General features: G+C 61.4%; 872 protein-coding genes, 7 tRNA genes, 3 pseudogenes and 3 riboswitches (1 of these 885 cut by a window edge). Of the genes and pseudogenes, 483 read left to right on the forward strand and 399 right to left on the reverse strand.

Annotation, left to right across the window (positions count from 1 at the left end):
- Positions 1-1633: the 3' portion of a hypothetical protein gene (locus tag KUV51_RS00350; RefSeq protein ID WP_222519650.1), read on the forward strand. It extends 311 nt beyond the left edge of the window; 1633 of the gene's 1944 nt are visible here — the last part of the coding sequence; its start codon lies beyond the left edge, outside the window; the stop codon is at positions 1631-1633.
- A gap of 31 nt (positions 1634-1664) precedes the next feature.
- On the opposite strand, the gene KUV51_RS00355 is transcribed toward KUV51_RS00350, so the two are convergent.
- Both KUV51_RS00355 and KUV51_RS00360 read right to left on the reverse strand, forming a co-directional pair.
- Positions 1665-2879 carry a hypothetical protein gene (locus KUV51_RS00355; RefSeq protein WP_222519651.1) on the reverse strand — a complete coding sequence of 405 codons (1215 nt, stop codon included), beginning with the start codon at positions 2877-2879 and terminating at the stop codon, positions 1665-1667.
- A 305-nt stretch (positions 2880-3184) separates the two neighbouring features.
- Positions 3185-4123 carry a DMT family transporter gene (locus KUV51_RS00360; protein ID WP_222519652.1) on the reverse strand — a complete coding sequence of 313 codons (939 nt, stop codon included), beginning with the start codon at positions 4121-4123 and terminating at the stop codon, positions 3185-3187.
- A 140-nt stretch (positions 4124-4263) separates the two neighbouring features.
- Between KUV51_RS00360 and KUV51_RS00365 the strand changes: the two genes are divergently transcribed.
- Positions 4264-5253: a helix-turn-helix domain-containing GNAT family N-acetyltransferase gene (locus KUV51_RS00365; RefSeq protein ID WP_261385578.1), complete on the forward strand. Its 990-nt coding sequence runs from the start codon at positions 4264-4266 to the stop codon at positions 5251-5253.
- A 48-nt stretch (positions 5254-5301) separates the two neighbouring features.
- Here the strand turns inward: KUV51_RS00365 and KUV51_RS00370 are convergent, their stop codons facing one another.
- Positions 5302-5946: a cation transporter gene (locus KUV51_RS00370; RefSeq protein ID WP_222519653.1), complete on the reverse strand. Its 645-nt coding sequence runs from the start codon at positions 5944-5946 to the stop codon at positions 5302-5304.
- Between the two features lie 75 nt (positions 5947-6021).
- Here KUV51_RS00370 and KUV51_RS00375 point away from each other — a divergent pair, with 75 nt between their 5' ends.
- Positions 6022-6438 carry a MerR family transcriptional regulator gene (locus KUV51_RS00375; RefSeq protein ID WP_222519654.1) on the forward strand — a complete coding sequence of 139 codons (417 nt, stop codon included), beginning with the start codon at positions 6022-6024 and terminating at the stop codon, positions 6436-6438.
- Positions 6439-6639: 201 nt separating this feature from the next.
- On the opposite strand, the pseudogene KUV51_RS22085 reads toward KUV51_RS00375, so the two are convergent.
- Positions 6640-6782: pseudogene (locus KUV51_RS22085) on the reverse strand (transposase); the annotation flags it as partial.
- Positions 6783-7099: 317 nt separating this feature from the next.
- On the opposite strand from KUV51_RS22085, the gene KUV51_RS00380 reads away from it, so the two are divergent.
- From KUV51_RS00380 to KUV51_RS00395, 4 genes are all read left to right on the forward strand, one after another.
- Complete coding sequence (locus tag KUV51_RS00380; RefSeq protein WP_222519655.1) at positions 7100-7600, forward strand: hypothetical protein; 501 nt, start codon at positions 7100-7102, stop codon at positions 7598-7600.
- 884 nt (positions 7601-8484) lie between these two features.
- Positions 8485-8700 (forward strand): hypothetical protein, encoded by a 216-nt coding sequence (locus tag KUV51_RS00385; protein WP_222519656.1) that lies wholly within the window; start codon positions 8485-8487, stop codon positions 8698-8700.
- A 53-nt stretch (positions 8701-8753) separates the two neighbouring features.
- Positions 8754-13112 (forward strand): PA14 domain-containing protein, encoded by a 4359-nt coding sequence (locus KUV51_RS00390; RefSeq protein ID WP_222519657.1) that lies wholly within the window; start codon positions 8754-8756, stop codon positions 13110-13112.
- Positions 13113-13405: 293 nt separating this feature from the next.
- Positions 13406-14308: a hypothetical protein gene (locus KUV51_RS00395; protein ID WP_222519658.1), complete on the forward strand. Its 903-nt coding sequence runs from the start codon at positions 13406-13408 to the stop codon at positions 14306-14308.
- A gap of 298 nt (positions 14309-14606) precedes the next feature.
- On the opposite strand, the gene KUV51_RS00400 is transcribed toward KUV51_RS00395, so the two are convergent.
- Both KUV51_RS00400 and KUV51_RS00405 read right to left on the reverse strand, forming a co-directional pair.
- Positions 14607-15452: a LytTR family DNA-binding domain-containing protein gene (locus KUV51_RS00400; protein WP_222519659.1), complete on the reverse strand. Its 846-nt coding sequence runs from the start codon at positions 15450-15452 to the stop codon at positions 14607-14609.
- Positions 15453-15506: 54 nt separating this feature from the next.
- Positions 15507-15707 (reverse strand): hypothetical protein, encoded by a 201-nt coding sequence (locus KUV51_RS00405; RefSeq protein WP_222519660.1) that lies wholly within the window; start codon positions 15705-15707, stop codon positions 15507-15509.
- Between the two features lie 25 nt (positions 15708-15732).
- On the opposite strand from KUV51_RS00405, the gene KUV51_RS00410 reads away from it, so the two are divergent.
- Both KUV51_RS00410 and KUV51_RS00415 read left to right on the forward strand, forming a co-directional pair.
- Complete coding sequence (locus KUV51_RS00410) at positions 15733-16488, forward strand: MipA/OmpV family protein (RefSeq protein WP_222519661.1); 756 nt, start codon at positions 15733-15735, stop codon at positions 16486-16488.
- Entirely contained in the window at positions 16445-17806 is a 1362-nt protein-coding gene (locus tag KUV51_RS00415; RefSeq protein ID WP_261385580.1) for a fumarylacetoacetate hydrolase family protein, read from the forward strand. Before KUV51_RS00410 ends, KUV51_RS00415 begins: the two co-directional genes overlap by 44 nt.
- 374 nt (positions 17807-18180) lie before the next feature.
- Here KUV51_RS00415 and KUV51_RS00420 read toward each other — a convergent pair whose 3' ends face one another.
- The 9 genes from KUV51_RS00420 to KUV51_RS00460 form a co-directional block, all read right to left on the reverse strand.
- A complete protein-coding gene (locus tag KUV51_RS00420) occupies positions 18181-18642 on the reverse strand; it encodes a GNAT family N-acetyltransferase (RefSeq protein WP_410001064.1) in 462 nt (153 codons plus the stop codon).
- 167 nt (positions 18643-18809) lie between these two features.
- On the reverse strand, positions 18810-19133 hold the full coding sequence (locus KUV51_RS00425; protein WP_222519663.1) for a hypothetical protein: 324 nt from the start codon (positions 19131-19133) through the stop codon (positions 18810-18812).
- 129 nt (positions 19134-19262) lie between these two features.
- A complete protein-coding gene (locus KUV51_RS00430) occupies positions 19263-20174 on the reverse strand; it encodes a serine hydrolase domain-containing protein (protein WP_261385582.1) in 912 nt (303 codons plus the stop codon).
- Positions 20171-21322, reverse strand: coding sequence for a zinc-binding dehydrogenase (locus KUV51_RS00435; RefSeq protein WP_222519664.1), 1152 nt, complete (start codon positions 21320-21322; stop codon positions 20171-20173). Before KUV51_RS00435 ends, KUV51_RS00430 begins: the two co-directional genes overlap by 4 nt.
- A gap of 65 nt (positions 21323-21387) precedes the next feature.
- On the reverse strand, positions 21388-22275 hold the full coding sequence (locus KUV51_RS00440) for a LysR family transcriptional regulator (RefSeq protein WP_222519665.1): 888 nt from the start codon (positions 22273-22275) through the stop codon (positions 21388-21390).
- A gap of 222 nt (positions 22276-22497) precedes the next feature.
- On the reverse strand, positions 22498-22866 hold the full coding sequence (locus KUV51_RS00445; RefSeq protein WP_222519666.1) for a VOC family protein: 369 nt from the start codon (positions 22864-22866) through the stop codon (positions 22498-22500).
- 435 nt (positions 22867-23301) lie between these two features.
- Positions 23302-24873 (reverse strand): sulfatase, encoded by a 1572-nt coding sequence (locus KUV51_RS00450; RefSeq protein WP_222519667.1) that lies wholly within the window; start codon positions 24871-24873, stop codon positions 23302-23304.
- Entirely contained in the window at positions 24870-26795 is a 1926-nt protein-coding gene (locus tag KUV51_RS00455) for a TRAP transporter permease (RefSeq protein WP_222519668.1), read from the reverse strand. Before KUV51_RS00455 ends, KUV51_RS00450 begins: the two co-directional genes overlap by 4 nt.
- Positions 26796-26864: 69 nt before the next feature.
- Positions 26865-27872: a TAXI family TRAP transporter solute-binding subunit gene (locus tag KUV51_RS00460; protein ID WP_222519669.1), complete on the reverse strand. Its 1008-nt coding sequence runs from the start codon at positions 27870-27872 to the stop codon at positions 26865-26867.
- Positions 27873-27961: 89 nt separating this feature from the next.
- On the opposite strand from KUV51_RS00460, the gene KUV51_RS00465 reads away from it, so the two are divergent.
- The 4 genes from KUV51_RS00465 (at position 27962) to KUV51_RS00480 (ending at position 32620) form a co-directional block, all read left to right on the forward strand.
- Entirely contained in the window at positions 27962-28846 is an 885-nt protein-coding gene (locus tag KUV51_RS00465; RefSeq protein WP_222519670.1) for a LysR family transcriptional regulator, read from the forward strand.
- Positions 28847-29292: 446 nt separating this feature from the next.
- The gene (locus KUV51_RS00470; RefSeq protein WP_222519671.1) at positions 29293-30327 is read left to right on the forward strand and encodes an amino acid ABC transporter substrate-binding protein; all 1035 of its coding nucleotides are present in this window, start codon (positions 29293-29295) and stop codon (positions 30325-30327) included.
- A 63-nt stretch (positions 30328-30390) separates the two neighbouring features.
- A complete protein-coding gene (locus KUV51_RS00475; RefSeq protein ID WP_222519672.1) occupies positions 30391-31527 on the forward strand; it encodes an ABC transporter permease subunit in 1137 nt (378 codons plus the stop codon).
- A gap of 1 nt (position 31528) precedes the next feature.
- Positions 31529-32620, forward strand: a complete 1092-nt coding sequence (locus KUV51_RS00480; protein ID WP_222519673.1) for an amino acid ABC transporter permease — start codon at positions 31529-31531, stop codon at positions 32618-32620.
- A 52-nt stretch (positions 32621-32672) separates the two neighbouring features.
- On the opposite strand, the pseudogene KUV51_RS00485 reads toward KUV51_RS00480, so the two are convergent.
- From KUV51_RS00485 to metC, 3 genes and pseudogenes are all read right to left on the reverse strand, one after another.
- Positions 32673-33512, reverse strand: a pseudogene (locus KUV51_RS00485) (MBL fold metallo-hydrolase); the annotation flags it as partial.
- 63 nt (positions 33513-33575) lie between these two features.
- Positions 33576-34214 carry a VOC family protein gene (locus KUV51_RS00495; protein ID WP_222519674.1) on the reverse strand — a complete coding sequence of 213 codons (639 nt, stop codon included), beginning with the start codon at positions 34212-34214 and terminating at the stop codon, positions 33576-33578.
- A 17-nt stretch (positions 34215-34231) separates the two neighbouring features.
- Positions 34232-35407 carry a cystathionine beta-lyase gene (gene metC / locus KUV51_RS00500; protein WP_222519675.1) on the reverse strand — a complete coding sequence of 392 codons (1176 nt, stop codon included), beginning with the start codon at positions 35405-35407 and terminating at the stop codon, positions 34232-34234.
- An 86-nt stretch (positions 35408-35493) separates the two neighbouring features.
- On the opposite strand from metC, the gene KUV51_RS00505 reads away from it, so the two are divergent.
- Together KUV51_RS00505 and KUV51_RS00510 are read left to right on the forward strand one after the other, a co-directional pair.
- Positions 35494-37821: a molybdopterin-dependent oxidoreductase gene (locus KUV51_RS00505; protein WP_222519676.1), complete on the forward strand. Its 2328-nt coding sequence runs from the start codon at positions 35494-35496 to the stop codon at positions 37819-37821.
- Between the two features lie 37 nt (positions 37822-37858).
- Positions 37859-38614 (forward strand): IclR family transcriptional regulator, encoded by a 756-nt coding sequence (locus tag KUV51_RS00510; protein WP_222519677.1) that lies wholly within the window; start codon positions 37859-37861, stop codon positions 38612-38614.
- On the opposite strand, the gene KUV51_RS00515 is transcribed toward KUV51_RS00510, so the two are convergent.
- Positions 38615-39016, reverse strand: a complete 402-nt coding sequence (locus KUV51_RS00515) for a rhodanese-like domain-containing protein (protein WP_222519678.1) — start codon at positions 39014-39016, stop codon at positions 38615-38617. It abuts the gene before it with no gap.
- Positions 39017-39123: 107 nt separating this feature from the next.
- On the opposite strand from KUV51_RS00515, the gene KUV51_RS00520 reads away from it, so the two are divergent.
- Genes KUV51_RS00520 through KUV51_RS00550 form a run of 7 tightly spaced genes read left to right on the forward strand, consistent with a single transcriptional unit; the run spans position 39124 to position 47884 of the window.
- Complete coding sequence (locus KUV51_RS00520) at positions 39124-40398, forward strand: NAD(P)/FAD-dependent oxidoreductase (RefSeq protein ID WP_261385583.1); 1275 nt, start codon at positions 39124-39126, stop codon at positions 40396-40398.
- A 4-nt stretch (positions 40399-40402) separates the two neighbouring features.
- Positions 40403-42490 (forward strand): hydantoinase/oxoprolinase family protein, encoded by a 2088-nt coding sequence (locus KUV51_RS00525; RefSeq protein ID WP_222519679.1) that lies wholly within the window; start codon positions 40403-40405, stop codon positions 42488-42490.
- Positions 42487-44136 carry a hydantoinase B/oxoprolinase family protein gene (locus tag KUV51_RS00530; protein WP_222519680.1) on the forward strand — a complete coding sequence of 550 codons (1650 nt, stop codon included), beginning with the start codon at positions 42487-42489 and terminating at the stop codon, positions 44134-44136. The genes KUV51_RS00525 and KUV51_RS00530 overlap by 4 nt, the downstream gene beginning before the upstream one ends.
- A 1-nt stretch (position 44137) precedes the next feature.
- Positions 44138-44884 carry an SDR family NAD(P)-dependent oxidoreductase gene (locus KUV51_RS00535; protein ID WP_222519681.1) on the forward strand — a complete coding sequence of 249 codons (747 nt, stop codon included), beginning with the start codon at positions 44138-44140 and terminating at the stop codon, positions 44882-44884.
- The gene (locus KUV51_RS00540; protein WP_222519682.1) at positions 44881-46782 is read left to right on the forward strand and encodes a propionyl-CoA synthetase; all 1902 of its coding nucleotides are present in this window, start codon (positions 44881-44883) and stop codon (positions 46780-46782) included. Before KUV51_RS00535 ends, KUV51_RS00540 begins: the two co-directional genes overlap by 4 nt.
- Positions 46783-46785: 3 nt before the next feature.
- Complete coding sequence (locus tag KUV51_RS00545) at positions 46786-47130, forward strand: RidA family protein (RefSeq protein ID WP_222519683.1); 345 nt, start codon at positions 46786-46788, stop codon at positions 47128-47130.
- 16 nt (positions 47131-47146) lie between these two features.
- A complete protein-coding gene (locus KUV51_RS00550) occupies positions 47147-47884 on the forward strand; it encodes an amino acid ABC transporter ATP-binding protein (protein WP_222519684.1) in 738 nt (245 codons plus the stop codon).
- A gap of 376 nt (positions 47885-48260) precedes the next feature.
- On the opposite strand, the gene KUV51_RS00555 is transcribed toward KUV51_RS00550, so the two are convergent.
- Both KUV51_RS00555 and KUV51_RS00560 read right to left on the reverse strand, forming a co-directional pair.
- Positions 48261-50150 (reverse strand): SLC13 family permease, encoded by a 1890-nt coding sequence (locus tag KUV51_RS00555; RefSeq protein ID WP_222519685.1) that lies wholly within the window; start codon positions 50148-50150, stop codon positions 48261-48263.
- 478 nt (positions 50151-50628) lie between these two features.
- A complete protein-coding gene (locus KUV51_RS00560) occupies positions 50629-51534 on the reverse strand; it encodes a LysR family transcriptional regulator (RefSeq protein ID WP_222519686.1) in 906 nt (301 codons plus the stop codon).
- Positions 51535-51662: 128 nt separating this feature from the next.
- Here KUV51_RS00560 and KUV51_RS00565 point away from each other — a divergent pair, with 128 nt between their 5' ends.
- From KUV51_RS00565 to KUV51_RS00580, 4 genes are read left to right on the forward strand one after another with little or no spacing between them, the layout of a single operon-like run.
- Positions 51663-52625: a tripartite tricarboxylate transporter substrate binding protein gene (locus KUV51_RS00565; protein WP_222519687.1), complete on the forward strand. Its 963-nt coding sequence runs from the start codon at positions 51663-51665 to the stop codon at positions 52623-52625.
- A gap of 35 nt (positions 52626-52660) precedes the next feature.
- Positions 52661-53095 (forward strand): tripartite tricarboxylate transporter TctB family protein, encoded by a 435-nt coding sequence (locus KUV51_RS00570; RefSeq protein ID WP_315898805.1) that lies wholly within the window; start codon positions 52661-52663, stop codon positions 53093-53095.
- A gap of 7 nt (positions 53096-53102) precedes the next feature.
- Positions 53103-54608, forward strand: a complete 1506-nt coding sequence (locus KUV51_RS00575; protein ID WP_222519689.1) for a tripartite tricarboxylate transporter permease — start codon at positions 53103-53105, stop codon at positions 54606-54608.
- A complete protein-coding gene (locus KUV51_RS00580) occupies positions 54605-55807 on the forward strand; it encodes a CaiB/BaiF CoA transferase family protein (protein ID WP_261385585.1) in 1203 nt (400 codons plus the stop codon). Before KUV51_RS00575 ends, KUV51_RS00580 begins: the two co-directional genes overlap by 4 nt.
- 302 nt (positions 55808-56109) lie before the next feature.
- On the opposite strand, the gene KUV51_RS00585 is transcribed toward KUV51_RS00580, so the two are convergent.
- The gene (locus KUV51_RS00585; RefSeq protein WP_222519690.1) at positions 56110-59151 is read right to left on the reverse strand and encodes an efflux RND transporter permease subunit; all 3042 of its coding nucleotides are present in this window, start codon (positions 59149-59151) and stop codon (positions 56110-56112) included.
- 4 nt (positions 59152-59155) lie between these two features.
- Complete coding sequence (locus tag KUV51_RS00590; protein ID WP_222519691.1) at positions 59156-60403, reverse strand: efflux RND transporter periplasmic adaptor subunit; 1248 nt, start codon at positions 60401-60403, stop codon at positions 59156-59158.
- Between the two features lie 73 nt (positions 60404-60476).
- Here KUV51_RS00590 and KUV51_RS00595 point away from each other — a divergent pair, with 73 nt between their 5' ends.
- From KUV51_RS00595 to KUV51_RS00625, 7 genes and pseudogenes are all read left to right on the forward strand, one after another.
- The gene (locus KUV51_RS00595; RefSeq protein ID WP_222521301.1) at positions 60477-60800 is read left to right on the forward strand and encodes a hypothetical protein; all 324 of its coding nucleotides are present in this window, start codon (positions 60477-60479) and stop codon (positions 60798-60800) included.
- On the forward strand, positions 60718-60930 hold the full coding sequence (locus KUV51_RS22320) for an ion channel (RefSeq protein ID WP_410001065.1): 213 nt from the start codon (positions 60718-60720) through the stop codon (positions 60928-60930). The genes KUV51_RS00595 and KUV51_RS22320 overlap by 83 nt, the downstream gene beginning before the upstream one ends.
- A gap of 142 nt (positions 60931-61072) precedes the next feature.
- A pseudogene (locus KUV51_RS00605) lies at positions 61073-61409 on the forward strand (transposase); the annotation flags it as partial.
- A gap of 295 nt (positions 61410-61704) precedes the next feature.
- Positions 61705-63510, forward strand: coding sequence for an ATP-binding protein (locus KUV51_RS00610; protein ID WP_222519693.1), 1806 nt, complete (start codon positions 61705-61707; stop codon positions 63508-63510).
- On the forward strand, positions 63510-64841 hold the full coding sequence (locus KUV51_RS00615) for a sigma-54-dependent transcriptional regulator (protein ID WP_222519694.1): 1332 nt from the start codon (positions 63510-63512) through the stop codon (positions 64839-64841). Before KUV51_RS00610 ends, KUV51_RS00615 begins: the two co-directional genes overlap by 1 nt.
- A 169-nt stretch (positions 64842-65010) precedes the next feature.
- Entirely contained in the window at positions 65011-66006 is a 996-nt protein-coding gene (locus KUV51_RS00620) for a TAXI family TRAP transporter solute-binding subunit (protein WP_222519695.1), read from the forward strand.
- Between the two features lie 93 nt (positions 66007-66099).
- Complete coding sequence (locus tag KUV51_RS00625) at positions 66100-68352, forward strand: TRAP transporter permease (protein WP_222519696.1); 2253 nt, start codon at positions 66100-66102, stop codon at positions 68350-68352.
- 388 nt (positions 68353-68740) lie between these two features.
- Here the strand turns inward: KUV51_RS00625 and KUV51_RS00630 are convergent, their stop codons facing one another.
- The gene (locus tag KUV51_RS00630) at positions 68741-69673 is read right to left on the reverse strand and encodes an alpha/beta fold hydrolase (protein WP_222519697.1); all 933 of its coding nucleotides are present in this window, start codon (positions 69671-69673) and stop codon (positions 68741-68743) included.
- Between the two features lie 69 nt (positions 69674-69742).
- Entirely contained in the window at positions 69743-70510 is a 768-nt protein-coding gene (locus tag KUV51_RS00635) for an SDR family NAD(P)-dependent oxidoreductase (protein ID WP_222519698.1), read from the reverse strand.
- 119 nt (positions 70511-70629) lie between these two features.
- On the opposite strand from KUV51_RS00635, the gene KUV51_RS00640 reads away from it, so the two are divergent.
- The 4 genes from KUV51_RS00640 to KUV51_RS00655 all read left to right on the forward strand — a co-directional run bounded on the left by KUV51_RS00640 (position 70630) and on the right by KUV51_RS00655 (position 74066).
- A complete protein-coding gene (locus KUV51_RS00640) occupies positions 70630-71136 on the forward strand; it encodes a TetR/AcrR family transcriptional regulator (protein ID WP_222519699.1) in 507 nt (168 codons plus the stop codon).
- A gap of 283 nt (positions 71137-71419) precedes the next feature.
- Positions 71420-72430, forward strand: a complete 1011-nt coding sequence (locus KUV51_RS00645; RefSeq protein WP_222519700.1) for a serine hydrolase domain-containing protein — start codon at positions 71420-71422, stop codon at positions 72428-72430.
- Between the two features lie 77 nt (positions 72431-72507).
- Positions 72508-73725: a helix-turn-helix domain-containing protein gene (locus tag KUV51_RS00650; protein WP_222519701.1), complete on the forward strand. Its 1218-nt coding sequence runs from the start codon at positions 72508-72510 to the stop codon at positions 73723-73725.
- A 158-nt stretch (positions 73726-73883) separates the two neighbouring features.
- Complete coding sequence (locus tag KUV51_RS00655; protein WP_222519702.1) at positions 73884-74066, forward strand: hypothetical protein; 183 nt, start codon at positions 73884-73886, stop codon at positions 74064-74066.
- 283 nt (positions 74067-74349) lie between these two features.
- Here KUV51_RS00655 and KUV51_RS00660 read toward each other — a convergent pair whose 3' ends face one another.
- Positions 74350-75735: a hypothetical protein gene (locus KUV51_RS00660; RefSeq protein ID WP_222519703.1), complete on the reverse strand. Its 1386-nt coding sequence runs from the start codon at positions 75733-75735 to the stop codon at positions 74350-74352.
- Between the two features lie 2 nt (positions 75736-75737).
- Complete coding sequence (locus KUV51_RS00665; RefSeq protein WP_222519704.1) at positions 75738-77036, reverse strand: M16 family metallopeptidase; 1299 nt, start codon at positions 77034-77036, stop codon at positions 75738-75740.
- A gap of 584 nt (positions 77037-77620) precedes the next feature.
- Between KUV51_RS00665 and KUV51_RS00670 the strand changes: the two genes are divergently transcribed.
- The 4 genes from KUV51_RS00670 (at position 77621) to KUV51_RS00685 (ending at position 82167) form a co-directional block, all read left to right on the forward strand.
- Positions 77621-78484: a hypothetical protein gene (locus tag KUV51_RS00670; RefSeq protein WP_222519705.1), complete on the forward strand. Its 864-nt coding sequence runs from the start codon at positions 77621-77623 to the stop codon at positions 78482-78484.
- A 473-nt stretch (positions 78485-78957) separates the two neighbouring features.
- The gene (locus KUV51_RS00675) at positions 78958-81072 is read left to right on the forward strand and encodes a type VI secretion system Vgr family protein (RefSeq protein ID WP_222519706.1); all 2115 of its coding nucleotides are present in this window, start codon (positions 78958-78960) and stop codon (positions 81070-81072) included.
- A 128-nt stretch (positions 81073-81200) separates the two neighbouring features.
- Complete coding sequence (locus KUV51_RS00680) at positions 81201-81971, forward strand: hypothetical protein (protein WP_222519707.1); 771 nt, start codon at positions 81201-81203, stop codon at positions 81969-81971.
- Between the two features lie 7 nt (positions 81972-81978).
- Positions 81979-82167 (forward strand): hypothetical protein, encoded by a 189-nt coding sequence (locus KUV51_RS00685; RefSeq protein WP_222519708.1) that lies wholly within the window; start codon positions 81979-81981, stop codon positions 82165-82167.
- 356 nt (positions 82168-82523) lie between these two features.
- On the opposite strand, the gene KUV51_RS00690 is transcribed toward KUV51_RS00685, so the two are convergent.
- Together KUV51_RS00690 and KUV51_RS00695 are read right to left on the reverse strand one after the other, a co-directional pair.
- On the reverse strand, positions 82524-82811 hold the full coding sequence (locus KUV51_RS00690; RefSeq protein WP_222519709.1) for a DUF1330 domain-containing protein: 288 nt from the start codon (positions 82809-82811) through the stop codon (positions 82524-82526).
- A complete protein-coding gene (locus KUV51_RS00695) occupies positions 82812-83429 on the reverse strand; it encodes a GntR family transcriptional regulator (protein WP_261385587.1) in 618 nt (205 codons plus the stop codon).
- Between the two features lie 174 nt (positions 83430-83603).
- Between KUV51_RS00695 and KUV51_RS00700 the strand changes: the two genes are divergently transcribed.
- Genes KUV51_RS00700 through KUV51_RS00720 form a run of 5 tightly spaced genes read left to right on the forward strand, consistent with a single transcriptional unit; the run spans position 83604 to position 88428 of the window.
- On the forward strand, positions 83604-84206 hold the full coding sequence (locus KUV51_RS00700; RefSeq protein ID WP_222519711.1) for an amino acid synthesis family protein: 603 nt from the start codon (positions 83604-83606) through the stop codon (positions 84204-84206).
- Positions 84178-84990 (forward strand): alpha/beta fold hydrolase, encoded by an 813-nt coding sequence (locus tag KUV51_RS00705; RefSeq protein ID WP_222519712.1) that lies wholly within the window; start codon positions 84178-84180, stop codon positions 84988-84990. The genes KUV51_RS00700 and KUV51_RS00705 overlap by 29 nt, the downstream gene beginning before the upstream one ends.
- On the forward strand, positions 84987-85898 hold the full coding sequence (locus KUV51_RS00710) for a flavin reductase (protein WP_222519713.1): 912 nt from the start codon (positions 84987-84989) through the stop codon (positions 85896-85898). The genes KUV51_RS00705 and KUV51_RS00710 overlap by 4 nt, the downstream gene beginning before the upstream one ends.
- A 16-nt stretch (positions 85899-85914) precedes the next feature.
- On the forward strand, positions 85915-86952 hold the full coding sequence (locus KUV51_RS00715; protein ID WP_222519714.1) for an LLM class flavin-dependent oxidoreductase: 1038 nt from the start codon (positions 85915-85917) through the stop codon (positions 86950-86952).
- Positions 86953-86961: 9 nt separating this feature from the next.
- Complete coding sequence (locus KUV51_RS00720) at positions 86962-88428, forward strand: aldehyde dehydrogenase (protein WP_222519715.1); 1467 nt, start codon at positions 86962-86964, stop codon at positions 88426-88428.
- Positions 88429-88530: 102 nt separating this feature from the next.
- Here KUV51_RS00720 and KUV51_RS00725 read toward each other — a convergent pair whose 3' ends face one another.
- From KUV51_RS00725 to KUV51_RS00745, 5 genes are all read right to left on the reverse strand, one after another.
- Entirely contained in the window at positions 88531-89523 is a 993-nt protein-coding gene (locus tag KUV51_RS00725; RefSeq protein WP_222519716.1) for an ABC transporter ATP-binding protein, read from the reverse strand.
- A complete protein-coding gene (locus tag KUV51_RS00730; RefSeq protein WP_222519717.1) occupies positions 89523-90470 on the reverse strand; it encodes an ABC transporter ATP-binding protein in 948 nt (315 codons plus the stop codon). Before KUV51_RS00730 ends, KUV51_RS00725 begins: the two co-directional genes overlap by 1 nt.
- Positions 90471-90503: 33 nt before the next feature.
- Positions 90504-91442, reverse strand: a complete 939-nt coding sequence (locus KUV51_RS00735) for an ABC transporter permease (protein WP_261385588.1) — start codon at positions 91440-91442, stop codon at positions 90504-90506.
- A complete protein-coding gene (locus KUV51_RS00740; protein ID WP_222519718.1) occupies positions 91439-92371 on the reverse strand; it encodes an ABC transporter permease subunit in 933 nt (310 codons plus the stop codon). Before KUV51_RS00740 ends, KUV51_RS00735 begins: the two co-directional genes overlap by 4 nt.
- Positions 92372-92505: 134 nt before the next feature.
- The gene (locus tag KUV51_RS00745; protein ID WP_410001054.1) at positions 92506-94122 is read right to left on the reverse strand and encodes a peptide ABC transporter substrate-binding protein; all 1617 of its coding nucleotides are present in this window, start codon (positions 94120-94122) and stop codon (positions 92506-92508) included.
- A gap of 572 nt (positions 94123-94694) precedes the next feature.
- Here KUV51_RS00745 and KUV51_RS00750 point away from each other — a divergent pair.
- On the forward strand, positions 94695-98714 hold the full coding sequence (locus KUV51_RS00750; RefSeq protein ID WP_222519720.1) for a calcium-binding protein: 4020 nt from the start codon (positions 94695-94697) through the stop codon (positions 98712-98714).
- Positions 98715-98837: 123 nt separating this feature from the next.
- On the opposite strand, the gene KUV51_RS00755 is transcribed toward KUV51_RS00750, so the two are convergent.
- Positions 98838-99752 carry a DMT family transporter gene (locus tag KUV51_RS00755; RefSeq protein ID WP_222519721.1) on the reverse strand — a complete coding sequence of 305 codons (915 nt, stop codon included), beginning with the start codon at positions 99750-99752 and terminating at the stop codon, positions 98838-98840.
- Between the two features lie 95 nt (positions 99753-99847).
- Between KUV51_RS00755 and KUV51_RS00760 the strand changes: the two genes are divergently transcribed.
- Positions 99848-100753 (forward strand): LysR substrate-binding domain-containing protein, encoded by a 906-nt coding sequence (locus KUV51_RS00760; RefSeq protein ID WP_222519722.1) that lies wholly within the window; start codon positions 99848-99850, stop codon positions 100751-100753.
- Between the two features lie 25 nt (positions 100754-100778).
- On the opposite strand, the gene KUV51_RS00765 is transcribed toward KUV51_RS00760, so the two are convergent.
- A complete protein-coding gene (locus KUV51_RS00765) occupies positions 100779-101660 on the reverse strand; it encodes a LysR family transcriptional regulator (protein WP_222519723.1) in 882 nt (293 codons plus the stop codon).
- Positions 101661-101784: 124 nt separating this feature from the next.
- Here KUV51_RS00765 and KUV51_RS00770 point away from each other — a divergent pair, with 124 nt between their 5' ends.
- Positions 101785-102783, forward strand: a complete 999-nt coding sequence (locus tag KUV51_RS00770) for a hypothetical protein (RefSeq protein WP_222519724.1) — start codon at positions 101785-101787, stop codon at positions 102781-102783.
- 32 nt (positions 102784-102815) lie between these two features.
- On the opposite strand, the gene cysG is transcribed toward KUV51_RS00770, so the two are convergent.
- The 9 genes from cysG to KUV51_RS00815 form a co-directional block, all read right to left on the reverse strand.
- Positions 102816-104213, reverse strand: coding sequence for a siroheme synthase CysG (gene cysG, locus KUV51_RS00775; RefSeq protein ID WP_222519725.1), 1398 nt, complete (start codon positions 104211-104213; stop codon positions 102816-102818).
- A gap of 10 nt (positions 104214-104223) precedes the next feature.
- On the reverse strand, positions 104224-106827 hold the full coding sequence (locus KUV51_RS00780) for a nitrate reductase (RefSeq protein ID WP_222519726.1): 2604 nt from the start codon (positions 106825-106827) through the stop codon (positions 104224-104226).
- Positions 106824-107159, reverse strand: coding sequence for a nitrite reductase small subunit NirD (nirD, locus tag KUV51_RS00785; RefSeq protein ID WP_222519727.1), 336 nt, complete (start codon positions 107157-107159; stop codon positions 106824-106826). The genes KUV51_RS00780 and nirD overlap by 4 nt, the downstream gene beginning before the upstream one ends.
- Complete coding sequence (nirB, locus tag KUV51_RS00790) at positions 107156-109588, reverse strand: nitrite reductase large subunit NirB (RefSeq protein WP_222519728.1); 2433 nt, start codon at positions 109586-109588, stop codon at positions 107156-107158. Before nirB ends, nirD begins: the two co-directional genes overlap by 4 nt.
- Positions 109589-109593: 5 nt before the next feature.
- Complete coding sequence (locus tag KUV51_RS00795; RefSeq protein WP_222519729.1) at positions 109594-111270, reverse strand: ABC transporter ATP-binding protein; 1677 nt, start codon at positions 111268-111270, stop codon at positions 109594-109596.
- Between the two features lie 5 nt (positions 111271-111275).
- A complete protein-coding gene (locus tag KUV51_RS00800) occupies positions 111276-112355 on the reverse strand; it encodes an ABC transporter permease (protein WP_147112774.1) in 1080 nt (359 codons plus the stop codon).
- Positions 112356-112600: 245 nt separating this feature from the next.
- The gene (locus KUV51_RS00805) at positions 112601-113971 is read right to left on the reverse strand and encodes a CmpA/NrtA family ABC transporter substrate-binding protein (RefSeq protein WP_222519730.1); all 1371 of its coding nucleotides are present in this window, start codon (positions 113969-113971) and stop codon (positions 112601-112603) included.
- Positions 113972-114205: 234 nt separating this feature from the next.
- Complete coding sequence (locus tag KUV51_RS00810; protein WP_222519731.1) at positions 114206-115384, reverse strand: CmpA/NrtA family ABC transporter substrate-binding protein; 1179 nt, start codon at positions 115382-115384, stop codon at positions 114206-114208.
- Complete coding sequence (locus tag KUV51_RS00815) at positions 115381-115965, reverse strand: ANTAR domain-containing response regulator (RefSeq protein ID WP_222521192.1); 585 nt, start codon at positions 115963-115965, stop codon at positions 115381-115383. Before KUV51_RS00815 ends, KUV51_RS00810 begins: the two co-directional genes overlap by 4 nt.
- A gap of 201 nt (positions 115966-116166) precedes the next feature.
- Here KUV51_RS00815 and KUV51_RS00820 point away from each other — a divergent pair, with 201 nt between their 5' ends.
- From KUV51_RS00820 to KUV51_RS00840, 5 genes are all read left to right on the forward strand, one after another.
- Positions 116167-117375: an FAD-binding oxidoreductase gene (locus KUV51_RS00820; protein WP_315898776.1), complete on the forward strand. Its 1209-nt coding sequence runs from the start codon at positions 116167-116169 to the stop codon at positions 117373-117375.
- A 10-nt stretch (positions 117376-117385) separates the two neighbouring features.
- Positions 117386-118225 (forward strand): NAD-dependent epimerase/dehydratase family protein, encoded by an 840-nt coding sequence (locus KUV51_RS00825; protein WP_222519732.1) that lies wholly within the window; start codon positions 117386-117388, stop codon positions 118223-118225.
- Positions 118226-118228: 3 nt separating this feature from the next.
- Complete coding sequence (locus KUV51_RS00830) at positions 118229-119203, forward strand: membrane dipeptidase (protein ID WP_222519733.1); 975 nt, start codon at positions 118229-118231, stop codon at positions 119201-119203.
- A gap of 62 nt (positions 119204-119265) precedes the next feature.
- Complete coding sequence (locus KUV51_RS00835; protein WP_222519734.1) at positions 119266-120210, forward strand: NAD(P)-dependent oxidoreductase; 945 nt, start codon at positions 119266-119268, stop codon at positions 120208-120210.
- Between the two features lie 41 nt (positions 120211-120251).
- A complete protein-coding gene (locus KUV51_RS00840) occupies positions 120252-120752 on the forward strand; it encodes a hypothetical protein (protein ID WP_222519735.1) in 501 nt (166 codons plus the stop codon).
- On the opposite strand, the gene KUV51_RS00845 is transcribed toward KUV51_RS00840, so the two are convergent.
- From KUV51_RS00845 to KUV51_RS00855, 3 genes are read right to left on the reverse strand one after another with little or no spacing between them, the layout of a single operon-like run.
- Entirely contained in the window at positions 120749-121300 is a 552-nt protein-coding gene (locus tag KUV51_RS00845) for a TadE/TadG family type IV pilus assembly protein (RefSeq protein ID WP_222519736.1), read from the reverse strand. The genes KUV51_RS00840 and KUV51_RS00845 overlap by 4 nt on opposite strands.
- Complete coding sequence (locus tag KUV51_RS00850) at positions 121300-121836, reverse strand: TadE/TadG family type IV pilus assembly protein (protein ID WP_222519737.1); 537 nt, start codon at positions 121834-121836, stop codon at positions 121300-121302. Before KUV51_RS00850 ends, KUV51_RS00845 begins: the two co-directional genes overlap by 1 nt.
- Positions 121833-123161 (reverse strand): pilus assembly protein TadG-related protein, encoded by a 1329-nt coding sequence (locus KUV51_RS00855; RefSeq protein ID WP_261385590.1) that lies wholly within the window; start codon positions 123159-123161, stop codon positions 121833-121835. Before KUV51_RS00855 ends, KUV51_RS00850 begins: the two co-directional genes overlap by 4 nt.
- A gap of 385 nt (positions 123162-123546) precedes the next feature.
- Between KUV51_RS00855 and KUV51_RS00860 the strand changes: the two genes are divergently transcribed.
- The 15 genes from KUV51_RS00860 to ribD all read left to right on the forward strand — a co-directional run bounded on the left by KUV51_RS00860 (position 123547) and on the right by ribD (position 138786).
- On the forward strand, positions 123547-124977 hold the full coding sequence (locus KUV51_RS00860; protein WP_222519739.1) for a Glu/Leu/Phe/Val family dehydrogenase: 1431 nt from the start codon (positions 123547-123549) through the stop codon (positions 124975-124977).
- A 195-nt stretch (positions 124978-125172) separates the two neighbouring features.
- Positions 125173-126426, forward strand: a complete 1254-nt coding sequence (locus KUV51_RS00865; RefSeq protein WP_222519740.1) for a sarcosine oxidase subunit beta family protein — start codon at positions 125173-125175, stop codon at positions 126424-126426.
- 85 nt (positions 126427-126511) lie between these two features.
- Positions 126512-126775 carry a sarcosine oxidase subunit delta gene (locus KUV51_RS00870; RefSeq protein WP_222519741.1) on the forward strand — a complete coding sequence of 88 codons (264 nt, stop codon included), beginning with the start codon at positions 126512-126514 and terminating at the stop codon, positions 126773-126775.
- A complete protein-coding gene (locus KUV51_RS00875; protein WP_222519742.1) occupies positions 126772-129705 on the forward strand; it encodes a sarcosine oxidase subunit alpha family protein in 2934 nt (977 codons plus the stop codon). The genes KUV51_RS00870 and KUV51_RS00875 overlap by 4 nt, the downstream gene beginning before the upstream one ends.
- Positions 129698-130237: a sarcosine oxidase subunit gamma gene (locus tag KUV51_RS00880; protein ID WP_222519743.1), complete on the forward strand. Its 540-nt coding sequence runs from the start codon at positions 129698-129700 to the stop codon at positions 130235-130237. Before KUV51_RS00875 ends, KUV51_RS00880 begins: the two co-directional genes overlap by 8 nt.
- A 38-nt stretch (positions 130238-130275) precedes the next feature.
- Positions 130276-130578, forward strand: coding sequence for a hypothetical protein (locus tag KUV51_RS00885; RefSeq protein WP_222519744.1), 303 nt, complete (start codon positions 130276-130278; stop codon positions 130576-130578).
- Between the two features lie 36 nt (positions 130579-130614).
- Entirely contained in the window at positions 130615-132573 is a 1959-nt protein-coding gene (gene dnaG / locus KUV51_RS00890; protein WP_222519745.1) for a DNA primase, read from the forward strand.
- Between the two features lie 128 nt (positions 132574-132701).
- Positions 132702-134687 carry an RNA polymerase sigma factor RpoD gene (rpoD, locus tag KUV51_RS00895; RefSeq protein ID WP_222519746.1) on the forward strand — a complete coding sequence of 662 codons (1986 nt, stop codon included), beginning with the start codon at positions 132702-132704 and terminating at the stop codon, positions 134685-134687.
- Between the two features lie 81 nt (positions 134688-134768).
- Positions 134769-135038, forward strand: coding sequence for an HlyU family transcriptional regulator (locus tag KUV51_RS00900; RefSeq protein ID WP_222519747.1), 270 nt, complete (start codon positions 134769-134771; stop codon positions 135036-135038).
- A 92-nt stretch (positions 135039-135130) separates the two neighbouring features.
- Positions 135131-135586: a thiol-disulfide oxidoreductase DCC family protein gene (locus tag KUV51_RS00905; protein WP_222519748.1), complete on the forward strand. Its 456-nt coding sequence runs from the start codon at positions 135131-135133 to the stop codon at positions 135584-135586.
- Positions 135583-136176 (forward strand): DUF4166 domain-containing protein, encoded by a 594-nt coding sequence (locus tag KUV51_RS00910; protein ID WP_222519749.1) that lies wholly within the window; start codon positions 135583-135585, stop codon positions 136174-136176. Before KUV51_RS00905 ends, KUV51_RS00910 begins: the two co-directional genes overlap by 4 nt.
- Positions 136160-136567, forward strand: coding sequence for a secondary thiamine-phosphate synthase enzyme YjbQ (locus tag KUV51_RS00915; RefSeq protein ID WP_222519750.1), 408 nt, complete (start codon positions 136160-136162; stop codon positions 136565-136567). Before KUV51_RS00910 ends, KUV51_RS00915 begins: the two co-directional genes overlap by 17 nt.
- A gap of 105 nt (positions 136568-136672) precedes the next feature.
- Complete coding sequence (locus KUV51_RS00920) at positions 136673-137101, forward strand: hypothetical protein (protein WP_222519751.1); 429 nt, start codon at positions 136673-136675, stop codon at positions 137099-137101.
- Positions 137102-137224: 123 nt separating this feature from the next.
- Positions 137225-137692 carry a transcriptional regulator NrdR gene (gene nrdR, locus KUV51_RS00925; RefSeq protein ID WP_039688325.1) on the forward strand — a complete coding sequence of 156 codons (468 nt, stop codon included), beginning with the start codon at positions 137225-137227 and terminating at the stop codon, positions 137690-137692.
- A 23-nt stretch (positions 137693-137715) separates the two neighbouring features.
- On the forward strand, positions 137716-138786 hold the full coding sequence (ribD, locus tag KUV51_RS00930; protein ID WP_222521194.1) for a bifunctional diaminohydroxyphosphoribosylaminopyrimidine deaminase/5-amino-6-(5-phosphoribosylamino)uracil reductase RibD: 1071 nt from the start codon (positions 137716-137718) through the stop codon (positions 138784-138786).
- On the opposite strand, the gene KUV51_RS00935 is transcribed toward ribD, so the two are convergent.
- The 3 genes from KUV51_RS00935 to KUV51_RS00945 form a co-directional block, all read right to left on the reverse strand.
- The gene (locus tag KUV51_RS00935) at positions 138783-140795 is read right to left on the reverse strand and encodes a capsular polysaccharide biosynthesis protein (RefSeq protein WP_315898777.1); all 2013 of its coding nucleotides are present in this window, start codon (positions 140793-140795) and stop codon (positions 138783-138785) included. The two genes, ribD and KUV51_RS00935, sit on opposite strands and share 4 nt — an antisense overlap.
- Before the next feature lie 5 nt (positions 140796-140800).
- Positions 140801-141937, reverse strand: a complete 1137-nt coding sequence (locus tag KUV51_RS00940) for a polysaccharide biosynthesis/export family protein (protein ID WP_222519752.1) — start codon at positions 141935-141937, stop codon at positions 140801-140803.
- Between the two features lie 151 nt (positions 141938-142088).
- Positions 142089-143381 (reverse strand): capsule biosynthesis protein, encoded by a 1293-nt coding sequence (locus tag KUV51_RS00945; RefSeq protein ID WP_222519753.1) that lies wholly within the window; start codon positions 143379-143381, stop codon positions 142089-142091.
- 153 nt (positions 143382-143534) lie between these two features.
- Here KUV51_RS00945 and KUV51_RS00950 point away from each other — a divergent pair, with 153 nt between their 5' ends.
- The 7 genes from KUV51_RS00950 (at position 143535) to KUV51_RS00980 (ending at position 148399) form a co-directional block, all read left to right on the forward strand.
- Complete coding sequence (locus KUV51_RS00950) at positions 143535-144122, forward strand: riboflavin synthase (RefSeq protein ID WP_222519754.1); 588 nt, start codon at positions 143535-143537, stop codon at positions 144120-144122.
- A gap of 208 nt (positions 144123-144330) precedes the next feature.
- On the forward strand, positions 144331-145449 hold the full coding sequence (ribB, locus tag KUV51_RS00955) for a 3,4-dihydroxy-2-butanone-4-phosphate synthase (protein ID WP_222519755.1): 1119 nt from the start codon (positions 144331-144333) through the stop codon (positions 145447-145449).
- A gap of 2 nt (positions 145450-145451) precedes the next feature.
- A complete protein-coding gene (locus KUV51_RS00960; protein WP_222519756.1) occupies positions 145452-145994 on the forward strand; it encodes a 6,7-dimethyl-8-ribityllumazine synthase in 543 nt (180 codons plus the stop codon).
- Positions 145991-146458 (forward strand): transcription antitermination factor NusB, encoded by a 468-nt coding sequence (gene nusB, locus KUV51_RS00965; RefSeq protein ID WP_222519757.1) that lies wholly within the window; start codon positions 145991-145993, stop codon positions 146456-146458. Before KUV51_RS00960 ends, nusB begins: the two co-directional genes overlap by 4 nt.
- Before the next feature lie 152 nt (positions 146459-146610).
- Complete coding sequence (locus KUV51_RS00970) at positions 146611-147069, forward strand: hypothetical protein (protein WP_222519758.1); 459 nt, start codon at positions 146611-146613, stop codon at positions 147067-147069.
- 103 nt (positions 147070-147172) lie between these two features.
- Positions 147173-147418: a hypothetical protein gene (locus tag KUV51_RS00975; protein WP_222519759.1), complete on the forward strand. Its 246-nt coding sequence runs from the start codon at positions 147173-147175 to the stop codon at positions 147416-147418.
- A 15-nt stretch (positions 147419-147433) separates the two neighbouring features.
- Positions 147434-148399: an NADPH:quinone oxidoreductase family protein gene (locus tag KUV51_RS00980; RefSeq protein ID WP_222519760.1), complete on the forward strand. Its 966-nt coding sequence runs from the start codon at positions 147434-147436 to the stop codon at positions 148397-148399.
- A gap of 245 nt (positions 148400-148644) precedes the next feature.
- Here the strand turns inward: KUV51_RS00980 and KUV51_RS00985 are convergent, their stop codons facing one another.
- On the reverse strand, positions 148645-149601 hold the full coding sequence (locus KUV51_RS00985) for a DMT family transporter (protein WP_222519761.1): 957 nt from the start codon (positions 149599-149601) through the stop codon (positions 148645-148647).
- 103 nt (positions 149602-149704) lie between these two features.
- Here KUV51_RS00985 and KUV51_RS00990 point away from each other — a divergent pair, with 103 nt between their 5' ends.
- From KUV51_RS00990 to KUV51_RS01040, 11 genes are all read left to right on the forward strand, one after another.
- Positions 149705-150223 carry a CoxG family protein gene (locus KUV51_RS00990; protein ID WP_222519762.1) on the forward strand — a complete coding sequence of 173 codons (519 nt, stop codon included), beginning with the start codon at positions 149705-149707 and terminating at the stop codon, positions 150221-150223.
- 90 nt (positions 150224-150313) lie between these two features.
- On the forward strand, positions 150314-151249 hold the full coding sequence (locus KUV51_RS00995; RefSeq protein WP_222519763.1) for an ABC transporter ATP-binding protein: 936 nt from the start codon (positions 150314-150316) through the stop codon (positions 151247-151249).
- Complete coding sequence (locus tag KUV51_RS01000; RefSeq protein ID WP_222519764.1) at positions 151246-152007, forward strand: ABC transporter permease; 762 nt, start codon at positions 151246-151248, stop codon at positions 152005-152007. The genes KUV51_RS00995 and KUV51_RS01000 overlap by 4 nt, the downstream gene beginning before the upstream one ends.
- A gap of 69 nt (positions 152008-152076) precedes the next feature.
- Positions 152077-152874, forward strand: coding sequence for a S49 family peptidase (locus KUV51_RS01005; protein ID WP_222519765.1), 798 nt, complete (start codon positions 152077-152079; stop codon positions 152872-152874).
- 3 nt (positions 152875-152877) lie between these two features.
- Positions 152878-153042, forward strand: coding sequence for a hypothetical protein (locus tag KUV51_RS01010; RefSeq protein WP_222519766.1), 165 nt, complete (start codon positions 152878-152880; stop codon positions 153040-153042).
- Positions 153043-153053: 11 nt separating this feature from the next.
- The gene (locus KUV51_RS01015; RefSeq protein WP_222521196.1) at positions 153054-154004 is read left to right on the forward strand and encodes a calcium/sodium antiporter; all 951 of its coding nucleotides are present in this window, start codon (positions 153054-153056) and stop codon (positions 154002-154004) included.
- A gap of 20 nt (positions 154005-154024) precedes the next feature.
- Complete coding sequence (locus KUV51_RS01020) at positions 154025-154804, forward strand: SDR family oxidoreductase (protein ID WP_222519767.1); 780 nt, start codon at positions 154025-154027, stop codon at positions 154802-154804.
- A 289-nt stretch (positions 154805-155093) separates the two neighbouring features.
- The gene (gene uvrC, locus KUV51_RS01025) at positions 155094-156980 is read left to right on the forward strand and encodes an excinuclease ABC subunit UvrC (protein ID WP_222519768.1); all 1887 of its coding nucleotides are present in this window, start codon (positions 155094-155096) and stop codon (positions 156978-156980) included.
- 57 nt (positions 156981-157037) lie between these two features.
- Positions 157038-157697, forward strand: a complete 660-nt coding sequence (gene pgsA / locus KUV51_RS01030; protein ID WP_222519769.1) for a CDP-diacylglycerol--glycerol-3-phosphate 3-phosphatidyltransferase — start codon at positions 157038-157040, stop codon at positions 157695-157697.
- A 5-nt stretch (positions 157698-157702) separates the two neighbouring features.
- Complete coding sequence (gene moaD / locus KUV51_RS01035; RefSeq protein ID WP_039688292.1) at positions 157703-157948, forward strand: molybdopterin converting factor subunit 1; 246 nt, start codon at positions 157703-157705, stop codon at positions 157946-157948.
- A 4-nt stretch (positions 157949-157952) separates the two neighbouring features.
- Positions 157953-158393: a molybdenum cofactor biosynthesis protein MoaE gene (locus KUV51_RS01040; protein ID WP_222519770.1), complete on the forward strand. Its 441-nt coding sequence runs from the start codon at positions 157953-157955 to the stop codon at positions 158391-158393.
- A gap of 361 nt (positions 158394-158754) precedes the next feature.
- On the opposite strand, the gene KUV51_RS01045 is transcribed toward KUV51_RS01040, so the two are convergent.
- The 3 genes from KUV51_RS01045 to ubiA form a co-directional block, all read right to left on the reverse strand.
- Complete coding sequence (locus tag KUV51_RS01045) at positions 158755-159081, reverse strand: hypothetical protein (RefSeq protein WP_039688288.1); 327 nt, start codon at positions 159079-159081, stop codon at positions 158755-158757.
- Positions 159068-160984: an OmpA family protein gene (locus KUV51_RS01050; protein WP_222521197.1), complete on the reverse strand. Its 1917-nt coding sequence runs from the start codon at positions 160982-160984 to the stop codon at positions 159068-159070. Before KUV51_RS01050 ends, KUV51_RS01045 begins: the two co-directional genes overlap by 14 nt.
- A gap of 67 nt (positions 160985-161051) precedes the next feature.
- A complete protein-coding gene (gene ubiA / locus KUV51_RS01055) occupies positions 161052-162014 on the reverse strand; it encodes a 4-hydroxybenzoate octaprenyltransferase (RefSeq protein ID WP_222519771.1) in 963 nt (320 codons plus the stop codon).
- 12 nt (positions 162015-162026) lie between these two features.
- Here ubiA and KUV51_RS01060 point away from each other — a divergent pair, with 12 nt between their 5' ends.
- The 4 genes from KUV51_RS01060 (at position 162027) to KUV51_RS01075 (ending at position 165726) form a co-directional block, all read left to right on the forward strand.
- On the forward strand, positions 162027-162752 hold the full coding sequence (locus KUV51_RS01060; protein ID WP_222519772.1) for a 16S rRNA (uracil(1498)-N(3))-methyltransferase: 726 nt from the start codon (positions 162027-162029) through the stop codon (positions 162750-162752).
- 42 nt (positions 162753-162794) lie between these two features.
- Positions 162795-163694 (forward strand): HNH endonuclease, encoded by a 900-nt coding sequence (locus KUV51_RS01065; protein ID WP_222519773.1) that lies wholly within the window; start codon positions 162795-162797, stop codon positions 163692-163694.
- A gap of 16 nt (positions 163695-163710) precedes the next feature.
- Positions 163711-164247, forward strand: a complete 537-nt coding sequence (locus KUV51_RS01070; protein ID WP_222519774.1) for a hypothetical protein — start codon at positions 163711-163713, stop codon at positions 164245-164247.
- Positions 164248-164355: 108 nt separating this feature from the next.
- Complete coding sequence (locus KUV51_RS01075; protein WP_222519775.1) at positions 164356-165726, forward strand: glutamate--cysteine ligase; 1371 nt, start codon at positions 164356-164358, stop codon at positions 165724-165726.
- A 78-nt stretch (positions 165727-165804) separates the two neighbouring features.
- Here KUV51_RS01075 and KUV51_RS01080 read toward each other — a convergent pair whose 3' ends face one another.
- From KUV51_RS01080 to KUV51_RS01095, 4 genes are all read right to left on the reverse strand, one after another.
- Entirely contained in the window at positions 165805-166140 is a 336-nt protein-coding gene (locus tag KUV51_RS01080) for a hypothetical protein (protein ID WP_222519776.1), read from the reverse strand.
- A 14-nt stretch (positions 166141-166154) separates the two neighbouring features.
- Positions 166155-166613, reverse strand: coding sequence for a hypothetical protein (locus KUV51_RS01085; protein WP_222519777.1), 459 nt, complete (start codon positions 166611-166613; stop codon positions 166155-166157).
- A gap of 26 nt (positions 166614-166639) precedes the next feature.
- Positions 166640-167158: a GbsR/MarR family transcriptional regulator gene (locus KUV51_RS01090; RefSeq protein ID WP_222519778.1), complete on the reverse strand. Its 519-nt coding sequence runs from the start codon at positions 167156-167158 to the stop codon at positions 166640-166642.
- Between the two features lie 120 nt (positions 167159-167278).
- On the reverse strand, positions 167279-168169 hold the full coding sequence (locus KUV51_RS01095; protein ID WP_222519779.1) for a LysR family transcriptional regulator: 891 nt from the start codon (positions 168167-168169) through the stop codon (positions 167279-167281).
- 99 nt (positions 168170-168268) lie between these two features.
- Between KUV51_RS01095 and KUV51_RS01100 the strand changes: the two genes are divergently transcribed.
- Together KUV51_RS01100 and KUV51_RS01105 are read left to right on the forward strand one after the other, a co-directional pair.
- Positions 168269-168655, forward strand: a complete 387-nt coding sequence (locus tag KUV51_RS01100; protein WP_222519780.1) for a YybH family protein — start codon at positions 168269-168271, stop codon at positions 168653-168655.
- A 66-nt stretch (positions 168656-168721) separates the two neighbouring features.
- Positions 168722-169255, forward strand: coding sequence for a YybH family protein (locus tag KUV51_RS01105; protein WP_222519781.1), 534 nt, complete (start codon positions 168722-168724; stop codon positions 169253-169255).
- A 209-nt stretch (positions 169256-169464) separates the two neighbouring features.
- On the opposite strand, the gene KUV51_RS01110 is transcribed toward KUV51_RS01105, so the two are convergent.
- The 8 genes from KUV51_RS01110 to KUV51_RS01145 form a co-directional block, all read right to left on the reverse strand.
- Positions 169465-169698 (reverse strand): hypothetical protein, encoded by a 234-nt coding sequence (locus KUV51_RS01110; RefSeq protein WP_222519782.1) that lies wholly within the window; start codon positions 169696-169698, stop codon positions 169465-169467.
- Positions 169699-169932: 234 nt separating this feature from the next.
- Positions 169933-170763: a class I SAM-dependent methyltransferase gene (locus KUV51_RS01115; protein ID WP_222519783.1), complete on the reverse strand. Its 831-nt coding sequence runs from the start codon at positions 170761-170763 to the stop codon at positions 169933-169935.
- A 388-nt stretch (positions 170764-171151) separates the two neighbouring features.
- Positions 171152-171421, reverse strand: a complete 270-nt coding sequence (locus KUV51_RS01120; protein WP_222519784.1) for a hypothetical protein — start codon at positions 171419-171421, stop codon at positions 171152-171154.
- 42 nt (positions 171422-171463) lie between these two features.
- The gene (gene plsY / locus KUV51_RS01125) at positions 171464-172078 is read right to left on the reverse strand and encodes a glycerol-3-phosphate 1-O-acyltransferase PlsY (protein ID WP_222519785.1); all 615 of its coding nucleotides are present in this window, start codon (positions 172076-172078) and stop codon (positions 171464-171466) included.
- Positions 172079-173359, reverse strand: a complete 1281-nt coding sequence (gene pyrC / locus KUV51_RS01130) for a dihydroorotase (protein ID WP_222519786.1) — start codon at positions 173357-173359, stop codon at positions 172079-172081.
- Positions 173356-173874: a hypothetical protein gene (locus KUV51_RS01135; RefSeq protein ID WP_222519787.1), complete on the reverse strand. Its 519-nt coding sequence runs from the start codon at positions 173872-173874 to the stop codon at positions 173356-173358. Before KUV51_RS01135 ends, pyrC (KUV51_RS01130) begins: the two co-directional genes overlap by 4 nt.
- Entirely contained in the window at positions 173871-174413 is a 543-nt protein-coding gene (locus KUV51_RS01140; RefSeq protein WP_222519788.1) for a hypothetical protein, read from the reverse strand. Before KUV51_RS01140 ends, KUV51_RS01135 begins: the two co-directional genes overlap by 4 nt.
- Positions 174410-175354, reverse strand: a complete 945-nt coding sequence (locus KUV51_RS01145) for an aspartate carbamoyltransferase catalytic subunit (RefSeq protein ID WP_222519789.1) — start codon at positions 175352-175354, stop codon at positions 174410-174412. The genes KUV51_RS01140 and KUV51_RS01145 overlap by 4 nt, the downstream gene beginning before the upstream one ends.
- A 141-nt stretch (positions 175355-175495) precedes the next feature.
- On the opposite strand from KUV51_RS01145, the gene KUV51_RS01150 reads away from it, so the two are divergent.
- The 5 genes from KUV51_RS01150 to KUV51_RS01170 all read left to right on the forward strand — a co-directional run bounded on the left by KUV51_RS01150 (position 175496) and on the right by KUV51_RS01170 (position 182596).
- A complete protein-coding gene (locus KUV51_RS01150; RefSeq protein WP_222519790.1) occupies positions 175496-176260 on the forward strand; it encodes a uracil-DNA glycosylase family protein in 765 nt (254 codons plus the stop codon).
- Complete coding sequence (locus tag KUV51_RS01155; RefSeq protein ID WP_222519791.1) at positions 176257-176877, forward strand: LysE family translocator; 621 nt, start codon at positions 176257-176259, stop codon at positions 176875-176877. Before KUV51_RS01150 ends, KUV51_RS01155 begins: the two co-directional genes overlap by 4 nt.
- The gene (gene moaB / locus KUV51_RS01160) at positions 176874-177416 is read left to right on the forward strand and encodes a molybdenum cofactor biosynthesis protein B (RefSeq protein ID WP_222519792.1); all 543 of its coding nucleotides are present in this window, start codon (positions 176874-176876) and stop codon (positions 177414-177416) included. The genes KUV51_RS01155 and moaB overlap by 4 nt, the downstream gene beginning before the upstream one ends.
- A gap of 95 nt (positions 177417-177511) precedes the next feature.
- On the forward strand, positions 177512-178978 hold the full coding sequence (locus tag KUV51_RS01165) for an efflux RND transporter periplasmic adaptor subunit (protein WP_222519793.1): 1467 nt from the start codon (positions 177512-177514) through the stop codon (positions 178976-178978).
- Entirely contained in the window at positions 178979-182596 is a 3618-nt protein-coding gene (locus KUV51_RS01170; protein ID WP_222519794.1) for an efflux RND transporter permease subunit, read from the forward strand.
- Here KUV51_RS01170 and KUV51_RS01175 read toward each other — a convergent pair.
- Complete coding sequence (locus KUV51_RS01175) at positions 182593-183405, reverse strand: protein-disulfide reductase DsbD domain-containing protein (RefSeq protein ID WP_222519795.1); 813 nt, start codon at positions 183403-183405, stop codon at positions 182593-182595. The genes KUV51_RS01170 and KUV51_RS01175 overlap by 4 nt on opposite strands.
- Positions 183406-183544: 139 nt before the next feature.
- Here KUV51_RS01175 and KUV51_RS01180 point away from each other — a divergent pair, with 139 nt between their 5' ends.
- Positions 183545-184132 (forward strand): YqgE/AlgH family protein, encoded by a 588-nt coding sequence (locus KUV51_RS01180; RefSeq protein WP_261385593.1) that lies wholly within the window; start codon positions 183545-183547, stop codon positions 184130-184132.
- Here the strand turns inward: KUV51_RS01180 and KUV51_RS01185 are convergent.
- Positions 184129-185064: an L-threonylcarbamoyladenylate synthase gene (locus tag KUV51_RS01185; RefSeq protein ID WP_222519796.1), complete on the reverse strand. Its 936-nt coding sequence runs from the start codon at positions 185062-185064 to the stop codon at positions 184129-184131. The genes KUV51_RS01180 and KUV51_RS01185 overlap by 4 nt on opposite strands.
- Before the next feature lie 136 nt (positions 185065-185200).
- On the opposite strand from KUV51_RS01185, the gene KUV51_RS01190 reads away from it, so the two are divergent.
- From KUV51_RS01190 to KUV51_RS01210, 5 genes are all read left to right on the forward strand, one after another.
- The gene (locus tag KUV51_RS01190) at positions 185201-186907 is read left to right on the forward strand and encodes an acyl-CoA dehydrogenase (protein WP_222519797.1); all 1707 of its coding nucleotides are present in this window, start codon (positions 185201-185203) and stop codon (positions 186905-186907) included.
- Positions 186907-187953 carry an MBL fold metallo-hydrolase gene (locus KUV51_RS01195; RefSeq protein ID WP_222519798.1) on the forward strand — a complete coding sequence of 349 codons (1047 nt, stop codon included), beginning with the start codon at positions 186907-186909 and terminating at the stop codon, positions 187951-187953. The genes KUV51_RS01190 and KUV51_RS01195 overlap by 1 nt, the downstream gene beginning before the upstream one ends.
- Before the next feature lie 25 nt (positions 187954-187978).
- Complete coding sequence (locus tag KUV51_RS01200) at positions 187979-188449, forward strand: DUF6173 family protein (RefSeq protein WP_261385594.1); 471 nt, start codon at positions 187979-187981, stop codon at positions 188447-188449.
- An 81-nt stretch (positions 188450-188530) separates the two neighbouring features.
- The gene (locus tag KUV51_RS01205) at positions 188531-188665 is read left to right on the forward strand and encodes an aa3-type cytochrome c oxidase subunit IV (protein ID WP_222519799.1); all 135 of its coding nucleotides are present in this window, start codon (positions 188531-188533) and stop codon (positions 188663-188665) included.
- A 56-nt stretch (positions 188666-188721) separates the two neighbouring features.
- Entirely contained in the window at positions 188722-189327 is a 606-nt protein-coding gene (locus KUV51_RS01210) for a hypothetical protein (protein ID WP_222519800.1), read from the forward strand.
- A 51-nt stretch (positions 189328-189378) separates the two neighbouring features.
- Here KUV51_RS01210 and KUV51_RS01215 read toward each other — a convergent pair whose 3' ends face one another.
- Positions 189379-189699: an AzlD domain-containing protein gene (locus tag KUV51_RS01215; protein ID WP_222519801.1), complete on the reverse strand. Its 321-nt coding sequence runs from the start codon at positions 189697-189699 to the stop codon at positions 189379-189381.
- On the reverse strand, positions 189696-190406 hold the full coding sequence (locus KUV51_RS01220) for an AzlC family ABC transporter permease (protein WP_222519802.1): 711 nt from the start codon (positions 190404-190406) through the stop codon (positions 189696-189698). Before KUV51_RS01220 ends, KUV51_RS01215 begins: the two co-directional genes overlap by 4 nt.
- A gap of 49 nt (positions 190407-190455) precedes the next feature.
- Between KUV51_RS01220 and KUV51_RS01225 the strand changes: the two genes are divergently transcribed.
- Genes KUV51_RS01225 through KUV51_RS01245 form a run of 6 tightly spaced genes read left to right on the forward strand, consistent with a single transcriptional unit; the run spans position 190456 to position 195166 of the window.
- A complete protein-coding gene (locus tag KUV51_RS01225; protein ID WP_222519803.1) occupies positions 190456-191343 on the forward strand; it encodes a formate dehydrogenase accessory sulfurtransferase FdhD in 888 nt (295 codons plus the stop codon).
- Positions 191340-191942: a molybdenum cofactor guanylyltransferase MobA gene (gene mobA / locus KUV51_RS01230; RefSeq protein ID WP_222519804.1), complete on the forward strand. Its 603-nt coding sequence runs from the start codon at positions 191340-191342 to the stop codon at positions 191940-191942. Before KUV51_RS01225 ends, mobA begins: the two co-directional genes overlap by 4 nt.
- The gene (gene mobB, locus KUV51_RS01235) at positions 191939-192430 is read left to right on the forward strand and encodes a molybdopterin-guanine dinucleotide biosynthesis protein B (RefSeq protein ID WP_222519805.1); all 492 of its coding nucleotides are present in this window, start codon (positions 191939-191941) and stop codon (positions 192428-192430) included. The genes mobA and mobB overlap by 4 nt, the downstream gene beginning before the upstream one ends.
- 20 nt (positions 192431-192450) lie before the next feature.
- On the forward strand, positions 192451-193302 hold the full coding sequence (locus tag KUV51_RS22225; RefSeq protein ID WP_315898778.1) for a molybdopterin guanine dinucleotide synthesis: 852 nt from the start codon (positions 192451-192453) through the stop codon (positions 193300-193302).
- A gap of 43 nt (positions 193303-193345) precedes the next feature.
- On the forward strand, positions 193346-194533 hold the full coding sequence (gene glp / locus KUV51_RS22230; RefSeq protein WP_315898779.1) for a gephyrin-like molybdotransferase Glp: 1188 nt from the start codon (positions 193346-193348) through the stop codon (positions 194531-194533).
- Between the two features lie 39 nt (positions 194534-194572).
- Entirely contained in the window at positions 194573-195166 is a 594-nt protein-coding gene (locus KUV51_RS01245; protein ID WP_222519806.1) for a chemotaxis protein CheB, read from the forward strand.
- On the opposite strand, the gene KUV51_RS01250 is transcribed toward KUV51_RS01245, so the two are convergent.
- On the reverse strand, positions 195163-196173 hold the full coding sequence (locus KUV51_RS01250; RefSeq protein WP_222519807.1) for a hypothetical protein: 1011 nt from the start codon (positions 196171-196173) through the stop codon (positions 195163-195165). The genes KUV51_RS01245 and KUV51_RS01250 overlap by 4 nt on opposite strands.
- Positions 196174-196177: 4 nt before the next feature.
- Entirely contained in the window at positions 196178-196648 is a 471-nt protein-coding gene (gene greA, locus KUV51_RS01255; RefSeq protein ID WP_222519808.1) for a transcription elongation factor GreA, read from the reverse strand.
- A gap of 351 nt (positions 196649-196999) precedes the next feature.
- Here greA and KUV51_RS01260 point away from each other — a divergent pair, with 351 nt between their 5' ends.
- Entirely contained in the window at positions 197000-197305 is a 306-nt protein-coding gene (locus KUV51_RS01260; protein ID WP_222519809.1) for a hypothetical protein, read from the forward strand.
- Here the strand turns inward: KUV51_RS01260 and KUV51_RS01265 are convergent, their stop codons facing one another.
- Entirely contained in the window at positions 197306-198289 is a 984-nt protein-coding gene (locus KUV51_RS01265; protein WP_222519810.1) for a hypothetical protein, read from the reverse strand.
- Positions 198290-198440: 151 nt separating this feature from the next.
- A complete protein-coding gene (locus tag KUV51_RS01270) occupies positions 198441-198821 on the reverse strand; it encodes a VOC family protein (RefSeq protein ID WP_222519811.1) in 381 nt (126 codons plus the stop codon).
- 92 nt (positions 198822-198913) lie between these two features.
- On the opposite strand from KUV51_RS01270, the gene soxR reads away from it, so the two are divergent.
- From soxR to KUV51_RS01290, 4 genes are all read left to right on the forward strand, one after another.
- Positions 198914-199378, forward strand: coding sequence for a redox-sensitive transcriptional activator SoxR (gene soxR / locus KUV51_RS01275; protein WP_222519812.1), 465 nt, complete (start codon positions 198914-198916; stop codon positions 199376-199378).
- Positions 199379-199526: 148 nt separating this feature from the next.
- On the forward strand, positions 199527-201176 hold the full coding sequence (locus KUV51_RS01280) for an electron transfer flavoprotein-ubiquinone oxidoreductase (protein WP_222519813.1): 1650 nt from the start codon (positions 199527-199529) through the stop codon (positions 201174-201176).
- Positions 201177-201280: 104 nt separating this feature from the next.
- Positions 201281-203044 carry a tetratricopeptide repeat protein gene (locus tag KUV51_RS01285; protein WP_222519814.1) on the forward strand — a complete coding sequence of 588 codons (1764 nt, stop codon included), beginning with the start codon at positions 201281-201283 and terminating at the stop codon, positions 203042-203044.
- Positions 203034-203837: a 4-(cytidine 5'-diphospho)-2-C-methyl-D-erythritol kinase gene (locus KUV51_RS01290; RefSeq protein ID WP_222519815.1), complete on the forward strand. Its 804-nt coding sequence runs from the start codon at positions 203034-203036 to the stop codon at positions 203835-203837. The genes KUV51_RS01285 and KUV51_RS01290 overlap by 11 nt, the downstream gene beginning before the upstream one ends.
- 169 nt (positions 203838-204006) lie before the next feature.
- Here the strand turns inward: KUV51_RS01290 and KUV51_RS01295 are convergent, their stop codons facing one another.
- Positions 204007-205005 carry a polyprenyl synthetase family protein gene (locus tag KUV51_RS01295; RefSeq protein ID WP_222519816.1) on the reverse strand — a complete coding sequence of 333 codons (999 nt, stop codon included), beginning with the start codon at positions 205003-205005 and terminating at the stop codon, positions 204007-204009.
- 56 nt (positions 205006-205061) lie between these two features.
- Between KUV51_RS01295 and KUV51_RS01300 the strand changes: the two genes are divergently transcribed.
- The 3 genes from KUV51_RS01300 (at position 205062) to KUV51_RS01310 (ending at position 206276) form a co-directional block, all read left to right on the forward strand.
- Complete coding sequence (locus KUV51_RS01300; protein ID WP_147109149.1) at positions 205062-205277, forward strand: DUF2007 domain-containing protein; 216 nt, start codon at positions 205062-205064, stop codon at positions 205275-205277.
- On the forward strand, positions 205255-205998 hold the full coding sequence (locus KUV51_RS01305) for a tRNA1(Val) (adenine(37)-N6)-methyltransferase (protein WP_222519817.1): 744 nt from the start codon (positions 205255-205257) through the stop codon (positions 205996-205998). Before KUV51_RS01300 ends, KUV51_RS01305 begins: the two co-directional genes overlap by 23 nt.
- A gap of 113 nt (positions 205999-206111) precedes the next feature.
- On the forward strand, positions 206112-206276 hold the full coding sequence (locus KUV51_RS01310; protein WP_222519818.1) for a YdcH family protein: 165 nt from the start codon (positions 206112-206114) through the stop codon (positions 206274-206276).
- On the opposite strand, the gene KUV51_RS01315 is transcribed toward KUV51_RS01310, so the two are convergent.
- From KUV51_RS01315 to KUV51_RS01335, 5 genes are all read right to left on the reverse strand, one after another.
- The gene (locus KUV51_RS01315) at positions 206257-207141 is read right to left on the reverse strand and encodes a DMT family transporter (protein WP_222519819.1); all 885 of its coding nucleotides are present in this window, start codon (positions 207139-207141) and stop codon (positions 206257-206259) included. The two genes, KUV51_RS01310 and KUV51_RS01315, sit on opposite strands and share 20 nt — an antisense overlap.
- Complete coding sequence (locus tag KUV51_RS01320) at positions 207138-208088, reverse strand: transcriptional regulator GcvA (RefSeq protein WP_222519820.1); 951 nt, start codon at positions 208086-208088, stop codon at positions 207138-207140. The genes KUV51_RS01315 and KUV51_RS01320 overlap by 4 nt, the downstream gene beginning before the upstream one ends.
- A 353-nt stretch (positions 208089-208441) precedes the next feature.
- Positions 208442-209164: an acetoacetyl-CoA reductase gene (gene phbB / locus KUV51_RS01325; RefSeq protein ID WP_222519821.1), complete on the reverse strand. Its 723-nt coding sequence runs from the start codon at positions 209162-209164 to the stop codon at positions 208442-208444.
- Between the two features lie 163 nt (positions 209165-209327).
- Positions 209328-210503 (reverse strand): acetyl-CoA C-acetyltransferase, encoded by a 1176-nt coding sequence (locus KUV51_RS01330; RefSeq protein ID WP_222519822.1) that lies wholly within the window; start codon positions 210501-210503, stop codon positions 209328-209330.
- 149 nt (positions 210504-210652) lie between these two features.
- Positions 210653-211501: an EAL domain-containing protein gene (locus KUV51_RS01335; RefSeq protein WP_222519823.1), complete on the reverse strand. Its 849-nt coding sequence runs from the start codon at positions 211499-211501 to the stop codon at positions 210653-210655.
- 121 nt (positions 211502-211622) lie between these two features.
- Here KUV51_RS01335 and KUV51_RS01340 point away from each other — a divergent pair, with 121 nt between their 5' ends.
- Positions 211623-212195, forward strand: a complete 573-nt coding sequence (locus KUV51_RS01340; protein ID WP_222519824.1) for a DNA-3-methyladenine glycosylase I — start codon at positions 211623-211625, stop codon at positions 212193-212195.
- A 143-nt stretch (positions 212196-212338) separates the two neighbouring features.
- The gene (gene rpsD / locus KUV51_RS01345) at positions 212339-212959 is read left to right on the forward strand and encodes a 30S ribosomal protein S4 (RefSeq protein WP_039684158.1); all 621 of its coding nucleotides are present in this window, start codon (positions 212339-212341) and stop codon (positions 212957-212959) included.
- A 66-nt stretch (positions 212960-213025) separates the two neighbouring features.
- Here the strand turns inward: rpsD and KUV51_RS01350 are convergent, their stop codons facing one another.
- Complete coding sequence (locus KUV51_RS01350; RefSeq protein ID WP_222519825.1) at positions 213026-213484, reverse strand: phage tail protein; 459 nt, start codon at positions 213482-213484, stop codon at positions 213026-213028.
- Positions 213485-213615: 131 nt separating this feature from the next.
- On the opposite strand from KUV51_RS01350, the gene KUV51_RS01355 reads away from it, so the two are divergent.
- The gene (locus KUV51_RS01355; protein ID WP_222519826.1) at positions 213616-214098 is read left to right on the forward strand and encodes a DUF2867 domain-containing protein; all 483 of its coding nucleotides are present in this window, start codon (positions 213616-213618) and stop codon (positions 214096-214098) included.
- Here KUV51_RS01355 and KUV51_RS01360 read toward each other — a convergent pair whose 3' ends face one another.
- Positions 214099-215193 (reverse strand): Hint domain-containing protein, encoded by a 1095-nt coding sequence (locus KUV51_RS01360; protein WP_222519827.1) that lies wholly within the window; start codon positions 215191-215193, stop codon positions 214099-214101.
- A 168-nt stretch (positions 215194-215361) separates the two neighbouring features.
- Positions 215362-216123 carry a helix-turn-helix domain-containing protein gene (locus tag KUV51_RS01365; RefSeq protein ID WP_222519828.1) on the reverse strand — a complete coding sequence of 254 codons (762 nt, stop codon included), beginning with the start codon at positions 216121-216123 and terminating at the stop codon, positions 215362-215364.
- 105 nt (positions 216124-216228) lie between these two features.
- Here KUV51_RS01365 and KUV51_RS01370 point away from each other — a divergent pair, with 105 nt between their 5' ends.
- The 5 genes from KUV51_RS01370 to KUV51_RS01390 all read left to right on the forward strand — a co-directional run bounded on the left by KUV51_RS01370 (position 216229) and on the right by KUV51_RS01390 (position 220773).
- The gene (locus KUV51_RS01370) at positions 216229-216660 is read left to right on the forward strand and encodes a hypothetical protein (RefSeq protein ID WP_222519829.1); all 432 of its coding nucleotides are present in this window, start codon (positions 216229-216231) and stop codon (positions 216658-216660) included.
- 70 nt (positions 216661-216730) lie between these two features.
- Positions 216731-217768 (forward strand): endonuclease/exonuclease/phosphatase family protein, encoded by a 1038-nt coding sequence (locus KUV51_RS01375; protein ID WP_222519830.1) that lies wholly within the window; start codon positions 216731-216733, stop codon positions 217766-217768.
- Positions 217769-218012: 244 nt separating this feature from the next.
- A complete protein-coding gene (gene hisC / locus KUV51_RS01380) occupies positions 218013-219095 on the forward strand; it encodes a histidinol-phosphate transaminase (RefSeq protein WP_222519831.1) in 1083 nt (360 codons plus the stop codon).
- Positions 219077-220009, forward strand: coding sequence for a prephenate/arogenate dehydrogenase family protein (locus tag KUV51_RS01385; RefSeq protein ID WP_261385596.1), 933 nt, complete (start codon positions 219077-219079; stop codon positions 220007-220009). Before hisC ends, KUV51_RS01385 begins: the two co-directional genes overlap by 19 nt.
- A complete protein-coding gene (locus KUV51_RS01390) occupies positions 220006-220773 on the forward strand; it encodes an extensin family protein (RefSeq protein WP_222519832.1) in 768 nt (255 codons plus the stop codon). The genes KUV51_RS01385 and KUV51_RS01390 overlap by 4 nt, the downstream gene beginning before the upstream one ends.
- Positions 220774-220855: 82 nt before the next feature.
- Here the strand turns inward: KUV51_RS01390 and KUV51_RS01395 are convergent, their stop codons facing one another.
- Positions 220856-221854, reverse strand: a complete 999-nt coding sequence (locus KUV51_RS01395; RefSeq protein ID WP_222519833.1) for a DUF2125 domain-containing protein — start codon at positions 221852-221854, stop codon at positions 220856-220858.
- A gap of 67 nt (positions 221855-221921) precedes the next feature.
- Here KUV51_RS01395 and KUV51_RS01400 point away from each other — a divergent pair, with 67 nt between their 5' ends.
- The 3 genes from KUV51_RS01400 to KUV51_RS01410 all read left to right on the forward strand — a co-directional run bounded on the left by KUV51_RS01400 (position 221922) and on the right by KUV51_RS01410 (position 226218).
- Positions 221922-222452: a gamma-glutamylcyclotransferase gene (locus KUV51_RS01400; protein ID WP_222519834.1), complete on the forward strand. Its 531-nt coding sequence runs from the start codon at positions 221922-221924 to the stop codon at positions 222450-222452.
- A gap of 74 nt (positions 222453-222526) precedes the next feature.
- Positions 222527-223732, forward strand: coding sequence for a biopolymer transporter ExbB (locus KUV51_RS01405; RefSeq protein WP_222519835.1), 1206 nt, complete (start codon positions 222527-222529; stop codon positions 223730-223732).
- A gap of 2 nt (positions 223733-223734) precedes the next feature.
- Positions 223735-226218 carry a peptidoglycan -binding protein gene (locus KUV51_RS01410; protein WP_222519836.1) on the forward strand — a complete coding sequence of 828 codons (2484 nt, stop codon included), beginning with the start codon at positions 223735-223737 and terminating at the stop codon, positions 226216-226218.
- A 26-nt stretch (positions 226219-226244) separates the two neighbouring features.
- On the opposite strand, the gene KUV51_RS01415 is transcribed toward KUV51_RS01410, so the two are convergent.
- From KUV51_RS01415 to gloB, 3 genes are all read right to left on the reverse strand, one after another.
- A complete protein-coding gene (locus tag KUV51_RS01415; protein ID WP_222519837.1) occupies positions 226245-227213 on the reverse strand; it encodes a M23 family metallopeptidase in 969 nt (322 codons plus the stop codon).
- Positions 227213-229534 carry an ATP-dependent Clp protease ATP-binding subunit ClpA gene (gene clpA, locus KUV51_RS01420; RefSeq protein ID WP_222519838.1) on the reverse strand — a complete coding sequence of 774 codons (2322 nt, stop codon included), beginning with the start codon at positions 229532-229534 and terminating at the stop codon, positions 227213-227215. The genes KUV51_RS01415 and clpA overlap by 1 nt, the downstream gene beginning before the upstream one ends.
- Before the next feature lie 195 nt (positions 229535-229729).
- The gene (gloB, locus tag KUV51_RS01425; RefSeq protein WP_222519839.1) at positions 229730-230497 is read right to left on the reverse strand and encodes a hydroxyacylglutathione hydrolase; all 768 of its coding nucleotides are present in this window, start codon (positions 230495-230497) and stop codon (positions 229730-229732) included.
- 72 nt (positions 230498-230569) lie between these two features.
- On the opposite strand from gloB, the gene KUV51_RS01430 reads away from it, so the two are divergent.
- On the forward strand, positions 230570-231313 hold the full coding sequence (locus KUV51_RS01430; protein ID WP_222519840.1) for a class I SAM-dependent methyltransferase: 744 nt from the start codon (positions 230570-230572) through the stop codon (positions 231311-231313).
- Between the two features lie 19 nt (positions 231314-231332).
- Here KUV51_RS01430 and KUV51_RS01435 read toward each other — a convergent pair whose 3' ends face one another.
- Positions 231333-232814, reverse strand: coding sequence for a calcium-binding protein (locus tag KUV51_RS01435; RefSeq protein WP_222519841.1), 1482 nt, complete (start codon positions 232812-232814; stop codon positions 231333-231335).
- A gap of 426 nt (positions 232815-233240) precedes the next feature.
- Here KUV51_RS01435 and KUV51_RS01440 point away from each other — a divergent pair, with 426 nt between their 5' ends.
- The 7 genes from KUV51_RS01440 to KUV51_RS01470 all read left to right on the forward strand — a co-directional run bounded on the left by KUV51_RS01440 (position 233241) and on the right by KUV51_RS01470 (position 239696).
- A complete protein-coding gene (locus KUV51_RS01440; RefSeq protein WP_222519842.1) occupies positions 233241-233801 on the forward strand; it encodes a F0F1 ATP synthase subunit delta in 561 nt (186 codons plus the stop codon).
- Positions 233802-235343 carry a F0F1 ATP synthase subunit alpha gene (atpA, locus tag KUV51_RS01445; protein ID WP_222519843.1) on the forward strand — a complete coding sequence of 514 codons (1542 nt, stop codon included), beginning with the start codon at positions 233802-233804 and terminating at the stop codon, positions 235341-235343. It begins immediately after the preceding gene.
- Positions 235344-235355: 12 nt separating this feature from the next.
- Positions 235356-236228, forward strand: coding sequence for a F0F1 ATP synthase subunit gamma (locus KUV51_RS01450; protein ID WP_222519844.1), 873 nt, complete (start codon positions 235356-235358; stop codon positions 236226-236228).
- Between the two features lie 20 nt (positions 236229-236248).
- The gene (gene atpD, locus KUV51_RS01455) at positions 236249-237673 is read left to right on the forward strand and encodes a F0F1 ATP synthase subunit beta (protein ID WP_222519845.1); all 1425 of its coding nucleotides are present in this window, start codon (positions 236249-236251) and stop codon (positions 237671-237673) included.
- Between the two features lie 86 nt (positions 237674-237759).
- Positions 237760-238185 carry a F0F1 ATP synthase subunit epsilon gene (locus KUV51_RS01460; RefSeq protein WP_222519846.1) on the forward strand — a complete coding sequence of 142 codons (426 nt, stop codon included), beginning with the start codon at positions 237760-237762 and terminating at the stop codon, positions 238183-238185.
- 115 nt (positions 238186-238300) lie between these two features.
- Complete coding sequence (locus KUV51_RS01465; RefSeq protein ID WP_222519847.1) at positions 238301-238651, forward strand: H-type lectin domain-containing protein; 351 nt, start codon at positions 238301-238303, stop codon at positions 238649-238651.
- 151 nt (positions 238652-238802) lie between these two features.
- Positions 238803-239696 (forward strand): ornithine carbamoyltransferase, encoded by an 894-nt coding sequence (locus KUV51_RS01470; RefSeq protein WP_222519848.1) that lies wholly within the window; start codon positions 238803-238805, stop codon positions 239694-239696.
- A 67-nt stretch (positions 239697-239763) separates the two neighbouring features.
- On the opposite strand, the gene KUV51_RS01475 is transcribed toward KUV51_RS01470, so the two are convergent.
- The 5 genes from KUV51_RS01475 to KUV51_RS01495 all read right to left on the reverse strand — a co-directional run bounded on the left by KUV51_RS01475 (position 239764) and on the right by KUV51_RS01495 (position 243795).
- On the reverse strand, positions 239764-240492 hold the full coding sequence (locus tag KUV51_RS01475; RefSeq protein ID WP_222519849.1) for an amino acid ABC transporter ATP-binding protein: 729 nt from the start codon (positions 240490-240492) through the stop codon (positions 239764-239766).
- Positions 240479-241288: an amino acid ABC transporter permease gene (locus tag KUV51_RS01480; protein ID WP_222519850.1), complete on the reverse strand. Its 810-nt coding sequence runs from the start codon at positions 241286-241288 to the stop codon at positions 240479-240481. The genes KUV51_RS01475 and KUV51_RS01480 overlap by 14 nt, the downstream gene beginning before the upstream one ends.
- Positions 241285-242100 (reverse strand): ABC transporter substrate-binding protein, encoded by an 816-nt coding sequence (locus tag KUV51_RS01485; RefSeq protein WP_222519851.1) that lies wholly within the window; start codon positions 242098-242100, stop codon positions 241285-241287. Before KUV51_RS01485 ends, KUV51_RS01480 begins: the two co-directional genes overlap by 4 nt.
- A gap of 115 nt (positions 242101-242215) precedes the next feature.
- Positions 242216-242779 carry a hypothetical protein gene (locus KUV51_RS01490; protein ID WP_222519852.1) on the reverse strand — a complete coding sequence of 188 codons (564 nt, stop codon included), beginning with the start codon at positions 242777-242779 and terminating at the stop codon, positions 242216-242218.
- Positions 242776-243795, reverse strand: a complete 1020-nt coding sequence (locus KUV51_RS01495) for a ribose-phosphate pyrophosphokinase (protein ID WP_222519853.1) — start codon at positions 243793-243795, stop codon at positions 242776-242778. The genes KUV51_RS01490 and KUV51_RS01495 overlap by 4 nt, the downstream gene beginning before the upstream one ends.
- Positions 243796-243900: 105 nt before the next feature.
- On the opposite strand from KUV51_RS01495, the gene KUV51_RS01500 reads away from it, so the two are divergent.
- Both KUV51_RS01500 and KUV51_RS01505 read left to right on the forward strand, forming a co-directional pair.
- A complete protein-coding gene (locus KUV51_RS01500; RefSeq protein WP_222519854.1) occupies positions 243901-244500 on the forward strand; it encodes a 2-hydroxychromene-2-carboxylate isomerase in 600 nt (199 codons plus the stop codon).
- Complete coding sequence (locus tag KUV51_RS01505; protein WP_222519855.1) at positions 244497-245321, forward strand: alpha/beta fold hydrolase; 825 nt, start codon at positions 244497-244499, stop codon at positions 245319-245321. Before KUV51_RS01500 ends, KUV51_RS01505 begins: the two co-directional genes overlap by 4 nt.
- Before the next feature lie 212 nt (positions 245322-245533).
- Here the strand turns inward: KUV51_RS01505 and KUV51_RS01510 are convergent, their stop codons facing one another.
- From KUV51_RS01510 to KUV51_RS01535, 6 genes are all read right to left on the reverse strand, one after another.
- Positions 245534-246004 (reverse strand): YcgN family cysteine cluster protein, encoded by a 471-nt coding sequence (locus KUV51_RS01510; protein WP_222519856.1) that lies wholly within the window; start codon positions 246002-246004, stop codon positions 245534-245536.
- Positions 246001-246933: a bifunctional riboflavin kinase/FAD synthetase gene (locus KUV51_RS01515; RefSeq protein ID WP_222519857.1), complete on the reverse strand. Its 933-nt coding sequence runs from the start codon at positions 246931-246933 to the stop codon at positions 246001-246003. The genes KUV51_RS01510 and KUV51_RS01515 overlap by 4 nt, the downstream gene beginning before the upstream one ends.
- Before the next feature lie 123 nt (positions 246934-247056).
- Positions 247057-247500, reverse strand: coding sequence for a MaoC family dehydratase (locus KUV51_RS01520; protein WP_222519858.1), 444 nt, complete (start codon positions 247498-247500; stop codon positions 247057-247059).
- An 89-nt stretch (positions 247501-247589) separates the two neighbouring features.
- A complete protein-coding gene (locus KUV51_RS01525) occupies positions 247590-248462 on the reverse strand; it encodes a TIGR01459 family HAD-type hydrolase (RefSeq protein WP_222519859.1) in 873 nt (290 codons plus the stop codon).
- A 61-nt stretch (positions 248463-248523) separates the two neighbouring features.
- A complete protein-coding gene (locus KUV51_RS01530) occupies positions 248524-249378 on the reverse strand; it encodes a crotonase/enoyl-CoA hydratase family protein (RefSeq protein WP_222521201.1) in 855 nt (284 codons plus the stop codon).
- A gap of 115 nt (positions 249379-249493) precedes the next feature.
- Positions 249494-250414, reverse strand: a complete 921-nt coding sequence (locus KUV51_RS01535) for a manganese-dependent inorganic pyrophosphatase (protein ID WP_222519860.1) — start codon at positions 250412-250414, stop codon at positions 249494-249496.
- Between the two features lie 306 nt (positions 250415-250720).
- On the opposite strand from KUV51_RS01535, the gene KUV51_RS01540 reads away from it, so the two are divergent.
- Together KUV51_RS01540 and KUV51_RS01545 are read left to right on the forward strand one after the other, a co-directional pair.
- Positions 250721-250888 (forward strand): hypothetical protein, encoded by a 168-nt coding sequence (locus KUV51_RS01540; protein WP_222519861.1) that lies wholly within the window; start codon positions 250721-250723, stop codon positions 250886-250888.
- 59 nt (positions 250889-250947) lie between these two features.
- The gene (locus KUV51_RS01545) at positions 250948-251622 is read left to right on the forward strand and encodes a DUF2161 domain-containing phosphodiesterase (RefSeq protein WP_222519862.1); all 675 of its coding nucleotides are present in this window, start codon (positions 250948-250950) and stop codon (positions 251620-251622) included.
- A 108-nt stretch (positions 251623-251730) separates the two neighbouring features.
- Here the strand turns inward: KUV51_RS01545 and KUV51_RS01550 are convergent, their stop codons facing one another.
- Positions 251731-252732 carry a TraB/GumN family protein gene (locus KUV51_RS01550; protein ID WP_222519863.1) on the reverse strand — a complete coding sequence of 334 codons (1002 nt, stop codon included), beginning with the start codon at positions 252730-252732 and terminating at the stop codon, positions 251731-251733.
- A 209-nt stretch (positions 252733-252941) separates the two neighbouring features.
- Here KUV51_RS01550 and KUV51_RS01555 point away from each other — a divergent pair, with 209 nt between their 5' ends.
- The 4 genes from KUV51_RS01555 (at position 252942) to KUV51_RS01570 (ending at position 257828) form a co-directional block, all read left to right on the forward strand.
- Complete coding sequence (locus tag KUV51_RS01555; RefSeq protein ID WP_147109029.1) at positions 252942-253229, forward strand: co-chaperone GroES; 288 nt, start codon at positions 252942-252944, stop codon at positions 253227-253229.
- A gap of 51 nt (positions 253230-253280) precedes the next feature.
- Positions 253281-254921 (forward strand): chaperonin GroEL, encoded by a 1641-nt coding sequence (gene groL / locus KUV51_RS01560; protein WP_222519864.1) that lies wholly within the window; start codon positions 253281-253283, stop codon positions 254919-254921.
- A 411-nt stretch (positions 254922-255332) separates the two neighbouring features.
- Positions 255333-257090 (forward strand): ABC transporter ATP-binding protein, encoded by a 1758-nt coding sequence (locus KUV51_RS01565; RefSeq protein ID WP_222519865.1) that lies wholly within the window; start codon positions 255333-255335, stop codon positions 257088-257090.
- A gap of 192 nt (positions 257091-257282) precedes the next feature.
- Positions 257283-257828 carry an AAA family ATPase gene (locus KUV51_RS01570; protein WP_222519866.1) on the forward strand — a complete coding sequence of 182 codons (546 nt, stop codon included), beginning with the start codon at positions 257283-257285 and terminating at the stop codon, positions 257826-257828.
- 3 nt (positions 257829-257831) lie between these two features.
- On the opposite strand, the gene KUV51_RS01575 is transcribed toward KUV51_RS01570, so the two are convergent.
- Positions 257832-258266, reverse strand: a complete 435-nt coding sequence (locus KUV51_RS01575) for a MarR family winged helix-turn-helix transcriptional regulator (protein ID WP_222519867.1) — start codon at positions 258264-258266, stop codon at positions 257832-257834.
- The gene (locus KUV51_RS01580) at positions 258266-258559 is read right to left on the reverse strand and encodes a putative quinol monooxygenase (RefSeq protein ID WP_222519868.1); all 294 of its coding nucleotides are present in this window, start codon (positions 258557-258559) and stop codon (positions 258266-258268) included. Before KUV51_RS01580 ends, KUV51_RS01575 begins: the two co-directional genes overlap by 1 nt.
- 100 nt (positions 258560-258659) lie before the next feature.
- Between KUV51_RS01580 and KUV51_RS01585 the strand changes: the two genes are divergently transcribed.
- Entirely contained in the window at positions 258660-259508 is an 849-nt protein-coding gene (locus KUV51_RS01585) for a DMT family transporter (RefSeq protein ID WP_222519869.1), read from the forward strand.
- Here KUV51_RS01585 and KUV51_RS01590 read toward each other — a convergent pair.
- Entirely contained in the window at positions 259474-259926 is a 453-nt protein-coding gene (locus tag KUV51_RS01590; protein ID WP_222519870.1) for an NUDIX domain-containing protein, read from the reverse strand. The genes KUV51_RS01585 and KUV51_RS01590 overlap by 35 nt on opposite strands.
- Before the next feature lie 70 nt (positions 259927-259996).
- Between KUV51_RS01590 and KUV51_RS01595 the strand changes: the two genes are divergently transcribed.
- The gene (locus tag KUV51_RS01595) at positions 259997-260767 is read left to right on the forward strand and encodes an alpha/beta fold hydrolase (protein ID WP_222519871.1); all 771 of its coding nucleotides are present in this window, start codon (positions 259997-259999) and stop codon (positions 260765-260767) included.
- Positions 260748-261899, forward strand: a complete 1152-nt coding sequence (locus tag KUV51_RS01600) for an alpha-D-ribose 1-methylphosphonate 5-triphosphate diphosphatase (protein ID WP_222519872.1) — start codon at positions 260748-260750, stop codon at positions 261897-261899. Before KUV51_RS01595 ends, KUV51_RS01600 begins: the two co-directional genes overlap by 20 nt.
- Here the strand turns inward: KUV51_RS01600 and KUV51_RS01605 are convergent.
- On the reverse strand, positions 261896-262963 hold the full coding sequence (locus KUV51_RS01605) for a 5-(carboxyamino)imidazole ribonucleotide synthase (protein WP_222519873.1): 1068 nt from the start codon (positions 262961-262963) through the stop codon (positions 261896-261898). The genes KUV51_RS01600 and KUV51_RS01605 overlap by 4 nt on opposite strands.
- Complete coding sequence (gene purE / locus KUV51_RS01610) at positions 262956-263450, reverse strand: 5-(carboxyamino)imidazole ribonucleotide mutase (RefSeq protein ID WP_222519874.1); 495 nt, start codon at positions 263448-263450, stop codon at positions 262956-262958. Before purE ends, KUV51_RS01605 begins: the two co-directional genes overlap by 8 nt.
- 137 nt (positions 263451-263587) lie before the next feature.
- Here purE and KUV51_RS01615 point away from each other — a divergent pair, with 137 nt between their 5' ends.
- Positions 263588-263947 carry a hypothetical protein gene (locus KUV51_RS01615; protein WP_222519875.1) on the forward strand — a complete coding sequence of 120 codons (360 nt, stop codon included), beginning with the start codon at positions 263588-263590 and terminating at the stop codon, positions 263945-263947.
- On the opposite strand, the gene KUV51_RS01620 is transcribed toward KUV51_RS01615, so the two are convergent.
- Entirely contained in the window at positions 263948-264172 is a 225-nt protein-coding gene (locus KUV51_RS01620) for a YdcH family protein (protein ID WP_189369469.1), read from the reverse strand. It lies immediately after the preceding gene.
- A 156-nt stretch (positions 264173-264328) separates the two neighbouring features.
- Here KUV51_RS01620 and KUV51_RS01625 point away from each other — a divergent pair, with 156 nt between their 5' ends.
- From KUV51_RS01625 to KUV51_RS01635, 3 genes are all read left to right on the forward strand, one after another.
- Positions 264329-264739: an Hsp20 family protein gene (locus tag KUV51_RS01625; RefSeq protein WP_222519876.1), complete on the forward strand. Its 411-nt coding sequence runs from the start codon at positions 264329-264331 to the stop codon at positions 264737-264739.
- Positions 264740-264742: 3 nt separating this feature from the next.
- The gene (locus KUV51_RS01630; protein WP_222519877.1) at positions 264743-264967 is read left to right on the forward strand and encodes a DUF1150 family protein; all 225 of its coding nucleotides are present in this window, start codon (positions 264743-264745) and stop codon (positions 264965-264967) included.
- 142 nt (positions 264968-265109) lie between these two features.
- Complete coding sequence (locus KUV51_RS01635) at positions 265110-265979, forward strand: PhzF family phenazine biosynthesis protein (RefSeq protein WP_222519878.1); 870 nt, start codon at positions 265110-265112, stop codon at positions 265977-265979.
- Between the two features lie 49 nt (positions 265980-266028).
- Here the strand turns inward: KUV51_RS01635 and KUV51_RS01640 are convergent, their stop codons facing one another.
- From KUV51_RS01640 to trxB, 3 genes are all read right to left on the reverse strand, one after another.
- A complete protein-coding gene (locus tag KUV51_RS01640) occupies positions 266029-268104 on the reverse strand; it encodes a bifunctional sulfate adenylyltransferase/adenylylsulfate kinase (RefSeq protein ID WP_222519879.1) in 2076 nt (691 codons plus the stop codon).
- Positions 268105-268235: 131 nt separating this feature from the next.
- Positions 268236-269933: an adenylate/guanylate cyclase domain-containing protein gene (locus KUV51_RS01645; protein WP_222519880.1), complete on the reverse strand. Its 1698-nt coding sequence runs from the start codon at positions 269931-269933 to the stop codon at positions 268236-268238.
- 133 nt (positions 269934-270066) lie between these two features.
- The gene (gene trxB / locus KUV51_RS01650) at positions 270067-271062 is read right to left on the reverse strand and encodes a thioredoxin-disulfide reductase (RefSeq protein WP_222519881.1); all 996 of its coding nucleotides are present in this window, start codon (positions 271060-271062) and stop codon (positions 270067-270069) included.
- A gap of 189 nt (positions 271063-271251) precedes the next feature.
- Between trxB and KUV51_RS01655 the strand changes: the two genes are divergently transcribed.
- On the forward strand, positions 271252-271752 hold the full coding sequence (locus tag KUV51_RS01655; RefSeq protein WP_039684255.1) for an Lrp/AsnC family transcriptional regulator: 501 nt from the start codon (positions 271252-271254) through the stop codon (positions 271750-271752).
- A 10-nt stretch (positions 271753-271762) separates the two neighbouring features.
- On the opposite strand, the gene KUV51_RS01660 is transcribed toward KUV51_RS01655, so the two are convergent.
- The 5 genes from KUV51_RS01660 to lgt all read right to left on the reverse strand — a co-directional run bounded on the left by KUV51_RS01660 (position 271763) and on the right by lgt (position 275811).
- Entirely contained in the window at positions 271763-272449 is a 687-nt protein-coding gene (locus KUV51_RS01660; protein WP_222519882.1) for a Hint domain-containing protein, read from the reverse strand.
- A gap of 278 nt (positions 272450-272727) precedes the next feature.
- Entirely contained in the window at positions 272728-272868 is a 141-nt protein-coding gene (locus KUV51_RS01665) for a hypothetical protein (protein WP_222519883.1), read from the reverse strand.
- A gap of 236 nt (positions 272869-273104) precedes the next feature.
- Positions 273105-273860 (reverse strand): peptidoglycan editing factor PgeF, encoded by a 756-nt coding sequence (gene pgeF, locus KUV51_RS01670; RefSeq protein ID WP_222519884.1) that lies wholly within the window; start codon positions 273858-273860, stop codon positions 273105-273107.
- The gene (locus KUV51_RS01675) at positions 273857-274918 is read right to left on the reverse strand and encodes a class I SAM-dependent methyltransferase (RefSeq protein ID WP_222519885.1); all 1062 of its coding nucleotides are present in this window, start codon (positions 274916-274918) and stop codon (positions 273857-273859) included. Before KUV51_RS01675 ends, pgeF begins: the two co-directional genes overlap by 4 nt.
- Positions 274915-275811, reverse strand: a complete 897-nt coding sequence (lgt, locus tag KUV51_RS01680; protein ID WP_222519886.1) for a prolipoprotein diacylglyceryl transferase — start codon at positions 275809-275811, stop codon at positions 274915-274917. Before lgt ends, KUV51_RS01675 begins: the two co-directional genes overlap by 4 nt.
- A gap of 96 nt (positions 275812-275907) precedes the next feature.
- Here lgt and KUV51_RS01685 point away from each other — a divergent pair, with 96 nt between their 5' ends.
- The 9 genes from KUV51_RS01685 to KUV51_RS01725 all read left to right on the forward strand — a co-directional run bounded on the left by KUV51_RS01685 (position 275908) and on the right by KUV51_RS01725 (position 281855).
- The gene (locus KUV51_RS01685; protein ID WP_039684264.1) at positions 275908-276147 is read left to right on the forward strand and encodes an accessory factor UbiK family protein; all 240 of its coding nucleotides are present in this window, start codon (positions 275908-275910) and stop codon (positions 276145-276147) included.
- A 282-nt stretch (positions 276148-276429) separates the two neighbouring features.
- Positions 276430-277038 (forward strand): TetR/AcrR family transcriptional regulator, encoded by a 609-nt coding sequence (locus KUV51_RS01690; RefSeq protein WP_222519887.1) that lies wholly within the window; start codon positions 276430-276432, stop codon positions 277036-277038.
- A gap of 3 nt (positions 277039-277041) precedes the next feature.
- Positions 277042-277371 (forward strand): DMT family transporter, encoded by a 330-nt coding sequence (locus KUV51_RS01695; RefSeq protein WP_222519888.1) that lies wholly within the window; start codon positions 277042-277044, stop codon positions 277369-277371.
- Positions 277372-277390: 19 nt separating this feature from the next.
- The gene (locus KUV51_RS01700) at positions 277391-277732 is read left to right on the forward strand and encodes a ClpX C4-type zinc finger protein (RefSeq protein WP_222519889.1); all 342 of its coding nucleotides are present in this window, start codon (positions 277391-277393) and stop codon (positions 277730-277732) included.
- The gene (locus KUV51_RS01705) at positions 277729-278958 is read left to right on the forward strand and encodes a M28 family peptidase (RefSeq protein WP_222519890.1); all 1230 of its coding nucleotides are present in this window, start codon (positions 277729-277731) and stop codon (positions 278956-278958) included. The genes KUV51_RS01700 and KUV51_RS01705 overlap by 4 nt, the downstream gene beginning before the upstream one ends.
- A gap of 272 nt (positions 278959-279230) precedes the next feature.
- Positions 279231-279731, forward strand: coding sequence for a YbjN domain-containing protein (locus tag KUV51_RS01710; protein WP_222519891.1), 501 nt, complete (start codon positions 279231-279233; stop codon positions 279729-279731).
- Positions 279732-279761: 30 nt separating this feature from the next.
- Positions 279762-280574, forward strand: a complete 813-nt coding sequence (gene proC, locus KUV51_RS01715; RefSeq protein WP_222519892.1) for a pyrroline-5-carboxylate reductase — start codon at positions 279762-279764, stop codon at positions 280572-280574.
- Positions 280567-280905, forward strand: a complete 339-nt coding sequence (locus KUV51_RS01720; protein WP_222519893.1) for a tRNA-binding protein — start codon at positions 280567-280569, stop codon at positions 280903-280905. Before proC ends, KUV51_RS01720 begins: the two co-directional genes overlap by 8 nt.
- On the forward strand, positions 280905-281855 hold the full coding sequence (locus KUV51_RS01725) for a 2-hydroxyacid dehydrogenase (RefSeq protein ID WP_222519894.1): 951 nt from the start codon (positions 280905-280907) through the stop codon (positions 281853-281855). Before KUV51_RS01720 ends, KUV51_RS01725 begins: the two co-directional genes overlap by 1 nt.
- A gap of 212 nt (positions 281856-282067) precedes the next feature.
- On the opposite strand, the gene KUV51_RS01730 is transcribed toward KUV51_RS01725, so the two are convergent.
- From KUV51_RS01730 to KUV51_RS01740, 3 genes are all read right to left on the reverse strand, one after another.
- Positions 282068-283453, reverse strand: a complete 1386-nt coding sequence (locus tag KUV51_RS01730; protein WP_222519895.1) for a PepSY-associated TM helix domain-containing protein — start codon at positions 283451-283453, stop codon at positions 282068-282070.
- 71 nt (positions 283454-283524) lie between these two features.
- On the reverse strand, positions 283525-283893 hold the full coding sequence (locus KUV51_RS01735) for a hypothetical protein (RefSeq protein WP_222519896.1): 369 nt from the start codon (positions 283891-283893) through the stop codon (positions 283525-283527).
- 65 nt (positions 283894-283958) lie between these two features.
- Positions 283959-284576 carry a response regulator gene (locus tag KUV51_RS01740; protein WP_222519897.1) on the reverse strand — a complete coding sequence of 206 codons (618 nt, stop codon included), beginning with the start codon at positions 284574-284576 and terminating at the stop codon, positions 283959-283961.
- A gap of 151 nt (positions 284577-284727) precedes the next feature.
- Here KUV51_RS01740 and KUV51_RS01745 point away from each other — a divergent pair, with 151 nt between their 5' ends.
- The 7 genes from KUV51_RS01745 to KUV51_RS01775 all read left to right on the forward strand — a co-directional run bounded on the left by KUV51_RS01745 (position 284728) and on the right by KUV51_RS01775 (position 295410).
- A complete protein-coding gene (locus KUV51_RS01745) occupies positions 284728-285216 on the forward strand; it encodes a molybdopterin-dependent oxidoreductase (protein ID WP_222519898.1) in 489 nt (162 codons plus the stop codon).
- 42 nt (positions 285217-285258) lie between these two features.
- Positions 285259-287799 (forward strand): ATP-binding protein, encoded by a 2541-nt coding sequence (locus tag KUV51_RS01750; protein WP_222519899.1) that lies wholly within the window; start codon positions 285259-285261, stop codon positions 287797-287799.
- Positions 287800-287948: 149 nt separating this feature from the next.
- On the forward strand, positions 287949-289166 hold the full coding sequence (locus tag KUV51_RS01755; RefSeq protein WP_222519900.1) for an NAD-dependent epimerase/dehydratase family protein: 1218 nt from the start codon (positions 287949-287951) through the stop codon (positions 289164-289166).
- An 83-nt stretch (positions 289167-289249) separates the two neighbouring features.
- Complete coding sequence (locus tag KUV51_RS01760; RefSeq protein WP_222519901.1) at positions 289250-290785, forward strand: hypothetical protein; 1536 nt, start codon at positions 289250-289252, stop codon at positions 290783-290785.
- Positions 290782-292617 carry a glycosyltransferase gene (locus KUV51_RS01765; RefSeq protein ID WP_222519902.1) on the forward strand — a complete coding sequence of 612 codons (1836 nt, stop codon included), beginning with the start codon at positions 290782-290784 and terminating at the stop codon, positions 292615-292617. The genes KUV51_RS01760 and KUV51_RS01765 overlap by 4 nt, the downstream gene beginning before the upstream one ends.
- Positions 292618-292709: 92 nt before the next feature.
- Positions 292710-294299 (forward strand): calcium-binding protein, encoded by a 1590-nt coding sequence (locus KUV51_RS01770; RefSeq protein ID WP_222519903.1) that lies wholly within the window; start codon positions 292710-292712, stop codon positions 294297-294299.
- A 67-nt stretch (positions 294300-294366) separates the two neighbouring features.
- Positions 294367-295410: a hypothetical protein gene (locus tag KUV51_RS01775; protein ID WP_222519904.1), complete on the forward strand. Its 1044-nt coding sequence runs from the start codon at positions 294367-294369 to the stop codon at positions 295408-295410.
- Between the two features lie 30 nt (positions 295411-295440).
- Here the strand turns inward: KUV51_RS01775 and KUV51_RS01780 are convergent, their stop codons facing one another.
- The 3 genes from KUV51_RS01780 to KUV51_RS01790 form a co-directional block, all read right to left on the reverse strand.
- Positions 295441-295866 (reverse strand): universal stress protein, encoded by a 426-nt coding sequence (locus KUV51_RS01780; protein WP_222519905.1) that lies wholly within the window; start codon positions 295864-295866, stop codon positions 295441-295443.
- Between the two features lie 12 nt (positions 295867-295878).
- Positions 295879-298506 (reverse strand): TRAP transporter permease, encoded by a 2628-nt coding sequence (locus tag KUV51_RS01785; protein WP_222519906.1) that lies wholly within the window; start codon positions 298504-298506, stop codon positions 295879-295881.
- 113 nt (positions 298507-298619) lie between these two features.
- Positions 298620-299588 (reverse strand): TAXI family TRAP transporter solute-binding subunit, encoded by a 969-nt coding sequence (locus KUV51_RS01790; RefSeq protein WP_222519907.1) that lies wholly within the window; start codon positions 299586-299588, stop codon positions 298620-298622.
- 327 nt (positions 299589-299915) lie between these two features.
- Between KUV51_RS01790 and KUV51_RS01795 the strand changes: the two genes are divergently transcribed.
- On the forward strand, positions 299916-301235 hold the full coding sequence (locus KUV51_RS01795) for an aspartate aminotransferase family protein (protein WP_222519908.1): 1320 nt from the start codon (positions 299916-299918) through the stop codon (positions 301233-301235).
- A gap of 6 nt (positions 301236-301241) precedes the next feature.
- Here KUV51_RS01795 and KUV51_RS01800 read toward each other — a convergent pair whose 3' ends face one another.
- A complete protein-coding gene (locus KUV51_RS01800; protein WP_222519909.1) occupies positions 301242-301823 on the reverse strand; it encodes a thymidine kinase in 582 nt (193 codons plus the stop codon).
- Between the two features lie 428 nt (positions 301824-302251).
- Here KUV51_RS01800 and KUV51_RS01805 point away from each other — a divergent pair, with 428 nt between their 5' ends.
- On the forward strand, positions 302252-302707 hold the full coding sequence (locus tag KUV51_RS01805; RefSeq protein WP_222519910.1) for a hypothetical protein: 456 nt from the start codon (positions 302252-302254) through the stop codon (positions 302705-302707).
- Complete coding sequence (gene arsH / locus KUV51_RS01810) at positions 302700-303413, forward strand: arsenical resistance protein ArsH (RefSeq protein ID WP_315898780.1); 714 nt, start codon at positions 302700-302702, stop codon at positions 303411-303413. Before KUV51_RS01805 ends, arsH begins: the two co-directional genes overlap by 8 nt.
- Before the next feature lie 5 nt (positions 303414-303418).
- Here arsH and KUV51_RS01815 read toward each other — a convergent pair whose 3' ends face one another.
- The 3 genes from KUV51_RS01815 to KUV51_RS01825 all read right to left on the reverse strand — a co-directional run bounded on the left by KUV51_RS01815 (position 303419) and on the right by KUV51_RS01825 (position 305584).
- Positions 303419-303958, reverse strand: coding sequence for a GNAT family N-acetyltransferase (locus KUV51_RS01815; protein WP_222519911.1), 540 nt, complete (start codon positions 303956-303958; stop codon positions 303419-303421).
- A 25-nt stretch (positions 303959-303983) separates the two neighbouring features.
- A complete protein-coding gene (locus tag KUV51_RS01820; RefSeq protein ID WP_222519912.1) occupies positions 303984-304241 on the reverse strand; it encodes a YjhX family toxin in 258 nt (85 codons plus the stop codon).
- Positions 304242-304456: 215 nt separating this feature from the next.
- On the reverse strand, positions 304457-305584 hold the full coding sequence (locus tag KUV51_RS01825) for a beta-ketoacyl-ACP synthase III (protein ID WP_222519913.1): 1128 nt from the start codon (positions 305582-305584) through the stop codon (positions 304457-304459).
- 206 nt (positions 305585-305790) lie between these two features.
- Here KUV51_RS01825 and otnK point away from each other — a divergent pair, with 206 nt between their 5' ends.
- Together otnK and KUV51_RS01835 are read left to right on the forward strand one after the other, a co-directional pair.
- Positions 305791-307023, forward strand: coding sequence for a 3-oxo-tetronate kinase (otnK, locus tag KUV51_RS01830; protein WP_222519914.1), 1233 nt, complete (start codon positions 305791-305793; stop codon positions 307021-307023).
- Positions 307020-307670 (forward strand): aldolase, encoded by a 651-nt coding sequence (locus tag KUV51_RS01835; RefSeq protein ID WP_222519915.1) that lies wholly within the window; start codon positions 307020-307022, stop codon positions 307668-307670. The genes otnK and KUV51_RS01835 overlap by 4 nt, the downstream gene beginning before the upstream one ends.
- A gap of 18 nt (positions 307671-307688) precedes the next feature.
- On the opposite strand, the gene KUV51_RS01840 is transcribed toward KUV51_RS01835, so the two are convergent.
- The 5 genes from KUV51_RS01840 to KUV51_RS01860 form a co-directional block, all read right to left on the reverse strand.
- Positions 307689-308741: an ABC transporter ATP-binding protein gene (locus tag KUV51_RS01840; RefSeq protein ID WP_222519916.1), complete on the reverse strand. Its 1053-nt coding sequence runs from the start codon at positions 308739-308741 to the stop codon at positions 307689-307691.
- A gap of 4 nt (positions 308742-308745) precedes the next feature.
- Positions 308746-310011: an MGH1-like glycoside hydrolase domain-containing protein gene (locus tag KUV51_RS01845; RefSeq protein WP_261385606.1), complete on the reverse strand. Its 1266-nt coding sequence runs from the start codon at positions 310009-310011 to the stop codon at positions 308746-308748.
- Entirely contained in the window at positions 310008-311222 is a 1215-nt protein-coding gene (locus KUV51_RS01850; RefSeq protein ID WP_222519917.1) for a carbohydrate ABC transporter permease, read from the reverse strand. Before KUV51_RS01850 ends, KUV51_RS01845 begins: the two co-directional genes overlap by 4 nt.
- A gap of 124 nt (positions 311223-311346) precedes the next feature.
- Positions 311347-312579, reverse strand: coding sequence for a carbohydrate ABC transporter permease (locus KUV51_RS01855; protein WP_222519918.1), 1233 nt, complete (start codon positions 312577-312579; stop codon positions 311347-311349).
- Positions 312580-312645: 66 nt separating this feature from the next.
- Positions 312646-313992, reverse strand: a complete 1347-nt coding sequence (locus KUV51_RS01860; RefSeq protein WP_222519919.1) for an ABC transporter substrate-binding protein — start codon at positions 313990-313992, stop codon at positions 312646-312648.
- 274 nt (positions 313993-314266) lie between these two features.
- Here KUV51_RS01860 and KUV51_RS01865 point away from each other — a divergent pair, with 274 nt between their 5' ends.
- Positions 314267-315280, forward strand: coding sequence for a LacI family transcriptional regulator (locus KUV51_RS01865; protein WP_222519920.1), 1014 nt, complete (start codon positions 314267-314269; stop codon positions 315278-315280).
- On the opposite strand, the gene KUV51_RS01870 is transcribed toward KUV51_RS01865, so the two are convergent.
- Positions 315277-316872 (reverse strand): GMC family oxidoreductase, encoded by a 1596-nt coding sequence (locus KUV51_RS01870; RefSeq protein WP_222519921.1) that lies wholly within the window; start codon positions 316870-316872, stop codon positions 315277-315279. The two genes, KUV51_RS01865 and KUV51_RS01870, sit on opposite strands and share 4 nt — an antisense overlap.
- 109 nt (positions 316873-316981) lie before the next feature.
- Here KUV51_RS01870 and KUV51_RS01875 point away from each other — a divergent pair, with 109 nt between their 5' ends.
- The 4 genes from KUV51_RS01875 to KUV51_RS01890 all read left to right on the forward strand — a co-directional run bounded on the left by KUV51_RS01875 (position 316982) and on the right by KUV51_RS01890 (position 321179).
- Positions 316982-318214 carry a TRAP transporter substrate-binding protein gene (locus KUV51_RS01875; protein ID WP_222519922.1) on the forward strand — a complete coding sequence of 411 codons (1233 nt, stop codon included), beginning with the start codon at positions 316982-316984 and terminating at the stop codon, positions 318212-318214.
- Positions 318215-318360: 146 nt separating this feature from the next.
- On the forward strand, positions 318361-319032 hold the full coding sequence (locus KUV51_RS01880; protein WP_222519923.1) for a TRAP transporter small permease: 672 nt from the start codon (positions 318361-318363) through the stop codon (positions 319030-319032).
- Positions 319029-320387, forward strand: coding sequence for a TRAP transporter large permease (locus KUV51_RS01885; protein ID WP_222519924.1), 1359 nt, complete (start codon positions 319029-319031; stop codon positions 320385-320387). Before KUV51_RS01880 ends, KUV51_RS01885 begins: the two co-directional genes overlap by 4 nt.
- A 12-nt stretch (positions 320388-320399) precedes the next feature.
- Positions 320400-321179 carry an IclR family transcriptional regulator gene (locus KUV51_RS01890; RefSeq protein WP_222519925.1) on the forward strand — a complete coding sequence of 260 codons (780 nt, stop codon included), beginning with the start codon at positions 320400-320402 and terminating at the stop codon, positions 321177-321179.
- On the opposite strand, the gene KUV51_RS01895 is transcribed toward KUV51_RS01890, so the two are convergent.
- From KUV51_RS01895 to KUV51_RS01905, 3 genes are read right to left on the reverse strand one after another with little or no spacing between them, the layout of a single operon-like run.
- Positions 321176-321838, reverse strand: coding sequence for a GntR family transcriptional regulator (locus tag KUV51_RS01895; RefSeq protein ID WP_222519926.1), 663 nt, complete (start codon positions 321836-321838; stop codon positions 321176-321178). The genes KUV51_RS01890 and KUV51_RS01895 overlap by 4 nt on opposite strands.
- Positions 321838-322851 (reverse strand): Gfo/Idh/MocA family protein, encoded by a 1014-nt coding sequence (locus KUV51_RS01900; protein ID WP_222519927.1) that lies wholly within the window; start codon positions 322849-322851, stop codon positions 321838-321840. The genes KUV51_RS01895 and KUV51_RS01900 overlap by 1 nt, the downstream gene beginning before the upstream one ends.
- Positions 322848-323924, reverse strand: coding sequence for an isocitrate/isopropylmalate dehydrogenase family protein (locus tag KUV51_RS01905; protein WP_222519928.1), 1077 nt, complete (start codon positions 323922-323924; stop codon positions 322848-322850). The genes KUV51_RS01900 and KUV51_RS01905 overlap by 4 nt, the downstream gene beginning before the upstream one ends.
- 132 nt (positions 323925-324056) lie before the next feature.
- Between KUV51_RS01905 and KUV51_RS01910 the strand changes: the two genes are divergently transcribed.
- From KUV51_RS01910 to KUV51_RS01925, 4 genes are all read left to right on the forward strand, one after another.
- Positions 324057-324350 (forward strand): putative quinol monooxygenase, encoded by a 294-nt coding sequence (locus KUV51_RS01910; protein ID WP_222519929.1) that lies wholly within the window; start codon positions 324057-324059, stop codon positions 324348-324350.
- Positions 324347-325141 (forward strand): N-acyl homoserine lactonase family protein, encoded by a 795-nt coding sequence (locus tag KUV51_RS01915; protein WP_222519930.1) that lies wholly within the window; start codon positions 324347-324349, stop codon positions 325139-325141. The genes KUV51_RS01910 and KUV51_RS01915 overlap by 4 nt, the downstream gene beginning before the upstream one ends.
- Before the next feature lie 156 nt (positions 325142-325297).
- Complete coding sequence (locus KUV51_RS01920) at positions 325298-326392, forward strand: patatin-like phospholipase family protein (RefSeq protein WP_222519931.1); 1095 nt, start codon at positions 325298-325300, stop codon at positions 326390-326392.
- Between the two features lie 129 nt (positions 326393-326521).
- A complete protein-coding gene (locus KUV51_RS01925; protein ID WP_222519932.1) occupies positions 326522-327736 on the forward strand; it encodes an MFS transporter in 1215 nt (404 codons plus the stop codon).
- A 129-nt stretch (positions 327737-327865) separates the two neighbouring features.
- Here KUV51_RS01925 and KUV51_RS01930 read toward each other — a convergent pair whose 3' ends face one another.
- Positions 327866-329575: an ABC transporter ATP-binding protein gene (locus KUV51_RS01930; RefSeq protein ID WP_222519933.1), complete on the reverse strand. Its 1710-nt coding sequence runs from the start codon at positions 329573-329575 to the stop codon at positions 327866-327868.
- A 170-nt stretch (positions 329576-329745) separates the two neighbouring features.
- On the opposite strand from KUV51_RS01930, the gene KUV51_RS01935 reads away from it, so the two are divergent.
- Both KUV51_RS01935 and KUV51_RS01940 read left to right on the forward strand, forming a co-directional pair.
- Positions 329746-329961: a hypothetical protein gene (locus KUV51_RS01935; protein WP_222519934.1), complete on the forward strand. Its 216-nt coding sequence runs from the start codon at positions 329746-329748 to the stop codon at positions 329959-329961.
- Between the two features lie 16 nt (positions 329962-329977).
- Positions 329978-330172 carry a hypothetical protein gene (locus tag KUV51_RS01940; RefSeq protein WP_222519935.1) on the forward strand — a complete coding sequence of 65 codons (195 nt, stop codon included), beginning with the start codon at positions 329978-329980 and terminating at the stop codon, positions 330170-330172.
- Here the strand turns inward: KUV51_RS01940 and KUV51_RS01945 are convergent.
- Both KUV51_RS01945 and KUV51_RS01950 read right to left on the reverse strand, forming a co-directional pair.
- A complete protein-coding gene (locus KUV51_RS01945; protein ID WP_222519936.1) occupies positions 330165-331118 on the reverse strand; it encodes an ABC transporter permease in 954 nt (317 codons plus the stop codon). The genes KUV51_RS01940 and KUV51_RS01945 overlap by 8 nt on opposite strands.
- A gap of 1 nt (position 331119) precedes the next feature.
- A complete protein-coding gene (locus KUV51_RS01950) occupies positions 331120-332100 on the reverse strand; it encodes an ABC transporter permease (RefSeq protein WP_222521204.1) in 981 nt (326 codons plus the stop codon).
- Positions 332101-332245: 145 nt separating this feature from the next.
- On the opposite strand from KUV51_RS01950, the gene KUV51_RS01955 reads away from it, so the two are divergent.
- Entirely contained in the window at positions 332246-334027 is a 1782-nt protein-coding gene (locus KUV51_RS01955; protein ID WP_261385607.1) for an OmpA family protein, read from the forward strand.
- 39 nt (positions 334028-334066) lie between these two features.
- On the opposite strand, the gene KUV51_RS01960 is transcribed toward KUV51_RS01955, so the two are convergent.
- Complete coding sequence (locus KUV51_RS01960; protein WP_222519937.1) at positions 334067-335629, reverse strand: ABC transporter substrate-binding protein; 1563 nt, start codon at positions 335627-335629, stop codon at positions 334067-334069.
- A gap of 455 nt (positions 335630-336084) precedes the next feature.
- On the opposite strand from KUV51_RS01960, the gene KUV51_RS01965 reads away from it, so the two are divergent.
- On the forward strand, positions 336085-337443 hold the full coding sequence (locus tag KUV51_RS01965) for a hypothetical protein (protein WP_222519938.1): 1359 nt from the start codon (positions 336085-336087) through the stop codon (positions 337441-337443).
- A 143-nt stretch (positions 337444-337586) separates the two neighbouring features.
- On the opposite strand, the gene KUV51_RS01970 is transcribed toward KUV51_RS01965, so the two are convergent.
- From KUV51_RS01970 to KUV51_RS01980, 3 genes are all read right to left on the reverse strand, one after another.
- Positions 337587-339164, reverse strand: coding sequence for an ABC transporter substrate-binding protein (locus KUV51_RS01970; RefSeq protein ID WP_222519939.1), 1578 nt, complete (start codon positions 339162-339164; stop codon positions 337587-337589).
- A gap of 123 nt (positions 339165-339287) precedes the next feature.
- Positions 339288-342431, reverse strand: a complete 3144-nt coding sequence (locus KUV51_RS01975) for an efflux RND transporter permease subunit (protein ID WP_222519940.1) — start codon at positions 342429-342431, stop codon at positions 339288-339290.
- Positions 342431-343597: an efflux RND transporter periplasmic adaptor subunit gene (locus tag KUV51_RS01980; protein ID WP_222519941.1), complete on the reverse strand. Its 1167-nt coding sequence runs from the start codon at positions 343595-343597 to the stop codon at positions 342431-342433. Before KUV51_RS01980 ends, KUV51_RS01975 begins: the two co-directional genes overlap by 1 nt.
- Positions 343598-343693: 96 nt before the next feature.
- Here KUV51_RS01980 and KUV51_RS01985 point away from each other — a divergent pair, with 96 nt between their 5' ends.
- Positions 343694-344305 (forward strand): TetR/AcrR family transcriptional regulator, encoded by a 612-nt coding sequence (locus KUV51_RS01985; RefSeq protein WP_222519942.1) that lies wholly within the window; start codon positions 343694-343696, stop codon positions 344303-344305.
- Here the strand turns inward: KUV51_RS01985 and KUV51_RS01990 are convergent.
- The 5 genes from KUV51_RS01990 to KUV51_RS02010 form a co-directional block, all read right to left on the reverse strand.
- The gene (locus KUV51_RS01990; protein ID WP_222519943.1) at positions 344302-345315 is read right to left on the reverse strand and encodes an AbrB family transcriptional regulator; all 1014 of its coding nucleotides are present in this window, start codon (positions 345313-345315) and stop codon (positions 344302-344304) included. The genes KUV51_RS01985 and KUV51_RS01990 overlap by 4 nt on opposite strands.
- Complete coding sequence (locus KUV51_RS01995) at positions 345312-345947, reverse strand: GntR family transcriptional regulator (protein WP_222519944.1); 636 nt, start codon at positions 345945-345947, stop codon at positions 345312-345314. The genes KUV51_RS01990 and KUV51_RS01995 overlap by 4 nt, the downstream gene beginning before the upstream one ends.
- Positions 345948-346008: 61 nt before the next feature.
- Positions 346009-349899 carry a translocation/assembly module TamB domain-containing protein gene (locus KUV51_RS02000; protein ID WP_222519945.1) on the reverse strand — a complete coding sequence of 1297 codons (3891 nt, stop codon included), beginning with the start codon at positions 349897-349899 and terminating at the stop codon, positions 346009-346011.
- Between the two features lie 41 nt (positions 349900-349940).
- Positions 349941-351725 carry an autotransporter assembly complex protein TamA gene (locus tag KUV51_RS02005; protein WP_222519946.1) on the reverse strand — a complete coding sequence of 595 codons (1785 nt, stop codon included), beginning with the start codon at positions 351723-351725 and terminating at the stop codon, positions 349941-349943.
- Positions 351726-351828: 103 nt separating this feature from the next.
- The gene (locus tag KUV51_RS02010) at positions 351829-354753 is read right to left on the reverse strand and encodes an ABC transporter transmembrane domain-containing protein (protein ID WP_222521206.1); all 2925 of its coding nucleotides are present in this window, start codon (positions 354751-354753) and stop codon (positions 351829-351831) included.
- Positions 354754-354990: 237 nt separating this feature from the next.
- Between KUV51_RS02010 and KUV51_RS02015 the strand changes: the two genes are divergently transcribed.
- The 4 genes from KUV51_RS02015 (at position 354991) to KUV51_RS02030 (ending at position 359712) form a co-directional block, all read left to right on the forward strand.
- Positions 354991-355374, forward strand: coding sequence for a DUF3307 domain-containing protein (locus tag KUV51_RS02015; RefSeq protein WP_222519947.1), 384 nt, complete (start codon positions 354991-354993; stop codon positions 355372-355374).
- Between the two features lie 181 nt (positions 355375-355555).
- The gene (locus KUV51_RS02020) at positions 355556-356668 is read left to right on the forward strand and encodes an S-(hydroxymethyl)glutathione dehydrogenase/class III alcohol dehydrogenase (protein WP_222521207.1); all 1113 of its coding nucleotides are present in this window, start codon (positions 355556-355558) and stop codon (positions 356666-356668) included.
- Positions 356669-357013: 345 nt separating this feature from the next.
- A complete protein-coding gene (locus KUV51_RS02025) occupies positions 357014-357472 on the forward strand; it encodes a (2Fe-2S)-binding protein (RefSeq protein ID WP_222519948.1) in 459 nt (152 codons plus the stop codon).
- Between the two features lie 2 nt (positions 357473-357474).
- Complete coding sequence (locus tag KUV51_RS02030; protein WP_222519949.1) at positions 357475-359712, forward strand: xanthine dehydrogenase family protein molybdopterin-binding subunit; 2238 nt, start codon at positions 357475-357477, stop codon at positions 359710-359712.
- Between the two features lie 42 nt (positions 359713-359754).
- Here KUV51_RS02030 and ureG read toward each other — a convergent pair whose 3' ends face one another.
- From ureG to cbiE, 20 genes are all read right to left on the reverse strand, one after another.
- Entirely contained in the window at positions 359755-360381 is a 627-nt protein-coding gene (gene ureG, locus KUV51_RS02035) for an urease accessory protein UreG (protein WP_222519950.1), read from the reverse strand.
- On the reverse strand, positions 360378-361007 hold the full coding sequence (locus KUV51_RS02040; RefSeq protein ID WP_222519951.1) for an urease accessory protein UreF: 630 nt from the start codon (positions 361005-361007) through the stop codon (positions 360378-360380). The genes ureG and KUV51_RS02040 overlap by 4 nt, the downstream gene beginning before the upstream one ends.
- The gene (locus KUV51_RS02045) at positions 361004-361459 is read right to left on the reverse strand and encodes an urease accessory protein UreE (RefSeq protein WP_222519952.1); all 456 of its coding nucleotides are present in this window, start codon (positions 361457-361459) and stop codon (positions 361004-361006) included. The genes KUV51_RS02040 and KUV51_RS02045 overlap by 4 nt, the downstream gene beginning before the upstream one ends.
- 16 nt (positions 361460-361475) lie before the next feature.
- A complete protein-coding gene (locus KUV51_RS02050) occupies positions 361476-361646 on the reverse strand; it encodes a hypothetical protein (RefSeq protein ID WP_222519953.1) in 171 nt (56 codons plus the stop codon).
- A 177-nt stretch (positions 361647-361823) separates the two neighbouring features.
- The gene (locus KUV51_RS02055) at positions 361824-362420 is read right to left on the reverse strand and encodes a hypothetical protein (RefSeq protein ID WP_222519954.1); all 597 of its coding nucleotides are present in this window, start codon (positions 362418-362420) and stop codon (positions 361824-361826) included.
- Positions 362421-362428: 8 nt separating this feature from the next.
- Positions 362429-364189: an urease subunit alpha gene (gene ureC / locus KUV51_RS02060; protein WP_222519955.1), complete on the reverse strand. Its 1761-nt coding sequence runs from the start codon at positions 364187-364189 to the stop codon at positions 362429-362431.
- A 3-nt stretch (positions 364190-364192) separates the two neighbouring features.
- A complete protein-coding gene (locus tag KUV51_RS02065) occupies positions 364193-364546 on the reverse strand; it encodes an antifreeze protein (protein ID WP_222519956.1) in 354 nt (117 codons plus the stop codon).
- A gap of 37 nt (positions 364547-364583) precedes the next feature.
- A complete protein-coding gene (locus KUV51_RS02070; protein WP_222519957.1) occupies positions 364584-364979 on the reverse strand; it encodes a carboxymuconolactone decarboxylase family protein in 396 nt (131 codons plus the stop codon).
- Entirely contained in the window at positions 364979-365797 is an 819-nt protein-coding gene (locus tag KUV51_RS02075; RefSeq protein WP_222519958.1) for a cyclase family protein, read from the reverse strand. The genes KUV51_RS02070 and KUV51_RS02075 overlap by 1 nt, the downstream gene beginning before the upstream one ends.
- Before the next feature lie 30 nt (positions 365798-365827).
- Positions 365828-366133 (reverse strand): urease subunit beta, encoded by a 306-nt coding sequence (locus tag KUV51_RS02080; protein ID WP_222519959.1) that lies wholly within the window; start codon positions 366131-366133, stop codon positions 365828-365830.
- Positions 366130-366294, reverse strand: a complete 165-nt coding sequence (locus tag KUV51_RS02085; protein ID WP_222519960.1) for an LPXTG cell wall anchor domain-containing protein — start codon at positions 366292-366294, stop codon at positions 366130-366132. The genes KUV51_RS02080 and KUV51_RS02085 overlap by 4 nt, the downstream gene beginning before the upstream one ends.
- Positions 366295-366323: 29 nt before the next feature.
- Positions 366324-366626, reverse strand: a complete 303-nt coding sequence (locus tag KUV51_RS02090; protein ID WP_076628231.1) for an urease subunit gamma — start codon at positions 366624-366626, stop codon at positions 366324-366326.
- 3 nt (positions 366627-366629) lie between these two features.
- Positions 366630-367460 (reverse strand): urease accessory protein UreD, encoded by an 831-nt coding sequence (locus KUV51_RS02095; protein WP_222519961.1) that lies wholly within the window; start codon positions 367458-367460, stop codon positions 366630-366632.
- A 97-nt stretch (positions 367461-367557) separates the two neighbouring features.
- Positions 367558-368301 carry a precorrin-6A synthase (deacetylating) gene (cobF, locus tag KUV51_RS02100; protein WP_222519962.1) on the reverse strand — a complete coding sequence of 248 codons (744 nt, stop codon included), beginning with the start codon at positions 368299-368301 and terminating at the stop codon, positions 367558-367560.
- Between the two features lie 54 nt (positions 368302-368355).
- Positions 368356-369033, reverse strand: coding sequence for an energy-coupling factor ABC transporter permease (locus KUV51_RS02105; RefSeq protein WP_222519963.1), 678 nt, complete (start codon positions 369031-369033; stop codon positions 368356-368358).
- Positions 369034-369083: 50 nt separating this feature from the next.
- A riboswitch (cobalamin riboswitch) is annotated at positions 369084-369271 on the reverse strand.
- A 91-nt stretch (positions 369272-369362) separates the two neighbouring features.
- The gene (gene cobA / locus KUV51_RS02110) at positions 369363-370082 is read right to left on the reverse strand and encodes a uroporphyrinogen-III C-methyltransferase (protein WP_222519964.1); all 720 of its coding nucleotides are present in this window, start codon (positions 370080-370082) and stop codon (positions 369363-369365) included.
- Positions 370079-371392, reverse strand: coding sequence for a cobyrinate a,c-diamide synthase (locus tag KUV51_RS02115; protein WP_222519965.1), 1314 nt, complete (start codon positions 371390-371392; stop codon positions 370079-370081). The genes cobA and KUV51_RS02115 overlap by 4 nt, the downstream gene beginning before the upstream one ends.
- Positions 371379-372173, reverse strand: a complete 795-nt coding sequence (cobM, locus tag KUV51_RS02120; RefSeq protein WP_222519966.1) for a precorrin-4 C(11)-methyltransferase — start codon at positions 372171-372173, stop codon at positions 371379-371381. The genes KUV51_RS02115 and cobM overlap by 14 nt, the downstream gene beginning before the upstream one ends.
- Positions 372170-372526, reverse strand: coding sequence for a cobalamin biosynthesis protein (locus tag KUV51_RS02125; RefSeq protein WP_222519967.1), 357 nt, complete (start codon positions 372524-372526; stop codon positions 372170-372172). The genes cobM and KUV51_RS02125 overlap by 4 nt, the downstream gene beginning before the upstream one ends.
- Positions 372523-373734, reverse strand: a complete 1212-nt coding sequence (gene cbiE, locus KUV51_RS02130; protein ID WP_222519968.1) for a precorrin-6y C5,15-methyltransferase (decarboxylating) subunit CbiE — start codon at positions 373732-373734, stop codon at positions 372523-372525. The genes KUV51_RS02125 and cbiE overlap by 4 nt, the downstream gene beginning before the upstream one ends.
- Here cbiE and KUV51_RS02135 point away from each other — a divergent pair.
- Positions 373733-374488 (forward strand): cobalt-precorrin-6A reductase, encoded by a 756-nt coding sequence (locus KUV51_RS02135; RefSeq protein ID WP_222519969.1) that lies wholly within the window; start codon positions 373733-373735, stop codon positions 374486-374488. The two genes, cbiE and KUV51_RS02135, sit on opposite strands and share 2 nt — an antisense overlap.
- Here KUV51_RS02135 and cobJ read toward each other — a convergent pair.
- From cobJ to KUV51_RS02170, 7 genes are read right to left on the reverse strand one after another with little or no spacing between them, the layout of a single operon-like run.
- Positions 374461-375213 carry a precorrin-3B C(17)-methyltransferase gene (gene cobJ, locus KUV51_RS02140; protein ID WP_222519970.1) on the reverse strand — a complete coding sequence of 251 codons (753 nt, stop codon included), beginning with the start codon at positions 375211-375213 and terminating at the stop codon, positions 374461-374463. The two genes, KUV51_RS02135 and cobJ, sit on opposite strands and share 28 nt — an antisense overlap.
- Positions 375210-375944 (reverse strand): precorrin-2 C(20)-methyltransferase, encoded by a 735-nt coding sequence (gene cobI, locus KUV51_RS02145; RefSeq protein ID WP_222519971.1) that lies wholly within the window; start codon positions 375942-375944, stop codon positions 375210-375212. The genes cobJ and cobI overlap by 4 nt, the downstream gene beginning before the upstream one ends.
- On the reverse strand, positions 375944-376573 hold the full coding sequence (locus KUV51_RS02150; RefSeq protein WP_222519972.1) for a precorrin-8X methylmutase: 630 nt from the start codon (positions 376571-376573) through the stop codon (positions 375944-375946). The genes cobI and KUV51_RS02150 overlap by 1 nt, the downstream gene beginning before the upstream one ends.
- 1 nt (position 376574) lies before the next feature.
- Positions 376575-377669 (reverse strand): cobalamin biosynthesis protein CobG, encoded by a 1095-nt coding sequence (locus KUV51_RS02155; RefSeq protein ID WP_261385608.1) that lies wholly within the window; start codon positions 377667-377669, stop codon positions 376575-376577.
- Complete coding sequence (cobN, locus tag KUV51_RS02160; protein ID WP_222519973.1) at positions 377666-380935, reverse strand: cobaltochelatase subunit CobN; 3270 nt, start codon at positions 380933-380935, stop codon at positions 377666-377668. The genes KUV51_RS02155 and cobN overlap by 4 nt, the downstream gene beginning before the upstream one ends.
- Before the next feature lie 12 nt (positions 380936-380947).
- Complete coding sequence (gene cobW / locus KUV51_RS02165) at positions 380948-382003, reverse strand: cobalamin biosynthesis protein CobW (protein ID WP_222519974.1); 1056 nt, start codon at positions 382001-382003, stop codon at positions 380948-380950.
- Position 382004: 1 nt separating this feature from the next.
- A complete protein-coding gene (locus KUV51_RS02170) occupies positions 382005-382379 on the reverse strand; it encodes a DUF1636 family protein (protein ID WP_222519975.1) in 375 nt (124 codons plus the stop codon).
- A gap of 84 nt (positions 382380-382463) precedes the next feature.
- Positions 382464-382675: riboswitch (cobalamin riboswitch) on the reverse strand.
- An 81-nt stretch (positions 382676-382756) separates the two neighbouring features.
- Here KUV51_RS02170 and KUV51_RS02175 point away from each other — a divergent pair.
- From KUV51_RS02175 to KUV51_RS02195, 5 genes are all read left to right on the forward strand, one after another.
- Positions 382757-383365, forward strand: coding sequence for an HAD family hydrolase (locus KUV51_RS02175; RefSeq protein ID WP_222519976.1), 609 nt, complete (start codon positions 382757-382759; stop codon positions 383363-383365).
- Between the two features lie 68 nt (positions 383366-383433).
- Positions 383434-384045, forward strand: a complete 612-nt coding sequence (gene cobO / locus KUV51_RS02180; protein ID WP_222519977.1) for a cob(I)yrinic acid a,c-diamide adenosyltransferase — start codon at positions 383434-383436, stop codon at positions 384043-384045.
- A gap of 39 nt (positions 384046-384084) precedes the next feature.
- Positions 384085-384558 carry a metal-dependent hydrolase gene (locus KUV51_RS02185; RefSeq protein WP_222519978.1) on the forward strand — a complete coding sequence of 158 codons (474 nt, stop codon included), beginning with the start codon at positions 384085-384087 and terminating at the stop codon, positions 384556-384558.
- Positions 384555-386000: a cobyric acid synthase gene (locus tag KUV51_RS02190; RefSeq protein ID WP_222519979.1), complete on the forward strand. Its 1446-nt coding sequence runs from the start codon at positions 384555-384557 to the stop codon at positions 385998-386000. The genes KUV51_RS02185 and KUV51_RS02190 overlap by 4 nt, the downstream gene beginning before the upstream one ends.
- A 22-nt stretch (positions 386001-386022) precedes the next feature.
- Complete coding sequence (locus KUV51_RS02195) at positions 386023-386415, forward strand: 5-carboxymethyl-2-hydroxymuconate Delta-isomerase (RefSeq protein WP_222519980.1); 393 nt, start codon at positions 386023-386025, stop codon at positions 386413-386415.
- 91 nt (positions 386416-386506) lie between these two features.
- On the opposite strand, the gene KUV51_RS02200 is transcribed toward KUV51_RS02195, so the two are convergent.
- The 4 genes from KUV51_RS02200 to KUV51_RS02215 are packed head-to-tail and all read right to left on the reverse strand — an operon-like array spanning position 386507 to position 390458.
- Positions 386507-387241 (reverse strand): proteasome-type protease, encoded by a 735-nt coding sequence (locus tag KUV51_RS02200; protein ID WP_222519981.1) that lies wholly within the window; start codon positions 387239-387241, stop codon positions 386507-386509.
- 38 nt (positions 387242-387279) lie between these two features.
- Positions 387280-388080 (reverse strand): transglutaminase domain-containing protein, encoded by an 801-nt coding sequence (locus KUV51_RS02205; RefSeq protein ID WP_222519982.1) that lies wholly within the window; start codon positions 388078-388080, stop codon positions 387280-387282.
- Between the two features lie 4 nt (positions 388081-388084).
- Positions 388085-389026, reverse strand: a complete 942-nt coding sequence (locus KUV51_RS02210) for an alpha-E domain-containing protein (protein WP_222519983.1) — start codon at positions 389024-389026, stop codon at positions 388085-388087.
- Positions 389027-389030: 4 nt separating this feature from the next.
- Positions 389031-390458 carry a circularly permuted type 2 ATP-grasp protein gene (locus tag KUV51_RS02215; RefSeq protein ID WP_222519984.1) on the reverse strand — a complete coding sequence of 476 codons (1428 nt, stop codon included), beginning with the start codon at positions 390456-390458 and terminating at the stop codon, positions 389031-389033.
- Positions 390459-390712: 254 nt separating this feature from the next.
- On the opposite strand from KUV51_RS02215, the gene KUV51_RS02220 reads away from it, so the two are divergent.
- The 4 genes from KUV51_RS02220 (at position 390713) to KUV51_RS02235 (ending at position 395151) form a co-directional block, all read left to right on the forward strand.
- Positions 390713-391543 carry a 3-keto-5-aminohexanoate cleavage protein gene (locus KUV51_RS02220; protein ID WP_222519985.1) on the forward strand — a complete coding sequence of 277 codons (831 nt, stop codon included), beginning with the start codon at positions 390713-390715 and terminating at the stop codon, positions 391541-391543.
- Between the two features lie 86 nt (positions 391544-391629).
- Complete coding sequence (locus KUV51_RS02225; RefSeq protein WP_222519986.1) at positions 391630-392865, forward strand: acyl-CoA dehydrogenase family protein; 1236 nt, start codon at positions 391630-391632, stop codon at positions 392863-392865.
- 118 nt (positions 392866-392983) lie between these two features.
- On the forward strand, positions 392984-394654 hold the full coding sequence (locus KUV51_RS02230; protein WP_315898781.1) for a hypothetical protein: 1671 nt from the start codon (positions 392984-392986) through the stop codon (positions 394652-394654).
- A 2-nt stretch (positions 394655-394656) separates the two neighbouring features.
- Positions 394657-395151 (forward strand): hypothetical protein, encoded by a 495-nt coding sequence (locus KUV51_RS02235; RefSeq protein ID WP_222519987.1) that lies wholly within the window; start codon positions 394657-394659, stop codon positions 395149-395151.
- On the opposite strand, the gene truA is transcribed toward KUV51_RS02235, so the two are convergent.
- Complete coding sequence (gene truA, locus KUV51_RS02240) at positions 395143-395919, reverse strand: tRNA pseudouridine(38-40) synthase TruA (RefSeq protein ID WP_222519988.1); 777 nt, start codon at positions 395917-395919, stop codon at positions 395143-395145. The genes KUV51_RS02235 and truA overlap by 9 nt on opposite strands.
- Before the next feature lie 175 nt (positions 395920-396094).
- Here truA and KUV51_RS02245 point away from each other — a divergent pair, with 175 nt between their 5' ends.
- The 7 genes from KUV51_RS02245 (at position 396095) to KUV51_RS02275 (ending at position 406937) form a co-directional block, all read left to right on the forward strand.
- On the forward strand, positions 396095-397507 hold the full coding sequence (locus tag KUV51_RS02245) for a YcjX family protein (protein WP_222519989.1): 1413 nt from the start codon (positions 396095-396097) through the stop codon (positions 397505-397507).
- Complete coding sequence (locus tag KUV51_RS02250) at positions 397504-397947, forward strand: GNAT family N-acetyltransferase (RefSeq protein WP_222519990.1); 444 nt, start codon at positions 397504-397506, stop codon at positions 397945-397947. Before KUV51_RS02245 ends, KUV51_RS02250 begins: the two co-directional genes overlap by 4 nt.
- A complete protein-coding gene (locus tag KUV51_RS02255) occupies positions 397947-398960 on the forward strand; it encodes a YcjF family protein (protein ID WP_222519991.1) in 1014 nt (337 codons plus the stop codon). The genes KUV51_RS02250 and KUV51_RS02255 overlap by 1 nt, the downstream gene beginning before the upstream one ends.
- Before the next feature lie 3 nt (positions 398961-398963).
- Positions 398964-400583, forward strand: a complete 1620-nt coding sequence (locus KUV51_RS02260; protein WP_222519992.1) for an FAD-dependent oxidoreductase — start codon at positions 398964-398966, stop codon at positions 400581-400583.
- Between the two features lie 113 nt (positions 400584-400696).
- A complete protein-coding gene (locus KUV51_RS02265; RefSeq protein WP_222519993.1) occupies positions 400697-403426 on the forward strand; it encodes a DUF2339 domain-containing protein in 2730 nt (909 codons plus the stop codon).
- A gap of 274 nt (positions 403427-403700) precedes the next feature.
- Complete coding sequence (gene ileS / locus KUV51_RS02270; protein WP_222519994.1) at positions 403701-406661, forward strand: isoleucine--tRNA ligase; 2961 nt, start codon at positions 403701-403703, stop codon at positions 406659-406661.
- A gap of 33 nt (positions 406662-406694) precedes the next feature.
- Positions 406695-406937 (forward strand): DUF3253 domain-containing protein, encoded by a 243-nt coding sequence (locus tag KUV51_RS02275; protein WP_222519995.1) that lies wholly within the window; start codon positions 406695-406697, stop codon positions 406935-406937.
- 10 nt (positions 406938-406947) lie between these two features.
- Here KUV51_RS02275 and KUV51_RS02280 read toward each other — a convergent pair whose 3' ends face one another.
- On the reverse strand, positions 406948-409140 hold the full coding sequence (locus tag KUV51_RS02280) for a primosomal protein N' (RefSeq protein WP_222519996.1): 2193 nt from the start codon (positions 409138-409140) through the stop codon (positions 406948-406950).
- A gap of 90 nt (positions 409141-409230) precedes the next feature.
- Here KUV51_RS02280 and fsa point away from each other — a divergent pair, with 90 nt between their 5' ends.
- From fsa to KUV51_RS02300, 4 genes are all read left to right on the forward strand, one after another.
- Positions 409231-409884, forward strand: coding sequence for a fructose-6-phosphate aldolase (gene fsa, locus KUV51_RS02285; RefSeq protein WP_222519997.1), 654 nt, complete (start codon positions 409231-409233; stop codon positions 409882-409884).
- A 283-nt stretch (positions 409885-410167) separates the two neighbouring features.
- On the forward strand, positions 410168-410875 hold the full coding sequence (locus tag KUV51_RS02290) for a DUF484 family protein (protein ID WP_222519998.1): 708 nt from the start codon (positions 410168-410170) through the stop codon (positions 410873-410875).
- A complete protein-coding gene (locus tag KUV51_RS02295; protein ID WP_222519999.1) occupies positions 410872-411792 on the forward strand; it encodes a tyrosine recombinase XerC in 921 nt (306 codons plus the stop codon). Before KUV51_RS02290 ends, KUV51_RS02295 begins: the two co-directional genes overlap by 4 nt.
- Before the next feature lie 50 nt (positions 411793-411842).
- Positions 411843-412532, forward strand: a complete 690-nt coding sequence (locus tag KUV51_RS02300) for a CDP-alcohol phosphatidyltransferase family protein (protein WP_222520000.1) — start codon at positions 411843-411845, stop codon at positions 412530-412532.
- Positions 412533-412548: 16 nt separating this feature from the next.
- On the opposite strand, the gene KUV51_RS02305 is transcribed toward KUV51_RS02300, so the two are convergent.
- Positions 412549-412998: a methylated-DNA--[protein]-cysteine S-methyltransferase gene (locus KUV51_RS02305; protein WP_222521210.1), complete on the reverse strand. Its 450-nt coding sequence runs from the start codon at positions 412996-412998 to the stop codon at positions 412549-412551.
- 215 nt (positions 412999-413213) lie between these two features.
- Between KUV51_RS02305 and KUV51_RS02310 the strand changes: the two genes are divergently transcribed.
- From KUV51_RS02310 to KUV51_RS02320, 3 genes are all read left to right on the forward strand, one after another.
- A complete protein-coding gene (locus tag KUV51_RS02310; RefSeq protein WP_222520001.1) occupies positions 413214-414446 on the forward strand; it encodes an MFS transporter in 1233 nt (410 codons plus the stop codon).
- 60 nt (positions 414447-414506) lie between these two features.
- Positions 414507-415373 carry a 50S ribosomal protein L11 methyltransferase gene (locus tag KUV51_RS02315; protein WP_222520002.1) on the forward strand — a complete coding sequence of 289 codons (867 nt, stop codon included), beginning with the start codon at positions 414507-414509 and terminating at the stop codon, positions 415371-415373.
- A gap of 176 nt (positions 415374-415549) precedes the next feature.
- Entirely contained in the window at positions 415550-415834 is a 285-nt protein-coding gene (locus KUV51_RS02320; RefSeq protein WP_261385609.1) for a hypothetical protein, read from the forward strand.
- A gap of 99 nt (positions 415835-415933) precedes the next feature.
- Here the strand turns inward: KUV51_RS02320 and KUV51_RS02325 are convergent, their stop codons facing one another.
- Positions 415934-416143, reverse strand: coding sequence for a DUF1127 domain-containing protein (locus KUV51_RS02325; protein ID WP_222520004.1), 210 nt, complete (start codon positions 416141-416143; stop codon positions 415934-415936).
- A 347-nt stretch (positions 416144-416490) separates the two neighbouring features.
- Here KUV51_RS02325 and ruvC point away from each other — a divergent pair, with 347 nt between their 5' ends.
- From ruvC to KUV51_RS02350, 5 genes are all read left to right on the forward strand, one after another.
- Positions 416491-416994: a crossover junction endodeoxyribonuclease RuvC gene (gene ruvC / locus KUV51_RS02330; protein ID WP_222520005.1), complete on the forward strand. Its 504-nt coding sequence runs from the start codon at positions 416491-416493 to the stop codon at positions 416992-416994.
- Positions 416991-417644, forward strand: coding sequence for a Holliday junction branch migration protein RuvA (ruvA, locus tag KUV51_RS02335; RefSeq protein WP_222520006.1), 654 nt, complete (start codon positions 416991-416993; stop codon positions 417642-417644). The genes ruvC and ruvA overlap by 4 nt, the downstream gene beginning before the upstream one ends.
- 42 nt (positions 417645-417686) lie before the next feature.
- Complete coding sequence (gene ruvB, locus KUV51_RS02340; RefSeq protein WP_222520007.1) at positions 417687-418721, forward strand: Holliday junction branch migration DNA helicase RuvB; 1035 nt, start codon at positions 417687-417689, stop codon at positions 418719-418721.
- A gap of 33 nt (positions 418722-418754) precedes the next feature.
- Positions 418755-419378 carry a hypothetical protein gene (locus KUV51_RS02345; RefSeq protein ID WP_222520008.1) on the forward strand — a complete coding sequence of 208 codons (624 nt, stop codon included), beginning with the start codon at positions 418755-418757 and terminating at the stop codon, positions 419376-419378.
- 186 nt (positions 419379-419564) lie between these two features.
- Complete coding sequence (locus tag KUV51_RS02350; RefSeq protein WP_222520009.1) at positions 419565-419840, forward strand: hypothetical protein; 276 nt, start codon at positions 419565-419567, stop codon at positions 419838-419840.
- A 167-nt stretch (positions 419841-420007) separates the two neighbouring features.
- Here the strand turns inward: KUV51_RS02350 and KUV51_RS02355 are convergent, their stop codons facing one another.
- Positions 420008-421135 carry a lytic murein transglycosylase gene (locus tag KUV51_RS02355; RefSeq protein WP_222520010.1) on the reverse strand — a complete coding sequence of 376 codons (1128 nt, stop codon included), beginning with the start codon at positions 421133-421135 and terminating at the stop codon, positions 420008-420010.
- Between the two features lie 153 nt (positions 421136-421288).
- Positions 421289-422167 (reverse strand): hypothetical protein, encoded by an 879-nt coding sequence (locus KUV51_RS02360; RefSeq protein ID WP_222520011.1) that lies wholly within the window; start codon positions 422165-422167, stop codon positions 421289-421291.
- Between the two features lie 137 nt (positions 422168-422304).
- Here KUV51_RS02360 and KUV51_RS02365 point away from each other — a divergent pair, with 137 nt between their 5' ends.
- Positions 422305-422826, forward strand: a complete 522-nt coding sequence (locus KUV51_RS02365; protein WP_222520012.1) for a winged helix DNA-binding protein — start codon at positions 422305-422307, stop codon at positions 422824-422826.
- Here KUV51_RS02365 and KUV51_RS02370 read toward each other — a convergent pair.
- From KUV51_RS02370 to KUV51_RS02380, 3 genes are all read right to left on the reverse strand, one after another.
- Positions 422823-424124 carry a TRAP transporter large permease gene (locus KUV51_RS02370; protein WP_222520013.1) on the reverse strand — a complete coding sequence of 434 codons (1302 nt, stop codon included), beginning with the start codon at positions 424122-424124 and terminating at the stop codon, positions 422823-422825. The two genes, KUV51_RS02365 and KUV51_RS02370, sit on opposite strands and share 4 nt — an antisense overlap.
- Before the next feature lie 3 nt (positions 424125-424127).
- Entirely contained in the window at positions 424128-424652 is a 525-nt protein-coding gene (locus KUV51_RS02375) for a TRAP transporter small permease (RefSeq protein ID WP_261385610.1), read from the reverse strand.
- Between the two features lie 68 nt (positions 424653-424720).
- Positions 424721-425680 carry a TRAP transporter substrate-binding protein gene (locus tag KUV51_RS02380; protein WP_222520014.1) on the reverse strand — a complete coding sequence of 320 codons (960 nt, stop codon included), beginning with the start codon at positions 425678-425680 and terminating at the stop codon, positions 424721-424723.
- Between the two features lie 114 nt (positions 425681-425794).
- On the opposite strand from KUV51_RS02380, the gene KUV51_RS02385 reads away from it, so the two are divergent.
- The 14 genes from KUV51_RS02385 to folD all read left to right on the forward strand — a co-directional run bounded on the left by KUV51_RS02385 (position 425795) and on the right by folD (position 442415).
- Positions 425795-429397 (forward strand): hydantoinase B/oxoprolinase family protein, encoded by a 3603-nt coding sequence (locus KUV51_RS02385; protein WP_222520015.1) that lies wholly within the window; start codon positions 425795-425797, stop codon positions 429395-429397.
- A 120-nt stretch (positions 429398-429517) separates the two neighbouring features.
- The gene (locus tag KUV51_RS02390; RefSeq protein WP_261385611.1) at positions 429518-429943 is read left to right on the forward strand and encodes a YbgC/FadM family acyl-CoA thioesterase; all 426 of its coding nucleotides are present in this window, start codon (positions 429518-429520) and stop codon (positions 429941-429943) included.
- Between the two features lie 103 nt (positions 429944-430046).
- On the forward strand, positions 430047-430742 hold the full coding sequence (tolQ, locus tag KUV51_RS02395; protein ID WP_222520016.1) for a protein TolQ: 696 nt from the start codon (positions 430047-430049) through the stop codon (positions 430740-430742).
- A gap of 3 nt (positions 430743-430745) precedes the next feature.
- A complete protein-coding gene (gene tolR, locus KUV51_RS02400; protein WP_222520017.1) occupies positions 430746-431219 on the forward strand; it encodes a protein TolR in 474 nt (157 codons plus the stop codon).
- Between the two features lie 4 nt (positions 431220-431223).
- Positions 431224-432324 (forward strand): energy transducer TonB, encoded by a 1101-nt coding sequence (locus KUV51_RS02405; protein WP_222520018.1) that lies wholly within the window; start codon positions 431224-431226, stop codon positions 432322-432324.
- On the forward strand, positions 432321-433637 hold the full coding sequence (gene tolB / locus KUV51_RS02410) for a Tol-Pal system beta propeller repeat protein TolB (RefSeq protein ID WP_410001055.1): 1317 nt from the start codon (positions 432321-432323) through the stop codon (positions 433635-433637). The genes KUV51_RS02405 and tolB overlap by 4 nt, the downstream gene beginning before the upstream one ends.
- An 88-nt stretch (positions 433638-433725) precedes the next feature.
- On the forward strand, positions 433726-434247 hold the full coding sequence (pal, locus tag KUV51_RS02415; protein WP_222520019.1) for a peptidoglycan-associated lipoprotein Pal: 522 nt from the start codon (positions 433726-433728) through the stop codon (positions 434245-434247).
- Between the two features lie 18 nt (positions 434248-434265).
- Positions 434266-435093: a tetratricopeptide repeat protein gene (locus tag KUV51_RS02420; protein WP_222520020.1), complete on the forward strand. Its 828-nt coding sequence runs from the start codon at positions 434266-434268 to the stop codon at positions 435091-435093.
- A gap of 3 nt (positions 435094-435096) precedes the next feature.
- A complete protein-coding gene (tilS, locus tag KUV51_RS02425) occupies positions 435097-436344 on the forward strand; it encodes a tRNA lysidine(34) synthetase TilS (RefSeq protein WP_222520021.1) in 1248 nt (415 codons plus the stop codon).
- A 77-nt stretch (positions 436345-436421) separates the two neighbouring features.
- Complete coding sequence (ftsH, locus tag KUV51_RS02430; protein WP_222520022.1) at positions 436422-438338, forward strand: ATP-dependent zinc metalloprotease FtsH; 1917 nt, start codon at positions 436422-436424, stop codon at positions 438336-438338.
- 99 nt (positions 438339-438437) lie between these two features.
- A complete protein-coding gene (locus KUV51_RS02435) occupies positions 438438-439037 on the forward strand; it encodes an MOSC domain-containing protein (RefSeq protein ID WP_222520023.1) in 600 nt (199 codons plus the stop codon).
- A 197-nt stretch (positions 439038-439234) separates the two neighbouring features.
- Positions 439235-440911: a formate--tetrahydrofolate ligase gene (locus KUV51_RS02440; protein ID WP_222520024.1), complete on the forward strand. Its 1677-nt coding sequence runs from the start codon at positions 439235-439237 to the stop codon at positions 440909-440911.
- Positions 440912-441019: 108 nt separating this feature from the next.
- The gene (locus KUV51_RS02445; protein WP_222520025.1) at positions 441020-441493 is read left to right on the forward strand and encodes a hypothetical protein; all 474 of its coding nucleotides are present in this window, start codon (positions 441020-441022) and stop codon (positions 441491-441493) included.
- 19 nt (positions 441494-441512) lie between these two features.
- Complete coding sequence (gene folD, locus KUV51_RS02450) at positions 441513-442415, forward strand: bifunctional methylenetetrahydrofolate dehydrogenase/methenyltetrahydrofolate cyclohydrolase FolD (protein WP_222520026.1); 903 nt, start codon at positions 441513-441515, stop codon at positions 442413-442415.
- 105 nt (positions 442416-442520) lie between these two features.
- On the opposite strand, the gene pdeM is transcribed toward folD, so the two are convergent.
- The 16 genes from pdeM to KUV51_RS02530 all read right to left on the reverse strand — a co-directional run bounded on the left by pdeM (position 442521) and on the right by KUV51_RS02530 (position 459071).
- Entirely contained in the window at positions 442521-443192 is a 672-nt protein-coding gene (gene pdeM, locus KUV51_RS02455; RefSeq protein WP_222520027.1) for a ligase-associated DNA damage response endonuclease PdeM, read from the reverse strand.
- Positions 443193-443291: 99 nt separating this feature from the next.
- Positions 443292-445730 (reverse strand): ligase-associated DNA damage response DEXH box helicase, encoded by a 2439-nt coding sequence (locus KUV51_RS02460; RefSeq protein ID WP_222520028.1) that lies wholly within the window; start codon positions 445728-445730, stop codon positions 443292-443294.
- A gap of 288 nt (positions 445731-446018) precedes the next feature.
- Positions 446019-446810 (reverse strand): NAD(P)-dependent oxidoreductase, encoded by a 792-nt coding sequence (locus tag KUV51_RS02465; protein WP_222520029.1) that lies wholly within the window; start codon positions 446808-446810, stop codon positions 446019-446021.
- Positions 446807-448114, reverse strand: coding sequence for an ATPase (locus KUV51_RS02470; protein ID WP_222520030.1), 1308 nt, complete (start codon positions 448112-448114; stop codon positions 446807-446809). Before KUV51_RS02470 ends, KUV51_RS02465 begins: the two co-directional genes overlap by 4 nt.
- A gap of 78 nt (positions 448115-448192) precedes the next feature.
- On the reverse strand, positions 448193-448690 hold the full coding sequence (locus KUV51_RS02475; protein ID WP_222520031.1) for a prepilin peptidase: 498 nt from the start codon (positions 448688-448690) through the stop codon (positions 448193-448195).
- Positions 448691-448696: 6 nt separating this feature from the next.
- The gene (locus tag KUV51_RS02480; RefSeq protein ID WP_222520032.1) at positions 448697-449560 is read right to left on the reverse strand and encodes a tetratricopeptide repeat protein; all 864 of its coding nucleotides are present in this window, start codon (positions 449558-449560) and stop codon (positions 448697-448699) included.
- A gap of 109 nt (positions 449561-449669) precedes the next feature.
- On the reverse strand, positions 449670-450239 hold the full coding sequence (locus tag KUV51_RS02485; protein WP_222521214.1) for a tetratricopeptide repeat protein: 570 nt from the start codon (positions 450237-450239) through the stop codon (positions 449670-449672).
- A 93-nt stretch (positions 450240-450332) separates the two neighbouring features.
- Positions 450333-451313, reverse strand: a complete 981-nt coding sequence (locus KUV51_RS02490; RefSeq protein WP_222520033.1) for a type II secretion system F family protein — start codon at positions 451311-451313, stop codon at positions 450333-450335.
- A 12-nt stretch (positions 451314-451325) separates the two neighbouring features.
- Positions 451326-452291, reverse strand: a complete 966-nt coding sequence (locus KUV51_RS02495) for a type II secretion system F family protein (protein ID WP_222520034.1) — start codon at positions 452289-452291, stop codon at positions 451326-451328.
- A gap of 12 nt (positions 452292-452303) precedes the next feature.
- Complete coding sequence (locus KUV51_RS02500; RefSeq protein WP_222520035.1) at positions 452304-453737, reverse strand: CpaF family protein; 1434 nt, start codon at positions 453735-453737, stop codon at positions 452304-452306.
- 23 nt (positions 453738-453760) lie between these two features.
- Positions 453761-454999 (reverse strand): CpaE family protein, encoded by a 1239-nt coding sequence (locus KUV51_RS02505; RefSeq protein ID WP_222520036.1) that lies wholly within the window; start codon positions 454997-454999, stop codon positions 453761-453763.
- A 237-nt stretch (positions 455000-455236) separates the two neighbouring features.
- Positions 455237-455902, reverse strand: coding sequence for an OmpA family protein (locus KUV51_RS02510; RefSeq protein ID WP_222520037.1), 666 nt, complete (start codon positions 455900-455902; stop codon positions 455237-455239).
- Between the two features lie 10 nt (positions 455903-455912).
- A complete protein-coding gene (locus KUV51_RS02515) occupies positions 455913-457340 on the reverse strand; it encodes a type II and III secretion system protein family protein (RefSeq protein WP_222520038.1) in 1428 nt (475 codons plus the stop codon).
- 197 nt (positions 457341-457537) lie between these two features.
- On the reverse strand, positions 457538-458395 hold the full coding sequence (gene cpaB / locus KUV51_RS02520) for a Flp pilus assembly protein CpaB (protein WP_222520039.1): 858 nt from the start codon (positions 458393-458395) through the stop codon (positions 457538-457540).
- A 189-nt stretch (positions 458396-458584) separates the two neighbouring features.
- Positions 458585-458767 carry a hypothetical protein gene (locus tag KUV51_RS02525; protein WP_222520040.1) on the reverse strand — a complete coding sequence of 61 codons (183 nt, stop codon included), beginning with the start codon at positions 458765-458767 and terminating at the stop codon, positions 458585-458587.
- A gap of 100 nt (positions 458768-458867) precedes the next feature.
- Positions 458868-459071: a Flp family type IVb pilin gene (locus KUV51_RS02530; protein WP_222520041.1), complete on the reverse strand. Its 204-nt coding sequence runs from the start codon at positions 459069-459071 to the stop codon at positions 458868-458870.
- Between the two features lie 369 nt (positions 459072-459440).
- On the opposite strand from KUV51_RS02530, the gene KUV51_RS02535 reads away from it, so the two are divergent.
- Entirely contained in the window at positions 459441-460250 is an 810-nt protein-coding gene (locus KUV51_RS02535) for a lytic transglycosylase domain-containing protein (protein ID WP_222520042.1), read from the forward strand.
- A gap of 59 nt (positions 460251-460309) precedes the next feature.
- Here KUV51_RS02535 and KUV51_RS02540 read toward each other — a convergent pair whose 3' ends face one another.
- The 5 genes from KUV51_RS02540 to KUV51_RS02560 form a co-directional block, all read right to left on the reverse strand.
- The gene (locus tag KUV51_RS02540; protein WP_222520043.1) at positions 460310-460600 is read right to left on the reverse strand and encodes a GNAT family N-acetyltransferase; all 291 of its coding nucleotides are present in this window, start codon (positions 460598-460600) and stop codon (positions 460310-460312) included.
- On the reverse strand, positions 460593-461219 hold the full coding sequence (locus KUV51_RS02545) for a 3-oxoacid CoA-transferase subunit B (RefSeq protein ID WP_222520044.1): 627 nt from the start codon (positions 461217-461219) through the stop codon (positions 460593-460595). Before KUV51_RS02545 ends, KUV51_RS02540 begins: the two co-directional genes overlap by 8 nt.
- A 9-nt stretch (positions 461220-461228) precedes the next feature.
- Entirely contained in the window at positions 461229-462257 is a 1029-nt protein-coding gene (locus KUV51_RS02550; protein ID WP_222520045.1) for a PAS domain-containing protein, read from the reverse strand.
- Positions 462258-462268: 11 nt separating this feature from the next.
- Entirely contained in the window at positions 462269-462964 is a 696-nt protein-coding gene (locus KUV51_RS02555) for a CoA transferase subunit A (RefSeq protein WP_222520046.1), read from the reverse strand.
- A gap of 223 nt (positions 462965-463187) precedes the next feature.
- Complete coding sequence (locus KUV51_RS02560; protein WP_222520047.1) at positions 463188-463460, reverse strand: hypothetical protein; 273 nt, start codon at positions 463458-463460, stop codon at positions 463188-463190.
- On the opposite strand from KUV51_RS02560, the gene KUV51_RS02565 reads away from it, so the two are divergent.
- Positions 463459-463905 carry a MarR family winged helix-turn-helix transcriptional regulator gene (locus KUV51_RS02565; RefSeq protein ID WP_222520048.1) on the forward strand — a complete coding sequence of 149 codons (447 nt, stop codon included), beginning with the start codon at positions 463459-463461 and terminating at the stop codon, positions 463903-463905. The genes KUV51_RS02560 and KUV51_RS02565 overlap by 2 nt on opposite strands.
- Before the next feature lie 2 nt (positions 463906-463907).
- On the opposite strand, the gene topA is transcribed toward KUV51_RS02565, so the two are convergent.
- The 3 genes from topA to tldD all read right to left on the reverse strand — a co-directional run bounded on the left by topA (position 463908) and on the right by tldD (position 469399).
- A complete protein-coding gene (gene topA, locus KUV51_RS02570; RefSeq protein ID WP_222520049.1) occupies positions 463908-466493 on the reverse strand; it encodes a type I DNA topoisomerase in 2586 nt (861 codons plus the stop codon).
- 97 nt (positions 466494-466590) lie between these two features.
- Entirely contained in the window at positions 466591-467742 is a 1152-nt protein-coding gene (gene dprA / locus KUV51_RS02575) for a DNA-processing protein DprA (protein WP_222520050.1), read from the reverse strand.
- A 235-nt stretch (positions 467743-467977) separates the two neighbouring features.
- The gene (gene tldD, locus KUV51_RS02580; protein WP_222520051.1) at positions 467978-469399 is read right to left on the reverse strand and encodes a metalloprotease TldD; all 1422 of its coding nucleotides are present in this window, start codon (positions 469397-469399) and stop codon (positions 467978-467980) included.
- 186 nt (positions 469400-469585) lie between these two features.
- On the opposite strand from tldD, the gene coxB reads away from it, so the two are divergent.
- The 12 genes from coxB (at position 469586) to KUV51_RS02640 (ending at position 480230) form a co-directional block, all read left to right on the forward strand.
- A complete protein-coding gene (coxB, locus tag KUV51_RS02585) occupies positions 469586-470485 on the forward strand; it encodes a cytochrome c oxidase subunit II (RefSeq protein ID WP_222520052.1) in 900 nt (299 codons plus the stop codon).
- A 60-nt stretch (positions 470486-470545) separates the two neighbouring features.
- Positions 470546-471484 carry a heme o synthase gene (gene cyoE, locus KUV51_RS02590; protein ID WP_222520053.1) on the forward strand — a complete coding sequence of 313 codons (939 nt, stop codon included), beginning with the start codon at positions 470546-470548 and terminating at the stop codon, positions 471482-471484.
- Positions 471481-471642 (forward strand): cytochrome C oxidase assembly protein, encoded by a 162-nt coding sequence (locus tag KUV51_RS02595; protein WP_222520054.1) that lies wholly within the window; start codon positions 471481-471483, stop codon positions 471640-471642. The genes cyoE and KUV51_RS02595 overlap by 4 nt, the downstream gene beginning before the upstream one ends.
- A complete protein-coding gene (locus KUV51_RS02600; protein WP_222520055.1) occupies positions 471642-472217 on the forward strand; it encodes a cytochrome c oxidase assembly protein in 576 nt (191 codons plus the stop codon). The genes KUV51_RS02595 and KUV51_RS02600 overlap by 1 nt, the downstream gene beginning before the upstream one ends.
- Before the next feature lie 10 nt (positions 472218-472227).
- Entirely contained in the window at positions 472228-473085 is an 858-nt protein-coding gene (locus tag KUV51_RS02605) for a cytochrome c oxidase subunit 3 (RefSeq protein ID WP_222520056.1), read from the forward strand.
- A gap of 75 nt (positions 473086-473160) precedes the next feature.
- Positions 473161-473835 (forward strand): SURF1 family protein, encoded by a 675-nt coding sequence (locus KUV51_RS02610; RefSeq protein WP_222520057.1) that lies wholly within the window; start codon positions 473161-473163, stop codon positions 473833-473835.
- A 12-nt stretch (positions 473836-473847) separates the two neighbouring features.
- Positions 473848-475236 carry a threonine synthase gene (gene thrC, locus KUV51_RS02615; RefSeq protein WP_222520058.1) on the forward strand — a complete coding sequence of 463 codons (1389 nt, stop codon included), beginning with the start codon at positions 473848-473850 and terminating at the stop codon, positions 475234-475236.
- A gap of 21 nt (positions 475237-475257) precedes the next feature.
- Positions 475258-476520 carry a M16 family metallopeptidase gene (locus KUV51_RS02620; protein WP_222520059.1) on the forward strand — a complete coding sequence of 421 codons (1263 nt, stop codon included), beginning with the start codon at positions 475258-475260 and terminating at the stop codon, positions 476518-476520.
- A complete protein-coding gene (locus KUV51_RS02625; RefSeq protein ID WP_039683320.1) occupies positions 476520-477104 on the forward strand; it encodes a GNAT family N-acetyltransferase in 585 nt (194 codons plus the stop codon). The genes KUV51_RS02620 and KUV51_RS02625 overlap by 1 nt, the downstream gene beginning before the upstream one ends.
- 74 nt (positions 477105-477178) lie before the next feature.
- Positions 477179-478003, forward strand: coding sequence for an MBL fold metallo-hydrolase (locus tag KUV51_RS02630; protein WP_261385708.1), 825 nt, complete (start codon positions 477179-477181; stop codon positions 478001-478003).
- Between the two features lie 60 nt (positions 478004-478063).
- Positions 478064-479485 carry an FAD-binding oxidoreductase gene (locus tag KUV51_RS02635; protein ID WP_222520061.1) on the forward strand — a complete coding sequence of 474 codons (1422 nt, stop codon included), beginning with the start codon at positions 478064-478066 and terminating at the stop codon, positions 479483-479485.
- A 13-nt stretch (positions 479486-479498) separates the two neighbouring features.
- Entirely contained in the window at positions 479499-480230 is a 732-nt protein-coding gene (locus tag KUV51_RS02640) for an SGNH/GDSL hydrolase family protein (protein ID WP_222520062.1), read from the forward strand.
- A 49-nt stretch (positions 480231-480279) separates the two neighbouring features.
- Here KUV51_RS02640 and KUV51_RS02645 read toward each other — a convergent pair whose 3' ends face one another.
- The 5 genes from KUV51_RS02645 to KUV51_RS02665 form a co-directional block, all read right to left on the reverse strand.
- Positions 480280-481035, reverse strand: a complete 756-nt coding sequence (locus KUV51_RS02645) for an SDR family NAD(P)-dependent oxidoreductase (RefSeq protein ID WP_222520063.1) — start codon at positions 481033-481035, stop codon at positions 480280-480282.
- Between the two features lie 112 nt (positions 481036-481147).
- Positions 481148-481678 (reverse strand): adenine phosphoribosyltransferase, encoded by a 531-nt coding sequence (locus tag KUV51_RS02650; RefSeq protein WP_222520064.1) that lies wholly within the window; start codon positions 481676-481678, stop codon positions 481148-481150.
- Positions 481675-482307 carry a LysE family translocator gene (locus tag KUV51_RS02655; RefSeq protein ID WP_222520065.1) on the reverse strand — a complete coding sequence of 211 codons (633 nt, stop codon included), beginning with the start codon at positions 482305-482307 and terminating at the stop codon, positions 481675-481677. Before KUV51_RS02655 ends, KUV51_RS02650 begins: the two co-directional genes overlap by 4 nt.
- Before the next feature lie 21 nt (positions 482308-482328).
- On the reverse strand, positions 482329-483201 hold the full coding sequence (locus KUV51_RS02660) for an S-methyl-5'-thioadenosine phosphorylase (protein ID WP_222520066.1): 873 nt from the start codon (positions 483199-483201) through the stop codon (positions 482329-482331).
- A gap of 476 nt (positions 483202-483677) precedes the next feature.
- Positions 483678-484904, reverse strand: a complete 1227-nt coding sequence (locus tag KUV51_RS02665) for an EAL domain-containing protein (protein ID WP_222520067.1) — start codon at positions 484902-484904, stop codon at positions 483678-483680.
- Between the two features lie 346 nt (positions 484905-485250).
- Here KUV51_RS02665 and KUV51_RS02670 point away from each other — a divergent pair, with 346 nt between their 5' ends.
- Positions 485251-486876, forward strand: a complete 1626-nt coding sequence (locus KUV51_RS02670; RefSeq protein ID WP_222520068.1) for a SulP family inorganic anion transporter — start codon at positions 485251-485253, stop codon at positions 486874-486876.
- 125 nt (positions 486877-487001) lie between these two features.
- Here KUV51_RS02670 and KUV51_RS02675 read toward each other — a convergent pair whose 3' ends face one another.
- The 3 genes from KUV51_RS02675 to KUV51_RS02685 form a co-directional block, all read right to left on the reverse strand.
- Positions 487002-487187, reverse strand: a complete 186-nt coding sequence (locus tag KUV51_RS02675) for a hypothetical protein (RefSeq protein ID WP_222520069.1) — start codon at positions 487185-487187, stop codon at positions 487002-487004.
- Between the two features lie 214 nt (positions 487188-487401).
- Positions 487402-488034, reverse strand: coding sequence for a CatB-related O-acetyltransferase (locus KUV51_RS02680; RefSeq protein ID WP_222520070.1), 633 nt, complete (start codon positions 488032-488034; stop codon positions 487402-487404).
- Complete coding sequence (locus tag KUV51_RS02685) at positions 488031-488636, reverse strand: flavin reductase family protein (protein ID WP_222520071.1); 606 nt, start codon at positions 488634-488636, stop codon at positions 488031-488033. The genes KUV51_RS02680 and KUV51_RS02685 overlap by 4 nt, the downstream gene beginning before the upstream one ends.
- A gap of 88 nt (positions 488637-488724) precedes the next feature.
- Here KUV51_RS02685 and KUV51_RS02690 point away from each other — a divergent pair, with 88 nt between their 5' ends.
- On the forward strand, positions 488725-489210 hold the full coding sequence (locus KUV51_RS02690) for a GNAT family N-acetyltransferase (RefSeq protein WP_222520072.1): 486 nt from the start codon (positions 488725-488727) through the stop codon (positions 489208-489210).
- A gap of 31 nt (positions 489211-489241) precedes the next feature.
- Positions 489242-490000 carry an EcsC family protein gene (locus tag KUV51_RS02695; protein WP_222521215.1) on the forward strand — a complete coding sequence of 253 codons (759 nt, stop codon included), beginning with the start codon at positions 489242-489244 and terminating at the stop codon, positions 489998-490000.
- Here KUV51_RS02695 and modC read toward each other — a convergent pair.
- Genes modC through modA form a run of 3 tightly spaced genes read right to left on the reverse strand, consistent with a single transcriptional unit; the run spans position 489993 to position 492477 of the window.
- Positions 489993-491060 carry a molybdenum ABC transporter ATP-binding protein gene (gene modC / locus KUV51_RS02700; protein ID WP_222520073.1) on the reverse strand — a complete coding sequence of 356 codons (1068 nt, stop codon included), beginning with the start codon at positions 491058-491060 and terminating at the stop codon, positions 489993-489995. The two genes, KUV51_RS02695 and modC, sit on opposite strands and share 8 nt — an antisense overlap.
- On the reverse strand, positions 491057-491749 hold the full coding sequence (gene modB / locus KUV51_RS02705) for a molybdate ABC transporter permease subunit (RefSeq protein WP_222520074.1): 693 nt from the start codon (positions 491747-491749) through the stop codon (positions 491057-491059). Before modB ends, modC begins: the two co-directional genes overlap by 4 nt.
- Complete coding sequence (modA, locus tag KUV51_RS02710; RefSeq protein WP_261385615.1) at positions 491746-492477, reverse strand: molybdate ABC transporter substrate-binding protein; 732 nt, start codon at positions 492475-492477, stop codon at positions 491746-491748. The genes modB and modA overlap by 4 nt, the downstream gene beginning before the upstream one ends.
- Positions 492478-492715: 238 nt before the next feature.
- Here modA and KUV51_RS02715 point away from each other — a divergent pair, with 238 nt between their 5' ends.
- From KUV51_RS02715 to ptsP, 6 genes are all read left to right on the forward strand, one after another.
- A complete protein-coding gene (locus KUV51_RS02715) occupies positions 492716-493129 on the forward strand; it encodes an NUDIX hydrolase (RefSeq protein ID WP_315898782.1) in 414 nt (137 codons plus the stop codon).
- A gap of 56 nt (positions 493130-493185) precedes the next feature.
- Entirely contained in the window at positions 493186-493611 is a 426-nt protein-coding gene (locus tag KUV51_RS02720) for a DUF1178 family protein (RefSeq protein WP_222520076.1), read from the forward strand.
- A gap of 8 nt (positions 493612-493619) precedes the next feature.
- Positions 493620-494261, forward strand: coding sequence for an SDR family NAD(P)-dependent oxidoreductase (locus tag KUV51_RS02725; protein WP_222520077.1), 642 nt, complete (start codon positions 493620-493622; stop codon positions 494259-494261).
- A 188-nt stretch (positions 494262-494449) separates the two neighbouring features.
- Positions 494450-495688, forward strand: coding sequence for an aspartate kinase (locus tag KUV51_RS02730; RefSeq protein WP_222520078.1), 1239 nt, complete (start codon positions 494450-494452; stop codon positions 495686-495688).
- A gap of 42 nt (positions 495689-495730) precedes the next feature.
- Complete coding sequence (locus KUV51_RS02735; RefSeq protein ID WP_222520079.1) at positions 495731-496444, forward strand: DUF4344 domain-containing metallopeptidase; 714 nt, start codon at positions 495731-495733, stop codon at positions 496442-496444.
- Positions 496445-496584: 140 nt separating this feature from the next.
- Entirely contained in the window at positions 496585-498822 is a 2238-nt protein-coding gene (ptsP, locus tag KUV51_RS02740; protein ID WP_222520080.1) for a phosphoenolpyruvate--protein phosphotransferase, read from the forward strand.
- Positions 498823-499115: 293 nt separating this feature from the next.
- On the opposite strand, the gene KUV51_RS02745 is transcribed toward ptsP, so the two are convergent.
- Both KUV51_RS02745 and KUV51_RS02750 read right to left on the reverse strand, forming a co-directional pair.
- Positions 499116-500177, reverse strand: coding sequence for an ABC transporter ATP-binding protein (locus tag KUV51_RS02745; protein ID WP_222520081.1), 1062 nt, complete (start codon positions 500175-500177; stop codon positions 499116-499118).
- Between the two features lie 12 nt (positions 500178-500189).
- Positions 500190-500978, reverse strand: a complete 789-nt coding sequence (locus KUV51_RS02750; RefSeq protein ID WP_222520082.1) for an IclR family transcriptional regulator — start codon at positions 500976-500978, stop codon at positions 500190-500192.
- Between the two features lie 201 nt (positions 500979-501179).
- On the opposite strand from KUV51_RS02750, the gene KUV51_RS02755 reads away from it, so the two are divergent.
- The 12 genes from KUV51_RS02755 to arsJ all read left to right on the forward strand — a co-directional run bounded on the left by KUV51_RS02755 (position 501180) and on the right by arsJ (position 514688).
- Positions 501180-502409 (forward strand): ABC transporter substrate-binding protein, encoded by a 1230-nt coding sequence (locus tag KUV51_RS02755; protein ID WP_222520083.1) that lies wholly within the window; start codon positions 501180-501182, stop codon positions 502407-502409.
- A 186-nt stretch (positions 502410-502595) separates the two neighbouring features.
- A complete protein-coding gene (locus KUV51_RS02760) occupies positions 502596-503597 on the forward strand; it encodes a carbohydrate ABC transporter permease (RefSeq protein WP_222520084.1) in 1002 nt (333 codons plus the stop codon).
- A 1-nt stretch (position 503598) separates the two neighbouring features.
- The gene (locus KUV51_RS02765) at positions 503599-504447 is read left to right on the forward strand and encodes a carbohydrate ABC transporter permease (RefSeq protein ID WP_222520085.1); all 849 of its coding nucleotides are present in this window, start codon (positions 503599-503601) and stop codon (positions 504445-504447) included.
- Entirely contained in the window at positions 504444-506528 is a 2085-nt protein-coding gene (locus KUV51_RS02770) for an alpha-galactosidase (RefSeq protein WP_222520086.1), read from the forward strand. The genes KUV51_RS02765 and KUV51_RS02770 overlap by 4 nt, the downstream gene beginning before the upstream one ends.
- 22 nt (positions 506529-506550) lie before the next feature.
- The gene (locus KUV51_RS02775; RefSeq protein ID WP_222520087.1) at positions 506551-507321 is read left to right on the forward strand and encodes an SDR family NAD(P)-dependent oxidoreductase; all 771 of its coding nucleotides are present in this window, start codon (positions 506551-506553) and stop codon (positions 507319-507321) included.
- Complete coding sequence (locus tag KUV51_RS02780) at positions 507321-508211, forward strand: 2-dehydro-3-deoxygalactonokinase (protein WP_222520088.1); 891 nt, start codon at positions 507321-507323, stop codon at positions 508209-508211. Before KUV51_RS02775 ends, KUV51_RS02780 begins: the two co-directional genes overlap by 1 nt.
- Complete coding sequence (locus KUV51_RS02785; protein WP_222520089.1) at positions 508208-508810, forward strand: 2-dehydro-3-deoxy-6-phosphogalactonate aldolase; 603 nt, start codon at positions 508208-508210, stop codon at positions 508808-508810. Before KUV51_RS02780 ends, KUV51_RS02785 begins: the two co-directional genes overlap by 4 nt.
- Positions 508797-509630 (forward strand): SMP-30/gluconolactonase/LRE family protein, encoded by an 834-nt coding sequence (locus KUV51_RS02790; protein WP_222520090.1) that lies wholly within the window; start codon positions 508797-508799, stop codon positions 509628-509630. The genes KUV51_RS02785 and KUV51_RS02790 overlap by 14 nt, the downstream gene beginning before the upstream one ends.
- The gene (locus tag KUV51_RS02795) at positions 509627-511543 is read left to right on the forward strand and encodes a beta-galactosidase (RefSeq protein WP_222520091.1); all 1917 of its coding nucleotides are present in this window, start codon (positions 509627-509629) and stop codon (positions 511541-511543) included. The genes KUV51_RS02790 and KUV51_RS02795 overlap by 4 nt, the downstream gene beginning before the upstream one ends.
- 65 nt (positions 511544-511608) lie before the next feature.
- A complete protein-coding gene (locus KUV51_RS02800) occupies positions 511609-512436 on the forward strand; it encodes a helix-turn-helix domain-containing protein (RefSeq protein ID WP_222520092.1) in 828 nt (275 codons plus the stop codon).
- Positions 512437-513429 carry an ArsJ-associated glyceraldehyde-3-phosphate dehydrogenase gene (locus KUV51_RS02805; RefSeq protein WP_222520093.1) on the forward strand — a complete coding sequence of 331 codons (993 nt, stop codon included), beginning with the start codon at positions 512437-512439 and terminating at the stop codon, positions 513427-513429. It begins immediately after the preceding gene.
- Entirely contained in the window at positions 513426-514688 is a 1263-nt protein-coding gene (gene arsJ, locus KUV51_RS02810; protein WP_222520094.1) for an organoarsenical effux MFS transporter ArsJ, read from the forward strand. Before KUV51_RS02805 ends, arsJ begins: the two co-directional genes overlap by 4 nt.
- Here the strand turns inward: arsJ and KUV51_RS02815 are convergent.
- From KUV51_RS02815 to KUV51_RS02835, 5 genes are all read right to left on the reverse strand, one after another.
- Positions 514657-515403, reverse strand: coding sequence for a hydroxypyruvate isomerase family protein (locus tag KUV51_RS02815; RefSeq protein WP_222520095.1), 747 nt, complete (start codon positions 515401-515403; stop codon positions 514657-514659). The genes arsJ and KUV51_RS02815 overlap by 32 nt on opposite strands.
- Positions 515400-516299 (reverse strand): L-threonate dehydrogenase, encoded by a 900-nt coding sequence (gene ltnD / locus KUV51_RS02820; protein WP_222520096.1) that lies wholly within the window; start codon positions 516297-516299, stop codon positions 515400-515402. Before ltnD ends, KUV51_RS02815 begins: the two co-directional genes overlap by 4 nt.
- A 95-nt stretch (positions 516300-516394) precedes the next feature.
- Positions 516395-518575, reverse strand: a complete 2181-nt coding sequence (locus KUV51_RS02825; protein WP_222520097.1) for a xanthine dehydrogenase family protein molybdopterin-binding subunit — start codon at positions 518573-518575, stop codon at positions 516395-516397.
- A gap of 2 nt (positions 518576-518577) precedes the next feature.
- The gene (locus KUV51_RS02830) at positions 518578-519042 is read right to left on the reverse strand and encodes a (2Fe-2S)-binding protein (RefSeq protein WP_222520098.1); all 465 of its coding nucleotides are present in this window, start codon (positions 519040-519042) and stop codon (positions 518578-518580) included.
- Between the two features lie 254 nt (positions 519043-519296).
- Positions 519297-519803: a hypothetical protein gene (locus tag KUV51_RS02835; protein ID WP_222520099.1), complete on the reverse strand. Its 507-nt coding sequence runs from the start codon at positions 519801-519803 to the stop codon at positions 519297-519299.
- Between the two features lie 124 nt (positions 519804-519927).
- On the opposite strand from KUV51_RS02835, the gene adhP reads away from it, so the two are divergent.
- Both adhP and KUV51_RS02845 read left to right on the forward strand, forming a co-directional pair.
- Positions 519928-520962: an alcohol dehydrogenase AdhP gene (gene adhP, locus KUV51_RS02840; RefSeq protein ID WP_222520100.1), complete on the forward strand. Its 1035-nt coding sequence runs from the start codon at positions 519928-519930 to the stop codon at positions 520960-520962.
- Positions 520963-521073: 111 nt separating this feature from the next.
- Positions 521074-521496 carry a c-type cytochrome gene (locus KUV51_RS02845; RefSeq protein ID WP_222520101.1) on the forward strand — a complete coding sequence of 141 codons (423 nt, stop codon included), beginning with the start codon at positions 521074-521076 and terminating at the stop codon, positions 521494-521496.
- Between the two features lie 139 nt (positions 521497-521635).
- On the opposite strand, the gene KUV51_RS02850 is transcribed toward KUV51_RS02845, so the two are convergent.
- Positions 521636-522034, reverse strand: a complete 399-nt coding sequence (locus KUV51_RS02850; RefSeq protein ID WP_222520102.1) for a hypothetical protein — start codon at positions 522032-522034, stop codon at positions 521636-521638.
- 187 nt (positions 522035-522221) lie between these two features.
- Here KUV51_RS02850 and KUV51_RS02855 point away from each other — a divergent pair, with 187 nt between their 5' ends.
- On the forward strand, positions 522222-523379 hold the full coding sequence (locus KUV51_RS02855) for a site-2 protease family protein (protein WP_222520103.1): 1158 nt from the start codon (positions 522222-522224) through the stop codon (positions 523377-523379).
- A 78-nt stretch (positions 523380-523457) separates the two neighbouring features.
- Positions 523458-524984 (forward strand): PAS domain S-box protein, encoded by a 1527-nt coding sequence (locus KUV51_RS02860; protein ID WP_315898783.1) that lies wholly within the window; start codon positions 523458-523460, stop codon positions 524982-524984.
- On the opposite strand, the gene KUV51_RS02865 is transcribed toward KUV51_RS02860, so the two are convergent.
- Positions 524969-525742, reverse strand: coding sequence for a response regulator (locus KUV51_RS02865; protein ID WP_261385617.1), 774 nt, complete (start codon positions 525740-525742; stop codon positions 524969-524971). The two genes, KUV51_RS02860 and KUV51_RS02865, sit on opposite strands and share 16 nt — an antisense overlap.
- 157 nt (positions 525743-525899) lie before the next feature.
- Here KUV51_RS02865 and KUV51_RS02870 point away from each other — a divergent pair, with 157 nt between their 5' ends.
- Positions 525900-526571, forward strand: a complete 672-nt coding sequence (locus tag KUV51_RS02870) for a helix-turn-helix domain-containing protein (RefSeq protein ID WP_222520104.1) — start codon at positions 525900-525902, stop codon at positions 526569-526571.
- A 217-nt stretch (positions 526572-526788) separates the two neighbouring features.
- On the opposite strand, the gene KUV51_RS02875 is transcribed toward KUV51_RS02870, so the two are convergent.
- From KUV51_RS02875 to tssH, 9 genes are all read right to left on the reverse strand, one after another.
- On the reverse strand, positions 526789-527784 hold the full coding sequence (locus tag KUV51_RS02875) for a hypothetical protein (protein ID WP_222520105.1): 996 nt from the start codon (positions 527782-527784) through the stop codon (positions 526789-526791).
- Positions 527785-527814: 30 nt separating this feature from the next.
- Positions 527815-528579, reverse strand: a complete 765-nt coding sequence (locus KUV51_RS02880) for a hypothetical protein (RefSeq protein WP_222520106.1) — start codon at positions 528577-528579, stop codon at positions 527815-527817.
- The gene (locus KUV51_RS02885) at positions 528576-529565 is read right to left on the reverse strand and encodes a hypothetical protein (protein WP_222520107.1); all 990 of its coding nucleotides are present in this window, start codon (positions 529563-529565) and stop codon (positions 528576-528578) included. Before KUV51_RS02885 ends, KUV51_RS02880 begins: the two co-directional genes overlap by 4 nt.
- A 59-nt stretch (positions 529566-529624) precedes the next feature.
- Positions 529625-530743 carry a DUF4150 domain-containing protein gene (locus KUV51_RS02890; RefSeq protein WP_222520108.1) on the reverse strand — a complete coding sequence of 373 codons (1119 nt, stop codon included), beginning with the start codon at positions 530741-530743 and terminating at the stop codon, positions 529625-529627.
- Positions 530740-531705 carry a DUF2169 domain-containing protein gene (locus tag KUV51_RS02895; RefSeq protein WP_222520109.1) on the reverse strand — a complete coding sequence of 322 codons (966 nt, stop codon included), beginning with the start codon at positions 531703-531705 and terminating at the stop codon, positions 530740-530742. Before KUV51_RS02895 ends, KUV51_RS02890 begins: the two co-directional genes overlap by 4 nt.
- A gap of 2 nt (positions 531706-531707) precedes the next feature.
- On the reverse strand, positions 531708-532073 hold the full coding sequence (locus KUV51_RS02900) for a hypothetical protein (RefSeq protein WP_222520110.1): 366 nt from the start codon (positions 532071-532073) through the stop codon (positions 531708-531710).
- 251 nt (positions 532074-532324) lie between these two features.
- On the reverse strand, positions 532325-533347 hold the full coding sequence (locus KUV51_RS02905) for a hypothetical protein (RefSeq protein ID WP_222520111.1): 1023 nt from the start codon (positions 533345-533347) through the stop codon (positions 532325-532327).
- A 109-nt stretch (positions 533348-533456) separates the two neighbouring features.
- A complete protein-coding gene (locus KUV51_RS02910; protein ID WP_261385618.1) occupies positions 533457-533921 on the reverse strand; it encodes an Hcp family type VI secretion system effector in 465 nt (154 codons plus the stop codon).
- A 77-nt stretch (positions 533922-533998) separates the two neighbouring features.
- Positions 533999-536587, reverse strand: coding sequence for a type VI secretion system ATPase TssH (gene tssH / locus KUV51_RS02915; RefSeq protein ID WP_222520113.1), 2589 nt, complete (start codon positions 536585-536587; stop codon positions 533999-534001).
- A gap of 160 nt (positions 536588-536747) precedes the next feature.
- Here tssH and KUV51_RS02920 point away from each other — a divergent pair, with 160 nt between their 5' ends.
- From KUV51_RS02920 to KUV51_RS02985, 14 genes are all read left to right on the forward strand, one after another.
- Positions 536748-537938 carry an ImpA family type VI secretion system protein gene (locus KUV51_RS02920; RefSeq protein ID WP_222520114.1) on the forward strand — a complete coding sequence of 397 codons (1191 nt, stop codon included), beginning with the start codon at positions 536748-536750 and terminating at the stop codon, positions 537936-537938.
- Between the two features lie 190 nt (positions 537939-538128).
- Complete coding sequence (gene tssB, locus KUV51_RS02925; protein ID WP_222520115.1) at positions 538129-538644, forward strand: type VI secretion system contractile sheath small subunit; 516 nt, start codon at positions 538129-538131, stop codon at positions 538642-538644.
- Entirely contained in the window at positions 538644-540122 is a 1479-nt protein-coding gene (gene tssC / locus KUV51_RS02930) for a type VI secretion system contractile sheath large subunit (protein ID WP_222520116.1), read from the forward strand. The genes tssB and tssC (KUV51_RS02930) overlap by 1 nt, the downstream gene beginning before the upstream one ends.
- Before the next feature lies 1 nt (position 540123).
- Positions 540124-541554: a type VI secretion system contractile sheath large subunit gene (gene tssC / locus KUV51_RS02935; RefSeq protein ID WP_222520117.1), complete on the forward strand. Its 1431-nt coding sequence runs from the start codon at positions 540124-540126 to the stop codon at positions 541552-541554.
- Positions 541551-542339 (forward strand): type VI secretion system accessory protein TagJ, encoded by a 789-nt coding sequence (locus KUV51_RS22235; protein WP_222520118.1) that lies wholly within the window; start codon positions 541551-541553, stop codon positions 542337-542339. Before tssC (KUV51_RS02935) ends, KUV51_RS22235 begins: the two co-directional genes overlap by 4 nt.
- On the forward strand, positions 542332-542862 hold the full coding sequence (gene tssE, locus KUV51_RS02945; RefSeq protein ID WP_222520119.1) for a type VI secretion system baseplate subunit TssE: 531 nt from the start codon (positions 542332-542334) through the stop codon (positions 542860-542862). Before KUV51_RS22235 ends, tssE begins: the two co-directional genes overlap by 8 nt.
- The gene (gene tssF / locus KUV51_RS02950; RefSeq protein ID WP_222520120.1) at positions 542855-544636 is read left to right on the forward strand and encodes a type VI secretion system baseplate subunit TssF; all 1782 of its coding nucleotides are present in this window, start codon (positions 542855-542857) and stop codon (positions 544634-544636) included. Before tssE ends, tssF begins: the two co-directional genes overlap by 8 nt.
- 1 nt (position 544637) lies before the next feature.
- Positions 544638-545621, forward strand: coding sequence for a type VI secretion system baseplate subunit TssG (tssG, locus tag KUV51_RS02955; RefSeq protein ID WP_222520121.1), 984 nt, complete (start codon positions 544638-544640; stop codon positions 545619-545621).
- On the forward strand, positions 545618-546955 hold the full coding sequence (locus KUV51_RS02960) for a type VI secretion system-associated FHA domain protein (RefSeq protein ID WP_222520122.1): 1338 nt from the start codon (positions 545618-545620) through the stop codon (positions 546953-546955). The genes tssG and KUV51_RS02960 overlap by 4 nt, the downstream gene beginning before the upstream one ends.
- On the forward strand, positions 546945-548276 hold the full coding sequence (gene tssK / locus KUV51_RS02965; protein ID WP_222520123.1) for a type VI secretion system baseplate subunit TssK: 1332 nt from the start codon (positions 546945-546947) through the stop codon (positions 548274-548276). Before KUV51_RS02960 ends, tssK begins: the two co-directional genes overlap by 11 nt.
- A complete protein-coding gene (icmH, locus tag KUV51_RS02970) occupies positions 548273-549772 on the forward strand; it encodes a type IVB secretion system protein IcmH/DotU (protein ID WP_222520124.1) in 1500 nt (499 codons plus the stop codon). The genes tssK and icmH overlap by 4 nt, the downstream gene beginning before the upstream one ends.
- Complete coding sequence (tssM, locus tag KUV51_RS02975; protein WP_222520125.1) at positions 549769-553263, forward strand: type VI secretion system membrane subunit TssM; 3495 nt, start codon at positions 549769-549771, stop codon at positions 553261-553263. Before icmH ends, tssM begins: the two co-directional genes overlap by 4 nt.
- A 3-nt stretch (positions 553264-553266) precedes the next feature.
- Positions 553267-554670: a type VI secretion system-associated protein TagF gene (gene tagF / locus KUV51_RS02980; protein ID WP_222520126.1), complete on the forward strand. Its 1404-nt coding sequence runs from the start codon at positions 553267-553269 to the stop codon at positions 554668-554670.
- Positions 554671-554715: 45 nt separating this feature from the next.
- On the forward strand, positions 554716-555828 hold the full coding sequence (locus KUV51_RS02985) for a polysaccharide biosynthesis/export family protein (RefSeq protein ID WP_222520127.1): 1113 nt from the start codon (positions 554716-554718) through the stop codon (positions 555826-555828).
- A gap of 777 nt (positions 555829-556605) precedes the next feature.
- Here the strand turns inward: KUV51_RS02985 and KUV51_RS02990 are convergent.
- The 9 genes from KUV51_RS02990 to KUV51_RS03030 form a co-directional block, all read right to left on the reverse strand.
- Entirely contained in the window at positions 556606-557301 is a 696-nt protein-coding gene (locus tag KUV51_RS02990) for a FadR/GntR family transcriptional regulator (protein ID WP_222520128.1), read from the reverse strand.
- Between the two features lie 64 nt (positions 557302-557365).
- Positions 557366-558112 carry a DUF1028 domain-containing protein gene (locus tag KUV51_RS02995; protein ID WP_222520129.1) on the reverse strand — a complete coding sequence of 249 codons (747 nt, stop codon included), beginning with the start codon at positions 558110-558112 and terminating at the stop codon, positions 557366-557368.
- On the reverse strand, positions 558109-559890 hold the full coding sequence (locus KUV51_RS03000) for a gamma-glutamyltransferase family protein (RefSeq protein ID WP_222520130.1): 1782 nt from the start codon (positions 559888-559890) through the stop codon (positions 558109-558111). Before KUV51_RS03000 ends, KUV51_RS02995 begins: the two co-directional genes overlap by 4 nt.
- Positions 559891-559902: 12 nt before the next feature.
- The gene (locus KUV51_RS03005; RefSeq protein ID WP_222520131.1) at positions 559903-560790 is read right to left on the reverse strand and encodes an ABC transporter permease; all 888 of its coding nucleotides are present in this window, start codon (positions 560788-560790) and stop codon (positions 559903-559905) included.
- Between the two features lies 1 nt (position 560791).
- Complete coding sequence (locus KUV51_RS03010) at positions 560792-561736, reverse strand: ABC transporter permease (protein WP_222520132.1); 945 nt, start codon at positions 561734-561736, stop codon at positions 560792-560794.
- A 63-nt stretch (positions 561737-561799) separates the two neighbouring features.
- Complete coding sequence (locus KUV51_RS03015; protein WP_261385620.1) at positions 561800-563320, reverse strand: ABC transporter substrate-binding protein; 1521 nt, start codon at positions 563318-563320, stop codon at positions 561800-561802.
- A gap of 17 nt (positions 563321-563337) precedes the next feature.
- The gene (locus KUV51_RS03020) at positions 563338-564441 is read right to left on the reverse strand and encodes a dipeptide ABC transporter ATP-binding protein (RefSeq protein ID WP_315898784.1); all 1104 of its coding nucleotides are present in this window, start codon (positions 564439-564441) and stop codon (positions 563338-563340) included.
- Positions 564438-565490, reverse strand: a complete 1053-nt coding sequence (locus KUV51_RS03025; RefSeq protein WP_315898785.1) for an ABC transporter ATP-binding protein — start codon at positions 565488-565490, stop codon at positions 564438-564440. The genes KUV51_RS03020 and KUV51_RS03025 overlap by 4 nt, the downstream gene beginning before the upstream one ends.
- 468 nt (positions 565491-565958) lie before the next feature.
- A tRNA-Cys gene (locus KUV51_RS03030) sits at positions 565959-566032 on the reverse strand.
- Positions 566033-566196: 164 nt separating this feature from the next.
- Between KUV51_RS03030 and KUV51_RS03035 the strand changes: the two genes are divergently transcribed.
- The 4 genes from KUV51_RS03035 (at position 566197) to KUV51_RS03050 (ending at position 569894) form a co-directional block, all read left to right on the forward strand.
- Positions 566197-566850, forward strand: coding sequence for a protein-L-isoaspartate O-methyltransferase family protein (locus tag KUV51_RS03035; RefSeq protein ID WP_222520134.1), 654 nt, complete (start codon positions 566197-566199; stop codon positions 566848-566850).
- 47 nt (positions 566851-566897) lie between these two features.
- Positions 566898-568331: a TolC family outer membrane protein gene (locus tag KUV51_RS03040; protein WP_222520135.1), complete on the forward strand. Its 1434-nt coding sequence runs from the start codon at positions 566898-566900 to the stop codon at positions 568329-568331.
- Between the two features lie 86 nt (positions 568332-568417).
- The gene (locus KUV51_RS03045; protein WP_261385621.1) at positions 568418-569281 is read left to right on the forward strand and encodes a hypothetical protein; all 864 of its coding nucleotides are present in this window, start codon (positions 568418-568420) and stop codon (positions 569279-569281) included.
- 34 nt (positions 569282-569315) lie between these two features.
- Positions 569316-569894 (forward strand): cobalamin biosynthesis protein CobQ, encoded by a 579-nt coding sequence (locus KUV51_RS03050; protein WP_222520137.1) that lies wholly within the window; start codon positions 569316-569318, stop codon positions 569892-569894.
- Positions 569895-569950: 56 nt separating this feature from the next.
- Here the strand turns inward: KUV51_RS03050 and KUV51_RS03055 are convergent, their stop codons facing one another.
- Positions 569951-570271, reverse strand: coding sequence for a DUF6280 family protein (locus tag KUV51_RS03055; RefSeq protein WP_039684470.1), 321 nt, complete (start codon positions 570269-570271; stop codon positions 569951-569953).
- Between the two features lie 219 nt (positions 570272-570490).
- Between KUV51_RS03055 and efp the strand changes: the two genes are divergently transcribed.
- Positions 570491-571054: an elongation factor P gene (efp, locus tag KUV51_RS03060; protein ID WP_039684472.1), complete on the forward strand. Its 564-nt coding sequence runs from the start codon at positions 570491-570493 to the stop codon at positions 571052-571054.
- A gap of 516 nt (positions 571055-571570) precedes the next feature.
- Here the strand turns inward: efp and KUV51_RS03065 are convergent.
- The gene (locus KUV51_RS03065) at positions 571571-572098 is read right to left on the reverse strand and encodes a DUF2799 domain-containing protein (protein ID WP_222520138.1); all 528 of its coding nucleotides are present in this window, start codon (positions 572096-572098) and stop codon (positions 571571-571573) included.
- Positions 572099-572305: 207 nt separating this feature from the next.
- Here KUV51_RS03065 and KUV51_RS03070 point away from each other — a divergent pair, with 207 nt between their 5' ends.
- Together KUV51_RS03070 and KUV51_RS03075 are read left to right on the forward strand one after the other, a co-directional pair.
- Complete coding sequence (locus tag KUV51_RS03070; protein ID WP_222520139.1) at positions 572306-572644, forward strand: hypothetical protein; 339 nt, start codon at positions 572306-572308, stop codon at positions 572642-572644.
- The gene (locus KUV51_RS03075; RefSeq protein ID WP_222520140.1) at positions 572641-573615 is read left to right on the forward strand and encodes a DUF4440 domain-containing protein; all 975 of its coding nucleotides are present in this window, start codon (positions 572641-572643) and stop codon (positions 573613-573615) included. The genes KUV51_RS03070 and KUV51_RS03075 overlap by 4 nt, the downstream gene beginning before the upstream one ends.
- A 226-nt stretch (positions 573616-573841) precedes the next feature.
- On the opposite strand, the gene KUV51_RS03080 is transcribed toward KUV51_RS03075, so the two are convergent.
- From KUV51_RS03080 to KUV51_RS03095, 4 genes are all read right to left on the reverse strand, one after another.
- Positions 573842-574579 carry a hypothetical protein gene (locus KUV51_RS03080; RefSeq protein WP_222520141.1) on the reverse strand — a complete coding sequence of 246 codons (738 nt, stop codon included), beginning with the start codon at positions 574577-574579 and terminating at the stop codon, positions 573842-573844.
- 177 nt (positions 574580-574756) lie between these two features.
- Positions 574757-575281: an AAA family ATPase gene (locus KUV51_RS03085; RefSeq protein ID WP_222520142.1), complete on the reverse strand. Its 525-nt coding sequence runs from the start codon at positions 575279-575281 to the stop codon at positions 574757-574759.
- 109 nt (positions 575282-575390) lie between these two features.
- Positions 575391-577265, reverse strand: a complete 1875-nt coding sequence (locus KUV51_RS03090; RefSeq protein WP_222520143.1) for a serine hydrolase — start codon at positions 577263-577265, stop codon at positions 575391-575393.
- Positions 577266-577563: 298 nt separating this feature from the next.
- A complete protein-coding gene (locus KUV51_RS03095; RefSeq protein ID WP_222520144.1) occupies positions 577564-577881 on the reverse strand; it encodes an ArsR/SmtB family transcription factor in 318 nt (105 codons plus the stop codon).
- 74 nt (positions 577882-577955) lie between these two features.
- On the opposite strand from KUV51_RS03095, the gene KUV51_RS22325 reads away from it, so the two are divergent.
- The gene (locus KUV51_RS22325; RefSeq protein WP_410001066.1) at positions 577956-578486 is read left to right on the forward strand and encodes a DUF6428 family protein; all 531 of its coding nucleotides are present in this window, start codon (positions 577956-577958) and stop codon (positions 578484-578486) included.
- A gap of 207 nt (positions 578487-578693) precedes the next feature.
- On the opposite strand, the gene KUV51_RS03105 is transcribed toward KUV51_RS22325, so the two are convergent.
- From KUV51_RS03105 to KUV51_RS03125, 5 genes are all read right to left on the reverse strand, one after another.
- Positions 578694-579905, reverse strand: a complete 1212-nt coding sequence (locus KUV51_RS03105) for a hypothetical protein (RefSeq protein ID WP_222520146.1) — start codon at positions 579903-579905, stop codon at positions 578694-578696.
- 198 nt (positions 579906-580103) lie between these two features.
- The gene (locus KUV51_RS03110; RefSeq protein WP_222520147.1) at positions 580104-581450 is read right to left on the reverse strand and encodes a hypothetical protein; all 1347 of its coding nucleotides are present in this window, start codon (positions 581448-581450) and stop codon (positions 580104-580106) included.
- A 210-nt stretch (positions 581451-581660) separates the two neighbouring features.
- Entirely contained in the window at positions 581661-583541 is a 1881-nt protein-coding gene (locus KUV51_RS03115; protein ID WP_222520148.1) for a sensor histidine kinase, read from the reverse strand.
- Entirely contained in the window at positions 583541-584188 is a 648-nt protein-coding gene (locus tag KUV51_RS03120) for a response regulator transcription factor (RefSeq protein WP_222520149.1), read from the reverse strand. Before KUV51_RS03120 ends, KUV51_RS03115 begins: the two co-directional genes overlap by 1 nt.
- Before the next feature lie 367 nt (positions 584189-584555).
- Complete coding sequence (locus KUV51_RS03125) at positions 584556-585584, reverse strand: permease (RefSeq protein WP_222520150.1); 1029 nt, start codon at positions 585582-585584, stop codon at positions 584556-584558.
- 85 nt (positions 585585-585669) lie between these two features.
- Here KUV51_RS03125 and KUV51_RS03130 point away from each other — a divergent pair, with 85 nt between their 5' ends.
- The gene (locus KUV51_RS03130; RefSeq protein ID WP_222520151.1) at positions 585670-586527 is read left to right on the forward strand and encodes a LysR substrate-binding domain-containing protein; all 858 of its coding nucleotides are present in this window, start codon (positions 585670-585672) and stop codon (positions 586525-586527) included.
- A 123-nt stretch (positions 586528-586650) separates the two neighbouring features.
- Here KUV51_RS03130 and malG read toward each other — a convergent pair whose 3' ends face one another.
- From malG to KUV51_RS03150, 4 genes are read right to left on the reverse strand one after another with little or no spacing between them, the layout of a single operon-like run.
- Positions 586651-587541, reverse strand: a complete 891-nt coding sequence (gene malG, locus KUV51_RS03135) for a maltose ABC transporter permease MalG (protein ID WP_222520152.1) — start codon at positions 587539-587541, stop codon at positions 586651-586653.
- A gap of 58 nt (positions 587542-587599) precedes the next feature.
- On the reverse strand, positions 587600-589126 hold the full coding sequence (gene malF, locus KUV51_RS03140) for a maltose ABC transporter permease MalF (protein ID WP_222520153.1): 1527 nt from the start codon (positions 589124-589126) through the stop codon (positions 587600-587602).
- Between the two features lie 36 nt (positions 589127-589162).
- Complete coding sequence (gene malE / locus KUV51_RS03145; protein WP_222520154.1) at positions 589163-590320, reverse strand: maltose/maltodextrin ABC transporter substrate-binding protein MalE; 1158 nt, start codon at positions 590318-590320, stop codon at positions 589163-589165.
- 22 nt (positions 590321-590342) lie between these two features.
- A complete protein-coding gene (locus KUV51_RS03150) occupies positions 590343-591962 on the reverse strand; it encodes an alpha-glucosidase family protein (RefSeq protein WP_222520155.1) in 1620 nt (539 codons plus the stop codon).
- 141 nt (positions 591963-592103) lie between these two features.
- Between KUV51_RS03150 and KUV51_RS03155 the strand changes: the two genes are divergently transcribed.
- The 3 genes from KUV51_RS03155 (at position 592104) to KUV51_RS03165 (ending at position 595028) form a co-directional block, all read left to right on the forward strand.
- Positions 592104-593141, forward strand: coding sequence for a LacI family DNA-binding transcriptional regulator (locus tag KUV51_RS03155; protein WP_222520156.1), 1038 nt, complete (start codon positions 592104-592106; stop codon positions 593139-593141).
- Positions 593131-594210, forward strand: a complete 1080-nt coding sequence (locus KUV51_RS03160) for an ABC transporter ATP-binding protein (RefSeq protein WP_222520157.1) — start codon at positions 593131-593133, stop codon at positions 594208-594210. The genes KUV51_RS03155 and KUV51_RS03160 overlap by 11 nt, the downstream gene beginning before the upstream one ends.
- A 431-nt stretch (positions 594211-594641) precedes the next feature.
- Positions 594642-595028 carry a GFA family protein gene (locus KUV51_RS03165; protein ID WP_261385713.1) on the forward strand — a complete coding sequence of 129 codons (387 nt, stop codon included), beginning with the start codon at positions 594642-594644 and terminating at the stop codon, positions 595026-595028.
- 267 nt (positions 595029-595295) lie between these two features.
- Here the strand turns inward: KUV51_RS03165 and KUV51_RS03170 are convergent, their stop codons facing one another.
- Entirely contained in the window at positions 595296-596033 is a 738-nt protein-coding gene (locus KUV51_RS03170; RefSeq protein ID WP_222520159.1) for a YgfZ/GcvT domain-containing protein, read from the reverse strand.
- A gap of 68 nt (positions 596034-596101) precedes the next feature.
- Here KUV51_RS03170 and KUV51_RS03175 point away from each other — a divergent pair, with 68 nt between their 5' ends.
- Positions 596102-596773 (forward strand): TIGR04283 family arsenosugar biosynthesis glycosyltransferase, encoded by a 672-nt coding sequence (locus KUV51_RS03175; protein ID WP_222520160.1) that lies wholly within the window; start codon positions 596102-596104, stop codon positions 596771-596773.
- Between the two features lie 75 nt (positions 596774-596848).
- Positions 596849-598057: a pyridoxal-phosphate-dependent aminotransferase family protein gene (locus KUV51_RS03180; RefSeq protein WP_222520161.1), complete on the forward strand. Its 1209-nt coding sequence runs from the start codon at positions 596849-596851 to the stop codon at positions 598055-598057.
- 21 nt (positions 598058-598078) lie between these two features.
- Here KUV51_RS03180 and KUV51_RS03185 read toward each other — a convergent pair whose 3' ends face one another.
- The 3 genes from KUV51_RS03185 to KUV51_RS03195 form a co-directional block, all read right to left on the reverse strand.
- The gene (locus KUV51_RS03185) at positions 598079-598816 is read right to left on the reverse strand and encodes a substrate-binding periplasmic protein (RefSeq protein WP_222520162.1); all 738 of its coding nucleotides are present in this window, start codon (positions 598814-598816) and stop codon (positions 598079-598081) included.
- 161 nt (positions 598817-598977) lie between these two features.
- Positions 598978-599196 (reverse strand): hypothetical protein, encoded by a 219-nt coding sequence (locus KUV51_RS03190; protein WP_222520163.1) that lies wholly within the window; start codon positions 599194-599196, stop codon positions 598978-598980.
- A 55-nt stretch (positions 599197-599251) separates the two neighbouring features.
- Positions 599252-600355, reverse strand: coding sequence for a pyridoxal phosphate-dependent aminotransferase (locus KUV51_RS03195; protein WP_222520164.1), 1104 nt, complete (start codon positions 600353-600355; stop codon positions 599252-599254).
- A gap of 104 nt (positions 600356-600459) precedes the next feature.
- On the opposite strand from KUV51_RS03195, the gene KUV51_RS03200 reads away from it, so the two are divergent.
- The 5 genes from KUV51_RS03200 (at position 600460) to KUV51_RS03220 (ending at position 607192) form a co-directional block, all read left to right on the forward strand.
- Entirely contained in the window at positions 600460-601254 is a 795-nt protein-coding gene (locus KUV51_RS03200; protein WP_222520165.1) for a crotonase/enoyl-CoA hydratase family protein, read from the forward strand.
- A 437-nt stretch (positions 601255-601691) separates the two neighbouring features.
- Positions 601692-601767 (forward strand) — tRNA-Gln (locus KUV51_RS03205).
- Positions 601768-602176: 409 nt separating this feature from the next.
- Positions 602177-603310: a slipin family protein gene (locus tag KUV51_RS03210; RefSeq protein WP_222520166.1), complete on the forward strand. Its 1134-nt coding sequence runs from the start codon at positions 602177-602179 to the stop codon at positions 603308-603310.
- Between the two features lie 515 nt (positions 603311-603825).
- Positions 603826-606123, forward strand: a complete 2298-nt coding sequence (locus KUV51_RS03215) for a xanthine dehydrogenase family protein molybdopterin-binding subunit (protein ID WP_222520167.1) — start codon at positions 603826-603828, stop codon at positions 606121-606123.
- Entirely contained in the window at positions 606101-607192 is a 1092-nt protein-coding gene (locus KUV51_RS03220; protein WP_222520168.1) for a DUF2235 domain-containing protein, read from the forward strand. The genes KUV51_RS03215 and KUV51_RS03220 overlap by 23 nt, the downstream gene beginning before the upstream one ends.
- Before the next feature lie 51 nt (positions 607193-607243).
- Here the strand turns inward: KUV51_RS03220 and KUV51_RS03225 are convergent, their stop codons facing one another.
- Both KUV51_RS03225 and KUV51_RS03230 read right to left on the reverse strand, forming a co-directional pair.
- On the reverse strand, positions 607244-607726 hold the full coding sequence (locus tag KUV51_RS03225; protein WP_222520169.1) for a PaaI family thioesterase: 483 nt from the start codon (positions 607724-607726) through the stop codon (positions 607244-607246).
- Between the two features lie 327 nt (positions 607727-608053).
- A complete protein-coding gene (locus tag KUV51_RS03230) occupies positions 608054-608923 on the reverse strand; it encodes a methylenetetrahydrofolate reductase (protein ID WP_222520170.1) in 870 nt (289 codons plus the stop codon).
- Positions 608924-609009: 86 nt separating this feature from the next.
- Here KUV51_RS03230 and KUV51_RS03235 point away from each other — a divergent pair, with 86 nt between their 5' ends.
- The gene (locus KUV51_RS03235; RefSeq protein ID WP_222520171.1) at positions 609010-609915 is read left to right on the forward strand and encodes a LysR family transcriptional regulator; all 906 of its coding nucleotides are present in this window, start codon (positions 609010-609012) and stop codon (positions 609913-609915) included.
- Between the two features lie 61 nt (positions 609916-609976).
- On the opposite strand, the gene KUV51_RS03240 is transcribed toward KUV51_RS03235, so the two are convergent.
- A complete protein-coding gene (locus tag KUV51_RS03240) occupies positions 609977-611014 on the reverse strand; it encodes an NADP-dependent oxidoreductase (protein WP_222520172.1) in 1038 nt (345 codons plus the stop codon).
- A gap of 110 nt (positions 611015-611124) precedes the next feature.
- Between KUV51_RS03240 and KUV51_RS03245 the strand changes: the two genes are divergently transcribed.
- Complete coding sequence (locus KUV51_RS03245) at positions 611125-611910, forward strand: inositol monophosphatase family protein (RefSeq protein ID WP_222520173.1); 786 nt, start codon at positions 611125-611127, stop codon at positions 611908-611910.
- Here KUV51_RS03245 and KUV51_RS03250 read toward each other — a convergent pair.
- The 3 genes from KUV51_RS03250 to putA all read right to left on the reverse strand — a co-directional run bounded on the left by KUV51_RS03250 (position 611907) and on the right by putA (position 616508).
- Positions 611907-612269: a GFA family protein gene (locus tag KUV51_RS03250; RefSeq protein WP_222520174.1), complete on the reverse strand. Its 363-nt coding sequence runs from the start codon at positions 612267-612269 to the stop codon at positions 611907-611909. The genes KUV51_RS03245 and KUV51_RS03250 overlap by 4 nt on opposite strands.
- Complete coding sequence (locus tag KUV51_RS03255; protein WP_222520175.1) at positions 612266-613000, reverse strand: rhomboid family intramembrane serine protease; 735 nt, start codon at positions 612998-613000, stop codon at positions 612266-612268. Before KUV51_RS03255 ends, KUV51_RS03250 begins: the two co-directional genes overlap by 4 nt.
- A 97-nt stretch (positions 613001-613097) precedes the next feature.
- Positions 613098-616508, reverse strand: a complete 3411-nt coding sequence (gene putA, locus KUV51_RS03260; protein WP_222520176.1) for a bifunctional proline dehydrogenase/L-glutamate gamma-semialdehyde dehydrogenase PutA — start codon at positions 616506-616508, stop codon at positions 613098-613100.
- 70 nt (positions 616509-616578) lie between these two features.
- Here putA and KUV51_RS03265 point away from each other — a divergent pair, with 70 nt between their 5' ends.
- From KUV51_RS03265 to KUV51_RS03280, 4 genes are all read left to right on the forward strand, one after another.
- Positions 616579-617091 (forward strand): Lrp/AsnC family transcriptional regulator, encoded by a 513-nt coding sequence (locus tag KUV51_RS03265; protein ID WP_261385623.1) that lies wholly within the window; start codon positions 616579-616581, stop codon positions 617089-617091.
- A 43-nt stretch (positions 617092-617134) separates the two neighbouring features.
- Positions 617135-617692 (forward strand): tetratricopeptide repeat protein, encoded by a 558-nt coding sequence (locus KUV51_RS03270; protein ID WP_222520177.1) that lies wholly within the window; start codon positions 617135-617137, stop codon positions 617690-617692.
- 46 nt (positions 617693-617738) lie between these two features.
- Positions 617739-617824, forward strand: a tRNA-Leu gene (locus KUV51_RS03275).
- Between the two features lie 139 nt (positions 617825-617963).
- The gene (locus tag KUV51_RS03280; RefSeq protein WP_222520178.1) at positions 617964-620540 is read left to right on the forward strand and encodes a methyl-accepting chemotaxis protein; all 2577 of its coding nucleotides are present in this window, start codon (positions 617964-617966) and stop codon (positions 620538-620540) included.
- Between the two features lie 179 nt (positions 620541-620719).
- On the opposite strand, the gene metG is transcribed toward KUV51_RS03280, so the two are convergent.
- From metG to KUV51_RS03300, 4 genes are all read right to left on the reverse strand, one after another.
- Positions 620720-622432, reverse strand: a complete 1713-nt coding sequence (gene metG, locus KUV51_RS03285; RefSeq protein WP_222520179.1) for a methionine--tRNA ligase — start codon at positions 622430-622432, stop codon at positions 620720-620722.
- Between the two features lie 60 nt (positions 622433-622492).
- Positions 622493-623716 carry an MFS transporter gene (locus KUV51_RS03290; protein ID WP_222520180.1) on the reverse strand — a complete coding sequence of 408 codons (1224 nt, stop codon included), beginning with the start codon at positions 623714-623716 and terminating at the stop codon, positions 622493-622495.
- A gap of 66 nt (positions 623717-623782) precedes the next feature.
- Positions 623783-624370, reverse strand: coding sequence for a YceI family protein (locus tag KUV51_RS03295; RefSeq protein ID WP_222520181.1), 588 nt, complete (start codon positions 624368-624370; stop codon positions 623783-623785).
- A 63-nt stretch (positions 624371-624433) separates the two neighbouring features.
- Positions 624434-625075: an ImuA family protein gene (locus tag KUV51_RS03300; RefSeq protein WP_261385624.1), complete on the reverse strand. Its 642-nt coding sequence runs from the start codon at positions 625073-625075 to the stop codon at positions 624434-624436.
- Between the two features lie 126 nt (positions 625076-625201).
- On the opposite strand from KUV51_RS03300, the gene KUV51_RS03305 reads away from it, so the two are divergent.
- Positions 625202-626245: an aldo/keto reductase gene (locus KUV51_RS03305; RefSeq protein WP_222520182.1), complete on the forward strand. Its 1044-nt coding sequence runs from the start codon at positions 625202-625204 to the stop codon at positions 626243-626245.
- Between the two features lie 136 nt (positions 626246-626381).
- Here the strand turns inward: KUV51_RS03305 and KUV51_RS03310 are convergent, their stop codons facing one another.
- Positions 626382-627323, reverse strand: a complete 942-nt coding sequence (locus KUV51_RS03310; RefSeq protein WP_222520183.1) for a GlxA family transcriptional regulator — start codon at positions 627321-627323, stop codon at positions 626382-626384.
- 71 nt (positions 627324-627394) lie between these two features.
- On the opposite strand from KUV51_RS03310, the gene KUV51_RS03315 reads away from it, so the two are divergent.
- Genes KUV51_RS03315 through KUV51_RS03325 form a run of 3 tightly spaced genes read left to right on the forward strand, consistent with a single transcriptional unit; the run spans position 627395 to position 630338 of the window.
- Positions 627395-628309 (forward strand): 3-keto-5-aminohexanoate cleavage protein, encoded by a 915-nt coding sequence (locus KUV51_RS03315; protein ID WP_222520184.1) that lies wholly within the window; start codon positions 627395-627397, stop codon positions 628307-628309.
- Positions 628310-628335: 26 nt separating this feature from the next.
- A complete protein-coding gene (locus KUV51_RS03320; protein ID WP_222520185.1) occupies positions 628336-628866 on the forward strand; it encodes a lipocalin family protein in 531 nt (176 codons plus the stop codon).
- Positions 628851-630338: a carnitine 3-dehydrogenase gene (locus tag KUV51_RS03325; RefSeq protein ID WP_222520186.1), complete on the forward strand. Its 1488-nt coding sequence runs from the start codon at positions 628851-628853 to the stop codon at positions 630336-630338. The genes KUV51_RS03320 and KUV51_RS03325 overlap by 16 nt, the downstream gene beginning before the upstream one ends.
- Before the next feature lie 60 nt (positions 630339-630398).
- Here the strand turns inward: KUV51_RS03325 and KUV51_RS03330 are convergent, their stop codons facing one another.
- Entirely contained in the window at positions 630399-631259 is an 861-nt protein-coding gene (locus tag KUV51_RS03330; protein WP_222520187.1) for a helix-turn-helix domain-containing protein, read from the reverse strand.
- A 106-nt stretch (positions 631260-631365) separates the two neighbouring features.
- Between KUV51_RS03330 and KUV51_RS03335 the strand changes: the two genes are divergently transcribed.
- Both KUV51_RS03335 and KUV51_RS03340 read left to right on the forward strand, forming a co-directional pair.
- Entirely contained in the window at positions 631366-632286 is a 921-nt protein-coding gene (locus KUV51_RS03335) for a fatty acid desaturase (protein WP_222520188.1), read from the forward strand.
- Positions 632287-632302: 16 nt separating this feature from the next.
- Positions 632303-633205, forward strand: a complete 903-nt coding sequence (locus KUV51_RS03340) for a DMT family transporter (protein WP_222520189.1) — start codon at positions 632303-632305, stop codon at positions 633203-633205.
- Here the strand turns inward: KUV51_RS03340 and KUV51_RS03345 are convergent.
- Together KUV51_RS03345 and KUV51_RS03350 are read right to left on the reverse strand one after the other, a co-directional pair.
- Positions 633202-633897 (reverse strand): NUDIX hydrolase, encoded by a 696-nt coding sequence (locus KUV51_RS03345; protein ID WP_222520190.1) that lies wholly within the window; start codon positions 633895-633897, stop codon positions 633202-633204. The genes KUV51_RS03340 and KUV51_RS03345 overlap by 4 nt on opposite strands.
- A 38-nt stretch (positions 633898-633935) precedes the next feature.
- A complete protein-coding gene (locus KUV51_RS03350) occupies positions 633936-634289 on the reverse strand; it encodes a DUF983 domain-containing protein (RefSeq protein WP_315898786.1) in 354 nt (117 codons plus the stop codon).
- Positions 634290-634537: 248 nt separating this feature from the next.
- Here KUV51_RS03350 and KUV51_RS03355 point away from each other — a divergent pair, with 248 nt between their 5' ends.
- From KUV51_RS03355 to KUV51_RS03370, 4 genes are read left to right on the forward strand one after another with little or no spacing between them, the layout of a single operon-like run.
- Positions 634538-634981, forward strand: a complete 444-nt coding sequence (locus tag KUV51_RS03355; RefSeq protein WP_222520192.1) for an EF-hand domain-containing protein — start codon at positions 634538-634540, stop codon at positions 634979-634981.
- A 57-nt stretch (positions 634982-635038) separates the two neighbouring features.
- Entirely contained in the window at positions 635039-635626 is a 588-nt protein-coding gene (locus tag KUV51_RS03360; RefSeq protein ID WP_222520193.1) for an RNA polymerase sigma factor, read from the forward strand.
- A gap of 5 nt (positions 635627-635631) precedes the next feature.
- Positions 635632-636000 carry a hypothetical protein gene (locus tag KUV51_RS03365; protein WP_222520194.1) on the forward strand — a complete coding sequence of 123 codons (369 nt, stop codon included), beginning with the start codon at positions 635632-635634 and terminating at the stop codon, positions 635998-636000.
- 2 nt (positions 636001-636002) lie between these two features.
- Entirely contained in the window at positions 636003-636488 is a 486-nt protein-coding gene (locus KUV51_RS03370; RefSeq protein WP_222520195.1) for a periplasmic heavy metal sensor, read from the forward strand.
- 9 nt (positions 636489-636497) lie between these two features.
- On the opposite strand, the gene KUV51_RS03375 is transcribed toward KUV51_RS03370, so the two are convergent.
- A complete protein-coding gene (locus KUV51_RS03375) occupies positions 636498-637895 on the reverse strand; it encodes a diguanylate cyclase (RefSeq protein ID WP_222520196.1) in 1398 nt (465 codons plus the stop codon).
- A gap of 95 nt (positions 637896-637990) precedes the next feature.
- Here KUV51_RS03375 and KUV51_RS03380 point away from each other — a divergent pair, with 95 nt between their 5' ends.
- The 5 genes from KUV51_RS03380 (at position 637991) to KUV51_RS03400 (ending at position 642388) form a co-directional block, all read left to right on the forward strand.
- Positions 637991-638275, forward strand: a complete 285-nt coding sequence (locus KUV51_RS03380; protein ID WP_222520197.1) for a DUF3572 domain-containing protein — start codon at positions 637991-637993, stop codon at positions 638273-638275.
- Complete coding sequence (locus KUV51_RS03385; RefSeq protein WP_261385626.1) at positions 638266-638988, forward strand: HAD family hydrolase; 723 nt, start codon at positions 638266-638268, stop codon at positions 638986-638988. The genes KUV51_RS03380 and KUV51_RS03385 overlap by 10 nt, the downstream gene beginning before the upstream one ends.
- A 117-nt stretch (positions 638989-639105) precedes the next feature.
- Positions 639106-640668 carry a trimethylamine methyltransferase family protein gene (locus KUV51_RS03390; RefSeq protein WP_222520198.1) on the forward strand — a complete coding sequence of 521 codons (1563 nt, stop codon included), beginning with the start codon at positions 639106-639108 and terminating at the stop codon, positions 640666-640668.
- A 98-nt stretch (positions 640669-640766) separates the two neighbouring features.
- Positions 640767-641354, forward strand: coding sequence for a heme NO-binding domain-containing protein (locus tag KUV51_RS03395; protein ID WP_222520199.1), 588 nt, complete (start codon positions 640767-640769; stop codon positions 641352-641354).
- Positions 641351-642388 carry a diguanylate cyclase domain-containing protein gene (locus KUV51_RS03400; RefSeq protein ID WP_222520200.1) on the forward strand — a complete coding sequence of 346 codons (1038 nt, stop codon included), beginning with the start codon at positions 641351-641353 and terminating at the stop codon, positions 642386-642388. The genes KUV51_RS03395 and KUV51_RS03400 overlap by 4 nt, the downstream gene beginning before the upstream one ends.
- 242 nt (positions 642389-642630) lie before the next feature.
- Here KUV51_RS03400 and KUV51_RS03405 read toward each other — a convergent pair.
- The 5 genes from KUV51_RS03405 to KUV51_RS03425 form a co-directional block, all read right to left on the reverse strand.
- Positions 642631-642705 (reverse strand) — tRNA-Glu (locus tag KUV51_RS03405).
- Between the two features lie 103 nt (positions 642706-642808).
- A complete protein-coding gene (gene recJ, locus KUV51_RS03410; RefSeq protein WP_222520201.1) occupies positions 642809-644551 on the reverse strand; it encodes a single-stranded-DNA-specific exonuclease RecJ in 1743 nt (580 codons plus the stop codon).
- A 101-nt stretch (positions 644552-644652) separates the two neighbouring features.
- Positions 644653-645621 (reverse strand): class II fructose-bisphosphatase, encoded by a 969-nt coding sequence (gene glpX / locus KUV51_RS03415; protein ID WP_222520202.1) that lies wholly within the window; start codon positions 645619-645621, stop codon positions 644653-644655.
- Positions 645622-645652: 31 nt separating this feature from the next.
- A complete protein-coding gene (locus tag KUV51_RS03420; protein WP_222520203.1) occupies positions 645653-646939 on the reverse strand; it encodes a homoserine dehydrogenase in 1287 nt (428 codons plus the stop codon).
- Between the two features lie 69 nt (positions 646940-647008).
- Positions 647009-647317 (reverse strand): hypothetical protein, encoded by a 309-nt coding sequence (locus KUV51_RS03425; RefSeq protein ID WP_261385627.1) that lies wholly within the window; start codon positions 647315-647317, stop codon positions 647009-647011.
- An 82-nt stretch (positions 647318-647399) separates the two neighbouring features.
- On the opposite strand from KUV51_RS03425, the gene KUV51_RS03430 reads away from it, so the two are divergent.
- Positions 647400-647984, forward strand: a complete 585-nt coding sequence (locus KUV51_RS03430) for a TetR/AcrR family transcriptional regulator (RefSeq protein ID WP_222520204.1) — start codon at positions 647400-647402, stop codon at positions 647982-647984.
- Between the two features lie 54 nt (positions 647985-648038).
- On the opposite strand, the gene KUV51_RS03435 is transcribed toward KUV51_RS03430, so the two are convergent.
- From KUV51_RS03435 to KUV51_RS03465, 7 genes are all read right to left on the reverse strand, one after another.
- Complete coding sequence (locus tag KUV51_RS03435) at positions 648039-648950, reverse strand: pirin family protein (RefSeq protein WP_222520205.1); 912 nt, start codon at positions 648948-648950, stop codon at positions 648039-648041.
- 672 nt (positions 648951-649622) lie between these two features.
- Positions 649623-650063 (reverse strand): hypothetical protein, encoded by a 441-nt coding sequence (locus tag KUV51_RS03440; RefSeq protein ID WP_222520206.1) that lies wholly within the window; start codon positions 650061-650063, stop codon positions 649623-649625.
- Positions 650063-650482 carry an SRPBCC family protein gene (locus KUV51_RS03445; protein ID WP_222520207.1) on the reverse strand — a complete coding sequence of 140 codons (420 nt, stop codon included), beginning with the start codon at positions 650480-650482 and terminating at the stop codon, positions 650063-650065. The genes KUV51_RS03440 and KUV51_RS03445 overlap by 1 nt, the downstream gene beginning before the upstream one ends.
- Positions 650479-650799, reverse strand: coding sequence for an ArsR/SmtB family transcription factor (locus tag KUV51_RS03450; RefSeq protein ID WP_222520208.1), 321 nt, complete (start codon positions 650797-650799; stop codon positions 650479-650481). Before KUV51_RS03450 ends, KUV51_RS03445 begins: the two co-directional genes overlap by 4 nt.
- The gene (locus KUV51_RS03455; protein WP_222520209.1) at positions 650796-651203 is read right to left on the reverse strand and encodes a DUF4437 domain-containing protein; all 408 of its coding nucleotides are present in this window, start codon (positions 651201-651203) and stop codon (positions 650796-650798) included. The genes KUV51_RS03450 and KUV51_RS03455 overlap by 4 nt, the downstream gene beginning before the upstream one ends.
- 101 nt (positions 651204-651304) lie before the next feature.
- A complete protein-coding gene (locus tag KUV51_RS03460; RefSeq protein ID WP_222520210.1) occupies positions 651305-652069 on the reverse strand; it encodes a hypothetical protein in 765 nt (254 codons plus the stop codon).
- Positions 652066-653340, reverse strand: a complete 1275-nt coding sequence (locus KUV51_RS03465; RefSeq protein ID WP_222520211.1) for a hypothetical protein — start codon at positions 653338-653340, stop codon at positions 652066-652068. The genes KUV51_RS03460 and KUV51_RS03465 overlap by 4 nt, the downstream gene beginning before the upstream one ends.
- A 108-nt stretch (positions 653341-653448) precedes the next feature.
- Here KUV51_RS03465 and KUV51_RS03470 point away from each other — a divergent pair, with 108 nt between their 5' ends.
- From KUV51_RS03470 to KUV51_RS03485, 4 genes are all read left to right on the forward strand, one after another.
- A complete protein-coding gene (locus KUV51_RS03470; RefSeq protein WP_222520212.1) occupies positions 653449-653907 on the forward strand; it encodes an MmcB family DNA repair protein in 459 nt (152 codons plus the stop codon).
- A 50-nt stretch (positions 653908-653957) separates the two neighbouring features.
- On the forward strand, positions 653958-654326 hold the full coding sequence (locus KUV51_RS03475) for a VOC family protein (protein ID WP_222520213.1): 369 nt from the start codon (positions 653958-653960) through the stop codon (positions 654324-654326).
- Positions 654326-654964, forward strand: coding sequence for a YdcF family protein (locus tag KUV51_RS03480; RefSeq protein ID WP_222520214.1), 639 nt, complete (start codon positions 654326-654328; stop codon positions 654962-654964). The genes KUV51_RS03475 and KUV51_RS03480 overlap by 1 nt, the downstream gene beginning before the upstream one ends.
- A gap of 96 nt (positions 654965-655060) precedes the next feature.
- The gene (locus KUV51_RS03485; protein WP_222520215.1) at positions 655061-655753 is read left to right on the forward strand and encodes an outer membrane protein; all 693 of its coding nucleotides are present in this window, start codon (positions 655061-655063) and stop codon (positions 655751-655753) included.
- A gap of 98 nt (positions 655754-655851) precedes the next feature.
- Here the strand turns inward: KUV51_RS03485 and KUV51_RS03490 are convergent, their stop codons facing one another.
- On the reverse strand, positions 655852-656040 hold the full coding sequence (locus tag KUV51_RS03490; protein ID WP_222520216.1) for a DUF6324 family protein: 189 nt from the start codon (positions 656038-656040) through the stop codon (positions 655852-655854).
- Positions 656041-656111: 71 nt separating this feature from the next.
- Here KUV51_RS03490 and KUV51_RS03495 point away from each other — a divergent pair, with 71 nt between their 5' ends.
- From KUV51_RS03495 to KUV51_RS03505, 3 genes are all read left to right on the forward strand, one after another.
- Complete coding sequence (locus tag KUV51_RS03495) at positions 656112-656594, forward strand: GNAT family N-acetyltransferase (protein WP_222520217.1); 483 nt, start codon at positions 656112-656114, stop codon at positions 656592-656594.
- Between the two features lie 43 nt (positions 656595-656637).
- A tRNA-His gene (locus tag KUV51_RS03500) sits at positions 656638-656714 on the forward strand.
- 234 nt (positions 656715-656948) lie between these two features.
- Entirely contained in the window at positions 656949-658463 is a 1515-nt protein-coding gene (locus tag KUV51_RS03505; RefSeq protein WP_222520218.1) for an ABC-F family ATP-binding cassette domain-containing protein, read from the forward strand.
- Here KUV51_RS03505 and KUV51_RS03510 read toward each other — a convergent pair.
- The gene (locus tag KUV51_RS03510) at positions 658460-658762 is read right to left on the reverse strand and encodes a DUF6476 family protein (RefSeq protein WP_222521225.1); all 303 of its coding nucleotides are present in this window, start codon (positions 658760-658762) and stop codon (positions 658460-658462) included. The genes KUV51_RS03505 and KUV51_RS03510 overlap by 4 nt on opposite strands.
- On the opposite strand from KUV51_RS03510, the gene KUV51_RS03515 reads away from it, so the two are divergent.
- From KUV51_RS03515 to KUV51_RS03525, 3 genes are all read left to right on the forward strand, one after another.
- On the forward strand, positions 658761-659786 hold the full coding sequence (locus KUV51_RS03515) for an RluA family pseudouridine synthase (protein ID WP_222520219.1): 1026 nt from the start codon (positions 658761-658763) through the stop codon (positions 659784-659786). The genes KUV51_RS03510 and KUV51_RS03515 overlap by 2 nt on opposite strands.
- 219 nt (positions 659787-660005) lie before the next feature.
- The gene (gene rpoH / locus KUV51_RS03520; protein ID WP_222520220.1) at positions 660006-660902 is read left to right on the forward strand and encodes an RNA polymerase sigma factor RpoH; all 897 of its coding nucleotides are present in this window, start codon (positions 660006-660008) and stop codon (positions 660900-660902) included.
- Between the two features lie 356 nt (positions 660903-661258).
- Positions 661259-661969 carry a class I SAM-dependent methyltransferase gene (locus tag KUV51_RS03525; RefSeq protein ID WP_222520221.1) on the forward strand — a complete coding sequence of 237 codons (711 nt, stop codon included), beginning with the start codon at positions 661259-661261 and terminating at the stop codon, positions 661967-661969.
- Between the two features lie 11 nt (positions 661970-661980).
- On the opposite strand, the gene KUV51_RS03530 is transcribed toward KUV51_RS03525, so the two are convergent.
- Entirely contained in the window at positions 661981-663156 is a 1176-nt protein-coding gene (locus KUV51_RS03530) for a dipeptidase (RefSeq protein WP_222520222.1), read from the reverse strand.
- A 136-nt stretch (positions 663157-663292) separates the two neighbouring features.
- On the opposite strand from KUV51_RS03530, the gene KUV51_RS03535 reads away from it, so the two are divergent.
- Complete coding sequence (locus KUV51_RS03535) at positions 663293-664291, forward strand: Gfo/Idh/MocA family protein (RefSeq protein WP_261385629.1); 999 nt, start codon at positions 663293-663295, stop codon at positions 664289-664291.
- Between the two features lie 46 nt (positions 664292-664337).
- Positions 664338-664607, forward strand: a complete 270-nt coding sequence (locus KUV51_RS03540) for a DksA/TraR family C4-type zinc finger protein (protein ID WP_222520223.1) — start codon at positions 664338-664340, stop codon at positions 664605-664607.
- 150 nt (positions 664608-664757) lie between these two features.
- Here the strand turns inward: KUV51_RS03540 and KUV51_RS03545 are convergent, their stop codons facing one another.
- The 6 genes from KUV51_RS03545 to KUV51_RS03570 form a co-directional block, all read right to left on the reverse strand.
- Positions 664758-666578: a M3 family oligoendopeptidase gene (locus KUV51_RS03545; protein ID WP_222520224.1), complete on the reverse strand. Its 1821-nt coding sequence runs from the start codon at positions 666576-666578 to the stop codon at positions 664758-664760.
- 139 nt (positions 666579-666717) lie between these two features.
- Positions 666718-667575 (reverse strand): amidohydrolase family protein, encoded by an 858-nt coding sequence (locus KUV51_RS03550; protein WP_222520225.1) that lies wholly within the window; start codon positions 667573-667575, stop codon positions 666718-666720.
- On the reverse strand, positions 667568-669160 hold the full coding sequence (locus KUV51_RS03555) for an ATP-dependent DNA ligase (protein ID WP_222520226.1): 1593 nt from the start codon (positions 669158-669160) through the stop codon (positions 667568-667570). The genes KUV51_RS03550 and KUV51_RS03555 overlap by 8 nt, the downstream gene beginning before the upstream one ends.
- Positions 669157-670158 (reverse strand): ligase-associated DNA damage response exonuclease, encoded by a 1002-nt coding sequence (locus KUV51_RS03560; protein WP_222520227.1) that lies wholly within the window; start codon positions 670156-670158, stop codon positions 669157-669159. The genes KUV51_RS03555 and KUV51_RS03560 overlap by 4 nt, the downstream gene beginning before the upstream one ends.
- 38 nt (positions 670159-670196) lie before the next feature.
- Positions 670197-671138, reverse strand: coding sequence for an alpha/beta fold hydrolase (locus KUV51_RS03565; RefSeq protein WP_222520228.1), 942 nt, complete (start codon positions 671136-671138; stop codon positions 670197-670199).
- The gene (locus KUV51_RS03570) at positions 671138-671428 is read right to left on the reverse strand and encodes an SCP2 sterol-binding domain-containing protein (protein WP_039686077.1); all 291 of its coding nucleotides are present in this window, start codon (positions 671426-671428) and stop codon (positions 671138-671140) included. The genes KUV51_RS03565 and KUV51_RS03570 overlap by 1 nt, the downstream gene beginning before the upstream one ends.
- A gap of 74 nt (positions 671429-671502) precedes the next feature.
- Here KUV51_RS03570 and KUV51_RS03575 point away from each other — a divergent pair, with 74 nt between their 5' ends.
- The 5 genes from KUV51_RS03575 (at position 671503) to KUV51_RS03595 (ending at position 676557) form a co-directional block, all read left to right on the forward strand.
- Positions 671503-672060 carry a tetratricopeptide repeat protein gene (locus KUV51_RS03575; RefSeq protein ID WP_222520229.1) on the forward strand — a complete coding sequence of 186 codons (558 nt, stop codon included), beginning with the start codon at positions 671503-671505 and terminating at the stop codon, positions 672058-672060.
- A gap of 18 nt (positions 672061-672078) precedes the next feature.
- A complete protein-coding gene (locus KUV51_RS03580) occupies positions 672079-674982 on the forward strand; it encodes a helicase-related protein (protein WP_222520230.1) in 2904 nt (967 codons plus the stop codon).
- Entirely contained in the window at positions 674983-675369 is a 387-nt protein-coding gene (locus tag KUV51_RS03585) for an RNA-binding S4 domain-containing protein (protein WP_222520231.1), read from the forward strand.
- A gap of 51 nt (positions 675370-675420) precedes the next feature.
- Positions 675421-675756 (forward strand): ferredoxin FdxA, encoded by a 336-nt coding sequence (gene fdxA, locus KUV51_RS03590; protein WP_222520232.1) that lies wholly within the window; start codon positions 675421-675423, stop codon positions 675754-675756.
- Positions 675757-676044: 288 nt separating this feature from the next.
- The gene (locus KUV51_RS03595; protein ID WP_039686086.1) at positions 676045-676557 is read left to right on the forward strand and encodes a CarD family transcriptional regulator; all 513 of its coding nucleotides are present in this window, start codon (positions 676045-676047) and stop codon (positions 676555-676557) included.
- A 66-nt stretch (positions 676558-676623) separates the two neighbouring features.
- Here the strand turns inward: KUV51_RS03595 and cobS (KUV51_RS03600) are convergent, their stop codons facing one another.
- The gene (gene cobS, locus KUV51_RS03600; protein ID WP_222520233.1) at positions 676624-677385 is read right to left on the reverse strand and encodes an adenosylcobinamide-GDP ribazoletransferase; all 762 of its coding nucleotides are present in this window, start codon (positions 677383-677385) and stop codon (positions 676624-676626) included.
- A gap of 72 nt (positions 677386-677457) precedes the next feature.
- Between cobS (KUV51_RS03600) and cobT (KUV51_RS03605) the strand changes: the two genes are divergently transcribed.
- Positions 677458-678465 (forward strand): nicotinate-nucleotide--dimethylbenzimidazole phosphoribosyltransferase, encoded by a 1008-nt coding sequence (gene cobT / locus KUV51_RS03605; protein ID WP_222520234.1) that lies wholly within the window; start codon positions 677458-677460, stop codon positions 678463-678465.
- A 61-nt stretch (positions 678466-678526) separates the two neighbouring features.
- On the opposite strand, the gene KUV51_RS03610 is transcribed toward cobT (KUV51_RS03605), so the two are convergent.
- Complete coding sequence (locus KUV51_RS03610; protein ID WP_222520235.1) at positions 678527-680410, reverse strand: monovalent cation:proton antiporter-2 (CPA2) family protein; 1884 nt, start codon at positions 680408-680410, stop codon at positions 678527-678529.
- Positions 680411-680557: 147 nt separating this feature from the next.
- Positions 680558-681013 carry an Lrp/AsnC family transcriptional regulator gene (locus KUV51_RS03615; RefSeq protein ID WP_222520236.1) on the reverse strand — a complete coding sequence of 152 codons (456 nt, stop codon included), beginning with the start codon at positions 681011-681013 and terminating at the stop codon, positions 680558-680560.
- Positions 681014-681148: 135 nt separating this feature from the next.
- Here KUV51_RS03615 and hppD point away from each other — a divergent pair, with 135 nt between their 5' ends.
- On the forward strand, positions 681149-682243 hold the full coding sequence (gene hppD / locus KUV51_RS03620) for a 4-hydroxyphenylpyruvate dioxygenase (protein WP_222520237.1): 1095 nt from the start codon (positions 681149-681151) through the stop codon (positions 682241-682243).
- A gap of 99 nt (positions 682244-682342) precedes the next feature.
- Here the strand turns inward: hppD and KUV51_RS03625 are convergent, their stop codons facing one another.
- Positions 682343-685141: an MSCRAMM family adhesin SdrC gene (locus tag KUV51_RS03625; protein ID WP_222520238.1), complete on the reverse strand. Its 2799-nt coding sequence runs from the start codon at positions 685139-685141 to the stop codon at positions 682343-682345.
- Between the two features lie 162 nt (positions 685142-685303).
- Here KUV51_RS03625 and KUV51_RS03630 point away from each other — a divergent pair, with 162 nt between their 5' ends.
- Positions 685304-685984 (forward strand): SIMPL domain-containing protein, encoded by a 681-nt coding sequence (locus KUV51_RS03630; RefSeq protein WP_222520239.1) that lies wholly within the window; start codon positions 685304-685306, stop codon positions 685982-685984.
- Between the two features lie 131 nt (positions 685985-686115).
- Here KUV51_RS03630 and KUV51_RS03635 read toward each other — a convergent pair whose 3' ends face one another.
- The 7 genes from KUV51_RS03635 to KUV51_RS03665 form a co-directional block, all read right to left on the reverse strand.
- A complete protein-coding gene (locus KUV51_RS03635; RefSeq protein ID WP_222520240.1) occupies positions 686116-687408 on the reverse strand; it encodes an O-acetylhomoserine aminocarboxypropyltransferase/cysteine synthase family protein in 1293 nt (430 codons plus the stop codon).
- A 103-nt stretch (positions 687409-687511) separates the two neighbouring features.
- Positions 687512-687928 (reverse strand): hypothetical protein, encoded by a 417-nt coding sequence (locus tag KUV51_RS03640; RefSeq protein WP_222520241.1) that lies wholly within the window; start codon positions 687926-687928, stop codon positions 687512-687514.
- 145 nt (positions 687929-688073) lie between these two features.
- Positions 688074-689084: a hypothetical protein gene (locus KUV51_RS03645; RefSeq protein WP_222520242.1), complete on the reverse strand. Its 1011-nt coding sequence runs from the start codon at positions 689082-689084 to the stop codon at positions 688074-688076.
- Positions 689085-689163: 79 nt separating this feature from the next.
- A complete protein-coding gene (locus tag KUV51_RS03650) occupies positions 689164-689427 on the reverse strand; it encodes a hypothetical protein (RefSeq protein WP_222520243.1) in 264 nt (87 codons plus the stop codon).
- Complete coding sequence (locus KUV51_RS03655) at positions 689424-690179, reverse strand: hypothetical protein (RefSeq protein WP_261385630.1); 756 nt, start codon at positions 690177-690179, stop codon at positions 689424-689426. Before KUV51_RS03655 ends, KUV51_RS03650 begins: the two co-directional genes overlap by 4 nt.
- Positions 690176-691255 carry a Rieske 2Fe-2S domain-containing protein gene (locus tag KUV51_RS03660; protein ID WP_222520244.1) on the reverse strand — a complete coding sequence of 360 codons (1080 nt, stop codon included), beginning with the start codon at positions 691253-691255 and terminating at the stop codon, positions 690176-690178. The genes KUV51_RS03655 and KUV51_RS03660 overlap by 4 nt, the downstream gene beginning before the upstream one ends.
- Positions 691252-691623 (reverse strand): hypothetical protein, encoded by a 372-nt coding sequence (locus KUV51_RS03665; protein WP_222520245.1) that lies wholly within the window; start codon positions 691621-691623, stop codon positions 691252-691254. Before KUV51_RS03665 ends, KUV51_RS03660 begins: the two co-directional genes overlap by 4 nt.
- Before the next feature lie 235 nt (positions 691624-691858).
- On the opposite strand from KUV51_RS03665, the gene KUV51_RS03670 reads away from it, so the two are divergent.
- The 4 genes from KUV51_RS03670 (at position 691859) to KUV51_RS03685 (ending at position 697852) form a co-directional block, all read left to right on the forward strand.
- Complete coding sequence (locus tag KUV51_RS03670) at positions 691859-692824, forward strand: glycine betaine ABC transporter substrate-binding protein (RefSeq protein ID WP_222520246.1); 966 nt, start codon at positions 691859-691861, stop codon at positions 692822-692824.
- A 75-nt stretch (positions 692825-692899) separates the two neighbouring features.
- Entirely contained in the window at positions 692900-693931 is a 1032-nt protein-coding gene (locus KUV51_RS03675; RefSeq protein ID WP_222520247.1) for an ABC transporter permease, read from the forward strand.
- A 1-nt stretch (position 693932) separates the two neighbouring features.
- A complete protein-coding gene (locus KUV51_RS03680; protein WP_222520248.1) occupies positions 693933-694970 on the forward strand; it encodes a glycine betaine/L-proline ABC transporter ATP-binding protein in 1038 nt (345 codons plus the stop codon).
- Between the two features lie 275 nt (positions 694971-695245).
- Positions 695246-697852 (forward strand): calcium-binding protein, encoded by a 2607-nt coding sequence (locus KUV51_RS03685; protein ID WP_222520249.1) that lies wholly within the window; start codon positions 695246-695248, stop codon positions 697850-697852.
- A 190-nt stretch (positions 697853-698042) separates the two neighbouring features.
- Here KUV51_RS03685 and cueR read toward each other — a convergent pair whose 3' ends face one another.
- Positions 698043-698426 carry a Cu(I)-responsive transcriptional regulator gene (gene cueR, locus KUV51_RS03690; protein ID WP_222520250.1) on the reverse strand — a complete coding sequence of 128 codons (384 nt, stop codon included), beginning with the start codon at positions 698424-698426 and terminating at the stop codon, positions 698043-698045.
- A gap of 96 nt (positions 698427-698522) precedes the next feature.
- Here cueR and KUV51_RS03695 point away from each other — a divergent pair, with 96 nt between their 5' ends.
- From KUV51_RS03695 to KUV51_RS03720, 6 genes are all read left to right on the forward strand, one after another.
- Entirely contained in the window at positions 698523-699272 is a 750-nt protein-coding gene (locus KUV51_RS03695) for a MauE/DoxX family redox-associated membrane protein (RefSeq protein WP_222520251.1), read from the forward strand.
- A 70-nt stretch (positions 699273-699342) separates the two neighbouring features.
- The gene (locus tag KUV51_RS03700; RefSeq protein WP_222520252.1) at positions 699343-699780 is read left to right on the forward strand and encodes a c-type cytochrome; all 438 of its coding nucleotides are present in this window, start codon (positions 699343-699345) and stop codon (positions 699778-699780) included.
- Between the two features lie 20 nt (positions 699781-699800).
- A complete protein-coding gene (locus tag KUV51_RS03705) occupies positions 699801-700142 on the forward strand; it encodes a copper resistance protein CopC (RefSeq protein WP_222520253.1) in 342 nt (113 codons plus the stop codon).
- Positions 700143-700144: 2 nt separating this feature from the next.
- A complete protein-coding gene (locus KUV51_RS03710) occupies positions 700145-700993 on the forward strand; it encodes a copper resistance D family protein (protein WP_222520254.1) in 849 nt (282 codons plus the stop codon).
- 8 nt (positions 700994-701001) lie between these two features.
- Positions 701002-702300, forward strand: a complete 1299-nt coding sequence (locus KUV51_RS03715) for a multicopper oxidase family protein (RefSeq protein WP_222520255.1) — start codon at positions 701002-701004, stop codon at positions 702298-702300.
- Positions 702297-702725, forward strand: coding sequence for a c-type cytochrome (locus KUV51_RS03720; RefSeq protein WP_222520256.1), 429 nt, complete (start codon positions 702297-702299; stop codon positions 702723-702725). Before KUV51_RS03715 ends, KUV51_RS03720 begins: the two co-directional genes overlap by 4 nt.
- A 161-nt stretch (positions 702726-702886) precedes the next feature.
- Here KUV51_RS03720 and KUV51_RS03725 read toward each other — a convergent pair.
- Positions 702887-702970, reverse strand: a tRNA-Tyr gene (locus KUV51_RS03725).
- A gap of 106 nt (positions 702971-703076) precedes the next feature.
- Between KUV51_RS03725 and rlmB the strand changes: the two genes are divergently transcribed.
- The 4 genes from rlmB (at position 703077) to KUV51_RS03745 (ending at position 705454) form a co-directional block, all read left to right on the forward strand.
- Positions 703077-703853: a 23S rRNA (guanosine(2251)-2'-O)-methyltransferase RlmB gene (rlmB, locus tag KUV51_RS03730; RefSeq protein ID WP_222520257.1), complete on the forward strand. Its 777-nt coding sequence runs from the start codon at positions 703077-703079 to the stop codon at positions 703851-703853.
- A 9-nt stretch (positions 703854-703862) separates the two neighbouring features.
- Positions 703863-704153, forward strand: a complete 291-nt coding sequence (locus tag KUV51_RS03735) for a hypothetical protein (RefSeq protein ID WP_222521228.1) — start codon at positions 703863-703865, stop codon at positions 704151-704153.
- 221 nt (positions 704154-704374) lie between these two features.
- Positions 704375-704848 (forward strand): CoA-binding protein, encoded by a 474-nt coding sequence (locus tag KUV51_RS03740; protein ID WP_222520258.1) that lies wholly within the window; start codon positions 704375-704377, stop codon positions 704846-704848.
- A gap of 99 nt (positions 704849-704947) precedes the next feature.
- A complete protein-coding gene (locus KUV51_RS03745; protein WP_222520259.1) occupies positions 704948-705454 on the forward strand; it encodes a GNAT family N-acetyltransferase in 507 nt (168 codons plus the stop codon).
- A 78-nt stretch (positions 705455-705532) separates the two neighbouring features.
- On the opposite strand, the gene KUV51_RS03750 is transcribed toward KUV51_RS03745, so the two are convergent.
- A complete protein-coding gene (locus KUV51_RS03750) occupies positions 705533-705910 on the reverse strand; it encodes a DUF2147 domain-containing protein (protein WP_222520260.1) in 378 nt (125 codons plus the stop codon).
- Positions 705911-706042: 132 nt separating this feature from the next.
- Here KUV51_RS03750 and hisA point away from each other — a divergent pair, with 132 nt between their 5' ends.
- Positions 706043-706762 (forward strand): 1-(5-phosphoribosyl)-5-[(5-phosphoribosylamino)methylideneamino]imidazole-4-carboxamide isomerase, encoded by a 720-nt coding sequence (gene hisA, locus KUV51_RS03755; protein WP_222520261.1) that lies wholly within the window; start codon positions 706043-706045, stop codon positions 706760-706762.
- Between the two features lie 3 nt (positions 706763-706765).
- Here the strand turns inward: hisA and KUV51_RS03760 are convergent, their stop codons facing one another.
- Positions 706766-707218 carry a DUF302 domain-containing protein gene (locus KUV51_RS03760; protein ID WP_222520262.1) on the reverse strand — a complete coding sequence of 151 codons (453 nt, stop codon included), beginning with the start codon at positions 707216-707218 and terminating at the stop codon, positions 706766-706768.
- Positions 707219-707410: 192 nt separating this feature from the next.
- Here KUV51_RS03760 and hisF point away from each other — a divergent pair, with 192 nt between their 5' ends.
- The gene (gene hisF / locus KUV51_RS03765; protein ID WP_222520263.1) at positions 707411-708172 is read left to right on the forward strand and encodes an imidazole glycerol phosphate synthase subunit HisF; all 762 of its coding nucleotides are present in this window, start codon (positions 707411-707413) and stop codon (positions 708170-708172) included.
- A 24-nt stretch (positions 708173-708196) separates the two neighbouring features.
- Complete coding sequence (locus KUV51_RS03770; RefSeq protein WP_222520264.1) at positions 708197-708514, forward strand: phosphoribosyl-ATP diphosphatase; 318 nt, start codon at positions 708197-708199, stop codon at positions 708512-708514.
- 259 nt (positions 708515-708773) lie between these two features.
- On the opposite strand, the gene hisH is transcribed toward KUV51_RS03770, so the two are convergent.
- On the reverse strand, positions 708774-709412 hold the full coding sequence (gene hisH / locus KUV51_RS03775; protein WP_222520265.1) for an imidazole glycerol phosphate synthase subunit HisH: 639 nt from the start codon (positions 709410-709412) through the stop codon (positions 708774-708776).
- Entirely contained in the window at positions 709409-709996 is a 588-nt protein-coding gene (hisB, locus tag KUV51_RS03780; protein ID WP_039686164.1) for an imidazoleglycerol-phosphate dehydratase HisB, read from the reverse strand. The genes hisH and hisB overlap by 4 nt, the downstream gene beginning before the upstream one ends.
- A gap of 139 nt (positions 709997-710135) precedes the next feature.
- Here hisB and KUV51_RS03785 point away from each other — a divergent pair, with 139 nt between their 5' ends.
- Positions 710136-710375 carry an Lrp/AsnC ligand binding domain-containing protein gene (locus KUV51_RS03785; RefSeq protein ID WP_222520266.1) on the forward strand — a complete coding sequence of 80 codons (240 nt, stop codon included), beginning with the start codon at positions 710136-710138 and terminating at the stop codon, positions 710373-710375.
- A gap of 163 nt (positions 710376-710538) precedes the next feature.
- On the opposite strand, the gene KUV51_RS03790 is transcribed toward KUV51_RS03785, so the two are convergent.
- A tRNA-Gly gene (locus KUV51_RS03790) sits at positions 710539-710613 on the reverse strand.
- A 120-nt stretch (positions 710614-710733) separates the two neighbouring features.
- Between KUV51_RS03790 and KUV51_RS03795 the strand changes: the two genes are divergently transcribed.
- Together KUV51_RS03795 and KUV51_RS03800 are read left to right on the forward strand one after the other, a co-directional pair.
- A complete protein-coding gene (locus tag KUV51_RS03795) occupies positions 710734-711117 on the forward strand; it encodes a hypothetical protein (protein ID WP_222520267.1) in 384 nt (127 codons plus the stop codon).
- Positions 711118-711146: 29 nt separating this feature from the next.
- Positions 711147-712040 (forward strand): YHYH protein, encoded by an 894-nt coding sequence (locus KUV51_RS03800; RefSeq protein WP_222520268.1) that lies wholly within the window; start codon positions 711147-711149, stop codon positions 712038-712040.
- Here KUV51_RS03800 and KUV51_RS03805 read toward each other — a convergent pair.
- The 4 genes from KUV51_RS03805 to KUV51_RS03820 form a co-directional block, all read right to left on the reverse strand.
- Complete coding sequence (locus KUV51_RS03805; RefSeq protein ID WP_222521229.1) at positions 712037-712417, reverse strand: VOC family protein; 381 nt, start codon at positions 712415-712417, stop codon at positions 712037-712039. The genes KUV51_RS03800 and KUV51_RS03805 overlap by 4 nt on opposite strands.
- Before the next feature lie 307 nt (positions 712418-712724).
- Entirely contained in the window at positions 712725-716171 is a 3447-nt protein-coding gene (locus tag KUV51_RS03810) for a pyruvate carboxylase (RefSeq protein WP_222520269.1), read from the reverse strand.
- A gap of 151 nt (positions 716172-716322) precedes the next feature.
- A complete protein-coding gene (locus tag KUV51_RS03815; RefSeq protein ID WP_222520270.1) occupies positions 716323-716856 on the reverse strand; it encodes a superoxide dismutase family protein in 534 nt (177 codons plus the stop codon).
- 109 nt (positions 716857-716965) lie between these two features.
- Entirely contained in the window at positions 716966-718105 is a 1140-nt protein-coding gene (locus KUV51_RS03820) for an alpha-hydroxy acid oxidase (protein ID WP_222521230.1), read from the reverse strand.
- 139 nt (positions 718106-718244) lie between these two features.
- Here KUV51_RS03820 and KUV51_RS03825 point away from each other — a divergent pair, with 139 nt between their 5' ends.
- On the forward strand, positions 718245-718727 hold the full coding sequence (locus tag KUV51_RS03825) for a hypothetical protein (protein ID WP_222520271.1): 483 nt from the start codon (positions 718245-718247) through the stop codon (positions 718725-718727).
- A gap of 75 nt (positions 718728-718802) precedes the next feature.
- Positions 718803-721232: an ATP-dependent helicase gene (locus tag KUV51_RS03830; protein ID WP_222520272.1), complete on the forward strand. Its 2430-nt coding sequence runs from the start codon at positions 718803-718805 to the stop codon at positions 721230-721232.
- A gap of 233 nt (positions 721233-721465) precedes the next feature.
- Here the strand turns inward: KUV51_RS03830 and sigJ are convergent, their stop codons facing one another.
- From sigJ to KUV51_RS03850, 4 genes are all read right to left on the reverse strand, one after another.
- On the reverse strand, positions 721466-722416 hold the full coding sequence (sigJ, locus tag KUV51_RS03835) for an RNA polymerase sigma factor SigJ (RefSeq protein ID WP_222520273.1): 951 nt from the start codon (positions 722414-722416) through the stop codon (positions 721466-721468).
- On the reverse strand, positions 722413-722961 hold the full coding sequence (locus KUV51_RS03840; protein WP_261385632.1) for a hypothetical protein: 549 nt from the start codon (positions 722959-722961) through the stop codon (positions 722413-722415). The genes sigJ and KUV51_RS03840 overlap by 4 nt, the downstream gene beginning before the upstream one ends.
- A complete protein-coding gene (locus KUV51_RS03845; RefSeq protein WP_222520274.1) occupies positions 722958-723401 on the reverse strand; it encodes a hypothetical protein in 444 nt (147 codons plus the stop codon). Before KUV51_RS03845 ends, KUV51_RS03840 begins: the two co-directional genes overlap by 4 nt.
- 334 nt (positions 723402-723735) lie before the next feature.
- Positions 723736-723966: a DUF1127 domain-containing protein gene (locus KUV51_RS03850; RefSeq protein WP_222520275.1), complete on the reverse strand. Its 231-nt coding sequence runs from the start codon at positions 723964-723966 to the stop codon at positions 723736-723738.
- A gap of 223 nt (positions 723967-724189) precedes the next feature.
- Here KUV51_RS03850 and KUV51_RS03855 point away from each other — a divergent pair, with 223 nt between their 5' ends.
- Positions 724190-725260, forward strand: coding sequence for an Mrp/NBP35 family ATP-binding protein (locus KUV51_RS03855; protein WP_222521232.1), 1071 nt, complete (start codon positions 724190-724192; stop codon positions 725258-725260).
- On the opposite strand, the gene KUV51_RS03860 is transcribed toward KUV51_RS03855, so the two are convergent.
- Positions 725257-726030 carry a hypothetical protein gene (locus KUV51_RS03860; RefSeq protein WP_222520276.1) on the reverse strand — a complete coding sequence of 258 codons (774 nt, stop codon included), beginning with the start codon at positions 726028-726030 and terminating at the stop codon, positions 725257-725259. The two genes, KUV51_RS03855 and KUV51_RS03860, sit on opposite strands and share 4 nt — an antisense overlap.
- Before the next feature lie 724 nt (positions 726031-726754).
- On the opposite strand from KUV51_RS03860, the gene mraZ reads away from it, so the two are divergent.
- The 9 genes from mraZ to murD all read left to right on the forward strand — a co-directional run bounded on the left by mraZ (position 726755) and on the right by murD (position 736526).
- Positions 726755-727246, forward strand: a complete 492-nt coding sequence (mraZ, locus tag KUV51_RS03865) for a division/cell wall cluster transcriptional repressor MraZ (RefSeq protein ID WP_222520277.1) — start codon at positions 726755-726757, stop codon at positions 727244-727246.
- Between the two features lie 3 nt (positions 727247-727249).
- Positions 727250-728212, forward strand: coding sequence for a 16S rRNA (cytosine(1402)-N(4))-methyltransferase RsmH (rsmH, locus tag KUV51_RS03870; protein ID WP_222520278.1), 963 nt, complete (start codon positions 727250-727252; stop codon positions 728210-728212).
- Positions 728212-728559: a cell division protein FtsL gene (locus tag KUV51_RS03875; protein ID WP_222520279.1), complete on the forward strand. Its 348-nt coding sequence runs from the start codon at positions 728212-728214 to the stop codon at positions 728557-728559. The genes rsmH and KUV51_RS03875 overlap by 1 nt, the downstream gene beginning before the upstream one ends.
- Positions 728556-730343, forward strand: a complete 1788-nt coding sequence (locus KUV51_RS03880) for a peptidoglycan D,D-transpeptidase FtsI family protein (RefSeq protein WP_222520280.1) — start codon at positions 728556-728558, stop codon at positions 730341-730343. Before KUV51_RS03875 ends, KUV51_RS03880 begins: the two co-directional genes overlap by 4 nt.
- A 34-nt stretch (positions 730344-730377) precedes the next feature.
- Positions 730378-731871, forward strand: a complete 1494-nt coding sequence (locus tag KUV51_RS03885) for a UDP-N-acetylmuramoyl-L-alanyl-D-glutamate--2,6-diaminopimelate ligase (protein WP_222520281.1) — start codon at positions 730378-730380, stop codon at positions 731869-731871.
- Positions 731868-733316, forward strand: coding sequence for a UDP-N-acetylmuramoyl-tripeptide--D-alanyl-D-alanine ligase (gene murF / locus KUV51_RS03890; RefSeq protein WP_222520282.1), 1449 nt, complete (start codon positions 731868-731870; stop codon positions 733314-733316). Before KUV51_RS03885 ends, murF begins: the two co-directional genes overlap by 4 nt.
- Positions 733317-733328: 12 nt before the next feature.
- Complete coding sequence (mraY, locus tag KUV51_RS03895; protein ID WP_222520283.1) at positions 733329-734411, forward strand: phospho-N-acetylmuramoyl-pentapeptide-transferase; 1083 nt, start codon at positions 733329-733331, stop codon at positions 734409-734411.
- The gene (locus tag KUV51_RS03900) at positions 734411-735067 is read left to right on the forward strand and encodes an SDR family NAD(P)-dependent oxidoreductase (RefSeq protein ID WP_222520284.1); all 657 of its coding nucleotides are present in this window, start codon (positions 734411-734413) and stop codon (positions 735065-735067) included. Before mraY ends, KUV51_RS03900 begins: the two co-directional genes overlap by 1 nt.
- Before the next feature lie 64 nt (positions 735068-735131).
- Complete coding sequence (gene murD / locus KUV51_RS03905; protein WP_222520285.1) at positions 735132-736526, forward strand: UDP-N-acetylmuramoyl-L-alanine--D-glutamate ligase; 1395 nt, start codon at positions 735132-735134, stop codon at positions 736524-736526.
- 176 nt (positions 736527-736702) lie between these two features.
- Here murD and KUV51_RS03910 read toward each other — a convergent pair whose 3' ends face one another.
- Positions 736703-737875: an NAD(P)/FAD-dependent oxidoreductase gene (locus KUV51_RS03910; RefSeq protein WP_222520286.1), complete on the reverse strand. Its 1173-nt coding sequence runs from the start codon at positions 737873-737875 to the stop codon at positions 736703-736705.
- Between the two features lie 80 nt (positions 737876-737955).
- Here KUV51_RS03910 and KUV51_RS03915 point away from each other — a divergent pair, with 80 nt between their 5' ends.
- The 17 genes from KUV51_RS03915 (at position 737956) to KUV51_RS03995 (ending at position 754847) form a co-directional block, all read left to right on the forward strand.
- Positions 737956-738513, forward strand: a complete 558-nt coding sequence (locus tag KUV51_RS03915) for a redoxin domain-containing protein (protein WP_261385634.1) — start codon at positions 737956-737958, stop codon at positions 738511-738513.
- A gap of 122 nt (positions 738514-738635) precedes the next feature.
- The gene (gene ftsW / locus KUV51_RS03920; protein WP_222520287.1) at positions 738636-739799 is read left to right on the forward strand and encodes a putative lipid II flippase FtsW; all 1164 of its coding nucleotides are present in this window, start codon (positions 738636-738638) and stop codon (positions 739797-739799) included.
- A complete protein-coding gene (locus tag KUV51_RS03925; protein ID WP_222520288.1) occupies positions 739796-740899 on the forward strand; it encodes a UDP-N-acetylglucosamine--N-acetylmuramyl-(pentapeptide) pyrophosphoryl-undecaprenol N-acetylglucosamine transferase in 1104 nt (367 codons plus the stop codon). Before ftsW ends, KUV51_RS03925 begins: the two co-directional genes overlap by 4 nt.
- Positions 740896-742302: a UDP-N-acetylmuramate--L-alanine ligase gene (gene murC, locus KUV51_RS03930; protein ID WP_222520289.1), complete on the forward strand. Its 1407-nt coding sequence runs from the start codon at positions 740896-740898 to the stop codon at positions 742300-742302. The genes KUV51_RS03925 and murC overlap by 4 nt, the downstream gene beginning before the upstream one ends.
- Positions 742299-742529: a hypothetical protein gene (locus KUV51_RS03935; protein WP_222520290.1), complete on the forward strand. Its 231-nt coding sequence runs from the start codon at positions 742299-742301 to the stop codon at positions 742527-742529. Before murC ends, KUV51_RS03935 begins: the two co-directional genes overlap by 4 nt.
- The gene (locus KUV51_RS03940; RefSeq protein ID WP_222520291.1) at positions 742526-742789 is read left to right on the forward strand and encodes a DUF2484 family protein; all 264 of its coding nucleotides are present in this window, start codon (positions 742526-742528) and stop codon (positions 742787-742789) included. Before KUV51_RS03935 ends, KUV51_RS03940 begins: the two co-directional genes overlap by 4 nt.
- Entirely contained in the window at positions 742786-743034 is a 249-nt protein-coding gene (locus tag KUV51_RS03945) for a DUF2484 family protein (RefSeq protein ID WP_222520292.1), read from the forward strand. Before KUV51_RS03940 ends, KUV51_RS03945 begins: the two co-directional genes overlap by 4 nt.
- A complete protein-coding gene (locus KUV51_RS03950) occupies positions 743031-743300 on the forward strand; it encodes a hypothetical protein (protein WP_222520293.1) in 270 nt (89 codons plus the stop codon). Before KUV51_RS03945 ends, KUV51_RS03950 begins: the two co-directional genes overlap by 4 nt.
- Before the next feature lie 34 nt (positions 743301-743334).
- Positions 743335-744255: a UDP-N-acetylmuramate dehydrogenase gene (gene murB, locus KUV51_RS03955; protein ID WP_222521234.1), complete on the forward strand. Its 921-nt coding sequence runs from the start codon at positions 743335-743337 to the stop codon at positions 744253-744255.
- A 77-nt stretch (positions 744256-744332) separates the two neighbouring features.
- Positions 744333-745253, forward strand: a complete 921-nt coding sequence (locus KUV51_RS03960; RefSeq protein WP_222520294.1) for a D-alanine--D-alanine ligase — start codon at positions 744333-744335, stop codon at positions 745251-745253.
- A 38-nt stretch (positions 745254-745291) separates the two neighbouring features.
- A complete protein-coding gene (locus KUV51_RS03965; RefSeq protein WP_222520295.1) occupies positions 745292-746113 on the forward strand; it encodes a cell division protein FtsQ/DivIB in 822 nt (273 codons plus the stop codon).
- Complete coding sequence (gene ftsA / locus KUV51_RS03970) at positions 746113-747447, forward strand: cell division protein FtsA (RefSeq protein ID WP_222520296.1); 1335 nt, start codon at positions 746113-746115, stop codon at positions 747445-747447. Before KUV51_RS03965 ends, ftsA begins: the two co-directional genes overlap by 1 nt.
- 174 nt (positions 747448-747621) lie before the next feature.
- The gene (gene ftsZ / locus KUV51_RS03975; protein WP_222520297.1) at positions 747622-749262 is read left to right on the forward strand and encodes a cell division protein FtsZ; all 1641 of its coding nucleotides are present in this window, start codon (positions 747622-747624) and stop codon (positions 749260-749262) included.
- 197 nt (positions 749263-749459) lie between these two features.
- Entirely contained in the window at positions 749460-750383 is a 924-nt protein-coding gene (gene lpxC / locus KUV51_RS03980; protein ID WP_222520298.1) for a UDP-3-O-acyl-N-acetylglucosamine deacetylase, read from the forward strand.
- Between the two features lie 107 nt (positions 750384-750490).
- Positions 750491-751360, forward strand: a complete 870-nt coding sequence (locus KUV51_RS03985) for an outer membrane protein assembly factor BamD (protein WP_222520299.1) — start codon at positions 750491-750493, stop codon at positions 751358-751360.
- A 40-nt stretch (positions 751361-751400) separates the two neighbouring features.
- The gene (gene recN, locus KUV51_RS03990; RefSeq protein WP_222520300.1) at positions 751401-753050 is read left to right on the forward strand and encodes a DNA repair protein RecN; all 1650 of its coding nucleotides are present in this window, start codon (positions 751401-751403) and stop codon (positions 753048-753050) included.
- 108 nt (positions 753051-753158) lie between these two features.
- The gene (locus KUV51_RS03995; RefSeq protein ID WP_222520301.1) at positions 753159-754847 is read left to right on the forward strand and encodes a chloride channel protein; all 1689 of its coding nucleotides are present in this window, start codon (positions 753159-753161) and stop codon (positions 754845-754847) included.
- Here KUV51_RS03995 and KUV51_RS04000 read toward each other — a convergent pair.
- From KUV51_RS04000 to cobS (KUV51_RS04020), 5 genes are all read right to left on the reverse strand, one after another.
- Positions 754844-755188, reverse strand: coding sequence for a DUF427 domain-containing protein (locus tag KUV51_RS04000; RefSeq protein WP_222520302.1), 345 nt, complete (start codon positions 755186-755188; stop codon positions 754844-754846). The genes KUV51_RS03995 and KUV51_RS04000 overlap by 4 nt on opposite strands.
- A 76-nt stretch (positions 755189-755264) precedes the next feature.
- Entirely contained in the window at positions 755265-757055 is a 1791-nt protein-coding gene (locus tag KUV51_RS04005) for an aminopeptidase P family protein (RefSeq protein WP_222520303.1), read from the reverse strand.
- 46 nt (positions 757056-757101) lie between these two features.
- Positions 757102-758979: a cobaltochelatase subunit CobT gene (cobT, locus tag KUV51_RS04010; RefSeq protein ID WP_222520304.1), complete on the reverse strand. Its 1878-nt coding sequence runs from the start codon at positions 758977-758979 to the stop codon at positions 757102-757104.
- Positions 758976-759404: a hypothetical protein gene (locus KUV51_RS04015; RefSeq protein ID WP_222520305.1), complete on the reverse strand. Its 429-nt coding sequence runs from the start codon at positions 759402-759404 to the stop codon at positions 758976-758978. The genes cobT (KUV51_RS04010) and KUV51_RS04015 overlap by 4 nt, the downstream gene beginning before the upstream one ends.
- Positions 759405-759469: 65 nt before the next feature.
- Positions 759470-760456: a cobaltochelatase subunit CobS gene (gene cobS / locus KUV51_RS04020; RefSeq protein WP_222520306.1), complete on the reverse strand. Its 987-nt coding sequence runs from the start codon at positions 760454-760456 to the stop codon at positions 759470-759472.
- A gap of 267 nt (positions 760457-760723) precedes the next feature.
- Here cobS (KUV51_RS04020) and KUV51_RS04025 point away from each other — a divergent pair, with 267 nt between their 5' ends.
- Complete coding sequence (locus KUV51_RS04025) at positions 760724-761116, forward strand: hypothetical protein (protein WP_222520307.1); 393 nt, start codon at positions 760724-760726, stop codon at positions 761114-761116.
- Here the strand turns inward: KUV51_RS04025 and KUV51_RS04030 are convergent.
- Positions 761109-761735, reverse strand: a complete 627-nt coding sequence (locus tag KUV51_RS04030) for a J domain-containing protein (RefSeq protein ID WP_222520308.1) — start codon at positions 761733-761735, stop codon at positions 761109-761111. The genes KUV51_RS04025 and KUV51_RS04030 overlap by 8 nt on opposite strands.
- Before the next feature lie 87 nt (positions 761736-761822).
- Here KUV51_RS04030 and KUV51_RS04035 point away from each other — a divergent pair, with 87 nt between their 5' ends.
- Positions 761823-762080 (forward strand): BolA family protein, encoded by a 258-nt coding sequence (locus KUV51_RS04035; RefSeq protein WP_222520309.1) that lies wholly within the window; start codon positions 761823-761825, stop codon positions 762078-762080.
- Positions 762081-762086: 6 nt separating this feature from the next.
- Here the strand turns inward: KUV51_RS04035 and KUV51_RS04040 are convergent, their stop codons facing one another.
- Together KUV51_RS04040 and KUV51_RS04045 are read right to left on the reverse strand one after the other, a co-directional pair.
- On the reverse strand, positions 762087-762572 hold the full coding sequence (locus KUV51_RS04040) for a DUF4177 domain-containing protein (protein WP_222520310.1): 486 nt from the start codon (positions 762570-762572) through the stop codon (positions 762087-762089).
- 66 nt (positions 762573-762638) lie between these two features.
- Positions 762639-763112, reverse strand: coding sequence for a thioesterase family protein (locus KUV51_RS04045; RefSeq protein WP_222520311.1), 474 nt, complete (start codon positions 763110-763112; stop codon positions 762639-762641).
- A gap of 85 nt (positions 763113-763197) precedes the next feature.
- Here KUV51_RS04045 and KUV51_RS04050 point away from each other — a divergent pair, with 85 nt between their 5' ends.
- Positions 763198-764376 carry a class I SAM-dependent methyltransferase gene (locus KUV51_RS04050; RefSeq protein WP_222520312.1) on the forward strand — a complete coding sequence of 393 codons (1179 nt, stop codon included), beginning with the start codon at positions 763198-763200 and terminating at the stop codon, positions 764374-764376.
- A 111-nt stretch (positions 764377-764487) separates the two neighbouring features.
- Here the strand turns inward: KUV51_RS04050 and gatB are convergent, their stop codons facing one another.
- Positions 764488-766002, reverse strand: coding sequence for an Asp-tRNA(Asn)/Glu-tRNA(Gln) amidotransferase subunit GatB (gene gatB / locus KUV51_RS04055; protein ID WP_222520313.1), 1515 nt, complete (start codon positions 766000-766002; stop codon positions 764488-764490).
- 75 nt (positions 766003-766077) lie between these two features.
- On the opposite strand from gatB, the gene KUV51_RS04060 reads away from it, so the two are divergent.
- The gene (locus tag KUV51_RS04060) at positions 766078-766611 is read left to right on the forward strand and encodes a DUF2867 domain-containing protein (RefSeq protein WP_222520314.1); all 534 of its coding nucleotides are present in this window, start codon (positions 766078-766080) and stop codon (positions 766609-766611) included.
- On the opposite strand, the gene KUV51_RS04065 is transcribed toward KUV51_RS04060, so the two are convergent.
- Positions 766599-767906 (reverse strand): hypothetical protein, encoded by a 1308-nt coding sequence (locus KUV51_RS04065; protein WP_261385636.1) that lies wholly within the window; start codon positions 767904-767906, stop codon positions 766599-766601. The two genes, KUV51_RS04060 and KUV51_RS04065, sit on opposite strands and share 13 nt — an antisense overlap.
- Positions 767907-768136: 230 nt before the next feature.
- On the opposite strand from KUV51_RS04065, the gene KUV51_RS04070 reads away from it, so the two are divergent.
- Entirely contained in the window at positions 768137-768805 is a 669-nt protein-coding gene (locus tag KUV51_RS04070) for a transglycosylase SLT domain-containing protein (protein WP_222520315.1), read from the forward strand.
- A gap of 108 nt (positions 768806-768913) precedes the next feature.
- On the opposite strand, the gene KUV51_RS04075 is transcribed toward KUV51_RS04070, so the two are convergent.
- The 5 genes from KUV51_RS04075 to pepN form a co-directional block, all read right to left on the reverse strand.
- A complete protein-coding gene (locus tag KUV51_RS04075; RefSeq protein ID WP_222520316.1) occupies positions 768914-769798 on the reverse strand; it encodes an alpha/beta fold hydrolase in 885 nt (294 codons plus the stop codon).
- Complete coding sequence (locus KUV51_RS04080; RefSeq protein WP_261385637.1) at positions 769795-770226, reverse strand: hypothetical protein; 432 nt, start codon at positions 770224-770226, stop codon at positions 769795-769797. Before KUV51_RS04080 ends, KUV51_RS04075 begins: the two co-directional genes overlap by 4 nt.
- A complete protein-coding gene (locus tag KUV51_RS04085) occupies positions 770223-770966 on the reverse strand; it encodes an SDR family oxidoreductase (protein ID WP_222520317.1) in 744 nt (247 codons plus the stop codon). The genes KUV51_RS04080 and KUV51_RS04085 overlap by 4 nt, the downstream gene beginning before the upstream one ends.
- A gap of 20 nt (positions 770967-770986) precedes the next feature.
- Complete coding sequence (locus KUV51_RS04090) at positions 770987-771502, reverse strand: DUF1993 family protein (RefSeq protein ID WP_222520318.1); 516 nt, start codon at positions 771500-771502, stop codon at positions 770987-770989.
- A gap of 75 nt (positions 771503-771577) precedes the next feature.
- Entirely contained in the window at positions 771578-774121 is a 2544-nt protein-coding gene (gene pepN / locus KUV51_RS04095; protein WP_222520319.1) for an aminopeptidase N, read from the reverse strand.
- 158 nt (positions 774122-774279) lie between these two features.
- On the opposite strand from pepN, the gene KUV51_RS04100 reads away from it, so the two are divergent.
- The 4 genes from KUV51_RS04100 (at position 774280) to KUV51_RS04115 (ending at position 777527) form a co-directional block, all read left to right on the forward strand.
- On the forward strand, positions 774280-774651 hold the full coding sequence (locus KUV51_RS04100) for a GFA family protein (protein WP_222520320.1): 372 nt from the start codon (positions 774280-774282) through the stop codon (positions 774649-774651).
- Positions 774652-774721: 70 nt separating this feature from the next.
- Complete coding sequence (locus tag KUV51_RS04105) at positions 774722-776251, forward strand: cryptochrome/deoxyribodipyrimidine photo-lyase family protein (protein WP_222520321.1); 1530 nt, start codon at positions 774722-774724, stop codon at positions 776249-776251.
- Positions 776251-776403: a DUF2256 domain-containing protein gene (locus KUV51_RS04110; RefSeq protein ID WP_222520322.1), complete on the forward strand. Its 153-nt coding sequence runs from the start codon at positions 776251-776253 to the stop codon at positions 776401-776403. The genes KUV51_RS04105 and KUV51_RS04110 overlap by 1 nt, the downstream gene beginning before the upstream one ends.
- Positions 776404-776729: 326 nt before the next feature.
- Positions 776730-777527: a glycosyltransferase gene (locus KUV51_RS04115; protein WP_222520323.1), complete on the forward strand. Its 798-nt coding sequence runs from the start codon at positions 776730-776732 to the stop codon at positions 777525-777527.
- Here the strand turns inward: KUV51_RS04115 and KUV51_RS04120 are convergent.
- A complete protein-coding gene (locus KUV51_RS04120) occupies positions 777524-778264 on the reverse strand; it encodes an FkbM family methyltransferase (protein WP_222520324.1) in 741 nt (246 codons plus the stop codon). The two genes, KUV51_RS04115 and KUV51_RS04120, sit on opposite strands and share 4 nt — an antisense overlap.
- 53 nt (positions 778265-778317) lie before the next feature.
- Positions 778318-781740 carry a calcium-binding protein gene (locus KUV51_RS04125; protein WP_222520325.1) on the reverse strand — a complete coding sequence of 1141 codons (3423 nt, stop codon included), beginning with the start codon at positions 781738-781740 and terminating at the stop codon, positions 778318-778320.
- 211 nt (positions 781741-781951) lie between these two features.
- Positions 781952-782165, forward strand: a riboswitch (cobalamin riboswitch).
- A gap of 121 nt (positions 782166-782286) precedes the next feature.
- On the opposite strand from KUV51_RS04125, the gene KUV51_RS04130 reads away from it, so the two are divergent.
- The 8 genes from KUV51_RS04130 to KUV51_RS04165 all read left to right on the forward strand — a co-directional run bounded on the left by KUV51_RS04130 (position 782287) and on the right by KUV51_RS04165 (position 789834).
- Positions 782287-782682: a DUF1636 family protein gene (locus tag KUV51_RS04130; protein WP_222520326.1), complete on the forward strand. Its 396-nt coding sequence runs from the start codon at positions 782287-782289 to the stop codon at positions 782680-782682.
- On the forward strand, positions 782679-783482 hold the full coding sequence (locus KUV51_RS04135; RefSeq protein ID WP_222520327.1) for an ABC transporter ATP-binding protein: 804 nt from the start codon (positions 782679-782681) through the stop codon (positions 783480-783482). Before KUV51_RS04130 ends, KUV51_RS04135 begins: the two co-directional genes overlap by 4 nt.
- Positions 783479-784414, forward strand: coding sequence for an ABC transporter substrate-binding protein (locus KUV51_RS04140; protein WP_222520328.1), 936 nt, complete (start codon positions 783479-783481; stop codon positions 784412-784414). The genes KUV51_RS04135 and KUV51_RS04140 overlap by 4 nt, the downstream gene beginning before the upstream one ends.
- 34 nt (positions 784415-784448) lie before the next feature.
- Positions 784449-785474, forward strand: a complete 1026-nt coding sequence (locus KUV51_RS04145) for a FecCD family ABC transporter permease (RefSeq protein WP_261385721.1) — start codon at positions 784449-784451, stop codon at positions 785472-785474.
- 194 nt (positions 785475-785668) lie between these two features.
- Complete coding sequence (locus KUV51_RS04150; protein ID WP_222520330.1) at positions 785669-787810, forward strand: malate synthase G; 2142 nt, start codon at positions 785669-785671, stop codon at positions 787808-787810.
- 105 nt (positions 787811-787915) lie between these two features.
- A complete protein-coding gene (locus KUV51_RS04155; RefSeq protein ID WP_222520331.1) occupies positions 787916-788341 on the forward strand; it encodes a GlcG/HbpS family heme-binding protein in 426 nt (141 codons plus the stop codon).
- 111 nt (positions 788342-788452) lie between these two features.
- A complete protein-coding gene (locus KUV51_RS04160; RefSeq protein ID WP_222520332.1) occupies positions 788453-789232 on the forward strand; it encodes a gamma-glutamyl-gamma-aminobutyrate hydrolase family protein in 780 nt (259 codons plus the stop codon).
- 35 nt (positions 789233-789267) lie between these two features.
- Positions 789268-789834: an REP-associated tyrosine transposase gene (locus KUV51_RS04165; protein ID WP_222520333.1), complete on the forward strand. Its 567-nt coding sequence runs from the start codon at positions 789268-789270 to the stop codon at positions 789832-789834.
- A 21-nt stretch (positions 789835-789855) separates the two neighbouring features.
- On the opposite strand, the gene KUV51_RS04170 is transcribed toward KUV51_RS04165, so the two are convergent.
- Positions 789856-790617: an SDR family NAD(P)-dependent oxidoreductase gene (locus KUV51_RS04170; protein WP_410001056.1), complete on the reverse strand. Its 762-nt coding sequence runs from the start codon at positions 790615-790617 to the stop codon at positions 789856-789858.
- Positions 790618-790776: 159 nt separating this feature from the next.
- Between KUV51_RS04170 and KUV51_RS04175 the strand changes: the two genes are divergently transcribed.
- The 6 genes from KUV51_RS04175 to KUV51_RS04200 all read left to right on the forward strand — a co-directional run bounded on the left by KUV51_RS04175 (position 790777) and on the right by KUV51_RS04200 (position 797942).
- A complete protein-coding gene (locus KUV51_RS04175) occupies positions 790777-791229 on the forward strand; it encodes a methyltransferase family protein (protein ID WP_222520335.1) in 453 nt (150 codons plus the stop codon).
- Between the two features lie 146 nt (positions 791230-791375).
- Positions 791376-792950: a Re/Si-specific NAD(P)(+) transhydrogenase subunit alpha gene (locus KUV51_RS04180; protein ID WP_222520336.1), complete on the forward strand. Its 1575-nt coding sequence runs from the start codon at positions 791376-791378 to the stop codon at positions 792948-792950.
- A gap of 15 nt (positions 792951-792965) precedes the next feature.
- Positions 792966-794462 carry an NAD(P)(+) transhydrogenase (Re/Si-specific) subunit beta gene (locus KUV51_RS04185; RefSeq protein WP_222520337.1) on the forward strand — a complete coding sequence of 499 codons (1497 nt, stop codon included), beginning with the start codon at positions 792966-792968 and terminating at the stop codon, positions 794460-794462.
- A gap of 114 nt (positions 794463-794576) precedes the next feature.
- Positions 794577-795500, forward strand: coding sequence for a hypothetical protein (locus KUV51_RS04190; RefSeq protein WP_222520338.1), 924 nt, complete (start codon positions 794577-794579; stop codon positions 795498-795500).
- Positions 795501-795649: 149 nt separating this feature from the next.
- Positions 795650-796933: a DUF3422 family protein gene (locus KUV51_RS04195; protein ID WP_222520339.1), complete on the forward strand. Its 1284-nt coding sequence runs from the start codon at positions 795650-795652 to the stop codon at positions 796931-796933.
- A 187-nt stretch (positions 796934-797120) separates the two neighbouring features.
- The gene (locus tag KUV51_RS04200; RefSeq protein ID WP_222520340.1) at positions 797121-797942 is read left to right on the forward strand and encodes a substrate-binding periplasmic protein; all 822 of its coding nucleotides are present in this window, start codon (positions 797121-797123) and stop codon (positions 797940-797942) included.
- 21 nt (positions 797943-797963) lie between these two features.
- Here KUV51_RS04200 and KUV51_RS04205 read toward each other — a convergent pair whose 3' ends face one another.
- The 3 genes from KUV51_RS04205 to KUV51_RS04215 form a co-directional block, all read right to left on the reverse strand.
- Positions 797964-798959, reverse strand: a complete 996-nt coding sequence (locus KUV51_RS04205; protein WP_222520341.1) for an ABC transporter permease — start codon at positions 798957-798959, stop codon at positions 797964-797966.
- A complete protein-coding gene (locus KUV51_RS04210) occupies positions 798952-799959 on the reverse strand; it encodes an ABC transporter permease (protein WP_222520342.1) in 1008 nt (335 codons plus the stop codon). Before KUV51_RS04210 ends, KUV51_RS04205 begins: the two co-directional genes overlap by 8 nt.
- A gap of 78 nt (positions 799960-800037) precedes the next feature.
- A complete protein-coding gene (locus tag KUV51_RS04215; RefSeq protein WP_222520343.1) occupies positions 800038-801735 on the reverse strand; it encodes a peptide ABC transporter substrate-binding protein in 1698 nt (565 codons plus the stop codon).
- A gap of 292 nt (positions 801736-802027) precedes the next feature.
- Between KUV51_RS04215 and KUV51_RS04220 the strand changes: the two genes are divergently transcribed.
- The gene (locus tag KUV51_RS04220; RefSeq protein ID WP_222520344.1) at positions 802028-803860 is read left to right on the forward strand and encodes an ABC transporter ATP-binding protein; all 1833 of its coding nucleotides are present in this window, start codon (positions 802028-802030) and stop codon (positions 803858-803860) included.
- On the opposite strand, the gene KUV51_RS04225 is transcribed toward KUV51_RS04220, so the two are convergent.
- Positions 803854-804303: an HIT family protein gene (locus KUV51_RS04225; RefSeq protein ID WP_222520345.1), complete on the reverse strand. Its 450-nt coding sequence runs from the start codon at positions 804301-804303 to the stop codon at positions 803854-803856. The genes KUV51_RS04220 and KUV51_RS04225 overlap by 7 nt on opposite strands.
- 87 nt (positions 804304-804390) lie before the next feature.
- Here KUV51_RS04225 and argE point away from each other — a divergent pair, with 87 nt between their 5' ends.
- The 4 genes from argE (at position 804391) to KUV51_RS04245 (ending at position 809356) form a co-directional block, all read left to right on the forward strand.
- Positions 804391-805545, forward strand: coding sequence for an acetylornithine deacetylase (gene argE / locus KUV51_RS04230; protein ID WP_222520346.1), 1155 nt, complete (start codon positions 804391-804393; stop codon positions 805543-805545).
- 102 nt (positions 805546-805647) lie between these two features.
- Positions 805648-806994: an NAD(P)/FAD-dependent oxidoreductase gene (locus tag KUV51_RS04235; RefSeq protein WP_222520347.1), complete on the forward strand. Its 1347-nt coding sequence runs from the start codon at positions 805648-805650 to the stop codon at positions 806992-806994.
- A gap of 13 nt (positions 806995-807007) precedes the next feature.
- Entirely contained in the window at positions 807008-808174 is a 1167-nt protein-coding gene (locus KUV51_RS04240; RefSeq protein WP_222520348.1) for a M20 aminoacylase family protein, read from the forward strand.
- Between the two features lie 15 nt (positions 808175-808189).
- Complete coding sequence (locus KUV51_RS04245) at positions 808190-809356, forward strand: M20 aminoacylase family protein (protein WP_222520349.1); 1167 nt, start codon at positions 808190-808192, stop codon at positions 809354-809356.
- Positions 809357-809429: 73 nt separating this feature from the next.
- Here the strand turns inward: KUV51_RS04245 and KUV51_RS04250 are convergent, their stop codons facing one another.
- The 3 genes from KUV51_RS04250 to moaA are packed head-to-tail and all read right to left on the reverse strand — an operon-like array spanning position 809430 to position 812785.
- Complete coding sequence (locus tag KUV51_RS04250) at positions 809430-810482, reverse strand: glycosyltransferase family 4 protein (RefSeq protein ID WP_222520350.1); 1053 nt, start codon at positions 810480-810482, stop codon at positions 809430-809432.
- Positions 810475-811770, reverse strand: coding sequence for a 3-deoxy-D-manno-octulosonic acid transferase (locus KUV51_RS04255; RefSeq protein ID WP_222520351.1), 1296 nt, complete (start codon positions 811768-811770; stop codon positions 810475-810477). Before KUV51_RS04255 ends, KUV51_RS04250 begins: the two co-directional genes overlap by 8 nt.
- A gap of 7 nt (positions 811771-811777) precedes the next feature.
- A complete protein-coding gene (gene moaA / locus KUV51_RS04260) occupies positions 811778-812785 on the reverse strand; it encodes a GTP 3',8-cyclase MoaA (RefSeq protein WP_222520352.1) in 1008 nt (335 codons plus the stop codon).
- 77 nt (positions 812786-812862) lie between these two features.
- Here moaA and KUV51_RS04265 point away from each other — a divergent pair, with 77 nt between their 5' ends.
- Complete coding sequence (locus tag KUV51_RS04265) at positions 812863-813309, forward strand: hypothetical protein (protein WP_222520353.1); 447 nt, start codon at positions 812863-812865, stop codon at positions 813307-813309.
- Between the two features lie 58 nt (positions 813310-813367).
- Here KUV51_RS04265 and KUV51_RS04270 read toward each other — a convergent pair whose 3' ends face one another.
- From KUV51_RS04270 to glmU, 3 genes are read right to left on the reverse strand one after another with little or no spacing between them, the layout of a single operon-like run.
- A complete protein-coding gene (locus KUV51_RS04270) occupies positions 813368-814042 on the reverse strand; it encodes a DNA alkylation repair protein (RefSeq protein WP_222520354.1) in 675 nt (224 codons plus the stop codon).
- The gene (glmS, locus tag KUV51_RS04275) at positions 814039-815859 is read right to left on the reverse strand and encodes a glutamine--fructose-6-phosphate transaminase (isomerizing) (RefSeq protein WP_222520355.1); all 1821 of its coding nucleotides are present in this window, start codon (positions 815857-815859) and stop codon (positions 814039-814041) included. Before glmS ends, KUV51_RS04270 begins: the two co-directional genes overlap by 4 nt.
- Complete coding sequence (glmU, locus tag KUV51_RS04280) at positions 815860-817215, reverse strand: bifunctional UDP-N-acetylglucosamine diphosphorylase/glucosamine-1-phosphate N-acetyltransferase GlmU (RefSeq protein WP_222520356.1); 1356 nt, start codon at positions 817213-817215, stop codon at positions 815860-815862.
- A 126-nt stretch (positions 817216-817341) separates the two neighbouring features.
- Between glmU and KUV51_RS04285 the strand changes: the two genes are divergently transcribed.
- The 6 genes from KUV51_RS04285 (at position 817342) to KUV51_RS04310 (ending at position 823142) form a co-directional block, all read left to right on the forward strand.
- Positions 817342-818007, forward strand: a complete 666-nt coding sequence (locus KUV51_RS04285; RefSeq protein ID WP_222520357.1) for an HAD-IA family hydrolase — start codon at positions 817342-817344, stop codon at positions 818005-818007.
- Positions 818008-818085: 78 nt separating this feature from the next.
- Positions 818086-819285, forward strand: a complete 1200-nt coding sequence (locus KUV51_RS04290; RefSeq protein WP_222520358.1) for a DegT/DnrJ/EryC1/StrS family aminotransferase — start codon at positions 818086-818088, stop codon at positions 819283-819285.
- A 132-nt stretch (positions 819286-819417) separates the two neighbouring features.
- On the forward strand, positions 819418-820140 hold the full coding sequence (locus KUV51_RS04295) for an EF-hand domain-containing protein (RefSeq protein ID WP_222520359.1): 723 nt from the start codon (positions 819418-819420) through the stop codon (positions 820138-820140).
- A 100-nt stretch (positions 820141-820240) separates the two neighbouring features.
- Positions 820241-821404 carry an isovaleryl-CoA dehydrogenase gene (locus tag KUV51_RS04300; RefSeq protein WP_222520360.1) on the forward strand — a complete coding sequence of 388 codons (1164 nt, stop codon included), beginning with the start codon at positions 820241-820243 and terminating at the stop codon, positions 821402-821404.
- Positions 821404-821679: a hypothetical protein gene (locus tag KUV51_RS04305; protein ID WP_222520361.1), complete on the forward strand. Its 276-nt coding sequence runs from the start codon at positions 821404-821406 to the stop codon at positions 821677-821679. The genes KUV51_RS04300 and KUV51_RS04305 overlap by 1 nt, the downstream gene beginning before the upstream one ends.
- A complete protein-coding gene (locus KUV51_RS04310; RefSeq protein WP_222520362.1) occupies positions 821676-823142 on the forward strand; it encodes an AMP-binding protein in 1467 nt (488 codons plus the stop codon). Before KUV51_RS04305 ends, KUV51_RS04310 begins: the two co-directional genes overlap by 4 nt.
- Before the next feature lie 14 nt (positions 823143-823156).
- Here the strand turns inward: KUV51_RS04310 and KUV51_RS04315 are convergent, their stop codons facing one another.
- Entirely contained in the window at positions 823157-823762 is a 606-nt protein-coding gene (locus KUV51_RS04315) for an OmpW/AlkL family protein (RefSeq protein WP_222520363.1), read from the reverse strand.
- Between the two features lie 137 nt (positions 823763-823899).
- Here KUV51_RS04315 and KUV51_RS04320 point away from each other — a divergent pair, with 137 nt between their 5' ends.
- The 6 genes from KUV51_RS04320 to KUV51_RS04345 all read left to right on the forward strand — a co-directional run bounded on the left by KUV51_RS04320 (position 823900) and on the right by KUV51_RS04345 (position 830686).
- Positions 823900-825504, forward strand: a complete 1605-nt coding sequence (locus KUV51_RS04320) for a carboxyl transferase domain-containing protein (protein WP_222520364.1) — start codon at positions 823900-823902, stop codon at positions 825502-825504.
- Positions 825505-825802: 298 nt separating this feature from the next.
- Positions 825803-827743, forward strand: coding sequence for an acetyl/propionyl/methylcrotonyl-CoA carboxylase subunit alpha (locus tag KUV51_RS04325; protein WP_222520365.1), 1941 nt, complete (start codon positions 825803-825805; stop codon positions 827741-827743).
- Positions 827740-828372 (forward strand): glutathione S-transferase family protein, encoded by a 633-nt coding sequence (locus KUV51_RS04330; RefSeq protein ID WP_222520366.1) that lies wholly within the window; start codon positions 827740-827742, stop codon positions 828370-828372. Before KUV51_RS04325 ends, KUV51_RS04330 begins: the two co-directional genes overlap by 4 nt.
- Positions 828369-829034 carry a glutathione S-transferase family protein gene (locus KUV51_RS04335; protein ID WP_222520367.1) on the forward strand — a complete coding sequence of 222 codons (666 nt, stop codon included), beginning with the start codon at positions 828369-828371 and terminating at the stop codon, positions 829032-829034. Before KUV51_RS04330 ends, KUV51_RS04335 begins: the two co-directional genes overlap by 4 nt.
- On the forward strand, positions 829035-829895 hold the full coding sequence (locus KUV51_RS04340) for a hydroxymethylglutaryl-CoA lyase (RefSeq protein WP_222520368.1): 861 nt from the start codon (positions 829035-829037) through the stop codon (positions 829893-829895). It begins immediately after the preceding gene.
- A 5-nt stretch (positions 829896-829900) separates the two neighbouring features.
- Positions 829901-830686, forward strand: a complete 786-nt coding sequence (locus KUV51_RS04345; protein WP_222520369.1) for a crotonase/enoyl-CoA hydratase family protein — start codon at positions 829901-829903, stop codon at positions 830684-830686.
- Here KUV51_RS04345 and KUV51_RS04350 read toward each other — a convergent pair.
- Positions 830683-831558: a LysR family transcriptional regulator gene (locus KUV51_RS04350; protein ID WP_222520370.1), complete on the reverse strand. Its 876-nt coding sequence runs from the start codon at positions 831556-831558 to the stop codon at positions 830683-830685. The genes KUV51_RS04345 and KUV51_RS04350 overlap by 4 nt on opposite strands.
- Positions 831559-831677: 119 nt before the next feature.
- Between KUV51_RS04350 and KUV51_RS04355 the strand changes: the two genes are divergently transcribed.
- The 32 genes from KUV51_RS04355 (at position 831678) to KUV51_RS04510 (ending at position 856833) form a co-directional block, all read left to right on the forward strand.
- Positions 831678-831959, forward strand: a complete 282-nt coding sequence (locus KUV51_RS04355; RefSeq protein WP_222520371.1) for a DUF1330 domain-containing protein — start codon at positions 831678-831680, stop codon at positions 831957-831959.
- Between the two features lie 321 nt (positions 831960-832280).
- Complete coding sequence (locus KUV51_RS04360) at positions 832281-832646, forward strand: NADH-quinone oxidoreductase subunit A (RefSeq protein ID WP_222520372.1); 366 nt, start codon at positions 832281-832283, stop codon at positions 832644-832646.
- Complete coding sequence (locus KUV51_RS04365; protein ID WP_222520373.1) at positions 832637-833182, forward strand: NuoB/complex I 20 kDa subunit family protein; 546 nt, start codon at positions 832637-832639, stop codon at positions 833180-833182. The genes KUV51_RS04360 and KUV51_RS04365 overlap by 10 nt, the downstream gene beginning before the upstream one ends.
- A gap of 9 nt (positions 833183-833191) precedes the next feature.
- Complete coding sequence (locus KUV51_RS04370; RefSeq protein WP_222520374.1) at positions 833192-833791, forward strand: NADH-quinone oxidoreductase subunit C; 600 nt, start codon at positions 833192-833194, stop codon at positions 833789-833791.
- Positions 833792-833827: 36 nt separating this feature from the next.
- Positions 833828-834709 carry a sulfotransferase gene (locus KUV51_RS04375; protein ID WP_222520375.1) on the forward strand — a complete coding sequence of 294 codons (882 nt, stop codon included), beginning with the start codon at positions 833828-833830 and terminating at the stop codon, positions 834707-834709.
- Positions 834710-834880, forward strand: coding sequence for a hypothetical protein (locus KUV51_RS04380; RefSeq protein ID WP_222520376.1), 171 nt, complete (start codon positions 834710-834712; stop codon positions 834878-834880).
- A 176-nt stretch (positions 834881-835056) separates the two neighbouring features.
- Entirely contained in the window at positions 835057-836271 is a 1215-nt protein-coding gene (locus KUV51_RS04385) for an NADH-quinone oxidoreductase subunit D (RefSeq protein WP_222521237.1), read from the forward strand.
- Positions 836272-836347: 76 nt separating this feature from the next.
- Positions 836348-837499 carry an NADH-quinone oxidoreductase subunit E gene (locus tag KUV51_RS04390; protein WP_222520377.1) on the forward strand — a complete coding sequence of 384 codons (1152 nt, stop codon included), beginning with the start codon at positions 836348-836350 and terminating at the stop codon, positions 837497-837499.
- 26 nt (positions 837500-837525) lie between these two features.
- Positions 837526-838275: an endonuclease gene (locus KUV51_RS04395; RefSeq protein ID WP_222520378.1), complete on the forward strand. Its 750-nt coding sequence runs from the start codon at positions 837526-837528 to the stop codon at positions 838273-838275.
- Positions 838276-838278: 3 nt separating this feature from the next.
- Complete coding sequence (locus KUV51_RS04400; protein WP_222520379.1) at positions 838279-838497, forward strand: DUF5337 domain-containing protein; 219 nt, start codon at positions 838279-838281, stop codon at positions 838495-838497.
- Positions 838498-838566: 69 nt separating this feature from the next.
- Complete coding sequence (nuoF, locus tag KUV51_RS04405) at positions 838567-839847, forward strand: NADH-quinone oxidoreductase subunit NuoF (protein WP_222520380.1); 1281 nt, start codon at positions 838567-838569, stop codon at positions 839845-839847.
- Positions 839847-840248, forward strand: a complete 402-nt coding sequence (locus tag KUV51_RS04410; RefSeq protein ID WP_222520381.1) for a hypothetical protein — start codon at positions 839847-839849, stop codon at positions 840246-840248. Before nuoF ends, KUV51_RS04410 begins: the two co-directional genes overlap by 1 nt.
- Positions 840249-840280: 32 nt before the next feature.
- Positions 840281-840724, forward strand: coding sequence for a DUF3291 domain-containing protein (locus tag KUV51_RS04415; RefSeq protein ID WP_222520382.1), 444 nt, complete (start codon positions 840281-840283; stop codon positions 840722-840724).
- A 29-nt stretch (positions 840725-840753) separates the two neighbouring features.
- The gene (locus KUV51_RS04420) at positions 840754-841143 is read left to right on the forward strand and encodes a hypothetical protein (protein ID WP_315898789.1); all 390 of its coding nucleotides are present in this window, start codon (positions 840754-840756) and stop codon (positions 841141-841143) included.
- 119 nt (positions 841144-841262) lie between these two features.
- Positions 841263-841664: a DUF5333 domain-containing protein gene (locus KUV51_RS04425; RefSeq protein ID WP_315898790.1), complete on the forward strand. Its 402-nt coding sequence runs from the start codon at positions 841263-841265 to the stop codon at positions 841662-841664.
- A 3-nt stretch (positions 841665-841667) separates the two neighbouring features.
- Complete coding sequence (gene nuoG / locus KUV51_RS04430; protein WP_222520383.1) at positions 841668-843686, forward strand: NADH-quinone oxidoreductase subunit NuoG; 2019 nt, start codon at positions 841668-841670, stop codon at positions 843684-843686.
- A 71-nt stretch (positions 843687-843757) separates the two neighbouring features.
- Positions 843758-844063 (forward strand): hypothetical protein, encoded by a 306-nt coding sequence (locus tag KUV51_RS04435; RefSeq protein WP_222520384.1) that lies wholly within the window; start codon positions 843758-843760, stop codon positions 844061-844063.
- Entirely contained in the window at positions 844060-844440 is a 381-nt protein-coding gene (locus KUV51_RS04440; protein ID WP_222520385.1) for a hypothetical protein, read from the forward strand. Before KUV51_RS04435 ends, KUV51_RS04440 begins: the two co-directional genes overlap by 4 nt.
- Before the next feature lie 6 nt (positions 844441-844446).
- Entirely contained in the window at positions 844447-845484 is a 1038-nt protein-coding gene (nuoH, locus tag KUV51_RS04445) for an NADH-quinone oxidoreductase subunit NuoH (protein ID WP_039686340.1), read from the forward strand.
- Position 845485: 1 nt separating this feature from the next.
- Positions 845486-845680, forward strand: coding sequence for a hypothetical protein (locus KUV51_RS04450; RefSeq protein ID WP_222520386.1), 195 nt, complete (start codon positions 845486-845488; stop codon positions 845678-845680).
- A gap of 2 nt (positions 845681-845682) precedes the next feature.
- Positions 845683-846177 (forward strand): NADH-quinone oxidoreductase subunit NuoI, encoded by a 495-nt coding sequence (gene nuoI / locus KUV51_RS04455; protein ID WP_189369895.1) that lies wholly within the window; start codon positions 845683-845685, stop codon positions 846175-846177.
- On the forward strand, positions 846174-846557 hold the full coding sequence (locus KUV51_RS04460; RefSeq protein ID WP_222520387.1) for a carboxymuconolactone decarboxylase family protein: 384 nt from the start codon (positions 846174-846176) through the stop codon (positions 846555-846557). Before nuoI ends, KUV51_RS04460 begins: the two co-directional genes overlap by 4 nt.
- A complete protein-coding gene (locus KUV51_RS04465; RefSeq protein WP_222520388.1) occupies positions 846550-846969 on the forward strand; it encodes a carboxymuconolactone decarboxylase family protein in 420 nt (139 codons plus the stop codon). Before KUV51_RS04460 ends, KUV51_RS04465 begins: the two co-directional genes overlap by 8 nt.
- Positions 846966-847568: an NADH-quinone oxidoreductase subunit J gene (locus tag KUV51_RS04470; protein WP_222520389.1), complete on the forward strand. Its 603-nt coding sequence runs from the start codon at positions 846966-846968 to the stop codon at positions 847566-847568. Before KUV51_RS04465 ends, KUV51_RS04470 begins: the two co-directional genes overlap by 4 nt.
- 3 nt (positions 847569-847571) lie before the next feature.
- Complete coding sequence (locus tag KUV51_RS04475; RefSeq protein ID WP_261385641.1) at positions 847572-848042, forward strand: hypothetical protein; 471 nt, start codon at positions 847572-847574, stop codon at positions 848040-848042.
- Between the two features lie 46 nt (positions 848043-848088).
- Positions 848089-848394: an NADH-quinone oxidoreductase subunit NuoK gene (gene nuoK / locus KUV51_RS04480; RefSeq protein WP_039686350.1), complete on the forward strand. Its 306-nt coding sequence runs from the start codon at positions 848089-848091 to the stop codon at positions 848392-848394.
- A gap of 121 nt (positions 848395-848515) precedes the next feature.
- On the forward strand, positions 848516-850582 hold the full coding sequence (nuoL, locus tag KUV51_RS04485; RefSeq protein WP_222520390.1) for an NADH-quinone oxidoreductase subunit L: 2067 nt from the start codon (positions 848516-848518) through the stop codon (positions 850580-850582).
- The gene (locus KUV51_RS04490; RefSeq protein WP_222520391.1) at positions 850582-852129 is read left to right on the forward strand and encodes an NADH-quinone oxidoreductase subunit M; all 1548 of its coding nucleotides are present in this window, start codon (positions 850582-850584) and stop codon (positions 852127-852129) included. Before nuoL ends, KUV51_RS04490 begins: the two co-directional genes overlap by 1 nt.
- Positions 852130-852133: 4 nt before the next feature.
- On the forward strand, positions 852134-853570 hold the full coding sequence (gene nuoN, locus KUV51_RS04495; protein WP_222520392.1) for an NADH-quinone oxidoreductase subunit NuoN: 1437 nt from the start codon (positions 852134-852136) through the stop codon (positions 853568-853570).
- A gap of 53 nt (positions 853571-853623) precedes the next feature.
- A complete protein-coding gene (locus KUV51_RS04500) occupies positions 853624-854373 on the forward strand; it encodes a biotin--[acetyl-CoA-carboxylase] ligase (protein ID WP_222520393.1) in 750 nt (249 codons plus the stop codon).
- Positions 854374-854384: 11 nt separating this feature from the next.
- A complete protein-coding gene (locus tag KUV51_RS04505; RefSeq protein WP_222520394.1) occupies positions 854385-855158 on the forward strand; it encodes a type III pantothenate kinase in 774 nt (257 codons plus the stop codon).
- Positions 855159-855162: 4 nt separating this feature from the next.
- Entirely contained in the window at positions 855163-856833 is a 1671-nt protein-coding gene (locus tag KUV51_RS04510; protein WP_222520395.1) for a ribonuclease J, read from the forward strand.
- Positions 856834-856928: 95 nt separating this feature from the next.
- On the opposite strand, the gene KUV51_RS04515 is transcribed toward KUV51_RS04510, so the two are convergent.
- The 4 genes from KUV51_RS04515 to KUV51_RS04530 form a co-directional block, all read right to left on the reverse strand.
- Positions 856929-858329, reverse strand: coding sequence for a DEAD/DEAH box helicase (locus KUV51_RS04515; RefSeq protein WP_222520396.1), 1401 nt, complete (start codon positions 858327-858329; stop codon positions 856929-856931).
- A 124-nt stretch (positions 858330-858453) separates the two neighbouring features.
- Positions 858454-859380, reverse strand: a complete 927-nt coding sequence (locus tag KUV51_RS04520) for a glycosyltransferase family 2 protein (RefSeq protein ID WP_222520397.1) — start codon at positions 859378-859380, stop codon at positions 858454-858456.
- A gap of 3 nt (positions 859381-859383) precedes the next feature.
- Positions 859384-860337 (reverse strand): glycosyltransferase family 2 protein, encoded by a 954-nt coding sequence (locus KUV51_RS04525; RefSeq protein ID WP_222520398.1) that lies wholly within the window; start codon positions 860335-860337, stop codon positions 859384-859386.
- Between the two features lie 4 nt (positions 860338-860341).
- Positions 860342-861952, reverse strand: a complete 1611-nt coding sequence (locus KUV51_RS04530; protein WP_222520399.1) for a peptide chain release factor 3 — start codon at positions 861950-861952, stop codon at positions 860342-860344.
- Positions 861953-862123: 171 nt separating this feature from the next.
- Here KUV51_RS04530 and KUV51_RS04535 point away from each other — a divergent pair, with 171 nt between their 5' ends.
- Positions 862124-862498 carry a BrnA antitoxin family protein gene (locus tag KUV51_RS04535; RefSeq protein WP_222520400.1) on the forward strand — a complete coding sequence of 125 codons (375 nt, stop codon included), beginning with the start codon at positions 862124-862126 and terminating at the stop codon, positions 862496-862498.
- Positions 862499-862565: 67 nt separating this feature from the next.
- The gene (locus KUV51_RS04540; RefSeq protein ID WP_222520401.1) at positions 862566-862931 is read left to right on the forward strand and encodes a nuclear transport factor 2 family protein; all 366 of its coding nucleotides are present in this window, start codon (positions 862566-862568) and stop codon (positions 862929-862931) included.
- 5 nt (positions 862932-862936) lie between these two features.
- On the opposite strand, the gene KUV51_RS04545 is transcribed toward KUV51_RS04540, so the two are convergent.
- On the reverse strand, positions 862937-863776 hold the full coding sequence (locus KUV51_RS04545; protein WP_222520402.1) for a universal stress protein: 840 nt from the start codon (positions 863774-863776) through the stop codon (positions 862937-862939).
- Between the two features lie 84 nt (positions 863777-863860).
- The gene (locus KUV51_RS04550) at positions 863861-864862 is read right to left on the reverse strand and encodes a Hint domain-containing protein (RefSeq protein WP_222520403.1); all 1002 of its coding nucleotides are present in this window, start codon (positions 864860-864862) and stop codon (positions 863861-863863) included.
- Positions 864863-864997: 135 nt separating this feature from the next.
- Here KUV51_RS04550 and KUV51_RS04555 point away from each other — a divergent pair, with 135 nt between their 5' ends.
- Both KUV51_RS04555 and KUV51_RS04560 read left to right on the forward strand, forming a co-directional pair.
- Positions 864998-865777 carry an SDR family oxidoreductase gene (locus KUV51_RS04555; protein ID WP_222520404.1) on the forward strand — a complete coding sequence of 260 codons (780 nt, stop codon included), beginning with the start codon at positions 864998-865000 and terminating at the stop codon, positions 865775-865777.
- Between the two features lie 79 nt (positions 865778-865856).
- A complete protein-coding gene (locus KUV51_RS04560) occupies positions 865857-866984 on the forward strand; it encodes a DNA alkylation repair protein (RefSeq protein ID WP_222520405.1) in 1128 nt (375 codons plus the stop codon).
- A 58-nt stretch (positions 866985-867042) separates the two neighbouring features.
- Here the strand turns inward: KUV51_RS04560 and KUV51_RS04565 are convergent, their stop codons facing one another.
- From KUV51_RS04565 to KUV51_RS04585, 5 genes are all read right to left on the reverse strand, one after another.
- Positions 867043-867384, reverse strand: a complete 342-nt coding sequence (locus KUV51_RS04565) for a Lin0512 family protein (protein WP_222520406.1) — start codon at positions 867382-867384, stop codon at positions 867043-867045.
- Complete coding sequence (locus tag KUV51_RS04570; RefSeq protein ID WP_222520407.1) at positions 867377-867724, reverse strand: Lin0512 family protein; 348 nt, start codon at positions 867722-867724, stop codon at positions 867377-867379. The genes KUV51_RS04565 and KUV51_RS04570 overlap by 8 nt, the downstream gene beginning before the upstream one ends.
- Positions 867721-868809 (reverse strand): ABC transporter ATP-binding protein, encoded by a 1089-nt coding sequence (locus KUV51_RS04575; protein ID WP_222520408.1) that lies wholly within the window; start codon positions 868807-868809, stop codon positions 867721-867723. Before KUV51_RS04575 ends, KUV51_RS04570 begins: the two co-directional genes overlap by 4 nt.
- Positions 868810-869090: 281 nt before the next feature.
- Positions 869091-869762, reverse strand: a complete 672-nt coding sequence (locus KUV51_RS04580; RefSeq protein WP_222520409.1) for a helix-turn-helix transcriptional regulator — start codon at positions 869760-869762, stop codon at positions 869091-869093.
- A gap of 1 nt (position 869763) precedes the next feature.
- Positions 869764-870066, reverse strand: a complete 303-nt coding sequence (locus KUV51_RS04585) for an antibiotic biosynthesis monooxygenase family protein (RefSeq protein ID WP_222520410.1) — start codon at positions 870064-870066, stop codon at positions 869764-869766.
- 212 nt (positions 870067-870278) lie between these two features.
- Between KUV51_RS04585 and KUV51_RS04590 the strand changes: the two genes are divergently transcribed.
- From KUV51_RS04590 to KUV51_RS04605, 4 genes are read left to right on the forward strand one after another with little or no spacing between them, the layout of a single operon-like run.
- Positions 870279-870497, forward strand: a complete 219-nt coding sequence (locus KUV51_RS04590; RefSeq protein ID WP_222520411.1) for a twin-arginine translocase TatA/TatE family subunit — start codon at positions 870279-870281, stop codon at positions 870495-870497.
- A 3-nt stretch (positions 870498-870500) separates the two neighbouring features.
- The gene (tatB, locus tag KUV51_RS04595) at positions 870501-870965 is read left to right on the forward strand and encodes a Sec-independent protein translocase protein TatB (RefSeq protein WP_222520412.1); all 465 of its coding nucleotides are present in this window, start codon (positions 870501-870503) and stop codon (positions 870963-870965) included.
- Positions 870966-871895 (forward strand): twin-arginine translocase subunit TatC, encoded by a 930-nt coding sequence (locus tag KUV51_RS04600; protein ID WP_222520413.1) that lies wholly within the window; start codon positions 870966-870968, stop codon positions 871893-871895.
- Entirely contained in the window at positions 871896-872738 is an 843-nt protein-coding gene (locus KUV51_RS04605) for an ATP-binding protein (RefSeq protein WP_222520414.1), read from the forward strand.
- Here the strand turns inward: KUV51_RS04605 and KUV51_RS04610 are convergent.
- From KUV51_RS04610 to KUV51_RS04735, 26 genes are all read right to left on the reverse strand, one after another.
- Positions 872735-873778: a Hint domain-containing protein gene (locus KUV51_RS04610; protein ID WP_222520415.1), complete on the reverse strand. Its 1044-nt coding sequence runs from the start codon at positions 873776-873778 to the stop codon at positions 872735-872737. The two genes, KUV51_RS04605 and KUV51_RS04610, sit on opposite strands and share 4 nt — an antisense overlap.
- 167 nt (positions 873779-873945) lie before the next feature.
- Complete coding sequence (locus KUV51_RS04615; RefSeq protein ID WP_222520416.1) at positions 873946-875139, reverse strand: LysM peptidoglycan-binding domain-containing M23 family metallopeptidase; 1194 nt, start codon at positions 875137-875139, stop codon at positions 873946-873948.
- A 69-nt stretch (positions 875140-875208) separates the two neighbouring features.
- Positions 875209-875856, reverse strand: a complete 648-nt coding sequence (locus KUV51_RS04620) for a protein-L-isoaspartate(D-aspartate) O-methyltransferase (RefSeq protein ID WP_222520417.1) — start codon at positions 875854-875856, stop codon at positions 875209-875211.
- Positions 875853-876635 carry a 5'/3'-nucleotidase SurE gene (gene surE / locus KUV51_RS04625; RefSeq protein WP_222520418.1) on the reverse strand — a complete coding sequence of 261 codons (783 nt, stop codon included), beginning with the start codon at positions 876633-876635 and terminating at the stop codon, positions 875853-875855. The genes KUV51_RS04620 and surE overlap by 4 nt, the downstream gene beginning before the upstream one ends.
- 125 nt (positions 876636-876760) lie before the next feature.
- A complete protein-coding gene (locus KUV51_RS04630; protein ID WP_222520419.1) occupies positions 876761-877408 on the reverse strand; it encodes a class I SAM-dependent methyltransferase in 648 nt (215 codons plus the stop codon).
- 31 nt (positions 877409-877439) lie between these two features.
- The gene (locus tag KUV51_RS04635) at positions 877440-878081 is read right to left on the reverse strand and encodes an SDR family NAD(P)-dependent oxidoreductase (protein WP_222520420.1); all 642 of its coding nucleotides are present in this window, start codon (positions 878079-878081) and stop codon (positions 877440-877442) included.
- Positions 878082-878112: 31 nt separating this feature from the next.
- Entirely contained in the window at positions 878113-878385 is a 273-nt protein-coding gene (locus KUV51_RS04640) for a pilus assembly protein PilP (protein ID WP_222520421.1), read from the reverse strand.
- A 126-nt stretch (positions 878386-878511) separates the two neighbouring features.
- Positions 878512-878922, reverse strand: coding sequence for a hypothetical protein (locus KUV51_RS04645; RefSeq protein ID WP_222520422.1), 411 nt, complete (start codon positions 878920-878922; stop codon positions 878512-878514).
- A gap of 46 nt (positions 878923-878968) precedes the next feature.
- Entirely contained in the window at positions 878969-880423 is a 1455-nt protein-coding gene (gene purF, locus KUV51_RS04650) for an amidophosphoribosyltransferase (protein ID WP_222521241.1), read from the reverse strand.
- Between the two features lie 116 nt (positions 880424-880539).
- Positions 880540-881100: a hypothetical protein gene (locus KUV51_RS04655; RefSeq protein ID WP_222520423.1), complete on the reverse strand. Its 561-nt coding sequence runs from the start codon at positions 881098-881100 to the stop codon at positions 880540-880542.
- Between the two features lie 244 nt (positions 881101-881344).
- Positions 881345-881899 carry a CvpA family protein gene (locus KUV51_RS04660; RefSeq protein WP_222520424.1) on the reverse strand — a complete coding sequence of 185 codons (555 nt, stop codon included), beginning with the start codon at positions 881897-881899 and terminating at the stop codon, positions 881345-881347.
- Positions 881900-881931: 32 nt separating this feature from the next.
- A complete protein-coding gene (gene radA / locus KUV51_RS04665; protein WP_222520425.1) occupies positions 881932-883299 on the reverse strand; it encodes a DNA repair protein RadA in 1368 nt (455 codons plus the stop codon).
- A 39-nt stretch (positions 883300-883338) separates the two neighbouring features.
- The gene (locus KUV51_RS04670) at positions 883339-884088 is read right to left on the reverse strand and encodes a DNA repair protein (protein ID WP_315898791.1); all 750 of its coding nucleotides are present in this window, start codon (positions 884086-884088) and stop codon (positions 883339-883341) included.
- A gap of 163 nt (positions 884089-884251) precedes the next feature.
- The gene (locus KUV51_RS04675) at positions 884252-885001 is read right to left on the reverse strand and encodes an ABC transporter ATP-binding protein (RefSeq protein ID WP_222520426.1); all 750 of its coding nucleotides are present in this window, start codon (positions 884999-885001) and stop codon (positions 884252-884254) included.
- Complete coding sequence (locus KUV51_RS04680) at positions 884998-885771, reverse strand: MlaE family ABC transporter permease (RefSeq protein WP_222520427.1); 774 nt, start codon at positions 885769-885771, stop codon at positions 884998-885000. The genes KUV51_RS04675 and KUV51_RS04680 overlap by 4 nt, the downstream gene beginning before the upstream one ends.
- Positions 885768-886802 (reverse strand): alanine racemase, encoded by a 1035-nt coding sequence (gene alr, locus KUV51_RS04685; RefSeq protein WP_222520428.1) that lies wholly within the window; start codon positions 886800-886802, stop codon positions 885768-885770. The genes KUV51_RS04680 and alr overlap by 4 nt, the downstream gene beginning before the upstream one ends.
- Positions 886803-886858: 56 nt before the next feature.
- On the reverse strand, positions 886859-887668 hold the full coding sequence (locus KUV51_RS04690) for a DUF1194 domain-containing protein (protein ID WP_261385643.1): 810 nt from the start codon (positions 887666-887668) through the stop codon (positions 886859-886861).
- 124 nt (positions 887669-887792) lie between these two features.
- Positions 887793-889286: a replicative DNA helicase gene (locus tag KUV51_RS04695; protein ID WP_039686422.1), complete on the reverse strand. Its 1494-nt coding sequence runs from the start codon at positions 889284-889286 to the stop codon at positions 887793-887795.
- 270 nt (positions 889287-889556) lie between these two features.
- Positions 889557-890231: an orotate phosphoribosyltransferase gene (locus tag KUV51_RS04700; RefSeq protein WP_222520429.1), complete on the reverse strand. Its 675-nt coding sequence runs from the start codon at positions 890229-890231 to the stop codon at positions 889557-889559.
- 75 nt (positions 890232-890306) lie between these two features.
- Positions 890307-891338: a dihydroorotase gene (gene pyrC / locus KUV51_RS04705; protein ID WP_222520430.1), complete on the reverse strand. Its 1032-nt coding sequence runs from the start codon at positions 891336-891338 to the stop codon at positions 890307-890309.
- A gap of 33 nt (positions 891339-891371) precedes the next feature.
- The gene (locus KUV51_RS04710) at positions 891372-892325 is read right to left on the reverse strand and encodes a phosphoadenosine phosphosulfate reductase (protein ID WP_222520431.1); all 954 of its coding nucleotides are present in this window, start codon (positions 892323-892325) and stop codon (positions 891372-891374) included.
- An 88-nt stretch (positions 892326-892413) separates the two neighbouring features.
- Positions 892414-893460, reverse strand: coding sequence for a glycosyltransferase family 2 protein (locus KUV51_RS04715; protein ID WP_222520432.1), 1047 nt, complete (start codon positions 893458-893460; stop codon positions 892414-892416).
- Positions 893457-894131 carry an FkbM family methyltransferase gene (locus tag KUV51_RS04720; protein WP_261385644.1) on the reverse strand — a complete coding sequence of 225 codons (675 nt, stop codon included), beginning with the start codon at positions 894129-894131 and terminating at the stop codon, positions 893457-893459. The genes KUV51_RS04715 and KUV51_RS04720 overlap by 4 nt, the downstream gene beginning before the upstream one ends.
- Before the next feature lie 28 nt (positions 894132-894159).
- Positions 894160-896535, reverse strand: coding sequence for a glycosyltransferase family 2 protein (locus tag KUV51_RS04725; RefSeq protein WP_222520434.1), 2376 nt, complete (start codon positions 896533-896535; stop codon positions 894160-894162).
- Positions 896535-897161, reverse strand: coding sequence for a sulfotransferase (locus KUV51_RS04730; protein ID WP_222520435.1), 627 nt, complete (start codon positions 897159-897161; stop codon positions 896535-896537). Before KUV51_RS04730 ends, KUV51_RS04725 begins: the two co-directional genes overlap by 1 nt.
- Positions 897158-898186 (reverse strand): glycosyltransferase family 2 protein, encoded by a 1029-nt coding sequence (locus KUV51_RS04735; protein ID WP_222520436.1) that lies wholly within the window; start codon positions 898184-898186, stop codon positions 897158-897160. Before KUV51_RS04735 ends, KUV51_RS04730 begins: the two co-directional genes overlap by 4 nt.
- A 196-nt stretch (positions 898187-898382) precedes the next feature.
- On the opposite strand from KUV51_RS04735, the gene KUV51_RS04740 reads away from it, so the two are divergent.
- Positions 898383-899291 (forward strand): AAA family ATPase, encoded by a 909-nt coding sequence (locus KUV51_RS04740; RefSeq protein WP_222520437.1) that lies wholly within the window; start codon positions 898383-898385, stop codon positions 899289-899291.
- A 60-nt stretch (positions 899292-899351) separates the two neighbouring features.
- A complete protein-coding gene (locus tag KUV51_RS04745) occupies positions 899352-900599 on the forward strand; it encodes a vWA domain-containing protein (RefSeq protein ID WP_222520438.1) in 1248 nt (415 codons plus the stop codon).
- Between the two features lie 224 nt (positions 900600-900823).
- On the opposite strand, the gene purL is transcribed toward KUV51_RS04745, so the two are convergent.
- A complete protein-coding gene (gene purL / locus KUV51_RS04750) occupies positions 900824-902983 on the reverse strand; it encodes a phosphoribosylformylglycinamidine synthase subunit PurL (protein ID WP_222520439.1) in 2160 nt (719 codons plus the stop codon).
- Positions 902984-903042 lie beyond the last annotated feature (59 nt).

Genomic DNA, 903042 nt, shown 5'->3' on the forward strand with positions numbered 1-903042 from the left:
ATATGAGAATTCGCCTTCCTTTCTCGAAAGCACCACGGCGATACGAGAGAGTCTCTACGGATTTATGCTATTGATCGAACATCAAGGCTATGCAGCAGTCCTCACGTCCCGCTTGAACCTCCCGTCCGTCTTCAAGACGACATATTTCTCGCCAGTGGCATCGGCGCGTGTCGAAGGTGCAATCGCTAAAGCAGATGCGGTTTTCCAGCGTATGACGATGCGCAACATGTCCATTTCGCCCTACGCGATGCGATCCAAGACCGTCGACGCGGCAGATCTTGCTAACGTTGTCGGCCCTGCCGGGAGCCGACGGTATGCGCCCCGTACATACAGCGTCGTGACAAATGGTATTCAGAGCACCGCAACACCGAGCACAGGACGCATTGGTGTTCGATCGGCGCGCACGGATCTTCCCGGTGTCATTTCCTTTGCGAAGTACGTTATTGAAGAGCTTGGTGAGGATAATGCGAACGTCTCGCCATTCATCAGGTCTTTCGCCCGGCCGCTATCGTTAACCGAAGCACTGGAATCTTCAGAGCCCCAGGCGATGGCGATTGATACTACCAAACTTGCGGACGCGGTGGACGATGTTGAGGAGGGCATCAGGCTCATCCGACTGATGGACGATGGTGCAGTCGAGCTGTCTGCAGACGAAATAACGACTCTGATGGAAAGACTCAGCAATCCCCTGAATATTGAGGGCGATGTCCGCCTGAGAGCGGCGCTTGACCCAGCCACAGGCGATCAGTGCGCATCGATCTGTCTGAACAAGAATCGCATCGCTCTGCGCTCCCTGTCATCACCGCAGCTGTCAGACGTTTATGTGGAATCAGCCGGTGAGGCTCTTGGTGAAGATGGTGAACGGCAAACGCTACGGGCGTATCTCGACAGCATGAATGCACTCATCGTTCTTTTTGAGGATGTGCGGTTGGCCTACATTGATGGTCAGGTGTTCCGAGACGAAACCCTAGTGAACGGAGGCGAGTCTTTTCTGCGGCACTTTAGCGTCTGTGAGCCTCTGTCGGCCGTCACAAGCGAGAAGGGGGAATTCACCGCCGAACATACCGCGTTCGATGGCAATTCAAGCTTCGGAGCAACTATTGATCACATTGCTGCTGCAGATCCGATTCTACTGTGCGACGACCTTGGCGATGAGTGGGCTGACTTCATAGGTATCTCTGATGACGCAGGCGCCACTCAAATCTCATTCTACCATGCAAAGCACGGCGCTCTGTCTCTCGGTGCCAGCCCCTTCCATGTGTCAGTCAGTCAGGCGGTCAAGAACTTGGGAAACATGTCGTTTCCAGAAGAACGGATCGCAGGCAAGGTAGAGCTGTGGAGTTCGACCTACAACGCGCCCAATCAGCAAACCCAAATCCACCGAACGATACGCTCGAATGTCGCTGACTTAACAGACGCGCTTCATCGCGCGAGAACGGCGCCGGATGCACGCCGCCGCGCTGTCATTGTGACTTCGTCACTCAGCCGGCAGGCGCTCGTGGAAGAACTAACCGCGATACAGGGCGGCCAAAGGCCATCTCCGTCCTTCGTCCAGCTTTACTGGCTTATGCAGTCCTTTTTCTCAGCTTGCACGGAAGTCGGCGCAACCGGCACTGTCGTCTGCCAACCATGAGGCCAACTCGGGGCTCCACCAAGTCAGGAACCTATTCGTCGACAAAGCGCAACAGGACCTCGATGCAGAGAGTTCCCGCGTTTGCAGCCTTCTTTACCCTTTCCATTAGATAGTAGTCGAAGGCCATCATGGGGGTAGTTGTCTTGCCACGCGAAGCAAGAGCCTCTGCTGCCTGTACTACGCGAAGTAGCTCGGAGATATCAAGGATATGAGGAAACCCACCAGTATTGGACATGAATTCTTCAATGAACTCCGAACCATAATCTTCACGGACCTCTATAAGGTCTAGGTCTGGCACCAGTACGATTGCGTGAGCAGGCTGGTTTCGGTTTACCGATATGACTTTTCCGCCGTAGCCAGTGATCTCAGCACCATCCTTTATCTGTCGAATGCCCCCACGTAACTGCTTAAATGCTTTGGCTAAATGAGAAGAGACGTCGCGTTGAAGTCGCGCGCGATTAGGAATTCTCTTGCGCGCCAACATCGACAGTGTTTTGGACTCAATCAACGTAGCACCGAACTCGTAACTTAAGAGAATGTCCGTTAATTCTCGCGTTTCGTTTTCTTTGTAGGGGCGCTGCGGGCTATGGTAGACCTCTTGTGGGTGAAGGTTGTCAGTGAGCCAAATCCCAATTTGCTCCTGTTGATTTCCTTCATCTTCATCAAACAAATTTATCAGGCTCGATTGAGCAGACGCCGTAATGAAGTGGTTGAGTAATGGCTTCCAATCGCGACTGCCACCGATCTCGGCTACCAGCCAATCGCCGTTGGATCCGTCCTCCAATACAAGCTGATCTAAAAGACTTGTGGCCACTTCTTTGATGGCGGAGTGATCTATTGGCCCTAGCGACGCATCCTTCGCGACGGCGGAGATTCCTTCCAATTTCTGTAACGGTGCTACGTCATTCCATGCGACGTTGACGGCAATTTCGTTGAGCAAAAAAGCTACAATCGGTTTCCCTTGGGCCAAGGCTTTGATGGCGTCCAGTTCTTCTTCGCGTTCGCAGACCGACCAGAGTATTGCCCCGTCGGCATCGTCGTCAAAAACGCGAAGCGCGTAGAGTAGCCGCCCGTCAAGAGACGCGAACGCCAATTGCATGCGCGTCCCTAGGACAATGTATTTCAGGAGCAGCGTGCTCCCCTTTATTAGCAGTGTCGGCTCCCGATCATGCTGTCCGGCGGCAAAGTCAAATCGGATCAGCTGCGGGACCGCTAGAAACTCACTGCGATTGTGGGCAGAAAGCATATGCATAGCAAATTTCCCATGCGGGATGAGCCCACAGAACACAAGCACAAGGTGTGCAACAGACTATCCGTTTGTATGTCTTGTCGCATTTGTCCGCTTCGCGGTCCATGACCATCAACCGAACAGAGCAGTTGCAGCGAACGTCCGATAGTCGGTTTGCGAATGCAGCATCCATAGCGCGTGCGCAATGTCAGGAAAGGGCCGCGAGCGGGTAGGGGAGAGCGCCAACTCCTACATGCTGCGCTGCCACCGAAGTCGGCATTGAGCCCAAACCTACCGAGTTGCTGCAAAGTGGCGAAGGTCTGCTATCTGTCGCGAGAAAGCTTCGCTCGGCCCTTGACCACACCTGATGCGGCAACCGCCCCTATCACGACCAATAGTGCGCCGATCACAGCTCCCCACGTGATTGCCGCGGCCCCGAACACAGCCAAAATCGCGATTGACCCAATCGGTGTGAGGTAAGCAATACCGGAGACCGTCGAAGAGAAGCCTGTTCGTGTCGCCTTGTCCCAGAGGACGTTTGAGAGTGTCAAAGGAGCAATGCCAATGCCAGCAATCGCAAGCCATTGGGTTACAGACAGCGATGTCGGTTCCTCGAATAAGCAATGCGCCATCAATGCCATCACCGCTAACACTCCCATTGAAGGGCCGATGACCTCACCCGAGCTCTTCGCGGACGACCTGATCGCGGCATAAATCGCAAAGGTGAGGCCGCTAAGAAACGCGAGAACGATGCCGAGGTAGTCGAAGCCTCTTTCAAAGGTTGGGCCAATTGCCAATGCTGCGCCAACAAACCCCAGTCCAATGCCGATCTTCGCCAGAAGCGTTAGCCGCTCACCCTTCGTGAGCGACAGGATTGCCACCAACATAACTGGCCAAAGATACGCGATGACGTTGGCTTCAGCAGGCCCGATGCGTGGCATGGCCACGAGGAAGAGGATATTGTTGATCAGAAGCGCGCTGGCGACAAATATCATGGTCTTCGGAGGTGTTAGTACGAATTCGCGCACGTTCGCTTGAGCTAAGGCCATCAACAGAGCGATGGCGAAACCAATCGCGGACGCCAACCCGAAGACCAGAAATGGAGGCGCCGTTCCTGCCAGCGTTGCGAGCGTTGGCCAAGTCGACCAAAACAGGACGGCCCCACCTGCAAGCGCGACGGCCCTACCCCTTGGCCCGAGAGGGTTTCCTAACGTCGACAGGATATCGAAGCGAAGAAAGGTAACGGAAACTATGGCTGTCATGATGCAACCGTAGTCCGGATGGGAACTTGTGCATAGCAGCCTTTGAGCAAACGGTTTCTTCTTATCCGCCAAACGCCGCCACATTCGCTGATGAACGACAACAGTACTGACAAAGACTACAATAGTTGTATCATACAACTATGAATCAGGAAATTTCGACCCCTCGTATCGACAGGATGCGCTCTACCGCCAGGCACATCGTGCGCGAGCTTGGCTTCATGCAAAAAGGCTTGGCTGGGACAGACCTATCGCCTTCAGCTGTACATACGATAATCGAACTTGGGTACTGCACGGTCACGACCGCGACCGATCTGGGCGAGCTGCTGCATCTGGAAAAATCCAGTGTTAGTCGTCTCGTGCAGAAACTGGTGCAGGACGGCCTGATTGAAGTTGCACCCAATCCTGACGACAAGCGCTCGCGACGGTTGGTGTTGACCGACGAGGGTCGGACAGTGTTGACCGAGGTTGAACGGTTTGGGCGGCGGCAACTCCGTTCCGCTTTCGAGCAGCTTGCAATGGAGGATGTCGAACAGATCGAAACAGGCATGGGCCTTTTTGCAAAGGCGCTTCGGATGGAAGAAAGCGCCATCTTACGTACGCCCCCAGAAATCGACTTGCAGCAGGGCTATCGATCAGGCGTCATCGCATCGGTCGCGCATCTGCACGCGACCTACTATGCAAAAAACTACGGCTTCGGCGCTGTCTTCGAACGTAAGGTCGCAACGGAAATGTCGGAGTTCATGGGGCGGATCGACAGCCCTTCGAATTCCACCTTCACTGCATATCGCGGTCCCGACTTGCTGGGGTCGATCTCGCTCGATGGCGAAGACTTGGACGAGGGCGTTTGTCACCTTCGCTGGTTCATCGTCAGCCCGGAAGCACAGGGATTGGGCATCGGCAACCTCCTTCTCGAGAAGGCCACGTCCTTCGTGGATGCCGCTGGTTTTGACCGCACCCGTCTGTGGACGTTCAAGGGGCTCGATGCCGCCCGCCACCTTTATGAAAAGCACGGCTTCGCCCTTGTCGACGAAACGCCCGGCACTCAATGGGGTACGGAAGTTATCGAGCAGGAGTTTGTCCGGCCGTCAAAAAGCGGTATCGGTCAGCCTCGTAGCCATCCTCGCAGCTAAGGTCCGGAGCGAGCCCAGACATACCCGGCGCGCTCTTCGCAGCGAACGTCAGCGTGCCCGAGCCGCTTCATGCTCATGCGCAGCATCCTCGCGCCTTTCCTCAAGTGCCTGTCGGATGATTTGGTAGGAAGATGACAAAAAGAGGCTCGCCATGATCGCCGCGACAATGAGGTCAGGCCAGCCTGTTGCGGTGCCCCAGACACCCAACGCTGCAATCATGACCGCGACGTTGCCGATGGCATCATTCCGCGAGCATAGCCAGACTGATCGCACGTTGGCGTCTCCATCCTTGTAGCTGACAAGCAAGAACACACTCGCGAGGTTTGTAGCGAGAGCCAGTGCGCCGATGATCCCCATGATCTCGGCTTCCGGAACACCAATGTAGAAAACGCGGTAAACAGTAGAGCCGAACACCCATGCGCCCATCAGGAAGAGGCTGATACCTTTTGCCAAAGCAGCATTCGTTCGAGCGCGGATAGACGCACCGATGACAGCGAGGGAAATACCGTAAGTCAGTGCGTCCCCTAGGAAGTCGAGCGCGTCGGCCTGAAGTGCCTGAGACTTTGCGTAGTGTCCGGCAGTCATTTCGACCACGAACATCGTCGCGTTCAACGCAATGACAATCCAAAGCCGACGTTTATACTCGTTCGACATCCCGTCGAACTTCACATCGTTACCGCAACATCCGGCCATCTCGAAACCTCTTCAGAATCGCTTCTGTCCTAATGTAGTGTCTCTAGTGACTAGAGGTTCAAGGGGTTTATTCGCATGTTCTCAATTGGCGAGCTTTCAAAGCGGACGAAGGTCAAAGTGCCTACCATCCGCTATTACGAAGAAATGGGTCTTCTGGCTGCACCGGAACGTACGGCAGGCAACCAGAGACGTTACACAAATGAGGGTTTGGAACGCCTGAGCTTCATCCGTCATGCGCGCGATCTTGGCTTCTCCATCGAAGCGATCTCATCACTGATCGAGTTGCAAAACCATCCGGACCGATCATGCGAAGCCGCCACCGAGATCGCCGAAGGTCAGTTGTCCGAAGTGCGAGCCAAGATCAAACGCCTCAAAGCGCTTGAGAACGAACTGAAGCGTATTGCACAAGGATGCGACGGTCGCGGCGTGGCAGAGGACTGTTATGTCTTGGCCTCGCTCGCAGACCATGACCTGTGTGGGCGAGATCACTGACCCTCGAAAGCTGACATCTATTCCGTAGTTCTGAACGGCAGATTCGTCCGCCAAGCCGACCCTGAAGGTGCTTGAGAGGACCGAAAGCTCCGACATGAAGCGCCAAATGACGGCTTTGAGCCCAGAGCGACCGATGCTGCAACGCGCATGGATGTCCGCTTACAAAAAACTAAGCATTGCCAATCGCAGCTTCGCAAAAGGCGTTCTGTGTGGACCATACTGTTTGGGGGCATCACGCCAGCTTAAACCGTTGCGATTGATGAAGTTAAAGCCGCTCAGGACGCGACGATCATCTACGCAAAGCTTGCCGTGGGATTTTACAAGGAAGGGGCAAGGCGCGCCATCTATACGTCGCTCAACCAGAATGGATCAGACATATTCACCGCCCGTTTTTCGAGACGTGAATCATGACGCCAAGCGGAAATCAATCGGTCCTGTGTCTAAGTTGAACGGTCGACCATATTTGCATGCTCCAAATTGAAGCTAGCTTGCAGCCGGGGGCGTACCTACGCTTAAGAATATTCCACACAGATGTTGTTTTATAGAGTGACAAAGTGGCTGACTGGAACCAGATCGTTCTGCCTAGGGTTGAAGACAGAAGCTGGGTGTGTTTTAGGTACGGATAATCTGCTCAAAACAGTTTCCCAGTGAGGTGGATCCGGTGAATATCCGACTAGTTGCTTTCGTTGCTATTCTTAGCGCTTTGTTTGTTTCATCGAATGTGCGTCAATTTGCGTTGGCTAAAGAAAGTTCGGCTGTGGAGCAAATGGGCGTGGTAGTGTTTTTCATGTTCCCAGACCAAGAAATAAGGCAGGCCTTATCCAGGGTCGATAGGGAAAGAATTGTGTCCACGGTTAGACCTGATAAGTTTTCGGAGTCAAGGTATGTCGTTTATATCTTGGAGGATTGGTCGTCGGCAAAAACCATACAGGGTTCTGAAGTGCTCGGTCCGGCACTTGATAAGATTTCAAAATTGCCGAGTAAAACGGTTTCGCATTTAGCAGATTTTCAAACTTCCAATGATAAGGAGTTATCGTTCCTGTTCATCAATTCAAGCGGTTTGCCGGCGTCTGTTGATTGGGATTGTTTATCGAGGTTTTTAATGTGGGTAGTTTCTGGCAAAGTTAATGACCAGCCATTTTCCTTCGAGCGATGTGGATAGCTGTAATTGAGTTCTAACCTTTAGGTGCGTGACGATGGATTTCCCGAATGTAAGCAGTGGTGCGACCACTGGTTTTAATGCTGGCATCGGTTCTGTTCGGTTTGGGCGGGATCTAGATGGAGACATATTTGCGCAGGGCTCTGTTGGGGTCTTCCGGGGTGGCTTTCAGGGATATGTCGCAGATGACACTTTCGATGTTGCGTTGACTGCCGGAGTTGGGAAAAACTTCAATCTGACTAAGAACGCTCAGGTCGAAGCGAGCGCTGAGGCAACTTTTTTTGATTTTTCATACACAGATAACGGTAATGGGACCGCGACCTACGTTTTTTCCCAGTCGGTTTCCATAGCTGGGGCGGCCTCTGCAGAACTGTTTGGTTGGGATCTTCAGATCGCTGGTGATGTCGAGCTATTAGGACAGACCCGTACGGTAAACATCAACTTGGATGATTATTCACTTGTTTCCTCTAGTCACGAGTTTACTTCGGATATTCCGGATCTTGCAGATGGTTTAGTTGAGGCCTTGAACGATCTAGGGAATACTTCATTTGATTTAGCTGGCTCAGTTATTGACCTTCAGAAGACCGATGCTGGAGTCGCTATCCGTGTTTGGGAAGCAGGCGGCGCAATCGTTGATCCTTTCAATGGTGTATTGGACTACGATCTATTGAACAGTAATCAGTCGCCCTTATTAGAGTCCACTAATTTGTTTAGCGGAACAATTTTGTTCTTTGACAACGAGGGTAATTTAGAAGGTTGGAGTGAGCCTCAACTGGATGAAAACGGGGTTCCAACGGGTGCTACGAATTACTTCGATGAGAATGGGTCTCCTACTGGAACAAGTATTCCGACAGGTGAAAGCGTTACAGCTTCAGGTGGAGGTTGGAATGGACCTGATGAGAGCACTGGCCCTGGGGGAAGTTCTTCCGACGGAGCAAATGGCTGGAGTACGCACGATGATCGACCGATTATCCTCGATCTTGATGGTGATGGTGTCGAAATATCTGTTGACCGACAGACCTTCTTCGATTGGGACAATGACGGCTTCCTGGAACAAGGCTCCTGGGCGTCTGCGCACGACGGCTTTCTCGTTCTTGACCTGAATGCGGATGGCACACGCGGCGCGGGCGACGGGCTTATTGACCAGGCGCACGAGTTGGTTTGGTCGCTGTGGGGCAATGAGGGGGATACTGACCTGCAAGCGCTGCGCCGCGCGTTTGACGACAACGACGACGGGGTCATAAATGCGGACGATCAGATCTGGCATGAGCTCCGCATTTGGCAGGATCTGAACCAGGATGGTGTGACCGACCGGGGCGAGTTGTTTGTGCTCGCTGGTGTGACTGCGACGGCGTGGTATGACGAGAATGATGATGGCATTCAGCAGGCCAGCGAGGTTCACACACTTGAGCAAGCGACTGCCACGGTTTGGAATGACCTGAACGGTGATGGCGAACGGCAGCCCAACGAGCTCACGCAAGAGGTCATCACGGAAATCAATCTGATCTACGACGATGGCTCGGACTATTCAGAAACCGACGACGACATCACCGTCTTTGGCAACACGCTGCATGGGCTTGCGTCCTTTGTAACTGCCAATGGGACCGTTGAAGGTGGCGTGGGAGATGTCTCGCTGTCGTATAGCGGCTTGGGCTACCGCGAAGTTGAAACGGATGTCGGTTACTCCATCGAGTTCGAAAGCGGCGAGAGCTACCACTACGCCGTGCTAGATGGGGGGGAACTCCAACACGTGCTTCTTGATGCGCGGGCTCTGGATGGCGCGACGGGTGATGATCGTCCTAATGCGCTGCTGGCTGCGGGCCACTCTCGATCCGTGCAAATCTCAGGCGGCGCGGGCAATGACACCGTGCGTGGTAGCGAGAATGACGACCTGCTGTCCGGTGACGCCGGGGCTGATGTTGTTGAAGGGCGGGACGGCAACGATCTGCTCTTCGTTGACAATGCCGACTTTGAGCAAGGCAGCGTGTCCGGTGGCAACGGTATCGACACGATCATTGTGACCGGCACCGAGGGTGTGGATGTCACGCTGGTCAACCACGAGCTGGAAGGCGCCTATGGCGGTGAAGGCAACGACGTTCTGTCAGGTGCTGGATCCTCGGACGATCTGCCCATCTATGGCGGGGGCGGCGATGACACGATCACCGGCGGCCATGGTGGAGACAATCTCGGTGGTGACGACGGGAACGACAGCATTGACGGCGGGATCGGAGACGATCTGATCTTTGGCGGCGCAGGCCACGATGCGCTTAACGGCGAGGATCATGACGACCGTGTGCTGGGCGGAGCAGGTGATGATGATATCACCGGTGGTGGTGGCGATGACCGCCTCTTTGGTGGCGATGGTGACGACTCTCTGTCAGGCGGGCTGCACGACGACTTCATCGATGGCGGCGCGGGTGACGACACTCTGATTGCCGGATATGGGGATGACACGCTGGATGGCGGCGCAGGCAATGACAGCCTGTACTTCTGGCACGGCGACCAGATCCTGTCCGGCGGTGAAGGCAACGACGTGTTCCATCTGGACGACCTTGGCCAACACGGGGCGCACAACCCGTATGGTTGGAGCGTTTTACAGGGCGGGACCGGGCATGATGTTCTGGTCATGGATGCGGCTGATTTTGCAGCGATCCGGCATGTGGGCGGCAATCAGTGGCAGCTGCTTGTGACATCCGCCGCCGACAGCATTCGGGCTGTTATCGACCTGATCGACGTTGAGCGGATTGAGTTCACGGATGGCAGTGTGCGCGCGATCCCGGGCAATACGACGCTCGACACCAGCGACAACTACATCCGTGAAAGCTTCAACCAAGGCGTTGGGGATACACGGATCTTCATCGACGGAAATGGCAATCAATACATACCCGAAACGCACTTCGTGTGGTCCGATGGCGTGCTGCGCGGACAGGCCGGGCATGATGTTCTGGTGGGATATCATGAACCTGAACAGGGTGACTACAGTTACCATGGAACGGGCGTGCAAGGAGAAACGCCCGAAGGAGGTGGGCAAACAAACGGCACTGGCTCTGGAAACCCAGCGCAAGGGGGCTCAGTCGCAACCAGTGGCGGTACACCACCCCCGCCGCCAACGGCGCGTCCGGACAGCATTGCCGGCAACTCAGGGAACGACTCGATCTATGGCGGTGAAGACGATGACACGCTGAGTGGTGGCAATGGCGCGGACCTGGTTGTCGGTGGTGCCGATAACGACACGATCTCCGGCGGTTCCGGCGCCGACATCCTCGCCGGTGGTGAGAGCAATGATTACATCCTCGGCCATTCCGGCGCGGATCAGATGTGGGGCGACGAAGGCGCTGATACTCTGATCGGTGGCAGTGGTCGCGACATGCTGAGCGGCGGAGACGGCAATGATGATCTGCAGGGTCAAGACGGCGACGACACGCTCTATGGCGGTGCAGGCAATGATACCGTGCTGGGTGGCCGTGGTGCGGACTACCTGTCCGGCAATGACGGGAATGACAGCCTGCACGGTCAGCAAGGCGCAGACCAGATCTATGGGGGCGACGGGGATGATACCCTGATCGGTCACGATGGGTTCGACGCCCTCTTTGGAGGTGCGGGCAATGACGTGCTGGACGGCGGGGACGATGATGACTGGCTCTCCGGCGGGGATGGCGCTGATACGCTGGAGGGAGGCATCGGTCGCGATGTCCTGAACGGCGGCGCAGGCGCAGACATCATTGATGGTGGTCAAGGCATTCTGGATACGGCCAGCTACGCAGGATCGGATGCTGCAGTCACGGTCAATCTGGCCGCTGGTACAGCCTCTGGTGGCCACGCCCAAGGGGATACAATCACGGGTATCGAGAACCTCGTCGGATCGGAGCACGACGATCACCTGACCGGCGACGGCCAGGACAACATCCTGGAAGGCGGAGCTGGCGGTGATACGCTTGTGAGCGGGGGTGGCCATGACTCCCTGGTCGGCGGATTGGGGCAGGACTCGATTGATGCAGGCGCGGGCAATGACCGGATTGTAGGTGACTTTGCATCCTCGATGCGCGGCCTACTGTACTTCGAATACTATGATCTGCCGGACGGAGCGGCACCGGATCTGACAAGCTTTGATCAAGGTGAGGCGACGGCAACCGGGTATGTCGGTGCTATCAACGCGGCTGCGCACGCGGAAGCCGAAGGTGAGACCGGCTACTTCGGCATGGCGTTCTACGGCGCGCTCGATATTGAGGCGGCTGGCGACTACACGTTCGAACTCTACTCGGATGACCATGCGGAACTCTGGATCAACGGACAACGCATCGCAACGCATGTTGCGTCGCAGCAGGGCACGGGTGACAGCGTCACCATTGCGCTTGATGAAGGCTTGCACGAGATTCACATCCGCTACTTCGATTATGCCACAACAGAAGCGCTGGACGTGTATGTCAGCGGACCGGATACAAACGACGAGCTTGTCGAGTTGATGGGCAGCGGGCTGCTCGGAACGCCCACGGATCATGCAGACGTCTCGGCCCTCTTTGCAGACACAATTGACGCCGGGGACGGCAATGACCGTGTTGAAGCCGGGTTCGGCGACGATCATGTGCTGGGCGGGATCGGTGACGATGTCCTCTCGGGTGAGGACGGAAACGACTTCCTGCATGGCCAAGGCAACAACGACACGCTCTACGGCGGCGCTGGCGATGACACCCTCGGGGGCGGCAATGGTGACGATATCCTCGATGGCGGCGCTGGAGCGGACCATCTTGTGGGCGGCGGCGGCATTGATGCGGCAAGCTACGGCACCTCAGAGGCGGGCGTGCTTGTGGATCTCCGGGAAGACAGCCTGAACACCGGAGATGCCGAAGGAGACACCTTCGACGGTGTTGAAAACCTCTCTGGGTCGAGGTTCGATGACAATCTGCGCGGTGACGAAGCGGCCAACCAGGTTGACGGCGGCAATGGCGATGATGTGATCCATGGCCGCGAAGGCGACGACACGCTTTTGGGTGGCAATGGCAACGACACCTTGCTGGGTGGCCATGGTGCAGATGTGCTGGACGGTGGCAATGGCGTTGATCGCGTCGAGTATAATGGCACGATTGGCTTCATCGCTGATTTGCAGAACGCAAGTGTCAACACCGGTGCAGCGGAAGGCGACACTTACGTTAGCATCGAAAACCTGCGCGGCGGCAATGGCGACGATATTTTGCGCGGCGACGCTGGCAACAACACGATCTGGGGCGGCAACGGCGATGATGTGATCTATGGCCGCAGTGGCAGCGACGTGTTGTCCGGCGGTGGCGGCGCGGACACGTTCCACTTCCGACCGCACTATGGTGAAGACATCATCGTGGGCTTTGAAGACAACTTGGATGCCATTGACCTGACCCGCTTCGGCTTCGCCAGCATGGCCGATGTGAACGCTCTGAGCATGCAGGTAGGGGATGACGTTGTTCTGGATCTCGGCAACGGAGATACGCTGACCGTGCGGGACATGACCTTCGCAGAGCTAAGTGATGACATTTTGATCTGATGGGTTGGGCAAGGGGCCGCGTTGTTGAGCAAACAGCGCGGTCGATCACAAAGCTGACATTGGTGCAGATGCAGCGAACGGCAGCGAAGTCCGCGATCTGTGAGTTCGAGCGGGCCAAGATTTCCGCGCTGCAGCGAAAGTCGGCTCTGACGGGCTGCATCGCAGCGTCGAAGGTTGTTGCCGGAGGTCGGCTTAGGGCCGTTTTGGACAACCTCAAATTGACATTTGGGAAAACCAGTTGAAGCTTTCGTCTTGTAGCTTGAGGACTATCCAAAGAAGGGAACGCAATCTCAATGTTCTTCCGTCATCGACCCAAGAAGCAGTTGCGAGGGCTCAGCTATGAGTTCGGCAGTCAGTCTTTTGGCAACGCGCTCATCATGATTTCAATGTACAGGTACGATGCTGGCCTTGTGAACATTATCTCTGCAATTGAAGCTTTTACGACAGATGAAACCAAGGACGATGGTAGCACTGATCAACGAACGATTTGGAAGAAACTAGAGGCGTTTGAACAAGCTCACCCATCTTTCGAAAGCGATTTTCAAAGACGTTCTGAGAGCAATACAGGGCCTAAGGCCAACTTTCACCAGGCGTATCAACTAAGAAATCGGTTGATGCACTCAGGGCATTCAGCCGCAACTAACCCAGAAGCTGCTAAGGCTATCTTGGATACTTTGCTACCCCTCGTACAGACAATTTATCGAGCCAAATTTGATGGTGAACTGTATGAACAACTGGTCGTTGAAATAGAAAGGGCTCTCAGCCTATCTCAGTACTTGAAGGCGAATTCGATCACAGATGAGGCCGGTTGGTTAGTTGCGATGCTACCAATAGTTTGGGCAGTGCAACAACACATTCGACCTAATTTTGAGCCGAGGTATTTGATAGATGAAAACGGATTTTATGTGGATCAAAGCGCTGCAATCTTTGAAGCAGTATCCCAGTTGCAGTCTACTAACGGATACGATGACGAAACACTTTTCTGCCCCGTATGTGGAGAATTGAGCGTGGCGGTGAAGTTTGATTTTACCTCAAGTGTCTCGCCATTTGGGTTGTACTTAAGCAAGGCGACTTGCGTAGCGTGTGGTCTAGAGCTCGGAGGATCGAGTACTGACGCTGAGCTTGGCAAGGCATTGTTTGATGATTTTCTAACCGAGAACGAACCTCGCTTGGCTAAAGAGTTTGGCTTAGCCTAGTGTGTTACGCGACTACACAAAATGCCTCGAGGACGGCAGTGCGCTTGTGGTATCACACACGTGCTTGTTTCACTCAGAGCCAGTGTTTCAACAGTAATTTGGGCGAACTTTTCTGTTGGCGCAGATTGACCATTCAAGGGCTCCTGATGATCTAGTAGCGGCGAAGGTCTGCTTCAAGGAAGCTGCATCGCAGCGATCGGCAGAGTCGGCAGTGTCCGGTTTGGGCCGTCGAACGTCACCACGCAGAAGTCTTCAGACATCCATCGGGTGATCGGAGGGAAGTTTGATTGCGGCCGACCTAGAGCCTTTTCTTGAGTTGGGCATGGCGGCGTCGGCTTACGGGAACCTCCGTCCCGTTTTCGAGCACACAGGCATAGGCGCTGCCGACACGCTTAACTCTTTTGATATGCCGGAACCTCACCCAGTGCGATCGGTGGCACTGCATGCCCCGAAACTCCTTGAGCGCTTCGACACAGTCCGACAACGCCAGCTTCATCGTTGCTGTCCCCTCGGTTGTCACCACCGAAACATAGTGATCTTGCGCTTCGATCCTGACTAGATCGTCGCCAAGACTATGTGGAACCGGGATCGCGCTTCGCAGCGCTGGCTCTGGTGCCAAGCGAGAAAGTATCGCGTGGCGCTGTTGCTTTGCCATCTCTGCCGCCCGATAGGCGAACACGGCCATTATGGCCGACAGGCCCAACGACGGCGGCGCTACGTTCAGCAATTCCTCAACGTAGCGCCTACTGAACCCTGCATTGATCAGGCTATCGTCCGGCTTTTCACCGAGAAGGACATCGAGAGCCATTGAGAACGGTGCAAGCAATAGAGGCAGGAAACAAATTGCAACGACCAGAGGCCACGGCATTCGAAGCCCGGACAGTGCCACCAACGTTGCCGTGCCCATCAACAGAACCGCTGCAAGAAAAAGATGTGTGACCCAGTGCAGAACCGCCGCCCAGAAAGGCATCCCGGAGGTCACGGAAGGATCGAAGCTGGTGATCACCAGTCCGCCCACAACCGCGAAGGCAAGGCAATGTTGCGCCAACTGGCGCCAGGACAGGTCACCCGAGCCAAGAACACTCAGCAGGTTTGACCTTAAACCGTCGGATGCGAAGCCGGTACGACCTTCCGGATCTTTCATTTACCCCACCTCGCGTAACGCGACTCATTCAACCGTTGGTAGGGCGCAATCCCCTCAACATAAACGTGCAATTCGCGAACGGTCATAATACGACCGCTGGCGCACCAATCGTTGCCATTCACGAATTTCTACATCGCGTTCGTGAACTGGCCCTTCAAAATCGTCGACACCCCAAGCTGTCTGTTGGCCGTCATGCGCGCCGATGAAGTTGCCGTGCATGCTGAAACAGAAAAGGGACATTCCAATGTCGTACATTCACAGAGTCTTATCAGTCTTCCCCATGGCACTTGCGGGCCAGGTGCTCTGCGCCACAGGGGCCGCCGCGCAAGATCGCGAAAGAGACTTCACCGGTATTGTTGGGGTCGGCGTCAGCTCCGGTCCCGAGTTTTCTGGTTCTGACGAGACCTCGACCCAGGCTTTTCCAATTATTGATCTCGTATGGCGCGACCGCTTCTTTCTGAACCAGCGGGGGCTGGGTGTCTTTGCCTTGCGAAACAGAGGGGCGGGCGCTCTCTCTCTTGGTTTCGCGATTGGCTATGATTTTGACGAGCGTCTTGTCGAGGATGATGAGAGGCTCAGTGGATTGCGCGATGTCGAGGCAGGTGGGCTGGTTACAGCCTTTCTGGAGTATGACGTTGGGATCGCCCATCTGGAGTTTGAGCTGAGCCAAGGCATAAGCAGCGATGGCCATGAGGGGACCCGCGCCACCTTTGGTGCTGAGTTTTCAGCACCGTTGGGCGATCGCCTTCGGGTGTCTGCCAAGCCGTTTATCGTGTGGTCTGACGGCTCCTATGCGGACGCATTCTATGGAGTAACCGCTGCCGAAGCTGCTTCGTCAAGATTTGCTGCATTCGATGCAGGCTCCGCTTTTGAACGTGCGGGGCTGGAGTTGACCGCTTCCTACAGCCTGACCGAACGCACTGGGGTCTTCCTCGGCATCGAGCACTCACGTTTGCTGGGCGACGCCAAGGACAGCCCCATCACCTTCGACGATGGGCAAACCGAGATTTCAACCGGCGTCTTCTTCCGCTTCTGAATACCGCTTTGACCCAATTGGCTTTGCTCCGGTCTGGGCGCGCAGCCCGGGTCAGGGCATCCAAACAATCGTGAGGTTCGAAATGAAAACTGCCATCTACCTTCCCGTACTGATCATCGTGATCTGCATCGGCCTGATCTTTTCTGTCCGCGATGATCCCGCCCGCACCAATCCAATCTCGGCGGAGAGTGCGCCTCTGGTGCCCGGAGTGCTCCCAAGCAGTGAGGCAATCACCCTGGCCAAGACGCACACCGGAGTTCCTTTGCTGGTGACTGGATTGGCCGATGGGCTGATCAAGGCGATTGATTTGACAAACCATGGTGCGCAGCTTGGCGCTGATCTCTTCGACGCATTTGCGGCGGTGGGCGAAACGCGCTTGGCCAAGCTTGAGATGGAAGCGACCGGCAGTTCTGGAGTAGGTCATGCGGAAAGCTATACATTCGCCCAACTTGCATCAGCCGCCGGAGACGGAGAACGACACCTTTCTTCGGGCACGAATTTTCCCGAACACGCAGAAGAGACCAATAGTCAGTCCGTCTTTGCCTTCCCGAAATTCGGCCCGCCGTCTCCTCCCGTTACCACTGTCGTCAAAAGAGAAGGCGTGCTTCTTGATTACGAAGTCGAGCTTTGCGTGCGGTTCGACAGGGACATTGCAACAGTTGAGGATTTCGACGCAGCGCGCAAAGGGTTCTTTCTGTGCGCCGATTTCACGGACCGGGCCGTACTGTCGAGAATGATCGATGTGGACAATTTCGATTCCGGCTCGGGGTTCAGCGATGCCAAGAGCGGTCCGGACTTCTTTCCTACAGGACCTTTTCTGGTGATCCCCACCGATTGGGAGCGCTTTGTTACGGCGGAGCGTATCACAACCCATCGGGGCAACTCCTTGCGGCAGGATGCACGTGGGGGCGAGATGATCCTCAACTTTCGTCAGCTCATCGAGAAAGCATTGAGTGATCTTGAGTCCGAACGCTTCGTCTTTCGCGGACAGCATTTCCACTTGCTTGATCAGAAGCGATTGGCACGCGGGCAGGCGCTAATGTCCGGCACACCTGAAGGCGTAATCTTTATGCCTCCAACTTCTTTGCAGATCACCCGGGGCGGATTGCAATACGTCCTGAGCGGTAGCTTTCTGAGGGGCCAGTCTGGCTATGACAGTGTCGTAGAGGCCTTCATTCGCGAAGAACTGAGAGCAGGCCGGTTTTTGCAGGCTGGTGAGGTGATTAGATACTCTTCATCATCAATGGGCGAGATATCCATCACCGTCGTGAGCGAGAACGAAGATGAAGTTGCCCTAAATGGCGTTGATGGGCCTTGATGAAAAAGACTTGCCCTGTGCTTCCAAAGTTTGCCGCACCGAGGTTCATCCGAGCGCACGCGTCGACGACGGCTCATCACTTTCCTTGGTTGGTACACGACATTGCTTCCTCGGCGTGTGAAACCTGAAGATATCGGCGTCCCTTTGCGGGACGGCGCAACATCAATAGCGACTTCTTCCGTTGGGGGCGGTCGCCAAATGAAACGTCCAGCAAGTCGTTGGTTCACCAACAGGCAAACCACCGATGTTTCGCCGGGCGTTTTCGTCAGAACCAGGCTTGCGGACAAAGACTGGGCTGCGAGCACAGTCGAAATCGAGCATATTTAGCGGGTTAGTGCTTGCAGGGACCCTTGCGAAGTGCGCGAACGAAGCCGTCAGCTGGTCTCAAGGTGGTACTTGAGAAAGTTGGCTCCATCGTAAGTAACCTCGCCGACGTGCCTTGCACCCAGCCTCTTAAGTGCGCCCAAATTCTTACGGGATGGCGGCATGAGAAACGTGACGTATGGGATGCGGTCATCGGCAACGGCAAATTCAATCGCCTTCTTTGCAATACGAGTACCAAGGCCAAAGGAGTCCGGTCGCAAGACCAGGCCGAAATCCCATTCATCACCTTCCTTCTGAAAACCGCCCCATCTGACGTACCGACCATCGGCGAAGAAAGCCCAGTGCCCAAGGCCATCGCGCGCCCAGGACTCTTCCTTGTTAGCAATAAATTTCTCCGCCACGCTGGCGTCCCAATCCATAGAAAGAAGGGGCATGTGTTCCGCCATACGTGGATCGGACATGTGGGCTGCTATCGTTGTTGGCTCAACTTCGTGCAACCGGGCAAATGTTATCTTACGTTGCAATCTAGTGTCTCTTGACCAGGGGATTGTTGTGTAAGCACGCGCTCCGGACCGTCGTTGCAACGTGACATGAACCAGAGCCCGAACATTTGTAGTTTTTGATTTTGACGACTTAACCAAGTCGGCACCAGGAACTCCGCTGTAACCATGATTTCTACCTAGAGTTCTGCCAACTCGTTTTTTAGAGCCTTCCGAAGCAACGGTGCTGTGTCATGCACCCACTGTGGTTCATTGTTCCTCACAATCAGCCAGAATTTCGTACCTTCTTTCCAGAAGGTGGCATCAATCAAACCCGGCTCTTTCTTGTGTCTCTTGAAGTGCCAGTGAACGGAGTTGGGGTACTTCTTGCGCGAATAACCTCCGATATGCGAGATGTATAATCCCGTTGCAATCGCGGCACGCTCCACAACTCTCAGCATCTTTTTCTTCGTCATGTCGTCTTCAATGCTGATCTCAAGATCATATGATTTCTTTTCTTTCACCACGGTTTAACCTCTCGGAAGTTTCCGGCGCGCAGCCGATTATGGCTTTGTTGGCGATTTTGGTTCGGTGAGAATGGATCTTTACTGGCGTAGAGCGGCGGCGAGGCGTGCTATTTTTACGGACATGCCTCAGACCTGCTTAGCGATTTTGACGGCCTCGAACTCCGCCACTCCTTCATCCTCCCCATCTGTGAAGCAGGCCACTGTGACGGGGTCCGGCCTGTCCGGGAAATAGTAGACCGCATTGACGCTGAACGGTCCTCCTCCTGAATGTCCGATGGCCCTCCCAATTTCGCCAACCTCGCCAGACATCAATCCAAGCGCATAGCCACACTCTGTCCATGGCCGCCCAGGAATTGTTCCACCGATGACATGGCGAGCAAGCATTTCGCGACGGGTTTCGGCACGAAGCAGCTGATCATGAAAGAGAGCATGCAAAAGATGCGCTGCGTCCGAAACAGAACCGATCAGGCAGCCATGAAAGACCCAACGTGGATCATAGCCGTCAGCAGCATCCGATTTCAGAGAAGCCGTTTGTTCGGGCGTCTCCCAATACTTCACGCTCCGCAGACCCAGGGGCTGACATAGGAGGTCCGAAATCACTCTGCCAATTGGCATACCGGTGGTCTCTTCAATCAATTCGCGAACGTACCGGTAGCCGATGTTGGAATAGGACCATCCTGCATCAGGATCGAAAAGCATGCCTTGTGCCATTGCAGTTTCCAGCAGCTTCTGGCGAGACCAAGGCTCCTCTTTTCCGGCGACCGCCGCACGATATGATTTTAGTGGCTCGTAGTCCGGAAGGCCCGAAGTGTGCCGAAGCAGTTGACGAAGAGTAAATGGCTGACCCGATACGCGGGCGTCCAGCCTCAAGTAAGAAGCCTCCACAAGCTTCAGTGCGCAGATCGAGATCGCCGTCTTTGTGAAACTCCAGTACGGGAACAACGCTCCGGAAGGGCTATCCCCGCCCTCGTGACCTTCGGCGGTTATCCAGTGGCGGTATATCGGCTGGGAGTTCATCGATTGTGGGCCAATCTTCATTTTGAGTTGGTCAGCACGACTTTGCCGACAAGGCCACCCGCTTCGAGCATTGAATGGGCCCGGGTTGCCTCGGACATGGGCACCTCTGCTGCGATGGCCGGATGTAGACGACCCGCTGCGGTCTTCTCCAGTAGGTCCGTCAGCGTATCCCTATACCAGTCGAGGTTTTTGGCCGGAAAACTCAACATGCTCGGCGACATCGGCACGCTCACACCATTTGGCCAAAGCGCCACCGTACCGGCGGTCAACAGACTGAGCGGAATGATTGCAGCGCCGGATTTGTAGATGGATGCCATTCCCAGCATGACCAACCGTCCCCCGCGCCTGAGGCATCGGCTCGATCGCCAAAGCTGGCGGGGTCCGCCAACGACATCGATCACGACATCCACCCCATCATTGGTCAAATCTTGGATACGGCGGACAAAATTTTCGGCTTTGTAGTTGATGGGGACAGCGCCATTTTCGGCAATGAAGTCACTGGATTTATCACTTCCAGTGCCGAACATTTGGAACCTAGCTAAGCTGCCAAGTTGCAGAAGCGCTGAACCAAGCCCACCAGCTGCACCATGGATCAAAAGCCGCTCGCCGGGATGCACCTTGGCTGTCTTCTCCAGCACAAGCGATGCTGTGAGGTAGTTGGTTATGATCGCGGCCGCTGTGACAGACTCAACGCCATCCGGCACTGGAACCAGTGTTTCAGCCGGGCGGATGATCATCTCGGAGTAGCCGCCGCCTTGTCCGAACGTCCAGCCAGTAACCCTTTGCCCTATTGTGAAACTGGTCACATCCGGCCCGATCGCGTCTACAATGCCAACAAAATCTTCGCCAGGCGTGTATGGCGGTTTTGTGAACCCAAAGAACCAGTGGCCGCGTATCATGAGATCGAAACCGGATACGCCAGCAGCTTCGACGCGGACGCGCACTTCTCCAGTGGCAGGCGCGCGGACTTGAACCGGCGTCCAAGAAAGGACGTCTGGCGGCCCGCGACGCTGAACAACAATGTGATGACCTTTAAAGGAATTCATTGGGTAGCCCCCCTCTCTTGTATATGCAAATGCGGTATTCGGATGATCAGAAAATTCGCCAGCGGCAGGCGCTGCGAACCCACCGGAAGTGCTCAAGGGATGCCGCAGCGCAAGAAGCTGCATCGGATTGGACTCCTCATTTTTGGAACGGTGCAAGAAGGCTCAGCGGAAAGAAGGGTGTCGCGCCACTATTGGGAAAGGCATTCTTTCAGAAGATCGAATGCCAACCGGATGCGACGACTTGTGTGTAGCTCTCGATGCGCAACCAGCCAGTTTGGTATTTTGAAGGGCTCAATGTCGGTCAGCACCGGTCCAAATTCCGGGAACCTGGCTGCGATGCGGTCTGTCATGATCGCGATGCAATGTCCTTGACGCGCGATCTCCAATTCAACGACCTGCGAACGCGAGACATACCTAAAATTCTGTCTTGTCAGCTTGAGCCCAAGTGTCTGAAAGTGAGCAAGCATGCCTTCTGCATCACCAAAGCTGACGAATTGGTGCTGCGAAAGGTCTTCGTCCAGCTTGGGCTCGCCATATGAATCTGTGTACTTGGAGACGACGAAAAAACGTGCCGGGTCTTCACAGACAAGCTTGGCGAGGAGATCCGGTTCTTCCGGCCGAGCATGTCGGATTGCAATGTCAGCCTGTCGAAGAAGCAGATCACTGACATTGTTATCCGCCACGATATCCAACTCCAGATTGGGCGCGACCAATTGCAATTGGTCGAGCATTGGTGGCAGCACATAAGCTGCGGTCATGTCCGTAGCCGATATGCGAACCAGACCCTCGATGGTTTGAGATTGACCAGACGCGGCTAGCGACATCATGTTGGCGCCGTCTGCCATGGTTCTTACGTGATCCAACAGGTTCAATCCGGTTGGCGTGAGGGACACAGATCGCCCAGAACGCTCAAACAGGATCACTTCTAAGTTCTTCTCCAGAGCTGCAATCTGTCTTGTGATCGTAGGTTGTGTGACACCCAGAACTGCTGCCGCAGCAGAAAGAGAGCGCTCTTCTGCGACCGCAAGGAATGCCCGGGCCTGGTTCCAGTCGAAAGAGATCGAGTTCCAATTCATGGGCAAACATATACACCCGGTTTTTGCATAAAAAACCGACGTGTATCCGCAGTATACCAACAAAAAACGTATAGATGCCGCTTCGATATCGAGAGATGTGTCCCTGCGTAGAGCAAACCCACCCCGAGGTGATCCCGCGCCACTTGGCAGAGTGTCCTTGGGGCAACCGGCAGGACAAAGGTATCTCGGCCCGCAGTTTTGCCTCTCAAAAAACTCCGGTTGTCAGGATGATCTGCTAATGCTGAGTTTGTTCCCGTCCGGGTCTCGAAAATCACCGCCGCAGAAGTTCCGACCGCGTCTGCCAGGAGCCCCTTCGTCAGTTGCGCCATGTTCAAGTGCGGTGGCATGGACAGTGTCGACATGACTGCTGTCGCTGGCAGCGAGCGCAATCATTGTGCCGTTGCCATGGGAAGCCGGCTGTCCGTCATAGGGGTAGGTGACTATTATCATCGGCTTGCCCGTTCCGAAACTATAGCCGATCATGTTTCCAAGGTTGTAGGCGCGGGTGCCCTTGATTGCGTCAAGCACGGCATCGAAAAAGATTGCCGAAGCAGTAAGGTCTCTAGTACCGATCACTACATAGTTGATCATGATTTCTCTATTGCGTGACGAATTTGCAGGCGATGAACGCGCCAACAATCGATTTCCGAGAAAGGGTTCAAGACGGGCCGCTCAAGCAATCATTTGGGATGGGTAGCGGCGACTGGCCCAAAGATAATGGCCCTCCTCTGCCTCGGCAGACCTTCCACCTATCACTAAAATGCTGCGTTCATAGCCCGCATGGCTGCCAGTGCTCAGTTTTGGCACGATCCGAGGCCTGGACCCGGGCAGAAAGCGAACCTTGCTGCCAGAGAATCTAACGGCTGGTTTGTCTCACGATGCGTGAGTTGTAGTGGATCAGGGTTTCGGCAGCGCAGCGAAAGTCCGGTTTGGAGGGCCGCACTGCAGCAACTATCTTTACGGGCGAACGGCAGGAATGGGCCGGAATGCAAAGCACCCAAGTTGACCCGCTAGGGCGGTTCTCGATCAAGCGCGATAGGCCGGTAGCGGGGATCGATCCTGAAGAGATATCAATCTCCGTAGCATGATCTCCGAGATGGTCCGACGCACTTCTTTCGCCGAAGCCTGATCGTACAGATTGTTTGTTTCGCCCGGATCTTCCTTCAAATCATAGAGCTCGTTCCAGTCTTCGCCTTCTCGCAGCGACATTCGGTACCGGTCTGTGACAACTGTGCGAACCCGTTGTGGGCGGTCGAAGCCGGTCATGCTGCGTTGGCTGTCTTCTTCGATAATCACGGCCTCAGGTGGTTCGCAGGAAATGAGGTTACGGCCCTGAATACCGTTGTACGGCTGGATACCAGCCCGAGCGAGGATCGTAGGCGCAATATCAATAGAAGAGGCCAACCCATGATCGATTTGATCCGGTGTCCGCGACTCGGGATCGTGCCAGATGAATGGAACTCGGATTATTCCTTGGTAATGCAACAAGAGCTTCAACATCAGCCCGTGGTCACCCATGTAGTCGCCGTGGTCAGACGTGAAGATGACCACTGTGTTGTCTGCGAGGCCGAGTTCGTCCAACCGCTGCAGCACGCGACCGACGGCATCGTCGATCATTGTAATCATACCGTAGGTCAGAGCGATTATCGATCGGGCCTCGTCTTCGGTGACAGCAAACGGGTTCTGATTGTCGCGGGGATCGGAGCCCTTCTCCATTGCCTCTTTCATGGCTTGGATAGGGGGCAGATCACCGTTCCCAAACGTGGCAGGAAGTTCAATGTCCGCCGGATCATACATATCCCAGTAGCGTCCAGGAGGTGTGAAGGGATGATGTGGGTCAGGGAAAGACATTTGCAGGAAAAACGGTGCGGCGTCGTTCGCTCGATCAGCCAGCCAGGATACACTGCGATCTGCGATCCAATTGGTTGAATACAGCTCTTCAGGAACCGCGGTGCGCCATGCCTGAGGGGCATTTATTCGGTTGTCCGGCAGAGCGTTCTCCGGCCCAACCAATTGATCGAAGTCTTTTCGCTGTTCCCGTGCCCAAAGAAGATAGTCGCCGGAGGCACGGTCGGCGTGGTCTGCCGCCACTTCGACGTGTTCGAACCCATAAAAATCGCCGTCGATTCGCTCGGCCAGCGGGCGGTTCCACGTGGGAACGACCTCCAAGTCGTAGTCCGGTGTATGGCGGTTGTTCTTGACGGCATCGCGGAGATGCAGCCTGGGCGTGTGAAGGCCCTCAGTCGGTTCGAACTGATTTGTGGCGGGAAGGCCCGTGAAACTTTGAAGGTGGGATTTGCCGATAAGGCCGGTGAGGTATCCGGCGTCGCGTAGAAGTTCCACAAAGGTGGTGTGATCTTTCGATAGTGGAATGCCGTTGTGGCGCGCGCCGTGCGCCGAAGACATCCGCCCGGTCATGATCGAGGCGCGGTTTGGCATGCAGATCGGGTTGGCGACGTAGAAGCGATCCCACATCGTGCCTTTTGCCGCGATGCTGTCGATGTTGGGGGTGCGGACAACCGTATTGCCACCGCAGCCCAGGTGATCGGCGCGGTGCTGATCGGTGATGATGAACAGGAAGTTGGGGCGTTTGGTCATGGATTGGTCTCGGCCGGTTCTATGGTGCGGGCGGCCCGGATGTCCCAGAGGATGAGGGCGATGCCGCAAGCGATGGCGGGCAAATGCACCGCCGGGTTCGGGGCGAGCATCGTGAAGGCCAGGGCGAAGCGGAGGATGATTTCGGGGAGGCTCAGCTTGCGGCGGTCGTAGCCTGAGAGGGCCGACGAGAAGAGCCAGATGCAGAAGCAGGTTCGGGCGACGATCCAGAGGAAGGGGAGGAGGCTGAATTCCTCGATGATCAGGATGGTGGGATAGTAAGCGAAGACGAAGGGGATGATGAACTTTGCCATGCCAAGACGGAACGACATGAAGGCCGTCATCAAAGGATTGGCTCCTGCTATGGGCGCTGCCGCATAAGCCGCGATTGCGACCGGCGGCGTCAGTGAAGAGGCGACGCCGTAGTAGAAGACGAACATATGCGCCGTCAGCATCGAGACGCCCAACTGCTGAATGGCGGGGCCCATCACCAGAATGATGATCAGGTAAGCAGGCAGCGTCGGCATGCCCATGCCGAGGACGAGCGCTCCAACCATGGCGACGAGAAGAGCCGAGAAGAGGCTCTCGCCGCGTACCGTGGCGATGACATTGGCAAGTTTCAGGCCCAGGCCCGTGGAATCGAGCGACCCTACCAGGATGCCGATGGCGGCGATGGCGATGAGAAGCGTTGCGCCGGATTGCGATCCCTTGAGGAACGAGCGCCAGATGCGCAAGGGATCCGACCGGACATCCGGGTTGATGACCGACAGGGCCAGTAGAACGACAACGGCATAGAAGCCTGCAGCAGAGGTTGAGAATCCGGCGACCAAACAGCCAATGATGGAGAGGATTGGCCCCAGGAACAGCACGGAATTGATCAGATCGATCCGCGTGATCCGGTCATCCACCGACATCGGCTGCACTTCGATGCCCTGGCGGCGTGCCTCAACGGTGACGGCGGCGAAGAGGCTGAAGTAGTAAAAAAGTGCGGGAAACAGTGCCGCCACAATGATATTGAGATAGCCGACGCCAGTTAGATCAGCCATCACAAGCGCCGCTGCGCCCATGATGGGCGGCATGATTTGACCACCAGACGATGCCGTCGCCTCAATCCCGGCAGCGAAGGTCGGCGAAAATCCACGCTTCTTGATCATCGGAATGGTGAATGTTCCTGTGCCGACGATGTTGGCCACGGTTGACCCGGACATTGTTCCGAACATGGACGACGCAAGAATAGCTGCATGGGCCGGGCCGCCGCGCATGCGGCGTGTGGCGAGGAAGGCGAATTTCAGAAGTGTGTCACCGGCACCGGTTCCTTCCAGAAGCACCCCGAAGACGATGAAAATGAAGACTGTCGAGAGAACGATATTCGTGATCGATCCGAATACGCCCTTGTTGGTGTTGTACCAAAGGGCTTCAGCGACCTCTTTAAGAGAGAAGCCGGTATGAGCCATGATCCCTGGCAGGTCCTGTCCGTAGAGCAGGTACAAAACACCGAAGGCTCCGACACCGAACAGCCCCCAGCCCCAAAGCCTTCGGCATAGCTCCAAAAAGACGACAAGACCGGCCAGTGCGGGCCAGGCATCGGCTTGGGTCACGTCGTACAGCGCCGTCTCCATCTGGGTCTGGACAAAGAAGAAAGACCAGATCGACCAAAGCCCAGCTACGAGCATCGCAACATCCATAGCCAAATGGATTGCAGCCTTCGCTCCCGCGACCGGGCCCTTGGCTTCTCGCCGGTTTCGAGACGCCGTGATGCCCACGACCAAGGCTAAAGCGAACCCCGCTGCACGGTGGAATTTTTGCTCCACGAGTCCAATGCCGGAACTGTAAAGAGCGAGGGCACCCAGCAAACAACAGGCAAGAGCCGAAAGCAGTGGATAAAGCTTACCAATTCCGCCGGACGGATTTGCCTCTGCGGTCATTACATCAGCCTTGGTTGATGGTGATCAAAGGGTAGGAGAACCGCCACGCGATCCTCCACCTGATCCAATTTACGGGCGAAGAGCGTCCGGGATCGCGATACCGGCCTCTTCATAGTACCGAGCCGCACCGGGATGCAGGGGCACGTTGACGGAAGAAAACGCGGTTTCCGGCGTGACCTCTTTCAGGAAGAACGCAGTTGCGTGAACTTCGTCGAGGTTTTCCCAGAACGCCTTGGTCGCGTTGTAGACAACATCTTCATCCACGCCAGTATGGGTGCCGATGAATTGGGTGAAGCCCAGAGCCGTGATCACGCCGCCGGTCAACTGACCTTTGTAGACGCCGCCGTCAAACTGGAGCATTCCTCGACCCGGACGCCCGAATAGAGCCTGCATGGCTTCTGATCCAACCACTTCTTCGGGAATGGACAGAACTCGAAACTCGCCGGACAGGCCAAACTGCTCGATCTTGGATGAGCCGATCTCAGCCGGACGGACCATCATATCGATTTTCTTGTCGGCAAGGGCCGCGTAGCCTTCGCCCCAGCTTAGGCGGACGGCTTCATAGTCTGTGCCCGCTTCATAGCCGGTAATGATCTTGATGAGCGCCTCGGACGTGGCCGAAGCCGACCCGGCGGGCGGGCCTGTGAATATGGTTTTGCCCTTCAGGTCTTCCCAGGTCTCGATGCCGGAACCTGCCAGCGTGACCGGGTGATACGCACCTGCCTTGAACCCAAGGATTGAACGTAGCTCGCCAGCCGCTGCCGGAGCGTCGTCCACGCTTTCATACATGCGCTTTTGGCCCTTCATAAGGTTGACGAGAGACGGCACGGTCGAGAAGAAGTCGATCTCCTGCCGCCCACCTTTGAGCATAGACTTTGTGAGCGTCTGGCCAGCGTTGACTTGAATCTCGACATCCGACTTGCCCGCTTGGTTTGCGAACGTCACGAACATCGTGTGAACGGGATCGCCCACGCCTGCCGTTTCGCCCTTGAATATTTGTGCTGTAGCCGCAGCAGGTGCGAATGTTGCCGTCGCCAATATCGCAGTGGCAGCAGCGATTTTCCTGAAGTTGTACACAGAGTCCTCCCTTGATTTTGACTAAGAACCTAGCAGCGAACTTACATTTAATATAATCAGACATGCGACTGATCGTATAAAGAATTGCTATGAAACTTGATCCAAAGCATCTCGCTCAACTATCGGTCATCGTCGAGACCGGATCATTCCAAGCGGCAGCAGATCGACTAGGTCTGACGCAGCCTGCTCTCAGCCGAAACATGAAAGCCCTGGAAGTCAGGCTGGGCGCGACCCTTTTTAATCGGGACGGACGGAAATCGATACCGAATGCATTGGGACTTCGTCTTTCCCGCAATGGGCAAGCCATCCGGTTGGCCGAAGAACAGGCAAGCGTTCTGGCAGATCAGTCGGCTAAGGGGGCAGTCGGAGAACTCAGGATCGGCGCACCGCCCATCGTTGCGGGCCGCTTCTTGAGCACCTCCATAGCCCGATTTATCCGTGAAAACCCGAATTGCGTCGTCGAGATGCGGACCGGGCTGGTCCATGAACTCCGCACTATGCTGGAACAGGGACAGGTGGATTTTGTCCTGGGCCCCCAAAGCTTGGCTGATCCATCTGATGGCTTGGATTTCGAACCGCTCATCGATGACAGAGTTGGGATTCTGTGCCGAACAGGGCATCCGTTGACAGCACGCAAAAATGTGATGGCTTCGGACCTTGAGGCGCAGGTATGGCTTGCACATTCCCGTGGTAGTTTGTTGCGGCAACAAACCGAAGCCGCGATGACCGCATCAGGGGTCAAGTCCATGCACATCGTTTGCGAAACCGACTCCATAAGGTCGGTCCTAGAAATCGTTGGAGATACCGACCTGATCACCACAATGCCAAGAGCAACGACGGCCTCATATCTGGAAGACAAGCTGGTCTTTCTAGACTTCGACCATCCACGATTTCACCGACCATTGGGTGTCATCAGGCAAACAAAGTCATCTTCCAATCCAATGGAGGTTAGGTTTCTGTCCACCCTTGTCTGATCGATGGCAAGACCAATGGTTCTGGCGGGGACGTCGTGCGGCTTAGGTCATTGAAAGAGCCACAAGGTTGGAACCTCAGCGAATGTCTCCTTTGGCGGGCTGCGCCGCAGCGATTGGCATGCCGGGCGAACGGCAGCATTGGGCCGTCAACATCGAAACAGAGTTTTCCTCTTTCCCCACTTGTCGCCTCACTCTCTCGAGCAACGCCAACTGGACGAAGTTTATCAGTAGCGTGTCTTTCGCTAGCGCGCGGCGCCTTGGATTGCGCCACTCTGGATGACTGTCCAAGTGCTGGGCTTTGAGTTGCGCGCATCGCCCAGCGATTCAGCACTGTGAAACTGGTTTTTCTGCAATTGCCCTGAATTTCCTTGACTCCAACAGGGTTTTCCAGAAATTCTATATAACGGCACATTTGTGCTGATATATAGAACAATAGGGAGGTCATCATGCTCACTAAATCTTCTTTTCTCGGCATAGCGGCGGCCGCACTAGCGATGCTGCCCGCCACCGCTATGGCTGAGAGCCCGACTGTCCAGCAGATCAAAGAACGCGGGACGCTGCTTTGCTCCGGACACAACGGCAGCTACTTCGGCTTTGTCGAAGTGAACGACAAGAATGAGTGGAAGGGTCTCGACATCGACCTTTGCCGCGCGCTAACCACCGCGATCCTCGGCGATCCGAATGCCAATCAGATCGTACCGCTCTCCTGGGCGCAGCGCTTCCCCGCACTACAGTCGGGCGATGTGGACGTCATAATTAAGGCGACGGGCTGGACGATGGGCCGTGACACTGAACTTGGTCTTCAGTTCAGCCTGCCTTACTTTTTCGGCGGTACTCAGTTCATGGCGCATGGAGATCTTGGCATCACAGAAGCGAAGGATCTCGAAGGCGGTACGATCTGCGTTGAGGCTGGCACAACCATCGAACGCATTTCGGCAAACTACCTGTCGACGATAGGCGTTGAGCACACGATGGTGTCCTACGAAAGCGCGGCTGAATTGCGAGCGGCCTACGTCGCCAACCGTTGCGACGCCTTTGCGGGTTGGGGACCGAACCTGGCTGTTCTGCGTGCAACCGAGATCGACAACCCGGATGCACACGTGATCCTGAGCGACCAACTTTCGTCCGAACCTATTTCTGCTGCGATGCGTCAGGGTGACGAAGAGTTTGTCGATGTGGTCAACTGGATGCTGGCCGCGATGCTGATCGCGGAGGAAGAGGGTGTCACCATGGCCAATGTCGAAGAGATGGCCGCGAACCCGCCCAACCCTAAGGTTGCGCGGCTCCTGGGCGCCGAGCCTGGCATGGGCGAACGGCTTGGCCTACGCGACACCTGGGCCCGCGAGATGATCGCGGCGGTCGGCAACTTTGGTGAGGTCTACGACCGTAACCTGGGTGCAAACAGCCCCTACAATCTGGATCGTGGTCTCAACAACCTGTGGAGCCACGGCGGCGTTCTCTACGCGCCGATCCTCGACTGAAGTCAACAGACGCAAGGGTCGGCGGTTGGGCCGGCCCTTTTCTCTTTCCGGGTAGGGGCCATCATGTCAAAGGCTGATGAGCTGCGCCGCAAGGCGAAGCAACGCAGGTTTTTTATCCAAGCAGCGCTGGTTGGGTTGTCTGGTTTTGCTGTCGCTGGTGCCTTCATGACCGCGCGAACCAATCTCGAAGCGCAGGGACTGACCAGCGGCTTCGGGTTTCTGGAGCGCAGTACCGGGTGGGACTATAGTTTCTCACTGGTCGAAAAAAGCATCATGGACCCGTATGCGCAGACGCTGTTTGTCGGGTTTCTGAACACTTTGTTTGTCGGTTTCATTGCGATCTTCCTGACCACGCTGTTCGGGTTCATCATCGGTACAGCGCGGGATGCGTCGAACATCGCGGTAAAGTCGGCGGCGACGGTGTATGTACAGGTTTTCCGGAACATTCCGCTGATCCTGCAACTTGTCTTTCTCTACGCGGTGCTCATCAACCTGCCAGGCCCCCGGCAAGCGATGTCGATGGCGGATACTTTTTTCCTATCGAACCGCGGTTTGATGATGCCGGGGCTGAGCGTCACACCGGGAGTAGCGGTGGCGCTGCTATTGGCGTCCATTGTGCTTGGAGTCGTGCTGATCTGGAACAAGCAGCCCTTGCTCAGAGGATTGTTGATCTGGATGGGTGGGTCGATTCTGCTGAGCCTGATCGTGGCGGCGATCATGCGTCCAGAAGGAGAGGCGCTCGTTTCGATCCCTTCGCTTCAGGGCTTGCGGTTCCGGGGCGGGATCACGGTGCCGATCGAGCTGTTCGGCATGATTGTTGCGATCACGCTGTATGGCAGTGCCTATATCGCCGAGGTCGTCCGTGGTGGGCTGGCGCAGGTGCCGCGCGGGCTGACCGAGGCCGGGCAGGCTTTGGGGCTATCGACGGGCCAGATCTGGTCGCGGATCAAGATGCCGATGGCGTTGCGTTCGATCATTCCGCCGTTGGGCAACCAGTGGATCTTCATGATGAAGGCAACGACCATTGGTGTGGCGATCGGGTTTAGTGACCTCTTTTACATCGTCTCGATCTCGATCACGCAGTCGGGGCAAACGCTGGAGCTTATTGCGATTTTGGCGGGCGCGTTCCTTCTCGTGAACGGAGGCTTGGCCGTGTTTACCAACTGGCTCAATGCCCGCATGGAACTGAAGGCACACTGACATGGCCGATATCTCAGCATCCGCACCCCCTAGCCCGACGACGTCCATCGGGGCGACATTGCGCAAACGGGCGTTCTCGTCACCATCCGACACGGCTTTGACAGTGATCGTCTTCGGCATCCTGTTGTGGCTGGCCTGGACCCTGTTCGATTGGGCCATCCTGCGCGCGATCTGGTCGGCGGAAAACGTCGATCAATGCGGCAAGGGTACCGGGGCAGGGGCCTGTTGGGCCGTCATCGATGCGCGGCACCGACTGATCCTGTTCGGGCTTTATCCGTTCGACCAACACTGGCGGTCAACGCTGGCCGCCGTGGCGATCATCGCGACGGTCATCCTGTCTTGCATACCTCTGATGTGGACCGCCCGCAGGATCGTCACGCTGTGGATCGTCGGTTTTGCAACTTACTACCTGTTGATGGAGGGAAGCCTCATCGGGCTGCAACAAGTCACGACAGATGGTTGGGGCGGCTTGTCGCTGACACTGTTCCTGTTCTCGTCGGTCGTGCTGCTTGGAATGCCGATGGGTCTCGGACTGGCGCTGATGCGGCGGTCGAAGATGCCGTTTGTGCGCGGTTTTGCGGTGGTACTGATCGACTTCGTGCGCTCATTGCCGCTGCTAGTGACGCTTTTTACCGCTGCCGTCGTGATCCCGATCATACTGCCAAGTTGGTTGGAAGGCGACAAAATCTGGCGGGTCATCATCGCCTTCGCCCTGTTCTTTGCCTGCTATCAGGCCGAAGTGTTCAGGGGCGGGTTTCAGGCGATCCCGAAGGGGCAGTTCGAGGCCGGGGCCGCGTTGGGACTCAGCTATTGGCAGACGCTGGGGCGCATCGTATTGCCGCAAGTATTCCGTCACGCTCTGCCGTCGACGATCAACATGGTGGTCATCACGTTCAAGGAGACAGCGCTGGTCATCATTATCGGCTTCTTCGACATCATGGCCTCGGCTAAAGCGGCCTTCGGCACAGGTGAATGGGCGCCACATTACCTGGAGGTCTATGTGTTCGTCGCACTGATCTACTGGGCGTTTATTTTCTCGCTTGGCCAGTATGGCGAGTACCTGAAAGGCCGCATGGCCATTTCTGAGCGCTAGACTTTTCCCTCCCTGAAGACTGGACGGGCTGCACAGTTGTGCAGCCCGCTTTTTAAGGTCTGTTCAAGGAAAGCTTCCGTGACATACTGCCATCGTCGTCCCTTGGGACAACTCCCATATGGATGTTCACCTGAAGTGAAGGGATGATGAGGGCGGGCATGGAGAGCTGTGCGTCACGTTCTGTACGCATGCGGATGAAGTCATCGCGGCTCGTGCCGCCGCCAACGTGGATATTCTCCTCTTTCTGCGCTCCGATCGTGGTTTCCCAGGCGATAGCACGACTGCCTGGCCCATAATCGTGGCACACGAACAGGCGCATCCCGTCTGGCAAGGAAAAGACCCGCTGAATGGAATCGTATAGCGCTCCCGCACCCCCATCGGGAAAACCCGCCTTTGCCGAACCGCCATCCGGCATGAAGAGCGTATCTCCTGCAATGGCTGCGTCGCCGACAACATGAACCATTCAGGCGGGCGTGTGGCCGGGGGTGTGCATGGCGAAACCGTCCATACCTCCGATTTGGTAGCTGTCACCATCCGCGAAGAGGGCGTCGAATGGAGAACCGTTCCGCTCGAAGTCGGTGCCTTCGTCGAAAACCTTGCCGAAAATGTCCTGGACGGTGACGATGTAATCGCTGATGCGGATCTTGCCTCCAAGACGCTTCTGAATGTAACGCGCGCCGGTCAGGTGATCTGCATGGACATGGGTTTCAATGATCTAATCTAGCTTGAGCTCGTTTGCTTCGATATGATCGATCATCGCGTCGGCGCAATCGAAACTGAGACGGCGAGCGGCGCAGTCAAAACTCATTACCGCGTCGATGACCGCACAGGCGTTGCTGTCCGGATCACGAACGATGTAGCTGATCGTGTTGGATTGAGCGTCGAAACACGCGAGCTTACTTTCGCATGAACCGTCAGGTCGGGATCGGGTGGAGCGGGCATGGAGCCTCCTGCTTCAGTCCAGTGTGACCGAGCCCGTGGGTGTGCCCAACTCAAACGAAAGCGCTTCGGGGCCTTCATGGAGCTTGGCCAGATGATCGATGGAGAGCGCTTTCAGTGTGATGGAAAGCGCTTCGGGGTCTGGGTGGTGCAGGTGAACGTTTTTTAGCGTCACGCCGAGGTTCTGCTGCCCTGTGCTGGGATGTGGACCCGGCGACCATTCGATGAATGCGGGCAACAGGCCGCCCATGGGCAAGCTGCCGTCAACGGGCACAGTCAAACGCCAGGTGCGATCGCCGCGGGCGAAGTCGACGACTTCGCCCAGGTCGACCGGACTTGCCGCGAGGACGCCGTCAAGGTCGTCGGTGTTCACGACCCAGCAGAGCGCGCGGGGGCGTTCGGCCAACCGGGCCCTTGTGGTGGGATCGTCAAGCGTGAACCAGCGGGTGCGGCTCGGGTCGGGCGCGTCCGGGTCGATAGCGATCAGTTCGAAGAAACTTTCGTTTCCCGCCTGCATAACGCAGTTATGTGTACTCATCGCGTCGTGTTTGCTGCCGCGTGGCACCTCGACACCGAGTGTGTCCGACATGGCAGCGACGCCTTTCTCTAGCGTGTCGGTTCCGATGGCGAAATGGTCGATCTTATTGGACGGCATGAGTGGCTCCGGATGGGTCAAGCGTTGAGAAGGGGTAGTGCGGCCGCGAGGTCGTCTTTGAGCGACTGAGTATCCTCAAGGCCAATGTTGAAGCGGACAAGCTGGCCCTCCTCGTCCCATGTGCCCGCGCTGCGGACGGGCTTGACGGGTAGGACGAGGCTCTCAAATCCACCCCAGCTGACGCCGATACCGAAATGGTGAAGCGCATCGACGAAGGCGCGGATCTGGTCGTCGTGGCAGGGGTGGAAGGCTACGCCGAAGAGGCCGGAGGCGCCGGAGAAATCACGCTTCCAAAACTCGTGGCCGGGGCAACTCTCAAACGCCGGGTGTAGGACGCGTTTTGTCTGCGGTTGCTTGGCAAACCAGGCCGCCATCTCGCGCCCTGCGGCGTTGGCGGATGCCATGCGGAGCTTCAACGTGCGCAGGCCGCGCAGCATCAAGAAGACCTCCTGCCCGCCGGTCTTGTCGCCCACGGCCATGACGGTTTCGCGCACGGCGGCGAAGTGCTCTTCGGTCGTGGCGATTGTGCCGAGCATACAGTCGGAGTGGCCGCTGAGGTATTTCGAGCCTGAGGCCACGGAGATGTCGACCCCGAGGTCGAGCGGGCGGCAGAAGAGCGGCGTGGCCCAAGTGTTGTCAAAGATAGTCGGCAAGCCACGCGCGCGCGCGACGCCTGTGATGGCTAAGATGTCTGGGACCTCAAAAGTGCCGGAGCCGGGGGCCTCGAACATGATGGCGCAGGTGGTGTCGCGGATCAGAGCGTCCACATCCGCGCCGATCATCGGGTCGTAGTATTCGACCTCGACGTTCATGCGGCGCAAGAAGTTTACGCAGAAGATGCGGGTGTTGCCGTAGACGTGGTCCGCAACGAGTAGGTGACTGCCCGGGCGTGCGAAAGTCATCAGCGCCAGCGTGATCGCGGCAACGCCGGACGAGGTCATGGTGATGCCGTGGGCGCCCTCGAGATCCGCCAGCATCCCCTCGAGCTGAAAAACCGCTTCGTTGCCGTAGCGCCCGTAATACATCGTTCCTGGCTCGTAGCGGGCGTCACGGGCGGCCTCGAAGGCGGCGAGCGTGTCAAAAACAATTGTCGAGCCAAGCTCGATCGGCAGATTTACATGGCGGCCGTCAATGTGGGCCGGACGGCCTCCCTGAACGAGCTGGTCAGCGACTGGTCTGGATTTTTGCGACATGGGATGCGTCCATAGAGTTGACTCGGTTGTGGCATTGCCCTTCAATTGTGTCAATATTCAGAATATGTGTTCAGCATAGTGGCACATTGAGTGAGGAACCCACCAAGGTGGTCGTAGAGACAAAGCTTACTGCAAATCACTGGGGCGTCGGTGTCGCCCGGGTGGAAGACGGGCGTATCCTGTCTGTCGAGGCGCACCCCGACGATCCGAACGGCTCGCCGATCAATGACAACATTTCCGGTGGTCTGGCGGGGTCGGCGCGCATTCTCCGCCCTGCGGTGCGGAAAAGCTGGCTCGAAGGAGAGCCGGGGCGCGTTCCGCGGGGACGGGACGCCTTTGTCGAGGTCTCTTGGGATCGCGTGCTTGACCTGATCGCAGGCGAGCTGGCGCGCGTGCGTGAAATGCACGGCAACGCGGGCATCTTTGCGGGCAGTTACGGTTGGTCGAGCGCTGGGCGATTTCACCATGCGCAAAGTCAGTTGAAACGGTTCCTGAACTGCATCGGCGGGTTTGTGCGGTCTGAGGGGAATTACAGTTACAACGCCGCGCTGGTAATGATGCCTTATATTGTTGGGCCGTTCCGTAGCCATGTCGCGCAGGCGACGAGGTGGTCGGTGATCGCAGAGCATAGCGATCTGGTCGTGATGTTCGGCGGTATGGCGCTCAGGAACACGCAGGTCAGCGACGGCGGCGTCGCGCGGCACCGGATGGCGGACAACTTAGAGGCCTGTGCGGAGGCGGGGGTGCAGTTCGTAAACATAAGCCCGCTCAGGACTGATGCCGCCGAGGCGCTCAGCGCAGATTGGATGCCCGCCAATCCCGGCTCGGATACGGCGTTGATGTTGGGGCTGGCGCACGTGTTGCACGACGAGGACCTGCACGACCCCGCGTTTCTTGATCGCTACACCGTAGGCTTCGAGAAATTCGAGGCCTATCTGACCGGCGCCAGCGACGGGGTGGCGAAGACAGCCGAATGGGCAGCCGAGAAAACGGGGCTCGACGCCGCCGAGATCCGTGCGCTGGCCCGGCGTATGGCCGGTGGGCGCTGCATGATCTCGGTCGCTGCCGGGGTTCAACGCACCGATTACGGCGAGCAACCGCTCTGGATGGCAGTGACGCTGGCCGCGATGTTGGGGCAGATCGGTCTTCCGGGCGGTGGCTATACGGTCGGCTACGGCGTGAACGCCAACGTGGGGAACATCGAGCGGCTGTTCCGCTGGGGGACGATGCCGCAGGGGCGCAATCCGGTGGCGGATTTCATACCGGTGGCGGCAATCTCCGAAATGCTGCTGAACCCTGGTGGGGCCTATACCTATTGCGGTGAGACGCGGCATTTCCCAGACGCGCGGCTGGTCTGGTGGGCAGGGGGCAATCCGTTTCACCACCACCAGCACCTGAGCCGGTTGCACGAAGCGTTTCAGACGCCCGATACTGTGATTGTAAACGACGTCAACTGGACGGCGACCACACGACACGCCGACATCGTGCTACCGGTCGCAGCGGCGCAGGAGCGGCGGGATTTCGGGGCCGGCAAGTCAGATAATGGATTGATCCCGATGCACGCGCTGACGGCCCCGCCAGGCGAGGCGCGTGTCGAATACGAGATGTATTGTGATTTGGCCGCGCGGATGGGTGTACTGGAGGCGTTTTCCGAAGGACGATCATCCGAAGAATGGCTTGAGGCGATCTGGGAGCAGACGCGCAGTGCTGCGGCTGGTCATGACCAGAACCTGCCCGACTGGAAAACGTTCATGGGGGGGGATGTCATTACTCTGCCCGATCCCTCACCAAACCAGATTTTCCTCGCCGACTTCCGCGACGAACCGGCGGAAAACGCTCTGCCGACACCGAGCGGGAAGATCGAAATCTTCTCCGAGACGCTGGCCTCTTTCGGCCTCGACGATTGCTTCGGTCACGCAGCGTGGTTCCCACCGCGCGATCTGGCGGCGGGAATCGGAGAGGTCTACTTGCTGTCAGGGCAGCCGAAGACCCGTCTCCATAGTCAGTTGGATAATGGTGCCTACAGCCTCAGCCACAAGATCGCGGGGCGGGAACCTGTGCTGATCCACCCCGACGACGCGGCTCCGCTGGGGATTGCGCATGGCGATGTCGTCGAGTTGTTCAATGCGCGTGGGCGCTGTCTGGCGGGCGCGAAAGTCACCGATGAGATTCGGCAGGGTTGCGTGTTTCTGTGGACCGGCGCCTGGTGGGACCCGGATTTCAATGCGCCGCAGATGCGCGACCGTCATGGGAACCCAAATGCGTTGACGCACGATCTGCGGACGTCGTCCCTGTCGCAGTCACCCGCGGCGCACTCTGCCAGGGTGTCGATGCGAAAGTTCGAGGGTCCATTGCCGGAGATTAGGGTCCACGCACCACCACCCCTTTCAAAAGAGGACGAAGCAGAGGCATAAATGAACAGCATTACCGGAGGAAGAGACGATTACAGAAATGAAAGAGCCAAAGGTTGACTCAACGCTCTCCAAGGGGCTGTCCATACTCGAAAGGCTGGCAGGGTCGAACAGCAGTATGGGCGTGACGGAGCTGTCCAAGTCACTCGATCTGACGAAGTCGAACACATTCCGGTTGCTGCAATCGTTGACTGCACTTGGATACGTGAAGCAGAACGCCGACAAGACATACGCGGCGACGTTGAAAACCTGGCAGGTCGGGCGGGCGCTGCTGGACAATCTGAACTTGCGCGAGTTGGCGGCGCCGGAAATGAAGCATCTGAGCCAGGAGACCGGCGAGGCTATCTATCTCGCGGTGCCGGAAAATCTGATGGTTGTCTACATTGACAAGCTGGACAGTCCTAAACCGATACGGTCGTGGAACCCCATCGGTGGGTCGGCGCCGATCCATTGTGTCGGGACCGGCAAGGCCATCCTCGCTCGGAACTATGATGTGCTGCGGCCGCAGGTGACCGGTCAGCTCAGTCGGCATACCGAACTGACGCTGACGAACATGACGCAGCTCGATGCCGACATCGATGAAACGTTGCGACGTGGTTACGCAATCGATCATGGCGAGTTTCGCGAGCGGATCCTGAGCTTCGGCGCTGCGATCACCCTGCCCTCGGGCGAGGCGATCGCCGCTCTTGGTGTGTCTTTGCCGGATGTTAACATGCCCGAGAAGGGACCGGAGTGGCTAGGCTCGCTGGTGGCCCACGCTGCCAACTCTGTAACGGCGAAGGTCGGGCGGACCTGACTACTTTTTCTCGACGGGCTCGACCGGGCCGCCCTGTTCCGCCCAGGTCGAGAAGCCTTCTTTCAGGTGCGCCGCGTCAAAACCCATGTCCTGAAGCGTGGCCACGGTAAGCGACGAGCGCCAGCCAGAGGCGCAGTGGAAGACGTACTTCTTGCCCTCCTGTGCGAAAACCTCCTTGTGATAGGGGCTATCTGGATCGACCCAGAATTCGATCATCCCGCGCGGTGCATGCACCGAGCCGGGGATCGCGCCAGTGCGCTGGCGTTCGCGGATATCGCGAATGTCGACAATTACTACATTTGGTTCACCGACCATTTTGATCAGGTCTGTGGTTTCGATTTCCTCAATGCGTGCGCGTGCCGCCTTAACCATCTCGGAGGAGGAGAGCTTGAGCTTTGTCATAGTATTTGTGCCGTTATATAGAACAAGTTTTTCATATATTGACACGACAAAGGGGTTGATGCAACCTTCCCATACTGAGGTCACTCTGACTTTCGCGGGGGTCTGCCTTGAAACGCAACGGTGCAATTTCGCTTTGGGACACCTCCGCCGCTGAGGAGGACTATACCAATCCGATGACCGAAGACGCCACGGTTGATGTTGCAATCGTGGGTGGCGGGTTTACCGGTCTGTCGACCGCGTTGCACTGTGCTGAGGTCGGGCTAAAGGCGCTGGTGCTGGAGGCGAACCACATCGGTTATGGCGGGTCCGGGCGCAATGTCGGATTGGTCAATGCGGGCGTCTGGCATCCGCCGGCCAAGGTTCGTGAAAAGTTGGGTGACACCTACGGGCCGCGCTTTGTGCAGCGGTTTGGCGAGGGACCTGAGAAGGTTTTCTCGCTGATCGAAAAGCATCAGATTCGCTGTGAGGCGACGAAAACGGGCACGCTCCACGCGGCCCACGCGCCCTCCGGCTTCGAAGATTTACGGTCGCGCTACGAAGAATGGAAGCGGCTGGATGCGCCAGTTGAGTTGCTCTCCCGCGACGAGATGGCCGAAAAGGTTGGGACCAAGGTGTTTCACGGCGGTCTGTTGGATCAGCGCGCCGGGACGATCAACCCTATGGGCTATTGCCGGGGTCTGGCGCGCGCGGCACGCGGCGCGGGCGCCGAAATTGTCACGGGCGTTCGGGCGAAGAAGCTGCGCAAGGACGGTGCCGGATGGGTCGTTGAGACGACCGCTGGAACGGTCAGCGCGAAACATGTCGTGTTGGGCACCAATGCCTACACGGACGAGCTTTGGCCGGATCTGAAACGCGTCTTTACGATGATCCACTATTTTCAACTCGCTACCGAACCGATGGGCGACCGCGTGATGCACATCCTGCCCGAGCGGCAGGGGCTGTGGGACACCGGGCAGATTATGTTCTCGCTGAGGCGCGATATGGAGGACCGTCTGATTATCGGCTCGATGGGCACGGTCGTCGGCTCGGTGGGGCAAGGGCTGTCGCATCGTTGGGCGAAGAAGCAGCTCACGCGGCTGTTCCCAGATCTCGGGCCGGTCACGTTCGAAGAGGCATGGCACGGACAGATTGCCATGACACCTGACCACCTGCCACGCATCTACAATCTCGGCGACGGGCTATACACCTCAATCGGCTATAACGGGCGCGGGATCACGACCGGGACGCTCTTTGGCGAAGCGATGGCCGAGTTGCTGTCGGGTGCCGACCCGGCGGACCTGCCGCTGCCGATCACAGATGTGACGACGGTACCGTCGGCTCCCATCATGTCGCGGCTCTACCAGACCGCGTTCACTGCAAACCAAATTCTGAGAAGTCTCTGACAAGATGTCCCAACCAGAAGTCCGCGTCGGCGTCGACATTGGCGGCACATTCACCGATGTTGCGCTTGCCCATCCCGGCGGGCTGTCGACGACGAAAGTTCTGACGAACTACAGCCAGCCGGAGCAAGCGATCCTTGACGGGATCGAGAAGGCCGCCAAACAGGCCGGGGTGCCCCTGTCGGCGATTGAGCAAGTGATCCACGGCACAACGCTGGTCACCAACGCATTGATCGAACGGCGCGGTGCGAAGCTGGCCTTCATCACGACGGAAGGTTTCCGGGACGTGATTGAGATGCGGTCGGAAAACCGCTTCGAGCAGTATGACTTGAACCTGAACCTCCCGGTCCCGCTGGTTCCGCGCAGCGACCGTCTGACGCTCAACGAGCGCATGGGGCCGGCGGGCGAGGTTCTCATGCCGCTGGACGCAGGCGAGATCGCCCAAATGGCGCAGCGCGTCGTGGACGGCGGGTACGAGGCGGTGGCGATCGGACTGATGCACGCCTATGCCAACGACGCGCACGAGGTGCAGATGGCCGAAGCGCTACGGAAGGTCGCGCCGGATCTGTCGATTTCGATCTCTTCGGTGATCTCGCCGCAGATGCGCGAGTTGCCGCGCTTCAATACCGTGATTGCAAACGCTTACGTGCAGCCGCAGGTAGCCGACTACCTGAGTCGGTTGGTATCGCGTCTGCGCGAGGCGGGCGTGGGTGCTCCGGTCTTCATGCTACACTCGGGCGGCGGGTTGATCTCTGTCGAGACGGCCGCCGAACAGCCCGTGCGGCTGTTGGAATCCGGTCCAGCCGGGGGCGCGATCTACGCCGCTGACTTCGCGCGCGCGCATGGGCTCGACAAGGTCCTGAGCTTCGACATGGGAGGGACGACAGCGAAGATTTGCCTCATCGAAGACGGCAGCCCGAAGACGGCGAACACCTTCGAGGTCGCGCGAACCTATCGCTTCAAGAAGGGCTCCGGTATGACGGTCTCGACCCCAGTGGTCGAGATGGTCGAGATCGGGGCGGGCGGCGGCTCGATTGCCTCGATTGACGCGATGGGGCGCATTCAGGTCGGGCCGAAGTCGGCCGCCTCGGAACCGGGGCCCGCATGTTATCAGCGCGGCGGCGAGGAGCCGACGGTCACGGACAGCAATCTGCTGCTCGGACGGTTGGACCCGAAGAATTTCGCGGGCGGGGCCATTCCGCTGTCGCCGGAGTTGTCGGACACCGCGGTGAAGGCGCGGTTGAGTGAAGCGACCGGGCTTTCGACCCAAGACGCCGCCTTTGGCGTGACTGAGATGGTGGATGAGAACATGGCCAATGCCGCCCGGGTTCACACGGTGGAAAACGGGCGCGACATCGAGCATTTCACGATGATCGGCTTCGGTGGCGGCGCACCGCTCCATGCCTGCCGGCTCTGTGAGAAACTCGGCATCCGCGAACTCTTGATCCCGCCAGGTGCGGGAGTCGGCTCGGCCATCGGGTTCCTGAAGGCGCCGTTCAGCTACGAGGCCACGCGGGGTCTGTTCCAGCGCCTGTCCGACTTCGATGCGGGCGCGGTCAACGAAATGCTGGCCGAGTTGGAGGAGGAAGCCACGGCCTTTGTCCGCGCGGGCGCGGCCGATGCAGAAACCAAGACGCAACTGACAGCCTTTATGCGCTACTCGGGGCAGGGTTGGGAAATTCCGGTGCCGCTGGAGCACAAGACCTTTGCAGAGGGTGACGCCGAGATGGTCCTCGCGGCCTTTGAAGAGGCGTATCGGACGCTCTTTGGCCGGATCATCGATGGGCTGGCCTGCGAGATCACGAACTGGTCGCTGATCGTGGCGACGGTTTTGCCCGAGGTCACGGCGGCGGCGCGGCATGATGGCGGGATGGCGGCGACAGCAATCCGCACCCGGCAGTTCTACGACGCCGCAAAGCGCCGCATGGTCGATGCCGAGGAAGTCGTGCGCGAGGCGCTTTCGCCCGGTGTCAGCGTGGACGGCCCGGCGGTGATCGTGGAGCAGGAAACGACCACGATTGTGACCTCGGCCTACCGGGTCACGGGGCAGGGCGACGGCAGTTTATTGTTGAGCTGTAAGGAGGGCGCAGCATGAGCGGGCCAACCAGCATCGACTTTCAGATCATGTGGAACCGGCTGATCGCGGTGGTCGAGGAACAGGCCACCACGCTGATCCGCACGGCATTTTCGACCTCGGTGCGCGAGGCGGGTGACCTCTCGGCGGGGCTGTTCGACCGGCAGGGCCGGATGATCGCGCAGGCTGTGACGGGCACGCCTGGGCATGTGAACGCCATGGCCGAAAGCGTGACGCATTTCGTACGCGAGATCGGCGTTCAGGAGATCTACGAGGGCGACGTTCTCATCACCAACGACCCCTGGATGGGCACTGGGCATCTGCACGACATCACCATCGTGTCTCCCGTGTTCCGTAAGGGCACGCACATTGGCTACTTCGCCTGTACGGCGCATGTGGTGGATATTGGCGGGCGCGGGTTTGGGCCGGATGGTAACGAGGTTTACGAAGAAGGCCTGCTGATCCCGATCATGAAGTTCGCCGAGCGCGGGCAGGTGTCGAAAGACCTCGTGCGCCTCATCCGCTCCAACGTGCGGACGCCGGACCAGACGGTGGGCGATATCTACTCGCTGGCGGCCTGTAACGAGGCGGGCGAGCGGCGGCTTCAGGCGATGCTGGACGAGTTTGACATCGATAATATCGACGGGCTCTCGGATTTCATCATCGAGACCAGCCGGAAGGCCACACATGAAGCCATTGCAAAGGTGCCGGACGGGATGTTCGAGCATACGATGCAGGTCGATGGCTACGAGGCGCCGGTGCATATGGCGGTGCGGTTGGACATCGAAGGCGACACGCTTTTGGCGGATTTCGCCGGAACCAGCGGCATGAGCCGGTTCGGCGTGAACTGCCCCGAGGTCTACACGCGGGCCTACGCCTGCTATGGGTTGAAATGCGCGATTGCGCCGCAAGTCCCGAACAACACCGGCTCACTAGAGCCGTTCCGCATCACCGCGCCCGAGGGCTGCATTCTGGCCGCCAAGCGCCCCGCGCCGGTTTCGGTGCGCCATGTGATGGGGCATCTGGTGCCGGACGTCGTCTTGGGCGCGCTCCACAAGGCGCTGCCGAACACGGTCCCGGCGGAGGGGTCGTCGGCGCTTTGGAACATTCAGATCTCGTCGCGGGCGAGCGACCCCGACAGCGGGTTGCCGAACCGCGAGGTGCTGATGTTTAACTCCGGCGGCACCGGCGCCCGGCCCTCGTTCGACGGGCTGTCGGCGACGGCGTTTCCTTCCGGCGTCTCGACGATGAGCGTCGAGGCCACCGAGCAGGTCGGCCCGATCACTGTTTGGCGCAAGGACTTGCGGGCCGGGTCCGGCGGTGCGGGCGCGCTGCGCGGCGGGCTGGGCCAGACCATCGAGATCGAGCCGCGCGCGGGCTATGACTTCTACTTCAACGCCATGTTCGACCGGGTCAAGAACCCCGCACGGGGCCGCGACGGCGGTGGCCCAGGTGGCGAGGGGCGTGTGGAACTGGCCGATGGCACACAACTTCGCTCGAAGGGGCGACAGCTTGTGAAGAACGGCCAGCGGCTTGTGCTGAGCCTGCCGGGCGGCGGCGGCTACGGCGTGCCGTCCGGGCGCGATCCGGCACTCGTTGCCGCTGATGTCGACGCGGGGCTGATTACGAAAGAACAGGCGAAGGCCGACTACGGGCAGGATATCTGACATGACCGACAAACCAATAGCACTCGTCTCCGGAGCCGCGCAGGGCATAGGCCTGGCTTGCGCAGAAGCACTCGCCGAGGATGGTTTCAGGGTCATCCTCGCTGACATTAAGGACAGCGTAGTCGAGGCCGCTGAGAAACTCGGTGGCGCGGGCTACGTCTGCGATTTCGGCGACACCAACGCGATTTTGAAGCTGTTCGACAAAATCGAGGCCGAGCACGGCACGGTTTCGGCGCTGGTGAACAACGCCGGGATCGCGATGCCGGGCGACTTTCTGAGCTATGATCTCGATGCCTTTGACACAGTCATCGGCATCAATCTGCGCGGCGTGTTTGTGGCGACGCAACGGGCGGCCAAAGCGATGGTGGACAAAGGCATCGAAGGCGCCATTGTAAACATGTCGTCAATCAATGCTCAGGTCGCGATCCCGGCGATCCCAGCCTATTGCGCCTCCAAGGGTGGTGTCATGCAGCTGACCAAGGTGGCCGCGCTGGCGCTCGCGAAGAACAACATCCGCGTCAACGCGGTCGGCCCAGGTTCCATCGACACCGAAATGATGGCCGGCGTGAACGCGAACCCCGAAGCTTTCAAGATGGCGATGTCGAGGACGCCGTTGGGCCGCGCAGGCACGGCGCGGGAGATCGGCGACGTCGTAGCCTTCCTTTGCTCGAAAAGGTCCAGCTATGTGACCGGCGAGACGATCTACGTCGATGGTGGTCGGCTTGGCCTGAACTACGTGATGTCATGACCTACGAAACTGCATATGCCGCGTGGAAGGCTGATCCAGTCGCTTTCTGGGAAGAGGCGGCGAAGGGCATCGACTGGTTCGAACCGGCCACGTCGGTATTCAACGCAGACGCGGGCGTCTATGGGCGCTGGTTCGACGGCGCGCAGTGTAATACCTGCTTCAACGCCGTGGATCGGCACGTCGAAGCTGGACATGGCGACCGTCTGGCGCTTGTTTATGACAGTCCAGTAACAGACACGGTTTCGCGGTTTACCTTTGCCGAGCTTCAGGCCGAGGTGTCGGCGCTGGCCCATGTGCTGCGCGGCCTTGGCGTCGAAAAGGGCGACCGGGTCGTGATTTATATGTCGATGGTGCCGCAGGCGGTATTCGCGATGCTGGCCTGTGCGCGACTAGGGGCGATCCATTCGGTTGTATTCGGCGGGTTTGCCGCCAACGAGTTGGCGACGCGGATCGATGACGCGGCCCCTAAGGCGATTGTCTCGACCTCCTGCGGGATCGAGCCTGGGCGTATCGTTTCCTACAAGCCGCTTCTGGACGAGGCGATCGAGATCGCGAGAGCCAAGCCGAACGCTTGCCTCATCTTGCAGCGCGAGGTGCATCCTTGCGAGCTGACCGAGGGGCGCGATCACGATTACGCCGACTTGGTCGGCGCCGCAAAAGCGGCAGGGCAGGGAACCGAATGTGTGCCCGTCGCCGCGACCGATCCGCTCTACATTCTCTATACTTCGGGCACGACGGGTCAGCCAAAGGGCGTTGTCCGCGACACCGGCGGGCACATGGTCGCGCTCAAGTGGACAATGGAGAAACACTACGGGCTCAAATCCGGCGAGGTGTTCTGGGCCGCGTCAGACGTGGGTTGGGTCGTGGGGCACTCCTACATATGCTACGGGCCACTTTTGCATGGCTGCACGACCGTGATGTATGAGGGCAAGCCCGTGGGCACGCCGGATGCGGGCGCTTTCTGGCGTGTCATTCAGGACCACAAGGTCGCGGCCCTGTTCACTGCGCCAACCGCCTTTCGCGCGATAAAGAAGGAAGACCCGAAAGGCGAATTGATCGCAAAGTACGACCTGAAAGATTTCCGCACGTTGTTCCTGGCAGGCGAACGGTCCGACCCCGCGACGATTGAATGGGCGCAGGAGAAGCTCGACCGCCTAGTAGTCGACCACTGGTGGCAGACGGAGACCGGCTGGGCGATGTCGGGCAATCCGGTGGGCCTTGGCGCATTTCCTATCAAGCTTGGAAGTCCTGGCAAGCCGATGCCTGGCTACGATATTCACGTGCTGGACGACGAGGGCAACCCAGTCGTCCCAGGCACGCTCGGCAACATCGTGTGCAAGCTGCCGCTGCCGCCGTCGGGGTTCCCGACGCTGTGGAATGCGCCGGAACGCTTCCTGTCGTCTTACATGGAAGAGTTTCCCGGCTACTACGCCACGTCTGATGCCGGGATCATTGATGACGACGGCTATGTGTTCATCATGGCGCGCACCGATGACATCATCAACGTCGCGGGTCACCGGCTTTCGACCGGCGCGATGGAAGAGGTCATCGCCGCGCATCCCGACATTGCCGAATGCGCAGTGGTCGGGAAGGTAGACGCCCTGAAGGGTCAGATGCCGCTGGGTTTCTACGTAACGAACGACGGCGCGAACCGGGCGAGTGACGAACTTGAAAAGGAATTGGTACAACTGGTGCGCAACAAAATTGGAGCGGTTGCGGCCTTCAAGACAGCTGTGCCGGTCCTCCGCTTGCCGAAGACAAGGTCGGGTAAGGTGCTACGCGGGACCATGCAGAAGATCGCCGATGGCGCGGACTACAAACAACCGGCTGCCATCGACGATCCGGCAATTTTGACCGAGATCACAGATGCGCTGAATACGCGCGACCTGATTGGATAAGACATGATTGAACGCATGCATACCTCGGACCGGATGAGCAAGATCGTGAAGCACAATGGCGTCGCCTACCTGTGCGGGCAGGTCGGGGCGGGCGAGACGGTGGCCGAACAGACCATGGACTGCCTGAACCGCGTCGACGCCCTGCTGGCTGAGGCTGGATCGGATCAAAAGCACATCTTGCAGGCGATCATCTGGCTGGCCGATATGTCGGACTTTGCCGAGATGAATGCAGTTTGGGATGCCTGGGTGCCTAAGGGCCATGCGCCTGCACGCGCCTGTGGCGAAGCCAAACTGGCCCGCGATGTTTTGAAAGTCGAAATCATAGTGACCGCCGCAGTCAAAACCTGACGTTGAGGAGACAGTTATGAAACCCGCCGTAGAAATGAAGAGCGTGAACAAGTGGTACGGTTCCTATCACGCGCTCAGGGATGTAAACTTGAACGTCTCAAAAGGGGAAGTGCTGGTCGTGTGCGGTCCTTCCGGCTCGGGCAAGTCGACGATGATCCGAACGATCAACCAGCTTGAAGAACACCAGTCGGGGCAGATCCTCATCAACGGCGACGAGATTGCCGCGGACGCGCCGAATATCGAAGAGATGCGGCGCGAGGTCGGTATGTGTTTCCAACACTTCAACCTGTTCCCGCATCTCACGATCATGGAGAACTGCACGCTCGCGCCGATGTTGGCCCGCAAGATCTCCAAAGAAGATGCCGAAAAGACCGCGATGGAGTTTCTGAATAAGGTGCAGATCGGCAACCAGGCGGAGAAGTACCCAGGGCAGCTCTCAGGCGGCCAGCAGCAACGCGTGGCTATCGCTCGGGCGCTTTGCATGAAACCAGAGATCCTTCTCTTCGATGAACCGACATCGGCGCTTGACCCTGAAATGATCGGAGAAGTGCTAGACGTCATGGTGACGCTTGCCCAAGAGGGCATGACGATGATCTGCGTGACCCACGAAATGGGCTTTGCGCGTAAGGTGGCCGACCGAGTCATCTTCATGGATGCGGGCGAGATTATCGAGGAAGACGATCCTGAGAGCTTTTTCAGTGCGCCGAAAAACGAGCGGACGAAAAACTTTCTTGACCAGGTTCTCAGCCATTGAAGTCAGAAAGTTTCGTGGGCAGGCAAACCTGGAAGCTGCCCTATTTCCGTCAGAGTTCGCCGGAGAATGTTCTGATCTTTGGCGTCATTTCTGGGCGCCGACGGTGACATCATTGCCTTCGGCTCTTACGCCGTCACGAAATCCCTTGCCAAGCCCAGCTTCTGCGCATCCACAACTTTTTGACGCTATTCACACAACATTTTTTGAGCAATTTCCATGCAGCTTTGCGTCAAGGTTAATGTCCGCTTTGCGGACTGCAGGCGCAGCATCCGGAACATGACACGGAAGGCAGTTAAGGGCCGCACTGCACTTTCTGAAGTGGGTCAAAGAGATAGAGTTCTCCGGGACCACTCAAGAGCAACATCTTGCAGCTGCCTCAGATGAAGAGTGTCAGCCCGATCATCGATACTATCAGGAACAAGATGGTCATAATTCCACCGGAACGGATAAAATCTACAACCCGGTAGCCTGCTGGCCCCATTATCAAAGCGTTGACCTGGTGAGTTGGGATCAGAAACGAGTTCGAGGTCGAAATCGCAACCGTCAAAGCGAAGACTGCCGGATCGCCTCCGGACGAAATCGCAATTGAGATGGCCAATGGTACCAGCAACACAGTCGCGCCGACGTTCGACATCACGAGGGTGAAGATCGTCGCGAGTACCGCCAAGCCGGCCTGGAGCGACCAGAGCGGCCAGCCATCCAACAGAACAAGCACTTTTTCCGCTATCCAAGCTGCCGTGCCAGTGTTTTGCACAGCAATTCCCAACGGGATCAGCGAAGCCAAAAGGAAGACAGTGCTCCAACTGACCGCGTCATAAGCTTCATCGATCGAAAGTACACGCGACAGGATCATCCCAACCGCTCCCGCCAAGAGAGCAAGTGACAGGAGCAGGTCGGTAAACAATATCAAGCAGAGCGTCATCAAAAAGAAGCCGAGTGCCCATTGGACCTTGTGTGGGCGCAGTTCTTCTTGCGGGAAATCCGACGTAACGACCACGAAGGCCTGGTCAGACTTGAGACGCGTGAGCCGTTCCCATTGGACGTGAACAACCAGAGTGTCGCCAGCTTGCAGCAAAACTTCACCGATATGGGTGGCAACGTGGTCTTCGGTTTCGACATGGCTCATCGTTTCTTCGCCACGATGTATAGCTAGGATGGACAGACCGTGCGTTTGACGCAAGCGGAGCGCGATGGGCGATTGACCGATAACCGAAGAGCCCGGCGGGATCACGACTTCGGCGACCCCGGACTCGGTTGCGGCGAAGTCATCGGCGAACACATCCAAACTGGGCAGAATTTCCAGACCATACGGCTCGGCAAATTCGTCCTGCAGCACCCGTCTGAGGCCCAGAATAGCCAAGCGCGCAGGGGCTTCGATTGTGGTATCCGCCATCGGAGCGATGACCTTGTGACCTCTGTAAGACGTACCCAGTATGTAAATATGGTGCGCGACCATGATATCGGCCAGTGTCTGCCCTATCAGGATTGATCCTTCTGGAACGCGTACCTCGAACATATCGGCGCGCAAACCATAGGTATTCTCGACATATGTCTGCATTGACCGTGCCGCGCCTGCGTCCTCGCCGCGCCCACGATGGCCGGGCAAAATCCATCGACCGAGAAGCACAAAGTACAAGACGCCAGTGAGTACCAACATCACGCCAATTGGTGTTACAGAAAAAAGACTAAACGGCTCCATCTGATGTTCGGCCGAAAGTGTTCTGTTCGACGAAATCAGCAGGTCATTCAGCAAGATCAATGGCGAGGATCCAACCATCGTGATCGTCCCGCCAAGGATAGCGCAGAAGCCCATTGGCATTGCGAGGCGGCTCATTGGAATTTCGGTCCGTGCCGATATTCGGCTGATAACTGGCAGGAACAATGCAGCTGCGCCCACATTCTGCATAAAGGAGCTGATAACCCCTACAGTGCCGGAAACGATCGGAATAATTCTTGCTTCGGTTGTGCCGCCGCGTTTCAAGATCAGCGCCGCGACCTTTGACATCAGTCCTGTTTTGTCCAGTCCGGCCCCGATAATCATGACAGCGACAATCGAGATAACGGCATTTGACGAGAAGCCGGAAAACAGATCGGCCCGGTTGGAAAGGTTTTCGAGCCCGGGCAATGTGCTTAACGCACCCAAGATCACCATGATCAGGATCGCCGCCAAATCAATGCGAACGATCTCGGACACGAACAGAAATACGGTCAGGCCCAGAAGCCCCAACACCACCATCATTTCGTACGTTAGAGCCGTCGTTTCCATCGCGTCTTCCTGCGCCGGAGCTTAGCAATGCTCTTCGATGCGGCATAGGGCCAGTCCCGCAGAGTTTCTTTGCCAGTGCCAGATTTCTTGATGTTGTTTTCTGACAAGCAGCGATTGGTGTAGTCGTGAACGGTGCTCATCTTGTCCGCGTTGCAGCAACTGGTCGAAAATCCAGGGCAGGCAATCTCCTCCGGCTTTGGTCGCTCGGTAGCCATTCTTGGTTTTCTGTTTCTAAAACATAGCGGCGGACCAATTCAGTTGTGGAGATTCACGACGACAATTTTGGAGGCCGTTGCTGCGAATGCCAACTTTCATGCTGGGAGCATGAGGATCGGTTTGGCCTGCTGAGCCGTATCCCGAATTGACCGGTTGCTGCGCACTCGGCCAATGACCACTTCGGAGAATGCTGCGCTGCGGTGCTAAGCGCGATGACCGAAGGCGGCTTTGGGCCAGTCTCCAGCAGCCCGTCTATCTGCGATCAACAATCCATCTGCTCCATACACCGTTGAGCATAGATTACCTTTAGGGCGTCAACGAATGCACGACTGACGTCTCCCTTTCCATCTGGGTTCGGGATGAAATAGCCGATGTCGATATCCATGCGCGGCTCCCAGTCGACAAGGCGTACCTCCTCTTCCAATTCTGGGTCCAGGGCGATCGGATCCGCAAACGTAAAGCCAATACCCCGCTGGACAAGCCTGTAGGCCGCCGACCCCAATGACACTTCATGCGCGACTTTTAGCGTTGTCCTCCCTGCCTCCAACTTCTGGTCCGTGATCCGTCGGATGACGGTGGTGTCGTCAAGTGCGATATAGGGAACGTCGACAACATCCTCAGGCCGCAAAACGGTGCTTCGGCTCAATGGATGATCTTTGGCGATCGCCACCTTCAGAGGAGCGGCACCTAGAAGAGTCGGTTTGGGCTGATCAACGGGTAGCGGCAGTGCGGTGATGCCGACGTCATACCTATCGTTCATCATGCGCCGCCCAAGATCGCGTCGCGGATAAATTTCAAGCTTTATGGGTTGGTCCACAAAGGTGTCGCGCAATAGCGCGATGGCAGGGATGACGAGGCCGTTAACGATCCTTGTCTGAGCGATGATGCGAAAGGGCTCTGGCGTGCCGGATTGAATTTCCTGGATGAAATGCGGCAGGCCGTCGATCTGCGAAAGGATACGCAGCGCCTCCGGATAGAAACGCTCGGCCTCGGCTGTCGGTATCAGGCGGCGATTGTCTCTGCGAAAGAGCCGAACTGCGAACTCTTCCTCCAGCAAGTGAAGCAACCGGCTTGCCGCAGATTGGCTGAGGTTCATGCTCTTGGCTGCGCGTGCAAGCGTGCCTTCTTCCATCACGAGCGCAAAGACCTTGAGGCTGCGTAGGTTCATTGTTCGAATTTCTCGATGCAATCTTCTGATAATTGCGTTTTTTCTACGTTATTGATTGCGATACGATCCCGTCAAGCAAACAGCGACGCAACGAAGAAAAAGGCGTCGTGGATCCATGGGAGGACAAAATGAAACGACGCGATTTCATAAAGACTGGTCTGTCAGCTTCCGCGCTGCTGGCCGCAGGCCCGGCGCTTGCCGAGTGGTCCCCGCAACGACCGATAAACGCTATCTTGCCGTATTCTGCAGGCGGCGGCACCGACGCGCTGGCGAGGGCGGCGGCCGCCTCTGCTGACGGGATTTTACCGGTACCACTTGTCATTGTGAACAAGCCCGGTTCTTCAGGGATCACCGGTGCGACCGAAGCAGCCGCATCCCGTCCCGACGGAAACACGGTCATGGTCACTTCTGCCGGCTCGTTCCTGCTGACGTCGATGTTGCGTGATACGGACGTGAATCCGTTCGACAGCTTTGAGATCATCGCCCAGATCGGCAATCTGACACCTGCGGTCATCGTCCCCGCAGCGAGCCCGTTCCAGTCGGTGCAAGATCTCGTCGAAGCAGCCCGTGCCAACCCCGGTAGCCTGCGGTGGGCTCACAACGGGCGCGGCGGCTTCCATCAGGTGGCGGGTCAGAGCTTCCTAAACCGCAACGATCTTGATGCGCAGGATGTGCCGTTCAAGGGCGGCGGCCCGACCCGCGCCGCCGTCATCGGCGCGCAGGTCGATTTCGCATTCGTAGGCATCCAGCAGGCTGCGGGTTTCGAGAATGAATTGCGCGTCCTTGCTCTTGTCGCGCCAGAGCGTGACCCGGTCCGGGACGACGTGCCGACCCTGGCCGAGCTTGGCTTCGACTACGTGGCCGTGTCGTCACCCATCGTTTTCTTTGCGCCGAAAGGTACTGATCCGCAAATCATCTCTGGCATGGAAGCGGCGTTGAAGAAGATCACCGGCACCCAGCAGTTTGCGGAGCTCATGCGCGCGCGCGGCAATGTCCCAGCCTTCCTGAGCGGAGCGGACACCAAGGCACGGCTGCGCCAGATGCAGGTCGAGACACAGCCCGTGATCGACGCCCTGAAGTCGCAGGGCTGACAAGCGTGACCTCGGAGTCTTCTCCCGCTCCTCGGGTGGTTGGATTGGCACTGATCCTGATCGGGATCGGTGCCACCATCACCTCACTGGGCATTTCGCTTGATCAGTACGGACGGTGGGGCGCACGGCTTTTCCCGCTGGCAGGATCCCTTGCACTCATCGTCCTTGGCATGCTCGAGTTGCGGCGCTCCGAAGGCCCGCGGCTCGACCGAAAGCATTGGCCCGCGGTTGCCGGATTGCTGTTTCTGTCGATGGCCTATGTCTGGGCAATCTCGGTAGTGGGATATCTGATCGCGACCGCGTTGGCCGCGCCGTTGGCACTCTGGATCTTCGGTGTGCGGAGCGTGATCGGTCTTTCCGCCGCGGCCGTACTCTGCCCTGGGGTCTATCATCTGGTGTTCTTCGAGCTTCTCGGTGTCTTCCCTCCGCTTGGGCGCTGGTTCGACCTCCTCGACGTCATCGCCCGGTAGTGAGCGCATGGATATCTTCCCCGCCCTTGCGAGCGTTGTTGCCGATCCCGTCCTTTTAGGCTGGGTCTTACTAGCCGCCATCGTCGGCATGATCGTCGGCGCGATCCCAGGGCTGACCGCCTCAGCGGCGATCGCGATGCTTTTGCCGCTGACATTCTACATGGAGCCATTGCCCGCACTGGCCTTCCTCTATGTGATTGGCAAATCGGGCCGCTACGGCGGGTCCGTCGCCGCCATCCTCTTCAACACACCTGGCACAGCCGCGTCCGCAGCGACCCAGATCGACGGCTACCCGCTGGCGCGGCAAGGCAAGGCCAGCAAGGCCATGAAGGTCGCTACGATCTCGTCGGTCATCGGCGATTTCACGGGGGAAATCCTGCTGATTGTCGGGGTCGCGTGGATCGCGGCTGTCGCGCTCAAGCTCGGCCCGCCCGAGCTTTTCGCGATCTATTTCGCGGCCTTCATCGTCATCGGGTCCGTGATCGGCAAGTCGGTGACGCGGGGCCTTGCATCGGCAGCCCTTGGCGTGCTGGTAGCGATGATCGGGCTGGATCCGATCAGTTCGACAGAGCGGTTCACCTACGGCAGTTTCGATCTGACCAACGGCATCGGCCTTGTGCCGCTGATGATCGGTATCTTCGTTCTTGGCGAGGTCTTTGCCCAGATCGAGGAACGGGAGAAATCGACTGAAATGGCACAAGGAAGGGAGGATCCTGCGCGTAATGTCCTGACTTGGGCCGAATATAAGCCATGCCTGTCCCATGTCGCCCGGTCGTCCTTCATCGGCGCATTCATCGGGATGCTGCCTGGTCTTGGCTCGGCCATCGCGGCTTTCGTGGCCTATGGCGAGGGCAAGCGTCGTGCGAAGGACCCAACCACCTGGGGGAAAGGAGCGCTTGAAGGTGTCGCCGCGCCAGAAGCGGCCAACAACGCCGTCAGCGGCCCTTCTATGGCCCCGTTGCTGACGCTCGGCATTCCGGGCTCCACTATCGGCGCCATACTGATCGGTGTCTTCCTGATCCATGGCATTCAGATCGGGCCGACACTGTTTCTAACCAGCCGTGATCTGGTCTTCGCCCTCTTTGCATGCGGGCTTATCGGCATCGTGATGTACGGACTGATCGGCTATTACGGCGCAGCCTTCGTCGGGCGGTTCATCACCCGTATTCCAACCCGCGTTCTCTATCCCGTCATCTTCCTGACCTCGTTCGTTGCCGCCTACACCTCCCGCGGCAATCTCTTCGATGTCTACGTCATGGTTGCCGCCGGATTCGCCGGCTGGGCAATGCGCAAGCTCGATTTCAATCCGGCGGCCTTCGTGATCTCCTTCGTTCTGGCGAGCGGAGCGGAGGAGACGTTCCGTCAGGCGCTTCTCTTGTCCGACAGCGGGTTGATGATCTTCGTCACCCGGCCCCTCGCACTCCTGTTCCTGCTGATCGGTGTTGCGGCGCTCATATTCCGGGTGCGCAGCCTCGGTAAAAGGGCCCGGGGCCAAGCGTTGGGAGACGCATGATGGTTGCTCCGCTTGATGGCATTCGTGTGGTGGACTGGACGCATGTCCTCGCCGGGCCGGCCTGTTCGTACTATCTCGGACTTCTCGGTGCAGAGGTCATCAAGGTCGAACGCCCGGGCCGCGGAGATGCCATGCGCCATCGAGGCGGCACCGACAAGGAACGGGCTGCGAATGGTATGAGCACGGCCTATCTGACGCAAAGCGCCGGAAAACAGTCGCTGGCTCTTGACCTAGAGAGTGAGGCCGGGCGGGCCGTCTTCGAGAGGCTTCTCAAAACCTCCGATGTCCTGGTCGAAAACCACCGCCCTGGCACTCTTGCGCGCCTCGACCTGGACGAAGACACGACACGCGCGATCAATCCACGCCTGATCCACTGTGCGATGACAGGTTACGGACGCGGGAATTCCTTGGCTGACACCCCCGCCTATGACGTGAATATTCAGGCGATCAGCGGCCTCATGGCGCTGACCGGCACCGAAGAGACGGGTCCTCTGCGCACCGGAGCACCGATCGTTGATTATGCATCCGGCATGGCGTCGGCCATGGCGATTTTGGCGGCCCTGATGCAGCGCGAACGAACCGGAACCGGCACTTTTGTGGATGTGTCTATGCTGGAAACCGCCTTCACCTTGATGAGCTCCACAATCACGGATTTCCGGCTGACCGGACGTGCGCCCAAACCCCAGGGAAATGCCGCCAACAGCCGCTCGCCCTCGTCAGGAATATTCACATGTGCCGAGGGCCACATCAGTCTTGGCGTGAACGAGGAAGCACAATTCCGGGCCTTGGCGCGCGCACTTGATCGGGAAGACTGGCTATCCGATCCGAGGTTCGCCGACCCTAGCGGTCGCAATCGAAACGGCGCAGATCTTGGCCAAGCTATCTGCGATGCCCTGCAATCGCGTACAGCTGATGATTGGGAAAGGACCTTGATGGCCGCTGGCGTCCCATGTGCGAGACTGCGTACGCTTCCCGAGGCACTGAAGCTTGCACCATCAAGGGAACGCGCGTTCACGAGCCGCGGCCCGGTTGGGTTCTGCGGCTTGCCATTCGCCATGCAAGGCATAACACATCAACGCGTCGCGGAACCGCCGCAAACACTTGGATCCGGAACACGTGATGTACTTATCGCGCTCGGCTATACACCTGATGAGATACAGACGCTTGCCGACCGAGGTGCCGTCAGTACTGATTGGTGATCGTGCCCGTCGCTGATGTCCGCTTTGCGAAAGCCACAGCGCGGCAACCGCCACTTAGCTCGATGTCCGGTATGGGCTGCCCGTGAAAGCGCCCGGGCGAATCTAAATTGCAATGGCTTCAGCAATAGCTAAGGCATCTTCAAGCTTAACGCCAAGATACCTAAGCGGCTGATGGTCAAATAGGTTTTCTGGATGCTCGCCGACAGCTCCGGATCGGCAAACGCAATCCGATCCGGTGGTCTGGCACATGCCGCACTGATCAGGACAGTCGCGATCAAGAGCGGCAGACGCATGGTGATCTGCTACACCTCGCTGCCTTCGACGCGGAAGAAGATGGCATAGAGCGTGGGCACGATGATCAACGTCAGGACCGTTGCAAAGCTGAGCCCGCAGATGATCACAATCGCCAGTGACTGGAAGAACGGATCCCACAACAGCGGCACGACGCCTAGAACGGTTGTCAGCACCCCCAGTGACACCGGCCTGACACGGCTGACCGCCGCGTCGACGACCGCCGCCATGCGTGCCTTGCCGTCAGCGATCTGTGTGTCCGTCTCGTCAATCAGCACGATGGCATTTTTGATCAGCATGCCGGTCAGTGACAGGATGCCGAGGATGGCCATGAACTCCAGCGGGGTCTGCGACCCGGCCAGCCCGTAAATCACGCCGATCAGCGCCAGCGGCACGACAAGCCAGATGATGATCGTCTGCCGCCATGCGTTGAACAGGAACAGGGTGACAATGAACATCGCGCCAAAGCCCACCGGCATGGTCGCGGCCAGACCGGCATTCGCTTCCTTAGAGTTGCCGTACTCGCCCTTCCATTCAAAACTGTAACCGGGTGGCAGGTTTATCGCTTCGATCGGCCCGCGCACCGCGTCGAAAAGATCGCCCGACAGCACTCCCGGCGCGTTGTCGGATTGTGCGGTGATTGTAAGCTCGCGGTCGATCCGGCGCAGGTTGCCTGCCTCGAACACGATGTCGAAACGGTCGACCACCTGCGAAATCGGGACGTAGCTGCCTGTTGCACTGCCAAAGACCTGGATGTTGCGCAGCTCGCTGATGTCGTCCCGCGCCACGTCCACCGGACGCATGACAATGTTCAAAAGCTCATCGCGTTCGCGGTAGACGCCCAGGTTGGTGCCGGTCAAATGGCCGTAGATCGCGTTCGAGATCTCGCCTTGCGTCAGCCCCAGACGGCGGGCGTTTTCAATGTCGATGATGGGGCGCACAACCTGCACCTGCTCGCGCCAATCGTCCTTGACCGCCACAGCGCCCGCATCCGACATGATCGTCTTGGCCTGCTGCGCCAGATCGCGCAGGACAACCGGATCAGGCCCATAGAACCGCGCCTCGATCTTGGATCCGCCGCCGGGGCCCAGCACGAATGTCCAGACCTTGGCATTCGATTCAGGAAAGGCCTCGTCAATATAGCCCTGCAGATGCGTGCGCAGGTCCTCGATCTGCTCGTAATCCTCAACATCCACCAGAACCTGACCATAGGCCGAATTCGCATTTTCGGCTTCATAGATCAGCATGAAGCGCTGGTGCCCGGCCCCTACGACGGTGTTGGTACCGGTCACACCTTCAAGGCCGCGCGTGTATTCGGCGATATCCAGGATGTCCGCCTCGGTCCGGCCGATGTCCGTGCCTTGCGGCAGGAAATAGTCGATTGCGAACTGGGCCCGGGTCGAAGAGGGAAAGAACCCCGGTGGCACCTGGCTGAACAGCGCGATGGCCGACACAAAAAGCGCCACAACCCCACCCACGGTAAACCAGCGCACCTTGATCGCACGCGCCAGCAACTTGCGATAACCGACAAGAATGGGGTTCTCCTTGGGTTGCTCATCCGTCTTACCCGGCTTGAGCAGCAGCACGCAGTAATACGGCGTCAGCCAGATCGCCACGAGCCACGAAAAGAGCAACGCAATCGCAATCGTCCAGAACAGAGAGCCCGCATACTCGCCGGTATTGTCCGGTGAAAACCCGATGGGAGAAAAGGCAAGGATGCCCACGACCGTACCGCCCAGAAGCGGCCACATGGTCTGTATGACAACGGCTCGCGATGCCTCAGACGCATCTTCACCGCGCTGCACACGCACCAGCGTCCCTTCGACCACCACGATGGCGTTGTCGACCAACATGCCCAGCGCAATGATCAACGCGCCCAACGAAATCCGCTGCATGTCGAGCCCATAAAGGTACATGCCGAAAAGCGTGCCCGCGACGGTCACCAGAAGGATGCCGCCCATCAGGATGCCAGACCTGAGCCCCATGAAGACCAAGAGCGTGCCCACAACAATGGCAAGCGCCAGCACCACGTTGACCACGAAGTCATCGATGGACACCTTCACGCTCGCCCCCTGATCCGAGATCGGCAGGATGTTGATGCCGATGGGCCGGTCGCTCTCCAACTCCGCAATCCGGGCGCGTACCGCGTCCGCCATGTTCACGACGTTGCCGCCCAACTGGTTTGACACCCCCAGACCGATCGCGGGCTGTCCGTCGCGGTAAAGCAGCGTGCGCGCCGGTTCCTCGACCCCGCGGGACACCTCCGCGATGTCGCCCAGACGGAACGAAGCGCCTGTTTGCGCATCCGTCATCAGCAGGTTTTCGATGGCATCAAGCGACCCCACCGCACTTTCGGGGCGCACGGTCAGGCGCGCCATGCCCGCCACGATGGACCCCGCCGGTGTGACCAGGTTCTGTCCTTCGAGCAATTGCGCAATCTGCGCAGGCGCGAGGCCCAATTCGGTCAAACGCGCAGGCGAATACTCGACATAAATCACCTCGTCCTGAACACCATTCAGCACTACCTTGGACACCCCTTCGACGGTCACCAGCTCGCGCTGCAGATCTTTGGCGTATTCGTGAAGCTCGGCCAGCGAATACCCTTCGCCGACAATTGCATAGTACTGCGCATAAACATCGCCGAAGTCGTCATAGACCTGCGTCGCCAGCGCGTTTGGCGGCAGTTGCGGCTGCGCATCCAGTATCTTAGCGCGCATCTGTTGAAATCTCTGGTTCAATAACGTGCGTGTCTTGGTGGACGCGATGGTGAATTCCACCGTGACCGTGCTGACGCCGGGCGAGGACACGGAACGCACTTCGTCAACGCCCTGCAATTGCTGCAGGGCATTTTCGATCACTTCGGTGACCTCCTCGGCCACCTCCTCGGCGGAGGCGCCGGGATAAGGCGTGATGATCTGTGCCTGCCGGATGATGAATTCCGGGTCTTCAAAGCGGGGCAGGGCCGTGTAGGCAAAGTAACCGGCAAACAGGATGAGAAGGGTCGAGACGGCCGAAATCAGCCGCTTTTCCAGAGCGAACCGTGCGAAGTCCATGTGTTCAGTTCCCGACCGATGTGATGGGACGTATGGTCATGCCCTCGATGATCTCGCTGACCCCGGCCGCAACAATCGTGTCGCCATCGGAAAGCCCTTCGGTCACGACAACACGTGCGCCGTTTGCCTCGCCCAACGTAATCGGTTGCGCCGAAACCTGGCCGCCCTCCTCGACCAGCCACACAAACGGAGCCCCGTCCGATGCCGCAGCCACGGCTGAAATCGGCGCGCGGATCTGGGCCTTTGCACCCTCGGTGGACGCGATCACGTTGGCGATCATGCCGGGCAGGATGAACGACTCTTCGGGCACCGTCACCGCAACGCGCCCTCGATAGGTTTGCGTCGCGCTGTCAGCCTGAACAGAGAATTCAACCATCTCGGCGTCGAACTCTTGCCCGGGCAAGGCGTCGAAGATTGCAATATTCGCGATCTGGTCCGGGCCATTCTGCGCCAGGTCGGATACATCAGGGCCGGGGATGTCAAAAGCAAGATGCACGACATCAAGCCCCTGAAGCAGGGCAATGGGCTGGCCCGCCTGCACATTTGTGAAATTCTCGATATCGCGCCGCGCCACGATACCGTCAAAGGGCGCGGTGAGCGTCGCATCGGCGAGCGCATCGCGCGCAATTTTTACTTGCGCATCAATCGCTTCAAGCCCGGCTTCGGCAGCAGCAATATCTTCGGGCCGGCCACCCACCTGGCCGATCCGCAGCTGCTCTTGTTGCGCCCGCAGATTGGCCTCGGCAACCCGAGCTTCCGCTTGCGCTGCTTCCACTTGCGCGCGCGTCGACACACCGCGCTCAAGCAGTTGTTCAGCACGCGACAGGGCCTCGCGCGTCTGATCCACCTGCGCTTGGGCAGACGCTACGTTCGCCTCCAGAGCGATGATTTCCTCTTCACGTGCGCCCGCACGCAGTGCTTCAAGCTGCGCCTCGGACTGGGCGCGCTGGCTTTGCAATTGTCGGATCTGATTTTCGAAATCCCGCGGATCGATCTGCGCGATGACATCACCCGCAGACACCTGCGACGCGGCGCGAATGGGAAGGTCGATCACCTGCCCGGACACTTTGAACGAAAGCTCGATCTCGCGGGACGGCAATACAGTCGCAGGGTAAGTGCGCGACACAATGTTGTCCGTCGCTTGCAAGGTCACCACCTTGGCTGGGCGTGGAACTGCGTCTTGCGCAAATGCGCCCGCGTACAATGCAGTAAAAGCAGCAGCCGCAATCCCCAAGATGTTGCGTGGTGTCATAATTGCGGCTCCCATGTGGATTTCTCGCCTGTAAATTGCGTTCGTAACGGTTTTTTGTTGTAGGAACACCTTCATGACGGCGCTCCAACAGATTTTATTTGGAACTGGCCTGCTTTTGTTCAGCGCCATGGTCCATGTCAGCGTAGTATCGCTCAGCATCCCTTATTTTGCGAAGCTGTCCAGTTTCCTGCCCAATAAGACATTGCCCCGTCTGCGCAACGTGATCTTTTTTACCAGCTGCAATCTTTGTTCCGGTATTTGCACATACTATTCAGGTCTGGTCGTGGGCGACCTTGTTCCTTCTGGTCACCGAATTGCCAGACCCATCGACCAGCTTCTATTTTGCGACCGTGACCTACACGACTCTTGGCCACGGCGACATCGTTTTAAGTACTGAGGCTCGCATCGTGGCAACCTTTTGCGCGATCACTGGCCTACTCACGTTTGGCATCAGTACGGCGTTTCTGACTGGAGTATTGTCGCGCATCCTGCCGGATATGATTGGTGAGCTAACCCGAAGCGGTTAGCAGAACGACAGCGGGTTTGCGTCTTTTTGTGTCTGGCGGAAGCCTTGAAACTAAATCCAGTATCCGCCACGTGTTCGCGGTTTGTATCGACATTCGCCTCTGGAAAAGCATTGCGTCTTCAGCATTGGGCGCTCACTTCTAGCTGAGCGATTGTATCGGTGCCTGTGCTTTGGTGAGCAGTTTGCCAAAGGTGGAACGGCTGCTAGAGGATCAAGGTTGGGACGCCGATTGGTCCCGAGAGGCGTTGAAAGACATAGGGATAAGGGCCTCGATCCCCGGTTGAAAGAAGCGCGGCATGGCTGTCCGACATGACAAGCGTCGATACAAACGACGCAATCGGATCGAGATCATGTTTGGTGGACTGAAGGACGGGCGGCGCGTTGCAACACTACACAAAAAGGTGCCCGAAGGTCTTTCTCTCTGCCATGGCACTCGCCGCGCTCGTCGTCGACTGGCTATGTGCCCCCAGCCTAGGATAAAGGAGAGCCGGAGTTTAACTGAAGAGGGTGTATAGCACCTGACCCATCAAGGGTCCCTAAATGTCATGACTTCGACTCAATTCTGCAGTGCCGGTCCAACTTGGTCGTCCAGGATCTGCGATGTGAACCTCGAACTCAGTGATGTCTATGTAGCTTGATGACCAATGGGTATATTCGATGACTTGGCGAGCTTAGAGATGCGCAGGCGTTTGATCGGACACGCATCATGTCAGTGCGTAAAATGTCCATGGATTGAAAACCGGTGGTGGTGTCCGGCCAACTGGAACAATCGCATATGACCCGCTCCTATTCAATCGGGGCCGCGCGTCGGTCCGGTATATGGATACCCTCGGCTTTCGGCCTGACCATAGCGACGCTCGTCGGACTGGCTGTTTGGCCAACGGTTGTCGACCGGCTTGTCGACGCAGAAAGACGAGCTGCTGCAGCTACACTTCGTCTGGTAGCGCAGTCACTTGAGCAAACTGTAGAGCGCTTTGATCCCATCCCGAGCTTGATTGCTGATAGGCCGGTTCTGCTTCGCCTGCTTCGCGATCCTGGAAACACAGGCCTTGGGCCCTTCGTCAATGAGACACTGAGCCAGATCGCCCGCGCTGTCGGGGCATCCGACGTGTATCTGTTGGACATGGACGGGCAGGTTGTCGCCGCGAGCGACTATCGCGGCGACAACTCATCCATTGGCCGCGACCTCGCGAGCCGACCCGACATTCGCGCTGCGGCGCGCGGCGGTGCGGCGCGCTTCCATGGGATCGACGTGGATACGGACAGGCGCGTCCTGGCCTTCGCAGGACCCGTGACTGAAGGTATCGACGTGCTGGGTGTTGTCGTAGTGCGAAATAGCGCATCTGCGTTGGAGACCGGCTGGTCAGGGTTGTCCCAATCCGTCGCTATCGTGGATGGCGACGGTGTTGTATTCCTGTCGAGCGAAGCGGACTGGGTCTACCGGACGCTGCGTCCGCTGGCTTCAAACGACAGGATACGGTTGGCCGCAGGTCGCGGTTATCCGTCGGAACGGCTTGAACCACTCCGGCTTTCGCGATTGCCCTCGCTCACCGAGCCGACGCGCGTGACGATTGATGACGCCTCCACGTTTACCGCTGAAAGCCGCCCGCTGAGCCTGCCAGGGTGGCAGGCCATTGTCCTGAGCCCTCTGCTGCCGGTCCAGCGTCAAGCTGCGCTGATGGTCGGCGTCGGTGTGCTGGCCATTTGGGCCTTGGCCCTCGGGGCCACAATTTTCCTTCAACGACGCGCCCGCTTGGCGGAGCGGGTGGCTTATGAAGCCACCTTGCGTGACGACCTCGAACGGAGGGTCCTGGAACGCACAGAAGCACTGGGCCGCGAGGTAGATGAGCGACGCGCAGCCGAGGAGAAGTTGCGGCGGACACAAGCTGAGTTGGTACATGCTGGCAAACTGGCAGCGCTTGGGCACATGTCTGCGGCTCTCAGCCACGAGATCAACCAGCCGCTCGGTGCGGTGAAATCCTACGCCGAAAATGCGGCACAGTATCTCGACCGGGGGCGGACCGACGAGGCCAGAGAGAACGTCACGCTGATCTCGCAGATGGCCGATCGCATGGCACGGATCTCGGGGTATCTGCGCGATTTCGCACGGCGGCCCGGAGACGCTCTTGGCGCGGTACCGGTGAGCGAGGTTGCAGAGCGCGCGCTTGTGCTGACCGGCCCACGTGCCCAGCGTGCCGGGGTCACCATCGCGTTTGAGCCGCCTTCGACCGAGCTTCATGCGGTGGCAGGCGCTCTGCGGCTGGAGCAAGTGATTGTGAACCTTTTGTCGAACGCACTTGATGCGGTCGCGAGCAATGAGATGCCAGAGGTTTCTATGGAGGTCGCAGCAGCAGAAGATACCGTCGAGGTTCGCGTCCTCGACAATGGCCCCGGGCTCGCGCCGGATATCGACCCGTTCGAGCCTTTCTTTACCACCAAGCCCGCCGGCGAAGGCATGGGGATCGGTCTTTCGATTTCATACAACATCGTCGAAGATTTCGGCGGCCGCATCGAAGCGTCCAACCGCCCCGGCGGCGGAGCGGTCTTCACTGTCGTCTTGAGACTTACGGAGGAAAAGTGATGACGGGACAGGTCCTTTTCGTTGACGATGAAGCGCATCTGAGACGCGCAGCAGAGCAAAGCTTTGATCTTGCTGACATGACTTTCGCAGCGTTCGAGGGTGGACCTGCAATGCTTGAGGCGCTTGATCCTGCTTTTGACGGTGTCGTGGTGACTGACATCCGCATGCCTGAAATGGATGGGATGGAAGTGTTGGACAGCGTTCTGGCCATTGATGCTCAGATCCCCGTCATCCTGCTGACTGGGCATGGAGACGTGTCCCTCGCTGTGCAGGCGATGCAGTCCGGCGCATACGACTTCCTCGAGAAGCCTTTCGATCCGGCGCGCCTGGTCGCGTCGGCGCGACGCGCAATAGAATCCCGACGCCTGGTGCTGGAGAACCGCAGCCTGCGCGACCGGGTCGCTCGCGGGGAGCCGACCATGTCCCGCCTCGTTGGACCCAGCATTGCCATGGAGGCACTGCGCGCGCGTCTCGGCTCGATCGCGGCCACCGATGCGGATGTTTTGATCGAAGGAGAGACGGGCACCGGCAAGGCGATCGCGGCGCGGCAGATCCACGACAATAGCGCGCGACGCTCCGGCCCGTATGTGGAAATCAATTGCGCGTCGCTGCCCGAGGCAATGATCGAAAGCGAGCTGTTCGGACACGAGGCAGGCGCATTTCCGGGCGCGCTGCGTGCGCGCTATGGCAAGCTGCAGCACGCGCAGCGCGGCACGCTGGTCCTTGATGAGATCGACAGCCTGCCACTGGCTTTGCAAGGCAAACTCCTGCATGTGCTCCAGGATCGAACCGTAACGCCGCTTGGATCAAATGAAGCCATCCCCCTCGACCTGAGGGTCATCGCGGTTGCGAAGGATGGCTTGGCGGCACGAGCCGAGGACGGCACGTTTCGATCCGATCTGTATTACCGCTTGGCTGTGGCCAAGGTCCGTATCTCACCTCTGTCCGAACGTCCCGAGGACGTGCCCCATCTCTTCGCGGCTATGCTTGCGGAGGCGGCGGCGCGGCACGGGCGCGATGCACCGTCGGTGCCCCCGGCGCTTTTGCAAGCGCTTGCCGGGCGCGATTGGCCCGGAAACGTTCGGCAACTGGGCAACGAAGCGGAACGCTACCTTCTGGGCCTAGAGACCGGTGCGCTGATGACTGGCGAAACCGGAACACTGGCCGAACGAATGGAAAGCTACGAACGCGGTGTCCTAGGCGCCGCCTTGGCGGCCCACGGCGGAAAATTGCGTGACGTCTACGAAGCGCTCGGCCTGTCGCGAAAAACTCTTTACGAGAAGCTCCGACGGCACGGCCTTGACCGCGAGGACTATGTCGATCGGGAATGATGTGTCGGCTGCCACCCATGTTTTGCGGCCATACATCACCGTTCTGACCCACCTCTGCATCTCCCGCGCAAGTTTCCATGCGAATTCCGCAGATCGGTCTTGCGCTGAATGCATGGTTGATACCGTGTTCCACCACCACGGGCGGATCGCCCAAACGGGAGGAACCCTTATGAATTTGAATCGCTTCACGAGCGCTGTGGTGCTCACCATGCTCGCCACGACACCCGCAATCGCCGACGGCCATCTGGATCGCACCGACTGGCCCCAGAGTTTCACTGTGGCAACTGCCTCACAGGGCGGCACCTACTTCGCCTACGGCTCTGGCTGGGCGAACCTTGTGGCCGAAGAGCTGGGTCTGACCGGCGGCGGCGAAGTGACCGGCGGCCCGATGCAGAACATGGCTCTTGTCCACACGGGCGACGCGCAGTTTGGCATGACCACGATGGGCCCGGCACGCGAGTCTCGTGAGGGCACAAATCCGATCGCACCGGGCCTGCAAATGACCAACGCATGCGCGATGTTCCCCATGTATCAGACGCCGTTTTCGGTTACGGCCCTGTCATCGTCGGGCATCACTTCCATCTCCGAGATCCCTGCGGGAGCACGAATTGGGTTTGGTCCCGCGGGCTCGACGTCTGACACTTACTTCCCGCGAATGATGGAAGAGCTTGGCGTCGAGTTCGAGCGGCGCAACGGCGGCTGGTCGGACTTGGGCGGCCAGCTTCAGGATGGACTGCTGGACGTGATCGCTTTCGCCGTTGGCGTGCCGGTTCCAGCCGTATCGCAGCTCGAAGTACAGACCGACGTCAACATCATCGAGTTTACCGAAGAGGAACAGGCAAAGATCCTCGAAGCCTTCCCGGTCTCGGAGCTTTCCATCGCCGCCGATACGTACACCACGCTAGAGGCAGACGCGCGCTCGGTCTCGATGTGGAACTTTGCGATCGCCAACTGCGACCTGCCTGACTCGCTGGTAAATGCCGTTGTCGACGTCGTGATGTCGGACAATGAGCGGATGGTTAGCATCCACCGCGCCGCAAGCTCCACCCTGCCCGAAAACTGGGACAAGAACGGAGATGTTCTGCCTTGGCACCCCGGCGCGGCGGCTTGGTTCGTGGAGAACGCAGGCGCAGAGATCCCGGCAGACCAGATCTACGGCAACTGACAAATCTGAGGGGCCCGTTTCGATCCGAGCGGGCCCTTCTTTGTGGTGAGCCGTGCGGTCGAAATGCAGCGCTCGGCGAGGGAGGGAATGATTATGGCGACCATCGATCCGGAGCACACTCCGAGTGTTTTTGAGGCCAATGCCGACGGACTGAAGGACGGTCCCGTGATCGCGGACGGCGTGGACGAGGAGCCGGTAGAAGGCAATCGCCGATTGTTCGAAGGAAGCGTCAATCTGGTCGTGGCTTGGATGGCCGGGCTTTACGCGCTCTTCCACATGGCGGCGTTGAATGGCTGGTCGATCGAAGCCATGACCGGCGTCGATATTCCATACCTGCCGACCTTCCCGATGGAGACATGGACCTTCCGCATTGTTCACGTGGCGGGGGCACTGATCCTGGGCTTCGTGCTCTATTCCGCGCGCGCATTCCCCGACGCTGATCGCGGTGGTCGCCATCCGCTCGACCTTGTCGGCTGGGCGCTCGCGCTGCCAGCTCTCTATGCATGTTGGACGGCCATCGGTTTTGCTGCTGAGATCGCAGGCGGGACCATGTGGAACGGTATGGATGCCGGAATCCGCGCCGCCGAGACGTGGCACTACGGTGCGCCGCTCCTTTTTGCTATCGCGGGCAGCATTCTCGTTGGTTGGGTCCGCCCGCGCGTACGTGATGCGATTGCTCCGGCCGACCTGACGCTGGGCATCTGTGCTGCGGCGGCGGCGATCTATCTCATCACGATCTATGGCACGACAATGCGCAACGCGACCGGGACGCCGTTTGCCCCGATTGGCATGAGCTTTGCGGCCATGGCCGGCACGGCCCTCATCATGGAACTCACCCGCCGTGTTGCGGGCCTCGCACTGATCGTGATTGCGGGCGTCTTCTTGGCCTACGTCTTCGTGGGCGACCTGTTGCCGGGCTTCCTGAACGCGCCAGAAATTCAGTGGACCCGCTTCTTCAGCATTGTCTATACCGATGCTGGCATCCTTGGGCCAACGACGGCCGTGTCGTCGACCTACATCATCCTATTCATTATCTTTGCCGCCTTCCTGCAGGCGTCGAAAGTCGGGGACTACTTCGTGAATTTCGCCTTTGCCGCCGCCGGTCGCGCGCGTGGTGGTCCGGCCAAGGTGGCGATCTTTGCCTCCGGCCTCATGGGCATGATCAACGGCACCTCGGCGGGCAACGTGGTTGCAACCGGCTCGCTGACGATCCCGTTGATGAAGCGTGTCGGCTACAAGCCGCAGACGGCAGGCGCAGTCGAGGCGGCAGCTAGCACCGGCGGACAGATCATGCCACCGATCATGGGCGCTGGCGCCTTCATAATGGCCGAAATCACGGGCATCCCTTACACTGACATCGCGGTCGCAGCGATCATTCCGGCCATCCTCTATTTCGCATCGATTTACTTCATGGTCGACTTCGAGGCAGCAAAGCTGGGCATGCGTGGCATGCGCGAGGACGAGCTGCCGAAATTCCGTGACATGGCGCGCCGGGTCTTTCTGTTCCTGCCGATCATCATTCTGATCGCGGCGCTGTTCATGGGGTATTCTGTGATCCGGGCGGGCGCCTACGCGACAGCCGCTGCGGCAGTGGTCTCCTGGCTCACACCGTACCGCATGGGGCCGCGCTCTATCGCCCGAGCGTTCGAGATCGCGGGCGTCATGTCGGTTCAGATTATCGCTGTCTGTGCATGCGCCGGCATCATCGTTGGCGTCATCAGCCTGACCGGGGTCGGCGCACGCTTTTCCTCGGTCCTGCTGGACATCGCGGCCGCGAACCAGTTTCTTGCGCTGTTCTTTGCGATGTGTATCGCGATCCTGCTGGGAATGGGAATGCCCACGACAGCGGCTTACGCGGTAGCCGCCTCGGTTGTCGCGCCGGGCCTCGTGCAGCTCGGCATCCCGATGCTCACGGCGCATTTTTTCGTGTTCTACTTCGCCGTTGTCTCGGCAATTACTCCGCCTGTAGCATTAGCAAGCTATGCGGCGGCGGGCATCTCAGGGTCCAATCCAATGGCAACCTCGGTCACGAGCTTCAAGATCGGAATCAGCGCATTCGTCGTCCCGTTCATGTTCTTCTACAACGCGGCCATCCTGATGGACGGCACCTGGTTCGAAGTGATCCGCGCAGGGCTGACGGCGGTGTTCGGCGTCTTCCTGTTGTCCTCTGGCGTGCAGGGCTGGTGGAATGGCGCGCGGGCAAACACTGCGATCCGCGTTGGGTTGATCGTGGTCGCGCTGCTGATGATCGAAGGCGGCTGGCAGTCCGATCTGATCGGACTTGGTGGAGCGGCGGTTCTGTTCATCCTCGCACGCACAATGCGGTCGCGTACCGCCGCCAGCTAAGACGTGGCCATAGCATGTGGAGTGGCCTTCCCGACAAGAGGGCCACTCCGAGCCATGTCGCACCGTTGACAATCGGGGACTAGGTTCTCGAAGACGGTACATACTACTTCAACTACTACGGCCGCCTCTGTGGGGTCGGGCAAGGTGTTCGCGAAATTTGTCGCGATCTGCGTGAGATGGAGCTCTCCGAACTCATCGGGGCACTACGTCATGTACAGCGGGCCAGCGCGATGAAGGTCAGATAGCCATCGCAGATCTGACCGGAAATGTTGCGCGGGATGTCGTGATTGCAGACGCCGGAATGGTCTCCTGGACTGCGTGACAAGGTGCGGATGCCGGATACGGACGTGATGGAGGGCCCCGCATGGGGACCCTCCATCAATGGGCGCTACTTGATGTCTCTTGCTGCGTAAAAAACGCGGATCTTGTCGGCGATAAGGGCGCCGTCCTCTTCCAGCGCGAAGTGACCGGTATCGAGAATGTTGTAGTCCACATCCTTCAAATCACGCTTAAAACCTTCTGCGCCTGGCGTGGGAAAGAAAGCATCATTTGCAGCCCAAACCACAAGCGCGGGTGGCTGATGTTCGCGCAGATACGCCTGCCATTCGGGATACTTGGCCACGTTGTTGCGGTAGTCGTAGAAAAGACCCAACTGAATATCATGCTGACCTTCGCGATTGATCAGTTGGTGGTCGAGCAACCAGTTGTCCGGGAGGATGGCTTCGGGGTTGCGTGTGCCGTGGGTGTACTGCCACTTCAGTCCTTCAAGACTGAACACCTGCGCGGCAATCTGAGCCTCGATCTCGGCATTGCGGCCCCCTTCCCACAAAGCCATGATGGGAGCCCACGTATCCGGGTTCAAACCTTCCTCGTAGACATTGCCGTTCTGTACGATCAGCGCCTGAACCCGTTCAGGGTGTTCGGTTGCAATGCGCATCCCCACCGGCGCACCGTAGTCCTGGATGAACAGCGCATATTCGTTCTGCCCGCGTTGTTCCAGGAAGCCATCGATGGTGTTGGCGAAGTTGTCAAAACTATAGGAATACGCATCAGCTGACGGAAAATCGCTCGCGCCGAAGCCGGGATAGTCTGGGGCGATCAGATGAAATTCATCGCTCAGCGTTTCGATCAGATCTCTATACTGGTGCGATGAGCTGGGAAAGCCGTGCAGTAGCACAATCGTGGGATCAGACGGATCGCCTGCCTCCCTGTAAAATATGTCGTGTCCGTCCACGTTTTCATAGCCATAGCGAGTTTCGGCTGCGGCGGCATGTGAGAGGGCAGTGATCATTGTTGCACCGATCAGTATCTGACGTTTCATGATGCATTCCTTTCTTGAATTGGGAGGGGAGAGAGACCTGCCGAAAGGGCAGGTCCAGGAGCAATGGGGTTACTGACGCCCGGCGGTGACACCACCATCGACGGAAAGCACCTGGCCGGTGATCCAGGAGGCCTGGTCGGACGCGAGGAACATCAGCGCATCCGCCACATCGCCGGGTTGGCCGTTGCGCCCAAGAGGATGAAAGCTGTTGAAGGTCGGCAATGTCTCGGCCACCTGCTCTGCCGTCAGGAACGTGCCGTACACCGGGGTCTCAACAACGGCGGGTGCAACGGCATTTACCCGGATATTGTCACCCGCAAGTTCCAGCGCGAGGTTGCGAACAAGTGCATGCACTCCGGCATTGGCAGCCGAATATGCAGCCGAGGGCGTTGCTCCAATGGCCTGCAAGGCCCACAATGATCCAGTTTGCACAATGGCACCGCCGCCACGCGCTTGCATCGCTTTCGCTGCAGCTTGCGCCATGAAAAACTTGCCTTTCAGAATGGTGTCGAGAAACCAGTCGTATTCGCCTTCATCAAGGTCGAGGAACGGCTTGGGCTGAAAGACCCCCGCGTTGTTGAACAGCACATCGACACCGCCAAAGTCCGCTGTGGCTCGTTTGACCAGTTTTTCGGCCGTTTCAGGTTTTGCGATGTCCCCTGCCTCGGTTCTGACCCGCGCGCCCGAAGGGTCAATCTCATTAGCCGCTGCAGAGAGTTTGTCCGCATTCCGACCGTTCAGAACGACGTTTCCGCCTGCCTGCACGAACCGGGACGCCACCTCTTTGCCGATCCCTGATCCGCCGCCGGTCACGATTGCCACCTTGTTTCCAAACATCTCGATCTCCTTATCTATCAATAGGTAGGTAACGAGCGACGATCTACGGATTGAGGCCGCGCCTTGCAACACCTATCTACCACGTGGTAGATAACCATTTCGTGAGACAGGAGACGCAAATGTCCGGCAAACGCGACGAAATAATGGATGTGGCCGAGCGCATGATCCGCACGCACGGGTACAACGGTTTTTCCTTCCGCGAGATTGCTGCGGAGGTCGGCGTGAAGTCGGCAAGCGTACACTATCACTTTGCAACAAAAGCGGATTTGGCCGCTGCGGTGGCGAGACGCTTTCGCGAACGGTTTGAAGCTGAACTAGCGGAGCGCAGTACCGCAGACAGCAATCCGCTTTCTGATTGGCGAGACCTTTTTCGAGGCGCGCTGGCAGATGATGGATTGATGTGTCTGTGCGGTATCTTGGCGGTCGGAGGAAACGACCTCCCACTCGAAGTCGCACAAGAAGCTCGTCAATTTATGCTGGACGGAATTGATGCGATTTCCAATTTGGATGGTTTCAGCGCAGAAGACGGAGCGCGCATCATGGCCCAGTTGGAGGGTGCAATGCTGTTGGCGCGATCTTTGGGTGATCCCACTGTCTTTGATAAGGCAACCCGACATCTGGTGTAGTCAAGGCATCGCTGAACGAGAGCAAACGTCTGATCCGTTCTTGCGCAATCAATGTCGGCTCTGAAGCACCTTGCCGTTGTTTGTGGTCAGAATTCGACGCAGCGTTGCGGCCCGTCGAATCTGTCGTTCGCAGCGGCCGCTCCTGTCCCATTTTAGCAAGCCCATTCTTGGTCGCTTTTTTGTCCGCCCCTATAGGTCCGGGCGAAACATTGAGGAACTGACGCCACGGTTGCTTCCGTCACCAAAGTGTGTGGTGACCCTTTGGGGTTGGACAACCGATACGATGAATAGACGTACATTTTCTGCTACGGGATTGGCGGCAATTTTGGCGCCTCTGCCGCGTTCGACATCTGCGGAGGCGGCCGCGCAGAAGCCTTCCGGTTATCAAGTTGCGGCAATCAATCGCGGCCTTCTGATGGCGCGCCACAGTGGCATGGCCGATGAACAAAGCGCAGTTGATGACGATACCCTGTTCCAGGTTGCGTCATGCTCAAAGACAGTGACGGCGTTGGCCGTCCTGACCATGGTCCGAGACGGGCGCATCGACTTGGATGCGCCCGTCAATCGGAGTTTACGTCGCTGGCAATTGCCGGGGCCCAGGGGAATGACGGCAACGATAGCCAACCTGATGTCTCATACAGCAGGAACGACCGTACAAGGGTTTGAAGGGTATGGCCCGAACGAGGAGCTTCCAACATTGTTGGACATTCTGGCGGGACGTCGCCCCGCAAACTCAAGCCCCGTCCGGACACGACCCAGGATATTCAACCGTTTCAGATACAGTGGAGGCGGGACGATGGTTCTGCAGTCCCTGATTGAAGACGTCACCGGCATGGATTTTGCAACGTACACAGCCAAAGAGGTTCTCGAACCCGTCGGGGCCTCTCGCGCAACGTTTGCAATAGCGCCGGCAACACCTTTCGCGCACGGCTGCTATGAGGACGGTCAATCGCTGCAAGGTGGCTTCAGGAGGCATCCGGAAAGCGCGGCAGCTGGGCTCTGGGCGACAGCATCAGACCTCGCCAAAGTCTTTCAAGCGGTTCTGCACGCATTGGGCGGCCTACGCCATGCCATCATTCCTGTGGCCTTGGCTGAACGCATGGTGACGCCTGTGAGCCAAGGATCGGGGCTGGGCGTATTTTTGTCCCCTGGCCCGACAATTTCGCACCAAGGGCGAAACCACGGGTTTGACTCGATTGTGGCTGCCAATCTCAAGACTGGTCAGATACGCGCTGCTGTCACAAACCGAAATGGTGCGATCAATAGTTACACCCAACAGCTCTTATCCGAATAGTTTGGCTCAGTTCGCCCCGTATGTCATTGCAGCTATTGCGGTCTGGTCTCTTGAGCAAGATTGAGAGAGTTTACGGCATGGATGACATCATCATCGAATTGACTGGCACCAGCACGTTCGCGATCGCGACGTTTGGTGCTGTGTTCTGTTTGATGCAATCAAGGTCCTCACCCGTCAACCGCAGCTTTGCTGCATTCCTTGTTGCTGTGGCGGTCAACAACGGTCCTGAAGCGGTCAAGCGGTTGGTTGACGCCATACCCGGCTCAATCGGACCAGTGATCGACCTCGTGACCTGGCCCAGCTCCTTCTTTCTTGCGCCGCTCTTTTGGATGTATGTGTTCACCCTCACATCCACGTCGCAACTCCCCCCGCGACGCCTCATCCGACATTTTGTGTTACCGGGTATAACCGTAGCCATGGCGCTATTGGTGCTGGTATCGCCGCCAGACACCCGACACCTCCTGATCGCAGATGAAGTAGAGATGGGCACGGCGTGGAGCTTGGCTGTTGTACTCGGCCTCAGCTTGCTTCATCTCACTATATATCCACAGATTGCGGTTTACCTTTTCCTGATCTGGCGTCGGCTGATGGAATTCCGGCTGAAGTTGCGCGATGTATATGCCAGTACAGAACAGCATGAACTGCGCTGGATCTATGTGATTTGCGGATTTGGCGGGCTGTTTTGGCTGGCGCAGACCGTGCTGCTGATCGTCGCGATCAAAGCGGCGGACGACGGCGTCCCGCCCGCCTTTGTCAACATTGCGAGCCTTACCGGCCTGGCAGTCGTCGCGGCGACAGTGCTCTGGGGGTTGCGACAACGCCCACCATTGGTTCCCGATCCTGACGAACCGAATACAACCGAGTCGCCAGTTGGTCAGACAGCGAGCAAGTACGAAAAGTCTGCCTTGAGCGCTGAGGCATCCGAGAGACTTGGCCGTAAACTTCGTGCGGCGATGGAGGTTGACCATTTGCACCGAGACCCAAACCTGTCACTTTGGGCTTTGGCTCGGCACATCGGAGCATCATCGAACTACGTCTCGCAAACGCTCAACGAAGAGATCGGGCAGAGTTTTTTTGACTTCGTGAATGGATACCGCGTGGCGGAAGCAAAAATTCTTCTCATAACAACCAACCAATCCGTTCTGACAATCACCTATGATGTGGGCTTCAATGCACGGTCCTCGTTCTACAACGCGTTCAAGCGCTTAACCGGCCAAACACCGTCATATTTCAGAAAGAACATGTCTCGGCCTGACGGTTTGGACGACACCGTAGCCCGATTGCGTGACACGTGACTCGTCACGACTGATCAGGACTACCGAACAAAACCACCACTTGCGAACACTCAACTGAAATGAGGTGAGCCACGCCATCTGTCCGGCGTGGCTCACTTCACTTGCCTTCCGCGCCATTTGAGCAAGCGCGGAGCACGAAAAATGTGAAAGGAAAGACCTTGAAACGATACCTGATACTTGCAGCACTGGCGCTCAGTGCGTGCGATTCACCGGCGGAGATTTCTGCAAGCAAGCAGCTTGATGACGCTTGTTTGGACGGCAATCTTCAAGCGTGTGCAGCTGTGCAAGAAAGGGTGAACTCTCGAAACCAGACGCTTGCAACGACGGCGGCTGGTTTCTGAGTGGAATGTTTTCCCGGGTCAGAGGATGACCTGACATGAAAGAGCAGTTCGCGGGTGCGTAGGTTCAAAATGGCTGCCAACGGCAACACTCGCGAAACCTGGCTTTTGCAAAGCTGAGCAGAGAATAGACCGATCCAGGTAACACTTGGGTCGGTTCCAGAAATCTTCATCCTGTCGTGCCCCAGCCAAAGGCCCGAGTGATGCACATTCAAGAGCGAAAGATGCGTGAGGCGTTTTTACATCCAGTGGAAAGTTTACGACCTGGTTGGCATGGCGAGCGGGTTCATGGAGTTGAGACACCGGACGGCAGGCTTTTCAGACAATGATCAATCGGCTCAAACTTTTCGAGTGAACACAGCTCATGTCTGGTCAGGTCCGCAGGCGGTGCAACACCGCCTCCCACAACGACCAACAAGAAGTCTTCGAAAGGTGGTAGGTAGTCGTTTGCATTGTCGATAATTTCATCGAAATTAACCTGTCCAAACGCATTAAAAATTGGGATTTCTATGTCGCCGGTCGCCCCCTCCGGGTGTGCCCGGAGGTATTGCTCCGCTGTCCAAACTGCGTCGAAAAACAACTTGTCTTCGTAGCTCTGCTTTAGCTGGGCATATTGTATTTCCAGCCCTTTCTGATCGACTTTCCCGTGCCGAACATCCCGATAGATGCCGCGCATGCGGCCATGGATTTCCGGCCATTCGGCAGCTTCGACAGTCGCACTCAGTACCAGAAGCGCACGCTTGTCACCCAACACGACGAAGCGCGACTCGGGATCGTATGACGCACGCAATTCTTGCCGAATGATGCGGAACATTTCTGATCCTTGGTTCGATCCGATGTAGTCCAGCAAAAGGTTAGCCCCAAGCTGCTGTGCTTCGCTTTGAAATTCCTGTGCACTTACAAGGAACAGGAGCGTTTCACTGGATGTGGGGTCAGCGAAATGAATAATGCCCCTTGGTAAGGTGAAAGCGGTCGAGTTTCTGTTGACCAACCGCTGAAGCCAGTCACCCAGTCGCGACCTTGACGCGTCTGGAGGCAGTTTCGCAAGCAAGCGCCGCGTGCGAACAGTGACTTCCGCGTCGTTTGATCGCAGAACTACTTGACTGGGCTTGCCGAAGCGAAACCTCGGGTCGATTGATTGCGCTTCTTCGTCTGTGTTTGCGTAGTTGAGGAACCGTTCCACACGGCTCAGAACATCCGAGGATTGTCTGGTTGTAGACGCGATCGGTCTACGCAGTTTACGCAGTTCTCGCGCGTACCAATCATCTGAATATGTTGCCTTGAGAAGCAGATTTTCCAGATGCACCAGAACCTCAGGGAAGACATCATCCGGCGCTGAGACGGTTAGGAGCAAATTGTCCTCAAGCGTGGACACTCGTTTGCTGACGCCCTTTTGACGCATGAAAGTGGCGATTTGAGAGGGTGTCCGCGACTCAGTCCCACCTGTCAAAACGCTGAACATGCCAGCCTGAATGGCGTCCACGTTCTGAGGCGTTTGGTCTCCCATCGGCCAGACAAAAGTGACTGACGTCAAACCGTTGCGCATCGCGACAAGCGAGGCCGACCGCGTCTCTTGGTTTGTTGCAATGAGCGTTTCGTGCTCGCTTTGTGTTTTGCCGACTGTCGGGGCAGCTAGGAAAGTGAGCAAGGCCAATGCCATGATGTACCGCATGCTCACCTCGCCCTCTGTGCCAGAACAATTGAGGTCGCCGAGGGCTCGATCACTTTTTTTGCAAAATCAATGACCTGCTCGTCGCTGGTATCAGAGATTATGCGCGCGAAAACGCTCGGGCTAATCGGAGGGAAGCCATCCGAGGCCACGTTCTGCAGGAATTGTAGAAACATGGCGGGCCGACGCGCCGCATTCTCAGCCTGCACCATTTCTGATTTTCGCACTTGAGCGAGCTCTTTGGGTTGAATGGGAGTGTCAAGCAGTGTCTCCCAGGTCGTTTCCAGTTGGTTGCGCGCAGTGTCCAGATCAATACCCGGCATTGGGTGTGCTACGATTGTCACCTCCAGATCAGCCACTTTTGATAGGAACCAATCGGAAGAGGTGTCAAAGAGCATGGTGTCTTCATAGCGGAGCGCGTTGGCAAGACGATTTTGCAGCACAGCAGTTGCCAAAAAGAAGTCTCCTTGCATATCGATGCTGGTATCCCGATCCTCAAAATCGATGAATTTCGTCATTAGCACCACATCATCGGACAGCCTGTCTGAGGACAAACGTTCTATTTTACGCAAGGTCTGATTTGGCTTTTGATCCAGCCATGGCTTTTCGGGCGCAGCGAGAGATGCGGTATCGCCGAAGTATTGCGCCACCAGTTCGGCCGCCTTTGCCGGTTTTATCTTTCCCGAAACGATCAATGTGACATTCGACGGTACATAGTGGGTTTCGTGAAACTGGTAAGCCGCTTCCAAATTGAGCCTGGAAAGATCAGCAATCGTATTGTCGGCACGGCCGTAGGATGATCCATAGAGGTTCCGCAGCGCCTTGCGTACAAGCCAGCGATAGGGCGAACGCCGTTCACGCAGATGCGTTTCACGATGCAGGATTTTGATCTCACTTTCTGCAAAGCCCGGCGGCAGATCAGGCGTTTCCAGCACGGCACGTGACAAGCGCAACAGCAATTCAATGTCTTCCGGTGGTCCGGAGTTGGTATAAACCGTTGAGACACTGCGCGTGACGGCGTTCAAATCCCGTTCACGTGCTCGACGCAAAACCGCTGCATCCGAAGAAAACGCGGCAAGATGTTCCGTCAAATGCGCTGTGCCAGACAACGCGGGATCATCATACGATCCGGATAGCACGATCAGTTGGACATCAACGCGGTTGAAATCATCGCGGGGAACAACATAGGCAGCGTGCAAGCCGCCTTTCTCCCAAAGCGGCATAACGTTTTGGGCGGCGACTGCAGTCGCAAATGTCGCTATGGCAAGCGCCAAAGCAGGAATTGATTTCCAGAAAAAGCGCATATTAACCGACAAACAAATCTACTCCATTTGCAGCATTTTGGGGAGGTGCTTTCCGACTTCTTAAAGGAATACATCTTAATACCGAAAGCACAACCAGAGCCTGCGCTATTGCGACGTGATCGCTTAGCGGATGCTTCGCCGTTGATCTTTTCATATGGCGCCGGCTCCGATTGGCCGTCTTACACAAGGTGTTCGTAGAGCACCCTGTGATTTTGGTGGTAGGGGTTCCCTTGTGGCGGCGATGGCGCGCCTTGACATAGCCGAGCAAGCACATCGGCTACGCGGCGGTGAGTTTCAGGTTGGCGGATCACTCTGGGCGTGCATAGGTTAGGACAGACCCAGCCAATCGAATATCCGCATCATTGCGGAGCTGTTTTCTCTCTGATCCAGCCGCCTCAGGCCGCTAAGCTATGAACAAGAGCAATACATATCAATGTATACGTGCAGGTGCATCGTGGCTCGTGTCGTGGTGGACGGCGTTTGTCCTGTCCGTCGTGTTTTGCATGTTTGGCATGGGGGGTACGGGTGTTCTGGCGGATACGGTCGAGACCCGGCAGATCATGCTTCAGTTTCAGAATGCACGCTTGAACAAGCTGGTCCTGCATCAGCCGCAACTGATGACATTTCTGTCCGGTGTAGGTTCTGGCGCGTTGAATGCCAATGTCACCGATAATCATGGTACGGTGACGTTCTCCAGCGGCGTGAAGCGGCGGCTGTGGCTCCGGGCGAATGGGCAGTGGGGTGAAAATGGCCTGCGCAAGAACGCTTACGGGTTTGGTTCGATGGGTGTGCATACCTACATGTCGCAAACTTTCGTCGTCGGGGGCATGATCGAGGCGGACTATCTTTCGCAAGAGGGACCCGCATCCGACAGGGAGGGGCTAGGCGCGATGGCCGGATCCTATTTTCTGGCCCGTAGCACCAATCATCCGCTGTTTTTCGAGGGGCGTCTCTTGCACGGGCGGGCTTCTGACGACGTCCAGCTTTCGGATGGTAGCAAGGGCCGGCCGGACACGCGGCGCGGTCTGGCCCAACTGAGGATGTCAGGCAACCTTCGCTACGGCGTTACAACCATATTCCCGAGTATTCTGGCATCATATGTGACGGAAAATGCGTCTTATCTCGCGCATGGGCCGCATGCGCAGCATGGTATTCGCTTGCGCCAAGTTAAGATGGGGTTGGACTTTCGGCACACGCTGCGCCGGACGAATGGCGCTCTCTTTGTCTTGAAGGGTGGCGGCGCACTTTCGAGCTCATCGCTCCGCACGTACAAAAGTGATCCTTGGACAACGCTTAACCAGCGCAGTGGCAGTGGCCGGCTGAAGCTGGGTGTGAGCTATTCGACAGGGGCTGGCGGCACGGTTGCAATTGATAGCTTTGTTGATGGTCTGGGCACGACCAGCAGCCAGAATTACGGGCTGAAAGCCGGTTTCGACATCCGGTTTTGAGAAACTGGCGATGTGTCATCCGGCCTTGTAACCGCGCGTTTGAGCTGGGCCATGACAAGCGATCTTAATGAAAGCGCCCCGCCGATTTGGCATAAAACGCTTTTGATGATGAGGCTTGATCCCTTTTTCGGCATCTTCGACGAGCAGTTATCGGACTGTCGGCTCACAGCCTTAGAAAAATCGTGACACTCTCTGTTCTGACGCCGAATGCGTGTTCCATTGTTGTTCGAGGGGCCGTTGCATCGGCAGACGGAACCCTTTGCTTGCGGCGGGTTACATACCCGATCGGCTTCGATCAGGCCGGTGTCCAGCCTGTTGAAAGTGCCGCTGAAGTGGCGGGTTGCATTGCGTGCAAGGCGCACGGGGGTCGGCGCGTTTCTGCGCATGATTGGGCTGGTTGGAGACTCTTGAATTGCTCTGTGGCATTTCAATTAGGAATAGATTTTGACGTTTCAGGCCGTGAGGTGGTTTTTGTGAACGCAGCTTCCGATTTTGTTCAGGCGGATCGTATCCTTCGCATTGACGGGCTTCTGGGTGCGGATGAGTTGTTGGCAGAGCGCCTGGAGTTTCGAGAAGCGATAAGCGAGTTGTTCGAAGGTGAGTTGCAACTGCGTTCGAAAACCGATGACCTCGTTCCGGCAGACATTATTGGCAAGACCTGCGACGTGAGCCTTGAGCTTGGTGCGGGAGTACGGCGCACCTGGAATGTTCTGATCACCAATATGGTCGTGGGCCCCAAAGTGACCCGAGGCTTGCAGAGCTACAGACTGACGTTGCGCCCGTCGATGTGGCTTCTCAGTCAGCGCTCTGACTGTCGGATTTGGCAGGACATGACCAGCGTCGAAGTATGTGAAACGCTGATGTCCGAACATGGTCTGCCGGGGCCCGAGACCACTGGCATCGCCACTTCGCCAGAGGCGCAGCACTACTCCGTACAGTGGAACGAGAGCGACCTGGCTTATCTGACGCGACGACTGGAGGAAGACGGTATCTTCTACTGGTTCGCTCATGAAGAGGGGCGTCATGTGCTGCATCTCGCCAGTCATGCGGCGGGGTACACGGGGGGCGAGGATATACGCTTTGCTCATGGTTCGACTGACCGGAACCACATCAACCGCTTTGAAACATCATTCGCCTATACACCGGGTCAACGCACGGCACGGGACTGGAATTTCCAGACACCCGGCATGGTGCCGGAGGGCGGCACGCCGAGCATTGTAAGTCTGCCGAAGAACGGCAGTTACGAGCTTTTTGAATATCCCATGGTCGGTGGATACGGGACCGGGCGTGCTTCCGATGCAATCGACAACGCGCGTGTTGAGCGACAGGCGAAGCTGAGAATGCAGGCCAGTGAGGCCGATCACCGCCGGGTCGAGGGAACTTCGACAGCGCGCACGTTGGCCGCTGGCGGCCGTTTCACACCTTACGACGTAGCCAACCCTGCCAACGTGTTCGACCAGCACGTGATCCTTGCAATCAAGCATGACGTGACTGACGCGAGCTACGAGACCGGCGGCGATCAGCCGGACTACACAAACCGCTTCCTCGCCTTGCCCGCCGATGTGCCTGCGACCCCCCACCGTGCGACTCCACGCCCGCGGATCGACGGCACGCAGGTGGCGATCGTGGCTGGTCCCGAGGGTGAAGAGATCCATCCCGATGAATACGGGCGCATCAAACTTTGGTTTCCCTGGGACAGACGGGCGGCACGGGACGGCTCAGACACTTGCTGGGTTCGCGTTATGCAGAATTGGGCGGGCTCAGGATGGGGCGGCCAGATCATCCCTCGCATCGGTATGGAAGTCATGGTCACCTATCTGGATGGCGATCCGGACAGGCCCGTTGTCACGGGCGTAGTTCCAAACAGCAGACAGAAGGTGCCATACGAGCTGCCCGAGCATAAGACCCGTTCCACCTTTCGAACTGACAGCCACAAAGCCGATGGCTTCAACGAACTCAGGTTTGAAGACAAGGCGGGCGAGGAAGAGATACGTGTCCACGCACAACAGGACATAAACACGATTGCGCGGCGTGACGTTTCCGAGGTGGTTCTGCGCAACAAGGTGGGGTTGGTCGAAGGAAACATATTGAACGAGGCGTCGGGGGGGCTCCTGACGAATGCGGGAACCGGCATGGTCTTTGCTGCGGGCATCACCGGTCTCGACGAAACCGCATCTGCGGGGATGGGATCACAGGTGAACAAGCTGAGCCAGAGCGCCAAGACACTGCGCCGCGGCAAGTTTACCCAAATGCGACAGGGCAGCATGTCGTTTCAAGCTGACGGCGATATGCATCTTGAGACACGAAAGAGCTATACTCAAACCGCGCTCGGCACCACGACCCTCTCGTCAGGCGAAAGTTATCGACTGTCAGTTGGAAGCGGAATGACGTTCGATGTCCGGCGCAACGTCATGATGTCATCGCAGAGGACGATCCACATCAACGCGGGTGATCGGATCAAACTGAATGTCGGCGCGTCCTCCCTGACCTTGGACAAGGATGGAACAATTGTCCTGAAGGGAAGGAACATCCGCATCGAAGGCAGCGCAACAATTGCACACACAGCGCCGCAGATTGATCTGAACTAGTGAGAGGCTGAGCCGTGGGTGGTATACTCGAATTCCTTTTTGGCGATGACGAAGAAGAACCCAGACAGCCAGGGTATGTCATTGACACGACGGCCTATGAAGAGAGGCAAGCCGCGCGGCAAGCGGAATTGGAAGCGGCGGGCTGGACCGACAACCATCAAAGACGATTGCAGGACTACTGCGATTTGTTCGAGGTTCCCGTAGAGTTCACGGTGGAATATCCGTTTGTTTGTCTTCAGGTTCTCGTGGCGATGTTTCTTGTTCCGAACCACGATCAGGAATCCGAACGGGACGCTGCCGGCATGGAGTTGCGTCAGATAATGGCCGAGGCATTTGGCCTGACGCGGCAATCAGCGATGAGCGGCGTGCTACCTCACCAGCGCTTTTATCAGCGTGTGAACATGATATTGATAAATATGAGGGTTTTGCCTCAGTGGTGGGATTTGCTGCGGGCGTCTCCGGAGGAACTGGTGAAACTCCACAAGAGCCTCCGGCTATCACTCTATGTTTTGAGCCGGCTGGGTGCCTCCGGCGCTGCTGCAGCCCCTGCAGCGGTAGGGATCAGCAGTGCGGTATCGGCGCGAGAGGCTTTCGGAAATGCGGAAGGGCGTCTGCGCGACCGTGCGATCGCTTCGGCGCGCGCGGCTGGATCAACCGCCGTGGACAATGTGACCGGCCGGTCCGGGCCTCTCTCGAAACTCGGACGCGGAGGACTTGTTGGCGGGGCTTTGATCGTCACTGGAATGGCGCTTTACGATCATGGTCAGAGGCGCCTCGAGATGGTCGAAGACCTTCTGGAAATTGCGTACCGAGAGGGTCGTGCGACCGAAGAACAGTACATGTCCATGTTCGAAGATCTGGATCCCGACCAAGTCAACCTTGAGAGATACTGGGAATAGTACAGCCATGCCGGACGTAGCGAAGCAAATTGTGTTCTGGGCATTGCTGCTGGTCGGCTTTGCGCTGTTTGGTACGCTTCTATTTGATTTTCTGGCACAGCTTACAGGATCAAACCTTCTTTCGTGGTTTGCGATGGCACTCGCAAGCGGTGCTTGGCTTTTGCTTTTGGTGAAGTTCTTCTTCAGCGGTGACTGATACGCGTCGCGCAGGGACCGGTTGGACGACTTGATGCCGTCGTTTTCAGTGCTGCCGAAGCAGCTCTTTCGGCAAGAGCGCAATGTAGAGTGGATCGCTGCGGCCATTCTGGAGAGCAGATATCGTTGCCGCGTTTGAAGTGTTTTATCGAAAGCCTTCCGATCGGGGCGCCCGTGAGCAACTGGACCCGCTATGTCGGAGTTCACGATGTGGATGCCGCTGCTTTTGGTCGAATGATGAAGGCGTCGCAGGGATGGCTTTCAAAGTCAGCTTGCAAAAATGTACCGTTGCCGGCGCCTTTCCTTCCGCCTTGCGGTGATGATCGAGTGGAATGTTCAAAAGGGTGTGGGCAGCAGTCAAAGGCCCTCGACTACGACAATGTTTGCTTCGCAAGCGCCACTCCGATTTGCCCGAGCCTCTTGGTATTCCGGTGAGTTGTAGCACGCCAATGCTTGTTCCTTGCTGTCGAACTCGATGACAACATGACGTTGAAACCCTTGCCCTTCCAGCTGAATTGCGTCCCCTCCCTGGACGAGAAAGCGCGCACCGTATTTTTGGAAAGCCGCGGGCGCATGTTGCCGATAACCGGCATACTTTTCGATGTCGGTAACGGTGACAAAGGCAATCCAGTACCCCTTCGCCATCTAAGTGTTCCCGTCGTTGTCCTGCAGGAAGCGTTTCGCGATCCTTGAAGCTTCACCGATATGTGCCTCTACGGCACTGCGCGCAGCGCGCGGATCTTGGCTCAGGATGGCATCATGGATGGATTGCATGTGGGAGATGCCGGAACGTTCGCGGCCCTGGGCCGAAATGGTCAACGCGCGCAGGCGACTGATCCGGCCATTCAGTCTTTGCACGACGTCCCATGCGATATCATGGCCTGCTTCCCGAAAAATCAGTTCGTAGAAATGTGTTGTGGCATGCAGCAGATCACTCCACTCGGTGTCGTCCATTTTTGCACGTAGGTCGTTCAGGGCACTGGACAGTTTTTCGCCAAAGGCAGGGCTTTGATGTGCGCTGCACTCAGCGGCGGCAGAGGCCTCGAGCTGCAGGCGGATGTTGTAGATTTGCTTGGCTTGGTCCCAGTTGAGGGTCGCTACAATAGGTCCCTTGTTCGGGATGATTTCGACAAGCCCCTCGGCTTCAAGATAGCGGATCGTTTCGCGTACGACAGTCCTGCTGACACCGAGCTGATCACACAAGGGCCGTTCGACCAAGCGCTCTCCGGGCGCAAAATGCCCGTCGATTATGGCCTCACGCATGCGTTCCTGCACCATGTCGCGCAGGGTTTGCGGTGTTTTATCTATCTTGAGCAGGGTGGATCGTTCGGCGGGCATTCCACAGTCGATAGCAGGTCAATTTGGGTTCAACAACTCATATTGACATATGGTATACCGTATGACGAGTATGCAAAAAGTGATCCGAAAAGCAAAGACATGTCAGCCGAGATTCGCAAAACACTTGTCCATGTCGAAACCACGCTCATTGAAGGTGGTAAGGCAGCTAACCCACCACTGAAGCTGATCGCGGCCATGGCAGTGATACGCAATCCATGGGCAGGGCTGGGCTTCGTAGAGGATTTGACGCCGGCGATCAAAGACTGTGCGCCGAGCCTCGGCGCTCTTTTGACGGAGATGATTTTGGACGCAAGCGGCGGCGGTGATTTCGTTGAGGGCTACGGCAAGTCTGCAATCGTCGGAATGAATGGCGAAGTTGAGCATGCCTCTGCGCTAATTCACACACTCCATTTCGGAAACCACTATCGCAATGCCGTGGGCGCAAAGTCCTACCTGTCCTTCTGCAATACGCGCGGGCCCGCCAACGCACCATTGATGATCCCGTTGATGGACAAGAACGATGGAGGGCGCCGGTCGCACTACCTGACGATCCAAACGTCCATGGCAGATGCGCCCGCGGCAGACGAGATCCTGGTTGCGCTGGGCGCATCCATTGGCGGGCGCCCGCATCATCGCATTGGTGACCGGTATCAAGATCTCAGGGAATTGGGTCATGACATCGACAACCCTGCGGCTGTCTAAGTCCGGTCTTCGTGTTTCCATGCGTGATCAGGGCGCGGGGGCGCCTGTGGTCTTGATTCACGGTGTCGGTTTGCAATCTGCCGCTTGGAGACCGCAGATTTCCGCACTGGCCGGAACTTGTCGCATCATCGCCTTGGATATGCCGGGCCATGGTGGCAGCGGGCGGCTAGCGGCTGGCAGCACCGTGGCCGACTTTGTGGCATGGCTTCACGAAGCAGTTGTGGAATTGGCGCTCGGTCCGGTCAGTATTGTCGGACATTCCATGGGAGCGCTGATCGCAGGTGGCTTCGCCATCGAGTATCCTCATCTGACCACTCAGGTTGCTCTGTTGAACGGCGTCTTCTGCAGGGATGCAAAAGCGCGTTCCGCGGTCGAGGCGCGGGCTGACGCCATTCGCGACGGGGCAATTACCCCGCACGCGCCACTGGCCCGTTGGTTTGGTGACAAGCCGCACGAACAGGCAGCGCGGGACATGGTGGCCGGGTGGTTGGCAGCGATGGATCAGGTTGGATATGCGACGGCCTACAGCGCTTTTGCCCAAGGCGACGCGGTCTATGCCGACAGGTATCCGAACATCTCTTGCCCGTTCCTCGCGATGACTGCAGCAGATGATCCCAATTCAACGCCAGAGATGTCCAGGACCATGGCGCGCACTGTGCGCGACGGGCGTGCGGTTATCATCCCGGGTCATCGCCACATGGTGAACTTGACCGCACCGGAATTGGTCACAGACCACCTTCTGAAATGGTTGAGACTGGGCGCGTTGAAGGAGGTGGCGCAATGACAGGTCTGGATTCGCGCGCTTTGCGGACAGCATTTGGTACGTTCATGACGGGTGTCACCGTGGTCACAGCACTTGATGCCGAGGGGGACCCGCTCGGGTTCACAGCGAACTCTTTTACCTCGGTGTCGCTGGATCCCCCCTTGGTGCTGGTCTGTTTGGCGAAGTCATCAAGGAACCACGACGGTTTTGTCGCGGCCGGCGGATTCGCTGTCAGTGTTCTGGCCGAAACGCAGCGGGACATTTCGAACACGTTCGCACGCCCATCCGATGATCGGTTTGCAGATGTGGACTGGCATCTTGGTCCACACGGTTCACCTATTGTCCATGGATGTTCAGCATGGTTCGATTGCGCGCTGCACAAGGCAATCGAGGCCGGGGATCATACCATATTGATTGGGCGGGTCCTTGCGTTCGACAGTACATCATCGCCGGGTCTGGGCTATGCGCGCGGCGCCTATGTTGTTCCGGATCGTGCGATGAACCTGATGGGGCATCACCTTGACCTCGTGGTTTCTGCGCTTATCGCTCGGAACGGGGAAGTTCTGCTGAAAAGTGACGAACACGGCGGTATGGCGCTTCCGGAAACCGTGGTTGGCCCGGATGAAAGTGTTTCGGCGGCTCTTGCGCGGCTTGTGGACAGCACAGGTTCAAACGCTCAGCCAGGTTTCATCTATTCGGTATTTGAGGATGCTGCCCGCAAACGTCAGCACTTGTGTTTTCTGTGCCAGACCACCGACGGTGACGGGATAGCGGGCACATTTGTCCCGTTGGAGCGATCGGCGTTGGATGACGTCTCGGATCCCGCGATCCTGACCTTGCTTGAGCGCTACGTGTCGGAGGCGCAGCTTGGCACCTTCGGCATCTACTACGGCAATCAAACCAGCGGCGATGTCCGCGCGATCGTCTGAAGGAAGGGGCTGGCAGATGCGCTTCTCACTCTTTGTTCACATGGAAAGGACATCTGCAGACGAGGACCAACAGGAACTTTACGAAAACTATGTCGCCCTTGCGCAAATGGCAGATCGGGGCGGGATGCACGCCGTATGGACTGGTGAACATCACGGCATGGACTTCACTATCGCGCCCAACCCCTTTCTGAACCTCGTCGATCTGGCGTGTCGGACCAGGAATGTGCGATTGGGCACAGGCACGATCATCGCCCCGTTCTGGCATCCGATCAAACTTGCCGGTGAGGCGGCCATGACCGACATGATGCTGGACGGTCGTCTCGATCTCGGCATCGCGCGCGGCGCTTACTCCTATGAATACGAGCGCATGGTTCCCGGCATGGATGCGTGGGATGCGGGCCAGAGAATGCGCGAACTGGTACCGGCATTGCAGGGACTGTGGAAGGGTGATTACGCTCAGGAGGGCACATACCACGCTTTTCCTGCAACAACCTCCTCCCCCAAACCTGTTCAGCCACATGGTCCTCCGATCTGGATTGCCGCGCGCGACCCAAACAGTCATGAATTCGCGGTATCAAATGGCTGCCAGGTGCAGGTCACGCCGCTTTGGCAGGGCGATGAAGAGATCACCAAGCTGATGGACACGTTCAAGGCGGCCTGTGCGAAATTCCCCGATGTTCCCAGGCCGGACATCATGCTGCTCAATCATACGTACATTGCCGAGGATGAGGCCGACATCGAACAAGCCGCACAGGAGATCAATCGCTTCTATTGCTATTTTGGCGCATGGTTTAAGAATGAACGCCGCGTCCGTCAGGGTCTGATCGAAACCTTGTCCGATCAGGAGATAGCCGCCCATCCGTTCTATTCGCCCGAAGCGATGAGGCGAGACAATGTGATCGCGACGGCGGACAAGGCAATCGAGCGGATCAAAGTGTATGAAACGCTGGGGTATGATGAATACTCGTTCTGGATCGACAGCGGCATGAGCTTCGAGCGAAAGAAAGCTTCGCTGGAGCGGTTCATCAAGGATGTCATGCCAGCCTTCGACTAGGGAAAAGCGATGCAACAGTTTCAGCATTATATCGGCGGCACGTTCTCGGACGGGGCCGCCCAGTTCGACAGCGTCGATCCTGCGACTGGCCAGGTATGGGCCAAAATGCCAGAAGCCCGACGTGCAGATGTCAACGCCGCTGTGCGCGCGGCGCGTCAGGCCTTCCTATCGCCGCAGTGGGCTGGAATGTCCGCTTCGGCACGAGGCAAGCTACTATCGGGGCTTGCTGATCTGATTGCCCAGAATGCAGCCAGACTTGCCGAACTGGAAACACGAGACACCGGCAAGATCATTCGAGAAACATCTGCGCAGATTGCATATGTTGCAGATTACTATCGCTACTACGCCGGGCTTGCCGACAAGATCGAGGGCGCGCATCTGCCGATCGACAAGCCGGACATGGAAGTATGGTTGCGCCGCGAGCCCATTGGTGTCGTGGCCGCGGTGGTCCCGTGGAACTCACAGCTGTTTCTCTCGGCGGTCAAGATCGGACCGGCGTTGGCCGCGGGATGCACGGTGGTGCTGAAAGCGTCGGAAGAGGGGCCCGCACCAATGCTGGAGTTTGCACGCATTTTCGATCAAGCGGGATTTCCTCCGGGCGTTCTCAACATCGTCACGGGGTTCGGCGCAGAGTGCGGAGCGGTGCTGACCAGTCATCCCGACGTGGACCACGTGGCATTTACCGGTGGCGCTGATACCGCCCGCCAGATTGTACGCAATTCAGCCGAAAACCTGGCCTCAACGTCCCTGGAACTGGGTGGCAAATCCCCCTTCATCGTGTTCGAAGACGCGGACTTGGATAGCGCTGTGAACGCGCAAGTGGCGGGTATCTTTGCTGCGAGCGGTCAAAGCTGTGTCGCGGGTTCGCGTCTGGTTCTGTCCGACAGGATCAAGGATGCATTTCTTGCCCGGCTCAAGCAAAAGGCCGAGGCGGCTGTGATTGGACCACCTGACGACATGGCAACAGAGGTGGGGCCGCTTTGCACAAGGGCGCAGGTGTCGAGGGCCGAGGACTTGATTGCCGCGTCGGAGACGGCCGGGGCCAGAGTTGTGACTGGCGGGCGTCCACTCGAGGGGGACGGGTACTATTTCCCGCCGACCATTCTGGATTGTTCGGGGGCGCCCGATGCACCATGTTTGACGCAGGAAGTCTTTGGTCCCGTCTTGTCTGTTGTCAGCTTTACGTCTGAGGACGAGGCTCTGCAGATTGCAAATGATACGGCGTTTGGACTGGCCTCCGGTGTCTTCACGCGGGACCTGACCAGAGCGCATCGGATGATCCGCGGCATTCGCGCCGGTATCGTTTGGGTCAATACATACCGCGCTGTCAGCCCCATCGCACCGTTCGGTGGTCACGGCCTATCCGGGCACGGCAGGGAAGGCGGTTTGCAGGCGGCGCTGGACTACACCAAAGTCAAAACCGTCTGGCTGCGCACCAGCGACGATCCCATACCCGATCCCTTTGTGATGCGCTGACGCAGTGCCTTGATCGTTTGATCAGGGCTCACACGAATACCTGCTCGACGGCCATCCGGCACCAATGTCAATTCGTGCAGGTACCCATGTCGCACATCATCATTACGCCATGCTGTCGGCTTCCATCGGCGCGTCCTCCAGCAAGAAACAAGCAGCCTGATGTTGCCCGTGGCGTATCATCGGGGGTCTGGCGGTTTTGCACTTCGCCATTGCTTTTGGACAACGAGATGCAAACAGACAGCCGGACGGCAGGTTGAGCGGGCTTGGCAGATCGCCCTCCAGCATTTGGGGAGTGATGCGCACACGCGGGTCGGGCACTGGCACGGCAGACAGCAACGCTTGCGCATAAGGGTGCTTTGGATCGCTGACGAGGTCGGCCGCAGGCGCCCGCTCCATCGGTGCGCCCATATACATCACAAGTACCTCGTCCGAGATATGGCGCACCACGCCCAGATCATGCGCAACAAACACAATGGCAAGACCCATCTCGCGCTGCAGCTCCTTGAGCAGGTTTACCACCTGTGCCTGGATCGACACGTCGAGGGCCGATACCGGTTCGTCACACAGCAGAACCTTGGGACCCGCAACCAGTGCACGCGCGATGCCGATACGCTGGCATTGCCCGCCCGAAAACTCGTGCGGAAAGCGGTTCGCTTGCGTTGATGGAATGCCCACCCGATCCAGCATCGCCAAAGCTGTATTTTGCCGTTCTTCGGCGCCCATTTCGGGTTTGAAAAAGGTCAGCGGTTCGACAACGATCTCGCGGATGGTCATGCGCGGGTTGAGCGACGCGATAGGATCCTGAAAGATCATTTGCATGGTGGCCCGCAAGCGCTGCATTGACGCGCGGTCGCGGTAGGCCACAGGTTCCCCATCCAGAGTTACGTTGCCCGACACCAAGGGGGCCAAGCCTGCAACCGCCCGGATCAACGTGGATTTGCCGCAGCCTGACTCGCCGACGATACCGAGTGTCTTGCCGGCTTCCAGCTCGAACGAGATGCCGTTGACGGCGTGCACCAACCCCGGAGGAGACCAGGGCCACTTCTTGGTTTGCGCAACGGGGAAGGTGACATGGGCGTTTTCAACAATCAGCATCAGGTCAGTTCCTCAACCGGGCGCAGGCAGGCACGCCCTTGCTGCAATATGGGCAACGTATCGCGGCAGGTATCGACAGCATCGACACAGCGCGGTGCAAAGGGGCAGGATTGCGGAAAACGGTGCTGGTTTGGTGGGCTTCCAGGGATCGCCGTCAAAGCGTCTGACGGGTCGTCGATGTTTGGAACAGCGCGCAGCAAACCGCGAGTATAGGGGTGCGCGGGTTGGTCGAACAGGGCTTCGGTCCCGGCCTCTTCCATGATCCGCCCGCCATAGAGGACGACAACCTCTTCGCAGAATCCGGCCACAACACCGAGGTCGTGCGTAATGAGCATGACGGACGTCCCAAAGTCCCGTTGCACGTCTGCCAGAAGCTGCATGATCTGCGCCTGAACGGTCACATCAAGTGCAGTTGTCGGCTCGTCCGCGAGGATCAGCTTGGGCTGGCACATCAGGGCCATGGCAATGACGATCCTCTGGCGCATACCGCCCGAGAATTCGTGCGGATAGGCACGCAGGCGCGACTTGGCGTCCGGGATACGGACCGCATCCATGACCTGCAGTGCGCGGGCACGGGCATCGCGGCGGGACAGCCCCTCGTGGTTCTCCACGATTTCCGTCAATTGCCGCTCAATGGTCATGTAAGGGTTCAGCGATGACATCGGGTCCTGGAAAATGATGCCAATCTCACGCGCCCGGATCCGGTTCATCTCGCGGTTCGACTTCGTAAGCAGGTCATCCCCGTTCCACAGGATACGGCCCTCCACTTCGGCATTCTTGGCAAGCAAACCCATGATGGCGAGTGCGATCTGCGACTTTCCCGAGCCGCTTTCACCCACGACCGCAATCTGCTGACCGGCGCTGACCTCAAAGGAAACATCATTGACCGCATGGACCAGCCCGTCGCCGGTGCGAAAGCGGATATGCAGGTTTTCGACACTCAGCATGAAATTGCTCGCAATGTTACGGAGTGGTTCAAACTATCTCTCCTTGGGGTCCAAAGCGTCCCGCAGGCCGTCGCCGATGTAGAACAACGAAACCTGCGCGATCACGAAGATTGCGGCGGGAAAGCCCAGTTGCCAAAGGGTGCCGAATGTCATTGTCGACGCCCCTTGTGACAGCAATGCGCCGATCGATGTGTTGGGTTCCTGAATGCCTACGCCAAGGAAGGACACGAGACTTTCCATCATGATCACTTCTGGGATGACGATTGATGTGTAGATCACAACCACCCACAGCACATTGGGCGCCAGGTGTCGGAAGATGATCTTGAAATCCGACATCCCCAGCATCCGCGCGGCATCCACGAACTCGCGGTTTTTCAGCATCATCACCTGACCCCGCACGATCAGCAGGCCCGCGGTCCAGTTCACCAGGATGATCACAAGGATCATCTGGCTCATCGAGCGGCCGAAAAAGGCCTGCCAGACCACGAAGAAGATGATGTAGGGGATGGCCAGCCAGATCGTGTAGGCGGCCAGCACCGTGCGGTCCAAACGCCCGCCATAGTAGCCTGCGAGCGCGCCCAGCATGGCCCCAAGCATGACGGAGACGGGCCCAGCTATGAACCCAACCAGCAACGACGTGCGCGTCCCCTGCACGACGCGGGCATACAGATCGCGGCCCAATTCATCGACGCCGAACCAGTGACCGTTCTCCAGCGATGGGCCGCCATCTTCCTTGATGCGGCCGAGGACGTTCCAGTCAATCTCTTCGAATGACCAGCGGGAAAACAGGTTACCGAAGATCGAAAACAGGATCAGGAGGCTCAGCATGCCGACCGAAAACACAGCCATGCGATTGTTCAGGAACCGGCGTCCAGCATCCGCCCAGAACGAGCGGGAGGCGATCATCTCGGGCGCGCGTTCATCGGCAAAGGCGCGGGATTGAAGGCGGCGGCGGGCCGCAGAGAGGATCATGACAAGCCCGCCCGCACCTTGGGATCAATCCAAGCGTAAAGCAGATCGACCATCAGTGTCAGCGCAAAAGTGAGAACGGCGTAGAGTATGGCGAGCCCCAGCAGGATCGCATAATCGCGGCTGTAGGCTCCGTTGATAAAGTCTTGCCCGATCCCGCCGGTGGAAAAGAACACATCCACAAACACCGATCCGGTGATCATGTAGACAAAGACAGGCCCCATGTACGTGAGCGTTGGCAGCAAAGCGGGCTTCAGTGCATGGCGTATGATGATCGTGCGTTCGGGCAGGCCCTTGGCGCGAGCGGTGCGGATATAGGGCGAGTTCAGAACTTCAAGCATTGACCCGCGCGTCAGGCGCGCGACCGAGGCCATGTAGGATGTGCCCAATGCGATGGCGGGCATGACGACGTATTCCCATTGGCCGCCATTCCAGCCCCCGCCGGGCAAAAGGCCCCATGACAGCGTGAACAACAGCACAAGCAGCGGTGCCAGCACGAAGTTTGGAAAAATCTGCGAGAAAATGGCGAGACCTGTCATCGTATAGTCCCAGAACCCGTTATGCCTCAGCGCGGCGATGATCCCCAGTGGAATGCCCAACACCAGCACAAACACCGCAGACCAGAACCCATAAGTGAGCGTCACGGGGAAGCCTTGGGCGATGACGTCATTCACCGTCCGGTCCTTTTGCGAAAAGCTGGGGCCGAAATCAAAGCAGCACAGGATGTTACTGACATAGGTCCAAAGCTGGACGTGCAGTGGCTCGTCCATACCGTAGCGTTCCAGCACGTTCGCCATCACGGCGGGGGGCAGGGGGCGTTCAGACGTGAACGGCCCACCTGGCGCAAGGCGCATCAGATAAAAGGCAAAGATCACGAGGATCAAAAGCGTCGGCAGCACCATGAGCAGGCGGCGAAGCGTGTAATTGAACATTGGGCATTCCCATCAATGGGCGCGGATGAGGTCGGCAAGGGTGCTCCACCATACCGCGCGGGGCGTGCGCTGTACCTGAGCCAGCGCACGCCCTTGAACCAGAACCCCGGCGCGCAGGCCGGGGCACGATCGCGTCAGTCGGCGACGCGGTAGAGGTCTTTGGAGTACCAGTTCTGCTCGACATTGTTCATGGGCCAGCCCTGGATGGCATCGGACAGCATCACATTGGTCGAGTAGTGATAGATCGGGATGACCGGCATCTCTGCGGCCACGATCTGCTCAACTTCTGTGTAGAGCGGTTGGGGATCGCTGGACGACTTGGCTTCGGCCATCAATTCGTCCACGCGCGCGTTCGAGAACTTGGCGTCGTTGTAGCCGGACTCGGTGGTCAGCAGGTCAAGGAAGGTCGACGCCTCGTTGTAGTCACCACACCACGCGCCCCGCGCCATGTCGTAGTTCTGCGCACTGCGGGTCTCGAGGAACACCTTCCATTCCTGGTTTTCGAGGGTCACGTCGATGCCCAGCTTCTGCTTCCACATCTGGGTCGCGACGATGGCGACCTGCTGGTGCGCCTCGTTGGTGTTGTAGAGATACTTGAAGCTCAGCGGCTCACCGCCCTCGCCATAGCCGGCTTCGGCCAGCAATTCTCTGGCTTTTTCGTCACGCTCGGCTTGCGTCATCGATGCCATCTCGATGTCCGGCATCTCGAAATCAGCGGTCGCTGCGGGGGTAAAGTTGAAGGCCGGGAACTGACCGCCCTGCAAAACGCGCTCAACGATTACCTCGCGGTCAACGGCAAGTGCGAGGGCCTGACGCACACGCACGTCCTGAAACGCCTCGGGGCCGGAGGCCAGGTTGAAGTTGAAGTAGTAGTTGCACAAGCGTGGCAGGGCAAAGGCCTCATCCGGGAACTCTTCGGCAAGTGCGGGATATTGGCCCGCGGGAATGTCGGTCATGTCGACCTCACCTGCACGCCATCGCGTCAGACCTTGCGCATCGTCACCGATGACCAGCGTCGTGACTTTTTCGAGAACCGTATTTTCGTTGTCCCAATAGTTCTCGTTGCGCACACGGACCGAGCGTTCCTTGGGAACATGTTCTTCCAGGACGAAGGCGCCGTTGCTTACCATGTTTTCGGGGCGGGTCCATTGCGCGCCATGTTCCTCGATCACCCATTTCGGGGAGGGGAACGTCGTGGCATGCGTCACCATCTTGGTGAAATAGGGCAGCGGTTTCGACAGGTTGACGACGAGTGTCCGATCATCCGGTGCCGAAACACCCAGTTCCGATGGCTCCATTTCGCCGGCGACGATGGCGGCACCGTTCTCGATCGCCATCAACTCCATGTACCATGCATAGGGCGAAGCGAGTTCGGGATCGACGGCGCGCTGCCACGCATAGACGAAGTCACCGGCGGTGACGGGCGTTCCATCGGACCAAACAGCGTTGTCACGCAGCGTGAACGTGTAGGTCAGGTTGTCCGCAGATGCCTCGTGGCTCAACGCGACACCGGGAACGATGTTGCCGTCGGCGTCCTGATTATAAAGCCCCTCGAACAGATCGCGCACGATGTCGGACCCATAGGTATCTTCGACAATCTGCGGGTCGAAGGACGAGAATTCGTCAAGAATACGGTAGGTAAACGACTGGTCCTCGGCCAAGGTGACGCCTGCTGGCACATCGGCGGCAAAGGCGGGTGTTGTCAGGAAAGTCGTGGCAAGGGCTGCGACGAAAAACGAGCGGCGTTGCAATGGTGATCTCCTCTGTTGGCTATATTTCCTTCTGTGGTTGTATTGTGCCGCATGCGCAAGCAGGGCCAAAGGTATCTGGGGCAGAATTGGCGCTACGGAATGGCCTGATCGGCGGACTTCTGCCAACGCATGCATTTTAAGCTGCAAATCAGAAACCGGCGCCGCCTGGTTCATCACCTGCCGCCTCTCACCAAACCTGGCGCGGTCGACTGCGCGATGAAGAAAGACGCGGCACCGGGACACTGACGACGTTTGCCGACAAATCCGGGATCGGCTTTGAATTGACTTGTACAGCCCTCGGCCCCTGGCGCGCTGATTGAAATCAATACGCCAACGAACACCGAAACCGAGAAAGCAGGAACTTGTCGACACCCGGACCAGTACGAACACGTCTCGAATATACCAGTCCGAGATCAGACCGGTTTGACAAATCGCATTGCACCCCGCCCCAACACGGTTAAGTTTCATCTTGATACCAAGCGCAGCGCATTTGCTGCACCAGCGATGTACGCTCATAGCTTTTCTGTTTGGTCAGCTCATTTTTCAATTTTTGTTTTTGGGGATCACTTCAAATGACAGTCCTGACTTTTGTCGGCACCACCGGCGACGATATCTTCGAGATCAACTTTTCGGGGGTCGTTTCGGCGGGCAGCTCGTTTCAGGGGTTCGACGGAACCGACCGCCTGAGCATTTTCGGTTTGGTCTCGTTCGAAGAACTGATCCTGGACGCGAGCGCCTCCGTCGAAGTCATTGAAGCACTCATCGGCATCCAGGGCACCGAAGGCGACAACCTGTTCAACCTCAGCGGTGTGACCACTTTGGTCCATTCAGGCGTGCCGTTCTACTTTGGCGCGGGGAACGACACCGTGTTTGGAACACAGGACGGGGATGTGCTGTGGGGGGAAGACGGCGACGACTACATCAATGGCGGCCTGGGCGACGATACGCTGGTGGGCAATAGGGGCGCCGACACGTTGATTGGCGGCGCCGGGGACGACGTGTTTGTGATCGACGTCTCCCTTGTCGAAGCTGGCGATGTCTTCGACGGTGGCGCCGGGCACGATGTTCTGCTGCTGCAAGGTTCTGTCCAATACGAAGGATTGGTTCTCGACGCAGCGGCATCTGTCGAAGAGCTCCGCGGACAAAGCAGACTATTGGGTACAGACGGGAATAACCTGTTCGATCTGAGCGGCGTGGAGCGTTCCGACTCCCAGATACGCATCTTTGCTGAGGGCGGAGACGACACGATTGTCGGATCGGCGCAAAACGACTCTCTGAGGGGAGGCACCGGCAACGACAGTCTGCAAGGCGGAGGCGGCGACGACTATCTTATAGGCGATGCCGGTAGTGACACGCTGGCGGGGGGCGACGGAAATGACACCCTTGTCGCCGACACGAGCGATGCTGTTCTTGACGGTGGTGACGGGAATGATCTCTTGTCCGTGCAGAACGTCCGGGGGGGGATAACGGAACTGCCCGCCTCGATCTTTGGAGGAGAAGGCGAGGATACACTCAATTTTTTTGACGGACGGCCGCGCTTCGAAGAAATCGTAATCGAAGCGGAGATGTCGATCGAAGTCCTGCGGTTTTCTATGCAGATGTTCGGGACCGACCAGGATAACCTTTTCGATCTGAGCGAAATCGAGCGACCGGCGGATAGATATGAATATCTTCTGGGTGCTGGTGATGACACGATGTTCGGCACGGGCGGCGGCGATCGTATCGAAGGCGAAGACGGCGATGATCTGCTTTACGGAATGGGCGGTCGCGACAACGTCTTCGGAGGCGCGGGGAACGACACGCTGTACGCCAATGATGGGTCGGTACCGACGTTCTTTGATCCGTCTTCCAGCCGCGAGGGGCTCTTTGGTGGCGATGGCCACGATCTGCTGGTTGGCGCTGAGCTCGGTCTAATCATGGACGGTGGTTCCGGTGACGATACGCTTTTCGGTGGCGTACGGCGCGATACCATCGTCGGTGGATCCGGAAATGACCTGATCTACGGCGACGGTGATCCGGCAAACGATCTCAGCTCGTTGATACCGCCAACCTACTCTCACGTAGGCGACAGTATCATTGGCGGAGATGGTCGGGACACGATATTTGGCGGTTTGGGTCGTGATACCCTCAGCGGGGATGGCGGCAGTGATGTCCTGTACGGCGGGGAAATCGACGATACCATGTACGGTGGAGAAGGCGATGACTTGCTCTACGGCGAAGAGGGCAATGACCGCATGTTTGGCGGCAGCGGCGATGACACCATAAACGGTGGCGATGGGGAGGACATAGCCCGATTTCTCATCAGAACCTCTGACATAATCTCAGTCACCCAGACGGTGGATGGTGTCGAAATCGTCTCTTCCGAAGGCACCGACCTTCTGATTGATGTTGAAAGGTTTGGCTTTCAAGACGCGACTGTCGATCTGGAGGGCTTGCTGAGGTTCGCAGAGATCACCGGAACGCCCGGTGATGACACACTGAACGGAACTGCGGGAGATGACACCATTTTAGGGCTGGCCGGCGATGACGTCATTTCTGGTTTTGCAGGCGATGATCTGATTGATGCTGGTGCCGGGAATGACGTGGTCCGTGGGTTCGATGGCGACGATACTATTCTGGGGGGAACAGGTGATGACACGCTTTTCGGTGAAGGCGGCGATGACGTTCTGGAAGGCGGTACAGGTAACGACGTCCTGGTTGGCGGCGCAGGCCAGGACACCTTGCTCGGCGGCGAGGGCAATGACCGGCTCATAGTCTCCATGAACGATACCCTGACAGAGCTGCCGGGTTCCATTTCAGGCGGCGCTGGTGAGGACACCCTGGAGTTACGAGGCGGGGAGATACGCTTCGAAGAACTCGTTCTTGACGATGCGATGTCGATTGAAGTGTTGGACCTGGCGTTCGACGTACTTGGTACCGAAGACGCAAATCTTTTTGACATCCGGACTGTTGAAGGAACGGCAGGTGTCGGGGAGTTCTTCTTGGCGGGCGGCAACGATACGATGTTTGGTTCGCAGGGCGATGACGTCATACAAGGCGGCGACGGAAACGACTTGATTTACGGGGTCGCGGGATCTGACGATCTGCAAGGAGGCGCCGGTAACGATACTATTTATGGCGGTGGTGCAGGCGGTGTGGGAAACGTGTCTCCGGATGACCCTGGCTCGGCTCTGCGTGGGCAAGACGGTGACGATCTCTTGATTGCTGGCCCGAATGGCAACGCTCTGCTTGGAGGCACTGGCAACGACACGATGGTCGGCAGTTTGAACGGAGATCGCGTCGAAGGCGGTTTCGGAAACGATCTGATGTTCGGCGATGGTGACCCGGCTTACGGCACGCCGCAGAACACATCGCCTGACATTTTCACCGGAAGAGATACGCTCGAAGGTGGAGCTGGCGACGACACCATGTACGGGGGCTTTGGCCGGGATTCCATGTCGGGCGATGAAGGTGACGACATGATGTACGGCCAGGAAGGGAACGACATTCTGATCGGTGGCGATGGCAATGATACCATCAACGGTGGCTCCGGCAACGACAGGCTGACCGGGGGTGATGGTGATGATGTCGTAAACGGCGGCTCTGGCGACGATCGTCTGATCAGCGATAGCGGCAATGACACGCTGAACGGCGGAGAAGGCGAGGACGGAGTTCAATTCCTGTTCGCAAAACGGGTTGTGACCTCGGTCACCCAAACCGACGAAGGGATCGTAATCGTGTCGCGTGACGGCACCGACCTGCTGGTCGATGTCGAATTCTTTGCCTTCAGTGACGGTACGCTCAACCTCCAAGAATTGCTGTCTATCAATCAGACCCTTGGAACACCCGGCGACGACAGCATCGTCGGTGCAACTGGGAGTGACACCATCTTGGGGCTGGGTGGTGACGATACGATTTTGGGCAATTCGGGTGCAGATCTGATTGATGGCGGCACAGGGAATGACAGCCTCTTGGGTGGCACTGGTCAGGATACCATTCTGGGCGGCTCTGGCGACGATACACTAAACGGTGGTTTCGGTTTCGACAGTCTGCTGGGGGGCAGTGGCGCCGATCTTCTTTTCGGGCAGGAAGGACAAGATACTCTGAACGGTGGCGCAGGAAACGACACGCTCAACGGCAATGCCGGCGCAGACAGCCTTGATGGCGGTGTCGGCAACGACGTGTTGAACGGTGGCATCAATTTCGACATCCTGAACGGCGGCGCCGGCGACGACACATTGAATGGTAACAACGGCAGTGACACGTTGAATGGCGGCGATGGAGATGACCGGCTGAACGGCAATGCGGGATCCGACGTGCTGAACGGCGGCGCTGGCAATGACGTCATGCGCGGTGGCATCGGGGCCGACACATTCGTCTTCGGCGTGGGTGACGATGTCGACCGCATTGCGGACTTCCAGAGGAACATCGACACGGTCCAGCTGGATGCCGATCTGTTTGACGAGACCAACCCGACAATGAACGACCTGCAGAACTATGCGTCAACAAATGCAAACGGACATCTTGTTCTGACATTTGCAAATGGTGACAGCCTCGTCTTCGTGGGCATAGATGAGGTCTCGGATATCCTCGGGGATGTTGTGTTTGTGTGATCCCGGACCGCAGCAGATGCATGCCACGCTGTGTCTGCTGCGACCCAACGGTCAGGTTCCATCGACAACCTGATGTGCAACGCAAAATACGCGCGGGTTTGCGACGTGCCGCCCAGTGTTTCTTTACGGCGACGTTTCCTTTCTCCTGTCCGCTGGCGGCGGATGCAGCAGTGACATCAGGCCAGCGGCAGCGATCATGGCAATGCCAAGAACCGCCAGGGCCGCAGGCCATTCACCGAAAAACAAGACACCCCAAACCAGGCTGAACAGCAAATAGCTGTAGTCGAAGGCGGCAATCATTGCCGGTGGCCCCTGTTGGTAGGCAATGGCGGCTCCGACGCTGCCAACCAGAATGACCAGCGCAAGCGCTGACATTATGGCAATCATCTCGGGCCCAACACTTTGCCAGGTTCCAAGAACAAACGACCCTTGCTGACCTGAAAAAAGGGCAAGCAGCGCACCGGCAGCGATGAAGGCAATATTGAGGGCGAGGGCCAGAACAAACGGATCGTCATTGCGACATTTCCGGGCCGTCAACACCATTGCACATGCATAGAGAAACGCAGCCAGTACCGGGAGCATCGTGGCGAATTCAAACCCTGACGTGTCCGGGCGGAGTATGAGGACAACCCCCGTAAATCCGAGAATGATCGCAAACAGCGTGCGTGAACTGGGCCACCGGTGCGACAGGCAGGCCGTCAGCACAATGATGAGGATCGGCGAGGTATAATATGCCGCTGCAGCCAGCGACAACGGCATGAGCGGCAGCGCGGAATAGTAGCTCAGCCACATAGCGACAAGCAAAGCGCTGCGTACAGCCACCCAGAGCACCGATCCGGGCCTCTTTCGACCGCGACTGCGCGCCAACCACCACAGGATCGGCACGACGATGGCCGAGCGCAGAATGTAGATCTGCCAAAGCGGTACAGAAAGGCTTGTCGCCTTGATAAGGGCATCGCCAAGGGACAGGGCTGCGACCGACGCCAGGATGGCAATTACGGCTTTTCGGGGTGATTTATGGTCAGTGGTTTGGGGCAATGTGCTACAGTATTCGAGGATTGGTTTTGTTCAAAAAATCATGTATCTCGCCTTTTGAAAAAAGAGTTTTGACGCACTATGCATGAGAAATAGTCATGGATGTCAGGAGGTATAATCTCCCGCCCCTGTCACGTCTCAGACCCTTCGAAGCGGCCGCGCGGTACGAGAGTTTCTCATTGGCTGCGGACGAGCTTGGTATGACTCAGACCGCCGTCAGCAAGCAGATTGCGCAGCTGGAGAACGAGTTGGGGACCGCCCTCTTCGAACGTCGCAATCGGGCTGTTTTTCTGACCGATGCGGGCCGAAGACTTGGGCGGGTGGTCAGCACTGCACTTGCCGACGTTGCTGCCGAAGTTGCGCATATTCGCGGCCAACGGCGATCAGGTGAGTTGGTGCTGCACTGCCAGTTGTGCGAGGCGTTCTATTGGCTCATGCCGCGCCTGTCGCGCTTTCATGAACAGTTTCCCGACGTCGAGTTGCGGGTGCTCAGCGCGCTGAATCCGTTGACCCAAAGCGCCGAAGCCTTCGACGTGGCGATACAGACCTCCAGCCGCGCTTCCGGGTCGGCGCGTCTGGCTTTTACCGCGGCTGACGAGGTTTTTCCGGTCTGCGCACCGAGCCTGGTCATGGACAGGCAACTTCCCCTGTCAGCGGCTGATCTCTTCTCGTTTCCGTTGCTCTCTCACTCTGTCATTCCGCAGGACTGGATGGAATGGCAGGACTGGTTTGAACATGTCGGCGTGCCAGTGTCGGCGCACCGGCGGATCATGGCTTTCGACAGCTACCCGGTGGCCCTTCAGGCTGCCGTTGCGGGGCAGGGAGTTGCCTTGGGGTGGCGGCGAACAACCGAAGCCATGATCGCCGAAGGTAAACTCATGAGACCCTGCCGGGAACTTGTCGCGCGCCCAAACGAGCTCTCCGTATATAGCAGCGCAGGTCGCGATCAGCATCCCGATACGGATCGCCTTGTGGAGTGGCTTTCATGCGAGCTTGCGCAATAGAACGTCATGTGTCGCTGTCGCGCCTTCATCGGGCGCCATCTTCAAATCCGCTTTGGATCCAGTCGACGATCCGCTCAAGATGGCGCTGGCCGCCATGTTCTCCTGACCAGGACACGAAAAGACAGTCATCCGTCGGGTCCGGGTGCGCCCAGATCTCCACCAACCGCTTCTGACAGATGTCACGCTCCACCATGTAGGTCGGCGCGATGGCAATCCCATGCCCTTCCATGGCTGCGTCCAGTGCAAGCGCGGCGCGGTCGAAATTCAGGACCTTGCGCGGAGCGTGCTGTCCCATGATGCCGAACAGCGCGTCCCATCTGCGATGCGCATCCTGCAACAAAGGCAAATCCACCAGCTCGTCGAGCGCCATCGGCGTGTGCGGGAGCATCAGGTCGGGGCTGCACACCGCCACGAGACGGATGTCGACCAGGCGTTGTGTGCGGTGGGTTGGGTTGCGATCAGCCGCCTTGCCGGGCCAGATCGCAATCTCGTTCCGCCCCAGGTTTCGCGACAGGATCCGGTCGTGCACCTCGGTTCTGAGGGTGATACCGGGAAACCGGTCGGAAAACGCTTTCATCCGCGGCATCAGCCACTTCGCAGCCGTGGATGGGCCAAGGTGCAAGGTGACATGATCCACACGCATTGCGCCCGAAATGTCGACGAGCGCCGTTTCAAGCGTGCCCAATGCGTTGTCAATCGCCGCCCGGCACCGTTCCCCGGCGGGCGTCAGGGACACGCCCCGTGTTTCGCGCTGTAACAGGACGACACCGAGGTCGAGCTCCAGCCGTCGGATCCGCTGTGACACGGCCCCGCGCGAGACGTTCAATTCGTCGGCCGCGTGTTGAAGGTTCCCATGACGCGCCACGACGGAGAACACACGCAGCGCATTTAGATTGAGTCGGGTCATTCGCAGCCCCAAGCCGATAGATTTTCTAAAGGCTCAGGCAAATATCCTGTTTTGTCAAATCGGTACGGGAGGGCGATACACGCTTCGACACCGCGTTTCACGTCACATGATCCAGGACATGCACATGCACCCAAGTATTCGCCAAGCCACGCCGCAAGACATTCCGGGCATTGTCGAGCTGCTGCTCACCGACGCCGCTGACCGTCAGACAGTGGATGCAGTCCTTTGGAAGATGGGCAAGGATGCGGCGGCTGACATTCATGCGGCGCTCACCTTCGCGCTGACGTCCGACAAGCAACCGTTTCAGCAGATCTGGCACGTGGCAGAACACGAAGGCGCAATCACCGGCGTCGTCCACTCCATGCTGCTGCCGGTGCCGCCGATCTATGCAGGTTCGAAAGGCGAACCTGGGTTGATCCTGCCCGACGCCTTTGTCGCGCCGGGTGCAGCGCACACCACCGCCAAGGCATTGATTGAGGCTGCGGAACAGGCTCTGCGGGATGCCGGTGCCCAGATCATTCTGACCTCGTTGGTGACCAGTGAAACCTGGCAGGACGTTTTCGATGAGCGAGGCTACGCCCCGTTGACGCTGTATCTGTCCCGTACCGGCCTGGCAGGCGCCGAGCGGCCCGCCAACATACGCTCCGCCACGCAAGCGGACATTTCCGGTATCGTTGCGCGAAGCGCAGAACACCGCCAGGTCCTGTTCGACATCGACCCGTTCTGGGAGACGCATGTCGATGCCGACACCCGATTTGCCGCATGGATGACGCGCAGCCTGTCCTTGCCAGACCGGGATATGATGGTGCTCGGCCCACCGGACTCCCTTGGGGGATACGTGATCGCCCAGCCCGCCTCCCGGCTGCACTTTCCGCCGGCCCATGACATTGGCGGCACCGGTGTCATTGATGACTATTTCCATACCGACTTCGCCGATGTCGAAACGCTCGCGCATTCAGGCGATGGGGCCATCGCGCTTCTGCACGCGGCAGAGGCGGCCTTCGTGGCGCGAGGCATCGACGCGGTCTTTGTGGTGTGCCCGGCCGCATGGCATTCAAAGATTGAACTGCTGAAGATGGCGGGCTACGAAACCGCCATGGTGTGGTCGATCAAGCGGGACTGACGCGCGTCGCGTCGCCCCTTCTGAGTTGGGTGTCAGACAGCCACGAGATGAGGAACCGGCTCAGCCATGTCGCATGTCGAGGTGTCGCGATGGGACAGGAACAGGATGGCGGGGCTTTCGATGCCGGCCTCGGTCAACTTCTCCACCATGTTCTTTGCCGCACAACGCAGAACCTTCTGATCGGCATGTTGTGCGTTGCTGACGGCTGTCAAATCGATCTGATCCAGCAATCCCGCCCGTGACAGGCAATCGGCGATCTTAGGCGCGGCCGCGACACCCATGTAGACGGCCACATTGCTGCGCTGGGTCAGATGCGTTACCCAATCGGGCACACCATTTCCGTCTGCACAACGGCCGGTGGTCAGCACCAGCGTATCACTCTTGCCCCGTTCGGTGAGAAAACCGCCGACCGCCGCCGCGGCGCCGCTGGCGGCCGTTACGCCCGGCACGATTTCATACTCAAGGTTTGCGGCCTGCAGGGCTTCCGCCTCTTCGGCACCACGGGCGAAGACGCCGGGGTCGCCGCATTTCAGGCGCACGACGCGCTGCCCGCGTTTTGCAGCACCTACGATAACGGCGTTGATCTTGTCCTGTGGCCATGCGTGACAGCCCGGTTCCTTGCCTACGAACACCCGCTCCGCATCGCGCCGGGCCAATTCCAGCACGCCGGGATCGACCAGCCGGTCATAAAAGATGATGTCGGCCTCTTGCAGCCGCTGCACACCGCGCAGGGTAATCAGGTCGCTTGACCCCGGACCAGCACCAACGAGGGCCACAGGTGCAGGGGCCGCGGCAGGCACTTTGCCTGTGCGGATCACGTCCTTGATTGCACGGGCGACAGGCGCGTCGCCTTCGCGGGCATGCTGTGCACGCAAGGGTCCGTTGAACACCCAGCGCCACAAGTCACGGCGCTGGCGTGGCCCGAGCCGATGCGCCGCATAGTCCCGCAAGCGCCCCGCAAGGGCTGCCAAATCGCCCAAACGCGGGTCGAGCATCCGCTCCAGCGCGGTCTTGACCTGACGGGCCAGGACCGGCGCCGTGCCTTCTGTTCCAATGGCAACGACCACTGGGTCCCGGTCCACGATGGCCGGAGTGATGGCGTCACACAGGTCCGGTTGGTCGACCACATTGACCAGCGCGCCCGCATCGCGGGCCACCGCGTGCAGGGCGGCATCGATGCCGGGACAGCCGGTGCCGACAAAGACCAGCGGCGCGCCTTGCAGCGCTTTTGCCGTGATCGGGCCAGTGCGGTGGGTGATCCGACCTTTGTCTGCCAGCGCCTGCAATTCCACGTCGAGGGTCGGGGCAAACACCTCGATCTCCGCTTCGGTCTTGAGCATGAGGCGGCATTTCTGCGTCGCCTGCTCCCCGCCGCCCAGGATTACAACGCGGCGATCGGTCATGGTCAGGAACATGGGAAAGGTCTTCATGGCATGTCTCCTATTCTGCGGCGACGGCTGGGGTGGGAGCGGGCAAAAGAAGGCCCTGCAGCTCGGGCTTGCAGGCACCGCAATTGGTGCCAGCGCCGGTGCAGTCGCCCAAGGCTTCGACGGTGGCTGAGCCATCCGCAATGGCCCGTTTGAGATCGTTCAGGCCAACACTCATGCACGCGCAAACCGTTGGGCCGGGATCGGCTTGAGCGCCCGCCGCCCGCCCGGCGAGGGCCGAGACTGCGGGGCGGTCTTGACCAATGGCAGAGATCGCATGTGCCCGAGAAAGCTGCACCGGTTTCGGCGACAGAAACAGAAGTGCGGTCAGCCGCCCATCCATCCGGTGCGCAATCCGCTGCGTTTCGGTCGCTGCATCCGAAAAGACACTGATGCTGCCGTTCAATGGCCCAATCAGTTTGGACAATAGGGTTTCTGCGTCGGGCCGCGACGATGCTCCGGCCAACTCTGCTTGCCAGCCCGTGTCCGTCCGGGCGACAGCACAATAGTCTCCGGACATGGAGATGTCGTTTTGCGACGCAAGAAACCCATACCAATCCGCACCGAAACGTCGTGCTGAAACGCGCCCGAATTTCAGGGCCGGTTGACCAGATACAGGATCTGTACCTGTTTGCACGACGGCATTCACCGTCCCCTTGGTTGCGCGTTGCCGGGTCCAATGCATCGGCGCAAACAGGTTGCCCCGCGCGACACGATCTGTCGGCAGGCTGCGTAAAATGGCGCTGTTGTTGCCGTCGCTGAGCACGCACAACTCGGCTGTATCGAGGTTCAACGCGGCGGCATCCGCGGGGTGAATTTCCACATATGGCTCCGCCAGATGAGTGCCCAGCCGTGGCGCTTTGCCCGTGCGTGTCATCGTGTGCCACTGGTCACGGTTGCGGCCTGTGTTCAGGTGGAACTGACCAGACGCAACCGGCGCGGGCGCGGTCAGTGGCAACATACGCGCCTTGCCATCCGCATGATAGAAGCTGCCGTCGGCGAAAAACCGGGTCTGCCCCTTGCCCTCTGCCGGAACCGGCCACTGCACAGGCGCCAGCGCGTCATAGTCTGCGTCGCTCAGCTTCGCCAACCCGCTGATGTCAAAGTCCCGCTCGAACGGACGCATTGCAGCAGAAAGCGCTGCGTGTTCCCGAAACACATCCGCAGGGCTCTTGTAGTCAAACGCCTCCGCCCAGCCCATGGCCGCCGCCACATCGCTGATGATCTTCCAATCCGGCCGCGCCTGCCCCGGCACGGGCAAAAACGCCCGCTGCCGCGAAATCCGGCGCTCGGAGTTCGTGACCGTCCCGCTCTTCTCGCCCCACCCAGCGGCAGGCAGCAGCACATCGGCCAGATCGCTGGTATCCGTCCGCGCCATGATGTCCGACACCACGGTGAACGGCACATTGGCGATCGCATCCGCCACCCCCTGCGCGTCGGGCAGGCTCACCGCCGGGTTCGTCGACATCACCCACAGCGCCTTGATCCGACCATCGGCACAGGCCTTGAACAGATCGACGGCCTTCAGTCCGGGCACGTCGCAAATCGTCGGACTTCCCCAAAACGCCCGCACCGCAGCCCGGTGCTCTGCATTCTCAATATCCAGATGGCTGGCGAGCATATTGGCCAGACCGCCCACCTCGCGGCCCCCCATGGCATTGGGCTGGCCGGTGACAGAAAACGGCCCCATCCCGGCACGCCCAATGCGGCCCGTGGCAAGGTGACAGTTCAGAATGGCGTTGACCTTGTCTGTCCCGCAAGACGACTGGTTCACGCCCTGCGAATAGACGGTCACAACCTTCTCGGTCCCCGCCCACATGGAATAGAAGATCGCCAACTCATCGGCTGACAGCCCGCTCGCCGCTGCGTCCGTTGCATAAGCGGCGGCCAAGGCAGGCTCGAACCCGTTCACATGGGCATCGACATAGTCCCGATTCACCCGGCCCGTCGTCGCCAGATGCGCCAAAAGACCGTTGAACAAAGCCACATCCCCATCCGGCGCAATGCTCAGATGCAGATCAGCAAGCTGAGACGTCGCCGTGCGCCGCGGATCGACATTCACGATCCGCATCTCGGGCCGCGCCTCCTTGGCCGCGGCAATGCGCTGATGCAGAACCGGATGGCACCATGCCAGGTTCGACCCGACCAGAACAATCAGATCGGCCCCTTCCAGATCCTCATAGGTCCCCGGCACGGTATCGGTCCCAAAGGCCCGCTTATGCCCCGCCACGGAAGACGCCATGCAAAGCCTTGAATTTGTGTCGATATTCGCCGCCCCGATAAATCCCTTCATCAGCTTGTTGGCGACATAGTAGTCTTCGGTCAGCAACTGACCCGACCCGTAGAAGGCCACAGACTCCGGCCCATAATCCCGGATCGCTTCGGAGAACTTCCGCGCGACAAGCCCGATGGCCTCGTCCCACCCTGTCTCAATCCCACCCACGGTCGGGGCTAGCAATCGGCCATCCAGATCAATCGTCTCGCCCAGAGCAGACCCTTTGGAGCACAACCGCCCGAAGTTGGCCGGGTGTTTCGCGTCGCCCTTGATCGTCCCGTCAGGCGACGCGATCACACCGCAACCTACGCCGCAGTATGGGCAGGTCGTGCAGGTGCTCATGCGGCAGACCGCGCCTGCAGGAACGTGGTATCCAGCAGGATGCGCCCGCCTTCAACCCGCGCCGGATAGGTCGCCACCTGGCCCTCGTCGTTGCCCTGTACCAACCCGGTCTCAAGCGAGATGACCCAGCTGTGCAGGGGGCACGTCACGGCAGACCCATGCACGATCCCCTCGGCCAGTGGCCCCTGCTTGTGCGGGCAGGCGTTGTCGAGGGCAAAAACCTCGTCCGCCGCCGTCCGAAACACGGCCACACACCCCGCCCGCGTTTTCACCACGCGCGCGCCGCGTTGGGGAATGTCGTCGAGGGCTGCAATATCAATCCAGTCGGTCATTCCGCAGCCTCCAGCGTCAGGTTCGCAACAGGCCGGTAAACCGCGGCCTTCTTCTGGGCGTGCTCGGCCCAGGGGTCTTTCTGATAGACGGTCTGTGACAGATCAAAGCGGGCCGCCAAAGCATCACGCTCTGACGGATCTGCAATACGCTCGCGTATCCAATCCAACCCCACCTTGTTCATCCACTTGTAGATACGGTCGAGATACTTAGCGTTCTCGCGATAAAGCTGTGTCATTGCCTTGATCACGAGGATGGTTTCTTCCTCGGTCTCGACATCAATCAGCCGCTCAACCTCGCGCACATCCATGCCCGCGGCCCCACCGATACCAACCTGAAAGCCGCTGTCTACACAGACAACACCAATGTCCTTGCACGTGGCCTCCGCACAGTTGCGCGGGCAGCCCGACACACCCAGCTTCAGCTTGTGCGGCGTCCAAGACCCCCACAAAGCCTTCTCCAGCTTGATGCCCAGACCCGTCGAGTCTTGCGTCCCGAAGCGGCAGTGATCGGTGCCCACACATGTCTTTACCGTGCGCAGCCCCTTGGAATAGGCGTGGCCCGACACCATCCCGGCATCGTTCAGATCGGCCCAGATCGCTGGCAAATCCTCGCCCTTCACCCCCAACAGGTCGATACGCTGACCGCCGGTCACTTTCACCGTCGGCACGTCGTATTTGTCGGCGGCATCGGCAATCGCGCGCAGTTCATCCGGTGTGGTGATCCCGCCCCACATGCGCGGCACGACGCTGAACGTCCCGTCCTTCTGGATATTCGCGTGCTTGCGTTCGTTGATGAAGCGCGACTGCGGGTCGTCCAGATATTCCAGCGGCCAGTCCGCAATCAGGTAGTAGTTCAGGGCGGGGCGGCACACATGGCAGCCATCCCGCGTTTTCCAGCCACATTCCTGCCAGACGGCATCCATGGACTTGAGTTCCTGAGACTTGATCATCCGCCGCACGTCTTCATGCGTCAGATCGGTACAGCCACAGATCGACTGCGCCGCTGGCATGACGAAGTCATCGCCCAGCGTGACGGCCAGAACCTGTTCCACCAGACCCGTACATGTCCCGCAAGAAGCCGACGCCTTGGTCACAGCCTTCACGGCCGTTAGGTCGGTTGCGCCGCCCTCGATCGCATCCACGATGGTGCCCTTGCAAATGCCGTTGCAGCCACAGATTTCCGCATCACGCGGTAAGGCTGCAACGGCTGCTAAAGGGTCCACGGGGGCACCCCCTTGGTAGGCAGGTCCAAAGATCACCGTATCGCGCATCTCGGCGATGTCGGTCTTGTCGCGGATCAGGCCGAAGAACCAGTTGCTGTCGGCGGTGTCGCCATACATGACGGTCCCGACAACCACGTTGTCCTCAATCACGAGCCTTCGATACACCCCGCGTCCCGGGTCTCGGAACACGATGTCCTCGCGCCCCTCACCGTCAGCAAAGTCTCCAGCGCTGAACAGGTCACAGCCCGTCACCTTCAGCTTGGTGCTTAGTTCCTTCTGAACGAATGTCGCCTCTTCGCCGAGGATCGTCTGCGCAGCGACTTTCGCCTGATCGTAAAGCGGAGCCACAAGGCCAAAGATCGCGCCGTTGTGTTCGACACATTCGCCCACGGCCAGGATGTGTTCATCTGACGTGAGCATCTGGTCATTCACATGGATGCCTTTGCCGACCGCCAGGCCCGCTTCCTGCGCCAGCGCCACGTTGGGGCGGATGCCCACCGCCATGACCAGCAGGTCACAGGGTAGCTCCGTCCCGTCATCCAAGAGCAGCGACCTGACCTTGCCGTCTTCCCCAAGGATCTCCTTGGAATTCGCCTGACACAGCACCGTAATGCCCTTGTCGACCAGCGCCTTGCGCAGCAGATAGCCTGCGGCTTCATCCAACTGGCGCTCCATCAGGTGGCCCATGATGTGTACGACAGTCACGTCTACACCGCGCGCTGCCATGCCCGCCGCGGCCTCCAGTCCAAGCAAACCACCGCCAATGACCACAACCTTGTTCTGTGGCCCCATCGACATCATGAGTTCGGTGTCTTCCAGATCACGATAGGCGATCACGCCGTCCAGATCATGGCCGGGCAGGGGGATCATGAACGGGTTGGACCCCGTGCCGAAGATCAGCTTGTCATAGGGCAGCACGTCGCCGTTTTCCGCCGTGACTGTCTTCGCCGCTCGGTCCACCGACGCGACCCGCTCACCAAAGCGGCAAGTGACGCCATTCGCCTCGTACCAATCGGCATCGTGCGTCACGATCTCTTCATAGGTCTTGTCGCCCGCCAGCACAGGCGACAGCATGATCCGGTTGTAGTTCCCGCGCGGCTCGGCATTGAACAGCGTGACCTTCACGTCCGCGCCCGCGTCAAACAGGTGCTCCAGCGCACGGCCCGAGGCCATGCCAGCACCGATGACGATGATGTTCTGTGTCATCTCTTTCACTCCGCTGCCATGGCTTTGGGTTTCGGCTTGGGCTTCGCGCCGTGCTCGTATTCCTCAAGGAAATCGAGCACGTCCTGCCGGTAGTTGTAGTAATCCGGATGCTCGAGCAGCGCCTTGCGCGTGCGCGGGCGGGGCAGATCAACATCCACGATCTTGCCAATGGTCGCCTGCGGCCCGTTGGTCATCATCACCACCCGGTCGGCCAGCAAGATGGCCTCATCCACGTCATGCGTCACGCAGATGGCCGTGACCTTGGTGCGCGACCACACCTCCATCAGCACTTCCTGCAATTCCCACCGCGTGAGCGAGTCCAGCATCCCAAACGGCTCATCCAGCAACAGCAGCTTCGGCGACAGCGCAAACGCCCGCGCAATGCCCACCCGCTGCTTCATCCCGTTCGATAGATCCGCCGCCTGCTTGTCCATCGCATCGCCGAGGCCGACACGCTCAAGGTAGTACTCCACCACATCCTGCCGCTCCTGTCGCGACGCGCGGGGATAGACCTTGTCCACCCCGATCGCCACGTTCTCCTTGGCGCTCAGCCACGGGAACAGGTTGGGGGACTGGAACACCACGGCCCGCTCAGGATCCGCACCCTCCACATGGCGACCATCCAGCTTGATGGCCCCTTTGGAGATCTCGTTCAGCCCCGCAGCCATCGTCAGCACGGTCGACTTCCCGCAGCCCGAATGCCCGATCAGTGAAATAAACTCACCCTTGTTGATCTTCAGATCGAAATCCTCGACGACGGTCAGCGGCCCCTTCGGCGTCGGATACACCTTGTGAAGCTGCGAGAAATCGAGGAACCGGTTCTCGATCATGCCCTTCTGCGCCTCGGCCACCGCCGATGGCACACCATGGATGGGGGTCACATCAGGCAGCACCTTCGTACCCTCGACCTTCGCCTCGATCCCCACATCCATCAGGTACTTGGTCACATCCGCCCGCAACCGCTTGAACTGATCGTTATGGTTCATCTCCATGCGATCACGCGGGCGGGGGATGGAAACAGAGAACTCGTTACCCAACGTACCATCGGGGTTCAGCGCAATGATGCGGTCGGCGAGGATAATGGCCTCGTCCACATCATTGGTAATCAACACACAGGTCTTCTTGTCGGCTTCCCAGATATGCTCGATCTCGTCAGCCAGATTGGCGCGGGTCAGCGCGTCCAGCGCGGACAAAGGCTCATCCAGCAGCAGAACCTCGGGGTTCATCGCCAGCGCACGGGCCACATTCACCCGCTGCCGCATCCCACCCGACAACTCGGCAGGACGGCGACCCGTGGCATGGCCCAAGCCAACCATCTTCACATAGTGGTCGACCTTCTCAGCCCGCTCCGCCTTGGACAGATTGGGAAAAATGGTGTCCACAGCCAGACCCACATTCCCATTCACCGTCAGCCAGGGCATCAGCGAATAGCTCTGAAAGATCACCCCGCGCTCCGGCCCCGGCCCGGTGATGGGCGCGCCTTTGAACGTCACCTCACCGGTCGACGGGGTATCCAGACCCGCCATCAGGTTGATCAGGGTCGTCTTGCCGGTGCCCGAAAAGCCAAGGAGGACCAGAAACTCCCCCTCTTTTACGGACAGAGAGATGTCTTTCAAAACCTCCGTCCGCTCGGTCCCTGCCTCGAAATACTTCGATACGTTTTTGAACTCGATCATGCTCATGGCGATCACCGGTTGTTCGTGAAGGTGAACATGGACTGGATGGCGTACATCAGGCGGTCCAGCAGGAAGCCGATGATGCCGATGGTGAACACGGCCACCATGATCTTGGCGAGGGATTGCGAGGACCCGTTCTGGAACTCATCCCAGACGAATTTGCCCAGGCCGGGGTTCTGAGCCAGCATCTCGGCGGCGATCAGAACCATCCAGCCAACACCCAGGGACAGGCGCAGGCCGGTAAAGATCAGGGGCAGGGCCGAGGGCAGGACCAGCTTGGTGATCTTGGTCCAGGTGTTCATTTTCAGAACCTTCGACACGCTCACCAGATCCTTGTCGATGCTGGCCACACCAAGGGCTGTGTTGATCAACGTGGGCCACAGCGAACAGAGCGTCACGGTGATGGCCGAAGTGAGGAAGGATTTGGCAAAAAAGCCGTCCGCGGCATAGGTGGCCGACACAACCATCGTCACGATGGGCAACCACGCCAGCGGTGACACCGGCTTGAAGATCTGGATCAGCGGGTTGATCGCCGCGTTCACCGTCGGGCTCAGACCGGCGGCGATGCCAAGCGGGATGGCGACAACCGACGCGATCAGGAAGCCAAAGAACACCGTCTGGATCGACGTCCAGATTTGGTCGTAGTAAGTCGGCTTGCCGGTATAGACGCGCTCTTTCACACGGTCCGCCTGACCATCTGCAATTAGCTTGGCGTTGCGCTCGTCCTGACGGACATAGAACGCCGCCTCTTTCTCTTTCTCGCGCTGCGCATCTTCGTGCAGCTTGCCCACCTGTTCCCAGACCTGTGCCGGTCCAGGGATTGCACCCAGCGATGTCTGCACCGTCGGTGCGAGCGAGGCCCATGCAACGAGGAAAAAACCGATGGCGACAAGCGGAACGCCCAGCAAGCGCCAGATTTCCTTGGTCTGCGCCTTGGGGTTATCGCCCGCGGCTGCCTTCAGCACCGGGGTCAGCCAGGCAAGGCCCAGAACCTGGAACCATTTGTCGGCGGCGTTGATGCGGGTGAACGTCCGCTGCTTGCGTTCTTCGCGCGCTGCGGCGTCCAGATCGGATGGGTCGATGGCGGTCATTTCAGGGCCTCCTCGGCGGGATCGGGCGGGGCGGTGAAAACCCCATATCTTGTGTCTGGCGGGCTATGCTGCACTGCGGCGGTGCATAGGGGGTGTACGGGGGGTGCACGCAGGGTGACACCGTGGTGTTGGGGGCTCTTGCGGCACAGCAGCGTGCCTAATTTCTAAGCAGAGGCCCCACCGTTGGGGCCGGATTGCTGCGAGGCAGCGTAGGGTGGGCATCGCTGCCCACCCCGTCATGGCTTTCAACCTTCGACCGCGTTGCCGATGATCTTCTGGTCACCCTTCAGACCGATGGGCAGGCTGTCGATGTAAGCGTTGGGCGCTTTACCGTCATAGGCGATGCCATCGATGATGTCGGCCGCGGGCGTCGGTGCCTTGAACCCATCGCTGTCCCAGGGGAAGTCGGCTTCGTTTGCCAAACCTTCGTCGACCAGCAGCCGCGCGGCTTCGAGGTAAATCTCGGGCTTGTAGACTTTGGCGGCCATGTCGAAATACCACTGGTCAGGCTTCGCTTCCGAGATCTGACCCCAGCGGCGCATCTGGGTCAGGTACCAAATGGCGTCCGAATAGAACGGGTAGGTCGCATTGTAGCGGAAGAACACGTTGAAGTCGGGGGCCGGACGGCGGTCGCCCTTCTCGAATTCAAAGAAGCCGGTCATCGAGTTGGCGATCACGTCGTAATCCGCGCCCACATATTCCGAGCGGCTCAAAATCTCGACCGCTTCCTCGCGGTTGGCGTTGTCGTTCTCGTCCAGCCAGATGGCCGCGCGGATCAGCGCCTTGGTGATGGCCTTCGTGGTGTTGGGGTATTCTTCGGCGAACTCGTTTGTGATGCCGAACACCTTTTCAGGGTTGTTCTTCCACATGTCGTAGTCGGTGATGACCGGCACGCCGATGCCTTTGAACACCGCTTGCTGGTTCCATGGCTCACCCACGGCGTAGCCATATATTGTGCCAGCTTCCATCGTTGCAGGCATCTGTGGGGGCGGGGTCACGCTGAGCAGCACGTCCGCACCGATCTGGCCGGTGATGTTGTCGGGGCTGTAATAGCCCGGCTCCAGACCACCGGCGGCCAGCCAGTAGCGGATTTCGTAGTTGTGAGTGGAGACAGGGAACACCATGCCCATGTTGAAGGGCAGGCCTTGGTCTTTGTAGTCTTCGACGACCGGCGCCAGAGCTTCCGCGCTGATCGGGTGCTGCGGACGACCATCGTCCATCAGCGGCACGTGAGGTTTCATCTCTTCCCAGATTTCGTTGGAAACGGTGATGCCGTTGCCGTTCAGGTCCATGGAGAAGGGCGTGATGATGTGTGCCTCGGTGCCGTACCCGATGGTGGCGGCAAGTGGCTGGCCTGCCAGCATGTGTGCGCCGTCGAGTTGGCCGTCGATCACGCCGTCCAGCAGCACTTTCCAGTTCGCTTGCGCTTCCAGCGTCACGAACAGGCCTTCGTCTTCGAAGTAGCCGTTTTCATACGCGATGGCGAGCGGCGCCATGTCGGTCAGCTTGATGAAGCCAAATTTCAGCTCATCCTTTTCGAGATCCAGCAGCTCGGCATGTGCTGCCGTGCCAAGCAGGGCAGCCATGGCACCTGCAAATGTAAAGAGACGGGTCATCCTGTCGGTCCTTTTTTAAACAAAAAAGCCGCCCGTTCTACGGAGCGCATGGGAGGAGGTATGCGCAGGCAGAACGAGCGGCTTTGCTCTTGATAGAGCCTCCATCGTGGAGGCCGAGGGAAGCGTCTTTGCTTCGTTGACCTCAACGTAGCGACTCACCGAGCCGCTCGCCAATTGGATTTTGGTCGTAAGCAAGAGATTTCCGCTGCAATGCAGAAACTGCCCAAAAACTAGTCACTCAGCACCGCCAAAATCGAAAATCTCGCCATCAAAAAAAGCATCCGGCCCCAGAATCATCTCCCCCCGCGTCGACGCGACGGCCATGGGGTGGGTGAGGGCGCCTTCGATTTTGGCGGAGGCGCCGGGCATGTCGACGCCGATGGGGCCAAGGTGCTGGCGGTAGCAGTCGGGGCGCATGGCGCGTTGGGCCATGGCGATAGCGTGGTCGCGGTTGATGCCTGCAAGGCGCGCGATCTCGGCCCCGATCCAGGCGGCCTGGCTGCGCCACGGGAAGTTCGCCGCTCGGTCGTGAAAGCGCAGGAAGCCCGGGACATCCACGGGCGCGGCACCAAACTGGGTGGCAAATCGGCCCATCAAGGCATGATCGAGTGCTGCGTGCGGCAGATCGAGATGCGCGCTGCGGGCGAGGATCTCTATGGCGAGCGGACGGTTCTTGGGCGTGTCGAGCCACGCCGCAGCCCGCGCAATCGCGCGCATGAGCGCGCCCACCACGCTCGGGTTCTCTTCGACCCATGCGTGCCGCGCGGCCAGAACCTTTTCCGGCGCGTGTGCCCAGATCGCCGCACCGGGCAGAATCAGCTCGCCGACGTCATTGCCGACAGCCACCGATCCCCACGGCTCGCCCACGCAGAACACGTCGATCTCGTCCGAAGCGACGGCATCGGCCATCAACGGCGGTGGCGTGGTGATGATGTGCATCTTCGACAGATCCGCCAGACCTGTGTGGCCGATCCAGTATTCAAACAGCAGCCGATGCATGGAGTAGGGGAACGGCACGCCAACGCGCAACGGTCTGTCCAGCGCGGACAGCATCGGTCCGGCCGTGTCTTGCGGAGATGCAAAGCCGCCCGGCCAACCTTTGCGCCGCATGGCCTCCGCCATCGCGTTCGACACGCCGATGACTGTTCCGTTCACCGACAAGACCATCAGTGCATCGATCCGCGCCATGGGTCCGCTCAGGCCAAGCGACATGGCGATGGGCATGGGGGCCAGCATATGGGCCGCATCCAGATGGCCAAGCGCGAGCAGGTCCCGCAGCGCGGCCCATGAGGGTTGGCGCAGCAGGTTCAGCGACAGGCCTTCGTCGGCGGCAAAGTTCAACTCCTGTGCCACGATCAATGGAGCGCTGTCGACCAGCGGCACGTAGCCGCAATTGAGACGTGCGGTACTCATGTCAGCAAGTCCGATGCAGTCAGCAAGGCCTGTGCCACTTCGATCACCTTGCGGTTCTGCGACATGGCGGTCTTGCGCAGAAGGGCATAGGCCTCTTCTTCGCCCACGCCCTTGGCCCGCATGATCATGCCCTTTGCACGGTCAACCGTCTTGCGGTCTGCAAGGGCTTGCTTGGCTGCCTCAAGCTCATTGCGCATCTGGCTCATCATCTGGAACCGGGCAATGGCGGTCTGCAGAACGGGCTTGATCCGGTCGGGCTGCAATTCACCCACGACATAGGCCGAAAGGCCCGCCGCGACGGCCGCCTGGGTCATCTCGTCATCTGAGCGGTCCACAAACATGGCCACGGGGCGGCTCTGCGCCTCGGAAGCAACACTGACCTGCTCAAGCGCATCACGGCTGGGGTTTGCCAGATCAATCAGGACGAGGTCGGGATCAAGGGCGGCCAGTTTTCGCGCCAATCCGCTCACGTCGCCCAAGACGACCACGTCGGTCCAGCCACCTTCCATCAGCGCGTCAATGATGTCGCGCGCACGATCAGGATCGGGTTCGATCACAGCAATTTTCATATCTTCAGTCACGCATGATGTGGTGCGCGACAGGGGCAGGGCGTTCCATCCACGACCTACTAGCTGCACGTTCATGTCGCATGATGCGCGGTTTATGTCCTAACGGCTGTGCATGGCGCACAAAAATTCGGCAGGTGGCAAACAAAGCGCTGGTGCGGCACGCATATCCGCAGCACAGTCGGCGCAATCGAGGGCTGCAAACCGGGGACACAGGTGGCACAGGTACCGCAACACACCCAGTACGATGTGGTGATCGTCGGCGGTGCGATCATGGGGGCGTCGACGGCTTGGTTTCTGATGGACAACCCGGACTTCAATGGTCGGGTGTTGGTGGTGGAACGCGATCCGACCTATTCACAATGCTCAACCGCACACACGAACAGCTGTATGCGGCAACAATTCTCGACCGAGCTGAATGTGCGGATCAGCCAATTCGCCGCGGACTTCGTCAAGAACATCAGGACCTACATGGGCGGCGATGAACGGGTGCCCGAGCTTGGCATTCGCAGCTTTGGCTACATGTACCTTGCCGACACCGATGCCTTTGCAGACACCCTCCGTCGGAACATCAAGGTACAACACGCGGCAGGGGCCGCAACCAAATTGATGACGCCGGATGAGATCAAGGCAGCCTATCCGTTCTATAACGTCGATGACATCGTGCTCGGGTCCATCAACACGGTAGACGAGGGGTACTGGGACGGGGCTGCCGTCTTTGACTGGTGGCGCAGGCAATCACGCGAGCGTGGGGTTGAGTATATTGAGAACGAAGTGGTTGCGATGACCCGCGATGGGTCGGGCACGCGCATTGACAGCGTGACCCTCGCCAGTGGCGAAGTCGTTGCCTGTGGGCACGTCGTCAATGCCTCGGGCCCGCGCGCCGCGCGCACCGCGCAAATGGCGGGCATCGACGTACCGGTCGAGCCGCGCAGGCGGTATTCGTGGGTGTTCAAGGCCGAACAACCGCTTGACCGTGACCTGCCGCTGACCATCGACCCATCGGGCGTACACGTGCGCGAAAATGGGGGTGGGACCTATCAGGCGGGCGCGCACTCAGACATTGATCCTGCGGTCGACTACAGCGATTTCGCGATGGATCACGGGATATGGGAAAATCACGTCTGGCCGGTCATCGCCACGCGCATCCCGCAATTCGAAGCGATCAAGGTGACCAGCGAGTGGGCGGGCCACTATGCCATGAACACCTTCGACCATAACGCGATCACAGGGCCGCATCCTGAGGTCGGGAATTTCGTCTTCCTCAACGGCTTTTCCGGCCACGGCTTGCAGCAATCTCCGGCCATGGGGCGGGGAACCGCCGAATGGCTGACCTATGGCGAATATCGCAGCCTCGACCTGACGCCTTTCGCATATGACCGGCTTGCGACAGGCCGCCCCATTCTGGAACAGGCTGTAATCTGAAGGTGCTGACATGAAAAAACTCGTTCTGACCGGTGCAGCCGGAAAGCTTGGCTCTTACCTGCGCGAGCCGTTGTCGAAACTATGCGAAACATTGGTGTCCACCGACATCGCAGATGGGATCGACACGCTCTTGCCCGACGAAAGCTATGTGCAGGCAGACCTTGCCGATTTCGACGCGATGGAGGCAGTGGTCAAAGGCGCGGACATGGTCGTGCATTTTGGCGCGTTCGTGGACGAGGGGCCGTTCGACACGCTGCTCGGCCCCAACTTCATCGGCTCCTATAACATCTGGGAATCCGCCCGGCGGCACGGGGTCCGGCGCGTGGTCTATGCCTCATCCATCCACGCCGTTGGAATGCACCCCAAGACCGACGCCATCGGGATCGATGCGCCGCATCGCCCCGACGGTTTCTATGGCCTTGCCAAATGCTTCACCGAAGACCTCGCCCGCATGTACTGGGACAAGGAAGGGATCGAGGCCGTGTGCCTGCGCATCCTGTCCTGCGCCAATGTCACGAACCCTCGGGCTGTGGGGTCGTGGCTGAGCTACGACGACATGATCCATCTGGTCGAGCGGGCCGTCGACACGCCCATCGCAGGGTTCTCCATCGTGTATGGCGTCTCCGACAATGACCGCGCCCCGGTCGACAACTCGGGCGCGCGTCACCTGGGGTATCGGCCAAAGGACAACGCCGAACAGTTCGCCAAGGAGATCTATGCCAAGGCTGGCGTGCTTGATCCGCAGGATCCGGCCAATTTCTATCATGGCGGTCCCTTTGCCAGCACGCCAATCGGCCAAGGCGCGATGATGGCCTTCAACCTGGACAAAGACGATACGGGCAAGGACTGAGCGGTGCGCATCGATAATCTTCAGTACTGCAATTGGTCGGAAAAGATCTTTCGCCAGATGCGCGAGGGGCGCGTGGACGCGGTGCATGTCACAATCGCCTACCACGAGAATTTCCGCGAAACGGTGCTGAATTTCGAGACGTGGAACCGGTGGTTCGAGCAGTATCCCGATCTGATCATCAAAGGGCTAAAGGCCAGCGACATTGATCGCGCCAAGGCGGAGGGCAAGACGGCCATCTTCTTCGGCTTCCAGAACCCCAGCCCTATCGAAGACGATATTGGCTTGGTCGAGATCGTGCACACGCTCGGCGCGCGTTTCATGCAGCTTACCTACAACAACCAGTCGCTGCTCGCGACCGGTTGCTACGAAGATGATGACACCGGCATCACGCGGATGGGCCGTCAGGTGATCAAGGAAATGAACCGGGTTGGTCTGGTGGTGGACATGAGCCATTCGGCGGATCGCTCGACCATTGAGGCGGCGGATATCTCGGAACGGCCCATCGCCATCACCCACGCCAATCCGTATGATTGGCACCCTGCGCTGCGCAACAAGCGCGATGACGTGATCCGTGCGGTCACTTCGAACGGCGGGATGCTGGGCTTTTCGCTCTATCCGCACCACCTCAAGGACGGATCGAACTGCACGCTCCAATCCTTCTGTGAAGCGGTTGCGCGGACGGCAGAGAAATACGGCACCGACAAGATCGGCATCGGCTCGGATCTTTGCCAGGATCAGCCCGACAGCGTGGTCGAGTGGATGCGCGTGGGGCGCTGGTCGAAGGAGATCGACTATGGCGAAGGCTCTGCCGCCAATCCCGGCTTCCCGCCGCAGCCCGACTGGTTTCGTGACAACCGGGACTTCGGCAACATCGAAACCGGCTTGCGTACCACCGGCATGTCCGACGAGGAAGTCGCGGGCATCATGGGCGGGAACTGGTATCGCTTTTACGCCGAAAACTTCGAACCGGCGTCGTAAACAAGCCGGACAGCGCTGGCCCCTCCCTTTCCACTGACATCGATAGAAAAGGGAGTGCGGCCATGAAAATCGGCTTTATTGGTCTGGGCAATGTGGGCGGCAAGCTGTCGGGCAGCCTGATCCGAAACGGCCATGATGTGGCAGTACACGATCTCAATGCCGATTTCGTTGCTGCCAAGGTGGCGGATGGCGCACGTGACGGACAAAGCCCGGCGGCCATGATGCAGCACTGCGATGCGGTGATCACCTGCCTGCCCAGCCCCGCGGCCTCGGCTGCCGTCATTGACGAGATGCTGCCGCATGTCGGACCCGGCAAGATCTGGATGGAGATGTCCACGACGGACGAAGCCGAGGTCAAGCGCATAGGCGCGCAGGTCATTGATGCGGGCGGCGCGGCGGTCGATTGCCCTGTCTCGGGCGGCTGTCACCGTGCGGATACAGGCAATATCAGCATCTTTGCCGGCTGCGATCGTCCTACATTCGACCGCATTCTGCCGCTGCTCACGACGATGGGGCGGCGTGTGCTGCATACGGGCGACCTGGGCAGCGCGTCGGTGCTGAAGGTGCTGACGAACTACCTTGCCACGGCCAACCTTGTGAGCTGCGCCGAAGCATTGACCGTGGCCAAGGGCGCAGGGATGGACCTTGGCGTGGCCTATGAGGCGATGGCGATCAGTTCCGGCACTTCCTTCGTGCATGAAACCGAAAGCCAGGTGATCCTGAACGGGTCGCGGGACATCTCGTTCACCATGGATCTCGTGGCCAAAGACATCGGGCTCTTTCAGGACGTCGCGGATCGGGCCGGGGTGCCGCTCGACCTCAACCCGCTCCTGATCCGGCTCTTTGACGACGCCATTGGGCGCTTTGGCCCGCGCGAGTTGTCACCGAACATCATCAAGCGGCTGGAAGAGGCGACGGGACTGGACGTCACCGCACCCGGCTTTCCCGCCGAAATGGTCGACGACGAACCCGAAGAACCCGGCGCGGAAGTCATCGTGCGGCGCTGATCGACCTTGCCCGCCTGCCATGCGCAAGCTAAGGGCGGGCCATGCAAGGACTGGATTTCAAAGAGGGCGAGGTCATCGCCACGATCAATGCGTCGCCAGGGCGTCGTATCCTGGGGGTGGGGTCACTTTGGATCCTGTCACTGATGGTGATCTATGTGGGTATCGTACGCCCGCCCGAGATCGGCTGGCAGATTTTCCTGCTTGCGCTGGGCGGCGGCTCGCTCTGGATCGCTGAAAAGATGCGCCGCGCAACGGCGCTCACGCTTGAGCTGACGCCCGAAGAGTTGCGGGACAGCTCGGGTCAGGTGGTGGCACGCACCGCAGACATCGCATCGCTTGATCGCGGCATGTTCGCGTTCAAGCCATCAAACGGTTTCCTTTTGCGCTTGACCCACTCGGGCGAACGCGCTTGGCGTCCCGGCCTCTGGTGGCGTCTGGGAAATCGCGTCGGCGTCGGCGGCATGACACCGGGTCATCAGGCAAAATTCATGGCCGAGATCCTCTCGGCCATGATTGCAGAACGGTCGTCTGATCGGTCCTAGTCGTTGGTCCACAGCACGCGCGGCGCATAGCGCGGGCGGGTGAAGACGAAGTTCTCGATTTCGCGGTCCTTCAGCCCTGTTTCGAACGGGGCGTCATACTTGGCGAAAGTTTCGACAACCATCACACGTTCATTGTGCGGCAGCACTGGAAGCAGGTGCTTCAGGCTGTTGACCTCGTTGTGTGACAGGCCCTTTTTCCATCCGCGCGCCCTGGACCAGTCACGCTTGTAGACGTCGTTCACAGCATCGTACTTCACGCTCGTGACCCGGATTGCGACGTTGCTCGTCGCATTGTTGGTCAGATAGGCAAATATCTTCTGCGTGCCATCGAGGTAGCTGTTGTCCAGCGGCGTCGTTTCCCGGGAAATGATGTCGCCGAGGGTATAGGCTGCCTTCTGGTTGATCGAGTGTTGGCGATAGGAGTCGAAGATCGCGAACATCGACAGGTAGGCCCAGAACAGGAGCGGGATAAGGATCACCGTTTCGATGGCGATACTGCCCTGATCCTCGTCGCGGAAGACCCGCAGATTGTTGATAAGGCGTTTCATCAGCTTGGCTCCTGCACAAATCCGGACATTGCGGTCATTTTGACCCGGCCCGCGCCATCCTTGGAGAACGAGGCTCCCAGTCCGGTCATCGGAAAGACGGGCTGGAACGAATAGCACGCCCGCAGCATCATCAATTCGTGCTCGCTGCCGTGCACAAAGGTGGTCGACGGAGTGACCGGCAGGGACACGTCGGCACAATCGATCGAGTTAGGGAAGCCAGCAAAGGAACGCGCCGACACCGGCATCATCTCAAGCTTCAGGGCGTTGTCGCAGTCCTCAAGAAAGCCGGAGAACTCGCAGACCATCTGCTTGATGTCGCTGTGCGAATAGTTGGCCGTGGTGTTCAGGCGGACGTTGCGCACCGCCATGTCGAGACCCCGGTCGAGGAAGCCCTGGCGCACCTGGTAGATGCCGAGTTCGACCGACGTCATGAACAGGGTGAACATCAAGGGAATGGCAAGGGCGAATTCCACCACCATCTGGCCGTCTTCCTCACGCCGGAACCGGCGCAGAAACGATTTGGGATTGAAGGTCATTGGGTCAGCCTCAGTTGGTTGATTTGCTTGGCAATTGCCTCGAAGGCTTCGGTGATTTCGACGCCTTCCACCCGGAAGAAGTGGCTGGGCGAGGAGGCGCAATTTTCCATGACCCCAGCAGAATAGTCGGTAACTTCGAAGCCCACGGACCAGACGACAATGCCTTCTTCTTTGGCGGCGTCGCAGATGTCCTCAAGCATCGCGTCGGCTTGCGCGGACGTGTATTTGGTGTAGCGCCAGTTGTTCCAGCTGTGACCAACGTAGTTGTTCAGATACCAGTGCAGCGGATACCTGCTCCAGTGCGCATAGTGCGAGGAGTTGGCGTAGTACCATGGCTGGATGCGCGTTGTGTCCACGTTCTGACCATCGGTCATCAGCACGACCGTCTTCAGCGTTTCCGGATCGCTGTAGGATGCCGGCCGATTGGCAAATGCGTCATCCACGACGTCGGTCCCTGCCTGTGCAAGATCCTGAGTGATCGGACGGAATGTCGGGTCCAGCAACGCGACACCCCATTTCATGCCCAGGTGGATCGACGTATTGGCGCGTGCGCGATAGTCGTCGATCGTGTTCTTGAGCTTGGTCGCGCTCTGGCTGAACGGAACAATCTCTTCGTAGCTCCGCTTGGGACAACCGGGGTTGCTGACCGGGTTGGAGTAGTTCCAGCCTTCGTCGAAGTGCTGCATATGCTCGTATTCATTGTCGAGATTGAGCCCGGCTTCGGAGAAGTCCGCGATCTCGAAGTCAATGCAGTACGAGTAGTTGTGCAGATGGTTCGTTTCCATGCGCGAGAAGATGTCGTAACCGGCATTCACCTGCGCGGTGTATGGGATCAGAGAGACCGAGATCAGGTCGTCATTTTCGTCTCTGATCACAGTGTCGACAAATGACTTGGCTGCAGTTTGCAGGTTCGCCATCTTGTTGTTCCAACCCATGGAACCGGAGATATCGAGCACCATCGAAATCTCGACGTTCGACACACGCTCTTCGGCCTGCGCCTTGGCCGGCACCGGCAGCGACTCGACGCCCATCAGGCGCATGAATTGCGTTGTGGTGGTCATGTTGGCGGTGGCCGTGACCGTCCGAAAGTTCAAACCCTCGTCCACAGTCACCGAGCTGAGGTAGTCGCTCATGCCCGACTTGTTAAAATAGTCGCGCACCACGTCTTCGGCATCCAGCGGCTGGTCCAGGTCGGCGGCAGCCAGCACGGCGCGGTCCACCGTGGCCTGCATGCGCGTGCGTTCCATTTCGTTGCGCATCAGGTCGACCCCGATACCGCCCACGAGGATCATCATAAAGAACATCGCGACGGCGAAGATGGTCATAGCCCCCGACTCGTCCCGTGCAAATCCGGCAACGCTGCTTTTCAGCCCCGCCTTCGTTGTCAATTTCCGTGTCCACTTCATTGGCTTCGAGCACCTTGTTGTTTTGGTCATCTCAGGCCTGAACAGCCTTTTCGTCCGATGATTGGTGTGGCCCTCGAATGTGGCTGAATTCGGGCAGAAACGGGAAAGCTGTGGGGAGATTTCAATCGCATTGTAGTCAATCCGGCAGCGTATGCTCGACTGTTTACGATTTGATGGGAATTGCGCCCGTTCGCCGCCCTGTTCCCAAATCGCACAAAAAAGTCGCACCCATTAACGGAACCGTCATAGGCTGGCTTCACAGACTCGATCCGAAGTGAGTCGTGCCGGAAAAAGGAGATCCCGGATGAGCCCCCAAAATGAACCCAGTTTCCGTGAAAGCGTTGACATCATGTTCAACCGGGCCGTTGCCCTCATGGACCTGCCGCCGGGGCTCGAGGAAAAGATACGCGTGTGCAACGCGACCTATACGGTGCGCTTCGGTGTGCGGCTGCGCGGCCAGATCCAGACCTTCACCGGCTACCGTTCCGTCCATTCCGAACATATGGAGCCGGTCAAAGGCGGCATCCGTTTTGCGCTGGGCGTGAACCAGGACGAGGTCGAGGCATTGGCTGCCCTGATGACCTACAAATGCGCGCTGGTCGAAGCGCCCTTTGGCGGGTCCAAGGGCGGGCTGCATGTCGACCCGCGCGAATATGACGAGCACGAGATGGAGCTGATCACCCGTCGCTTTGCCTATGAGCTGATCAAGCGCGACATGATCAACCCCGCCCAGAACGTGCCCGCCCCCGACATGGGCACGGGCGAGCGCGAGATGGCCTGGATCGCGGACCAGTACAAGCGCATGAACACGACCGACATCAACGGCGTGGCCTGCGTAACCGGCAAGCCGACCAATGCGGGCGGCATCCAGGGCCGTACGGAAGCGACCGGGCGGGGCGTGCAATACGCGCTGCGCGAGTTCTTCCGCGACGCCGAAGGCGTGAAGAAGGCTGGCATGTCCGGCACGCTCGACGGCAAGACGGTCGTGGTGCAGGGCCTCGGCAATGTGGGCTATCATGCCGCCAAGTTCCTGAGCGAAGAGGACGGCTGCAAGATTGTCGGCATCATCGAGCGCGATGGCGCGCTGGTCGATGATCGCGGTCTGGACGTCGAAGCCATACGCAACTGGATTGCGCGGCATGGCGGGGTGTCCGGCTACGCCGATGGCACCTTTGTCGAAGATGGGTCGTCCGTTCTGGAAAAGGAATGCGACATCCTTGTTCCCGCCGCGCTCGAAGGGGTGATCAACCTGTCCAACGCCAAGGAGGTCAAGGCACCGCTGATCATCGAGGCTGCGAACGGCCCCGTCACCGCGGGCGCCGACGCCATCCTGCGGGACAAGGGGACGGTCATCATCCCGGACATGTACGCGAACGCGGGCGGCGTGACCGTGTCCTATTTCGAGTGGGTCAAGAACCTCAGCCACATCCGCTTTGGCCGCATGCAACGCCGCCAGGAAGAGGCGCGGCACCAGCTTGTTGTCGATGAGCTCGAACGTCTCAGCCGCCATCTAGGGGACGCCTGGACCATCACGCCGGACTTCAAGGACAAGTATCTGCGCGGCGCAGACGAGTTGGAGCTTGTGCGCTCCGGTCTCGACGACACGATGCGCGCGGCCTACCAGTCCATGGCCTCGGTCTGGCACGGGCGCGAAGACGTCGATGACTTGAGGACAGCCGCCTATCTTGTGGCCATCGGCAAGGTCGCGGACAGCTACCGGGCCAAGGGGCTCTGACGACGGCGCGGCGGCTCCGATCCATATCATCTGCGGCACCCGGTTCTTACGGGTGCCGCGTGTCGGAACGGTCGCGCTGCATAATCAGTCGCTGCCAGACCAGCCCGTGTCGAAAAGTGCCGCAGGCGGTCACACACCTCTTGCTACACCAAGCGGTATGATCATGGTGGAGCCTGCACGCAGGCGGAGGGGCACATGCGCTTTTCAGGGCTGAAGGTTCTGACCGAAGGGCTGACCGGAAACAAGGGCTGGGGGCCGCATTGGCGCAATCCCGAGCCGAAGCCCGAATACGACATCGTCCTGATCGGCGGCGGCGGTCATGGTCTGGCAACGGCGCATTATCTCGCCAAGGAACACGGGCTGACCAATGTGGCCGTGCTGGAAAAGGGCTACCTCGGTGGCGGCAACGTAGGCCGCAACACCACCATCGTGCGCGCCAATTACATGCTGCCGGGCAATTCCGAATTCTACTCGCACTCGCTGAAGCTGTGGGAGGGTTTGGAAGAAGACCTGAACTACAACGTCATGCACTCCCAGCGCGGCATCATTAATCTTGTCCATTCGGACGGGCAGCGCGACGCCTTTGTGCGCCGGGCCAACTCCATGTGCGGGCAGGGCGATGATGGCGCGATGCTTGACCGGGCGGGCGTTGAAAAACTGCTGCCGTTCCTCGACTTCGAACAGACCCGCTTTCCGATCTATGGCGGGCTCTACCACAAACGCGGCGGTACCGCGCGCCACGACGCGGTGGCCTGGGGCTTTGCCCGGTCTGCCAGCGACCGTGGCGTCGACCTGATCCAGCAATGCGAGGTCACCGGCATCCACGTCGAAAATGGCGTGGTTAAGGGCGTGCAGACGACCAAGGGGCCCATCCGTGCCAAGAAAGTCGGGATGGTGGCTGCGGGCCGGTCGTCTCAGGTCGCGGCAATGGCGGGCATGCGGCTGCCCATCGAAAGTCATGTCTTGCAGGCCTTTGTCACCGAAGGGCTGAAACCCTGCATCGACCACGTCATCACCTACGGAATGGGCCACTTTTACATCAGCCAGTCCGACAAGGGCGGGCTGGTCTTTGGCGGCGATCTGGACATGTATGCCAGCTACGCTTCACGCGGGAACCTGCCGCTTGTCGAGCATGTGGCCGAGGCGGCGATGACGCTGATGCCGGCGATCGGCAAGGCTAAGGTCCTGCGCAGTTGGGGCGGAGTGATGGACATGTCGCCCGACGGCTCCTTCATCATCGACAAGACGGACATCGACGGGCTCTTTGTCAATTGCGGCTGGTGCTATGGCGGGTTCAAGGCCACGCCGGCCTCGGGGCATACCTTCGCGCATCTGTTGGCCACCGGCAATCCGCACCCCACAACCGTCCGTCATCGTCTGGATCGCTTCCGCACGGGGCGCGGGATCATGGATGAAGAGGCCACCGGGTCTCAGCACAATCTGCACTAGGGAGGGTTGAGATGACGGGAGCCTCCGGCGGGGATTTTTTTGAAACAGGGAAGGGGTGGACCTTGCGCCCACTTGGAGACGTCTGATGCGGTTGCGGTGTCCGATATGCGGTGAGCGCGACCGGCGCGAGTTCTATTATCAAGGTGCGGCAGTGATGCTGGACCGTCCGGCACCCGATGCCGGAGAGGCCGCGTGGGACAACTACCTGCACCTGCGCGAGAACCCGGCGGGCGATCTGGAGGAGGTGTGGAGCCATGATGCAGGTTGCGGCGCCTGGCTGAAGGTGACGCGCAATGTGTCCACGCACGAGATCAAGAGCGTGGAGCTTGCGCGGGAGGTCAAGCAATGAGGGTTGAAGGCAAGGGGCTGATCGACCGTAAGCAGCGGCTGTCCTTCCGCTTTGACGGCAGGACCTACCATGGCTTTGCGGGCGATACGCTGGCCTCGGCCCTGCTTGCGAACGACGTGCGCCACGTTGCCCGTTCGTTCAAGTACCATCGCCCGCGCGGGATCCTGACGGCCGGATCGGAGGAACCCAACGCCCTTGTGACCATCGGGCGCGGCCCCGCCACCGATCCGAACGTGCGCGCGACCGTGCAGGAACTCTATGACGGGCTCGAGGCGCGCAGCCAGAATGCGTGGCCTTCGCTCGGTTTCGACGTTTTGAGTATCAATGATCTCGCAGCACCCTTTCTGGGCGCTGGTTTCTACTACAAGACCTTCATGTGGCCGCGCGCGTTCTGGGAAAAGGTCTACGAACCCTTCATCCGCCGCGCCGCTGGACTTGGCGCGCTTGGCGGTGAGAAAGACGCCGATCATTACGAAAAGGCGTACGCCTTCTGCGACGTTCTTGTGATCGGCGCCGGACCTGCTGGCCTGATGGCGGCCTGGACAGCCGCGCAGGCAGGTGCGCAGGTCATCCTTGCCGACGAAGACAGCCGCATGGGCGGTCGTCTGAATGCAGAGACCCTCACAATCGACGATAAGCCCGGTGCCGACTGGGCAGCAGATATGGTGTCGAAACTGGCCGCGATGGACAACGTCCGCCTGATGCCCCGCACCACTGTGACGGGCGCTCATGATGGCGGCACCTTTGGCGCGCTCGAGCGGGTCTCGCATCACGTGAACGGCGTGCCGCCGGGCGGGGTCAAGGAAACCTTCTGGCGCATCGTCGCCAAACGCTCGATCCTGGCCGCAGGGGCCATCGAACGGCACATCGCCTTCCAGAACAACGACCGCCCAGGCATCATGGCGGCAGGTGCCGTGCGCGCCTATCTCAACCGTTTCGGTGTGAGCGCGGGCAAGGCGGTGACCGTGTTTGCCAACAATGACGATGCGCACCGCACGGCAATGGACCTGCAGGACGCAGGCGTGCACATCGCCGCCGTGATCGACAGCCGCAAGGACGCGCAAGCGCTGGGCGATTACCGCCTGATGTCGGGGGCCATTGTCACGGGTGCCGAGGGTCGCAAGGGGCTTGAAGCCATCCGCGTCACGACCGCCACGGGCACCGAAAAGATCGCAACCGATTGCCTCGCCGTGTCCGGTGGCTGGAACCCGACGGTCCACATGACATGCCACATGAACGGGCGACCCACTTGGGACGAGCGCATTGCCAGCTTCGTACCGACCCCCGGTGCGATTCCGGGCATGGAAACAGCGGGAGCCTGCAATGGCGCGTTCTCGACCGCTTCGTGCTTGTCCGAAGGCGTCGCCGCTGCCAGGTCGAGCCTTGATGCGCTAGGCATGACAGCCCCTGACATCAAGATCCCGCAGGCTGACGACAGCAACTACGCGCTGGAGCCGCTCTGGGCCGTGCCGGGCAAGGGCCGCGCCTGGCTCGACTTCCAGAACGATGTGAGCGTGAAAGACGTCAAACAGGCCGCACAGGAAAACTTCACCTCGGTCGAGCATATGAAACGCTACACCACCCAAGGGATGGCGACCGATCAGGGCAAGAACTCGAACGTCGCGGCACTGGCACTGCTGGCCGATGCCACGGGGCGCGGCATTCCCGAAACCGGCACGACCACGTTCCGTCCCCCCTACACGCCGGTGGCACTTGCCGCCCTCGGCGCCGGGGCGCAAGGCAAAGGATTTGCTCCCGAACGCAAGACCACCAGCCACGCGGCCAGCGTGGCGGCAGGTGCGCCGATGATCGAGGCTGGTCTCTGGTACCGTCCCTCCCACTTCCCGCTGCCGGATGAAAAGACGTGGCGCCAGTCCTGCGACCGCGAGGTCGGATGGGTCCGCAACGCCGTCGGCATCTGCGATGTCAGCACGCTGGGCAAGATCGACATCCAGGGGCCAGACGCGGCCAAGCTCCTCGACTTCGTCTACACCAACATGTTCTCGACCCTGAAAGAGAACCGCGTGCGCTACGGCCTCATGCTGCGTGAAGACGGGCACCTCATGGATGACGGCACCACCGCGCGGCTGGGTGAAAACCACTACGTCATGACCACGACCACGGCAGCCGCTGGGCAGGTCATGCGGCATCTGGAATTCGTCACGCAGGCGCTGCATCCCGAATGGGACGTGCGGATCATGTCCGTGACCGAGCAATGGGCGCAGTTCGCAGTGGCCGGGCCGAAGTCTCGGGAACTGCTCAATGGCCTGCTTGATGACGCAATCGACGACAGCAAATGGCCCTTCATGTCGTGCGGTCCGGTCACGGTCCAAGGGGTCAAAGGGCGGCTCTTCCGCATCTCCTTTTCTGGCGAACATGCCTACGAACTGGCTGTACCGTCGCGCTACGGCGACAGTCTCTTCCGTCTGCTCGTCGCCCGAGCTGAAAGCCTGGGCGGTGGCGCCTATGGGATGGAAGCGCTGAACGTGCTGCGCATCGAAAAGGGGTTCATCACCCACTCCGAAATCGACGGTCGCGTGACGGCGCAGGACATTGGCATGGCGCGGATGCTGTCCGAGAAGAAAGACTTCATCGGCGCCACCATGGCGCAGCGCCCGGGTCTCACAGAAGCAGGCCGCGCGCAGCTGGTGGGGCTTAAACCCGTGGGTCCGGTCAAGCAGCTGACAGCAGGCGCGCATATTTACACGGATGGGGCAGAGCCTGTGGCCGAACACGATCAGGGCTATGTCACGTCCGTGGGCTTCTCACCCACGCTCGGGCACTTCATCGGACTGGGCTTTGTCACTGACGGCCTCTCGCGCCACGGCGACGTTCTGAACATGGTCGACCATGTGCGCGGCATCCAAACCCGCGTCGAACTGTGCGACCCGGTGTTCTTTGATCCGAAGGGGGAGCGCACCCGTGGCTGACCTGATCGCAAAGACTCCGCTTGATAGCATGGAACCGGTCACCATCGGCACATGCACCGTAACCGAGGCAAACCTCGGCACGTTGACCTCCATCGCGCCCTATGCCGGGGCCAAGATCGCGGACACGTTCAAGACCGCCCACGGCATGGCTTGGCCCGCACCAAACCGCGCGACTGGCAAGGACGGCGCGCGTGCCATCTGGTTCGGGCGCGACATGGTCCTGCTCGCTGGGCCAGATCCCGACGCAGGCCTCGCCAAACACGCGGCACTGACGGATCAATCGGATGCGTGGACTGCCGTCACCCTGGGCGGAGCCGACGCCGAGGCCGTGCTCGCCCGCCTGATCCCGCTCGACCTGTCGCCGGCCAACTTCAAACGCGGTCACACTGCGCGCACCCAGATCCAGCACATGACCGGCTCGGTCACCCGCATCGGCGCCGACACATTCCTGCTCCTGGTGTTCCGCTCAATGGCGGGCACCCTGCTTCACGATCTGGAAAGGGCCATGGCAAGCGTCGCAGTGCGCGGGTAAAACAGCGCAAACCGATTCCAATCTCCCGGAGCCCGCCCATGATCCGTTTCGCAACCGCCGCCGCACTCGCTTTCGTCGCGGCCCCAGCCTTTGCACAGGAAACCAAGGAAGAAAGCTGCGCCCTGCAATCGCAAGTGGTTGCGGCTGTCCAGCAGGCTCGCCTGGACCGGGTGAAGGAGCGTGAGGTGCAGGACCACATCCTCGCCCAAAGCCCCACCTGGCCGGAAAAATACAACAACACGATCCCGCTGATTGCTCCTTGGGTCTACGAACAGCCGCGCAAGATCATCCGCAACGAAAGCCTCGCGGACGCATGGAGCGAGCTTTGCCTCCAGCAGTGACTCGACTCGGGCGCCTGCGCGCCCAATATTAAGCCCATGAGCCTGCCCCCTGGATTTCTGGATGAACTGCGCACCCGCCTGTCATTGGGACAGGTTGTCGGGCGTAAGGTCATGTGGGACGCGCGCAAGTCCAACCAGGGCAAGGGCGACCTCTGGGCGCCGTGCCCGTTCCACCACGAAAAGACGGCCAGCTTCCACGTCGATGATCGCAAGGGCTATTATTACTGCTTTGGCTGTCACGCCAAGGGCGACGCCATCAGCTTCGTGCGCGAGACCGAGAATGTGGGTTTCATGGAGGCGGTCGAAATCCTCGCCGGTGAGGCCGGGATGCCCATGCCCGAACGCGACCCGCGCGCGCAGGAAAAGGCGGACAAACGCACCCAGCTTGCCGACGTCATGGAAATGGCCGTTCAGCATTTCCGCCTGCAATTGAAAACCGGCGCCGCCGGACCTGCCCGCGATTACTTGGAACGCCGCGGGCTCAACCCCGAAGCACAGGACCGCTGGGAAATCGGTTTTGCCCCCGATGCCTGGCAGGGGCTGTGGGACGTGCTCAAGGGCAAGGGTGTCGAAGACGACTTGATCCTCGGCGCAGGCCTTGCCAAGCCCAGTCAAAAGGGTGGCAAACCCTACGACACGTTCCGTGGCCGCATCATGTTCCCGATCCGCGACGCGCGCGGGCGCTGCATCGCATTTGGCGGGCGTGCGATGGACCCGAACGACAACGCCAAATACCTGAACTCGCCCGAAACGGAACTCTTCGACAAGGGGCGCAGCCTCTACAACCACGGCCCCGCACGGACGGCGGCAGGCAAGGGGCAGCCCCTTATCGTGGCAGAAGGGTACATGGACGTCATCGCGCTTGCCGAACACGGCTTCGGTGCCTCCGTCGCCCCCCTCGGCACGGCGGTGACTGAGAACCAACTCGCCATGCTCTGGCGCATCGCCGACGAACCGATCATCGCGCTCGACGGAGATAAGGCAGGCCTGCGCGCCGCGATGCGTTTGATCGACCTGGCGCTCCCGATGCTTGAGGCAGGCAAGAGCCTGCGCTTTGCCCTCATGCCCGATGGTCAGGACCCCGACGACCTGCTCAAGGCCCAAGGGGCGGGCGCGCTGCAAAAGCTGCTCGACGACGCGATGCCCATGGTCAAACTGCTCTGGCAGCGCGAGACCGAAGGCAAGAGCTTCGACAGCCCCGAACGCAAGGCCGCGCTGGACAAGGCGCTTCGCGACAAGATCACTCTGATCAAGGATCCGTCGATCCGCCAGCACTACGGACAGGAAATCAAGGACCTGCGCTGGCAACTGTTCCGACCCCAACGCGGCGGCGGGCAGGGGGGCAAGCGCAACTGGCAACCCGGTCGTGGCTGGCAGGCGCCGCCCGTGCCGATGGCCAGCACCAAAAGCTCGGCGCTTGCCGCAGGCAATGCACAGGTCACCGATCACCTGCGCGAAACGGTCATCCTCGCGGCGCTGATCTGCACCCCCGAAGTGGCCGAAGACTTCGAAAACGGGCTCGAAAGCCTCGCCTGCAATGATCCAGACCACGCCGTATTGCGCGACCTGATTCTGCGCCATGCGTACGCGGGTTCAGAGGTGTTGCGCGAAAACATTTTCGCCGCACTTGGCCCGGAAGCCCTTGATAACCTGCTGTCTTCACGCCATGTGGCAATTGTCCCGTGTATCCGCACACCCGGCGATGCCGACATGGCCCGTATGACCGTGGCCGAAGAGCTCGCAAAACTCAGCGCGGCAAAGGGATTGAATGCCGAGATCGCGGATGCGGTGCAGGACCTGGAAGGTGTAGCGGATGAAGGCGTGACATGGCGCCTCGCTCAAGCGGCCCAAGCCGCAACCCAGGCCAGCCGCAGCGGGAAAGAAGACGATTCTGAATACGAGACGGGCGACAACGGTGCCCGAATCAGTCGCAGTGAACGGGACGCATTTGCGGCCCTGATGGACCAGATCAGCTTCTCCAAACGCCGTAACTGATGCGATTTGGTCTCAAAACATAAAGAAAATGCGCTTACACGGGTGGCCGAATCACCCAAAGCACTAAATGTTTCTGGCAGCGATTCGCGGGGACGAATCGCCAAGGAGCCCCGGTAAAGGAGCCCAGTATGGCCGCGAAAGACACGAACGAAGACGCCAAGACCGAAGATCAGGACAGCGCCCACTCGCTCGACATGAGCCAGGCCGCGGTCAAAAAGATGATCTCGGAAGCCCGGGAAAAGGGCTACATCACCTACGATCAGCTGAATACGGTGCTCCCACCCGACCAGGTGAGTTCCGAACAGATCGAAGACGTGATGTCGATGCTGTCCGAAATGGGCATCAACATCATCGAGGATGAAGAGGCCGAGGAAGAAGAGCAAAAAGGCTCGACCGAGGTCACGACAACCGAAGGCACCCGTGACCTGACGCTGGGCGCCACGGGTCAGGAAAAGCTCGACCGGACCGACGACCCCGTGCGCATGTACCTGCGCGAGATGGGCAGCGTCGAACTGCTCAGCCGCGAGGGCGAGATCGCCATCGCCAAGCGGATCGAAGCCGGCCGCAACACGATGATTGCAGGCCTCTGCGAAAGCCCGCTGACCTTCCAGGCGATCACCATCTGGCGCGACGAACTTCTGAGCGAAGAAATCCTGCTGCGCGACGTCATCGACCTCGAAGCGACATTCGGCAACCAGATGGGCGAAGACGGCGAAGAGGTTTCCGAACCCGTCGTCGACACCGCTGCCAAGACCGAAGAAAAGGCCGACACCGGCCCCGAGCTTGATGCCGACGGCAACCCGATTGCCAAGGATGATGACGACGACGAGGACGAACAGGCCAACATGTCGCTCGCTGCGATGGAGGCCGCGCTCAAGCCGCAAGTGCTCGAAGCGCTTGAGGTGATCGCCCACGACTACTCGCTGCTTTCCGAAATGCAGGACAGCCGGATTTCGGCAACCTTGAACGAGGACGGCTCGTTCTCCGACGAGAACGAAGCGACCTACCAAAAGCTGCGGGCCGAGATTGTGCTGCTGGTGAACGAACTGCACCTGCACAACAACCGGATCGAGGCGCTGATCGACCAGCTCTACGGCATCAACCGCCGGATCATGCAGATCGACAGCTCCATCGTGAAGCTGGCCGACCAGGCCCGGATCAACCGCCGCGAGTTCGTCGACGCCTATCGCGGCCGCGAGCTGGACCCGAATTGGCTGGAAGAGATGGGCGGCAAGTCCGGTCGCGGTTGGCAGATGTTCATCGAACGCTCCGCCGACAAGGTCGAAGAGCTGCGCGCCGACATGGCGCAAGTGGGCCAATATGTCGGGCTCGATATCTCGGAATTCCGCCGCATCGTGCAGCAGGTCCAGAAGGGCGAGAAAGAAGCCCGTCAGGCCAAGAAGGAGATGGTCGAAGCCAACCTGCGCCTCGTGATCTCGATCGCCAAGAAATACACCAACCGTGGCCTGCAATTCCTGGATCTGATTCAGGAGGGGAACATCGGCCTGATGAAAGCGGTCGACAAGTTCGAATACCGCCGCGGCTACAAATTCTCGACCTATGCCACCTGGTGGATCCGTCAGGCGATCACCCGGTCCATCGCGGACCAGGCGCGCACCATCCGTATCCCCGTGCACATGATCGAAACGATCAACAAACTGGTCCGTACGGGCCGGCAGATGCTGCACGAGATCGGTCGCGAACCGACGCCCGAGGAACTCGCCGAAAAGCTGCAAATGCCGCTCGAAAAGGTCCGCAAGGTGATGAAAATCGCCAAGGAACCGATTTCGCTCGAAACCCCCATCGGGGACGAGGAAGACAGTCAGCTTGGCGATTTCATCGAGGACAAGAATGCTGTGCTGCCGCTCGACAGCGCCATTCAGGAAAACCTCAAGGAAACCACGACACGGGTCCTTGCCTCGCTCACACCGCGCGAAGAACGCGTGCTGCGGATGCGCTTCGGCATCGGCATGAACACCGACCACACGCTCGAAGAGGTCGGCCAGCAGTTCAGCGTGACCCGCGAACGTATCCGCCAGATCGAGGCGAAAGCGCTGCGCAAGCTCAAGCACCCCAGCCGCAGCCGCAAGCTGCGCAGCTTCCTCGACCAGTAACGCGCTTTCAAACACAGCGGGCGGTGGCACCACGTCACCGCCCGCATCAGCTGCCGCGCATGACAGACACGGAGTTGACCCATGTCCTTCCTGAAAAAACTGTTTGGCGGCACCACCCCGGCTGAGCCTGAGGGCGAAACCTATAACGGCTTCCTCATCATCCCGACCTTGCAAAAGGAATCCGACGGCTACCGCATCTCCGCCCGGATCGAAAAGGATGTGGACGGCGAAACCAAGGTCCACAGCCTGATCCGCGCCGACACCATCGCCTCGCAGGATGACGCCACCGCCGCAACAATCGCCAAGGCCAAACAGGTGATCGACGAACAGGGCGATGCGCTGTTCCGCTAGGGTCTTCGGCATCCACTTCCCCAACAGCTTGCGTCACCAGACCACGCTGCAAACCTCCCCTATGCGCCCTACTTTTGCGCAAAGGACCACAAATGCCCCGGCCAAGCGCGCTTTCTCCCGATCTCATGCAACAGCTCAATCAGCGTGACGTCATCGTCTTTGATGGCGAATGCGTGCTCTGTTCGGGTTTCTTCAAGTTCATGCTGCGCAACGACCGCCAGCAGCAGTTCGACTTTGTGCTGGCACAATCGCCGCTTGGGGCGCAACTCTACACCGCGCTTGACCTGCCGACGGATGATTTCGAAACGAACCTCGTCATCGTGGACGGGCAAGCGCACCAGCGGCTCGATGCGTTTGCCATGGCCATGCGCAGCCTGGGCTGGCCGTGGCGGGTGCTGTCGATCTGCCGCTTTCTACCGGCGCCGATCAAGGACCCTCTGTATCACCTGATCGCGCGCAATCGCTACGCCATCTTTGGCCGGTACGACACCTGCATGATCCCCGATGCCGCGACACGGTCACGCTTTGCTGCGAACGGTTGGACGTGACCTCGGCGCTGCCGGTTGCGTTGGGCGACGGATTCCAACACTTGCCGCCCGCACTGCGCGCATTTCATGCAGGCGTTGGCGGTGCTTCGTATGGTGGCACCGTCACGGTCCAATACGGAAACAGTCTGCTGCGCCTCCTGTCACGGCTGGTCGGTTTTCCCGGTCCCATGCACAACCGCCCCATGCGCATGTCGATCGTGACACAGGGTGACCACGAACGATGGCAGCGCGACTTCGACGGGCATATTTTGGTGTCCGAACTGCGTCTCTTGCCGGGTGGTGCAGGCGTCGCCGAACGCTTCGGCCCGATCGAAGTCCGCATGCAGCCAAGGGTTGTGGAGGGCGGGCTCGACATGCCCGTAACAGGAATACGCATGTTCGGAATCCCACTGCCCCGCTGGATGATCGGACCCAGCGGCGGACAAGAGCGCGCCAGTCTGGAGGGTGGCCTCACCTTTTGCGTATTTGCCCATGCCGTCGGCATCGGTCCGGTGATCCGTTACGAAGGCGCGCTTGCACCTGTCGCGAACGCGGCGCATCCTGACATGCCAGCCGTGCAAGAGCCAACCCGACATGCAAACCTGTTTTGACATCCACACAGACGGCCAGGGCCTCTACGAATTCACCCGAAAGGTTGTTGATTGGTGCCATGGCGACGGCCTGCTCACGCTCTTTGTCCAACACACCTCCTGCTCGCTCCTGATCCAGGAAAACGCTGACCCGGAGGTGCAAACGGATCTGCAGAACTTCTTTTCCCGCCTCGTGCCGCCCACGACCGACCCGTCGATGTCGTACCTGACGCACACCTACGAGGGGCCGGACGACATGCCCGCACATATCAAGGCCGCGATGATGCCGGTCAGTTTGCAGATCCCCGTCAGCGGCGGGCGCCCACTGCTCGGGACATGGCAGGGGATTTACCTCTTCGAACACCGCACGGCACCGCATCACCGCCGCGTCATCGGGCACCTCAGCGCCTAAAATTGCGGCGCCTCACGCGCACGGCGTCGCATGTGCCCCATTCTGCTGCGGCCTGTGGTTCCAAATCGTCTTCCCGCACCTACATGACAGGCAAAGGAGCGCACGATGCTTAAACCTCTCTCCCTCGCTGTTCTGATCACATTGCCCACGCTTGGCCATGCACAGGACTTTGTCCGGCGCGAGCGTTACACGATCCCGGTCAATCTGATCGACTCAACCAGTTTCGAAGTGATCGAAGCGGATGGAGCGGGCGGCACACAGCTGTGGTGCGCGGCGGGGCTCTATACCCGCAACGTGCTCGGGCAGCGCGGAGGTGATCTCTACATCCAGACAGGGCGAGGCGATGCTGTCACGGCGCCAGGACGAAAAGGCGTTGTCTTCAGCACGCAACCGGTGGAGGGCGCATTCTCATCCTTCAGCCAGGGCGTCCGCCGCGCGGGCAAGGTCTTTTCGATGTCCCACGCCTTCTCGCTCTGTCGTGATACGCCGTTTTTGCGGGTGCAAACCTCCGACAACCGGCTCGTTCGGCGATAATCGGACACCGCTCATCTAGCGGTCGCATTTCCCCTCTACCCAAAACCTTGACAACCGCCTATAGTTTCGTGGAACGGGGGAAAACCCCCACTACAGGCGGGACAAATACGAAGGGGATGGGCGATGCGCTGTCCGTTTTGCGGGAATATCGACACTCAAGTCAAAGACAGCCGACCGGCAGAGGATCACGTTTCGATCCGCCGTCGCCGCTTCTGTCCGGCTTGCGGCGGACGCTTCACGACCTACGAGCGCGTGCAGCTGCGGGATCTGGTGGTGATCAAATCCACGGGCAAGCGCGAAGACTTCGACCGCGACAAACTCGAACGCTCCATCCGCATCTCCATGCAAAAGCGCCCGATCGACCCCGAGCGCATCGACCAGATGATCTCCGGCATCGTCCGGCGCCTCGAAAGCATGGGCGAAACCGACATCCAGTCCAAGCAGATCGGCGAGATCGTGATGGAAGCGCTGAACCGCATCGACACGGTCGCCTATGTCCGATTTGCCAGCGTTTACAAGAACTTCCAGGCAGCTGACGACTTCGACAAGTTTGTCGCCGAATTGCGGCCCGACGCGCCCGCCGACGAGTGAGCACAGCGGACGACATCCGCTTCATGTCATTGGCACTCGCGCTGGGACGGCGCGGGCAGGGGCGCACAGCCCCGAATCCCGCCGTCGGGTGCGTCATTGTCAAAAGTGGCAGGATCATCGGACGCGGCTGGACCAAGCCGGGCGGCCGACCGCACGCGGAAACCGAAGCGCTCGCACAAGCGGGCAATGAGGCACGCGGCGCCACCGCCTATGTCACCCTTGAACCCTGCGCCCACCACGGCAAGACACCGCCCTGCGCCGAAGCGCTTGTTTCTGCAGGCGTTGCGCGCGTCGTCATCGCCATGCGCGACAGTGATACGCGGGTCGACGGGCAGGGGATCGCGATCCTCGAAGCCGCAGGCATCGACGTGACCACAGGTGTCTGCGAGGCAGCGGCAGAGGCCGATCACATGGGCTTCACCCTCCGCACCGAACAGGGCCGCCCCTTCGTCACCCTCAAACTCGCCAGCAGCTTTGACGGGCGCATCGCCACGGGCTCAGGCCAAAGCCAATGGATCACCGGGCCCATGGCGCGCCGCCACGTCCACGCCATGCGCGCGCGGCACGATGCGGTGATGGTGGGCGGCGGCACGGCGCGGCATGACGACCCGTCGCTGACAGTCCGCGATATGGGCGACATTCAGCAACCGGCCCGCGTCGTGGTCTCGCGCCGGATCGACGTGCCGCTCCTGTCCAAACTCGCCACAACGGCGCGCGAGGTGCCGGTCATCCTCTGCCACGGGCGCGACGCTGAACCGATGCTGCAACGCACATGGCGCGATATGGGGGCCACGCTCCTGCCTTGCGCCACCCAAGGCACCCAACTTGATCCACAAGACATCTTGCAAAAGCTCGGCGATCACGGCCTCACCCGCGTCTTCTCCGAAGGAGGCAGCGCACTCGCTGCTTCCCTGATCGAAGCGGACCTCGTGGACGAGTTGGTAGGCTTCACCGCTGGGCTCGCCATCGGGGCCGAAGGGCTGCCCAATATCGGCGCGCTTGGCCTTGGTTCACTGGAAGCGGCGCAACGCTACCGGCTGAAGTCCGTCACGCGCATCGGGGATGACATCTGTCACATCTGGAACCGCCGCTAGCGCCACAGATGCGCCTGACTTGCGAGCAGCCCCTGCAGCTTTGAAAGCAGCCGATTGGCCAGTCCGGGTCGGGGCAGGGGGCCATTGCGCAACCGCTCGACCACGACCTCAACCGGGCAGGCTGTGCCGGTGATCGGATCAAAGTAGCGCGGGTAATCAATCAGTGTCGCATGGACCAAACCGGCCAGCGAAACATCCTCGCGTCTGCGCGGCGGCACGGCCCCCCGATCCTCGGTCAGCCCCCAGCCTGCATAGAACGGCGCGCCGGTCGTTACCACGCGCACACCGCGCAACAGCGCTTCGAACCCGGTAAGCGAGGTCATGGTCCAAAGCTCATCCACCTGATCCAGCAGCACAGCAATGTCAGCCCGGTCGGCTACCACATCCGCAATGCCCGCGGCATCAAACGCACCGTCACGCAGTCCGGCCTCCACATCTGGGTGCGGCTTGTAGATCAGAACCGCATCGGGCTGCGCCGCGCGCGCCGCCTCAAGCAGCGCACGGTTGGTCCGGATTTCCCCCGCACCCAACCGGATCGACGCATCGTCTTCGACCTGCCCCACGACGAGCACCCGCTGGCCCTTGGGCAAGTCAGGCACCTCGCCTGACAGGTTGTACTTGCTCAACCCCGCAGCCGTCAGCGCCCGCACCAGCGCGTCAGCACGCGCCACCTGATCGGGCCGCAACACCCGGCGCTCCCGGATCAGGTGTTCCAGCCGGCTGGGCCGCGACGGGTCGTAGTAGATCCCCAGATCATCCGTCACCAGCGACAGCGGCGGGATCAACTCTGCGCCCAAGCCCCGTGAGCGCAGAAACCCGTCCTCGACCCGCACAGCATCCTCATGCCCGACATCGGCCTTGCCCGCCCAGACCATCCAAGGGCGGCCCAGGGCACGGGCTCGACCCGGGTCCTCCTCGAACCGCATGGGCACATACCGCCCGAACACCTTTTGCAACGGGCGCCGCTTCCACAACCGCATCCCGCTCGCGACCCAACCGCGATGATCTGCCCGCCATGCCCGCGTCTCTGCAGCCAAAGCCTCCATCACGGTTGGCAGATCACACAGGCAATCGCGATGCGGATCGTACCACGTGGGATACAGGATCATCGCGCCAGCAAAAAGCTGGGCGCGGGTCAGCGTCCGCTGGCGGCGCTGCACCGGAAACTCATCCGCCGTCAGACCCCACCCGGCATAAAAGGGCTGGCCAAAGACACGTGGCTTGTGCCCCGCCATGATCGCCTCAAACCCCAGGCCGGAGGACACCGTGTAAACGGCAACCGCCCCCTCCATCAGCGTCCACGGGCTGACCGCATCGGTAAAGAGGCTCACCCGATCATTGCAATCGTCGTCGGTGAAATACCCTGCACGAAAGCCCTGCACCGTCTCCGGATGGGTCTTGATCAGGATGCGCGCGCCAGGATGTTCATCCTGCGCGACAAAGAGCATCTCAAGAAACCGGTTCCGATCCGCCCCGCTCGCGGTGACAGACGCATCGCCGCGTGTCTGATCAATGACCAACACATAGCCCGGCTCCGGCACCGCAGCATCGGGATCGAACCCGGTATACTTGCTCAGATGCGCCTCCTGCATCCACGCCATGGCTCCGCGCGCGGTGTTCAGAACCGCCGTATCATCCAAAGGCTCTTCCGCCAGTATCCGCTCCAGGTCAGATGGCACCGAAGGATCGAAATGCACGCCCGCGTGATCAATCAGCAAGCCAATAGGCTGGCTGCCCGACCGTCCCGGCAGGACTGAGCGTAGAAAAGCATCCTCGACCCGCACAACGCTGGCGTCACGCCGCTCTGCCACAGCTTCGCCCCGGTGCGCGGTCGGCGAGTTGCCCCACACACCCACCAACCCGTCCGGGCCGGGCAGACCGACGGCGATGTCATATCCGGCAAGCTCCACAATGCGCCGCACCCGGCCCCGCGCCAGAAACCCGCCGTTGTAAACGTAAAGCCGCCGGGCCCCATCGGGTCCGGCGGCCGTGTCCTGTCCGCTCTGCACAGGCGTTACTCTCCCGACAGACCCGTCGCCAGTGAGTTCACGCCGGTGACCGGGGTCGTGATCGAGGTAATGATCTTGGCGAATTGCGTATACGGCGCCTCGGTGACGTAGAGCGTGTCGCCATCGCGAATAACAAAGTCACGCGCCTGGAACATGCCGTTGGGCTGGGTCAAGTCGAGCACATACACCATGCGCTGCGCCCCAATCAGATCGTCACGGCCCAAGACGACATTGGCCACCTCCGCCGGCTCATTGCGGAGCACAAAAATGCCTGTGGGGTCAGACGTGTTGGTCTGCAAACCGCCCACCTGCGCCAGCGCCTCAAGCGCGCTCAGCGTCGCGGTCTCGAACGGCACGCGGGCCTGCCCGCCCGTGGCGCCAAGGGCGGTAAAGGCGCGTGTGTCGGCCTCCACCAGCACACGGTCGCCACCGCGCAGGGCGATGTCGAGATGCGGGTTTTCGTACAGGTCCTGAAAGAAGATGCGGCTGCGCATCCCGCCGCGCAACACGGTCACGCGCGCAATCTCGGGTTCGATGGTCACGCCACCGGCACGGGCCAGCATGGTGGACAGCGTGCGCGTAGGCCGCTCGATGGGATAGACGCCTTGCGCGCCAATGGCGCCGATCAGCGACACGGTCGAGCCGTCACCGGCCACGCGGCGTACCTGCACCTGCGGGTCCGGGGTCTGATCTTCGAGTTTCGTGGTGATGATGCGGCGGATCGCTTCGGGGCTGTTGCCCGCGGCACGAATGCGGCCTGCGTATGGGACAAAGATGAAGCCCGCGCCGTCCACCTGCACTTCTTCGAGGATGGTCGAGTTCTGCGCCTCGCCAGCCAACAGGCCGTCATCCACGTTTTCCCAGATGGTCAGGCCCAACACATCGCCCGGGCGAATGGTGTCGGAGCCGAGCAGGCCCGCGTTGCGGAACTCCTCGGAAAAGCCCAACGCCGGGGTCACGGCGGTGGCTTCGGTCACCCGATCACTGACCGACACGATGAATGCGTCGCCCTCCCGCTGAACCGAGCCAGCAAAAATCTGTCGTTTGTTGGGGCCGATCTGCGGCAGACCGCAGGATGCAAGAATCCCGAAAATAGCCAACGACGCGACCACGCGCGCCCAGCGGAATGACTGGAAAATCACTGCTCGGTCTCCTCGACCTGTTCTTCTCTGCCTCAAGGCGCAGCTTGATCTGCGCCCGTATTCTTGTTGTTTCGCACCGGTTTTCCGGTGCTGATTTGCTGTCAAATTACCGGAGTCCGGTCATAAAATCTAGCCATAGGGCTAGTGGTGGTCACTTGACCAACCGCAACTGTTGCCGTGGCGCCGCGGTACCCGACGCCAGCGCATCATAGGGATCATCGGGCGACAGCATCATGTCGACCACCTGTCGCAGAAGCTGGCGACGGCCACGGGCCGAGTAGAAACCTCCGGGGATCTGGCTGGTTTCCAGCAGATAGCGGCGGTAGTCCTTGTAGGCGCGATTGTCGGGTCGGGACGCTCCGGCAAAGAACTCGGGCAGCGGCTGATCGCTGACGAATTCCGGCTTGGAGAACACAGCCTTGCCAAAGACCTTGAGCGGGATGCCCCGCCACAGTACCTGCTGGGCGGCGGTGGAATTCACGGTCACAGCGCTGCGGGCATCGTTCAGAAGCTGCGCCAGCTTGCCGCCGCGCACATACTGCACACGACCCTGCAGGCCCAACTCGCGCGCAAGATCGCGAATGGTCTTGCGAATGGGCGCACGGCCATCTTCCAGCGGATGCGCCTTGATCACCAGATGGTGGTGGGCGGGGGCCCCTTCGGCAAAACCGCGGATCACGAGGTCGAGGAATTCGGGCATTGTCTCGAACGGCGAATGCTCCTGAAAGCTGCTGTCATGTTCAAGCTGCAGAAGGGCGAGGTGATAGGGGAACCCGCCATAGCGGATGCGCAGCGTGGCCTGCATCCGGTCGAGCGTCAGGAAGGGCATCAAAAGCAAGCGCTTGAGGTAAAGCTGAAACTCGCGGGCCACGGTCAGGGCGCGGTGCGGCTGGAAATTGCGATAGTCCCCGTTCCGGAACATCACGAACCAGTGGTAAAGCGCGCCGTAGAACACGTGCTGGCGCATGTCGCCCCAATGGCCGGGAGGCAGGGGGGCCTCCATATCCGACAGTGCCAGGGCCGCCTGCATGTCGGCCACCGACATCTCCATCAGACGCGAATGGCCATTGGAGCCGCCGCGTTCATAGGTCACCCAATAGGGGCGCATATACCCCTCTTCGAACACATGGACGGTCAGGCCACGGCGCTTGGCCTCGGCCACCGCCTGCGCATGTATGGGGCGCACATCGCCGTACAGAACGATGTCCGTGACACCCTTGCTCTCAACCAGCGTTTTGAATGTCTCGGGCCAGTCGTCGGCCTTGCCGTGATAAGGAATGTAGCTTGCCGGATGAAACCAGAAGGCGCGGTCGCCTGCATTGAACCCCACACGCCAGACTGTCGCCCCCGCGCGGCGCAGCATGGCGCCGAGCCGGTGGAAAAACGGTCCATGCGGGCCCTGCAAAAACAGGAAAACCCGCGAATTGGGGGCATGCAGTGTCATCTGATCCCTGATATGCGGCAAAATCTTACTCTCAGATGAACACCCGACTGGGGCGTTTTTATGGCCCATGGGGGACATTTCCGCAATGTGCCTTGCTCTTGCCGTTGCGTCCCGGCACCGCTACCTCAGGGCCAAGCGCGAAGGAGACCGCCCATGTTCACAGGCATCATCACGGATATCGGCACCATCACCGACCTCAAGCAGGAGGGCGACCTGCGCGTGCGCGTCCAGACCGGCTATGACACGGCGGGCATCGACATGGGGGCGTCGATTGCCTCCGACGGCGTGTGTCTGACGGTCGTGGACCTGGGCCCCGACTGGTATGACGTGCAGGTGAGTGCCGAGACGGTGTCGAAGACCAACCTCGGCGCATGGACCGTGGGCAAGCGCCTGAACCTCGAACGCGCGTTGCGCGTGGGCGACGAGTTGGGTGGTCACATCGTGTCGGGCCATGTGGATGGCGTGGCCGAGGTTGTGTCGGTCGTGGACGAGGGCGACAGCACCCGCGTGCAATTGCGCGCGCCGGATGATCTGGCTCGCTTCATCGCGCCCAAAGGGTCGGTGGCGCTGAACGGCACGTCCCTGACGGTGAACGAGGTGCAGGGGGCCGTCTTCGGCATCAACTTCATCCCGCACACCAAGGAGGTGACGACTTGGGGCGACGTGGCCGTGGGTGATGCGGTGAACCTGGAGATCGACACGCTCGCCCGCTACGTCGCGCGTCTGGCCGAGGTGGCGTGATCCTGCGGACAGGCCTGGCGGCCTGACGCCATGCTGGGCGCTCGTGGTGGGCGTGCTCGCATCATGCGATGTAGGGTGCGTGCGGTGGATCGGCCCTCCGGGGGGAGTTTATCTGGCAAGATGAAGCTGCACGGGATCTGTGCGCCGGGGCACTGGCATTGGGGCGCGTGATCCTCTATGTCGCGGGCAATGCTGCCACAGGTGCCCCATGAGCTTTGAGACCCCCGGTCCGGTCGAGACCGATCTTGCCGCCGCCATTTCGCCTATCGAAGAGATCATCGAGGAGGCGCGTCTGGGCCGGATGTTCATTCTGGTCGATCACGAGGATCGCGAGAATGAGGGTGATCTGGTAATCCCTGCCAACTTTGCCGATGCGGCCGCTGTGAACTTCATGGCGACCCACGGGCGCGGTTTGATCTGTGTGACACTGCCTGCCGAGCGGATCGACGATCTGGGCCTGCCGATGATGGCGATGCACAATTCCTCGCGCCACGAGACGGCGTTCACCGTGTCGGTCGAGGCGCGTGAGGGGGTGAGCACGGGGATTTCCGCAGGCGATCGGGCGTTGACGATTTCGACCCTCGTAAACCCGCAGGCAACCTCTGCCGATCTGGCGACACCGGGGCATGTCTTCCCCCTGCGCGCCCGCAAGGGCGGCGTTCTGGTCCGCGCAGGTCACACCGAGGCCGGGTGCGATGTGGCGCGTCTTGCGGGGCACTATCCGTCGAGCATGATCTGCGAGATCATGAACGAGGATGGGTCCATGGCCCGCCTGCCGGACCTCGTGGACTACGCCGCCACACACAAACTGAAGATCGGCACCATTTCCGACCTCATCGCCTATCGCCGCCGCCACGACAATCTGGTGGTCGAGACGGACCGCCGCATGGTCACCTCGCAGCATGGCGGGGAATGGGACATGCGCATCTTCACCGACCAGACCTATGGCATCGAGCATGTGACGCTCTCCAAGGGCGACCTGAGCACAGACGAGCCGGTTCTGGTCCGCACCCACGCGCTGGCTGAAGTCACGGATATTCTGGGCCTGTCCGACAAACCCGTGGGCGAGCTGCCCCGCGCCATGGAGCTGATCGCTGCCGAAGGGCGTGGCGTCGTCTGCCTCTTCCGCGAGCCGCGCAAATCGCTCTTTACCGACGAAGAGCCCGGCCCGCGCATCGTCAAGAACACCGGCCTTGGCGCGCAGATGCTGTCGAACATGGGCCTCTCCCGCCTCATCCTGCTCACCGACAGCCCGCGCACGACCTATATGGGTATCGACGCCTACGGGCTCGAAATTGTCGGCACCCGCCCCATCCTCGGAGACTGAAAATGGCATCCATCGACCACCACGTGCTGGACCGCCCCAGCTTTGACGAGCCAACCAAGCTGCTGATCGTCGTGTCGCCCTATTACAAGCAGATCGCCGACAACCTTGTGGCTGGTGCCAAAGCCGAGATCGAAGCCGCAGGTGCCACCTGGGACCTGGTCGAGATGCCCGGCGCCCTCGAAATCCCCACCGCCATCGGCATCGCCGAGCGGATGTCGAACTTCGACGGCTATGTGGCCCTGGGCTGCGTGATCCGGGGGGAGACAACGCATTACGAGACAGTCTGCAACGACTCGTCCCGCGCCATCCAGCTTCTGGGCCTTCAGGGCCTCTGCATCGGCAACGGCATCCTGACGGTCGAGAACACCGACCAGGCCGAGGTGCGCGCCGATCCCGCCAAACAGAATAAAGGCGGCGGGGCCGCGGCTGCGGCCTTGCACCTGATCGCGCTCAGCCGTAAGTGGGGCCGCTCCAGCAAGGGGGTCGGGTTCAAACCGGCCACCGAATACCAGCTGGCATCCAAGACAGGATCCACAACCGCATGACCCTTTCGGGCAACCAGAAACGCAAGATGCGCTCGGCCGCGCGGCTCTATGCCGTGCAAGCGCTGTTCCAGATGGAGCAGACGGCGCAGACCGTCGACCAGATCAAGGTCGAGTTCATGGACCACCGCTTTGGAGCGTCCTACGAGGGCGACGAGATGACCGAGGGTGATCCTGATCACTTCGCGCGGGTCATGGATGATGCGGTCAACTACCAGGCACCGATTGACCAGATGACCGACCGGGCGCTCGTGGCGAAATGGCCGATTGCGCGGATCGACCCGACGTTGCGTGCGCTCTTTCGGGCGGCAGGGGCCGAGTTTCGGGACACAGGCACGCCGCCCAAGGTGGTGATCGTGGAATATGTGGACGTGGCGCGGGCGTTTTTCCCGGAAGGGAAAGAGCCGAAGTTCGTGAACGCTGTGCTTGATCATATGGCGCGTGAGGCGCGGCCTGAGGCGTTTTAGCCAACGTTTGTGTATCAACAGTTTTAGATCGCTACGGTTCTACCTATATGCTTCGACTTTTGCACTCGCCTTTCCGCTTTGTGCATAACATAACTGCGTGAACCTCTTTCGAACTGCTGAGGCACATCTTGAGAACGGCATATCTGATTTCGTTGCTTGCCCTGCTGGCTCTACCAGCGAACGCTTTGGACATCCAAAAGTCATCTCAGATTGGAGATTGGCAGGTTATCGTTGCTCAAACGGCAAATGATGGCCTGTCCTGTCAGGCGCTCTTAAATGCGTCAAACGGCTCGCTTCTGCTTTGGGGATCGCAGGATCGCAACTCAATCACCCCTTTGGTGGGGTTGGGCAGTGGCTATCCGAAAGGATCACGCGCGGTTGTAAACATCGCTGGTCAGAACTTCGAGTTTCACCAACCGAAGGCAGCGGGCGCAAACCGTTTTAGCCCCATTGCGAAAGCTGATGACGCAAAGATTGTCAGGTCTCTCGCCAGCAATCGGAATGCGAAAGTCATCGGAAAAGGAAAGGGCGGTCAATTCACTTTGCGTACGAAGCGGATGAAACAGGTTTTGAGCTTCTTCAATTCGAATTGTGGAATTTCCTTGCGTTGACGCCAGCGCAGCGTGTTCCGGCAAATTGGCAAAACCAAGCCCAAGCGCTCTGGTAACCGGTTGTGCTGCTGGTCTCTTGCCTTGGCCATGCTACCTTCCCCTCATGCCAACCGACCAACCAAACCCCCTCCTCCGCCTGTTCCTCAACGGCACCGCCGTGGGCTTCGCCCTCTCAGCCGCCTTCGTCACCGGCATCTGGCTTCTCGACATTGCGGGCATCCACACGCGGGCCGCGCGTAGCGATGACGCCTTCCTGATCCTCTTCATTCTGTGGTTCTTTCACGGCCTTCTGTTCGGCGCTGTTCAGATCAGCTATCAGGTCTGGCAAATCGGTCGCGACGGCCACTAGACGAGGGATACCACAATGCGCGCCATGCAAGTCACCGCCCTTGGGCAGCCGCTCGAGCTGCGCGAGATCGACACGCCCACCCCCGGGCCGAACGAGGTGCTGGTGCGCGTCCACACCTGCGGGCTCAACTTCGGCGACACGCTGATCGTCAAGGGCACCTATCAGGAAAAACCGCAGCTTCCCGCGACCATCGGGATGGAGATGTGCGGCACCATCGAAGCCATGGGTGCGGACGTCACCCATCTGAAACCGGGCCAGCGCATCGCGGCCTATGCAGGCTTCGGCGGACTTGGCGAATACGCGGCCTTGCCTGCGAATATCTGCGTACCGATCCCGGACGAGATGTCCGAAGTCGACGCAGCCGCCTTCCTCGTCGCCTACGGCACCAGCCATGTGGCGCTCGACTACAAGGCGCATATGAAACCCGGCGAGCGGCTGCTCGTCCTCGGTGCTTCCGGCGGCGTGGGCCTCACAGCGGTCGAACTGGGTAAGCTGATGGGGGCCGAGGTCATCGCCTGCGCCCGCGGCGCCGACAAGCTGAAGATCGCCTCCCATGCGGGCGCGGATCACCTGCTCGACAGCGACACCTGCGATCTGCGCGCAGATGTGAAAGCACTGGGCGGGGCCGATGTCGTCTATGATCCGGTCGGAGGCGACCTCTTCGACGCAGCCCTGCGTGCCTGCAACCCCGAGGCACGGCTGCTGCCGCTGGGCTTCGCCTCCGGCACCGTCCCGCAGATCCCCGCCAACTACCTGCTGGTCAAAAACCTGCACGTGCTCGGCTTCTACTGGGGCGGCTACATGCGGGTGAACCCCAAGGTGCTGACGGACAGTTTCGAGGTTCTGTTCGGCTGGTATGCCGAGGGCAAACTCAAGCCCCATGTCAGCCACGTGCTGCCACTGGCCGATGCCAACGAAGCGCTCGATCTGCTGCGCACGCGCAAGGCCACGGGCAAGGTCGTGATCCAGGTCGACGGCTAAGGGTTACGTAAGAGTTAAATCTCTCGCGCAAACCTTAACGCTGTGGATAAGTGAAGGGATCGTTAACGCCCTGCGCTTGTCCAAAACACGCAGTTTTCCGGCCAAAATGTGCATTTTGTCCACAATGCGCCCGAAAACAGGGGTTTGCGCCTGCTCAAAACACGCAGTTTGCTCCCCAAAGTTCGCAGTTTCGCAAAATCCAGCCACCGCACGGTCCGTCAACCCCTTGGTCCCTGCGTCGGCGTCTACCCTCCGACCGGCGCCTTTTGCCGCTCGCGCAAAAACACGAACAGACCCGCGCCAAGGATCAGGACGATGCCGACCCAGACCTCCCAATCGGGCAATTCGCCAAAGACCACCCAGCCCCAGAACACCGCCAGCGGCAGACCCACATATTCAAACGGGGCCACGGTGGCCGCATCGGCGATGCGGTAGGCTTGGCTCAGGCAATATCCGACGATGGCTGAATTCAGGCCGAGGCCCAAAAATACCCATAAATCAGCGCCTTGCGGCCAAACCCACGCCCGCAGCAGAAAGATCACCGATCCGTTTGTCGCCCCTTCGGCAAAGCGTCCATCGCCCGCCACCACGAAGAAGGCCAGCGAAACGAGGATAAACATGCCCTGAATGTAGACGGCCATCGCACTGGCCTTGCTCGCAACCCCCAACTTGCGCGTAAGTATCTGATTTAACGCATAAGTCAGCGCCGCAAGCACGGGCAGGGCCAGAACAAACCGGCTGACCTCAAGGCTATCCGCATCCGCCCAGGGGCGCTGCATCACCACCACGCCGACAAAGCCAACAGCCACCGCCGTGATGCGCAGCAGACCGACGCGCTCGCCCAGAATTGGTATAGATAACAAGGTGATAAACAACGGTGCTACAAAGAACAGGGCCGTCACATCCGCCAGCGGCAGCACTGCCAGTCCAACGAAAAACGTCATGTTCGCAATGACGATCAGAATACCTCGCAGCGCGTGTTGCCACGGTGTAGACGTGCGCAAGATGCCGAACCCGCCCTCGTATTGCACGATGATCAAGCTGAACAGAATGCCGATCCCCGCCCGTGCAAAGACGATCTGATGCAGGGGATAATCGCCTGATAACTCTTTGATAAGCATGTCATTTACTGAGATGCAAACGACCCCGATCAGAATGAAAAGGATGCCCAGCCCGGCGATGTTCTGGCGTGTTGTCTCCATAAGCTCAGCCCTAACACAGCTGATCGCCTCCTGCCTTGCGAATAGCGCATAGCGCAATTGCAGGCGCTGCGGTATCACGGAGCAAATCCAAGGGAGACAGCCAATGCAAATGTCCGACACCCGCCAGATCGCCGCCCCCCCGTCCGAGGTCTACGCCGCCCTTCTGGACCCGGAGGTTCTCAAGGCTTGCGTGCCCGGCGCGACCGAGGTGACCGGCAGCCCGGAAGACGGGTTCGAGGCATCCGTGACGCAAAAGGTCGGCCCGGTGAAGGCCACCTTCAAAGGGCAGGTGACCTTGTCTGAAATGGTTGAAAATCAAAGCCTTGTCATCAACGGCGAAGGCAAGGGCGGGGCAGCGGGTTTCGCCAAGGGCGGTGCGCAGGTGCGCATGGCGGAAGTCGATGGCGGCACCGAGCTTAGCTACGATGTGGAGGCAAAAGTAGGCGGTAAACTGGCCCAACTGGGCAGCCGCATCATCGACGGATTTGCCAAGAAAATGGCCGACCAGTTCTTTGCCAATCTGCAGGAAACACTCGAAGGACCGGCTCAGGCCGAAGAGGCTCCGGAGACCGATGAGGCGCCAAAGAAGGGCTGGCTTGGCCGTCTCAAAGGCAAGGATTGATCACCTCGCACATCAGCCTGTGCGCTCGTGCGCTGGCTCTTTTTGGGCGAACGGCATACCTCTCGTTCCCGTGAACAGGCCGGAGTTTTCATGTCCACGATCCTGAGTATCCAGAACCTGCGCAAATCCTATGCGGGCGGGTTCGACGCGCTGAAAGGCGTCAACCTCGACATCGAAGAGGGCGAGATCATTGCGCTTCTCGGTCCAAATGGTGCGGGGAAAACGACCCTGATTTCAACGGTTTGCGGCATCACAATGCCCACATCCGGCACCGTCACCGTGGCTGGGTTCGACATCCTGTCCAACTACCGCGAAGCGCGCAGCCTCATCGGCCTCGTACCACAGGAAATCGCGCTTGAGCCCTTTGAAAAGGTCATCAACACCGTCCGCTTCTCCCGCGGCCTCTTCGGCAAGCAGCGCAAAGACAGCGCGGTCGAAGATATCCTGAAGCGCCTGTCTCTGTGGGACAAGCGCGACAACCAGATCCGCGAATTGTCGGGCGGCATGAAACGCCGTGTGCTCATCGCCAAAGCGCTCGCTCACGAGCCACGCGTCCTTTTCCTCGACGAACCCACCGCAGGCGTCGACGTGGAGCTGCGCAAGGACATGTGGGAAATTGTTGAACAATTACGCACAGATGGCGTGACCACCATCCTCACCACCCACTACATTGAAGAGGCCGAAGCCATCGCCGACCGGATCGGCGTCATCAGCAAGGGCGACATCCTGCTGGTCGAAGACAAGAATAAACTCATGGCGCGCATGGGTAAAAAGCAGCTCGATGTGCAGCTCACCAGTCAGATCAACGCCGTGCCTGATGCGCTCGCCGCCTATGACCTGACGCTTGGCGATGATGGCTGGACTCTGATCTATAGCTACGACGTCAATGCCGAACGGACGGGCATCACCATGCTGCTCAACGATGTTCAAAAGGCTGGGTTGCAGCTCAAGGACGTCGTGACGCGGCAATCGAGCCTCGAGGACATCTTTGTCTCCCTCGTCAATCAGCCGGAGGCCGCACAATGAACTGGACTGCCATCCGCGCTATCTATGTCTTTGAAATGGCGCGCTTCTTCCGCACGATTGCGCAATCGCTCATCTCTCCAGTGCTCTCCACCTCGCTCTACTTCGTGGTCTTCGGTGCCGCTATCGGCAGCCGGATCGACCAGGTCGAGGGGGTCAGTTACGGTGCCTTCATTGTCCCCGGCCTCATCATGCTGACGGTGATGACCCAGGGCATCTCGAACGCCTCCTTCGGCATCTACTTCCCGAAATTCATCGGCACGATTTACGAACTGCTCTCAGCCCCTGTGAGCTTTCTGGAAATCGTCATGGGCTATGTGGGTGCCGCTGCGACCAAGGCCATGTTCATCGGGATCATCATCCTGATCACATCCTTCTTCTTCGTCGACATCCAGATCCAGAACCCGGCCGCCATGGTCGCTTTCCTTGTCCTGACCTGTATCAGCTTTGCGCTCTTCGGCTTCATCATCGGCATCTGGGCGGGCAACTTCGAACAACTGCAACTCGTGCCTCTGCTCATCATCACGCCGCTCGTGTTTCTGGGCGGGTCTTTCTACTCCATCTCGATGCTGCCGCCGGTGTGGCAGACGATCTCGATGTTCAACCCGGTGGTCTACCTGATCTCCGGTTTCCGTTGGGCCTTCTTCGGTATCCAGGACGTCCCGATTGTGACGTCACTCCTCGCCATTGGTCTCTTCACCTCGCTGTGCTTGGGTGCGGTCTGGTGGATTTTCAAGACGGGTTGGCGCATTCGGCAATAACGTAACGGCCCGAAACTCCTTTGCATTGCGGCCTTGTTCTGTGCGGGGGCGCATTCTACATGGGCGTGGATGAAACGCTGGATCCCCTTCATGAAATCCGACCCCACCGTCGCTGTCGTGCGGCTGCAAGGGGTTATCGCAGGCGGCACACGTGGCGCACTCAATGATCGCGCGCTGGCCGATGCCATTGAAAAGGCGTTCAGCCGTGGCAAGCCGGATGCTGTTGCGCTCGAGGTGAACTCGCCCGGCGGCAGCGCCGTGCAATCCTCGCTCATCGGTGGCCGCATCCGTCGGCTCGCCGAAGAAAAAGAGATCCCGGTGATCGCCTTTGTCGAGGATGTCGCTGCATCGGGTGGGTATTGGCTGGCTGCGGCCGCAGATGAAATCTATGCCGATCCGTCTTCGGTCGTGGGCTCCATCGGCGTGATCTCAGCCAGTTTCGGGGCGCATGAGCTGCTGGTCCGACAAGGGGTCGAACGGCGCGTCTACACTGCGGGCAAATCGAAAAGCATGCTTGACCCGTTCCGCCCGGAAAAACCCGAGGATGTCGAGCGCCTCAAGGGGCTCTTGAACGACATCCACACCAATTTCATAGACCACGTCCAGGCGCGACGGTCCGGCAAGCTGGACGGGGAGGCCGAGTTGTTCACGGGCGAGGTTTGGCTGGCGGAGAAGGCCAAGTCGCTTGGCTTGATCGACGGCATCGGACACCTGAAACCCATGATGAAGGAGCGGTTCGGCGACAAGGTGAAGTTCCGCCGCTATGGCGTGAAGAAACCTTTCTTCTCGCGGCTGGGCGCCCAGCTTTTCGACGATGCAGTGCACAGCATCGAAGAGCGCGCAGCCTACGCGCGGTTTGGACTGTAATCCATGATGTCCAAGGTCGTCCTGCTGTTCCTCGCCTTCATTGCGGTGCTGGCTGTTTTTGGCAAACTGCACTGGATCGGCGGCAAGCGGCTGGCATCTGCCAAATGCGCCTGCGGACGCTACCGTATCGGCAAAGGCAAATGCGCCTGTGGGCGGGGTGACAGGTGATGGCGGTGGCAATGCCATGGCTGCTCAGCGGGTTGGGCCTTCTGATCCTGCTGCTGGCCGGGGATTCCCTGGTAAAGGGCGCGGTGAACCTGTCGCTGCGCCTTGGTGTCCCGGCACTGATTGTCAGCCTGACCATCGTTGCCTTTGGCACGTCCGCGCCCGAGCTGCTCATTGCCATTCAGGCGGTTCTCGAGGATGCACCGGGCATCGCCATCGGTAACGTGGTCGGGTCGAACACCGCAAATATCCTGCTGGTGCTGGGGATTCCCGCGCTTTTGGCGACCATGCACACGTCCGAGTGCGAGACGAAGAAAACCTTCAACTTCATGATCGCCGCGTCGATCCTGTTTATCGCGTTGGCCTTTCGCGGCGTGTTCGACTGGATTGCGGCGATCGTGTTGCTTGCAGCTCTCGGCCTTGTTCTGTGGGATGCCGCACGCGAGGCAAAGGGCCACCGTGCCGCTTGCGCCGATGCCACCGAAGACGAAGAAGAGATCGAGGGAGTTGACCCCGATCTGCCGGGCTGGCGCATCGCTGTTTTCCTCATCCTTGGCCTGATCGGTTTGCCTCTCGGGGCGGATCTGCTGGTCGACAATGCAACCATCATTGCAAAGATGTACGGGGTCAGCGACACGGTCATCGGCCTCACGCTTGTCGCGGTCGGTACGTCGCTGCCGGAACTGGCCACGACAGTCATGGCGGCACTGCGTCGCCAGGCCGATGTGGCACTGGGAAATGTGATCGGTTCGAACATGTTCAACCTGCTGGCCATCGTAGGTGTCGCCAGCCTTGTCGGGCCGATCCCTGTGGACCACGCATTCCTGCGCTTTGATCTGTGGGTCATGCTGGGCGCTTCGCTTCTGTTGCTGCCATTCGTGTATATGCGCCGTGATATCACCCGTACGTGGGGTGTAATCTTGACCGCCCTTTATCTGACCTATCTGGCAGTCGTACTAAGCTGAAGAACTAAGGGGAGGGTGCGATGACACGCGCACTTGTAACAGGGGCAGGGCATCGATTGGGTCAGGCTATGGCGGTGTATCTGGCCGGGCGAGGCTATGATGTGGCCGTGCACTACGCGAGCAGTGAAGCAGGCGCGCAGGAGACTTTCGCTATGGTCGAGGGCAAAGGCCAGCGCGCCGTTGCCCTGAAAGCGGACCTGACTAATGAGGACGATACCCAGGCCCTGTTCGGACGCGCGGTGGATGCTTTGGGAGGCCCCATCACCTGCCTGATCAACAATGCCTCTATCTTTGAATATGACACGGTCGAGACGGCGACGCGAGACAGCTGGGACCGGCATATGGAGAGCAACCTGCGTGCGCCCTTCGTGCTGACGCAGAATATGGCGGCGCAGGGTCTTGAAGCATCGCGCGATGAGATGGACGAGCCCGTAGCTACGGGTTTGGTCCTAAACATGGTGGACCAGCGCGTGCGTAAGCTCACGCCCGAGTTCATGACCTATACGCTGGCAAAGATGGGATTGTGGGCTTTGACGCAGACCAGTGCACGCGCCCTGACGCCTGCGATCCGGGTCAACGCCATAGGGCCGGGACCGACACTGCAGGGCGGACGCCAAAGCGCAGAGCATTTCGCGAAACAGCGTGCCGCAACGGTGCTGGGACGTGGTTCGAACCCGGCCGATATCGTGGGCGCGCTTGGCTACTTCCTTGATGCGCCCGGTGTCACAGGACAACTTCTATGCGTTGACGGTGGGCAGCATCTGGCTTGGGAAACGCCCGACGTTCTGGGTGTGGAATAAGGTGACGTAGGGAGAGTTTTGCACCGCGTTAATGTTCGTTACAATTCTGTTACCAAAACGCGTTTGTTTTCAGTAGCTTGCCTATCGGAAAAGAAAATAGCTTTGAAAAACAATACCTTGGGTGTGTGCCTAAAATTTAGGCAAACTCAGGAAGCGCCCAAAAAACAACGGAAAATTCGGTACGCCCAGAACTTACCCGCACACTTATCCACAGCTTTCGTGGATGTAAGATTGCTTGATCAGGTGGTCAAATCGGTGCAGCCAAAACAGGAAAGACGGCACGAATCGTATGGCGAAACAGGACGACATCGAACAGCCCAAGGTTGATCAGCCCGTGCCCGTCGGCCATGAGGTGATCCAGGGCTATCTCAAGACGCTGGACAGCTCTCCCGGCGTTTACCGGATGCTCGACCGCGAAAGCCGGGTGCTCTACGTGGGCAAGGCCCGCAACCTACGCGCGCGCGTGTCGAACTATGCCCGCCCGTCGGGCCACAGCCCGCGGATCGCGCGGATGATTTCGATGACCGCGTCGATGATGTTCCTGACCACAAGGACCGAGACTGAGGCGCTGCTTCTTGAACAGAATCTGATCAAGCAGCTCAAGCCCAAGTTCAACGTGCTGCTGCGTGACGACAAATCCTTTCCCAATATTCTGGTGACGGGCGATCACCCCTATCCGCAGATCAAGAAGCATCGCGGCGCCAAGAAGCAGAAGGGTGCCTATTACGGGCCGTTTGCCAGCGCGGGGGCCGTGAACCGCACGCTCAATCAACTCCAAAAAGTCTTTCTACTTCGTAACTGCACCGACTCGATGTTCGACAGCCGGACGCGGCCTTGCCTGCTGTACCAGATCAAGCGGTGCTCCGGGCCTTGTGTCGGGCTGATCTCGGAAGCTGAATATGCCCAGTCGGTGAAGGATGCGGAGCGCTTCCTTACCGGCAAGTCCACCGACATCCAGGCCAAGCTCGCGGCGCAGATGCAGCAGGCTTCCGAGGAGATGGAGTTCGAGCGCGCCGCCGCCCTGCGGGACCGTATCCGCGCGATGACGTCGGTTCAGTCCGCCCAAGGTATCAACCCGCGTAGCGTGACCGAGGCGGACATCGTGGCCCTGCATATGGAGCAGGGGCAGGCTTGCGTGCAGGTCTTCTTCATCCGGGCCAACCAGAACTGGGGCAACCGCGACTTCTACCCCCGTGTCGGTGCCGACGTGGACGCGGCAGAGGTGCTAGAGGCGTTTCTGGGGCAGTTCTACGACACCAAGGAACCGCCACGGCAGTTGATCCTGTCGAACGAGATCGAGAACCCGGATCTGATGGCGGAGGCGCTGAGCCAGAAACTGGGCCGCAAGGTCGAACTGCTGGTGCCCCAGCGCGGTGAAAAGGCGGAGCTTGTGGACAGCGCCCTGCGCAACGCCCGCGAAAGCCTTGCCCGCAAGATGGCTGAGAGTGCGACGCAGGCGAAGCTGTTGCGCGGCGTCGCCGACGCCTTTGAATTGCCAGATCCGCCAGAGCGGATCGAAGTGTACGACAACTCGCACATCCAGGGCACGAACGCGGTGGGCGCCATGATCGTCGCGGGTCCCGACGGGTTCATGAAAAACAGCTACCGCAAGTTCAACATCAAGGGCGATGACCTGACCCCCGGTGACGATTTCGGCATGATGAAAGAGGTCCTGCACCGCCGGTTCAAGCGTTTGCTGAGCGAAGATCCCGACCGCGAGAAGGGCATGTGGCCGGACCTGCTCTTGATCGACGGTGGCGCAGGGCAGGTGAGCGCGGTGGCCGAGATCATGCGCGAGCACGGGGTTGAGGATATCCCGATGGTCGGCGTGGCCAAAGGCGTGGACCGCGATGCGGGCAAGGAGGAATTTCACCGCACGGGCAAGCGCCCCTTCGCCCTGCGCCACAACGATCCGGTCCTCTATTTCGTGCAGCGCATGCGGGACGAAGCCCACCGCTTTGCGATTGGCACGCACCGGGCCAAGCGGGCAAAATCGAACATGAAAAACCCGCTCGACGACATCCCCGGGGTGGGCGCGGCCCGCAAGCGGGCGCTGCTTGCGCATTTCGGGTCGGCCAAGGCGGTGAGCCGTGCAAATCTGGCCGATCTCAAGGCGGTCGATGGCGTGTCCGAGGGGTTGGCGCAGAAGGTCTATGATTTCTTTCACGACCAGTGAGGCGCATGTGCCATACGCCCTCTTCCGGCTTGGGCTGGGACAGGCTAGAGATTGCGAATGATTTGGACGATCCCGAACATCCTGACGACCCTGCGCCTGATTGCAGCCCCGCTCGTCGCCGTCATGTTCCTCTATTTCACCCGGCCTTTCGCCGACATCCTTGCTGTCATTCTGTTTATCGGCGCAGCCATTACCGACTGGTTTGACGGCTACCTCGCCCGCGCCTGGGGCCAGCAGACGAAGCTCGGGACCATGCTCGACCCCATCGCGGACAAGGCGATGGTGGTGATCGCGCTGATGGTCATCATCGGCTTTTCCAGCTGGTCGCCATGGCTGGTTCTGCCCGCCACCATGATCCTGTTTCGAGAGGTTTTTGTCTCGGGTTTACGGGAGTTTCTGGGGGACACGGCGGGGACGTTGAAGGTGACGAACCTTGCGAAATGGAAGACGACTTTGCAGATGATCGCCATTGCCGTTCTCTTTTCGCAAGGCGTGTTCGAGCACTATTTCGGCATGTCCATCTGGGGCATGGATGAGGCGATGGTGAATGCCATTCTCAATGGCGAAGAACCTGACCACCTGGGCCTCTGGTGGAAGCTCGCGGGGGCCGACTGGTCGGGGCGTATAGGCCTTTGGTTGCTGTGGATCGCCGCCGCGCTTACCTTTATCACCGGGTGGGATTACTTCCGTAAGGCCATGCCGCACTTGAAAGGGTAACAGATATGGACGTGCTCTATTTCGCATGGGTTCGCGAACGCATCGGCATCCCGCGCGAGGCGGTTGAAACGCAGGCCGGGACGGTCATGGACCTGGTCGAAGAGCTGCGCGGCAAGGAAGAGCGTTATGCCGCCGCCTTTGCCGATATCTCCGCGCTGCGCGTGGCTGTGGACCAGCAATTGACAGACTTTGATGCGCCACTTTCCGGCGCGCGTGAAGTCGCGTTTTTTCCACCAATGACAGGGGGTTAACCCCATGCGCATCGTCGTTCAGGACGCCCCGTTCGACTTTGGCGCAGAGGCTGCCGCCTTTGCCGACGGACGCGCTGTGTCTGGTGCTGTTGTCACCTTCACGGGCATCGTGCGGGACGTGGATGGCGGGCTGCAGGCGATGGAGATCGAGCACTATCCTGGCATGACCGAAAGCGCGCTGACCGACATCGCGGCCGAAGCCATGAAGCGCTGGTCGCTTGAAGACGCGCTGGTGATCCACCGCCATGGGCGGCTGGAGGTGGGCGAGATGATCATGATGGTCGCCACCGCCGCCCGCCACCGCAAGGACGCGTTCGAGGCGGCGGAATACCTGATGGATTACCTCAAGTCCCGTGCCCCATTCTGGAAGCGTGAAGTCACTGCCGATGGCGCGGATTGGGTCGCCGCGCGGGACGAGGATGAGGACGCGCTGACGCGCTGGTGACGGGATGCACCGGGGTGCCGTAGTGCCCGGTGATTCACCCCTTGTTTATAAAGCTGAATCGCTGTTTTTGGGGGTGTCACCCCCCGTGTACCATCCGTACACCCCCTGTGCACCCCCAACGAGCGTATTGTGCCTGGTTAACGCAACGTGCGGTGGGTGCCTGGGACGGCAACACTGTGCCTTGTGGCACGTTGCATGAGGTGTCGTGTCTGTGATCCAAAGGCCGCGCAAGCGCGACGACATTGTTTGGGGGGCTCTGCCCCCGTCGCTGCCGCGACTCCCCCGGGATTTTTTGAAACAGAGAAGGGACCGGCGATGGCATGTGGTGTCGCCATGCGGTTCGGGCGCTGGGCCGTGTGGCCTAGCTGGCTTGTTGGCGGTCGATCCAGGCGCGCAGCTCTTCGGCCTCGTGCCGCGCGTCGCGCAAGCCGTCCATCGCAGCGCGCAGCTCGGCCTCGGTCTGGCTGAGCTGGTTGGTCAGTTCCGCCTCGCGTTGCTGCAGGTAGGTGATCGCCTGATCCCGGGTTTCCTCGGCCTCGTGCAGCTCCTGGCTCATCCGGTCCAGTTCGGCCACATCGCCCGAGGCGACGCGGGTGAAGCGGTGGATCAGCCAGTTCGCGAACCAGCCCAGGCAGAACGCGATGAAGAGAATGATGGCTGTCGCAATGACAAACTCAGTTCTGCTCATCGTCCCCTTGTCCTTCGGCGTTGTCCTCGGTTGCCGCTTCTGTATCGCCGTTTCCGGCGAGGGATTCCAGCGTTGTTTCGCGTTCCGGTGCGGAAGGGGTGGGTCGGATCAGCTTGAACTCGATGCGGCGGTTGGCTTCGCGGCCTTCCTCCGTGTCGTTGTCGGCGATGGGGTCAACCTCGCCATAGCCCTTGGCGGAATAGGTCGATGTGAGCACCCGGCGCGCGCGCAATTCGTTCAGCACCGACTGCGCCCGTGCCTGGCTCAGGTTCAGGTTCATCTCTTCGCGGCCCTGGCTGTCGGTGTGCCCCTGGATCTCGAGCCGGATGTCGCCGCATTGGCGCAGCACTTCGGCGATGTCGTCCATGGTTCCGAGCGCGCTTGCATCGATTGTGGCGTTGCCCGGCTCGAAGGTGATCTTCGAGGCCGACAGGATCTCTGCGATCTCGGACTCGCACTCGTCCGGGGTCGGCAGGGCGGCGACCGGGTCCAGCTTTTCCTGGTATGTGACGCGGATGTCGAACTCCTCTGCCTCGCCCAGTTTGGAGGCGAGAAGCGTCGCGATGTTCGTGCTTGCCTTGGGGTTCCCGGTGTTGCCGGACACGGTCAGCGTGTCGGGCGTGACCGTCACCGCGCCGTTGGACAGCTGCGCCAGCGATTCGAGCCCGGTCAGCACCCGCACTGGCCAGTTGGCGGGCAGGTCATCCACGATCCGCGTCGCGGTATAGACGCTGTCGGTGCCGAAGGCCGCCTGTGCATAGCTGTCGACCAGCGAGCGCAGGTTTTCGTCCGAGATGCGGCCGCGCAGTTGCACGAGGCCTTCGGGGCTGAGCGTGGCCACGAATTCCGGCGGTCCCTGGTTGGGGTCCACCGTTTCGGGCAGCTTGGCGTAGAGTGCAAAGACCGGGGGCAGGGCGTTTTCCAGTTCTCCGACGACCCGGTCGAAATCGGCCTGCGGCGTGCCTTCGGCGGCGATCAGGGTGATGTCGGCATCCGAGAAGGTGACCGCCCCTGCGCCAAGCGTGTTCAGCGCGCCGATGGCCTGTTCGACGGCCAGGCTCCATTTCGGGCTCGGGACACCCATGCCGACCGTGCAGGTGCCGGACCCGGTGAGGCCCGCCGCCATGGCGGCGCTCACGATCCGTGTGCGGGCCGCTTCGGTGTCAGCCGAGCAGGCGTCAAACCGTGTGCCTGCTGCGTCCTTTACAAGCCGCAGGGTAAAGGGAGTGATGACCGGGCGTGGTGCTGCAATGTCGAGTGCCACGCGCAAGCCCGGCGGGGCGGCCCGGTTCAATTGCGTTTCGAGATTGGTTTTCTCTTCTGCGCTGTCGGTGATGGCGCGGATCGAGACGCGGCCCGCCTCGACCGACACCTTTGCGCGCGGCAACCGCTCCATCGCGGCCAGAGAGAAGCCGAGGGCATCATTCCATCCATCCGGTGCCGGATAGTCGGCCACTTCGATCAGGTCCGTGACGGGCGTATCGCCCGCAATCGCGGTGATGCGGTCGATGACGGCGGCGCGGTCCGTGGCAGCCGGGATCAGTCCGATGATCGACAGGCCTGCATCGTTGCGGAGCAGTTCGGCTGAAAAGCGGGGCGGGGCGATTGCGGCGGCGGCTTCGACCTGCATGTCGTCGATGACACGTGCCGCGTCGACCACGCGCCCTGCTGTGGAGATGGCTGCGAAGCGCACCGCTTCGGTCGGGGCGATGCCTGCCAGTGTGACCTGCAGGCCGTCGGCCTCAACCTCGGCCCAGGTCATCCCCTCGTCATCCAGCGCGTCGCGTACACCGATTTCCGAGCTTTCTTCGATCATCTGCACGGACAGGTTTGCCGTCACCAGTGCCAGTATCGCGGCGACTGAAAACGTCGCGACGATGATCAGAAGGGACGACAATCGCATCATCAGCAGAACCTTGCTTGGATCCAGAGTGGGCCTACGGTCTACGCCGCTTGGGCGCAGGGTTCAATCATACGAGCAGTGCGGCGCAGAAAAACACCAGCGGGATCGCGCCGGTGTCGCGGTTGGCGCGGAAGAGTTGCAGGCATTTGGCGGGGTCCTCGATGTCGAGCCCGCGCAACTGCCAGGCCATGTGCCAGCCCATGGCCCAGGGGCCACCAAGGGCGATGACGAGGGCCAGCACGTTGGCGTCGTCGATGGCGGCAAAGATCACCGCGATGCCCATCAGCCCCACGGTGGCCATCAGGAAGCGGCGCAACCATTGCGGGGTTTGGGTGCCGAACAGGCGGGCGGTGGATTTGACGCCGATCAGGGCGTCGTCTTCGGTGTCCTGGTGGGCATAGATTGTGTCGTAGAACAGCGTCCATGCGATGCCTGCGAGGTAGAGTACCACGGCGGGCGCTTCGAGTTGGCCTGTGTGCGCCGTCCAGGCCAGCAGCGCGCCCCAGTTGAAGGCGAGGCCGAGGAACACTTGCGGCCACCATGTGAACCGTTTCGCGAAGGGGTAGATGGCCACGGGCAGCAGGGCGAGGATGCCCAGCAGGATCGCGGCGCTGTTGAAGGTGAGCAGGATGGCGAAGGCGATCAGCGCTTGCAGGCACATCCAGATCACGGCACCGCGCACGGTCACCTGACCCGAAGGGATGGGGCGCGAGCGGGTGCGTTCCACCTGCCCGTCGAAGTCGCGGTCGGTGATGTCGTTCCATGTGCAGCCCGCCCCGCGCATCAGCCAGGCGCCTGCGGCACAGCCGATGGCGATCCACGCATCCTCCCAACGTGGCGACTGGTCGTGCAGCATGGCGAGCGTCAGTCCCCACCAGCAGGGCAAGAGCAAAAGCCACGTGCCGATGGGCCGATCCGCGCGGCTTAGCCGAAGATACGGGCGCGTCCACTCGGGCGCCAGCGTGTCGACCCAGTTGCCGCTTACGGCATCGGCGACCTGACCCTCTGGTGATGGCTGCGAGTTGGTCATATGTGTGGGCCCATGAGTGACGCGAAGATACGGCTCTATGTAGAGCAGCCCTTGGGGCAGGGGCAATCGGTTCCGCTGTCGCGGGAGCAGGCGCATTATCTCTTTGGCGTGATGCGCTTGTCTGTGGGGGCGGCGGTGCTGCTTTTCAATGGCACGGATGGTGAATGGCGGGCCGAGGTGGTCGAGGCGGGTAAGCGGGGCGGGACGCTAACCTGCGAGGCGCAGACGCGACCGCTTCAGATGCCACCCGACCTTTGGTTGCTGTTTGCACCCATTAAGAAGGCGCGCACGGATTTCATCGTGGAGAAGGCGGCGGAGATGGGCGCGCGGCGTATTGTGCCGGTGCAGAGCGAGTTCACCAACGCGGGCCGTATTCAGCGCGACCGGTTGCAGGCCCATGCGGTTGAAGCAGCGGAACAATGTGGCGGGACCTATGTGCCCGAGGTGACCGAGATGCAGCGGCTGGATCGGGTGTTGGCTGATCTGGGTGACCGGCATCTGATGTTCTGTGACGAGGCATTGGCAGGGGCGGAGGACACCTCCGCCTTACCTGACATCTCCGGCCCCTGGGCGATCCTGATCGGGCCGGAGGGTGGTTTTTCGGAGAAAGAGCGTGCCCGGTTACACAGGATGGAGACGGCCCATGCCGTTCAGCTTGGCCCGCGTATTTTGCGCGCCGACACGGCGGCGGTGGCGGCGCTGACGGTCTGGCAGCAGCGTTTGGGAGACTGGCGGTGAAGATCCGGGGTGCAACTTCTTCGACTGGCGCGGTCACGTAAGATGGCGTTCGGCGTCTTCATGCACCGCAGCGACTCCATTTACGATGATGTTCCCGCAGTTCAGTACCAATTCCCGAAACAGTATTTGGGCCGCGCGCGCCAGTGTGAGGGAAATTGGATTGTTTATCTCGAACCCAGTAAAGTCAGAAATACGCGAGGCTATTTTGCTGTTGCGCGGGTCGCCGAAATTGTTGCCGACCCTAAGAACAGCGACATGTTCCTGGCGTTGATCGAACCGAACACGTATTTGGATTTTGGCGATCCTGTGCCGTACCGCGATTTTGACGGATATGTCGAGCAAGGTGTTTTGAATTCGCATGGGCGTCTGTCAGGGCGTGCGCAAGCGGCGGTGCGCACTTTGGATCCACGGGACTTCCACCGAATTATTCAGCGTGGTCTTGGCACCGACACACCCATTTTGCCGCGTACAGATACGTCATACGTGTCTGATGGCATGAATGATGCGGCTGCTTTGTTCGAACATCTTGGGGAAAGGCGGACCGTTGAACAGCGCTTGACCAGAGCGGTCCGGGACCGGAACTTTCGAAAAGTGGTTCTAAGCGCTTATGCGGAAACCTGCGCCATAACAGGCCTTCGGCTGATCAATGGCGGCGGTCGAGCAGAAGCTGAGGCCGCGCACATCAAACCGGTGGCTGCGAGCGGGCCGGACATCGTAACCAACGGTATTGCACTATCTGGTACAGTGCATTGGATGTTTGACAGGGGATTGATCGGTTTGTCGGGTAATCTCGACATCTTGATTTCACGGCAGGCCAACGACCAGGACGCGATTGGCAAGCTAATCAACCCGACAGGCACGCTTCTGCAGCCAAGACACAAAGCCTATGCGCCGCATCCGGCGTTCACTAGCTGGCACCGCGAACACGTTTTCAAAAAGTGATGGAGCACTTGTCCGCATGACCTTCTTCCGCCCCGAGGCCAAGGCCGCCCTTTGGCGCTGGCGCGAAGTGCTGGCCGGTATCGCCCTTGCCATCCTCGCCCTGTGGTGGCTGGCGCAGGCGCGCGGTGTGCTGGGCTACATCGCGCCGGTCATGCTGGTCGGTGCGGGTGCGCTGATCATGGTCGGTTTGCAACGCGGGCGCTTTCGTGGCGCGGGCGGGGGGCTTGGCACCGTGCAGGTGAACGAGGGCGAGGTGATCTATTTCGGGCCGTTGACCGGAGGGTCGGTGTCCATGCGTGAAGTGCAGCGCGTGATCCTCGACGGTGCGCAAAGCCCGGCACACTGGCGGCTCGACCAACCGCAGGGGCCGCCCCTGATGATCCCGGTGGATGCCGATGGGGCCGATGCGCTTTTTGACGCCTTTGCCGCGCTGCCGGGGCTCAAGACCGAACGGATGCTGGCAAAACTGAACGCGGGTGCCGACACGCCCGTCCTGATCTGGGAGCGCAGCGCGCCGACGCTTGCCCAGATGGAGCCACAGGGACGCGCATAAATGCGCACATCACCGTGACCTTGCGCACGACGCCTGCGCATTGACACCCCCGCCAATTCGCACCAAGGCTTGCATCTCTGACAGCACGGCAACAAGCGGAGCGCGCCCATGTCCATCCCCCAATCCGGCGGCGGGCCCATCGAACATCACGAGCAACTGGCGCAGTACCTCGCAGATGGCTGCAAGCCCAAGGAAGACTGGCGCATCGGCACCGAACACGAGAAGTTCGGGTATTGCCGCGACACGCTTAAACCCTTGCCCTATGAGGGCGACCGCTCGATTGAGGCTGTCCTGAGCGCCCTGCGCGATCGGCACAACTGGTCCGAGGTGCGCGAAGCCGGCAAGTTGATCGGGTTGGAGAAGGACGGCGCGAATGTCTCGCTTGAACCCGGCGGGGCGCTTGAGCTGTCGGGCGCACCGCTCGAAACGATCCACGAGACCTGCGATGAGGTGAACCAACACTTGCGCGAGGTCATGGACATCGCGGACGAGATTGGTGTGGGCTTCATCGGCCTCGGGGCCGCCCCCATCTGGACGCATGAGGAAATGCCCCTGATGCCTAAGGGGCGTTACAAGCTGATGGACGCTTATATGGGCAAGGTCGGCACCATGGGGCGGGCCATGATGCGCCGCACCTGCACCGTGCAGGTCAACCTCGACTTCGGGTCAGAGGCTGACATGGTGCAGAAGATGCGCGTTGCCATCGCGCTGCAACCTGTTGCCGTGGCGCTTTTTGCCAATTCGCCTTTCTTCGAGGGCAAGCCGAACGGCCACAAATCCTGGCGCAGCCGGGTCTGGCGGGATCTGGATCCATCGCGGACCGGCATGGTGCCGTTTGTTTTTGACGAGGGGTTCGGGTTCGAGCGCTGGGTCGAATACGCGCTTGATGTGCCCATGTACTTCGTCTACCGCGACGGCAAGTACATCGATGCGCTGGGCCAGTCCTTCCGCGACTTCCTGCAGGGCAAGCTGCCCGCGCTGCCGGGTGAGACGCCGATGCTCAGCGACTGGGCCGATCACCTGACCACGGCCTTTCCCGAAGCGCGGGTCAAGAAGTTCATCGAAATGCGGGGCGCCGATGGCGGTCCATGGCGGCGGCTGTGTGCGCTGCCGGCCTTCTGGGTGGGGCTGATGTATGATCAGACCGCGCTTGATGCGGCCTGGGACCTGGTCAAGGGGCTTGATGCCGAAACCCGCGAGGGGCTGCGCGTCGCGGCCTCGGTCGACGGGCTGCAAGCCGAAGCGAACGGGATCAGGATGCACGACCTCGCGCGCGAAGCGGTGGCGATCTCCCAGGCCGGTCTGCAGGCGCGCGCACGGCCCGGCGCAGGCGGCATGATCCCGGACGAAACCCATTTCCTCAACGCGCTGCAGGAAAGTGTCGAGACGGGCAAGACGCCCGCGGACGAACTGCTGGACCACTATCATGGGGACTGGCAGGGCGACATCAGCCGCGTGTTTGCCGAGTATTCCTACTGAAAAGGTGCGCGATGAACGCGCACCCTACGGCCTTGTTAATCGTTAGGTAGCGGGCGCATTTACTGCGCACCGCACGTGTCATGGTTGCGGGGCCGGGTCTGGCAGCAGAGCCACCCGCAGGTTGCCCATGGCATGGGTGAACCCGAGGCCAAGGCACAACGCTGCAAAGCCCAAGGCCAACATCAACGCGGCAAAGGGTTCTTTCTGAAGAATGGGCAGCACCGACCCGATCAGGATCACACCACCGGTGCCAATGGCGGCAAAGGCAGTGGCAATGGCAGTGGCGGCTGCGCCTGCGCGCGGTTTGCCGTGGGGACACTCCTGTGCCAGCACGCCGATGCGCAGGATCATTGCGGTCAGGGCAGCCACCGCCCCCAGACCAAGGTTGAAGTACAGAATGCCGATGGTCAGCATGGTTTCTCTCCTTTTCAGACTTGAGCAAAGTGGGGAAGGACGTTGCGGGATGCGTCGCTGCGTAAGCGGCTGTAAATCCAGCCAAATGCCATGCCCCACAATGGGGCCATGATCAGGCTGATGACGCCGAAACCCATCATTTCTGGAATTTCTTGCCGGTTTCCGGTGGCGTTAAAGTAGAGAGCCACCAGTGCAATCACCGTGCCTTGGCTGAGGAAGGCAAGGCCGGCAATTTCCATCGCGTCGCCGGACCGGTAGTGCAGGTAGATCAGCAGCACCGGGGTGCCAACGAGCAGGTAAATCGGTCCGCCAAAGACGATGGCGAAGACCGGAATGAAGAGCGCCCAGAACGTGCAGAGCGCCACGGCAAAGGGGGCCGTGATCAGGGCGATGAAGAAGGGCAGCGGGTCAATCGCGTAGCGTGCGCGACGCGGTGCCCTTTCGATTTCCATATTTCCGTTCTTTTCTGTCATGAGAGAAACTCCGGGGCAAAAAATTTTCAGTCGGGGGCCTTGGCCTTGGGCAGGAACCGCGCGATGCGGGCGCCCATCTTGACCAGTGCCAGTTGCACGGACCGGGGCAGACGGTTCACTTCCGCGTACCAGTCATCGAACATCTGCATCGTCTCGAGCGTTTCGGCAAAGCGTGCCTTGACGGCCTCGGGCGTGGCGTCTTGGTCCGCCTCGTCCTGCACCTTTTGCAGGGCTTTCAGGGTCGGCGCATATTCCCGCGCACGGCGGCTTTCGACGACGGTCTGGACCAGTTCGAACATGTCGCGGATCGAATGGAAGTGATCACGCCGGTCTCCCAGCTTGCGCGACGACTGCACCAGGCCGAGGCTTTGCAGCTCTTTCAAGCCGTTCGACACGTTGGAACGCGCCAGGTTCAGAAGGTCGCAGATCTCATCGGCGCTCAGCGGTTCGGGTGAAATATGCAGAAGCGCATGGATCTGCGCGACAGAGCGGTTGGTGCCCCATTTCTGGCCCATCTCACCCCAGTGCAGGATGAAGTCTTGCATGGATTGGGTCAGGTGCATGTTTCGACTCGGCTCGTAACTTCTATAATGACAGAAATAACAGGCGAGACGAATATGTCAACTCTGAACAGCCCCGGCCCGGAACGGTCAGGGCAGTGGCATTCAGACAGTCTTTGCCAGGTCCACAAATGCTCGGAGGCGGCGGGACATGTTCCGTTTGCTGCGATAGTTGACCGAGTAACGCGGAAGTTCGGCAAGATGGTGTCCCAAGACGTCGACCACATGGCCCGCCGCGATGTCGGGGGCGGCGATGTCGCGATAGACGTAAGCCAGCCCAAGGTTCCGCTTCGCGTAGTGGAGAAGTGCCCGCATGTCATTCGCCACCATGCGGGGCTTCGGCCGCATGGTAAATACGCCATCCGGGCCGCGAAACTCCCACGGCGCATAGTGTCCGCCCATGCCAAACGCATAGCAGATCGCATCGTGATCAAGGATATCCCGTGGATGCGTTGGCGTCCCGCGCCGTTCCAGATAGGCGGGGGAGGCGACAACTGTCATGGCAAGCGCGGGGCCGATTGCAACCGCATGTGTGTCCGGTCCCAGCAGCGTATTTGACCGGATGGCGGCGTCGACGCCGGATGTCAGCAAATCCACTTTCCTGTCATCATAGATTAACTCGACCCCGACTGCAGGGTACTCGACCGCAAACCGCGCAACCAGATCGTCCAGGAAAAACGGGCCAGCGCTGTACGGGGCGGTCAGCCGCAACGTCCCCGCGATGTCATCCTTTTGGTCGTCCAGTTCATTCAGGGCCGTGTCGAGCTCAAGAATGGCGGGAAGGCACTTGGCATAAAACTGTTCACCAATCGGGGTCAGCGCAACCGAACGTGTGGACCGTTCGAACAACCGGGTGCCAAGACGATCCTCAAATCTCTGGATGGCTTCACTGACCGAAGCGGGCGCTTGCTGCAGATGTTCCGCCGCTGCCCGAAAGCCGCCCCGCCGCGCGACTTCGACAAAGACGCGGATGTCGCCAAAACTGTTCCGACTCATTGTACGATTTTTCGATCACTTTGATAGGAAGGGAGTGGGTTATCCTTACGATAGCGGCGCCATAGGTTCATCGCAAGCCACTAGAAAAGGAGCAAGACGATGACGGAACGCAAAGAAATCGAGGCCATAATCGACCGGTGGAACAACGGCCTTGATGGCGGCGACATCGAACAGATGGTCAGCACCTGCCATCCGGACGTGATGACCGTAAACGAGCATCAGCCGGTAACCGTTGGCGCGCAAGCCATCCGCGACAAGTACAATCCCCGCATCGCAGCGGCAGACATCACATCCGGCTTCGACATCGAAAAGCTCGAGCTTTACGGCGATGTCGCCATCGTCGTCGGCCAGTTCTACGGCACGATGACGATGCGCGACACGGGCGAGGTGCGCAGCCCCAAGGGTCGTTTGGCGCTTGTCTACAAGCGCGATGACGCAGGCGCGTGGAAGATGATCCTCGACATGGACAACAACGGCCCTGCGTGAAACCGCCCGGGTCGCGTTGACCCTGCGCGGCCCGTCGCCCCTAAATCGATGATCAAGGATCGACCCATGCCCCAACGTATTGCCCGTCAACCGCGCGACATTGCCGACTGCGTGAACGCCTATCTCCAGGAGGGTGATCTCGACGGCATCACGTCGATGTTCCACCCCGATTGCCAGATCTTCTTTCCGCCGGATCAGCCTGCGCACAGGGGGATAGGCGGGGCACGCAAGGTTTTCGAAGAATTCATCGCCTTGAAACCCAGGATCGAAAGCAACGTCTTTTCAGAAGTCGTCAACGGTGACATCGCGCTGCTGCAAGCAAACTGGCGCGTGATCGCCCCTGACGGCACCGTGATGGCCGAGGGGCAGTCCACGGAAGTGGCCAGGAGGCTGGAAAACGGCGGTTGGGGGTATCTGATCGATTGTCCCAACGGCCCGCCCTTGCATGACGCCGATGAGGTCAAAAGCAACGGCCTCTGGTGTATATCTCCCGGAACCGTACGCGGCCAAAAGGATCAGGGGCAGGGCGATGTCAGTCACCGGGTTGGGCTCTGTTGCCCGTGTCCGGGTATGCACCGGGTCATGGCCTCGGTCGGTTGAGCATCTCGCACAGTGCCAAGGAGGATTGGGGCGCTTCGCTCGGTGTGTTCTGGCGCACTGGTCCAAATGTACCAACGCTATACGGAGCGTGCCCGGCTTTCCTGAGCGATCGGTTGATAACTGACGATATGCGTTGGCGGTTCAGCCTCACGGGCGCACAGGTTCTTGAACGGGCATCGCAATCGACGCCGCACCCGATGCAAGGCCCGTTACCCGTCGGGCCACTTCCACGCGATCGCGCCCAGATAGTTGCCGCTTTCGACCGCGTTCACCGTAATACGCTTTGGACCGTAGCCGTCAGCTTTGCGGAACTTCCGGTAGTCCCTTCGGTTTTTGGCAAGCCGAACCAGACCGGACAGGGTAAGAACCAGAAACGCGCCCTCACCCTTCAACGGGATCGTGTCCACGCTGTGCCAGCCCAAAGCCAGGGCTTCCTCTGCCATCTGGTGCGGATTTCGACGCTTTGGAAGCGAATGCTTCACCGGGTAATGTCCCTTTTTCAACGTCAAGAACATAGGTGTCCCGGTGGGCATACGCAATGCGTGGCTTGTGGTCGGGTCTACGAGAGTGCCATATCCTCAACCGGAGGTTGGTTTCTGCCTCCGGGCGACGACGTTTGGACCGCAGCAGACCCACGATTGACGAGCGTTCACGTCGGTTTTCCGCTCGACGGACAGTCAAGCCAGTTTCTCGAAAATCAGGCAGTCCTGATAGTCCGGCAGACCAGCGGCCCCGGTCCAACTGCCGCGATTGATCTGAACCAGTCGCGCGTTGTTGGCCTCGGCCATGGCTTGCCAGAACGCCAATGTATATCCGACTGCCATTTCCGGCTCCTCCAGCCGTTCGACATAGGCTTCGTCGATCTGGTGCCGGAAGCTGAAATTGCGGTTGTCGGGTATGTGTTCCGGAATGAGAAATGTCGTGAAATACGTCTTCCCGCCCACATCCAGAACCCGCATGGCCTGCTCAAAATAGGCGCGTGTCTCGGGCTCCAGCAGATGGGTGAACACGGACACCGCAATGGCCAGGTCGAAACTGTTTTCAGGATAGGGAAACCGATATGTCCGAGCGGCGATCTTACCCCATGGATTGTAAAACGGGTTGTGCACATCGGCGTGTTTGAACGTATAGCCTTCGGCCGGAGGGATCGTTTTCGTGCACCATTCGACCCCGTACTTGACGATGTCAAACCCATCATAGCGAATGCGGCTGCCCTTGCGATGAAACGCCGTCGCGAGACGTCCGATGCCGCACCCGATATCCAGAACGCGACACCCGTCGGTCAGGTCAAAGTCATCATGCAGGCGATTGATGATCTCGTCGCCCTGAGGAACATAGTCGCCCGCCGCGGAGTAGTTGATGGCACGCGGTGGTTCGCCCTGTCCGTCAAGCAGCGGCGTGTATCGCACCAACCATCCCATCATGGGTGCAGCGACACCGTATTTCAAACGCCGTTGCAGCCATGCCGCATTCCGAACAAGCCAAGACTTGTTTTTCACAATCTGCATTTCGGGATTCCTTGCTTATGCAAAAGCGTCTGTAAGCGGGAGGTCTATTGGATGTATGTTCCGGCGAAGGCTGAGAATTCTCCGCCCGGAAAGAAGCCTGAAATCACTTAAAGTCGCTCGAAATAAAGCTTCACGAGAGGCGGTCATGCCTCGATGCAAAGCACGATCGTAAATACAATCACAGGTAGTAGTTGTCCACCTTTAAGCCTGCAAAATTGCGAGCGCAAATGCCATTAAATTGGGAAATTGGGTTCTGAGAATAAAAGCCGACCTCTGCGCAGATTCTGAAAGAACCAATTCGCGCACATGGCCCTTTCTCCAAGGGCATGTTGCCGCAATCCGACCAACCGTAGAAAGGGTCCGCGCGGCGGAAACGTGCCACGCCACCTCACTCTTCGCGCACCCTGTCCACCACCAGCGCGGCAACAAATGCACGGACCTTTTTCTCCGGCATTTCGCAGGGCTTGAGCTGCCCTCCCGATCCCAGCGCATACCAATTCAAACTGATGTAATCCGTACCGCCCAGCTCCTCGGCGACCAGTTTGACCGACTTGCCACGGGCAAACAGGGTCTTGGTCACGACATAGCGCCGCCCATGTGCTGTTCCTTGAAACGTTCCTGCCGGCAGCGCTGCCAGCGCGGTTTCAAATACCGGCATGACCCGTGACGTGCGCAGTGTGCGCCCACCGTTTCAAAATGGTCACGCGGACTTCTGGCCGATTTTCGGCTCGGTACCTGCCTTGATCCGGCGTATGTTCTCGCGGTGCCGCCAGAACACCAGAAGTGTCAGAATGATGCCCAGGATCAGTGCATTCGGCGCGCCCAGTCCCATGATCAGAAAGGTCGAGGCCGCCGCCGCGACGAGTGCGCCCATGGACGATATGCGCCATAGTGCTGCGCCCACCAGCCAGGCCACGCACGCCCCGATCCCCACCGGCACGTGCAATGCGACCAGCAGTCCGAGAAAGGTCGCAACGCCTTTGCCTCCCTTGAATTTCAGCCACACCGGGTAGCAATGCCCGAGCATCGCTGCGAGGCCCGCAATCTGTGCTGCGTCTTCGTGCCCCGTGACGACACGGGCCAGAAGCAGCGCCGCTGCACCCTTGCCCGCATCCAGCAGCAGGGTCAGCGCGGCGGCGGTTTTGTTGCCCGTGCGCAGGACGTTGGTGGCGCCGATATTGCCTGACCCGATCTCGCGCAGGTTGCCCAGGTTCATGACACGCGCCAGCACCATGCCGAAGGGGATGGAGCCAAGCAGGTAGCCGACCACCGCCCACAGGGCGAGCGCGGCAAGGGTACTTTCGATCAGGGGCATCTAGTCTTTCTTGTAAACGGAGCGTCCAGCGACAAAGGTTTCCAAAACCTTACCCTGCATCCGCGCCCCGTCAAACGGGGTGTTGCGCGATTTCGAGTGGAGTGTGGCACGATCCATCACGAAAGGTGCGTGCGGGTCGAACATGACCAGGTCCGCCGGGGCGCCAACGGCCAGGCGCCCACAGTCCAGCCCCAGCCGTTTGGCCGGGTTCAGCGACATCGCCCGCCAGAGCGTCGGCAGGTCGATCAGGTTGGCGTGGAAAAGACGCATGGCTGCAGGCAGCAGCGTCTCAAGAGCGACGGCACCAGAGGCGGCGGCCTCGAAGGGCAGGCGCTTGCTCTCTTCGTCCTGCGGCGTGTGCATCGAGCTGATGATGTCGATCAGTCCCGATTGCACCGCTTCTGCAATGGCGATCCGGTCCTCTTCGTCCCGCAGCGGCGGCTTGATCTTGAAGAAGGTGCGGTAGTCGGCCACGTCCAGCGCGTTCAGCGTCAGGTGATGGATCGAAGTGCCCGCCGTGATGTCGAACCCGTTGCCCTTGGCCCGCTCCAGAGGGGGCAGGGCGCGGGCGGCAGTAAGCTGGTCGGCGTGGTAGCGCGCCCCTGTCATCTCGACCATCGCGATATCCCGGTCGAGGCCCATCCGCTCGGCCATCGGCGACACAGTCGGCAGGCCGCGAAGGGAGGCGAACTTGCCAGAGGTCGCCGCCGCGCCGTTGCTCAGGCCCGGATCCTGCGGATGCCCCAGCACAAGCGCGCCCAAGCTGCGGGCATAGGACAGCGCCCGGGCAAAAACCTTGCTGTCCGTCACCACCCGGTCGCAATCGGTGAAGGCGACCGCGCCCGCGTCCAAGAGAAAGCCGATCTCGGTCATCTCACGCCCCTGCCGCCCCTTGGTCAGAGCTGCCATGGGCAGGACGTTGACCGGTGCGGCTTCGCGCGCGCGGCGGATCACGAATTCCAGCGTTTCGGGATTGTCGATGGCGGGGTCCGTGTCGGGGCGGGTGACCATGGTGGTGACCCCGCCCGCCGCTGCGGCCAGTCCGGCCGAGCCAAAGCTCTCCTTATGCCGCTCACCGGGCTCACAGACCTTGACCCCGATGTCGACAATGCCGGGGGCGAGGTGCTTGCGGTTGCAATCGATGACCTGCGCTGCCTGGGGCAGCGGGCTATCGTCGATGACAATCGCGCTGATCCGTCCCTCTGCAACAGCCAAAGCTCCGGTTGTCACGTCACCTTCGGGGTCCACCAGCTTGGCGTTCTTAAACAAGATGTCGGTCATGCGTCGCCTCTTTGCACGGAACGGAGCAGTTGGTAGACGCCGCGCGGATCGTCGAGCCGTTCGAAGCCGATCTCTTTCTCGCGGCGATTGCTGAACATCTGTTTGCCCTCGCGCGCACTGAACCACACGGCATTCCGCCGTCCCTCTTTCAGTTGCAGGTTCGTGTCGGGTGTGATGGGAAAGCTGTCCAGCTTGCGGCCCGTAAGGCCGCGATGGCCAATGAAAGCCCGCTTGTCGGTGAGGGTGTAGAAGGTGCGGCTGCGTTGGAATGCGGCCCAGAAATGCTGGCCGATGAAGAAATAGAGCGCGATGCCGAGAAACAGCGCGGGCACACCAAGCAGCAGGCTTTGTGGAGATGCGATGACGGCAAACAAAGGGATGCCACCCCAGACCATCATGAACAGAACCTCGAACACGCTGTTGAACTCAATTTGCACACGCGTGGACGGCTGGCCCTGCCAGACAATCCGCTCGTCGGGATCAAGAAGGGTATCCCATTCCTGTGCGCCGCTCATCCGCCGATCCAGATCATCAGGTAGGTGAGCAGGCCCAGCACGATCAGGGCGATCATCGCGATGCGGCCTGACATGGCAGCGTCCGATGGTTTCTTCTTCACTGTCTCCGGCGGGGCGGAGTAGGGTTTGGCGCTGTCGGCCTCGACCTTTTCCGTCGCACTCCAATCGGTGCGTATCTCGCCATAGGTACCGATGAGTGTCAGCGAAGAGGCAGGGTTCAGCGCGGTCGCGCGATCCTCGAAGGCCAGCGAGAACACGATCAGCACCCAGCCGCCCAGTTTTTCCAACTTGGCGCGATCCGGGGTGAGTTGTTCCATCGGCACGGCGTTGCCTTCGGCAAGATATCCCACCAGCCCGATGCCTTCGAGGTCGGAGACGGGAAAGACTTCGACATGTTCCGGGTTCATATCCGTGCCGAGGGCGGCGTTCAGAGCGGCGGGGCCGTCCTTGAGCGCCTGTGCTTCCTTGCCCGTCATGGACAGGGCGAAGACGCGGATCACGCCGCGTTCGTTTGCGGGAACGGGCAGCGTGTCGGTCATGCGACACCCCGCAAGGCTGCCAGATTGCGTGCCAGGAGGTCCATCGCGGCCATGCGCACGGCCACGCCCATCTCGACCTGTTCCTGGATGACCGAGCGGTTGATGTCATCCGCCAATGTGCCGTCGATTTCGACGCCGCGGTTCATCGGGCCGGGGTGCATGACGATGGCGTCGGACTTGGCGTGGGATAACTTGTCGTCGTCAAGGCCAAAACGGTGGTAATACTCGCGTTCGCTGGGGATAAACCCGCCATCCATGCGCTCTTTCTGCAAGCGAAGCATCATCACCACATCGACGTCCTTCAGCCCGTCGGCCATGTCATCATAGACTTCGACGCCGAATTCCGAGATGCCGGAGGGCATGAGCGTCGGCGGCCCGATCAGCCGGATGCGGTTTTCCATCTTGCCCAGCAGGATGATGTTCGACCGGGCCACACGGCTGTGCGCGATGTCGCCGCAGATCGCGATGGAGAGCCGGTGCAGCCGCCCCTTGGCCCGGCGGATCGTCAGCGCATCAAGCAGCGCTTGTGTGGGGTGTTCATGTCGCCCGTCGCCTGCGTTCAGGACGGCGCAATTCACCTTTTGCGCCAGAAGGTCCACGGCCCCGGAATGCGGGTGCCGGACCACCAGCAGGTCGGGGTGCATGGCGTTCAGCGTCATCGCGGTGTCGATCAGTGTTTCGCCCTTGGAGATCGACGAGGCCTGCATCGCCATATTCATCACGTCCGCGCCCAGCCGTTTGCCCGCCAGTTCGAAGCTGGCCTGCGTGCGGGTCGAGTTCTCGAAGAACATGTTGATCTGCGTCAGCCCGGCCAGCGCATCCTTGTGCTTGTCGGGCGCGCGGTTGAGGGCCACGTAGTCCTCGGCAAGGTCCAGAAGTGTCACGATTTCTTCGGGGCGGAGGTGCTCGATGCCCAGCAGGTGGCGGTGGGTGAATGTCATGGACTCTCCGTGCGGTATTCGGCGCCGCGTTTGGGCGCTTATATGCGTCGCGCAGGCTAGGCGGCAAGCCGTCGGATTTGCATATTTGAAGAACAATGAAGGGGCATTCCTGTTCCCCCGTTTGCGGCATAGTGTGTATGCATGGAATCGGCGGAATATCACAGCGCCCTTGCGGCCCTGGCCTGGCAGATCGAACTGGGCGCGGATGAGTGCATCGCGGATGCGCCGGTGAACCGCTATGAGGTGCCTGCATCCGTACAGAAGCCGAAACCTGCGTCGCAGCCTGCCGCCGCGCCTGTCATGCAGGTCGGTGTTGATCCGGTGACTGTCGCGCAGGAGGCGGCGGGTGCTGCAGAGGATCTGGACGGTCTTCGCGCTGCCTTGGCCGCTTACGAGCATTGCGAGTTGAAGAAGGGTGCGCGCAACCTTGTGTTTTCCGACGGAGTGCCCGGGGCTCGTGTCATGATCGTGGGGGAGGCCCCCGGTCGCGATGAGGACATGCAGGGCAAGCCCTTTGTCGGTCGGGCTGGGCAGCTTCTGGACAAGATGCTCGCCGCCATCAACATGAGCCGGGACGAGTCCGTCTACATCACCAATGTGCTGCCGTGGCGTCCGCCACAGAACCGCGACCCCAAGCCCGACGAGGTCGCCATGATGCAGCCGTTTCTGCATCGTCATATCGAGCTTGCCGATCCGGATGTGCTGGTTGTTGTCGGCAACCACTCCTGTCAGGCGCTGCTGGGCAAGCGGGGCATCACCCGGCTGCGCGGGACTTGGACCGAAGCGCGCGGCAAACCTGCGCTGCCGATGTTCCACCCCGCCTATCTGCTGCGCAATCCGGCGGCCAAGCGTGACGCGTGGGCCGATTTGCTGAGCCTGCAGGCGCATTTGAGGGGCGAGGCATGATTGATCCGATTGTCTATCTCACCTTTTTGCCCGCCGCGTTCGCGCTGGTGCTGACGCCGGGGCCCGACATGTTGTTTGCCATGGCGCAAGGCTTGCGGGGCGGGAAGGGGCCTGCGGTCGCCGCCTCTGCCGGTATTGCGAGCGGGGCCTTTGTCAATGCAGGCCTCGCCGGGGTGGGCCTGGGCGCGCTGGTGTCCGCTGCCCCTTGGGTCTTTGGCGTCGTCCGCTGGGTTGGCGTCGCCTATCTGCTTTATCTGGCCATCAAGACGCTGATGTCGCCGTTGGTGGGAGAGAACACGCGGGTTGTCCGCCCGTCGCGGGCCTTTCGCGATGGGTTGATCGTGAACGTGTCGAACCCGTCGGTGATCCTGTTCATCCTCGCCTTCATTCCACAATTCGTGGATCCGACCCGGCCCATTCTGGCGCAATTCCTGATCTACGGCGGCACAATCGCCGTGCTCGGCTTCATCGTGAAGTCGGGCGTGGGCATGACGGCCGGAGGTCTGGGCCGCGCGCTGGCCCGGAACCCGGTCATTGAACGTGTGCTGCGCTGGGTGACGGCGGGGGTCTTTGGCGCCCTTGCTGCCCGCGTCGCCTTTGCCGGAGCGCGCCCATGAGCCGGATTGACGAGAGCCTTGATTTCATTGCCATTCGCATCGCCGTGCTGACCGTCAGCGACACGCGGTCACTGGACGAGGACCGGTCGGGGGAGGTACTTGTGGGCCGGTTGACCGAGGCGGGCCATGTGCTGGCCGACCGCAAGGTGCTGCCGGACGAGCGGGACCAAATTGCCGCGCAGTTGCGGGTTTGGTGTGACGATCCGGAGATCGATGTAGTGCTGTCCACCGGCGGCACTGGGCTGACCGGGCGCGATGTGACCGTTGAGGCGCACCGGGATGTCTACGAGAAGGAAATCGACGCCTTCGGCACCGTGTTCACCATGGTGTCGATGCAGAAGATCGGGACCTCTGCCGTGCAGAGCAGGGCGACCGGGGGCGTGTGCAACGGCACCTACCTGTTCGCGCTGCCAGGCAGTCCGGGGGCGTGCAAGGATGCCTGGGACGAAATCCTTGGCAAGCAGCTCGACTATCGGCATCGTCCCTGCAACTTCGTCGAAATTCTGCCCCGTCTGGATGAACATCAGCGACGGAAATAACGCAGCCTTACGTAACAGCTTTGTTGTTTGGACATTTTCGGCGCGATCCTAGATTATGATACGATGCCGTAGCGGCGACTAAAGGCGTACAACATATGAGATTTTTGAGGCAAAGCCTGATCGGCCTGGTGCTGGCGGCGCTCAGTCTGGGCCTGCTGGCCTATGCCGGGTCCATCGTGGGCGGTGCTGTGCAGGAGCGGCTGTCGGAAGAGGCGCGCACGCCGCCTGCGCGCGAGCGTGTTTTTGCCGTGCCGGTCGTGCGGGCGGAGGCGGGCACGGAAACGCCCATTCTGGAAGCCTTCGGCGAGATTGCGAGCCGTCGCACACTGGAGTTGCGCGCCGCAACGGCGGGCCGCGTGATCGAACTGGCCGAGGGGTTCGAGGATGGTGGCGATGTCACCAAGGGCCAGGTGCTTGTGCGCATTGATCCGGCCAATGCCGAAGCCGCTTTAGCCCGCGCCGAGGCCGACCTTCTGGACGCCGAGGCCGAGGTGCGCGACGCGGATCGCGCGCTGGTACTGGCCCAAGACGAGGAACAGGCGGCGCAGGTGCAGGCCAACCTGCAAGAACGCGCTTTTCGGCGGCAACAAGACCTGCAGGAACGCGGTGTTGGCACCGCTGCCGCCGTGGAAAGTGCGGAACTCGCTGCCTCCTCTGCCCGTCAGGCCGTATTGGCGCGGCGGCAGGTCGTGACCACCGCAGAGGCGCGGATTGATCAGGCCCAGACACAACTGGTTCGTGCCCGCATCGCGCTGGACGAGGCGCAGCGCACGCTGGACGACACGACCGTCACCGCCCCTTTCGACGGCAGCCTCAGTGATACCAGTGTCGTGGCTGGGCGCCTTGTGTCCGCCAATGAACAACTGGCCACGTTGATCGACCCCGGCGCGCTTGAGGTCAGGTTTCGCGTCTCGACCGCGCAGTTTTCGCGCCTTCTGGACGAAGACGGTCGGGTGATCCGGGCACCGGTGAGTGTGACGCTGGATGTCGTCGGCATTGATCTGGCTGCAACCGGCATTGTCAGCCGCGCCAGCGCGGGCGGCGGTGACATGCAAACGGGCCGTCTGGTCTTTGCCCGGCTGGATTCCGGTTTCGGGTTCAAGCCCGGGGACTTTGTGACCGTGGCGGTGGCCGAGCCGCCGCTGGACGAGGTCGTGCGCCTGCCCGCATCGGCGGTTGATGCCGCAAACACGGTTCTGGTGCTTGGCGAGGACAACCGGCTTGAACAAGCGGAGGTCACGCTCCTGCGTCGGCAGGGCGATGACGTGCTGGTCATCGGCGATGACATCGTGGGCCGTGACGTGGTCGAGGCGCGCTCGCCGCTGCTGGGTGAGGGTATTTCCGTACGCCCCCTGCGCCCGCAAACGGACGCGACATCCGAGACGCCGACCGAACCCGAGATGGTTGAACTGACCGACGAACGGCGCGCCCGGCTCGTCGCCTTTGTCGAGGCGAACCAGCGTATGCCCGCCGATGCCAAGGAGCGGGTGCTGGCGAGCCTCGCCGAAACCCATGTTCCTGCGCAGATGGTGGCCCGGCTGGAAAGCCGGATGGGGGGCTAGATGGTGCGGCAGATCCCGAAGGCGGCGGGTGGCATTCTGAGCTACTTTGTGCGCCACAGGACTGTTGCCAACCTGCTCTTGCTTGTCATGCTGGTTGCGGGCGCCGCCGCAGTGCCCAACATGCGGGCGCAATTCTTTCCCGATGTGATTATCGACAATGTTCGGGTGGACATCTCCTGGGACGGGGCGGGCGCCGAGGATGTGGATGCGGGGATCGTGCAGGTGCTGGAACCTGGGCTTCTGGCGGTCGAAGGTGTCGAAAGCACAGAGGCGCGGTCGACCGAAGGATCGGCGCGCATCACGCTTGAGTTCGAGCCGGGCTGGGACATGGGCCGGGCCGCCGACGATGTGCAGACGGCCGTCGATGCGGTCACAACCCTGCCTGAAGATGCCGACGAGCCAACCGTCCGCCGCGGCGCATGGCGCGACCGGGTGACGGATGTGGTGATCACGGGCCCCGTAGGCCCACAGCAACTGGGCTTGTTTGCCGATGAATTCGTGGTCCGCCTGTTTGCGGCGGGTGTCACCCGCACCACTATTCGCGGCGTCGCCGCTCCGCAGGTGCTGGTCGAGGTGCCGTCGCTGTCGCTGATCGCGAACGAAGTCACCATGTCCGAGATCGCAGCCGTCATCGCCGCCGAGGTTGACACCGACCCCGCCGGTGATGTGACAGGCGCCAATGCCCGTGTGCGCACGGGCACACAAAAACGCACGCCCGAGGAGATTGCGGGCATTGTCCTGCGTTCCAACCCGGACGGATCGAAGCTGCTGGTGCGCGATGTCGCCAACGTCATGCAGCTTGGGGCTGCGCGGAACCGCAGCTATTTCGTGGGCGGCGATCCGGCCGTTTCCATCCGTGTGGACCGGTCCAACAATGGCGATGCCATCGCGATGCAAGCGACGGTGACAGAGGTGGCCGCCGAGTTGCAGGCCACCTTGCCCCCGTCGGTGTCGGTCGAGTTGATCCGCACCCGGGCGGAGGCGATTTCGGCCCGACTAAACATTCTGGTCGACAATGCGATGGTGGGTCTGGGCCTCGTCATCGCGCTGCTCTTTCTGTTCTTGAACGCACGCACGGCCTTTTGGGTGGCGGCGGGGATTCCGGTGGCGCTGCTGGCGGCTATTGCGCTGATGTATCTGGGCGGGATCACGATCAACATGGTGTCCCTCTTTGGGCTGATCATCACGCTGGGGATTGTCGTCGATGATGCCATCGTCGTGGGCGAACATGCCGATCACCGTCACCGCGCTTGGGGCGAGCCGCCGCTCGTGGCCGCAGAGAATGCAGCCCGGCGCATGGCGATGCCCGTTTTTGCCGCGACCCTGACGACTGTCATTGCGTTCTTCGGTCTGGTGGCCGTGGGCGGCCGGTTCGGGGACCTGATCCGCGACATTCCCTTTACCGTGATTGCGGTGCTCGTGGCCTCACTGGTCGAATGCTTCCTGATCCTGCCGCATCATATGGGCCATGCGCTGGCGGCGTCGGACAAGCCGCGATTCAGCCGTCTGAAGCTGGCGATCGCGCTGGTGAGTGTTGCGGTGCTGTCTGCCGTTGTGTCTGGGGCGGTCGGCTATGTCATCTGGTCCGAGCGCATCGCCGCTTTTGCCGATATCTGGCCCTATCTGATCGCCGGTCCCACGATCATGGCCGCCGCATTCCTGCTGGCCCCCCGCAAGTCGAAAGCGCGCTGGGTTGCGTCCATGGGGGCCAAGGGCCTCGATACCCCGTCGGTCATCGTGAATGCCGGGTTCGAGTGGATGCGCGAGCGGCTTTTCCGCCCGATGATGGCAGGCGTGATTGCGGCGCGGTACGTGGTGCTGGCCGGTGTGTGCGTTGTGCTTGCCAGCCAGTTGGCCCTGTTCATCCAGCGCGATGTGCAATGGCGGTTCTTCAACGCGCCCGAACGTGGATCCGTGACCGGCAACTTCGCCATGCTGGAGGGCGCAAGCCGCGCCGACACTCTTGCCATGATGCAGGAGATGCAGCGCGCCACTGAAGCGCTGGGTGCGCAATATGAAGAGCGCTATGGCCGCAACCCCATTGACTATGTCATTGCCGAGATCGGCGGCAACGCGGGACGTGGTCTGAGTGGCGTTGAAGCGAAGGATGCCGATCTGTTGGGCGGCATCTCCATCGAGTTGATCGACGCCGACCTGCGCCCCTATTCCTCCTTCGCCTTTGTCGCCGAGCTGCAGGACGCAGTGGTGCGCCATCCGCTGACTGAGACGGTGAGCTTCCGCGGCTGGCGGTCGGGGCCGGGGGGCGACGCGCTGGATGTGCAGTTCTATGGCAACGACACCGACACGCTCAAAGCCGCTGCAGAAGATCTTAAGCGTGCCCTCTTGCAGTACCCCGAAGTCAGCGCGGTCGAAGACAATCTCGCCTACGACAAGGAAGAGTTGATCCTTGATCTGACCGCACAGGGCCAGGCGCTGGGCTTTACCATAGACACCTTGGGCAGCGCGCTCCGGGACCGGTTGAACGGGATCGAGGCGGCGACGTTCCCCGACGGTCCACGCAGTGCGACGATCCGGGTGGAGCTGCCAGATGGCGAGCTGACGGCCGACTTCCTCGACCGAACCCAGATGCGCACGCCAGACGGCGGCTATGTGCCTCTGGCCGACATCGTCAGCGTTGAACAACGCACGGGTTTCTCGACCGTGCGGCGCGAAAACGGCATCCGCCTGATCTCCGTCACCGGCGACATCTCCGAAGACGACCCGGCCCGCGCGACCGAGATCAACCGCGCGCTGGAGGAGGAGATCCTGCCCACCATTGCCGCCGAGCGGCAGGTGGAGTTCCGCAAGGCGGGGCTGAGCGAGCAGGAGGACGAGTTCCTCTCCGACAGCCTGACCGGCCTGATCCTGTGCCTGACCGGTATTTACCTCGTCCTCGCTTGGGTCTTTGCCAGTTGGACCCGGCCCATCGTGGTGATGGCGATCATTCCCTTCGGCCTTGTTGGCACGATCTATGGCCACCACCTGTGGGACGTACCGCTCAGCATGTTCACTGTCGTGGGCCTGCTGGGCATGACAGGGATCATCATCAACGACAGCATCGTGCTGGTCACAACCATCGACGACTATGCCAAGGACCGCGGCCTGTTCCCGTCAATCATCGACGGCGCGGCTGACCGGCTCAGGCCGGTGATGCTGACCACGTTGACCACAGTGCTGGGCATGACGCCGCTGCTTTACGAGACATCGCAGCAGGCGCAGTTCCTCAAACCGACAATCATCACGCTGGTCTACGGTCTGGGCTTTGGCATGGTGCTGGTGTTGCTGGTGGTCCCGGCCCTCGTGGCGGTACAGCACGACATCTCGCGCCAGATCAAGGCGATGCGGCGCGGGCTCGCTGCCCCGGCTGCAGCGGTGCGCTGGGGGTTCGTGGCGCTCTGGGCCGTGGTGCTGGGCTGGTTCTGTGCGACGATGGGATACGCCCTGGTGACGGGCGCGCTGCTGCCCGCGTTGGCCGAGGCGCTGCCGGCGGTTGCGGACCGCGCCGCACTCAGCGCGGCGCTGATCCTCTTTGCGGGGGGTGTTCTGATGCTGGGCCTGCTCGCCTATGTCATCGGCGCACTTGCCCTCCAGATCACGCGCTGGCGGGCGGAGGCTTAGCCGGCGGTGCAGCCGCGCACATCGACGGCATAGTTGGCGCCCAGAATGGTGATCCGTACGTCGGAGCGGTCGACGGCAAAAGCACCACCGCTGGTGTGCATCATGTCGGACACGGCGACGACGGTATTGCCGGAGCGCGAGGTGCGCGCCTCGCTCACCCACACATCCGGCACGCCCGGCTCGATCACCGCGACTTCGGTGCCGCCGGTATGGGGCAAGGCGACATGAGCCTCGATCTGCATGCCATGATCTGTAGGCCGCAGGCGGCAGGTGGCAGATTGCACCTCTGCCTCGGACGCGGAATAGGGCATGTCGGCCAGCGCCGCGACGATGGCGGGCGTGGGTGTCAGGTCGGGACTGTCCAGCATCTCGTCAATCTTGACCGTATGCGGAATGCACACGTCGGAACAGACGCCCATGGACAGCGTCGTGCGCAGGCGCATGGGCTTGCCCGGTTTGGCCGGTGTGATGTGCATCGGGATGACCACCTGATCGGTATACCCGATGGAGCGCATGCCGTTTTGCACATGCACCTCCGGCGTGGGCCAGGATAGGCTGACAGCGCCGATGTTCCGGGCGCGGGACCAGTCGAAATGTGGCGGGATGCCCGCATCGCCCGGCGCGCGCCAGTAGGTCTTCCACCCGGGTGCCAGCACCAGCCGCACGGCGGCCAGGCGTTGCCCGTTGGGCAGGTCCCATCCCTGCAGCACTTCGGTCTGCACGACGTAGTCAAAACGCCCCTGCGCAAAGGTGGGCAGGGCGGTCACAGCCGCAAGGGCAGCAGCAAGGGAAAAGGCGCATTTTTTCATTCCTTCTACATGCAGGGTCACTGGCGTGAAGCCAAGTCACGTCCCGGTCAACTTCCTGTAACGAAACGGTGCGCAAGGGCTTGCCTGCGGCACATCCTCCGGTTGCTCTGACCGGGCCGGGACGTCATGTTATGTTCAGATGGCACATGAACAGGTGATAGCGGAGGGCACGACCCTGGAATTGACCGGACAGCTTCTGGTCGCCATGCCGGGCATGGGCGATCCGCGTTTTGACCGCTCGGTCGTGTTTGTCTGTGCGCATTCGGACGATGGCGCCATGGGCCTGATCGTGAACAAGCCCGCTGTCGACATGACGCTGGGCGAGTTGCTGGATCAGCTCGAGATCAAGGGCGATGGCCCCGCCCGCAAGCATCCGGTGCATTTCGGTGGGCCTGTCGAAACCCAACGCGGGTTCGTGCTGCACGGGGCGGATTATACGTCTCGCCTGCAAACGCTCGAGGTTGGCGCTTTTGGTATGACGGCCACTCAGGATGTGCTCGAAGACATCGCCACCGGCGACGGGCCGGAACGGGCCCTAGTGATGCTGGGCTATGCCGGGTGGGGGCCCGGTCAGTTGGAGGGCGAGATCGCCCGCAATGGCTGGCTGACCGTGGCGGCCACCCCGCAGCTTGTGTTCGGCACGGGCGATACGTCGAAATGGATCAAGGCGCTGAATGCGCTGGGAATTGATCCGCTTGGCCTGTCCGGGGAAGCCGGTCGCGCCTAGCCGCGTGGCGCAGCGGCGCGACGCAAGCGGTCATTGATCGCCTGACCCAATCCACAATTCGGGATCGGTGCGACGGCGATAGGTTTGCCCATCGCGTCCAGTTTATGCAGATGGCCAAAGAGGTTCGCGGCTGCCTCGACCAGATCGCCCGCGACCGACAGGTTCAGGTCCGATTGCATGGGACCAAAGCCCAGAAGCAGCTCGCCCGGATTGGCGATATTGGCGTTCAGCCTCACGACGGCATCGGGGGCATAGTGGGACGAAAGCTGGCCCGGCGCAGTGATCGCCTCGCCCGCTTGTGCCAAAGTGCCGACAACGGCCTCGATGTCTTCCTTGGCGAGGCCACCGGGGCGCAGAAGCGCAAGCGGCGTGCCTCCCACGATGGTGGATTCAAGGCCGACGTCACATGCGCCCGCATCCACCACCGCGTCGATCCTGCCGTGCAGTCCGGCCATCACATGCGCCGCCGTCGTGGGGCTGATCCGCCCCGACGGGTTGGCCGATGGCGCGGCGACCGGGCCGTCGAACACGCGCAACACGTCCTGTGCAACGGGGTGCGACGGCACCCGGATCGCCAGGGTCTCAAGGCCCGCCGTGACCAGCGGCGACAATCCGTGCCCCTGTTTGAGCGGCGCAACCAGCGTCAGCGGGCCGGGCCAGAACCGCTTGGCGAGTGTGTCCAGCGCGCCGGAGATGTCGGCATAGCGCCGCGCCGTGTCGACATCCGGCACATGCACGATCAGCGGGTTGAAGCTGGGTCGTCCCTTGGCCTCGAAAATCCGCGCCACGGCGGTGCCGTTCCGCGCGTCACCACCCAGGCCATAGACCGTCTCTGTCGGGAACGACACGAGCCCCCCCGCGCTCAGCAGTCGCGCCGCTTCGGCAATGCCTGTGGCATCGGGCGCGAGGAGGGCTGTTTCAATATCGGTCATCACTGCAGGTCTGTCGTCCCGTGACGCGGCGTTTGAGTTGCGATATGACCAAACCAGCCGCATTTATATTTTCAAACATGCCCCTTTAAGCGCCCTCGGGCTGCTTGCCAAGACTTTGCTATTCCGGAGCTGATCCATGCCGTACCGTGCCCCTGTTGATGATTATACCTTTCTCTTTGACCATGTCGTCGGGCTGGATCAGGTGGTGGCGACCGAGCGGTTCGCGGATGCGTCCTCCGATGTCACCACGGCCATCCTGACCGAAGCAGGCAAGCTTTGCGAAGACGTGATTGCACCCCTGCAGCGCGCCGGTGATCTGCATCCTGCGCGTCTGGAAAACGGTGTCGTACGGACATCCCCCGGCTTTGCCGAAGGCTACCGCGCCATCGCCGAGGGCGGCTGGGTCGGTATCGCGGCGGATCCCGAATACGGTGGCATGGGCCTGCCCATGACCGTGACGACCGCGGTGAACGAGATGATGAGCGCCGCCTGCCTGTCGCTGCAACTCGCGCCCCTGATGACCCAGGGCCAGATCGAAGCGCTGGAACACCACGCCTCCGACGCCATCAAGGACCTGTACCTGCCCAAGCTGATCTCGGGCGAATGGGCCGGCACCATGAACCTGACCGAACCGCAGGCCGGGTCTGACGTCGGCGCGCTGTCGTCCAAGGCCGAGGACAATGGCGACGGCACCTACGCCATCACGGGGCAAAAGATCTACATCTCCTGGGGCGACAACGACATCACGGACAACGTCTGCCACCTCGTGCTGGCCCGCTTGCCGGGCGCGCCCGCGGGGACGAAGGGCATCAGCCTGTTCCTGGTCCCCCGCAACATTCCGGATGAGAATGGCAACGCGGGTGTCGCCAACAGCCTCAAAGTGGTCAGCCTCGAACACAAGATGGGCCTGCACGGCTCGCCCACCTGCGTGATGCAATATGATGGCGCAAAGGGCTGGCTTGTCGGGCCCGAAGGCGGCGGCATGGTGGCGATGTTCACCATGATGAACAATGCCCGCCTTGGCGTCGGCGGCCAGGGCGTGGGCGCGGCCGAAGGGGCCTACCAGCACGCGCTGGGCTATGCGCTCGACCGCAAGCAGGGCAAGACCGAGGGCGATACCGGCACCATCATCGACCACGCCGACGTGCGCCGGATGCTGATGACCATGCGGGCCGAAACCTACGCGGCGCGGGGTATCGCACTCATGTGTGCGGTGGCGATCGACATGACGACGGCGACAGATGAAGACACGTGGAAGGCGCGCGCCGCGCTCCTTACCCCCATCGCCAAGGCCTTCGGCACCGACATCGGCAATGAAGTGGCCGGCATGGGCATCCAGGTCCATGGCGGCATGGGCTTTGTCGAGGAAACGGGTGCTGCGCAATACGCCCGCGACGTGCGCGTGACCACGATCTACGAAGGGACCAACGGCATCCAGGCCATGGACCTCGTCGCGCGCAAGATGATGGACGGAGGCGAAGCCGCCGCCCGCATCTTTGACGAGATCGAGGCCGCTGCCGAAGCGGCCCGCGAAACCTTCCCAAAGATGGCCGAAGCCGTCTGGCAGGCCAGCGAGTCCCTGCGCGAAACCACCGAATGGATGATCGCACAGAACCACCGCGTCCGTTTTGCCGGTGCCGTGCCCTACCTGCGGGCGTTCGCACGGGTGCTGGGCGGGCACATCCACCTCGCCTCGGCGCTCAACGATCAGGGCGGCGCGCATGAAAAGGTGGCGCGCTTCTACATCCAGCGGCTTCTGCCCGAACACGACAGCCTGCTTGCGCAGGCGCAGGCGGGCGACTACGACGTCTATGCCCTGACGCCAGAAGAGTTCGCCGCCTGATGAAAGACCTCCCGCCCACCGGACTGAGATACCCGTGGGCGGAACCGCCAGAGCATGGGCAGGCCATCGAAGTGGCGCCCGGCATCCTTTGGATGCGGCTGCCGTTGCCGATGAAGCTGGACCACGTGAACGTCTATGCGCTGGATGACGGCGATGGCTGGACGGTGATCGACACAGGCTTTGCGTCGAAGAAAACCAAGGGCATCTGGCAATCACTGATGGATGGCCCGCTGGGCGGCAAGTCCATCAACCGCGTCATCGTCACGCACCACCATCCCGACCACGTTGGCCTTGCAGGTTGGTTGCAATCCGACTTTGGGGCCGAACTCATCACCACGCGCACCGCGTGGCTCTTCGCCCGGATGCTGACGCTGGATGTACAGGACACCCCGACCGAAGAATCGCTCAACTTCTACCGCAGCGCAGGCATGGACCCGGCGATGTTGGCCCAAAGGGCCAAAGAGCGGCCCTTCAACTTCGGCGACATCGTTGCCCCTATGCCGCTCGGCTACACGCGGATCAAGCAGGGCGACACGATCCACATGGGCGGTCGCACCTGGGACATCCATATCGGCAACGGCCATGCCCCCGAACACGCGACGTTCTGGAGCCGGGACGACAATATCGTCCTGTCCGGTGACCAGATCCTGCCCTCGATCAGCCCCAACATTGGCGTTTACGCCACCGAACCCATGGCCGACCCCATCGGCGACTGGCTGGAAGCCTGCGAACGGCTGCGGCTGCTGGCGCAGGACGACCACCTCGTGCTCGGCGGGCACAAGCTGCCCTTTACCGGCCTGCCCACGCGGATGCGGCAGTTGATCGACAATCACCACGGCGCTCTCAAGCGCCTGATGGATTACATCGACACGCCCAAAGCAGCGTCCGAATGCTTTGCTCCCCTGTTCAAGCGGACCATCGGCGAAGGTGAATATGGCCTTGCCCTGGTTGAAGCCGTTGCCCATCTGTCGCACCTTTACCAGGAAGGGCGGGCCACCCGCCAGAAACGGGAGGACGGGGCCTGGGTCTACCAAGCCGCCGAATAGAGCCCCCGCAGACAGGGACAACGTCATGAGCGACGACATCACCAGCCAGATCAGCACCGCAGCCGAGGCGGTCGAGGCGGCCGCCTTGCCACGTGCGCATGAGGTGCATTGTGAACCCGGCGCGCGCAATGCCGCGGACCAACCGGTGCCCAAGGGTGTGACCAAGACACCGACGGAGCAGAAAAGCCCGGCCCAATGGGCATATGAGCGGATCGTTCTCTATCTCAAGAACTTCGAGGAAAGCCTCGACAACGAACACGAGGTAGCGATGGGCTTTACCGGCGGCGATGCGGGCGTGCTGCGAATCGAAGGGATGGGGTACTTCCCGCCCGACATCGTGACCTTCTATGGAACCGATCCGGCAGGGGCCAAAACCCAAGCGATCCAGCACGTGAGCCAGCTGAACGTGATGCTGCGCGCGCTGCCCAAGGCCGTGGAACAGGCAGAACCGCGCCGCATCGGCTTTCGACTGGTGCAGGATCTGGAAGACGAATAGGGCGTGCTGCAAAGACGCAGTGACAGGGTGCGCGTGATGCGCTAAAGCGCGGCCCAAGCTGATACGGAAGGGAACCGGACTATGGCAGAACACAAAAGCGGTGAGATGGACATCGAAGTTCAGGAAAAGACTTTTGATGGTTTCATGTCTTGGGTGACGTGGTCGGTGATCGTCATCCTTGTCCTGCTGATCGGGATGGCGATCTTTATTTCCTGATCCACGCGCGTTTTTCAAGATACGTGATTTAAGGCAGTTATTGGGGAGTTTCGGGAATGCGTTGGTTTGCAGCCCTTGCGGTATGCGCCGTGCTTGCAGCATGTGCCGCGCCGCCGGAAGCTCCCTATGCGTCTGATGCGCGTGTTGCATCTGTCGCCTATCGCGAACCGGGTCCCGCAACCCTGACGGTTCTGACAATGGTGTCAAACCGGGACGGGTCGGGCGGGCACTCCGCACTGATGATCAACGGCAGCCAGCGTGTGATCTTCGATCCGGCCGGCTCTTTCGTGAACGACCGCGTGCCGGAACAGGACGACGTGCTTTATGGCGTCTCGCCTGCCGTGCTGAAAGGCTACAAAAGCGCCCATGCCCGCAGCACGTACCATGTGGTCAGCCAGACGGTCGAAGTGACCCCCGAACAGGCCGAGATGGCTCTGCGTCTGGCGCAAAGCAACGGCGCAGTGCCCCGCGCCTTCTGCACCAATGCCAACACCAACCTGCTGCGCCAGGTGCCCGGGTTCGAAAGCATCAAGACAACGTTCTTCCCCACCAACCTGATGGAGCAGATGGCCTCCTATCCCGGCGTTGTGGAAGAGAAGTATTTCGAAGATGACGAGGGCACCATCGTTGACGGCATCGAAAAGCTGGTCATTGCCGACTGACGGGGGCGGAAGCGCGTTGACTGCGTCAACGACGCCCCACCCGCCGTCCCGTCAGATCGCGTAGATCAGAATAATGAGCGTGACCGCGCCCGCGCCGATGGCCGCAAACACATTCCGCGTCCATATTCCCACGCCCAGCGTTGCCAGTGCTGCCACCACCCGAGCGATGTCTACGCTGCCGTTTTCGCCTGAATAGACGACCAGCGGTGCTGCAAGCGCGGGCAGGATCGCCACCGCCGTGTAGCGCAGATGTCTGAGCAGCCAATCGGGCAGGGGGCGGTCGCCCACAAAGCCTAGGAAGGTGAAGCGCAGAAGGAAGCTGCCCACGCCTAGGCCGATGATCACGGTCCACAAGGTCATGCCGTCGGTCATGGGGCGCGCCCCTTCAGCATCAGTTCGGCCTGTGCGCCCGCCATCATCCCTGCCGCGCCCGCGATGATCAGGCCCAGCGAGTAGGGAACGGAAACCGCGAGCAGGCCAACGATGACGGCAACAACGGCTGCAATCAGGTGCGGCAGCGTCCGCACCATCGGCGCCACCATAGACAGGAATGCGATGGGCAGCGCGAAGTCGAGTGGAATGTCCTGCGGCAGCTGTGTGCCGAGCGCGGCGCCCAGATAGCTCAATCCGAACCAGAATATCAGGACCGGCAGGCAGGTGCCAAAGTAGTAAGCCATGCGTTGCGGGACGGTCAGCTCCGGCTCGGCATCGAATTTGGCGTGGCTCAGGGCATAGCTTTGGTCGACCAGCAGATAGGCTGCAAATACTCGCTGCCAAAGTGGCGCGCGGCCCAGATAAGGGGTCAGTGCCGCCGAATACATCGCCACCCGCAGGTTCACCGCCAGCGCAGACAGGATCACGACGACCGTCGGCGCTTCGTTCTGCATGACCTGCAACGCCGTGAATTGCGCCGCCCCCGCAATCACTACCAGCGAAAAGGTCATCACCTCGAACACGTTCAGCCCGGCCTCCGTCGCCAGCACACCAAAGAGCAGGGCAAAAGGGCCAGCCACGAAGACAAACGGTGCGCCGTCGCGCACACCCGCCCAAAAAGCGGATTTGGTGGTGGTGATGGGCATGAGGGGGCCTTAATGTAACCCGGCAAGATGTATGCGCTGCCCGGGGAGGATGCAATTGGCACGTGACAGCGACACGACAGGATACCTCATCGCGCCCGACCCCCGCGCGCCGCGTCTCACCCGTGCCGTCACCGGCCACGACCACACCGGGTCTGAGACGCAAATCAGCGTGGTCGAGGAGCGGCCCCTTACCATCTACCTGAATTCACAGGAAATTGTCACGGCCATGACCATCGGGGACTACCCTGATTACCTGGCCCTCGGTTTCCTCCGTAACCAGCGGATGCTCACGGATGCCGACACCGTCACCCGCGTGGACTATGACGAGGAACTCGAAACCGTCGTCGTCCGCACCGAAACCCCCACCGACCACGAAGACAAGCTGAAGAAAAAGACGCGCACCAGCGGTTGCGCTGTCGGCACTGTCTTTGGCGACATGATGGAGGGGCTCGAGGACACCACGCTGCCGCAAGCCGAGGTCCGCACCTCCTGGCTCTACGCCCTCTCGGCCACGATCAACCGCACCCCGTCGCTCTACCTCGAAGCGGGCGCAATCCACGGCACGGTGCTCTGCCAACAGGACCAGCCGCTCGTCTACATGGAGGATGTCGGCCGCCACAACGCTGTCGACAAAGTGGCCGGATGGATGCTCCAGAACGGCGCCGACCCGGCGGACAAGATCCTCTACACCACCGGCCGCCTCACGTCCGAAATGGTCATAAAAACAGCACTCATGGGCATCCCCGTCCTCGCCTCTCGCTCAGGCTTTACCGCCTGGGGCGTGGAAATCGCGCGCGAAGTGGGCCTCACGCTCATCGGGCGTATGCGCGGCCAGCGCTTTGTCTGCCTCAGCGGGGAAGAGCGGCTGATCCGCGACACCGATCCTGCCAGCGTGCGCGACGAACCCAAGGGCGCCGGGCGCAAGGGCGCAGCATGAAACCACCTCTCGGCGTGATCCTCGCGGGCGGGCTTGCCACGCGCATGGGCGGTGGCGACAAGGGGCTGCTGCGGGCAGGCGACACGCGCCTGATCGACCACGTGATCGACCGACTGTCGCCGCAGGTCGACGGCCTCGCGCTTAATGCCAACGGCGACCCGACCCGCTTTGCCGACCTGAACCTGCCCGTAATCCCCGACAGTATCGAGGGCTTTGCCGGTCCGCTTGCGGGCGTGCTGGCGGGTCTCGACTGGGCGGCGGAACAAGGCGCTGACACCATCGTCACTGCTGCCGCCGACACGCCCTTCTTCCCCTGCGACCTCGTCCCACGCCTGCAGCTTGCGACCGAAGGGATGGACCATCCGCTGGCCCTTGCGGCCACGCCCGATCAGAAACGGGGACAGGCCCGGCACCCGACCTTCGGACTTTGGCCCGTGGCCCTGCGCGACGACCTGCGCGCGGCTTTGCAAGGCGGTCTGCGCAAGGTTGTCCTGTGGACCGACAAACATGATGGCCGCACCGCGCTCTTCCCGGACGAAGACGCTTTTTTCAACGTGAATACACCCGCCGATCTGGAGCGGGCCAAGGACATGACATGAAGATTTACGGCGTCGTCGGTTGGAAAAACGCGGGCAAGACCGGCCTCATGGAACGGCTTGTCACCGAAATCACCGGGCGCGGCATCACCGTGTCGACCGTCAAACACGCCCACCACACGTTCGACGTGGACCACCCGGGCAAGGACAGCCACCGCCACCGCGTCGCTGGCGCCTCCGAGGTGCTGCTTGCCTCGCGCAACCGCGTGGCGCTGATGCAGGAACTGCGTGATCAGGACGAACCGACGCTCGATCATCTGCTGACCCGGCTCAGCCCCGTCGATCTGGTGCTGGTCGAGGGGTACAAGCGCGACGCACATCCGAAGGTCGAGGCGCACAGGGCAGAGACTGGCAATCCGCTCATCGCTCCGGACGACCCGACGATCCGTGCCATCGCCAGCGATACGGAATTGACTATGGATCGCCCGGTTTTCGACCTGAACGACACGAAGTCCATCGCAGATTTTATACTGTCAGAGGTTGGGCTTTGACCGGGTTTGACACGATATTGGTGGCCGACTGGTCCGCAGGCAAACGTCGCCCCGCACGGCCCAGCAAGGATGCAATCTGGCTCGGGATCGCGCGGGGTGGCGTGGCAGACGCACCTATCTATTGCCGCTCCCGGCAGGATGCCGAAGCGCAGATCAGCCAGATCATCGACGCCGAAGTTGCCACAGGGCGCAGGCTGCTGCTGAGCTTCGACTTCCCCTTTGGCTATCCACGTGGGCTGGCCCGCCACATCACCGGCGATGACGATCCCTTCGCCCTTTGGGATTGGATCAGCGCCCGCATCACTGACGCGCCGGACGGCACCAACAACCGTTACGCCGTGGCCGAAGAGATGAACGCGCAATTCGAAGGCCCGGGCCCGTTCTGGGGCAAGCCCAAACAGACCGACTGGCCGGGCGTGCCCTACCGCAAAGCCGGGATCAGCTACGACACGATCCCCGAACGGCGCACCTGCGATCTGGCGGCCAAGGCCGCATCAAGCTGTTTCCAACTCGCCTTCCCGCCCACTGTTGGGGGCCAGATCCTGATGGGACTGCCCACGCTGAACCGCCTCCGCGCACGCCCCGAAGTCGCCGTCTGGCCCTTTGAGGATTGGACCGACGCGCCCGTGGTGTTGGCCGAGATCTGGCCCGGTCTTATCGAACCAGCGGTCAAGGCCACGCAATCGGACGACATCCGCGATGCAGTGCAGGTCCGCCTGCTCGCCACCGCCCTGTCACGCCTGCCCGCCGCCACGCTCCATGCATGGATGACCGACCTGCCCGACGCCGCGCGCGAAGAAGCTTGGATCCTTGGCGCAGGCCATACCGCTGAACTCGTTTCCCATGCCGAGGACACCGATGCCGCCGCTTAAGAACGATTGTTTCGCCCTGCCGCCCGGCGTCCACTGGACCCCCGTGGACCAGGCACTCGTCGACCTCCGCACCCGGCTCTCCTGCGTGGTAGACGCTGAAACAGCGCCCGTCTCCGACGCCCTCGATCGCGTCCTCGCAACCGACATCACAGCTCCGCGCGCCCATCCCCCACTGCCGAACACCGCCGTAGATGGTTACGGTTTCCTTAACGGACGCGGGGAGGGGGACCACCACATCCCGCTCGTCGCGCAACATATGCCCGCCGGAGCCACCCCCGACACAAGTGTCCCCGCGGGGACAGCCATCCGCATCCTGACCGGCGCCGCCCTTCCACCGGGCGTCGACACCGTGATCCTGCAGGAGGATGTCGAGGTCAAAGACAACGCCATCCACTTCACTGGCCCGATCAAGCAAGGCGCCAACACCCGCAAGGCGGGCGAGGATGTGAAGGTGGGTGACGCGATCGCCCAAGCGGGCCGCAAGCTGACCCCTGCCGACCTCGCCTTGCTGTCCGCCGTCGGTGTGTCTGAAGTGACCGCCCGCCGCCCGCTGCGGGTGGGTATCCTATCGACAGGTGACGAACTGGTGCAGCCGGGCGCGGATGCGGGACCGGGCCAGATCTATGATGCGAACCGGCCCATGCTGATGGGCCTGATATCCCGGCTGGGACATGAAGCTGTCGACCTCGGTCACGTCCGCGATGACCGCGATGTCTTGCGGACACGGCTTGATCATGCGGCGGGGCAGGTGGATGTCATCTTTACCAGCGGCGGCGCGTCGGCGGGGGATGCGGATCATGTCTCGGCCCTCTTGAACGAAGCGGGGGCCATGGCGCTGTGGCGCATCGCGATCAAACCGGGGCGGCCCTTGGCGCTGGGCATGTGGCAGGGCAAACCGGTTTTTGGTCTGCCCGGCAACCCGGTGGCGGCGATGGTCTGTACCCTCGTTTTCGGGGCACCGGCTTTGGCAATGCTGGCGGGTGCCGACTGGTCGGGGCCGCAGGGGTTCATGGTGCCTGCCGCCTTTTCCAAGACCAAGAAAGCCGGGCGGCGCGAGTTCTTGCGCGCGCGTATCCGCGGCGGTCGGGTCGAGGTTTTTGCCTCCGAAGGGTCGGGGCGGATCAGCGGGCTGAGCTGGGCAGAGGGGCTTGTGGAATTGCCGGACGAGGCGATGACTGTTGCCTCAGGTGACCTCGTTCGTTTCATCCCGTGGTCGGGTTTCGGAGCTTGAACGTGGCAATCTCCGCGCGGTGCCGTATGCTCTGACCGTATGAGCCAAGCAGAAAAACAAGAACACATCATCATTATCGGTGCATCGGCGGGTGGGCTGAAGCCCATGATCGAGGTTCTGAGCGTGTTGCCGCGCAATCTGAACGCACCCATCGTGGTTGCGATACATGGCGGACGTCTGAGCCAATTGACAGAGGTGCTGACCCGCAGCGCGTCATTGCCCGTGCGCAAGGCGACGGATGGTCAGGCGCTTGAGCCGGGCGTGATCGCGGTGTGTCCCGGCGGGGAACACACGCGGATCGAAGGGCGTGAGCTGCGCCTGGGGCGTTTGCCCGATGCATCCCGCTTTCAGCCTTCGGTCAACCTTCTGTTTCGCAGCGCGGCCGAGCACTACGGCGCGGGCACAGTCGCCGTGGTGCTGTCGGGCAACCTCAATGACGGCACCGAGGGCGCGCAGGACGTGCATGCGGCAGGCGGCGTGATGCTGGTGCAGTTGCCGCGTGAGGCCGACTATCCGTCCATGCCCGCGAGCATCGTGCTGCACGATCACCCAGACGCGGTGCTTCAGGCCGAAGACATCGCGGGGCGGTTGCTTGAGCTTGTGGGATCGCGGGGTCTGGTGCGGGCCAGCTAGTCGAACGTCCCTGCCACACGTCCCAGCAGCATGAAGGCGCGCGCCGTACGGGTGTCGCTGAGCGCTGAAATCTCGGCATCGGTGGCGGTTTCGGTGAAGGCCGATACCGTTTGATCGAAGCGGCGCAGGAAATGGTGCGCGGCATCGCGGAAGATCGGGTCCTGCTTCATCCGGCCAGCCGACAGCGCCAAGGATGAACGATCCCTTACACCACCGAGCGGTGCCACGGCGCGGCCACGTGCGCCCTGGGCAAACTGGCGCCACACCTCGGGGCGCGCGCGATCGGGGCGCAGGTCGTCCATATAGATGCCGTCCTGGCTGAGCAGGGTCAGGATGTCCTGCGCGGCCTGGACCAGTTGCGCGGTCGTGCGGTCGCGCATCGCCTTGCGCAATGCAGCGAAACCTTCCTCGTCTTCCGCCGTTTCGGGGAAGTTGAGGGCGCGGATGAAATCCTCGGCCGCGAGGGGCGGGGCGATGTCTTCGGCACTGGTGCCGAGCGCGAGGGCCGGTTGATCGCCCGTCACCTCGGGTTGCGCTGCCTGCTGCGGGGCAGGGGCGTGCTCGCGCCTGCTTTGGAAGGTGGCAAGCGCGCTTTCGGTCTTGCGCGTGGCAGCGGCAATCTCATCGAGCTTGCGGGCCACCGACGGCTCATCCGCCACGTTGCGGCCCTGGTTCTGGGCAATGTAGGCCTGCCGGATCGCGTCGATGGCGGTTTGCAGACGCTGGCTTTCCTCGCGCATGACCTTGCTGGAGCGCGCCGCCGTGGCGGCCACCCAGATCATTGCGACCGGCATGAAGATGGCGAGCATCGTGATCAGGAACCGCAACCCTTCGCCCGTCCCGGTGGGGTCGTCGCCCGCAAGCAGGAAATAGGCTGCCGCCCCAACGAGCCAGACGGCCGTCAGGATCAGGGCGGCGACTTCGATCCCTGTTATGCCATCCGCGCTGGGTTTGTCGTAGATCCCCAGCGGCGTCGGGCGCGCTTGTGGTTCGGGCTTTTCGGCCATGGCCTCAGCTATAGCTGATTTTCAGGACTTCATAGGACTTTTCACCGCCCGGTGTGCGCACCTCGACGCTGTCGCCCTCTTCCTTGCCGATCAATGCCCGCGCTATGGGCGATTTTATGTTCAAAAGGCCCTTTTCGATGTTGGCCTCGTATTCGCCGACAATCTGGTAGGTCTTTTCCTCGTCCGTATCCTCGTCCACCAGCGTCACTTTGGCACCGAACTTGATGGCGCCCGACAGCTTGGTGGTGTCGATGATGTCCGCGAGCGAAATCACGCCTTCGAGTTCCTTGATTCGGCCCTCGATGAAAGACTGCTTTTCCTTGGCCGAGTGGTATTCGGCGTTTTCCGACAGGTCACCATGCTCGCGCGCCTCGGCAATCGCCTTGATGATGGCGGGGCGTTCCTCGGTCTTGAGGTGCTTGAGTTCCGTTTCCAGTGCGGTTGCACCGGCGCGGGTCATCGGGATCTTTTCCATCGGCGTCGTCCTAAGAACATGCGGCGGCCCGCGATGGAGCCGCCGTGTGTTGAGATGGTAGATACCTGACCTGAACACCTGAGGGAATGCAAGGTCCAATGGCATCACCACGACCACAGGTGTCGTCTTCGATGATGCAGACAGTGTTACCGTAACACTCACGGCGTTACTTATACTGCTGTCCGGGTCCCGATAGGCAAGCGCCGAGGGAGCGGTAGCCGCCGGTCAACAGGTGGACCCGCGCCCTTGTGTGAGCAGTTTCGCGGCCTGAGAAAAACACTCTACCAGTGGCACGATCACAGGTTCGAAGATTGTGTAACGAGTACAAACATATCCCATGAGATCGTGTCGATGTCGCCTGTCACAATGATCACTTACAACGGCCAGGACGTGATTTTCGGGCACGCCGCAACCGCGCATGATACACCTGCCGATCCCGGTACCACTCACGGACTGAGCGAAACAGAGCGGTTGCGGCGTGACACTGTTGTGCCGGAAGACGGCGATGTGTCCTGGGTCCCTCTGGTTCTGGCCGACATGGCTTCATTTTGTTCCAGAGCCGAGCGTTTTGAACTGGAAGTCACACTTTTGCGGACAAAGGTTATGATCGAACACCTTATCCAGGCGCACGACCTAAGCGACGCGTCAGACCCGTAGTCAACGGCAGCAATCGGGTTGTGTAAAAAACCTGTTTGGCACGACACCGGTTGCGAGGCACACCGATTTGCTGATCAGCGGGCGTACTGCGTCGGGCAAGCGGGGGTCCGACATCTTGTAATACCCGGTGGTTGCGATCTTTTTGCGCAGGCAGGACATGGTCGTGACCGGCAGAGGTTGGATCGCGATCGTACTGGCCATTGGTCCGCGACGGTGATCCGCCGAGACGGCTGCATTGACGCCTGTCAACAATGAGTATGTTCGACGGTTGCCCGAAAAGCGCCGATTTTCGGGTTCAATAACGAAATAGGCCAGGGTCGATGGCACCGGAGCCTCGCCGTAGATGCAGAACATGCGCCCATCAAGGCACAGCACTTCGCCCTCGAATTTCACCGGGCTCAAACAGTTTTGGCTGGATGTTGGATTTTTTATGCGGCAGATTGAGCGCCAGCGGTGTCCGGTTTCGGTTTGTTCGAATTGCATGACATGCGCCATGAAGTGCCCAGGCGCAGTGAGCGACGGAAAGAAGCATTCGTAAAATCCGTCGGCAAGGCGTGGGTCGGGTCGACTGAAGGCGGCCAGTTTCGACAGGATGCCAAAAGATGCAGGCGTGCTGCGGGCGCTGTTTGCAACTGGCGTGACGCCGACTTTGAACACCGGACGCAGGCTGCCCGTGGGCAGGCATATGCGCACCGTCCCGAGTGCTGCGCCCTCGGTAGCATAGGCTGCTTCGAGCGCCTTTCGCAGCCGCCCGGCCATGACCCGCACATGCGGGTTTGAATTGGGATCAAAGCTGTCCGGCAGACCCAGGCAATCCGTCCCTACCGCATAGGCAGAGAAAGCGGTTGGATCCGACCGGAAGCTGTGGGTGACGAGATAGCGCAACAGGTCCCGCAACCGCGGCGCGTTGGCAAGCGGTGCTGCGGTTTCAAGGCGGTCCAGAGCAGACCGCGCTTCGTGTTCTGAGACCGGGTGAAGGTGCACGGGGTCCTGACATCATATGTTTGTGTGCATGAGCGGCCGGGTCCGAGCCCGGCCGTTCGTGCGGATTGAGTGGTGTGCCCATGTGACATCGGCGATACAAGTGCAACGGGCAAAAAACGACTATTTGCGGTCAGAAGCGTCGGCCGCTACGTCAGTCGTATTGCACCACTTCAAACTCGATATTGTCGTCGTCGTGGAAGTAGAAGCGGCGGCCCGGTTCGTATTCGTGGTGCTGGCCCACGCGGAACCCTTTCGTCCGCGCGCCTTTCTCGATCTGTTCAAGGTCATCGGTCACGATGGCGATGTGGTTCAACCCGCCGATCGTGGCGTAGGAGCTTTCAGTGCCTTTTGCCGCAGTTTTTTGAGTGTAGAGCGCGAGATAATGCGTGTCCGTTCCGACGTGGACGGTGCGCCCGTCCTCCATCGCGTTGCCGGCCCACCGGATGTGCCAGCCAAAAAGGTCGCACATCCAGGCGGCAGTTGTATCGGGATTCGAGACGGTCAGATTGGTGTGTTCGAGCATGGCTGGCATGGGTGGGTCCTTTCTTCATTTGCCCTTTCCTTTGCGGTTGGGTGAGGGCATCCTGCGACCTCAAGTCAACTTGAGGTCAAGGGGTTTTTTTCATGGCGCCATCCGAGGGGTTGAGCATTGGCGAGATTGCGGAGCGGACCGGTTTGGCGGTCTCGGCGATCCGGTATTACGAGGATGAGGGTTTGGTGGCCCCATGGCGCAATGCGTCCGGGCGCCGCCGGTTTCAGCGCGCCGACATAAGGCGGTTGAGCTTCATCATGGTCGCACAGCAGTTCGGGTTTTCGCTGGCGCAGATCAAGGCGGAACTGGATCTGTTGCCCCGCCACCGCGCGCCCAACAAGCGCGATTGGGCGCGCATCAGCACTGAGTTTCGGGATGGACTGAACGAGCGGATCGCGCGACTGGAAAAGCTGCGTGACACCTTGGATGGCTGCATCGGCTGCGGCTGTCTGAGCCTGGACGCCTGTGCTTTGTACAACCCTCGTGACGCAGCCGCCGAGAAGGGGCAGGGACCGCGCTATTTGCTGGGGGATCGCCCATCAGATGTCACGCCGTGACGTTATTTTGCGTAACGTGTCGTCGTTTCGTGAATTTTTGGTGGATTTTTTCACGGTGACAGTTCACCACATTGCGAAAGCCCTATCTAAAGGGTAGCGACGATGAAATTTGCGCGCCACGCGCTGGGAGTAAAAGGGGAGCCGCCGGATGGCCGAGATTGAACGCGAAGCGATGGAATATGACGTGGTGATCGTCGGGGCGGGCCCGGCCGGTCTGTCGGCTGCCATTCGCCTCAAGCAGTTGGATGCCGATCTGAACGTGGTCGTTCTGGAAAAAGGGTCCGAAGTGGGCGCCCACATCCTGTCGGGCGCTGTGCTGGATCCGGTAGGTCTGGATGCTTTGCTCCCGGACTGGAAGGAAAAGGGCGCGCCGCTGAACGTGCCGGTGAAAGACGACAATTTCTACATGCTGGGTGAGGCGGGGCAGGTTCGCATCCCCAACTTCCCGATGCCGCCGCTGATGAACAATCATGGCAACTACATCGTGTCGATGGGCAATGTGTGCCGCTGGATGGCGGAGCAGGCTGAGGAGATGGGTGTTGAAATCTTCCCCGGTATGGCGTGTTCCGAGCTGGTGTATGGCGACAATGGCGAAGTGAAGGGTGTTGTGGCTGGGGTCTTTGGCCTCGAAGAAGATGGCTCCATCGGTGAGAACACCGAGCCGGGCATGGAACTGCACGGCAAGTACGTTTTCCTGTCCGAGGGCGTGCGCGGGTCACTGTCGAAGGAGGTCATCGCCAAGTATGACCTGGCCAAGGGCAAGGAGCCGCAGAAATACGGCCTGGGCATGAAAGAGATCTGGGAGATCGACCCCGAGAAGCACAAGGAAGGGTCTGTCACCCACACGATGGGCTGGCCGCTGGAATCCAATGCGGGCGGTGGGTCGTTCATCTATCACTTAGAGAACAATCAGGTTTATGTCGGCTTTGTCGTCCACCTGAACTACAAGAACCCGCATCTGTTCCCCTACATGGAATTCCAGCGCTTCAAGCATCACCCGATGGTGGCGGACCTGCTGAAGGGCGGGAAGCGTGTGGCCTATGGCGCGCGGGCAATCTCCGAGGGTGGATACCAGTCGATGCCGAAGATGGTGGCACCAGGTGTGGCGCTGCTGGGTTGCTCGGTGGGCATGGTCAACGTGCCGCGGATCAAGGGCAACCACAACGCGATGCTGTCGGGCAAGGCGGCGGCCGAGGCCGCCTTTGACGCGATCAAGGCGGAGCGGTCCGGCGACGAGCTGACAGCCTATGAGACCGAGGTGCGTGAGGGGGCCATTGGCAAGGACCTCAAGAAGGTGCGCAATGTGAAGCCGATCTGGTCCAAGTACGGGCTGGCGGCGTCGTTGGTGCTTGGTGGGTTCGACATGTGGACCAACACGCTGGGCTTTTCGCTCTTTGGTACAGTGGGGCATGGCAAGAACGATGCCGATGCCACGGAAGAGGCCAGCAAGCACAAGCCCATCGACTATCCAAAGCCCGATGGCACGCTGTCCTTTGACCGGCTGACGAACGTGTCCTTCAGCTTTACCAACCACGAGGAAAGCCAGCCTGCGCACCTCAAACTGACGGATGCGGCGATCCCGGTGGCGCAGAACCTGCCAAAGTACGCCGGCCCATCAGCGCGGTATTGCCCGGCGGGGGTCTACGAGTTCGTGGAGGAGGAGGGCAAGGACACGCGCTTTGTCATCAACTTCCAGAACTGCGTGCACTGCAAGACCTGTGACATCAAGGATCCGGCGCAGAACATCACCTGGACCACGCCGCAGGGCGGTGATGGGCCGAACTACCCGAACATGTGATTGGTGCGCGACCAATATGCTGACCAAGAAAACGCCGGGCCCCGCAGCCCGGCGTTTTTTCTGGCGGCGATGTGCTGACCATTTCGCGAGGTCACATTGCACATATGCGCAGACGTGCTAGCCTTTGGGCTAAACAGAAAGAAGGCAGTGCTCCGTTGATCCGATCGCTTTTGTCCAGTGTCGCCTTGGCCGCCGTTGTGGCGACCACCCCGCATGTCGCGTCCGCCCAGTCGGTGGCAGGGTCTTATCTGGCGGGGCGTCAGGCTGCGATGACGAGCGACTTCGAGGCGGCGGCGCGCTACTATACTGCGGCGCTGGCGCGTGATCCCAGCAATCTGGAGTTGATGGAGGACGCCATTGTCGCGCAGATGGCGCTGGGTCGCATCGACCGCGCCCTGCCCATTGCCCAAACGATTGAAGAGAGCGATGCGCGAAGCCAAGCCGCGCATATGGTCATCATTGCCGATATGCTCGCGCGGGAAGACTATGACGGCTATCTGGCACGCGATGTGGACACCCAAGGTGTTGGGCCGCTGGTCGATGGGCTGCTGAACGCCTGGGCTCTGGTTGGCGCGGACCGCGTCGAAGAGGCGATGGCCGGTTTCGATGCCGTATCGGAACAGCGCGGCGTGCGCGGTTTTGCCATGTACCACAAGGCGATGGCGCTTGCCGGATTGGGTCAGTTCGAGGACGCGAGCGAGATTTTCGAAAGCGAAGGGTCAGGTCCCCTGCAACAGACCCGCCGTGGCGCCATGGCCCGGGCCGAGGTATTGTCGCAGCTTGGCCGGAACGAAGAAGCTGCTGCCTCGCTCAAGGCGGCCTTTGGCACCGTCACGGACCCGGAACTCGACGCCATGCATCTCGCCCTTGAGGCGGGGGAGACACTGGCCTTTACCCACATCACCTCCGCCCGCGACGGGATGGCTGAGGTGTTCTATTCGCTGGCCGGTGCGCTGCGGCAGGATGCGGGTGCAGACTACACGCTGCTGTATGGACGCATCGCACGGCACTTGCGCCCGGATCACGTGGACGCGCTGCTTTTGAATGCGGACCTTCTGGAGACATTAGAACAGTTCGATCTTGCCAATGCCACCTACAAACAGGTGCCTGCGGACCACCCGGCGTTTCATGCTGCTGAACTGGGCCGTGCGGCGGCGCTGCGGGAATCGGGCAAGCCGGATGCGGCCATCGAGGTTTTGGAACAGTTGGCCAAGCGCTTCGGCGATCTGCCGCTTGTGCATTCCACGCTGGGCGATGTGCTGCGCCAGCAAAGCCAGTTTGAAGAGGCGGTCGCCGCCTATGATCGTGCGCTGGATCTGACGGATCCGGAAGCGCGCGGCGCCTGGTTCCTGCACTACGCCCGCGCGATTTCCTATGAGCGGCTGAAAGAATGGCCGCAGGCAGAGGCGGATTTCAGGCGCGCCCTTGAGCTGAACCCGGGTCAGCCTCAGGTGTTGAACTACCTTGGCTATTCGCTGGTCGAGAAACAGATCAAGCTGGATGAAGCGTTGGAGATGATCGAGGAAGCCGTCGCGGCCAGCCCCGACAGCGGCTACATCGTGGATTCGCTGGGCTGGGTTCTGTACCGCCTTGGCCGCTATGAAGAAGCGGTTGAGCATATGGAGCGCGCCGTTGAGTTGATGCCGGTCGATCCTGTTGTGAATGACCATCTCGGCGATGTGTACTGGGCCGTCGGCCGCATACGCGAGGCGCGGTTCCAGTGGATGCGGGCGCTGAGCTTTGTCGATCCTGCCGATACTGATGGCGAGGCGGACCCTGATCGGATGCGCCGCAAGCTGGAGGTGGGGCTCGATAAGGTGCTGGCCGAGGAAGGTGCCGAGCCCCTGCAGGTGGCGAATGACAATTGAGGCCTTTGCGCCCGCCAAGATCAATCTCACCCTGCATGTGACCGGCCAGCGCGCCGATGGCTATCATCTGCTTGATTCCCTTGTGGTTTTTGCTGATGTGGGCGACCGGATCAGGTTTGTTCCCGCGCCATCCAAGCGGATTGACGTGTCGGGTCCGTTCTCGGTGGGGGTGCCAACAGATGACCGCAACCTGATCTGGCGCGCTGCTGACTTGGCCGGGGTCACGGGGCATTTCTCGCTTGAAAAGAACCTGCCGCATGGCGCCGGGATTGGCGGCGGATCATCGGACGCGGCGGCTGTTCTGCGCCTGCTCGGTGCAGAGGCACATGCGCTTGCGCTGGGAGCTGATGTTCCGGTGTGCCTGCTGGATGTGCCACAACGGATGCGCGGGATTGGCGAGGATGTGACGCCTGTGGGCGCTGTGCCCGCGCTGGACATGGTGCTGGTCAATCCCGGTGTGCATGTGCCGACGCCTGAGGTGTTCGCGCGGTTGCGACAGAAAGAGAATGCGGGGATGGACGCCCGGTTGGGCTGGCCCGATGTCGCTGCGTTCAAGGACTGGCTTGCAGCGCAGCGCAACGACCTGCAGACGCCCGCAGCTTCGGGCAATCCTGCCATTCCGGCGGCGTTGTCCGCGCTGAAAGGGGCGGAGATTGTGCGCATGTCCGGCTCTGGCGCGACCTGTTTCGGCATTTACCCGGATGCACAGACGGCAGAGGTTGCGGCAGATCGAATTGCCCAAAAACAGCCGCGCTGGTGGGTTCGAGCGGTCAGAACGGTCGGGTGGTCCTAGACCGGCACGGAATCAAGGGCGTCAGCCCGCCGTGCCAGCGGCTGCCCGCCCCACCGGGCGGCCGCTATGCCAGCCATTGCGCGTCATATGAGCGTCATAGGCAAATGACGGGTATAAATCACTTGGAACCAATGTCGGCGCGGCCCCCCGCGGGCAGCCGCCGGCACGGCTAGTTGATCCGTTCGACGACGTAGTCGGCGAGGTCAATCAGCATGTCACGCAGGTCATGTGCGGGCAGTGTGGCGAGCGAAGACTTGGCTTTGTCGGCCCATGCGATTGCGTCTGCCTTGGTTGCTTCAAGCGCGCCGTGCTTGTGCAGGAGCGACAGGGCGTGGTCGAGATCCGCGTCCTCTTGCTGGCCCTTTTCGATGGTGCGGGACCAGAAGGCGCGCTCTTCGCTGTCGCTCATCGCGACGGCTTTGATCACTGGCAGCGTGAGTTTGCGTTCGCGGAAGTCGTCGCCGACGTTCTTGCCGGTGGCAGCGGACTGGCCCTGGTAGTCCAAAAGGTCGTCCACGATCTGGAACGCGATGCCGAGCGCGTCGCCGTAGTCGAACAGGGCCTGCGTCGTGGTCGCGTCCTTGCCCGCAATCACACCGCCCACTTCCATGGCGGCCGAGAATAGCGCGGCGGTCTTGCCGCGCACGACTTGCAGGTAGATGGCCTCATTGGTGGCGAGATCTTGGGCGGCAGTCATTTGCAGCACTTCGCCCTCGGCAATGGTGGCCGCCGCATCGGACAGGATGCGCAGGACGTCAATGTTCCCCGTCTCGGTCATCAACTGGAAGCTGCGGGCAAAGAGATAGTCGCCCACGAGCACCGAAGATTTGTTGTCCCAGAGCAGGTTTGCCGTGGGCCGTCCGCGCCGCTGTGCGCTTTCATCGACCACATCATCATGCAGCAGGGTGGCGGTGTGTATGAACTCGACCGTGGCGGCGAGATGCACGTGGTAGGGGCCGGGATAGTCGCACAGATGGGCCGAGGCCAGCGTGAGCATGGGCCGCAACCGCTTGCCGCCCGCTTCGACGAGGTGCTGTGTCACTTCGGGGATGCGGGGCGCGTGTTCAGAGGCCATGCGCTCGCGGATCAGGGTATTCACGCCCTCCAGATCCTCCGCCAGATAGGCGGCCAGACGGTCATGCGGCTTTGCGATTGTGGACGCGTCCATCACTTTCCCCATAGCACCCCTCGACAGATAAGCCGGTGTGCCCCTACATCCATGATATGAAGGAACTTTTGCGCACGACTGACCCGACGATCATCGCCTTTGCCTCTGCCCTTCTTGAGGGCGAGGATATAGACTGCTTTCAGATGGACGTAAATATGAGCGTCCTTGAAGGCGGGATCGGAATTTTTCCCCGCCGCCTGATGGTGCGGACGGATGACTACGACGCGGCCCTGCGGGTCATGACCGACAATGACATCGATCTTGGACGCTGATCTCACCCACGACGCCTTTCTTGGTGGGCGGTTGCATCTCTGGCAGCCGCGTGCGGGATATCGTGCCGGTGTTGATCCGGTTCTGTTGGCGGCCTCCGTCCCCGCCAAATCCGGGCAATCGGTGCTGGATCTGGGCTGTGGTGTCGGCACTGCGGCATTGTGTCTGGGCGCGCGTGTGACCGGTCTTGAGTTGGTGGGTGTGGAGCGGCAGGCCAAGTATGCCACCCTTGCACAGCGCAATGGGTTGGACACGTTTGCGGTCGATCTGACGGATTTGCCCGACACCCTGAAAGCGCGCAGCTTCGACCACGTGCTGGCGAACCCGCCCTTCTTTGATCGTGGGGCCGGGCGCGCGGCAGCGGATCAGGGGCGCGAGGCGGCGCGCGGGGTGGAGACCCCCGTGGCGACCTGGATCGACACGGCAGCACGGCGGCTGCGGCACAAGGGCTATCTGCACATGATCCACCGGGCCGAGCGGGTGCCAGAGTTGCTGGAGGGGGCGTCGGGGCGATTGGGCAGCCCGGAGATCTGGCCGCTTTGTCCGCGGGTCGGAAAACCGGCAGAGCTGGTGATTTTCCGTGCGCGAAAGAATGGCCGCGCAGATTTTAGGCTGCATTTTCCGATCATTCTTCACGAAGGCACCCGGCATGAACGGGACGCCGAAAGCTATACGCCTGAAATCCAAGCGGTTTTGCGCGCAGGAGCGGCGCTACACCTTTAACGGGAAGTTAACCCCTCCTACATTTAGCTTATCCACATGCTGCGCCTGCGGCGTGACTTGTGCGCAAAGCTGTGCTTGGCTGTGGGTGCAACTTTATCAGCAAGGAGGACTGCATGAGCGTGACCGCCCATCTCGAAGAGTTGAAAAAGAAGCACCAGAGCCTGAGTGATCAGGTCGATATGGCCCAACGATCGCCCGGCATCGACCAAATGGAAGTGGCCACCATGAAAAAGCAGAAGCTGAAGTTGAAAGAGGAAATCACCCGACTTTCGAGTTAAGGGTCCCCTTCAGGCTGGCGCGGGCAGCCAGCAGCGCGCCACCTGTGATCAGGAGAGCCGCAAGAGCCAGCGTCCATGTCGGCGCAGCCACGCCAGCCGCCACCAGAACCACAGTTGATAGCAACGGCGCCGCGTAGGACGCGGTGCCGAGCAGTTGGATATCGCCCCGCTTGACGCCGATATCCCAGACGTAGAACGCAAGACCAACAGGCCCCAGGCCGAGCAGGACCGCGCTGCTCCACCCAAGAGCGCTGTCGGGCCAAATGGTGTCTTCCAGCAGCAGATGCAGCGGGATCGAAAGCGCAGCGCTTGCAAGGCAAAAAACGGCCACAGAAGCAGTCGGCACCGTGCCGAACCGGCGCGAGACCAACGAGTAACCTGTCCAGGTCAGCGCGCAGGCGAGGGCAAGCATATAGCCAGGAAGCGCATCCGCGTTGAAGCCGGTGGCCCCGCCCATGATGATCAAGGCAGCGCCCGAAAATCCGATAAGCGCGCCCACCACGTGCCCGGGGCGCAGAACTTCGCCCGGCAGCAGCCCCGATACGAACACGATAAGCAACGGCCACAGATACGCGATCAGCCCAGCCTCTGCCGCCGGTGCGAGGCGCAGGGCCGAGAAATAGAGCGCGTGATACCCAAAGAGCCCCAGCGTTCCAAGAAGATAGACGTGGAAGGGCACCGCGCGCAGTTGGCGCAGACCGCCGCTCGCGGCTGTCCAGACCAGTCCCAGCGCGCCCCCGATCGCAAAACAAAGCGCGTTCAGAAGAAAGGGCGGCGTCGGCGCAGACCCAACCGTCAACAGCGCCAGTACGCCCCATAGCACAACAGCCAAAAAGCCGATCAAAGTCGCGGTGTGTCGTGTCATTCGGCTTGGAAATCCGATGATGGTTTGCGGATCATGCGGTCGGTGATGTGTGTGGTTTTCTCGATTTCAGTCAGGATCCAGTCGCGGAATGCCACGATCTGCGGGCGCATCTCGGCGCCCTTGTTGCACAGAAAGCGGAAGCGCACACCGGTGTCGAGCGCATTCGGGAAGGGGGCGACGAGGCGGCCGTCATCCAGATCCTTGATCACCACCGAGCGGCGCCCCAGCGCCACGCCGACCCCGGCCAGAGCAGCGTCAACGGCGTGGTCGGCCTGGCTGAACCGGGGACCGGCCTTGGGCGCAAAGTCGATGCCCATCATGCGGAACCATGTGTCCCAGCCGGCCGGGGGCTTCAGGAAAGCGATACTGTCGTCAAAGATCAACGTCGCGTCGCGCAGGCTGTCAGGCGTGGGAAAGCGGGCGGCCATTTCGGGCGTCATGACGGGACAGACCCATTCATCGGCGGGCAGGGGATAGGAGTAGACGCCTTCGTCCGTGCCGGTGCCGAAACGGATGGCGACATCGATCCCGTCGCGGGTCAGATCCACGAGTTTCAGGGTCGCGGAAAAGCGCAACTCGATCTCGGGATGGGCTTGGGCAAACTCGTACAGACGCGGCGCCAGCCACTTGGCAGTGAAGGCCGGGCCGGCTGTCACCGTCAATGTTTCATTGTCCAAAGTGCGTTCGGCGGCGCGCCAGGCGGCGGCGAGGGTCTGGAAGCCGTCGGCCATTCCGGGGGCCATGGCGCGGCCTGCTTCGGTGAGTTCGACGGCGCGGTTGAGGCGGCGGAAGACTTGGGTGCCCAGGTGTTCCTCAAGCGACTTGATCTGGAAGCTGAGGGCGGCGGGGGTGACGTGCAGTTCCTCCGCCGCTTTGGCGAAGGACATATGGCGCGCGGCGGCGTCAAAGGCGCGCAGGGCGGTGAGCGGGGGCAGGCGGTCTGGCATAGTCAATTAAGTACAACTTAAGTGAAGGCTTGGAAAGTCTCGTTTGTCGGCTTGGCCGCAAAGGCGCATATTCGGATCAATTCAGAAACACTGATCCAAGAGGATACCGCATATGTTTGAGACATCCGCACATCCCGCCATTCGCCAGGGTTTGGAACGCGCACATGCTGAGCGTGGAGCCGCGCTCGCTGGCGCGTGGACCTGGCTATTCGGGAGCAAGACTTCCCGCTGATGGGCGCGCGCCATCTTACGGGATAAAGGAAGGGCCGGTGCAGCAACGCACCGGCCCTTTTTCGTAGAATTGCGTGTGCACCGCCCGTGCACCACGCGTGCACAGACCGTACACCGTTGTGTCACACGAAGAACTGCGCGCCGTTGGCCGAGATGGTCGAGCCATTGATAAAGCCCGAATCGTCGGAGGCCAGGAAAACCACGCAGCGCGCGATCTCTTCCGGCTCACCCAGACGGCCTGCGGGGATTTGTCCGATGATCGATTCGCGCACTTTTTCAGGCACGGCCATGACCATTTCGGTGGCGATATAGCCTGGGCAGATCGCATTTGCGGTGATGCCTGCGCGCGCGCCTTCCTGAGCCAGTGATTTGACGATGCCGAGGTCACCGGCCTTGGTCGCGGCGTAGTTCACCTGGGCAAACTGGCCCTTCTGGCCGTTGATGGACGAGATCACAATCACACGGCCAAATTTGCGCTCGCGCATGCCGGGCCAGATCGGGTGGACGGTGTTGAACACGCCGGTCAGGTTCGTGTCGATGACCTGGTGCCATTGGTCTGGCGTCATCTTGTGGAAGGGCGCGTCGCGGGTGATACCTGCGTTTGCGACGACGATGTCGATAGGGCCGAGATCTGCCTCGACCTGGGCGAGGCCCGCTTTCGATTCGTCGTAGTCGGCGACGTTCCACTTGTAGGTTTTGATGCCGGTTTCGTCGGTAAACTTTGCGGCGGCTTCGTCATTGCCCGCGTATGTGGCGGCGACGGTATAGCCTGCGTCTTTCAGGGCTTTGGAAATGGCTTCGCCGATACCGCGGCTACCGCCGGTGACGAGGGCTACACGGGACATGGGGGAGACTCCTTCTGGGGTAAGTTTCGCATTGTTTCGCTCAAATGCGGTCGGAGCGCAACATTATTACGCGCCTACTTTGGTGTTGTGTTTGGTCTGGTTGAAAAAGAATAGGCGGCGCGGGGATGCGCCGCCTTGATTTGCGTCAGCCGAAGCGGATGGATCAGTCGCGTTCGAGGCACATGGCAACGCCCATGCCGCCACCAATGCACAGCGTGGCGAGGCCTTTTTTCGCATCGCGGCGCTTCATTTCGAAGAGCAGGGTGTTGAGGATGCGTGCGCCCGATGCGCCGATGGGGTGGCCGATGGCGATGGCGCCGCCATTCACGTTCACGATCGACGGATCCCAGCCCATGTCCTTGTTCACGGCACAGGCCTGGGCAGCGAAGGCTTCGTTGGCTTCAACCAGGTCGAGGTCCTCGGGCTTCCACCCGGCCTTTTCCAGTGCCTTGCGGCTGGCGTAGATCGGGCCAACGCCCATTATCGACGGGTCGAGGCCGACGGTCGCGTAGCTGGCGATGCGCGCGAGCGGTTCGATCCCGCGCTTTTCAGCATTCTCGGCGCTCATCAGCAGGGCGGCGGCGGCACCATCGTTCAGGCCGGATGCGTTGGCAGCAGTGACCGAGCCGTCCTTGGTGAAGGCGGGGCGCAGTTTCTGCATGGCTTCCATGTTGGCGCCGTGGCGGATGTATTCATCGCTGTCGACCACGATGTCGCCCTTGCGGGTTTTCACGGTGAAGGAGGTGATTTCGTCGGCGAACTTGCCGGCTTTTTGCGCGGCTTCAGCCTTGTTCTGCGAAGCGACGGCGAACTCGTCCTGCATGTCGCGGGTGATCTGCCACTGGTCGGCAACATTCTCTGCCGTCTGGCCCATGTGGTAGCCGTTGAAGGCGTCCCACAGGCCGTCGCGGATCATCGTGTCGATGTATTTCATGTCGCCCATTTTGTGGCCGGCGCGCAGGGCGGCGGCGTGAGGCGAAAGCGTCATGTTTTCCTGGCCACCAGCGGCGACGATGTCGGCGTCACCCAGGGCGATGTGCTGGGCACCCAGGGCCACGGCGCGCAGGCCCGAACCGCAGACCTGGTTGATGGACCAGGCAGCGCTTTCTTTCGGCAGACCGGCGTTGATGTGCGCCTGGCGGGCCGGGTTCTGGCCCTGGGCCGCAGTCAGCACCTGGCCGAGAATGGTTTCGGACACGTCGGATTTGTCGACCCCTGCGCGCTCCACCACCGCTTCGAGAACGGTTGCGCCAAGGTCATGGGCGGGGGTGTTGGCGAAAGAGCCACCAAAGCTGCCGACGGCAGTCCGGGCGGCCGAAGCGATGACGATGTTGGTCATGGGGGTCGGGTCCTCTGTCAGTTACCTTGAGGACCACTCCGAGACTTCGCACGTCTTATGGCGCTTCACGCCGGTGCGGGCCTCAGAATGGTCCCGCGTCGCGTGTGCACGTACCGGATTCGCTGCCTTGCGGCAACTGACGTTATGTCTCAGGCGCGCTGGCCAGCGCGTTTTGCGGCGGGGCGTTTGCCCGTCAGCCAGTTGGGCCGTACCTGCGGTGCCTGAAAGTAGAAACCTTGCAGACAGTCGGCCCCCATCTGCGTGAGCACCTCGACATCTTCTTGCCGTTCGACACCCTCGGCCACGACCAGCATGTCGAAATGGTGCCCGATCTGGATGATGGCGCTGGTTAGCGCTTGCGTGTCCGGATCGTTCGCGATGCCATGGCAGAACTCCATGTCGATCTTAAGCACGTCAAAGAAGAAGTCCTTGAAATAGCGCAGCGCGGTGTAGCCCGCACCAAAGTCATCCAGTGCAAAGCAGATGCCCCGATTGCTGAGCCGATCCATGAAGTCGACAACCAGCTCCGGCTGGTCCATTGCCGAGCCTTCGGTGATCTCGAGGATCAGGCGCTCGCCAATGCTCGCATCCTTCTTCAGCCAGCGGTTCATGGTCTGCATCCAGCGCTGGTATCCGATGGAGCGCGCCGACATGTTTATAGACAGGCGAATGTTGGGATGTTCATGCAGCGTGCGCAGCCCCATGTTCAGGGCGACCACGTCAATCTCGCGCCCCAACTCGGCGCGTTCGACGACGGGCATGAAATCCTTGGCCGGGATGATGCGCCCGGTGTCGTCCATGACCCGGATCAGCCCCTCGTAAAAGCCGACACGACCAGGGTTGTTGGCGATGACGACCGGCTGAAAGGCAAGCAGTGTCTGCTGATGTTTCACCGCCTGTTCCACCATGGACAGCGTGCTGCGGTCGCGGGCGGATACGGCGGCGTTCAATGGATTTTCCGCACCCGCGGGTACGTTTTGGAACCGTTTATTCTTCATGGGCTGGCAGCGACCCTCGTGTTCGAAATCTATGGTCACCTTTGCGTTAAAGCCGTAAAAGCAGTCTTAATGTTTGCATTTTGTTCTAATTTTATCCGTTAACCAAAGCAGAGGATTTCGCATGGTTCACAGGTGTGGATGGGAGGGGGATGCCCCGGATTATGTCGCGTATCACGACACCGAATGGGGTGTGCCGGAATACGATCCGCGCAGCTTGTGGGAAAAGCTCATATTGGACGGGTTTCAAGCGGGTTTGAGCTGGATCACGATCCTGCGGAAGCGCGAGGCGTTCCGCGCGGCCTTTGCCGATTTTGACCCTGCAGTTGTTGCCACATGGGGCGAGCCAGAGGTGCAGCGCCTGTTGACCGACCCAGGCATCATCCGCCACCGGGGCAAGATCGAGGCGACGATCACCAATGCCCGCGCCTATCTCGAGGTTAACGAGGCCGTGGGGTTCGATAAATTCTTATGGAACTATGTGGATGGCGTTCCACTTCAGACCAATTTTTCGAGCCGAGATCAGGTGCCGCCCAAGACCGAACTGAGCGAACAGGTGTCGAAGGACCTGCGGGCGCAGGGATTCAAGTTCGTGGGTCCGACGATTGTCTATGCGTTCATGGAGGCGACGGGACTGGTCAACGATCATATCACGCCCTGTTTCCGCCATGCCGAATGTGCGGCGATGGGTCGTTGACTCTGGCGATTCCCGGCGTATAAGCGCGTTCTCATTGGTGTTGGTGGCCCGCGCAAGCGGATCCCTGTCGTCCCGCGACTTGTTTTTGGCAAATCCGGGGAGAGGACAACGCCCTTCGAAAACCTGAACGAAGGAGATCAGCCGTGACAAAACGCACGTCTGCCAAGTATAAGATTGATCGCCGCATGGGCGAAAACATTTGGGGTCGCCCCAAATCCCCCGTCAACCGTCGTGAATATGGCCCCGGCCAGCACGGTCAGCGCCGCAAGGGCAAGCTGTCCGACTTCGGTATCCAGCTGCGCGCCAAGCAGAAGCTCAAGGGCTACTACGGCGACCTGACCGAGAAGCAGTTCCGCCGCATCTATGCCGAAGCAGAGCGGGTCAAGGGCGACACCGGTGAAAACCTGATCGGTCTGCTGGAGCGCCGCCTCGACGCCGTCGTCTACCGCGCGAAATTCGTGCCGACCGTCTTTGCCGCTCGTCAGTTCGTGAACCACGGCCACGTCAAGGTGAACGGCAAAAAGGTCAACATCCCCTCCTACCGTGTGAAGGAAGGCGACGTGATCGAGGTCCGCGACCGTTCGAAGCAACTGGCTGTCCTGCTGGAAGCGACCCAACTGCCCGAGCGTGACGTGCCGGATTACATCGACGCGGACCACTCGAAAATGACCGCCACCTTCACCCGCACCCCCACGCTGGGCGATGTGCCATATCCGGTGATGATGGAACCGAACCTCGTGGTCGAATTCTACGCCAAGAACTAAAGCCGGGGGCCTTCGGGCCCGCGCACCAGACGTTACAGGGCCGCTCCGATCCGGGGCGGCCTTTTTCTATGCGTTTTCGTTGGTGATCCCTTTATGGGCCAGCTCGACAATCTCGACAGCGATCTCGTTGCCTTCGGCTTTCAGGTCGGTCCCTGTGACCTTGGTCGGAAAAGCATTCTTGAGTGTCCATCGCATCGTCTCCTCTCCGCCCGCGTCCACCAGAGCGATCGTGACATCTTCGCGTTTCATCGTGTTCATCTTGATGCCGCTGAACCAGTCCCAGAATGCCCCTTGCCTGGCGAACGTCCCATGTCTCAGCGTGACATCTCCGGATTTGATCATGCCGGGCATCTTGATGGTCGAGAACACTTTGGAATTGCCGGCGCGATATTCGATGACCTCCGTTTCGGCTTCGAGGCCGCTGACCTCCCGGAACGCAACCTCTTCGCCGGCGACCGTCACGCGGAACTCGAATGCGGGCAGAGGCCACGCGGTCTGCGATGCGGGGGAATTGTCGTCTGCCATGTCGCGGCTCCTGCACAGGTGGCTTTGGCCAAGTGTAGCAGAGTTTGGCTTTGACTTGTGATTTCATGTCACAGGGGCAGACCCGGTATCCTTCACTAGGCTGACGCCACAGAGTCCAACGAGCGTCGCCCATGTCTGCACCGCGTGTCACCGCCACCCGCCTTTCATCCGACAGCGCCTTGCATGGCCGGATGGGGCGTGGAGATTTTCTGGATTGCTACAGTGTTGCCAGCCCCGCCAGCCCCAGAAGCGCGGCCGAGATCATCACGGCCTTTCCCGGCTGGGCGCAGGTGCTGGTCAAGCTTCGCGGGTTGATAACGACCCCGTTCGGGCTGTCGCAGGACGGGCCGGAGGCCGCGGACAAGCTGGGACCGTTCCCCGTCGAAAGCGAAACGGGCACCGAATTGATCGCGGGCTTTGATGACAAGCACCTCGATTTTCGGGTGTCCGTGCGGTCAGAGAACGGGACCGTGTCGCTTGCCACGTGGGTGCATCCGCACAACTTGGGTGGCCGTCTCTACCTCGCGACCATCATGCCGTTCCATATCCTGATCGCACGTGATGCGTTGGCGCGGGTGGCCCGCGCGCCTCAACTGCCGTCGCACACGGTCTGATTACCGAGCGGTCAGAGACGTCTCGCCCTGCGCGGCCGTGGTTGCCCGCAACTCATAGCCGCGCACGCGCTGCCGTGCCCGTGGGAACGGTGCAGGGGCTGCCGGGTCGGAAAGGCTGGGGTACAGCGCCACGAGGCGCGCATGTGCAATCGGGTCCAGGCTCTGTCGCGCCACGGGACCGGGATAGAACGTTTCGGTCAACATTCCGTTGGCCCAGACCAGCGCGTGTCCGTCGACCATGAAATGAAAATACTCGATGGCCTTTCCCTCGAGCCCTTGTGTGATCCCGTCGCCATCCACACAATCGCGGGCCGCGACCAAAACCTCGGCACTGTCGAACATCATCCGAAATGCTGCGTTGCGTTGCAGCACGCAATGGCGCGGTGACAGACCGGTCGGAGCATAGGGTTTGTCCGTGCCGAATGTGTGCGGCGCGACCCACACCGGCAAATCGTCGCCCTGGGGAAACAGGATCATCCGTTGCGCGGCCCAGGTGATGCGCTGGGCGCCTTCATCGAGGGTCAGAATGCGGTCTCCGACGCCCAAGGTCTCGACCGGGACATCTCCTGCAGGCGTGCGGATCAGTGTCCCGCGTGCGAAACAGACGATCTCGCCATAAGGTGTGCCGCCGCCGTCGTTCTTGAACGAGATATCGTAAGTCGTGCCCGGCACCAGCGGTGCGGTCGACACGACAAGCGTCAGATCGCCCTGGTTCTCGCCCGGACCCGCAGCCACGAACAGCAGATCAATGGGAGCGCCACCGCCCACAGGTGTGGCCGTCAGCGTGAACTCGACCTCCAGCACCGCGCCCGCGGCGATCTGGACGGGGTTGCCCGCCGCGTCGGTCGTGTTGATGTCATCGCGCAGGATCTGGTTCAGCGGGGTGCCGTTCGGATCGTCCTGGAACCCGTCGTCGAATTCCATGTCGTCGTCAAGCACGTTGATGTCGATGGTCGACGCCCCGCCCGCAAGCGTCGCCTGCGCGTTGCCGGGCAGTGAAAACGGCCCGTTCTGGCCGGGGTTCAGCTGGCCATTGTCATTCACGAAGGTGAAGTCCTGAAACAGGAACCCTGTAATGGAACCACCATTTGGCATTTCGCCACTCCCAGTAAGGACTGCATTCTGCAGGATGAAACTTGATAATACACGCTCGGCGGGAATCCACCTATGTGTTACTCACTACAGTCTGGAAACACTCTGTTTCGCGTAGGAGAGGTCACTATACGTGCAATATGGCAGCTTTTTGCCTGCTTTGAGGGCAGTTCAAGGCGCGCGGTGTTCCGCCAATGCGCGCAGGGCCTTGTCCGTTTCGTCGTCCGACGGGAAGTAAAGCTCCACCTTCAGATCGTCCAGCGCCACATCCTCGGGAGTGCCGAACTGCGCGATGGTTGCAAAGATCGACAGGCGCAGATCGCCGCTTAAAAGGACGGTCGGAATGACCGGACCAGTGGTGTGCGTCTTGCGTCCTGGGACCCGGCCCAGGTGGTCCGCAACCTTGTCCAGCACCGCAATACCGCCCTGAGCCGCACTTTCGGTGCGCAGGCGCTGGCAGGCGTGGTGCGCTACCTCGGGCCAGTTTTCCACCACTTCGGGCAAGTGATCGGATGTCATCAGGTCAAGCAGGCTGTCGCCCTGTCCGACACCCAGCATCCCGAACAGGTGTGATGCCGGCGCGTTCAGGTCGATGACGGTCCAAACCTTGTCCAGCGCCAGCGCAGGGTAGGGCGCGTGGGCTCGCAGCATGTGCCCGACGGCGGCGCGGACCGGCGCCATGTCGGCCGAATCCCACGCGCGGGCGGGGTAGCGCGCGGCAAAGCCTGCATGGGTCAGCATGTGGTTGCGTGCATCCAGCGGCAGGGCCAGCGCATCGCTCAGCCGGCCGATCATCTCGCGGCTGGGCTGGGCGCGCCCACTTTCAAGAAACGAGATATGGCGCGCGGACACATCCGCTTCGCCCGCCAGATCAAGCTGGCTGAAGCGGCGTGCCTTGCGCCAGGTCCGCAGGGTGCCGGGGAAGTCTGTCATGCTTGCAGCCTAGCGACGGCGCGGCGGTCAATCCATTACCTGTGAGGTAATTGATCGGGCGCAGCGCACGAGGCTACCCCATCCGCGACATGGATGGAGAGAGATATGACCCAAGATTTTCAAAAGTTCTGGCTGAAGATCACGGCGCTGGTCATTGGCGGGTTTGCCCCGGTGATGCTTCTGGGCACCATGACAGCGACCTCGGCCCCGCTGCAATTCACCATGGATGTGCTTGGGATGCCCCTGGATGGGTTGCCGCTGTACGGCGACGATGCCAGCCGGTTCCTTGCCGCGATCATGGGCGGGCTCATGCTGGGATGGGGCGCGACCATCTGGTGCCTGCAGGCCTGGGTCTATGACGCAGCACCCGAGGGCGTGCGACGCACCGTTGTCACCGGTCTGTGCCTGTGGTTCGTCCTGGATGGCATCGGATCGGTGCTGGCGGGACAGGCTTCCAACGTGCTTTTCAACCTCCTGATCCTTGTGTCCGCGATTGGCCCGCTTTGGCGTCCCGCACGCGCCACCGTATTGTCGTGAAGAATTCACCTGCAAAAACTGCAACCTGTGGTAGCCTCAGTCCATTGATTGATGAGAATTGGAGACTGCCATGGGCGCCCGCGACATTTCATTTGCGAGCTTCAACCTGCTGAACCTGCAAACCCCCGGCGATGCCATTTACGGCGACACCGACGGCTGGGACCCGATCATCTACCAGCGCAAGGTCGATTACACGGCCAGCGTGATGGGACGGCTGGATGCGGACGTTGTGGGCCTGCAGGAACTGTGGGCCGCCGATGCACTGGATCAGGTGTTGGAGGAGGCGGGCATGATGGAGGAGTTCGATCCGCTGGTGCCGCCGGATCATACCGGCAACCGGATCGTCTGTGCCGCGGCCGTGCGCAAGGGGATGCTGGTGGGTGATCCGGAATGGATCGTGGATTTCCCCGAAGAATACGAGCTGAAGACCGGCGGTGACGACCCGCAACAGGACTTTCTCGAGGTGAGTTTGAGCACCTTTTCCCGGCCCATTCTGCACTTCCAGGTCCAGCCCGACGACCGCACACCCGTCATCCATGTCTTTGTCTGCCACTTCAAATCCCGCCGCCCGACGCAGATCTGGCGCGAACGCAGCTGGTACGAAAAGGAGGTCCACGGCTCCCACGCCACGGCGCTCGGTTACGCCATCTCAACCGTGCGCCGTACGGCGGAGGCAGCGGCGCTGCGGGTTATCATTACCAAGCTGATCAAGAAGACGGACACGCCGGTCGTGGTCATCGGCGACATGAACGACGGTAAGGACAGCAATACGCTCAACATCCTGTCCGAGCAGCCCACCTACCTGTCGCCGCTGTCGACGGGCGGGGGGGACAACGCGCTTTATACCGCGCAGACGATACAGGAATACCGCTCGGTGCGGGATGTTTACTACACCCATGTCTACAAGGGGCAGCGCGAGAGCCTCGACCACATCATGTTCAGCCAGGAATTCTACGACAACTCCAAGCGCCGCAAATGGGCCTTTGACGAGATGGTGGTGCAGAACGACCACCTGAATTTTGACGACCACAAGGAGAGCGGCACGAACGACCACGGGGTGATCCGGGTGGGTTTCAAATGGAAGCCTGCGCCGGATGCGACCAGCTAACCCGGACCGGACTCAAGCCGAAGGCGCCGGTCCAGCGGCGGACCGTCCCGGCGGGCTGCCGCTACATCGCCGTTTGTGTGCAACCCCAGCGTCTGAGGCAAACGATCACCATAAACCGCGCTGTTTCGGCGTTAGAGCGCCAGCCCACGGTCCGCCGCTGGACCGGCGCGACGCGCGCGCGCTTTTGCCCCTAGCCACTCCGGCCCTGCGCCCCTAAAACCTCTCTGACATACGGAGAGGATCAATGACCCGCATCACACCGCAACCCGGCATCATGGACATCGCGCTCTATCAGGGCGGGGCGTCGCATCTGGCCGGTGTGAGGGAAGTGCTGAAACTGTCCTCGAACGAGAACCCCGCAGGCCCACCGCCTGCCGCGATCGACGCGCTGACGCAAGCAGCGAGCAGTATGCACCTCTACCCGTCCACCGACCACGCCGCCTTGCGCACGGCGATTGCCGAGGTCTGGAATGTGGACGCAGACCGCGTGATCTGCGGCGTGGGCAGCGACGAGGTGCTTCAATTCGTGACGCAAGCCTTCTCCGGTCCCGGCGACGAAATCATCCACACCGCCCATGGGTTTTCCATGTATCCGATCCTCGCCAACATGGCCGGGGCCACGCCGGTTTGCGTGCCGGAGGCTGAACGTGTCGTCGACGTGGATGCAATCCTCGGCGCTGTCACCGAACGTACCCGTATCGTGCTGCTGACGAACCCGGGCAACCCTACTGGCACGCGGCTTCCGGACGAAGAAATCGTGCGCCTTGCCGACGGTCTGCCAGAGCACGTGATCCTCGTGATCGACGGGGCCTACACCGAATATGCCGAAGGGTACGATGGCGGGCTGTCACTGGCTGAAACGCGGCCCAATGTGCTGATGACACGCACCTTTTCCAAGATCTACGGTCTCGGCGGCTTGCGGGTCGGCTGGGGCTATGGGCCGAAGGACATGATCGACGTGATGACGCGCATCCGTCAGCCCTTCAACCTGTCGACCGTTGCGCTTGCGGCGGCCGAGGCGGCGGTGCGGGACACCCGTTGGGTCGAGGAGTGTGCCACGCTCAACGCCGACCAACGGGCGCGCCTGACGGGTGCTTTGCGCCAGTTGGGTCTGGCCTGCGACGACAGTGACACGAATTTCGTACTGGCCCGCGCCACTTCGGTGGCCGAAGCCGACGCGGCAGAGGCAGCGTTGAACGCGGACGGCATCCTCGTACGGCGGGTCACAGGCTACGGCTTTCCCGAAGGCATCCGCATCACCGTCGGCAATGCAGAACAGACAGGGCGTGTGATCGCCGCGCTTACAGAATGGCGGAACGCATCGTGAGCCTTATCTACGACAAGATCGCCTTTATCGGGCTGGGCCTGATTGCCGGGTCGATGGCCTGGGCCACCAAACGGGCCGGGGCGGCTACGACGATCAGCGGCTACGCACGGTCCGAGGCGACGCGCGAAACCACGCGGCGTCTTGGTTTTTGCGATGTGGTCACGGACACCGCGGCAGAGGCGGTTGCGGACGCCGACCTTGTCGTGCTGGCGGTTCCCGTCGGCGCGATGGGCGCGGTGATGGCCGAGATCAAGGGCGCGCTCAAACCCGGTGCGACGGTGATCGATGTTGGTTCGGTCAAGCAGGCCGTCTTTGATGAGGTCACGCCGCATGTGCCGGACAACGTGCATTTTGTCGGCACCCACCCGATGGCTGGCACCGAGCATAGCGGGCCCGAGGCTGGCTTTGCCGAGCTCTACGACAATCGCTGGACGCTCATCGTGACGCCAGAGGGCGCGGATGCTGGCGTTGTCGACAAGGTGGAGCAGTATTGGGCGGCCCTTGGCGCCATGACGGACCAGATGGACGTGCAACACCACGACCGCGTCTGCGCCGTGGTCAGCCACATCCCGCACCTGATCGCCTACACCATGGTGGGCGTGGCCGACGATCTGCGCCGGGTGACGGACAGCGAGGTCATCAAGTTCTCCGCTGCCGGGTTCCGGGATTTCACCCGGATTGCCGCCAGCGATCCGACCATGTGGCGCGATGTGTTCCTGACGAACAAGGACGCGACGCTCGAAATTCTCGGCCGCTTCACCGAAGAGCTCTTTGCCCTGCAACGCGCGATCCGCACCGGCGACGGTGACCATCTGTTCGACTACTTCACCCGCACCCGCGCCATCCGCCGCGGCATCATCGAGGCCGGACAGGACACCGATGCGCCTGACTTTGGCCGGGGGGCGGCACGATGAGAGCGCTGGCGCTGGGCCTCATGCTGGTGGCAGGCGTCGCCTCTGCCGCGCCCGAAACGTCCAAGCGTCCGGTGGCGCGCGCGGGCACTGATGTGCAGAGCGTGGAGGTGCCGCCTGTCATACCGGCTGCGCCTTCGATGGCATTCGTCGCGACCTTGCCGGAACCCGGCCTGTCCCTGCGCCCATTCCTGCGGCCCAAGGCTGTCATCGAACGCGCCATGGCCCGGCGCGCCGAGCGTCGGCGGGGTCAGGTCTGCGGCGATCCGGATCTGCAGGGGGACGAGGTGGGCTATGTCCCCGGCCGCATCAGCGGTTGCGGCATTCAGGAGGCCGTGCGGCTGCGCTCTGTCTCCGGCGTCACGCTCAGCCAGTCGGCGCTGATGGATTGCACCACGGCGAAGGCCTTGAAGCGCTGGACCGAGAAGGGGGCCAAGCCTGCCCTGCGCGGAACGGGCGGCGGGCTGGCGGGCTACCGCGTCGCCGCGCATTACGCCTGCCGGACGCGCAACAACCAGCCCGGTGCGCGGATTTCCGAACATGGCAAGGGGCGGGCCATCGACATCTCGGGCTTCCAGTTGAAGGACGGCACTAGCCTGACGGTCCTCAACGATTGGAACTCCCGCCACCGCCGCGCTTTGCGGCAGATGCACAAGGCGGCCTGCGGTCCGTTTGGCACCGTTTTGGGTCCGAACTCGGATCGATTCCACCGTGATCACTTCCACTTCGACACCGCGCGGTATCGCGGCGGGACGTATTGTCGGTGAGCACAGGACTGGGGCTCTGCCATAACCATTGTTTCTCGGACCAATGGCGACCCCCGGAGTTTATTTGGCAAGATGAAGGCGCTTAGCGCAGGATCAATCGCGGGGCAGGGGCCAGCGGGATGAAGCCCAGCCGGACAGCGCCATCGCGAACGGTCAGCTCCACATCCAGCGTATCCTCATTGCCTGATGCGCCAGCCAGCGCCCGGAAAACGCTTTCCACCTGACCGCGCAGCTGCATCGGCAGCGCGCCGACGTTCTGGGCCAGGTCGAGCATCGTGCGCCAGTTCTCGGCCTGGATCGCGATTGTCCCCGCGGGGACACCCTGGGCATCGACCGTCAGATCGGCGCTGAGGTTGAATTGCAGATCGCCCCAGATCGCCTCGGCCAGATGCAGATCGATAATGCGCGGTTGCGGACGGCGCTGGTCCAGCGCGCGGCGATCCCAGGGTTCGTCAAAGGTGATATCGGCGCGCATCTGCAGGCTGTCGAATGCGCCGGGAAAACTGTCGGGTAAGCGCAGGTTGCGGCGCGCGGCACTGCCGGGGGCAAAACCGTTTGCCACCGCTGTCAGGGCATAGGATGCACCCTCCGTCTGCACCATGGTCAGCGTCAGATCATTGGCCTGTGCCACGACACCCTCAGCATCTTCGACCTGCCACGCGCCCGCGGTCCACCCCAGCGCCTCAAGCTCAAGCGCCGTGCCGGGATGCAGGTTCAGGGCCATAACGCCATCGGCCATGGTCAGCATCGAGCGGCCAAAGGGGGAGGCGATCAGGATCGGCTCACTGTCCAGCGCCACTGCCACGTCGCCGGGCCAATAGGCAGGCGCGGAAATGTCCAGGGCGCGTGTGCGGATCGCAAGGCCCGCGTCCGGATCGGCCAGTGCCACGTCGCGCAGTCCCGCCTGCAAACTCAGGGGAAAGCCGCCGCCCGTCACCTCCTGCACCTCGGCTTGCCAGCCTTCGGCGGCGCGGGCATCGAACCACGCGGTAACGCCTCCGCGCAGGCCGGAGGACGCGACCCACCACCATGCGCACCAGACCAGCGCGGCCAGTGCAACGATCCACATCAGCTTGCGCATACGCGCCCCTTCCCCTTTGCGATCAAATCGGGTCTACCCCAGGCACCAACTAGAGGACCAGTAAACAATGACCATGTGGGTGTTCGGCTATGGCAGCCTGCTTTGGAACCCCGGATTTGACGTGGCGGAGTCCGTGCGCGGCACTTTGCCGGGTTGGGCGCGGTCGTTTTGCATGCGCTCCATCCATCACCGCGGGTCCGAAGCCGAGCCGGGCCTCGTGCTGGCACTCGACGCCGTTGCTCATGCTGCCTGCGATGGCGTGGCCCTGCGCGTGGCACCGGGCACCGAGGACGCGACGCTGGCCTATCTGCGCGAGCGCGAACTGATCTCTTCGGCCTATCTGGAACGGATGCTTCAGGTGGGTCTCAGCGATGGTCGGCAGGTCACGGCTGTGACCTATGTGATCGACCCGGACCACGTGCAATATTGCGGCGGCCTGCCGCTGGAAGAACAGGCGCAGATCATCGCCCAGGCCCATGGCGGGCGGGGTCCCAACAGCGAATACCTGTACAACACTGCCCAGCATCTGAGCGAACTGGGCGTGGCCGACCCGGACCTTGACTGGCTGTCGCGCCGCGTTGCAGCAATCCTGGCATAAATCCTTGGCGCTTTTGCACAAAAGCCGATAGGCTGCTGCGAAAGCAAAACAGAGCAGGGGTCAGGAGCCACAGCATGGCACGGACCACACCCGACGCGCAGCCGCATTTTTCCCAGCCCGTTCAACAGATTTTCGCGATGGTCTTTGTGCTGGGCCTGTCGCTCTTTGGCGCGATCATCGCGTTGCCGCGCGTGCTGCCCGTGTTCCAGGCGAACCCCTATCTGAACGGGTTCATCCTCGTCGTCTTTGTCATCGGCGTGATCGCCTGTTTCTGGCAGGTGTTCTCGCTGATTTCATCGGTGAAATGGATCGAGGAGTTCGCGAGCGACCGGGCGGATGCCCAGACGCAGGCGCCACAGCTTCTGGCCTCTCTCGCCTCTCTCTTGCGCTCGCGTGGGGCGCGGATGCAGCTGTCTGCCACGTCCACTCGGTCCATTCTGGACTCCGTCGCCACGCGGATTGACGAGGTGCGCGACATCACGCGCTACATCGTCAACATGCTGATTTTCCTTGGCCTTTTGGGCACATTCTATGGGCTTGCTACCACTGTGCCCGCCGTGGTCGACACGATCCGCAGCCTTGCCCCACAAGAGGGCGAAGGCGGTGTCGCCGTATTCAACCGGCTGATGACGGGGCTCGAAGCGCAGTTGGGCGGCATGGGTGTCGCCTTTGCCTCCTCCCTTCTGGGCCTTGCCGGTTCGTTGATCGTTGGCCTTCTAGAACTGTTTGCGGGCCGGGGTCAGAATCGGTTCTATCGCGAGCTGGAGGAATGGCTGAGTTCGATCACCCGCGTTGGCCTGACTGACGCCGAGGGCGGCACCGATCAGAGTGCCATGGCCGGGGTGATCGACCATCTGGCGGAGCAGATGGAAAGCCTGCAAACCATGTTCACGCAGTCCGACATCAGCCGCGCCATGGTGGATGAAAAGCTGGGCAATCTGGCCGACGCGGTGGACCGCATGACGACACGGCTTGAGGCGCAGGGGGGTGGCAACGACGCCCTGATGCGTGTGGCTGAAGGGCAGGACCGGCTGATCGAGGTGATCGAACGGCAAGGCACGGGCGACGGGATCGATGCCGAAAGCCGGATGCGTCTGCGGTCGATCGACGTGCAGATGCTGCGTATTCTCGAGGAAATCAGCGCAGGCCGCCAGGAAACCATGGCCGAGCTGCGCACCGACATCTCCGCCCTGGCGACCGCGCTCAGCCAGCCGCGCGGGCAGAACCGCAAAGCGGGTGGGGGCCGCAACCGGCAGGATCAATCCGCAGGAGATAGCTGATCATGGCGCTTTCCCGTCGCACAGGGCAACGGTTCCAGGCCTCGATATGGCCGGGCTTTGTCGACGCGATGACGGGTCTGCTGCTCGTGCTGATGTTCGTGCTCACAATCTTCATGATTGTGCAGTTCGTCCTGCGCGAGACGATCTCAGGTCAGGAAAACGAGCTGGATCAGCTTGCAGGCGAGGTCGCGGCCCTGGCCCAGGCTTTGGGGTTGGAAGAACGACGCGCGAACCAGTTGGATGCGCGGCTATCAGCGTTGAACACAACGCTCACGGACACACAGGCGCAGGTCGACCAACAGGCCGCGACCATCGCAGCGCTGACCGCCGAACGAGATGCGCAAGCGTCGGCCCTGGCCGATGCAGAGACCCGGATCACCAGTTTCGAAGCGCAAGTTGCGGCTCTGATCGCGGATCGGGATACGGCCCTCGACACTGTCGCTGGGCTCGAGGCGGAACAGACGCGCCTCTTGTCAGAACAGGAGGCGCTGAACCTCGCCCTTGCCGCCGCGCGTGAGGAGGTAGATGCGCAGGAGGAGGCCGCGCGCCTTGCCGCCGCGCGCACCGACGCTTTGCAGGCGCTGATCGCCGATCTGCGCAGCCGCAACAATGAAGGCGCCGAACAGACCGCCGCCTTACAGGCCGATCTGGATGCGGCCCGCGAAGCATTGACCGAAGAAGAGGCCGCACGTCTGGCCGAAGCAGCCGCCGCAGAAGCGCTGCGCGAACGGTTGGAAAACGCGGACGCGGAACTCACCGCAATGACCCTTGCCCTGGAAGCGCAGCGGAAAGAGGCGGAGGACACGCTGACCCTGCTGGCCGCTGCACGCGCCGCGGAAGAGGACCTGACCGACCGGCTTGCCGTGGCACTCCTTGCCGCTGAGGCGTCCAGCGGGTCGGCCGAGGCGGCGCAAACACGCGTGGACGCGCTGGAGACCGAACTGGCCTCCGCCCTTGCGGCGGTCGAGGCGGCGAAATCCGAGAACTCGGCTCTCATGTCCGAGCGCGCCAGCCTCGAGAACCAATTGGCGGCCGCCCTTCTCGATGCCGAAGGCGGGGCAGTGGCTGCCGCCGACCTGCAGGACCAACTGGCGCGCGCCCTGTCGCAACTGGATGCGGCCACCGCCAATGCCGCGACGCTTGAGGCGCGGCTGAACGCGGCCGAACAGGCGCTCGACGGGAGAACATCCACTGCGGCAACCCTGCAAACCGAATTGAACGAGGCGCGGGCCGAGGTCACAGCAGCGCAGAACCGCGCGGCCCAACTGGAAACCCAACTTGCCGATGCGCAAAGCGCGCGCGCTGCCAGTGCCGAAGATCTGGCGGCCCTTCAGGCCCGCATGACAACCATCGAGGCGCGGCTTGAAGCGTCCAACATGGATCTGACGGAGGTGCGGGATCGCCTCGCCGCCGCTGTGGCGGCACGCACGGCAGCCGAAACGCAATTGTCTGCGCAGGAAACGGATCTTGCCGATCTGCGCACGCAGCTTGCCGCCGCAATTGCCGCCCGCGACGCGGCACAGGCAGATGCACAGGCTGCGGGCAGCAACAACGCGGACGTGCGCGACCAACTCGCCGCAGCGCTGGCTGCAAAACTGGCGGCAGAGACCGAATTGCAATCGCTTGGCACCGATACGCAAGAGCTGCGGGCGGCCCTTGCCGCCGCGTTGGCCGAGAAGACGCAGGCCGAGGATGCACTGGCAACGCAAACCTCTGCCGCGGAAGAGCGGGCCGCGCTCCTCGCCGCCGCCCGCGATGCGCTGAGCACGGAAGAGGCTGCAACGCTTGAAGCGCAACGCCAGACCGAACTCCTGAACCAGCAGGTCGCCAGCTTGCGCACCCAGCTGGGCCAATTGCAGGCCTTGCTCGACGATGCGGTGGCGCGGGACGCGGCCAAGGAGGTGCAACTCAGCACGCTGGGGCGCGACCTGAACACGGCACTGGCCCGCGCCGCACTCGAAGAACGCCGCAGACGCGAGTTGGAAGAAGAAGAGCGCAAGCGGCTCGAAGCGCAGGCGCAGGATCTGGAACGCTACCGGTCCGAGTTTTTCGGCCAGCTCCGCGACGTGCTGGGTGCGCAGGAAGGCGTGCGGATTGTCGGCGATCGCTTCGTCTTCTCCTCCGAAGTGCTGTTTCCGCCGGGCGGCGCTGACCTGTCGGCAGCCGGGCAGGGCGAGATCGCCAAGATCGCAGGCATCCTGCAGGGCGTGGCCGACGACATCCCCCAAGGGATCGACTGGGTGCTGCAGGTGGATGGGCACACCGACAACGTGCCGCTGTCAGGGCAGGGCGAATTTGCCGACAACTGGGAACTCAGCCAGGCCCGCGCCCTGTCGGTCGTGCGCTACATGGTCAACTTCCTCGGATTGCCGCCGAACCGGCTGTCGGCCAACGGGTTCGGGCAATATCAGCCCATTGCGGCAGGCAATTCCCCTGATGCACGCGCCCAGAACCGCCGGATCGAGTTGAAATTCACCGAGAAATAGGGCGCAGGACACCTGCGCCTTACGATTTAGCGCACCATCGTCGTGCCTTGCACACGATCAACCTCGCGCCCGTCGCGCAGCAGGATCACCGTGCCGGTGTAACGACCTGACGGCCAGCTTGCTGTCGTCCGCTTTTTGCCGACAGCGCGGAAGAATTGCGCCTGATTGCGGCCCAATTCAACGGCCTGCTCAACCAAGACGCCTGCCGGTCCGTCGATGCGCAATTGCATTCTGTCGCCGATCCTTCCGCCGAACGCATAGCCGAACACAACAAGGGCCGGCGCATCGCTCGACATTTGTGCTGCGGCTGCATCACCAGCCTTGACCTCGTCGAATTCGGGCACTGCGTCAGCAAAACCAACATCCAAAATGCCGCCCGGGCGGTAGGGTGGCGGGGTCTGCCAAAGGTCTTCTGTGCTGGGCGCGCCGCACTGGATCTGACCATCCGGATCGAACGGGTCCACCACGTCGCCGTCCTTTCGCAGAGTCATGTGAATATGCGGAAACTGCGTGCGGCCGGACAGCCCAACCTGGCCCAGAACGGTTCCGGTGCTCACCTGGTCGCCTTGTCGCACAGCCACACTGCCACGTTTCAGATGGCAATACTGTGTGCTCCACCCATCGGCATGGTCGATGCGAACACCGTTGCCGCAGTCGCGCCCATTCAGCCGCGCGCTGTCGCCTGTCCGGTAAAGCCGGTCCTGCATCCCGTCGCGTGTGCCACCAACGATACCGGGCGCAGCAGCAAGCACGTTCACGCCCCGTCGCATCTGCTCAAGGGAGCGTAGGGCAAAGTCTGTGCCCTGGTGCGTGTTGTAGCTTAGTGTCGAACAACGAAAGTCCATCGCATCGCGAGATTTGTCGTGGTCAACATACTGCTGGATGAAGCAGTCGCGCCCCAGATCGCAGTCGATAGGGATGCCCAATGAAATATCCCTCGCCGCAGCGGGTGCGGCGAGGGTCAAAGTCAAAGCGGCAAAGGCTGCCGCCCGCATCAGTCTGCGGTCAGAAGCGGTGGCTTGTCGCCCGAGATGCGCGGGTTGTCGGGGCCCGACAGTTTCAGGTCCAGCTCACCGTTCTTGACGCCCACGCGGACAACGCCGCCTTTCATCAGCTTGCCAAAGAGCAACTCTTCGGCCAGCGGCTTCTTGATGTGCTCCTGGATCACGCGGCCCAGCGGACGCGCGCCCATCTTGTCGTCGTAACCCTTTTCGGCCAGCCATTCGGCCGCAGGTTTCGTCAACTCGATGGTCACATTGCGATCCATCAACTGAGCTTCCAGTTGCAGCACGAACTTCTCGACCACCGACAGGATCGTGTCGCGGCCCAGCGGCGCAAAGCTGATCACCGCATCCAGACGGTTGCGGAATTCCGGCGTGAACGTGCGTTCGATGGCGGCCGTATCCTCGCCCTCGCGACGGTCGCGGCCAAAGCCGACTGCGGCCTTCGCCATGTCCGAGGCACCGGCATTCGACGTCATGATCAGGATCACGTTGCGGAAATCCACGGTGCGGCCGTTATGGTCGGTCAGCTGGCCGTTATCCATGACCTGCAGCAGGATGTTGTAGACATCCGGGTGCGCCTTCTCGATCTCATCGAGCAGCAGCACGCAGTGCGGATGCTGGTCGACGCCGTCGGTCAGCAGACCACCCTGGTCAAAGCCCACATAGCCCGGAGGGGCACCGATCAGGCGCGAAACCGCGTGTTTCTCCATGTATTCCGACATGTCGAAGCGCAGCATTTCCACACCCAGCGTGTCTGCCAGTTGCTTGGCCACTTCGGTCTTGCCCACACCCGTCGGCCCAGCAAACAGGTAGTTGCCGATGGGCTTTTCGGGCTCGCGCAGACCGGCACGCGCCAGTTTTATGGCCGAGGACAGAGCCTCGATCGCCGGATCCTGACCGAACACCACGCGCTTGAGCGACACTTCGAGGTCCTTGAGGGTCTCGGCATCGTCCTTGGACACGTTTTTGGGCGGAATGCGGGCGATCTTGGCCACGACATTCTCGATCTCTTTGGTGCCGATGGTCTTGCGACGCTTCGCAGCGGCGACCAGATGTTGGGCCGCTCCCGCCTCGTCGATCACGTCGATGGCGCTGTCGGGCAGCTTGCGGTCGTTAATGTACCGGCTGGCCAATTCCACAGACGTCTTGATCGCGTCCGAGGTGTATTTGACGCCGTGGTGATCCTCGAAATAGGGCTTGAGGCCCTTGAGGATCTTCGTGGCATCTTCCACCGACGGCTCGTTCACGTCGATCTTCTGGAACCGACGCGACAGCGCGCGGTCCTTCTCGAAATGCTGGCGGAACTCCTTGTAAGTGGTCGATCCCATGGTGCGCAGCTTGCCACCCTGCAAGGCAGGTTTCAGCAGGTTGGACGCATCCATCGCGCCACCCGAAGTCGCACCAGCACCGATCACGGTGTGGATCTCGTCGATGAACAGGACGGCATCCTTGTGCTCTTCCAGCTCGGTCACGACGGCCTTCAGACGTTCCTCGAAGTCACCGCGATACCGCGTGCCAGCCAGCAGCGCGCCCATATCAAGCGAGTAGATGGTGGTGCCGGACAGAACCTCAGGCGTCTCACCGGCCACGATCTTCCGTGCAAGACCTTCCGCAATGGCGGTTTTGCCCACACCGGGATCACCCACCAGCAGCGGGTTGTTCTTGCGGCGGCGGCACAGCACCTGAATGCAGCGTTCCACCTCGTCCGAGCGGCCGATCAGCGGGTCAATATCGCCCTCGCGCGACTTCTCGTTCAGGTCCACGCAGTATTTGGCAAGCGCGCTTTCCTTCTTCTCGCCCTCGGTCACGCCCTGCGGCTCTTCCTCAGCCTCGGGTGCACCGGACACGGGGCGGCTCTCGCCAAAGGCCGGGTCCTTGGCGACACCATGGGCGATGAAGTTCACCGCGTCGTAGCGGGTCATGTCCTGCTCTTGCAGGAAGTAAGCGGCATTGGATTCGCGTTCGGCAAAGATGGCGACCAGCACATTTGCACCTGTCACTTCGGTGCGCCCGGACGACTGCACGTGAATGGCGGCGCGCTGGATCACGCGCTGGAACGCGGCAGTCGGCACTGCCTCGGACCCGTCAATGTCGGTCACAAGGTTCGACAGATCGTCGTCCACGAATTCTTCGAGCGTGCCGCGCAGCTCGTCAATGTTCACCGAGCACGCCTGCATCACGCGGCGCGCGTCCGGTTCGTCGATCAGGGACAACAGCAGGTGCTCGAGCGTTGCAAATTCGTGCCGGCGTTCGTTGGCCAGCGCGAGCGCCTGGTGAATGGCTTTTTCGAGTGTCGTCGAGAATGAAGGCACGAGCGTGCTCCTTTCGATCGGGGTCGGGTGGGGGCGCCAAGGAATATCGAGGCCCCGTACCAACCATGGCCTCATGTGTTTAAGTTTGGTTGAAGATCGCGCGGCTTCAAGGCTTTTTTCGACCTTGACCCTCACAATGTCCGTGAGTGACGTCACGATGGTGTCGTTTTGGGCGTGTTGGTGGACCTATCCGTCTCAGAAGTTGTCCTTCCGGGTACGGATTTCCGTGAACACGTCGGTGGCGTTGGCGCCTTCCATGCCCAAATGGGCCTGAATGGCGGGATCATGGGCGCGCAAAAACGGGTTTGTGGCCAATTCTTCGGACAAAAGCGATGGAACGGTCGGGGTGCCCGATGCGCGTTTCTCGGCCACCTCGCGGACCCGAGATATAAGGTCGGGATTTTCGGGATCAATGGTCAGTGCGAATTTGCCGTTGGCGGCGGTGTATTCGTGGCCGGAATAGACGACGGTGTCAGCAGGCAGGTTGGCGAGCTTCTGCAGGCTTTCGTGCATCTGCGGTTTGGTCCCCTCGAACACCCGGCCACAGCCCAGGGCCATCAGGCTGTCGGCGGTGAACACGGCCTTGGACGCCGGGAAATGAAAGGCAATGTGCCCGACCGTGTGACCCGAGACGTCGATGATCGTCGCTGTTTCTTCGCCAACAGTGATCGTGTCGCCCTCGGCCACCTTCACATCCAGCGCAGGCAATCGTTCCGCATCGGCTGCAGCGCCGATAACGCGGGCGGGGTAGGCAGCCAGAATCTCAGCCAGCCCGTCCACGTGGTCATAGTGATGGTGGGTCAGCAGCACGTCCGTCAGCCGCCAGCCGGTCTCGTCCAACACCGCCAGGATCGGCGCGGCCTCCGGTGCGTCGATCAGCGCGGTGTCACCCGTGGCCGGATCATGGGCCAGAAATGCGTAATTGTCGCTCAGGCAGGGGATCGTGCGAATGTCGAGAGGCATGGCAATTCGGCTCTTTGTGCTTACTGTTAGGGACAAGGTGGTCCCAAAGGGCCGGATGGACAAGAGAAGATCATGCATCTCGACGTGCAGGACCTGCGCAACTTCTACTACCGCAGTGCGCTGGGGCGGGCTGCGCAGGCGTCGCTCAGGCGGCGACTGGTAGAATTGTGGCCGGAAGCCAAGGGGCAGACGGTGGCGGGCTTCGGCTTTGCCGCGCCGCTCTTGCGGCCCTATCTGGCCGATGCGCGCAGGGTGATCGCCCTGATGCCGGGCCCACAGGGGGTGATGCCGTGGCCCGCGGACATGGACAACGTGTCGGTCCTGACCGAAGAAACCCTCTGGCCCATTGAAACAGGCCACGTGGACAAGCTGGTGATGCTGCACGGGCTCGAAACGTCGGAACGGGCCTACGATCTGCTGGAGGAGGCGTGGCGCGTGCTCGGGCCGGGAGGCAAGGCGCTGTTCATCGTGCCGAACCGCGCGGGGCTCTGGTCCCGGCGGGATCGCACGCCCTTTGGTTACGGGCGCCCCTACTCGGCAGGCCAGCTCGAGACTCAGTTGCGCAAGCACCAGTTCCTGCCTGAACGGCATGTGGGGGCGCTCTACCAGATGCCCTCAGGGCGGCGGGTGTGGATGAAATCGGCGGCCATGTTCGAAAAAGTGGGGCGGCTCATGCCCGGCATGTTCGCGGGCGGCGCATTCATGGTTGAGGCGTCAAAACTGGTCTACCCGCCCAAGGGCAAGGTGGCACGGTCCAAGGCCAAGCGGCAGAAGGTGCCGCAAGGGGTCACGGCACCGGTGGCGGGGCGGGTCTAGCCGCCCCGACCAGAAGCAATCAGGCGACGATCATCACTTGATCCGCTGTCATCCCGGTGGTGCCGACCAGCCGGATGACGGCAATGCCGGGGTCCTGACCAGACCGCGGCGTATACGTCACTTCGACATCCGTGAAACTGCCATCGCTTGCTTCGACGATGTCGACCTCGTCCACGGCGACGTCCTGCGTTTGAAAGACGCCAACCATCAACACATCCTCGGCCGGGTCGAAGTCGGTCACCGAAAGGTAAACATCCTCGGCCCGGCCATTCAGCGGGTTCCAGACCATGGCGCTGATCGTGTCCTCGCCGTCACCGGTGGTGACCGTCGCTGGCCCATCTTCATCACGAAACTGGTTCCAGACCGTGAACAGGTCGTCGCCTGTGCCGCCATCACCGAAGGCGCCTGAATCGAGTTGCAGCGTGTCATTCCCGGCCCCGCCAAAACCCGAGGCCGCAGCTGTATCGACGCCGACGAAATCGTCTCCATCACCGCCATGCGCTTCCGAGCCATCGCCTGACACGGACAAGCGGTCGTCACCGGCGTTGCCGAACAACGTGGCCTCGGCGTCCGTATAGCTGCGCAGGACATCCGCGCCTTCGCCGCCTTCCGCCGTGCCGCCCAGAAGGTCGATCGTGTCGTCGCCAAGACCGCCAATCACCGATCCGCTTTCGATATTGATCGAGTCGTTCCCATCGCCGCCATCGGCCGTGATGTCGGCACCGCCTTCGATCGTGTCGTCGCCTGCGCCACCATTCAGAGTGACGTCGGCGATGTTCGTGGTCAGGATGTCATCGCCACCTGCGCCGTCGATGGTGATCCCCCCGGTGGTCGCTTCGAACCAATCGGTATCGGCGGTGCCGACCGTATCTTCATCGACCTCCGTGGCGGGTACGCCGTTGCGCGTGACGACAAAGTCTTCGGGCAGAAAGGTGATCAATTCGTCGCCGTCCGTATTCGCTTCGAGGTAATACAGATCCACAGGCCGGTTCGCCGTCAGCTCGGGCAGCGGGGCGTCCATCTCACCCTGCGTCGGGAAGGTGGCGAACCCGTCCGGTTCCAGGGCAACAGTGCCCAAGAGTTCCAGACCGAACTGTTCTTCAAAGTCCGCCAACTCGTAGGAAAAGGCGCCGCCCGGGAACACGTCCAGCCCGGGCACTTCGTTTTGCGTTTCCCAAGTGGCACCTGACCAATCCACGCCCTCGGGCACCAGATAGTACCGCGCTTCGTAGGTCTCGACGAAATTGTCCGGGTCATCCTCGGTGTCTGCGTAGATGATGGTTGCAAGTGTGCCGGTCTCGTCTTCGCCGACATCAATCCGGACACCGTCCGCGCCCGCGTCAAAGGTTGCACCGGTATCCATGGGGACGGGATCTTCCACCGGATCCTGCGGCACTTCCGGATCTTCTGCCGTGGGGTCCGGGGCGTCGCCGTCGCCCTCCTGCGCAGCGGTCAACATCAACGCGCCGCCAAACAGCGCGAGCAAAGCAATTGCACTCATAATACCCCCAGGACAATAACTGAGGCACCAGGGTGTATCGGCCCCCGAATTGAGTCAACTTATCGGGCGCCTTTGCACCGGATTTGTGCACAATGACCCTTGTCCGGCGGGATTGCCCGAAATGCCTGAATGATGCGGCTCATGCCGAATGCCGCACTCTTGCGCACAGGAATCGCCCACAAACGCGCACGTTTTGTGACCGAATTCTTACAATTCCTGCGGGCCATTCGGTCGCAGTTTTGTTAACTCTTTGAAAAGTCTCAAAAAGCACCGGAAGCGGTGTTCACGAACACATGTTGCGGGGTGACAAACCCTCTGCTACATCCCCCCTGATTTTCACGCCTTGGCCAAAATCAGGGCGGTCCAACACCCCGGGCCACGCATCCCTCGTGCAGCAATCCGGGCCAAGACATCGAAAGGGTGGACGTGTCCGAACCAGCTTCGATCTCCACAGGCATCGCAGCCCGCTATGCCACAGCTGTCTACGAACTTGCCAAGGAAGGCAAAGCCGTAAAAAAACTCGAAGGCGACATTGAAACCCTGACAGCCGCAATGGCCGACAGCGGTGATTTCAATGCCCTGATCCACTCGCCCGTCTACAGCCGGGAAGAGCAGGCCGCCGCCATCACTGCCATCGCGAAAAAAGCCAAGCTGACGGACCTGACGGCCAACACGCTGGCGCTCATGGCTGAAAAGCGTCGCCTGTTCGTGCTGCCGCAACTGGTGCAGGCGCTGCGCGAAGTGATTGCCGAAGACAAGGGCGAGCTGACCGCTGACGTGACAAGTGCCAAGGCGCTGACCAAGACGCAGTCGGACAAACTCGCCAAGACGCTCAAGGCCCGCATGGGCAAGGACGTCACCATCAATGCCTCCGTCGATGAAAGCCTCATCGGCGGTTTGATCGTTAAAGTGGGCTCGAAGATGATCGACACGTCGATCCGCTCCAAGCTCGCTTCACTCCAGAATGCAATGAAAGAGGTCGGATAAATGGGTATCCAAGCAGCAGAGATTTCTGCGATCCTGAAAGACCAGATCAAGAACTTTGGTCAGGAAGCAGAAGTGGCCGAAGTGGGCCGCGTTTTGTCGGTGGGTGACGGGATTGCCCGCGTCTACGGCCTCGACAACGTGCAAGCCGGTGAGATGGTTGAATTCCCCGGCGGCATTCAGGGCATGGCGCTGAACCTCGAAAACGACAACGTCGGCGTCGTGATCTTCGGCTCCGACCGCGACATCAAAGAAGGCGACACCGTCAAGCGCACCAACTCCATCGTGGACGTGCCCGCCGGTGATGAACTGCTGGGCCGCGTTGTGGACGGTCTGGGCAACCCGCTGGACGGCAAGGGTCCGATCAACGCCTCCGAGCGTCGCGTCGCAGATGTGAAAGCGCCCGGCATCATCCCGCGTAAATCGGTGCACGAGCCGATGGCGACCGGCCTCAAGGCCGTGGACGCGATGATCCCGATTGGCCGTGGCCAGCGCGAACTGATCATTGGCGACCGTCAGACCGGCAAGACCGCCGTGGCGCTCGACGCGATCCTGAACCAGAAATCCTACAACGACGCAGCCGGCGATGATGAGAGCAAGAAGCTCTACTGCATCTACGTCGCCGTCGGCCAGAAGCGTTCGACCGTGGCGCAGCTGGTGAAGAAACTGGAAGAATCCGGTGCGATCGACTACTCGATCGTCGTGGCAGCCACCGCATCCGACCCCGCGCCCATGCAGTTCCTGGCGCCCTATGCCGCGACCGCAATGGCGGAATACTTCCGTGACAACGGCCGCCATGCGCTGATCATCTATGATGACCTGTCCAAGCAGGCCGTGTCCTACCGCCAGATGTCGCTGCTGCTGCGCCGCCCGCCGGGCCGCGAAGCCTATCCTGGCGACGTTTTCTACCTTCACTCGCGCCTGCTGGAACGTTCGGCCAAGCTGAACGAAGACAACGGCGCAGGCTCGTTGACGGCTCTGCCGATCATCGAAACCCAGGGCGGCGACGTGTCGGCCTTTATCCCGACCAACGTGATCTCGATCACCGACGGCCAGATCTTCCTTGAAACGGAACTGTTCTACCAGGGCATCCGCCCCGCCGTGAACACCGGTCTGTCCGTGAGCCGCGTGGGGTCCTCGGCGCAAACAGACGCGATGTCGTCCGTTGCCGGTCCGGTGAAACTGTCGCTGGCCCAATATCGCGAAATGGCGGCCTTCGCCCAGTTCGGCTCCGACCTGGATGCGGCAACCCAGCAGCTGCTGAACCGTGGCGCACGCCTGACCGAGCTGATGAAGCAAGCGCAATACGCGCCGCTGACCAACGCAGAGATTGTCTGCGTGATCTTTGCAGGCACCAACGGCTACCTCGACAACATCGAAGTCAGCGAAGTGGGCAAGTTCGAAGCTGGTCTGCTGGCCTTCCTGCGCTCGCAGAAAGCCGACTTCCTGAAGTGGATCGCGGACGAAGATCCCAAGTTCAAGGGCGGCGAGAATGTCGACAAGATGAAGGCGGTCCTCGACGAGTTCGCTTCGACCTTCGCATAAGGAGATCGGGCAATGCCAAATCTCAAGGACCTGAAAAACAGGATCGAAAGCGTGAAATCCACGCGGAAGATCACCAAGGCCATGCAGATGGTGGCCGCCGCAAAACTGCGGCGGGCACAGGAAGCGGCCGAGATGTCGCGCCCCTATGCCGAACGGTTCACTGCCGTCATGGCGGGGCTGGCATCGGCTGCGGCTGGCTCTGACAGCGCACCCAAGCTGTTGTCGGGCACCGGCTCGGACCAGACCCACCTCCTGGTGGTGATGACAGCCGAGCGTGGCCTGTGCGGTGGTTTCAACACCAACATCGCCAAGCTGGCCAAGGCCAAGGCGGCAGAACTGATCGCCGCAGGCAAGACCGTCAAGATCCTGACGGTCGGCAAGAAGGGCCGCGATCAGCTCAAGCGCGACTACGAGGACAACTTCGTCGGTCACGTGGACCTGACCGAGGTCAAGCGGATGTCCTACGCGGACGCCCAGGGCGTGGCCAAGGATGTGCTGGGCCGCTTCGATGCGGGCGAATTTGACGTGGCGACGATCTTCTTCTCGAAGTTCCAGAACGTCGTGACGCAGATCCCGACCGCGCAACAGATCATCCCGTTCGCAATCCCCGAGGACTACGAAGGGGCCGACACGCTCTATGATTACGAGCCGGACGAAGAGGCGATCCTCGCCGACCTTCTGCCGCGCGGCGTGGCCACGGCGATCTTCTCTGGCCTGCTCGAAAACGGCGCCTCCGAACAGGGCGCCCGGATGAGCGCCATGGACAACGCGACCCGCAACGCGGGCGAGATGATCGACAAGCTGACCATCGAATTCAACCGCTCGCGTCAGGCCGTGATCACCAACGAGCTGATTGAAATCATTTCGGGCGCGGAAGCGCTCTAAAGACACCCGGAGACGAGATAATGGCAAACGCTAAAGGTAAAGTAACACAAGTCATCGGGGCCGTCGTCGACGTGCAGTTCGATGACCACCTGCCAGAGATTCTGAACGCTCTGGAAACCGACAACAACGGCAACAAGCTGGTGCTTGAGGTTGCGCAACACCTCGGTGAAAATACTGTCCGCACCATCGCGATGGACAGCTCCGAAGGTCTGGTGCGCGGTCAGGAAGTCACCGACACCGACGGCCCGATCATGGTGCCCGTGGGTCCCAAGACGCTCGGCCGCATCCTGAACGTCGTGGGCGAGCCCGTGGACGAAGGTGGCCCCGTCGCCGCCGAGGAAAAGCGCGCGATCCACGCGCCTGCGCCTGAGTTCGCTGAACAGTCGACCGAGTCCGAAATCCTCGTGACTGGGATCAAGGTTGTGGACCTGCTGGCCCCCTATTCGAAGGGCGGCAAAATTGGCCTCTTCGGCGGTGCTGGCGTGGGCAAGACCGTTCTGATCATGGAACTGATCAACAACATCGCGAAAGTGCACTCGGGTTACTCGGTGTTCGCCGGTGTGGGTGAACGGACGCGTGAGGGCAACGACCTCTATCACGAGATGATCGAATCCAACGTGATCAAGCCCGACAACCTCGAAGAAAGCCAAGTGGCTCTGGTCTACGGCCAGATGAACGAGCCTCCCGGTGCGCGTGCCCGTGTGGCCCTGACCGGTCTGACGCTGGCGGAACAGTTCCGCGACGCATCGGGTACCGACGTTCTGTTCTTCGTGGACAACATCTTCCGCTTTACCCAAGCGGGCTCCGAGGTGTCGGCTCTGCTCGGTCGTATCCCCTCGGCGGTGGGCTACCAGCCGACGCTGGCCACCGACATGGGTGCGATGCAGGAACGGATCACCTCGACCAAGTCGGGTTCGATCACCTCGATCCAGGCTGTGTACGTGCCTGCGGACGACCTTACCGACCCCGCACCTGCAACCACCTTTGCTCACTTGGACGCGACAACCGTTCTGTCCCGTGCGATCTCCGAGCTGGGGATCTACCCCGCCGTGGACCCGCTCGACAGCTCCTCGCGCCTGATGGACCCGCAGATCGTGGGTGAAGAGCACTACAAGGTGGCCTCGGACGTGCAGCAGATCCTGCAGCGCTACAAGTCGCTTCAGGACATCATCGCCATCCTCGGGATGGACGAACTGTCGGAAGAGGACAAGCTGACCGTGGCGCGTGCCCGCAAGATCCAGCGCTTCCTGTCGCAGCCCTTCGACGTGGCGAAAGTGTTCACCGGCTCCGACGGTGTGCAGGTCCCGCTGGAAGACACGATTGCCTCGTTCAAGGCAGTTGTGGCCGGCGAATACGACCATCTGCCCGAAGGCGCCTTCTACATGGTGGGCGGCATCGACGAGGTGAAAGCCAAAGCCGAGAAGATGGCAGCCGACGCAGCCTAATCGTAAGGCGGGTTTAAACCCGCCCTACATCTCAATCTCCGGGCGTAGGGCGGGGGTCTCCCCGCCGCCCCAAATAGGAGAAGACGATGCAATTTGATTTGGTATCGCCCGAGCGCAGCCTCGCGTCCATGGATGCGACAGCCGTGCAAATTCCCGGTGCCGATGGCGACATGACCGTGATGGCCGACCACGCCCCCACGATCACGACCCTGCGCCCCGGCGTGCTCAAGGTCGAGGCGGGCAGCGAAACCCACGAATACGTGGTGACCGGCGGCTTTGCCGAGATTGGTGCTGCTGGCGTGTCGGTTCTGGCGGAACGTGCCGTGGCCAAGGGTGACATGACCCAGGACCAGATGGACGCCATGTTCGACGAAGCGCAGGACATCTACAACCGCGCCAAGGACAACTTCCAGAACGAACCGGGTCCTGTCGATGACGCAGCCAAGCTGCTCGCCGACATGGTCGCCATGGGCGGAGAGATCGGGCTCGGCACCAAGCAGCCGAACCTCTGACCCTTCGACACCGAATGGACAAGGGCCTCGCATTTCGCGGGGCCTTTTCACTTTTTTAGCCTTAAAATGCGACGGTGACGTGTTACGACATTGTGACACTCAAAAGAACGACCAGATGAAACGACTGCGCAACCACCTGATTGGGATCGATCAAGGCGATACGGTCCTGTTTTCCGACTTCGAAGACGGGGGCGAGATGTGGACCGGCCGCGGCCAACGCGAACGCCGCCGCCGCATCGCATTTTCCGAACCGTTCCGGACGGAGCCGTCGGTGCACGTCTCCATCTCCATGTGGGACGTCGACGCGGAAACGCCAGTGCGGGCTGACGTGGCCGCGGAAACGATCACGCAGGACGGGTTTGACCTGGTCTTTCGCACCTGGGGTGACACAAGGGTCGCCCGCGTGCGCCTCGCCTGGATGGCCATGGGAGAGCTGCGGCAGGCAGACGACTGGGACCTGTACTAGGACTGAGCGCGGGATTTCGCCTCCAAACCCGTCTTGACGACACGCGACAACGCCGACCTCAAGGTCCAAAGCAGGATACGTGCTTTCTGCCTTCGCACAGCCGGTCTAGTCTGCGCGTTAAAGGCAAAGCTGCGCAACGCGATGAACCCCGATGATCAACGCCCAAGATTTGCTGTCGCTTTCCGATCTCGCCGCGGAGGAGATCGAGCATTTGGCAGAACGGGCGATCCAGCTTGAATGTGATTGGGTAAACAGATGCACGCCAAGGTCTCTGAACGGTGCGCGCATCGGTTCAATTGCCGAACTGCCCGGCTGGCGCAACCCGACGGCCCTGTCGCTCGGTGTGGCAGAGATGGGCGGGACATGCGTCACGGTCACTGCCGGGCTCGAGGGCGCGGAAGAACTGCATGACCTCGCGGCCTACATGGACAACTGGTTCGATCTGCTCGCCGTCCGAACGCCCAGCCTTGAAAAACTGCGGCGTTTTGCAGACGCTCTTGCGTGTCCCGTCCTGAATCTCAGGACCAATGACAATCATCCCTGTGAGGTTCTGGGCGATCTTGCCTTTGCACTCTCGGTGAGAGGCTCCTGGGATGGCATGACCGTGGCAATGGTCGGCCCCGCAGCCAATATCGCGCAATCGTGGATCGAAGCCGCCTCTGTCTTGCCGATCAACGTCATTCAGGTAACCCCGGCAGGATTTGGGTTCTCGCCCGACACTCTTCCAGATCGCGCGCGGGTGTCGTCTGATCCGGCCGTGATCAGCGACGCTGACATGATCGTCACAGATTGCTGGCCAAGCGGCATCTCGGCGGACGCGGAATGCGAATTCCAGCGCTTCCGGATCACATCCGAAACACTGGATCGCGCAAAGTCGGATGTCCTGTTCGTGCCTTGTCCACCCGTGACACGGAACGAGGAGGTCAGCGCGGATGCAATGGAACACCCGCGCTGCGTTGCCACGCGGGCCAAGGCTTACCTGATGCACGCCCAGAATGCGTATGTGGAAGCGGCGCTGGCCGGCAAATCAAAAGGCCGTTGTTGACCGTCCATCACAGTCCCCGGCGCATGAGGTACTCGGGCACCTTCAACAGGCCCCATTTTTCGAAAACCTACCGCAACACGCTCGCCAGGAATTTCCGGGTCCGCTCCCGCTCCGGCGCAGAGAATATCGCGTCGGGCGCACCTTCCTCTGCCACGACACCCTGATCCATGAACACCACCCGGTCCGCGACTTCACGGGCAAAGGCCATCTCGTGTGTGGCCAGCACCATCGTCATCCCGTCATCCCGCAATTGGCGCAGCACATCCAGCACCTCGCCCACCAGTTCCGGGTCCAGGGCGGATGTGATCTCGTCCAGCAGCATCGTCTGGGGACGCATCGCCAGTGCCCGGATCACCGCGACCCGCTGTTGCTGACCACCGGACAACTGGTCGGGGTATTTATTGATGTGATCGGCCAACCCGAACCGGACAAACAATGCCTCGATCCGGTCCCGCGCGTCCTCTCCCAGCACGCGGCGGGGGGCGAGGGCGACGTTCTCATAGGCCGTCATATGCGGAAACAGGTTGAAGCTCTGGAACACGATGCCGATGCGCTGGCGTACGGGGGCGAGGTCGAAACCGGGCTCGGCAATGTCCACACCGTCCAGCCACACTTCGCCATCGTCGACGGGCTCCAACCCATTCATGCAGCGCAACAGCGTCGATTTGCCCGATCCGGACGCGCCGATCAGGCACACCATCTCGCCCGGTGCGATGTCCAGGTCGATGCCACGCAGCACCTGCACGTCGTCAAAGCTTTTCGTCACGCCGCGCAGGGACAGTCTAGGATCTTGCATTGCGGTCCCTGTTCAGCAGGTAGTCGGCATAGCGGGTGGCTGGCACGGTCACACACAAAAAGATGACGGCGGCGACGACATAGGGCGTGAAATTCGCCAGGAGCGATTTGAAGATCCCGGCCTGCCGCAAGATCTCGACCGGCCCGATGAAACTCAGCAGTGCCACGTCCTTCTGCAACGCCACCAGCATGTTCATGTTGGCAGGCACCACGCGGCGGATCGCTTGGGGCAGGATGACAAAGCGCATCGTGTCCCGTTCGCTCAGGCCCAGGCAGATGGCCGCATTGCGCTGGCTGGCATGGATGCTTTCGATCCCCGACCGCAGCACCTCGGCCACGTAGGCCGAATAGGTCAGCACAAGTGCCACGGTGCCCCAGATATAGGGCGAGTTCCACGGGCGCGACAGGCCAAGCCCCGGAATGCCGAAGCCGACAAGGTAGACCAGCAGGACGACGGGAATGCCGCGAAACAGATCGACATAGACCGCGCCGAAGATGCGCAAGGGAAAGAGCGCCGGGTTGGTGTTGCCGCGTGCGAGCGCAATGGCCAGACCCATGGCAAAGATCATCGGCACCGACCACGCAAAGATCGCCACATCCAGCAGGAAGGCGCGCAAGAGGTCGGGGAACACCCGCACGAACACCTCGCCATCAAAGAAGGAGGCGCGCACCGCCTCCCACCCTGGCGCCAGCGGGACAAGCACAATGACAAGGGCCAGCACGATCAAGGTGCTGACCCCCGCAATCAAGTTGGCCCGGCGCCTCTGCCGGGCTTCATACGCGCCGCGTCTGCTCACCGGATCAGCGGAACCCCGGTGGCTTCCTGCAGCCACTGCGCCTCGATCTCGGCGAGCTTGCCGCTCTCGGTCATGGCAGCCAGCGCCTCGTCCACGCACGCCTTCAGCTCGGACCCTTCGGGCATCAGCATCCCGAACTGATCCGGGTTCTCTGCCGCCGCCGGATCAAACTGCCCCAGGATCGCGCCACCCTCGACCACGACGGCCGACAGGTAAAGGGCTGTGGGCAGATCAAACAGGGCCGCATCAATCTGCCCCGCCTGAATGGCCGCGGTGACATTGGCGTTGTCGTCATAGACCAGCGGGCTGGCATCAGGCTCGATCACTTCCATGACGATGGGCAGGGCGGTCGCGGATGCGACAACACCCCATTTCAACACTTTCAGGCTCTCCATCGTGGCCGTGGCCCCGCCATCGACAATGGCCTTCGTGGTCAGAACGGCCTGCGGCGCGGTGTAGTAGGGCGACGAGAAATCGACCACCTTGTCCCGGTCCTCGGTGATGGAATATTGCTGCATGTTCAGATCGAAATTCTTGGCGCCGGGCTGGATCGCCTCGTCAAAGGACGTGCGCACCCATGTCACGTCCTCCGCCGCAAACCCCATCTCCTCGGCCAGCGCATAAGCCACCGCAGCCTCGAACCCCTCACCGGCCTCGGGCGCGTCATTCAGCACCCAAGGGTAATAGGCAGGGTTGCCCGTCGCGATGGTCAGCGTGCCGTCGGTCAGTGTCTTTCCGGCGGCACAATGGCCCGCCGCCAAAGCGCCGCTGGCAAGGGTGCTCAGCACGGCAGCGGTCAGAATGGTCTTCATGTGAAATCTCCCCATCATTTTGCCCGGATATTCAGGCAAGGGGGCAGGGCTGTCCAGTGCCGAGCGATACGCGGCGCAGGGATACCCGCCCGCGGTGCCACAAACATAGGCGCCATCAAACCGTAATGGTGCGCGACCATGCCAGCGGGATCGATCCACGATGCAGCACATGCGGGATGCCGACAAACATCAGGGGCGGCGTGCCCAGTTGCGCCATCTCCGCCATGTAGCTGCGCGCACCGGCCGACACATGCCCGAGCGTCTCAAGCCGTTCACTGGAGTAGGGAACAACGTCCGTCATGGCGACGCTGTAATCGGGCGGAGAGGTCGGCTTGGCCGTATCGGAATAAAGCCAGATGCACATGCGGTCCGCACGCGCATCAAAACGTGCCGCATCAAAGGCCAGGAAACGGTGCCCGGTCTCCGGCCAGCCCAGACCGTTTTCTAGCCGCGCCGCCCGCAAAGCCTCCGGATGGACAGGGGACAGCATCACGCAATCGGCCCAGACGCAGCCAAGTTCGGGCAATGGGCGCTGCGGCGCCCCCATGCGGTTCTGATACTTGCGCATCGCGCGCGCATGAATGTCAGGTTGCGCGGACTGCAGGTCAGACAGCGGCAACAAATCCGTCCCCCTCAGATCGGGGGGACACCAGTGGAAAAGCTGCAGCCGATCGCTCACTCGGCGGCGTACATGCCGTCATAGATGGGCGACAGCGTCTCGGCCTCGAACAGCGACGACACCGACGTGCCATGCCAGATGTTCAGGATCGCCTGCGCAAACACCGGCGCAGTCGGCACGATGCGAATGTTCGGCGCAGCTTTCACGGCCTCGGTCGGCTGAATGCTGTCGGTGATGACCAACGATTTCATCACGGACTTCGTCACCCGATCCACGGCAGGGCCCGACAGCACACCATGGGTGATGTAGGAGTGCACCTCTTTGGCCCCGTTCTCCATCAACACCTCGGCCGCCTTGCACAGCGTCCCGGCGGTGTCACAGATGTCGTCCACGATGACACAGGTCTTGCCGGTGACATCGCCAATGACGGTCATCTCGGCCACTTCGCCCGCCTTCTCGCGGCGCTTGTCGACAATCGACAACGGTGCATTGATCCGCTTGGCCAGATCACGGGCACGCGCCACACCGCCCACGTCAGGCGACACGATCATCACGTCTTCCATGCTGCCCGCAAACTGGGTCTTCAGATCCAGCGCAAACACGGGCGAGGCATAAAGGTTGTCCACCGGAATATCGAAGAACCCCTGGATCTGAGCGGCATGCAGGTCCATGGTCAGCACCCGCTCGATCCCCGCACCTACCAGCATATTGGCCACCAGCTTCGACGAAATCGGCGTCCGCGCCTTGCTGCGCCGATCCTGCCGCGCATAGCCAAAATACGGGATCACTGCGGTGATCCGCGCCGCTGACGACCGGCGCAGCGCATCACACATGATCAGCAGCTCCATCAGGTTGTCATTTGCGGGGTTCGATGTTGGCTGGATGATGAACATGTCCTCACCCCGCACATTCTCGAACACCTCGACGAAAATCTCACCGTCGTTGAAACGCTCCACGCGGGCATCCACCAGCCCCACGTTCACACCGCGATGCAGCGACATGCGCCGCGCAATTGCGTTTGCCAATGGCAGATTGGCATTGCCCGAGATCAGCTTGGGCTCTTGAATGGTCGGCATGTCGTATCCCCGCGCAGCACGATTGTGACAGATTCGTGATGTTGACTCCGCTTAACACGGGGGTACCGTCCCGCGAAACAGCAGACCCCACGACCGAGGACGAAAATGCCCCACATCGACTATTATTTTGCAACGCTGTCTCCCTACACCTACCTGGCCGGGAAACGGTTCGAGGCGCTGGCCGACAAACATGGGGCTACAGTGACCTACAAACCGCTTGATGTGATTGCACTTTTCGGACGGACCGGCGGCACCCCGCCCAAGGACCGGCACATCAACCGTGTCGAATACCGGGCACAGGAACTCGTCCGGCAGGCCAAGAAATACGACATGCCGTTCAAGCTGAAACCCGCCCACTGGCCGACCAACGCCGCGCCATCCTCCTACGCGATCATCGCGGCACAGAACGCGGGCGGGGGTGATCTGGGCACGCTAGTCCACGCCATCCTCCGCGCCGTCTGGGCGGAGGACAAGGACATCGCGCAGGACGACGTGATCAAATCCTGCCTGTCCGAAGCCGGGTTTGACCCAACACTTGCCGACAGCGGCCTCCTGTCCGGTGCCGAAACCTACGCCGCCAATCTCGAAGAAGCGGTGGACAAGGGTGTCTTCGGCGCCCCGTTCTACATCGTGGACGGCGACCAGCGGTTCTGGGGCCAGGACAAGCTCGAAGATCTCGACCTGCACCTCTCCGGCACATTGTGATCCCGCACTTTCACAGCCGGAGCTTCGGCTCCGGCCCGCGGCCCGCGCTCGCCATCCATTGCACGCTGGCCCACTCCGGCGCGTGGCGCGGCGTGGGGGCGGCGCTGGGCGACCGGCTGACGCTGCACGCCTTCGACCTGCCCAATCACGGCAAGTCGGGCGACTGGGACGGGCAGGGCATCCTGCACGACACCGCCACCGCCATGGCCTGCGCCGTGATGGACGACATCGGCCCGGACCCCATCGACATCATCGGCCACAGCTTTGGCGCAACGGTCGCGCTGCGGCTGGCGATCGAGCACCCCGAGCGTGTCCGCAGCGTCGCCATGTTCGAACCCGTCTTCTTCGCCCCCGCCATCGCGGACAATCCAGGCTTTGCCGACCGCTATGCCGCCGACACCGTCGATTTCGACGCAGCACTTGCAGCAGGTGATGACGAAAAGGCCGCGCGCGCCTTCAACCGCGCATGGGGCGACGGCCCACCCTGGGACACTATCCCGGCCCCGACGCGCCAGTACATGACCGACCGCATCCAGTTCGTCCGGCACAGCACGCCCACGGTCCTGCACGACAGCGCGGGCCTCCTCGCGCCCGGTCAGTTCGACCGCGCAACCATGCCCGCGCTCCTGATGGCGGGGGCCACGTCACCCTGGGCCGCCGAGGTGAATGGCGCCATCGCCCGCCGCTTGCCACACGTGCAGTCAGAGACATTGGACGGCGTGGGGCACATGGGGCCCATCACGCATCCGCAAACGGTGGCGAGGCTATGGTCAGCCTTCCTTGATCAGACTGTGCAACCGCGGCATATCACCGCTGATTAACCAATTTTATCAACGGCTTGTTAAGAGCTTTGGCAAAACACGCAGTTTTCACGTCAAAATGTGCAGTTTGCCAAAACGACCCCGAAAAGGGCCCGGATCGGGCGCCTAAAAACACGCAGTTTCGGCCCCAAAGTTCGCAGTTTCCAGAAAAAGGTATCGCACAGCACCGCGATCTCGCCGTCCAAATCCCAGGTTAACAGGGCGTACGGTGCTCAGGTCGGCTCATCAATGATGTGGTCTTCCCAATCGTCATCCGCCACATCAAATTCGCTCACGGTCCGCCCCTGCATAGACACGCCCGCCGCATGAACCGTCTCTGCCGTGCCGGAAATCAGCGGATGCCAGTCGAACAAGGGTTTTCCTTCATAAACAAGGCGATAGGCGCAGGTCTGCGGGATCCAGTATAGATGTTCCGCAATGTTCGACGGCTTCAAAACGATGCAATCCGGCACAAATTGATGCCGAACATCGTACTGCCCGCACCGGCACGTCTCATCATCCAGCAACCGACACGCCACCCGCGTCAGCGCAACCTCACCAGAGTCCTCATCTTCCAGCTTGTTCAAACAGCATTTTCCGCACCCGTCACACAACGCTTCCCACTCCTTGCGGGTCAGCTTGGTGATCGGTTTTTTCTCCCAAAAACGGGGGCTTAGCCCGTCGCGGTCAATCGGATCACTCATAGCGCGGCCAGGATCTCACGCGCCTGCGCACTGTCCGCATCCATCTGTGTGATCAGTGTGTCAACGCCATCAAATTTCACTTCCCCCCGCAAATGCGCCACCAGCGCAACGGACACAGGCGCGCCATATAAATCACCCGAGAAATCAAAGACATAAGTCTCAAGGTTGGGTTTGTTTTCCCCAAACATGGGCCGCACCCCCAAGGACGCGACACCGTGATAAGCGCCCTGATGCGGCCCTTCCAGCACGTCAAACAGCACCGCATACACCCCAAAGGCAGGGGGATGCAGACCATCAATCGACATGTTCGCGGTGGGGTAGCCAAGGGTCCGCCCCCGCTGCTCCCCACCGATGACAGGCCCCTCTATCCTGTGCCAGTGCCCCAGCATTTCCGCAGCATCTTGTGGCCGCCCGTTACTCAGCGCCTGCCGGATCGCGGTCGAGGACACGGTGTTTTCACCGTGCTCCAACAACGGCGCAATGGTCACGTCAAACCCCATCTCTGCCCCGTAGCGCACCAGATGCTCTGCCGTCCCGGCCCGCTTCCGCCCAAAGCAGAAATCAGCCCCCACAACCACGTGGCTCAGGCCCAAACCATCGCAGATCACATCCCGCGCAAACTCTTCAGGTTCCAACCCGGCAAGCCCGGAATGAAAAGGCAATTCAAAGAGATAGCGCAGCCCCATCTTCTCCAGCCGGCTCGCCCGCGCGGCCTGGCTCATCAGTCGAAAGGGCGGCGCGTCGGGGGCAAAGTACTCTCGTGGATGTGGCTCGAAGGTCAGCACCCCCAACGGCGCATCCGGCGCCGCACTCTGCGCCAGTTCTATGACGGACCGATGGCCCAAGTGCACACCATCGAAATTGCCGATGGCCACGCTCGCACCGCGATCGTCCGCGTCAACAAACTGATAGTCCCGGATAATCTTCATGACCCCTGCCTAGCCAAGCGACCAAACAAGGGCAAGCGCCCGTTTCTTCTGACTGAAAATACTACGGGGTGAGGCCGCAGGGCGAGGGGCAGCGCCCCTGAGCCCGTCAGCAATTACAAGGTGTTAGTCGAACTTCCGCGACGGCGCCAGCACAGTCGCCTCACCGATCAAAACCTTCTTGCCGTCCACGGCGCAGTGGCAATCCAGCTTCACCCGGCGCTTGGCAAAATCGATGTCGATCACCTTCACCTCGGCATAGACCATGTCGCCCGGACGCACGGGTGCAAGAAATTTTAACGATTGTCCCATATAGACCGTGCCGTGCCCTGGCAGCTGCTCACCAATCACGGCAGAGATCAGACCCGCAGTCAGCATCCCATGCGCGATACGACCCTGAAAGATCGTGTCTTGCGCATAGTCGTCGTCCAGATGGACCGGGTTCCGGTCGGTGGAGATCTGGGCAAACATCTCGATGTCCTCGTCCGTCACCACTTTGCGCAGGTGACGGGACATGCCCATCTCGATGTCTTCGATGCAGATCGTGCCGCGTGGCAGGTTGTCCAACATGGATCAGCTCCGGTAACTATATGACCGCTTGCCCGGCCTATACGCAATCTAATTACTTTGCGCGCGCAGAAAAGCAAGTCAAAAGTAGGTCAGCGGAGATGCCCTATGGCGAAAGTCGGCGCAGAGGTTTCCTTTTCAAGATAAGCACTTAGCGCATCCGGGTCGGGTTGGTGCGACGTTTTGGTTTCCGCGGCCGCCAAACCGCCCGAAATGAACAGGGAATCGATATCCTCGCCCATCGCACCCGCAATGTCCGTGAGGACCCCGTCTCCAATCGCCAGAATCCCGCTGTCCGGTACGTCCACGCCCAGCTCCGCCAGGCGCCGCCGCGCCAGATCGTAGATCGGCGGATGCGGCTTGCCGAAGTAGAGGCTCTCGCCCCCCATTTCGGTATAGAGCTTCGCCAGCGCCCCCGCACACCACTCGCGCACGTCGCCCCGGTCCACGACGATGTCCGGATTCGCACAAAGAAGCTTCAAGCCCAACTGCTTGGCCATCAGAAACTCGGGCCGCATCACGTCCGGGTCTGCCATCGGATCGCGTGGGCCGGTGCACACAATGCCCTCGGCGTCTTTCAGATCAACCATCTCGATCTCGACAGGGTCCTTGATCACGCCGATGGGTTGAAAGAACTTCTCTTCTCCCGGTTGCCCAATGAAATAGACCTTCGAGCCCACGATGCCTCGGAACATTGCAGCACGCGCACTGTCGCCAGACGTGGCAATCGTGTCCCATGCATCGTCCGGCACCCCGAAATGCACCAGCTGCTTCTGCACGCCGGCACGAGGGCGCGGCGAGTTGGTGACCAGCACCACCTTGCCGCCCTTGGCGCGGTAGTCCTGCAAGGCTGCAACGGCCTCGGGCAGCGCCTTGACCCCGTTGTGCACGCACCCCCACAGGTCCACGAACAGTGCGTCATAGCGATCCGAAATCTCGGACAGGGAAGTAATGATCTGGGCCATGATGCCTCCGGCGAAATTCAGTCAACCGGGGTGTGCCACAGCTATCGCAAGGGCGAAAGAGCTAGTCGGCGCGTCGGTCCGGGTCATTCAGCGGATGATCCCGCGTCCAGTCATATAGGCCCGCGTCCCGCTCTTTCACCGCCTGTTTCCAGCCGACCGTCTCGGAACGGGCTTTGAAATTCAGCCCCTCGGGTGAGTGTCGCGTGATCCCGTCGAATACGGTGGCGAGGCGCTGGGTCTGGGTGATCGTTGCTTCCAGCGTCTGGTTGATGACCATCTTGTTCATGGCAAGCTGGTTGATGGGGACAGAGGCCATGCGCGCTGCCAGCGCCTCTACCTCCGCATCAAGCGCGTCGGCAGGCACGGCTTTCAGGACAAGCCCCATATCCGCCGCTTCGGTCCCGGTGATCTTGTCACCGGTCAGCAACATCCGCTTGGCCCGTTCCGGCCCCAAGCGGTAGACCCACATGGCCGTGGTCGGGCAGCCCCATACGCGGGCGGGCATGTAGCCGATTTGTGCGGTGTCCTCCATCACCACCATGTCGCAGCAAAGCGCGATGTCCGACCCGCCCGCGACCGCATATCCATGTACCTTGGCGATCACCGGTTTCATGGCGCGAAACAGCGACATGAAGCACCGGGTATTGGCCCACATGAACTGGTAGTCCTTCATCGGATCCCAGGGCATGTCCTGCGTCAGCGCGTTGTGTGGGTCCTGTGCGTAGTGGGTCAGATCGTAGCCCGCACAGAACGCAGTTCCGGCACCGGACAGGATCATGACATGCATGTCCTGGTCTGCATCGAATGCCTCGACCGCCGCTTGCAATTCGCGCGGCAGGTCGTCGTCGATGGCGTTCATCACCTCGGGGCGGTTCAGGATGATACGGCCGATCCGGCCGTCTTTCTCTGTCTTGATTGTGCACCTGGTGCACTCTCTGCCTGGAAGGCTTGCACAAAAACGTAAGGCGGACCACTGGTCCGCCCTTGTCTCGTCTCCTGAACTGTAAGGCGGAGGTGTCCGCCGCCCCGCCTCAGACCTTGAGGTTCGGAATGATCTGCTTTTTGCGGCTCATGATACCCGGCAGGACCACGGTGTCGCCGGATACGGTCGCGTCAAAGCTCTTTTCTGCCACGCCCTTCACCCGGTCGTTGGGGATCAGCATGGTCGCCTCCTCGTTCAGGATGTCGACCACGAAGAGCAGAACCTCGTCTGCGCCGTCTTCCTTGGCGACGTCGACCATGGACGCCATCAGGCTGTCCTTGCGGTCCAGCACCAGCTTGGGCGCAGTGGTCTCCAGAACCGAAACGCGGAACTGGGTACCGTCAACGGCGTATTCCTTGCTGTCCATGCGCAGAAGTTCGGCATCGGAGAAGGCTGAAACATCCGATTTCGCCTCGAACATCTCGGAGGCGTAGGCGGTCAGGTCAACGCCCAGATCCTTCGCCAGATCATGTGCAATCGCCTTGTCCTCCTGCGTCGTGGTGGGCGAGCGGAATTCCAGTGTGTCGGACAGGATGCAGGACAGCATCGCGCCTTTCACACCCGTTGGCATCTGCGCCATGTCCTTGCCGATCATCTTCCACATGATGGTAGCTGTGCACGCCAGTGGCTCGATCCGGATGTCGATGGGACCCTTGGTTTCCAGCCCGCCCACCAGCTTGTGGTGGTCGATGATGGCAGTGATGTCTGCATCGTTGATGGCATCGGGCAGCTCGGCAGGGTTGTTAGTGTCAACGATCACCACCGTCTGATCGGCGTCCACGCCATCGATAATGCGCGGCTTGGGCAGGTCCCACTTTTCCAGAACAAAGGCGGCTTCGGTGTTGGGCTCGCCCAGCAGCACCGGCTCGGCTGCGACCCCTTTGATCTCGTTCAGGTACCAGGCCCAGATGATGGGCGATCCGGTGGAGTCGGTGTCGGGTGATTTATGGCCAAAAACAAGAGTGCTCATGAGTATGCGTCCTTCGGGGGGAGGGGATGTTTCGGCGCCCTTATAGCAACCTTTCCCATGGTGTCACGGGGGGCGGGTCAGAGTGCAATTGTCGCGCCTGCCGATCCGGTGTATGTTGGCGAGACACGAACCGAGGAGTGCTCTGAAAATGAACAACGCGGCCTGATTGCCCACATGTTCCGCGCCGAAAGAGGCGCTCGTTTTCAGAGGAGTGTTTTCCAATGGACAAGCCTGCCTGACCCGCACCCGCGGGGACCGTTCTGCGCGCCGCGCAGTCCCATCCAATTCAGACAGAAGGGGCACAGTATGCCCGTATCCAAGAAACCCGCCCGCACGCCGGGCAAAAACCTGACCACGTCCAAACCCCGTCAGCCGATCCGACCGGCTGCAAGCCGCAAGCCCGAACATATCCTGCGCACCCAGGTGCGTGGCGGGCGACCACCGCGCTTTCCGGGGCGCACCGGCGGGCGCTAGGGCTTGCCAAAGGGTCCGTGCGGGGGTTTCCTCGCACGGGCCAAACTGGACCCAGCCACGTGACGACCCGCGAAACCGACCTTTATCCGCCGATCAAGACCTTCCTCGAAGGGCAGGGGTACGTCGTGAAATCCGAGGTGGGCGCGGCCGATGTCGTGGCGGTGCGCGGCGGCGAGACACCTGTGATTGTGGAATTGAAACTGGGGTTCTCGCTCGCGCTAGTGCATCAATGTGTCGCGCGTCTGTCCGTCAGCGATGACGTCTACATGGCGGTCGAGCGTGGCAAGGGGAAACGGTTTCTCAAGGCGGCCAAGGACATGACGCGGCTGTGCCGCCGCTTGGGCCTGGGTCTGATGACGGTGCGGCTGTCGGATGGTCTTGTGCAGGTGCATTGCGATCCGGGGCCATACAGCCCCCGCAAGAATGCCAAGCGACAAGGCCGCTTGCTCAAGGAGTTTGCTGCACGGCAGGGGGATCCCAATGACGGTGGGCAAACCCGCGTCGGGCTGATCACGGCCTACCGGCAGGATGCGTTGAAACTGGCGATGTATCTGTACGAAGTGGGCGCCAGCAAAGGCGCGGATGTCGCGCGCGAAACGGGCGTAGCGCGGGCGACGACAATGATGCGTGACGATCACTATGGCTGGTTCGAGAAGGTCGAAAAAGGCGTGTATGGCCTGACGCCCCAGGGGGCGGAGGCTGTTTCGCAGTCGGGTCAGGTTCTGGGCGCGTAGCGGATTTTGATGCAAAATCCCGGTGGTTTTCCGACGCGGAAAACCAAGCGCGCTGTTGCTGGAAACTGCGCCAGTTTCCATTCGTTTCCCGCGTCGGGAAACGGTCTGTCAGAATGGTTGCCGCTCCAGCGTGAACCCGCGCAATTCGAGCTGATTGAGCAGCCCCGTCTCACCGCCCAGATGTGCAGCCCCCACCGCGATCACGATGTTTGGCTCTTCCCGCTGATCAATCCGGTCCATCCACATCATGTTCCGCTGGTCCAGCAACATTGCCATCATCTCGTCAAACAGGACCTCGAACTCTTCGGACGGCAGGCCGATCCGATCACGGGTAAAGACACGGGAAAAAGCGAGAAGCGCGCCATGCTGTTCTTCGAAATAGGCGGCCACGGTGGTGGCTGTGGCGTCATCCACCGTGTGTTCCATTTGCGCGATCAGCGGCAGGAACTGGATCTGTTCTTCGATCGGATCCGCCGCCAGCAGGTCAATCATCTCTCGATGTGTTTCGAGTGCTGCAATCGGCACGCTGGCCTGCGTGGCCTCTGCCATGATCAGCTTGTCTAGGCCGACTTTGCCCGCGTGCAGATCGGCCATGGCGCAGGGGGCGATAGCGAGGGTCAGAGACAGGAACCACGGCTGGTACTTTGCGGCCATGAAGGGCGGCACACCCCGCTTTTGCGCGGCTGTTGCCAGCGCGTCCCACACCTCGGGCGACACGCGGTCGATCAGGCTGGGCCCGTCAGTGAGAAAGGCGATTGTCGGATCGGTCGAGATGGCGTTCAGCAGGGCGGCTTCCTCTTCTGCCGTGATCTCGACCAGCAGCAGGTCGGCGGATGCCACGGTGGGGGCGAGGCGCGCGACGATCTCGCTCATGCGGGGATCGTGCAGGTGCATTGTGCCAACCAGTGTGATGGTTTGCTCCCCGCGGGTGGCGCGCCAATGATTGCCTTCGGGATAGGGCAGGGCAGCTGTGCGCTCTGCGATCTCCGCGCGGGCCTCTTCACTCAGAGATGGTCGCACATCCGTCCCCGAACAGGCCGCCTGTACGGCCGCTGGCACCAGAAGCGCCGCCGCGAAAATCATGTGTTTCAAAAGGGTCTGCATCGTCATCTCATCGCTTGTTTTCGGCAGGCTAGAAAATGACGTTGTCGGTTCCAAGGGTGTGTCGCACGCTTGTCGCAAAATTTGCGGCATCACGCGGTTGACTCACGTCGACCCCTTCCTTACCTACGCAACGTTATCACTCGCATGCGATGAGTGCTAACGGCCCCGATCACGGGGTCAAGGGAGAAAACTTTGAGCCTCAAGGAGCTGCAAAGATGGCATTGAAACCGCTTCATGACCGCGTGCTGGTACGCCGCACAGAAAGCGAAGAGAAAACCGCTGGCGGGCTGATCATCCCCGATAGCGCCAAGGAAAAGCCCAGCGAAGGCGAAATCGTCTCCGCAGGCCCCGGCGCCCGCAAGGACAGCGGTGAGCTGATCGAGATGGGTGTGAAAGCCGGCGACAAGGTGCTGTTCGGCAAATGGTCCGGCACCGAGGTCACCATCGACGGCGAAGAGCTGTTGATGATGAAAGAAAGCGACATCATGGGGATCATCGAGTAAGCGGCCCTGCTTCTCTGATTTCTGAACGGAACTCTCACAGGAGAATTGAATATGGCTAAGGACGTCAAATTCGACACAGATGCCCGCGGGCGCATGCTGACCGGCGTGAACATTCTGGCTGACGCCGTCAAAGTGACACTGGGCCCCAAAGGCCGCAACGTGGTGTTGGACAAATCCTTTGGCGCACCCCGCATCACCAAGGACGGTGTGTCGGTTGCCAAGGAAATCGAACTGGAAGACAAGTTCGAGAACATGGGCGCGCAAATGGTCAAGGAAGTGGCCCAGCGCACCAACGACGAAGCGGGTGACGGTACCACAACCGCAACCGTGCTGGCTCAAGCCATCGTCAAGGAAGGCATGAAATCGGTTGCCGCAGGCATGAACCCGATGGACCTCAAACGCGGCATCGACATGGCAACGGCCAAAGTCGTTGAAGCGATCCAGGGTGCAGCCCGCGAAGTCAAAGACTCCGACGAAGTCGCACAAGTCGGCACCATCTCAGCCAACGGCGAAGCCGAAATCGGCAAGCAGATCGCAGACGCGATGCAGAAAGTCGGCAACGAAGGCGTCATCACCGTCGAAGAAAACAAAGGTCTGGAAACAGAAACCGATGTTGTCGAAGGTATGCAATTCGACCGAGGCTACCTGTCGCCTTACTTCGTGACCAACGCGGACAAGATGACCGCCGAGCTCGAAGACTGCATGATCCTGCTGCACGAGAAGAAACTGTCGTCGCTGCAGCCGATGGTTCCGCTGCTCGAGTCGGTGATCCAGTCGCAGAAGCCCCTGCTGATCATCGCGGAAGACGTTGAAGGCGAAGCGCTGGCAACTCTGGTTGTGAACAAGCTGCGCGGCGGCCTGAAGATCGCAGCTGTCAAAGCCCCCGGCTTTGGTGACCGCCGCAAAGCCATGCTGCAGGACATCGCGATCCTGACCGGTGGCCAGGTCATCTCCGAAGACCTCGGCATGAAGCTCGAGAACGTGACCATGGACATGCTGGGCACTGCCAAGCGCATCCAGATCACCAAGGACGAGACCACCGTGATCGACGGAAATGGCGAGAAGGCGGAAATCGAAGCCCGCGTCACGCAGATCCGTCAGCAGATCGAAGAAACCACTTCCGACTACGACCGTGAGAAGCTGCAAGAGCGTGTTGCCAAACTGGCAGGCGGTGTTGCCGTGATCCGCGTTGGCGGCATGACCGAAGTCGAAGTGAAAGAGCGCAAGGACCGCGTCGATGACGCCCTGAACGCGACACGCGCTGCTGTGCAGGAAGGTGTTGTTGTGGGCGGTGGTGTTGCGCTGGTTCAGGCGGCCAAGTCGCTTGAAGGTCTGACAGGTGCCAACAACGACCAGAACGTCGGTATCTCGCTGGTGCGCCGTGCCATCGAAGCACCCCTGCGTCAGATCGCCGAGAACGCCGGTGTCGACGGTGCCGTCGTGGCGGGCAAGATCCGCGAAAGCGACGACCTGACCTTTGGCTTCAACGCGCAGACAGAAGAGTATGGCGACATGTTCGCGTTCGGTGTGATCGACCCTGCCAAAGTGGTTCGGACCGCTCTGCAAGACGCAGCTTCGGTTGCCTCGCTGCTGATCACCACCGAAGCCATGGTGGCCGACAAACCCGCCAAGGAAGGTGCCGGTGGCGCGCCCGCAATGCCCGACATGGGCGGCATGGGCGGCATGATGTAAGCCAGCCCGGACGGCATTCAGCCGATCCGCAAAAGATGACAAAGGGCTGCCCATCGGGCGGCCCTTTTTTGTTTTTGCGACACCGATGGGCAAGTACACCTGCCGCTTGTCATTCCGGGACTGCTTTACGTTTCCCGCTATGGTTGAGCGAAAATCCGCCGCCAGTAATTTGGCTCTTTTGACAGTGCTTGACTTGGTCGTGACGGCCGCCGTACGAAACGCACAGCGAAACTCACAAGCAAGGAGGGCAACGATGATTTTTGATACCAATACCCTCCTAGCAGGCGCTCACACACGAGTACCATCCTGACCTAACAAGGCCGTTTTCGCCTTTAACGTCAGTCGCTTCGTCCAACACCGGACATCCTTCTATTGCATCCGAGGCACGGGCTTTTGTCCCGTGATCATTTCATGCCCCTGTTGTCTTCCAATGGCGCCATTGTGCGCGTTCTTTCCTTCGCAATTCGTCTCTGGGGCCGGCGCCCTGGCCTTGTTGCTGCGATCCTGGCGCTTGTACTGCTGTCCACGGCGGCAGATGTCACCATTCCAGTGATCACGGGTCGCCTGGTTGCCGCGGTCTCGGAAGGGGCGTCGCCCTGGATGTCATTCGGCACACTGTTGGGCCTGGGTGTCGTGTCGATTGGCGGCAAGATCCTCAGCTACTTTTCAATCATCGCCCTGACCGTCCCGACCATGCGCACGGCGGAACAGGAGGCGTTTGCGCGCGTGCAACGGCTGCCAGCCGACTGGCATGCAAATGCCTTTGCAGGCTCGACCGTGCGGCAGATCACGCGTGGTGCTTGGGCGTTGGATGACATGGCTGACGTGCTGCTCCTGGCGCTTTTGCCGTCGACGCTCGTGTTGCTGGGTACCATCGGGACATTGGCTGCATTTCGCTGGGATATTGGTTTGGTTGCTGCCCTTGGCGCAGCCCTGTTCCTGGGCCTGTCCCTGACCCTTACACTCACTTGGGTGGCACCAGCTGCACGGCTGTCAAATGCACAGGATAGCCGTGTCTCGGGCGCGCTGGCCGATGCGATCACGTCGAATCCAGTCGTGCGCGCCCATGCAGGCGAGGCGCGCGAGGACACGCGGCTTGGTCAGGTCCTGTCGAAATGGGCGCATCGCACACGGCGCACATGGCGCCGTGGGACGTGGTCCGGCTTGGTACAGGACAGCTCGCTCTGGTGTCTTCGGGCAGCCGTGCTGGGTGGCGCGCTTCTGGCCTTTGTCCAGGGTGCGGCTGGCGCGGGCGAGATCGCCTTCGTCGTCTCCGCTCTTGGTATGATGGATGGCTACCTGCGCCAGATGGGCAACCATGTCCGCACGCTGCAAAAGTCGATCAACGATGCCGAAGAGCTGGTGGACCTGATGGCGACAACGCCGGAACAGGAGGTCGTGCACCAACCGGCGCAAGCCTTGCCCGCACGCGCCGCTGCGCTCGCCTTCGACAACGTCACCTACGGCTATGCAGGGGCGGCGACACCGCTCTTTGTGGACCTGAACGTCTCGATCCCCGCCGGGCAGAAGGTTGGGCTTGTCGGTCGGTCTGGCTCGGGCAAGACGACGTTTGTCAAGCTGATCCAGCGGATCCACGAGGTGACAGAGGGTGCCATCACGCTGGGCGACGTGAACATCGCGCGGGTGCCGCTCAACGAGCTGCGCCGCCACATCGCGCTTGTCCCGCAGGAGCCGGTGCTGTTCCACCGCTCGCTGGCCGAAAACATCGCCTATGCCCGTCCCGGCGCCACGCCGTCCGAAGTGAGGGAAGCGGCAGAACGGGCCGGTGCGGCCGGGTTTATCTCGACGCTGCCGAAAGGGTACGGCACCGAAGTGGGCGAACGGGGCGTCAAGCTGTCAGGCGGTGAGCGTCAGCGCGTCGCGATTGCAAGGGCTTTTCTGTCGGATGCGCCGGTGCTGGTGATGGACGAGGCGACCTCGTCTCTCGACTCCGAAGCCGAGGCGCGGGTGGCCGAGGCCGCCGAACGACTGATGGAGGGGCGCACGACGCTGGTCATTGCCCACCGTCTTGCCACCGTCGAGCGGATGGACCGGATCCTTGTTTTCGATCAGGGCCGGATCGTGGAGGACGGTACGCCGACTGAATTGATGGCGCGCAAAGACGGCCTCTACCGGGCGTTGCGTCAGCGACAGACGCTTGCAGCCTAAAAGCAAGATGAGCAGCGCGCCGGGATGACTTTCGGCGCGCTGCACCTGTTTCAGACCGGCATGTTTCAATGCCGCAGCAGAGAGAGATTTTAGAGTGTTCGAGCCGCACTTTGATCCAGCCGAAACCACGCACCCGTCCGCCAAGCCAATACTGCGCGCTTGGCCGTCCTGCTTTTTCCCCACGGTGCACCGATGAAGCGCGTGATGATCATCGGACAGCCCGGATCGGGCAAATCGACCCTTGCGCGGCATCTGGGCGACAAGACCTTTCTGCCGGTCGTTCATATCGATCTGATCCACTGGAAATCCGGTTGGATTGAACGCGACTCCGCCGAAAAGTCCAAGATGACGCTGGATGTCATCGCCCGCCCGACCTGGATTTTCGAAGGCGGGCACAGCCGGACATGGCCCCAGCGCCTCGACCGCGCCGACACGCTGATCTGGCTGGACATGCCGATTGGGCTGCGATTGCGCCGCGTTCTGTGGCGCACGATCAAATTCTACGGGAAGCCGCGACCGGACCTGCCCGAAGGATGCCCGGAGCAGTTCAGCGCGGAGTTTCTGTCCTATATCTGGCGGACCCGGAACACGAGCCGCGCCAAGATGCGTGCGCTCTATGATGGCGCGCCTGCGGATAAAACGAAATATCATCTCACATCGCTGGCGGACGTCCGCAGGTTCATGGACGGGCTGTCAGAGGCGGTTGCGGTAGGAAACCTGGGTATCCCACACCGCTAGGGCCTATAGATCGGCGTCATGTAAGATACTGAAATAGCCGGGCAGGACGTCTGCAAACCGCTGCTCACCTTCCGGGGTGAGAGACAATTGTTTCTGACGTCGGTCAGCGGGTTGTGAGGCGGCTGGTGCAATAAGTCCCTTGTCGGCCAGGCTGGCCAAGGCCTTGCTCAGCACAGGCTTCGAGACATCGAGGCGCGCCGCGATCTCGACCGCCGACAGGCTGCTGCGCTCCGGTTCCCGCATGATCATCATCAAGGCCAGGAACTGTGTCTGAGACAGACCATGTCCGCGCAGATAAGCCTCCACATCGCGCAACAGTACACTTGCCGCGCGCAGTTTGGTCAGCACGGACAAGACGCGCGGCGACGACACTTCGGGCACATTGACGGTCACACCTGCGATCATGTCTTCGCTCGGCAGGTCCTTGAGGAAGAACATCAGGCCGCGCGTCGCATCCGCACGATCTGGACAGGTTCGGCCAGCCATGTCTCGTAGGCGGCAAATACGTCGCGAATGTAGTCTTGCGCGTAGTGCGCCTCGAGCGCTGCATCGTCGGCCCAATGTTCGACCAGATACAGCGCGTCGTCCTCACCTGCGTCTACATTCAGTTCGAAGCGGCGGCAGCCCGGTTCGGACCGCGTGACGTCGAGAACGCTCTTGATCGCGGCAAGCGCCTCTGCACGGTACTGCGGTTTGGGGCGGATGGTGGCGAAGATACTCAGTTCCGGCATGGGGGGGCTCCATATGGTTAGCATGGTAACCATATGGCGTATCATGTCTGGGTTCAACCAGGTGCTTGGCCCTGCGCGGGTGGCGGGGTAAGGGACAGAAATGCGTCTGATCCTGCTTACCTGCCTCACCATGATAGCCTTTGCGGCCAACTCTGTTTTGAACCGTATGGCGGTGGACGGCGGCGGCATAGATCCATCGAGCTTTGCCATGATCCGGGTGCTGGCGGGGGCGGTGGCCTTGGGCATGATCCTGACGGTGCGGGGTGGCGGGCTGCCGTTGTGGCAGCGTGACAGGGTGGTGGGTGCGACCAGCCTTGCGGCCTACATGGTCGGTTTCTCGTTGGCTTATGTGACACTCGATGCCGGGCTTGGTGCGCTGATCCTGTTCGGGACCGTACAGGTTGCAATGTTCGGCTGGTCCGCGTTGCGCGGCGGACATCCGACCGCGCGCCAAATGCTTGGGGCTGCAATCGCGTTTGCAGGTCTTTTGATCGCGCTCTGGCCGGATGACAACGGCGGTGGGGACATCGCGGGCGCGGCGCTGATGGTTGTCGCGGGGCTCGGCTGGGCGGCATATACGCTGGCCGGCAAAGGGGCCAAGGATCCCCTGGCGGCAACCGCGGCCAATTTCATTTGGACGTTGCCGATCCTTGGCGTCCTGCTTTTCGGCACCGGGCTGCACGCCGCGCCGTCGGGGATTGCCTTGGCCATCCTATCGGGCGCTGTGACGTCCGGCCTCGGCTACGCGCTTTGGTACAGCATCCTGCCGCGGTTGGCAGGTCAAACGGCGGCTGTTGTGCAACTGAGCGTGCCCATCATTGCAATCGCCGGGGGCGCGCTGCTTTTGGGCGAGGCGCTGTCGCTTTCGCTCGCACTCTCTGCCGCGCTTGTCGTCGGCGGGATCGCCGTGGCCGTTACCGCATCAAAGGCTCAAGAGGGTCGTAGCTGACACCCTCCGCACCAAAGGCCACGGCACCCAGACTGTCTGGCTTGTGCGGCACGCCTGCCAACTCGTCTGCCGTCAGCCACCGACGCTCGGTCACCACCGCCTCCGCATCATGCCATACTTCGGGGCGCAAGGTGCCCGGCACAACGGTACAGCGAAAGAACACCTCGACCTGGTGAAACTGGCTGGGGGCGTCGTGGTACTCGTTCACAAGGCAGGGCGCGCCGACCTCGATGGTCAGCCCCGTTTCCTCGTAAACTTCGCGCGCAAGGTTCGCGGGCAGGCTGCTGCCCACCTCGGCCCCGCCGCCCGGGGCGCACATCAGGTCACTCTTGGCCGTATGCCAGGCGTTGACCATCAACAGGCGCTCATTTTCGACAATGACGGCGCGCACGGCGATGCGGGGGGACTTCGGGCGCATGATCACACCTTTCAGTGAAAGACGAAGCGTTACCATTCCATAGCGCCGCACGGAAAGCTATCTCAAGGGTATGAAATTGATTGCTGCCCTTGTCCTCCTGCTGATCGCCGGCATGGCCCGCGCCGATTGCGTCGTGCTGCTGCACGGGCTCGCGCGGACCGAGGCGTCGCTTCTTGTGCTGGAGCAGGCGCTTCTGACGGATGGCTACCGGGTTGTGCGGCCGGGCTACCCCTCTACGACCGAGACTGTGGAAACGCTGGCACTTGATGTGATGCCCCGCGCGATGGACGCTTGCGGAGACGATACCGTACATTTCGTGACGCACTCCATGGGCGGTATCCTTGTGCGCTACTGGTTTGCCCACACAAGGGTGCCTGACAATCTGGGGCGCACGGTGATGCTTGCGCCACCCAACCGCGGTAGCGAGGTTGTGGACGAACTGGGCGACCTCGAAGCGTTCGGCTGGTTCAATGGGCCCGCAGGCCGTCAGCTTGGCACCGGCCCTGCCAGCCTTCCGCGCAGCCTGCCGGGTGTGACGTACCCGGTCGGGATCATCGCAGGGGAGCAGTCGCTCAACCCCTATTTTTCGTCCCTGCTGCCGGGGCGGGACGACGGCAAGGTGTCGGTCGTCTCGACGCCGGTGGCAGGCATGACAGATCACCTCGTGTTGCCTGTCACGCACACCTTCATGATGAACAATCCCAACGTGATTGCACAGGTCCTGACCTTTTTGGAAAACGGGGCCTTCGACCGGGACCTGCGCTGGGTCGATGCGGTGCTTGAACAACTGGGTTGCCCCGAGGGGGACTGCCTTACGGGAAATGACGATGATCGAGATTGACCTGACCGGGGCCGAGGTCCTGCTGCCCTCCGGTCTTGAGATCACCGCGCTGTCCATTGCCGACGGGCGTGTCGCGGACGCCCCTGTCGGGCGGGCGGTCGACCTGACGGGCTACCGGATCCTGCCGGGTATCATTGACGTGCATGGTGATGGCTTCGAACGACACATGGCTCCACGCCGAGGGGCCATGAAACAGATGAACGAAGGGATTGCAGCGGCCGAAGCCGAGATTGCGGCCAACGGCATCACCACGGCTGTTCTCGCCCAATTCGTCAGCTGGGAGGGCGGGCTGCGCGACCTGCACTTTGCCGATCAGGTTTTTAGCGCGCTGATTGCCACGCGGTGCGACGTGGTGACGGACCTGCGCCCGCAATTGCGGTTCGAAACCCACATGCTCGACCTCTACGAGCTGTTGCCCGAGCGGATCGCTGACTGGGATGTCGCGTATGTGGTTTTCAACGATCACCTCCCCCATGACCGCCTTGCCGAAGGGCGCAAGCCAGCGCGGCTCACGGGCCAGGCGCTCAAGGCCGGGCGGAACCCCGACCTGCATTTCCAGATGCTGCTCGACATGCACGCGCGCAGGCACGAGGTGCCAGCGGCGCTTGACGATTTGTGCGCGCAGATGAACGCAGCAGGCGTGCAGCTTGGCAGCCACGATGACACCTCTGCCGACGAACGCGCCAAATGGCATGCACGTGGGGCACATGTGGCCGAGTTTCCGGAAACGCTTGAGGCGGCAGAAGCAGCGCATGGCGCCGGTGATCTGGTGGTTCTTGGCTCGCCCAACGTGGTGCGGGGCGGATCGCACAAGGGCAACGTGTCTGCGCTGGACCTCATCGCCATGGGCCTGTGCGACGCCATCGCGTCCGACTACCACTACCCGTCGCCGCGGCGCGCGGCGTTGATGCTGGCCAAAAGCGGGCTGATGGGCCTGGAGGATGCCTGGTCGCTTGTATCGTCCGGCCCTGCGGCTGTCCTGGGGCTGACGGATCGGGGCTCGTTGGAACCCGGCAAACGCGCCGATCTGGTGATCCTCGACGATCATGACCGGGTGGCGGCCACAATCTCGGGTGGGCGGGTCAGTTACATGGCTGGCGATATCGCGCAGCGGTTCGTGACGGCTGCCTAGCCGACAATCCGGTTCACATGGCCCATTTTGCGTCCGGGTCGCGCCTCGGCTTTGCCGTACAGATGCAGGGCCGTCGCGGGCTCTTTTGCCAGGTCCGGTACCCGGTCCATATCATCGCCGATCAGGTTCTCCATCACGACATCGGCGTGGCGTTTCCCATCACCCAGCGGCCAGCCCGCAATTGCGCGGATGTGCTGTTCGAACTGGTCCACGACACAGCCATTCTGAGTCCAATGGCCCGAGTTATGTACGCGCGGCGCAATCTCGTTCACGATCAGCCCCTGCGGCGTGACGAACAGTTCGACCCCAAGAACGCCCACATAATCCAGCGCATTCAGGATGTTGGCAGCCAGCAGCACAGCATCGGTTCGTTGGCTTGCGCTCAGGCGCGCCGGAACTGTCGTGGTGTGCAGGATACCGTCCTTGTGGACATTCTCACCCGGATCGAAGCAGGCGACAGCACCGTCCAATCCCCGGGCGGCAATGACCGACACCTCGTGGCTGAAGTCCACAAACCCTTCGAGGATCGCGGGTGCGCCCTGCATTTCGGCCAGTGCGGCCTCGGCCCCGGTCGGCTCCATGATCCGCGCCTGCCCCTTGCCGTCATAGCCGAAGCGCCGGGTTTTCAAGATCGCAGGCGTGCTGATCTGGGGCAGGGCGGTTGCGAGCGCGGCCATATCCGGCACGTCAGCAAAGGGCGCGGTCTTCAGGCCTAGCCCTTGCAGGAATTCCTTTTCGACAAGCCGGTCTTGGCTGACCCGCAACGCCTCGCGCCCGGGCCGGATCGGTGCGTGATCTTCCAGCGCATCGAGCGTCAGGGTCGGAATGTTCTCGAACTCGTAAGTCACGACGTCCACAGTGGTGGCAAAGGCAAAGAGCGCGTCACTGTCTTCGTAAGGCGCCGTTGTCACCAGATGTGCAACGTCACCCGCCGGGGGCTGCTCGGACGGATCAAAGATGTGAGTGCGAAATCCAAGGCGGCTTGCAGCGACCGACAACATCCTGCCGAGTTGTCCGCCGCCCAGAATGCCGATGGTCGCCCCAGGCGCGAGAGGTTCAGTCATCGCTCGGGACCTCCGGGATGGACGCCGACAACGCCTCCCGCCATGCCTCAAGCCGTGCGGCAAGCGCATCGTCCGAAACAGCCAGAATACCCGCCGCCATCAGACCCGCATTCGCGGCACCTGCTGCGCCAATCGCCATGGTCGCCACAGGAAATCCCCGCGGCATCTGCAGGATGGAGTACAGGCTGTCGACCCCGCTCAGCGCCTTGGTTTGCACCGGTACGCCAATCACGGGGACCCGAGTCTTTGACGCCATCATGCCCGGCAAATGTGCCGCACCGCCCGCGCCTGCGATGATCACCTTCAAACCCCGGTCCACAGCCGTCTTGCCATAGTCCCACAACCGGTCCGGTGTGCGGTGTGCCGACACGATCCGCGCCTCGTAGGGCACCTCGAGCGCATCCAGCATCTCGGCCGCTTCACGCATGGTGGGCCAGTCGGACTGGCTGCCCATGATAATGCCAACTGGGGGAGGGGTTTGGGTCATGTCTTGCGGCCCTCTAGTTCAGGAAGCGCGCACTATAGCCAGATCGGTCACCGGGGCAATGGGCGGTGCGCGGGTTTCAATTGACACCATGCTGCACTGCGGCGACGCTACCACCATTCTGCACAGGAGATTTCACGATGATGACCCCTTTCGATGTCTGGGCGCCCATGTTCCGCGCGCCCTTTTCCGGCGATGTGACCCAAGAGATCGTGCCGCGCGTCTTTTCTCCAGACATCGCAGGCGTGCCCGAGATCGAGAGCAAGATCCATGCCGAGGTGGCCAGCTACGGCACGCAACTGGGCAAAGTGCTCGAAGCGCTGCAAATCCTGTCCAAAGCGACCAAAACGCCTTTGCCCGAGATCGACGCGCTCGTCGCCGAGATCAACGAGGTCAAGGACAACAGCGCCGAGACATTGCGCGCGGATGCGGCACGCGCGCTTGAACGGCTCAAAAAAGTGGACAAGAGCGCATGGCGCGATCTGATGCGTGCCGACTGATCAGGCGATGATGTCGGGGGTCAGCCGGTCTTCGATGATGGCAATCTTGTCTTTCAGCATCAGCTTTTTCTTTTTCAACCGCTGAATGGTGAGCTGATCGCCGGTCGCCTTTTCCTGCAGGGCGTGAATTGCTTCATCGAGGTCCCGATGCTCTCGTTTGAACACCTCCAGCTCCACACGCAGCACCTCGTCCGTTTTCATCGAGATGTCCGAAGGAGCATTCATGGCGCGATTCCAAGCAATTGCAGAGCCCTTAATATAATCACAACCATCTCACCCGCCTAGACCTTGTTCCAATCAAGGTTTCTGCCCATATTTGAAACATCCGCTGCCGCATCAGGGGCGGGTACTGACTGTCGCTTGACCAAAAGGACGTGTCGCATGACGAAAATGACTCTTGCCTCCTACCCCCATATGCTGGGGTTCGAGCAACTTGAACGGCTGCTGGAACGCACGGCCAAAAGCGCCGAAGGCTATCCACCGTTCAATATCGAGCAGACCTCGGACTATTCCTACCGGATCACCCTGGCCGTCGCCGGGTTCGCCGAAGACGATCTGTCGATCACCGTGGAAGACCGCCAATTGGTCATTCGCGGCCGCCAGGGCGAAGACACGCAACAGCGCGTGTTCCTGCACCGCGGAATCGCCGCACGACAATTTCAACGGAGCTTTGTGCTCGCTGACGGCGTTGAGGTAGGAGAGGCGGTGATGGAGAACGGCTTGCTGCACGTCGATCTGACGCGGGCCAAACCCGAAACAATCGTCCAGACGATCAACATACGGAAAGGATAAGTCATGAACACACCTTGTGATTTGAACGCCGATGTGGGCCGGATGGTCTATGTCAAAGCCATCGACGTCGACGCCCTGCCACAGGAAGTGCAGGAGCAGGCCGAAGGGCTCGACCAGCTCTTTGCAGTGCACGATGCCGAAGGGCAGCAACTGGCGTTGGTCGCCGACCGCAAGCTGGCCTTTGCGCTGGCGCGGCAGCACGACTACGCGCCGCAGCCTTTGCATTGATATGTGCAAATGGGCGGCCTCCGGCATAAGCTCGGGGCGAGCTTAGCGCTGAGCGCGCCTTGACCCGGCGCATATCGACGTGCTTTGGCGCAATGAGGGCAAACACCATGCCCCAGGCACGTTAGAAGCAGGCGGCACTTGAATGAAGTTCGAGGTGGATTGGGTCGACGCCTTTACCGACCGTGCGTTTGGCGGAAATGGCTGTGCCGTGGTTCATGATGCTGCGGCACTGGATGATCTGACCTGCATGGCTTTCGTGCGCGAGACATCCCTTGTCGAATGCACCTTCACAGGCCCGTCCGACGTCGCCGACATCCGGGTGCGCTACTTCCTTGCCAGTCGCGAGATCCCGTTTGCCGGTCATCCCACCGTCGCGACGGTGGCCGCGCTTAGACATCGCGGTTTGATTGCCGATGGTCCTCTGACATTGGATACGGGCGCGGGCATCGTGTCGGTCGAAGTTTCGGGCACATCCGTTCGCATGACCCAAGTGGCGCCGACTTTCGGTGTGCGACCTGATCCGGTGCTCGTCGCGGCGGTTGGTGGGCTGAGGGTGGATGACATCATCCATCCGCCGCGCGTCACCTCCACCGGTTTGCCATTCACGATCGCCGTTCTCAGGGACAAGGCGACACTGGACCGCGCCAGCTTCGACATGGACGCCTTTCGCGCTTACCTGGATGCACTGGGCGTACACGGGACGGATGTGATGGAACCCTTCTGGTGTACACTGGATGGCGCGACCGAGGCCGGGGACACCTTCGCCCGCCTGCTCATGGCGCCGCCCAGCCCGGCGGAGGATCCATTTACCGGCTCCGCCACCGGTGCGATGGCCGCCTATCTCTGGTCCGAAGGGTTGATCGACACCCCGACCTTCGTCGCCGAGCAAGGGCACGGTCTTGGCCGTCCGGGGCAGGCGCGTGTCGAGGTGTTGGGACCGCGCGATGCTATCACCGGTGTGGTGGTCGAGGGTCAGGCGCACGTGTTGATGAGCGGCACGCTGCACCTATGAAAAAAGGCGCACCCGAAGGTGCGCCTTACGATTGGGGTATCTCTCTGGCTTATTGTGCCGCGATCAGACCCATGCTTTCCAGCTTGAGCAGAACCTGGTGGGCGCAGTTGTCCACATCCACATTCTCGGTCTCGACGCTCAGCTCGGGGTTCTCGGGGACGTCATAGGGATCGGAGATGCCTGTGAACTCCTTGATCTTGCCCTCGCGCGCCAGTTTGTAGAGACCTTTGCGGTCCCGACGCTCGCATTCCTCAATAGAGGTGGCGACGTGCACTTCGACAAAGGCACCAAAGGCTTCGATGTCCTCACGTACAGCCCGACGGGTGGTCGAATAGGGCGCGATGGGCGCGCAGATCGCGATGCCGCCGTTCTTGGTGATCTCGGACGCAACGTAACCGATGCGGCGGATGTTCAGGTCGCGGTGCTCTTTCGAAAAGCCCAGCTCGGACGACAGGTTCTTCCGCACGATGTCACCATCCAGCAGCGTCACCGGACGGCCACCCATCTCCATCAGCTTGACCATCAACGCGTTGGCGATGGTGGACTTGCCCGACCCGGAGAAGCCGGTGAAGAACACGGTAAAGCCCTGCTTGGACCGCGGCGGCTTGGTGCGGCGCAGCTCGGTCACAACCTCGGGGAACGAGAACCACTCGGGGATCTCAAGACCCTCGGCCAGACGACGGCGCAGCTCGGTGCCCGAGATGTTCAGGATGGTCACGTCATCCTTGTCCGCGATCTCGTCCGCAGGCTCGTACTGGGCGCGCTCCTGCACATAGACCATGTGCTTAAAGTCGACCATTTCGATGCCCATTTCTTCCTGATGCTCGCGGAACAATTCCTGCGCATCATAGGGGCCGTAGAAATCCTCACCGGCAGAGTTGCTGCCGGGGCCTGCGTGGTCGCGGCCCACGATGAAGTGGGTGCAGCCGTGGTTCTTGCGGATCAGGCCGTGCCAGACCGCTTCGCGCGGGCCCGCCATGCGCATGGCCAGGTTCAGCAGCGACATGGAGGTGGTGGCCTGCGGGTACTTGTCCAGAACCGCCTCATAGCAGCGCACGCGGGTGAAGTGATCGACGTCGCCCGGCTTGGTCATACCGACAACAGGGTGGATCAGCAGGTTGGCTTGCGCTTCACGGGCGGCGCGGAAGGTCAGTTCCTGGTGCGCGCGGTGCAGCGGGTTGCGGGTCTGGAAGGCCACGACCTTGCGCCAACCCATCTTGCGGAAGTAGCTGCGCAGCTCGTTCGGCGTGTCGCGGCGGGCGCGGAAATCGTAGTGCACGGGCTGCTGGATGCCGGTCACGGGGCCGCCCAGGTAAATGTCACCGGCGGTGTTGTGCAGGTAGTTCACGGCAGGGTGCGCGCTGTCATCAGCGCCAAAGACCATCTTGGCTTCGTGCGCTTTGTTCGGCGTGTAGCGGTCGGTCACGGTCATGGTGGCCAGGATTACGCCTTCCTGATCGCGCAGCGCGATGTCCTGACCAATCTCGAGCCCTTCGGCGAATTTCTCGTTCACGTCCAGCGTGATGGGCATGGGCCACAGCGCGCCGTCGGTTGTGCGCATCGTGTCCACAACACTGTTGTAATCGGCTTCGGTCAGGAACCCTTTCAGCGGGTTGAAGCCGCCGTTCATCAACAGCTCAAGGTCACAGATCTGGCGCGGGGTCAGATCCCAGCTGACCAGCTCGGCAGCTTCCATCTTAAGCTTCTGAGCGCTGTCATACGACACATAGAGCTCAGGGATCGGAGCGAGGTTGTTTTCCATCAATTTGGTCCTGTGTTTCAGGGGGTTTAACCCGGACGTGGTGCCGGTCAACTCGGCAAAGAGGGCATCATATTCCGCAAATTTGCGGGCGAGGAACTGATCGGTGAGCCGGTTCTTTTCGCCGGCCCCCCGGGTTGTGAGCGCATATGAATAGCGTTGCCGCTTGTCCGGCCCGTCCATATCCTGGACACGCACGAAACCCGCAGCCGTTGCCTGACGCAGAAGTGCGTTCAGACGGCCCAGCGATACACCGATGCCCTGTGCCATCGCCCGCTGAGACGCGCCCGGCGCCTCGTCGAGCTGGCGGAGAAGACGGAAGAGCTGGTCTTCGGCTTCCGGTTTGGGTTTGGGTGCGGCGGACATGGTCAGGCGGATACGAGATTCGATTTGCGTTCACGTGTGAACATATGTCACCAAAAGTATGTTCATGGAAGAACAAACTTTGTCGCAGGCAGGATTCCTCTGATTGTGGTAAACACATCACTACTTGGAGATCAGGCCGGGGCAGGGGCCTTTGCATCGCGCTGCCGCACATGTGTCAGGTCGCTTAACTCCTGAACCAAAAGGGCGTCCAACGGCGCTTCGCGCCCGCGCAGCGACAGGGATACCATCGCACTACCTTGCGTTGCCAAACCGGCCGCGTGCAGCGTGTCGATGGACACAAGCGCCTGCACCCCGCGCGCCTTGGTTTCACTTTCCAGCCGGGACGCGATGTTGACCGTATCGCCGATCAAGGTGCGGGGGGCTTGTCCGGCGGCGCCGATTTCGCCCAGCACGACATTGCCCAGATGCACACCTATGCCGATGGCGACTGGCGCGCTGCCCTCGCGCGCAAGCCGGGCGTTGAAACTTGCAAGGGCCGCGCCAATGCCTTCAACAGCCGTCAATGCGGCGCGGGCTGAGGCCGCTGCATTCGGCAGTTCGAACACCGCCATCAGACCATCGCCCATATACTTGTCGACGGTGCCCCCGGCCGCGTTGATCGGCGGCACGATCTCGTCAAAGAAACGGTTGAGCAGATGAACGACGTCATAGGGCAACTGCCCATCGGTGCGGGCGGTAAACCCGCGCATGTCCAGAAACAGAACGGCAAGCTGCGCCTCCTTTCCCTGGCTGGCATGGGCCCGGCTGCGCCGGCCGTCGCGATCAAATACGCGGAACACGCGCACGCTGCTGCGCGGGCGCACCTGACAGGCCAGCCGCGCATTGGGCGGCGCGCCCACGGCGGCAAGGCTGCGGGCCTCGGCCTCGGATGGGGGCGGCAGGTCTTCCAGCCCTTCCTCGATGATGACCCGGCAGGTGGTGCAGCGCCCCCGGCCGCCGCACAGGGCCGTGTGGGGCACGCCACTGCTTTGCGAGGTCTCGAGGATCGTCTGGCCACGCGGGGCGCGCACGCTGGGGCCGTCAACATAGTGGATACGAATGGGCCGGGCGATGGCGGCCACGGCGCGGCGCAGCAAAAAGGCGGCGATTGCGACGCCTAGAATGGCTAGGACGGCTACATTGGCCGCATCTGATGCCGCGGCCAGCTGCGCAAAACCGGCAGCATCAGGAAAATTCCAGGCGGCATGCGCAACGGCCTCGCCCCGGGGATTGGACAAAAGCCCGTCAATCGCCCGGGCAAATGTGACAAACCCGAGAAGTGCCAGAACCGGCAGGACAACGCCCAAGCCGATCAGCCAGGGCACGGCCTTGCGCCACCACGCTGTCAGGCGCAACCACATATGCAGTCCGATACACCCGTGAACCCACGCGATGATCAGAAGCGCGGCCTGCCCCCAGCCGTCACCGGTATCCCAGATCAGGCGCGTGACATATCCGAACATGGTGTTCACGCCCAGCATCTCATGCGCGCCGCGGGTATAGATCAGGTGATCGATCAGCAGGATCGGAATGGCCAGCCCCAATAGGACCTGCGCCCACTGCGAAAACGGCATGCGAAACGTCCGCGCCACCACAACCTTGCCCAGCGACAGGATGACATGGGCCGCCATGGCAAGGCCGATGACGGCCGTCCCGGCATTCGAGCGGATGACGGTCAGCCGCGCCGACTGCACCGCATCATAGGCTGTTGGTGAAATCAGGATCGCCGCCAGGTTCAGGATGTGCAGCACAAGGTAGATCATCAGGATCAGACCGCTGATGATCCTGACCCGCGTTGCCCAAGAGCCGCGCCATATTGCGTGCGCCATGCCTGTCCTACCCCGCTCGCGTTTCACGCAGGGTGGCGGGACGGGCGCGTGTGGTCAAGCGGGGGGAAGGGGGCCAGCCCCCGTCGCTTGCGCGACACCCCCGGGATTTTTCCAAACCAGAGAAGACCTGGACCTATTCCGCTACAGCGCCGTAGCCGAGTGGTTCGGAGACGTCCTTGCCTGCGTCGAGGTCGTGTTCCGCGAGGAACCGTTCAGCTTCGAGTGCCGCTTGGCAGCCCATGCCCGCCGATGTGATCGCCTGCCGGTATTGCCAGTCGGTGATATCACCCGCCGCAAAGACGCCCGGGATCGAGGTTTCGGTGCTGTCGGGCTTGGTCACGACGTAGCCGCCCATATGGGTTTCCAGCGTATCCTTGACCAATTCGTTCGCGGGCGCGTGGCCGATGGCGACAAAGACACCCTTGGCCGGAATGTCCGTGATCTCGCCCGTTTTGACGTTTTTCACTTTCACGCCTTCGACGCCCAGCGGGCTGTCGGTGCCGTAGACTTCTTCCAGTTGGTTGAACCACAGCGGTTCGATCTTGGGGTTCTTGAACAGCCGGTCCTGCAGGATCTTCTCCGCGCGCAACTCGTCACGACGGTGGATGAGCGTAACCTTGGAAGCGAAGTTGGTCAGAAACAGCGCCTCTTCCACGGCCGTGTTGCCACCACCGATCACCACGATTTCCTGCCCGCGGTAGAAGAACCCGTCGCAGGTCGCACAGGCCGAGACACCGAAGCCCTTGAACTTCTCTTCACTTGGAAGACCAAGCCACTTGGCCCGTGCGCCGGTGGCAAGGATGACCGCGTCGGCCACGTACTCCGTGCCGCTGTCGGATTGGGCTACGAAGGGGCGCTTGGACCAGTCGACGGAGGTGATGATATCGCCGATGATTTCGGTGCCCATCGCCTTGGCGTGCTCCTGCATCCGGATCATCAGGTCCGGGCCTTGCACTTCGGTGTCGCCGGGCCAGTTCTCGACTTCCGTTGTGGTGGTCAGCTGGCCGCCGGGCTCGATACCCTGCACAAGGATGGGGTTCAGCATTGCGCGGCTGGCATAGACGCCCGCAGTGTAACCCGCAGGGCCGGAGCCGATGATCAGAACTTTGGTGCGCTTCGTCTCAGCCATTTTCGACCCCCGTCTGGTGTATGAAAGCCCATCCGATATAGACGGGTGCGCAGGCGGTTTGAAGCAGTGATTTGGGCAACCGGGTTGCACGCTGCGCATGGGTATGATTTCGGAATGTTGCGTGCCTGTGAAACTTTATTGCGCGTCCCTGCGAGGCTGTTATAACAACTGCAAATTCAGGGGGCGCTGATGGCAAGCACGCGACTAGATCCGATTGATCGTAAGATTCTGGCAGAACTCCAGGCGGACGGTCGCATGACCAATGTCGAGCTGGCCAAGCGGGTCGGAATCTCCGCCCCGCCCTGTTTGCGCCGGGTGCGGACGCTTGAGGAAAGCGGCTACATCCGCGGCTATCACGCCGATGTGGACAGTCACGAGCTGGGCTTCGAGGTGCAGGTGTTCGCCAATGTCGGCCTCGCCAGCCAGGCGGAGGCGGACCTGAGCGCCTTTGAGGACAAGTGCCGGGCCTGGCCGCTTGTACGTGAGTGCCACATGTTGAACGGCGAGGTGGACTTCATCCTCAAATGCGTGGCGCCTGATCTGTCCAGCTTCCAAAGCTTCCTGACGGGCGAATTGCTGACCACGCCGAACGTGGCGTCGGTCAAGACATCGCTCGTGATCCGGCAGGCCAAGGATGCTCCCGGCGTGCCGTTTGACGTGTTGGAAGAGCGGCTGGCGAAGTCGGCCTAGGCCCCTATCACTAAGCCACAGTATCCGGCTCCGGCGCGCGCGGGTGCGCAAGCGGACCGAAATCGGTGATATGGGCAATGTGCGGAAACATCGACAGGAACAGGTCGCGCTGGGCGTGGGTCACCTGACGGATCGCCTGTAGACCGGGGTGGAAGGTTTCAACCTCAATACCGCCGACATCCACCGCCGCATGGCGGCTCAGGCAGATGTGGAACAGACGGATCGGGGTTGGTGGCACAACCTCGATCACATTCACACCATCGACGAATTCAGCTGCGGGCGTCAGGACCTGCACGCCGCCTGTCGCGCCGCGCAGATGCGGCGGGGTCTGCAAGAGCCGCGCTCCCGGGCCGACGGTGATGAACGACTCGGGTCTATTCAGGCCGAAACTGTCCGCCATCACGCGGATCAAGGGCATGCGGCGGCCGGTGTCGGAGGGCACGAAACTCGATGACCCGATCCACATCACCTGTGCCGGAGCGCCTGCCGACGTGTTCAACCAGTCACCGGGCTGCAGGTCCTCGATCGCGACCATACCGTCGGGGCTCGACAGCACAACACCGCGCGCAAAGGCGGAAAAGGCGGCTTCGAACAACGGCAGGGCAGGGGCCTTGAAAGTCGCGATGCTGCGTGTGCCGTCGGCGCGGAGGGCGGCGACTTCGTATGTGCGGAGAGCGGGGATATTTGGCCGTGCCATTGGGGTCGAATTTCGGTCGTAAGGTGCGCGGGGCATGCGCAAAGCGGCTGGGGACGTCATCAATGTAACCTCGTCATACTGGTCACATCTGTGTCGGCCCCCACCGACGACGACAGACGGAACATGTCCATGTGTCAAGTTAATGGACAATAATTCCCAAAATTGCCGCAAATTGTCAAAGTATCGGGGACATAAACCATAAAGGGCGCACCAATGGTGCGCCCAAGGCCCTATTGTTCAGAAACATACGGACCAGTTTGCCTTAATTTGATTCGGCGTCACGCGCTCTTGCGCATCTCCACGGCAGCCTTCCGGCGCGAGATGAACATGGCGCGGCGTTTGCCACGGGCCCAGGGCATCTGCGGCACGTCCTGTTTGGCGGTGTCGGTGACGGATTTGATGAAGCGTGCGTTTGTCATTGTCTGTCCTCTGCTCAATTGCTTGGGTCTGATCGCCCGTTAAAGAAGAGAATGACGTGGCTTTGGGGCAGGTTTTGGGCCGATGCCGGCAAATCTCAAAAAAGTTGCTGACCTTGTGTGCGCAATTGTGGCGCGGCACCTCGCCCTTGTTTTTGGGGCGATTTTCTACCCCATTGGTTCCGGACTGGAAACAATGGGGCCAAGCTACGGCGCGTGGTGCCCAAATTGCGCCCCAATCACAAAACGATTGCCGATATCAATCGCCCGTAATCGGGGTCCTTTTGATGTACGGACCGGCGGTAGGAGTAAAAGCGGTCAGGGTCAAAATAAGTGCAGTGCCGCATCCACTCGGCGGACGCGATGCCTGCACTGCGCAACCGCTCCAATCCATAGCCGGGTAGATCGAAGTGCATCCTGTCCCCGTCGCCACCTGCGAAAAAACGGGTGTTTTCGGGGTCTTCATCGAGAAATATGTCGAAGAACTCCGGTCCCACCTCGTAAGCGCGCTGGCTGATGGTCGGCCCGATCACTGCATGAATGCGCGCGCGGTCCGCGCCCAGGTCGATCATCGCGTCAATGGTTGCTTCAAGCACGCCTGCCTGCGCGCCCTTCCAACCAGCGTGGGCTGCGCCGATGATCCTTGCTTCGGTATCTGCAAACAAAACAGGCTGGCAGTCTGCAGTCAGAATGGTCAGGACGACGCCAGGCGTCGCGGTAACAATGCCGTCGGCGCTCGGCTTCGGGTCAGGCGGCGCGGTGACCGAAATGGCATCGCCCGAATGCACTTGGTTCACACCTGCCAGCATGTCCGATCCCACACCCAAGGCATCCGCAACGCGGGCACGGTTGATGGCAACGATTTCGGTCTGGTCGGAACTGCCAGTGCCACAGTTCAGGCCTGCAAAAATGCCTGATGACGCGCCGCCCTTTCGCGTGAAAAAGCCGTGCCTGATCGGAGCAAGGCTATCGGCAGTCAGGATTTCCAGTGTCATTGTTCCAGTCCGGGCGGCGGGGCAGCGTGGTCGGGGAAAAGCCCCAGCACCTTGAACAGGTTTCCCATTTCCTCGGGATGCGTCAACCGCCGATGTGCCGCGATGTGTGCTTCCAGTGCGGGACCGTCCAGTTTCTTGGCCAGCGCCTGTGCACGTGCCGTTATGCCAAGCCGTTCAAGAAAGATGCCTTGTGGTGTGACACGGCTATGCGCGATGGGGCCCGCTGCGGCGCACAGCGCTTCAAAATCAACATGCGCCGTCAGGTCTGCATTCCCCGGATCTGCAAGCGGGTTTACAGGCTGATGGTTTTGCAACGCCTGAAACGTGTCGCCCAGCGAACGCCAATCGCCGTAATCTATGATCAGGGCGGCACCACCACGGGTTTGAATGCGTGCAGCGATGGCCGAAAGGATTGGTGCGGCTGTTGGGCAAAGCTCGACCACCTGTTCATCCGAGGTATCGTCAAGCCGGTGATCCAGCAACGCCTGCGGGGCAGCAGGCGACAGACCGAAGGACAGCGCGCCATCGCGCACGCCCACACTTCGCTCGCGCCAACCCGCGCCATCGCGCTGGAACTGGCGGATCGGCAGGGCGTCGAAAAACTCGTTTGCCACCAGCCAAAGCGGCGCGTCTGGCAATGCATCCGCACCATCCACGTGTGCGATGTCATGAGCGCTCAGCGTGGCGCGCTGCGCTGCGCGCAAGGTGGGCGACGCTTCAACAAGTGTTATCTGCGCCGCGGCGTGAAACCCTGGTACACGCGCAGTGGCGCGCAGGATGTCTGCCATCAACGTCCCACGCCCAGGCCCCAATTCGGCAAGGGTAAAGGGGGTAGGCGCACCCTGATCCAGCCAGCTTTGCGCCAGTGACAGCCCCACCAATTCGCCGAACATCTGACTGATCTCGGGGGACGTGGTGAAGTCGCCATCTTCGCCAAGCGGGTCCCGCGTTGCATAATACCCGTACTCGGGATGGAGCAGCGCCTCGGCCATGAAATCGGCGATCGTGATGGGGCCTTGGGATGTGATCCGGGCGATCAGTTGGTCACGCAGACTCATGTCGCGGCAATTGCGCGCCGCTGCGCTCGGGCGATCAGCCACAGCCCCAGCAGGATCATCGGCAGCGACAGGAGCTGCCCCATCGTCAGACCGTAGCCTCCGATGTGCCACGCCAGCCCCAGCGGATTGCCGTCCGAGATGAACTGCGCATCCGGCTGCCGCACGAACTCGACCGCAAAACGGCTGGCGCCATAGCCCAACAGAAACACACCGGTCAGAAAGCCCGGCCGTTTGAAACCCTCACGCCGCCATGCGAGCCAGAGCAGAACGACCAGCAGAACAAAGCCTTCCAGAAAAGCTTCGTAAAGCTGAGAGGGATGGCGCGCACACGCGCCCACCACCTGTGGGCAGAACTGTGCCGCCTGTCCGGGAAAGACAACGCCCCAGGGCACTTCAGTCGGGCGCCCCCACAGCTCGGCATTGATGAAGTTGGCAAAGCGGCCCAACAGCAGACCAGGTGGAACACCCAACGCGACGGCGTCTGCGGTGCTGAGCAGGGGCAGCTTGTGACGCCGCGTATAGAGCCAGAACGCCAGGATCACCCCCAACATCCCGCCATGGAACGACATGCCGCCCTCCCAGATCGCGATGATCGACAGCGGATCGTCCAGATAGGCGCCGGGTTGGTAGAACAGGACATAACCGATCCGCCCGCCCAGCAGCACGCCCAGAATGATCCAGGTCAGCATATCCTCGGTCTGGCCGGGGGTCAGCGGCGGCGTGTTGCCCGGCCACAGCCGCGGCGCCTTCAGCGCCATCACCACCATGCGCCAGCCGATGATGATGCCGACGATGTAAGCCAGCGCATACCAGCGCAGCGCCAGTTCAAAGCCGAAAATCGAGATCGAAAAGATCTCGGGCGAGATGTCGGGAAAGGGAAGGGCGCCTGTCATCTGCGTCTGAATGCCTCTGCTGCCGGGGCAGGTCAACCTTGCCCCGCCTCTCTTTGGTGCCCATATAGGGGGTAGCTTTGAAAGGATCACGACATCATGCAGGCACGCGGCAAGATTTTTGACGACATCTCGCAATTGATGACCAATGCGATGGGCGTGGCCCAGGGCGCGCGGGAAGAGGCCGAGACAGCGATGAAGTCGATGATGGACCGCTGGCTGGCGGACCGTGATTTTGTCACGCGCGAGGAATTCGATGCGGTTCGGGCGATGGCGCAAAAAGCGCGGGAAGAGAACGAAGCCCTCAAGGCCCGGATCGAGGCGCTGGAAGGCAAGTAAAGTCTGCCCAATCACTGACATCACACAGGCCCGGTCGCGTCCGGGCCTTTTTTGTTGGGCGATCAGGCTTTGGGCCATCTCCAACAGGATGCCCTTGGTACGCAGCCAGCGCGGAAAATGACCGTGTTGATCTTCCTCGACCCTGTACGGAACACCGTAAAAACCGACGAATGGAGCGGCCGGTCGCACTCCGAAGTTCGGCGTAGTCAAAAATAGGTCATTGACCAAATTAGTACATTGACCTAATAACACGCGCAATCGCATCAAAAACGAGCACGAAACATGGCCACACCAGCTTCGAAAGGCACCAAGGGAGAGGCGCGGCGGTCGGAAATCATGGCCGAGGCGCGGAAGGTGCTGTTGGATGACGGCTACCAGAAGCTGTCGCTTCGACAGATCGCGGCGCGCCTGAACATTTCTGTCGGCAACCTGCAGTACTATTTCCCCAGCAAGGATGATCTTGTTGAAACGGTGCTCACCCAGGAAATCGATACGTCGCTGCAGCTGATGCACAGTGCGTGGCAGGGCGATGGCGAGGAAGACTCCCCGACACGAAACATCGTCCGCGCGCTCCTGCACCATCACGCCAGCGATGCAGGGCGCTTCTACGCCATCGCAGAGGCGCTCGCCCTGCACGATCCAAGATATGCCCGCTTGAAAGCCCGCGGATACAGCAGTGTCTTCCGCGAGGTCGAGGGTCTCGTCGGCCCCCAGGTTCCGCAGCTGAATGCCGATCAGCGCCGACGGTTGACCCGTATTCTCGTCGCCCTCATCGACGGTGCGTCGCTGCAGATCCAGTTTGGCATGGTCAGCGCCCCCACGACCGCCATCGACGCGCTGGCCGATGATGTCGCCGCTGCAATCTCGCATCTCACCGAAAACTGGAGATAGCATATGCACTGGGTCTATCTGGGCATTGCGATCGTGGCGGAGGTCTGCGGAAGCGCGGCACTCAAAGCGTCGGATGGCTTTACACGGTTCGGCCCGTCCGCTCTGGCCATCATCGGCTTCGGGCTCGCCCTCTACTTCCTGTCCTTGTCGCTGCGGACCCTGCCTCTGGGCGTCGCGTATGCGATCTGGGCCGGGGTCGGCACCGCGCTTATCGCGACGATCAGTGTCCTTGTCTTTCGGCAGTGCATCGACCCGGCCGGCGTTCTGGGCATCGCCCTGATCGTGAGCGGAGTGATCGTGATCAACCTCGTATCAAACGTCGCACAGCATTGAATCAGCAAAGGAGACCGGAATGTTGAGTTGTTCATTTTGCGGGAAGACCGCGGACCAGACGGGCGCCCTTCTGGCTGGCCCTGATGTGAATATCTGCGACGAATGCATCGCCGTCGGCGTCCGAACCATCGAGACACGCGATGCGCTGGAACTTGCGGCCGTGGACCGTGACGCTCCGACCGTGGCCAAAGACGAAGTCCTGCTGAGCCAGATGGCCGCCACCTCCGAGCTGGTGGACCGGCAATGCGAACGGCTGCACGCGCAGATCCGGGAGATTCGCGACCGTGGCATCGGTTGGCAGGCCATCGGCGCATCGCTGGGCATGGATCAACAGACGGCAGAGGAACGCTTTGGCGCATGACGACCCGTTCCGCCCGGCGCTCACGCGCGACAAGCCTGCTGCGGCGCGAGTTCATTCTCGGGGCCATTGATCAACATCTGCGCCACCTGACACAGACCATCACCGACCGCAGTGTCGGCGCGCCGGGAAATCTGGCCGCAACGGACTATGTACGCGACGCCTTCTGGAACTATGGTTGGGCGGTCGACATGCAAGAGTTCGAGGTTTTGGACTGGGTAGACGGTGACGCATGGGCCCGTCTGGACGGTGGGGTCCGTTTGACCTGTTCCGCCAGTCCATATTCGTCGGGATGCGATGTGCAGGGACCTCTCGTTGTCGCATCCAGTCTCGATGACATTCGGCAAGCCAAAACCGATGGCGCAGTGCTGCTTTTGACAGGTGACATCGCCCAAACGCCTTTCATGCCCAAGAACTTCCCGTTCTACCGGGACGACACACAGCAAAAGATCATCGCAACGCTCGAAGCGTCGGGTGCTGCGGCCATCATATGCGCGACGCCACACCCACCGATGATCGAGGATGGCGACTTTGACTTGCCAACGGTGTGCCTGACCGAGAACGCATGGCTTGACCTGAGCGCACATGAGGGCCGCGAGGTCCACGTGCAATCCAATTGCCGCAGGCGTCCATCCGTCGGCCGGAATGTCATCGCGCGCATCGGCAAGGCCGAGCGCGGGACACTCATCATCACAGCGCACATCGACGCAAAAAAGGGTGCGCCCGGTGCGCTGGACAACGCCACGGGCGTCACGATGCTGCTTGTGCTGGCGCGGGCGCTGGCTGCGTATGATGGACCTTACGCCATCGAACTTGTCGCGCTCAATGGAGAGGACCACTACGCCGTACCCGGACAGATGGCGTATCTGTCGTCACAGCCGGACCTCGGCAAATCCTGCGCATTGAACATCAACATCGACGGCATCGGCTATGTTGAGGGAAAGACGGCCTATTCATTTTTTCAGCTTCCACCGCTTTATCGCAGTGCGGCACAGCGCTTGTTGGCTTCGCACCCCAACGCATGTGAGGGGATCCAGTGGCCGCAGGGGGATCACGCGATCTTTGTGCAGGCCGGATGCCCCGCTATCGCCGTGACCTCCCAGTGGTTGCTGGACAACATGCACACACAAGCGGTGACACATTCGCCGTCAGATCAAATGGGGGTGGTCAATCCCGAACGGCTGGTGGAAAGCGTCCTGGCGTTGCAGCGATTTGTTGAGGCGATCTGACACCACCAAGCCACTCAATCTACGTCAAGCGGTTGTGTGCTTATGGCATCGCGCCTGATAGGGCGCTGGGTCAGCGACCGCCCCATCTTGCCCATCAAACCACCATATCCCCAACTTATTGAGGTTATCCCCAAATAAAGGGTTGCCAGATGGCAAACCCACCGTCACCATATCTGGTAGAGGCACGGGGGATCGCCCCGAGATCTCAGAGCAGGCACCTAGCGCTTGGGGCGCTGCCAGCCCCCCGCGCTACAGCAATAAGAGGTGGCACCATGGCACTTTCCGAGCAGTTCCTGGAAGATGAAATTCATCCCATCGACATCGTCGAACATCTGGCCGAGCACCACGAATGGGACTTCGACCGCATCGCCGACGACCAGATCGCGATGGCCGTCGAAGGACAATGGCGCACCTATTCCATCACGCTCGCCTGGTCGGGCTATGACGAAACGCTTCGCATGGTCTGCACTTTCGAAATGGAGCCGCCGGAAGAGAAACTCGGCGGTCTCTACGAGCTGTTGAACCACGTGAACGACCAGTGCTGGGCGGGCAGCTTCACCTATTGGGAAGAGCAGAAGCTGATGGTCTACCGCTATGGCCTGGTCCTGTCGGGCGGCCAGATGGCCTCGGCCGAGCAGATCGACACCATGATCGGCGCCGCCGTGATGAGTGCGGAGCGGTACTATCCCGCGCTGCAACTCCTGGTCTGGGGGGACCGGACACCCAAGGACGCCATGCAGGTCGCTATTGCGGAGGCCTATGGCCGCGCCTAACCTGCGCCCCTGAACGAACGGGGGTTTTCCATGCAAGACAGTCGTATCGCAGCCCGGGGCCTCGTGCTTCTGGGCTGTGGCAAGATGGGCTCGACGATGCTCGCCGGATGGCTCGACCGGGGCTTGCCACCAAGCTCGGTTTGGGTTCAGGACCCAGCCCCCTCGCTTTGGGTCCATGGCTCGGGCGTGCATGTGAACGCCGAACTGCCCAGTGATCCTGCCGTCATCTTAATCGCCGTGAAGCCTCAGATGATGGGCGATGCATTGCCCGACATCACGGCCTTTGGCGGCGGTGATACCGTCTTCATCTCTGTCGCCGCGGGGACGCCGCTGTCGGCCTTCGAAGCGGCGTTTGGCGCTGCATCCCCCATCGTCCGCGCCATGCCCAACACCCCCGCCGCCGTGGGGCGCGGGATCACGGCGATCTGCTCCAATGCCGCTGGTCAAGGCGCACTGGATGAGGCTGAGATGCTGCTGTCGGCCGTGGGTGAGGTGGTCCGGCTCGAGGGCGAACACCAGATGGATGCCGTCACCGGCGTCAGTGGATCGGGTCCTGCGTATGTGTTCCATCTGATCGAAACTCTGGCCGCCGGCGGCGTGGCGCAAGGTTTGCCAGAAGACCTCGCTATGCAGCTTGCCAAAGCCACGGTTGCGGGGGCGGGACATCTCGCCGTGGAGGCAGATGAAGACCCGGGCCAACTGCGCGTCAACGTGACCAGCCCCAATGGCACAACACAGGCTGCGCTTGAGGTTTTGATGGATGAAAAGTCCGGATTTCCCAGCCTGTTGCCGCGCGCAGTTAAAGCAGCAAGTGAACGGTCAAAGGAGCTGTCCCGTGGCTGAGATTTCCTTTGACGACTTCATGAAGGTCGACATCCGCGTCGGCCGTGTGATCAAGGCCGAACCCTTCCCCGAAGCGCGCAAACCCGCCATCAAGATGTGGGTCGATTTCGGCGGTGAGATCGGCGAGCGCAAGACCTCGGCCCAGGTGACGGTGCACTATGACCCTGGGACGCTGGTGGGCCGACAGGTGATGGCGGTCGTCAACTTTCCGCCCCGCCAGATCGGTCCCTTCATGTCCGAGGTTCTGGTTCTCGGGTTTCCCGATGACAAAGGCGACATCGTGTTGGCAACGCCGGACAAGGATGTGCCTGTCGGCGGGCGGATGCACTGATGAAACTCTGGATTACACGGCCCTTGCCGGACAAGGTGATCGACGCGGCGCGCGTGCTGGGCGACGTCGAGGTGCGGCAGGAGACGTTGCCTCTGACCGCCAACGAATTGCGCCGCGCGCTCACGGAATTTGACGTGGTCCTGCCGACGCTGGGCGATCTGTTTTCGGCGGAGGTTTTTGACGACTTTCCCAATCCGCGCTGCAAGCTGCTTGCCAATTTCGGCGTGGGTTACAATCACATCGACGTCGCGGCAGCCAAGGCAAGAGGCGTCGATGTTAGCAACACACCGGGTGCGGTCACGGATGCGACTGCGGACATCGGAATGATGCTGATCCTGATGTCGGCCCGCCGTGCGGCAGAGGGCGAGCGGCTGGTGCGGACGGGCGCGTGGCCGGGCTGGCATCCGACGCAGATGCTGGGGCTGCATGTCACGGACAAGCGCTTGGGCATTGTGGGTATGGGCCGCATCGGGCAGGCCATTGCGCGGCGCTGTCATTTCGGGTTCGGGATGGACGTTTCCTATTTCAGCCGTTCGGAGAAGACGCTGGATTTCCCGGCCACTCGGATGGCGTCACTGACCGCACTTGCGGGTGCGGTAGATGTGCTGGTGGTCGCTGTCCCCGGGGGGACAGACACGCGGCATTTGATTGGGGCGGAGGTGTTCGAGGCGATGCAGGATCACGCGCATCTCGTGAACATCGCGCGTGGGGATGTGGTGGATGAGGCGGCTTTGATTACCGCTTTGGAAGCGCGGAGCATTGGTGGCGCGGGGCTGGATGTTTATGAGCATGAGCCTGCGGTGCCGGAGGCTTTGCGGGCTTTGGACAACGTCACTTTGCTCCCGCATCTGGGCACTGCTGCGCTTGAGGTGCGGGAGGCGATGGGGATGATGGCGGTGGAGAATGTGGCCGCGTTTTTGGACGGAAAACCGCTGCCGAATGCGGTTTGAGTGGGTTTGTCCCCGCGGGGACACGCTGTTCGATCCGTTTGTGATTTGTTCAGCGGTTTCGAGTCCGCTTGCTGGATCAAGGGGTTGGGCGGCGTACGGTCGGTTTCAGAGATTTTAACCAGCGAAAACGCATGCTGCATCCCGGCACCGGCTGGTCCCCGTACGGGGCGAAAACATGGGCGCAGCGATTGCCGTTGCTGCGCCCGTTTTTACTACGTCAGGCTTTGGCGCAAGCCGGGCAGGCGTGACAGGATCAGCGTGTCGAGCGCCAGCACAGTCAGCAGGGCAACACCCGCCATCGGGAAGGCCATGCAGACAGCGAGACCCACCAGAACTGCGCCCTGCCAGAGCGGCAATTCACGTGGCATGGGCGGGGCGGCGAGGCGTCCGGCCTTGCTGGGCCGACGTTTCCACCACAGCACAACAGAACTGAAGCAGAGAAACAGGACCGACAGGCACACAACCGTGTTGGCCAGAACGCTCCAAAAGCCGAGCGTGCCCATGTGCAGCGCGATACCGACGGCCATGGCCTTGCCCGCGAGGGAATAGTCTTCGTACCGGACGTCGGCGAGGATCTTGCCGGTATACTGATCTACGTGGACAGTGCGGTCTGTGGTCGGGGCGGTGCTGTCAGTGCTCATCGAGTCGCGGCTCAGCGTCCAGACGCCGGTGTCACCGCTGGGCAGGTTGAGTTGGTAGCGGGCGTCGAAGCCGATGGTGCGGGCCAATGCGTCCACGCTGTCGAAGGTGACAGGGCTGGTCACACCTGTGATGCCGGTGTCGCTGCCAGAGGCGGGCATCGGCGTTTGTTCCAGCGCCCACGGCACTTCGCGCCGGTCGTGGTTCATGCTGGCGTGGATGTCGTCGGAGAGGGGCACGTTGTCCCATTTCTCTGCCGGGAACTGGCTCCACGCCTGAACGATCTTGCCGCCCCAGATCCCGGCCCAGGCGAGGCCGGAGATCAGGAAGAAGACCAGAAAGATCGACATCCAGATGCCCACGACGCCGTGCAGGGACTTCCAAAGGTTGCGACCCGTGCCGAAGCTGGGCACCAGCGCCCGACGCCAGCCTGTACCGCGCGGCCACCACATGTAGAGGCCGGTCGCCACCAGCATCAGCGTGAGCGAGGCCGCCGTTTCGAGGATGCGGTCGCCGGTGACGCCCAGCATCAGGTTGCCGTGGATGTTGTCGAAAAAGTCGTACCAACCGCTGCGGCGGGGGAAGGTTTCGATCACTTGCGCGGTGTAAGGATCGACGGCCACCATCGTGGCATCGCCGTCAGCGTCCACGCGGAAGAGGGCGGCCAGATCATCCCGGCGCGGAGCCACGTATTGCTTGAGGGTGCCGCCCGGCACGGCCGCCACGGCGGCGTCGGCCTGTATCGAGACGGCTTGCGTGGTGCCTTGAGGGACGACTGCAGTGCGCTCACCATCGCGCCCGTCAATCCAGGCGATCCAGAGCATCATCATGCCGGTGAAGGCAAGGATGATCAGGAAGGGGATCACGGCGAGACCGGCGTAGAAATGCCAGCGCCAGGCGGCGAAATAGATCTTGTTTGCGCCGCCCTCGGGCTGCGCGTCGGTGTGTGTCATGGTCATTGAACGGCTCCAAGTCTGAAGGACCGCGGCATATGCACCGCGGGCAAAGAAGGGATAAATTTTGCGCAGGTTCAGGCGTGGGGCGGGGCGCGCACAAGCCGTGCGGCGTCGAGACCATGGCGTTCGATCAGCCGTTTGGCGATGAAGCTGAAGGCAAAGATCTTGGCCAGTGTGAGAGGCCGGTCGGTGCAGTGCCCGCTTGGCCACAAGGCAGTGTCGCTGATGCGGCAAGCCTCGCATTTCTGGATATGCACCTGGCTTCCGCCGTCGAACGGGCCACAGAGATCTGCCAGTGATCCTCCCGCAGCGACATATGCCGCAAGTTCGGGTGACGGGGTTTCGGGCTGCGCGGTCTGATGTGCAAAGCCGATGGTCGCAAGGGCGACCATGACAGCACAGATCAGGCTGAGTTTGCAGAATTGGAGAGCGCGCGACACCATGCAAGCGGGATTAACAAGTTTTGCAACGCCACAACAGCGGAGGATTGCCGCACCGGGCGGGTTGGTCAGAACAGGTGGTTTTCCTTGGCCAGCAAGGCGGCTTGCGTGCGGTTGGACACGTTGAGCTTGGCAAGCAGGTTTTTGACATGCAGCTTTACCGTCACCTCCTGAACCCCGAGATTTCGCGCGATTTCCTTGTTCGATAGGCCGATGCAGAGCTGTTCGAGTGTTTGCATCTCGCGTTCGGAGAGGTCCGCGAATTGGCCGGTCGGTGTTTCTGCCTGCTTTGGTTCGGCGAAGTCGAAGGGAAAGTACCGCTCGCCTGCCAGCACGAATTTGATCGCGTTGACCATGGATTTCGCGGCGAGCCGTTTGGGGATGAAGCCATCGGCCCCCTGGGCCATTGCGGCGTTGGCGACATCCTTGTTTGCGACACCCGACATCAGCACCACTTTGGTGGCCGGATGTGTCTTGCGCGCCCGTTCCAGCCCATCGAGCCCGTTCATGCCCGGCATGTTGTAGTCGAGAATCAACATGTCGACCGCTTCCAGTCCTTTCATGTTGTCCAGCGCCGCGTCGAAGTTTGATGCTGTAAGCACCGTGAACCCTTCGGCCGTTTCGAGATAGGCGGCAATCGTGTCCCGCACGAGGTCGTGATCATCAGCGATGAGAATGCACGGCATGGCTGGTTCCCTGGTTCTATCCGTCTTGTGGCACCCAAACGTGCCCAAATCGTGGCGTTCCTATACTTTGGTATAGGTGGCTATGCCGATGCCCTCAAACATTTCCTGAAGTTCAGGTTACGACGCTCTCAAGGAAGAGAAAGGAATGACCATGGCACGGATCCACCACTCACGGACACTGGCCGGAATTTTCTGTTTTTTCCTGGCCTGGGCGCTGCCCGCGATCGCGCAGGACGCGCTCAGGCTACAGGTGACTGACGGCAACGGGGATACCGTCTCGCTCGGCTTTGACGAGTTGGACGCGTTGCCGCAGTCCGAGTTCACGACGTCTACGATCTGGACCGATGGGAAGGTGCGGTTCTCGGGTGTGCCTCTGAAGGTGCTGCTCGATTCGGTAGAGGCGGAGGGCACAGCGGTCGAAATGATCGCGCTGAACGATTACTTGGTTACATTGCCCTATGATGAACTCGAAGAGGACGTGCCCCTTGTCGCGACCCGCATGAACGGGGAGCAAATGTCGGTACGCGACAAGGGGCCGTTCTGGGTGGTCTACCCGTATGACCGGCATTGGAAGTACCGGACCGAGACGCGCTATGCGCTGAGCATCTGGCAGTTGAACCGCCTGAATGTTGTGGATTGAATGCGCGCCATGCGTCGTGTGACGTGAAGGTGGAGGGCGCGTATGACGATCGGACTTAATCGCTATCGCATTGTGATATCGGCGGGCTTCGGCCTGCTGATCCTTTTGCTTGCGGTCATGGTCGCGAACCTTGCCATGCAGATGCGAAACCTGTCGTTGGCGGCTGGAGACAACACGCAGTGGAGCATTGCGCAGCTTGATACCGAGTTTGCCAATCTCAATGCGATCCTGACCGACCAATTGGCGGACCGCAGTTTTTCCGAAGACGAGGTGCAATTGCGCATCGACATTGCGCTAAGCCGGTTGGACATCATCAATTCGGGCCGGGCGGCGGCCATTTTCGGCGACAGCGTCGAGGCTGCGGAGCTCATCGCACCCATCAATGCCTTCGCCGACGCCACCATTCCGCTGCTCGACAAGCCCGGACCGCTGAACGAGGCGGACATGCGGCAGATCCAGCAGATGGTGCGCGATGTACGCCTGGATGTGCGTGGCATTGCACTTCTGGGTGTCCGGTTGGGTGCTGAGCAGAGCCAGACACGGCGTGCCGGTTTCGCACGGCAGCTTCTGTGGACCGGTGGCGTTGCCATCGGCCTTTTGATCCTGATGGGCATTCTGCTGCAGGTCCTGGTGCGTCTGCTTGATCGGGCCGCACAGCGGGATCGCGAGTTGCTGACCTCGTCCAAGAAGCTGGCTTCGACGGTGGCGGCGTCACTTGATGCGATTGTGACGTCAGACGAGGAGGGCCGGATCATCGGCTTCAACGAAGCGGCGGAGGGCGTCTTTGGCTGGCGGCGGAAAGATATCATCGGCCAGAAGATGGACGATACCATCATCCCGCACCGCATGCGCGAGGCGCATCGTGACGGGATGGAGCGGTATCTCAAGACAAACGAGCCGCGCGTGGTCGATTCCGGGCGTTTCGAGCTGGCGGCGCTGCGCAAGAGCGGTGAGGAGTTTCCGGTCGAGCTGAACATCACTACCACGGATGTTGCGGGGCAGAAGAGTTTCATCGCCTATGTCCGGGACATCAGTGAGCGCAAGATCAACGAACAGAAGCTGATCGACGCCCGCGACCGGGCGCAGACCATGGACAAGGCCAAGACGCGATTCCTTGCCATCATGAGCCACGAGATCCGCACACCTCTTAACGGTATTCTGGGCGTGCTCGACCTGCTCAAGACGACGTCGCTGACCCAGCAACAGGAACGCTATGCCAAGATCGCCACGGCTTCGAGCGAGATCTTATTGGAATATGTAAACGAGGCACTTGATATCACCCGCATCGAAGGCGGGGCCTTGCAATTCTCGCCCCAGGACTTCGACCTCGTGAACCTGATGACAAATCTGGTCGACGTGCTGGACCCGCTGGCACGGGAAAAGCAGCTTGCCCTGTCGCTGCACGTCGCCGACGGGATGCGGATGTGTTTTCATGGCGACAACAATCGCATCCGGCAGATCCTGACCAATCTGATCGGCAACGCCATCAAGTTCACCGACAGCGGTGCGGTCAAGGTTTCGGTAACCGGCATACATGGTCCCGCAACGACATCCGTGCGGTTTGCGGTCTGCGACACGGGCGCAGGCATCGCGCCGGACGATCAGGAACATGTGTTCGAAGACTTCGTTTCGCTTGCCCAAGGCGCCGGGCGCCAGAGCCGCGGCGATGGGCTGGGTCTGTCGATTGCCCGTCGTATCGCGCGGGAAATGGGCGGCGACATCACGCTCGACAGCCAAGCCGGAGCCGGCTCGACCTTCACCCTGATCTTGCCCTTGCACAGATGCGAAAGCCAAACCGTTGAAGCTGCCGCTGTTCCCGAAGATGTGGTGCAGACCAAGGACGCCTATTCGGTGCTGATCGCGGAAGACAATGACATCAATCGCAAGGTGCTGCGCGACATGCTTGAGGGGATGGGGCTCCGTGTCGAGGAGGCGGTGAACGGGGCCGATTGCCTGGACAAGACTGCGGACGAGCGGTTCGACCTGATCTTCATGGATATCAGCATGCCCGTGATGGGTGGCGTGGAAGCGACCGAGAAGCTGCGGGCAGGCGGTGGGCCAAATGCGGATACTCAGGTTGTCGGGCTGACGGCGCATGGCAAGGAAGAATACCGCGACACCGCTGAACGCGCCGGGATGAACCGCTTTCACACGAAACCCATTCGTCTGGACGCGCTGCGCACCATATTTGCCGAACTGAACGAAGCCGCTCAGGGTGCGGACGATCAGGGGCTGGAGAATGATGCCCTGTCCGAGTTGATTGATGTTCTGGGTGCCGAAAAGGTGACGGCCACGGGCCATGTCTTTTTTGATGAATTGCGCGTGTTTCTGGAAGAGTCGCGGGATGTGCAGGATACCAAACCCTTGAAGGCTCTGGCCGCCGCCGCGCACAAGTTGGCCGGTGCGGCCGCATTGTTGGGGCAGGTTCGGCTGATGCCTGCATTGACCGCGTGCGAAGACCATGCGGGCGATGGTGAGCTTGCCGCCTTTGTCGAACGGCGTGCCGAGCTGGCCGGGATGGCGGATGCGGCCCGATCCGCGTTCGACAAGCGCCTGGTGCGCGCCGCACGGGCTACTTCTTAAGTCTGATGCACTGTTCTTTGGGATAGGTGGCGTATCCAAATGCGCCTCATACTATCCCTTCCCGCCGCCCAGCATACGGCCTGGGCTGGCTAATGTTCCTTCATCACAACCCGGGCCGCTTGGAGGGGCCCAGATGGAGGAGCTGAAAAATGGCACAAAATCAGAATATTATGATCGTTGGGGGAGATGGGTTTTGCGGTTGGCCGACGGCGCTGCACCTGTCGCAGCTTGGTCACAACATCACGATCGTCGACAACCTGTCGCGGCGCAGAATTGATGAAGAGCTTGGGGCGGACAGCCTGACCCCGATCGCATCGGTCGAACAACGCCTGGCCGCATGGAAAGAGACAACCGGCCATGTCATCGGTTTTGCCAAGATCGACGTGGCGCATGAATACGAGTCGCTGGTCGAGTTGATGTCGATGCTGCGCCCCGACACCATCATCCATTTCGGTGAACAGCGTGCCGCCCCATATTCGATGAAAAGCGTTTCGCAGAAGCGCTACACCGTCGATAACAACATCTCGGGTACGCACAACCTGCTGGCCGCGTCGGTCGAGTTGGGCCTTGATCCGCACTTTGTCCACCTGGGCACGATGGGTGTCTATGGCTACGACGATGACGGGCTCGAGATCCCCGAAGGCTACCTGCCGGTCTATGTGCCCGGCGATGACAAGCAGATCATGAAGCGGGACATCCTGTATCCGACCAACCCGGGCAGCGTGTACCACCTGACCAAGTCGATGGATCAGCTTCTGTTCCAGTTCTATGCCAAGAACGACCGGTTGCGGATCACTGATCTGCACCAGGGCATCGTCTGGGGCACCCAGACCGAAGAGACCAAGCTGGACGAACGCCTGATCAACCGCTTTGACTACGATGGCGACTACGGCACGGTACTCAACCGGTTTTTGATGCAGGCCGTGGTGGGTCATCCGTTGACCGTGCATGGCACAGGCGGGCAGACCCGTGCATTCATCCACATTCAGGACACCGTGAAGTGTCTGGCGCTCGCTGTTGCCAATCCGCCCGCACGGGACGGCAAGGTCGCGATCCTCAACCAGATGACTGAAACGCATTCGGTGCGGTCCTTGGCCCAGTTGATTGCCAAGACCTCCGGCGCGCGGGTGGCCTATGTCGACAATCCGCGCAACGAGGCGGCGGAGAATGATCTCCGTGTGTCCAACAGGACCTTCCTGTCTCTGGGTTTGAACCCGATCACGCTGGCGGAAGGGCTCTTGGACGAGACCCAGCAGGTGGCGGCGAAATATGCCCGCCGGTGCAAGCGCGACATGATCCCGTGCGTGTCCACATGGACGGACAATCAGCGCCCCGGCCTGGTGTGCCAGGCAGGTCGCGCGGCCTGAGTGAGTAGCACCGCCGCTGTCTCGCTTGGAGGTGGGGCAGCGGCGGCCCTTGTCGCGAACTTCAAACCAATTGGGTGAACGTGATGCGTATGATCGGCATTGGACTGTTGGCGTTTCTTGTGGCGGGCATGGCCCTGTTCATGTCCACGACAACCGTCGCCGAACGGGCAGGGCAGGCAGCACGCGCGCTGGCTGGAACACCTGAGCTGGTGTTCGAGACGCGCGGTGCGATGGGCGCAGATGGCGCGCATCAGGCCGTGCTTCGGGCCTCCGGGGTCGATGCGCCGGTTATCCTGTCGGGTTTGCCTGCCTATCAAGCCATCACGTTTGATCTGCCACGCGATGCGCGGATCACGTCCGGATACCTCCAAATCGATGCGACGTCTCAGGTGTTGGCGGGTGTGCAAGGGGTGCTGCGCATCTCGATCCGCAACGCCCGCCGGGCCGAGATGTTGCTGCATCCGGGCGCGGCCGCACGGTCCTTGCGCATTCCGCTTTCACCCGCGGATGTGGCGGGGGACCGGCTGGTCGTCTCGTTCTCGTTGCAGGGCACAGCCCCCAACGTGTCCTGTGGTCCAGATGACGGCGTCGCTGCCGTGGTCGAGATCGAGACGACCAGTGCTGTTTTTGCCAACCTCGACCAGCCATTGGTCACTGCGCGAGATCAGATCCGCGCTGCCGGTGGGATGGTGCCTGTTGTATGGCCCTCCAAGCGTGATGAAGCGGCGGAAGCGTTGGTGCTTGCCACGGGCCTCTCCGGCCACGGGCTGGCGCCGGTGATCGTGGAACACGGTCAAGCGTTCGCGACCTCTGAACTGCGCGGTCTCGCCCTTGGACGGTCCAGTGAGGCTGTTGCCGACGCCTGGCCGCGCACCTTGGCGGTACGCGGAGCAAATGCCGGGCTGCGTTGGTTTCATCGCGAGACCACGTGGCGGCACCGTTACGATTTGGGCTCTGGTTCCGATATGCGGGTGGCGGGTGTCCTTGATCTAAAGATGGTGCTTGGCCGTCTGGCGGGTGGGCAATCCTGGCAGCTGACCGTGATGCTGAATGACCGCCTGGCACATCAGGTGAATATCGACGGGGGCGAGACTGCGTTTTCGGCCCGCATTGAATTGCCTGCGGATTTGCAAGAGGCCGCCAACACGCTTGCGATTGTTCTGAACACGACGCGCATCTCCGAGGGGGAGTGCGACCAGGGGCCGATGTTGCTCGCAGAAATGCTGCCCGAGACGCAACTGTTGGCGGGCGCCGACACCTTCAGCGACGAGATGACAGAGATGCAAGCCGCCCTTGCTGCACGTGGCATTGTGGGCGTGGCGTTGATGTCTGATCTGAGTGCTGACGATGCGGAGCGGGCGCGCCGTTTGCTCGCGCGTATCCTGCCGGTCGACATGCAACTGAGCGCTGCTGACGGCGTTGCGCAGGTCATCGTTCTGACCGCCGATGGTCCGACACCGAACCTGAAGAATGTGGGACCGGCCTGGGCCTTTCACGAGGACGGTACATCTTCGGCGCCGACCATCATTCGGCTGGATGCGGACAGTGATCCGCGCGTGGGCGGCGTGTCCGTTCTGATCGCGCCCGAGGGTATCGGTATCGCGGCAGGTGCGTCATGACCGACACCACCGACAATCGCACCCAGATCAACTACATCTCGGTCGACAGCGCGCCCAAGCGGTTCGCTGGACCGGTATCGCCCTGGCGGGGCCCTTGGATGCTGGCGCTGTTTACCGGTCTTGCGGCGGCACAACTGTGGCTCGTGAACACCGAAGCGGCGGCGCATGTCTTTCCCAACCGCGACTACGTCTTTTCCCTGCATGAAGGACGACACGCGATTGCGATCCGGGTCTTTATGGTCTCGTTCTACGTCGCCTTCGCCGCGTTTAGTTCGGCTGGGCACAAGGGTCGCATCCTGTTCGGGCTGGACCTTGTGCTGACCTTCATGGCGGGTTGCGGGATCTTTGACCTCGCCAATGCTGCCGTACATCAGATGATCGGCACGTCTCTGTCCCTGCATTTCAGCGCGATCGCATCCGGCCTTTTTGGCTTTGCCGTCTACTCCTTCAAGCTGCTCGAACGCGGGCTGATGCCTGCGCGCATCCGGATCAAACATGTCCCGGTCCGCCAGCGCCGCGCCCTTGTGCGCCTTGGCTGCACGTTGGCGGTTGCTGCCGCCGTCTCTGTCTGGGTTGGGGGCATGGAGCTGCGGACCGTGGAACTGATGCGCCAGTGGACGCTGCTTGGCGGCATCGGGCCGGGCGTGTTCCTGTTCCTGCCGGTTCTGTTTGGACAGCTTTACTTGCTAGCCATTTACGACGTGCTGGTGGCCCGCAAGGTGCGCTTTACACCCCCGGTGTCGGTCATCGTGCCCGCGCACAACGAATCCTACATCATCAAGGCCACGATCGAAGCGATGGACCGGGCGGCCGCGCACTACGGCGGTGACGTGCACATCCTGATCATGAACAACAACTCCACCGACGATACGGAGGAGATTGCAGCCACGGCCCTTGCCGCATGTACCGCAGCGAAGGGGCGCGTGATCAATGTGCCGAAGCCGGGCAAATCCAACGCGCTCAATGCGGGGCTTGACGCCTGCGAGACCGAATTCCTGATCCGCGTCGATGCCGACACGCTGGTGGGCGAGGACAATTTCAGCCGGGCGCTGCCCTATTTCTCGGACCCTGCCGTGGGTGTTGTCGGAGGCGTGCCCGTCCCGCCGGGTGGAGCCCTGTTCGACAAAGCGCGGCACCTGGAGGTGTTGGTCAAGCACGGCTTCTATTCCGTGGCGATGGGCGCGGTGAACGGTGTTGTCGGTATTCCGGGCATGTTCGTTGTTTACCGCACGGCGCATCCGCGCGATCTGGGCGGCTTTGTCGAAGGCATGAACGGCGAAGACACCGATATCTCGCTGCGCATTGGCGAGCTGGGGTTCCACTCGGTCGTCGATCCGCGCATTCGCTACATTTCCGAGGTGCCGTCATCCTATAGCCACATGCGTGAGCAGCGGATGCGGTGGTTCCGGTCAATCTACCATATCTCTTCACGTTGCCGGGACTTGATCTATCGGCCCACGGGTACGCTGCGCGGCAAGATCATCCTGCCTTACATGCTGATCAACTCGGCGCGTCGCGCGATGCTGGTGCCGTTGATCATCTACGGCGCGCTGGAGTGGGCCACGGGTCTGAACCCCGAAAGCCCTATTGTCTGGCAGTCCATCGTGGCCGTGATGGTCGGTGCGCCAGCATTGGTGGGTGTCGTGGCTTGCGTCCTGAACGGTGTGCCGCGCGCGATCCTGGGGATGTTCGACTACCTGCTGTTCCGCATCCTGCGCGCCTATTTCACCCTCGAATCCATGCTCAGCATCCTTGTCGACACACGTGCCGAGGATCTGGAGCGCGCCATCCGGCTCGACCTTGTGCCGGACAAACCAATCCGGGTGGCCTGAATGTGTCTCTCTCAAACTCTCCAAAGGCATTCAGGCCACCGCGCCGCCACGGCGCACGAAAACATGACACGCAAATCTAGGAGGAACGCGTAATGGTACGGAAAATCTATGGAACGCCCGAAGTGGACACGATCAACGGGGGCGCTGGTCCCGATCACATCCTGGGCAAGGCGGAAGACGACCAGATCAATGGCGGGAACAGCCGCGACAAGGTCTTTGGTCAGGGTGGCGATGACGTCATTCACGGTGCGGCCGGGGGCGACACGCTGCGCGGCGGGCAAGGTGATGACACGATCCACGGTGATCCGGGTCAGGATGTGCTGTTTGGCGGGACTGGCAACGATGTGATGCATGGTGGCGATACGTCCGGCGGATCAGGCACCGGTTCCGGTGGCGGAGGCGTCGACGACCGTCTTTGGGGTGGTGCTGGCCATGACGATATGTCTGGTGGTTCGGGCAATGACCGCCTGTACGGCGGCACCGGTGAGGACACGATGGACGGTGGCCTTGGCGCGGACCGGCTGTTTGGTGCGTCCGAAAACGACCTGATGGCTGGCGGCGGTGGCAATGACACGTTGTCCGGTGGCGAAGGCGATGACAGCCTGACGGGCAGCCAGGGCACCGATCGTCTGTTCGGTGGTGCCGGGCATGATGATCTGAACGGTGGCGTCGGGGCGGATGCCCTGTTTGGCGGTGCGGGTTCGGATGCGCTGATCGGTCTGGCAGGCCATGACCGCCTGTATGGTGCGGATGATGCAGATGAACTGTCGGGTGGTGGCGGAAACGACATCCTGCATGGTGGCAAGGGCGCTGACACGTTGGATGGTGGCGCTGGCGACGACCTGATGTGGGGTGGTGACGATGACGACTCGCTTGAAGGCGGGGCCGGTGACGATCGTCTTGATGGCGGCGAAGGCCATGACGTGCTGTCTGGCGGTGCAGGGGCTGACAGCCTGTATGGGCGGTCGGAGAACGATGCACTCTATGGCGGTGGCGGAAACGACATTCTGCGCGGTGGGGTTGGTGATGACACGCTGGATGGCGGTGATGGAGCCGACCATGTCTTCGGCGGCGACGGATCGGATCAGTTGAGCGGTGGCGGCGGCAACGACCAACTCTATGGTCGGCGCGGCAATGACCTCTTGGATGGTGGCGCCGGCAGCGACGTGTTGCGCGGCGGAAATGGTGCAGACACGGTTCTGGGCGGCAGTGGCGGAGATGATCTGCACGGTGGTGCGGGGGCTGATCTGCTGCAGGGTGGCGCAGGCCGCGACATCCTTGACGGTGCTTGGGGCAATGACACGATTGAAGGTGGCGCCGGGGCCGATACGCTGACCGGCGGTGGCGGCCATGATGTTCTGGACGGTGGCCGGGGCGTCAATGTCCTGACCGGTGGTCAGGGCCATGACGTGTTTGTCTTCCATGAAGACAACAGCTTTTTCCGCGACCAGATCACGGACCTGAACATCTACGGTTCCAACGCCGATGCCATTGATCTGTCCGACTTCAACTTTTCTGATGCGATCACCGACCGCGCGGCCTGGGCAGATGCGCATATGGAACAGCTGGCCGATGGTGACGTCCTGATCCGGCTGTCGGGTGCGCAGAGTATTCTGGTCGAGGATCACGCAAATGTCGGAAGCGGGTTTGCCGATGGCGTTCTGGATGCGTTAATATTCTAGTATGACGTGTGCTGCCGCATTGATGTATGCGGCAGCAGCCCCTGGCTTTCCGGGAAAGGATGATGCGATGAAGACAGTTGTTTTTGCCGTTCTGGTTATGGTTGGTTTGGCTGTTCCTGTCCTGGCGGAAAATGCGAGGACGCAGTTCAACGACCTCAAGTACCTTGAGCAGGTGGACCCGAGCGCCGCTTATGCCGGGATGCTTGAAATGGCGCGCGGCGACTACACCCCGGCCAAGGATCGTGTCGCCTTTTACCTGCGCAACGGGCTCGGGACGGACAAGGATCTCGCCTCTGCACGCCGTTGGTATAAGCAGGCCGTGGCTGATGAGCATCCTTGGTCTTTTGCCAATCTGGCCCGGGTCGAGATCGAGCTGGGGCAGGGCGATGCCGCGCTTGCGGTGTTGCAGGCAGCGGTACAGGAGGATCGTCCCGGAACACGTCTACTGCTTGGCACGGGTCATATTGACGGGCACTTCGGGGTGGCGTCTGATCCGGAGCTTGGCAGGAACATTCTGACCGGGATGGCCGAGCAAGGCGATGCCAAGGCGGCGCATGACCTGATCGCGCGTATCAACTGGAAGCGGCTTCCGGGCCCCGCATCGGACACCGTTGTTGCACTGGTTGAGGAGACGGGTCTTGCCGGAGACGCGCGCCATGCCGAGGCCGCTTTGATCTACCTAAGCGGCCTTGAGGATCAGAGCGAGGCGACGCTTGCCCGCCGCGCGGTGCTCGCTGACGTGTCCGGGATCAGAGAACAGGTTCTGGCCCCCGAACGCATTCGACTTGCCGCGGCCATGCAACCGGCCCAATTCCCATCCCTGATGGAAGAGGTCCTTGGTGAAACTGGACCCGAAACCTACGCACGGGCAGCAAGCACCGCATTCTGGATCGATCAGAACGCTTGGGTGCGCGTGCTGCAAATGGAACTGCGGGAAAAGGGGTATTATGCCGGGCGTATCAATGGCCGCATGACCACGCGAACCATCCGCGCCCAGGCTCGGTTCTGCAGAGACGTCGGTATCTGGGATGTCTGCGCGACCGGCCCGCTGCGCGGCCCAACGGTGCGTGCCGTGGCGGATGCAATTGCGCAGCAAAAGCCGCAGAGCTGACCCGCCTGCGCTGTCCGGTCAGGGCTGACGTCAGCGGACGACAAACACCGATTGTGTCGCGTGCCGCGCGACGCGGGCAGCGTTCGGGCCCATCAGGTAGTCTTTCAATTCGGGCCGGTGTGCGCCGACGATGATCGCATCGACATCCAGCGCCTCGGCGGTGCGGATGATCTGGTCGTAGACCGTGCCCTCGGCCACGTGGACCTTGTAGGTTACATCCTCCGGCACCTTGGCCTTGGCCCAACCATCCAGTTCGGATTGTGCCGCCGCAAGTGCGTTCTTCATGCTGTCGGCAGCCATCGAGGCGCCGACGATGGCCATGCCGGTGTCCGGAACGACATTCAGCAGGTGCAGCGTGGCCCCTTCGGCGCGCGCCATGGAAAAGGCGGCTTCGGCACTGCGGGCCGCACCGTCGGGCGCGTTGACGTCAACGGCAAGGAGGAGCGTTTTGAACATGGTAGGTCTTCCCTAGAACGCAGGTTGCGTGGCGCGGCGGCGTTGGATCAGGACCAGCCCGCCCAACAGCAGGAGGGCGGGGATGAAGAACAGCTCTTTCGGCATCCGCTCGTTTTCGATCTGCACCTGCATGATCTGCACGGGGCTGTCGCCGTAGAAGTCGTATTCGTTGCCGAGGCTTTCGAAGAACGGTGTGCCGGGGAAGGGCTCGTCCATCGCAATCACATCGCCATCGGGTAGGATCGTGAGGCCCTGTGCGTCAAGCGCACCCTCGGCGTCGCCGCTGATTGCGGGCAGCGTGATGGTGGTGGGCCTGAGTTGGCCGGTGTCGAAATCCGGCCCTTCGACGATCACGCGCAGTTCCTGGTCCGTCTCAGCGCTCGCCATAAGCTCGAGAGCGGCGGGGCCGGTGGCGGATTGGTATTTTTCGCTCACTTGATCGAGCAGGTAGTCGGGCCGGAACAGCATGAAGGCAATCACCAGAAGCGCTACCGTTTCCCAGGTTTTGCTTTTGGCGATGAAGTAGCCCTGGGTCGCGGCCGCGAAGAGCAGCATGGCAATGAGCGATATGAAGAAGACGAGGATCGCTTTGCCAAAGCCCACGTCGATCAACAAAAGGTCCGTGTTGAAGATGAAGAGGAAGGGCAGGAGGGCTGTGCGGATGTCGTAGGCGAAGCCCTGGACCCCCGTCTTGATCGGATCGCCGCGGGAGATCGCTGCCGCCGCATAGGCGGCAAGGCCCACCGGTGGCGTGTCATCCGCGAGGATGCCGAAATAGAAGACAAAAAGGTGCACGGCGATGAGCGGGAAGATGTAGCCCGCTGATGCACCGACCGTCAGGATCACCGGTGCCATGAGCGAGGACACGACGATGTAGTTGGCCGTCGTGGGCAGGCCCATGCCGAGGATCAGCGACATGACAGCGACGAGGATCAGCAGGATCCAGATGTTGCCGCCTGCGATGACCTCAACCACTTGGCCAATGACCTGGTGCGCGCCGGTCAGGCTGATCGTGCCCACGATGACGCCCGCAGCACCCGTGGCGACGCCGATGCCGATCATGTTGCGTGCGCCGAGGATCAGCCCCTCGACAAAGTCGCGCCAGCCTGCGGTGGTTGCAGAGGCGAAGGCTTCGCCCCGGAACATCGCTTTGAGCGGGCGGTGGGTGAGGGCCACGATGATCATGAAGATGGTGGCCCAGAAGGCCGAGAGCGACGGCGACAGACGGTCGAGGCTGTCGGTGCGCACCATCAGGTTCCAGACGAGGATGAAGATCGGCAGTGAGAAATAGGCTCCGCCCAGCAGCGTGGGCGTGAGCCGGGGCGCTTCGAGTGGCCCATCGGGGTCGTCCATCGCCACGTCCGGGTAGCGCGAGGCAAAGTAAACGAGGACGAGGTAGAGGAGCGCCACGATGGCGACGGCGCCGTAGACGCTTTCGGTCATGAAGTTGTCGAGCACGTTGCGCAGCCCGATCATCACGAAGGTGCAGGCACCAAGGAAGATGAAGCCTGACAGGAAGAGGATCAGGATCAGGACGGGGCCGATATGGCGACCGGCCTTTTTCAGCCCCTGCATCTGCATTTTCAGCGCTTCGAGGTGCACGATATAGAGGAGCGCGATGTAGGAGATGACCGCCGGGAGGAAGGCGTGTTTGACCACGTCGATATAGGGGATGTTGACGTATTCGACCATCAGGAAGGCCGCGGCCCCCATGACCGGCGGGGTAAGCTGGCCGTTGGTGGAGGAGGCGACTTCGACCGCGCCTGCTTTCTCTGCCGGGAAGCCGATGCGCTTCATCAGCGGGATGGTGAAGGTGCCGGTGGTCACGGTGTTCGAGATTGAGGAGCCCGAGATCATGCCGGTGAGCATGGAGGACAGGACCGACGCCTTGGCTGGGCCGCCGCGCAGGGCGCCCAGAAGGGCGATGGCGACCTTGATGAACCACGATCCGCCGCCAGCGCGGTCAAGGAGTGCACCGAAAAGGACGAAGAGGAAGATCATGGAGGTGGAAACGCCGAGGGCGACGCCGAACACGCCTTCGGTCTGCATCCAATAGTGGCCGAGCGCTTTGGAGAGCGATGCGCCGCCGTAATTCGTGATCTCGCGCGCCCATTCGGAGTAGCCACCGAAGAAGGCGAAGGCCACGAAGGCGGAGGCGATGATGACAAGGGGCAGACCGAGCGAGCGATAGACGGCAATCAGCAGGACGATCATCCCGATCGAGGACATGGTGATGTCGGTCGGGCTCCACAGACCGGGGCGGTCCGCGATCTCGAACCGGAAGACGACGAGGTAGAGGCAGGAACTGACGCCGAGGACGATCAACACCCAGTCATAGAGCGGGATGCGGTCCTTGGGTGAGGACTTGAACAGGGGAAAGGCGAGCGTTGCCAGCATGATGGCAAAGGCCAGGTGCACGAAGCGGGCCTGTGCGACGATATTGGCAAAGATGCCCATGCCGGTGGCCTGGGCCACGATGCCCGGCACCTTGGACGCGATGTAGAGCTGGAACAAGGACCAGACGATGCAGGTGCCGATGATCAGCTTGGCTTGCCACGCGGCGGAGGGGTTGCGCGCGCCGGTATCGGCCTCGGCCACGAGGTCATCGGCGGATTGCGTCACTGTGTTTTGATTGGTCATGGAAATGTCCCCCGTGCGGGCAAAGCGCGGGCGTTATGCGCCCGTCTGCTGGCTATCGTTTTTGAAATGTGAAACGCCCGAAGCGGTGGCTCCGGGCGTTTCGGGACTTGAGTTTAGTTCATCAGGCCCAGTTCTTTATAGGCTTTTTCCGCACCGGGGTGCAGAGGCGCCGACAGACCGTCCTTGACCATTTCGGCTGGATCAAGGTTGGCAAAGGCCGGGTGCAGACCCTTGAAGTCGTCGATGTTCTCCATCACGGCCTTGGCCACGATATACACCGTGTCCTCTGGCACGCTGGCCGAGGTCACGAAGGTGGCACCAACGCCGAAGGTCGTGGTGTCGCCATCCGTTCCTGCGTACATGCCGCCCGGAATGGTCGCCACGCGGTAGAACGGGTTGTCCGCGACCAACTGGTCGATAGGTGCGCCGGTGACGGACACAAGGCGCGCGTCACAGGTCGTGGTCGCTTCCTTGATCGCCGCTGCGGGGTGGCCGATGGTGTAGATCATCGCGTCGATATTGCCGTCGCACAGCTGCTTGGCCATCTCGGAACCCTTGTATTCGGTCGCGAGCGCCAGATCGTCCATGCCGATACCGAAGGCGTCCATGACAACTTCCATCGTGGCGCGCTGACCGGAGCCGGGGTTGCCGACATTCACACGCTTGCCTGCCAGATCCTCGAAGCTTTCGATGCCGCTGTCACCGCGTACTATCAGCGTGAAGGGTTCGGGGTGCACCGACATCACGGCGCGGATGTCAGGGAAGGCGGCGTCGCCCTCAAACTTCGATGTGCCGTTGAACGCATGGTGCTGCCAGTCGGACTGGGCCACACCGAACTCGAGCTCGCCCGCCTTGATCGTGTTGATGTTGTAGACGGAGCCACCGGTCGATTCCACGGCGCAGCGGATGCCGTGTTCCTTGCGGGACTTGTTCACCAGACGGCAGATCGCGCCGCCCGTGGGGTAGTACACGCCGGTCACACCGCCGGTGCCGATCGAGATGAATTCCTGCGCCATGGCGACGGGCGCAGTCATCAGCGCGCCAGCGACAACGGCGGCCCCCAGTTTAAGTTTTGCAAACATTATCAATTTTCTCCCTTATGTTTGGCCGTCTTGCGCGCCGAAGCACGGCGCACGGCTGATCCCTCTACCCTGCGGATCGACGCCGTAAGGTCAACCTTTGCGATAATGAATTAGTGGGCGTGCTGAGCAGATACGGCGGCGGCGAAGCGCTGAGAACCAACGACTTGGCGCGGAATACTTCAATAAATGCTGAGGATGCCCGCATGTATGGGACTTTTCAGGCCGCATGTTTCGCGACATCCTGTGCGCATAGATTGGGCGCGGTCCACGTGACGCGCCGCCCCTGTGGGCGGGGCAGCTCTGGGCCGCAGATTCGGAGCTTTGTCGATGAGCCACGTTTTTCCCCGGAACTCCAAGGCGCCGCCGCCGATGGTGTCGCGCGGTGCGGGTGCGTATCTGTTTGATGCGGGGGGCAAATCCTACCTCAATTGCGGCGATGCGGCTGTGTCGTGCCTGGGCCATGGGGACGCCCACGTGACGGCGGCCATCAAGGCGCAGCTGGATCAGGTGGCCTTTGCCCATACCGGATACTTTACATCCGCCCCGGCCGAGCAACTGGCCGACCGTTTGGTGGCGGCGACGCCAGACGGGCTCGACCGCGTTTACTTCGTATCCGGCGGGTCCGAGGCGATGGAAGCGGCGCTGAAGCTGGCGCGTCAGTATTTCATTGAGATCGGGCAACCTGAACGGTCACATGTTATTGCCCGGCAGCAAAGCTATCACGGCAATACGCTTGGGGCCTTGGCCACGGGCGGCAATGAGGCACGGCGTGCGCCATTTGATCCGCTGTTGATGAAGGTGAGCCATGTGTCGCCCTGCTATGCCTATCGCGGGCAGGCGGACGGCGAGACCGAGGCGCAATATGTGGATCGGTTGATCGACGAGTTGGAGGCCGAGGTACAGGCCGTTGGCCCGGACAAGGTAATGGCTTTTGTCGCGGAGCCGGTCGTCGGTGCGACGTTGGGGGCGGTGCCCGCTGTCGGGGACTATTTTGCGAAGGTCCGCGCGCTGTGTGATCGCCATGGCATCCTGTTGATCTTTGACGAGGTGATGTGCGGCATGGGGCGGACCGGAACGCTCTTTGCGTGCGAGCAGCATGGGGTGTCACCCGACATCTGTGCCATCGCCAAGGGGCTGGGGGCTGGGTATCAGCCCATCGGTGCAATGCTGTGCAGTGCGCGTATCCACGACACCATCCGGGACGGGTCCGGTTTTTTCCAGCATGGGCACACCTATCTGGGCCACCCGGTCGCCTGTGCCGCGGCGTTGGCCGTGGTCGAGCGGTTGCTGGATGACGAGGTGCTGGCCCGCGTCGCGCCCCTGGGCGACGCGCTGCATCAGGCGCTGACAGAGCGGTTCGGGCAGCATCCCCATGTAGGCGATATTCGTGGCGTCGGCCTGTTTCGGGCCATTGAACTCGTTCAGTCGCGCGAAACGAAAGCGCCGTTCGATCCTGCAGACAAGGTGCATGCCCGGCTGAAGGCGGCGGCCTTCGACGAAGGATTGATCTGCTATCCGATGGGCGGGACCATGGACGGCACGCGCGGCGACCACGTGTTGCTGGCGCCGCCGTTCATTCTGCAGGAGAGCGAGGTGGAACTTCTGGCGGACCGGCTGGAGGCGGCCGTGCGCAGGGTGCTGGCCTAGGCCCGGTTACAGATCGCCCACCGCGTCCCGCCAGTGCCGTCGGCACAGCGAGACATAGGTTTCATTGCCCCCGATCTGCACCTGTGCGCCGTCTGTGATGGCGTTGCCCTCGGCATCCTGCCGGATGACCATCGTGGCCTTGCGCCCGCAGTGGCAGATGGTGCGCACTTCGCGCATCTCGTCAGCAAGGGCCAGCAGAGTGGCTGAGCCGGGAAAAAGCTTGCCGCGGAAATCGACCCGCAGGCCGTAGCACATGACGGGGATTTTCAGGTCATCCACGACGCGGGCCAGTTGCCACACTTGGTCTTCGGTCAGGAATTGCGCTTCGTCCACGAAGACGCACACGATTGCGCCCTCTGCCTGTCGGGTTGTGACCTTGACCAACAGGTCATCGCGTGACGTGAACGTGTCGGCGTCCGCGCCGATACCGATGCGCGAGGCGATGCGCCCGTGGCCCGCCCGATCGTCAAAGGACGCGGTCATCAGGTAGGGCACCATGCCCCGTTCGCGGTAGTTGTGCGCCGCCTGCAAAAGCACCGTCGATTTGCCCGCGTTCATCGTCGAATAATGGAAATAGAGCTTGGCCATGGCGCGTGCTTAGTGCGGGCCTGTGCAGGGGGCAAGGGCAGTGTGCCGGGCGGGTGCAGAGGGGTGCGCGTGGTCTTGTCGCCTGCGTCGTTATCCGTCTCTGCACCGCTTCGGCACATGATCAACAGGGACACGGCGATGGGTGCATATGCGCCCGATTTGGGGTTTCGCCTGCCCCGATACTCAAAAAACCTCCGACGGATCCGCCGCACCTGCTGCCGGTCGCCCGGCCTGTCGCCCCCACGGGACAGAGGATGCAGCGGAGCCCACCCGGACCCGGCAGTTGGGGCCGCCGGATACATGAAACGTCCCGAACACTGTTGGGACGCTTTACAAATGACATTTGCCGGGTACGTGATTAATGGGAAAAGACAGACCCGTTTCCCCGCACTCAAGGGGCGTGGGCCTGCGAAACTGGGGGTGGGTGAATGACTGTAAGCAGCTATCTGAAAAAGCATACTGAATCGCTGGTCAAGGATGTGGGGATCGAACCTGCCTGCGCGCTGACCGGCAAGTCCAAGGCGACGCTTGGCCGCTATTATTCGGACAACCCCGAACATGCCGACCGGTTCATGCCCATCGATGCCGTGATCGCGTTGGAAGAGGCGGCGAGCTATCCGCATGTGACCAGTGCGCTGGCCGAGTTGCAGGGCATCACCCTCAGCCACGATGACCGTCGTCCGAACGAAGCGCGGTCGGGCGGGGTGAATTCCGACGTCATCGCGCTCAGCCAGCGCTTTGCCATGCTCATGACCGAGTATCAGCAATCCATCGAGGACGGTGTGATCACCGTGAACGAGGCCAAGCGGTTGCTGAAAGAGACGACCTTGCTGCAACAGGTGCTCATCGACATGAAGCTGCATCTGGAGGAAGAGAGTGGCTGAGGATCTCCCCGCGCTCGTGATCGACGCGCTGCCGCAGATCGATGTGGAGGCGCTGAAGGCCCCGGACGATCCGGGCCACCCGCCGCGTATCCTGTTGCTCTATGGCTCGCTGCGCGACGTGAGCTATTCACGCCGCGCCGCAGAGGAGAGCGCGCGCATTCTGCGCCATCTGGGGTGCGAGACGCGGATGTATGACCCTTCCGGGCTGCCTCTGGTTGGCGATGCGGACGATGACCACCCCAAGGTGGCCGAGTTGCGCGAGCTGGCCACATGGTCAGAGGGCATGGTCTGGTCCAGCCCGGAACGCCACGGCGCCATGACAGGTCTCATGAAGACACAGATTGATTGGCTGCCCCTGTCGCTCAAGGGCGGCATCCGGCCCACGCAGGGCAAGACGCTGGCCGTCATGCAGGTGTCGGGCGGGTCGCAAAGTTTCAACGCCGTCAACCAGATGCGCATTCTGGGCCGCTGGATGCGGATGGTCACGATCCCGAACCAGTCGAGCATCGCCAAGGCGTGGCTGGAGTTTCAGGACGGGCGGCTGCCCGAGGGGCCATTCTACCGCCGCGTCGTGGATGTGATGGAAGAGCTGGTGAAATTCACGTGGATGGTGCGCGGGCGGAAGGACTACCTTGTCGACCGCTATTCCGAGCGCGTGGAAAGCGTCGAGGACGTGCATAAGCGCGTGTCGTTGAAGAAGGTCTAGCGACGCTACCAGTACGCCGGGTTGTTCAAGGCCTTGACGCAGTGCGATGGCCCGTGAAGCGGATCGAACGGGCTGTCTGTCAGCGATTGTCCCAACCATCCTTCCGGATGGGAGAGGGGCAGGGGTGCCTGTGCGATTTCTTCCGTGATCTGCTGGAAGCCGACCTTGGAGTAATAGTTCGGATCGCCATAGGTCAGCACCACGTCCGCTCCGGCATGTCTCAAATCATCAAGCCCATGGCGCAGCAAACGCTGCCCCACACCTTTGCCTTGGTGATCCGGGGCGACGGCAACGGGCGACAGGATGAAAACACTGCGCGGATCCTGGGGGTAGGTCACGCGGGTGAAGATGATGGCGCCGATCAAAGCTCCGTCATCCCGTACGCAGACGACGCGCATATGCGCGTCGTCCCATGTGGCGAACATGTCCGAGACAAGTTTTGCGATCATTTGCCCCTCCGCCGCGCCCTCGGACGCGGCAAAGGTCTCTGTGAAAAGCGCAATGATCTCGGCCTTATGGCCGCTGTGTCGGGTTGTGAAGTCCATGATGTGATCCTTTCAAAATGCCGCGCTATCGCTGGTTCAGCTCTGCGCGCACGGCCTTGATCCCGGCGCGGGAGGCCCGATAGGGCCGCCCACTATGCGAATGGATGAAACGCCGCTTCTTGAGACGTGTGAAAACCGCCATCGTACAGTCCGACAGGACGTGGCCGTTGCGGGTGTAGCAGGTGATGTCACGTATCTTGCCGTTCTCGCCGCGCACGTAGTGGATGGAACCACCCAGGGCGAGTTCGTGCAAAACACGTTGTTCGTGTTTCGAGATGTTCAACGGATTGCCTTTATGTCATGCAAGCAACAAAACAGGATCACTCAGCGGTCGCGTGAGTGTCCTTTTTGTGACGTGTTCCCGATGCGTGGTGCAGGGAACGGGCTAGCCCCGGGGCTCTTGCATAAAATCTCCGATGCAGCAGGCGGATGCCGTGTGCTGCATGTCATCTAAGCCGTGCACGCACGGCGAACAAGTGGTGGGTGCGCAGGTGCGGATCAGCCGTGTCTTTCGACCAACACCGACCCGACGGAATAGCCCGCACCAAAGGAACAGATGATGCCCTTGTCGCCGTCCTGCAGGTCGTCGGAGTATTTGGAAAAGGCGATGATTGACCCGGCAGAGGACGTGTTGGCATAGTCCTGCAGGATGTTGGGCTGCTCCCCCGGCTCCGGTGTGCGGCCCAGCACCTTTTTCCCGATGAAATCGTTCATGGTCTTGTTGGCCTGGTGCAGCCAGAGCCGCTTCAGGTCCGCCGCCTCCACCCCTTCGTCGCCCATGTGATCGGCGATGTGCTTGCTGACCATCGGCAGCACTTCTTTGAACACCTTGCGCCCGTTCTGCATGAACTGCATGTCCCGGCGGTCCTTCATCCCGTCGGGGCGCGAGCGGCGCAGATAGCCGTTGTTGTTGCGGATGTTGTTGGAAAAGGCGGTGCCGCAGCGGGTCGACTTGATCTCGAAATACGCGCCCTTCGCGTCTTCCACCCGTTCGATCAGGGTGGCGGTGGCCACGTCACCAAAGATGAAGTGACAGTCGCGGTCGCGCCATTCGAGGTGGGCGGAACAGATTTCCGGGTTCACGACGAGGGCCGCGCGGATGGAGCCGGAGCGGACCATGTCGGCAGCCGCCTGAATGCCGAAGGTGGCCGAGGAACAGGCCACGTTCATATCGAATGCAAAGCCGTCGATGCCGAGCAGTTCCTGAATTTCAATGGCGACCGCAGGATAGGCGCGTTCGAGGTTCGACGCCGCACAGATCACCGCATCGACATCCGCCGCCGTCTTGCCCGCCTGTTCCAGCGCTTTCTTGGCCGCGTTTACGGCCATTTCGGCCATGATCGACGGCTCTTCATCGCTGCGCTGGCGCAGAAGCGGGTGCATGACCTTGGGGTCCAGAATGCCCGACTTGTCCATGACAAAACGGCTTTCGATGCCGGAGGCTTTGACGATGAACTCTTCGGAGGAATGGTCCTTGGCGGCCACATCCCCCGACGCAATCGCATCGGCGTGTTCCGCGTTGTAGAGGTCGGCATAGGCATTGAAGGCCTCGACCAGTTCGGCGTTGGAAATGGACTGCTCTGGCGTGAACACGCCCGTGCCGGTGATCGCTGGAGTGAAGGCCAAGGCGCGCCCCTTTCAGGCTTGTCGATGTTTGCGCAAACCTACAGGGGCTGCACAGGTCTTCGCAAGGGGGTGCGCCGCAGCGGAAATGCCAAAGTTTCAAGACCGTAACAAACCGGGAAATTCCGAAATTTCGCGGGTTTGACTGCACTGCTTGCCAATCCGGGCGCGCGGATGCTTTGGTGCGCGCAAATACAGGGAGAGCCGCTTTGAAACTGGGATGTATCGGGGACGATTTTACCGGGTCGAGTGATCTGGCCAACACGCTCGCCAAGGAAGGGATGCGCGTGACGCAGTACACCGGCGTGCCTTCCGTCGATGCCGATCCGTCGGTCGAGGCGGGTGTGGTCGCGCTCAAGTCCCGGTCGATTGATCCTGGCGAGGCTGTGGCGAAGTCGCTTGAGGCGTTAGCGTGGCTCAAGGCGCAGGGGTGCACGCAGTTTTTCTTCAAATATTGTTCCACCTTCGACTCGACGCCTGAGGGTAACATTGGTCCTGTTGCGGATGCTTTGGCCGAAGCTTTAGATGCCCATCAAGTGATTGTCTGCCCGGCATTTCCGGGCACAGGGCGGTCGGTGTACCAAGGGCATTTGTTCGTGAATGACGTTCTGCTCAGCGAGAGCGGGATGCAGAACCACCCGCTGACGCCGATGACCGACCCCGACTTGCGCCGCTGGCTGGCGCCGCAGACGCGGCACGAGGTGGGCCATGTGGGTGCGGCATCGGTTTTTGCCGGGGCGGAGGCGATCCGCTCGGCCTTGCAGGCGGCGCAGGATGCAGGCAAGCGGCATATCGTCGTCGACGCGATCCGGGACGAGGATTTGCGTGCGATCGGGGCTGCGGCTGAGGACCTTTCACTGGTCACCGGCGGGTCGGGCGTCGCGCTGGGTCTGCCCGCGAATTTCGGGTGCGTAGCAGGGGCTGTGCCGTGGACGGGGCAGACGGGTCGGGCGGTGGCGCTGTCGGGCTCCTGTTCCATCGCCACGCGCGCGCAGGTGGCGCGTCATGCGGCGCAGCATCCGGCGCGCGAGGTTGTCGCGGCGGATGTGATCGAAGGGCGGTTGACGGCTGGGGAAGCTGCGACTTGGGCCTTGGCTCAGGATGGCGTGCCGTTGCTCTATTCCTCTGCCGATCCGGATGTCGTGCGGCAGGTGCAGCATCAGTTCGGGCGCGAGGCGTCGGCATCGGCGCTTGAAGGGTTCTTTGCAGATTTTGCCCGCGCCGTGCGTGATGGCGGAGCAACACGGATTATAACAGCCGGAGGCGAGACGTCGGGTGCGGTGATCGAAGGTTTGGGTCTCGATACCCTTGAGATAGGCCCAGAGATCGATCCGGGCGTACCCGCTTTGCGCGCCGGACCCGATCTGGTTGTCGCCCTAAAATCCGGGAACTTCGGGGCCGAGGACTTCTTTGAAAAGGCAAACACGGTGCTGGCGGGATGAGTGCGGAAAGCGCGCTGCGCGAACAAATCTGCCTTCTGGCCAAGTCGCTCTTTGATCGCGGGCTGACCCATGGCTCCACTGGAAATATCTCGGCCCGGACCGAGGATGGCGGGCTGCTTGTCTCGCCCACTGGCACGAGTTTTGGCCGTCTTGATCCTGGGCGGCTCAGCCGGTTCGATCCGCAAGGCAAGCATGTGGCGGGGGACAAACCGACCAAGGAAATGCCGCTGCACACAGCCTTCTACGACACGCGCAGCACGGCAGGTGCGGTGGTGCACCTGCATTCCTGCCACTCGGTCGCCCTGTCGATGTTGCCGGACACGGATGCAGACAACTTCCTGCCGCCGCTGACACCCTACGGGATCATGAAGCTTGGAAAGGTGCAGCTTCTGCCGTTCTTCCTGCCCGGCGATCGGGCCATGGGAGAGGCAGTGCGCGGTCTGGCGGGCAAGCGGTCCGCGGTGATGCTGGCCAATCATGGACCCGTGGTTGCGGGCAAGGATGTCGAGGCCGCTTGCAACGCGATTGAGGAGCTTGAGGACACCGCGCGGTTGGCGCTAATGACGCGCAGCATGGGCGCGCAGGGGCTGACGGAAGATCAGGTGCGCGCCGTGGTCACGAAGTTCGACGTGGAATGGGACGATTGAACGATACCTTGGTGCGGCTTACGCCTTTATCGTTTTCCCATCCGCATCAAAGAAATGCGTCCGTGCCGCGTCAAAGCTGAGCCCTACCACATCCCCGACCTGCAGGTCCGCATCGCCAGAAATCCGCACGTTGATTTGCCCGGCAGCACCACAGTCGAGCAGCACGAATGTGTCGGCGCCCAGATACTCGATCACGTCAACCGTCCCGTCGCACTGGCCCGCTCCGGCGGCATCCACAGTGATGTGCTCCGGTCGAATACCCATCTGCGTCGCGCCATCCGCCACCGGATACGGTCCCGTCCGGCCTCCGGGCACGGTGTAGCTGCCACCCGACGCCGAGCAGGCAAAGACATTCATCTTGGGGCTCCCGATGAACTGCGCCACGAAGACGTTGCCGGGGTGGTTGTAGAGTTCACGCGGGGTGCCCACCTGGATGATCTGCCCCGCATCCAGCACCACGATCCGGTCGGCCAGCGTCATCGCTTCCACCTGATCGTGCGTGACATAGATCATCGTGGCCGACAGCGCCTGGTGCAGTTTGGAAATCTCGTACCGCATCTCGACCCGCAGCGCGGCGTCAAGGTTCGAGAGCGGCTCGTCAAACAGGAACGCAGTCGGCTCGCGCACGATAGACCGGCCAATCGCGACCCGCTGGCGCTGGCCCCCCGACAGGTCCTTGGGCCGCCGATCCAGATACTGATCCAGCTTCAGCGTGGCGGCTGCCGCATCTACCTTCTCCGTTATCTCCGCCTTTGGCGCGCCCGCCGTTTTCAACGAGAACCCCATATTGTCGCGCACCGACATGTGCGGGTAGAGCGCGTAGGATTGAAACACCATCGACAAGCCCCGCTTGGATGGCGGCTGGTCGGTCACGTCCTGCCCGTCGATGTCCAGCGACCCGCGGCTGATGTCCTCGAGGCCACCAATCATGCGTAGCAAAGTGGATTTGCCGCAGCCGGATGGGCCAACAAACACGATGAACTCGCCATCGTTTATGGCAAGGTCCACGCCCTTGATCACCTGCACCTCGCCATACCATTTCTCGACGGCGTTCAGTGTAATCGCGCCCATCAGTTCAGGCTCCTTGACGTGAGGGAGAGGCCCAGGCCAGCCAAACAGCCGCCGTCCAGGTGAAGGTGCCACCACCGGCGGGTGATCCGTCGCGCGGGTCGAAATATTCCGCAAACCCGTGCTCTGCGATCAGGTCGCCTGTGCTGCGGCGCACGTCTTCGCCCTGCGGCAGACCCATCTCGGTCAGGCCCATCCCGATCATCATGTTCATCATGCCCCAGACCGGCCCGCGCCAGTACCGTTTGCCGTCAAAGCGGTGGTCATCCGGGCTGAGCGAGGGCACGCCATATTTGGTCAGGGCCCGCACCTCCGCCAGCCGTGTGTGCATGTCCGGCGCGTCGATACCGGCATACCAGCACAGGAAAGAGGCGTTCGAGATTGAGCCGGCCCAGCTGCCGCCCACGACATCGCGGCTGTCAAAACAGCCAAGCGCCGGGTTCCAGAGGGTCTGCGCGCCCGCTTCAAGCCGCGCCACCCATCCCTCGAGTTCGGTCACGGGTTCCCCCAACATCTGTCCGAGCATGATCAGATCACGGGTCGCGCGCAGGAGGATAAAGGTCATGGTCGGGTCAGCCACGCGAAAGGGGGTGTTTTCAAGCATCGCGGCCTCGTCCCAGCCCAGTCGCGCCCCGCGTTGGACCAGCCAGATGTAACGGTCGTAGTCGTATTTTGTGGGCCGCATGGAGCTGTCCACATGGGTGGTGTCGCGGCGGGTGTAGTCTCCCACACCGTCGGGCGTGATCGCGGCCATGGCCGCGTCCCAATCCGGGGCGTTGTCACGCCCGGCCTCCCAAGGGTGCGTGACGCACACGGCGCCGTCGTCCAGACGCCAGTCCATGAACCAACGGTGCCACGCCAACATTTTGGGGTAGAGCGCGGCCATGCGGGTGCGTCCGGCATCGGGGTCTTTGTCCAGCACCAGCCGCGCCATGGTCGCGGCCACAGGCGGTTGGCTGATGCCGGAGGACGGGATCGGTCCCGTGCCTTGCCAGACGTCATGGTTCGGGAAATACCCGTCATCTGGCACGTGGAACAGGATATGCGGCACCATGCCGTTGTCCCATTGGCCGGAAAACAGCGTCTCGATCTCTGCCCATGCGCGGTCGATGTCAAATTCGGCAAAGCCCACGGCGGCAAAGGCGCTGTCCCAATTCCACTGGTAGGGATAAAGGCCCGAGGTCGGGATCGTGTAGCCCCCCCGGTCGTTGCGCTTGAGGATCGCGCGCGCCTCTTCGTCGCGCATGTCGGTCGATGTTATGTCTCGCATCATCCCTTCACTGACCCGGCGGTCAGCCCTTTCGTCATGAACCGCTCCAGCCCCAGGAACAGGGCCATGATCGGCAAGGTCGCGATCACTGCACCCGCCATCAGGTGCTGGCGTGGAATTTCAGAAGAGTTCAGCATGGCGACGCCGCGCGTCAGCGTGAATTTTGACGGATCGTCCAGCAGCATGAAGGCCAGCAGGAACTCGTTCCAGGCGATCATGAAGACGTAGAGAGACACCGACACCATCGCGGGCAGCGACAGGGGCAGGGTGATTTTCCAGATCACCTGCAGGCGGCTGAGGCCGTCCATCAGCCCTGCTTCCTCGACCTCACCCGGCAGGCCGCGGAAATAACCTTGCAGCATGTAAAGCGCCACGGGGATGGTGGTGACCGGATAAATCATCAACAGCCCCGGAATGGTGTTGCGCAGGCCCGTCATGGAAAATGCGATGTAAATGGGCAGCGCCAGCACGATCATCGGCACCATGTAGATCAGCAGGATCGACCGTGAGAACGCGGCCCGCCCCCGAAAGCGCAGCCGGGCCACGGCGTAAGCACCGGGGACGCTGAACAGCAGCGTGATCAGCACTGTCAGCACCGAGACGTAAAAGCTCGTCCACAGATAGCTGCCGAAGTTGAATTGCCCGAACAGCTCGGCGTAGCTGCGAAACAGATCCCAGCCCCTGCTGAGTTCGATCGAGAAATCCAGCGGATTGCGCAGAAGCGCCTGCTGCGACTTCAGGCTGGTCATCACCATGACATAGAAGGGGATCAGCACGACGGCGGTGAAGACGATGTAGCCGAAACCGGTGAGGAACCGGATCACCGCGTCTTCGAACGCATGGCGGCTCATGGCACCGGGGTGCGCCTCGACCAGCATGATGTTAAGAGGCCAGATCATGAACAGGCCAAAGGACAGCGCTGCCATTACCTGCCAGAACACCGGCACGCCCTCACCGAACAGGATCGGTGAAAGTGGCGTGAACATCAGCACAACCGATAACAGGATGACACCGCCCGCAAGCATCCGAGCATCGCGCAGGTAGACAGCAGCCAAGCCACCGCCCAGCCCGAGGACCAGACACCCCAGCGACCCGGGCCGGAAGCCAAGACCGGACGCAAAGGACAATGTGACGGACACCGTGATCGCAATGATAAAGGCCCAGAACAGCCCGATCAGCCCTCCGGTCACAGCACCTTGACGCAACATGCTCATGGCCGTGCCCCTTCATTGTTCGTCAAATATGCCGGGGTGAATTGGCCGTCAGGCCAAGAGGGGCAGCGCCCCTGCACCCCGCCCGCCGCAGGCGAGACGCAAACTTGTTTTGCGGCATCCACCCTCACAGTCCTTCCTCCTGGCTGATGTATTTGAAGAAGAAAAAACTGAAGAGCAAAAGCGTGGCAAAGATCACCACCGCCACCGCAGCACCAGCGCCGATATTCGAGATGGCAAAGGCCTGTTCGTACACGTTCACGGTCAGCGTGCGCGTACCCGCATTGCCCCCGGTCAGCAGGAAAATGTCGTCGAACTTGTTGAAAGTCCAGATAAAGCGCAACAGGAACAGGACCGACAGGATGCCCAGAAGCATCGGCAGCGACAGATACCAGAATTTCTGGAACGGCGAGGCGCCGTCCATGTCGGCCGCCTCGTACATGTCCGTGTCGATGGACTGCATACGGGCCAGAATGAACAGGAAGGACAGCGGGAAATACCGCCATATCTCGAATACCGTGACCATGATCAGGGCGAGGGGCCGCTGCCCGAAGAAGTTGATGGGGCTGTCGGTCACGCCCATCTGGATCAAGAGTGCATTCAGCGAGCCTGAGAAGGGATCGAGTAGAGTCACCCAAGTAAAGGCCACGGCGATGATGGGAGACACATAGGGAAACAGATAAAGGCCCCTTAGCACACCCTTGCCGCGGAACGACTTATTGAGCAGCAGTGCCGCAAACAGCCCGACGACAAGCGCGCCAATCGTGCCAAAGACCGTGTAGAACGTCGTGGCCCAAAGCACGGACCAGAACTCGTCCCCGTCAAAGATGCGGGCGAAATTGTCGAGCGTGAACTCGGAATTCGTCAGGATGTTGTCGCCGGTGCCATAACCCGACGGCGCGCTGCCCTCGACGATCTCTTCCAGCGTGTCCGAGTCACCGTCCAACGTGACGGGGATGCGAATACGTTCGTTGAAGCCGCCTTCCACATCGCCAAAAGTACAGCGCAGCAGACCCCCGTCGACCGCGCACTCCTCAGGCAGCGCCCCTAGCGTCACACCATCATGCAGCGTGTCGGTGAACCCCATCCCGACAATCTCTTTCTGCTGGGACGAATTGCGCACCCGGTACTCGATCACCATCGCGCCCGATCGCTCGCGCAGGCTCTCGCGGACCACTGGGGCCACGGGGCGCAGATCGGCAAGGCCCACAGGCTTGAAGCTGATCCAGAAGATCGCCAGCAGCGGCAGCACAATCACCAGGCTCACGATGGCGATGGTGGGCAGCAGCAGCGACCAGGCCAGCCGTGCCTCGCGGCGTTCAAGCGCACCACGGGTGCTCGGTGGGGTAGGGTGGGTCATTGGGAACTCGGGAGCGGGGGAAGAGAGAGGGCAGGCGCAGCCGCCCTCTCGATGACCGCGCGGGCCTTAGTTGATCGCCGACAGCTCGCTGTTCATCGCGGCCACGGCACCAGCGGCATCCACCTCGCCGTCAATATACTGACGCACGATGCGGTTGATCGCCTGGCTGTTGATCATCTTCGATGCGAGCGCCAACTGTCCTTCCGCGACACCCCAGCGCTGGGCCACCTTCAGACCACCCACGATCTCGTCCAGCATCTCGGCGGAATACAGATCTTTCATCGGCGCCTTGCGATCCACACCCACGGGGATCTCCGACCATGCGGCCGAAAACTTGTCCGGCGCATCGGCGGTGCCCGTCCGAACGGGAAATTTGCCTTCGGCGGCGATGGACAGGGTCTGCATATAGCCGTCATTCATCGAAAACTCGACAAAGGCCTGCGCCACCTCGGTGTCCGCATCGGACGTGATCCCGAAATACCGCACATCTCCCCATGCGGCACCGTCCGGGTTCGATGGACCGGCAAAGTTGGTGACGATACCCGTCTTGGCCGCCAACTCCTTGGTCGTCGGATCATCGTTGATGGTGGGTGCTGCGCTGTCACGCAACCCGGCCAACTCGTCAAGAATGAAGGGCGACCAGATGATCATGGCTGCACCACCGGCGAAGTAGATCTCGCGTGACTGCTTCCAATAGAGCTCACCTGGCGGGGATGCTTCAGCAATGGCCTTATAGAAATCCAGCACCTCGGTCGTGGCTGCCACATCCAGTTCCTGGAACCCGCCGTCGCCCACTGGGCTCACGCCATTGGCAAGGAACACATGCTCAAGAACCTGAGACATGAAGTTCTCGTCCACCTTGGTCGCCGCGACAAAGCCATACATCTCCGGCGGATTATGCAGCGCCCCGATCGCGGCCAGCACATTGGCATATGTGTTCGGCGGCTCCAGTCCCTTCTCTTCGAACAGATCCGCGCGATAAACAACCATCTGCGTCCAGCCATCCACGGGGACAGAGGCAATGTCGCCATCATAGGCCGCCATAGACAGCGGCCCTTCGGCAAAGGTGTCGCGGCCAAGACCGTCCACAACTTCGGTTGCGGCCTCGGTGTCCAGAATACCTGCTTCGGCCCATGGCAGCGCATATTGCAGCGAGTGGTAGATCACGTCCGGCAGATCGCCTGCGGCAAAGGCGGCCGTGGCGCGCGTGCCCAAATCGGTTTCGCTGACCGGGATCACTTCGACAGAGTTGCCGGTCGCCTCTTCAAATTGGGCTGCCATCTCCTGCTGTTTGGCAAGCCGCTCGGGCTGTTCCTCGGTTGTCCAGAAACGGATGTCCTCGGCCATTGCGGCGCTTGCGCCCAGCACAAGGGCCATTGCCGTGCCGGTCATCAGACCTTTGGTTGCGGTCATGTGGTGTCCTCCCTTTGATCGTCTTTTGGTTCAGTCGCCTGCGCAGCATCCGAACGGAACCTGCCATAAATGGTCGCAGATAATTGCAACGATGCAATAGATTTCTCCATCACGGAAATTCCCAAAAAATATGAGAAAAATCATATTTTTGCCGCGATGCGGCATCCCATACGCCAAAAAAGTTGCAACGATGCACTTTGATTCGCGGTTGATCGAAGGACCGCAGCCTGTTCTGTTACCTCCAGTGACCAATATCCATTTTCCTAGGCAGGCCATGGCCGACCCGACCCGCAAACCACCGACGCTCAAGACAATTGCCGAGATCACCGGTCTCAGCCTGTCGACCGTGTCGCTGTCCCTGCGCGACGGGTCGCGGTTGAAAAAGGAAACGCGCGACAAGATCGCTCGCGCTGCGGCCGAAGTTGGTTATGTGCCCAATCGTGCGGGCGTACGTTTACGTACGGGTCAGACCAACGTCCTGACGCTGGTGCTGTCACCGGCCAAGAACACCATCGACTACACACGCCAGATGATCGAAGGGATCGGGGCGCACCTGTCCGGCACCAAGTATCACCTGAACGTCATCCCTGACCTGCAGGGCGCCACGCCCGAGGACTCAGTGCGCTACGTGCTGCAAAACCGCACGTCCGACGGAATCATCCTGACCCACACCAGTGCGCGTGACCCCAGGGTGCAGATGTTGATCGACGCGGATTTTCCTTTTGTCTCGCACGGGCGGACAGAGTTCTATGCTGCCCATGCCTTCCACGACTTTCATGCCGAGCGGTATGTCGAGATGGCTGTGGAACGGTTAATCGCGCGCGGGCGCAAGCGCTTCGTTCTCGTGGCCGAGGATGACGCCACCACCAACTTTGCCAAGATCACTGGCGGCTTTCACCGCGCGCTGGCAGGGCATGGCATGACCGGAGAGGTGGCGACGGAAACCGGTATCCTGATCTCAACCGATACGGCCCGCGCCTTTGGGCAGTCGCTTGCGCAACGCGGGGACCCTTTCGATGCGATCATCAGTAACAATGAGTTGGCGACCCTCGCCCTGATGGGCGGTATGGCCGACAAAGGTCAGGCGCTGGGCCGCGATTATGACCTGATCTGCCGCCAGACGACCCAGATCCTGCCCACGCTCTATCCGCAGATCGACACAGTGGCCGAGGATCTGGTGGCGACAGGCCGCGAACTGGCCCGTCTGCTGATTGATCGCGTCTCGGGCGTGCCGGTGGATCAGTTGCAAACCCTGCACGAACCCGAGCCGCTCTGGCGCAGCGGTTAAGCCACGCCGCGGATCAGGTCCGATGCCTTTTCGCCGATCATGATGGCAGGGGCATTGGTGTTGCCGCTTACGATCTCCGGCATGATTGAACAATCCGCAACCCGCAAGCCGGTTATGCCGTGCACACGTAGCTGATCATCCACCACTGCGCTCTTGTCCGACCCCATTTTGCAAGTGCCGGTCGGGTGATAGATTGATGCTGTATTGTTGCGCGCCCAGTCCAGCGTTGCCTCGTAATCGTCCATGGGCAAGTCTGCGTGGGGCCGATATTCTTCCGAGATTTTCGAGGTCAGCGGCGCATGGCGGGCGATATTCCGCGCAATATTGACCCCGTCGACCACCGTACGGCAGTCGGTTTCGGTGCTCAGGTAGTTCGCGATGATCTTCGGATAGGTGCGCCCGTCCTTGCTTTGGAGCCGAATCTCCCCCTTTGATTCGGGCCGAAGCTGGCACACCGACATGGTGAAGGCCGAAAACGGGTCAGCGCCTTTGCCGGGGTTTTCGGCAGAAAGAGGCTGGACGTGGAACTGGATATCCGGCGTCTCGAGATCCTCCCGCGTCTTCATGAACCCGGTGGCGAGGCTCGCCGCCATGGTCATCGGACCGGCCCTGAACATCATGTATTTGAGGCCGATCTTGGCCTGCCCGAACAGGCTCGACACCTCGTCGTTCAGCGTGGGTTCGTTACACTTGTAGACAAGCCGCGCCTGCAGGTGATCCTGCAGGTTCTTGCCCACGCCTGGCAGGTCGGCAACCACGTCGATCCCATGCTCCTGAAGTTGGGCAGCTTCCCCGATTCCCGACAGCATCAGAAGCTGCGGCGAGTTGATGGAACCGCCTGACAGGATCACCTCCTTGCGGGCCTTCACGGTCTGCCATGTCCCGCCCTTGTCGCGGTAGGACACACCCGTCACCTTCTTGCCATCCAGCTCGATTTTTTCGACCTGGGCATGGGTGACGATGTTCAGATTCTCGCGGCTGCGGGCCGGGTTCAGGAACGCCACGGCAGACGAACACCGCCGTCCGTTGCGGGCGGTTAATTGAAAGAAACCAACACCTTCCTGATCCGCGCCGTTGTAATCGGGGTTGAACTTGTAGCCTGCCGCCTGTGCGGCGGCGACCCACGCATCGGTGATCGGTCGCTGGATGCGCATGTTGGATACCGACAGGTTTCCCTGGTCGCCGTGAAACTCGTCCGCGCCTCGCTCGTTCTTCTCCGACCGCTTGAAAAGGGGCAGCACATCGTCCCACGCCCAGCCGCGATTGCCCATCTGCGCCCAGCGGTCATAGTCCTGCGGCTGGCCCCTGACATAGAGCAGCCCGTTCAGCGATGATGAGCCGCCGAGCACCTTGCCACGCGGCCACTCGATGGACCGTCCATTCAGGCCCGGATCGGGCTCGGTCTTGTAGCACCAGTCGACATTCGGATTGTGGATCGTCTTGAAGTACCCCACGGGAATGTGAATCCACGGATTCCAGTCCCGGCCGCCTGCTTCAAGCAAGACAACCTTGGTGTTTGGGTCCTCGCTCAGGCGATTTGCAATCACGCAACCAGAGCTTCCGGCACCCACGATGACATAATCGGCTTCCAAAACGACCCCTCCCGAACTTAAAGTCAAAAAAAGACTAGGCAGATTGTTTTCGCTGCGCTAGCCTTTTCTGAGATAAAACGTCTCAATAATGCGTATCAGGGAGGATTGCATGAAACTTGAGAAAAACCTCGCGGGCATTTCGCGCCGCGATCTGTTCCGTGTGGCTGGTCGGTATGGCCTGAGCTCCACGCTGCTTGCAGCGGGTAGCTTCGGTGGTGCGATGAGCCTTGCCAATCTGGCTGCGGCGGCAGAATCAACCTACGAAAAACGGTTCGCGAAAGAGCCCAAGCACGTGCTGAAATTTGGCGCTGCCGGCTTCAACCAGCAGAACCTGCTGATCGAGCGCGCAGGCTGCCTTGAGTTCGCCCGCGACCTTGAAGAACGCACAGACGGTGAGATTCGCATCGAGTTCATCGGCAACAACCAGATCTGCGGTCAGCTCTCTTGCGTTGAAAAAGCGCAGCAGGGGATCGTCGACCTCTACGCCGCGTCGACCCAGAACTCCGCCGGTGGTGCACCCTATCTGAACGTGCTGGACTATGCCTACATGTTCCGCAGCCGGGCCGACCAGTACTACTTCATGTACAGCCCGGACAGCCAGCGCATCCTGCGCGACCCGTTCGAGAAGCGTCACGGCCTGAAGTTCCTCTTCACCCACGCCGAACTGCGCGGGATCCAGCTGGGCCTGGCGTGGGAAGACAAGCCCACGGTCGACAACATCGATGTTCTGCGCGGCACCAAGAACCGCGTGACCGGCACGCAGCTTGGCCGTATTGCCATGAACGCGCTTGGCCTGAACCCTGTGCCCGTGGCATGGGAAGAAACCCTCGACGGTCTGAAGCAGGGCCTGATCGATGGCGCCGAAACATGGGCATCGGCCGTGGCCTACGCCAACATGTCGCCCGTCGTCAGCCAATGTGTCGACCTGCGTTTCTTCTGCGGCACAGAACACACCGCCATGAACGCGCAAAGCTTCGACAACCTGTCGGGCGAGCTGCAAGACGCGGTGATGGAATCGTCCTACCTGACACAGGTGCACGTCCAGGCCGCAAACGAAGCTGCGCTGGTCAACACCGTTGGTTTCTCGCACCCGCACCAGGGTCCGGACACCATCTTTGCCCAGAACAACGTGCGCGTCGCCGCATTGTCCGACGCAGAGATCAAGAAAGCGGAAGAGCAGTGCTCGCCCGAGTTCCAACCGCAACTGTGGGAGCAGTGGCGCGAGCGGATCAACGGTTGGGCCGACGGCATCGACACGTACCAGGAAATCTACGACGGTGTTCGCCAGAACCCGCACACCCTGGCCGAGAACGTCGAGCCCCGCCGCTGGTGGCGCGGTTAATCCGCCGACCGGATTTCTCGCAAAATCAAATGCTTGGGCATCTTTGCCCAGGCAACAATCCATGCCGGTCCACACCGGCGTGGATTTCCGTGTCCTGACACGACAAGATGTCGGAACGGCTATGCAAGGCACGAGGGAGGTGCATCATGGACATGATCGCGGGCATGGGAGAGATCATCTCAGCCCTAATGACAGCCGACTCATTCGAGATGCAAACCGCTCTGCGCGGCAATGCCGGAATGTGGCCGCTGGGTTTCATCGTCACCTTCTTGGGCGGCGTCTTGGTCGCGCTGCTTTATCGCGCGGTCCCCTTCATCGAACGCAACTTGGAACCGGCCGTGATGGTTATCGCGTACCTCGCTATCGGCTACATCATCTTTGCGGGCGTGATCCAGCGTTTCTACCTCAGCGGCCAGCCTGCCTGGTCGACGACGCTGCCACCCTTCCTGTTCCTCATTATGACCTGGGTCGGGTGCAGCTATAACGTCAAGCTGCGCACGCACCTCGCCTTTGCCGAGTTCCGCCGCGGATCACCGCGGGTCGTTCAATTCGCCCTTCTGATCCTCGATGCCATATTGTGGTTCTGCTTTGCGTGGATCGTGGTTGTCACCACATCGCAGGAAACCGTCCGTGCTGCGGCCAACTTTGCCATCATGCTCGGCACCGACAACGTGATGCAGTGGTGGTTCCTGGGCACCGTGCCCATCGCATTTATTCTGCTGACCGCTCGCGTGTTCGAAAACCTCGTGAAAGACATCAACAAATACCGCAATGGCAACGAGATGATCGAAGCCGCTGTGATCGGAGGTGACGCATGAGCGATCCAACCCTCATCACGCTGATTTCCATCGGCGTTACCCTGTTCTTCATGATGGGCGTGCCGGTGTTCCTGGTCATCGCCTACTGGGTCATCGGCATGTCCTACGTTCTGGACCTGCAACTGCTGAACATGGGCGCAGCCCTGCAGGACGTGTTTACGGACGGCTTTGCGCTTCTGGCCATGCCGCTCTTCATCCTGACAGGTGACTTGATCAACCGCTCGGGCATCGCCCGGCGACTGTCGGACTTTGCCTATGCCTGCCTCGGCTGGATCAGGGGCGGCCTCGCCATGGCCTCGCTGGGTGCTTGCGGCCTCTTCGCCGCGATCTCCGGCTCGAACTCGGCCACGACGGCCACCATCGGTTCGATGCTGCACCCCGAAATGGTCAAGGGCGGCTATGACGAACGCTTCTCTGCCGCGACAGCGGCTGCGGGCGGCACCGTCGGCATCATCATCCCGCCGTCGATCATCTTCATCGTCTACGGCTTCCTGATGAACCTGCCCATCTCGGACCTGTTCGTTGCCGGTATCATCCCCGGCTCGCTCATGGTTCTGGGCATGATGCTCGCCTGCTTCATCATCTGCTGGCGCAACGGCTGGGGCTACCTGATTGCCCTGTCGCCCTTCCGGGTGTTCAAAACCGGTCTCGGCGCCTGGCTCGGCTTCTTCGCCATCGGCCTTGTGCTCTGGGGCATCTACACCGGCAAGTTCTCTCCCACCGAAGCGGCGGGCGTGACCGTGGGCTTCGGCATCATCGCGGGCCTCGTGAGCTGGGTGATCTCCAAGACACTCAACATGGACCAGAGCAAGGATTGGTCGGAAAAATCCGCCGTCTCAATGCTGGTGGTCGAAGGGTTCACCATCCCGCAGATACCCGGCATCGTCATGCGCTCGGCCCAGATCACGGGCATCCTCGCGCCGCTGATCGCCATCTCGGTTGTGATGCAGCAGATCCTGTCGCTTCTGGGCGCGCAGGAGGTGATCGGCAACTTCGTGACGTCGATGGGCGGGTTCTACCCGGTCCTGTTCACGGCCATGGCCATCGTGTTCATCTTCGGCATGGTTCTGGAATCACTGCCTGTGACGATCATCCTCGCCCCGATCCTTGCGCCGATTGCGGCCAATATCGGCGTCGATCCGATCCACTTTGCCGTGATCTTTCTCGTGGGGGCCTCCATCGGCTTCATCACTCCGCCTTACGGCCTGAACCTATACGTTGCGTCAGGCGTGACAGGCGTTCCCTACTTCAAGCTCTTGCGCTATACGGTGCCCTATCTGTTTGCTCTGATTTCAGTGTGGATCCTGGTGTCGCTGGTCCCTGACCTAGCCCTGATCCTGCTGCCGGAAAGATAAACCGTACGCGCCATGCCCGACGATCACCGCCCCCGCAAGGAAAGCCAAATCCCCACCAATCTGCGTCTGCTGATGGTGATGGAGGAGGTCGCCAAGCGCGGGGTGGCCGTCAAACCGACAGACCTGATCGATGCATTGGGTCTGCCGAAACCCACCGTCCACCGTCTGCTACAGACGGCCGAGGCCGAGGGGTTCCTGCAACGCGACCTCGACGGTCGCAGCTACGGCCCCGGGCCCCGTCTGCGGGCCCTGGCCATCAGCACAGTGTCATCCGAGCATCTGCGCACCGCGCGCCTCACGATCCTGCGCAGCGTGGCCGAAGAGGTGGGCGAGACGTGCAACCTCGCCACTGCCGACCGCGAGGGGATGACCTATCTCGACCGTGTCGAAACCCAATGGCCGCTGCGCATCCAACTGCCCATCGGCAGCCAAGTCCCGTTCCACTGCACAGCATCGGGCAAGATGTACCTCTCGACCCTGCGCCCGCACATTCTGCGCACCGTCCTGACCGCCCGCCCGCTCGAGGCGCATACCGAGGGCACACTCACAGACATCGACGCCATCAAGGCCGAGCTGGAAACGACCCGCATGCGGGGCTATTCCACCGATAATGAAGAGTTCATGCCGGGCATGGCTGCCGTCGCCGTTCCCATCTGGGACGGGCAGGGCAAGCTGCTCGCAACGCTATCGGCCCACGCGCCCATCCAACGCCGCAGCCTCGTGGACCTGATCGACTTCCTGCCGGCCCTCCGGCGCGGGTCCGAAGAACTGACCAAGCTCCACACCTCCTAGAGCCCATGAAACTGGTGCTTCTCCAAAAGCGCCACCAACATATCCCGCGCCGCCTGCCGATGCGCGTGGTGCGTGTCATGCGCCGTCTTCGCATCCCCCCGCGCGATGGCCTGATAGACCACCCGATGATCCTCGTTCGACTGTTTCGGCTTGGGCCGCATGAATAGCGTTGTCGCCCGCGCCCGCCGCACCTGATCGCGCATCACCGACACCACCATGCTCAGCCGCGCATTGCGCCCCAGCCGCACCAACTCGCGATGAAACCGGTCATCCGCCTCGGCCCAGGCGCGCAGATCATCGCGCGCAAGCGCCCCATCCATATCCCGAATGGCCGTCGCCAGATTGGCCAAATCCGCCTTCGAATACTGCGCCTCCGCCGCCCGTGCGGCTGCCAGGCTCTCCAATTCCGTCAGGATGTCGTAAATCTCCGCCATATCCGCCGCCGACACAGGGGTGATCCGAATACCCCGGCGCGGGCGCATCTCGACCAGCCCCTGCGCCTGCAACATCAACGCCGCCTCGCGCACCGGCGTGCGCGACATGCCCAGCTTCTCGGCCAACTCCGTCTCAAGATGATCGGACCCCGGCGGCAACTCTCCGGCAAAGATCATCTGGCGCAGCGCCGACACGGCCCGTTCCACATTGCTCATGGCCCCCATCACGCCTCCTCCAGCACGATCTTCCGTCCCGCGTCAGCCGAGGCATAGATCGCATCCTTCACCGCAATCACCCGCAGATAGTCCCGCGCCTCATTCTCCAACGCCGTGCCATCCACCATCGCGCGGATCACATGCGATTGCAGCGCATGCACGCAATCCCCGCCAAACCCGTCCCACGTATCGGGACCAAGCACCGTCTCAACCACATCCGAACCAAACCCGCGCCGCGTCACCGACCCATCCCCATGCAAGGACAACTCCCCGCGCGTCCCCTCGATCAACGCCTCACCCATCGTCCGGCGCAGATTGTCCGCCACATGATCCAGATGCCGGTTCCCGTCAAAGAGCGCCCGCACCGGCCCATGATCAAAGATCACATGCCCCGCATCCTCCCCCGCAATCACAGGGTTGATCCGGCGCAAATCAGCATAAACAGCCTCCGCGGGCCCAAACAGATAGGCAAAGGTATCCACCCAATGCACCGCCGTCTCATGCACGAGAAAGCGGGGCATCTTCTGAAAATAGGGCTGCCGGTCCAGATAGGCCTCCGGCCCCTGACCATCGCCGGGGCGCAAACGAAAGGTCGCGTTCAGCACCTCGCCAATCGCCCCGGCCTCCAGTTCCGCCTTGATGGCGCGATACCACGGCTGAAACCGAAAATTCTCATGCACCACCAACCGCGCCCCGGCGGCGTACGCCTCGGCGACAATCCCGCGCGCTTCCTTCAGATCCATGCAAAACGGCTTCTGACAAATGATCCACTTCACGCCCGCCGTCAGTGCAGCCCGGATGGTCGCCGCATGGGCGGGCGGCGGCAGGATCACATCCAGCAGATCAGGCGCGGCTTCGGTGAGCATCGCCCCCAGATCGTCAAAGGCAGGCGCACCCGTCGCCGCCGCCTTCTCGCGATCCAGATCGCAGGCCCCAACAACCTCAACGCCCTCCATCCGCGCCCAACTGCCATAGTGAAACTGGCTGAAATAGCCTGCCCCGACGCAGGCAACCCGTATCATGCCAGCGCCTCCTGAATGGCGGCCACTACCTGCGCCGTGTCTGCCGAGCCGCCCAAGTCTCTGGTCAGCATATGCCCCTCGGACACCACGGAATCCACCGCATCGCGCAACCGCTTTGCATCGGCGGCCATGACAGGCACGTCATGCCGCCCGGCCAGCCACTCCAGCATCATCGCGCCAGACAGGATCATCGCCATCGGGTTCGCAACACCTTGGCCCGCAATATCCGGGGCCGACCCATGGCAAGGCTGAAACACGGCATGATCGGTCCCGATGTCCGCCGAAGGTGCAAGGCCCAAGCCCCCCATCAATCCGGCCCCCAGATCAGACAAGATGTCACCAAACATGTTCTCCGTGACCATCACGTCGAACGACCAGGGCCGCTCGACCATCCACAAGGCGGTCGCATCGACATAAGCATGATCCGCCTCGATCTCCGGATGCTTCGCAGCCTCCGCATCGAACATCTCACGAAAGAACGCGAAAGCGCGGAACACATTGGCCTTGTCCACGCAGGTCACCTTGCCCGGACCCTGACCCGACGCCTTGCGCGCCTGCGCCATGTCAAAGGCAAAGCGGAACAACGGTTCAGAAATCTCCCGCGTGATCCGCAAGGTCTCGCGCGCCTCATCCGCCTCAACCTCCCCGCAGCCTTGGGTGTAAAACAGCCCCTCCGTGCTCTCCCGGATCAGCACGAAATCCACCGGCTTGTCCGTGGCCAGCGGCGTCGGCTGACCGGGCCGGATCGTAACGGGCCGCACCCCGGCAAACAGCGTCAACGCCTTGCGCAACTCAATCTGTGGCGCAATCTCGGTCCCGTCCTCATAGCGGATGCTGGGCAGACCCATCGCCGACAGCAGGATCGCGTCCGCCGCACGCGCACCGTCCATCGACGCCGCGGGCAGGCTCTCACCGGTCTTGGCATAATGCGCAGCCCCGGCAGGCAGGTGGTTCCAGTTCAGCGCATAGCCTGAGCCGGATGCCAACTCATCCAGCAGTTTCACGGTCGGCGCCATGATCTCCGGCCCGATCCCATCCCCCTCGAACACGGCGATATCAAAGGTTTTGGTCATGGCACGGGTCCCTTTCGGCATAGTCTGATGAAAAGCGACTCGCTTCTCGTATGCATCTGTGTATACATTAACGCATGATTTATCAAATACTCTTCCGCATCCATTGCGCAAGGCCACCAGAAGGACCCCCTCATGCCCTACGCCGTCACCGTGATCTTCGACCTCAAACCGGGCACGCAGGCGGCCTTCATGCCGCTGATCCTGAACAACGCCCGCTGTTCGGCGCGGGATGAGCCGGGATGCCAACAGTTCGATGTCTGCACGGACCCCAGCCAGCCCGACACCGTCTTCCTCTACGAACTCTACGACGATCTGGCGGCGTTCGAGGCGCACCAGCAGATGCCGCACTACCTCGAAACCGGACCCAAAATCAGTGACATGATCGCAAACAAGACGCTGAAAACATACGAAAAGGTCGACAGATGACCTACGAGGTCTACGCCATCAAATATGCCGAACAGACGGCGCGGGTGCGTGGCGACAACTACATGTTCGACGACAATCACGACACGCCGGACCCGATCGACTTCTACATGTGGCTCATCCGGGGCGAGGGGCGGGTGATCCTCGTCGACACTGGCTTTGACGCCGCCGAAGGGCAGGCGCGCGGCCGCCCCATCCGCCTTGATCCGGGCGAGGCGCTGAAGCCCTTCGGCCTGCAACCCGATGACGTGACCGAGATCATTGTCACCCACCTCCACTTCGATCACGCAGGCGGTTTGCACCTCTTCCCCAACGCGCAACTGCACCTGCAAACGGCCGAGATGGCCTATGCCACCGGCCCCTGCATGTGCCACGACGCGCTGCGCTTTCCCTTCACCGTGGGCCACGTGGTTGAGGCGGTGCAGCGGCTTTATTCCGGCAAGGTCATCTTCCACGATGGCGACAGCGAGATTGCGGACGGCATCACTGTCCACCGGGTCGGCGGGCATACAAAGGGGATGCAGGCGGTGCGGGTGCGCACGCAGGCGGGTTGGCTCGTGCTGGCCTCGGATGCTGCGCATTTCTACGGCAATTTCCTGCAAGGCGTGCCGTTCCCAATCGTCGTCGACATGCAGGACATGCTGGACGGATTTGCCACGATCCAGAGGCTTGCGAGCGCACCCAAGCTGGTGGTGCCGGGCCATGATCCGCTGGTGCGCCAGCATTTCCCCGCGGGGATGGCCGAGCATGTCACGCGGCTGGACGTTGGGCCGCTGACCGACCCGACGCTGTAACAAAACCGCTCGGAAAACAGGCGAAAATGCGCAGATTGCCCCAGCGATTTGCGCGTTTTCTCACGTGATCGAGAGAACACCGTCGCAAAGTTGTTGCGCGGAACTGGCATCCTTACCTGTGGTCCAACATGGGTCCGCATGAGAGGGAACGCCATCATGTCCGCCACAAATGGCCGCGCCAAACGGCACGAGAAGTCCATCAACCTCGCCCTGCAGGGCGGAGGGTCGCACGGGGCCTTCACCTGGGGCGTGCTGGACCGAATGTTCGAAGAGGACCGGCTGTGGATCGAAGCCATTAGCGGTACCTCTGCCGGAGCCATGAACGCGGTAGTCGCGACACAAGGCATGTATGACGCGGGCGCTGCCGGCGCGCGACAGGCGCTGGAGGATTTTTGGCGCGCGGTCAGCCGCGCGGGCCAGGGCAGCCCGATCAAGCGCACGCCGCTCGACATGATGCTGGGGTCGTGGTCGCTTGATGCTTCGCCCGGCTATCTGATGATGGATATGATGAGCCGGATGGCGTCGCCCTACGATCTGAACCCGCTGGGGTTCAATCCGCTGCGCGACGTCGTGGACGATTTCATCGACTTCGACAAGGTCGCGAAATGCGATGATATGGGGCTCTATATCTCGGCGACGAATGTCGAGACGGGTCGTGCGCGCGTGTTCCACCGGCACGAGGTGACGCTGGATGTGGTCATGGCTTCGGCCTGCCTGCCCAGCATGTTCAAGGCTGTGGAGATTGACGGGGTGCCCTATTGGGATGGCGGGTTCATGGGGAACCCGGTGCTCTTTCCCTTCATCGACCACTCGCCCTCGTCTGACATCGTGATCGTGCAGATCAACCCGCTGAAGCGCCCCGGCACGCCGCGACGGGCGCGGGACATTCAGAACCGGGTGAACGAGATCACGTTCAACGCCTCGCTTCTGCGGGACTTGCGCACCATCGACCTGATCCACCGACTGATCGAGGAGGGCGCGTTGTCGGACGAGGACTACCGGGTGATGAACATGCACATGATCGACGGATGTGATGACATGCTGGCGCTGGATGCCTCGTCCAAGCTGAATTCGGAATGGGCGTTTCTGATCCATCTGCGCGACATGGGGCGAGACCATGCGGACCGCTGGCTGCGCACGCATTTCGACAAGATCGAGAAAGAAAGCACCCTGGATCTGCGCGAGATGTTTGACGACTTCGGCGCGCCGCACGGGGCCAACGTGGTCGAGCTGAAATCGTGGCGGGGATGATCTGTCCCCGCGGGGACAAACAAGTGAAATCTTGCGTTCTCAATGGCTTGCGGGGCGCGTTAACCACTATTTAACCGTGGTGGCAGGCCCGCTGTGCCGCCCCGTTTTGAGCAATTGGAAGGTCGCGTCATGGCTGTGACTGCCCGGATGACGGGGCTTGCCCCCGAGTTGGCCGAGAAAGCGCCGGAGGATCGGCGGATGGTGATCCGCCGCTCGACGATGATCGCACTTATTGCGTTTCTTACGTTGATCGATCTGTTTGGGGCGCAGGCCTTGCTGCCCACGCTGGTCGAGACCTATGGCGTGTCGCCGGCGGCGATGGGATTTGCGGTCAACGCTTCGACCATCGGGATGGCGCTGGCGTCGCTGCTTGTGGCCGTCTTTGCCCGCCGCATTGATCGGAAAAGGGGTATCTGGATCTGTCTGGCGCTGTTGAGCGTGCCCACCACGCTCTTGGCTTTTGCCGATGATCTGACGACCTTCACCCTGCTGAGGGTCGTGCAGGGCATGTTCATGTCCGCGGCCTTTACCCTGACGCTGACCTATCTGAGCGAGGAGTGTTCGCTGACCGCCGTCGGTGGTGCGATGGCGGCCTATATCACCGGCAATGTGGCGTCGAACCTGTTCGGGCGGCTGATGGCGTCGGAGATTGCGGGGACGGTTGGCCTGGCCGAAAGCTTTTATGGTTTTGCGGCGTTGAACCTGATCGGAGCGCTGATCGCCTATTTCTATATCGGGGCGCGGGACAAGCGTGATGCGGTCGCCGAAGGCGGCGCATCGGTGATCGATGCCTGGGCCGGGCATCTGAAGAATGCGCGGCTGGTGGCGATGGTGGGTGTCGGGTTCATTTTGCTTTTCGTGTTCGTTTCGACCTTTACCTACGCAAATTTCGTGCTGGCACAGGCGCCCTTTGCCCTGCCGCAGGAGATGATTGGTGTAGTATATTTCGTCTTTGCCCCGGCCATTCTGACGACGCCGTTGGCGGCGGCCTCTGTCGCGCGTTTTGGACCGCGGATGAGTTTTCACGGGGCGATGGCGGTGTCACTGCTGGGGCTCTTGCTGTTGTTGGTACCCGTGTTGGCCATCTTCCTGACCGGGTTGGCGCTGGTTGGAGCGGGGTTGTTTTTTGCCCAGTCCGTGGCAACGGGCTATGTCGGGCGGACTGCGCGCAGCGATCCGGCGGCGGCCAATGGGCTGTATCTGGCGAGCTACTATCTGGGCGGGATTGTCGGTGCTTTTGTCATCGGGCAGCTTTTCGTGGCGGAGGGCTGGGCCGCGTCTGTCCTGGTGCTTGTGGGGTTGAGCGCTTTGGCCTGGGCACTGTCGCTGAAGATGGAGCGGTGATCCAAAGGACGCCTTGCGGGTTTCTACATTGCAGGCGCGCCTACGGCGCGACGCGATCCATTTTTGCTGACGAGGGGGCTGTCTGCCCCCTCGAGCTCCCCCGATCGTATTTTTCATCAGAAGAAGGGTTTAAGCGTTTTCGAGGCCTTCGGTGGAGAGCCCTTCGAGTTTGGGCATGAGGCGCAGGAGTTCCTTGGTGTAGTCGGCCTGCGGGTTCGCGAAGAGTGTTTCGGTGTCGGTGACTTCGACCATTCTGCCCTGCCGCATGACGCCGACGCGGTCACACATCTGGCGGACGACGGGCAGGTCGTGACTGATGAACAGCGTGGTGAGGCCGAGATGTTCCTGCAAGTCCTTGAGGATGTTGAGCACCTGCGCCTGGATCGAGACGTCGAGGGCGGAGGTGGGTTCATCGCAGATCAGGAAGCGCGGTTGTGTGGCCAGCGCGCGGGCGATGGAGATGCGTTGGCGCTGGCCACCGGAAAATTCGTGGGGGTATTTGCGACCCGCTTCGGCGCCGAGGCCGACGCGGTCGAGCAGTTCGTCGACACGGTCCTGGACGGCGGTGCCTTCGAGCAGTTTGTGGTGCAGGACGGGCTCGGCCACGATGGCGTCCACGCGCATACGCGGGTTGAGCGACGAAAACGGGTCCTGAAAGATCATCTGGATCTGGCGGCGGTAGGCATCGCGTTCGGCCCGCGAGCCCAATTGCGTGATGTCGGTGCCGTCGAAGTAGATGTGCCCGCCGTCGGTTTGGTAGAGCGTGGCGATCATGCGGGCGACGGTGGATTTGCCGGAGCCGCTTTCGCCAACGAGGCCGAACACTTCACCCTCGCGGATGTCGAAACTGACCTTGTCCACGGCGGTGAACATCTTGCGCCACGCGGGGATGATGGAGCTGCGCTGGACGAACTCCTTGGTGATGCTGTCCACCTGCACCAGCGTGCCGGTTTTGGATTTGGGTGGGGTGGGCCAGTTGCGCGCGAGGTCTTCGATCGCAAAGCGGGTGGAGCGGCCGCCATAGGAGAGTTGCGGGAAGCGGTGGACCTTGAGCGTGGCGCGGGGGACAGCGGCGATGAGCGATTTGGTGTATTCGTGCGCCGGGGCGCCCATGACCTGTTCGGTGGTGCCCGACTCAACGACTTCGCCCTGGTACATGACGGTGACGCGGTCGGTGGTGTCGGCGATCACGCCCATGTCGTGGGTGATGAGGATGACGCCGACCTGGCGCTCGCGGGCAAGCTCCTTGATGAGGTCCAGGATCTGGGCCTGGATCGACACGTCGAGTGCGGTGGTGGGCTCGTCCGCGATGATAACATCCGGCTCTGAGCAGAGGGCGAGGGCGATGACCACGCGTTGCCGCATGCCGCCCGAGAACTGGTGGGGGTATTGTTTGACCCGTTCTGCCGGGTCGGGAATGCCGACGCGGTCGAGCAGGTCGACGGCGCGGGCCTTGGCCGCCTTGTCGCCGAGTTTGAGGTGCGCTTCGATGGTTTCGGTCAGTTGGTCCTCGACCGTGAGCAGCGGGTTGAGAGACGTGAGCGGGTCCTGGAAGATCATCGAGATCTTGGCGCCCCGCAGTGCGCGCATGGCCGAAGCGTCACGGCCCGAGATCGTGTCGCCCTGGAAGCTGACGGTCCCGCCCGCGATATGTCCCGGCGGGTCGATCAGGCCCATGACGGCGGCGCCTATGGTGGACTTGCCAGCGCCGGATTCGCCCACAAGCCCGTGGATTTCACCGGGGGCTACCGTGAGGTCGGCGCCGTTGACGGCGACGAAGGTGCCCTTGCGGGTCGGGTAGTGGACCGAGAGGTCGGAGATATCGAGGAGGGAGGTCATTTGTGGATGCTCTCCTTGCGGGCATTTGCCCAGGAAATGGGCGTTATTTCGCGTTCGCAGCATTTTTGCTGCGCTGCGGCATCATTTTGATAGGTCATGGACGGGCGCCGTGCCAGCGTAGGGAAAAAGGACCACAGGGAGGACAACCGCGCACAGCGAGGAGACCGCCCATGTGCCTGCCGACCGAGGCCCTTGCGGCCTTTCTGAACATCCTGGGGATGGCGTTTGTCACGGGCGACGCCCATGTGATCACGGTTCACGCCACGTCTGGGGACGTGCAGTGGCACTACGTGGTCAACGAATGGTGCACGGGTGCGCCACATGCCACGCCAGCGTCTTTCCTTGCGCAGATTGATCCCGAGTACGGCACCGAAACGGGCCGCTGAGACAGGAGTATGTGAGATGTGTTTGACAGCCCAGTCGTTCGGGTTGCTTCTGAGCCTTGTGTCCATGAACAACCTGACCGTCGAGGAGGGCCGTGTGGTGGTGCATTTGCCGGATGGTGATGTGCATTGGCTGGCCGTGGGGGCCGAGTGGTGCACGGGCGCCGGGGCGGGCGAATTCGCCTTTGATGTGGAACCGGTGCGCGTCATCTGAGCCTCGGGTTCAGTGCATCCCGCAACCAATCCCCCAGCAGGTTGACGCTGAGCGCGAGCGCCAAGAGCGTGCAGGCGGGGAAGAAGAGGATCCACCATTCGCCGGAGAAGAGGAACCCCTGGCCGATGCGGATAAGCGTGCCCAGCGACGGTTGCGTGGGTGGGGCTCCGACGCCGAGGAAGGAGAGTGTTGCTTCGGCGATGATGGCGAGGGCGAGCGAGATCGTGGCGATGACCAGCACGGGGCTCAGCACGTTGGGCAGAATGTGGCGGACCATGATGGCGGGGCCGCTGCGACCGATCAGGCGGGCGGCCTGGACGTATTCCTTGCTCTTTTCCACCAAAGTCGCACCACGGACGACGCGGGCGAATTGGACCCAGTCGGACAGGCCGATGGCGATGATCAGCACCCAGATGGCCATCTGGTCGCGGTATTCGACGGGGGTCACGCCCTTGGCGATGCCGAAGATCAGCATGGCGACGAGGATGCTGGGGAAGGTCAACTGCACGTCGGCGATGCGCATGATGATCGTCTCGGTCCAGCCGCCGACGTAACCTGCGACGAGACCCAGTGTGATGCCGAGGACCATGGCGAAAAGGACGGCGGCGACGCCGACAAAGAGCGAGATACGCATGCCGTAGAGGATGGTGGAGAAGACATCGCGCCCTTGGTCGTCGGTGCCCAGCCAGAAGGTGTCACCAGTGAAAGCGTTGGGCTCCATCGGTTTGGAAAAGCCGTTCATCAGGTTCAGCGAGGCCGGGTCGAACGGGTTGTAAGGGGCGATGAGCGGGGCGAAGACCGCGCCGAGGATCAGCAGGAGTGCGACGGCAAAGCTGATGATGGCGACGGGTGAGCGCTTGAACTGGTAGTAGAAGTCGCTGTCGGCCCAGCGTTGCAGCCGGGTGGGTGCCTTTGTTGTCGTCGGGGTTTGGGTGGCGTCGGTCATTTTAGTGTCCTCCCGCCCGGTCAACGCGCAGGCGCGGGTCGATGGCAAAGTAGAGCAGGTCCACGATCAGGTTGATGCCCACGAACATGACGGAAATCAGCATCAGATAGGCAGCCATAACAGGGATATCGACGAACTGGATCGCGTTGATAAAGAGCAGGCCCACGCCCGGCCATTGGAACACCGTTTCTGTGATGATGGCGAAGGCGATGATGCTGCCCAATTGCAGGCCGGTGACCGTGATCACCGGCACGAGGGTGTTCTTGAGCGCGTGGCGGAAGTTGATGGCGCGTTCCTTGAGCCCACGGGCGCGGGCGAAGCGGATGTAGTCTTGGCGCAAGACCTCAAGCATCTCGGAACGGACGAGCCGCATGATGAGCGTCATCTGATATAGGCCGAGCGTGATCGCGGGCAGGATCAGGGCCTTGAGCCCGCTTTCGGTGAGGAACCCGGTGGTCCAGTTCCCTATCCTCACGGTCTCGCCCCGCCCGAAACTGGGCAGCCAGCCCAACTCGACCGAGAATAGGTAGATCAGCAGGATGCCGATCAGGAAGGTGGGCAGGGACACGCCGATGAGAGAGGCGGACATGATCACGTTAGCCCATAAGCCGTTTCGTCGGATGGCCGTGAAGACGCCAAGGGCGATACCAAGGGCGATGGCGAGAAAACCTGAAACAGCGGCCAGTTCCAGGGTAGCAGGCGCGCGTTCCAGCAGGATGTCTGCCACCGGGCGGCCCTGGCGGTAGCTGACGCCGAAATTGCCCTGCACGGCCCCTTCGAGGAAGCGGTAGTATTGCACGACGAAGGGCTGATCGAGGCCAAGCTGCGCGCGGAGGCGCTCGACATCCTCGATGGTGCGTTCCTGTCCCAGCATGTTGTCGATGGGGTCGCCCACGAAGCGGAACATGGAGAAGGCGACGAGGCCTACGACCAGAAGAACGAGAAAGGATTGCGCAACGCGCTGGATGATGAAGGAGAGCATCAAGGACCCTGAGTTCGGATGATCCATCGGTTATCCGTGCAGGCATGAGCGGGGTCAAGCCGATAGCAGTGGCGCCCGCGTGCAGCGTATGGAACCCGCTTGCGGGGCACCGGGTTGATTGGGCGGACAGCACAGGAGGACTAAGATGCTTTCCCGATTGATGCAGACGGTGTCCATCACCGCCCTTATGCTTGGTACGCCCCCGGTTTTTGCGCAGGACGCAGCAGCCTGTGCCGAAGGTGAAACGCAGGTTATCACGGACGGTGTGGCGTCTTGCGTGCCCACGGTTGAGGGCGACGCAGGCGTTGCTGTGGATGGAGAGGCGGGTGCGGATGCGCCCACCGACGAGACCGCAGAAACACCCGCTGAGGAGGCACCTGCGGATGGTGTTGCAGATGCCCCGGTCGAGGAAGCGCCTGCTGAAGAAATGACCGAAACGCCTGCGGAGGAAGCGCCGACGGAAGACGTCGTGGAGACGCCAGCCGAAGACGTGCCTGCCGATGACGTTGCGGAAACGCCCGCTGAGGAGGCTCCGGCCGAGGCGGCGCCGACGGAAGATGTGGTCGAGACCCCGTCTGAGGAAGCGCCGGCTGAGGACGCGGCAGAGACACCTGCCGAAGAGGCGCCGACGGAAGAGACTGCTGAAACGCCGGCTGAAGAAGCACCCGCCGAAGGTGTGGCGGAAACCCCTGCGGAAGAGGCGCCGACCGAGGAGGTTGTGGAAACGCCTGCTGAAGAGGCTCCGGCCGAGGAGGTTGTCGAGACGCCTGCCGAAGAGGCTCCGGCCGAAGAGGTTGTCGAGACGCCTGCCGAAGAGGCGACCGCCGAGGGTGACACGGAAACGGCAGAAGCTGAGCCCGAAGTTGTGCAGGATGACACAGCCGATACGACCGCTGCGGCCAACGCGCAGGTTGAAACCGAAGCTGCCGCCGCGCCTGTCACCACCGAGGCGGGCGAAGGTGCAGAGGTCGAGACGGTCACTGAGGAGAGCGCGCGGTCTTCGGACGAGGAGTTTTCCCGTGCGGAGGCGGTGACAGAAGACGATGACGGTCTGTCGAAGCTTGAGAAGTTTGCGCTCGGTGCCTTGGGTGTCGCTGCTGTCGCTACCATTCTGAACCAGGATGATGACGTGGTTGTGGCCTCGGACGACCGGGTTGTGCTGCAGGACGGGCAGGGCGGCTACCGCGTGCTCAAGAACGATGACGAGTTGCTGCGCCGCCCCGGCGCGCGCGTGACGACCGAGCAGTTCGATGACGGATCGACCCGCACCATCGTCAATCGGGAGGACGGCTCGCGCGTGGTGACGATCCGCTCTGCGTCGGGTCAGACCTTGATGCGCACGCGCATTCTGCCCGACGGGCGCGAGGTCATGCTGTTCGATGATACACAGACCGTTCAGCCCGTGGATGTGGCGACGCTGCCCACGACCGAGGTGCGTCCTGCCCTGCGTGCGTCCGATAATGGTGAGTTGCGGGCGGCCCTTGCCGCCTTGGAGAACCCGACTGACCGGACCTATTCACTGCAGCAGGTGCGTCAGATCCGGGCTGTACGGAACCTCGTGCCCGAGATCGACGTGGAGGCGGTGAATTTCGAGAGCGGTTCAGCCGTGATCCAGCCGGAAGAGGCGCGTGACCTGGCCGAGATCGGGCAGTTGATTGCCGATGAGATTGCCGTTGATCCGGGGGCCGTGTTCCTGATCGAAGGGCATACCGATGCTGTGGGTGGCGCGGCCATGAACCTTGCCCTGTCGGACCGCCGCGCGGAATCGACTGCACTTGCGTTGACGGAGTATTTTGCCATTCCGCCGGAGAATTTGGTCGTGCAGGGCTATGGTGAGGCGAATTTGAAAGTGCGCACCAACGCAGCCGAGCGCATCAACCGCCGGGTGGCGGTGCGCAAGATCACACCGTTGCTGCGCGGTCAGTGATCCGGGAAGGCGGGCGGGGGAGACCCCGCCCGTTTTCGTTCAGTTGATCGTGACCCAGCGCAGGATGAAGAAGTTGTCCGGGCGTTGGGTCAGCTCGATATTGGCCTTGGCACCCCAGACGAGCGGTTGGACGTACATCGGCACGTAAGCCACTTCGTCCTGGAGGATGCCCGTGACCTCGTCGAGCATGGCCTGCCGCTTGGTGTCGTCAATCTCGGACTGGATCATGGGCAGGAGTTCATCGACGCGGGCGTTCGAGAAGCCGCCGAAGTTCCAGCTGCCCAGCTTCTTTTTCTCGTTCGGGGTTGAGGCGAGGAAGCGGATCGGGTGTTCGGCGTCGAATGTGCCGGGGGACCAGCCCAGCAGGTACATGTCGTAATTGTCGGCGCGCAGTTCGGGCCAGTAGTTCTGGACCGGCATAGTGTCGAGCACGGCGGTGATGCCCACTTGCGCCAACATGCCCGTGACGGCCTGACAGACGGCTTCGTCGTTCAGGTAGCGGTCGTTGGGGCATTTGAGGCCGAAGGAGAAGCCGTTTTCATAGCCTGCTTCGGCCAGTAGCGCCTTTGCTTGCTCCGGGTCGTAGGCCGGGCGGTCGGCGAGGGCTGCCGAATAGCCGCGCATGGCCGGGCTGACGAGCTGGCTGGCAGGTTCGGCGTTGCCGCGCATGATGGTTTGCAGGATGGCGGGCACGTTGATGGCGTGGGCCACGGCCTGCCGCACTCGGGCGTCGGCGAAGGGGTTGGTGTCTGATGTTTCACTGGAATACTTCAGCGCGTCCGCCTCATGCGGGAAGCCGAGCATGATGACGCGCGCCTCGATCCCCTGGATGACCTGCACGTTGCCTGCGGCGGCGAGGCGCTGCGCGTCCTGGATCGGGACGGGGTTGATCATGTCGACGTCGCCGGACAGGAGCGCCGCGACGGCGGTGGCGGGGTTCTGGATTGGTGTCAGTTCGGCGCGGGTGATGTTGTGTTCTGCGGTGTCCCACCAATCGGCATTCGGTTCCAGAACTGTCCGCAGGCCCGGCTCGCGGGCCGTGACCTTGAAGGCACCCGTCCCGTTCGTGTTCAGCGTAGCGTAGTTGCCGCTTTCCTTGTCGGGCAGTGTGGTATTGTTCGCCTCTGCCCAGCCGCTGTCCATCATCATCCAGTTGGCGATGCTGTCAGGGAAGATCGGGTTCGGGGCCGTAGTCATGATGTCGACGGTGTAGTCGTCGACCTTGATGACCTCCGACACCGGGGCGAACCAGCTGCGAGTGTCGGAGGCTTCATCGCTGGCGCGCTGGTAGGAGAAGATGACGTCGTCAGCGTTGAACTCCGCCCCGTCGTGGAAAGTGACGCCCTGGCGCAGCGTGAATCGCCAGCCTTCGCCCGCACCGATGGGTTCCCATGCGGTGGCAAGGGCCGGTTCGATGGTCATGTCCTTGCCGCGGCGGACGAGGCCTTCGTAGACGTTGTTGAGAAAGCCCAAGACGGCCGCGGAGTTGACCGCGTGCGGGTCCATGGTCTGCGGGTCGGTGGTTTCCGCCCAGTTGAACTCTTCGGCGAAGACCGGGGGCGCGGCGAGCGCGAGAGCAAGGGGGAGAGTGTAGCGAAACATGGGCATCCTTTCTTGGGGCACGAGACGGGCCTGTATGAAGGAGTAGACCCGAGCGAGGTGCAAAAGAGAAGGGTGTCTTCTTTTGTCGATGTTGAGGAAGGCCTGCTTTGAGCCAAAAGTGTCGTCTTGCTGCTACCGGCGATAGGCCAAATGGGATGGCCCAAAGCAGCTGCCGGTCAGTATCTCGCCTCACTACAGCGCAGCCCGCCACAGTCGCTGGTTGCGGCTCTTGCTCGAAAAAATCCTGCGGCGCTTATTCCCCAAGCAGATACGGGACCGCGCACTGCCCGTCGTCTTTCCTGAGAGCTCGCGCCAAAGGCTGCGGGGCCTGTGTGTCTCTCGCGCCAGACACGAATTCTCGATTTTTCTTTGAACCGTTCGCTGCACTCTCACGACCCATGAGTAATCCGGCCTGCTGGTCGATCCGCAAACACCAACGCACGAGGCTTACGGACATGACAGAGATACCAAAAGTTACGATCCATGGCACAGGCAAGTCTGGCGACTTGTTCGCGCCGTTCACTCCGCACCAATCCCGCATGAAAAATGCACTGATAGATTGGCCACAAGATCCCGCCACGCCAGTTGGCTCGCAACGGTTTGCACTGGCTATCGAGCAAGCCAGGCACACCATGTCGATGGCACCATGGCTGCAGTACAGTGCCAATCCCGAATTGGAACAAGCAGCCGCCGAACGACAGCTCAAGCATCAAATAGCCGCCGCTCTTGATCAGGGGTTTGTCCTGCACGACCCGTCTTTCCCCGAGTTTTCCCGGCTTGATAAGCACAATCAATTTGGGCTGGTGAACCCTGACAATCTGTACTTCCTGGCCAGTATCGAAACGCCCGGAACCTATCTGATCCACGGCAAACGTGGAACGAGCGCCGATCTACAAATCCAGGTTGGCGCAGGCGATCCGGGTTTCAACGAAGATCTGACAAGCCCGATTCCCGTCAGCGAAATGGACCGGGGCGACTTGTCGGTCAAACGGAACGGCGAGTTTACAATCCTTATCAGTGACACCGAGCCGTGCGACCTGAAGACCGGTGAAAACTGGCTGTGCAACACGAAATCCACTCCGAAAGGAAAGCTGTGCGCAAACAGTATCCTGATCAGGGAAAGCCTGATGGACTGGGACACGGAAACGGGCGGCACATGGCGTATCGAACGCCTGGACACTGTCGGGAAACCGAACCCGCTGCCCACTCCGGAGCTTGTGGACCTGCAATACGACCGGGCGGCGCGTTATTTGACCGGCTCCGTCAGAGGCTGGATCAAATTCGTCGAGCAACTCAGGGTCACTTTACCTGCAAATCATATCAGCCCGACGCGCAAAACCGGGCAGGGCCTGCCGGGGCAATTCAACTCTGCCGGTCATTTCCAGATGCGTGAAGACACGGCCATCCTCATTACAGTGGACGCATCTGATGCAAGGTATCAGGGCATTCAACTTGGCGATCTGTGGTTCAACGCCCTTGATTTTCGTCGCCGGCAAACGAGCCTGACGACCAAACAGGCGTATCAGAGTAAGGACGGCAAGTATCGCTTTGTGATCAGCGCGAAAGACCCCGGCTTTGAGAACTGGCTGGACCCGGCCGGCGCCTCGACAGCTTTTGTTTTCATGCGCTGGCAAGGCATTCCGCACCGCCCCGGAGAAGAACCAAAAGCACCAAACAATCCTGAAAGGGAGATTCTGACGTTTGACCAGCTCGGGGAAAGGCTGAAATGCGAACCTGATTTTACGCCGGAGCAACGACAAGCCCAACTCGCCGCACGACACGCGAGTGCAATGAAAATTCCACGAGGCTTCTGATGATCCGGACGCTGCTGTTCAAGTGCCAGCATTATAATTGGGATGGGCCATTCATGGACAGTCGGTAGCGTCCGCAAAGCCCCGCACAGCAGACAAAAAAAGGCGGCACCTCTGGCGCCGCCTTTTCTCATTCATCTCAACGCTTAGTTGACGCTGAAGTACTTCACCTTGGGCTGGTCTTCTGGATCCACCTCGATCCCCATGCCGTCGGCCATGCCCCAGTTCAGCACCTGGTGGTGGATGGGGATGTAGAGCGCTTCGTCCTGCACGACCCGCCAGATGGCTGCGATGTCGGCGTTGCGTGCTTCGAGATCGGTGTTGGAGGCCAGCGATTTGATCTTGGCGTCCAGCTCGTCATTGTCGAAGCCTGTGCCGTTCCAGGTGCCGACGTCCGACTCTCGTCCGTGGACGAGGAAGTTGAAGACATATTCCGAGTCGTAGGTCGGAACGCCCCAGCCGAGCATGTAGAAGTCGGTCTTGCCGTCGGTGATCAGCGGGAAGTGCTGTGCCTTGGGCTTGGCATCGAGGTTCACGGTGATGCCAATCTGGCCGAGCATACCCACGGCGGCCTGACAGATCGCTTCGTCGTTGATGTAGCGGTCGTTCGGGCAGTCGAGGCGGATCGAGAAGCCGTCTTCATACCCGGCCTCGGCCAGCAGCGCCTTGGCCGCGTCGAGGTCGGTCGAGGACTCGGCGTCCATTTCAGCCGTCCAGCCGTTGACGAAGGGCGGGGCGATCATGCCCGCCGGTTCGGACTGGCCGCGCATCACCACCTGGCGGATGGCGTCGCGGTTGATGGCCTTGGACATCGCCTGGCGCACACGCACATCCGCGAGCGGGTTGGCCCCGTCGACGTTGTCGGCTTCGATGTCATCGGCGCCCTGGTTCATGCCGAAGAAGATCACACGGTTTTGCGGGGCTTGCTTGACCGTCAGACCATCGGCGGATTCAACGCGCTGCAGATCCTGAACGGGCATGTCCTGCAGGAAGTTGATCTCACCCGACAGGATGGCAGCAACACGGGTCGCGGCGTTCTGGATCGGGGTGTAGACGATCTCGGTCACTTCGAGCGGGAACTGGTCGATGCCCCAGTAATTTTCGTTCTTGGTCATCACCGTTTTGACGTCAGGCTCGCGGCTTTGCAGAACATACGGTCCCGTACCATTGGCGTTCGTTGTGGCGTAGGTGATCTCGCCGCCTTCGAAGTCCTGCACGTTCACGGTGTTGTTCGCCTCGGTCCAGCCTTTGTCCATGATGAACAGGTTGGTGAGGTTCGAGGGCAGGATCGGGTTCGGGCCATCGGTGACCATTTCGATCGTGTAGTCATCGACCGCACGCACTTCGGTGATCGAGCCGATCAGCTCTTTCATGTCCGAATTGGGCTGCATGGCGCGTTCGAAGCTGAACACGACGTCTTCTGCCGTGAACTCTTCGCCGCCGTGGAAGGTGACGCCTTCGCGTAGCTTGAAGACCCAGACATTCGGGTCGTCCGCCTTGGGCGCCCACTCGGTTGCCAGTGCGGGCTCGAACGCGCCGGTCACGTCGCGGATGATGAGCGGTTCGTACATCTGGTGACGAATCGTGTGGGTCGGTCCTTCGTTCTGCGAATGCGGATCGAGGGTCAGGGCGTCGCCTGCGCGGGCCCATTTCAGCGTTTCCGCGCTCACCAGTGCTGTGCTGGACAGCAGCAGGGCGGCGGACAGGAATGATGTGAGTTTCATGGAAATCTCCCCGTGTTTGTTTTCTAGCCCTGAGTGTTGGTCACTCGGGCAGGATTGGCAAGCAGGTAGGAGATGGGATGGCCCGGCTATTGCAGAACCATCCGATTTTTTGTGCGCCGCTGCCTACTCTGCCGCCTGGCTGAACGGCGGGTGCAGAACAAAAGGTGCGTCCTTGGCCTTGTCCTGTAGGGCGGGTGTGTCGGATGACCGGCGCACGCGGTGGATCAAGGCAAAGACCGGCGGTGTGAAGTAGAAGCTGACCACTGTTGAGAGCAGGACACCACCAGCCACCGACATGGCGAAGGGGGGCCAGAACCCGCCGCCTGCGAGGATCAGGGGGAGAAAGCCCCCGAAGGTCGTGATTGTGGTCGAGACGATGTGGCGGCTTGAGCCCATGACGACGTCCACCATGGCGCTCTTGTCGCCGCTGGCAGCCAGGTCGTCTTCTTGAAGACCGGTCAGGATGATGATGGCCGCGTTGATCGATACACCGATGGAACCGATCACACCAATGATCGCGTTGATACCGAACGGGTACTGGAAAATCGCAAGTGCCAACAGGCTGAGACCGGCCGAGAGGCCCGAGACGACCAGAACCACTGCCGTCAGTCGGAAGCTGTTGAAGGTGAGTGCGATGGCGGCAATGGACAGCGTCACGATCAGACCGAGTGATGCGAGCAAGTCGCTGAGCGTGTCGGCGCGCGCGTCGCTGTCGCCGCCCAGTTCGAGCCGCATGCCAGCGGGCACGGCGAAACCGTTGGCCTCAAGTGCTGCCTGCACGTCGACCAACGCTTCCTCGGGCAGCACGTCGCGCAGGATGAATGCCTGCACCGTGTTCACCCTTTCCCCGTTGCGCCGCGTGATGCTGCTGGCCGCTGGTTCCAATTTGATAGTCGAGACGGCAGAGAGCGGCAGCGCGGGCCAGCGCCCTTGAGCCGAAAGCTGCGCCGCGTCGGGGCGGAGGATGGGCAGGTCGCGGATGGCTTGCATCGATCCGCGCGTCGTGTCGCCCAGACGGACCCGGATGGGCAATTCCTCGTCCCCTTCGACCATGGAGCCACCTGTGACGCCTTCGAGCCCGGCCTGTAGCTGGCCCGCGATCTGGCGCAGGTCGAGGCCAAGGAGTTGCGCTTGGGCTTCGTTTACTGTCACGACCGCCTTGGGGGCGCCGCTGCCGATGGTGCCGCGGGTGACCAGAACGCTGTCCACGCCGGACATGATGCGCCGCACCTCGTCGCCCGTTTCGCGCAGGCCTGCGAGGTCGGAGCCGACAAGGCGGATTTCGACAGGTGCGTTCACCGGTGGGCCTTGAACCAGACCACGAACCAGGATTTCGGCCTCGGGCGCCGTCAGCGACAGGGTCGCTTGCAGGTCGCGCAGTATCTCTTCGGTTGCTTCCGGCGATTGGGTGGTCAGCAGTGCCTGCGCGTGGCCCGGTGCGTTTTCGCGCGCGCCGACGATGTTGTAGTAGAAGGCTGGCGCGGAGCGGCCGACCGTCCACATCACCTGCTCGATGCGATCATCTGTTAGTAGCCGGTCGTTCAGCCGGGCGACCACCTCTTGAGTGTCCGTGATGCCTGCGCCGGGCGCGAGGTCTACCTCGATATAGAACTGGTCGCGGTCCACGCCGGGGAAGAATTGTGCCGTGAGTGTTGGCATGGACAGGAAACCGGTAACGGGCAGAACCAGGGCCAGAGCGATGGAGCGAACCGGGTTGTTCACGGACCAGCGCAGCGACGCGGCAAAGGCGCGGCTTATGGCGCGGCCTTTGATCCCGCCTCGGGTGCCGTCCGCAGGCAGCAGGTGCCCTGCAATGGCCGGTGTCAGGGTAATTGCCACGATGAACGACCAGCCGAGCATGATGACGACGGCGATGGCGATGGAGCCGACGAAGTCGCCTGCCGGGCCCGGCAGCAGGATCAGTGGCGTGAAAGACAGCGCCGTCGTGATGGTCGAAGCCAGAAGCGGGGCAAAGAGCCGCTTGACCGACTGGCCCGCCGCTTTCAGGCGGCTTATGCCCTTTTCGAGCCGTTGGCCGACCTCATCCGTCATGACTATACCTGCATCGACCAGCAGCCCAAGGGCCACGATCAGCCCTGTGACGCTCATCTGGTGGATGGCGAGGCCGATGAAATTCATCGTGAAGAGCGTCGCCAGTGTGACCACAGGCAGGATCAGTGCCACAATCATGGCGGAGCGCAATCCAAGCGTCAGCAGCAGCACGCCGACCACAAGTCCGACCCCGATGGCCATGTTCAGCCCCACTTCCTGCAGGCGCTGTGCGGTGTAGCCGGATTGGTCAAATGTCAGGTCAAGCGAGACGCCGAGCGGAACGGTGGACTGATAGCTCTGGATTTCCTCGCGCACGAACGCGGCCCATTTGTCGACCTGCAGCCCGCTTTCCAGCTTGGCGCCCAGCAGCACAGCAGGTTTGCCGTTATAGATGGCGAGGTCTGCTTCGGGCATCTTCGGTCCGCGCGTGATTTCGGCAACCTGGGACAGATAGGTAACGGCGCCCGTGTCCGACCGCCGCACGACGATCTCGCCCAGCCGGTCAAGCGCCCGAACCTCACCCGCGACCGAGATCAGTAGGTCCGACCCTGCAGGACGCACCCGTCCCGCAGGGCCCTTGGCATCGGCCTGGGCAATGGCTTGGGAGATATCGCTTGCCGTGAGGCCGAGGGCGGCGGTGGCCACAGGGTCGAGCGTGACCAGCACCTCATCCTCGGGCGCGCCGAACAACTCGACAAGTTCGGTGCCGGGGATGTTGCGGAGGTCCTGGGCCAGATCGCGTGCGTAGCGGCCCAGGATTGTTGTGGGCGTGCCCGGTTCCGCAGAGAAGGCTGCGATGGTGGCAAAGGCGCTGCCGCCTTCGGTGTCGAACTCGGGCTCTTGCGCGTCGGCTGGCAGCGTGGGTGACAGCTCGGCCAGATCATCGCGGATCTCGGCCCAGACCTGTTCGATCCGGGCATCGGGCACGGTCACGCCCAGTTCGACCGACACGATGGAGATGCCGGTGGAGGACGTGCTTTGGATCACGTCGACTTCGGACACTTCTCGCAAGGCATCTTCGATCGGTTGGGTGACGAGCGCCTCGACCCGTGCAGGATCAGCGCCGGGGACCACTGTTGTGACGGTGCCGAAAAGGTTGGTGATTGTCGGGTCTTCTTGCCGGCCGATGGCCAGCAGGGATGACAGGCCGGCGGCGATGATGACCAGCAGCGCGAGGGCCACGAGGCGGGGCTGGCGGAAGGTGAGGGTCTCCATCAGTTCCCTCCGGTCACGCGGACCTGATCACCGGGAACCAGCCTGTGCGTGCCATCGGGCACGATCATCGCGTCCCCCTGCAATGTGCCACGGACAAAGGCGGTGTCGCCCTCGACCTGCAGCACTTCCACGGCGGCCGCTTGAGCGGAGTACAGATCATCCTCTTCCGCTTGCAGGACCGTGACCGTCCACAAACCGCGAACCCCGTTGCGCAGAGCGCGCAGGGGCACGGCATATCCGGCCTGCTCCAGCTGACCCTGCAACGTCAATGTGCCGGAGGAGAGGTAGACGGGGTCGGTCGTCTCGATCTCGAAAAGGGCGGTGCGGGTGCGTGTCTGGGCATCTAGGTCTGCCCGGAAGCCTACGAATGTCGCGTCGTAACGGGTGCCGTCCAGCATGATGGTGGCGGTTTTTTCGCTGATTGTCGCGGCCAGCTTTGGGTCGATCCCCACGCGAAAGAGCGGCGCGCTGTCTTCGCGAATGTCGAGCACTGGCGCGCCGACGGACAGAATCGCGCCCGGATCCACGTGGCGGACGCCGACGAGGCCATCGAAGGGGGCCAGCAATTCGGTTTGGCTGAGCTGCACCTCCACCTGCGTGATGGCAGCGTCCACTTCTGCGATCTGGGCTTGCAGGGCGGCGAGGTTGAGTGCGGTGTTGTCTACCGCCTGGTCCGAGGCGAAACCACGGTTGCGCAGCTCTTTTTGCCGGTCGGTGGTGCGGCGCGACAGCTCGGCTTGTGCATCGAGCGCATCGCGTGACGCCATCAGCCGCGCGCGTTCAGCCATCAGAATGCGGGTGTCGAGCCGGGCGAGAACTTGCCCGGCTTCGACGCGGTCGCCTTCGTCCACGTCAAGGACGTTCAGGCGACCGCTCTGCTCGAACCCCAGCGATACGGTCTGTGCTGCCTCGACCTGCCCGTGGAACGCGCGGGTGACGGTCATGGCGTTGCTTGGGCTGACCCGCATGGCAGCCACCGTGGTGATGGGGGCGGGCGGCGGCGCATCAACGGCGGCGGCGCGGGTGGCGAGCGTGGCGCTGCCGATCCAGACCGCGCCTGCCGCCATCGCGACAACGGACGCGGTGCCGGTGAGGGTCACGGCCCGGCGCAAGGCGCGCTTCCAAAGGGGCGGTTTCGGTGTATCCTTGACGCGGTCGTTGGGCATTGTATCCGTCCTTGACAGAAAGTAAGGGGTGCTTACTTGTGTTTCGAGACATATGTAATAGCCACTTACTTTGGCAAGGGAACAAGGCAAAAAAAGTTGGAGCAGACCGGAAATACGCGCGCCCGCACCCAGTATCACCATGGGGATCTGCGCGCGCATCTTATTGAAACTGTGCGCATTTTGGTCGAAGAGAAAGGCGCAGATGGTTTTTCGATTTCCGAGGCTGCGCGGCGTGCCGGTGTCAGCTCTGCCGCGCCTTACAAGCACTTCAGTGACCGGGCGGAGATCGTGCGCGAGGTGGCCTTGGCAGGAATCGACCGGATGCGCGACCACATGGACGCGGCAGCCAAAGAGGCGTCAGGCGACCCTTTGGCACCGATCACGGCGCTTGGATTGTGCTATGCCGAATTCGCCCGCACCGAACCCGGCGTGTTTCGGCTGATGTTTGGCCTGACCAAGGGGCACGAACGTGATGACGAGATGCGGGCGCGCGGCGATGGGTGCCTGGCCGTCGTCAAGCGCGAGGTGCGCGCGGCCATGCCCGAGGGCACACCGGATGCAGAGATCGAGCGGCGCAGTCTGATGCTGCACATGTTCGTCCATGGCCATGCGTTTCTGGAAATCGACGGCAAGCATGAGCTGGATCTGACGGCCGAACAGGAGGCTGCGATCATGGCGGACATCTCGCACCGGGTGCTGCGCGACTAGCGAAACAATCGCGCGAACAGTGGCGCGCCCAGGATCACCACGAAGATGCGCAATACATGGTGCGCGATGACAAAGGCGACATCGGCCCCGACGATCAGCGCAAGCACGGTGAGTTCAGCCTGCCCACCGGGTGCGAAGGCGAGGAGTGTTTCCATGCCCGGGGCGAGGCCTGCGGTGTAGACCCCTTCGACGAAGATGACCGTCAGAACGATCAGTATGATGCAAAAGCCGAGCCCGGCGGCCAGATCGCGCCGGATCTCGGCCATGGTGATGCCGGTGTACTTTACGCCCACAGTCATCCCGATAAAGAACTGCGCGGCCCAGATTGCCTCCGCCGGTGGGCGGTTTTGCAGAAGACCGGCAAGGGCAAGTGCTGCCGCGATAATCAGGGGGCCAAGGATAGAGGCGCCGAACATGCCGATGGCCTTGGCCCCGCGCCAACCGATGAGTGCTGCCGCAACCATCAGTGCCAGTTGGTCGAAGCCGAGCGACACGGCAGGCACGCCGGGCGGGTTGCTGAGGTCGGCGTTCCAGACGCCTTGAAGGATGAAGGGCAGGGCGACGACGATAACCATCACCCGCGTGGCGTGGATCAGGGACAGGCTGCGCGGGTTGCCCCCGGCTTCCTCTCCGAAAACCAGCATGTCCTGCAGTCCGCCGGGCATGGCGCTGTAGTAGCTGGTCGCAAAGTCAAAGCCCCAGAGCCTGCGGAAATAGGGCACACCGATCAGCCCGATCACAATCGTCATCACGGGGATGAGCATCAATGTGGGCCACATGCCCAGCATCGATGCCAGGAGTACGGGTGTGAACGTGGCGCCCACGGCAACGCCCAGAACGGTGCGCATCCCTTCGTTCAGTAGCCGGATGCTTTGCATCCGCACCCCGAGCAGCGCGCTGATCAGACAGGCAAAGATTGGACCCAGCAGCCATGGCAACGGCAGATCCAGCAAATGAAACAGGGCAACGCCTGCGGCAGCGATTGCAAAGGTCAGAGGGATCCGGATCACCGGGCCAGCGCCCGGAGCCTGTAGCGGAGCGAGGTTTGCAAATGTGCCTCCGCCGCTTCTCCCGCCGCGGCGGCGTCGCCTGCGGCGATGGCCTTGAGGATATCATCATGCTGTGCCGTGACCACATTGATCCGTTCCTGATCGGCGAGGGTGGTCGGCCCCATCAACATCAGCGCATTGTTCAACGCCCGCGCCGCATCCAGAAGGAAACGGTTGCGCGTGGCGAGGTAAATGCCCCGATGGAAGTCCTGGTTCAGCGCGGGCGCTTCTGCCGGCGCGCTTTTGGCAATGGCAGCGTTCAGGTCGCGTAGCGCGTCCACTTCCGCGGCGGCGGCGTGTTTGGCAGCCATCTCGGCTGCGGTGCGTTCCAGCACGATCCGCATTTCGTACAGCTCGACCAGTTCGGCGTGGCTGAGTTGGCGTATGACTGCGCCGAGCCGGGGACGGTGTTCGACGATGCCGTCCGCTTCCAGTCGCCGCAAGGCCTCTCGCACAGGAGTGCGGGACAGGTTCAGCCGGTCGGCCACATCCGTTTCGCGCAGTCGGTCGCCGGGTGCGAATTCACCAGTGCGGATGGCCTTCAGAAGCTGGGCATAGGCGGCTTCGCCTTGCGACATGTCTCGATCGGTCATACTGCGCCTTTCTATTGTATCCCGGTGGATACAGTATCGCGCACAAGATGAACAGTCCGGCCTAGTAGTCCCGTTCGATGAAGATGCCGATGCCCGTATTGCCATCTCCGCTGACCGAGCCACGGGCGGTGATATTCGGCGTCAGATCAATGTTCAGCGACACTTCGGGCCCGTCAGCACCGCCCACGGTCACATCGGTATAGACGTTTTCGGACAGGTAGCGCCCGGCGCGCACGGCGGTATTGCCTTCATCGTCTGACGCGACATCCAGGTCATCCAGTCCGAAAGAGCCGCGCAGTTGTGATACGATCCCTTCGCCGCCTGCGCCGGCAAGGCTGGCCACCGCACTGGCCAGCTGCAACGCCTGGAAAGCCGAAAGCTGGCTGATGTCGCGGCCAAATATGATCTGGGCCAGCACCTGGTCCTCAGGCGCCTCGGGTGTGGCTTCGAACCGGACATCGGGGTCGTCCGCTGGCCCGTCCACGATGATGCGCGCCGTGCCGGTCGAGGTATCGGTTTCCACGACAAACAGCAGGATCGGCTCGAAGCGACCTTGCAGGGTGATGCGGCCTTCATCCAGGGTGAAGCGCTGCGCAAGTATGCTGAGCCGTCCACGGATCAGGTCGAACTGCCCGGTTGAGATGATGTCGGCGGTCGTTCCGGACAGGCGTAGCTGGCCGCCGAGTTCCGCGTCCAGACCACGGCCCCGGATAAAGATGCGATTGGGTGCGTTGATTGTGAGGTCGAGCGGGTATGCCGCCCCTGTGCCGCTACCTGTGCTTTCGTCCTGCACCAGCCCGGCGCGGGCCTGGGTGCGCATAACGGGGCGGGTGGCGCCGATATGTGTGATGTCGGGGATCGCGCCAAAGCTGGCGATACCAGTCGATGGCACCTGAACGTTTGTCTCGCCCAGGTTCAGTTGCCCGGAAATGGCTGCGCCGCCGGTCAGAGGGCCGCTCAGATTGACTTGGCCATCGACAGTCGTGGAATAAAGTGTGGGATCCCGCAGCAAGACCGCGTTCAGCCCGACCGCCAGCTGTGCAGGATAGCTGCCATTCAGCGTGATGGGCCCGGAGATCGCGACCGACCCGCCCTCAGTGATGGCCGCCTTGAAGTCCAGAGCCGCCTGTCCACCGGACAGGCGGACGGTGCCCGAAAGATCGGAAATGGACACCGGTAGGTTGGGCGTGGCAACCCGAGCGCCCTGGGTCGTGATCTGACCCGAGACGGAGCTGAGCGCCGGTTGTCCGTTTACGGCCAGGTCAAAGCGTGCGGTGCCAAGGATTGTGCGTGGCGTAATGAACGGATTGACGAGGCCCAGTTGAAGCTGGCCCTGCGTGTTGATGTTCAACGTGCCGTCGGGCCGGATTTGGCCTGCAGCCTTGGCTGTCGTGCCGGAGGGCCCTGCGATCTGCGTGTCTATGTCAAAGGCGTCTCCGACCTGTTGCAGCGTGCCGTTGACCGACGCGCCGCCGTTCAAGCCGGGAACGAGCGGTGCGACGTTCGGCATGCTCAGCGCATAACGCGCGGCGGCTACCCCGTCGGTGAGCGAGGCCGACACCCGGCCTGTACTGCTGTAAGGACCTGCTACATCCGTCACGACGTCCCATCCGTCAGGCGTTTGGCTCAACGTGCCGTCGAGGTTCAGTGGTCCGCGCACGCCCGGTGCAATGGCCGCCACGTTCGGGATGGAAAGGTCGAAATCACTGACAAGCACGTCCTCGAACGTGCCCGAGAGTGTGCCGGTGCTGTCGTAGGGGCCGCTGAGATCTGTATCAAACGCCCAACCATCCGCGGTTTGGCGGATGTCCCCATTCAGTGCACCACCACCCGGCACGCCGGGGGCAAAAGCTGACAGGTTCGGCGCAGAGACGTCATAGCGGGCTGACAGCCGCCCGCCATCGAACAGGCCAGTCACCGCGGCTTCTGCCTCTGCAGGGCCGTCAATGTTTGTTTCGAATTGCCACGCGCCATTCCTTTGCGCGGCTGTCGCGGTCAGGCGCACAGGCTCGGTGATTTGAGGCACAAGCCGTTCAAGGTCCTCTACCACCGCGTCGAGGGAGATATCGCTCTGATCGTCGGAGATACGCGCGGTGCCGGTGGCCGACGTGTCAAGCGGTCCGGTCAGACCACCAGAAACATCCCAGATCCCGCCAGACTGTGTGGCGGTTCCATCAACGGTGATCGGTCCCTCGACCGCGTCGGTGATGAGGCCAACATCTGCAAGTGATGCGTTGAAGCGGGCGGTGGACGCCCCGGTGCTCAGATCGGCGGATGCGGTGAGGTTAAGCGCGCTGTTCTCCAGCGTCAGCCGGTCGAGGACAGTGCCGGTCGTGTCGCGCCGCGCCGCAACCACCAGATCGGTCCGCCCTTCCAACAGCGCGTCGGCTTGTTCGATGCCCAGTCCAAGATCGCGTGTTTGACCTGTGATCGTAACATCGAAAAAGCCACCCAAGGCGGCTGTCCCGGAAGCGGAAAGATCTCCTGCGCCGGACAGGTCCAGCCCGGCAAGCTCTGCAAAGGCTGACAGATCCCGGGTCGACAGAGACGTTTCAAACGACGTTTCCAACGCTTCATCAAAACCGTCCATTTCAACGGACCCACCGAGTGCCCATGCGGCTCCGGTCAGGGCAAGATCAGTCAGGCGCAGTGGTGCGTCATCTGCATAGGCGATGTTGAGCCCGCCACGCACTTCCTGTCCTACTGCGCGAGCCAGTCCGGTGTCCGAAAGCGCAATTCCGTTCGCCGAGAGGTTCAGACGACCGTCCAAGGCTCCAATGCTCCCCACCGCGCCAGTGAGCGTGCCATCAAAGAAGAGCGCCATGTCGTCGACTGCATTTCCATCTTGATCCAGTCCTGACGCCGTGATCCGTGCCTGCAGGGCGTCGCTTTGTCCGGCATCGAACGCGATGTCCAGTGCGGCTTCTGCCACGCGCGCACCACCGGCACCGGGGAGTGCTACAGCCGTTCCGTCGGGATCGCGCAGTCTCCCCTGGATATCCAGAAGCGTGGGCCAGCCATCGCTGTTCAGACCGACTTGACCCGCCAGTTGGATCGCGCGCGCCTCAAGCGCAAACGTATCGAGGGCAAGTGCGCCGTTTGCATCCGTGCTGCCCTGCGCCTCAAGCGCCACGTCGGTGCCAAAGAAGTCACGGTATTCCGGCAGCACCAGCGCCGAGATGTCGCCGTCAAGTGCTGCATCAAAAGCCATCGGCCCGCCCGCTTCGCTTTGAAGTGCCAGCGTGCCGGCCAGACGCGGTGTGTCGTCGGTGCGCAGATCAAGCGTTGCATCGAAATCGCTCAGCGCGCCTGAACCGTCGACAACCAGATCGACGCTGGGACGGTCAGGCAGGTTCAGAACACCGGAGACAAGTCCATTCTCTGCCTCGCTCAGTCCCAGATCCAGCGTCAGATCGCGGGTGTCATTGGCATAGGCCGCAGTGACATCGAAGCTGCCGCGCGGGCCGTCTGTGCGTGTGGCGTTGAGTGTTGCATTGCCTGCACCCCCTGCAAGCTCTGCCGCGCCGGAGACCGACAGAACCGCAGCCTCTCCCAATATGGGGGCGCCAAGGGAAACCGAGCCGAGCTCAAGCTGCGCGATTCGGACGGCAGCGGGCAGGTCGGGCAGTGAAAAGGGCGCTGCCTCGGGCGCGGGCAGGTCGCTGTCCTGGGCCACCGGCAGGCGTGGCAGGTCGATGCGCGCCGCGCGCAGTTCCTGAATGTCGATCGTGGCGCGGAACAGGGCGGAGCGGTTCCACTGCATCGCAACGTCTTCGAGCGTCAGCCAGATGCCCTCGCTGTCGGCGATGGTGATGCGTTCGATGGTGGCGCGGCTGCTGAGCGCCCCGGCAAAGCCGTCGATGCGAACGATGCGACCTTCACCGCCAAGGCTGCTTTCCAAGAGGCCGACGAGGAACCCGCGATCCTCGTCGTCCTGTGCCGTGCCAGCCATTGGCCACATCAGTAGGAGCAGTATGCACAAAAGCCGCCGCATCAGAATGCCTGCCCGATACCGATATAGATCTCGACCCCGGAACTGTCGCCGGGCCCGGAGCCGGGCAGGGCGACATCAAAGCGGATGGGGCCGATGCCCGTGTCGTAGCGCACGCCAGCGCCAAAGCCTGTGTGCCACTCGCCGTCACCGTCAAAGAAGCTTTCGGCGCCAATATAGCCTGCATCGTAGAAACCCACGACCGAGAACCGGTCGCCTGTCTTGACCCGCATCTCGCCCGACAGCCCAAGGAAGGACCGGCCACCGATGGTCACGCCGGGGCTCAACTCGACGCCCAAGGATTGGTAATCCTGGCCGCGTACTGTGCCGCTACCACCCGAAAAGAACAGGAAGTCTGCAGGCGCTTCTTCGATCGATGGCCCGGCAACGGAGCCTACTAGCCCCCGCACGGCCAGCACCACGCGGTCCCCCAGCTTGCGGTAGGTGCGCAGGTCAAGCGATGTGACCACGCCGTCGCTGGTGCCGTCGATGTTGATGAAGGGACGCAGTGATGCCTCGGCGTAGTAGCCGGACGTCGCGTTCAGGGCGTTGTCGCGCCGGTCGAACTTGGCGTTGAACGGGAAGGTCAGGATCGTGTAGTCCCGCTCGCCCAGATCGTCGCGGGTGCGCGCCTTCTGGAGGCCGATACCGTAGCTGTATTCGCGATCTTCACTAGCGAAATAGACGGTGCTGAATTCGAGCCGCCCGGTCCGGGAAAACAGGTTCGGGTCATCTCGCTGTTCGATCTCGGCCAGCAGCACGGCCTCTAGGTCGGTGCGCCAGGTGGCGGGGCGGGACAGCTGCGCGCCCAGGCGAAAGTCGACACCGTCGGTATCGCCACCGACACCCGAGATTTCGCCATCAATCTGCAAACGCTCCGCACCGCCGAAGATGTTGCGATGCAGCCAGAGCGCGCTGACGCTGACGCCATCGGTGGTGCCGTATTCCGCGCCAAAGCGGTAGCGGCGGGGCAGTTGATCGGCAATTTGGGCGGTTACGTCGAGCGTGCCATCGGGATTGGGCGTTTCGGCTTCGGTCAGGCTGGCGCTGGCAAAGGTGCCGGTCCGTCGAAACCGCTGTTCGACCTGGTCCAGAGTGTCGGGGTCAAAGACCTCGCCGCTGGGCCAGCCCGCGATCTCGCGCAGGCGCTTTTCGCGCACGTTGCTTTCCCCTTCGATGTTCAGACGGCCGAGGCGCAGGCGCGGGCCCGGATCCAATCGAATGTCGGCGTTCAACTGGCCCGCCGGGTGGTTGGCGATGATCTGCTGTTCGGACACGGCGGCCTTGGCATGGCCCTGTTGTCGCCACCCTTCAATGCCCGCCTCCGTGGCGGTGCGCAGTGCGGAGACATTTGCAGTCTCTCCGGGTGCAACCTGGAAAACGCGTTCCGTGCCCTCTGCCGTGGGGCTGACGGTCACGGTGCCGAAGGTAAAGACCTTGCCCGGATCAACTGTCACCACGACGGAGTCGACGGCGGGCGGCGCCGAGACAGGCGACAGGCCAGCCGCTTCGCGACCATCCACGGTGATCGAAATGGTGGGGCCGAAATAACCTTTGTCATAGAGCAGCCCAATCAGACGGGCGTAGTCCGCCTGTGCGGCGCTGATGACGTCGATGGCGCGCGGTGCGGTTTCTTCGTCCGGCAGGCTGGCGGTCAGCGATGCTGCCCGCAATTCGTCAGCCAAGTCTCCGGGCGCGCGGACGTCCACTGTCAGGGCGATTGCAGCCCCCGCTGCGCCGAATGTGGCGCCAATCACTGCCACAACCTGGCAGACAGTCCGATACATCGCAGCACTCCACCGCGCGCAGCGCGCGGGCCTTCACTGTCATGTGAATGCCAAACTTGTGCGGAAGGTTCCAGCGCAGATGCTGTGGTGGGCGGGATCGTGATCAGGTTTTGACGTAGCCCGCCACCACTTGCAGCAATCGGAAGGCCGTTGCCGCGTCGTTCTCGACCACGGCCATGAACTCCTCTTCCCCGATGCGCAGACAGGTCAGATCGGATTTGGCGCGCATGTCGAGCGCGCGGGGCTCGCTGCGGATCAGGCCCAATTCCCCGACCAGTGCCCCGGCACCGACCGTGGCGATCAGGGTGTCTTCGGCACTGTCCTGCGGCAGCAGGAGATCCGCCTCGCCTTCGGTGATCATGTAAGCGCCGTCGGTCGGGTCGTCGTTCTTGTGAAAGACGTATTCGCCCGGTTGTGCATTGTACCACCGCGCGCCAAAGGCCAGCAGACGAAGCTGGCGGCGTTTGAGACCGGCAAACATCGGGGCCTGTCGCAGCGCCTCGACCTTGCGCGCCAGATCGGCGCTGGCGTCGCTGCCGATGTCGGCCCGCTCACCTCCGGCGCCCTGCAGACGTCCCTGCACCACCTCGACATGCGTGTCGAAGACCTGTTCGCCTTCAAAGGAAGTACCGAGGAAAACCAGCGTTGCGTCAGGCAGAAGCTCACGCAGCTTTTCGATCAGCGATCCGCGTATCTCGTCCCCGTAGCTGGCCATCGGTTCATCGAGGATCAGGATGTCGGGGCGCTTGATGCTGGCGCGGCTGATCGACAGGGGTTCTGCAAAAAGTGCGGGCAGGTTGGCACCACCCAGCGCGATCGGCACGTCAAAGACCAGTTCGAGGACAAGATGGCTCATGCCCGCTTCGGTCAGCACGTCCACGACGATGCCGCGCAGGTCATCCGCACGCGCGCCTGCGCTGTCGGCTACCTTGCCGAACAGGGCGTTTTCCAGAACGGACAGGCCATGCACGTGTTTGTCAGCCTCGATGGGGACAAAGATATCCTCCATCTGCTCCCGCAGTGTCGCCCCATGCGCAACCCGCATGTCCAGCACCCGCTCACGCACCTCGTCGGGGAAGGCGGCGGCCACCTGTTCGGCGGTGACGTTGGCGGGCACGCTCAAAAGCAACGCCAGTTCCTTGTCCGAGATGTCGGACCCTTGCGGCTTGCGCTCCACCACTTCCAGCGCCGCGTTGTAGACTTCGGCCTGCAATCCGATGCGCTGGAACAGCGGGTGATCGGTGCCGTTTGGACCAAAGGTCTGGCGCAGCATCTCAAGGATGTTGCGCGCGAGCATTTCGAGATTTGACGCAAGCGAAAGGTCGTGTAGCAGGCGGAGGAAATCCAGTTTGGCCTCGATGACCTCCGGCGTGATCTCGACCTTCGGCGTCGCATAGAGCAGGTTTTGCGCAATCGGCAGCGCCGGATTGTAGCTGTCGGGATGAAAGCTGTGTACATAGCGGTCAAGCCCGGCGTCGGCCACAGCGGCAGCGACCTTGGGGCGCAATGCGACAAGCGTTCGGGCCAGTTCGGCGTTTCGTTCCGCGTCAAAGGTCTGGTCCATCGTGCGCCGGGTCAGGGCGTCGGCGCTGCCACTGCCCGCGATCAGCGTGTACCACCAGGCCCGCAGCGCGTCCTTGTCGGGCACGCCTGCGATGCTGGGGTCAAGCCATTTGGCCTCCAGCATGTCGGCACTGTTGCCCGCGCGCAGGGCCTCCCGGCTGAAATCGCTTTCGGCAGCCGCTTCGGTCGGGGCAAGCCGCATCGGCATCATCACGTTCTGCCCGTAGCTGCCCTGAAACATGATGGGGCGCGAGGTGGCGTGACCGATGCGCTTGGCAATCGCGGTCTGGTGCAGGGTACGGATGTCGTGACCTGCAAGCGTGACGGTTCCGGTGGTTGGCAGCGTTTCGCGGGTGAGCACTTCTGCCAACGCGCGCCGGTCTTCATCATTGGGGGCGGTGATCCCGATGCTTGTCCCCGCGGGGACAGTCAGCGAAATGTCTTCCAGCACCGCGTTCCCGTCGCCGTCGCGCACCGTGACCTGATCCAAAACGATGTCCCCGGTCAATCGCGGGGCCTCAGGTGCAGGGCCATAGAACAGATCGTCGTCGATCATGCCGGCAGGCGCGAACCGTTCGGTGATCGTCTCCCACCGCAGGGACATGTCCGCGACCTGGTTGTAATAGGCCAGCAGCTCTTTCCACGGGCTCGACAGGTCCTTGTACGCCGCCAGGGCCGCCACGAGCGCGCCGATGGTGACGTCGCCTCGGATCACCAGGTAGCCGCCAACAGAGAAGAAAAAGAATGGCGTCAGCTGAGTGATGAAGTTGTTGAGGAACTTCATGAAGAATTTCTTCTGGTAGATCTCGAACCGGATGGCAAAGAGCGTACCGAGCCGGTTGCCGATCATCGCCATACGGTAGCGCCAACCACCATTGACGCGCAGGGTGCCCGCACCAGCAGCGCCTTCGCCGATCTCGGCAGCCAGCGCACGGACCTGGATCACCCGGCTTTTGTTCAGCAGGTTGATCTGGCGTTGAAGCTTGGGGATCAGCCAGGCTTGCAGCGGGATCAAGGCGATGGCGGCAAGACCAAACGCCACCGACTGGAAAAAGAGAAAGCCAAGGATCGTCAACATCTGCCCGGCTTGCAGGACCGGCTGGGCAATCGCATCGCCCATCAACCCGCCCATCGGCTCGCTCTCGGCGGTGACCATGCTGACCAACTCGCCCTGGCTCGTGCGCTCGAAATAGGGCTGCGGAAAGCGCAGGATGCGGGCAATCAGGGTGTAGCGGAAGCGGCGCAGCAGCCGCTCGGCGAGCACGCCCTTCATCGTATTGATCCGCATCTTGAGCAGGCCATGGCACAGCACCGCGAAAAGAAACCCGCCGCAAAGGATCATCAGATATGTGATCTGATCGAACTCGAACCCATAGGCCGACACGGTCGGCGAGCCGGAACCGATCGCATCGTTGATGATCCGCTTGGGCAGCTCGAGCGTCAGGTAGAGCAGCGGAAACAGCATCAGCGTCACCGCCAGCAGGATCAACTGATCGCGTTTCGAATAGATCCAGATAAATCGAAAGAGGGAGCGTTCTATGGTGCCGGTCCACGTACTGAAAAGGGCGGGCAGGACGCCCGACGGTAGCCTATCAACGGGCTGAACCTGAAATCAATGGTCCGTCAGGGCCCGTGACAGGACGATTGCGACGCAGCCCGGCCCGTCCTAGGGTGAGGGTGGAAGGTTCGCGAGAGGTACATTTTGACCGACCCAGTCACATTTGCCCTGGTCCTGCTGTTTTTGCTGCAGGTCAAGCATCTGTTCGCCGACTTCTATCTGCAGACACCTCGGATGCTCGCCAACCGCGGGGTCTACATGCATGTCGGGCGGCTCCAACACGCTGGCCTTCATGCGGTTGGATCGCTGGTCGCCATGGTTCTGGTGGGGGTGCCTGTCTGGCTCGCGCTGGTGGTGGCCGTGGTGGAATGGGTCGCGCATTTTCATATCGACTGGTGCAAGGGGTGGTGGTCCGAACACACCGGTCACGACCCCAGCCAGGGCGGGTTCTGGCGCGCATTCGGTCTGGATCAGGCGCTGCACCAATGGACCTATCTCGTGATGGCCTGGGTGGTCCTGCCGGGATGATGCTGCGGCCAACGTCTGCATGGCACGCCTGCGTTTCCCGATGGAGCATATCGTAAACAAGGCATCGCATTGCTCACGCTGGGTAGCGCCTCTGACCGCCTTGCATCGCATTCTCTGCATTGACAGACGGCCTATCCGCTGGCTCACATGACGAAAATATCACTTGGGAGGATACACCATGATGAAAACCCGCGCTGCCGTCGCCGTCGAAGCCGGCAAACCGCTTGAAATCATGGAGGTGAACCTCGAAGGCCCCCGCAAGGGTGAGGTGCTGGTCGAGATCAAGGCAACAGGCCTGTGCCACACGGATGAGTTCACCCGCTCCGGCGCGGACCCCGAAGGTATTTTCCCCGCTATCCTCGGTCACGAGGGCGCGGGCGTTGTCATCGAAGTGGGTGAGGGGGTCACGACGCTTGAAGTGGGCGATCATGTCATCCCGCTTTACACGCCTGAATGCCGCGAATGCGAATACTGCCTGAACCCCAAGACAAACCTGTGCCAGAAGGTGCGCGCCACGCAGGGGCAGGGGCTGTTGCCTGACGGCTCCACCCGCTTTTCAATGCTCGATGGCACGCCGATCCACCACTACATGGGCTGCTCGACCTTCGCCAACCACACCGTGGTGCCCGAGATCGCGCTGGCCAAGGTCCGCAAGGACGCCCCCTTTGACAAAATCTGCTACATCGGTTGCGGCGTCACGACTGGTATCGGTGCGGTGATCAACACAGCCAAGGTCGAGATTGGCAGCCGCTGTATCGTCTTCGGCTTGGGCGGCATCGGTTTGAACGTGATCCAAGGCCTGAAGATGGCGGGTGCGGATCAGATCGTGGGTGTCGACCTCAATGACGACAAGGTTGAGATGGGCAAACACTTCGGCATGACCGACTTTGTGAACCCCTCCAAGGTCGATGGCGACATGGTTGCTCACCTGGTCGAGCTGACCAAGGGCGGTGCAGACTACACATTCGACGCGACCGGCAACGTGGATGTCATGCGCACGGCGCTGGAAGCGGCTCACAAAGGCTGGGGTGAAAGCATCATCATCGGTGTGGCCCCGGCGGGCGCCGAAATCTCGACCCGTCCGTTCCAACTGGTCACCGGCCGCGTCTGGCGTGGCACGGCCTTTGGCGGGGCCAAGGGGCGCACTGACGTGCCGAAGATCGTGGACTGGTACATGGACGGCAAGATCGAGATCGATCCGATGATCACGCACAAGCTGTCTTTGGACGAGATCAACCATGGCTTTGATCTGATGCATGAGGGCAAATCGATCCGGGCTGTGGTCGAGTTCTAGCTAGGATGCCGCGCCACACGTTCGGGGCGCGATACTTCAGTTTGAATATCCACGGCATGGTGGCTGCGCTTTGCAGCCACCATGCGCTTTTTTGGTTGGAACACTAAGTATTTACGGGTGCGCTTGAGGACATTTTCTCGGGTCATGCCCGGCTGAATATGAAGCGCGATGTGGCAACGCACTTGCCCTTGATGTCGACATGTTCAGAAAAGTACGCGTTGCAATAAGCTGTCTTTTAGCAAGTGACGTCGCGATCTGTGACCGCGTTGGCGCGATCTGCAGGTTTCCCAACCGCCTCGTGTTGCCTAGCTTTATGGTCAAACGGGGATAGTTCAGGAGCGCGCGATGAAACTCACGGTGAACGGTACAGAACACGAGGTGGATGTCGAAGATGACATGCCGCTTCTGTGGGTGCTGCGGGATGAACTGAACATCAAGGGCGTCAAATATGGCTGCGGTGTCGCGCAATGTGGCGCCTGCACAGTGCATATCGACGGCGAAGCTGTGCGGTCGTGCCAAACCGCTGCGGCAGATGTCTGGGGTGAGGTCACGACGATCGAGGGGCTGGGCACACCGGACGCGCTGCACGCGGTGCAAGCGGCATGGGTCGAACACCAGGTCGCGCAATGCGGCTATTGCCAGTCCGGTCAGATGATGCAGGCCGCCGCCCTGCTGGCCACGAACCCGGCGCCGACGGATGCAGATATCGACGATGCGATGAACGGTAACCTGTGCCGCTGCGGCACCTATCCCCGCATCCGCGCCGCGGTCAAAACCGCCGCCACCAAGTTGCAGGAGGTGTGAGGATGAGCCGCATCGGAAAAATCGCCCGCCGTACCTTCCTCGTCGGCTCTGCCGCTGTCGTGGGTGGCGTCGCCTTTGGCTACTACGCCTACAAGCGCCCCGTCTCGAACCCGCTGCTCGCCGATCTGGGCGAGGGCGAGGCAGCCCTGACGCCCTACGTGAAGATCGACAGCACCGGCATCACCCTGATCACCCCGCGCGCCGACAGCGGGCAGGGGGCCTATCATGTGCAGGCCGCGCTGATTGCCGAGGAACTGGATGTCGAGCTGGATCAGGTGCGTGTCGATCCCGGCATGCCCGATCCCGCCTACTACAACACCGCACTGAGTGCGGAGGCTGCGCCGTTCCGGTCGACAGATGATGGCCTCGTCGCCGATACGACACGCGGGATCATGGATGCCATGATGAAGTTCATGGGCCTTCAGATCACTGGCGGCTCCACCACGGTCCCCGACAGCTTCGAAAAGCTGCGCCTCGCAGGTGCCGTCGCGCGCGAGACACTCAAGGCCGCCGCCGCACAGGAGACCGGCGCAAACATCGCCGATCTGAAAACCGAGAAAGGCACCGTGATCCTGCCCGGCGGCGGTACGCTCGCCTATACCGAGCTTGCGGCCACGGCGGCGACGCTCGACCCGGTCAATGATGTGACCCTGCGCGATCCGTCCACCTGGCGTCTTGTCGGGAAAGAGATGGAGCGGATCGACATCCTCGCCAAATCCACCGGCACGCAGCGCTACGGTATCGACTTCGAGGTCGAGGGCATGGTCCACGCCTCCGTCCGCACCAGCCCGCGTCGCGGCGCGATGAACGGCTTTGACGCTACAACGGCTCGCGACATGCGTGGGGTGATCGACGTGGTCGAACTGTCCGACGGGGTCGCGGTTGTTGCTGACAACACATGGCGCGCCATGCAAGCCGTCAATGCCATCGACATCGACTGGGCTCCGGCCCTCTACCCACCAGAGCAGGCGGACCATTGGCAAGCGCTCTCCGACAGCTTCAACGCCGACCAGCAGGACAGCCGTGTCCGCGATGATGGCGACGTGGACGCAGCACTCGACGGCGCCGAAGTGATCGAGGCCGAATACCGTGCCCCATACCTCGCCCACGCCCCGCTGGAACCGATTTCGGCGGTCGTGCAGGTGACGGATGACCGCGCCGATGTCTGGACCGGCACCCAGATCCCGCGCTTCGTACAAAGCAATGTCGCCAAGCTGACGGGGCTCGATACCGATCAGGTCTTTGTCCACGTGCTGGTGATGGGCGGCAGCTTCGGCCACCGGCTCGAAGACCGTGTCGTGCGCGAGGCCACCCAGATCGCGATGCAGATCAAAGGAACGCCGGTCAAACTGACCTACAGCCGGGAAGAGGACACGCTGCAGAACGACACCCGCCAGATCGCCATGGCGCGCGGACGCGGGGCGGTGAAGGATGGCAAGGTCGAGGCCTATGACCTCGGCATCGCCATGCCGTCAGTCGTGGCGAGCCAGATGGGACGGCAAGGGTTGCCCACACCAGGGCCCGACTTGCAGATCGTCGCAGGCGCATGGGAACAGCCCATGCAAATCCCGAACTACCGCGTCACCGGCTACCGCGCGCCTGGGCTTGCGCCGGTCTCGAGTTGGCGGTCGGTGGGTGCGTCGACCAACGGTTTCTTCCACGACGTCTTTCTGGATGAGCTGATCCACACTGCGGGCGCCGATCCCATGGAAGAACGCCTGCGCCTTTGTTGGCACGATCCATCCCGCAAGACACTGGAGGCGGTGGCCGAGATGTCGGGCTGGGGCAGCGACCTTGGACCAAACAAAGGGCGTGGCGTCGCCTTCTGCCTGTCTTTTGGTGTGCCAACCGCTGAGGTCGTCGAGGTCAGCAACATCGACGGCGCCATCAAGATCGACAAGGTCTGGGTCGCCGCCGAAGTGGGCCGGGTCATCGACCCGATCAACTTCGAAAACATCGTGCAGGGCGGGATCAACTGGGCGCTCGGCCACGCCATGAACTCGGAAATCACCTACTCCGACGGGATGGCGGAACAGCGCAATTACTACGATTTTGAAGGGATGCGGATGGCACAATCGCCCGAGATCTTCGTCCGCGGTCTGGAAAACGGCGACACCGTGCGCGGCATGGGCGAGCCGATGGTCCCGCCCGCCGCAGCCGCGCTGTCAAACGCGATCTTCGCCGCGACCGGCCAGCGGATCCGCGAAATGCCGATGGCTAAGCATATCGATTTCGTCTGAAGGTACGACCGTAAGGCGGAGGTGTCCTCCGCCTTCACGCGATCAAGCAGGCGTCAGGCCCAGACCTGATAGCGCTCGAATGTGTCGGATGATCTCTTCCACGCCCTTGCCGTGGCGCAATGCGGCAAAGACAAAAGGCCGCGCGCCACGCATCCGTTTCGCATCCCGCTCCATCACCTCCAGCGACGCGCCCACATGCGGGGCGAGGTCGGTCTTGTTGATGATCAGCAGGTCTGACTTGGTGATCGCCGGGCCGCCCTTGCGTGGGATTTCCTCGCCCGCCGCCGTGTCGATGACATAGAGCGTGATGTCGGCCAGTTCGGGCGAGAAGGTGGCCGACAGGTTGTCGCCACCGCTCTCGATCAGGATGGCTTCCACATTCGGGTGCCGCTCCCGCATCTCTGCCACCGCAGCCAGGTTGATCGACGCATCCTCGCGGATGGCGGTGTGCGGACAGCCCCCGGTCTCGACCCCGATGATCCGGTCCTGCGGCAGGATCTGACGGCGCATCAGCTCCTCCGCGTCTTCCTGCGTGTAGATGTCGTTGGTGATCACCCCGATGGAATGCTGGTCCTTCAGGGCAGCGGCCAGAGCGGCGGTGAGTGTCGTCTTGCCCGCGCCCACAGGGCCACCGATGCCGATGCGAAGCGGGCCGTTGAGCTGTGTCATGTGCGAAAGATCCTCGGTTGCAGGGTTTCGTGGCGCATGGCTGCAATATCGGCAGCGAAGCTGGTGGATGAAAGGGCCGCGAGTGGAGTTTTCTCGGCCTCCTTCGCCGTTTTTGCGATGACGGAGGACAAGGTTGCCAGAACGGTCTGCCCATCCGTCTGCCCAAGGGGCAGGGCGCGCTGCGCCACGGACACCAGGTTCGATGCAAAGGCGTGCAGATAGAGCGGGAGCGTCTCGGCCAGCGGAATGCCCACCGCCCGCGCCGCGGCACCCACGGCCACGGGATAGGTCAGACCGGCAATCTCGATCCCCCACACAGCACGGGCGGTGTCGCAAAAAGCCGCGCCTTGCAGGTCGGTCTCCTTCAATCGCTCGGCCCCCGCGGCAAAGGCACGCGCCGTGGCGTCCACATCCGAAGGATCATCGGCGCGATAGGCAGCGGCAAGCAGAATGGCGTCTGCACGCCCAGACCCATGCCCAAGCAGATCACGCAACCACTCCCGCAGCGTCTTCGCATCCGCAACCACTCCATCCGCTATGGCCTGCTCCAACCCGTGCGAATAGGCGAACGCCCCGATGGGAAAGGCCGGGGACAGCCATTGCATCAGGGTCAGTGCGTGGCTCATGAGTGACTGTGCGAGTGATCGTGGCCGTGGGTGCGCCCGTGACCATAGGCGCCGCCCTCGGGGGTGAAGGGCTCGACCACCTCGCGTGTGGTAGCCCCGATTTTCGCCAGCATGTCGGCCATCACGTGATCGCGCTGGATCAGCAGGCGCGTGTCTTCGATCTGGCAGGGCGTGTGGCGGTTGCCGATATGCCAGGCGATGCGGTGCAGCTTGTCGCCGGTCACTTCCAACAGCGGCTCGGGCGCGGCTTCGATCCGGATCTCGGCCTTGTCGGTGGTGATCAGCGCCCCGCCATGGTCCAGTGACGTGGTCTGCGGCAGGTCAACCAGCAATTGCGCGCCAGAGGCGAGCGTCAGCACCTTGCGGCGCAGAAAACGGTCCTCATAGGTCAGCGACACGTAATCGCTGACGTCTCCGTGCGTGTGTTCGCGGTAGTGCTGGGCGGTCAGCATGGGATGGCCCCCGTGCTTACGACCAGTCCCCGTTGATCATGATCTGCCGTGCGGCCTCGCGCCGTTTCAATCCGCGCGCCTTCAACTCGGCATCTGTCAGAGCGTAAACTGCCTGCGTTTGCACCAGTGCGCCGTGCGGCAGGCTTATGCGGGACAGAAAAGCGGCGATCCGCTGGAAGAGGGTCATGGGACACCTGTTTTGTTTCTCCCTTGGTGATTTAAGCTTTGCCGTTGCTTTGGTCAGACGTGTAGGCGCATAGCAGGGTTTCTGCACACGCATACCCAAATGCCTTGATGCAGGTATGCCAGTCCGCGTCTTGCATCACCTGATGTGAGGGCTGGATGTTGACCAAAAGGTAAGCAATCATGGCTTCAACGCCTTGATCGAAACATAGTCATAGCGGTCGTCGTAGTCGTTGCCGCGAGACGCAGCCAGATAGCTGATGCCCAATTCTGGAAGGTAATGCAGTTCATCCGTCCCGGTCTCTTCCTCACCCTCAAGGCGGTAGCGATAGGTGATCGGGATCATCTCGTAAAAGCACGCGCCATAGCCCTGTCTGCGTGATGTGCCGAACGTGTAGCTCTGGACTTCCCGGTCGAGCCCACCCGACGATAGGAGGGTAGCCTCTACGTTCCAACCACCTCCACCGGCAGGATCGGGCATCTCGCCGGGGCGTAAAGGATAGGTGAAGGTTTCGCGCGTGCTGGGGACGAGCGCGTTACTCTCAACTTCGATTATGCTGAGAATATAGATCCCCTGGCTCAGCGAAACTTGCGTCGCCTCTCCAGGCTCATAGTAGAACGTCGCCTCGATGACTGCGTCAGAGATGCGGCGGAACGTCTCCCACTCGCCACTGGCGAGTTCGAACCGGACACCAGTATCCAGATCAGCCGAAGTGGGGCAGGCCATCGCTGTCCCCGGCAGCGCAAGCAAGCATGCGATGTGAGCGATCCGAGACATGACAATCCTTAAAACAGAAAATACCGCTGCGCCATCGGCAGCACTTCAGCAGGCTGGCAGGTCAGCAACTCCCCATCCGCTCGCACCTCGTAGGTCTCGGGATGCACTTCAACCTCCGGCGTCGCGTCGTTCAGCTTCAGGTCCTTCTTCCCGATGTTCCGCGTGTTCTGCACAGCCACCGTGTCCTTCGCCAGCCCAAGCGCTGTGCCAACCCCTTCGGCCTGTGCCGCGGCGGATACAAAGGTCACGGCAGAGCGTTCGACCGACCGGCCATAGGCTCCGAACATGGGCCGGGTATAGACCGGCTGCGGCGTCGGAATGGACGCATTCGGATCACCCATCTGCGCGCAGGCGATGGTTCCGCCCAGCAGCACCATCTCAGGCTTAACCCCGAAAAACGCCGTGTTCCAAAGGCAAAGGTCGGCCCGCTTGCCCACTTCGATGGACCCGATCTCGTGGCTGATCCCATGCGCAATCGCCGGGTTGATCGTGTACTTCGCGATGTATCGGCGCACGCGGGCATTGTCGTTGTCGCCGGTTTCCTCCGGCAGCGAACCGCGCTGCTTCTTCATCTTGTCCGCCGTCTGCCACGTCCGGATGATCACCTCACCCACACGGCCCATGGCCTGGCTGTCCGACGCGATGATCGAAAACGCGCCCATGTCGTGCAGGATGTCCTCGGCCGCGATGGTCTCGCGCCGGATGCGGCTTTCGGCAAAGGCCACGTCTTCCGGGATCGACTTGTCGAGGTGGTGACAGACCATGAGCATATCGAGATGCTCTTCCAGCGTGTTCACGGTGAAAGGCCGCGTTGGGTTGGTGGAGGAGGGCAGCACATGCTCCTCCCCGCAAATCTTGATGATATCCGGCGCGTGCCCGCCGCCTGCGCCCTCGGTGTGGAAGGCGTGGATGGTGCGGCCCTTCATGGCCGCCACCGTGTTCTCGACAAACCCACTTTCATTCAGCGTATCGGTGTGGATCATCACCTGCACGTCCATGTCGTCGGCTACGGACAAACAGCAGTCGATGGCACCGGGGGTCGTTCCCCAATCCTCGTGCAACTTCATGGCGCAAGCGCCCGCCTTCACCTGCTCTTCCAAGGCGGCAGGCAAGGACGCATTGCCCTTGCCCGCAAAGGCCAGGTTCATCGGAAAGGCATCGGCGGCCTGTAACATCCGCCCGATGTGCCAAGGCCCCGGCGTCACGGTCGTGGCCAATGTTCCATGCGCAGGCCCCGTGCCGCCGCCGAGCATGGTGGTCAGGCCCGAATGCAACGCATCCTCGATCTGCTGCGGGCAGATGAAGTGGATGTGGCTGTCAAAGCCTCCAGCGGTCAGGATCTTGCCCTCGCCCGCGATGGCCTCGGTGCCCGGCCCGATGACGATGTTCACGCCGTGTTGTGTGTCCGGGTTGCCCGCCTTGCCGATGGCGGCGATGCGCCCGTCCTTCAGGCCAACATCTGCCTTGTAAATGCCCGTCCAGTCCACGATCAGCGCGTTGGTGATCACGGTGTCGACCGCGCCATCCGCCCGCGTGACCTGGGACTGCCCCATCCCGTCGCGAATGACCTTGCCGCCGCCGAACTTGACCTCTTCACCATAGAGCATGGCGTTGTCGCCACTGCCGCCCGTGGCCGCTTGGCCTGCCGCTTCGGCGGTCAGGTCACGCTCAACCTCGATGATCAGATCGGTATCGGCCAACCGCACCTTGTCGCCCACAGTGGGGCCAAACATGGCGGCATAGTCGCGACGGGAAATGGATGTTGGCATGATCTACCTTTTGACTTTGAACGCGCGCTTGCCCAAGCGGCGGGCGTTTGAGCGCGTTTTCACGCGCAAGGGACGCAGGCCTGCCGCCAGCACGGCGGAGGGACCGCCCAGACCAAGGCTTGCGCGCCACATGGCCCACTGTGCCTCGGTCATCGCCGACAGTTTCTCATCAAGCATGCGTTTGTTTTCCGAACGGGTGACGGGCCACAGCCCGGCCATACCCAGAATACGCATCGTCATCACCGCCTGCGTTTCCAGCGCAAGATAGGTCAGACTGTAGGCGTTGGTGACCATGGCAGTTGCCGCATTTGAGCCAGCGGATGGCCAGTGGTGTGACGTGTAAGCGTATCGCATCATTCGGGCTCCTTTGCCTGGGGGGTCCGGTGGAACCGGATCAAGTCAGAAACGCCTCATCGACCGGCACCTGCATCGCAGTCACCAGTCCATTTGTCTGCATCGCCATACCGATGACACTCATCAACTCACCATGCTGCGCCAGGGTCATCCCCTTGGCATTGGCCGCGGCGGTGTGGGAGTGGATGCAGTATTCACATCCGTTCGCGACGGACACCGCGATATACAGCATCTCCTTCACCAACGGATCGAGCTCTCCCGGCCCCATCACCTCCTTCAACCGCCCCCAGGTCGCGGCCAGCAAAGCGGGGTCATTCGCCAAGGCCCGCCAGAAGTTGTTCACGTACTCCGTGCCACGCACCGCACGAATATCGTCAAAGACGGCCAGCACCTCGGCGTTGGCCTCCGCGTCAGATATGAGCGGCAGCGTCGCCATCAGACCATCGCAAAGATGCGGGCCGGGCCACCGGTGCCGCCGCGATGCGTGGGTGCGCCCACAACAAGCGTCGCACCAGCTGCGGGCACCTGATCCAGACCGGCGAGATTTTCGATGCCGTAACGGTTCGTGGGCAGCCAGGCATAGTGGGTGTCAAAGGTCTCGGACGGTCCATGATCCAGCGACAGCGTATCGACAGCCATCGCAACGGCGCTGGTCTGTTCCAGCAGCATTTGCGCGGCTTCGACGTGGAAACCGGGGAAGTGCATCTTCTCGTCCGCTCCAACATTGCGATAACCATCGCCGCCGGTCTTGCCCGCCCAACCTGAATGCATGGCAATGCAAGCACCCTCCGGGATGTCGCCATGATCGGCGATCCACGCCTTCAGGTCATCCGGCGTCACTTGCGCATCCGCATCGCCCGCCGCCCGTTCGGCAATGTCGATCACGCAGAGCGGGACGACCAGGCTGCTGACCGGAATCTCCTCAACCGACATCCCGTCGGCAGAGAAGTGCAAGGGCGCGTCGATATGCGTGCCCGTGTGCTCGTTGACGGACAGCTCGAACAGGTTGAACCCGTGTTCGGCAAAGTTGAAGGGCTGCTCGGTCGTGATACCAGGCGCTCCGAAATAGGTGGGGAAATCGCCGTCATAGACATGGGTCATGTCCACAACTCCGTCATGCCCCGCCGCCATGGCCGCAGGCGCCGTCGCCATCCCGACCGTCGCCGCCGCACCGACAGCGGCACTGGCCTTGAACAGGTCGCGTCGCGACAGCATCCGGTCCTTGACCGCGTTCATCACACATACATCACACATGGGTCTCTCCTCCGTTTGGAATTGCCCTGCTCAAAGGTTGCCCATCACCTGCTGATTGAAACCATACACCTTTCGCGCCCCACCGATGGGGATCAATTGCACGTCACGCGCCTGGCCCGGTTCAAATCGCACAGCCGTCCCTGCGGCAATGTCCAGGCGCATCCCACGCGCCGCGTCTCGGTCGAACTCCAGCGCCGCATTCGCCTCGCCAAAGTGATAGTGACTGCCCACCTGCACAGGCCGGTCGCCGGTATTGGCGACGTGCAGGGTGATCGCCTGCGCGTTTGTGTTCAGCTCTATGTTGCCCTCTGCGGGGATGATTTCGCCAGGGATCATTTGCGCCGCCACATGATCACCGCCGCGACGGCGATCAGCGCCAGGCCCATGGCAACGATCCATGGTTCTGAACCGTGCGGATGCGCGTGGGCACCCGGATGGGCCAAGGCCGGGGTGGCCATGGCCAGCAGCGGGGCGAGAGCGAAACGCGATGTTTTCATGGGGGCTTTCTCCTTGGGTTGGCCGCGGCTCAGCGGATTGGGTTGTGCACGGTCACCAGCTTGGTGCCGTCGGGAAAGGTTGCTTCGACCTGCACGTCGTGGATCATCTCGGGCACGCCCTCCATGCACTGGTCGCGGGTGATGACCTGCGCGCCCGCCTCCATCATGTCTGCGACGGAACGACCATCCCGCGCGCCCTCGACCACGGCGTCGGTGATCAGCGCGATGGCCTCGGGGTGGTTCAGCTTGACGCCACGCGCGAGCCGCTTGCGCGCCACCTCGGCGGCCATGGCGACCAGCAGCTTGTCCTTTTCGCGGGGGGTGAGTTGCATGGGCTAAAGTCTCCAGCAGATAGGCAGATGACCACCGGTCAGGTGATCCAGAATGGGCAAAAGCGTCTTGCGCAAGTGATAGCCGGACGGGGCGAGGGTGCGCACAACAAGCGTGTCATCGGTCAGCAGGCTGGCGCCACCTGTCTCGGGCAAAAGGGCGCGGACGGGATCAAGCTGCGCTTCCGCATCCGGTGATACATAGGTCAGGCTGACCATGGCGGTGGCACCGCCACCGATGGCAGTACGTGCCATCTGCTCCGTCATATCACCGGACAAGGACCACGCATCCAGCACCAGCGGCGCACCCTCGCGCCTGATCTCGATCCGGTCCGAAAACTGGCCCTGCACCGCATCCTCGCCCATGGCAATTCGGCCCAGGCACATCGGCTCAACAATCAACGCGCTGGCAGTGGCTGCCAGATCGCAAGATAAGCGTCGTGTCATGGCGCAGCCGTCGAAGATCAGCGTTTCCTGTGGCAGCCACCACAGGGTCGCATCGTCTGCGACGGTAAGGCGGGTCTCGACCCGCCCGACCTCACCCGGCTGTGCGCGATAGGCGCGCTCGCAGGCTTGCGTGGTCATCGTCAGATGCGTGCCGGGACCGGCAGTGGCAGCGTAGTCAAACCGGTCACCGCCCGTTACGCCGCCCGATGTGTTCAGCAACACGGCCGTCATGCCGCGCGCAGCACGCGGAAACACCGCCTTGGCCGCGCCCTGCTGATGCAGCCCGTCAATGACCGTTGCGCCGCCGACCGGCTTGGTCGAAAGCCGCACAGCTCCGATGGCGCGCGGTTGCGCAGCGATGGCAGTTGCAAGTGGCAGATGGGCAGTCATTCAATTTCGCGGCAGCTCAAGTGGTCCGATATGACCACTCTTCGGCGCATTCGGCTAGTCCCACGGCCAAATGCCTGAAAATTCGCCGAAATAGCGCCTATTTTTCGGGCAGTCGGCGGAGCAGGTAGGTGTCCATGATCCAGCCATGCGCCGCCCGCGCCTCTGCCCGGCGTGCAACAATCCGCTCCGACACATCCGCAAGCCGCCCGTGATCCAGGATCTGCTCCGGCATCCCCAGATATGCGCCCCACCAGATGTCAAAGCGATTGCCGTCCAGCGTACGAAACGTGCAATCCCCATCCAGCATCACAACAAGTGTCTCGCACCCCGCCGGCCAACCATGATCCCGCAACCGCCGCCCGGTCGAGATCGTCACTGGCGCGTTTAGTGTGTTGAGGGGAATGGCATGGGCCGCCGTCAGCGCCTGAACCGATGTGATCCCGGCAACCACCCGTATCTCCGGCTTCGGCTCCAACCGGGCCGCGATGCGCAGGGTGCTGTCGTAAAGCGACGGGTCGCCCCACACGAGCAGTGCTACTTTTTGGGCCTCGGGATGCAGCGCCATCGTCTCGGTCCATGTGCGCACAATCTCGTCATGCCACGCATCCACCCGGGCGATGTAGGGCAGGCTCTCATCCCGAACGGGCATATCAAACAGCGCAACCGTGGCATCGGTCCGCACGTCGGCGATGATCTGCGTGCGCAGATCGGCCAGGTCGGTTTTGCCCTCGCCCTTATGCGGCACAAGAAACAGATCCGCCTCCGCCATGACACGGCGGGCCTCTCCGGTCAGATGATCCGGGTTGCCAGTGCCGATGCCGATCAGGAACAGTTGGGTCATGTCATGCAAAAGGGCCGCGCGGTGACGGCCCTTTCCTCGAATTTCATCAACGTCTTACGCCGCGTTGTGCAGGCGATGCGTAAATACGCCCGAACGGGTCCAACCCCGCAGGCCCTTGGCACCCGCCAGCACCGCCAGATCGGCAACAGGCTCAAGCAGGATCACCAGCATGTACGCCGCACCAAAGGTCAGCACGGCTTGCAGGTTCTCGGCCCCGACGCCCTGACCGTAGATCGCCCAGAACGCCACCCAGGCGACGACGCCGCCCTGATAGATGGCAGACATTTTCAACACCTGACCATAGCTCAAATCCACATAGGCCGTCGCCTGCGGTACAATCCGGCTGGCAGCGGCATGAACGGCAAAGAGCGGGAACAGCAGCGTGGTCACGTTCACGAAATACATCGACAGGTCAGACGGGGCAAAGAACGTCCCCTGGATCAGCAAACCGGCCGCCAATCCCATTGCGGCAGCCGCAGGACCAAGCAGCAAGAACAGCGTCGTGCCCAGAATGAAATGCACCTCGGAAATGCCCACGGCGAAGTGTGGCATCACCTCGAAGAATACGAATGTGCCGACGGTGGCGATCACAGTGCGCAAGATCAGCGACGCGATGTCGTGGCGCACCAGATCGTCTGCCGCCAGTTTCAACGTGTAGCCCGCGCCAGCGGCGGCAGTGCCATAGGCCAGTGCCATTTTCGCGCCGTCCACGACGCCCGGTTCGATGTGCATGTCTGTGTCTCCTCGCCACCACCCCGGTGACATAGTGGCCGGTGCCCCGGCGGATTGCGTTGCGCGATGGCAGGTCTCCTGACTGCCGGGTCGTCGCGGTACCAGACCTTCCCAGCGCATTGCGCCAGTGGTGTCTGCCGGCACCGCTCGCCGGTCACAGTTGCGGGGGCAGTCCGGGAGTCGCACCCGGTTCCCTTTTCAGACCCCTCTCGGGGTCACCATCACACTTTCGGGTTTACACCGATTCTGTCGGCTCACAAGCCTGGATGCGGCACATTACGGGGCGGAAAGACCAAGGTCGCATGGGATGTGCGGGCGGAATGCGCCGATCACCCCTCAGCCAGCGCTCCGTAAAGGATCAAGGCAGGCGCATCGCTCACCCCGTCCCGCAGCTTGGCCGCCAGGTCCGCCACGCTCATCCGGTGCAGTGCCTGCGCCTCGGTCGACACGCCTTCTGCCAACAGGGCGGGTGTATCGCCGGGCAATCCGCCCTCGATCAACATCGCCGCAAGGTCCGGAAAGGTGCGCTGCCCCATGAATACCACGGTCGTTGCCTGCGGATCGGCAAGGGCGGCCATGTTCAGGTCCTCGGGCAATGCGCCCCGCACGTCGTGGCCGGTGATGAACTGCACGCGCCGCGCGGTCAGGCGCCGTGTCAACGGAATGCCCGCCGCCGCAGCTGCCGCGCAGGCCGACGGAACGCCGGGAATGATCTCGTAGGGAATGCCCGCCGCCTTCAGCGCATTGGTTTCCTCTTCCAGCCGACCAAAGGTTCCACCATCACCTGACTTGAGGCGTACAACCCGCTGATTTTCCTGCGCATAGTCCACAAGCAACTGGCTCACGTGGTGCTGCTTGGGCGACGGGCGACCGGCCCGCTTGCCCACTCCTACCAAGTCTGCACCGCTGCGCGCATGGGTCAGGATTGGACCGGAACTCAGATCATCGAAAAGTACCGCATCGGCCCGCTTCAACCGGTTCACGGCCTTCAGCGTCAGCAGCTCCGGATCACCGGGGCCGGAACCCACGAAACTGACAAAACCTGTCATCCCGCCTCTCCGGTGATGAGGTGAAAGAACGTGCCGGTCACGTGACCCTTGCGTGATCCGGTCTCGGGCACCGGATTGCCATCTGCATCCGCCACTCGGGCCAAGGGTTCATCCGGCTCATCCAGAATGGTCGTGTAGTGAAACTCATGCCCGCGCAGCGCCGCGCCGGCCTCAAACCCTGGCATCGGTGCATCCAGCACCGCGCGACGATAGCCCAGATGAAACTTCCGCTTTTCAAAGCTGGTCTCTAGCCCAAACAGCCCCGTCATCTCGTGCCGCGTGCCGTCCTTGTCGGTCAGCCCCGCGCCCAGCACCATGTAGCCACCGCATTCTCCATGCACGGGCCGGGTCTCGGCATGGGCGCGCAGCCCCGCCTTGAAGGTGGAGGCCGCCGCAAGCGTGCCGCCGTGCAATTCCGGATACCCACCCGGCAACCAGACCAGATCAGCGTCTTCGGCCGGTGCCTCATCCGCCAAAGGCGAGAAGGGCGCGATCTCGGCACCCGCTGCGCGCCAGCCCTCCAGAAGGTGCGGATAGGTAAATGAAAATGCCGCATCTCGGGCCAGCGCGATCTTTTGCGCGGGCGGCGTCGGCAAGGGATGCGCGGTCAGTGCAGGCCCGGCCTGCGCCGCTGCCTTGATCGCCTCCAGATCAACGTTCTCGCGCAGAAACTCCGCATAGCCCGCAATCGCGGCCTCCAGATCCGGATGCTCGACGGCCTGGATCAGCCCCAGATGCCGCTCTGGCAGCTTCAGGTCACCGCGCCGGGGCAGGCTGCCCAGCACCTTCACGCCCGCGCGCTCCATGCCCAGCCGGGTCAGCCGCTCGTGTCGGGGGCTCGCCACTCGGTTCAGGATCACCCCGGCAAAGGGCAGGTCGGGATTGTAGCTCTTGAACCCCAGCGCCGTCGCCGCCGCCGATTGCGCCTGTCCACCCACATCGATGACCAGCACCACGGGCCAACCCATGGTCAGCGCCGTCTCGGCGCTGGACCCGAACCCCGCTTGCCCGCGTGTGGCAACCCCATCGAACAGGCCCATGGACCCTTCGGCCACGCAAATATCGGCGCCGTCCATCTGGGCTGCAACCCCGCCCAGCAGCGCGTCATCCATTGCCCAGGTGTCCAGGTTGAACGACGCGCGGCCCGCGGCGGCAAGGTGAAAGGCCGGGTCGATATAGTCCGGCCCCGACTTGTAGGGCTGCACCACCAGCCCATCGTCCCGCAGCGCCCGCAAAAGCCCGAGCATGACAGTTGTCTTGCCTGTCCCCGATGCCGGGGCAGAGATCATCAGTCCCTTAATCATCGCCATGGTTCCAGCTTGCCCAGGGGCTGTCCGCGCTTTGCGGACGGTAGCGCCGGTCGTAATCCGTTGAATATAGGCAGCTTTCGTCAAAACTCTCCGCCCCGATGGCCCGCCCCACAAGGATCAGCGCGGTGCGGCTGATGCCGTCGTGCATGGTATCCTTGAGCGTGGACAGGGTGGCATGAATGATCTGCTCATCCGGCCAGCTTGCACGGTAGACAACCGCAACCGGACAATCCGCACCATACGCAGGCGTCAATTCGTCAATGACCTGATCCAGATTTCCTATGCTCAGGTGGATCGCCAATGTCGCGCCCGTGGCCGCAAAGTTGGTCAAGGTCTCACCATCCGGCATCGACGACGCCCGCCCCGGCGTCCGCGTCAGCACCACCGACTGCGCAACGCCCGGCAGCGTCAACTCCGCCCCCAGCGCCGCCGCCGCCGCCGAGAAAGACGGCACGCCCGGCGTCACTGTGAACGGAATGCCTGCTGCCTTGATCCGGCGCAGCTGCTCCCCCATGGCCGACCAGACCGACAGGTCACCCGAGTGCAGCCGTGCGATGTCATGGCCCGCCGTGTGGGCGGCTTCGATCTCCGCCATGATCTGATCGAGGTCCATGGACGCCGTGTTCACGATCTTCGCGCCCTCAGGGCAGTGGCCGAGAATGGCTTCGGGCACCAGCGACCCGGCATAAAGACAGACCGGGCACGCCGCGATCAGGTCGCGTCCACGCAGGGTTAGAAGGTCGGGCGCTCCGGGGCCTGCGCCGATGAAGTGAACGGTCATGTCTCTGGTCCTTGAGCTATGGCGCAGGTTGCCATGCGATCATTTGAGATGGTTCGAGGTCCGATCAGTGTCGCACCCGGTCCCGCAGCAGCCAAGGCCGTTGCCTCGGCCACGCTGGGCGTGCCTTTTTCCGCGGTGCTGCGTTTGGATCGGGTCACCGTGGTTTGCGCGGCGGCGACGTCGCGCGACACTGGCAGAACGGGCACGTCGAGGTCTTTGGCAAGCACACGCAGCGCGCCTGCCTTTTCCTCAAGTGTTGCAACAGCATCCGGCGTCACTGCGTGCTGCGCCAAGGCATCCGCGACACTCTCCGCTGAAGCTTGAGTATTGAAGCCAAACCCAGCCACGATCATCGCTGAAGGCCCCATTGCACAACGGGGTAAGCTGACGTCCATCCCCGCTTCTGTCCCAGCGGAGATGCATGGCTGAGCGCGATGCGCATCAGCTCTCCGCCATGTTCGGCCTGCGCAGCGGCCAGCAGCGCTTCGCCTTCCAGAGTGACCGCGTTCACGACGAGCCTTACTTTTGCATTAAGCACGGCGTTCAGAAGTTCCCACGATAGCCCGCCGCCGACAAAGATCGCATGTGCCGCCTGCAAACCCTCGAGTACATTCGGTGCCGCACCTTCGACAATGGTCAGTCGGTTTTCCACCCCAAGCTGCTCTGCATTTTTCCGGATGCGCGATGCCCGATCGGCCCGCGGTTCAATCGTCGTTGCTGTCGTTGTCGGATGCGCCAAAAGCCACTCCAACGCGATGGAGCCAGAGCCGCCACCGACGTCCCACAGATGCTCTCCGGGTTTGGGGGCGAGTGTAGATAGCGTGATGGCGCGGACGGGGCGCTTTGTGATCTGCCCGTCGCTTTGAAAAATGGCGTCGTCTTGACCGGTTGCCACGGTTAGGGACGTACCCTTGCCCGACAAGTTGATTGCCACGCAGACGGGGTGTTCAAAAGAGCCCGCCATCGCATCCGCACGGCAGGTTGTAAGGCGATCCTGTGGCCCGCCGAGATGCTCCATCACGTGCAGGGTGCTGTCGCCGAAACCCTGCGCGATCAGGTAGCCTGCAAGCTCGGACACAGCATCGCCATCGCGCAGCGTCACGATCAGCTGCGCGCCGGGTGCCAAGTGGCGGCGCAGGCGTGTCATGGGGGCGGCGTGCAGGCCGAGGCATGTGGTTTTCTCCAGTGCCCATCCCAATCGCGCGGCGGCGAGGGAGAAGCAGGACACGCCCGGTAGAGCGGTCCACTCGGAGGGGCCGAAGCTGCGGGCGATGACGGAGCCTGCGCCGAACCAGAAGGGATCTCCGGAGGCGAGCACCACGACCTTTTGTCCCCGCAGGGACGCGAGGATGGCGATGCCGTCGGCGAAGGGGACGGGCCAGGGGATGAGATCTGTCCCCGCGGGGACACTTGTGGTTAACGCGTCGTTAACCACAAGATCGAGATGCCGCTGTGGGGCCATGATGACCTCGGCTGCGGCCAGAGTGTCTTGACTTGCCTGGCCCAGACCGGCAACTCCGTCCTCGCCTATGCCGATGATTGTAAGCCAGGGGTCAGACATGCGTGCCAACCTTTTGATCCTTGGCGGAACGACCGAAGCCACGGCTTTTGCCAATGCTGCCGCCGAGAAAGGCCTGACCGGGACGGTCAGTTTTGCAGGGCGCGTGGATCGGCCCAAGCGGCAGCCCTTGCCGCAGCGCATCGGCGGCTTCGGCGGTGTTTCTGGTCTGATTGAGTATCTCCATGCGCAGAAGATCACGCATGTGATTGATGCAACGCATCCCTTTGCGGCGCAGATGAGCCGGAATGCTGTCGCTGCTTGCGCGCAAGCTGATGTGCCGCTGCTTGCTTTGACCCGTGCGCCGTGGAGCGCTCAGCCGGGCGACGACTGGACCCATGTTCCGAACATCGCGAGCGCTGTCGCCGCGCTGGATCAACCGGCCAAGCGGGTCATGCTCGCAGTGGGGCGGATGCATCTGGCCGAGTTCGCGCCGAACCCGCAGCACTTCTACCTGCTGCGTCTGGTCGATCCGCCCAAGGACCCGCCGCCCTTTCCGGGCCATCATGTGCTGGTGTCGCGCGGGCCATTTACCCAAGACGACGACAGGGCGCTGATGCAGGACCACCGGATTGATCTGGTTGTGTCCAAGAATGCGGGCGGGACCGGGGCCTATGCCAAGATCGCGGCGGCGCGCAGTCTTGGCCTGCCCGTTGTCATGATCGACCGGCCTGCCGTGCCCGAGCGACAGGAAGCGCATAGCGTGGCCGAGGTGATGGACTGGCTGCGTCATTCGGGTGTCGACCTTGGCGTGTAGACGATCGGTGCCCCGTCGCGCGCGATGATCCTTGTGCGGGATGAGCCCACGATGACCATCGTGCGCATGTCGGCCATGTCGGGGGTCGTGTCCGGCAGGGGGACGATCCTGATCTCTTCGTCGGGTCGTGTGACGTTGCGGGCGAAGATGACGGGGCGGGTGTCGTTGCAGGCGTCTTTCAGAACGTCCAGCGTGCGCACGAACCCTTCGGGCCGCGATTTCGAGCGCGGGTTGTAGAAGGCCATGGCGAAGTCGGCCTCTGCCGCGAGGCGCAGGCGCTTTTCGATGAGCCTCCAGGGCTTTAGGTTGTCAGAGAGGTTGATCGCGCAGAAGTCATGGCCAAGAGGCGCGCCGCAGCGGGCCGAGGCGGCGAGCATCGCGGTGATGCCGGGCAGAACGGAGATGTCGAGATTGCGCCAGTGGTCGGGGCCTGCTTCGACAGCCTCAAAGACGGCGGCGGCCATGGCGAAGACGCCGGGATCGCCGGACGAGACGACGACGACCTTGCGCCCTTCGGAGGCCATTTCGAGGGCGTGGCGGGAGCGGTCGATTTCGACCCGGTTGTCGCTGGCGTGCAGCGTCAGGCCGGGGCGTTCGACGATGCGGGCGACGTAAGGAATGTAGCCCACGATGTCGGTGGCCTCGGCCAATACATCTGACACTTCGGGCGTGATGAGCGCATCATCCCCTGGCCCGAGGCCTGCGATGCGCACCCAACCGGTCATGGGCGGCGGCCCTGTCCGTGAACGACGATAATCGAGAAATAGGGTGTCACTTTCCCGTCAGCCTCGCACAGCTTCTGGACGTTCTGGTTTGGCATCGCGGCGTATTCGATCAGGTAGGCGTCTTCGAACTTGCCCGCGCGTTTCAGGGCGCTGCGCACCTTGTTGATGTTGCGCCCGATTTTCATCACCACCAGCGCGTCTGCCTGTCCCATGCGGTCCACGAGCGTGTCTTCGTCGAGCGTGCCCATGAGGATCGTCAGGATGTCGTCGCCCCAAGTGATGGGCGCACCCGTCGCTGTCCATGCGCCCGACATGCCGGTGATGGCGGGGACAACTTGCACCGGAACATGGGGTTCGAGTCGTGTGTAGAGGTGCATGAAGGAGCCGTAGAAGAACGGGTCCCCTTCGCACAGCACGACGATGTCTTCGCCTTCTTCCGCAAGGCCGCGCAGGTGGGCGGTGCAGTCGGCGTAGAAGGCCGACATGACTTCGTTGTAGCGCGGGTCGGTCAGCGGGATTTCGGTGGTAACGGGGTATTCCATGGGGAATTCGATGGCGTTCTCGGCCAGCATCCCGTCGACGATGCGGCGCGCCTGTCCGGGGCGGCCGGCCTTGCGGAAGAAGGCGACGTGTTTGGCGTTCCGCACCAGCCGGTCGGCGCGGACGCTCAGCAGATCCTGCGCGCCGGGGCCGAGGCCGACGCCGTGTATGGTGCCCGGTGCTTGCGCCATTATTCTTTCCGGCTCGCGATGGCGTTGACCGCCGCCACCGTGATGGCGCTGCCGCCGAGCCGCCCTTGCACGATGCAGCACGGGACGGGTTGGTCGGCCCAGAGGGCGTCTTTGGATTCCACTGCGCCGACGAAGCCCACGGGGCAGCCGATGATGGCGGCGGGGCGGGGGCAGTCGGGGTCTTCCAGCATGTTTAAAAGGTGGAACAGCGCGGTGGGCGCGTTGCCGATGGCGACGACTGCGCCTTTAAGGTAGCGCCGCCAAAGCTCGAGCGCGGCGGCGGAGCGGGTGTTTTGCATCTCTGCTGCCAGTTCGCGGACGCCGTCGTTGTGAAGGGTGCAGATGACTTCGTTGTTTGCTGGTAGGCGGGGGCGCGTGATGCCTTCGCTAACCATGCGGGCGTCGCAGAGGATTGGCGCGCCTGCTTCGAGCGCCGTGCGGGCGGCCTGGACGAAGCCAGGGGAGAAGCGGCAGTGCTGTTCCAGGCCCACGAGCCCTGCCGCGTGGATCATGCGGACGGCGACTTGCTCTTCGTCTGTGTCGAAGCGGGCGAGGTCGGCTTCGGCCCGGATGGTGGCGAAGCTTTGCAGGTAGATCGCCGCGCCGTCGGTTTCGTATTCGTAGGGCATTTTAGCTCGCTGGCGTCAGGAGGTCTTTGGCCGTGAGGCCGGTTGCGCGCGGGGCATCCCATGGATGGCCGTTTTCCACAAGGTCGAACGTGCCGTCGCGGCCCACGAGCGTGGTTGTCGCACGGCGGGGATGGGCGCAGCCCTTGTCGCAGCCGGAGACGTGGAGGCCGGGTGTGGCCATTTGGCGGGCGAGTTGCCGCGTGTCGACGGTGGCTGCTGCGCAGGCGGGGGCGCCGGGGCAGGCGTGGGTGTGCAGGAGCGGGTCGTTTGCGTCGGTGATGAAGCCGTGTGGGGCGCAGGGTGTCGCGTTTTCGAGGATGAAAAGCCGCCATGGGGTGACGCGGAGAGTGGTGGCTTGGCTGTCATTGATTAGGGCGGCTAGGGCGGTCGCGTCGATGCTGCCGAAGGGCGCGCCGTAGGTGGTGCCGCCGGGTTGGAGTGGGGGTGCAGCGGCGGCGGGCGATGTGTCTTGCCAGTCGGCGGGCAGCGGTGTGGATTTCAGGTGTTTTGCCATGCGTCCGGAGGCTGGGCCGTTGGTGGAGACAAACCATTTGGCAAGGTCGAGGAGGGTTTGGGGCGCTTCGGCTTCGGTGATTGCTTTCCCGTTGGGAGCGCCGTCTGCACGAAGGACGAGGGTGTCTGCGCTGCGTTCGAAGCGGAAGTCGGCGGATGTGTTCGTGAGGATCGGCTGCGGGCCGGTGTCGATGGCGATGCCCATTTTTGCGGGCAGCGTCGGCATCTTCGGTAGCGTGTCGAGGATGGCGGTGTGGAGGCGGGTGGTGAGGTCTCCGTCCTGCCAGAGCGGGATGGTGACGATGTTGCGTTTGGCTTCGGCCTCGGGTGTCGCGTCGATGAGGTCTAGGGATTGGAGTTGGGTGAGGACCGTCTGGTGGTCGTGTTCCTTGATGCCGCGCATCTGCAGGTTGGCGCGGCTGGTGAGATCGATGATGCCGTTGCCATGGCTTTGTGACAGGGTGCAGAGGCCGAGGATCTGGTCACGGGTGAGCCGTGCAAGACGGGGGCGGATGCGGACGATCAGCCCGTCGCCGGACATCATGGGGCGCCAGGCGCCGGGGCACCAGCCTTTGATACTCATTGCGCTGCTTCCAGGCTGGCGCGGATGGAGTTGCGGCGGGTGTGCCAGAGGCCCGCGGCATCAAGGGCGGCGAACTGGTCCTGCATTGCTTGATAGGCGCCGGGGTTCGCGTCCTGGAGGAAGGCCGTGACTTCAGGGTCGCCAAGGGTGGCGTCGTGGTAGGCGTCGAAGAGGTGCGGGCCGACGACGCCCGCGAGGTGGGCGAAGGCGGCCATGTGGTCGAGGGTGGCGGCGATTTCGGCCCCGCCGCGGAAGCCGTGGCGCATCATGCCTGCGAGCCAGTCGGGTTGGGTGGCGCGGGCCTGGACGACGCGGGCGATCTCTTCGGGCAGGGTGCGGGCGCGGGGGCGGTCGGGTTGGGTTGTGTCGAGGTGGTAGAGCGCCGCCTCGCCGCCTGTGACCGCCTGGGCAGCGGCAAAGCCTGCTTCGTGGGCGGCGTAGTCGGAGGCGAGGAGGATGTCCGTTTCGGGGAGGTCCTGCAGGTGGACGAAGCTGTCGGCCTGCGCGACACGTTCTCGGATCCCGGCCTCATCCTTTACAGTTTTCGTCCCGTCAAGGGCGTAGGCGCTGGCGGCCAGCCAGGCGTTGCCTGCGGCGGTGCGGGCCTCGTCCGTGAAGGTTTCGATGTCGGCGCCCATGCCGAGGCCGAAGCTGCCGGGGGCGGGGCCATAGACGCGGGCCGTGGCTGCGTGTCCTGCGTAGGGGTTCCAGTCTGGGGCCTCGTCGCGCGCAGCCAGCGCGCGGACGGCTTGGGAGAAAAGGGCAGAGAGCGTTGGGAACACATCGCGGAAGAGGCCAGACACGCGCAGGGTGACGTCGATGCGGGGGCGGTCGAGGTCGGTGATGGGCAGCACTTCGATGCCCGAGACCCGTTCGGAGCCTTGGTCCCAGACAGGTTTGACGCCGAGCAGGTGGAGGGCCATCGCGAACTCCTCGCCCGCCGTGCGCATGGTGGCGGAGCCCCAGAGGTCGACGATCAGGCCCCGGGGCCAGTCGCCTTCTTCCTGCAGGTGGCGGCGGACGAGTTCTTCGGCCAGTTTCACGCCTTGAGCATAGGCCGCGCGGGTTGGCACAGAACGCGGATCGGTGGTGTAGAGGTTGCGGCCCGTGGGCAGCACGTCGCGCCGTCCACGATGGGGCGAGCCGGAGGGGCCGCCGGGGATGCGCTTGCCATTGAGCGCGTCGATCAGGGCGGTGCGTTCGGTTTCGGCCGAGATACCGTCACCGTAGGGTGTGCCTTGAGGCGCACCGCGGCCCCAGACATGCAGTCCATCGCCGAACTGGCTTTCCTTGATGTCGCAGACAAAACGGTCGATGCGGGTGATGGCCTCGGCCGAACAGGACGCGCGGTCGAGGCCGAGGTCGTTTTCGACGCCGATGGCCTGCGCCTCGGCCCGGATGTCCTCTTGCAGCCGGTCGCGGCGTTTGGGATCGAGGCCGTCGGCGTTTGAGAACTCATCGAGCAGGGTTTCTAGGCGGATGAAGCGGTCAGGTGTGGCGCTGTCCTTCATTGGCGGCGGTAGGTGGCCGAGGGTGACGGCGCCGATGCGGCGTTTGGCTTGGGCGGCCTCGCCGGGGTCATTGACGATGAAGGGATAGATGACGGGCATTGTGCCGGTGAGCGCTTCGGGCCAGCATTCGTCCGAGAGCGCCACGGATTTGCCGGGGAGCCATTCGAGCGTCCCATGGGCGCCGATATGGATCAGCGCCTCCGTTTGGCCTTGGAGCCAGAGGTAGAAGGCGACATAGGCATGGCGCGGGACGCGGGAGAGGTCGTGGTAGTCGTCGTCGCGTGCTTTGGGGTGTCCGCGTTCGGGTTGCAGGGCGATGAGCACGTTGCCTCGGCGCGTGGCGGGGAAGTGGAAGTGGCCCTCGTCGGTATCCTCCTCGGGGCTGCCCCACGCAGCGGCGAGGTCGTTTTGGAGGGACCGTGGCAGGTGCGCGAGGGCGGCTTGGTAATCTTTCAGCGCCCAGCGGATCGTTTCAGTTTCGAGAGCGGGCGCGATTGGAACGGCGTCTGTTCTGTGGCCTGAATCCTTGAGGTCGGACAAGATCGCTTCGGCAGAGGCCAGCGCGTCGAGGCCCACGGCGTGGGCCATGTTCCAATCCTTGCCCGGATAGGTGCTGAGCACCAGCGCGAGGCTGCGGTCCTGAGCCGGGGTGGCAGCGAGGTCGGTCCAAGCTTTCACCCGGTCGGCCACGGCGTCGATACGTTGCACATCTGCCGCATGGGCGTAGCGGGCGAATTGCAGGGCCTCATCGCGAACCTGCGGTTCCTTGAACGATGCGACGCCGCCAAACAGGCGCCCGTCCACTTCGGGCAACACCACATGCATGGCGAGGTCGGCGGGCGACAGGCCGCGTTCAGCCTCGGCCCATGCGTCGCGGGTGGAGGTGGCGAGCGCCATCTGGAACACAGGGACGTTGCCTGCGTCGAGCGGGGAGGTGCCGTTTGCGCCGATGCCGGAGAAGGCGGTGGCGTTTACGATGGCGGCGGGTTTCAGATGCGCGATCTGGCGAGCCATCCATGCCGCCGGTTCGGGGGCCTTCAATGACGGGGCAAAGAGGCCGAGGACGCGGAAGCCGCGTTTGCGCAGGGCTTTGAACGTGGCTTCGATGGGGGAGAGGTCGGCAGCGGCGAGGTAGGCGCGGTAGAAGGTGACGATGACCAGGGGTTTGTCGTCTTCGATTTGGATCAGGGGGCAGGCGACGCCGTCTTCGGGGGTCCATGCGCCGACGGTCGGCAGGGCTTTGGAGCCTTTGACCGGGCCTGCGTATAGGCCGGAGGCGAGGGCCATTTGCGCGAGGGCTGCTTGGGCCGCGACCGCGCCGCCCGTGTCGCAAAGATGCGCAAGGCGGCGGAGGGTGGAGACAGGGAGGGTTGAGACCTCGTCCAGTCGTGGGTCGGGGCGGCCATCGGCGGGCAGGACGGCGAGGGCGATACCCTTCTGGCGGCAGAGCGCTTCGACTTGGCTCAGACCATAGGCCCAGTAGGGCACACCGCCAATGAGGCGGATCAGGATGCCCTTGGCGCCTTCGAGGGTCTGTTCGATGTAAGTGTCGACGGACAGCGGGTGTTTGAGGCCGACGAGGTTCGCGAGCCGAAGTGTCGGCAGCTTGCCCTCTGCCCGATGATACGCTGCCGCGAAGGCCCCAAGGTCGCTGTCCGAGAAGGACAGCACCACCAGATCTGCGGGCGTCTGCCCCAGATCGGTGGGTGTCTCGGTCTCTTCGAGCCCGTGGCTTTCGCGGAAGACGACGTGCATCGGGGGCGGTTCCTACTCGGCGGCTGCCGGAACATCCGTCAATGCGGACCGGATCGCTGCCGCATTCACGTCGTCATGTTCGGCAATCACGACCAAACGGCCCTGCCGCGCTTCGTTCGGACCCCAGGGGCGGTCGAACTGGTGGCGGACGCGGGCGCCGACGGCCTGCACCAGCAGGCGCATGGGTTTGCCGGTGACGGCGGCGTAGCCTTTGACGCGCAGAATGTTTTGCGACTTTGCCATCGCTTCGATGCGGGCGACGAGTTGGGCGGGGTCGTCCACTTCGGGGATGTCGATGATGACGCTTTCGAAGTCGTCATGTTCGTGGTCGTCATGGCCGTCGTGGTGGCTGGGGCGCGCGTCCATGTCGTCTTCGGCGGCGGCTTCGAGACCCAGTACGATGCGCGGGTCCACGGCGCCTTCGGCGACTTCGACGACAGGCAGGGGACGGGGGGCTTCGGCTTCGATCACGGCCTTGGCCTTGGCGATCCCGTCGGGGCCGGCGAGGTCGGGCTTGGTCAGCAGGATGATGTCGGCGCAGCTGATCTGGTCTTCGAACACCTCCGAGAGCGGCGTTTCGTGGTCGAGGCTGTCATCGGCTTCGCGCTGGGCATCGACGGCGGCCACATCGGGGGCGAAACGGCCCGCGGCAACGGCTTCGGCATCGGCCAGCGCGATCACGCCGTCCACGGTGATGCGGCTGCGGATATCGGGCCAGTCGAAGGCTTTGAGCAGGGGCTTGGGCAGGGCCAAACCGCTGGTTTCGATCAGGATGTGCTCGGGCTGCGGGTCGAGGGCCATGAGCGCTTCGATTGTCGGGATGAAATCGTCGGCCACGGTGCAGCAGATGCAGCCGTTCGCCAGTTCCATGATGTTTTCGGCGGGGCAATCGGGGATAGCGCAGGATTTGAGGATGTCGCCATCGACGCCGACGTCGCCAAACTCGTTGACGACCACGGCGAGGCGCTTGCCCTGCGGGTTCTGCATGAGGTGGCGGACAAGAGTGGTTTTGCCCGAGCCGAGAAAGCCGGTGATGACGGTGACGGGGACTTTGTTCAGGTTTGCCATATCAAAACTCCTGCGGGGGGATGCGGGCGATGCAATTCTTGCGGAAATGTTCGGGACGTTCGCGCCAGGGGACGAGGCCATCGGGGGTAGCCGCGTATTTGGAGACCCCTTCGACCACCATGTCGGCGTCGCGGTCTTCCATCAGGTTGCCGTAGACGTATGTCCAGCGGTTTGCGCCACCGCGCACGGCGACGGAGCAGCCGGAGGAGCAGTTGGACAGGCATTCCACGGCCTTGAGTGTCACGCCCTCGGGCATGGTGCGGCTTGCCAGTTCGGCGTGGAGCGCTTCGCCGGGGCGGGTGCCGTCCTCGGGCACGTCAAGCTCGCGGCGGCATTTCACGCAGACCAGCAGTTCCACGGGGGGCAGATCGGCCATGTTTCTTCCCTGTCGGGGGACGGCATGGCAGATGGCGGGCGGCGCATGGCCGTGGCGTCCCGACACCCGGCACACCCCGTCCGGTTTCGTCTTTCTCTGGCTGGCAGGTCTCCCGGCTTGCGGATCCCGAGGCTTTCGCCTCTGCGGCTGCCCTGCCTTCCCGGCCTTTGGCCAGTGGCGTGGAGCACCCTTTCCGGTCACGGTCGCGGGGGCGGCTGCGTTTGGACCCCAAGAGGCCCGCGGCATTCCCTTTTCACCCGCAGCGAACCGCGGGCACCAACACGACCGTAGTGCGGGGCGTGACACATAGAGTCAAGCGTGATCGGGATGGTGACGTGACAGCTTCCATTCTATTTTGGTCGACGAGGGAGCGCGTGATGTCAGAGAAAATCATCGTCTGGGATTTCGACGGCGTGCTGAACGCCAACATCGTTGAGGGCCGGTTTGTCTGGGCCGATACGCTGATGGAAGATTGGGGCATCGCGCTATCCGCGCTGGCGGACCACCTGTTCCATCCGGACCGCATCGGCCGCGTCATGCGCGGACAGGTGGACCTACGCGCTGAGCTGGTGGCGTGGCTGGACATGGCCGGGCATGACGTCGACGCGGATGCGTTCATGGCCTACTGGTTTGCAAAGGACGCGCTGCCGGATGCGGAAGTGCTGCAACACCTGAACAGACCCGGTGCGCGCCATGTGATCGGCACCAATAACGAGCCCAGGCGCGCCGACTACATTGAAACCCAGATGGGATTTGGCGCCCGGGTCGCACACATCTTCGCCTCCGGACGGATCGGCCATGCCAAGCCGGATCCGGAATACTTTGCCCATATCGAAGACTGGAGCGGCGCGCCCGTATCGGCCCACGTCCTGATTGATGACACGAGGCGCAACGTGGATGCCGCCCGATCCCGGGGGTGGGATGCCTTTCACTTCACCGATCAGACCCGCGCCGACCTCGGCACCTTCCTGGACCGGTTGACCTGATTTGTGCCGCCCTCTGGCACCTGCCGGAAAATGATGGCACCAAAGCAACCGCAAACCCGGAGGACGCCATGGACGACATCACTGAACGCCACAACGCCAAGATGAAGAAAATCAAGGCCGCCCGCGACAAGATGATGGAGACCAAGACCGGGGAGAAGGGTCTGATCATCGTCCATACCGGTCCGGGCAAAGGCAAATCCTCGTCCGGGTTCGGAATGATCATGCGGTGCATTGCGCATGGGATGCCCTGCGCCGTGGTGCAGTTCATCAAAGGCAACTGGGACACCGGTGAAAAGACGTTCCTGCGCGAGAAATTCGCGGATGAATGCCGGTTTTTTGTCTCCGGAGAAGGCTTTACCTGGGAAACGCAGGACCGCGAGCGCGACATCGCTGCGGCCGAGAATGGGTGGCGGATCGCAAAGGAACAAATCCTCGACCCGGAGATACAGTTCGTCCTGCTGGATGAAATCAACATCGCACTGCGTTACGACTACCTGGACATCCACGAGGTGGTCGACTTCCTGATGACCGAAAAGCCCGAGATGACGCATGTCGTGCTGACGGGGCGGAACGCCAAGCCGGAGCTGATAGAGGCCGCGGACCTTGTCACCGAGATGACGTTGGTGAAACACCCGTTCAAGGACCTGGGCGTGAAGGCACAGAAAGGTGTCGAGTTCTAGCCTGGGCGCACGGCACGTGCGCCTTACGAGGGGACGCCCATGATCATCGGTCATGCACCTGCGGGATATCTGCTGGCCTCTGCGCTGGACCGCAGCTTTTTCCGTGATCCGGTGATTTTCTGGAGTATCGTCGTCGGCGCTGTCGTCCCTGATCTGGACATGTTGTGGTTCTTTTTCGTTGATCGCGGCACAACGCATCACCACACCTACCTGACGCACGATCCAACCCTTTGGTCGGTATTGCTGTTTATCGGGTTTGTTCTCACCTCTCGCCTGCTGATTGGTCTGGGGATGGGTGGGCTCCTGCATATGGCGCTCGATTCCATTGCGGGTGCAGTGACATGGGGGTGGGGGGCATATTCAGTGTCAGGCCCCCTCGTGGTTGTGCCGCCGACACAGGACCATTGGTTGATGTCATTCCTGCTTCATTGGCTGATCTTGGTTGAAATCGTGCTTTGGATCTGTGCCGCTGTCCTGTTCTGGCGGCGGCGCAGTCTTCCGGTGATCGAATGACCGCGCTGATGATCCAGGGCACCGGCTCCAACGTGGGCAAGTCGATGCTGGTGGCGGGGCTGTGCCGCGCAGCTGTCAAGCGGGGCTTGTCAGTGGCGCCGTTCAAGCCACAGAACATGTCGAACAACGCGGCCGTGACTGTTGATGGGGGCGAAATCGGCCGCGCGCAAGCGCTGCAGGCGATGGCGTGCGGGTTGGAGCCACACACGGACATGAACCCCGTGCTGTTGAAGCCCGAAACCGATGTCGGCAGCCAGGTCGTGGTGCAGGGCAAGCGGCTCACAACGGTGAAGGCGCGGGAGTACGCCAAGCTGAAACCGTCGCTGTTGGCCCCCGTGCTGGACAGTTTCAACCGGTTGAAAGCGCGTCACGATCTTGTGCTGGTCGAGGGAGCGGGCAGCCCCGCAGAGGTCAATCTGCGCTCTGGCGATATCGCCAATATGGGCTTTGCGCATGCCGCGAATTGCCCCGTGGTGCTGGCTGGCGATATCGACCGGGGTGGAGTGATCGCGCAAATCGTGGGCACGCAGGCGGTTATTGATGCGGAGGATGCTGCCATGATCGGTGGTTTTCTGATCAACCGCTTCCGCGGCGATCCGAGCCTTTTCGACGATGGCTATGCGCTGATCGAGCAACACACGGCCTGGCGTGGGTTCGGGGTGGTGCCGTGGTTCGAGGATGCGTGGAAACTCCCTGCGGAAGACGCGTTGGACATTGCCACGCCTCAGCGCCCGGACGGGCTGCACATTGTCTGTCTGAAACTGTCGCGCATCGCCAATTTCGACGATCTTGATCCGTTGGCACAGGAGCCGGGTGTGCGGTTGACAATGCTGCATGCGGGCCAGCCGCTGCCAGCGGACACGGATGTGGTGATCATTCCAGGCAGCAAGTCGACCCGGGGCGATCTGGCATTCCTCAAAGCTCAGGGATGGGACGAGGATATACGCGCCCATGTGCGCCGGGGCGGTCAAGTGCTGGGGATCTGCGGCGGCTTTCAGATGCTCGGCCGCGTGGTCGATGATCCAGTCGGGATCGAAGGACCCGCAGGGGCTACAGAAGGTCTCGGGCTGCTTGAGGTCGACACTCTGATGTCGGATGACAAGCGCCTGACGACGGTCGAGGCCGTGCATGTACCCAGCGGACAGGGCTTTCACGGTTATGAAATCCATATCGGACGCAGTGACGGCCCCGATCGCACCCGCCCGTTCGCGCGGGTTGCAGGTCAGGATGAAGGCGCGATCAGCGCGGATGGTCGCGTGGCTGGCAGCTACCTGCACGGCATGTTTCGCGACGATGGCTTCAGGCGCGCCTGGCTTGCCGGGTTCGGGGTCAGCCACGGCAATGCGTCCTATGTCGCAACCGTCGAGGCGACATTGGACGCTCTGGCCGATCACCTTGAGGCGCATCTGGACATCGACGCGCTTTTGGCTTGCGCGCTCTAGAGCTGCGGATCACAGTTCAGCCATGCCGCATATCATCCTCGACTACTCGGCCAACCTTGACGACATGCTCGACATGCGTGCCTTTTGCGTGGCGCTGAAGGATGCGGCAGCGGCCACTGGGGTCTTTCCACCCGCAGGTATCCGCGTCCGGGCTCATGCTGCACCGTACAGCGTCGTGGCGGATGGTGATCCTCGGCATAGCTATGTCGACATCACGGTACGGCTGGCGGCCGGGCGCAGCGATGCACAAAAGACACTCGCGACCGACGCGATCTTCGACGCGGCCAAGGCATTTACCGCAGACCACATGAACAAGCACCCTTTCATGCTGTCGCTTGAATTGCGCGAGATTGACCCGGATCACAGTCGCAAGACCAGTTCCATCCGCAGCTATCTGCCACCGGAGATGCATTAAGCTTTCTTCTGAATGAAAATGCGACGGGGAAGGCCGAAAGGCCGGGGGCAAAGCCCCCTGAGAATGTCGTCGCCGCAAGGCGGCCTTTGGATCAGTCGAAGGTAAATTCGGGCAGTTGATCAAATGCGACCTTCAGCGCCTCGCCCCATCCATTCGATACCGTTTGGAAATATGGATCATCCGCCTCGATCCGCTCTGCATGTGTGATGGCCAGGCTGTTGCCGGTATAGGTCACGTAGTCGAGTGGCAGGCCCACGGACAGGTTCGATTTGATGGTTGAATCAAAACTCACCATCAGCAGTTTCACCGCATCCTCGAACCGCATCGCAGGGTCGTGGGCACGGACGATGATGGGTTTGCCGTACTTCGCCTCGCCAATCTGGAAAAAAGGTGTGTCGTCCGAGGCTTCGATGAAATTGCCTTCGGGATAGACTAGAAACAGGCGCGGTTCCGATCCCTTGATCTGGCCGCCGATAATCATGGTCGCGCCAAAGGCGCCGTCGGCCTCCATGCCTGTCGTGGCATTCGAGGCGATAACTTCTTTCAGCGTCCGACCGACTTCGCGTGCGACCTGGAACATCGACGGGGCTTCGAGGATCGACGGCTTGCGCTCTTCCGGCGCCTTTGACCGCTCATCCAGAAGCGAGATCACGGATTGGGTCGTAGCGAGGTTGCCGGCCGTCATGATGACGATGACACGCTCGCCCGGCAGCTCCCACGTATGCATCTTCTTGACGGTAGAGATATTGTCGACACCCGCGTTGGTGCGTGTATCGGCCATAAAGATCAGCCCGGCGTCCAGCCGCATCCCGACGCAATATGTCATATCTTGTGTGTTCCCGCCCGAGTCGGGCCAAATCTGCGCTATTGTTGCTGTACCTGCAAGGTCACAGACATATCTTCCGCAGCGTTACCATACCTTAAACCCGAAATAGGGGCGGCATCGCGATAGTCGAGACCGGTGGCCACGCGGACATAGCGTGCGTCGGGTGAGATGCCGTTCGAGATGTCGAAGCCAACCCAGCCCAGCCCGTTCACATGCGCTTCAGCCCAGGCGTGGCTGGCGTCTTGATCCACACGATCATTCATCATCAGGTAGCCTGACACGTAGCGGGCCGGGTACCCGAGCGCGCGGGCTGCAGTGATGAACACGTGGGCATGGTCCTGGCAAACGCCGTGGCCTGCCTCCATCACGGTTTCCGCCGTCAGGTCGGATGCGGCCTGGTCCGTCGAATAGGGTACGGCGTCCAGAACATGCGCGGACAGCGCGTGCAACCGGTCCAGATCGCCGCCCTCCGTCGGCGCGTCGGCAATCAGCGTCTTGATACGGTCGCCCGGCTTCGTCAGCGAGGTGCTGCGCCGAAACAGCCACAGGGGCACATAGCCGCCCTGCGGACCAACGACACCGGCCTTGTCTTCAACCTCGACCGTGCCGGAGCAAGTAATCTCGATCTCTTTGTGACCCGAGGCAAAGCTGACGAGGTCGACGGCATTGGCATGTTCATCTTCGAAAGACACTTCGACCTGTCCGCCGGACACGTCGATTTGCCAGTCCTCGACCAGCTGTCCGGGGCGCGACTTGGGCCGCAGGCGGATCTGCTGCAGCCCGTAAGGCACGGGGGCGTCGTAGGTGTAGTGGGTCTTGTGCAGGACGGTCAGGCGCATGGAATTATTCAATGAAACGGTAATCAATCTCGATCTGGCGGCCCAGAGCGGCGCTGTCGCGCAGGAAGTCGGAAATGAACTCGTGCAAGCCATAATCGAAGATGGCGTTCATGTCATGGGACCGAAACTTTGCGCAGAGCGCATCGGCCAGGGACTGGCAGCTGTGGCGCATGCCGTACTCTTGTTCTAGATAGCCCAGGTTGTCGCCGATCTTGCCATAGCAAAAGGCAAGGCTGCGCGGCAGGCGGCCATCAAGAATGAGGAAACGCGCGATGGCGCGGGGGTCCACATCGCCCTCGTGCAACGTCTGATAGGCCCGTGTTGTCGAAGTGGCGCGCAGGATGGTGTCCCATTGCACGTTGTCCGACGGGCTGCCCACAAGTTTCACCGACGGCAGCAGGATATAGTACTTCTGATCCAGGATACGTGCCGTGTTGTCGGCGCGCTCATAGAATGTGCCGATGCGGGCGAAATTGTAGATGTCGTTGCGCACCATCGTGCCGTGCAGTGCCCCACGCACAAAGGCGCTGCGCTGTCGGATGACCTGGAGCACACGGGGCAGGTCGCGGTCCTCGATGGGTTGGGCCAGCAAACGCTTTAGCACCATGTAGCACTCGTTCACAGCCTCCCACACCTCGCGCGTGAGTGCGGTGCGCACGACCCGCGCATTCATGCGCGCGGACTCGATGCCTGCCAGAATAGAGCCCGGATTGTTCGGATCGCGTAGCAGGAAGTCGATGACCTTTGGCCCGTCAGGCGCGCCATGGGCTGTCTCATAAGCGGCGCGCGCGCCGGTCGAGGACAGGATAGAGGTCCATTCGCTTTCCGCGGCACTCGACCGTGTCAGCGAAATGCGCAGGCCGGCGTCGATCATGCGTGCAGTGTTTTCGGCCCGTTCGAGATAGCGGAACATCCAGAAGAGCCCGCCAGCGGTCTTGCCCAGCATTGCGTTACTCCTCCAGCACCCAGGTGTCTTTGGTCCCGCCGCCTTGCGAGGAGTTCACCACAAGTGAGCCTTCGGTCAGGGCCACGCGCGTCAGTCCGCCCGGTGTGATGTCGATCCGGTCCGGTGACACCAGCACGAAGGGGCGCAGGTCCACGTGCCGTGGAGCGAGCCCGGCGTCCGTCAGGATCGGGACCGTGGACAGTGCCAAGGTCGGTTGGGCAATGTAGTTGCCGGGGCTTGCCTCCAGCTTGGCGCGGAAGGCCTCGATCTCTTTCTTCGATGCGGCGGGACCCACTAGCATCCCGTACCCGCCGGAGCCGTGCACTTCCTTGACCACCAACTCGGCAAGGTTGTCGAGCACGTATTTCAGCGCGTCGGGTTCCGAGCACCGATGCGTGGGTACATTCTTCAGGATCGCCTTTTCGCCGGTGTAGAATTCGACGATGTCCGGCATGTAGCTGTAAATCGCCTTGTCATCGGCAATGCCCGTGCCCGGCGCGTTGGCAATGGTGATCCCGCCCGCGCGGTAGACATCCATGATCCCCGGCACGCCCAGCACGCTGTCGGGATTGAAGTTCAGCGGGTCGAGGTATTCATCGTCCACCCGGCGGTAAAGCACGTCGATAGGCTTGTACCCTTTGGTCGTGCGCATCGCCACGCGCCCATCCACAACGCGCAGGTCGTGCCCCTCGACCAGCTCGGCGCTCATCTGGTCCGCCAGGAAGGCGTGTTCGTAATAGGCGGAGTTGTGGATGCCCGGTGTCAGCACGGCCAGCGTCGGGCGGCCATTGCAGGCATCAGGGGCGCAGGCCGACAGCGACTTGCGCAAGCTGCGGGGGTATTGGCTGACCGACTGCACTTTGATCTTGCTGAACAGTTCGGGGAACATGTGCAGCATCGTCTCTCGGTTTTCGAGCATGTAACTCACACCCGATGGCGTGCGTGCGTTGTCTTCCAGCACAAAGAATTCGTTGTCACCGGTGCGCACCAGATCGGTGCCGACGATGTGGGTATAGATGTCGCCCGGGGGCGACACGCCAATCATCTCGGGCAGAAAAGCATCGTTGCGGGCGATCATCTCGGCAGGCAGGCGACCGGCGCGCACAATTTCCTGCCGGTGGTAGATGTCGTGCAGGAACGCATTCAGTGCGCGCACACGCTGCTCGATCCCCTTGGCCACCTTGGCCCATTCGCGGGCGGCAATGATGCGGGGAACAAGGTCAAACGGGATCAGCCGTTCGGTGGCGTCTGGATCACCGTAGACGTTGAAGGTCACCCCGATGAGGCGAAACAGCGCTTCGGCCTCTTCCGACTTGGCCAAAAGCCGCGCCGTATCCTCGTGATGGAACCAATTGCAATAGTCGGCATAGGGGGTGCGCGCTGTAGCGCCATGGCCGAACATTTCGTCGAAATACTTTTGGTCTGCTGCCATGGGTAATAGCGTGCATATTCTGTCCCGTATCGCAACCGGACTGTCAGGAACGTGTTGAAAACGCACCGTCTCCGCGCTGGGCGCGGCATAAAGACCTCAATTTCTGCTCATTTTGCAAGCACTTGGCGCTGCGTGGCGATCTGGCGTCGAAATCGGCACGCCGGACCGTTCGGCAAGGATGACGTTCGTGACTGGACGGAGCCGCTGCTTTGCTGGACGGTAGGGCAGGTTCAACCACGTTTCAGGATACCTGCATGTCCGCGCCCTGCATCATCTGCGTCGCCATCACCGGGTCCGTCCCGCAAAAGTCAGACAACCCGGCTGTGCCGATCACCGTGTCCGAACAGATCGAAAGCACACAGGCGGCCTTTGAGGCGGGGGCAAGCATTTGCCACGCCCATGTGCGCAACGACGACGGCTCCACCACCTCGGACCCGGCGAAATTCGCGCTTTTGAGCGAGGGCGTCAAAAAGCATTGCCCCGGCATGATCATGCAAATGTCGACCGGTGGGCGGTCCGGTGCGGGGAAGGTGCGGGGCGGTATGCTGCCCCTGCGGCCCGACATGGCGTCGCTGTCCGTCGGATCGAACAACTTTCCGACCCGCGTCTACGAAAACCCACCGGACCTTGTGGACTGGCTCGCCTCGGAAATGATCACCCATGACGTGAAGCCGGAGATCGAGGCCTTTGATCTTAGCCACATTTTCAAGGCGGCGGAAATGCACGTCAAGGGGCAGATCAAGGACACACCCTATGTCCAGTTCGTGATGGGCGTCAAAAACGCGATGCCTGTCGATCGGCGGGTCTTTGACTTTTATGTCGAAACGGTTGAGCGCCTGTTTCCCGATGCGCCGTGGTGTGCGGCGGGCGTCGGTGCCAATCAGATTGTTCTGAATGAATGGGCCGTCGCTGCAGGCGGACACGCTCGTACCGGGCTCGAGGACAATGTGCGGCTCGACCGGGACACACTGGCCCCGTCAAACGCTGCCCTTGTCGAGCGGCTGGTGGATATTTGCGACAAGAACAATCGCCCTGTCGCTACCCCGGCGCAGGCCCGTGCCATCCTTGGTCTGAGCGCCGCCTGACAAAGTGCCCTAGCGTCACGCCCGTCCGCCGGTGGACACGGCCTGGTTGATCCGCCACGCTGCGGATCAGCAGGAGGAGATCGCCCATGGACATGTCATTCACGTTACGCCCCGAAAACCGGGACCTTCTGGACCGGGTCGCCACCATGATCCGCGACGAGATCATGCCGCTGGAAGAAGAGTATGCGTCCGAAGTCGCCAAGGGGGATCGCTGGCAGTACACGGACCGGCAGACGGAAATCCTCGAAGGGCTCAAGGCCAAGGCCAAGGCCGCCGGTCTCTGGAACTTCTGGCTGACTGACAGCGATAAAGGGTTTGGCCTGAGTACCGTCGAATATGCGCATTTCGCCGAAGAGATGGGCAAGACCCCATTGGGCGCGGAGGTTTTCAACTGCTCCGCCCCCGACACCGGCAACATGGAAGTGTTCGAGCGCTACGGCACGGACAAGATGAAGACCGAATGGCTCGCGCCGTTGCTGGAAGGCAAAATTCGGTCGGCCTACCTGATGACGGAGCCAGATGTCGCCTCCTCCGATGCCACCAACATCTCGATGTCCTGCGTGCGCGATGGCGATGAATACGTCCTGAATGGCGAGAAATACTGGGCCAGCGGGGCAGGGGACCCGCGCTGCAAGGTCTACATCGTGATGGTCAAGACGGGTGGGGACGACCTGCCAAAGCACAAACGCCAGTCGATGATCGTTGTCCCCGCGGGGACAGAAGGGATCGAGGTGCTGCGCCCCATGCTGGTCTACGGCCACGATGACGCGCCGCACGGGCACATGCACATCAAGTTCACGAATGTCCGCGTGCCTGCCGAAAACATCCTGTTGGGCGAGGGACGCGGGTTCGAGATTGCGCAAGGCCGCCTTGGACCCGGTCGCATCCATCACTGCATGCGTGCCATCGGTCAGGCCGAAGCAGCGTTGGAATTGATGTGCAAACGCTCGTTGTCGAAAGAGGCGTTTGGCAAGCCGCTCGCCCAGCTTGGGGCGAACTATGACATCATCGCGGAATGCCGGATGGAGATCGAGATGGCGCGCCTATTGTGCCTCAAGGCCGCGTGGATGATGGATCAAGGCGACGCCCGGGCGGCCGCGCCGTGGATCAGCCAGATCAAGGTGATTGCTCCGCGTGTGTCACTCAAGGTCATTGACGAGGCGGTGCAGATGCACGGCGGGCAGGGCATCAGCCAGGACACGCCGCTTGCCATCGCATGGACGCATCAGCGCACACTCCGTCTGGCCGATGGTCCGGACGCGGTGCACCGGCGGCAGGTCGCAAGGGCCGAGTTGAAGAAATACACGCAGCAAAAGATGTAGCACCGGAAAGCGGTGCGGTTTCCGTCAGGTTTCCGACACGGGAAACGGTTAGAATGCGAGTCTTCTGCTCAACTGGAAAACGTGTCGTTTTCCATCTGTTTTCCGCGTCGGAAAACACTTGCGTGATGCCATCCAAGCGCCGAATGTCTTGGGCATGAAGGATCACGCGCCCCCACTCGTGCCGCTGCGCCCGCCGGAAACGGTGCTGCGCCTGTCACGTATGGGACAGATGATGCCGACGCGGCTGTCTTTTTTGCGCGCTCTTGTGCGGCGTCTGTGTGCCGAGCGCGCTGCCGTTTCACGAACGGTCTGGGACATGGCGCCCCAAGGTTATGGGCGCGCGGTGTATTCCATCGATCTTGGCGGCCATACCTACTCTCTGGTCGCCATATCCACTGACCTTCCCGATCACAAGCGCAGCGACCGGGTGATCGCGACCGCCTGGGATGCGGCCTTTGTCCTGTTTGACGGTGTGCCTGGCCGCGAGGACCTTGACCGGATTGCCGCGCAGGCCCCGAAGCAGGAGGCTGGAAGGTTCGGTCCACGTGATCTGGTCCTGAGCCGTGCCAACAAGTCCGTGCGCATGTGGGACGCGACAGTTGCTGCTTTGCGGGCAGGGCGCCAGCCCGATCCGAACATGATACGCGACATTGGCTATCTGATGCGCACCACGGCCGTCTATGGCAACGGCAAATTCGGGATCGCCGACAGGCATCTGATTGCAGATCGGCCCGGACTCAAAGGTCCGTTTGCCGCCGAAATGCTGACGGTCTACCTTATCCGCCATTTCACGTTGGACCTGGTACAGCATGTTGGCGGCGCGCCACTTGAGCCCGACCTCGCCCGGCATCTGGGCATTGGCAACGCCACGGGTCTGGGTATGGCTCCCTTCCTGGTCAATCATCCGGTCCTATTGCACAATTGGATGCACGCCCGTGAAACAGCGCTTGCGCGGATCATCGGGCGCGCGGTGATGACGGACACCCAAGCAGAACGCCTGTTGCAGCTGGCATATCGGGCGCGTGCCCATCTGGCGGATTGGCATGTCCCGGCCGAGGACCACAATGCAATCCTGCGCCAACTTGAAGCGGACTGGGATGCGTTCTTGCCCATTTTTGATGCGCCGCAATTCTTCGGTGCACTTTGGCAAGCAGCACAATCCCGATCTGATAGCCTGCAGGAGTTGCTGGCCGCACTGCTGATTGAAGTCTGTCCCGAGGATGTCGACGATCTTGCTGCGAGTATGGGAGATCCCTTTGGTCCGCTCGTGACGCCGTTTTCCGATACCGATGCCGTCAAGCATGCGATCGCCCGAGACTGGGCCTGGGCCTTGAATTGTGACTATGAGGTCGAAGACCAGTGCCGTCGCTTCTGGTATGTCAGTGCGGCCAAGCTCGAGCCGCGCCTTGGCGACCGCTTTGCCGAGCCCGGTGCGGACTTGGAAAGCCCGCTGGACATCGCGCGGCGTGTGGCGCAGCTGAATGCGGATCTTCCGGATCGTCCCACGCCCGTATCGGACTTTACTGCTGCATACGCCCAGCACGCACATGCCATTGCTCGGGTCGCGCTGCTTGCGCGCTACCCGTACGCGGAAATTCGCGACAATCTGATTGGTGCGACCTGTCGCCCCATTGATATGTTGAGATGCAAGCTCAGCTATTTTGGAGCGACGAAGTTCGATCCCAAGTCCGACCTGTGGACCCGCATCACGCTGGCCCAGGGGGCACCGCTCGCCCACGAACTGCGTCCCGAGATGGATGATTGGTGGCTTCCGGTGATGGAGCGATGAGCATGTCATGGACCGAAGTGCAGAACCTTGGTGTCAAGGCAGCCAACGGTGCGGGTGTTCCCCCTGCGCAGGCGCTCGCATTTGGTGCCATGCTTGCCCGTCACGTGGCCGACGATGGCCCGCAAGGCATCGTTGCAACGGCCTTGTCCGAACCTGAGCGGATTGTCGGTCTCGCCCACCGGGTTGAGACAATTGTGGAAGCGGCGTCTATCTCTGCCAAGCCGGTCCACGCAAAGGAAGAAGACGCTGGCACACGTGCGATGCTGGTCAGCTGGATTGCCGGTCTGCCTTGCAAGTCCGAGCTCGAGGTGACCGGAGCCAAGTTGCGGATAAACCTGTCACTGACCGAACCCAGCGCGCGCGGTCGCCCCGACAGGTTACATCTTGACCCATCTCTTGCCGCCTTGATGACAGAACTGGCTGCCAAAACCTATGTGCCTGACAGCGACATGTCGCGCTCTGGCGGTGCAGGCGCAGGGCTGATGGAGCTAGACTGACGCTCCAAACGGATTTTCCGGATAGCCAACCCCAGCAAGGTACAGGCCATCCGGCGGACAGACCGGCCCGCACGCGGCCCGGTCGCAAGCCTCCAGTGCGGTTTTGACATCTTCCGGTGTCCATGCACCGGCGCCAACACGTTCCAGAGTGCCGACGAAACTGCGCACCTGGTTGTGCAGGAAGGATCGCGCACGAACGTCGAAATGCACCTCCTGGCCATGCGGTCCTTCAACACGGGTGACATCGAGCCTGTCGAGCGTTTTCAACGGACTGTCCGCTTGGCAGATGGATGACCGGAAAGTCGTGAAGTCGTGCCGTCCGATCAGGTGGTTGGCCCCTGCCTGCATGGCGTCAACATCGAGCGCATTGTTGACCCGCCAGACAAGACCCTTGAGATGCGTGGCAGGCGCACGTCGCATCAGGATGCGGAACAGGTATCGACGCTCCAGTGCCGAAAACCTTGCGTGCCAGTCGTCGGCGACACGCGCGCAATCCAAGATCGCAATGGGGTTTGGTTTCAGGTGATGGTTCAACGCTTCGGACAAGCGAAACGGGCCCCACTCCTTCTCCATGTCGCAATGGGCCACCTGTGCCAGTCCGTGCACACCGGCATCGGTGCGCCCGGCGGCGGCGATGGTGTGAGCCCTTGGCTCCAGCTTGGCGAGGGCTGCCTCGATGGCCCCCTGAACCGATGGCTGGTCGGCCTGCCGCTGCCATCCGGCAAAGGGACCACCATGATACTCGACTTTTAGGGCATAGCGCGGCATGGCGACCGACCTAGCCGCAAACGTTGCCCCCTGCAACGGCGCGCCAGCCGTCCTTCCTTCCCTGTTTCAAAAAATCCCCGCCGGAGGCTCCCGCGGGTGCCAGCCGCGCAACGCCTGTCTGGCAGGACGGCGCACAACACCCTACATAGGCACGCAAGGAACGAAGGGATGCTAAGTGGTTCTGACGACGATCGCCGATGGGGTGCTGGATGTGGCCCAAGGCATTTACGACACCGGGGCGGACCTTTTTGGCGATACGACCATCCGGCTAGGTGTCACTGGGTTGGCGCGGTCGGGTAAGACAGTGTTCATTACGTCGCTGGTTGCGAACCTGCTGGACCAGGGGCGGATGCCGCACCTGCTGGCCGCAAGCGAGGGGCGCATTGTCGCCTCTTACTTGCAGCCGCAGCCTGACGACACGGTGCCGCGCTTTGATTACGAGGCGCATATGGGTGTGCTGACCGGCCACCCGCCGCAATGGCCCGACAGCACCCGCGCTGTGAGCGAATTGCGCGTGTCGCTCAAGGTCAAGCCGAACGGGCTGTTGGCTGGTCTTCAAGGGCCGCGCACGGTGCATCTGGATATCATCGACTATCCGGGTGAGTGGCTTCTTGACCTTGCCCTGCTGGACCAAAGCTATAACGAATGGTCTGCCGCGACCCTCTCGCGGCTCGAGCCTCGCAAAACCGCAGCAGCCTTTCGCGCGATACTTGCCGACGTGGACGGCACCGCGCGCCTGGATGAGCCGCAGGCCAAGACATTGGCGGCAGCATTCACCGCGTACCTGCACGCCGCGCGTGCCGCCGGTTACTACGATTGTACACCTGGGCGCTTTCTGCTGCCGGGCGATCTTGCCGGCTCACCCGTGCTCACCTTCGCCCCTTTGCCTCCCGGCGACGCCCCCCGTCGTTCGCTCCGCCGCGAGATGGCGCGGCGATACGAGGCCTACAAGGCGCAGGTCGTGCGCCCCTTCTTTCGTGACCATTTCGCACGGATCGACCGGCAGGTGGTGCTTGTCGATGCCCTTGGCGCGATCCACAACGGTCCCGCGGCGGTCGAGGACATGCGCGCTGCTATGTCCGAGATCCTGTCGGCCTTCCGCCCCGGTCGCAATGCGTTCCTGAGCCAGATCTTCCGCGGCAAGCGGGTGGAAAAGATCCTCTTCGCCGCGACCAAGGCAGATCACGTGCACCACTCTCAACACGCGCAGCTGACCGGTATCATGGAGGCCCTGACGCGCGAGGCTCGCGACCGCGCCCGCTTTGCCGGTGCCGACACACAGGCGCTGTCCATTGCCGCACTGCGCGCCACAACCGAAGAAACGGTGCAGCACGACGGTGCGCCGCTCGACGTGGTGCGTGGCACGCTGCTCGACACGGGCAAGCAAGCGGCCTTTTACCCCGGCGCACTGCCTGATGATCCGTCGCACATCCTGTCGCCTGCTGCGAACGGTGCGCAGGACTGGCTGAACGGCGAATACGAAGTCATGCGCTTTGCCCCGGCGGCCCTGACGCTGCGCCCCGGCGACGGTCCACCGCATATACGGCTCGACCGTGCGGCGCAGTTCCTGTTCGGGGACAAGCTATGACTTATCTGCGCCCCGCCAAACCCACCGACGCAGGCGCCGTGGGCGCCATCCTGTCGGGCTTCATCGACGGCACAACCTGGATGCCCCGCATCCACACGCGGGCCGAGGATCTGTCCTTTGCCGGGCACATGATCGAGCGTGGATGGGTGACGGTGGCAGAGCAGGGTGGGCAGATCCGCGCCTTCTCCGCGCGAAACGGTGCGGATGTACATGCGCTTTACGTCGATGCAAGGGCGCAAGGGCAGGGGATCGGAGCGGACCTTCTGGCCGAAATGCAGGCCGCCAGCGATCATCTGACGCTCTGGACGTTCGAGACAAACACCGGCGCGCAGCGCTTCTACCTGCGCCACGGCTTTGTCGAGGTTGAGCGCACGGACGGTGCCCGCAACGACGAAGGCCTGCCCGACATTCGCTATGACTGGCACAAGGAGGGCGCGTGATGGCCAAGGGCCCCGTCCTGATCGAGATCGAGGATGAATCGGCACCAAAGGTGGCCGATGCACCACCTGTGCCCGACACTGTGCAGCTGGCCACACCGCGGGGGGAGGCCATGCAGATGGCGGCCCGTGTTGCGGCGCGCAAGCCTTCGCGGCTGGGCAGGCTGTTCTGGGGGCTCGCGGTCGCGCTGCTGACAGCGGTGCTGAGTGCGGCGGCCTGGGACTTTGTAACCAGCTGGATCGCACGCGCGCCCCTGGTCGGGTGGGCGTTCACCGGGCTGATGGGCGCCTTTGTTCTGACGCTGCTGGTCGTGGCCTTGCGCGAACTTGCGGCGCTGCGGCGGCTGACCCGGCTCGACGGTTTGCGCCATGACGCCGCACAGGCGTTGGAGCAGAACGACCTGTCTGGCGCGCGAGCTGTCGTGGACAGGCTCGATGCCCTCTATCGGGCACGCCCGGAAGCGGAATGGGGCCGGGCACGGCTTGCCGAACTCCGAGGTGACCAGATGGATGCAGAAGGGCTCTTGGGACTGGCCGAGGATACGATCGTGGGTCCGCTGGACCGGGCCGCCGAACGCGAGGTCGAGGCGGCCGCGCGGCAGGTCGCGACAGTGACCGCGCTCGTGCCCTTGGCGCTTGCGGATGTCGCGGCTGCGCTGACGGCCAACCTGCGCATGATCCGGCGGATCGCCGAGGTCTATGGCGGGCGCGGGGGTGTCGTGGGCAGTTGGCGTCTGACCCGCGCCGTGATGGCGCATCTGGTGGCGACCGGCGCTGTGGCGGTCGGCGATGACATGCTGGAGCCGGTGCTGGGCGGCTCCATCCTCGGCAAGCTGTCGCGGCGTTTTGGCGAGGGGCTGGTCAACGGCGCGCTCACCGCCCGCGTCGGTGTCGCCGCCATCGAAGTATGCCGCCCGCTCGCCTTTCAGGCGGGCGAGCGCCCGAAGGCCCGCCGCCTGGTGAAACAGGCGCTCAGTGGTCTATTTCAGAAGCAACGCAGCATCGGAGAGGAATGAGCCATGGAAACCTTTGCGCCCGACCTTACCACGATGGTGCGCACCCCGCTGACGGACGAACACGTCGCCGCAATGCGCCGGGTGGGCACGCTGATCGATATCAAAGCGGGTGAATACTTCCAACGCGCGGGTGAGAGGATCGATACGTTCCACTATCTGCTTTCGGGTGAGACGGAGGCGGTGAACTCCCAGACCGGCAAGCGCTACGGCAATGCAACGCTCGGGCCAGGCCAGTTCTTTGGCGAATTGGCCTTTCTCACGGGTGGGCACGCCTTCATGGGCGCGCGGGCGGTACAGGACACGCAGCTTTTGTGTGTACCACGCGAAGAAATGCTCAAGCTGATGTCCGATATGCCTGAAATGTCGGATATCATCATTACGGTTTATGCCGCGCGTCGCCGCCGGATGCTCGACATGTCGGAGGGTGGGCTGACCCTGATCGGGGGCGAGGTAGACCGCGACGTGCGCCGCATCGCCAGCTTTGCCTCGCGCAACCGCATCCCCTTCGTTGAGGTCGAGATCGACAGCGATGAGGGCAACGATCTGGCCCACCAGTGCAGCATCAATCACACACGCCCCGCGGTGGTGTTCGCCAAGCATCAGGTCATTGATCCGCCGACCCCGCGCGGCGTGGCCCAGACGCTTGGCCTCGACATGGCGCTGCGCAAGGAGGACGTCTATGACGTGGCCATCGTGGGCGGCGGGCCCGCCGGTGTGGCGGCAGGCGTCTATGCCGGGGCGGAAGGGCTCTGCGCCGTTGTGCTTGAGGACCTCGCCATCGGCGGGCAGGCGGGCACCTCGAGCCGGATCGAGAACTACATGGGCTTTCCGACCGGTATCTCTGGTGGTGACCTTGTGGGCCGGGGCGAGGTACAGGCGATGAAGTTTGGCACGCGCTTTGCCGTGCCCGTGCGGGCGACCGAGCTTATGCAATGCGAAAAACATCTCTTTCACATCAAGCTGGACAATGACGAGTGGGTGTCTTCGAAGTCACTGATCGTCGCGACGGGCGTACAGTACCGGCGCTTGCCGCTCGACCGTCTGGAAGAACTCGAAGGCAGCGGTGTCTACTACGCCGCAACGGATGTCGAGGCGCGCTATTGCAAGGGCGCCGAAGTTGCCGTGATCGGCGGAGGCAATTCAGCCGGGCAGGCGGCCATGTTCCTGGCGCGTAGTGCGCGACATGTGCATGTGCTGGTGCGGGGCGAGAGCCTCGCGGCGTCCATGTCCGATTACCTTTTGCAGCGCTTGGAAAGCCACCCGCGCATCACCATCCACATCTGCACCGAGGTTAAGGAACTGCACGGTGAGGATCGGCTCGACGCGATCACGGTCCGGGACCGTCGTGCCGGACAGGATTGGACACTGAACACCAAGGCGCTGTTCGTGATGGTGGGGGCGGCGCCCAACACGAAATGGCTGTCTGACCTTGTGGAGCTTGACGACAGGGGCTTTGTGAAGACCGGTCCGGACGTTGGTGCCGCCAGCGGGTACGAGACGTCGCGCCCGGGTGTCTTTGCCGTCGGCGACGTGCGTGCAGGGTCCGTTAAGCGCGTGGCAAGTGCGGTGGGCGAAGGGTCCGTGGTGATGTCGGCTGTCTGGGCGCATATCGCGGACACTTGATCTGGAATATCCCTTGGGCATTGAACAGCCATCTTCAAAGGTCCGGAAAACCTTGCCTTTTTTGAAACGGCTCAGTGATCTAACCTGACCTCCACCGGTGTTGGAGGGTGCAGATGGAAGGTTTGCTGATGCTGGCGGGGCTTGTGATCCTCGCTATCCCGGTCGCGGTCATCTATCTGCTGGTCTCGGTATCCGGCCTGCGCAGTCGCATTGCCGAGCTTGAAGTGCAGGTGAGCCAGGCGCGAAGTGCACCGCCGGCGGTGCAACCGCGAGACACTCAAGCAAGAAGGGACAGCGCGCCCGAAACCCCATGGGAGCGGGAAAAAGCGCCGGAAGCGCCGCCGATCCCGCCACTGGCTGAAACAGCGGCGGCGCGCGTCGTTGCGCAGCGCAAGGCGGACGCGGATGCTGGCGCAGACGACAAGGTATCGGACACGCCCCCACCTCCTGCAGAACCACCAAAACCGACGCCTCTCATGCGGTTTGGCGCTTGGCTTGTGGCAAACTGGTTTTACGCGGTGTCAGCTCTGTCGCTGGCGCTCGCCGGTTTGTTTCTGGTGCAGTACGGCATTGAAAACGATCTCTTTCCACCAACCGCACGTGTCTTGGCCGCCCTCGGTTTCGGTGGTGCCTTGATCGCAGCTGGAGAGGTGATCCGCCGCCGCTATGGGGATGGCCTGGACACGGCGACTGCCTACATCCCGTCGGTCTTTTCGGGTGCGGGGCTGGTGTCGCTGTTTGGTGGCATCGCCGCAGCGCGGCTGCTTTACGAATTGATCGGGGTCGAGGTGGCCTTTGCCGGGATGGCGGCAGTCGGTCTGTTGGGCGTGGGGCTGGGCTGGCTTTACGGTCCACTTCTGGCCGCTGTTGGCGTTTTGGGCGCCTTCACTGCGCCCTTGTTGGTGGGCAGTACCGTGCCACCGACGGCGTGGCTCTTCGTCTATTTCGGCATCGTGACTGCCGTTGGCCTGGGCATCGACACGATCCGGCGCTGGGCCTGGGTGTCCGTTCTCAGTCTCGCGCTCGGGCTGATTATGGGGTGGCTGACGGTTCTGGGTGGCGACGTGGACCTGTCCCTTGGGTTCCAGGCGCATGTGGTTGTGCTCGCGGTGCTCTCTATCCTGATCCCCGCCCGCTCTTTCCGGCCAGATCATGACGGCGTTCTGGTCCATGCGTTTCTGCGCAATCTTAAGGGAGAGAAGCCCGCTTTTCCGACATGGTTGGCCTTGGGCACGGTCGCTGCCGCGTCAGCTTCGATCGCGTGGAGCGCTGCCGCAGGGGCCGAGCCCTTCTGGATGGCGCTCGTCAGCCTCGTTATCCTGTCTCTCGCCCTCATCTACTGGTCGGTCACCGCACCCGCGCTGCAGGATATCGCGCTGCTGCCGGTTGTGGCCGCGCTTGTGGTCGTCGCGCGCGAAGGGGGCGAGATGGGACCTGTCCTGTCCGCCTTTGCCGATACATATGCCACCAACCCCGAAGCGGACTTTCCGCGGGCAGTGAGCGTGCTGTGGGCGGTGGGGCTTTTGTTGAGCGGTGCGATGGCGATGCGCGCCTTGCGTCCGGGCGAGGGTCTGATGTGGGGGCTGGCTGCCGCGCTGACGGCGCCGGTGACGGCGATTGTGCTGGAAATCACTTGGCGGCCTGCGCTCACCATAGGCGCCTATCCTTGGGCGCTGCATGCCATTGCCCTCGCTGCCATCATGGTCAGTCTTGCCTTGCGCTTTGCCCGGGCAGATGCGCCCGAACGCCAGCGGGCGTCGCTTTTCGTGTTGTCGGCGCTGGCCTCGATCACCTTTGCCCTCGTGCTTATCCTGTCGCTGGCGGCCCTGACGGTGGCTCTTGCGGCGACAGTGCTTGTCGCCGCCTGGCTCGATCGGCAGTTCAAGCTGCCGCTGATGCAGGTTTTCATTGCCTTCGGAGTGGCCGCAGTGGGCGCGCGTTTGATCGGCGATCCCGGCCTCGCATGGGCGCTCGAGGCGCCTTTGTGGGAGATGTTGCTTGCCTATACCGGATCTCTGGCGGCATTCGTGGCTGCGCTCGTCCTGCTGCGCGGGTTGGAACGCAAAACCGCGCGGATCATGCTGGACACGGCAGCATGGTCGACGGCGGGCATGACGGTGTCGCTGCTCCTGATCCGTTTCCTTGATGATGTGCTGCCGGGGCACAACACCGATACGCATTGGGCGATGGGGCTTTTTGCGGTGATCTGGCTCGGCTTGATGCTGGTGCAGCTCCTGCGGATGGAGAGCCTGGGCGGCGTGTTTGCTTGGGTGCGCGCCGCGCTGGCGGTGGCCTTTGGCCTGATCGGTTTCGGCGCGCTGGGGCTGGGCCTTACCTTTTTCTCCCCGCTCCTGAGCAGTTGGGGAGACGATGTCGCCGGTCCGCCCTTGCTGAACACGTTGATCCCCGCATATCTGTTGCCTGCGCTGCTGCTTGGCCTTGGCGCATGGCGCTTGCGGCACCGGGTGCTGCGCTTGGGCTTTGGAGCCGTGGCTGTCGGCCTGACAGTTGTCTGGGTCTTTGCCACCATCCGGCATTTGTGGCAGGGCCCCACCTCGATGGAATTGTGGAGAGGCTACCTGCAGCCGGAGCTTTACAGCTACACGGTTGCAATCCTGCTGACCGGTGCCGTGCTGTTTTATCAGTCGCTGGCGCGGAACGCATCCGGGTTGCGCCGGGCAGGGCTTGCCGTGATCGGCCTTGCCGTCGCCAAGGTGTTCCTGATCGACATCTCGGGGCTGGACGGGCTCGTGCGCGTCCTGTCGCTGGTTGTGCTGGGGCTGTCGCTGGCGGGACTTGCCTGGCTCAACCGCTGGGCACAGATGCGGCATATGCAGAATTGAGCGCGCGATGCGCGCACGTGATGTTTCGCGCCCACCTTCGGTGGCCGCGATATGCGAGGCGCAGCCTCGCGCTCCGGGATTTTTTTAACCAGAGAAGGGGGACTTGTGAGCGTGCCGCCCTCTGCCTATAAGGCTTGCATGATGCACACCGGCCTCATTCAGCGAATTATATCCCCGGCGCTCTGATCCATCATCGAGCCGCCGGGCAAAGGTGCTTGAGCCATCGCACCGAACCGCTATACCCCATCTGACCGATTTTCCGAGGACACGAGCCATGTGTGCCGATACGCCTGACTACAAAGACACCCTGAATCTGCCCAAGACCGACTTTCCCATGCGCGCGGGCCTGCCCAAGCGCGAGCCTGGATGGCTGGAGCGCTGGGCGCGCATCGGGGTTTATGATCGTTTGCGGGAGAAGGAAGGTCGCGAGAGTTTCACTCTCCATGACGGCCCACCCTATGCCAACGGTCACCTGCATATCGGTCACGCGCTGAACAAGACCATCAAGGACATGATCGTGCGCTCGCACCAGATGATGGGCCGCGATGCGCGCTACATCCCCGGCTGGGACTGCCACGGCTTGCCGATCGAGTGGAAGATCGAGGAACAGTACCGCAAGAAGGGCCGCGACAAGGATCAGGTGCCGATCAACGAGTTCCGCGCCGAGTGCCGTGACTTTGCCGCCGGCTGGGTCGACATCCAGCGGGACGAGTTCAAGCGTCTGGGCATCACCGGCAATTGGGACCAACCCTACCTGACCATGGATTTCCATGCCGAGCGGGTGATTGCCGAGGAATTCATGAAGTTCCTGATGAGTGGCACGCTCTACCAAGGCTCGAAGCCCGTGATGTGGTCGCCGGTCGAACAGACGGCACTGGCCGAGGCGGAGGTCGAGTACCATGACAAGGACAGCTTCACGATCTGGGTAAAGTTCAGGGTAGTGGACGCGCCTGTAAATTTGCAGGCCATAGGTCCAGATGGGATCGTGCGCGGGGAACAAAGAAATGCGCCTTCGCTAGAAGGTGCTTATGTTGTCATTTGGACCACGACGCCATGGACAATGCCGTCCAACAAAGCCGTCGTTTATGGCCCTGACATTTCCTACGGCCTTTACGAAGTCACGGGCCACCCCGAAGAATGCTGGGCGAATATCGGTGATCGCTACATCCTCGCCGATAACCTTGCCTCAGACGTTCTGGGCCGCGCGCGGCTTGAGGACACGATGTACCGCCGCCTGCGCGATGTGACCGCTGATGAGTTGAGCCATGTACGGCTGACTCACCCTCTCAAAGGGGCTGAGGACGCAAACGGCGAATGGGACGACATCCGAGACTTCCGCGCCGCCGATTTCGTGACCGACACCGAAGGCACCGGGTTCGTACATTGCGCGCCGTCCCACGGGATGGAGGAATATGACCTCTACCGCGAGCTCGGGATGCTCGAACAGGTCATCACTTACAACGTGAACCCCGACGGGCGTTTTCGCGATGACCTGCCGTTCTTTGGCGGCAAGGCCATCCTGAAGCCCAACGGGAAAGAGGGCAACGCCAACGCCGCCGTCATCGATAAGCTGGCCGAGGTGGGCGGGCTGCTCGCGCGGGGCAAGATCAAGCACTCCTATCCTCACTCGTGGCGGTCGAAGGCGCCGGTGATCTATCGCAACACGCCCCAATGGTTCGCCGCCATCGACAAACCGGTGGGCGACGGGCAGGACACGCACGGCACGACCATCCGCGAACGCGCGCTGACCGAGATCGACAATGTGAACTGGGTGCCGCGCTCGGGCCGCAACCGTCTGCATTCGATGATGGAGGCGCGCCCGGACTGGGTGCTGTCACGCCAACGCGCCTGGGGCGTGCCGCTGACCTGCTTCACGAAGAAGGGGGCGCTGCCGACGGACGATGACTTCCTTCTGCGCAACGAAGAGGTGAACGCACGCATCGTCGAGGCGTTTGAGGCCGAAGGCGCCGATGCGTGGTATGCAGACGGTGCCAAGGAACGCTTCCTCGGCAACCTCGTGAACCCTGACGAGTACGAACAGGTCACCGACATCCTGGATGTGTGGTTCGACTCTGGCTCCACCCACGCCTTTGTTCTGCGCGACCGCGAGGATGGCACGGATGACGGCGTGGCCGATGTCTACATGGAAGGCACCGACCAGCACCGGGGCTGGTTCCACTCGTCGCTCTTGCAATCTGTCGGCACCACGGGACACGCGCCCTATCGCAACGTGGTGACGCACGGCATGACGCTCGACGAAAAGGGCTTCAAGATGTCGAAGTCCATCGGCAACACGATCGTGCCCGAGGAGGTGGTCAAGCAATACGGCGCTGACATTCTGCGGCTCTGGGTTGCGCAAACGGACTACACCGCCGACCAGCGGATCGGGCCGGAGATCCTGAAAGGGGTCGCCGACAGCTACCGCCGCCTGCGCAACACGATGCGGTTCATGCTAGGGTCGCTCTCGGACTTCACCGATGCCGATCGCACCGATCCCGCGGACATGCCCGAACTGGAACGCTGGGTGCTGCACCGTTTGGCGGAACTCGATGCAACCGTGCGTGATGGCTACGCCAAGTTCGATTTCCAGCGCGTGTTCTCTGCCGTATTCACATTCGCGACCGTGGACCTGTCAGCCTTCTATTTCGACATCCGCAAGGACGCGCTCTATTGCGACGGCGACACGCCGGAACGGCGCGCGGCCCGCACGGTGCTCGATTTGCTGTACCACCGGCTGACCACATGGCTGGCCCCCATCCTGGTGTTCACGATGGAGGAGGTGTGGCTGGAGCGCTATCCCGGCGACGACAGCTCGGTCCACCTGACTGACATTCCCGACACGCCCGCCGATTGGTGTGACGATGCACTGGCGGCAAAATGGGCTGGTATCCGCAGCGCCCGTCGTGCGGTCACCGCGGCACTGGAAGTCCAGCGGACGGACAAGGTCATTGGCGCGTCGCTCGAAGCGGCCCCGGTGGTCCATGTTGAAAACGCGGACCTTGCCGCTGCCCTGCAAGCGTTGCCCTTCGCCGACATCTGCATCACCTCGCAGATCAGCGTCACCACCGACCCGTCTCCGGCTGAAGCGTTCCGTATGCCGGAAGTGCCCGGGGTGGGCGTGGTCTTTGAAAAGGCCGAAGGGGCCAAATGCGCCCGCTGTTGGAAAGTGCTGCCCGACGTCGGGACCCACAGCCACGAGGGCGTCTGCGGCCGCTGCGAAAGCGCGTTGAGCTAGGCGGAGGACACCTCCGCCTTACATCTGCTTCTGATGGTTGATGATGCTCTGATAGCGGCGGCGATCCTTCAGGCCGTTCACGCACGCGGGGCGGGCAAGACGATTTGCCCGTCCGAGGCCGCCCGTGCATTGGCAAATGACTGGCGCCCTCTGATGCCCGAGGTGCGCCGCGTGGCGCAAGAGTTGGCGAACGATGGTCAGATTGCGACCACGCAAAAGGGCCAGCCCGTGCGCGCTCAAGAAGCCAAGGGGCCGATCCGCTTGGGGCTGCCTTAGCCGTGCCTTTTCAATAAAAGCTCTGCGGGTCGATATCTACGGCCAGACGAAGATCGCCTTTCAACCGCAGCTGCCCGACCCATTGTGCGATGGCCCCCTGCAGCGCCACGCCCTTGCCCGCCTTGACCAGCAACCGCACCCGATGCCTCCCGCGAATACGCGCGATTGGGGCAGGGGCCGGGCCAAAGACCTGCGCGCCCACCCGCTGCAACGCGCCCGCATTTCGGGCAAGTGCATTGGCGGCGTCGAACACCTGCGCCACATCCGGCCCACTCAGGATGATCCCCGCCATCCGGCCATAGGGCGGCACACCCGCCGCCTCCCGCTGCGCCGCCTCAGCCCGCCAGAACCCCTCCTCATCCCCTGCCAAGATGGCGCGGATGACGGGATGCTCCGGCTGATAGGTCTGCAGCATCGCCGTGCCCGGCTTTTCCGCCCGGCCAGCCCGGCCCGCCACCTGCCGCATCAATTGAAACGTCCGTTCAGCAGCACGGAGGTCCGACCCTTGCAACCCGAGGTCGGCGTCGATGACGCCAACGAGGGTCAGGTTCGGGAAATTATGTCCCTTGGCCACAAGCTGCGTGCCGATGATCACATCGGCCCCGCCCTCGGCAATCGCCTCGATCTCCGCCTTCAGCGCCCGGGCCGAGCCATACATGTCCGAACTCAGCACCGCCACGCGGGCGTCAGGAAACAGCTCGACCGCCTCCTCACCCAGCCGCTCCACACCAGGACCGACAGGCGCCATCCGGTCCTCTGCCTCGCACGCGGGACAGACCGTCGGCATCGGCTTCGTCTCACCGCATTGATGGCACATCAGGCGCTTCAAAAACCGGTGCTCCACCATCCGCGCATCGCATTGGTCGCAACCGACCTGATGCCCACAGGCGCGGCACAGAGTGATGGGGGCATAGCCGCGACGGTTCAAAAACAGCATCGCCTGTTCGCCTGCCGCGAGCCGCGCGTCAACGGCGCGCTTCAACTCCTCCGACACCCATCGGTTGCTCGGCAGCTTCTCTCCCCGCATGTCAATGGTGCGCATGGTCGGCATCACGGCAGGCCCAAACCGCGCCTCCAGATCCAAGCGCGTGTACTTTCCGCTCTCCGCATTGGCCCACGATTCCAGCGACGGCGTGGCCGAGGCCAGCACCACCTGCGCCCCCAGCATCGAGGCGCGCAACACCGCCATGTCGCGCGCGTTATAGAGAACGCCGTCCTCCTGCTTGTAGGACGTGTCGTGCTCCTCATCGACGACGATCAGGCCCAGGTTCTGATAGGGCAGGAACAGTGCCGACCGCGCCCCGATCACAAGCTGCGCCTGACCCTGGCCGACCATTTTCCAGATACGCCGCCGTTCGGTCATGGTGGCGCCTGAATGCCACTCGGCAGGGCGGGCACCGAACCGTTCCTCGACCCGCTTCAGGAATTCGGCAGTCAGTGCGATTTCCGGCAGCAGCACAAGCGCTTGCCGGCCGGCCGTCAGACAGGCAGCGACGGCTTCCAGATAGACCTCTGTCTTTCCAGACCCAGTCACACCGCGCAGCAAAGTCGTACCATACGCACCCGACTGCACAGCCTGCGCTATATGCGCGGCAGCCCGCGCCTGATCCTCTGTCAGCTCCTTGCCGGGGCGCGACGGGTCCATCGGCGGAAAGGGCAGGTCGCGGGGGCTGTCTTCTTCCGCAACCGCTCCCTGTTTCACAAGCCCCTTGATGACGGAGGACGTGACACCAGACAGTTCCGCCAATTCCTTGAGGGTAAAGGACAAGTCGCCGTATTCGCCCAGAAACTCCAAGACACGCCGCCGCGCATCCGTTATCCGGTCAGGCTCATCCGGGCCGCGCCGGTACACTTTGCGCATCGAGGGTGGATCACCCAACCCCGGTGCGCGGGTGGCAAGGCGCAGCATCGCAGGCAACGGCGTCAACGTGTACGCGGCGGCCTTTTCCAGAAACGCGCGCATTTCGTCGCGCATGGGGGCCGCATCCAGCACCCTCAGAACCGACCGCACCTTTGCGTAGTCATAATCACCCTTGCCCGGCCCCCAGACCACGCCCAACACCTTGCGCGGACCCAGCGGCACTTCAACAAAGGCGCCCAGATGGCAGCCCCCCTCCGGCGCCTTGTAGTCCAGCGCTCGATCCAGCGGCTGCGTTGTCAGCACGCCAACCAACACACCTTCGTCATAAAACGAGGGCACCATGTTAGCGCCACCATATGAGGGGTTCAGTCTTCACCTGCCATGAGGTAAAGCCATCACAAGCAAACGCCAAGCCATCAAGAGAGGCCGCACATGAAATTCTTCGTAGACTCAGCCGAGATTGACGCCATCGCCGAACTCAACGATCTGGGAATGGTCGACGGCGTAACGACAAACCCGTCGCTGATCCTGAAGTCAGGGCGCGACATTCTGGAAGTGACCAAGGAAATCTGTGATTTGGTCGACGGCCCCGTCAGCGCCGAAGTTGTAGCACTCGAAGCCGACGACATGATCGCCGAAGGCCGCAAACTGGCCGAGATTGCAGAGAACATCACCGTCAAGCTGCCGCTGACCTGGGACGGGCTCAAGGCCTGCAAGGTGCTGTCGGGCGAGGGCAAGATGGTCAACGTCACGCTCTGCTTCTCCGCCAACCAGGCGCTGCTTGCGGCCAAGGCGGGTGCGAGCTTCATCTCGCCCTTCATCGGGCGGCTCGATGACATGCACATCGACGGTCTGGAACTGATCGAAGACATCCGGACGATCTACGACAATTACGGGTTCGAAACGGAAATCCTCGCGGCCTCGATCCGGTCAGTGAACCATATCCAGGACTGCGCCAAGATCGGCGCCGATGTTATCACTTCGCCCCCGGATGTGATCAAGAAGCTGGCCAGCCATCCGCTGACCGACAAGGGTCTTGATGCGTTCCTGAAGGACTGGGCTAAGACGGGTCAGAAAATCCTGTAACTCAGGCCTTTCCGGCCCGTCTTAGCAACACACGAAGCGCAACCGGCCCCAGCGGGAAAATGCGGGGCGCGAGTCCGTGAGTAGTGGCTTCGGGTGCAGTGTTCATGGGGCGGGTATCGCAGTGCGGACGCGCTCAATCACGGGGAAGTTGCAGGCCGACTTCCCCGGTCGTGGCGTCACTTGGCAACAACGCGCCACCATCCCGACAAATATTCGAAGTTCGGTGCAGATTTCGCGAATCGGCTGTGGTATGAGAGCGGCCAAGATCAAGAACAGGTACGGTATGAGCAGCCAGCCCAAGATTGACGACGCCCTGCGTGAGGCGATCATTTCTCGACCCGATGTCATTCTCGACGACAAGGATTTGATGCACGCCCTGATCGCCGCCAACGAACGCGCGATGGGCGGCAACATCGTCGATCTACGCGGCCTCGCCATGGAACGGCTCGAGGCGCGGCTGGACCGGCTCGAAGACACGCACCGCTCCGTCATCGCTGCAGCCTACGAAAACCTCGCCGGCACCAACCAGATCCACCGCGCCATCCTGCGGATGCTCGACCCGATGGAATTCGAAGCATTCCTGCGCGATCTCGGTGGCGAAGTTGCCGAAATCCTGCGTGTCGATGCTGTCAAGCTGGTGCTCGAGTCGGTTCAGAACGACAAGGACCCCGCCGTGCAACGTCTGGGTGAGGTGCTGAGCGTGGCCGAACCAGGCTTCATCGACGACTACCTGACGGATGGGCGCGGCGGCAACGTACGCCAGGTCACCCTGCGCCAACTTCAGGATGCAGACCCGGAAATCTACGGCGACGATGCCACCTGGATCCGGTCCGAAGCGTGCCTGAAACTCGACTTCGGGGACGGTCGTCTGCCGGGCCTTCTGGTCATGGGGGCCGAAGACCCGCATATGTTCGGCCCGCAACAGGGCACCGATCTGCTTGCCTTCTTCACCGGCGTTTTCGAGCGTGCCATGCGGCGCTGGCTGGGATGAGCCTCATTTCCCCTGCCGCCCGCGATGCGCTGGAACAGTTTCTGGCGCATGGGCGTGCGATCAAGGGGGCGGCAGAGAATACTACTGTTGCGTATGGCCGCGACATCACCGAATTCCTGGCCTTCATGACGGAACATTCTGGCCAGACACAGGGCCTTGGTGCCTTGGCGCGCATCGATACGCGCGACATGCGGTCCTGGATGGCGCGCACGCGGGCAGGGGGCGTCAGTGCCCGCTCGCTCGCCCGTAAACTCTCGGCGGTCAAGGCGTTCTACAAATGGCTCGCCAACCGTGAAGGGTTCGAACCCACCGCCGTCCTCAGCACTCGCGCCCCGAAGTTCACAAAGAAGCTGCCCCGCCCGCTTGACGAAAGTGCGGCGCGCGAATTGCTCGACATCGCCCCGCTGCAATCCGACAAGCCCTGGGTCGGCCTGCGCGACACCGCGGTTCTCACACTGCTGTGGGGCTGCGGGTTGCGGATCTCCGAAGCACTGTCACTGACGGCGGGCCAGGCGCCATTGCCGCAAGTGCTGCGGATCACCGGCAAAGGTGGCAAGGAACGGATTGTCCCGGTGATTGACGCCGCCCGCGACGCGGTCGATGCCTATATCCACGCCTGCCCCTACGATCTGCCCGCCGACGGCCCGCTCTTCCGCGCCATCCGCGGCGGGCCCTTGGCCCCTCGCGCCATCCAGAAGGTGATGGCCAACGCGCGGATTCAGCTGGGCCTGCCCGCCAGTGCCACGCCCCACTCCATGCGGCACAGCTTTGCCACGCACCTCCTGAACGCGGGCGGCGACCTGCGGGCCATCCAGGAACTCCTTGGCCATGCCTCGCTCTCCACCACGCAGGCCTATACCGCCGTCGACACCGTCCGCCTGATGGAAGTCTACGCCAAAGCACACCCCAAGGCCTGACACGTCGCGTCCGTCTTGAAACCTCAGCCGCAATGAACCATGAGACCCGAATGACACTCCAAAAGCGCGCGCTCGGCGTTCACCTTCTCACCGCCACGGGTGCGGTCTTTGCCATGCTGGCCATGCTCGCCGCGGTCGAGGCCAAATGGGACCTCATGTTCCTCTGGCTCGTCGTGGCCTTCTTCGTTGACGGTATCGACGGACCGCTTGCCCGCAAATACGACGTCAAAACCAACGCCCCCGAATTCGACGGCGTGCTGCTCGACCTTATCATCGACTACCTCACCTACGTCTTCATTCCCGCCTTCGCGCTGTTCGCGTCGGGCCTCATGGCCGGGTGGACAGGCTGGGTCGCGATCATCCTGATCACCTTTGCCAGTGCGATGTATTTCGCCGACACACGGATGAAGACCAGGGACAACTCCTTTTCCGGCTTCCCCGGGTGCTGGAACATGGTCGTGCTGGTGATCTTCGCGCTGGAACCGACCTTCTGGGCCTCGCTGGCGCTGGTGACGGTTCTGGCGGTGGGAATGTTCCTGCCCGTGAAATTCATTCACCCCGTGCGCACCGAACGTTGGCGGTGGCTCAGCCTGCCGATGGCGCTCGCGTGGACGTTCTTTGCAGGCTGGGCGGCCTGGGTCGATTTCCACTCTGAAAGCTGGGCGCATTGGGGGCTCGTGATTACGTCGCTTTACCTGGTGTTTGCCGGTCTCGCGCAACAGCTGTTTCCGCCGCGCTGACCGGTTTCCGCCGCGCTCAGATCAGAAAGCCGCCTTCGTGCCGCAAAAGCGCAACCTTGGTCTCGACGCCGCCCGCACCCGAAAAGCCGGTTAGGCCCTTGGCGCCCATGACCCGATGACAGGGAATGATGATCGGAATGGGGTTGCCACCACAGGCCTGCCCCACGGCCTGCGCAGGGGCGTCCAGCCGCTTGGCAATGTCGCCATAGGTGATCGTCTGGCCAAACGGGATCTCGGACATGGCGGCACACACATCGCGTTGAAACTTTGACCCACGCACGTCGAGGGGCAGATCGAAATCCTCCAGCGTACCGGCATCGTAGGCCTGAAGCTGCGCCACGGCTGCGTCCAGAACCGCAGATCTATCGGCACTGCCCGACACGCCCCAGGTCAGACGCACGATGGCGCCCGCATCCTCGGTGATCGTCAGGGGGCCGAATTGAGTGTCCACGTCTGCTTGCAACATGACCCCGAATGTCATCCCATCCGCACCTTGGCGCAACCCGGAACCTGTGATTTCACGTCCATCCGGCACACCCCTTGCCGAAGGTTCTCAATGCAGCCGTGGCGCGGCGCGCTGTCCCGACGGGGTAGGCCGGTTTCCTTGGACGCAAGATACCTGCGCCTCTACGCACAGACCTGGCTCTCGCCAATCCGAGGGAAAAGGCGTAACTCCCGATCATGCCCAGACACATCACTCTCGATGACGCGCGCACCCTGCCGCGCTGGCAGCGCCCAACGGCGCTTCTGTTCCTGATGGCCTTTGCCATGCCCATCGGGTTTTCGGTCTGGCTCGCGCTTTTGAACAACTTCGTGGTGGATGCCGCCAATTTTGACGGGGCGGACATTGGCCTGCTGCACGCCATCCGTGAGATCCCCGGTTTCCTCGCCGTCGGTGTGATCCTCGTCATCATGGTGATGCGGGAGCAGGTGTTGGGCTTGGTCTCTCTGGTGATGCTGGGCGTCGCCACGGCGCTGACCGCGCAGTTCCCGCAGATGGGCGGCATCCTCGCGCTCACCTTCATCAGCTCGGTGGGGTTTCACTATTACGAGACGGTCAACCAGTCGCTGCAATTGCAATGGCTGCCGAAGGACCGCGCGCCCCAGATGCTGGGCTGGCTCATGGCTGCCGGGTCCACGGCCACATTCCTCGTCTACTTCGTGATCATGGTCCTGTGGGAGCCGCTCGGCCTGACCTACAATACCGTTTACATGGTGGGTGGGGGCATCACCGCGGCCATCGCGATCTTTGCGATGTTCGCCTATCCGCAGTTCGAAGCGCCTACACCCCAGCTTAAAACCTTTGTCCTGCGCCGCCGCTACTGGCTCTATTATGCGCTGCAATTCATGTCGGGCGCGCGGCGGCAGATCTTTATGGTGTTCGCAGGCTTCATGATGGTCGAAAAGTTCGGCTTCGAAGTGCATGAGCTGACTGCGCTGTACCTCATCAACCTGATGGTAAACATCCTGATCGCACCCCTGCTTGGGCGCATCGTCGCTCGCTTTGGCGAGCAAAAGGCGCTGGTGTTCGAATATACCGGCCTCGTCTGCGTTTTCCTCGCCTATGGCGGTGTCTACTTCATGGGTTGGGGCCTGATGATCGCTGCAGCACTCTACGTGCTGGACCACATCTTCTTCGGTCTCGCATTGGCGCTCAAAACCTACTTCCAGAAAATCGCGGATCCGGCAGATATCGCGCCCACCGCCGCCGTGGCCTTCACCATCAACCACATCGCCGCCGTTGGGTTGCCCGTGCCGCTGGGCCTCTTGTGGCTTTTCTCACCCGGTGCGGTGTTCCTTTTGGCCGCCGGCATGGCCGCCACGTCGCTCTGCCTCTCCCTCCTGATCCCGCGCCATCCTGTGCCGGGTCACGAAACCCGGCTTGCCGGTGCGCTGCCTACCCCTGCGGAATAGACCGCTTGCCGGGCACCGCCCGCGCCGCTAAGGCTCCGGCACCCCAGACCGGAGACGATCATGCCCACATGGACCGCCCTCACCACTCTGCAAGGCAAGGCGCAAGCCGAAGCACTTGGCACCGCGCTCGAAAACCTTGATCCCGAACCCACGGGCATCGGTGTTTTCGAAGTCGAGGATGACAGCGGTCTCTGGGAAGTGGGCGCCTATTTCACGGATCGCCCCGACGACACGGCCCTCCTTCTGCTGACCACGGCCATGGGCGCCAAGCACTTCACCGTCTCGGAACTGCCCGAAACCGACTGGGTCGCCCATGTCAAACGCGAGCTTGCCCCGGTCGAGGCCGGGCGCTTCTTCGTCTACGGCTCCCACGATGCCGACAAGGTACCGGCAGGAAAACACCCCCTGCTGATCGAGGCGGCGATGGCCTTCGGCACTGGCCACCACGGCACGACGCTTGGCTGCCTCCGGGCGCTCGACCGACTGGCCGACGCTGGCGTGACTGCGGACAAGGTGGCCGACATCGGCTGCGGCACCGCCGTGCTCGCCATGGGGGCCGCAGCCATCTGGGAGGCCGACATCATCGCCAGCGACATCGACGCGCAAGCGGTCGATGTGGCCCGCGTCAACCTCGCGGCAAACGACATGGAAGCGCGTGTCAACCTGGCCGAGGCCGCAGGCTTCGACCACCCGGACCTGGCGGGTCCCTTTAGCCTGATCTTTGCCAATATCCTCAAAGGGCCCCTGATCGCCCTCGCACCTGACCTCACGCAACGGTTGGCATCCGGCGGTCACGCGATTCTGTCTGGCATCCTCAATGAACAGGCGGACGAAGTGGTCGACCATTATGTGCGACAAGGAAACAGTCTGAACCACCGCGAAGAGATTGGTGAATGGACGACCCTCACGCTTCAGAAAAAGCCATAATTCGTCAGGGTTTTTAGCGGCTTTTGACGCATTTGCCCAGATTTTGCCACATTTCGCAGGCACCCTGATGACCATAACTGGTGGGGGCTGGTTTAGAGTTAACGAGGCTGCCCATGGTCGAAACTCAACAACATTTTCAAAAGCGCCTGAACGGGCTCGGCCGCAAACACGCGGCCATGTCAAACGGGTACACCACCAAAATGCGCGGCGACGGCCTGATCGTCGTCAAGCCAAAGCGGCGGATGCGCCGTGGCTTCCCACTCAAGGGTCTGCTCGCCCTTGTCGCCGGGTTCTTCGTGTTCAAGGCGCTGATGTTCGCGTCGTTGGGCGACATCACGTACAACGAGCGTGTCGCCAAGCTGCAGCAGGGTGCCCAGCTTGAACAGCTTGGGTCAAAGCTGATGCAGGCCGACCCGGCCACGCAATTCATCGCAGGGTTCATCGATCCCTTCGTGGAATAATCCGGACGACCCTCCAAAGAAAAGCCGCGGCACCTCGATCAGGTCCGCGGCTTTCGCTGTTTTCACAGCGCGTCCAGTCTAGGGGAGAGTGTGGACGTCTTAGTGGCGGTTTGCCACGTCATCGATGTCGCCACGGACCAGGCCGATATCTTCAAGCTCACGGTCAGTCAGGGCGTTCAGGGCGTTGCGGGTCATACGGGCGTCGTTCCAGGCAACCACTTGGGCAACCAGGTTGGAAAAGAAGCCTTTGAATTGGCCTGCAACGGGCGCAGCGCCATACGCGGGGCGGGTGGTGTCGAAAGCAGCCATTGCAGCAGTCCTTTTTCGATATGGTTATGCCGAACTCTTCGGCGTTGTGCTGCGCATTTAGGCGCGATGAAAACTCGCCACAAGTTGTCAAATCTCATATGCGGTATGCGTTTTTTGCATGGCCTGGAATCAGCGTTAACGCGCCGAAAAACCATAGAAAATTTCCACCCGCTCGGGTCGAAAACTGACCCCGAACTGACGATTTCCGACCATGTGCGCCGGCCCATGTCGAAAACGGACAACCCTGATGTCGCAAATCGCCCTCCCGTGTTAACCCTTGGCGGATGTTCGCCTTTCGTGCTACGCCAAGAAAAAAGCAAAACTCTTGCAGGCGAGGGCGGCACATCATGCGAATTCTGGGCATCGACCCCGGCTTGCGCCACATGGGATGGGGCATCATCGACGCAGACGGCCCGCGTCTGCGGCATGTCGCCAACGGCATCTGCAACTCTGCGGGCGATGACCTGTCCCTGCGCCTCCTCAGCCTCTTTGACCAGATCAGCGCCGTCATCGCGGATCACGCGCCGGACACGGCGGCCGTCGAACAGACCTTCGTGAACAAGGACGGTGCAGGCACCCTGAAACTTGGTCAGGCGCGCGGCATCGCCATGCTCGCCCCTGCGCGCGCGGGCCTAAGCGTCGGCGAATACGCCCCCAACGCAGTCAAGAAAACGGTCGTCGGCGTCGGCCACGCGGACAAACGGCAAGTGGCCCACATGGTCCGCGTGCAGCTGCCCGGCGTCGATATCGCGGGGCCGGACGCGGCAGACGCGCTCGCCATCGCCATCTGCCACGCCCATCACGGGGCCGGGCAGAGGCTCGCCGCCGCCGTGGCACGGGCGCGCGCATGATCGGGAAACTCTCGGGCCGCATCGACTATAAATCCACCGATCACGTCCTGATCGACGTGCGGGGTGTCGGTTACATCGTCTACTGCTCCGACCGCACGCTCGCGGCCTTGCCGCCTGTGGGCCAGGCCTGCGCGCTCTTCACCGACCTCGTCGTGCGCGAGGATCTCATGCAGCTCTTCGGCTTCCAGACGCTGGTGGAAAAGGAATGGCACCGCCTGCTCATGTCTGTCCAAGGCGTGGGGGCCAAAGCCGCCCTCGCGATCCAGGGCACGCTCGGCCCCGACGGCGTCAGCCGCGCCATCGCCCTAGGGGATTGGAACGCGGTCAAGGCGGCCAAAGGCATCGGCCCCAAGATCGCACAGCGCGTCGTGCTCGACCTCAAGGACAAGGCACCCTCGGTCATGGCCATGGGCGGCACCGTGGCCGAAGCCACCGGCGATGCGCCTGCCGAGGTGGACGTGATCGAGCCGGTCGCCGTCGCCACCCCACCATCCTCCGCACAAGCCGACGCGCTCTCCGCCCTCGGCAATCTCGGTTACGGCCCCTCGGACGCTGCTGCCGCCGTTGCGCAAGCCGCAGGCGAAGACCCGCAGGCCGACACACCCGCGCTGATCCGCGCCGCGTTGAAACTTCTGGCTCCGAAAGGGTAGAGGGTGGGCGGAGGGACACCTCCGCCTTACGATTAGGACACCATGACCGACGCCTCCGACCCAACCCTGCGCGGTGCGCCCCTACCTGACGATGATGCGGGCGGCTTCGACCGTGCGCTGCGCCCGCAACTGCTCGAAGACTTCGTTGGCCAGGCTGAAGCGCGCGCCAACCTACGCGTCTTCATCCAGTCAGCCAAGCAGCGGGGCGAGGCGATGGACCACACCCTGTTCCATGGCCCCCCCGGTCTGGGCAAGACGACGCTCGCCCAGATCATGGCGCGCGAGTTGGGCGTGAACTTCCGCATGACCTCCGGCCCCGTGCTGGCCAAGGCCGGTGACCTCGCCGCCATCCTCACCAATCTCGAGGCGCGCGATGTGCTGTTCATCGACGAAATTCACCGCCTGAACCCGGCGGTCGAGGAAGTGCTCTATCCCGCGATGGAGGATTTCGAGCTGGACCTCGTGATCGGCGAAGGCCCCGCCGCCCGCACCGTCCGCATCGAACTCCAGCCCTTCACGCTGGTCGGCGCCACCACCCGCATGGGCCTGCTGACCACGCCCCTGCGCGACCGCTTCGGCATCCCAACGCGCCTGCAGTTTTATACCGAGGACGAGCTGTTCACGATTGTCGAACGCAACGCTCGCACCCTCGGTGCGCCCGCAGACGAAGGCGGCGCGCGCGAGATTGCCCGCCGCGCCCGCGGCACCCCCCGCATAGCCGGACGGCTCTTGCGCCGGGTCGTGGACTTTGCCGTGGTCGACGGTGATGGCCGTGTGACGCGCGAGTTGGCAGACGCGGCCCTCACCCGCCTTGGCGTCGACCATCTGGGCCTCGACGGCGCCGACCGCCGCTACCTCAAACTGATGGCTGACCACTACAGCGGCGGTCCGGTCGGCGTCGAAACCCTCAGTGCCGCCCTCAGCGAAAGCCGCGACGCACTGGAAGAGGTGATCGAACCTTACCTTCTCCAGCAAGGCCTGATCCAGCGCACCCCGCGCGGCCGGATGCTGGCCCAACGCGCCTGGCGCCACCTTGGCCTAGAACCGCCGCGCCCCACGGGCGATCTGTTCGATTAATCAAAGTTAAACAAAGGTTAACGCGAGCAATCTATGCAACCGGACGAGATCGAAGCACTCTTCACCCGCGAAAGTGGCGACTATGCCTTCGCCCGCTGGGGCCGGCCATTGGCACCGGTGGTGTTCGGTGTGCAGGATGAAACCCTTGGCGTGATCAAGGGCGCGGTCGAAGCCGTGTGCCAACTCGCCGGTCACGAGATGGCCGAGACGGACCCGGAACTGGGCTCGAACTTCATGTGGTTCTTCTTTTCCGACTGGTCCGAATTGCTCGACGTGCCTGGCCTCGACCGTCTGGTCCCGGACCTCGCGCCGCTCGTGCAGCGTTTGCAGGCTGCCGACGCGAACCAATACCGCATCTTCCGCTTTGACGCAGCGGGCGCGATTCAGGCCTGTTTCGTGTTCTTGCGCATGGACAAACACCTAAGCGCCGTCCCTGCAGAGACACTGGCGCTCAGCCAGACGGTGCAGTCCATGTTGCTCTGGTCAGACCTCGCCTTCCGCGACCGGTCTCCGCTGGCGGTCGCAGGCGAAACGACGGTCCTGCGCCCGGACATCGCGGCGCTGATCCGTGCGGCTTATGATCCGGTGATGCCGGTCGCAGCGGATGACGTTTCACATGCGTTGCGGATCAGCGCGCGGGTACAGGCTGCCATCTGATGCGCGATGAGAGGCAAATGCGCTCGCGGGTTTGCCGGACCCGGGGAGGCGTGCGCCGCTGAACCCGGCTTCTGTTTGCCGCGACATGGTTAGCGCATTTTTGCTGCAAATTCCCTCTATGATTGAATTGTCATCGGTCGTTGGATACGCGCCACATGACATGTTCTTTGAAACAGGATGAGGTGAGTGGTGGACCTATCGCGGCTTTACAGATTTGGGGACGAGGGCGGCCTCAGAAGATTTCCGATCCTTCTGAACGTCGCTCTTTCGGCTGTCCTTGGCGCGATCTTCGTTTTGATCGGTCCACATATCTTCCCGGCCGTGCGCGCGTTCAATGATGGGGCGCTGAGCGTGGCGGATATGATCATACTTCTGATCGTGGGGCTTCCGATGTACCTGCTTTTCTTTGTGTATCTGGCAAGCCTGAAGGCAGTGTTGGATTGGGTTCTGGACGCGAAATAGAAGCGCGTTTGCTGCAGTCTGACTCGCGTATTCGTCACCCAATTTGGGTCTGATCGATCCGTCGTCGGCTCCCCGTGTCCCCGAAGGGACAAGCCGGTTTCTTGAAGGACAGCCCCAGACACATTGCCTGAAGCTGCAATACGACAGTGCGGAAAATGCGGGGCCGATCATCCACCCAATCTGCGCAGCAACTCCAGCGAAGGATCACCCGTAGGTGAGAGCCCTTCACTCGTCTGGTAGGCCGTGATCGCGGTCCGCGTATTGTTCCCGATCACGCCGTCCGCACCGCCGGTGTCGAACCCGCGTGCAGTCAGGCGGCGTTGCAGGGCGATGCGGTCGTCTTTGGTCAGCCCGAACCGATCCGGTGGGAAGCTGCCGCGCAAGGGGCCGCCGCCCGCGATGCGGTCGGCCAGGTGACCCACGCCAATCGCGTAGCTGTCGGAGTTGTTGTAGGTCTTGATGACCCGGAAATTGCGCGTCACGGCAAAGCGCGGGCCGCCCGGCTGGGGTTGCAGCGCGCCATCCTCCGCTTCGCGCCCCCAGCTTTGACCCGATCGCCATCCGTTGCGCGACAGATACGCGGCGGTGGAGGCGAGGCTGTCGCTCGGGTCGTCGGACCAGATGTCGCGCCGTCCGTCGCCGGTGAAATCCACGGCGAACGCCTGATACGAGGTCGGGATGAATTGCGTGTGCCCCATCGCGCCCGCCCAGGAGCCGGTCATGTTCGCAGGTGTGACGTCACCCGATTGCAGGATGCGCAGCGCTTCGATCAATTGCTTTTCAAAGAACGCGCCGCGACGGCCGTCGAAGGCGAGGGTGGAGGTCGCGGAGATGACGGGCACGTTGCCGCGGCGCTCGCCATAGTAGCTTTCCAGGCCCCAGATGGCGCAAACGATATTGGCGGGCACACCGTAACGCGCTTCGACCGCGTTCAGTGTAGAGCGGTGGCGGGCAAAGGCCGCGCGGCCCTTGGAGACGCGTTCGTCCGAGGCGGCGATGGACAGGTAGTCTTCGAGCGTGCGGGTGAACTCGGTCTGGTTTCGGTCGCGGCGCACGACGCCGGGCAGGTATCCTGTGCCCCGGAATGCGGCGTTGAGTGTGGTGGCGGAGATACCTTGCGACGCCGCGCGTGTGCGGAAGCTGGCAACCCAAGCGTCGTAGGCCGCGTTGGGCGTTGGGCGCAAATCCGGGGGCAGGCCACCTCCGCTGGTGGTGCGAGTCTGGGTGGTCGTGGCGCACGCGGTCAGGCCGAAAGCAGCAAGGCCAAGCAGCGCGGTTCTGCGGGAAAGAGACATGAGATCGCCTGTTTTTTTGTGACTGCCTGTCCGAAGTCTAGCCGTCGAACATCGATGTGCAAAGGTGCGCGGTCGCGTGTCGAAGCCGAGGACGGCAAGATTGAGCCCATGAGCATTCGCGCCGCCATGGCCACCGCCTTCCTTGCTCGTGCGTCAGCCTAAGCGTTTGAAGACGATGGTCCACATCCATGGCAGGAGGAAAATCGGCAGTTGGGCCACTGCGAAATACAGGGCCACATGCGGATCAAGCGTTGCTCCCATGGCCGCCCATGGAAGGCCCACATTTCTGTTTCCAAGCGTGAGACCGAGTGCAATACGTTCGCGCGGCTCCGCACTTCCCAATGCAAGACCAAGGCATTGTTGGGCCAGGTTGGTCAAAAAGGCCGCAGATGCCAGCATGATCGTGAGGCTGGGATGTAACCACGACGCCTCGAGCACGCCTTGCATGGACCCGATGGCAAACACAAACAAAGCCCCTACAATGAGCCCATCGATGCGCGATGCTTGTTTGTCGATCCACGTGCTCCACTGCCATCTGACCACCAGCGTCAGGATCACGGCGCCCAACAGCAGTTTCAGCAAACCAACCATCAGCGCATTTGACGAGATGACCAGACCCGAGAACGCTGCCACGAACGGCATCGAAAACGGGGTCATCAAAGTTGTCAGAATGATCAGTGCCAAAGGCAGTTCGCCACGGTACCCAAAAAGGCGCGCCAACGCCGCATTTGTCGAGGACGGTGGAGAGGCGAGGCCGAGAACGACACCGGCAACAAGGGCCTGTGGCAATGATAGTGCAAGCAGGACATATCCGACGGTGAGCGGTAGGACGATCATGGTCAGGGACGTGAGCACAATACTCACCCGCGGTTGTCGCATTGCGCTTCTCAGCAGCGGAACATCGGCCCGAAGAAGCGTTCCGAAGACGAACATGAACACCGTGACCGGCAGCAGGGGTCGCAGCGCGTCGGACAGGGCCGGAACAAAAAAGCCGATCAGGACGCCAATTGCGAGAATGGCCTGACTGTTCATTTGGCATTGCCCTCTGTGCGTGGGTTGCCGCGACAGTCGGTCGCCATACAAGTCCTCATGGACCTCTTTATTTGCGTAATACTTGCGTTTTGCATATATTTTGCATCTACCCTGCACGCCAGAGCTGAGGACCAGTCATGAGCAAACCCGAACCGACCAAACGCAGAATTGTGTCTTCCCGTCATCTGGCAGACGGCGAGAATTGGGAAGCGTCTGAAATCGAGTATGGCATGATCATCGCTTACAACGCCTTCTCGCGCTGGATGACGCGGTGTATGTCGGCGGCGGGAAACACCAACCTGACCCCGCTCGAAATCCTTGTGTTGCACAACACCAACCACCGCGGGCGCGACAAACGGCTGACCGACATCTGTTTTCTGCTCAACATCGAGGACACGCACACGGTCAACTACGCCCTGCGCAAGTTGATGAAGATGGAACTTCTGCAATCCGAGAAGCGCGGGAAAGAAGTGTTTTATCGTACGTCCGAGACGGGCGAGGCGCTGTGCGGCGCCTACCGGGACGTGCGCGAGCGGTGTTTTCTGGACGGCCTGTCACGCCTTGACATGACCGGAGAGGAGATGCGTGAGATTGCAGCCAGCCTCCGCGCCCTGTCCGGTCAGTATGATCAAGCCAGCCGGGCTGCCGCATCACTTTAGTTCCCCATCAGGTTGGGCAAGACGGTGACGATCTGCGGGAAGATGCAGATCAGCACCACACCCACCAGAAGCAGCAGAAAGAAGGGAAAAGCCGCTTTGGCCACGCGCAGGATGTCAATTCCCGTCAGTCCCTGGATTACGAACAGGTTAAAGCCCACCGGTGGTGTGATCTGGCTCATTTCGACCACGATCACCAGGTAGATGCCAAACCAAAGCGGGTCGATGCCAACGGCCGTCACCATTGGCATGATGATCGACGTGGTCAGCACGATGACCGAAATGCCATCCAGAAAGCAGCCCAAGACGATGAAGAAGATCGTGAGCGCCACCAACAGCGCGGGCACCGACAGGTTCATTTCGGAAATCCACGCAGCAAGGTTGCGCGGCAGACCGGTGAAGCCCATCGCAACAGACAGGAAGGCAGCCCCCAGCAGGATCAGCGCGATCATACAGGAGGTGCGCGTGGCCGACATCACGGCGTCGAAGAACAGTTTCCATGTGAACGCGCCCGATGCCCACGCAAGGATGGTTGCCAGCACGACACCGAGTGCCGCGGCATCCGTGGGCGAGGCGAGGCCCCCATAGATCGACCCGATCACCCCGCCAATCAGCAGTGCGACCGGTACGAGACGGCGCGAGGCGTAGAGTTTTTCACGGAGTGAAAATTGTTGGTCGATGCGGGGGATCAGTTCGGGTTTCATCCATGCGCGGATGGCAACGTAACCCGCGAAAAGGGCGATCAGCATCAGCCCAGGAAGAATACCGGCAATGAAAAGGCGGGCGATGGATTGCTCGGTCGCGACGCCGTAGACGATCAGAATGATCGAGGGCGGAATGAGCAGTCCAAGTGTCGCGGAGCCTGCCAGAGTTCCGAGGATCAGGCTTTCGGGATAGCCGCGCCGTGTCAGCTCCGGCACCGACATGCGCCCGATGGTTGCGGCTGTCGCAGCGGATGAACCCGACACGGCGGCAAATATCGCGCAACCGAAAACGTTCACATGCAAGAGCCGACCCGGCGCGCGGCTGAGCCATGGAACCAGTCCGGTGAACATGTCATCGCTCATTCGGGACCGCAGCAGGATTTCACCCATCAAAATGAACAGGGGAAGGGCCGTCAGCGCCCAGCTGTGCGAGTGACCCCAGAAGGTGGTGGCAAGGATAAGCCCCGCCGGCGCGTTCGAGAACAGCACAAGCCCCGCCAACCCGACCAGCGTGAGAGACAGTGCCACCCACACGCCCGAGGCCAGAAGCGCGACCAGGATTGCGAGTAGGGTCAGGCCAATGAAAGGATCTGGCATCGGTTAAACCTCGTCTGGAGTGGTCAGCACGGGTCTGCCCACGCTCAACAGGTCCACCAAAGTGTGAAGGATCGCGACGCCCAGAAGCCCCATTCCGAAGGCGGTTATGGTCTGTGGTATCCAGAGTGGGACCGGGATGATCCCGTTGGAGACGTCGCCATAGTGGATGCTTTCGATGACGAGGCCGACCATGAACCAGGCAGCGAACGCCACGAGCGCAGCGGCGATCAACAACACAGCCGCCTCCAGATAAAACTGCGCACGATCGGGCAAACGTGCTGTCACAAGGTTGACCCGGATGTGTCCACCGGCGCGCAGCGTGTGCGCAAGCGCGAGGAAAGTCGCTCCGGCCAGCATGAAACCTGCGAAGTCGGCATAGGACGGAATTGTTGATGGTAGCGCCCCCGGCAACACGCGTCCGGCAGCGTTCAGCAGTATCTGCGCCGATACGAGCACGCAGATCACAAGGATCAACAGCCCGGCCAGCATCCCGCAAATGTCATAAGTTTTCTGTAGCACTCGGCTCATGCTGTGACCCTTGTCGCAGATGTAAAAGGGCCGGTTGCAGATGTTGCAACCGGCCATGCTCCGTGAGCTCAGTTTCCGTAACCTGTCATGATCGACTTTGCGCCGTCAGAGGCTTTGGTGTTCCAGTTGTCCAACATGGTCGCGCCGAGGCCCTGCAGCCCGTCGACCAATGTTGCGCTCGGCTCGTAGACGGTGATGCCGTTGGCGGCGAGTTCCGCGGTTTTGCTTTCTGCTTCGGAGGCTGACATCTCCCAGCCGCGGGTTTCGGCTGCCGCTGCCGCGTCCAGCACGGCGGTCTGGGTGTCAGCGTCGAGCCGATCGAATACACGCTGGTTTACCACCACGATGTTTTTTGGCAGCCATGCGTTGATTGGGGTATAGTGGGTCACGAAATCCCAGGCGGTCGAGTTCACACCGGTCGAGGATGAGGTGATCATCGCCTCGACCTGACCCGTGGCAAAGGCTTGGGGAATGTTTGATGCCTCGATCTGCACCGGAGCGGCCCCGGCAAGAGTAGCCATTTCTTCCAGTGCCGCATTGTAGGCCCGGAAGCGGAGGCCGCTCAGATCCTCGACAGCCGCGATTTCGCCATTGGTATAGAGCCCTTGCGCAGGCCAAGGCACCGAAAACAGTGGCATCAGTCCTTGCTCTGCCAAAAGTTCGGTCACAACCGGACGCTGTGCGGCCCAGAGCTTTTCCGCATCTTCGTAGCTGGTTGCGACGAAAGGCTGGCTGTCGATGCCGTAGGCGAGATCTTCGTTCGAGAGGCGCGAGAGCAGAAACTCACCGATCTGAACCTGGCGATTGCGCACGGCCGCCTTGATTTCTGCGTGTGGGAAAAGCGATCCGGCCGAATGGACGGTGATGTCCAGCCCGCCATCCGTGGCTGCGCGTACGTCATCGGCAAACTGGATGATGTTCTGTGTGTGGAACGTCGTATCGCCGTATGGCGTCGGCATGTCCCAGCTTTCGGCGTGTGCCGACGTCGCAGCCACGAGGGCTCCTGCGAAAACCAATGCGTGTTTCATGTGTTCTTACTCCCGGTTGGATCGGCGAACCCGAATCTGTTGATTTCATAACGTTGACAAATTGTCAGCGTTATACAAATAAAGCAACAGTTTTTCGATTCGAGGGGTGTCGCCATGCAGGATGACAGTAACAGCAAGTGGCAGTTCTGGGTCGATCGGGGTGGCACGTTCACGGACATTGTCGCCCGTTGTCCGAACGGCACCCTGAAAACGCACAAACTTTTGTCGGAAAACCCTGAACTCTACTCAGACGCAGCGGTTCACGGCATTCGTACATTGTTGGATGTGCCTGCCGATGCACCAATGCCAAAAGGCCGGATTGGGGCTATCAGGATGGGAACGACGGTTGCAACCAACGCGCTGTTGGAGCGCAAGGGTGAGCGGACGTTGCTATTGATCACCAAAGGGTTCGGAGATCTGCTTCGGATCGGGTATCAGAACCGCCCGGATCTGTTCGCGCTGGACATCAAGCTCCCCGACTTGCTCTACGATGACGTCTTTGAGGTTGAGGAACGTTTGGACACCGATGGCCGTGTTGTTCAACCGCTCGATCACGACGCGTGCCGCGCGGCATTGGAGCGCGCCTATGTCGATGGGTATCGATCCATCGCGGTTGCGTTGATGCACGGCTATCGCCACACGGCACATGAAATTGTGCTGGGCGACATGGCAAAAGACATCGGCTTTCCACAAGTCTCGCTCAGCCATGAGGCCAGCCCGCTGATCAAACTCGTCGCACGGGGCGATACCGCCGTTGTGGATGCTTACCTTTCTCCTATTCTGCGCCGATACGTGGATCGGGTCGCTGGTGCTTTGAATGCCCAGGACGATGGGTGCGATCGCCTTATGTTCATGCAGTCTAACGGTGGATTGACGGATGCCCGGATGTTTCAGGGCAAGGACGCGATCCTGTCGGGTCCGGCGGGTGGCGTGGTTGGAATGGTGCGCACCGCGGCTGATCTGGGGTTTGACAAGCTGATCGGCTTCGACATGGGTGGCACGTCTACAGATGTGTGCCACTTTGCTGGTGACTATGAACGCTCTTTCGAAACGGAAGTGGCGGGCGTCAGAATGCGGGCGCCCATGATGTCCATTCATACCGTTGCGGCAGGTGGTGGCTCGATTCTGTCGTATCGCGACGGGCGCATGCAAGTCGGCCCGGAAAGTGCGGGTGCCAATCCTGGTCCTGCGGCATATCGCCGGGGAGGGCCGCTGACAGTGACGGATTGCAATGTCCTGTTGGGCAAGTTGCAACCTGCGCAATTCCCGTCCGTCTTTGGCCCAAATGGGGATGAGCCGCTGGATTTGGAAACTGTGCGCCGGAAGTTTGACGCGCTTGCCCGCGAGATCGGCAACGGAAACACTGCCGAACAGATTGCGGAGGGCTTTCTGCGCATCGCGGTCGAGAACATGGCCAACGCCATCAAGAAAATCAGCGTGCAGCGTGGATACGATATTACAAAGTACACCATGAATTGCTTCGGCGGCGCAGGAGGGCAGCACGCCTGCCTTGTGGCGGACACGCTGGGCATGGAGCAGGTGTTTATCCACCCCTTTGCCGGGGTTTTGTCGGCCTTTGGCATGGGACTTGCAGATGTACGTGCCTTGAAGGAATACCAATTTGGTAAACCCGTAGAGGCGGAGACCGAGGCAAGAGCCGTGCTCGAGCGTATGGCGGATCTGGTCGTGGCCGAGGTCACATCCCAGGGTATTGGCGCCGAGAATATATCTGTCGTGATGATGGCCCACATCCGCACCGATGGCGCGCATCAGTTGTTGGAGGTGCCATTCGGTACACCTGCCGCCATGACTCAAGCCTTCGAGGCGGCGCATAGAACACGCTTTGGATTTGTACCGGACTACGATCATCTGATCGTAGAGCTGCTGACCGCCGAGGCCATCGGGTCTACGGGCGAAAATGTTGCTTTGCCCGACACGTGCGGCCAAACGAAACCTCACAAATCGGCGCGTATGTTTTCAAAGGGAAGCTGGCGGCATGTTTCGCTGGTTGATCGCGCCGCGCTTGGCCCCGGCGATTGGATCGACGGCCCGGCCATTCTGACAGAGCCTACTGGCACCAACATCGTCGAAGACGGTTGGCGGGCGGAATGCATGTCAGGTGGCAATCTGGTCATGCGCCGCGTCGTTCCGCTTGACCGAAAAGAAGCTGTTGGCACGGCTGTCGATCCGGTAATGCTTGAGGTGTTCAACAACCTCTATATGTCCATTGCCGAGCAGATGGGCGCGACCCTCGCCAACACTGCGTACTCGGTGAACATCAAGGAGCGGCTGGATTTCTCCTGCGCGATTTTCGATGCAGCGGGCGATCTGGTGGCAAACGCGCCGCATGTGCCGGTGCACCTTGGGTCCATGTCCGATGCTGTGCGTACAGTGCTGAGACAGAATGCGGGTCGTATCAGGCCCGGCAATGTCTACATGATGAACAACCCCTACAATGGCGGCACTCACCTGCCGGATGTCACGGTGATCACGCCAGTCTTTGATTATGCTGGCGAACGTATCCTCTACACCGTGGCCTCGCGCGGTCACCATGCGGACATTGGCGGTACAACTCCCGGATCAGCACCGCCCGACAGCACCCATGTGGAACACGAAGGGGTGTTGATCGATAACTTCCTGCTGGTGAAGGAAGGTGTGTTGCAGGAGCAGGCCGCACGCGCGCTTTTGTCGTCGGGCGCATACCCCTGTCGGAATGTCGATCAGAACATGGCCGATCTTGCCGCACAAATTGCAGCCAACGCGACCGGTGAGCGCGAATTGCGAAAGATGACACGGCAGTTCGGTCTGGAGGTTGTGCACGCCTATATGCGTCACGTTCAGGACAATGCCGAAGAGAGCGTGCGCCGCGTACTCGATGTGCTGCATGACTGCGACTTTTCGTATCCGCTGGACAGCGGCGCGCTGATCAAGGTGGCTATCACGGTGGACAAGGCGGCGAGAAAGGCAAAGCTCGATTTTACAGGCACGTCAGTGCAGGATCCGCTGAACTACAATGCGCCGCTGTCTATTTGCCGAGCCGTGGTGTTGTACGTCTTTCGCACACTCGTGGGCACGAGTATCCCGATGAACGAGGGGTGCCTGAAGCCCTTGGAACTCGTCGTGCCGGAGGGAACGATGATCAATCCGCGCGCACCCGCCGCTGTCATTTCCGGCAATACCGAGGTGTCGCAAGCCATCGCTGACGCGCTCTACGGAGCCTTGGGCGTGATTGCAGGCAGCCAAGGTACAATGAACAATTTCGTGTACGGCAATGACCGCGTGCAGAACTATGAAACCATCTGCGGCGGCACTGGTGCAGGAGACGGATTTGACGGTGCCAGTGCCGTTCACAGTCACATGACCAATACGCGCATGACCGACCCAGAGGTGCTGGAAACACGTTTTCCAATCCGTGTGGAGGAGTTTTCGATCCGTCGTGGGTCGGGCGGGGCAGGGGCCTTTGCCGGCGGCGATGGTATTGTACGCAAACTGCGCTTTCTGGAGGACATGACCGTGACAGTACTGACGTCGCACCGGGTGACTTGCCCACACGGTGCGAACGGTGGACTTTCGGGTCAAACGGGTGAGAACGCGGTTGAACGTGCCAATGGCAGTATCGAAATGCTCGAGGGCAACGATGCCGCCCACGTGCAGCCCGGCGATGTATTTGTTCTCAAAACGCCGGGCGGCGGCGGGTTTGGTGAGCCGCTCACTTGATCTGTCATGCTCCGGGCGGTCCGATCCGGTCTACCTGAACGCATAGGTGTCGCAGACAGCTTTTGTGCTGTGCGTCCGCTTCTTCTGTGTCCCTGGGCTCTTGCACGTACTGTTTTCGTCATGATCTATGAACCAGCACAAGTTACCGAGGCGCCCATGACACCGCATCGTTTTCCGCTGACCGTTTACTACGAAGACACCGACATGGCCGGGGTCGTCTACTATGCCAATTACCTGCGATATATTGAGCGTGCGCGGTCTGAAATCGTGGAACAATGCGGTCTGGACCAGGTCGCCATGCGGGCCGATGGGATTGTGTTTGTCGTGACGCGGGTAGAGGCGGATTACATCTCGCCTGCGCGGATGGCGGACCGGCTGGAGGTGGTGACGACCCACCGTGCCGCGAGCCCCGTACGCTGGACCTTTGATCAGGAGGTGCAGCGGGACGGGCAGGTGTTGTTCCGCGCCCATGTGGTCGCCGTGACCATGACAACGGCCGGGAAACCGGTGCGTTTGCCCGCGGAAATCCGCGCAATGAACACATAATGCCGGTGTTCTGACGCCGAAGTGATAGCTTTCCCCTGTCCTTTGCCTTAGTCTTTGCGCCAGACAAGAGCCGAACAAGCGGCCAAACAAAAGAGCAGGCAGTATGGAAGCAGAGACGCTCGCCCTGGCGCACGAGGTTGATTTCTCGATGTGGGGGCTTTTCTTGCGCGCGACCTTTACGGTGAAACTGGTGATGATCATGCTGATCGTTGCATCGTTCTGGGCGTGGGCCATCATCATTCAGAAATTGCTGGTCTACCGCCGCGCGCGGGCAGAGGCCGACCGGTTTGATCGCGCGTTCTGGTCGGGGGAGCCTTTGGATGGGCTGTTTGACCAGATCGGGCCGGAGCCGAATGGTCCGTCGGAAAAGGTGTTCGCCGCAGGCATGATCGAGTGGCAGCGGTCGCATCGTGAGGATGGCGGGCTGATCGCGGGGGCGACCAGTCGGATTGACCGATCCATGGACGTGGCCATCGCCAAGGAAGCCGAGCGGTTGCAGGGCGGGCTGACCGTGCTGGCCACCGTGGGCTCATCGGCGCCGTTCATTGGCCTGTTCGGCACCGTCATCGGCATCATGAACGCCTTTATCGAGATTGCCGAGCAGCAGAACACCAATCTGGCGGTTGTGGCACCCGGCATTGCCGAGGCGCTTCTGGCCACCGGTCTGGGCCTGCTCGCCGCTATTCCGGCGGTGATCTTCTACAACAAGCTGAGTGCGGACAGTGATCAGATCGTGGCGGGGTACGAGGCTTTCTCGGACGAGTTTGCCACGATCCTGAGCCGCCAGTTGGACGGCTGAGCCATGGGTGCGGGTGTCATTCAGAAGGACGGGGGCGGAGGCTCGCGGCGGCGCAAGCGCAGCCGGGCGCGCCCGATGTCCGAGATCAACGTCACGCCCTTTGTGGACGTGATGCTGGTGCTGCTCATCATCTTTATGGTGGCGGCCCCCCTGCTGACGGTGGGCGTGCCGGTGAACCTACCCGAGACGGCGGCCAATGCGCTGCCGACCGAGCAGGAGGAACCGTTGACCATCACCGTCACCGCGACGGGAGAGATCCAGATCCAGACCACCCCTGTAGCACGGGATGAGCTGATTGGCCGGTTGCGTGCCATTTCAGCCGAACGTGACGGGGATCAGGTGTTCCTGCGCGCTGATGGGGCGGTCCCCTACGAGCAGGTGATGCAGGTGATGGGTGCGCTCAACGCGGGCGGGTTTTCGAACATTGGCCTTGTGACCGACATTGGCGGGCCGACGCTGGACGGCGAGGAGGGGTAACCCCTTGAACACCGGGCAGGTCATATCGGGCATCGGGCATGCGGGCCTGATCGGCTGGATGCTGTTTGGCGGGTCGTTCCAGTCCGAGCCGTTGCCGTTCGAGGTGACGGAGGTGTCGGTGATCTCGTCCGATGCGTTCGAGGCGATGCTGCCGACCGGGCCGACGCCGGACACGGCAACCGACGTGGCCTTGCCCGTACAGCCTGATGTTCAGCCTGATCCGGTTGAGACGCCCGTGCCCGATGAGGCTGTCGAGGCGGAGCCGCCCGAGCCGACACCCGCGCCTGAGCCCGATCCTGTGCCCGAACCGCCTGCGCCGGAGCCGGAGCCGGAGGTTGCTGATGATGCGCCGGTGCAGCCTGCGCCGCAGGATCAGGCCGTTGTTGTACCGGATATCGCACAGCGCCCGGTGCCGCGTGCGGCCGAGCGTGTGGCGCCGGACCCCGTTGCCCCACCTGAGCCCGAGGCGACGCCGGATGATGTGCAGCAGGACGCTGTAACGGAGAGCGATACGGGCGAAACGCAGGCGGAAGAGCAGGAAGCCACCGCGCCCGAAGAGGCCACGACCGAGATCGTGACCGAGGCCGACGAGCCAGCAGGCGCGCCCACGACGTCCATTCGACCACCCGCGCGCCGGCCCAGTCCGCCTGTGCAGACAGCCGAACCTGCGCCCGAGCCGGAGACACCCGCGCCGGCGGCCGAACCGGCTGACACGAGCGATGACGTAAATGATGCCTTGCGCGAAGCGCTGGGTGGGGCCGAAGATAACGTGCCGCAAGGCCCGCCACTGTCGGCGGGAGAAAAGGATGCGCTGCGTGTGGCCGTATCGAACTGCTGGAATGTTGGATCGCTGTCGTCCGAGGCATTGCAGACCACGGTCGTGGTGACCGTGGACATGAGCCAGGACGGCAAACCCGTGATCCCGTCGATCACGCTGGCGTCGAGTTCAGGCGGCAGCCAGGCTGCCGCACAGCAAGCCTTTGAGGCGGCGCGCCGCGCGATCATTCGCTGCACGCGCGATGGTTATGATCTGCCTGCCGAGAAATATGGGCAGTGGAAAGAAATTGAGATGACGTTCAATCCCGAAAGGATGCGTATCAAATGATGGTTCGAGTGCTTTGTCTGATCCTGATGTGCCTGGCCCCTGCATGGGCCGCGGCACAGGATGGTCCCTTGCGGATCGAGATCACCGAAGGGGTGATTGAGCCCTTGCCCGTGGCCATTCCAGACCTCGTGCCGGAAGGAAGCGGAGCAGGTGACTGGGGCCAGCGCATTGCGCGTGTCGTGGCCGAAGATCTGACAGGCACGGGCCTCTTCCGGGAGATCCCGTCATCGGCCTTTATCAGCCAGGTCAGCGACTTTGCGGCCCCCGTGCAATATGCCGACTGGAAAGCCATCAACGCGCAGGCCTTGGTGGCGGGGGCTGTCAGCGTGAACGGCAACCAGATCAACGTGAAGTTCCGACTTTATGATGTGTTTTCGGGTGCGGAGCTTGGCGACGGCTTGCAGTTGGCAGGGACAACGGATGCCTGGCGTCGGATCGCGCACAAGATGGCCGATGTCGTTTATTCCCGGATAACCGGCGAGACCGGGTATTTCGACAGCCGGGTCGTTTTTGTCAGCGAAACCGGGCCAAAGGCCGAGCGGCGCAAACGATTGGCCATCATGGATTACGACGGGGCCAATGTGCAGTATCTGACGGGCTCTGAGTCCATTGTGCTTGCCCCGCGCTTTTCGTCCACGGGCGACCGAGTGCTGTACACCAGTTACGAGACGGGCTTTCCCCGCATCTATGTTCTGGACGTGGGCAGCGTGCAGCGCCGGGTGCTGGAAAGCCAGCCCGGCACGATGAGCTTTGCCCCCCGCTTTGCGCCAAATGGACAGACCGTTGTCTATTCGCTGACCCAAGGGGCGAACACGGACATCTGGTCGATGGACATCAATTCGGGCCAGTCGCAGCGCCTGACATCGACGCCCGCGATCGAGACGGCCCCCAGCTTTAGCCCGGACGGCAACCAGATGGTGTTTGAAAGCGACCGGTCAGGCACGCAGCAGCTTTATGTCATGCCCGCAGGCGGGGGTGAGGCGCGGCGGATTTCCTTTGGCGAGGGGCGTTATGGCACACCTGTGTGGTCGCCGCGCGGCGATCTGATCGCCTTTACCAAGCAGTCCAAGGGGCGCTTCCACATCGGCGTGATGCGCACCGATGGCTCGGAGGAGCGGTTGCTGACCGCCTCCTTCCTGGATGAAGGCCCGACCTGGGCCCCAAATGGCCGCGTGGTCATGTTCTCGCGCGAGACCCAAGGGGCTGCGGGCCGGTCGACGCTGTATTCGGTCGATATCACGGGCCGGAACCTGCGCCCGGTGCGCACGCCGGATGGCGGGTCGGACCCGTCCTGGGGGCCATTGCAGAATTGAAGGGATGCGTTTTCCTCTCGCTGAGGAACGTGATAGTCTGAACATAAGATGCCGCCAGAGCGGCGCGACAACCAGAGAGGCAGAGGCCATGAAACTGAAGACTTCGATGTTGATGCTGTGCGCGGCGCTGGGTGTGGCCGCGTGTACCAATCCGGCCAGCTTGGGCGGCGCAGGCACTGGAAACGACCCGCTTGCCAATGGCGCAAATGGCGGTGTGGTTCCGGGCAGCGCATCTGATCCCGCCTCGCCCGCGTATTTCCAGCAGGCCGTGGGCGACCGGGTGCTGTTTGCCGTCGATCAGTCCACACTGACCCCTGAGGGTCGTGCCACACTTGACGGTCAGGCCGTGTGGCTGTTGCAGAACGCCGATTATACTGCCGTGATCGAGGGTCACGCAGACGAGCAGGGCACGCGGGAATACAACCTGGCCCTGGGTGCGCGTCGCGCCGATGCGGCCCGTGCCTATTTGGTGAGCCAGGGTGTGCAACCGGGGCGCTTGCAGGTGGTCAGCTACGGCAAGGAGCGCCCGATCGAGGTGTGCAGCGAAGAAGCCTGCTATGCCAAGAACCGCCGGGCTGTTACGGTGCTGGCCGGTGGGCTGACCAGTTAAGCTGAAGTGACAAGGGGCATGTCAGTGGGGAAACGGTTTTTGACAGGCGCGCTTTTGGCGATTGCCATGGCCGCGCCAGCGGTGGCGCAGGACCAGACGCTGGCCGACATTCGGCAAGAGCTGATCGTGCTGAACACCGAAGTGCAGCGCCTGAAGCGGGAGCTGTCGACAACCGGCGGTACCGCGGGCGGTGTGACCGGTGGCGGCTCCGTGCTTGACCGTGTCGATGTCATTGAGCGCGAGTTGCGCCGTCTGACCGACAAGACCGAACAGCTTGAGTTCCGCATCAATTCTGTTGTCAGCGATGGCACGAACCGCGTCGGTGACCTGCAATTCCGCCTGTGCGAACTTGAGCCGGGCTGCGACATTGGCGCGCTGGGCGATACGCCGGTTCTGGGCGGAGGTGAGGCCCCTGTCACAGCCCCGGCGCCGTCCCAACCGGCGACAGATGCGCCACAGCTTGCAACCCAGGAGAAGGCCGACTTTGAGCGGGCGCAGGAGGCGCTCGCATCCGGTGACTTTCGGGCCGCCGCAGACCAGTTTGCGACCTTTAATGAGACCTACCCGGGCGGACCCCTCGCGGTAGAGGCCGAGGTGCGGCGCGGCGATGCGCTGGAAGGCTTGGGCGACGTGCGCGAGGGTGCGCGGGCTTTTCTGTCGGCCTTCACCCTGTCACCTGAGGGACCGATGGCAGCCGAAGCGCTCTACAAACTTGGGGCAGCGTTGGGACGTCTGGGCCAGACGCAGGAAGCCTGCGTGACACTGGCCGAGGTTGGTGTCCGTTTCCCCGGCGCACAGGTGATTGCGGACGCACAAGGTGCAATGCAGAACATCGGCTGTTCATAGCCCATGCTGGCCCCTCTGATCGCCGCAATCGAGGCGCAGATGGGTGCTGCGCCGCCCGGCAAACTGGGTGTTGCCGTGTCCGGAGGGGGCGACTCGGTGGCTCTGATGGCGGCACTTGTGCACTATTGCCGCGACAATGACGTTGAGTTGCACGTCATCACCGTAGACCATGGCCTGCGCGATGAGGCGAAAGAAGAGGTCGCTTTGGTGACGGACCTGTGTTCGCATTGGGATCTGCCACATCACGTGGAGTATTGGACCGGCTGGGACGGACAGGGAAACTTGCAGGCCGCGGCGCGAGATGCGCGATACGAACTGATTGGAGATTGGGCCAGCGCAAACCGGATCGGGACAGTCGCGCTGGGTCACACGGCGGATGACCAGGCCGAAACGTTTCTGATGCGGCTCGCCCGTGGTTCGGGCGTGGATGGGTTAAGCGCCATGGCCGCACGTCGCGTGCGGCATGGAATCACCTGGGTCCGCCCCTTTCTTGGAATTGAGCGTTCTGCCCTGCGCAACTACCTCCGCGCAGCATGTATCAATTGGTGCGAAGATCCAAGCAACACATCCCGCCAATTCGAGCGGGTACGCGTGCGCGACGCTTTGACCATTCTAGGCACTTTGGGCATCACGGCCGAGACCTTGGTTGGCGTGGCTGAACACATGGCCCGTACCCGAGAAGCCCTTGATTGGCAGACCTTTTTGGCGGCGCAGGATATGGCTCAGGTGATCCATGGCGTCATTGCGATCGACCTGGCAAAGTTCCGGCTGCTGCCGCAGGAAATTGCGCGTCGTTTGATGGTGCATACGCTCAGCTGGACGTCTCAGCATGTCTATCCCCCCCGCAAGGACCCGGTGGCGCGCGCCATTGCCGCCGTGCGCACGGGGCAAAGTGCAACGCTGGACGGGTGCCAGGTATGTGTTGAGAATGGCATGATCTGGGTTTTCCGTGAGCTGAACGCGGTAAAGGATATGGTGTGTGAAGTGGGCGATATGTGGGATGACCGCTGGTTGATCACCGGCCCCGAAGATGATCCCGATTTGGAAGTGCGTCCGCTGGGATATGAAGCGCTGGCGGGCATAGAAGGCTGGCGCGATATCGGCTTGCCTCGCGCGGCCCTCGCGGCATCCCCTGCCGTCTGGTACGGCGAAGAGCTGGTCGCAGCCCCCTTTGTCGGCTTTGACGACGAATGGACAGCAGAACTTGATGGCGGCAAGGACGCCTTTTTCGCCGCACTTTTATCTCATTGAACATGTGTGTGGCATAGCTATCTTAGAGGAAACGGTGTGCGCAAAGGTCGTGCGCCGGCAAAATCAGGAGATTTTCCTTGGGAAACGCACGTAATATCGCCTTCTGGGTTGTACTGTTTCTGCTGATCCTCGCGCTGTTCAACCTGTTTGGCGGGTCGGGCAACACGCTGCAAAGCCGCGAGATCACCTATTCCGAGTTTGTAAGCGCTGTTGAAGACGGCACCGTGACGTCCGCCACTTTGGACGGTGAGCAGGTGCGCTTCCGCCGCGGGTCCGAAGAGTTCGTGACCATCAAGCCCGAAGACGCGGCCGTGACCGATCTGCTGATCGCGAACGAAGTGCCTGTGCAGGTCGAGCCGCAACAGCAGTCTGGTTTCCAGACCTTTATCATTTCGTTGTTGCCCTTCCTGCTGCTGATCGGCGTCTGGGTCTACTTCATGAACCGGATGCAGGGTGGCGGCAAAGGTGGCGCCATGGGCTTTGGCAAGTCCAAGGCCAAGATGCTGACCGAAAAGCATGGCCGCGTGACCTTTGATGACGTGGCCGGTATTGACGAGGCCAAGGACGAGCTGGACGAGATCGTCGAGTTCCTGCGCAACCCGCAGAAGTTCAGCCGTCTGGGCGGTAAGATCCCCAAGGGCGCGCTGCTGGTGGGCCCTCCGGGTACCGGTAAGACGCTGCTGGCCCGTGCCGTGGCGGGTGAGGCGGGTGTGCCGTTCTTCACCATCTCCGGCTCCGACTTTGTCGAAATGTTTGTCGGTGTGGGTGCGTCCCGTGTCCGTGATATGTTCGAGCAGGCGAAGAAAAATGCGCCCTGCATCGTGTTCATCGACGAGATCGACGCCGTGGGTCGCCACCGTGGCGCAGGCTACGGCGGCGGCAATGACGAGCGCGAGCAGACCCTCAACCAGTTGCTGGTCGAGATGGACGGTTTTGAAGCCAACGAAGGTGTGATCATCATCGCGGCCACCAACCGTAAGGACGTGCTGGACCCCGCGCTGCTGCGTCCGGGCCGGTTTGACCGTCAGGTCACGGTGGGCAATCCCGACATCAAGGGCCGTGAGAAGATCCTGGGCGTGCATGCGCGCAAGACGCCGCTGGGTCCCGATGTCGATCTGCGCATCATTGCACGTGGTACTCCGGGCTTCTCCGGTGCTGATCTGGCGAACCTCGTGAACGAGGCTGCACTCATGGCTGCGCGTGTGGGTCGCCGGTTCGTCACCATGGTCGATTTCGAGAGCGCGAAGGACAAGGTCATGATGGGGCCGGAACGCCGCAGCATGGTCATGACGCCGGAGCAAAAGGAAATGACCGCCTATCACGAGGCTGGGCACGCACTTGTCGGGCATTTGCTGCCCAAATGCGATCCCGTCTACAAGGCGACGATCATTCCGCGCGGTGGTGCGCTTGGCATGGTGATGAGCCTGCCTGAGATGGACCGCCTGAACATGTTCAAGGACGAATGCCACCAACGTTTGGCCATGACGATGGCGGGAAAGGCGGCCGAGATCTTCAAATACGGTGAGGATCAGGTGTCGAACGGGCCTGCGGGGGATATCCAGCAAGCCTCTGCCCTGGCTCGTGCGATGGTGCTGCAATGGGGCATGTCGGACAAGGTCGGCAATATCGACTATTCCGAAGCCGCACAGGGCTATCAGGGGAATACGGCCGGTTTCTCCGTTTCTGCCAACACCAAGGAGTTGGTGGAGCAGGAAGTGCAGCGGTTCATCCAGGATGGCTATGAGCTGGCGCGCAAGATCATCGAGGAAAACCAGGAAGAGTTCGAGCGTCTGGCGCAGGGCCTTCTGGAGTACGAGACCCTGACCGGCGAAGAGATTGGCCGCGTGATGCGGGGCGAGCCGCCTCATGCGCCCGATGATGACGAAGGGGGCTCGGCTGTCGAAGACAAGAAGCCCAGCCTGACCGCCATTCCGAAGGCCAAGAAAAAGTCTGGTCCCTCGGGCGATGGCGGGATGGAACCGGAACCGACCTGACATTCCATTTGCTGAAATCAGCGTCACAAAAAGTCATTGGCCCCGCCCTGTGCGGGGCCTTTTAGTGCGCGATGCACGAATCTGGAAAAGGTCACGATCATGCCTGCGCTCAAGCCCACATCGTTCACTGCCACCATCACTTGGCTCGGCCATGTGCCGAGCCGTGCGGAAAGCTTGCGGGCGGTGCCTGCGGATGCGGTGGATGTGACGCTTGATGGCTTTCCGGGTGAGGACCACGGCGGTCCAACACGCCCGTCCTGTAGCCGTGTGCGCAGCCAGTACACGCCCGGCACCGAGATCAGGAACACGCGGCAATTGTGCATTGTCAGTGCAGAGGAACTGGCGCTGACGGCTGAGACTATGGGGTTGGAACGCATCGATCCGTCTTGGGTCGGTGCATCACTGGTCATTGAGGGTATTCCCAACTTCACCCACGTTCCACCTGCCTCGCGCCTTATGTCCGACAGCGGTGTGGGCATTGCCGTAGACATCGAAAACCGCCCCTGCATCTATCCCGGCAAAGAGATCGAGGCGGAAGCTGAAGGTTTTGGCAAGCTCTACAAGCCTGCAGCGAAGGGGCGGCGGGGCGTCACCGCGTGGGTGGAGCATGGTGGGCGTTTGACGCTGGGTGACACGCTGACGCTGCATGTCCCGGACCAGCCCGTCTGGCCGCATCTGGAGGCCGCGCGGGCGAGCTGACGCAATCGTAAGGCGGAGGTGTCCTCCGCCCATCGCAGGTTTCGCGAGTTTCGCAGTCGTTTCCGAAATGAAACCCTTGGTCCCAATTGGGCCGCTCATATCGTCCAAAATGTCGGAATCGCGCGCATGACCCCTAGGCATGCGCCTGTATGCAGGCCACGAAAGACGTGCCCAATCCAAGGACTGCGGGGAGCATCATGGCCTACAAATCCGACATCGAAATCGCGCGCGAAGCGAACAAGAAACCGATCCAGGAGATCGGTGCCAAGCTGGGCATCGAAAGTGCCGACCTGCTGCCCTACGGCCATGACAAGGCGAAGGTGTCGCAATCTTTCATCAACTCGGTGCAGGACCGTCAGAACGGCAAGCTGATCCTTGTGACTGCCATCAACCCGACCCCTGCGGGCGAGGGCAAGACCACCACGACCGTGGGTCTGGGTGACGGCCTGAACCGCATCGGCAAGAATGCCTGCGTGTGTATCCGCGAAGCATCCCTCGGTCCGAACTTCGGCATGAAAGGTGGGGCCGCTGGCGGTGGCTATGCCCAGGTCGTGCCGATGGAAGAGATGAACCTGCACTTCACGGGTGACTTTCACGCCATTACATCGGCCCATTCGCTGCTGTCGGCGATGATCGACAACCATATCTATTGGGGCAACGAGCTGGAAATCGACACCCGCCGTGTTGTGTGGCGCCGCGTGGTCGACATGAATGACCGGGCGCTGCGCCAGATCACCGCATCTTTGGGTGGTGTCGCCAACGGTTTCCCGCGCGAGGCGGGTTTTGACATCACCGTTGCCTCTGAAGTCATGGCGATCCTGTGTCTCGCCAAGGACCTCAAGGATCTGCAGAAGCGTCTGGGTGACATGATCGTCGCGTACCGTCGCGACCGTTCGCCCGTCTTTGCGCGTGACATCAAGGCGGATGGCGCGATGACGGTTCTGCTCAAGGACGCGATGCAGCCGAACCTCGTGCAGACGCTGGAGAACAACCCGGCCTTTGTGCACGGCGGTCCCTTCGCGAACATCGCGCATGGCTGTAACTCGGTTATCGCGACCACGACGGCCCTGAAGCTGGCGGACTACGTTGTGACCGAGGCGGGCTTTGGTGCGGACCTCGGTGCCGAGAAGTTCATGAACATCAAGTGCCGCAAAGCCGGGCTGGCCCCGTCAGTTGTGGTCTGCGTGGCGACTGTGCGTGCGATGAAGATGAACGGTGGTGTGGCGAAGGCCGACCTGGGTGCTGAGAATGTCGACGCCGTGAAGGCAGGTTGCCCGAACCTCGGCCGTCACATTGAGAACCTGAAATCCTTTGGCGTGCCGGTGGTTGTGGCGATCAACCACTTTGTCACGGACACCGACGCGGAGATCCAGGCGGTCAAGGACTTCGTGGCTGAGCAGGGGGCCGAAGCCATCCTGTCGCGCCACTGGGAACTGGGCTCCGAAGGGTCTGCCGATCTGGCGACCAAGGTTGCTGAACTGGCCGACGCCGACACGGCCAATTTCTCGCCCATCTACCCGGACGACATGCCGCTCGCCGAGAAGATCCAGACCATCGCCAAGCGCATCTACCGCGCGGACGAGGCGCTGATGGACAAGAAGATCCGCGATCAGCTGAAGCTGTGGGAAGAGCAGGGCTATGGCAACCTGCCGGTTTGCATGGCGAAAACGCAATACTCGTTCTCGACCGATCCAAACCTGCGCGGTGCGCCCACGGGCCACTCGGTGCCGGTGCGCGAAGTGCGTCTGAGCGCCGGTGCTGGCTTTATCGTTGCTGTCTGCGGCGAGATCATGACGATGCCGGGCCTGCCGCGGGTTCCGTCCGCTGAAAGCATCATGTTGAACGATGACGGCCAGATCGAAGGTCTGTTCTGATCACAAACCATCTCTCGGCCCCGTCACAAAGCGATGACGGGGCTGAAACCCGATTGACCCGGTGCCGCTTGGGCGGTCAGCGTATCTCCATCACTTGGAGGATGACCCATGACCAGATTACTTGCATTGATTGCCACCCTTGTGTTCGCCACGGCCGCGGTCCACGCACAGGAGCGGTATGAGGGATACTACTACCCCGACGTGACCTCGACCGAGAGTTTCACGCGCGTGATCCGCCAGGCGCCACAGTCCAGCAAGGGCGTGCGTGTTGATTTCGTCACCAACCTGACCGTTGCCCAGCTTGCCGCACCGGAAAGCCCGCGTTTCGTGTTCTTTGCCAAGGGCGAGGATGCCAAGCATCTGAACGTCATCGCCCTGGATGACGACGTGTTTTCGACCCTGTTCCGCGCCCGCGCCGTGCTGGCGCAGATGACATCCAATATGCGCAACAACGATTTCTTCCGCGCGCAAGAGCTGCAATTCGTAGCGACCTTTTTCGATCTGCTGCAACTCATGGAATTCGACACGCTGGTGATCAGCGATGGCGAAACCTGGTCGCATCAGGTGAACTTCGTCCGATAATCAAGGAGACTGAACCCGCATGACCGCGACTGTGATTGATGGAAAGGCCTTTGCGGCCAAGGTACGGGGCCAGGTGGCCGATCATGTGGCCCGCCTGAAAGAGGCGCATGGCATCACCCCCGGTCTTGCGGTTGTGCTGGTGGGCGAGGACCCCGCGAGCCAGGTCTATGTCCGCTCGAAAGGCAAGATGACCGTCGAGGTCGGCATGAAGAGCGTCGAGCATAAGCTGGATGCCGACACGTCCGAAGAAGATCTGCTGGCGGTGGTCAAATCGCTGAACGAAGATACTGAGATCCACGGCATTCTGGTGCAGCTTCCGCTGCCGGGCCATCTGAACGAGGATCTGGTGATCAACTCCATCGATCCGGCCAAGGATGTGGACGGGTTCCACATCTCGAATGTTGGTCTGTTGGGGACGGGGCAAAAGTCGATGGTGCCCTGCACGCCGCTGGGCTGCCTGATGATGCTGCGCGATCATCATGGGTCGCTGTCGGGTTTGAATGCGGTCGTCATCGGCCGATCTAACATCGTGGGCAAGCCGATGGCGCAGCTTTTGTTGAACGACAGCTGCACCGTGACCATCGCCCATTCGCGGACCAAGGACATTCAGGACGTGGTGCGCGGCGCGGATGTTGTCGTCGCTGCCGTGGGGCGGCCCGAGATGGTGACGGGTGAATGGATCAAACCGGGGGCGACCGTGATTGACGTGGGCATCAACCGGATTGACGCGCCGGAAAAGGGCGAAGGCAAGACGCGGCTTGTGGGCGATTGCGACTATGACAGCTGCGCCGAGGTGGCCGGAGCCATCACGCCTGTGCCGGGCGGTGTGGGGCCGATGACCATTGCGTGCCTTCTGGCGAACACCGTGACGGCGTGCTGCCGGGCGAACGGCTTGGCGGAGCCGGAGGGCTTAACGGCCTAAGGTGGTGGGGCGGAGGACACCTCCGCCTTACGATTTTGTCCCAGACCATTGGGCCTTGCGTGCGGCGAAGAAGGTTTTGCCATCTTTGTCGCACGGAAAGACGACCTATGCGGCCCCGCGTGGCATGGGCACCTGCACTGGTTTGGGGCCGGTGAGTATCGCAGTTGCGTCGTGGCGCATCAGCTTTGTCAGTACCATATCGTGGCTGCGCAGCCCGCCTGTATAGGTGCCGTAGGCGGGCAGGATCAGCTTGTCGCTGTCGATCAGGAAGGCCGGGCGCGAGATGGCGCGGGCGCGCGTCTGCAGCGTGGCCTTGGGGTGGTAATGGCCCGACACTTCGCCTGTGGCGCCGGGTTCGGCGATGTGGCGGAAGGTGAGCGGGCCGATGGGCAGTTCGGCGAGATGCGTGCCGCCGAATTCGATGGGGCCTGGATCGTGGTTGCCTTCGATCCAGATCCAGCGGCGACCGGCTTGCAGTCGGGTGATCCAGAGCTGTTCCTCTTCGGGCAGGCTGCGTGCGGCGGTGAGGTCGTCGAAGCTGTCGCCGAGGCAGATGACGGTGCGCGCGCCTGTTGCGTCGAGATCGGCGGCGAGGCGGGTGAGCGTGTCGCGGGTTTCGTAGGGCGGCAGGTGGATGCCGTTGCGCCGTGCGATGCGTTCGGCCTTGCCCAGATGGAGATCGGAGACGCACAGGAGGTTCTTGTCTGGCCAGTGGAGAGCGCCGGAACCGAGCGCTTTGAGCGCGGCGCCAGCGAGGGATAGATCGCAAGTGTTCATTTTTTGTTCATACGCCTGCGCAGGGGGCGCATCAAGATGCGCCTTACGGTTGGGGCTCTGCCCCAAACCCCGAAGTTTATCTGGCAAGATGAAGGTGGATCAGAAAGGCACGCGCCATTCTTTCTTTCTGGGTTCTGGTGGCAAGCCAGCCGTGGTCATGAGGCGCTCGGCTTCTTCGGCAAGGAGCTTCTCTTCGGCCAGCCCTTTAATTGGGACGCGGCCCACTTCGAGCATGAGTGGCGCGGCGAGTGGCGTGACGCGGTTGTGTTCGATCAGGTCGATCCTGTCGCCGATGCGGGCGCACATTTCCTCGATCCGGCCGAAGTCGACGAGGCCGCGCATGGCTTCTTCGCGGGTGATCTGCAGCATGAGGTGGTCGGGGTCATATTTGGCCAGCGTGTCGTAGAGGATGTCGGAGCTGAATGTGGCCTGCCTGCCCGTTTTACGGTTCGAGGGCAGGTTGCGTTCGATGAGACCCGCGATGGTGGCCGAAGCGCGGAAGGTGCGTTTCATCACGGCGTTGCCGGCAAGCCAGGTGTCCAGGCCATTGCGGAGCGCGTCGATGTCAAAAAGGGGCTGCGGGTCGGTGATTTTTTCGAGGCCCCAGATCAGGGTGGCATAGTCCGTCGCGAGGAAGCCCAGGGGGTTGAGGCCGGTTTCTTCCATGCGCTTGGTGAGCAGAAGTCCCAATGTTTGCATAGCGTTACGACCCGCAAAGCCGTAGACGGCGGTGTGGATGCGGTTGTCGTGCGGGAAGCTTTCAATCAGCAGGCGGCCCGGTTCGGGGAGGCGGCTGACCTCGCGTTGGAGCGTCAACCATTCTGAGGTGTGTGGGGGTAGGGCGGGCCACGTGTCCTGCTGGAACATCTCGATGATGCGGTGGGAAAGCTGGGTGGAGGTGGCGAACTTGGTGCCGAGGAAGGTGGCGATCTTGGGCTTCTTGGCGGCGTCGCGGGTCACTTGGACGGTCATTTCGCGCAAGGAGTCGTAGCGCACGATTTGGCCGCCGATGAGGAACGTATCGCCTTGGGTTAGGGTGGCGGCGAAGCCTTCTTCGATCTCGCCCAGCGGTTTGCCGCCGCGGCCTTTCCAGCGGACCTTGACCGTGTCGGTGTCCTGAATGGTGCCGATGTTCATGCGGATGCGTTGGGCGCTGCGCGGGTCGCGCAACTGCCAGTGGCCGTCAGGGCGTTGGAGCAGGCGTTTCAACTGGTCGTAGGCGCGCAGGGCGTAGCCGCCGGTGGCGCAGAAATCGAGGCAGGCGTCGAATTCTTCTTTTGTTAGAGTGCTATAGGCGCCGGTGCTCTTCACCTCTTGGTAGAGGTTCATCGCATCGAACGGGCCCGCGCAGGCGCGTATCAGGATGTGTTGGCAGAGCACGTCGCGGGGACCCGGACCGCGCGGATCGCCGTCGAGCGCGCCCTCGTGCACGGCGTCGAGGGCGGCGACGCATTCGACCACCTCGAACCGGTTGGCGGGCACGAGCAGCGCCTTGGACGGCGCGTTGTAGCGGTGGTTGGCGCGGCCGATGCGTTGGACGAGGCGTTTGACATTTTTGGGAGCGCCGACCTGGATGATCAGGTCGACGTCGCCCCAGTCGATGCCGAGGTCGAGCGTGCCGGTGCAGACGATGGCCTTGAGCTGCCCGTCGACCATGGCCTGTTCGACCTTTTCGCGTTGCTGGCGGTCGAGGCTGCCGTGGTGGATGCCGATGGGCAGTTGCTCTTCATTGGCGAGCCAGATGTTGTGGAAATAGAGCTCGGCCTGGGCGCGGGTGTTGTGGAAGATGAGGGTGGTTTTGTGTTTCTTCACCTCTTCCAACACTGCCGGGATGGCGTATTTGCCGCCTGAGCCGGACCAGGGGGGGGGGGCGTCTGTGACCAACATCTGGATGTCGGGGGGCGGGCCTGGGTCTGCATGTAGTATGTCGCAGGGGTCCGGGTGTTTGGCGAGGAGGTGGGCGATGGCTTGTGGATCCTCGACCGTGGCCGACAGGCCGACGCGCTTCAGATCGGGGCGGAGGGCCTGGAGGCGCGACAGGGCGAGGAACATCTGGTCGCCGCGTTTGCTTTCGGCGAGCGCGTGGATTTCATCGACGATCACCCGTTTGAGACCAGCGAACATGCGCGGGGCGTCTTCGTAGCTGGTGAGCAGGGCGAGGCTTTCCGGGGTCGTCAAAAGGATGTGTGGCGGGTCGGCGCGTTGGCGTTTTTTCTGGGTTTGGGAGGTGTCGCCGGTCCGGTCCTCGATGCGGATGTCGAGGCCCATTTCCTCGACCGGGGTGCGGAGATTTCGTTTGATATCAGCGGCTAAGGCCTTGAGCGGGGAGATGTAGAGGGTGTGTAGCCCCGCGTGTTCGTTTGTTGTCAGGTCGGCCAGCGTGGGCAGGAAACCGGCGAGGGTCTTGCCGCCGCCTGTGGGGGCGATCAGAAGAAGAGCGGGGTCGTGGGCGCGGTCCAGCATCTGTTGCTGGTGGGGGTGGATGGACCAGCCTTTGGACGTGAACCAGTCGGTGAAGATTTGGGGGAGGGTGGTCATGGAGCGCAATGTAGCGGGTGGGGCGCCTGTGGGAAGTGCGGGAGCCTCCCCTTTCGGTGGGGAAACCCACCTTTCGGGCAATGGGCGGAAGTTTATTTGGCGAAATGAAGATGCTGTCGATTCGCGTGCGGATTTACCCAATGTTCATTGAGCTTAAGGGCGTATGGCAGGGTGTCACCCCCCGTGCACCATCCGTACACCCCCTGTGCACCCCCAACGGGCGGTTGGGCGGTGGTTAACGCAACGTACGGTGGGGTGTTTTGGCGGGCTGAAGCCCGCCCTACCGCTTCAAGAGGTCCTGGGGCGGAGTTGCAGGATCGTCGCCTGCACCTGTTTTGGCAGAGACGTGTCGGCATCCGCGGGGGCGGCGTCGAGGGCGGCGTCCACGTCCTTGACCAGGATACCGATGGAATTGTCGGGCGCGTAGCCGTGTTTGGCGAACTCGATTGTGTTGAAGCCGGAGGCGAGCCAGTTCTGGCCCGAAGATGTCTCGATCAGGTTCAGGAGGTGCTGGGTGTCCAGCCCGGCCTCATCCGCCCAGTCGAGCACGAGGCGCGTCATGGCGGTGTGCGAGGCGGCGAGCAGGTTGTTCAGCACTTTGGTCTGCATTCCTGCGCCGAAGTCCCCCATGTGGTGGAAGTGCTCGCCCATGAGCGCCAGCAGGGGCGTGGCGTCTGCGATGTCGCGATCTGACCCGCCCAGCATGAAGCTGAGCCTGCGGTCTTCTGCGGCGATGGCGGCACCGGACATGGGTGCGTCGATCAGCGTGATGTGATCCGGGATACGGGTGCGCAGGTCGCGCACATAGCGGGGCGAGAGTGTGGAGCAGATGAAGATCCGCCGCAGATTAGGTGCCGTGCCCATCAGGTTCTGTGTGTCAAAGAGGAGGGCGTCAGTCTGTTCCTCGTCTCGGACGACTGAGAACAAAGTCTCCAGCTTTGGCGCGAAAGCCATTATGTTGGTCGTCGCATAGCGGGGGCCCGGATGGACCACGTCGAACCCCATGGCGTCCACACCGCCATCGCGCAGGGCCTCCAGCATCGGCAGCCCCATGCGCCCACATCCCGCGAGCCCGATCATTTGACGATATGCTCGTCCTTGACGAACATGTTGGCCCAGGCCCGGTCGATGAGGTCGGGACGCATTTGTAGCGGGATGCCTTCGAAGTTGCAGATCGCGACCATCTGGTCGATCAGGAAGTTCGGTTGGTAGTTGGCGTAGATGTTGTCGATGGTCGGGTATTTGACCTTTAGGAGGTGCACGAGGGCTTCCTCGTTCAGGGCCATCCCTTTCTTCTTGGCCACCATGGCAAAGATTTTCAGGAAGTTCGCCTGGTCGGGGCCGTCGATCTTGATCTTGAAGAAGATCCGGCGCAGGGCCGCCTGGTCGAAGATCTCATTCGGGTGGAAGTTGGTCGAGAAGACGACCAGCGTGTCGAAGGGCACTTCGAATTTTTCGCCCGATTGCAGGGCGAGGATGTCCTTGGACTCCTCGAGCGGTACGATCCAGCGGTTCACGAGTGCCTGCGGCGGTTCGGCCTGGCGGCCCAAGTCGTCCACGATGAAGATACCGCCGGTGGATTTAAGCTGCAGCGGGGCCTGATATGTGCGGGCCGTGGGGTTGTAGACGAGGTCGAGCATGTCCAGTGACAGCTCACCCCCGGTGATCACCGTGGGCCGTTCGCATTTGACGTAGCGCTTGTCATAGGGTGTCACGCGGCGCAGCGATGTCGGGTCCTGCGCGTCTTCGGGGGCGAGGACGTGGACGATGGGGTCATAGACCGTGATCACCTGGCCCGCATATTCGATGGCGCGCGGGACATAGACATTGTCCCCCAGCGCGTCGCGGATGCCGTTGGAGATCGAGGATTTACCATTGCCGGGGGGGCCGTACATCAGGATCGAGCGGCCGGCCGAGACGGCGGGGCCAAGCTGGTCCAGCAGGTCTTCGGGTAGGACGAGGTGGCCCATGGCGCCGGTGAGCTGCTGTCGTGTGACCATGATGTTGCGGATGGACTGGCGCTTGACCTGCTCGCGGTAGACGTCGAGCGGGACGGGCATGGCGCCGAAATATTCGGATTGGGCCAGCGCGTCGAGCGCGCGTGCCTTGCCGCCGTCGGTCAGCTGGTAGCCCATCTCATTGCCATTGTTGGCGTTGAGCGTGCCTGTCGCCTCCATCAGCCGCTGGTCGCGGCACATGTCGATCAGTTCCTGTACCACGGGGATGGGCAGGCACATCGCGACGGACAGGTCCGAAACCATGTCGAGGTTCTTGCGGAACATGGTTTTGAGCAGGATGTCCCGCATCATGACCACGGGCAGTTGCATGTCCTGCAACCGTTTCGGCGCCGGGGGCGCGATCACGTCCGAGACTTGCATGTTCATGGGGTTGGCCTGTGCTCTGCTGCGTTTCGTTTTGTCTGACGTAACGCAGCAGTTCGGCCAAATTGTGACCTTAAAGGGTCAAGAGCCGTACATGGCGGCGAGGCAGAGGTAGATCGCCAGCGTGGGGCCGAGGGCAAAGCCCATGGGGAATTTGCGGCCTTGCTGGCTCCAACTGGCCCAGTTGGGGGCGTAGTTGCGCAAGCGTGTGCGCTTGGCAATTGTGTGGACCGCGTAGGCGGCCAGCAGGACGGCGGCAAAGAGTGCCATGAGCAGGCGGATGTCGCCCACTGCCACGTAGGGGGCTGCGGCGGCAAGGAATTTGGCGTCGCCTGCGCCCATGGCCCCTGCGGCGTTCAGGGCGATACCGGCAAGCAGCACGATGCTCAGATGGGCGAGTTGCCAGAGATAGGCGTCAAACGGGTAGAGGAACGGGCCCAAGGCCGCGAAGATCGCGGCCATCGTCACGACCGTGGGGTTCGTGATCCGCATCTCGGCCAGATCGGTATAGGCCACGTAGAGGCAAAGCGGGACAAGCAGTGGCAGGAACCACAGCGCGACCGAGGCCGAGAGTGCCATGTCAGATTACCCGTTCGAGACGTTGTTTTCGAGCGCGCGGAGCGAACGCACGGCGGCTTCGAAATGCTGGGGGTGCGTTTCGATGGCGTCGCGCAGGAGGCCTTTGCCGGTTTGCAGATCGCCTTTCTTCACGGCCGCGAGGCCCAGCGTGTGCAGAAGTTGTGCGCGTTCGGTCTGGTCCATCGGGATCACGGGCAGGGCGTAGTTGCCTTGGGCGCCGCGGGCGAGGATCAGGTTGTTCTTGGCAGTGAACAGGCTGGGATCCTGGCGGATCGCGTCGGTGAAGAGCCGTTCGGCATCGTTGAAGTCACCGCGCGTCAGCTTGGAGTAGCCCCAGTTGTTCAGCACGCCCGAAGGACGCGTCGTCAGGCCCACTGCGGTTTCATAAAAGCTGTCGGCCTTTTTCCACTCTTGGTTGCTGTCCGCGATCAGAGCCTCGAGCCGGTAGCGTTTGAAAGTCTCGACGGTCGGGGGGACTTTGTCCAGTTCTTCTTCGGCGCGGGACCAGTCGCCAGCGCGCAGGAGGGCGTCGGCGTAGTCGACGCGGTCGTCATTGGTGACGCCGTTCATTTCGACCAGTTTGGCATAGGCGGATGTGGCTTCGGTGTAGCGTTTGGCACGCACGAGGCTGGTGGCGAGACCGCGATGCGCGTCGATGCGGTCGGGGTTTTCCTTGACCGTGCGGTTGAAGTAGGCGACCGCCTCATTCGGGTCGGCGACGGTCAGCATCACGTCGCTGAGGTTGGACTCGTCCACCACGTTCACGTCTTGAAACGCGCGTTCAACGGTTTCGTCGGCGTTCTTCTCACCGCATGCAGCAAGGGCCGTCATGCCTGCCAGTGAGACGGCCAAAATCACGGAGTGGCGCATGTTTGCGTCCTTTTTCCTGCTCGTTCGCGCCGTGCTTTTCCTGCCCGGTCGCATCCCTTTTCTTGCGCCCCGAAAAGCGCAGCCTCAGACCCACCCCAGGGTGGGCAAATCAAGATGCAGTGCGGATAAGAAAGTCACTGCTGCCTCGACGGACCAGTTTATACTGGCTCTCATTGTCAATCACGGTAGCAGAATTTTCGGATTTTGCGAGTGCCAAGCGTAAATTATCCCGAATAAGTGTGCTTTCTCCGTCATCCAGGGCGAAAGCCTTGCGGAAGATCTGGATCGCTTCGAAGGTTTCGCCCCGTTCCATCAGCACGACACCGAGGTTGTTGAGGTCTTCGGGGTAGGGGTCGAATTCGGTGGTTGCGCGGCGCAGGAGCTTTTCGGCCTGGTTCAGACGGCCAAGGCCGAGGTTGGCGGTGCCGAGGCCGGACAGGATTTCAGCGTCAAAGCCGCCGCGGTCGAGGGCGGCGCGGTTGAAGGAGCGGATCGCGAGTTCAAATTCGCCAGCGGCAATCAGGCGGTGGCCCACCTCGACTCCGTCGACGCCCTGGGCCCGGCGGTCGACGCCCGGCGCGAACGGGCCGGTCTGGGAAGCGTCGATGCGCGGTTCACCACAGGCCGAAACGACAAGTGCGAGGATCAGGGCCGTGATGACCCGTATGCCTGTGATCATGGTGGGCGTTGCCAGGTTGCTCAAACGTCTTGCACCACGCTGACCGATCTGGCCGCGTGGTGCAAAGTCCATAGCACGGGTTCCGGCGTCGGCCTAGTTGCCAAGCGTGTTCAGATTGCCCAATTGCGTGATACCGTGTGCCGAAGGACCCACAAGGATCAACAGAAGCGGTGGCACGGTCAGCATCATCGTCGCGAGCGTCATCTTTGTCGGCAGTTTGTTGGCCGCCTCTTCGGCCCGCATGACGCGCTTGTCCCGCATCTCGCCCGCGTAGACCCGGAGGGCCTCGGCGATGGACGTACCGAAGCTGGTCGACTGGATCAGCACGGTCACAAAGCTGGAGACATCCTGCACACCGCAGCGTTCGCCCATGTCGTTCAGCACGCTCACCTTGTCTTTACCCGCCTTCATCTCGTAGCTGACGACCGAGAATTCATGCGCCAGCGCGGGGTAGGACGCCTGCAACTCGACGGCCACGCGGTTGATGGCCTGATCAAGCGACTGCCCGGCTTCCACGCAGACAAGAAGCATGTCGAGCGAGTCCGGGAAGCCTTGAGTAATCTCTTCCTGCCGCTTGCCGACGCGCTTGTTCACCCAGTATTGCGGCATGTAGTACCCGATGCCGCCGGGGCCGAGTGTGTACATGATGATCTTCTGCGTGCTCATGTTGTCGGTGCCGACAACGAAGTTGGTGTAGACGATGCCGAGGAGCAGACCGGCAACGCCCAGGATGAACTGCGCGGCATGGAACATGCGCACAGCGTCGCGTGACTGGTAGCCCGCCTGCCGCAGCAAAAGCTGGCGTTTGGACATCTCTTCGACATCGTCCGGTTCGAGGAACTTCGAGAACCGTTCGAGCTGTTCGTTGCGGGCACCCTGGCGCAGCCGCTCTTTCTGCGGGCCGGTTGTGACCACGCCTTTCTGAGACTTCTTCAGCTTGGTCAGCGGGTCTTCGGGCTGCTTGAGCATCATGATGACGACGATCACCACCATCATCACGCCAAGCACGCCCGCGATCACGATGGGACCGAGCGGGCCAAGGATGTCCGTTATGGGTTGCAGCAGGGCGTCCATTTTTTCGGTTCCTTACACTTTGATGTTGGTCAGGATGCGCATCACGATCAGGTTGGCACCCAGGAACAGGCCCACCGCGATGCAGGCGGGAATGAAGTAGGCGTGATCGCGCACGTCGTCATAGTAGTTCGGGTCGCTCACGTTGATCACGATCAGCGCCACGATGGGGAAGGCCGACAGGAACTTGCCCGACCACTTTGCCTCGGCCGTGATCGCCTTGACCCGGCGGAACAGACGGAAACGGGCCCGGATCACCTTGGCCAGACCGGCGAGGATCTCGGCCAGGTTACCACCCGACTGCTGCTGGATCGTCACGGCAACCGACAGAAAGCGCAAATCCTGCATGTCGAGCCGTTCGGCCATGTCCTTGAGGCTTTCGCCCACGTCGCGGCCAAAGGCGGCTTCGTCCGCGATAAGTCCGAATTCCGAAGCCAGGGGGTCTTTGACTTCTTTGGACACGATCTGGATGGCTGAGCTGAACGGGTGACCGACGCGCAGGCTGCGCACCATGAGTTCCACGGCGTCTGGCAGTTGTTCTTCGATCATGCTGAGGCGCTTGTTGGCTTTGGACGAGACCCAGAAGTAGACCGCACCGATGCCGATGCCGACGGCAAGCAGGATGCGAACAGGTGTTTCGGTCGCCGTGCCGACGCTGAGACCTATGAAGGCCACGACCGACAGGCCGGCCATGATCATGATGAGCTGTTGCGGCGAAAAGGCGATGGCCGCCTTTTGTGCTTTTTCGGCGAGCAGGGAGTAGAGCGGGATGGACCGCGCGCCCATGTGCTGCTGCATCTCCTTGCGGAGTTGTTCGAGCACTTCCTCGCGCCGGCCACCGGCCTTGTTCAGCATCTCGAGCCGGCGATTGACGCGGCTGTTGAGGCTGATGGATTTGCCGAAGGCGACGAGGTACAGGCCCTCGACCAAAACAAGGACGCCGATGAAGATCAGGCCGTAGATAATTGGTTCTGCGCTCATTTTCTCAGATCCTTACTGGGCGGCCACGGGTTCGTAGATCGATGCGGGCAGGTCGTAGCCCCACAGGCGGAAGCGTTCGGAGTAGTGCGAGCGCACGCCGGTGGCGGTGAAGTGACCGATGATCTTGTTGTCGGGTGTCAGTCCCACGCGCTGGAAGCGGAAGACTTCCTGCATGGAGATCACGTCGCCTTCCATCCCGGTGATTTCGGTGATGGAGGTCATGCGGCGGGAGCCGTCCTGCAGACGCGACGCCTGCACGATGAGGTTCACAGCCGATGAGATCTGGGACCGGACCGCCTTGATCGGCATTTCGATCCCGGCCATGGCGATCATGTTTTCCAGACGCGAAACACCATCACGGGCGGAGTTGGCGTGGATCGTGGTCATCGATCCGTCGTGGCCGGTGTTCATAGCCTGAAGCATGTCGATGACTTCCTCGCCACGCGTTTCACCCACGATGATGCGGTCGGGGCGCATACGAAGCGCGTTTTTCAGACAGTCGCGCGGGGACACCTCGCCCTTGCCCTCGACGTTGGGCGGGCGGCTTTCCATGCGGCCCACATGGGTCTGTTGCAACTGCAGTTCCGCAGTGTCTTCGATCGTCAGGATACGCTCGGCATTGTCGATGAAAGACGACAGCGCGTTGAGCGTGGTCGTTTTCCCGGACCCAGTACCGCCGGATACGATGACATTCAGGCGTGTGGCGACCGCGGCTTGCAGATATGCGGCCATTTCCTCGGTAAAGGCGCCGAAATTCACCAGGTCGTCGATGCCCAGCTTGTCCTTTTTGAACTTACGAATGGAGACGAGGGAGCCGTCCACCGCGATGGGGGGCACCATGGCGTTGAAACGCGAGCCGTCTTGCAGACGGGCGTCCACGTAGGGGTTTGATTCATCCACGCGGCGGCCCACGGCGCTCACGATCTTGTCGATGATGCGCAGAAGGTGGCGTTCGTCCTTGAACGTGATGTCGGTGAGTTCCAGCTTACCGGCGCGTTCCACAAAGATCTGCTGCGGGCCGTTGACCAGAATATCGTTGACTGTTTCGTCTTTCAGGAGCGTTTCGAGCGGGCCAAGGCCCGTCACTTCGTCAAACAGTTCCTGATTCAGGGTCTGGCGATCTTCACGGTTGAGGATGATGTTCTTTTCCGTCAGCACTTCAGACGAGATGGCGCTGATTTCCTGGCGCAGGTCCTGTTCGCTCGCGTGCTCAAGGGCCGCGAGGTTCAGGTTGTCCAGCAATGCGCGGTGCAGTTCGAGCTTGATCTCGCCCAGACGCTCCTTGCGCTTGCGCTCTTTGTCCATTGGCGTGACGGTTGCGGGCTTGGCCGGTGGGGCCTTGCGCGCGATCTTTGCCTTGGCGTCCGCCTTGGGCAGTTCCGCAACCTTTTCTTCGGGTGCGGCTGCGGCGGGTTTGGGTGCGGGTTTTTTGTACTTGGAAAACATCGAGGGACCCCGGGGTTGTCGGATCACGCCGCTTTGGCGTGGTCCTCGCTGAGTTCATGGATGGAGGCTGCGAGTTTTGCGATTTCGCGGCGCAACGGGTTCTTGGTGGCTGAGCTGGCGAGCGGAACACCATGGTCCGCGCCTTGGCTGATCGGTTTGCCGCCGTCGGGCAATTGCACCTCGACCGAGATGTCGAGGCTTTCCGACAGGCGTTTGACCCGCGCCTTGCCGCCCAGATCGGTGAATTTGGGCGCGCGGTTCAGCACGTAGCGCAGTTTTTCGACGGGCAGTTCTTCGGATTGCAGGGCCCGCTTGAAGCGCAGCGTGTTCTGGGCCGAGCGCATGTCCATTTCGAGCGTTGTGAAGTAGAGATGCGAGGCGGTCAGCACCGTCTCGGTCCACTGCACAAGGGTCGAGGGCATGTCGATCACGACATAGTCGAAATGTGCGCGCGCCATTTCCACGATGCGGCTGATGTCTTCGGCCGTGACGAGATCAAGCGGGATCATGTCCGACGGCGCAGTCAACACCTGCAGCTTTTCTTCGAATGTCAGGAGTGACTGGCCAAAGATTTCGTCGTCCATGCTTTCGGTATCCGACAGCATCTCGAACACGGCTTCGCGACGGGGCAGGTCCAGATAGGTGGAGGCCGAACCAAACTGCATGTCAAAGTCCAGAAGGCAGACCGAGGGTGTTTCACCCTCGCACAACAGGGCCAGTTCCCAGGCCAGGTTCACAGCCAGTGTCGTTGCGCCGGTGCCACCGGCGACGCCGTGGCAGACGAAAACTGCGCCCTGTTTGTCAGTGCCGGACTTGAGATTGGCGGTACGCTCGCTTTCGACAGGTTGCGGCTGGCCGGCTGCTTGCAAGCGGTCGATGGCCTGTTGCAACTCACCTTCGGGCAAGGGGTAGGGGACAAACTCATCCGCGCCCTGGCGCAGCAATTGGTGCAGTGCTGCGGGCGTGACGTCCTCCGCAATCAGGATGACCTTGATACCGCGCGCTTTGGCTTGCGTGATGATTTCGCCCAAAAGGATCAGGTTGTCCTCGTCCTCCTCATCAAGGGCCAGAGCCACGAATTCCATGGCCTCCGCTTCGGGCTGATTGAAAAAGGCCAATGCCTCGGCAAAGCCGAGATCGCCCCATGCTTCACCGAGGGCGTGTTCCATGTCCTCGATCAGCAAATCGAAATTCTGCACATCGCGGCTGATGGTGCAGGCCGTGATCGGGGCCGTTTCCGGTTGTGGCATTACGCTGCTCATTGCCCACTTTCCCTTTGTTCAAAGAGCACGCCCCGAAAATGCTGTTCCAGCAGGCGGGAGCGGTTGCTCTTGCCCGGTTCTTTTCACCGGGCGTAGGTGTTCTCTGGGAGCAGTGTTCGCAGCGAATTCGGGCGAGATTTGGGCCAAAAAACTCCAATTGTTGGGTATCTCAAAACGATAAAGGGTCCGCAGACAGGATTGTCTGCGGACCCTTCACGCGATTTTTGGGCGACCTGTTTATTCGCTGGTATTGAACTGGCTGCCGGAATTGCCCGTCAGGCCTGTCCTGGCGACGCCGGACTCGACATAGTCGCGATAGATGATCTGTGCGTACTTGCCGTCGAGCACGGTAGGATGCGATTTCACGAAGCCGCTGACCTCGGTCACAGTGCGCCGGTTACGACGTTCGCGGCCTTGCGTAACAATCAGGGGCTGGGTTTCACCGAAGGAGGCAACCGCCTCGAGCCGGGATCGGCTGATCCCCTGCGTCGCCAGGTAGTGAACGACAGCATTCGCACGGGCCAGGCCGAGGCTCTTGTTGTACGCGGCCGAGCCCACGGCGTCGGTGTGACCATAGACGCGGAAGCGGATTTCAGGGAACTGTCGGATCCAGCGGGCTTGTTCGCGAAGCGCATCGCGTGCGCCTGCATCCAGTTGAGACGAGTTGAAGGCGAAATTCACCGTTGTGCCGACTTCGGACGCGAAGCGTTGCGCCAGATCAAAGGTGTACTGGCGTTCGCCCGTCAGAAGAAGGGTGTTGTTGGCCGTTGCGTTGCCGAATTGGCCGGTGTCCACCAACGCGCCCGCTTCACGATAGAACTGGGTGTAGACCGGATCGTTGGACGGGCCACACGCGCCAAGGGCGAGGGTGCCTGCCACTGCAACGGTGAAAATCGGTTTCATGGCCCTGTCCTTAGTCCAACACATAACCATATGAGCCGGAGAAGTCCTGTTTGGCAACCTCACCTGCAGCGCCCTGTTTCGGGGGACGTGTGCCTGCGGCGGTGCGACCATAGAGGAAAAGATCCCGTTCGCTCGGTGGTTTGATCCGGTCGGTGGGCAGTGCAAGTGCGTCGCCGCGAACCGGGGAAACAAGGTGTGCGGTGATGATGATCACCAGTTCCGATTGATCCCGCTGATACGAGGCCGAGCGGAAGAGGGCGCCAAGAACCGGCACATCGCCCAACCAGGGCAACTGGTTGTTGTTGTCGATGAAGTTGTCCTGCAGCAGACCGGCGATGGCAAAGCTTTCACCGTCGCGCAGTTCAACCGTGGTGGCCGTTTCGCGTACGCTGAAGGCATCAACCGTGAAACCGTCGACCGTGATCCCGTTTGTCGGGTCGATGTCAGACACTGTCGCCTCAAGCTCGAGGTTGATCAGGTCCTTGTCGACGACCCGGGGGATGAAGTTGAGCTGGATGCCGAAGGGCTTGAACTCGATGGTGATCACACCGTCTTCCTGTGCGACGGGCACGGGGTATTCGCCACCGGCGAGGAACCGGGCCTCCTGTCCGGACAGAGCAACCAGGTTTGGCTCGGCCAGTGTCCGAACAACGCCTTTGGTTTCAAGGGCTTCCAGCAAAAGGCCCACTTGCGTGTTGCCCGCATTGAAGCCGAACAGGATCGCGCCTGCATTGGCATTGGAGGCTGGCACGTTGCCTGCGAGCGAGTTGGTGATCGCGGCCTGGCCAACGGTCGTGCCGTTGCCGCCGCTGAGGCCCACGTCACCCGACAGGATCGAGCCGCCAAGCGACAGCGACGAGCTGAGCGATTTGGACACGGAGCGGTTCATTTCGGCAAAGCGCACCTTGAGCATCACTTGCTGGATGCCACCGACGCTCATGAGGTTGCTGACGCGCCCTTCGGCATAGCGTTCGGCAAGGTCAAGCGCGCGTTGCAGGCGCGCGGCGGAGGAAACGATGCCAGACAGCACGATACCATCGTTGGCGGTGCGCACTTCGATCTTCTCGCCGGGCAGAATCTGGCGCAGGCGTTCCTTGAATTCGGAGATGTCCGCAGACACGCGCACATTCACATTGGTGATCAAGCGACCGTTGGCATCGAGCAATGTCAGGGTCGTCAGGCCGGGGGCCTTGCCCAACACATAGATGGTGCGATCACTCAGGGACGATATGTCGGCAATCGCAGGGTTTGCGATACTGAGCTCGGCAAATGCCGTGTCGCTTTCCACAACGACCGCGCGATTCATCGGCACGTTCAATGTGGATTCGGTTGACTTGCGTACCACCCGCAGGTTTTCCGCCTGGGCGGTTTCCACGATGGGACCTGCAGCAAAACACAGCCCCAAGAGGGCCGCTTTGAAAATTCCGTCAATGTTCATGTGACCTGCCTTTTTGATCACGCCTCGGTGTCGGGTCTTGGTGCCCGCGATTGCATGCACCATGCGGCAGTTTGGATTTTTTTGCAAGAATCAACGACTTCAGGTGATTCTTTTATGTGGGGAACCGGCAACAGGGGTACAAGTGAAACCGGCGCCACAATGTGGGGCGCCGGCAGTAAGTGCTTGAAAAAGAGGGATCAGTTTGTGCAGGGAATTGGAATCTGCACCACCTCCGCGCCCCGTCGGGTCCGTATGGAGCAAGTCTTTTCCTCTTGCACTTCGACCTTCACTTCCTTGGTCTCAATGCCGAGCAGGGCGCGCTGATCCACTTCGATGGCAGCGGCCACGGTGTCGTCTTCGGCACCCACAAGAGACAGCGACAGGCGGCCGGTCGACTGCGCCTGCGCCAGCTTTGCCACTTGGTCAGGGGCCACGGCCACGGTCACGGTTTGTGCAATCGTCGCGCCATCTAGGTCGCCTGCTGCGTTTTGGTCGATTGCGATCAGTTTGATGGCAGGCTGGATCAATTTGGTCACTTCACCGCGTGCGCCGCCCAGATCCTTTCCGACGCGGCCGGTCCAGTACACATCGACGCGGTCGCCGGGCCGCAGGAATCCCGATACGCCCGAAGCCACGTCCACACGGATTGCAAAGGCTCGCATCCCGCGTTCAAGGCGCGACGTCAGTCCAGCCTCTTCACCCGGTTCGGTCACCTTGACGGCCAGGATGGCTTCGTTCTTTTCCATTGTGCGTAGAACAACGCGTTGCTCGGTCACTCCATCGGGAAAGAGTGGATTGTCGGCGGTGAAAGCACCTTCGGGGAGGGCAGTTTCAGGCCAATCGACCGTGCGAACATCTTTCTGCGTCAGTGCTTCGCCGTATTTCAACTGACGTTCGGCGACGTAGACAGGGATGGTTGGCACGATCTTGTCGCGTTGGGCGCGTTCGGCGGCCAGCGCCGTCTGATATTGCCCGATGTAGTTCTTGGCCATGTATACGGCCCCACCAGCCAGGGCGATCCCGGCAAGCAAAACCAATCCAAATACCATTCGCATTTCAGCACCTCTTTGATTGGGTCCTTGTCCGGATGAGACAGAACCTCTTGCGATCTATATGGCGGCGGATTGTGGCGATTTGTGGGAAGAGGTGGGGAAGCTCGGGGGCAACTGTTTTGATTTGTCCCAAAATGCAAAAAGCCCGCCACGACGTGCGGCAGGCCAATGTAGTGTCATGGAGTTTGGGGGCTATTCGTTGAAAAACTGCCCGTCGAGATACGTGTCGACATTGCCCGCAATGGCAAGGGTGCCGGAGTTCATGCCGTAAATGACAGCAATGGCCAAGCCAACGATGGCGGCGCACAGCACAACCCAGTCAACAGTGACCGCACCGCGTTCGCTGGATTTGAAAGTGTTCAGAAAACGGATCATGGCGGTCCTCTTTAACGATACCGGGATGCCTGGGGATGAAAAAAGGGGCCGCGTCCGGTTGCGGTCACGGCCCCTGTCGTCAGACGGTTACGTCCAGCGATTATTCGGCTGCAGGAATACCGATCGAACCGACGGTCTGCGTGCCCAGGAATTCGTCTGTGGCTGCGGTCAGGTCGGATGCGCCGGTGTAGATCGAGCCGTAAGCAGCGATCGCCAGGCCAACCACAGCAGCGGTCAGAACAACCCAGTCAACCGTCACGGCGCCGTTTTCGTCTTTGCGGAAGTTTTTGATGAACTTGATCATGATTTTGTCCCTCCAAAGGATCAGTAGATTTGCGTTTAACCTCGCCGTCCTTGGTAGGCCGCTCTCTCTCTTTGGCCTGTGTCCGACTTGGTATGACGCTATATAGTCGGGGGATTGGGGCACGAATTTGGCGGGTTGTTGTGGATTTCGCGTCTTGCTGTGATTTTTTTGCGGAAAATTCATAACGCGCTGAAAAATATACAGAAAATAATACACCACTCACACAAGGTGTGTATTTTTCGTTAACTGCTGGTGCAAATGTGGCAGCTTTGCCATTTTCTGGCAGCCCAGACTGGCCTGAAATGCGGATTTCTGCGATATTTGCTTCAATGCCCACCGCAAGAGTGGGCGCAGATTGAGAGCAGTTCTATGGTTCGTTTGTCCGTTGTCGCGCTAACGGCGCTGGCGCTGTCTTGCGGAAGTGCCTCCGCCGAGGATCCACCGCCGTTCAAGGATTTTTCCGCCAAGCGGGTCAAGCCGCCAAAGCCGGGCGCCAAACGGTTTATCACCGTTCAGATTGAACCCGAAGCTCCGGAAGCAAAACAGGCGGCCATTGCTCCGGACAGCGCGGTGACACCTCCGAGCGCACCGTCCAGTCGCTTCGATTGGTTCTGGAATGACGTTTCCCCTGCGCTGGATCAGGCGGGCCCTGGACGGCTGGACCAGGCGCTGCGCGCTCTTGCACGGGCCAAGCAGCCGGTGCCGGTGCCGCGCTTGCAGCAGATGCAGAGTTTGGCTCAGGCTCAGGGGGTCGACATCCTCAAGGCAACCATTGGCACGGACGTGTCCCCGGCCCTGGTGCTGGCAGTGATGATGGTGGAATCTGCCGGTCGTATCGACGCAACGAGCCGCGCAGGTGCGGAAGGGCTCATGCAGTTGATGCCCGCGACGGCCGAACGGTTCGGGGTGAAGGACAGTTTTCAACCTTCGGAGAACATCACGGGCGGTGTGAAGTATCTCGATTGGCTTATGGATCGATTTGACCGTGATCCGGTCCTTGTCCTTGCAGGCTACAATGCGGGTGAGGGTGCGGTGCAAAACCATGCGGGCGTGCCGCCTTATGCTGAAACACGGGACTATGTGCCCAAGGTGCTCGCAACATTTCAGGTTGCGAAGGGGTTGTGCATTACGCCGCCGGAACTGGTTACCGATGGGTGCGTGTTTGCAGCCATGAATTGAGGAGCCCGGAATTTTACAAAAATTCCGGCACGTTTTCCGTGTCGGTAAACGGCGACGTTTCAGATATTGAAGGCGTCCGCCCAGTCCGGGTGCATTGCCCGTTGCGCGTTGACGAATGGGCAAAGTGGCACGATCTTCCAGCCCTCGGCGCGCGCATCCTCTACCAGACGTTTCACCAGCGCTTGACCTGCGCCCGTGCCACGCATGGCGTCAGGCACTCCGGTATGATCTGCAATGCGGGTCTGGGGTGACAGGATGGAGTATGTGAGTTCTGCTTCGGCACCGCCCTGTTCCAGGACGTAGCGACCCTTCGAGCCGCTCTCGTCCCGGCGGATGTCGAACTCAGACAAGTGTCGCTTGGGTTGCTGCGCGCAGCTCGTCCTCTGTCACGCCATCAGCAACCTCGACAATTTTCAAACCACCGTCGACAACGTCCAGTACGCCCAGGTTGGTAATGATCCGGTCCACGACGCCTTGGCCTGTCAGGGGGAGGGTGCATTCCTTGAGCACCTTGCTGTCGCCGTGTTTGTTGGTGTGATCCATGACCACCACGACGCGACCGACACCCGCCACCAGGTCCATGGCGCCGCCCATGCCCTTGACCAGCTTGCCGGGGATCATCCAGTTGGCGAGGTCACCGTTTTCGGCCACCTCCATTGCCCCGAGGATCGCCATGGCGATCTTGCCACCGCGGATCATGCCAAAGCTTTGCGAACTGTCGAAATAGGCGGTCTGGGGCAGTTCCGTAATGGTCTGCTTGCCGGCGTTGATCAGATCGGCGTCTTCCTCCCCCTCGATGGGGAAGGGACCCATGCCCAACATGCCATTCTCGGATTGCAGGGTCACCTCGATCCCGTCGGGGATATAGTTTGACACCAGTGTCGGGATTCCGATCCCGAGGTTCACATACCAGCCGTCTTCCAATTCCTGTGCGGCACGCGCCGCCATTTGGTTGCGATCCCAGGGCATCAATTGTCCTTATTCGTCGGTGAGTGCCGCGCCGGCAGGCACGTCGATTGTAATGAAACTTCCGGCGGCTCCGCGGCCCAGATGTAGCGTGCCTTCAAGCCCTTCGATCAGGCCGGACACGATACGGCCACCCACAGTCTTGCTGTCGGGCCATTCCATGTCGGCAGGGATGCCCACACCATCATCGGCCACGATCAGGCGCAGGCCGCCAGCGCTGAGGCGGCTCATGCGGACCTCGACCAATCCCATGTCGATCCGTTCGAAGGCGTGTTGAAATGCGTTGGTCAGCAATTCCGAGAGCACCAGACCCACGCGGGTTGCCGTCTCGATGGGCACTTCAAGCGGTTCGATCTGCAGTGACATCCGGATGCCGGAGCGGCCTTCGATATGCGCGATGGCGGAGGCGAGACGGGACAGGTAGCTGCCCATCTGGATGCTGTCGCGGTTGGATTGCTGATCGCTCAGCTTCATCTCTTCATACAGAAGCTGCAGCGTTTCGATGCGGCGCGAAAGGGCGGCGAAGTCTTCGGGTACGGATGTCGTGCCGGATTGCTGGCGGATCATGCCGATGATCATCGACAGGTCGGAGGCAACGCGGTTCTGGATCTCGATCAGCTGTGCGTTGATCTCTTCGGCGCTGGTCGACAGCTCGCTTTGGCGCAGCTCTTTCTGAATACCTACGAAATACTGTGTCTTGCCGTGAGAATCATGGACCGGTGCCACGATCAATCGATTCATGAACGGCTCACCATTGGCGCGATAGTTCAGGATATCCACGCTGGCGCTTTCCTCGGCTTCGATACCCGCGCGCAGTTTGTCGACATCGGACTTCCGTGTGCCTTCGCCTTGCAGGAACCGGCAGTTGCGCCCGATCGAGGCAGATCGGGCATAGCCCGTGCACCGTGTGAATGCCTGGTTCACGTAGACGATCGGATTGTCTTCGAGATGCGGATTGGTCACGACCATGGCAACCTGTGCCCGGGTGAATCCCTCAAAGGATTTGTCGTCTTCAAGCAGTTCTTCGATGGTGTCAGGCATGGCCTGGCTCCTTACGCGGCGCGCGTTGTCCGTTGTTCGATGCGCTTTTCGTGCTCGCCCTGGATCAGGCGGTGGACATAGATCCCCGGCAGGTGGATATGATCGGGATCAAGGCTGCCTGTCGGCACGATCTCTTCCACTTCTGCGACGCAGACCTTGCCGCACATCGCAGCGGGCGGGTTGAAGTTCCGGGCGGTCTTGCGGAACACGAGGTTGCCCGTCTCGTCCGCTTTCCAAGCCTTCACGATGGAGAGATCGGCAAAAATGCCTTCTTCCATGATGTAGGTCTCGCCGTTGAAGTCCTTGTGTTCCTTGCCCTCGGCAATCACGGTGCCCACGCCGGTCTTGGTATAGAAACCGGGGATGCCGCAGCCGCCGGCGCGCATACGCTCGGCCAGGGTGCCTTGGGGGTTGAATTCCAGTTCAAGCTCACCTGACAGGTATTGACGCATGAACTCGGCGTTTTCGCCCACATAGGACGAAATCATTTTCTTGACCTGTCGGGTCTGAAGCAAAATGCCGATGCCGAACTCGTCCACGCCTGCGTTGTTCGAGGCAAATGTCAGGTCTTTCGTCCCGGCATCCTTTATGGCGTCCAGCAGCAGTTCCGGAATGCCACACAAGCCGAAGCCACCGGCTGCGATGAACATGCCATCAAACAAGAGCCCATCCAGCGCGTCGGCAGCAGAGCCGTAAACTTTCTTCATGTTTTTCCCCACGAGGCCCGGTGGAAGGGCGTTCACACTGTGCGACAGTATGTGAATGTATGCACCTTCAAAGTCAACGCATTGGCCTGCCGTGGCACTATAATTTCCGATGCCGGGCTGCACCCGGTGTGGGGATGAAAAATAATTCTAAATCGTGGGCCAGACCCCGACCTGCGCCCGGCAAATGAGGGGTGCGCCCGGTTTTTGCCCGGGCGCTGTAGGCTTATTTTGAGCGGCTTCCAAAGTCCAACTTGCCAGAAGTCGACAGAGTGGTGTTCTGGTCGGGAACCGAGATCTCCGGTGGGAAAGTGATGGGCGTGGCTGATGCGGCACCGGTCAGGCTGATGACCAGGGCGAAAGCAGTTGCGGCGGCAATCATGGGGCGGTTCATATCATCTTCTCCTTTACTGCGAAAATCGTAGTTGTTGCTGCGATTATCGTAGTATTTGGGATTGCCTCTTGAAGGTTCAAGGGGGCTGGGCAATTTTTTGGGCATGACCAAGGAACATGACCTGCTGCGCCACGTGAAAACCGTGATGCGCGTGATGCTGATCAGCGAACGTACGCCGCCCGAGCATCAGCACATCATCAAGTTCAATCCGCTGGATTTTCACACGCTGGGCATGGTCCGCACTCAGCCCGGCGTGCGGTCGTCGGAGGTTGCAGGTTCACTTGGGATCGCTGCGACGACTGCCAGCAGCGTGATCGGCCGCCTGATCAACCGTGGCTGGATCGAACGCACGCAAAGCGAAGGAGACAGGCGCGCCTATGATCTGACGCTGACGACCGAAGGTCAGCGCATCGCCGATGCCATTCACGAACAGGATGTGCGCGACATGACCGTGTTCCTGTCCGCCCTGACGGTGACTGAACAGGACGAGTTGATACGCCTGCTGGGCAAGGTGGCCCGCCGGGTCGAAGCGCTGGAAATGGAAGGTTAGGCTCAGGCGCTTTTCTTGGTCGCTGTCTTTTTCGTCGTGGATTTCTTCGCCGCCGCCTTCTTGCGGGTCGTTTTCTTCTTCGGCGCTTTTTCGGCGATCAGTTGAACGGCCATATCCATCGTGACGTCCTCGGGTTCGGTTCCCTTGGGGATGGTCGCATTCACCTTGCCCCATTTGACGTACGGACCGTATTTGCCCTTCATCACGTTGACGGGACCACCTTCATCCGGGTGCTCGCCCAACTCGTGCAGCGGTTTGGCTGCCGCGCCGCGTCCGCCCCGACTGGCCACCTTTTCGGCCAGCAGTTGCACGGCGCGGTTCATGCCGACGGTCCACACCTCGTCGATGCCCTCGAGGTTGGCATTGGTGCCGCCCCGGTCGGACGTGCTTTCTGCGTGCTTCAGGTACGGTCCGTAGCGCCCGATATTGGCCCAGACCATGATCCCGTCCTCGGGGTGTGGGCCGATTTCGCGGGGCAGGGACAAGAGCATGACGGCACGGTCCAGCTCCAACTCCTCCGGCACCCAGTCCTTTGGGATCGACTGGCGCGGAGGTTTCTTGTTCTCTTCGGTGACTTCACCGCGTTGGACGTAGGGGCCGAAGCGACCCTTGAACACGCGGATCTCGTCGCCCTGGTCTTCGCCCAGCAGCTTGCCTTCGGGCGGTATGGCGCTCGCCTCGGCTTCGGGGTCCGGTGGGCCGAAGGGGCGGGTGTAGCGGCATTCGGGATAGTTGGAGCAGCCGATGAACGCGCCGCCCGACCGCGCGGTACGCATGGACAAGCGCCCCGCGCCGCAATTCGGACAGAGGCGTGGATCACCGCCATCTTCGAGGGGCGGGAACAAGTGCGGCTCCAGCACCTCGTTGATTTTCTCCAGCACCTCTGTGATCCGCAATTCGGACGTCTCGGCGATAGCAGCACTGAAATCCTGCCAGAAGCGGCCCAGAACGTCCTTGTAATTGCGGTCGCCCGCGCTGACGTCGTCCAGCTCTTCTTCAAGCCCGGCGGTAAAGTTGTAGCCCACGTATTTGCGGAAGTAGTTCTCGAGGAACGCAATCACCAGACGGCCTTTGTCCTCGGGGATCAGGCGATTACGGTCCTTTCGGACATAGCCACGGTCCTGGATCGTCGTGACGATGCTGGCATAGGTCGATGGGCGGCCAATGCCCAGTTCTTCCATGCGCTTGACCAGCGTCGCCTCGGTATAGCGGGGCGGGGGCTGGGTGAAATGCTGTTCGGGCGTGACAGAGCGTTTGTCGGCGGGCTCGCCCTCGCTCAGTTGTGGCAGACGCTTGTCGTCGTCATCCACGACCTCGTCGTCCCGGCCTTCCTCGTAGACACGCAGGAAACCGTCGAACAGCACAACTTGCCCCGTCGCGCGCAGACCGACCTGACCATCATCACTGCCGATCTCGACCGTGGTGCGTTCGAGCCGCGCGCCTTCCATCTGGCAGGCCAGCGTCCGCTTCCAGATCAGGTCGTAGAGCTTGCGCTGATCGTCATCCATGATCTTGAGGCTGGCGGCATCCTTGGCCATGTCGGTTGGCCGGATGCATTCGTGCGCCTCTTGCGCGTTCTTGGCCTTGTTCTTGTACATGCGGGGGCTCGACGGTACGTAGTCGGCGCCGTAGCGATCCTTGATCGCGTCGCGCGCGTTCTGGACGGCCTCGGGGGCCATGTCGATGCCGTCGGTCCGCATATAGGTAATGTGTCCAGCCTCATAGAGCCGCTGGGCGGCGCTCATGGTCTGGCGCGCGCCCATGCCGAACTTGCGGCTGGCTTCCTGCTGCAGCGTCGACGTCATGAACGGGGCAGACGGGTTGCGGGAGGCGGGTTTCGCCTCAACCGACTGGATTTTGAGGGCGCGGCTGGTTATGGCCTGTTGCGCCATTTCGGCGGCGGTCTGGTTTTCGAGGTCGTATTTTTCGAGCTTCTTGCCCGCCAGACTGACAAGCCGCGCCTCATATTCCTGTCCCCGCGGGGACGCGAGCACGGCTTTGACGGACCAATACTCGCGGGCGCGGAAGGCTTCGATCTCCATCTCGCGCTCGGTGATGAGGCGGAGACATACCGATTGCACGCGGCCCGCAGACTTGGCGCCGGGCAGCTTGCGCCACAGGACCGGCGACAGGTTGAAGCCCACGAGGTAGTCGAGCGCGCGGCGGGCGAGATAGGCCTCGACCAGCGGCATGTCGACCTGGCGCGGGTTTGCCATGGCTTCGTCCACCGCCGTCTTGGTGATCGCGTTGAAGGTCACGCGCTTGACGTCCGTGTCCTTCTTGATCGACTTGCGCTTGGTCAGCGCCTCCTGCAGGTGCCAGCTGATCGCCTCGCCCTCGCGGTCGGGGTCGGTGGCGAGGATCAGGGCGTTGTCGTCTTTCAGGGCATCGGCGATGGCTTTGACGTGTTTCTTGCTGTCGGAGGCCACTTCCCACAGCATGTCGAATTCGTTTTCGGGATCGACCGAACCGTCCTTAGGCGGCAGATCGCGCACGTGGCCGTAGCTGGCCAGCACGGTGTAGTCGCTGCCGAGATATTTGTTGATCGTCTTGGCTTTGGCGGGGGATTCGACAACGACGACGGGCATTTATTCGGTGACCTCGAACGGGAAAATTTGCTGCTCTATGGCGGCGCAAGATGTGGGGTGCAAGGGCCGAATGTCAACAAGGGCGCCGCGGGTGCGGTCAACTGGCGCGGGTCAGAAGGCCCCCTGGGGCGCGGTCGATACTGCCATCCAGTTCAAGCTCGACCAGAGCGGGCGCGACCGTTGCAGTGGGTGCGCCGAGGTCGCGGATCAGTTGGTCTTCGGCCACCGGAGAGGGGCCAAGGCGTGACAGAATCTGCTGATGGAGCGCGGCGGTTTGCTGCAGGTTGCGACGGTCTTTTGGCGGTTGCGCAGGGACCTCAAGCGGCAATTCTGGCGCCGGTTTGGGCGCGATTGGCGCCAATGCCTCGATCACATCGGCTGCGTCGCGCACGAGGGTCGCACCATCGCGGATCAGCATGTTGCAGCCCGATGCCCGCGCGTCCATCGGGTGCCCCGGCACGGCCAACACATCGCGGCCCAGATCCAGCGCATCGCGGGCTGTGATCAGACTGCCTGATTTTGCAGCAGCTTCGACCACGATTGTGGCTGCGGAAAGACCGGAAATGATGCGATTGCGGGCGGGGAAATGCCGTGCCATCGGCTGTAGACCCAAAGGTTGTTCACTGATCCGAGCGCCACGTGCGGCGATGTCCTCGGCCAGCCTGGCATTCTCCGCCGGGTAGATTGTGTCGACGCCACCGGCCTGTACCGCGATCGTTCCGGTGTCGAGCGCGGCAAGATGTGCTGCGGCGTCAACACCGCGCGCGAGGCCCGAGACGACGACGTATCCTTCGGAGCCCAGATCGCGCGCAAGGGCGCGGGCCATGCGTGTCCCGAGCGAGGATGCGTTGCGCGCCCCAACAAGCGCGATCATCGGCCTTTGCAGCAGGTCAGTATCGCCCAGAACCCATAGAAACGGTGGTGCGTCAGACAGATCGGTCAGCGGTGTGGGGTAGCGGGCATCGCCCTGCGCGACCAGACGAGCGCCAAGAGCGCGCCCGGCTTTCAGTTCCGCATGAACCACGCCTTCGGGACAGGGCTGATAGTTCTCAACGCGGGCGGCGCGCGCTACCTCAGGTAGCGCGGCCAGCGCGTTTTGCGCGGTGCCGTGTTCAATCAGCAGTCGTTTATACGTTGCAATGCCGACCCGGCGTGAGCGCAACAGACGGAGACGTGTGAACTGGTCATCTTCCGAGGTGGGTGGGAGTGGGGGGTGAGTGGAAGAAGGATGGGTATCCTTTTCAGTCATCCGTGGCTCCGTCCGTTGCTGGGAATGTTGTAGAATCGGCAAGGTTAACAACGCATGAACACACGCGACCGTACCGCCTTCTACTCGCCTAACGGTTGATTTGACTTGGAAAATTTTCTGAGAAAATGTGTGACTTGAACAAACAAAGAACGCTTCAGGCGCTTAAACCTCCCCCTAAATGGCGAGGAGAAGGCTAAGCCATTGTGTCTTTTGACATATGCAGAATCGACCGCGCTCAGGTGGCTGAGCCTCCAACGGTTAACCCGCCGATCATCAATGTCGGCTGCCCGACGCCTACTGGCACCCATTGGCCTGCCTTGCCGCAATTCCCCATGCCGGGATCAAGAGCCATGTCGTTACCGATGGCACGGATCTGTTTGAGCGCCGTGGCGCCGTCGCCGATCAGAGTTGCTCCCTTGACGGGCGCGCCGACCTTGCCGTTCTCCACTCGGTACGCCTCGGTGCAGGAAAAGACGAACTTGCCGTTGGTGATGTCCACTTGCCCTCCACCAAAGCCGACTGCATAGATTCCGTCCTTCAGGTCGGCGACGATATCCTCGGGCGCGCTCTGTCCACCCAGCATGTAGGTGTTGGTCATGCGTGGCATCGGCGCATGGGCATAGCTCTGCCGCCGCCCATTACCCGTTGCCTTTACTCCCATCAGCCGTGCGTTCTGGCGGTCCTGCATGTAACCCACAAGGATACCGTCCTCGATGAGCGTATTCTTTCCCGATGGCGTACCCTCATCATCCACGGTGATGGAGCCGCGCCGGTCGGGAATCGTCCCATCATCCAGCACAGTCACGCCCGGAGCAGCAATGCGCTCGCCCATCAGCCCGGCAAAAGCCGAGCTGCCCTTGCGGTTGAAATCGCCCTCAAGCCCATGGCCGATGGCCTCGTGCAGCAGGATCCCGGGCCAGCCGGGCCCCAGAACCACGTCCATCACTCCGGCCGGGGCAGGGATTGCGTCAAGGTTGACCACTGCAACACGCAGCGCTTCGCGCGCTTTGGCCTGCCAGTCGTCGCGGTCGATCAGACCATCGAGCCCCACGCGCCCGCCACCCCCGGCACTGCCGCTTTCGCGGCGACCGTTCTGCTCAACGATGACCGAGATATTGAGGCGGGTCATCGGGCGCGCATCACGCACCGAATGGCCCTCGGGGCGGAGGATTTCGACCTCCTGGATGGAAGCCGCGAGCGAAGCGGACACCTGCACGACGCGCGAATCGAGGTCGCGGAGATAGGCGTCGATTTCTTTCAAGGTCTCGAGCTTTACCGGGAAGCTGGCCCCAGCGATGGGGTCGTCGGGTGCATATAGTTTGACGTTGGTCGGTTGCGGCGCATCGGCAAGGGTGCCACCGCCTTCGCCCACCGCCAACCGGGCCGTTTCGGATGCGCGGCGCAGTGCTGCTTCGGAGATTTCGGTGGAGTGTGCGTAGCCTGCAACTTCACCTCGAACGGCGCGCAGTCCAAACCCCTGAGCGGCATCATAGCTTGCGGTTTTCAAGCGTCCGTCATCGTATACCAGCGCTTCGGAGCGCCGGCGTTCAAGGAACAATTCACCGTCGTCAGCCCCTGCCGTTGCATCTCGCAGGATCTGCAGGGCGGCGCTGCGGTCGATGTCGTGATCCAGCGGTGCAAAAGGGGCGTCAGTCATCTCGTATACTCCGGTATGCAGTGGGGCGTTTCGCCACGGCAAGCGTCCGTTTGACGCGCCCCTTATGTCTTTATCTTGCAGTCAGAATATGTTTGTAAGTCGCGACAATACAACGGGAGGCGGAAGCAGTGCGCGCTGTGGCCTTTCTCCGAACACTTGTTGATCACTGAAGATCAGGACGACCAGATGAAAAAGCTTTTCTCGATTTCGGGTGCGCTGAGCGCCCTAGCCGCGGCCCCGGCCATGGCCCAAGACAGCCTTGAGGTGATTGGCCGGCCTGTAGATGGCGGCATGGGCTTCCAACCGGCGGCCACTGAAATCGCCCGCCGCCTGCAATGGCTGGACGGTATGATCCTTGTCATCATCACGCTGATCACGCTTTTCGTGGTCGCGTTGCTGGCATGGGTGATTGTGCGTTACAACCGGGCGCGGAACCCGGAGCCTGCCAGCTTCACCCACAACACTCCGGTCGAGATCGCGTGGACCATCATTCCGATCGTAATTCTGGTCTTCATCGGTGCCTTTTCGCTGCCGACACTGTTTCACCAGCAAGAGATCCCGGAAGGTGACGTGACGATCAAAGTCACGGGCTACCAATGGTTCTGGGGCTACGAATACGTGGATGAGGATATCTCGTTTGACAGCTACATGATCGGCGCACCCGCGACCGCACCTGACGATGCTGTGGAACCCTACAACTACGCGATCAACGAAGATGTACGTGCGCAATTGCAAGCCGCTGGCTACTCCGAGCAGGACTTCCTGCTGGCGACGGACACAGCCGTTGTGGTGCCGGTTGGCAAGACCATCGTGATGCAAGTGACTGGCGCTGACGTGATCCACTCGTGGACGATCCCGGCCTTCGGCGTGAAGCAGGACGCCGTTCCCGGTCGTCTGGCCGAGCTGTGGTTCCAGCCTGAGAAAGAAGGCATCTACTTTGGCCAGTGCTCGGAACTCTGCGGCATTGCACATGCCTATATGCCGATTGCAGTGAAAGTGGTCAGTGAAGACGCCTATGCCGCGTGGTTGGACGCCAACCGTGAGGGCGGAGACTACGTTGATGTGCGTCAGGTTCTGACAAACTGATTGGGTGCCTGTGCGGCGGGATCATCCCGCCGCTTCTGAGTTGAGACCAATGGGAACGCGATGACCGACATCAGCTACCAGCCCCAGACCCACGAGGCCGAAGCGAGCCTGGGTGACTATTTCGCGCTGCTCAAGCCGCGCGTCATGTCGCTTGTGGTCTTTACTGCGCTTGTCGGGTTGCTTGCGGCTCCGGTGTCGGTACACCCCGTGATCGCATTTTCCTCGATTCTGTTTGTCGCCATCGGGGCAGGGGCCTCGGGCGCGTTGAACATGTGGTGGGACGCCGACATTGACGGTGTGATGAAGCGCACGGCCAAGCGGCCCATCCCCGCAGGCAAGGTCACGCCGGACGAAGCCAAGACTTTGGGCGTCGCGCTGTCGGGTATGTCGGTGATGATGCTGGCCCTGAGCTCCAACCTGTTGGCGGCCGCTCTTCTCGCCTTCACCATCTTTTTCTATGCCGTCATCTATTCGATGTGGCTGAAGCGCTCGACCCCGCAGAACATCGTGATCGGTGGCGCCGCGGGGGCCTTCCCGCCGGTCATCGGCTGGGTGATTGCGACAGGCTCCATGTCGATCGAGGCGTGGCTGATGTTCGCCCTAATCTTCATGTGGACGCCGCCGCACTTCTGGGCGCTGGCCCTGTTCATGAAGTCGGACTACGACGATGCGGGTGTGCCGATGCTGACGGTGACGCATGGGCGCAAGACAACGCGCGTCCACATCCTGGTCTACACCGTTTTGCTTGTCGGCCTGGCCGTTGCGACAGCGTTCACGGCGATCGGCGGACCTGTCTACCTGACAGTATCGGTCATTTTGAACGCGCTGTTTCTGAAAGGTGCGTTTGACATCTGGAAGCGAGACGAAAGCGCTGCGGAACACGACGGATACCGCGTCGAAAAAGCGTTCTTCAAATTGTCACTGTTGTATCTGTTCCTGCATTTCGGTGCGATCCTGATCGAGGCGATGCTTCCCGCATCTTGGGGGATCTGGGCATGAACATTCGTGCCGAACATGAAATTCACCAGCGCCGCAAGGGGCGCAACGTGGGCGTGGGCCTCATGTTAGCTGGTTTTGTTGTGTTGGTTCTGGCTCTCACCTTTGTCAAAATCACCGGCGGTGACTTTGCACTGCCGCAGATCGAGGAGAGCCAATAATGCGTCTGGAAGGTCCCACGAAAACCGTTGCTCAAACCGTTGGCCTCGTTGTTGTGATGGGCGGGCTCGCTTGGGCGTCGGTGCCGTTCTACGACTGGTTCTGCCGCGTGACGGGCTTTGGCGGCACGCCGGGTGTGTCCGAGGTCGCGAACGAGGAAATCCTGGATCAGACCATCAAGGTCCGCTTCGATGCCTCGCTGGAACGCAACATGCCATGGACCTTCACCCCTGAGGTGCGCGAAATGGAATTGCGCATCGGTGAAACGGGGCTGGCCTTTTACGAAGCATACAATCCGACGGACAAGCCCGTCGCCGGATCGGCCAGCTACAATGTCGCGCCATACGAGGCGGGCGGCTTCTTTTCCAAGATTGACTGCTTTTGCTTTGAAGAGCAGGTGTTGCAACCCGGCGAGCGGGTGATGATGCCCGTCACATTCTATGTCGACCCCGAGATCGTCACCGACCGCGATGCGAAATACGTGCACACGATCACGCTGAGCTACACATTTTACCAAATCGACCTGCCCGAAGGCTATGCCGCGCTGGAGCAGGTGGAAGAAACAAACCTGAACTGAGGGACGGACTATGGCCCACGCAAAAAACCACGACTACCACATTCTTGCGCCATCGACCTGGCCCTTGCTTGGCGCATTTGCAGGCTTCATCATGTTGTTTGGTGCCGTCGCCTGGATGTCTGGCGGCATGACCATCTTCTTCGAGTCGATCGAATTGAGCGGCCCTTGGCTGTTCCTGATCGGTTTCGTGGCCGTCCTTTACACCATGTTCGGCTGGTGGGCTGACGTTGTTGCAGAAAGCCGTATCGGCGATCACACACCGGTGGTTCGGATTGGCCTGCGCTACGGCTTCATTCTGTTCATCATGTCCGAAGTCATGTTCTTTGCCGCGTGGTTCTGGTCGTTCTTCAAGAACGCCATGTACCCGATGAGCGAATATGTCGGCACCGAATACATCCAGCCGGAAATCTATCACGTCGATGCCTTCCACCTGCCGCTGATCAACACACTGATCCTGTTGCTGTCGGGCTGTGCCGTGACCTGGGCGCACCACGCTCTGGTCCATGGCGGTGAGCGCAAGGACGTCATCAACGGCCTCGCCATCGCAGTGGTTCTTGGCGTCCTTTTCACCTTCTTCCAGGCCTACGAATACTCGTACCTGCTGTACCAAGGCTGGGAATTTGGCGGTGACAAGTTCTTCTCCAACTTCTTCATGGCGACTGGTTTCCATGGTGCACACGTCATCATCGGCACCATTTTCCTGTTCGTGTGCCTGTTGCGCGCGATGAAGGGGCACTTCTCCGCCGAAAAGCACATCGGGTTCGAGGCGGCTGCCTGGTACTGGCACTTTGTTGACGTGGTCTGGTTGTTCCTGTTCTTTGCGGTCTACATCTGGGGCGTCGGCGTCATGCCCGGCCTCGACCACTAAGCCGCGTCACACGCATCAAGATCAAAGCGCGCGGTTTCCGCGCGCTTTTCACTTTCAGACAGGACAATCGCGCGCATGCGTCGCTTTCTCTTTCTGATGACATTCGGCCTGATGGGGGCGGGTATCCTGATCAGCCTCTGCGTCTGGCAGGTGCAGCGTTTGGCCTGGAAACAGGACTTGCTGGCCCGGATCGACGCGCAGATCGCCGCCGCCCCGACACCTGTCGCCGAAGCGGTGGAGCCGCAATTTCAGCGATACGCACCGGTTGAGGCGGCAGGCACCTTTGGCGCTGACCACATCCGTATGCTGGCGTCCCGCAAGACGACCGGAGCGGTGCATCGCATTATCCGGCCCTTCGAAACAGAGACCTATGGACGCGTTCTCGTCGACACCGGCTGGTTGCCGGACGAGGTGCCCGTGCCGGGTGCACCTGAGCAGCGCCTTACGATTGTCGGCAATCTTGATGCGCCGAATGAGGCAGATGGTTTCACGCCTGAGCCCGATCTAGCCAACAACTTGTGGTTTGCGAGGGATGTTCCCGCGATGGCCGATGTGCTCGGCACGCAACCTATCCTCATTGTATTGCGCGACGCGCCGGAAATTGATCTTGGCGTGACGCCCTGGCCGGTAGACACGGCTGGTATTCCGAACGATCACCTGCAATACGCAATCACCTGGTTTTCGCTCGCGGCGATCTGGGTGCTGATGACTGCCTATTTCGTGCTGCGCACCAACCGCAGCCCGCGCTGAGAAAGACGACCCATGCGCTACATTTCGACCCGTGGCCAGGCCCCCGCGCTGACCTTCGAAGATACGATGCTGACCGGGCTTGCCCGGGACGGTGGCCTCTATGTCCCCGAGACGATCCCGACCCTGGACGCTACGACAATCGCCGATATGGAAGGGCGCTCTTACGAAGACATTGCCTACACCGTGATGCGCCCGTTCGTGGGCGACACGTTCAGCGATGACGAGTTTCGCGCCTGTATCGACCGCGCCTATGCAAGCTTTGGTCACGCCGCTCGCGCGCCGATGGTGCAACTGGATCAAGGTCACTTCCTGCTCGAGCTGTTTCATGGCCCGACATTGGCGTTCAAGGACTTCGCCATGCAGCTCATCGGGCAGCTGTTTCAGACCGCCCTGAAACGCCGCGACCAACGGGTGACTATTGTGGGCGCGACAAGCGGAGACACCGGATCCGCTGCCATCGAAGCCTTTCGCGGCCTCGACAACGTGGATGTGTTCATCCTCTATCCGCATGGGCGCGTCAGCGAAGTGCAACGCCGCCAGATGACCACGCCGACCGAAAGCAACGTCCACGCCCTCGCTGTTGAGGGCGACTTTGACGACTGTCAGGCGCGGCTCAAGGACATGTTCAATGACTTCGAGTTTCGCGACGGGGTTGGCCTCGCTGGCGTGAACTCGATCAACTGGGCCCGTGTGTTGGCGCAGGTTGTGTACTACTTCTCCTCTGCCGTCGAGTTAGGTGCGCCCCAGCGCAAGATCAGCTTCACGGTACCCACAGGCAACTTCGGCGACATCTTTGCCGGCTACATCGCCAAACGGATGGGCCTGCCCATCGACAAGCTGGTGGTCGCCACCAATCAGAACGACATCTTGCACCGCTGCCTGAGCGGGCAAGGGTATCACAAGGGCGAAACGATCCCGTCGATCAGCCCCTCCATGGACATTCAGGTCAGTTCAAATTTCGAACGCGCGCTGTTCGACGCCTATGACAGCGATGGTGCTGCCGTTGCCCAGTTGATGGACGAGTTGACAAGCGGTGGGTTCGAGGTCAGCCAGGGCGCGATGCAGGTTCTCCAGGAACACTACGCCTCTGGTCGTGTGTCCGAAGAGGAAACCAGCGCTCAGATTGCATCGTCGCTCAAATCCAGCGGCGAGTTGCTGTGCCCACACTCCGCTGTCGGCGTGCATGTGGCCGATGTCGAGCGCCAAATGGGAACGCCTATGATCACGCTGGCAACGGCGCACCCTGCGAAATTCCCCGCCGCGGTCGAGGCGGCGACAGGCATCACGCCCCCCCTTCCACCCAGGATGGCAGACCTGTATGAACGCGCGGAACGGCTGACGCGGGTGCCGAATGATCTTGAGGCGCTCAAGGCGCACATCATTGAGCATCGCGCGCAGTGACCAAACGGCAGTGAGACTGAATTGACCACGCAAACGCATCGCCTGAAGAACGGCTTTCGCATCGTCACCGAACATATGCCGGGATTGGCTTCGGCCTCCGTCGGCGTCTGGGTGGGCGCAGGCGCCCGGCATGAAGCCTCGGAACAGAACGGCATTGCGCACTTCCTTGAACACATGGCGTTCAAGGGGACGGAACGGCGCAGCGCTTTGCAGATCGCCGAGGCCATCGAAGACGTGGGCGGATACATCAACGCCTATACCAGCCGCGAGGTCACGGCTTACTACGCGCGTGTACTCGAAAACGACGTGCCGCTGGCCATGGACGTGCTGGCGGACATCCTGCTGAACCCGATCTTTGACCAGAACGAGATCGAGGTGGAGCGTGGCGTGATCCTGCAGGAGATCGGACAGGCGCTGGACACACCGGATGACGTGATTTTCGACTGGTTGCAGGAACGGGCCTATCCCGGGCAGCCTCTTGGCCGCACGATCCTTGGCCCGTCCGAACGGGTCTCGTCCTTTGGGCAGTCCGATCTGAAACGGTTTGTCGACCAGCACTACGGCCCGGAACAGATGATCCTGTCCGCTGCGGGTGCTGTGGACCATGACGCCATCGTGCGTTTGGCCGAAGAGTTGTTCGGGCACCTGGCGCCGCGTGGCATGGGAGTGCCGGATCTGGCCACGTTCGCCGGTGGAGAGGAACGGCGCAGCAAAGCGCTTGAACAAGCCCACTTCGCCATGGCGTTTGAGTCTCCGGGCTATCGCGACGATGCAATTTACACAGCGCAGATCTACGCCAGTGCCCTGGGCGGTGGCATGTCGAGCCGCCTGTTCCAGGAAATCCGGGAAAGTCGCGGTCTGTGTTACACGATCTTTGCTCAGGCTGGCGCATATGCCGACACAGGCATGACCACGGTCTATGCAGGCACATCGGCGGATCAGGTCGCCGACCTTGCTGCCATCACCGTAGACGAGATGAAGCGCGCTGCTGACGATATGACCGTGGCAGAGGTGGACCGTGCGCGCGCCCAGATGAAAGCGGGTCTTTTGATGGGGCTTGAAAGCCCATCCAACAGGGCTGAGCGCCTTGCGCGCCTTGTGCAGATCTGGGATCGCGTGCCGGCGCTGACCGAAACCGTCGCTCTGATCGACAGTGTCACTGTCGACAATGTGCGGGACTTTGCCGTGCAAATGGCGACGCAGGCCCCGATGGCGCTTGCGCTCTACGGTCCAATCGATGCGGCGCCGACCCGGGAAACCCTGCAGGAGCGGCGCGCCGCCTGATGCTTCTGAACAAGCGGAAACTGCGGATCGAAACAGAGCGGATGACGCTGCGCCCGCCGACCCATTCCGACTTTCGCATTTGGGCAGCACTGCGCGCGGCCAGCATCGACCATCTGACGCCATGGGAACCAAGCTGGGCAGGCGATCACCTGACGCGCAAGGCGTTCACCAACCGGGTCTATTGGGCACAACGCTCAGTTGCCAGCGGCACTGCGATGCCGCTTTTTCTGTTTCGGCGCGGCGATGAAGCGCTTCTGGGTGCGATCACGCTCGACAACATCCGCCGCGGCCCGGCGCAGGCGGGAACCTTGGGGTACTGGACCGGGGCCGCGCATGCGCGGCAGGGATACATGCGCGAGGCGATCCTTGCCGTCGTCCACCATGCCTTCACGCGCCTTGATCTAAGCCGGATCGAGGCAGCCTGCCTGCCGGAAAACGTCGCCTCGCGCGGGCTGCTAGAAACCTGCGGTTTCAAGTACGAGGGCGTGGCCCAAAGCTACCTGCAGATCGACGGACGCTGGCGCACCCACGTCCTTTATGCGGCGCTGCGTATGGACCGGCGCGGACGGACCGACGCAGGGTAAAAATCTGACGCAGATTTTTGCCAAGATTTTTTGTAAAAATCTTGCGCCGCGCTACTCTGTTGGCCATGCGCCATATGCTTCTTGCCCTCGCCCTTGTTGCACTGCCGCTCAGCGCCTTTGCGCAAGAGACCCGCACGCCCAGCCACTGTATCGCCCTTGCAGAGCAAATCGACGGAGCACAGTTCGTGCACCGGGCCAGTTACGATGTGCAGGTGGCCCCCGAAACCGTCCGCATCCATTTCATCGCCCACGCCTCTTTCCTGATCCGCACGGCAGGCGGGCTGAACATGGTCACGGATTTTACCGGCTTCACCGGATCGGCACCGATGATCCCGGACGTGGTCACCATGAACCACGCGCACGAAACGCACTGGACCGCCAATCCCGACCCGGCGATCCCCCACGTCCTGCCCGGCTGGGGAGAGGAACACGGCGCAGGCATCAGCCACCGGCTCGATCTGGGCGAGGTGCTGGTCCGGAACGTGTCCACCGACATCCGCTCGCAATGGTCCGGGGTTGAGGAGAATGGCAATTCCATCTTCATCTTCGAGGTTGCGGGGCTGTGCATCGGCCATCTGGGCCACCTGCACCATGAACCCAACGCCGAACAATATGCGGCCATTGGGCGGCTCGATGTCGTGATGGCCGCTGTTGATGGCGGTATGACGGTCGATCTGCCCACCATGATGCGGATCGTGTCGCGTCTCAGGTCCTCGATCGTGATCCCGATGCACTGGTTCGGTGAATACACCCTTGATGCTTTCCTCACCGGGATGTCCGAAGAATTCCAGATCGTGGAAACAGGCGGGCCTTCGCTCGACGTGTCCCTCGACCGGTTGCCCAGCCGCCCGACAATCATGGTCCTGCGCCCGGAATGGCTGCGTGAGGACAGTGAATAACTGCGTTGTGGGTGCCTTGGCTTTCTGGCACCAACCGTTGCAGGGCGCAGGGGGAATACGATGCTGAATTCACTGACGGAAGAACGGGCACAGGCATTTCTGTCCCGCTTGCCAAAGGACCGTTTCGCCAAAGCTGATGCCGCGCATCTTCACGAACCGCGCGGTCGATACGCCGGACAAGCGGGCCTTCTCGCGCTGCCGCGCAACACGGATGAGGTTGCCACCCTCGTTCGCGCAGCCGCTGACATGCGCGTTCCGGTCATTCCCTATGGCGGCGGCACGGGCCTCGTGGGTGGCCAGGTGGCAGAGGCCGGACCGATCCCGCTGATCCTATCGCTGGAAAAAATGACGTCGATCAGCGCTGTGTATCCGGAGGAAAACGTTCTGATCGCGGATGCAGGCGTGATCCTCGCGGATGTGCAAGCCGCTGCAGAGCAGGCGAACCGTCTGTTTCCCCTGTCGCTGGCAGCAGAAGGGTCGGCACGTATCGGTGGCAATCTCAGCACCAATGCAGGCGGCACAGGCGTATTGCGCTATGGCAATGCACGCGATCTGTGCCTGGGGGTCGAGGCCGTGCTGCCAAGCGGTGAGGTGTTCCAGGGCCTCAGCAGACTGCGCAAGGACAACACCGGATATGACCTGCGTCACCTGTTGATAGGAGCAGAGGGAACCTTGGGCGTGATCACCGCTGCGGCCCTGAAACTCTTTCCGCGTCCATCGGCGACCGGCACGGCACTGATGCAGGTCACCTCGCCATCCGCCGCGCTGTCCCTGCTCGCGCTGGTGCGTGACCACGTCGGCGATGGCGTGTCTGCCTTCGAACTGATCGGTGCTCAGGGCTTCGCCTTTCTGGCCGAAACCATGCCGCAGGTGCGCAACCCCTGGACCAACACACCCGACTGGTGCGTGCTGATCGAGCTGGGCCTGACAGGGGCGCAGGACCCCGCCGCTGCGCTCGAAGGGCTCTTTGCAGCCGCAACCGAGGCCGGACTGGTGCAGGACGGCATGATCGCGCAGAACGCGCAGCAGTCGGCAGACTTCTGGTCGATCCGCGAAAACATACCCGAAGCCAACCGCCGCATCGGATCGGTCAGCTCGCACGACATCTCGGTGCCGCTGGGCGCGCTTGCCGATTTCATTGCCGAAGGCGGCAAACGCATCGCTGCCGTAGGAGATTTCCGGATCAACTGCTTCGGCCATGTGGGCGACGGCAATCTGCACTACAACGTCTTTCCCACGCCGGGCAAAAGCCGCGCGGATCACGAAGCGCAGAGACCGGAGATCAAACGGGTCGTGCATGATCTGGTCCATGAAATGGGCGGCTCCGTCAGCGCAGAGCATGGTGTCGGGCGGCTCAAGGTCGATGACCTCGAACGCTATGCTGACCCGACCAAGCTGGTCGCCATGCGGGCCATCAAGACGGCCCTTGATCCCCACGGCATCATGAACCCCGGTGCGGTCTTGCGGTTGCCAGGCGGCTGAAGGGGACGCAAGCATGTTGTCCACGCTGCGTACGCTGGCCCTGTCGCCGATTTTCGTGCCCCAAGCCCTCTGGGTGGCATCACGCGCCACGCGCTTGCCCGAGGCTGCAGGCCCGCGCACCGGTCGCGCCGGGCAGGGCCCCGCATTGCGGGTCTTGATTGTGGGCGACTCGTCCGCAGCGGGTGTCGGTGTCGCCGAACAGGATGCAGCCCTCGCCGGTCGGCTTGCCCATCACTTGGCACCGATGGCCTCCGTGTCCTGGGCGCTTGTGGCGAAATCGGGCTGGACCAGTCGTCAGGTGCTGCAGGCGATCGAGTTGCTGCCACCGGCCCGCGCAGACATCGCGGTGCTTGCCGTTGGTGTGAATGACGTCAAGAACGGTATGCACATTTCGAAGTGGCGAAAGAACTATACAGCGATCCTGCGATCCCTTCAGGCCAAGCATGGAGCGCAAGCCATCGTTGCATCGGGCGTTCCACCCTTGGGCCTGTTTCCGTTGCTCCCGTCTCCGTTGCGGAGTGTTCTCGGTGCGCGGGCGGAGCGGTTTGATGCCAGCCTTGCCGCGCTATGCGCAGAGGGCGAGGGTGTTCTCCATCTGCCATTTGATCAGCCGCTGACCCCGTCTGAGATGGCGCGCGACGGGTTTCATCCGGGCGCGCCGATCTACGACGCCTGGGCCACAAAAGTGGCCGAGGCTTTGCAGCCGTATTTGCACCGCATGGTACCCGAAAAGTCCGAGGTTTAGATACGAGAGCCTCGGTTCCCCGGTGCGATGATATCCAAGTGATGTAGCATCAGGACGCCATGAACCCGCCGTCGACGCAAAGCACGTGCCCCACAACATAAGCCGCAGCGTCCGATGTCAGCCAATGAACCGCTTCGGCGACCTCCTCCGGCGTGCCCATGCGGTGCAAGGGCAGGCTTGAAGCAACGGCATCAAGATCGAGACCGGGCTCCATGATCATGTCCGTCTTGACGCGCCCGGGCGCGACGATATTGATCCGCACGCCATGCTGCGCTTCTTCCATAGCCGCACTGCGCGCCAAGGAAACGACGGCCGCTTTGGATGCCGAATAAAGGGCAAAACCTGGGTTCGGATTGCGCAGTCCGCTGACAGAGGCGTTGACAACAATGGCGCCGCCTCCTTGGGCGCGCATGGCTGCGATCTGGTGCTGCAGGCAGGCGAAGACGCCACGCACGTTGGTGTCGAAGACCTGCGCATATGTGTCCATGGAGTGATCAACAAGGTGCGTGCGCGTCTCGCGAAAGCCCGCGTTGTTGAAGGCGATATCGAGCCGCCCATGTTGCGCAAGGATGCTGTCGTGCAGATGGGCAACGGCCGCAACGTCGGCAATATCATTCACTATCGCCTCAGCGCTGTGTCCCTTTGCCCTGATTTCGGCGACCGTGCTGTCAAGCGTTGCCGCACGTCGGCCGGTTACGATCACATGGGCGCCTGCAGCAGCGAGCCTCTGAGCAGTGGCCTTGCCGATGCCCGTACCGCCGCCGGTGACCAACGCGATCTTGTTTTTCGCTTCGACTGTGGACATGTGTCAGACCCTGCTGCGGTTGCCGTCCAAGCCTAGCCCGCCCCGCAGTTCGCAACAGGGGGAAGAGCCCCGATGGCCACGGGGCGGGGCATTGCGTGCCTGAATTGAAGGCCTATTCCCCGTCGAACGCACACAGCGCGTGCACGTCCATCCCCATCGCCTCAAGCCGCTTGCGGCCGCCGAGGTCGGGCAGGTCGATCACAAAGGCGCAGGACACGATCTCGCCGCCCAGCCGTTCCACCAGCTTGATCCCCGCTTCGGCTGTGCCGCCGGTGGCGAGCAGGTCATCGACGAGCAGGATTTTCTCTCCTGCCTTGATCGCATCATCATGCACTTCGACGATCGCCTCGCCGTATTCGAGCGTGTAGGCCTCACTGATCGTGGCGCCTGGCAGTTTGCCTTTCTTGCGGATCGGCACGAAGCCAACGCTCAACTGGTGGGCTATGGCGCCGCCCAGAATGAAGCCCCGCGCCTCCAGTCCCACCACCTTGTCGATCTCGAGCCCGGCATAGGGGTGCAGCATCTGATCGACGGCGATCCGGAACCCGCGCGGGTCGGCAAACAGGGTCGTCACATCGCGGAACATGATCCCCTCGTGGGGGAAGTCGACGATGGTGCGGATGTAATCCTGAACGGTCTTCATGTGGCTCTCCGAAGGGTGGCTGTCAGAACGCCCATGCCCACCAGCGTGGCCCCGCCCGCGCGGGTCAGCCACATCTGGACGACAGGGCGCGTGATGCGGCTGCGCATGGCGTTTGCGGCAAGGGCAAAGATCAGGGCGTTGACGCCCGCGATGCCCACGAAGGTCGCGATCAAGATGGCGGCTTGCGGGGCGAAAGATGCCGTGGGATCAATGAATTGCGGCACGAAGGCCACGAAGAAGGTGTTGGATTTCGGGTTCAGTGCCGTCACCGTCGCCAGATCGCGAAACACCTTGCCCGGCCTTTGCCCCGCGGGCTTGTCCATCAGGGTGGTTTGTTGCGGTGTTCTGGCACTCAGCAGCATCCGAAGACCGAGATAGACAAGGTACACCGCGCCCACCCATTTCAGGACAGTGAAGGCCAGCGCCGAGGTCAGGAACAGCGCACCGAGCCCGATGACCGAAAGGGTCATCGCGATCAGGTCCCCGGCTGCAACCCCGAGGGCGGAGGCGACGGCGACCCGTTTGCCTTGTGTCATTGCATAGCTCAGCACCATTATCAGCGTGGGGCCGGGAATCACCAGCAGGGCGGTCGAGGCGATGACGAATGTCAGCCAGAGATCTAAGGGCATATGGTGCTCCGTTGGAAGATGTCAGAGGACGCGGCCGGCGACTGCGTCGAGCTTGGCCACGAGGGCCGGATCACGATTGTCGGGCTGCGTGAGTATCGCAAATTCCAGCGCCCGATCGCAGCCATGGCGGCAGGGCGCGCGCTCTGCGCCGAGCAGGGCGGGCAGCCGTTTGATGAGCGCGCGACCCTTATCCGCGTTGCCCATAAGTATTTGAATAATCTGGGTTACATCCACTTCGCCGTGGTCAGGGTGCCAGCTGTCATAATCAGTGATCATGGCGACGGAGGCATAGCACAGCTCGGCCTCGCGGGCGAGTTTGGCCTCGGGCATGTTGGTCATTCCGATCACGTCGGCGCCCCAGCTTTCGCGGTACATCTTGGACTCGGCCAATGTCGAAAATTGCGGCCCTTCCATCGCCAGATAGGTGCCGCCCCTGTGCACGCTGATCCCGGCGACCCGCGCGGCCGTTTCGCAAGCATCGCTCAAACGCGGACACGTGGGATGGGCGACCGATACATGGGCCACGCAGCCCGTTCCGAAGAACGACTTTTCGCGGGCAAAGGTGCGGTCAATGAATTGATCTACAACGACAAAATCTCCCGGCGCCATCTCTTCGCGGAAACTGCCACAGGCTGAGACCGAGATCACATCCGTCACCCCCAATCGCTTCAGCGCGTCGATGTTCGCGCGGTAGGGCACGGTTGTTGGCGAATGCACGTGGCCGCGCCCGTGGCGGGGCAGGAACGCCATGTCCACGCCATCCAATGTGCCGGTCAGGATCTGGTCCGAAGGTGCGCCCCACGGCGTCTCAACCGCGGTCCATTCGGCTCCTTCCAGCCCGTCAATGTCGTAGATTCCGGAGCCACCGATCACTGCGATTTTGGTACGGGTCATGGAAGTCTCTCGTGCCGGGACTGAAAATTTTTTTGAACCAGAAACAGGCCGCCACCACCCGTACACCAGCCGTGCACCATGCGTACACCCCCCATGCACCCCTACCGCGCGCTGAGGTTGGGGAGGGCGCAACGGGTGCTGTCATGTGCAACGCGATTCGCGTGCAGACCGCGCGACGGGATGGGCAAGTGGCGTCCCCGCCCAAGAACCTCTGCGGGCGCGCCATGGGGAACCGCCTGGCCTTTGGCTGAGAGATTGCGCGTCTGCTTCATCCGGAAAACGCTCCTGCTCAGCGGCGCCTTTCTGCAACGGGTGGCGTGGCACGGGGTGCATGTGCAGAGTGTTGTGGTGCGGTGCTGCCCAACTGGTTGAACGTGACCGATCGGCGCGCGTGACCATCCTTTGCGGGTTGCGAATTGCGATGAAACGGGAAGCGGATCCCGTTGGCCCCGAAGACCACCAGATGGCGTTGCAGATCAGGCTTGCTTGGGCCGGGCCACTTTCAAGACCTCACAGAGCGTGATGTCGAGCGGCGCAGGCTTGCCCAGGAACCAGCCCTGGCCGCGATGGACGCCGATCTTGCGCAGCGTGTTCAGTTCGGCTTCGGTCTCGATCCCTTCGGCCACGATGATCGAATTCTGTTCCGTGGCGAAATGAACCATGGCGGCGGCGAGTGATCGTTTGGCAGCGTCCATGTCGATGCCGGATGTCAGTGACATGTCGAGCTTGAGGATATCGGGCGCCAGATGCACGATTTGCTGCAAGCCCGAATAGCCCGCCCCCGCGTCGTCAATGGCGAGGATCAGGCCAAGATCGCGCCAGGTCTGCAGTTCGGACATCAACGCCCGCGGGTCCTCGACGGCGCTGTGTTCCGTGATCTCCAGAACGATCCTGTCGATGGGGTGCCCGGCAAACACCTCGGCCAGGCGACCGGATGTGGCTGTGGCGGGGGATGCGTTGACCGACAGGTACACGTCATCCGGCAAAGATGCGAAACCATTCAAGGCAGCGTCGATCACTGCCAGTTCGAGGTCGATCCCAAGGCCGACATCTTCGGCTTCGGCAAACCAGATATCGGGTGAACGGTAGGGTTCGCCCTTGAAGCGGCACAGCGCTTCAAAGCCCGATGGGCGGGCGCTGCCGAGATGATAGATCGGTTGATAGACGACCGCGAACGCGCGCGTGTCCAGAATGCTTTGGATCAGGGCGGTTTTCGTGGCGCGGGTCTTTTCAACCTCGATCGCGCCGTTGACCTGATCGGCACAGAGATCGGCAAACATTTCCATGATCGCCAGATCGCGCGCGTTGAGCGACGGGTTCGGCGTGGGCGATAGGCAGCAGAACATGCCGTAGACCGATCCATCATCCCGGCGGATCGGGACACTGACATGGCTGCCGATGGGCACTTGTGCCGTGATGGGCATCGAAGCTGCCAGAGGAATGTCAGCCGTATCCGCGATGAGCGACGGCAGCCGACCCTCGACAATGTGGCGGCAATAGACGTCGTCGAGCGACCGGCGGTCCCCCGGTTTGACCAGATCTTCGAGGCCGGGCGCGTCGACCGCACGAAAAATTGACGTGTTCCCCTCGATCTCGGACAGGTAGGCGATTTCCATACCGAGATGTTCGCGCACGCTGGACAGGGCGCGCCGTATCACTTCATCCGCCGACCTTTTGTGGGTGTTGAATGCCGTGCTTTCCATCGCGTGGGTCCCTTTGACGTGTCGGAAGCGACCGTATCCGCAGCCCCGTTAACGCGCCTCTAAGGGACTGAAATGCGATGTGGAAAATTAGAGACATACCGGGTTCAGCCGTCTTCTGTCGGTCCGTGGTTTAAGGTGTCATGCGCTTGGCGCGTTGGACCAGATACGTGTAGACGCATTGTCCAATTGTGCCGCGCGGCCACGGCATACCGAGAAATACCGTGCCATCCGGTTCGAAGCTGCTATGTGCTGCACACATGACAGACCCGCGTATGGTGCAATGGTCTTTAACCCTTTCATGGTTTAGACGCCACCGATCGCGCCCCCAAGAGCAGACGGACCCCGCATGGCCTTTCTCGACAATCTCAATGCCAAGACCCGCTTTGGTGATTTTTCCATCGCGCCCGGCGACACCAAGCTGACGCCTGGACAGATCAAGACCGACCTGTTGTCCGGTCTGACCGTGGCGCTGGCGCTTGTGCCCGAGGCGGTGGCCTTTGCCTTTGTCGCGGGGGTGCACCCGCTGGTGGGGCTTTATGCGGCGTTCATGGTGGGCCTCATCACTGCGCTCTTCGGCGGCAGACCGGGCATGATCTCCGGTGCAACCGGGGCCTTGGCCGTGGTGATGGTGGCGCTCGTGGCGCAGCACGGGGTTGAGTACCTGTTTGCGACCGTTGTCCTTATGGGGCTCTTGCAGATCTTCGCGGGGGTGATGCAATGGGGCAAGTTCATTCGCCTCGTGCCGCACCCGGTGATGCTGGGCTTTGTGAACGGCCTGGCCATCGTAATTTTCCTCGCCCAGCTGACGCAGTTCAAGGTGCCCGGCAGTGCCGAGGCATCGGGTCACGGCATGGCGGGGGGTGACTGGCTGTCGGGGATGCCGCTGTACATGATGTTGGGCCTTGTGGCGCTGACCATGGCGATCATCTGGCTGGCGCCGCGCGTGACGCGCGCAATCCCTGCGCCACTGGCCGGCATCGGGATCGTGGCCGCCATCGTGATTGCCTTTGGTCTGGATGTGCCGCGCGTGGGCGATCTGGCCAGTATCGAAGGAGGGCTGCCGCCTTTCCACATCCCGATGGTGCCGCTGACCTGGGAAACGTTCGAGATCATCCTGCCCTACGCGGTGATCCTCGCCGCCATCGGCCTGATCGAAAGCCTTTTGACCCTGAACCTGGTGGGCGATCTGACCGGCCAGCGCGGTGGGGCCTCGCAAGAGTGCATCGCGCAGGGGCTTGCCAACACAGCCACCGGATTCTTCGGTGGCATGGGCGGCTGCGCCATGATCGGGCAATCCATGATCAACGTGAAGTCCGGCGGGCGTACGCGCATCGCCGGTGTGGCGGCGGCGCTGTTTCTGCTGGCCTTTATCCTTGTTGGTTCGTCCGTCATCGAACTGATCCCGCTGGCCGCTCTTGTGGGCGTGATGTTCATGGTGGTGATCGGGACGTTCGCCTGGAACTCTCTCAAGATCCTGCGCAAGGTGCCTTTGACCGATGCCTTTGTCATCGTGTTGGTGACAGTTGTGACGGTGATGGAGGACCTCGCTGTGGCCGTGGTCGTCGGTGTGATCGTGTCGGCGTTGGCCTATGCCTGGAACAACGCCCGCCGTATCCATGCCAAGACCTATACAACGCCCGAAGGCGCGCGCGTCTATCAGGTGCAGGGGCCGCTGTTTTTCGGTTCGGCCACGGGCTTTGTCGAGATGTTCAAGATCGACACCGATCCGCGTGAGGTCATCATCGACTTTGCCGACAGTCGCGTGGTGGACCAGTCCGCCCTGCAAGCGATCGAAGCGGTGGCCGCCAAGTATCAGGAGGCAGGCAAGCGGGTACAGTTGCGGCACCTGACCCACGATTGCCACAAGCTGCTTACCAAGGCCGGGCACCTGATCGTCGACAGTGATGACGACCCGGATTACGAGATTGCAACGGATTACGGTGTGCGCACGGGCATTCTGGGCGGGCACTGACGTTTCCCTGTCCACTTGCCAGCACAAAAATAGGGCCAATCCGCTGAGCGGTTTGGCCCTTTTTCGTCCAGCGACAGCCTGTGCGGTCGTGCTGGTCTGCGCGCGGACGGTCCGCGCGCTTTGCGTTACTCGGTGATCACGCCAACACCGGCGCCCACAACGGCACCTTCGACGCAGCGGCCGTTGGCCAGAACTTCACCGGCCGCACACCCGATGGCGCCGCCGACCACAGCACGCTGTGCTGTCGTGTCGCCGCAGGCCGAAAGGCCTAGAAATGCCGCTGTTGCGGTCAGTGCAATTACTTTGCTCATGGCCAATCTCCAAAGCCGTTTATGTCAGATGAGCCTAGCATGCGACGACGTTGGCCTTGAATGGGCAGCGGGATCAAACCGCCAATTGCGCGCCTATTCGCCTACGGCAACGAATTGACGCGACAATGGCTCTGCCTTTGCGCGATGCGGTCGACCGACGTTCTGTGAACATCTCACCTCTTGGGACAACCGCGCGTTTCGGGCGACGACTGCGTCAGCATTTGCTCAAGGCTGCGACATCGCCGGCCTGCAAGGCGGGCACCGCCGCCGCAACCCGATCTGCGGGCCAATCCCACCAGGCAAGTGCATTCAGTGTCTCGATCTCGGCTTCCGAAAACCGCATCCGCACCACTTGGCCCGGGTTGCCCGCGACGATGGCGTAGTCGGGCACGTCGCCCCGCACCACGGCACCTGCGCCCACGATCACGCCGTTGCCGATCCGCGTACCGGGACAGACAATGGCGCCGTAGCCCAGCCACACATCATGGCCGATCACCGTATCGCGGCTGTCGGGCTGATAGCTGGCCATTTGCGTAGGATCGAAGATGGGAAAAGGAAACGTCGTCAGCCCGTCCATGGCGTGATTTGCGCCGGACGTGATGAAACGGACACCATGCGCGATCTGGCAATAGCGCCCGATCCGCAGTTTTTCCGGCCCGTACCCGAAAAGATACGGTGCCAGATGCACCGCCCAGTCAGCCACCGGTGAAAAGTCAGAGGCGTAGGTGTAGTCCCCGACCTCCCATCCCGGATTGTCGATCACCTGGTTCAGAAAGACGGTGCCCTGATGCTCGGTCCCGTCAGGCAGGGTGACGGGATAGGCGCGGTGCGGGTCCGGAAATGTCATTCGCCCGGCCGCTTGAGGCTGAACTTCTCGCGGATCACGGAATAGTCGCGATAGCCCATACGTGTGAGCGGATTGAATTTCAGCACGTCGAACACGCCGTCCACCACGCAATCGTCGCGCAAGTGGATGCCCACGACCTCTCCGAACACGACATAGTTCGTCTCACCCTTGATCTTGTGGATCTGGGTCATGCGGCATTCAAGCGATGCAGGGGCTGCGGCCACGCGGGGGCAGTTGATCTCGGTACATTCCCCCTTGTCCACGGAAGCGAGCGAGAACTCGTCCGTGTCCGCGCTCCAGTCGCCGGAGGTTTGGTTCATCACATCCTTCATCGCGTATTCCACGATGTTCACGCAGAACACGCCGGTGTCGCGGATGTTGGCGACGGTGTCCTTGGTCCCGTCGCGGTCGGGCTTGGCACTAGTCGATGCAAACATGACCTGCGGCGGGACGTAGGCCGTGGCGTTGAAGAAGGAATAGGGCGCCAGATTGTCCGAACCGTCACTGCCGCGCGTCGCCACCCAGGCGATGGGGCGGGGTGTGACGATGGCGTTGAAGGGGTTGTGCGGCAGGCCGTGGCCGTCGGCGGGGCGGTAGAACATGGGGCCTCCAATTCGTGCGTTTGCGCAAGGGTTATCGCCATGCTAGGGCGGGGGCCAGCCCTGACGAACGATATGCTCCGCACCACCCATGTACCATCTGCGCACAGAGACGCCCGAGGATCGGTGGGAGGTCGAGGCCCTTTATGATCTGTGCTTTGCGCCGGGGCGCGAGGCGTTGTCGTCTTACCGTTTGCGCGATGACGTACCCCCCGTTGCGGGGCTGAGCCATGTGGCGCGGGATATCGACGGCATTCTGGCAGGGGCCATCCGCTATTGGCCTGTGCGTATTGGCGTGCAATCGGCGCTGCTTTTGGGCCCGGTCGCCGTGCACCCCACACGGCAGGGCGAGGGCTTGGGCGGTGAGCTGATCGAGACCTCGCTCAGCCGCGCGCAGCTTTCGGGCTGGGACCGGGTCATGCTGGTGGGCGACGCGCCGTACTATTCACGCTTCGGGTTTGCGCGTCTTGCAGATGTGGTGATGCCGCCGCCCACGAACCCCGACCGGGTGCTGGGTCGGGATCTGAAACCCGGCGCATGGACCGGGATTGCCGGGGATGTTGCGCGGTTCAGTTGATATGGGCGGTGGTCCTGCCCATCTTGAGGCCATGAACCAGATCATCGTCGTACCCGATCCGCTGAACACCGAAGATGAGCTTGATCGCCTCGCCAAGCGTTACAAGGCCGCGGGTGGCATGGGTATCCAGGTGCTGAATGCCCTTGGCACGCAGGCCGACGGGCTGTTGAACCGCCTGCCTGAACCCGTGCAGGACCAGTTGACCGACGCGACCCGCGCCGCACTGACCCAGGCGCTGGGCGCGGCCAGCCGGTCGCGCGGCATGGTGCCGGATCAGGCGGAGTGGCTGAACGCAACGGTGAGTGCGGCCATGGGCGCAGCCGGTGGCTTTGGCGGGTTGCCCACGGCACTGGCCGAGTTGCCCGTCACAACCACGCTGCTGTTGCGCGTGATCGAGGGCGTGGCCGAAGAACACGGGTTTGACGCCACCGCAGACTCGGTGCGGTTCGACTGCATTCAGGTCTTTTCCGCCGCTGGCCCGCTGGAACATGACGACGGCTCCGACATCGGCTTCCTGTCGGCCCGCATGGCGCTCAGCGGTGCGGCGATGCAGGCCATGATCACCCGTGTTGCACCAAAACTGGCCGTTGTTCTGGGGCAGAAGCTGGCGGCACAGGCCGTGCCTGTTCTGGGTGCTGCCGCAGGGGCCGCGATCAACTTCAGCTACACCAAGTATTACACCGACATGGCCCATGTGCATTTCGGCCTGCGCCGCCTGTCGGTCGAGGCGGATCAGCCGCACCAGGCCATGGTCGAACGACTACGCCGCGAGGTGCTGGCCCTCAAGTAGCGCCGCCCGAGATCGCCGACTGCGCCACCGACGTGGCCTTGATCACTGCAAAGAGTTGCTGACCTTCTACCAGCCCCATGCTCTGTACAGCCCGCCCCGTGACACGCGCCAACAGGGCGTCCCCACCCGCATCCAGCGCAATCGCAGCCCCCGGTCCATCGCCTGCGCGAATGGTGCGAATGGTGACGGGCAGGATGTTCTGCGCACTCAGCCCCTGCGGCTCGGTCAGCGACAAAAGCACATCCTGCGCCAGCACGCGCAGACGCACCTCGGCCCCGACCGGCGCCTGCACGCCCAGAAGCTGGATGGTGCCTGCCGCGAGCTGCAGGGTACTCAGCCCATCCTCGCCATGCTCCACGACGCGCGCGCGCAGGACCGCGCCCGCCTCCCGCACCCCCAGCAGCGGCACGGCCGCAGGATCGGCCATCACGTCAAAAAGCGGCCCCGCACGCGCGACCCGGCCCCCCGCCAACAGCACCATGTGATCAGCCAGTCGCGCGACCTCGTCCACCGCATGGCTGACATAGAGGATTGGCACGCCTGTCTCGGCCTTGAGCCGGTCGAGATAGGGCAGGATCTCGGCCTTGCGCGGTCCGTCGAGTGCGGCCAGCGGCTCATCCATCAGCAACAGCCGCGGGTTCGACAACAGCGCCCGGCCTAGGGCGACACGCTGCTTCTCCCCGCCCGACAACGTGGCAGGACGGCGGTCCAGCAGCGCGCCGATGCCCAGCATCTCGATGATCCGGGGCCGGTCACTGGCGCGCGCGCCGTACCGGCTGGCATAGTCCAGATTGTCGGCCACGGTCATATGCGGAAACAGGCGCGCGTCCTGAAACACGTACCCGACGCGGCGCCGGTGCACCGGCAACGTGTCGAACCGGGTGCCATCGAGCGTGATCTGCCCGTGATCCGGGCGCAATAGGCCGGCAACGGCATTCACAATGGTCGTCTTGCCGGCCCCCGACCGGCCAAACAGGGCGGTAACCCCCGGTCCAGCGTCAAAGGCGACATCCAGATCGAACCCACCAAAACGGTGGCGGAGGGCAACCGAGAGCGTCATGCGCCCGCAATCCTGCGTGCGACCCGGCGGGCCAGCCATTCCGACAAGGCCACGGCCCCCAGCGCAATGATACAGGCCCAGATCACCAGCTTGATCGCTGCATCCTCGCCGCCCGGCACCTGCAAAAGCGCGTAGATGGCCGAGGGCAGCGTCTGCGTCTCGCCGGGGATATTGGCGACGAAAGTGATGGTGGCGCCGAACTCGCCGATGGCCTTGGCAAAGCCCATGACAGCGCCCGCCAGCACGCCGGGCAGGATCAGGGGCAGGGTGATGGAGCCGAAGACGGCCCAGCCGGGCGCCCCAAGGGTGCGGGCCGCGTCCTCGATCTTTGGATCGACGGCTTCGATGGCGAGGCGGATGGCACGGACCATAAGGGGAAAGCCCATGATGCCAGCCGCAAGGGCCGCCCCCGTCCAGCGAAAGGCGAAGACTAGGCCAAAAGTCTCTTCCAGAAAGCGGCCCGCCGGGCCATTGCGGCCAAATCCGATCAGCAGCAGGTAGCCGGTCACGACCGGGGGCAGCACGAGGGGCAGGTGGACCAGCGCGTTCAGGGCCGATTTGCCCCAGAACTCGCGCCGGGCCAGCAGCCACGCGATCCAGATGGCCAGGGGCAGGGCCACCAGGGTGGCGGTCACGCCCACCAGCAGCGACAGGCGCAAGGCCGTCCATCCGGCAGCGTCCAGCATCATGGCGCGCGGAACCCCGCGGCAACAAAGGTATCGGTGCGTGCGGCCAAATGGTTGAGAAAGGCCTCGCCATCGGGGGTCAGGGCAATGCCTGGGTAGATGATCGCAGGATGCCTGTCCGTGGGCACAGTGTAGACCACGCTCACATCGTCGCTGGCCGCCGCGTCAGAGGCATAGACGATCCCGAGGGGCGTCTCGCCCCGTGCCACAAGGGCAAGCGCCGCGCGCACGTTCTCGGTTTCGGCAAGGTGGGGCCGGACCGTGTCCCACGCGCCGATGTCGCTCAACCAGGCGTGCGCGTAGATGCCTGCCGGAACCGACAGGTGCTGGCCCATGGCGAGGCGCCCGCCGTCCAAACGCGCCAAAAGCACTTCGGCCGTTACATCGGGCAGGGGTGGCGCAGCCAAGGGTCCGACAACCACGAGGCTGTTGGACAGAAGGGGACTGGCCGTCTCTGTCCCTATGCCGCGGTCCACCAGCCACGCGGCCCAGTCTGCATTTGCAAGGATCACGGCGTCAGCAGGTGCGCCCTGGCTGACCTGGCGCGCCATCGCACCGCTGCCGCCATAGCTGATCACAACGTCGCCATCCCAGGCCTGGGCCACGTCGTCGAGCGGCCCTTGCAAGGACGCCGCAGCAAACAGGCGCACAGGCTCCGCCCGCGCGCTTGTCATGCTTGATGCGGCCACGCAAACCAGCACCAAGCCCTTGATCCAGTTCAGGCTTTTCATCGCCCCGAACTATTGGGCAAGCCGCACGGTGCCTCAAGGCTAAAACGCCGCTTCGATGCGAAGGTCGTGGTGCAAGGATGCCACCGCCTACCGGTCCTTATAGGTCCACAATGTGCCCGATAACTGGTCATTAACCAAAAACAGCGTTATATTACCCATAATTACGGAGGGCAGGGCAGTGACGGCCCCGATGATCAAACAACTCCCGCTGTCTTTAGGGCGGGCAAAAAAAGCGGATGTGCGGACCCAGTTTGCGGCCCTGTGCTACCGGTTGAACAACGACAAGGTGCAAGTGCTGTTGGTGACCTCGCGCCGTACGCGGCGGTGGATCATTCCCAAGGGTTGGCCAATGGACGGGCTGACCCCGGGTGACAGTGCCGCGCAGGAAGCGTGGGAAGAGGCCGGAGCCAAGGGGCGCGCCGATCAGCGCCCGCTGGGCATGTTCTCCTATAGCAAGGACATGGGGGATGATGCCGGGCTGCCGGTCGTGGCCATGGTCTATGCGCTCAAGGTGAAGTCGCTGGCAGGCGATTATCCCGAAGCGTCCGAGCGCAAACGCAAGTGGGTGAGCCGGAAGAAGGCGGCGCAGATGGTGGATTCTCCGGAACTGGCCCGCATACTGCGCGATTTTGACCCGCGCTACCTGGCGTAGGTCAGTGCCTTTTGCGCCTTTGACCTTCTTCTCCTAGCCCCTATGCTCTTGCAGCGATGATCAAGTATGCACTCAAATGTGCCGATGGGCACGACTTCGAAAGCTGGTTTGCCGGTGCCGACGCCTTTGACAGTCTGAAGGCGGCGGGTCACCTGTCTTGCTCGGTCTGCGGGACGTCCGATGTGGCCAAGGCCATCATGGCACCGCGTGTCAGCACGGCCAAAGAGGGTGCACCCGAGCCGGACCTGTCGGCACCGGGGTCCGAGGTCGAGGCAGCGATGACCAAGATGCGCGAGGCGGTCGAGAAGAACGCCACATATGTGGGCGGCAACTTTGCCTCCGAAGCGTTGGCGCAGCATCTGGGCGAACAGCCTGACCGCCCGATCTGGGGCGAGGCGAACCGGGAAGAGGCCAAGCAACTGATCGAAGACGGCGTGCCCGTGGCCCCGCTGCCCTTTATCCCGTCACGCAAAGCGAACTGAGGGTTTCCATGCACATTCTGATCACCGGGGCGACCCGGGGCATTGGCGCCGGTCTGGCCGCAGCCTATCGCGCGCAAGGGCACGACGTAACCGGCACGGGCCGGTCATCCGGGGCGGAGGTGACACTGGATGTCACCCAGCCACAGGATCACCGCGCGATGGCCGCGCAGCTTGCCGGGCGACCGATTGATCTGCTGGTCTGCAACGCGGGCGTCTACCTGGACAAGGGCAATGATCTCGAAACCGGCTATGCCGCTGATCTCTGGGCGCAGACCTTTGCTGCGAACGTGACGGGTGTGTTCCTGACCGTTCAAACCCTGCTGCCGAACCTGCGTGCCGCCCCTGCGCCGCGCATCGCGATCATCTCGTCTCAGATGGCCTCGCACACCCGCGCGCCAGGCGGCAGCTACATCTACCGCGCGTCCAAGGCCGCTGTGTTGAACCTGGGGCGCAATCTGTCGTCGGATTTGGCGGGCGAGGTGGCAGTGGGCATCTATCACCCCGGCTGGGTGCAGACGGATATGGGCGGCGGTGCGGCCGACATCACCGTGGACGAGGCGGTGGTGGGGCTGATGCAGCGCTTTGCTGCTCTGAACCACGAGACCACCGGCTGTTTCGAGACCTGGGACGGGCGCGCGCACGCCTATTGATCCGTACCTGATCCAAAGGATGCCTTCGGCGACGTGATTCATTTTTGCTGACGAGGGGGCTGTCTGCCCCCTCGAGCTCCCCCGATCGTATTTTTCGTCAGAAGAAGCAGCGTGCCTTGGCGTCGCGCGTCCTTGCAACTTTGCGGGCGCACGGGTAAGGCCGGGCGGACGAAAAATTGGGGCCCTTCATGCCTGTTCTCGTGATGAAATTCGGCGGCACATCTGTCGCCACGCTGGACCGCATCCGCCGCGCTGCCAAGCGCGTGGGCGTCGAGGTGGCCAAGGGCTATGACGTGATCGTCATCGTGTCGGCCATGTCGGGCAAGACCAACGAGCTGGTGGGCTGGGTGAACGAAACCTCGCCCCTGTTTGATGCCCGCGAATATGATGCCGTCGTGTCGAGCGGAGAGAACGTGACCGCCGGGCTTATGGCCCTGACCCTGCAGGAAATGGACGTGCCCGCGCGGTCCTGGCAGGGCTGGCAGGTGCCGTTGAAGACAAACTCGTCGCATTCGTCGGCCCGTATCGAAGAGATCCCCACCGACAACATCAACGCCAAGTTCGGCGAGGGCATGCGCGTCGCCGTGGTCGCCGGTTTCCAGGGCATCAGCCCAGAAGGACGCATCACCACGCTGGGCCGGGGCGGCTCGGACACCACCGCTGTCGCCTTTGCCGCGGCCTTCGACGCGGAGCGCTGCGACATCTATACGGACGTCGACGGCGTCTATACCACCGACCCACGGGTCAGCCCCAAGGCGCGCAAGCTCGAAAAGATCGCGTTCGAGGAAATGCTGGAACTCGCCTCGCTCGGCGCCAAGGTGCTGCAAACCCGTTCGGTCGAGCTCGCGATGCGCTACAAAGTGCGCCTGCGCGTGCTGTCGAGTTTCGAAGAACAATCCGACAATGCAGGCACGCTGGTCTGCGACGAGGAGGATATCATGGAAAGCAATGTCGTGGCCGGTGTGGCCTTTTCCCGAGACGAGGCGAAGATGACGCTTGTGTCTGTCGCCGACCGCCCCGGCATCGCCGCCACCATCTTTACCGCGCTGTCCGAGGCGGGCGTGAACGTCGATATGATCGTCCAGAACATCTCGGAAGAGGGGCGGACGGACATGACCTTCTCCTGTCCCACCGATCAGGTCGCGCGCGCGGAAAAGGCGATGGACGCCGCCAAGGGCGAAGGGATCATCAACTTCCACGAGCTGATCGCCGACACGGATGTCGCCAAGATCAGCGTCGTGGGCATCGGGATGCGCAGCCACACCGGCGTCGCGGCCAAGATGTTCCAGTGCCTGAGCGCCGAGGGTATCAACATCAAGGTCATCACCACGTCCGAGATCAAGATCAGCGTGCTGATTGACCGCAAATACATGGAATTGGCGGTGCAGGCCCTGCACGACGCCTTCGAGTTGGACAAAGCGGCCTAAGCCCCCATCTAGAGCGCAACGCCGACGTCAGGAGGCGTGTCAATGTTGCGCACGCTCTACGCTTTTCTTCTTGTGATCTGGGCTGTTCCGGCCGCAGCAACCCAATTGCCGGAGCGCGTGGGCAACGCGCTCTTGCACGTCATCGCGCATGAAGCCGGGCATGCGGTTCTGCGCGAATTTGACCTGCCCATCCTTGGTCCCGAAGAGGGCATCGCCGAGGATTTCGCGACCGCTTACATCTACCTGACCCTGCCCGAAAGGGCCGAGGCCATCATCGAGGCGCGCGCAGCGCAGCACCGGGCCGACGGTGCAACACCGGGACCATTTTCGGAATATCGCCCAGACGCACAACTGGCGGGGCGGATGATCTGCCTGCTCTATGGTTTTGATCCGGACCGCTACACGGCGCTCGCTGACCGGCAAATGATGAACGAAAACGCGCGCGACAATTGCGCCGATATGGCCCCGGAAGTGTTGCGCAGCTGGCGGCGCACGCTTCAGCCCTTGTGGATGGACCCCGACGCGCGGGTGACCGAAGTGGGCCTGCGCGTCGACCCGGATCTGGAAGGTATGGCGATGGCCAATCGCGGCCTGATCGAGACCGCGCTGGACATGCTGACCCGTATCGACTGGCACTCCCGCGTCACGCTGGAACTGGCGCAATGTGACGGAACGGCCGGCTGGCAGCGCAACGGGCGCACCATTTTCCTCTGCAGCGCCTATGTGGACAGGATGATTGCTCAATTGGCAAATTGATCTGCCTGATGCTGCGGATTACAGCGCATATACCACTTATACGGGAAACTTGACGCTTGGTAGGTCGCTTTGTCGTTTCGCTTTGCGCCCCCCTGTGATCTAAGCTGTCGTCGCAGGATCGACGTGGGGACAGCGCGGCAATGGCCGAACGCCTTGAAACAGAGAGCCGCAAGCTGCTGGGCCGCTTGCGCGACGCCATGGCGGGGGATGACCCGGGCCAGGCGCGGTTGAACAAGATCACCTATCTGATCGCCACCAGCATCGGGTGCGAGGTGTGCTCGATCTATCTGTTCCGGGATGAAGAAACGCTTGAACTGTGCGCCACAGAAGGGTTGAACCCGGACGCCGTGCACCGGACCCGGATGCGGCTGGGCGAAGGTCTGGTGGGCCGGGTCGCGCGGCGCAGGCAGGTGGTGAACACCGCCGATGCCCCCAATGCGCGTGGATTCCGCTATATGCCCGAAACGGGGGAGGAGGTGTTTTCCAGCTTCCTCGGCGTGCCCGTGCAGCGGTTGGGCGAGGCGCTGGGCGTGCTGGTCGTACAATCGAAAGAGGCGCGCGAGTTTTCCGCGGACGAGGTCTATGCCCTCGAAGTCGTGGCTATGGTTCTGGCCGAGATGGCTGAGCTCGGCGCTTTCGTGGGCGAGGGTGCCGCCATGGGCGCGCGGCACTCGCAGCCGGTCATGCTGCGCGGCACTGTCGCACAGGAAGGGGTGGCAGAAGGCCATATCTGGCTGCACGAACCGCGTGTCGTGGTCACGAACCCCATCGCCGATGATCCGCATCGCGAGCTGGAGCGCTTGACCGAGGCGGTCGAGGAATTGCGTGTTGGCGTCGACAAGATGCTCGCGCTTGCCGCTGACAAGGAACAGGCGCAAGTCCTTGAAGCCTATCGCATGTTTGCCAATTCCAAGGGCTGGATGCGGCGGATGCAGGAGGACATTTCCAACGGTCTCAGCGCCGAAGCCGCCGTTGAGAAAGAGCAGTCCCTGGCCCGCGCCCGTATGGGGCAGGCAACGGACAATTATCTGCGCGAACGGTTGAGCGATCTTGACGATCTGTCGAACCGTCTGCTGCGCATCCTGACCGGGCAGGGGTCCGACACCGGGGCCGAGATGCCCGCCGATCCGATCCTCGTTGCCCGCAATATCGGGCCTGCGGAACTGCTGGACTATGGCCGCAGCCTCAAGGGGATCATTCTGGAAGCCGGGTCAGTCGGCAGCCACGCCGCCATCGTTGCACGCGCGCTGGCCATTCCGCTGATTGTCCATGCCGAGCGTGCAACGCTTGAAGCGCTGAACGGCGATCACGTGATGGTCGACGGCGAACAGGGCATCGTGCACCTGCGCCCGGACGACACTGTGGTGACCGCCTTCCGCGACAAGATGGCGATGCAGGCGGCTGCCGTGGAACGCTATGCGTCGATCCGGGACAAGCCAGCCGAAACGCTCTGCGGCAACGTGGTGTCCCTGCATATGAACGCAGGGCTGATGGCCGATCTGCCGTCGCTTCAGGGGTCGGGGGCCGAGGGTGTGGGCCTGTTCCGCACGGAATTGCAGTTCCTGGTGCGCAACCAGATGCCCAAACGGTCCGAGTTGTCGGCGCTCTATGCGCGCGTGCTGGATGCGGCGGGGGGCAAGCCCGTGATCTTCCGCACGCTCGACATCGGGTCGGACAAGGTGCTGCCCTACATGAAGCCCAATGACGAGCCGAACCCGGCGCTCGGTTGGCGCGCGATCCGTGTGGGCCTCGACAAACCCGGTGTGATGCGGATGCAGTTGCAGGCGCTCATTCGGGCCGCCGATGGGCGACCCCTGACGCTCATGTTCCCGTTTGTCGCGCAGTATGAGGAATACACGCAAGCCCGCGCCGAGGTCGACAAGGCCATGGAACGCGAGGCGCGGCTGGGGCACGTGCTGCCGGAAAAGGTCGAAGTGGGCGCGATGCTGGAGACACCCAGCCTCGCCTTTGCGCCCCGGAAATTCTTTGAAGAGGTGGGTTTTCTCTCCATCGGGGGCAACGACCTCAAGCAGTTCTTCTTTGCTGCCGACCGCGAGAATGAGCGAGTGCGCCGCCGTTACGACACCCTCAACGTGTCGTTCCTGTCGTTTATCGAACGCATCGTGGAACGCTGCGAACAGACCGACACGGCACTGTCCTTCTGTGGCGAGGACGCAGGTCGCCCGGTCGAAGCCTTGTGCTTTGCCGCCATCGGCCTGCGCCGTCTGTCGATGCGACCCGCCTCCATCGGGCCGGTCAAGTCGTTGTTAAGACGGTCAAATCTGGATGAAGTGCGCAAGGTGATCGCGGATGCGCGCCACAGGGGCGATATGAACGTCCGGCCCGCGATCATGGAGTATCTGCGCGATCAGAAGTGACGCGCTGGACTTCCGTTTTGATTCAACGGCTTGCGGACCACTTGAAAAGCGTTGCTTGAGAAACCCATCGATCGACTTGCCTTGTAACCCACCGGCAATACACCAAAAACACACCGATATTTGCTGATCGCCAGTTATCTTAAAGCGATATATTTGAGTGTTCTTTGGACAGAAAACCGGCCTAAGTTTAATAAAAAACGATATTCAGCAAAACCAACCCCAATCCACCCACAACCCACAAAAAAGCCGCCACCTGACACCCAGATGACGGCCAATCTCGCTTAAAACCGGACCTAACGCAGCCGCTGCTCCGTCTTGGCGTCAAAGAACATCACACGGTCATCGTCAAAGGACACGGTCACTTGCGTCCCTTCCTCCATCGCCATGTCGCCCTTCGACTCCACAATCACCCGCTCGCCCGTCGGCGTGGTCAGATAGTCATAGGCCACACCGCCCAACCGCTCGCGAATATCCAGCGTGATGGGCGACGCGCCCTCGGCCAGCGACATGTCCTGCGGGCGCACGCCTACAATCACCTCGGTCCCCGCCGACGGCAGGCCCACGGACGTCGGCACAACGCGGTCCGCCAGCCCCGGCAAACGGACGCCACCCGCTTCAACAACCCCCTTCACGAAATTCATCGCAGGCGAGCCGATGAACCCGGCAACAAACTTGTTGTCAGGGTCCTGATAGAGATGCATGGGCGAACCGACCTGCTCGATATGCCCGGCACGCAGCACCACGATCTTGTCGGCCAGCGTCATCGCCTCGACCTGATCGTGGGTCACGTAGATCATCGTCGTACCCAGCTCCTTGTGCAGCCGCGCAATCTCGACCCGCATGTCCACGCGCAACTCGGCATCGAGGTTCGACAAAGGCTCATCGAACAGGAACACCTCCGGCCCCCGCACGATCGACCGGCCAATGGCCACACGCTGACGCTGCCCCCCGGACAGGGCGGCAGGCTTGCGCTTCAGATACTCGTCCAGTTTCAGGATCTTTGACGCGCCATCGACCTTCTTCTTGATGGTCTCCTTGTCCACACCATTCATCTTCAGGCCAAAGCCCATGTTCTCTTCGACCGTCATGTGCGGGTACAAAGCATAGGTCTGGAACACCATCGCCACCCCACGCTCGGCCGGGTCCATATGGGTCACATCGCGGGTGCCGATGCTGATCTGACCGTCGCTGGTTTCCTCAAGCCCCGCAATCATGCGCAAAAGCGTGGACTTGCCGCAGCCCGACGGTCCGACAAAAACACAGAACTCACCATCGTCGATGGTCAGGTCCACGCCGTGAATGACCTGCGTGGCCCCGTATCGCTTAATGGCTTTCTGCAATGTCACACCAGTCATGGTGTCCTCCCTTTATTGACTTGGAAACTGCCAATTGGCAGCGGCACCGGCGATATCGCGCGCGGTGGATTGAAGATGCGGCGCAAGCTGGCTCAGATCGGCCAGCGACTTGCGCGCGGTGGATGTGGTGACGCTCAGCGCGCCGATGGACCGTCCCGCATCGGACAGGATCGGGGCGGCGACACAGATGATGCCGGGCTCGTGCTCTTCGCGGTCATAGGCAACGCCTTCGCTGCGAATCTCCGCCAGTTCCGCACAAAGCGATTCGCGGGACGTGTGCGTATGGTCGGTATGCGCAAACCACGCCTGTTGCGACAGGGCGGTGTCCAGCGCGTCCTCCGCCATGAAGGCAAGCATCGCCTTGCCCACGCCGGTGCAATATCCGGGGCCAACCTTTCCGGCCTGCGAAAACATTTCGAGTGGCTCGGCCGCGTTGCGCTTGTCCACGTACAGAACCTGCCCACCATCCATCTGCGCGAGGTGTACAGTCTCGCCCACCTGCGCACTCAGCGCATCGACAAAGGGCCGCGCAATCGGGGCAAGCGAGCTTTGCCGCCACGCCGCATGGGCCAAGCGGACAAGGCGCAAACCGGGGGCATAGGTCTGGCGTTCGGCATCGTAACGCAGCATCCCAAGCGATGTCAGCGTCTGCACCAGACGATACAGCGTGGCCTTGGGGTGGGGCGACAGGGCCAGCAGCTCCGAGAACCGCACAGGGCGTTCCAACTGGGCCACAAGGTCCAGCACTTCCAACGCCTTGGCAATCGTTCCCTCCCCCGACCGGGGGGCTGCACTGTTCATCTGTCTCCTCCCAGAGTGGCGCATGAAATCTGTTGACCTGCGCGCCGTGTCCCCGCATAGTTCCAATAGTTGGAAACCGGTTTCACTATGTGGAACTTCCACAAAGCGGGGGCCGGTGTCAAAGAAAATCTGAATTTCGTCGCCGACAGGAAAACTCAGGCTCGGCGGCGGAACGTTATGGAACCAACGGGAGGAGAACCAATGTTCCTTAATCTGAAAACCGCCGTGGCGGCCATTGCACTGTCGGCTGTTGCCGGCACGGCCTTCGCGCGCGATCTGGTCATCAACTTCGATGACCTGAACCCCGGCCCGAAAAAGGGCTTCGAAGACGCGGTCGAGAAATTCAAAGCTGAAAACCCCGACATCAACGTCATCGTCAACATCAACGACCGCGAAGCGCACAAGACCGCGATCCGCAATTTCCTGACCGCTGACGCGCCCGACGTGACCAGCTGGTACCCCGGCAACCGCATGGCCCCCTTCGTCGATGCGGGCCTGTTCCAGCCCGTCGATGATGTCTGGGAAGAAAACGGCTTCAACGAAGATCTGGCCGCGATCAAGGCCACGATGAGCCGCGATGGCAAGATCTGGGGCGTGCCCTATTCCTACTACCAGTGGGGCATCTACTACCGCAAAGACATCTTTGACCTGCTGGAGCTGGAAGAGCCCCAGACATGGGACGAGCTGCTGGCAGCTTGCGGCAAGATGAAAGAGAACGGCGTGACGCCTTTCACCATCGGCACCAAGTTCCTTTGGACCGCCGCCGGTGTGTTCGACTACATCAACCTGCGCACCAACGGTTACGACGTGCACAACGCGCTGACCGCGGGTGAGATCAAGTACACCGACCCCCGCATCGTCGCGACATTCGACAACTGGGAACAGCTGATCAACGAGTGCGGCTTTGTCGACAACCACGCCTCGATGTCCTGGCAGGATGCGATCGCACCCTTCGCCAACGGTGACGCGGCCATGTACGTGATGGGCAACTTCTCGGTCGACGGCTACAAGAACGCCGGTCTGACCGAAGAGCAGATCGACTTCATGCCGTTCCCCACCATCGACCCCGATGTGGCACCGGCGGAAGAAGCACCTGCAGACGCCTTCTTCATACCGACCAACGCCAAGAACGTCGAAGATGCCAAGAAGTGGCTGGCCTTCGTGGCGCGCCCCGATGTGCAGACCGAGTGGAACAAGACCATCGGCCAGCTGCCCATCAACTCCAAGGCTGACATCTCGGACGACAAGTTCATCCAGGAGGGCTTTGCGCTGCTGAACGGTGCCACCGGTCTGGCGCAATTCTATGACCGTGACGCCCCGGCCGCGATGGCCAAGGCAGGCATGGAAGGCTTCCAGGAGTTCATGCTGGACACGTCCAAGAAGATGGACGTCCTGCAGCGTCTGGATGAGGTCCAAGCCGAGGTCTACTAAGCCTCGAAACATGCGGTGCGCAACCCCGGCGCACCGCACACAATCCGTAGGGTGCGCATTCACTGCGCACCTTCACCCAACGCACCTATTTTCGCCGATTAACCTTCTGTAAAGACACATTAATATTGTTTTTTCAAAAGGTTAAGTGGTGTCCCAGCGTGGGACACGTTCCCTCAGACCAGGAGGATGTCCATGGCAGATGCCGTCGTCACCGACACCAGCACCCCCACCGAGCCCGGATGGTTCAGGCGGAACAAGCTGGCCATCGCCCCGTGGATTTTCCTGATCCCGGCCCTGATTTTCTTCGCCATCTACGTGGTCATCCCGATCTTCGAATCGCTCTGGCTCAGCCTCTATGAATGGAACGGCCTCTACGACGCCGAGGGCAATTCCACCGCCGTCTGGGTCGGTTTCCAAAACTACGTGAAGCTCTGGGACGACCCCAACTTCTGGACCTCCCTGCGCAACAACATCGCGTGGCTGATCCTCTACATGCTGGCCGTCCCCGCGGGCCTCTTCATTGCCCTGTTCCTGAACCAAACGGTGACAGGGATGCGGTTCTACAAGTCGATGTTCTTCTTCCCCTTCGTGATCTCCCAGGTCGTCGTCGGCCTGATCTTCGGCTGGTTCTACAACCCCGATTTCGGCGTGGTTGGCACGGTCTGGAAAGCCATCTTCTGCGAGGAAACCACCAACATCCTCGGCAACACCACCTTCCGCTGCGAACGCCCCGTGCCCGATATCCTGTCTAGCGAACAATGGGCGACCTACGGCATCATCGCCGCGGGCCTGTGGCCACAGATCGCCTACTGCATGATCTTGTATCTCACCGGCCTGAACAACGTAGCTGCCGACCAGATCGAGGCGGCGCGGCTGGACGGCGCGAAGGGCTGGAAGATGCTGTGGTACGTGGTTGTGCCCCAACTGAAACCGGCGACCTTCATCGCGGTGGTCGTGACCGTCATCGGGGCGCTCAGATCCTTTGACATGATCGCGATCATGACCCAGGGCGGGCCGTTCGGCTCCACCAACGTCCTGTCGCACTACATGTTCGAAGTGGCGATTTCCGAGTACGGCGAACGATATGGCTACGGCTCGTCCGTGGCGACGGTGCTGTTCGGGATCATGCTGTTCTTCATCAGCTACTTTCTGTGGCGCATGTACCAGGACGAGAAGGGAGGGCGCTGAGATGTTTCCACGTCCCATCGAGAAATCGGGCGCTACGGCCAAGGCTGCATACCAGGCGTTCCTGCCCTTCGCCCTGATCCTGTGGCTCCTGCCTTTGCTCGCGATCTTCCTGACGTCCATCCGGTCGGCGGCAGACATTAACTCGGGCAACGTGTTCGGCTGGCCGTCGGAATTTGCGCTGATCGAGAACTATACTGCTGTCTTCACACAGTCTGCTGCGGCCCAATACATGATCAACTCGGTGCTGATTACAGTGCCCACGGTCATTATCTCCGTCGCCCTTGCGTGTCTCGCGGGCTACGCGCTGGCGATCTACCGGTTCCGGGTCGCGCTGCCGCTATTCTTCCTGTTCGTGGCTGGCAACTTCATCCCGTTCCAAATCCTTATGGTGCCTGTGCGGGACATGTCGGTGCAGACGGGCCTCTATGACACCATCGCCGGGCAGTTCCTGTTCCACGCGGCGTTCCAGACGGGCTTCTGCACGCTGTTCATGCGCAACTTCATCAAGGCATTGCCGTTCGACCTGATCGAGTCCGCACGGATCGAGGGCGTCGCGGAATGGCGCATTTTCTGGTTCGTCGTGCTGCCCCTTGTGCGCCCTGCCATCGCAGCGCTTGCGGTTCTGATCTTCACCTTCGTCTGGAACGACTTCTTCTGGGCCAATGTGCTGACCCAGGGCGAAAGCGCCAAGCCTATTACAGCAGGTGTGCGGGCGCTGAACGGGCAGTTCGTGAACAACTGGCACCTCGTGTCGGCGGCGTCGTTACTGGCTGCCATCCCGCCCGTGGTGTGTTTCTTCCTGATGCAACGGCACTTCATTGCCGGTCTGACCCTGGGGGCTGTTAAGTGATAAGATGTTGGCGCCTCGATGATGGGCGTCAGACTTTGGTCCTCGGCTCCGACAGGGGCCGGTTGGCGGAGGTTGTCTATTGGGGACCGCGCCTGCCGGACGAAGAAGATCTGACGACGCTTTATGAGGCTTATACTCTTGATGTGACTGGCGGGATGCTGGATGCGAATCCCGAACTCAGCATCTGCCCTGAGGCGACGCGGTCCTTTCCGGGCCAGCCCGGCCTGATCATCCGGCACGGGGACGGCACGCCGTTTTTACCGAAGTTCTGCCTTGAGCGGTCGGACGTAGCCGATAATGTCCTGATCCTGACCTATATGGACGAAGACCGCGTGCTGACGTATCGCGCGCGCTTTGCCATCGACCCGGAAACGCACATGATCGAGGCGAGTGCGGAGCTGGATGCGCTGGAGCCGATGCACCTGCACTGGCTGTCCGCGCCCGTCTTTCCAGCGCCGCAACTCGCGGACGAGATGATCGACTTTGCGGGCCGCTGGTGTGGTGAGTTCCAGATGAACCGCACGCCGTGGTCGCCTGGCATTCGGTATCGCGAGAACCGGACGGGGCGCACGGGGCATGAACACTTTCCCGGCTTGATCGTGCCGGTGCGGGGGGCGTCGAATGCTTCTGGTCATGCTTACGCGTTTCACTACGGCTGGTCCGGGGGGCACCGCATGGTGGCCGAGGAATTGCCGGATGGGCGACGCCAGATCCAGTTTGGGCACGCTGCGCGGGTTGAAGGATCGGCGCAGAAGAAATTTGCCACGGGCAAGCTTTACGCCGTGTTCTCGGATGATGGTCTGAACGGGTGCGCGGTTGCCTTCCAACGGCACTTGCGGGACCGGGTTGTTACCTTTCCGCGCCCCGATGCGCCGCGGCCTGTGCACTACAATTGCTGGGAAGCTGTCTATTTCGATCACAATCTGGATGAGTTGAAGGACATCGCGGAGCGTGCCGCGAAACTGGGCGCGGAGCGGTTCGTGCTGGATGACGGGTGGTTCGGCAACCGTGATGACGACACGCAGGCGTTGAGCGATTGGGAGGTTGATCCGAGGAAATATCCGGACGGGTTGACCCCGCTGATCGATCACGTGAAGTCGCTCGGCATGACGTTCGGCATCTGGTTCGAGCCGGAGATGATCAACCAGAATTCCGACATCTTCCGCGCCCATCCCGATTGGGCGCTGGGGGGCGAGGATCAGATCATGGGCCGCCAGCAGATGGCGCTGAACATGGCGCTGCCTGCGGTGCAGTCGTTCCTGTTTGAACGGATCAGCGACATCTTGGGCAGCCATGACATCGAATATGTGAAATGGGACCACAACCGTGTGCTGCCGATGCCCGATGCGGCGCAGACGCGGGGGTCTTACACATTGCTGGACCGGTTGCGGCAGCGGTTCCCGGATGTGGAGATTGAAAGCTGCGCCAGCGGTGGTGGCCGCATTGACTTCGGGATCATGGAGCGGACGCAGCGTGTGTGGTTGAGCGACTCGAACGACGCCGTTGAGCGGCTGCGCATTCAGCACAATGCGTCGATCTTTTTGCCTATGGCGGTGACCGGTAGCCATGTGGGGCCGCGGACCTGTCATACGTCGGGCCGCACGCTCGACATACGGTTCCGCGCCTGGGTGGCGGCACAGCGCCACATGGGCTTCGAGATGGACCCGCGTGAGCTGACCAACGAAGAAGCGCAGGTGCTGACGGATGTGACCGGCTGGTGGAAGCACAACCGCGATTGGATGTATGGCGCCGATATTCTGCGTCTGGATAGCGCGGACCCGGCAGTTTTTGCAGAGCAGCATCTGGAGCTGGGCGGCGGGCAGTTCGTTGTCTTTGCCGGCAAGGCAGCCACCAGCGACCAGATCGCGCCACGCCCCTTACGCCTGACCCGGCTGACGCCCGATGCCAAGTACCGCGTTGAGCTGATCAACCGCGAAGATGCCAGCCATCTGTCGCGCGGCCAGAACGCGCTGAAAGCCGGCCCCGTCGTGGTGAGCGGGGCCTATTTGATGTACCATGGCCTGACGCTGCCATGGAGTTTCCCGGAACGGATGTGGGTGATCAAGGGCGACCTTGCCTGACCCCCGAATTGAGAGTGATGCCATGAAAGAGACAGCCACATTTCACGATTTGAAGGGCGCATCGGTGTTCATCACCGGCGGTGGCTCGGGCATTGGCGCGTCCTTGACTGACGGGTTCATGGATCAGGGTGCCAAGGTCGCCTTTGTTGGGCGGTCGGATGCAACTGCATTCTGTGACGATATGGAGGCCAAGCACGGCGTCCGCCCGCTGTTCATGCAGTGCGATATCACTGACACTGCGCATTTGAAGGCGTGCATTGATCAGGCGACAGAGGCGCATGGGCCGGTGACGACGCTGGTCAACAATGCGGCCAATGACAAGCGCCATGCGACGATGGATGTGGACGAAGAGCTGTGGGACTGGATGATTGCCATCAACCTCAAGGCCTATTTCTTTGCCTGTCAGGCGGTCATTCCGGGGATGCAGGCTGCAGGCGGCGGGTCGATCATCAATTTCTCGTCCATCAGCTACATGATGGGGAATGCGGGGTATCCGATCTATACGGGGTCGAATAGTGGCATCAACGGGATGACGCGGTCGTTGGCCCGCGAGTTCGGGCCGGACAAGATCCGAGTGAATGCGCTCGCCCCCGGCTGGGTGCTGACGCAAAAGCAGTTGGACAAGTGGGCCACGCCCGAGGGGTTGGCGGCGCATATGGAGAGGCAATGCCTCAAGGACCATCTGGAGCCTGATGACATTGTGGGAGCCACTTTGTTTCTGGCGTCGGGCACCAGCCGTATGATGACGGGGCAATCGCTGGTCATTGATGGCGGCGTGGTGGTGACCGGCTGATGAGTGATGTTGCATGGATTGCTGTTGATTGGGGAACGTCGCATTTGCGCGCGTGGTTGATGCGCGGCGATGGGACGGTTCTGGATCGGCGGGCGTCGGCGCAGGGGATGGGGACGTTGGACCGGGCTGGTTTTGAGCCTGCATTGCGGGATCTGGTGTGCGATGCCTTGCCCGCACCCGTGCTGGCCTGCGGCATGGTCGGATCGCGGCAGGGGTGGGCCGAGGCGCCCTATGCCGCAGTTCCCTGTGCACCGCCTTCTGCAAGTGAGGCTGTGCAGGTGCTTGAGACCGATCTGGACGTGCGCATTCTTCCCGGTGTGAAACAGGTGAAACCTGCGGACGTTATGCGGGGAGAAGAGACGCAGATTGCTGGGTTTCTCGCCACGTCGCCTGGGTTTGACGGTGTGGTTTGCCTGCCGGGGACACATACCAAATGGGCGCATGTCAGTGCCGGTGAAATTGTGAGTTTCCGTACCGCTATGACGGGCGAGATGTTTGCGCTTTTGTCCCAGCAGTCGGTGCTGCGCCATTCCGTGGGCGAGGGCTGGGATATGGAGAGCTTTGCAGCGGGTGTCGATCAGTCGCTGTCGCGGCCTGAGGGGCTGGCGGCGGCGCTCTTTTCGCTGCGAGCCGAAGGGCTGTTGCACGGATTGTCCGGGGATGCAGCACGGGCGCGGTTGTCGGGGTTGCTTGTTGGTGCGGAACTGGCATCGATGCGGCCCTATTGGCTGGGCCAACAGGTCGCTTTGATTGGGGCGGAGGCGCTGTCAAACGCCTATGCCGATGCGCTTGAGACCCAAGGCGTGCCAACACAGATGGCGGGCGCGGAAGAGATGACACTGGCGGGCCTGACCGCCGCCTACACACAGATTTACGGAGAGGCCGCATGAGCCGAGAGATCATTGCCATCCTGCGTGGCATCACACCGGACGAGGCCGTGCCTGTCACAGACGCGCTGGTCGACGCGGGCATCACCCGGATCGAGGTGCCGCTGAATTCTCCTCAGCCCTTTGACAGCATTGGGAAAATGCTCGAGGCGCATGGAGATCACGCCATGATCGGGGCGGGCACGGTACTGGACGTGCGGGACGTGGAAAAGCTGCACAAGATGGGCGCGCACATGGTTGTGTCGCCGGATGCCAATGCCTCCGTCATCGTCGCGACGAAGCAGGCGGGGATGATGTCTTTTCCCGGTGTGATGACTCCGACCGAGTGCTTTGCCGCCCTGCATGCTGGTGCGGACGGGTTAAAACTGTTTCCGGCGTCCCTGCTGGGGGTCGATGGGTTGAAGGCCATCGGGGCGGTGCTGCCGACCGGCACCAAGACCTATGCCGTTGGTGGCGTCGGACCCGCCAACTTTGCGGAGTGGTTCGCGGCCGGGATCACGGGGTTCGGGATTGGCTCTGCGCTTTATAAGCCCAGCATGTCCGTGGCGGATGTCGCAAGCCGCGCGGCGGACATGGTGGCGGCCTACGATGCAGGTCTTTGACGATACGGCCTGCGCGTTGGGCGAAGGTCCAATGTGGCACCCCGAGCGGGGCGAGCTGTTCTGGTTCGATATCCTTGGCAAGCGGATGTTCTCGCGCGGTGCGCAGCGGCGGGAGTGGCAGTTCGACGAGCATGTCTCGGCCTGCGGTTGGGTGGATCGCGAGACGTTGCTGATGGCGTCCGCCTCAGGGCTGTGGCGGTTCGATATTCCGACGGGGGATCGGGAACTGGTCACGGCGCTTGAGGCGGATAACCCGGTTACGCGCTCGAATGACGGGCGGGCCGATCCGCAGGGTGGTTTCTGGATTGGCACGATGGGTTTGAATGCCGAACCCTATACAGGGGCGATCTATCGATTCTACAAGGGCGAGCTTCGGAAACTGTTTGGCAGCATCACCATTTCGAATGCGATCTGTTTTGCACCAGACGGCAGACGTGCTTACTTTTCAGATACGTTTTCGAAGCAAATTCAAAGCGTTGAGTTGGATGTGGATGGTTGGCCCATCGACAAACCGCAGGTGTTTGTAGATCTCAAACCAGAGGGCTTGAACCCCGACGGTGCCGTCGTGGACGCCGATGGCAACCTCTGGAATGCGCAATGGGGCGTAGGCCGCATTGCCTGTTACGGACCCGATAGCAGCTTCAAGCGCGCTATCGACGTGCCCGCCAGCCAATCAAGCTGCCCGGCTTTCGGCGGGCATGACGCGACAACGCTTTTCGTCACGACCGCGGCTGTCGGGCTGGACGAGGCGGAGGGAGGGAAGACCTTTTACGGGCCTGCGGGAGTGACAGGCCAGCGTGAACATCAGGTGATCCTATGAAACGAACATTGGGGGTCTGCTACTACCCCGAACACTGGTCCGAAGACCAATGGGCCGAGGACGCGCAGCGCATGGCCGACCTTGGCCTCATGTGGGTGCGGATTGGCGAGTTTGCGTGGAAACGGATGGAGCCGCGCGAAGGCGAATACGACTGGGGCTGGCTGGACCGGGCGATTGCGACGCTGGGGGCCGTGGGCCTGAAGGTGGTGTTGGGCACTCCCACTGCGACGCCGCCGAAATGGGTGTGCAAGAAGCATCCCGACATGTTTGCCGTCGATCAGCACGGGCACGTGCGCGGCTATGGATCACGCCGTCACTACTGTTTTTCGCATCAAGGATTTCTGGAGGAATGCCGCAAGATCGTGCGCGCCGTGGCCGAGCGTTATGGCCGCAATCCGCATGTCGCTGCTTGGCAGACCGACAATGAATATGGTTGCCACGATACGGTGCTCAGCTACTCGGACGCGGCGCGAGACCGGTTCCGTAATTGGCTGCGCGGGCAGTTTCCCGGGAAGGGCAATGACGGCGATATCGACGCGCTAAACAGGGCCTGGGGCAATGTGTTCTGGTCGATGGATTATGATGATTTCGATGAGATCGGTCTGCCCAACCTGACCGTGACCGAGCCGAACCCGGCACATGTGCATGCCTTTCGGCGGTTCGCATCGGACGAGGTCGTGGTCTTCAACCGGGCGCAGGTGGAAATCATCCGGCAGTTCTCGGACGCGCCGATTGCCCACAACTACATGGGCCGCGTGACGGAGTTTGATCACTTCAAGGTTGGCGATGATCTGGAGATCGCGTCTTGGGACAGCTATCCGCTTGGGTTTCTTGAGGATCGTGTTGGCGCGGGTGCCGCACATCAACGAGCCTTTGCCCGGCAGGGTGACCCGGATTTTCAGGCGTTTCACCACGACCTTTATCGCGCTGTCGGCAAGGGCCGATGGTGGATCATGGAGCAGCAGCCCGGCCCGGTGAACTGGGCGCCTTACAACCCGTCCCCGTTGCCGGGCATGGTACGCCTGTGGTCGTGGGAGGCATTTGCCCACGGGGCCGAGGCCGTATGCTATTTCCGCTGGCGGCAGGCTCCGTTTGCGCAGGAGCAGATGCACGCAGGATTGTTGCGTCCGGATTCAGTTGAGGCCGAAGCTTTTGGCGAGGCGGCCGAGGTGATGGCCGAGTTGGCGGATGCGCCAGACGTGTCGCCCGTGCAGGCGCCCGTGGCCATCGTGTTCGATTACGATGCGGACTGGGCCTGGTCGGTGCAGCCGCATGGTGAAGGTCTCAGCTATTTCGGGTTGGTCTTCGACTGGTACCGTGCCTGTCGCAAGCTGGGATTGTCTGTCGACATACTGCGGCCTGATACGCGTGACTTTGCGGGCTATGCCCTCGTTCTGGCGCCGGGCATTATGCACGTGCCGGACGAACTTAAGGCTGCATTGCAAGGGGCTGCTGCGAAAGTGGTTATTGGTCCTCGTAGCGGTGCGCGGGATGCCGATTTCAACATCTCCACACCGCTGCCACCGGCATGGCCCGGCAGTGATCTGACTGTGTCGCGCGTACAGTCGATGCGCCCTGATCTCCCTGTGCCGGTGCAGGGCGGTGGCGCCGTGTCGCGCTATCTTGAACAGCTTGAAGGCGGTGGCGAGGTGGTTATGGCCAGCGACGATGGGGCGCCGATTGCAGTGCGTTGTGCCCCTCATGTCACCTATGTGGGCGGTTGGGGCGACGATGCGGTGCACATGCGCATGATCGAAACGCTTGTACCGGAACTGGAAACGGAGCGAATGCAGGAGGGCGTGCGCCGCCGCGACACCGGGGCCGAGCGGTTCTGGTTCAATTACTCTGACCGGCCTATGCGGGTAGGGGGGCAGGAGCTTCCTGCTGCGGGGGTTTTGCGGGAGCCCAAGTAGCCGACTTGCGCGCGGCTCGGAACTGCGTCACATATATTTCATGATTTCATGAAATATATGCAGCTATGCTGATCGACCAACTCTCGACCCTTAGCCATCCAGAGCGTATGCGTGTCTTTCGCCTGCTCATGCGGCGCTGTCCTGCCGCCGTTCCTGCAGGCGAGGTTGCGGATGTGTTGGGGTTCAAGCCTTCGACCACATCCGTGTACTTGTCGGCGCTGCACAAGGCTGGCCTGATTGTTCAGACGCGGCAGGGCACATCCCTTCGCTATGCCGTAGACCTTGCAGGTGCGCGGGAGATGGTGGGGCAGCTGTTTTTGGACTGCTGCAATGGTCGGCCTGATCTGTGCCCGCCTGAAATGATTGATCCCAGCACAAACGTGGGACCCATGTCTGATCAAAAGCACAACGTTTTGTTCGTCTGCACGGGTAACTCCGCCCGGTCAATTTTTGCGGAAGCGATCATGCAGAACGAGGCCGGGGATCGATTCAATGTCTATTCGGCAGGTACCAAACCGTCTTCCCTACTGAACCCTTTCGCCGTTGACATGTTGCAGCAGAAAGGGATCGAGACGTCTGATCTGCGCGCCAAGAACGTGGCGGAGTTTCAAGGCGCGGATGCACCTCAAATGGATTTTGTGTTCACCGTTTGCGATCTCGCCGCGAACGAGGAGTGCGCGCCATGGGAAGGTCAGCCGATCAGCGCGCATTGGGGCTTGCCGGACCCGGTGAAGGCCGAAGGCACGGACGCGGAGAAGCGATTGGCCTTCCAACAAACCTTTGGTGCGATGCGCAACCGCATTCTCGCCTTTGTCAATCTGCCGCTCGAAACGCTGAGCCGCGCCTCCCTGCAACAAGAGGTCGATGAGATCGGCCGGACGAAAGACGACTAGATGACGACATATGCTTTGAATGGCCTGGGCCGCATTGGAAAGCTGGCCTTGAAGCCGCTGCTCGAGCGGGGGTGCGAGGTTGCCTTTGTCAATGATGCGGTGGGCGATCCCGAAATGCACGCGCATTTGCTGGAATTCGACACGGTGCATGGGCGGTGGGATGCCGCCTTTGCTGCTGATGAAAAGAGCATCACGATTGATGGAACTCGCATCCCGGCGCTGTCGGTACGTCGTATTGAAGAGCTGCCATTGGACGGGGTTGATGTGGTCATCGACTGCACCGGTGCGTTCAAGACCGAGGCGAAGCTGGCACCGTATTTTGCTGCGGGAGTGAAGAAGGTGGTGGTGTCGGCGCCGGTCAAGGATGGCGGCGCGGCAAACATTGTTTACGGTGTGAACGACGATGCCTATACCGGGCAGTCCATCGTAACCGCCGCCTCTTGCACGACTAATTGCCTTGCGCCCGTTGTGAAGGTGATCCACGAGGGGCTGGGGATCAAGCATGGGTCCATCACGACCATCCATGACGTGACCAACACGCAGACCATCGTGGACCGCCCAGCCAAGGATTGGCGCCGTGCGCGGTCGGCGTTGAATTCGCTGATCCCCACGACCACCGGTTCGGCCACGGCTATCACGCTGATTTATCCGGAACTGACCGGCAAGTTGAACGGCCATGCGGTGCGGGTTCCGCTGCTTAACGCCTCGCTGACGGATTGTGTATTCGAGGTGGAACGGGAGACGTCCGTAGAAGAGGTGAATGGCATGTTCGAAGCGGCAGCGCATGGGCCGCTCAAGGGTATTCTCGGCTATGAGACGCGGCCTTTGGTCTCCACCGATTACACCAACGACCCTCGGTCGAGCATCGTGGATGCGCCCTCCACCATGGTGGTGAACGGGACACAGGTGAAGGTCTATGCCTGGTATGACAACGAGTGGGGCTATGCGCACCGGCTTGTCGATGTTGCCCAGATGGTAGGCGCCAGCCTGTGAGCCGACCGGAGGGCTTTGCCGCGTATGTTGCCGTCACGGCGGCCTATTGGGCGTTCATGCTGACCGACGGGGCACTGCGCATGTTGGTGCTGCTGCACTTCAACACGCTGGGCTTTTCACCGGTGCAGTTGGCGTATCTCTTTGTTCTTTATGAGATTGCGGGCGTGGTGACGAACCTGAGTGCAGGATGGATCGCGGCGCGGTTCGGGCTGACGTCGACACTCTATATGGGACTCGGGTTGCAGGTGGTAGCGCTGCTCGCTCTGGCGCAGCTTGATCCGGCCTGGTCGGTCGCTGTTTCGGTGGTGTTTGTCATGGCAGTGCAGGGGCTGTCGGGTGTGGCCAAGGATCTGGCCAAGATGTCATCGAAATCCGCTGTGAAGCTGTTGGCTCCGTCGGAGGGTGACGGCCTGTTTCGTTGGGTGGCCCTTCTGACCGGTTCGAAGAATGCGGTGAAGGGCTTTGGATTTCTGCTGGGGGCAGCGGCGCTGGCGTTGTTCGGATTTGTGCCAAGCGTGCTGGGCATGGCGGCCCTGCTGGCTGCAATCCTTTTGGCTGTGCTGCTGCGGATGCCGTCTGGCCTGCCTGCCGGGCGAAAGGATGCCAAGTTCAGAGAGGTGTTTTCGAAGAACCCGCGCGTGAACTGGTTGAGTGCGGCCCGTGTGTTCCTGTTTGGCGCGCGCGACGTCTGGTTCGTGGTGGGGATTCCGATCTATTTCTATTCGGTGCTGAGCGATGGCAGTCCAGAAGGCCAGCGCGGAGCCTTCTTTATGATTGGTGTCTTCATGGCGGTCTGGGTGATCCTGTATGGCGCTGTACAGGCCAAGGCACCCTCGATGCTTCGCAGTGCGCAACGATCCGAGGCGGACCTGGCCGGCGCCGCCCGGTTCTGGGTGGGCACGTTGTTCTTTGTGCCAGCAATCCTCGCCCTTGCGGTTTGGACTGTGGGCACGCCAACGCTATGGCTGACCACCTTCGTCTTGCTGGGCCTGCTGATCTTTGGCGTGCTTTTTGCGCTGAACTCGTCCCTTCATTCCTACCTGATCCTCGCGTTCACGGATGCGAAACGAGTCACGATGGATGTTGGGTTTTACTACATGGCGAACGCAGCGGGCCGCTTGATCGGCACAGTGCTGTCCGGTCTGACCTACCAGCTTGGCGGTGTGCCTCTGTGCCTTGCGACGGCTGCGGTGATGATCCTGCTGAGTTGGCTGAGCATTGGTCGGATTACCGATACCGCTGCATCCAGCCCAGCGTAGCGTCGGTATCGCCGCTAGGCTTGTATTCCGCGCCCAAGGGGCGTGGCCAATCCGTAAGGGCGGCGAAGATCGTGGTGTAGTCCAACTCCCCGTGATCCGGCGCGCCGCGGTCGGGGACTGACGCGAACTGGATATGGCCAATGATGCCCTTCAGGTCCGTCAGGCGGGTGAGGATATCGCCTTCGGTCCGGCCCACGTGGTAGCAGTCGAACATCAATTTCAGATTGGGTGCTGCGACCTCTGCGATGATGTCTCGGGCTTGATCCGTGGTTTCCAGGAAGTAGCCCGGCGCGTCGTGCCGGTTGAGCGGTTCGATCAGGATGTTGCGCTGCGTGGCCGCGCAGGCATAGCGCAGGTTTTCGATGAAAGTCTGGTGCGCCTCCGGTCCATTCGCGAAGCCGCACATGACGTGGATTGCGCCTGCATCAAGTGTATCGGCATATTCGATAGCTTGGTCGATGGCGGCGCGTGCGTCGGCCACGCGGTCGGGCAGGGCGGCGAGGCCGTTTTCGCCTGCACCGACGTCTCCGCGCGACGTGTTGAGACCGAGCATGGGGAGACCTGTTGCATCGAGGGCGGCGCGGACGTCTTGAGCTGGTGTGTCATAGGGCCAGTGGCATTCAACGGCGTCAAAGCCTGCCGCTTTGGCCGCGTGGATCGCGTCGGGCAGTGGGCGGTCGTTCCAGAGAAAGCCGAGATTGGCGGAGAACTTCATGTGTCTTCTCCCGGCAGCGTCAGACCGGCATTGCGGGCGTAGACCTTTGCCACGGCCGCGTCATCTTCGGCGCCGAGACCCATTCCTGCGGCGGCGATGAATTGTTGGAGAGCGGCTGCCGTGATGGGGGCAGAGAAGCTGGCGGACTTGGCGATGTCGAGGACGATGCCGAGGTCTTTGGGCCAGATGTTGACCGATGAATGGGGCGTGTAGTCGCCATCGACGATATGCGGGGTGCGGTTTTCCAGCATCCAGCTCGAGCCCGCGCATTTCGAGATCACGTCGAGGAACTGTTCTGGCGCGACCCCTTGGGTCATCCCGAAAGTCAGCGCCTCGGCCATTGTGGCGATGTGGACGCCTGCGAGCAGCTGGTTGACGGCCTTCATGGCCGATCCGGGACCCGCTTCATTGCCCAATTTGAAGACGGTTTCGGCCATGGCGTCGAGGGCAGGCCGGGCTGCGGCGAATGCTTCGGGCGTGCCAGCGGCCATGATCGACAGCGCGCCTTGGGCTGCCTTGATCGAGCCGCCGGAAATGGGGGCATCAAGGTAGTGGACATCGTGAGCTTGGCACTGCGCTTCCATATCGCGCGCGAAGTCCGGGGGAACGGTGGCGCAGGCCATGACCACCGCGCCGGGCTTGAGGTGAGGAACAACGCCCGCGTCGCCAAAGAGTACCGCTTCGGTTTGCGCGGCGTTCAGCACGACGACGACAACAGCATCAAGCGTCGCCGCCGTGTCTGTCAGTTCACCTGCGGCACCGCCTTCCATACGGAAGCGTTCGATTTGCGCTGGGTTGATGTCGAAGCCGTGTGTGACATGCCCCGCGGCGAGGCAGGATTGGGCCATGCCGTAGCCCATGGAGCCAAGGCCAATAACGGCTGTTGTGTGGGGCATCGAGCTCTCCTGTCCTTTGGTGTTGGCGCCATCATGGGCATCGTGGACCAAAGGGCAAGAGAAGGTGCCCCGGCGCGTGCGCCGGAGCGTTTGGTTCAGACGAAGGACACGCCGTTTTCATCCATCGGCAGCGAGGCCACTCGCAGGTCGCTGGCCGCTGCGATGGCGTTGGCGAGGGCAGGGGCCGCGGGCGGCGTGCCCGGCTCACCCACGCCGGTCGGTGCTTCGGCAGAGGGCATGATGTGCACCTCAATCTCACCGATGTCGCTGATGCGGAGCGGCTCATAGTCCGGGAAGTTGTACTGGTCTACGACCCCAGCGGTCAGCGTGATCTGGTCGCGCATGTTGTGCCCTATGCCGTAGCCGATCCCGCCCTCCATCTGCGCCTTAATGATGTCCGGGTTCACGGCGATGCCGCAATCGACGGCACAGGTGACCTTTTCGATCTTGATGCCATCCTCGGGCGTGCCGGAGATTTCCACGACCTCGGCCACGTAGGAGTTGAATGATTTGTGGACGGCGATCCCCTGGCTACGCACCTCGGGAGCGTTACCCCAATTGGCCTTTTCCGCCGCCAGTTTCAGAACGCCCGCCTTGCGGGTCTGATCCGGGCCGTCGCCCGTAAGGTAGGCAAGGCGGAAGTCGACCGGGTCAATGCCTGCGGCTTTGGCCGCCATGTCCATCATCACTTCCATGACATAGGCCGTGTGGGTGTGCCCCACGGCGCGCCACCAGAGGGTGCTTGTCGCCTTTTCTGTATCTGTCAGACCAAAGGCGGCGGTTGGGATCTGGTAGGGGCTGTCCACCGTGCCCTCGACCGAGGAGTGGTCGACGCCGTTCTGGATGGCAAAAGCCTCGAATGGTGTACCCTTCATGATCGACTGACCCGCGACGCGGTGTTCCCAACCGACAATACTGCCATCAGCATTGAGCCCGACGCGGACCTTGTGACCGAAGGCAGGGCGGTAATAGCCCGAGCGCAGGTCATCCTCGCGTGACCAGACGAGGTGCACGGGGCGTGACCGGTCGGTGAGGGAAAACGCGAGAGCCGCTTCCACCTGGTAATCCGCCTGTGGCGTGGCGCGGCGCCCGAACGAACCACCGGCAAGGACCGTCTTGATCTGCACCTTCTCGAACGGGATGCCGAAGATTTCGGCGATGGCGCCGTGCGGGATGGTCGGGAATTGGCAGCCGTCATGCAGCAGGATGCCGCCATCGGCGGTTTCCTCGATCGTGCAGTTCAGCGGCTCCATCGGCGCATGGGCAAGGAGGGGGAAGTAGAAGGTTTCCTCGACCACAGTGTCAGCGCCATCGACGGCGGCACGTACCGCTGCAACGTCCGCACCATTTACATTGTATGTCGGTTCTGCGTCGAGGGCGGCACGGATCTCGGCCTCGATCTCGTCCGAGCTGCGGGTTTCGGCAGCGCTTGTGTCCCATTCGACGGAAATGGCATCTCGGGCCTGCATCGCGCCCCAAGTGGTTTCGGCAAAGACGGCCACACCGGCGGCGTTGGGCAGGATCTGCGCGTCGATGAACCCCTTGATGCCTTCGGCGCCGCTCGCGTCCACGCTCACCGCAGTTGCGCGCTGCTGTTCGGGGCGTGCGATCATGGCAATCATCTGGTTGGGACGCTCAATGTCCATGGCAAACATGGCGGTGCCATTGCCTTTGGCCGCGCTGTCGAGGCGGCGCACATCCGGGTTGCCAATCAGCCGGAACTCGGATGGGTCCTTGAGTGGCGGGTCTGCGGGCGCATCAAGCTGTGCTGCGGCTTCAACGAACTCGCCGAGTGGTGCAGAATGGCCTGCGCCTGAGATTACACCGTCTTGCAGGGTGAGTGCAGAGGCGTCCGCGCCCCACGCCTGAGCGGCGGCTTGCAGCAGCATCTCACGCGCTGCTGCACCGGCCTGACGGTACTGCATGAACGAGTTGGCCATGGCAGTCGAGCCACCCGTGCCCTGCATCGGGCCAAACAGCGTGTTGTTGTACACCTGCGGGTTCGACGGCGCGAAGTCATAGCCGATCTGGTCCATGGTCAGGCCCATTTCTTCGGCGATGAGGGTTGTCAGACCGGTCGAAGGACCTTGGCCCATCTCGAAATGCTTGACGATGGCGGTGACGGAACCGTCGCTGCCGATCTGCACGAACGGTGTCAGCATTGAGGGCGACCCGGAAGCGGCGAGGGCGCCGTCGGGACGCACGCCCACGACAAGTACGGCACCGGCAGCAGCTGCGCTTTTCAAAAAACCACGGCGGGATGTGTTTATGGTCATGATTACGCCTCCAGGATCTCGGACGCGCGCTGGATGCCCGCGCGGATACGTTGATAGGTGGCGCAGCGGCAGGCGTTGCCCCACATGTAATCGTCGATTTCCTGTGCCGAGGGCTTGGGATTTTCGGACAGAAGACCTACTGCGGACATGATCTGCCCGGACTGGCAGTAGCCGCATTGAACGACGTCGAGTTCGATCCATGCCTGCTGGACAGCGGCGCCGATCTCGTTTTCGCTCATGGCTTCGATCGTCGTGATCTCGGCCCCTTCAACATCTTCGATATACGTCTGGCAAGACCGCACCGGCTCACCATTCAGGTGCACTGTGCACGCCCCGCAAGAGGCGACGCCGCAGCCGAATTTCGTACCTGTCATCTTCAACTCGTCGCGGATGACCCACAGCAGCGGTGTACCGGGTTCCGCTTCGACCGTTTGGTCCTTGCCATTCAGTTTTAGTGAAATCGCCATGCCTACTCTCCCAGATGGACGTCGGTACTATACCACATAGGCGCGTGGCGATGTGGTGCCACCATGTAGGGTTGAATTCCGTCTTCACGAAAGCGGTGCAGATCCAATGGTATGCGGTCGATGTCTTGTTGGAAGGACGCATTTTAGGCGCTGCATCAACGCCATTCTCCAAACTGCTCCGTCGCTTTGGCTATGCGGGTCAGCATCCAAGGGTCTGATAGGAAGCGCAGGACGACTTGGCATCGAGCAGGATATTATGCGGCACCCTTTGCCGCTCGTCCTGTCAATGCAGAGGCAAAGGCACTCAGAAGGGCGTTCACGTCCTCAGCGTCCGTCATTTCATTGGGGATGCTGACGCAAGCAGCAAGGGGGTGGCCCAGAATGTCTTCGCAGGTTGTCAGGCTGGCGCCTTGCTCCTTGGAACGACCGCAGGTCAGAAGGACGCCCACGCAAACATCCACGTTTGTCAGGGTTTCCAACACAGTGCGCAATGGGGCTGCCGGTTGATTGGCCCAGACCGGACCGGCGACAACGATCCAAGGTCGTTGCGCCGGCAAGACGTTCCCCGTGAGCAGTGGAGGCGCGTTTTTGCGCCCAACGTCCCAAATGGCGCGCACCATCCAGAAGAAGCGGCTTCGGTACCGATCCACATCTACTGATATGACATCAGCACCCGTCTTTTCTGCCAGGGCCAATGCGACCCGTCGGCTGTTGCCCGATTTCGAATAGCAATAGATGGCGGGTGCTGTTCTGCTTGGCATTGTTGCCGCTCCTTTCCCGCACTTCTTACCGCTTCCATGAGGGCGGGCAATTGACCGAAATCAAAAACCGGCGGCAGACAACGTGGCACTCAGCACGCAGACACACTGCGTGAGGAACCTGCATATGCTCGACACATTGCCGAAAACAATGAAAGCCGCCGTTGTCAGTGAACTCGGCCAGCCGCTGGATATCCGAGAAGTGCCAGTGCCTCAGATCGGCCCACGAGATGTTCTGGTGCGCGTGCGCGCTTCAGGGGTGTGTCACACGGATCTGCACGCCGCGATGGGGGACTGGCCCGTCAAACCGACTGCTCCGTTCATTCCCGGTCACGAGGGGGTGGGGGAAGTGGCGGCCCTTGGCCGGGACGTAACCCATTTGAAAGAGGGTGATCGCGTGGGTGTGCCTTGGCTCCACACCGCATGTGGGCGCTGCGAACACTGTGCCGGAGGGTGGGAAACCCTTTGTGAAAGCCAGCAAAACACGGGCTATTCGGTCGACGGTGGATATGCCGAGTTCGTGCGCGCCGACGCTGACTATGTCGGGCGTCTTCCCGCCGCGATGGACTATGGGCCAGCTTCCCCGGTGTTGTGCGCGGGCGTAACTGTTTACAAGGGCCTGAAAGAGACCGAGGTACGGCCTGGCCAGTGGGTTGCGATCAGCGGCATCGGCGGTCTTGGACACATGGCCGTGCAATATGCCAAGGCCATGGGAATGCACGTGGTGGCGGTCGATGTTGCCGATGACAAATTGGAACTCGCCAAGACGCTGGGAGCGGATGTGGTGATCAATGCGGCGAAGGTTGATCCCGTCAAGGAGGTGAACAGCCATCTGGGCGGCGTACACGGCGCACTTGTGACCGCCGTGAATACACAGGCCTTCGCACAGGCAACGGGCATGTTGCGCCGTCATGGCACGATGAGCCTCGTAGGTTTGCCGCCCGGGTCGTTCCCGTTGCCAATCTTCGATGTGGTGCTCAAGCGCCTTACGATCCGCGGGTCCATCGTGGGCACACGTCTTGACCTTGCAGAAGCGTTGAGCCTTGCGGCCGAAAGCCGAGTGACCACCCATTTCTCATGGGATCGGCTTGAGAACATCAACGCCATCTTTGATCGGATGAAGGCGGGCCAGATCGCGGGCCGCGTGGTGCTCGAAATCTGACGACCGAATGTCGGCTTCGGTCTGACCACCGTTTCGGACCGATTGAGGTATGTCAAACAGCGCATCCGGATGCGTCGCTACGCTTGCCCAAGAAAAAAATGAGGCGAGCACATGTTAACACCGGATGGAAAACTGATCTTTGCGCTTGCGGCCTTGGCCGTTGTGGCCGCGTGCGCACCTGAGACACGCGAACCAGACGTAAGCGCTGCAGAGGGCGAGCGGTTGTATTTCCAAAAATGTGCTGCATGCCATGGGAACGATGGAACGGGTGCCGGTGTGGCATCTCTGGGCCTCGGCGGGCCGCCGCCAGATTTGACGACGCTGGCGGCACGCAACGACGATACCTTCCCGGAGACGTTCGTGATGAGTGTCATTGACGGCTTCAATCGCCGCGATCACCCATCCTCGGCAATGCCGGAATTCGGGAACGAAGACCTTGGCCCGATTGTTCAGGTGGAAGAGGATGGCGTGTCGACGCCGATACCCTCCGACCTGATCGCATTGTCCGCCTATCTTGAAAGCATCCAGCGGTAGGGCATACCGGTTCGCAAGCTGTGCGCCAGTATTGACTGCCTCCTATGATCTGGCTGGCACTGCGCCCAGCAGGGTGATGGTGACCAATGATACTTTGACGATGTCCAAGATTGGTCCACACGCGGGTTACCTGAGATCGTCAATGCGCCCCTACACTGCGCAAGTGCATGAGGGATGCCTGACAGTTTTGAAACAATCGGATCCGCCCGGTCATCGCCGAAAACAGGAGGTCGCGGTACACTTTGTTGCGCGCCACCAGAGCCGCGCAGCCTTCGTAGCTGAGCTGCAGCAGATGCAGTTCCTGAAGAACCCGGACACTCGTGTTCTCCATTTCGGAACGCAAAAGGACGGATGGTCCCGAAAGTATCATTGTTGGCCCGTTGTCCCGGTCCAGCCGCACCTTGCCCGTGACCAAAAGGGCAAGATCGATCTGTTGGTCGAAATGTAGCCGATCGCCCGCATCCAACATGTCGATGGCGATTGTATTGAGAGACTTTGCCAAGCCTTTTGGTCCGCTCGTGGTGGCAACTGTTTTCATCGGCCACTCCATGGCTGTGTCAGGAGCAGGGTATGGTTTTCCGGCCAAAGACCGTTGAGAATTGTCAACCTTTGGCGTGTGCGATCAAACGGCGCAGCCGGATCCGTTCATCCGATGGCTAGGTTTGAGCCATGTCAACGTTTTGACCGGACAATCGAATAATCTTTGACGGGAAAGGATGGCCGTGATGTTTGCCCATGCCCGCACCATCGTAACTGTATTCGGTTTCAACATCCGGATTGACCCCAGCTGGGTTTTGATCGCAGGCCTGATCACATGGAGCCTGGCGCAGCACAGCTTTCCCGCCGCTTTGCCGGATCTTTCGCAATGGACATACGCGATACTCGCGATTTCGGGCGCATGCCTGTTCTTTGCGTCACTGGTCGGTCACGAATTGGCGCACGCACTGACGGCGCGGCGGTTCGGAATTGATACGCGCAGCATCACGCTGTTTCTCTTTGGTGGCGTGGCAGAGTTGACGCGCGAGCCGGACAAAGCCATGCACGAGTTCTGGATTGCGTTGGCGGGTCCAGCCATGAGCCTTGCGTTGGCATTTGTATTCGCCCTGTGCGCCGAGGTTGCGGTTTTTGCCGTCGGCGTGGGGCCAATGACGGCGTTGTTTCACTATCTCGCGCTTGTGAACGTCGTTCTGGCTGTTTTCAATCTTTTGCCGGCCTTTCCGCTGGATGGCGGTCGCATACTGCGTGCGTGGCTTTGGTGGCGCCGGGGCGACATGCTCGAGGCGACTGAGGCAGCCGCGCGCACGGGGGCTGTCCTTGCCTATGCGCTGATGGCGCTTGGCCTGGTCGGGCTGTTTCAGGGCGCAACCGTTGCGGGGTTCTGGCAGATACTCATCGGCCTTTTCATCTTGAGTGCAGCCAAGAGTGCCGTCGATGCGCAACGCACAAGAGCATTGCTGGGCAACCGTCATGTGCATTCGGTCATGAGCTCCCCCCCGGTCACGGTCTCAGCCGAGACCACGCTTGCCGCTCTGGTGAACCAGGTCATGCTCACGCAACGCGTCAGCTTTGTGCCCGTGGTCGAGCATGGGCGGGTGCTTGGTCATATCGATACGGACGTGCTGCGGGGCATTGATCGTGAGAACTGGGCCAGCACCAGGGTTGGCGACGTCTTTGTCGAGATGAACCAGACTGTCTGTGTCCCACCAGACATGCCTGTCTTGCGCCTGTTCGAGCGGATCTCCGAGACCGGGCAGCGAAAGTTTATGGTGGTTCAAGACGGGCAGTTGGAAGGCGTCATCAGTCTGTCGGATTTGACCCGGCAACTTGGGCTTCTCACAGACTTGGGCAAGCATCAGCCCTACACGTCCGAGTTGCAATCGTGATATTGCCTGCGCTTGAGGCCAAGACCTTAGCTTGGATCCTTTCACCCATAATATTCATTGGAACAAGGTCATCGCTCCGTGGATCCTGCCACTGACCCCGCATTGCTGACGGCACTCATGGAAGCAGCGGCTGACGCTGTGATAATTTCAGACAACGGCGGTCGCATCTTGCGTGCCAACCCTGCCACATCCCGGCTGTTCGGCTATGCCGAAGGCGCGCTGATCGGCCAACGGGTAAATGTGCTGATGCCCGAAGCGCTGGCCGAGCTGCATGACAGCTTTATGGCGCATCACCTCGAAACCGGAGAGCAGCGCATCATAGGGACCGGTCGCAATGTCGAGGGCAAACGCCAGGATGGCACGGTTTTTCCCGTGCATCTTTCCGTGGGCAGGGCCGACATCGATGGGCAGGTCGTGTTCATCGGAATTTTGCATGACCTGACAGAACGCCACATTGCCGATGAGGTCCTGGCCCGCTCACAGCGTCTGGATGCGGTTGGGCAATTGACCGGCGGGATTGCCCATGATTTCAACAATTTGCTGACCGTGATTATCGGTAATCTTGAACTGTTGCAGATGCGCGGTGTGAACGACCGTCAGCGTGATCTGATCCATGATGCTCTCGCCTCGGCCGAACTGGGGGCTGATCTGACCTCGCGCCTGCTTGTGTTCGCACGCAAGGGAAACCTGAAGCCGGTTCAGGTGGATTTGCGAGAACAATGCCAGGATGCGCTCGCTTTGCTGAGGCGCACCATTGGTGCGCGCTACGCGATCCGGACTGATTTTGCGTCCAAGGTCAGCAAGGTGATGATTGACCCGGTACAACTGCAATCGGCCCTGATCAACCTGGCCCTGAATGCACGGGATGCGATGCCCGACGGAGGTGAATTTCTGATTTCGGTAGGCGACGTGATCATCGATGACGACTACATGGCGCAGGAAACCGATATTGTGCCGGGCGAATACGTGCGTTTGTTCATCAGCGACGATGGCGCCGGTATGACGCTCGAAGCGCAGCGCCGTGCGTTTGAGCCCTTCTTTACGACCAAGGCGGACAGGGGAGGCACGGGCCTGGGTTTGGCGATGGTCTATGGCTTTGTACGGCAGTCTGGCGGGCATATTACGCTATACAGCGAGTTGGGTCACGGGACGAGCTTTGGCCTCTACTTCCCCGCGATACGCGAAACAAATGTGTCGCGCGAAGACATGCGCGTCTCGGCGCCCGCTGCCATGCCGCGTGGCAGTGCCCAGGTTGTTCTGGTTGTCGAAGACAATCCGCGAGTACGGAAGCTGTCCATTGAGCGTATTCGTGACCTTGGCTACCGAACCCTTGAAGCTGCGAATGGCGATGATGCCTACAGGCTTTTGCAGTCCGGTGTGCACGTGGACATCCTGTTTTCCGACCTCGTGATGCCAGGCAAACTGAATGGCTATGATCTGGCGGCCAAGGTGAGATCTACATTCCCTGATGTCGGCCTCTTGCTGACATCAGGCTATGCCAGCGACGTGGTCACCAGCAAATTGGGCGGAAGTACGGAATACGATGTTCTACACAAGCCATATCGGCAATCCGAACTGGCGGAACGCCTTCAGGCGCTTCTGTAGCAACTGTCTTCAAGTGGTTTTCGTTCGACAGCGTATGCGAATGTATATCCCACACCGCGCACGGTCTTGATCAGCCGCGGCTCGGACGGATTGCGTTCGATCTTCTTGCGCAGGCGCGCGACCTGATTGTCCACGGTCCTGTCCAGCGGCGACCAGGTCGCACCGTGGGTCAGGTCCATCAATTGATCCCGGGACAAGACGCGCAAAGGGCGCTCCAGAAATACCTTGAGAAGGTTGAAGTCGCCGCTGGTCAGCGCACATTCGGCTCCGGAACGATCAATTACCTGCAAGCGATCTGGTACGGCAACGACGCCGTCAAAATGATATGCAGCGCTATCAATAACGGATGGAGAAACGGGTTTGGCCCGGTGTGCATCTTCCTCGGCAAACTGGTGGCGGCGCAGAACGGCGCGGATGCGGGCAATGACTTCGCGGACGTGAAATGGCTTGGTAATATAGTCGTCGGCTCCAACCTCCAGGCCGACAACCCGGTCGATCAGATCATCCTTGCCTGTCACCATGACCATCGGCACCGTCGACAGCTTTCGGATTTGTCGCGCGAGGTCGAGACCGCTGTCAGCCCCCAGGTGAATGTCGAGAGTCACAAGACTCAGGTCCTGAGCGGCCACGCAATCCAGTGTTTCTGCCGCTGAAGTTGCTTCCATGACCCGGAACCCGTCGTCCTCGAGCATATTGCGCAAAACAGCACGTACCTTGGGGTCATCTTCGACAACCAATGTGGACGGTCTTTGGTCCAACTTGCACTCCAGTAGATGCGTGCGGATGCACGATGACCGTTCCGGACCAATGTCCGTCGAGGGAAATTACAATTTGATACAAAACGCACAGATACAACCATATGTAGGAATACACGTGCCGTTCACCAAGGTCTCGCCAGCAATCAGGGGGCCAAAGATGTACGTCACGCTGTCTGCGGAAAACCGCCCGGTCCACGGTTTGCTTACGGCGCATGGCACGACCATTGCCGGATTGCCGACATTGGTGAAGGCAGGGCAGCATCTTTACCGCGAGGGGGACGATGTTGAACGCCTTTATCAAGTCTCGACCGGTGTCGTAAGATTGACGCGCATGTTGGAAGACGGGCGGAGGCAAGTCATTTCCTTTGGCTATCCGGGTGACATCATAGGCTTTCCAGCCGATGGACGGCATCACACAGATTGCGATGCTCTGGTCGATACAACCCTGGTGGCCTATCGGCGCGCGGCGCTCGATACAGGCGAGGGCGATCCTGAATTGCACCTGGCCCTTCTTGAGGCAGCCTTGCGCGAAATCAGCGCTATGCAAGACCACGTGATGATGCTGGGACGCAAATCTGCGCTTGAGCGGGTTGCCTCTTTCCTGAATGTGTTGACGACCTGCTATGGCGAAGATGTCGATATGCATCGTCGTATCGACCTGCCGATGTCACGCAGCGACATCGCGGACTTCCTCGGGCTTACTACCGAAACCGTTAGCCGTGCTTTTACCACCTTGCGCAAGGCAGGTGTCATGTCGCTTGACGGCGCTCAGACCATCATCGTGCGCGACCCAGAGGCGCTGTCCGAGATGGCAATGGGCGATGACTGACGCTGGCCTGCGACGTGCCGTTCAATTTACCTAATCCGTCTGCACGCAATGGTCAGTGTACCGGAACAAGAGTCTTGCTGCATGTCGGAACGCGAAGCTGTTGGCCAAAGCCAAACTCGGTTTGCCAACAAACCTCGCCTCAGCTTTACCCATCCTCCTGGGCCTAAAAAACGCGCTGCGCGTTTCAGGATGTCTCGCTACGGAGGCGATCTAGCAACTAGGTTGGTGTAGGCGTATCCACCACAAGCGCCGCGCGCAGGTTCGATCCGGGTGCGCCACAGGTCAACAAAAGCCGCCCCGGATCATTCGCGTGCAGGGCGATTGCCATCGCTGGGCCCGCCGCACCCGTGTCACCGAAGCGAAGTGCGGGATGATCAGGCAATACGCCGTCTTTTAGGCGTTCGCTGATCCGCATCTGCACGTAGGACAGTTCTGCCGCCCTGTACCGCCCGTTGTTCCAATCCGTCAGCCAACGTGTCACCGGCGCCGTGTCCTGGGGCAACGCTGCCCAACAGGCGCGGGTCAGCCCGTCATAGTCACTGTCTCCCATGTCGAACTCGCCCACTGGCTCTTGTTCGAGCGCAATACCGGCGACACGGGGCGACTGCGCCGCACCAGCCCCCAATAAAATCGCAGCTGAACCTTCACCCGGGATCGGTCCCCAGGGGGTTGCGTCGCTAAACAACCCTGTCCGGTCTCCGGCCAGCCGTGCTATCAGCCGACGGCGACAGGCCAGGCTGTCCACCGCCAATGCGAGTATGGTGCTGCGCTCGTCCGAGGTCATATGATTTGCCAATGCGGCGGCCAGTGCAGGGGCACCATCAAGATGCAGTGTCGATTTTGATATGGGGCGGTCCAGTATATCGGCGGCCATGTGGGCCAGATCTCGTCCCAGCTTGGTCAAAGTGTCTGGATCCAGCCCTTCGGCCGCGGAGAGTTCTGGCAGCAATACGGCAAGTGAAATGGGTCCGTCGGGCAGTGCGCTGGTATCCAGATCGGCCAAGGCCTGTGCTGCGATGTGGCGCATTCGGTCCGGCGCCGCTTCATCCGTGAGGTCGTGATCAAAGGCCGTCAACAACGGCTTGTAGTCGGCCCCCAGAAAGCTGCGCTGGCGGCGCATTCCACCTTTGCCAGTCAACGTCACGCGCGTCGCATCAAGCGTCGGGCCAAGTGCCGACCACAATCCCGCTGCGATCACACGCACGGGCGACATCTCTGCAAGTCTGCTGCAGGCATGTCTGCTTTACTCGCCTTCGACAAGCGTGATGGGCCCTGCATAGTCTGGCACCAGGGCCGTCATAAGCCCGGCGAGAGCGGTGTGTTCCATGGCAACGTTCTCTAGCATCAGTGCGGGTGCATCATCTTGCGTATGGCCAAGCCACAGTTCGCTGTCCAAGAAATCTATCCCGCCGCTATCGGTCCCGATCGGTATCAAGGTCCCGTAGGATGCAAATTGCGTGAACGAGTCGAGAAAATCGTAGCCGAGCTTCGCTTCGCCCGACAGCGGAATACACGCTCGATCCGCAATGATGATATCCGCCGCGGGGGATGTCCGCGGCATCGGGCCTGCGTCTGTTGGCCAAGCCATCTGATCCACAAGCGGAAGAGATGGTCCGATGCCATCATCAAGTTGAAATTGCGCTGTGTCCAAGGCTGTGTCGGGTTGCATGTCGGGAACGCCTTTGGGCGCGTGAAGTGTGACCAGATAGCGCGCCAACAGTGTGACTATTGCCGACCCCATGCCGGGTGCAGCAATGGTGAGCGTCGTTGTCCGCTCGTCAGATTGGTCGAATTGAACACGGGCGGGCGCATTGCCCGCATCGCGAAAGAAACCCGGTGCGAGCAGCGTCTCGAGTTGGGGCGCGTCTTCCGAGATCAACCAAAGCCGTTCCTCGGCCCAGCGCTTGTCGACTGCCCGTGCTGTATAGGTGAGTGTGACAGATACACGATCAAGCCGCGTGGGGAGGGAAGCGGGCAGCTCCAGGGGGGACGGAAAGGGGTTGGTCATATGGTGGAGCCTTGGGTGGCGGTACCAAGGAACCGGTCCAGATAGGCCTCACCGAGCTCACGACGTTGTGCGTCGTGCGCGTCGTAGCTGGGTGCGCGCTTGATCCGTACGTGTCGGCTGGCCATTGCGGGCGCGAGGTAGGCAGCGGCTGCACGATAGGCCGAGATGTCATCGCCCGCGTTGATGTCACCCCAAATTGGCGCATCGCCAGCAGTGACGATCTTGGTTTCGCCTGCTTGCTCGACCCTCACAGCGGGATGATCAGGCCTCTTGCCCAACCTTGCAGCGAATTCTCCGCCCACTCTGGTGCGCCAGCCCACGTCAGGTAGGCCGGGGGTATACTTGCCCAAATAGAATTCCGCCGACTTGCTATGATAAAGCATCTCGAGCGGCATCAGCCAGTCGGCGATGGTCACGGTACGGAACCTGAGAAATGCGGGAGGAAGCCGACTGATAGAGTTTCCATGCGCCGGTGGTTTCGCAAAACTGTATCCTTCGAAGCCGGCCCGTATGGGAAGACACCGCAAAATGCGGTCCACTTCGCTCAGAAAAGACATATCCGTTGCCTCACTCGGCGCAACTGCAAGATCTATATGGTAAAACGGGTACTCCACGTCATCGACAACGCGCCCGCTACAGGTCATGTGCAACATCGGCAAAAACTGTGCCTTAAGTGGCGTCTCATCCGTTCCGCAAAGTCGGAAGCTGTGTCCTGACAAACCGGTGCTCTCGATCTTGTTGCGAAGCGTGTTCAACTTTTGCTGCGAACAGGACGTGTATGGCATACCTTTCGTTGCAAGCGACTTTTGCTGTCCGATGAAACGGATGTCTGCGTCGTAGCGCGCTGTGAATAGATCGAGTAGTTCGACACCGATCGGTGCGAAATCCGCGGACGACATCATTTCTGTAAAGGCTGTGATGCGCAGGGCGGTCGCGGCGATCGGCTGCTCGCTTCCTGTCGAACTGTCGCTTTGCAGATATTCCATTACTCTTCTTTCTGATCAGTCATTGCCCTGCGTGTCGCACGTAGTGCACGTTTGGTTCTTTAGCCGATCGGGCGCGCGTTTTGCCGGTCGCAATTGCAGCTGTCGGGGCTGTTGCTCACCTCGATGACCTCGCCAGACGTGTTGCGTCTGTAGAGATTCTCCTGACTGGGGCCGAGTTCATCCTGATACCCCGGAGCGTCGAACTTGTAGTCATAAACACCTTCGATTGCGCCGTTTTCATTGACAACGCTGTAGTCAGGCACGATCCGCACTGCGTCGTCCAGAAGCGAACTCGCGTTTCGGATTGCCTGATAGATTTCTGCTGCCGTCTGTGCGCCCTCGATAACGTCAAGGACTCCGCCAAGTATGTTCAGACCTGGTACGAAGCGCATCCACCATCGGCGACCGGCGCGGCGAAGCGCGTCCAACCCGTGTTCGCGAATTTGTCGGCGCACCATACGTTCAATGGCGTCGCGCATACCTCTTTCATTATAGGCCCGGCGGCTGCGATCAAAGGGGTTGTTCGCGTCACGCGGCACGAACACACTGCGTTCTGCGGCACCGATCCCGCCTGGAAATCTGCGCCGATTGGCGCGGTTCAGACGCGAATTCGGTTGTTCCAAAGCGGCGCGGGTGCGGTCGCGCGCCATGCGTGACGGTCGTGTGCACTGCCTGCTGCCGGGCCCGTGTCGGCGACGACATTCCTGCCATTCCTCGCGGACTTCGCAGAAAATCTCGCACAGTGCGTCAAGCACTGGATCGCCCGTGTCAAAGACGCGTTCTACCTGACCACCTTGCCCCGAGATGCAGTTCCGGTTGTTCATGAAGAGTTTGTCCGTCAGGCGACAGACATTCTCGCCTTCCATGTAGACATTCGGTGAGTAGGTGATCCAGTTCGATTGCTTGAGATGGGTTCCGGAAGACACCCCATTCATCGACCCGGCTTCGTCGCCGGAACAGCGCGAGAATTCGGACGGGCGGTTCGCAATCATGTTGCCGCCATCTGCGTGGACCGTGGTGGTGCCCTTGACGATGTCCGGATTGACGGCGGTGATGGCGTAGGGCACCGGTCTGCCTTTGCCTGGCGTTCTGCAAACGTCCGGGACGGAATTGGAATGTGTTCCGCCAGATCCCCGGTGCGTGATTGTCAGCCCGTTGACGCGGATGGTGACGGTCATTGCACATACTCCTTGAGAGAGGTTGCAGGGTCGAAGCGCGGGGCATCGGATGATGTGACGCGGAAACCGGCGCCGTCCCGCAGGGCGATCAGTGTCTTTTGGATTTTCACGTCATCTCCCGCCCGTGGGATCGGCCAGGCAGCCTGGTAGACGAGCCGTACCCGTCCGGTATCGAGGTTTACCGCGATGGATTGCAGCTCCGGTGCGCCGCGCACCCAGCTTCCGGCAATTCGGGTGTCTGTGCGCAGTGCGAGCCAAGGCAGGGGCCAGGGGGTCGGGGCTTCTGCGGGGCCGGTGCCACCGAGGCCGCCGATTTCAAGAGCGACACCTTCTGCCAATGGCCGCTCAAGCTGTTGATCGAGCGGAGCCGCCTGCCAGTAGTCTGGGTCGATATCGGTCGGCAACAGTGGCGCTCGCGTGCGTCTCCAGACGTCGTCGTATGTTCCTGAAAGCGCATCTCTTGCTGGCCAGTGGCGTGGCACGGGCCCGAGCGCTGGATGCCCACCGCCCGCGACTGTCACGCACGGTGGTCCGTTCGGATCGTCCTTTGCGCGGCCAATGGGCATATCCTCGCTGCGTGCTGCAAACGTGCCGTCCAACGGTAAAGGTCCGTGCCGGTGTCCGTCTCCAGAAATCTCGAGTGTCTTTTGCCATGTGCCGATGCGGAACAGGACACGATGGTCACGCCCTCCCGTATCGGGCACGGTCCCGCCCAATGTCAGATCGATGCGGTTGCGGGGCGGAGTGATATCACTGTCTGCAAGCATCACGCTCTCGGGGTTGTCACCGTCGAAGCGCGGCGCCATCGCGACCGGCGGCTGCGGCATTGCGAAGAGCGGCGCATGCCTTGGACGCAAGACGAAAGTTGCCGCAATCCAGACGGACCATAGACTTTGACCGCGATGATCGCGCATCGGGGCCGCGTGATGGGCGAAAGGGGTCTTGTTGTCGACCTGCCACATCGTCAGTTCAGGTCAATCCGTGCAGCCACCAGATTGAGGCCGGTGGCCGCATCTATGGCGATGTCTTCGCCGGTCATCCTGATGCGCCCATCCGGGTATAACGCCAGCGAAGCGTCTCCAGTTCGCAGGACCAATGGCGTGTTATCATCTGCAGCCGAGTCGGCCGCGTCCGCGGTTACGCCAAGGGCGATAAGCGTGGAGACGTCCGCGTCACGCACGGTTTGACAAACAGCTTGCTGCCCAACCGTGTCAGGTGTGAACCGGGTTGTGGTCAGCACCTGGGCGTTTGTTCCTTCGAGCTGTGGCACACCTGCCGCGTTCACCGAAAGTATCCTATGCAATTGAAAGGTGCTGAGCGTCATGGTCATCTTGTGACTCCAACTGGTGCGGACCGCATGCGGGAGTGATTGCCGGTAAGGCGCATCGAAGCCTCAGGGCTGCACGGAGAGGCCAGCGGCACGCGATCTAGGCCCAATGTCCTGATCACCCATGCGATGCCACTTCCAAACATACGGAATTGCGGACGCTAATTTGCAGCGGGTGAAGGCAAGGCCAGGCCGTTTTTCTCGTTCCGATGGATGTTTTGACATGTGCACGCATCTGCATGGTGTCTGTATCGTCACATGGCTCGGTCTAGGTTTTGACGCAACTCGTCATACAGAACCTCTGCCTTTTGCAGCGTTGTATGGTTCGTGGACTCGTTGAAGAATTTTGACTTTTTGTCACCGCAGTAGTTCGAATAGAGCGTGTTGATCCGATCGATGATTTCACCGCCAAGGTTGTCGTAGACCACTTGGCCATACTCGCCTTTGTTGGACGAGGGGATTCCCAGAAAGTTGTATTCCGTTTTCACCTTGCGATAGGCCTTGGGATACTTCGGGTCGGTGGTTCGACGAGTGATTTCTATCGTCGAAATGACACCGCCGCCGGGCATGACATCGCCGGTTCGATTGTCCACCTTGACCCGTTGGAAAGAATCCGATGCCATCACCTCGGCCATGTACCAGCACAGTTCGATCTGGCCACCACCCTGCTTCGCGTCTGGAAAGATCTTTCTCGGAGGAACTTTCCGGAGCAGCGGAGAGGCCAGCATTTCGTCGTATTTCTCTTCCTTTTGACGATCAGTAAGTGCTGAAGACTCGTGGATCTGACGCAATGAGTCATAAGCCAGCGCAAAGCTCTCTTCGACAAAGGCCACCATGGCGTTCTGGTATGTGAGGGGATTTTGAAGCACGGTTTTCAGCGAAATGTTGGGTTTTGCCAAAGCGGTCATCGCCTTGGTGGTCTTGCTGGTCACGATACCTTCCAGCCCACTCGCGGATTTCGAGAAGAAATAGCTGACAGGTGATTGGCCACCGGTCTGCGTTGCCGTCGTGCCGCTCATTGATTTGAATGCACCGGAGGCCACCAGCTTGCTTGCCCGCTTGGCGAAAAGGGCTCCGAGGCCGGAAGCTGCCCCGACCATGACGAGTGAAAAAAACAGCTCGGTTTGCGCACGTTCCCGGTCTTCCTGCGCCTTCAGGGTCGCTTTTGCACCCGCGTGCGCTTCGGCATAGGCGCTTCCAACGGACAGGGCCCATCTCGACAGGTAGTGACCCTTTGCGCCATCCAGGGCCAGTCTGAGTGAAGTGATGTCTGTCATGAAATATGCCCCCGAAGGATCTTTGCAGGCAGTCTTGTACAAAGGTTGCTGCGATGGAATTTGCGACCCCGCCGAAGCAGGATCGCAATATGATTTGTAAGGACGGCGATCAGGCAGCCTTGGTCGTTGTCAGATCGTAGGACGCGATCATCGGCGACATTGGGCTGTGGTTCTCGTCGTGCGGGATGTACTTCACTTCCATCTTGGTAAAGTTCAGACGGATGGTTTCGACCGGCCGGTCGCCCGATGTATCGACGGAATAGTTCGACACCAGTGTATTGGTCAGCTTGTACTCGACATAGGTGTCGCCCGGATTGCCGGTTGTTACCAGGTGCAGCGTGCACATCTTGCCGGTACGGCCGGTGCAGGCTTCTGCAAACAGCTTGGTCGAGGAACTGTCGGTCACCTTGGTCAATACGACCTCACTGACGGTTGGTTCAGACGCCTCGCGGTTGGCCGTTGAGCCTGCTTGGGTATTCATGTTGCGCGCCACGTTCCAGTGCACGGTCTCGATGTCCATCCACTGACGGTGCGTTTCGTGCGTTGCATCGCCGGGAATTCCATCGAGTTGCATGTAAATTGGCATTTCAGTTTGCTCCTTTGGTCAGAAAATTGGTCGTCATCGGTAGTATTCACCAAGGGGCGCGCCCCTTAGCTTGCCAAACGTCTCCTTTTCCCTACTGCGGCGACGGTGATGTCACCGCTCGGATCGACGTCGAGTTCGACCACGCGGGGCATAAGGCCACGTGTGATCGAATCCAGGAACAGGTCTGCCAGTTGAGGCAGCACCTGCTGCGATATCATCGCTTCAATGGCGCGCGCGCCTGTCTCGCTGGCCTTGGCACGTGCGCCCAATGCGTCACGGGCAGCATCTGTGGTTTGCAGCTTGGCGTCATAGTTGGCCATCAGGCGGTCCTGAACGCGGGCGAGTTGCAGATCGACGATGCCTTCGAGTGCCTTGGTGTCCAACGGTTGATAGGGCACAACGGTCAACCTACCCAGAAAGGCCGGCTTGAAATGCGCAAGCAACTCGGGCCGGATCAGGTCGGGCAGAGCTTCAGGCGCAGGCATCGTTTCGGGGTCCTCGGCCAGGTTGGACAGTAAGTCCGTGCCGGTATTGGCCGTCATCAGGATAGTCGTGTTCTTGAAATCCACGTCACGGCCTTCACCGTCGCGTAGGACGCCCTTGTCAAAGACCTGGTAGAAGATGTCCTGTACCGATGGGTGCGCCTTGTCGATCTCATCCAGCAGCAAGACGCCGTAGGGCCGTCGGCGCACGGCTTCTGTCAGTACGCCGCCTTCGCCATAGCCGACATAGCCGGGGGGCGAACCCATCAGCAAAGAGACCTTATGCTCTTCCTTGAATTCGCTCATGTTGATGACGCTGAGCGCCTGTTGGCCGCCATAAAGCTCGTCTGCCAGTGCAAGCGCCGTCTCGGTTTTGCCTACTCCTGACATCCCGGCCAGTAGAAAAACACCCTTTGGACGACGCGTGTCGCCGAGTTGCGCCCGCGAAACCCGCATGGCACGGCACAGCGCGCCAATCGCAGCTTCCTGCCCCATAACACGCGCGTTCAATCGCGCATCCAGAGTTGCCACCGCGTCAATCTGGCTGCGCATAAGGCGCCCTGTCGGTACACCCGTCCATCGACCAATGACTTGTGCGACAGCCTCGGCATCGACGACGCGATGCACCAAAGGCGCCTCCCCACCTGCTTTCGCCAGCGCTTGTTCGGCTTGCGCCAGTTCCTGCAGATCTGTTGCTTCGGAAGAGGCAACCGCATCTGCGGCGCGCGCCAATGCGCGCTGTTCGTCCAAACGCGCGGCAACGCTTTCTGCGGCGCGTTCTTCTGAAACCAATTCCGCCCGCAATGCCTTCAATTCAACGGCGCTGCCAGCAGCGTTAGGGGGTTCAGCTTCCAGTCTGGCGATTTCCGCGGTCAGATGCGCTGCCTCGATACGGTGCCGATCCAGCGCTTCCGGAGTGATGTCGCGCGAGAGGCGGACGGCGGCAGCGGCTGTATCAATGACGCTGACGGCTTTGTCAGGCAGTTGCCGTTCGGGCAGATAGCGCGCCGACAGCTCCACTGCAGCGCGCAGTGCGCTTTCGCGGATTGAAACGCCGTGGTGCTCCTCGAACTTGCCGGCGACGGCGCGCAGCATCCGAATGGCGGTTTCGATATCGGGTTCGTTGACTTTGACAGGCTGGAAGCGCCGGGTCAGCGCCGCGTCCTTCTCAAAGTGTTTCTTGTATTCGCCCCATGTCGTTGCTGCGATGGTACGCAATTCGCCACGGGCAAGCGCGGGTTTCAGGATGTTGGCGGCATCCCCTTGGCCCGCCTGACCACCAGCGCCGATAAGGCCATGTGCTTCGTCAATGAACAGGATTACCGGTCCTGGCGCCGCCTTGACCTGGTTCAGTACGCCGGTCAGGCGTCGCTCGAACTCACCCTTTACGCCCGCTCCGGCCTGCAGCAAATTCAGATCGATTGTATAGAGCGTGACATCCTTGATTGGTCCAGGCGCCGACCCGTTTGCGATCATCAGTGCAAAGGCTTCGACCACGGCTGTCTTTCCGACGCCTGCTTCGCCCAGAAGAATGGGATTGTTCTGACGGCGGCGCAGGAGAATATCTATCATCTGTCGCAATTCGGCGTCGCGACCAACGATCCGGTCAATACGGCCTGCACGAGCCTCTTCGGTCAGGTTGTGCGCGTAGAGCGCTAGAAAATCCTCGCCTCCAGCGCCGGCCGGGACTGGCGCAAGATCCGCGCCGTGCTGATCTCCGGCAGCAGCGATCCGCTCTTCCAGGACTGCCGTGTCCAGTTTGAGAAGAGCAGGGGCCGCGCGCCGCAAATGGGCGCGTAGCGACGTATCGCTCGCAAGCACGAACAGAACGATGTCCGCCGACATCATCCGTTGTGCAAAGCGCAAGCTGGTTGCGGTCCAGCTTTCGCGCGCCAAGTCCACGACCGAGGCCGCCATGGTTGGCGTTGCCGCAGCGCCGCGTGGCAATGCTTCGATCGCGCGCATTGCTTCGGCGCGCACTTGAACCGGGTTTACTCCGGCTGCTTCCATCGCTGCGGCCGGAGCAGCTGCCCCGCACATTCCGGCGATCCAATGCTCTGGCTCAACTGTGCCGTGTCCGTTTCGGACGGCAATTCCTGCCGCGGCTTCAAGCGCTGACGACATGTCCGGGGTCAGGCGGGAAATCAGAACATGAAGGTCAATATCAGGCATACAATCACAACAAATCTAGAGGCCCCGCCGAAGCGGTTTCATTACAATGTGTCCGACGTGCAACACACGTCATGATAGTATTCAAAACGTATTCCGGAGCAGGTCGGCTGATGGGCCACTGCACCGCGGTTCGCCCCCGTCATGCTTATAATAGACGCAATTGATCAGGCATCATGCAACCCGATTATCCATTCGGAATCCCGCCATTGCTCGGTTACCGTTTTATTCGAATCAAAGGCGGGACACGTCTTTAACTATTGTTTTTATTGCCTATTTGGGCGGCCAATTCGAAAGAAGTACCTTGCCTGACGACAAATCAAACGCACAAATCGGGATTACGGCTGGCGATAATCCGCGAGAAACGGAAAAAAGCGTGGCAGATTATCGCCGTCTCAGGGATGCCCGTTCCGCCGCTCGCGCGGAAGAACGCCGACAGGAGGGGGCTGATCCCGTAAAACGTGTGCTCAAAGTCGCGCGTGAGTGGTCTGACGTGCGGGATCTGGCCACCAAACTGCTGCGTGATGTCGGGCGTGATATCGAGGTAGTTGTCTGGTTGATCGAGGCGGAAACCCGGCTGAATGGCTTTGCCGGGCTGAGCGCGGCACTGGGTCAATTGGCGGACATGGTAGAGGTGCATGGCATTGCCCTGCATCCCCAACCCGAAGACGAGCTTGACCGGCCCTTTGACATCATAGCTGCACTAAATGGTATCGGGCGCGAGGGCACGCTTATTCCTCCCCTGAGGCTGGTTCCGCTGCCCCCTAATGGCGTCTATGGCGAACATGGCATTTGGAATGTTGCCGACGGCGGCGCGACAGACCTGGTGACCTCGGCATTGATGCAGTCCGGAGCCGAGGCAGTCGAAACGCAGCTTGAAGTCATTGCGCGGGCGCGGGGCGAACTGGAGCGTTGCGACCGTTTGCTGAACGACTTGCTGGGACCCGAAGCACCGCCGTTCAGCAAGATCGACGAAACTCTGGCCCAGGCTGCGGGGACCATCCGCAACCTTGTCGGCGACATACTGTCCGGGAACGGAGCCGAAAATGTGGTCGATACGCAAGATACCGCCGATACTGCGACCACGGCTGAGACGCGCGCGGACGCATTCACAACCGGGGCGATCACTTCGCGTGAGGAAGCCTTCGCGCAGCTCCTGCGCATTGCAATCTACTTTCGGCGCGCCGAGCCGCATTCGCCAATTGCTGATGCTTTGGAGACACTTGTGCGACGCGGCCGTATGGATTTCACCACCCTGCTGGCGGAACTCATTCCCGATGAGCATGCGCGATCGGTGGTCCTGACCGCGGCAGGTATCAACCCTCGGAAAGATCCCTTCGAAAATGAGGACTAGCCGAATATCGCCGACGCCCGGACACCACTCGGGTCCGGTGCCTTGACCGCATGATTGGCGGCGTATTTCATAAATGGCGTTGGACCTGCCCGATATGAACGACGGTCGCGTTAATCGCCCGAAACGCAACAGAATTTAGTCGCCCGACGGTGTCACCCACCGGGGCAAACTCACATTAAGGAGGCCGCAGATGGCAAGCATTCACGACAAGCTCGACAAGGTGCGTAAACCGCGCGTCCATATCAAATACGAGGTCGAAACCGAAGGCGCGATGGTCGAAAAAGAGCTGCCATTCGTGGTCGGCGTTTTAGGCGATTTTTCAGGCGATCCGACCCAACCGCTCAAGCCGTTTGGCGAGCGCAAGTTCGTCCAGATCGACAAGGATAATTTCGACGATGTCATGGCCAAAATGACCCCGGGCCTGACCTTCAACGTCGAGAACACCCTGTCTGAAGACGATGAGGAAATGAAAGTCCAACTGGCGTTTGCGAGCCTTTCGGATTTTGAACCGGCCCAGGTGGTCGATCAGGTGCCCGCACTGAAGAAGCTGCTGCAAAGCCGCAACCAATTGCGAGACCTGCTGTCCAAAGCCGACCGCTCAGAAGAGCTTGAAACGTTGCTTGAACAGATGCTGCAGGACGACGCCGCGCTCAAGGACGTGGTGGACCAGTTGAAAAGCCAAAACTCTGATGGAGGGGACGCGTAATGGCCGCTGAAACGCAGACCAACGAGAGCCTTGCGCCGCAGGCGGACAACGCGTCGCTTCTGGATACGGTGATTGGTGCCACGCGACAGACCGAGCCGGATCGGACCAAGGAACTGCTCAAGAACCTCACGGACGCGGCGCTGGATGGAACGGTCAGCTATAACCGGAACCTGACCATCACGCTGACCAAGGCGATCGAGGCGCTTGACGCCAAGATTTCGCAGCAACTGGCTGTGATCATGCAATCGTCGGATTTCTCCAAGTTGGAGGGGTCGTGGCGTGGCTTGTGGCACCTAGTGCAGAACTCGAACACATCAGCCAATCTGAAAATCCGCGTGCTCAATGCGTCGAAGAAGGAGATCGGGCGCGATTTGGCCAAGGCGGTCGAATTCGATCAGTCGCGGCTGTTCAAATCCATCTATGAAGACGAGTTTGGCACACCCGGCGGCGAACCGATGGGTGCCATGATCGGCGACTTCGAGTTCCACAACAGCTTTGAGGACCTGGAATGCCTGCAAGGTATCAGCCAAGTGTCGGCGGCCGCTTTTGCTCCGTTCATTTCTGCTGCATCGCCGCAGTTGTTTGGTTTTGACGACTATACGGAGTTGGCCAAGCCCCGAGATTTGTCCAAGATTTTCGACGCCACCGAATATGCGAAGTGGCGCAGCTTCCGGGAAACCGAGGAAAGCCGGTTTGTGACGTTGACCATGCCGCGGGTTCTGGCGCGCGTGCCCTATGGTGCTTCGACACGCACGATTGATGAATTCGACTTCAACGAAGCGGGTGCATTCGAGGGTGATCGCATTCCTCACAACAACTACTGCTGGATGAATGCGGCCTATGCGATGGCCACGAACCTGACCTCCGCGTTCAATCAGACTGGTTGGTGCACAGCCATTCGTGGGGCCGAAAATGGCGGCAAGGTCGACGGGCTTCCCATGCATCTGTTCTCGACCGACGATGGGGATGTGGACATCAAGTGCCCGACCGAGATTGCGATCACGGATCGTCGCGACTCTGAACTGGGCGCGATGGGGTTCTTGCCGCTTTGCTACTACAAGAACCACGACTACGCTGTATTCTTCGGCGCGCAGACCACGCACAAGGCCCCCAAATACGACCGGCCTGAGGCCACGGCCAATGCGGCGATTTCAGCCCGTCTGCCTTACATGATGGCGACATCGCGGTTTGCCCACTATCTGAAAGTGATTGGTCGCGACAAGATCGGGTCCTTTATGGAGCCGGAGGATTGCGAGGCCTGGCTGAACCGGTGGATCAACAACTACGTCAACGCCAATGATGGTGCGGGGCCGGAGATGCGGGCGGAGTACCCGCTGCGTGACGCCCGGGTGTCGGTCGAGGAGATCCCCGGCAAGCCGGGCAGCTACAATGCGGTGGCGTGGCTGCGCCCATGGTTGCAGATGGAAGAGTTGACCACATCGTTGCGCATGGTCGCCCGGATCCCGGAGAAGCAGTGACATGACTTCCATTGCTGCCGTCGTCCCGCCCGACCTGTCGTCGGGCGGCGCTGGGGGCGCATTGTTCGGCGAGCCTGATCAGGCTTCGGCGCGGGCAGCTGCACGCGTTGACAGGCTGATCGCGGCCATCGATACCGTGCTGACCCGGCAGTTGAATGCGATCTTCGCTGCGCCGTCGTTTCGCGCGCTCGAAGCGCGTTGGCGTGCGCTGTCGCGCCTCGCCCAACAGGCCGGTTCGGACGGGCAGGTGATCGTCCGCGTGCTGGACGCATCGTGGCCCGAGGTGGTGCGTGATCTCGACCGTGCGGTCGAGTTCGATCAGTCCCACCTGCACAAGCTGGTCTACGATGGTGAGTTCGGGATGCCGGGAGGCTTGCCCTTTGGCCTGATTGTTGGCGACTACGCGGTGTCGTCTACAACAGACCGGGCGCGCGGGGATCAGGTCGATGCCCTGTCGCAGCTCTCAGCGGTCGGAGCGGCCGCTTTTTGTCCCATCATTCTGGGTGGTGCTCCTGACTTGTTAGGGGTTGATGACTTTGCGAGAATTGCCCCACATACCGATCTTTCCGAACGGCGCGATGGCAGGGCAGAACAGTATCTCACAACGCGTTGGCAGTCGTTGCGCAAGCGGGATGATGCGCGGTTTCTGGGCGTCGTTGCCCCCGATGTGGTAATCCGCGCGCCACGCAAAAGGCTCGATGCCAGTCGCGCCGACGGCTTCACGTTCGACGAAGACCCGAGCGTACCCTTGACCGTATCGGGCGCATATGCGTTCGCAGCGACAGTCATTGCAGCCTTTAAGGCGTCTGGCTGGTTTGCAGCGATACGAGGTGCGGTCGAGGATGACATCGCAGGCGGGACAGTGCCCGGCTGGCCCGGACTTGATCTGGGGACTGACAACCACGGTCTATCCACGCAGCCTCCGGTCAGTCTGCGCCTGACCGCAGCGCAGGAAAACGCATTGGTTGCGCGCGGCATCGTTCCGTTGAGTGCGCTGCCGCTGACCGATATGGCGGTGTTTAACGCCAACCCATCGCTGCATCGGCCAGCGCAATATGACAGCGTAGTTGCCACTGAAAACGCTCGGATCTCGGCGATGCTGCAGTACGTGCTCTGCACGTCGCGCTTCGCTCACTATCTCAAGGTCATGATGCGTGAACAGGTCGGATCGGTGACACCGGCCGAGATGATCGAACGGCAGCTGAGCGACTGGCTGCTCAGCTATTGCCTTGGCAATGACGACGCTGACCGGGACCTAAAGGCACAATACCCGTTACGTACCGCCAGCGTGTCTGTCGCATCGTTGCCGGGACGGCCGGGCGCGTATTCGGCAATGATCCGGCTGCAGCCGCATTTCCAACTCGATGATATTTCGACCAGCTTCCACCTTGTCTCCGAGGCACCGGCAGGTCTCGAAAGGGCCTTTGCGTGACGGTCGATATTGCACACCTGCTGTCCCAGGACGCTTTGACTGAAGCGGTTGATACCGCAGTTTCTGCCGTCAAGGTTGCGCCACAGGACGCGAACATCCGCGTGACGCTGGCACAGTTGCTTGCGCTGTCCGGAGATCTGGCACGGGCCGAAACGCACGCAAAAATGGCGCAGACACTAGACATGGAACGGGCAATGGCCCTGTCAGTGTTTCGTCAGCACCTGCGCGCCCTGGATGCGCGTGACGCGTGGTGGGCAAACGGAGCCACACCTGAATTTCCCGGGAAGCCGACACAAGCCGATGCTGCGGCCATGGCCCTGCAAGTTGCCTTGCGCGACGGGGATTTGACGCAAGCAGCGTCTTGTGCGGCAACTCTCGAAGATATCCGCGTGCCAACACCCGCTTGTTGGGACGGAGCGGCGGTAGATGACTTGCGCGATGTGGATGACCGTTTGCCTCACGCACTCGAAGCGCTGACGGCTGGGGGGCACTACCTATGGATCGACTTCGCGCGGGTGGCCCGGCTGGAGCTGATGCCGGTTGCGGCTCCGTTTGATCTTTTGGCCCGTTCTGCGCGCGTGACGTTGCGCGATGGTGCGGGTGCTGACGTACGGCTCGTCGCCATCTACGACGGACCCCGCGGCGCGACCGAGCGTTTGGGCAGGATGACGGATTTCTCCGAGCTTGCGCCGGGGCTGGTGCGCGGTCATGGCCAGCGTGCATTTTTGGCTGGTGACACTCTGGTGGGCATTCTCGACCCGACGGAGGTGGTGTTCGATGTCTGACCGACGACGCCCTTCACGCAGTGATGAGCCGCGCTTGGCTCCGTCCTTGCTGGACCGGCTCATCGATCTTGACCCGGATCTGTCTCAGGACCGGCCAGTGACCGAGGCAGAGACCATTGTCGGCCTGCGAGCTGCTTTGCGCCGCGATCTGGAAATCTTGCTGAACACCCGAGCCGTGCCGCGCAGCCTGCCGCCGCATTTGCCACAACTCGCCGACAGCAGCCTGGCTTTTGGTGCCGGGGATTTCTTTTCCGCCGAGCTTGGAACCGAGGCACAACGGGCCGCTTTCGCCAAAGATGTGCGTGAGCGCATTGAGCGGTTCGAGCCGCGGCTCAGCGATCTGTCGGTGACGTTGATCAGTGACCCGGTTCCCTCCCGGCGCCATTTGCGTCTGCGGATCGCGGCGCGCCATATTGCGCGGCCCGGGCTGCCGCCGGTCATGTTCGAAACCGCGATGGATCCGGTCGCTGGTCATTTCACTGTCTCTGACATTGGTGGCGGGAGTGGGAGGCGTGATGGCTAACCGTTTCCTTGATTTCTACAACTCTGAACTGGACGCCCTCCGCCGCCGTGCCGGGCGTTTTGCCGCCGCCCATCCGAAGATCGCGGGACGGTTGCGTCTGGCTCCGGACGTTGCCGACGATCCAAATATCGAACGTTTGATCCAGTCCTTTGCCTACACGGCCGCGCGGGTGCGTCAAAAACTTGACGATGGTTTGCCCGAGTTGACGGATGGCCTGCTGGAAACACTGTATCCGCATTACCTCGCGCCACTGCCTGCTCTGACAATTCTATCGTTTGCTCCGGATGCGATGATGGATGGGGTGCAGGAGGTGCCACGAGGAACGGAAGTGACGTCGGACCGGTTGGAGGGCGACCGGGTGCGTTTTGCAACCACTCAATCCGTCCCCTTGGCACCCGTGCGCCTCACCGACATTCGCCTGAATGCGCGTCCGTTCGAGGCACCACCGGCACCAGATGGATCTGCGAGTTGTCTGCGGCTGACGGTCGAGCCGATGGGCCAGGTGCCGCTCTGCGACATGGGCCTGACACACCTGCGCACTTACCTGTCGGGGCCGCCTGCACAGGCGCATGGTCTGGCCCGGCTTCTGTTGCAATCGACGCGTGGAGTGACACTGGCGGCTCATGCCAGCGATGAATACGCGCGTCGGCTGCCCGCTTCCGCACTCACCCCCGCCGGGTTCGATGCCGACACGGCTCTGATCCCGTGGCCGACGGGCAGTTTCACGGGGTACCGCACTCTGGTCGAGTTCGCCGCGTTGCCAGAAAAGTTCCTGTTTTTTGATATTGCGCTCGGGCCCGTCCGCGAAACCGACCGTTTGGACATTTACGTGTTCTTTGATGCTCCTCTGACAGAGCCTCTATCGCGGGTGCAGGCGGGCTCGATCACGCTTCATGCGTCACCCGCCATCAATCTTTTCCCGGCCCGTGCCGAGCCGGTGGCGCTGGATGGCAGCCGCAGCAACTACCCGCTTGCCGCCGATGCACGTCGTCCGCGCACGCGTGCGGTACACTCGGTGCGGGGTGTGACCGTTGCGAACGCGGATGGATCTACCCTATTGGCAGCTCCGCTTTTTCATCGCCTGACCGACCGTCGCCCAGGCGAGGTCTATTGGCATTTGCGCCGTCACGCGGTCAGAGAGGATGCGCCGGAAGATGTCGGTGCGACCACGCTGGCCTTTGTTGATCACCGTGGCGTGGCCAACACACCGAATGGCGGTACCGCGAGTATTGATATCCTTTCGACCAACGGCACGCTGGCCCGCAAGCTGCCATTCGGAGGCGGGCAACCACGTCTGAGCCTGTCATCTCCGCTCGACCATGTTGCAGGCGTGAACTGCCTTCGCGCTCCGACGCCGCCGCGCCCGCCGCGGGCGAATGATGCGCGGGCTTGGCAGCTGATGTCTCATTTGTCGCTGAACCACCTGTCGCTGCAGGCGGGTGGGGCAGCGGTACTGCGCGACATCCTCCGGCTCTATGATCCGGGCGACGGGCCAGAGATGGCACAGATGATCCATGCGGTCGACGACCTGAATGTGACGACGGGTCTGGCGCGCATTGACGGGGTCAGCGTGACTGGAACAGATATCGTTTTGACCTTCGATGACGGTCAGATTGATCCGGCCCAAGCTGTTCTCTTCGCTGCTGTGCTGGATCGTTTCTTTGGCTGCTACACGACGCTCAATACCTTCACCCGGTTGACGGTGCGGATGAAGGATCGCACCGACACGCTGGCCCGGTTTCCAGCCCGTGCGGGCGAGGGGGCGCTGATCTGACATGTCTCATCACGCTCAGGATACCTTTGATCAGTTGACCCGCGCCCCGCACAGGTTCGAGCCGCTGACCGCGCTTCGACTGGCGGATGCAGAGGCTGCGCGGCGCGGGATCCCGATGCATGTGTCTGCCCCTCCGACGGGCGCCCTGAGTTCGACCACGATCACCCGTGTCTCAGTTGAGGCAGACGCCATCCGCGTTGAAACTGCACTTGCCGGGCTTGTTGGGCCTCTGTCGCCATTGCCTCCGGCATGGACGGAAATGGCTGCCGCAGACAAACGGCGCCGAGCCGGTGGAATGACGGCCTTCCTGGACCTGTTTTCCGGGCGTTTGGCAGTGCTCTTTGCCCGTGCGGCAGCCAAATATGACCTGCCGGTCCTTTTGCAGTGGGCGCCACGCCGGGCCAACAGCATCCTGACAGCGCTACACGCGCTCATCGGTCTCGCGACCCACGGGCTGGAGGCGCGTTCACCCCTGCCGGATGACGCCATTCTGGCCCATGCCGGTCTGCTGGCGCATCGGACGCGGTCGGCGATGGCACTCCAGGCGATGGCCCGGTCTCACCTGGGATTGCCGGTGCGTATCGAGCAGTTTCATCCCCGTTGGCAGCCCGTGCCCGAGACCGAGCAACCCCGTCTCGATGGCAGTCGGGCCATGGGGCATGACGCAAGTGCCGGAGCGTGGCTTTTGGACCGGTCGGGACAAATCCGATTGGTTGTTGGTCCTGTGCGACTTGCCGACTTTCTGTCGCTTGAGCCTGGTCAACCAAGGTTGCGGGACTTCGCGCGGCTTGTACGTTTCGCTATCGGTCCCGTCCTTGGCTTTGACATACAGGTGGTGCTGGATCGTCGCGATGTGCCCGAGACACAGCTTGGTGGCGATGGACCGGCTGTGCGGCTTGGATGGAACGCTTGGGCACTCGGGGGCGAGGCCAGCCATCATGCGACCGAGGCGATCGTCGACGGCCAGCAGGCACTCGCGTCATGACGCTGGTTCTTGAACATGTCGGCGGAGGCGATCGGCGGATCGTGCAGGCAGGACACCCGTTCCGCTTGGGCACGTTTCCTGACGCGACCTGGTCACTGCCGCCGGGCGGTGATGGCGCCAAGGGCGCGGGTGAAGTCCGCATCGCCGCGGAAACGGCGGGTGCGTCCGTCACGCTGCTGCGCGGTGCCGCGTATCTTGATCAGCGGCCATTGGTCGCTGGCGAAGCGCGCGCGCTGCCCGACGGTGCGATCATCGCCGTGGGCATGCATCGCATTGCTGCGCGCTACAGGAGTGATCTGACAGCGGCCCGCGCCTCCGAAGCGCCGACGATCAGCACAATCCTCGCGGATGTGTCGCCCGGTGGTATAACCGCGGAAAGCCCGGTTGAGGCACGGTCCGACGACGACTGGATCAGTGGACTCACGGGCGAATTGCGCGCCGAACAGCGGCCGGATTGGGACAGCCTCGGTCGTTTTGACAACCGCGCCGAAGTGACCCGCGAAGGCGAATATTCAAACGATTTGAACGCTCTCAAATCCGCAAACACCTTTTTGCCGGACGATTGGGACGCAGAGCCGGACATACCGGGGCCTTCGGACGCCGCCGCGCGCGCTGTTCAATCCCGTGCGCCGGGGGACGTTATGCCGCTTCCCACCGGTCATGCCGAACTTGGCGATGCCGAAACAAGCCAGCGCATCGGCGATGATGGTCTTGCATTTCTGCGGGGTGCCGGCCTGTCGGCCTCTGAAATGGCGGACGTGACGCCCGAAACCATGCAGTCGCTGGGAAACTTGCTGCGTATTGCACTGGACGGCGTGACTGAGATGGAGCGCGCTCAGGCGTTGCGTGCGGCCGATCTTGACCTGCCGGCGCGCGTAACGGCTCCGCGGGATGCGGTACATACCTTGTTGGCGGCAGTTCAGGCAGGGCAGGGCGCCTGTGCCGACCTGTCGGCACGACTGGTGGAATTGGCCCGTGCGCAATCCGCAATGCATGAGGGCGCTCTTGCTTTTGTGTCCGCCGCACGTGAGAGGCTTGATCCGGTCGTACTTTGGGCAGTCGCCACACCTGCACGGCGCAGCCTGCGGCTTGGCACCGCTGCACGGGCTTGGTCGCTTTATGCTGCAAGGTTCGAAGGGCGGGCAGATACCGCACCCGAGGATGCATCGCCCGAGACAGCGCCACCTCTTTCGGACCGCGCCCTCGCGACTGCGATCAGATCGCAATACGACGCCTCGGACAGGTCTGCAGCTAAGGCAACCGGTCGGCAGGTCGCGGCACATGCAAGCCCACACCCACTCGACCGTAAGGAGGGTACGTTCGGTGAAAACTGACAACCGCGTAGCTTGGACCGAGGGCATGTTCCTACGGGTTCAACACTTCCAGCAAGCTGATCGTTGGGCAGAACGTATGCTGCGGGATCGGACGGCGCCCCTGCGACCTTACCCCTGGGGATTTACCCGGCTCGAGATTGACCGATCTGCGCTAGGTGTCGGCCGCGTCGCGCTCTCCGGGGTGACGGGTGTCCTGGCTGATGGCACGCCTGTTTCTGCACCGGATCTGGCTGACCTGCCAGCTCCTGTGCAACTGACCGAAGGGTCGGGCGCGACAACGGTGTATCTTGCTGTGCGGATGGCAAAAGGCGGTCAGGATGAATACGGCCCGGCAGGCGCAAACGTGGGCCGTCATATGCGCATGGAATTCGAGGCCGAAGATGCCAATGCCGACACGGCCTTTACCGCCGCGATTGAAGTAGGGCGTTTGGAGCTGTCGCTAAAAACCGACCAGGATGAACGCGAAGGTTTCGAGTGCTTGCCCTTTGCACGCGTTGTGGAAACCCGAACAGACCTGTCGGTGGTGCTGGACGATACGATGATCCCGCCGGTCATGCAGGTCGGTGCTTCCCCGCGTCTTCGCGGCTACCTTTCGGAACTCGTCGGGCTCTTGCGACACAGGTCTGCCGCCATTGCGCAGCGCATCGGCGATCCATCAATTCGGGGCGCGGCAGAGATTGGAGACTACATGATGCTTCAGGCGCTGAACCGCGCCACGCCCTTGATCGGGCATCTTGAAGCCCAGGCCGGACAAATCCATCCCGAACGCATGTTTGCCGATCTCGTCGCATTGGCAGGTGAGCTGGCCACTTTCACGGCACCAGACAGCATCGCAACGCAATTGCCGGACTATGCCCATACCGAGCCCGAAGAGACCTTTGCACCGGTCATGGACGAATTGCGCCGCGCGCTGTCCGCCGTTCTTGATCAGTCTGCAACGTCCATTCCGCTGGAAATGCGCCGGCACGGTGTAAGGGTGGGAATGTTGGCTGATGCGGGACTGAAATCGGATGCTGCGATGGTGCTCGCCGCCCGTTCTGACCTGCCGGTCGAGCAGTTGCGTCGTGCATTGCCCAAGCAGATCAAGATCGGACCTGTCGAACGGATTCGCGATCTTGTGAATGTCGCACTTCCCGGTTTGCCGGTGCGCGCTTTGCCGGTTGCACCGAGGCAATTGCCGTTCCGCTCCGGCGCGGTCTACTTCGAACTGGAAACGAGTGATGACTTGTGGTCCGAGGCAACGCAGGGCGGCGCCCTGGCGATCCATCTCGCAACGGAGATACCAGGTCTCGACCTCGAACTGTGGGGGATCCGTGGATGAGCGGTGAACCGAAAACCAACCCGCCGGAAGATCCGGTCGAGGACGACGCCCCGCGCATCATTCTGCCTACACCGGGCGGCATGCGCCCCACGTCCGAGCCGGAGCCTGAAGTCGAAACGCCCGATCCACCGGCACCGACCGCGGCCTTGTCCGTGGGCGACATTCTTGCCGGGTTCCGGTTTAGTGGCGGTGATCTGCCAGAGCTGGTCGCAGGGGCCGCGCCACTTCTCAATCTGGCCCATGCGTTGAGGACGGGCCGAACACCACCGCCAATCCCCGAACTGCGCCGCGAACTGACCGGTGCCACACGCAATTACGAGGCAGCGCTGGCGGCCGCGGGTACGCTGCCCGACCAAGCTCGCGCAGCACATTACGTGGTCTGCGCCACTCTCGACGACGTCATCCGAAATACGGAGTGGGGCGGTGAATGGGCTGTTGAGGGACTGGTTTCGACCTTTCACCACGACGTTCTGGGTGGCGACAAGGTTTTTGCGTTGCTCAACCACTATCAACAGACACCGCGCGCCAACCGTGACCTTTTGCTGCTCATCTATCTTTGCCTTTCTCTTGGCTTTGAAGGGCGTGCGAGGGTCTCGTCCAGGGGTGCAGCGGAGCTGGCGCTTGTGCGTGAAAACCTGTTCCGCACGCTGCGCACGCAATTCGACATCGTGGAACGTGATCTCTCGCCGCATTGGAGGGGTGAGGACGCCGCTCACCGCCCCGTGCGTGCCGGACTGCTGTTCTGGTTGATCTCGGGTACGGCCGCATTGCTGCTGATCGGAGTGTTTCTCGTCTACACGCTGCTTCTGAACCGCGCGGCAGACACCACACTGACGCGGTTGGCTGTGCTGCCGCCGGATGGGCCACCCTCGCTTTTGATCAAGGAACCGCCGCCTCCACCCGAACCTGAGCCAGTCGTTGAACCCGAACCGGTGCCTCAGGTGGCGCCGCCGGAAAACCCGCCAAGAACGCCCCCGATTGATACATTTGTGGCATTCCTTCAGCCGGAGGTGGAGGAAGGGCTGGTGCGGCTCTATCGTGAAGACGACGCTGTTCTGGTGCGCGTGGCGAACGCGGGTGCATTTGGATCCGGCAACGCAAGCATCGAGGGGCCGTTTCTCGATGTGTTTGACCGGATCGGGCAGGCATTGGCTGCTGAAACCTTTGATGTGACGGTTCTGGGTCACACTGACGATGTTGCAATCCGTTCGGCGCCGTATCCAAACAACTACTTTCTGTCGCAGGCGCGCGCCAACACGGTCCGCGATCTGCTGCTGCCTTATGTCGAGGCGCGACGGATCGAGATCGAAGGCGTTGGGCCGGATCGTCCTCTGCGCTCGAACGAAACCGAGGACGGGCGCGAGGCCAATCGGCGGACTGAAATCCTTGTTCGAGAACCAGGGGCGCGTGTGCCCGACAGCCTTCTGACGCAAGGACTGGCCGAAACCGACGAACAGTTGCAGACCAACCCATTCCCGACGGAGCAATCGCAATGAACCCGCTTGGCATGTGGACGAACCTCCGCTCGCAGATCTCGTCCTATGCGGCTGTTCTGGGGCCGCGGTTTGTCGCCCTTGTTTGGGTCGGTGCGCTCTGTGCCGTTGTGTGGATCTTCGGCCCACGTCTGCCGTGGAACGATGGCTACCCATTGGCGTCTGTGCGTCCTCGCCTCATTCTGATCGGTTTGATTGTTGCTCTTTGGCTGGCCTACGCGCTTTTTTCCTGGATACGCCAGCGCAGCCGGGCCAAGGCCGAGGATGATGCCGTCGCCGAAAGCCCGGAGGCGATTGAGGAGGGCGAGACCCGCGCCGAAATCGCAGAGCTGCGCGAGCGGTTGCGTACGGCGCTCAAGACCATGCGGAGGCTGGCAGGGCGGCGTTTTGGCTACGCCTATGACTATCCCTGGTACTTGATGATGGGCGCGCCCGGCGCAGGCAAGACGACGCTCCTGACCCGTTCGGGGCTGAAGTTTCCACTTGGTGATGCCGATGGCGCGGAACCGGTGAAGGGTGTTGGCGGCACGCGAAACTGCAACTGGTGGTTTACGGATCGTGCTGTTCTGATCGATACGGCGGGCCGTTTTACAACGCAGGAAAGCGGGCGCAAACGCGATCATGAGGGGTTCCTCGGTTTTCTGGCGATGCTACGCAAGTCCCGGCGACGACAGCCTGTGAATGGCGTGGTCCTCGCTTTGTCGCTGACCGATCTGTTGTCGCAAGACCCCGAGGAGCGCCTGCGTGACATCCGCGCGATACGCCAGCGGCTGACTGAGGCCGAGGATGCGTTGGGTGCCCGCGTGCCTGTCTATGTCGTGCTGACCAAAGCGGACCGCTTGACCGGGTTCTCACGTTTTTTCGATGCGTTGGGTCAGGAGGCACGTCGTCAAGTATGGGGTGTCACCTTTCCTTATGACGAGGCAGAGGGCGCACGCGGTGCTTCAGGATACGGCACTCTGGCCGATATCTTCTCGCGAGAGTTCCACGGGCTGCTCACCCGGTTGAACGCAATGCTGCTCGAGCGTTTGCAACAGGAAAACGACATCTCCGAACGCGGGCGTATCTTTCGTTTTCCCGCGCAGATGGCGGCTTTGCACGATGCGCTGCGCGAGATCGTCGAAGAATTGTCATCGGGCACAGGGTCGGTGTCCGAACCGCTCTTGCGCGGCATCTACTTTGCCTCTGCCACGCAAGAGCGTCGCATGGAAACCTCGGTTCCGGGTGTGCCGCGCACTGCCTCTTCGATGAACCGGACCTATTTTGTCGACCGCTTGTTTCGCGATGTGATCCTGGCAGAAGCGGCGCTTGTGCATCGTGATGCCCGTGTTGGCAAACGCCAGCGCTTCGCGACATTTGCGGGTGCGGCGCTGGCGACGGGGGTCGGTGTCTTTCTTCTGGCGTCCTGGACCATGGGATATGTCGCCAATCGACAGGCTTTAACCACCATCAACATGGGGCTCGCGGAGTACGAAACGTTGACGGATGCGATTCCTGTCCGTGATGTCGCTGATCATGATTTCTTGCGGGTTCTGCCTGCGCTCGAACGCCTTGCACGAAGCCCCGATGCCTTTGATACGGCTGATGTGGGGCCCGTGCCGTTGCAGCGCGTCAGCTTTGGCATGGACCGTCGGCCGCGCATTGAGCGGGGTCATTCCGATGCCTACGCGCGCGCACTGGGTGCCTATCTGCTGCCACGCTACATGGTGGCCTTGCAGGACGTGTTGGCCGATCCCGACACGGACGAAGCGCGTGCTTTCGAGACGCTCAAGCACTACCTTTCTCTGGCCGGGCTCGGACCGATCGACCGCGATGGGTTGCTGGCCCAGTCCGAGCGGATATTTGCGGATTTATATCCAGGGTCCGGACGTGCGCGGACGCGAAATGCGCTGCAAGTTCATGTCACCGCGATGTTGGATCGTGGCACTTTGCCGGTGCTGGAGATCGATGAGACCCTGGTAGCGGAGGTGCGCGACCGTGTGGCAGATCGCAGCCCTGCGCAGCGCGTGCTCGACCTTTTGGCCGTGCGCGAAGCGGCACGCGCCTTGCCGGTCTGGCAGGCCCGTGCGGTGGCGGGCCCGCAATCAGCCGATGCCTTTTCCGCTGCCTTGTCCGATGTGCGCATCGACGGCCTGCTGACCCGGACCGGCTTTCGCACGGTGTTGATCCCCCAACTGGGCGCGCTGTCAGAGGTGGCGGCGAATGAAGACTGGGTGCGCGGCCCCGGGGGCACCGTCCAGTCAAACCCGTCCGAAATCGCGGCTGATGCGGTTGCTCTCTACTACAGTGCATTCGAGACAGCTTGGCGCGATGCCATCGCCAACATCACGATTGCCGAGACCAACAGCCTGGGCGACGCCGCCGAAATGATCGCCGCTCTTGCGTCGGAAGCTGATCCATTGGGGCGCCTGGTGCGTGACATCGCGATGCGGACCGACCTGGTTACACCGGAGCTGCAGGAACAGATCAACTTGGCGGAGTTGCCCTTTGATCCTGCTGCGGCGCCGGATCCATTTGGAACTCTGCGCCGTTCGCTCGAGCCCGAGCTGGACGATGGCGGCGGTGTTATCGACGCACTTACGCCGCTCACACCGCTATATGATGAGATTTACCAGCAGTTGATCCGTCTCAACACGCCGGATCCGGCCGCAGCGCAAGCGCTCGCGTCCGAGGACGCCTTGCGAGACGCAGCGCAGGCGCTGCTGGCTGCAGGGCGGCAGCTGGACGCGCCCGCAGACAGCTGGGTCGTCACAATCGCTGCCCGTGTCTCCGAGGCCGCCGTCGGACAAGCGCGCGCTGCCGCCAACCGGGTATGGCGGGCCAATGCCGCGGGGCAATGTCGTCGTGCTGTTTCTGGGCGTTACCCTTTCAGTACAGCCGCGTCAGCCGATGTCACACGCAGCGACTTCACGGCCATTTTCGGTCCGACGGGCCTTTTTGCGGCCTTCTTTGATGAGCATCTCGCAAGCATCGTCGATACGACCACCGACCCCTGGACGTTCTCGGGGGGATTGCGCGTAGGCAGCGACGCTGATGGCGCATCTGCCCTGCGTCAATTCCAGCGCGCCGCCGAAATTCGGGCAGCTTTCTTCCCCAATGGTATTGTCGAACCGCGGGTTGAGCTGAATGTCGACCTGGTCGAGATCGGTGGCGGCGCGCGGGTCGCTCTTTTCTTTGTGGGGGATGCGCGCGCGGCGTTTCGCGATGGGCTAGCGGACGGCACCCGGCTGATTTGGCCGCCGGAGGGCGGTCGCGATGTGGCCCGTGTGATGCTGCTGCCCGGCGACCGGGCAACGGCCCCTGCAGCGACGGGGCCATGGGCCCCGTTCCGGTTGCTGGATCGTGCGCGCATCACACCTGGCAACGACAACCGGTTCAACGCAACTTTCAACGTGGACGGGCGCAACGTGACGTTTCGATTGACGTCAGGCAGTGTGAACAACCCGTTCCAGTTGGCCGCTCTGACAGATTTTCGCTGTCCCGAAGGATTCTAGGAGATGGCGCGGGACAACGGTGCAGTCCATCAGGGATGGCGCGGCTTCTTCGGCAAGATCCCACAAGCGGGAGACTTCGTTGGAACTGGATTGCCGCGAACGTTCGAGACAACACTGGACACATGGCTACGCGCGGCGATGCGCGAAAGTCAGGCCACGTTGGGGCGAGGTTGGCTCGACGCATTTCTGGTCACACCCGTATGGCGCTTTGCGCTGGGGCCTGGCATCGCGGGTGCGGACCCAGTTACTGGCGTCATGATGCCATCGGTGGATCGTGTCGGACGATACTTCCCACTCGCCTTAGCCGTTGCCCGGTCCGACCTGATCGACAACGACACGCTGGCACTATGCCAGGATCGTCCCTTCTTTGATGCGGCCGAAGCGCTGGTGCTGTCGTGCTTGAGCGCGCCGACGCTACCGTCGGATCTTTCTCAGGGGGTCGCGAATTTGCCTCTGGGAGAGCTGCCGAAATACGGGGCTCCGGACCCGTCAACGCCCGCCGTGGCATATTGGTGGACGGCGTCCGACGACAATCGATCACACATCACGGAGGGGTTGCCGTCGCCCGGTGATTTCGCGGCGCTGTTTCTGGGAAACCCGCCTGATCCAGAAGGGGCTGGGCGGGAAATGGAGCAGGGCGAAGCCCTTCAGTTGGTTCGTTCTCAAATGATTGCACCAGAGGACCGGGCGCGAACGCCGGCCGTGCCGCCGCCGTCGCAGATTCAGTTGCTTGAAGCTGATCATGCTGCCGCCTGTTTGCGCGGTACGCGCAGTGGTGCCCTGACCGATGCCGTCGCGGTGAACGCCGACACGCAGGCTTTTTCGCTGCTGTCTGGTATTGGCACTGCACCATCGCTTCCCGCCCAAATTGCCGGGCTTGTCCCGCTCTTTGAAGGCATTGCGGACCCGTTTTCGATGAATGACCTCATCGCAGCGGCCAAGGGGAAGTTTGGATCGGCGAACACGCGGTTGTTCGCGCGGGCAGGGGTTGCAGACGAAAGCGCAGCGGTCGCGGCGCTGGTGTTGCTTGTCCAGGCACGGCGCTACGCGGTGCTTTGGGTTGGTCACTGCAGCGCCTTTTTGCTGCGGCAGGGTACATTACATCTGCTCAACCGTCCTCATGTCGATACACGCCTCCGGGGGATGGTGTCTCTGGCACTTGGCAGCGGCCCCGGCATAGCGCCCGATAGCGCCATCGGCCAGGCCGAGCCGGGGGATCGGTTTCTGCTGGCGTCTCCTGGTGTGACCTCAGTGCTACCGGATGAAGAGATCGCATATGTGCTGAAATCCGCCGAAACTCCGCGTGCGGCTGTGACAGAACTGACGCAGAATGCACTTATCGCGGGAACTGCGCTTGACGCAAGCGCCCTGTGCGTTTTCCTGAATCCAAAAGTGAACGCCGTCTAAAACGAGCGACGAATGGCAGAATGTTGTATGGGCAGGATGTTAGAAATGAAATCATTTCGCAGGTTTATCGCGATACCACTGGTTATCGCATCAGTTGCCCTCGCGGCCTGTACCCCCTCAGATGGACCAAGCCCCCGCGACGTGCGCCGCGACGCACGGGCGCAGGACGTCCCGATCCTTTCGTTGAATGCGTCAGTGATAAATGCACTGGGAACACCGCGCGTTTCCGATGATTTCAGCGGCGTCTCCCGAACACCTTATACGCCCGGCATCATCCGACCCGGCGACGTCATTTCTGTTCAGGTCTTCGAAGATGCAAACGAAGGCATGTTTTCGGTCGATAGCACATCGTCCATCAGTCTGGGTGACTATACGGTTTCACCTGGGGGAACGGTTACGCTGCCCTTCGTGGGTACTGTGCGGGTTGCCGGCAATTCTGCCGTGGGCGCACAGCGTATCATCAGCCGTACTCTGAGTGAACGAGCCGTTGATCCACAGGCGACCGTCACTGTCAGCCTTTCGGCAACGGACAACTACACGGTGCAAGGAAACGTTGCTGCCGGTGGGACCTATGGCCTGACACCGCGCGGTGAGACATTGCTCGACGCGCTGGCGGCCGCCGGAGGCGCACAAGGCGACCCGAACCAGACAACAGTGACAGTGCGGCGTGGCGCCGAAAGCCGTTCCACATTGTTGGCGAGCATCATCGCAGACCCATCGCAGAACATCCCATTGCGCCCGGGAGATGCCGTGATCGTCGGCGGAGGAGAAGCCAGCTTTATCGCGGACGGAGCGCTTTCGTCACCGGGTGAATTCACTTTCGCCGAAGGCGCGCTGTCTCTCGGCCAAGCCATCGCAAAGGCGGGCGGACTGCAGGACTCGCGTGCCAACCCGAACGCCGTATACGTGTTCCGTCGGATGCCCGTCGGCGAGTCCTTCGTGCTTGAACGACCATCGGATGGTGAACGCCGCCGAATTACGAACGATGTCATCTTTCACGCCGACTATTCCTCTCCGACCGGGCGGCTGAACGCGTCGGATTTCATGTTGCGCGACGGTGATGTCGTCTATGTCGGCAATGCGCCACTGGCGCAGTTCCTGAAATTCTTCCGTATTTTTGAAAACCCGCCCGAAGTGCCCGCGCCGCCAACACTGTGACGCCCTTTGTCCGCAGGCGCTCGGCGAGTTGACCGCCCAACTCGGCTTTCCGCCAACCGAGGATAGAAAATCCGTGAGAGCGGTAGGCATTGGACGGCACAGGACCGGTGGAAAACAAGATTGCGATGCGACGCGGTTTATCCCGTAACAACTGCCACGTTGGTTCAGGACGTGGACATCCATCGCCGCTGCATTTTGAAGCAGTGAATGACGCCTGGATTGGCTGAACATACAGACAGCTTTTTTGCATGGCTTGTGCAGAATATCGATTTTGCCGAGGTCCGGCTCACCTGTGGAAAAATGCACAAATGAGCCGGGTAGTGCAAAGGGAAGAGCTCCCGAAATCGCGGAAGATCCCCCTTGTTGTTCCGAGGCTAAAGCCACCACTCACGGAACGGTGAAAGTCTGCCAGCAATAATGTGTATTCTCATAGTGAGGAATTCCATACCCTCGCAAAATGGCCAGTGCGGCATGGACATGTTGGTGTGTAGCGGAATTGCTTGCGGCCTGGTTTACATGCCTCAGAAAGCCGCCAAACGGCACTTCGAGACTGCTTGGAAGCCAAATGTCACGACGCGACGGCTGTTTTTTGACAAGTGGCCTCTTTTGACGGTTTCGACCTACAGATTACGGATCACTTCGGTTGAGCACATCAGCCTTACGACCGACGGTTTGTGCGCTGCATTGCAATAATCTGTGCCGAAACAGCAGAGTTTTGTGTGCGATTGTTCGGAAACACCGCTCTTGGGCGGTCTGCATCCGAGCTTGCGGTGCTATTCAGAAAATCTGTTCTGCTGCCACTTCATCTTGCAGCGCCGCAAACCGTGTTTCGAGGTGATCATGCATTGCAATTCGTGCAGCAGATGCATGACCGGCGGCAATCGCGTCCACGATAGCAGTATGTTCACTGTGAGTGACTTGAAGGGATGTCTCGGTCCGGCCCTTGGCTCGAATACGGACCCAGGACGGGTTGGAACGGATCTTGTCCAGCATCGAGTACGCCGTGAGGAGGGGGCGGTTTCGCGCGCATTGCGCGATCAATCGGTGCAGAGAGCCATCCCAGAGCTCCATCGCCTGGGCGTCGGTCGCCTCCCATTGTCGTTGTGCGATCATCCGCAAACGCGTCACTTCTTCCGGGAGAACGCGTTGCGCGCACAGGGCGGCCAGTTCTGGTTCGATGCACAGGCGTGCTTCCATCACCTCCAGCGCATTTGTCTCGCCGGTGATCTTTGCGGCCAAATCGCCCATGGGGTCCATCGGTTGTCCCGCAAAGGTCCCCTTGCCTTGCTTGCGCCAGACCAGGCCCTCGGCCTCAAGCGCGTCCAGTGCTTGCCGAATAAAACGGCGTCCAACACCGAAACGCTCGGCGAGAGCGCGTTCCGTGGGCAATTTGCCTTCGGACCCGAGATCGCCGGATTTGATCAGCTCAAGCAAACGCGCACGCACCTGTTGCGGCGGACCTTTGGGCGGCATGATGTTCATTTCGGTTCCCGTGGCTATGAACGACCAATGTTTGCTTTATGCAGGGCGTCCTGCATTATTCAAGTTCAACGGCATGTGACCTGCTCGGACGACCAGCGGCTCTTCGTTCTGCTTCTGCGCGTGCGATGTCCGCGTCGATCCCGTCGCGGGTTGGAAAGCCTGAAAAGCGTTCGGCACTAGGCATTCCTTTGGCAAAGTGAACGTACCGCTCTTGGGCAACGTCCCACAGGCGTGCAAGCTCAGCCAGCGGGTCTGCATGATCGTCGGCGCGTAGGTCGAGCCAAGGGTGGGCCTGTCCACGATGGATCACAAGGCCTGCGGCCTGTCGGCCACGCTTGTCACCGCCTGCAGCCTCACCGGCTTGCATTGCAGCGATCAAACGTTCTGGAAAGGGAAGGTCCGAGCCCCTCTCATATGCGTCTGCCGTGGCATCCAGCACTTGAGGTCCCGTCAGCATATTGCCCGCCACCGAATGATGATCGCGGACGAGATGCCCCGCCCAATCCACGCAGTCAGACCCTGTATGCGCCGCGAAGTTACCTTCGGCGTCCATCAGGTGCGCTTGCCGGATCGCATGCCCTTCATCCCGTGCAACCAGATCCGCCAGGACAGTTCCGGCAGCCTCGCCCGCCATCATGCGTGCCCGCCCTTCGGTTCCCCAAACAGGATTGCAAAACGCCTGGCTGGCGACTGCAACCTTATCCGATACAAACGGCACGACAGCTCCGCAGGCAAAAAACTTGCTGGCGACAATCAGACCGATGCTTCCATCGTCGTCTTTGGCAATCAGGGAGAACGTCATCGGCCCACCGCATATGCTTGCATCAATCGAGGGGTGGCAGCGGCGCGTAACACGCCATTCGGCTCCCGCAGGGCCGCCGTCAGGCGCCCAACAGTCCAAGGTTCTGCCACAGTCACTTTGTGCCCGCGTGCCCGCAAGTCTTTTACAACGTCGTCGCCGACAGTCGGTTCTATCATCATTTCGCCGGTCCTGACCTCTCTTGGAAAAAATGAGCCCTGAAAATGCATGGAGTGAAACAGCGGCTGGTCCATGCATTCCTGCAGACCCATGCCGAAGTGCACGAACCGCAGGAACCAGATCAACTGCCACTGGTCTTGCTGGTCGCCTCCCGGGGTGCCGAAGACCAGTTGCACTCCGTCCTTCTCTGCGTAGCTGGGTGTCAGCGTCGTCCTTGGGCGGCTCTTGGGCATCAGCGAGCTGGGCAGGCCATTTTCCAGCCAGTACATTTGCGCCCGCGAGTTCAGCGGGAAGCCGAGGCCCGGAATGACCGGATTGCTTTGCAGCCATCCACCCGACGGCGTCGCGGCCACCATGTTGCCCCAGCGGTCAATGATATCCAGATGCACCGTGTCTCCACGCTTTTCGGTGAGATGCGCCATCGTCGGTTCCTGAGCGACCACATTGCCGATGTCGAAATCGCGCTGTGCACGTTCGATGTAGGCATCGGCCTGCGCTTCGAACCCATGCACTCGTCCCGGACGGTGATCCATTGAGGCGTCGGGCCCGATCATCGCGCGGCGTTGCGCGTTGTAGTCTTCGCTCAGCAGGACATCCATGGGGATTTCACTGAAATCCGGATCGCCATAGTACGCTTCCCGGTCTGCATAAGCGAGCTTCATCGCTTCGATCACTATATGCACGAACTCCGCACCGTTTGGATCCATCGCGCCAAGCTCAAAGCCCTTCAGGATCGCCAAAGCCTGCAGCAGCACCGGTCCCTGCGACCACGCCTGTGTCTTGTAAACCGTCCAGCCGTGATACTCATAGCTCAACGGTGTTTCATATGTTGCACGCCAATTGGCCATGTCTGATCGGGCCAGAACGGCGGAATGCTTGGCCTCTGACACGTCCATCACCTTGGCATTCTCAAGATAGTCGAATATCGCGTCGGCAACGAAGCCTTCGCGCCATTCATATCGCGCTGCGTCGATCTGAGCCTCTCGTGTGTCGCCCGGCACCGAGGCGAGGCGTTCATATGTTGCCGCCAACGCGGGGTTTTTGAACAGTGCGTGGGGTTCGGGTGCGCGTCCCTGAGGCGTCCAGACGGCGGCGGATGTGGGCCATTCCTTCTCGAAGAAGGTCTGCAGCCCTGCAATCGTGTTGGCCACGCGCGGCAGAACGGGATGCCCGTCGCGGGCGTAGTCGATCGCCGGTTGCATGACGTCGCGCAGGGTCATGGTTCCATGATCACGCAGCATTAGCATCCAGCCATCAAACGCTCCGGGCACTACCGTTGCCAGCAGACCAGAGCCGGGGATCAACGCCAGACCCTGATCGGTATAGTGTTCAATCGTGGCGGCTTCGGGCGCGACACCTTGGGCGCAGAGCACTTCGACCTTGCCGGTCTCCGCAGAATAGAAGATCGCTGGCATATCCCCTGCTGGTCCATTCAGGTGGGGCTCCACCACTTGAAGTGTCAGGGCCGTGGCAACAGCTGCGTCAAAGGCGTTGCCGCCCTTTTCAAGGATACCCATCCCCACCGCCGACGCGATCCAATGCGTCGATGTTGCGACACCAAAGGTCCCCCTGATCTCTGGGCGGGTTGTGAAGTCGGACATGGGGCCTCCAGTTCAGTGTTCGCGCGGATCAAGCGCATCGCGCAGGCCGTCGCCCAAAAGATTGAAGCCAAGAACAACGAAAAAGATCGACAAGCCCGGCCACATTGCCATCCACGGGGCTTGGTTGAGGAAGTTCTTGGCGGTGTTCAGCATGGATCCCCAGCTGGGTGCGGGGGGCTGCTGGCCGAGGCCCAGAAAGGACAACGATGCCTCGGCGATGATTGCAGTGGCAATGGTCAGCGTCGCCTGCACCAGAATGGGTGGCAGGACGTTGGGAAGGATGTAGCGCGAAAGGATCTTGGGTGTCGGCAAGCCGACAGCGCGTGCGCTTTCCACATAGTCCTCCTCCTTGATGCTAAGAACCTGTCCGCGGGTGAGGCGGACAAAGATCGGTGTGGCCGATATCCCGATAGCGATCATCGCATTGGTCAGGGACGGGCCCAGAAAGGCTGCCAGCGCAATTGCAAGGATCAGAAATGGCACGGCGAGAAGCGCCTCGGTGCAACGTGAGACGACCGCGTCGACCCAACCACCGAAATATCCGGCCACGATCCCCAACGGCACGCCGAATAGGACTGCGATGCCAACAGAAACAACACCCGCCGCCAGGGACGCCTGCGCGCCCCAGATCAATCGGGCCATGACATCGCGGCCGATTTCGTCGGTGCCCATCCAGTGGTCCCAACTTGGCGCGTTGCGCACGGCACCCCAATCCGTGGCGGCCGGATCAGGGATCGGGAGCAGCGGAGCTGCAAGTGCGAGTAGGACAAAGAACACAACCAGCACACCGCCGATCATCGCGCTCTTGTGGTTGCGGAACTTCTTCCACACACGGTTTTCCGAGCGTGCGTCGAGCGTGGGATCGAGAGGGCGGGGCGTATCGGTCGCGGTCTTGGTCATCTCAAGTCCCCCTCAAACGCGGGTTGAGTACGAAGTACATCGCGTCTGCAAAAAGGTTCATCAGGATGAAACCCAGGGCCGTGACGAGAACGATGCCCTGCACAACCGCATAGTCGCGGTTGAATACCGCATCGACAACCAGTTTGCCAAAGCCCGGAATGGTAAAGATCTGTTCCGTAAGAACAGCACCGGCCACGAGTTCCCCGAACAGGAGTGCGGTCAGTGTGACGATCGGGGTAAGTGCGTTGCGCAGGGCGTGTTTGAGTATGACGACGCGCTCCGCCAACCCTTTGGCGCGCGCCGTGCGCACGTAGTCGGCGCTCAACACACCGATCATTGATGACCGGGTATGCCGCATCAATGTCGCAGCCAGCGCTGTACCAAGCACAAATGACGGCATCAGCATGGTACGGATCGATTGCCAGAGATCCTCGGACGGCGGCACGTAGCCCGAGGCCGGCAGCAACTGCCATTTCACCGATACCAGCAGGATCAGCATGATCCCCAGCCAGAAATTCGGAATGGAAAGCCCTGACAGGGCCACCACATTGGCGACGTAGTCCGTGGCCGTTCCTTTTTTGACAGCCGAAAGGATGCCCGCTGGAATGCCGATCACAAGGGCGAAGACCATCGACATCAAGGCCAGCTGAATGGTGACGGGCAGCTTCTGCGCCATCAACTCTGTGACGGGTTGGTTGGTGCGCAGGGACACACCCAGATCTCCCTGCAAGGCGTTCCCCACCCAGGCCAGATACTGCATCGGGATCGGGTCGTTGAGGCGGTACTTCTCGCGCAACGCCTCAAGCACTTCCGGATCCCGCTCTTCTCCGGCGAGTACCAGAAGCGGATCTCCAGGCAGCAGTTGTTGCAGCCCAAAGACCATGACCGAGATGATCACGACTGTCGGGATGGCAATCAGGATACGTCGCAGCAGGAACGCCAGCATGTCAAAGCCCCAGCAGAAAAGCGCCCGCGCCCCGCGTTTGGCAGCGGCGCAGGCAGGTCAGGATCACTCTTCCCAGGTCACGTTCTCAAGACGGATCATCCCATCGGGATAGGGGGTGAAACCCTTCATGCTGTCGCTATAGGCCCAAATCCAGTTCACGTGGTACAGGAACACGCGGTTCAGATCGTCCAGCAAGATGGTCATGGCTTCATCGTAAAGCGCTTTGCGCTCCTCGGTGCTGCCAGCCACGCGCGCCGCGTCCATCAACTCGTCCATCTTCGGGTCGGAGTACTTGGAATCGTTGATCCCGCCATTGGTGGTTACGAACGGATGGTTGTTTCCATCCGGATCAACGCGACCCGACCAGCCGATCTGGCTCGCCGTGTAGTCACCTGCGGACTGGTCCGCCAATAGCGTCGCGAATTCTTTGGACGTCAGCTTGATATCGATCCCGGCCTCGGCCGCCATGGCCTGCACAACCTGCATGACTGCAAGCGGTTCGGTGGAGTTTGGCACCTGAATTTCCAGCTCCAGACCTTCCGGGAACCCCGCTTCAGCCAGGAGAGCCTTGGCTTTCTCGATGTCGCGAGGCTCGAGAGGCAAGGACTGGTTGTACCAGGGCGAGGTCGAAGGAAACGGCTGGTTGCCCGGCGCGAACGCGCCCTCGAAGACCACCTGGTTCAATGCGTCGCGGTCGACGGCATAGCTAAGCGCCTGTCGCAGACGCTTGTCATTGCCCCACGGATTGTCGCCGCGTGGGCCATTGTCGATGTTGAATGTGATTGCCTGGTAGCCGAGCGAAACTGCACTATCGACGACAATGTCGGGGTCATCATTGGCCTGTGTCAGGTCTGTCGCGTTCAGACGCTCCAGCATGTCGATATCACCCGCCTGCAAGTTCGCAAGGCGTACCGTGGTGTCGGGGATCGGCAGGAAGGTTACGCTGTCAAAGTGGATCGCATCTGCGTTCCAATAGTCGTCGAACTTGGTCAGGACGATCTTGTCCTGTGCCACGCGTTCCGTGAAGCTGAATGCGCCCGAACATATGGGGTTCAGTCCGAAATCCGTTCCCGCAGCAGCGGCCGCCGTCGGTGACACCATCATGCCTGCGCGGTCGGCCAGTTGCGCCATGAGCGTTGCATCCGGTCCAGCGAGATTGAGCACGATTTCATACTCACCTGTAACTTCGGTCGATGTGATCGAGGCCAGTTCGGACTTGCGACGCGACTCGTCCATGGTTTGTGAGCGCTCGATATTGGCCGCTACGGCCTCGGCATTGAACGGCGTGCCATCATGGAACACCACACCCTCGCGCAGTTGCATCGTGATCGCGGTGCCGTCTTGGGACGTGTTCCAGGACGTGGCCAGTTGGGGGATGATCTCAAGATCGGGCGTGATGTCGACGAGTTTGTCGCACAGAGACGCATAAACAATCCGCCCCACGAATGTGCGCGACTGATCGGGATCGAGGACGTCCGCGTCCGACTGCAACGCGATCCGCAAGTCCTTTGCAACGCCTGGGCTCGCGGTAAGCGCGGTCGCACCAAGCAGCGTTACGATCATTGCCTTTCTCATCTGTGACATTGTCTAACCCTCTCTGTTCATGACTGATTTTGTTTTGCGTTGTGAGTAACCGTGCCGCCTTCTGTCGCCGCGCGATAAAGTGCGAAACGTGCTTCTGTCGCGTCGGACCTCTGTCTTGGCTTCGGCCGCTGAAACCGTTGTTGCAACGTCTCTGCGAAATGGCAGGCCACCTGATGCGAAACGTCTCGCGAAGTGCTCAGATCCGGCACCTTTGTTCTGCAAAGTGTCTGTGCATGTGGGCAGCGTGTGTGGAACCGGCAACCCGGAGGCGGATCTGATGGACTCGGCATTTCACCGTGAACCGTTGCACCATGATCTACCGCTTTCCCGTCCATCGAAGGGATCGCGGCCAATAATGCTTGCGTGTAAGGGTGCTTGGGGTCAGTAAACACGGTTTCAGTGTCGCCGACTTCTACAATCCGACCCAGATACATGACGGCGACGCGGTCGCTCATGTGCCGGATCACGCCCAGATCGTGCGCGATGATCACCAGGGTCAACCCCAGGTCCCGGGACAGATCACCCAGAAGATTGATCACTTGCGCTTGCACCGAGACGTCCAGCGCAGAGACCGGCTCGTCTCCGATGATGAGCTTCGGCGCGCAGGCGATGGCGCGTGCGATGCCAATGCGTTGTCGCTGACCGCCGCTGAATTCGTGCGGATACCGGTCTGCATGTTCCGAACGCAGACCGACTTGGCGCAGCAATTCCGCAACCCGGGAGCGGCGGTCAGGAACGGATAGTTCAGGCGCGTGAATTTCCAGCGGTTCGCCCACCAGTCTTTCCACCGTCATTCGTGGATTGAGAGATGAGAACGGGTCCTGGAAAATGAACTGCATGTCACGGCGCAACGTCTTGAGCTCTTCACCCTGGATCGCGCTGACCTGGCGCCCATCGAACAAGACATCGCCTGAGGTTGGGGTCATGAGGCGCATCAGCAGACGTGCGAGCGTCGACTTCCCACATCCGCTCTCACCCACAATTGCGAAGGTTTCACCCCGCCGCACCGACAGTGACACGCCATCAACCGCCCTTACGCTGTGCCCCTTTGCACCCCAGACGCCGGACGTTCCGAAGTGCTTTGCAACATCTATGGCTTCCAGGATGACATCTTGGCTCACGAGGCGACCCCGACGTTTTTTTCGAGTGGGGCAAAGTGGCAAGCGACACTGTGGTGGGCTGCGATCTCTGACAACCCGGGTCGTTTTGCGCATATCGCGGTGGCAAAGGCGCACCTGTTTCGAAATCGGCATCCCTCGGGCATGTTTGCGATCGTTGGCACCATGCCCGGCACAATGGCAAGGCGCCCGCCGGGACGACCCAAGCCTGGCATCGCGCTCATGAGACCGATCGTGTAGGGATGCTGTGGATTGTCGAAGACGTCGTTGACGCGGCCTTGCTCGACCACCTGACCGCCGTACATGACTGCCACGCGATCACCGATTTCTGCCACGACCCCAAGATCATGCGTGATCATGATCGTGCTCATCCCCGTCTCGTCGCGCAGGTCGCGTATCAGATCCAGGATTTGCGCCTGTATCGTCACATCGAGTGCGGTGGTGGGCTCATCTGCAATCAGTATCTGGGGGCTGTTCGCCAGAGCCATGGCAATCATTACTCTTTGGCGCATACCACCGGACAATTGGTGTGGATACTCGTGCATCCGCTGATCGGGGTTTGCGATACCAACGCGTTGCAGCATGCCCTTTGCCCTGGCGCGTGCCTCATGGCGGGCCGCGCCACCGTGCTGAACGATCGCCTCACAAATCTGGTCGCCTATGCGAAACGCCGGATTCAGGGACGTCATTGGTTCCTGGAAGATCATTGCGACACGATTGCCGCGCATGGAGCGCGGCAAGCCAGTGCGCGAAAGATCGAAACTGTCCTGTCCAAACCTCAGATTTCCAGATGAAATCGTTGATGATCCCCTTGGCAGCAGGCCCATGAGAGCCATGGCGGTAACGCTTTTGCCGCAACCGGACTCACCCACAATGCACAGCACTTCGCCGGGTTGAACAGAAAGGGATACATCATCGAGCACATCATTCGATTGCCCGCGAAAACGAAGGGATAGGCCTGTCAACTCCATGCCGCATGCGTCAACTGACCGAAAGGGTCCGATATGCCCATCCATCGTATCGTTCGACATTGCTGAATTTTGTGAAGACATCTGCGCCGAGTTCGAACCAATTTAGAATTGGTATGAGGCATGGAGTATTGCAGGCTGTCAATGCTGAACCGATTGAACGATCGCCGACACAGCCCACTGGCTACATTTTGTGCAAACAGAACGGTGCGACGGAGTGCTGAGATGGTACGGCACTCGAATAGTGTCCCGGCATTAAACTCTTGGTCGGTTGAAATGCGGTCTGTGGGAGCCGTCATGGCCACGGTGCGACGGCCAACCCGCGCTGGCTTTTTGAACGCGTGTTGCCTGTTGACGGGTCATTGGCGCAAAGCCTCAATTTACGTTCAATCTGCCCGCACTTTGAGAGCGGTCTACAGGGTGTTGATCTAACCTGTGAGAGTCCTTCAATTGGTGAGGTACGACGGCAATACTGAACACAACACAATGCGAACAGCGTTCTGAAAGCGTCGATGGGGCAAGGTGCGAGCGAGCTATGTGTTGGGTGTGAAGTGGAGGCGAGTACCGGAATCGAACCGGTGTACACGGATTTGCAATCCGCTGCGTCACCACTCCGCCAACTCGCCAGCCGTGGTACGATGGCGGCGATAGCTCATTCATATGCGGCTTGCAAGGGCGCCAACGTGCTCGCGTCGGGAATATTGCCGCATGGATCACCTGCTGCGTTGCCCATGGGGGCGGAGTGTGGCACACCGGTAGAGAAGAATCTGAACCAAAGAGTTTAGCTGCAATGCCCGACTTCTCGATCCGGCGAACAATGATGGTGGACACGCAGATCCGACCATCTGACGTCACCAAGTTCCCTATTATTGACGCTATGCTTTCCGTTCAGCGCGAAGACTTTGTTCCGTCCGCGCAGCGCGAAATGGCCTACATGGGTGAAAATCTCGATCTCGGAGAGGGGCGTGTCATTCTTGAGCCGCGCACGCTCGCAAAGATGCTTGACGCGCTCGACATCGCCTCGGATGAGCTTGTGCTCGATGTGGGGGCTGCCTTTGGGTATTCGGCGGCGGTCATTGCGCACATGGCGCAGGCGGTTGTTGCGTTGGAAGACAACGAAACAATGGCGTCCGAAGCGCAGGATGCGCTCATGGCTGCAGGCATCGACAATGTCATCACCCATGTCGAGTCACTGAAGGACGGCGCGGCCGAACACGGCCCGTACGACGTTATTGTTGTCGAAGGCGGCGTGACTCATGTGCCGGATGCGTTGATATCGCAACTCAAGGACGGCGGGCGTATTGCCTGTCTGTTCATGGATGGCGCATTGGGCGAGGTGCGGATCGGGTACAAGATCGACGGGGCCGTGTCTTGGCGCCGGGCTTTCAACGCGGGCGCGCCCGTGTTGCCGGGTTTCGAAAAACACGACGCATTCACGCTTTGACCTCAAAACAGGCATCGGTCGGGCAGAGCATCAAGGGGCAGGTTGCAATGACGAGAAAGCTGGCACGGACTATTCTGAAATCGACGGCATTGGCTTGGAGCTTCGCGGCGGTGACCAGCTTCGGTGCGACACAGTCGGCTGCCGATACGCTGGCCGACGCGATGGTCGGGGCCTATACGCACAGCGGCCTCTTGGAACAGAACCGCGCGCTCTTGCGTGCCGCGGACGAAGATGTGCCAATCGCACTGGCCGCGCTGCGCCCCATTCTCAACTGGTCCGCGAGCCTTTCGGAAGTGTTTGGCGACACGACGTCCGAGACAACCGGCGGCGTTGCGCGATCCATTGATACGACAACGGTTTCATTGGAGCTGACCGCCTCTTGGCAGGTTTACGATTTCGGCGCGGACAGGGCGCGGGTGGAGGCGCTGAAGGAAACGGTTCTCGCGACACGCGCGACACTTCTGAATGTTGAACAGGCTCTGCTTCTCCGCGCGGCGTCCGCATATTTCAACGTTGGACGACAGGAAAACTTCGTTGCGCTGAGCCGGAACAACCTGCGCCTCCTGCAGCAGGAACTGCGTGCCGCAAATGACCGGTTCGAGGTGGGCGAGGTGACCAGGACCGACGTTTCGCTTGCCGAAGCTGCCGTGGCGCAGGCGCGCAGCAACCTCGCAGATGCGGAGCGGAACCTGATCCAGGCGCAGGCAGAATACGCAAACGTGGTTGGCAGACAGCCGGGACGCCTGTCAGGCTTGCCCCCGCTGCCCAGCACCGAAACACGTATCGAAGCCGCACAATCGGTCGCCGTTCGAACCCACCCTGAAATGGAGACGGCGCGGCGGCAAGTCGCAGCGAACGAGTTGTTGGTTTCTGCCGCAGGCAAAGACAAGTTGCCTGTCCTGTCGCTCACCGGTCAGTTGAGCGTGGAAGAAGAGATTGATGGAATTGACAGTACGGAACGGGGCTCTGTCGGCCTAGAGCTGAGCGGGCCGATCTATCAGGGCGGCAGCCTGTCTGCTTTGCAGCGCCAGGCTATCGCCAACCGCGATGCTGCGCGTGGGAACTTGCACACTGTTCGGCATGATGTGCAGCAGGATGTTGTTAATGCCATTTCGGACTTCAATGCCGCCCGCGCAAGCCTGGCCGCATCCGAGCGCCAGATCCGGGCTGCCCGCGTTGCATTCCAGGGCGTGCGCGAAGAGGCGACCCTGGGCGCGCGAACAACGCTGGATGTGCTGGACGCAGAGCAGGACCTTTTGGATGCGGAAACGAACCGTATCTCGGCCCAGGCTGATCAGTACATCGCCGCCTATGCGGTGTTGGAGGCGATGGGCCTGCTGACGGCGCAAAGCCTGAAACTGCCGGTTCAGCTCTATGATCCGGCAGCCTACTACAACCTCGTTCAAAACGGTCCCGTCAAACGGTCGAAGCAGGGCCAACAACTGGACCGCGTTTTGCGTGCGCTGCAAGTAGACGATTAGGATTTTCAGCACAGTATTGTGCGACTCTCGGCTGCGAGGTACAGTTTGGCCGAGGCTGAGAGTGGTACAGAAACATGTCTGATCCAATGACCAACACTGAGGTGGAGGACGTTTTGGCGTCCATTCGCCGTTTGGTGTCTGACGATAACCGTCTGGAACCGGAACAAAACAAGCCTGCACCGACGGACCGTTTGGTGCTGACTCCCGCCTTGCGGGTGATGGAAGACGACGATCTGAATACGGAAGAACCGGTTGCAACGACGCCGGTGGAGGATCCGCTCGACGCAGTCGAAGCGCTCGACGCCGCGTCAGACGACGAACCGACCGAAGTGGCATCGGCGGCGCCCCAGACGGAAGACATCGCCGATACCGATCACGCGACTGGCGAAATACAGGATATCCCGGCAGATGATGACGTTGCGGGTGCCAACGAGGGCGAAAACCCAATCACGTTGGACAAAGTGGACCTGGACCAGGACACATTGATGTCCATTCAGGATGCGTTTTCAGACATTGCAGTACCGGCTGATGCGCCGTCCGACACCGCTGAAACGAACGATCCCGATGCATCCACGCCACTGAGTGAAAAGATTGCTGCACTGGAAACTCTGATCGCGGGCCAAACCGAAGAATTTGAACCGGACATGGTCGGCGATGGCGACAATGCGGGAACCGAGCCACCCACGCTGCAATGGGAAGACGCCGAAGCGACACCTGAACCTGTTGAAGCGTTTGAAGACACGCCAGAACCGGTCAATGCTGCCGTCGACGAACCACAGGTATTCTCAAGCGACGAAGATGTCCTTGATGAAGAAGCTCTGCGTGACCTGGTAAGTGATATCGTACGCGAGGAACTACAGGGTGCCTTGGGTGAGCGTATCACACGCAATGTGCGCAAATTGGTGCGCCGCGAAATCCACCGCGCTTTGGCGGCGCAAGAACTGGAATAGGGCAGGGCGCTATGCTCCGCCGGTCTAGGAAGCCGTGAACACACCGGCCCATCTGCTGCTTGGAGCAGCGGTATTCGGAAAACCGGCTCATCAGCGTATTCTGGCCGCTGCCTTTATCGGCGCACTGCTGCCTGACCTGTCGCTCTACGTTATGGCAGGCGTTTCCCTGTATGTCTTGGGGATCCCGCCACGCATCGTGTTTGACGACCTCTACTTCTCCAATGCATGGCAAACCGTTTTCGCCATCGACAATTCCTTTGTTGTTTGGGGGCTGCTTTGCGCGGTCGCTGCGTGGTGCAAGTCGCCGTCGGCGATTGCCCTGACTGGTGCGGCCCTCCTGCATCTGTTGCTGGACTTTCCCCTGCACCATGACGATGGCCGGCCACATTTCTGGCCGCTCAGTCGCTGGGTTTTTGAAAGCCCTGTCAGTTATTGGGACAGAAACCATGGAGCAGCGTGGATTGCCCCGATTGAAGCTGCACTGGCAACTGTTGCTGCGATCACCCTGTGGCGACGCGCTCTGCCGGTTTGGAGCATAGGGTTGGTTGCGCTTTTGTTGCTCGCCGAGCTCTGGGTCGTCCGCCAGTGGCTCTTTTTCTTTGTCGACAGCTAACAAAAGTGGAAAACGCGCCTGTCTAGGCGCGCCTTTTCTTTTCAGCGTTGGGCTGACTAGGCCGCTTCGGCCTGCTGCGCGGCATTGCGGCGCTCGGATTCCTCGCGGCTGAGCGCTACAGACGTCCGCACCCCTTTGCCGACAAATTCCATGAGCCCTTCCACGACCCGCTCGTTAGGGTCGATACCTGCGCAACTCAGCACTTCGCGCCCATCGCGCGACCGCGCCCAGCGGGCAATCTGCTCTGGCCCGTTGCCATATTTTTTGTCATCGGCGATGGCATCGTCGAGTGCAGCCAACACAACGGCTGCGAATAGTTTGCGTGCACGGTTGCCTTGTTCGTTGTTAAAGGCCGTGCCGTCAACGAAATCTTTCATTCGTCGTCCTTCCTTTATTCTTGCTCTTGTCTTTCCGGCGTGGCGCTCGTTATGGACGAACACAGCCGATTCGGATACCCCGTTTCTGCATGGCACCCTTGCATCCAGCGCATAGCCTGCTGCGTATGCAGCACTGCATTTCGTTGTCTTGCCGGGGCTCCCCACGCGAGATATAGGGAGCATCAACTTTTCATCAACCTTTCGCCATGGTTTTGCCACATGCCTAAAATCAACGGAAACGAGATCCGCCCCGGGAACGTGCTGGAGCACAATGACGGTCTTTGGGCCGCCGTGAAGGTGGACCATGTCAAACCCGGCAAGGGCGGCGCCTTTGCACAGGTAGAACTGCGCAACCTGCGCAATGGTTCCAAATTGAACGAACGCTTCCGCAGCGCGGACAAGGTCGAACGGGTCCGGCTGGAACAGAAGGACCAGCAGTTCCTCTATGAAAATGACGGGATGCTCGTGTTCATGGATGCCGACACCTACGAACAGATCGAACTGCCCGCAGAGCTTCTGGGCGACCGCCGCCCGTTCCTGCAGGACGGGATGACCATCGTCGTCGAATTCTACGAGGAAGAGGCGCTGAACGCGACCGTCCCGCAGAAAGTGACCTGCAAGATCGTGGAGACGGAGCCGGTGGTCAAAGGACAGACGGCCGCCAACTCGTTCAAACCCGCGATCCTGGACAACGGGGTCAAGGTCATGGTGCCGCCCTTTGTCGGCCAGGACGAGGACATCGTGGTCAACACCGAGACCATGGAATACGCCGAACGCGCCTGAGCCCGGGCGCGTGTTTCGTGCGCGCCTCATTCATCTGTGATTAACCACGCCTTGCGTTCAACGCATGGCGCCCTGAGACATGGATCACGCGGCAGGCGATGTTGCACGTCACCCATGTCAAGCGCGCGGTGCGTTAACCGCGCACCGGGGCGCGCGCCGTGTTAACCGTGCCGGATAAGGGGGCAGGCGGGCCGCTGCGAGGGGCGGATCCGCTTGAACCGCACATTTTCGCCGGCAAACTGCACATTTTACCCTGCCCAAAACCCTGTCAAATCGCGCCGTTTCTGACAAACTGCGTAGTTTGCCGGTGAAACTGCGTATTTTGGCCGTTGAGACAGCGTGGCCGCTGCGAAAGTCGTTAAGCCGCGACAATTGGCGTCGCGGCAGTGCTTGCGGTCGCCACATGATGCGTGAGGCTGCTGCCCGTTGCCGTGTCCGAAAGCGCATTGTGTATGCGACGGCCGACGGGGGGCGGGCAGCAGTTGCAAAGGGCATGATTGACGGGGCGATGCGCTGCTAGTTGACGAGCGAAAGAAGCAGCCTGCGATCCTCAAGTCTGTCGATCCGGCGTTCAAGCGCGCGAATGTCACGTCGGATTTCGGCGCGCCTGTCCTCGTCTATGTCAATCCGGTCGCGCTGATCGCGGAGCCGATCCCGTTCGGTCTCAAGCTCTCTGATTTGCCGAGACAACCGGCGATCCTGGAGGCCGTTCTGGTGAGGTTGCCGCATGAGGGACAGTTTCTCCGGCGCGCAGAATGACGATAGCGCTCCGCCACGCTGGCCTATCCGAAAGGCGTTGGTTGGCGTGCAATAGTTCTCCAGACCAGCCCGATAGCCTTGGAGCGCGAGATCTTCCCGCGGTGCTGCCGCACTGGCCCGGCAAATGCCTGCCTCGCTCGTGATGACCGAGGAGGGCTTTCCGTCGAGGCCGGTCTGATATCCAAAGTTGTACCAGTTGATGTTGGCACAATGGAGATCCGTTATCTCGGCACAGGACGTCAGTGTTACAATCAGACTTGGTAGAAGCAGCACGCGCAAATGCATGGAAAATCTCTCTTTTTTGAGTTAACGGCCTTTGTGCTTTTGAAAAATCTTTGATCGCACTCGGAAAAAACAGAGGCCTCTTTCCCGTCTAGATAGTAGCTCGCTTGCCCTTTCACCAGATGCCTGTTCACCACTCCCACATGTCTATTTGCGTTGGTGGAACGTGACGAAACCGATCGTGACAGCAGTGTTTCTGCAAGATGGCCCATGGCAGCGTCCGACGATGGTTTGCTCGAAATGAGCCCCCTTGTCATACGCCTGAATGACAACCCGGCCCTCGTCCTTGCCCTATACGCTTTTCATCGTCCGTTGCGCAGGAGAGCAGGCATGGATTTACAGGCCATCGGAATAGTTCTGGTCTCGCAGACCAAGGAAAAACGTTTCGATCCCGCTGACGAAGAGCAGTACTATCAGGAACTGGCAGCTGGCAGGCATGTCGCGATGATGGTCGAGGTGGTGTCGGCTGGATTTACACTCTTCCTGTCCGTCTTTGCCCATATTCACCCGAAGAGACTGCGCACCCTATGGAAGCCGACCCCCGAATGACAAAGCAAGATGACGACCGTGCGGCCATCCTTGCCGTCGTCGAAGCGGAGACCGACGCGTATCTGCAACATGACTATGAGGCGTGGCAAAGCTGCTGGCATGATGCGGATGAGATACAACGCATTCAAACGCATGTCGGAAGCGGTGTGACCGTCACCAAAGGTCCTGCGGTGAGAGATCAGATGCGGGGCATTTTCGCCCAGGCACAGACGTGGCAACTGCCAAGGAGGTTTCAACGCGAGAACTATTCCATCGTGATCGGGTCGGACATGGCCTGGGTCAGCTACGACCAGATCGGGGATGCGCCAAGCATTCCAAAAGACATTCCCGGCCAATATCACGAGCTCAAGATCCTTCAGAAGGTAGATGGCGCGTGGAAGATTTCGTGCCTTGTCAGCACTCAAATTCGCACGACATCGACGCAAAGCCCGATGATCGAAGTGGATGGCGAAGGGCGCGTCCTTGAGATGAACACGTCAGCGCAAGACCGGCTACCCGACCATCCCTTGCTGTATTTGAAGGCGAACAGGATTTGGGCACGCGGAGAGGACGCGCTTGTGCACCTTCAAGAGGCCGTCACCTGGGTTGCTACAATCAGAACCCGGCACACACCGTGTGTCGGTGAAGAGGCCGTGATCCGCTCTGTGCCGCTGGGACAGGATGATGCGGGGTTGGCGCATATCTGCTGGGTGCTTCTGCGGGATGGCAAGCTGTTGATTACATTTGATGATCGTGAACGACTTAAGACACAACTCAACACGGCGGGCGAAGTGTACCAGTTGTCGGAAGCGCAACAAAAACTGGCCCATCACCTCGTCGCGGGTCGCGACCTTGCGGCTGCCGCGGATGCCATGGACATCAGCACGAATACGGCGAAGACGCATTTGCAACGCATCTACGACAAAACCGGTGTGCGCGCGCAGCCGGCCCTTGTGCGCATACTCTTGAGCGCAGACCGGCGTGACGTTTAGCTGGCGGCATTTGCAATGAAGCTCCAGCCCCCATCGAAGAGAACGCGGACCGTCGCGCAAACGCAGCAAAAGTTCACTTTGTCCGCCTTGCTGTCGTGGGTGGGTATCGCGGCTAAAGTCCGATGGGGGCTCGGGGCGATTTTGGAGCCAGAAGCGGCGGATGTCAGCAGCGAGCCCAAAGCTGCATGCATATTCGGTCCCAGAATGAGCTAGTATACACTCGCTCTCATTTGTAGACTTCCTCTGTCTTTTTCTGAATTTCGCCGGAAAGCCGTTTTATGTTAACCGCAACACTCTTAAAGTACTGACGGTCAATTGGAAGATCTTCACCTTCGGCACTGCGAGCAGCTTTTCCAGCTTTTTCAACATAAAGCTTGTTTGCTACACCACCGCCGTGAACGACAATGTCCCGGGATGCTTTCACCTCTATGTAAGCATCGATAACGTCCGAGCTCAACTCAATCGCCAAGACTTCTGAGGCTTTGTTCAGGTAGTCTTTTGGCTTAGCGAACATAAGACCTTCGCACTTCAACGAAACGAAGCGTTTGATGAGATCGCTGCGATCCTCATTCTCAAGCACGAGGTTGATTGGCACACCTCCCTTATCTGCTAAAATACTCAATTTATTGGGATACCTACATGCAACCGTTGCAACGCAGTCCTGTATGAAAGCTTCGGTGCGAGAGACTATTGAAACTATGTTGGTTTCATAAATTCCTCTCTCATGCTGCGCCTGAAAAAGCTGACCAATGTCGGCATCTCTGCGCCCGCTGTAGGTCCAACCTGACTTTTTGGGAGCCCTATATCTTCTTTTGGTGGCGCTCGAAGACTCTCGAAAGTCCTTCGCGCGCTCTTTCAAGTCAGGTTCGATCAGTTCTGCAAAGATCCACGCGTTGTTGATGTATCGATATAGCGCTATGTGCTTTCGGTATATTGACTTTGAGACAATGCTTTTTCGCGCCATTCTAAAATCCGAAAAGAATCCTTTGATGGCGCGTTACTACTTCAGGATCGCTATCGAGTCATCTTGGGACTTCACATGTACTCAGACGATAGTCCAATGTCCGGTCGGTCCGCCAAACTGACCCACGCAGTCAGTGACCTCCGCTGGAGCGCCGCAATCGACAGGTACGAGTCCGTACTACCGAACCGTCGATCTCATCTTTTCCATCTCGCATGCAATAGTTGCAGCACAGTCTTCGATGCTGCTGACGCTTGTGTCCACGACGAGTCGATCAGTGCGCCACTGTTCGAACTCACGTTGAGAAACGGCCTTCCAACTGGGGACTGCAAGCCCCTCGATGTCGCTCTTGCGGGTCTCGACCCGTTGCCGATGGACATCTGTATCTGAGCAAACGACCTCGACGTTCAAGAGTTGGGCTGATGCCGTGGCGGCAGTTACCGCCCACAATTTCCTTGTTATTTCAATTGGATTCACCGTGTCTGCGATTACATCGAAACCAAGTAAGAGGTTATCTTTCGCGACAGAGGCGATTGCCAAATAGCCTGCATCTTCGGCTGAGCGGATGTTCAATACGCTTCTCTCTAGCGCAGCCTCAACAGAGTCTACACGTAGATGCATGACCTTGCTGCGCGCGGACAGGCTCTGTGAGACCGTTGTTTTGCCGACTCCGGGAAGCCCTGAGAGGGAAACGAGTATCGCCATTCGATTAGGATAGGATCAACTTCATGCGAACGGCAACAAAGTCCGCTTAGCTGCAGGTCCAAGATGGCGCGCGCAGCGTGGCGCGCACCCGCTTTTTCCGTTCGCGTCTTCAGAAGATAAAGCTGTCTTCCGTCAAGGGCTCGCAGGAGTTCCCAAAGACGGACAGTTCGGAATCGCCGTAGCTGATCCGCGTGTAGGAACCAAAGGTTTCGATTTCCAAGTCTTCGAAACTCAATCCGGTTTCCGAGAAATCCAGCCGATCTTCGCCTGCATCGAAGCCAAAGATGCGATCCTGACCGGCATTCACCTGAAAGACAAAGGTGTCCGCTCCGTCGCCGCCCCACATCAAGTCATGCCCGGCGCCACCGTTCAGTATGTCGTTGCCCTCGCCACCACGGATCATGTCATCGCCATCCCCACCGGACAGCGTATCGTCGCCTTGACCGCCAAGGACGTGATCGCGCCCGTCACCGCCATCGATGTTGTCATCGCCCCGATCGCCACGCAGAAAATCGTTTCCCTCGCCGCCGGAAATGCTGTCATCACCGTCGCGGCCTCGAATGAAATCGCGTCCTTCACCACCGTCGATCTTGTCGTTGCCATGGCCACCACGCAGATGGTCATTGCCGTTACCGCCAATGAGTTGGTTGTCGCTGTTTGCTGAGTCCGGCGTTTGGCGCAGAACGTCAATGACGTCCCGACCATCGGTGCCGATCGACAGGGTCGAACCGTCCGAAAAGGTGAAGCGGCCCGTGTCCAGATCACCCAACCGGCCTTCAAAGGTCAGGCTGGCGTTGCCCAGTTCCAACACAGTTTCTGGTCCGCCCGGTGCATCTTCTTCCTCTGTCAGCGAAATCTCGGCTGCTGTACCGGCGATGGTAAAGCTTTCGTCCGATGGGTCGAAATTGGCCCAGTTGTCATCGGTGTAAATTGCGGAAAACGCCTCAAGCAAAAGATAACCTGGTTCGACCTGAGAAAACGTCGTTGCAATCGAAAAGATCGTACCGGATTCGACATGCAGGTAAGTCGCTGTGTTTGTCCCAAGGGTACCGCCGGAGAACCCGATGAACTGTTGTCCAAACAGAACTGCCGACACCAGCCCAAGGCTTTCTCCGTTCAGACTTGGGGTACCATCCGGTGCACGGAAGTCCAGCATCTCTTCCAGTTGGTCCGGTGGCAGCAGCGTGCGGGAGACCAGCAACGCATCCATGAACCGGATGATGTCTGACGTGGTCGATACAACACCGCCAGCCGCACCAAAATCTATGGGGACATCCGTGACGTCCCGAATGTCGCTAGGGGAAAGCTCCGCGTAGGACCGCAGCAAACCGTCTGTTTGGCCTTCAGACTTCATTGAGCTGTCATCCATGCCAGCAACAGAGAAGATGCGGTCGGACATCAATTCTGCAAAACTGTCGCCGGTCTTTTGTTCGATCAGCTTTTGCAGCAGCAGATAGTTCGTATTCGAATACCCGTAGGCTTCACCCGGTGCAAAGTCAGCGGGTTGCTCTGCAACAAGCCCCAACATGTCGTCGGGCCCAAATGGTTGCGTTGGATTGTCCAACAGTTGTTCGATGAATGCCGGCAAGCCATCCTGACCGGGGATCGTGTCGAAATCGGGGATACCGGACCGATTTGCCAGCAACTCGCGCACGGTGACTTCGCCAATGTTGGGAATGTCTTCAAGGCCCGTGAGGTCCATCTGCTCTGCCAGGGGGGCGTCGAAATCAATAGCCCCCTCACCGACCAGCTGTTGCACGATCACGGACGTCATCATTTTGGTCTGCGATCCGACTTCAAATGTGTTGTCCGTGCTGGCAGCCTCATCACCATAGCGTTCGGTCGTTCCGGCTGCATTCCGAACCGACAAACCGCCACGTGCAATTTCCATGAGCACTGCAGGCGCGTCGTCGTTGCTGCCTGCGAAATCCTGCAAGGCTTTTGCAGGGCCGGAGTTCAGGGCGTCAGGGTCAAATAGGGACATGATGTCAATCCTTGTTGAAGTCAAAATCAGGACGGACCATGCGGCCCGTTGAACATCACTTGGTTGATTTGACTGATCGATGTGTCCGGCTCGGTCGGCGCGGACACACATGCGTTGCCGGACACCGGAAACTTGGCAAAACACCTGTCCACTTGCGTCTGGACGATGTGGCCGCTTTCACCCTACCGGCGATCGGGGCGTTTGGCTCACCGAAGTTCCATTTCGAGCCCAACGTGTCGAATGCTGAGGGCTGCTCGAAGGGCAGCTTTGGGAACGTCGTCCGATATCGGATTCACCCTTACCTCATCGTACAGCAGTTCCGCAGCTCGCTGCTTCCTTTGCAGCAGTCCTCCATCAAGAAGGTGATAAGCGCACCAATTGTCTTGAAGTTGATGCGGTAGTTCAGGTTCCGGGACTGCCGTTCCTTTTGCAAAAAGCCCGTCTCCGACAATGCGTTGAGGTGAAATGATGTCCTTGATGGGCTCGCCCCAATCTTGCGCCCGATGTCACCGGCGCTCATGCCGTCTGGTCCCGCCTCAACCAAAGCCCGGATAACATCCAGGCGGTCCGAATTTGAGAGAACCCGAAACAGCGCTGCGGCGTCTTCTGAGACCATATTTCAATACCCCTTGAAATATCATTGTTGGCCTGTATCTTATTTCAAGAGCTGTTGAAATGAAAGGTTTCACCATGAAAACACTGCTAGGTCTCTTGCAAGACCTTGAGCTTCAGGACTCTTCGCTTCCCCTGGTTTTCGAAACCAAGGAGGGTGAAATTTCGCCCGGTTACCATGTCACCGAACTCAGGCACTCTACCTCAAAAGGGATTGACTGCGGTGGAAACACGGAGGTTTGGCAGGAGGCGAAGTTGCAGCTCCTTGACGGGCGAGGTGGGGCTCACATGAGCGTCGGCAAGTTTAGCCACATTGTCTCCAAGAGCCTCTCTGTCATGCCAGAGTTGGAACACGTTTCGCTGATGGTCGAGTTCGGGCATGACAACGCGGATTTGAGGCTCATGTCGCTGAGTAGTCCAGAACTTCGTCGCAACCGTGTTGTGATAAGTCTCGGCAATCGGCGAGCCGTGTGCAAACCGGCAGAAAAAGCGGGATTTGTAGTAAGTGGCGCTGAACGGTGTTGCAGCAGCATGACGATATCGGCAAAGACGTCCGCCTGTTGCTCTGCCACGAAGCCGCACGAAGATGCCGGTTTGTGTTGTGCCTAGGACTTCAGCCTCGCCAATTCTGACGTTCGCGGACTGCACAACAATGTCGGGTTTGTCCGCAGAGCCTCGGAGCAAGATGCCCACATGAACGGCCGCTTCTGGCTGCGGGACGACCGTGGAGCTGGATCCAACGCAGGTCAGCAGCGAGCCCATCACGACTATGTGCTGCGGCGCTGCGAACGGCGGCATTGCACGTAAGTCATCGCTTCAAAGGCAGCGTGGCGTTGAGCAGACGTCAAACTGGCCTTGGTAGGGAGGAAAAGCCGGCAGTCCGAGGCAAGCGTGCAGTGCGTTTCGGGCAGCCAAAACTTCGAGTTGGCTATTTGAGACGATGGTTCTTGCGTAAAACGCTTCGTAGTCGCGAAAGCTCAGACCCAGACCATCAACCAAGAAGTGCGTAGCCCATCCGTGAATTTTGACCTCTTCGCGATACTGGTCGCGCACTTCCTGCTCTTCAAATTCAGTCTTTGCTCTTAAGGTCTCGGCTTCGACGAACTCGAAGTAACGCTGGTGCGCAGGGCCTGCGAACTCACCATTGTCTTTCCGCTCGGACGCGGCGGATGCCTTCCGGCCCTGCTCCAGATCTTTGTCCATACGGGCTGAGATGGTTGCGCGGGTTTGACTTAAGGCCTTGGTGCGCGTCTCTGCATCTTCAATGCCTCCCAAATAGTTCTCTGACAGGCACTTTGTCTGAAAGGCAACAAGTCTTGGAAAGGTTCTGAAATGCGCGACCGATCTCCATGCGTACATCATTGCCTGCGCGGAGTTTTCAATATTCAACACCATCGTATCGGCGTATAGGTTCTCAAATTCAGCCACTGGCAGAAAGTGGGCGGCCCATCCGCTGATATGACAATGGAGCCCCTCCGAGGAATTGTGCAAAACTTCAGGACGCCCCGATGTCTTGAGACGTTTTGATTCCGATGCGAGATGAAGAAAGAAGCTCCGCTGAAGTTCCGTTGCATCTGGTCGGGAGCCCGCCCAAAGGTCGGGAATGGATCTTTGGAATATGTCGTTCCGAACGCGATTCCAGTTTTCGAGCCGCTTGGTCCGTTCCCCTTTGGTCTCCTGCTGGCTAAGTCTTTTGCGCAAATGCCAGAGAACATGATGCCTTAGCCCGTCAAACTCCTCGATCGAGCTATGCCAGAGGTTTGACCAAAACCCAGGACGTGACACTGTTTTCCTCCACCCGTTGCAGTGCACCGAAAGACTGCGTCGGCAGCTACCACCCAATTGAGGCAAAATCTTGTTTTGGAATGCTGCGCGCACGCGGGTGACATATTGAGCAATCCGCGCACAGCGGACATCCCCAATAGGGACGGTTACGGCGGCTTGTCCCGCGTTGTCGTCATCAGGGCGCCCAAGATAAACGGCCGCTTCGGAGTTTGAGCATCCCGGCTTGGCAACGAAGACATTCAAATCTATCGGCGGGACCAAGAGGACTTCAGTTTCGGCAAAGACCTGTCCCGGGGCCGAGGATCGGCTTGCTCGACCCAAGGCAAGAGGCACATACGATGGGGTGCCACGAAAACACCGGATGTTCGGAACGACCCAGAATGGGTCAGTCACCAGATCTGGGCACCGGCGCAGAAGGAGCGCCGGTGCTTGAAGGGCCAATCAATCGGCGCAAGGCAACTGACACAACGGGTCGTCGGCGCGGCAATAGCCGGGCACGCATTGGGGACCTTCGTAGCCGGCAGGCGGGTCCGGGATGCAGGCGTAGTCGGCTGTGAATGTCACCCCATTGCACTCCCCGCTCTGTAGGCAGGTTTCCAGGGTCTCGGTCCGGAACTGATAAAGCGCCCGACTGTTTGCTGCCTCAATGGGATTGCAGGTGGCTGTGAAGGATTCCGTCAAAGACTTTGACAGCGCCGCTTGGTAACCCTCTGAAAGCGCAAAGCTCGCAGCCACCTGTTCAGTGACCTTCGTGCCAGTGCCGGCAACCCCGAAGCTTTCTTCGATGGAGTCGGTGACGGTGAGGCTCCAATCTGCTGACGTGGTCCACGTATTGGTGCGGTTGGTGCCAACTGAAATCGTCTGTGAGATCGGACACTCTGGGCCCTGGCAAGACCCGACTTTCAACCAGCTGCCCTCCGTAAAGATGGCGGCTGGCGCGACCGTCGTCCAAAAGCAGCGTTTGGTTTCGTGTACCGGGTTCGGATTGAAGAAATCGTTGTTGCACGGATAGCTGCCCGACGACTGATGTACGAAGCGCCAGTCATATTTGTTCTCGACGCCGTAGCGCATCAGAATGACAGCGCTGGCGTTGATAGGAACGCAGTTTTGACCCTGGGTCGCGCATTCGATCAGCGTGTCAAAATCCGACAGCGTGTAGTATGCGCTTTCGCTGTACTGGCAGACCTTTTCAGTGTCGGGGGCCGGGTTGTAGCTGAAACGATCATTCGTGCAGGCCATTGATTCTGCACCGTCCGCAGCCATCACGGTGTACATCCAACGATCCCCACTGCCATAGCGGACCCAGCGCATTTCATAGGGCGCATGGGGGTCGACAGGCAGTATGAACCTTTCGCCCTGCTTGGCGATGTCCACATATGTATCGTTGGGTGCGACATCAAACGGATTGGCCGTGGTGTAGGCGCATCTCTTGTTTGTGCCTTTGTCCGGGTCGCCCCAGAAGTTGTTGCACGAGATCCTCTCCAGCCCTTCCGTGATGATATAGGTGTAGTTGTTGTCATGGCCGTAGCGCATTGTGACAAGCCCATCGGTAATGGGGTAACAATGATCGCTCTCATCCGCGCAATTCACCCAGTATTCCAATTCTGATTGCGTGGCTTTCTGGCTGACGGTGTCGGCGTGAGTGGTGGTCGTGCCCAAAGCCTGTAAGGCGAGCGTGGCGCTCGCGATGGTTATGAGACATCGCATTTGAAGAAATCCTTTCGGTGAAACGCGTGAATGTCCCAATGCGTTATGTTGATTCCCGTAATACGGGTAGTATGGATACATATACTGTGCGGATTTAATTGCGTGCTTTCGCGCGGAATTCGCGGTTTCCAGAACCAATACCTTTGTTTGTCTTTGGCGTTTGTTTTTTGGCGGCCCGAATGACACATCGTCCTTGGCTGCAGCGCGGACCAATGGCCGTATGTCGCCACCGCCCCGGAACGATCCCGTATGGAAAGGATCATTCGGCGCGCCGTTGCACGACCGAAAAAGTCATTGGATTGCGTGATCTGTCACCGCGGTCACATCGCCTTTGGCGGAGCTTTCGGAGAAACCGACAGCAACCACCGTGCCGGCCTGTGACGAGTGGACAGACAGGGTCAAATTGTTCTCTCGCGCCCGGTGCCGCATCCCTTTCAGACCCAGGCCGCTGTTGAACGCGGCCTTCCGCCCGGCCTTTCCGGGATCAAACCCACAACCATCGTCGCGGATGGTGATGGCGTCGGACGTGATGGTGACGAAGATGTTTTGACAGTTTGAGTGCTTTATCGCGTTTGTCAGACTTTCCTGAGCAGTGCGGGCTGTATTCAACGCTGTTTTGGACGGATGGTCAGACAATTCAGGGACGCCGGTGACGTTCCAATGCATTTCAATACCGTGCCTTTGCAAAAGTGGCTCCATCCTTTCACGCAAGGCCCCCAGCATCACGGCGATATCATCGACAACTTCAAGACTGTCGATGATCAAGGCCATATCATGCAGGGCACCCTCCAGAGACCCGTGAACGATCGGGTCTGCTGACCCATTGCAATTCAGGTAGGAGAGTACGTTTACCAACTGCCCGCCGACGCCATCATGCAAATCAAGCATGATACGACGCCTTTCTTCTGCAAGCGCATTTGCCTTTTCCGCTTCGAGCACACGCTCCTGAGCTTCGGCCAATTCGGCCGTTTTTCTCTCGATTGTTCCCTGCATGGATCTGGTCAGGGCATCGTATTGCGTGAGGGTCCGTGCCAGATGGCCGATGAGCGCCAGGAACAAGGCGCCGAACAGAATGAGAAAGGCAAGATTTGCGCGATGTGTCTGTGCGAGCATCGGATCGATGTGCGCGTAGATATACTCAGCGACGGCCGCCCCGCCAGCGAGCCCGAATACCGGGACATGAAGGCGCTGCCACCATCTTGCCCGGGGCCAAGCCCGAACATGGCACGCCAAGGCATAAAGGCCCATCGCTCCGCACAAGAGCCCAACCAACTCCGAGGCGTTCCTGAACTGCGCTTCGGGCATGATGACGAGTGCAGCCGTCGCGAAGATGCAAAACCAAAACAGACCACGCACACTGCGCGGGTGGTCGAATTGATTGATCAGCATCGAAAAGCGCAAAGTGCTGTAGAACAGCCAGATCAGTGCGCTGTTCCAGGTCGCCCACCAGTAGGGAATTCTGTTGAGGGCGTTCGGGATGACCATATGCGCCGCGACAGCGGACGCCGCGAGGGCCACGGCAGCGAGCCATAAATATGCCTGATCGTGCCGTCTGGTACACCACAGACACAGAAGGGCGATGCCGCCAAGGGCCGCCATCGTATATGCGACGCGAACCGTTCCGACCCGATAGAAAAGGTGCATTTTCGAAGCAAATTCAAGAATTTCGCCGTTTCCGATATAGAGCGGATAGAGAGACACCCGGTGCAATTCGTAGCTTTGAAGATGGATCGTGAAGGTGACGTCGGGATCGTTGAACACATCGCCGGGAAACGGTGCATAGAGCGGGCGGTTCCAGTTGTGCTGAAGGTGCATCGGGCTGTTACGATCAGGTGAAATCGATACATCGTTGGCCCAGATAAGAACGCTGTCGCTGACTTGGGGAAGGTACAGTACCGGGAAACCACTGGGTTTGTGGTCAGCGGTGGCAGCGATTTTGTAGGTCGCGTGGTGTCGGCCATTCATGGCTGTGGTGTCGGGAAAATCGGGTAGCGTAACCTCGACATAGTCCTTGGGTTGACACCTTTTCGGCCGATCGGGGCACATCAGCGCGCTGGAGATCTTATGCGTCCCCTGTGTCAGCCATTCCGAACTCAGCGGCAGTTGCACGATCGCCCAGGTGCTGAGTGCCAGGACCAAAGAGGAAATCGCAAAGGCAATTGCCCATCGCATCACACGATGCCTTTGCGCGTGGCCGCTACGATCGCTGCCGTATTCGAGTTGACGCCGAGTTTTGAGTAGATGCGGTGAACATGATTGCCGACCGTTCCCAAGGTGATCGACAGTCTGTCGGCGACTTCCTGTCTCTTGTAGCCTTGGGCGATCAGTTGCATCACTTCCGTTTCGCGCTTGCTCAGGCCGGTTTCGGTATCCGGTCCAGACGTATCAGTATGGTCCTTTGGGAACTTCGAAAGCAGTATTCGCGCGATTTTCGGGCTCATCGGGCTCCCTCCATCCACCAGCTCGAGAACGGCCATGCTGACGTCATTTGGCGAGCTTTGCTTGTGCAGGTATCCCTTTGCTCCGGCGCGCAATGCCTCAACCACACGCATCTCGTCACCGAAGATGCTGATGACCAGACAATCGCAGTCCCAGTTGGCGCGCACGGCCGCTTGAATGACTTCACAGCCGGAGCCGTCCGGCAGACCCAGGTCAGTCAGAATGATCCTGGGCTGTTGCTGCCGCATCATGGAAAGTGCGACTTCCACGCTATGGGCAAAGCCACAGATCTCGAAGACGCTTTGTGACAAGAGGTTCCGCCGCAGCGCTTCGGCAGTATGAACAAAGTCTTCAACAATAAGGACCTTGATCTTATCCATCGTCAGCCGTCGTTGCCCATGCCAACCTGAGCCCTCGTCGTCAATATTCTACTCATGGTTGTATCATCCACTTTTAACCGGAAATCTGTCAATGTTTTGAAAGAAGGCGAGGACTTTGGCCAAGTCCCTTTGCCTGGATGTACGTCCACTTACTGGTGAGCAGCCTTGCTACCTGTGTGTGGATGTAGGTCTGCCTGTAAGGGTTCGAACTCTGAGAGAAAATGCCGCAACAGGTGTTGGTATGATCTGACAGACTTCCAGAGAGCTTGTCCCGTATGCTGTCAGCACCTGCACCCGATGTGCATCTGCCCGCATCTTGTTCGATCGTTCATGCCAAGATGAAGAGTCGTCGGTTTGACGTTGGCCCCTAGACGACCCATCCAAAGACATACCCGGCCCCGAGCGATCCAAGAACCGCGAGCAGCAGGTAGAGCATGAATGGCTTCGGTTTCAGAACGGGTGCAATGGCCATTGCACCCCAGATGCTGACCACGCCCCCCGACACCAGGAAAGCCATCGCCGCGCCTTCGGACATGCCGTTGTCAATCAGCCCGCGCGTCAGGGGGAGCGCGGCATATCCGTCGATGTAGGCCGGGGCGCCGATAAAGACGGCGGCCGGGATCGCCCACCACTGATCCTCGCCCATATATGCTGCAAGTACCCCGGGCGTCAGCGCAGCATTCAAGGCATATTCAGCGGCAAAGGCGGGGATCAGGCAGATGAGGATCAGCCGTGCAGTGGCCCGGAACTGTTTGCCGAAAGACTGCCGTCGCGCCTCGGATCGCCAGACCCATGGATCGAAAGGCCTGTCCTCGCCACATCGCGCAGCGCTCAGTTGGCGTGCAAGACTGTTGTCTCTCAGCGCGTTTTTGGCCCAGGGTTCGGTGGAGAACAGGCCGGTGACTGCGCCTCCGAACAGACCCAGGCCGAAAGCCGCGAGCGTTTTGCCAACCGCAAAGCTCGGACCGAGCGTCGCTGCGGTTGTCGCAAGCATTGCCGGGTCCGTGATCGGTGACGACAGCCAGAACGCCATGATCGGAGCCAGCGGCACGCCCGCGGCCAGCAATCCGGCCATCAACGGCAACACAGTCACACCGCAGACCGGTGTGATGGCCCCGATAAACGATGCGGCCACAACTGCTCGGAGCGTCCTGCCTTCGAATGCGCCAGCGATATGACTGTCCGCCCCGCTTGCAATGATCCAGGCCGCAAGAGCGATGCCCGGTATGACGATTGGCGAGACGACAATCAGCCCCCACACAACGAACTTTGCGGCGTTTACAGCGTGATCCGGCCAAGCGAGGCCGACACCCGCCAACATCAAAACAGCAACGCCCCACAACAGGGACTTCCGGTTGGACAGTCGATGGGCGGCGGTTTGAGTTTGATCGGACATCAGACACTCCTTTGCCCTTGAAAAGTAGTCAGGCAAAAGACATCTGTGAAACGGATAGTTTCAATCTCAGGTATTGGTAAAACAGATGGAAGCATTGGACAGCGATCTTCTGCGCACCTTCGTCGCCGTGGCCGAAGCGGGCAGCGTCACGGACGGTGCGGCCCGCATCTACCGCTCTCAATCCGCCACGAGTCTCCAGATCAAACGGCTCGAAACCATCTTGGGCCGCCCGGTCTTTGCGCGGCACGGGCGCGGTGTTGTCCTCAGCGATACGGGGCGCACATTGCTGCCTGTTGCCAAGGATGTCACAGCGCGGCTGGACGCGGTGCTGCGGGACATTTCCCAGGATGCTGTGCGTGGCAAACTGCGTCTGGGCATTCCCGACGATCACGGACGCACAAAACTTGCAGAGATCATCGCGGCCTTTACCCGTCATCATCCGGAGGTCGAGCTGGATGTCACCTGTGCCCTGAGCACCAACTTCCCAGAGGCGCTTGCCAAGGGGGCGTTGGACCTTGCGATTTACGAAGTCGAGCGCCCATCGCGCTACGAGGAGGTCCTGTATGAAGACCCGACCTGCTGGGTGGCGTCGGCACGTCGGAGTTTCCCGGCGGATGAAAGCCTTCCCGTGGCGTTGTTCGATCACGCATGCTGGTGGCGCGACGCTGCTGTCACGTCCCTGAACGCCCGCGGAAAGCCGTATCGCACGGTCTATTCGAGCCAAAGTGTTGCCGGCGTGATTGCCGCTGTGGAAGCCGGAGTTGCTGTTGGGCTTCTGGGCCGCTCATCGCTTCATGCGGGTCTCGTGGTGGTGAATGACACGCTGGGCTTCGAGAGCACGCCGTCGTCGAAGCTGGTCATGGCGTCGAGCGAGCAAAAGGAGACGGAACCACAGGCCGCCATGAAAGGGGCCATACGAGCGGCTTTCTTGGTCAAGGCATAAGAAAGCTCACATGTGCCGCGCATTGTCGAATGAGCGGGTTGGGGTCGTTCCGGACCTCGCAGGCAGTGCAGCACCGCAGAGATAGAGTGGTTTGGTGCCGCCACTTTCTGTCCTGACGGATGCCTAGCCTTTGACGGCGCCCTCGCTGAGCCCGGACACGAGGTAGCGTTGCGCAATCAGAAAGACGACGGTGATAGGTAAGCCCGAGAGGATGGCGGCGGCGGCAAAGTCACCCCACAGATACTCGAATTCATTCAAGTAGAGGCGGCTGCCGACAGCCAGCGTCATCTGGTCCTCTGATCGGATAAGGACGGACGCGATCGGGTAGTCATTGATGAAGCCGATGAAGGCGAGGACGAAAACGACGGACATGATCGGCACGGCGAGCGGCAGGAAGATGAAGCGAAACGTCTGCCAGGGCGTTGCGCCGTCGATGGCGGCGGCCTTGTCGAGTGCGGTGTCGATGCTGTCGAAATAGCCCTTGATCGTCCAGATATGCAGCGTCACGCCGGCCATGTAGATCAGGATCAGCGCGAGATGGCTGTCGAGGCCGAGGACGGGTGACACCTCGCCCAAGGTGTCGAAAATGGCGTAGATCGCAACCAGTGCCAGCGTCGTCGGGAACATCTGGATTAGGAACAGACCATCCAGCATCGCGCCCTTTCCGCGGATGCGGATCCGACTGAATGCGTAGGCAGAGATGGTCGCCACCGCCAACACACCGGCGCTGGCGATCAGGCCGATCTTGATCGAGTTCCACATCCAGCGCAGCACCGGATAGGGCGGTTCGACCACTGTGCCATCGGCGCGCGTGAAATCGAACCCGAAGGCCAGCACCCAATGCTCCAACGTGGGGTTGTCCGGGATGATGTTGCCGACCGCGAAGTTGCCTTCGCGAAAGGAAATTGAAAGCACAACGACAAAAGGGAAGAGGATCAGGCCGAGGAAAATCAACAGGAATCCATGGGCGAAGATCTTCTTGATCAGAAGGTCGCGGGGGCGTTCAACGATCATGAGAGGCATCCTGATGTGCCGAAACATCCAATGGATATGGTTATGCTTTCGAGGGACATCATGCTCTCCCGGACCGTTTTTCAGCTGCGCGGCGCATCGCCACGAAGTTGGCATAGGAGATCACGGCCACGACCAGGAAGATTAGTAGCGTGATCGCCCCGGCCAGACCGAACTGTTGACCCGCGTTGTCGAAGGCGAGCCGGTAGGTGAAGCTGGCCAGGATGTCCGTTTCGCCCGCCGGGATCACGGTGCCGGGAATGTCCGGCAAGCCGCGCGTCAACAGGAAGATCAGGACGAGATTGTTGAAGTTGAACGCGAAGCTCGCAATCAGAAGCGGCAGGAACGGCGGGATGATCTGCGGCAGCGTAATGGTGAAGAAGATGCGGACGGAGGATGCCCCTTCGAGCGCCGCGGATTTCTTGTGGTCTTCGGGGACGTTTTGCAAAAAACCCATCGCCAGCAGCATCATGTACGGGTAGCCCAGCCACGTGTTCACAACGAGGACCATGGTCCTTGCAAGCGTGCCATCGGTGAACCAGTTCGGGCGGATGCCGAAGAGCGCCTCCAGGATCAAATTGATCTCGCCAAAATTCTGGTTGAACAGCCCGCGAAACACGAGGATCGAGATGAAGGCGGGCACCGCATAGGGCAGGATCAACAGGATCCGGTAGACCGCTTTGAACCGCAGGTGCGGCCATTGGAGGATGACGGCAAGCGTCAGGCCGAGGGTGAAGGTCAACACGACCGAGGCAAAGGCAAAGAAGAACGTCCAGACGAAGATGCGCAGCATCGGGCCGCGAATGCCTTCGGACCGGAAAATGCGTTCGAAGTTGTCCCAGCCAATGGGCACCCGCCAGCCCGGAGGCACCCTTTCGCCTGCCGTGTCCACGAAGAAGCCAGTGGAATGATCGGCACGCAAGACCATACCGTCGAAGCGGGTCAGCTCATCCGGCCTGGTGCGGGTGTAGTCCGGCGTGACAGTGGCGAAGGTCCGCAGGCCGGAGTTCTGGAGCTGCGTGCCGTTCGGCAGCGTCAACGTCAGGGTTTGAAGGCCCGAGCGCAGGCGCACGGCCGCGCGCCGTTCAAGCAGGGCTTCGGGTTCTTGAGCTTCTGAAAGTGCAGCGGTTTCTGGGCCGGTGAGGGTGACCGGTTCGGACAGAAGCGCAGTTTCAGGCAACCAGATACGGTAGCCGCTGTCGTCCTCTGCCACCGCGAATGGCTGCTCGGTTGCCGGATCGACTGACGCGCGTGCAGTCAGCACCTCGACTGCCCGCTCATAGGTCAGCAGGTTGAAACTGCTGTAATTCGTGAACCCGATGTACACCGTATAGATCACAGGGAAGGCGATGAAGATCAGGACCGCAGCGATGCCGGGAAAGATGAACCGCGCGCCGTAGAACCGGCTTGCCCCGAAAACGACGGCAAAGCCTGTCGCCAAGGCCAGAACGATTGCCCCGAAGAGCGGTTGGGCGATGTGGTACAGGTAAAAAGCCACCGCGCAGAGCGCGGCAAAAACCACGGTCACAAGCATGACGCGCGGCAATGCCGACGTCGGCTGGCTGGGAATGTCGGTGCTGGTGTCCATGGCGATTGGGACGGCCCAAGGCCGCCCCCTGGAACCTTACTGTTCCATGATCCGCGCCGCAGCGTCGTTCAGCGCATCACTTGGCTTGGAGGTGCCCGATGTGATGTTTGTTAGCGCGGGGCCCATGGCGGCCCAGAACGCCCCCATTTCGGGGTTCGACGGCATGGGAACACCGTTGGCAGCCACCTCAAGCATACCGGAGACCAGCGGATCGCCCTGCGCCTCGGCTGCCGAGATGTCAGCCACCGCACCCAGGGCACCGTTGGCGTTCCAGATGGCCAGCCCCTCATCGGTGAGCAGGTAGTTTTCGATCAGTTCCACGGCCAGATCGGCATTGGGTGTGGCGGCGTTGACGCCAAGCGTCAGGACGCCCAGGAAGGGTGGCGCGGTGTTGCCGTTCACTGTCGGGATGGGCGCGACGGCGACGTTGATACCGGCATCGGCATAGCCGTCCCAGCTCCACGGACCATTGAGCACCATGGCGACATTGCCGCTGGCCATCGCACTGTCCATCACACCGTAATCGACGCCCGCAGGCATGATGTCGTTCTCGAACAGCGTGGCCAGAACCTCGGCGCCGGCGATTGCACCCTCGTTGGCGACACCGGTTTGGCTGCCATCATAGCTGCCGTCCACCTTCTCAAAGGCATAGCCGCCACCCGCCATCAGCATCGGCATGGTGAAGTAGGTGTTGTTGTAGTCCCAGAGGATGTTTGCTTCACCGGTCGCGATGATCTCTTCGAACGAGGCTGGAGGCGTGTCGATCACATCGGCATTGTAGACCAGCGTGACCGCCTCGACCGCGACGGGATAACCCCATGTCTTGCCATCGAACTGCACCGCCTCCATCGCGGACGGAAGGACGCCCTCGACCCATCCGGCTGCAGGGGAGACAGGCTGGATCAGGCCGCCGCTCGCCCATTCGCCAAAGCGGTCATGGGCCCACATCAGGATGTCCGGCCCGTCACCGGTGGCGGCTGCCTGCTGGTAGTTCTGTGGCAGGTCGGGATCGACAACCTCGACAATCACCTCGATCCCGAGATCCTCGGTAAAGGCGGAGGTGGCCGCCAGAAGCTGATCGCGGTCCCGGTTGCTGCCGGTCCAGATCGTGAGGCTGTCGGCGTCAAATGCGGCAGCGGGAATTGCCGTGGTCAATAGACAGGCTGCTGTGGTCAGGATGGTGGTCGTTCTCATGGTGTCCTCCCAGAGATGCGTTTCACGCGGACAGCGATATGTCCCCGTCATGGCTGAGGTAGGCGAACCCGTTGCCGGGCAGCGTCAGGGTTTGGTGGTCAAGCGCCGCATTGTGCGGACCCGTCAGGTTGGCGGTGTCCGAGAGCGTCAGCGTCAGCGGCGCCTTCGACAAGTTGAAGACGCAGGTGAGCGTCTGTTCGGCGGTCTCACGCCGGAATGCGAGAACGGCCTCGGGGGCCGTCAGGAACACGGTGCGGCCCGATTGCAATGCCGGATTGGCTTTGCGGAAGGCGATGGCGTCGCGGTAGAAGTGCAGGATGGACGCACTGACCGTTTCCTGAAGATCGACGGCGCGGGCCGATTGTGGTGCTTTGACGGGCAGCCACGGCTTGCCGGAACTGAAACCCGCGTTCACTGCCTCGCCTTCCCAAACCATGGGCGTCCGGCAGCCGTCGCGGCCCTTGATACCCGGCCAGAAGCGTAGCGCAGGCGGGTCGGTCAGTTCCTCGTAGACCAGCTCCGTCTCGGTCTGGCCCAATTCCTCGCCCTGATAGATGCCGATTGCACCTTCAAAGGACATCAGCATCGCGCAGGCCAGCCTTGCCATGTCATCCTCGGAGGTCGCGTATTGCGACCAGCGGCTGATATGGCGTTCGACATCGTGGTTTGAAAAGGACCATTTTGGATGTCCGCCCGGCGCCCCCTGCTGGAACCCTTCGATGCAGGTGCGGAAGTGATCGGCACTGAATTCCGGGCTGAGCATGGCAAAGCTGTAGGCCATGTGCAGACGAGCGCTGCCTTCGGTGTACTCGCCCATGATGCGGATCGAACGGGTGCCGATGTCGCCCACTTCCCCGACCATCATGATGTCGGCGTATTCGTCGGTCAGCGCGCGCAACCGTTCCAGAAAGGCGAGGTTCTCGGGCCGGTTCTTGTTGTAGATATTGTCCTGCATCCCGAAGAGGTCGGTCGCCATCACCTGCGGCGCGACCTGCGCGGGTGGGTTCGAGCGCAGCTGTTGGTCGTGAACATAGTAGTTCACGGTGTCGAGGCGGAAACCATCGAGCCCACGGTCGAGCCAGAAGCGGCACGTTTCGAGGATGGCGTCCTGCACATCCGGGTTGTGAAAGTTCAGATCGGGCTGTGCGGCGAGGAAGTTGTGCAGGTAATACTGTCCGCGCTGCGGGTCGAATTCCCACGCCGGTCCCCCAAAATGGCTGTGCCAGTTCGTGGGCGGCGATCCATCAGGCTGCGGCTCGGCCCAGACATACCAATCGGCTTTCGGATTGTCGCGGCTGATGCGCGCCTCACGAAACCATGGGTGCTGGTCGGAGGTGTGGGACAGGACCTGATCGGTGATGACTTTCAGACCGAGGCGATGCGCCTCTGCGATCAGCGCATCGAAATCGGCTAGCGTGCCGAAAAGCGGATCAACGTCGCAATAGTCGGACACATCATATCCCATGTCTTTCTGCGGCGACGTGAAGACAGGGCTCAACCAGATGCAGTCAACGCCCAGCGAGGCGATGTGCGGCAGACGGCGGGTGATGCCGTTCAGGTCCCCGACACCGTCGCCATCGGAATCCTGAAACGACCGCGGATAGACCTGATAGATCACGGCGTTGCGCCACCAGTCTGACATGAAATCCTCCCGACGATTCTGGAAGAGCGTATCAAGAAATTCAAAATTGTTCAAAACGTTTAAAATTTGCTTTTTCCGTTACTTTATGCCAGAAAACCTACATCAGGCGAAAATTTGCTTGAAACGCTTTGAGGTTGACCTTTGGCAACGCTGAAGAAAATCGGGGAAGAGCTTGGGCTGTCGGTGGCGACCGTCAGCCGCGCCTTGAACGGGTTTCCCGAGGTCAAGGAAGCCACCCGCCAAAGAGTGCGGGAGGCCGCAGACAGACTTGGCTATCGCCCGAACCGGGTGGCGCAGCGGCTTGTGACCGGACGCTCGGGCATGGTCGGCATGATCGTGAAGATCAAGCCGGACATGAGCGCCGACCAAACGTTCTTTGAGATGCTGACCGGGCTGACGGCCGCACTGTCAGAGCGCGAAACCGATCTGGTGCTGGCCGTCGATCAGGCCCAGGATCCCGTGCTGCCCTACCAGCGGATGCTGGAACGCGATGTTCTCGACGGCTTCATTCTAAACGCGCCGGTCCCGGATGACCCGCGCGTCACCTTTCTGCAAGAGCGTGGCATCCCCTTTGTGCTGCACGGTCAGGACCGGGCATGCCCGAGCTACCCCACCTACGGGATAGACAACTTTGCAGTCTCGACCGATTCCGTTCGGCTGCTGGCACAGCTGGGCCATCGGCGCATTGCGCTGATCAACGGCGAAGTGTCGGCCGCGTTTGCACGTGATCGTCTCACCGCGTTCGAGGCCGCCATGGACACCTTCGGATTGGGCAAGGACCTCATAAGGACAGGCGCGACCCTGGAAAGCCATGGCTATTCCCAGGCGCTTGACCTTCTGTCGGGCGAGGCGCCCCCAACTGGAATTATCTGCACGTCGACCGTGGTGGCAGCGGGTGCCATGCGGGCCATTCGACATCTCGGGCTGCATGTGCCTGGCAATGTCTCCATCATGGCCCACGATGACGCACTGCCGCACACCCGCGCCATCAATTTCGAACCGGCCCTGACGGTCACGCGCGCACCGATGCGTGATGCCTGCGCACCGCTGGCACACATGTTGGTAGATCATTTGAACGGCAAGCCGGCACATGAGCTACAGGTGATGCTCAGGGCCGACCTGATCATTCGCTGCTCTACCGGGCCCGCCCCAAAACCGGAGACACCCGATGGCCCTTGATGACACGGACACCTCCCGTGCCCTGTCGGTGCGTGGATTGCGCAAGACCTACGGAGCAGTCGAGGTCTTGCATGATCTTGATATCGACATGGCCGAGGGCGAATTTCTTGTGCTTGTCGGTCCTTCGGGATGCGGCAAGTCCACGCTGCTCAATTGCATTGCCGGGCTGGAAGAGATCAGCTCGGGCCGGCTTTTCATCGGTGGGCGTGACGTGACGCAGGAACCGCCCAAGGACCGCGACATCGCGATGGTGTTCCAGTCCTACGCGCTTTACCCGACCATGAGCGTCGGGGAGAATATCGGCTTCGGCATGAAGATCCGCGGCATACCAAAGGACAAGATGCAGCAGAAAATCCAGTCTGTCGCAGAGTTGCTGCAAATCGACCATCTGCTGGACCGGAAACCGAGCCAGCTGTCCGGCGGGCAACGCCAGCGCGTCGCGATGGGGCGTGCCTTGGTGCGGGAGCCAAGGCTGTTCCTGTTCGATGAGCCACTGTCCAATCTGGATGCGAAGCTACGCGTCGAGATGCGTGCGGAGATCAAAAGACTGCACATGAAAACAGGCGCGAGCATCGTCTACGTCACCCATGATCAGGTCGAGGCCATGACACTTGCAAGCCGGATCGTCGTTCTGAAAGGCGGCCACGTGCAGCAGATCGGGACACCGGCCGAGATCTATGACACGCCGGCGAATACCTTTGTCGCAGACTTCATGGGATCGCCGCCGATGAACCTGATCCCGGCAACCTTTGCCGACGGGTATTTGCAGATAGGTGACAGCCGGATTGCAACCTCGCTTTCCAATCTGCCGCGAGACGTGCTTGTCGGTGTCCGGCCCGAGCATTTCAGCTTTGCCGAAGAAGGTGCGATTGTTGAGGCCAACCCAAGCATGATGGAAGACACCGGGTCGGACACGTTTCTGACCTTCGAATGGGGCGGTGTCGACGTCTTGGCACGGATGCAAGCCCGATTTGCACCGGGCTCGAACCGGGTTCCGCTTTCATTCGACCGCGCCTACGCAACCATTTTTGACGCCGACACACAAGTGCGACTGGCCACCGGTCTCTGAACCCAGAGCTTAGCATTCCTTTGCTTGGCCCCATTTGTGGCGACATTCGCGCACGTTTTCCGGACCGGGCGCGCGCATGGTCAATGCGGGGTAAGGGCGGCTCAAGGCTGCCGTCGATTTTGAAAGATCAACGCCGCGTCTGCGTGCAAGCTATCCAACTGGTGGCAGAGCATTGACGTGAGCCCGCTGCGTGGACGTGCTGGCGACCACCCTGCGGCGAAACGCTATCCTTGAACCCCGTCATTTACGAACGCAGCGATGATTGATAGGTTTTTGCCCAGCCCAACGTGACCTGCGCGCAACCTGTTTCGTAGTTCCGAACCGGCATTCCCCCAAAAAAATGGAGATTTGGCATGCGCCAACCAAACCTGCCTGCTGGCGGAACCTGCCGCTGTTCCGCGATCCGGTTTGAAATCCTGGCTCCTCCAATAATGACGCTCGCGTGTCACTGCTTGGACTGCCAGAGAATGAGTGCGAGTGCGTTTTCGCTCGGAGCGATGATCCCGGCGAGCGGCTTCAGGATTGTGAAGGGTAGGCCGGTTGCAAGACCTTTGCCGGGATCGCGGCGGCATCACTTTTTCTGTCCCCTCTGCATGACCTTGCTGTTCACGAAAGTCGAAGGCGCGGATGAACGGGTGAACGTACGCGTGACGCTGTGTGACGACAGCTCCTGGTTCACGCCCTTTGTCGAAACGATGACGCAAGACAGGCTGCCATGGGCTGTTACACCCGCCGTTCATTCTTATGATGCGTTTCCGACGCCAGCAGAGTTCCAAAGACTTCTTGCGGAGTTTGCACGCTGGGGTGAATCCGGCTGAGACGAGTTGCTGTTCGCCAATTCCCAAAGCCTTGTGACACCCTGAGGCAGAACTGTTTTGCCAAGGTGACTGTCCTGAGACCGGCCACTGCGAAACGGCGCAAGGTCCGTAACCTGACGAGGTCAGAAGCTGAGGTGAACGTCCGCTTCGGCCTGGTCGCGACGACCGGGCCAGAGGTCAGTTTCGGCATGATCGGCCCGGCACCACGCTTCGAACCGGTGTACGAAGGGCCTTGTTCACGCGACATAGCGGAGGCGGGCCGTCGGGTCACTCGGTGCGGGTGACCGTGGCCTCGCCCGCCTGCATGTCGCCCTCGGCCCGGTCGAAGCGCAGGTAGGCGATGGCCTTGTCGCCTGCGCGCGACAGGAGCGTGCCGGCTGGTTTCTCGCCCGCCTTGATCTCGGTGCCGGGATCGGCTGCGCCCGCGACAAGAACAGGGGCCAGCCCTTTGCGCAGGGTGGTTTTGTGCTTCATCCGCGCTGTCACTTCCTGACCAACATAGCATCCCTTGCGAAAGTCGACGCCGTTGAGCGTGTCGAACCCGACCTCGAGAATGAACGTGTCCGGCGTCAGTTCGATGCCCGTTTCCGGGATCATGTGGGCCACCCGGAGCGCCGTCCAATCGGTGGTGTCGTCCGTCTGGGCCGTGTCCCGGTAGGCCCGCCAGCCCATCGCCTTGTGCCGCGGGTCCGCAAGGCCGTCCGCCGGAATGTCCCCGGTACCACGGTGCACGTGCAGGTCCGTGTCCTCGAGCATGACGTTGGCCCGCAATTTGTACATCGTCAGCCGCTGCCGCAGCATGTCCGCCTGATCGCCATGCGCGTCGAGCAAGACCGCGTCTCCGTCCGGGACAAGGAAGAAGTCCGCCATGTATTTGCCTTGCGGCGTCAAGAGGGCAGCGTAGACCAGCCCGTCCTTCAGCCCGTCCACGTCGTTGGTCACGAGCCCCTGCAGGAAGCTGTGCGTATCGGGGCCGGAGAGGCGGAAGATGTGACGGTCGGACATGTGAGTTCCTTTTGCGGACGTCCCTTGTCATATAGCAGCGCAAGGACCAATCGAAAGGGGGGCTTCGCGTGCCTGCACCTATCTCTGTCATCGTGCCGACGTTGAATGCCGAGACCACCCTGAGCGGTTGTCTGGAGGCGTTGATGGAAGGCGTCGATGCGGGGTTGATTGCTGAACTGGTGGTGAGCGACGGCGGGTCGACGGACGACACCACCACGCTCGCCGATGCGTGGGGGGCAGGGATTGTCACAGGCCCTGCGTCACGTGGAGGGCAGTTGCGCCGGGGCGTGGCAGCAGCGCGGGCCGAGTGGTTTCTGGTGATCCATGCCGATACGTGCCTTGCCCCCGGCTGGACCGAGGCTGTGGTGCCGCATCTGGCGCGGCGGGAGGCTGGCTATTTCAAACTGGGCTTCGACCGCGGTGGGCGTTTGGTTGCGGCATGGGCCAACCTGCGGGCGCGTCTGTTTGGGCTGCCCTATGGCGATCAGGGGCTGCTGATCCGGCGTGATCACTATGCGCGTGTGGGGGGGTATGCGGAGATCCCGCTGATGGAGGATGTGGCAATGTCCCGCGCGCTGCGAGGGGCATTGATGCAACTCGATGCTGTGGCCGTCACCAGAGCCGACAAGTACCGCCGTCAGGGCTGGGTCCGTCGCGGAACGCGCAATTTGTGGTCGTTGCTGCGCTATTTTGCAGGCGTCAGTCCCGACAAGCTCGCAGAGCGCTATCGCCGGTCGTGAACTGCGTTGAGGTCGATTGACGCCGCTTGGCGCGGCGCTACTGTGCGCGGGACTTCAACACGGCGGAGCGTTTCCATGACATCACCCGACAAGCATCTGGGCGGACGTGAATATCTGGCCATTCCCGGCCCTTCGGTGATGCCCGAGCCCGTGTTGCAGGCCATGCACCGCGCGGCCCCCAACATCTATGCGGGCGAGATCGTGGACATCGCCGCGAGCATCGTGCCCGACCTCAAGCGCGTGGCCCGGACGGAGGCGCATGTGGCAATGTATATTGGCAACGGCCATGCGGCGTGGGAGGCTGCGCTCGCCAATACGGTGGGCGAGGGTGACACGGTGCTTGTCCCGGCCACGGGCCGATTTGCACATGGCTGGGCCGATATGGCGGAGGGGCTTGGCGTGCAGACCCGGATCCTCGATTTCGGGAAACGCGCGCCGTGGGATATGGAGCGCATGGCCGAGGCGCTGCGCGCGGACACGGGCCACGAGATCAAGGCGGTGCTGGCCGTGCATGTGGACACCTCGACCTCGATCCGGAACGACGTGGCGGCGCTGCGCGCATTGCTGGACGAGGTGGGCCATCCTGCGCTTTTGATGGCCGACTGCATCGCGTCGTTGGGTTGTGACCGGTTCGAGATGGATGCCTGGGGCGTCGATGTGATGGTGGCGGGCTGCCAGAAGGGGTTGATGGTGCCGCCGGGCATGGCGTTCGTCTTTTTCAACGACAAGGCGGATGCGGTCCGCCGGGCCATGCCGCGGGTGAGCCGTTATTGGGACTGGTCGCCCCGTGCCAACCCGGATGAGTTTTTCATGTATTGGAACGGGACGGCGCCGACCCATCACCTGTATGGTCTGCGCACTGCGCTGGACATGATCCATACCGAGGGGATGGAGGCGATCTGGACCCGCCATGAACGGCTGGCCCGCGCCATCTGGGCCGCTTGCGATGCTTGGGGGGCGGAAGGGCCGCTGGAATTGAACGTGGCCGCGCCCGCGCGGCGCAGTTGCGCCGTGACCGCCCTGCGCCTTGAGGCGCCGCACGCCACCGCCTTGCGCGACTGGACAGAGGCGCATTTGGGCCTGACCCTCGGCATCGGGCTGGGCATGGCACCGCCGGGTGATCCGGCTTGGCACGGATTTTTCCGGCTGGGTCATATGGGCCATGTGAACGGGCACATGATCATGGGCCTCTTGGGCGGGATCGAAGCAGGGCTGACCGCGCTTGGCGTGCCGCATGGGCGGGATGCGCTGGGGACCGCTGCGGCCGAGATTGCAAGGGTTTAGCCTGTGCCTGCCCTGCCTGCGCTAATGCGCGGACGCTTGGTAGCGCTGCAGCAAGCGGGCAAGGGTCCCATCGTTGCGCATGGCGTTGATTGCGGTTTGATAGGCGCGGCGGGTGTCATCCGGCAGGGCCGGGCTGGCCACCAGGAAGACCGGGATGTCGCGGATGGAGCTGCCGACCGAAAGGGCGGTGTCCATATCCAGCATGGACCAGGTCATGCGCATCATGTCTTCGGTCAGGAGCCATGCATCGGCCCGCCCGGACGCGAGCATGTTGGCGCTGGCCTGCGGTGAGCGTGTGTATTGGAGGTTGTCGAACCCAAGCTGCGACAGAACCTGTTCTGACGTCGTGCCCCGTTCAACGACGATGGCCGATAAATCGCGCGCCTGTTCGATAGTGTCGACGCGGTTGGAGAGGCTGGCAAAGCTGAGGCCCGTGCGGTGGTATTCGACCACCCACAGGATCTGGTCGTCATGCGCCTTGCCCTTGAACAGCGCGGGCATCAGCGTGGCGTCGTCCGTCAAAATCTCGTGCACCGCCCGTTGGAAGGGCAGGAACTGCAGGTCGATGCTGCGCCCTGCGCGGCGGGCGGCCTCCTGCAGGACGTCGATGGCGTATCCGGGGCGGCCCGGGGCCCCGTCGATCATGAGCGGCGGGTAGTGGGCGGCCACAACCCGGTCCACATGCGTCTGCTGCGCGTGCAGCGCCTGTGCGATCATGAGGAGCGCCGCGAGGCAGACGGTCAGGGCAGAGGGTTTCACGTTGTCATCACCGGTTGCGTCATTCTCAAGCGCGCCGGACGGATGTCTTTGCCATCTTCTGCAAGACCATCGGCGCCTTCCGTGTCCGACAACATCGGCGGACCCTAAGGGGTTCCGATTTATGAAATGTTAAAGGCAGGCGTTGGGTCAGCGGGCCGCAACTAGAACGATTTGCCGCGCCGGATGGAGGCCTCTTGCCGTGCGGCGGCCCAGACCTTGCCCCGTTCGATCAGGTGGTTCACACCGAGCCCCAGCAGCATGGCCGCAATCAGGCCCCAGATCGCCCAGATTGCAACCAGGATCCACGTGATGTTGACACCGAACATCACGATGCAGGCTTTGGTATAGTTTGGCGCGGTTCCGGTGTGGTGATCGTCCATGGCGAAGCCTGAGAGCGTTGAGTGTCGGTTGACTATAGCCCTCCGGTTGCGCCTGTCAGCCCCTGTTGGCGTCTTCCAGCGCAAGGGGCAGGGCGGCGGCGAAGGCGTCGAGGTTGGACGGGGTACCGCAGCTGACGCGGATGCAGCGGTTTTGCGGTGCGGCGAAGGGCATACGGACAAAGATGCCGCGTGCGATCAGCCCATCGAGCACCGCCTTGGCAAAGGTGCCGTCGCGGCCGCAGTCGATGGCGACGAAGTTGGTGGCCGAGGGGAGGGTGGTGAGCCCGTTGGCGCGGGCGATGTCGTCGATCCGGGTGCGGGCTGTGGCGATTTGGGCCACGGTTTTTGCGAGGTATGTCTGATCGTTGAGAGCTGCGAGCGCGCCCGCCTGTGCGGCGCGGTTCATGCCGAAATGGTTGCGCACCTTGTTGAAGGCGTCGATCAGCGGTGCGGCTCCGATGGCGTAGCCGACCCGTGCGCCTGCCATGCCGTAGGCTTTGGAAAACGTGCGCGTCCGGATCACACGGGGGTCGTTTGCGTCGAGTTCGGGCGCGGTGCCTGTCGGGGCACAGTCGATATAGGCTTCATCCAGCACCAGCACGGTGCCTTCGGGCAGCCGGCCGAGCGCTTTCGTCAGCGTTTCCCCGTCATGCCACGTGCCCATGGGATTATCCGGGTTGGCGAGGTAGACGAGCTTGGCTTGCGTCTCTGCCGCCTTGGCGAAGAGGGCGGCGGGGTCTTCGTGGTCGTCGGCGTAGGGGACGGTGTGGAGCGTGCCGCCGAAGCCCGCGACGTGGTAGTTGAAGGTGGGGTAGGCGCCGAGGGATGTCACCACGTGATCGCCGGGGCCGACGAAGAGGCGGGCGAGGTAGCCGAGCAGGCCGTCGATGCCTTCGCCCACCATGATGTTGGCTGGGTCTATGTCGTGATGGGCGGCAAGTGCCTGGCGTAGTTCATGATTTTCGGGGTCGCCGTATTTCCAGATGTCCGATTGCGCCATGGCTTCGGCGACCTTTGGGGAGGGGCCGAAGATGCTTTCGTTGGCGCCGAGGCGGGCCTTGAAGGGGGCATTGCGCGCGCGTTCCTGGGCTTCGGGGCCGACGAAAGGGACGGTCGAGGGGAGGCTGGCGGCGAGCGGTGTGAGGCGGAGGTCTGTCATGGCTGGAAGGGGTAGCGTGGGCGCTGGTCAGGGGCAATGCCCTTACGTTTTGCTGGTGTGCCGCGATGCTTTCGGTTTGGGTGGGCGCAAAGAGGAGAGCCCCCATGTCTGACCGCGTTTCCGTCACCTACGACAACCACATCGCCCATGTGCGCCTGACCCGCGCGGACAAGATGAATGCGGTCGATCAGGCGATGATTGATGCGATCATTGCCGCGGGCTTGGAAGTGGCCGAGAGCAAGGCGCGGGTGTGCGTGATCTCGGGCGAGGGCAAAGGGTTTTGTGCGGGCATTGATGTGGGTGGTTTGGGGGCGATGATTGGTAAGGATTCCAATGAGTTGCTGATGCCGCGTACCCATGGGGAGGGCACGACGAACCAGTGGCAGGAGGTCGCCATGGTGTGGGCCCGCTGCCCGATGCCGGTGATTGCTGCCGTGCATGGGGTGTGCTTTGGCGCAGGCATGCAGCTGGCGCTGGGTGCGGATATTCGGATTGCGGCGCGGGATGCGCGCTTTGCCGTGATGGAGATGAAGTGGGGGATCGTGCCGGATATGGGTGGAATGGTGCTGTTGCCTCGGTTGGTGCGGTCGGATGTGCTGCGCAAGCTGACCTACACGGCTGATCCGATTTCTGCAGAGAAAGCAGAGGCTTGGGGGTTGGTGACGGAACTGGCTGATGATCCGGTGGCGGCGGCGATGGAACTGGCGGAGGCGTTGACGTTGAAGTCGCCATCGGCCCTGCGGGCCGCCAAGGCGTTGATTGGCTATGCAGAAATGCACGGGGCCGATGAGGTGCTGTTGGAGGAGAGCCGGGTGCAGGCCGAATTGATCGGCACGGCGGAGCAGATGGAGGTTGTTGCGGCGCAGATCCAGAAGCGGGCGCCAGTGTTCGAGGGGTGAGTCGCGGTGCGCGTTTACCTTGTTTTCATAGAGATTGAGGGCCGGTGACAGGGTGTCACCCCCCGTGCACCATGTGTGCACCCCCTGTGCACCCCCATCGGGCGCTGGGGCAGGTGTTAACGCAACGCGCGGTGTTCGGATTTTGGCGCAACTTCCTGTCCGCAGCGGGGCATAGAGTGCCGCTTGCAAGGGTGTTGTCTGCTTCTTGCCTTTTCATTTATTGCGCAAGTGCGCAATATTGTTGCGCGGGCGCCACAGGGCTGCCGCTGCGTAAACTCCGCCGTTGATCGAATCCCGCACCCCGCAGATACAGCGCCTCCCGACAGATCAGGTCGGACCCTAGCGGCAAGAGGTGATCACTCTTCCGGTGCGGGCGGCGCTGCCGACCTCGTATGCCAGGGCCGGGCTGACCAAGGGACGTGGTTTGGGTCCACGCACGATGTGTAGCTCAATCGGTAGAGCATCAGATTTTGATTCTGAGTGTCGCGGGTTCGAGTCCCGCCACAACGACCATGGGTAAAGTGGAAACACTTTGGGTTCGACTCCCATAGGGGCCTGCAAGGCTTCACCATTTTTGGATCCGGGGTTGCCCCAGCAGGGGTGGACCTCGCGGTTTGGTCGCTTCGGCGGTCATGCCAAAGGGTCCGCACCTGCTCTGACCGGTGGTCGGGCATGGGACTGACGGCGCGCGGGTGCCGGTCCGGGCCGGGTGGATTTCGATCTTCCCCATGCCCCGACCGGTGGTCAGACGCCCTCTCGCCCCGGCCCCACCTGCGGTTTCGGCGCGGGGCGATCCCGGGTCTTTTCTGCCCTTCGCGGGGCGTCACACCTGTCAGCCGTTCTGGCTGCAACCCTCTGAAAACCAAAAAGGAGTTCGCGCTTTGCGACGACGATGATCCGAAAGATATGAAGGAGAGACGACATGACATTGATAGATTTTGTGATGGGTCGGCGGATGCTGACCCTGACGGAAACCGAGCGGGCGCTGGTGATGCGCAAGGGCCGGTTTGATACCATTCTGGGCCCCGGACGGCACGGTATTGCGCGGCGCAATACGGACGTTCTGGTGTTCGACATGTCGGACCCTCATTTCAAGTCGGACTACATCGACGCGCTTGTGAAAACGCGGCCCGATCTGGTCGAGGCGCATTTGACGCAAGTGCGGACCAGTGCGGACGAAGTGGCGATCCTGAACAGGGATGGTCGGGCGTTCGAGGTGGTGACACCGGATCACCGGACCTTTGTCTGGAGTGATGCGGGGCCATGGACGGTCGATCGGATTGATCTGTCGGACGGGCACGAGGTGCCTGTAGCTTTGGCCCAGCGGCTGATGCGGTCGGGTCTGACCCGGGCGCTGACCTCGACCGAGGTGCCTGCCGGTCACGTGGGCATCCTGTCGGTGGACGGGGTGGTCACGCGGCGGGTCGCGTCGGGCACGCACTGGTTCTGGATGCTGGGTCGGAAGCACCTGATCAAGCTGGTGGACACGCGGTGGCAGGCCCATGAGGTTGGCGGCCAGGAGATCCTGACGCGCGACCGGGTGTCGCTGCGGGTGAACCTGTCGGCTGATTACCGGGTGACCGATCCCATGCGGGCGGTGGCCGAGGCCAAGGACTTTGTCGGCGCGCTGCACCTGTCGTTGCAGTTGGCGTTCCGGAAAACCCTTGGGGCGCTGACGCTGGATGAGGTTCTGGCCGACAAGGTGTCGGTGAGTGCCGAGGCGGCGGCCGGGGTTCGGTCGGAGATGGCGGGGCTTGGCATCGAGGTGGGGGAGATTGCGCTCAAAGACGTGATCCTGCCCGGCGAGATGCGGGACATCCTGAACCAGGTGGTCGCGGCCCAGAAGGAGGCCGAGGCCAACGTGATCCGGCGGCGGGAGGAAACGAACGCCACGCGGTCGCTGCTGAACACGGCCAAGGTGATGGCGGAGAACCCCGTCATGCTGCGGCTGAAAGAGCTGGAAGCGCTGGAGACGATTGCCGGCAAGGTCGAGCGGCTGACCGTGCACAACGGGGCCGAGGGGCTGATGCGGGACATCGTCCGGCTGCAGGACTGAAGCGAAGGGCCGATCCGGTTTTGTCGGGTCGGCCCGTTTTCTTGCGGACGCGCGATGCGCGACGTCATTTTTGGGGGGCTCTGCCCCCGCGCGTGCCGCGCTCCCCCGTCGTATCTTCAGTCAGAAGAAGGGTATGGGCCTTGTCCCTTTTACAGACAGGAGTGCGGGAGGCGCGCCGTGGTGTCGGGGCGGTGGAGCGGTGACTGGTTTTGCGGTGGGTGAGGCCTGGTGGGGTGCTGCCTTCTCCTCTTCGTGTGCTGCCTATGCGTTTTGGGCTGGCGCGGGCCAGAGGGTGTTCCGCGTGACGGCAGCGGAAAGCCGATCAAGGGGTGGGGTTTGGCGGTCCTTGATTGCAGCCCGTCCCGTGTTGTTGCGCGGATCCGATTGTCGGATTGCAGGATGAAGCGAGGACGGGTCGCAGCAGCAGCAATCGGGTCGCTTTCGTGTCTGGACACCGGGCGCGTGCGCGATACCTTCGCGCATGACGATGTCCGCAGGCAGACAGGAGTGTACCCATGGAAAAGTTCGGCAAATCCCAACCCGTGAAACGCCGCGAGGACGTACGCTTTCTGACCGGTGAGGGTCGGTATGTGGATGACATTGCGCCTGCGAATGCGTTGCAGTCGTTCGTGTTTCGGTCGCCTGTGGCCCATGCGGTGATCACCGAGCTGGACGTGGGCGATGCGCGTGAGGCTGAGGGGGTGCACGGGGTCTATACTCTGGCCGATCTGGAGGCCGCCGGTCTGAATGTCGCCATGCAGGGGGTGACTGTGAAGAACCGGGATGGGTCGGATGGTGCGGCACCCGAGCGCCCCATTCTGGCGCGGGATCGGCTGCGCTTTGTCGGTGAGCCTGTCGCCGTCATCGTGGCTGAGACGCTGGCGCAGGCGCGGGATGCGGCTGAGTTGATCATGCTTGATTACGACGATCTGCCGGCCAAGATGGATATGGCCTCGGGTGGTGAGACTGTGCACGCCGAAGCGCCCGATAACGTGGCCTATGACTGGCATATGGGCGATGAGGCGGCGACGCAGGCGGCCTTTGACACCGCAGCGCGGGTTGTGTCGCTGGATGTGGGTGACAACCGCATCATCGTGAATTCGATGGAGCCGCGTGGGTGCTACGCCGAGCCCGAGGGCGACCGGCTGCATGTTGCCATCAACGGGCAGGGCGTTTGGGGCCCCAAGGATCAATTGGCGAAGGCCCTGAACATGCCTGCAGACGATGTTCGTGTGACGAACCCCGACACCGGTGGTGGGTTCGGCATGAAGGGGATGATGTACCCTGAGTATTTCGTGGTGGCCCATGCGGCCCGCGCGCTGAAACGCCCCGTGCGCTGGATGTCGGAGCGGACCGAGGCGATGCTGTCGGACAACGCGGGCCGCGATCTGACCTCGCTGACCGAGCTGGCCTTTGATGAGAACCATCGCATCATCGGCTACCGCGTGTTTACCGAGGCCAATATGGGGGCCTACAACTCGCAATATGCGCAGGCGATCCAGACGCAGTTGTTCAGCCGGGTGCTGACCGGGGTCTATGACATGCCCGCCGCGTATTTGCGGTCGGTCGGGTACTTCACCAACACCACGCAGGTTGATGCCTATCGCGGGGCCGGGCGGCCTGAGGCGATTTACATTCTTGAACGCGCCATGGACCGGGCGGCGCGTGAGCTGGGCGTGGACCCGCTGGAGCTGCGCCGCATCAACTTCATCAAGCCGGATCAGTTTCCGTACAAGACGCTGGTCGACGAAACCTATGACGTGGGGGATTTCGACAAGGTGTTGACCCGCGCCGAGGCGGAGGCGGATATCCCCGGCTTTGCCGCGCGCAAAGCCGCCGATGCCGCCGAGGGCCGTATGCGGGGCCTGGGCCTGTGTTACTATATCGAAAGCATTTTGGGTGATCCTGCCGAGAGTGCGAAGGTTGAGTTTACGGATGAGGGCCGTGTGAACATCTATGTCGGCACCCAATCGAACGGGCAGGGGCATGAGACGGTTTATGCCCAGTTCCTGGCGGATCAGACGGGGATTCCGGTTGAGATGATCGACGTGGTGCAGGGTGATAGCGACCGCATCAAGCAGGGCGGCGGCACGGGCGGGTCGCGGTCCGTGACTGTGCAGAACACGGCGACTTTGGCCACCGTGTCGGCGATGACTGACGCGTTTGTGGCGTTTCTGAGCGAGGAAGAGGGGGTGCCGGCCTCTGACATCGCCTTTGATGATGAACAATTCCGGATCGAGGGTTCGAACATGACGCCGACGATGCTGGAAGTCGCTGACATGGCCCGCGAGAGGGGTCGAGACGACCTGTTGGTTCATGAACAGCGCACCAAGCTGGAGGCGCGCAGCTTCCCCAATGGCTGTCATGTTTCAGAAGTCGTGATCGATCCGGAGACGGGTGTTGTCACCGTGGATCGCTATGCGATCGTCGATGATTTTGGCAATCTTATCAACCCGATGTTGGCCGAAGGTCAGGTACATGGCGGCGTCGTGCAGGGCATTGGGCAGGCGCTGACGGAGCATGTTCAGTTCGATGAGGACGGCCAATTGCTCACGGCAACGTTCATGGACTATGCCTTGCCCCGGGCCGACGACGTTCCCTACATCGAATTCACGTCCGAACCGGTTCCGTCCACCGCCAATGTCATGGGCATGAAGGGCTGTGGCGAGGCTGGCACGGTCGGAGCATTGGCGGCGGTGTCCAATGCGGTGCAGGATGCGCTGTGGGAGCACGGCGTGCGGCAGGCGGACATGCCATTCACACCGATGAAAGTTTGGGACTTGATGAGGGATGCTCGGATCGCGGCTGAATAACGCCATTGCGCACTGGCTGCGCCGCCGCTTTGGTGCGGGTCTGCCGCAGGTGGACCCTCCGGCGCGTGGGCAGACGATCCATGTCATCATCATTGATGGCACGATGTCGACCCTTGAGCCCGGGGACGAGACCAATGCCGGGCTGACCGCCAAGCTGCTGGAAGAGATGGGCAGCGCGGTGTCGCTTTACTATGAGCCGGGCCTGCAGTGGTCGCATTGGCGGAAGGCGGGCGACGTGATCTTTGGTCGGGGGATCAACCGGCAGATCCGGCGGGCCTATGGCTATCTTGCGTCCCGGTATCGGCCTGGCGACAAGGTGTTTCTGCTGGGCTATTCGCGGGGTGCCTATGCAGTGCGGTCGTTGGCGGGGATCATTGATCGTGTCGGACTGTTGAAGCCCGAGGCCGCGACCGAGCGTAATATCCGAGATGTCTATCGCCATTACGAGTGCAGCCCGGATGGGGATGCCGCTCGTATCTTCGTGCGCAACAATTGCCATGCTTCGGTCGAGATCGAGATGATCGGGGTATGGGATACGGTCAAGGCGCTGGGCCTGAACATGCCATTCCTGTGGCGGTTGAGCGCGCCGCGCCATGCGTTTCACAACCATCAGCTGGGCAAGTCGGTGAAGCATGGATTTCATGCCGTCGCCCGGAACGAGACGCGCGTCGCCTATGCCCCGGTGATGTGGGACACGACCGCCGATTGGGACGGGCATCTGGTGCAGATGTGGTTCCGGGGCGTGCATGGAGATGTGGGCGGGCATCTGTCGGGGCGGCGCGCGTCCCGTCCTTTGGCCAATATTCCGCTGGTCTGGATGCTGGAGCAGGCGGAGCGCTGTGGGCTGCCCTTGCCCGAGGGCTGGGCGTCGCGGTTTGTGCAGGATGCAAGCGCGCCGTCGATGGGGACGTTTGTCGGGATGGGCAAATGGTTCGTGACGCGGCGGCCCCGCCTGGTGGGCGTAGATCCGTCCGAGCGGGTGCATCCCACCGTCGCACAGGCCCCGCCGCCGCGATCCTGGTCGGAATGGGTGGCGGATTTGCGTGGGACGGGTGCGGACGCTCTTTGACCCGATGGGTCAAATTCGCCCCGCCCGCCGTCCCATAAACACTGCTGCGTTTCAGCGCAGCTTCATGATGATGCAGGTTGTTGAGCCCGTGGCATAGAGTTTGCCGTCGTCGACCCCCCGGATTTCGCCCGTGGCGACCCCTGTGCTGCGCCCGGCGTGGTCGACGCGGCCAATGCAGGCGATTTCCATCCCGAGTGGGATGCCGCGGGTGATGTTGATCTTGTATTCCAGCGTTGTGTAGACGGACCCGGCAGGCACTTTGGTCATCACGGCGCAGGCCATGGCGCTGTCCAGCAATGTGCCGTACCAGCCGCCATGTACGGTGCCCATTGGGTTGGTCACGTCGAATTCGGGTGTGCCGCGGAAGGTGATCTCGCCGTCCTTGACCGCGTGAAGTGCGTAGCCGAGCGTGTGTCCAATGGGTGGACCGGGGACTGTTCCGTCGAGGATGCCCTGCATGAAGGCGAGGCCGGACATGGACAAGAGTTCGTCCTGGCTGGGCAGGTCGGCCATGGTTTGGGCGAGGCGGGGCATGGGCGTCTCCGGGTTTGTTGCCGGGACGGTAGTGGGATCAGACCGATTGGTCTAGTGGGAAGTTGTGGAGGGGGGCCAGCCCCCGCGGCCGCGCCGCTCCCCCGGGTTTTTTCGAAACAGGGAAGTCGGACCGGCTCGTGAAGCGGCGAATGCCGTGGGACGGATCAGCAAAGGCCTCAGTGGGTGATTACCCGGTGAAGAGGTGGCGTTGCAGTCGCGAAGTGTTATGCGATGCTCCGGGAGAGCCGGAATAGGCCTGCATTTTCAGGGTCCGGTGACCGCGCCGCCCTGCGCAGCTGGTGTGGCAGACTGTCCGGTGCCGTCTGTCTAGGCGACGTTGCGCATTTGGGTGGGGCGGACGAGGCCCAGGGCGCGGCAGACCTTGAGGGTCAGGTCGGGGCGGTTGAGCGTGTAGAAGTGCAGCTTGTCGACGCCTTCGGTGATGAGGGTGTCACAGAGGTCGGCGCAGTGGGTCAGGGCGAAGAGCTGGGCCCGATCCTCGCGATCCGCCCGGTCGAAGGCGGTTGCGGTGGCCGCGGGGATGTAGGCGCCGCAGGTGTCTGCGAATTTGCGGGCGCGGGTCCAGTTGGCGACGGGGAAGATGCCGGGCGTGATGGGGGCAGTGACCCCGGCGGCGGCGCAGGCGTCACGGAAGCGCAGGAAGCTGTCGGCTTCGAAGAAGAATTGGGTGATGGCCTCGGACGCGCCTGCGTCGAGTTTGGCCTTGAGCCAGTCGATGTTTTGTTGGGTTGAGGCGGCGTCCGGGTGGCTGTCGGGGTAGGCGCCGACGCGGATGGTGAAGCCGCCCATGTCGGCGAGGGCGCGGATCAGGTCGATGCTGTTGGCAAAGCCGTCCGGGTGCGCCTCGAACGCGCCGCCGCCGGGGGCGTCGCCGCGCAGGGCCACGATGTCCTTGACCCCGCTCTTGGCGTAGCGCTGGGCGGTGGCCAACACATCCTCGCGGCTTTGACCGGTGCATGTGAGGTGCGCGGCGACCGGCAGGCCGGAGGTCTTGCGCAGGGTTTGCGCAGCTTCCTGTGTCAGTGATTGGGTCGTGCCGCCTGCGCCATAGGTCACGGAGACGAAACGCGGGTTCAGGGGGGCGAGCGCCTGAACCGTGTCCCAGAGGTGGAAGGACGCGTCGAGCGACTTCGGTGGGAAGGTTTCGAATGACAACGCGACGTCGGGTGTGGGCATGGGGGGCTCCTTTGGGCTTGTTGCAGGATGCCCTGCTGCGTATCTTGAGGCAAATTCATAACTCTCAACATGAACATGAGTTCTGTATGCATATCGAGTTTCGCCATCTGCGCACGATCAAGGCCATCCACGAGGCGGGTGGCTTGGCCCGTGCGGCCGATCAGTTGCACATCACCCAGTCTGCGCTGAGCCACCAGATCAAGGGGCTGGAGGATCAGGCAGGTGTAGAGCTGTTCGTGCGTCGGTCGAAACCGCTGAAGCTGTCCGCTGCCGGGCTGCGGCTGTTGCGGCTGGCGGAGCAGGTGTTGCCCCAGGTGGAGGCGGCAGCGGCAGAGTTTTCGGCCTTGCGCGATGGCTCGTCCGGGCGGCTGCACATTGCCATCGAGTGCCACGCCTGTTTCGAGTGGCTGTTTCCTGTCCTGGAGATGTTTCGCAAGAGCTGGCCGGATGTGGATGTGGATATTCGCCCCGGCCTTGCCTTTGACGCGCTGCCTGCGCTGATGAAAGAGGAGGTGGATCTGGTGGTGTCCTCGGACCCTGAGGATTTGCCGGGTGTGACCTTTGTCGAACTCTTTGATTATGCGCCGGTTTTTGTGGCGGCGTCGACCCATCCGCTGGCGCAGAAGCCTTATGTGGAGGCGGCGGATTTTCGAGATCAGACGTTGATTACGTATCCGGTGGAGCGGACGCGGCTGGATGTGTTCAGCCAGTTGCTGATCCCGGCCAAGGTGGAACCTGCGGCGGTGCGGCAGGCGGAGTTGACGGCGGTGATCTTGTTGCTGGTGGCGTCGAACAGGGGGGTGTCGGTGCTGCCCGACTGGGTGGTGCGTGAGGTGAAGTATTCGAGTGATTATGTGACCCGGCCGTTGACGGCACAGGGCCTTACCCGGCGGCTCTATGCCGCTGTGCGGGATGATGATCTGGGTAAGCCGTATATGGACAAGTTGCTGGATCTGGCGCGGGTCGAGGCGCGGAAGTTGCAGGCGGCGTGAGGTCGGGGGCGGCTCTGTTTGCCTTTGGCAAATGCGCCCGCCCGCCGACCCAGTCGCGGCGTCACACCACCTTTACGATCTGTTTGCCGACGTTTTTGCCTTCGAGCAGGCCCATGAACGCTTTGGGCGCGTTCTCCAGTCCTTCGGCGATGTCTTCGACCACTTTGATCTCTCCGCTCAGGACCTTGGGCGCGACTTCGCCGAGGAAGGTTGGGAAGCGGTCCCAGTGGTTGGAGATGATGAAGCCGTTGACCGACAGGAACTTGACCAGGATGGGGCGCCAGAGGGCGGGGGCCGAGAGCGGTGTGTCGGCGCCTGCGCCGAGGCCACCGGCGTTGTACCATGAGATCATGCCGCAGACCGGGATGCGCCCATGGGGGGTCATCAGCGGCATGACGGCTTCCAGCACCTTGCCGCCGACGTTTTCGAAGTAGATGTCGATGCCGTCCGGGCATGCGTCCTTGAGTGCTGCGCGGAGGGATTTTGCATCGGCATGGGCGCGGTGGTCGATGCAGGCGTCGAAGCCGAAGGTGTCGGTGGCTAGCGCGCATTTGTCCGCGCCGCCCGCGATGCCGACCGTGCGCAGGCCGAGTGACTTTGCCAGCTGGCCGACCATGGAGCCAACAGGGCCTGTGGCAGCGGCCACGACCAGTGTTTCGCCGGATTTGGGCCGTCCGTACTCCATCAGCCCGTGCCAGCCGGTGAAGCCCGGCATACCCAGCACGCCAAGGGCCGCCGTGACGGGGCCAGCGTTCGGGTCGAGTTTGCGCAGCATTTTGGCATCTGCCACGGCGTGGGTGGCCCAGCCGAGCATACCGAAGACCATGTCGCCGGGTGCAAAGCCGTCCGCGTTGGAGGTCAGCACTTCGCCCACGCCGCCGCCTTCCATCGTGCCGCCGACGGGCAGGGGGGCGGCATAGGATTTGGCATCGTCCATGCGGCCGCGCATGTAGGGATCGAGCGACATGTAATGGACGCGGACCAATACTTCGCCTTTGCCCGGCGTCGGAACGGGGGCCGTTTCGAGCGAGAAGTTGTCGGGCGTGGGCGCGCCGGTGGGGCGGCTGGCGAGGGTGATGTGCTGCATCTGGTCTGACATGGTTGTCCTTTCTCGTTTGGCGGGAACTGAACAGGTCTGTCCCCCCTTGGCAACCGTGTAGCACGCAGCTATAGCGCGCCCTTGATCTTTCCCATCCCCGGAGCATCCCGATGCAAGGCAGCGCAAATCTCAACATCATGATGAAGGCCGCGCGCAAGGCGGGCCGGTCGCTGGTCAAGGACTTCCGCGAGGTGGAGAACCTGCAGGTGTCGATGAAGGGGGCCGGTGACTTTGTGTCGAAGGCCGATCTGGCTGCCGAGGAGATACTGAAGGAAGAGTTGCGCACGGCCCGGCCCAACTATGGCTGGCTGGCCGAGGAAGGCGGCGAGGAAGAGGGTGAAGACCCGACCCGCCGCTGGATCGTGGACCCGCTGGACGGCACCACGAACTTTCTGCACGGGCTGCCGCATTGGGCTGTCTCCATCGCGCTGGAGCATAAGGGGCAGATTGTGGCGGGCGTTGTCTATGACGCCGCCAAGGACGAGATGTTCTTTGCCGAGAAGGGCAGTGGTGCATTTATGAACGACAGTCGCTTGCGGGTGTCGGGGCGGCGGCAGTTGATCGAGTGTGTCTTTGCTACGGGCCTGCCTTTTGGTGGGCGGTCGGATTTGCCGGAGACTCTGAAAGAGCTGGCGCGGTTGATGCCGACCTGTGCCGGTGTGCGGCGCTTCGGGTCGGCGGCGCTGGATTTGGCCTATGTCGCAGCGGGTCGCTATGACGGGTACTGGGAACGGCGTTTGAATGCCTGGGACATTGCTGCCGGGTCGCTGATTGTCCGGGAAGCCGGTGGGTTGGTTGAGCCGCTGACCGAGGGCGGCAGCATTCTCGACGATGGCGAGATCATCTGTGCCAACGAGAACATGTTTTCTCAGCTGGCGAAGATCATCCGCACCTAGGGTTTCGCATCCGAGGGGTGGTTGACGCCGTCATGCCAGGGCATAGGTTCGTGCTCGGCCGGGTTCACGCCCTCGAGCGCGCCCATGTTCACGCCAATCTCGTCGGGGTTTGAACGGCGGTTGTGGTACATGTAGATGCCGCAGATGCTGCAGAAGTGATGCTTGGCCGTGTTGGTGCCCCATTGGTAGCGCGTGAGTTTGTCGGCACCCTGGAGGATTTTGACGCCGTCCTTGGGGGCCGTGACCGCAGGGGCCGCGCGGCGGCGGCAGAAGGAGCAGTCGCAGCGGGCGGCGGTTGCGAGACCGTCGGTGAGTGTGACGTCGAGCACGACGGCGCCGCAGTGGCAGGTGGCTTTCATCGTCTGACCTTTGGGATGCGAGAGGTGGAATAGCGTGCCTCGGGGTGGGGCGGGTGCCCGTCGGTGCGCCGCCAGAAGCCAGGCCCGCCGAGCCGCAGCCACAGCGGGATTGTAAGCAGGACGCCAGCCACGAACCCGCCCGCGTGGGCCCAGTAGGCGACGCCGCCCGCGTTGGGGTCGCTGCCCACGCCGCCGATGAACTGCATCCCGAACCAGAGCGCCAGCATGATCCAGGCCGGGATCGGGAAGACCCGGAAGATGATGATCAGGATCAGCAGAATGTCGATCCGTGCCTTCGGAAAGAGCAGGAGGTAGGCACCCATGACCCCTGCGATGGCGCCGGAGGCTCCGACGACCGGGACCACTGATCCGGGGGCGGACAGGATGTGGATCAAACCTGCGGCCAGACCGCTGGCGAGGTAGAAGCCGAGGAATTTGCCGTGCCCCATCTCGTCTTCGACATTGTCTCCGAAAATGTAGAGGAAGAGCATGTTGCCGCCGAGGTGCAGCCAGCCGCCGTGGAGGAACATGGAGGTCAGGAGCGTGAGGGCGCCGTCACCCGTCACGATCCGGGCGGGGATCGCGGCGTAATCGAAGAAGAAGCGGCTGAGGGCGCGTTCGTCCGAGAACAGGCCAACATAGCTGAGGAACACCAGGATGTTCACGGCCATCAGTGCGTAGGTGACGTAGGGCGTGCGGCCCGATGGGTTGTGATCACGGATCGGAAACATGAGCCGACACTTGGCTGGCGCGGGGCCGGGGTCAAGGGGCGTGCCGGAAACCGACCCGGTTTCCGGTCCGTTTTCTGTGTCAGAAAACGGCGCTGCCTCAGCTCGCGGCGCCCAGCAGGGCCGCGTTTCCGCCCGATGCGGTGGTGTCCACGCAGACATGCCGTTCTATCAGTACGTGCGCGCGGTCGGGTTGCCCGGTGATCAGCGGGATGATCGGGCCGTCGCGCTTGCTGAGCGCTTGCGCCATGGCGCGTCCCGCCTTTGCATCGCCCCACCACAGTACGCCGCCATAGGCTGGGCCGTCTGTCAGGTCTGAGGCGTCGACCACGCCGCTGGCTTCCACGGCGATGCCTCCCAGGGCTCGAACCGCTTGTGCCTGTGCGGCTGCTGTTTCTTTCCCGGGGCCAGCGCAGAGTATGGCGGGGCGAGGGTGGCGACTGTGCATGTTGGATTCGCCCGTGGGGCCGGGCAGGGCGGTGCTGCTGTGGGTCTGGGCTTCGGTTTTGGGCAGTGCGGGCAACTGCGCGGATTTTGACCAAGTCTCGGATGCTTGCGCCGGGGTCGCGGCGCGGAAGCGGAGCAGGTAGTCTGGTCCGCCCGCTTTCGGCCCCGTGCCGGACAGTCCGTGCCCGCCGAAGGGCTGGCTGCCGACGATGGCGCCGATCTGGTTGCGGTTGACGTAGAGGTTGCCGGCGCTGATCCGGTCCGTCACGTGCTGCACCCGGTCGTCGATCCGCGTGTGCAGGTCGAAGGTCAGCCCGTAGCCCGTACCGTTGATGGCATCGATCACTTGGTCGAGGTCGCGCGCCTTGTAGGTGGCGATGTGCAGGACCGGGCCGAAGATTTCGCGGTCCATGTCTTCGATGCCGGTTACGCGGATCAGGGTGGGAGCGATGAAGTGGCCGTCTGACGGTGCTTTTAGCTGGTGCATGAGCCGCCCTTGGGTTCGGGCCTGTGCGATGTAGGTGGCGATGGTGTCGTAGGCCTGTGGGTCAATGACCTGGCCGACATCCGTCGACAGGTGCCACGGTTGCCCGATCTGGAGCGCGTCCATTGCTCCCATCAGCATCTCTGTCAAGTGAGGCGCAATGTCTTCCTGCACGTAGAGGCAGCGCAGCGCGGAGCAGCGTTGGCCTGCGGATTGGAAGGCGCTTTCGATGATGCTGCGCACGGCTTGTTCGGGCAGGGCAGTGCTGTCCACGATCATGGCGTTGAGCCCGCCGGTTTCGGCGATGAGCGGCGTGCCAGGGGCGGCGTTGTTGGCGAGGCTGGCGCGGATGAGCAGCGCGGTTTCGGTGGAGCCGGTGAAGGCGACGCCTGACACATGTGGGTCGCTGGTGAGGGCGGCGCCAATGTCGCCTGGGCCGAGGAGGAGTTGTAGGGCGTGGAGAGGGACGCCCGCCTCGTGCAGGAGCGAGATGGCGCGGTGGGCGATGAGGGGCGTTTGCTCGGCCGGTTTGGCCAGCACGGCGTTGCCAGCAGCAAGGGCGGCGGCGATCTGGCCGGTGAAGATGGCGAGCGGGAAGTTCCAGGGGGAGATGCAGGCGAAGGTGCCTGCGGGCGCGCTGTTGTCTGCTTGGGTGGCGTAGTAGCGGAGGAAATCGACGGCCTCGCGCAGTTCGGCCACCGCGTCGGGCAAGGTCTTGCCTGCCTCGCGGGCGAGCAGGGCGAAAAGCTCGCCGAAGTGCTGTTCGTATAGGTCGGCGGCTGCGTTCAGTGTTTTGTGGCGCTCGTCGGCTGGGGCATCCCATGGTGCGGCGTCCGCGTATGCCTGTTTGACCATATCGGGCGTTGCCCACCAAACTTGTCCCGCTGTGTCCGAGGGTTGGGCGGGGTTGAGGACGGTTGTGCTGTCTCTCTGTGCGTTTGTGACTGTCAGTGAGGCTGCGTGCCACTGATGCTCCGCAAAGGGCGCACGGGCGGTTTCGATCTGGTCGAGCGTGGGCAGGTGTGTGAGGTCGAAGCCTTGTGAATTTCGCCGTTCCGGAGCGAAGAGTTCGGGGCCGTCAGGGATCATGATCGGAGTGTCTTGCAGTGCGTCGAATGGATCGGCGGCCACGAGCTCCGGTGGGACGTCCTCGTCCACGATCTGATTCACGAAGCTGGAATTGGCCCCGTTCTCCAGCAGACGCCGGACGAGATAGGCCAGCAGGTCGCGATGTGCGCCGACGGGCGCGTAGATGCGGCACCTGGTATTCTGCGCGCGCATGACCATGGTGTGTAGCGCCTCGCCCATGCCATGGAGCCGTTGGAATTCAAAGGGTTGGCTGTCGGCCATGTGCAGGATGGCCGCGACGGTGTGGGCGTTGTGCGTCGCAAATTGAGGGTAGATCCGGTCGGTCAGCCCCAGCAGTTTGCGCGCGTTCGCGATGTAGGAGACGTCGGTGGCGGCCTTGCGCGTGAAGACGGGGAAACCTGCGACGCCCTCGACCTGGGCGCGCTTGATCTCCGTGTCCCAATAGGCGCCTTTGACCAGACGGACCATGACCTTGCGGTCGTGCCGCGTGGCCATGTCGTGGATCGCGTCGATCATGGCGCCTGCGCGTGGCCCATAAGCCTGCACGACGATGCCGAACCCGTCCCATCCCGCGAGCGCCGCTTCGCCCATCACGGCGTCGATCACTTGCAGGGAGAGGGACAGGCGGTCGGCTTCCTCTGCGTCGACGTTGAGGCCCATCCCTGCAGAGGCGGCGAGGAGCGCCAGCGAGCGCAGGCGCGGCACTAGATCGCGCATCACGCTGTCCTCTTGTGCGCGTTCGTAGCGGGGGTGCAGGGCCGAAAGCTTGACTGAGATGCCTGGGTTCTGACGGATGTCATCCGCGGTGCAGGCCCGGGCGATGGCCGAGATGGCGCGCGAATAGCTCAGATGGTAGCGGCGCGCGTCGGCTTCGGTCAGTGCCGCCTCACCCAGCATGTCGTAGGAATAGGTGAAGCCCTTCGCCTCCATCCCGGCCGCGCGGTCCATGGCGCTGTCGATATCCTCGCCCAGCACGAACTGACGGCCCATTTCCTTCATCGCGCGGGACACGGCGGTACGGATGACAGGCTCACCCAGCCGCTTGATGACAACGCGCAGGTGGCCGCTGGGGCCGGGTTGGTCGTCATCCAGCACGCGGCCCGTGAGCATGAGCGCCCAGGTCGAGGCGTTGACAAGTGTGGATGTCGAGTGACCCAAGTGCTTGCCCCAATCGGAGGGCGCGATCTTGTCCTCGATCAGAGCGTCGATGGTGTCGGCGTCGGGGACGCGCAAGAGCGCTTCGGCGAGGCACATCAGCGCGATGCCTTCGTCTGTGGAGAGGCCGTATTCTGCCAGAAACGTCTCCATCAGTCCCGGCGCGGAGTGCGTGCGGATCGCGGTGACAAGCTGCGTGGCTGCATTGCAGATGGCTGTGCGGTCTCTTTGCGACAGGTTGGCCTGTTTGATGAGATCTTGCAGGGCCGTGTCGGCGCAGGCGTACATGCCTGCGTCGAGTTGCACAGCAATGTTCGGGTCGATGTCGCGTGGCATGGCGCTTTCCCTTTTCGTTTTGCATAGTGTATCACCGTAAGAGAAGGCAGAATTGTCAAACTGACGGGGAATGGCGAAACAAATGGTAAGACATCCGGCGGGTACACCGCAAAAACAGTCAGTTGCGCTGGACCGGCTGGACCAATCGATTCTCACCGCACTGGCCGAGGACGGACGGATCAGCATCACGGACCTTGCGGCGCGCATCGGTCTTTCGAAATCGCCGACGCAAGCACGGCTGAGGCGGTTGGAGAAGTCCGGCATCATCATGGGCTATCGCGCGCTTCTGGACCCGATCTCGCTGGGCCTTGATCACGTGGCCTTTGTCGAGGTGCGGCTGAGCGACACGCGCGAGGCGGCTTTGCGCGCTTTCAACACCGCCGTGCAACAGGTGCCGGAGATCGAGCAGGCGCACATGATCGCGAGCCATTTCGACTATCTGCTCAAGGTGCGCACCCGCAATATGGCGCATTACCGTCAGTTTCTGGGGGACGTGATTTCCGGCCTGCCGCATGTGGCGTCCACGTCGACCTATGTGGCGATGGAGGCCGTCAAGGAGGTGATGCTGCCCGGGCTGGAGTGAGCCGCGGCTTGACCGGTGCGCGCGTTGGGTCATCTTTGCGGATATGAAACGATCCTTTGTCGCCATTCTGTTCGCCTGCGCGCCCGTATGGTCGCTTGCCTGCCCGGCGTCTCCCGACATCACGGAGGAGATGCGCGCCCTGATTGCCGAGGCCAATGCTGCCGCCGATGAGCGTGCCGGGCGGGCCGCGTCGGACAAGATGTGGGAGGTGTGGTTGCAAGCGCCTGATGCGTCTGCCCAAGAGGTTCTGGATCGGGGTATGCGCCAGCGCGGCAATTTCGATTTTGTCGGCGCTTACGAGAGTTTCGATGCGCTGGTCGCCTACTGTCCCGACTATGCCGAAGGATACAACCAGCGCGCCTTTACCAGCTTTTTGCGCGAGGATTTCGAGGCTGCACTGGTCGATCTGGACCGTGCGCTTGCGTTGTCGCCCAATCATGTCGGCGCGCAATCCGGGCGCGCGCTGACCTTGATGAACCTGGGCCGCCGCGAGGATGCGCGGAACCAGCTTGAGGCGGCGCTTGTGAACAACCCGTGGCTGTCCGAACGTCATCTGCTTGCGGATGGTGCGCCATTGGGACCGGTTGGGCAAGAGTTGTAATCGCAGCCTTGAGATCACGGGTCCGATTGCATATCACAAACCCGACGCGGGCGTGATGGAATGGTAGACATATCGGACTTAAAATCCGAAGGGCTGACGCCCGTGTGGGTTCGAGTCCCACCGCCCGTACCATTTTTCCTAAAATTTGAGGTGATGACCGCACGCGCGGATGTGGGGAAATTAAGCCCGCAGTAATGGCGCTGACCTATGGCAGGGGGCAATACAGGTCGGGGTCGGTGTTTCGGTCCCGCGCAATGCCAAGGATCACGTCATGCCAGCATCTGGTCAAAGTCGATCACTTCTGTCCCGCTTCAACACCTTGATGGTCAAGGCGCTGCTGACAACCGCGTTTCTGACCATATCGGTTCTCGCGGCAATGGTCGCGTTTGACTATTCGGCGCAGCGCAACCTGCTTCACGATGAAATGGCATCGCGGGCGGACAATGAGACGGCGTTGCTGGCCATGCAACTGGGTGGCTCGATCAAGTTCGGCAATGAGCTTGCTGTGGAGGAAATCGCAAACCGTGTCCTTTCCGCGTCCGCTCCCGAGGCACGGGGCATCGTTGTCACGGATGATGACGGTACGGTGATGTTCGCCAGCACTGATGCCGCGGGGATCGCTTCCAATTCGGGCGACTACGCGCGCGAGGCGATTGAAGCGGCCGCGGTCATCACGTCACCGGACGGTATGGTGGTGGCCTATCCCGTCTTCTTCGGGACGGAGGACAACGTTGCAGGTGCTGTTGTCACGAGTTGGGACGACGCGCGGATCATCACGCTTTTGGGCCGCAATCAGATGAGCGCCATCGCGGTGGCGTTTGGTGTTTTCATTGTCACCATGGCCTTTGTTGTCGTGTACGCATGGTACGATTTATCACGGCCCCTGAACCGCATCGCAATCGTCATGCAGCGTATGGCGGGCAAGTCCTATGACATGGAGGTGCCCGGCGTTCATCGCGGCGATGAAATTGGACATATTGCCCGCTGCCTTGACGGGTTTCGAAGTGCTCTGTCCAACGCCCAGAAGGGACAGCGTGAAAGTGCTTTCAAAAGTGCTGCTTTTGAAGGGTCCACGGCGCCGATGATGATCGTGGACGAGCACGGGTGCATCAAGTTCACCAACCCCGCAGCCGTGGCGCTGCTTGACAGTCTGTCTCCCGATCTGGCCGACCTTTGGCCGGATGCGTCGCGAGAGGACTGGATCGGTGCAGATCTGAGCAGCCTGCAAGGGTTTCGTGATCTGCGTGTGGAGGAGGATGCGCAAAATGCTTCCTATACCGGCACGATGGTTCTGCGCTTGGGTGAAAGACATGTTCGTGTGACGGCAAGCCCCGCCTTCGACGAAATGCACCATCCGATCGGCGCCATTGTCGAGTGGTCCGAACAGACGATCGCCCATCGCAATGCGGCCCTGTTGAATGGTATCGACAGCACTCAGATGCGTCTTGAGTTTGACGCACAAGGCATATGTTCAGACATCAATCAGGTTGCTGCGGAGCGGTTGAAAGTGGCTCCGGATGCGCATCTTGATCTGTCTCTGTCGGCGATACTCGCACCCGAACAATCCGGAATGGACATCCCCGGTGACGTGCTGAGCGCCTTGACCAATGGTGCCGGTGTGCATGGCAGGATTGATCTGCTTTGCACCGACGGGGCGCGCGTGGTCGTGGATGGCAGCTTCATCGGTGTGTCGACCGAAGATGGCGCGCTTGAACGGTGTATTCTCATCGGGACTGATGTGACGAAGGCCGAGGCAGAAGTGCGTCACGCGCGTGACGAACAGGAGCGCCTTTCCGAAGAGCAGGCCCAGGTGGTTGCGGCATTGGGGCAAAGTCTGCAGTGCCTGTCTGATGGTGATCTGACCCTTGAACTGACGGATCCGTTTCCGCAGGACTACGAAAAGCTGAGAAAGAATTTCAACAATGCGCTTGTCGCGTTGCGCGAGGCCATGACGACGGTGACGCAGAATGTTGAATCGATCCGCAGCGAAACCACGGAAATCACGAGCGCCGCGGACGATCTTTCGCGGCGGACCGAACGGCAGGCGGCAACGCTTGAGGAAACCGCGGCTGCGCTTGACGAACTGACATCTTCGGTCCGGTCCGCTGCCGAGGGTGCGGATGCGGCCAGCAAGATGTCCGAGGACGCACAGCACAATGCAGAACAAGGGGGTGAAATCGCACGCCGCGCGGTGGAGGCCATGGACGGGATCAAGGCTTCGTCCGAGGAGATTTCCAAGATCACGTCGGTCATTGACGACATCGCTTTCCAGACAAATCTGCTGGCCTTGAATGCGGGGGTTGAAGCCGCCCGCGCCGGTGAGGCCGGGCGTGGCTTTGCGGTTGTTGCCACGGAGGTGCGGGCACTCGCACAGCGATCGTCGGAGGCCGCCCGAGAGATCAACACGTTGATCTCCACCAGTGGAGAGCAGGTTCAGCAGGGCGTCGATCTTGTGGATCGCACCGGCACTGCCTTGGCTGCAATCGTGTCTTCTGTTGACGACATTTCGAACCGCGTCGTGGAAATCGCGACCTCGGCACGTCAGCAATCTGCCGGCCTGAATGAGATAAATGCAGCCGTCAACGAATTGGACCACGTGACACAGCAAAATGCAGCGATGTTCGAGGAAACGACGGCGGCAAGCCATGCCCTGACCGGTGAGGCGGATGCGCTCGCGAATGCGGTTGCCAAGTTCAACATTGGGACCGACAGTATTTCATTGCAAACTCCGGACGTCGACAGATCGTCGCGTGTCGCTGCCCCGGTGCTGCACCTGACAGACGGTGCATTGGCGCTTGACCCTGACCACGAACCCGAACCGGCAGCCGCTGGTTGGGAGGAATTCTAACAGGGTGATAAGGGGCCGGGCGTCGCATTTGCGCGAGGAGCAGCACTGCGCGCCCAATAACGTTCAGGTCTTGCGCAAGATAGGCGATGGACATGCTGTCGGGCGCGGCAGAGGCTGTTCAGCGCTCCGACGGTGAGGGTGCCCGGTTTTGCGATCTTTTGATCAGCCCGTGCGCAAGGTCACTGCCGCACGCCCGAGAACCTGTCCTGCCACTCGCTGCGGTCATCGTCGGTGATCTTTGCAAAGAGATTGTCCGGCACCTGGAACGTATCACCCGCCTGCAATCTGCCCAATGCATCCAGCGCGGTTTCCGGCCAAGTCATCTCCGGTTGCCCAAGCGCCGTCATCATCTCGGCTGCCGCATCCGGGATGAACGGCGATGAGAGCGTGGCATAGAGCCCGATCAGGTTCAGGCCCATGCGGATTTGCATGGCCGCGCGCTCCGGGTCCTCCTTGATCGTGGCCCAGGGTGCAGCGACCTGCAGATACTCGTTGCCGGACACCCAGATGGCACGCAGTTCCTGCGCGGCCTTGCGGACCTCCATGGCGTCCATCAAGTCGGCATAGCGCGCGATGCGTGTGTCAAGTTCGGCGATCAGTGTTTCTTCAGCGTCTCCGTATGTGCCGCCCTCCGGCACGACTTCCCCGAATTTGGAGCGGCAGAACTTGGTCACACGGCTGACGAAGTTGCCCAGCACGTCGGCGAGGTCCTTGTTCACACCTTGCTGAAACAGTTCCCATGTGAATTCGGAATCCGACGTCTCAGGGCAATTCGACAGAAGCCACCAGCGCCAATAGTCGGCGGGCAGGATGTCGAGCGCCTGGTCCATGAATACACCGCGCCCTTGGCTGGTCGAGAACTGGCCGCCATCGTAGTTCAGATAGTTGAACGATTTGAGGTGGTCGACCATCTTCCACGGCTCGCCCGAGCCAATGATCGTGGCGGGGAAGCTGAGCGTGTGGAAGGGCACGTTGTCCTTGCCCATGAACTGGGTATAGCGCACATCGTCGGCACCCTTGTCGGTGCGCCACCAGCGTTCCCAATCCGCGCCGCCCTGCGCGTCCGCCCATTCGCCCGCGCAGGCGATGTATTCGATGGGAGCGTCGAACCAGACATAGAATACCTTACCCTCCATGCCTGGCCAGTCGTCTTCGCCGCGGCGCACCGGAATGCCCCAGTCCAGGTCGCGCGTGATCCCACGGTCCTGCAGGCCGTCGCCGTCATGCAGCCATTTCTTGGCGATGGACGTGGTCAGGACAGGCCAGTCGGTCTTGCTGTCGATCCAGGCGTCCAGATCGTCCTTGAGGGCTGATTGGCGCAGATAGAGGTGCTTGGTCTCGCGCACTTCGAGGTCCGTGGAACCGGAGATGGCGCTGCGCGCATCGATCAGGTCGGTCGGATCAAGCTGTTTGGTGCAGTTCTCGCACTGGTCCCCGCGTGCCTTGTCGTAACCGCAATTGGGGCAGGTCCCCTCGATGTAACGGTCGGGCAGGAAGCGCCCGTCGGCATGGGAGTAGACCTGTTTTTCAGTCACTTCGCGGATCAGCCCCGCGTCGGCCAACCGGCCTGCGAAATGCTGGGTCAGCGCGTGGTTCTGGGGCGAGGAGGAACGCCCGAAGTGGTCGAAGGACAGGCGGAACCCCTTGGCTATTTCGGCCTGGATCGCGTGCATTTCGGCACAGTATTCTGCGACGGGTTTGCCCGCCTTGGCCGCTGCCAGTTCGGCGGGCGTGCCGTGCTCGTCCGTGGCGCACAGAAACAGCACCTCGTTGCCGCGCGCGCGCTGGTAACGGGCGTAGAGGTCGGCGGGCAACTGACTGCCGACGAGGTTGCCGAGGTGCTTGATGCCATTGATGTAGGGAATGGCGGAGGTGATCAGGTGACGCTGCATGATGGGCCTTTACATGGTTGCGGCCCATGTAGCAGCGTGTTGTCGCGCGGAAAAGGCCCCTTACTTGCCGTCCCGGCTGCGGCCCAGCAAACGCCCGATCTGGAACGAGGTGCGTGGCGCATACACATAGCGGGTGCGTTCGGACGGTGTTGCGCGGGCCCGCATCCGGGCGAGGCCGAAGATGATCAGGATGACGTGGCCTACGGCGATCATCGCAAAAAGGGCGGGTGGGCCGAAGGCGTCGATCAGTGCGGAGGCCGTAAAGGGCGCGGCAATGGCGCCAAGGGCGAAGTAGAACATCAGAGCGGCTGATAACTCCACCCGCTCGGACGCATCTGCGAAATCGTGAGCGTGGGCTGCTGCCACCGAGTAGATCGGGAAGGTGGTTAGGCCGAATATGCCCGCTGTTACCATGATCCCAGTTGCGCTGAGCCCGGTGGCGAAGGCTGTTATGGCGCAACTGGCAACCGCCGCGGCCGATAGCCAGATAAGCACCCAGCGCCGGTCGTATTTGTCGGCAAGCCAGCCGACAGGGTACTGGGCGACCGCGCCGCCCAGCACGAAGGCGGCCATGAACCATGCGATCTGTTGCGTGTTCAGCCCGACCTCCTGCCCGTAGATCGGGCCGACCATGCGGAAGGACGCGCTGGAAAGCGCTGCGACGACGACGCCTGCCGCCGCGAGGGGAGACTTTTGGGCGGCCAAGCGCGGGCGCAGGCGGGGGGCAGAGGGCGTTTCGGGTTGTTTGACCCGTGTCAGGGTCAGCGGCAGGAGGGCGGCGCAGCACACGATGGCGAGGATGTTGTAGCTGACATAGCTAGCCGGTTCGAGCACGCCGATCACCAGTTGAGCCGCAAGCGATGCACCCATGTCCATCACGCGGTAGACAGCCATCGTGCGGCCCCGGCTCTCATTCGTGACCTTGGATTGCAACCACGCCTCGATCACCGTGTAGCATCCCGCGACGCACATGCCCGATGCGACCCGCATCACGGCCCAGGCGATCGGATCGACGACCAGCATGTGTGCAATGAGGCCGATGGCGCCGGCGGCGGTGAAGGCGGCAAAGGCGCGGCTGTGGCCGACGCTGCCCATGAGCCTCGGCGCCCACCAGCAGCCGATGAAGAAGCCAAGGAAGTGCGCGGAGCCCAGAAGGCCGATCTCTTGCCGTGTGAAGTCGAGCACCAGGCCCGAGAGCGCATCCAGCGGCCCAAGCGCGCCGGAACTGAGTTGCAGCAGAATGACCGAGAGAAACAGGGCCGCGAAGGAAATGAGCATACGCATGGCATGGCCCTTGTGGCGCAAGTGCGGTGCCGTTCCTAGCGGGTATTCGACGGTCGGGCGTCGTTTTTAGCCCCTCGCGCTGATTTCCGCAGTGATGTCGATGCCAACAGTATTGTCGACGAGATCCGGGTACCCAATGGCGCCAAAGTCGCGCCGATCGACGCGGCCCTTGAGCATCACGGTAAGTTGGCTGAAATCATCAGCGGCGCTGCCGCGTGCCCGAAACAGCCCTGCGTCAAATCGGACAGGGCGGGTGACACCGCGCAGGGTCAGGTCCCCTTCGAGCGTAGCCCCGTCCGAGATGCGGCCGCCCGGGCCGACACGCACGCGGGTGGACCGGAATTGCGCGGTGGGATGGGTCGCTGCATCAAGAACGGATTCGGATTTCAGCGCCTCGGTGGCAAAGATCAGCCCGGTGCGTGCACGGCGTACATCGGCACGTACGACTGCGGTTGAAGCGGACAGGTTGTTCGGATCGACCTGCAGATCGGCCTGGCTGACCGGTATGGTGCCTTTGACCGGCGCCCCGCTGAGCATGAAGGTATAGGTGATCGTGGCACCGCCCGCGCCCAGACGATAAGGCGTTGGTGCGGCGAATGAGGTGCGCGGTGCCAGGGTGGCGAGGGCGCAAAGCAGAAGATGGCGGCGGTGCATGGCGATGTCCTGTACAGGTGCGTGATACAAGGGTAACACGCCAGCGCTGGGTTTAATCGGTGCTCACGCGGCCTTGATCGATCCGGAGATGCGGGGCAGGGGCTGGCCGGGGGCACGCGTGACCTCCCACGCTTGTTCGGGGGCCGTGCGGGCGCGCAGCCGGGTGAGCCGCCAATGTCCGGGCGTGCCTCTGTGATCAGGGCAAAGGTGCCAGCGGCTTTCCACCCCTTGCGCACCGCCAATGCCGGGGGTCAGCAACAGGCCCAGCGGTGCGGCACCTTTGCCCGCGCCGCCCTTTTCAGCGGCCAGGTGCATGCGGCGCACCGGTGTCAGGCCCGGCAGGCCCGGAAGATCAGCAATGGCCAGGGGGACCGTGCCGGAGCGCAGCACTTCTTCCATGCTCCACAGGACGTCGTCGGGGCGCCTTGCATGAACCAGAAGCAGCCGCGCCGGATCGACGAAGGGGGCAAGGCCGCAGGGGTTCAGGCTTTCGCTGTTCCAGTCCGGGCTGATCCAGATCACCGGTCCCTTCGTCTGGGCGGCTAGCCACAGGGCAAGGCGGTGGCGGGCAGGGCCGCAGGCCTCGTGGACGCGGCCAAGCGCCAGCCCATTGCCCAGCCCATGCTGACCTCCCTCGGGCAAGAGCGGCAGGCACGGGGCGGTACGGGTCTTGGTGTGATGTGCAAGTGACGTGGGCAGCGGCATACTGATCAGTATAGTTGTTCTATTTTTGTTCTCAAATGAATTTTGCACCTTTCGGCTCAGGATTTTGGACTTGTTCCGCTTGCGCGCGCCGTTAGGGTCGGTCCGATGACCAAAGGAGCACCGCACATGGAACGACGCAAATTAGGCCGTACAGGGATCGAGGTGTCGGCGTTGTGTCTGGGGTCAATGACATGGGGCACGCAGAACACCATGGAGGAGGGCCACGCCCAGATCGACCGTGCGCTCGACGCCGGGATCGACTTTGTCGATACGGCCGAGATGTATCCAGTGAACCCCATCGCCAAGGAAACCATCGGGCGCACCGAAGAGATCATCGGGCACTGGTTTGCCGGGGGTGGTGCGCGTGACCGGATGATCCTCGCCTCCAAGCACTCGGGCGCGGGGATGCAGCACGTACGTGACGGGGCCGACATTTCCGGTGCGACCATTCCCGATGCGGTCGAGGGATCATTGCGCCGGCTGCAGACCGACTACATCGACCTTTACCAGTTTCACTGGCCCAATCGCGGCAGCTACATGTTCCGGCAGAACTGGGCCTATGATCCGTCGGGCCACGATACGGTCGCCGTGCGCCAGAACATGGAAGACTGCCTGGGCGCCCTGCAGCGCGAGGTCGACCGCGGTACGATCCGGGCTTTTGGCCTGTCCAATGAAAGTGCGTGGGGGACTGCGCAGTGGCTGGCGGCTTCGGACCGGACAGGTGGGCCGCGCGTGGCATCGGTCCAGAACGAATATTCGTTGATGTGCCGTTTCTATGATACCGATATGGCCGAATTGAGTTTGAATGAGGATGTCGGGCTTTTGTCCTTTTCGCCTTTGGCGGTCGGGCTTTTGACTGGTAAATATCAAGGTGGTGCAGTGCCTGACGGCTCACGCCTGACACTGAATCCCGATCTGGGTGGTCGCAAGACTGACCGCGCGTTCGAGGCGGTGGACGCATATCTTGCCGTTGCACGCAAACACGATCTGGACCCGAGCCAATTGGCGCTGGCGTGGTGTGTTACCCGACCGTTCATGTGTTCTGTCATCTTTGGGGCAACGACAATGGAACAGTTGGACGTCGCTATCGGTGCTGCCGACGTTCGTTTGAGTGAAGAGGTGCTGGCCGATCTGGATGCCGCCCACCGCGCACATCCGATGCCGTACTGACCCCGATGCGCTGACGCATGTGATGTCCGGTGACCCCCATCCTGTCCTTCCCCTCGGGGGAAGGGAGCGGGGTGGTGGGCCGACCCAGATATGCGGGACCTGTGGCACTTGAAGGCCCGACCCTCCGGGGGGCGGTTTATTGGGCAAAGTGAAGGGCGTTTCGGGTTGCGCGGGGGCTTTGGCCGTAGTGCGCTTTGTGCGCGCGCGACAGGCTGGACTGGCTTGTGAAGCCGGTGGTGAGTGCGATGCTGTGCAGGTCCTGCCGTGTCGTCGTGATCAGCCTGTGTGCTTCCGAGAGGCGGAGTGATGCGTAGTGCGCCTTGGGGCTGTGGCTGAACTGGCTTTGGAAGTGCTGTTGGAGGCGGCGGGGGCTGAGGCCGAGGCGGGCGGCGATGTCCGGGATGAAAAGAGGCGCGTCGAGATGCGCTTCCATGATGGCGTGGGCGCGGGCCGTGACCGCGTTGTGATCCGCTGTGGGGTGGTGCCGGATCTGGGGATCGGACGGGGTGGCCTGGGTCATATGGATGAACCCTGCGGCGACCTTGGCGGCAAGTTGCGGGCCATGGCGCTGGCCGATGAGATGCAACATCATGTCAAGCGCCGGGGCGGCTCCGCCGCTTGTCCAGCGCTCACCTGAGACCACGTAGCGTGCGTTTTCCACCGTGATATCCGGGAAGGTTTCAGCGAAGATCTGCAAGTCTTCCCAATGGGTTGTCGCTTTGTGAGTGTCGAGCAACCCGGCCTTTGCTGCGAGCCATGCGCCGCCGTCTATGGCGAGCAGGGTGGTGTTGTCCTTTGTCAGGCGCTTGAGGCTTGCGATCAGGCGGGGACTTGTCTGGGCGGCGGGATCGAAGCCCGCGACGAGGATCAGCACGTCGCAGCTTGGCAGGCGATGGATGGGATTGGCGGGGACAACCAGTCCGGAGGTGAGCTCAACGGGCGCTGCGTTCGGCGTGAGGAATTCCCAGGTGTAGAGATCTGATCCGGCCTGTCTGTTGGCGGCGCGGAGCGGGTCGACCGCCGTGGCAAGCGACAGCATGTTGGTGTTTTGCAGCACGAGGATTGCGATTTCAGTCATGTCGTTTCGCTTTTTGACAAGTCTGACCCGACTTGGATGGCAAGGTGGGGCTGGATGCAAGGAGGAATGTCATGCCGCTGTCCATGAACCGTGAGGTGTTCATCACCTGTGCTGTGACCGGGTCGGGGGGGACGCAGGATCGCAGCCCGCATGTGCCGCGCTCGCCGAAGCAAATTGCGGACAGTGCCATCGCGGCGGCGAAGGCGGGGGCGGCTGTAGTGCACTGTCATGTGAGGGATCCTGAGACAGGGGTGCCGAGCCGGAAACTTAAGTATTATCGGGAGGTTACGGATCGTATTCGGGAGGCGGATGTTGATGTTGTGCTGAATCTGACCGCCGGTATGGGGGGCGACATGGTCTTTGGCGAGACCGAGGCGCCGTTGCCTTTGAAGGAGGACGGGACGGACATGATCGGCGCGTCGGCCCGGGTGGCCCATGTGGCTGAGTGTTTGCCGGAGATCTGTACGCTTGACTGCGGCACGATGAACTTTGCCGAGGCCGATTACGTGATGACCAACACGCCGGGGATGCTGACGGCGATGGGGCAGATGATGACGGATTTGGGGGTGAAGCCTGAGATCGAAGCCTTTGACACCGGGCATTTATGGTATGCAAAACAACTGGTTAAGGACGGAGTCCTGGATGTCCCCGCCTTGGTGCAACTTTGCATGGGGGTGCCATGGGGCGCGCCGGATGACCTGAATACCTTTATGGCTATGGTCAACAACGTGCCGGAGGATTGGACCTTTTCAGCCTTTTCGCTGGGGCGAAATCAGATGGCCTATGTCGCCGCCGCGGTGCTGGCGGGGGGCAATGTGCGTGTGGGGTTGGAGGATAATCTGTGGCTCGACAAAGGCGTGCTGGCGGAGAACTGGCAGCTTGTGGAACGGGCCGGGACCATCATTGAGAATATGGGGGCGCGGGTGATTGGCCCGGAGGAAGTACGGGCGAAACTGGGGCTCGTGAAGCGGGCGCCTAAGGGGTGAGAACAGGGTGTCACCCCCTGTGCACCATGCGTGCACCCCCTGTGCACCCCCATCGGGCGCTTTGGTCGGGTTTCGTTTACCGTTTGGCAATACTCTCGCTCGCTGCCTGTACGTCCGGGTCTTTGACCGGATCAGATGAAGCGCGGCTGTTGCGCAATCCCACGGTGCCGATCGGGGCGATCACGCGGTTCGAATTTCCGCGCTTTGACGGGCGCTGGCAGGTCGTGCGCAGTGGGGCCGGTGACTGGCCTCTGGTGGGTTTTGAGGTTGCAGGAGATGCGTGGCGGGAACGGAGCGCATCAGGTGAGGGGCGGGCTGCGGTGGTGACACCGGTTGGGACGGGTATCCTGCGGCTCACATACGAGGATGGCGATAGTCGTGATCTTTGGGTGCTTTGGATTGATCCCGATCACAACACGGCGGCGCTGGGCGATCCGGAGGGACGCTTTGGCTTTGTGGCGACTCGTGACGGCACCGCGCGCGCGGATCAGATCCGGGCGGCGGAGCAGGTTTTGGATTTCAACGGATATCGGACGGACACATGGGCGAGCCTGTAGCAAAGATCGCTGCCATCATCGGCGGCGGGGTGATTGGCGGCGGTTGGGCCGCGCGGTTTCTGCTGAACGGGTGGGATGTGCGGGTCTTTGATCCGGACCCGGAGGCGGAGGCGAAGCTGGCACCCGTGCTGGCGCAGGCGCGGCGCGCGTTGCCGAGCCTGACGGATGTCGCCTTGCCCGACGAAGGGGCGTTGTCGTTCTATTCGGATTTGTCCGAGGCCGTGGCGGGGGCGGATTGGATACAGGAGAGCGTGCCGGAGCGGTTGGAGATCAAGCACCGGACCTTTGCCGCCGTGCAGGCGGTATGCCCGGAGGACGCAATAATCGGGTCGTCGACCAGCGGGTTCAGGCCGAGTGAGTTGCAGGAAGGGACGAAGCGGCCTGGGCAGATCATGGTCTGTCATCCGTTCAACCCGGTCTATCTGATGCCTTTGGTTGAGGTGGTGCCGTCGCCTGCCACTGATGCGACGCTCATCCAGCGGGCCAAGGCCACGCTGTCTTCGCTGGGGATGTATCCGCTGCATGTGCGCAAGGAGATTGATGCGCATATTGCGGATCGCTTCCTTGAGGCGGTGTGGCGTGAGGCCTTATGGCTGGTCAAGGACGGTGTGGCGACGACCGAGGAGATCGACGAGGCCATTCGCATGGGCTTTGGCATTCGCTGGGCGCAGATGGGGCTGTTTGACACCTATCGCACCGCCGGGGGCGAGGCCGGGATGCGCCATTTCATGGCGCAGTTTGGGCCGGCGCTGAAGTGGCCCTGGACCAAGTTGATGGATGTGCCGGAGTTTACCGACGAGTTGGTTGATCTGATTGCCGGGCAGTCGGATGCGCAGTCCGGGCATATGAACATTTCGGAAATGTTGGCGGCGAGGGACGACAATCTGGTCGCGATGATGCGGGCGCTGAAGGCGAACGACTGGGGTGCGGGTGCCGTTCTGAATGCGCATGAGGTGTCGTTGCGTGCGGGATCTGTTTTGGGCGCTTCCGCGGATGATTTGGAGGACGTCTCGGTTCCCATTCTGACCGTGCGCCGCGCCGTTCCGCTGGATTGGACCGATTACAATGGGCACATGAACGAGGCGCGGTATTTGCAGGCCTTTGGCGATGCGACGGACCGGTTCATGGCCCTGATCGGGTGTGATGCCGAGTACATCGCAATGGGCGGCAGCTACTTTACCGCCGAGACGCATATCCGCCATGTGGACGAGGTACATGCGGGCACGGTGATCGAGGTGCACACGCAGGTGCTGACTGGGGCGGGCAAGAAGCTGCACCTGTTCCATGAGATGTATGATGGTGATCGTTTGCTGGCGACGGGGGAGCATTTCCTGCTGCATGTGAGCCTTGAGACGCGGCGGCCGTCGGAGCCTGCGCCGGGCATCGTGGCGGCGTTGGAGCGCATTGCTGCTGCGCATGCGCGGTTGGATGTGCCGCAGGGGGCCGGGCGGGCGGTCGGGCAGCGGCCCTGATCTGGTCGTTTGGCGGCTCTGTTTGCTTTCAGCAAAGGCGCCCGCCCACCGACCCAGATGTCACGCGATCAGTCCGCGGAGTTCCTGCAGGTGATCGGGCAGGGCGCGGGCGGTGAAGGACGCTTGCCTTATCAGGGTATCGAAATGCAGCGACAGTGTTTCGATCCGTTCGCGGTCGCGGAAGGCCATGTAGTGCCCGCCTGTGTAGATCACGGCGAGGAGTGGGCCGAAGATGGTGACAGGGGCGGAATAGAGCTGCCGTTGGTCGAAGAGGTAGATGCGCAGGCGGGGGTAGAGCTGGGTGCTGAGGTCGAGGAGCTGGTCGAGCTGATCATGCCGGGTGGCAGCAGGCAGGTCGGCGTAGTAGCCGGTGCCTGCGGCGAAGCTGTGCAGTTCGAAGAGTGGCAGGGCGATTTCGTAGTCCGATTGCGCGGCCCGCATCCAGTTGAGACGGTCGCGTGAGGCGTTGATGGCCTGCGTCGTCGTTTTGCCCAGGTGTGGTCCGTATTCCCAGGCGAGCATGTCTTCGGTTTTCAGCATGTCGGGCAGGCCAGCCGGGACGTGCCGGATTTTGTAGCCTGCCGCTTCCTGGTGCCAGGCGAAGATGCGTTCATCGATCAGGGCGCGGGGGGCTTCGGTCAGCGTGAGGGCGGCAGCGGTGAGGGCGGCCGCACTTTCGGGGCGGTCGGACAGACCCAGGAGCCAGTCGGCGGAGACGCCGAGAGCCTGGGCGCAGGCGCCGACCACTTGCGCGCCGGGCAAGCGGGCGCCGTCATCGTTGAGGGCCTGGTTGATTGTGGAGCGGTCTGTACCGACAGCACGGGCGAGAGCGCTTTGTGACATGTTGCGGTCGTGCATGGCGCGGGTGAGGCGCGTTCGGAATTGGGCAGCGCGGAGGCGTTTGTCCAGAATATCTATCATATGGTGATATTTATCTACGTTTGCCGGAATTGTTAACGCAATTCGGAATACGCGACGACCTTGGGCGGCCTTAGTCTGTGGGCCGGTTCTCCAGCGAGTTTTGCCCATGTCTGCACGCCGGTCGTCGCGCCGTTTGCCTTTTGATCGTCCCGCACGGGTGGAGTGGATCACCCTTGGCCTGTGGCTTGTTTGTATGGGGCTTTGGGCGGTAGCGATGCTTGTCGGGTCCGGAGTGATCGCATGGATTGTGCTGGTGTTTGCGCTGGTGCTGCATGCCTCGCTGACCCATGAGGTGCTGCATGGGCATCCGTTTCCGTCTCGGTTGGCGAGTGAGGCGCTGGTGGTGGTCAATCCTGGTCTGTTTGTGCCGTACCTGAGGTTCCGCGACACGCATCTGGCGCATCATCAGGATGCGAACCTGACCGATCCCTATGACGATCCTGAAAGCAACTATGTGGACCCGGTGGTGTGGCGGCGTATGCCGCGGGTTCTGCGGGTCGTGCTGCGGGTGAACAACACGTTGGCGGGGCGGATGCTGGTGGGTCCGCTTGTGGGGCAGATCTTGTTCATGCGCGATGACTGGCGCGCCATCCGCGAGGGGGATCGGCAGGTCTTGCGCGGGTGGTTGGTGCATGTGCCCGGTGTGGTGCTGGTGGTCGGCTTGGTGAGCGTGGGGTCGATGCCGCTCTGGGCCTATCTGGCTGGGTGCTATGCGGCGCTGTCCGTTTTGAAGATACGCACGTTCCTTGAGCATCAGGCACATGAGCGTGCGCGGGGGCGGACGGTGATTGTCGAGGATCGCGGGCTGCTCGCGTTTCTGTTTCTGAACAACAACTTCCACGTCGTGCATCACATGCATCCGCGGGTGCCTTGGTATCGGTTGCCAGCGCTCTACCGCGCTCATCGTGATCGGTATCTCAAATCCAACGAAGGTTATCGCTATGGCTCGTACAGAGAGGTGTTTGCGCAGCACTTTCTGACAGCCAAGGATCCGGTGCCGCATCCGCTCTGGTCCTCGGATCGCTGAGCCGCCATAGAGGGCCATGGCCCTCTGGATCCCGATCACTGTCGCTGCCGCGTTCTTTCAGACATTGCGGTTCATGCTGCAGCGGCAGCTGTCCCTTGGCACGCTGAGTGCGTCTGGGGCCACGCTGGCGCGGTTTCTCTACTCCTCGCCGCTCATTCTTGTCCTGATCGTTCTCTATATGGCGTCGACGGCGCAGGTCTGGCCGGAACTTGAGTGGCGGTTCTGGGTATTTGGCGCGCTGGGCGGGACGGCACAGATTCTGGCCACTGTCGCGACCGTTCTGCTGTTTCAGGCCCGCAATTTCGCCGTCGGGATCACGTTCAAGAAGACCGAAGGCATTCAGGCAGTGCTGGTGGGCTGGGTGCTTCTTGGAGACGTGGTGAGCGGCTGGGGCTTTGCGGCCATCGGCCTTGGTCTGGTCGGGGTACTTTTGCTGTCCGCGCCGCCCGACATGGCAAAGTGGGGCTGGCGCGACCTTGCAAACCGTTCGACCGGTTTGGGCCTGATGGCCGGGTTGCTCTTTGCCGTGTCCGGTGTCTGTTATCGGGGCGCGTCGCTGAGCCTTGATCTGGCCGATCCACTGGCCCGCGCGGGCCTGACCCTGGCGGCTGTGACGGCCATGCAAACCGTTGCCATGCTGCTGTGGTTGCGCTGGCGCGAGCCGGGGCAGATCGCTGCCGTGTGGTCCGCCCGCCGCGTTGCGATATGGGTCGGTTTGATGTCGATGGCTGGATCGTTCTGCTGGTTCACTGCCTTCACGCTGCAGAATGCGGCCTATGTCAAAGCGGTGGGTCAGGTTGAGCTGGCGATGAGTGCGCTGGCCAGCGTGCTGATCTTTCGCGAGACGATCAAGCTGCGTGAATGGATGGGAATGGCCGTACTTTTGGCGTCCATCCTGTTGCTGGTCACTGTGATCTAGTCCGTCAGGGGATGGCCGCGCAGGCGTAGAAACAGGCTTTCCTCGTCGTTGTTCTTGAAATACGGCACGCTGTCTGGCGGCGTGCGGTCCGTGACGCGGGCGGCGATTTCGGCCAGCACGACTTCTGTGATGAAGGGCATGTCGAAGCCGCGGACTTCATCCAGCGCGACCCATTGCAGATGCGACAGCTCGTCCGAGGCGCGGCTGAAATCGTCTGGTTCGGAGGCCAGATCATCTGCGTCGATCAGGAAAAAGCGGGCGTCGAAGCGCCGCGGGCGGCCCGGTGGTGTCAGGGCGCGGAACACGAATTGCAGCGGCGCGGCGTGGGGCCGGTGACCTGTGGCGGCGAATTGCGTCCAGTCCGGTGGTGCGTCGTCCCAGCTGCCCGATTGGCCGAGGATCTGGCCGGTCTCCTCGAACAGCTCGCGAATGGCGGCGGCGGCCAGCGCCGGGACAAGCTGCGTGTCGCCATCTTCCGCCAGCCGCACGTCATTTGGTGCAGCCAGCGGAGAGGCCAGTGGCACGGTGTGATCGCCGGCATCGACAGCACCGCCGGGAAAAACGAATTTGTTGGGCATGAACGCCGCCTTGGCGCCGCGTTGTCCCATCAGGATGCGGGGGGCCGTGAACCTGTCGCGCAGCACGATCACGGTCGCCGCGTTTCTGATTTGTGTCTTGTCGATCTGTGTCATCTCACCCCTTTGCACGGTCGGCGGTGGGGGTGACAGGATCACCCGTCGTGGCCAAAGCCGCCCATGCCTCGGGCCCACTGAAAGCCGACGATGGCGCCCTTGAGCCGGGGCAGAAGGTAAAGCGACAGGCCCACACAGCCAACTGCAAAAATCGTGAAAAGCACCAGCGGTTCTGGCCGCCATTCCACGAACACCACATGCAGTAGCGGCGCCATGAGGTGTCCCACGATCAGGATGGTGAGGTAGGCCGGGCCGTCATCGGCGCGGGCATGGGTATAGTCCAGCTTGCAGACCGAGCAGCTGTCGCCCAGCTTCAGGTACCCCTTGAGAACGTTGCCGTTGCCGCAGCGTGGGCATTTGCGTCGCCAGCCGCGCAGCAGGGCAGTGCGCATGTGACGTTCAGGTGTGTCGGTGAGACTTGTCTGCTCGGACTGCATCGGAAAACCTTTCTGGGAATGGACCCAACATGAGGTGCGCCCGGGTAAAACGGAATGCCGCAATCTGTCCTTGCGTCCCGATGTCGCGTTCCCAATCGGTGGGTCCAAAAAAATTCGACGGAAACTGCATATGCGCCCGTTTGTACTGGCACAGGGCGGCGGAGTGGACTGATCGCCCAGAAACAAAAAACGGAGAAACACCTATGCAACGCAGCACATTCATTGCCGCCATTGCGGCAGCTGCCGTCGGACTGACAACGTTGTCCGCCATGGCGCGGGACCGCGGTCCCGATTTTTCCGCGCTCGATGCGGATGGCAGTGGCGAAGTGACGCTTCAGGAAATGCAGGCATACGCCGAAGCACGTTTCAGCCAGGCCGATACAGACAGCGATGGCTTCCTGTCGCTGGAGGAATTGCAGGCCGGCGGCGAAGACCGTGGCAGGGATCGCGCGCAGCGCGTTCTGGCCCGTATGGACGCAGACAAGGACGGCAAGTTGTCCCCGACCGAGATGCAGAACGCGCGCCGTGACCCCGCGCGGATGTTTGATCGGCTTGATGCCGACAACAGTGGCGGCATTTCAGCCGAGGAATTCCAACAGGCGCGGGCCGAGGCCCGTGATCGTGGTTCGAAACCGCGCAACAACTGATGTCAAAAGGTTCCGCCCCTTGTTTGACGGGGCGGGACCATTCAGATTGCCGAGACGATGACCATGCCGCTTGACGCCCACTTGGACGTGGATGATGCAACGCTTCTTGCCCGCTATGCGCGGGGAGATGTGGCGGCCGCCCGTGCGTTGACCGTGCGTTTTGTACCTCGTGCGCAGGCCCAGGCATTTCGTATGCTGGGCGACGGGACCGAGGCAGAGGACGTGGTGCAGGAGGCGATGTTACGATTGTGGCGCATAGCCCCGGAGTGGCGGGAGGGCGAAGCGCAGGTATCGACCTGGATGTACCGCGTGGTGTCGAATTTGTGCATCGACCGTCTGCGCAAGCGCCCGCGCGCAGGTGTTGCACTTGACGAGGTTGCCGAGCCGGAGGACCCGAGCCCCGGTGCGGACGAGCGGCTGCAGGAGAATGCGCGTCACGCCGCATTGCGTGATGCGATTGCCGACCTGCCGGAGCGGCAGCGCGTGGCCTTGACCCTGCGCCATTTCGAGGGGGCGTCGAACCCCGAGATTGCGGCTGCTCTGGGCGTGAGTGTCGAGGCTGTGGAAAGCCTGACAGCCCGCGCCAAACGCGCGCTTGCGCTGGCTTTGAAAGGGCGGGTTGCCGCCCTTGGATATGAAGGATGAAGGACATGACCCGAGGTTCCGAGACCCCCGATCCGGACAAGATCATCGAACAGATGCTGGACGATCTGGCGGCTGAACCCATGCCTGATCCGTCCGACGATCTGATGAAACGTGTTCTGGCAGACGCCGCGGCCCATTTGCCGCCGCCGGGCGGCGCACCTGCCGCGGTGCCATGGTGGCGCGAGCTGGTGCAGGGGATCGGCGGCTGGGGTGCGATTGGCGGGCTCGTTGCGGCCACGGTCGCGGGCTTTGCCATCGGTCTGGGAGCATTGGACGCCACCGGTGTGGATGCGGTCTGGACGTTGGGATATGGGGAGAATTACGGCACCGAACTGGGCCTGGACGCCTTTGGCTGGGCGCTGGAGGAGGGGTGAACATGGCAGATACGGGTGTGAAGCGGCGCTGCCCGCTTTGGGTCAAGGTTCTTCTGGGCGCTTCGCTGGCCGGCAATCTGGCGGTTGCCGGGCTGGTCGGAGGTATGGCGCTGCGTGGAGGTCCCCTGGGTGGGAAAGGACCCGGCATGGGGTACGCGATGCCGTATGTTCTTGCCTTGCCGCACGAGGACCGGCGCATGGTGTTCAGCACTGTGCGCGGTGATCCCGATCTGCCCGACCGCAGCGCGAGGCGGGCTGCGTATCGGGACATGGTTGCCCTGCTAAAGGCGGACACGCTTGATCGCGTCGCAGTGGAAGCTGTACTTGAGCGTCAATCGCAGGGCGTGTCAGATGTGCAGGCGGTCGCACAGTCCGCCTGGCTGGATATCGTTACGGCCATGCCCGCGGAAGAGCGCAAGGCCTATGCGCAACGGGTGGAAGAGGTTGCGTCACGCGAACGGCCGAACAAGCCCGGCAAGAAGGATTAGCGCGGGCGATCACGCAGCCGGGCGGCCCAAGGTCACCCGGTTCCGCCCCTCCGACTTGGCCCCGTAGAGAGCCTTGTCCGCACGATCGAGCAGAGCCTCCGGCGTATGCGGTTCGGCCGTTTTGGTCCCGCGCACGGGGTCCACGACCGTCATTCCTATGGACATCGTCGCGTTCACTTGGGTTGTGTGTTCCGGCACGTCGAAAGGTGTAGCCTCGATGATGCTGCACAGCCGCTTGGCCGCCTTGCGCGCGTTTGAAAGGCCCGCGCCCGGCAACACAATCAAAAACTCTTCTCCACCAATGCGGGCCACGAGATCGACCGCGCGCAGGTTTTCCCGCAGGCGCCGGGCGGTTTCGACCAATACCGCATCGCCTGCGGCATGGCCCATTGTGTCGTTGATCCGTTTGAAGTGGTCCATGTCGGCAACCATCACCGCGTATGGCTTGCCCGTACGCGCCGCCCGTTCGGCGATCCGGGCGAGGTGCGGCATCGCATAGCGGCGATTGTGCAGGCCCGTCAGCGGGTCGATGACAGCCGCCTCGATCCCGGATTTCACGGTGTCACGCAAGGCATCCGTCACACGCTTGCGGTTCAGCAGCGCCTGGAGCCGCAGCGCCATTTCGTCCGCGCTGCGGGTGTTGCGCATCATGTCGTTGGCACCCATGTCCAGCATTTGTGCCCCCAGCGTCATGTTGTCCGACCCAAGCACTGCAAGGATGGCGCAATGCCGTGTGCTGGCCTGGCTGCGGACCGTTGCCAGCAGTTGCAGCATTTGGGGGCCTTCATGCGGTTCCACCAACAGCAGAAGCGCATCGGGTGCGCGTCCGGGCTCCAGATCCGCAACGGCGGTCGCGGGCCGGGCAAAGGTGATCTTGGCGCTGAGCCGATTGCGCAGCGCAGTGGCCCAGGGCTCGGCCCTCTCCATGTCGCGTGCGATGATGCGCACGGCCTGGTCGGGTGCAAAGGCGGTCGCCGCTTCGGCAAAACCGAGCGCTCGCGACGTGCCTTCCCGCAAGGTCCATTCGCTGGCCGTCGCATAGGCGCGGATAATCGAGCGGGTGCGGGCCAGCAGGAGCGCATCGTTGATGGGTTTTTGCATCACGTCGTCAACGCCGCCCGCAAGCAGGCGCAGCCGGTCCGTATCGTCGTCGCATCCGCTGAGCGCAATGATCGGCACCTTGCCGGCAAGCCCTGCCTTGCGCATCCGCCGCAGCAGTCGCACCGGGTCGCCGTCCGGCAGATCCGTTGCGCACAATATCAGGTCCGGCACGTTTTGTGCCATTGCCTGCATCGCCTCGGCGATCGAGGCCGCCTGCGTCATCTGGTAGTGGCTGGCCGCCAGCTTGACACGCAGCACGATACGGTTTGTCGCAATCGGATCGATAAGAAGGACCTTGCCGTGCATGATGCGTTTCCAATTCGTTTCAAAGGCCGTACGTTAGGTTCTTGATCGTTTTGGTTAACAAAGCGTTTCCATCAGATGGCAAAGGCACAAACGTGATGTCCCATTCGCAAGAATCCGCCGAGGTCGTGGGTTTGCAGGCCGTGGCATGGATGGCGGGCAATGAGGAGTTGTTGCCGGTCTTCCTGGGAGCCACCGGTGCCAGTGAGGCCGACATGCGGGCAGGCGTCGGCGATCCGGCCTTTCTGGGTGCGCTTTTGGACTTCATCATGATGGATGATGCCTGGGTCACGGCCTTCTGCGATGCGCATACGCTGCCCTATGACGCCCCGATGCGCGCCCGCATGGCTTTGCCGGGCGGAGGGGATGTCCATTGGACGTAGATGCGCCTTTCGTGCCTGTGCGCGGCATCATCTTTGACAAGGACGGCACGCTCTTCGATTTCTCCACCACGTGGGAGGCTTGGGCTGCCGCCTTTCTCCGCCGTGCGGCCAAGGGGGATGAAGGGCTTGCCGAGCGTGCGGGGGCAGCGATCGGATTCGATCTGTTGCGCGGGCGGTTCGAGCGCGACAGTGTCGTGATTGCCGGCACGCCGGTCGAGATTGCTGCGGATCTTGGCCCTCATTTCCCCGAGTTGTCTCAGGACGTGCTGTTGGTGCTCTTGAACCAGGAGGCTGCCCGCGCCCCGCAGGCCGAGGCGGTGCCGCTCGCGCCGTTGCTGACCGCTTTGCGCGCGCGGGGCCTTGCGTTGGGGGTGGCGACCAATGACGCCGAGGCGCCCGCGCGTGCGCATCTGGCGGACGCGCATGTCGACGCATTCTTTGACTTCATTGCAGGCAGCGACAGCGGCTTTGGCGGCAAGCCCACGCCGGGGCAGCTCCTTGGCTTTTGCGCGCAGACCGGGCTGCCCCGCGACAGTGTGGTGATGGTGGGTGACAGCACACATGACCTGCTGGCCGGACGGGCCGCGGGGATGCGCACCATCGCCGTTTTGACGGGGTTGGCCCCGCGTGAGGTTCTGGCGCCCCTGGCCGATGCCGTCCTGCCCGACATCGGCGGGCTGCCTGCATGGCTGGACCGCGCTGTTCCCGCCTGACGGTTCAGAATCGTCCATCCCATTGGAAAAAACGACACGTGCAGTCGCAAATGGGACGGTGCGGGCGCTGGACCTGCTGTGTCTTGGAAGGCGCAGACAGATCCGGGGGACGGCACCATGGCAGAGATCGCGACACGGCGCAGAACACGTGGGGGCGGACGGGCAGGGGCGGCCGCCCGACGCGGTGCTGCAGTCATCGACCAGATGCCATGGAACCCGCCCATCATCAGTGATGCGCCGATTGAGCCCCTGACCGCAGAGGGGGTCGAAGCCATTCATGACGGTGCGATGCGCATCCTCGAAGAGATCGGCGTGCAGTTCCTGAACGCAGAGGCGCTTGAGATCCTGCGTGAGGCCGGGTGCAGGATCGACGGCGACATCGTGCGGATGGACCGCCATTTCGTGATGGAAATGGTGGCCAAGGCGCCGTCCACCTTTACGCTGACCCCGCGCAATCCGGATCGTACGCTGACCGTCGGGGGGCGGAACATCCTGTTCGGCAACGTGTCCTCGCCGCCCAACTACTGGGACATGGAGATCGGCACCAAGGTGCCCGGCACGCGCGAGAAATGCGTCAATCTTCTGAAACTGACCCAGTATTTCAACTGCATCCACTTCGCGGGCGGCTACCCGGTCGAGCCTGTCGATATCCATGCCAGCGTGCGCCATCTGGACGTGCTGTTCGACAAGCTCACCCTGACCGACAAGGTCATGCACGCCTATTCGCTGGGCAAGGAGCGTGTCGAGGACGTGATGGAGATGGTGCGCATCGCCGGTGGCCTGAGCCATGAAGAGTTCGATGCAACCCCGCGGATGTACACCAACATCAATTCGACCTCGCCCCTCAAGCACGACCAGCCGATGATCGACGGCTGCCTGCGCCTCGTGCGGCGCGGTCAGGCGGTTGTGGTGACGCCCTTCACCCTGGCAGGGGCCATGGCGCCAGTCACGATGGCCGGTGCAGTGGCGCAGTCCATTGCCGAAGCGCTGTGCGCCATTGCGCTGTTTCAATACGTGGCTCCCGGTGCGCCCTGCGCCATCGGAACCTTCACGTCGAATGTCGACATGAAGTCCGGTGCGCCCGCCTTCGGGACACCTGAGTACATGCGCGCGACCCAGATGACAGGGCAGCTTGCACGGTTCTACGATCTGCCCATGCGGTCGTCGGGCGTGTGTGCGGCCAACGTGCCGGACGGGCAGGCCATGTGGGAGACGTCGAACAGCCTGTGGGCGGCGGTGCAGTCAGGCAGCAACATGGTTTATCACGCCGCCGGCTGGCTCGAAGGCGGGCTGATTGCCAGCCCGGAGAAGTTTATCATGGATTGTGAGATCCTGCAGCAGATCCAGAGGTATATGGATCCCGTGCTCACGGGAACGGGCCCCGATGACATCGCGCTGGATGCGGTGAAGTCGGTTGGAAATGAAGGCCATTTCTTTGGCATTCAGCACACGCAGGACCGCTATTCGACCGCTTTCTATCAACCCTTCCTGAGTGACTGGAAAAACTATGAAGGGTGGGAGGCGGCCGGCGCCATCTGGACACCGGAGCGCGCGCACCGGATGTTCAAGGACATCATTGACAGTTTCGAGGCGCCTGCGATGGACGTGGCCATTCGAGACGAACTGGCGGACTTTGTCGCGCGGCGCAAGTCCGAAGGGGGCGCGCCGACCGACTTCTGAGCCGTCACGGTCCAATAATAGGTCAAATTGCATCTGTTATTGGATTGTTTAGAGATCAGAACGCATGGTCCATTCCGTGGAAATGGGAATGTCGCGCCATGCATGGGCTGATAAATCGAGCAATTCAGTGTTTCGTGACCGACAGTTACGGCGCTGACAAATGGGTCGAAGCGACACGCTTTGCCGATCTCGACTTTGTCGAGTTCGAAGCGATGCTGCTCTATGACGATGACATCACGCCCAAACTGCTGGATGCCATCAGCAATATCCTGAACCGGCCCCGCAGCGACGTGATGGAGGATATGGGAACGTATCTGGTCTCTCACCCGAATGTGGAGGCGTTGCGCCGCCTGCTGCGATTTGGCGGCGTCACCTTTGTCGAATTTCTGCACTCACTGGATGATTTGCCAGACCGGGCGCGACTGGCCGTGTCCGATCTGAACCTGCCGCGCATTGAGTTACGTGATCATTCACCGACGCATTTCAGCCTGATCTGTGAAAGCCCGATCAACGGGTGTGGGCACGTGATGATGGGTATCTTGCGCACGATGGCGGACGACTATGGCGCCCTCGCGCTGTTGGAACACACCGGCAGTGGCGACGGGATTGAAACGATTTCCGTCACCCTTGTCGAAACGGAGTTCGCCGCAGGGCGGGCATTCGATCTGGGGGCGCGGGCACAATGAAGCAGCAGGATGCACTCATGCAGGCATTGGATGTCTTGTGTCCGATGCATGTTGTTCTGGGGCGGACTGGCCATGTCATCCATGCCGGGCCCACCCTGCAGAAACTGCGCCCTGAAGCCGCAATGGTCGGCCGCCGGTTCCTTGAAATCTTCGATCTCAAGCGGCCGCGTGCCATCACGACGATGGATGCCTTGCGTGCTGCGGCGGGCACCAAGCTGCACCTCCAGCTCCGCGATGCACCCAAGACTGAGGTCAAGGGCCTGTTGATGCCGGGCTTGGGCGAAGGACAAAGCATCGTGAACCTGTCCTTTGGCATCTCGGTTGTCGATGCCGTCTCGGATTATTCGCTGACAAGTGCCGATTTCGCGGCGACCGATCTGACCATCGAAATGCTCTACCTGGTCGAGGCGAAGTCGGCCGCCATGGAAGCCTCGCGCAAGCTGAACCTGCGCCTGCAGGGGGCGATGATTGCCGCCGAGGAGCAGGCGTTCACCGACACTCTGACCGGGCTCAAGAATCGTCGCGCGATGGATCACGTGATGGCGCGCCATGTGGATTGGGGCACGCGCTTTGGGCTGATGCAGGTCGATCTGGACTGGTTCAAGGCGGTGAACGATACGCTGGGCCATGCCGCCGGCGATCACGTGTTGCAAACCGTGGCCCGCATCATGGTCGAAGAAACGCGGGACAGTGACACTGTTGCACGGGTAGGTGGCGACGAGTTCGTGATCATCCTGCCGCACGCCAAGAGCGGTGAAGCGATGGAGGGCATAGGCCGCAGGATCATCGAGCGCCTGTCACGGCCCATCCCCTTTCAGGGCGAGGTTTGCAAAATTTCCGCCAGCATCGGATCGGCCATCTACGATCCCGTGTCCGAACAGACGGTTGCCGAAGTCATGGACGATGCCGACGTCGCACTCTACGCCTCGAAACATGGTGGGCGGGGCCAGCAGACCAACTACACCCCGGCTTTGCGACGCAACACCCAGAACCTGGCTCCGCCAACGGGTCGAGACGTGGAACGTGAAGCCTGATCGCGGCAAGATGTGGCGTACCGGCCACGCGCACCCGCATGTTTTTCCACATCATACGCGGAAAGGGAGCAGAGGCTTCCGCCCACCGCGTCCTGCTGTGGTGCCGAACGCGCGACCCTGGCGGTGCCGCTGACGCAACGCGCCCAATGATCCCGCTTGCCCGCAAACGTGTTCCGCAGTCTATACCGATGCGGGACGCTTTGACTTTAAGTGACAGCAATAGAAGGAATTTGTGCAGCGAGTGGCAGCCCGTAGGGGAATCGAACCCCTCTTTCCAGGTTGAAAACCTGGCGTCCTAACCGATAGACGAACGGGCCATCGCTGGTGTGAGCGCTCAGATAGGCAATTCAGCGGAAGGGCGCAAGCGTAAAAAACGCCCCGGCCGACATAAATCTGAGGAAAACTCGAACGGCCCGAAGATCAGGCCCGTGCCGCATCCTCCAGCCGCAACTGAACCGACTGACGGCCGCGAAACGTGTTGATTTCGACACGGCCGGCCAGATGGAAAGGCGCCCCGCCATGGTCCATCAGTTCGGGGCCAAGAGCGCTGTCGAACGCGCCAAAGGCGATGGCGTCGAGCCGCGTGCCGCCTGCTTCGCCGAAGGTCACTTTCAGGTGCGTCTCGCCAACCCGTCGGGCATTCAGGATGCGCATACCGGGAAAGGCATAGCGAGGGGCAGGGGCGCCTGCACCGAAGGGACCCGCCGCATCGATCTGGTCCAGCAGCTCGACCGTCGCCGCCCCGGGCATCAAGGTGCCGTCCAGCCGCAGGTCCGCAGGGCCAAGCGCATCCGCGCCCTGTTTCGCCAGCAGCTCGGACAGGCGCGACATGGCGGCGTCGATCTTGCCTTCCTCGACCGTCAGGCCCGCCGCCATCTTGTGACCGCCGCCTTTGATCAGCAGCCCTTCGGCGGCAAGCCTTTGGATGGGTGCGCCCAAGTCGATGCCAGAGACCGAGCGCCCGGAACCTTTGCCGATCCCGTCCTCGATCCCGATCACGATAGATGGGCGGTTGGTTGCCTCTTTCACACGTGAGGCGACGATGCCGACCACGCCCGGATGCCATCCTGGCCCCGCAGCCCATGCAAGCGCACCATCGGCGCCCCGCGCCTCGCACTGAGCCAATGCTTCGGCGCGCACCTTGGCCTCGATGTCCCGCCGTTCGGCATTCAGCGTGTTCAAGCGCTCGGCCAATGCGGCGGCTTTGTGCGGGTCGGTCGTGCCCAGAAGGCGGGCACCGAGGTCCGCCTGCCCGATCCGACCGCCTGCATTGATCCGTGGGCCGAGCAGATAGCCCAAATGGTACGGCGTCGGCGCGGTGTCGAGGCCCGCGATATCGGCAAGTGCCACCAGACCCGTCCGGTCCCGCCGCGCCATGATCTTGAGCCCTTGGCGCACGAAAGCGCGGTTTACACCGACCAGGGGCGCGACGTCGGCGACTGTAGCGAGGCCGACAAGGTCGAGCATTGCCATGAGATCGGGACCGGTCTGGCCCGCCGCGCGCATTTGGCGCCCGGCCTCAACCAATGTCAGGAACACCACTGCTGCCGCGCAGAGATGCGCCAGAGCACCGTCTTCGTCCTGCCGGTTGGGGTTCACCACGGCATAGGCATCAGGCAGTGTTTCACCGCCCAGGTGGTGATCCAGAACGATCACATCCGCGCCATGCGCTGCGGCGATTGGGCCATGGGAAAGGGTTCCGCAATCGACGCAGATGATCAGGTCGTGCGCCCCTGCCAATTGGGCCATGGCCGCGTCGTTGGGGCCGTAGCCTTCGTCGATCCGGTCGGGCACGTAAAGCGTTGCCGCGGCGGCCCCGATTTCCCGAAGCCAGGTGATGAGCAGGGCGGCCGAGCTGCCCCCGTCCACGTCGTAATCTGCAAAGATGGCGATGCGCTGCCGCATTTGCACGGCCGTCAGGATGCGGCTTGCGGTACGCTCCATGTCCCGTAACGATCTCGGGTCCGGCATCAGATCGCGCAGGGTCGGGTTGAGGTAGGTGTCAGCGCTTTCCGGTGCGACACCCATCCGCGCAAGGATCTGACAGATAGGGCGGGGCAGCTTGGTATGTTGCGCCAGCGTTTCGGCATCACGCTCCGTGGCAAGGTCCGGACCGATCCAGGCCCGACCGGTCAAGGACTGTTCGACCCCCAGAAATGCCACAGCGCCACTCTCCCCCCTGTCGCGCCGCGCCGGGTCGGCGCGGGCAGGGCCCCGGCACACGCCAGAGCAATCGTAAGGCGGGCGTGTCGCCCGCCACGCACTCAGACCGTGTGGGTCGGGGTGCGGTAGTTGATCCGACGGACCGAGCCGGTCTTGGACCGCATCAGCAGCGTCTCACAGGTCAGCCAGCCGGGTTCGCGTTGCACCGCGTGCAGAAGCGAGCCGCTGGTTACGCCAGTTGCGGCAAAGATCACGTCCTGCGTCACCATCTCATCCCGGGTGTAGATGCGGTCGAGATCGGTGATCCCTGCCTTGGCCGCGCGGCCCTTTTCATCGTCATTGCGGAACAGAAGCTTGCCATAGATCTGGCCGCCCATACACTTCAGCGCGGCAGCTGCAAGCACGCCTTCGGGCGCGCCACCTTCGCCCATGTACATGTCGATGCCGGTGGTCGGGTCGGCGCAGTGCATCACGCCCGCGACGTCACCATCGGTGATCAGGCGGATGGAGGCGCCGGTGTCGCGCACGGCCTTGATCACCGCCTCGTGCCGGGGGCGTTCGAGGATGCAGACCGTGATGTCGGAAGTGTCGCAGCCCTTGGCCTTGGCCAACGCCTCGACCCGTTCGGCAGGCGTCATATCCAGCGTGACCGTGTCAGGCGCATAGCCCGGGCCGATGGCCAGCTTGTCCATGTAGACGTCGGGCGCGTGCAACATGCTGCCGCGCGGACCCATGGCGATCACGGTCAGGGCGTTGGGCATGTCCTTGGCCGTCAGCGTCGTGCCTTCAAGCGGGTCGAGCGCGATGTCCACGCCGGGGCCCGTGCCGGTGCCAACCTCTTCACCGATATAGAGCATGGGCGCTTCGTCCCGCTCACCTTCGCCGATCACGACGACGCCCGCGATGTCCAGCATGTTGAGCTGTTGGCGCATCGCGTTCACGGCCGCCTGGTCCGCCGCCTTTTCGTCGCCATGGCCGACCAGCCGGGCGGAGGCGAGGGCGGCGGCCTCTGACACGCGGGCGAGGCCCAATGACAGCATGCGGTCCTGGAATTGTGCGGTGTCGGTCATGAAGAAAAGTCCTTTGGCGAAGTTTGAAAAATCAGACGGCTTCGATCCGAAGCACAACGGGATCCGAAGCCAGCACACCGGTGCTTTGCATCGCGGTGAGTGCTTCGTTCACCGCTGAGCGCGTGCAGGTGTGGGTGACGATCAGAACGGGCGCGGTCGTGTCGCTGTGACCGTATTGGCGCATCCGGTCGATGCTGACGCCTGCGTCGCCCAGCACAGTCGCAATCTTGGCCAGGGCTCCCGGTTTGTCGACCAGAGCCATGCGCAGATAGTAGGGGGCAGGCAGGATGGACGCCGCGCGCGGGACGGTTTCCAACGTGTCTGCCGGTTGGCCGAAGACAGGCAGGCGCAGACCGCGCGCGATATCGCACACGTCGCCCATCACGGCAGAGGCGGTGGGCCCTTCGCCCGCGCCGGGACCGCGCAATACGACCTGTTCGACCGCGTGCCCTTCGATAGCGACCATGTTGGTGCCGCCCTGAAGCTGGCCGAATGGGGACGTGTCGGGCACGAGGCAGGGCATCATGCGCTGTTCCAGCCCGCGGCCCGTTTTTTGTGCCACGCCCAGCAGTTTGATCTTGTAGCCCATGTCGGCGGCGTGGCGGATATCGTCAATGCTGACCCGCTCGATCCCTTCCAGCTCGATCCCGTCGAAATCGATGCGCGTGCCGAATGCAATGGAGGATAGGATCGCAAGCTTATGCGCGGCATCAATGCCGCCCACGTCGAGTTGCGGATCGGCTTCGAGGTAGCCCAGCCCGTCGGCCTCGGCAAAGACCTCTTGATAGTTGAGGCCCGCGTTCTCCATCCGTGTCAGGATGTAGTTGCAGGACCCGTTCATGACGCCAACGATGCGCTTGATCTCGTTCCCGGCAAGCCCTTCGGACAGTGCTTTGATCACGGGAATTCCACCGGCGACAGCAGCCTCGTAGCGCAGGCTGACGCCCTTGGCTTCCGCGGCTTCGGCCAGCGCCTGCCCGTGAATGGCGAGCATGGCCTTGTTGGCGGTGACCACGTCCTTGCCCGCGGCAATCGCGGCTTCGACGGACGCTTTGGCCGGACCGTCGGTGCCGCCCATCAATTCGACATAGATATCGACATCATCGCGGGTGGCGAGATTAACCGGGTCGTCTTCCCAGCCGTAGCTGTTCAATGGTACACCGCGATCCGCGTCGCGCGATCGTGCACTCACGGCGGTGATCTCGATCTTGCGGCCGGTGCGCGCCTCAAGCATGGCGGCGTGCTGGCGCACGATCTTTACCACGCCGATGCCGACGGTGCCTAACCCTGCGATGCCAAGCCGAAGCGGTGCGTTCATGTCAGGGTCCTTGTAGCGATTGGGCGTCGCGGGCGATGTAACGGGTTCATGGTCCGGGTGCAATTGCCCTTAGTTCCAGCGCTGTTGCATGCGGGTGCGGGTGGCGGCATCGACGACGGGGCGCTGTTGCAGGGCGCGTGCCCGGGCTCTGAGGGCGGCGATGCGCGCCTCGAGATTTTCGGTGGTTGCGACCGGATCACCGACGATGGGGGCGGTGCCCGCCAGCAAAGGCTCGAGTGGGACGAGGGCTGGAAAGTCGGAACCGGCAACGTCGGGTGAAACGGCATCGTCCAATGCGGGGAATTGTGTGCACGCAGCAAGGGCGACGAAAAGAAGGGCAGCGGGTGCGCGCATATTCAAACGGGTTCCGGAAACCATGTGTTGCCCTTGTGATGCACCATGGCCCCGAATGGCGCAAGCGTCGCTTGGGTTTGAATGGGTGTTCAGTTAAATCCTGCCCATGGCGCGCACAACAGGTTCGCATTCAGATATCACTGGCCCGCGTATTCGAGACGCGGCGCTGAGGCTTTTTGCACGCCACGGCTACGCCGCTGTGTCGATGCGCCAGATCGCGGGTGAGGTCGGGGTGCAGGCCGGGGCGCTGTATAACTACATCCCGGACAAGCAGAGCCTGCTCGTTGAATTGATGCGTGACCACATGGTGGAGTTGTTGGAGGCTGTGCCGGTTGATAGGTCCGATCCGCCGCTCGCGCAGCTTGAAGCCTTTGTCCGCTTTCACATCGGATTTCACCATGCGCGACCCGATGCGGTGTTCATCGCCTATATGGAATTGCGCAATCTGGAGCCCGGTAACTTTGCCGAGATCGAGGAGCTTCGCGGTCGCTACGAGGCTGTTTTGGAACGGATTTTGCGCGACGGGGCAGGGGCGGGCGTGTTCGACGTGCCGGACCCCAAGATCGCCACGCTGGCCGTCATCGCGATGCTGACCGGGGTAACAACCTGGTTCCGGGCCGAGGGGCGGTTGAGCCTTGGGGACGTGCAGGATCAGTACTGGGACATGGTGCGCAAATCCGTGATGGCGTGACGGCGGGGCGAACGCTGTTTGGCTGCGCCAAATGCGCCCCGCCCGCCGTCCCGTTCAATGTGCAGGTTGGATAAAGGTACCATTGCGCAGATCGCGCATGGCTTGCTGCAACTCCGCTTGCGTGTTCATCACGATGGGGCCGTGCCAGGCCACGGGTTCGTTGATGGGCGCGCCCGAGATCAGCAGGAAGCGGATGCCCTCTGGGCCTGCCTGTACCGTCACTTCATCGCCCGTGCCGAAGCGGATCAGGGTGCGGTCGCCGGAGAGGTCGCGGATGTTGAGTTCTTGTCCTGCGACCTCTTTTTCCAAGAGCACGCCGGAGGGGTCGGAAGCGTCGGCAAAGGCGCCCGCGCCTTGGAAGACATAGGCGAAGGCCCGCCGGTAAGTGTCTATTTTAAAGGTCTTTTTCACTCCGGCGGGCACGGAGATGTCGAGGTATTGCGGATCTGCGGCGATACCGTCAACGGGTCCTTTCTGGCCCCAGAACTCGCCTGTAATGACCCGCACGCGCGTCCCGTCATCGTCGGTGATTTCGGGGATGTCTGACCCTTCGATGTCCTGGTAGCGCGGGGCTGTCATCTTCTGGTCCGAGGGCAGGTTGCCCCAGAGCTGGAAGCCGTGCATTTGACCACGCGCGTTGCCGTGCGGCATCTCTTGGTGGAGGATGCCGGAACCGGCGGTCATCCATTGGACGGAGCCTGCGCCTAGGGTGCCGGAATTGCCCAGGGAGTCGCTGTGCTCAACCGTGCCCTCGAGCACGTAAGTGATTGTTTCAATTCCCCTATGTGGGTGCCACGGGAACCCCTTTTCGAAGTGTTCCGGCACGTCGTTGCGGAAATCGTCGAAGAGCAGGAATGGATCGAGTTCGGTGGGGTCCTGAAAGCCGAAGGCGCGGTGCAGGTGGACGCCGGCGCCTTCCATGGTGGGTTGGGCCTTGCGGGTTTCAATGGTGGGTCGGAGGGACATGGCTGTCTCCTTTCATCCTTGCGTTGGGGCAAAGATAGGCGCGCGTGTGTGCATCGCAATTTGCGCCTGCGAACCGGGTCTGTGCGGAACTGCAGCACAAGATGTCGAGGTGAAGTGACGGGACCACCACAACCGTTTGGTTCTCTCATTCCCGAGGACCTGTATATACAGGTGGGCGCCAGGTAACCGGACCAGGGCCCGGACAGAGCCAGCTCCCTCGGAATTGCTTAAGGCCACCGGAATGCAACCTGTCACGAGAAGGGCAGAACCCGCCACGCGCCTACATAGGGGGGCGGATGGTGTGCGACAAGGCTTGGGTTGGGCGCAGGTTGCGGATCGGCCCTTCGGGGAGGATTTTTTTGAAACAGGGAATTCGGATCGGTCCGCGCGAGCGGCAAACGCCGTGGGGCGGCGTTTGAGGGCCGAATGGGCGGAGCCCCGGACCGGGGTGCGCACGCTGTGTTAACGAGCGGTTTGGCAGCATGTTTGGGGGCAATCCGTACGCACCAAATGCTCAAACTACGAAGTTTGCCGCCTAAACTGCACATTTTGAGACCCGTGAAACCGGCCAGTTTGGGTCCGATTTGACCGAACTGCACATTTTGCATCCGAAACTGCGTATTTTGCGTCGCGCGCCCGACTTGAGGCGCGCGAAAGGGTTAACGCGATACGTTATGCCGCAGGTTGGCTGAGCTCGGGCGCGGCGGGTTGGCCGTTCAGGTGGTCGCGCAGGCTGGTCTCGAAAAAGTGCTGCCAGCCGCGCTGACAGACATCGAAGCAGGCGATTTTCGGGGTGAGGCCCTCGTGTGTCAGCGTCACGGTGCTGCCGCCTTCTGCCGGGGCGACGTGCCAGAGCAGGCGGGTGCCGGTCCACTCGGTCGGATCATCCACATCTTCGATGATCATGTGGGCGTCGGTGCCGGTCCAGGTGAATGCCGTGTCCGTGGCACCGGGGTCGATGGCGAAGGTGACGTGGCTGGCGTTGAACCGCACGGTGAAGCCGGTCGCAGAGCGGTCCACGCGGTTGGACCACCAGGTGTCGAGGCCGTCGATGATCTTGCGCTGCACCTGTTCGACCGGGGTGCATGTGGTGATTGTGGCGGTGTAGTCCATCAGGCGTCTCCGTGGATATGCGTGCGCAGTTGCACGAAGTGTTCGTCCCAGCCCTTGTCGATGGCGAGGGTGAGGCCGAAGGCGGCTTCGCCTTGTGGCAGGCCGTCGTGAATGAGCGACAGTTGGGTGCCGCCCGGCACGTCCGTGAGGGTCCATTTGACGGTGCTGCTTGCCCCCTCCATCGGGCCGACGGAAAAGGTGTATTCAATGTAGTCTGGTGGGCGGGCCGTTGTGACCTTGCCCCAAATGACCGGGTTACCGCTGTCCGCGCCGTAACAGGTGTAGTCCTGCCCTTGGGTCAGCGCGGTCTTGGGCGCGTGGAACCATTTGGCCATGTGTTCGGGCTGGGTGAGGTAGTCCCAGACCATCTGGCGCGGTGCCTTTAGGAAGATCGTCTTTTGCAGGCGCGTGTCGGTCATTGCATGTCCTTTTCAATGGCGGATTTGAGAGCGTCGAGGTGGCCGTCCCAGAAGCGGTCAAAGAATTCGAGCCAGGAGAGCACGGGAGCGAAGCCTGTCGGATCCAGACGGTTGATGCGCTCGCGGCCCCGCGCCTCGACCGTGATGAGGCCGCCGTCGCTGAGCACGGTGAGGTGTTTCTTGACCGCGGCGCGGGTCATGTCGAAACGGTCAGAGACCTGCGCGATGGTCATATCCTGCGTTGTCAGCATCCGCAGGATGTCACGGCGCGTGGGGTCGGCGAGGGCGCGGAAGGCGTTTTGGGGTTGGTCGGTCATGGCGTCACCGGGAGGAAGTCGAAGGCGCCGTCCTGGTAGAGCATCGTGACGCAAGGGGTGGCAGAGACGCAGGCGGAGATATGCGGCAGGTTGGCGGGGATTTCGTAGTAGGCGCCGGGGCCGATCTTGGGCGGGTTCACGGCGTCGGGTGTGGCGTGGGTCATTTCCCCTTCGAGCATAAGGCCGAACATGGTGGCGGATTTGATGTGGGGCGGGCTGACCGTGCCTGCGGGCAGGCGGACCATGGCGAAGTAGGCTTCGGTCATGCGGTCGCCGGAGAGGGGGGCGAAGGCGACGCCCTCGGGCGTGGTGGCCCAATTGAGCGCGTCGGTTGGGGTGAGGATGATTGCCGGGTCTGCGAGGGCAGGAGTGGCTGCGAGGAGGAGGGCGGCGAGGGGTTTCATGGGGTCTCTCAAATATGATGCCATTTGGTATCATATTAATGAGATACCTTTTGGTATCATGTCAAGCTATGTTGTTTGTGCCTGGGGCAGCGCTGGCTAAGTCACTCGGAAGGTTGGGTGAATCCGTAGCGCTCCAGCTCTTCGGGCAGGAGGACGTAGATTTGGTCGGGCGGCGTCGAGAGCGCGTGTTGCATGACGAGCGGGTCGATTCCCATCTCGTCGAGATAGGTCATCACCTCGGCCTGGCCGCGCTGGATGTCTTCGACGGCGAAGGCGGCGGGGAGGAACGTGTTTTCGCCGAAATAGTGCTGGTGCACGCCGACAGAGGCGTCCGGGTCGATGTCGCGCGTGGTGCCTGCGGCCAGAAGGTAGGGGCAGGCGGAGTAGCAGAATTCTCCGCGCAGCATTTGCGTGCTGATCCCTTCGGCGCGGATGGTGCGTCCGAGGGCGAGCGCGTCCTGCACCGAGCCGCCGGGGCTTTGCAGGATGAGCGTTTCGGGGCGGGGGTCGGATTGCAGGATCATCGCGGCGAGGCGGTCGGCGTCGCCTGCGGTGATTTCCCCTTCGAGCCGGTAGGTGGTGCCGTCTGTCTGGGTGAGGACGAGGCGGTTCGGGAGTTCGCCTGGGTCGCGGGCGGGTTGGGTGACGGGGCGGTCGCGGTCGGGGCGGAAGGTGCGGCGCTGGTCGCCGGGACGCACGGGTTCGGTGAGGCGCGGGGCATCGGGGCCGAAGGAGGGCAGGCGGAGGCCCTGCATGTCGCCGAGGATTAGGAGGCCACCGATGCCCAGTTGGAATACCAACACGCCCATCAGCACGCGGGCGACGGGGTTGCGCGGTTTACTCTCGGTATCCGCCGTGTCGGTCATTCGGCAACCCGTTTGGGTTTGTCAGGCGCGTCGATCTGGCCGGGGGCGGTCATCGTGTCCTCGACATCGCGGAGGGCAGCCATGGCGGCGCGCAACTCGGCTAGGGTCAGCGTGTCTTCGACTGCGGCTCCTTCGCGTCCGCCGCGGATGGCGGATTGGGTGATGGCGAGGATGAAGACGAGGACCGCAGGCAGCAGGTCGATGGCGATGGCGCCTGCCCATGAGGGCACGAAGTTGCGGGCGTAGAGGATGACCGCGTCCGCCGAGGAGATGGGGGTGTATGTGACATCCGTGGTTGTGCTTTGCGCCTGCACGTTCTGGGCGGCGCGTTCGAGCGTGTTGGCGCGTTGGGCGAGCACTTCGAGCACGGAGGTGATGGTGGCGGCCTGATCGGTGCGGCCCTGTTCTGTGCTGCTGTCGAGCTCGGGCAGCACGACGGAGGCGGCGAGGTCCTGGGCCGCGCGTTCGACGAGGGGGGCGACGGACAGTTGGCGCAGTTGGGTGATGAGGCCGGCGAGGCGGACGGCCTGTTCGGAGAACTCGACGCTGCGTGCCTCAACGGGCCCCGGTTCGACGGTGAGGGCGCGCATGCGGGACAGGATCGCGTTGCCTTCGGTGAAGGCCGACTCAACGAGTGGGGTTTGGGCGCTGATTTGGGCCTCAAGCCCCGACAATTCGGCTGATTTCTGGCGGAGGACGCGGAAGACGGCGCCGCGCCCGGCGAGGCCGGAGAGCGCGCCTGCGGCTTCCTGTTCGGAGAGGTCTTCGAAGGATTGGCGCACGCGCGCGACGTCGCGTTCGAGGGATTGGCCGTTGAGGGCAACCTCGTGTGCCCGTTCGAGGCTGGTCTGGTAGTCCTGCACGGTCTTGGCGAGGTGTTGTTCGACGGCTGCCGAGCCTGCGAGGGCGGCGGCGTTGAGCCAGGACGACATGGCGACGATGGCCAGCGAGCCTGCGCCCATCGCCACGATCAGGCCAATCCGCGCCTGGGCCGAGCGGACGGCGGGGAAGAGCCGCATCATGTAGGACCAGAAGACGAAAATGCCGACGGAGACGGCGACGGAGTAGGCGATGGCGGCAAAGACCGACATGGCGCCGTTTTCGTCAAGCAGCGAAGACACCCCGAGATAGGTGTAGATGCCGGAGGCTGTGGCCAGCACGCCGAGGGCGGTGCCGGAGAAAGTGTCGAGCCAGCCGAGGTGCCCTTCAAGCTCGCGCGCGTAGCGGACGCCACGCGCCTGTGTCTGGCTTAGCCTTGTGTCGTTGGTCATATGTCGGCTCCCACCGCTGTCGGCCAAAGGTAGGGGCAGAGGGGCGGAACGCCAAGTCCTGTGGGGATGGCTTGCTTTTGTTCAGGTTTTGTTCATATTCTCGCCGTTATGGAAATCGTCTCTGATCTGACCACGATGATGCCCGGCCAAGTGCTGGCGCGGGGCGTGTCGCGCCATCTGGCGTCGCTGGGCTGGGCGACGGTCGAGGAGCTGGTGCCTGCGCGGGGCTTGCGCGTCGATGTAATGGCGTTGGGGCCGAAAGGCGAGGTTTGGGTGATCGAGTGCAAGTCGAGCCGGGCGGATTATCTGTCGGATCACAAGTGGGATGGGTATCTGGAGTGGTGTGACCGGTTTTTCTGGGCGGTGGACGGGGAGTTTCCTGTTGATTTGCTGCCTGAGGGAACGGGTTTGCTGATCGCCGATGCCTATGATGCGGAGATCATCCGCATGGCGCCCGAGGACAAGCTGGCGCCTGCGCGGCGCAAGGTGATGGTGCAGAAATTTGCGACCCATGCTGCGCGCCGGTTGCAGGCACTGCGCGATCCGGGTGCGGGCTTGGGATGGTAGGGACTTTTCTTGCTTGATCGGGCTCGGTTTGTCCGTGTGGAGTCTGATCCATGAAATTCGTGAACCCGTTGCCCTTTGTCAGCGACATTGCCGCGTCGAAGGCTTTTTATGCGGATGTGATGGGGCTGCGCATTGTCGAAGACCATGGAGACGTTGTGATGTTCGAGGGCGGGTTTGCCATCCATGCGGGGGCGGCGCTGTTTCGAACTGTCTTTGCCGTAGATGACACGAGCACCTTGCCCTATGGGCGCGGCAACCTTGTTCTGTACTTTGAAGAGGCTGATCTGGACGGGGCGTATGCGCGGATGTGTGGCCATGTCGATCTGATCCATGACATCCGGCAGGAGACTTGGGGGCAGCGCGTGTTTCGGTTTTATGATCCCGACAGGCATATCGTTGAAGTGGGAGAGCCGCAGTGATGGAAGTGCGTGAGGCGGCTTTGATCCTGTGGGAGTTTCATTGTGTTTACGATGACCTGTCGCCCGCCGATGCCATTGTCGGGTTGGGGTCCTATGATCTGCGCGTTGCGGAGCGGTGCGCCGATCTGTTCCATCAGGGCTATGCCGAGCGGATTGTCTTTACCGGGGCGGTCGGGAATTGGACCGATACGCTGTTTCAGGCGAGCGAGGCGGAGGCCTTCGGAGAGGCAGCGGTGGCTGCGGGTGTGCCGGACGAGGCTATCGTATTGGAGACGCACGCCACGAATATCGGGGAAAATGTGTGCTTCAGTGAGCAGCTGCTGCCGTCTGCGCGGCGGGTGATCCTTGTGACCAAACCGCAGACGCAGATGCGGTGCCATGCGACGGTCCGCAAGCAGTGGCCGGGTGTTCAGGCGCTTGTCACGGCACCGCTTACGCCCTTTGAGGATCAGCCCCTGCCGCATCACGACGCCCGCGCGCTGATCTGTGAGATGGTGGGCGATGTGGAGCGCATGGGGGCCTATGCAAAGCAGGGGTTCCAGATCGAGGTTGAGGTGCCTGACGCGGTGCGGCGGGCCTGCGATGTGCTGGTCGATACGGGCTTTGTCGATCATCTGCCGAAGGGTGCGCGGGGGTGACAGTGGGGCCCTCACCGCCCCGTGACATCTCGTGATCGCATAAGGGCGCACCGTCGCGGTTTTGTCCTGTGTCACACACTTACACAGGACAGTTACATGACACAGGATACACGGCGCCGCGGCGCAGGGGTTGCTTTGGCTTTGGCGCTGGGCGCAGCGTTGCCGACGGCGGCTGCGGCGAATGACACTTACTTCTTTGCCTTTGGTGGTGCGGTGCTGAACGGCAGCCAGGACGCCGATGGGATCATCGGCGGGGCGCCGCAATCGGTCGATACGGACTACGACGATGGGTTCCAGTTCGGCCTTGGCGTTGGGCGCGACTTTGGCACTTTTGGCGCGGTTGGCCTGCGCGGTGAGATCGAGCTGTCCTATTCCGACACGGATGCGGACACGATCGCCTTTTCCGGCAACGGTCCGGCGAATGAGGTGAATGTGGCGGGGGGGCTGCAATCAACGACCCTGTTCGCCAACATCCTTGCCGATTTCGAGACGCAGGGTGCTGTCACCCCCTTTGTTGGCGCGGGCATCGGGATCGGGCGGTTTTCGCAGGATCTGGTCTATGGCCCCGGCGTGCAGGTGAGCGAGAGCGACACGGCCTTTGGCGGGCAGTTGATTGCCGGTGTGTCCTGGGCCGCGTCCGACAGTGTCACGTGGACGCTCGACGCGCGCTATCGCCAGTTTTTCGACATTGAATCAAACAGATTTGCCCCATCAGGCGCATCCACGGGTGTGGTAAGCGGTGACGCAAGCGCCTTTTCCATCAATGTGGGCGCACGGATCGCGTTCTGATGGGGTAAAGCCGCGGCGCGCGTGTCAGGTTGCCCCCACCCAGTGAGACCTGCGCGCGCGTCGCATGATGCGGGCCGTTCCGTTCGGGATGGCCCGCCTTAGCGTTTCAGCGCGCCTGCCGCCTTGGCTGCTGCCTTGATTTCGTCCGCAATTTCATTGGCTTCTTCGGGGTCGAAATCCATCGGGATTTCAATGCCTTTCGCCTCGACATAGATGCGCACCATGCCTGAGTCGGTGGGCCCGATCTGCAGGTTGGCTTCGATATCGCTTTCGTTGTTGATACCCATGGTCATCTCCGGCGGACAGTAAGCGCGCGTGCTAGCGTGATCGAGATTGAAAGGCAAGCTATGGTGGGGGAATGACAGATGTGAGTTTGCGCCCGTTTCAGGCCGTCGATACCGATTGGCTGGTCGAACAGCATGGTGTGCTTTATGCCCGCGAAGCTGGCTTTGACGACAGTTTCGGGCCGCTCGTCCGCTCGATTCTGGAGGCGTTCAATGCGGACAATGATCCCGCCTGCGAGCGGGGGTGGATTGCGGAAGCCGACGGCGTGCGCCTCGGGTCCATCTTTTGCGTGCGTCACGATGAGGTGACGGCCAAGCTGCGTCTGTTTCTGCTGGTGCCGGAGGCGCGGGGCAGGGGTGTGGGCCGGATGCTGCTGGATCGGTGCATGTCGTTTGCGCGCGAGGTGGGGTACGAGGGCATGACCCTGTGGACCCATGAGAGCCACGAGGCAGCTTGCGCGCTCTATGCCCGTACGGGCTGGCGCTGCACCCGGTCCGAGCCCGTGCATTCATATGGGCAGGATTTGGTGGAACAGACATGGATTTATCGGTTTTGACAGTCTTGCAATCGGCGCAGAGCGTCGGTATTTGACCCTCAGTGCCGCCGTAGCTCAGTTGGTTAGAGCGCCTGATTGTGGATCAGGAGGTCCCCCGTTCGAGCCGGGGCGGTGGTACCATCCCTTCAAAAGGCCGTTGATGAGCACTTGGCAATATGCGCCGGGCGCTTTAGCGTTGGTCCAGGTTCAAATTCTACAAAGGGAGGGCACACGCTGAGCATGCGCATCATTCGCCGACTTCAGCATGGTCCCCGCTACGCCCTGTAAATCCGTTTGCAGGGCTGGCCACAGGTAATCTGATCAACGGTCTGCCCGGAGCCGCGTTGCGGCACGTCTTTTTGATCCGAGATCCCTATGGCCATCCTGAACCTGAATGCCTTGGCGGTGACGCTGAGTGACCCGCTTTTTTCCAACCTTGATCTGACCATTTCGAAGGGCGACCGCATTGGTCTGGTGGCCCCAAACGGCGCGGGCAAGTCGACCCTACTGGCCTGTATGGCCGGTCAGCTTGATCCCACCGGCGGCGACATCACCCGCGCCCGTGGCCTGCGCATTGGCCATGTGAAACAGGACCTGCCGGATGAGGCGCTGCGCAGCACCATGTATGATTGGGTGCTGGCTGCCTTGCCGCCCGAGCAGGCGGATTACGAAAGCTGGCGGGTGGATGTCGTCTTGAACGATCTGTCCGTGCCCTATGAGTTTCAGCACCGGTTGCTGTCGGAGTTGAGTGGCGGGTGGCAGCGCATGGCGATGCTGGCTGCCGCCTGGGTGACCGAGCCGGGGCTGTTGTTGCTGGACGAGCCGACCAACCATCTGGACCTGCACCGCATTGCGCTGTTGCAGGGCTGGATGGCGGCGCTGCCGGGCGATCTGCCGGTGGTTGTGATCTCGCATGACCGGGCGTTTCTGGATGCGGTGACGGGTGCCACGCTGTTTTTGCGGCCCGAGCAGTCGCGGTTCTTTGCCCTGCCGTTTTCAGCGGCCCGGGCGGCGTTGGAGGAGGCGGATGCCGCTGATGCCCGCCGCTTTGCCAATGATGTGAACAAGGCGCGGCAGTTGCGGAAGCAGGCGGCGAAATTGAAGAATGTGGGGATCAATTCAGGCTCGGACCTGCTGTTGACCAAGACCAAGCAGTTGACGGAACGGGCCGAGAAGATGGAGGCGGCGGCGAAGCCTGCCTATGCCGCGAGCCATGCGGGTGACATCAAGCTCGCCAACAGTGGCACCCACGCCAAGGCGTTGATTACGCTGGAGGATGTGGCGGTTGAGACGCCGGATGGGAGGCTCTTGTATCGCACGGGGCGGAAGTGGATTGCGCCTGGGGATCGGGTTGTGCTGCTTGGGTCGAACGGGACGGGCAAGACGCGGTTGGTGAACATGATTGCGCGGGCGTTGGAGGACGAAGTGCCGGGGGTGAAATGTGCGCCGTCAGCGGTGGCGGCCTATTCCGACCAGCATCTGGGGCAGCTTGCGGATGATGACACGCCGATGCAGGCGGTCACGCGCGCCTTTGATATTGGCGACCAGCGGGCGCGGGCTGTGCTGGCCGGGGCTGGGGTTGCGTACCGGATGCAGGATACGCGCATTGGTGCGCTGTCTGGTGGGCAGAAGGCGCGGTTGGCGATGCTGGTGTTGCGTTTGAAGACCCCGAATTTCTACCTGCTCGATGAGCCGACAAACCATCTGGATATCGAGGGGCAGGAGGCGTTGGAGGCTGAGTTGATTGCCCACGAGACCTCATGCCTGCTGGTCAGCCACGACCGGTCGTTCCTACGCAATGTTGGCAACCGGTTCTGGTGTATTCAGGAGCAGAAGCTGGAGGAGGTGGAGAGCCCGGAGGCGTTCCTCGCGTCCGAGATGGCGGGTTAGTCTGCCGCCGTCTGTACGTCGATGCTTTGCCGCAGGGTGCCTGTGACCTGGTCGAAGATCAGGATCTGGTCGTCTGCTGTCACCACTGCGTACCAGTCCGAGCCGATGGTGAAGGCCGTCGCCGTCTTGCCGTCGGGCAGGGTGATTTGATCGGGCAGGGGCAAGGGGGCGGGGTCTGCGTTCAGCCGGATGACAAGCAGCGCGACCACCGTTACAACGCCCCCGATCATGATGATCGTCAACACGGTCACCAGCCGCCGCAGAAAGGCGAGGTTGGCCGGAAGCTCTGGGGTATCCATGTCGTCCACGCGCCTGTCCTTTGTCATTGCGGCTGATCCGCCTGCGCGTCTTGATAAGGCCATCGCGCGGGACGTGCCAGAGGGCGCGGCCTTGTCCCGGACGCGGTTGGCGCGGTTGATGGCGGATGGTGCGGTTGTGGTCGATGGCGCGGTGGCGTCGGACCCCAAGGCCAAGGTGGCCGAGGGGGCGGTCGTCGAGGTGACGGTCGAGGCTGCCGAGGAGAGCCATATCGGGGCGGAGGATATTCCGCTGGATGTGGTGTTCGAGGATGCCGACCTGATTGTCGTCAACAAGCCTGCGGGCATGGTAGTGCATCCGGCCCCCGGCTCGCCCTCGGGAACGTTGGTGAATGCGTTGATGCATCATTGCGGGGATGATCTGTCGGGCGTGGGAGGCATGAAGCGCCCCGGTATCGTGCACCGGATCGACAAGGATACGAGCGGGCTGCTGGTGGTGGCAAAGTCAGATGCGGCCCATCACGGGCTGTCCGGTCAATTCGCCAAGCACAGTGTCGAGCGGTACTACCGCGCGCTGGTGTACGGTGTGCCCGATGGCAATGACCCGCGCTTGCGCGGGGTGCGCGGTGCGTCGTTTGAGCCGGGCAATGTGCTGAAGCTGACGACGCAGCTGGCCCGGCACAAGACCGACCGGCAGCGGCAGGCGGTGCTGTTTCAGGGCGGGCGGCATGCGGTGACGCGGGCGCGGTTGGTGGCGCGTTATGGCACGCCGCCGGTGCTGAGCCAGATCGAGTGCTGGCTGGAGACGGGGCGAACGCATCAGATCAGGGTGCATATGGCCCATGCGGGACATGGCTTGGTCGGTGATCCGACCTATGGCGGCAAGCGCAAACTGGCGCGTGGGGCGCTGAGCGAGGCGGCGGCGGAGGCTGTCATGGGCTTTGACCGGCAAGCGCTTCATGCAGCGGTTTTGGGCTTTGAACATCCGATTTCGGGAGAAATGTTACGCTTCGAGGCCCCGTTGCCGCAGGATTTTGCCGACTTGCTTGGCGTTTTGGGCAGCTGAGCGGGAACCGTCCGTTGATGTAACGCTTTCTTTACAAAGCGCTGTAACGAACAGCACATGCGCGTGAGAGCACGGGTCTGGCCCTGCAAGTCCGGGCTTTGGCGTGCCATATTCACACTGCGACGACCTCCGCCCCTTGTATACGGAGGTACGCCGTCCCATATGGAATGTTAAGCCCGTAAACATCACGTAGATATCACAGGGCACAGGAGGGACATTATGGCCAATTACGCAAATCTTCCCGCACCCACACCTGAGGGCGGTCTGAACCGCTACATGCAGGAAATCCGCAAGTTCCCGCTCTTGGAGCCGGAAGAGGAATACATGCTGGCCAAGGCCTGGGTCGAGAAAGAGGACACAGGCGCGGCCCATAAAATGGTGACGAGCCACCTGCGTCTCGCCGCCAAGATCGCCATGGGCTATCGCGGCTATGGTCTGCCGCAGGCCGAGGTGATTTCGGAAGCCAATGTCGGTCTGATGCAGGCCGTGAAGCGGTTCGACCCTGAGAAGGGGTTTCGTCTGGCCACATACGCGATGTGGTGGATCCGCGCGTCGATCCAGGAGTATATCCTGCGGTCGTGGTCGCTGGTGAAGCTGGGCACGACATCGGCGCAGAAGAAGCTGTTCTTCAACCTGCGCAAGGCCAAGGCCAAGATCGGCGCGCTTGAAGAGGGCGATTTGCACCCCGAGAATGTCAAGCAGATCGCGACCGATCTGGGCGTGACCGAAGAGGAAGTCATCAGCATGAACCGCCGTTTGTCGGGTGGCGATGCGTCGTTGAATGCGACCGTCGGCTCCGAAGGCGAGGGGGCCATGCAGTGGCAGGACTGGCTCGAGGATGAGAGCGCCGACCAGGCGGGCGACTACGAGGCACGCGACGAGTTGGAAGTGCGCCGCGAGATGCTGGCCGAGGCGCTGGACGTGCTGAACGAGCGCGAGAAGGACATCCTGACCCAGCGCCGTCTGGCCGATGCGCCGGTGACGCTGGAGGATCTGTCGACCCAGTATGGCGTGAGCCGTGAGCGGATCCGCCAGATCGAGGTGCGTGCGTTCGAGAAGCTGCAGAAGAAGATGCGCGAGATTGCCAAGGCCAAGGGTTTGATGGCGTCGGCTTGAGCCGCGGGGCGCATCAGGATGCGCCTTACGAGTTGGGAAGGGCGTCCGGGTGGGCGCCCTTTTTTGTTTGTGTTGGTGCGTTTGGCGGAACGGCCCTTCCCTCTCGGTGGCAAAGCCACCTGACGGGCAATGGGGTAGGATTTTTTTGAAACAGGGAATTTGCAGGCGAAACGCCATGGGGCGGCGTTTCGCCTGCAAATGGGCGGAGCCCCGGACCGGTCCTCTCCGGCACTGCTGTGCGATACGCTGCCTGGTAGTACGTTTGAGCGACAATCGGCATCTTTGCGCCGCCCCATAGCGCGTGCTGAACCAAGCCGCCCATCGCAGCTGCCCCGCCGCCATGTTACACCGCTGACATGACAGAGTGGGACCGAGCGGCACAGGCCTGGATCGAGGCGCAGGGCACGCAGGGGGATTTCAGCCGCAGGCGTGTTCTTGATCCGCCGATGCTGGCGCGAGTGTACGGGTTTGCGCCTGCCCATCTGCTTGACCTTGGCTGTGGAGAAGGCCGGTTCTGCCGGTTGCTGGCGGGCAAGGTTGGCACTCTGGTTGGGCTGGACCCGTCTGCGGCTCTTTTGACGCGGGCGTCCGAGTTGGGCGGTGCGCGGTTTGTGCAGGGGCGGGCGGAGGCGTTGCCTTTTGCGGATGGCAGTTTCGATATGGTCGTCGCCTATCTGAGCCTGTTGGATATCGAAGGGATTGAGGCGGCGCTGGACGAGGTCGTGCGTGTCCTGCGCCCCGGCGGGCGCTTTCTGATCGCGAACCTCACCGGCTTTGCCACCGCCTCCGACATCAAGTCGGGCGGGTGGCGTATGCTGCCGGATGGCGGGCGCGAGATTGTCGTACGCCGCTATCTTGAGCCTCATCCTGTTCCTGCAGAATGGAGGGGGATTGCCGTCACCAATTGGCACCGGCCCTTGTCATTTTACATGCGCCAGCTTTTGCAGCGGGGCATGGTGCTGACGCATTTTGACGAGCCAGCGGTGCCGGACCCGCAGGACCTGAAGGAAGAGGCGTACAACAACGCCCCCTATCAGGTGATGATGGAGTGGCAGGCGGCGGGGTAGGCTCTGCCTGCTCAGTTCAGCCGCGCCCTCAGGACGCGCACCATGTTCCCGCCCATGACCTTGGCGATGGTGGGCTCGTCCAGTCCTGCCGCGAGCAGGGCGTGGGTGAGGCTGGCGAGTTTGGAGGTGTCGAAGGCCGTGGTGACGGACCCGTCGAAATCGGAGCCGAGCGACACGTGGTCGGCGCCCACGGTGCCGATGGCCTGGACAATCATGGCGGCGATGGCCTCGGGCGTCGCATCACGGCAGAGGATGTCGCCCCAGTAGCCCAGCCCGATCACGCCGCCGGTAGAGGCGACGGCCTGCATCAGGTCGTCTTCGAAATTGCGGGTGACGGGGCAGAAGCCGTGCAGGCCGGTGTGGCTGACGATCACCGGCATGTCGGTCATCGCGATGGCGTCGCGGGCCACGGCTGGGCTGGCGTGAGCGAGGTCGAGGACCATGCCGCGCGCTTCGATTTCCGCCACGACTTCGCGCCCGAAGTCGGTCAGTCCCATGTCGCGGGTCCCGTGGAGCGAGCCGCCAAGTTCGTTATCAAAGAAGTGTTGCAGGCCGATGATGCGGTGGCCTGCGGCCTCGATCCGGTCGAGATTGGCCATGTCCCCTTCGAGCGCGTGGGCCCCTTCGATGCCCAGCAGGCCACCGACCGCATTGCTGCCGGACGCGCGGGCGGTGAGGTGGGCGTCCAGCTCTGCCTGCGAGGTGATGACTGTCAGCCGATCCGGCACCCGCGCGGCGACCTTGTGCAGCCGCTCGGCCTGGTAGATCGCGCGTTCGGCGAGCGACCCCCAGGTGCGGGGCGGCCACATCTGGCCGATGGCCAGCGGGGTGATGTTGTCGAAGGTCTCGGCCGAGTTGGCTTCGTAATTCTGGCCTGCTGGCGACTTGGTCACGGCGGCGAAGACCTGAAGCGCCACGCCGCCTTCGATCAGGCGCGGGATGTCGACATGGCCGCGCTCCGCCCGGTGTTCGATGCTGCGCTTCCACAAAAGGCTGTCGGCGTGCCAGTCGCCGACGACCAGCGTGTCGTGCAGCGATTGGGCGGTGTCGGAGACCGGGTAGGGATCGTGCGGTACAACGGCGTTGCGCCCCTTTTCCACGTAGCCCGGTGCGAAGGTCAGGAAGGCGGTGATGGCAGCGACCAGAATGATGCCCAGTCCGATGAGACCACGTTTGATCCAGCGCATGATGCCCTCCCGCCTGTTTGGTACCCAGTTTAGGCCGGGCGACGTTCTGCAGGCCAGCTTGACGGCGCGGCATACGGCGGCTTGTGCGTGGTTGGGCAGGCGATAAGGTGGATTTTCACATTTGGAGGACGGGTTATTGGAACCGATCAGATGGGGTATTCTGGGCGCCAGCGGTTTTGCCCGCCGGGATATGGCGCCTGCCATTAACGCGGCACAGGGCGCGGAATTGGTGGCGCTGGCCACGTCTTTGTCAAAGAAGGCCGACGGGTTCCGGGCGTTCTGTCCGTCGTTGCAAGTGCACGACAGCTACGAGGCGCTGTTGGCCGATCCGGACATCGATGCCGTTTACGTGCCCTTACCCAATCACCTGCATGTGGAGTGGTCGCTGAAGGCGCTTGAGGCGGGCAAGCATGTGCTGTGCGAGAAGCCGATGGCAATGGCTGCCGGCGAGTACGAGGCGCTGATCGCGGCGCGTGAGGCGTCGGGCCGGTTTGCGACCGAAGCCTATATGATCGTGCATCATCCGCAGTGGCAGCGGGCGAAGGCGCTCTATGAGGAGGGCGCCATCGGGCGGCTCATCCATGTGGAGGGGCTGTTTGGGTATGACAATGCGGATGAGCCCGGTAATGTGCGCAACAAGCCCGAAACGGGGGGCGGGGGCATTCCCGACATCGGCGTTTACACCTACGGATGCACCCGCTGGCTGACCGGCGAAGAACCGGTGGAAATCACCCATGCCGACGTGGATTTCGAGAATGGTGTCGACGTGTTGGCGCGCGTGTCGGCGCGCTTTCCATCCTTTTCTGCCCATTGGGTCAATTCGATGCGGATGCACCCGTGCCAGGAGATGACCTTTGTCGGCTCCGAAGGCATCATCAAGCTGACTGCGCCGTTCAACCCCGCACGGTTTGCGACTGCGCGGCTGGAACTGCAGCGCAATGTGCACGGTGGGGCCGGGGGTGCCGCGGTGATCGAGGAACGCTTTCCGGGTGTGGATCATTATGTGTTACAAGTAGAGGCCTTTGCCGCCCATGTGCGGGATGGCACCCCCTATCCCTGGCATCTGGAGGATGCGCGTGGGACGCAGGCAGTGATTGATGCTGTGTTTGCCAAGGTGGGGACTGCCGGTGGCTGACCGGCCCTTCGGGGAGGATTTTTTTGAAACAGGGAAGGGGCATCTGATGGCAGGTGGTTGGGCCAAGGACGGGGCGGTGTCGGAGCAGATCGAGGCGTCGATTTCAGACGAGCTGGCGCGGATGAAGGCGCGCCGCGCGCCGGTGGGCGAAAGCCTGACCCATTGCGCCGAGTGCGAAGAGCCCATTCCCGAGGCGCGGCGCGCGGCCATCCCCGGTGTGAAGCTGTGCGTCGACTGCGTGGCCGAGCGGGATGCCGCGTTCAAGGCGCGGGGCGGGATCAACCGGCGCGGGTCGAAGGACAGCCAGTTGAAGTGAGGGCGCCGGTTCTCCGAAGGCTACGCACTGCGGTCTTTTGAGATGTGAACGGTTGGGCACCGGAGCCCGCGGGCCAAGAGATGGCACAGGGCGCGGGATGAGGTGAAACCACCCGCGCCTCACTATTGATTGATGCGCTTGCGCCTTCTGTCAGCTCTCCATCGCTTCCAGATCGTCGATGAAGCCCGAGATCATGCTCAGCCCCTTGTCCCAGAATTTGGGGTCGGAGGCGTCGAGGCCGAAGGGGGCCAGAAGCTCCTTGTGATGCTTCGAACCGCCCGCCTTGAGCATGTCGAAATACTTGTCTTCGAAACCGGGCGTGCCTTCCTCGTAGACCGAATAGAGCGCGTTCACGAGCCCATCGCCGAAGGCGTAGGCGTAGACGTAGAAGGGCGAGTGGACGAAGTGGGGGATGTAGGCCCAGAAGGTTTCGTACCCGTCCATGAATTCGAAGGCGGGGCCGAGGCTTTCGCCCTGCACGCTCATCCAGATGCCGTTGATGTCTTCCGGGGTCAGCTCGCCACCCCGGCGCGCCTCGTGCAGTTTGCATTCGAAGTCGTAGAAGGCGATCTGGCGCACGACGGTGTTGATCATGTCCTCGACCTTGCCCGCCAGCATGACCTTGCGCTGGGCGTCGTCCTTGGCGCCGTCGAGCATTTTGCGGAATGTGAGCATTTCGCCGAAGACGGAGGCTGTTTCGGCGAGGGTGAGCGGGGTGGACGACAGCATTTCGCCCTGGCCCGCCGCCAGCACCTGGTGGACTCCGTGGCCGAGTTCATGGGCCAGCGTCATCACGTCACGCGGTTTGCCCAGGTAGTTGAGCATCACGTAGGGGTGCACATCCGTCACTGTGGGATGCGCGAAGGCACCGGGGGCCTTGCCCGGTTTGACGCCCGCGTCAATCCAGCCCTTGGTGAAGAAGGGATGCGCCAGTTCACCCATGCGCGGGTCGAAGGCGTTGTAAGCGTCCATGACGGTTTTCTGCGCTTCGTCCCAGTCGACGATGCGCGGGTCTTCCATGGGCAGGGGGGCGTTGCGGTCCCAGACCTGCATTTTTTCGAGGCCGAGCCATTTGCGTTTCAGCTCGTAATAGCGGTGGCTGAGTTTGGGGTAGGCGGCGACAACGGCGTTGCGCAGCGCCTCGACCACTTCGGGTTCGACTTGGTTCGACAGGTGGCGACCTGTCTGGGCGGTGGGCATGCCGCGCCAGCGGTCCAGTATTTCCTTCTCCTTGGCTTGCGTGTTGTGGACGCGGGCGAAGGTCTTGATATTGCCCGAGAACACCTCGGCCAACTCCCGGGCGGCGGTTTCGCGTTTCTTGCGGTCGGGATCGGTGAGGAAGTTCAGCGTGCCTTCGATATTCAGCGCCTCACCGTCGATGTCGAAGGTCAGCCCGGCGATGGTTTCATCGAACAGACGCTCCCACGCGTCGCCGACGACGCCGAGGTCGTGCAGGAACTTTTCCAGCTCGTCGGAAAGTTGATAGGGCTTCATGGCCCGGATCTTGTCAAAGACGGGTTTGTAGCGGGCGAGGTCTGTGTTCTGGTCGAGCAGCCCGTTCAGGTGGTCGTCTTCGAGGCGGTTCAGCTCAAGAGTGAAGAACACGAGCGGCGTTGTGAAGTTGGTGATCTTCTCCTGGCAGTCGGACATGAATTTCGCCCGGCCCGCGTCGGTGGTCAGCTGGTAGTGGCGCAGGCCCGCAAAGGACATGATGCGCCCGGCCACCTGGTTGATCCGTTCCTGCCGCTGGATGCAGTCGAGCAGCCCCTTGGCGTCGAGTGTGTCGAGCTTGCTTTCGTAGTCCGTGGCAAAGCTCTTGCACGCCTCTTCCAGCCAATCGAGGTCGCGTTTCAGTTCGGCGGCATCTTCGCCGGTGTAGAGGTCATCAAGGTTCCATTCGGGCAGGTCACCAAAGGGCTGGTCCCCCGTGCTAGCGTTGGCGTCGCGGACGGGGAAGGGGAGTTGGAACATGTGTTGGCACCTTTGGTTACGTGTTGCGCCCATAGGTATGGGGGTGTGTGCGTGGGGGCAAGGGTTTCGCCGCAGCGCGCTGCGGCGACCGGCTGGGGGCCAGCCCCCAGACCCCGTCGTATTTTCAGTCAGAAGAAGTCTATGGGGCAAATAGGGTGTTGGGCGCGTCGACGAAGATTTTTTGGCGTTCTTCTTCGGTGGTGATGCTGCTGAGACTGTCGGCCAGCTTGGCGGCTTGCGGCATCTGTGCACCATTGAGCATGATGTGCGGCCAGTCGGAGCCCCAGAGGCAGCGGTCAGGGTTGGCGTCGATCAGGCGGCGCATGAGAGAGTGGGTTTCGGCTATGTTGTCCGTGAGCCGGTAGGGGGCTGACAGTTTGATGTAGGCGTGCCCCTCGGCCAGCAGGGCGCAGAGCGTGTCGATGGCTTTCGTGTTCGGATTGAGGTCGGTGGGCCAGCCGCAATGGTCGATGACCAGTGGGACGGGCAGGGCGCGGATGTCGTTTGCCAGTTCTTCGATGTGTTTGTCTGCGTGCAGGAGCATCTGGATGTGCATGCCGTGGTCGGCGAGCGCGGGTGCCATCGCTTTGGCGCCCTCCCATGTGAGCACGCCACCGTGGACGTAGTTCAGGCGGACGGCGACGATGTTGTTGTCTGCGAAGTGTTTGACGTCTTTGGTGGCAGCGCCATCGGGGAGGAGGCCGACGCCCTTGAACCCCTTGCCCATGGCGCGGACGGCTTCCAGCGTGACGGTGTTGTCGGTGCCGTAGAGGATGGAGTGGACGATGAGGCTGTGGGTGCAGCCGAGCGCCTCCAAATGGGTGCTATAGCGGCTGAGCCAGCCGTCGAAGTCGATGTCTTCGGGCGGGTTCTGCGCGCGGGTGGGCGAGAGCGGGTGTTCGGGGCCGCCGAGCAGGTGGACATGGGCGTCCCATGCGCCTGCAGGCAGTTTGGTTTCGGGGGAGGTCGGCGCGGGGGGCGGCGGGGCGCTATCCATAAATGCTCAGCATCTCGTTCAGGTCATCGAGGCTGTTGGCCTCAGACACGGGTTTGTCGTGCCGCCATCGTGACATGCGTGGAAAGCGCAGCGCCACCCCCGATTTGTGCCGTGTGGAGGCTTGTATCCCTTCGAACGCGATTTCGAATACGTGGTGCGGCGTGACCTGCCGCACCGGGCCAAAGCGTTGCTGGGTGTTCTTTTTGACCCAAGCCGTGATCTTGCGGAATTCCTCGTCCGTGAGGCCGGAATAGGCTTTGGTGAAGGGGACGAGTTCGTTGCCTTTCCAGACGGCGAAGGTGAAGTCGGTGAAGAGATTGGCGCGCCGCCCGTGGCCGGACTGGGCGTAGATCATCACCGCGTCGATGGTGAGCGGGTCAAGTTTCCACTTCCACCAGTCGCCCTTTTTGCGGCCCGTCAGATAGGGGCTGTCCTTGCGCTTGAGCATCAGCCCTTCGGCCTGCGCATCGCGGGCGGTGCTGCGGGTGTCAGCCAGCGCATCCCATGTGTCGAAGGGCACCGTTGGGGACAGTTTGACGGGGGCGTCGGTTGGCAGGGTTTTGCAGAGATGTTCGAGGGTTGTGCGCCGTTCTGAAAGTGGTTTCTGGCGCATGTCCGCGCCTTGCCACTCCAGCAGGTCGTAGGCGTAGAGGATCACGGGCGCCTCGGTCAGCAGCTTCTTGGGCACCGTCTTGCGCCCGATCCGCTTTTGCAGCGCGTTGAAGTTTTGCGGGGCGCCGTCGCCCCAGGCGAGCAGCTCACCGTCCAGCACCGTGCCATCGGGGATGAAGTCGCGGGCGCGGGCAAGCTCGGGGAAGCGATCAGTCATCAGCTCTTCGCCGCGGGACCAGACGAAATGCTCGCCGCCGCGCAGGATCAGCTGACCGCGGATGCCATCCCACTTCCAGTCAGCCTGCCAGTCGGCGGGGGCGCCGAGATCTTCGGGGGCGTCTTCCAAAGCGTAGGCGAGGTAGAACGGATAGGGGCGCGAGGCGTTGGCGGCGGGGTCGTCTTCCTCGATCAGTTGGGCCCAGGTGGTCGTCGCTGGGTCCCAGTCGCCCATCAGGCGGTGCGCCATCTCGGCCTCGTCCTTGCCCGTCGCGCGGGCCAGCGCTCGGGTCATCAGCTTTTGGCTGACCCCGATGCGGAAGCCGCCGGTGAGGAGCTTGTTGAACAGGAAGCGTTGGGTGGGGTCGAGGCTGCGCCACGCCTCCAGCACAAAGGCTTTGCGCTCCGGCTCTTCCACCTGAGAAAGATCGCGCAAGGCATTGATCCAATACGTCAAACCGTGATCGGTTTCGGTTTCCGGCGGCGGCAGAACCAGTGCGATCGTCTCGGCCAAATCGCCAACGATTGGATAGGCCTCTTCGAACAGCCAAAGCGGGATGCCTGCCACCTCCGCGCCCCATTCGCGCAGACGGGTCGTGTTGACTGCCCGCTTGGGGCGACGGCCGGAAAAGATGGCGATGGTCCAGATGCGATCCTCTTCCGGGGCTAGTTGAAAGTAGTCGGTGAGGGCCGCGACCTTTACGGTGGTCTTGGTCGATTGGTCGATGGCGTTGAAGAGCGCGGCGAAGCGTTTCATGCGGCTTCGTCCTCGGCATCTTCGCCGCCGAATTCGGTTTGCAGAACTTGCGCGTTCCAGCCTTGATCGTTCAGAAAGCGGGTGAAGATTTCCGTGTAACCATGTGTGACATATATGTTTTCGGCTTCCGTTTCCTTGATCGCCGACAGCAGGCCCGACCAGTCGGCGTGGTCGGAGATGACAAAGCCGCGGTCGCCTGCGCGCCTGCGCCGGATGCCGCGCAGGGCCATCCAACCGGAGGCGAAGGCGTTTTCCTGTGCGCCGAATTTGCGCGCCCACGCCGAGCCGAGCGCCGAGGGTGGTGCGAGGACCAATCCGCCGGGGTGCGCCTTGTGATCGAAATCTGCCCCGGCTTGAATCGTATCGGGCAGGACGATGCCTTGCCCGCGCATCACGGCATTTGTGTTCTCGATGGCCGTGTGGGTCAGGATCGGGCCGATCTCGGGGTTCAGCATGGACATGAGCCGCTGCGCCTTGCCCAGAGCGTAGCAGCCCAGAAAGGCGGTCTTGCCTGCAGCCTGACAACCCGCCCACCAGTCGTTGATTTGCTGCGCGATCACCGCCTGTTCCTGCCAGCGAAAGACCGGCAGGCCGAATGTGCTTTCGGTGATGAAATGGTGGCATTTGACCGGCTCGAAGGGCGTGGACAGCCCGTCATCGACCACCTTGTAGTCGCCCGATGCGACCCAGACTTCACCTGCCACCTCGACCCGGATCTGGGCGGAGCCGGGAACGTGCCCTGCCGGGTGGAAAGAGACCTTGGCGCCGCCGATGGTGAGTGTCTCGCCATAGCGGACGGTGTCGATGGACACATCGCCCAGACGGTGGTGCATCACGGGCGCGGCAATATCCGTCGCCAGATACGACCCCATCCCCCAGCGCGCGTGGTCCGCGTGGCCGTGTGTGATCAGGGCGCGATCCACGGGCTTCCACGGGTCGATGTAGAAATCGCCAGACGGGCAGTAGATGCCAGCGGGGGTGAAGGTCAGCGCGCTCATGGCCGCCAACTTAGCATGTGAGCAGGGTCAGACCAGCCTCAGGCGGCGTCGGCGAACCGGTGGGCAAGCGTGTCGAAGATGCCGGCACGGGTGCGGGCATCTTCCATCAGCACCTCGTGTTCGCCGTTCTGGATCTGGTGCAGGTGCCCATCGTCCCAGCCGTCCATGCGCTGATGGATGCGGCCCACGTGCACGATGCGCTCGTTCGTGCCGACGAAGGTATCGCAGGGCAGGTTTGGTGCCGGCATGCGCGACAGGGCGAGAGTTTCCTGCAACGCCTCGCGCAGCCAGACAAAGCTGGGACCGCCCAAGGCAAGCTCGGGGTGGGCCGTCAACTGGTCGCGCATCATGTCGAACATCTCGATGTCCGTGGTCAGCAGGTTGTCGTCGAAATCCGACGTCAGAACATAGCTGTCGATGATGGTGCCGGGGGGCAGGCGGTGGCCCTGACCGATGACCGGCATCATGTGGCCAAGGGCCCATGCGACGGGCCGCAGGTGGGGCGAGATGCGGATGCCCCACATCGGGCCGGTGAACCCGGCGGCGTTCACGGGCAGCCCTTCGTAAAGGGCGCGCAGGCCGATGCACCCACCCATCGAATGACCCAGCAGGAAATAAGGCTCTGGCAGGCGCAGCGTGCGGGCGGCGTCAACCACGGCGGCCACGTCGCGCTGGTAGTCCGAAAACTCGTTCACGTGCCCGAGGCGTCGCTCTTCGTGCAGCCGGTCGGCAAGGCCCTGACCGCGCCAGTCCACCGCGATGGTGGCAAAGCCGCGTTCGGCCAGCGCCCCGGCGGACGGGGCGTATTTTTCAACGTATTCGGTGCGCCCGGGGAACATAAGCACCGTTCCCTTCGCGCCATCGGGCCGCCAGCAGCCCACGCGGATGCGCACGCCGTCCTCGGCCCGGAGCCAGTAGGCGGAACCGGGCAGGGGCGCGGGATGCACATCCGTGAAAAGGGGGGCGGCCTCGAACGTCATCAGGCGAGGACGGACGCCAGCTTCATCGCCATGCCCATGTCGCCATCGACCTTGAGCTTGCCGGTCATGAAGGCGGAGGTCGGGTTCGTGTCCCCTTCGAGGATCGAGCGGAACGTGTCGGCATCGGCGGACAGGGTCACGTCAGCCGCCTCGTCTGCCGCGCGTGCGCCGCTGGCGTCCATCATGATCGCGCCTTCACCTTCGATGTCGAACTTGGCGGTGCCGTCGAAATCGGCGCCTGCCAGCTTTTCGTTCAGCACGGCCACGGCTTCGGTCACTGTGTCACTCATCTTTGATGCCCTTTTCGGTCTGGGGCCGGGTGCAGTCTCTGGATTTTGCGGGCCGGCCTGTTACATTCCCTGTTATGGGCACACGCACACGCAAACTCTACCCTGTCGTCACGGCACTTCTAGTTACAGTAGGGAATTCCTTACCCGCCGTTGCACAATCAACGGTTGACGAGATGCTGGAGGCGTTGCAGAGCGCCGAACCGGCCGAGGCGACGCGCCTCACCCGCGAGATCGAGCGGGAGTGGGCGCAATCGGGTTCGACCGCGCTCGACATGCTTTTGCGCAGGGGCCGCGATGCTCTGGAAGAGCAAAAGCCCGATATTGCCATCGAACATCTGACCGCGCTGATCGACCATGCGCCGGATTTTGCCGAAGGCTGGCACGCCCGCGCGACGGCCTTTTACATGAAGGACCTGTACGGCCCGGCCATCAGCGATCTTGAAAAGGCGCTGACGCTGAACCCCGACAACTACAACGCCATGTTCGGGCTGGGCGTCATGTTCCAGGAATTTGGCGACAACATGCGGGCCGAACAGGCGTTTAGCCGGGTTCTCGACTTGCATCCGCACCATGAAAACGCCACGAAGGCGCTCGAGCGGCTCAAGGCCGAAGGCATCGGCCGCACGCTATAAGTCACCGGGGGACTGCCCATGTCGGGCGACGCGCGGGTGGTGGCCGTTCTCGGCCCCACCAACACAGGCAAAACCACCTATGCCATCGAACGGATGCTGGGCCATCGCACGGGTGTGATGGGACTGCCGCTGCGGCTGCTCGCGCGCGAGGTCTATGACCGCATTGTTGCGCTGCGCGGTCCGTCTGTCGTGGCTCTGGTCACAGGCGAAGAGCGGATCGTCCCGCCCCGCACGCAATACTGGGTCTGCACGGTCGAGGCGATGCCCGAGGGCATGGGCTGCGACTTCCTCGCCGTCGATGAAATCCAGCTCTGCGCCGATCCTGAACGCGGCCATGTCTTTACCGACCGGCTGTTGCGCGCCCGCGGGCTGCACGAAACGCTGTTTCTCGGCTCTGACACGATGCGCGGTCCCATTGCCGCTCTTGTGCCGCAGGCTCAATTCATGCGGCGCGAACGGATGTCGCAGCTTGTCTATTCCGGCCAGAAGAAAATCAGCCGCATGCGCCCGCGCTCGGCCATCGTCGGCTTCTCGGTCGACAACGTCTATGCCATCGCCGAGCTGATCCGCCGCCAAAAGGGCGGTGCGGCTGTGGTCATGGGTGCCCTGTCCCCCCGCACCCGCAACGCACAGGTGGACATGTACCAGAATGGCGAGGTCGACTTCCTTGTCGCCACCGACGCCATCGGCATGGGGCTCAACCTCGATATCGACCACGTTGCCTTTTCCGCGCTGACCAAGTTCGACGGGCGGCGGATGCGCGCTCTTGCCCCCAACGAATTGGCCCAGATCGCAGGCCGCGCGGGCAGGGGGCAAAAGGACGGCACCTTTGGCGTCACCGGCGACGCGCCCCCGCTGGATGATGGCGTCGCGCAGGCCATCATGGACCACCGGTTCACGCCTCTGCAAAAACTGCAATGGCGCAACCACGCCCTGCAATTCGGCACCATTGACGCCCTGATCCGCAGCCTCGAAACGCCCTCAAACCACGAGGTGCTGGCCAAAGCCCGCGAAGCCGACGACCTGCAAGCGCTCAAATCCCTCTCGCAGTCCGCCGAAATCACCGCCCGCTGCACCGACGCACGGTCGGTCAAACTGCTCTGGGACGTCTGCCGCGTCCCCGACTTCCGCGGCATCTCGCATCAGGAACATTCCGCGCTCCTCGATGTTATCTTCCGCTACCTGCACGAACGGGGCTCAATCCCCAACGACTGGATGGCGCGGCAGATCAAGCGCATCGACCGCGCGGACGGCGACATCGACGCCATTTCCAAGCGATTGGTGTTTATCCGCACATGGACCTATGTCGCTCAACGCAAAGGGTGGGTAGATGATGAAAGTCATTGGCGGGACGAAACCCGCCATGTAGAAGACCGCTTGTCAGACGCGCTCCACGCGAAACTGACGCAAAGATTTGTAGACCGGCGCACGAGCGTGCTCTTGCGCCGGCTAGGCCAGAAGGAGGCCATGGTGGCCGAAGTAAACGACGCAGGTGAAGTGACTGTCGAGGGCGAGTTCGTCGGCAAGTTGGACGGGTTCCGGTTTTCCCAGGACAAGGGGGCGGGCGCGGCCGAGGCCAAGACGATCAAGACCGCCGCGCTGCAGGCGCTGGCGCCGCATTTCCACCTGCGGGCCGACCGGTTCTACAACGCGCCGGACACCGAACTGGATTTCACCGAACAGGGCGGCCTGATGTGGGGCAGCTCTGCGGTGGGCAAGCTGGTGGCCGGGCCGGAGGCGCTGAAGCCGCAAGTCGAGGTGTTCGTCGATGACGTCGCAGGCCCCGAGGTTGCGCAAAAGGTCCAGCGCCGCCTGCAACACTTCATCGACCGCAAGGTCGCGGCCCTGTTCGAGCCGCTGATCGCGATGCAGAAGGACGAAGCGCTCACTGGCCTCGCCAAAGGGTTCGCCTTCCAGATGGTCGAAGCCATGGGCGTGCTGCCCCGTGCAACGGTCGCCGATGACGTGAAGGCACTTGATCAGGACGCACGCGGGTTGCTCCGTAAACACGGCATCCGCTTTGGCCAGTTCACCATCTTCATGCCGCTGCTCCTGAAACCCGCGCCCACGCGCCTGCGTCTTGTGCTGTGGTCGCTGGCCCAAGGGCTGTCGGAATTCCCCGAATCCCCACCCCCCGGCCTCGTGACGGTTCCCGCCATGACAGGCGGGCCGCGCGGCACCGACACCATGTCGGGCTACCGCAACGCGGGCGAGCGGGCGATCCGCATCGACATGCTGGAGCGGCTCGCCGACATGCTGCGGGCCGAGGATTCGCGCGGCGGGTTCGAGGCGAAGGCCGACATGCTGTCGATCACCGGCATGACGCTGGAACAGTTCGCCACGTTGATGGAGGGGCTGGGCTACCGCGCCGAGAAAGGCGAGCGGGAAAAGGTCAAGCCTGTTGACGCGGTCGTAGCGACCGACGCGACCCCGGACGCCACGGACCAGCCCGTGATGGACGCGGCAGAGGCGGAAACGGCAGCAGCCGCGACCGACACACCCGCACCGGCGGATGTGCCCGAAGGCACCGAAGCCATCGCAGATGCCGGTCAGGCCCCGATCATCGAGGAAGCGGCGGAGACGCCAGAGGTTGCGGCAGAGATCCCGACCAATCCCGAGACCGAAATCGACCCCGGCACCGCCCCGGAAGAAGCCGTTGCAGGCCCCGAAACCGAAGTGTTCTACTCATTCACCTGGGGCCGCAACCCAGGCGGCAACCGTCGCCAGAACCAGGGCGGCAACCGTCGTCCGAACCAGGGCGGAAAGGGTGGTCCCAAAGGCAAACCCAAGGGCAAGGGCCCGCGTCGCGACGGGGGCAACAAGCCGCAGAACTTCTCGGCCCGACCGCCGAAGAAGGAAAAGGCGATCGACCCCGACAACCCCTTCGTAGCCGCCCTCATGGGGTTGAAGGACGACAAGTAAGTGTCGGACGAGGCGGGCAAACTGCGGCTCGACAAGTGGCTGTGGTTTGCGCGCTTCTTCAAGACGCGGTCGCTGGCCGCCACCCGCGTGGCCGCCGGTGACGTCCGCGTCAATGGCGAGCGGGTCACCAAGCGCGCGACGACCATCAGCCCCGGCGATGTATTGACCTTTTCACAAGGTCGTGTGGTGCGGGTGATTGAGGTCAAAGCCATCGGAACCAGACGAGGACCGGCTCCTGAAGCGCAGGCGCTTTACACCGATATGTCCCCTCCGCCGCCGCCAAAGGAAACACCCGTTCCCGAGAACCCCCGGTTTGAAGGAAAAGGGCGCCCAACCAAGAAAGACAGACGGCAAGCTGATCTTTCCAAGTCACGCCATCTTGAATGATGTGCTGCACTCCTTTAGCTAAGCTATGCCCGACCAGATGAGACACCCCTTATGACCTATATCGTCAACGACTCCTGCATCGCCTGCAAATACACCGACTGCGTCGAGGTATGTCCGGTCGATTGCTTCTACGAGGGGGAGAACATGTTGGTGATCCATCCTGATGAGTGCATCGACTGCGGCGTCTGCGAGCCCGAATGCCCCGCAGACGCGATCCGCCCCGATACGGAGCCGGATATGGAGAAATGGGTCGAGTTCAATCGGAAGTATTCCGAGATGTGGCCGGTCATCATCACCAAGAAGGACCCGCTGCCCACCGCCGACGAGATGGACGGCAAAGAGGGCAAGATGGAGTTGTTCTCGGAAAAGCCGGGCGAGGGCGGCTAAGGCTTCGAATCGCTTTTGGCACTTTTGCCCCAGCGAAAATCGAGACGATTTGGCTTGGAAAATCAGGGGTTTCCGAAAGTTTCCTTTGCGTCAACTTTCGAATCCACGATTTTTATGCTATAGTTTTGTGACAACAGACAGATGGATGCTGCCCGGACCTGTCACCACGCTGACCGGTCTGTTTTAAAACTTGACCCGAACCGCACCAAGACGTGGCAACTGCTGCCCCGCCTGATGCGGTTTTGACTGTCAAAAGGCTTGCGCCCTGCGTCGTTATGAGGATCAGGAATGACAAAATCTAAGAAACTCGACTTCCGCCCCAATGAATATGTGGTCTATCCCGCCCACGGCGTGGGCCAGATCACCTCTGTGGAAAAGCAGGAAGTGGCCGGCATCGAGCTGGAACTGTTCGTCATCACCTTCGAAAAGGACAAGATGACCCTGCGTGTGCCCACCAACAAGGCGACCGAGATCGGGATGCGTGCGTTGTCGAGCCCAGACGTGATCAGCCAGGCCATGAAGACCCTCAAGGGCAAGGCCAAGGTCAAGCGCGCCATGTGGTCCCGTCGGGCCCAGGAATACGAGCAAAAGATCAACTCGGGCGATCTGATCGCCATCGCCGAAGTGGTCCGCGACCTGCACCGCACCGACGACCAGCGTGAGCAAAGCTACTCGGAGCGTCAGCTTTATGAAGCGGCGCTTGAGCGTCTGACCCGCGAAGTGGCCGCCGTGTCAGGTGGCGACGAGATCGCCGCCGCCAAAGAGGTGGACGAGGTGCTCAGCAGCCGGATTGCTGCTTAAAATTCGGTTAACGAAAATCGCAAGTTCTTGAAATCAAACGTGTCCCCGTGGGGACACGTTTCTTTTTTATGCGATGGCAACCAATGTCATCAGCACCGCCACCTCGCTCATCACGCATGTGGCCCCCAGAATATCGCCCGTCTGCCCGCCAATCTTGGTCCGTGCAATCACGCCCACGACCATTGCCACAGCGCCCGCGATGAGCGCAGCGAAGAGCCCAGCCGCCCCGGCCAAAAATGCGGCTCCGATCACGCCGATCAGAACAGCCACGATCACCGCGCCCATCGACGCAGCCCCAACCGAATGCGACAGCCCAACGCTGCGCGCATGGGGCAAGGCCAGCATCAAGGGCGGCATCGCGGCGCGGCTCAGCATCAGTGCCGCGATGATCGCAGTCCAGTCCACCTCGGCCAGCCCCAGCCAGCGCAACCCCATCACCATGATCAGCGCCAGCACCCCATAGGCCCCAATGCTGCTGTCTTTCATGATTTCCAGCCGTCGCTCACGCTCATGCCCGCCCCAAAGCCCGTCGGCCGTGTCGGCCAGACCGTCTTCGTGCATGGCCCCCGTCAGCATCAGAAGCGCTCCGAGCAGCAGGCCTGCAGCCAGAATGTCCGGCAAACCGAGCCACGTCAGAACGACGCTCAGCAGTGATACGATCAGCCCCAGAACGAGCCCCACAAGGGGATAGGCCCAGACCGCCCGTGCGCCATGGGCGAAGGCGTGATCGGGCAGGGGGGGCAGGGGCAAACGTGTCAGCAGCACCAGCGCTGCGGGGATGTCCCAGAGCCGTTTGAGAGGGCTCATGTCGGAATCATTCTGCGCCATGTCCGGTCCTGACTTGCGGGTGCGTCCCGTTTGGGTAAAGAGCGTTGCACCAACAGGCAAGGACGACATTCCATGAGCTTCGACAGTTTGGACGCGCTGCGCGCGCTTTTGGCCGACATGCCCGGTCCCGACGGGGACGCGGCGGCGGGTGCGGCGGACCGCAACGGGCAGCTGACCAAACCGCCGGGCGCTCTGGGGCGGCTTGAGGATCTGGCGCAGTGGTATGCGGGCTGGCGCGGCAATCCGCGGCCGTCAATTGAAGCGCCGCAGGTTATTGTCTTTGCGGGCAATCACGGCGTTGCGGCGCGGGGCGTGTCGGCCTTTCCACCCGAGGTGACGGTGCAGATGGTCGCGAATTTCGAGCATGGTGGCGCGGCCATCAACCAGCTCGCTAAGGCTTTTGGCGCGCGGATGGACGTGGTGCCGCTGGATCTGGATAGACCCACCGCAGACTTCACCGAAGGCCCCGCGATGACGGAAGTCGAGGTTGTGGCTGCGTTGCGCGCGGGTTGGGACGCTGTGGATGAAAACGCGGATCTGCTGGTCGTGGGGGAGATGGGGATTGGCAATACGACTTCGGCTGCGGCCATTGCGACGCGCCTTTTTGGCGGCGATGCTGGCGACTGGACGGGCCGTGGGACGGGTGTTGAGGGCGATGCGCTGGCGCTGAAGACGCAGGTCGTGGCCGACGCGCTGGCCGCGCATGGGGCGGCGACGGATGGGCTCGACATACTGATGCGTATGGGTGGGCGTGAGCTGGCCGGGATGGTGGGTGCCATCGCGCGGGCGCGGTCCTTGCGCATCCCGGTGATCATGGATGGCTTCATCTGTACCGCGGCTGCGGCGTGTCTGGAAAAGACGCAAGCGGGCGCGCTGGATCATGTCGTGGCGGGACATCAGAGTGCTGAAGCCGCGCATGGTCGGATGCTGGAAGCTCTGGGCAAGGAGCCGCTTTTGTCGCTGGGCCTGCGTCTTGGTGAAGGATCGGGGGCGGCGCTGGCGATTGGCGTGCTTAAGGGTGCGATTGCGTGCCATTCGGGCATGGCAACCTTTGCCGAAGCGGGCGTGTCCGACGGGTAGCGTCGTCGGGTGCTCTCTTGGCGTTGCCAATTCGCCCAGCCGCCGACCCTGAGATGCAAGGTTACGCCCGCTTGGGTTCGTCCTGACGTTCCGACAGCGCTGCTTCCAGCGATTTCTCAAGGCTCTTGGCCCGTTCTACGTATGCGTCATTCTTTGACGCGGGTACATTGGGGTCCCAAACCTCGGCCAGTTGCCGGACTGCGTCGCGGTCGTGCGCGTAAAACACCCGTTCCGCTTCGGCTGCTTCGTAGTCCGTGAGGCCCAGTTTTTCGAGCGCGTAGCGCCCGGCGCGCAGCGAGCTGTCAAACATCTCGCGCACGATGTCGTCGGCACCGGCCTGATAGAGCCGGTACACATGCACCCGATCATAGGCGCGCGCGATGATGTGGATGTCAGGCCGGGTCTTGCGCGCGTAGGCGACAAGGCGGGTGGCCGCATCCTTGTCATCGAGCGCCACGACCAGAATGCGCGCGGTGTGCAACCCGGCAGCGTGCAGGATGTCGGGGCGGCTGGGATCACCCAGAAACCCCTTGAACCCGAAGCGACGCATGAGGGCGATGGTTTCCATGTCGTGATCGAGCACGACGGTGTTGAAGCCTGAGCCTTGCAGCAGCCGGTTCACGATCTGGCCGAAGCGGCCGATGCCCGCGATGATGACGGGGCCGTCTTCGTCAATCTCGTCCGCTTCGACATCGGTCCCTGCCTCACCCATGCGGCGCGACTGCAGTTCATAGAGGATGAAGAGCAGAGGTGTGATGAGCATGGTCAGTGCGATGACCAGAAGGAGCGTTTCCGCAATGGCCTGCGGGATCACGCCCTGACCGACGGAGAAGGCGACGAGGACGAAGCCGAACTCGCCTGCCTGAGCAAGGCCGAGGGTAAAGAGCCAGCGGTCGCGTCCCCGGATCTTGAACGCGACGGCGAGGCAGTAGAGCAGCGCGCCCTTGATCGCGATCACGAGGATGGCCATCGAGATCAGCGCGGGCCAATCCTCGAACAGGAGGGTGAAGTTGATGCCCGCGCCGACGGTGATGAAGAAGAGGCCGAGAAGCAGCCCTTTGAACGGTTCAAGGTCGGATTCGAGCTCGTGCCGGAATTCGGAGCTGGCGAGTACGACGCCCGCGAGGAAGGCGCCGAGGGCAGGCGAGAGGCCCACCAGCATCATCAGGAAGCTGATCGACACGACGATCAGGAGGGCGAGCGCGGTGTACATCTCGCGCAGGTGGGCGGCATGGATGAAGCGGAAGACGGGGCGGGTCAGGAACACGCCTGCAAGGATCACCGCGGCGACGGCGGCGATAGTGACGAGGGTCACGCCCCAAGCGGGCAAGCCTTCGACAAGGCTCATCGCGGCGCCGTGGCCATGATCGCCGCCGTGATCGTCGCCATTGGCGCGGTAGATGGACCCGTCTGCGTTGATTTGCACCGGTACCGTGGCGGCCAGCAGCGGCAGGAAGGCGAGGAACGGGATGACGGCGATGTCCTGCGTCAGCAGAACCGAGAAGACGGAGCGCCCGCCACTTGTTTGCATAAGCCCCTTTTCCGAGAGGGTTTGCAGCACGATCGCGGTCGATGACAGGGACAGCGTCAGCCCGATGGCGAGGGCAATGCCCCATGGTTGGTTGTAGGCCATGGCCACGCCCATGATGGCGATGGCCGACAACACGATCTGCAGCCCCCCGAGACCGAGCAGCTTGTGGCGCATGTCCCAGAGCGCCCTGGGTTCGAGTTCGAGACCGATCAGGAACAGCATCATTACCACGCCGAATTCCGCGAAATGCTGCAGGTCTTCTGTCTCTGCCCCGACGAGGCCCAGCACTGGACCGATGGCGATTCCGGCTGCGAGGTAGCCAAGGACCGAGCCCAGGCCGAGCCGCGCGGCGATCGGCACGGCGATGACCGCGGCCGCAAGGTAGATCGATGCCTGGTAAAGAAAGCCTTCCATGCGGTTGCCCTGTCCCGTCGTGTTTGTATGGGCATCAAGATGCCGTGGTGCCCCGGAAATACAAGGCGGTGGGCGGAAACTCTGCCGAAAATCGCGGTTTGCGCGCGCCGGTGGTCGATTTCTGCCTGACCCGAGGGCGCCGGTGCTTCAGGTCGGCAGGGGGCCGTCCCGTTTCAGCTGGTCCATCACGATCTGGCTGTGGACGCGCGCCACGGACGGGTGAGGCAGCAGCACCTCGTGGATCAGGACATTGAGTGCAGCGAGGTCGGCGCAATAGACGCGCAGCAAGTAGTCGGCATCGCCAGTCATCGTCCAGGCGCTGGTCACTTCGGGCCGCGTGTCAATCAGCCTTGCAAAGCTGCTGGCGTGTTCCGGTCCGTGCACGGCGAGGTGGACCTGCACAAAGCCCTGCACGCTGAGACCGAGCCGTTTCGCGTCGAGCCGGGCAACGTAGCCTTCGATATAGCCCTCGGCCTCCAGCCGCTGTCGCCGCCGTCCGACCTGGCTGGGTGACAGGTGCAGCATGTCGCTGAGCTCTTGCGCGGTCAGGTGCGCGTTCTTTTGCAGGGCGGCGAGGAGGCGGGTGTCGATGGAATCAAGCATATGCGGCGTTTTCAGATGTTTCCGCCCAATAGTGCGGGTTCTGCGCGTGAATGGAAAGGTTTGTGATGCATAACGCGCAGTTACCGCATGTGTGCGCCGCCATAGTGGAGCCAAACCAGGTCTGGAGGTCTGCCCATGGGTCCGTTTCCGCACAATGCCCCGAAATCTGTCATCACCGCCGACAACCCGGCAGGCACGGACGGGTTTGAATTTGTCGAATTTGCCCATCCCGAGCCGGACGAGCTGCGCCAGCTTTTTACCCGGATGGGGTATGCGAAGGTGGCCAAGCACAAGGCCAAGGAGATCGAGCTGTGGCAGCAGGGGGACATCACCTATGTCCTGAATGCAGAACCCGGCAGCTTTGGCGCGCGATTTGTGGAGGAGCATGGCCCCTGTGCCCCGTCCATGGGCTGGCGGGTTGTCGACGTGCAGCACGCATTTGAGCGGGCGGTGCAGTTGGGCGCGAAGCCTTATGAGGGAGATGGCAAGGTGCTGGACGTGCCTGCGATCTACGGGATCGGGGGCAGCCTGATCTACTTCGTGGACCAGTATTACGACACGTCGCCTTACAATGACGAATACGAGTGGCTGGCGCAGTCGAAGCCGCGGGGGGTGGGGTTCTTCTATCTCGATCACCTGACCCACAACGTGCACAAGGGGAACATGGACACGTGGTTCCGGTTTTACGGAGACCTGTTCAATTTCAAGGAAATCCGGTTCTTTGACATTGAGGGGAAGTTTACGGGGCTGTTTTCACGTGCGCTGACGTCGCCCTGTGGGCGCATCCGCATTCCGATCAATGAAGATCGCGGTGAGACGGGGCAGATCGTGGCCTATCTCAAGAAGTACAATGGCGAGGGCATTCAGCATATCGCGGTGGGGTCGGACGATATCTATGACAGCACGGATGCGATTGCTGGAAATGGCCTGAAGTTCATGCCGGGGCCGCCGGATGCTTACTATGATCTGTCGAAGGACCGGGTTGCAGGGCATGAGGAGCCCATCGACCGGATGAAGCGCCATGGCATCCTGATCGACGGCGAAGGGGTCGTGGATGGGGGCGAGACCAAGATCCTACTTCAGATTTTCTCCAAGACCGTGATCGGGCCGATCTTCTTTGAGTTCATCCAGCGCAAGGGCGATGACGGCTTTGGCGAGGGTAACTTCAAGGCGCTGTTCGAGAGCATCGAGCAGGAGCAGATCAACAATGGGGAACTGGCCGCCGAGTGACCGGTTTTCGGCGCGAAAACCATCTGGAATTTGGCGCGAATTCCGGGACCGCTGTGCTTTCCGCGTCAGAAAACCAAGGAAAACCGCGTCGGTTTCCGTTTAGTTCGGCATCTTGAGGACGACGTTGCGATTGCCCTTTTGATACCGGAGTTCGCTGTCTCCGATCGCGGACACGCGCCCACCATCGAAGCGGTCTCCGACGGCCACTTTCTGATAGCGCCCGTTTCTCAGCCGTACCAAAGCGCGCCGGTTCGACGGCGTGCCGTAGACCCCGATCAGGTTCACGCGGCTGAGGTTGATCGCGTTGCGCACCGTGGCTTCACGCGCCACGGAGGTGGCTGAAGGAATCGAAGGGGTGACTGTGACAGCGCGCGGCGCAACCGCGGCGACGCGTTGTGGCGCAGCAGCGGCCGCAGCGCGCGACGCACGTGCGACGGTGCGGTCGAAATTGCGAGGTCTCGTCTGTGGGCGGTAGGACTGCGCGGCTGCCAGCGGGCTGATAGGTTCAGCCGCTTCAGCAACGGCTGCGGCCACTGCGGCTGCATCCGTTTCTGGCGGGGCAGCAACCTCTTGCGGGGCTGTCGGGCGAAGGCGGGGGCGCAGTTCTGCCAATTCCGAGCGCGAAAGCCCGCCCAGAGTGGCGCGTTCGTTCTGCTCTACCAGATCCGAAGGCCGGGGGCGTGGGCGCTGTGCCGCCAGTTGCCGTGTGTCGGGTTGTGCCACTTCGGGTGTGACCGGTTCCTCTTCCGCGGCGCGCCGGGTCTCGGGCGGCAAAAGTGGTGGGCGGCCGAGGAACACGGTGAAGCCGTCGGGGCTCAGCGCCCCTTCCTCGGTCGGTACGATGCGCCCGTTGCTGTCAAAGGCAAAGCGCGTGCCGGCCTCCGGGGGCGAGGCAACCTCGGGCAGCGCCACGTCCGTCAGATACGAGTCCGTGCCAGGCAGTGCGATCGCATCAAGGGCCGGGCTGACGGGGTCGATACCGGTGACATAGAGATCCTCAAGCTGGATCAACCCGCTGGGTTCCTGCGGGACCTGAGGTGCCTGGGGCCAGATGCCGGTGACGGCATAGCGGGCCTCAAGCGCGGCCTGATCCAACTCTGGCTGTTCGGAGGGATCAGGTTGCGGGTTGCGCAGCGCGTCGAGCACGGCAGCATCCTCCGGCGTCAGTTCATCGCCGATATCTTCGTTCAAGGATGCGATGATCAGGGCGTCATCGCTTTGTTCGGTGGGCTCCAGATCGACCGTAGCGCCGACATCTTCAGCCAGTGCTTGCGTGGCATCGGCCGGCAGGGTCGAAGCAAGGGTACGTTCCCGTTTGGGGAAGAATTTGGCGAGACCATCGTCAAGAAAGACGGATGCCCATGCCGCGACGCCGGCAAGGAACACCAGCAGGATCGCGGTGAGGATCAGGCCCAGGAAACGTGGTTTGCCGCCCACCTCTGCTTCGGCGCGCGCACCGAAGACGGTCATGCGTTGTGCTTCGGCATCGGACGGCCCGCTTGCCGGAGTGGCCGTCGTGCGCGCTGCCCGGTCGGCGACTGCGGCTGGTGGAGCGGGTGGAACGCGCTTTGGTTTGCGGCGCGACAGGAAACCGCCCTTGCGGGCCGACGCTTTCTTCGACCCGGCCGTCTGTTCTGCCGGAACCTCATCTATGGGAGGTGCGGTGCGCAGGCTCTTCGCGGCGATCTGCTGCGGGCTGAGTGCGGGTGGCGGCGGTGCGGTGTCTTTTGTGTCTTCGGAAACGGTCAGCCGGGCAGTGGCGGGCCGACTTTTCGGAGGGTCGCGGGTTACACCGCCCAGAGGTGTCGCAGATGCGCCGTCCACACCCGAGGCGGTGCGGCGCGTTGCAAAACCTATCAGACCAGAAGGTCCCTTGTCCTTCTCTGTGTCCTTGTCGTTTTCAGCCGCTTCCTCGGAAGCCGCTGTCTTGTCTTCGGCGTCGTCCGTTTGGACGGCATCCGGATTTGCATCGTCGCCCGTGGCCGCGTCGCCGCTTTCCGGCTTGGCCTGCGCATTGAGATTCTTGTCAGTCTGAACGGATGCGTCCGGTGCTGGCTCCGTTGGTTCATCGCTGTCACCCGGCGTTTGAACCGTTTCAGGTGTCGCTTCGGTGTCCTCTGGTGCGCCTTTGGCCGCAGTCGCTTTGGCAGCATCGACCGTTTCCGGCGCCGTGTTGTCGCCAGATGCTTCGGGTTGTTCATCCGTGGATTGAACGCCTGCATCTTCAGCATCCGTTTGTGGCGCTGCGTCTGCCGGAGCCGCTGGGTGCGCCTCGACATCGTCCGTCTCTTCGAACGTGGCGGGCGCATCGGTGTTCTCTGTTGCCTCCTCTGGGCCGTCGGAGGGGTCGGGATGCGAGATCACAACGACGCGGATGCCGTCCGGCTTTACCCGTCCGCCATTGCGCAGGTATTTGTCTGCATGCACCGTCTGACCGAAGAAGGGCTCGCCCAGAAATCCTGCGTCCTCGGGGGCGGCGACAAAGCTCACGGGTCGGAAATTGTGTTCCACGGCAAAGGCTTCGGCCTCGGCGAGTGTTTCGCGGGCGACAGCGGCGACATGTGTCTTCGGCCCCTCGGCCGATATGTCGAACGCCAGGGCGTCGACAGGATAGGGCGTTGCCCCGTCCAGCGCCTCGAGCGCCGCCGCCCGTCGCGCGTCGTCGTCAACTTCGCCGGTGTCTATGGTCAGGTATTTGATCTGCGCGTCAGGGATGAGCAGCTTAGAGCGCACGCGCTTGATTTTGACCTTGCCCGCTTTCCTGCGCAACGCCTTGAGATCTTCGCCGAGTGTCGGGCTGTCGACATCGACCATGCCCACTTCACGCCACCCTCCTGCGGCGCGGTGCAGCAGTCGGATCCCGTCAAAGGACAAGGATAACGCAAATTCAGGCTTCATATCTCGGCCATACCAATTGGACGCGCTGAATGAAACACCCTGCGCGGATGGTCAAAGGATAAAGCAGGTCTTTGCCCATGCAAAGAAAAAGCCGTGTGATCGGCTTGTGGGGGTGCTGTTGAAGGCACACTTACCAGACATCTCTAGGGACGTGAGGATACTATGAAACTGTCTATTGCAACTGCATTTGTATGGATGATGTTGGCACCCTTGGTGGCGGCGCAGTCGCAGGACCGCGTGTTGTCCGTGATGGGCGAAGGACAGGTTGCCATTGCACCTGACATGGCGGTGATCTCGCTTGGGGTCGTGCATATCGACGAAACAGCGGGGGACGCAATGGCGAAGGTCAGCGAGGACGCCACCGCCCTGATCGCGGCCTTGACGGATCGTGGCGTGGCGACCCGCGACATTCAGACCGCACAATTGAGTGTGGGGCCGGTGTGGAGCAGCTACGACGCAAACGAACGCACCATCACCGGGTTCGAAGCGCGCAATTCCGTACGGGTCCGTGTGCGTGATCTGGGTGGATTGGGCGACATACTGGACGAGGTGCTGGCCGTAGGTGCAAACACGTTCAATGGTCTGAGTTTCGAGTTGCAGGACCCGAGTGCAGCCGAGGCCGAGGCGCGGGCGGCCGCGGTGCGCGACGCCATGCAGAAGGCGACCGAACTGAGTGCCGCGGCTGATCTGACCCTGGGTGCGGTTCTGAGCTTGAGCGAGGGTGTGGAAGGGCCGCGCCCCGAGATGTTTGCTGCCGCCGCCCGATCGGCAGACGTGCCGATTGCTGCCGGAGAGTTGCTTGTCACGGCGCAAGTGTCGATGCAGTTCGCGCTGGAACCTTGATCCACATGCCGCGCTGACGCGCGACGCCATTTTTTGGGTGGGGGGCTCTGCCCCCGTCGCTGGCGCGACTCCCCCGGGATTTTTTGAAACAGAGAAGGGGCGCAGGTTGATAGGCCTGCGCCATCCTTTTCTCAGCTGACCGCTTTGGACAGCGCCTGATCCAGGTCTGCAATCAGGTCGTCGGCGTCTTCGATCCCGATGGAGACGCGGACCACTTCGGGTGCGGCGCCCGCGGCGCGCTGCTGTTCGGCCGTGAGTTGGCGGTGCGTGGTCGAGGCCGAGTGGATGATCAGCGAACGGGCGTCGCCGAGGTTCGCGACATGGCTGAAGATTTCCAGCGCGTTGACCAGCTTGACGCAGGCGTCGTAGCCGCCCTTGACCGCAAAGGTGAAGAGGCCGCCCGCGCCGCGGGGGCAGATCTTGGCCACGCGGTCATAGTAGGGCGAGGATTTGAGCCCTGCATAGGTGACATAGTCGACGCGGTCGTCCTTCTCGAGCCATTCGGCAATCTTGAGCGCGTTTTCCACGTGCCGGTCCATGCGCAGCGACAGGGTTTCGGTGCCCATCAGCGTGTAATGCGCGGCTTGCGGGTTCATGGTCATGCCGAGGTCGCGCAGGCCGATGGCGATGCCATGGAAGGTGAAGGCAAGCGGGCCGAAGGTCTCGTGGAACTTGAGGCCGTGATAGGCCGGTTCGGGCTGGCTGAGCGACGGGAACTTGTCGTTCGCGGACCAGTCGAACGTGCCCGAGTCCACAACCACACCGCCGGTGACCGTGCCATTGCCGGTGAGGTACTTGGTGGTGGAGTGCACAACCAGTGTGGCGCCGTGTTCGATGGGGCGGCAGAGGTAGGGGGTGGCGCTGGTGTTGTCGACGATCATCGGGATCTCGGCGGCATCGGCGATGGCCGAGATCGCGTCGAGATCCGTGATGTAGCCGCCGGGGTTCGCGATGGCCTCGCAGAATATGGCGCGTGTCTTGTCGTTGATGGCAGCCTTGACCGCATCGAGATCGTCGAAATCGACAAAGGTCGCCTCCCATCCGAAACGTTTGATGGTTTGGCTGAACTGCGTGACCGTGCCGCCATAGAGGCGGGTGGAAACCACCACGTTCAGGCCCGGCGCCATCAGCGGGAAGAGCGCCATGATTTGCGCCGCATGACCGGAGGAGCAGCAGACGGCACCGACGCCACCTTCGAGCGTGGCGACGCGCTCTTGTAGCACGGCAACGGTCGGGTTGGTCAGGCGGGAGTAGATGTAGCCGACCTCTTGCAGGTTGAAGAGGGCGGCGGCGTGTTCCGCGTCGCGGAAGACAAAGGCGGTCGATTGGTAGATCGGCGTCTGCCGGGCGCCCGTGGCCGGGTCCGGCCGGGCGCCTGCGTGAATTTGAAGGGTGTCAAAGCCGTATTTGGGGCCGTCGGTCATGTCTTTCTCCCGCTTCCTGCGCGTAGCGCAAAGTCCATGTCATTGCCCGCGTTGTTAGGCAATGGGACCAAAGTGGGCAAGGGTTGGAGACGGACCGAACCGATCAAGCCATCTGCATAAGCGGCAGCGCGTCTGCCACTTCCGGGAAACCAAGCGCCGTATAGTCCACCATTTCGATCCGGGGCATCAGCGCCATTTTGTCCTGAAACACCGCATAGCGCACCTGGCTGGAACAGATCAGAGTGCCCGCGCTGTTGAAATGGTCCCATTCGACCCAGACGTTCGAATAGCCCTTGCGCGGAAGCCCGGACGCCACGACGCGCGGCGTGATGAGCTGTATGTCGGCGGCGCGTGCCGCCTCGCGGTAGAGTGTCATTGCCTCGAGCAGCGTGTCGGCATTTCCAAAGACCAGCAACTCGCCCTTGGTATACATGGGCAGAGGATAGGTGAAATGCCGCGCCATCAGGTCCAGGTTGTCATTGCAAAAGGCGCGCGAAAGCATCGTCAGAAAACGTGTCATGGACTGGGTCATCGCAGTCATCCGATTGTTGTGTTGGCTGGGTATTGCCGGTGCAGATAGTCAACCGATTGCCGCTGCGTAAGGGTAAAACCGACACTTGACGTCTCGATTTGGCCATCTCCGGCCGTAACGCTGCGTCACAGCATCAACGCATCCAGAAGCCGTTCGACTTGATCCGGTTGCGGATCGCCTGCTCGCGGCGCGGCATGTCGTTCTGGTCGAAGAGTGCGCGCACCTTGGCGCCGCGGCCCTGAAACACCATGCGTTTGATCGGGTCGTACCCTTTCAGCACCTTCTTGATCTTGTTTGGGGCGGTGACCTCTTCCAGCGTGTCGATGACCGCCTGGCTTTCGCGGGCATAGAGCAGCGGGAACATCCGATAGTGGCAGGTGACATCGCCGTCGAGATGGTCGTGTACGGCACTGTCGCGCCCGCCGCCAAAACTGTGAATGACAAGCGGCAGCGCCACCTGGTCGAGCCAGGGGTCAAGGGATTGGCAGACCAGCGGTCCGGGCGCGTCGTCGCGTATCGACAATGCGTATTCGAGAAACCGTTCCCCGAAGGCATGCGGGCAGGGTGCAAAGAAGAAGCCTGCGTTGAAGTAGAGGTAGCGCTTCCAGTATTCGTCCGGTTCGGAGAGATCGAGGCTGGTTTCGAAATCCAGACCGAAGCGGTCGTAGAGTGATTTCCAGATCTCGGCATAGCCCGGGCCATAGAGCTCGATCTGCGGCCATGTTCCTTCGCGTCGGAGGGAGGCGGAGGGATAAGTGAAGTCGAACGGCACCATCGACAGATCGCCCATGACCAGCGTATCGCTGTCGAAGAAGACGAACGGTTCATCCTTTGGCAGCGCTGTCAGCATCTCGATCTTGTTGCCGTAGGGATAAGCCTCGCCAAAATGCTGGTTGGTGAAGGGCACGATCTCCGCACCCATGGCGTGCAGGGCGGCATGCACGTCCTGAGACATGCGCGGGTCGCGGGACCACAGCGCGCCGGGCTGCGGTTCGGCCACCAGAACGCGGCCATTGAAGTCCGGGCTTTTGGCGCGCAGCGAGGCAACAAACAGCACCGCCTCGTAGCCCAGTCGCCCCGCTTGGCCGACAAGAGCAATATTGAACGTCTGTGTGGTGGTTTTCTTCGTGCTCTTGCGTGCCATGTGCCTGCCGGTTCTGCGTTTTTGCTGTTTTGTCGCCACTATACGTGCAGGGTGGTATCCGCAAAAGCCCCGGATGCGGTCACTCGGGCGGTGGGGTCAGCAGATCGTAGAGCTTTTGCAACAGGGTCAGGATCAGGAAGGCACCAACCGCCCAGACCAGCAGCTCGAACGGTGCAAGGTCGGTGCCACGCAGCCATTGCGCGACCAGGCCCCCTTGGGGCCGCAGTGCTTCGATCCCGAACAGCCCGTCGCGGGGCCAGAGCCGGAAGTCCCAGAAGCGGGAGACATAGAACAGGATGGCCGCGATCAGCGTCGCTATGATCAACCAAATAGCGCGTTTCATTCCGTCACCTCGATCGTGTCCACGTCGATTTCCCAGACCAGCAGGTCGCCGCGCTTGGTGATCTCGCCCTCGGCCGTGATGAACTGGGCGATGTAGTCATAGGCTTCGCGTGGCAGGCGGGTGCCGTCCGGGCCGGTGACGAGCAGGAATTCTTCGCCCAGTACGGGTTGTGTCGAGACAAAGATGGGGGGCACGTCGCCCAAGAGGCACAGATTGGCGCAGGCCTTGTGCGCAAGGCCGCGACCGGGCCGCATGGCACCGGCGAGGCACTTGCCATCGCAAATCTCGCCCGCGAGTTTCCAGCGGCCCTGCGGTTCGGGCGTGATCACGGGTGCGTCGCCTTCGGCGGCCTGCAAGCCGTTTCGACCGCCGCGGAGTTGCAGCATGTAGAGGTCCCCGCGTTCCAGCACCACGCCGGAGACTTGCGCCAGTTGCCCGTCGAGCGGTTCGGCTCGGCTGTCCACGCCGGACTTGCCGCCCGCTGTCATCAGGAAACTGTCGCCCGGTTTGATGCGGTCATTGCCTTCGGTCACGTGGATGACGGGGTAGGGGGTCAACTCCACCACGCCGGTCACGGTCTGGCGACCATAGTCGAAGCGGAACGCACCGGGGCCGGGGTCGTCCTGGGCAGCACCCATGAGCAGGCCCGCGCCGCCGAGCCCTGCAATCAGGAGGATACAGACGGTCAACAGGAACGTGCGCAACGGTCCCGGGGCAGGCAGGTAACCGACAAAGAAGGGCTTCTCGCTCATGCTGTCGCTCCTTCTTCGGGTGTATCCGGTTCTGGTTCCGGTTCGGGCAGGGGGACAGGCTCAACGTACGTGCCGGGCGGGTTGGCGTCGGGATGGACCTCGACCATGTCGCCCTTGATCCGCACGCGGTAGGTCGGCACCTTCTCGGTAAAGGGCGCGGGGGATCGGCCGGATCGGACGTCGTACTGGAAGCCATGCCAGGGGCAGGTGACCAGGCAGTCGATGACCTTGCCCTCGCCCAAGGGGCCATTCTGGTGCGCGCAGGCGTTGGAGATGGCGCTCAGCTTGCCCTCCATCAGATAGACGGCCACCCGCTCGCCATTGGCGAGCTTCGCGATCTTGGCATAGCCTTCGCGGAAGTCTCCTACATTCGCCACTTCGGCCCAGGCACCGTCCTTGGCCGCCGTCTCGCGCCGCTCCGACAGCCACGCCGCGATGTGCAGGACGATCACGGCGCCTGCACCCAGCATGAACAGCACCGTGAACACGTGGTTCTTCTGGTCCTGTAGAATGCCCAGAGACACGTGCGCGGCGACCGAGAAATAGGCGGCGTAGATCAGGTAGTGCAGCCGCTTCCAGATCGGCGGCGTCAGGAATTTTAGCCAGAAATCATGGGACGTGGCAGCAAGGATCAGCAGGCAGATCAGGGCAAAGATACCAAAGACTTCAAAGGGAAAGCCCGCTACCTGCCCAAAGCTGGTATTGGCCGACAACAGCCCCACCAGCTTGTCCCTGCTGGAAAAGGCGAAGTACCAGTTCAGGATGTAACCCGCATGGGTCAGCGCGACAAAGGCGGTCATTACCCCGAAGTGACGGCGGTTGTAGAGGAGCGGGAGGAACCGCTTGTCCAGCCGCGCCGCCGGACCGATGCACAGGATCACCGTCAGCATGACAAAGGCACAGGCGCCAAAGGCCCGCGCATTGTGGATCTGCGGGTTGATGGCGCGCTCGTGGCTCAGGACCTCGGGCGTGACATATAGAAACACCCAAAGGAACAGAGCGACACCGGCCAGCATCACTGCATCATAGATCCACTTGTTCGGGTTCCACTGAACGGGGATGTATTTGACACTCATTGACCCGCTCCCTCGCTCAACTGCACGGGGGCTATGTCAGCGGGCCAGCTTTGGCGCACGCTCAGACCCGCTATGACAACGGCGATGATCCCGAGGCTCATCAGTACAACGGCCAGCCCGTAGGACGCCCGCACCGGGCGGTAGCGGTCGGCCCAGGCGGCGCGCTCCGTCTCGATCTGCCACCAGCGCCACAGGACAAGCGGCCAGATCAGCAGCACACCGGGGATCAGCAGTGGCCGAAAGATGTAGGCGCCCCGCACATCCTCATCTATCCGGTCGATCCCGATGGTCAAGAAGACGGCGGCGACCAGTGCGCCAACAATCCCCCATGTCTGCATCGCCATCACGAGGGCTGTCGCCACATCCATAGGTGTCATCCTTGCGCAGTTCCGTCTTTCCGGCCCAACCGTAGCAACAGCGCCGCGCTTGTCCCAAGCCCAAACTGTGAATTTGCCCTGACAGGGCCAAATTGTGATCACCAATGGCCCGGCGGCGCGCTTCAATCGCGCAGCTGCGCAGGTTTGGACTATTCGTTCCTGCCCGTTTGGGTCTATCACTTGCCCCGTATTCTGCGAAAATGCCGCCAGAACAGGGAGCAAACACATGAAAAAACTCGCATTTGCCGCAACACTGATGATGGGCACCTCAGCCGCGTCCATCGCCGCCGCTGAGTGCGGCGACGTGTCCATCACAGAAATGGACTGGGCCTCTGCCGCCGTCGTGACCAACGTCGCCAAGTTCCTGCTGGAACAGGGCTATGGCTGCTCGGTCACCGTCGTGCCCACCACCACCGTGCCTGCCATGGCATCCGTGGCCGAGACGGGCGAGCCCGACATCCTGACCGAACTCTGGACCAGCTACACCGAGGTCTACGAAGAGCTGCGCAGTGAGGGCAAGCTGGTCGAGATGTCCAAGGTCCTGTCCGATGGCGGGGTCGAAGCCTGGTGGATCCCCGACTACCTGGCCGAAGCGCACCCCGAGCTGAAAACGCTCGACGGGATCAAGGCGAACCCGCAACTGGTCGGTGGCCGCTTCCACGACTGCCCATCGGGCTGGGGCTGTGACATCACCAACCACAACAACTTCAAGGCCGCAGGGCTGGCTGATGCGGGCGTCGAACGCTTCCAGCACGGCTCGGGCGAAACACTCGCAACCGCCATTGCCGCCGCATACGAGGCGAAAGAGCCGTGGTTTGGCTACTACTGGGCACCCACATCCGTGCTGGGCAAATACCCGATGGTGCAGGTCGAAATGCCCGCCTATGACGCCGACACCCACACCTGCAACGGTCTGGAAGACTGCGCGACACCCGGCCTGTCCGCATACCCGGTGTCGAACGTGGTGACAGCGGCGACCCAAACCTTTGTCGACCGTGAGCCCGAAGCCGCGGCGCTGATGCAGAACCTGACCTTCACCAACGCCCAGATGGGCGAGGTACTGGCCTGGCAGGAAGCCAACGAAGCCTCGAACGAAGAGGCCGCAGTGTACTTCCTGACCACGTACAAGGACGTGTGGGGCAGCTGGCTGAACGACGACGCGAAGGGCAAGCTGTCGGCGCTGCTGCAATAAGCCTCATGCGCCGGGGTCCGACCCCGGCGCAACCCTCGCCCCTCGGGGCGCAAGATCAAGAAACTGGGGAACGACATGGCAGCCTATGATGGCGTGATCGACGGCCTTGGCCTGCGCGACTGGTGTGACGCGGGCAAGGAAGACGCGCCTATGTCCATGGCGCAGCTACTGGCCCAAAGCGGTGGCGGTGAGACATCTAACGGACCGGCGCTGCCCTTTCCCTCGCTTGACGTTCTGCACGAGGCATGTGGCCGCATCGGCCAGACCCGTGACCTGACCGCCGGGATCGAACAGGGTTTCCTTGCCGTGCGACCAGAACTCAAGCTGGTTCTCGACCCGCTGACGCAACCGCTGAGCTGGATGCTCGATGGCACTTTGTGGCTGTTTCAGGCAACGCCGTGGTGGATCATGATCCCGGTCCTGCTTCTGATCAGCTGGTGGGTCAGCCGCTCTGCCAGCGTAACGGCTTTTGTGGCGTCAGTGCTCTTGTTCTTCGGCTTTATCGATCACTATGAAGTGGCGATGCAGACCCTGTCGATTGTCTTTGTCTGCACGGGCATTTCCATTCTCTTGGGCGTTCCCATCGGCATCGGCATGTCGAAGTCCGACCGCGCGCAGCGCATGATCGTTCCGATCCTCGACCTGATGCAGACCATGCCCACCTTCGTGTATCTCATCCCGCTGATCTTTCTGTTTTCGATCACGGAATCAAAGATTTACGGCATCGCGGTCATTGTCTACGCAATCGTACCGGTGATCCGGCTGACCGATCTGGGCATCCGGCTTGTCGATCGCGATGTGATGGAGGCGGCGGATGCGTTCGGGCTGACCGCGTGGCAAAAGCTCACCCGCGTGCAGCTGCCGCTCGCGCTGCCCAACATCATGGCGGGCGTGAACCAGACCATCATGATGAGCCTGGCGATGGTCGTCATTGCATCAATGATCGCGGCCCCAGGCCTTGGCTCGCTTGTGTTGCAGGGAATCCGGACCATCGATCTTGGGGTCGGCATCATCGCGGGCCTCGGCATCGTGCTGCTTGCCGTGATCCTCGACCGCGTGTCCAAAGCGGCCCTCGCGCGCGTCGATAATACCCGCAAGGAGCACTGAGATGACCGCCAAAGTGTCCCTGCGCGGGCTCTACAAGATCTTTGGCCCCAACGACGCGGCCATGGTGGACCACGTCAAGACGGGCATGGGCAAGGCCACGTTACTGGAGAAACACCGCCACGTGCTGGGCCTGCGTGACATCAACGTGGATATGCAACCGGGCGAGATCACGGTGATCATGGGGCTGTCCGGTTCTGGCAAATCCACCCTGATCCGGCACCTCAACAGGCTCATCGACCCCTCGGCGGGCGAAATCCTCGTCGACGGGCAAGACGTGATGAAGCTGGGGCAGAGCGCCCTTCGCGACCTGCGCCAGAAACAGATGTCGATGGTGTTCCAGAAGTTCGCGCTGCTGCCGCACAAGACGGTGCTGGAAAACGCGCAACTGCCGCTCAGCGTGCAAGGTGCGGACAAGGCGACCTGTGACCGAGAGGGTCGCAAATGGCTCGCGCGCGTAGGGCTTGAGGGGTTCGAGGACCGCTATCCGGCGCAGCTGTCCGGGGGCATGCAGCAGCGCGTGGGCATCGCCCGCGCGCTCACCGCCAACACCGACATCATGCTGATGGACGAGGCGTTCTCGGCCCTCGACCCGCTGATCCGCACCGACATGCAGAACCTGCTGCTCGAATTGCAAAAGGAACTGCACAAGACCATCGTGTTCATCACCCACGATCTGGATGAGGCGCTGAAGCTGGCCGACCACCTCGTGATCCTCAAGGACGGCGCGGTAGTGCAGCAGGGCGAACCACAGAGTATTTTGCTCGCTCCGTCAGACCCTTACATCGAAGACTTCGTCAGCGACATCAACCGCGCCCGCGTGTTGCGTGTGCGGTCGGTCATGGGGCCCATCAACGGCGACCACTTCGACGGAGAGGTTGATGCGTCGCGAAACCTGGAAGACATGATCGCGCTGACAGGGGGCGATACGAACCTGTGCTACAGGGTGACGGATGGCGGAGAGGTCGTGGGCCAACTCGACATGAAGGATCTGGTCAAAGCGCTGGTGCCGCGGGTGTCAGCGGACGTGCCTCCGGCTTGAGATCTCAAGACGCCGCAAGCATCGGCGACCCGTTTCTGCCGGGCAGAGCTGCTTGGCGGCGGGTCTCATGTACCATCCACCGCTCGATTGAAAACGGCGCAGCCAGGTTGAATACGCTTTTCACAAGCGCCGTTGACCAGCATTGAAGCGGGGCGAACCGGCCCATTTCAGATCAGGCTCGCTTTTGGGTTGAATGTGCTGCGTATGCGGCACATCTTTGGTGTGTTCTCTACGCACAATTTACCGATCCTCCAGTTTTCATTGGGAGTTTACCTATGGCGGCAAAAGTCGATTCCGAAGTTCTGTTCAACACCACAATGTCATCAACCCCTGGCCTGAACCTCGAAGGGGGGCCGGGAAATGACGAGTTGCTGGGCGGCGACGGTAACGACACGCTGTCGGGGCTTGGCGGAGACGATACGTTGCGCGGTTTTGCGGGTGACGACTCACTGTTGGGCGGCGATGGCAGCGATAGCATCGACGGTGGTGACGGTGACGACACACTTATCGGTGGTGATGGCAACGACACTCTCAACGGTGGGAACGGTTCAGATCTGATCAGAGGGTTGGGCGGAATCAATGAAGTGGATGGTGGTGCCGGGGACGATACCATCGACGGTGGGTTCAGTGTCTTTGACACGGTACGCGGCGGTGATGGTGATGACAGAATATCTGGCGGTGGCACACTCTACGGTGATGCGGGCAATGACACACTTCGGACCAGCAGCAACGCCACCCTCTATGGTGGTGCGGGAGATGATTCTCTGATCGGCGGTCGGGGGGTTGAAATCATGTTCGGCGGCGAGGGCAACGACACATTATCGTCGGGTATCAATCGCAGTACCCTGAATGGCGGTGCAGGTGACGACCTGCTCATTTCGGACGCGGGTAACACGCGTCCCCTCGATCTTCGTACACAAATGCTGGGCGGCGAGGGCAACGACACGCTGACCGGCGCGGGCAGCAACGAGTTTATGGATGGTGGTGCTGACGACGACATCCTGAATGGCAACGCCGGCGACGACTCGCTGCTAGGTGGTGCCGGCAACGACGAACTGAACGGTGGGCAAGGCGGTGACACACTCGAAGGCGGTGAGGGAGACGATCTTCTCATCGGCGGTACAGGCAATGATCTGCTCGACGGTGGTGCGGGAAACGACACGCTGGACGCCGACAGACCCGGAGACACTTTGCGGGGCGGCGACGGCGACGACGTGCTTCGTGGTGGGGGTGAACAGTTCGGTGACCTTGGTGACGACACCCTGATAGGCTCATTCTTCAATGAGATCCTTTCCGGCGGCGATGGCAATGATGAGATTTATGGCGATAGCGGCGACGACTCCATCGAAGGCGGCGATGGCAATGATGAGATTTATGGCGATAGCGGCGACGACTCCATCGAAGGCGGCGATGGCAATGATGTGATTTATGGCGGTACCGGTGACGACACTATCGATGGTGGCGATGGCAATGATGAGATTTTCGGTGAAGCGGGCCGGGACCTTATCCTAGGCGGTGCAGGCGACGACTTTTTGGACGGCGGCAACAATGCTGACTTCCTGCACGGCGGTGACGGCAACGATACGCTTTTGGTGAACTTTGACGATGATATGGGTGTACCAAATTCTGGTAGGGATACCGTGGATGGCGGCGCGGGTGATGATGAGTTTCGTATTGGTAGAGGGTCACACACGATCAGGGGTGGCGAAGGCGAAGACACGATCATTCTGTCCTTCGCCAGTTCCGATGTTATTGATGTGTTCCTCGGCTCAGATGGCCGCTTCGAAATACAAACTACGAATGGGCTCCTGAGGGTATCAGGCGTCGAGTTGTTCGTATTCACGGATCGGACCCTGGCCGCTGAAGACGTGCCGCTGCTGGACGATATCCTGGGCACGGACGGCAATGACACCCTGAATGGGACCAATGACGCCGATGTCATCGTGGGGTTCGGGGGCGATGACCGACTGGCAGGTGGCCGCGGCAACGACAGCCTGTATGGCGGTGACGGGGACGATACCATACTGGGTGAGGACGGTTCTGACGAGATTTCCGGGGGCAACGGAAATGATTCTATACTGGGGGGTAGTCGCAACGACTTGATCGCTGGTGATGCTGGCAACGATATCTTGCTGGGAGAATCTGGTTCTGACACGATCACCGGAGGTGCGGGCAACGACACGATCGTCGGCGGTGAGGACTTTGATATCGCAAACGGGGGTGACGGGAATGATCTCATCAACGGGAATCTTGGAAATGACACATTGGCCGGTGGGCAAGGTGATGACACAGTTCTGGGTGGCCGCGGATTTGACAGTCTTGTCGGCGGCAACGGCGCGGACGAGATGTCCGGCTCGGAAGGCAAGGACACGCTGTTGGGCGGCGCTGGAAACGACACGCTTAATGGCAATGCGGGCGCCGACAGCCTTGAAGGTGGAAGCGGAAACGACGTTCTGAATGGCGGCATCAACTTCGACATTCTGAACGGCGGTGCAGGCAACGACACGCTCAACGGCAACAATGGCAGCGACACGCTGTCTGGCGGCGACGGAGACGACATCGTAAACGCCAACGCGGGCTTTGACTTTCTGAACGGTGGCGCCGGTAATGACATCCTGCGCGGCGGGATCGGGGCCGACACGTTCATCTTCAATGCCGGCGACGATGCTGACCTGATCATCGACTTCCGGGACAATGTCGACATCTTGCAACTCGACGCTGACCTGTTCGAAACGGCGATGCCGGATGTGTCGGATCTGGAGGCCATCGCATCCTACGATCCGAACGGTCACCTGGTTCTCAGCTTTGCCACCGGGGACAGTCTGACGTTCCGGGGCATCACGGACGGCGCTGCAATTTTTGACGATGTGGTCTTTGTGTGAGGTTGAAAACCGCAGCTTTTGTTAGGACCTAAGACTGCAGGATGCGCCAGCCTTTGCTCGGCGATCCTGCAGTCACATTGTCCACCACAGAAGAAACACAGGATGTTCAAATCATGCGCGTGTTTCACAGGTTGGCCCTTAACGGCGCGTTGAGGGCCCGTACCGAAGCAGTCCGCATGTGTATCGACGACTATCCGAGATAATCGATGATCGGACAGTCCGGACGATCGTCTCCACGGCACGTCTTGACGAGATGCGCCAACTCATCATGCAGTGATTGCAGCTCTCTCTGCTTTTGCTCGATTTCTTCCAGCCTTCTGGACGCGATCCGCTTCACCTCGGCGCTGTTGCGGTCCTGATCCTGGTAAAGGCTCAGGAGCTCACGGCATTCGTCGATGCTGAATCCGAACTCACGTGACCGCCGGATGAAGACCAGTTTTCTGACCGACGCATCGTCGTAAGTGCGGTAGCCTGCGTCTGATCTCGATGGTGCTTGAACCAGCCCGATATCTGCATAGTACCGAACGGTTTTTACCGGCAAACCAGCGGCCTGTGATGCGGCTGAGATATTCATGGATGACCCCTCTTGACCTTCCAGTTACTGGAAAGACTAGGTGTGGCTCATCGACGTTTCAAGTGTCCCCCAACACCACATGTAAGGATCAGACCGATGCCGAAAGATACGGAGACGAGAACTGCCACATTGTACCGCATGGTGATGTCAGACCACTTGTGTCCCTATGGCCTGAAATCGAAGGATCTGTTGGAGCGGCAGGGCTACCAGGTGGACGACCGTCATCTGACAAGTCGGGATGAGGTTGACGCGTTCAAGGCCGAGCAGGGCGTTGCGACGACACCGCAGACGTTCATGGACGGAACACGGATCGGCGGGTTCGACGATCTCAACAGGTATTTTGGAAAAGCGGCCAAGTCCAAGGACGGTCTGACGTATCAGCCCGTTATCGCATTGTTCGGGATCGCGGCGTTGATGGCGATTGCCGTGACATGGGTTTCGCTTGGTACCGTCTTTGCAGGACGCACCATTGAGTGGTTCATCTCGATATCCATGGTCTTGCTTGGCTTGCAGAAGCTTCAGGATGTCGAACGGTTTGCCACCATGTTCCTGAACTATGATTTGCTGGCTCAAAGGTGGGTGCGATACGGGTACATCTACCCCTTCGTCGAGACTGGCGCAGGGCTGCTGATGATGGCGGGTGTCCTGACCTGGATATCAGCGCCCGCCGCACTGATCGTTGCAAGCATTGGAGCCACCAGCGTCTTCAAGGCCGTCTACATCGACAAACGTGAACTCAAATGTGCCTGCGTCGGTGGTGACAGCAAGGTACCCCTTGGTTTCGTGTCATTGACGGAAAACCTGATGATGGTCGGCATGGCAGTCTGGATGCTCTCAAAGCTGTGACCAGGTTTCGTTTGACCCTCCACTTGCTGGAAGGTGTAGGCGTGGCACACACAACAAGAACCAAAACACGATGAAGAACACCATCTCAGTTGCCATCCTCATTGCAGAAGGCTTTGTCGGCTACGCTCTGTGGCCCAAAACCGACCAGACCACGGCCTCGGCGCCAGACGGCGCCGTTTTGGCGGACAGCGCGCTGGTTGATATTGTGATCCCGGACACACTCTCGGCGAATGCGCAGATAGGCAAACGCGGCTTCGAGGCGAATTGTGTCGCCTGTCACGGTACCAATGCTGTGGGTCAGGATGGGGTCGCGCCTCCCTTGGTTCACATCATCTACGAACCCGGCCACCATGCCGACGAGAGCTTTCAGAGGGCTGTCGCCATGGGGGTCAGGGGGCACCATTGGCCTTTCGGCAACATGCCTCCCATAGAGGGTCTCACGCGCGGAGATGTGACCATGATCACCGCCTATATTCGGGAACTGCAACAGGCCAACGGGATCAACTGATGGCGATGAGGGGACAAACCATGAAAAGACTGCTGATGACGGCGATGATTGGACTTTGGGCAACGGACGCTGTCGCGCACTCGCCACTTGAGACGACACTCCCGGCGGATGACGCCATCGTGTCCGAGGTGCCCACGGACGTCACAATGAACTTCCAGGGCAATATCCGCCTGACCCGTGTGACCATGACCCATGCAGACCAGCATACCGAAGACCTCGATCTGGAAGGTTTCGAAGGGTTCATTTCGGACTACGCCATTCCGCTGCACTCCATGGGATCGGGTGTCTATGTCATCGAATGGCGGGGGCTTGGTACCGATGGCCATGTCTTGACCGGATCGTTCAGCTTTACGGTCGAGTGACAATGCCTGACCTGTTCGGATTGGCATCCATTGCAACCAAGTTTGCGTTGTATCTGGGCGTGCTGGCGTCGGTTGGTACGGGCCTTGCTGCCGTCCTGTTCCGCTTGAACCGATACCGTGGCTTTGCCGTCGGTTTTGCTGTCCTCGGGATGGCGGCGACGCTTCTTGGCTTCCTGCTGGCAGGGGCCGCACTGACAGGTGATGCCAGCGGCATGACCGATCCCGAAATGCTTGGTTTGTTGTGGTCTACACCGGTCGGCACAGCGGTTGCATTGAGGATCACAGGATTGGGGCTGTTCGTCCTTGGGCTGTTTGTGGGGCGGATCGGGCTGGGCCTGTCATTGATCGGCGGCTTGCTTGCCCTTTGGTCCTTCGTCCATATCGGCCACATCCATGACCGTGGCAGCCTGCAGCTCAACCTCGTACTGCTTTTCCATCTGACGGCAGCGTCCATCTGGATCGGCATCCTTCACCCTCTTCGGGCGTTGTCCTTGGACACTGCAAAACTCCCGGAGGCATCGGAAGTCGGTCATCGCTTCGGCAGGATGGCGGCTGTCTTCGTCCCGTTGTTGGTCCTCGCTGGCGGATACATGAGCTATGAATTGGTCGGATCGATCTCAGCCTTGCTGAGCGGAGGCTACGGTCAAACACTTCTACTCAAAGTCCTGTTCGTCGCGGGATTGCTGGGCATTGCAGCAGCCAACAAACTGCGGTTCGTTCCCCAGATGGCTGCCGGTGATCAGGCCGCGGCACGCCATTTGGCGAAGTCTATTTCATTCGAATGGATGGTGATTTCGGTGATCCTGTTCGCCACCGCCGCGCTGACATCCGTTCTGACGTTGCCATCATGAGGTTTGCAATGAACAGAAGACAGTTCTTGGCATCGGCTTCCGCGCTGACCGTATTGCCGCATTACGTCTCGGCCGAAGGGGATTCCGTGACCCTGAGGGCGGAGCCCGTGACTGCACAAGTCCTACCGGAGGGTGAGGGTTTGACCGAGATGCTTGGGTTCAATGGATCAATGCCGGGACCCGAGATTCGAGCGGTACAGGGTCAACCCATCTCAATAAACGTGGAGAACGGACTGGACGAAGGCACATCGGTGCATTGGCACGGGATCAGGCTGGACAACCATATGGACGGTGTACCAATCCTGACCCAGGACCTGATTGATCCGGGAGACACCAAGACATACAGTTTCGTGCCCCCGGATGGAGGCACCTACTGGTACCACTCTCACTACATCTCTCACGAGCAAGTGGCGCGGGGCATGGCCGGCCCACTGATCGTAGCAGAAGACACGCCGCCCGATGTGGACGACGACATCACGGCGATCCTGGCAGATTGGCGGCTCGACCAAGATGGTCGTCTGACCGATGAGTTCACGGATATGCACTCTGTGGCCCATGCGGGTTACATGGGGAATTTCGCCCGTGCATTTCTATCGCAAGCGACGGTCCGCATTGGGGACCGGATCAGATTGCGCCTGATCAATGCGGCAACAAACAGGATATTTCCATTGGAACTCAGCGGTGCGACAGGCGTGGTGGTCGCATTGGACGGAATGCCGTTGGCCGAACCGCGCCCTTTTGCGGGGGTTGTATTGGCGCCTGCTCAACGTGCCGATCTGATCCTGGATGTGTCTGGTCAAATCCACTTGGAGATGCCGACCCGACAAGGACCTTACAATCTTGCAAAGATCACAGTTGACGGAACGAATAACGCCAGGCGGGCAGGGGCGATCGTGCCGCTCAGCCCTCACAACCTGCCAAAACCGTCCGAACCCACCCAGCACCTGGTACTGACAATGATGGGCGGAGCCATGGGAGGGCGACATGGTGGCGACAACATCTGGGCATTCAACAACGTCTCGGACCTGCAGCCCGAACCATTCGGATCGTTTGAACGCGGAGAGACGGCACAAGTAACCTTGGTCAACGACACGTCATTCCCGCATGGCATTCATCTGCATGGCCATCACTTCTACGAAGTCGCCCAGGATGGAAGCCTTGGTGATCTGCGGGACACCACGCTCGTTGAGGCAGGCGAAAGCCGGGACATCATCTGCGTCTTCGACAATCCCGGCCGCTGGATGCTGCATTGTCACATGCTCAGCCACACTGTCGGCGGTATGCGGACATGGGTGAACGTGGCATGAGAGGTTTGGTGTTGGTCACCGTGTGTCTGTCTTCGCCTGCCCTGGCGGATCACGAGTTGTTGCATCGTGACCTCATCGCCGGAGAGCGACTTTATCAGCAGCAATGCTCATCCTGCCACGGCGCCAACCTCGAAGGTCAAGCGAACTGGCAATCTCCGAATGCCGATGGTGTCTTGCCCGCACCCCCTCACGATGCGACGGGTCACACGTGGCATCACGACAATCAACTTTTGTTCGAGTACACGAAACTGGGTGGACAAGGTGCGCTGGCAGCACGCGGTATAGACGATTTCAACAGCGGTATGCCTGCGTTTGATGGCGTGATAACCGACGATGAAATCTGGAACATCCTGGCCTACATCAGATCGACCTGGCCTCAGCCAGTGCAGGACGCACAAGCCAGCCGCAACCCGCCACATGAGTGACGCAGATACGCGTATCTTGAGATACTCTTGCGCCTCCTGCTGACCCTGCAACTGGTCATATACCCAGATAGACAAGCGTCATGGCCTCTGTCGGCCATTGGCCGCGGCGGACCTGGCGTTCGTCCAGATCGGCAACCACATCACAGATGTTTCATGTAGAGTGGTGGGCGACCCTGGAATCGAACCAGGCGTGCGTCTCCGCGAGGGAGTTACAGTCCCCTGCCACACCTTGCGGCCTGTCGCCCACTGCGCCATTAGGGCATCTGCCCCGGTCAGCGTGAGCGCGTGATTACCGGGACGCATATCGGGGGTCAAGGCAGAAAATCCCTGCAGAACGCCAAAGGTGACGCAATGAAAAAACCCAAATGGGTGGTCGAGAAAGAGCAGGCGAAAAAGGCCGACGCGGCAGCGACGGTCTGGCTCTTTGGTCTGCATGCCGTGCGCGACGCACTGCTGAACCCGAAACGTGAAAAACTGCGCCTGATGGTGACGCTGAATGCCCAGAACAAGCTGGCCGACGCGATCACGTCCTCCGGTATGGACGCAGAGGTCATCGACCCTCGCAAGTTCAAACCGCCCATCGACCCGGGCTCGGTCCACCAAGGGGCGGCACTCGAGGTCAAGCCGCTGGATTGGGGCAGCTTGGCGGACGTCGCCATCGGGGCCGAAGCGCCGCGGCTGATCCTGCTCGACCGTGTGACCGACCCGCACAATGTGGGTGCCATCCTGCGCTCGGCCGAGGTGCTGGGCGCGTCCGCCGTCATCGGAACGCGCCACCACGCAGCCCCCGAAACCGGCGCGCTGGCCAAGACTGCCTCGGGCGCGCTGGAACGGCAGCCCTACGTGCGCGTCCGCAACCTTGCCGACGCCATCGTTGAATTGCAGGGCATGGGCTACATCGTCCTCGGCCTCGACGGAGAGGCGGAGCAGACGATCGAAACCACGCTCAAAGGGCAAAAGGACCGACCCGTCGCGCTTGTTCTCGGCGCCGAAGGCCCCGGCCTGCGCCAGAAAACGCGCGAGACCTGCGACGCGCTGGTCAAAATCGACGCGGCGGGCGGATTTGGGTCACTCAATGTCTCAAATGCTGCCGCAATTGCCTTATATGCCTCCAAGGACCACGGATAGGAGGCGACCATCGCGCATCCCACGAAAATCGCGACCTGCTGCTATTGCGGGACACGGGCCGCGCTCGTGCTGACGGGCCGCAACAGGCACGAGCTGGCATGTTCCAGCTGCGGCGCGCCGCTGCACGATCTCAAGATGCTGCCCAAGAAGAAGTCGGGCGACCGCGAACTGGTTCGCCCTTCGGCTATCCGCCAGTCAGCCCGACCAAAGCCGACCAAAAAGAAATACAAGAAGCGCAAGTCGCGCTGGAAGGACATCTTCGAAGACGCCTTTGATATCATTGAGGATATCTTCGATTGACGCGCGGTGCGCGGAGATTTCGCGAAATGTTCGTTTAAGGTTTCGTTCACAGATTTGAGAGAGGGTCTTTCACATCCTTCAGAAGATCATATCTGAAGTTGTGAACCGCAGGTTTGGAACTCCTGCAGGTTAATCACTGTCCCTCGTTCCGCACCTTCGCGCCCCTTTCGCTTTGCGATCGGGGCGTTTTTTTGGGAACGTGCCGGTGTGGGGGGACGGCAATGGATGAAACCTATACCGATGCGCATCTGAAAGAGGTGCTGACACGGACCAAGGTCGTGGCGGTCGTGGGCGTGTCCACGAACCCCGTGCGGCCCAGCTATTACGTGGCGCGCTACCTGTCGCTGAAGGGATACACCGTGATCCCCGTGAACCCGGTTTATGCGGGCGAAACGCTATTCGGACGGACGGTGGTGGGTGATTTCGCCGACATCGACGCGCGCGTGGACATGGTCGACATCTTCCGCCGCTCCGATGCCGTGCCGCCCATCGTGGATGCGGCGATGCGCCAGTTGCCCCAGATCAAGACGATCTGGATGCAGATCGGTGTCTCACATGCCGAGGCCACCGCCAAAGCCCGCGACGCCGGGCTCACGGTCATCCAGAACCGCTGCCCCAAGATCGAATATCAGCGCCTTTTCGGCGAGTTGCGCATGGGCGGTTTCAACACCGGTATCATTTCCTCCCGGCTGTAGCGCCGCCGACCTGCCGAAAGATGCCGATGGCGTGGGCCGCGGTTGAACTCGCGCGCTCCCTTGCGCAGTCTGACCTCTCTTGTTGCCAGACACATGCCGATGCCGTTCACCATTGTTCCGATCCAAATGACCCACGTGCCGGCCTTCCACAGCGCCGTGGACACCGTTGCGAAGGAGAAAAAGTATCTGCAATCGTTCGAGGCGCCACCGCTGGGCAGCACCCGCGACTTCGTACGCAGAAACATCGAAAGGGGCCTTACCCACCTTGTCGCAACCGACGCAGACTCCGTTGTCGGCTGGTGCGATATCCTGCCCAACGCCGCACCGGTCCGGTCTCATGTCGGCGTTGTGGGAATGGGGGTGTTGCGACCGTACCGGGGCCGGGGTCTGGGCCGCGCGCTGCTTCGGCGGGCCTTGACGGACGCACGGCGGCACGGCTTTGACAAGATCGAGCTCAGGGTGCGCGCATCGAACCGTGCGGCGTGTCATCTCTACCAAGCCATGGGCTTCGAGATCGAAGGCACGCTCAAGGACGACATCCGCGTGAACGGCGTGCCCGACAGCACCCATTGCATGGCGCTCTTTCCGGCGTATCGCGAAGCGTGACAACCGGTTTCGGGCTGCAGACATGAAAAATGCCCCGCACCGGATGGGCGCAGGGCATTAATTGGTCTCGTCTTGGGATCAGTTCAACCGGGTCCAGGTCTGTCCGCGGCAGATCGGACCGACACAGCCCGACACTTTCAGCGCATTGCCATTCAGCGACATTTTGGAGCGATAGGTCTTGTCCACATCCGGCGCCCAGATGCGTCCGCCGGCATAGCTGCCATTGCCCTTGGACTTCATGTCCCAGATCATGCGCTTGCCCTTGATCGACGTGTTATCGCTGTCCACGACCTTGGCAATGGTGCCGCAAATGCTGTCGCCGCAGGCAGAGATGGTCACATGCAGGTAGCCGCCCGTTTCGCCGGTTTCGGTTTTCCAGGTGCCGTGCACAGGATCGGCCAGCGCCATCCCCGCGCCCGCAACGGCCACGCATGCGGCTGCAATCAGGTGTTTCATTGAGTGTCTCCTCCGTAATGCCCGGAACTGTGAGACATCAGCGCCCACGCTGGCAAGAATGACCTTGGGTCGCGTTGCAAATCTACACGAGAGGTGCGAGGAGGCGCCCAAACGCATGAAAGGCCTGACACCATGATCCTCTACCCCGCCATCGACCTCAAAGACGGCAATGCCGTGCGGCTGGTACACGGGGACATGGACCGCGCCACGGTCTTCAATGACGACCCGGCGGCGCAAGCCCGCGCCTTTGTCGAGGCAGGCTGCGAATGGCTGCACCTCGTGGACCTCAATGGCGCCTTCGCAGGCGAACCGGTCAACGCGGCCCCGGTCGAGGCGATCCTGAAAGACTGCAACGTCCCCGCCCAGCTTGGCGGCGGCATTCGGGACATGGCGACAATCGAAATGTGGCTGTCCAAGGGGCTCCAGCGCGTCATCCTCGGCACGGTGGCGGTCGAAAACCCTGACCTCGTGCGCGACGCGGCCAAAGCGTTCCCCGGCCATGTGGCGGTCGGCATCGACGCTCGGAATGGCAAGGTGGCGACAAAGGGCTGGGCCACGGAAACCGATGTTGACGCCACCGACCTCGCCAAAAGCTTCGAAGATGCAGGTGTGGCCGCGATTATCTACACCGACATCAACCGGGACGGGGCCATGGGCGGTCCGAACATCCCGGCCACGCAAGCCCTGGCCGAAGCCGTGGACATCCCTGTGATCGCATCCGGAGGTGTGTCGTCCCTTGACGATCTGACGGCGCTCAAGGCCACGGGCGTGATCTCGGGCGCCATCTCGGGCCGCGCGCTCTATGACGGGGCCATCGACCTCGCCACGGCGCTTGCGGCCCTCAAGGGCTAGGCGTTACTGCGCAGCCCCGTCGGTGAACTTGCCAAGCGCACCGGTCATGGTCTGGATATAAGGGGCATCCTCCGCCACACCGCCCAACTTGCCCAGCATGGCGGCGGGGTCCTCATAGGCGATCATGGTCTTGCCGGTCTCGTCCTCGAACACCAGCACCTTCATCGGCAAAAACAGGCCGGCACTGCGGTCATCCAGCATCGCCTGCGTGCCCAGCTTCGGATTGCCAAAGATCAAAAGCTGCGAGGCACCAATGTCCTCTCCAATACCCTGCGCGCCCGCACCGTGATCCACACGGCCAAAGATGGTCAGCCCTGCGCCCTCAAGGGCGGTCTGCAGCGCATCCATGGTTTCATCGACGCCCTGCGCCGATTCCTTCCGAATGATCCCGTTGTCCCCAGCCATCGCCGTCCCCGCCAGAAATATGCCCATCACCAGGGCCATCAAAATCCGCATGTCGCGTCTCCTTCATTGCAATGCCGCATACCTGACATAGCCACCAGCAGACGCCACGCACCTTTGCGTGAGTGTTCCGTGATGCGCGGGCGTCCGCTCCTTCCCTGTTTCAAAAAAATCCCGGGGTGAGGCGCGCAGCGGCGAGGGGCAGAGCCCCTTTCCCCGACCAGAAATCCACGCTACGAGACGGCCATGTTGAAAACCCGCATCATTCCCTGTCTCGATGTCGCCGATGGCCGCGTGGTCAAGGGCGTGAATTTTGTCGACCTGATCGACGCCGGCGACCCGGTCGAGGCTGCACGCGCCTACGACGCCGCTGGCGCGGATGAGCTGTGCTTTCTCGACATCCATGCCACCCACGAAAACCGTGGTACCATGTTCGATCTGGTGCGGCGCACGGCGGAACAATGCTTCATCCCCCTGACCGTGGGCGGCGGTGTCCGGACGGTCGCGGATGTGCGCGCGCTGCTCCTGGCAGGCGCCGACAAAGTGTCGTTCAACTCGGCGGCGGTGGCCGACCCGGACGTGCTCGCGCGTGCAGCGGACCAGTTCGGCAGCCAGTGCATCGTTTGCGCCATCGACGCCAAAACGGTCGAACCGGGCCGCTGGGAAATCTTCACGCACGGTGGGCGCAAACCCACCGGCATCGACGCGGTCGAATTCGCCCGTACGGCAGCGGCAAAGGGGGCAGGAGAGATCCTGCTTACCTCCATGGACCGCGACGGCACGCGCGCCGGTTTCAACCTGCCGCTCACGCGCGCCATCTCTGACGCCGTGCCCATCCCCGTGATCGCCTCGGGCGGCGTTGGCACGCTGGATCACCTCGTCGATGGCGTGACCGAGGGCGGGGCATCAGCAGTGCTCGCGGCCTCCATCTTCCACTTCGGCGACTTCACCATCGCCCAGGCCAAGGCGCATATGGCCGCCGCAGGCATCCCGATGAGGCTGACATGACACACACGATTTCAGGCAAGCGCTATGACGCTTGACGACCTCTTCGCCACCATCGAGGCGCGCAAGGGCGCGGACCCCGACAGCTCCTGGACCGCCAAACTGCTCGCCAAGGGTCCCGAAAAATGCGCCGAGAAATTCGGCGAAGAAGCGGTCGAAGCCATCATCGAGGCGGTGAAGAACGACAAGGCCGCACTGACCTCAGAGGCGGCGGATGTCCTCTACCACCTCTTCGTAATGCTCGCTGCACGTGACGTGGCCTTCTCCGATGTGATGGCCGAACTCGCACGCCGCCAAGGCACCTCCGGCCTCGACGAAAAGGCCTCCCGAAACACCGGCAGCTGACGCCCGCCCAGTATCCTTCTTCTGGCTGAAAATACTTCGGGGTTTGGGGCAGAGCCCCAATCAGAAAAATGAATCGCGTCGCCGTCAGGCGTCCTTTGGGTCACCGCACGTTGCGTTAACCCACACCCCACCGCCCGATGGGGGTGCACAGGGGGTGTACGGATGCTGCACGGGGGGTGACACCCTCATTTCGGCGTCAATCTCCATGAAAACAAGGTAAACGCAGGGGCCGACTCATCCCGCACCGCAAGCCCGTATGTCAGGGCGCCCAGGTCAGAAAGTTGCGGATCATGCGCAGCCCCACGTCCTGGCTCTTCTCCGGATGGAACTGCATCCCCAGCATCGTGTCACGGCCCACAACGGCCGTCACATCACGGCCGTAGTCCACATGCGCGAGCCGCAGGGACGGGTCCGCCACCTGGAAGTGATAGGAGTGCACAAAGTAGGTGTGATCGCCCGTCTGAACGCCATCAAAGACCGGGTGGGCCGCATCCAGAACCAGATCGTTCCAGCCCATATGCGGCACCTTCAGCGACGGGTCGGACGGCGCGATGTGCACCACCTCACCATCCACCCAGCCCAGACCGGGCGTATCGGTATATTCCCGCCCCCAGGACGCCATAAGCTGCATGCCGACACAGATGCCAAGAAAGGGTTTTCCTTTCTTTTCAATGGCTTCAATCAGTGCTTCTTGCATGCCTGACGCCGCCAGTGCCGCCGCACAAGCAGGGAAAGCTCCATCACCGGGAAGCACGATCCGGTCCGCCTTGGACACCACATCAGCGTCCGAGGTCACGACAATGGTGCCCGCATCCGCCTCGCGTGCCATGCGCTCGAATGCCTTTTCCGCCGAGTGCAGATTGCCGCTCTCGTAGTCGATCAGAACCGTCAGGCTCATAGGCTGCCCTTGGTCGAGGGGATGGCATCCGCTGTCCGCGGATCAACCTCCAGCGCCACCCGCAACGCCCGTGCCACGGCCTTGAACGCCGCCTCAGCGATGTGGTGACTGTTCAAACCATGCAGCATGTCCACGTGCAGCGTGATTCCACCATGCGTGCTCAACGCCTGAAAAAACTCGCGCACCAGCTCGGTGTCAAAGGTCCCGATCTTCGGCGTCGGCAGGTCCACGTTCCACACCAAAAACGGCCGCCCCGACAGGTCCAGAGCCGCCCGCACCAGCGCGTCGTCCATGGGCAACAGGCAGGACCCATAGCGTTGGATTCCTTTCTTGTTTCCAACGGCTTGGCTTAGCGCCTGCCCGATGGCGATGCCCACATCCTCGACCGTGTGGTGGTCGTCGATATGCAGATCCCCCTTGCACCGCACCGTCATGTCGATCAGCGCATGCCGGGCCAACTGGTCCAGCATATGGTCAAAGAACCCCACGCCGGTTTCATTGTCATAGGTGCCCGTGCCGTCGAGGTTCAGGGAGACCGAAATGTCGGTCTCCGCCGTGGTGCGGGTGAGGGTGCTCGTGCGCATGTCGCGCCTCCTGCAAATGTGGTCGCGGCTCTCTATAGGCGGGCAGGGCAGTGCCGCCAAGAGGCGGGTCGCAGCGCTTGCGGGCACCTGTGCAGACGTGCCACTACATCCCCATGCCACCTGATCAAAGGCCAAGCCCATGACCACCTGTGTCTTCATCCAGATCCGCTGCCGGCCCGGCTCGACCTACAAGGTCGCCGAAGAGATCGCGCTGCGCGAAATCCATTCCGAACTTTACTCGACATCCGGTGACTACGACCTGCTGACGAAGGTCTACATCCCCGAAGGACAGGATGTGGGCAAATACATCAATGACGAGTTGCTGGATATCGAGGGGATTGAAAGGTCGCTGACGACCATGACATTCAAAGTGTTTTAGAAATTAAGTCAATGAGTTACGTCGCACGTGTCCCAGCCATTTGCGACGCCCGATCCACGCCGCTCCTGTGAACTCTTTGCCGTGCCGTTCCCTTGAACCCAAGCACACAAAGAAAAAGGCCACCCGAAGGTGGCCTGTTCTTCACTCCAGTGAAGGAGGATGTTGGAGCGGGCGAGGCGATTCGAACGCCCGACCCTAACCTTGGCAAGGTTATGCTCTACCCCTGAGCTACGCCCGCTTCCTTGGGTGAGCCGTGGAATACTTTCAGCAGACGTGGCCTGCAAGTGGAAAATGGGGCGTTGTCGCAAAAAATTTCCACTGCCGCGACGGAAAGCCGGTGCGGCGCCGTTGAACTGCCATGACCCACCACTTGCGGCATGTCCTGGCGGTCCTGGTTCTGACATGGACCTGTGTTTCGGCTCTCCCAATCGTGGCACATGAAGGATCGCACACACCCAGCATGGTGGCCCGCATCGATGCGGCCACCATGCTGGGCCATGAGTTCGATCTTCGCCTGACGCTGACCGGTCTCGGTGCGCCGCTGATGCTCAAGGAGATGGCCACGCCCGGTGCGCTGATCCGCTTTCAGGGTCCTCTCACGGTAGGTTTTGCCCAGGATACGGTGCTGATCGCTTCAGTCGCCTTTGACGGTGTCCCACCAGACATATTCACGCTGCTGCTGGATTTCGGAGCGTCGGGCCAAGGCGCCGTTACCGTCATTCCGCAGGAAGCCATGCATTGAAATCACGAAGAAACAGGAAGGTTCATATCATGCCACTCACCTTTTCGTCGGCAAAGTCGCTGCTCTTGGCCTGCGCCATCGTGCTGGGTTGTGTGGCATCGGCTGACGCGCAACCGCGCCTGCGGGTGCACACCGCGACCGAAGCCGAGCCATTGTCGCTTATGGCGCTGCGCGACACGCCGGGCGGGGCAGAGGTCGCGATGCAGATCGCGGGCAGGACGCGCATCATCACATCGAACGGGATGCCAAGCCATGAGGTCGGTACTTTCCCCAACAGTGGCAATCCAAACCGCATCTCTGCCCAATCCTACCGGTTCGAAATGCCGATCAGCCCGCAGGTTCGGCAAGCGCAGCCGCTGCCAAGGGCGGCATCGTTCGGTGTAGCTGTCAACGGCGTGCCGTTCGACCCCAACGCTGCCGAGTTCTGGCAAGGCGATCCGCGTTCAGGCTGGAGCTACAACGCACTGGGCGGAGCCGTGGCGCTGGGGCTGGATGCAAACTATGCCCATGTGCAGCCGACCGGAGCCTATCACTACCATGGCCTGCCCGTGGGTCTGATGCAGCAGCTTGGCTGGTCCGCGTCCGACCCTTCCCCGCTGATCGGTTTTGCCGCAGACGGATTCCCGATTTATGCGCTGACGGCAGAGGTGAATGGCGCGGTTGTGCGCATGACCTCCTCCTACCAATTGAAAACGGGCCAACGCCCAGGCGGATCAGAGCCTGGCGGTATGTATGATGGCGCATTCATGCAGGACTATGCCTATGTCGCGGGCTCCGGCACCTTGGACGAATGCAATGGGGCGCAAGTGACAACGGCGGAGTTTCCGCAGGGCACCTATGCCTATTTCCTGACCGATGCCTATCCGACCGTGCCGCGCTGCCTGAAGGGCGAAATGGGCAGCGGTTTCACCAAGCGTCCCTAGGCTTTCTGGATCAAGTCCCACCGGTTGCCGAAAAGATCGCGGAAGACAGCGACGGTGCCATAGGGTTCATGGCGCGGCTCTTCCTCGAAGGTGATGTCCGGTTGCGCGCTGAGCCGGGCATGGTCACGGGCGAAGTCATCGGTGTGCAGAAACAGCCAGACGCGGCCCGCGCCCTGATTGCCGATCGCGGCCTCTTGCGCGGGACTGTCGGCACGGGCGAGGACGAAGGTGGGGCCTCCGGCAGGCGGGCGCACTTCGACCCAGCGTTTGCGGCCCTGGTCGATGTCAGCCACCAGCTCGAAGCCCATCTGGTCGCAATAGAAGGCGATGGCGCTGTCGTAGTCGGGCACGATCAGCGAGAGAGATCCAAGATGCATGGTCATGTGGAACCGGTCCTTATTGACAGTGAGCAGGTGACAGCGGCCGTCACAAGAGCGCTAGCGAGGCGGTAGCCACGCATGTCGGTTTCGTCGCTCCGGACCAAGACCGGGACAGGCACCGGAACGCCAAAGATATGAAGTGTTTGCCGCAGAAGGTTCCAGCAAGCATGAGGCTTTCCTTGTGCAGTAAATCCGCGCTCAACATCAGCGGCGTGCAGCCTTTGTGATCCGCATGTGTTTTGCAAGGAACGGTTTGACAAGGGCGCGGGCGTGCCCGTCAGCCCCCAAGCGCCCAGCGGCGGTATCACTCCAGCTCGACCAGCAGGTCCTTGGCGTCAATCTGGCCACCCGCCGCAACGTGCACCGCCTTCACCACTGCATCGCGTTCGGCGTGGATGCCGGTTTCCATCTTCATTGCTTCGATGGTGAGCAAGAGGTCGCCTTCGCAGACTTCCTGACCTGCAGTGACGCCAACGCTGGCGACGACGCCGGGCATAGGTGCACCGACATGGCCTGCATTCCCATCCTCGGCCTTGGGCCGGGACACGGTTTGCGATTTCACCAGACGGTTGGGTACGCGGATGGTCCGGGGCTGACCGTTGAGTTCAAAGAAGACGCGCACTTCGCCGTCTTCGTTGGTCTCGCCCACCGCTTGGAGGCGGATTTCGAGGGTCTTGCCCGGGTCGATCTCGGCAGCGATTTCTTCGCCCGGTTTCATGCCATAGAAGAACGTGTGCGTGGGCAGGGCCCGCACCGGCCCATAGGTGCGGTGACGGCCCATGTAGTCGAGGAAGACCTTTGGATACATCAGGTAGCCCGACAGATCCTCGTCATCGACAGCCTTGCCTTCGAGCTGGTTCGACAGGTCGGTCCGGGTTTCCTCCAGATCCACGGGCGGCACGTCGGCGCCGGGCCGCTTGGTGTTGGGTTCTTCGCCCTTAAGGATCTTTTGCTGGATCGCCGTGGGGAAGCCGCCGGGAGGCTGGCCCAAATTGCCGCGCATCATGTCGACGACACTGTCGGGGAAGGCGACCTCTTTGCTGGGGTCTTCGACCTCGTCGCGCGTCAGCCCTTGGGACACCATCATCAGGGCCATGTCGCCCACGACTTTCGAGGACGGCGTGACCTTCACGATGTCGCCAAACATCTGGTTCACATCCGCATAAGTGCGCGCGACCTCGGGCCAACGCTCTTCCAGACCCAGCGAGCGTGCCTGCGCCTTGAGGTTGGTGAACTGGCCGCCGGGCATTTCGTGCAGGTACACCTCGGAAGAGGGCGCCTGCATCCCGCTTTCAAAAGCGGTGTAATGCGCGCGGACCGCATCCCAGTAGTCCGAGATGTCGCGCACGGCGTCGATGTCGATGCCGGTGTCGCGATCTGTGTGTTGCAGCGCTTCGACCACGGTGCCAAGGGTCGCTTGCGACGTGTTGCCCGACAGTGCGTCCATGGCGCAGTCAACCGCGTCCACACCTGCTTCAGCGGCGGCGAGGATCGTGGCAACGGCCACACCTGCGGTATCGTGGGTGTGGAAGTGGATCGGCAGGCCCACCTCTTGTTTGAGCGCGCGGATCAGTTGAGTGGCCGCGGCGGGCTTCAGAAGGCCCGCCATATCCTTGAGCCCCAGCACGTGGGCGCCCGCGTCTTTCAGCTGGTTGCCCATGTCGACGTAGTATTTCAGGTCATACTTGGCCCTGTCCGGGTCCATGATGTCGCCGGTGTAACAGATCGTGCCTTCGCAGATCTTGTTCTGCTCTTGCACCGCATCCATGGCGACGCGCATGTTTTCGACCCAGTTGAGGCTGTCGAAGACACGGAAGACGTCGATGCCTGTGGTGGCGGCGACGCGCACGAATTCCTGCACCACGTTGTCGGGGTAGTTGGTGTAGCCGACACCGTTAGCGCCACGCAGCAGCATCTGCGTCATCAGATTGGGCATCCGCTCGCGCAGGTCGCGCAGGCGTTGCCAGGGGCACTCCTGCAAGAAGCGGTAGGCCACGTCGAAGGTCGCACCCCCCCAGCATTCCATGGAGAAGAGCTGCGGCAGGTTGGCGGCATAGGCAGGGGCCACCTTGATCATGTCGTAGCTGCGCATCCTGGTGGCGAGCAGGGACTGGTGCCCGTCGCGCATGGTGGTGTCGGTAATCAGCAGTTGTTGCTGGGATTTCATCCAGTCTGCGACAGCTTGCGGGCCCTTTTGCTCCAGCAGATTACGGGTGCCCATCTGGTGGGACGGGTCGGCCTGCAGCGATGGCGGCTTGGGGTCCTTGATGTCGGCGCGGGGGCGGGGGCGATCCTTGACCTCCGGGTGCCCGTTCACGGTGATGTCCGCGATATAGGTCAGCACCTTGGTGCCGCGGTCGCGGCGTTTGGGGAATTGGAACAGCTCCGGCGTCTCGTCGATGAATTTGGTGGTGTATTCATTCGACAGGAAGGTCGGGTGCTTGAGCAGGTTTTCAACAAAGGCGATGTTGGTCGATACGCCACGGATCCGGAATTCGCGCAGGGCGCGGTCCATTCGGGCGATGGCGATCTCGGGCGTCGGGCCTTTGGACGTCACCTTGGTGAGCAGAGAGTCGTAGTAGCGGGTGATGACCCCGCCCGCATAAGCTGTGCCGCCGTCGAGACGAATGCCCAAGCCAGTGGCCGAACGATAGGCAGTGATCCGGCCGTAATCCGGGATAAAGTTGTTTTGCGGGTCCTCGGTGGTCACGCGGGTTTGCAGCGCGTGGCCCATCAGTTTGATGTCTTTCTGCGAGGCCATGCCGGTGGCTTCGTCAATCGGCTTGCCCTCGGCAATCAGGATCTGGGCACGGACGATGTCGATGCCGGTCACTTCTTCTGTCACGGTGTGTTCGACCTGCACGCGGGGGTTCACCTCAATGAAGTAGAACTTGCCGGTCTCCATATCCATCAGGAACTCGACCGTGCCTGCGCATTCGTAGTTCACGTGCTTGCAGATCTTGTAGCCCAGGTCGCAGATCTCTTCGCGTTGCTCATCGCTCAGATACGGCGCAGGGGCGCGCTCCACGACCTTCTGGTTGCGACGCTGGACCGAGCAGTCGCGCTCGAACAGGTGGTACATCCCGCCATGCTTGTCGCCGAGGATCTGCACCTCGACGTGCCGGGCGCGGGTGATCATCTTTTCCAGATACCCTTCGCCGTTGCCGAAGGCCGCTTCAGCCTCACGGCGGCCCTCCAGCACCTTCTCTTCGACCTCATCCTCGCCAAAGATCGGGCGCATGCCGCGACCGCCGCCGCCCCAGGAGGCTTTGAGCATCAGGGGATACCCGATCTCCTTGGCTTCCTTGCGGATGGCGTCCATGTCGTTGCCCAGCACTTCGGTGGCGGGGATGACAGGCACGCCAGCAGCGATAGCGACTTTACGCGCCGACGCCTTGTCACCAAGGGCGCGCATGGTTTCGGATTTCGGACCGATGAAGGTGATGCCGTTCTTTTCGCAGGCGTCCACAAATTCCGGGTTTTCGGACAGCAGGCCATAGCCCGGGTGGATTGCGTCGGCTCCGCTTTCGCGGGCGACGCGGATCATCTCGTCGATGCTCAGATAGGCCGCAACAGGCCCCAGACCCTCGCCGATGCGGTAGGCTTCGTCTGCCTTGAACCGGTGCAGGCCCAGCTTGTCTTCCTCGGCAAAGACGGCGACCGTCTTCTTCCCCATTTCGTTGGCCGCACGCATGATGCGGATGGCGATCTCACCGCGGTTGGCGATGAGAATCTTCTGGAAATCGGGCATGGTGGTTCCCCCCGGGGCCGTATTTTGCAGTCGCGGCATTCTCTATGACGTTTACGTGACGCAAACAATACGTGGTTGTGGGTAGGCAATGTGACGCAAGAAAGGTGCCCACGCGGGGCGGGCACCTTGGCAGAAAAGTGCAGGTCTTGCGTTAGCCCGCTTCCAGCACACCGCAAACAATGCGTGGACCGGCGCCGCCGATGGGCTGGGTGATCTGATCGTCCGCATTGGCGTGAATGACGATGGCAGTGCCGTCCTCATCCAGCAGTGGCAGGTCGCCCCCGTCGATCGACGCGCCATCCTTGAAGAATTGCATCTCACCCACACCATCGGTGCCCACGAAGATATTGCCCAGATCGCCCTTGCCCGGACCAGCCGGGTTCAGCAGACCATGCTCGCCTTCACCCTCACCATGGTGACCGTGCGAGGATTTGAAGCCGGTATCGGCAGCACAATGCGCCTTGGCGTGAAAGTGCACGCCCTTCTTGCCCGGCGGCAGGTCGCTGACCTTGATATGGACCAGCACACCATGAGGGCTTTGCTGCAGGTTGGCCATGCCGATGACCGCGCCCTCTAGGTTCTTCAGTTCAGCCGTCGCGGTTGTGCTGTGCCCACCGGCAAGCGCCGCTGTGCAGCCGAGCGCCAGAATGGTTGAGGTGAAAACGGTTCGCATAGTCTTGGTCATTGTCAGAATGCTCCATCAGTGTTGTTTGCGAGTGCAGAAACAACCCGTGATGTTCGGGAGCTATTCGGTGCCAAGTTGTCGCATCATGTGCGTGGCGGCAGCTTGCCGCTCAGTCGCGGGCAAAGGGCTTGGGCAGGTCGCGCAACGTGCGGGCGCCAAGCTGGCCCATGTTGGCCTTCAGATCCTCGCGCAGGATATGGACCAGATGGTCAATCCCCTCGGGCCCAAGGGCGGCAAGGGCATAGTGCCAGGCCCGGCCCAGCATCACGAAATCAGCGCCGGATGCCATGGCCCGCAGGATATCGAGGCCACCCTCGACCCCGCTGTCGAAGATGAGCGGCAGTTTCGTCGCGCGGCGGATCGCGGGCAACACTTCAATCGTGCCCGGCGCGGCGTCGAACTGCCGCCCGGCGTGGTTGGAGACCCAGATGGCGTCCGCGCCCAGCTTCTCCAATCGCTCGGCATCGGTGCCGCGCATAACGCCCTTGACTACGAAGGGCCCGTCCCACGCATCGCGCAGCCAAGACACATAGTCCCAGTCAGGTGAGGTGCGCAGCAAATAGCCCACATGGGCCGTCACCGGCAGGTTTTCCGTGGCTGTCGTCGTGTAGGCATCAAGCATCCGCATATGCGGCATGCCTTTGTGCGCCATCGCCATGGCCCAGGCCGGTCGCATCGCCACCTGGGCCACAAGCCGCGGCGTCAGCCGGGGCGGGTTCGTGAGGCCGGATCGCGTCTGCCGTTCGCGCCGCGAGGCGACGGGGACATCGACCGTCAAGACCAGCGTCTTGAACCCGGATGTCTTGGCGCGGTGCAGCATGTCGCGGCGGATGCCTTCATCGCGAGGCGGGTACATCTGGAACCAGGCGTCGTCGCCCAGAACGGGTGATACGTCTTCGGGGGAGGCAGCGGCCACGGTGGAGAGTGTGTAGGGCATGTTCAACCGCGCCGCGCCCTTGGCAAGATGCCGTTCCGCATCCGGCCACATCAGGCCCGACATGCCGACCGGGGCAATGCCAAAGGGCAGGGGGCGGTCGCGCCCCAGAAGCGTCGTGGACAGGTCTGGCTCAAACTCGCCATGCAGGATCGAGGGCATCAGGCCCACCCGGTCCAGTGCCGAGCGATTGCGGCGGCGGGTCGCTTCATCACCTGTACCGCTGTCCAGATACTCCCAGACGAATTTCGGGATGCGGGTGCGCGCACGGGCGCGCAGGTCGCTGAGAGCGGGATAGCGGCTATTGAGGTCCATGCGCGCGTTTATGACGAGCACCATGCGGACATGTCCAGAGAACCACGCAAATCAGCCCCTGAGTTAAATCATTTTTTAAGGACATTTTCGCAAAAGTGGATTCGTCGCTCATTACACACCACTGGGAAGGAACTTGACCATGCAAGCACTGATCATCGACCGGCAAGCGGATCGCCTCGACCACTGCCAGATCGCCCTCATGAACGCGGGCGTTCAAGTCACCGGCACGGGCAGTCTGCTGGTGGCCGAGACGTGTATTCAGCGGCTTGGAGTGGACCTTCTCGTGATCGAGAAGTCGACCATCGGGGATGCGCTGGGCGATACGATTGGCATGGCGGAAGAGCGCAACAGCCATCTCGTATCCATCCTGCGGACACCCGATGTGGGCGAGGATCAGGATGCGCTATCACCCCATTTCCCATCCCTGCATTGCATTGTCGGCCAAGACGTGTCGAACGAGGTGGCGATCAAGCTTGGTCTGGCGTCGCTGCGCGCGCAGGCGACCCGCTCGGTGATGCCGGCGCGTGCGCTGCGGGTCAAAAAGCCGAACCTTGAAGCTGCGCGCGCGGCCTATGCCGCCCGTGCCCCACAGGCTGACAATATCTTTGCCGAGGCGGTCTGATCCCTCCGCCAAGATAGCCTAAGAACAGATCAAGAACAGCTTTCGCTTTGCCATGGGCCACGCTATGCTTGGCCCATGAGCAGTTTTGACGAATTCGATGCCTTTGAAGGGGCCTCACTGTCTGCACGGGCCATGCAAGCGCGCCCGCAGCCGTATCTTGATGGGCTGAACCCGGCGCAGCGGGAAGCGGTCGAGAAGCTGGACGGCCCGGTTCTGATGCTGGCGGGTGCGGGCACGGGTAAGACGCGGGCGCTGACCGCGCGCATCGTGCATCTGCTGAACACGGGGCGGGCGCGTCCGAACGAGATCCTCGCCGTGACCTTCACCAACAAGGCTGCGCGCGAGATGAAGAACCGCGTGGGCCAGATGCTGGGCCAGCAGATCGAGGGGATGCCCTGGCTGGGCACGTTCCACGCGATCTGTGTGAAGCTGTTGCGGCGTCATGCGGAGCTTGTGGGGCTGAAGACCAACTTCACCATTCTGGATACGGACGATCAGATCCGGCTGCTCAAGCAACTCATTTCCGCAGCAAATATCGACGACAAGCGATGGCCGGCACGACAGTTGTCGAGCATCATCGACGGATGGAAGAACCGGGCGCTGACGCCGGACAATGTGCCTGCTGTGGATGCGGGGGCCTACAACCACAAGGGTGTGGATCTGTATGCGCAGTATCAGGCGCGGTTGAAGGAGCTGAACGCCTGCGACTTTGGCGACCTGCTTTTGCACATGGTCACCATCTTTCAGACCAATCCGGACGTGCTGGCGCAATATCAGCGATGGTTCGCCTTCATCCTGGTGGACGAATATCAGGACACGAATGTCGCGCAATATCTGTGGCTTAGACTGCTGGCTCAGGGGCACAAGAACATCTGCTGTGTGGGTGATGACGACCAGTCGATCTATGGCTGGCGCGGGGCGGAGGTGGGCAACATACTGCGGTTTGAAAAGGATTTTCCCGGCGCGCATGTGGTGCGGCTGGAGCAGAATTATCGGTCAACTCCACATATTCTGGCTGCCGCATCCGGCGTGATTGACGGGAACGAGAACCGGCTGGGCAAGACGCTGTGGACGGATAAGAACGAGGGCGAGAAGGTGCGCCTGATCGGCCATTGGGACGGCGAGGAAGAGGCGCGCTGGATCGGGGAAGAGATCGAGGCGTCCCAGAAAGGCACACGAGGTGTGCGGGCCATGTCCTTGGAAGATATGGCTATTCTGGTGCGGGCGTCGCATCAGATGCGCGCGTTCGAGGATCGGTTTCTGACAATTGGGTTGCCGTACCGCGTGATTGGCGGGCCGCGCTTTTATGAGCGGATGGAGATCCGGGATGCGATGGCTTATTTCCGCGTTGTCGTTAGTCCGGATGATGATCTGGCGTTTGAGCGGATCGTGAACACGCCCAAGCGTGGGCTGGGCGACAAGGCGCAGCAGACCATTCAGATCACCGCGCGCGCCAATGGTGTGCCGCTGGTGGAAGGCGCGCGGCTGGCGGTTGAGCGGGGGTTGATAAAAGGCAAGGGTGGCAATGAGTTACGCGCCCTAGTTGACGGGATTGCGCGGTGGCATTCAAAGCTGCGCGGGCCGCGGATCGTGGTGGCCGAGGACGACTCTGTTCTGGATGATGGCGAGAGGCCGCTGCGGGTCGAGTATGGTCCGCCGCCCATCAGTCATATCGAGTTGGCGGAGATCATTCTGGACGAGTCCGGGTACACGGCGCATTGGCAGAGCGACAAGACTCCGGAAGCGCCAGGGCGGCTGGAGAACTTGAAGGAACTCGTGAAAGCTCTTGAATCATTTGAGAATTTACAAGGATTTCTGGAGCATGTTTCGCTGGTTATGGACAACGCGAGCGAGGATGATGAGGCGAAGGTTTCGATCATGACGCTGCACGCGGCGAAGGGCCTGGAGTTTCCTCAGGTCTTTCTGCCGGGGTGGGAAGATGGGCTGTTTCCCTCGCAGCGGTCCATGGACGAGAACGGGGTCAAGGGGCTCGAGGAGGAGCGGCGCTTGGCCTATGTGGGCATCACGCGGGCGGAGGAGGTGTGCACGATTTCCTTTGCGTCGAACCGGCGGGTGTTCGGGCAATGGCAGTCGTCGATGCCGTCCCGCTTTGTCGATGAGCTGCCGGAGGATCATGTGGATGTGCTGACGCCGCCGGGCCTATATGGGGGTGGATTTGGGGCCGCGGCACCAAATATGGGGGGCGAGTCCCGTCTGCACCAGGCGGCGGCGGAAGCAAATGTTTACAACTCGCCCGGTTGGAAACGGTTGCAGGCGCGGGCCGGGGAGCGGCCGTTGAGCCAGCCGCAGGAGAGCCGGAATACTGTTATTGATCTGAATGCCGTGTCGGCCTTTACCGTGGGCGAGCGGGTGTTTCACCAGAAGTTTGGCTATGGCGCGATTGTGGGGATCGAGGGCGACAAGCTGGAGGTCGACTTTGAGAAGGCGGGGCTGAAGAAGGTAGTCTCGCGGTTCGTGTCGGGGACGGATGATATTCCGTTTTGAGGTCAGCGGGCTGAATGGTTAACGGGGCGTGCGGTGCCCGGGTCTGGCGAAACTGCACATTTTCATCTGAAAACTGCGCATTTTGACCCCGGTGAAACGGGGCGTTTTTTGGGTGTTTTGGCGGAACTGCACATTTTGGGGCTGAAACTGCGTGTTTTGCAGGGCGCAGCCACCCGCTTTGGCGTTAACGGACCGGTCACTTTTGGCCTGCCGTTAAGGTTTGCGCGGAAGGCTTAACTGTTTTGAAGGGTTTGGCCGCCGGGCGGCTCTGTTTGCTGACGCAAAGACGCCCGCCCGCCGACCCTGTTCGCGAGCGCGGGCCAGAGCTTGTCGGGGTTGCGCATGGTGTACATCCAGCAGATTTGGCCGTGTCGGTTCAACGCCACAGTGAAGAGCGTATGTGCCACGCCGTTGTCGGTCATCAAAAGGGCGGGGTAGCCATTCGCTGTGACGGGTACGGGGATCCGGGTGCTTGCGTGTTTCAGTGAGACCGCGTGCGAGACCAGGAGGATGTCGTCAGGACCGACGAGCGGGCGGCGGGCGGCGCGGGCCTTGGCCCCGCCATCGGAGATCGCGATGGCGTCGTCCGAGAGGTACGCCTTGGCCGCGTCAAGGTCGCCCGTGGCGATGGCGGCGAGAAAGCCGCTGATCTGGGCGGCGCGTTTGCCTGCCGGTTGGGTGAGGTCCGGGGCGGATTGCGCGATGCGCCGGTGGGCGCGGCTGACGAGCTGGCGGCAGGCGGCTTCGGATTTTCCCAGCGTGTCCGCGATGTCGGCATAGGACGCATCGAAGGCTTCGCGCAGGACAAAGGCTGCACGTTCACTGCTGGGCAGCGTGTCCATCATCCAAAGGAGCGCGAGTTCGCAGTCCTGGGCTTGGGCAAAGCTGTCCTCGGCTGTGTGGGTGTCGACGATCAGCGGTTCGGGCAGCCAAGGGCCCACATAGGTTTCGCGCCGCGCCTTGGCCCGGCGCAGGCTGTCGATGGCCACGCGCGTGGCGGCGGTGCGTAGCCATGCGGCGGGGGTGCGGATGGCGGCGTGATCGGCGGTGGACCATTTGAGCCATGTGTCCTGTACCGCATCCTCGGCCAGTCCCCGTTCGCCCAGCATCCGGTAGCACAGGGCCGTAAGCATCGGCCGCTGTGCTTCGAACTGTTCGGTCCACTGTGTCTGTGGCCACGTCATGCAGGGGCCGGGTCCATGAGGGTGACAGAGGTGCCGCCAACCTCGAGCCGTTGGCAAAGCTTGCCGTGGCCCATGCCGCGTTTCAGGACGGGGTAGGCCCGGGTGAACGCGGAGGCGAAGGAGGCGGCGATGACGGCGCGGGGGCCGTGCGCTTCCTCGATCCGCGCGCGCAGGGCGTCGAGCGTGTCGTCGCCGCGGATGGCGGCCCAGGCGAACTGGTAACCGAGGCCGAAATCGCCTGCGGCATCCGCGTTGCCGTTGAGGCAGGCCTGTATGTCGGCTGCCCGCGCGCCGAAGGCCAGTGCCATGTCGACGGTGAGCTGGGCGCAGGGGCCGCAATCACCCTCGACCGCGGAGCCGACCATGGCGCCCATGCGGATGTGATGTGCGCTGGCAGGTCCAGCGTAGTTGCTGACCTTCTGGAACAGGGCCAGACGCAGCCCGGCCCGTGCGTCGGTGTCGATGATGTCGTGCTGGTACTGGGCGTTGTAGTTGAATGCTTGGGCAAAGCGGCGGGTGCCGGCGTGGAGGATTGCGCGGATCATGGGTGAGACTCCTTGGGTTCTATTGAGGAAGCGATGGCGAGGCTTGTCCAGACCGGAAGCTGGAGACCTGCGAGGTTGACGAGGGCGATGGTGTCGAGCGGCACGCCGCGCTCGATCCACAGCAGGATGTGGAAGAGCGCGTGGAGCGCGGGCCATGCGAGCCCGACAAGCAGCACGGCACGTTGGCCCGTGCGGCAGCCATGCAGAACAGCGAGCCCGCTGACCGCGAAGATCAGGACGATGTCGCGGATGAAATGCAGGTTGAACGGCCCCATGGCCGCGACGCCCGGTGTCAGCCTGTACCAGCTGAGCGGGGCCGCCCACATGAGGGCCGAGGTGATCAGGAAGTAGGCTCCGACGAGCCAGAGAATGCGCACCATGTCTTTGGGTTCCTGTTGTTGTCGGAACTTGTGACGGCTGGGCGCTGCGGGATGTGACATGCCCGCGCGATTTTTTGGGTGCTGAAAAAGAAAAAGCGGCGATCCCAGGGAGGAGGAGGGGATCGCCGCCGTCTTGATGCCCGCCGGTCAGGGAGGAGGAGGACCGGATCGGACACATCTGGTGCACCGTTTGGTGCGGTATTCGCGCGACGACATCCGGGAGGAGGTGAATGCCGCCGCTCTTGCAACATCGCGTCGGTCAGGGAGGAGGAGGACCGGGGTGCGATGTATCGCTTTGTTCAAAGTGCGGCGGCGCCAGGGAGGAGGAGGGCGCCGCCGCCAATTTCAGATGCCCTCAGGGAGGAGGAGAGGGCGATCTGATCTCGTGTGTTCCTTAGGCCGCCACGTCCTGTGCCGATTCCCATGCCACGCGCTTGAGTTCCGACCGGTGCAGGCCCAGATCGGCCAGTTCGCGGTTGGACAGGGCGTTCAGCTCGGTCAGCGTGGTGCGGTAGACGCGCGCCTTGGCGCGGCGCTCTGCGGCGGCTTCGAATACGCGTGCAGCGGTGCCCAGGATGCGTTCAACCAGGTCGCTGCGCTGTGCTACATCGTTGTAATAGGCCATGTTTTTTGCCTCATGCTCATTTCGTTGATGGTTATATAGGCCTATGCTGCACCTGCACAATGGATACCAAATCAATGCTGCCATGCAGCAATTGCATAGACCCTGAGTTGAATTCGGCGGCAGTGTGCACACGAATGCGGCGTTTGCGTCCAGTTGGTCGGCGGGGCCTTGCCACTGGTGAAAATACTGCCATCTCTCGCATCACAAAGCGGAGAGAATGAGCATGTCGATATCCAAGGATCACATCATGGAAGCGCTGGCCCGGATCGGCATGCCGGACGGCGGAGACCTTGTCAGCCGCGATTTGATTCGTGCCGTGCAGGTGCAGGGCGACGCCGTGCAGTTCGTGGTCGAGGCGCCGACGCCGGAGCTTGCCGCCCGGATGGAGCCGGTGCGTGCCGCCGCCGAGGCGGCCGTGAGGGGTATAGCCGGTGTGGGTGAGGTGCGCGTCGCCCTGACCGCCCATGGGCCCGCCAGTAAACCGCCGCCGCCCAGCCTGAAGATCGGAGGCCATCCGAAGCCGCAGGAAGGGCCTGCAAAGCCGGTCGGCGTGCAAAGGATTGTGGCCATCGGGTCCGGCAAAGGTGGTGTGGGCAAATCCACGGTGTCGTCGAACCTTGCCGTGGCGCTGGCCAAGCAGGGCCGGAAGGTCGGGTTGCTGGATGCAGATATATACGGTCCCAGCCAGCCCCGCATGATGGGCGTGAACAAGCGCCCCGCGTCGCCGGATGGCAAGACCATCATTCCGCTCCACGCTCATGGTGTGACGCTGATGTCCATCGGGTTCATGCTGGAGGAGGGCAAGGCCGTTGTTTGGCGTGGCCCGATGCTGATGGGCGCGTTGCAGCAGATGCTGGGGCAGGTGGAGTGGGGCGAGCTGGATGTGCTGCTGGTCGATCTGCCGCCGGGGACGGGGGATGTGCAGTTGACCCTGTGTACCAAGTCCGAACTGTCGGGGGCCATTGTCGTGTCGACGCCGCAGGACGTGGCACTTATTGACGCCCGCAAGGCGCTGGACATGTTTGCGACGTTGAAGACGCCTGTGCTGGGGCTGATCGAGAACATGTCGATGTTTGTGTGCCCCGACTGTGGGTCGGAACATCAGATCTTTGGTCAGGGTGGCGTTGCCGCGGAGGCCGGCAAGCTGGGTGTGCCGCTGCTCGGTGCGCTGCCGATTGATCTTGAGACCCGGCTGGCCGGGGATGGGGGGACGCCCATTGCCGCCGGGGACGGGCCGATGGCGCAGGCCTATGCCCGGATTGCGGAGGGGCTTATCAAGGGCGGGATGGCCTAGACGTCGCGCCCCTCGACCGCGATGCCATAGAGTGTCGTGAGGATGCTGGCGCTGACGAGGGCGTAGAGCAGGGAGCCGATGACGGCGATGAGCGCGCTGACGATGTTGTCTGTCAGGATGGCATCGGCGGCGAGGTTCAGGATGAAATCGACCACTGCCAATATGATCATGAGCCCGAAGATGGTGGCGGCAAGTGGCTTGGTGGCGTCCCAGCTTTCGCGGAAGGTCATCTTGTGACCGATGGTGCAGGCGGGGAGGATCAGGCTCCACCGGAAGAACAGCCAGCCCAGCACTGCAACAAAAGGTATGGCGGCGAAGCCGGCGACAACGTCGCCTGCGCCGGCCGCGACAAGGCCGACCGGGATGAACAGTGGGATGGCGAGCAGCACGATGACAATTCCCAGCAAGATGCTGCGGCCGAGATAGCCCAGCACGATGCCTGCACTTGGCGTGAACCCTTCGTGCCGCCGATCGTGTGGCAGCAATACGAAGCGGTGCCAGGCTGCAATCATCATTATATAGCCGACGATCAGCATGAGGACGGCCGGGAAGATGAGCCCGAAGTTCATATCCCTGACCTCGACGCTCGAGTCCGTAAAGGGATCTTCCAGAGTTGTCATGCCAGTGGCGAGGCCAGGTTCAACCACGAACAGGATCGCCGATCCGATGGCGAGTACCGCGAGGCCAACCCATGTGGCACGTATGGTGGCTGAGAAATCGCGGAACACCATGGAGACGGCATGGCTGAAGATACGGACGGATAGGGACATGTCGGCTCCTGTCTGGCTGTATCGTGCTGTTGCCGCGTCTTTTGGGTCTGCGCAAGGGATTTCATGGGACAGCTGGGACGAAGCGGGATGCGCCATGGGAAACCATGGGCAAAAGCGGTGAAAACCAGCGTGATTCGAATCAATTTCTTGCATTCTGTCATAAAGAGCGCGGAACATAGAAAGAACATCTTTGGCGGTGCGCGATTATTCGCACTTTTCTTGGGAAATTGTGGGAAGTGAGGCGAGGGAGTGCCGTTGCACAATATATTGTGTCTATTGATGTGTGGGTAACATCATAATCCACCAAAGTGGTCAAATTCGCTACAATATGTTGTTTTTCAAGCATCGCAAAAACAAGCTGTAGTATGTAGTGCCCTCAAAAAACCATTGCGTCCCATGTTTTCCCACGTCATACCTAATGACATCAGATGAGAACGAGCACGGGGCACAAAACGACCCCAAGCAAAAACAAAACTCTAGCAGGTTTCATACAGGCACCTCGCTTTCATCAGACCAGAGATCCGGCGCGCGAGCGAGCAGACATCCCCCCAGGTGGCGCGCGCAGCTGGACATCCCGCGAGGCGGGACGAGGGCGGCGGGTTGATCAGTGGCAGCAGATCAACCCGCCGTTTCATTTCAGGGTCCCGACAAGAGGGCTGCGGTGACTGGGGAACGAATTTGAAGCGCGGGGGCGCGACGGAAAGATAAGGGACGGGCCAAACAAGTGGCACGCAGGTTCAGAGGCGAAAGCGACCACAAGGTGGACGCAAAGGGGCGGGTGTCTATCCCGGCCTCGTTTCGTCGTGTGATCGAAGCCTGCGACCCCGACTGGACCGAGGGTCTGCCGCCCCGCATCATCATCGTCTATGGCGGGGCCACCCGCGACTACCTTGAGGGCTTCACGGTCGAGGCCATGGACGAGGTGGACGAGAAGATTTCGAAATTCCCGCGTGGTTCGGCCAAGCGGAAGGCGATGGAGCGCCTTTATAGCGCGCAGTCCATCGAGACGGTTGTGGACGATACGGGCCGTATCGTCTTGCCCGCGAAGCTGCGCGAGAAGATCGGCCTGGATGGCATGGCGCGGTTCGTGTCCTCCGGTGACACGTTCGAGATTTGGCAGCCTGACGCCTATGACGAGAGTATCGCGGCGCTGGATGATGATGGGTTCGATCCCGATCTGGACCCGTCAGCCTACCTTGACGGGGACTTGGAGTAAGGAATGGCTGGGGGGCCACATATTCCGGTTCTGATCGACGCGATCCTGCGGGAATGCGCGCCAATTCACGGCACATGGTTGGACGGTACGTTTGGGGCGGGCGGCTATACGCGGGCGCTGCTTGATGCCGGGGCAGAGACCGTGATTGCGGTGGACCGTGATCCCTTGGCCTTTGAACTGGCTGGCGAGTGGGCTGGTGCCTACGGCGACCGGATCGTGATGCAACCGGGCGTGTTTTCGAAGCTGGATGAGTATGGGCAGGGTCTGGACGGTGTGGTGCTGGATCTGGGCGTGTCGTCGATGCAGTTGGACCGCGCCGAGCGCGGGTTTTCCTTCATGCAGGACGGGCCGCTGGATATGCGCATGTCGCAGGACGGGCCGTCGGCTGCAGACATCGTGAACGAGGCCGATGAGGGCGTATTGGCTGACATTCTGTTTCAGTACGGGGAAGAGCGTGCATCCCGTCGGATTGCGCGTGCCATCATCACGGCACGGCCTATCACGACGACACTGGAGCTGGTGGGGGTCATCGAGAAGTGTCTGCCCCGCCCGAAGCCCGGTCAGTCGCACCCCGCGACCCGCAGTTTTCAGGCGCTACGCATCGCGGTGAACAATGAATATGATGAATTGTATCAAGGGCTTATGGCGGCCGAGCGGGCCTTGAAGCCCGGTGGGCCGTTGGCTGTTGTGACCTTTCACTCGGTCGAGGACCGGATGGTGAAACGCTTCATGACCGCGCGCGGTGGGCGGCAGTCGAACCCGAACCGTTACGCGCCCGAGGTGGAGGCGGCTCCGGCTCAGTTCGAATTGCGAACCCGGAAGGCGATTGGCCCGGACAAGGACGAGTTGGAGATGAACCCGCGCAGCCGGTCGGCCAAGCTGCGGGTGGCGGTGCGCACGGACGCGCCTGCCGGAGAGATTGACGCAAAGAGTATTGGGATGCCGCAGGTCAGGGGGGCCATCTGATGCGCACGGTTTTGTATATTTTGACGACGTTGGCTGTGATTGGCCTCGCCTTTTGGGCCTATCGCGAGAATTACGCGACGCAGGATGCGCTGGCCAAGACGGAACGGCTGCACCGCGACATTCGCGAGGCGCATTCGCGGTTGGCGGTGTTGAGGGCCGAATGGGCGTATCTGAACCGTCCGGACCGGTTGCGCGATCTGGCGGACATTAATTTTGACAGCCTGGGCCTGTTGCCGTTCCGGCCCGACCAGTTCGGCCATGTGGACGAGGTGGCGTACCCGGCGCAAAAGACGCTCGTGATCGACAATGCGGTCGAAGTATCCGGCGAGTTGGAGCAGCAGCCATGACCCGTACCCCCCTGCGCCCCCTCGCTCGTATCCTGCCCGCCCGTGCGGCCGGTGAAAGCACCGAGGCCATTGAGCGCGAGAACCTGCGCAATCGCCATGAAGAGATGCGCGACCGGGCCCGGCAGCGCGCCGAGGGGCGCTTGCTGGTGTTGGGTCTGTTCTTTTTCTGTGCCTTTGCGACCGTGGGTGTGCGCATGGGGATGCTCGCCACGTCCGAGCCGGTGGAGCCGCGCGCCAGTGCGCAGGGTGCTGTAATTTCAGCCGCCCGCGCGGATATTGTGGATCGTGATGGACGTTTGCTGGCGACGAATTTCGAAACCCATGCGCTGTATGCCCAGCCGCCGCAGATGATCGACCCCGAGGCGTCGGCCAGGAAGCTGGCGGAGATTTTCCCGGATCTGGATGAGAAGAAGCTGCTGGAGGACTTTACCGGCAAGCGCAAGTTTCTGTGGATCCGGCGCAAGATCAGCCCGGAGCAGATGCAGGCGGTGCATGAGATCGGCGATCCCGGTCTGCTCTTTGGGCCGCGTGACATGCGCCTTTATCCCAATGGCACCCTTGCCGCCCACGTGTTGGGTGGGGCGAGCTTTGGCAAGGAGGGCGTGAGTGCGGCCGAGGTGATCGGTGTTGCGGGCGTCGAGAAGCAGTTTGATGACTATCTGCGCGATCCGGCGAACGGGCAGAAGCCGCTGGAGTTGTCGCTGGACCTGACCGTGCAGGCCGCTGCCGAGCGGGTGCTGTATGGCGGGATGCGGCTGATGAACGCCAAGGGGGCGTCGTCGGTGCTGATGGATGTGCAGACGGGCGAGGTGATCTCGGTCGTGAGCCTGCCGCATTTCGACCCGAACAACCGTCCGCGTCCTGCGACCACGGGTGATCAGAGCGATAGCCCGCTCTTCAACCGGTCGGTGCAGGGGGTGTACGAGCTGGGCTCGGCCTTCAAGATCTTTACCGCAGCGCAGGCTGTTGATCTGGGGCTTGTGTCGCCCTCGACCATCATCAACACGGCCGGTCCCATGCGTGTGGGCGGGTTCAGTATCGGAGAGTTCCGCAACAAGAATTACGGCAAGCTGAGTGTCGCCGACATCGTCGTGAAGTCCTCGAACCGGGGGACAGGGCGCCTTGTGCTGAAGATCGGCAAGGAGCGGCAGCAGGAGTTTTTGAAGAAGATGGGGTTCTTTGAGCCCACCGAGTTCGAGATTGTGGAGGCGCGTACGGGCAAACCGCTGTTGCCCCGACGCTGGACGGATTTGAGTGCGGTGACGGTGAGCTACGGGCACGGGCTGTCGTCGTCGCCCATGCATCTTGCGGCGGGCTATGCGGCCATTGCCAATGGCGGGCGGATGGTGAAACCCACGATCCTCAAGCAGGATGGTCCCCGTCTGGGTGAGCGCGTGATGAGCGAAGGCACGGCGCGTGCCGCACGCGCGATGCTGCGCAAGGTGGTGACGGACGGGACGGCCAGCATGGCCGAGGTGCCTGGCTATGCCGTGGGCGGCAAGACGGGTACTGCCGACAAGCCCAAGCCGCGCGGGGGCTATTATGACGACAAGGTCATCGCGACCTTTGCCACGATGTTCCCGGCCCATGATCCCAAATACGTGCTGGTGGTCACTCTGGACGAACCTGTTGAGACATCCGGCGACAAACCGCGCCGCAGCGCGGGGTGGACCGCCGTGCCGGTGGCCGCCGAGATGATCGGGCGGGTTGCCCCGCTGCTGGGTCTGCGGCCAAGCGTTGAACCTGTCTCTCTCGCTGATATAACGCTGACCAGCAGCAACTGAGGTGCGCATCGCACCCGTACCATAGGGCCGAGACATGGGCGCGCAGGCACGATCACTTTCATCGCTGGGCCTGACGGCCCGGGGTGGGGCCAATCCCGAGATCACAGGCATCGCCGTGGACAGCCGCGAGGTGAAGGACGGGTTCCTGTTCGCCGCCATGCCCGGCAGCCGGGTGCATGGGGCGGAGTTCATTCAATATGCCGTCCGCATGGGCGCCTCGGCCATCCTGACGGATGTTCTGGGTGCGGAGATCGCGGCGGAGTGGTTGGACGATGTAGCTGTCGTCATAACGGACGCGCCGCGTGAGGCGTTGAGCAGGACCGCCGCGCTGTGGTTTGGCGGGCAGCCCGAGGTGCTTGTTGCGGTCACCGGGACCAATGGCAAGACGTCAGTCAGCACCTTTGTCCGGCAAATCTGGATCGAGATGGGAGTGCCTGCGGTCAATCTTGGGACGACGGGCGTTGAGGGCGCGTGGACAGCACCCTTGGCCCACACCACGCCCGAGCCGATCACGCTGCACCGTACGCTGGCGGAGGCGAAGGCCAACGGCATTACCCATGCGGCGATGGAGGCGTCCTCGCACGGTTTGGATCAGCGTCGGTTGGACGGCGTGACGCTGACCGCTGCCGGGTTCACGAATTTCAGCCAGGATCACCTGGATTATCACAAGACCTTTGAGGCCTATTTCGACGCCAAGGCGGCGCTGTTTGCCCGTGTGCTGCCCGAGGACGGGATTGCCGTCATCAACCTGGATGACGCGCGCGGCGTCGACATGGCGGCGATTGCGCGTGCGCGGGGACAGACCGTGCTGAGCGTGGGGCGCGATGGCGGCGATCTGCACCTGACCGCTCAGCGCTTTGATGCGACGGGGCAGGATGTGCGCTTTGAATATGAAGGCAAAGCCTATACCGCGCGGCTGCCGCTGATTGGTGGATTTCAGGCCGACAATGTCCTGCTGGCCTGTGGGCTTGTGATTGCCTGCGGGGCGGAGCCTGCGCGCGTGTTCGAGACCTTGCCGCATATGGGCACTGTGCGGGGCCGTATGCAGTTGGCCGCGACGCGCGAGAATGGGGCGGCGGTGTTTGTCGATTATTCCCATACGCCGGATGCCGTTGCCACGGCGCTCAAGGCGATGCGACCGCATGTGATGGGGCGGCTGATTGTCGTCGTGGGCGCGGGCGGTGACCGGGATGTGGGTAAGCGGCCCATGATGGGTCAGGCGGCAGCGGAGAATGCCGACATTGTCTTTATCACCGATGACAATCCGCGCAGTGAGGACCCGGCCTTGATCCGCGCGGCGGTGATGGAGGGTGCGCTGGGCGTCGGTGGCTCGGCCAGCGTGACCGAAGTGGGCGACCGGGCCGAGGCGATCCTGCGTGGTGTTGACGCCCTTGGCCCTGGCGATGCGCTTTTGATTGCGGGCAAGGGGCACGAGACGGGGCAGGTCGTGGGTGACGATGTGCTGCCCTTTGATGATGCCGAGCAGGCCAGCGTGGCCGTGGCCGCACTGGAAGGACGGTTGACATGACGCTGTGGACAAGTGCCGAGGCTGCGGCGGCAACGGGTGGCCGCGCGACCAGCGAGTGGACAGCAACAGGCGTTTCCATCGACACGCGGACCTTGCAGCCGGGCGACCTGTTTGTTGCCTTGAAGGATGTACGAGACGGTCACGACTTTGTCGCACAGGCGCTGGAGCAGGGGGCTGCGGCGGCGCTGGTGTCTGATGTGCCCGATGGGGTTGCAGAGGATGCGCCCCTGCTGATCGTGCCGGATGTGTTGGAGGGGTTGGAGGCGCTTGGCATTGCTGCCCGCGCCCGGACCGAGGCGCGCGTTGTTGCCATCACCGGGTCGGTCGGCAAGACCTCGACCAAGGAGATGCTGCGCGCGGTGCTGTCCGATCAGGGCCGGACCCACGCCAGTGTTGCCAGCTACAACAACCACTGGGGCGTGCCGCTGACTTTGGCGCGGATGCCCGCAGACACCGAATATGCCGTGATCGAGATCGGGATGAGCAACCCCGGTGAGATTGCGCCGCTGGCCAAGATGGCGCGCCCGCATGTGGCGATGATCACCACCGTGGCCCCGGCGCATCTGGAGGCGTTTGGTCGGATCGAGGGGATTGCGGTTGAAAAGGCGTCGATCTTGGAAGGGCTGGAATATGGTGGGACCGCCGTTCTGAACAACGACTGTTCGACCGCGGCCATCCTGCAGGCCAAGGCCCATGACATGAAGCGCCGCGACATTGGCTTTGGCGAGCACGGCTTTGATTTCAAACTGAAATCGGTTGATCTGCAGCGCGAGACGACCGTTGTGCAGGCCGAGGCGCATGAGGCGCCTTTGCTGTTCAAGATCGGGGCCGTGGGGCAGCATTATGCCATGAACGGTTTGGGTGCGCTGGCCTCGGCCGAGGCGTTGGGCGCGGATCTGGCCTTGGCCGCGCAATCGCTGGGCCGCTGGTCGCCCTATCAGGGGCGTGGGGCGCGTGAGGTTATTTCGCTGGATCCGATCGAGGCGGATATGACGCTGGAGCTGATCGACGACAGCTACAATGCCAACCCGACGTCGATGGGGGCGGCGCTGGCTGTTCTGGCTGCCGCCGAGGTGACCCACGACATCGGGCGCGTCAGCAAGGGGCGGCGGATTGCGTTTCTGGGTGATATGAAAGAGCTCGGTCCGGACGGTCCGGCGATGCATGCGGACCTTGCCGCGTTGGATGCGATGGAGCGTATCGACCGGGTGCATTGCATCGGGCCGCTGATGAAGCACTTGCACGACGCACTGCCGGCAGAGAAGCAGGGGATTTGGGCCGAGACGTCGGAGGAGATGGCCACGCAGGTGGCCCGGCGGCTCGACAGTGGTGACGTTGTTCTGGCCAAGGGATCGCTGAGCATGAAACTGGCCCTCGTCGTTGACGCGATCCGCAAAATGGGCCATCCGGTAGATAAGGGCGAAGACCCACAAGATAAGAATTAGGGACAGGCAGGCATGCTCTATTGGTTGACGGCACTTTCTGATGGCGGGGACGTGTTCAACCTGTTCCGCTACATTACCTTCCGGGCCGGTGGGGCGTTCATGACGGCGCTCGTGTTTGGTTTTCTGTTTGGCCGTCCGCTGATTGCGGTGCTGCGCAAGAAGCAGGGCAAGGGGCAACCGATCCGCGATGACGGGCCCGAGGGGCATTTCGCCAAGGCGGGTACGCCGACCATGGGCGGGCTCCTGATCGTTGGGGCGCTTGCGACCTCGACCCTGCTCTGGGCGCGCTGGGACAATCCGTTCATGTGGATCGTGCTGGGCGTGACCTTGGCCTTTGCCTTGATCGGGTTTGCCGATGATTACGCCAAGGTGTCCAAGCAGACGACGGCAGGCGTGCCCGGCAAGGTGCGGCTTTTGCTGGGGTTTTTGATCGCGGGCATTGCCGCCTACTTTGCGACGGTGAACCACCCCGAAGCCTTGCAGAACCAGCTGGCAGTGCCAGTGTTCAAGGACCTGCTGATCAACCTGAGTTTTCTGTTCATCCCGTTTTCGATCATCGTGATCGTCGGCTCTGCCAATGCGGTGAACCTGACGGACGGATTGGATGGGCTGGCTATCATGCCCGTGATGATCGCGGGCGGCACGCTGGGCATCATTGCCTATGCCGTGGGGCGCGTGGACTTCACCGAGTATCTCGATGTGCACTACGTGCCCGGCACCGGCGAGTTGCTGATCTTTGCTGCCGCGCTGTTCGGCGGAGGTCTTGGCTTTCTGTGGTATAACGCGCCGCCTGCCGCCGTGTTCATGGGCGACACCGGGTCGCTGGCCCTGGGCGGCGCTTTGGGGGCCATTGCGGTGGCGACCAAGCACGAGCTGGTGCTGGCGATCGTGGGCGGCCTCTTCGTAGTCGAGGCGCTGTCGGTGATCGTGCAGGTCCTCTATTTCAAGCGGACGGGCAAGCGGGTGTTCCTGATGGCGCCCATCCACCACCATTATGAGAAAAAAGGTTGGGCCGAGCCGCAGATCGTGATCCGGTTCTGGATCATCTCGCTGATCCTCGCGATGATTGGCCTTGCCACGCTCAAGGTGCGCTAGTGCCGCGCGCGCTGGTCACCGGGGGCAATCGCGGCATCGGCTATGCCATGGCCGAAGGCTTGCGCGCGCGGGGCGTGGAAGTGGTGATCGGGGTGCGGGATGCGCAGGCGGGCGCTGCGGCAGCCGCAGGTATTGCGTGCGATTGGGTGCATTTGGACCTTGAAGCGCCCGAGACTTTTGCACCGGCCATCGCGGACGCAGGCGAGATCGACATCCTGATCAACAACGCGGGCATCCTGATCGAAGACAGCATGATTGCCCATCCCGAAGGCCTGCGCCGGTCGATGCAGGTGATGTTTCACGCGCCGTTCGAGCTGATCCTGCTGTGCCTGCCGCACATGGCGCGGGCCGGTGGCGGACGGATCATCAATGTCAGTTCCGGGTGGGGGGCCTTTGACGAGGGGCTGGAAGGCCCCGGTGGTTATGGTGTCGCCAAGGCGGCGTTGAATGCAATGTCTCATGCCCTGCCGCGCGACCTTCCAGCAGGCGTCAGTATCAACGCGATGTGCCCCGGCTGGGTGCATACGCGCATGGGCGGCCAGGCCGCACCGCGCACACCGGAAGAAGGGGCCGATACCGCGATCTGGCTAGCGCTCGACGCACCGGCACACCTGACTGGCAAATTCTTTCGCGACCGGCAGGAAAAGGCGTGGTGATGATCTTTCTTCTGGCTGAAAATACTTCGGGGGTCTGGGGGCAGAGCCCCCAGAGCGCAGCACGATGATCCCGGTGCAAGGTCTGAACGGTGCACGGGTGGCTGTCCTCGGGCTGGGCCGCTCCGGTCTGTCGGCGGCACGTGCGCTGGCTGCGGGCGGTGCGACGCCCATTTGCTGGGATGACAACCCGGAGGCGCAGGCACGTGCCGAAGAGGAAGGGTTCACCTGCCTCAACCTCAAAAAACAGGGGGCGTTCCAGGACGTCGCGCGGCTGATTGTAAGCCCCGGCATTCCGCATCTTTACCCCACGCCGAACCCGGTGATTGCAGCCGCATGGGCCGCAGGCGTGCCGGTAGACAACGACATCGGGCTGTTTTTTCAGTCCTTTGCCACCTCCGACTGGCACCGCTTCGATACCGCGCCGCGGGTGATTGCGGTCACCGGCTCGAACGGCAAATCAACGACCTGCGCACTGATCCACCATATCATGGAAGTGGCGGGACGACCCAGCCAGTTGGCGGGCAACATCGGGCGAGGTGTGCTGGATATCGATCCGCCCCACGATGGCGAGGTGGTGGTGCTGGAGCTGTCGAGCTACCAGACCGATCTGGCGCGCAGTCTGACGCCGGATGTGGCTGTATTTACGAACCTATCCCCCGATCATCTGGATCGTCACGCGGGTATGGGTGGCTATTTCGCCGCCAAGCGCCGGCTCTTTGCCGAGGGCGGGCCGGATCGGGCCGTGATCGGTGTGGATGAGGATGAGGGGCGGTTCTTGGCGGGGCAACTTGCCGAAGGGCCGACGGATGATCGGGTGATCCGGGTGTCCGTCGCTGAGAAGCTGACCGGGCCCGGCTGGCAGGTATTTGCCAAGAAAGGGTTTCTGTCGGAGTACCGGAAGGGGCGGCAGGTGGCGTCCGTTGACTTGCGCGGCGTGGCGGGATTGCCGGGCGCGCACAACCACCAGAACGCCTGCGCCGCCTATGCCGCGGCCCGCGCGGTTGGGGTGGCGCCCAAGGTGATCGAGCACGCGTTTCACAGTTTTGCGGGCCTGCCGCATCGCAGCCAGACCATCGCGGAAGCCGGGGGCGTCCGCTATGTCAACGACAGCAAGGCTACCAATGTCGACAGCGCGGCAAAGGCACTCGCCGCCTTTGACAACATCCGGTGGATTTGCGGCGGTTTGCAGAAGGAGGGTGGGCTGGAGGGCCTCGCATCTTCCGTGGGCAAGGTGAAGAAAGCCTATGTCATCGGGCGCGAGGCGGCGCAGTTTGCCATGCAGATTGACGTGGATGCGCAGGTATGCGGGACGATGGGGGCTGCCGTTGAGGCGGCGATGGCCGATGCCGACGAGGGTGACGTGGTTCTGCTTGCGCCCGCAGCGGCGAGTTTCGATCAGTATGACAGTTTCGAGCGGCGCGGTGAGGATTTCGTGGCGGAAGTGACCAAGCGGTTGTGACCCAGCGGAGCGCGCGTGCGCGCGCACGACATTATTTGTTTTTGGCTTCGGACCCACCAAAACACGGAGATTGCGACTGCGTATGCAGACGCAATCAGTGGCAAGGACTGCTTTTGCTTGCAAAAGCTGTCGGCCACCCCGTGGAGAAACTGGGTGCAAGTAACTTAACGCAGGCTTCAAACCTGTTCCGAAAGATGTCGCGCTGTCGCCATGGCCGAGGACCAGGCCCATTGGAAGTTGTAGCCGCCCAGCCATCCGGTCACGTCGAGCGCTTCGCCGATGAAGTAGAGGCCCGGCGTGGTTTGCGATTCCATGGTTTTGGAGCTGATCTGGTCGGTCGCGACGCCGCCGCGTGTGACCTCGGCCGTGCGGTAGCCTTCCGTGCCGCCGGGCGTGAGTTGCCATTGGGTCAGGTCGTGGGTCAGCGCGTCGATGCGCGCGTCGGAGAGGTCTCCTAGGCGGCCCAAGAGGTCCATCTGGGTGCTGAGGTGATCCACGAGGCGGGCGGGGAGGTGGCGCGACAGTTCGGTTGTTAGGGCTTTCTTGCCGTCGCTTGTGCGTTTGTCGCGCAAGAGGGCGGCGAGGTTGGTTTCGGGGGCGAGATGGACCGTGATCGCATCGCCCGCGTCCCAGTAGCTGGACGCCTGCAGGATCGCGGGGCCCGACAGGCCGCGGTGCGTGAAAAGCATGCCTTCGTCGAAGCTGGTGCCGTTTGCGGTGACGCGGGCGGGGCATGAGACGCCTGAGATGTCCGCAAAACGCCGGTCGGGGAAGGTGAAGGGGACAAGTGCGGGTTCTGTCGCCGTGACCCGGTGGCCGAATTGTTTTGCGATGTCGTAGGCGAAACCTGTCGCCCCCATTTTCGGGATGGATTTGCCGCCTGTGGCGATGACTGCGTTGCGGGCCGTGTGCTTGGATTTTCCGTTCAGTGTGAAGCTGAAGCCATTGTCGCCTTTGGTGAAGTCGGAGATTTCGGTCTGCAAATGCAGCTCGGCTCCGGCGGACTGCATGAGCCCGCGCAGCATGGCGATGATGTCCTTGGCAGAGGTGTCGCAGAAGAGCTGGCCCAGTGTTTTTTCGTGCCAGGGGATACTGTGCCGGTCGACAAGGTCGATGAAATCCCATTGCGTGTAGCGCGCCAGCGCCGATTTGGCGAAATGGGGGTTTTCGCTGATGAAGGCCTGCGGATCGCAGTGGAGGTTGGTGAAATTGCAGCGCCCGCCGCCGGAGATGCGGATCTTTTCCCCCGGCGCCTTTGCGTGATCGACCAGCAGCACGCGCCCACCTGCGTGGGCCGCGCACATCATGCCTGCCGCGCCGGCGCCGATGATCAGGGTATCAAAATCCATGACGTCCCCGTGCAGCATTGCACAGAAAGGGTCAAGCCGGTGGGGTTGTGCGCGTGAGCCATTCGCCTACGTCGGATGCAATGAAACAGCAGACCGCAGGAGAGACCCCGATGACAGCACTGGCCGCAGGCAGCCCTTTCCCGAAACTTGACCTTGCAAAGCTTGGGGGCGGGACGCTGACCCTTGGCGCGCCGCAGGGCGGTCATGACTGGCAGTTGGTCGTTGTCTATCGCGGGCTCCATTGTCCCTTGTGCAAGACGTATCTCGCGAAGTTGCAGGACCTTGAGGCCGACTTTAACGCTCAAGGTGTCGACGTTGTGGCTGTTTCGGGTGATCCCGAGGAGAAGGCGCAGGCGATGGCCGATGAGAAGGGGCTGACCGTTGCCATGGGATATGGGCTGACGCCTGAGCAGATGGTCGCGCTGGGTGTTTATGTGTCGGACCCGCGAAGCCCGAAGGAAACCGACCGTCCGTTCCCCGAGCCCGGTCTGTTTGTCGTGAACGGGGACGGCGCCATTCAGATGGTCGATGTGTCGAACGCGCCGTTCCTGCGGCCCGATCTGGAGGGCGTGCTGAAGGGCATCACCTTTGTCCGCGCCAATGACTACCCGATCCGGGGCACGCATAAGGCGGCGTAACCTTGCCTGTGGGCCAGTAAACTAAGGCTGGCCCGCGCGTTCTTTTGCCGCTATGCTTGGCGCTAACGTACGCGGGAGCAACCCGCGGCGTGAGGCAGAGACAGGCAGCAAGGCGGCAGATCATGACTGAGATGGTCTATGGCGCGGTTCCGGTACGGGACGGCGAACCCATTCTTCCCAAGTGGTGGCGGACGGTCGACAAATGGTCGTTGAGTTGCGTGCTGTTTCTGTTTGCGATTGGCCTGCTTCTGGGGCTGGCGGCGTCGGTGCCGCTGGCTGAAAAGAACGGATTTCCGCCCTTTCACTACGTGACCCGGCAGGCATTCTTCGGCGTGCTGGCGCTGATGGTGATGATTGTCACGTCGATGATGTCGCCGGTTGTGGTGCGGCGGTTGGCGGTGCTGGGCTTTCTCGTGTCCTTTGTCGCGCTTGCCATGCTGCCCTTCTTTGGCACGGATTTCGGCAAGGGCGCGGTGCGTTGGTATTCGCTTGGCTTCGCGGCCATCCAGCCGTCTGAGTTTTTGAAACCCGGTTTTGTTGTCGCTGCCGCGTGGATGCTGGCGGCGAGCCAGGATTTGAACGGGCCGCCGGGGCGGACGTGGTCCTTTGCCCTTTGCATTTCCATCGTTTTGATGCTGGCACTGCAGCCTGATTTTGGTCAGGCATGCCTTGTCCTGTTTGGCTGGGGCGTGATGTATTTCGTGGCTGGCGCGCCGATGATCCTGCTTGTGGGCATGGCGGGGCTGGTCGTTTTTGGCGGCACGATTGCCTATTCGAACTCGGAACACTTCGCCCGTCGGATTGACGGGTTTCTGAGCCCTGATGTCGATCCGCGTACGCAGTTGGGCTATGCCACCAACGCCATTCAAGAGGGTGGTCTGTTCGGTGTCGGTGTGGGCGAGGGGCAGGTGAAATGGTCGCTGCCCGATGCCCATACCGATTTCATTATTGCCGTGGCGGCCGAGGAATACGGTCTGATCCTCGTTTTGTGCATCATCGCGCTTTACACCGGGATTGTCGTGCGGTCGCTGCTGCGCCTGATGCGTGAGCGTGATCCGTTCATTCGGCTGGCGGGCACGGGGCTGGCCTGCATGTTCGGCGTGCAGGCCATGATCAACATGGGCGTGGCCGTGCGCTTATTGCCTGCCAAGGGGATGACATTGCCCTTTGTCAGCTATGGCGGGTCGTCCGTGATTGCGTCGGGCATTGCGGTTGGCATGCTTCTGGCCTTTACCCGGAGCCGTCCGCAGGGTGAGATTTCTGATCTTTTGGGGCGTCGCCGATGACGAAACAGCCGCTTCTCCTCATGGCTGCGGGTGGCTCGGGCGGGCATATGTTCCCGGCCCAGGCGCTGGCCGAGGCGATGCTGGCGCGCGGCTGGCGGGTGAAGCTGAGCACGGATGCGCGCGGTGCGCGTTACACCGGGGGCTTTCCGCATACGACGGAGATCGAGCAAGTGTCGTCCGCAACCTTTGCACGCGGCGGACCGCTGGCGAAAGCGGCTGTGCCGTTTCGCATTGCGGCGGGGATTGCCGGGGCGAAGATCAAGATGTTGCGCGATAGGCCTGCGGCGGTTGTCGGTTTTGGAGGCTATCCCACCATTCCGGCGCTCGCTGCCGCCACGATCCTGCGTGTGCCGCGCATGATCCATGAACAGAATGGCGTGTTGGGCCGTGTGAACCAGCTTTTTGCCAAGCGCGTTGATGCTGTCGCCTGCGGCACCTGGCCGACGGAACTGCCGGAGGGCGTCGAAGGCACCTATGTCGGTAATCCGGTGCGCGGGTCCGTGCTGGAGCGGGCAGGGGCGGGCTATATCGCGCCCGGTGATTACCCGATGGAGATTTTGGTGATCGGTGGCAGTCAGGGTGCGCGCATCCTGTCCGATGTGATCCCGCCTGCCATTGCCAGCCTGTCGATGGAGCGCTTGCGGAACCTGCGTGTGAGCCATCAGGCGCGTGGCGAGGACGAGGAGCGTGTGCGCAGCTTCTATGTCGAGCATGGGATCAATGCCGATGTGCAGCCCTTCTTTCACGATGTGCCGCGCCGGATGACCGAGTCGCAGTTGATCATCTCGCGCTCGGGGGCATCGTCGGTTGCGGACATCTCGATCATCGGGCGTCCGTCGATCCTCGTGCCGCTCGCGTCGGCCATCCGCGACGAACAGACGGCCAATGCGCGTGGGCTGGTGGATGCGGGGGCGGCTATCCTGATCCCCGAAAGCCAGTTGAGCGTCGAGAACGTCGCGGAACAGATCAATGCCGTGCTGGACAATCCAGACGGCGCGTTGCAGATGGCCAACGCCGCTTTGACCGTTGCCAAGCCCGATGCCACCGAGCAACTTGTCTATATGGTCGAAACCCTCAGCCAGAAAGGGAAAGCCCAATGAATGCCGCCACCAAACTGCCCGGAGACGTGGGCCCCATTCATTTCGTCGGGATCGGCGGGATCGGCATGTCGGGCATTGCCGAGGTGCTTTTGAACCACGGCTATGTGGTGCAAGGGTCTGACCTGAAGCGAACACCGATCACCGAGCGGCTGGAAGAGCTGGGCGCGCGGGTATTCGTGGGGCAGAATGCGAAGAATATTGAGGAGGCGGAGGTTGTCGTGATCTCCTCCGCCATCAAACCGGGCAATGCGGAGCTGGACGCGGCGCGGGCGCGGGGCCTGCCCATCGTGCGCCGGGCCGAGATGCTGGCGGAGTTGATGCGGTTGCGGTCTAACATTGCCGTGGCAGGAACGCATGGGAAGACGACAACGACCACTATGGTTGCGGCCCTGCTGGATGAGGGCAAGTTTGACCCCACTGTCGTGAATGGCGGGATCATCCATGCCTATGGCTCGAACGCCCGTAAAGGGGATGGCGAGTGGATGGTGGTCGAGGCCGACGAGAGCGACGGCACCTTCAACCGTTTGCCTGCGACCATCGCCATTGTGACCAATATCGACCCCGAGCATATGGAGCATTGGGGGACCGAAGAGGCGCTGCACAAGGGGTTCTATGACTTTGTGTCGAACATTCCGTTTTATGGGTTGGCCGTGTGCTGTACCGATGATCCGGATGTGCAAAGCCTTGTGGGCAAGATCACGGATCGCCGGGTTGTGACTTATGGCTTCAACGCGCAGGCCGATGTGCGTGCCATGAACCTGACCTATGAGAACGGCGTGGCGCATTTCGACATCGCGTTGCAGGCCGAGGATCAGGTGATTGAGGGCTGTAGTCTGCCGATGCCCGGCGATCACAATGTCTCAAACGCGTTGAGCGCTGTGGCTGTGGCCCGTCATCTGGGCATGAAAGCGGACGAGATCCGCACTGCACTGGCCAATTTCGGCGGCGTTAACCGCCGGTTTACCCGTGTGGGCGAGGTTGAGGGCATCACGATCATCGACGACTACGGACACCATCCAACCGAGATTGCCGCCGTGCTGAAAGCTGCGCGCCAAGCCACGACGGGCCGCGTCATCGCGGTCCACCAGCCGCATCGCTACACGCGGCTGCATCACCATTTCGAGGATTTCTGTTCCTGCTTCAACGATGCGGATGTCGTGGGGATTGGCGATGTTTTTGCCGCCGGAGAAGAGCCCATTGAAGGCGCCAGCCGCGATGATCTGGTGGCCGGTCTAATCCGTCACGGTCATCGTCACGCCCGTGCTGTCGTGGACGAGAACGATTTGGAGCGGTTGGTGCGCGAACAGGCGCGGCCTGGTGACATGGTCGTGTGCCTCGGTGCGGGGTCAATCAGCGCCTGGGCCAACGGGTTGCCCGCGCGGTTGCAGAAGGGTGCTGCGTGACCACTGTTGCGATCATATTCGCGCTGTTGATGCTGCCGATCGGCATCCTGCTGCGTATGCGTAATTTGGTGAAAGTGCTTGGCGTGCTTGTCATTTTGTGCGTGGTTCTGAGCCTTTATCACCTGTTTGCCGGTGGGCCGGGTTCACCCCTTTTCTTTGCTGGACCTGCGGCGCTGGCCTTGATGTTGGGCTGGACCATTGGCGGTCGGATCGGAGGGCGTGGGTGACGTTGCTTTTGGTGTGTATCGGGTGGGTGCTGGCCGCGACATGCGTCGCGATGCTGCCGATGCGGCGGCAATTTGTGCCGGGTGTGGCATTGCTTGTTGCGGCACCCGTCCTGATCCTTTGGATCAGCGTGGCGGTGGCGTGGTGGGCCGGGCTGTTGGCACTCGCTGCCTTCGTGTCGATGTTCCGCAACCCGTTGCGCTATTTCTGGGGCAAGGCGCGCGGTCAGAACCCCCAACTTCCGCCGGAGCTGCGTTCATGAGCCTGTCGCTGATCCTTGCCTGCCTTTGGGCCGTTGTCGCCAATGTGATGGCGATGATGCCGAGCCGGGACAACCACTGGACCAACGCTTATGGCCTGATCACGGTGGGCATTCCGATCATCGGGTATGTCACGTGGCAGCATGGGCCGTGGGTGGGCTTTGCCGTGATGCTGGCGGGCATGAGCATTCTGCGCTGGCCCGTCATCTATCTGAGCCGCTGGATCAAAGGGAGGCTGATCCGATGATGTATGCCATTTCACTTGCAGCCCTGGGGCTGGGGATTGCCACGGGCTGGTCCATGGCGTCACGCTTCATGCTGCGACGCATGGTGGCCGTGTTCCTGTTGCTGGTCGCTGCCGTCCTGTGGGTCGGCGTGTCGCCCGACAGCTTGCCCGGGGACGGGTTTGCGCTGGTGGTTGCGACCTATCTCGTGGGTTTGCCGATGGCGTCCGGCATGATTGGTGGCGCCGTGCTGTCCTGGTTGTTCCGCCGCAACCGCGCGGCGTCTTGACCTCTGGCACCTCGGGCGGCATTGGCTGCCCATGATGTATGATCTTCCGCCCGTACGCGGCACTCTGACCCCGAACAAGGACCTGTCCGGCCTCACGTGGTTGCGCGTGGGCGGGCCGGCGGATTGGCTGTTTCAACCAGCTGACGTCGAGGACCTGAGTGCGTTTCTGGCGGCGCTTGATCCTGCCGTGCAGGTCTTTCCCATGGGTGTCGGCAGCAATCTGATTGTCCGGGACGGTGGGCTGCGGGCAGTGGTGATCCGGTTGGGCCGTGGCTTCAACGGGATCGAGGTGGGCGAAGAGACTGTCACTGCAGGCGCCGCCGCTCTCGATGCCCATGTGGCGCGCAAGGCGGCGGATGCCGGGATCGATCTGACCTTTCTGCGCACGATCCCCGGTGCCATCGGTGGCGCAGTGCGCATGAACGCGGGCTGCTACGGCAGTTACACGGCAGACGTGTTTGTCGAGGCGCAGGTGGTGTTGCGGGATGGGACCGTGACCACGTTGCGTGCCGACGATTTGAATTTCCAATACCGTCAGAGTGATCTGCCCGAAGGTGCGGTGCTGACCCATGTGACGTTGCGCGGCACGAAGGCGGAGCCCGACGCGCTGCACGCCCGCATGACCGATCAACTCGCCAAGCGCGACGCGACGCAGCCCACCAAAGACCGGAGCGCTGGGTCGACATTTCGCAATCCGGCAGGCTTTTCTTCGACGGGGCGGGACGACGATGTCCATGATCTGAAGGCGTGGAAGGTTATCGACGACGCGGGCATGCGCGGCGCACGGCGGGGTGGGGCGCAGATGAGCGAGAAACATTCCAACTTCCTGATCAACACCGGGCAGGCAACCGCCGCTGATCTGGAAGGATTGGGCGAAGACGTGCGAAAAAAGGTTTACGATTCCAGCGGCATCACGCTAGAATGGGAAATCATGCGCATCGGTGATCCAGCATAGGATCGCGGGCGCAAGGCATGCCGAAAATCGGCGTATAAATCGAGGGTTCGCAAAAGGACCCCGGGACTTAGAGGCACATGGCGGGGCAGTCGAGCAGACGTTCCAAAGTGGCGGTGTTATTGGGTGGCCCCTCGGCTGAGCGCGAGGTGTCGTTGTCAACGGGACAGGCCTGCGCAGCCGCGCTGAGGGACATGGGTTATGAAGTGGTCGAGGTCGATGCTGGCCCCGACCTTGCTTCGGTTTTGCAGGACATTTCGCCGGATGCCGTGCTCAACTGCCTTCATGGCCGTTGGGGTGAGGATGGCTGCGTTCAGGGCATCCTCGAGTGGCTGGGTATTCCCTATTCGCATTCTGGCGTGCTGGCCTCGGCCCTTGCGATGGACAAGCAGCGCAGCAAGGACGTGTTTCGGACCGCAGGCTTGCCGGTCGTGGACAGCGTGATTTGCCCCAAGGCCGATGTGATGGCCGATCATGTGATGGCGCCGCCCTACGTGGTCAAACCCAACAATGAAGGGTCGAGCGTGGGTGTCTACCTGGTCCACGAAGGCTCAAACGGACCTCCGAAGCTGGATGACAAGATGCCCGATCATGTAATGGTCGAGGCGTTTGCCCATGGGCGCGAGTTGACGACCACTGTAATGGGTGACCGTGCGTTGGCTGTCACCGATATCATCACCGATGGCTGGTACGATTACGACGCCAAGTACAAGCCCGGAGGGTCGCGGCACGAAATCCCGGCCAATGTGCCGAAGGAGATTTCCGACCTCTGCCTTGACTACGCGCTGCGCGCCCACGAGGCGCTTGGCTGCCGTGGCGTGAGCCGCACGGATTTCCGTTGGGATGAAAGCAAAGGCGCAGCTGGCCTGATCCTGCTCGAGACCAACACGCAGCCCGGCATGACGCCCACGTCGCTGACGCCGGAACAGGCGCAGGCGGCGGGCATGAGCTTTGGCGAGCTGTGCGCATGGATGGTGGAGGACGCCTCGTGCAACAGGTGAAGCGCCCAGATCCCGCCCCCTCGCGCTGGTCCTGGCGCATGCAGCGCCTAATGCTGACGCCCGGCGTGCGGTTGCTGCTCAGGGCGGGCATTCCCTTTTGCGTTTGCTTCGGCGGGGCAAGCTGGTGGCTGTCCAACCCTGATACGCAGGCCGCGATCCAGGCCACCGTTGCAGAGGCGCGGGCCAGTATCGAGGAGCGCCCGGAATTCAGGGTCAACCTGATGGCCATTGACGGGGCCGATGCCGAGCTGGCTGAAGCCATTCGCGTGGCGGTGCCGCTGGATTTCCCAATGTCCTCTTTCGACCTCGACCCGGACGCGATCCGCCAGACGGTTCTGCAGATGCCACCGGTCAAGGAAGCGTCCGTACGCATCCGTCCGGGCGGCGTCTTACAGGTCGATGTCACGCCGCGTGTGCCCGTCGCGATCTGGCGGAGGCCCGAGGGGCTGACGTTGATCGATGCAAGCGGTGCGCATGTGCGGCCCATTCCGCGCCGCAACATCCGCCCCGATCTGCCTGTGATCGCAGGGGAGGGGGCTGCTGCCCATGTGGGTGAGGCCATGCAGTTGATCGCTGCGGGTGCGCCGTTGGGCGACCGTATGCGAGGACTTGTCCGTCTGGGTGACCGCCGTTGGGATGTCGTGCTTGACCGTGACCAGCGCATCATGCTGCCCACGGATGGGGCCGTGCAGGCGCTGGAGCGTGTGATCGCCCTTGATGAAGTGGACGAGGTTTTGAAGCGCGATGTTGCGCGCATCGACCTGCGTCTGGCCGACCGCCCCACCGTGCGCATGACAGATTACTCCACCGAAGAATGGTGGCGCATACGACAATTGAATTCCGGGACCGAAAGACAGTGATGACCGACCTTTATGCCAGCCAACGCAGCATGCGGAACATGCGCAAGATCGCGATGCAGCGCGGGGTGGTCGCCATTCTGGATGTGGGCAGTTCCAAGATCGCGTGCCTGGTCCTGCGTTTCGATGGCAGCACCAAGCTGGGCGATGAGGGCGAGATCGGCTCGCTCGCCGGTCAGTCCGGGTTCCGGGTGATCGGTGCGGCCACCACGCGGTCGCGCGGCGTCCGCTTTGGCGAGATCAGCGCCATGCAGGAGACGGAACGTGCCATTCGCACGGCGCTTCAGGCTGCGCAGAAGATGGCGGGCATCCGCGTCGATCATGTGATCGCGTGCTTTGCTGGGGCGGAGCCGCGCAGCTACGGGCTGGATGCGCGGCTTGATCTGGATGGAGAGGTCGTGACCGAACAGGACGTGGCGCGCGTTCTGTCGCGCTGTGACGTGCCCGATTACGGACACGGGCGCGAGGTGCTGCATGCGCAGCCCGTGAACTTTGCCCTCGATCATCGGTCGGGTCTGTCGGACCCGCGTGGGCAGATGGGCAATGAATTGGCGGTAGACATGCACATGCTGACCGTCGATGCGCAGGCCGTGCAGCATCTGGCCCACTGCATCAAGCGCTGTGATCTGGAACTGGCGGGCATCGCTTCGTCGGCCTATGCCTCCGGCATTTCGGCGCTGGTGGAGGATGAGCAGGAGTTGGGTGCCGCCTGTATCGATCTGGGCGGGGGATCAACGGGCGTGTCGATCTTTATCAAGAAGCACATGATCTATGGCGATGCGGTGCGCATGGGTGGCGATCATGTGACGAGCGACATATCCATGGGCCTGCAAGTGCCCATGACCAACGCCGAGCGGATCAAGACGTTCTATGGCGGGGTGCATGCCACGGGCATGGATGACCGCGAGATGATCGAGATTGGCGGCGATACGGGTGATTATGAGCATGACCGGCGCACGGCGAGCCGGGCGGAGTTGATCGGTATCATGCGCCCGCGTGTGGAAGAGATCCTCGAAGAAGTACGCGCCCGTCTGGACGCTGCGGGTTTTGATCATCTGCCGAGCCAACAGATCGTGCTAACGGGTGGCGGGAGCCAGATCCCGGGCCTCGATGGGTTAGCGTCGAAAATCCTTGGTCAGCAGGTGCGCCTGGGACGTCCGCTGCGCGTGCATGGTCTGCCGCAGGCCGCAACCGGCCCCGGCTTTGCATCTGCTGTCGGCCTCGCGCTGTTTGCCGCGCATCCGCAGGACGAGTGGTGGGATTTCGACATCCCCGCCGACCGCTACCCGGCGCGCAGCCTGCGTCGGGCCGTCAAATGGTTCCGGGACAACTGGTAGTAGCGACATCTGGGGTCCATGCGGACATCCGGTAAAAAACAGCGAGAATTCGCCCATATTTTGCGGTGTTTTTGCGATTTATGGGTGACGTTTGACCCCTGAATCGCTACGGTTGGACAAATTTAGGCACAAAAACACCCGCGAATGCGGCAACCAGACAGGCGGACCTGACCTATGACCCTGAACCTTTCCATGCCCGGACATGACGAGTTGAAACCGCGTATCACCGTCTTCGGTGTTGGTGGCGCAGGGGGCAATGCCGTCAATAACATGATTGAAAAACAACTGGATGGCGTCGATTTCGTCGTTGCCAATACCGATGCGCAGGCGCTGCAGCAGTCCGCCGCGACGAACCGGGTCCAGTTGGGCATCAAGGTGACCGAGGGACTTGGGGCCGGGGCACGCGCCAGCGTCGGTGCCGCCGCTGCCGAAGAATCAATCGAACAGATCGTCGATCACCTTGCCGGCGCACACATGTGCTTCATCACTGCTGGCATGGGCGGAGGCACAGGGACAGGTGCTGCGCCGATCATCGCGCAAGCCGCGCGTGAACTGGGTGTTCTGACCGTTGGTGTTGTCACAAAGCCCTTCCAGTTCGAGGGCGCCAAGCGGATGCGCCAGGCCGAGGACGGTGTCGAAAGCCTGCAGAAGATGGTCGACACGCTGATCATCATCCCGAACCAGAACCTGTTCCGTCTCGCCAATGAAAAGACGACGTTCACCGAAGCGTTCAGCATGGCCGACGATGTGCTGTATCAAGGTGTGAAAGGCGTGACCGACCTGATGGTACGCCCGGGCCTGATCAACCTCGACTTTGCGGACGTGCGCGCCGTGATGGACGAGATGGGCAAGGCGATGATGGGCACGGGCGAAGCTGACGGCGAAGATCGCGCAATCCAGGCTGCTGAAAAGGCCATCGCCAACCCGCTTCTGGACGAGATTTCGCTGCGTGGTGCCAAGGGTGTGCTGATCAACATCACCGGTGCCCACGACCTGACGCTGTTCGAACTGGACGAAGCCGCCAACCGCATCCGCGAAGAAGTGGACCCGGACGCGAATATCATCGTCGGCTCGACACTGGACACGGCCATGGAGGGCATGATGCGTGTGAGCGTCGTCGCCACAGGCATCGACGCCACAGACGTGCAGACCGAAATTCCAGTGCCGCGCCGGTCCATGGCCGCCCCGCTGCCGCAGACAACGGCGGCTGAAGAGCCTGCACCGGCACCACAACCGATGCCTGAACCTGCGGCGGCACCGGTTGCTGCTGCAGCGGAGGAGCCTACGCTGTTCCAGGAACTGGACGTTCAGCAGGCGGCAGCACAGGACATGGCCGAAGATATCTTTGCCGATGACACCCCTGCTGCTGCAGAGGATGACCTTCCGCCCCCAGCATATCAGCCGCAAGTCGCTGCGTTCGAGCCTCGGCCCGAGCCCGAATTGCCTGCTGCTGAAGAATTCGTGGCCCCGCGCGCACCTGCGCCCGGCACCCCGTCGCCGGAAGCGCTGGCCCGCCTGCGTGCAGCAACCCAGAAGGTTGCGCCCGCTGCCGCAGCTCCTCAGCCTGCACAGGAGGCACCGGCCGCGGCGGCAGACAAGCCGCGCTTTGGCATCAACTCCCTGATCAATCGCATGACCGGGACGAATGAAGGCGCACCGGGCGGTGCCGAGCAGCGCCCCGCGCGCCAACAGCCGCCGGTCCAGGCCCGAGGTGCCGCGCCAGCGCCCGCACCTGCGCCGCGCCCCGCGGAAGCCGCTGATCCGGATCAGGAGCGGATTGAAATCCCGGCCTTCCTGCGTCGCCAGGCGAACTGATTTCTGGTCACAAACCAGTCGAGAGGCCGCTCGCGAGCGGCCTCTTTTCGTTTTTGGAATCAAGCCCTTACAGGTTGTCGGGCGCGTTGCTGCGCATCTGTTACAACGATGTTTCAGACCGTTGCAAAGAGTGAGTTGTGTGTTGCCCCCCGCGCGCTTAGCTGTGAGGGCGTAGGAAATTGTTATGGGTGGGGCCCGTGCAGACAACTGTTAAAGGACCTGTAGTGTTCACCGGATGCGGACTGCATTCCGGTCGGCCTGCGCGTCTTACGATCCGTCCCGCCATGGCCGAGCACGGCATCTGGTTTTGCCGCACCGACATCACCGACCGCGATGCGCTGATCCCGGCCCGCTACGACGCGGTGCACCAGTCCCCGTTGTGCACGACGCTGGTGAATGACGCAGGCGTATCCGTAGGTACTGTCGAACATATCATGGCTGCCATCGCAGGCTGCGGCGTTCACAACGCCCTGATCGAGATTGATGGCCCCGAAGTGCCGATCGTTGACGGGTCAGCCCTGCCTTTCGTGCGTGGCATCATGCAGCGCGGTTTGCGCCGTTTGCCCGCCCGCGTGCGGGCGCTGGAAGTGCTAAAGACCGTGACGGTTACCCACGGCGACGCCAGTGCCAGCATCGCCCCGGCAAAAGAGATGCGCATCGACTTCCACATCGATTTTGCCGACTCGGCCATCGGCCGTCAGTCGAAGTCGCTGAACATGGCGAATGGCAGCTTTGCCCGCGAGTTGAGCGACAGCCGCACCTTCTGCCGTAAGGATGACGTCAAGAACATGCAGGCCAATGGCCTGGCTCTGGGCGGCGCGCCTGGTGTGAATGCGGTCGTGTTTGATGGCGACCGGGTGTCGAGCCCCGGCGGTTTGCGCCACGCCGACGAGCCCGTACGCCACAAGATGCTGGATGCGCTTGGTGACCTGGCGCTCGCCGGTGCGCCGTTGATCGGCCACTATACCGGTGTCCGGGCGGGCCATACGCTGACCAACCAGTTGCTGCGCGAACTCTTCGCCACACCTGATGCCGTTCGCATGGTCACATGCGATCCCGACATGACTGCCCGGTTGCCCGGCGCGGGGCTGGTCTGGGACGAAATCCCGGAAGTCGCCTGAACGTCATTGCGCGGGTAAATCGTCATTTCACCCCACCAAAACTTTGTGCTAGAGACAGGCAAACAGCCCCAAACGGGCGGTGTTGAGCATCTTGGGGGTGGCAAGGGATGATCCGCGGAAATTCCATCGCGCGTCTTGCGGCAGTGACAACCATGGCAGCGCTTTTGGCGGCGTGCGGCGGCGACAATGGGCGTCCGACCACAGGCGGGTTCTTCAACCGTCAGGAAGTCCCGCTCGAGAGCTTCTCGGCTGAGCAGATCTTTGAACGCGGTGAGTTCGAGTTGGAGCAGGGGGACCTGACCGACGCGGCCTTCTACTTTGGTGAGATCGAGCGGCTTTATCCTTACTCTGATTGGGCGCGCCGCGCACTGATCATGCAGGCCTTTGCCTACCACCGGGACAAGGACTACCCCAACAGCCGTTCGTCCGCGCAACGCTTCATTGACTTCTATCCCGATGACGATGATGCGGCTTATGCCCAGTATCTGCTGGCGCTGAGCTACTATGATCAGATCGATGAGGTGGGGCGCGATCAGGGCCTGACCTTCCAGGCGCTGCAATCGCTGCGCGAGGTGATCGAGCGCTACCCTGACAGCGAATACGCCAAATCCTCCGTCCTGAAATTCGATCTTGCCTTTGACCACCTTGCGGGCAAGGAGATGGAGATCGGTCGGTTCTATCTGCGCCGCGACAATTTTGCCGCTGCCATCAATCGCTTCCGCGTCGTGGTTGAGGATTTCCAGACCACCACGCATACGCCCGAGGCGCTGCACCGTCTGGTCGAAGCCTACCTTTCGCTCGGCCTCACGGACGAGGCACAGACGGCTGGTGCGATCCTGGGCTACAACTATCAGTCCACCGAGTGGTATCAGGACAGTTTCAACCTGCTGACCGGGCAGGGGCTGGAGCCGAATGCCCGCGGCAACAATTGGCTGTCCGAGATCTATCGTCAGATGATCAAGGGCCGGTGGCTCTGATCAAGAGGCGCGGCGCGCCGCGCATCACCGGGGTCTGCTGATGCTGCGCGGGTTGGACATATCCGACATGCTGATCATTGACCGGCTGGAACTACAGTTCCAGCCGGGCCTAAACGTGCTGACAGGTGAAACGGGGGCAGGCAAGTCGATCCTTCTGGACAGTCTGGGCTTTGTGCTGGGGTGGCGCGGGCGTGCCGATCTGGTCCGGCAGGGTGCTGCGCAGGGTGAGGTGACGGCGTGGTTCGACCTGGCCGATGAGCACCCCGCTCGCGCGGTGCTGGACGAGGTGGGCTTGCCCGTGGACGACGAGTTGATCCTGCGTCGTGTAAACACCGCTGACGGTCGCAAGACGGCCTGGGTCAATGACCGTCGCTGCTCGGGCGAGGTGTTGCGGGCACTGTCCGATACTCTGATCGAATTACATGGGCAGCATGATGACCGGGGCCTTTTGAACCCGCGTGGGCATCGCATGATCCTTGACGACTTTGCGGGGTTGGAGGGCGCGCGGGACAAGACGCGCAAGGCATGGCGCGCCGTTGGACAGGCGAAAAAGGCGCTGGCCGAGGCAGAGGCGGCGATGGCGGCCATTCGCGAGGAAGAGGATTTCCTGCGGCACGCTGTGGCCGAGTTGGACGCGCTTGACCCGCAGCCGGGTGAAGAAGCTGAACTCGACACCAAGCGCCGTCTGATGCAGGGGGCAGAACGTATTCGTGAGGATGTGCAGCGTGCCCATCAGGTCCTTGGCCACGACGGGGCCGAAGGAGCGGTGACTGACGCTGTCCGTTGGCTCGATGGTGTCGCTGACAGTGCAGAGGGGCAGCTTGATGCGCCGCTGGCTGCGCTGTCACGGGCGATGGTCGAGTTGGATGAGGCGACAGATGGCATCGTTGCGGCGCTGGAAACCCTGACATTCAACCCGTCTGAGCTGGAAGACACCGAGGAGCGGCTGTTTGCCATTCGTGGGCTGGCCCGCAAGCATGATGTGATCCCGGACGAGTTGGCGCGTTTTGCGGATGATCTGCGCAAAAAGCTATCCGCGCTGGATGCGGGGGATGCCGACCTTGGCCGTTTGCGGTCGGAGTTGGATACAGCGCAAACCGCATATGACGCGGCGGCAGACAAGCTCGGCGCAGCCCGCCGCAAGTCGGCCAAGGCGCTCGACAAGGCCGTGATGGCAGAGCTTGCACCGCTCAAGATGGAGCGGGCCGTTTTTGAAACCCAGATCACAGATGAAGAGCCGGGGCCGGAGGGTCGCGATGCCGTGGCCTTTACTGTAGCGACGAATCCCGGCGCACCTGCTGGGCCGTTGAACAAGATTGCATCGGGTGGCGAACTCAGCCGCTTTCTGCTGGCCCTCAAAGTGTGCCTGACGCGGGAACAATCGGGCCTGACCATGATCTTTGATGAGATCGACCGGGGCGTGGGTGGTGCCACCGCCGACGCGGTTGGGCGGCGCCTTAGCCAGATTGCCGAAACGGGGCAGGTGCTGGTCGTGACCCACTCGCCGCAAGTGGCCGCCCTTGGTGCGCATCATTGGCGCGTGGAAAAAAAGGTGGCGAAGGGCATGACCACCTCTCAGGTCGTGCCGCTTGCCGCGCCGGAGCGGGTGGATGAGATCGCCCGGATGCTTGCGGGCGACACCATCACGGATGAGGCGCGCGGCGCGGCCCGTGCATTGTTAAGCGGCTAAAGCCTTGCCATCGGGCCACAATCGCGGCTCTGTGACATCGCGGGGGCTTTCGCGACCGCAGCAATCGGCGTAACCCTTGAGTAGCCACAGTTTTTGCAGCCCGGCCCCATGTCCGCCCCCGACCGATCCATTCTGTCCCAGCAACTCGCCCTCGCGGTCACCGCGTGCAAGGACGGCTGGCATGTGCTGCGGCATCGCGGACCGAACCAGCTGCAATTCTGGTTCATCGCCCTTGCCATCGGTATCGCAGCAGGCTTTGCCGCGCTGTTCTTTCGCAAGGGGATCGAGGCGCTGCAGGCCTTTCTCTATGGCACCGAAGACGTGCAATACCTGCACACCTTCGCGTCTTCTTTGCCATGGTATTGGATACTGGTCATCCCGATCGTCGGCGGCCTTGTTACAGGCCTGATCCTGCACAACTTCACCAAGGATGGCGTCGCCCGCAGTGTGGCTGACGTGATCGAAGGTGCGGCCCTGCGCGACGGGCGCGTGGGTACGCGGGCCGGGGTCGCATCTGCATTTGCAAGCTTCATCACCCTGTCGACGGGTGGCTCCACGGGGCGGGAGGGGCCAGTTGTGCACATGGCCGCCGTCATCTCGACCAAGGTGTGCCGCTGGATCAAGGCCGATGGGGTCACAGGTCGTGACCTTCTGGGCTGCGCAGTGGCCGCTGCAGTGTCCGCCAGCTTCAACGCGCCCATTGCAGGTGCGCTCTTTGCCCTTGAAGTCGTACTGCGCCATTTCGCTGTCCATGCATTTGCCCCAATCGTCATCGCAAGTGTCGCGGGGACCGTCATCAACCGGCTCGAGTTCGGGGATGTCACCGAGTTCATGGCGCCCGATACCAACGAGCTGGTGTTCTACCAGGAACTGCCTGCCTTCCTGATCCTCGGGCTTCTCTGCGGGCTTGTGGCCGTCGTGCTGATGCGCGCGATCTTCTGGACGGACGATTTGGGCACGGCGTTTCAGACCCGCACCGGTATGCCCCGCTGGCTGCGTCCGGCCGTGGCTGGCGCGCTGCTGGGTGCCATGGCGATCTTCTATCCGCACATCATCGGCGTGGGGTATGAAACCACCTCGCTGGCGCTGACCGGGCAATTGGCGCTGAACGAGGTCGTGGTGTTCATCATCATGAAGACTGCCGCCGTGGCGATCACCATGGCGGGGCGCATGGGCGGCGGGGTGTTTTCACCGTCGCTGATGATCGGGGCGCTGACCGGGCTGGGGTTTGGCCTAGTGGCGACTGGCATCTTCCCGGATGTCTCCGGTTCCGTAACGCTCTACGCGCTCGCAGGGATGGGGGCGGTTGCTGCTGCCGTGCTCGGCGCGCCTATTTCCACAACGCTCATTGTCTTTGAACTGACCGGAGACTGGCAGACCGGTCTGGCGGTGATGGTGGCCGTGTCGATGTCCACGGCGCTGTCCTCGCGCCTTGTCGACCGCTCCTTCTTCCTCACCCAGCTTGAACGGCGCGGCGTTCACCTTGCCGCCGGGCCGCAAGCCTATCTGCTGGCCATGTTTCGCGTGGGATCGGTCATGCGCAAACCGGACGATGCCCGTGCCGCTGATGAGGCGCGCTGTTGGGAGATGATTGGCGAAGGCATCTATGTGGACCAAAACGCCACGTTGGAGGCGGCAATGCCCATCTTTGACCGGACCATGGTGCGGTTCATTCCGGTGGTCACACTCACCGGTGAGAACGCCGCGCCCGAGCTACAGGGTGCCCTGTTTCATGTGGATGCGTTGAAAGCGTACAACCGCGCATTGGCCGCGACGGCAGCCGAAGAGCACAGCTAGATTTCTTCGACGGTGACTCCGTTGTTCGTGTAGAAGGCCAGGTGGTCCTTGATGCGGGCGACGCCGTCCATTGGGTCTTCATAGGTCCAGACTGCGTTTGACAGGGTCTGCGATTTGGTCACCACGGAATAGTAGTTCGCATCGCCCTTGTGTGGGCAGTGGCTGGTTTTGTCCGTACGGTCGAGGAAGGCCATCGCGATGTCCTCGCGCGGGAAGTAGATGACCGCGGGGTAGTCACCTTCGCTCAGCTCAAGTGCCGCGCTGCTTTCGCCCAGAACGGCCCCACCTGCGCGCACGGTCCATGTGCCGGGTGCCTTGCGGATCGTGATATGATCAGCCATGCCTGAGCCTCCTTCTCATTGCATTTTCGTCGTGATGAAGCGCCGGTGTAACAGATGAATGACACCCGTGCCAGTGCTAGAGCGGGGCGCAGGCCTGCTCCAACCACGCGCGCGCCTCGTCCGAGACACGCGGCCCAATTTTCTCAAGCGTTTCCGCGTGATAGGCGTTGAGCCATGTACGCGACGGCGCATCCAGCATGTCCACGACGATCAGGCGTCTGTCGATCGGCGCAAAGGTCAACGTGCGCCAGGACAGCATCTCGCGATGGGCATCGCCGCCGGGGGGGCACTCGGCCTGTTCCACCACGATCAGGTTCTCGATGCGGATGCCGAAGCCGCCCTCGCGATAGTAGCCCGGTTCGTTGGACAGGATCATGCCCGGTTCAAATGGCACAGTGCTGACACGGCTCAGCCGTTGCGGTCCCTCGTGCACGGACAGGTAGGCGCCCACGCCGTGGCCGAGCCCGTGGTCAAAGTCCTGATGCGCATACCAGAGAGGCGCGCGACCAATGGCTTCGATGTCACGACCTGCGAGACCCTTGGGCCAAATCAGGCGGGACATGCCGATCATGCCCATCAACACGCGCGTAAACGCGGCGCGCGCTTCCTCGGGCGGCGTGCCGATGGGGATCGTGCGGGTGATGTCGGTGGTGCCGTCGAGATACTGCCCGCCGCTGTCGAGCACGATCAGGTGGCCGTCTTCGAGCGTGCTGTCGGTTTCTTCTGTCACGCGGTAGTGCATGATGGCGCCGTTGGGGCCGGTGCCTGCAATGGTCTCGAAGCTGATGTCCTGAAGGGCGTTGTCGCGGCGGCGATACTGTTCCAGTTGGGTGACAACCTGCGTTTCGCGCAGGCTTCCAGGCTTTTGGGCATCGAGCCACGCGAGCAATTCGACCACGGCGGCACCATCGCGCAGATGCGCTTCGGCACTTCCTGCGATTTCGGCTGCGTTCTTGCACGCCTTGGGCAGCGCGCAGGGGTCGTCACCCCACTGCACCCGGTCGCCGATGGCGTCGGCGACGATCACGGGGACCGAGGATTTTTCCAAACGAACCGGCTCTTCGAGTGCTTCAAGCGCGCCGAGAAAGGCGTCGGGTGCAAAGCAGGTAACCTCGTTGCCCAGATGATCCCGCACCTCGACCAGCTTTGCCGCATCCATGAAAAGGTCCACGGCGCCCGAGGCATGAAGAATCGCAAAGCCCTGCGCAATCGGATTGCGCGGAATGTCAGAGCCGCGGATGTTCAAAAGCCAGCACAGGCTGTCTGGCAGGGTGATCACTGCGGATGCTGCCCCGGACTCGGTTAAGGCTTGCGCCAGACGTGCGCGCTTGTCTTCGTGGCTTTCGCCGGCAAACTCTAGTGGATGGACCTTCGCCATCTCGGCGGCTGGTCCAGGTTGATCGTCCCAGATACGGTCCACCACGTTGTCGCACTGGATCAATGCGATCCCCGTGCCCTTCAACCCATCCTCTGCTTGCGCAATCTGGCTGGGCGTATGCAACCAAGGATCAAAGCCGACCTTGCCGCCCTCTGGCAACTGCTCCTTCAGCCAATCAGCGAGCGATGTTTCAGGCCACGGCACGGGTGTGTAGTCAGGGGCCACCTGCGCCTTCACCTGCGTGCGGTAGCGCCCGTCGATGAACACTCCGGCGACATCCAGAAGTGCCGCACAAAATCCGGCAGAGCCGGTAAAGCCGGTCAACCACGCCAACCGCTCATCGCGGGCCGAGACATACTCGCCCTGATGCGCATCCGCGCGCGGGACGAGGAACCCATCCAGCCCCTCGGCTTTCAGTTCGGCGCGAAGCGCCTTCAATCGCGGTGGACCTTGCTCTGGACGTGCTGTGACCTCAAAGCTCTGGAACATGATCCACCTTCATCTTGCCAAATAAACTCTCCCCGAAGGGCCGCTCTCAACTCGCGCGCTTCATTCCCATAACGCGCGCCCGTGCCCGCGGATCGCTGTCAAAGAGCGCCGCCAATTGCTCGGTCATGGCACCCGCCAATTGCTCCACATCCGTAATCGTCACGGCGCGGTCGTAGTAGCGGGTGACGTCATGCCCGATCCCGATGGCCAGCAGCTCAACAGCCCGTTTGCGTTCGACCATCGCAATCACATCGCGCAGATGCTTTTCGAGGTAGTTTGCAGGATTTACGGACAGGGTGGAATCGTCCACCGGCGCGCCATCCGAGATCACCATCAGGATCTTGCGCGCCTCTGGACGCGAGACCATGCGGCGGTGCGCCCATTCCAGCGCCTCGCCATCGATGTTTTCCTTAAGCAGCCCTTCCTTCATCATCAGGCCGAGATTGGGCCGCGTCCGGCGCCAGGGCGCGTCGGCGGACTTGTAGATGATGTGGCGCAGATCGTTGAGGCGTCCGGGTTGGCTCGGTCGGCCATCATTGAGCCACGCCTCGCGGGCAAGGCCGCCTTTCCATGCGCGGGTGGTGAAGCCGAGAATTTCGACCTTCACGTTGCAGCGTTCCAAGGTGCGCGCCAGAACGTCTGCGCAGATGGCGGCAATGGAAATCGGCCGCCCCCGCATGGAGCCGGAGTTGTCCAAAAGCAGCGTCACGACTGTATCGCGGAATTCTGTGTCTTTCTCGACCTTGAAGGACAGCGGCGTCGTCGGGTTCGCCACCACACGGGCGAGACGGCCCGCATCCAGCATCCCTTCCTCCCGGTCAAATTCCCATGACCGGTTCTGTTGTGCCTGCAACCGGCGTTGCAACTTGTTGGCAAGGCGCGACACGGCACCCTTCAACGGCTCCAATTGCTGATCCAGATAGGCGCGCAGGCGTTCCAACTCGACTGGCTCGGCCAGATCCTCGGCCCCGATCTCTTCGTCGTGGGCGTCGAGATAAACTTGGTAGTCCGGATCAGCCTCGGACACAGGCTGCGGGGCAGGGGGTTCGAGCGGCGCCTCACCCTCGGGCATCTCCGCCTCTTCGCCCAGCTCTTGATCCGCCATGTCGTCCATGGATACCTGGGCTTCGGACGCATCCTGCGTTTCGTCCTGCGAGGATTCGGGCGTGCCTTCGGCGTTTTCCTCGTCCTGATCATCCTGTCCGGTGCTGTCGGGTTCCTGATCCTCTTCCTGGCCTTCCTCGGCCTCGTCTTCCATATCCTCGTCCAGCTGGTCGGGATCATCGCCCAACTGATCGCCATAGCCGAGATCGGTGATCACCTGACGGGCGAACTTCGCAAAGGCGGCTTGGTCGTCCAGAATGTCACCAAGGTTTTCGAGGGTCCCGCCAGCCTGATCCTCGATAAACCCGCGCCACAATTCCATCGCGTTCTCGGCGCCCGACGGTAGATCGCGTCCCGTAGCGAGATGCCGCACCAGATATCCGGCAGCCGCGGCGAGCGGCACGTCCGAGGCCTGCTTGCACTGATCATAACCTTTGCGCAGCGCTTCATTGGCGATCTTGGCGTCGATGTTTCCGGCCGTGCCCGGCATGTCACGCGCACCCATCGCCTCGCAGCGCGCGGTTTCCATGGCCTCATAGAGATCACGGGCCATCTCGCCCTGAGGCGAGTACCGCGCGTGGGTCTGCCCATTGTGGTATCGACGGTGCAGGGCCAGTGCGTCTGCGGTCCCGCGGGCCAGCAGCACTTCCTCGCGCGTCATCCTGCGCGACACCTGCGGCAGTCGCATGGAATCTCCCGATACCCCTGCCGGATCGACGGAGTAGGACACGTTCAACTCCGGGTCATTCGCCATGACCTTGGTGGCCTCGGCCAGTGCCTTCTTGAACGGATCTGCGGGGTTGTCGTTTTGGGTGCTCATTTGCTCACAGTGTCAACACACGTCGATATGTCTGCCAATAGAAATGTCACGTCGTCAGCATTTCCTGCTTTGGCGCGGACCAGCATTTGACTATAAATACCTTCGTTTCGCTTTTCCACTTCATCGACGCCCAGCGAGAGCGCTAAGGCCCACAAAGGCAGTAGCCCATCATTTGTCTGTGCGTCGGCCCAAGTCTTGTCCCAGTCGTGTCCAGCTTCTTGGAACGCAAAGTCATTTCCACGTTGAGAGAAGATGTCGTCTCGGGATGCCGCAAAAAAGGCGTGGTTGGGTGGCAACGCTAAAACCTCAGCGAAACTTGAATCTTTGGACTTCCATGAAAGCCGCGCAAGCCCGGCGCACCTCGCATAGAATGCGAACGGATGGTCGGGTTCTCCTGTAGCTGATTGAAGTGCAAGCCTGTCCATGGGAAAGCCATGCGCACTTGTTGCGCCCATGGCCATCAGAGCAGCGAGTATATACCCGCTATGCTTCACCCCAGGCTCACACTTGCCGCGCTTTCCGGCAGTTCCTCGTCGAACAAACGCTGGTAGAACTCTGCCACGGTCTGGCGCTCAAGTTCATCGCATTTGTTCAGGAACGAAAGGCGGAATGCATAACCGACGTTACGGAAAATCTCGGCGTTCTGGGCCCATGCGATCACCGTCCGGGGGGACATCACCGTCGACAGATCGCCGTTCATGAAGGCCGTCCGGGTCAGGTCGGCCACTGTCACCATCTGCTTGATGGTCTTGCGGCCCTCTGCCGTGTTGTAGTGCGGGTTCTTGGCCAGCACGATGGCTGTCTCGGCGTCGATCGACAGGTAGTTCAGCGTCGCCACCAGTGACCAACGGTCCATCTGGCCCTGGTTGATCTGCTGCGTGCCGTGGTAGAGGCCGGTTGTATCGCCCAGACCGACGGTGTTCGCCGTCGCGAAGATGCGGAAATAGGGGTGCGGGTTGATGACCTGGTTCTGGTCCAGAAGGGTCAGCTTGCCGTCGACCTCCAACACGCGCTGGATCACGAACATGACGTCGGCACGGCCCGCATCGTATTCATCGAATACGATGGCGGTTGGGTTGCGCAGGGCCCACGGCAGGATACCCTCTTGGAAATCAGTGACTTGTTTGCCGTCCTTCAACTTGATGGCATCCTTGCCGATCAGGTCGATCCGCGAGATGTGGCTGTCGAGGTTCACACGCACCGCAGGCCAGTTCAGGCGCGACGCGACCTGTTCGATGTGGGTCGATTTACCTGTCCCGTGATAGCCTTGGATCATCACGCGGCGGTTGTGGGAAAAGCCTGCAAGGATCGCCAGGGTCGTGTCGGGATCGAATTTATAGGTGCTGTCGAGGTCGGGCACGCGGTCGGAACGATCTGCAAAGCCTTTGACCACCATGTCGGTGTCGATGCCGAACACCTCGCGGACCGAGATCTCCTCGGTTGGTTTTGCATTGATGTCCATCGCGCCGTCCGCCATCTCGAATTGTCCTTCAACATAGAAAACGCGCCCCGGATGGGCGCGGTGATCGTGGTGCAACATATGGCGGGAAAGGGCAAGGGGAAGGGGGGCACCTAACATACCCTAATTGCGCGAATCCTCCGCGACTGCTGCACATCACGTGCACAATAGCGGGCGCATGATGTGGCATCGGTCCAGAAGAGGAAAGCAGTGATGCCAGTTTTCAGTTCAACCCGGCGCGCGTGCGCTTTGGCCGTAACGTGTGCAGGCCTGAGTGTCGCCGTCATGATGCAAGCTGCAGGCGGTGACATGGCGCGTCATTTGCCGGATGCACCGCTCTTTCATGTGTCTGCCGCAGCGGGTGCCGGACTGGCTGGCCTGCTGCTTGCCGATGGGTTTGGGCGGCGCCGGTGGGCTGGGCACTTGATCGCTATGCTCTCGGCCGGTGCCGCAACAGTGCTCGGCGCCGGTTTCGGGGCATTCATTGCGCTGGCCTTTGCCGCAACTACGAGCGCCAGTGGAAACCTGGCGGACGTGGCGGGTATGGCCCCGTTTCTCGGGTTCATTGCCGTCGCGGATGGGCTCGGCACCAGCGTGCCTGTCGCCGTGACGTGGCTGCTTGCGATGACGTCGGTACAGATTTGGATGCGCAGGCTGCGCAGCGCACCGCTTACTTGAAGTTCCGGCTGTCCTTGATCTGATCCCAGGCCCAAACCACTTCCTGCAACTGCTCTTCCTGGCTGCGGTCGCCGCCGTTCATATCGGGGTGCAGCACCTTGATCAGTTTCTTGTAGGCCTTGCGCACGTCAGCTTTGCTGTCGTCTGCTTTGGCATCAAGGATCTCGATGGCGCGCTTCTCGGTCGGGGGCAGGCGGCGGGCGGCGGCGGATCCACCGCGACCGGGGTTCTGGGTTGCGTTCTTACCCAGCACCTGGTGCGGGTCCTCGATGCCCAGACGGGCCCATGCACGCGCTTCCGGATCGCCAAGGGGCTTGGTCTGGCGTTCCCAGACCTTGTCCTTGGATTGCTGCGCGTTGATCTCGGCCTCTGTCGTGCCGTCGAAGAAATTCCACTTCAGATTGTATTCGCGTACGTGCTGTTGGCAGAACCAAAAGAAGTCATCCAGCACGTCCGGCGCTTTGGGTGCGCGGAACTTGCCCGGCTCGTTGCAGCCTTCGTGATCGCAGATCCGTGTCGAGGTCTCTGATGCGCCGGACATACCCCTGCGTCCGCGAGGATTTTTCTTCTTTGCAGAAGATACGGACATATCGAAACCGAAGGGATCAGGCTTAGGCATGGAAGGGGTCCTTTCCGACTCAGGCCCACAAGTTTAGAGTCTGGTTCCAGAGATTGAAGAGGGTGGGCGAAAAAAATGTCAGTCGAAATGACCGTTCGGCAAGAAATCGAAGACAAGCTGCGCGCCGCATTCAACGCGCGCGAAATCGAGGTTGTGGATGACAGCGCCAGCCATGCGGGTCACGCTGGCGCACCTGCGGCGGGTCAAAGCCACTTCAACGTCATGATGCGAAGCGCTGAATTTGAAGGAAAAAACCGCCTTTCTCGACATCGCGCAGTTCACGCTGCCTTGGGCCCGGAATTGATTGGGCGGATCCACGCACTGGCTCTGGACCTCGACGTCTGACAGGCCTTAGTCCTTGGTTTCTGTGCCTTTGCGGTAGTCTGCCAGCTTCTTGAGCGAGGCGGTCATGCCTGAGACCGGGCTGGTCTCTTCAACACCGTTGTCCTGGGCCATTTGAGTGGCACCTGGACCCGGGACAAATTCCGCCTCTTCCTGCGCGGTTTCAGACGCCACATCGGCGACGTCTTTTTCATCGTTGTCGACCTCGGGCACATCGGCTGGCGCGGGCAGCAGCTCAGGTTCGAAATCGTCCATAGGTGCGCTGAGCCTGCGTCTGAACACCAGCATGTTGCGCCACTCAGTCGTGGTGCCGGTCAGCCCGGACCGTTCGATCGAGGGGAGCGTTTCGGCGCGCTGGAATTCCCAACCCTCACGGCCCATGTCGTTCATCAGCGTTTCGAGCGCGTGGGCAAAACGGGCCTCGGCCCCCTTGATGCCCTTGCCCTTCTGCCCCTTCGTGGGGGCAGGCACGACCTTGTATTCCCAACCCGACATGTCGCGTTCCCTCGTCATCCGTTCGGCGCGTATATCGCCGGGGGCGGCGCAAGAAAAGGGGCGTTGCTATCGACGCCTGATCCCGATGCTTGCATTTACCGCGTCGGGTCTGGGCAATGCCGCATGGGCATTTGCAATCGCAGCCACCCGTTCCAGAACATCCGCGGGCATCGGGGCAACACGCGGCCCGGATTGATCCACATGCAGGGTCATCGTTTCGCCCGTCGCGGCCAGCCAACCGTCGGTATGGCGCAGCTCCTGAAAGGAATGCAGCCGTTTTTCATCATGATCGACCAGATGGTACGTCACCACGACCGGGTCGTTCACATGCAATTCGCGCACGTAGCGAACGTGAAACTCGGCGGCATAGGTCGTGTTTCCCGTGCGCGATTGGTAGTCTGGGCCAAAGCCGAAGTGGTCAAACATCTGGTCGGCGCCCAGATCGAACAGCACGCCGTAATAGGCCATGTTCAGGTGGCCATTGAAATCGATCCACTCCGGTCTGACCGTCATCACGGTCGATTGAAACGGCGCCTGCATCCTCAACTCCTCTTCTTAGTATGTCTCGGATTGCACGCAGGCGCGGGGCTGGTAAAGGTCACCCCATTATTTAAGTGGATAGATCATGACCGACACAGTTCACGCCCAGTACGAGGCGTATCCGTATCCTGAGCGCAAACCCACCGACGAACGCAAGCGCCTTGTCACTGGTTCGCCGTCGCTGCCGGTCGAGATGGATCACTGGCTGTGGGGCGGTGCGCGCGACTGGTCGCAGCCACTGAAGGCGCTGGTGGCGGGCGGCGGGACAGGCGACGCGCTGATCCAGCTTGCACAAAAACTGACTGATGCCGGACGGCCATACGACATCACCTATCTGGATCTATCGCAGGCGTCGCGCAGGATTGCCGAGAAACGGGCAGAGGTGCGAAAGCTGGCGGGCATCACCTTTGTCACAGGGTCATTGCTCGATGCGGGGACGTACGGACCGTTCGACTACATCGACTGCTGCGGCGTGCTGCACCATCTGCCTGACCCGCAGGCGGGGTTCGAAGCATTGGCAGGTGCGTTGAAACCGGACGGCGGTATCGGCCTCATGGTCTATGCGCCTCACGGCAGGTCCGGGGTCTACCCGTTGCAAACTGCGTTCAACGCGCTTCTCGGGGATCTGCCACCCGAAAAGCAACTCAAGGCAGCGAAACGCATTTTCGACCGGCTGCCTGACGCACATCCGTTCAAGCGGAACGCGCGCGTCGTGGATCACAGGAATGGGGATGCAGGGTTCTATGACCTGCTCCTGCACAGTCAGGATCGACCGTTCACGATCACCGAATTGGTGTCTGCCTTGAATAGTGCCGATTTGGAGCATGCCGGATCGCCCGAGCCGATGCTTTATGATCCATCACCTTTGCTGGATGCTGCTTGCGACCTCGATCCGATTGCGCGGATGCAATTGGCCGAAGATCTGCGGGGCACGTTCAAGACACACGTCGCTTACGCCCGTCCCAAGGGGACAGTGATTGCGCCGCCCTTGGGCCAGCCCGATGCAATTCCTCACCTGCGCGACGCGGAGGCCAGGACACTTGCCGCTCACATTGCGAAGGGGAAAGGCATCACCATCGACACAGCGGGCGAGGCGTTCAGCTTCGACATCCCGGCGCAGGCCGCACAGTTGATCGAACGGGTCGACGGTGCCCGCACGATTGCTCAGATTGCACCATCAGATGTGGAGCTTGAGGTGTGGTCGTCGGTCGAAACCGCGCTTTGTAGCGCGGGTATGATGCATTATTCGCGGTTGCTGGTGTAGGATGCGCATTCACTGCGCACCGCAAGGGGCACGACATTGCCACCGGGTGCCGCTCTCGCGCATCCCTACTGGGATACGCTGCCGCGCACTGATTGTTGCTGGAAAACGGGGCTAAAGCCCGAGTTTCCCTGCAACAATCTCATTTACGGCTTTTGGATTGGCCTTGCCGCCCGTCGCCTTCATCACCTGACCGACGAACCAGCCCGCGAGTTTGGGGTTCTGCTTGGCCTTCTCGACCTGCGCGGGGTTCGCTGCGATCACCTCGTCCACGGCCTTTTCGATGGCACCGGTGTCAGTCACCTGCTTCATGCCACGCGCCTCGACCACCTCGGCAGGATCGCCCCCTTCGGTATAGATGATCTCGAACAGGTCCTTGCCGATCTTGCCCGAGATGTCGCCCTTGCCGATCAGGTCGATGATGCCGCCCAACTGCGCAGGGGACACGGGGCTTTCGGTGATGCCCTTGTCATCATCCCGCTTTAGGCGCCCGAACAGCTCGTTGATCGTCCAGTTCGCGGCTTGCTTGCCGTCGCGGCCTTCAGCCACCGCTTCGAAATAGGCGGCGGTGTCCACGTCTGCGGTCAGCACGGATGCATCGTAGTCGGTCAGACCGAAATCACCGATGAACCGCGCTTTCTTGGCATCCGGCAATTCGGGCAGAGAGGCGGCGATGTCATCCACCCAAGCCTGCTCGATCTCCAGCGGCAGCAGGTCGGGATCGGGGAAATAGCGATAGTCATGCGCCTCTTCCTTCGACCGCATCGAACGGGTCTCGCCCTTGTCGGGATCATAAAGGCGTGTCTCCTGATCGACGGACCCGCCAGCCTCGACGATGGCAATCTGGCGCCGCGCCTCGACATCGATCGCTTGCTGGATGAAGCGCATCGAGTTCATGTTCTTGATCTCGCAGCGCGTGCCGAGATGCGAGAAGTCCTGCGTTTCCTGGTACTTCTCGTAATCGCCGGGGCGGCAGATCGACACGTTCACGTCTGCACGCAGGTTGCCGTTCTGCATGTTGCCGTCGCAGGTGCCCAGGTACCGCATGATCTGACGCAGCTTGGCGATGTAGGCGGCGGCTTCCTCCGGTCCCCGAATGTCGGGCCGGGACACGATTTCCATCAGGCAGACGCCGGTGCGGTTCAGATCCACGAAGGACATGTTGGGGTCCATGTCGTGGATCGACTTGCCCGCGTCTTGTTCCATGTGGATACGCTCGATGCGCACCAACCGTGCGGTACCGTCGCCCAGTTCTACAAGCACTTCGCCTTCGCCCACGATGGGATGATACAGTTGTGAAATCTGGTAGCCTTGGGGCAGGTCCGGGTAGAAATAGTTCTTGCGGTCAAAGGCCGATTGCAGATTGATCTCGGCCTTCAGACCCAGCCCCGTGCGCACCGCCTGTTCCACGCAGTATTCGTTGATGACCGGCAGCATACCGGGCATGGCCGCGTCCACGAAGGCGACGTTTGAATTGGGCTCGGCCCCGAACCGGGTCGAGGCGCCGGAAAACAGCTTTGCATTCGATGACACCTGCGCGTGCACTTCCATCCCGATCACCAGCTCCCAGTCGTGCTTGGCACCGGCAACGGTTTTGGGTTTCGGCAGGTCGTAGGTCAGGTCAAGCATGGTCTCACCGGATCAGGATCATGGGGCTTTTTGCCGTGTAATGCGCCACTGCACCGCTCGCAAGAGGGCGCGACGATGCAGCACCTGTCCAGCGCGCGCGCTGCGTGCATTCTGGGCGATATGAAGATCGATGAAATTCCCCTCCCGTCGGGTTCCCTGATTGCGCCCTTTGCCAAGAAAGAGGCCCACTACACTGATTGTTTCGAAACGCCGGTGTCCATGCCCGTCATACTCGAAGCCTTCATCCGCGCTTTCTATACTCAACCTCTGTTCAAGGCCGAACGGCTGGTCCTGCGTATCGCAGCGCGCCAGCCGTCGAGCGATGCGGAAGCTCATGCATTGGCGGCGGGGCAGTCGGATCGGTTTGCTGTTTGGGGCGTTGAGGGGCGGACTGACCGGGAACTTCTGATGGCGGACCGTTCCGGACGGACGATGTCCTGGCTGATGGCGGATGCCGGTCACCTGCGGTTCGGATCGATTGTGGTGCCCGAGCGCACGAAGTCGGGCAGGCTGACGCTTGGTCCCGTCTTTCACAGCCTGCTTTCGGCGCACAAGGTCTACTCCCGTGCGCTTTTGTCCGGGGCGGCGCGTCGGGTTCAGATGGACTGAAGTTCCGGTCCTTCCTCGGTGAATACCACGCTCTTGCCGGTGGCCAGTTCGCGACGGAAAAGCTGGCTCAGGTAACGCAGCGCATCCGCTTGGCCGGATGCTGCGAATTTTTCGACGCAACGGACGCGCAGGCCGTTGTCGAAACCGCGCGCGGCGTGGGCCCACAGCATCGGGTGCAGTTCGGTGAGGTATTCGCGCACGATCTCATCGGCGGCAGCGGCAATCTGGATGCGGATGTAGTCGGTTTCGTCATCCCCTGTGGGGGTCGCGCCCATTGTATTTGCGCAGTATGCGGCCAGCAGATTGACCGTGTGCTGGTCGTTGGTGCGCTTCAGGATGTCGGTGAGACCGTCAAGGAAGAAGTCGAGGTCCAGACGTGCGCAGGCAGTGCTGTCTTGGGCGATGGCGTCGAACATGACCCAGGCATATGCCCCCGTTCCCCACAGATCATAGGTCCGGCCAGCCGCGCGCCGTGCCTCGAGTTCGAGCCGGTCATAGCTGCCATGCCAGCGTGGCAGCAGATGTGTGCCCATTGCGCGGAAGGCCCGGGCGTTTTGCGGATCGAGTTCGATCCAGGTCTCATAGCGTGAGACAACCTCGCGCGGGGAGCCGCCACGCCCCGTGATCAGGGCGCAATGTGCGGCGGCCAGCAGGGGACAATCCTCTGCCTTGGGGTCGAAATCCATGAGGATGTCACCGGCGCGATCGAAATGGGCGGCAAAGGCTTCGCGGTTGCGGGTCGGCACCTCGACATCCCATCCGGTGCCGCGCCAGGCCCAACCGACATCCATATGCGCATGGGCGACGATGGTCGCGATGACCGGATCACCGGAATGTTCGGCCAGAACCTGTTCCAGAGCTTCGATTCCGTCCAGCAAGGGGGCGTTCGGATCGGGACGACCGGAAAGTAGTGCGTGTTCGGCCGCACCCACGACGTCAGAGCGTGCTCCGTAGGCGAGCAGTTCAGCGACCGGTGTGCCGCCGAGGGTTTTCTGGCGGGCCTTGCTCGTACGGGTGATTTCAGCGCTGAGCCGCGCCCAGTCGTCGAGGCGCGCCAGTTTCAAGCCGCGTGCCTGGTGCATGTCGCAGGCGCGCTCTTCGGCGGTGGGGTCGGGGCAGGGGATGGATACATCGCCCGGGTGCGGCAAGGCGGCCGGTTTCGGCGCCTCTGCCGGTTGCCGGGCGGCGTGTGGCATCTGCAGAACGCCATCCTGCGCCATCATCAATTGCGGTCGCGCGATCCTTTCGCGCAACTGAACCAAGGGGGCCATCAAGCGTTCTGCAAAAGCCATCATTACACATCCACAACTATTTACTCAGGGTAAGATGCCCGCGAAATTGGACACAAAGTGGGCAATGCCGGGACAAGTTCGCGCCGACTGCTGAATCATTTTCCGCACTTACACGTGCTGGTTTTAACAATGCGCGCGATGCGCGCATATTGTCGCCGAAAGTGAAGTGGATTGCGCTTATCCGCCTGTGTGCCGGGTGGACGGTAGCGACGACGCTTCGCATAGTGCGCCCCATGTTTGGATTGCGGATTCTTTTTTTTGCCGCTCTTTGGCTGGCCGCTCCGGCGGTTTCGGCGGGGCACCACCCTGATCCCTATGACGGTTTGCGGCCCCCCGCGCGCAGCGGCGACGTGCCAAGAACCCGCTGGACGCATCAACCTGATCATATTCTTTGGAACCGCGCAGCGCTCTCGGCACTCAAGACACATGGTCGGCCGTTGGTTGATCTCGTACCTGCTGACATCGCGGATTGGTGCCCACGCTATGCCCAAGGGGATGATGCTTTGCGCCGTGCCTTCTGGCTTGGCTTCCTGTCGGCACTGGCCAAACACGAAAGCACCTACAAGCCCCGCGCGGTTGGCGGCGGCGGCAAATGGTATGGTCTTTTGCAAATCCTGCCAGCGACTGCCCGCGGATATGGCTGCAACGTGGGCACCGGTGAGGCCTTGAAAAACGGGGCCGCGAATTTGAGCTGTGCCATTCGCATCATGGCGGTGACGGTGCCGCGGGACGGCGTGATCTATGGCCGCGGTGGCAAGGGTGTTGCGGCCGATTGGGGGCCTCTGCGGTCCTCTTCGAAACGGGCGGATATGGCAGGCTGGCTGAAACGGCAGCGCTATTGTGCGCCACTGGACAGTGTGCGACCGGTGTCGCGACCCGCGGCGCTTCCGGCCGTTGACTGAAGTGCGCGCCCCTTCGGGGCGCACGGGATGTTTTGCATCTGCGTCCCGCAGATGCGGTGATGCGAGGCGCTGCCTCGCGCTCCGAAGTATTTTCAGCCAGAAGAAGCCTTAGTCGAGTGTCGCGCCGATCAGGTCCCAGACTTGCGGGTACGTCAGCAGGATCAGGTGGCCGTGCCCGTCGATGAAGGTGATGTCGGCCCCGGGCAGCGTGTCGACAAACCTTTGCGTCGGGCGCCGCGGAAAGACCGGGTCGACGGCGCCGTGGTAAAAGGTGATCCGTGCACCGGCCAGCGCTTCCGGGTCGGGGTTTGTCCAGCGACGCAGGTCACGGGTGTGTCGGCGATAAAGACCGTTTTCCGGCAGTTCGATCCGGTCCGTGTTGGCCTCTACCAGCGCGTCCGCCGCCTGTGCCCGTTCGGGGACAGTCTCCACATCTGGCCCATACGCCAGGCGCCGGTAGTATTCGAGCCAGACCTTGCGCGGGTTCAGGCTGCGCGTCCGGGTTGCGGCGGCGACCGTTCCTGCCGCGCCGCGCAGGCCAGCAAGGATCGGTTGTGGGGCGGGCAGGGCGGTCGAGATGCCGCTGACGCGCACCTCCGTGTTCGGGCTGAGCGCGCGGATGTCTTTGGCCGCTTCAAGCGCGATGACGGCGCCCGTCGAATGGCCAATGATGTCGATCCGCTTCAAATCATACGTCTGCACCAACCGCGCGATGCGCGCAGCCGCCCGGTCCAGATCGACGCTTTCCGCGCTGGGACGCTCGTCAAAGCCGGGCAGGCGGAAATAGGCAATCGCGCGGTCCCGTGTCGCGAACCGTTCGATCGGCGTTAGCACCCGGATGGATGTCATCGCGCCGGGAATAGCCAACACTGCGCTGTCCGCCCGTGCCATGGCAGCCGCATCGTAGATCAGTGGATCGCTCGGTGGGGCACTGTCCTGCACGGCGCAGGCCGTCAGCCACAGGGCTGCCGCAAGGGCATAAAGCCACCTCATCCAAGCAGCGAGAAATGGTGCCGTTTCACCGTCACCCCGCGGTCGGTCAGCACCTCTTCGAACACGTCGGCTGGCGGCGTTGCCTCGAGCGGGACGCGCATTTTTTGCCCCGACGTCAGTACGGCGGAGGCCCGGACCGAGAAGTCGAGCCGCGTGTCGAGGCGGATATGGTCGATCTTGTTCCACGCAATCTCTCCGCTGCGGCGACCTGCGAACCATTCCAGGCTCTCCGGCCCAAGTGTCAGGCCGGATTTGCGGCCCGCCATAAGGTCATAAAGCGCGGGTGCCGTGCACAAGGCGATGATGCCCATCAGGACAAGAGAGGCATCCAGCAGTGCAATGGCTCCAAGGATCAATGCCCAGACGATGATCAACGCAACCAGGGTCCTTCGGTTCCGGCCCGTCGTCTCATACCGGTAGGGCGTCATCGCCCGCCCGTCACCTCGAGTGTGAAGCCCGTCACGTAGCTCGCGTCGTCGGAGGCCAGCCAGAGAATGGCCTTGGCGACCTCTTCGGCCGATCCTTCGCGCCGCATCGGCACCATGTGCGCCAGCTTTTGCGCGCGGCCGGGTTCACCACCCTTGGCGTGCAGCTCGGTGTCGATCAGACCCGGTCGGATCGACATGACCCGGATGCCGTCGGGTGCGACCTCGTCCGACAGCCCCTTGGTGAAGGTGTCGATGGCAGCCTTGGAAGCTGCATAATCCACGTACTGATTGCCGGACCCGAGCCTTGCGGCAGCGGACGAGATGTTGATGATTGCGCCGCCGGTGCCTTGTGCCTGCATCCGGATCACTGCCTCTTTCGCGACCAGCATGGCACCGATGACGTTCACGTTCATCATCCGGGTGAGGCGGGCGTGGCTGATCTCGGTCAGCTTGGCCGTCTGGTCCACGATTCCAGCGTTGTTGATCAACACATCGAGACGGCCAAAGGCGTCATCTGCGGCCTTGAAGATCTGTGCGATGTCGTCCGGATTGGCGACGTCGCCCTGAACAGTGATGGCTGTGGCACCTTCGGCCTCGACGGCGGCCTTGGCTGCATTGGCGCCCTCCACATCGCTGCGGTAAGCCAGCACGAAATCATAGTCGGCAGCACCGAGCCGGGCGCAGGCGGCACCGATCCCGGCAGAGGCGCCTGTGATCAGGCAAACGGGGCGTTGGGACATGGAATACCCTTTCAAGTCAATCAGTTCAGGGGCGTATCGGACACAAATGAGGTGCCCGGACTGTAAAGGTGAAAACCGTCGAGGTCCCCTTTACCAACCTTCGCCCCCGCCATCCGCACCGTGGCATAGGCGAGCGTCAGGTGAAACTGCGCATTGGGCAGGGCATAAAGCAGCGCGTAGTCGCGACCGGTCTGGGTCAGTTCGGCCTCGCCTGCCACATGGGTGATCTCGCGGGCGTCGGCTCCGTCGAATGCGGCGCGGTCAAGCTGGTCGAGCAGAAAGCGCATGTCGTGCGCAAGGGCGAGGATCGCACCGGGATCGGTGTCCATCGGCATCTCGGGCACCTCGTCACCCGTCAGCGGCATCACCGTGCGCGCAATATATCCCAGCGCCACGCAGAAATGCTCGGCCGCGGAGAAGCTGTCGGGGGCGAGCCGCGCCTCGAGCTGTGCAGGATCGTCCAAGCACGCCAGCAGGCGCTGCACTGCATCGGTCAGGCGTTTGAGAGGCGGGATCGTGGCGTCGTAGAGGTCCATGGGTGGTCTTGTTGCACGGGCAGAACCGGGGGTTCTACCCCCGGACCCCCGTCGTATTTTCAGTCAGAAGAAACATCAGGCTTCGCGGATGCGGGTGATCATCTCGGTGGTATCGCGGCTCAGGTTCGGTGTTGAGGCGATCCGCTCCAGTTCCTTGCCGATCATGGATTGACGGATGGCGTCATAACGCCGCCAGGTCTGGAAGGCCGAACACATCCGTGCCGTGGTCTGCGGGTTCACCGGATCCAGCTTGATCAGCCAGTCGGCGAGCAGCGTGTAGCCCGACCCGTCCTTGGCATGAAAGCCCGCGTGATGGCCCGAGAAGCTGCCCAGCGTCGCCCGGAAGCGGTTGGGGTTTTTCCAGTTAAAGTCGGGATGTCTGGTGAGCGCCTTGGCCGTGTCGACAACGTCGTCGGGGTCCGCATCCATCACTTGCAAGGCGAACCATTTGTCCATGACCAGCCGGTCATGTTTCCATTGCGCTTCGAACTGGGCAAGGGCCGCGTCGCCGCGGCCCGCGTGGATCAGGTACGAAAGCGCTGCCAGTTGCTGCGTCATGTTGGTGGCGCTCTCGAATTGTGCCTGCGCCGCATCGCCGTCATCCAAGATGTTCAGCAAGAACAAAGCGGTATTGCCCAACGCGCGCTGCCCGGCCTGTTCAGCGTTGGGTGTGTAGGGCGCATCGACCTGATACCGGGCGTAAAGATCGGGCAGAGCGTCCGCCATCCGCTCGGCCAAGGCCTTGCGGTGCGCTTCGCTCGCGTCCCAGATGGCATCGGGGTCGGGGGTCGTGCCCGCCTCATGCAAATCAGCGGCCAGTTGCGACTGGCCCGGCAGGGAGAACGTGTAGGCACGGTAGGCAGGATCCAGGCTGTCATCGGTCAGCACACCAGCCACACCATCCAGCCACGCCGCATCCGGAGCAGTGCCGCCTGTGATCATCCCCAGCAGCGACGCCTTGGCCAGATTGCGCGATGCTTCCCAGCGGTTGAACGGGTCCGTGTCATGGGCCAGCAGAAAGGCGTGGTCAGGTGTGTGGTCCAGCACAACAGGGGCCGAGAAACCGCGCAGGATCGACGGAACCGGCTTGGCGCCCAACCCTGGAAAACTGAAGCTTTGGCTGTCTTCGGTCAGTTCAAGGATCTGTGTCGGCAGCACCTCGTCCCCGTCTGGACCCAAAAGACCAACGGCAATCGGGATCACCTGCGCCTTCGGGTCCGGCGACGCGGCAGAGGGGGGCGTGTGCTGCGCAAAGTGCAGGCTGTAAGTGCCATCCTCGAAACTGTCGCTGACAGAGACCCGCGGCGTGCCAGCCTGGCTGTACCAGCGCTTGAACTGGGTCAGGTCGCGGCCTGTGGCGTCCTCGAACACCTGTAACCAGTCTTCGATGGTGGCCGCATCGCCATCGTGGCGGTCAAAGTACAGGTCCAACGATTTTGAGTAGGCGTCATCGCCTACAAGCGTCTTGAGCATGCGGATCACTTCCGCACCTTTTTCATAGACGGTAGCGGTGTAGAAGTTATTGATTTCCTGAAAACTTTCGGGTCGCACCGGGTGGGCCAGCGGTCCCTGATCCTCGGGGAACTGGTGCGCGCGTAGGACGATTACGTCCGAAATCCGCTTTACCGGCTCTGATCGCATATCGGCAGTGAACTGGCTGTCGCGGAACACGGTCAGCCCTTCTTTCAGGCACAGCTGAAACCAATCCCGACAGGTAATCCGGTTGCCGGTCCAGTTGTGGAAATACTCATGGGCGATGATCGCCTCGATCCGCTCGAAATTGCTGTCGGTCGAGGTTTCGGGCGAGGCGAGCACGGCAGAGGCGTTGAAGATGTTCAGCCCCTTGTTCTCCATCGCGCCCATGTTGAAATCGTCCACAGCGACGATGTTGAACACATCAAGATCATAGGCACGGCCATAAACGTCCTCATCCCATTTCATCGAATCCTTCAACGCCTGCATGCCAAAGGCGCACTTGCCCTCGTCCCCGGGGCGAACATAGAGCGCCAGATCGACATCGCGGCCCTCCATTGTCTTGAAGCTGTCGCGATGGGCGACCAACTCGCCCGCAACCAGGGCAAAGAGGTAGGCGGGCTTGGGCCAGGGATCATGCCATTCGGCCCATCCGTCACCGGACGCCACCGGGTTGCCGTTCGACAAAAGAACGGGGTGGGGACCGTTGATGCGCACGGTGAACACCGACATCACGTCTGGGCGGTCGGGATAGTACGTGATCTTGCGAAACCCTTCGGCCTCGCATTGCGTGCAATACATGCCGTTCGACAGGTACAGCCCTTCAAGTGCCGTGTTGGCTGCCGGGTCGATCTGCACCTCTGCTTCCCAAGTGAAGGGGACGTTTGGCACGTCACAGGTCAGCCCGCCTTCCGCTTGCGTGGGCTTGACCGGCTCCCCGTCGATCTTGGCCGAGATCAGCGACAGATCCTCACCGTGCAGGAAGAACGTGCGGTCCGTCGCGTCCGGGTTTGGGGCGAAACGAATGCGTGACGTGACCCGTGTGGCCGAGGGCGCGAGATCAAAGGTCAGGTGCACCTCTTCAACAATGTAGCCAAAGGGTGTGTAGTCCTTGAGGTAGATCGTCTGGGGGGCAGCGTCGCGCATCGTGGCTCTTTCGTGTTGGGGCACTGTGCAAGCCTAGGTGCGGTACGGTTGGACTTCAATGCCGGGCGCACCGATTGAAGGGCGAGAGGCCGCCGGTTGTGCGTCCGTGCCCTACATGTCACCGTCGCGCCGGTTTCACTGGGACAAAGGGGGCCGTCATGGAGAACGTGAGAGGCGGGTGTTTGTGCGGTGACGTGCGGTTCGAGGCGCGCGGCGCACCTGACCGCGTGGGCATCTGCCATTGCCTTGAGTGTCGCAAGCACCACGGTGCGGTGTTCTATGCCGCCGCCATTTATCCGTCGGACGCCGTCCGGGTCGAAGGGGAGACGTCTGTTTATGAAGGGCGCGTGTTCTGTCCGCGCTGTGGCAGTTCGGTTCTGTCCGTGAGCGAGGGCGAGGTCGAGCTGCACCTGGGTGCGCTGGATCATCCCGACCAGTTCAAGCCGACCTATGAGCTATGGACCGCGCGACGCGAGAAGTGGCTGCCTGCCTTTCCCGGCACAACATGTTTCCCCGGTAACCGCCCTTAAGTTTGGACGCGGCTGCGTTATGGCGCGACGCTGCCTTGGCGTTTTTCTGCACCGTCCTACCTGAGCCGACATGACAACGGTTGTATGGTTCAAACGGGATTTGCGGGTGAGCGATCATGCCGCCCTTGCGCACGCGGCGGCACAGGGTGACGTGATCCCGCTTTATGTGTTCGAGCCCGAGTATTGGGCGCAGACGGACGTGTCGGGCCGCCAGTTTGATTTTGTGTTGGAAAGCGTTGGTGACCTGGATGCCGCGCTCAGAGCTCTGGGTGTGAGGCTGGTGGTGCGCGTCGGTTCGGTTGTGGATGTGTTGCAGAACCTCAAGGACAGCTTGGGGTTTGACGCCATGATCAGTCACGAAGAGACCGGCAATGCCTGGACCTTTGCCCGCGATCTGGATGTGGCTGCGTGGAGCGCGGCGAACGGCGTTACATGGCGTGAGTTTACGCAGTCCGGTGTGGTGCGTCGCCTGAATGGCCGCGATGGCTGGGCCAAGCAGCGCAATGCTTTTCTGCGACAGCCACAAGTCGATGTCCCCGCGGGGCTGACGGGTCCGGTCCTGTCTTCCGATGACGTGCCGCGACTGGTCGTGGCGGATCACTGTCCCGAACGCCAGCGTGGTGGGCGGCAGATGGCACTATCTTTGCTTGGGTCCTTTCTGACTGAGCGGGGACAGAATTACCGCAAGGACATGTCCTCTCCCGTGACTGGCGAGTGGTCCTGTTCGCGGCTGTCGCCGTACCTTGCCTTCGGTTGCCTGTCGGGGCGTGAGGCGTCGCAGGCCGCGGCGGCCCGGCAGCGCGAAGTGAAAGGCACGCGCGAAGGGTGGGGCGGATCGCTGAAGTCCTTTCAGGCGCGGCTCGCCTGGCGCGATCACTTCATGCAGAAGCTGGAGGATGAACCGGCGCTGGAACACCTTTGTCTGCATTCGGCTTACGAGGATATGCGCCCGAAAGTGCCGGATGCCGAACGGTTGGAGGCCTGGGAAAAGGGTGAGACGGGTATCCCCTTTGTCGATGCCTGCATGCGTTACCTTGCGGCGACGGGATGGATGAATTTCCGGATGCGGTCGATGCTGATGGCGGTGGCCTCGTACCATTTGTGGCTCGACTGGCGGGTGACGGGCTTGCACCTCGCGCGGCAGTTCACCGATTTCGAGCCGGGCATTCATTGGCCGCAAAGCCAGATGCAATCGGGCACGACGGGGATGAACACGGTGCGCATCTACAATCCTATCAAGCAGGGCAAGGATCAGGACCCGACGGGCGTGTTCACGCGCAGATGGTGCCCTGAACTGACCTCTGTCCCGGATGAGTTTCTGCAGGAGCCGTGGACCTGGGACGGGTCGGATACTGTTTTGGACAAGACCTATCCCGCGCCCATCGTGGATGTTCTGGATGCTGCGCGCGCGGCGCGGGAGCGCGTGTGGGCGGTGCGCCGCGGTGCTGCGTTTCGGGATGAGGCGAAGCGGGTCATTCACAAACACGCCAGCCGCAAGGATCCGCAAGGACATTTCGTGGATGACCGAAATCCGCGACGGCCGCGCAAGGCCGAAGCATCGCCTGCCAAGGACAGTCGCCAGATGGGGTTTGATTTCTGATGGGGCGGATGCGGAAGAAGTCCGATTTGCCGGAGAAACTGTGCCCGGTCTGCGCGCGGCCCTTCGCGTGGCGCAAGAAGTGGGAAAAGGTCTGGGACGAGGTCAGGTACTGCTCGGACCGCTGCCGAAGAGCGGCGAAGAAACGCGCCTGATACTGCGAGGCTACGGCGCGCGCGAAGCCAGGATTTCGTGGGCTTCAGAGTAGTATTCAAGACAAGGGGTTTAACCCTTCTTTCGATGCCATTGCGTCAGTTGAAATGGGGGTGTCACAAGCTGCTTATCGAAGCAAGACGGTTGCGCGCCTAGGTCAGGAGGCATTCTGGTCTTTTTGTCTTGCACGCGCCGCAAGAAAACGATGCGGGAATGGAGCGCGCGCCCAGAGAACGGTGTTGCCCTGCTTCGACATTCCCGTCGCTGACGGTGCGGAGGTCTTCAAAAGCCACTACTCAACCCATGGTTCTTGATTTATGAACGCGCCATGCAAGTCGTTTTTCAAATGCGCTACTCCTATTTCGGCAAGTCCGGCTGGCGTTCGCGTGCCAGCAAGGACCCAGGTCGCCTGTTCAGTGAAGAGCGTCTCAAGAAACGGTCCTACTATTTTGAGAAGATTGCTTTGGCCAGTCTGGCATCGCAGCAGGATGAGGATTTCAAACTGGTCCTCCTGTCTTCCGAAGGCTTGCCGGATTGGCACAAGGCGTATCTCGGCGAGATGTGCAAAGACGTGCTGGGTCCAGATCGTGCGCATGTCATTTTCCGCGAACCGCAACGGGCCGGAAACTGCTTCCGCTCCTACCAGCACGAGGCGCTGAACAGCGACGACTACACTGCGCAGATCGTGCTGGATGATGACGATGCCGTCTCCTGCGATTTTGTGGATGTCATGCGTCGAGAAGCTCTGGCGATGCAGTCGTTGTTCCGCTCTGACGAGGACTACTGCTATGTTTCGCAAGCGCAGGGTTTGTCGGCGGTGTTTGAAGATGGCGGATGTCAGCTTTTGCACAGAACGGTGCCGTTCAACACCCAAGGCCTGATGCTGGTGGCCCGAACGCTGTCACGGCGCAATCCGTTCTTCACGGCCCACAAGAAACTCGCGCGGCGGCATCCGGCGCGTGCGATCTATGGGCAAACGCCCTATTTCATCAGGGCGATCCACGACCTGAACGACAGCCGGACAATGCACAGTGACGATACTGTTCGGCCCGACGAGATTGACGGGCTGGTCAAGCGGTTTCCACTGCTTGAAACCCTTTTGGCAGAACACGCGCTGGCCGCTTAGACGGGTTTCAACAGGTAGTTTCGGTTCTGTTTGTAGCGTTGCTTGCAGGACGCAACCTCGTATCCGGATGATGCGCACCACGCGTGGAAGGCGTCGTCGTTTTCCAGGTCAACCTCGACCATGAAATTCGGCCTGCAGCGTGCAGCGGTGTCCTGCAAGCCGGCAAGCACCTTCATCTCCATGCCTTCCACGTCAATCTTGATGAAATCCGGCGTCTCGTCCTTCAGCACTTCATCGGCGGGCACGACGGTCAGCCCCCCTTTGCCGGTCTTTTGCAGGCGGGCGGCGCCCAGGTTCCGCGTCCGCTTTTGTACCGCGTAGCCCCGTTCTTCACTGTCCGACAGGCCGATGCCCAGATGTGAAAAGTCGACGATGTCGTCCAACCCGTTCAGCAGCACGTTCTGGATCAGAAGGCGATAGGCTGCAGGGTTCGGTTCAATCGGAATGACACGAGATGCCTTCAGGAAAGCGGCCGCATAAAGCGTGTGGTTTCCGACATTCGCTCCGATATCTACAAACGTGCCGCCGTCCGGGAAAACGTCTTCGATCTCTTTCAGCTCGGAGAGTTCATAGAACGAACCCTTGCGGTGATTGCGCTGGATCGGATCATTTTCCATATTCGTGCAAAAGACGATCCGGCGGTCTCGAAACGAGGTGTGCGTCAGTTGCACATTCTCCGCCTGTACGGGCCGACCCAGGCGCAGGCGCTTTTGGATACGTGTTATTTCTGGCGTCATGTGCGGTGGTCGCTCCTCGGCTGTGCCACCGCACTACACCATTCCAGACGCGATCAGAAGATGAAGTGATCCGCCGTCAGTTCTTCTGTGTCCAGAACGCCATCCGGATCCACGATGCGAACGTGCAGGACATTGCCCGACCCGCCCGGCCCCCTGATTTCCAGCTCGTCCGTTTTGCCACTTCGCATCTCGATCGACAGGTCTGCGCGGGATGTGACGCCTGCCCAGGCCGACAGGTCGAGCTTGTCGTCAGACAGCGCAAAATCCTTGATCCGGTCGGTCTGGCTGTCGCCATCCGCCATCACGAAGACGTCCGCGCCTGAACCGCCCGTCAGCACATCCTTGCCCGCTCCGTCGTAGAGAAAGTCATTGCCGCCCGCGCCGCGCAGGTCGTCGTCACCGCCCAGACCGTAGATTTCGTCATGTCCGCTGGTCCCGTTCAGCCGCGCTGTGCCGCTGTCATGTCCTTCGGTCCCGTCGATACGGTTGAGCGTCGGGTCAGGGTCGGGGTCTGGCGGTGTCCCGTTGCCGAAGATGAAATGCGCATTCGTCAGATCCCCGATCGAGACGGGATCAGGGCCGGAGATGCGTATATGAATGACCTCGGATGGATCGGACAACAGGGTCAGCGCCAGTTCATCTGTCTTGCCAGTGCGAAAGTCGACGTGAAAGTCGTCAAGGCTGGTTGCTGCCCATGTGCTGATGTCGATTACGTCGTCGCTGAGCGAGAAGTCCTTGATCCGGTCCGTCTGTCCGTCATCTGCTGTCAGCACGAAACGGTCGCTGCCGCTGCCTCCGGTGAAATCGTCGCGTCCGGTTCCACCATGCAAAACGTCATCACCGGCACCGCCGCGCAGGTCGTCATTCCCGCCGAGGCCAAGGATTTCGTCCGCATCTGCCGTGCCGTTAAGGCGCGTTTGCCCCCGGTCATCGCCTTCGGTGCCCTCGATCCGGTTCAGATCGTTGAAGATGAAATGTGCGTCGGTGAACGGGTTCGCGCCCCCGGTCGTCTGATCACCCTGTTGCTCGATCGGCACGCCCTGGACGTTGATGCGGATGGATTCGCCAGCATGCGTGACAATCCATTCGTTTGCGACGAAGCCATTGCTGTTGGTGCGCTGCGTGATGTCGAGCTCGTCAAAGCTGTCGACCCCCCAGGAGGCGAGGTCGATGACGTCGTCCCCGATGTGAAAATCCTTGATCCTGTCCTGTTCACCGTCGCCTGCCTGCATGACGAAGGTGTCGTTGCCTTCCCCGCCCGTCATGCCGTCCCTGCCCATCCCATCGGACAATGTGTCATTGCCTGCGTTGCCGATCAGGTCGTCTGCACCGTCCCCGCCCAGGATCAGGTCATCGCCGTCCCCGCCTGCAAGCTTGTCACTCCCGGCACCGCCATCAAGGATGTCATCCCCGTCGCCACCATTGAGGTCGTCGTTGCCGTCCTCACCAAAGAGCGTGTCGGTACCCCGGTCGCCTGCCAGGACGTCGTTGCCGTCGCCGCCGTGCACTTTGTCGTCACCCCAGTCCGCGCGCACGGTGTCATCTCCGGCGCCCGCATAAACGATCTCGTCAAAGCGACTGATCGTGCCGCCATCCGGGTCGACATAGCCATCGATATTGCCTTCCGAATCTGTGGTCGTCGGGCCGATCAGGTCGGCATTGGCGGTGCCTGTGACTGTGACCACCGGCGCATCGAGGACGTTGAGAAGCAGGGTGATAGCGCCATTGTCGTGGGCGATCAGCAGATCGTTGGCGCGCCCTTGAAGATCTGCGTCAACCTGAGTGCCGAGCGCGATAAGCTCTGCCAGGGTGTAGGTCACGCCGTCAATTTCGACCGCATCGCCTTCGGCTTCGTCGTAGTCCACAACGACGTTGATCCCATCGGTCTCCACTCGGAAGAGGTCGCTGCCGTCGCCGCCCTCGAGCTGGTTGTCTCCTGTGCCGCCCTCAAGCGTATCATTGCCCGCGTTGCCAAAGAGCTTGTCATCGGCTGCCCCGCCCAGGATCAGATCGTTGCCATTTTGACCAAAGAGGAAATCGTTGCCATCGAGGCCGCGCAATGTGTCGTCACCGTCTCCGCCATAGAGGAAATCCCACGCCTGATCATGGCCTGTGATCTCGTCATTGCCGCCATAGCCGAAAGCGATACCGACGTCGTAGCCTTCGACTTCGAGGTTGAGGTTGCCTGAATCCGGCACCCCGTCGCCGTTGCTGTCGATCGACATGTTTTCGTTGCGGATGGCGCGATTTTCGATGCGATCGGCGGTGATAATGTCGTCCCCCGACCATTCCGCGGGGTTTTCATCGTTCGAGAACAGGTGGTTGGCAATGGCGAAACTGTCCGGGTGACGATACTCCGGCTCTCCATTGCCGGTGATCACCACCAGGCCGGATGCGCCCGACTGTACGCCGGGGAACCAGGAGATGCCGATGCCGTTCTCGGCAAACCACTCCGCGGCTCTGGAAAAGACGAAATGGTTGAACTGCGCGACGGCCCAGTTGTTTGCGGCAGTGCCCCGCGCGTTCATTTCGGTGACCAGTATGTCGTCATCTCCGAGCACCGAAAACACGCGGTTGAACGACGCCACGTAGTCGTCCAGCGTGCTGCCGTTCCGGTTGCCATGCCATCCGCCATAGAAATGTGAGGACCAGACCAGATCATCGCCGATACCCTGCCGGATCAGGTCGAGCGCGGAGGTCCCGTCGATCATCACATCGCCAAACACGTCGAAATGTGCCGAATACGCCCATCCACCCACAAGGATCTTGGTGTCCACCCGTGCATCGATCAAATCGCCCAGGCTGTTGACGTGTTCGACATAGAGCTCGACAAACCGGTCCACATCGCCTCCGCGTCCGCTTGACGCGCCTTTGCTGTAGCCTGCTGGTTCGTTGATCAATTCGAGACCGTAGAGCGCGTCCTGAACCGAAGGGTGCGCATCCAGCCAATCCAAAATCCCTGTCCATGCCGTTTCCATGTTGGCATAGATATGCCCCGTCAAATCGTCGTAGACGTCATCTGCGGTGCTGCTGGGGTCAAAGCCGTGTCCCTGTGCATCCCCGCCGAAATAGCCCAGAATGATCTGGAACCCCTGTGCGGCGGCTTCTTCAAGGAATGCCTCGAACCGGATGTCCATGCTGCCATCGGGGTGGAAGTTGTTTTCGTTGAACGGGACACGCAATGTGTTGGCTTGTGGCAGTGCCTCTGCCATTGACTGGACAAAGCGGTGCACGCGTGCGGCCGTCGCTGCCTCGTCAACCTCGCCTGTCGTGGCATCGAACAGAAGGGGCCCAAGGCCACCGGGGATGGCTTGGTGATCACCATGCCACAGGTAGTACTTGCTGTCCTTGGCCTCGTTTTCCTGTGCGAGGTTGGCATAGGTAGGATCATTCGCCGGTGTCTGGCTGTCGATCCGGCGTTGATCTTCTGCGCGGACTTGAATGTTGATGACGTTTAGGGAAGACGTATTGGACATGGCACAAACCTCTCGTTTAAGTAGAGATATTCCCGTAATACGTGTTAAGCAAACGTATACGTTCGGGAACGCGGCGTCATGTTTTGCCGGGCTTTATGAGCGGTCTGCGACGAGGTGCCGTGCGTGATCAGAAAATCGGTAGCGAAACGCGCGGCTTAGCGCATGCGGCACCGGAGTTGCACGATTTTGCATTGACCCGGTTCCCACAATTGAGTCACGTGGGGGCGATGGTTCTCGGAAGCCTTTGGCGGATGAGATGAAAAGGGAACGCGGTGCGGTGCCGCCCTGGTGCCAAGTCCGCGACTGCCCCCGCAACTGTGAGCGGTGAGCGACCCCGATAGGGACCACTGGACGCGATGTCCGGGAAGGTTCGGGGAAGCCGTGACCCGCAAGTCAGGAGACCTGCCATCACCGGCGCATGGTGTGCGTCGGCAACTCAACTCGATACAGGCGGGGCGCCTGGTCAGGAGCACAAGATGGCACAGCGGTCCACACCGCAGCGACATGGTTCTGTTTCCTCAGCCCTTCCAATCGCCGGAGGCACTGATGGAACACCGCATAACAATCTGCACATCCTGCAAGCACAAGGGCACGCAGTGTCGGCCCGGTTATGAGTTGATCGAGCGTTTGCGCGCCGCGATTGCCGATGCGGGCGATGCCGTGACAGAAGATTTCGAGATTTCGGGCGTTGCATGCATGGCTGGATGCGACCGCCCGTGCACCGTTGCCTATCATGGTACGCGCAAGGCGACTTATCTCTTTGGCGATATTGATCCGGATACGGATGTTGACGATCTGCTGGCCTTTGCCCGGCAATATGCAGAGCTTGAGGATGGGTGGTGTTCGTCGGTGGACCGGCCAGGAAAGCTGCGCCAGACGACCTTGGCCCGTGTTCCGGCGGCCATCGTCGCCATCGAACGCACCGAGGCGCGGGCATCTTGACCACAGCCGCTGATCTGTCGGTGCGCGATTTGTCCTGGGCGCCTGCGCGTGGCGGCACGCCACTTCTGCATCCGACATCGTTTGACGTGAAGGCGGGGCGGGTGATGGGCGTGGTGGGCCCCAATGGTGCGGGTAAGACCACGCTCCTTCGGTTGCTCTACCGATTTCACAAGCCGCGGACTGGCAGCGTGTCGGTTGGCGGCGATGACATCTGGCATCTGTCCGCGCGCGACGTGGCCCGGCGTGTTGCTGCCGTGCTGCAGGAGCACCCAAGCGACTTTGCACTGACCGTTGCCGAGATCGTGGCACTGGGCCGTACGCCGCATCGGCGCGGATTTGGCGGTGCGGCCGGTGCGCGCGATCGGGACATCATTCACGCCGCGTTGGCCCGGCTTGAACTGCATCATCTGGGCGACCGGCATCTGGGCACCTTGTCCGGGGGCGAGCGGCAGCGGGTGATGGTTGCGCGTGCGCTGGCGCAGGAGCCGCGCGTGCTGATCCTCGATGAGCCGACCAACCACCTCGACATCCGCCATCAGCTGGAAGTGCTGGAACTGATCCGCACCTTGCCGCTGACCATCGTGACGTCGCTGCACGATCTGAACCTCGCGGCCGGTGTGTGCGATGACGTGCTGCTGCTTGAGGCAGGGACCTGTATTGGTTTTGGGCCGCCACGCGATGTGCTGACCGAGGCGGCCTTGTCCGGGGTGTTCGGTGTAGAGGCCCGGCGCGAGCATCTGGCCCCCAGCAATACCGACCACCTGACCTTTCATCTTGCAAACAAGGGACACCACCGATGAAATCCATCCTTCTCGCGTCTGTTGCCTGCGCTTGCGTGGCTTCTGTCGCCGTTGCCGATACGTCGGTTCAAAGCTGCGACCGGACCGTCACGTTCGACACGCCGCCGGAGCGGGCGATTTCCAACGATGTGAATCTGACCGAGATGATGCTGGTGCTGGGGCTTGCCGACCGGATGGTGGGGTATACCGGGATTTCCGGTTGGAAGACGCTGGACGAGGAGATGCGCGCAGGCGTTGAGGAGCTGCCGGAGCTGTCGGCCAAGTACCCGTCGAAAGAGGTGCTTGTCGGCGCGGATGCTGATTTCTTCTTTGCCGGGTGGAACTACGGCATGAAGGTGGGCGGAGAGGTCACGCCCGAGACGTTGGAGCCCTTTGGCATTCAGGTCTATGAGCTGACTGAAAGCTGCATTCACATCATGGACAAGGGCAAGGCCAGCATCGAAGACATGTATGCGGACCTGATGAACCTTGGCCGCATCTTTGACATCGAGGACCGTGCGGCCGAGCTGGTTGATGGCTACCGGGCGGAGCTTGCGTCCTTTGCTGAGGGTCTGGAAACCGGTGAGCCCCTTCGCGCCTTTGTCTACGACAGCGGAGAGGATGCGCCCTTTACCGCGGGTCGTTATGCGATGCCCACGGCCTTGATTGAGGCGGCTGGCGGTCGGAATGTCATGGACGATTTCGAGAAAAGCTGGGCCTCCGTCACCTGGGAGGAAGTGGTGGAGCGGAACCCTGAGGTGATCGTCATCGTCAACTATGGCGAGGTGACGGCGGAACAGAAGCGCGACTTCATGATGTCGAACCCGGCCTTTGCCGATCTCGATGCAGTTAAGAACGACCGCTTCGTCACTTTGGAGTATGTCGAGGCGACGCCGGGACCGCGCAATATCAAGGCCATCAAGACGCTGGCTGACGCCTTCTGGGGCGAATGAGGCGATGACAGCAGACGTGGGCACTCCCGTTCGGATGCGGCGCAGAGGCGGAACCGTCGCCTTTGCGCTCTGCGGTCTGATCGTTTTGCTTGCGTCGCTGTCGGTTGCGATTTCCGTTGGGGCTGTTGGGGTGCCTACGAACACCGTCTGGGGCGTGTTTCTGAACCGGCTGTCGCCCGGGTTGGTCGAGCAGACCTGGTCGCAAGGGCGGGAGGCGATTGTCTGGGACATCCGCTTTCCGCGCGCGCTGCTGGCGATGATGGTCGGGGCAGGGCTGGCATTGGTGGGCGCAAGCCTGCAGGCAGTCACCCGCAATCCGCTGGCTGATCCGCATCTGTTGGGCATTTCGTCAGGCGGTGCGTTTGGTGCTATCCTGGCGCTGTTGCACACAGGGCTGTTTCTGGGGTTGCTTACGGTGCCGCTGCTGGCCTTTGCCGGGGCGCTGGGCGCCACGGCCATTGTGCTAGCCGTGTCGCGTTTTGCGGATGCCACGAGTGCGGACCGGCTGGTTTTGGCGGGCGTGGCCGTGTCGTTCATCGTGATGGCCGCGGCCAATGTGCTGATCTTTCTGGGCGATCCACGCGCCACGCACACGGTCGTGTTCTGGATGCTTGGGGGTCTGGGCCTCGCCCAGTGGGACCAATTGATCTATCCGCTGGCGATCCTTTGCCTCTGCGGCGCGTGGCTTGTGTCCCGATCCGCTGCCTTGAATGCGATGACCGTGGGGGACGAGACTGCATCGACCCTTGGCATTCCCGTCGCCCGTTTCCGTCTGATCGTCTTTGTGGTTGGCGCGTTGATCACGGGAGTGATGGTCGCCTTTTCCGGGATCATCGGCTTTGTGGGGCTGATGGTGCCGCATGTGGTGCGGATGATGGTGGGCGGGGATTACCGCCGCGTTCTGCCGGCGTCGGCGCTTGTGGGGGCCATTCTGTTGCTTTGGGCTGACATTGCAGCACGTACCGTCATGGCGCCGGAGGACATGCCGATTGGTATTGTGACGGGGCTGGTCGGTGGTGTTGGCTTCATCTGGCTCCTGGGGCGTAGACGCCAAGCCTGACGACGCAGACGGCGCCAAAGTCAGCACGGTTCCGCGGCCCAAGTCGCCAATTTTGCGCGCCGTAACGGTCAAATTCTGGCGGTTTTTCGCAACACTGATCTATTTGGTAAAATTTTTTGACCAATGATGTTTACGATAGGAAACTTTTTCTCTAAGCCTTCCGATGACTCGTGTTCCACGTCCCGGAGGACCCCATGACAGCTTACGTAGACCGCAGCGACCTTCAGGTTGCAGACAGCCTCGCGCAGTTCATCGAAAGCCACGCTTTGCCCGGCACGGGTGTGGCGTCGGCAGACTTCTGGGCGGGATTTTCGGCGCTGGTGCATGATTTGGGTCCAAAGAACCGTGATTTGCTGGCCAAGCGTGAGGATATTCAAGCCACGATTGACAAGTGGCACATCGAACATCGGAGTGGCGACCATGATGCGGCCGCCTACCGGGCGTTTCTGACAGAGATCGGCTATCTGGTGCCCGAGGGGCCGGACTTCGAGATCGAGACAGCCAATGTCGATCCGGAGATTGCGTCGACCCCAGGTGCACAGCTTGTGGTGCCGATCATGAACGCGCGCTTTGCTCTGAACGCCGCCAACGCGCGCTGGGGGAATCTCTATGATGCGCTTTACGGCACCGATGCGCTGGGCGATTTGCCCAAGGCGGGCGGGTACGATCCGGCGCGTGGCGCGCGTGTCATCGCCTGGGCAAAGGCGTTTCTTGATGATGCGCTCCCGCTTTCAGGCGGTGGCTGGGCCGATGTGACGGGGCTGTCGATCAGCGACGGGACCTTGGCTCTGGACGGCGCGTCCTTGGTGAATCCGTCCCAGTTTCTCGGGTTCGGTGGGGATGAGGAGGCGCAGACCTATCTTTTCCGCAACAATCATCTGGCCATCGAGATTGTCGTCGACCGCAATGATGTGATTGGCGGGGATGACCCTGCAGGTATTGCGGCGGTCAACCTCGAGTCCGCGCTGTCCACGATCATGGATTGCGAGGACAGTGTGGCGGCCGTCGATGCCGAGGACAAAGTGCTGGCCTATGGCAATTGGCTGGGCCTGATGAAGGGCGATCTGGAAGAAAGCTTTGAAAAGGGCGGCAAGGTCATCACCCGCCGGATGGCCGGGGACCGCAGCTACACCGCGCCTGATGGATCATCCCTGACCATGAAGGGCCGGAGCCTGATGTTGGTCCGGAATGTGGGCCATCTGATGACAAACCCCGCCATTCACGACCGGGACGGCAATGAGGTGGGTGAGGGGCTGATGGATGCCATGATCACCACGCTCATCGCCTTGCATGACCTGAAGAAGACCGAAGGCTTGCGCAATTCGGTGTGCGGGTCGGTTTATGTGGTGAAACCCAAGATGCACGGGCCGGACGAGGTGGCCTTTGCCGACGAGATTTTCACGCGGGTGGAGAAGGTGCTTGGCCTGCCGGTCAATACGGTCAAGCTGGGCATCATGGATGAGGAGCGCCGTACGAGCGCAAACCTCAAGGAGTGTATCCGCGCGGCGGAAGCCCGTGTGGCGTTTATCAATACAGGCTTCCTGGATCGGACGGGGGACGAGATCCATACCTCCATGGAAGCAGGGCCGATGGTGCCCAAAGGCGAGATGAAGGGCGCGGCGTGGATCGGCGCATATGAGGACCGCAACGTGGATATCGGTCTGGCCTGCGGGCTGAAGGGTAAGGCCCAGATCGGCAAGGGGATGTGGGCGATGCCCGACCGCATGGCCGAGATGCTGGACGCCAAGATCGGCCATCCGCAATCCGGTGCCACCTGCGCCTGGGTGCCGTCGCCCACAGCCGCTACGCTGCACGCCACCCATTATCACAAGGTCGATGTACTGGCCCGCCAGGACGCGCTGAAGGCTGGTGGTGCGCGCGGCACGCTGGAGGATCTGCTGAGCATTCCGGTGGCCACGGGCCGCAACTTCTCGGACGCCGAGATCACGCGGGAGTTGGAGAACAATGCACAGGGCATTCTTGGGTATGTGGTGCGCTGGGTTGATGCGGGCGTGGGCTGTTCCAAGGTGCCGGACATCAATGACGTGGGTCTGATGGAGGACCGTGCCACATGCCGGATTTCGGCGCAGGCCATGGCGAACTGGTTGCATCATGGTGTTGTGAGCGAGGATCAGGTGATGGCCGCCATGAAGAAGATGGCGGAGGTCGTGGACCGGCAGAATGCAGGCGATGCAAGCTATATTCCCATGGCGCCGGGGTATGATGGGGTGGCGTTTCACGCGGCCTGTGATCTGGTGCTGAAGGGGCGCGTGCAGCCCTCTGGCTATACCGAGCCGGTGCTGCATGAGCGCCGTTTGGAGTTCAAAGCGGCCTGAGCCGCAGGTTGAGAGTGCGGGCGTGAGGGGCCAGCCCCTCACACTCCCCGGGATTTTTTTGAAACAGGGAAGAAGACCGGGTTCCGGTCTGTCAGGAGAAGACACATGGCAATTTCATTGCGCAAGGCGCGGACCATCATTCGCAAGGCTTTGGAGAAGGGCAGGGAGATGGAGTTGAAACCGCTCACCGTCGTCGTGCTGGATGCTGGCGGGCATTTGCAGGCCTGCGAGCGCGAGGATGGGGCAGCACCCGGTCGGTTCGCGATTGCGCAAGGCAAAGCCTATGGCGCGGTGATGCTTGGCATGGCTGGTACGGCGCAGATGGCGCGGGCCGAGCAGCAGGCTTACTTCATGACGGCCGTGAACGGGGTTTATGGTGGGCAAGTGGTGCCGGTGCCGGGTGGCGTTCTGGTGCGCGACAAGAAGGGCGCCGTGATTGGGGCAGTGGGTGTCACCGGCGATACGTCGGACAATGATGCAGCGGCCGCTGTCGCCGGCATCGAAGCTGCCGCGCTGACGGCGGAAATTTAAGCACTCACCCCACCTGCGGCTTTTTGCACAGGGGCCTGCGCGCCCGTTCCTCTGGTCTGGGCGCGCTTGCGTGGCGTATATCCTTTGAAACGCAGTCGCGCAGAGGACCATATGGCCCGTCCCATCATAGGCATCATCTCGAACCACCACGTCATTCACGAGAGCTACGAGGTGCAGGCGACCGGCCTGATCAACATCGCAGCCGTTGCGGACGTGGCTGAAGGCGTGCCCATGATGATCCCGTCCGAGCCCGACAGCATCCGCGTTTCGGATCTGTTGGAGCACTGCGCGGGTTTCGTGTTTACGGGCGGGCGTGCGAATGTGCATCCCGAGGAATATGGCGAAGAGCCGACCGAGGCACATGGTGATTTCGATCGCAACCGGGACCGGATCACGCTGCCACTGATCCGTGCATGCGTGGAGCGCGGCCAGCCCATCCTGGGCATTTGCCGGGGGTTTCAGGAAGTGAACGTGGCCATGGGCGGATCGCTGTATCCCGAGATCCGGGATCTACCGGGCCGTGACAATCACCGGATGCCGCCTGATGGCACGCTGGAGGAAAAGTTCGCGTTGCGCCACGATGTGACCTTTTCCGAAAACGGTGTGTTCCACAAATTGATGGGCCGCCAGTCCGTGCCGACGAACACCTTGCACGGGCAGGGGATCAAGCATCCCGGACCTCGCGTTGTCGTGGACGGACATGCGCCCGATGGCACGGCCGAGGCTATCTATATCGATGGGGCGCCTGGTTTCACCCTTTCTGTGCAATGGCATCCCGAATGGAACGCGAAATGCGATCCTGTTTCGCGCCCGCTGTTCGAGGCCTTTGGTGCGGCTTGCCGGGACTGGGCGGATGAGGGTCGGGCGCGCCCGGTTCTGCGCTCGGCTTAAGCGGGCATTAACCAGAAGCCGGGCAGGGTGTCGACATGCCCCGCTACATCCGCTCTGACAGCCCCGATCTGACCTATTTTTTTACCGTTCGAGCCGCGCGGCGCGGCACGGATTTGTTCCTGCGCGAGATCGACCTGCTGCGTGTCGCGATGCGCAAGACGAAGGATCATCACCCTTTCGAGATTTCCGAGATCGTGGTGCTTGGCGATGTGATACACACCCTCTGGCGGCTGCCGCCCGGAGATGCGGGTTTCTCGATCCGTTGGAGGATGCTGAAAAGTCTGTTTTCCCGAAGTGTCGATGCGCCGCAAGACGTTGGTGAACAAAGGCTGCGGCCGGGCGAAAAGGGACTTTGGCAGCGGCGGTTCTGGGAGCATGCGATCCGGGACGCAGAAGACCTTGCGGCGCATCGCCAGATGATCTGGACCGCACCGGTACAGGCGGGATGGGTGAACCGACCGGAAGAATGGCCCCATTCGTCCATCCACCGGGCGATCGCGCGCGGACAGTTTGCGCCCGGTGGCTCTGTTGGGCCGGCGTACCTGCCGCTGGACAGGCGCACGCCACGTGCGCCTTACGGAGTGAATGCCGCTGCATCGTAAGGCGGAGGTGTCCTCCGACCGTCACACGGTTTGGCCGCCCGCGATCTGTATGGCCTGGCCGTTGATGCTTTGCGATCTGGGGCCCACCAGCCAGAGCGCTGCGGCAGCGACTTCGTCAGCATCGAGCAGGCGCTTGTGACGGTTGGCATCAATCATCACCTGACGGGCCTCTTCCGTGCTCATTCCGGTGCGCTGGGCAATGGCCTCCTGATTGCGATCTACTATGGGGGTATCAACATAACCTGGGCAGAGCGCGTTGAACGTGAAGGGCTGGCCCATGTAGTCCTCGCTAAGTGACCTGATCAGCCCGATCAGCCCGTGTTTCGACGCAGCATAGGCGGCCGCCCCGGGCAGGCCGCGCAACCCTGCAATGGACGACACGGCAATCACACGGCCCCACTGTGTCTCACGCATTCCGGGCAGGCAGGCTTTGATCGTCAGAAATGCGCCGTCAAGATTTGTGGCCATCATGTTCCGCCAGAAGGCGAGGTCCGTCTTGTGGACAGCCCGGCCTTCCGCAATCCCGGCATTGGGGACACAGATCTGGATCGGACCACGTGCAGCGATCGCGGTGTCAATCGCGTCCTGAACGGATGTTTCATCGCGCACATCCATGACCGTACCGTGCAGCCCGGCGCCTGCAACATCGTCCAACACCTGTTGCCTCCGCCCGGTGATCGTGACCTGTGCGCCCTGTGCGGCAAAGGCGCGCGCTATGGCCAGACCGATCCCCGTGCCGCCACCAGTCACCAACGCATGTTTCCCTGCCAAATTCCTCGCCATGTCCATTGCACTTCCTCGTTGTTCTGCGCCCGTGAGATTTACAACGTGCGGCTCAGATGCCGAATGATCAATCAGATTGTTCCGTTTTCCCGGGCCTTTGGTCGCGGTTGTGCAAGGTGACATTGACAGTGGCTTTGACCTGTGGCCCGAAGGAGGTCTATGACCAATTTATTGAACATACCGCCGGTCTGGCTGGCGATCTGCATTTTTCTGGCATGGTGCCAGGGGCGCTACCTCCCGTTGGGCATGAGTGTGGACCACCCGGTTACGCATATGATGGCCGGTTTGATGATTGGCGCCGGGCTGCTTCTGATGGCGGCGGCGTTGCTTGCGTTCTGGAAGCACAAAACCACGGTCATACCGCATCAGACACCCGGACGCTTGATCACCGACGGTATCTTTGCGCGCACCCGCAACCCTATTTATCTGGGCGATGCTCTGCTGCTTGCTGGTGTGATCCTGCGCATTGATGCGGTACCGTCACTTGTTCTGGTGCCGATTTTTGTGTGGTGGATCGAAAAGCATTTCATTGTGCCCGAGGAAGACCGGATGCGCCGCACCTTCAAGGCGGAATTTGCGCGATACGAACGAAAAGTGCGCAGGTGGGTCTGAAATTTTGCAGATATTACCTTAATGACGCAGGGGCGCTTCTTGTAACTCTGCCTTGTGTTGGGTAGTGGACACGCGCAGGCGCTGCGCCACATAGCCTTTGGGCTTTGCCCGAAATTGACTGCCACGACCAGACGGGGGTTCTTCGAATGAAGATCGGAACACCAAAAGAGATATTTGAGGGAGAGCGCCGCGTTGCCATGACGCCCGAAAGCGCTGCTGCCCTGCAAAAGCTGGGCCATGAGTGTGTGGTCGAGACGGGTGCAGGGGCCGAGGCGGGCTTTGCCGATGCGGACTACAAGGCCGCTGGCGTTGAGGTGGTCAAGACGGCTGCCGCGCTGTGGAAGGCGGCCGACGTGGTCGCGAAGGTGCGCGTGCCCGATGCGAGCGAGATGAAGCGGCTGCGGGAGGATCAGACACTGATCTCTTTCTTCAGCCCCGTTGCAGACGAGGCCAAGATGGCAAGCGCCGCCAAGAAGGGCGCCACCGTCATCGCGATGGAGATGATCCCGCGTATTTCGCGCGCCCAGAAGATGGACGCGCTGTCGTCCATGGCGAACATCGCGGGCTACCGCGCTGTCATCGAGGCGGGCAACAACTTCGGTCGTTTCTTTACCGGTCAGATCACCGCTGCTGGTAAGGTGCCTCCGGCCAAGGTGCTGGTGGTGGGCGCTGGTGTGGCGGGTCTCGCGGCGATAGGCACGTCCACATCGCTGGGCGCCATCACATACGCTTTCGACGTGCGGCCCGAAGTGGCCGAGCAGGTTGAATCCATGGGCGCCGAGTTCGTCTATCTCGATTTTGAGGAAGAACAGCAGGATGGGGCGTCATCGGGTGGATACGCTTCCGTCTCCAGCCCTGAGTTCCGCGAGGCGCAGCTGGCCAAGTTCCGTGAGCTGGCACCCGAGATGGACATCGTTATCACGACGGCCCTGATCCCGAACCGCGAGGCGCCTGAGCTGTGGACCGAGGACATGGTGAAAGCCATGAAGCCCGGTTCTGTCATCGTGGACCTTGCGGCTGAAAAAGGCGGCAACTGCAAGCTGACCGTTGCGGACGAGAAGATCGTCACCGAGAACGGCGTGACCATCATCGGTTATACCGATTTCCCGAGCCGGATGGCGACCCAGTCGTCGAGCCTTTATGCGACAAACATCCGCCATCTGATGGCGGACCTGACGCCCGAAAAAGACGGTGTCATCAACCATGATATGGAAGATGACGTGATCCGCGGGGCGACCATTGCCCATGCCAAGGACGTCACATTCCCGCCGCCGCCGCCCAAGGTTGCGGCCATCGCGGCTGCGCCCAAGAAAGAGGCGCCGAAAGAGCTGACCGCCGAAGAGAAGAAAGCCGCAGAAACAGCCGCATTCAAGGCGCAGACCAAGAACCAGGTTACTTTGCTGGCCGTTGGCGGTGCGCTGGTGCTGCTCGCGGGTCTTTATACGCCTGCCAGCTTCATGCAGCACTTCATCGTTTTCGTGCTGAGCGTGTTCATCGGGTTCCAGGTGATCTGGGGCGTCGCGCACAGCTTGCACACACCGCTCATGGCGGTGACGAACGCCATCTCGTCCATCGTGATCCTTGGCGCACTCATCCAGATCGGATCGTCTTCGGGGGTCATCACCTTCCTGTCGATATTCGCGGTCTTCATGGCGGCCATCAACATCTTCGGTGGCTTCCTCGTGACACGGCGCATGCTCGCCATGTTCCAGAAATCGTAAGTAGGGGCGGGAACTATGGAACTCGGATTTACGACTGCCGCGTACGCTGTTGCGGCTGTTCTTTTCATCCTGTCGCTGGGCGGATTGTCGGGTCAGGAAAGCGCGAAGCGGGCCGTTTGGTACGGCATCGTGGGCATGTTCATCGCCGTTGTGGCCACGCTGGTCGGCCCCGGTGCGGGCCTGTGGCTGTTGTCGCTGGTGCTGATCGCGGGCGGTGCTGTCGTCGGCTACCAACTCGCGACCAAGGTCGAGATGACGCAGATGCCGGAGCTTGTGGCGGGGATGCACGCCCTCGTGGGGCTGGCAGCCGTCTTCATCGGTTTCAACGCGCATATCATGATTGGCTACGTGGACAACCATTTGGCCGAGAATGGGGCCGTTCTGGGCGGTGCGCTGGTTGATGGACAATGGGTTCAATCGGTTGAAAAATCGGTGCTGGAGCCACTGTCGGCTTTCGGTCAGCTCATAGCCAAGAAAACCACGGTCGAGATCACTATCCTGAAAATCGAACTGGTGCTGGGCATTTGGATTGGTGCGGTGACCTTCACCGGCTCCTACGTGGCTTGGGGCAAGCTGTCGGGCAAGGTCGACAGTGCCGCAACCAAGCTGCCGGGCGGACATATGCTGAATGCCGCGGCGGCGGGTGCGTCGCTGATCCTCGCCATCATCTACTTCGCCAACGGCGCTCTGATCCCGCTGGTTCTGCTGACCCTGCTGGCGCTGTTCATCGGTTGGCACCTGATCATGGGCATCGGCGGCGCTGACATGCCGGTCGTGGTGTCGATGCTGAACAGCTATTCCGGCTGGGCGGCCGCGGCCATCGGCTTCAGCCTTGGCAACGATCTGCTGATCGTCGTGGGCGCGCTCGTGGGCTCCTCCGGTGCGATCCTGTCCTACATCATGTGCAAGGCCATGAACCGCAGTTTCATCAGCGTGATCCTGGGCGGCTTTGGTGGCCCCGCGGGTGAGCAGATGCAGGTCGAGGGCGAACAGATTGCCATCGAGGCCGACGGTGTCGCTACGGCTCTGAACGAAGCTGACAGCGTCATCATCATCCCCGGCTACGGCATGGCGGTGGCCCAGGCCCAGCAGGGTGTGGCCGAGCTGACGCGCAAGCTGCGCGCGGCTGGGAAAGAAGTGCGCTTTGCCATCCACCCCGTTGCGGGCCGTCTGCCCGGGCACATGAACGTGCTGCTGGCTGAGGCCAAGGTGCCTTACGACATCGTGCTGGAGATGGACGAGATCAACGACGACTTCCCGGACACGGATGTGGCCATCGTCATCGGCTCGAACGACATCGTGAACCCGGCGGCGCAGGACGATCCGAACAGCCCCATCGCGGGTATGCCGGTGCTGGAGTGCTGGAAGGCGAAACAAGTGTTCGTGTCGAAGCGCGGTCAGGGTACAGGCTATTCCGGCATCGAGAACCCGCTGTTCTTCAAGGAGAACACACGTATGTTCTATGGCGATGCGAAGGCGTCGATCGACAAGCTGTTGCCTATGATCGACTAGTCTTAGACTGGGCGGAGGACACCTCCGCCTTATGGACAGATGGAACGGGCGGGGGTTTCCCCGCCTTTTTCATGTTCGCATGCCCCATTGCATGTGAGCGGAAAGCGGGGAGAAATGGCCCGTATGAAACTGGAGAAGCGACATCGCGAAGCAGGCGCTCTGGCAGAACGAGAAGGCTTCTGCCATCTGATGCGCCGACATGCTGCGATGTTCTTCGATCGAGGACCGGACCGTCTGGTCGTCACGTTTGACAACCTCGTCAGCCGCAATGCGCCTTTACCGCATTATCCTTGGGCCTATTCCTTTGTCGAAACCCTTGGCGCGTCGCATCTGGGGTTGGTCATGTCTGGTCCGGAGGATTGGTTTCGGCACGCGGACGTACTCGACTTCTTTGACATTTTGCAGGAAGACGGCTTCTTTTCCCGCTTTGGCGAAGTGGTCTTTTACGGCAGCTCCATGGGCGGCTACGGCGCGCTGACCTTTGCCCGGGCAGCGCCTGGATGTCGCGTTGTGGCCTTTGTCCCGCAGACACAACTCGATCCTGTCGTCGTCCCGTTCGAGACGCGATACCCCGAAGAACGCGCACGCGGTCAATGGTGGGGCAGGTACCTTGATGCGGTTGACGGAGCACGTGCAGCCTCTTCCGTATATGTGCTGTACGATCCATATTTTCCGGCTGACGCGCGACATGTGGCGCGGCTTGATCCATCGAACCTCGTCCCATTGCGGTTGCCTTGGGCCACCCATCAGGCTGGTCCCGTCTTACGCCGCACAGGCCGTTTGGCTCAGATCTTGGCGAGTGCTTTTGCCGGAACACTAAGCGCGGGAGACTTTCGCCACGTAGTTCGGAGCGCCGGTCGTTCCGGTATGGCCGCACGTCTGATCTTGCGGGCGGGGCTTGAGCGCGGTCACCCTGAGTTGGTCAGGCAGACCTTGCAACGTTTGCGTATCAGCCATCCCGAATGGGATTTTCCCATGTTGCGCCAAGCGGCACGTCACGCTCTTCATGCGCAGGTTGAAGATGCGACAAGCCGCTGAAAAGGCGAGGCTTTCCTATGCAATTTGAATGCCTGCCATGTTCTCATGTATACCATTGCATTCTGTTAACATACTGAAAAATAACAGAAATGCATTTGCATCAGTGATGTTTCGCGATAGATGGACATAAAACACGACCCGGAGCAGTCATGCCGCCCATCGAAGATCACCCTTTGCGCTACAAGTTGGCAAATGAGTTACATGCGCGGCCTTTTCCGTCGATGCGTGCGCCTTGCGCCGTGGCCTATGTCGCATTCAAGCAACCTGAAATGGCGGCAAATCGGGATCGGTCGCTGGATGTGGCCCACTTGCAAGAACTGCTTGATCGTCATGGCGCGCCGCATCCACAACCGGGTGCCACACACTATTACGGTCAAATCGGTCGCCACTGGCTGAAGTGGGAGCAACACACGGAATTCGTGACCTACACCATTTTTTCAGAAGGGGTGGAGGACCGCCCCTTTGATCCGCGTGCCTTTGATCCGTTCCCGCAGGACTGGTTGCAGGCTGCACCGGGCCAACGTGTGACATCGATCCTGATCCGGGTCGAGCCGCGCCGCGCGCCCGACGGCATACGTGATGCGCTGAATGACTGGTTCGTGCCCGAGAGCCTGGCAGTCAGTTCGGTTCTGGAAGACGCCGCGGTCATCGGCGGGGACTTCCGTATCGACCAGAATGGGCACATGCGCTTTGCAGTCTTTGCCTCTGATGGGACGGGGCAGCGTCGGGTGGGGCGGATCGTGCAGCGGCTGTGCGAGATTGAGACATACAAATCGATGTCGATGCTCGGCTTTGCCCGGGTGCGGTCCATGGGCGCGCAACTGACGGCCCTCGATACTCGCCTGATTGAGCTGGTCGAAACGATGTCTGGCGAGCGATCCGAGGCTGAGACGACGCTGAAAGCGTTGCTTGAGATTTCGGCCGAGTTGGAGACGCTGGCTGCGCAATCTTCCTTCCGCTTCGGGGCGACCTGGGCCTATGAGGCAATCGTCAATGAGCGGATCGAAGCGCTACGTGAAGACCGTTACGAGGGGCGCCAGACCTTTGCGGAGTTCATGATGCGTCGCTATCAACCGGCCATGCGCACGGTACGGTCGGCGGAGGAGCGGCTGGCCGCGATGTCCAACCGCGGCGTGCGCGCCGCTAATCTGCTGCGAACCCGCGTTGATGTTGAACGCTCAGCGCAGAACCAGGCGCTTTTGGAAAGCATGGACAAGCGGTCCGACCTTCAACTCCGTCTGCAGCGCACAGTCGAGGGGCTGTCGGTCGTTGCTATCAGCTACTATGCCGTGTCGCTGGCCGGATACCTGCTGTATCCGCTTGAGGGGCCTACGGGATTGTCCAAGGGATTTTTGACCGCACTTGTGACCATTCCGGTTGTGTTGCTGGTCTGGGGGTTGATCCGCCGCCTGCGCATGGCTGTCGAGAAATAGCCCCATCGCTTTCATGTTGTATTGAAAGTCGTGCATGGCCTCGTGGGGCCTCTGGCGTCCAAAACTGTTGCCCAAGTGCCAGTTGCGCGGCTCAAGACACCGGATCGCCTGCAAGGTGCATTCTTGAACCGTTCAGTTAAGACAGTGTTAGTAAAGCCAATCGCAATGATATTGTGTCCGCACATTTGTGCTGGCCGTCGTGGAGGATCAGGGCATCGGTCGATATTGGAGCATTGTTCCGGCACGGTTTGTTTTCGGCCTGCTTCTGTTCGCTCTGGCCACCGTGCCGGGCCACGTGCGGGCGTCCGCCGAAGAGGTCTCTGTCTGGATCTACCACAATTTCCCGCCCTTCATCGTCAACATCAAGCAGGAGCGCGGGCTGAGCTACGATCTGGCGCGCCTATTGACGCAGAAGTCGGATGGGCAATTCCGCTTCCGTGCTATGGTTCTGCCGCGCCAGCGTTTGAACCAGCGACTTGAAGCCGGGCATCAGGGCATGGTCATGTGGGCCAATCCCGCGTGGTTTGATGACGCCACAAGGACAAGGTTCTTGTGGACAGATCCGATCCTGAGCGACCGGAATGTGGTCATCTCCCCGATGGAGGTTGCTTTTGAATATGACGGTCCCCGCTCGTTGACAGGTATGACCATGGTGGGTGTGCGTGGGCACCGGTATCAGGATGTGGACAGGCTGATCGACTACGATCTGGTCAAGCGGGTCGATATGCGATCCGAACGTAGCCTCGTCCAATTCATTGCCAGTGGTCGCGGCCGCGTCGCAATCGTTGCGCAATCTGCGGCACAGTACTTTGTACAGGAGCTTGGTCTGCGCGATGCGGTTCATGTTTCCGAACGGCCGCACTCGAGCTATCGAAGATACATCATGGTGCAACCCCAACAGACTGAGCTGTACAGTTTTCTTCTCGAAGCGGTGCCTCAGCTGTCGGAATCGGCGGAATGGGCCAAGATTTTGGAGCGCTATGGCGTTGTGGTTGCAGTGACGCCATAGGCTTTGATTGAGCCTGTTTGATCAACGACCGCGAATGCGTGGATCAAGCGCGTCACGCAGACCGTCGCCCAGGTAGTTCACACTCAGCACCGTGAGAGAGATCATGATACCGGGCAGCATGACCCGTTCGGGATACTCCTGCATGCGTGGCACGGCGTCGGACAGCAGTTTACCCCAGGTCGGGAAGTCGGACGGGAAACCCACGCCAAGGAAAGACAGCGCACTTTCGGTGATGATGGCCGTGGCGAGGCCAAGTGTTGCCGACACAACGATCGGCGAGATCACATTGGGCAAAAGGTGCCGCCTGATGATCGCTCCGGAGGATGTGCCAATCGAGCGTGCGGCAAGGATGAACTCGCGCTCTTTCAGGGCCAGGATGTCCCCGCGCACGATCCGTGCTGTCGGCATCCAGTTGGTGAGCCCGATCACGCCGACGATCAAGACGAACATGCCCGCTTCCGGCCCTCCGAATGTGCTCGTCAGCGGTTGTCTGAACAGCGTCACGGCCAACAGCACGAGGGGTAGGATCGGCAGCGACAGGACCAGATCGGTGAACCGCATCAACCAGAAATCGAGCCGTTTGAAATATCCCGAAAGGACACCGATCAGCGTGCCGATGACGAGTGCAAGCAGCATCGCAGCCCAGCCTACAGCCATCGAAACACGTCCCCCCGCGATGATCGTGGCAAGGATGTCCCGGCCCAGATTGTCAGTGCCGAAGGGGCGGTGCCAACCTGTCTTGGCTGTGCTGTCCCAAAGCGCCACCCAGATGGGGCGCATGTCACGATTTCGGATGTCCAGCGCCTGTGCGTCGATGGCCCATATGTAAGGGCCGACGATGACCGCGCATGTGATGAACAACAAAAACGCACCACCGAACATCGCGCCTTTGTGGCGTCGGAATTGATGCCAAACATCGCGCCATTGGCTGGATGGTGCCGCGGTGGCCGTCTTGTCCTGCAAGGCGGTGATGAATTCGGCGTCGGCCTCGGGACCGGAGGGCATCGGGTCAGTCATAGCGGATCCTCGGGTCGAGCACACCGTAAAGCACGTCAGCGATCAGATTGAATAGGACGATCAGGATGGCAAAAATGAATGTCAGCGTCATCACACCGGGCAGGTCATTTGCATATAGCCAGGTCAGCAAGAGCTGGCCGATGCCGTTCACCTTGAACACGTTTTCAGTGATGATCGCTCCGCCGAAAATGGCAGGCACCCCCAAGGCAATCACCGTTACTACGGGGATCATCGAATTACGCACCACGTGAACCATGACGACAACGCTTTCCTTCAACCCCTTGGCCCGCGCGGTGCGCACATAGTCCTGGTTGAGGTTGTCGAGCATTGCGCCCCGCATGTAGCGCGAGATCTGCGCCGTCGTCTGCAGCGCCAGCACCATGACCGGCATGATCATCTGCTGGAACTGTATCTTGAAGCTGGTCCAGTCGGTCACGACGTGGGTGGTGTCATAGATTGACGGCAGCCAGCCCAACGACACCGAAAAGATCACGATCAGCAACGGACCGGTGAAGAAGGGTGGGATCGAAAAGCCGATCATCGTGATGAACGTGCCGGTCTGATCGAAGATGGAATAGTGCTTGTAGGCAGAATAGATGCCGATGGGCAAAGCGATCAGGATGCCGACCACATAGGCCAGCCCAACCACCCACAAGGTCTGCGGCAGCCGCTGAACGACGATGTCCATGACGGGTGAGCGGGTCTGCCAGGAAATCACGCGCTGTTTGCCTTCGGCAAAGGACGTGCCGAACCAGTGGTCGATAAGCACCTGCGGTTCGATCCAGAAGAACTGCACCAGCCATTTCCAGTATTGGATGTACCATGCCTCTCCAAGACCCAGCGCCTGACGCATCTTTTCCTTTACTTCGGCCGGAACGGTCAGCGGCACCTGTGCCATGGGATCGCCGGGTGCAAGTTGCAGCAGTCCGAAGATCACCAGACTGATGAACAGCAGGGTCGGAATCGATAACAGCAGTCTGCGGATTGTGTAGGTCAGCATGACGCGCAGGCCTCTTTTCGGGGTCTTGTTCTTGTGGCGATCCGGGGTGGGCAGATCTGCCCACCCCGATGTCTTGTATCACTCTGTGCGATGCCAATCCGCGATGTTCCAAAGCTCGCTGTCCCACGAGTTCATGCGCACACCGCCAAGTGTGCTGGAACGGGCGGAGATGTCGCCGCGGTGCGTCAGCGGGATCATTGCACCGTTGGTGACGGCCATGTCGTTCAGCTCGCGACCGATACGGGCCCGTTCCTCGAGATCCGAGGTCTGTGCCAGCGTGTTCCAGAGTGCGTCATACTCTTCCATGCAGAAACGCGAGATGTTCTCGCCCTGCCATTGCGACGCAGGGCTGGGTGCCTTGTCGCAGAGCAGGTTGGCCAGATATGCTTGCGGGTCTGTGCCGGTGAAGGTGTTGGTGTACATCTCTACATCTGCATAGAACCGCTGGAACGTGTCGGGGCTACCCGCGTCACCGCCGAAGAACACCGAGGCGTCGATGTTGCGCAGTTCCGTCTCGATGCCGATCTGGCTCCACCAGTCCTTGATCAGCGCCTGATAGTCCTGACGGATCGAGTTGGTCGAGGTCTGGTAGAGGATCGAGAGTGGCACGCCATCTTTTTCGCGGATGCCATCGCCGTTGGTGTCAACGATGCCTGCTTCATCCAGCATGGCGTTCGCAGCATCGATGTCCTGCGTGTCACATGTCAGAGCGTCCGAGTTGTAAGCGGCAGGCGCAGGGATCCAGTTGCATGTCACCTGACCACCAGCGCCGTAGCCGATCTCGGCCAGCAGAACGCGGTCAATCGCCAGCGACATCGCGTTGTAGACGACCGGGTCGGACAGGAACGGGTGTGGCCGGACAACGGCGCGCTCGTCGGGGCCAAGAGCCGGGTCGGGGTTCGTGTTGTTCAGCATGATCCGCTCGACCGAGGGACCGAAGCTTGTCATCAACTCACCATTGCCAACGCTTTCCATCGTGGCCAGCACGTCGGGCGCGACCTGCAGGTTCCAGGCGTAATCGAACTCACCCGTTTCAAGCACGGTACGCGCCGCACCAACAGCATCACCGCCGCCCTTGAAATTGATCTTTGCAAAGGCAGGCTTGGCCGGATCGCGGTAGTTCGGGTTGGCAGACAGTGTGATTACGTCGTTGGGACGGAATTCATCAACCACGAACGGGCCTGTGCCAACCGGATTGAAGTTTTGCTCTGTGCAGGTTGGGGCTGCGGCGCCCATGCACTGCTCGAACTGCGCTTTCTGGATCACCGGGCTTTCCGCGCCGCCGAATGCAGCGAACGGGTAGGGTGTTGGGGCGGAAAAGTTGATCACCACTGTCAGCGGGTCGGGCGTTTCGATGCTTTCGATGCCTTCGAACTTGGTGATTTGCGCACAACCACCTTCCGGATGGGTGCAATACTCATATGTGAACTTCACATCTTCGGATGTGAAAGGGGTGCCGTCAGACCACACGATGCCGTCTTGCAGGGTCCATGTGATTGTCTTCAGGTCCTCGGAAATGCCGCCGTTGGCGACGCTTGGGATCTCGGTCACAAGCCAGGGCTGGATCTCGCCGTTCTCGTCGAAACGGATCAGCGGTTCGATCACCATGGAAGACGCTTCGACTTCCTTCGTGCCCCCGGACAGGAAGACGTTCATCGTGGATGGCGCTTGCCAATAGATGATGTTCACCTGTCCGTCCGAGCCACGCTCGGCAAAGGCGGCCGGGGCCAGCGCACTGGCCGCCACAGCACCCATCAGAAGGGATTTCAGGGACATGTCATACTCCTTGTTGGACCGCAGGTTTGTCCTGCGCGTCAGGTTCTCGCCACGCAGAGCGCGGCACAGGTCCAGCTTGAGGGAGTGAAAGACATACTGTTAACCCACGGTTTCCCCGTGATTTTTACGATCGGCCCCCAAGCGCACGCAGATATCGAAACAGCTTTTGGCGAAAATGCAAGCGTTGCGTGCAGTCAACGAACAATTTCGTAGGTCAATGTTTGACAGTGCCTCTCCCTTCGCCCACTGTTTGGGAAAGTCGAGCCGAAAAGGCTCAATCGCGGGGATAAAAATGCTCGATCAGACCGGTACATCGCCGATTGCCAACATCCAGAACCTGCGGGTGGAATTTCAGACCAAGGATGGCCCCGTCGTGGGGGTCGAAGACGTGTCTTTCGAGGTCAACGCGGGCGAGACGGTATGCATAGTCGGCGAATCCGGATCGGGTAAATCGGTGTCTTCGCTGTCGCTCATGCGGCTGGTCGAGTTCGGTGGCGGAGAGATTGCGAACGGGCGTCTTGTGTTTGACCGCAAGGAAGCGGATGCCGTCGATTTGGCGGCCACCGACCAGGAGTTGATGCGGACCATTCGCGGCAACGAGATCGGGATGATCTTTCAGGAGCCGATGACCGCTCTGAACCCCGTTTTCACCGTCGGGCGCCAGTTGACCGAAGGGCTGCGTCTTCACAAGAAACTCAGCAAGAGCCAGGCGGAGGAGCGTGCACTGTCGCTTTTGCAGCAAGTGCGTATTCCCGAACCGCAACGCCGGATGAAGCAGTATCCGCATGAATTGTCAGGCGGTATGCGTCAGCGGGTGGTCATTGCCATGGCTTTGGCCTGCGAGCCGCGTCTGCTGATCGCGGACGAGCCGACAACCGCGCTCGATGTGACGATCCAGGCCGAAATCCTCGCGTTGATGGATCGGTTGAAGCGGGAAACAGGCACGGCGGTGATGTTTATCACTCATGACATGGCGGTGGTGGCGCAGATGGCCGACCGCGTGGTTGTCATGTTCCGCGGCAACAAGGTCGAAGAAGGGCCAGTGGCTCAGATTTTCGAAAATCCCCAGCACTCGTATACGAAGGCGCTGCTTGCTGCTGTGCCCAAGTTGGGCGAAATGCGGGGCAAGGCGTACCCGGAACCGATGAAGCTGCTGGGGCGCGACCAGGGTGAAATCGCTCCAATTCCCGGGACCGACGAAACGTTGTTGGAGGTGCGCAACCTGACCACACGCTTTCCGGTCAAGGGCGGCTTTTTTCGCCGCACCGTTGCGAATGTCCATGCGGTCGAGGATGTGTCCTTTACCCTGAACAAGGGCCAAACCCTGAGCCTTGTGGGTGAGTCGGGGTGCGGCAAATCCTCTGCCGGTCGGTCGATCTTGCGTCTTGTCGAACCGCTGTCGGGCGAGATCGTTCTGGATGGCCGCGACATCATGGCCCTGAACGAGCGTGACCTGCGTGATGCACGTCAAGACATGCAAATGATCTTTCAGGATCCGTTCGCATCGCTGAATCCCCAAATGCAGCTTGCCGATCAGGTGGCAGAGCCAATGCAGAATTACGGGATGTTCAAAGGAGCCGAGGGCCAAAAGCGCGTCGAAATGCTGTTTGACCGGGTGGAACTGCCGCGAAGCTTCATGCGCCGGTTTCCACACGAGTTGTCCGGGGGGCAGCGTCAACGTGTGGCCATTGCCCGGGCGCTGGCCCTGAACCCCAAGCTGATCATCGCGGACGAGGCGGTATCCGCCCTGGACGTGTCGGTGCAGGCGCAGGTGTTGAACCTGATGATGGAGCTACAGGCCGAAATGGGCCTGTCGTTCCTGTTCATTTCTCACGATATGGCCGTGGTCGAACGTGTCAGCCATCATGTTGGCGTCATGTATCTGGGGCGGATTGTCGAGATGGGGCCGCGCACACGTGTCTTCGAGAACCCGCAGCATCCGTATACCCAAGCGCTGATGAAGGCTGTGCCGATCGCCGATCCACAGCAGCGCAAGGCCGAGAAGGACCTGAACTTCAAACCGATCCCGTCGCCGATCCATCCTGTGGACTACGAACCGGCTCCGTCGGAATACAACGAAGTCGAGCCTGGGCATTTCGTCCTGACCACTGACAGCGGCTACTGATCGGACCGCAATTTCGCGGCATCAGCATCAAGATCGGCGCGGCATCGCAACGGCACTGCGTCATGCGCGATGCGAAAGCCCGCTTCTGTTCCGACAATGTGCTTCGCCGACACGATGTCGCTGCTTTCGTGCAGGGGCACCACGTTCAAATGCGCGTGTGGTACGCCGAACCCGTGCACGACATAACCGACGCGTTTGGGGTTGTAGACCTCCATCATGCGCCGACCCAAGCGTTGGCCGACCACCATGATATGTGCCGCCAGATCGTCGGGCATGTCGGTGAAGTGGTCGATATGCACAAGCGGGATCACCATGAACTCCCCAATATGGAGCGGACGCAGGTTCATGAAGGCAATACAGCGGTCGTCTCGGTGCACAACGCTGGCCGGAGCATCGCCTGCGATAATCGCGCAGAACACGCATTGGGCGTTATGTTGCTTCATCCTGTGTGTTCCTTGGTTTTTCAGCGATTTACGCTGGAGGTGGTGCATGACTAGGCGTAGGTTGAAGGGGTTTCAAACAGGATCCACATGACACGCAAGATGACGCCGCTTGAGCTAATGACAAAGCTCATCAGCTTTCCGACAGTCAGTCGGGACACGAACCTGCCGTTGGTGGATTGGATTGAGGAATACCTGAACGACCACGGTATTACGGCGCACCGGCATTATCACCCGGACGAGCCCAAAGCCGCTCTTTTTGCCCATGTGGGACCCGAGGTCGATGGCGCTGTCGTGCTCTCTGGCCATACCGATGTCGTCCCGGTTGATGGTCAGCCCTGGGACACCGACCCTTTTGTGGTGACTGAAAGGGACGGCAAGTATTTCGGACGCGGCACCTGCGATATGAAAGGCTTCGATGCGCTTGCCATCTGGGCCTGCGTTGAGGCGCATTATGCAGGTAAGCCGATGCAGATTGCGTTGAGCTTTGACGAGGAGATCGGGTGTCTTGGTGCGCCGCCCATGATTGCGGCCATGCAGGGCATCGTGCCCAAGGGCGGCCCGGTGATCATTGGCGAGCCATCGATGATGAAAGCCGTCACGGGCCACAAGGGTGGTCAGGCCTTTCACACCCATGTCGTGGGATACGAGGTGCACTCGTCCTTGCTGCCGACCGGGGTGAGCGCGATCCTGGAAGGGGCGAAGATCATCGACTTCGCCAATCACAGGAATGCAGAGAACATGTCCGGCAGGCCGTCGGAACTGGCGGCACTGTTCGATCCTCCCTTTACCACTTGGCATGTCGGGCAAGTTCAGGGAGGCACGGCTCACAACATCACCGCCAAGGACTGCCGGTTCTCCATGGACTTCCGCGCCGTGCCCGGTGACGATGTGGTGGCGCTGAAGGAGGCGTATCTGGCGCATGTTGCAGAGGTCGAGCGCGGAATGAAGGCCGTCCGGCCGGAAGCCCGCGTCGACATCGACATCCAATTTGAAGTGCCGCCGCTTGTGCCGGAAGAAGATGGCGCCGCCGAGAGGCTGGTGCGCGCGCTCACCGGTGACAACGGCACACATGTCGTGAGCTATGGCACCGAGGCTGGCCAGTTTCAGGCGGCCGGATACTCGGCCGTCGTATGTGGACCAGGCGATATTGCGCAGGCCCATCAACCTAACGAGTTCATCACCGTTGCACAATTCCAGGCGGGTCATGCATTCATGCGTGATCTGGTGACTCGTGTCGGATAGCGCGGCGGTTTTCGAAGACCGAGTGGCGCCGACCGGGGCGCAGGGCTCAGCCTCGCGCATTTGTTCTAGTCGGAGAGTGGAGGATAACCGCGTGTTGTGGCGATGACTGGTTTCCCTATCCATGATGCCACGCCGGTGACCTGGCCCGGTCCGCCACCTGCTGCGGCCGATGTGGTTGTGATTGGCGGTGGCGTGATCGGGGTGTGCGCAGCGCTATACCTCGCCGAGGCCGGCCAAAGTGTTGTTCTTCTGGAAAAAGGAAGGATTGCCGCAGAGCAGTCCAGTCGCAACTGGGGTTGGATTCGACAACAAGGGCGAGATCCGGATGAACTGCCGATCATGGTCGAGGCGAATGCGCTTTGGCGGGATCTGGCGCAGCGCACCAATGTCGATATCGGCCTGACCCAGGGGGGTGTGACCTATCTGGCCAAAACCCAGGACGAGCTCGCGCGTTATGCCGAATGGCTGCCCCATGCAAAGGCTCACGGCGTGGACAGCCGCTTGCTGGGCCGAGCGGAGGTGTCCGACCTTATCCCTGATATGTCACGGCCTTATGAGGGCGCGCTCTACACGGCGTCTGACATGCGCGCCGAGCCGTGGGTTGCAGTGCCCGCCTTGGCCGGTGTTGCCCAGCGTGCGGGTGCACGGATCGTCGAGAACTGCGCCGTGCGCGCCCTGGACATTGAAGCGGGACAGATCGCGGGGGTCATCACCGAAGCGGGGCCGATCAAGGCGCAAGAGGTCGTTCTGGCGGGTGGGGCCTGGTCGTCACTGTTCCTGCGACGCCATGGCATCTCGATCCCGCAACTGTCTGTGCGCGCGACCGTCGCCGCGACCGAGCCCATGCCCATGATCTATCCCGGCGGAGCCGCGGATGATCGCGTGGCCTTTCGCCCGCGACGGGACGGGGGCTACTCTCTTGCAGCGGGGGGATTTCACGAGCTGTTTATCGGCCCCGATGCGTTCCGCGCTTTGCCGAAATATCTGGCCCAGCTTCGGGCCGATCCACTTGGAACGCGCTTCCTGGTCAAGGCACCAAAAGGCTATCCCGATGCCTGGTCCACCTCCCGCACATGGGATGCCGACGGACCGAGCCCATTTGAGGCCATGCGCATTCTTGACCCGGCTCCCAACCGGCGCAAGGTGGATCAACTGTGCCGCAGTTTTCACGAGTTGTTGCCGGGTCTTGGGCCTGTACGGATCAAGACGGCGTGGGCGGGCATGATAGATACGATGCCGGATGTTGTTCCGGTGGTCGACAGGGTCGCTGACATCCCCGGCCTTACCGTTGGCACTGGAATGAGTGGCCACGGCTTTGGCATCGGACCGGGCATGGGAAAGGTGCTGGCCGCTCTGGTCATGGGCCGTGATCCGGGCCATGATCTGGCACGGTTCCGACTGAGCCGCTTTTCCGATGGCAGCAAGATGTACGTCGGCCCCTCTGTCTGACAGGATCTGCCATATGCCTATCAAGAACCGTCTTGCCGAAACCCATGCAGAGATCACTGGCTGGCGGCGCCATCTGCACGCCCATCCCGAGCTGGATTTCGACGTGCACGAAACCGCCGCCTTTGTCGTGGACCGGTTGCGCGAGTTTGGTGTGGATGGCATCACAACTGGTATCGGCAAGACCGGTGTCGTGGCGGTGATCAAAGGCAAAACGGACACCAAGGGACGTGTCGTCGGCCTGCGCGCGGACATGGATGCCCTCCCGATCGAGGAAGCGACGGGGCTCGACTATGCCTCCAAGTATCCCGGCAAGATGCACGCTTGCGGCCATGATGGGCACACCTCAATCCTTTTGGGCGCGGCGCAGTACCTCGCCGAAACGCGCAATTTTGATGGGACTGTCGTGCTGGCCTTCCAACCGGCGGAAGAGGGAGGCGGTGGCGGGCGCGAGATGGTCAATGACGGGCTGATCGACCGCTGGGGCATTCAGGAAGTGTATGGCCTGCACAACATGCCCGGGCTGCCAACTGGTCAGTTTGCGATCCGACCTGGCGCGCTTCTGGCCGCCGCCGATGAGTTCAAGCTGACCGTAACAGGCAAAGGGGGGCACGCGGCGGCCCCGCATCAGGCCATCGACCCGAACGTGGCGGCAGCACATATCATACTCGGCCTGCAAAGCATCACGAGCCGGAACGTGGATCCGCTGGCCTCTGCCGTGGTGTCCGTCTGTGCCCTGCATTCCGATATCGACACGCACAACATCATTCCGCATGTCACGCGCATGACCGGGACGGTGCGTGCCCTTGACCCGGATGTGCGCGACTATGTTGAGGCGCGGGTGAAAGAGATCGCGACGGCCACGGCCCAGGCCCACCAATGCGAGGTCGAGGTGGAGTACACCGTCGGCTATCCAGTCACCATCAATCACGAGGCGCATACCGAATACGCCGCTGCCGCTGCACGTGCTGTTGCGGGCGATGTGATTACCGATATTCCTCCGATCATGGCCGCCGAAGACTTCTCGTTTATGTTGAATGCTTGTCCCGGCGCCTACATCATGCTGGGCAACGGGGACGGGGCGATGGTCCACCACCCCGAATACCAGTTCGATGACAATGCGATCCCGGTCGGGGCAAGCTGGTTCGTCGAGCTGGTGGAACAGCGGATGCCCGCGCAGTAACCACAGGATTTGAGAATGCCCATCAAGAACCGTTTTGCCGAAATGCACGCCGATATCACTGCGTGGCGACGCGACATTCACCAGCACCCTGAAATCCTGTTCGACACGCACCGCACCAGCGCACTGGTAGCCGAAAAGTTGCGCGCATTCGGCTGTGACGAGGTGGTCGAAGGAATTGGCCGAACAGGTGTGGTTGGTGTGATCAAGGGCAAGGCCGATGGGTCTGGCAAGGTCATCGGGCTGCGAGCTGACATGGATGCCCTGCCGATTCACGAGGAGACGGGTGTCGAGTATGCTTCAAATACACCAAATGCCATGCATGCCTGTGGTCACGACGGTCATACCGCGATGTTGCTGGGTGCAGCTCAATACCTGTCCGAGACTCGGAACTTTGATGGCACTGTCGTGGTCATCTTTCAGCCTGCAGAGGAGGGCGGCGGCGGGGGGCGCGAAATGTGCAACGATGGCATGATGGATCGCTGGGGTGTTGATGAAGTCTATGGAATGCACAACTGGCCCGGTAGCCCGGTAGGTGAGTTCGCTATCCGCTCGGGCCCGTTTTTTGCCGCGACCGATTTGTTGGAGATTGAGTTCGAAGGGTTGGGCGGACATGCAGCCAAGCCGCATGACACGGTCGATACGACGCTGATGGCGTCACACGCCGTGACCATGCTGCAATCCATTGTCAGTCGGAATGTAGACCCCATTGACCGGATCGTTGTGTCGATCACGTCGTTCGAGACGTCCTCCAAAGCATTCAACGTAATCCCTCAGAAGGTGCAGATCATGGGCACCGTCCGCACCATGAGCGCAGAGGCGCGTGATCTGGCTGAAAAGCGGGTGGTCGAGATTTGCGAAGGCGTTGCCAGCACCTTCGGCGGTGTGGCGCGGGTGGGCTATAATCGGAACTATCCAGTGATGGTGAACCATGACGAGCAGACCGAATTTGCGGCCGAAGTGGCGCGGTCGGTGTCCGGTCAATGCGAGGAAGCGCCGTTGGTGATGGGGGGCGAAGACTTTGCCTTCATGCTCGAGGAACGGCCCGGGGCCTACATCCTCGTAGGCAACGGCGACACGGCGATGGTCCATCACCCGGAATACAACTTCAACGACGAAGCGATACCAGCGGGCTGTTCGTGGTGGGCGGAGATTGTGGAGCAGAGGCTGCCGATTGCTTCCTGAAAGGAAGCAATCAGTGTGCGAAAGCCGTACCGCCAAAGGCGGTGCGCGCAGCAGCACCCGGTTCAATATAGCCCTATGACGCGCTCAGAAGATCCTGATAGATCGCGATGATGGCGTCCGCTTCCTGCTTGAGCTGGAAGTGGTCGACCATGTGATTTCGGGCCTGCGCGGACCACAACGCCAGTCTATCGGGATCAGACAGTAGAGCGTGGGTCGCTGCCACCATCTGATCGACGTTACCGGCATCGATCAGGGTCCCTGTCTCACCCTCCTTGACCAATTCCTCGAACGCCCCGACGCGCGTTGCGATGGCGGGCGCGCCGCAAGCCATCGCCTCCAGCGGGGTCAGGCCGAACCCCTCCCACCGCTGGGGTGCGATGTAGATATCGAGAGCCTGGTAGAAGCGTGGTGTCTCCCACACCGGCACTTCGGGCAGAAACAGCAGGCGGTCGGTCAGGCCTGCCGCTTCTACGCGCGACTGCAGATCGTCCAGAAACGCCTGGTCTTTGTCGACCGCGCGTCCCATGACGATGGCGGCAGCCTCAGGGTGATTGCCAAGCACCTGGATCATCGCATCCACGAAGACATCCGTGCCCTTTTGTGCCCGGATACGGCCAAAACAGCCCATCAGAGGACCGCTCGGCAACCCCAGCTCCGTGCGTAAAGCTGTCTTGTCCGGACGGGGCGCGAACAGTTCAGTGTCGATGCCATGGTGAATGACCGTGGCCGGCCGTTCGAGGTAGCCCGCCGTTTTGGCCGATGTTGCAATGACGGCGTCCATGCGCCGGATCAATGCCTTGGTCAGACCCGTATGGTGTCGCTGGCTGGCCGAGGTGAAAAGCAGCTTGAGCCGCTTGCCCAAGAGCCCGCGCAGCGCAAGGCCCGCGATCATCTCGACATTGCGGCGGGCGTGCCAGACGCGCGGGCCGGACGGGCCTCTGCCTGGCATGGTCAGCAGCTGGGACCAATGCACATTCGGAACGTCCTCTGGCATCTCGGGCGCGCAGGCCGTGATGGCGATGGATTGTGCTTGTAGCGGTACAAGCCGGGCAACCGTTGCTGTGACACCGGACAGGCGCCGTTTGAAGTTCGGGGCAATGACATCAATTTGGGCGAGATCAGGCATGGCGGTCCATACCGTGATCATCCATCAGCGAAAAGAGCCGCTGGGCGATCTGGTCCAGCGCTTCGGTGCCCGTAGGTGCGAGCGGACGCGCGTTGTTGGCAAGCTGTGCGGCGCGGCTCGGGTGGGTGAGGAGTGTATCGACTTCATCTGCTAGCGCGGTGCTGTCCCGAACCTCGACACTGGCGTCCTGCAGTTTGAAGGCGGCATAGGCCTCGGCGAAGTTGGCATAGTTCGGCCCGTGCAGAATGGCGGTATGCGCTGCTGCGGGTTCAAACGGTGTGTGCCCGCCGACATCCGAGAACGAGCCGCCAAGGAATACGATGGGGCTCAACGCATACCACAGGTCCGTTTCCCCCATGGTGTCGGCCAGATAGACTTGCGCATTGCTGTCCAGACCATCGCCTGAACTGCGTTGCGCGACGCTCAGCCCGGCCTTGCCGATCAGCGTAAGGATGTCGTTTGCCCGTTCCGGGTGGCGCGGTACGAGGATTAGGCAAAGGTTCGGATGCGCCTCAAGCAGTGTTCGATGGGCTGCAAGCACCTGTTCTTCCTCGCCGGGGTGGGTGGAGGCTGCAACCCAAATGGGTCGCCCGGCAAGCGCATTGTGCGCCGCATCCAACACCTGCGATGTCAGGCGCGGTGCACTCTGGATGGATTTCAGGTTGGTGCCTTGCTCGGCTGTGGCAAGCCCCATGTCCCGCAGGTGATCGCGACTGCGCCGGTCCTGGCAATGGGCCCACGTGATACCACGCAGGATGTAGGCGGCGGTGTCCGGATACTTCTTCCAACCCGCAGCACTGCGATCGGACAGGCGCGCATTCAGGAGCGCCACAGGCAAGTCACGCGCCGCACACGTGTCCAGCAGGTTAGGCCACAGCTCGGATTCGACCAGTACGCAGAGGTCAGGGCGCCAATGGGTCAGGAACCGGTCGAGCGCGCCAATACCGTCCAAGGGGCTGAACTGATGTACAGCGCCATCGGGCAGGCGGGGAGCTACAGCCTCGGCCGATGTAGCGGTGCCGGATGTCAAAAGCACCTGCACGTCAGGTGCCACGTCGCGGATACGGGCCACAAGAGGGAGAATTGATTTTGCCTCGCCCACAGACGCGCCGTGAAACCAGATCAGGCGTCCAAGCGGGCGCTGGATCGTGGCATGCCCCAATCGCTCATGTGCGCGCGCCACCGGCACGCCCGCTTTGCGCAGCTTTTTGACGGCAGTGCGCGCGGCAAAGGGCAGGGCAACCGCGCTGAGCGCGCGGTAGAGCCGGTAAAGGGCCGTGGGCCGCATTGTGTGGTTAGCCGCCCGTGTGGCTCATGTGGCGTGGCATCTGCCCGTCCAGCCGTTGGCGGGAATAGTCGAAATCGTGGCCCTTGGGCTTGAGCGCGATGGCGGCCCGAATGGCCTCTTCCAGCGCGCGGTCGTCATTGGGGAAGTCGCGCAGGGGCGCGCGCAGGTCGGCCATGTCCTCTTGGCCAAGGCACATATAGATCTCGCCCGTGCAGGTGATGCGCACGCGGTTGCAGCTTTCGCAGAAATTATGGCTGAGCGGTGTGATAAAGCCGATCTTCTGCCCCGTTTCTTCCAGACGAACGTAGCGGGCCGGCCCGCCAGTGCGTTCTGCGAGATCGGTGACCGTGTAGTGTTCGGCGTAACGCGCGCGCACGTCCTTGAGCGACCAGTACTGGCCCAAGCGATCTTCGTTGCCGATGTCGCCCATGGGCATGACCTCGATCCAGGTGAGGTCCATGTCACGTTCGGCACACCATTGGGTGATCTTCGGCAGCTCGTCTTCGTTGAACCCTTTGAGCGCCACAGCGTTCAGCTTCACCCGCAGACCTACCGATTGCGCCGCATCAATGCCGCGCAGCACCTGGGGCAGGCGGCCCCAGCGCGTGATGTCCGCGAACTTTTGTTCATCCAGAGTGTCGAGCGACACGTTCACGCGGCGCACGCCCGCAGCGTAAAGATCCTTGGCAAAACGCTCCAATTGGCTGCCATTCGTGGTCAGCGTCAGTTCCTTGAGCGTGCCTGCGTCCAGATGCCGACCCATGCTGTTGAAAAAGGTCATGATGTCCCGCCGCACCAGCGGTTCCCCGCCAGTGATGCGCAGTTTTTGAACCCCAAGGCCCACAAAGGTCGAACACATGCGATCCAGTTCTTCGAGCGTCAGAAGCTCTTTCTTTGGCAGGAAAGTCATGTTTTCCGACATGCAGTAGACACAGCGGAAATCGCATCTGTCGGTGACGGAGACACGCAAATAGGTAATCGCGCGCTGGAAGGGGTCGATCAAAGGAGCGGTCATATTATAGTGGTAGGCATGGCACGTCCTGCTCGCAAGAGGGGATCGTGGAATAAGGGACCAAAGTCGAGGTGTGAGCGATGCGTTGGATGATGTTGGCTGTGTGCGGCCTGGCACTTTCTGCTTGTGATGTGGTGCCGCAATGGGCTGGCGGGACCAGACCGGCAGATGCCGTGGCAGACGATGTTGCACCGGAGACCCCGGACAATGCGGTCGAACCTGTGGAAGGTGCGCCGGAAGACACCGCCGCTGACGCACCAGAGGCAGAGGTTTCCATCGGTACACTGGGCCGTACGGTTGCGTCTCTTGGTAATGCTGCTGAGCCGGGTCTGTGGTTGAAAACCCCGCTGGTGTCGGTCGAGCAGCCAGGGCGTGTGTATTATGATGCCACAAACACGACGGTGGATGTGACCTTGATCCCGATTGATGGGCCTGCAACGGCGGGCAGCCGTTTGTCTCTCGCTGCCATGCAAGCGCTGGGTGCGCCTCTGACAGGATTGCCGGAAGTGGATGTATTTGGCGCTTAGCGGTTTTCAGACGCAGAAAACCAGTGGAAACCCGTGTGGTTTCCAGCGCAAACTCCGCCTACAGGTACTTCCCGGCCTCTTTCCGCGCGAACGGCTTCATTGCATCACCATGCTCGTCCAGAAACGCCTTCGTCCGCGGCGCGTCATGCTTGGACAGCTCGCGCAGCCACCAAGCGATGGCCTTTTGAATGAACCATGTGCGGTCGGGCACGTAGCTCGCGGCCCAGTCGAGGACCTGTTCCCTTATGGCAATGTCTTGCGGTTTGGGGTTGTTCTGTTTGGTCCACGGCAGGGTGATGACAAGGGCAGCGCGCCGGATCCACATGTGCTCGGACTGGGTCCACAGCGCGACCTGATCGACTCGGTCAGGGTCAGCGACCAGACGTTTCTGACCTGCCATGCAGGCATGATCTGCAATGGCCCAGCTGTCGAAATCAGGCACCCATGACACGATCAGATCCCATGCTGCTTCATCGGGTCGTATCCGCGCCTGCGTCAGCAGTTTAGCCGCGGCCACCCGTGCTTCATAGATGTCGGTTTGCCAAAGTCCGTCAGCCAGTGCCACGCGCGTAGTTACGTCCAGAGTTTGGCGCCACGTCTTGGTCAGGTCGTTCAGCACCGGGTTCGGCACACCCAGATGCGGGCGGTCTGACTTGTGATAGGCTTTGGCCCCTTTCGCCCGTTCCGCGTCCGCATGGGCGGAGATCTGGGCCATCGCCTCCTCGGGTGTCATTCCACGGTCACGGATTTGGCGAGGTTGCGCGGCTGGTCCACATCCGTGCCCTTGGCGACAGCCGTGTGATATGCCAGCAATTGCGCAGGCAGGGCATAGAGGATCGGCGCAACAATGTCGGGGCAGTCGGGCATCGCGATCTCGGCCCACACGCCGTCACCCGCCTCGGCAATCCCGGCAGCGTTTGACACCAGCACGACTTTACCCTTGCGTGCCATGACCTCCTGCATGTTCGACACGGTCTTGTCGAAGAGGCCATCTTTCGGGGCCATGACCACAACTGGTACATGCTTGTCGATCAATGCGATGGGGCCATGCTTGAGCTCACCTGATGCATAAGCCTCAGCGTGTATATAGCTGATTTCTTTTAGTTTCAGAGCGCCCTCAAGCGCCAGCGGATACATCACGCCTCGACCCAGAAAGAGGATGTCACGCGCCTCTGCCAACTTGCGGGCGGTCGTTTGCATGACACTGCTGCGCTCAATGCCATGAGTCATCAGCGCCGGAAGGCTGCGCAGTGCCGAAACATGATCGGCGAAGGCTTCGGCGTCGATGGCGCCTCGGTCTTTGGCCGCGCGCAATGCGAGCATCAACAGGACCGTAAGCTGGCACGTGAAGGCCTTGGTCGATGCGACGCCGACCTCGACGCCGGCATGGATTGGCAGGGCCAGATCGCTTTCGCGCGCAATCGAACTTTCGGGGACGTTGATGACCGACACGATCTTGTCCGCCTTGCCCTCGCAATAGCGCAGCGCGGCGAGCGTATCGGCCGTTTCGCCGGATTGGCTGACGAAAAGTGCGAGCGTGCGCCCCGGGATAGGAGGTTCGCGGTAGCGGAACTCAGACGCCACATCGACCTCAACCGGCAAGCGCGCGATTTGTTCGAACCAATACTTTGCGGTCAAACAGGCATAGTAAGCGGTACCGCAGGCGACCATGGTCAGACGGTCGATGCTGCCGAAGTCGATGCCCGGATCGGGCAGGGTGATCTCGCCATCCGTACCAAGGTAGTTCGCAAGTGTCGTGTTCAGAACGCCCGGCTGTTCTGCAATTTCCTTGGCCATGAAGTGCTTGTGCCCGGCCTTGTCCACGCGTGCCGCGTCAATCTGGATCTGACGGACGGCGCGATTGGCGAGAGTGCCGTTGGCGTCGCGAATCTCGACACCCTGCCGTGTGACAACGGCGCGGTCGCCTTCTTCCAGATAAGTGATGCGGTCGGTCAGGGGCGCCAGGGCGATGGCGTCGGAGCCGACGAACATCTCGCCATCCCCGTGCCCGATGGCGAGGGGGGAACCTTTGCGCGCCGCAACAATTAGATCGTCCTGACCATCGAAAAGAAAGGCAAGGGCGAAGGCGCCGTCGAGCCTGTCGATGGTTTTGAATGCGGCTTCGACAGGCTCCATGCCCTGCTGCATGTGATGTTGCGTCAGGAGTGAGACTGTTTCGGTGTCGGTCTCGGTCTCGAAACCAATACCAGCGTCGGCCAGTTCTGCGCGCAATTCGCGGAAGTTCTCGACAATGCCGTTGTGCACTACAGCCACGCCGCCTGAGCGATGCGGGTGCGCATTGCCTTCGGTCGGTGCGCCATGGGTGGCCCAGCGTGTGTGACCGATCCCCGCCTTGCCGGGCAGGGGCTCATGCACCAGTTTGTCGCTCAGGTTGACCAGTTTGCCGACGGCGCGGCGACGGTCCAGCACCCCACCATTGATCGTGGCAATGCCCGCGCTGTCATAGCCGCGGTATTCCAACCGCTTCAGCGCTTCGACCAGGATGGGCGCGACCTCGTGGTTGCCCAGAACGCCTACAATTCCACACATCTAACTGCCTCTGCTCTGACGGGCCTTCTTGGCCTTCAACATCTCAAACAATTTGCGGGCCATGCCCGGTTTTTCGACCTGTGGGGCCCGTGCAATGGCCAGAGCACCGTCATCTACATCGGACGTGATGACCGAGCCTGAGCCTGTCATTGCTTCATCGCCCACGGACACAGGTGCCACCAGCATCGTGTTCGATCCGATAAAGGCGCGCGCGCCGATCTCCGTCCGGTGCTTCATGACCCCATCGTAGTTGCAGGTGATCGTGCCCGCGCCGATGTTGCTTGCCTCTCCCACTGATGCGTCGCCGATATAGGAAAGGTGGTTGACCTTTGCGCCAGTTGCCAGCGTGGCGTTCTTGACCTCGACGAAATTGCCAATGCGGACATCCTCGGCCAATTCCGCGCCAGGGCGCAGCCGGGCATAGGGGCCGACGATGGCGCCGCGCGACACGTGGCAGCCCTCAAGATGCGAAAAGGCCCGGATCGTGGCGCCGCTTTCGACCGTGACACCAGGGCCAAAGACCACGTTGGGCTCGATCAGCGCATCGCGTCCGATCACGGTGTCAAAGGACAGATACACCGTCTCGGGCGCCATCATGGTGACACCGCTGTCGAGCAGTTCGGCCCGCGCACTCGCCTGGAAAACAGCATCTGCGCCAGCAAGGTCCGTGCGGCTATCGACGCCCAACGTTTCGGCCTCTTCACATTTGATGGCCGTGACCTTCAGTCCCTTGGCATTCGCCAATTCCGGCACGGCGGTCAGGTAGAATTCGCCCGATGCGTTGTCGTTGGTAACCTCCGACAGCATCTCAAACAGCACTTTCGCATCACATGCGATCAACCCGCTGTTGGTGAAGCGAATTGCGCGTTCATCCTCGGTCGCGTCTTTGTATTCCACGATCTTGACCAGCCGGTCACCATCCATGACCAGCCGTCCATAGCGTGGCTGCACTTCGGCTATATCGAAGCCAAGAACGACGACGTCATGGGTCTGCCGGGCCTGCACCATACGCGACAGCGTCTCAGGCCGCAGAAACGGCGTGTCGCCGAACAGCACGACGACATCGCCTTCGAACCCGTCCAGCGCGCCGCGCGCTTGATCGACGGCATGGCCGGTGCCAAGCTGTTTGTCCTGAATCACAACCTCAATCGCCGGGTCATAGGACAGCGCAGCGGCTTGCACCTGGTCGGCACCGTGACCTGCCACCACAATGGTGCGCGCCGGATCGAGGGCGGCGCCGGTTTGCAGGGCGTGGTGCAGCATCGGCGCACCGGCAATGGGATGAAGGACCTTGGGCAGGTCCGATTTCATCCTCGTGCCCTTGCCCGCGGCCAGGATGATGAGTGCGACGCTCATGGCTTTCTCTTTGTCTTTTTGTTTGGCCCTGTTTATCCGCTGGGGGCAAAGGCGCAAGCGGGCGGGCCATCAAACATGGTTTCGGCCTGCAACAGAAACGGGCGGGCATCCGCCGGAAAGGCGGGTATGGCGGCAGTGATTTTCGACCTCGACGGAACCTTGGCGGACACCAGTGGCGATCTGCTCGCTGCAGCCAACCACTGTTTTCGCGATATGGGGCTGGGCGATGTGCTGGGGCCGCAGGATGCAGGGGTGGCTCTGCGTGGTGGGCGGATGATGCTGCGCACCGGGCTGACGCGCATGGGTCGGATGGATGACGCGACGGTGGATCGATACTATCCCGTGCTGCTCGACGCCTACGCCGCCGACATCTCCAGCCGAACAACACTTTACCCCGGTGTGATGGACAGCATCGCGGTCCTGAAAGATCACGGCTATGCCATCGGTATCTGCACAAACAAACCCGAAGGGTTGGCCGAGCAGTTGATGCAGGATCTTGGTGTGCGCGATGCGTTTGGCAGCCTCGTGGGTGCCGACACGCTGTCCGTCCGCAAGCCGGATCCCGAACCGCTGTTCGAGGCAACCCGCCGTCTTGGCGTCGACGGCGACGCCTGCGTTCTGGTTGGCGACAGCGACACCGACCGCAACACCGCGCGGGCGGCGGGGGTCCCGTCGATCCTCGTCACCTTCGGCCCGTCGGGCGAGGATATGGCTGCCCTTGAACCAGAGGCGCTTCTGGATGACTTCGCCGCACTGCCGACCGTCGTCACGGCGTTGCGACCGCTGCGATAAACTGCAGCCCCAATTTCAGAACCCGAAATCCGCCGACGCTCTCTTGACGGGTCGGCTGCCGCATTTCACAAACGGCGCATGACAGAGCGTTTCACAGGCAATTTCACCCAGCAAGAGCCTATCCCCGAAGCCGGGATCGAGGCCGCCATTGCCGTCATGCGGCACGGGCGACTGCACCGCTACAATACCGGTCCTGATGAACAGTCGGAAACTGCTCTTTTGGAGCAGGAATTCGCGGCAACTGTCGGATCGCAATATTGTCTGGCCGTAGCCTCGGGCGGGTATGCGATGGCCACAGCCCTGCGTGCCGTCGGGGTGAAACCGGGTGACAAAGTGCTGTCCAACGCTTTTACCTTGGCACCCGTCCCGGGCGCCATCGCCTCGCTGGGCGCTGTGCCTGTCTTTGTCGGTGTGACGGAAAGCCTGACCATCGACCTGGATGATCTCGAAACAAAGCTGGGCGAGGCGCGCGTCCTGCTGCTCAGCCACATGCGCGGCCATATCTGCGACATGGACCGGCTGATGGCGATGTGTGATGCCGCTGGTGTGACCGTGATCGAGGATTGCGCGCATACCATGGGGGCAGCCTGGAACGGTATCCCGTCCGGCCGGCACGGCGCCATCGGTTGCTATTCCTGCCAGACCTACAAGCACGTCAACTCTGGCGAGGGCGGTTTCCTTGTCACCGATGACCCGCATCTGGCGGCCAAAGCGGTGATGCTATCGGGCAGCTATATGCTCTATGAACGTCACCTCGCGGCCCCGCCGAAAGAGGCGTTCGACGACATCAAGTATCACACACCCAACATCTCGGGTCGCATGGATAACCTGCGCGCCGCGATCCTGCGCCCGCAGATTGCTGATCTGGCCACGCAATGCCAACACTGGAACGACCGCTACCACGCGCTCGAAGACGGGCTCAGGGACACGCCCGGCCTGACGGTCATTGACCGGCCGGAGCAAGAAACGATCGTCGGCTCTTCCTTCCAATTCCTTCTGCTGGACTGGGCGGCCTCTGCCGTACGCGATGTGGTCGCAAAATGTGCCGCACGCGGGGTCGAGTTGAAGTGGTTTGGCGCAGCGGAGCCGGTCGCCTTCACAAGCCGCTACGACAGTTGGCGCTATGCCCCGTCTAAACCCATGGCGGCAAGCGATCGGGTTTTGGCGGGCATCGTGGATCTGCGCGTGCCTCTGACCTTCAGCCTTGATGACTGCGCACTGATCGCTCGCATCATCCGGGACGAGGTGTCGCGCGTCCACAACCGCAGCATGGCCTGATCTGACAATTTTCCGCTGAAAACCCGTGTCCGGACACGAAATGGCGTGCGTCCCGGCACGGCAATGGTAGAATTTGGCGCATCACATGCGGCCTTTTGCAGGCAGCACGACATCTCCAAAAAGTCATTTATCATGCGCCAAGAAAAGAAATCTGAAACGCTCGAAGTCCGGGTAAGCCTCAGCGAAAAATCCGCCTTTGCTGCCCGCGCGGCAGCACGTGGAGAATCCATGAGCGCTGCCTTGCGCCGCCTGATTGCCGAAGATGCCGTGCCTCAACTTGTATCCAAGGAGGCCCCCATGTGGAGCAGAATTACGTTTGCCGGCGCGCCCGTTGCCATCACCATTGCTGTTCTCGTTTCGGTATCGCTTGCCGGTGCCGAGGCAAAGACCGACTTCAAAACCAGTTTTCGCGCCATGGACGCCAACCGTGACGGCGTGATCGACTACACCGAACTTGTCGCGGACATGACCCACCGCATCTCTGTTGCGGACGTTCCACCCGCCTGCGAAGGCACTGAGTGGCAAGAACGCTGGGACGCAACACCGGAGATGCTGGCCGACGGGCATTTGGAGTTTTATGACGCCAACAGCGATGGTTCTGTCACACTCAAGGAGTACGTCGCCGCCTACGAAAACCAAAGGGCAAGCGACTTTGTAGAAGCCGACGCAGATGGCAACGGCTTCATCACGGAAGCCGAGCTTGTTGCCGCATATAAAGCAGATGAAGCCAAGGTTCCCGCGGCATGCCGTGCCGCCATCGGTATGCAAAGTGCTGCCAAAGCGCCCGAGATCCTTCAGTTTCTTGATGTCGACGGCGACGGAGAGGTGAGCCTGCGTGAGTTCGTGGACCACTAGACGCCGCTGATCCGTCCCGTACCGGGACTCGACACTGCGACCCTTCCCCGCTATTTATGAACAAGCGTTCAATTTACGGGTGAATATCGGGGGAGGGCCCATGTTTCACGCATCCATGACATTCGATCTTGGCGAAGAGATCGGCGCGCTGCGCGAAATGGTGCATCGCTGGGCGCAAGAGCGCGTCAAGCCGATGGCCGCGAGGATCGACAGCGACAACAACTTCCCGCCCGAGCTGTGGCCCGAGATGGGTGAGCTTGGCCTGCTTGGCATTACCGTCGATGAAGAGAACGGCGGGGCGGGGATGGGCTACCTCGCCCACACTGTCGCCATCGAAGAGATCGCGCGCGCCAGCGCCTCGGTCTCTCTCAGCTACGGCGCGCACTCGAACCTCTGCGTCAATCAGATCAAGCTGAACGCGACACCGGAGCAGAAAGCGAAGTATTTGCCCGGCCTCGTCAGTGGCCAACATGTCGGAGCTCTTGCCATGTCCGAGGCCGGCGCAGGCTCTGACGTGGTGTCGATGAAGTTGCACGCCGAAAAGCGCAATGACCGTTTCATACTCAACGGCACGAAATACTGGATCACCAACGGCCCCGACGCCGACACGCTTGTCGTCTATGCCAAGACAGACCCTGAGGCCGGGCCACGGGGCATGACAGCCTTCCTGATTGAAAAGGAAATGAAAGGCTTTTCCACCTCTCCCCATTTCGACAAGCTGGGCATGCGCGGATCGAACACGGGCGAGCTGATCTTTGAAGATGTGGAAGTGCCCTTCGAAAACATTCTGGGTGAAGAAGGGCGAGGTGTCGCCGTTCTGATGTCCGGTCTCGACTACGAGCGCGTTGTACTGGCCGGCATCGGTCTGGGCATCATGGCGGCCTGTCTGGACGAGGTCATGCCCTACGTCACGGAGCGCAAGCAGTTCGGCCAGCCCATCGGGAACTTCCAGCTGATGCAGGGTAAGATCGCGGATATGTATGCGGCCATGAATTCGGCGCGCGCATATGTATACGAAGTGGCGAAAGCCTGCGACCGGGGCGAGGTCACGCGCCAGGATGCGGCGGCGTGCTGCCTCTATGCCTCCGAAGAAGCGATGAAACAGGCCCATCAGGCCGTGCAGGCCATGGGCGGTGCCGGGTTCCTCAATGATGCACCCGTCGCCCGCATCTTCCGCGACGCCAAGCTGATGGAGATCGGCGCAGGTACATCGGAAATCCGGCGCATGCTGGTGGGCCGTGAACTGGTTTCGGCAATGATGTGATGCCGCGGCAGGTCGTCATCACCACGGCTGTGCTTGTCGTTCTGGCCGCCCTCGGAGGGTTCTGGCTGGGCCAGCGGCAAGTGACGCTCGACGCCAGCGGCGTGATCGAATCCGTGGCCGACGCCCATGTGGCGCAGCACGGCGGCGACCGCAGCCAATGCGTCGGCTGGCCGGGCGAGGACGGGGCGGTGTTCTATGTGCGTTGCGCCAGCATCCTCTATGCCGTGGACCGGTGGGGCAGCCTGTCCGTGGTGGATCAGGAGGGCGGTATATGAACATGGCCGCCCAATGCCTTGATCACGCGCCAGATCAGATTGCCATCATCGACCTCGGGTCTGGCGCTCCCGTAGATGTCACTTTTGGTGAACTGGTCGAGATGGTGGACGGTTTGGCGCGTGCTCTCAGTGCGCAGGTCCGGCCGGGGGACCGTGTTGGTGTCCTTCTGTCGCAAACGCCGTGGTGTGCGGCCGCACATCTTGCAATCTGGAAAATCGGCGCGATTTCAGTGCCTTTGTTCAAACTCTTCAAGCAGGATGCCTTGCGTTCACGGCTTGAGGATTCCGGCGCGATACTGGTGCTGACGGACGCGGAAGGCGCCGCTCTGGTTGGCGACCTCGCGACCTGTTGGATGGTGGAGACGGTAGGTGTCGCTGGCGACGCGGTGCCGTTCGCGCCCGCCACCACCACGACACCCGCAGTCCTGATCTACACCTCCGGCACAACAGGCACGCCCAAGGGTGCCTTACACGGGCACGGCATACTTCACGGGCATCTACCGGGCGTTGCGCTCAGCCATGATCAGTTGGGCCAGCCGGGCGATTGCCTATGGACACCCGCCGACTGGGCTTGGATCGGTGGGCTCTTCGACGTCCTTATGCCCGGCCTCGCGCTGGGTGTACCCGTGGTCGCATCGCGTATGCGCCGGTTTGATGTGGACGAGTGCATCAGGATCATATCGCAAGCCTCTGTCAAAAATATCTTTTTCCCACCAACGGCGCTGCGGATGCTCAAAGCGGAGGGCGCGCGCATCAGCGGCCTTCGCTCCGTTGCAAGCGGTGGTGAGCCGCTGGGAGCTGAGATGTTGGCATGGGCGCGCGACGCGCTCGGCGTGACCATCAACGAATTCTACGGCCAGACCGAATGCAACATGGTGGTGACGTCGTGCGCCGCCTGTTACGACACCAAGCCGGGATGCATGGGCCGTGCTGTGCCGGGCTTTGACGTGGCTGTCATTGACGCGAATGGCAGCATAACGGACGGCGAGGGCGACATAGCGGTCAAGCGCGGTGCGCCATCAATGATGCTGGAGTATTGGAACCGTCCCGAAGCAACGGCCGAAAAATTCAGGGGTGATTGGATGCTCACGGGGGACCGCGGCAAGCAAGACGGACACGACATCCGTTTTGTCGGACGAGACGATGACGTGATCACCTCGGCCGGCTACCGGATCGGCCCGGCAGAGATCGAGGATTGCCTGCTCACCCACCCGGACGTGGCGACAGTCGGGGTTGTTGGCAAGCCCGATCCACTGAGGACCGAAATCGTCAAAGCCTACGTCGTGACGAAACCGGGATGCGCGCCGACGGGCGAGGCATTGCAATCCTACGTCAAGGATCGCCTTGCAAGCTATTCTTATCCAAGGGAAATCGAATTCCTCAATGCCCTGCCCATGACTGTCACGGGCAAGGTCATTCGTAAGGAATTGAAAGCCCGCGCCGCTGAGGAGGCGCAGGCTTGATGCTTTGTGGCCGATCAGAACTTCCGCACATAGGCGAAGTTGAGCACGATGGGATCAATCTCGGCGGTGCCGATCTGTGCGCCGTTCAGCATGACGTCGGTGTCGATGTCGATCCAGCGGATGTTGGCCCGGAAGGCGTCCTGGGGGCTGAAGGCATAGTCCACACCGGCCTGAACCGCGACACCCCAGCTGTCGTCAAGCTCCAGCGTGCCAAGGGGCGATTCTTCCTCGAAGAAGGTGGTGTAGTTCACACCGATGCCCAGATAGGGCTTCCACTTGGTGTCGGTCGGGAAGTGGTAGTTGACCGACAGGGTGGGCGGCAGGTGTTTGGTGGATCCGGCAAAGCCGACACCGGCAAGGTCGATGTCATGTTCGAACGGGGTCGCGGCCAGCAGCTCGATGCCCACGTTGTCCCAGATGAAATATTCGCCGGTGATGGTCAGGGCATAACCGTCGTCGATGTCGGCTTCGGCGCCGTTCAGGATGCCGTTCCCGGACTTGGGAAAGACACCGCCCACCCCGACACCCAGTGTCCAGTCGCCCTGGCTTTGCGCAAACGCGCCGGTGGTCAGAGCGGCAAGGGTCAGGGCAGCGGTGGTGATGCGGAGAGTGTTTTTCATGTTCTTGTCCAATCACGTCGTTATGTGAGGCCAAGTCTCTCAGAACTTTGGATGATCCGCGTTGATGCAGGTCAAACGACGTATCGAAAACGCGGTATTTATCCTCTTAGATCAAGACCGAACGCAGGAGACGCACAATGCGCCTGACCTCCTCCGCCTTGCCGGGGTCCGACCAGTTCCGCAGCAACCGCGAGGCGCATTTGGCTGCGCTAGAAGACGTGCGTGCCGCCGCCGCCCATGCCGCAGCCGGTGGGGGGCAGAAATCCCGCGATCGCCATGTGAGCCGTGGCAAGATGCTGCCGCGCGACCGCGTGGCCAACCTGCTCGATCCTGGCTCTCCCTTTTTGGAAGTCGGCGCAACGGCGGCGCATGGGCTTTACGGTGATGCTGCTCCCTGTGCGGGGGTGATCGCTGGCATCGGTCGGGTCATGGGCCATGAGGTCATGGTCGTGTGCAACGATGCCACCGTGAAGGGCGGCACTTACTACCCAATGACTGTGAAAAAGCACCTGCGCGCCCAGGAGATTGCGGAGCAAAACAATCTGCCCTGTATCTATCTGGTCGACAGCGGCGGTGCGAACCTGCCCAACCAGGACGAAGTGTTCCCCGACCGCGACCACTTCGGGCGCATCTTCTTCAACCAGGCGCAGATGAGCGCCAAGGGCATTCCGCAGATCGCCGTGGTCATGGGTTCTTGCACCGCAGGCGGCGCCTACGTGCCCGCCATGTCCGATGTGACAATCATCGTCAAAGAGCAGGGCACCATCTTTCTAGCCGGTCCGCCGCTGGTCAAGGCAGCCACGGGTGAGGTCGTCAGCGCGGAAGACCTCGGTGGCGGTGATGTCCATACGCGCCTGTCCGGTGTGGCCGACTATCTCGCCGAAGACGACGCACACGCCCTGGCGCTCGCCCGCAGGGCCGTGGGCAACCTCAATCTGCGCAAGCCGGACACAGTGGTCCTGCAAAGTCCCGAGGAACCGGCCTACGACCCCGAAGAGATCCTCGGCGTCGTGCCCGCCGACCTGCGCACGCCCTATGACATCCACGAGGTGATCGCCCGCATCGTCGATGGCTCCCGCTTCGATCCCTTCAAGGCGCGTTTTGGCGAGACGCTTGTCTGCGGGTTCGCCCACATCAAAGGCGTACCCGTCGGCATCATCGCCAACAACGGCGTGCTGTTTTCGGAGGCGGCGCAAAAGGGCGCCCATTTCGTGGAACTCTGTTCGCAACGCAAGATACCGCTGGTCTTCCTGCAAAACATCACCGGCTTCATGGTTGGCCAGAAATACGAAAACGAAGGCATTGCGCGGCACGGGGCCAAGATGGTGACGGCAGTGGCGACAACCTCCGTGCCCAAGGTCACGATGCTGGTCGGCGGCTCGTTCGGCGCGGGCAATTACGGCATGGCGGGCCGCGCCTATTCCCCGCGGTTCCTGTGGTCCTGGCCCAATTCCCGCATCTCGGTCATGGGCGGCGCGCAGGCGGCGGGCGTGCTGGCCACGGTCAAACGCGACGGGATCGAGCGGGCAGGGGGCACGTGGTCCGAGGATGAAGAGGCGGCGTTCAAACAACCGACCGTCGACATGTTCGAGGAGCAGTCGCACCCGCTCTATGCCTCCGCCCGGCTCTGGGACGACGGCGTGATCGACCCGCGCAAGGCGCGCGACGTGCTGTATCTGAGCCTGAGTGCGGCGCTGAACGCTCCGATCGGGGAGACACGCTTTGGCGTGTTCCGGATGTGATGCGTGCCTTTCTCGGCAAAGTAGCGGACGTCTTCGAGTTGCAGGGCAAAGGATGTGCTTTGCAACTGACAGAGGTGGAAGGTCTTCCCATCGCGGGGATGATGCTCAACGTCGGTGAGTACAAATGCTGTGTTACCGAGGTTGGGCGAAATTCAACCGATGGTCAGCCTATATCGTCACGATCCTGCCTTTCCGGCCAACCCGTGCCTCCGTACGGAATTGTGTTGGTCCAATGGGTTGGAGCAGCTCCAAAGCCAAAAGACATTCACGGGCACCGAGCCGAAGGAACAGTGCAATAATGTTCAACACAATCCTCATCGCAAACCGGGGCGAAATTGCCTGTCGCGTCATGGAAACGGCGCAAGCCATGGGTGTGCGTTGCGTCGCTGTCTACTCCGAGGCGGATGCCAGCGCCAAACATGTGCAAATGGCGGATATTGCCGTGCATATCGGTGGTCCCGCCCCGGCGGAAAGCTATCTGCGCGGTGACGTGATCATCCGGGCGGCGCTCGACACAGGCGCGCAGGCGATCCACCCCGGCTATGGCTTTCTCTCCGAGAACCCTGATTTCGTCGAAGCGGTCGCGGCAGCTGGCCTGACCTTCATCGGCCCTTCGGCGAAGGCGATACGCGCCATGGGCCTCAAAGATGCGGCCAAGGCGTTGATGGTAGAGGCGGGCGTGCCGGTTGTCCCCGGCTACCATGGCGCGGACCAGTCCGACGAGCTGTTGGCCGCCGAAGCGGACGAGATGGGCTACCCCGTCCTTATCAAGGCCGTCGCAGGCGGCGGTGGCAAAGGCATGCGTCTAGTCGAAGCACCCGGCGACTTTGCAGATGCATTGGCGAGCGCCCGCAGCGAGGCGCAGACCGCGTTCGGCAACCCGGACGTGCTGGTCGAGAAATTCGTCACCCAGCCGCGCCATATCGAGGTTCAGGTCTTTGGCGACGGCACCCGCGCCGTGCATCTCTTCGAACGCGATTGTTCGCTGCAACGCCGCCACCAGAAGGTGATCGAGGAAGCCCCGGCCCCCGGCATGACCCACGAGATGCGCGCCGCCATGGGCGACGCTGCGGTGCGCGCGGCCGAAGCCATTGGGTACAAGGGCGCAGGGACGGTAGAGTTCATTGTCGATGGCTCGGGTCCACTGCGCCCCGACGGCTTCTTTTTCATGGAGATGAACACGCGGCTTCAGGTCGAGCACCCGGTAACGGAGGCGATCACCGGCGTCGATCTGGTCGAGTGGCAACTGCGCGTCGCCGCAGGTGAGCCGCTGCCCATGTCACAAGAGGATCTGACCATCACCGGTCACGCCTTCGAGGCGCGGCTCTACGCCGAAGATGTGCCCGCCGGCTTCCTGCCCGCCACAGGCACACTTACCCATCTGAACTTCCCGATATCCGCTCGTGCCGACAGCGGCGTGCGGGCAGGGGATGAGATCAGCCCACACTATGACCCGATGATTGCCAAGGTCATCGTACACGGACCGACACGCGCCGTGGCTCTGAAGCGGCTGTCGCAGGCGCTCTTCGGCACGCAGGTGGGCGGTACGGTCACGAACCTCGCCTTTCTCGGCGCCTTGGCCGGGCACGCGGGATTTGCGGCGGGCGAGGTCGATACCGGCCTTATTGCACGCGACATCGACACGCTTGTGCGGCAACCGGACATCGCACCGCGCCATGCCGTGGCAGCGGCGATGGGAGTTTCCGGCCTCGACAAGCCAACGGCAGATGCCGGGTTTTCCCTGTGGCAGCCACTGCGCCGCACGATACCGTTGATGCGGAACGACACCCCCGTGCTCTGCACTGTTGAGGTACTGGACGCCAACACCCAACGGTGGGACGTCGATGGCACACCTGTTTTGGCCGAGCGCAGGCAGGATCAGTGGCGCATCGACGGGCACCCGGCACCGGATGTGCACGTGGCCGGCACCACTGTCACCGTTTTTGATGCCTACGGTATCGCGTTCCACATAGTTGATCCGCTCGATGTGGCTGCCAGTGCAGCAGGCGATGGCAATGTGGTCGAAGCCCCGATGCCGGGCCTTGTCAAAGCCGTCTTTGCCACGCCCGGCGCTGTCGTTGCCGAGGGCGACAGGCTCGCCATTCTCGAAGCCATGAAGATGGAACACGTGCTTTTGGCCGCCCGGGACGGGACCGTGGCCGAAGTGCTGGCAGCAGAAGGGGATCAGGTTGTGGCAGGCGCAGCGCTTGTGCGGCTGGAGGAGGATGTAGACGCATGAGCGATCTATGCCTTATCGGCTATCGCTACAGCGTCTACACGCGCGCCGCGCGCATGGGATTGCATCTGGCAGGATGCGAGTACGCCTATGAAGAGTGCGACCCGTTCAATCCGGAAATGGCCTCGAACGCAGCACACCCGATGGGCAGGGTGCCCGTGTTGCGCGTCGGCAATGACACCCTCTACGAAACCGCGGCCATCCTCGCGTGGTGCGATGCAACACGCGGCTGGCAGGCGCCGCCCATTGTGCAGGCGCGCGCCGCTCAGGTGGGAAGCATCGTGGATGCCTATGGCTACTGGCCGCTTGTGAGGCAGGTCTATTCCCACGGCTGGTTCCGGCCCTCCATGGGGGCGCCGTCCGATCCCGAGGAACTGGCGTCGGGGTTGGAGGCATCCGCTTGTGTCCTCAACATGCTGGAAGACATCGCGCAGGCGGGCGAGGTGCTGACGGGCGCGGACCTGACCCGCGCAGATTGTCACCTGTGCCCCATGATCGACGCCTTCCAGCGCGTGCCTGAAGGTGCCGCGGCGCTTGCCAAGCGGCACGCACTGGCGGCATGGTTTGACGCATTGAAGCCCACCCAAGTCTTCATAGAAACCGCCCAAGGCGCATTCCCGGAGGCAGCATGATCACGCTCCACCACTGCCCGCAGACCCGATCCATGCGCACGCTCTGGCTGCTGCATGAGTTGGACGTCCCGTTCCAGGTTAATGTCCACCCCTTCGACAAATCCCTACGCGCGCCCGAGTTCCTGAGCCTCAGCCCAGCAGGCCGTGTGCCCGCGCTCGAAATCGATGGTGAGCGCATGTTCGAAACCGGCGCCATCACCGAATACCTCTGCGACCGGTTCAGCTCAGACGGCTTGGGCCGCTCTCCCGGCAGCCCGGACCGCATGGCATGGCTCGTCTGGGTGCACTTTGCCGAAACCGTCAGCCAACATGCTGCAGCACTGACGCAACAACACATCGTTCTCCACGACGACGCGATGCGCAGCCCCACGGTGATGAAACTCGAAGCGGCACGGCTGGGCAAATGCTACGACGCGATCGAGGCGCGACTGTCCACGCCCGTGGAGAACCGCGACTACCTTCTAACCTCCGGCTTTTCCGCAGCCGACATCTCGGTCGGGCAGGCAGTTTACATGGCGCAGCACTTCCGCGACTTCGACGATCACCCCGAACTGGCCCGATGGTTTGCGCGCATCACGGACCGGACCGGCTTCCAAGCCAGTTTGCCGGAACCGGCCGCGCGGCTCTATGATCGGGACTTCTATCCGGCGCGGGAGGGATAAATGGACACGGTTGAAATCTACGAAGTGGGCCCGCGCGACGGGCTGCAGAACGAGGCGCGCGACATCCCTGTGGCCGAAAAGGTTGCGCTGGTCGACAAGCTGAGTGCCGCAGGCTTCCGCCGGATCGAATGCGCCAGCTTTGTCAGCCCGAAATGGGTGCCGCAAATGGCGGGCAGCGCCGATGTGCTCGCCGGGATCATGCGCGCGCCCGGCATCCGCTATGCGGCACTGACCCCGAACATGCGCGGCTTCGACGACGCGCGCGCGGCAGGCGCGGACGAGGTGGCCGTTTTCGGCTCGGCAAGCGAAGGGTTCAGCCGCGCCAACGTAAACGCCAGCGTGGACGAGGCACTCCACCGCTTCGCCCCGGTGATCGAGGCCGCCCGCGCCATCGATCTGCCGGTGCGCGGCTATGTCTCCTGCGTCGTGGATTGCCCCTATGATGGTGTCGTCGCCCCCGAGGCTGTGGCGCGGGTCGCGGACCGGCTCTTTGCCATGGGCTGTTACGAGATCAGCCTCGGCGACACGATCGGGCAGGGCACCCCCGACGCCCTGGCCCGTATGCTGCTGGCCGTGCGCGACGTGGTGCCGGTTGGTCGGCTCGCCGGGCATTTCCACGACACGAGCGGGCGGGCGCTCGACAACATCGACGCGGCCCTCGCGCTGGGCCTGCGCGTCTTCGATGCGGCGGTCGGTGGGCTCGGCGGCTGCCCCTATGCCCCCGGCGCCGCGGGCAATGTCGCGACTGAGGCAGTAGCCTCACATCTTGCACGCCTCGGCTACGACACCGGCCTCGACCTCGGCGTGATCGCAGAAGCGGCAGAGATGGCCCGTGCCATGCGCGGCGCAAAGAAGGACTGACATTCGTGACCGACACCATTTCCATCACCACAGACGCACGCGGCGTGGCAACGCTCACGCTCGACCGCGCCGACAAGCACAACGCCATGAACGCGCAGATGATTGCAGAACTGCATCACGCCGCGCGCACCCTCGGTGCCGATGATACGGTGCGCGTCGTCGTGCTTGCCGCGGCGGGCAAGACCTTCTGCGCCGGTGGCGACCTTGGTTGGATGCGCGAGCAGATGCAGTCCGATGCCGAAACGCGTGCGTCCGAGGCGGGCAAGCTTGCGCATATGCTGCAGGCTCTCAACACGATGCCCAAACCGCTGATCGGTGCGCTGCACGGCAACGCCTTTGGCGGCGGCGTCGGCATGGCCTCGGTCTGCGATGTCGCCATTGGTGCGGACCACATCAAACTGGGTCTGACCGAAACGCGGCTGGGCATCATCCCCGCCACCATCGGGCCCTATGTGGTGGCGCGCATGGGTGAGGGGCGTGCGCGACGCGTCTTCATGTCATCCCGTATCTTTGACGCGGAAGAGGCGGTCGAGCTTGGCCTACTCGCGCGGACCGTCCCGGCGGATGACCTTGCCGCAGCGGTCGAGGCGGAAGTCGCACCCTACCTGAATTGCGCGCCTGGGGCCGTCGCGGCGGCCAAGGCTTTGGCCCGCGGCTTCGGGCCACGCATAGACGACGACACGATCGCCACCTCGATCGCGGCACTCAAGGCGCGCTGGGAAACGGAGGAAGCGGCCGAGGGCATCGACGCTTTCTTTGCCAAGCGCAAGGCGGCTTGGATGACACCCTAGGTCGCTTCGCCTGCAAAGGCCCCGCGCTGCTTGCGCAGGGCGGTAGAGACGAACTCGGTAAAGGCCGCAATGCGGGGCACCGCGCGCAAATCCGCGTGCGTCAGTACCCAGATGGGCCTGTAGGGCATCAACGGCAGCCCTGGCACCCGCGCCAGCGCGGGATCGCGATCGCCTATGATACAGGGTACGCGGGACGCGCCTAATCCTTCGCGCAAAGCACCCAGCATAGCGATCATGTCATCCAGTTTCATGACCGTCCGCGTGTTGGGATAGACCGCAAGCACATCGCGCGGTGCCGGTTGCCAGTGCAGGAACCTCAGCCAGTGCAACTGGCGTTCCGGGTCCTTCTCCAATGCCGCGACATACTCCACGCTGGCGTAAACCGCTGATTTCTGCACAGCAGCTTGCCGCCCGACCAGATCCGGGTCCGGCGCGTCCGAAATCCGGATCGCCACATCGGCCTCGCGCTCGGCCAGGTTCAGCGTTTCGATGGCACCCAGGATGGTCAGCTCGATATCCGGATGCGCCCGGGCGAAGGCGCCAAAAATCGGGGCGAGCACGGTCTGCACCATGAGTTGCGGCGCCGTGACCGTCAGCGGCCCGCTCAATGCGGCATCGCGGGCCGCGATGCTGCGCGACAGGGTGGCGTGCTCTGTCTCGAATGTCTCTGCCGTGCGGGCGGCATCGCGTCCGGCTTGCGTGGGCGCGTAACCGGACGGGCGCCGGTCGAAAAGCGCGGCACCAAGGTTCGCCTCTGCAGCCGCGATGCGGCGCGCCACGGTGGCATGGTTGACGCCAAGCGCCCGCGCAGCGCCGCTCAATCCGCCATGGCGCACTGTTTCCAGAACGTATTTCAGATCATCCCAGTCCATCGACGTCTCTCACTGCAACGTTGATTGTTTTTGCACAGGTGGGGCGCAGATACACTCGTTTAATTCACAAGTACGGTGGCGGTAGCGTCACTTGGACCATCAAGTGAAAGGAAGTCACCATGACCACTCATGCTGTTGCGATGTTGCGCATCACGAACCCGGACAGCCTCGCACAATATCGGGAGAAGGCGGGCGTAGCGCTGGCGCGACATGGCGGAGAGATTGTTCAGGCAGCGCCCGACATCTCTGCGCTGGAAGGCGCGCCAGTTGTGCCGGACATCATGGCCATCATCCGGTTCCCGGACCGCGCCGCCGCCGAAGCGTGGATCGCCGATCCCGAGTTGCAAGCGGTCCATGACTTGCGGCGCGCGGCAGGCGGGTCCGACATTCTGTTGATGTGACCTGAGCGTCCGAAAACGAAAGTGCGCCACCGGGATTGCCCGGAGCGGCGCGCTCTCGCGCAATTGATGCAAAAAGTGCAGAATTAGCCGTGAATGGGCAAAGCTCATGGCCGGATGCACAGTATTCCACGCCAAAGCGCACCATCGTTGCGGCATAGGTGACCGCGCACAGCGCCCGCTGCGGCGAAATCACCCGGAATTTCCATCACTTCCACCCCCGGCCTTTATTGACCCTGCCGTGCGGCAGGCGTACATCAAGGTCCAGTCAACTTTGCCACTTGACCTGGCGCGGCCACTTCGCGCCAAGAAAAGGAGCCCAACGTGGAAGAGATGTTGCGGGAGTATCTCCCCATTCTCGTGTTTCTGGCCGTCGCCATTGGCCTCGGTCTTGTCCTGATCCTCGCTGCTGTCGTTCTCGCCGTGCGCAACCCGGACCCCGAAAAGGTGTCGGCCTACGAGTGCGGCTTCAACGCCTTCGACGATGCGCGGATGAAGTTCGATGTGCGGTTCTACCTCGTGTCGATCCTCTTCATCATCTTTGACCTCGAAATTGCCTTCCTCTTTCCCTGGGCCGTCGCGTTCCAGGATGTGAGCATGGTGGGCTTCTGGTCCATGATGGTGTTCCTGGGCGTCCTGACCATCGGCTTTGCCTATGAGTGGAAAAAGGGAGCTTTGGAATGGCAGTAACCGACACCGGTTCGCTCGGCCCCGCCTATGCAGGTGGCGACAAAGACCACGCCACCCAAGCCTTGAATGCCGAATTGCAGGACAAGGGTTTCCTGCTCACCTCAACCGACGACATCATCAACTGGGCGCGCACCGGCTCGCTGCACTGGATGACCTTTGGTCTGGCCTGCTGCGCGGTCGAGATGATGCACACCTCCATGCCGCGCTATGACCTTGAACGGTTCGGCACGGCACCCCGCGCGTCCCCGCGCCAGTCCGACCTGATGATCGTGGCTGGCACGTTGACGAACAAGATGGCGCCCGCCCTGCGCAAGGTCTACGACCAGATGCCCGAGCCGCGCTACGTGATCTCGATGGGTTCCTGCGCCAATGGCGGCGGCTACTATCACTACAGCTATTCCGTGGTGCGTGGCTGCGACCGCATCGTACCGGTCGACGTCTACGTCCCCGGCTGCCCACCCACGGCCGAGGCGCTGCTTTACGGCATCCTGCAGCTGCAACGCAAAATCCGCCGCACCGGCACCATCGTCCGCTAAGGAGCGCACATGTCCGAAGCAATGACCGAACTTGGCACCTATCTCGAAGCCAAGCGCCCCGATTGCGTGCTGGCCTGGGATGTGACCTATGGCGAGCTGAACGTCGATGTCGCCCCGTCCAGCCTGACCGGTTTTGTCGAGTTCCTGACGACCGACAGCACCTGCAAGTTCTCCACGCTCGTGGACATCACCGGGGTGGACTACCCGGGCCGGGCCAAGCGGTTCGATGTCGTCTACCACTTCCTGTCGATGTACCAGAACCACCGCATCCGCCTGCGCGTGTCGATCCGCGAAGATCAGATGGTGCCCTCGATCACCGACATCCACCCCTCGGCCAACTGGTTCGAACGCGAAGTGTTCGACATGTTCGGCATTCTGTTCTCGGGCCACCCGGATTTGCGGCGGATCCTGACGGACTACGGCTTCCGCGGCTACCCGCTGCGCAAGGACTTCCCGACCACGGGTTACACTGAAGTGCGCTATGATGAAGCCGAAAAGCGCGTCGTCTACGAACCTGTGTCGCTGGTTCAGGAGTATCGACAGTTTGATTTCATGAGCCCTTGGGAAGGGGCCGAGTACATCCTGCCGGGTGATGAAAAGACAGACTGACGATCCTGCGCGCTGCGATTTGCCAGCAGTGCGCCGATGACCGAACCACGCATAGTCATAGGTATCGGCGCCCAAAAGGCTGCTTCCTCCTGGTTGCAGGTCGTTTTGGGCAAACACCCCGATTGCCACATGACGCGCGTCAAAGGGCTGCACTACTTCAATAAATTCGAGCCGGGGCGCGCCGATCGGGATGTGGAACTGGTTCGCCGCAAGCTTGGAAGCGTGGCTGCCAAACGATCCAAGGGTATTGCGGAGGTCAACGGGTTGCCAATCGACCAGTTTGCGTCCGAGATCGAGGCATGGGCCGCACTGACGAAGCATGACACCTTCGATCTCGATGCGTATCGCAACATGCTATTCATGAATGCGGGCGACGCAGCAGTGGTGGGCGAAGTCACACCTGCCTACAGTTCCCTGTCGCGCGACATACTCCGGCTGATCTATTCCGTTTCTCCGAATGTGCGACTGGTCTACATTCTGCGCGATCCGGTTCAACGATTGTGGTCAGCAGCCCGCATGCGCGGACGCAGGCATGTGGAAGAGGCCGGAGGCGAGCGCACTTTGGCCATTGCGACCGTCGAGGCATACTTGGCCGGTGACGTGCCGGAGTACGACAAAAGATCCGACTATGCCGGCACGCTTGCAAACCTGGACGCAATAGCACCGCGTGCGCATGTTCACCTGGATTTCTTCGAGCACCTTTTTGATGGCGGTGTCGATCGAGTTTTCCGATTCCTAGATCTTGCACCAATGGACCTTCCCGAGGTGGCTCCGGTGAATGCCGGGCTGGCGGCAGACCTTCCCGCGTCCCTCGGTCGTGCGGTGTTTGATCGCCTGTCCGCGCACTACACTGCAGCAGAACAGTACTTGGGCGATTTGCCGGAAGAATGGAAAGCTTCAATGAGGGAGTATGGATGAATGGATGTCTTTTTGATTGTCGTGGGGGTTCTTTGCATCATCCCCATGCTCAAACTGCTGCCCCATTTCGGAATTGGAAAATACTGGGCGCTGCTTGCCATTGTGCCGATCGGGACCGTCGGCCTGTTGTGGTGGATGGCGCTGCGATTGCAGGAGCTGGAACGTCGATAGCGCACTGAACGTGCCGCAGTCTGGGGCGATGCTTCGGTGCTGGCGGCATTGCCGTTACAAAGCATCGCAGTTGGGCACCTAACTCTGGCTCTTCCCTTGCGTCCCCAATATAAACCCTTAGAAGCAGTGCCGAAGCGTCGGCACAGACACGTCGCGAACTGCATGGTGAACACATGATGGACGGCTCCAACTTCGATGACGCCCTGACGGGCGAACAGAAGATCCGCAACTTCAACATCAATTTCGGCCCGCAACACCCTGCGGCACACGGGGTTTTGCGCCTCGTACTCGAGCTTGACGGCGAGATCGTGGAACGCTGCGACCCGCATATCGGTCTGCTGCACCGTGGCACTGAAAAGCTGATGGAGTCGCGGACCTACCTGCAAAACCTGCCGTATTTCGACCGGCTCGATTATGTGGCACCGATGAACCAGGAACACGCATGGTGTCTGGCCATCGAAAAGCTGACGGGCGTCGAGGTGCCCCGCCGCGCCTCCCTGATCCGCGTGCTGTTCTGTGAGATCGGGCGCATCCTGAACCACCTCCTGAACATCACCACGCAGGCGCTCGACGTCGGCGCGCTCACCCCGCCGCTTTGGGGCTTTGAAGAGCGTGAAGAGCTGATGATTTTCTACGAACGGGCCTGCGGCGCGCGTTTGCACGCCGCCTATTTCCGTCCCGGCGGTGTCCACCAGGACCTGCCACCCGAACTGCTTGACGATATCGAGGCGTGGTCCGAGAAATTCATGTCCGGCTTTATGGTCGACATCGACGGCCTGCTGACCGAAAACCGCATCTTCAAGCAGCGCAACGCCGATATCGGCATCGTGACCGAGGATGACATCCAGAAATACGGCTTCTCGGGCGTCATGGTGCGGGGCAGTGGCTTTGCATGGGACCTGCGCCGCGCACAGCCCTATGAATGCTACGACGAATTCGACTTCCAGATCCCCGTGGGCAAGAACGGCGACTGCTATGACCGCTACCTCGTCCGCATGGAAGAGATGCGCCAGTCGATCTCGATCATCCAGCAGGCCATCGCCAAATTGCGCGATTGCCCCGGCGACGTGCTGGCCCGTGGCAAGCTGACACCGCCCTCGCGCACCGACATGAAAACTTCGATGGAAGCGCTGATCCATCACTTCAAACTCTACACCGAAGGGTTCCACGTGCCCGAGGGCGAAGTCTATGCCGCCGTCGAAGCACCCAAGGGCGAGTTCGGCGTCTACCTCGTGGCCGATGGCACCAACAAACCTTACCGCGCCAAACTCCGCGCGCCGGGGTTCCTGCACTTGCAGGCGATGGACTATATCTCCAAAGGGCACCAGCTGGCCGACGTCGCCGCCATCATCGGCACGATGGATGTGGTGTTCGGGGAAATCGACCGCTGATCCGATCCTTCATCTTGCCAAATAAACTCCCGCCGGAGGCTCCCGCAGTCTCCACGCAGACCAAGGGAAGACTTAAATGCTCCGCCGTCTCCACCCAGACCAGCCCGAAACCTTCGCTTTCACGCCCGACAACCAGGCCTGGGCCGAAGCGCAGATCACCAAGTACCCCGAGGGCCGACAGGCCTCCGCTATCATCCCGCTCCTGTGGCGCGCGCAGGAACAAGAAGGCTGGCTGACCCGCCCGGCGATCGAATCCGTGGCCGACATGCTCGACCTTGCCTATATGCGCGCTCTCGAAGTGGCGTCTTTCTACTTCATGTTTCAGCTACAACCTGTTGGCTCAGTTGCACATATTCAGGTCTGCGGCACCACATCCTGCATGATCTGCGGCGCCGAAGACCTTGTGGCCGTCTGCAAGGACAAGATCGCGCCCAAGGCCCACCAGCTGTCCGCCGATGGCAAGTTTTCTTGGGAAGAGGTCGAATGCCTCGGTTCCTGCGCCAACGCACCCATGGCCCAGATCGGCAAGGACTATTACGAGGACCTGACCGCCGCCCGCATGGGCGAGATCATCGACGAGCTCGCGAAGGGCGAGGTGCCGACACCCGGTCCGCAGAACGGCCGTTACGCATCCGAACCGCTCAGCGGGCTGACCAGCCTCAAAGATTTTGACAGCGGTCACACCAAGTACAACGCCTCTGTCCAGCTTGCGACGGATATCGGTGACACTGTGAAGCGGATCGACGGCACCGAGGTGCCGTTGCTGGCACCATGGGGCAAGGCAAACGCCGCAGCCAGCGCAAGCAACACAAACGAAAAGCCTGTGTCCAAGGCACCGCCAAAGGAAAAAAAGTCCAAGGCCAAGCCCAAACCGAGCGCTCCGGTAACGAAAAATAAATCGCAGCAAAAACAATCGGGTGAGGCTGTCCCCGCGGGGACAAAACCCGCCCTTTTGACCGAGGCGCGCGATGGCGGCGCAGACGATCTGAAGCTGATCAAGGGCGTGGGCCCCGGCCTCGAGAAAGAGCTGAACGCCAAGGGTGTCTATCACTTCGACCAGATCGCATCGTGGACCGAGGACGAAGTGGCATGGGCCGATCAGAACCTCGTGCGCTTCAAGGGCCGGGTAAGCCGTGACAATTGGGTCACGCAGGCGAAAGCCCTCTCACGGGGAGAAGAAACAGAATTTTCCCAACGCGCGAAAAAAGACGGTATCTATAAGGAATAATATCTGCAAACGGGGGAGATATCCTTATGGACAACAACGAAGGAATGATCAGCTGCACGATCGGCTGCTGGCTTGTGGCGCTTTTGGGGGGCGCATTGGCCGCGGTGTTACTCATGGTGCTCGGCGGCTGGGGCTTTATGCAGGGCGTGTTCATGGGGCTCGTCGTGGCTGCCGTGGCAGGCGCGTTGCTGAGCTGGATCATATGCAAACCGCTGCCCGCGATTGGCGAAGCGACCACCGAAGCTGCCAAAACCGACGCGGCACCAACGCCGACTGCCAAGGCGGCGCCTGCGGCTGCGGGAACGGACGCGACGGCTGCCGCCGAGATCAAACCTTCGACCCCGCTGCCGGGTGAGGATGATCTGGCCGCCCGCAAGGGTGAATGGAAATACGAAGCTGAACAAAAGCCCAAGGCGAAAGCCAAGGACAAGCCCAAAGCCAAGCCGGCTGCCAAGAAGAAGGCGGACGCTCCGGCTGCCGCGGATGAAGGCACGAAGCCTGAGACGCTTTCTGCCGCGCGCGAGGGTGGTCCCGACAACCTGAAGGAAATCAAAGGTGTAGGCCCGAAACTTGAAGCGCTTCTGCATTCGATGGGCTTCTACCATTTCGATCAGGTTGCCAGCTGGGGCGCCGACGAGGTGGCGTGGGTTGATCAGAACCTTGAGGGGTTCAAGGGCCGTGTGACACGTGATGACTGGGTCGCGCAGGCCAAGATCCTCGCCGCCGGTGGTGAGACCGAGTTTTCCAAGAAGGTCGACAAGGGCGGTGTCTACTGACGCATGTCCGGACCGCTTGATCCGAAACTGGCCCGTCAGGGCCGTATCGCGGCCCTTGTGATTGCAGGGGCCGCTTTGCTGTCCATCTTTGCGCCCGTGATCGTGCAGGCGCTCAGCTTGCCCGCGCGGTACGAAATTCTTATTTTGCTCTTTGCGCTGGCTGCGTTCATTTGGGCACTGGTGGTGGCCCTCAGGATTTGGCAAAAGAGCCGCGACAACTGACGGCCCCGCGCGCGGGCTGTTATGGCAAAGGATCACGCGCTGTACCGCGTGTTACAAAAGGACGTACCCATGCTGGCTGACAAGGATCGTATCTTTACCAACCTTTACGGGATGCACGACCGCACGCTGAAAGGCGCGCAGGCCCGTGGTCACTGGGATGGGACGGACAAGCTGATCCAGAAGGGCCGCGATTGGATTGTTCAGGAGATGAAGGACAGCGGCCTGCGTGGCCGGGGCGGCGCGGGTTTCCCGACCGGTCTGAAATGGTCCTTCATGCCGAAGGAATCGGATGGGCGTCCGGCCTATCTGGTTGTGAACGCTGACGAATCCGAGCCGGGCACCTGCAAGGACCGCGAGATCATGCGCCACGATCCGCACACGCTGATCGAAGGGTGCCTGATCGCCAGCTTCGCGATGAACGCGCATGCGTGCTACATCTACATCCGCGGCGAATACATCCGTGAGAAGGAAGCGCTGCAGGCGGCGATTGATGAGGCTTACGACGCGGGTCTCGTTGGCCCGAACGCCTCTGGCTCTGGCTGGGACTTCGACATTTACCTGCACCACGGGGCCGGGGCCTATATCTGCGGTGAGGAAACCGCGCTGCTCGAGTCGCTTGAAGGCAAAAAGGGTATGCCGCGCATGAAGCCGCCGTTCCCGGCGGGTGCGGGTCTCTATGGCTGCCCGACGACTGTGAACAATGTCGAGTCCATTGCAGTTGTGCCGACGATCCTGCGTCGGGGTGGCTCGTGGTTTTCATCCTTTGGCCGTCCGAACAACGCGGGCACCAAGTTGTTTGCCATCTCCGGCCACGTGAACAATCCGTGCGTCGTGGAAGAGGCGATGTCGATCAGCTTCGAAGAGTTGATCGAAAAGCATTGTGGCGGCATCCGCGGTGGGTGGGACAACCTCAAGGCTGTGATCCCCGGTGGCTCTTCCGTTCCCTGCGTGCGCGGGGAGAAGATGAAAGACGCCATCATGGACTTCGACTATCTGCGAAACGATCTGCAGTCGGGTCTGGGCACGGCGGCGGTGATCGTGATGGATCAGTCGACCGACATCATCAAGGCGATCTGGCGGCTGTCCAAATTTTACAAGCACGAATCCTGCGGCCAGTGCACGCCTTGTCGTGAAGGCACGGGTTGGATGATGCGCGTGATGGAGCGGTTGGTGCATGGTGAAGCGGAGGTCGAGGAGATCGACATGCTGCTAGACGTGACCAAGCAGGTTGAGGGTCACACGATCTGTGCGCTGGGTGATGCGGCAGCGTGGCCGATCCAGGGGCTGATCCGGAACTTCCGGGATGAGATCGAGGATCGGATCAAGACGCAGCGGATCGCGGCGGAGTGATGCTGCGCATACTTACCGTTTGCATTGGGCTTGTCGCAGGGTCTGCCGCCGCCGCTTTGGAAATGAATTCCACTGAAAAAGCTATGGCTGGCCTGATGGTCGCGCGAATGCTGCAAAACGATTGTAAGCCTGATGTCACATGGGCAGGTCAATCCGGTGCGACAACCTTCTACGCAAAGAACTTCAATACTCTTGTCGCCGAAGGCCATTCGAAATCTGCGCTGCGGAAGTTTGAGCGACATAGGACGAAATGGTTGCAAGCTTCCATCGATTGGATGGAAGACGCTGGTATCAAACTCGCTGGCTTGTCCCGGGAACAGGTACGAGATGCCGGTTGCGATTGGGCGTCTTCGATCTCTGGCACCAATCACCCAGCGGGTCGGTTCCTGAAAAGCAAGTGACCCAGAGCATTTGTATAAGCGAGTTCTGATCAATGCACCTCGCTGAATTCAATATCGGTACTCTGAAATATGACTGGGAAGATCCGCGCGTTGCGGACTTCCTGAACAACCTCGACCGTGTCTATGACATCGCGCGCCGCTCGCCCGGCTATATCTGGCATCTGGAAGGCGACGACATGGAGGCGGCACAGCTTGACCCTGATGGCCCGCTCGGGGGCAATCCCCGCACTGCAAGCACGCTCTCCGTTTGGAAAGACGTCGAAAGCCTGCACAATTTCACCTTCAACACCGTTCACAAGCAGTTCTATGACCGGAAGGGCGAATGGTACGATCCGGATCAGGGATTGCGCTTTGTCATGTGGTGGGTGGCGCCAGGGCATATACCCACGATTGAGGAGGCACTTGACCGCTTCCATCATCTTGAAAACCATGGCAATACGGATCACGCCTTTGGCTGGGATCATGCCCTGACCTGAGGCCCGAGACCGGGGTGGAGGAGACCGCAGTGACCAAGAGCAAGAGCCGCGCTGAGGCAGACCGAAGGATCGACCTGCGTCCGGTGCTGTTGACCGGCATTCTTCTGATAGCAGCGTTGGTGTTGACCGCCTGCTCCGGGGAGCGCCGCGCTGAACGTGTCGCCTTTGACGGGGTGTTCTTCCGTGCCAATTCCAGCAAGGTGGACAAACAGCGTGATCAGTTTGAGGTGTCCGTTTCGCCTGTGTCCGCGTCGCTGGAAGGCGCGCGTGAGGCTGGCCGTTACGAGGCCATTCGCTATTGTATCAAGCAGTTCGGATCTTCGGACATTGCATGGATTGAGGGGCCAGATGCCGAAGACGGAACACTGCGCACCAACGGTGACAAGTTGATCTTGCGCGGTGCCTGCACGCCAGCGTGATCACAAGCGTCGATTAAGGCGACATTTTGCGTCCTAACGGGTTGTGTCGCCTCGTGTTATTGCATAGCACGAACCTGCTTTCCCACATGGCATCAAAGTGATGCACAAGGTGGAGAGAAATGATGCGCGCAATGACCATGGCCCTGATCCTTAGCCTGACTGCCGGGATAGCCTCGGCGAAGCCTCATCTGCGGGATGTGCCCGAGATTGATGGCACCCTTCTGGCTGTCGGGATCGCGGACGAGATTCGGAAAAACTGCCCTGACATTTCGGCGCGGATGGTGCGCGCCTATACGCTTGTCACCGGGTTGAAGGACAAGGCCCGAGACCTGGGCTACACCGACGCGGAGATTGATGCCTATCGCAAGTCCGACGCGGAAAAGGCGCGGCTGAGGGCGGCGGGCGAGGCGTATTTGCAACGTGGCGGTGTGACCGCTGGCCAGCCCGCGACCTATTGCGCGCTGGGCCGTGCCGAAATTGAAAAAGGCGGCCAGATCGGCGCCCTATTGAGGATGAACTGACGCATGAGTGACCTTCGCAAGATCATCATCGACGGTAACGAGGTAGAGGTGGACGGGGCCATGACCCTGATCCAGGCCTGCGAGGAGGCGGGGATAGAGATCCCGCGCTTCTGTTATCACGAGCGTCTGTCGATCGCGGGCAACTGCCGGATGTGTCTTGTGGAAGTTGTGGGTGGCCCGCCGAAGCCTGCGGCCTCCTGTGCCATGCAGGTGCGCGATTTGCGCCCGGGTCCCGAGGGGCAGCCGCCGGTGGTCAAGACGAACTCGCCCATGGTCAAGAAGGCCCGCGAGGGCGTGATGGAGTTCCTGCTCATCAACCACCCGCTGGATTGCCCGATCTGTGACCAGGGTGGCGAGTGCGATCTGCAGGATCAGGCGATGGCCTATGGCGTGGATTTCAGCCGCTTCCGCGAACCGAAGCGCGCGGTCGATGATCTGGACCTTGGGCCGCTGGTCGAGACGCACATGACCCGCTGCATCTCCTGCACCCGCTGCGTGCGCTTCACGACCGAGGTCGCGGGTATTTCGCAGATGGGCCAGACAGGCCGTGGGGAGGATGCGGAGATTACCTCGTACCTTGGCGAGACGCTTGATTCGAACCTGCAGGGCAACATCATTGATCTGTGCCCGGTGGGCGCGCTGGTCTCCAAACCCTACGCCTTTACCGCGCGGCCATGGGAGCTGACCAAGACCGAGAGTGTCGACGTGATGGATGCGCTTGGCTCGTCCATCCGTGTCGACACCAAGGGCCGTGAGGTGATGCGCTTCCTGCCGCTTAACCATGACGGCACGAACGAGGAATGGATTTCGGACAAGACCCGTTTTGTCTGGGATGGCCTGCGCCGTCAGCGGCTGGACAAGCCCTATGTCCGTGACAACGGCAAGCTGCGCCCTGCGTCCTGGGGCGAAGCGCTTGGAAAGGCGTCGGAGGCGATTAAGGGTGCGTCGTCGCTTGCGGGCCTTGTGGGTGATCTTGCGCCGGTTGAGGCTGCCTACGCTCTGAAAAAGCTGATCGAGGGGCAGGGCGGTATCGTCGAATGCCGTACCGATGGAGCGAAGCTGCCGTCCGGCAACCGCGCGGCCTATGTCGGCACTGCTGCCATTGAGGATATCGACACGGCCGAGGCGATCATGCTGATCGGCACCAACCCGCGTCTGGAAGCGCCGGTGCTCAATGCGCGTATTCGCAAGGCATGGGCCCGTGGCGCCAATGTCGGTGTGATTGGCGAGATGCCTGACCTGACGTACGAGGCGAACCATATCGGGACCGATGCGACCGTCATTGACGATCTACTGAAGCGTGATCACTCGGCTGTGCAGGAAAAGCCGTCGATCATCATCGTCGGCATGGGTGCGCTGACCCGTGGCGATGGCGACGCCATCCTTGCCGCCGCGCAGACCCTGGCGGAAAGCACGAAGTCAGAGCTGATGATCCTGCACACCGCCGCAGGTCGCGTCGGCGCCATGGATGTTGGCGCCACGAACGCCGATGCGATGGCCGCCATCGAAAAGGCTGATGTGATCTACAACCTCGGGGCCGATGAGATTGAGATCGGTGAGGGCGCGTTCGTCATCTACCAAGGTAGCCATGGCGACCGTGGCGCGCATCGCGCGGATGTGATCTTGCCGGGTGCGGCCTATACCGAAGAGGGCGGTGTGTTCGTGAACACAGAAGGGCGCCCGCAACTGGCCCAACGCGCCAGCTTTGCGCCCGGTGAGGCCAAGGAGAACTGGGCCATTCTGCGCGCACTTTCGGGTGAGATGGACGCGGTGCTGCCCTATGACAGCCTCGCGGCGCTGCGCCAGAAGCTGGTCAAGGACCATCCGCATCTGGGCGACATTGATGTCGTGGCAGAGAATACAGGCGACGCACTTGAATTAGGTAAGGTCGAAGGCGGTGTGCTGACCTCGACCGTTAATGATTTCTATCTGACCAATCCAATTGCCCGCGCCAGCCAATTGATGGCGGAACTCAGCGCGAATGCAAAGGCACGCAAATCTCAAGCTATGGCAGCAGAATGATTGATAGCAAATGCATTAAAGCGCTGGCGCTAGGCGCGGTGCTCACTTTATCCGCTTGTGCATCACAGGTGATGGAAGGCTATGTTGGCAGGTCCATCACGGAGCCCATGCTGGACTACGGCCAACCGGCTGCGGTGTTTGATCTTCCGGACGGTCGCCGGGCTTTTCAGTGGTCCATCAGTTCCTGGGGCTCGGTGCCGATTGTCAGCACCGATTCCCGTACATCCGATGGGATCCACGATTGGGCGGATGTGACACGAACGCGGACCATCCATATTCCGGTCGAAGAGACCTGCCTTTATACACTTTACGGTGTGCCGCGCGGCAACGACTGGATCGTTACGGGCTACCGGCAGCCGTCATTCGAGTGCGCATGAAGCTTGTCTGGACCATAGCAGCTCTGCCGCTTGCGGCCTGTGACCCCGTGCCAACGGCAGAGCAGTTCATTCCCGACTATCGTGGGGTGGAAACACAGCTTTTGGCCGAGGATCTGGTGCAGTTCGACGTTGAAATGACCAACGCGATCACGACGCGGGATGTCGAGGACTATGCCGAATGCGCCGCCGCCGGATACACGTTGATCCGGGGCTGGGGATTTGCGCGTCATTTGCGCACAAATGTATACGAAGAGGCTGGTGTGTGGAAAGCAGATGCTGTTTACACCATTTCGCCAGCCCTCCCGCGTGGAATCCGGACCATCGACGCCGAAGTCGTGGCCGCCGCCTGCGCGGAGAGGGGAATACCGACGGTGTGAGGACTGATGGCTGATTTCTTTACCACTCCTGGCGGCATCGCCGTCCTAGTTCTGGCCCAGGTGCTGGCCGTCGTGGCGTTTGTCATGATCTCGCTCCTGTTCCTCGTCTACGGCGACCGCAAGATCTGGGCGGCTGTTCAGTTGCGCCGTGGTCCCAACGTGGTGGGCGCGTACGGCCTGCTTCAGACAGTTGCAGATGCGCTGAAATACGTCGTGAAAGAGGTTGTCGTGCCTGCGGGCGCCGACAAGACCCTGTTCATGCTGGCGCCTATGACCAGCTTTGTGCTGGCGATGGTGGCCTGGGCCGTGATCCCGTTCAACGACGGCTGGGTGCTGTCGGATATCAACGTCGCAATCCTCTATGTCTTCGCCATTTCCTCGCTTGAAGTCTACGGCGTGATCATCGGCGGCTGGGCGTCTAACTCGAAGTATCCGTTCCTTGGGTCGCTGCGGTCGGCGGCACAGATGATTTCCTACGAGGTCAGCATCGGCCTGATCATCATCGGTGTGATCCTGTCGACGGGATCGCTGAACTTCGGTGCCATCGTGAACGCGCAAGACACCGGTTACGGCTTCTTTGGTTGGTACTGGTTGCCGCATCTGCCCATGGTGTTCCTGTTCTTTATCAGCGCCTTGGCCGAGACAAACCGCCCACCGTTCGACTTGCCAGAAGCGGAATCCGAACTCGTTGCGGGCTATCAGGTCGAATACTCCTCGACCCCGTTCCTGCTGTTCATGGCGGGCGAATACATCGCCATCTTCCTGATGTGCGCGCTGATGAGCCTGCTGTTCTTCGGTGGCTGGCTGTCGCCCATTCCGGGTCTGCCTGACGGCGTGCTGTGGATGGTCGCGAAGATGGCGTTCTTCTTCTTCCTCTTTGCCATGGTGAAGGCGATCACGCCCCGCTACCGCTATGACCAGCTGATGCGTCTGGGCTGGAAAGTGTTCCTGCCGTTCAGCCTCGTGTGGGTCGTGTTCGTGGCCTTTGCCGCCAAGTTCGACTGGTTCTGGGGCATCTATGCCCGCTGGGCCGTGGGAGGCTGATATGGGACTGGCCACAGCCATCAACGAAGCGCCCGAGCGGCATTTGGACGACCTTATATCTTTCCTGTCGTCCGAGTTCGCCATCGGCACTCTGGACAGTGAAAAGACGTTTGAGCACGCCGATCAGGGCGAGGTCGTCTCGGCCCTGAAAGCCTGGGCGTATATGCACCTTAACGACGCAACACAGGGAGACTAGCCATGACGCAGATCGACTACGGCCGCGCCGCCAAATACTTCCTGCTGCAGGATTTCTGGCAAGGCATGAAGCTGGGGCTGAAATATTTCTTTGCCCCCAAGGCCACGGTGAACTACCCGCATGAAAAGGGGCCTTTGTCCCCGCGTTTCCGGGGCGAGCACGCCCTGCGCCGCTATCCCAACGGGGAAGAGCGTTGCATTGCCTGCAAGCTGTGCGAGGCGATCTGCCCCGCGCAGGCCATCACAATCGACGCGGAACCCCGCGAGGATGGCAGCCGCCGCACCACCCGCTATGACATCGACATGACCAAGTGCATCTATTGCGGTTTCTGTCAGGAAGCCTGCCCGGTGGATGCCATTGTCGAGGGGCCGAATTTCGAATTCGCGACCGAGACGCGGGAAGAGCTGTTCTACGACAAGGAAAAGTTGCTTGAGAACGGCGAGCGGTGGGAAGCGGAGATTGCGCGCAACCTGGAACTGGATGCGCCCTACCGATGAGCCTCCATACCGCATATGAGCGCGGCAAGGCGCTGTCGGAGCAGGTGAACCCGGGCATGGAAGATGCCCTGGCCGCCCGCTATGATGCGCTGGTGCCGGGCTTGTCGCGCATGGTCGTGGAGGTGCCCTATGGCACGTTCTACAGCCGTGGTGTGGTGGACGAGAAGACGCGGCTGCTGGCTACTATTGCAGCTTTGGCGGCGATGGGCGGGCAGACGCGGCCGCAGCTCAAAGTCAACATCACCAGTGCCCGCGCCGTCGGTGCTAGCCGTGAGGAAGTGTGCGAGATCATTTACCAGATGACCCTCTACGGTGGCTTCCCGGCCATGATCAACGCGATGAATGCAGCCATCGAGGTGTTTGAGGCCGAAGATGAGTGACGAAAAGAACCCCTTTGCCGCGATGCTGGCCCAGATGCAGGAGATGACGAAGGCATTTCCGCAGATGGCGGCGTTTGACCCGTCAAAGGGGTTTGATCCCAAGATGTTCGAGGCGCTTTGGCCGACCATGCCAAAGGACCTGATGGAGACATGGTTCGGCAATACGTTCAATGAGAACGGGCTGGATGCGAAGACACGTCTGCTGATCACGCTTGCGGGTCTGACCATGCAGGGCGCGCAGGCCGATACCGCCATCCGCCAGACCGTGCGCCATGCGCGCGAAGCGGGCGCAACCGACCAACAGATTTCCGAGACTTTGGGCATGATGGCGATGTTCGCCGGGGTGCCCGCCATGACCCGCGCCATGGGATTGGCGCAGGAGGTCATGGGTGACGACGAGGACGAGACATGACTGTATTTGCCTTCTACCTGTTTGCGGTCAGCGTGATCGCCGGGGGCCTGTTCACGGTGATCAGCCGCAACCCCGTGCACTCGGTCCTGTGGCTGATCCTGGCCTTCCTGAGTGCGGCGGGTCTGTTCGTGCTCTTGGGGGCCGAGTTCGTGGCGATGCTTCTGATTATCGTCTACGTGGGCGCGGTCGCGGTGCTGTTCTTGTTCGTGGTGATGATGCTGGACGTGGATTTTGCCGAACTGAAGGCGGAGATGGCGAAATATATGCCACTCGCGCTGCTGATCGGCGTCGTGATCCTGATGCAGTTCGTGATGGCCTTTGGCGCGTGGGAATCGAACGCTGCCGCCGAAGGGTTGCGGGCGCAGGTGACCCCCGTGGATCGGCACAATACCGAAGCGCTCGGCATGATCCTCTATGACCAGTATTTCCTGCTGTTCCAGCTCTCGGGCCTGATCCTGTTGGTTGCCATGGTCGGTGCCATCGTGCTGACCCTGCGCCACCGGTCGGATGTGAAGCGTCAGGATGTGGTCGCCCAGATGATGCGCGACCCGGCCACGGCGATGGAGCTGAAGGACGTCAAACCGGGGCAGGGGCTCTGATCCTTGAATACACGGTGCGCATATCTGGCAGCGTTCGTCGCGATGCTTGGCGGTGAGGCTGTGGCCCTGTCGTTGACTGATTGTGACCGCACCACGCACATCTCGCACGGCGGCGAAGCAGATCATGTCGATCTGGGCGAGGGCCGCGTGATGTGGCGCGACTGGTGGAGCCAGGAGGGGACTGCGACCTCGTTCACCCTTGTGGATTGCGCGCCGGGCGCCGCTCTGACCTTCCGAACGCAGGAAGAGAACATGGGCAACCGCCTGCCCTTCGACCGGACCGACAAGGCGTTGGCCATTCTTAAGCGCCACGAAAGTGGCGCGCGAGCCTTTGCCACATTCGACCGCATAGCCGCCGACCTAGACGGCGTCGCGCGGGATATCGAGATCACCACACTGGATGCAGAGCCTTGCGCCTGCGCCGCACTCTACCCCGAGGCTCGGGGGGAGAAGACAGAATTCATGCTGGGCTGAGGCCCCGTAACAGACGACAAGCGGGGACACGCCCCGGAGGGACGACATGATAGGACTTGAACACTACCTGACGGTCGCGGCGACGCTGTTCGTCATCGGCATTTTCGGGCTTTTCCTGAACCGCAAGAACGTGATCATCCTGCTGATGAGCATCGAATTGATGCTGCTTGCAGTGAATATCAATCTGGTTGCGTTCTCCAGCTTCCTGGACGACCTCGTGGGGCAGGTGTTCACCCTCTTCGTATTGACCGTTGCGGCCGCCGAGGCCGCCATTGGTCTGGCCATCTTGGTCTGTTTCTTCCGCAACCGCGGCACCATCGCGGTTGAAGACGTCAACGTGATGAAGGGCTGATCGGATGAGCCTTGCAATGTGGATCGCGATCATAGTGGCCGGCGTCGGTGGTTCGGCCGCTGTGCTGTATTTCGCGTGGCCTGATGTCGCCGCCAAAAAAGAAAATAAGGGTTAGCGCACAATGGAAACCATCATCCTATTTGCCCCGCTTGTCGGCGCGCTGCTCTGCGGCTTTGGCTGGCGTGTCTTTGGTGAGGTCGCGGCCTGCTGGATCGCCACGGGTCTGCTGTTCCTGAGTGCCATCCTGTCGTGGATCGTGTTCATCACGTTTGACGGCACGACCGAACAGATCCAGATCCTGCGCTTTATCGAAAGCGGCTCGCTCAGCACCGATTGGTCCATCCGTCTGGACCGGCTGACGGCGATCATGCTGATTGTAATCACTACGGTGTCGAGCCTCGTCCACCTGTACAGCTTTGGATACATGGACCACGATCCGCAATGGAAAGAGGGCGAAAGCTACAAGCCGCGCTTCTTTGCATACCTGTCGTTTTTCACATTCGCGATGTTGATGCTGGTGACGGCAGACAACCTTGTGCAGATGTTCTTTGGCTGGGAAGGCGTGGGCGTCGCATCCTACCTGCTGATCGGGTTCTACTACCGCAAACCGTCGGCCAATGCGGCCGCCATCAAGGCGTTTGTGGTCAACCGCGTGGGTGATTTCGGCTTTGCGCTCGGCATCTTCGCGCTGTTTTTCCTTACCGACTCGATCAAGTTCGACGATGTGTTTGCTGCCGCACCTGAGCTGGCGCAGACGCAATTGACCTTCCTGTGGAGCGAGTGGAACGCGGCCAACCTTGTGGCCTTCCTGCTGTTCATCGGCGCAATGGGGAAATCGGCGCAGTTGATCCTGCACACCTGGTTGCCCGACGCGATGGAAGGCCCGACCCCTGTGTCGGCGCTGATCCACGCCGCGACTATGGTGACGGCGGGTGTGTTCCTGGTCTGCCGCATGTCCCCGCTGATGGAATTCGCGCCCGAGGCGATGGCGTTTGTCACCGTGCTGGGGGCCCTGACTGCCTTTTTCGCCGCGACCGTTGGTCTGGTCCAGACCGACATCAAGCGCGTGATTGCGTATTCGACCTGCTCGCAACTGGGCTACATGTTCGTGGCTGCTGGCGTTGGTGTCTATTCCGTTGCCATGTTCCACCTGTTCACGCACGCCTTCTTCAAGGCGATGCTGTTTCTTGGCGCGGGCTCGGTCATCCACGCGATGCACCATGAGCAGGACATGATGAACTACGGCGGTCTGCGGAAAAAGATCCCCTACACGTTCTGGGCCATGATGATCGGCACGCTTGCCATCACTGGCGTGGGCATTCCGCTGACCGGCTGGATCGGTTTTGCCGGGTTCGCCTCGAAGGACGCGGTGATCGAAAGCGCCTATGTCGGGTCCACCTTTGCCTTCTGGGCGCTGGTCATCGCGGCGCTGTTCACATCGTTCTATTCCTGGCGCCTGATGTTCCTGACTTTCTACGGTGAGGCGCGTGGCGACAAGCACACGCATGAGCACGCGCATGAAAGCCCGATGGTCATGCTGATCCCGCTGGGTGTGTTGAGCTTGGGTGCGATGTTTGCCGGGGCGATCTGGTATTCGTCCTTCTTTGGCAAGCCGAACGAGGTCATCAAATTCTTTGGCGGCCACTACGAGGCGCCTTCGGAAGAGATCAAGGATGCCGTTGCCGAACGCAGCCCGAAAGCGTCTGAGTTGAAGTATGTGATGGAGGACGGACCGGGCGAGGCCGGGATTTACATCGCGCCCGAGAACACGGTCCTGCACGAAGCGCATTACGTGCCGACCTGGGTCAAGCTGTCCCCCTTCGTGGCGATGCTGATCGGGTTCCTCGTGGCCTTCTGGTTCTATATCAAGAATCCGGCATTGCCTGGCCGCTTGGCCGAGAATCAGCGCCCGCTCTACCTGTTCCTCAAGAACAAGTGGTACTTTGACGAGCTTTATGACTTCATCTTTGTCCAGCCTGCCATGTGGCTGGGCAAGAAGCTGTGGAAGCGCGGTGATGGGGATGTCATTGACGGGACCATTAACGGCGTATCGATGGGCTTTGTGCCCTTCATCACGCGCCTCGCGGGCCGTGCACAGTCCGGCTACATCTTTACCTATGCCTTCGCCATGGTGATCGGGATTGCCGTCCTCATCACCTGGATGACGCTCAGCGGAGGAGCGAACTGATGGACAATATCCTTTCCATCACCACTTTCATGCCCGCGCTGGCGGCCCTGATCTTGGCCGTGTTCCTGCGGGGCGAGGATGAGGCGGCGCAGCGCAATGCCAAGTGGGTGGCGATGGCCACCACGGTGATCACCTTCATCGCGTCGCTGTTTATTCTGTTCGAGTTCGACCGCAACGACACCGGCTTCCAGTTTGTGGAAGAGGGCGAGTGGATCATGGGCCTGACCTACAAGATGGGGGTCGATGGGATCTCCATTCTGTTCGTGATGCTGACAACCTTCATGATGCCGCTGGTTATCGCGGCCTCGTGGTCGGTGACGGACCGGGTCAAGGAGTACATGATCGCCTTCTTGCTTCTGGAAACGCTCATGCTGGGCGTGTTCATGGCGCTGGACCTGGTCCTGTTCTATCTGTTCTTCGAGGCCGGTCTGATCCCGATGTTCCTGATCATTGGTATCTGGGGCGGGGCGAACCGCATCTATGCGAGCTTCAAGTTCTTCCTCTACACCTTCCTCGGTTCTGTGCTGATGCTGGTGGCGATGGTTGCGATGTATGCGGATGCGGGCACCACGGATATTGAAGCGCTCTTGAACCACCAGTTCGGGAACGAGACGTTCAGCTTGCTGGGTATTCAGATCGTGGGCGGGATGCAGACGATCCTGTTCCTGGCGTTCTTCGCCAGCTTCGCCGTCAAGATGCCGATGTGGCCGGTCCACACCTGGTTGCCCGATGCCCACGTACAGGCGCCGACCGCAGGGTCGGTCGTGCTGGCGGCAATCCTTCTGAAGCTCGGTGGTTACGGGTTTATCCGTTTCTCCTTCTCCATGTTCCCGGTTGGATCCGAGGTGATGGCGCCGCTGGTTTTGTGGATGTCAGCGATTGCCATCGTCTACACGTCGCTCGTGGCGCTCGTGCAGGACGATATGAAGAAGCTGATTGCCTATTCATCAGTCGCCCACATGGGCTTTGTGACTATGGGTATCTTTTCGGCCAATCAGCAGGGGCTGGATGGCGCGATCTTCCAGATGCTGAGCCACGGCTTCATCTCTGGCGCGCTCTTCCTGTGTGTGGGCGTTATCTATGACCGGATGCACACGCGCGAGATCGATGCCTATGGCGGTCTTGTGAACAGGATGCCAGCCTATGCACTGATCTTCATGCTGTTCACCATGGCGAATGTGGGTCTGCCCGGCACCTCCGGTTTCGTGGGTGAATTCCTGACGCTGATGGCGGTGTTCCAGGTCAACACCTGGGTGGCCGCGGTTGCGACAACCGGTGTGATCTTCTCTGCGGCCTATGCGCTGTGGCTCTACCGCCGGGTGGTGATGGGCGACCTGATCAAGGAAAGCCTGAAGTCGATCACCGACATGACAGGCCGGGAAAAGGCGATCTTTGCCCCGCTGGTGGTGATGACGCTGCTGCTTGGTGTCTACCCGGCGCTGATCCTCGACATCATCGGGCCGTCGGTGGCCGCCCTTGTGACACAATACGATACGGCGCTCGCCGCGGCTGAGGCTGCGACGCAAGTCGCGTCGAATGGGAACTGAGAACATGTCTGCTGATCTGACCATCATCCTGCCCGAGATCCTGCTGGCTGTCTTTGCCATGCTGGGCCTGATCGGGGCGGTCTACACGTCCAAGGACGATCTTGCCTCTCCACTCCTTTGGGCGACATCCGCCGTCTTCCTTGCCGTCGCCGCATGGATCGGGTTCACGGGTGAGGGGACGAACGTGGCCTTTGGCGGCATGTTCGTCGATGACGCCTTTTCGCGCTTTGCCAAGGTGACGATCCTTGTGTCCGCCGCTGCCGTTTTGCTGATGAGCGAAGGGTACATGTCGCAGCGCGGCCTTTTGCGCTTTGAATACCCGATGCTGGTGGCATTGGCCGCCGTGGGCATGATGACCATGGTGTCGGCGGGCGACCTGATGGCGCTCTACATGGGCCTCGAGCTGCAATCGCTCGCGCTTTACGTGGTTGCGTCGTTGCGCCGTGACAGCGTCAAATCAACCGAAGCCGGTCTGAAATACTTCGTGCTGGGCGCGTTGTCTTCGGGTCTGCTGCTCTATGGTGCGTCGCTGGTCTACGGTTATGCAGGCACCACGCTGTTCTCGGGGATCGTTCAGGTCGCGGAAGAGGGCGTGTCGCTTGGCCTGCTCTTCGGCCTTGTCTTCCTGATGGCGGGCTTTGCCTTCAAGGTCTCTGCCGTGCCGTTCCACATGTGGACGCCGGATGTGTACGAAGGCTCGCCCACGCCGGTCACGGCATTCTTCGCTACGGCGCCGAAAGTCGCGGCCATGGCGCTGTTCGCACGCGTGATGCATGACGCCTTTGGTGGGGCCATTGCCGACTGGCAACAGGTCATGGCGCTCTTGTCGGTGCTGTCGATGTTCCTCGGTGCATTTGCGGCGATCGGTCAAACCAACATCAAGCGACTGATGGCGTTTTCGTCCATCGCGCATATGGGTTACGCCCTGATGGGCCTTGCCTCCGGCACTGCGCTCGGGGTCGAGGCGATGCTGGTCTACATGGCAATCTACGTCACCATGAATATCGGCACCTTCGCTTTCATCCTGATGATGGAAAAAGACGGCCAGCCTGTGGTCGAGATCTCGTCGTTGAAGATGTACGCCAAGCGCGAGCCGGGCAAGGCGTGGGCCATGCTGTTTCTGATGTTCTCGCTCGCGGGTGTGCCGCCGATGCTTGGGTTCTTTGGCAAACTCTACGTGCTGCGCGCGGCCTATGAAGGCGGGCTTGTCTGGCTTGCCATTGCTGGCGTGATCGCATCCGTCATTGGTGCCTACTATTACCTGCGCATCGTCTACTACATGTTCTTCGGCGAGACGCAGGATGAGGGGCTGAATGGCGGCAAATCCCCGATCCTTTGGGCGATGCTGATGGGGTCGGCGGCTGTTATGCTATTCGGGATTATCAACATGTTCGGCGTGGACAGTGTGGCGGCGGCTGCGGCGCTCACATTGGTGAACTAGGCGCCCGTGGCAAATCGGCCCTTCGGGGAGGATTTTTTGGAACCAGAGAAGTCATGAGCGCTTGGCCTTCAGGCTATGGGCGGCGTGTTTTGCCATCGGTGGACTCGACGCTGAGCGAGGCGGCGCGTGTTGCCTCCGACCTCTCTGGCCCCGAGTGGATTTTGGCGCTGACCCAGACAGCGGCACGCGGTCGGCGCGGGCGGGCTTGGTCGATGCCGGAAGGCAACTTTGCTGGCACGCTTGTGCTGCCGTTGGACGAGGCGCCGGGTGTTGCCGCCTTGCGGTCCTTTGTCATGTCGCTGGCCTTGCGGGATGCGTTTGTAGCGGTGACCGGGCGCGAAGATGCATTCGCGCTAAAGTGGCCCAACGACGTGCTCTTGCGCGGCGGCAAGGTCGCGGGGATCCTTCTGGAAAGCATCGGCAGCGGCGCGCGCGTCACGCACCTTGCCATCGGGATCGGGGTCAATCTGGCTGCAGCGCCGGACGTGAGCGAGGTCGATGAAGGCGCTGTTCCACCGGCTGCGCTGAAGTCTGCCCTGGGCACTGTCATCTCACCCGAAGACTTTCTGGATCTTCTCGCCACGGCCTATGCCCGGTATGAAGATCAGTTCCGCACTTACGGCTTTGCGCCAATCCGGACAGCTTGGCTTGCCCACGCCGCGCGTTTGGGCGAACCGATCAAGGCCCGCACCACGCGGGACGCATACATCGGCACCTTCGTGGACGTGGACGCCGACGGCCAACTTGTTCTAGAGACGGCCAAAGGCCGGATGACCATCCCGGCGGGTGACGTTTACTTCTGAGGGGGCAGGCCATGCTTCTGACCATCGACTGCGGCAACACGAACACGGTGTTTTCAATCTGGGACGGGACCAAGTTCCTCGCGACCTGGCGTACCTCGACCGAGTGGCAGCGCACGGCGGACCAGTACTATGTCTGGCTGTCGACGCTGATGGAGTTTCAGAAGCTGGATGTTGAGATCACGGATGTGATTGTCTCATCCACTGTTCCGCGCGTGGTCTTCAACCTGCGGGTTCTGTGCGACCGCTATTTTAATTGCCGTCCCTATGTTGTGGGCAAACCCGACTGCTTGCTGCCGGCACCGCCGCGCGTGGACGAGGGCACGCAGATCGGCCCCGACCGGCTGGTGAACACGGCGGGCGCCTATGACCGCTGCGGCGGGGACTTGATTGTGGTGGATTTCGGTACGGCGACAACCTTTGACGTCGTTGCCTCGGATGGCGCTTATGTCGGGGGCGTGATCGCACCCGGCGTGAACCTGAGCCTTGAGGCGCTGCACTCTGCCGCTGCCGCGCTACCGCATGTGGACATCACCAAACCGCAGGCCGTTGTGGGCACCAACACGGTCGCCTGTATGCAGTCCGGTGTCTTTTGGGGTTACGTGGGCCTTGTCCGTGAGATATGTGCCCGGATCAAAGCGGAACGCGACCGCGATATGCGCGTAATTTCGACGGGGGGCCTGGCCCCCTTGTTCCAACAGTCCGAAACACTGTTTGACGACTTTCAAGATGATTTGACGATGCATGGCCTGACGGTCATCTATCGCTTTAACAAGGATAATAGCTGAGCTTATGAGCAGTGAACGTTTGATCTACCTGCCCCTCGGGGGGGCGGGTGAAATTGGTATGAATGCCTATGTGTACGGGTATGGACCGCAGGATGCCGAGCGGCTGATCGTGGTTGATCTGGGCGTGACCTTTCCCGATATGGATGGGACGCCGGGTGTTGACCTGATCCTGCCGGACATCACTTGGCTGGCCGAGCGTAAAGACCGGATTGACGGGATTTTCATTACTCACGCGCACGAGGATCACGTCGGCGCGGTCGCTCACACTTATGAGCAGTTGGGTGCGCCGATCTATGCGCGGCCTTTCACAGCCAACATCGCCCGGCGCAAGATGGATGAGTATGGCCATCCGGATGATGCCGTGCGTGTCGTGGCTGGCTGGCCCGATCAGGTGCAGGCGGGGCCGTTCAAGGTAGGCTTTCTGCCCATGTCCCATTCGATCCCCGAAAGCGCGGGTCTGATCATCGACAGTCCCGAGGGCCGGGTGATCCACTCCGGGGACTTCAAGCTGGACACGACGCCTGTGGTGGGTGAACCCTTTGATCCGGACCTGTGGGCCGAGGTCAGCAAGGATGGGGTGAAGGCGCTTATCTGCGACAGCACCAATGTTTTCTCCCAGCATCCGGGCCGGTCAGAATTGTCCGTGGGCCCTGAGATCGAGAAGCTGGTGCGCGGGCACACTTCCGGCATGGTTGTGGCGACGACCTTTGCGTCGAATGTAGCGCGGGTGAAGACGCTGGCAGAGGCGGGCGTTGCGGCGGGGCGCTCCATCGTGCTTCTGGGCCGCGCGATGCGTCGCATGATCGAAGCTGCGGTTGAGACCGGGGTACTGAGCGACTTTCCAAGCGTCGTAAGCCCGGAGGACGCCAAGAGCATCCCGCGCGAAAACCTGATGTTGCTTGTTACGGGATCACAGGGCGAGCGCCGTGCAGCCTCTGCCCAGTTGGCCAACGGCAAGTATATGGGGCTGGAGCTGAAGGAAGGCGACCTGTTCCTGTTTTCCTCCAAGACCATTCCGGGCAACGAAAAGGGTGTGATCCGCATCATCAACCAGTTGTCGGAAAAGGGCGTGGATGTGGTGGACGATTCCTCGGGCCTCTACCACGTGTCGGGCCACGCGAACCGACCTGATCTGGAACGCTTGCAGGACATCGTGAACCCCCAGATCGTTGTGCCGATGCACGGCGAGCACCGGCATCTGCGCGAGCACGTGAAGCTGTCGGAGGCCAGGGGGCGCAGCGCTGTACTGGCTGTCAACGGCATGATGATCGACCTCAGCGGCAACGCCCCGACGGTGGCCGAATACATCGAAACCGGCCGCACCTACCTTGATGGCGCGGTGCAGATCGGAGCGCTGGATGGCGTTGTCCGCGACCGGATCCGCATGGCGCTGAACGGTCATGTGCTGGTGACGCTGATCCTGGATGAAGAGGATGAGCCCTTGGGCGAGCCGTGGTGCGAACTCATGGGGTTGGCCGAGACCGGGCGGTCGAAGGCGGCGCTGGTTGAAGTGTTGGAAGAAGACCTGGGTCAGTTCCTTGGCCGGGCCGATGCCAAGACGCTGCGCGATGACGACAGCCTGACCGAGGCGCTGCGTCGGATCGTGCGGAAGTCAGCACAGGACGAGATCGGCAAGAAGCCGGAAGTAACCGTGGTGATCAGCCGGATGCATTGAAAAAGGCGGACCAAGGTCCGCCTTACATGTCTATCACTGCCATAGCATTTTTCCGCAACACCTGGCCATCGCGCGTTTCGCAACTCCGCGCGGCGCTACGAGGCCATTCGCTCTTCGAAGCTCAGACCGATGAAGCTGGGAGTGTGGTCGCCCAGGCCTACAACCTTGTTTGAGCTGCGATCATCGCGCGACGTGGATGATCGGCTGCGGCTTGAGGAGGAGCGGCTGCGCGACGGTTTGGTGTCTTCGCTGGCCGCTGTGCTGTCCACCTTCTCTTCGGATTTCGAAGAGGACCGGCTGCGCGTGGACTTCGGTTTGTCTTCCTTCACCTCGGCTGGCTTGGCCGATTTCACCGGGTTGTCGAGGCGCGGGATTTCTTTCTGGATCAGCTTTTCGACCGCATCGAACTGTTTTTCGTCGCGCGGCACGCAGATTGTGATCGCCTTGCCTTCGCGCCCGGCACGACCCGTGCGTCCGATGCGGTGCACGTAGTCTTCGGGATGGCCGGGAACGTCGAAATTGAACACGTGACTGACCGATGGTACGTCGAGCCCGCGTGCAGCCACGTCGGATGCCACGAGAATGCGCAGCTCGCCATTGCGGAACCCCTCGAGCGTGCGTGTGCGCTGCGACTGGTCCAGATCGCCGTGGATCGGTGCGGCGTCGTATTTGTAGCTTTTCAAGGACTTGGCAACGATGTCCACGTCCGTCTTGCGGTTGCAGAAGATGATTGCGTTGGTCAGCTTCTCGCCTTCGGCGTCAATCAGTCCCCGCAATACCTTGCGCTTTTCGGTTCCTTCGCGGTCCTTGCGCGAGGCCTTGAACATGACCACGCCCTGTTCAATCGTCTCTGACGCGGTGGCCTGGCGGGCCACCTCGATCCGTTCGGGGTTGGACAGAAAGGTGTTGGTAATCCGCTCGATCTCGGGCGCCATGGTGGCGGAGAAGAACAGCGTCTGACGGGTGAAGGGGGTCAGGCCAAAGATGCGTTCGATGTCGGGGATGAACCCCATGTCGAGCATCCGGTCGGCTTCGTCCACGACCATGACCTTGACATCGTTCAGGATCAGTTTGCCGCGCTCGAAATGGTCGAGCAGGCGGCCGGGCGTGGCGATCAGCACGTCAACGCCCTTGTCGATCAGGATGTCCTGTTCCTTGAAGCTGACGCCGCCGATCAGGAGCGCCTTGGAGAGCTTCACATATTTGGCGTAGGTGTCGAAGTTCTCGGCCACCTGGGCGGCGAGTTCGCGGGTCGGACACAGGACCAGACTGCGCGGCATGCGCGCGCGGGCGCGGCCACGGGCGAGCGCCGTGATCAGGGGCAGGGTGAAGCTGGCCGTCTTGCCTGTGCCGGTCTGTGCGATGCCCAGCACATCTCGTCCTTCAAGGGCTGCTGGAATCGCGCCCGCTTGGATCGGTGTCGGGTTTTCATACCCGGCTTCGTCTATGGCTTTCAGGACCTTTGTGTTCAGGTTCAGATCAGAGAATTTTGTCATGTATGTCCGTAGGTTGCGGACACTGACTTGGCCCGCTGCGTCTGGTGATGTCGGCCCGATTGGCCCGAGTGGAGGCGACGTGCCTCGACATGCTGCGCGTGCATAGCAAAGGCACCGCGTCCCGTCAAACGGGCGCGTCGGGGAAGTGGCGTGCGACCTTGGCTGCCAGGTCCAGGTCTACGATGCGCAGCGCATCATGGGCGCGCAGACGGGCCCGGAGGTCGTCGCTATTGCCGATGACCTCGTCGTAGAAGGTGCGCAGGCCAGCCTCGCCTTGATCGGCCTCGAGCTTGCGCAGCAACGCGTGGAGCGAAAGCGTGCCTTGTGTCGCCGGTTTCAGTTCGGCGCGGTACGATCCCTTTTCAATCCTGTAAGCATACGCGCGGTGCCATGCGTCCCAGGACGTGGCGTGGCAGTGGGCGAGGTCGATCTCTGTGAGTTCGGCGGCGTCGGGGAGCATGGTGCCGTTCCGAAAGGCGTTATGGATACGGACTTCCATCTCGGGCAGGCCGGTGCGCACAAAGAGTTTGCCCGCGACATGGCTGAGGAAGCCGCCTTTGAGATGCTGGCCGAAGGTTGGGTAGATCGACTTGACCGCTTCGTTGCGCTTACGGCCGGGTGGCAGGAAGGTTTTGAAGGCGGTGTCTGAGCCACCGAGAAGTTCCATGGGGCGCACGCGGGCCGAAGTCGTGGTTGCGGGGAGTTCGGCGAGGGGTTCGGCCACGTTCGTCTGTGGGACCAGGAATTCGTCGACGTCCATGTGGATCAGCCAGTCGACTTCTGCCTTGCGCGCATAGGCGTGGGTTGCGTTGAGCGTTTGCCGCGCCTGATGCTTGACTGGCCGGTTCACGCCAAGGCGTTTCCAATGGGCCGTGTTGCAGGTCTGCACCCGCACTTTCGGGTGTGATTTCAGGGTGTTGAACGCGCTTAGGTTGTCGTCGTCGAGATAGATGTAGAGCCGGTGCGCGCCTGCGTCGAGATGGTGTGCGGCAAAGCGCAGGATCTCTGTCGTAGGTGCAAGGATGGTCGCGGACAGGCCCCAGGTGGTCACGGCTTACCCCTCCAGCTTGCCGAAAAAGCGGGCCACCTTGGCGTCAAGGTCCAGCCGTTCGGTGCGCAGCATGTCATGGGCGGCGAGCAGGTCAAGGCGCTCGGGCGTGGGCACGCACATCTCTGTATGGAAGCGGCGTAGAGCGTCCGGGTCGCGGTCGTCCATGAGCGCGCGGATCAGCCGACCCTTGGGGTTCGCGCGCCCCTCGCGGTCGTGGTAGCTGCCCTTGACCAATCGGTAGGTCATGTGCCGTTCGAAGGTGGCGAAATCGGGTGCGTGTGCGTGGCCAAGCTCGACCCCCGGAAGGGACCCGCCGCCCATCACGAAGTCCGAGAAGTGGCGCAGGGCGTGGATGCCCAGCCGCACATCGGCCAGGCCTGGTCGGGCGATGATCTTGGGGCTTTCGGTGCTGATGAAACCACCTGCGATATGGGTGCCGAAGGTCGGGTAGATGTCACCCCGCAGGTCCCCGGAGGCGAAGCGTTTGAAATGGCGTGGATCCGTGGGACAGTCCATCATTTCAACGGGTTGCAGGGCGACGTGGGTACAGTTTGGATCGACGGCAGCGAGCAGCTCGGTCATGGGCGTTGAGGTCAGAATGAACTCGTCCGCGTCGATATGGGCGAGCCAGTCAAGCTGCGTGATCCGGTACATGCGGGTGGCGTTGAAGACCTGCCGCATCTGGTGGGTGGAGCGGGCGCGGTTGGGTTTGCCCTGCCAGTAGCCGTCGTCGCATTGGGTGAAGCGGACCTTGGGATGGGCGAGCCGTTCAGCGATTGCAGGGTCGGGCGCGTCGAGGTGGATGTGGATGCGGTTGGCGCCTAGGTCGAGGTGAAAGGCGATGAATTCGGCCACTTTGCGCAGGGGCGCCTTGACCGTGGACACGATGCCCCAGCGCAGTTTGGCGGGGTCGGTTTCAACCGGCTGCGGGACCGGCAGGATCGGTCCGCGGGCCATGGCGTCAGACCATCATTTCCTTGGTCGCGCTCAGCGTCACGTCCGGATAGTCGCGGGCGACGCGGTCGATGTCCCATTGCAGGCGGGTCAGGTAGACGATGTCGCCATCGTGGTCGTGGCTGATATGCTGCTTGTTGCTTTCCGTAAACTTATCAACGGCTTGCTTGTCGCCGCTCACCCAGCGGGCGGAGGTGAATTGCGATTGTTCGAACCGCACTGGCAGCCCGTATTCCAGCTCGATCCGGCTGGCGAGCACCTCGAATTGAAGGGCACCCACGACGCCGACGATGAATCCGGACCCGATGGACGGTTTGAAGACTTTTGCGGCCCCTTCCTCGGCAAACTGCATCAGCGCCTTTTCCAGGTGTTTCGCTTTCAGCGGATCACCGGCGCGGACGCCCTGCAGCAGTTCAGGCGCAAAGCTGGGGATACCTGTAACACGCAAAGCTTCACCTTCGGTTAACGTGTCGCCGATGCGCAGTTGCCCGTGGTTCGGGATGCCGATGATGTCGCCGGCCCATGCCTCTTCCGCAAGCTCGCGGTCGGAGGCGAGGAACATGACGGGGTTCGAGATGGCCATGGGTTTCTTGGACCGGACATGGGTGAGTTTCATGCCGCGTTTGAAGTGCCCCGACGCCATGCGGAGGAAGGCGACGCGGTCGCGGTGCTTGGGATCCATGTTGGCTTGGACTTTGAAGACAAAGCCGGAAACCTTTGATTCCTCTGGTGAAATCTGACGCGGTTCGGCCGACTGGACCTGCGGTTCTGGGCCGTAGTTCGCGATGCCGTCCATCAGTTCCTTGACGCCGAAGGAGTTGATGGCGGAGCCGAACCAGATGGGGGTCAGTGTGCCTTGGAGCATGGCTTCTGCGTCCAGCGGGGGCAGCAATTCGCGGGCCATTTCCAGCTCTTCGCGGAGTTGGTTCAGTTGTGCTTCGGGCACGTGATCGGCCAGCTTGGGATCGTCCAAGCCGTTGATTTCAATGCTTTCCGCGACCTTGTTGCGGTCGGCGCGGTCCATCAGCTCGAGCCGGTCGCGCAGGATGTCGTAGCAACCGATGAAGTCGCGGCCCATGCCGATGGGCCAGGACGCGGGCGTCACGTCGATGGCGAGGTTTTCCTGAATTTCGTCAATGATCTCAAAGACGTCGCGGCTTTCGCGGTCCATCTTGTTGCAGAAGGTCAGGATCGGCAGGTCGCGCAGGCGGCAGACCTCGAACAGCTTTTGGGTCTGGCTTTCAACGCCCTTGGCCCCGTCGATGACCATGATCGCAGCGTCCACCGCCGTGAGCGTGCGATAGGTGTCTTCGGAGAAATCGGAGTGGCCGGGTGTGTCCACAAGATTGAACCGGAAGGTATTGGTTTTGCTTGTGAAATCGAACGACATGGCGGAGGCTGAGACCGAGATGCCGCGGTCTTTTTCCATCGCCATGAAGTCGGAGCGGGTGCGCCGTGCCTCGCCCTTGGCCCGCACCTGTCCGGCCATCTGGATGGCACCACCGAACAGCAGGAACTTTTCGGTCAGGGTCGTCTTGCCCGCGTCGGGGTGCGAGATGATCGCGAAGGTGCGGCGACGGGCGATTTCGGGGGGCAATTCGGGGCGGTTGTCTAGCATGAGCGCCCATATATCGGGGGCCGTCAAAGGGGGCAACACCGGGGTGTCACCCCCCGTGCACCATCCGTACACCCCCTGTGCACCGGGGGCGCGCGGTCGTCTCAGGATGCGTTAATGTTTTGGTGACACTCTTGCGCGTGACCGTCACGAGCCAACGTAGGAGAGGCAGCCATGTGGGGACCTCAGAAGAAAGCGCAGCTTGATCTGCAACTGACCCTGGACCGGCATCAGGATGCGATGCGCCGCACGCATATCGAGGAGTCGATCCCGATGGCGTGGAATGGGCTTGATAGTTTCGATGGCGTGGCGCCGCACAAGACACGGGTGACCATTCGCCTGGATGCGGACATGGTGAAGTGGTTTCGAAAGCTGGGTCCGAATTACTCGCAACGGATGAACGACGTTTTGCGCATCTATTGGTCTGCGCTGCTGGGCGGTCAGATCAGCGCGTATATCGGAGATGACCCGATGCCGCGCATGCAGTTGGAGATGAATGAGTTGAACCGGCGGCTGAAAGAGCAGAACGCCGAAATGGGGATCACCTGACGGTACTGCCAAAAACTGACAGTGGGGAGGCGTAGGTTGGTTTTGTCACCAAAGGAAAGGACACCCCATGTCACTGAATGATGTCGCCAAGGAACTGGTTGCCGGTTGCCGCGAGGGCCGCGAGACCGAGAACCTGGACAAGCTCTATGCCGCCGATGCGGTTTCGGTTGAGTCGCTGGATATGGGGCAGGGGCGCGAGACCCATGGCCTTGAGGGGATCCGGGGCAAGCACGCCTGGTGGGACAGCACCTTTGAGGTGATGGAAGCCAATGTGTCCGATCCGTTCCCGCATGGCGAGGATCGCTTTGCCGTGACCTTTGATGTGAAGGCAAAGAACAAGGAGACGGGCGAGGTCACCGACATGAGCGAGATCGCCGTGTACCATGTCGCGGATGGCAAGATCACCCGCGAGGAGTTCTTCTACGGGCCGTGATGCCCTTAAGGCCGCGCGATCAGCACGTCACAGGGCGGGTCGCGCATGAGGTCCGTGGCCAGCGATCCCAGCAGGCTGCGGGCCGACCCGACCCGACCGTGGGCACCGACGGCAATCAGGTCGACGTCGCCCAGTTCCACTTTGCTGCGCAGCATCGGCAGAGGGGAGCCAGGCAGGATTTCGAGGTCCGACATCTTGGACGTGGGCAGCGTTTCGGTTGCGAGCCAGCTGCGGGCTGAGGCTTCGGCTTCCTTGCGGAAGGACGCTTCGATCGCGTCGCCTGCGGCCTGGGTGCGCGAAAGGCGGCCAGCGTAAGGCACGTTCAGCGCGTGGACGGGATGGATGTCCGCTTCGGGCGCGATAGTGTGTGCGAGGCGCATCGCCGCGCTGCTGGCGGGCGAGAAATCGCAGGCTGAAATCACGTTGGCATAGTGATGGTCGGCCCTATCGGTCACCAGCAACACCGGGGTGGAGGTGTGCCGCACGATCCGTTGCATCGTCGTTTCTCTCAGAAGATCCAGAAAGGGCCGTATGCGGTGCGTGCCCATCACGAGCAGATCGACGTCTTCGGCGCAGGCGTGCAGGATGTCGGTCGTGGGGTCGCCCGGCTCTGCTTTGATCGTGACGTTGACCCCGACGCAGACCGAGCCCACAAACCGTTCCAGCGCAGCGCGCGTTTTGGCGTGGAGTGTGTCGATGACCTCGGCTGGCATCGCGTCGTCCATGACGGTCAGCACCGTCAGCGCAGCGCCGTGGGCGCGCGCGATATGGGCTGCCCGCCGCACGGCCCGATCCGAGCGTGTGGACAGGTCGGTGGCAACCAGGATCGAGGTCAGCTTGGTCATCGAAGTCTCCGTTCCAGATGGTTTCATCCGGTATGGAGCAAGCGCTGTTCAAGCGGCTTGATTTGGGTCAAGACCGCAGATTTTTCAACGGCTCGAGGCGCGTTTCAGAAGCTCGGCCGCGTCAGGTCTGTCAAGCAGACTTTCGGTCACGTCCAGGCCCGACAGCCCCGTGGCCGTATGGGCGGTGAGGCGGGATGACACCTCATCGGGGAGAACCGGTTTTGTGCGGGTGTCGATCAGCATGGATTCTGCCGCGATCCCTTCGGCATAGATGATCTGGTGGGTGTCGAAGAGCAGTTCGAAATAGTCGACAAAGCCGCCGTCCTGCACCGTCACGCTGTCGCCGTTCACGAGGTGTCGCGCTTTGACCAGAAGCTCGGAGCGGCCGGCCCCAAGCCTGTCCTTGCGCTGGTAGATGAAGAGCCGGTGGTCGGGGGACACGATCAGGTCCCGGTCGTTGTTGAGCGTGCCAGCCCGGATGCGGATGGGGGCGAAGTCACCCGTGGCTCGCACCGTCGATTGCCCGACCCAGCGCACCTCTTGCACACCGTCGTTGCGTGTCAGAACGCGGTCACCGACCTCGAGCTCTTCGATCGGTTTCTGGGCGCCGGACGCCATCGTAATGTGGGTGCCCCGTGTAAAGCGGGCGCACGCGAGGTGGGCGAACTTGGTCCGCGCCTCGTCCCGGTCGATGCCCACCAGATTGTACGGCGTGCGCGGCGCGAGGGCTGCCAGCGGCAGAAGGTAGATCTCGGCAATGTGGCCTGCGTCGTCGACCTCGACCAATACGATTGCGTCGGTGATTTGGCCGTCCGGTGACATGAGTGTCAGGGCGCAATCCAGATGGATCGCTGCACCCGCGGCTCCGCAGTCACTGCCGTCTGCCACGATCATATGCGTCGTGTCGCTTGCGTGCAGAGCCAGGCGAACCAGTTGCGCGTCTGCGGACAGGGCATAGATGTCGTCGAGCATCAGTTCATCGGCAACCGACAGGGCATCGCCCAGATTGGCCCCTTGGCTGACGACAAAGCCGTCGGCCCGAAAGACGGGCATGCTTTGCGCAGGCGTGAGAGCGGTGTCGGTCATGTGGAGGCTCGGTGTTACGTCTATGTGATTTAACGTAGAATTGTGGCGGGGGTCGGTCAACGGTTCGGCGATTTGCTGGCACATTGGTCAGCAGGTCGTTACCTGTTGGGATCAGACGTGAATGGGAGAGCGATCATGGATCTGGGAATTGCAGGCAAGCGGGCCGTCGTGTGTGCGTCGTCCAAGGGGTTGGGTCTGGGCTGTGCGGAGGCGTTGGCCGCAGCAGGCGTGCATCTTGTGATGAATGCGCGCGGGTCGGAAGCGCTGGAGGCGTCGGCCGAGGCCATTCGCGCGGCCCATGGCGTCGAGGTTGCGACCGTGGCGGCAGATGTGACGACTGCCGAGGGGCAGAACGCCCTGATCGAGGCTGCAGGTGATGCCGACATTCTGGTCAACAATGCGGGTGGGCCGCCCCCCGGCATGTGGCATGACTGGGATCGGGACGATTTCATCGCGGCCCTTGATGCGAACATGCTGGCCCCGATTGCGCTGATCAAGGCGCTGGTGCCGGGCATGATGGACCGAGGCTGGGGCCGGGTGGTCAACATCACCTCGCAATCGGTGAAAGCGCCCATACCTGTGCTTGGTCTGTCCAATTCGGCCCGTGCGGGTTTGACCGGGTATGTGGCCGGCACGTCGCGTCAGGTGGCGAACAAGGGTGTGACCATCAACAACCTGTTGCCCGGCATTCATGCGACTGACCGGGCCGATGCGCTCGATGGCGGCGTGATGAAGGCCAAGGGGATCACGCTGGAGGAGGCGCGGGCAGAACGTGCGGCCACCATTCCTGCCGGTCGCTATGGCACGCGGGACGAGTTTGGCGCGGCCTGCGCTTTTTTGTGTTCGCAGCACGCTGGTTTCATCGTTGGGCAGAACCTGCTGCTCGATGGTGGGGCAACTGTGGCGACCATATAGGTGTGGCTGATGCCAAATGCTGGCAGTGGCGCCGTGTACGCCTCTGCCCATTGATAGCGGTCGGTTAAGGAAAGACAGCATGGCCAAGGCGCAGCCGACGTTTTCGTTGAAGGATCAGCTTTTCAATTCTGATAGCCTGGGCGATCTGGCCGATGAATTTGCGGCGGGTGTGTCCGGATTTGACCGAGATGCTTTTCATGCTGCGGCGCTGTCCGGGATACCCGAGCGGTCGTTGATGGAGTGCCTGGACTGGTTTGCGGATTGTATTGAGCCGCATCTGGCGTCGGACTTTCCGACCATGGCGGACCAGTTGGAGGCGGCGATGCCGCAGCGGCTGGATCCGAGCCTGCGGGATGATGACTTTGGCCGTTTTATTCACGCGGTCCCCGGTGTGCTCGCCGTGCGCCATGGACTGGAGGCGCATCGGGAGCGGGCGCTTGACCTTCTCTATGAGGCGACGCAGCGGTTTTCGATGGAGTTTTACATTCGTGCCTTTCTGAACCGGTGGCCGGAGGAGACACTCGCCCGGCTGGAGGCTTGGGCCGCGGACGAGAACTATCACGTGCGGCGGCTGGTGAGTGAGGGCACGCGGCCCAAGTTGCCTTGGGCGCGGAAGGTGGAGCTGACGCTGGATCAGACCTTGCCCCTGCTGGACCGGTTGCAGGCGGACGGGACGCGGTTTGTGACGCGGTCGGTTGCGAACCATCTGAATGATGTGGCGAAGACCGAGCCCGGCGCCGTTTTGGGCCGGTTGGAGGCTTGGGAAGCGGACGGTTCGCAGGATGCAAAGGAGCGGGCGTGGATGCAGCGCCATGCGTTGCGGACGCTGGTGAAGGATGGGCATCCGGGGGCGATGGCGATGCTGGGCTACCGCGGGGATGCGCCTGTGGATGTGTCATGTGAGATCGCTACGCCGAAGGTTGTTTTGGGTGATGCGTTGGAGTTTGCTGTGACACTGAACGCGCCAGATATTCTGCCGGTGCTGGTGGACTACCGCATCCGCTTTGCCCGTCCGAACGGGAAGAGCGGGGAGAAGGTGTTCAAGCTGAAGGTGGCGGAGGTGAAGCCGGGCAAGCCGCTGGTGCTGAAGAAGGTGCACAAGCTGAAGGCCAACGCGACGACGTTCGAGCTGCATCCCGGTGTGCATGGGCTGGTCGTGCAGGTGAACGGAGTGGACCGGGCAGAGGCGTCTTTCGAGATTGTGTGAGGTCGGTCGGGTGCTCTGTTTTGCGCTGCCGCGCAAAAGGCGCCCACCCGCCGACACTTTAGTCCGTGCGCGTCGGTAGGAAGACTTCGATGGCGGCGACGGCCATGAGGGCCACATCGCCTGCGACCGGGACGTCGAGACCGCCTTTTTCCGCGATCACCTCGACCGTGCCGTAGGGCAGGAGGGCGGCGATGGCGTCCGTGTCCACGCTTTCGGGCCTTGGGGTCGCAACGTGGACAACCACGCGCATCGTGTTCCGATCCACGTCAAGCGTGCCGAAGATTGGCAGCGACGCGCCTTGCAGCGCCTGTTCGACCGCGCGGCGTGCGGCTTTCGTATCGTCGCGCCCGTGCAGGTCGACGCCTTGGGCCATTTCGATGATGAGACGTTGTTCAGGCATTGGGCACCTCCACCGAGACGATCAGCGCGGCCTGGGCCATCACCGTGGGGTTGCCGGTGCCTTCGGGGCGGGCGACGTCGAGGCCGCCTTCGGTCACGGTGAAGGAGGTTGTGCCGTAGGGGAAGACCTCGGCCAGAACGGAGGTGTCCACCAGATCGGGGCGGGCGCAGCCGATATGGACGTCGATCACCATGTCCTCTTTGCCGACGCCCATATATTCGGCGAGGTTGATCGAGTTGCGCCAGAGGGCGGCGCGGACGGCGCGGGCCGCGGCCTCCGTATAGCTGCCGCGGCGCAGGGAGGTGCCGAGGCCAAATTCAACGATCATCGGTCCGCTCATTCCGCGACCTCCTGTCTGGGAAATACATAGCATTTGTCGCGGCGCACGCGCAGCCACATCACGGTTTGCGGCTGGGGCAGGAAGACGCCGGGCACCGTGCATTTGATCAGTGCGCCGCTGTCGTCGAGGCGGAATTCGACGAGGCTTTCATTGCCCATGAAGCGTGCGCGCACGACTTGGGCGCGGGCGGCCGTGCCTTCGGTGGCCGTGGGGGCCGGGCCGACGCCAGCGCGGTCGAAGTCGATTTTCACGTGCTGGGGGCGGAAGACGATGTCCACGAGCGTGCCGTCTGCCACGCCGGGTGCGAGGAAGGGGCCAAAGGGCGTGACAGCGAGCGCGCCGTCCACCACGGCGCCGAAGCGGTTGGCGTCGGAGAAGAAGGCGACTGAGGCACGGTCCACGGGCCGCGTGTAGACGTTGTAGGGCGCGCCCTGCTGTACGATCTGCCCATCGCGCATGAGGGCGATTTCGTCGGCCATGCGCATGGCTTCTTCGGGCTCGTGGGTGACGAGCAGGACGGCTGTGTCTTCTTCCTTGAGGATGGCGAGCGTTTCGTCGCGGATGCCGTCGCGCAGGCGGTTGTCGAGGCCGGAGAACGGCTCGTCCATCAGCATGATGCGTGGGCGCGGGGCGATAGCACGGGCGAGCGCAATGCGTTGCTGTTCGCCGCCCGAGAGCTGGTGCGGGTACATGTCGATGAAGCGGGACATGCGCACGCGGTCGAGCATTTCCTCGACCCGGGCGCGTTTTGCGTCGCGGGTGCCGCTGAGGCCGTAGGCGACGTTGCCCTCGACACTCAAGTGCGGGAAAAGGGCGAAGTCCTGGAACATCAGCCCGATTTCGCGCCGTTCGGGAGGCACGCGGAAGCGGGTGTCGCAGATGAGCGATCCGTCGACATGGATTTCGCCGGAATCCTGCATCTCGACCCCTGCGATCATGCGCAGTGTCGTGGACTTACCGCAGCCCGAGGGGCCCAGCAGGCACGTCACCTGGCCCGGCAGGATCGACAGGCTGACGCCGTCGACCACACGGCGGCCACCAAAGCTGCGCACAAGGTTGCGAATTTCCAGCCGAGGCGTTGTCACGGCATCCCCATTCCCGATCAAAACAGTCGGGAGGTATCAGGCCCGGCGCGCGCCCGCAAGCACTGCGGCAAAGCCTGCGACATGAACGAACGCGAAAGCAGCACCGCGCTTTGATTTGGAAGGCTTACGGTATGTGCCGTCATCACCGGACGGGATCGGGTCGTGGTCCGCTTTTGCTGTCGGGGCGTGAGCGGTTCGTTTTCGGCGGCGTCGCTGAGTTGCCGCGTACCGTTTTGCGCCTTGTTTTCGTCGGTGCACCTTGCTGCGGGGTGACCTTGTCTTCACAGGTTCGGATCGTAGTCCGACAAACGCTTGCCCGGTTCGTCCACGAACATCTCGGGCAGCGCTTCGGCGCTTTGGATCAGGTCGACGCGGAAGACGCGGAAATCGCTTCGCAATTCGCACCATGAGGTGAGTGTCCAGACGCGGCCCCAGTATTCCATGTGCAGGGGCCGGATGGTGCGGGTGGTGATGCGGTCGCCTTTGGAATGGTAGGTCAGTTGCAGCTTTTGCTTGGCGCGAATGGCGGCGCGCAGGGTGGGCATCTGGGCGAAGCCGCGCACGGCGTCGGCAAAGGGGTAGACCGCGAATTTCCACTTGTCCGCCTCGGCCACGGTGCGTTCGGGCAGGACCGCGTCGATCTTGTCCGCCAGTGTGCGCGCGGCGGATTTGAGCGTATCATCCGCCGCTTCGGCCACGATGGCCATGCCGAGGTTGAGTGCCTCCAGTTCCTCGGTCGTGAGGGTGAGGGGCGGGAGGCTGATCGCCTCGGTGATCATGTAGCCCACGCCGCGTTCGCCCTGCACCGGCACGCCGGAGGCGACCAGCGTGTCCATGTCGCGGTAGATGGTGCGCACCGACACCTCGCAGACATCCGCGATCTCTTGCGCTTTGTGCAGTTTGCCGTCGCGCAGGATCTGGATGATGTCAAAAAGGCGATCGGTGCGGCGCATGTTATCCTTTTTGCATGTGAACCATGGCGTGCCGCATCTCGACCGTTGGGCCGTCGATCAGATCCCGCGCCGCCTGCGTTTCAGGCGCTTCCATGAATTGGGCTGCGAGGGATTGGGCGGCCTCAAGGCTTTCCCAAAGGATGTGATCCGTCCAAAGGCCGGTGTCATCGCAGGACAATGTGCGGCTGATGACGCCGCCGTGGCGGTCGACGAAAGGCTGCATCGTGTCCATCGCGGCGCGGAATGCGTCGGGCGTGGCCTCTGGTTTCAGTCGGAAGGTGACGATTTCGGCGGCTTTGGTCATGGTTTTGATCTCCATCAGGTTGCGATGGCGTGGGTGTGGCAGGGTACAACTGACATTAACCTGTCAGTTGAGTGTGTGCCATCGGAATTTTTCCGAAAAAGTCCCGACCTCGTGATCGTGTTGGGGCGCGTTGCCCTTTTCGCAGCCGCAGCACGTCCATAGAACAGGATGCGACAGGCGGCACTCCGTCGCCAGAGACATGGGAGAGACCAATGGGAATTGGAAATATCGGACTTCCGGGCCTGCTGCTGATCGCCGTTGTGGTGCTGGTGCTGTTTGGCCGGGGCAAAATCTCGAGCCTGATGGGTGAGGTCGGCAAGGGCATCACCAGCTTCAAAAAGGGCATCAACGAAGGCAAGGACGAGCTGGAAGCGGCCAAGGCGGAAGAAGCCAAGGACGTGACCCCCGAGGCCGACAAAGACAAGGTGTAAGCCATGTTTGACCTTGGCCTGGCCGAGCTGCTGATCATTGGGATCGTGGCGCTGATCGTCATTGGCCCCAAGGAGTTGCCCGTTGTCTTCCGCAATGTGGGCCGCTTTGTGGGCAAGGCCCGCGGCATGGCGCGCGAGTTTTCGACGGCCATGAACCAGGCCGCCGATGAGGCGGGCGTGAAGGACATTCAGCGCACCATCAACACCGCGACCAACCCGGTCAAAAGCGCGATGGACGGGGTGAAGGATGCGACGCGGGACATGACGTCGTCGCTTACCGACCTCGATCCCGAAAGCGAGACCGGCAAGCTGGCCGCCGAGAAGGCGGAACGTGCTGAGAATGCGCGGAAAATTCAGGCCGCGACCGCGCGTGCGCAGGCCGAGCGCAAGGCCAAGGAAGCGGCTGACGCGCTGGCCAAGGCTGAAGAATTGGAAGCGCAGGCCCCTGCGGCCCCGAAAGAGAGCTAGATGAGCCAGACCGAAGAGTTAGACGACAGCACGGCACCGCTGATCGAACACCTGGCCGAGCTGCGCACGCGGCTGATCCGGTCGGTGATCGCCTTTATCATCGCGATCACGGTGTTCTTCATCCCCGTGCAGGGCGAGTTCATCGCCGTTCACGTGCTGAACTTCCTGATGGAACCCATTGTCGAGACCCTGCGCGATCTGGGTGATCCGTCGCCGACGCTGCAATATACGTCGCCGCAGGAATACCTGTTCACGCTCTTCCGCATCTCCATGGTGTTTGGCTTTGCGCTGGCCTTCCCGGTGATTGGATTTCAGATGTGGCGCTTCGTGGCGCCGGGGCTGTACCGGCAGGAGAAGAATGCGTTTCTGCCGTTCCTGATCGCGTCACCCGTGATGTTCCTCTTGGGCGCGAGCTTTGCGCAGTTTGTGGTGACGCCGCTGGCGATGGCGTTTTTTCTTGGCTTCGCGGACGTATCGTCGGTGTTGGCGATTGTGTTTGGCAATCCCGAGACTTTGCCCGACGGTGCTGTGATCACGCCCGAGGCAGCGAGTGAGGGGCCGACGATTACCTTTTTCGGGAAGGTCAACGAAAGCCTTGATATCACGTTGAAATTCATCATGGCCTTTGGGCTGTGCTTTCAGCTTCCGGTGCTGTTGACCTTGATGGGCAAGGCTGGGTTGGTGAGTGCGGAGGGCCTCGCCAATGTTCGCAAATACGCGATGGTGGGTATTCTGGTGCTGGCCGCCGTTGTGACGCCGCCGGATGTCATCACGCAGCTTATTCTGTTTACCGTGGTCTATGGCCTTTACGAGGTTTCGATCTGGCTGGTGCGCCGGGTGGAGAACAAGCGCGAGGCAAAGCTGCGCGCCGAAGGGTATTATGACGACGAGGATGACCTTGGTGATCTGCCTGAGGAAGACCTGAAGTAGATGATCAACGACCCTCTCGACCGCATTGCAGCGGCGCTGGAGCGCATGTCGCCCGCGCCGCTGGACGCCCCGGATTTTAGCGCAGCCTCGGCTTTTGTCTGGCAGACAGGACCGGACCGGCTGGAGCCTGTGCCGCAGGTGAGCCGGGTGCCGCTCGATCTGCTTCTCGGGGTGGACCGGTCGCGTGATACGTTGCTCGCCAATACCCGGCAGTTTGCCAAGGGGTTGCCCGCGAACAATGCTCTTCTTTGGGGTGCGCGAGGAATGGGGAAATCCAGCCTTGTCAAAGCGATACATGGCGCACTTGAGGTGGAACATGATGCGCTGAAGATCGTCGAATTGCACAGGGAAGACTTGCCCTCGGTCGGGCGGTTGCTGGCCGTGTTGCGCGAGGCGCCGGATGCGCGGTTCATTCTGTTCTGCGATGACCTGAGCTTCAGCCATGATGACCAGCACTACAAATCGCTGAAGGCTGTGCTGGATGGCGGGATCGAGGGGCGGCCCGACAACGTGATCCTCTATGCCACATCGAACCGGCGCCACCTGATGCCGCGCGATATGATCGAGAATGAGCGCGGGTCCGCAATCAACCCGTCAGAGGCAGTGGAGGAGAAGGTCAGCCTGTCCGATCGCTTTGGCCTGTGGTTGGGCTTTCACGCCTGCGATCAGGATCAGTATTTGGGCATGATCCGTGGCTATTGTAACGCCTACGGCGTCGAGATCGACGACGATACGCTGTGGGCCGAAGCTATCGAATGGCAGGCGACACGCGGGTCGCGGTCGGGTCGGGTGGCGTGGCAGTATTTCTGCGATTTGGCCGGCCGACGCGGGGTTGCGCTCTAGGCCGCCAGAAGTTGCGCCTCGTAGCCCTTGAGGCAGGGGGCACACATCGGGCCGTAGCCGGTCAGGTCGGGAAACAGCCGTTCGATCTCGGCGCGCGCGGCGTCTCCCACGGCGCCCATGGCGACTGATCCGGGGTAGAGTGTCTCGCTCCATATGCCGTGGGCCTGCACGACGTTGTGTTGGTTCAGCAGGATATGATGGTAGGTCACGCGACCGCCGGTCTTGCGATAGACGCCGTCCATGCACAGAAGGTCCTTGGCCCGCACCAGCACCTCGTCCTGGCCGAAGAGCAACTCGGCCCGCCAGTCGGTCAGAAGGATGGCGTGCTGCGGGGACACCACCAGGTCGGCATCGTTGCCCAGCGTGCCCGCCGTGACGACGATGGGGGCGAGGTCGGCGATGGCGGCGACCGTGGTGCAGCCTGTCCACAGGATAGGCTGCGGCCCGGCGTCAGCTGTCAGAACCAGATCACCATCCCCCAACATTTCAATGGCGCGCGGCCCATCGGGAGTTTCGATCATCATGCCCGAGGCAAAGCACACAACGGTGCCACCCAGACTGACATGGGGCACCAGCTCGCCATTGTCCGTGATGCCGCCGATGGTCAGGTCGGTGTTGGGAGGCGGCATTCCGTCAGGGAAGACGAGGTAGTAGCCATCCTCGTCCGTTGCCGAGGCATCAGCGCCGTCATTCAGGTCGTTGTCATTGTTCAGGTCCACGTCGATGACGGCCACCTGCCAAGTCGTTGTCCCGTCGGTGACTGTGAACGTGTAGTCCCAGATCAGCTGCCGTTCGATCCCGTCGATGAACACGGTCTGCTGTCCGACCGCGCCAAAGCGTTCCTGGGCCTGCACTGTTTCATTGTTGGCGCCGTCCCCGTTGAAGTTGGTGGCACCATCGTTTTCGTTCACGACGAAGTAGGTGGTGTCGCCCGTATAGCGCCACGTGCCCGATGGGGCGAAGGCATAGTTGTTTGCCGATCCGTTGACCGTTGTCTGTATGCCGCGCAGGGCAAAGCTGTAACCGTAAAATACAGGCATGGGCCTGAACCAATCCAAGTTGTTTCGTTGGATTGTTTCTGTTCCCGCAACGGGGCGGTCTTAGGGCCATACGTCGGCGTTTTGGGAAAATTCAGGGAAAGTTTGCGGCAATTGCGGCGCGCCAACCCGCCTGGGTGGTAAACTGCCGCAATTGCCGCAACGGTGCCTTATTCGAAGAACCGGTTGGGATTCACGCTGTCGAACCCGTCGCGCACTTCGAAGTGCAGATATGCCGTGTCGGCCGTGTCGCGCAGCTTGGCGATGGATTGCCCGCGCGAGACGCTGTCGCCCTTGGCCACGGACACATCCGCGACATTGGCGTAGACGGTCAACAGGTTGTCCGGATGTCTCACGACGATGATCGGCACACCCTCGGCGCTTTCGGTGATCGCGGCGACAGTGCCATCGGCAGCAGCGCTCACGGTACTGCCGGGCGCGGCCTGGATGTCGATGCCTTCGTTCCGGCCCTTGGCATAGTCGCGAATGATGCTTCCCTGAAGGGGCAGGGCCATTGCGGTCGCGCTCGCGGGGGCGCTTGTCTGGCCTACATCGGCCACTGGCTCTTGCGGTGTGGTCGGTTCTTCGGTCGGTGCAGCGGTATCGTCGTCGGGCAGCGGTTGTGCCGAGCTGGGGGGGAGCGGCGTTGGCGAACCGGTGCCGGGCGCCGTGGTCGCGCTGTCATCTGCCCGGCTTGGTGCGGGGGCACGCGCGACGGGGATCAGCAGGAACTGGCCTTCGCGCACCGCAAAGTCGGCGCTCAGGCCATTCCATTCCGCCAGCGACTTGACGGGCACCTGGTAGAGCCGCGCGATGGTAAAGGCCGTCTCGCCCCGTTCAACCCTGTGACGCACAGGCTCTTCCCCGGTCTGTGGCTGGGGAATGCTGCCGGGTGTCTGGGCCACCGGCGTGGGGGCTGCGTTGTCGATCGCGTTGCCAGCGAGCGTGGTGACGTCGACCGCCCCGGGCTGGATCGGGCCCGTGCCCACGGCACCGGTTGCGGGCGAGGGTTCGGACACACGGCGTGGCAAGGCGATGACCTCGCCAGCCCGCAGCGGCACATCTGGTCCAACTCCGTTGAAACGGGCCAGTTCATCCGGCGGCAAACCGACGCGTGTCGCCACGTCCGATAGCGTATCGCCGCGTTCTGCCACGGCGACCTGGTAGTTGGGATAGGAGATGACGCCACGATCGTCCGGTTGCGGGCGGTCTGCGGTCGCATTCTGCACCGCAGGTGCGGTCGAGAACCCTCCACCGAGACCCCGAAGGTCGAAGTCCAGCGGCTCATCACAGGCGGCGAGCACCAGCAAGCCACAGGTTGCCATCATCAGGGGCGCACGGCGGCGCTGCTTTGTCGGGATCATCTGCGTCGTCCTCTGCCGGACCCCTCGTGGGTGGGGGCCTTGTCGGTTCGTCGTTAATTTACACCAGTTTCAGTCTTTGCCCAAGCCTTCAAGCAAGGGCACGAAGCGCACATCGCGCAATTCATCATATTCGAGGCCGTCCGGCGTCTTGTGCACACGGATCAGGCTTTGAACCGCGTCGGACTGGCCCACGGGCAGAACCATGATCCCGCCCTCTTTCAATTGTGCCAGCAGGGGGCCGGGCGGATCTTCGGCAGCGGCGGTGACAATGATGCGGTCAAAGGGCGCCTGGTCGGGCAATCCGTGCGAGCCGTCGCCGGTGATGGCGGTGATGGTGTGCAGGTTCAGCTCTTCAAAGATGTCGCGTGCTTCGCGCACCAACCGCCTGTGCCGGTCGATGGTGTAGACGCGGCGCGCAAGCTTGGCGAGGATCGCCGCCTGATAGCCGGAGCCGGTCCCGATCTCGAGTACCTTGTCGCGCGGTGTCACGTTCAGCGCCTGTGTCATCAGCCCCACAACCGACGGTTGGCTGATCGTCTGCCCGCAGGCGATGGGCAGGGGCATATCCTCGTAGGCGCGTTCCGCGAAAAGCCCACGGACAAAGGGGCCGCGGTCAATCTCTTCCATCGCACCCAGCACGCGCGCGTCCGTCACGCCCTTGGACCGCAGGGCGTAGAGGAACTGCATCTTGCGCGTGGCGAGATCGTCGTCGGTCATGTGGCGATGGGTCCAAGCTGATCCAGCATGTCATGGGCGGTCAGGTCCGCGCGCATGGGCGTGACCGAGATATAGCCGTCGAGGTTCACGGCAGCATCGGTGCCGGGCGCCGTCGGCACCTGCTGGTCGCCTCCGCGGATCCAGAGGAAGTGCCGCCCGTTGGGCGATTGCGTTTGTTCGGTGTGAAAGCCGACGCCGGGACGCAGACCTTGCGGCACGATCTTGGTGCCTTTGACCGACGTGGCCGCCACGGGTGGCACATTGACGTTGTAGAAGAGTTGGTAGCCGGGCTGCACAGCAGGTGTAGCGGCAACAATCCGCTCAATCAGGGCCTTGCAATGCGTGGCTGACGCCTCGAACGGGTCGTCGAGGGCGCGATTTTCGGGACCGAAGTACTGTGACAGGGCGATCGAGAGGACGCCTTGCAATGCCCCTTCGATAGCCGCACCGAGCGTGCCGGAATAAAGCGCGTTCTCGGCTGAGTTGTTGCCGCGGTTCACGCCCGACAGGATCAGGTCGGGTGGGCCGTCGAGCACTTGGTGCAAGCCAGCCAGCACGCAATCGGCGGGTGAACCCTCGACCGTGTAGCGATATGGGCCGATCTGCTGGAACATGAAGGGGCGCGCGTAATTTATGCAATGGGCCACGCCCGACTGCTCGAAGGCCGGGGCCACCGTGGTCACGTGGCCGTCCGGTCCTGCGACCTCTGCCGCGATCCGTTCCAGCACCGCCAGCCCGGGGGCCGAGATACCGTCGTCATTTGTGATGAGAATACGCATGTGATGCCCCTTTGCGCCTTACTATTGGTGCGCACCGCTCGGGGCAACTGTGGGAGCGCGCCGCGCAGGGTTTTTTGAAACAGGAAATGAGGACCGTCACGCAAAGGCCGCAGTGCAGCGACTGCTCAGGGGCGTCGCGCGATGTAGCCGTGTGACACGCGCGATGGTGGGCCACTTTTGAACGGGTGCAGCGTAATGTCGATGAAGCCTGCAGTGGCAAGCATGTGCCGTGCCGCGTCCGGCTTGAAGGCTGCGTTGCCCCAGCGCCAGCGGACCAGCGCCGTGCACCAGTGCGGTCGTGACAGGGCGAGAACGAGTGTTCCGCCGGCTTTCAGCCGGTCGAAGAGCCAGGACAGCGATGCGTGTGGATCATCGAGATGCTCGATGACGTGGGCGCACAGAACAACGTCTTGCGGAGGAAGACCGTCCATGGCAGCGCCAAGTGGGGCCACGACTGTGGAGGCATCCGGCAACCGCGCCCGTGCTGTGTCGAGCATGGCGGGCGAGATGTCGGTGAGCGTGAGTTCTGCCGGATCACCCTGCACATCCACCCATGCACGGGCAAAAGCACCTGTGCCGGTTCCGACATCCAACACGTGCGGGTGCGACGCGGGTGGCGGTACGGCCTGCATCAGTTCGGCATAGGCGGCGAGGAAGCCGAGCTTTGAAATTCCGTCCTGCCAGCCGGTGGCGGCCGTATCGTAGAGGGCCTGCAACGCCCCTGCGCGAGCAGGCGAGCGGGGGCGGTGGAACGGGATCAGGCGGGTCAACATCGCTCTATTGAGCCACGACCACCTGCACCGATCAACCGTTGAGTTCCGACATAATGCGCGCGGCTTCAACTGCGGGATCGCTCAGAGGGGCGCGATCCTCGCCCGGGTGAAAGCGGGCGCGGGTCGCTGTGGGCATCGGGTTCGGGGTGGCGATGTGGACCTTTGGTCCGGTCTTGACCGTTTCGGCCTGCCAGCTGCGGGCCAAGGCGATCTGAGCGGCTTTTGTCGCACCATATGCGCCGTAAAACGGTTTCCCGGACACAGGATCATCCAGGAACAGGGCCTGACCGTCGGTTCCCAGAAGCGGCGCGATGTAGGTGATCAGCGTGGCGGTGGCAGCGACATTCCCTGCAATGGACTTCGACATGTCCTTGTCACCAATCATGTTGGCCGGGGCCAGTGGGGCGGCGTGGATCGCACAGTGCACCCACAAATCAAGGCTGCCCCAGCGGTCGAAAATGCCTCGGCACAGCGTTTGCATTGCGGCGTCGTTGGCAATGTCCATGGGCGCGAGCGTGGCGGCTCCGCCGGCGTCCTTGATCCGGTCGTCCAGGTCTTCGAGTGCGCCGGTGGTTTTGGCCACGGCAATGATGTGGTGCGTGGGGGCAAGGGCCAGCGCCATGGCGGCGCCGAGGCCGCGGGATGCGCCGGTGATCAGGGCAGTCTGTGTCATGGCCCGGTCTTGCCTTGCGCGGGCCGAGCCGTCAAGCGGCGCTCTTGTCCGGCATGGGCAGGGTAAGCGTGCGTTGGCCCATACCGCCGTTCAGCACGATGCGATCCTCGCCAATGGCGATGACCGTTCCCTGGCGCAGGCTGTCGCCCACCTGCACCATGCGCGTCTGCCCACCAGCCGTGCGCAGCAGCGCGCGACGGTTGGTGTCGGATCCTGCCACGCCCAGCAATTGCAGATTGCGCAAGGGCAGTGCCCCGCGCTGGGTCGCCAGATCGGCGGTAAATTCGTTGGTCTCTTCGCTCATGCGTGGGTCCTGCGCTTTTGTCGAAGCGCGCCGCTAGCATGAGGTCAGGGCACGGTGAACAGGGCCTTCGGACGATGCGCAAAGCCTTGCCCATTGACGTGTGGGCAAGCGGCAACGCGGTGCTGATCAGCGCCCGCGTTTCGCCCTATGGTAGGTAAGTGTGAGTTGGGCGAGCTGCCATACTGCGTCTTCGTCCAGTGGCGTCTCAGTATCAAACCCAAGGGCACGCCGGCCATCATTGTGGAATTGACCGGGAAAACGCAGGTCCATCTGTGCCGCCAGGTCCGTCTTGCAATCCACAAAGGCCAGCAGCCGGTTCGGTGTTGAGGGCGACCAATCCACGCGCAGGGTCGACCCGGTGCGCGCACGTGTCGGCCGCCATGCGGGTTGGCCCCATTTCAGGCTTTCGTCAAGCGGGCCGATATCTTCGGAGGTGGCGACTTCGTGCACCAGCGTACGTGTGCGCAGGAAATGCGTTTGTGCAGGTGTGGGCCAGGTTTCAACGCGGGCGAGGATATCGGTCGGTGTCATGTTCATGGCGTCACCATGAGCGACACCCCTGTCAGGTTTCGGCAGCAGGCAGCTATTCCGCGGCCTTCATCTCGAAACCCTTTTCGATCATGTCGGCGGGTTCCACGGGGTATTCGCCCGAGAAGCAGGCGTCGCAATACTGCGGGCTGGAGGCGTCGCGACCATTCGCTTCGCCCACGGCGCGATAGAGGCCGTCAAGCGAGATGAACTTGAGGCTGTCGACACCGAGATGCTCGGTCATCTCTTCCTCGCTCATGGTCGCGGCCAGCAGCTTTTCGCGTTGCGGCGTGTCGACCCCGTAGAAGCAGGGCCAGGCTGTTGGCGGCGAGGCGATGCGGAAATGTACCTCTTTCGCGCCTGCATCAAGGATCATCTCCTTGATCTTGCGTGAGGTGGTGCCGCGCACCACGCTGTCATCGACCAGGATGACCCGCTTGCCGCGGATCAGGGCGCGGTTCACGTTCAGCTTCAGGCGCACACCCATGTTGCGGATCTGCTCCGTCGGTTCGATGAAGGTGCGGCCCATGTACTGGTTGCGGATGATGCCCATGGCATAGGGGATGCCCGACTCCAGCGAATAGCCGATGGCCGCCGGTGTGCCACTGTCGGGGACGGGGCAGACGAGGTCGGCATCGACCGGGTTTTCCTTGGCCAGCTCGCGGCCGATGGCCTCGCGGGTTTCATAGACCGAGCGACCGCCGAGGATGCTGTCGGGGCGGCTGAAATAGACATGTTCGAAGATACAGAAGCGGGATTTCTGCGGGCGGAAGGGGAAGCGGCTCTCGATGCCGTGGTCGGTGATGACCACCATCTCGCCCGGTTCGATCTCGCGCACAAACTCTGCGCCGATGATGTCGAGTGCGCAGGTCTCGGAGCTGAGTACATAGCCGGTGTCGAGCTTGCCCAGCACCAGCGGACGGACCCCAAGCGCGTCGCGGACACCGATCAGCTTGGTGCGGGTCATGGCGACGACGGAAAACGCGCCTTCGACCCGACGCAGCGCATCTTCCATCCGTTCGGGGATGTTGCGTTGTAACGACCGCGCCATCAGGTGAATGATGCATTCGCTGTCGGAGGACGACTGAAAGATCGAGCCGCGCTCGATCAACTCGCGCCGCAGGGCGTCTGCATTGGTGATGTTGCCGTTATGGGCGATGGCCGCGCCGCCCATGGCGAACTCGCCAAAGAAGGGTTGCACGTCGCGGATCGCGGTTTGTCCCTTGGACCCGGCGGTCGAGTAGCGCACGTGTCCGATGGCGAGCGAGCCAGGCAGCGTTTCCATCACGTCCTGGCTGGTGAAGTTGTCGCGCACATAGCCAAAGCGCCGGGCGGAGTTGAAGCCGTGGTCGGGATGGTGGGCGACGATCCCGCCCGCCTCTTGCCCCCGGTGTTGCAGCGCATGCAGGCCAAGGGCCACGAAGTTTGCCGCATCCTTGGTCCCGAGGACCCCGAAAATCCCGCACTCTTCCTTGAGTTTGTCGTCGTCAAAGGGGTGTGCTGGCGGCATGAGCGCTTGCGCGGCGAGGTCGGACAAGGGGCAGCTCCGAATCCGTGGATGGGATATGGGCGCGGTGTACCAAGCCCGGGTGCCCCTGTCACGAAAGGATCACAAACTGCGACCCTTTACGCAGCGACCGTGTCCGGTTGGCCAAATTTGCCTGCAGATGCGGCCAGCATGGCACGGGCATTGCCGTAGTCGAGGCGCGGAAAGAAGCTGTCGCCGGTGCTCGGGGCGGCATGGATCAGCAGGCCGGACTGGGCATAGACCATTTCCTCGTCCGCGAAATGCAGCTCTGCCAGGTCCGGACCATGAAACAGGGTGGGGCGGATACCGCGCCACCCGCTCAACGCCTTCACCGGGACCGAGACCACTGGCGCGTCCATCCAACCGGATGGTGTATGCAAGGCGACATGCGCGTCGGCAGGCAACGAGATGTCGGAGCAGGTGGACAGCACGCCGCCCGGAACATGCACCAAGGGTGATGTGCGACTAGGATTTTTGATCGCAGTGATCTCTGCAAATCCCCCGTCGAGGGTCGCGACCGCGTCACCGACCTGCAACGCATCGACGGTGCGCCATCCAGTTTCGGTTTCCAGGACGGTGTGCGCAGTCAGTGTCGCGCAGATGCTTGGGGTGGAAACAGGTGTGATATCGGCAAAGGCTGTGTCGTGATTCAGAAACATAGGGGGACCTCCGGGTCGGGACTGTGTGTTTGTTCTGGGGACCAGAACACTCCACAAATCTGCCGCTTTTTGGTCACAACCACGGCCAAAGCCGGGCGCTGTTTCGCCACAGTCACCAGTGGGTGCACTGGGCCCGATACTCTCCGCATCTGCGCGACGCGATTAACCGGGGGTTAACCATGATCCGCGCCTATCTGCGCCACGGACGCCCTCGAAATGTCTGATTCTCAGATGTGTTGGTGATCTATTCGCCGCACACGCCCACGAGGCTCTCGTATTGTCGGGTGATCCAGCCAAGCGCTTCTTCAGGGTTCTGCTCTTCGATCTGCCCAGTGAAGCGGCCGAAGACAGCTGCCGAGCGGCTTTCGTCGACGATGGTGAACTCCTGGCCCGTGATCACGGTGTCATAGACAAAGAACGCGATCGCGACGAGCAGGATGCCGCGCGCCACGCCAAACAGGAACCCAAGCCCCTGATCCAGACCACCCAGAGCTGAGCGTTGGATCAGTGAAGAAAAGAGCGGGGTAAAGAGCGACACCACGATCAAGGCCACGGCAAAGACAAGGGCAAAGGCGCCGATGATGCTCAACTCGCAACTGTCGGCGATGAAGTCACCGACGACGGGGATCTCGCGGACCAGCGGTTCGACCCGCGGTGCAAAGAGAAAGGCAAGGATCGCGGCGGCAATCCAGCCGGCGATTGCCATGGCTTCGCGTACGAAGCCCCGTCCATAGGCCAGAAGCGCCGACAGGATGATGACGACGGCCACGACGCCGTCAATGATGGTGAACCCTTCCATGGTCCTGCCCCTTTGTTCTGCCCCGTATGCGCTTACCCTGCGCCGAACACGTCACCTACAAATCCGGTCAGGTCGCTGAAGCGCTTCAGCGTCATACCGGGTGCGCCCTGGGCTTTGCCGCCCTTGGGTGCAATGGCGGATGAAAAACCAAGTTTTTGGGCTTCTTTCAACCTGTTTTCGGTTTGGGGCGCAGGTCTTAGCGCGCCAGACAGGCTGATTTCGCCGAAAACCACTGTGTCGGCGGGCAATGCGCTGTCCTCACGCGCCGACAAAAGCGCTGCCGCCACCGCCAGATCTGCCGCCGGTTCGCTGATTTTCATGCCGCCCGCAACGTTCAGATAGACATCGAGCCCCGCAAAGGGGATGCCGCAACGTGCTTCGAGCACGGCGAGGATCATGGCGAGCCGCCCGCCATCCCAGCCCACGACGGTGCGCCGCGCTTGGGAATGGGGCGAGGGGGCGACAAGCGCCTGCATCTCGCACAGGACGGGCCGTGTGCCTTCAATACCTGCAAAGACGACGGATCCGGGTGACGGCTCACCCCGTTCCGACAGGAACAGGGCGGAGGGGTTCGTGACCTCGGCCAGCCCTTTGCCAGTCATCTCGAACACACCGATTTCATCGGCGGGGCCGAAGCGGTTCTTCACCGCGCGCAAGATGCGGAACTGGTGGCCGCGCTCGCCTTCGAAATAAAGGACGGTGTCGACCATGTGCTCGACCACACGGGGGCCAGCAATCTGACCCTCCTTCGTGACGTGGCCAACAAGGATAATGCTGATGCCCTTACGCTTGGCGAATGTCGTCAGTTCATGCGCTGCGGCCCGCACCTGGCTGACAGAGCCGGGGGCGCTGTCGACGGTATCGAGCCACATCGTCTGGATCGAATCGATGATGGCGAGGCCGGGGGCCTCGGCCTCAAGCGTGGTCAGGATGTTGCGCAGGTTTGTATCAGCCGCCAATTGCACGGGGGCATCGGACAGGCCGAGGCGCTGTGCGCGCATGCGGACCTGCGCGCTGGCTTCCTCCCCGCTGACGTAGATGGTTTTCAGGCCCTTGCGTGCGAAACGCGCCGCTGCCTGCAAGAGCAGCGTGGATTTCCCGATGCCAGGATCGCCGCCCACAAGGATGGCCGAGGCAGGCACCAGGCCACCGCCCAGAACACGGTCCAGTTCTGCAACCTTGCTCTCGGTCCGTGGCGGCGGTGTCTCTTCGGTGCTGAGGTCGGTCAGCGCAACCGTCTTGCCACGCTGGGCACCGAGCCCCTTGCTCGACGGACCGGCAGACAGACCGGTGTCTTCCGAAATGGTGTTCCACTCCCCACAGCTGTCGCAGCGACCCGACCATTTGGAGAAAGTCGCGCCGCAAGCCGAGCAGGAATAGGTGGTCGTGGATTTCGCCATGCGCGACGGTCTGCCAGCGAGGGCAGGGGGCGGCAAGCCCTATTCGACGCGCATGGGCAGTTGTGTGACCTTGGATGGCTTGGCGGGCTGGTTGAGTTCCGGCAGCAAACGCTCCATCTCGTCCAGAAGCCGTTCCAGATGGGCGCGGGCCACGTTTTCCTCCAGATCAAGCCGATTGATCCAGGTCGAAAACTCGCCATGGATGGCCTTGGCCTGTTCGAGCCGCTCGTTGAACTGTGCAATCTCGAACTGACGCTGCTTGAGGAACGACCGCGCGCGCTCGACCTTTTCAGTAGAGTATGCCTCGGCCAGATCGCGGCTGATATGGGACATCTTGGCGGCCAGTTCCAACAGCTCCGGCTCCAGCATTCCCAGGTCCGGGTGATCCCGCAGATAGGCAAGCCTGTCCCTAGTGCTCTCGAACGCATCGCCGAGGTTGAACACCCCGTCTCGATCGCCGTGATGCGCGGCATGATAGGCCCGCGTGATGTCGTCCACACCAACGTTGAATTGCCTGTGTGAATTCTCAAGCTGCATGATCCGCGCGTTGGTCGGCAGAAAGAAACACAGCGCGACAGCAAAGACGGTTAGCCCGATCTGTGTCAGCATCCCGGCATGCGCCACATGCACGCCGTCCCACATGACGGGCAGATCAATCCAGGGCCACACCCCTGCAATTGCCAACCCCGTTGCCACTACAGAAAACAGCGCCAATCCAGCAAACAGGATCAGAGCCAACCGCCGCATCATTTCCGCAAACACGCGCGCGGCAAAAATCAAATGGTTCACCAGCCTTCCCCCCAGAAGACAAATTATTCCATCACCATAGATTTAAGCGTCGGAAAATACAGCCAAAAAGTTGTGGGTCGCGCGTGCAATCCGACCCTACTGTTTCCAGATGCGCAGAAATACCGCGAGATGGCCTGTATTATCCGCAAGACGTGCGGCGCGATCAACGCACTGTTTCAATGGGCCCCTCAGCCCGCCCATTGATGAACTGATCCAGGTAGGGATCGTGCGCTGCATCAATGTCGGCCACCGGCCCGGTCCACCGGATTTTCCCGCCATGCAGCATCGCCACATTGTCCGCGATGGTGCGGACCGAGGTCATGTCGTGCGTGATGGTCATGGTGGTAGCCCCCATCTCCGTCACGATCTCGCGGATCAGATCGTTGATCACCCCCGCCATGATCGGGTCGAGGCCGGTGGTCGGTTCGTCGAAAAAGATGATCTCGGGCTCTGCCGCAATAGCACGGGCGAGGCCCACGCGCTTTTGCATCCCGCCTGACAATTCGGCAGGCAACCTGTCAGCGACATCTGCTGTTAGCCCAACGCGGCGCAGCTTTTCGATGGCGATCTCGCGCGCCTCGTCCTTGGGTCGTTTCAGGCTGCCCCGCATCAGGCGAAAGGCGACGTTCTGCCAGACGGGCAGCGAGTCGAACAGGGCCGCGGCCTGAAACAGCATACCGAAGCGGGCGAGAAAGGCGTCGCGATCCCTTGTCTGCGTTACGTCCTGCCCGTCCACGGTGATCGTACCGCGCTCTGGCGTCACAAGACCCAGAACCGTCTTGATGCAGATGGACTTGCCTGTCCCCGACCCGCCGATGATGACCATCGACGTGCCACGTTCGACATGCAGATCGACACCGCGCAGCACGTGGTTGTCGCCAAAGGATTTGTGGACATCAGACAGCGTGATCATACCGAAAAGAACACCCCCGTCAGAACGAAGTTCGCTGCAAGGATCAGGACGGCTGCGGCCTCCACAGACCCTTTCGTGGCCCGGCCCACGCCTTGCGCACCCCGGCCCGAGTTCATGCCGAAATAGCAGCCCATCAGCGCGGCCAAACAGCCGAACACAGCCCCTTTGACCAGCGAGGACACGACATCGCGAAGCTCAAGAAAATCAACCGTGTTCTGGATATAGGCCGCTGCATTGAAGCCCAGCGTGCCAGTCGCAACGGCGTAGCCACCAAAGATGCCGATCACATCGCCCACACCCACCAACAGCGGCACGGCGAGCGTTGCGGCCAGCACACGCGGCACGGTCAGGTATTTCATTGGATGTGTCGACAGGGTGACCAGCGCATCAATCTGCTCCGTCACTTTCATCGTCGCAATCTCTGCCGCGATGGACGATGTCACCCGCGCGGCAATCATCAGACCGACCAGCACAGGACCCAACTCACGCACCATACCGATGGCGACGATCTGCGGCACAACCGCCTCGGCATTGAAACGCGCGCCGCCAGCATAGATCTGCAATGCCAACGCGCCGCCGGTGAAGATCGCCGTCAGGCCGACCACAGGCAGCGACAGCCATCCGATGTTCAAGAGGGCAAGCGCAAATTCGCGCGGATAGAACGGCGGCCGCACCAGATGCGTGAGTGTCGCGCCCAGGAACATCGCCACGCGCCCGATGGCCGCAAGCAGGCCGAGCGTGACAGCGCCGATCCCGGCCAGAAGCCTCATTGGACAAGCGCCCTGTGATAGCGCAGGCCGAGCGACGTCAGGATTTCATATCCTATGGTGCCTGCCGCGTCCGCGATAGTGTCGACAGACTGGTGCTGACCCATCAGCTGCAGATCAACCGGATCATGGCCCGCATCGGTCACATCCGCCGTGATCAGGTCCATCGACACGCGACCAACAACGGGGCAAGGCACATCCCCGGCATAAAGCGTGGCATTCGGTCCCATGGCGCGGATCAGACCATCGGCATAGCCACCGGACACGGTGGCGATGCGTGCATCGCGCGGCGCAATCCATGTGTTGCCATAGCCCACAGTCTCACCTTGCGCGACATCGCGCACCTGTATGACGGGCAGGTCGAGGGTCACAACCGGCGTCGCATCAACAAAGGGCAGCCCGCCGTAAAGCCCGATCCCGGGCCGGGTCATGTCGAAATGATATTCACGGCCAAGTATTGTGCCACCGGTCGCAGCCAGCGAGCGCGGCACATCCAGCCCGTCCGTCATGGCGCGAAACTCCGCCAACTGGTGGGCATTCATCGGATGGCTTGGCTCATCCGCGCAGGCCAGGTGCGACATGATCAGGGTAGGGCCCTGCGCCACTGCAATGTCGCGCACTGCGGACCATTCGGCAGGCTCCATGCCCAGCCGGTTCATGCCGCTGTCCAGTTGGATGCCAAAGGGATGGCCCGGCAGCGCCTCCACGTGGCGCAGCATCTGATCGACGGAGTTCAGGAGCGGGGTGAGCGCTGCCTCGCGAATGGCCGTGGTGTCGCCCACCATGTGCCCGGAAAAGACATAGATGGCAGGGCCTTGCCCAATAGCACCGCGCAGCGTGTTGCCTTCATCCGCTGTCGCGACAAAGAAGCTGCGCACACCGGCTCGCAAGAGCGCACGGCCGACGACAGGGGCGCCAAGCCCGTAGCCGTTGGCCTTGACCACAGCGCCGGTCTCGCCTTCACTCATTGCGTCAAGGGCCTGCCAGTTGCGCACAAGTGCGCCAAGGTCGATAGAGAGGGTCGCGGACGTCATGAGCGCCTGTTTGGCAGGACGGCGCGCATTGGTGAAGGGGGAAAAATGCGCGCAGCTTACGGCAGGGCAAAGATGTCGCGGTTCTGCTCCCAGATCTCTTCACCGATCAGACAATTGTAAGACGCGGCTGAGCGGACCTGTGCCTGCCAGAGCGTCGCGGGTTGACCAGCGATCTCAAGTACCAACTTGCGGCGCACCGCGTCTTCAAATTCAGACCAGTCCGTGACCGGAACGACAAAGGCGCCGGAGCCGCCAATGACACAAGCGGTATAGTAGACATCCAGATCGGGGATGTTCCAGCGGGCCATGATCCCTTCGTCCTGGGTCATCAGGGGCAAGCCGTTGATTGTGATCCCGCGCGCCAGCACCTCATCACGGGCGCGCGTGACCGGGACGCCCATATTGTTCGGCCCATCGCCGGAAACGTCGATCACACGGCGCAAGCCTTCGAAAGTGTTGTTATCGATACTTTCGGCGGCATAGGTAAGGGCGCTCGAAATCGAAGTGCGGCGCATCCCCTGGTCAAAATGCGCCGTGATCCGTCCGGCGATACGCGCTGCATCTTCGGGTGTTGCCAAGACGGTCCAAGGCACGATGGTGCGTTGATGGTAAGCGCCCGCCCATTCGACATAGGTGATCGCGATACGGCCCAGAAAGCCGCGGCCAATGGCGTCCTGTACCTCGGGCGATTGCAGAGCCGCCGCATAGCCACGCCGCTGTATTTCCAGCTCGTAAGGCTGCATGGACCGGCTGACATCGACTGCGAGGAACAGCTCAACATCAACCTCGACAAGGTTTTCGGCTCGAACAGAAGCAGCGAACCAGACCAGCAAAAACACCAGGAAGCGCATGATACAACCGTGCATTGCAGGCCGCGCCCTGTCCAATCAAAATCCGGTCTTGCTCTTCTTCTGGCGGAAAATACTTCGGGGGAGCCGAAGGCGGGGGCAGAGCCCCCTCAAAAATGGTGTCGCGACAGCGTCCGTTGGATCAGAACCCGGCCTCGCCACCACCGCCCTGCTGCCAGGGCTGCACCAGGTTGCCAAAGCGGGTGAACCGACCCTCAAAGCTCAGGTCGACTGTGCCGATGGGACCGTGACGCTGCTTGCCGATGATCACCTCGGCGCGGCCATGCAGACGCTCCATCTCTTCTTGCCACTTCGCCATGGCTTCCAGATCGTGATCGCCGGGTTTTTCGCGCTCCTTGTAGTATTCCTCGCGGAACACGAACATGACGACGTCCGCGTCCTGCTCGATCGAGCCTGATTCCCGAAGGTCGCTCAACTGCGGCCGCTTGTCTTCTCGGCTTTCCACCTGACGCGACAGCTGCGACAGGGCGATGACCGGAATGTTCAATTCCTTGGCGATGGCCTTCAGACCCATGGAGATCTCGGCAATCTCCTGCACCCGGTTGTCGGCCCCGCCGCGCACCAGCTGCAGGTAGTCCACCATCAGCACGTCCAGCCCATGCGTCCGTTTCAGCCGCCGCGCGCGGGCTGCAAGCTGCGCAATCGGAATGGCCGGGGTGTCGTCGATAAAGAGCGGGCAGGCTTCAAGCTGTTTGGCCGCATCCACGAAACGCCGGAATTCGGCCTCGGTCATGTCGCCGCGCCGGATGTTTTCCGACGGCACCTCTGCGGCTTCCGACAGGATACGGGCCGCCAACTGCTCCGCGCTCATCTCAAGCGAATAGAACCCCACAACGCCACCCTCGATGGCACCTTCGGACCCGTCGGGCTTCAGCCCTTTCTTGTAGGCCTTGGCAATGTTGAACGCGATGTTGGTGGCAAGCGACGTCTTACCCATCGACGGACGCCCCGCAAGGATCAGCAGGTCCGACGGGTGCAAGCCCCCCAGCTTCTTGTCCATGTCGATGAGCCCGGTGGAGATGCCCGCAAGCCCACCTTCGCGCTGATAGGCCGCATTCGCAACATTGACCGCGTCGGTGACCGCCTTGAGAAAGCTTTGAAATCCGCCCTCGGATGTGCCCTGTTCCGCCAGCTTGTAAAGCGCCTGTTCCGCCTCGACGATCTGTTCCTTGGGCTCGGAGGCGACATCGACCTTCGCCGCCTTGGCGGAGATGTCGCGGCCCAGCTGGATCAGGTCACGACGCACGGCCAGATCATAGATCATCTGAGCATAGTCGCGCACGGCAAAGGCGCTGATGGCCGCACCGGCCAGGCGGGCGAGATAGGCTGGACCGCCCAATTCTTTCAGACCCTCGTCATCCTCCATGAATGCCTTGAGCGTCACCGGGCTGGCGAGGTTGTTCTTGGCAATCCGCGCAGCCGCAATCTCGAAGATGCGGGCATGCACCGGGTCGTAAAAATGGGTCGGATTGATGATCGCGGCCACGCGGTCATAGATATCGTTGTTGGTCAGGATCGCGCCCAGCAGTTGCTGCTCGGCCTCGATCGAGTGGGGCATGGTTTCTGCATCCTGAACCGCCACTCCGGTTGGATTGATCGCCGCAATCTCGTTCATCGCCCCACTCTCTGCCCGTTGTTGTTATGTCCCCGTGGCGGGGGTCTTGCCACACGCGGTGCAGGCTTGGAAACCGGGGAGCAACTCTGTGGAAAACCCGGTGGATGCCGCAAAAACGTGGTTTACACGTCTCCGCATATGGTGGTCATGCCTGTGGACGCTACCACATCTGCGCAAGAATTGGCAAAGGAATCACGTTTGTGCACAGCCATCCACAGCCGCTATGGCGTCAGAAATTGACGCAACGGAACCGTATGGGAGGCCATTCGCCTATGTCCGGGCAGCTTGCCACCCGCGCGGGTCGTTCAGAAAGGCTTCCACTCCGCTCAAAGTTGCATCGTCGACGGACCCCGACGCCTTGGCCTCGGCCAGGACATCCCACCACGTGCACAGGTGGTGCAGCGTCACACCGTGATCGCCCAGCGTCTTTTCGGTGTTGGGGAAGATGTCGTAGTAGAAAATCACGGCGGTGTCGGCGCAGGTGGCCCCTGTCTCGCGGATGGCATCGACAAAGCTCAGCTTTGACCCACCGTCGGTGGTCAGATCCTCGACCAGCAGTACCCTCTGGCCCTCGGTCATCACGCCCTCGATCCGGGCGTTCTTCCCGTATCCTTTGGGCTTTTTTCGCACATATGTCATTGGCAGACCCATGCGCTCCGCCACCAGCGCACCAAAGGGCATGCCCGCCGTCTCGCCACCAGCGATGTTGTCGAATGCTTCGAAGCCGGCATTGCGCATGACCGTTACGGTCAGGAAATCCATCAGCGTGGTGCGGATGCGCGGGAACGAAATCAGCTTGCGACAATCGATATAGGTGGGCGAGGGCAGGCCCGAAGACAGGGTGAAGGGCTCGGCCGCATTGAAATGCACCGCTTCGATCTCCAGCAACATGCGGGCGGTCAGGCGAGCCATCTCTTCTTGTGTGGGGTAGCTTGTCGGGATCATTGTGCTTTTCTTTCTGGCGTTGGTGCGGACGGATAGGGCGGGAGCCTCCGGCGGGGATTTTTTGAACCAGAGAAGTTACTGGACGGACCACGTCAGGTCGAAACCGGGGTCAAAGACAGTGACGGCGCCATCCTCGGTGTCGATGTGACCGGGCAGGTCGGGTGCAGTCTTGGTCAGGGTGATGGTGTCCGCGTTCACCGGCAGGCCGTAAAAGGCGGGACCGTTTTTCGATGTAAAGGCTTCGAGCCGGTCGAGCGCGCCGTCCTCCTCGAACACCTGTGCCAGGATCGGCAGGGTGTTGGGGGCCGTGAAGCAACCCGCACAGCCGCAGGGCAACAGCTTGTTTGCATCCGTATGTGGCGCGCTGTCGGTGCCAAGGAAGAACCGCGCCTCGCCGCTGGTGGCCGCTGCACGCAGGGCCAGCCGGTGTTCCTCGCGTTTGGCCACAGGCAGGCAATAGTAGTGCGGCTTGATCCCGCCCGCGAGGATATGATTGCGGTTGATCACCAGATGATGGGTCGTGATCGTCGCGCCAAGGCTGTCATCCTGCGCGCGGGCGTAATCAACGGCGTTGGATGTAGTGATATGCTCCATCACCACGCGCAGACCCGGCGTCGCCTTGCGGATCGGGTCGAGTGTGCGATCAATGAACACCGCTTCCCGGTCAAAGATGTCGACATCATGGTCTGTCACCTCGCCATGGACGCAGAGTGGCAGGCCGATCTCTGCCATCCTGTCCAGCACCAGTCGGACGTTATCGAAATTCGTCACACCCGAGGCAGAATTGGTTGTTGCCCCGGCGGGGTACAGTTTGACCGCTTTGACCAGACCGCTGGCATGGGCTGCGGCCACGTCGTCTGCATCGGTGTCCTCGGTCAGATAGAGGGTCATCAAGGGCTCAAATGCCGAGCCTTCGGGCAGGGCGGCGAGGATTCGGTCACGATAAGCACCGGCCTGAGCGCCCGTGACAATCGGTGGTACGAGGTTCGGCATGATGATGGCGCGTCCAAAGTCGCGGGCGGTCCAAGGCAGAACGGCCCGCATCATGGCGCCGTCGCGCAGATGCAGATGCCAGTCGTCGGGGCGAGCAAGGGTCAGAGTGGTCATGGCCCGGCGTTAGCACGGGCACGCGTTGGGTTTCTAGCCCTCGTCGGGTTGTTCTGCGGCGATGCGCAGTGCCTCTATCTCGGCCAAGCGGCGCTGGAAGCGAGGAGCCTTTTTCATGCGTGAGACGACGTTGCGCGCCATCATGTAGCTCAGGTCCGTCCGGTCGTTGCGATCAAGAGCAGCCAACACCCGTCGCAAATAGCCCGGATAGGTGCGCCGCGCACGGTAGACCTTGGCAAACTGCAGGTCATTGAGCGTGCCCTCCGCGGCCATTTCCAGCAGATCAGGCAGCACATTCATTTGCATCAGGTCGCTCTGGATCGTGTCGCCCATGTTGCGCAAGCGATATTGCGTCACGCCGGCGCGTGTGAACAGGGCCGCGTGCATCGCATCCAGCGTTTCGACCGGATCGTAGAGGACGTAGGCCTGCGCACAGGCGTCCAGCATGTCGGGCGCGTAACCGTAGCGCGAGGTGAAATCCGTGCGCCGCATTTCAACAAAACGGTCGTCCCATTCGGTCACGCGCGGATCGAGTGTAGCTTGCGGTTGGATCACCAGCACCTGCGCCCCGGGGGCCGCGACAGAGTAGGCGGCAGCGGCGTAACCGCAGGGACCAGCGCCATAAAAGAGGACCGTTTCATACTCATCGAAAAAGCCGTCATCGATCATCTGGTCGAACAGGCCAATCACATGGCGGTCGCGGAACCAGGTGTCGCCATCTGACGCAATACAAAGATGCGACCAGTCGTTGTCCCGCACCATCGACCAGCCCAGAGGTTCGGCGCGCTCGGTCAGCGCGCGCATGCCTTGTACCGATTCGAAGGTGACGACCAACGTATCGCCGCGCCGGATATGCGCCGCGAAGTGTTTGCGCCCGAGCGGTTGAAAAAACCCATGCTCATCAGCGGTTTGGGCAAGCCGTGTCAGCCACTCAGCCTTTGGCAGATCGGCGAGGTCCGGCTCGAACGGGGGCACTTGGTCCTGCATCACTCTATCCTCACGTCCCGCGATTTGGATTGCGGGTTGCGGTCGGAATACCGCTGCAATGGGGCAGAAATGCGGAAAATTTGAGTGACTATTGCCCCGATTGGCGTGCCAGATTGGCATACCGGATCATGAACTGTGCTGCCTTCGGTGGCACGGGACGCGTGGGCGGGGTCATCAGGAGACGGCCAAACAGGGCGCGAAAGGGTTCTTGCTGCATCAGCGCATCGAAGCGTGCCTTGCGCCACGCGACCGCGTCGGCATGCAGTTTGGAAAGGGTGCCATCTGCTTTGAGCGCAGAGAGGTTGGCGTCGCGCGCATTCCTGTACCGTTCAATGCTGGTATCTTCATCGGTGCTGAAATTGCGTTCCACCCAGTAGTCGACGTCCAAGATGTCATCGGAGTGCACCGCTCGGCCACGGTCCGCCTTCAGAACATAGCTCTCCATGGTCCCGAGCGGGTAGTGGTTGAGCTGCGCCAGACCATAGTTCCGGCGCCCATAGTTGGAAAAGATGCGACGTGTTTTGAACTGATCGTCCAATGCACGGCCATGGCCGTCGAACCAGCGGGCTTGCTCCAATTTGGCCGCGTCGACGTCGCGAGGGCGGTGGACGCCCGGTTTGCGATAAGTGCCATCGTTCTTGTACAGCGTCTTGAACATTGATGCGCGCCAGGGCCAGTGGAGCACTTCGGGTGCAGCCTTGACGAATGTATCTGTCAGCGGCTGGTCCAGATACCGAACCTGGCCATTGTTGCCGAACAGACGCCAGGTCAGCGTGATGGCAGTGGCGTCGGGCAGGGCAGCATGCAGGTCGGTTAAGGTCCCATCGCCCACATGGATGTTCACGAATTCATCCACGTCCAGTGGCAGGATCCAGTCAGCTGACGTGACCTGTTCCATTTTCGCTGAGGCCTTGAGCGCCGTAAACTGGATGCCGCCCTTGTCATAGGGGCCGTCATTGCGAGCATGCGTCAGCCAACCCAACTCGGCCAGCCTGTCCAGCATCGTATCCGTGCCGTCATCGCAATCATTTGAGAAAACAAGAAAATCGTCAAAACCGACAGCCCGGTGATGGGCGAGCCATTCCAAAAGGAACGCCGCCTCGTTCCGGACGGTCAAAAGGGCAAGATGGGTCACTTCAGCGGCCAGGCCCTGCGGAACGTGACAATCTTCTGCGTTGACAGTTTCGGATAATAGGCCAGCCCAGCACCCATCAATGCCCCAAAAACCGCGTTCACGCCTTCGGGCCCGATCCACTGTGGATGCAGCTCAACCACAGCGGCGCGCAGGCTGCTCAGGTCCATCTCGGGCAACAGCTCCGCCTCGCCCCCTTCAATGTCGCAGACCAGAACGGTGGGCTTGATTGCTTTGGTCTGCTGACCCGCATTGACCACATCCACCGTTTCGGTCCGCAGCACAGCATCGCCATGCGCCTCGTCGGTTGACGACGCGAGGATGTTGCCCCGCACATGAAAATCCTTGGTGCCCTTGCGCTTGCCCAACATTGCGTGATGCACGGTCGCGTTTTCTACACCATTGGCGTCATGCACACGGGCGATGTATTCGGCCAGTGCGGCGTTTGCCTCGTACACATGGACATGCGCCGCTTCGGACCTCTTGGCGACAAGGGTCGAAATATAGCCAAGCCCGCCGCCCAGTTCGAGCACCACGTCGTTCGGTTGTACGATGCGCAGCACCGCGTCGCCTTCCTTGGTCTCGTAAATCCCGCGCCGCAAGCTGCCTGCAATGCGCGGCTTCAGCACCTCCATGTCGCGCGGAAACAGCAGGCCCCGCGGCGTTTTGATCATGGGTGTCTCCACCGGCGATCCGTCCATCTCAACTCTCCATGTCGAGAGCGAGGGCATAGGCCACCCGCTCGGTCTCGGTCAGTTTGACCTTGAGGGCCTGATCGAACAGGTCTTGGAACTCCGGATTGGCGTGGAGCTCATCCGCCTTGGCCCGGTGCCATGCCAGACCTTTCTCATGCCACTTGCGCAGCTCTTTGTCCGCCATCAGGGCGTCGTATTCCGTGCGCATGCGCGGCAGATTGCGCTTGATTGTGATGTCGCGGAAATCGGACCAGTCCATACGGATCCAGTAGTTGATGCCAATGGATCGATCCACGTGCAGCGCACGCCCACGCTGCCGCTTGATCAGAAACGATTCCGCAGACCGCAGGGCATAGTGATTCAGTTGAAGGAGATCATAGCCAATTGACTTTTTCGAACTTCTCCAGCCGTTCTCGGCCACTTCTTTAGTCATGTCCTTGCCGGATCCATTCACCCAGCGCACCTTCGACTTGAATTTCGGATCCAGCTTGTTCGGGCGGTGGCAACTGATCTTTTCATAGGCCCCGATATTCTTGAACATTGTCTTGAAGCCCCAGACGGTGTGGGGCTTGGGGCAGTATTTGGGCGCACAGTGATCGAATTGGTCGATGACAAAATCGTCCTTCAACTCGGTCACCCCGTTGTGGCCGAACAGCCGCCATGTCATTGCGACATTGGTTGCGTCGGGTACGGCGTCAAAGAAATCCTGCAACGTGCCGTTGCCGGTGCGCACATTCATGAACTCATCCACGTCAATGTGAATGATCCAGTCCGCATTCTTGATCAAAGGTTCCTTCAACGACTGGTTCAGGGCGTATTGCTGGGGCGAGTTTCCTTTCCAGTTGTCGTTGTTTCGATGTTGGATCACGCCCATCTCCTGGAGCCGATCAAGAATCTCGCTTGTGCCGTCTTCGCACCCGTTGGTGTAGATCAGGAAATTGTCGACACCCATGGCACGGTGATAGGCAACCCATTCTACGATGTAAGGCGCCTCGTTCTTCATGCAGCCGACGATGACATTGCCGGTTGATCCCTTGGGAAGCTTGCGATTTCCGATTGGGGTGTAGGCTGCGGCCAGGTCTTCCTCGTTCACCGCGCCCAGTTTGTTGTGCGGCGCGAACGAGGATGTGCGCAGTTTCTCGAAATTCTGCACAGCCAGGGGCGGCATCAGCTTGCGGGCCGTGTCGGTCAGCCCGTCATCGGCTGATGTGACTGCGGCAGAAGCTGAGGCAGGGGGCGCAGTTCCATTCAGCCGTGCCAGATCGGCTGCCTTGGTCTTCCGCTCTTCCTGCGTTGCCTTGTCGATGCGCCACATGAAGCCCAACAGGTATTGCGAGGCGCGAAAACCCCGTGTCGGGTCGGCTTCCTCCCATGCTTTCTTCGCCCGTGGCGCTTTGAACAGCGTGGCCGGAAGATCATGCCGCTTGGCGATCTCCCGATTCTGGTCCGTGAATGTCTTCGAGACTGCCGCGAGCGATGCAGGATCGATCGGGTCGCCATCCACCTTGATTTCGGTGACGAAAGACCGCCAGAGCTGGCGCGGCAAGATACGTTTCTCGTTTGCAAGGACCTTTAGGATCAACTCGTTCAACTGACGTCCACGCGCCAGCCATGCTGCCGAAGGCTCCCTGAATGCGTCGACCTTCGTCGCCTTGCCCATGGTCGGCTTAATTCTGAATGCCGCCCGGATTTCGTCTGTGACCGTTTCTGCGGCAAATCCTTCGGCATCGTACGCGCGGAAGGTCAGCGCGCCATCCCCGAACACAGCATTCCAATGCCGTTCAAGGGCAGTGTAGTCCAACCAGCAAGGCGGCGCCTGATTCTCAATAAATACGCCCGCCTGCGGGTTGATCCGTGGGGCTGCGGCCAATGCGTCCGCCCACCAGGTTTTGCTTCCGGCTATTGCAAGTTCCTGCGCTAGCGAGCTACCGCGCCCTTCCATGATCTGCTCGCTGTAGTGGCGGGTCAGAAGCTTCGCAGGCTCGTCAATATGCGCCACAACACGGATATCGCTGGACAGTGGCGCAAGAAGAGCTTTCAGACGTTCCAATTCCGACTTGGACACCAGGCTCACGCCCAGTTGAGAAGCAGACAGGATCAAATGATCGGGTGAAAACTGCGCGACCTCTTTGGCGAGGTCGGACGCCACAGTGTCGTGCAAAACCTGCTGTTTGTCGCCTGTGATATACCCTCGATTGTAGCGCAACGGGTCGATATGTGCAGGATCCGTCACCGCCATGTAGAGCCGGGTATGGTTCTTGTTGCCCAAGGCACGCGAGTACAGCACGCCTTTGCTGGTCAACTGATCGCGTTTGGCTGCCATCACATTTTGCAGACGGTCCGCGCCCACCTGTTCCAGACCGATATGCAGGTGAATTTGCATCACGCGACCTCGTTCAACTTGTTCACATTGGTCTTGCCCCACCAATGGATCGGGGTCTCAATGAAGCCTCCAATCAGATCCTTGGCATCCGGGTCGGCGACATCATATTCCAGAAAATCCTCGTCATCTCGGAAGATGGCGCGCAAATGGGCATAGTGCGCCTCGATCCATTGCATCCGCTCTACGCTGGTCTCACCAAACCCCTCGGGCAGGCCGGGGATGTTGCCTGCTGGCAGGCGTGCGGTGCCCAGATCGGACCACGCCAACATGCTTTGAGATATGTGAAACGGGTCCCGGTTCGAAGCCAGAAACCGTACCCCCGGATTGTGTTTGCGGATCGCCATGATCAACCCGAAATCCATCTGCGGCCACAGGGACCGGCCCTCCCGAAGTACGCTCATTTCCGAAATGGCATCGAAACCGTCAAAATAAAAACCTGGATCACCTGTCTCGAAGTATCCGCGGTAGAGCAGATCAGCAACAAACGCCTCGTGCAGTTCCGTATTCTCGGTCTGGCGTGGACGAATACGGTGGTCGGCCACATGCAGGCCTGCCCGCCGCAAGGCGCGCGCCAGCGTCGTGGTGCCCGTCTTGGGCAGTCCAAGGTTCACGACCTTCAGCGTCATTCAGCAGGCTCCATCAGCCCCAGCTCGATCAGCATCGCCTCTTCCTGCGGTGGCAGGGTTGACGCAGCACGCAACTGCGTCTGCATCGCCTGATATTCCGGCTTGGCCAGTAACTCATCCCGCTTGGCGATATGCAGGCGCACGCATTCTTCGTGCAGCGCCTTGATTTCCTTGTCTTTCTTCAACTCCGTCAGCGCTTTCTTCAGATCCGGCAGATACCGCTGAATGCTCTTGTCCTCCCAAGCAGGATCGTTCCGCTCGCGCCAATAGGTATCATCAAAAGCGCGATTTTCGCGGTTCACATCGCCCCGATCATTCTTGACCAGATAACTGTCGAGCGAGCGCAGGGCATAGTGATTGAGCGTTGCCATCTCCCGCGCTCCAGCTGCCGGAAAGCGCCTGATCCGGCGCGGGTTCGCGGCCACAAGAAACTTGTGCGGCACCTTGCGGCCCGACCCGTCTGTCCAGTCAGGCCGCGCCTTGCCCTTCTGAAACGGCCTATGCGCGCCATAATACTGCAGCGGAAAATCATGGCGGACGAGGGACTTCACCTCAATCGCTGCCTCCCCACACCATAGGTCCGGATTGTGTGACCGGTGAAACTGCTCGATCACTGGCTTGTCGACATACGCATCCACGCCATCACTGGCAAAGAACTGAAAAGACACGGAAATCGCCTGTGGATCATCGCACGCTGCGATCAATGCCGGGATCGTGTGATCGCCTACATGGATGTTCAGAAACTCATCGACATCGGCGATCCAGACCCAATCGGCCTCGGTCACGATGTCCTGACGGCGCGCATCCTTCAGGGCCTCCATCTGATAATTCCGGCCCTCGGCCGGGTTCGGCAGGTGCTGACACAGACCCCGATCCGCCAACGCATCCAGCAACGCATCGGTCCCGTCCGTGCAGTCATTTGAATAGAACAGGTGATCGGTCACCCCGATCAAACGGTTGAAGGCAACCCACTCCAACAGGAACGGTCCCTCGTTTTTCACGCAAGTCACCGCAGTTACGCGCATGTCACGCCCGCCTTGTCTGAAGGGTCCATCACCCGCCGCCTCTGTCCTCGGGTCCACGTGCCATATGCCGCAAACCTCTTTTTCATTGCGTTAACATCATGCCATTTCAAGCGAATCGCGTCAACGCGCACGACTTTAGCAGCCCTTGACGACGGCCCCAGACGATGCAGGTTGGACCCAAGGGAAGGACCACGCCATGCACACACCCACCTCCATCGATGCCGTCCAGTCCATGCTGGCGGAGCAAGGGTATGTCTGCGACCGCAGCCTCGGCACGGTGGTGTTTCTCAGCCTGTCGCTGGGCCGGCCGCTCTTCCTGGAAGGGGAGGCCGGCGTCGGCAAAACCGAAATCGCCAAGGCACTCGCCGCTTCCCTCGGCCGCCGCCTGATCCGCCTCCAATGCTATGAGGGGCTCGACGCCTCCTCGGCGGTCTACGAATGGAACTTCCCGGCACAGATGGTGGCGATCCGTACGGCCGAAGCCGCAGGCGGCGCCGACCGCAAGGCGCTGCAAACAGAGCTTTTCTCGGACGACTACCTGATCGAACGACCGCTCCTCGACGCCATGCGCCCTGACGAAAACGGCGCTCCGGTCCTGCTGATCGACGAGTTGGACCGCACCGACGAACCGTTCGAAGCGTTCCTGCTCGAAGCCCTCTCAGACTTCCAGGTCACAATCCCCGAGCTTGGCACGATCAAGGCCCCTGAACCGCCCATCGTTATCCTCACCTCCAACCGCACCCGCGAGGTGCACGACGCGCTCAAACGCCGTTGCCTCTATCACTGGGTCGACTACCCGAATTTCGACCGCGAGATGGAAATCCTGAGCGCCCGCGCGCCCGAAGCGGCCGCAGAGCTCAGCCGCGAGGTGGTGGCCTTTGTCCAGCGCCTGCGAACAGAGGACCTGTTCAAGAAACCCGGCGTCGCCGAAACCATCGACTGGGCCAAATGCCTGCTCGCCCTCGATGTGCTCACCCTCAGTCCCGAAGTTATCGCGGATACGCTCGGCGCAATCCTCAAATACCAGGACGACATCCAAAAACTGCAAGGGTCCGAGGCCAAACGCCTGCTGGACGAGGCCAAGGCATCCTTGGAGCCAGCATGATCCAACTTCATCTTGCCAGAAAAACTTCGGGGGTCCGGGGGCTGGCCCCCGGCATGGCAGATGCCTGAATATGCCCCGCTCGAACTGCCCGAAAACCCAAAGCTCGCGGGAAACATCACCCACTTCGCCCGTGCCCTACGGCGCGCGGGTCTGCCCATCGGCACGGGCCGGGTGATGGATGCTATTACCGCAGTCACCAAGGCGGGTTTTACCGAGAAACGCGACTTTTACTGGACGCTGCACGCCTGCTTTGTCTCAAAGCCGGAACACCGGGCGGTCTTTGCCCAGATTTTCCGCCTCTACTGGCGCGACCCGCGCTATCTCGAACATATGATGGCTGCGATGCTGCCTGCTGTGCGCGGCGTGCAAGAGGATCGCGGCGCACAAGCCGCCGAAAAACGCGCGGCCGAAGCGCTGCTTGACGGCGCGGGCGACGACATCGACCTGCCCGAGATGGAAGAGGGCGGCACCGAGATCGAGATCGATGCCTCGCTTACCATGAGTGCCGAAGAACAGCTCAAGACCCTCGATTTCGAACAGATGAGCACGGATGAGATGGCGCAGGCCAAGGCGATGCTGGCGCGCATGGCGCTGCCGGTCGATTCGATGCCCACGCGCCGCACGCAGGCCGCGGGCATGGGCCGTATCGATCCTGCCCGCACCCTGCGCGCTGCGATGCGTCAGGGCGGCGAGATGCGGGATCTGAAATGGAAGACCCCAAGGGTCCGCTATCCAAACCTGGTGGCTCTTTGCGACATTTCGGGCTCGATGAGCCAATACTCACGCGTTGTGTTGCATTTCCTTCATGCGGTGGCGAACGCCAAGGGCGCCGGCTGGGCACGCGTCCACGCCTTCACCTTCGGCACCCGGCTTACCAACATCACCCGGCACCTGCACCAGCGCGATGTGGATGCCGCCCTGAAATCCGCGGGCGCCGAGGCGCAGGATTGGGAAGGCGGCACGCGCATCGGTTCATGCCTCGAGGCATTCAACAAACAGTGGTCCCGCCGCGTGTTGGGGCAGGGGGCAGTGGTCTTGCTCATCACCGATGGCCTTGATCGCGACGATCCGGACGCGCTGGCCAGACAGATGGAGCGGCTGCATCTCTCCGCTCAACGTCTCATCTGGATCAACCCCTTGTTAAGATGGGAGGATTTTGCCCCTCGCGCGCGCGGCATCGCGGCCATGCTGCCCCATGTGGACAGTTTCCGCGCTGGTCACTCCATCGCGTCGATTGAAGAGCTTGCGCAGGTCATCTCCCGCCGTGATGACGTGGGCGACCGGGACCGCCTGCTCGGGATGTTGTGAAATTGCGCGCCTGACGGCGCATTACATTGTGATTGGGCGCTGCAGACTCACCATCCCAAAAAGCTGGAGCCGTCCTTGCCCGATCTGCCGCCTGACAGGGCATGGTCACCCGCTCAAGCAGAAATGCGGTTTCCACTTACAGGGACCCTCCGCATTTCAGCTGGATCGTGCGCCCATCCCCTGTCCGTTGCCGTTCAAGCAAGGACGGCTCCAGCCCGAGGCGATTAGGCGAAGGTGTTCGCGAAGGTAGTGCGATACATGTCGCGCAATTCGGCCAGCGGAGCGGACGAGTTGCCCATCCACACGGTATCGCCCGAGAATTTGCCCACAGACACGATGGGCACGCCCGCCTTGCCTGCTTCTATCATCAATGCTTCGGCCTTGTCGAACGAACAGGCCACCAGATAGCGCGCCTGATCCTCGCCAAAGAAGCTGCCCATTTCGCTTGCATCAATCCATACGCCAACGTTTGCCGCTTCCGCCAGTTCGAAGGCTGCAAGGGCAAGTCCGCCATCGCTCAAATCGGTGCATGCATTGATTAAATGTCTGTTTTCAAGAATAAAATTTCCGTTTCGTGTCTCGGCCTCAAGATCTACGTGCGGCGCGTCCCCGTCGGTACGCCCAAAGACCTCGGCCAGGAGCGCCGACTGCCCCAGATGTCCGCCGCATGTTCCCACCAGAAGGGCAACATGTCCTTCGCGCACGTCGCCGCCGATGATGTTGTCGGGGTGGTCAATCAGGCCGACGGCTCCGATCGTCGGGGTTGGCAGAATGCCGGCGCCGTCCGTCTCGTTGTAAAGCGACACGTTGCCGGAAACGATAGGCATATCGAGCGCTTCACAAGCCTGTCCGATCCCGTCGAGTGCGCCGACGAACTGGCCCATGATCTCGGGTTTTTCGGGGTTGCCGAAGTTGAGGTTGTCGGTGGTTGCAAGCGGCCTGGCGCCGACTGCGGTCAGATTCCGGTAGGCTTCCGCGACGGCCTGTTTGCCGCCTTCGACCGGGTTGGCTTTGACATAGCGCGGGGTCACGTCCGAGGTGAAGGCCAGCGCCTTGTCCGTCCCATGCACCCGCATGATCCCTGCACCAAGTCCGGGGGTGCGCGCACTGTCGGCCATGACCATGGTGTCGTATTGTTCATAAACCCATTGTTTCGCCGCGTAGTTGGGGCTCGCAAGCAGCGCCTTGAGCCCGTCGATGGGGTCGATGGCGGGGATGTCCCCGAGGGGACTGGCCTCTGGCGTCGGTTCCCACGGGCGGTCGTATTCGGGGGCTTCGGAGGCGAGTTTGGACAGGGGCAGGTCGGCTTTGACCGTGCCGTCATGTTCGATCAGGAAGCGGTCTTCGGCGATGGTTTCGCCCACGATGGCGAAGTCGAGGTCCCATTTGTCGAAGACGGCCTTGGCCTCAGCTTCAAGTTCTGGCTTCAGAACCATGAGCATGCGTTCCTGGCTCTCGGAAAGCATCATCTCGTAGGCGGTCATGTTCTCTTCGCGCACCGGTACGTCGTTGAGGTTCAGCTTGACGCCCAGCCCGCCCTTGTCGCCCATCTCGACCGCCGAACAGGTCAGGCCCGCGGCCCCCATGTCCTGGATCGAGATGACGGCGCCGGTTTGCATCAGCTCAAGCGTCGCCTCCATCAGGCGCTTTTCAGTGAAGGGGTCGCCGACCTGCACGGTGGGGCGCTTTTCCTCGATGGTGTCGTCGAATTCGGCCGATGCCATGGTGGCGCCGCCGACCCCATCGCGACCGGTCTTGGCCCCGAGGTATACGACCGGCATCCCGACGCCGGAGGCGGCGGAGTAGAAGATCTTGTCGGCATCTGCGATGCCTGCAGCAAAAGCGTTGACGAGGCAGTTGCCGTTGTAGGCCGGATCAAAGCGCACCTCGCCACCCGCGCAGGGCACGCCGAAGGCGTTGCCGTAGCCGCCGATGCCCTCGACCACACCGTGGACAAGCTGGCGGGTCTTTGGGTGGTCCGGTTCGCCAAAGGACAGGGCATTCATCGAGGCGATGGGACGGGCGCCCATGGTGAAGACGTCTCGCAGGATGCCACCGACGCCGGTGGCGGCACCCTGGTAGGGTTCGATGTAGCTGGGGTGGTTGTGGCTTTCCATTTTGAACACCACGGCCTGACCGTCGCCGATGTCGACGACGCCTGCGTTCTCACCAGGGCCGCAGATCACCTGGGGACCGGTGGTGGGCAGCTTCTTGAGGTGGATCTTGGAGGATTTGTAGGAACAATGTTCGTTCCACATGGCCGAAAAGATGCCCAGCTCGGTGAACGTCGGCTCGCGTCCGATGATCTCGAGAATGCGGTCATACTCGTCGGGTTTCAGCCCGTGACTTGCGATCAGATCTTCGGTGATTTTCGGCTCTTGCATATGTCGTCCCCCGGCTTTGGACCGCTCTTTAGAGCAGGGACGGGCGGGGATAAAGGGTT

The sequence above is a fragment of the Tateyamaria omphalii genome (genome assembly GCF_019802125.1).
In the GTDB taxonomy this organism is placed as follows: Bacteria; Pseudomonadota; Alphaproteobacteria; order Rhodobacterales; family Rhodobacteraceae; genus Tateyamaria; species Tateyamaria omphalii_B.

Bases quoted from the DNA above. Each gene is read 5' to 3' on its own strand.
- KUV51_RS00355 (WP_222519651.1), bottom strand. From the start codon at position 2,879: ATGCTTTCTGCCCACAATCGCAGTGAGTTTCTAGCGGTCCCGCAGCTG.
- KUV51_RS00360 (WP_222519652.1), bottom strand. From the start codon at position 4,123: ATGACAGCCATAGTTTCCGTTACCTTTCTTCGCTTCGATATCCTGTCG.
- KUV51_RS00365 (WP_261385578.1), top strand. From the start codon at position 4,264: ATGAATCAGGAAATTTCGACCCCTCGTATCGACAGGATGCGCTCTACC.
- KUV51_RS00370 (WP_222519653.1), bottom strand. From the start codon at position 5,946: ATGGCCGGATGTTGCGGTAACGATGTGAAGTTCGACGGGATGTCGAAC.
- KUV51_RS00375 (WP_222519654.1), top strand. From the start codon at position 6,022: ATGTTCTCAATTGGCGAGCTTTCAAAGCGGACGAAGGTCAAAGTGCCT.
- KUV51_RS00385 (WP_222519656.1), top strand. From the start codon at position 8,485: ATGGACCTGATGAGAGCACTGGCCCTGGGGGAAGTTCTTCCGACGGAG.
- KUV51_RS00395 (WP_222519658.1), top strand. From the start codon at position 13,406: ATGTTCTTCCGTCATCGACCCAAGAAGCAGTTGCGAGGGCTCAGCTAT.
- KUV51_RS00400 (WP_222519659.1), bottom strand. From the start codon at position 15,452: ATGAAAGATCCGGAAGGTCGTACCGGCTTCGCATCCGACGGTTTAAGG.
- KUV51_RS00405 (WP_222519660.1), bottom strand. From the start codon at position 15,707: ATGTACGACATTGGAATGTCCCTTTTCTGTTTCAGCATGCACGGCAAC.
- KUV51_RS00410 (WP_222519661.1), top strand. From the start codon at position 15,733: ATGGCACTTGCGGGCCAGGTGCTCTGCGCCACAGGGGCCGCCGCGCAA.
- KUV51_RS00415 (WP_261385580.1), top strand. From the start codon at position 16,445: ATGGGCAAACCGAGATTTCAACCGGCGTCTTCTTCCGCTTCTGAATAC.
- KUV51_RS00430 (WP_261385582.1), bottom strand. From the start codon at position 20,174: ATGAAGATTGGCCCACAATCGATGAACTCCCAGCCGATATACCGCCAC.
- KUV51_RS00435 (WP_222519664.1), bottom strand. From the start codon at position 21,322: ATGCAGCTTCTTGCGCTGCGGCATCCCTTGAGCACTTCCGGTGGGTTC.
- KUV51_RS00440 (WP_222519665.1), bottom strand. From the start codon at position 22,275: ATGAATTGGAACTCGATCTCTTTCGACTGGAACCAGGCCCGGGCATTC.
- KUV51_RS00445 (WP_222519666.1), bottom strand. From the start codon at position 22,866: ATGATCAACTATGTAGTGATCGGTACTAGAGACCTTACTGCTTCGGCA.
- KUV51_RS00450 (WP_222519667.1), bottom strand. From the start codon at position 24,873: ATGACCAAACGCCCCAACTTCCTGTTCATCATCACCGATCAGCACCGC.
- KUV51_RS00455 (WP_222519668.1), bottom strand. From the start codon at position 26,795: ATGACCGCAGAGGCAAATCCGTCCGGCGGAATTGGTAAGCTTTATCCA.
- KUV51_RS00465 (WP_222519670.1), top strand. From the start codon at position 27,962: ATGAAACTTGATCCAAAGCATCTCGCTCAACTATCGGTCATCGTCGAG.
- KUV51_RS00470 (WP_222519671.1), top strand. From the start codon at position 29,293: ATGCTCACTAAATCTTCTTTTCTCGGCATAGCGGCGGCCGCACTAGCG.
- KUV51_RS00475 (WP_222519672.1), top strand. From the start codon at position 30,391: ATGTCAAAGGCTGATGAGCTGCGCCGCAAGGCGAAGCAACGCAGGTTT.
- KUV51_RS00480 (WP_222519673.1), top strand. From the start codon at position 31,529: ATGGCCGATATCTCAGCATCCGCACCCCCTAGCCCGACGACGTCCATC.
- KUV51_RS00495 (WP_222519674.1), bottom strand. From the start codon at position 34,214: ATGCCGTCCAATAAGATCGACCATTTCGCCATCGGAACCGACACGCTA.
- metC (WP_222519675.1), bottom strand. From the start codon at position 35,407: ATGTCGCAAAAATCCAGACCAGTCGCTGACCAGCTCGTTCAGGGAGGC.
- KUV51_RS00510 (WP_222519677.1), top strand. From the start codon at position 37,859: ATGAAAGAGCCAAAGGTTGACTCAACGCTCTCCAAGGGGCTGTCCATA.
- KUV51_RS00515 (WP_222519678.1), bottom strand. From the start codon at position 39,016: ATGACAAAGCTCAAGCTCTCCTCCTCCGAGATGGTTAAGGCGGCACGC.
- KUV51_RS00525 (WP_222519679.1), top strand. From the start codon at position 40,403: ATGTCCCAACCAGAAGTCCGCGTCGGCGTCGACATTGGCGGCACATTC.
- KUV51_RS00530 (WP_222519680.1), top strand. From the start codon at position 42,487: ATGAGCGGGCCAACCAGCATCGACTTTCAGATCATGTGGAACCGGCTG.
- KUV51_RS00535 (WP_222519681.1), top strand. From the start codon at position 44,138: ATGACCGACAAACCAATAGCACTCGTCTCCGGAGCCGCGCAGGGCATA.
- KUV51_RS00540 (WP_222519682.1), top strand. From the start codon at position 44,881: ATGACCTACGAAACTGCATATGCCGCGTGGAAGGCTGATCCAGTCGCT.
- KUV51_RS00545 (WP_222519683.1), top strand. From the start codon at position 46,786: ATGATTGAACGCATGCATACCTCGGACCGGATGAGCAAGATCGTGAAG.
- KUV51_RS00550 (WP_222519684.1), top strand. From the start codon at position 47,147: ATGAAACCCGCCGTAGAAATGAAGAGCGTGAACAAGTGGTACGGTTCC.
- KUV51_RS00555 (WP_222519685.1), bottom strand. From the start codon at position 50,150: ATGGAAACGACGGCTCTAACGTACGAAATGATGGTGGTGTTGGGGCTT.
- KUV51_RS00560 (WP_222519686.1), bottom strand. From the start codon at position 51,534: ATGAACCTACGCAGCCTCAAGGTCTTTGCGCTCGTGATGGAAGAAGGC.
- KUV51_RS00565 (WP_222519687.1), top strand. From the start codon at position 51,663: ATGAAACGACGCGATTTCATAAAGACTGGTCTGTCAGCTTCCGCGCTG.
- KUV51_RS00575 (WP_222519689.1), top strand. From the start codon at position 53,103: ATGGATATCTTCCCCGCCCTTGCGAGCGTTGTTGCCGATCCCGTCCTT.
- KUV51_RS00580 (WP_261385585.1), top strand. From the start codon at position 54,605: ATGATGGTTGCTCCGCTTGATGGCATTCGTGTGGTGGACTGGACGCAT.
- KUV51_RS00585 (WP_222519690.1), bottom strand. From the start codon at position 59,151: ATGGACTTCGCACGGTTCGCTCTGGAAAAGCGGCTGATTTCGGCCGTC.
- KUV51_RS00590 (WP_222519691.1), bottom strand. From the start codon at position 60,403: ATGACACCACGCAACATCTTGGGGATTGCGGCTGCTGCTTTTACTGCA.
- KUV51_RS00595 (WP_222521301.1), top strand. From the start codon at position 60,477: ATGACGGCGCTCCAACAGATTTTATTTGGAACTGGCCTGCTTTTGTTC.
- KUV51_RS00610 (WP_222519693.1), top strand. From the start codon at position 61,705: ATGACCCGCTCCTATTCAATCGGGGCCGCGCGTCGGTCCGGTATATGG.
- KUV51_RS00615 (WP_222519694.1), top strand. From the start codon at position 63,510: ATGACGGGACAGGTCCTTTTCGTTGACGATGAAGCGCATCTGAGACGC.
- KUV51_RS00620 (WP_222519695.1), top strand. From the start codon at position 65,011: ATGAATTTGAATCGCTTCACGAGCGCTGTGGTGCTCACCATGCTCGCC.
- KUV51_RS00625 (WP_222519696.1), top strand. From the start codon at position 66,100: ATGGCGACCATCGATCCGGAGCACACTCCGAGTGTTTTTGAGGCCAAT.
- KUV51_RS00630 (WP_222519697.1), bottom strand. From the start codon at position 69,673: ATGAAACGTCAGATACTGATCGGTGCAACAATGATCACTGCCCTCTCA.
- KUV51_RS00635 (WP_222519698.1), bottom strand. From the start codon at position 70,510: ATGTTTGGAAACAAGGTGGCAATCGTGACCGGCGGCGGATCAGGGATC.
- KUV51_RS00640 (WP_222519699.1), top strand. From the start codon at position 70,630: ATGTCCGGCAAACGCGACGAAATAATGGATGTGGCCGAGCGCATGATC.
- KUV51_RS00645 (WP_222519700.1), top strand. From the start codon at position 71,420: ATGAATAGACGTACATTTTCTGCTACGGGATTGGCGGCAATTTTGGCG.
- KUV51_RS00650 (WP_222519701.1), top strand. From the start codon at position 72,508: ATGGATGACATCATCATCGAATTGACTGGCACCAGCACGTTCGCGATC.
- KUV51_RS00660 (WP_222519703.1), bottom strand. From the start codon at position 75,735: ATGCGGTACATCATGGCATTGGCCTTGCTCACTTTCCTAGCTGCCCCG.
- KUV51_RS00665 (WP_222519704.1), bottom strand. From the start codon at position 77,036: ATGCGCTTTTTCTGGAAATCAATTCCTGCTTTGGCGCTTGCCATAGCG.
- KUV51_RS00685 (WP_222519708.1), top strand. From the start codon at position 81,979: ATGCCGGACGTAGCGAAGCAAATTGTGTTCTGGGCATTGCTGCTGGTC.
- KUV51_RS00690 (WP_222519709.1), bottom strand. From the start codon at position 82,811: ATGGCGAAGGGGTACTGGATTGCCTTTGTCACCGTTACCGACATCGAA.
- KUV51_RS00695 (WP_261385587.1), bottom strand. From the start codon at position 83,429: ATGCGTGAGGCCATAATCGACGGGCATTTTGCGCCCGGAGAGCGCTTG.
- KUV51_RS00700 (WP_222519711.1), top strand. From the start codon at position 83,604: ATGTCAGCCGAGATTCGCAAAACACTTGTCCATGTCGAAACCACGCTC.
- KUV51_RS00705 (WP_222519712.1), top strand. From the start codon at position 84,178: ATGACATCGACAACCCTGCGGCTGTCTAAGTCCGGTCTTCGTGTTTCC.
- KUV51_RS00710 (WP_222519713.1), top strand. From the start codon at position 84,987: ATGACAGGTCTGGATTCGCGCGCTTTGCGGACAGCATTTGGTACGTTC.
- KUV51_RS00715 (WP_222519714.1), top strand. From the start codon at position 85,915: ATGCGCTTCTCACTCTTTGTTCACATGGAAAGGACATCTGCAGACGAG.
- KUV51_RS00720 (WP_222519715.1), top strand. From the start codon at position 86,962: ATGCAACAGTTTCAGCATTATATCGGCGGCACGTTCTCGGACGGGGCC.
- KUV51_RS00725 (WP_222519716.1), bottom strand. From the start codon at position 89,523: ATGCTGATTGTTGAAAACGCCCATGTCACCTTCCCCGTTGCGCAAACC.
- KUV51_RS00730 (WP_222519717.1), bottom strand. From the start codon at position 90,470: ATGCTGAGTGTCGAAAACCTGCATATCCGCTTTCGCACCGGCGACGGG.
- KUV51_RS00735 (WP_261385588.1), bottom strand. From the start codon at position 91,442: ATGATCCTCTCTGCGGCCCGCCGCCGCCTTCAATCCCGCGCCTTTGCC.
- KUV51_RS00740 (WP_222519718.1), bottom strand. From the start codon at position 92,371: ATGTTCAATTACACGCTTCGCCGCCTGCTCATGGTGCTGCCGACGCTT.
- KUV51_RS00750 (WP_222519720.1), top strand. From the start codon at position 94,695: ATGACAGTCCTGACTTTTGTCGGCACCACCGGCGACGATATCTTCGAG.
- KUV51_RS00760 (WP_222519722.1), top strand. From the start codon at position 99,848: ATGGATGTCAGGAGGTATAATCTCCCGCCCCTGTCACGTCTCAGACCC.
- KUV51_RS00765 (WP_222519723.1), bottom strand. From the start codon at position 101,660: ATGACCCGACTCAATCTAAATGCGCTGCGTGTGTTCTCCGTCGTGGCG.
- KUV51_RS00770 (WP_222519724.1), top strand. From the start codon at position 101,785: ATGCACCCAAGTATTCGCCAAGCCACGCCGCAAGACATTCCGGGCATT.
- cysG (WP_222519725.1), bottom strand. From the start codon at position 104,213: ATGAAGACCTTTCCCATGTTCCTGACCATGACCGATCGCCGCGTTGTA.
- KUV51_RS00780 (WP_222519726.1), bottom strand. From the start codon at position 106,827: ATGAGCACCTGCACGACCTGCCCATACTGCGGCGTAGGTTGCGGTGTG.
- nirD (WP_222519727.1), bottom strand. From the start codon at position 107,159: ATGACCGACTGGATTGATATTGCAGCCCTCGACGACATTCCCCAACGC.
- nirB (WP_222519728.1), bottom strand. From the start codon at position 109,588: ATGACACAGAACATCATCGTCATCGGTGCTGGCATGGCCTCGGGCCGT.
- KUV51_RS00795 (WP_222519729.1), bottom strand. From the start codon at position 111,270: ATGAGCATGATCGAGTTCAAAAACGTATCGAAGTATTTCGAGGCAGGG.
- KUV51_RS00800 (WP_147112774.1), bottom strand. From the start codon at position 112,355: ATGACCGCCATCGACCCATCCGATCTGGACGCCGCAGCGCGCGAAGAA.
- KUV51_RS00805 (WP_222519730.1), bottom strand. From the start codon at position 113,971: ATGACCCGTCTCTTTACATTTGCAGGTGCCATGGCTGCCCTGCTTGGC.
- KUV51_RS00810 (WP_222519731.1), bottom strand. From the start codon at position 115,384: ATGAGTACCGCACGTCTCAATTGCGGCTACGTGCCGCTGGTCGACAGC.
- KUV51_RS00825 (WP_222519732.1), top strand. From the start codon at position 117,386: ATGAAAAAACTCGTTCTGACCGGTGCAGCCGGAAAGCTTGGCTCTTAC.
- KUV51_RS00835 (WP_222519734.1), top strand. From the start codon at position 119,266: ATGAAAATCGGCTTTATTGGTCTGGGCAATGTGGGCGGCAAGCTGTCG.
- KUV51_RS00840 (WP_222519735.1), top strand. From the start codon at position 120,252: ATGCAAGGACTGGATTTCAAAGAGGGCGAGGTCATCGCCACGATCAAT.
- KUV51_RS00845 (WP_222519736.1), bottom strand. From the start codon at position 121,300: ATGAAACGCCTTATCAACAATCTGCGGGTCTTCCGCGACGAGGATCAG.
- KUV51_RS00850 (WP_222519737.1), bottom strand. From the start codon at position 121,836: ATGACCTTCAATCCCAAATCGTTTCTGCGCCGGTTCCGGCGTGAGGAA.
- KUV51_RS00855 (WP_261385590.1), bottom strand. From the start codon at position 123,161: ATGACCATCTTCGCCGTCGCGATGTTCTTTATGATGATCCTCGTGGGC.
- KUV51_RS00860 (WP_222519739.1), top strand. From the start codon at position 123,547: ATGAGCCCCCAAAATGAACCCAGTTTCCGTGAAAGCGTTGACATCATG.
- KUV51_RS00865 (WP_222519740.1), top strand. From the start codon at position 125,173: ATGCGCTTTTCAGGGCTGAAGGTTCTGACCGAAGGGCTGACCGGAAAC.
- KUV51_RS00870 (WP_222519741.1), top strand. From the start codon at position 126,512: ATGCGGTTGCGGTGTCCGATATGCGGTGAGCGCGACCGGCGCGAGTTC.
- KUV51_RS00875 (WP_222519742.1), top strand. From the start codon at position 126,772: ATGAGGGTTGAAGGCAAGGGGCTGATCGACCGTAAGCAGCGGCTGTCC.
- KUV51_RS00885 (WP_222519744.1), top strand. From the start codon at position 130,276: ATGATCCGTTTCGCAACCGCCGCCGCACTCGCTTTCGTCGCGGCCCCA.
- dnaG (WP_222519745.1), top strand. From the start codon at position 130,615: ATGAGCCTGCCCCCTGGATTTCTGGATGAACTGCGCACCCGCCTGTCA.
- rpoD (WP_222519746.1), top strand. From the start codon at position 132,702: ATGGCCGCGAAAGACACGAACGAAGACGCCAAGACCGAAGATCAGGAC.
- KUV51_RS00900 (WP_222519747.1), top strand. From the start codon at position 134,769: ATGTCCTTCCTGAAAAAACTGTTTGGCGGCACCACCCCGGCTGAGCCT.
- KUV51_RS00905 (WP_222519748.1), top strand. From the start codon at position 135,131: ATGCCCCGGCCAAGCGCGCTTTCTCCCGATCTCATGCAACAGCTCAAT.
- KUV51_RS00915 (WP_222519750.1), top strand. From the start codon at position 136,160: ATGCAAACCTGTTTTGACATCCACACAGACGGCCAGGGCCTCTACGAA.
- KUV51_RS00920 (WP_222519751.1), top strand. From the start codon at position 136,673: ATGCTTAAACCTCTCTCCCTCGCTGTTCTGATCACATTGCCCACGCTT.
- nrdR (WP_039688325.1), top strand. From the start codon at position 137,225: ATGCGCTGTCCGTTTTGCGGGAATATCGACACTCAAGTCAAAGACAGC.
- ribD (WP_222521194.1), top strand. From the start codon at position 137,716: ATGTCATTGGCACTCGCGCTGGGACGGCGCGGGCAGGGGCGCACAGCC.
- KUV51_RS00945 (WP_222519753.1), bottom strand. From the start codon at position 143,381: ATGACACTGCATGCCCCCAATTCGCGGGTTTTCCTGTTTTTGCAGGGC.
- KUV51_RS00950 (WP_222519754.1), top strand. From the start codon at position 143,535: ATGTTCACAGGCATCATCACGGATATCGGCACCATCACCGACCTCAAG.
- ribB (WP_222519755.1), top strand. From the start codon at position 144,331: ATGAGCTTTGAGACCCCCGGTCCGGTCGAGACCGATCTTGCCGCCGCC.
- KUV51_RS00960 (WP_222519756.1), top strand. From the start codon at position 145,452: ATGGCATCCATCGACCACCACGTGCTGGACCGCCCCAGCTTTGACGAG.
- nusB (WP_222519757.1), top strand. From the start codon at position 145,991: ATGACCCTTTCGGGCAACCAGAAACGCAAGATGCGCTCGGCCGCGCGG.
- KUV51_RS00975 (WP_222519759.1), top strand. From the start codon at position 147,173: ATGCCAACCGACCAACCAAACCCCCTCCTCCGCCTGTTCCTCAACGGC.
- KUV51_RS00980 (WP_222519760.1), top strand. From the start codon at position 147,434: ATGCGCGCCATGCAAGTCACCGCCCTTGGGCAGCCGCTCGAGCTGCGC.
- KUV51_RS00985 (WP_222519761.1), bottom strand. From the start codon at position 149,601: ATGGAGACAACACGCCAGAACATCGCCGGGCTGGGCATCCTTTTCATT.
- KUV51_RS00990 (WP_222519762.1), top strand. From the start codon at position 149,705: ATGCAAATGTCCGACACCCGCCAGATCGCCGCCCCCCCGTCCGAGGTC.
- KUV51_RS00995 (WP_222519763.1), top strand. From the start codon at position 150,314: ATGTCCACGATCCTGAGTATCCAGAACCTGCGCAAATCCTATGCGGGC.
- KUV51_RS01000 (WP_222519764.1), top strand. From the start codon at position 151,246: ATGAACTGGACTGCCATCCGCGCTATCTATGTCTTTGAAATGGCGCGC.
- KUV51_RS01005 (WP_222519765.1), top strand. From the start codon at position 152,077: ATGAAACGCTGGATCCCCTTCATGAAATCCGACCCCACCGTCGCTGTC.
- KUV51_RS01010 (WP_222519766.1), top strand. From the start codon at position 152,878: ATGATGTCCAAGGTCGTCCTGCTGTTCCTCGCCTTCATTGCGGTGCTG.
- KUV51_RS01015 (WP_222521196.1), top strand. From the start codon at position 153,054: ATGCCATGGCTGCTCAGCGGGTTGGGCCTTCTGATCCTGCTGCTGGCC.
- KUV51_RS01020 (WP_222519767.1), top strand. From the start codon at position 154,025: ATGACACGCGCACTTGTAACAGGGGCAGGGCATCGATTGGGTCAGGCT.
- uvrC (WP_222519768.1), top strand. From the start codon at position 155,094: ATGGCGAAACAGGACGACATCGAACAGCCCAAGGTTGATCAGCCCGTG.
- pgsA (WP_222519769.1), top strand. From the start codon at position 157,038: ATGATTTGGACGATCCCGAACATCCTGACGACCCTGCGCCTGATTGCA.
- moaD (WP_039688292.1), top strand. From the start codon at position 157,703: ATGGACGTGCTCTATTTCGCATGGGTTCGCGAACGCATCGGCATCCCG.
- KUV51_RS01040 (WP_222519770.1), top strand. From the start codon at position 157,953: ATGCGCATCGTCGTTCAGGACGCCCCGTTCGACTTTGGCGCAGAGGCT.
- KUV51_RS01045 (WP_039688288.1), bottom strand. From the start codon at position 159,081: ATGAGCAGAACTGAGTTTGTCATTGCGACAGCCATCATTCTCTTCATC.
- KUV51_RS01050 (WP_222521197.1), bottom strand. From the start codon at position 160,984: ATGCGATTGTCGTCCCTTCTGATCATCGTCGCGACGTTTTCAGTCGCC.
- ubiA (WP_222519771.1), bottom strand. From the start codon at position 162,014: ATGACCAACTCGCAGCCATCACCAGAGGGTCAGGTCGCCGATGCCGTA.
- KUV51_RS01060 (WP_222519772.1), top strand. From the start codon at position 162,027: ATGAGTGACGCGAAGATACGGCTCTATGTAGAGCAGCCCTTGGGGCAG.
- KUV51_RS01065 (WP_222519773.1), top strand. From the start codon at position 162,795: ATGGCGTTCGGCGTCTTCATGCACCGCAGCGACTCCATTTACGATGAT.
- KUV51_RS01070 (WP_222519774.1), top strand. From the start codon at position 163,711: ATGACCTTCTTCCGCCCCGAGGCCAAGGCCGCCCTTTGGCGCTGGCGC.
- KUV51_RS01075 (WP_222519775.1), top strand. From the start codon at position 164,356: ATGTCCATCCCCCAATCCGGCGGCGGGCCCATCGAACATCACGAGCAA.
- KUV51_RS01080 (WP_222519776.1), bottom strand. From the start codon at position 166,140: ATGCTGACCATCGGCATTCTGTACTTCAACCTTGGTCTGGGGGCGGTG.
- KUV51_RS01085 (WP_222519777.1), bottom strand. From the start codon at position 166,613: ATGACAGAAAAGAACGGAAATATGGAAATCGAAAGGGCACCGCGTCGC.
- KUV51_RS01090 (WP_222519778.1), bottom strand. From the start codon at position 167,158: ATGCAAGACTTCATCCTGCACTGGGGTGAGATGGGCCAGAAATGGGGC.
- KUV51_RS01095 (WP_222519779.1), bottom strand. From the start codon at position 168,169: ATGAGTCGGAACAGTTTTGGCGACATCCGCGTCTTTGTCGAAGTCGCG.
- KUV51_RS01100 (WP_222519780.1), top strand. From the start codon at position 168,269: ATGACGGAACGCAAAGAAATCGAGGCCATAATCGACCGGTGGAACAAC.
- KUV51_RS01105 (WP_222519781.1), top strand. From the start codon at position 168,722: ATGCCCCAACGTATTGCCCGTCAACCGCGCGACATTGCCGACTGCGTG.
- KUV51_RS01110 (WP_222519782.1), bottom strand. From the start codon at position 169,698: ATGGCAGAGGAAGCCCTGGCTTTGGGCTGGCACAGCGTGGACACGATC.
- KUV51_RS01115 (WP_222519783.1), bottom strand. From the start codon at position 170,763: ATGCAGATTGTGAAAAACAAGTCTTGGCTTGTTCGGAATGCGGCATGG.
- KUV51_RS01120 (WP_222519784.1), bottom strand. From the start codon at position 171,421: ATGCCGGTATTTGAAACCGCGCTGGCAGCGCTGCCGGCAGGAACGTTT.
- plsY (WP_222519785.1), bottom strand. From the start codon at position 172,078: ATGCCCCTGATCGAAAGTACCCTTGCCGCGCTCGCCCTGTGGGCGGTG.
- pyrC (WP_222519786.1), bottom strand. From the start codon at position 173,359: ATGACCGACATCTTGTTTAAGAACGCCAAGCTGGTGGACCCCGAAGGT.
- KUV51_RS01135 (WP_222519787.1), bottom strand. From the start codon at position 173,874: ATGAGCGGCGCACAGGAATGGGATACCCTTCTTGATCCCGACGAGCGG.
- KUV51_RS01140 (WP_222519788.1), bottom strand. From the start codon at position 174,413: ATGACCGACACGCTGCCCGTTCCCGCAAACGAACGCGGCGTGATCCGC.
- KUV51_RS01145 (WP_222519789.1), bottom strand. From the start codon at position 175,354: ATGACATTCACCCACCGCCACCTGCTGGGCATCGAGCACCTCCGCCCC.
- KUV51_RS01150 (WP_222519790.1), top strand. From the start codon at position 175,496: ATGGAATCGGCGGAATATCACAGCGCCCTTGCGGCCCTGGCCTGGCAG.
- KUV51_RS01155 (WP_222519791.1), top strand. From the start codon at position 176,257: ATGATTGATCCGATTGTCTATCTCACCTTTTTGCCCGCCGCGTTCGCG.
- moaB (WP_222519792.1), top strand. From the start codon at position 176,874: ATGAGCCGGATTGACGAGAGCCTTGATTTCATTGCCATTCGCATCGCC.
- KUV51_RS01165 (WP_222519793.1), top strand. From the start codon at position 177,512: ATGAGATTTTTGAGGCAAAGCCTGATCGGCCTGGTGCTGGCGGCGCTC.
- KUV51_RS01170 (WP_222519794.1), top strand. From the start codon at position 178,979: ATGGTGCGGCAGATCCCGAAGGCGGCGGGTGGCATTCTGAGCTACTTT.
- KUV51_RS01175 (WP_222519795.1), bottom strand. From the start codon at position 183,405: ATGAAAAAATGCGCCTTTTCCCTTGCTGCTGCCCTTGCGGCTGTGACC.
- KUV51_RS01180 (WP_261385593.1), top strand. From the start codon at position 183,545: ATGGCACATGAACAGGTGATAGCGGAGGGCACGACCCTGGAATTGACC.
- KUV51_RS01185 (WP_222519796.1), bottom strand. From the start codon at position 185,064: ATGACCGATATTGAAACAGCCCTCCTCGCGCCCGATGCCACAGGCATT.
- KUV51_RS01190 (WP_222519797.1), top strand. From the start codon at position 185,201: ATGCCGTACCGTGCCCCTGTTGATGATTATACCTTTCTCTTTGACCAT.
- KUV51_RS01195 (WP_222519798.1), top strand. From the start codon at position 186,907: ATGAAAGACCTCCCGCCCACCGGACTGAGATACCCGTGGGCGGAACCG.
- KUV51_RS01200 (WP_261385594.1), top strand. From the start codon at position 187,979: ATGAGCGACGACATCACCAGCCAGATCAGCACCGCAGCCGAGGCGGTC.
- KUV51_RS01205 (WP_222519799.1), top strand. From the start codon at position 188,531: ATGGCAGAACACAAAAGCGGTGAGATGGACATCGAAGTTCAGGAAAAG.
- KUV51_RS01210 (WP_222519800.1), top strand. From the start codon at position 188,722: ATGCGTTGGTTTGCAGCCCTTGCGGTATGCGCCGTGCTTGCAGCATGT.
- KUV51_RS01215 (WP_222519801.1), bottom strand. From the start codon at position 189,699: ATGACCGACGGCATGACCTTGTGGACCGTGATCATCGGCCTAGGCGTG.
- KUV51_RS01220 (WP_222519802.1), bottom strand. From the start codon at position 190,406: ATGCCCATCACCACCACCAAATCCGCTTTTTGGGCGGGTGTGCGCGAC.
- KUV51_RS01225 (WP_222519803.1), top strand. From the start codon at position 190,456: ATGCAATTGGCACGTGACAGCGACACGACAGGATACCTCATCGCGCCC.
- mobA (WP_222519804.1), top strand. From the start codon at position 191,340: ATGAAACCACCTCTCGGCGTGATCCTCGCGGGCGGGCTTGCCACGCGC.
- mobB (WP_222519805.1), top strand. From the start codon at position 191,939: ATGAAGATTTACGGCGTCGTCGGTTGGAAAAACGCGGGCAAGACCGGC.
- KUV51_RS01245 (WP_222519806.1), top strand. From the start codon at position 194,573: ATGAGCCAAGCAGAAAAACAAGAACACATCATCATTATCGGTGCATCG.
- KUV51_RS01250 (WP_222519807.1), bottom strand. From the start codon at position 196,173: ATGGCCGAAAAGCCCGAACCACAAGCGCGCCCGACGCCGCTGGGGATC.
- greA (WP_222519808.1), bottom strand. From the start codon at position 196,648: ATGGAAAAGATCCCGATGACCCGCGCCGGTGCAACCGCACTGGAAACG.
- KUV51_RS01260 (WP_222519809.1), top strand. From the start codon at position 197,000: ATGTCGCCTGTCACAATGATCACTTACAACGGCCAGGACGTGATTTTC.
- KUV51_RS01270 (WP_222519811.1), bottom strand. From the start codon at position 198,821: ATGCCAGCCATGCTCGAACACACCAATCTGACCGTCTCGAATCCCGAT.
- soxR (WP_222519812.1), top strand. From the start codon at position 198,914: ATGGCGCCATCCGAGGGGTTGAGCATTGGCGAGATTGCGGAGCGGACC.
- KUV51_RS01280 (WP_222519813.1), top strand. From the start codon at position 199,527: ATGGCCGAGATTGAACGCGAAGCGATGGAATATGACGTGGTGATCGTC.
- KUV51_RS01285 (WP_222519814.1), top strand. From the start codon at position 201,281: ATGCGCAGACGTGCTAGCCTTTGGGCTAAACAGAAAGAAGGCAGTGCT.
- KUV51_RS01290 (WP_222519815.1), top strand. From the start codon at position 203,034: ATGACAATTGAGGCCTTTGCGCCCGCCAAGATCAATCTCACCCTGCAT.
- KUV51_RS01295 (WP_222519816.1), bottom strand. From the start codon at position 205,005: ATGGACGCGTCCACAATCGCAAAGCCGCATGACCGTCTGGCCGCCTAT.
- KUV51_RS01300 (WP_147109149.1), top strand. From the start codon at position 205,062: ATGAAGGAACTTTTGCGCACGACTGACCCGACGATCATCGCCTTTGCC.
- KUV51_RS01305 (WP_222519817.1), top strand. From the start codon at position 205,255: ATGACATCGATCTTGGACGCTGATCTCACCCACGACGCCTTTCTTGGT.
- KUV51_RS01310 (WP_222519818.1), top strand. From the start codon at position 206,112: ATGAGCGTGACCGCCCATCTCGAAGAGTTGAAAAAGAAGCACCAGAGC.
- KUV51_RS01315 (WP_222519819.1), bottom strand. From the start codon at position 207,141: ATGACACGACACACCGCGACTTTGATCGGCTTTTTGGCTGTTGTGCTA.
- KUV51_RS01320 (WP_222519820.1), bottom strand. From the start codon at position 208,088: ATGCCAGACCGCCTGCCCCCGCTCACCGCCCTGCGCGCCTTTGACGCC.
- phbB (WP_222519821.1), bottom strand. From the start codon at position 209,164: ATGTCCCGTGTAGCCCTCGTCACCGGCGGTAGCCGCGGTATCGGCGAA.
- KUV51_RS01330 (WP_222519822.1), bottom strand. From the start codon at position 210,503: ATGACCAACATCGTCATCGCTTCGGCCGCCCGGACTGCCGTCGGCAGC.
- KUV51_RS01335 (WP_222519823.1), bottom strand. From the start codon at position 211,501: ATGAAGAATAAACGGTTCCAAAACGTACCCGCGGGTGCGGAAAATCCA.
- KUV51_RS01340 (WP_222519824.1), top strand. From the start codon at position 211,623: ATGGTTCACAGGTGTGGATGGGAGGGGGATGCCCCGGATTATGTCGCG.
- KUV51_RS01350 (WP_222519825.1), bottom strand. From the start codon at position 213,484: ATGGCAGACGACAATTCCCCCGCATCGCAGACCGCGTGGCCTCTGCCC.
- KUV51_RS01355 (WP_222519826.1), top strand. From the start codon at position 213,616: ATGTCTGCACCGCGTGTCACCGCCACCCGCCTTTCATCCGACAGCGCC.
- KUV51_RS01360 (WP_222519827.1), bottom strand. From the start codon at position 215,193: ATGCCAAATGGTGGTTCCATTACAGGGTTCCTGTTTCAGGACTTCACC.
- KUV51_RS01365 (WP_222519828.1), bottom strand. From the start codon at position 216,123: ATGACAGACTTCCCCGGCACCCTGCGGACCTGGCGCAAGGCACGCCGC.
- KUV51_RS01370 (WP_222519829.1), top strand. From the start codon at position 216,229: ATGACCCAAGATTTTCAAAAGTTCTGGCTGAAGATCACGGCGCTGGTC.
- KUV51_RS01375 (WP_222519830.1), top strand. From the start codon at position 216,731: ATGGGCGCCCGCGACATTTCATTTGCGAGCTTCAACCTGCTGAACCTG.
- hisC (WP_222519831.1), top strand. From the start codon at position 218,013: ATGACCCGCATCACACCGCAACCCGGCATCATGGACATCGCGCTCTAT.
- KUV51_RS01385 (WP_261385596.1), top strand. From the start codon at position 219,077: ATGGCGGAACGCATCGTGAGCCTTATCTACGACAAGATCGCCTTTATC.
- KUV51_RS01390 (WP_222519832.1), top strand. From the start codon at position 220,006: ATGAGAGCGCTGGCGCTGGGCCTCATGCTGGTGGCAGGCGTCGCCTCT.
- KUV51_RS01395 (WP_222519833.1), bottom strand. From the start codon at position 221,854: ATGCGCAAGCTGATGTGGATCGTTGCACTGGCCGCGCTGGTCTGGTGC.
- KUV51_RS01400 (WP_222519834.1), top strand. From the start codon at position 221,922: ATGACCATGTGGGTGTTCGGCTATGGCAGCCTGCTTTGGAACCCCGGA.
- KUV51_RS01405 (WP_222519835.1), top strand. From the start codon at position 222,527: ATGGCACGGACCACACCCGACGCGCAGCCGCATTTTTCCCAGCCCGTT.
- KUV51_RS01410 (WP_222519836.1), top strand. From the start codon at position 223,735: ATGGCGCTTTCCCGTCGCACAGGGCAACGGTTCCAGGCCTCGATATGG.
- KUV51_RS01415 (WP_222519837.1), bottom strand. From the start codon at position 227,213: ATGCGGGCGGCAGCCTTTGCCGCTTTGACTTTGACCCTCGCCGCACCC.
- gloB (WP_222519839.1), bottom strand. From the start codon at position 230,497: ATGCCTCTCGACATTCGCACGATCCCCTGCCTGAGCGACAATTACGCA.
- KUV51_RS01430 (WP_222519840.1), top strand. From the start codon at position 230,570: ATGCATCTCGACGTGCAGGACCTGCGCAACTTCTACTACCGCAGTGCG.
- KUV51_RS01435 (WP_222519841.1), bottom strand. From the start codon at position 232,814: ATGAGTGCAATTGCTTTGCTCGCGCTGTTTGGCGGCGCGTTGATGTTG.
- atpA (WP_222519843.1), top strand. From the start codon at position 233,802: ATGGGTATCCAAGCAGCAGAGATTTCTGCGATCCTGAAAGACCAGATC.
- KUV51_RS01450 (WP_222519844.1), top strand. From the start codon at position 235,356: ATGCCAAATCTCAAGGACCTGAAAAACAGGATCGAAAGCGTGAAATCC.
- atpD (WP_222519845.1), top strand. From the start codon at position 236,249: ATGGCAAACGCTAAAGGTAAAGTAACACAAGTCATCGGGGCCGTCGTC.
- KUV51_RS01460 (WP_222519846.1), top strand. From the start codon at position 237,760: ATGCAATTTGATTTGGTATCGCCCGAGCGCAGCCTCGCGTCCATGGAT.
- KUV51_RS01465 (WP_222519847.1), top strand. From the start codon at position 238,301: ATGAAACGACTGCGCAACCACCTGATTGGGATCGATCAAGGCGATACG.
- KUV51_RS01470 (WP_222519848.1), top strand. From the start codon at position 238,803: ATGATCAACGCCCAAGATTTGCTGTCGCTTTCCGATCTCGCCGCGGAG.
- KUV51_RS01475 (WP_222519849.1), bottom strand. From the start codon at position 240,492: ATGCAAGATCCTAGACTGTCCCTGCGCGGCGTGACGAAAAGCTTTGAC.
- KUV51_RS01485 (WP_222519851.1), bottom strand. From the start codon at position 242,100: ATGAAGACCATTCTGACCGCTGCCGTGCTGAGCACCCTTGCCAGCGGC.
- KUV51_RS01495 (WP_222519853.1), bottom strand. From the start codon at position 243,795: ATGCCGACCATTCAAGAGCCCAAGCTGATCTCGGGCAATGCCAATCTG.
- KUV51_RS01500 (WP_222519854.1), top strand. From the start codon at position 243,901: ATGCCCCACATCGACTATTATTTTGCAACGCTGTCTCCCTACACCTAC.
- KUV51_RS01510 (WP_222519856.1), bottom strand. From the start codon at position 246,004: ATGAGTGATCCGATTGACCGCGACGGGCTAAGCCCCCGTTTTTGGGAG.
- KUV51_RS01515 (WP_222519857.1), bottom strand. From the start codon at position 246,933: ATGAAGATTATCCGGGACTATCAGTTTGTTGACGCGGACGATCGCGGT.
- KUV51_RS01520 (WP_222519858.1), bottom strand. From the start codon at position 247,500: ATGTTGGACAACCTGCCACGCGGCACGATCTGCATCGAAGACATCGAG.
- KUV51_RS01525 (WP_222519859.1), bottom strand. From the start codon at position 248,462: ATGGCCCAGATCATTACTTCCCTGTCCGAGATTTCGGATCGCTATGAC.
- KUV51_RS01535 (WP_222519860.1), bottom strand. From the start codon at position 250,414: ATGAGCACTCTTGTTTTTGGCCATAAATCACCCGACACCGACTCCACC.
- KUV51_RS01540 (WP_222519861.1), top strand. From the start codon at position 250,721: ATGCCCGTATCCAAGAAACCCGCCCGCACGCCGGGCAAAAACCTGACC.
- KUV51_RS01550 (WP_222519863.1), bottom strand. From the start codon at position 252,732: ATGACGATGCAGACCCTTTTGAAACACATGATTTTCGCGGCGGCGCTT.
- KUV51_RS01555 (WP_147109029.1), top strand. From the start codon at position 252,942: ATGGCATTGAAACCGCTTCATGACCGCGTGCTGGTACGCCGCACAGAA.
- groL (WP_222519864.1), top strand. From the start codon at position 253,281: ATGGCTAAGGACGTCAAATTCGACACAGATGCCCGCGGGCGCATGCTG.
- KUV51_RS01565 (WP_222519865.1), top strand. From the start codon at position 255,333: ATGCCCCTGTTGTCTTCCAATGGCGCCATTGTGCGCGTTCTTTCCTTC.
- KUV51_RS01570 (WP_222519866.1), top strand. From the start codon at position 257,283: ATGAAGCGCGTGATGATCATCGGACAGCCCGGATCGGGCAAATCGACC.
- KUV51_RS01575 (WP_222519867.1), bottom strand. From the start codon at position 258,266: ATGTTCTTCCTCAAGGACCTGCCGAGCGAAGACATGATCGCAGGTGTG.
- KUV51_RS01580 (WP_222519868.1), bottom strand. From the start codon at position 258,559: ATGCCGGAACTGAGTATCTTCGCCACCATCCGCCCCAAACCGCAGTAC.
- KUV51_RS01585 (WP_222519869.1), top strand. From the start codon at position 258,660: ATGCGTCTGATCCTGCTTACCTGCCTCACCATGATAGCCTTTGCGGCC.
- KUV51_RS01590 (WP_222519870.1), bottom strand. From the start codon at position 259,926: ATGCGCCCGAAGTCCCCCCGCATCGCCGTGCGCGCCGTCATTGTCGAA.
- KUV51_RS01595 (WP_222519871.1), top strand. From the start codon at position 259,997: ATGAAATTGATTGCTGCCCTTGTCCTCCTGCTGATCGCCGGCATGGCC.
- KUV51_RS01600 (WP_222519872.1), top strand. From the start codon at position 260,748: ATGACGATGATCGAGATTGACCTGACCGGGGCCGAGGTCCTGCTGCCC.
- KUV51_RS01605 (WP_222519873.1), bottom strand. From the start codon at position 262,963: ATGACTGAACCTCTCGCGCCTGGGGCGACCATCGGCATTCTGGGCGGC.
- purE (WP_222519874.1), bottom strand. From the start codon at position 263,450: ATGACCCAAACCCCTCCCCCAGTTGGCATTATCATGGGCAGCCAGTCC.
- KUV51_RS01615 (WP_222519875.1), top strand. From the start codon at position 263,588: ATGATGACCCCTTTCGATGTCTGGGCGCCCATGTTCCGCGCGCCCTTT.
- KUV51_RS01620 (WP_189369469.1), bottom strand. From the start codon at position 264,172: ATGAATGCTCCTTCGGACATCTCGATGAAAACGGACGAGGTGCTGCGT.
- KUV51_RS01625 (WP_222519876.1), top strand. From the start codon at position 264,329: ATGACGAAAATGACTCTTGCCTCCTACCCCCATATGCTGGGGTTCGAG.
- KUV51_RS01630 (WP_222519877.1), top strand. From the start codon at position 264,743: ATGAACACACCTTGTGATTTGAACGCCGATGTGGGCCGGATGGTCTAT.
- KUV51_RS01635 (WP_222519878.1), top strand. From the start codon at position 265,110: ATGAAGTTCGAGGTGGATTGGGTCGACGCCTTTACCGACCGTGCGTTT.
- KUV51_RS01640 (WP_222519879.1), bottom strand. From the start codon at position 268,104: ATGTCCGCCGCACCCAAACCCAAACCGGAAGCCGAAGACCAGCTCTTC.
- KUV51_RS01645 (WP_222519880.1), bottom strand. From the start codon at position 269,933: ATGGCGCACGCAATATGGCGCGGCTCTTGGGCAACGCGGGTCAGGATC.
- trxB (WP_222519881.1), bottom strand. From the start codon at position 271,062: ATGGCTGAGACGAAGCGCACCAAAGTTCTGATCATCGGCTCCGGCCCT.
- KUV51_RS01655 (WP_039684255.1), top strand. From the start codon at position 271,252: ATGGCAAGCACGCGACTAGATCCGATTGATCGTAAGATTCTGGCAGAA.
- KUV51_RS01660 (WP_222519882.1), bottom strand. From the start codon at position 272,449: ATGGCACGGCCAAATATCCCCGCTCTCCGCACATACGAAGTCGCCGCC.
- KUV51_RS01665 (WP_222519883.1), bottom strand. From the start codon at position 272,868: ATGACAAACGCACGCTTCATCAAATCCGTCACCGACACCGCCAAACAG.
- pgeF (WP_222519884.1), bottom strand. From the start codon at position 273,860: ATGACACTGGAAATCCTGACTGCCGATAGCCTTGCTCCGATCAGGCAC.
- KUV51_RS01675 (WP_222519885.1), bottom strand. From the start codon at position 274,918: ATGAGTCTGCGTGACCAACTGATCGCCCGGATCACATCCCAAGGCCCC.
- lgt (WP_222519886.1), bottom strand. From the start codon at position 275,811: ATGACAGGCGCCCTTCCCTTTCCCGACATCTCGCCCGAGATCTTTTCG.
- KUV51_RS01685 (WP_039684264.1), top strand. From the start codon at position 275,908: ATGCAGGCACGCGGCAAGATTTTTGACGACATCTCGCAATTGATGACC.
- KUV51_RS01690 (WP_222519887.1), top strand. From the start codon at position 276,430: ATGGCCACACCAGCTTCGAAAGGCACCAAGGGAGAGGCGCGGCGGTCG.
- KUV51_RS01695 (WP_222519888.1), top strand. From the start codon at position 277,042: ATGCACTGGGTCTATCTGGGCATTGCGATCGTGGCGGAGGTCTGCGGA.
- KUV51_RS01700 (WP_222519889.1), top strand. From the start codon at position 277,391: ATGTTGAGTTGTTCATTTTGCGGGAAGACCGCGGACCAGACGGGCGCC.
- KUV51_RS01705 (WP_222519890.1), top strand. From the start codon at position 277,729: ATGACGACCCGTTCCGCCCGGCGCTCACGCGCGACAAGCCTGCTGCGG.
- KUV51_RS01710 (WP_222519891.1), top strand. From the start codon at position 279,231: ATGGCACTTTCCGAGCAGTTCCTGGAAGATGAAATTCATCCCATCGAC.
- proC (WP_222519892.1), top strand. From the start codon at position 279,762: ATGCAAGACAGTCGTATCGCAGCCCGGGGCCTCGTGCTTCTGGGCTGT.
- KUV51_RS01725 (WP_222519894.1), top strand. From the start codon at position 280,905: ATGAAACTCTGGATTACACGGCCCTTGCCGGACAAGGTGATCGACGCG.
- KUV51_RS01730 (WP_222519895.1), bottom strand. From the start codon at position 283,453: ATGACCATGACACACACCGACGCGCAGCCCGAGGGCGGCGCAAACAAG.
- KUV51_RS01735 (WP_222519896.1), bottom strand. From the start codon at position 283,893: ATGGTGTCGCGCGCTCTCCAATTCTGCAAACTCAGCCTGATCTGTGCT.
- KUV51_RS01740 (WP_222519897.1), bottom strand. From the start codon at position 284,576: ATGCCGTGCATTCTCATCGCTGATGATCACGACCTCGTGCGGGACACG.
- KUV51_RS01745 (WP_222519898.1), top strand. From the start codon at position 284,728: ATGGCACGGATCCACCACTCACGGACACTGGCCGGAATTTTCTGTTTT.
- KUV51_RS01750 (WP_222519899.1), top strand. From the start codon at position 285,259: ATGACGATCGGACTTAATCGCTATCGCATTGTGATATCGGCGGGCTTC.
- KUV51_RS01755 (WP_222519900.1), top strand. From the start codon at position 287,949: ATGGCACAAAATCAGAATATTATGATCGTTGGGGGAGATGGGTTTTGC.
- KUV51_RS01760 (WP_222519901.1), top strand. From the start codon at position 289,250: ATGCGTATGATCGGCATTGGACTGTTGGCGTTTCTTGTGGCGGGCATG.
- KUV51_RS01765 (WP_222519902.1), top strand. From the start codon at position 290,782: ATGACCGACACCACCGACAATCGCACCCAGATCAACTACATCTCGGTC.
- KUV51_RS01770 (WP_222519903.1), top strand. From the start codon at position 292,710: ATGGTACGGAAAATCTATGGAACGCCCGAAGTGGACACGATCAACGGG.
- KUV51_RS01775 (WP_222519904.1), top strand. From the start codon at position 294,367: ATGAAGACAGTTGTTTTTGCCGTTCTGGTTATGGTTGGTTTGGCTGTT.
- KUV51_RS01780 (WP_222519905.1), bottom strand. From the start codon at position 295,866: ATGTTCAAAACGCTCCTCCTTGCCGTTGACGTCAACGCGCCCGACGGT.
- KUV51_RS01785 (WP_222519906.1), bottom strand. From the start codon at position 298,506: ATGACCAATCAAAACACAGTGACGCAATCCGCCGATGACCTCGTGGCC.
- KUV51_RS01790 (WP_222519907.1), bottom strand. From the start codon at position 299,588: ATGTTTGCAAAACTTAAACTGGGGGCCGCCGTTGTCGCTGGCGCGCTG.
- KUV51_RS01795 (WP_222519908.1), top strand. From the start codon at position 299,916: ATGAGCCACGTTTTTCCCCGGAACTCCAAGGCGCCGCCGCCGATGGTG.
- KUV51_RS01800 (WP_222519909.1), bottom strand. From the start codon at position 301,823: ATGGCCAAGCTCTATTTCCATTATTCGACGATGAACGCGGGCAAATCG.
- KUV51_RS01805 (WP_222519910.1), top strand. From the start codon at position 302,252: ATGACTGTAAGCAGCTATCTGAAAAAGCATACTGAATCGCTGGTCAAG.
- KUV51_RS01815 (WP_222519911.1), bottom strand. From the start codon at position 303,958: ATGGACTTCACAACCCGACACAGCGGCCATAAGGCCGAGATCATTGCG.
- KUV51_RS01835 (WP_222519915.1), top strand. From the start codon at position 307,020: ATGAGTGCGGAAAGCGCGCTGCGCGAACAAATCTGCCTTCTGGCCAAG.
- KUV51_RS01840 (WP_222519916.1), bottom strand. From the start codon at position 308,741: ATGGGCGCGATTACACTGAACGCCGTCGAGAAATGGTATGGCGAGGTG.
- KUV51_RS01845 (WP_261385606.1), bottom strand. From the start codon at position 310,011: ATGATGCGAGACATAACATCGACCGACATGCGCGACGAAGAGGCGCGC.
- KUV51_RS01850 (WP_222519917.1), bottom strand. From the start codon at position 311,222: ATGAGCATGTTGCGTCAAGGTGCTGTGACCGGAGGGCTGATCGGGCTG.
- KUV51_RS01855 (WP_222519918.1), bottom strand. From the start codon at position 312,579: ATGACCCACCCTACCCCACCGAGCACCCGTGGTGCGCTTGAACGCCGC.
- KUV51_RS01860 (WP_222519919.1), bottom strand. From the start codon at position 313,992: ATGACCGCAACCAAAGGTCTGATGACCGGCACGGCAATGGCCCTTGTG.
- KUV51_RS01865 (WP_222519920.1), top strand. From the start codon at position 314,267: ATGGCCGACCCGACCCGCAAACCACCGACGCTCAAGACAATTGCCGAG.
- KUV51_RS01875 (WP_222519922.1), top strand. From the start codon at position 316,982: ATGAAACTTGAGAAAAACCTCGCGGGCATTTCGCGCCGCGATCTGTTC.
- KUV51_RS01880 (WP_222519923.1), top strand. From the start codon at position 318,361: ATGGACATGATCGCGGGCATGGGAGAGATCATCTCAGCCCTAATGACA.
- KUV51_RS01885 (WP_222519924.1), top strand. From the start codon at position 319,029: ATGAGCGATCCAACCCTCATCACGCTGATTTCCATCGGCGTTACCCTG.
- KUV51_RS01890 (WP_222519925.1), top strand. From the start codon at position 320,400: ATGCCCGACGATCACCGCCCCCGCAAGGAAAGCCAAATCCCCACCAAT.
- KUV51_RS01895 (WP_222519926.1), bottom strand. From the start codon at position 321,838: ATGGGGGCCATGAGCAATGTGGAACGGGCCGTGTCGGCGCTGCGCCAG.
- KUV51_RS01900 (WP_222519927.1), bottom strand. From the start codon at position 322,851: ATGATACGGGTTGCCTGCGTCGGGGCAGGCTATTTCAGCCAGTTTCAC.
- KUV51_RS01905 (WP_222519928.1), bottom strand. From the start codon at position 323,924: ATGACCAAAACCTTTGATATCGCCGTGTTCGAGGGGGATGGGATCGGG.
- KUV51_RS01910 (WP_222519929.1), top strand. From the start codon at position 324,057: ATGCCCTACGCCGTCACCGTGATCTTCGACCTCAAACCGGGCACGCAG.
- KUV51_RS01915 (WP_222519930.1), top strand. From the start codon at position 324,347: ATGACCTACGAGGTCTACGCCATCAAATATGCCGAACAGACGGCGCGG.
- KUV51_RS01920 (WP_222519931.1), top strand. From the start codon at position 325,298: ATGTCCGCCACAAATGGCCGCGCCAAACGGCACGAGAAGTCCATCAAC.
- KUV51_RS01925 (WP_222519932.1), top strand. From the start codon at position 326,522: ATGGCTGTGACTGCCCGGATGACGGGGCTTGCCCCCGAGTTGGCCGAG.
- KUV51_RS01930 (WP_222519933.1), bottom strand. From the start codon at position 329,575: ATGACCTCCCTCCTCGATATCTCCGACCTCTCGGTCCACTACCCGACC.
- KUV51_RS01935 (WP_222519934.1), top strand. From the start codon at position 329,746: ATGTGCCTGCCGACCGAGGCCCTTGCGGCCTTTCTGAACATCCTGGGG.
- KUV51_RS01940 (WP_222519935.1), top strand. From the start codon at position 329,978: ATGTGTTTGACAGCCCAGTCGTTCGGGTTGCTTCTGAGCCTTGTGTCC.
- KUV51_RS01945 (WP_222519936.1), bottom strand. From the start codon at position 331,118: ATGACCGACGCCACCCAAACCCCGACGACAACAAAGGCACCCACCCGG.
- KUV51_RS01950 (WP_222521204.1), bottom strand. From the start codon at position 332,100: ATGCTCTCCTTCATCATCCAGCGCGTTGCGCAATCCTTTCTCGTTCTT.
- KUV51_RS01955 (WP_261385607.1), top strand. From the start codon at position 332,246: ATGCTTTCCCGATTGATGCAGACGGTGTCCATCACCGCCCTTATGCTT.
- KUV51_RS01960 (WP_222519937.1), bottom strand. From the start codon at position 335,629: ATGTTTCGCTACACTCTCCCCCTTGCTCTCGCGCTCGCCGCGCCCCCG.
- KUV51_RS01965 (WP_222519938.1), top strand. From the start codon at position 336,085: ATGACAGAGATACCAAAAGTTACGATCCATGGCACAGGCAAGTCTGGC.
- KUV51_RS01970 (WP_222519939.1), bottom strand. From the start codon at position 339,164: ATGAAACTCACATCATTCCTGTCCGCCGCCCTGCTGCTGTCCAGCACA.
- KUV51_RS01975 (WP_222519940.1), bottom strand. From the start codon at position 342,431: ATGGAGACCCTCACCTTCCGCCAGCCCCGCCTCGTGGCCCTCGCGCTG.
- KUV51_RS01980 (WP_222519941.1), bottom strand. From the start codon at position 343,597: ATGCCCAACGACCGCGTCAAGGATACACCGAAACCGCCCCTTTGGAAG.
- KUV51_RS01995 (WP_222519944.1), bottom strand. From the start codon at position 345,947: ATGACCGATCGAGACATGTCGCAAGGCGAAGCCGCCTATGCCCAGCTT.
- KUV51_RS02000 (WP_222519945.1), bottom strand. From the start codon at position 349,899: ATGGCTGGCACGGCACAGGACGACGAGGATCGCGGGTTCCTCGTCGGC.
- KUV51_RS02005 (WP_222519946.1), bottom strand. From the start codon at position 351,725: ATGTATCGGACTGTCTGCCAGGTTGTGGCAGTGATTGGCGCCACATTC.
- KUV51_RS02010 (WP_222521206.1), bottom strand. From the start codon at position 354,753: ATGCTGTTTCCGCTGCTCTACCTGACGCTCGAGCTGCCCAAGCGGATC.
- KUV51_RS02020 (WP_222521207.1), top strand. From the start codon at position 355,556: ATGAAAACCCGCGCTGCCGTCGCCGTCGAAGCCGGCAAACCGCTTGAA.
- KUV51_RS02025 (WP_222519948.1), top strand. From the start codon at position 357,014: ATGAAACTCACGGTGAACGGTACAGAACACGAGGTGGATGTCGAAGAT.
- KUV51_RS02030 (WP_222519949.1), top strand. From the start codon at position 357,475: ATGAGCCGCATCGGAAAAATCGCCCGCCGTACCTTCCTCGTCGGCTCT.
- ureG (WP_222519950.1), bottom strand. From the start codon at position 360,381: ATGACACAGCTCAACGGCCCGCTTCGCATCGGCATCGGTGGCCCTGTG.
- KUV51_RS02040 (WP_222519951.1), bottom strand. From the start codon at position 361,007: ATGAGCCACGCACTGACCCTGATGCAATGGCTGTCCCCGGCCTTTCCC.
- KUV51_RS02045 (WP_222519952.1), bottom strand. From the start codon at position 361,459: ATGCTGACCGCCCAGCACTACCGCGAACACACGCACGGAGACGTCAGC.
- KUV51_RS02050 (WP_222519953.1), bottom strand. From the start codon at position 361,646: ATGACCCTCTTCCAGCGGATCGCCGCTTTTCTGTCCCGCATAAGCCTG.
- KUV51_RS02055 (WP_222519954.1), bottom strand. From the start codon at position 362,420: ATGTCTCGGATCGCTCACATCGCATGCTTGCTTGCGCTGCCGGGGACA.
- ureC (WP_222519955.1), bottom strand. From the start codon at position 364,189: ATGCCAACATCCATTTCCCGTCGCGACTATGCCGCCATGTTTGGCCCC.
- KUV51_RS02065 (WP_222519956.1), bottom strand. From the start codon at position 364,546: ATGATGCGATACGCTTACACGTCACACCACTGGCCATCCGCTGGCTCA.
- KUV51_RS02070 (WP_222519957.1), bottom strand. From the start codon at position 364,979: ATGGCGACGCTGCCGCTCATATCTGACGCGGAGGCCAACGCCGAGGTG.
- KUV51_RS02075 (WP_222519958.1), bottom strand. From the start codon at position 365,797: ATGTGTGATGTATGTGTGATGAACGCGGTCAAGGACCGGATGCTGTCG.
- KUV51_RS02080 (WP_222519959.1), bottom strand. From the start codon at position 366,133: ATGATCCCTGGCGAAATCATCCCCGCAGAGGGCAACATAGAGCTGAAC.
- KUV51_RS02085 (WP_222519960.1), bottom strand. From the start codon at position 366,294: ATGAAAACATCGCGTTTCGCTCTCGCCCCGCTGCTGGCCATGGCCACC.
- KUV51_RS02090 (WP_076628231.1), bottom strand. From the start codon at position 366,626: ATGCAACTCACCCCCCGCGAAAAGGACAAGCTGCTGGTCGCCATGGCC.
- KUV51_RS02095 (WP_222519961.1), bottom strand. From the start codon at position 367,460: ATGACTGCCCATCTGCCACTTGCAACTGCCATCGCTGCGCAACCGCGC.
- cobF (WP_222519962.1), bottom strand. From the start codon at position 368,301: ATGACCCAACTGTTCCTGATCGGCATCGGCACTGGCAACCCGGATCAT.
- KUV51_RS02105 (WP_222519963.1), bottom strand. From the start codon at position 369,033: ATGCACATCGAACCGGGCGTCGTGGACGGCGCGAAAATGGCACTGGCC.
- cobA (WP_222519964.1), bottom strand. From the start codon at position 370,082: ATGACAGGTTTTGTCAGTTTCGTGGGTTCCGGCCCCGGTGATCCGGAG.
- KUV51_RS02115 (WP_222519965.1), bottom strand. From the start codon at position 371,392: ATGGCGATGATTAAGGGACTGATGATCTCTGCCCCGGCATCGGGGACA.
- cobM (WP_222519966.1), bottom strand. From the start codon at position 372,173: ATGACCGTTCACTTCATCGGCGCAGGCCCCGGAGCGCCCGACCTTCTA.
- KUV51_RS02125 (WP_222519967.1), bottom strand. From the start codon at position 372,526: ATGATCGTGGCTGGGTTTGGCTTCAATACTCAAGCTTCAGCGGAGAGT.
- KUV51_RS02135 (WP_222519969.1), top strand. From the start codon at position 373,733: ATGCGTGCCAACCTTTTGATCCTTGGCGGAACGACCGAAGCCACGGCT.
- cbiE (WP_222519968.1), bottom strand. From the start codon at position 373,734: ATGTCTGACCCCTGGCTTACAATCATCGGCATAGGCGAGGACGGAGTT.
- cobJ (WP_222519970.1), bottom strand. From the start codon at position 375,213: ATGACCGGTTGGGTGCGCATCGCAGGCCTCGGGCCAGGGGATGATGCG.
- cobI (WP_222519971.1), bottom strand. From the start codon at position 375,944: ATGGCGCAAGCACCGGGCACCATACACGGCGTCGGCCTCGGCCCCGGC.
- KUV51_RS02150 (WP_222519972.1), bottom strand. From the start codon at position 376,573: ATGCCCTACGAATACGAAACCGACGGCGCGGCGATCTACCTGCAAAGC.
- KUV51_RS02155 (WP_261385608.1), bottom strand. From the start codon at position 377,669: ATGAGTATCAAAGGCTGGTGCCCCGGCGCCTGGCGCCCCATGATGTCC.
- cobN (WP_222519973.1), bottom strand. From the start codon at position 380,935: ATGCACGTCGTCTTCCGCGAAAGCCACGGGCTCGAAGAGACCGAGACA.
- cobW (WP_222519974.1), bottom strand. From the start codon at position 382,003: ATGGCAAACCTGAACAAAGTCCCCGTCACCGTCATCACCGGCTTTCTC.
- KUV51_RS02170 (WP_222519975.1), bottom strand. From the start codon at position 382,379: ATGGCCGATCTGCCCCCCGTGGAACTGCTGGTCTGCGTGAAATGCCGC.
- KUV51_RS02175 (WP_222519976.1), top strand. From the start codon at position 382,757: ATGTCAGAGAAAATCATCGTCTGGGATTTCGACGGCGTGCTGAACGCC.
- cobO (WP_222519977.1), top strand. From the start codon at position 383,434: ATGGACGACATCACTGAACGCCACAACGCCAAGATGAAGAAAATCAAG.
- KUV51_RS02185 (WP_222519978.1), top strand. From the start codon at position 384,085: ATGATCATCGGTCATGCACCTGCGGGATATCTGCTGGCCTCTGCGCTG.
- KUV51_RS02190 (WP_222519979.1), top strand. From the start codon at position 384,555: ATGACCGCGCTGATGATCCAGGGCACCGGCTCCAACGTGGGCAAGTCG.
- KUV51_RS02195 (WP_222519980.1), top strand. From the start codon at position 386,023: ATGCCGCATATCATCCTCGACTACTCGGCCAACCTTGACGACATGCTC.
- KUV51_RS02200 (WP_222519981.1), bottom strand. From the start codon at position 387,241: ATGACATATTGCGTCGGGATGCGGCTGGACGCCGGGCTGATCTTTATG.
- KUV51_RS02205 (WP_222519982.1), bottom strand. From the start codon at position 388,080: ATGCGCCTGACCGTCCTGCACAAGACCCACTACACCTACGACGCCCCC.
- KUV51_RS02210 (WP_222519983.1), bottom strand. From the start codon at position 389,026: ATGCTGGGCAAGACCGCTGGCGGGCTCTTCTGGATGTTCCGCTATCTC.
- KUV51_RS02215 (WP_222519984.1), bottom strand. From the start codon at position 390,458: ATGGCAGCAGACCAAAAGTATTTCGACGAAATGTTCGGCCATGGCGCT.
- KUV51_RS02220 (WP_222519985.1), top strand. From the start codon at position 390,713: ATGTCCGCGCCCTGCATCATCTGCGTCGCCATCACCGGGTCCGTCCCG.
- KUV51_RS02225 (WP_222519986.1), top strand. From the start codon at position 391,630: ATGGACATGTCATTCACGTTACGCCCCGAAAACCGGGACCTTCTGGAC.
- KUV51_RS02235 (WP_222519987.1), top strand. From the start codon at position 394,657: ATGTCATGGACCGAAGTGCAGAACCTTGGTGTCAAGGCAGCCAACGGT.
- truA (WP_222519988.1), bottom strand. From the start codon at position 395,919: ATGCCGCGCTATGCCCTAAAAGTCGAGTATCATGGTGGTCCCTTTGCC.
- KUV51_RS02250 (WP_222519990.1), top strand. From the start codon at position 397,504: ATGACTTATCTGCGCCCCGCCAAACCCACCGACGCAGGCGCCGTGGGC.
- KUV51_RS02255 (WP_222519991.1), top strand. From the start codon at position 397,947: ATGGCCAAGGGCCCCGTCCTGATCGAGATCGAGGATGAATCGGCACCA.
- KUV51_RS02260 (WP_222519992.1), top strand. From the start codon at position 398,964: ATGGAAACCTTTGCGCCCGACCTTACCACGATGGTGCGCACCCCGCTG.
- KUV51_RS02265 (WP_222519993.1), top strand. From the start codon at position 400,697: ATGGAAGGTTTGCTGATGCTGGCGGGGCTTGTGATCCTCGCTATCCCG.
- ileS (WP_222519994.1), top strand. From the start codon at position 403,701: ATGTGTGCCGATACGCCTGACTACAAAGACACCCTGAATCTGCCCAAG.
- KUV51_RS02275 (WP_222519995.1), top strand. From the start codon at position 406,695: ATGGTTGATGATGCTCTGATAGCGGCGGCGATCCTTCAGGCCGTTCAC.
- KUV51_RS02280 (WP_222519996.1), bottom strand. From the start codon at position 409,140: ATGGTGCCCTCGTTTTATGACGAAGGTGTGTTGGTTGGCGTGCTGACA.
- fsa (WP_222519997.1), top strand. From the start codon at position 409,231: ATGAAATTCTTCGTAGACTCAGCCGAGATTGACGCCATCGCCGAACTC.
- KUV51_RS02290 (WP_222519998.1), top strand. From the start codon at position 410,168: ATGAGCAGCCAGCCCAAGATTGACGACGCCCTGCGTGAGGCGATCATT.
- KUV51_RS02295 (WP_222519999.1), top strand. From the start codon at position 410,872: ATGAGCCTCATTTCCCCTGCCGCCCGCGATGCGCTGGAACAGTTTCTG.
- KUV51_RS02300 (WP_222520000.1), top strand. From the start codon at position 411,843: ATGACACTCCAAAAGCGCGCGCTCGGCGTTCACCTTCTCACCGCCACG.
- KUV51_RS02305 (WP_222521210.1), bottom strand. From the start codon at position 412,998: ATGTTGCAAGCAGACGTGGACACTCAATTCGGCCCCCTGACGATCACC.
- KUV51_RS02310 (WP_222520001.1), top strand. From the start codon at position 413,214: ATGCCCAGACACATCACTCTCGATGACGCGCGCACCCTGCCGCGCTGG.
- KUV51_RS02315 (WP_222520002.1), top strand. From the start codon at position 414,507: ATGCCCACATGGACCGCCCTCACCACTCTGCAAGGCAAGGCGCAAGCC.
- KUV51_RS02320 (WP_261385609.1), top strand. From the start codon at position 415,550: ATGTCAAACGGGTACACCACCAAAATGCGCGGCGACGGCCTGATCGTC.
- KUV51_RS02325 (WP_222520004.1), bottom strand. From the start codon at position 416,143: ATGGCTGCTTTCGACACCACCCGCCCCGCGTATGGCGCTGCGCCCGTT.
- ruvC (WP_222520005.1), top strand. From the start codon at position 416,491: ATGCGAATTCTGGGCATCGACCCCGGCTTGCGCCACATGGGATGGGGC.
- ruvA (WP_222520006.1), top strand. From the start codon at position 416,991: ATGATCGGGAAACTCTCGGGCCGCATCGACTATAAATCCACCGATCAC.
- ruvB (WP_222520007.1), top strand. From the start codon at position 417,687: ATGACCGACGCCTCCGACCCAACCCTGCGCGGTGCGCCCCTACCTGAC.
- KUV51_RS02345 (WP_222520008.1), top strand. From the start codon at position 418,755: ATGCAACCGGACGAGATCGAAGCACTCTTCACCCGCGAAAGTGGCGAC.
- KUV51_RS02355 (WP_222520010.1), bottom strand. From the start codon at position 421,135: ATGTCTCTTTCCCGCAGAACCGCGCTGCTTGGCCTTGCTGCTTTCGGC.
- KUV51_RS02360 (WP_222520011.1), bottom strand. From the start codon at position 422,167: ATGAACAGTCAGGCCATTCTCGCAATTGGCGTCCTGATCGGCTTTTTT.
- KUV51_RS02365 (WP_222520012.1), top strand. From the start codon at position 422,305: ATGAGCAAACCCGAACCGACCAAACGCAGAATTGTGTCTTCCCGTCAT.
- KUV51_RS02370 (WP_222520013.1), bottom strand. From the start codon at position 424,124: ATGCCAGATCCTTTCATTGGCCTGACCCTACTCGCAATCCTGGTCGCG.
- KUV51_RS02375 (WP_261385610.1), bottom strand. From the start codon at position 424,652: ATGAGCCGAGTGCTACAGAAAACTTATGACATTTGCGGGATGCTGGCC.
- KUV51_RS02380 (WP_222520014.1), bottom strand. From the start codon at position 425,680: ATGAAACACGCATTGGTTTTCGCAGGAGCCCTCGTGGCTGCGACGTCG.
- KUV51_RS02385 (WP_222520015.1), top strand. From the start codon at position 425,795: ATGCAGGATGACAGTAACAGCAAGTGGCAGTTCTGGGTCGATCGGGGT.
- KUV51_RS02390 (WP_261385611.1), top strand. From the start codon at position 429,518: ATGATCTATGAACCAGCACAAGTTACCGAGGCGCCCATGACACCGCAT.
- tolQ (WP_222520016.1), top strand. From the start codon at position 430,047: ATGGAAGCAGAGACGCTCGCCCTGGCGCACGAGGTTGATTTCTCGATG.
- tolR (WP_222520017.1), top strand. From the start codon at position 430,746: ATGGGTGCGGGTGTCATTCAGAAGGACGGGGGCGGAGGCTCGCGGCGG.
- tolB (WP_410001055.1), top strand. From the start codon at position 432,321: ATGATGGTTCGAGTGCTTTGTCTGATCCTGATGTGCCTGGCCCCTGCA.
- pal (WP_222520019.1), top strand. From the start codon at position 433,726: ATGAAACTGAAGACTTCGATGTTGATGCTGTGCGCGGCGCTGGGTGTG.
- KUV51_RS02420 (WP_222520020.1), top strand. From the start codon at position 434,266: ATGTCAGTGGGGAAACGGTTTTTGACAGGCGCGCTTTTGGCGATTGCC.
- tilS (WP_222520021.1), top strand. From the start codon at position 435,097: ATGCTGGCCCCTCTGATCGCCGCAATCGAGGCGCAGATGGGTGCTGCG.
- KUV51_RS02435 (WP_222520023.1), top strand. From the start codon at position 438,438: ATGCCTGCGCTCAAGCCCACATCGTTCACTGCCACCATCACTTGGCTC.
- KUV51_RS02440 (WP_222520024.1), top strand. From the start codon at position 439,235: ATGGCCTACAAATCCGACATCGAAATCGCGCGCGAAGCGAACAAGAAA.
- KUV51_RS02445 (WP_222520025.1), top strand. From the start codon at position 441,020: ATGACCAGATTACTTGCATTGATTGCCACCCTTGTGTTCGCCACGGCC.
- folD (WP_222520026.1), top strand. From the start codon at position 441,513: ATGACCGCGACTGTGATTGATGGAAAGGCCTTTGCGGCCAAGGTACGG.
- pdeM (WP_222520027.1), bottom strand. From the start codon at position 443,192: ATGAACACTTGCGATCTATCCCTCGCTGGCGCCGCGCTCAAAGCGCTC.
- KUV51_RS02460 (WP_222520028.1), bottom strand. From the start codon at position 445,730: ATGACCACCCTCCCCCAAATCTTCACCGACTGGTTCACGTCCAAAGGC.
- KUV51_RS02465 (WP_222520029.1), bottom strand. From the start codon at position 446,810: ATGATCGGGCTCGCGGGATGTGGGCGCATGGGGCTGCCGATGCTGGAG.
- KUV51_RS02470 (WP_222520030.1), bottom strand. From the start codon at position 448,114: ATGAACATGCAAGTCTCGGACGTGATCGCGCCCCCGGCGCCGAAACGG.
- KUV51_RS02475 (WP_222520031.1), bottom strand. From the start codon at position 448,690: ATGGCACTCTCGGCCTCGGTCGCGCTGTGGTTCCTGCCACTGCTTGTC.
- KUV51_RS02480 (WP_222520032.1), bottom strand. From the start codon at position 449,560: ATGCGCCACTCCGTGATTTTGGCCGTCTCACTGGCAGGCATGACGGCC.
- KUV51_RS02485 (WP_222521214.1), bottom strand. From the start codon at position 450,239: ATGATCACAGGCATACGGGTCATCACGGCCCTGATCCTCGCACTTGTC.
- KUV51_RS02490 (WP_222520033.1), bottom strand. From the start codon at position 451,313: ATGGACGCCCTGCTGCAACCCATAACGGACATCCTTGGCCCGCTCGGT.
- KUV51_RS02495 (WP_222520034.1), bottom strand. From the start codon at position 452,291: ATGAGCGCAGAACCAATTATCTACGGCCTGATCTTCATCGGCGTCCTT.
- KUV51_RS02500 (WP_222520035.1), bottom strand. From the start codon at position 453,737: ATGTTTTCCAAGTACAAAAAACCCGCACCCAAACCCGCCGCAGCCGCA.
- KUV51_RS02505 (WP_222520036.1), bottom strand. From the start codon at position 454,999: ATGAGCAGCGTAATGCCACAACCGGAAACGGCCCCGATCACGGCCTGC.
- KUV51_RS02510 (WP_222520037.1), bottom strand. From the start codon at position 455,902: ATGAAACCGATTTTCACCGTTGCAGTGGCAGGCACCCTCGCCCTTGGC.
- KUV51_RS02515 (WP_222520038.1), bottom strand. From the start codon at position 457,340: ATGAACATTGACGGAATTTTCAAAGCGGCCCTCTTGGGGCTGTGTTTT.
- cpaB (WP_222520039.1), bottom strand. From the start codon at position 458,395: ATGCGAATGGTATTTGGATTGGTTTTGCTTGCCGGGATCGCCCTGGCT.
- KUV51_RS02525 (WP_222520040.1), bottom strand. From the start codon at position 458,767: ATGATCCGTTTTCTGAACACTTTCAAATCCAGCGAACGCGGTGCGGTC.
- KUV51_RS02530 (WP_222520041.1), bottom strand. From the start codon at position 459,071: ATGATCAAGTTCATCAAAAACTTCCGCAAAGACGAAAACGGCGCCGTG.
- KUV51_RS02535 (WP_222520042.1), top strand. From the start codon at position 459,441: ATGGTTCGTTTGTCCGTTGTCGCGCTAACGGCGCTGGCGCTGTCTTGC.
- KUV51_RS02545 (WP_222520044.1), bottom strand. From the start codon at position 461,219: ATGCCCTGGGATCGCAACCAAATGGCGGCGCGTGCCGCACAGGAATTG.
- KUV51_RS02550 (WP_222520045.1), bottom strand. From the start codon at position 462,257: ATGCCTGACACCATCGAAGAACTGCTTGAAGACGACAAATCCTTTGAG.
- KUV51_RS02555 (WP_222520046.1), bottom strand. From the start codon at position 462,964: ATGAAGAAAGTTTACGGCTCTGCTGCCGACGCGCTGGATGGGCTCTTG.
- KUV51_RS02565 (WP_222520048.1), top strand. From the start codon at position 463,459: ATGACCAAGGAACATGACCTGCTGCGCCACGTGAAAACCGTGATGCGC.
- KUV51_RS02560 (WP_222520047.1), bottom strand. From the start codon at position 463,460: ATGCCCAAAAAATTGCCCAGCCCCCTTGAACCTTCAAGAGGCAATCCC.
- topA (WP_222520049.1), bottom strand. From the start codon at position 466,493: ATGCCCGTCGTCGTTGTCGAATCCCCCGCCAAAGCCAAGACGATCAAC.
- dprA (WP_222520050.1), bottom strand. From the start codon at position 467,742: ATGACTGAAAAGGATACCCATCCTTCTTCCACTCACCCCCCACTCCCA.
- tldD (WP_222520051.1), bottom strand. From the start codon at position 469,399: ATGACTGACGCCCCTTTTGCACCGCTGGATCACGACATCGACCGCAGC.
- coxB (WP_222520052.1), top strand. From the start codon at position 469,586: ATGAAAAAGCTTTTCTCGATTTCGGGTGCGCTGAGCGCCCTAGCCGCG.
- cyoE (WP_222520053.1), top strand. From the start codon at position 470,546: ATGACCGACATCAGCTACCAGCCCCAGACCCACGAGGCCGAAGCGAGC.
- KUV51_RS02595 (WP_222520054.1), top strand. From the start codon at position 471,481: ATGAACATTCGTGCCGAACATGAAATTCACCAGCGCCGCAAGGGGCGC.
- KUV51_RS02600 (WP_222520055.1), top strand. From the start codon at position 471,642: ATGCGTCTGGAAGGTCCCACGAAAACCGTTGCTCAAACCGTTGGCCTC.
- KUV51_RS02605 (WP_222520056.1), top strand. From the start codon at position 472,228: ATGGCCCACGCAAAAAACCACGACTACCACATTCTTGCGCCATCGACC.
- KUV51_RS02610 (WP_222520057.1), top strand. From the start codon at position 473,161: ATGCGTCGCTTTCTCTTTCTGATGACATTCGGCCTGATGGGGGCGGGT.
- thrC (WP_222520058.1), top strand. From the start codon at position 473,848: ATGCGCTACATTTCGACCCGTGGCCAGGCCCCCGCGCTGACCTTCGAA.
- KUV51_RS02625 (WP_039683320.1), top strand. From the start codon at position 476,520: ATGCTTCTGAACAAGCGGAAACTGCGGATCGAAACAGAGCGGATGACG.
- KUV51_RS02630 (WP_261385708.1), top strand. From the start codon at position 477,179: ATGCTTCTTGCCCTCGCCCTTGTTGCACTGCCGCTCAGCGCCTTTGCG.
- KUV51_RS02635 (WP_222520061.1), top strand. From the start codon at position 478,064: ATGCTGAATTCACTGACGGAAGAACGGGCACAGGCATTTCTGTCCCGC.
- KUV51_RS02640 (WP_222520062.1), top strand. From the start codon at position 479,499: ATGTTGTCCACGCTGCGTACGCTGGCCCTGTCGCCGATTTTCGTGCCC.
- KUV51_RS02645 (WP_222520063.1), bottom strand. From the start codon at position 481,035: ATGTCCACAGTCGAAGCGAAAAACAAGATCGCGTTGGTCACCGGCGGC.
- KUV51_RS02650 (WP_222520064.1), bottom strand. From the start codon at position 481,678: ATGAAGACCGTTCAGGATTACATCCGCACCATCGTCGACTTCCCCCAC.
- KUV51_RS02655 (WP_222520065.1), bottom strand. From the start codon at position 482,307: ATGCCCTTAGATCTCTGGCTGACATTCGTCATCGCCTCGACCGCCCTG.
- KUV51_RS02660 (WP_222520066.1), bottom strand. From the start codon at position 483,201: ATGACCCGTACCAAAATCGCAGTGATCGGTGGCTCCGGAATCTACGAC.
- KUV51_RS02665 (WP_222520067.1), bottom strand. From the start codon at position 484,904: ATGGAAAGCACGGCATTCAACACCCACAAAAGGTCGGCGGATGAAGTG.
- KUV51_RS02670 (WP_222520068.1), top strand. From the start codon at position 485,251: ATGGCCTTTCTCGACAATCTCAATGCCAAGACCCGCTTTGGTGATTTT.
- KUV51_RS02675 (WP_222520069.1), bottom strand. From the start codon at position 487,187: ATGAGCAAAGTAATTGCACTGACCGCAACAGCGGCATTTCTAGGCCTT.
- KUV51_RS02680 (WP_222520070.1), bottom strand. From the start codon at position 488,034: ATGACATTTCCGGACCCGCACCGCGCCTATCCCGTCACCCTGCCTGAC.
- KUV51_RS02685 (WP_222520071.1), bottom strand. From the start codon at position 488,636: ATGTTCTACCGCCCCGCCGACGGCCACGGCCTGCCGCACAACCCCTTC.
- KUV51_RS02690 (WP_222520072.1), top strand. From the start codon at position 488,725: ATGTACCATCTGCGCACAGAGACGCCCGAGGATCGGTGGGAGGTCGAG.
- KUV51_RS02695 (WP_222521215.1), top strand. From the start codon at position 489,242: ATGAACCAGATCATCGTCGTACCCGATCCGCTGAACACCGAAGATGAG.
- modC (WP_222520073.1), bottom strand. From the start codon at position 491,060: ATGACGCTCTCGGTTGCCCTCCGCCACCGTTTTGGTGGGTTCGATCTG.
- modB (WP_222520074.1), bottom strand. From the start codon at position 491,749: ATGATGCTGGACGCTGCCGGATGGACGGCCTTGCGCCTGTCGCTGCTG.
- modA (WP_261385615.1), bottom strand. From the start codon at position 492,477: ATGAAAAGCCTGAACTGGATCAAGGGCTTGGTGCTGGTTTGCGTGGCC.
- KUV51_RS02720 (WP_222520076.1), top strand. From the start codon at position 493,186: ATGATCAAGTATGCACTCAAATGTGCCGATGGGCACGACTTCGAAAGC.
- KUV51_RS02725 (WP_222520077.1), top strand. From the start codon at position 493,620: ATGCACATTCTGATCACCGGGGCGACCCGGGGCATTGGCGCCGGTCTG.
- KUV51_RS02730 (WP_222520078.1), top strand. From the start codon at position 494,450: ATGCCTGTTCTCGTGATGAAATTCGGCGGCACATCTGTCGCCACGCTG.
- KUV51_RS02735 (WP_222520079.1), top strand. From the start codon at position 495,731: ATGTTGCGCACGCTCTACGCTTTTCTTCTTGTGATCTGGGCTGTTCCG.
- ptsP (WP_222520080.1), top strand. From the start codon at position 496,585: ATGGCCGAACGCCTTGAAACAGAGAGCCGCAAGCTGCTGGGCCGCTTG.
- KUV51_RS02745 (WP_222520081.1), bottom strand. From the start codon at position 500,177: ATGACTGGTGTGACATTGCAGAAAGCCATTAAGCGATACGGGGCCACG.
- KUV51_RS02750 (WP_222520082.1), bottom strand. From the start codon at position 500,978: ATGAACAGTGCAGCCCCCCGGTCGGGGGAGGGAACGATTGCCAAGGCG.
- KUV51_RS02755 (WP_222520083.1), top strand. From the start codon at position 501,180: ATGTTCCTTAATCTGAAAACCGCCGTGGCGGCCATTGCACTGTCGGCT.
- KUV51_RS02760 (WP_222520084.1), top strand. From the start codon at position 502,596: ATGTCCATGGCAGATGCCGTCGTCACCGACACCAGCACCCCCACCGAG.
- KUV51_RS02765 (WP_222520085.1), top strand. From the start codon at position 503,599: ATGTTTCCACGTCCCATCGAGAAATCGGGCGCTACGGCCAAGGCTGCA.
- KUV51_RS02775 (WP_222520087.1), top strand. From the start codon at position 506,551: ATGAAAGAGACAGCCACATTTCACGATTTGAAGGGCGCATCGGTGTTC.
- KUV51_RS02780 (WP_222520088.1), top strand. From the start codon at position 507,321: ATGAGTGATGTTGCATGGATTGCTGTTGATTGGGGAACGTCGCATTTG.
- KUV51_RS02785 (WP_222520089.1), top strand. From the start codon at position 508,208: ATGAGCCGAGAGATCATTGCCATCCTGCGTGGCATCACACCGGACGAG.
- KUV51_RS02790 (WP_222520090.1), top strand. From the start codon at position 508,797: ATGCAGGTCTTTGACGATACGGCCTGCGCGTTGGGCGAAGGTCCAATG.
- KUV51_RS02795 (WP_222520091.1), top strand. From the start codon at position 509,627: ATGAAACGAACATTGGGGGTCTGCTACTACCCCGAACACTGGTCCGAA.
- KUV51_RS02800 (WP_222520092.1), top strand. From the start codon at position 511,609: ATGCTGATCGACCAACTCTCGACCCTTAGCCATCCAGAGCGTATGCGT.
- KUV51_RS02805 (WP_222520093.1), top strand. From the start codon at position 512,437: ATGACGACATATGCTTTGAATGGCCTGGGCCGCATTGGAAAGCTGGCC.
- KUV51_RS02815 (WP_222520095.1), bottom strand. From the start codon at position 515,403: ATGAAGTTCTCCGCCAATCTCGGCTTTCTCTGGAACGACCGCCCACTG.
- ltnD (WP_222520096.1), bottom strand. From the start codon at position 516,299: ATGCCCCACACAACAGCCGTTATTGGCCTTGGCTCCATGGGCTACGGC.
- KUV51_RS02825 (WP_222520097.1), bottom strand. From the start codon at position 518,575: ATGACCATAAACACATCCCGCCGTGGTTTTTTGAAAAGCGCAGCTGCT.
- KUV51_RS02830 (WP_222520098.1), bottom strand. From the start codon at position 519,042: ATGGCGATTTCACTAAAACTGAATGGCAAGGACCAAACGGTCGAAGCG.
- KUV51_RS02835 (WP_222520099.1), bottom strand. From the start codon at position 519,803: ATGCCAAGCAGAACAGCACCCGCCATCTATTGCTATTCGAAATCGGGC.
- adhP (WP_222520100.1), top strand. From the start codon at position 519,928: ATGCTCGACACATTGCCGAAAACAATGAAAGCCGCCGTTGTCAGTGAA.
- KUV51_RS02845 (WP_222520101.1), top strand. From the start codon at position 521,074: ATGTTAACACCGGATGGAAAACTGATCTTTGCGCTTGCGGCCTTGGCC.
- KUV51_RS02850 (WP_222520102.1), bottom strand. From the start codon at position 522,034: ATGAAAACAGTTGCCACCACGAGCGGACCAAAAGGCTTGGCAAAGTCT.
- KUV51_RS02855 (WP_222520103.1), top strand. From the start codon at position 522,222: ATGTTTGCCCATGCCCGCACCATCGTAACTGTATTCGGTTTCAACATC.
- KUV51_RS02870 (WP_222520104.1), top strand. From the start codon at position 525,900: ATGTACGTCACGCTGTCTGCGGAAAACCGCCCGGTCCACGGTTTGCTT.
- KUV51_RS02875 (WP_222520105.1), bottom strand. From the start codon at position 527,784: ATGTCGCCCGTGCGTGTGATCGCAGCGGGATTGTGGTCGGCACTTGGC.
- KUV51_RS02880 (WP_222520106.1), bottom strand. From the start codon at position 528,579: ATGACCAACCCCTTTCCGTCCCCCCTGGAGCTGCCCGCTTCCCTCCCC.
- KUV51_RS02885 (WP_222520107.1), bottom strand. From the start codon at position 529,565: ATGGAATATCTGCAAAGCGACAGTTCGACAGGAAGCGAGCAGCCGATC.
- KUV51_RS02890 (WP_222520108.1), bottom strand. From the start codon at position 530,743: ATGACCGTCACCATCCGCGTCAACGGGCTGACAATCACGCACCGGGGA.
- KUV51_RS02895 (WP_222520109.1), bottom strand. From the start codon at position 531,705: ATGTGGCAGGTCGACAACAAGACCCCTTTCGCCCATCACGCGGCCCCG.
- KUV51_RS02900 (WP_222520110.1), bottom strand. From the start codon at position 532,073: ATGACCATGACGCTCAGCACCTTTCAATTGCATAGGATACTTTCGGTG.
- KUV51_RS02905 (WP_222520111.1), bottom strand. From the start codon at position 533,347: ATGACAGACATCACTTCACTCAGACTGGCCCTGGATGGCGCAAAGGGT.
- KUV51_RS02910 (WP_261385618.1), bottom strand. From the start codon at position 533,921: ATGCAACTCGATGGAATTCCCGGCGATGCAACGCACGAAACGCACCGT.
- tssH (WP_222520113.1), bottom strand. From the start codon at position 536,587: ATGCCTGATATTGACCTTCATGTTCTGATTTCCCGCCTGACCCCGGAC.
- tssB (WP_222520115.1), top strand. From the start codon at position 538,129: ATGGCAAGCATTCACGACAAGCTCGACAAGGTGCGTAAACCGCGCGTC.
- tssC (WP_222520116.1), top strand. From the start codon at position 538,644: ATGGCCGCTGAAACGCAGACCAACGAGAGCCTTGCGCCGCAGGCGGAC.
- tssC (WP_222520117.1), top strand. From the start codon at position 540,124: ATGACTTCCATTGCTGCCGTCGTCCCGCCCGACCTGTCGTCGGGCGGC.
- tssE (WP_222520119.1), top strand. From the start codon at position 542,332: ATGTCTGACCGACGACGCCCTTCACGCAGTGATGAGCCGCGCTTGGCT.
- tssF (WP_222520120.1), top strand. From the start codon at position 542,855: ATGGCTAACCGTTTCCTTGATTTCTACAACTCTGAACTGGACGCCCTC.
- tssG (WP_222520121.1), top strand. From the start codon at position 544,638: ATGTCTCATCACGCTCAGGATACCTTTGATCAGTTGACCCGCGCCCCG.
- KUV51_RS02960 (WP_222520122.1), top strand. From the start codon at position 545,618: ATGACGCTGGTTCTTGAACATGTCGGCGGAGGCGATCGGCGGATCGTG.
- icmH (WP_222520124.1), top strand. From the start codon at position 548,273: ATGAGCGGTGAACCGAAAACCAACCCGCCGGAAGATCCGGTCGAGGAC.
- tssM (WP_222520125.1), top strand. From the start codon at position 549,769: ATGAACCCGCTTGGCATGTGGACGAACCTCCGCTCGCAGATCTCGTCC.
- tagF (WP_222520126.1), top strand. From the start codon at position 553,267: ATGGCGCGGGACAACGGTGCAGTCCATCAGGGATGGCGCGGCTTCTTC.
- KUV51_RS02985 (WP_222520127.1), top strand. From the start codon at position 554,716: ATGAAATCATTTCGCAGGTTTATCGCGATACCACTGGTTATCGCATCA.
- KUV51_RS02990 (WP_222520128.1), bottom strand. From the start codon at position 557,301: ATGCCGCCCAAAGGTCCGCCGCAACAGGTGCGTGCGCGTTTGCTTGAG.
- KUV51_RS02995 (WP_222520129.1), bottom strand. From the start codon at position 558,112: ATGACGTTCTCCCTGATTGCCAAAGACGACGATGGAAGCATCGGTCTG.
- KUV51_RS03000 (WP_222520130.1), bottom strand. From the start codon at position 559,890: ATGTCCGACTTCACAACCCGCCCAGAGATCAGGGGGACCTTTGGTGTC.
- KUV51_RS03005 (WP_222520131.1), bottom strand. From the start codon at position 560,790: ATGACCAAGACCGCGACCGATACGCCCCGCCCTCTCGATCCCACGCTC.
- KUV51_RS03010 (WP_222520132.1), bottom strand. From the start codon at position 561,736: ATGCTGGCGTTCCTGCTGCGACGTATCCTGATTGCCATCCCGACAGTC.
- KUV51_RS03015 (WP_261385620.1), bottom strand. From the start codon at position 563,320: ATGTCACAGATGAGAAAGGCAATGATCGTAACGCTGCTTGGTGCGACC.
- KUV51_RS03025 (WP_315898785.1), bottom strand. From the start codon at position 565,490: ATGTCTTCACAAAATTCAGCAATGTCGAACGATACGATGGATGGGCAT.
- KUV51_RS03035 (WP_222520134.1), top strand. From the start codon at position 566,197: ATGCCCGACTTCTCGATCCGGCGAACAATGATGGTGGACACGCAGATC.
- KUV51_RS03040 (WP_222520135.1), top strand. From the start codon at position 566,898: ATGACGAGAAAGCTGGCACGGACTATTCTGAAATCGACGGCATTGGCT.
- KUV51_RS03045 (WP_261385621.1), top strand. From the start codon at position 568,418: ATGACCAACACTGAGGTGGAGGACGTTTTGGCGTCCATTCGCCGTTTG.
- KUV51_RS03055 (WP_039684470.1), bottom strand. From the start codon at position 570,271: ATGAAAGATTTCGTTGACGGCACGGCCTTTAACAACGAACAAGGCAAC.
- efp (WP_039684472.1), top strand. From the start codon at position 570,491: ATGCCTAAAATCAACGGAAACGAGATCCGCCCCGGGAACGTGCTGGAG.
- KUV51_RS03065 (WP_222520138.1), bottom strand. From the start codon at position 572,098: ATGCATTTGCGCGTGCTGCTTCTACCAAGTCTGATTGTAACACTGACG.
- KUV51_RS03070 (WP_222520139.1), top strand. From the start codon at position 572,306: ATGGCAGCGTCCGACGATGGTTTGCTCGAAATGAGCCCCCTTGTCATA.
- KUV51_RS03075 (WP_222520140.1), top strand. From the start codon at position 572,641: ATGACAAAGCAAGATGACGACCGTGCGGCCATCCTTGCCGTCGTCGAA.
- KUV51_RS03080 (WP_222520141.1), bottom strand. From the start codon at position 574,579: ATGGCGCGAAAAAGCATTGTCTCAAAGTCAATATACCGAAAGCACATA.
- KUV51_RS03085 (WP_222520142.1), bottom strand. From the start codon at position 575,281: ATGGCGATACTCGTTTCCCTCTCAGGGCTTCCCGGAGTCGGCAAAACA.
- KUV51_RS03090 (WP_222520143.1), bottom strand. From the start codon at position 577,265: ATGTCCCTATTTGACCCTGACGCCCTGAACTCCGGCCCTGCAAAAGCC.
- KUV51_RS03095 (WP_222520144.1), bottom strand. From the start codon at position 577,881: ATGGTCTCAGAAGACGCCGCAGCGCTGTTTCGGGTTCTCTCAAATTCG.
- KUV51_RS22325 (WP_410001066.1), top strand. From the start codon at position 577,956: ATGAAAACACTGCTAGGTCTCTTGCAAGACCTTGAGCTTCAGGACTCT.
- KUV51_RS03110 (WP_222520147.1), bottom strand. From the start codon at position 581,450: ATGTATCCATACTACCCGTATTACGGGAATCAACATAACGCATTGGGA.
- KUV51_RS03115 (WP_222520148.1), bottom strand. From the start codon at position 583,541: ATGCGATGGGCAATTGCCTTTGCGATTTCCTCTTTGGTCCTGGCACTC.
- KUV51_RS03120 (WP_222520149.1), bottom strand. From the start codon at position 584,188: ATGGATAAGATCAAGGTCCTTATTGTTGAAGACTTTGTTCATACTGCC.
- KUV51_RS03125 (WP_222520150.1), bottom strand. From the start codon at position 585,584: ATGTCCGATCAAACTCAAACCGCCGCCCATCGACTGTCCAACCGGAAG.
- KUV51_RS03130 (WP_222520151.1), top strand. From the start codon at position 585,670: ATGGAAGCATTGGACAGCGATCTTCTGCGCACCTTCGTCGCCGTGGCC.
- malG (WP_222520152.1), bottom strand. From the start codon at position 587,541: ATGATCGTTGAACGCCCCCGCGACCTTCTGATCAAGAAGATCTTCGCC.
- malF (WP_222520153.1), bottom strand. From the start codon at position 589,126: ATGGACACCAGCACCGACATTCCCAGCCAGCCGACGTCGGCATTGCCG.
- malE (WP_222520154.1), bottom strand. From the start codon at position 590,320: ATGAGAACGACCACCATCCTGACCACAGCAGCCTGTCTATTGACCACG.
- KUV51_RS03150 (WP_222520155.1), bottom strand. From the start codon at position 591,962: ATGTCAGACTGGTGGCGCAACGCCGTGATCTATCAGGTCTATCCGCGG.
- KUV51_RS03160 (WP_222520157.1), top strand. From the start codon at position 593,131: ATGGCCCTTGATGACACGGACACCTCCCGTGCCCTGTCGGTGCGTGGA.
- KUV51_RS03165 (WP_261385713.1), top strand. From the start codon at position 594,642: ATGACGCTCGCGTGTCACTGCTTGGACTGCCAGAGAATGAGTGCGAGT.
- KUV51_RS03170 (WP_222520159.1), bottom strand. From the start codon at position 596,033: ATGTCCGACCGTCACATCTTCCGCCTCTCCGGCCCCGATACGCACAGC.
- KUV51_RS03180 (WP_222520161.1), top strand. From the start codon at position 596,849: ATGACATCACCCGACAAGCATCTGGGCGGACGTGAATATCTGGCCATT.
- KUV51_RS03190 (WP_222520163.1), bottom strand. From the start codon at position 599,196: ATGGACGATCACCACACCGGAACCGCGCCAAACTATACCAAAGCCTGC.
- KUV51_RS03195 (WP_222520164.1), bottom strand. From the start codon at position 600,355: ATGACAGACCTCCGCCTCACACCGCTCGCCGCCAGCCTCCCCTCGACC.
- KUV51_RS03200 (WP_222520165.1), top strand. From the start codon at position 600,460: ATGTCTGACCGCGTTTCCGTCACCTACGACAACCACATCGCCCATGTG.
- KUV51_RS03210 (WP_222520166.1), top strand. From the start codon at position 602,177: ATGACATTGATAGATTTTGTGATGGGTCGGCGGATGCTGACCCTGACG.
- KUV51_RS03215 (WP_222520167.1), top strand. From the start codon at position 603,826: ATGGAAAAGTTCGGCAAATCCCAACCCGTGAAACGCCGCGAGGACGTA.
- KUV51_RS03220 (WP_222520168.1), top strand. From the start codon at position 606,101: ATGCTCGGATCGCGGCTGAATAACGCCATTGCGCACTGGCTGCGCCGC.
- KUV51_RS03225 (WP_222520169.1), bottom strand. From the start codon at position 607,726: ATGCCCCGCCTCGCCCAAACCATGGCCGACCTGCCCAGCCAGGACGAA.
- KUV51_RS03230 (WP_222520170.1), bottom strand. From the start codon at position 608,923: ATGCCCACACCCGACGTCGCGTTGTCATTCGAAACCTTCCCACCGAAG.
- KUV51_RS03235 (WP_222520171.1), top strand. From the start codon at position 609,010: ATGCATATCGAGTTTCGCCATCTGCGCACGATCAAGGCCATCCACGAG.
- KUV51_RS03240 (WP_222520172.1), bottom strand. From the start codon at position 611,014: ATGTCAGACCAGATGCAGCACATCACCCTCGCCAGCCGCCCCACCGGC.
- KUV51_RS03245 (WP_222520173.1), top strand. From the start codon at position 611,125: ATGCAAGGCAGCGCAAATCTCAACATCATGATGAAGGCCGCGCGCAAG.
- KUV51_RS03250 (WP_222520174.1), bottom strand. From the start codon at position 612,269: ATGAAAGCCACCTGCCACTGCGGCGCCGTCGTGCTCGACGTCACACTC.
- KUV51_RS03255 (WP_222520175.1), bottom strand. From the start codon at position 613,000: ATGTTTCCGATCCGTGATCACAACCCATCGGGCCGCACGCCCTACGTC.
- putA (WP_222520176.1), bottom strand. From the start codon at position 616,508: ATGCCACGCGACATCGACCCGAACATTGCTGTGCAACTCGACGCAGGC.
- KUV51_RS03265 (WP_261385623.1), top strand. From the start codon at position 616,579: ATGGCGAAACAAATGGTAAGACATCCGGCGGGTACACCGCAAAAACAG.
- KUV51_RS03270 (WP_222520177.1), top strand. From the start codon at position 617,135: ATGAAACGATCCTTTGTCGCCATTCTGTTCGCCTGCGCGCCCGTATGG.
- KUV51_RS03280 (WP_222520178.1), top strand. From the start codon at position 617,964: ATGCCAGCATCTGGTCAAAGTCGATCACTTCTGTCCCGCTTCAACACC.
- metG (WP_222520179.1), bottom strand. From the start codon at position 622,432: ATGCAGCGTCACCTGATCACCTCCGCCATTCCCTACATCAATGGCATC.
- KUV51_RS03290 (WP_222520180.1), bottom strand. From the start codon at position 623,716: ATGCGTATGCTCATTTCCTTCGCGGCCCTGTTTCTCTCGGTCATTCTG.
- KUV51_RS03295 (WP_222520181.1), bottom strand. From the start codon at position 624,370: ATGCACCGCCGCCATCTTCTGCTTTGCGCCCTCGCCACCCTGGCACCG.
- KUV51_RS03300 (WP_261385624.1), bottom strand. From the start codon at position 625,075: ATGCCGCTGCCCACGTCACTTGCACATCACACCAAGACCCGTACCGCC.
- KUV51_RS03305 (WP_222520182.1), top strand. From the start codon at position 625,202: ATGGAACGACGCAAATTAGGCCGTACAGGGATCGAGGTGTCGGCGTTG.
- KUV51_RS03310 (WP_222520183.1), bottom strand. From the start codon at position 627,323: ATGACTGAAATCGCAATCCTCGTGCTGCAAAACACCAACATGCTGTCG.
- KUV51_RS03315 (WP_222520184.1), top strand. From the start codon at position 627,395: ATGCCGCTGTCCATGAACCGTGAGGTGTTCATCACCTGTGCTGTGACC.
- KUV51_RS03320 (WP_222520185.1), top strand. From the start codon at position 628,336: ATGCGTGCACCCCCTGTGCACCCCCATCGGGCGCTTTGGTCGGGTTTC.
- KUV51_RS03325 (WP_222520186.1), top strand. From the start codon at position 628,851: ATGGGCGAGCCTGTAGCAAAGATCGCTGCCATCATCGGCGGCGGGGTG.
- KUV51_RS03330 (WP_222520187.1), bottom strand. From the start codon at position 631,259: ATGATAGATATTCTGGACAAACGCCTCCGCGCTGCCCAATTCCGAACG.
- KUV51_RS03335 (WP_222520188.1), top strand. From the start codon at position 631,366: ATGTCTGCACGCCGGTCGTCGCGCCGTTTGCCTTTTGATCGTCCCGCA.
- KUV51_RS03340 (WP_222520189.1), top strand. From the start codon at position 632,303: ATGGCCCTCTGGATCCCGATCACTGTCGCTGCCGCGTTCTTTCAGACA.
- KUV51_RS03345 (WP_222520190.1), bottom strand. From the start codon at position 633,897: ATGACACAGATCGACAAGACACAAATCAGAAACGCGGCGACCGTGATC.
- KUV51_RS03350 (WP_315898786.1), bottom strand. From the start codon at position 634,289: ATGCGCACTGCCCTGCTGCGCGGCTGGCGACGCAAATGCCCACGCTGC.
- KUV51_RS03355 (WP_222520192.1), top strand. From the start codon at position 634,538: ATGCAACGCAGCACATTCATTGCCGCCATTGCGGCAGCTGCCGTCGGA.
- KUV51_RS03360 (WP_222520193.1), top strand. From the start codon at position 635,039: ATGACCATGCCGCTTGACGCCCACTTGGACGTGGATGATGCAACGCTT.
- KUV51_RS03365 (WP_222520194.1), top strand. From the start codon at position 635,632: ATGACCCGAGGTTCCGAGACCCCCGATCCGGACAAGATCATCGAACAG.
- KUV51_RS03370 (WP_222520195.1), top strand. From the start codon at position 636,003: ATGGCAGATACGGGTGTGAAGCGGCGCTGCCCGCTTTGGGTCAAGGTT.
- KUV51_RS03375 (WP_222520196.1), bottom strand. From the start codon at position 637,895: ATGCACGGCAAGGTCCTTCTTATCGATCCGATTGCGACAAACCGTATC.
- KUV51_RS03380 (WP_222520197.1), top strand. From the start codon at position 637,991: ATGTCCCATTCGCAAGAATCCGCCGAGGTCGTGGGTTTGCAGGCCGTG.
- KUV51_RS03390 (WP_222520198.1), top strand. From the start codon at position 639,106: ATGGCAGAGATCGCGACACGGCGCAGAACACGTGGGGGCGGACGGGCA.
- KUV51_RS03395 (WP_222520199.1), top strand. From the start codon at position 640,767: ATGCATGGGCTGATAAATCGAGCAATTCAGTGTTTCGTGACCGACAGT.
- KUV51_RS03400 (WP_222520200.1), top strand. From the start codon at position 641,351: ATGAAGCAGCAGGATGCACTCATGCAGGCATTGGATGTCTTGTGTCCG.
- glpX (WP_222520202.1), bottom strand. From the start codon at position 645,621: ATGACCGACACCGCACAATTCCAGGACCGCATGCTGTCATTGGGCCTC.
- KUV51_RS03420 (WP_222520203.1), bottom strand. From the start codon at position 646,939: ATGAACGCACCGCTTCGGCTTGGCATCGCAGGGTTAGGCACCGTCGGC.
- KUV51_RS03425 (WP_261385627.1), bottom strand. From the start codon at position 647,317: ATGGTTTCCGGAACCCGTTTGAATATGCGCGCACCCGCTGCCCTTCTT.
- KUV51_RS03430 (WP_222520204.1), top strand. From the start codon at position 647,400: ATGGCGCGCACAACAGGTTCGCATTCAGATATCACTGGCCCGCGTATT.
- KUV51_RS03435 (WP_222520205.1), bottom strand. From the start codon at position 648,950: ATGTCCCTCCGACCCACCATTGAAACCCGCAAGGCCCAACCCACCATG.
- KUV51_RS03440 (WP_222520206.1), bottom strand. From the start codon at position 650,063: ATGGACTACACCGCCACAATCACCACATGCACCCCGGTCGAACAGGTG.
- KUV51_RS03445 (WP_222520207.1), bottom strand. From the start codon at position 650,482: ATGACCGACACGCGCCTGCAAAAGACGATCTTCCTAAAGGCACCGCGC.
- KUV51_RS03450 (WP_222520208.1), bottom strand. From the start codon at position 650,799: ATGACCGACCAACCCCAAAACGCCTTCCGCGCCCTCGCCGACCCCACG.
- KUV51_RS03455 (WP_222520209.1), bottom strand. From the start codon at position 651,203: ATGAAACCCCTCGCCGCCCTCCTCCTCGCAGCCACTCCTGCCCTCGCA.
- KUV51_RS03460 (WP_222520210.1), bottom strand. From the start codon at position 652,069: ATGACCGACACGGCGGATACCGAGAGTAAACCGCGCAACCCCGTCGCC.
- KUV51_RS03465 (WP_222520211.1), bottom strand. From the start codon at position 653,340: ATGACCAACGACACAAGGCTAAGCCAGACACAGGCGCGTGGCGTCCGC.
- KUV51_RS03470 (WP_222520212.1), top strand. From the start codon at position 653,449: ATGGAAATCGTCTCTGATCTGACCACGATGATGCCCGGCCAAGTGCTG.
- KUV51_RS03475 (WP_222520213.1), top strand. From the start codon at position 653,958: ATGAAATTCGTGAACCCGTTGCCCTTTGTCAGCGACATTGCCGCGTCG.
- KUV51_RS03480 (WP_222520214.1), top strand. From the start codon at position 654,326: ATGGAAGTGCGTGAGGCGGCTTTGATCCTGTGGGAGTTTCATTGTGTT.
- KUV51_RS03485 (WP_222520215.1), top strand. From the start codon at position 655,061: ATGACACAGGATACACGGCGCCGCGGCGCAGGGGTTGCTTTGGCTTTG.
- KUV51_RS03490 (WP_222520216.1), bottom strand. From the start codon at position 656,040: ATGGGTATCAACAACGAAAGCGATATCGAAGCCAACCTGCAGATCGGG.
- KUV51_RS03495 (WP_222520217.1), top strand. From the start codon at position 656,112: ATGACAGATGTGAGTTTGCGCCCGTTTCAGGCCGTCGATACCGATTGG.
- KUV51_RS03505 (WP_222520218.1), top strand. From the start codon at position 656,949: ATGGCCATCCTGAACCTGAATGCCTTGGCGGTGACGCTGAGTGACCCG.
- KUV51_RS03515 (WP_222520219.1), top strand. From the start codon at position 658,761: ATGTCGTCCACGCGCCTGTCCTTTGTCATTGCGGCTGATCCGCCTGCG.
- KUV51_RS03510 (WP_222521225.1), bottom strand. From the start codon at position 658,762: ATGGATACCCCAGAGCTTCCGGCCAACCTCGCCTTTCTGCGGCGGCTG.
- rpoH (WP_222520220.1), top strand. From the start codon at position 660,006: ATGGCCAATTACGCAAATCTTCCCGCACCCACACCTGAGGGCGGTCTG.
- KUV51_RS03525 (WP_222520221.1), top strand. From the start codon at position 661,259: ATGACAGAGTGGGACCGAGCGGCACAGGCCTGGATCGAGGCGCAGGGC.
- KUV51_RS03530 (WP_222520222.1), bottom strand. From the start codon at position 663,156: ATGCGCTGGATCAAACGTGGTCTCATCGGACTGGGCATCATTCTGGTC.
- KUV51_RS03540 (WP_222520223.1), top strand. From the start codon at position 664,338: ATGGCAGGTGGTTGGGCCAAGGACGGGGCGGTGTCGGAGCAGATCGAG.
- KUV51_RS03545 (WP_222520224.1), bottom strand. From the start codon at position 666,578: ATGTTCCAACTCCCCTTCCCCGTCCGCGACGCCAACGCTAGCACGGGG.
- KUV51_RS03550 (WP_222520225.1), bottom strand. From the start codon at position 667,575: ATGGATAGCGCCCCGCCGCCCCCCGCGCCGACCTCCCCCGAAACCAAA.
- KUV51_RS03555 (WP_222520226.1), bottom strand. From the start codon at position 669,160: ATGAAACGCTTCGCCGCGCTCTTCAACGCCATCGACCAATCGACCAAG.
- KUV51_RS03560 (WP_222520227.1), bottom strand. From the start codon at position 670,158: ATGAGCGCGCTGACCTTCACCCCCGCTGGCATCTACTGCCCGTCTGGC.
- KUV51_RS03565 (WP_222520228.1), bottom strand. From the start codon at position 671,138: ATGACGTTCGAGGCCGCCCCCCTTTTCACGGATGTGCATCCCGCGCCC.
- KUV51_RS03570 (WP_039686077.1), bottom strand. From the start codon at position 671,428: ATGAGTGACACAGTGACCGAAGCCGTGGCCGTGCTGAACGAAAAGCTG.
- KUV51_RS03575 (WP_222520229.1), top strand. From the start codon at position 671,503: ATGGGCACACGCACACGCAAACTCTACCCTGTCGTCACGGCACTTCTA.
- KUV51_RS03580 (WP_222520230.1), top strand. From the start codon at position 672,079: ATGTCGGGCGACGCGCGGGTGGTGGCCGTTCTCGGCCCCACCAACACA.
- fdxA (WP_222520232.1), top strand. From the start codon at position 675,421: ATGACCTATATCGTCAACGACTCCTGCATCGCCTGCAAATACACCGAC.
- KUV51_RS03595 (WP_039686086.1), top strand. From the start codon at position 676,045: ATGACAAAATCTAAGAAACTCGACTTCCGCCCCAATGAATATGTGGTC.
- cobS (WP_222520233.1), bottom strand. From the start codon at position 677,385: ATGGCGCAGAATGATTCCGACATGAGCCCTCTCAAACGGCTCTGGGAC.
- cobT (WP_222520234.1), top strand. From the start codon at position 677,458: ATGAGCTTCGACAGTTTGGACGCGCTGCGCGCGCTTTTGGCCGACATG.
- KUV51_RS03610 (WP_222520235.1), bottom strand. From the start codon at position 680,410: ATGGAAGGCTTTCTTTACCAGGCATCGATCTACCTTGCGGCCGCGGTC.
- KUV51_RS03615 (WP_222520236.1), bottom strand. From the start codon at position 681,013: ATGCTTGATTCCATCGACACCCGCCTCCTCGCCGCCCTGCAAAAGAAC.
- hppD (WP_222520237.1), top strand. From the start codon at position 681,149: ATGGGTCCGTTTCCGCACAATGCCCCGAAATCTGTCATCACCGCCGAC.
- KUV51_RS03625 (WP_222520238.1), bottom strand. From the start codon at position 685,141: ATGAAGCCTGAATTTGCGTTATCCTTGTCCTTTGACGGGATCCGACTG.
- KUV51_RS03630 (WP_222520239.1), top strand. From the start codon at position 685,304: ATGAAACTGTCTATTGCAACTGCATTTGTATGGATGATGTTGGCACCC.
- KUV51_RS03635 (WP_222520240.1), bottom strand. From the start codon at position 687,408: ATGACCGACGGCCCCAAATACGGCTTTGACACCCTTCAAATTCACGCA.
- KUV51_RS03640 (WP_222520241.1), bottom strand. From the start codon at position 687,928: ATGACACGTTTTCTGACGATGCTTTCGCGCGCCTTTTGCAATGACAAC.
- KUV51_RS03645 (WP_222520242.1), bottom strand. From the start codon at position 689,084: ATGGCACGCAAGAGCACGAAGAAAACCACCACACAGACGTTCAATATT.
- KUV51_RS03650 (WP_222520243.1), bottom strand. From the start codon at position 689,427: ATGAAACGCGCTATTTGGTTGATCATAGCGACGCTGATCGCGGCCATC.
- KUV51_RS03655 (WP_261385630.1), bottom strand. From the start codon at position 690,179: ATGAGCGAGAAGCCCTTCTTTGTCGGTTACCTGCCTGCCCCGGGACCG.
- KUV51_RS03660 (WP_222520244.1), bottom strand. From the start codon at position 691,255: ATGAGTGTCAAATACATCCCCGTTCAGTGGAACCCGAACAAGTGGATC.
- KUV51_RS03665 (WP_222520245.1), bottom strand. From the start codon at position 691,623: ATGGATGTGGCGACAGCCCTCGTGATGGCGATGCAGACATGGGGGATT.
- KUV51_RS03670 (WP_222520246.1), top strand. From the start codon at position 691,859: ATGAAAAAACTCGCATTTGCCGCAACACTGATGATGGGCACCTCAGCC.
- KUV51_RS03675 (WP_222520247.1), top strand. From the start codon at position 692,900: ATGGCAGCCTATGATGGCGTGATCGACGGCCTTGGCCTGCGCGACTGG.
- KUV51_RS03680 (WP_222520248.1), top strand. From the start codon at position 693,933: ATGACCGCCAAAGTGTCCCTGCGCGGGCTCTACAAGATCTTTGGCCCC.
- KUV51_RS03685 (WP_222520249.1), top strand. From the start codon at position 695,246: ATGGCGGCAAAAGTCGATTCCGAAGTTCTGTTCAACACCACAATGTCA.
- cueR (WP_222520250.1), bottom strand. From the start codon at position 698,426: ATGAATATCTCAGCCGCATCACAGGCCGCTGGTTTGCCGGTAAAAACC.
- KUV51_RS03695 (WP_222520251.1), top strand. From the start codon at position 698,523: ATGCCGAAAGATACGGAGACGAGAACTGCCACATTGTACCGCATGGTG.
- KUV51_RS03700 (WP_222520252.1), top strand. From the start codon at position 699,343: ATGAAGAACACCATCTCAGTTGCCATCCTCATTGCAGAAGGCTTTGTC.
- KUV51_RS03705 (WP_222520253.1), top strand. From the start codon at position 699,801: ATGAAAAGACTGCTGATGACGGCGATGATTGGACTTTGGGCAACGGAC.
- KUV51_RS03710 (WP_222520254.1), top strand. From the start codon at position 700,145: ATGCCTGACCTGTTCGGATTGGCATCCATTGCAACCAAGTTTGCGTTG.
- KUV51_RS03715 (WP_222520255.1), top strand. From the start codon at position 701,002: ATGAACAGAAGACAGTTCTTGGCATCGGCTTCCGCGCTGACCGTATTG.
- KUV51_RS03720 (WP_222520256.1), top strand. From the start codon at position 702,297: ATGAGAGGTTTGGTGTTGGTCACCGTGTGTCTGTCTTCGCCTGCCCTG.
- rlmB (WP_222520257.1), top strand. From the start codon at position 703,077: ATGAAAAAACCCAAATGGGTGGTCGAGAAAGAGCAGGCGAAAAAGGCC.
- KUV51_RS03740 (WP_222520258.1), top strand. From the start codon at position 704,375: ATGGATGAAACCTATACCGATGCGCATCTGAAAGAGGTGCTGACACGG.
- KUV51_RS03745 (WP_222520259.1), top strand. From the start codon at position 704,948: ATGCCGTTCACCATTGTTCCGATCCAAATGACCCACGTGCCGGCCTTC.
- KUV51_RS03750 (WP_222520260.1), bottom strand. From the start codon at position 705,910: ATGAAACACCTGATTGCAGCCGCATGCGTGGCCGTTGCGGGCGCGGGG.
- hisA (WP_222520261.1), top strand. From the start codon at position 706,043: ATGATCCTCTACCCCGCCATCGACCTCAAAGACGGCAATGCCGTGCGG.
- KUV51_RS03760 (WP_222520262.1), bottom strand. From the start codon at position 707,218: ATGCGGATTTTGATGGCCCTGGTGATGGGCATATTTCTGGCGGGGACG.
- hisF (WP_222520263.1), top strand. From the start codon at position 707,411: ATGTTGAAAACCCGCATCATTCCCTGTCTCGATGTCGCCGATGGCCGC.
- KUV51_RS03770 (WP_222520264.1), top strand. From the start codon at position 708,197: ATGACGCTTGACGACCTCTTCGCCACCATCGAGGCGCGCAAGGGCGCG.
- hisH (WP_222520265.1), bottom strand. From the start codon at position 709,412: ATGAGCCTGACGGTTCTGATCGACTACGAGAGCGGCAATCTGCACTCG.
- hisB (WP_039686164.1), bottom strand. From the start codon at position 709,996: ATGCGCACGAGCACCCTCACCCGCACCACGGCGGAGACCGACATTTCG.
- KUV51_RS03785 (WP_222520266.1), top strand. From the start codon at position 710,136: ATGACCACCTGTGTCTTCATCCAGATCCGCTGCCGGCCCGGCTCGACC.
- KUV51_RS03795 (WP_222520267.1), top strand. From the start codon at position 710,734: ATGACCCACCACTTGCGGCATGTCCTGGCGGTCCTGGTTCTGACATGG.
- KUV51_RS03800 (WP_222520268.1), top strand. From the start codon at position 711,147: ATGCCACTCACCTTTTCGTCGGCAAAGTCGCTGCTCTTGGCCTGCGCC.
- KUV51_RS03805 (WP_222521229.1), bottom strand. From the start codon at position 712,417: ATGCATCTTGGATCTCTCTCGCTGATCGTGCCCGACTACGACAGCGCC.
- KUV51_RS03810 (WP_222520269.1), bottom strand. From the start codon at position 716,171: ATGCCCGATTTCCAGAAGATTCTCATCGCCAACCGCGGTGAGATCGCC.
- KUV51_RS03815 (WP_222520270.1), bottom strand. From the start codon at position 716,856: ATGACCAAGACTATGCGAACCGTTTTCACCTCAACCATTCTGGCGCTC.
- KUV51_RS03820 (WP_222521230.1), bottom strand. From the start codon at position 718,105: ATGGACCTCAATAGCCGCTATCCCGCTCTCAGCGACCTGCGCGCCCGT.
- KUV51_RS03825 (WP_222520271.1), top strand. From the start codon at position 718,245: ATGCAAGCACTGATCATCGACCGGCAAGCGGATCGCCTCGACCACTGC.
- KUV51_RS03830 (WP_222520272.1), top strand. From the start codon at position 718,803: ATGAGCAGTTTTGACGAATTCGATGCCTTTGAAGGGGCCTCACTGTCT.
- sigJ (WP_222520273.1), bottom strand. From the start codon at position 722,416: ATGACGTGGCCACAGACACAGTGGACCGAACAGTTCGAAGCACAGCGG.
- KUV51_RS03840 (WP_261385632.1), bottom strand. From the start codon at position 722,961: ATGATCCGCGCAATCCTCCACGCCGGCACCCGCCGCTTTGCCCAAGCA.
- KUV51_RS03845 (WP_222520274.1), bottom strand. From the start codon at position 723,401: ATGTCACATCCCGCAGCGCCCAGCCGTCACAAGTTCCGACAACAACAG.
- KUV51_RS03850 (WP_222520275.1), bottom strand. From the start codon at position 723,966: ATGGCCTATTACAACGATGTAGCACAGCGCAGCGACCTGGTTGAACGC.
- KUV51_RS03855 (WP_222521232.1), top strand. From the start codon at position 724,190: ATGTCGATATCCAAGGATCACATCATGGAAGCGCTGGCCCGGATCGGC.
- KUV51_RS03860 (WP_222520276.1), bottom strand. From the start codon at position 726,030: ATGTCCCTATCCGTCCGTATCTTCAGCCATGCCGTCTCCATGGTGTTC.
- rsmH (WP_222520278.1), top strand. From the start codon at position 727,250: ATGGCTGGGGGGCCACATATTCCGGTTCTGATCGACGCGATCCTGCGG.
- KUV51_RS03875 (WP_222520279.1), top strand. From the start codon at position 728,212: ATGCGCACGGTTTTGTATATTTTGACGACGTTGGCTGTGATTGGCCTC.
- KUV51_RS03880 (WP_222520280.1), top strand. From the start codon at position 728,556: ATGACCCGTACCCCCCTGCGCCCCCTCGCTCGTATCCTGCCCGCCCGT.
- KUV51_RS03885 (WP_222520281.1), top strand. From the start codon at position 730,378: ATGGGCGCGCAGGCACGATCACTTTCATCGCTGGGCCTGACGGCCCGG.
- murF (WP_222520282.1), top strand. From the start codon at position 731,868: ATGACGCTGTGGACAAGTGCCGAGGCTGCGGCGGCAACGGGTGGCCGC.
- mraY (WP_222520283.1), top strand. From the start codon at position 733,329: ATGCTCTATTGGTTGACGGCACTTTCTGATGGCGGGGACGTGTTCAAC.
- murD (WP_222520285.1), top strand. From the start codon at position 735,132: ATGATCCCGGTGCAAGGTCTGAACGGTGCACGGGTGGCTGTCCTCGGG.
- KUV51_RS03910 (WP_222520286.1), bottom strand. From the start codon at position 737,875: ATGGATTTTGATACCCTGATCATCGGCGCCGGCGCGGCAGGCATGATG.
- KUV51_RS03915 (WP_261385634.1), top strand. From the start codon at position 737,956: ATGAAACAGCAGACCGCAGGAGAGACCCCGATGACAGCACTGGCCGCA.
- ftsW (WP_222520287.1), top strand. From the start codon at position 738,636: ATGACTGAGATGGTCTATGGCGCGGTTCCGGTACGGGACGGCGAACCC.
- KUV51_RS03925 (WP_222520288.1), top strand. From the start codon at position 739,796: ATGACGAAACAGCCGCTTCTCCTCATGGCTGCGGGTGGCTCGGGCGGG.
- murC (WP_222520289.1), top strand. From the start codon at position 740,896: ATGAATGCCGCCACCAAACTGCCCGGAGACGTGGGCCCCATTCATTTC.
- KUV51_RS03945 (WP_222520292.1), top strand. From the start codon at position 742,786: ATGAGCCTGTCGCTGATCCTTGCCTGCCTTTGGGCCGTTGTCGCCAAT.
- KUV51_RS03950 (WP_222520293.1), top strand. From the start codon at position 743,031: ATGATGTATGCCATTTCACTTGCAGCCCTGGGGCTGGGGATTGCCACG.
- murB (WP_222521234.1), top strand. From the start codon at position 743,335: ATGTATGATCTTCCGCCCGTACGCGGCACTCTGACCCCGAACAAGGAC.
- KUV51_RS03960 (WP_222520294.1), top strand. From the start codon at position 744,333: ATGGCGGGGCAGTCGAGCAGACGTTCCAAAGTGGCGGTGTTATTGGGT.
- KUV51_RS03965 (WP_222520295.1), top strand. From the start codon at position 745,292: ATGCAGCGCCTAATGCTGACGCCCGGCGTGCGGTTGCTGCTCAGGGCG.
- ftsA (WP_222520296.1), top strand. From the start codon at position 746,113: ATGACCGACCTTTATGCCAGCCAACGCAGCATGCGGAACATGCGCAAG.
- ftsZ (WP_222520297.1), top strand. From the start codon at position 747,622: ATGACCCTGAACCTTTCCATGCCCGGACATGACGAGTTGAAACCGCGT.
- KUV51_RS03985 (WP_222520299.1), top strand. From the start codon at position 750,491: ATGATCCGCGGAAATTCCATCGCGCGTCTTGCGGCAGTGACAACCATG.
- recN (WP_222520300.1), top strand. From the start codon at position 751,401: ATGCTGCGCGGGTTGGACATATCCGACATGCTGATCATTGACCGGCTG.
- KUV51_RS03995 (WP_222520301.1), top strand. From the start codon at position 753,159: ATGTCCGCCCCCGACCGATCCATTCTGTCCCAGCAACTCGCCCTCGCG.
- KUV51_RS04000 (WP_222520302.1), bottom strand. From the start codon at position 755,188: ATGGCTGATCATATCACGATCCGCAAGGCACCCGGCACATGGACCGTG.
- KUV51_RS04005 (WP_222520303.1), bottom strand. From the start codon at position 757,055: ATGTTCCAGAGCTTTGAGGTCACAGCACGTCCAGAGCAAGGTCCACCG.
- cobT (WP_222520304.1), bottom strand. From the start codon at position 758,979: ATGAGCACCCAAAACGACAACCCCGCAGATCCGTTCAAGAAGGCACTG.
- KUV51_RS04015 (WP_222520305.1), bottom strand. From the start codon at position 759,404: ATGGACAGGCTTGCACTTCAATCAGCTACAGGAGAACCCGACCATCCG.
- cobS (WP_222520306.1), bottom strand. From the start codon at position 760,456: ATGGCGGACGGCGCGATGGACATCAATGCAAAACCAACCGAGGAGATC.
- KUV51_RS04025 (WP_222520307.1), top strand. From the start codon at position 760,724: ATGATGCAAGCTGCAGGCGGTGACATGGCGCGTCATTTGCCGGATGCA.
- KUV51_RS04030 (WP_222520308.1), bottom strand. From the start codon at position 761,735: ATGCCTAAGCCTGATCCCTTCGGTTTCGATATGTCCGTATCTTCTGCA.
- KUV51_RS04035 (WP_222520309.1), top strand. From the start codon at position 761,823: ATGACCGTTCGGCAAGAAATCGAAGACAAGCTGCGCGCCGCATTCAAC.
- KUV51_RS04040 (WP_222520310.1), bottom strand. From the start codon at position 762,572: ATGTCGGGTTGGGAATACAAGGTCGTGCCTGCCCCCACGAAGGGGCAG.
- KUV51_RS04045 (WP_222520311.1), bottom strand. From the start codon at position 763,112: ATGCAGGCGCCGTTTCAATCGACCGTGATGACGGTCAGACCGGAGTGG.
- KUV51_RS04050 (WP_222520312.1), top strand. From the start codon at position 763,198: ATGACCGACACAGTTCACGCCCAGTACGAGGCGTATCCGTATCCTGAG.
- gatB (WP_222520313.1), bottom strand. From the start codon at position 766,002: ATGCTTGACCTGACCTACGACCTGCCGAAACCCAAAACCGTTGCCGGT.
- KUV51_RS04060 (WP_222520314.1), top strand. From the start codon at position 766,078: ATGCAGCACCTGTCCAGCGCGCGCGCTGCGTGCATTCTGGGCGATATG.
- KUV51_RS04065 (WP_261385636.1), bottom strand. From the start codon at position 767,906: ATGATGGCTTTTGCAGAACGCTTGATGGCCCCCTTGGTTCAGTTGCGC.
- KUV51_RS04070 (WP_222520315.1), top strand. From the start codon at position 768,137: ATGTTTGGATTGCGGATTCTTTTTTTTGCCGCTCTTTGGCTGGCCGCT.
- KUV51_RS04075 (WP_222520316.1), bottom strand. From the start codon at position 769,798: ATGAGGTGGCTTTATGCCCTTGCGGCAGCCCTGTGGCTGACGGCCTGC.
- KUV51_RS04080 (WP_261385637.1), bottom strand. From the start codon at position 770,226: ATGACGCCCTACCGGTATGAGACGACGGGCCGGAACCGAAGGACCCTG.
- KUV51_RS04085 (WP_222520317.1), bottom strand. From the start codon at position 770,966: ATGTCCCAACGCCCCGTTTGCCTGATCACAGGCGCCTCTGCCGGGATC.
- KUV51_RS04090 (WP_222520318.1), bottom strand. From the start codon at position 771,502: ATGGACCTCTACGACGCCACGATCCCGCCTCTCAAACGCCTGACCGAT.
- pepN (WP_222520319.1), bottom strand. From the start codon at position 774,121: ATGCGCGACGCTGCCCCCCAGACGATCTACCTCAAGGACTACACACCC.
- KUV51_RS04100 (WP_222520320.1), top strand. From the start codon at position 774,280: ATGGAGAACGTGAGAGGCGGGTGTTTGTGCGGTGACGTGCGGTTCGAG.
- KUV51_RS04105 (WP_222520321.1), top strand. From the start codon at position 774,722: ATGACAACGGTTGTATGGTTCAAACGGGATTTGCGGGTGAGCGATCAT.
- KUV51_RS04110 (WP_222520322.1), top strand. From the start codon at position 776,251: ATGGGGCGGATGCGGAAGAAGTCCGATTTGCCGGAGAAACTGTGCCCG.
- KUV51_RS04115 (WP_222520323.1), top strand. From the start codon at position 776,730: ATGCAAGTCGTTTTTCAAATGCGCTACTCCTATTTCGGCAAGTCCGGC.
- KUV51_RS04120 (WP_222520324.1), bottom strand. From the start codon at position 778,264: ATGACGCCAGAAATAACACGTATCCAAAAGCGCCTGCGCCTGGGTCGG.
- KUV51_RS04125 (WP_222520325.1), bottom strand. From the start codon at position 781,740: ATGTCCAATACGTCTTCCCTAAACGTCATCAACATTCAAGTCCGCGCA.
- KUV51_RS04130 (WP_222520326.1), top strand. From the start codon at position 782,287: ATGGAACACCGCATAACAATCTGCACATCCTGCAAGCACAAGGGCACG.
- KUV51_RS04140 (WP_222520328.1), top strand. From the start codon at position 783,479: ATGAAATCCATCCTTCTCGCGTCTGTTGCCTGCGCTTGCGTGGCTTCT.
- KUV51_RS04145 (WP_261385721.1), top strand. From the start codon at position 784,449: ATGCGGCGCAGAGGCGGAACCGTCGCCTTTGCGCTCTGCGGTCTGATC.
- KUV51_RS04150 (WP_222520330.1), top strand. From the start codon at position 785,669: ATGACAGCTTACGTAGACCGCAGCGACCTTCAGGTTGCAGACAGCCTC.
- KUV51_RS04155 (WP_222520331.1), top strand. From the start codon at position 787,916: ATGGCAATTTCATTGCGCAAGGCGCGGACCATCATTCGCAAGGCTTTG.
- KUV51_RS04160 (WP_222520332.1), top strand. From the start codon at position 788,453: ATGGCCCGTCCCATCATAGGCATCATCTCGAACCACCACGTCATTCAC.
- KUV51_RS04165 (WP_222520333.1), top strand. From the start codon at position 789,268: ATGCCCCGCTACATCCGCTCTGACAGCCCCGATCTGACCTATTTTTTT.
- KUV51_RS04170 (WP_410001056.1), bottom strand. From the start codon at position 790,617: ATGGCGAGGAATTTGGCAGGGAAACATGCGTTGGTGACTGGTGGCGGC.
- KUV51_RS04175 (WP_222520335.1), top strand. From the start codon at position 790,777: ATGACCAATTTATTGAACATACCGCCGGTCTGGCTGGCGATCTGCATT.
- KUV51_RS04180 (WP_222520336.1), top strand. From the start codon at position 791,376: ATGAAGATCGGAACACCAAAAGAGATATTTGAGGGAGAGCGCCGCGTT.
- KUV51_RS04185 (WP_222520337.1), top strand. From the start codon at position 792,966: ATGGAACTCGGATTTACGACTGCCGCGTACGCTGTTGCGGCTGTTCTT.
- KUV51_RS04190 (WP_222520338.1), top strand. From the start codon at position 794,577: ATGGCCCGTATGAAACTGGAGAAGCGACATCGCGAAGCAGGCGCTCTG.
- KUV51_RS04195 (WP_222520339.1), top strand. From the start codon at position 795,650: ATGCCGCCCATCGAAGATCACCCTTTGCGCTACAAGTTGGCAAATGAG.
- KUV51_RS04205 (WP_222520341.1), bottom strand. From the start codon at position 798,959: ATGACTGACCCGATGCCCTCCGGTCCCGAGGCCGACGCCGAATTCATC.
- KUV51_RS04210 (WP_222520342.1), bottom strand. From the start codon at position 799,959: ATGCTGACCTACACAATCCGCAGACTGCTGTTATCGATTCCGACCCTG.
- KUV51_RS04215 (WP_222520343.1), bottom strand. From the start codon at position 801,735: ATGTCCCTGAAATCCCTTCTGATGGGTGCTGTGGCGGCCAGTGCGCTG.
- KUV51_RS04220 (WP_222520344.1), top strand. From the start codon at position 802,028: ATGCTCGATCAGACCGGTACATCGCCGATTGCCAACATCCAGAACCTG.
- KUV51_RS04225 (WP_222520345.1), bottom strand. From the start codon at position 804,303: ATGAAGCAACATAACGCCCAATGCGTGTTCTGCGCGATTATCGCAGGC.
- argE (WP_222520346.1), top strand. From the start codon at position 804,391: ATGACACGCAAGATGACGCCGCTTGAGCTAATGACAAAGCTCATCAGC.
- KUV51_RS04235 (WP_222520347.1), top strand. From the start codon at position 805,648: ATGACTGGTTTCCCTATCCATGATGCCACGCCGGTGACCTGGCCCGGT.
- KUV51_RS04240 (WP_222520348.1), top strand. From the start codon at position 807,008: ATGCCTATCAAGAACCGTCTTGCCGAAACCCATGCAGAGATCACTGGC.
- KUV51_RS04245 (WP_222520349.1), top strand. From the start codon at position 808,190: ATGCCCATCAAGAACCGTTTTGCCGAAATGCACGCCGATATCACTGCG.
- KUV51_RS04250 (WP_222520350.1), bottom strand. From the start codon at position 810,482: ATGCCTGATCTCGCCCAAATTGATGTCATTGCCCCGAACTTCAAACGG.
- KUV51_RS04255 (WP_222520351.1), bottom strand. From the start codon at position 811,770: ATGCGGCCCACGGCCCTTTACCGGCTCTACCGCGCGCTCAGCGCGGTT.
- moaA (WP_222520352.1), bottom strand. From the start codon at position 812,785: ATGACCGCTCCTTTGATCGACCCCTTCCAGCGCGCGATTACCTATTTG.
- KUV51_RS04265 (WP_222520353.1), top strand. From the start codon at position 812,863: ATGCGTTGGATGATGTTGGCTGTGTGCGGCCTGGCACTTTCTGCTTGT.
- KUV51_RS04270 (WP_222520354.1), bottom strand. From the start codon at position 814,042: ATGACACCCGAGGAGGCGATGGCCCAGATCTCCGCCCATGCGGACGCG.
- glmS (WP_222520355.1), bottom strand. From the start codon at position 815,859: ATGTGTGGAATTGTAGGCGTTCTGGGCAACCACGAGGTCGCGCCCATC.
- glmU (WP_222520356.1), bottom strand. From the start codon at position 817,215: ATGAGCGTCGCACTCATCATCCTGGCCGCGGGCAAGGGCACGAGGATG.
- KUV51_RS04285 (WP_222520357.1), top strand. From the start codon at position 817,342: ATGGCGGCAGTGATTTTCGACCTCGACGGAACCTTGGCGGACACCAGT.
- KUV51_RS04290 (WP_222520358.1), top strand. From the start codon at position 818,086: ATGACAGAGCGTTTCACAGGCAATTTCACCCAGCAAGAGCCTATCCCC.
- KUV51_RS04295 (WP_222520359.1), top strand. From the start codon at position 819,418: ATGCGCCAAGAAAAGAAATCTGAAACGCTCGAAGTCCGGGTAAGCCTC.
- KUV51_RS04300 (WP_222520360.1), top strand. From the start codon at position 820,241: ATGTTTCACGCATCCATGACATTCGATCTTGGCGAAGAGATCGGCGCG.
- KUV51_RS04305 (WP_222520361.1), top strand. From the start codon at position 821,404: ATGCCGCGGCAGGTCGTCATCACCACGGCTGTGCTTGTCGTTCTGGCC.
- KUV51_RS04310 (WP_222520362.1), top strand. From the start codon at position 821,676: ATGAACATGGCCGCCCAATGCCTTGATCACGCGCCAGATCAGATTGCC.
- KUV51_RS04315 (WP_222520363.1), bottom strand. From the start codon at position 823,762: ATGAAAAACACTCTCCGCATCACCACCGCTGCCCTGACCCTTGCCGCT.
- KUV51_RS04320 (WP_222520364.1), top strand. From the start codon at position 823,900: ATGCGCCTGACCTCCTCCGCCTTGCCGGGGTCCGACCAGTTCCGCAGC.
- KUV51_RS04325 (WP_222520365.1), top strand. From the start codon at position 825,803: ATGTTCAACACAATCCTCATCGCAAACCGGGGCGAAATTGCCTGTCGC.
- KUV51_RS04330 (WP_222520366.1), top strand. From the start codon at position 827,740: ATGAGCGATCTATGCCTTATCGGCTATCGCTACAGCGTCTACACGCGC.
- KUV51_RS04335 (WP_222520367.1), top strand. From the start codon at position 828,369: ATGATCACGCTCCACCACTGCCCGCAGACCCGATCCATGCGCACGCTC.
- KUV51_RS04340 (WP_222520368.1), top strand. From the start codon at position 829,035: ATGGACACGGTTGAAATCTACGAAGTGGGCCCGCGCGACGGGCTGCAG.
- KUV51_RS04350 (WP_222520370.1), bottom strand. From the start codon at position 831,558: ATGGACTGGGATGATCTGAAATACGTTCTGGAAACAGTGCGCCATGGC.
- KUV51_RS04355 (WP_222520371.1), top strand. From the start codon at position 831,678: ATGACCACTCATGCTGTTGCGATGTTGCGCATCACGAACCCGGACAGC.
- KUV51_RS04365 (WP_222520373.1), top strand. From the start codon at position 832,637: ATGGCAGTAACCGACACCGGTTCGCTCGGCCCCGCCTATGCAGGTGGC.
- KUV51_RS04370 (WP_222520374.1), top strand. From the start codon at position 833,192: ATGTCCGAAGCAATGACCGAACTTGGCACCTATCTCGAAGCCAAGCGC.
- KUV51_RS04375 (WP_222520375.1), top strand. From the start codon at position 833,828: ATGACCGAACCACGCATAGTCATAGGTATCGGCGCCCAAAAGGCTGCT.
- KUV51_RS04380 (WP_222520376.1), top strand. From the start codon at position 834,710: ATGGATGTCTTTTTGATTGTCGTGGGGGTTCTTTGCATCATCCCCATG.
- KUV51_RS04385 (WP_222521237.1), top strand. From the start codon at position 835,057: ATGGACGGCTCCAACTTCGATGACGCCCTGACGGGCGAACAGAAGATC.
- KUV51_RS04390 (WP_222520377.1), top strand. From the start codon at position 836,348: ATGCTCCGCCGTCTCCACCCAGACCAGCCCGAAACCTTCGCTTTCACG.
- KUV51_RS04395 (WP_222520378.1), top strand. From the start codon at position 837,526: ATGGACAACAACGAAGGAATGATCAGCTGCACGATCGGCTGCTGGCTT.
- KUV51_RS04400 (WP_222520379.1), top strand. From the start codon at position 838,279: ATGTCCGGACCGCTTGATCCGAAACTGGCCCGTCAGGGCCGTATCGCG.
- nuoF (WP_222520380.1), top strand. From the start codon at position 838,567: ATGCTGGCTGACAAGGATCGTATCTTTACCAACCTTTACGGGATGCAC.
- KUV51_RS04410 (WP_222520381.1), top strand. From the start codon at position 839,847: ATGCTGCGCATACTTACCGTTTGCATTGGGCTTGTCGCAGGGTCTGCC.
- KUV51_RS04415 (WP_222520382.1), top strand. From the start codon at position 840,281: ATGCACCTCGCTGAATTCAATATCGGTACTCTGAAATATGACTGGGAA.
- KUV51_RS04425 (WP_315898790.1), top strand. From the start codon at position 841,263: ATGATGCGCGCAATGACCATGGCCCTGATCCTTAGCCTGACTGCCGGG.
- nuoG (WP_222520383.1), top strand. From the start codon at position 841,668: ATGAGTGACCTTCGCAAGATCATCATCGACGGTAACGAGGTAGAGGTG.
- KUV51_RS04435 (WP_222520384.1), top strand. From the start codon at position 843,758: ATGGAAGGCTATGTTGGCAGGTCCATCACGGAGCCCATGCTGGACTAC.
- KUV51_RS04440 (WP_222520385.1), top strand. From the start codon at position 844,060: ATGAAGCTTGTCTGGACCATAGCAGCTCTGCCGCTTGCGGCCTGTGAC.
- nuoH (WP_039686340.1), top strand. From the start codon at position 844,447: ATGGCTGATTTCTTTACCACTCCTGGCGGCATCGCCGTCCTAGTTCTG.
- KUV51_RS04450 (WP_222520386.1), top strand. From the start codon at position 845,486: ATGGGACTGGCCACAGCCATCAACGAAGCGCCCGAGCGGCATTTGGAC.
- nuoI (WP_189369895.1), top strand. From the start codon at position 845,683: ATGACGCAGATCGACTACGGCCGCGCCGCCAAATACTTCCTGCTGCAG.
- KUV51_RS04460 (WP_222520387.1), top strand. From the start codon at position 846,174: ATGAGCCTCCATACCGCATATGAGCGCGGCAAGGCGCTGTCGGAGCAG.
- KUV51_RS04465 (WP_222520388.1), top strand. From the start codon at position 846,550: ATGAGTGACGAAAAGAACCCCTTTGCCGCGATGCTGGCCCAGATGCAG.
- KUV51_RS04470 (WP_222520389.1), top strand. From the start codon at position 846,966: ATGACTGTATTTGCCTTCTACCTGTTTGCGGTCAGCGTGATCGCCGGG.
- nuoK (WP_039686350.1), top strand. From the start codon at position 848,089: ATGATAGGACTTGAACACTACCTGACGGTCGCGGCGACGCTGTTCGTC.
- nuoL (WP_222520390.1), top strand. From the start codon at position 848,516: ATGGAAACCATCATCCTATTTGCCCCGCTTGTCGGCGCGCTGCTCTGC.
- KUV51_RS04490 (WP_222520391.1), top strand. From the start codon at position 850,582: ATGGACAATATCCTTTCCATCACCACTTTCATGCCCGCGCTGGCGGCC.
- nuoN (WP_222520392.1), top strand. From the start codon at position 852,134: ATGTCTGCTGATCTGACCATCATCCTGCCCGAGATCCTGCTGGCTGTC.
- KUV51_RS04500 (WP_222520393.1), top strand. From the start codon at position 853,624: ATGAGCGCTTGGCCTTCAGGCTATGGGCGGCGTGTTTTGCCATCGGTG.
- KUV51_RS04505 (WP_222520394.1), top strand. From the start codon at position 854,385: ATGCTTCTGACCATCGACTGCGGCAACACGAACACGGTGTTTTCAATC.
- KUV51_RS04510 (WP_222520395.1), top strand. From the start codon at position 855,163: ATGAGCAGTGAACGTTTGATCTACCTGCCCCTCGGGGGGGCGGGTGAA.
- KUV51_RS04515 (WP_222520396.1), bottom strand. From the start codon at position 858,329: ATGACAAAATTCTCTGATCTGAACCTGAACACAAAGGTCCTGAAAGCC.
- KUV51_RS04525 (WP_222520398.1), bottom strand. From the start codon at position 860,337: ATGGCCCGCGGACCGATCCTGCCGGTCCCGCAGCCGGTTGAAACCGAC.
- KUV51_RS04530 (WP_222520399.1), bottom strand. From the start codon at position 861,952: ATGCTAGACAACCGCCCCGAATTGCCCCCCGAAATCGCCCGTCGCCGC.
- KUV51_RS04535 (WP_222520400.1), top strand. From the start codon at position 862,124: ATGTGGGGACCTCAGAAGAAAGCGCAGCTTGATCTGCAACTGACCCTG.
- KUV51_RS04540 (WP_222520401.1), top strand. From the start codon at position 862,566: ATGTCACTGAATGATGTCGCCAAGGAACTGGTTGCCGGTTGCCGCGAG.
- KUV51_RS04545 (WP_222520402.1), bottom strand. From the start codon at position 863,776: ATGACCAAGCTGACCTCGATCCTGGTTGCCACCGACCTGTCCACACGC.
- KUV51_RS04550 (WP_222520403.1), bottom strand. From the start codon at position 864,862: ATGACCGACACCGCTCTCACGCCTGCGCAAAGCATGCCCGTCTTTCGG.
- KUV51_RS04555 (WP_222520404.1), top strand. From the start codon at position 864,998: ATGGATCTGGGAATTGCAGGCAAGCGGGCCGTCGTGTGTGCGTCGTCC.
- KUV51_RS04560 (WP_222520405.1), top strand. From the start codon at position 865,857: ATGGCCAAGGCGCAGCCGACGTTTTCGTTGAAGGATCAGCTTTTCAAT.
- KUV51_RS04565 (WP_222520406.1), bottom strand. From the start codon at position 867,384: ATGCCTGAACAACGTCTCATCATCGAAATGGCCCAAGGCGTCGACCTG.
- KUV51_RS04570 (WP_222520407.1), bottom strand. From the start codon at position 867,724: ATGAGCGGACCGATGATCGTTGAATTTGGCCTCGGCACCTCCCTGCGC.
- KUV51_RS04580 (WP_222520409.1), bottom strand. From the start codon at position 869,762: ATGCGCCGCACCGATCGCCTTTTTGACATCATCCAGATCCTGCGCGAC.
- KUV51_RS04585 (WP_222520410.1), bottom strand. From the start codon at position 870,066: ATGACCAAAGCCGCCGAAATCGTCACCTTCCGACTGAAACCAGAGGCC.
- KUV51_RS04590 (WP_222520411.1), top strand. From the start codon at position 870,279: ATGGGAATTGGAAATATCGGACTTCCGGGCCTGCTGCTGATCGCCGTT.
- tatB (WP_222520412.1), top strand. From the start codon at position 870,501: ATGTTTGACCTTGGCCTGGCCGAGCTGCTGATCATTGGGATCGTGGCG.
- KUV51_RS04600 (WP_222520413.1), top strand. From the start codon at position 870,966: ATGAGCCAGACCGAAGAGTTAGACGACAGCACGGCACCGCTGATCGAA.
- KUV51_RS04605 (WP_222520414.1), top strand. From the start codon at position 871,896: ATGATCAACGACCCTCTCGACCGCATTGCAGCGGCGCTGGAGCGCATG.
- KUV51_RS04610 (WP_222520415.1), bottom strand. From the start codon at position 873,778: ATGCCTGTATTTTACGGTTACAGCTTTGCCCTGCGCGGCATACAGACA.
- KUV51_RS04615 (WP_222520416.1), bottom strand. From the start codon at position 875,139: ATGATCCCGACAAAGCAGCGCCGCCGTGCGCCCCTGATGATGGCAACC.
- KUV51_RS04620 (WP_222520417.1), bottom strand. From the start codon at position 875,856: ATGACCGACGACGATCTCGCCACGCGCAAGATGCAGTTCCTCTACGCC.
- surE (WP_222520418.1), bottom strand. From the start codon at position 876,635: ATGCGTATTCTCATCACAAATGACGACGGTATCTCGGCCCCCGGGCTG.
- KUV51_RS04630 (WP_222520419.1), bottom strand. From the start codon at position 877,408: ATGTTGACCCGCCTGATCCCGTTCCACCGCCCCCGCTCGCCTGCTCGC.
- KUV51_RS04635 (WP_222520420.1), bottom strand. From the start codon at position 878,081: ATGACACAGACTGCCCTGATCACCGGCGCATCCCGCGGCCTCGGCGCC.
- KUV51_RS04640 (WP_222520421.1), bottom strand. From the start codon at position 878,385: ATGAGCGAAGAGACCAACGAATTTACCGCCGATCTGGCGACCCAGCGC.
- KUV51_RS04645 (WP_222520422.1), bottom strand. From the start codon at position 878,922: ATGAACATGACACCGACCGATATCCTCGCCCGCGTTGAAACCTGGCCC.
- purF (WP_222521241.1), bottom strand. From the start codon at position 880,423: ATGCCGCCAGCACACCCCTTTGACGACGACAAACTCAAGGAAGAGTGC.
- KUV51_RS04655 (WP_222520423.1), bottom strand. From the start codon at position 881,100: ATGTTTCTGAATCACGACACAGCCTTTGCCGATATCACACCTGTTTCC.
- KUV51_RS04660 (WP_222520424.1), bottom strand. From the start codon at position 881,899: ATGGAAGGGTTCACCATCATTGACGGCGTCGTGGCCGTCGTCATCATC.
- radA (WP_222520425.1), bottom strand. From the start codon at position 883,299: ATGGCGAAATCCACGACCACCTATTCCTGCTCGGCTTGCGGCGCGACT.
- KUV51_RS04675 (WP_222520426.1), bottom strand. From the start codon at position 885,001: ATGATCACGCTGTCTGATGTCCACAAATCCTTTGGCGACAACCACGTG.
- KUV51_RS04680 (WP_222520427.1), bottom strand. From the start codon at position 885,771: ATGAGGCTTCTGGCCGGGATCGGCGCTGTCACGCTCGGCCTGCTTGCG.
- alr (WP_222520428.1), bottom strand. From the start codon at position 886,802: ATGACGTCCGCGACCCTCTCTATCGACCTTGGCGCACTTGTGCGCAAC.
- KUV51_RS04690 (WP_261385643.1), bottom strand. From the start codon at position 887,668: ATGCACGGTTGTATCATGCGCTTCCTGGTGTTTTTGCTGGTCTGGTTC.
- KUV51_RS04695 (WP_039686422.1), bottom strand. From the start codon at position 889,286: ATGAACGAGATTGCGGCGATCAATCCAACCGGAGTGGCGGTTCAGGAT.
- KUV51_RS04700 (WP_222520429.1), bottom strand. From the start codon at position 890,231: ATGATCCCGACAAGCTACCCCACACAAGAAGAGATGGCTCGCCTGACC.
- pyrC (WP_222520430.1), bottom strand. From the start codon at position 891,338: ATGACCACTCTGACCCTTGCTCGCCCCGACGACTGGCATCTGCATCTG.
- KUV51_RS04710 (WP_222520431.1), bottom strand. From the start codon at position 892,325: ATGCAGGACCAAGTGCCCCCGTTCGAGCCGGACCTCGCCGATCTGCCA.
- KUV51_RS04720 (WP_261385644.1), bottom strand. From the start codon at position 894,131: ATGATCAAAACGCCGCGGGGCCTGCTGTTTCCGCGCGACATGGAGGTG.
- KUV51_RS04725 (WP_222520434.1), bottom strand. From the start codon at position 896,535: ATGCAAATTCACCTGCATATCGGTCTGGAACAGGTGGGCGCGGACCGT.
- KUV51_RS04730 (WP_222520435.1), bottom strand. From the start codon at position 897,161: ATGACGCTGAAGGTCGTGAACCTTGGACTGCCCAAGACGGGCACCACG.
- KUV51_RS04735 (WP_222520436.1), bottom strand. From the start codon at position 898,186: ATGCGCGTAACTGCGGTGACTTGCGTGAAAAACGAGGGACCGTTCCTG.
- KUV51_RS04740 (WP_222520437.1), top strand. From the start codon at position 898,383: ATGCACACACCCACCTCCATCGATGCCGTCCAGTCCATGCTGGCGGAG.
- KUV51_RS04745 (WP_222520438.1), top strand. From the start codon at position 899,352: ATGCCTGAATATGCCCCGCTCGAACTGCCCGAAAACCCAAAGCTCGCG.
- purL (WP_222520439.1), bottom strand. From the start codon at position 902,983: ATGCAAGAGCCGAAAATCACCGAAGATCTGATCGCAAGTCACGGGCTG.